Annotated in this window: 640 protein-coding genes, 6 tRNA genes and 1 riboswitch (1 of these 647 only partly in view); of the genes, 312 read left to right on the top strand and 334 right to left on the bottom strand. The window is 42.6% G+C overall.

Going from position 1 to position 740,258, the window contains the following annotated elements; translation table 11 throughout:
- Positions 1–335: 335 nt before the first annotated feature.
- Positions 336–419, bottom strand: a tRNA-Leu gene (locus tag ACA086_RS03505).
- Between the two features lie 144 nt (positions 420–563).
- Between ACA086_RS03505 and ACA086_RS03500 the strand changes: the two genes are divergently transcribed.
- From ACA086_RS03500 to pth, 3 genes are all read left to right on the top strand, one after another.
- A complete protein-coding gene (locus ACA086_RS03500) occupies positions 564–1,505 on the top strand; it encodes a ribose-phosphate pyrophosphokinase (RefSeq protein WP_371001951.1) in 942 nt (313 codons plus the stop codon).
- A gap of 21 nt (positions 1,506–1,526) precedes the next feature.
- Positions 1,527–2,192 carry a 50S ribosomal protein L25/general stress protein Ctc gene (locus ACA086_RS03495; protein ID WP_371001950.1) on the top strand — a complete coding sequence of 222 codons (666 nt, stop codon included), beginning with the start codon at positions 1,527–1,529 and terminating at the stop codon, positions 2,190–2,192.
- Between the two features lie 79 nt (positions 2,193–2,271).
- On the top strand, positions 2,272–2,901 hold the full coding sequence (pth, locus tag ACA086_RS03490) for an aminoacyl-tRNA hydrolase (RefSeq protein ID WP_371001949.1): 630 nt from the start codon (positions 2,272–2,274) through the stop codon (positions 2,899–2,901).
- On the opposite strand, the gene ACA086_RS03485 is transcribed toward pth, so the two are convergent.
- Positions 2,902–3,585 (bottom strand): hypothetical protein, encoded by a 684-nt coding sequence (locus tag ACA086_RS03485; protein WP_371001948.1) that lies wholly within the window; start codon positions 3,583–3,585, stop codon positions 2,902–2,904.
- On the bottom strand, positions 3,582–7,358 hold the full coding sequence (locus ACA086_RS03480) for a reprolysin-like metallopeptidase (RefSeq protein WP_371001947.1): 3,777 nt from the start codon (positions 7,356–7,358) through the stop codon (positions 3,582–3,584). Before ACA086_RS03480 ends, ACA086_RS03485 begins: the two co-directional genes overlap by 4 nt.
- Positions 7,359–7,407: 49 nt before the next feature.
- Between ACA086_RS03480 and ACA086_RS03475 the strand changes: the two genes are divergently transcribed.
- The 18 genes from ACA086_RS03475 to ACA086_RS03390 all read left to right on the top strand — a co-directional run bounded on the left by ACA086_RS03475 (position 7,408) and on the right by ACA086_RS03390 (position 22,237).
- The gene (locus ACA086_RS03475; protein WP_371001946.1) at positions 7,408–8,334 is read left to right on the top strand and encodes a bifunctional riboflavin kinase/FAD synthetase; all 927 of its coding nucleotides are present in this window, start codon (positions 7,408–7,410) and stop codon (positions 8,332–8,334) included.
- Positions 8,335–9,696: an HTTM domain-containing protein gene (locus ACA086_RS03470; RefSeq protein WP_371001945.1), complete on the top strand. Its 1,362-nt coding sequence runs from the start codon at positions 8,335–8,337 to the stop codon at positions 9,694–9,696. It abuts the gene before it with no gap.
- A gap of 29 nt (positions 9,697–9,725) precedes the next feature.
- On the top strand, positions 9,726–10,997 hold the full coding sequence (gene serS, locus ACA086_RS03465; RefSeq protein ID WP_371001944.1) for a serine--tRNA ligase: 1,272 nt from the start codon (positions 9,726–9,728) through the stop codon (positions 10,995–10,997).
- Positions 10,998–11,049: 52 nt separating this feature from the next.
- Positions 11,050–12,837, top strand: a complete 1,788-nt coding sequence (locus tag ACA086_RS03460) for a tetratricopeptide repeat protein (protein WP_371001943.1) — start codon at positions 11,050–11,052, stop codon at positions 12,835–12,837.
- Positions 12,838–12,867: 30 nt separating this feature from the next.
- The gene (locus ACA086_RS03455; RefSeq protein WP_371001942.1) at positions 12,868–13,506 is read left to right on the top strand and encodes a DUF4286 family protein; all 639 of its coding nucleotides are present in this window, start codon (positions 12,868–12,870) and stop codon (positions 13,504–13,506) included.
- 15 nt (positions 13,507–13,521) lie between these two features.
- Complete coding sequence (gene rsmA / locus ACA086_RS03450; protein WP_371001941.1) at positions 13,522–14,391, top strand: 16S rRNA (adenine(1518)-N(6)/adenine(1519)-N(6))-dimethyltransferase RsmA; 870 nt, start codon at positions 13,522–13,524, stop codon at positions 14,389–14,391.
- On the top strand, positions 14,378–15,730 hold the full coding sequence (gene mgtE, locus ACA086_RS03445) for a magnesium transporter (RefSeq protein WP_371001940.1): 1,353 nt from the start codon (positions 14,378–14,380) through the stop codon (positions 15,728–15,730). The genes rsmA and mgtE overlap by 14 nt, the downstream gene beginning before the upstream one ends.
- 64 nt (positions 15,731–15,794) lie before the next feature.
- Complete coding sequence (locus ACA086_RS03440; protein WP_371001939.1) at positions 15,795–16,736, top strand: carbon-nitrogen hydrolase family protein; 942 nt, start codon at positions 15,795–15,797, stop codon at positions 16,734–16,736.
- The gene (locus ACA086_RS03435; protein WP_371001938.1) at positions 16,726–17,694 is read left to right on the top strand and encodes an exo-alpha-sialidase; all 969 of its coding nucleotides are present in this window, start codon (positions 16,726–16,728) and stop codon (positions 17,692–17,694) included. Before ACA086_RS03440 ends, ACA086_RS03435 begins: the two co-directional genes overlap by 11 nt.
- Entirely contained in the window at positions 17,691–18,056 is a 366-nt protein-coding gene (locus ACA086_RS03430; protein ID WP_371001937.1) for a cupin domain-containing protein, read from the top strand. Before ACA086_RS03435 ends, ACA086_RS03430 begins: the two co-directional genes overlap by 4 nt.
- Before the next feature lie 5 nt (positions 18,057–18,061).
- Positions 18,062–19,006, top strand: a complete 945-nt coding sequence (locus ACA086_RS03425; RefSeq protein WP_371001936.1) for a 2-hydroxyacid dehydrogenase — start codon at positions 18,062–18,064, stop codon at positions 19,004–19,006.
- Between the two features lie 47 nt (positions 19,007–19,053).
- Positions 19,054–19,515, top strand: coding sequence for a DUF1801 domain-containing protein (locus tag ACA086_RS03420; protein ID WP_371001935.1), 462 nt, complete (start codon positions 19,054–19,056; stop codon positions 19,513–19,515).
- On the top strand, positions 19,512–19,898 hold the full coding sequence (locus ACA086_RS03415; RefSeq protein ID WP_371001934.1) for a VOC family protein: 387 nt from the start codon (positions 19,512–19,514) through the stop codon (positions 19,896–19,898). The genes ACA086_RS03420 and ACA086_RS03415 overlap by 4 nt, the downstream gene beginning before the upstream one ends.
- Before the next feature lie 53 nt (positions 19,899–19,951).
- Positions 19,952–20,386 carry an NINE protein gene (locus ACA086_RS03410; RefSeq protein ID WP_371001933.1) on the top strand — a complete coding sequence of 145 codons (435 nt, stop codon included), beginning with the start codon at positions 19,952–19,954 and terminating at the stop codon, positions 20,384–20,386.
- Positions 20,387–20,467: 81 nt separating this feature from the next.
- Complete coding sequence (locus tag ACA086_RS03405) at positions 20,468–20,791, top strand: ArsR/SmtB family transcription factor (protein WP_371001932.1); 324 nt, start codon at positions 20,468–20,470, stop codon at positions 20,789–20,791.
- Between the two features lie 11 nt (positions 20,792–20,802).
- Positions 20,803–21,291, top strand: coding sequence for a DUF6428 family protein (locus tag ACA086_RS03400; protein WP_371001931.1), 489 nt, complete (start codon positions 20,803–20,805; stop codon positions 21,289–21,291).
- Positions 21,292–21,301: 10 nt separating this feature from the next.
- Positions 21,302–21,793, top strand: coding sequence for an N-acetyltransferase family protein (locus ACA086_RS03395; protein ID WP_371001930.1), 492 nt, complete (start codon positions 21,302–21,304; stop codon positions 21,791–21,793).
- An 18-nt stretch (positions 21,794–21,811) separates the two neighbouring features.
- On the top strand, positions 21,812–22,237 hold the full coding sequence (locus tag ACA086_RS03390) for an arsenate reductase ArsC (RefSeq protein ID WP_371001929.1): 426 nt from the start codon (positions 21,812–21,814) through the stop codon (positions 22,235–22,237).
- Here ACA086_RS03390 and ACA086_RS03385 read toward each other — a convergent pair.
- From ACA086_RS03385 to ACA086_RS03375, 3 genes are all read right to left on the bottom strand, one after another.
- Complete coding sequence (locus ACA086_RS03385; RefSeq protein WP_371001928.1) at positions 22,234–24,045, bottom strand: GNAT family N-acyltransferase; 1,812 nt, start codon at positions 24,043–24,045, stop codon at positions 22,234–22,236. The two genes, ACA086_RS03390 and ACA086_RS03385, sit on opposite strands and share 4 nt — an antisense overlap.
- Before the next feature lie 86 nt (positions 24,046–24,131).
- Positions 24,132–25,382: an aspartate kinase gene (locus ACA086_RS03380; RefSeq protein WP_371001927.1), complete on the bottom strand. Its 1,251-nt coding sequence runs from the start codon at positions 25,380–25,382 to the stop codon at positions 24,132–24,134.
- Positions 25,379–25,852, bottom strand: a complete 474-nt coding sequence (locus ACA086_RS03375; RefSeq protein ID WP_371001926.1) for an N-acetyltransferase family protein — start codon at positions 25,850–25,852, stop codon at positions 25,379–25,381. Before ACA086_RS03375 ends, ACA086_RS03380 begins: the two co-directional genes overlap by 4 nt.
- Positions 25,853–25,968: 116 nt before the next feature.
- Between ACA086_RS03375 and fbp the strand changes: the two genes are divergently transcribed.
- On the top strand, positions 25,969–26,994 hold the full coding sequence (gene fbp / locus ACA086_RS03370) for a class 1 fructose-bisphosphatase (RefSeq protein ID WP_369746766.1): 1,026 nt from the start codon (positions 25,969–25,971) through the stop codon (positions 26,992–26,994).
- Between the two features lie 5 nt (positions 26,995–26,999).
- On the opposite strand, the gene ACA086_RS03365 is transcribed toward fbp, so the two are convergent.
- A complete protein-coding gene (locus ACA086_RS03365) occupies positions 27,000–27,431 on the bottom strand; it encodes a TerB family tellurite resistance protein (protein WP_369746765.1) in 432 nt (143 codons plus the stop codon).
- Positions 27,432–27,632: 201 nt separating this feature from the next.
- On the opposite strand from ACA086_RS03365, the gene ACA086_RS03360 reads away from it, so the two are divergent.
- Genes ACA086_RS03360 through mfd form a run of 5 tightly spaced genes read left to right on the top strand, consistent with a single transcriptional unit; the run spans position 27,633 to position 36,840 of the window.
- Positions 27,633–28,652 carry a ligase-associated DNA damage response exonuclease gene (locus ACA086_RS03360; RefSeq protein ID WP_371001925.1) on the top strand — a complete coding sequence of 340 codons (1,020 nt, stop codon included), beginning with the start codon at positions 27,633–27,635 and terminating at the stop codon, positions 28,650–28,652.
- A gap of 10 nt (positions 28,653–28,662) precedes the next feature.
- Positions 28,663–30,267: an ATP-dependent DNA ligase gene (locus tag ACA086_RS03355; RefSeq protein ID WP_371001924.1), complete on the top strand. Its 1,605-nt coding sequence runs from the start codon at positions 28,663–28,665 to the stop codon at positions 30,265–30,267.
- Positions 30,268–30,277: 10 nt separating this feature from the next.
- Positions 30,278–32,740, top strand: coding sequence for a ligase-associated DNA damage response DEXH box helicase (locus tag ACA086_RS03350; RefSeq protein WP_371001967.1), 2,463 nt, complete (start codon positions 30,278–30,280; stop codon positions 32,738–32,740).
- Positions 32,741–32,780: 40 nt separating this feature from the next.
- The gene (pdeM, locus tag ACA086_RS03345; protein ID WP_371001923.1) at positions 32,781–33,416 is read left to right on the top strand and encodes a ligase-associated DNA damage response endonuclease PdeM; all 636 of its coding nucleotides are present in this window, start codon (positions 32,781–32,783) and stop codon (positions 33,414–33,416) included.
- 52 nt (positions 33,417–33,468) lie between these two features.
- Entirely contained in the window at positions 33,469–36,840 is a 3,372-nt protein-coding gene (gene mfd / locus ACA086_RS03340; protein WP_371001966.1) for a transcription-repair coupling factor, read from the top strand.
- Positions 36,841–36,856: 16 nt separating this feature from the next.
- Here the strand turns inward: mfd and ACA086_RS03335 are convergent, their stop codons facing one another.
- Positions 36,857–37,516 carry an aspartate kinase gene (locus ACA086_RS03335; protein WP_369746760.1) on the bottom strand — a complete coding sequence of 220 codons (660 nt, stop codon included), beginning with the start codon at positions 37,514–37,516 and terminating at the stop codon, positions 36,857–36,859.
- A gap of 45 nt (positions 37,517–37,561) precedes the next feature.
- Positions 37,562–37,972 carry a YraN family protein gene (locus tag ACA086_RS03330; protein WP_371001922.1) on the bottom strand — a complete coding sequence of 137 codons (411 nt, stop codon included), beginning with the start codon at positions 37,970–37,972 and terminating at the stop codon, positions 37,562–37,564.
- Positions 37,973–38,113: 141 nt separating this feature from the next.
- On the opposite strand from ACA086_RS03330, the gene ACA086_RS03325 reads away from it, so the two are divergent.
- From ACA086_RS03325 to ACA086_RS03300, 6 genes are all read left to right on the top strand, one after another.
- On the top strand, positions 38,114–39,622 hold the full coding sequence (locus tag ACA086_RS03325) for a DUF1800 family protein (RefSeq protein ID WP_371001921.1): 1,509 nt from the start codon (positions 38,114–38,116) through the stop codon (positions 39,620–39,622).
- Positions 39,623–39,632: 10 nt separating this feature from the next.
- A complete protein-coding gene (locus tag ACA086_RS03320) occupies positions 39,633–41,327 on the top strand; it encodes a DUF1501 domain-containing protein (protein WP_371001920.1) in 1,695 nt (564 codons plus the stop codon).
- A 148-nt stretch (positions 41,328–41,475) separates the two neighbouring features.
- A complete protein-coding gene (gene metG, locus ACA086_RS03315) occupies positions 41,476–43,554 on the top strand; it encodes a methionine--tRNA ligase (RefSeq protein WP_371001919.1) in 2,079 nt (692 codons plus the stop codon).
- Positions 43,555–43,655: 101 nt separating this feature from the next.
- Positions 43,656–46,010 (top strand): hypothetical protein, encoded by a 2,355-nt coding sequence (locus ACA086_RS03310; RefSeq protein WP_371001918.1) that lies wholly within the window; start codon positions 43,656–43,658, stop codon positions 46,008–46,010.
- Positions 46,011–46,013: 3 nt separating this feature from the next.
- Positions 46,014–46,916: a histone deacetylase gene (locus ACA086_RS03305; protein WP_371001917.1), complete on the top strand. Its 903-nt coding sequence runs from the start codon at positions 46,014–46,016 to the stop codon at positions 46,914–46,916.
- Between the two features lie 100 nt (positions 46,917–47,016).
- The gene (locus ACA086_RS03300) at positions 47,017–47,535 is read left to right on the top strand and encodes a ferritin (protein ID WP_369746753.1); all 519 of its coding nucleotides are present in this window, start codon (positions 47,017–47,019) and stop codon (positions 47,533–47,535) included.
- Between the two features lie 261 nt (positions 47,536–47,796).
- On the opposite strand, the gene ACA086_RS03295 is transcribed toward ACA086_RS03300, so the two are convergent.
- Both ACA086_RS03295 and ACA086_RS03290 read right to left on the bottom strand, forming a co-directional pair.
- Positions 47,797–48,228, bottom strand: a complete 432-nt coding sequence (locus ACA086_RS03295; RefSeq protein ID WP_371001916.1) for a hypothetical protein — start codon at positions 48,226–48,228, stop codon at positions 47,797–47,799.
- Positions 48,229–48,346: 118 nt separating this feature from the next.
- Complete coding sequence (locus tag ACA086_RS03290) at positions 48,347–48,682, bottom strand: single-stranded DNA-binding protein (RefSeq protein WP_371001915.1); 336 nt, start codon at positions 48,680–48,682, stop codon at positions 48,347–48,349.
- A gap of 240 nt (positions 48,683–48,922) precedes the next feature.
- On the opposite strand from ACA086_RS03290, the gene ACA086_RS03285 reads away from it, so the two are divergent.
- From ACA086_RS03285 to ACA086_RS03275, 3 genes are all read left to right on the top strand, one after another.
- A complete protein-coding gene (locus ACA086_RS03285; RefSeq protein ID WP_371001914.1) occupies positions 48,923–50,470 on the top strand; it encodes a M20/M25/M40 family metallo-hydrolase in 1,548 nt (515 codons plus the stop codon).
- Positions 50,471–50,589: 119 nt separating this feature from the next.
- Positions 50,590–53,739 carry a glycosyl hydrolase gene (locus ACA086_RS03280; protein ID WP_371001913.1) on the top strand — a complete coding sequence of 1,050 codons (3,150 nt, stop codon included), beginning with the start codon at positions 50,590–50,592 and terminating at the stop codon, positions 53,737–53,739.
- Between the two features lie 77 nt (positions 53,740–53,816).
- Entirely contained in the window at positions 53,817–54,167 is a 351-nt protein-coding gene (locus ACA086_RS03275; protein ID WP_371001912.1) for a DUF2116 family Zn-ribbon domain-containing protein, read from the top strand.
- 45 nt (positions 54,168–54,212) lie between these two features.
- Here ACA086_RS03275 and ACA086_RS03270 read toward each other — a convergent pair whose 3' ends face one another.
- The gene (locus tag ACA086_RS03270; RefSeq protein ID WP_369746747.1) at positions 54,213–54,683 is read right to left on the bottom strand and encodes a CBS domain-containing protein; all 471 of its coding nucleotides are present in this window, start codon (positions 54,681–54,683) and stop codon (positions 54,213–54,215) included.
- A 121-nt stretch (positions 54,684–54,804) separates the two neighbouring features.
- On the opposite strand from ACA086_RS03270, the gene ACA086_RS03265 reads away from it, so the two are divergent.
- The 3 genes from ACA086_RS03265 (at position 54,805) to ACA086_RS03255 (ending at position 58,707) form a co-directional block, all read left to right on the top strand.
- A complete protein-coding gene (locus tag ACA086_RS03265; RefSeq protein ID WP_371001911.1) occupies positions 54,805–57,081 on the top strand; it encodes a M28 family peptidase in 2,277 nt (758 codons plus the stop codon).
- Positions 57,078–57,893 (top strand): NAD(P)H-binding protein, encoded by an 816-nt coding sequence (locus ACA086_RS03260; RefSeq protein WP_371001910.1) that lies wholly within the window; start codon positions 57,078–57,080, stop codon positions 57,891–57,893. Before ACA086_RS03265 ends, ACA086_RS03260 begins: the two co-directional genes overlap by 4 nt.
- A 115-nt stretch (positions 57,894–58,008) precedes the next feature.
- Positions 58,009–58,707 (top strand): hypothetical protein, encoded by a 699-nt coding sequence (locus ACA086_RS03255; RefSeq protein WP_371001909.1) that lies wholly within the window; start codon positions 58,009–58,011, stop codon positions 58,705–58,707.
- A 46-nt stretch (positions 58,708–58,753) separates the two neighbouring features.
- Here the strand turns inward: ACA086_RS03255 and ACA086_RS03250 are convergent, their stop codons facing one another.
- The 3 genes from ACA086_RS03250 to ACA086_RS03240 are packed head-to-tail and all read right to left on the bottom strand — an operon-like array spanning position 58,754 to position 61,384.
- Positions 58,754–60,343, bottom strand: a complete 1,590-nt coding sequence (locus ACA086_RS03250) for a trehalase family glycosidase (RefSeq protein ID WP_371001908.1) — start codon at positions 60,341–60,343, stop codon at positions 58,754–58,756.
- Between the two features lie 56 nt (positions 60,344–60,399).
- Positions 60,400–60,897 carry a nuclear transport factor 2 family protein gene (locus ACA086_RS03245; RefSeq protein ID WP_371001907.1) on the bottom strand — a complete coding sequence of 166 codons (498 nt, stop codon included), beginning with the start codon at positions 60,895–60,897 and terminating at the stop codon, positions 60,400–60,402.
- A complete protein-coding gene (locus ACA086_RS03240) occupies positions 60,890–61,384 on the bottom strand; it encodes a hypothetical protein (protein WP_371001906.1) in 495 nt (164 codons plus the stop codon). Before ACA086_RS03240 ends, ACA086_RS03245 begins: the two co-directional genes overlap by 8 nt.
- Before the next feature lie 64 nt (positions 61,385–61,448).
- Between ACA086_RS03240 and ACA086_RS03235 the strand changes: the two genes are divergently transcribed.
- Positions 61,449–62,396: an NAD-dependent epimerase/dehydratase family protein gene (locus tag ACA086_RS03235; protein ID WP_371001905.1), complete on the top strand. Its 948-nt coding sequence runs from the start codon at positions 61,449–61,451 to the stop codon at positions 62,394–62,396.
- On the opposite strand, the gene rimK is transcribed toward ACA086_RS03235, so the two are convergent.
- From rimK to ACA086_RS03205, 6 genes are all read right to left on the bottom strand, one after another.
- The gene (rimK, locus tag ACA086_RS03230; RefSeq protein WP_371001904.1) at positions 62,393–63,757 is read right to left on the bottom strand and encodes a 30S ribosomal protein S6--L-glutamate ligase; all 1,365 of its coding nucleotides are present in this window, start codon (positions 63,755–63,757) and stop codon (positions 62,393–62,395) included. The genes ACA086_RS03235 and rimK overlap by 4 nt on opposite strands.
- 64 nt (positions 63,758–63,821) lie before the next feature.
- Positions 63,822–64,238: a VOC family protein gene (locus tag ACA086_RS03225; RefSeq protein ID WP_371001903.1), complete on the bottom strand. Its 417-nt coding sequence runs from the start codon at positions 64,236–64,238 to the stop codon at positions 63,822–63,824.
- Between the two features lie 27 nt (positions 64,239–64,265).
- Entirely contained in the window at positions 64,266–64,571 is a 306-nt protein-coding gene (locus ACA086_RS03220; protein ID WP_371001902.1) for a hypothetical protein, read from the bottom strand.
- 2 nt (positions 64,572–64,573) lie between these two features.
- On the bottom strand, positions 64,574–65,545 hold the full coding sequence (locus ACA086_RS03215) for a deoxyhypusine synthase family protein (protein ID WP_371001965.1): 972 nt from the start codon (positions 65,543–65,545) through the stop codon (positions 64,574–64,576).
- A complete protein-coding gene (gene speB, locus ACA086_RS03210) occupies positions 65,538–66,482 on the bottom strand; it encodes an agmatinase (RefSeq protein ID WP_369746735.1) in 945 nt (314 codons plus the stop codon). The genes ACA086_RS03215 and speB overlap by 8 nt, the downstream gene beginning before the upstream one ends.
- Entirely contained in the window at positions 66,469–67,869 is a 1,401-nt protein-coding gene (locus ACA086_RS03205) for an arginine decarboxylase (RefSeq protein WP_369746734.1), read from the bottom strand. Before ACA086_RS03205 ends, speB begins: the two co-directional genes overlap by 14 nt.
- Before the next feature lie 253 nt (positions 67,870–68,122).
- Between ACA086_RS03205 and ACA086_RS03200 the strand changes: the two genes are divergently transcribed.
- The gene (locus tag ACA086_RS03200; protein ID WP_371001901.1) at positions 68,123–68,836 is read left to right on the top strand and encodes a hypothetical protein; all 714 of its coding nucleotides are present in this window, start codon (positions 68,123–68,125) and stop codon (positions 68,834–68,836) included.
- Positions 68,837–68,841: 5 nt separating this feature from the next.
- On the opposite strand, the gene moaC is transcribed toward ACA086_RS03200, so the two are convergent.
- The 8 genes from moaC to ACA086_RS03160 form a co-directional block, all read right to left on the bottom strand.
- On the bottom strand, positions 68,842–69,270 hold the full coding sequence (gene moaC / locus ACA086_RS03195) for a cyclic pyranopterin monophosphate synthase MoaC (RefSeq protein WP_371001900.1): 429 nt from the start codon (positions 69,268–69,270) through the stop codon (positions 68,842–68,844).
- Positions 69,271–69,273: 3 nt separating this feature from the next.
- Positions 69,274–69,717, bottom strand: a complete 444-nt coding sequence (locus ACA086_RS03190) for a molybdenum cofactor biosynthesis protein MoaE (protein WP_371001899.1) — start codon at positions 69,715–69,717, stop codon at positions 69,274–69,276.
- 94 nt (positions 69,718–69,811) lie between these two features.
- Positions 69,812–70,711 carry a hypothetical protein gene (locus tag ACA086_RS03185; protein ID WP_371001898.1) on the bottom strand — a complete coding sequence of 300 codons (900 nt, stop codon included), beginning with the start codon at positions 70,709–70,711 and terminating at the stop codon, positions 69,812–69,814.
- Between the two features lie 260 nt (positions 70,712–70,971).
- Positions 70,972–72,012 carry an adenylate/guanylate cyclase domain-containing protein gene (locus ACA086_RS03180; RefSeq protein WP_371001897.1) on the bottom strand — a complete coding sequence of 347 codons (1,041 nt, stop codon included), beginning with the start codon at positions 72,010–72,012 and terminating at the stop codon, positions 70,972–70,974.
- Positions 72,009–72,386, bottom strand: coding sequence for a response regulator (locus ACA086_RS03175; protein ID WP_371001896.1), 378 nt, complete (start codon positions 72,384–72,386; stop codon positions 72,009–72,011). The genes ACA086_RS03180 and ACA086_RS03175 overlap by 4 nt, the downstream gene beginning before the upstream one ends.
- A 34-nt stretch (positions 72,387–72,420) precedes the next feature.
- Positions 72,421–80,472, bottom strand: a complete 8,052-nt coding sequence (locus ACA086_RS03170; protein WP_371001895.1) for an ATP-binding protein — start codon at positions 80,470–80,472, stop codon at positions 72,421–72,423.
- 562 nt (positions 80,473–81,034) lie between these two features.
- Positions 81,035–81,106, bottom strand: a tRNA-Arg gene (locus ACA086_RS03165).
- 175 nt (positions 81,107–81,281) lie between these two features.
- Entirely contained in the window at positions 81,282–81,863 is a 582-nt protein-coding gene (locus ACA086_RS03160) for a DUF3575 domain-containing protein (RefSeq protein ID WP_371001894.1), read from the bottom strand.
- Positions 81,864–82,051: 188 nt separating this feature from the next.
- Here ACA086_RS03160 and ACA086_RS03155 point away from each other — a divergent pair, with 188 nt between their 5' ends.
- Both ACA086_RS03155 and ACA086_RS03150 read left to right on the top strand, forming a co-directional pair.
- Positions 82,052–85,321: a glycosyl hydrolase gene (locus ACA086_RS03155; protein WP_371001893.1), complete on the top strand. Its 3,270-nt coding sequence runs from the start codon at positions 82,052–82,054 to the stop codon at positions 85,319–85,321.
- A gap of 437 nt (positions 85,322–85,758) precedes the next feature.
- Positions 85,759–86,859 (top strand): CNNM domain-containing protein, encoded by a 1,101-nt coding sequence (locus ACA086_RS03150; protein WP_371001892.1) that lies wholly within the window; start codon positions 85,759–85,761, stop codon positions 86,857–86,859.
- 120 nt (positions 86,860–86,979) lie between these two features.
- Here ACA086_RS03150 and ACA086_RS03145 read toward each other — a convergent pair whose 3' ends face one another.
- Positions 86,980–87,324, bottom strand: a complete 345-nt coding sequence (locus ACA086_RS03145) for a hypothetical protein (RefSeq protein ID WP_369749675.1) — start codon at positions 87,322–87,324, stop codon at positions 86,980–86,982.
- Positions 87,325–87,613: 289 nt separating this feature from the next.
- Complete coding sequence (locus tag ACA086_RS03140) at positions 87,614–88,084, bottom strand: cupin domain-containing protein (protein WP_371001891.1); 471 nt, start codon at positions 88,082–88,084, stop codon at positions 87,614–87,616.
- A 600-nt stretch (positions 88,085–88,684) separates the two neighbouring features.
- Here ACA086_RS03140 and ACA086_RS03135 point away from each other — a divergent pair.
- Entirely contained in the window at positions 88,685–90,982 is a 2,298-nt protein-coding gene (locus ACA086_RS03135; protein WP_371001890.1) for a glycoside hydrolase family 3 N-terminal domain-containing protein, read from the top strand.
- A gap of 66 nt (positions 90,983–91,048) precedes the next feature.
- Entirely contained in the window at positions 91,049–91,561 is a 513-nt protein-coding gene (locus ACA086_RS03130; protein ID WP_371001889.1) for a heme-binding domain-containing protein, read from the top strand.
- A gap of 43 nt (positions 91,562–91,604) precedes the next feature.
- On the opposite strand, the gene ACA086_RS03125 is transcribed toward ACA086_RS03130, so the two are convergent.
- The 4 genes from ACA086_RS03125 to ACA086_RS03110 all read right to left on the bottom strand — a co-directional run bounded on the left by ACA086_RS03125 (position 91,605) and on the right by ACA086_RS03110 (position 96,031).
- Positions 91,605–92,117 carry a hypothetical protein gene (locus ACA086_RS03125; protein WP_371001964.1) on the bottom strand — a complete coding sequence of 171 codons (513 nt, stop codon included), beginning with the start codon at positions 92,115–92,117 and terminating at the stop codon, positions 91,605–91,607.
- A gap of 27 nt (positions 92,118–92,144) precedes the next feature.
- The gene (locus ACA086_RS03120) at positions 92,145–92,840 is read right to left on the bottom strand and encodes an intradiol ring-cleavage dioxygenase (RefSeq protein ID WP_371001888.1); all 696 of its coding nucleotides are present in this window, start codon (positions 92,838–92,840) and stop codon (positions 92,145–92,147) included.
- A 173-nt stretch (positions 92,841–93,013) separates the two neighbouring features.
- A complete protein-coding gene (locus ACA086_RS03115) occupies positions 93,014–93,574 on the bottom strand; it encodes a YceI family protein (RefSeq protein WP_371001887.1) in 561 nt (186 codons plus the stop codon).
- Positions 93,575–93,637: 63 nt separating this feature from the next.
- Positions 93,638–96,031, bottom strand: a complete 2,394-nt coding sequence (locus ACA086_RS03110; protein ID WP_371001886.1) for a TonB-dependent receptor domain-containing protein — start codon at positions 96,029–96,031, stop codon at positions 93,638–93,640.
- 188 nt (positions 96,032–96,219) lie between these two features.
- On the opposite strand from ACA086_RS03110, the gene ACA086_RS03105 reads away from it, so the two are divergent.
- Positions 96,220–97,248, top strand: a complete 1,029-nt coding sequence (locus tag ACA086_RS03105) for a sensor histidine kinase (protein ID WP_371001885.1) — start codon at positions 96,220–96,222, stop codon at positions 97,246–97,248.
- Positions 97,245–97,952, top strand: coding sequence for a LytR/AlgR family response regulator transcription factor (locus ACA086_RS03100; RefSeq protein ID WP_371001884.1), 708 nt, complete (start codon positions 97,245–97,247; stop codon positions 97,950–97,952). The genes ACA086_RS03105 and ACA086_RS03100 overlap by 4 nt, the downstream gene beginning before the upstream one ends.
- A gap of 31 nt (positions 97,953–97,983) precedes the next feature.
- Here the strand turns inward: ACA086_RS03100 and ACA086_RS03095 are convergent, their stop codons facing one another.
- The 4 genes from ACA086_RS03095 to rseP form a co-directional block, all read right to left on the bottom strand.
- Positions 97,984–98,202, bottom strand: a complete 219-nt coding sequence (locus tag ACA086_RS03095; protein ID WP_371001883.1) for a hypothetical protein — start codon at positions 98,200–98,202, stop codon at positions 97,984–97,986.
- A 62-nt stretch (positions 98,203–98,264) separates the two neighbouring features.
- A complete protein-coding gene (locus ACA086_RS03090; protein WP_371001963.1) occupies positions 98,265–98,435 on the bottom strand; it encodes a helix-turn-helix domain-containing protein in 171 nt (56 codons plus the stop codon).
- A gap of 688 nt (positions 98,436–99,123) precedes the next feature.
- Positions 99,124–99,197 (bottom strand) — tRNA-Asn (locus tag ACA086_RS03085).
- Between the two features lie 72 nt (positions 99,198–99,269).
- The gene (gene rseP / locus ACA086_RS03080; RefSeq protein ID WP_371001882.1) at positions 99,270–100,622 is read right to left on the bottom strand and encodes an RIP metalloprotease RseP; all 1,353 of its coding nucleotides are present in this window, start codon (positions 100,620–100,622) and stop codon (positions 99,270–99,272) included.
- 158 nt (positions 100,623–100,780) lie between these two features.
- On the opposite strand from rseP, the gene ACA086_RS03075 reads away from it, so the two are divergent.
- From ACA086_RS03075 to ACA086_RS03060, 4 genes are all read left to right on the top strand, one after another.
- Positions 100,781–101,455, top strand: a complete 675-nt coding sequence (locus ACA086_RS03075) for an SCO family protein (RefSeq protein ID WP_371001881.1) — start codon at positions 100,781–100,783, stop codon at positions 101,453–101,455.
- A gap of 80 nt (positions 101,456–101,535) precedes the next feature.
- Positions 101,536–101,772 carry a ferrous iron transport protein A gene (locus tag ACA086_RS03070; RefSeq protein WP_369747706.1) on the top strand — a complete coding sequence of 79 codons (237 nt, stop codon included), beginning with the start codon at positions 101,536–101,538 and terminating at the stop codon, positions 101,770–101,772.
- A gap of 6 nt (positions 101,773–101,778) precedes the next feature.
- Complete coding sequence (feoB, locus tag ACA086_RS03065) at positions 101,779–104,001, top strand: ferrous iron transport protein B (RefSeq protein ID WP_371001880.1); 2,223 nt, start codon at positions 101,779–101,781, stop codon at positions 103,999–104,001.
- A 3-nt stretch (positions 104,002–104,004) separates the two neighbouring features.
- Positions 104,005–104,148, top strand: coding sequence for a hypothetical protein (locus tag ACA086_RS03060; RefSeq protein WP_369747708.1), 144 nt, complete (start codon positions 104,005–104,007; stop codon positions 104,146–104,148).
- Between the two features lie 2 nt (positions 104,149–104,150).
- Here ACA086_RS03060 and ACA086_RS03055 read toward each other — a convergent pair whose 3' ends face one another.
- A complete protein-coding gene (locus ACA086_RS03055) occupies positions 104,151–104,537 on the bottom strand; it encodes a DUF423 domain-containing protein (protein ID WP_371001879.1) in 387 nt (128 codons plus the stop codon).
- Positions 104,538–104,647: 110 nt separating this feature from the next.
- Here ACA086_RS03055 and ACA086_RS03050 point away from each other — a divergent pair, with 110 nt between their 5' ends.
- Together ACA086_RS03050 and ACA086_RS03045 are read left to right on the top strand one after the other, a co-directional pair.
- Positions 104,648–105,046: a TonB-dependent receptor gene (locus ACA086_RS03050; protein ID WP_371001878.1), complete on the top strand. Its 399-nt coding sequence runs from the start codon at positions 104,648–104,650 to the stop codon at positions 105,044–105,046.
- Between the two features lie 119 nt (positions 105,047–105,165).
- Positions 105,166–108,432, top strand: coding sequence for a PDZ domain-containing protein (locus tag ACA086_RS03045; protein ID WP_371001877.1), 3,267 nt, complete (start codon positions 105,166–105,168; stop codon positions 108,430–108,432).
- A 3-nt stretch (positions 108,433–108,435) separates the two neighbouring features.
- On the opposite strand, the gene ACA086_RS03040 is transcribed toward ACA086_RS03045, so the two are convergent.
- The 3 genes from ACA086_RS03040 to ACA086_RS03030 all read right to left on the bottom strand — a co-directional run bounded on the left by ACA086_RS03040 (position 108,436) and on the right by ACA086_RS03030 (position 111,444).
- The gene (locus ACA086_RS03040; RefSeq protein WP_371001876.1) at positions 108,436–108,846 is read right to left on the bottom strand and encodes a DUF2141 domain-containing protein; all 411 of its coding nucleotides are present in this window, start codon (positions 108,844–108,846) and stop codon (positions 108,436–108,438) included.
- A gap of 117 nt (positions 108,847–108,963) precedes the next feature.
- A complete protein-coding gene (locus ACA086_RS03035) occupies positions 108,964–109,398 on the bottom strand; it encodes a hypothetical protein (protein ID WP_371001875.1) in 435 nt (144 codons plus the stop codon).
- On the bottom strand, positions 109,399–111,444 hold the full coding sequence (locus ACA086_RS03030) for a prolyl oligopeptidase family serine peptidase (protein ID WP_371001874.1): 2,046 nt from the start codon (positions 111,442–111,444) through the stop codon (positions 109,399–109,401).
- A gap of 208 nt (positions 111,445–111,652) precedes the next feature.
- Here ACA086_RS03030 and ppk2 (ACA086_RS03025) point away from each other — a divergent pair, with 208 nt between their 5' ends.
- The 5 genes from ppk2 (ACA086_RS03025) (at position 111,653) to ACA086_RS03005 (ending at position 119,367) form a co-directional block, all read left to right on the top strand.
- Positions 111,653–112,498: a polyphosphate kinase 2 gene (ppk2, locus tag ACA086_RS03025; RefSeq protein WP_371001873.1), complete on the top strand. Its 846-nt coding sequence runs from the start codon at positions 111,653–111,655 to the stop codon at positions 112,496–112,498.
- Between the two features lie 3 nt (positions 112,499–112,501).
- Positions 112,502–113,323, top strand: coding sequence for a polyphosphate kinase 2 (gene ppk2 / locus ACA086_RS03020; protein WP_371001872.1), 822 nt, complete (start codon positions 112,502–112,504; stop codon positions 113,321–113,323).
- 47 nt (positions 113,324–113,370) lie between these two features.
- Positions 113,371–113,769 (top strand): hypothetical protein, encoded by a 399-nt coding sequence (locus tag ACA086_RS03015; protein ID WP_371001871.1) that lies wholly within the window; start codon positions 113,371–113,373, stop codon positions 113,767–113,769.
- Between the two features lie 114 nt (positions 113,770–113,883).
- Entirely contained in the window at positions 113,884–118,218 is a 4,335-nt protein-coding gene (locus ACA086_RS03010) for a CusA/CzcA family heavy metal efflux RND transporter (RefSeq protein WP_371001870.1), read from the top strand.
- A gap of 9 nt (positions 118,219–118,227) precedes the next feature.
- Entirely contained in the window at positions 118,228–119,367 is a 1,140-nt protein-coding gene (locus ACA086_RS03005) for an efflux RND transporter periplasmic adaptor subunit (RefSeq protein ID WP_371001869.1), read from the top strand.
- Between the two features lie 7 nt (positions 119,368–119,374).
- Here the strand turns inward: ACA086_RS03005 and ACA086_RS03000 are convergent, their stop codons facing one another.
- A complete protein-coding gene (locus tag ACA086_RS03000; RefSeq protein WP_371001868.1) occupies positions 119,375–120,190 on the bottom strand; it encodes a ZIP family metal transporter in 816 nt (271 codons plus the stop codon).
- 11 nt (positions 120,191–120,201) lie between these two features.
- Entirely contained in the window at positions 120,202–120,849 is a 648-nt protein-coding gene (locus ACA086_RS02995; protein ID WP_371001962.1) for a metal-dependent transcriptional regulator, read from the bottom strand.
- 78 nt (positions 120,850–120,927) lie between these two features.
- Here ACA086_RS02995 and ACA086_RS02990 point away from each other — a divergent pair, with 78 nt between their 5' ends.
- Together ACA086_RS02990 and ACA086_RS02985 are read left to right on the top strand one after the other, a co-directional pair.
- Positions 120,928–123,219 (top strand): TonB-dependent receptor domain-containing protein, encoded by a 2,292-nt coding sequence (locus ACA086_RS02990; protein WP_371001867.1) that lies wholly within the window; start codon positions 120,928–120,930, stop codon positions 123,217–123,219.
- 58 nt (positions 123,220–123,277) lie between these two features.
- A complete protein-coding gene (locus ACA086_RS02985; RefSeq protein WP_371001866.1) occupies positions 123,278–124,453 on the top strand; it encodes a lycopene cyclase family protein in 1,176 nt (391 codons plus the stop codon).
- Between the two features lie 9 nt (positions 124,454–124,462).
- On the opposite strand, the gene ACA086_RS02980 is transcribed toward ACA086_RS02985, so the two are convergent.
- Positions 124,463–125,437 (bottom strand): polyprenyl synthetase family protein, encoded by a 975-nt coding sequence (locus ACA086_RS02980; protein WP_371001865.1) that lies wholly within the window; start codon positions 125,435–125,437, stop codon positions 124,463–124,465.
- Positions 125,438–125,595: 158 nt separating this feature from the next.
- Here ACA086_RS02980 and ACA086_RS02975 point away from each other — a divergent pair, with 158 nt between their 5' ends.
- The 4 genes from ACA086_RS02975 to ACA086_RS02960 are packed head-to-tail and all read left to right on the top strand — an operon-like array spanning position 125,596 to position 132,241.
- Positions 125,596–126,201, top strand: a complete 606-nt coding sequence (locus ACA086_RS02975; protein ID WP_371001864.1) for a TetR/AcrR family transcriptional regulator — start codon at positions 125,596–125,598, stop codon at positions 126,199–126,201.
- Positions 126,202–127,536 carry a TolC family protein gene (locus tag ACA086_RS02970; protein ID WP_371001863.1) on the top strand — a complete coding sequence of 445 codons (1,335 nt, stop codon included), beginning with the start codon at positions 126,202–126,204 and terminating at the stop codon, positions 127,534–127,536.
- 26 nt (positions 127,537–127,562) lie between these two features.
- Positions 127,563–128,732 carry an efflux RND transporter periplasmic adaptor subunit gene (locus ACA086_RS02965; RefSeq protein WP_371001862.1) on the top strand — a complete coding sequence of 390 codons (1,170 nt, stop codon included), beginning with the start codon at positions 127,563–127,565 and terminating at the stop codon, positions 128,730–128,732.
- Positions 128,733–128,740: 8 nt separating this feature from the next.
- Complete coding sequence (locus ACA086_RS02960; protein WP_371001861.1) at positions 128,741–132,241, top strand: efflux RND transporter permease subunit; 3,501 nt, start codon at positions 128,741–128,743, stop codon at positions 132,239–132,241.
- 55 nt (positions 132,242–132,296) lie between these two features.
- On the opposite strand, the gene ACA086_RS02955 is transcribed toward ACA086_RS02960, so the two are convergent.
- Entirely contained in the window at positions 132,297–133,616 is a 1,320-nt protein-coding gene (locus tag ACA086_RS02955; protein WP_371001860.1) for a RagB/SusD family nutrient uptake outer membrane protein, read from the bottom strand.
- Between the two features lie 10 nt (positions 133,617–133,626).
- Positions 133,627–136,548, bottom strand: coding sequence for a SusC/RagA family TonB-linked outer membrane protein (locus ACA086_RS02950; RefSeq protein WP_371001859.1), 2,922 nt, complete (start codon positions 136,546–136,548; stop codon positions 133,627–133,629).
- 180 nt (positions 136,549–136,728) lie between these two features.
- On the opposite strand from ACA086_RS02950, the gene aspS reads away from it, so the two are divergent.
- From aspS to ACA086_RS02930, 4 genes are all read left to right on the top strand, one after another.
- Positions 136,729–138,480: an aspartate--tRNA ligase gene (aspS, locus tag ACA086_RS02945; protein WP_371001858.1), complete on the top strand. Its 1,752-nt coding sequence runs from the start codon at positions 136,729–136,731 to the stop codon at positions 138,478–138,480.
- A gap of 90 nt (positions 138,481–138,570) precedes the next feature.
- Complete coding sequence (locus ACA086_RS02940; protein WP_371001857.1) at positions 138,571–140,355, top strand: chloride channel protein; 1,785 nt, start codon at positions 138,571–138,573, stop codon at positions 140,353–140,355.
- 1 nt (position 140,356) lies between these two features.
- Positions 140,357–140,620: a hypothetical protein gene (locus ACA086_RS02935; RefSeq protein ID WP_371001856.1), complete on the top strand. Its 264-nt coding sequence runs from the start codon at positions 140,357–140,359 to the stop codon at positions 140,618–140,620.
- A gap of 90 nt (positions 140,621–140,710) precedes the next feature.
- Positions 140,711–140,905, top strand: a complete 195-nt coding sequence (locus ACA086_RS02930; RefSeq protein WP_369747735.1) for a cold-shock protein — start codon at positions 140,711–140,713, stop codon at positions 140,903–140,905.
- A 57-nt stretch (positions 140,906–140,962) separates the two neighbouring features.
- Here ACA086_RS02930 and ACA086_RS02925 read toward each other — a convergent pair whose 3' ends face one another.
- Positions 140,963–141,412: a nucleoside deaminase gene (locus tag ACA086_RS02925; RefSeq protein WP_369748467.1), complete on the bottom strand. Its 450-nt coding sequence runs from the start codon at positions 141,410–141,412 to the stop codon at positions 140,963–140,965.
- A 73-nt stretch (positions 141,413–141,485) separates the two neighbouring features.
- Here ACA086_RS02925 and dxs point away from each other — a divergent pair, with 73 nt between their 5' ends.
- Both dxs and ACA086_RS02915 read left to right on the top strand, forming a co-directional pair.
- Positions 141,486–143,261: a 1-deoxy-D-xylulose-5-phosphate synthase gene (dxs, locus tag ACA086_RS02920; protein ID WP_371001855.1), complete on the top strand. Its 1,776-nt coding sequence runs from the start codon at positions 141,486–141,488 to the stop codon at positions 143,259–143,261.
- Positions 143,248–144,351, top strand: coding sequence for a DUF3078 domain-containing protein (locus ACA086_RS02915; RefSeq protein ID WP_371001853.1), 1,104 nt, complete (start codon positions 143,248–143,250; stop codon positions 144,349–144,351). The genes dxs and ACA086_RS02915 overlap by 14 nt, the downstream gene beginning before the upstream one ends.
- Here ACA086_RS02915 and dgt read toward each other — a convergent pair.
- The gene (gene dgt / locus ACA086_RS02910) at positions 144,348–145,685 is read right to left on the bottom strand and encodes a dGTP triphosphohydrolase (protein WP_371001851.1); all 1,338 of its coding nucleotides are present in this window, start codon (positions 145,683–145,685) and stop codon (positions 144,348–144,350) included. The two genes, ACA086_RS02915 and dgt, sit on opposite strands and share 4 nt — an antisense overlap.
- Before the next feature lie 184 nt (positions 145,686–145,869).
- On the opposite strand from dgt, the gene ACA086_RS02905 reads away from it, so the two are divergent.
- The 3 genes from ACA086_RS02905 to ACA086_RS02895 all read left to right on the top strand — a co-directional run bounded on the left by ACA086_RS02905 (position 145,870) and on the right by ACA086_RS02895 (position 150,500).
- Entirely contained in the window at positions 145,870–148,740 is a 2,871-nt protein-coding gene (locus ACA086_RS02905) for a TonB-dependent receptor domain-containing protein (protein ID WP_371001850.1), read from the top strand.
- 21 nt (positions 148,741–148,761) lie between these two features.
- Positions 148,762–149,955, top strand: coding sequence for a multidrug transporter (locus tag ACA086_RS02900; protein ID WP_371001849.1), 1,194 nt, complete (start codon positions 148,762–148,764; stop codon positions 149,953–149,955).
- Positions 149,956–150,098: 143 nt separating this feature from the next.
- Positions 150,099–150,500 (top strand): carboxypeptidase-like regulatory domain-containing protein, encoded by a 402-nt coding sequence (locus ACA086_RS02895; RefSeq protein ID WP_369747741.1) that lies wholly within the window; start codon positions 150,099–150,101, stop codon positions 150,498–150,500.
- Between the two features lie 72 nt (positions 150,501–150,572).
- Here ACA086_RS02895 and ACA086_RS02890 read toward each other — a convergent pair whose 3' ends face one another.
- Positions 150,573–150,932 carry a toxin-antitoxin system YwqK family antitoxin gene (locus ACA086_RS02890; protein WP_371001847.1) on the bottom strand — a complete coding sequence of 120 codons (360 nt, stop codon included), beginning with the start codon at positions 150,930–150,932 and terminating at the stop codon, positions 150,573–150,575.
- A 362-nt stretch (positions 150,933–151,294) separates the two neighbouring features.
- Between ACA086_RS02890 and ACA086_RS02885 the strand changes: the two genes are divergently transcribed.
- Positions 151,295–152,500 carry a porin gene (locus tag ACA086_RS02885; RefSeq protein ID WP_369747743.1) on the top strand — a complete coding sequence of 402 codons (1,206 nt, stop codon included), beginning with the start codon at positions 151,295–151,297 and terminating at the stop codon, positions 152,498–152,500.
- 74 nt (positions 152,501–152,574) lie between these two features.
- Positions 152,575–154,866, top strand: a complete 2,292-nt coding sequence (locus tag ACA086_RS02880) for an inorganic phosphate transporter (protein WP_369747744.1) — start codon at positions 152,575–152,577, stop codon at positions 154,864–154,866.
- 70 nt (positions 154,867–154,936) lie between these two features.
- Here ACA086_RS02880 and ACA086_RS02875 read toward each other — a convergent pair whose 3' ends face one another.
- Positions 154,937–156,709: a Na/Pi cotransporter family protein gene (locus ACA086_RS02875; RefSeq protein WP_371001846.1), complete on the bottom strand. Its 1,773-nt coding sequence runs from the start codon at positions 156,707–156,709 to the stop codon at positions 154,937–154,939.
- Positions 156,710–156,791: 82 nt separating this feature from the next.
- Here ACA086_RS02875 and ACA086_RS02870 point away from each other — a divergent pair, with 82 nt between their 5' ends.
- Together ACA086_RS02870 and ACA086_RS02865 are read left to right on the top strand one after the other, a co-directional pair.
- Complete coding sequence (locus ACA086_RS02870) at positions 156,792–157,535, top strand: DUF6503 family protein (RefSeq protein ID WP_371001844.1); 744 nt, start codon at positions 156,792–156,794, stop codon at positions 157,533–157,535.
- 117 nt (positions 157,536–157,652) lie between these two features.
- Positions 157,653–158,159 (top strand): nicotinate-nucleotide adenylyltransferase, encoded by a 507-nt coding sequence (locus ACA086_RS02865; protein WP_371001843.1) that lies wholly within the window; start codon positions 157,653–157,655, stop codon positions 158,157–158,159.
- A gap of 97 nt (positions 158,160–158,256) precedes the next feature.
- On the opposite strand, the gene nadD is transcribed toward ACA086_RS02865, so the two are convergent.
- The 6 genes from nadD to ACA086_RS02835 form a co-directional block, all read right to left on the bottom strand.
- Complete coding sequence (gene nadD / locus ACA086_RS02860; RefSeq protein ID WP_371001841.1) at positions 158,257–158,841, bottom strand: nicotinate (nicotinamide) nucleotide adenylyltransferase; 585 nt, start codon at positions 158,839–158,841, stop codon at positions 158,257–158,259.
- An 11-nt stretch (positions 158,842–158,852) separates the two neighbouring features.
- On the bottom strand, positions 158,853–159,461 hold the full coding sequence (gene gmk / locus ACA086_RS02855) for a guanylate kinase (RefSeq protein ID WP_371001840.1): 609 nt from the start codon (positions 159,459–159,461) through the stop codon (positions 158,853–158,855).
- Entirely contained in the window at positions 159,458–160,315 is an 858-nt protein-coding gene (locus tag ACA086_RS02850) for a YicC/YloC family endoribonuclease (RefSeq protein ID WP_371001838.1), read from the bottom strand. The genes gmk and ACA086_RS02850 overlap by 4 nt, the downstream gene beginning before the upstream one ends.
- 66 nt (positions 160,316–160,381) lie before the next feature.
- Complete coding sequence (locus tag ACA086_RS02845; RefSeq protein WP_371001836.1) at positions 160,382–161,188, bottom strand: DUF1080 domain-containing protein; 807 nt, start codon at positions 161,186–161,188, stop codon at positions 160,382–160,384.
- A 1-nt stretch (position 161,189) separates the two neighbouring features.
- A complete protein-coding gene (locus ACA086_RS02840) occupies positions 161,190–161,948 on the bottom strand; it encodes a DUF1080 domain-containing protein (RefSeq protein WP_371001834.1) in 759 nt (252 codons plus the stop codon).
- A 10-nt stretch (positions 161,949–161,958) separates the two neighbouring features.
- Entirely contained in the window at positions 161,959–163,011 is a 1,053-nt protein-coding gene (locus tag ACA086_RS02835) for a sugar phosphate isomerase/epimerase family protein (protein WP_371001832.1), read from the bottom strand.
- 134 nt (positions 163,012–163,145) lie between these two features.
- Here ACA086_RS02835 and ACA086_RS02830 point away from each other — a divergent pair, with 134 nt between their 5' ends.
- On the top strand, positions 163,146–164,864 hold the full coding sequence (locus tag ACA086_RS02830; protein ID WP_371001831.1) for a GMC oxidoreductase: 1,719 nt from the start codon (positions 163,146–163,148) through the stop codon (positions 164,862–164,864).
- Between the two features lie 11 nt (positions 164,865–164,875).
- The gene (locus ACA086_RS02825; protein WP_371001829.1) at positions 164,876–165,343 is read left to right on the top strand and encodes an ASCH domain-containing protein; all 468 of its coding nucleotides are present in this window, start codon (positions 164,876–164,878) and stop codon (positions 165,341–165,343) included.
- Between the two features lie 9 nt (positions 165,344–165,352).
- Here ACA086_RS02825 and ACA086_RS02820 read toward each other — a convergent pair whose 3' ends face one another.
- From ACA086_RS02820 to ACA086_RS02805, 4 genes are read right to left on the bottom strand one after another with little or no spacing between them, the layout of a single operon-like run.
- Positions 165,353–166,489 (bottom strand): Gfo/Idh/MocA family protein, encoded by a 1,137-nt coding sequence (locus ACA086_RS02820; protein ID WP_371001827.1) that lies wholly within the window; start codon positions 166,487–166,489, stop codon positions 165,353–165,355.
- An 8-nt stretch (positions 166,490–166,497) separates the two neighbouring features.
- Entirely contained in the window at positions 166,498–167,727 is a 1,230-nt protein-coding gene (locus ACA086_RS02815) for a nucleoside permease (protein WP_369747757.1), read from the bottom strand.
- Between the two features lie 18 nt (positions 167,728–167,745).
- Positions 167,746–168,189 (bottom strand): DinB family protein, encoded by a 444-nt coding sequence (locus ACA086_RS02810; RefSeq protein WP_371001826.1) that lies wholly within the window; start codon positions 168,187–168,189, stop codon positions 167,746–167,748.
- A 15-nt stretch (positions 168,190–168,204) separates the two neighbouring features.
- Complete coding sequence (locus tag ACA086_RS02805) at positions 168,205–169,200, bottom strand: sugar phosphate isomerase/epimerase family protein (protein ID WP_371001825.1); 996 nt, start codon at positions 169,198–169,200, stop codon at positions 168,205–168,207.
- 228 nt (positions 169,201–169,428) lie between these two features.
- Between ACA086_RS02805 and ACA086_RS02800 the strand changes: the two genes are divergently transcribed.
- The 3 genes from ACA086_RS02800 to ACA086_RS02790 are packed head-to-tail and all read left to right on the top strand — an operon-like array spanning position 169,429 to position 172,725.
- Positions 169,429–171,147 carry a GMC oxidoreductase gene (locus ACA086_RS02800; protein WP_371001823.1) on the top strand — a complete coding sequence of 573 codons (1,719 nt, stop codon included), beginning with the start codon at positions 169,429–169,431 and terminating at the stop codon, positions 171,145–171,147.
- Positions 171,147–171,794 (top strand): gluconate 2-dehydrogenase subunit 3 family protein, encoded by a 648-nt coding sequence (locus ACA086_RS02795; RefSeq protein ID WP_371001821.1) that lies wholly within the window; start codon positions 171,147–171,149, stop codon positions 171,792–171,794. Before ACA086_RS02800 ends, ACA086_RS02795 begins: the two co-directional genes overlap by 1 nt.
- A 10-nt stretch (positions 171,795–171,804) precedes the next feature.
- On the top strand, positions 171,805–172,725 hold the full coding sequence (locus ACA086_RS02790; RefSeq protein ID WP_371001820.1) for a hydroxypyruvate isomerase family protein: 921 nt from the start codon (positions 171,805–171,807) through the stop codon (positions 172,723–172,725).
- Positions 172,726–173,070: 345 nt separating this feature from the next.
- Here the strand turns inward: ACA086_RS02790 and ACA086_RS02785 are convergent, their stop codons facing one another.
- The 4 genes from ACA086_RS02785 to ACA086_RS02770 form a co-directional block, all read right to left on the bottom strand.
- On the bottom strand, positions 173,071–175,557 hold the full coding sequence (locus ACA086_RS02785; RefSeq protein WP_371001818.1) for a ribonucleoside-diphosphate reductase subunit alpha: 2,487 nt from the start codon (positions 175,555–175,557) through the stop codon (positions 173,071–173,073).
- Positions 175,558–175,679: 122 nt separating this feature from the next.
- Entirely contained in the window at positions 175,680–176,666 is a 987-nt protein-coding gene (locus ACA086_RS02780; RefSeq protein ID WP_371001816.1) for a ribonucleotide-diphosphate reductase subunit beta, read from the bottom strand.
- Positions 176,667–177,148: 482 nt separating this feature from the next.
- Positions 177,149–177,316, bottom strand: coding sequence for a hypothetical protein (locus ACA086_RS02775; protein WP_371001814.1), 168 nt, complete (start codon positions 177,314–177,316; stop codon positions 177,149–177,151).
- Positions 177,317–177,455: 139 nt separating this feature from the next.
- Positions 177,456–178,037, bottom strand: coding sequence for a DUF3109 family protein (locus ACA086_RS02770; protein ID WP_371001813.1), 582 nt, complete (start codon positions 178,035–178,037; stop codon positions 177,456–177,458).
- Positions 178,038–178,159: 122 nt separating this feature from the next.
- Here ACA086_RS02770 and ACA086_RS02765 point away from each other — a divergent pair, with 122 nt between their 5' ends.
- From ACA086_RS02765 to ACA086_RS02755, 3 genes are read left to right on the top strand one after another with little or no spacing between them, the layout of a single operon-like run.
- Positions 178,160–178,735, top strand: a complete 576-nt coding sequence (locus ACA086_RS02765) for a MarC family protein (protein ID WP_369747767.1) — start codon at positions 178,160–178,162, stop codon at positions 178,733–178,735.
- Positions 178,736–178,771: 36 nt separating this feature from the next.
- Entirely contained in the window at positions 178,772–178,972 is a 201-nt protein-coding gene (locus ACA086_RS02760) for a hypothetical protein (RefSeq protein WP_371001812.1), read from the top strand.
- A gap of 52 nt (positions 178,973–179,024) precedes the next feature.
- Positions 179,025–180,407, top strand: coding sequence for a hypothetical protein (locus ACA086_RS02755; protein ID WP_371001810.1), 1,383 nt, complete (start codon positions 179,025–179,027; stop codon positions 180,405–180,407).
- A gap of 17 nt (positions 180,408–180,424) precedes the next feature.
- Here the strand turns inward: ACA086_RS02755 and ACA086_RS02750 are convergent, their stop codons facing one another.
- From ACA086_RS02750 to ACA086_RS02735, 4 genes are all read right to left on the bottom strand, one after another.
- Entirely contained in the window at positions 180,425–182,038 is a 1,614-nt protein-coding gene (locus ACA086_RS02750; protein ID WP_371001808.1) for a S41 family peptidase, read from the bottom strand.
- 6 nt (positions 182,039–182,044) lie between these two features.
- The gene (locus ACA086_RS02745; RefSeq protein ID WP_371001806.1) at positions 182,045–182,485 is read right to left on the bottom strand and encodes a cytidine/deoxycytidylate deaminase family protein; all 441 of its coding nucleotides are present in this window, start codon (positions 182,483–182,485) and stop codon (positions 182,045–182,047) included.
- A 125-nt stretch (positions 182,486–182,610) separates the two neighbouring features.
- Positions 182,611–183,195, bottom strand: coding sequence for a HupE/UreJ family protein (locus ACA086_RS02740; RefSeq protein WP_371001804.1), 585 nt, complete (start codon positions 183,193–183,195; stop codon positions 182,611–182,613).
- Positions 183,196–183,206: 11 nt separating this feature from the next.
- Entirely contained in the window at positions 183,207–183,938 is a 732-nt protein-coding gene (locus ACA086_RS02735) for a TerB family tellurite resistance protein (protein ID WP_371001803.1), read from the bottom strand.
- 121 nt (positions 183,939–184,059) lie between these two features.
- Here ACA086_RS02735 and ACA086_RS02730 point away from each other — a divergent pair, with 121 nt between their 5' ends.
- The 4 genes from ACA086_RS02730 (at position 184,060) to ACA086_RS02715 (ending at position 187,461) form a co-directional block, all read left to right on the top strand.
- Positions 184,060–184,470 carry a BrxA/BrxB family bacilliredoxin gene (locus ACA086_RS02730; RefSeq protein ID WP_371001802.1) on the top strand — a complete coding sequence of 137 codons (411 nt, stop codon included), beginning with the start codon at positions 184,060–184,062 and terminating at the stop codon, positions 184,468–184,470.
- Between the two features lie 62 nt (positions 184,471–184,532).
- Positions 184,533–185,270: a lysophospholipid acyltransferase family protein gene (locus tag ACA086_RS02725; protein ID WP_371001800.1), complete on the top strand. Its 738-nt coding sequence runs from the start codon at positions 184,533–184,535 to the stop codon at positions 185,268–185,270.
- Complete coding sequence (locus ACA086_RS02720; protein WP_371001799.1) at positions 185,267–185,926, top strand: HD domain-containing protein; 660 nt, start codon at positions 185,267–185,269, stop codon at positions 185,924–185,926. Before ACA086_RS02725 ends, ACA086_RS02720 begins: the two co-directional genes overlap by 4 nt.
- A 110-nt stretch (positions 185,927–186,036) precedes the next feature.
- Entirely contained in the window at positions 186,037–187,461 is a 1,425-nt protein-coding gene (locus tag ACA086_RS02715) for a Gfo/Idh/MocA family protein (RefSeq protein ID WP_371001798.1), read from the top strand.
- Here ACA086_RS02715 and ACA086_RS02710 read toward each other — a convergent pair.
- From ACA086_RS02710 to ACA086_RS02680, 7 genes are all read right to left on the bottom strand, one after another.
- Positions 187,453–188,523 carry a PA0069 family radical SAM protein gene (locus tag ACA086_RS02710; RefSeq protein ID WP_371001797.1) on the bottom strand — a complete coding sequence of 357 codons (1,071 nt, stop codon included), beginning with the start codon at positions 188,521–188,523 and terminating at the stop codon, positions 187,453–187,455. The two genes, ACA086_RS02715 and ACA086_RS02710, sit on opposite strands and share 9 nt — an antisense overlap.
- 54 nt (positions 188,524–188,577) lie before the next feature.
- Positions 188,578–190,128, bottom strand: coding sequence for a hypothetical protein (locus tag ACA086_RS02705; RefSeq protein ID WP_371001796.1), 1,551 nt, complete (start codon positions 190,126–190,128; stop codon positions 188,578–188,580).
- Between the two features lie 24 nt (positions 190,129–190,152).
- The gene (locus tag ACA086_RS02700; RefSeq protein ID WP_371001794.1) at positions 190,153–190,935 is read right to left on the bottom strand and encodes an enoyl-CoA hydratase/isomerase family protein; all 783 of its coding nucleotides are present in this window, start codon (positions 190,933–190,935) and stop codon (positions 190,153–190,155) included.
- Entirely contained in the window at positions 190,932–192,356 is a 1,425-nt protein-coding gene (locus tag ACA086_RS02695) for an ATP-binding protein (protein ID WP_371001792.1), read from the bottom strand. The genes ACA086_RS02700 and ACA086_RS02695 overlap by 4 nt, the downstream gene beginning before the upstream one ends.
- Before the next feature lie 162 nt (positions 192,357–192,518).
- Entirely contained in the window at positions 192,519–193,070 is a 552-nt protein-coding gene (locus tag ACA086_RS02690) for a CopD family protein (protein ID WP_371001961.1), read from the bottom strand.
- 2 nt (positions 193,071–193,072) lie between these two features.
- On the bottom strand, positions 193,073–196,198 hold the full coding sequence (locus ACA086_RS02685; RefSeq protein ID WP_371001790.1) for a glycosyl hydrolase: 3,126 nt from the start codon (positions 196,196–196,198) through the stop codon (positions 193,073–193,075).
- An 89-nt stretch (positions 196,199–196,287) separates the two neighbouring features.
- Positions 196,288–199,386 carry a WD40/YVTN/BNR-like repeat-containing protein gene (locus ACA086_RS02680; RefSeq protein ID WP_371001960.1) on the bottom strand — a complete coding sequence of 1,033 codons (3,099 nt, stop codon included), beginning with the start codon at positions 199,384–199,386 and terminating at the stop codon, positions 196,288–196,290.
- Between the two features lie 221 nt (positions 199,387–199,607).
- Here ACA086_RS02680 and ACA086_RS02675 point away from each other — a divergent pair, with 221 nt between their 5' ends.
- The gene (locus ACA086_RS02675) at positions 199,608–201,821 is read left to right on the top strand and encodes a PQQ-binding-like beta-propeller repeat protein (protein ID WP_371001789.1); all 2,214 of its coding nucleotides are present in this window, start codon (positions 199,608–199,610) and stop codon (positions 201,819–201,821) included.
- Positions 201,822–201,881: 60 nt separating this feature from the next.
- On the opposite strand, the gene ACA086_RS02670 is transcribed toward ACA086_RS02675, so the two are convergent.
- The 4 genes from ACA086_RS02670 to hemH form a co-directional block, all read right to left on the bottom strand.
- Positions 201,882–202,424 carry a porin family protein gene (locus tag ACA086_RS02670; RefSeq protein ID WP_371001788.1) on the bottom strand — a complete coding sequence of 181 codons (543 nt, stop codon included), beginning with the start codon at positions 202,422–202,424 and terminating at the stop codon, positions 201,882–201,884.
- A 411-nt stretch (positions 202,425–202,835) separates the two neighbouring features.
- Positions 202,836–203,546 carry a hypothetical protein gene (locus tag ACA086_RS02665; RefSeq protein WP_371001787.1) on the bottom strand — a complete coding sequence of 237 codons (711 nt, stop codon included), beginning with the start codon at positions 203,544–203,546 and terminating at the stop codon, positions 202,836–202,838.
- A gap of 138 nt (positions 203,547–203,684) precedes the next feature.
- The gene (locus tag ACA086_RS02660; protein WP_371001785.1) at positions 203,685–205,076 is read right to left on the bottom strand and encodes an MATE family efflux transporter; all 1,392 of its coding nucleotides are present in this window, start codon (positions 205,074–205,076) and stop codon (positions 203,685–203,687) included.
- Entirely contained in the window at positions 205,076–206,107 is a 1,032-nt protein-coding gene (gene hemH, locus ACA086_RS02655) for a ferrochelatase (RefSeq protein WP_371001784.1), read from the bottom strand. Before hemH ends, ACA086_RS02660 begins: the two co-directional genes overlap by 1 nt.
- Positions 206,108–206,269: 162 nt before the next feature.
- On the opposite strand from hemH, the gene ACA086_RS02650 reads away from it, so the two are divergent.
- Together ACA086_RS02650 and ACA086_RS02645 are read left to right on the top strand one after the other, a co-directional pair.
- Positions 206,270–207,334, top strand: coding sequence for a mechanosensitive ion channel family protein (locus ACA086_RS02650; RefSeq protein WP_371001783.1), 1,065 nt, complete (start codon positions 206,270–206,272; stop codon positions 207,332–207,334).
- 50 nt (positions 207,335–207,384) lie between these two features.
- Entirely contained in the window at positions 207,385–207,930 is a 546-nt protein-coding gene (locus ACA086_RS02645; protein WP_371001781.1) for a hypothetical protein, read from the top strand.
- On the opposite strand, the gene ACA086_RS02640 is transcribed toward ACA086_RS02645, so the two are convergent.
- Complete coding sequence (locus ACA086_RS02640; protein WP_371001780.1) at positions 207,927–212,075, bottom strand: FG-GAP-like repeat-containing protein; 4,149 nt, start codon at positions 212,073–212,075, stop codon at positions 207,927–207,929. The genes ACA086_RS02645 and ACA086_RS02640 overlap by 4 nt on opposite strands.
- A gap of 245 nt (positions 212,076–212,320) precedes the next feature.
- Between ACA086_RS02640 and ACA086_RS02635 the strand changes: the two genes are divergently transcribed.
- Positions 212,321–212,992, top strand: a complete 672-nt coding sequence (locus ACA086_RS02635; protein WP_371001779.1) for an STING domain-containing protein — start codon at positions 212,321–212,323, stop codon at positions 212,990–212,992.
- Positions 212,993–213,024: 32 nt separating this feature from the next.
- Positions 213,025–213,867: an N-acetylmuramoyl-L-alanine amidase-like domain-containing protein gene (locus ACA086_RS02630; RefSeq protein ID WP_371001777.1), complete on the top strand. Its 843-nt coding sequence runs from the start codon at positions 213,025–213,027 to the stop codon at positions 213,865–213,867.
- 2 nt (positions 213,868–213,869) lie between these two features.
- On the opposite strand, the gene ACA086_RS02625 is transcribed toward ACA086_RS02630, so the two are convergent.
- From ACA086_RS02625 to ACA086_RS02615, 3 genes are all read right to left on the bottom strand, one after another.
- Complete coding sequence (locus tag ACA086_RS02625; protein ID WP_371001776.1) at positions 213,870–214,637, bottom strand: ThuA domain-containing protein; 768 nt, start codon at positions 214,635–214,637, stop codon at positions 213,870–213,872.
- 23 nt (positions 214,638–214,660) lie between these two features.
- A complete protein-coding gene (locus ACA086_RS02620; RefSeq protein ID WP_371001775.1) occupies positions 214,661–215,038 on the bottom strand; it encodes a VOC family protein in 378 nt (125 codons plus the stop codon).
- A 96-nt stretch (positions 215,039–215,134) separates the two neighbouring features.
- Complete coding sequence (locus ACA086_RS02615) at positions 215,135–216,022, bottom strand: helix-turn-helix transcriptional regulator (protein ID WP_371001774.1); 888 nt, start codon at positions 216,020–216,022, stop codon at positions 215,135–215,137.
- 199 nt (positions 216,023–216,221) lie between these two features.
- Here ACA086_RS02615 and hemA point away from each other — a divergent pair, with 199 nt between their 5' ends.
- Genes hemA through ACA086_RS02565 form a run of 10 tightly spaced genes read left to right on the top strand, consistent with a single transcriptional unit; the run spans position 216,222 to position 225,226 of the window.
- On the top strand, positions 216,222–217,478 hold the full coding sequence (gene hemA, locus ACA086_RS02610; protein ID WP_371001959.1) for a glutamyl-tRNA reductase: 1,257 nt from the start codon (positions 216,222–216,224) through the stop codon (positions 217,476–217,478).
- Positions 217,475–218,389 (top strand): hydroxymethylbilane synthase, encoded by a 915-nt coding sequence (gene hemC, locus ACA086_RS02605; RefSeq protein WP_371001772.1) that lies wholly within the window; start codon positions 217,475–217,477, stop codon positions 218,387–218,389. The genes hemA and hemC overlap by 4 nt, the downstream gene beginning before the upstream one ends.
- A 44-nt stretch (positions 218,390–218,433) precedes the next feature.
- Positions 218,434–219,063 (top strand): uroporphyrinogen-III synthase, encoded by a 630-nt coding sequence (locus ACA086_RS02600; protein ID WP_371001770.1) that lies wholly within the window; start codon positions 218,434–218,436, stop codon positions 219,061–219,063.
- A gap of 3 nt (positions 219,064–219,066) precedes the next feature.
- Positions 219,067–220,095, top strand: coding sequence for a uroporphyrinogen decarboxylase (gene hemE / locus ACA086_RS02595; RefSeq protein ID WP_371001769.1), 1,029 nt, complete (start codon positions 219,067–219,069; stop codon positions 220,093–220,095).
- Positions 220,095–220,598: a hypothetical protein gene (locus ACA086_RS02590; protein WP_371001767.1), complete on the top strand. Its 504-nt coding sequence runs from the start codon at positions 220,095–220,097 to the stop codon at positions 220,596–220,598. The genes hemE and ACA086_RS02590 overlap by 1 nt, the downstream gene beginning before the upstream one ends.
- Positions 220,595–221,503 (top strand): oxygen-dependent coproporphyrinogen oxidase, encoded by a 909-nt coding sequence (gene hemF / locus ACA086_RS02585; protein ID WP_371001766.1) that lies wholly within the window; start codon positions 220,595–220,597, stop codon positions 221,501–221,503. The genes ACA086_RS02590 and hemF overlap by 4 nt, the downstream gene beginning before the upstream one ends.
- A 13-nt stretch (positions 221,504–221,516) precedes the next feature.
- Positions 221,517–222,308, top strand: a complete 792-nt coding sequence (locus ACA086_RS02580) for a PhzF family phenazine biosynthesis protein (protein WP_371001764.1) — start codon at positions 221,517–221,519, stop codon at positions 222,306–222,308.
- Positions 222,309–222,353: 45 nt separating this feature from the next.
- Entirely contained in the window at positions 222,354–223,343 is a 990-nt protein-coding gene (gene hemB, locus ACA086_RS02575; protein WP_371001763.1) for a porphobilinogen synthase, read from the top strand.
- A 49-nt stretch (positions 223,344–223,392) separates the two neighbouring features.
- The gene (locus ACA086_RS02570; protein WP_371001761.1) at positions 223,393–224,670 is read left to right on the top strand and encodes a serine hydrolase domain-containing protein; all 1,278 of its coding nucleotides are present in this window, start codon (positions 223,393–223,395) and stop codon (positions 224,668–224,670) included.
- Between the two features lie 55 nt (positions 224,671–224,725).
- The gene (locus ACA086_RS02565; RefSeq protein WP_371001759.1) at positions 224,726–225,226 is read left to right on the top strand and encodes a methylated-DNA--[protein]-cysteine S-methyltransferase; all 501 of its coding nucleotides are present in this window, start codon (positions 224,726–224,728) and stop codon (positions 225,224–225,226) included.
- Positions 225,227–225,357: 131 nt separating this feature from the next.
- Here ACA086_RS02565 and ACA086_RS02560 read toward each other — a convergent pair whose 3' ends face one another.
- The gene (locus tag ACA086_RS02560) at positions 225,358–226,479 is read right to left on the bottom strand and encodes a hypothetical protein (RefSeq protein ID WP_371001758.1); all 1,122 of its coding nucleotides are present in this window, start codon (positions 226,477–226,479) and stop codon (positions 225,358–225,360) included.
- A 163-nt stretch (positions 226,480–226,642) separates the two neighbouring features.
- Here ACA086_RS02560 and ACA086_RS02555 point away from each other — a divergent pair, with 163 nt between their 5' ends.
- Positions 226,643–227,362 carry a 3'-5' exonuclease gene (locus ACA086_RS02555; protein ID WP_371001757.1) on the top strand — a complete coding sequence of 240 codons (720 nt, stop codon included), beginning with the start codon at positions 226,643–226,645 and terminating at the stop codon, positions 227,360–227,362.
- On the opposite strand, the gene ACA086_RS02550 is transcribed toward ACA086_RS02555, so the two are convergent.
- The gene (locus ACA086_RS02550) at positions 227,359–228,357 is read right to left on the bottom strand and encodes an endonuclease (RefSeq protein WP_371001755.1); all 999 of its coding nucleotides are present in this window, start codon (positions 228,355–228,357) and stop codon (positions 227,359–227,361) included. The two genes, ACA086_RS02555 and ACA086_RS02550, sit on opposite strands and share 4 nt — an antisense overlap.
- A 74-nt stretch (positions 228,358–228,431) precedes the next feature.
- On the opposite strand from ACA086_RS02550, the gene hflX reads away from it, so the two are divergent.
- On the top strand, positions 228,432–229,643 hold the full coding sequence (gene hflX, locus ACA086_RS02545) for a GTPase HflX (protein WP_371001754.1): 1,212 nt from the start codon (positions 228,432–228,434) through the stop codon (positions 229,641–229,643).
- A gap of 302 nt (positions 229,644–229,945) precedes the next feature.
- Here the strand turns inward: hflX and ACA086_RS02540 are convergent, their stop codons facing one another.
- From ACA086_RS02540 to ACA086_RS02495, 10 genes are all read right to left on the bottom strand, one after another.
- On the bottom strand, positions 229,946–230,461 hold the full coding sequence (locus tag ACA086_RS02540; protein ID WP_371001752.1) for a DUF2480 family protein: 516 nt from the start codon (positions 230,459–230,461) through the stop codon (positions 229,946–229,948).
- A gap of 22 nt (positions 230,462–230,483) precedes the next feature.
- Positions 230,484–230,810: an iron-sulfur cluster assembly protein gene (locus ACA086_RS02535; protein ID WP_371001751.1), complete on the bottom strand. Its 327-nt coding sequence runs from the start codon at positions 230,808–230,810 to the stop codon at positions 230,484–230,486.
- 7 nt (positions 230,811–230,817) lie between these two features.
- Complete coding sequence (locus tag ACA086_RS02530) at positions 230,818–231,240, bottom strand: SufE family protein (protein ID WP_371001750.1); 423 nt, start codon at positions 231,238–231,240, stop codon at positions 230,818–230,820.
- Positions 231,241–231,363: 123 nt separating this feature from the next.
- Entirely contained in the window at positions 231,364–232,590 is a 1,227-nt protein-coding gene (locus tag ACA086_RS02525; RefSeq protein ID WP_371001748.1) for an aminotransferase class V-fold PLP-dependent enzyme, read from the bottom strand.
- A gap of 23 nt (positions 232,591–232,613) precedes the next feature.
- On the bottom strand, positions 232,614–233,930 hold the full coding sequence (gene sufD, locus ACA086_RS02520) for a Fe-S cluster assembly protein SufD (protein WP_371001747.1): 1,317 nt from the start codon (positions 233,928–233,930) through the stop codon (positions 232,614–232,616).
- Between the two features lie 54 nt (positions 233,931–233,984).
- Positions 233,985–234,737, bottom strand: coding sequence for a Fe-S cluster assembly ATPase SufC (sufC, locus tag ACA086_RS02515; protein ID WP_371001746.1), 753 nt, complete (start codon positions 234,735–234,737; stop codon positions 233,985–233,987).
- A 35-nt stretch (positions 234,738–234,772) separates the two neighbouring features.
- Positions 234,773–236,218: a Fe-S cluster assembly protein SufB gene (gene sufB / locus ACA086_RS02510; RefSeq protein ID WP_371001745.1), complete on the bottom strand. Its 1,446-nt coding sequence runs from the start codon at positions 236,216–236,218 to the stop codon at positions 234,773–234,775.
- Positions 236,219–236,235: 17 nt separating this feature from the next.
- Positions 236,236–236,565 (bottom strand): HesB/IscA family protein, encoded by a 330-nt coding sequence (locus ACA086_RS02505; RefSeq protein WP_369747820.1) that lies wholly within the window; start codon positions 236,563–236,565, stop codon positions 236,236–236,238.
- Between the two features lie 163 nt (positions 236,566–236,728).
- The gene (locus tag ACA086_RS02500) at positions 236,729–238,072 is read right to left on the bottom strand and encodes a hypothetical protein (protein WP_371001743.1); all 1,344 of its coding nucleotides are present in this window, start codon (positions 238,070–238,072) and stop codon (positions 236,729–236,731) included.
- Positions 238,073–238,076: 4 nt separating this feature from the next.
- The gene (locus ACA086_RS02495) at positions 238,077–239,333 is read right to left on the bottom strand and encodes a choice-of-anchor B family protein (RefSeq protein ID WP_371001742.1); all 1,257 of its coding nucleotides are present in this window, start codon (positions 239,331–239,333) and stop codon (positions 238,077–238,079) included.
- A gap of 74 nt (positions 239,334–239,407) precedes the next feature.
- Here ACA086_RS02495 and thiL point away from each other — a divergent pair, with 74 nt between their 5' ends.
- Entirely contained in the window at positions 239,408–240,451 is a 1,044-nt protein-coding gene (gene thiL, locus ACA086_RS02490; RefSeq protein ID WP_371001741.1) for a thiamine-phosphate kinase, read from the top strand.
- A 6-nt stretch (positions 240,452–240,457) separates the two neighbouring features.
- On the opposite strand, the gene ACA086_RS02485 is transcribed toward thiL, so the two are convergent.
- Positions 240,458–240,634 (bottom strand): hypothetical protein, encoded by a 177-nt coding sequence (locus ACA086_RS02485; RefSeq protein WP_371001740.1) that lies wholly within the window; start codon positions 240,632–240,634, stop codon positions 240,458–240,460.
- Between the two features lie 299 nt (positions 240,635–240,933).
- On the opposite strand from ACA086_RS02485, the gene ACA086_RS02480 reads away from it, so the two are divergent.
- Positions 240,934–242,211 (top strand): branched-chain amino acid transport system II carrier protein, encoded by a 1,278-nt coding sequence (locus ACA086_RS02480; RefSeq protein ID WP_371001739.1) that lies wholly within the window; start codon positions 240,934–240,936, stop codon positions 242,209–242,211.
- 23 nt (positions 242,212–242,234) lie between these two features.
- On the opposite strand, the gene ACA086_RS02475 is transcribed toward ACA086_RS02480, so the two are convergent.
- Positions 242,235–243,533, bottom strand: coding sequence for an aminopeptidase P family protein (locus ACA086_RS02475; RefSeq protein ID WP_371001738.1), 1,299 nt, complete (start codon positions 243,531–243,533; stop codon positions 242,235–242,237).
- 109 nt (positions 243,534–243,642) lie between these two features.
- On the opposite strand from ACA086_RS02475, the gene ACA086_RS02470 reads away from it, so the two are divergent.
- From ACA086_RS02470 to ACA086_RS02450, 5 genes are all read left to right on the top strand, one after another.
- Complete coding sequence (locus ACA086_RS02470; RefSeq protein WP_371001737.1) at positions 243,643–246,492, top strand: glycosyl hydrolase; 2,850 nt, start codon at positions 243,643–243,645, stop codon at positions 246,490–246,492.
- A 182-nt stretch (positions 246,493–246,674) separates the two neighbouring features.
- Positions 246,675–247,343: a succinate dehydrogenase cytochrome b subunit gene (locus ACA086_RS02465; RefSeq protein ID WP_371001736.1), complete on the top strand. Its 669-nt coding sequence runs from the start codon at positions 246,675–246,677 to the stop codon at positions 247,341–247,343.
- Positions 247,344–247,346: 3 nt separating this feature from the next.
- Positions 247,347–249,350 (top strand): fumarate reductase/succinate dehydrogenase flavoprotein subunit, encoded by a 2,004-nt coding sequence (locus ACA086_RS02460; protein ID WP_371001735.1) that lies wholly within the window; start codon positions 247,347–247,349, stop codon positions 249,348–249,350.
- A gap of 6 nt (positions 249,351–249,356) precedes the next feature.
- Positions 249,357–250,103, top strand: coding sequence for a succinate dehydrogenase/fumarate reductase iron-sulfur subunit (locus ACA086_RS02455; protein WP_371001734.1), 747 nt, complete (start codon positions 249,357–249,359; stop codon positions 250,101–250,103).
- Positions 250,104–250,204: 101 nt separating this feature from the next.
- The gene (locus ACA086_RS02450) at positions 250,205–251,353 is read left to right on the top strand and encodes a methionine aminotransferase (RefSeq protein WP_371001733.1); all 1,149 of its coding nucleotides are present in this window, start codon (positions 250,205–250,207) and stop codon (positions 251,351–251,353) included.
- Here ACA086_RS02450 and ACA086_RS02445 read toward each other — a convergent pair whose 3' ends face one another.
- From ACA086_RS02445 to ACA086_RS02410, 8 genes are all read right to left on the bottom strand, one after another.
- Positions 251,354–252,505 (bottom strand): serine hydrolase domain-containing protein, encoded by a 1,152-nt coding sequence (locus ACA086_RS02445; protein ID WP_371001732.1) that lies wholly within the window; start codon positions 252,503–252,505, stop codon positions 251,354–251,356.
- A gap of 17 nt (positions 252,506–252,522) precedes the next feature.
- Positions 252,523–253,047, bottom strand: coding sequence for a GNAT family N-acetyltransferase (locus ACA086_RS02440; RefSeq protein ID WP_371001730.1), 525 nt, complete (start codon positions 253,045–253,047; stop codon positions 252,523–252,525).
- Positions 253,048–253,374: 327 nt separating this feature from the next.
- Positions 253,375–254,028 carry a 3-oxoacid CoA-transferase subunit B gene (locus ACA086_RS02435; protein ID WP_371001728.1) on the bottom strand — a complete coding sequence of 218 codons (654 nt, stop codon included), beginning with the start codon at positions 254,026–254,028 and terminating at the stop codon, positions 253,375–253,377.
- The gene (locus tag ACA086_RS02430; RefSeq protein ID WP_371001727.1) at positions 254,028–254,729 is read right to left on the bottom strand and encodes a CoA transferase subunit A; all 702 of its coding nucleotides are present in this window, start codon (positions 254,727–254,729) and stop codon (positions 254,028–254,030) included. Before ACA086_RS02430 ends, ACA086_RS02435 begins: the two co-directional genes overlap by 1 nt.
- A 23-nt stretch (positions 254,730–254,752) precedes the next feature.
- Positions 254,753–257,098 (bottom strand): penicillin-binding protein 1A, encoded by a 2,346-nt coding sequence (locus ACA086_RS02425; RefSeq protein ID WP_371001726.1) that lies wholly within the window; start codon positions 257,096–257,098, stop codon positions 254,753–254,755.
- Between the two features lie 4 nt (positions 257,099–257,102).
- Complete coding sequence (locus ACA086_RS02420) at positions 257,103–257,585, bottom strand: gliding motility lipoprotein GldH (RefSeq protein ID WP_371001724.1); 483 nt, start codon at positions 257,583–257,585, stop codon at positions 257,103–257,105.
- Positions 257,578–258,738 carry a stage 0 sporulation family protein gene (locus ACA086_RS02415; protein ID WP_371001723.1) on the bottom strand — a complete coding sequence of 387 codons (1,161 nt, stop codon included), beginning with the start codon at positions 258,736–258,738 and terminating at the stop codon, positions 257,578–257,580. The genes ACA086_RS02420 and ACA086_RS02415 overlap by 8 nt, the downstream gene beginning before the upstream one ends.
- Positions 258,739–258,826: 88 nt before the next feature.
- Positions 258,827–259,897: a rhodanese-related sulfurtransferase gene (locus ACA086_RS02410; protein WP_371001721.1), complete on the bottom strand. Its 1,071-nt coding sequence runs from the start codon at positions 259,895–259,897 to the stop codon at positions 258,827–258,829.
- 271 nt (positions 259,898–260,168) lie between these two features.
- Between ACA086_RS02410 and recA the strand changes: the two genes are divergently transcribed.
- The 4 genes from recA (at position 260,169) to ACA086_RS02390 (ending at position 263,750) form a co-directional block, all read left to right on the top strand.
- The gene (gene recA, locus ACA086_RS02405; RefSeq protein WP_371001720.1) at positions 260,169–261,176 is read left to right on the top strand and encodes a recombinase RecA; all 1,008 of its coding nucleotides are present in this window, start codon (positions 260,169–260,171) and stop codon (positions 261,174–261,176) included.
- 69 nt (positions 261,177–261,245) lie between these two features.
- Positions 261,246–261,665, top strand: coding sequence for a hypothetical protein (locus tag ACA086_RS02400; protein ID WP_371001719.1), 420 nt, complete (start codon positions 261,246–261,248; stop codon positions 261,663–261,665).
- Between the two features lie 40 nt (positions 261,666–261,705).
- A complete protein-coding gene (locus ACA086_RS02395; RefSeq protein ID WP_371001718.1) occupies positions 261,706–262,236 on the top strand; it encodes an RNA polymerase sigma factor in 531 nt (176 codons plus the stop codon).
- An 11-nt stretch (positions 262,237–262,247) separates the two neighbouring features.
- Positions 262,248–263,750: an outer membrane beta-barrel protein gene (locus tag ACA086_RS02390; RefSeq protein ID WP_371001717.1), complete on the top strand. Its 1,503-nt coding sequence runs from the start codon at positions 262,248–262,250 to the stop codon at positions 263,748–263,750.
- A 90-nt stretch (positions 263,751–263,840) separates the two neighbouring features.
- Here ACA086_RS02390 and ACA086_RS02385 read toward each other — a convergent pair whose 3' ends face one another.
- Positions 263,841–264,584, bottom strand: coding sequence for a lysophospholipid acyltransferase family protein (locus tag ACA086_RS02385; protein ID WP_371001716.1), 744 nt, complete (start codon positions 264,582–264,584; stop codon positions 263,841–263,843).
- Between the two features lie 72 nt (positions 264,585–264,656).
- Between ACA086_RS02385 and trpS the strand changes: the two genes are divergently transcribed.
- Positions 264,657–265,625, top strand: coding sequence for a tryptophan--tRNA ligase (gene trpS / locus ACA086_RS02380; RefSeq protein WP_371001715.1), 969 nt, complete (start codon positions 264,657–264,659; stop codon positions 265,623–265,625).
- A 34-nt stretch (positions 265,626–265,659) separates the two neighbouring features.
- Here the strand turns inward: trpS and dprA are convergent, their stop codons facing one another.
- Positions 265,660–266,763: a DNA-processing protein DprA gene (dprA, locus tag ACA086_RS02375; RefSeq protein ID WP_371001714.1), complete on the bottom strand. Its 1,104-nt coding sequence runs from the start codon at positions 266,761–266,763 to the stop codon at positions 265,660–265,662.
- 104 nt (positions 266,764–266,867) lie between these two features.
- Here dprA and ACA086_RS02370 point away from each other — a divergent pair, with 104 nt between their 5' ends.
- Together ACA086_RS02370 and ACA086_RS02365 are read left to right on the top strand one after the other, a co-directional pair.
- Positions 266,868–267,812, top strand: coding sequence for an SPOR domain-containing protein (locus tag ACA086_RS02370; RefSeq protein WP_371001713.1), 945 nt, complete (start codon positions 266,868–266,870; stop codon positions 267,810–267,812).
- Positions 267,813–267,869: 57 nt separating this feature from the next.
- Positions 267,870–268,382, top strand: coding sequence for an acyl-CoA thioesterase (locus tag ACA086_RS02365; protein ID WP_371001711.1), 513 nt, complete (start codon positions 267,870–267,872; stop codon positions 268,380–268,382).
- Positions 268,383–268,388: 6 nt separating this feature from the next.
- Here ACA086_RS02365 and ACA086_RS02360 read toward each other — a convergent pair whose 3' ends face one another.
- The 19 genes from ACA086_RS02360 to ACA086_RS02270 all read right to left on the bottom strand — a co-directional run bounded on the left by ACA086_RS02360 (position 268,389) and on the right by ACA086_RS02270 (position 285,874).
- Positions 268,389–269,225, bottom strand: coding sequence for an aldo/keto reductase (locus ACA086_RS02360; protein ID WP_371001710.1), 837 nt, complete (start codon positions 269,223–269,225; stop codon positions 268,389–268,391).
- 11 nt (positions 269,226–269,236) lie between these two features.
- A complete protein-coding gene (locus tag ACA086_RS02355) occupies positions 269,237–270,466 on the bottom strand; it encodes a murein hydrolase activator EnvC (RefSeq protein WP_371001709.1) in 1,230 nt (409 codons plus the stop codon).
- A 1-nt stretch (position 270,467) separates the two neighbouring features.
- On the bottom strand, positions 270,468–271,256 hold the full coding sequence (locus ACA086_RS02350; RefSeq protein WP_371001708.1) for a DUF4292 domain-containing protein: 789 nt from the start codon (positions 271,254–271,256) through the stop codon (positions 270,468–270,470).
- 1 nt (position 271,257) lies between these two features.
- Positions 271,258–272,169: a tetratricopeptide repeat protein gene (locus ACA086_RS02345; protein WP_371001707.1), complete on the bottom strand. Its 912-nt coding sequence runs from the start codon at positions 272,167–272,169 to the stop codon at positions 271,258–271,260.
- 30 nt (positions 272,170–272,199) lie between these two features.
- Complete coding sequence (gene dut / locus ACA086_RS02340) at positions 272,200–272,634, bottom strand: dUTP diphosphatase (protein WP_371001706.1); 435 nt, start codon at positions 272,632–272,634, stop codon at positions 272,200–272,202.
- Positions 272,624–274,090 (bottom strand): lipopolysaccharide biosynthesis protein, encoded by a 1,467-nt coding sequence (locus tag ACA086_RS02335; protein WP_371001705.1) that lies wholly within the window; start codon positions 274,088–274,090, stop codon positions 272,624–272,626. The genes dut and ACA086_RS02335 overlap by 11 nt, the downstream gene beginning before the upstream one ends.
- Before the next feature lie 55 nt (positions 274,091–274,145).
- On the bottom strand, positions 274,146–274,664 hold the full coding sequence (locus ACA086_RS02330) for a hypothetical protein (protein ID WP_371001704.1): 519 nt from the start codon (positions 274,662–274,664) through the stop codon (positions 274,146–274,148).
- A 118-nt stretch (positions 274,665–274,782) separates the two neighbouring features.
- Positions 274,783–275,643, bottom strand: a complete 861-nt coding sequence (gene atpG, locus ACA086_RS02325) for an ATP synthase F1 subunit gamma (RefSeq protein ID WP_371001702.1) — start codon at positions 275,641–275,643, stop codon at positions 274,783–274,785.
- Positions 275,644–275,663: 20 nt separating this feature from the next.
- Complete coding sequence (gene atpA, locus ACA086_RS02320) at positions 275,664–277,244, bottom strand: F0F1 ATP synthase subunit alpha (RefSeq protein ID WP_371001701.1); 1,581 nt, start codon at positions 277,242–277,244, stop codon at positions 275,664–275,666.
- Between the two features lie 53 nt (positions 277,245–277,297).
- Positions 277,298–277,837, bottom strand: coding sequence for an ATP synthase F1 subunit delta (gene atpH / locus ACA086_RS02315; protein ID WP_371001700.1), 540 nt, complete (start codon positions 277,835–277,837; stop codon positions 277,298–277,300).
- A gap of 5 nt (positions 277,838–277,842) precedes the next feature.
- A complete protein-coding gene (locus ACA086_RS02310; protein WP_371001699.1) occupies positions 277,843–278,343 on the bottom strand; it encodes a F0F1 ATP synthase subunit B in 501 nt (166 codons plus the stop codon).
- A gap of 83 nt (positions 278,344–278,426) precedes the next feature.
- Positions 278,427–278,618, bottom strand: a complete 192-nt coding sequence (atpE, locus tag ACA086_RS02305) for an ATP synthase F0 subunit C (protein ID WP_129606654.1) — start codon at positions 278,616–278,618, stop codon at positions 278,427–278,429.
- Positions 278,619–278,673: 55 nt separating this feature from the next.
- Positions 278,674–279,804: a F0F1 ATP synthase subunit A gene (atpB, locus tag ACA086_RS02300; protein ID WP_371001698.1), complete on the bottom strand. Its 1,131-nt coding sequence runs from the start codon at positions 279,802–279,804 to the stop codon at positions 278,674–278,676.
- A gap of 119 nt (positions 279,805–279,923) precedes the next feature.
- On the bottom strand, positions 279,924–280,316 hold the full coding sequence (locus ACA086_RS02295) for a DUF6168 family protein (protein ID WP_371001697.1): 393 nt from the start codon (positions 280,314–280,316) through the stop codon (positions 279,924–279,926).
- The gene (locus tag ACA086_RS02290; RefSeq protein ID WP_369747864.1) at positions 280,316–280,546 is read right to left on the bottom strand and encodes an AtpZ/AtpI family protein; all 231 of its coding nucleotides are present in this window, start codon (positions 280,544–280,546) and stop codon (positions 280,316–280,318) included. The genes ACA086_RS02295 and ACA086_RS02290 overlap by 1 nt, the downstream gene beginning before the upstream one ends.
- Positions 280,524–280,997, bottom strand: a complete 474-nt coding sequence (locus ACA086_RS02285) for a polymer-forming cytoskeletal protein (protein WP_371001696.1) — start codon at positions 280,995–280,997, stop codon at positions 280,524–280,526. The genes ACA086_RS02290 and ACA086_RS02285 overlap by 23 nt, the downstream gene beginning before the upstream one ends.
- 4 nt (positions 280,998–281,001) lie before the next feature.
- A complete protein-coding gene (locus ACA086_RS02280; protein WP_371001695.1) occupies positions 281,002–283,554 on the bottom strand; it encodes a tetratricopeptide repeat protein in 2,553 nt (850 codons plus the stop codon).
- Positions 283,555–283,681: 127 nt separating this feature from the next.
- A complete protein-coding gene (locus ACA086_RS02275) occupies positions 283,682–284,377 on the bottom strand; it encodes an ABC transporter ATP-binding protein (protein ID WP_371001694.1) in 696 nt (231 codons plus the stop codon).
- A gap of 15 nt (positions 284,378–284,392) precedes the next feature.
- Positions 284,393–285,874, bottom strand: coding sequence for a DUF5687 family protein (locus ACA086_RS02270; RefSeq protein ID WP_371001693.1), 1,482 nt, complete (start codon positions 285,872–285,874; stop codon positions 284,393–284,395).
- A gap of 129 nt (positions 285,875–286,003) precedes the next feature.
- On the opposite strand from ACA086_RS02270, the gene ACA086_RS02265 reads away from it, so the two are divergent.
- Positions 286,004–287,047, top strand: a complete 1,044-nt coding sequence (locus ACA086_RS02265; RefSeq protein WP_371001691.1) for a 2Fe-2S iron-sulfur cluster-binding protein — start codon at positions 286,004–286,006, stop codon at positions 287,045–287,047.
- Positions 287,048–287,061: 14 nt separating this feature from the next.
- On the opposite strand, the gene ACA086_RS02260 is transcribed toward ACA086_RS02265, so the two are convergent.
- The gene (locus ACA086_RS02260; RefSeq protein ID WP_371001690.1) at positions 287,062–287,847 is read right to left on the bottom strand and encodes a patatin-like phospholipase family protein; all 786 of its coding nucleotides are present in this window, start codon (positions 287,845–287,847) and stop codon (positions 287,062–287,064) included.
- A 447-nt stretch (positions 287,848–288,294) separates the two neighbouring features.
- Between ACA086_RS02260 and ACA086_RS02255 the strand changes: the two genes are divergently transcribed.
- From ACA086_RS02255 to ACA086_RS02245, 3 genes are all read left to right on the top strand, one after another.
- On the top strand, positions 288,295–288,630 hold the full coding sequence (locus tag ACA086_RS02255; RefSeq protein ID WP_371001689.1) for an arsenosugar biosynthesis-associated peroxidase-like protein: 336 nt from the start codon (positions 288,295–288,297) through the stop codon (positions 288,628–288,630).
- Positions 288,631–288,676: 46 nt separating this feature from the next.
- Positions 288,677–289,732, top strand: a complete 1,056-nt coding sequence (gene arsS, locus ACA086_RS02250; protein ID WP_371001688.1) for an arsenosugar biosynthesis radical SAM (seleno)protein ArsS — start codon at positions 288,677–288,679, stop codon at positions 289,730–289,732.
- A 246-nt stretch (positions 289,733–289,978) separates the two neighbouring features.
- Positions 289,979–290,593: a TetR/AcrR family transcriptional regulator gene (locus tag ACA086_RS02245; RefSeq protein WP_371001687.1), complete on the top strand. Its 615-nt coding sequence runs from the start codon at positions 289,979–289,981 to the stop codon at positions 290,591–290,593.
- A gap of 2 nt (positions 290,594–290,595) precedes the next feature.
- Here ACA086_RS02245 and ACA086_RS02240 read toward each other — a convergent pair whose 3' ends face one another.
- The 3 genes from ACA086_RS02240 to ACA086_RS02230 are packed head-to-tail and all read right to left on the bottom strand — an operon-like array spanning position 290,596 to position 293,199.
- A complete protein-coding gene (locus ACA086_RS02240) occupies positions 290,596–291,642 on the bottom strand; it encodes a glycosyltransferase family 9 protein (RefSeq protein ID WP_371001686.1) in 1,047 nt (348 codons plus the stop codon).
- Positions 291,623–292,231: a DUF4254 domain-containing protein gene (locus ACA086_RS02235; RefSeq protein ID WP_371001685.1), complete on the bottom strand. Its 609-nt coding sequence runs from the start codon at positions 292,229–292,231 to the stop codon at positions 291,623–291,625. The genes ACA086_RS02240 and ACA086_RS02235 overlap by 20 nt, the downstream gene beginning before the upstream one ends.
- A gap of 29 nt (positions 292,232–292,260) precedes the next feature.
- Entirely contained in the window at positions 292,261–293,199 is a 939-nt protein-coding gene (locus ACA086_RS02230) for a hypothetical protein (protein WP_371001684.1), read from the bottom strand.
- Positions 293,200–293,239: 40 nt separating this feature from the next.
- Between ACA086_RS02230 and ACA086_RS02225 the strand changes: the two genes are divergently transcribed.
- On the top strand, positions 293,240–293,461 hold the full coding sequence (locus tag ACA086_RS02225) for a uracil phosphoribosyltransferase (RefSeq protein ID WP_369747877.1): 222 nt from the start codon (positions 293,240–293,242) through the stop codon (positions 293,459–293,461).
- Here the strand turns inward: ACA086_RS02225 and purD are convergent.
- The 20 genes from purD to ACA086_RS02125 all read right to left on the bottom strand — a co-directional run bounded on the left by purD (position 293,456) and on the right by ACA086_RS02125 (position 315,962).
- Positions 293,456–294,727, bottom strand: coding sequence for a phosphoribosylamine--glycine ligase (gene purD, locus ACA086_RS02220; RefSeq protein WP_371001683.1), 1,272 nt, complete (start codon positions 294,725–294,727; stop codon positions 293,456–293,458). The genes ACA086_RS02225 and purD overlap by 6 nt on opposite strands.
- A 42-nt stretch (positions 294,728–294,769) precedes the next feature.
- Positions 294,770–295,750: a UDP-glucuronic acid decarboxylase family protein gene (locus ACA086_RS02215; protein WP_371001682.1), complete on the bottom strand. Its 981-nt coding sequence runs from the start codon at positions 295,748–295,750 to the stop codon at positions 294,770–294,772.
- Positions 295,751–295,769: 19 nt separating this feature from the next.
- Positions 295,770–297,071, bottom strand: a complete 1,302-nt coding sequence (locus ACA086_RS02210) for an exopolysaccharide biosynthesis polyprenyl glycosylphosphotransferase (RefSeq protein ID WP_371001958.1) — start codon at positions 297,069–297,071, stop codon at positions 295,770–295,772.
- A 134-nt stretch (positions 297,072–297,205) separates the two neighbouring features.
- Positions 297,206–298,432 carry a WcaI family glycosyltransferase gene (locus ACA086_RS02205; RefSeq protein ID WP_371001680.1) on the bottom strand — a complete coding sequence of 409 codons (1,227 nt, stop codon included), beginning with the start codon at positions 298,430–298,432 and terminating at the stop codon, positions 297,206–297,208.
- An 85-nt stretch (positions 298,433–298,517) separates the two neighbouring features.
- Positions 298,518–299,765, bottom strand: coding sequence for an O-antigen ligase family protein (locus tag ACA086_RS02200; protein WP_371001679.1), 1,248 nt, complete (start codon positions 299,763–299,765; stop codon positions 298,518–298,520).
- A 3-nt stretch (positions 299,766–299,768) separates the two neighbouring features.
- Positions 299,769–301,007, bottom strand: coding sequence for a hypothetical protein (locus ACA086_RS02195; RefSeq protein ID WP_371001678.1), 1,239 nt, complete (start codon positions 301,005–301,007; stop codon positions 299,769–299,771).
- Positions 300,991–301,686 carry a CDP-alcohol phosphatidyltransferase family protein gene (locus tag ACA086_RS02190; RefSeq protein ID WP_369747884.1) on the bottom strand — a complete coding sequence of 232 codons (696 nt, stop codon included), beginning with the start codon at positions 301,684–301,686 and terminating at the stop codon, positions 300,991–300,993. Before ACA086_RS02190 ends, ACA086_RS02195 begins: the two co-directional genes overlap by 17 nt.
- A 10-nt stretch (positions 301,687–301,696) precedes the next feature.
- Positions 301,697–303,085: a polysaccharide biosynthesis C-terminal domain-containing protein gene (locus tag ACA086_RS02185; protein ID WP_371001677.1), complete on the bottom strand. Its 1,389-nt coding sequence runs from the start codon at positions 303,083–303,085 to the stop codon at positions 301,697–301,699.
- A 48-nt stretch (positions 303,086–303,133) separates the two neighbouring features.
- Positions 303,134–303,574, bottom strand: coding sequence for an adenylyltransferase/cytidyltransferase family protein (locus tag ACA086_RS02180; RefSeq protein ID WP_369747886.1), 441 nt, complete (start codon positions 303,572–303,574; stop codon positions 303,134–303,136).
- Positions 303,575–303,589: 15 nt separating this feature from the next.
- Positions 303,590–305,401 (bottom strand): asparagine synthase (glutamine-hydrolyzing), encoded by a 1,812-nt coding sequence (gene asnB / locus ACA086_RS02175; protein ID WP_369747887.1) that lies wholly within the window; start codon positions 305,399–305,401, stop codon positions 303,590–303,592.
- Positions 305,402–305,535: 134 nt separating this feature from the next.
- Positions 305,536–306,486: a GDP-L-fucose synthase family protein gene (locus tag ACA086_RS02170; RefSeq protein WP_371001957.1), complete on the bottom strand. Its 951-nt coding sequence runs from the start codon at positions 306,484–306,486 to the stop codon at positions 305,536–305,538.
- A 4-nt stretch (positions 306,487–306,490) separates the two neighbouring features.
- Positions 306,491–307,603: a GDP-mannose 4,6-dehydratase gene (gmd, locus tag ACA086_RS02165; RefSeq protein WP_369747888.1), complete on the bottom strand. Its 1,113-nt coding sequence runs from the start codon at positions 307,601–307,603 to the stop codon at positions 306,491–306,493.
- Positions 307,604–307,630: 27 nt separating this feature from the next.
- Complete coding sequence (gene rfbD / locus ACA086_RS02160; protein ID WP_371001675.1) at positions 307,631–308,407, bottom strand: dTDP-4-dehydrorhamnose reductase; 777 nt, start codon at positions 308,405–308,407, stop codon at positions 307,631–307,633.
- Positions 308,404–308,949 (bottom strand): dTDP-4-dehydrorhamnose 3,5-epimerase, encoded by a 546-nt coding sequence (gene rfbC / locus ACA086_RS02155; RefSeq protein ID WP_371001674.1) that lies wholly within the window; start codon positions 308,947–308,949, stop codon positions 308,404–308,406. Before rfbC ends, rfbD begins: the two co-directional genes overlap by 4 nt.
- Before the next feature lie 8 nt (positions 308,950–308,957).
- Positions 308,958–309,815, bottom strand: a complete 858-nt coding sequence (gene rfbA / locus ACA086_RS02150) for a glucose-1-phosphate thymidylyltransferase RfbA (RefSeq protein ID WP_371001673.1) — start codon at positions 309,813–309,815, stop codon at positions 308,958–308,960.
- A gap of 1 nt (position 309,816) precedes the next feature.
- Positions 309,817–310,839 carry a dTDP-glucose 4,6-dehydratase gene (gene rfbB / locus ACA086_RS02145; RefSeq protein ID WP_371001671.1) on the bottom strand — a complete coding sequence of 341 codons (1,023 nt, stop codon included), beginning with the start codon at positions 310,837–310,839 and terminating at the stop codon, positions 309,817–309,819.
- Positions 310,836–311,840 (bottom strand): hypothetical protein, encoded by a 1,005-nt coding sequence (locus tag ACA086_RS02140; RefSeq protein ID WP_371001670.1) that lies wholly within the window; start codon positions 311,838–311,840, stop codon positions 310,836–310,838. The genes rfbB and ACA086_RS02140 overlap by 4 nt, the downstream gene beginning before the upstream one ends.
- Before the next feature lie 5 nt (positions 311,841–311,845).
- Entirely contained in the window at positions 311,846–313,528 is a 1,683-nt protein-coding gene (locus ACA086_RS02135) for a hypothetical protein (RefSeq protein ID WP_371001669.1), read from the bottom strand.
- 59 nt (positions 313,529–313,587) lie between these two features.
- On the bottom strand, positions 313,588–315,087 hold the full coding sequence (locus ACA086_RS02130; protein WP_369747895.1) for a GH3 auxin-responsive promoter family protein: 1,500 nt from the start codon (positions 315,085–315,087) through the stop codon (positions 313,588–313,590).
- 5 nt (positions 315,088–315,092) lie between these two features.
- Positions 315,093–315,962, bottom strand: a complete 870-nt coding sequence (locus ACA086_RS02125) for a M23 family metallopeptidase (RefSeq protein WP_369747896.1) — start codon at positions 315,960–315,962, stop codon at positions 315,093–315,095.
- Positions 315,963–316,163: 201 nt separating this feature from the next.
- Between ACA086_RS02125 and tatA the strand changes: the two genes are divergently transcribed.
- The 4 genes from tatA (at position 316,164) to ACA086_RS02105 (ending at position 320,314) form a co-directional block, all read left to right on the top strand.
- Positions 316,164–316,346 carry a twin-arginine translocase TatA/TatE family subunit gene (gene tatA, locus ACA086_RS02120; RefSeq protein WP_369747897.1) on the top strand — a complete coding sequence of 61 codons (183 nt, stop codon included), beginning with the start codon at positions 316,164–316,166 and terminating at the stop codon, positions 316,344–316,346.
- Between the two features lie 309 nt (positions 316,347–316,655).
- Positions 316,656–319,544: an OmpA family protein gene (locus ACA086_RS02115; protein ID WP_371001668.1), complete on the top strand. Its 2,889-nt coding sequence runs from the start codon at positions 316,656–316,658 to the stop codon at positions 319,542–319,544.
- A 222-nt stretch (positions 319,545–319,766) separates the two neighbouring features.
- On the top strand, positions 319,767–319,937 hold the full coding sequence (locus ACA086_RS02110; protein WP_369747899.1) for a DUF6747 family protein: 171 nt from the start codon (positions 319,767–319,769) through the stop codon (positions 319,935–319,937).
- A 206-nt stretch (positions 319,938–320,143) separates the two neighbouring features.
- A complete protein-coding gene (locus tag ACA086_RS02105; protein ID WP_369747900.1) occupies positions 320,144–320,314 on the top strand; it encodes a DUF6747 family protein in 171 nt (56 codons plus the stop codon).
- A gap of 56 nt (positions 320,315–320,370) precedes the next feature.
- On the opposite strand, the gene ACA086_RS02100 is transcribed toward ACA086_RS02105, so the two are convergent.
- From ACA086_RS02100 to pgk, 3 genes are all read right to left on the bottom strand, one after another.
- Complete coding sequence (locus ACA086_RS02100; protein ID WP_371001667.1) at positions 320,371–321,348, bottom strand: DUF4837 family protein; 978 nt, start codon at positions 321,346–321,348, stop codon at positions 320,371–320,373.
- A gap of 40 nt (positions 321,349–321,388) precedes the next feature.
- Positions 321,389–322,972 (bottom strand): LysM peptidoglycan-binding domain-containing protein, encoded by a 1,584-nt coding sequence (locus ACA086_RS02095; protein ID WP_371001666.1) that lies wholly within the window; start codon positions 322,970–322,972, stop codon positions 321,389–321,391.
- A gap of 111 nt (positions 322,973–323,083) precedes the next feature.
- A complete protein-coding gene (pgk, locus tag ACA086_RS02090; RefSeq protein WP_371001665.1) occupies positions 323,084–324,277 on the bottom strand; it encodes a phosphoglycerate kinase in 1,194 nt (397 codons plus the stop codon).
- Between the two features lie 109 nt (positions 324,278–324,386).
- Here pgk and ACA086_RS02085 point away from each other — a divergent pair, with 109 nt between their 5' ends.
- Together ACA086_RS02085 and ACA086_RS02080 are read left to right on the top strand one after the other, a co-directional pair.
- A complete protein-coding gene (locus ACA086_RS02085) occupies positions 324,387–325,538 on the top strand; it encodes an ATP-binding protein (protein ID WP_371001664.1) in 1,152 nt (383 codons plus the stop codon).
- Between the two features lie 31 nt (positions 325,539–325,569).
- Positions 325,570–325,971: a DoxX family protein gene (locus ACA086_RS02080; RefSeq protein WP_369747905.1), complete on the top strand. Its 402-nt coding sequence runs from the start codon at positions 325,570–325,572 to the stop codon at positions 325,969–325,971.
- A gap of 1 nt (position 325,972) precedes the next feature.
- Here ACA086_RS02080 and ACA086_RS02075 read toward each other — a convergent pair whose 3' ends face one another.
- From ACA086_RS02075 to ACA086_RS02055, 5 genes are all read right to left on the bottom strand, one after another.
- Positions 325,973–326,479 (bottom strand): OmpH family outer membrane protein, encoded by a 507-nt coding sequence (locus ACA086_RS02075; protein WP_369747906.1) that lies wholly within the window; start codon positions 326,477–326,479, stop codon positions 325,973–325,975.
- 230 nt (positions 326,480–326,709) lie between these two features.
- The gene (locus tag ACA086_RS02070) at positions 326,710–327,558 is read right to left on the bottom strand and encodes a class I SAM-dependent methyltransferase (RefSeq protein ID WP_371001663.1); all 849 of its coding nucleotides are present in this window, start codon (positions 327,556–327,558) and stop codon (positions 326,710–326,712) included.
- A 74-nt stretch (positions 327,559–327,632) separates the two neighbouring features.
- Positions 327,633–329,501, bottom strand: a complete 1,869-nt coding sequence (mnmG, locus tag ACA086_RS02065) for a tRNA uridine-5-carboxymethylaminomethyl(34) synthesis enzyme MnmG (RefSeq protein ID WP_371001662.1) — start codon at positions 329,499–329,501, stop codon at positions 327,633–327,635.
- 6 nt (positions 329,502–329,507) lie between these two features.
- Positions 329,508–329,927 (bottom strand): rRNA maturation RNase YbeY, encoded by a 420-nt coding sequence (ybeY, locus tag ACA086_RS02060; protein ID WP_371001661.1) that lies wholly within the window; start codon positions 329,925–329,927, stop codon positions 329,508–329,510.
- Positions 329,920–333,285, bottom strand: coding sequence for a hypothetical protein (locus ACA086_RS02055; protein ID WP_371001660.1), 3,366 nt, complete (start codon positions 333,283–333,285; stop codon positions 329,920–329,922). Before ACA086_RS02055 ends, ybeY begins: the two co-directional genes overlap by 8 nt.
- Positions 333,286–333,358: 73 nt before the next feature.
- On the opposite strand from ACA086_RS02055, the gene ACA086_RS02050 reads away from it, so the two are divergent.
- From ACA086_RS02050 to ACA086_RS02040, 3 genes are all read left to right on the top strand, one after another.
- Positions 333,359–334,435: an alkane 1-monooxygenase gene (locus ACA086_RS02050; RefSeq protein WP_371001659.1), complete on the top strand. Its 1,077-nt coding sequence runs from the start codon at positions 333,359–333,361 to the stop codon at positions 334,433–334,435.
- A 68-nt stretch (positions 334,436–334,503) separates the two neighbouring features.
- Entirely contained in the window at positions 334,504–336,015 is a 1,512-nt protein-coding gene (gltX, locus tag ACA086_RS02045) for a glutamate--tRNA ligase (protein WP_371001658.1), read from the top strand.
- 122 nt (positions 336,016–336,137) lie between these two features.
- The gene (locus tag ACA086_RS02040; RefSeq protein WP_369747914.1) at positions 336,138–337,067 is read left to right on the top strand and encodes an SPFH domain-containing protein; all 930 of its coding nucleotides are present in this window, start codon (positions 336,138–336,140) and stop codon (positions 337,065–337,067) included.
- 227 nt (positions 337,068–337,294) lie between these two features.
- Here the strand turns inward: ACA086_RS02040 and ACA086_RS02035 are convergent, their stop codons facing one another.
- Complete coding sequence (locus ACA086_RS02035) at positions 337,295–338,980, bottom strand: glutamine--tRNA ligase/YqeY domain fusion protein (protein WP_371001657.1); 1,686 nt, start codon at positions 338,978–338,980, stop codon at positions 337,295–337,297.
- A 231-nt stretch (positions 338,981–339,211) separates the two neighbouring features.
- On the opposite strand from ACA086_RS02035, the gene ACA086_RS02030 reads away from it, so the two are divergent.
- The 6 genes from ACA086_RS02030 to ACA086_RS02005 all read left to right on the top strand — a co-directional run bounded on the left by ACA086_RS02030 (position 339,212) and on the right by ACA086_RS02005 (position 358,619).
- On the top strand, positions 339,212–341,467 hold the full coding sequence (locus tag ACA086_RS02030; protein ID WP_371001656.1) for a gliding motility-associated C-terminal domain-containing protein: 2,256 nt from the start codon (positions 339,212–339,214) through the stop codon (positions 341,465–341,467).
- An 8-nt stretch (positions 341,468–341,475) separates the two neighbouring features.
- Positions 341,476–343,545: a PorP/SprF family type IX secretion system membrane protein gene (locus ACA086_RS02025; RefSeq protein WP_371001654.1), complete on the top strand. Its 2,070-nt coding sequence runs from the start codon at positions 341,476–341,478 to the stop codon at positions 343,543–343,545.
- A complete protein-coding gene (locus tag ACA086_RS02020) occupies positions 343,546–356,955 on the top strand; it encodes a T9SS type B sorting domain-containing protein (protein WP_371001653.1) in 13,410 nt (4,469 codons plus the stop codon).
- Positions 356,956–356,976: 21 nt separating this feature from the next.
- Positions 356,977–357,921, top strand: coding sequence for a type IX secretion system membrane protein PorP/SprF (locus tag ACA086_RS02015; RefSeq protein WP_371001652.1), 945 nt, complete (start codon positions 356,977–356,979; stop codon positions 357,919–357,921).
- 43 nt (positions 357,922–357,964) lie between these two features.
- Entirely contained in the window at positions 357,965–358,321 is a 357-nt protein-coding gene (folB, locus tag ACA086_RS02010; protein ID WP_371001650.1) for a dihydroneopterin aldolase, read from the top strand.
- Between the two features lie 227 nt (positions 358,322–358,548).
- Positions 358,549–358,619: transfer RNA gene (locus tag ACA086_RS02005), tRNA-Cys, on the top strand.
- A 31-nt stretch (positions 358,620–358,650) separates the two neighbouring features.
- Here ACA086_RS02005 and ACA086_RS02000 read toward each other — a convergent pair.
- Genes ACA086_RS02000 through rnr form a run of 3 tightly spaced genes read right to left on the bottom strand, consistent with a single transcriptional unit; the run spans position 358,651 to position 362,253 of the window.
- On the bottom strand, positions 358,651–359,328 hold the full coding sequence (locus ACA086_RS02000) for a LysE family translocator (protein WP_371001649.1): 678 nt from the start codon (positions 359,326–359,328) through the stop codon (positions 358,651–358,653).
- Between the two features lie 10 nt (positions 359,329–359,338).
- Positions 359,339–360,016 carry a head GIN domain-containing protein gene (locus ACA086_RS01995; RefSeq protein ID WP_371001648.1) on the bottom strand — a complete coding sequence of 226 codons (678 nt, stop codon included), beginning with the start codon at positions 360,014–360,016 and terminating at the stop codon, positions 359,339–359,341.
- Between the two features lie 53 nt (positions 360,017–360,069).
- Positions 360,070–362,253, bottom strand: a complete 2,184-nt coding sequence (rnr, locus tag ACA086_RS01990) for a ribonuclease R (protein WP_371001646.1) — start codon at positions 362,251–362,253, stop codon at positions 360,070–360,072.
- Between the two features lie 605 nt (positions 362,254–362,858).
- Here rnr and rpiB point away from each other — a divergent pair.
- Genes rpiB through ACA086_RS01975 form a run of 3 tightly spaced genes read left to right on the top strand, consistent with a single transcriptional unit; the run spans position 362,859 to position 364,690 of the window.
- Entirely contained in the window at positions 362,859–363,290 is a 432-nt protein-coding gene (gene rpiB, locus ACA086_RS01985) for a ribose 5-phosphate isomerase B (RefSeq protein WP_369747924.1), read from the top strand.
- Between the two features lie 39 nt (positions 363,291–363,329).
- A complete protein-coding gene (locus tag ACA086_RS01980; protein ID WP_371001644.1) occupies positions 363,330–364,241 on the top strand; it encodes a cation diffusion facilitator family transporter in 912 nt (303 codons plus the stop codon).
- 8 nt (positions 364,242–364,249) lie between these two features.
- Positions 364,250–364,690 carry a GNAT family N-acetyltransferase gene (locus ACA086_RS01975; protein ID WP_371001642.1) on the top strand — a complete coding sequence of 147 codons (441 nt, stop codon included), beginning with the start codon at positions 364,250–364,252 and terminating at the stop codon, positions 364,688–364,690.
- A gap of 49 nt (positions 364,691–364,739) precedes the next feature.
- Here the strand turns inward: ACA086_RS01975 and ACA086_RS01970 are convergent, their stop codons facing one another.
- The 7 genes from ACA086_RS01970 to rnpA all read right to left on the bottom strand — a co-directional run bounded on the left by ACA086_RS01970 (position 364,740) and on the right by rnpA (position 372,017).
- Positions 364,740–365,114, bottom strand: coding sequence for a hypothetical protein (locus ACA086_RS01970; RefSeq protein WP_371001641.1), 375 nt, complete (start codon positions 365,112–365,114; stop codon positions 364,740–364,742).
- Positions 365,115–365,220: 106 nt separating this feature from the next.
- On the bottom strand, positions 365,221–366,291 hold the full coding sequence (locus ACA086_RS01965) for a Gfo/Idh/MocA family protein (protein WP_371001640.1): 1,071 nt from the start codon (positions 366,289–366,291) through the stop codon (positions 365,221–365,223).
- Between the two features lie 79 nt (positions 366,292–366,370).
- Positions 366,371–367,231 (bottom strand): fructosamine kinase family protein, encoded by an 861-nt coding sequence (locus ACA086_RS01960; RefSeq protein ID WP_371001639.1) that lies wholly within the window; start codon positions 367,229–367,231, stop codon positions 366,371–366,373.
- A gap of 3 nt (positions 367,232–367,234) precedes the next feature.
- Positions 367,235–368,233, bottom strand: coding sequence for an MBL fold metallo-hydrolase (locus ACA086_RS01955; protein WP_371001638.1), 999 nt, complete (start codon positions 368,231–368,233; stop codon positions 367,235–367,237).
- Positions 368,230–369,873, bottom strand: a complete 1,644-nt coding sequence (glgP, locus tag ACA086_RS01950; protein ID WP_371001637.1) for an alpha-glucan family phosphorylase — start codon at positions 369,871–369,873, stop codon at positions 368,230–368,232. The genes ACA086_RS01955 and glgP overlap by 4 nt, the downstream gene beginning before the upstream one ends.
- A gap of 148 nt (positions 369,874–370,021) precedes the next feature.
- Positions 370,022–371,650: a S41 family peptidase gene (locus ACA086_RS01945; protein ID WP_371001636.1), complete on the bottom strand. Its 1,629-nt coding sequence runs from the start codon at positions 371,648–371,650 to the stop codon at positions 370,022–370,024.
- A complete protein-coding gene (rnpA, locus tag ACA086_RS01940) occupies positions 371,631–372,017 on the bottom strand; it encodes a ribonuclease P protein component (RefSeq protein ID WP_371001635.1) in 387 nt (128 codons plus the stop codon). The genes ACA086_RS01945 and rnpA overlap by 20 nt, the downstream gene beginning before the upstream one ends.
- A 119-nt stretch (positions 372,018–372,136) precedes the next feature.
- On the opposite strand from rnpA, the gene ACA086_RS01935 reads away from it, so the two are divergent.
- Positions 372,137–373,987 carry a CBS domain-containing protein gene (locus tag ACA086_RS01935; RefSeq protein WP_371001634.1) on the top strand — a complete coding sequence of 617 codons (1,851 nt, stop codon included), beginning with the start codon at positions 372,137–372,139 and terminating at the stop codon, positions 373,985–373,987.
- A gap of 3 nt (positions 373,988–373,990) precedes the next feature.
- Positions 373,991–375,184 carry a succinylglutamate desuccinylase/aspartoacylase family protein gene (locus ACA086_RS01930; RefSeq protein ID WP_371001633.1) on the top strand — a complete coding sequence of 398 codons (1,194 nt, stop codon included), beginning with the start codon at positions 373,991–373,993 and terminating at the stop codon, positions 375,182–375,184.
- Between the two features lie 6 nt (positions 375,185–375,190).
- Here the strand turns inward: ACA086_RS01930 and ACA086_RS01925 are convergent, their stop codons facing one another.
- The 6 genes from ACA086_RS01925 to ACA086_RS01900 all read right to left on the bottom strand — a co-directional run bounded on the left by ACA086_RS01925 (position 375,191) and on the right by ACA086_RS01900 (position 383,650).
- Complete coding sequence (locus tag ACA086_RS01925; protein ID WP_371001956.1) at positions 375,191–377,053, bottom strand: M1 family metallopeptidase; 1,863 nt, start codon at positions 377,051–377,053, stop codon at positions 375,191–375,193.
- A 7-nt stretch (positions 377,054–377,060) separates the two neighbouring features.
- A complete protein-coding gene (locus tag ACA086_RS01920; RefSeq protein ID WP_371001955.1) occupies positions 377,061–378,737 on the bottom strand; it encodes a S8 family peptidase in 1,677 nt (558 codons plus the stop codon).
- A 1-nt stretch (position 378,738) separates the two neighbouring features.
- Complete coding sequence (locus tag ACA086_RS01915; protein ID WP_371001632.1) at positions 378,739–379,638, bottom strand: SMP-30/gluconolactonase/LRE family protein; 900 nt, start codon at positions 379,636–379,638, stop codon at positions 378,739–378,741.
- Positions 379,622–380,482 (bottom strand): MBL fold metallo-hydrolase, encoded by an 861-nt coding sequence (locus ACA086_RS01910; protein WP_371001631.1) that lies wholly within the window; start codon positions 380,480–380,482, stop codon positions 379,622–379,624. The genes ACA086_RS01915 and ACA086_RS01910 overlap by 17 nt, the downstream gene beginning before the upstream one ends.
- A 73-nt stretch (positions 380,483–380,555) precedes the next feature.
- Positions 380,556–382,781: a SulP family inorganic anion transporter gene (locus tag ACA086_RS01905; protein WP_371001630.1), complete on the bottom strand. Its 2,226-nt coding sequence runs from the start codon at positions 382,779–382,781 to the stop codon at positions 380,556–380,558.
- A complete protein-coding gene (locus tag ACA086_RS01900; protein WP_371001629.1) occupies positions 382,778–383,650 on the bottom strand; it encodes a universal stress protein in 873 nt (290 codons plus the stop codon). The genes ACA086_RS01905 and ACA086_RS01900 overlap by 4 nt, the downstream gene beginning before the upstream one ends.
- Positions 383,651–383,815: 165 nt before the next feature.
- Between ACA086_RS01900 and ACA086_RS01895 the strand changes: the two genes are divergently transcribed.
- Positions 383,816–385,669: a cation:proton antiporter gene (locus ACA086_RS01895; protein WP_371001628.1), complete on the top strand. Its 1,854-nt coding sequence runs from the start codon at positions 383,816–383,818 to the stop codon at positions 385,667–385,669.
- Positions 385,670–385,673: 4 nt separating this feature from the next.
- Here the strand turns inward: ACA086_RS01895 and lepA are convergent, their stop codons facing one another.
- Together lepA and ACA086_RS01885 are read right to left on the bottom strand one after the other, a co-directional pair.
- Entirely contained in the window at positions 385,674–387,470 is a 1,797-nt protein-coding gene (gene lepA, locus ACA086_RS01890) for a translation elongation factor 4 (protein ID WP_369747941.1), read from the bottom strand.
- A gap of 52 nt (positions 387,471–387,522) precedes the next feature.
- The gene (locus ACA086_RS01885) at positions 387,523–388,629 is read right to left on the bottom strand and encodes a hypothetical protein (protein ID WP_371001626.1); all 1,107 of its coding nucleotides are present in this window, start codon (positions 388,627–388,629) and stop codon (positions 387,523–387,525) included.
- A 38-nt stretch (positions 388,630–388,667) separates the two neighbouring features.
- Between ACA086_RS01885 and ACA086_RS01880 the strand changes: the two genes are divergently transcribed.
- From ACA086_RS01880 to dusB, 3 genes are all read left to right on the top strand, one after another.
- Positions 388,668–389,894, top strand: a complete 1,227-nt coding sequence (locus ACA086_RS01880; protein WP_371001954.1) for a DUF4910 domain-containing protein — start codon at positions 388,668–388,670, stop codon at positions 389,892–389,894.
- 115 nt (positions 389,895–390,009) lie between these two features.
- Complete coding sequence (locus ACA086_RS01875; RefSeq protein ID WP_371001625.1) at positions 390,010–392,421, top strand: outer membrane beta-barrel family protein; 2,412 nt, start codon at positions 390,010–390,012, stop codon at positions 392,419–392,421.
- Between the two features lie 53 nt (positions 392,422–392,474).
- Positions 392,475–393,467: a tRNA dihydrouridine synthase DusB gene (gene dusB / locus ACA086_RS01870; protein ID WP_371001624.1), complete on the top strand. Its 993-nt coding sequence runs from the start codon at positions 392,475–392,477 to the stop codon at positions 393,465–393,467.
- On the opposite strand, the gene ACA086_RS01865 is transcribed toward dusB, so the two are convergent.
- Together ACA086_RS01865 and rbfA are read right to left on the bottom strand one after the other, a co-directional pair.
- Entirely contained in the window at positions 393,464–394,663 is a 1,200-nt protein-coding gene (locus ACA086_RS01865) for an ABC transporter permease (protein WP_371001623.1), read from the bottom strand. The two genes, dusB and ACA086_RS01865, sit on opposite strands and share 4 nt — an antisense overlap.
- Entirely contained in the window at positions 394,664–395,056 is a 393-nt protein-coding gene (gene rbfA, locus ACA086_RS01860) for a 30S ribosome-binding factor RbfA (protein WP_371001622.1), read from the bottom strand.
- Between the two features lie 95 nt (positions 395,057–395,151).
- On the opposite strand from rbfA, the gene mce reads away from it, so the two are divergent.
- Both mce and ACA086_RS01850 read left to right on the top strand, forming a co-directional pair.
- Entirely contained in the window at positions 395,152–395,553 is a 402-nt protein-coding gene (mce, locus tag ACA086_RS01855) for a methylmalonyl-CoA epimerase (protein ID WP_371001620.1), read from the top strand.
- A 152-nt stretch (positions 395,554–395,705) separates the two neighbouring features.
- Positions 395,706–396,575: a DUF808 domain-containing protein gene (locus tag ACA086_RS01850; RefSeq protein ID WP_371001619.1), complete on the top strand. Its 870-nt coding sequence runs from the start codon at positions 395,706–395,708 to the stop codon at positions 396,573–396,575.
- 176 nt (positions 396,576–396,751) lie between these two features.
- Here ACA086_RS01850 and ACA086_RS01845 read toward each other — a convergent pair whose 3' ends face one another.
- The gene (locus ACA086_RS01845; RefSeq protein ID WP_371001617.1) at positions 396,752–400,042 is read right to left on the bottom strand and encodes an amidohydrolase family protein; all 3,291 of its coding nucleotides are present in this window, start codon (positions 400,040–400,042) and stop codon (positions 396,752–396,754) included.
- A gap of 434 nt (positions 400,043–400,476) precedes the next feature.
- Between ACA086_RS01845 and ACA086_RS01840 the strand changes: the two genes are divergently transcribed.
- Positions 400,477–401,121 (top strand): hypothetical protein, encoded by a 645-nt coding sequence (locus ACA086_RS01840; protein ID WP_371001616.1) that lies wholly within the window; start codon positions 400,477–400,479, stop codon positions 401,119–401,121.
- A 280-nt stretch (positions 401,122–401,401) separates the two neighbouring features.
- Here ACA086_RS01840 and ACA086_RS01835 read toward each other — a convergent pair whose 3' ends face one another.
- From ACA086_RS01835 to ACA086_RS01825, 3 genes are all read right to left on the bottom strand, one after another.
- Positions 401,402–404,188 (bottom strand): alpha/beta hydrolase family protein, encoded by a 2,787-nt coding sequence (locus ACA086_RS01835; protein WP_371001615.1) that lies wholly within the window; start codon positions 404,186–404,188, stop codon positions 401,402–401,404.
- A 230-nt stretch (positions 404,189–404,418) separates the two neighbouring features.
- Positions 404,419–404,844 (bottom strand): hypothetical protein, encoded by a 426-nt coding sequence (locus tag ACA086_RS01830; RefSeq protein ID WP_371001614.1) that lies wholly within the window; start codon positions 404,842–404,844, stop codon positions 404,419–404,421.
- Positions 404,845–405,096: 252 nt separating this feature from the next.
- On the bottom strand, positions 405,097–406,017 hold the full coding sequence (locus tag ACA086_RS01825) for a nuclear transport factor 2 family protein (protein ID WP_371001613.1): 921 nt from the start codon (positions 406,015–406,017) through the stop codon (positions 405,097–405,099).
- A 209-nt stretch (positions 406,018–406,226) separates the two neighbouring features.
- Between ACA086_RS01825 and ACA086_RS01820 the strand changes: the two genes are divergently transcribed.
- Positions 406,227–406,418 (top strand): hypothetical protein, encoded by a 192-nt coding sequence (locus ACA086_RS01820; protein ID WP_369747955.1) that lies wholly within the window; start codon positions 406,227–406,229, stop codon positions 406,416–406,418.
- Positions 406,419–406,714: 296 nt separating this feature from the next.
- On the opposite strand, the gene ACA086_RS01815 is transcribed toward ACA086_RS01820, so the two are convergent.
- Together ACA086_RS01815 and hemG are read right to left on the bottom strand one after the other, a co-directional pair.
- The gene (locus tag ACA086_RS01815; RefSeq protein WP_371001611.1) at positions 406,715–407,572 is read right to left on the bottom strand and encodes a family 16 glycosylhydrolase; all 858 of its coding nucleotides are present in this window, start codon (positions 407,570–407,572) and stop codon (positions 406,715–406,717) included.
- A gap of 113 nt (positions 407,573–407,685) precedes the next feature.
- Positions 407,686–408,213, bottom strand: a complete 528-nt coding sequence (gene hemG / locus ACA086_RS01810) for a menaquinone-dependent protoporphyrinogen IX dehydrogenase (protein WP_371001610.1) — start codon at positions 408,211–408,213, stop codon at positions 407,686–407,688.
- Positions 408,214–408,371: 158 nt separating this feature from the next.
- On the opposite strand from hemG, the gene ACA086_RS01805 reads away from it, so the two are divergent.
- The gene (locus ACA086_RS01805; protein ID WP_369747958.1) at positions 408,372–408,557 is read left to right on the top strand and encodes a hypothetical protein; all 186 of its coding nucleotides are present in this window, start codon (positions 408,372–408,374) and stop codon (positions 408,555–408,557) included.
- 186 nt (positions 408,558–408,743) lie between these two features.
- Positions 408,744–408,817, top strand: a tRNA-Ile gene (locus ACA086_RS01800).
- Positions 408,818–409,187: 370 nt separating this feature from the next.
- Here ACA086_RS01800 and ACA086_RS01795 read toward each other — a convergent pair.
- Positions 409,188–409,649 carry a CBS domain-containing protein gene (locus tag ACA086_RS01795; protein WP_371001609.1) on the bottom strand — a complete coding sequence of 154 codons (462 nt, stop codon included), beginning with the start codon at positions 409,647–409,649 and terminating at the stop codon, positions 409,188–409,190.
- Between the two features lie 446 nt (positions 409,650–410,095).
- Here ACA086_RS01795 and ACA086_RS01790 point away from each other — a divergent pair, with 446 nt between their 5' ends.
- Positions 410,096–410,302, top strand: a complete 207-nt coding sequence (locus tag ACA086_RS01790; protein ID WP_371001608.1) for a hypothetical protein — start codon at positions 410,096–410,098, stop codon at positions 410,300–410,302.
- Positions 410,303–410,313: 11 nt separating this feature from the next.
- The gene (locus ACA086_RS01785; protein ID WP_371001607.1) at positions 410,314–411,063 is read left to right on the top strand and encodes a hypothetical protein; all 750 of its coding nucleotides are present in this window, start codon (positions 410,314–410,316) and stop codon (positions 411,061–411,063) included.
- 811 nt (positions 411,064–411,874) lie between these two features.
- Here ACA086_RS01785 and ACA086_RS01780 read toward each other — a convergent pair.
- Positions 411,875–413,695: a hypothetical protein gene (locus ACA086_RS01780; protein ID WP_371001606.1), complete on the bottom strand. Its 1,821-nt coding sequence runs from the start codon at positions 413,693–413,695 to the stop codon at positions 411,875–411,877.
- A 224-nt stretch (positions 413,696–413,919) separates the two neighbouring features.
- Between ACA086_RS01780 and ACA086_RS01775 the strand changes: the two genes are divergently transcribed.
- On the top strand, positions 413,920–414,210 hold the full coding sequence (locus ACA086_RS01775; RefSeq protein WP_371001605.1) for a DUF2188 domain-containing protein: 291 nt from the start codon (positions 413,920–413,922) through the stop codon (positions 414,208–414,210).
- A 97-nt stretch (positions 414,211–414,307) separates the two neighbouring features.
- Positions 414,308–414,442 carry a hypothetical protein gene (locus tag ACA086_RS01770; protein WP_371001604.1) on the top strand — a complete coding sequence of 45 codons (135 nt, stop codon included), beginning with the start codon at positions 414,308–414,310 and terminating at the stop codon, positions 414,440–414,442.
- Between the two features lie 63 nt (positions 414,443–414,505).
- Here ACA086_RS01770 and ACA086_RS01765 read toward each other — a convergent pair whose 3' ends face one another.
- Both ACA086_RS01765 and ACA086_RS01760 read right to left on the bottom strand, forming a co-directional pair.
- Positions 414,506–416,329, bottom strand: coding sequence for a hypothetical protein (locus tag ACA086_RS01765; protein ID WP_371001602.1), 1,824 nt, complete (start codon positions 416,327–416,329; stop codon positions 414,506–414,508).
- 244 nt (positions 416,330–416,573) lie between these two features.
- On the bottom strand, positions 416,574–417,503 hold the full coding sequence (locus tag ACA086_RS01760; protein ID WP_371001600.1) for a hypothetical protein: 930 nt from the start codon (positions 417,501–417,503) through the stop codon (positions 416,574–416,576).
- An 81-nt stretch (positions 417,504–417,584) separates the two neighbouring features.
- Here ACA086_RS01760 and ACA086_RS01755 point away from each other — a divergent pair, with 81 nt between their 5' ends.
- Both ACA086_RS01755 and ACA086_RS01750 read left to right on the top strand, forming a co-directional pair.
- Positions 417,585–418,328, top strand: coding sequence for a DUF6090 family protein (locus tag ACA086_RS01755; RefSeq protein WP_371001599.1), 744 nt, complete (start codon positions 417,585–417,587; stop codon positions 418,326–418,328).
- Positions 418,325–419,101 (top strand): DUF6090 family protein, encoded by a 777-nt coding sequence (locus ACA086_RS01750; RefSeq protein ID WP_371001598.1) that lies wholly within the window; start codon positions 418,325–418,327, stop codon positions 419,099–419,101. Before ACA086_RS01755 ends, ACA086_RS01750 begins: the two co-directional genes overlap by 4 nt.
- Before the next feature lie 25 nt (positions 419,102–419,126).
- Here the strand turns inward: ACA086_RS01750 and ACA086_RS01745 are convergent, their stop codons facing one another.
- The 3 genes from ACA086_RS01745 to ACA086_RS01735 all read right to left on the bottom strand — a co-directional run bounded on the left by ACA086_RS01745 (position 419,127) and on the right by ACA086_RS01735 (position 422,835).
- The gene (locus ACA086_RS01745; RefSeq protein WP_371001597.1) at positions 419,127–419,960 is read right to left on the bottom strand and encodes a peptidylprolyl isomerase; all 834 of its coding nucleotides are present in this window, start codon (positions 419,958–419,960) and stop codon (positions 419,127–419,129) included.
- A gap of 129 nt (positions 419,961–420,089) precedes the next feature.
- Positions 420,090–421,844, bottom strand: coding sequence for an adenylate/guanylate cyclase domain-containing protein (locus tag ACA086_RS01740; RefSeq protein ID WP_371001596.1), 1,755 nt, complete (start codon positions 421,842–421,844; stop codon positions 420,090–420,092).
- A gap of 76 nt (positions 421,845–421,920) precedes the next feature.
- Positions 421,921–422,835 (bottom strand): RICIN domain-containing protein, encoded by a 915-nt coding sequence (locus ACA086_RS01735; RefSeq protein ID WP_371001594.1) that lies wholly within the window; start codon positions 422,833–422,835, stop codon positions 421,921–421,923.
- Between the two features lie 286 nt (positions 422,836–423,121).
- Here ACA086_RS01735 and ACA086_RS01730 point away from each other — a divergent pair, with 286 nt between their 5' ends.
- Both ACA086_RS01730 and ACA086_RS01725 read left to right on the top strand, forming a co-directional pair.
- Positions 423,122–423,535 (top strand): hypothetical protein, encoded by a 414-nt coding sequence (locus tag ACA086_RS01730; RefSeq protein WP_371001593.1) that lies wholly within the window; start codon positions 423,122–423,124, stop codon positions 423,533–423,535.
- A gap of 102 nt (positions 423,536–423,637) precedes the next feature.
- A complete protein-coding gene (locus ACA086_RS01725) occupies positions 423,638–424,138 on the top strand; it encodes an endonuclease domain-containing protein (RefSeq protein WP_371001592.1) in 501 nt (166 codons plus the stop codon).
- Between the two features lie 214 nt (positions 424,139–424,352).
- Here the strand turns inward: ACA086_RS01725 and ACA086_RS01720 are convergent, their stop codons facing one another.
- Complete coding sequence (locus ACA086_RS01720; protein ID WP_371001591.1) at positions 424,353–426,881, bottom strand: DUF2339 domain-containing protein; 2,529 nt, start codon at positions 426,879–426,881, stop codon at positions 424,353–424,355.
- Positions 426,882–427,061: 180 nt separating this feature from the next.
- On the opposite strand from ACA086_RS01720, the gene ACA086_RS01715 reads away from it, so the two are divergent.
- Positions 427,062–427,556, top strand: coding sequence for a heme-binding domain-containing protein (locus ACA086_RS01715; protein ID WP_369747985.1), 495 nt, complete (start codon positions 427,062–427,064; stop codon positions 427,554–427,556).
- 32 nt (positions 427,557–427,588) lie between these two features.
- Here ACA086_RS01715 and ACA086_RS01710 read toward each other — a convergent pair whose 3' ends face one another.
- The 9 genes from ACA086_RS01710 to ACA086_RS01670 all read right to left on the bottom strand — a co-directional run bounded on the left by ACA086_RS01710 (position 427,589) and on the right by ACA086_RS01670 (position 432,772).
- Entirely contained in the window at positions 427,589–428,011 is a 423-nt protein-coding gene (locus ACA086_RS01710) for a DoxX family protein (protein WP_369747986.1), read from the bottom strand.
- Positions 428,012–428,082: 71 nt separating this feature from the next.
- Positions 428,083–428,595, bottom strand: a complete 513-nt coding sequence (locus ACA086_RS01705; RefSeq protein ID WP_371001590.1) for a peptide-methionine (S)-S-oxide reductase — start codon at positions 428,593–428,595, stop codon at positions 428,083–428,085.
- A gap of 123 nt (positions 428,596–428,718) precedes the next feature.
- Positions 428,719–429,120 carry a large conductance mechanosensitive channel protein MscL gene (gene mscL, locus ACA086_RS01700; protein WP_371001589.1) on the bottom strand — a complete coding sequence of 134 codons (402 nt, stop codon included), beginning with the start codon at positions 429,118–429,120 and terminating at the stop codon, positions 428,719–428,721.
- Positions 429,121–429,173: 53 nt separating this feature from the next.
- Entirely contained in the window at positions 429,174–430,100 is a 927-nt protein-coding gene (locus ACA086_RS01695; protein WP_371001588.1) for a DUF3078 domain-containing protein, read from the bottom strand.
- A 34-nt stretch (positions 430,101–430,134) separates the two neighbouring features.
- Positions 430,135–430,464: a YegP family protein gene (locus ACA086_RS01690; RefSeq protein ID WP_369747990.1), complete on the bottom strand. Its 330-nt coding sequence runs from the start codon at positions 430,462–430,464 to the stop codon at positions 430,135–430,137.
- Between the two features lie 96 nt (positions 430,465–430,560).
- Positions 430,561–431,379, bottom strand: coding sequence for a mechanosensitive ion channel domain-containing protein (locus ACA086_RS01685; RefSeq protein ID WP_369747991.1), 819 nt, complete (start codon positions 431,377–431,379; stop codon positions 430,561–430,563).
- A 13-nt stretch (positions 431,380–431,392) separates the two neighbouring features.
- Positions 431,393–431,584, bottom strand: a complete 192-nt coding sequence (locus ACA086_RS01680; protein ID WP_369747992.1) for a hypothetical protein — start codon at positions 431,582–431,584, stop codon at positions 431,393–431,395.
- On the bottom strand, positions 431,584–432,216 hold the full coding sequence (locus tag ACA086_RS01675) for an RNA polymerase sigma factor (protein ID WP_371001587.1): 633 nt from the start codon (positions 432,214–432,216) through the stop codon (positions 431,584–431,586). The genes ACA086_RS01680 and ACA086_RS01675 overlap by 1 nt, the downstream gene beginning before the upstream one ends.
- A gap of 379 nt (positions 432,217–432,595) precedes the next feature.
- Entirely contained in the window at positions 432,596–432,772 is a 177-nt protein-coding gene (locus tag ACA086_RS01670; RefSeq protein ID WP_371001586.1) for a hypothetical protein, read from the bottom strand.
- Between the two features lie 166 nt (positions 432,773–432,938).
- On the opposite strand from ACA086_RS01670, the gene ACA086_RS01665 reads away from it, so the two are divergent.
- Positions 432,939–433,985, top strand: a complete 1,047-nt coding sequence (locus tag ACA086_RS01665) for a hypothetical protein (protein WP_371001584.1) — start codon at positions 432,939–432,941, stop codon at positions 433,983–433,985.
- Here ACA086_RS01665 and ACA086_RS01660 read toward each other — a convergent pair.
- Together ACA086_RS01660 and ACA086_RS01655 are read right to left on the bottom strand one after the other, a co-directional pair.
- Positions 433,971–435,434, bottom strand: a complete 1,464-nt coding sequence (locus ACA086_RS01660) for a transporter substrate-binding domain-containing protein (RefSeq protein WP_369747996.1) — start codon at positions 435,432–435,434, stop codon at positions 433,971–433,973. The two genes, ACA086_RS01665 and ACA086_RS01660, sit on opposite strands and share 15 nt — an antisense overlap.
- 67 nt (positions 435,435–435,501) lie before the next feature.
- Complete coding sequence (locus tag ACA086_RS01655) at positions 435,502–436,239, bottom strand: sulfite exporter TauE/SafE family protein (protein WP_371001583.1); 738 nt, start codon at positions 436,237–436,239, stop codon at positions 435,502–435,504.
- A gap of 86 nt (positions 436,240–436,325) precedes the next feature.
- Here ACA086_RS01655 and ACA086_RS01650 point away from each other — a divergent pair, with 86 nt between their 5' ends.
- Together ACA086_RS01650 and ACA086_RS01645 are read left to right on the top strand one after the other, a co-directional pair.
- A complete protein-coding gene (locus ACA086_RS01650) occupies positions 436,326–438,137 on the top strand; it encodes a sodium:solute symporter family protein (protein WP_371001582.1) in 1,812 nt (603 codons plus the stop codon).
- Between the two features lie 5 nt (positions 438,138–438,142).
- Entirely contained in the window at positions 438,143–439,231 is a 1,089-nt protein-coding gene (locus ACA086_RS01645; protein WP_371001580.1) for an acyltransferase family protein, read from the top strand.
- Positions 439,232–439,243: 12 nt separating this feature from the next.
- On the opposite strand, the gene ACA086_RS01640 is transcribed toward ACA086_RS01645, so the two are convergent.
- On the bottom strand, positions 439,244–440,074 hold the full coding sequence (locus ACA086_RS01640) for an alpha/beta hydrolase (protein WP_371001579.1): 831 nt from the start codon (positions 440,072–440,074) through the stop codon (positions 439,244–439,246).
- Positions 440,075–440,200: 126 nt separating this feature from the next.
- Between ACA086_RS01640 and ACA086_RS01635 the strand changes: the two genes are divergently transcribed.
- The 5 genes from ACA086_RS01635 (at position 440,201) to ACA086_RS01615 (ending at position 445,254) form a co-directional block, all read left to right on the top strand.
- Entirely contained in the window at positions 440,201–440,911 is a 711-nt protein-coding gene (locus tag ACA086_RS01635) for an alpha/beta hydrolase-fold protein (RefSeq protein ID WP_369748001.1), read from the top strand.
- Positions 440,912–440,929: 18 nt separating this feature from the next.
- Positions 440,930–442,042: a RimK family alpha-L-glutamate ligase gene (locus tag ACA086_RS01630; protein WP_371001578.1), complete on the top strand. Its 1,113-nt coding sequence runs from the start codon at positions 440,930–440,932 to the stop codon at positions 442,040–442,042.
- A 21-nt stretch (positions 442,043–442,063) separates the two neighbouring features.
- Positions 442,064–443,161 carry a carboxylate-amine ligase gene (locus ACA086_RS01625; protein WP_371001577.1) on the top strand — a complete coding sequence of 366 codons (1,098 nt, stop codon included), beginning with the start codon at positions 442,064–442,066 and terminating at the stop codon, positions 443,159–443,161.
- A 63-nt stretch (positions 443,162–443,224) separates the two neighbouring features.
- Positions 443,225–444,061 carry a type 1 glutamine amidotransferase gene (locus tag ACA086_RS01620; RefSeq protein ID WP_371001576.1) on the top strand — a complete coding sequence of 279 codons (837 nt, stop codon included), beginning with the start codon at positions 443,225–443,227 and terminating at the stop codon, positions 444,059–444,061.
- A complete protein-coding gene (locus ACA086_RS01615; RefSeq protein WP_371001575.1) occupies positions 444,058–445,254 on the top strand; it encodes a hypothetical protein in 1,197 nt (398 codons plus the stop codon). The genes ACA086_RS01620 and ACA086_RS01615 overlap by 4 nt, the downstream gene beginning before the upstream one ends.
- Positions 445,255–445,271: 17 nt before the next feature.
- Here the strand turns inward: ACA086_RS01615 and ACA086_RS01610 are convergent, their stop codons facing one another.
- Complete coding sequence (locus tag ACA086_RS01610) at positions 445,272–445,859, bottom strand: riboflavin synthase (protein ID WP_371001573.1); 588 nt, start codon at positions 445,857–445,859, stop codon at positions 445,272–445,274.
- A gap of 128 nt (positions 445,860–445,987) precedes the next feature.
- Between ACA086_RS01610 and pdxA the strand changes: the two genes are divergently transcribed.
- The 8 genes from pdxA to ACA086_RS01570 all read left to right on the top strand — a co-directional run bounded on the left by pdxA (position 445,988) and on the right by ACA086_RS01570 (position 453,569).
- Positions 445,988–447,040 (top strand): 4-hydroxythreonine-4-phosphate dehydrogenase PdxA, encoded by a 1,053-nt coding sequence (gene pdxA, locus ACA086_RS01605; RefSeq protein WP_371001571.1) that lies wholly within the window; start codon positions 445,988–445,990, stop codon positions 447,038–447,040.
- A 113-nt stretch (positions 447,041–447,153) separates the two neighbouring features.
- On the top strand, positions 447,154–447,687 hold the full coding sequence (locus ACA086_RS01600; RefSeq protein ID WP_371001569.1) for a DUF177 domain-containing protein: 534 nt from the start codon (positions 447,154–447,156) through the stop codon (positions 447,685–447,687).
- A gap of 8 nt (positions 447,688–447,695) precedes the next feature.
- Positions 447,696–447,890 (top strand): 50S ribosomal protein L32, encoded by a 195-nt coding sequence (gene rpmF / locus ACA086_RS01595; protein ID WP_369748009.1) that lies wholly within the window; start codon positions 447,696–447,698, stop codon positions 447,888–447,890.
- Positions 447,891–448,059: 169 nt separating this feature from the next.
- A complete protein-coding gene (locus ACA086_RS01590) occupies positions 448,060–449,052 on the top strand; it encodes a beta-ketoacyl-ACP synthase III (RefSeq protein ID WP_371001566.1) in 993 nt (330 codons plus the stop codon).
- Between the two features lie 26 nt (positions 449,053–449,078).
- Positions 449,079–449,561, top strand: coding sequence for an acetyl-CoA carboxylase biotin carboxyl carrier protein (accB, locus tag ACA086_RS01585; protein ID WP_371001564.1), 483 nt, complete (start codon positions 449,079–449,081; stop codon positions 449,559–449,561).
- A gap of 78 nt (positions 449,562–449,639) precedes the next feature.
- The gene (gene accC, locus ACA086_RS01580) at positions 449,640–450,995 is read left to right on the top strand and encodes an acetyl-CoA carboxylase biotin carboxylase subunit (protein ID WP_371001561.1); all 1,356 of its coding nucleotides are present in this window, start codon (positions 449,640–449,642) and stop codon (positions 450,993–450,995) included.
- 35 nt (positions 450,996–451,030) lie between these two features.
- Positions 451,031–452,143 (top strand): NAD(P)/FAD-dependent oxidoreductase, encoded by a 1,113-nt coding sequence (locus tag ACA086_RS01575; RefSeq protein ID WP_371001560.1) that lies wholly within the window; start codon positions 451,031–451,033, stop codon positions 452,141–452,143.
- A 91-nt stretch (positions 452,144–452,234) separates the two neighbouring features.
- Positions 452,235–453,569, top strand: coding sequence for a GntP family permease (locus tag ACA086_RS01570; protein WP_371001558.1), 1,335 nt, complete (start codon positions 452,235–452,237; stop codon positions 453,567–453,569).
- Here ACA086_RS01570 and ACA086_RS01565 read toward each other — a convergent pair.
- The 6 genes from ACA086_RS01565 to ACA086_RS01540 all read right to left on the bottom strand — a co-directional run bounded on the left by ACA086_RS01565 (position 453,566) and on the right by ACA086_RS01540 (position 460,387).
- Positions 453,566–454,546 carry a sulfate/molybdate ABC transporter ATP-binding protein gene (locus tag ACA086_RS01565; protein WP_371001556.1) on the bottom strand — a complete coding sequence of 327 codons (981 nt, stop codon included), beginning with the start codon at positions 454,544–454,546 and terminating at the stop codon, positions 453,566–453,568. The two genes, ACA086_RS01570 and ACA086_RS01565, sit on opposite strands and share 4 nt — an antisense overlap.
- A 72-nt stretch (positions 454,547–454,618) precedes the next feature.
- Entirely contained in the window at positions 454,619–456,775 is a 2,157-nt protein-coding gene (locus tag ACA086_RS01560) for a prolyl oligopeptidase family protein (protein WP_371001554.1), read from the bottom strand.
- A gap of 92 nt (positions 456,776–456,867) precedes the next feature.
- Positions 456,868–457,857 carry an aspartate-semialdehyde dehydrogenase gene (locus ACA086_RS01555; protein ID WP_371001552.1) on the bottom strand — a complete coding sequence of 330 codons (990 nt, stop codon included), beginning with the start codon at positions 457,855–457,857 and terminating at the stop codon, positions 456,868–456,870.
- Between the two features lie 197 nt (positions 457,858–458,054).
- Positions 458,055–458,459: a large conductance mechanosensitive channel protein MscL gene (gene mscL, locus ACA086_RS01550; protein WP_371001550.1), complete on the bottom strand. Its 405-nt coding sequence runs from the start codon at positions 458,457–458,459 to the stop codon at positions 458,055–458,057.
- An 86-nt stretch (positions 458,460–458,545) separates the two neighbouring features.
- Positions 458,546–459,655, bottom strand: coding sequence for an alanine racemase (gene alr / locus ACA086_RS01545; protein ID WP_371001548.1), 1,110 nt, complete (start codon positions 459,653–459,655; stop codon positions 458,546–458,548).
- Positions 459,656–459,745: 90 nt separating this feature from the next.
- Positions 459,746–460,387: a thymidine kinase gene (locus ACA086_RS01540; RefSeq protein WP_369748020.1), complete on the bottom strand. Its 642-nt coding sequence runs from the start codon at positions 460,385–460,387 to the stop codon at positions 459,746–459,748.
- Positions 460,388–460,490: 103 nt separating this feature from the next.
- On the opposite strand from ACA086_RS01540, the gene ACA086_RS01535 reads away from it, so the two are divergent.
- From ACA086_RS01535 to ACA086_RS01525, 3 genes are all read left to right on the top strand, one after another.
- Positions 460,491–461,177, top strand: a complete 687-nt coding sequence (locus tag ACA086_RS01535; RefSeq protein ID WP_371001546.1) for a hypothetical protein — start codon at positions 460,491–460,493, stop codon at positions 461,175–461,177.
- Between the two features lie 84 nt (positions 461,178–461,261).
- The gene (rsmI, locus tag ACA086_RS01530) at positions 461,262–461,933 is read left to right on the top strand and encodes a 16S rRNA (cytidine(1402)-2'-O)-methyltransferase (protein WP_371001544.1); all 672 of its coding nucleotides are present in this window, start codon (positions 461,262–461,264) and stop codon (positions 461,931–461,933) included.
- A gap of 38 nt (positions 461,934–461,971) precedes the next feature.
- Entirely contained in the window at positions 461,972–463,099 is a 1,128-nt protein-coding gene (locus ACA086_RS01525) for a DUF819 family protein (protein WP_371001542.1), read from the top strand.
- A 12-nt stretch (positions 463,100–463,111) separates the two neighbouring features.
- Here ACA086_RS01525 and ACA086_RS01520 read toward each other — a convergent pair whose 3' ends face one another.
- Complete coding sequence (locus tag ACA086_RS01520; RefSeq protein WP_371001541.1) at positions 463,112–463,702, bottom strand: carboxymuconolactone decarboxylase family protein; 591 nt, start codon at positions 463,700–463,702, stop codon at positions 463,112–463,114.
- 60 nt (positions 463,703–463,762) lie between these two features.
- Between ACA086_RS01520 and ACA086_RS01515 the strand changes: the two genes are divergently transcribed.
- Together ACA086_RS01515 and recJ are read left to right on the top strand one after the other, a co-directional pair.
- Positions 463,763–464,185: an OsmC family protein gene (locus ACA086_RS01515; protein ID WP_369748025.1), complete on the top strand. Its 423-nt coding sequence runs from the start codon at positions 463,763–463,765 to the stop codon at positions 464,183–464,185.
- 104 nt (positions 464,186–464,289) lie between these two features.
- Entirely contained in the window at positions 464,290–465,984 is a 1,695-nt protein-coding gene (gene recJ / locus ACA086_RS01510) for a single-stranded-DNA-specific exonuclease RecJ (RefSeq protein ID WP_371001539.1), read from the top strand.
- Here the strand turns inward: recJ and ACA086_RS01505 are convergent.
- The 7 genes from ACA086_RS01505 to ACA086_RS01475 all read right to left on the bottom strand — a co-directional run bounded on the left by ACA086_RS01505 (position 465,981) and on the right by ACA086_RS01475 (position 472,094).
- Positions 465,981–466,748, bottom strand: coding sequence for a UDP-2,3-diacylglucosamine diphosphatase (locus tag ACA086_RS01505; protein WP_371001537.1), 768 nt, complete (start codon positions 466,746–466,748; stop codon positions 465,981–465,983). The two genes, recJ and ACA086_RS01505, sit on opposite strands and share 4 nt — an antisense overlap.
- Before the next feature lie 33 nt (positions 466,749–466,781).
- A complete protein-coding gene (locus ACA086_RS01500) occupies positions 466,782–467,234 on the bottom strand; it encodes a 6-pyruvoyl tetrahydropterin synthase family protein (protein WP_371001535.1) in 453 nt (150 codons plus the stop codon).
- 35 nt (positions 467,235–467,269) lie between these two features.
- On the bottom strand, positions 467,270–468,445 hold the full coding sequence (locus ACA086_RS01495; protein ID WP_371001533.1) for an acyltransferase family protein: 1,176 nt from the start codon (positions 468,443–468,445) through the stop codon (positions 467,270–467,272).
- A gap of 97 nt (positions 468,446–468,542) precedes the next feature.
- A complete protein-coding gene (locus ACA086_RS01490) occupies positions 468,543–469,412 on the bottom strand; it encodes a LytTR family transcriptional regulator DNA-binding domain-containing protein (RefSeq protein WP_371001532.1) in 870 nt (289 codons plus the stop codon).
- 35 nt (positions 469,413–469,447) lie between these two features.
- Entirely contained in the window at positions 469,448–470,215 is a 768-nt protein-coding gene (locus ACA086_RS01485) for an enoyl-CoA hydratase/isomerase family protein (protein WP_371001530.1), read from the bottom strand.
- A gap of 21 nt (positions 470,216–470,236) precedes the next feature.
- Positions 470,237–471,571, bottom strand: a complete 1,335-nt coding sequence (locus ACA086_RS01480; protein WP_371001528.1) for an MATE family efflux transporter — start codon at positions 471,569–471,571, stop codon at positions 470,237–470,239.
- 22 nt (positions 471,572–471,593) lie between these two features.
- Entirely contained in the window at positions 471,594–472,094 is a 501-nt protein-coding gene (locus tag ACA086_RS01475) for a GNAT family N-acetyltransferase (protein WP_371001526.1), read from the bottom strand.
- Between the two features lie 50 nt (positions 472,095–472,144).
- On the opposite strand from ACA086_RS01475, the gene ACA086_RS01470 reads away from it, so the two are divergent.
- Positions 472,145–472,942 (top strand): universal stress protein, encoded by a 798-nt coding sequence (locus tag ACA086_RS01470; RefSeq protein ID WP_371001524.1) that lies wholly within the window; start codon positions 472,145–472,147, stop codon positions 472,940–472,942.
- 347 nt (positions 472,943–473,289) lie between these two features.
- Here the strand turns inward: ACA086_RS01470 and ACA086_RS01465 are convergent.
- Positions 473,290–473,363 (bottom strand) — tRNA-Ala (locus ACA086_RS01465).
- 131 nt (positions 473,364–473,494) lie between these two features.
- Between ACA086_RS01465 and ACA086_RS01460 the strand changes: the two genes are divergently transcribed.
- Positions 473,495–474,214, top strand: coding sequence for an SDR family oxidoreductase (locus ACA086_RS01460; RefSeq protein WP_371001522.1), 720 nt, complete (start codon positions 473,495–473,497; stop codon positions 474,212–474,214).
- Here the strand turns inward: ACA086_RS01460 and ACA086_RS01455 are convergent.
- The 4 genes from ACA086_RS01455 to ACA086_RS01440 all read right to left on the bottom strand — a co-directional run bounded on the left by ACA086_RS01455 (position 474,211) and on the right by ACA086_RS01440 (position 482,825).
- Complete coding sequence (locus ACA086_RS01455) at positions 474,211–476,964, bottom strand: PD-(D/E)XK nuclease family protein (RefSeq protein ID WP_371001519.1); 2,754 nt, start codon at positions 476,962–476,964, stop codon at positions 474,211–474,213. The two genes, ACA086_RS01460 and ACA086_RS01455, sit on opposite strands and share 4 nt — an antisense overlap.
- Before the next feature lie 60 nt (positions 476,965–477,024).
- The gene (locus ACA086_RS01450; protein ID WP_371001516.1) at positions 477,025–478,383 is read right to left on the bottom strand and encodes an OmpA family protein; all 1,359 of its coding nucleotides are present in this window, start codon (positions 478,381–478,383) and stop codon (positions 477,025–477,027) included.
- A 111-nt stretch (positions 478,384–478,494) separates the two neighbouring features.
- On the bottom strand, positions 478,495–479,688 hold the full coding sequence (gene kbl, locus ACA086_RS01445; protein ID WP_371001514.1) for a glycine C-acetyltransferase: 1,194 nt from the start codon (positions 479,686–479,688) through the stop codon (positions 478,495–478,497).
- Between the two features lie 2 nt (positions 479,689–479,690).
- The gene (locus ACA086_RS01440) at positions 479,691–482,825 is read right to left on the bottom strand and encodes a UvrD-helicase domain-containing protein (RefSeq protein ID WP_371001512.1); all 3,135 of its coding nucleotides are present in this window, start codon (positions 482,823–482,825) and stop codon (positions 479,691–479,693) included.
- Positions 482,826–482,920: 95 nt separating this feature from the next.
- Here ACA086_RS01440 and ACA086_RS01435 point away from each other — a divergent pair, with 95 nt between their 5' ends.
- Positions 482,921–483,529: a superoxide dismutase gene (locus ACA086_RS01435; protein ID WP_369748039.1), complete on the top strand. Its 609-nt coding sequence runs from the start codon at positions 482,921–482,923 to the stop codon at positions 483,527–483,529.
- Positions 483,530–484,221: 692 nt separating this feature from the next.
- Here the strand turns inward: ACA086_RS01435 and ACA086_RS01430 are convergent.
- The 4 genes from ACA086_RS01430 to ACA086_RS01415 all read right to left on the bottom strand — a co-directional run bounded on the left by ACA086_RS01430 (position 484,222) and on the right by ACA086_RS01415 (position 488,369).
- Positions 484,222–486,120 carry an amidophosphoribosyltransferase gene (locus ACA086_RS01430; protein WP_371001509.1) on the bottom strand — a complete coding sequence of 633 codons (1,899 nt, stop codon included), beginning with the start codon at positions 486,118–486,120 and terminating at the stop codon, positions 484,222–484,224.
- Positions 486,121–486,158: 38 nt separating this feature from the next.
- A complete protein-coding gene (locus ACA086_RS01425) occupies positions 486,159–487,085 on the bottom strand; it encodes a PfkB family carbohydrate kinase (RefSeq protein ID WP_371001508.1) in 927 nt (308 codons plus the stop codon).
- A 79-nt stretch (positions 487,086–487,164) separates the two neighbouring features.
- The gene (locus tag ACA086_RS01420; RefSeq protein ID WP_371001506.1) at positions 487,165–487,800 is read right to left on the bottom strand and encodes a viroplasmin family protein; all 636 of its coding nucleotides are present in this window, start codon (positions 487,798–487,800) and stop codon (positions 487,165–487,167) included.
- Complete coding sequence (locus ACA086_RS01415; RefSeq protein ID WP_371001504.1) at positions 487,800–488,369, bottom strand: phosphoribosylglycinamide formyltransferase; 570 nt, start codon at positions 488,367–488,369, stop codon at positions 487,800–487,802. Before ACA086_RS01415 ends, ACA086_RS01420 begins: the two co-directional genes overlap by 1 nt.
- 240 nt (positions 488,370–488,609) lie before the next feature.
- Here ACA086_RS01415 and ACA086_RS01410 point away from each other — a divergent pair, with 240 nt between their 5' ends.
- From ACA086_RS01410 to pyk, 5 genes are all read left to right on the top strand, one after another.
- Positions 488,610–488,843, top strand: a complete 234-nt coding sequence (locus tag ACA086_RS01410; protein ID WP_009778413.1) for an acyl carrier protein — start codon at positions 488,610–488,612, stop codon at positions 488,841–488,843.
- 111 nt (positions 488,844–488,954) lie between these two features.
- On the top strand, positions 488,955–490,205 hold the full coding sequence (fabF, locus tag ACA086_RS01405; protein ID WP_371001500.1) for a beta-ketoacyl-ACP synthase II: 1,251 nt from the start codon (positions 488,955–488,957) through the stop codon (positions 490,203–490,205).
- A 7-nt stretch (positions 490,206–490,212) separates the two neighbouring features.
- Complete coding sequence (gene rnc / locus ACA086_RS01400; protein WP_371001498.1) at positions 490,213–490,953, top strand: ribonuclease III; 741 nt, start codon at positions 490,213–490,215, stop codon at positions 490,951–490,953.
- Positions 490,954–491,063: 110 nt separating this feature from the next.
- A complete protein-coding gene (locus ACA086_RS01395) occupies positions 491,064–491,510 on the top strand; it encodes an IPExxxVDY family protein (RefSeq protein ID WP_371001496.1) in 447 nt (148 codons plus the stop codon).
- A gap of 4 nt (positions 491,511–491,514) precedes the next feature.
- Positions 491,515–492,957 (top strand): pyruvate kinase, encoded by a 1,443-nt coding sequence (pyk, locus tag ACA086_RS01390; protein ID WP_371001495.1) that lies wholly within the window; start codon positions 491,515–491,517, stop codon positions 492,955–492,957.
- Here pyk and dinB read toward each other — a convergent pair.
- Positions 492,954–494,051 (bottom strand): DNA polymerase IV, encoded by a 1,098-nt coding sequence (gene dinB / locus ACA086_RS01385; protein ID WP_371001492.1) that lies wholly within the window; start codon positions 494,049–494,051, stop codon positions 492,954–492,956. The two genes, pyk and dinB, sit on opposite strands and share 4 nt — an antisense overlap.
- Before the next feature lie 28 nt (positions 494,052–494,079).
- Here dinB and ACA086_RS01380 point away from each other — a divergent pair, with 28 nt between their 5' ends.
- Genes ACA086_RS01380 through ACA086_RS01370 form a run of 3 tightly spaced genes read left to right on the top strand, consistent with a single transcriptional unit; the run spans position 494,080 to position 495,708 of the window.
- The gene (locus ACA086_RS01380; protein WP_371001490.1) at positions 494,080–494,748 is read left to right on the top strand and encodes an NAD-dependent epimerase/dehydratase family protein; all 669 of its coding nucleotides are present in this window, start codon (positions 494,080–494,082) and stop codon (positions 494,746–494,748) included.
- A complete protein-coding gene (locus tag ACA086_RS01375) occupies positions 494,741–495,217 on the top strand; it encodes a CYTH domain-containing protein (RefSeq protein WP_371001488.1) in 477 nt (158 codons plus the stop codon). The genes ACA086_RS01380 and ACA086_RS01375 overlap by 8 nt, the downstream gene beginning before the upstream one ends.
- On the top strand, positions 495,202–495,708 hold the full coding sequence (locus tag ACA086_RS01370) for a YciI family protein (RefSeq protein WP_371001487.1): 507 nt from the start codon (positions 495,202–495,204) through the stop codon (positions 495,706–495,708). The genes ACA086_RS01375 and ACA086_RS01370 overlap by 16 nt, the downstream gene beginning before the upstream one ends.
- A 3-nt stretch (positions 495,709–495,711) precedes the next feature.
- Here the strand turns inward: ACA086_RS01370 and pheS are convergent, their stop codons facing one another.
- From pheS to ACA086_RS01300, 14 genes are all read right to left on the bottom strand, one after another.
- Positions 495,712–496,731 (bottom strand): phenylalanine--tRNA ligase subunit alpha, encoded by a 1,020-nt coding sequence (gene pheS, locus ACA086_RS01365; protein ID WP_371001484.1) that lies wholly within the window; start codon positions 496,729–496,731, stop codon positions 495,712–495,714.
- A gap of 107 nt (positions 496,732–496,838) precedes the next feature.
- Complete coding sequence (locus ACA086_RS01360) at positions 496,839–498,719, bottom strand: SulP family inorganic anion transporter (protein ID WP_371001482.1); 1,881 nt, start codon at positions 498,717–498,719, stop codon at positions 496,839–496,841.
- Between the two features lie 101 nt (positions 498,720–498,820).
- Positions 498,821–499,450: a carbonic anhydrase family protein gene (locus ACA086_RS01355; protein WP_371001480.1), complete on the bottom strand. Its 630-nt coding sequence runs from the start codon at positions 499,448–499,450 to the stop codon at positions 498,821–498,823.
- Positions 499,451–499,483: 33 nt separating this feature from the next.
- On the bottom strand, positions 499,484–500,299 hold the full coding sequence (locus tag ACA086_RS01350; protein ID WP_371001477.1) for a universal stress protein: 816 nt from the start codon (positions 500,297–500,299) through the stop codon (positions 499,484–499,486).
- A 10-nt stretch (positions 500,300–500,309) separates the two neighbouring features.
- Positions 500,310–501,890, bottom strand: coding sequence for a SulP family inorganic anion transporter (locus ACA086_RS01345; RefSeq protein ID WP_371001476.1), 1,581 nt, complete (start codon positions 501,888–501,890; stop codon positions 500,310–500,312).
- A 71-nt stretch (positions 501,891–501,961) separates the two neighbouring features.
- Positions 501,962–502,273, bottom strand: a complete 312-nt coding sequence (locus ACA086_RS01340; protein WP_371001474.1) for a hypothetical protein — start codon at positions 502,271–502,273, stop codon at positions 501,962–501,964.
- A 48-nt stretch (positions 502,274–502,321) separates the two neighbouring features.
- On the bottom strand, positions 502,322–503,080 hold the full coding sequence (locus ACA086_RS01335) for a tetratricopeptide repeat protein (RefSeq protein ID WP_371001473.1): 759 nt from the start codon (positions 503,078–503,080) through the stop codon (positions 502,322–502,324).
- 1 nt (position 503,081) lies between these two features.
- Positions 503,082–504,866, bottom strand: a complete 1,785-nt coding sequence (locus ACA086_RS01330) for a BatD family protein (protein ID WP_371001471.1) — start codon at positions 504,864–504,866, stop codon at positions 503,082–503,084.
- A complete protein-coding gene (locus tag ACA086_RS01325; RefSeq protein WP_371001469.1) occupies positions 504,866–505,687 on the bottom strand; it encodes a tetratricopeptide repeat protein in 822 nt (273 codons plus the stop codon). Before ACA086_RS01325 ends, ACA086_RS01330 begins: the two co-directional genes overlap by 1 nt.
- Positions 505,668–506,714, bottom strand: a complete 1,047-nt coding sequence (locus tag ACA086_RS01320; RefSeq protein WP_371001467.1) for a VWA domain-containing protein — start codon at positions 506,712–506,714, stop codon at positions 505,668–505,670. Before ACA086_RS01320 ends, ACA086_RS01325 begins: the two co-directional genes overlap by 20 nt.
- A 3-nt stretch (positions 506,715–506,717) precedes the next feature.
- On the bottom strand, positions 506,718–507,716 hold the full coding sequence (locus ACA086_RS01315; RefSeq protein WP_369748061.1) for a VWA domain-containing protein: 999 nt from the start codon (positions 507,714–507,716) through the stop codon (positions 506,718–506,720).
- A 3-nt stretch (positions 507,717–507,719) separates the two neighbouring features.
- Positions 507,720–509,375: a hypothetical protein gene (locus ACA086_RS01310; protein WP_371001464.1), complete on the bottom strand. Its 1,656-nt coding sequence runs from the start codon at positions 509,373–509,375 to the stop codon at positions 507,720–507,722.
- Between the two features lie 4 nt (positions 509,376–509,379).
- Positions 509,380–510,246, bottom strand: a complete 867-nt coding sequence (locus tag ACA086_RS01305) for a DUF58 domain-containing protein (RefSeq protein WP_371001463.1) — start codon at positions 510,244–510,246, stop codon at positions 509,380–509,382.
- A 65-nt stretch (positions 510,247–510,311) separates the two neighbouring features.
- Entirely contained in the window at positions 510,312–511,313 is a 1,002-nt protein-coding gene (locus tag ACA086_RS01300; protein ID WP_369748064.1) for an AAA family ATPase, read from the bottom strand.
- Between the two features lie 156 nt (positions 511,314–511,469).
- Here ACA086_RS01300 and ACA086_RS01295 point away from each other — a divergent pair, with 156 nt between their 5' ends.
- Genes ACA086_RS01295 through ACA086_RS01285 form a run of 3 tightly spaced genes read left to right on the top strand, consistent with a single transcriptional unit; the run spans position 511,470 to position 514,255 of the window.
- Entirely contained in the window at positions 511,470–512,345 is an 876-nt protein-coding gene (locus ACA086_RS01295) for an aldo/keto reductase family oxidoreductase (RefSeq protein WP_371001461.1), read from the top strand.
- Between the two features lie 9 nt (positions 512,346–512,354).
- On the top strand, positions 512,355–513,122 hold the full coding sequence (locus tag ACA086_RS01290; protein WP_371001459.1) for an SDR family NAD(P)-dependent oxidoreductase: 768 nt from the start codon (positions 512,355–512,357) through the stop codon (positions 513,120–513,122).
- Complete coding sequence (locus ACA086_RS01285) at positions 513,119–514,255, top strand: ATP-binding protein (RefSeq protein WP_371001457.1); 1,137 nt, start codon at positions 513,119–513,121, stop codon at positions 514,253–514,255. Before ACA086_RS01290 ends, ACA086_RS01285 begins: the two co-directional genes overlap by 4 nt.
- Here ACA086_RS01285 and ACA086_RS01280 read toward each other — a convergent pair.
- Positions 514,252–516,192 (bottom strand): amylosucrase, encoded by a 1,941-nt coding sequence (locus ACA086_RS01280; RefSeq protein ID WP_371001455.1) that lies wholly within the window; start codon positions 516,190–516,192, stop codon positions 514,252–514,254. The two genes, ACA086_RS01285 and ACA086_RS01280, sit on opposite strands and share 4 nt — an antisense overlap.
- Positions 516,189–517,145 (bottom strand): carbohydrate kinase, encoded by a 957-nt coding sequence (locus ACA086_RS01275; protein WP_371001453.1) that lies wholly within the window; start codon positions 517,143–517,145, stop codon positions 516,189–516,191. The genes ACA086_RS01280 and ACA086_RS01275 overlap by 4 nt, the downstream gene beginning before the upstream one ends.
- A gap of 157 nt (positions 517,146–517,302) precedes the next feature.
- Here ACA086_RS01275 and ACA086_RS01270 point away from each other — a divergent pair, with 157 nt between their 5' ends.
- Together ACA086_RS01270 and ACA086_RS01265 are read left to right on the top strand one after the other, a co-directional pair.
- The gene (locus ACA086_RS01270) at positions 517,303–518,028 is read left to right on the top strand and encodes a metallophosphoesterase family protein (protein WP_371001451.1); all 726 of its coding nucleotides are present in this window, start codon (positions 517,303–517,305) and stop codon (positions 518,026–518,028) included.
- A 67-nt stretch (positions 518,029–518,095) separates the two neighbouring features.
- On the top strand, positions 518,096–519,085 hold the full coding sequence (locus ACA086_RS01265) for an acyl-ACP desaturase (protein ID WP_369748071.1): 990 nt from the start codon (positions 518,096–518,098) through the stop codon (positions 519,083–519,085).
- A 28-nt stretch (positions 519,086–519,113) separates the two neighbouring features.
- Here ACA086_RS01265 and ACA086_RS01260 read toward each other — a convergent pair whose 3' ends face one another.
- The 6 genes from ACA086_RS01260 to ACA086_RS01235 form a co-directional block, all read right to left on the bottom strand.
- Positions 519,114–519,638 (bottom strand): hypothetical protein, encoded by a 525-nt coding sequence (locus tag ACA086_RS01260; protein ID WP_371001450.1) that lies wholly within the window; start codon positions 519,636–519,638, stop codon positions 519,114–519,116.
- 301 nt (positions 519,639–519,939) lie between these two features.
- Positions 519,940–521,493, bottom strand: coding sequence for an aldehyde dehydrogenase family protein (locus ACA086_RS01255; RefSeq protein ID WP_369748073.1), 1,554 nt, complete (start codon positions 521,491–521,493; stop codon positions 519,940–519,942).
- 100 nt (positions 521,494–521,593) lie between these two features.
- Positions 521,594–521,956 carry a DUF1304 domain-containing protein gene (locus ACA086_RS01250; protein ID WP_371001448.1) on the bottom strand — a complete coding sequence of 121 codons (363 nt, stop codon included), beginning with the start codon at positions 521,954–521,956 and terminating at the stop codon, positions 521,594–521,596.
- Between the two features lie 8 nt (positions 521,957–521,964).
- Positions 521,965–522,510 carry a 3-hydroxyanthranilate 3,4-dioxygenase gene (locus ACA086_RS01245; protein ID WP_371001447.1) on the bottom strand — a complete coding sequence of 182 codons (546 nt, stop codon included), beginning with the start codon at positions 522,508–522,510 and terminating at the stop codon, positions 521,965–521,967.
- 70 nt (positions 522,511–522,580) lie between these two features.
- Positions 522,581–523,057 carry a CAP domain-containing protein gene (locus ACA086_RS01240; RefSeq protein ID WP_371001445.1) on the bottom strand — a complete coding sequence of 159 codons (477 nt, stop codon included), beginning with the start codon at positions 523,055–523,057 and terminating at the stop codon, positions 522,581–522,583.
- 189 nt (positions 523,058–523,246) lie between these two features.
- Positions 523,247–523,756: a CvpA family protein gene (locus ACA086_RS01235; protein ID WP_371001442.1), complete on the bottom strand. Its 510-nt coding sequence runs from the start codon at positions 523,754–523,756 to the stop codon at positions 523,247–523,249.
- Positions 523,757–523,848: 92 nt separating this feature from the next.
- Here ACA086_RS01235 and ACA086_RS01230 point away from each other — a divergent pair, with 92 nt between their 5' ends.
- From ACA086_RS01230 to ACA086_RS01220, 3 genes are all read left to right on the top strand, one after another.
- The gene (locus tag ACA086_RS01230) at positions 523,849–524,205 is read left to right on the top strand and encodes a hypothetical protein (protein ID WP_369748078.1); all 357 of its coding nucleotides are present in this window, start codon (positions 523,849–523,851) and stop codon (positions 524,203–524,205) included.
- A complete protein-coding gene (locus ACA086_RS01225) occupies positions 524,202–524,516 on the top strand; it encodes an antibiotic biosynthesis monooxygenase (RefSeq protein WP_371001440.1) in 315 nt (104 codons plus the stop codon). Before ACA086_RS01230 ends, ACA086_RS01225 begins: the two co-directional genes overlap by 4 nt.
- 82 nt (positions 524,517–524,598) lie before the next feature.
- The gene (locus tag ACA086_RS01220) at positions 524,599–526,266 is read left to right on the top strand and encodes a glycerol-3-phosphate dehydrogenase/oxidase (protein ID WP_371001437.1); all 1,668 of its coding nucleotides are present in this window, start codon (positions 524,599–524,601) and stop codon (positions 526,264–526,266) included.
- A 9-nt stretch (positions 526,267–526,275) separates the two neighbouring features.
- On the opposite strand, the gene ACA086_RS01215 is transcribed toward ACA086_RS01220, so the two are convergent.
- A complete protein-coding gene (locus tag ACA086_RS01215; protein WP_369748081.1) occupies positions 526,276–527,277 on the bottom strand; it encodes an NAD(P)H-dependent glycerol-3-phosphate dehydrogenase in 1,002 nt (333 codons plus the stop codon).
- 125 nt (positions 527,278–527,402) lie between these two features.
- On the opposite strand from ACA086_RS01215, the gene ACA086_RS01210 reads away from it, so the two are divergent.
- From ACA086_RS01210 to ACA086_RS01200, 3 genes are all read left to right on the top strand, one after another.
- Positions 527,403–528,326, top strand: a complete 924-nt coding sequence (locus tag ACA086_RS01210) for a nicotinic acid mononucleotide adenyltransferase (RefSeq protein WP_371001436.1) — start codon at positions 527,403–527,405, stop codon at positions 528,324–528,326.
- 153 nt (positions 528,327–528,479) lie between these two features.
- Complete coding sequence (locus tag ACA086_RS01205) at positions 528,480–529,451, top strand: phytanoyl-CoA dioxygenase family protein (protein ID WP_371001434.1); 972 nt, start codon at positions 528,480–528,482, stop codon at positions 529,449–529,451.
- Between the two features lie 82 nt (positions 529,452–529,533).
- On the top strand, positions 529,534–531,063 hold the full coding sequence (locus ACA086_RS01200) for a SulP family inorganic anion transporter (RefSeq protein WP_369748084.1): 1,530 nt from the start codon (positions 529,534–529,536) through the stop codon (positions 531,061–531,063).
- A 53-nt stretch (positions 531,064–531,116) separates the two neighbouring features.
- Here ACA086_RS01200 and ACA086_RS01195 read toward each other — a convergent pair whose 3' ends face one another.
- The 5 genes from ACA086_RS01195 to ACA086_RS01175 form a co-directional block, all read right to left on the bottom strand.
- Positions 531,117–532,637: a M20/M25/M40 family metallo-hydrolase gene (locus ACA086_RS01195; protein ID WP_371001431.1), complete on the bottom strand. Its 1,521-nt coding sequence runs from the start codon at positions 532,635–532,637 to the stop codon at positions 531,117–531,119.
- Positions 532,638–532,662: 25 nt separating this feature from the next.
- Entirely contained in the window at positions 532,663–534,345 is a 1,683-nt protein-coding gene (locus tag ACA086_RS01190; RefSeq protein WP_371001430.1) for a hypothetical protein, read from the bottom strand.
- A gap of 48 nt (positions 534,346–534,393) precedes the next feature.
- A complete protein-coding gene (locus tag ACA086_RS01185; RefSeq protein WP_369748087.1) occupies positions 534,394–534,747 on the bottom strand; it encodes a hypothetical protein in 354 nt (117 codons plus the stop codon).
- A 72-nt stretch (positions 534,748–534,819) separates the two neighbouring features.
- Positions 534,820–535,638, bottom strand: coding sequence for a patatin-like phospholipase family protein (locus ACA086_RS01180; protein WP_371001428.1), 819 nt, complete (start codon positions 535,636–535,638; stop codon positions 534,820–534,822).
- Positions 535,639–535,679: 41 nt separating this feature from the next.
- Positions 535,680–536,951 (bottom strand): DEAD/DEAH box helicase, encoded by a 1,272-nt coding sequence (locus ACA086_RS01175; RefSeq protein ID WP_371001427.1) that lies wholly within the window; start codon positions 536,949–536,951, stop codon positions 535,680–535,682.
- A 162-nt stretch (positions 536,952–537,113) separates the two neighbouring features.
- Here ACA086_RS01175 and ACA086_RS01170 point away from each other — a divergent pair, with 162 nt between their 5' ends.
- Positions 537,114–537,281: a lmo0937 family membrane protein gene (locus ACA086_RS01170; protein WP_369748090.1), complete on the top strand. Its 168-nt coding sequence runs from the start codon at positions 537,114–537,116 to the stop codon at positions 537,279–537,281.
- Positions 537,282–537,291: 10 nt separating this feature from the next.
- Positions 537,292–537,510, top strand: a complete 219-nt coding sequence (locus tag ACA086_RS01165; protein ID WP_129606244.1) for a hypothetical protein — start codon at positions 537,292–537,294, stop codon at positions 537,508–537,510.
- A gap of 16 nt (positions 537,511–537,526) precedes the next feature.
- On the opposite strand, the gene ACA086_RS01160 is transcribed toward ACA086_RS01165, so the two are convergent.
- The 6 genes from ACA086_RS01160 to ACA086_RS01135 all read right to left on the bottom strand — a co-directional run bounded on the left by ACA086_RS01160 (position 537,527) and on the right by ACA086_RS01135 (position 541,913).
- Complete coding sequence (locus ACA086_RS01160; protein ID WP_369748091.1) at positions 537,527–537,829, bottom strand: hypothetical protein; 303 nt, start codon at positions 537,827–537,829, stop codon at positions 537,527–537,529.
- Positions 537,830–538,027: 198 nt separating this feature from the next.
- Positions 538,028–538,351, bottom strand: coding sequence for a hypothetical protein (locus ACA086_RS01155; RefSeq protein ID WP_371001425.1), 324 nt, complete (start codon positions 538,349–538,351; stop codon positions 538,028–538,030).
- A gap of 85 nt (positions 538,352–538,436) precedes the next feature.
- Complete coding sequence (locus tag ACA086_RS01150; protein WP_371001423.1) at positions 538,437–538,916, bottom strand: cytochrome c family protein; 480 nt, start codon at positions 538,914–538,916, stop codon at positions 538,437–538,439.
- 45 nt (positions 538,917–538,961) lie between these two features.
- Positions 538,962–539,921 (bottom strand): YheT family hydrolase, encoded by a 960-nt coding sequence (locus tag ACA086_RS01145; protein WP_371001422.1) that lies wholly within the window; start codon positions 539,919–539,921, stop codon positions 538,962–538,964.
- Positions 539,921–540,928, bottom strand: coding sequence for a bestrophin family protein (locus ACA086_RS01140; RefSeq protein WP_371001421.1), 1,008 nt, complete (start codon positions 540,926–540,928; stop codon positions 539,921–539,923). The genes ACA086_RS01145 and ACA086_RS01140 overlap by 1 nt, the downstream gene beginning before the upstream one ends.
- A 7-nt stretch (positions 540,929–540,935) precedes the next feature.
- On the bottom strand, positions 540,936–541,913 hold the full coding sequence (locus tag ACA086_RS01135) for an NAD(P)H-dependent flavin oxidoreductase (RefSeq protein WP_371001419.1): 978 nt from the start codon (positions 541,911–541,913) through the stop codon (positions 540,936–540,938).
- A gap of 97 nt (positions 541,914–542,010) precedes the next feature.
- On the opposite strand from ACA086_RS01135, the gene ACA086_RS01130 reads away from it, so the two are divergent.
- Positions 542,011–542,493, top strand: a complete 483-nt coding sequence (locus tag ACA086_RS01130; protein ID WP_371001418.1) for an acyl-CoA thioesterase — start codon at positions 542,011–542,013, stop codon at positions 542,491–542,493.
- On the opposite strand, the gene ACA086_RS01125 is transcribed toward ACA086_RS01130, so the two are convergent.
- Together ACA086_RS01125 and ACA086_RS01120 are read right to left on the bottom strand one after the other, a co-directional pair.
- Positions 542,465–543,370: a DMT family transporter gene (locus tag ACA086_RS01125; RefSeq protein ID WP_371001417.1), complete on the bottom strand. Its 906-nt coding sequence runs from the start codon at positions 543,368–543,370 to the stop codon at positions 542,465–542,467. The two genes, ACA086_RS01130 and ACA086_RS01125, sit on opposite strands and share 29 nt — an antisense overlap.
- Positions 543,367–543,723, bottom strand: coding sequence for an arsenate reductase family protein (locus ACA086_RS01120; protein WP_371001414.1), 357 nt, complete (start codon positions 543,721–543,723; stop codon positions 543,367–543,369). Before ACA086_RS01120 ends, ACA086_RS01125 begins: the two co-directional genes overlap by 4 nt.
- Before the next feature lie 87 nt (positions 543,724–543,810).
- Here ACA086_RS01120 and ACA086_RS01115 point away from each other — a divergent pair, with 87 nt between their 5' ends.
- Positions 543,811–544,278, top strand: a complete 468-nt coding sequence (locus tag ACA086_RS01115) for a DinB family protein (RefSeq protein WP_371001413.1) — start codon at positions 543,811–543,813, stop codon at positions 544,276–544,278.
- 1 nt (position 544,279) lies between these two features.
- Here ACA086_RS01115 and ACA086_RS01110 read toward each other — a convergent pair whose 3' ends face one another.
- Positions 544,280–545,029, bottom strand: coding sequence for a DUF3298 and DUF4163 domain-containing protein (locus ACA086_RS01110; RefSeq protein WP_371001411.1), 750 nt, complete (start codon positions 545,027–545,029; stop codon positions 544,280–544,282).
- Between the two features lie 137 nt (positions 545,030–545,166).
- On the opposite strand from ACA086_RS01110, the gene ACA086_RS01105 reads away from it, so the two are divergent.
- The 8 genes from ACA086_RS01105 (at position 545,167) to ACA086_RS01070 (ending at position 556,408) form a co-directional block, all read left to right on the top strand.
- On the top strand, positions 545,167–546,321 hold the full coding sequence (locus tag ACA086_RS01105) for a cystathionine gamma-synthase (protein ID WP_371001409.1): 1,155 nt from the start codon (positions 545,167–545,169) through the stop codon (positions 546,319–546,321).
- A 105-nt stretch (positions 546,322–546,426) separates the two neighbouring features.
- Positions 546,427–547,770: an NADP-specific glutamate dehydrogenase gene (gene gdhA / locus ACA086_RS01100; RefSeq protein WP_371001408.1), complete on the top strand. Its 1,344-nt coding sequence runs from the start codon at positions 546,427–546,429 to the stop codon at positions 547,768–547,770.
- An 80-nt stretch (positions 547,771–547,850) separates the two neighbouring features.
- Positions 547,851–548,570 carry a DNA repair protein RecO gene (recO, locus tag ACA086_RS01095; RefSeq protein ID WP_371001405.1) on the top strand — a complete coding sequence of 240 codons (720 nt, stop codon included), beginning with the start codon at positions 547,851–547,853 and terminating at the stop codon, positions 548,568–548,570.
- A 2-nt stretch (positions 548,571–548,572) separates the two neighbouring features.
- Complete coding sequence (locus tag ACA086_RS01090; RefSeq protein ID WP_371001404.1) at positions 548,573–550,984, top strand: TonB-dependent receptor domain-containing protein; 2,412 nt, start codon at positions 548,573–548,575, stop codon at positions 550,982–550,984.
- Positions 550,985–551,228: 244 nt separating this feature from the next.
- The gene (ileS, locus tag ACA086_RS01085) at positions 551,229–554,630 is read left to right on the top strand and encodes an isoleucine--tRNA ligase (protein WP_371001403.1); all 3,402 of its coding nucleotides are present in this window, start codon (positions 551,229–551,231) and stop codon (positions 554,628–554,630) included.
- 6 nt (positions 554,631–554,636) lie between these two features.
- On the top strand, positions 554,637–555,020 hold the full coding sequence (locus ACA086_RS01080; RefSeq protein WP_369748110.1) for a TraR/DksA family transcriptional regulator: 384 nt from the start codon (positions 554,637–554,639) through the stop codon (positions 555,018–555,020).
- 57 nt (positions 555,021–555,077) lie between these two features.
- Positions 555,078–555,683 (top strand): DUF4097 family beta strand repeat-containing protein, encoded by a 606-nt coding sequence (locus ACA086_RS01075; RefSeq protein WP_371001400.1) that lies wholly within the window; start codon positions 555,078–555,080, stop codon positions 555,681–555,683.
- A gap of 77 nt (positions 555,684–555,760) precedes the next feature.
- Positions 555,761–556,408 (top strand): lipoprotein signal peptidase, encoded by a 648-nt coding sequence (locus ACA086_RS01070; RefSeq protein ID WP_371001399.1) that lies wholly within the window; start codon positions 555,761–555,763, stop codon positions 556,406–556,408.
- Here ACA086_RS01070 and ACA086_RS01065 read toward each other — a convergent pair.
- The gene (locus ACA086_RS01065; protein ID WP_371001398.1) at positions 556,396–556,956 is read right to left on the bottom strand and encodes a 5-formyltetrahydrofolate cyclo-ligase; all 561 of its coding nucleotides are present in this window, start codon (positions 556,954–556,956) and stop codon (positions 556,396–556,398) included. The genes ACA086_RS01070 and ACA086_RS01065 overlap by 13 nt on opposite strands.
- Before the next feature lie 526 nt (positions 556,957–557,482).
- Between ACA086_RS01065 and uvrC the strand changes: the two genes are divergently transcribed.
- The 10 genes from uvrC to ACA086_RS01015 all read left to right on the top strand — a co-directional run bounded on the left by uvrC (position 557,483) and on the right by ACA086_RS01015 (position 572,479).
- Positions 557,483–559,270: an excinuclease ABC subunit UvrC gene (uvrC, locus tag ACA086_RS01060; RefSeq protein WP_371001395.1), complete on the top strand. Its 1,788-nt coding sequence runs from the start codon at positions 557,483–557,485 to the stop codon at positions 559,268–559,270.
- Between the two features lie 17 nt (positions 559,271–559,287).
- On the top strand, positions 559,288–561,552 hold the full coding sequence (locus ACA086_RS01055) for a patatin-like phospholipase family protein (protein WP_371001393.1): 2,265 nt from the start codon (positions 559,288–559,290) through the stop codon (positions 561,550–561,552).
- A 206-nt stretch (positions 561,553–561,758) separates the two neighbouring features.
- Positions 561,759–562,901 (top strand): 4-hydroxyphenylpyruvate dioxygenase, encoded by a 1,143-nt coding sequence (hppD, locus tag ACA086_RS01050; RefSeq protein ID WP_371001392.1) that lies wholly within the window; start codon positions 561,759–561,761, stop codon positions 562,899–562,901.
- A gap of 304 nt (positions 562,902–563,205) precedes the next feature.
- Positions 563,206–563,985, top strand: a complete 780-nt coding sequence (locus ACA086_RS01045) for a DUF3108 domain-containing protein (RefSeq protein ID WP_371001391.1) — start codon at positions 563,206–563,208, stop codon at positions 563,983–563,985.
- Between the two features lie 7 nt (positions 563,986–563,992).
- On the top strand, positions 563,993–564,958 hold the full coding sequence (locus tag ACA086_RS01040) for a tryptophan 2,3-dioxygenase family protein (RefSeq protein WP_371001389.1): 966 nt from the start codon (positions 563,993–563,995) through the stop codon (positions 564,956–564,958).
- A gap of 8 nt (positions 564,959–564,966) precedes the next feature.
- Positions 564,967–566,247 (top strand): peptidoglycan DD-metalloendopeptidase family protein, encoded by a 1,281-nt coding sequence (locus ACA086_RS01035; protein WP_371001388.1) that lies wholly within the window; start codon positions 564,967–564,969, stop codon positions 566,245–566,247.
- 1 nt (position 566,248) lies between these two features.
- Complete coding sequence (gene pgi, locus ACA086_RS01030) at positions 566,249–567,886, top strand: glucose-6-phosphate isomerase (protein WP_371001386.1); 1,638 nt, start codon at positions 566,249–566,251, stop codon at positions 567,884–567,886.
- A 171-nt stretch (positions 567,887–568,057) separates the two neighbouring features.
- Positions 568,058–571,324, top strand: coding sequence for a carboxypeptidase regulatory-like domain-containing protein (locus ACA086_RS01025; protein WP_371001384.1), 3,267 nt, complete (start codon positions 568,058–568,060; stop codon positions 571,322–571,324).
- A 92-nt stretch (positions 571,325–571,416) separates the two neighbouring features.
- Positions 571,417–571,875, top strand: a complete 459-nt coding sequence (locus tag ACA086_RS01020) for a hypothetical protein (RefSeq protein WP_371001383.1) — start codon at positions 571,417–571,419, stop codon at positions 571,873–571,875.
- Between the two features lie 10 nt (positions 571,876–571,885).
- A complete protein-coding gene (locus tag ACA086_RS01015) occupies positions 571,886–572,479 on the top strand; it encodes a DUF1080 domain-containing protein (RefSeq protein WP_371001381.1) in 594 nt (197 codons plus the stop codon).
- Here ACA086_RS01015 and ACA086_RS01010 read toward each other — a convergent pair.
- Positions 572,462–573,520, bottom strand: a complete 1,059-nt coding sequence (locus tag ACA086_RS01010; RefSeq protein ID WP_371001379.1) for an endonuclease/exonuclease/phosphatase family protein — start codon at positions 573,518–573,520, stop codon at positions 572,462–572,464. The genes ACA086_RS01015 and ACA086_RS01010 overlap by 18 nt on opposite strands.
- A gap of 214 nt (positions 573,521–573,734) precedes the next feature.
- On the opposite strand from ACA086_RS01010, the gene ACA086_RS01005 reads away from it, so the two are divergent.
- Positions 573,735–576,407 carry a carboxypeptidase-like regulatory domain-containing protein gene (locus tag ACA086_RS01005; RefSeq protein WP_371001378.1) on the top strand — a complete coding sequence of 891 codons (2,673 nt, stop codon included), beginning with the start codon at positions 573,735–573,737 and terminating at the stop codon, positions 576,405–576,407.
- 1 nt (position 576,408) lies between these two features.
- Positions 576,409–577,788: a DUF5689 domain-containing protein gene (locus ACA086_RS01000; RefSeq protein ID WP_371001376.1), complete on the top strand. Its 1,380-nt coding sequence runs from the start codon at positions 576,409–576,411 to the stop codon at positions 577,786–577,788.
- Here ACA086_RS01000 and ACA086_RS00995 read toward each other — a convergent pair.
- From ACA086_RS00995 to ACA086_RS00985, 3 genes are all read right to left on the bottom strand, one after another.
- Positions 577,785–578,186: a two-component system response regulator gene (locus tag ACA086_RS00995; protein ID WP_371001375.1), complete on the bottom strand. Its 402-nt coding sequence runs from the start codon at positions 578,184–578,186 to the stop codon at positions 577,785–577,787. The genes ACA086_RS01000 and ACA086_RS00995 overlap by 4 nt on opposite strands.
- Positions 578,187–578,189: 3 nt before the next feature.
- Positions 578,190–580,382: a PAS domain-containing protein gene (locus tag ACA086_RS00990; protein WP_371001374.1), complete on the bottom strand. Its 2,193-nt coding sequence runs from the start codon at positions 580,380–580,382 to the stop codon at positions 578,190–578,192.
- Between the two features lie 124 nt (positions 580,383–580,506).
- Positions 580,507–580,887, bottom strand: a complete 381-nt coding sequence (locus ACA086_RS00985; RefSeq protein WP_369748130.1) for a DUF2237 family protein — start codon at positions 580,885–580,887, stop codon at positions 580,507–580,509.
- A 141-nt stretch (positions 580,888–581,028) separates the two neighbouring features.
- Between ACA086_RS00985 and ACA086_RS00980 the strand changes: the two genes are divergently transcribed.
- A complete protein-coding gene (locus tag ACA086_RS00980) occupies positions 581,029–581,499 on the top strand; it encodes an ankyrin repeat domain-containing protein (protein ID WP_369748131.1) in 471 nt (156 codons plus the stop codon).
- A gap of 19 nt (positions 581,500–581,518) precedes the next feature.
- A complete protein-coding gene (locus ACA086_RS00975; protein ID WP_371001372.1) occupies positions 581,519–582,292 on the top strand; it encodes an amidohydrolase in 774 nt (257 codons plus the stop codon).
- Here the strand turns inward: ACA086_RS00975 and ACA086_RS00970 are convergent.
- Positions 582,279–583,898, bottom strand: coding sequence for an Ig-like domain-containing protein (locus ACA086_RS00970; protein WP_371001371.1), 1,620 nt, complete (start codon positions 583,896–583,898; stop codon positions 582,279–582,281). The two genes, ACA086_RS00975 and ACA086_RS00970, sit on opposite strands and share 14 nt — an antisense overlap.
- Before the next feature lie 49 nt (positions 583,899–583,947).
- A complete protein-coding gene (locus tag ACA086_RS00965) occupies positions 583,948–584,667 on the bottom strand; it encodes a ComF family protein (RefSeq protein ID WP_371001370.1) in 720 nt (239 codons plus the stop codon).
- Between the two features lie 28 nt (positions 584,668–584,695).
- Between ACA086_RS00965 and ACA086_RS00960 the strand changes: the two genes are divergently transcribed.
- The gene (locus ACA086_RS00960) at positions 584,696–585,595 is read left to right on the top strand and encodes a hypothetical protein (RefSeq protein ID WP_371001368.1); all 900 of its coding nucleotides are present in this window, start codon (positions 584,696–584,698) and stop codon (positions 585,593–585,595) included.
- Positions 585,596–585,632: 37 nt separating this feature from the next.
- A complete protein-coding gene (locus ACA086_RS00955; protein WP_371001367.1) occupies positions 585,633–587,183 on the top strand; it encodes a glycine--tRNA ligase in 1,551 nt (516 codons plus the stop codon).
- Here ACA086_RS00955 and ACA086_RS00950 read toward each other — a convergent pair.
- Positions 587,180–589,273 (bottom strand): TonB-dependent receptor family protein, encoded by a 2,094-nt coding sequence (locus tag ACA086_RS00950; RefSeq protein WP_371001366.1) that lies wholly within the window; start codon positions 589,271–589,273, stop codon positions 587,180–587,182. The two genes, ACA086_RS00955 and ACA086_RS00950, sit on opposite strands and share 4 nt — an antisense overlap.
- A 139-nt stretch (positions 589,274–589,412) precedes the next feature.
- Here ACA086_RS00950 and ACA086_RS00945 point away from each other — a divergent pair, with 139 nt between their 5' ends.
- Both ACA086_RS00945 and ACA086_RS00940 read left to right on the top strand, forming a co-directional pair.
- Positions 589,413–590,180, top strand: a complete 768-nt coding sequence (locus ACA086_RS00945; protein WP_371001364.1) for an exodeoxyribonuclease III — start codon at positions 589,413–589,415, stop codon at positions 590,178–590,180.
- A 56-nt stretch (positions 590,181–590,236) separates the two neighbouring features.
- Positions 590,237–591,277 carry an aldo/keto reductase gene (locus tag ACA086_RS00940; protein ID WP_371001363.1) on the top strand — a complete coding sequence of 347 codons (1,041 nt, stop codon included), beginning with the start codon at positions 590,237–590,239 and terminating at the stop codon, positions 591,275–591,277.
- Here the strand turns inward: ACA086_RS00940 and ACA086_RS00935 are convergent, their stop codons facing one another.
- From ACA086_RS00935 to panC, 6 genes are all read right to left on the bottom strand, one after another.
- Complete coding sequence (locus tag ACA086_RS00935; protein ID WP_371001361.1) at positions 591,278–592,330, bottom strand: proline iminopeptidase-family hydrolase; 1,053 nt, start codon at positions 592,328–592,330, stop codon at positions 591,278–591,280.
- 45 nt (positions 592,331–592,375) lie between these two features.
- Positions 592,376–593,737 (bottom strand): DNA repair protein RadA, encoded by a 1,362-nt coding sequence (gene radA, locus ACA086_RS00930; RefSeq protein ID WP_371001360.1) that lies wholly within the window; start codon positions 593,735–593,737, stop codon positions 592,376–592,378.
- 94 nt (positions 593,738–593,831) lie between these two features.
- Complete coding sequence (locus tag ACA086_RS00925; RefSeq protein WP_371001357.1) at positions 593,832–594,977, bottom strand: alpha/beta hydrolase; 1,146 nt, start codon at positions 594,975–594,977, stop codon at positions 593,832–593,834.
- 27 nt (positions 594,978–595,004) lie between these two features.
- Entirely contained in the window at positions 595,005–595,970 is a 966-nt protein-coding gene (locus ACA086_RS00920) for a lysylphosphatidylglycerol synthase transmembrane domain-containing protein (RefSeq protein ID WP_371001356.1), read from the bottom strand.
- Between the two features lie 3 nt (positions 595,971–595,973).
- Positions 595,974–596,324 (bottom strand): aspartate 1-decarboxylase, encoded by a 351-nt coding sequence (gene panD / locus ACA086_RS00915; protein ID WP_371001354.1) that lies wholly within the window; start codon positions 596,322–596,324, stop codon positions 595,974–595,976.
- 13 nt (positions 596,325–596,337) lie between these two features.
- Positions 596,338–597,186: a pantoate--beta-alanine ligase gene (panC, locus tag ACA086_RS00910; protein ID WP_371001352.1), complete on the bottom strand. Its 849-nt coding sequence runs from the start codon at positions 597,184–597,186 to the stop codon at positions 596,338–596,340.
- Positions 597,187–597,289: 103 nt separating this feature from the next.
- Here panC and ACA086_RS00905 point away from each other — a divergent pair, with 103 nt between their 5' ends.
- The 6 genes from ACA086_RS00905 (at position 597,290) to ACA086_RS00880 (ending at position 606,893) form a co-directional block, all read left to right on the top strand.
- On the top strand, positions 597,290–598,099 hold the full coding sequence (locus ACA086_RS00905) for a glycogen/starch synthase (RefSeq protein ID WP_371001351.1): 810 nt from the start codon (positions 597,290–597,292) through the stop codon (positions 598,097–598,099).
- Positions 598,100–598,104: 5 nt separating this feature from the next.
- Entirely contained in the window at positions 598,105–599,931 is a 1,827-nt protein-coding gene (locus tag ACA086_RS00900; protein WP_371001350.1) for a DUF4270 family protein, read from the top strand.
- 117 nt (positions 599,932–600,048) lie between these two features.
- Positions 600,049–601,896, top strand: coding sequence for a glutamine--fructose-6-phosphate transaminase (isomerizing) (gene glmS / locus ACA086_RS00895; RefSeq protein WP_371001348.1), 1,848 nt, complete (start codon positions 600,049–600,051; stop codon positions 601,894–601,896).
- 227 nt (positions 601,897–602,123) lie between these two features.
- Complete coding sequence (locus ACA086_RS00890; protein WP_371001347.1) at positions 602,124–604,877, top strand: TonB-dependent receptor domain-containing protein; 2,754 nt, start codon at positions 602,124–602,126, stop codon at positions 604,875–604,877.
- A 180-nt stretch (positions 604,878–605,057) separates the two neighbouring features.
- Positions 605,058–606,566 carry a F0F1 ATP synthase subunit beta gene (atpD, locus tag ACA086_RS00885; protein ID WP_371001345.1) on the top strand — a complete coding sequence of 503 codons (1,509 nt, stop codon included), beginning with the start codon at positions 605,058–605,060 and terminating at the stop codon, positions 606,564–606,566.
- 48 nt (positions 606,567–606,614) lie between these two features.
- Positions 606,615–606,893: a F0F1 ATP synthase subunit epsilon gene (locus tag ACA086_RS00880; RefSeq protein WP_371001342.1), complete on the top strand. Its 279-nt coding sequence runs from the start codon at positions 606,615–606,617 to the stop codon at positions 606,891–606,893.
- Positions 606,894–606,902: 9 nt separating this feature from the next.
- On the opposite strand, the gene ACA086_RS00875 is transcribed toward ACA086_RS00880, so the two are convergent.
- Positions 606,903–607,430, bottom strand: coding sequence for an N-acetyltransferase family protein (locus tag ACA086_RS00875; RefSeq protein ID WP_371001341.1), 528 nt, complete (start codon positions 607,428–607,430; stop codon positions 606,903–606,905).
- 73 nt (positions 607,431–607,503) lie between these two features.
- Here ACA086_RS00875 and ACA086_RS00870 point away from each other — a divergent pair, with 73 nt between their 5' ends.
- From ACA086_RS00870 to bioD, 3 genes are read left to right on the top strand one after another with little or no spacing between them, the layout of a single operon-like run.
- A complete protein-coding gene (locus tag ACA086_RS00870; protein WP_371001338.1) occupies positions 607,504–608,679 on the top strand; it encodes an aminotransferase class I/II-fold pyridoxal phosphate-dependent enzyme in 1,176 nt (391 codons plus the stop codon).
- Positions 608,651–609,055 (top strand): DUF2007 domain-containing protein, encoded by a 405-nt coding sequence (locus tag ACA086_RS00865; protein WP_371001337.1) that lies wholly within the window; start codon positions 608,651–608,653, stop codon positions 609,053–609,055. Before ACA086_RS00870 ends, ACA086_RS00865 begins: the two co-directional genes overlap by 29 nt.
- A 3-nt stretch (positions 609,056–609,058) precedes the next feature.
- Entirely contained in the window at positions 609,059–609,676 is a 618-nt protein-coding gene (gene bioD, locus ACA086_RS00860) for a dethiobiotin synthase (RefSeq protein WP_371001336.1), read from the top strand.
- Here the strand turns inward: bioD and ACA086_RS00855 are convergent.
- Positions 609,662–611,152: an ArnT family glycosyltransferase gene (locus tag ACA086_RS00855; protein WP_371001335.1), complete on the bottom strand. Its 1,491-nt coding sequence runs from the start codon at positions 611,150–611,152 to the stop codon at positions 609,662–609,664. The genes bioD and ACA086_RS00855 overlap by 15 nt on opposite strands.
- Before the next feature lie 62 nt (positions 611,153–611,214).
- On the opposite strand from ACA086_RS00855, the gene bioA reads away from it, so the two are divergent.
- The 4 genes from bioA to ACA086_RS00835 all read left to right on the top strand — a co-directional run bounded on the left by bioA (position 611,215) and on the right by ACA086_RS00835 (position 615,863).
- A complete protein-coding gene (gene bioA / locus ACA086_RS00850) occupies positions 611,215–612,486 on the top strand; it encodes an adenosylmethionine--8-amino-7-oxononanoate transaminase (RefSeq protein ID WP_371001334.1) in 1,272 nt (423 codons plus the stop codon).
- Positions 612,487–612,572: 86 nt separating this feature from the next.
- Entirely contained in the window at positions 612,573–613,745 is a 1,173-nt protein-coding gene (locus ACA086_RS00845) for a beta-ketoacyl synthase N-terminal-like domain-containing protein (RefSeq protein WP_371001333.1), read from the top strand.
- Positions 613,746–613,824: 79 nt separating this feature from the next.
- Entirely contained in the window at positions 613,825–614,916 is a 1,092-nt protein-coding gene (gene bioB / locus ACA086_RS00840) for a biotin synthase BioB (protein ID WP_371001331.1), read from the top strand.
- A gap of 92 nt (positions 614,917–615,008) precedes the next feature.
- Positions 615,009–615,863: a cupin-like domain-containing protein gene (locus tag ACA086_RS00835; protein WP_371001328.1), complete on the top strand. Its 855-nt coding sequence runs from the start codon at positions 615,009–615,011 to the stop codon at positions 615,861–615,863.
- A 21-nt stretch (positions 615,864–615,884) separates the two neighbouring features.
- On the opposite strand, the gene ACA086_RS00830 is transcribed toward ACA086_RS00835, so the two are convergent.
- The 3 genes from ACA086_RS00830 to ACA086_RS00820 all read right to left on the bottom strand — a co-directional run bounded on the left by ACA086_RS00830 (position 615,885) and on the right by ACA086_RS00820 (position 618,500).
- On the bottom strand, positions 615,885–616,364 hold the full coding sequence (locus ACA086_RS00830; RefSeq protein ID WP_371001327.1) for a regulatory protein RecX: 480 nt from the start codon (positions 616,362–616,364) through the stop codon (positions 615,885–615,887).
- Positions 616,365–616,413: 49 nt separating this feature from the next.
- Complete coding sequence (locus tag ACA086_RS00825; protein WP_371001324.1) at positions 616,414–617,961, bottom strand: Rne/Rng family ribonuclease; 1,548 nt, start codon at positions 617,959–617,961, stop codon at positions 616,414–616,416.
- 248 nt (positions 617,962–618,209) lie between these two features.
- On the bottom strand, positions 618,210–618,500 hold the full coding sequence (locus tag ACA086_RS00820; RefSeq protein ID WP_129606118.1) for an HU family DNA-binding protein: 291 nt from the start codon (positions 618,498–618,500) through the stop codon (positions 618,210–618,212).
- 120 nt (positions 618,501–618,620) lie between these two features.
- On the opposite strand from ACA086_RS00820, the gene mutY reads away from it, so the two are divergent.
- Genes mutY through ACA086_RS00795 form a run of 5 tightly spaced genes read left to right on the top strand, consistent with a single transcriptional unit; the run spans position 618,621 to position 622,999 of the window.
- Positions 618,621–619,664, top strand: a complete 1,044-nt coding sequence (mutY, locus tag ACA086_RS00815) for an A/G-specific adenine glycosylase (protein ID WP_371001323.1) — start codon at positions 618,621–618,623, stop codon at positions 619,662–619,664.
- Between the two features lie 14 nt (positions 619,665–619,678).
- A complete protein-coding gene (locus ACA086_RS00810; protein ID WP_371001321.1) occupies positions 619,679–620,149 on the top strand; it encodes a single-stranded DNA-binding protein in 471 nt (156 codons plus the stop codon).
- 23 nt (positions 620,150–620,172) lie between these two features.
- Positions 620,173–621,501, top strand: a complete 1,329-nt coding sequence (locus tag ACA086_RS00805) for a gliding motility-associated protein GldE (RefSeq protein ID WP_371001320.1) — start codon at positions 620,173–620,175, stop codon at positions 621,499–621,501.
- A complete protein-coding gene (gene gldD, locus ACA086_RS00800; RefSeq protein ID WP_371001318.1) occupies positions 621,491–622,045 on the top strand; it encodes a gliding motility lipoprotein GldD in 555 nt (184 codons plus the stop codon). Before ACA086_RS00805 ends, gldD begins: the two co-directional genes overlap by 11 nt.
- A gap of 18 nt (positions 622,046–622,063) precedes the next feature.
- Positions 622,064–622,999 (top strand): pyridoxal-phosphate dependent enzyme, encoded by a 936-nt coding sequence (locus tag ACA086_RS00795; RefSeq protein ID WP_371001317.1) that lies wholly within the window; start codon positions 622,064–622,066, stop codon positions 622,997–622,999.
- Here the strand turns inward: ACA086_RS00795 and ACA086_RS00790 are convergent.
- Entirely contained in the window at positions 622,996–623,421 is a 426-nt protein-coding gene (locus tag ACA086_RS00790) for a hypothetical protein (RefSeq protein ID WP_371001316.1), read from the bottom strand. The genes ACA086_RS00795 and ACA086_RS00790 overlap by 4 nt on opposite strands.
- 87 nt (positions 623,422–623,508) lie before the next feature.
- On the opposite strand from ACA086_RS00790, the gene ACA086_RS00785 reads away from it, so the two are divergent.
- Positions 623,509–624,399 carry a DMT family transporter gene (locus ACA086_RS00785; RefSeq protein WP_371001315.1) on the top strand — a complete coding sequence of 297 codons (891 nt, stop codon included), beginning with the start codon at positions 623,509–623,511 and terminating at the stop codon, positions 624,397–624,399.
- A gap of 33 nt (positions 624,400–624,432) precedes the next feature.
- On the opposite strand, the gene ACA086_RS00780 is transcribed toward ACA086_RS00785, so the two are convergent.
- Together ACA086_RS00780 and ACA086_RS00775 are read right to left on the bottom strand one after the other, a co-directional pair.
- Positions 624,433–626,511 (bottom strand): M16 family metallopeptidase, encoded by a 2,079-nt coding sequence (locus ACA086_RS00780; RefSeq protein WP_371001314.1) that lies wholly within the window; start codon positions 626,509–626,511, stop codon positions 624,433–624,435.
- A gap of 4 nt (positions 626,512–626,515) precedes the next feature.
- A complete protein-coding gene (locus ACA086_RS00775; RefSeq protein ID WP_371001313.1) occupies positions 626,516–627,844 on the bottom strand; it encodes a M16 family metallopeptidase in 1,329 nt (442 codons plus the stop codon).
- A gap of 176 nt (positions 627,845–628,020) precedes the next feature.
- Here ACA086_RS00775 and ACA086_RS00770 point away from each other — a divergent pair, with 176 nt between their 5' ends.
- The 3 genes from ACA086_RS00770 (at position 628,021) to rpmA (ending at position 629,490) form a co-directional block, all read left to right on the top strand.
- Entirely contained in the window at positions 628,021–628,461 is a 441-nt protein-coding gene (locus tag ACA086_RS00770) for a DUF4199 domain-containing protein (RefSeq protein ID WP_369748174.1), read from the top strand.
- A 138-nt stretch (positions 628,462–628,599) separates the two neighbouring features.
- Positions 628,600–629,196, top strand: a complete 597-nt coding sequence (gene rplU / locus ACA086_RS00765; RefSeq protein WP_371001312.1) for a 50S ribosomal protein L21 — start codon at positions 628,600–628,602, stop codon at positions 629,194–629,196.
- A 33-nt stretch (positions 629,197–629,229) separates the two neighbouring features.
- The gene (gene rpmA, locus ACA086_RS00760; protein WP_371001311.1) at positions 629,230–629,490 is read left to right on the top strand and encodes a 50S ribosomal protein L27; all 261 of its coding nucleotides are present in this window, start codon (positions 629,230–629,232) and stop codon (positions 629,488–629,490) included.
- 72 nt (positions 629,491–629,562) lie between these two features.
- On the opposite strand, the gene ahcY is transcribed toward rpmA, so the two are convergent.
- On the bottom strand, positions 629,563–630,879 hold the full coding sequence (gene ahcY / locus ACA086_RS00755; RefSeq protein WP_371001309.1) for an adenosylhomocysteinase: 1,317 nt from the start codon (positions 630,877–630,879) through the stop codon (positions 629,563–629,565).
- Between the two features lie 84 nt (positions 630,880–630,963).
- Between ahcY and ACA086_RS00750 the strand changes: the two genes are divergently transcribed.
- The 6 genes from ACA086_RS00750 (at position 630,964) to ACA086_RS00725 (ending at position 637,040) form a co-directional block, all read left to right on the top strand.
- Positions 630,964–631,635 (top strand): 4'-phosphopantetheinyl transferase superfamily protein, encoded by a 672-nt coding sequence (locus tag ACA086_RS00750; RefSeq protein ID WP_371001308.1) that lies wholly within the window; start codon positions 630,964–630,966, stop codon positions 631,633–631,635.
- Positions 631,636–631,644: 9 nt separating this feature from the next.
- A complete protein-coding gene (locus ACA086_RS00745) occupies positions 631,645–631,905 on the top strand; it encodes a thiamine-binding protein (RefSeq protein WP_371001307.1) in 261 nt (86 codons plus the stop codon).
- A complete protein-coding gene (gene pnuC / locus ACA086_RS00740; RefSeq protein WP_371001306.1) occupies positions 631,889–632,521 on the top strand; it encodes a nicotinamide riboside transporter PnuC in 633 nt (210 codons plus the stop codon). Before ACA086_RS00745 ends, pnuC begins: the two co-directional genes overlap by 17 nt.
- The gene (locus ACA086_RS00735; RefSeq protein ID WP_369748182.1) at positions 632,482–633,048 is read left to right on the top strand and encodes an AAA family ATPase; all 567 of its coding nucleotides are present in this window, start codon (positions 632,482–632,484) and stop codon (positions 633,046–633,048) included. Before pnuC ends, ACA086_RS00735 begins: the two co-directional genes overlap by 40 nt.
- Positions 633,041–634,582 (top strand): DUF4301 family protein, encoded by a 1,542-nt coding sequence (locus tag ACA086_RS00730; RefSeq protein WP_371001305.1) that lies wholly within the window; start codon positions 633,041–633,043, stop codon positions 634,580–634,582. The genes ACA086_RS00735 and ACA086_RS00730 overlap by 8 nt, the downstream gene beginning before the upstream one ends.
- A 53-nt stretch (positions 634,583–634,635) precedes the next feature.
- Positions 634,636–634,751, top strand: a riboswitch (TPP riboswitch).
- A 117-nt stretch (positions 634,752–634,868) separates the two neighbouring features.
- Positions 634,869–637,040 (top strand): TonB-dependent receptor, encoded by a 2,172-nt coding sequence (locus ACA086_RS00725; protein ID WP_371001304.1) that lies wholly within the window; start codon positions 634,869–634,871, stop codon positions 637,038–637,040.
- Positions 637,041–637,075: 35 nt separating this feature from the next.
- Here ACA086_RS00725 and ACA086_RS00720 read toward each other — a convergent pair whose 3' ends face one another.
- Positions 637,076–637,510 (bottom strand): hypothetical protein, encoded by a 435-nt coding sequence (locus ACA086_RS00720; protein ID WP_371001303.1) that lies wholly within the window; start codon positions 637,508–637,510, stop codon positions 637,076–637,078.
- Between the two features lie 133 nt (positions 637,511–637,643).
- Here ACA086_RS00720 and greA point away from each other — a divergent pair, with 133 nt between their 5' ends.
- Together greA and ACA086_RS00710 are read left to right on the top strand one after the other, a co-directional pair.
- Positions 637,644–638,120, top strand: a complete 477-nt coding sequence (gene greA, locus ACA086_RS00715; protein ID WP_371001302.1) for a transcription elongation factor GreA — start codon at positions 637,644–637,646, stop codon at positions 638,118–638,120.
- A gap of 70 nt (positions 638,121–638,190) precedes the next feature.
- Complete coding sequence (locus ACA086_RS00710) at positions 638,191–638,580, top strand: HIT family protein (RefSeq protein WP_371001300.1); 390 nt, start codon at positions 638,191–638,193, stop codon at positions 638,578–638,580.
- Here the strand turns inward: ACA086_RS00710 and ACA086_RS00705 are convergent.
- Positions 638,564–638,926, bottom strand: coding sequence for a hypothetical protein (locus tag ACA086_RS00705; RefSeq protein ID WP_371001299.1), 363 nt, complete (start codon positions 638,924–638,926; stop codon positions 638,564–638,566). The two genes, ACA086_RS00710 and ACA086_RS00705, sit on opposite strands and share 17 nt — an antisense overlap.
- A 2-nt stretch (positions 638,927–638,928) precedes the next feature.
- Positions 638,929–640,077 carry a PAS domain-containing sensor histidine kinase gene (locus ACA086_RS00700; protein ID WP_371001298.1) on the bottom strand — a complete coding sequence of 383 codons (1,149 nt, stop codon included), beginning with the start codon at positions 640,075–640,077 and terminating at the stop codon, positions 638,929–638,931.
- A 115-nt stretch (positions 640,078–640,192) separates the two neighbouring features.
- Here ACA086_RS00700 and ACA086_RS00695 point away from each other — a divergent pair, with 115 nt between their 5' ends.
- The 3 genes from ACA086_RS00695 to aat all read left to right on the top strand — a co-directional run bounded on the left by ACA086_RS00695 (position 640,193) and on the right by aat (position 642,169).
- Positions 640,193–641,068, top strand: coding sequence for a flavin reductase family protein (locus ACA086_RS00695; RefSeq protein WP_371001953.1), 876 nt, complete (start codon positions 640,193–640,195; stop codon positions 641,066–641,068).
- Between the two features lie 2 nt (positions 641,069–641,070).
- Positions 641,071–641,448: a DUF3127 domain-containing protein gene (locus ACA086_RS00690; RefSeq protein ID WP_371001296.1), complete on the top strand. Its 378-nt coding sequence runs from the start codon at positions 641,071–641,073 to the stop codon at positions 641,446–641,448.
- A gap of 67 nt (positions 641,449–641,515) precedes the next feature.
- A complete protein-coding gene (aat, locus tag ACA086_RS00685; protein ID WP_371001952.1) occupies positions 641,516–642,169 on the top strand; it encodes a leucyl/phenylalanyl-tRNA--protein transferase in 654 nt (217 codons plus the stop codon).
- On the opposite strand, the gene ACA086_RS00680 is transcribed toward aat, so the two are convergent.
- From ACA086_RS00680 to ACA086_RS00665, 4 genes are all read right to left on the bottom strand, one after another.
- Complete coding sequence (locus ACA086_RS00680; RefSeq protein ID WP_371001295.1) at positions 642,140–642,829, bottom strand: DUF2490 domain-containing protein; 690 nt, start codon at positions 642,827–642,829, stop codon at positions 642,140–642,142. The two genes, aat and ACA086_RS00680, sit on opposite strands and share 30 nt — an antisense overlap.
- Positions 642,810–643,424, bottom strand: a complete 615-nt coding sequence (locus ACA086_RS00675) for a hypothetical protein (protein ID WP_371001294.1) — start codon at positions 643,422–643,424, stop codon at positions 642,810–642,812. The genes ACA086_RS00680 and ACA086_RS00675 overlap by 20 nt, the downstream gene beginning before the upstream one ends.
- Entirely contained in the window at positions 643,384–643,947 is a 564-nt protein-coding gene (locus tag ACA086_RS00670) for a DNA-3-methyladenine glycosylase I (RefSeq protein ID WP_371001292.1), read from the bottom strand. Before ACA086_RS00670 ends, ACA086_RS00675 begins: the two co-directional genes overlap by 41 nt.
- Positions 643,948–644,116: 169 nt before the next feature.
- Positions 644,117–644,476 (bottom strand): hypothetical protein, encoded by a 360-nt coding sequence (locus ACA086_RS00665; RefSeq protein ID WP_371001290.1) that lies wholly within the window; start codon positions 644,474–644,476, stop codon positions 644,117–644,119.
- 136 nt (positions 644,477–644,612) lie between these two features.
- Here ACA086_RS00665 and ACA086_RS00660 point away from each other — a divergent pair, with 136 nt between their 5' ends.
- The 5 genes from ACA086_RS00660 to ACA086_RS00640 all read left to right on the top strand — a co-directional run bounded on the left by ACA086_RS00660 (position 644,613) and on the right by ACA086_RS00640 (position 650,448).
- Positions 644,613–645,287 (top strand): TetR/AcrR family transcriptional regulator, encoded by a 675-nt coding sequence (locus tag ACA086_RS00660; RefSeq protein WP_371001289.1) that lies wholly within the window; start codon positions 644,613–644,615, stop codon positions 645,285–645,287.
- A 3-nt stretch (positions 645,288–645,290) separates the two neighbouring features.
- Positions 645,291–646,958, top strand: a complete 1,668-nt coding sequence (locus tag ACA086_RS00655; protein WP_371001288.1) for a peptidase domain-containing ABC transporter — start codon at positions 645,291–645,293, stop codon at positions 646,956–646,958.
- A 5-nt stretch (positions 646,959–646,963) separates the two neighbouring features.
- Positions 646,964–648,316 (top strand): HlyD family secretion protein, encoded by a 1,353-nt coding sequence (locus tag ACA086_RS00650; protein WP_371001287.1) that lies wholly within the window; start codon positions 646,964–646,966, stop codon positions 648,314–648,316.
- A gap of 2 nt (positions 648,317–648,318) precedes the next feature.
- Positions 648,319–649,722, top strand: coding sequence for a TolC family protein (locus ACA086_RS00645; protein WP_371001285.1), 1,404 nt, complete (start codon positions 648,319–648,321; stop codon positions 649,720–649,722).
- A 99-nt stretch (positions 649,723–649,821) separates the two neighbouring features.
- Entirely contained in the window at positions 649,822–650,448 is a 627-nt protein-coding gene (locus ACA086_RS00640; protein WP_371001284.1) for a thioredoxin family protein, read from the top strand.
- On the opposite strand, the gene ACA086_RS00635 is transcribed toward ACA086_RS00640, so the two are convergent.
- From ACA086_RS00635 to ACA086_RS00610, 6 genes are all read right to left on the bottom strand, one after another.
- Positions 650,431–651,192: an energy transducer TonB gene (locus ACA086_RS00635; protein WP_371001283.1), complete on the bottom strand. Its 762-nt coding sequence runs from the start codon at positions 651,190–651,192 to the stop codon at positions 650,431–650,433. The genes ACA086_RS00640 and ACA086_RS00635 overlap by 18 nt on opposite strands.
- Before the next feature lie 41 nt (positions 651,193–651,233).
- Complete coding sequence (gene truB / locus ACA086_RS00630) at positions 651,234–651,935, bottom strand: tRNA pseudouridine(55) synthase TruB (RefSeq protein ID WP_371001282.1); 702 nt, start codon at positions 651,933–651,935, stop codon at positions 651,234–651,236.
- 21 nt (positions 651,936–651,956) lie between these two features.
- Positions 651,957–652,751, bottom strand: coding sequence for an undecaprenyl-diphosphate phosphatase (locus tag ACA086_RS00625; RefSeq protein WP_371001281.1), 795 nt, complete (start codon positions 652,749–652,751; stop codon positions 651,957–651,959).
- On the bottom strand, positions 652,752–653,015 hold the full coding sequence (locus ACA086_RS00620) for a DUF3098 domain-containing protein (RefSeq protein WP_371001280.1): 264 nt from the start codon (positions 653,013–653,015) through the stop codon (positions 652,752–652,754). It lies immediately after the preceding gene.
- A gap of 10 nt (positions 653,016–653,025) precedes the next feature.
- Positions 653,026–653,904, bottom strand: coding sequence for a cell division protein FtsX (locus ACA086_RS00615; RefSeq protein ID WP_371001279.1), 879 nt, complete (start codon positions 653,902–653,904; stop codon positions 653,026–653,028).
- An 84-nt stretch (positions 653,905–653,988) separates the two neighbouring features.
- Positions 653,989–655,869, bottom strand: a complete 1,881-nt coding sequence (locus ACA086_RS00610; protein WP_371001278.1) for a T9SS type B sorting domain-containing protein — start codon at positions 655,867–655,869, stop codon at positions 653,989–653,991.
- A gap of 148 nt (positions 655,870–656,017) precedes the next feature.
- Between ACA086_RS00610 and leuS the strand changes: the two genes are divergently transcribed.
- The 3 genes from leuS (at position 656,018) to ACA086_RS00595 (ending at position 660,945) form a co-directional block, all read left to right on the top strand.
- A complete protein-coding gene (gene leuS, locus ACA086_RS00605; protein ID WP_371001276.1) occupies positions 656,018–658,852 on the top strand; it encodes a leucine--tRNA ligase in 2,835 nt (944 codons plus the stop codon).
- A 203-nt stretch (positions 658,853–659,055) separates the two neighbouring features.
- Positions 659,056–660,156, top strand: a complete 1,101-nt coding sequence (ald, locus tag ACA086_RS00600; protein ID WP_371001275.1) for an alanine dehydrogenase — start codon at positions 659,056–659,058, stop codon at positions 660,154–660,156.
- 93 nt (positions 660,157–660,249) lie between these two features.
- Positions 660,250–660,945: a zinc metallopeptidase gene (locus ACA086_RS00595; protein WP_371001274.1), complete on the top strand. Its 696-nt coding sequence runs from the start codon at positions 660,250–660,252 to the stop codon at positions 660,943–660,945.
- A gap of 43 nt (positions 660,946–660,988) precedes the next feature.
- Here the strand turns inward: ACA086_RS00595 and ACA086_RS00590 are convergent, their stop codons facing one another.
- Together ACA086_RS00590 and ACA086_RS00585 are read right to left on the bottom strand one after the other, a co-directional pair.
- The gene (locus ACA086_RS00590; protein WP_371001272.1) at positions 660,989–661,459 is read right to left on the bottom strand and encodes an Lrp/AsnC ligand binding domain-containing protein; all 471 of its coding nucleotides are present in this window, start codon (positions 661,457–661,459) and stop codon (positions 660,989–660,991) included.
- A gap of 47 nt (positions 661,460–661,506) precedes the next feature.
- Entirely contained in the window at positions 661,507–662,880 is a 1,374-nt protein-coding gene (locus ACA086_RS00585) for a saccharopine dehydrogenase family protein (protein WP_371001271.1), read from the bottom strand.
- A 79-nt stretch (positions 662,881–662,959) separates the two neighbouring features.
- On the opposite strand from ACA086_RS00585, the gene ACA086_RS00580 reads away from it, so the two are divergent.
- A complete protein-coding gene (locus ACA086_RS00580) occupies positions 662,960–663,346 on the top strand; it encodes a DUF423 domain-containing protein (protein WP_371001269.1) in 387 nt (128 codons plus the stop codon).
- A gap of 66 nt (positions 663,347–663,412) precedes the next feature.
- Positions 663,413–665,029, top strand: a complete 1,617-nt coding sequence (gene pckA, locus ACA086_RS00575) for a phosphoenolpyruvate carboxykinase (ATP) (protein ID WP_371001267.1) — start codon at positions 663,413–663,415, stop codon at positions 665,027–665,029.
- A 14-nt stretch (positions 665,030–665,043) separates the two neighbouring features.
- Here pckA and ACA086_RS00570 read toward each other — a convergent pair whose 3' ends face one another.
- From ACA086_RS00570 to ACA086_RS00560, 3 genes are read right to left on the bottom strand one after another with little or no spacing between them, the layout of a single operon-like run.
- The gene (locus tag ACA086_RS00570) at positions 665,044–665,790 is read right to left on the bottom strand and encodes a uroporphyrinogen-III synthase (RefSeq protein WP_371001266.1); all 747 of its coding nucleotides are present in this window, start codon (positions 665,788–665,790) and stop codon (positions 665,044–665,046) included.
- A 5-nt stretch (positions 665,791–665,795) separates the two neighbouring features.
- Positions 665,796–666,452, bottom strand: a complete 657-nt coding sequence (locus tag ACA086_RS00565) for a DUF4271 domain-containing protein (protein WP_371001265.1) — start codon at positions 666,450–666,452, stop codon at positions 665,796–665,798.
- The gene (locus ACA086_RS00560) at positions 666,452–668,116 is read right to left on the bottom strand and encodes an ArnT family glycosyltransferase (protein WP_371001264.1); all 1,665 of its coding nucleotides are present in this window, start codon (positions 668,114–668,116) and stop codon (positions 666,452–666,454) included. Before ACA086_RS00560 ends, ACA086_RS00565 begins: the two co-directional genes overlap by 1 nt.
- A 131-nt stretch (positions 668,117–668,247) precedes the next feature.
- Between ACA086_RS00560 and ACA086_RS00555 the strand changes: the two genes are divergently transcribed.
- Genes ACA086_RS00555 through ACA086_RS00545 form a run of 3 tightly spaced genes read left to right on the top strand, consistent with a single transcriptional unit; the run spans position 668,248 to position 670,716 of the window.
- Positions 668,248–668,976: a polyprenol monophosphomannose synthase gene (locus ACA086_RS00555; protein ID WP_371001263.1), complete on the top strand. Its 729-nt coding sequence runs from the start codon at positions 668,248–668,250 to the stop codon at positions 668,974–668,976.
- A gap of 1 nt (position 668,977) precedes the next feature.
- Complete coding sequence (locus ACA086_RS00550; protein ID WP_371001262.1) at positions 668,978–670,315, top strand: dihydroorotase; 1,338 nt, start codon at positions 668,978–668,980, stop codon at positions 670,313–670,315.
- Positions 670,312–670,716, top strand: coding sequence for a DUF4296 domain-containing protein (locus tag ACA086_RS00545; RefSeq protein ID WP_371001261.1), 405 nt, complete (start codon positions 670,312–670,314; stop codon positions 670,714–670,716). The genes ACA086_RS00550 and ACA086_RS00545 overlap by 4 nt, the downstream gene beginning before the upstream one ends.
- Position 670,717: 1 nt before the next feature.
- On the opposite strand, the gene ACA086_RS00540 is transcribed toward ACA086_RS00545, so the two are convergent.
- On the bottom strand, positions 670,718–671,737 hold the full coding sequence (locus tag ACA086_RS00540) for an NAD-dependent epimerase/dehydratase family protein (protein ID WP_371001260.1): 1,020 nt from the start codon (positions 671,735–671,737) through the stop codon (positions 670,718–670,720).
- 102 nt (positions 671,738–671,839) lie between these two features.
- Between ACA086_RS00540 and tyrS the strand changes: the two genes are divergently transcribed.
- Positions 671,840–673,141, top strand: a complete 1,302-nt coding sequence (gene tyrS / locus ACA086_RS00535; protein WP_371001258.1) for a tyrosine--tRNA ligase — start codon at positions 671,840–671,842, stop codon at positions 673,139–673,141.
- A gap of 16 nt (positions 673,142–673,157) precedes the next feature.
- Here tyrS and ACA086_RS00530 read toward each other — a convergent pair whose 3' ends face one another.
- From ACA086_RS00530 to ACA086_RS00520, 3 genes are all read right to left on the bottom strand, one after another.
- A complete protein-coding gene (locus ACA086_RS00530) occupies positions 673,158–674,135 on the bottom strand; it encodes an acyl transferase (protein ID WP_371001256.1) in 978 nt (325 codons plus the stop codon).
- Between the two features lie 78 nt (positions 674,136–674,213).
- Positions 674,214–674,537: a T9SS type A sorting domain-containing protein gene (locus ACA086_RS00525; RefSeq protein ID WP_371001255.1), complete on the bottom strand. Its 324-nt coding sequence runs from the start codon at positions 674,535–674,537 to the stop codon at positions 674,214–674,216.
- Positions 674,538–674,727: 190 nt separating this feature from the next.
- The gene (locus ACA086_RS00520) at positions 674,728–675,039 is read right to left on the bottom strand and encodes a T9SS type A sorting domain-containing protein (RefSeq protein WP_371001254.1); all 312 of its coding nucleotides are present in this window, start codon (positions 675,037–675,039) and stop codon (positions 674,728–674,730) included.
- A gap of 298 nt (positions 675,040–675,337) precedes the next feature.
- Between ACA086_RS00520 and ACA086_RS00515 the strand changes: the two genes are divergently transcribed.
- From ACA086_RS00515 to ACA086_RS00475, 9 genes are all read left to right on the top strand, one after another.
- A complete protein-coding gene (locus tag ACA086_RS00515; RefSeq protein ID WP_371001253.1) occupies positions 675,338–676,024 on the top strand; it encodes a response regulator transcription factor in 687 nt (228 codons plus the stop codon).
- The gene (locus ACA086_RS00510) at positions 676,024–677,082 is read left to right on the top strand and encodes a sensor histidine kinase (protein WP_371001252.1); all 1,059 of its coding nucleotides are present in this window, start codon (positions 676,024–676,026) and stop codon (positions 677,080–677,082) included. The genes ACA086_RS00515 and ACA086_RS00510 overlap by 1 nt, the downstream gene beginning before the upstream one ends.
- A 55-nt stretch (positions 677,083–677,137) precedes the next feature.
- Positions 677,138–677,815: a tRNA (guanosine(46)-N7)-methyltransferase TrmB gene (gene trmB / locus ACA086_RS00505; protein ID WP_371001251.1), complete on the top strand. Its 678-nt coding sequence runs from the start codon at positions 677,138–677,140 to the stop codon at positions 677,813–677,815.
- Positions 677,812–678,450: a LysE family transporter gene (locus tag ACA086_RS00500; RefSeq protein WP_369748230.1), complete on the top strand. Its 639-nt coding sequence runs from the start codon at positions 677,812–677,814 to the stop codon at positions 678,448–678,450. Before trmB ends, ACA086_RS00500 begins: the two co-directional genes overlap by 4 nt.
- Positions 678,443–678,787, top strand: a complete 345-nt coding sequence (locus ACA086_RS00495; protein WP_371001250.1) for an MGMT family protein — start codon at positions 678,443–678,445, stop codon at positions 678,785–678,787. The genes ACA086_RS00500 and ACA086_RS00495 overlap by 8 nt, the downstream gene beginning before the upstream one ends.
- A gap of 145 nt (positions 678,788–678,932) precedes the next feature.
- A complete protein-coding gene (locus ACA086_RS00490; protein WP_371001249.1) occupies positions 678,933–680,072 on the top strand; it encodes a P-loop NTPase in 1,140 nt (379 codons plus the stop codon).
- A 2-nt stretch (positions 680,073–680,074) separates the two neighbouring features.
- Positions 680,075–680,317, top strand: coding sequence for a NifU family protein (locus tag ACA086_RS00485; RefSeq protein ID WP_369748233.1), 243 nt, complete (start codon positions 680,075–680,077; stop codon positions 680,315–680,317).
- A 46-nt stretch (positions 680,318–680,363) separates the two neighbouring features.
- Entirely contained in the window at positions 680,364–681,431 is a 1,068-nt protein-coding gene (locus ACA086_RS00480) for an NAD(P)/FAD-dependent oxidoreductase (RefSeq protein ID WP_371001247.1), read from the top strand.
- 2 nt (positions 681,432–681,433) lie between these two features.
- Positions 681,434–681,763, top strand: a complete 330-nt coding sequence (locus ACA086_RS00475; RefSeq protein ID WP_371001244.1) for a 2Fe-2S iron-sulfur cluster-binding protein — start codon at positions 681,434–681,436, stop codon at positions 681,761–681,763.
- Positions 681,764–681,766: 3 nt separating this feature from the next.
- Here the strand turns inward: ACA086_RS00475 and ACA086_RS00470 are convergent, their stop codons facing one another.
- Entirely contained in the window at positions 681,767–683,503 is a 1,737-nt protein-coding gene (locus ACA086_RS00470; RefSeq protein WP_371001243.1) for an ABC transporter ATP-binding protein, read from the bottom strand.
- A gap of 147 nt (positions 683,504–683,650) precedes the next feature.
- On the opposite strand from ACA086_RS00470, the gene ACA086_RS00465 reads away from it, so the two are divergent.
- Positions 683,651–685,834 carry an acylase gene (locus ACA086_RS00465; protein WP_371001242.1) on the top strand — a complete coding sequence of 728 codons (2,184 nt, stop codon included), beginning with the start codon at positions 683,651–683,653 and terminating at the stop codon, positions 685,832–685,834.
- Positions 685,835–685,837: 3 nt separating this feature from the next.
- Here ACA086_RS00465 and ACA086_RS00460 read toward each other — a convergent pair whose 3' ends face one another.
- Complete coding sequence (locus tag ACA086_RS00460) at positions 685,838–686,485, bottom strand: hypothetical protein (RefSeq protein WP_371001241.1); 648 nt, start codon at positions 686,483–686,485, stop codon at positions 685,838–685,840.
- 305 nt (positions 686,486–686,790) lie between these two features.
- Here ACA086_RS00460 and ACA086_RS00455 point away from each other — a divergent pair, with 305 nt between their 5' ends.
- Genes ACA086_RS00455 through rsxA form a run of 7 tightly spaced genes read left to right on the top strand, consistent with a single transcriptional unit; the run spans position 686,791 to position 692,235 of the window.
- Positions 686,791–687,219 (top strand): SoxR reducing system RseC family protein, encoded by a 429-nt coding sequence (locus ACA086_RS00455; RefSeq protein WP_371001240.1) that lies wholly within the window; start codon positions 686,791–686,793, stop codon positions 687,217–687,219.
- Positions 687,220–687,224: 5 nt separating this feature from the next.
- Positions 687,225–688,115, top strand: a complete 891-nt coding sequence (locus ACA086_RS00450; protein ID WP_371001239.1) for a Fe-S cluster domain-containing protein — start codon at positions 687,225–687,227, stop codon at positions 688,113–688,115.
- The gene (gene rsxC, locus ACA086_RS00445; protein ID WP_371001238.1) at positions 688,105–689,433 is read left to right on the top strand and encodes an electron transport complex subunit RsxC; all 1,329 of its coding nucleotides are present in this window, start codon (positions 688,105–688,107) and stop codon (positions 689,431–689,433) included. The genes ACA086_RS00450 and rsxC overlap by 11 nt, the downstream gene beginning before the upstream one ends.
- Positions 689,434–689,438: 5 nt before the next feature.
- The gene (locus ACA086_RS00440) at positions 689,439–690,449 is read left to right on the top strand and encodes an RnfABCDGE type electron transport complex subunit D (protein WP_371001237.1); all 1,011 of its coding nucleotides are present in this window, start codon (positions 689,439–689,441) and stop codon (positions 690,447–690,449) included.
- Between the two features lie 2 nt (positions 690,450–690,451).
- Positions 690,452–691,048, top strand: a complete 597-nt coding sequence (locus tag ACA086_RS00435; protein WP_371001236.1) for an RnfABCDGE type electron transport complex subunit G — start codon at positions 690,452–690,454, stop codon at positions 691,046–691,048.
- Positions 691,049–691,052: 4 nt separating this feature from the next.
- Positions 691,053–691,658 (top strand): RnfABCDGE type electron transport complex subunit E, encoded by a 606-nt coding sequence (locus ACA086_RS00430; RefSeq protein ID WP_371001235.1) that lies wholly within the window; start codon positions 691,053–691,055, stop codon positions 691,656–691,658.
- A gap of 1 nt (position 691,659) precedes the next feature.
- On the top strand, positions 691,660–692,235 hold the full coding sequence (gene rsxA / locus ACA086_RS00425; protein ID WP_371001234.1) for an electron transport complex subunit RsxA: 576 nt from the start codon (positions 691,660–691,662) through the stop codon (positions 692,233–692,235).
- Between the two features lie 34 nt (positions 692,236–692,269).
- On the opposite strand, the gene ACA086_RS00420 is transcribed toward rsxA, so the two are convergent.
- The gene (locus ACA086_RS00420) at positions 692,270–693,280 is read right to left on the bottom strand and encodes a 2-oxoacid:ferredoxin oxidoreductase subunit beta (protein ID WP_371001233.1); all 1,011 of its coding nucleotides are present in this window, start codon (positions 693,278–693,280) and stop codon (positions 692,270–692,272) included.
- 2 nt (positions 693,281–693,282) lie between these two features.
- Positions 693,283–695,139, bottom strand: coding sequence for a 2-oxoacid:acceptor oxidoreductase subunit alpha (locus tag ACA086_RS00415; protein ID WP_371001231.1), 1,857 nt, complete (start codon positions 695,137–695,139; stop codon positions 693,283–693,285).
- A 160-nt stretch (positions 695,140–695,299) separates the two neighbouring features.
- Here ACA086_RS00415 and ACA086_RS00410 point away from each other — a divergent pair, with 160 nt between their 5' ends.
- The 3 genes from ACA086_RS00410 to ACA086_RS00400 all read left to right on the top strand — a co-directional run bounded on the left by ACA086_RS00410 (position 695,300) and on the right by ACA086_RS00400 (position 699,973).
- On the top strand, positions 695,300–695,650 hold the full coding sequence (locus ACA086_RS00410) for a 4Fe-4S dicluster domain-containing protein (RefSeq protein ID WP_371001229.1): 351 nt from the start codon (positions 695,300–695,302) through the stop codon (positions 695,648–695,650).
- 349 nt (positions 695,651–695,999) lie between these two features.
- Positions 696,000–699,533, top strand: coding sequence for a pyruvate:ferredoxin (flavodoxin) oxidoreductase (gene nifJ / locus ACA086_RS00405; protein WP_371001228.1), 3,534 nt, complete (start codon positions 696,000–696,002; stop codon positions 699,531–699,533).
- A 17-nt stretch (positions 699,534–699,550) separates the two neighbouring features.
- Complete coding sequence (locus ACA086_RS00400; RefSeq protein WP_371001226.1) at positions 699,551–699,973, top strand: HEPN domain-containing protein; 423 nt, start codon at positions 699,551–699,553, stop codon at positions 699,971–699,973.
- Between the two features lie 22 nt (positions 699,974–699,995).
- Here the strand turns inward: ACA086_RS00400 and ACA086_RS00395 are convergent, their stop codons facing one another.
- The 4 genes from ACA086_RS00395 to ACA086_RS00380 are packed head-to-tail and all read right to left on the bottom strand — an operon-like array spanning position 699,996 to position 703,994.
- Positions 699,996–701,069, bottom strand: a complete 1,074-nt coding sequence (locus tag ACA086_RS00395) for a dipeptidase (RefSeq protein WP_371001225.1) — start codon at positions 701,067–701,069, stop codon at positions 699,996–699,998.
- Positions 701,070–701,078: 9 nt separating this feature from the next.
- Positions 701,079–702,191, bottom strand: a complete 1,113-nt coding sequence (locus ACA086_RS00390; RefSeq protein WP_371001224.1) for a D-TA family PLP-dependent enzyme — start codon at positions 702,189–702,191, stop codon at positions 701,079–701,081.
- A gap of 11 nt (positions 702,192–702,202) precedes the next feature.
- Positions 702,203–702,667, bottom strand: coding sequence for a RidA family protein (locus ACA086_RS00385; RefSeq protein WP_371001223.1), 465 nt, complete (start codon positions 702,665–702,667; stop codon positions 702,203–702,205).
- A gap of 10 nt (positions 702,668–702,677) precedes the next feature.
- On the bottom strand, positions 702,678–703,994 hold the full coding sequence (locus ACA086_RS00380; RefSeq protein WP_371001222.1) for a gluconate:H+ symporter: 1,317 nt from the start codon (positions 703,992–703,994) through the stop codon (positions 702,678–702,680).
- 101 nt (positions 703,995–704,095) lie between these two features.
- On the opposite strand from ACA086_RS00380, the gene ACA086_RS00375 reads away from it, so the two are divergent.
- From ACA086_RS00375 to ACA086_RS00360, 4 genes are all read left to right on the top strand, one after another.
- Positions 704,096–705,358: an aminotransferase class V-fold PLP-dependent enzyme gene (locus ACA086_RS00375; RefSeq protein WP_371001221.1), complete on the top strand. Its 1,263-nt coding sequence runs from the start codon at positions 704,096–704,098 to the stop codon at positions 705,356–705,358.
- Positions 705,359–705,472: 114 nt separating this feature from the next.
- Complete coding sequence (locus tag ACA086_RS00370; protein ID WP_371001220.1) at positions 705,473–705,967, top strand: DoxX family protein; 495 nt, start codon at positions 705,473–705,475, stop codon at positions 705,965–705,967.
- Positions 705,964–707,547, top strand: a complete 1,584-nt coding sequence (locus tag ACA086_RS00365; RefSeq protein WP_371001219.1) for a Gfo/Idh/MocA family protein — start codon at positions 705,964–705,966, stop codon at positions 707,545–707,547. Before ACA086_RS00370 ends, ACA086_RS00365 begins: the two co-directional genes overlap by 4 nt.
- A gap of 158 nt (positions 707,548–707,705) precedes the next feature.
- Positions 707,706–708,428, top strand: a complete 723-nt coding sequence (locus ACA086_RS00360) for an energy transducer TonB (RefSeq protein WP_371001218.1) — start codon at positions 707,706–707,708, stop codon at positions 708,426–708,428.
- 72 nt (positions 708,429–708,500) lie between these two features.
- On the opposite strand, the gene ACA086_RS00355 is transcribed toward ACA086_RS00360, so the two are convergent.
- Positions 708,501–709,391, bottom strand: coding sequence for a metallophosphoesterase (locus ACA086_RS00355; RefSeq protein ID WP_371001217.1), 891 nt, complete (start codon positions 709,389–709,391; stop codon positions 708,501–708,503).
- A 113-nt stretch (positions 709,392–709,504) separates the two neighbouring features.
- On the opposite strand from ACA086_RS00355, the gene ACA086_RS00350 reads away from it, so the two are divergent.
- Complete coding sequence (locus ACA086_RS00350) at positions 709,505–711,877, top strand: GAF domain-containing protein (protein WP_371001216.1); 2,373 nt, start codon at positions 709,505–709,507, stop codon at positions 711,875–711,877.
- Here ACA086_RS00350 and ACA086_RS00345 read toward each other — a convergent pair.
- Complete coding sequence (locus tag ACA086_RS00345) at positions 711,866–713,089, bottom strand: Pycsar system effector family protein (RefSeq protein ID WP_371001215.1); 1,224 nt, start codon at positions 713,087–713,089, stop codon at positions 711,866–711,868. The two genes, ACA086_RS00350 and ACA086_RS00345, sit on opposite strands and share 12 nt — an antisense overlap.
- 49 nt (positions 713,090–713,138) lie before the next feature.
- Here ACA086_RS00345 and ACA086_RS00340 point away from each other — a divergent pair, with 49 nt between their 5' ends.
- Positions 713,139–716,858 carry a metallophosphoesterase gene (locus ACA086_RS00340; RefSeq protein ID WP_371001214.1) on the top strand — a complete coding sequence of 1,240 codons (3,720 nt, stop codon included), beginning with the start codon at positions 713,139–713,141 and terminating at the stop codon, positions 716,856–716,858.
- Here the strand turns inward: ACA086_RS00340 and ACA086_RS00335 are convergent.
- From ACA086_RS00335 to ACA086_RS00310, 6 genes are read right to left on the bottom strand one after another with little or no spacing between them, the layout of a single operon-like run.
- Positions 716,855–717,736, bottom strand: a complete 882-nt coding sequence (locus tag ACA086_RS00335; RefSeq protein WP_371001213.1) for a hypothetical protein — start codon at positions 717,734–717,736, stop codon at positions 716,855–716,857. The two genes, ACA086_RS00340 and ACA086_RS00335, sit on opposite strands and share 4 nt — an antisense overlap.
- Positions 717,733–718,629, bottom strand: a complete 897-nt coding sequence (locus tag ACA086_RS00330; protein WP_371001212.1) for an AraC family transcriptional regulator — start codon at positions 718,627–718,629, stop codon at positions 717,733–717,735. Before ACA086_RS00330 ends, ACA086_RS00335 begins: the two co-directional genes overlap by 4 nt.
- Before the next feature lie 4 nt (positions 718,630–718,633).
- Positions 718,634–719,977: a vanadium-dependent haloperoxidase gene (locus ACA086_RS00325; RefSeq protein WP_371001211.1), complete on the bottom strand. Its 1,344-nt coding sequence runs from the start codon at positions 719,975–719,977 to the stop codon at positions 718,634–718,636.
- Complete coding sequence (locus tag ACA086_RS00320) at positions 719,974–723,237, bottom strand: VCBS repeat-containing protein (RefSeq protein ID WP_371001210.1); 3,264 nt, start codon at positions 723,235–723,237, stop codon at positions 719,974–719,976. Before ACA086_RS00320 ends, ACA086_RS00325 begins: the two co-directional genes overlap by 4 nt.
- Positions 723,230–726,532 carry a VCBS repeat-containing protein gene (locus ACA086_RS00315; RefSeq protein WP_371001209.1) on the bottom strand — a complete coding sequence of 1,101 codons (3,303 nt, stop codon included), beginning with the start codon at positions 726,530–726,532 and terminating at the stop codon, positions 723,230–723,232. The genes ACA086_RS00320 and ACA086_RS00315 overlap by 8 nt, the downstream gene beginning before the upstream one ends.
- A gap of 59 nt (positions 726,533–726,591) precedes the next feature.
- On the bottom strand, positions 726,592–729,897 hold the full coding sequence (locus ACA086_RS00310) for a VCBS repeat-containing protein (RefSeq protein WP_371001207.1): 3,306 nt from the start codon (positions 729,895–729,897) through the stop codon (positions 726,592–726,594).
- A gap of 183 nt (positions 729,898–730,080) precedes the next feature.
- Here ACA086_RS00310 and ACA086_RS00305 point away from each other — a divergent pair, with 183 nt between their 5' ends.
- Positions 730,081–731,733, top strand: a complete 1,653-nt coding sequence (locus ACA086_RS00305) for a solute:sodium symporter family transporter (RefSeq protein WP_371001206.1) — start codon at positions 730,081–730,083, stop codon at positions 731,731–731,733.
- Between the two features lie 20 nt (positions 731,734–731,753).
- Here ACA086_RS00305 and xylA read toward each other — a convergent pair whose 3' ends face one another.
- The 4 genes from xylA to ACA086_RS00285 all read right to left on the bottom strand — a co-directional run bounded on the left by xylA (position 731,754) and on the right by ACA086_RS00285 (position 739,476).
- Complete coding sequence (xylA, locus tag ACA086_RS00300) at positions 731,754–733,079, bottom strand: xylose isomerase (protein ID WP_371001205.1); 1,326 nt, start codon at positions 733,077–733,079, stop codon at positions 731,754–731,756.
- 4 nt (positions 733,080–733,083) lie between these two features.
- Positions 733,084–734,565, bottom strand: coding sequence for a xylulokinase (locus ACA086_RS00295; RefSeq protein WP_371001204.1), 1,482 nt, complete (start codon positions 734,563–734,565; stop codon positions 733,084–733,086).
- A gap of 140 nt (positions 734,566–734,705) precedes the next feature.
- Positions 734,706–736,331, bottom strand: a complete 1,626-nt coding sequence (locus ACA086_RS00290; protein ID WP_371001203.1) for a RagB/SusD family nutrient uptake outer membrane protein — start codon at positions 736,329–736,331, stop codon at positions 734,706–734,708.
- A gap of 19 nt (positions 736,332–736,350) precedes the next feature.
- Positions 736,351–739,476 (bottom strand): SusC/RagA family TonB-linked outer membrane protein, encoded by a 3,126-nt coding sequence (locus tag ACA086_RS00285; RefSeq protein WP_371001201.1) that lies wholly within the window; start codon positions 739,474–739,476, stop codon positions 736,351–736,353.
- A 348-nt stretch (positions 739,477–739,824) separates the two neighbouring features.
- Here ACA086_RS00285 and ACA086_RS00280 point away from each other — a divergent pair, with 348 nt between their 5' ends.
- On the top strand, positions 739,825–740,258 hold the beginning of the coding sequence (locus tag ACA086_RS00280) for a LacI family DNA-binding transcriptional regulator (protein WP_371001200.1). It continues 601 nt past the right edge of the window; the window shows 434 of its 1,035 coding nt (coding positions 1–434); it begins with the start codon at positions 739,825–739,827; its stop codon lies beyond the right edge, outside the window.

The following is a 740,258-nucleotide window of genomic DNA, read 5'->3' as shown; positions in this document are numbered from 1 at the left end:
TAGCTCGTTTTGAAAACCGCAAAAGGAAACGCTACGGCAAATGAAGGAAGGTCAAGCGCTAAAAGTAAGCATCAAAACTCCCAGGGATTGCTTTCCTTCAGAAAGCTTCCCTTCTAGCTCGTTTTGAAAACCGCAAAAGGAAACGCTACGGCAAATGAAGGAAGGTCACGCGCTAAAAGTAAGCATCAAAACTCTCAGGGATTGCTTTCTTTCAGAAAGCTTCCCTTCTAGCTCGTTTTGAAAACCACAAAAAAACGCTTCCATCACTCCTCAAAATAAAGCGAGCTTCCTTTTGAGAAGCTCGCTCGCATTTCGCTCTTTTTGCGGTTTATCCGTACCTCGGGTGGGAATCGAACCCACACGATATTGCTATCACTGGATTTTGAATCCAGCGCGTCTACCAATTCCGCCACCGAGGCAAATGGGTCTGCAAAGCTAAAAAATAATTTTGTTTGCACCCTTAAAATTCTACCCATTTATCGGCCTTAAGACAAATAAATTTATAAATTTGCACCTCCTTTGGAAAAAGGCGCTGTAAAAAACTAGCGAACAAGCTGTTACCTATGCCGTATCAAGTACCAGAACCGAAAATTTTTGCCTGTAGCCAGAGTATGGAGCTGGGGAAGAAAATTGCCAAGTCGTATGGAACCGACTTAGGGAAGGTATTGTTTTCGCGTTACAGCGACGGGGAATTTCAACCTTCCTTCGAGGAGTCGATTCGCGGGACCCGTATATTTATTATCGGATCAACAAATCCAGGGCCGGAAAACCTTATGGAAATGTTGCTGATGATCGATGCCGCAAAAAGGGCTTCAGCCAGGCATATTACAGCTGTAATGCCCTACTATGGCTGGGCAAGACAAGATCGGAAAGACAAACCAAGAGTACCTATCGCTGCCAAACTAGTGGCAAAAATGCTGGAAACAGCAGGGGCGACGAGGATTATCACCATGGACCTGCACGCAGATCAGATCCAGGGCTTTTTTGAAAAACCAGTAGATCACCTGTTTGCCTCTACCCTGTTCCTGCCCTACCTGGAAAAACTCAAACTAAAAAACCTGACCATCGCTTCCCCGGATATGGGAGGATCAAAAAGAGCTTACGCCTATTCAAAAGCCCTGTCCAGTGACGTGGTCATCTGTTACAAACAAAGGGCTAAGGCCAATAAAATTTCCCATATGGAACTCATTGGGGAGGTAAAAGGAAAAAACGTCGTATTGGTAGATGATATGGTTGATACGGCAGGGACCCTGACCAAAGCAGCCGACCTGATGATGGAAAGAGGCGCCCTGAGTGTAAGAGCAATCACAACCCATGGCCTCTTATCAGGAAATGCATACGAAAGAATTAAAAACTCGAAACTCGAGGAACTGATCATCACCGATTCAATCCCGAGTAGACCAAAAAGCGATAAGATTAAAGTATTGAGCTGTGCAGACCTGTTCGCCGATGTTATGCATCGCGTTCACCACAATACCTCTATCGCTTCAAAATTTATCATGTAAATATCAATTTAAATCTATATAATGAAGTCAATTACAATCAAAGGATCAGAAAGAGAAAGCGTGGGCAAGAAGGCAACGAAGGCCCTACGTAATGCTGGAAAGGTCCCTTGCGTGGTATACGGAGGGGAGAAACCATTGCACTTTGCAGCAGATGAACTAGCATTCAGACACTTAGTGTACACCCCAAACGCCCACACTGTTGTGGTTGAGATGGAAGACGGCAAAAAGGTGAATGCTATTATGCAGGATATTCAGTTTCACCCGGTGACTGATAATATCTTACACATCGATTTTTATCAGCTCTTTGAAGACAAAGAACTTACGATGAATATCCCGGTTCGTCTACACGGAAATTCACCCGGGGTTAGAAATGGAGGTCGACTCCTATTCAGAAAGAGAAAACTAGCCATCAAGGCATTGCCGGCCGACTTGCCGGATTTCTTTGATATTGACATCTCCACCCTGAAGATCGGAGACAATATCACTGTAGAATCTCTTTTGAATGATAAGTTTGCTATCCTTCACCCAGAAACAACGGTGGTAGTACAAGTGAAAACGGCTCGTGCTGCAATTGTTGTTGAAGATGAGGAGGAAGGAGATGAGGAACTTGAAGGTGCAGAAGCTACTGCAGAAGGGGAAGCTGCTCCAGCTGAAGGAGAAGCAACTCCCGCAGAAGGTGCCGAATAACTCTTCACAGAATATTGCAAAGCATCCCTGGAAATTTTCTTGGGATGCTTTTGTATTTTAGCCGGGTGTTAACTTTGCTATGCGTTCCTTATTATCATTCCTATTTAAAAAGCCTTCACCTGTCCTAACTGAAAAAGACGAGATGAAAAAATTCCTGATAGCTGGCCTTGGAAACATAGGCCCTGATTACGACAATACCCGTCATAATATCGGCTTTCAAGTTCTGGATAATCTGGCGCAGAAAAAAGAACTCGATTTTACTCAGAATAAGCTTGGGGCTACTACATCCTTTAAGGTCAAAGGACGTAGTATTCTGCTACTCAAACCCTCTACCTTTATGAACCGTAGTGGCAAAGCAGTACACTACTGGATGGAAAAAGAAAAAATCCCCAAAGAACACCTGCTTATTATCACGGATGACATCAACCTGCCTTTTGGAACACTTCGTTTAAAGACTAAAGGGAGTGATGGTGGGCACAACGGCCTGGCCGATGTCCAGCAGACCTTGCAAACCAGCCAATACAACCGACTCCGGTTTGGCCTGGGATCTGATTTTCCCAAAGGAAGACAGGTTGAGTACGTATTGGGGAATTGGAATGAAGAAGAAGAAAAAGCACTTCCCGAAAGACTTAATCGCTGTGCAGAACTGATAGAATCCTTTGTCCTTCAGGGAGTAAATGTCACAATGAATACCTTTAACAACACCTGATTATCTGATTACTCTAAAGGAATAGGTGCCCGAATCAGAGGTATTTCCTTCCCGGTCAATCGTAACTACCCGCCAATAATAGACCGTGTCTATCGCTACATCAGCCTGTACATCTGTAATAAAAACCGAAGGAGAGGCAACTAAGAGCTGAGGATCCTGAACTGTATCCAAATAAACTTCGAACGATTGAATATCGCTGTCTACATCAGCCCCGAACCAGCTCAGGGTAATCTGATTATTGAGATCCCGGACTACTGAAGTCCCAGATGACGGCTCAAGTATTTCGGCCGGAAAAGGAGCATAGGTCGTCTGTACCCCTGCATTGTAGAAGTACCAGTCCTCACTAACCGCTGATTCCTGGGTCTCGGCATTTCTGGCAGTAACTCGCCACTGATAAGGAACCCCTTTGAGTAATGGAAGCCTCGCAGACAAAGCTGCAGTAGGAGCATTGGTCACCGAAATGCCGGTAAGGATATTCGTTACCCTCAATTCATAAGTGTCGGCATGGTTGGCTTCCAGCCATCGGAATTCTACCTGACTTGTAGTGGTATTAAGGCTTACTCCTGTAGTACATTCCGAATTCTCCAGGGGAAAACTCAGTACGGCTGCCTCCGGTGGCTTGGGGGATTTCTTGCTGCAAGCAATGATCAGTACTCCGATACCTAATATGAATATCCTTTTCATCGCTTAATGACCTTTGTTGTAAAATTAATATCGTCTCCTGTAAGTCGTAAAAGATATACTCCTGATGGTAAAATGTTCAATTCCATCCTGATTAGCTGATCCTCTGCAGTGTATGTTTTTGAGTACACCCGCTGTCCTTGCAGATTATAGACCTGCACCTCTACGGGTGAGGCTGAATAAGGAACATAAGCTTCGAGTTCATTTACAAAAGGATTGGGGTATAAAACGGGTTCCGACCCTATTAAAACTACCTCTTCAAATATACCCTGACAGGGAAGGGCTCCTGTTACTTTGATAGTATTTACACCGGGTTTCAGGCCAAGTGTAAAATCTTTATCAACAGTTTGAGTAAGTATTCCATTTAACTCGATATTGTAAAGCTCAGACCCACTCAGGCTCAAGATAGCCTGTAAGGCATCCTGATCGAGGGCGATCAGTACTTCGAGAGGATCGGGTTCTGAGATCACAAAATCTATACAAAATTCTTCATATGTTACACTACCACCAGTACCTGTGATACAAGCCGAATAAGATCCGGAGGAAAGGTCTCCCAACTGGTAGCTCGTATTAAAATCGGCCGTTTCATTCACCCCATTCCCACTGATCACTATAGAGTAATCCAGAGAAGTATTCGCCGTGATATCAAGCTGACCATCGTTATTAGTGATACAGGACTCGCTCATTAAGGATATATTAAAATTATCCTGTTCAAAGCGATAAACCGGACAGCCATCGGCATTGACCTCAGTATTCGGTGGCGTCCCCAGGCAGAGGTCATCCCCATCGTCAAAAACATTATCTCCATCGGCATCCGGTCTGAAAACACCCTCAACACATAGCTCCAAAGTAAAGTCCTGAATAAGACCTCCGTCGGCAGGCGCCGTATCTCTTACCAGTAAAATCCATTCTCCAAAGGAAGATTCTCCGTTAAATGAAGATAAAGATCCCAAAGGCTTAACAGTTCCATTTATCCCCGGATTGCCATTACAGACAAAAGGACTGGCCGAATCATCAAAAATGGCATTTATATCTTCTAATTGAGAACAGGAATTGGAAACGAGTACAACCTCTGTTCCCGAAGGCGATATCAGACTGATAATAAGATCGGAAAGGAAACTGTGCTCTATATTCACAGAAACGTTGATGTCTGAGACCGGGAGATCGTCAACTACCATTATACTTGCTTGTACCGTAGGTGTTCCCGTTGAAGAGATCGACAAAGGAAGACCCCGTGCACTTTTCATCTTGCAATTAACGGGTACAGTTGTAAAGCTGGAAGCACTACCAAATACTCCTTCGCCACAATTCGTAACGGGCTTGATTCTCCAGTAATAGGTAGTAACTGGCTCCAGGTTTTCGGGGGTATAATTTTTAAAAATGACCGTGGCTGATTCAATGACCGAAGTAAATGCGGCATCAGTGGCTATTTCAATCTGATAGGAATTGTTGATCGCCGGAGTATCCCAGCTCAATATTGGCCTTAAAGGGATGTCTGTGGCTGAATTCGCTGGGGTTACCAAACTAACTTCAGGGAAATCCGTATCCAAGATGGTGAGAACAATAGTAACTTCCCGGGTAAAAGAAGGCGCTGTAGCCAGCACCCGTATTGGATATACTCCTTCAGATACAGCCGTTGTATTGGATATAGTCATATCTACCGGAGTATTGTTATCGGTAGCAGTACCAGGAAGGAATGACACCCCAATACCGGGCGGGACTCCGGTGGCGCTAAAGACTACTTCTTCATTGAACCCCCCGTAGGTTTCGTAAACAAAAGGGATCACTTTATCTACAGGTTGGCAAACATCAAAGTCGAGGTCATCAAAATTCAGTACTATGGGCGACTCTTCAATAGTAAAATTGGCACTGTTTACTGCATAAAACACATTTTGATACCCTTTTACCATAATTCTGGCTGTTGTGGTAGCATTTCCCGGTAGCAGTACATCATGAGAGCCATCATTCGCAGCCCTTTCCTCTAATTGAATTGGGAAGGTGAGTCCGCCATCCAGAGAAAGGAAGATATCCACAAACTGAGCATTTACAGGAGGCGCATCCGTACCTGCTACATCCCAGTTTATCGTCTGTATTGTACCGGCGCTATAAGTTTCTGATGCAGCCTGTGAGTTTACCACAAAAGGACCGGAGATGTTACTAACCCGAACTTTGAGAACATCGGATGAGACCTGTCCCCCCCCAGTTGCATTATCTCTTACAGTAAGCGCAAAATTTAAGTCGCGTTCAATCTCAGATACCGTTTCCCATGCAGAATTAATAGGAGGGCTGGTCTGGGTCAGGTCCCCCTGGATCACTCGGGACAATCTTGGAAAATAGCGGGCTGAATCTATCGTTGGGGGTAAAGACCTGAAATTAGCCCCACTTGCATTCTGTGGACCGAAAGTATCGGTTGTAACCACTCCGTCATCAATCTGTTCCCAGGAGAATGTAAGGACATCACCCGTATCCGGATCCGAAGCCTCTCCAGGCAACACAAATGCCGTTCCTTTAGGAATCGTATAATCATCAAGAGTTGTAATAATGGGTGGTGAATTTGTTATAGCGGTTTCTACTGCGCATGTTGTGGTAAGCACGTATTCTGAAATCTGCTTTATGCTGTAATAATGAAAATAATCATCCCCGTTATTCTGCACGTTGTTTCCCTGTACAATACCTGCATAACCCATTATTGTAGATCCACTTGCGGGCTCAGCCTGCACTCCTGTACCCTCTGAATCGAATGACCAGGTATGATTAGCCCCGAATTGATGTCCTAATTCATGTGCTACGTAGTCAAGGTCAAAAATATCCCCCTGTGGATTGGTCGAGGAGGAATAAGCACTTCCTTTCTGATTGGTCTGGCAAACTGCCCCGATAAAACCTGCATTTCCTCCATTTACATCTTCCTGAAATAAATGCCCTACATCATAGTTCAGATCTCCGATAACATTATTCAGGGTTGTCTGAACTTCAGTATTGAGGTTTGTTTGATAGGGATCTGTATCTGGATCGGTGTAAATCACAAGGTCGTTGTTTGCGACCAATTCCAGCTCAATTCCCAGATCCTTATTAAAGACTTCATTAACCCTGGTGAGGGTGGCATTTATTGCAGCAAGTGCATCAGCCACTGTGCCTCCGTGAAATTGCGTGTATTCTCCGGTAGCTGAGACTGCGATACGATATTTCCTCAGGCGTTGATCGTCGATGAGTTTGGAGGTTCTGCTTTGTGCTCCAGCAATACGCTTGTCTTCGGTTTCACAAAGAAATTTTTCCATCTCCCCTGAATATCCTTTTCTATCATAGAGAATATAGGCATTACTTTGGGGTGAAACTTTTTGCAGAAATCGATTCTGATTTCCATCATGACTCACAAACATGGCTTCAATCCCCTTGGGAGAAACACTAAATCGCACCCTCTTGGTTTTATCATTGATCCCAATACCGCTAAATGAACGTATTTGAGGGTATCGCGCCGTGAGTTCAGGGGAAAACACGGGTGTTTCTTCAACCTGAAAAGCTATTAACTGCCCTTTGTCATCAGGAAAATAGACTAGTGTTTGATCTTTACCGTTAGAAGTTATCTTTTTCAACTCCCTGTCTAAAATTGATTCCTGAAGGGAAAAAAACCGTATTTTTTCTTCTTCTAAACCCTTTAGATCAGAAGACAACAATGCGTTTTGTACCTGGGTAGATTGCCAATATTGTGTTTGTCCGGCTACGTAAAAGCAGGCAAATAGCATGGTTATTGACAAAACAAGACGTAGTTTTGTGGTCATTCGGGGACTTTAAAGCTTTAAAAATAAGTCTTTTTATTCTTTATATTGTGTGGTAACGGTTCAAAGCATTTCTAAATACGATAAAAACCAGGCTTCTGTCATCACCATTGGTACATTTGATGGTGTTCATATTGGACACAAGCTTATTCTGGAACGTCTCATAAATGATGCCAGACTCCATGATAGGGTAGCCGCTGTGCTGACATTTTTTCCTCATCCGAGAATGGTTTTGCAAAAGGATTCAGATCTTAAACTTCTCAATACCATTGAAGAGAAGAAGAAGATCCTGGAAGAGCTGGGGATCGATTATTTAATCATACAGCCCTTCACAAAGACCTTCTCCAGACTCAGTGCCACAGCATTTGTAAGGGATATGCTGGTGAATGCACTGCACGCTAAAAAAATTATTATCGGTTATGATCACCGGTTTGGCAGGAACAGAAATGCCAATATCAATGACCTCATTGCTTTTGGCAACGCCCTTGATTTTGAGGTGGAAGAAATCCCAGCACAGGAGATCGAGGCCGTAGCCGTAAGCTCTACTAAAATCCGGAATGCATTGCTGGAAGGCGATGTGGCTACTGCCAATGCTTACCTGGGCTACAGTTATATGCTTAGCGGTAAAATTATCAAAGGAAAGGGACTGGGAAGGCAACTCGGTTTTCCCACTGCAAATCTCAAGATTAAGGAAACCTACAAACTCATCCCTAAAAATGGTGCCTATGTTATTGAAAGTCATTTAAAGGGGAGGAAAGTTTACGGGATGATGAACATTGGTTATAATCCAACCGTAGATGGGGAAAACCAGAGTATTGAAATCAATTTCCTCGACTTTGAGGAAGATCTTTACAACCAAAATCTACAGGTCAATATCCTGGAGTGGATCAGGGAAGAACAGAAGTTCAATACACTGGATGAACTAAAGGAACAACTTCATAAGGATCAAATTACAACTCGCAGAATAATCTCAGCATAGATGTTACAGCAGTTGCTTTTTAAGCGGATAGACAATAGCTCTCTAATTGTGTTCCGTGTTTTTTTTGGCATCCTGATCAGCCTTGAATGTTTTGGAGCAATCCTTACAGGCTGGGTAAGAAGAACCCTGATCGAGCCTTCATTTACCTTTACTTTTATTGGTTTTGAATGGCTGCAACCCCTCCCGGGAAATGGGATGTACTTCTACTTCATGTTTATGGGTCTCTTGGGGATTTTTATAGCCCTGGGTTATAAATACAGGACGAGCATCATCCTTTTTACCCTTCTGTGGACCGCGGTATACCTCATGCAAAAAACAGCATACAACAATCATTATTACCTGTTGATCCTCATTTCTTTTTTAATGTGTTTCCTCCCGGCTAATCGGTATGCCTCCCTGGATACTAAGCTTGATCCTTCCCTTGTTTCCTTTCACATGCCCGCCTGGGTAAAGTGGACCATCATTTTTCAGCTTTTTATTGTTTATACGTATGCGGCCATTGCAAAGCTATACGGGGACTGGCTCGATCTGTCTATAATTGCCATCCTGATGAAAGGGAAAGCGGCCTATCCCCTGATCGGGGATGCACTGCAGCAACCCTTGGTGCACTCAGCCATTGCAATCATAGGTATTCTTTTCGACCTGCTCATCGTTCCGGCCTTATTGTGGAAACGCACAAGAAAACTGGCGTTTTATTTCTCCCTGTTCTTTCACCTTTTTAATTCCATCGTATTTCAGATCGGTATTTTTCCTTATCTGGCCCTTGCCTTTACCGTCTTTTTCTTTCCTCCCGGGCAGATTCGAAATATTTTCCTCAAAAAGAAAGAATTGTATACCGCCCACGAGGTGCAGCTACCCCGATACAGGAACTTTCTTTTTGCCGGACTCGGGATTTATTTCATTGTACAAATCGCCTTACCTCTTAGACATTATTTTATTCCTGGGGATGTCTTATGGACGGAGGAAGGTCACAGGATGAGCTGGAGAATGATGCTGAGAACCAGAGCAGGAATTATTAAATACTCGGTTGTAAACAAGGACACAGGCGAGGCAACAACTATTACTCCAGGACTTTACCTGAGTCGCAAGCAAATGGAGAAAGTTTCCTGCTATCCCGATTATATCTGGCAGTTTGCTCAATTTTTAAAGCAGGAATACGCTGAACAAGGGCAAAACATATCCGTTTATGCCAGGGCGAGGGTAAGTATTAATGGCCGTCCCCTGCAACCGTTTATCGACTCCACAGTTGATCTTGCTGCTCAAGAGTGGCACCCCTTTAAACATCATCATTGGATCCTTCCATCTGCTTTGGGGAACTCCGTAAAATCATTACCGGGCCCATCCTCAAATTTCGCTAATTAAGCGTAAATTTGTGCCTTAAATAAAGTTCAATGCTAGTATTACAGGCCATAAGGGAAAACAAGGAGCAACTTATTACTGCCCTGAAAAAAAGAAACCTGGACGCAGAACCTTTACTCAACGAGGTATCCGAATTGGACGAAAAAAGAAGGGCTATCCAAACTCAGATGGATAGTACCCTTGCTCAGTTAAATTCTCTTTCCAAAGAAATCGGAAACCTTTTTAAAGCAGGCAAAGCACAGGAAGCCAACGTGCTTAAAGAACAGACCATCCAAATTAAGGAAGATTCAAAAAAATTAAGCGAGGAGCTCAATGAGGTGGTCTCAGCCCTTGACCAGGCCCTTTTTCTTATCCCAAATGTTCCGCACGAGCTGGTTCCTGCTGGAAGTTCTGAGGAAGACAACGAAGAGATAATGCGGGAAGGGGAAATACCTGAATTGTTTGATGGGGCACTTCCTCATTGGGAGCTGGCAAAAAAATACAATATCATTGATTTTGAACTTGGAGTAAAGATCACCGGGGCTGGTTTTCCGGTTTACAAAGGCAAAGGTGCCCGCCTTCAGCGCGCCCTGATTTCCTATTTCCTCGACAAGAATACCGAAGCCGGATATCAGGAAATGCAGGTGCCTCATCTGGTGAATGCCGCTTCTGGATTTGGCACCGGACAGCTTCCAGATAAGGAAGGTCAGATGTATCACGTGACCGCCGATGACCTGTATCTCATCCCGACAGCAGAAGTCCCTGTAACCAATATTCTCCGTGACACCATCCTGAGCCATAATGAACTTCCTGTACGGTATACCGGATACACCCCTTGTTTCAGAAGGGAAGCAGGTAGTTACGGCGCACATGTAAGGGGACTTAACAGATTACACCAATTCGACAAAGTGGAAATAGTACGGGCAGAAGAGCCATCAAATTCCTACAAAGCCCTTGACGATATGGTAAAACACATTCAGGAGATACTTCGAGAACTGGAACTTCCCTACCGAATTCTTCGACTCTGTGGGGGAGATTTGGGCTTTACTTCAGCACTTACTTACGATTTTGAGGTGTTCTCTACTGCTCAGGATAAATGGCTGGAGATAAGCTCCGTGTCTAATTTTGAAAGCTATCAGTCTAATCGTCTAAAACTCAGGTTCAAAGACAAAAACGGAAAGACTCAATTAGCCCATACCCTGAATGGCAGCTCTTTGGCTCTCCCGAGGGTTCTGGCCGGAATACTGGAAAATTGTCAGACTAAAAATGGAATCAAAGTCCCAAAAGTTTTAGTCCCATATACTGGTTTTGAGATTATAGATTAAGATTTCCTTGATAGTTTTTCTTCCGTGATTAGGTTACCTTTGAGAAAGACCCATGATGAAAGCCCTAATTTTCTGGTTGTGCTTTGTCACTTCTCTTCCCCTGTTGAGTCAGGACGATTTTCTGGCTAAACAGTATTTCAATGATGGAGAATATGAAAAAGCCCTTGTATTTTATGAAAGACTCGTAGCTGAGAATCCGAGGAGGATGGACTTTGCAGAAAGCATGGTTCGATGTTACCAGCAACTCGAGGCCTATGACAAGGCAGAATCTTTCCTCCTCAACAGGTTAGATTCTGGTAGTGCTTACCCCACTATTTATATAGAACTGGGGTATAATTACCGTTTGCAGGATAAGATTTCTTTAGCCGGGGAATATTATGACAAGGCCCTCGCCTCAATAGAAAAAAATCCTAATTACGGATATGGAATAGGTGTTGGTTTTCAACGATTTGCTCTATTAGATTATGCCCTTAAAGCCTTTGAAAGGGCCATGGAATTAAACCCACAGCTCGATTATTACTTCCAGATTGCGCTTATCTACGGTGAACAGGGTAAGATAAAACAGATGTTTGAGGCCTATATGGAACTGTTGGGTAATGGGAGATCTACCCTTGGCAACGTCATAGGAAGGATAAGTGATTTTATCACCGAGGATCCCAATAATGAAAATAATCAGTTATTGAGGGAAGTAGCTCTCAAAAAAGCGCAAAAAGAACCATCTGTCTTATGGAACGAATTGCTGAGTTGGTTGTTTGTACAGCAAAAACAATTCAACTACGCTTTTATCCAGGAAAAAGCCATCTATAAACGAACCGGAGAAGTTTCCATGGAAAGACTGGAAGCACTTGGTGCCAGTGCACTGGAAAACCAGGCTCTCCAAATTGCTGTCGATATCTTCCGCTATATCGAAAAGAATAGCACGGATCAGGTTACACGACTCAATGCACAGCTCAATCTTTTGGATATCGAACTGATCACAAGCTCTGAAAAAGATTATCCGGGAATTGATAAGCAATACCAGGAACTGGTTTCCGAATACGGATATCAACCCAATACGCTTCAATTACAAGTTGCTTATGCCAACTTCCTCACCTTTAGAAAAAATGAATCTGGAAAATCCATTCCTATCCTAAAAAAATCACTTGAACTCCCTTTGGCTAAATACGGGGAAGCATATATAAAAATGGCATTGGGAGACATCCTGGTATTCGACCAGAAATTTAATGAGGCCCTTATTTATTTTTCGCAAATACAGAAAAACCTTAAAAACGATGTACTCGGTCAGGAAGCACGCTTTAAAGTTGCCCAGACCAGTTTCTATAAAGGGGATTTTGATTGGGCACTTACTCAATTAAAAGTATTGCGGGGTTCAACATCTCAACTTATTGCTAATGATGCTATGCAATTGAGTTTGTTAATTTCCGATAATTCCTTTGAAGATTCCACACAGACTGCCCTGAAGAAATACGCAAAGGCCGACTTGCTTGCCTATCAAAACAAAAATGAAGAAGCTGTATCCGTCCTTGAGGAAATCCTGCAACAACACAAAGGAGAAAAAATTGAAGATGAAGCCCTGTTAAAACAGGCTGAACTTCTTGTAAAGGCAGGAAACTATGATTCCGCACTTTTTAATTATACTAAGATTGTAGAGTTTTATGCTGATGATATCCTTGCTGATGATGCACATTTTGCCATGGCTGAATTGTTCAGAGAAACATTGAATCAACCTGAAAAAGCAAAATATCATTACGAAAAGATATTATACAATTATCAGGATAGCTATTTCTTCCCGCAAGCACGAAAGAATTTTAGAATGCTCAGAGGTGATATCATAAATTGACGAATCTCCGAATAAAATATCTGGAATTATATGCTAATTTATAATGTCACTATTAATGTTGAGGATTCCGTTCACCTTCAATGGCTAGAATGGATGAAAAGCACACATATCCCGGAAGTTCTGGAAACCGGGAAATTTCTTGAGGCCACCATGACCAGAGTCCTGGTGGATGAAGAAATGGGAGGCATTACTTATTCTGTGCAATACAAGGTGAGCGACAGGAAGACCCTGGATGCTTATTACAGGGAAGATGCTGAGCGCATGAGAAATAAAACAATGCAACGCTTTGGCAATGCCCTTGTCGCCTTCAGGACTGAACTCCAGGTAATCACGATTGAAAAAGCTCCGATCAAAAGTGCAACGACCCATTTATTCGCTTACGGAACCCTACAGGATCCCGAAGTTCAAAAGATGGTTTTCTCAAGGGGGCTTAAGGGCCAAGAAGATTATTTAAAATCGCATAGTATCTCAGCAGGTAAGGTTGGAGGCCTATATCCCACGATTCAAAAGTCGGCAGATCAAAATGACAGGGTGGATGGTGTTGTCTATATTATCAGTCAGGAAGAACTACAGCTCGTAGATGCATACGAAGGGCGGGCTTATCAAAGAAAGGAAGTAATTCTCGCATCTGGTATCAGGGCCTGGGTTTATACGGAAAAAACATATTGAATTCAAGTGACTTTCATGGGTAAACGTAACCGATCTCATTCAAAATCGAGAAAAAAATTCAGGAACGGGGATCGGGAAGATAGTCCGTTTCAGGCAAAAAAACATCTTGGACAGCATTTTCTCAAAGATGAAGAGATCGCCAGGAAGATATCAGAGACACTTTCTCTAAATGGGTATGAACATGTACTTGAAATAGGACCGGGCACAGGAGTTTTGACAAAGTACTTGCTTCAAAAAAACATCAACCTTGTGGCCATGGATCTCGATGCAGATTCTATCATTTATCTCAACCATAGCTTTCCCCTTGAACATCCCGAGCTATTTGTGAGAGAGAAATCATTTAAAGTGATAGAGGCCGATTTTCTCAAGGCCAATATCCGTGATATTTTCGGAGACCGGCCCTTTGCTATCATCGGGAATTTCCCCTACAATATTTCAACACAGATCGTCTTCAGGATGCTAGAATACAAGGATCAAATCCCGGAATTTTCCGGAATGTTTCAGAAGGAAGTCGCCAAGAGGATATGCGAGAAAGAAGGGAGTAAGGCGTATGGTATCCTCTCTGTCCTGGTTCAAGCCTTTTACGACGCAGAATATCTTTTTACAGTACACCCCGAAGTCTTTGACCCACCCCCAAAAGTTCAGTCGGGTGTTCTTCGCTTAACCAGAAAAGAGAAGTGGGACCTCAACTGCGATGAAGCCCTGTTTTTCAGGGTAGTCAAAACCGCTTTTAACCAAAGGCGTAAGACCCTCAGGAATAGTTTAAAAATTTTCAACCTCTCCGATAATCTAAAAGAAGATGCTATCTTTGACCGACGTCCGGAACAACTTGGAGTTACCGAATTTATTTCGTTGACGAAGAAGATAGCAAATGACACCCTTTAAACTCACAGAAGAACTTCTCGACCAAATCGCTGAGTTGATCGATGCGCAAAGCGAGCATGCTTTGATCGATTTGATGAAGGAGGTGCATTTTGCCGATGTGGCAGAAATTGCCAATGAATTAAGTGAAGAGCAGGCAACCTACCTTATAAAACTCCTCGACAGCGACAAAACATCAGATGTCCTTACCGAACTCGACGAAGACGTTAGGGAAGCCATACTTAACAATCTCTCATCCAAAGAAATTGCCGAGGAACTGGAAGAACTGGATACCGATGATGCAGCAGATATTGTCGGAGAACTTCCCAAGGAAATTATCCAGGAAGTAATTTCAGAAATAGAAGACAAGGAGCACGCCAGGAATATCGTTGACCTGTTGCGTTACGATGAAAATTCTGCAGGCGGACTGATGGCGAAGGAATTGGTGAAAGTCAATGAGAACTGGACGGTTCTGCGCTGTGTAAAGGAAATGAGGGCTCAGGCAGAAAACGTTACCCGTGTGCATTCTATATATGTGGTTGACGACGAAGAAAAATTAAAAGGAAGGCTTTCCTTGAAGGATCTGTTGACGACCTCCACGACCAATCCCATTAAAGATGTTTATATCCCCAAAGTAGACTCGGTGAATGTGAACGAGAAGCCTGAGGAAGTGGCCAAAATCATGTCTAAATACGACCTGGAAGCGATTCCTGTAGTGGATGAGATAGGCCGACTTGTAGGTCGGATTACCATCGATGATATTGTGGATGTGATCAGGGAGGAAGCCGAAAAAGACTACCAATTGGCGGCAGGTATCTCGCAGGACGTGGAAGCCGACGATAGCATTTGGATCCTTACTCGTGCCAGATTACCCTGGTTGTTTCTAGGCCTGCTGGGAGGGCTGGGTGCAGCAGCCATCATGGGCGGTTTTGAGGAGATGATCAGCAAACATGCAATACTTTTCTTTTTTACGCCTTTAATTGCGGCCATGGCCGGAAATGTAGGGGTTCAATCCAGTGCCATTATCGTTCAGGGTCTTGCCAACGATGATCTCAAAGGGAGTATAGGGAATAGATTGGTGAAGGAGATGTTGCTCGCCATGCTCAATGGGGTTATCCTGGCCATAGTCCTTCTCTTTTTTACCTGGGTATGGAAAGGAACTTTTATTACTGCACTCGCCATTTCTATCTCACTGATTACTGTCATAGTTGTAGCCGGAATAATAGGTACTTTCACCCCTTTGTTTCTCCATAAACGAGGTATTGATCCGGCAATAGCCACCGGTCCGTTTATCACAACCAGCAATGACATCTTTGGTATCCTTATTTATTTTACCATCGCCAAAGTACTGTTGGGAATCTGAAAAGAGTATAGGTGTTCTTTAAAGAAGTTTAAAGGATTATCGCGGTTGACTTAAAACGAATCTTATGAAAGTAAAAGTTGGCGTCGTTCAGGACTATCCGGTTTTTTTTGACAGGGAAAAAACCCTGGATAAAATGGAATCTATCTTATCAGATAATGCCGGGAATGGATATCAGCTTATGGTCTTTCCTGAGTCATTTATTCCGGGCTACCCGCGTGGTTTTACCTTCGGAGCCAGCGTAGGTAAACGTTCTGAAGCCGGCAAAGATCTTTATGCTGAATACCATGACCAAAGTGTAGACCTTAAGGGAAAAGCCCTTAAAAGGCTTGAAGAACTTTCCAGGGCCTATCAGACATATCTGGTTGTAGGTATCACAGAACGATCGGCGGAGCACGGGAGTTTGTACTGCTCCATGGTGTATATCTCTCCTGCAAGCGGCCTGCTGGGAGTGCATCGTAAAATTAAACCCACAGGTACCGAAAGGGTGATCTGGTCTGAAGCTTCAGGAGAGGACCTGGTCACTTTTGAGACAGAAATAGGAAAATTGGGCGGCCTCATCTGTTGGGAAAATTATATGCCCCTTGCCAGAATGGCGATGTACCAGAAGGGAATTGAGATTTATATTGCGCCTACTGCCGATGCCAGGGAGTCCTGGGTTGCTTCCATGCGCCATATCGCTCTTGAAGGACGATGCTTTGTTCTGGGATGCAATCAGCATATTACCAGGTCTATGATTCCCGAAAAATACCAGAATATGCTCACCGAGGAAGAAGAACAGATGTGTCCGGGAGGGAGTGTAATAGTCTCTCCATCAGGAGAGGTACTGGCTGGCCCCCTCTGGAATTCGCCTGGAATAGTCTCAGCAACTATTGATCTGGACGAAATATCAAGGCAGAAACTGGATTTTGATGTAAACGGACATTATTCACGAAAAGATATCTTTGAATTCCGGGTTAATAAGCAACCCGATATGTACAATGAAAAAAAACCTCTGAATGGATATTAGGAATGTGTTCTGGATGAGCTTTTTGCTGCTTCTGGGTTGTCAGCCAAAACTTATAATCAATCCTGAATTAAATGCAAATCCATCTAATCTGGAAGTTTTTGCAGAAGACCTGGTGTCAACGCCTCTGTATGAACGCGACATGGCCATTGCCCCCAATGGGAAGGAGTTGATCTTTACCCGAGGTACCTACAACCAAAAAATAAGGGCACTTATTTCTTTATCAAAGAAAGGCGCGAGCTGGGACGAAGCAACAATTCTTCCGTTTTCAGGTAAATATCAGGATATCGAACCCTTTTACGCTCCGGATGGGGAAATCTTATATTTTGCATCAAACAGGCCTGTTTATAGTGACACTACGCGTACGGATTATAATATTTGGGCAGTAAAAAAAGTGGAAGGGGGCTGGGGTACTCCGTATCCCCTTGATTCGGTTATTAATTCCAGAAATGATGAATACTATCCCTCAGTAAGTGCAAATGGCAATCTCTACTTTACAGCAACCCGGGAGGATGGGTATGGGAGGGAAGACATTTTCTATTGTACTTACTCATCAGGTCAGTACCAGAGTCCGATAGCCCTTGATTCACTGGTCAATACTAAGGCTTACGAATTTAATGCCTACGTCGATCCAGATGAGACCCTTCTCATTTTTAGTTCCTTTGGCAGGGCGGACGGATATGGGGGAGGAGATCTTTATTTTTCCAAAAAATTGTCTGATGGCAGCTGGTCAGCAGCCCGTAATTTGGGACCTGAACTTAATTCAGAATTCCTGGATTACTGTCCTTTTGTAGATTTGAAAGCGGGGAATTTGTATTTTACAAGTGAACGAACTAATCAATTTCAGGGGGAAGTCAAACAACCCGAAGAAATCTCTGGAGAAGCAAACAAAATACTAAATGGCATGGGTAATATTTACAGAATCAGCCTGCAAAGTACGCCCTTAAAATCTGTACAATGAAATCGATCAACTTAAAGCAAAAATTAAGTGCATTCAAAGACCACTGGCATCCCCATCAGATTGCAGTAGTTGATGACATGCAGATACTCTTGGCCAAAATTAAAGATGAGTTTGTATGGCATCTCCACGAGGGTGAGGACGAGTTGTTCCAGGTATTGAAAGGCACTCTGTACATGCAATTCAGGAACAAAACAGTAGAAGTAAACCCAGGGGAAATCATTGTGGTTCCTAAAGGTATAGAACATTGCCCTGCTACCAGAAACGGAGAAGAAGTCCATCTGATGCTCTTTGAAAAACTAAGCACCAGCCATACAGGAAATGTCAGGGATACCTTGACAAAAACACACTATCCAAAAATCTGATTGAGATGAAAGTGCTGCATCTGGATACGAATCACCCCCTTTTGCTGGAGCAACTGGCCGCCATGGGTTTTGAAAATACAGAAGAATACAAGGCCAGTAAGAAAGAAGTTGAAGAGATTATTCACCTGTTTGACGGGATCATTATTCGAAGTCGGTTTAAAATTGACAAAGAATTCCTGGATAAAGCGACCCGACTTAAATTTATAGGGAGGGTTGGGGCTGGATTAGAAAATATCGATGTCACTTACGCGAATAAAAAAGGGGTCTTCCTTGCTGCTGCTCCCGAAGGCAACAGAAATGCTGTAGGAGAACATGCCCTAGGGATGCTGTTGTCCCTCTTTAACAATCTTAACAAGGCAGACAGAGAAGTGAGGCAGGGGATCTGGGACCGGGAAGGAAATCGGGGTTTGGAGCTTGAAGGCAAAATAGTAGGTATCATCGGGTATGGAAATACAGGCAAAGCATTTGCCAAAAAGCTATCAGGTTTAGATGTGGAGGTTCTTTGCTGTGATATTCTTCCGGATGTAGGGGACGAGTTTGCCCGGCAGGTTCCTATGAAAGAACTTCAGCAAAAAGCCGATGTGCTTAGCCTTCATATACCACAGACTCCACTTACATTGGGGATGGTGAACAAGGAATTTATTACGGCATTTTCCAAGCCTTTCTGGTTGCTCAATACTGCCAGAGGGAAATGTGTGGTTACACTTGATCTGGTTGCTGCACTTAAATCGGGGAAAATAAGTGGTGCAGGACTCGATGTGCTTGAATACGAAAAGATCTCCTTTGAAGATCTTTTTGAAAAAGAAAAAATGCCTGCAGAATTTAAATTTCTCATTAACTCAGAACGAGTTCTTCTCAGTCCACATATTGCTGGCTGGACTAAGGAAAGTAAGGTAAAGCTTGCCCAGATGATAGTAGATAAAATCAAGGGCAAATTTTTAGTATCTTAGGGTGACCATTTAGCATAGTCTATTACATCACCAACCATATACCTGTCATGACTTCAGATGCAAAGTCTCCGGAAGAATACATCGCTTCCCTCCCATCGGATCGAAAAGAAGCTATCATCCAATTGCGCAAAACAATTAATTCAAATTTGCCAAAGGGATTTAAAGAAACGATGAATTATGGAATGATCGGCTATGTAGTGCCTCACAGCCTCTATCCGGATGGCTATCATTGTACTCCCGAACTTCCTCTGCCCTTTATGAGTTTAGCATCCCAAAAAAATTATATTGCCCTTTACCATTCAGGGATTTATGCAGATAAGGATCTGCAGGCCTGGTTTGTAGGAGAGTATCCCAAATACGTAAGCACAAAACTCGATATGGGTAAGAGTTGTGTCCGCTTTAAAAAACCAGAAAGCATTCCATACGAGCTCATAGCCGAGTTATGTACAAAGATGTCTGTGGAGGAATGGATCAACTTGTATGAGAAAAACTTAAAAAAAATGAAATGAAAAACAGAGTAACCGGACTTGGAGGATTTTTCTTCAAAACGAAAGATCCCGACAAGATCAAGGATTGGTACAAGGAGCACCTCGGGTTGAATACAGACCAATACGGCTGCACTTTCTGGTGGAAAGACAAAGAGGGCAATGATTGTTCAACACAATGGAGCCCTTTTAAAGAGGATACGGCTTATTTTCAACCCAGTGAAAAGCAATTTATGATGAACTTCAGGGTGGAAAATCTCCGTGAACTCCTGGCGGCCTTAAAACAGGAAGGGGTTAAAGTAGTTGGAGAAATGGAGGAATACGACTACGGTAAATTTGGTTGGATCCTCGATCCGGAAGGAAATAAGATTGAATTATGGGAACCTGTTGACAAGGCATTTCTTTGAAATCAAAAAATGTCCTACATTTATTCTAAACTCTAACCACAAAAACTAATAACATGTCTGAAGATAAAAAAGATTTAGGCGATAAAGCCAAGGACGCCTTCGACGATGCCAAGGAATCCGCAAAAAAAGCAGCAGACGAAGCCAAAGAGTCTGCAGGTGAGTTCAAGGAAGAAGCCAAGAAGACGGCTGAAGAATTTCGTGAAGGATTAAAAACCGCAGGGGGAGATAATAAAAAGATCCTGGCAGGTATCCTTGGGATCCTTTTCGGTTCACTTGGGATTCACAAGTTTATACTCGGTTATAATAAAGAAGGTGTAATTCTGCTGGCCATTACACTTATAGGATATGCCACAACTTGTATTGTGGTGGGTGCGTTCTTCTTCTGGATTCCCGGACTTATCGGACTAATTGAAGGTATCATCTACCTTACAAAATCTGATGAAGAATTTTACAATACCTACCAGGTGGGTAAAAAACCCTGGTTCTGATCAAACTATAAAGTCGGATTTTATCAGTCCGGCTTTTTTATTTCAATACAATATCGTAATATTGCGATATACAAATATAAAATGGGACTCACAAAAACACAGATTTTCGATACTTCCCAGAACGAACTTGCCACTATTTTCAAAGTATTGGGGCATCCTGGCAGGATCGCAATTCTTCAATACATCAGCACGCAGAGCGCCTGTATTTGCAACGATATCGTTGAGGAAATTGGCCTGGCACAACCTACCATCTCTCAGCACCTGAAGGAGTTAAAACGAATTGGCTTGATTGAAGGCGAAATTGAGGGAAATACTGTCTGTTATTGTATAGCCCTGGATCGTTGGAAAGAAATACAAGCCCTTCTCAATTCTTTTTTTAATGAGGCAAAGATTAATTGCTGCTAAATACTGAAACTATGAAAACAGCTGAATTTTTGAATTTTCTAAATAATCAGACCTCCAGAGAGCTGATTTTTGAATACGAAGCCGGTAAAAAGATCGGGGCTAATTATCACATCACAGAAGTAAAGAATACCCGTATTGAGTCGGTCGACTGTGGCGGCAGGACGGATGCCTGGAATGAAACGGTAATCCAGCTATGGGAAAGTCCGGCCGAAATTGACAAAACAGAATATCTGACAACTGCTAAGGCCAAAAACATCCTTGATCGAGTTCATTCCATGAAACCCTTAGACCTGGAAGCTGAAGTAAAGTTCGAATATGGGAATAAAAGTTTTCACACTGCTCAGCTGTATGTACAGGGAGTTAAGGCTGAAAAGGATACCCTTACGATTGCGCTGGATGTCAACCCCACCTTGTGCAAAGCAGAAGAACTTTGTGGTGTAAATGAAGAAAAAGAAACTGTAGCTGAAGAATGTTGTAATCCGGGAACAGGATGCTGTTAAAATCCTTGATATGAAAATAAGACCCATGTCTCCCACAGACTGGCCGGCAGTTGCACAAATCTACCTCGAAGGTATTGAAACAGGTTTTGCCACCTTCGAAAAACAGGTTCCGGCATTTGAAGATTGGGATAAGGCTCACACCCGTTCGTGCAGGCTGGTTGCCGATGAGAAAAATTCCATAGTGGGGTGGGCGGCTCTTTCCCCTGTATCAGGACGCTGTGTTTATGGCGGAGTTGGGGAGGTAAGTGTCTATGTAAGCAAAGATCATCGGGGTAAGGGAATTGGTAAAAAACTCCTGAACGCCTTAATTGAATCCAGCGAAAAAGAGGGCTTCTGGACCCTTCAATCCGGAATTTTTCCCGAGAATCAAGGAAGTGTCAATGTCCATTTGCAATGCGGATTCAGACAAATAGGGTTCAGGGAACGTATTGGACAGTTAGACGGAGAATGGAAAGACAATCTGATTTTTGAGCGCAGAAGTAAAAAAGTAGGTTCAAATTAATATTACTAACTAAGAAACATGACAAAAAAAAACGTATTGGTGCTCTGTACCGGAAACTCCTGTAGAAGTCAGATGGCACACGGTTACTTAAAAAAATTTCTTGGTGATCGTGCCAAAGTATTCAGTGCAGGAATCGAAACACATGGTTTAAATCCGGGGGCAGTTGCAATCATGAAAGAAGACGAATTGGACATCAGCTCGCATACTTCCAATCACGTAGATGAATACAAGGGCATTGATTGGGATTTTATTATCACGGTTTGCGATCATGCCAATGAAAACTGTCCGTTTATCCCTGCACCAAAGGCAAAGCGATTACACCATAATTTTTTCGATCCTTCTAAAGTTGACGGCAGCGAAAAAGAAATTCATGAGGCCTTCCAAAAGGCCAGGAATGAGATAAGAGATTACTGTTCTGAATTTGCAGCAAGGGAATTTTCCTAAACAATACCATTGTTCTCGGCCAACTTTCTCTCGAGTTCAGCCTGGAATTCTTCCATTACCGGTTTTACGGTACTTTCGGGAAGATCAGCTATTCTTATATACATTAAGCCATCAACGGCATTGTTAAATAATGGGTCGACATTAAAGGCTACCACCTTGGCATTTTGCTTGATGTATTTTTTAATCAATACAGGCAGGCGCAGGCTTCCTGGCTCTACCTCTTCAATAAGTCGGTCAAATTTATTGAGGTCGGCTTCAGTTTCATCGAAAACAAACTCCTTATCAGCGTCCTTTAGTTTCACCTTGAATTCCTTTTTGGGATGAATATACTGGGCTACATAGGGGTCCCAGTAGTTCGACTTCATAAATTCTATCATCAGGGATTTGGAGAAGTTGGAAAACTGGTTGCTGATACTGACACCACCAATGAGGTATTTGTGTTCCGGAAAACGAAGTGTTGTATGTACGATGCCTTTCCACAAAAGAAATAAGGGCATAGGTTTTTGCTGGTATTCCTTTACAATATAGGCCCTGCCCATCTCGATGGATTGTGACATCATGGTGTGGAGTTCGGGTTCAAATCCGAAAAGGTCCTGCAGATAAAAACCATCAATGCCGAGTTCAGGAAAAATATGTGACCCCATTCCCATTCGATATGCTCCAACAATGCATTTGTCTTCGTCATCCCAAAGGAAAAGGTGATGGTAATAATCATCAAAGCGATCGAGGTCAATGGCCTTATTGGTTCCCTCCCCTATGGCTCTGAATGTTACTTCCCTCTGCCTTCCGATTTCATTCAGAATAAAGGGCATATCTTTCTTTTGCGCCAGGAATACTTCGTAATTCTTGCTTTGTAAAAGACGACAATCTTTTTCCCGTAATTTTTCTATCTCACCCTGAATGACTTCAGTACGAACCGCAGTTGCAATCTTACGCGGAGCCTTGGGGATTTTTAAACTTCCGGGAATCTGGTTGATAAGCGACTCCTTTTCATAGGCATTGGCCAAAATGTATGTCTTCCTTCTTAACAGATCGGTGAATTCTTCAAGGCTATTCTGCTCTTTCTGTGAAGCTACTGAGATTGGCTGGCCAATTCTCACTTTTATACTCCTGTTGCGCTGAGATGTTAGCTCGGAAGGGAGTTTTGCTGTTCTGAAAATATCGTTGATCCGGGAAAGGCGATAAAATAGTTTACTATTCCTTGCATGGAAATAAATGGGTACAACAGGAACTTCTGCCTTCCTGATCAATTTGAGTGCAGCTTCTTCCCAGGGCTTATCCACAATCAATTTTCCATCCTTGTAGGTAGACACCTCTCCTGCCGGGAAAATTCCCAGCGGATGTCCTTCCTTAATATGCTGAATGGCACTTTTAAATCCCGCTATGCTGCTTTTCGCATCTTTACGTGTTTCAAAGGGATTAACGGGTAAAATATAAGGAATAAGAGGTTCTACCCTGTGGAGCAGGAAATTAGCAATAATCTTATAGTCCTTTCGGTGTTGAAGTAAAAGTTTGAGAAGCAGAATACCGTCAATTCCTCCAAGCGGGTGATTACTTATGGTAATAAATGCCCCATCCTTAGGCAATCTTTTTATATCCTCTTCAGGAATCTCAAACTTGATCTCGTAATGTTCCAGGATGGCATCGAGGAAGGATTGCGTATCTAAATGCTTATGCTTTACATAAAAAGCATTCATCGAGGACAACTTAGTGATCTTCATCAGCATCCAGCCCATAAAGGTCCCGAAAAAACCATAGCGCTCTAGATTGATAGCTTTTGCTACTTCCTTAGCCGTAACTAAACCCATATTGAAATATGCTGATTAAGGGGTAAAGATAGGAAAATAGGCTTTGCTCTTTTGTAGAAAAAAAGAAGATAAGCTTAGTGAGTATACTATTTTACCACTATTTGAACTGTTTCCTTTCCCCTTTGTTCCAATAAGACTTCTTTTCCATTCTGAAGAGAATCAATTGATTGAGCGTCAAAATGCCTAATGGTGTACAAGGATACTCCTTCGTGATGCACTACCTTAAATTTACCTTTCAGATGATCAAGAAGTTCTTCCAGACGCCCAAACTTATTGTCTACACATACTGAAAAACTGATAGCTGAATTCTGGATCATATCCACTTTCATTTTATAGTCGTGCAGGAGTTTAAACAAGTCACTGATACTATCTTCCACGATAAAGGAAAAGTCGAGGGAAGAAAGCTTCATAAGAACCTGGTTTTTCTTTACGATAAAACAAGGGACTTTGGGGTCGATACTTTCTCCCTTACCAACCGTGGTGCCGGGATCTTTGGGGTTCAAAAACGACTTTACCAACAAAGGAATTTCCTTCCTTTGCAATGGCTGAAGCGTCTTAGGGTGAATCACTGAAGCCCCGTAAAAGGCAAGTTCTATGGCTTCCCTGTAGCTGATCTTATTAAGTAATTGGGATTCCTGAAAATATCTGGGATCTGCGTTTAACACCCCGGGGACATCTTTCCAGATGGTCACAGAATGGGCATTCAGGCAGTACGCCAGGATGGCAGCGGTATAATCAGATCCTTCCCTGCCCAGGGTAGTGGTAAAATTATTTTCATCACTTCCGATAAATCCCTGACTGACATATAATTTACCTTTATCTAGCCCTTTTGAAACCCTTTCCTGGGTCTTTTCCCAATCTATCCCGGCATCCCGATAATTGTTATCGGTTTTAATAAAGTTACGGATATCGAGCCAGTTATTGTTGATGCCCGCTTCATTTAAATAGGCGCTGACAATAGATGTTGAGATCAATTCGCCGTAACAAACGACCTGATCGTAGACAAAACTATATTTGGGCGATTTGTTCCAGGCGAGAAATCCTCTGACCTCTTCAAATAATTCCTTTATGGCACTAAAAACAGCATGCCCAGTAGTAGGAAACAGCCCATTGAGAATTTCCTGATGAAATTCTTCAACTGCCTGTAATGCAACGGATACCACTGTTTTATCCTTAAAATAGGCATTTACTACCTCTTCCATAGCATTCGTAGTTTTGCCCATGGCCGAGATGACTAAAAAAGTATCCTCGTGACCTGTCTCCTGCAATACTTTCACCAGGTTCTTCACTCCATCAGCATCCTTTACAGATGCTCCTCCAAATTTAAATACCCTCATATATTTTCAATAAAATTTTTTATCCCCGATTCATCTAGTTGTACCACATCCCAGTCCCGCATCACTCTGGCTCCTTTCCGTTCATAGAACGAAATAGCCGGTTCATTCCAGTCGAGTACCTCCCAGCTTATCCGCTTTACTCCCAGATCATGCCCGTATTGTACGACGGCTTCCAGTAGTGCTGTTCCCAAGCCGCTACCCCGCATTTTTTTTGTTACGATCAGGTCTTCCAGATGAAGTACCGGACCTTTCCAGGTAGAGTACCTGGGGTATACCAGGGCCATTCCTCCGATATAACCATCTACCTCTCCCACAAAACAATGGAAGAGAGGGGTATCCCCGAAACCATGCTTAACGAGATGTTCAGCGTTAATTTCAACCGCATCAGGTTCCTTCTCAAATTCAGCCAGTTCCCTTATCAGCTCCTGCACCCTCTCCATATCTTCTGGTCTTGCATGTCGGATTACCATATTTATCATTGTTACAAATAAAACACAAAGTTATAATTTTAAATAATGAAAGAGGTTGCAATTCCACTTAGTATCACAAATTATGCGATATTTGTAGGTATATAACACAACCCCAAATGGACAAAAAGAACACCACTCTTGGCGAGTTCATAATAGAAAACCAATCTTCATTCCAGTATTCTTCAGGTGAGCTTTCGAAGTTGATTAACGCGATCAGGTTGGCAGCCAAAGTAGTCAACCACGAGGTTAACAAGGCGGGATTGATAGATATACTCGGCGGGGTAGGTGACACAAATATTCAGGGGGAAGATCAACAAAAGCTCGATGTTCTGGCCAATGAAAAATTTATTCAAACCCTTAAGAACCGTGAGATCGTATGCGGTATTGCCTCGGAAGAAGAAGATGACTTCATCAGTGTAAACAGTAATGATGAAAATAATCAGAACAAATATATCGTCCTGATCGATCCTTTGGACGGGTCTTCCAACATCGATGTCAACGTCTCTGTGGGCACTATCTTTTCCATCTATAGAAGGGTTACTCCTTTGGGGACACCCGTCACTCTTGAAGATTTTTTACAACCCGGTGTTGATCAGGTAGCTGCCGGATATGTCGTTTACGGGACATCAACGATGCTAGTATACACCACAGGAGCAGGGGTTAACGGTTTTACTCTGAATCCGGCTATCGGCACTTTTTACCTTTCACATCCCAACATGGAATTTCCCGAAACAGGCAAGATCTATTCGGTAAATGAAGGGAATTACATCCATTTTCCGCAGGGAGTAAAAAATTATATTAAGTATTGTCAGAAAGAAGAAGGTGACAGGCCCTATACCTCTCGTTATATCGGTTCTCTGGTTTCAGATTTTCACAGGAATATGATCAAGGGAGGAATTTATATATACCCTAAAAGCAGCGTAGCCGCTGAAGGAAAATTAAGACTCCTTTACGAATGTAACCCCATGGCGTTTCTGGCCGAACAAGCCAACGGTAAGGCGAGTGATGGCTTTGGAAGGATACTCGAAATTAAACCTACAGAATTGCACCAGCGTGTTCCATTCTTCTGTGGAAGCAGTAAAATGGTGGAAAAGGCCGAAGAATTTATGGCTGAACAAGCAAGCCAGGAAAATAAAGTATAGTCCTGTTATTTCTTCTTTCGCTTCATCATATACAGGTAGTCCTCAAAATCGAATTTCCCCCTGAATAATATGATGGATCTGCGAATCACTTTTTCGGCTTTAGCTGGAGAATAGCCAAGTGCTAAGGCATACTTCTTAATCAACCTTACTTCGTCCTCGTCAATCCTGTGATCAGCGAATATAATATTGAACAGATCATATAGTCTTTCCAATCTCTCCTCTGAAGAATACGGAGCCTCGACAGGGTATTTGTTCTCCTTCTTCATTACCTCTCTGATTTCCTCTCCGGAAATATCCAGTTTAACGGCAAACTTATCAAGCACTTTTTGTTCGCTTGGGTTGATCTCTCCGTCAACTGCCGCAAGTGAGGCAATGGCTGCAAAATGCGCCAGGTTACTGCGCTTTTCACTGTGGTTATATAAATCTTTAATGGACATAATTTAACGTCTTTATAGTACACAAAGATACTTCATTTGGAAGGGAAAACGTCCATTTTTACTGCAATATTTTTCCCTTATCAGCCTCAGGGAACCAGGTTGTATCAAAAATTTTTGTATCTGATTTTATTCTGAGAATTCTCACAGCCTGAACATTTACTCAAATACAAAAAGCCCGAGATTTTGTACCTTGGCCCTGCTATGGAAAATCCACTATTAGCCTTTACGGAAAAGGGGATTTATTGTGAGAAAGCCAAGGTTTATCTCGATCCCTGGAAACCGGTTGAAAAGGCGATTATCTCACACGGCCATGCCGATCACAGTCGGTGGGGACACAAGCAATACATCACCCATAAACGCAATATCCCTATCATCAAACATCGGTTGGGAGATATCAGTGCTACTGGTGTAGCCTGGAATGAATCCTTCGTGGTCAACGGAGTGAAATTCAGCCTTCATCCTGCAGGGCATATCCCTGGTTCTTCTCAAATCAGGGTAGAACACAAAGGTGAGGTCTGGGTGTTTTCAGGGGATTATAAAGCCGAAGCAGATGGGCTGTCTACACCCTTTGAACCCGTTAGCTGTGACTCCTTTATCACCGAATGCACTTTTGGTTTGCCCGCCTTTAAATGGTCTCCCCAAAAAGAAGTGTTTCGGGATATCAATCAATGGTGGTCTGAAAACCGTGCAGAGGGAAAAACTTCTGTCCTATTCGGCTACAGCCTTGGGAAAGCTCAACGCCTCTTAAAACATCTCGATCCCTCTATCGGGAAGATTTATACCCATGCGGCCATAGAAAATATGAATGAAGTACTTCGCTCATTTCTCACTCTGCAGGAAACCGTTCGAATAACAAAGGAAACCAAAAAGGAAGAGCTCAGAGGCAACCTGGTTCTCGCGCCCCCAAGTGCACACGGAAGTACGTGGCTCAGGAAAATGGTTCCCTATGAAACAGCAACGGCAAGTGGATGGATGGCATTCAGAGGAGCACGCAGAAGAAGAGCTGTTGACAAAGGATTTGTGCTGAGTGACCATTGTGATTGGGCCGGACTGCTGAGTAGTATAGAGGCAACAGGGGCAAGTCGTGTTATCTGTACCCATGGGTATTCCGATATTTTTTCCCGATTTCTCAGGGAGAAAGGATATGATGCACGAACCGAAGAAACGCAATATGAAGGGGAACTGACTGAAATTAATCCAACATCGGGAGCTGAAAATTAGTTACAAGGAGATGAAGGAATTTGCCCAGCTTATAAGAAAATTAGACAGTACCAATAAAACGAAAGTTAAGGTAGAGGCACTGGCCGAATACTTTACAAATGCATACGATACGGATAAAGTATGGACCATCGCCATATTATCCCACAGAAGACCTCCCAGACCGGTAAATACTACCTTACTGAGAGAATGGGCCTCAGAAATAGCTGCGATTCCACTATGGCTTTTTGAAGAAAGCTACCATATCGTAGGGGATTTGGCCGAAACTATAGCCCTGGTGATTCCTGCATCTCAAAGAAAAATGAACATATCTCTTACTGATGTCCTGAAAGACCTGATTTCCCTAAAAAGCAAATCTGAAAAGGAGAAAAAAGCCTACCTCTTTGAGCATTGGCAAAGCTTTTCCTATTACGAACGCTTTGTCTTCACAAAATTTATCACAGGAGGATTCAGGATTGGAATCAGTCAGAAACTCATGACCAGGTCTCTTTCAAATGCCACAGGCATTGATGAAGATATCCTAGCCTACAAGCTAATGGGTAACTGGGATCCAAATACAATTTCATTCCAGGAGCTTGTACTCGAAGAAAAACAATCGGATGCCTTTTCCAAACCCTACCCTTTCTACCTGGCCTATGCTCTTGAGGGAGAACCTGAGAAATTGGGTAGTACTTCTCAGTGGTTTGCCGAACACAAATGGGATGGAATCCGATCACAGATGATCTTCAGAAACGGAGAAATATTTGTCTGGAGCAGAGGTGAGGAACTGGTCACTGATAAGTACCCTGAGTTTGCTGATCTGCTGAATTATATTCCTGACGGCACAGTAATCGACGGGGAAATCCTTCCCTTCCCCAATGAAACAATTGGCACTTTTAATGACCTGCAAAAACGAATCGGACGAAAAACAGTGAGCCGAAAACTATTGAATTCCTATCCAGTGATTGTGAAGGCATACGACCTCTTGGAATGGAATGGAAAAGATATCAGGTCGCGTCCATTTGAACAGAGACGAAAATTATTAGAGGACCTTGTAAAACCGCTAAGCTCTGACCCATCATTACCTATAGATCTGTCAGAGACAATGTCATTTGATAGTTGGTCTGAATTTGTCAGGGAACGCAGCCTGTCCAGGGAGAAAAAAAGTGAAGGCCTGATGTTAAAACGCAGAGACTCCCCTTATCTGGTAGGCCGAAAGAAAGGCGATTGGTGGAAATGGAAGGTAGATCCACTAACCATTGATGCGGTTCTTACTTATGCAATGAGAGGCCATGGCAGGCGCAGCAATTTGTTTACAGACTACACCTTTGGCCTGTGGAGTATCAACCCTGAAGGAGATAAAGAACTGGTGACTTTTGCCAAGGCCTATTCTGGACTTACCGATGAGGAATTTCGTAAGGTTGACGCCTGGATAAAGAAGAATACCCTGGAGCGGTTCGGGCCAGTGAGAAGTGTTACTCCTCAGCTCGTATTTGAAATCGCTTTTGAAGGGATTGCCCTTTCAGGACGGCATAAAAGCGGGGTTGCAACTCGCTTCCCTCGTATACTTCGTTGGAGGACCGACAAGAGTATAGAGCAGGCAAATACCCTGGAAGATCTGAAAAATCTTATTCCCTGAAACTGTAATGATGAAGAATAGTGTAGACGTATCTATTGCAGAAGACTGGTTTCAGGAACAGGGATGGTCTCCCTTCCCCTTTCAACGTAAAACCTGGAACGCTTATTTGGCAGGAAAAAACGGACTGCTCAATGCGCCTACCGGGAGTGGGAAGACATATGCCCTTTGGTTCCCCATAGTTCTGGACTATCTCAGAGAGCAAAAAGAAACAGGGGCTAAACACAAAAAAGGCCTGAAAGCGGTTTGGATCACCCCCTTACGAGCCCTCTCCCAGGAGATAAGGCAATCGGCAGAAAGGATCATTACAGATCTCGATCTTCCCCTGACAGTGGGAATACGAACCGGAGATACCTCGACAAAAGAAAGAAGCAGGCAGCGCAGAACTATGCCCGACCTGCTGATTACTACCCCGGAGAGCCTGCAGTTACTTCTGGCCACAAAAGGCTATGACAAAATGTTCAGGGGTTGCAAAGCCATCGTCGTGGACGAATGGCATGAACTGCTGGGTACTAAAAGAGGCGTACAGATGGAACTGGGTCTCTCAAGGATAAAGAGCCTGGCCCCCGAACTGAGGATTTGGGGAATCTCAGCTACCATTGGGAACCTGGAACAGGCAAGGCAGGTTTTGTTGGGGCCCGAAAGTAAAGCCCTGAGAAATTCTGTGATGATACGGGCAAGTCTTAATAAAAAGATTAATGTAATAAGTATCATCCCGGATGAAATTGAAACCTTTCCCTGGAGAGGTCACCTGGGACTGCGACTGCTGGATAGGGTGATTCCTATTATTAACAACAGCAAAACCACCTTACTTTTTACCAATACCCGGAGTCAATGTGAGATCTGGTATCAGAAAATCCTGGAAAAATATCCCGAGCTCGCGGGAGAAATGGCCATGCATCACGGCAGTATCAATAAAGATACCCGAATATGGGTGGAGGAAGCCATCCGGAAAGAAGAATTAAAGGCGGTGGTATGCACTTCAAGCCTCGATCTCGGGGTAGACTTTGCCCCCGTTGAGACGGTAATACAAATTGGCGGCCCCAAGGGAGTAGCCCGTTTCATGCAAAGAGCAGGCCGAAGTGGCCATCAGCCGGGAAAGGAAAGTGTCATATATTTTCTTCCCACTCATGCCATAGAATTAGTTGAAGCTTCTGCCCTGCAACAGGCTGTAATAAAACAGGCCGTAGAAGATCGTATTCCCTACCTCAACAGCTTTGATGTGCTCGTACAATACTTGATTACTCTGGCAGTGTCTGATGGTTTTTACCCCGCCGAAATCTACCCTGAAATTAAAAGTACTTTTTGCTATCAGGGCATTTCAGAAGATGAGTGGCGCTGGTTGATAAATTTTGTTGTTATGGGGAGTCAGAGCCTGCAGTCCTATGACGAATACAAAAAAGTAGAAGTCTCGGAAGAGGGTAAGCTGCAGGTGAACAACCGGGGGATTGCAATGAGACACAGATTCCAGATTGGGACCATTGTTGGGGATGCACATCTTACAGTTCGTTATCAAAAGGGGGGATATATCGGCTCGATAGAAGAATATTTTATTTCCAAACTCAGTCCGGGAGATGTGTTCACTTTCGCAGGCAGGAATCTTGAATTTATCCGGATAAAAGAAATGCAGGCCCTGGTCCGAAATTCAAAAAAGAAGACCAGCAAGGTACCCAGCTGGATGGGCGGCAGACTCACCCTGTCAGCCCAGATGTCGCAGCTCCTTCGTGAAGAACTATATTCGGCCAATTTACCTGTAGCGAAGCAATCTGAAGCTATACAATGTCTGGCTCCTATCTTTAAAAGACAGGAGGAAGAAAGCATTGTTCCAGGACCCGATGAGTTCCTCATTGAATCATTTAAAACACGCGACGGATACCACCATATTTTTTATCCCTTTGAAGGAAGATTTGTTCATGAAGCTATGGGAAGTTTACTGGGTTATCGGGTAAGTCTGCTCTCCCCTATTACTTTTTCCCTTGCCTTTAACGACTATGGATTTGAATTGCTTTCTGATCAGGAAATAGATATCCGGGCTATTATTGACAATGATCTTTTCAGCCCTTCTTATCTCTTAGACGACCTGCAAAAAAGCCTCAATTCAACAGAGATGGCCAGGCGAAAATTCCGTGATATTGCAGTGATCAGCGGATTGGTTTTTACAGGCTATCCAGACAAAGGAGTAAAAATGAAACACCTGCAAAGCAGTTCTCAACTCCTGTTTGAAGTATTTAAAGACTATGAACCAGACAACCTCCTCTATCTCCAGTCATATAGGGAAACCTTTGAGCATCAGCTGGAAGAGGGACGACTACGTCTCGCCCTTGAGAGAATTGGCAATCAAAACATCGTTTGGAAAAGATGTAAAAGGCCAACCCCTTTCTCCTTTCCCATCATCACCGATCGCTTAAGAGAGAAAATGTCGAGTGAAAAACTTGCCGACCGTATCAGAAAGATGACAAAGATCCTGATGAAGTAATCTAAGACAAGAATTTGCTTTTCTGCTTATCTTTGAATCCATGACCACTCAGCTCCTGAACATTTTACAACAACAACTCGAACTTCATCCTTCCGGAGTAATGTTCTGGCATAATGAGGAAGTACTGCTAATCAGTGATGTACACCTTGGAAAAGTATCTCATTTCAGAAAATACGGGGCGGCGGTTCCTCAACAGGCCATCCATCAAAACTTTGAAATGTTGCAGCAAACCCTGCTTCATTTTCAACCGAAAACCATTTGTTTTCTGGGAGATCTGTTCCATTCAAGTTTGAACAGGGAATGGCTGTTGTTTGAGCAATGGGTTAAAAATGCCGGCGTAAAGATGATCCTCATCGCAGGAAACCACGATATTATTTCTCCTTTAAAATACGAGGCCCTGGGAATCAATCTGAGAAAAGAACTTGTCTGGGGTCCGTTCCTGCTCACCCATTATCCGGAAGAAAGAGAAGGGCTGTTTAATTTATCGGGCCATATCCACCCTGCTGTCAAGCTGAAAGGTCATGGAAGGCAAAGCCTACGTCTGCCGTGCTTTTTCAGAAGTCGGCATCAATTAATCCTGCCCGCTTTCGGAACTTTTACCGGTTCTCATATCCTGACAAAAAACAAGGAAGATGAGGTTTATGCCATAGCTGATGCCGAAGTAATAAAAATTTAGGGCCTCGTTGCAGAAGCAGCCATCCCGCCTTATCTTTGCAAAAACATTACCGCTGACAAAAAGCACCATTCCTTCCTTGTACTCACAGTCTCCTAAACTCAGGAAACTGCAGAATTCTATTGCTCAATCTCAAAATAAGATAAGCCTTAAGGGGCTTGTAGGCTCGGCCAGATCCTTTGTTGTTGCGGAAGCTTTCAGGTCGTCAGATCAACCATTTCTTTGGATTTTACGGGATAAGGAAGAGGCAGCCTATTGCCTTAATGATCTGGAACAATTCTTCGGGGAGGAAATAGTATTTTTTTATCCTGGCAGTTATCGAAGACCCTATCAGATAGAAGAGACAGACAATGCCAATGTGCTTCTTCGGGCTGAGGTACTCAATCGTATCAATTCCAGAAAAAAGCCAGCCATTATAGTTACTTATCCAGATGCTCTTTTTGAAAAAGTAGTCACCCGTAAGGAACTGGAAAGGAACACCCAGAAAATAAAGACAGGCGATACAATTTCCCTTGATTTTCTAAATGAAGTCTTGTTTGAATATAAGTTTAACAGGGTTGACTTTGTGACGGAACCGGGAGAATTTGCCGTCCGGGGAGGTATAGTTGATGTATTCTCATTCTCGCATGACCAGCCTTATCGAATTGAATTTTTTGGGGATGAAATAGACAGTATCAGGACTTTTGATGTGGAAACTCAGCTTTCAACAGAAAAAGTAAAAAAGATCACTATCATCCCAAATGTGGAAAACAAGTTTTCTAAAGAATCTCGTGAGAGTTTCCTCAAATATATCAGTCCGACAACAACCGTATTTGTAAGTGATCTGGATGTTCTACAGGAACGTATTTCCGGATTTTTTGAAAAGGCAAAAGTTGCATTTGCAGAACTCTCTGAGGAGATACAGCATTCGCATCCCGAAAAACTATTTACAAGTCCGGAAAACATCAGGGATGAACTGCAGCAATTTTCCCTGGTCACCTTTGAAAATAATCAGCATTCCACAGCCTCTGATGATTTGGTCTTTCACACCAGACCACAACCTGCATTTAACAAGAAATTCGACCTCCTTCTGGCCAATTTAAATGAAAACGAGGCCGGGGGGTATAACAACTATATCTTCTGTTCCTCAGAACAGCAAGCCCAGAGGTTTCACGACATCTTCGATCAAATTGGGAAGTCTGTTCATTATCAAACTTTGGTTGCGCCAATCCATGAAGGCTTTATTGACGATGATGAAAAATTGGCTTGCTATACTGATCATCAGATCTTTGAACGCTATCACAAGTTCCAGATTAAAAACGGCTACGCCAAAAAACAGGCCATCAGCCTAAAAGAACTCAATAAGCTAACAGTTGGAGATTACGTTACCCATATCGATCACGGAATTGGAAAGTTTGGCGGACTTAAAAAAATAGATGTTGAAGGGAAACAGCAAGAGGCCATCAAACTGATGTATGGGGAACGGGACATCCTCTATGTAAGTATCCACTCCCTGCACAAGATTTCAAAATACAATGGGAAAGACGGTGCGGTCCCTAAAATCTACAAGCTGGGTTCTGCAGCATGGAAGAAGTTAAAGCAGAAAACAAAATCCAGGGTCAAGAAAATTGCCTTTGACCTGATCAGCGTTTACGCTAAACGAAGACTCGACAAAGGTTTTGCCTATGCCCCTGACAGTTATTTGCAACACGAATTGGAGGCCTCATTTATCTATGAAGATACCCCCGATCAGGTTACGGCAACACAGGACATTAAAAAAGATATGGAGCGGGAAAGGCCTATGGACCGACTCATTTGCGGAGATGTTGGATTTGGCAAGACCGAAGTCGCTATCCGGGCCGCTTTTAAGGCCGTAGATAACGGCAAACAGGTTGCCGTTCTGGTTCCTACTACCATTCTTGCGTTTCAGCACTACAGGACGTTTACTGAACGACTGGCAGATATGCCTGTGAAGGTGGATTATCTCAATCGGTTCAGGACCGCAAAAGAAAAGAGAGAAACCCTGGCAGAATTGGCAGAAGGAAAGGTAGAAATAATCATCGGGACACATCAATTGGTTAATAAGAATGTAGTGTTCAAAGATCTCGGACTGCTTATTGTAGACGAAGAGCAAAAATTCGGAGTTGCCGTAAAGGACAAACTCAAGGCCATTAAGGAGAATGTGGATGTACTAACACTTACAGCAACCCCCATTCCAAGAACACTTCAATTTAGCCTGATGGCGGCCAGAGATCTTTCTGTGATCACTACGCCTCCTCCAAACCGTTACCCTATCGAGAGTCACGTTATCAGGCTCGATGAAGCGAGTATCAGGGATGCCATCACCTATGAAATGCAGAGGGGAGGGCAGGTCTTTTTCATCCACAACCGTATACAGAATATCAAAGAAGTGGCCGGCATGTTACAACGCCTGGTTCCAGATGCTAAAATCAGGGTAGGACATGGACAAATGGAAGGGAAAAAACTGGAGACCCTTATGCTGGCATTTATGAATGGGGAATTTGACGTACTGGTCTCTACGACCATTGTGGAGAGTGGCCTTGACGTTACCAATGCCAATACTATCTTTATCAACAATGCCAATAATTTCGGCCTGAGCGACCTCCACCAGATGAGGGGTCGGGTTGGAAGAAGTAATAAAAAGGCCTTTTGTTACTTTATAACTCCCCCCTATCACGTTATGACTACCGAAGCAAGGAAGCGTATTGAAGCCCTTGAACAATTCACAGAATTGGGGAGTGGATTTAATATTGCGATGAAAGATCTTGAAATAAGGGGCGCGGGTGACCTCCTTGGAGGGGAACAAAGTGGATTTATCAATGAAATTGGTTTTGAGACCTATCAGAAGATTCTGGCCGAGGCCATTGAGGAATTAAAAGAAAATGAATTCAAGGATCTTTACGAAGATGAGGGCGAAGAGAAGAACTATGTAAGAGAAACACAAATTGATTCTGATTTTGAACTCCTCTTCCCTGATGAATATGTAAATAATATTACGGAAAGACTGAATTTGTACACCGAACTCAATGCGATCTCTGAAGAGAAAAAACTGCAGGAATACCAGGTTCATCTGCGCGACAGGTTTGGCCCTCTGCCTACATCTGTTGAAGACCTGCTAAATTCGGTGCGAATTAAATGGTTCGCCGGCAAAATCGGACTTGAAAAGGTAGTGATGAAAAAAGGGAAATTTCTGGGGTATTTTGTCGGAGACCAGCAGTCTGCTTTTTACCAGAGCGATACCTTTACCAGGGTATTGCAATATGTACAATCCCACCCCGGGATCTGCAGAATCAAGGAAAAGCAAACCAGGAACGGCCTGAGACTGATGCTGATATTTGAGAATGTACATTCAACTGCCACTGCATTGGAGGTTTTACGTCCAATTGTAGGAGAAACTGTAGAAGAATCCCAGCCTGCTTCCAGATAATAGCAAATAAGTTGACTTAAAGATTTTTCAGGTCTTTGATTGTCTTGAAGGCCATATCTACCTGTTCATCATTCACTATAATTGTGAATTCATTTGTAGTTGAGATGACTTCAAACAAGACAATACCTTCCCATGCCAGGCGCTGAAAAATAAAGTAGTAAATGCCCGGAACAGAGACATTCTCGGCAGGAAGTTTTACGGTAATGGAGGATAGATTGGAAGCTTTCTGGGTGCATTTCTCCTTCTTGAAGAGTGACTCCACAATAGGATCCAGGCTGTTACTCACCACAATATTCAATTCATTCACACCCCGGGAGGAGGTATAAAAAACGTCCTTGTTCTTACTGACTTCCTGCAGTAGCTGTGTCTGATTTTCAAGTATACTATCTGAAACCAGAAAAGTAAAATCGGTAAGGGAAGATCTTACCGTAATTTCTCCAATATTCTTTAAAACTTTGATAATCCTGTGTGTCGCCCTGAACTCAAGATCGTCGGAAAGGCGTTTCAGGGCCATCACAATGGCCCCATTGCGAACCTCTTTTCCGAGTTCCTCTTCAATTTCTGGCTTGATAATACGAGACAGGGAGGTGAGATTAATGATTCCCTGAGACAAAGCACTTTGTAAAAAAGGCTTTTTCCTGATGTATTGTTCTACTACTGAAGAAATCGTCTTCATGTCATTTTTTTCAAAAATAACAAAATGTTACAAATAAAACGTTTGCTAGTAATGTGAAAAGGCGGCTTCGAGATGTTCCAGGCTATGTTTATCCTTAGAATGAAGGATGAGAATGATGTCAAAACGTACCTCAACATTGAGGTTGTTCTTTATTACATAATGATCTGCTGCTTTTATTAATCGACTTCTTTTCTTAAGATTCACGGCATCGGCTAATGATCTAAGGTGTCCTAAGCGCCTCATTTTAACCTCTACTACTGCCAGAATACCATCTTTTTGAGCAAGGATATCGATTTCTGCTTTGCCAAAGCGGTAATTTCTTTCTCTGATGCTGTAGCCCTTCTTAACAAGGCTCTGAACAGCCATATCTTCTCCTTTCCTCCCCAATTCATTCTGCATCCTCATATTCACCTGAAAATTAACAAAATAGCGCATTTCGTCGAAAAGTAGGTTCATTTAACCGGAATTTTGGTCCTGAGATTGTACATTAGATCTCCGGATATCGAAAATACCGGGTTTTCCATACTAAGTAAATGGATTAAGCGTTAAGAATTTGCCCCTACACACATGAACGTTCTTAAAGCCTAAAAAATAACTATGGAATACTTCGTTAATTGTAACACTTCTACATTAGCGCCTTACACAACACCCCTGGACAAAGTCAGGGCAGCGCATTTGTACAGAAGACTAGGGTTTAGTGCCTCAGTACAGACTATAGACCAGGCCGTGGGTCAGAATGCAGGTACACTCGTAGACAACCTGATCAATGAGGCCCTTGCCATGCCACCTCTTGTTGCTCCCCCATGGGCCGATTGGAATAACAGCAACTATCCAGACGACGATGATCTCGCCCGGCAGCTGAGACGAGCTCAGGCTGAAGAGTGGGCTGTTGCCTACACCAATGGAATGCTGAACAACAATCTCCGCGACCGTTTGAGTTTTTTCTGGAGCAACCACTTTGTAACCGAATTGGATGTCTATGATTGTAATAGCTTCTTATACTATTATATTGATTGTCTGCAGCGTAACGCAATCGGGAATTTTAAAACCTTCGTAAGCGAAATAGGCCTTACCAGTGCTATGTTGTATTATCTCGACGGGGCCTACAACAATGGGAACAATCCTAATGAAAATTACGCCCGTGAGCTTTACGAACTATTTACTCTGGGTGAAGGGAACGGCTATACAGAACAGGATATAATCGAAACTGCCAGGGCTTTAACCGGCTATGTGGAAAGAGGCGAAATTGGCTGTAGCCAGGTAACTTTTGATCCAACCCGTTTTGATGCCGGAAGCAAAACTATTTTAGGACAAACCGGGAATTGGAACTACGATGATGTTATTGACATCTTATTCCAGCAGCGTCCCAATGAAATTGCCACTTTTATCTGTCAGAAATTATACGAATATTTCGTTCACCCTGATTCTTCTGACGATGCCGGCAACGCACAGGTCATTATCAACGGTTTAGCGACTACAATGGTCTCAAACAACTTTGAAATTGCCCCGGTTTTATCTCAACTCTTTAAAAGTGAACACTTTTTTGACGATGAAGCCATTGGTGTAATTATCAAGAGTCCGTTCGATATCTATCTGAATCTTATAAAGGAAACCAATTTTGCATATAATGACAATACAGTACTCAATGTTATAGATACAACCAGGATGCTGGGTCAGGAATTATTTGATCCTGTTGATGTTGCGGGATGGCAACGAGACCGAACCTGGATAAACACCAATTTTATTATTGGAAGATGGTTAACCGTAGAGGTTTTCCTGGAAATTTTCTTTCAGTCGAATCAGGAACAATTCAGAACCCTGGCCATGGATGCCGTAGGACCGGCAGACAGCAATACTAGTAACCCGGAAACCGTGGTTCGGGCTATAGTGAACAAGTTCACCCCCCTGGGGTTACTTACGGCCCAGGATTTTGAAAATGCCATGGATGTATTTAAAATTGAAGATGTACCGGAGGAATATTACGGCTCAGATTATGTCCCCGGAGGACTGGGCCTATGGATGTTATCCGTAAGTCCGGAAGTTCCACAACAGGTCTTTTTACTCCTGAAGCATTTATCAAGACAACCTGAGTTTCAACTTAAATAAACCTACTATTATGTGCAATAATCATATCCCAATAAATATTAAGAATAACAACGGGCACGACGAAGAACACAAGTTCTGGAGCAGGCGTTCCTTTCTGCAGGCCATAGGTATTGCCGGATCCGGATCTATGATGCTGGGCAGCAATATGCTTACAGCTTCCGCTCCATCACCCCTAACTGCAGCCATTGCCAATGCCGATTCGGATAATATACTTATCCTGATTCGTCTATCGGGAGGAAACGACGGATTGAGTACTGTGATTCCGATTGAGCAATACGACCTCTATGCAAATGCGAGGCCGAATATTTACATCCCGGAAAGTAAAGTGCTGAAACTTACTGATGATTTTGGAATACCTTCCTATATGAACTCCCTTGAATCCATGTGGGGTGAAGGACAGTTTAAAGCCGTACACGGTGTAGGGTATGAAAACCAGAGTCTTTCCCATTTTACGGGCTCGGATATATATGCCAATACAGATCTGACCACCACAGGATTTTCCGGACTCAACACCGGATGGATGGGACGATACTTTGAAGATATCTATCCCGATTATCTGATTAATCCACCTGCCTCCCCGGCAGCCATACAGATCGGGAATTTTGGGAGCCTTGTATTTCAAGGTGAAGAGACAAATTACGCCTTCGTGACTTCTAATATCGATCAATTGGAAGAAATAGCAGAATCAGGTGTTCAATACAGCCTGGATCCCACACTTTTCAATGATTGTATGTACGGGGATCAATTGAGATTCCTAAGGGGCGTAGCCAATACTACATATGAGTATTCTGGGCTCATCCATGAAGCCTATGAGCGAGGACAAAACCAGGTACAATATCAGGATAATGGCTTTGCACGACAACTGGCACTGTTAGCCCGTCTAATAAAAGGAAATCTGGGAACCAAAGTGTATATGATCTCTATGGGTGGTTTCGATACCCACGGAAATCAACCATTGGCCCATGAACGCCTGATGTCTAACCTCTCTATTGCCATCAACAATTTCTACGAAGACATCGCCTTTACCCAACAGGACGACAAAGTGCTGAGCATGACCTTCTCCGAGTTCGGAAGAAGGATCTTTGAAAACGGATCTAACGGTACCGACCACGGTAAAGCTGCCCCTACCCTTTTCTTCGGATCAGGGCTGAACGGTAGTGCTTTTGTGGGAGATCATCCTTCCCTGGAAAATCCCAACGGAAGAGGAAATCTCGAATATACCATGGACTTCAGGGATCTGTACGCCACTGTTCTCGCCGAATGGATGTGCGTCCCCATACCTTTGGTGGAACAGCATCTGTTAGATCATCCCTATGCCCCGGTGAATCTAGGATTTAATTGTAGTGGAGTACAATTTCCGGACATTGCTTACAGCGATGAACCATTTACCCCACCAACACCAATGGATCCTAATTCGGAAGACCCGAGTGAAGAACTGCTGAATGCCATTGTTCACAAACCTTTTTACCCTACTCAGGAGAGTCCGCATATCTATCTCGAGATGCCATTTAGTGCACATGTGGATATTCAGCTTTACAATATCCTGGGACAGAACGTGGGTACTGTCTACAATGAGGTGATGTTTGAAGGATCTGTAGAGATCAATATCAGGGAGAGAATGCCAAAGCATCTCTCTACCGGGAAGTACATCTACCGTATCCAGGTTCAGGATAAAAAAATGTCTAAATCCGTTATGGTAGCGTAAGCTGCCCCTACGACGCTATAGCAGCCTCCGTATTTCCGGAACAAGAAATTCATCTTGTGTCCCGGACATACGGAGGTTTTCTTTTTTCCTCCCGCCGGAGAGCAGGCATTAAAAAATGGTTATTTTTGTGCCTTAATCCTTGAGCTTAATGGCATCGGAACCTAAGAAATTCTCCAAGCACACTATAACTGCTGCATTACCATATACCAATGGCCCTATTCATATCGGGCATTTAGCAGGGGTGTATGTCCCCGCTGATATTTATGCCCGTTTTTTACGTCTTACCGGCAGAGAAGTTGTTTTTGTTTGCGGCAGCGATGAACACGGCTTTGCCATACCGATGAAGGCAAAAAAAGAGGGAGTGTCACCCAAAGAGCTGGTCGATAAATATCATGGGATCATTAAAAAATCCTTTGAGGATTTCGGAATTACTTTTGACAACTATTCCAGAACCTCTGCAAAGATCCATCATCAGACCGCCAGTAATTTTTTCCTCAAACTTTATGATAAAGGAGATTTCATTGAAGAAACATCAGCACAGCTTTACGATGAACAGGAAGAGCAATTTCTTGCTGATCGGTTTGTGACAGGGACTTGTCCCAAATGCGGACATGAAGAGGCCTATGGGGACCAATGTGAAAACTGTGGCTCTTCCCTGAATGCCACCGACCTCATCAACCCAAAATCGACCCTTTCCGGTGCAATCCCAACCCTGAAGGAAACAAAACACTGGTTTCTGCCTTTGGAACGATACGAAGATTTCCTGAAACAATGGATTCTGGCAGAACATAAAAATGACTGGAAGCCCAATGTTTATGGCCAGTGTAAGTCATGGATTGACGACGGACTTAAACCCAGGGCGGTGACGCGGGACCTCGACTGGGGAATTCCCGTTCCGGTAGAAGGGGGTGAAGGGAAGGTGTTGTATGTATGGTTTGATGCTCCGATTGGATATATTTCTTCTACCAAAGAATGGGCCGAACGTGAAGGAAAAGACTGGAGACCCTATTGGCAGGGGGAAGACACCAAGTTGGTCCACTTTATAGGGAAAGATAATATTGTGTTCCATTGTATCATTTTCCCCAGTATGCTCAAGGCGCATGGCGACTTTATCCTGCCCGAAAATGTGCCTGCCAACGAATTTCTAAACCTCGAAGGACAGAAATTATCAACCTCCAAAAACTGGGCAGTATGGCTGCATGAATATCTGCTCGACTTCCCCAATGCACAGGATGTACTTCGGTATACCCTGACGGCAAACGCACCTGAGACCAAGGATAATGATTTTACCTGGGCCGATTTCCAGGCACGCAACAACAATGAACTTGTGGCCATTTTTGGGAATTTTGTAAACAGGGTGGTTGTCCTTACCCAAAAATATTACCAGGGAGTTGTTCCGGAAGCGGGAGTATTGACTTCAGATGACAAGGAAGCCTTGAGAGCCCTTCGGCAGTTTCCGGAAGACATCGCTGATTCCATTGAGCGATATCGCTTCAGAGAAGCCGGTCAGGAATTGATGAACCTCGCCCGTCTTGGAAACAAATACCTGGCAGATCAGGAACCCTGGAAGGTGATTAAGGAAGATGAAAGCAGAGTAGCGACCATCATGCATACCGCTTTACAGATTGCAGCAGGTCTGGCTGTTCTGAGTGAACCCTTTTTGCCCTTTACTTCAGAAAAACTAAAAGTGATGCTGGGCTTTGGGGAAATGACTGCAGAATTGGGATGGGATAGTATTTCATCAGAAAAAACCCTGATTCCACAAGCACATGTTTTAGGAAAACCCGAGTTGTTGTTTCGGAAAATTGAGGACAGCGAGATTACAGCACAACTCGATAAATTACAGGCTACAAGAAAAGCTAACACCTCACAAAATAAAGATGTAATGCCACAAAAAGAAACCATCACCTACGATGACTTTACCAAAATGGATATGAGAGTAGGGACCATACTCGAAGCAGAAAAAATGCCAAAAACCAAAAAACTCATGGTGCTTAAAGTGGATACGGGGATTGACATAAGAACCATTGTCTCGGGAATTGCAGAGCATTATTCTGCCGAGGAAATTATTGGAAAAAAAGTCACTGTATTGGTGAATCTGGCTCCCAGACCTTTACGAGGCGTTGAAAGTGAAGGGATGATCTTAATGACAGAGAACGAGGAAGGTAGTTTGGTTTTTTTAAGTCCGGATGCCTCAGACGTCAATAACGGAGCGACTATTTCCTAGACTGTATCTTGTATTTCTTTAAAGAAAAAGTACTTCCAATTTCTTTTATTTTTTGTAGGATTCCCCTTTCTTTGAATCTTCAATAACACAAGTACCCTGCTATGAAATATCTGCTTCTCTCATTTTTCTTACTTACTTTTTCTCACACAATGGCCCAGCCACCATCTGCGGTTGATGATGTAGTTCCTGCTTTTGAGGCATATTCAGAACTCCCGAGGGAAGTGGTGTTTGTACATCTCAACAAATCCGTATTTATAAAAGGAGAAGGAGTTGGGTACAAGGCCTATGTACTCGACAAGGATACAAAGAAACGTTCGCTGGAAACGAAAAATCTCTACTGTATCATACAGGACAGTCTCGATCGGGATGTAAAAAAACAACTTATCAGAATAGAAAATGGCGTGGGAAGCGGATTGATCAGGCTCGACAGTACCTTTACAACGGGCAGCTATCGCTTTAAAGCGTATACCAACTGGATGCGTAATTTTTCCGAAGCCAATTATTATGAACAGGAGCTGACCGTTATAGATCCGGAGAAAACTGAGGAGATCGCAACAGAGGAAATTGAATTGCAGGTCGACGCACAATTCCTCCCGGAAAGCGGGCATGCTCTGGTTGGGATCAATTCCATTTACGGGGTCGTCATTAAAGATGAAAAAGGTTTTGGTTTCCCATTTGTGGAAGGAACCGTAGAAGACGAAACAGGGAAGGCAGTGGCGAACTTTAAACTAAACTCCTTCGGAATTGGAAGGTTTGCCCTTATCCCAAAACAGGGAATTAGATACTTTGCCACCTTCAGTATTAATAACAAAGATTTTAAAATCCCTGTGGGGTATATAGAAAGACAAGGGATAAGTTGTACTATTCAGGACCTCAGGGATAAACTCGGACTGATCTTAAATGCCAGATTGGATCAGGCAAATCAGAAGGATCAGAATTTTCTACTCAGCATACACAACGGAGACAGCATAAAAGCTGTTGACATTTCCTTTGCAGATCAGGACCAGGTAATCAAAGTATTTCCGAAACAGGACCTCTATCCCGGAATCAATGTATTTACCCTCTTTGATCAAACCGGAACACCTGTATTTGAGCGACTATATTTTAACCATAAGGGTGTTGTAACCCATAAAATCGAAGCGGCTAAACACTCCTATAATAATGATTCCATTAAAGTTTCGTTTTCTGTAAAGGGAATCGATCCAAAATACTGGAATTCCCTAAGTGTTTCGGTCCTTCCGGAAAATACCGGGGCTTATAAAGGACACCATAACCTGCCATCCTATACCCTCCTTACCCCCTATCTTAAAGGCCCGGTTGAAAACGCCTCTTACTACTTTATCAACCCGACACCGAGAAAAGCCTATGAATTAGACAATCTTCTCCTTACCCAAGGGTGGAGCAGTTACCAATGGAATACGATTATAAACAAGCCCCCCAAATATCTCTTCGATTTTGAAAAAGGGATTACCTATAAAGTGACCTTTAATGAGAAGAAGACAAACGACTATTTTATCTCGCCAACAAAATTCAATGACTCTGAATTCATCACTGTAGCCGAGGAGCAGGAATTTTTTTCGAAGGATAACTTCTTTCCCATCGATGGCGAAAAATTAGAGATAGCGGCGATTGACAAAAATGGCAAGTGGTATCAACCTAAGATTTTTGTGCAGTTTAAACCCTCTTACACGCCTCCACTAGGGTTAAATCAGGTGTCAATACTTGGAAATAAGGAAGGTAGAATTTTAAAAGAAGTTCAGGAAGCTTCAGCATTCGAGGGCTTCTACAAGGTACAGATGCTCGATGAAGTACTGTTGCTTGAAGAAAGTAAGGCACAAAGGATTGAGAAAATTAGAAACAATAGTGTGGGCAGAGTTGATTTCTTTGAGGATGATGACTGGCGACGTAATATGATGTTAAGTACCTATCTTAGTTCAAGGGGGTATGCCATAGATGAAAGCTCCGGGGTATTCACAATCAGGGCAAGAAATCCGAATTCTCTCAACAACGCAACCCCTTTGATTATTCTCGACGGGGTACAGCTCACTAATTTTACACTCCTATATCGATTCGCTATGGATCAGGTCGATTATATCGAAATAAATCCTTCAGGTGTGGGCGCGGGTATCCGAGGCGGGGGCGGTGTGATACGTATCGTCACGGATCCGTCAAGAGCTCGGAGGGCACAATTCGGAAACAGTCTGATCGACTATGACATCCCAATAACATTTACTTCAGACAAACGATTTTACAATCCCATGTACAATAGTTATTCGGGTACTTTTTTTAATAGTTTCGGAGCTATCGACTGGCATCCTATGGTGGTAGTTGATACCCAGGGTATTGGGCAATTCAGCTTTTTGAATTACGGCCTGCCCGCTGTTAAGCTGTATATTGAGGGAATCGTAAATGATAACGAATTTGTATCTGATGTTGTTGAACTGAAGATTCAATAGTCTGTGCTGAAAATCGCATTTCATCCTATTTACAGACATCCTCTTCCCGAAGGTCACCGGTTTCCCATGATCAAATACGATCTCCTCCCTCAGCAATTGATGTATGAAGGGACCTGTTCTGCCGGGAATTTCTTTGAACCTGAAATTCCCAATGACAAGTATATTCTTGCTGTACATGAGGCCGATTACTTTTACGATCTTCTCAATATGAAAATTTCTCCCAGGGAGGCAAGGAAAATTGGATTCCCTTTGAGTGAAGTGCTGGTTGAGAGGGAAAGGATCATTGCTGACGGGACGATAAAAGGCTGTGAATATGCCCTGGAATACGGAATTGCCATGAACATTGCCGGGGGTACTCACCATGCCTATACCGACAGAGGGGAAGCATTTTGCCTGCTAAATGATCAGGCCATCGGGGCACGGTACCTGCAGAAGGAATTGAAAATCGGAAAAATTTTGATTGTAGATCTCGATGTGCATCAGGGCAATGGGACAGCCCAGATTTTTCAACAAGACCCAGGCGTTTTTACCTTTTCCATGCACGGCAGTTCAAACTACCCCTTTAAGAAAGAAACCTCTGACCTTGATATTGCCCTGAAAAAGGGAACCTCAGATGAGGAATATCTCAAAGTCCTCAAAGATGTATTTCCAGAATTACTCCAAGAAGTAAAGCCTGAATTTATTTTTTACCTCTGTGGAGTAGATGTCCTGGCTACGGATAAACTGGGAACACTGGGTCTCAGTCCCACGGGTTGTAAGGAACGGGATGAGTATGTACTGAAAAAATGCAGGGACCTCGGAATTCCTTTGCAATGCAGCATGGGAGGGGGTTATTCCAAAGAAATCAAAGTCATTGTAGAAGCCCATGCTAATACTTTTCGGCTTGCTCAGGAACTTTATTTTTGAGGTATCCTAATTAGAAGATATGGTATTTCGCTGGCACTAATCTGATCAAAGTCATGTTTGGAATTCCGGGGAATGCTTATTTTTATGAAAAATGTAATCTATGTTAACCGACAAAATGGAAAAAGCCCTGAACGGACAGATCCGGGTAGAGGCTGAATCATCACAAGTATACCTTGCAATGGCCTCTTGGGCTGAAGTAAAAGGACTGGAAGGAATATCTTTATTCATGTACCGACATTCCGATGAAGAAAGAATGCATATGCTCAAACTGATCAAATACGTAAATGAACGGGGAGGACATGCGCATATTACCGACTTAAAAGCGCCTAAGAAAAATTTTGGCAGCTTTCAGAAAATGTTTCAGGAGCTCTATGAGCACGAAATTTTTGTTTCTCAGAGTATAAACGAACTGGTTCATGTGGCACTTGAGGAAAAAGATTATGCCACCCATAATTTTCTTCAATGGTATGTAGCTGAACAGATCGAGGAAGAAGCCCTTGCCAGGAATATCTTAGACAAGATTAATTTGATTGGCAATGACAAAGGTGGCCTGTATCTATTTGACAGGGATGTTCAGCAAATCACAGCTGATAGTGCTGCCGGTGACCCCGCCCAGTAATTTTTTTATTTATTTTTATTAATTCTAAATAAAAATAATTATTTTTGAGTTCTACATCTTATCCGCATGGGGAAAAAGAAAAAAGAAGCCAAAAAGAAGAAAAAGCAAATAAAAAAGTCGCGGGAGGCGGCAGTACATGCTTTATCTTGTGGAAATTGCAAATCGAAGTGCTGTAAGAAATACAAGAAGTGTGAATCGAAGCGTTGTAAGCGCTGTCCCTGTTTTGATCTACTTAAAAAAGTTGCTTAGTTCAGCACAAATCTATTTATTCTTTGAGGCAAGTGTGGGTGCTATTTTGGTATGTTTAGCAACATCACCATCCTCCAGGGAAGAACTCAATCCATGGATGTTATAAAATAAGGCTTTTTTGACATATCCCTTCCCGTGGTATTGTGCAATATCACATTCCTTCTGGTGTTCCTGATACGACTTTTTCTTAAAATATATATAGGTCTTATAGGCGCGATAGGAGTCTTTCTTTAAACGCATCTCAAAATTTAACTGGTCCCTCCAATAGTCGGCCTCATCGTCTTCCGTGCTGAATTCAAGTGTTGCCTCGAGCCGAGCATCCCTGTTCGCCATTTGTTTATAAAAATCCGAAAAAGCAAGATCCGTTCCGTCCTCCTGAGAATATCCCAAACAGGTCATCAGGACGAGTACGGCAGTCAGAGTTTTGCGGATGAGTATCATCATTCTGCTTTTTACCTTATTTGATAAAAGGGTTCGATTTTGTGTTTATAAAAGTTAACCAGAAACCTCGAACTGAAAAAGAAAAAGGGGCAAAATGCCCCCTTTATCGACTATGTGCAAATTACTGTCTTCCCAGCATCAGCAGCTCGTTACATTTGACCTCAGAGACATATCGCTTCTCCCCTTCTTTGGTTTCATAGGTCCTGTGAATCAGTTTTCCTTCTACGGCTACTTCACTGCCCTTAGACAGGAATTTCTCCACTACATCAGCTAATTTACCCCAGACAACAATATTGTGCCATTGGGTTTCCGTGATCTTTTCGCCTTGTGAATTTTTGTAGGATTCATTGGTGGCGATAGAAAATTTCGCCAGCTTGCTCCCACTGTCAAGATTTACAACTTCCGGGTCTTGTCCCAGATTCCCAATCAACTGTACTTTGTTTTTAAGTGCATTCATGATTACTAATTTTAAGGTTAAACAGTTAATACTTTCGGTTCTCATTCCGACACTGCAAACCTAGGACCCCTAAAACTCAGGAGTTGGTTGTTACTTATTTATTTTCGTTTGTAATCGTTTGTTGTCGTTTGCTACCATCTAAATAGCTCTTCTCTTCTTTGTCATTCTAATTGAGTTAAAACAGGACAGAGCACAATAATTCTTTTTATATTGGAGATTCAAATTAATCTTCAAATGACAATGAAAAAATATTTCCTTCTTTTCCTCCTATCGGCATTTACATCATCCTTACTGGCTCAAACCCCAAAAGAAATGGCAGCTGCCATCGAAAAGGAAGCCAATGAAAATTCACAACTCCCTCAACTGGCACATGAACTCATGGATGTGATAGGTCCTCGCCTGGTAGGTACACCTCAGATGAAAAGCGCTCATGACTGGGCCGTGAATACATTTTCAAAATGGGGAATTTCCGCAGAGAATGAATCCTGGGGTACATGGAGAGGATGGGAACGTGGAATTACCCATATCGACATGCTGTCACCAAGAGTTGTTTCCCTCAGTGGAAGACAACTAGCCTGGAGCCCGGGTACTTCTGCCAAAGGAATTGAAGCTAACCTTATTACAATACCCACCCTGGCTGATTCCCTGGCCTTTAACAATTGGGTTTCTGCTGTTAAAGGTAAGTTTGTTCTGGTATCCATGCCTCAACCTACCGGCAGGCCTGATTACAACTGGGAGGAATTCGCAACCCCCGAATCCTTCGAAAAGATGAAGTCGGATCGCAATGCACAACAGCAGGCCTGGCGTCAGAAAATCCGCAATACAGGATACACCAGCCGTACAATCAACCGGGCCCTGGAAGAGGCCGGAGCCGCAGGAATTATCCAATCGCGCTGGTCTTCCGGTTTTGGAGCGAACAAAATATTTAGTGCAAATACCAAGAAAATACCCGTTGTGGATCTTTCTCTGGAAGATTACGGCATGCTCTACCGCATGGTTGAAAATGGAGGTAATCCCCTCATCAAAGTAGTGGCCCAATCAAAAGAACTGGGCAGAGTCCCTACTTTTAATACCATCGCAACCATACCGGGCACAGAGTTTCCCGATGAATACATCGTACTTTCTGCTCACTTTGATTCCTGGGACGGAGGTACAGGTGCCACAGACAACGGAACAGGAACCATTACGATGATGGAAACCGCAAGGATCCTCAAAAAATTATATCCCAATCCTAAACGCACCATCATTGTGGGTTTATGGGGAAGTGAAGAACAAGGCCTGAACGGGTCAAGAGCCTTTGTGGAAGACCGTCCTGCGGTTGTAGAAGGGCTGCAGGCCCTTTTTAATCAGGACAATGGAACCGGAAGGGTAGTAAATCTTTCAGGGCAGGGCTTCCTGCATTCCTATGCCTACCTGGGCAAATGGATGGAGGCAGTTCCTGAAAGTATCACCAAACATATTGAAACGAATTTCCCCGGTAATCCCGGAAGAGGAGGATCAGATTACGCCTCCTTCGTGGCCAAAGGTGCACCGGCTTTCTCTTTGAGTTCACTAAGCTGGAGCTACTGGAATTATACCTGGCACACTAACCTCGATACCTATGACAAGATTGTCTTTGACGACGTTCGTAACAATGTGATCCTGACAGCCATCCTGACCTATATGGCCAGTGAAGACCCTGAAAAAACCTCAAGGGAGAAAGCAGTGCTTTCAATCAATCCAAGAACTGGGGAGAAAAGAGAATGGCCCTCCCCAAGATCTCCTAACAGAGAAGGTGGCATTGATTGATTATATATGACAATGACTACATAACCCTGATCATTCAAAAATCTCTTGCCAAATTTTAATCTGGTTCTATAAAAGATCTTGATACGGTCTAACAATAAATAAAACGCTAACCTAAGAATATGAAACTCACGAATATCTTACTCCTTGCTTTGCTGATCCTTCCCTTCTCCCTCGAGGCACAAAGAAGAAAATCGCGCAAATCACCCCCTCCAACCATTGTTCAAGATTCACTTTATCACGGACTTAAATGGCGAAACATAGGTCCTTTCAGGGGAGGTAGAAGTGTTGCGTCTTCCGGAGTTGTAGGTCAGCCCATGACCTATTATATGGGAAGTACCGGTGGAGGGGTATGGAAAACAACAGATGACGGGATTAGCTGGGCAAACATCTCAGATGGCTTCTTTAAAACGGGTACCGTTGGCGCCATCGCCGTATCAGAAAGCAACCCGAATCTCGTAATCGCCGGGATGGGGGAACATGCTGCCAGAGGGGTGATGACTTCGATGGGTGACGGCATTTACATCTCAACTGACGCCGGGAAGACCTGGAAACACAAGGGACTCGACTTTACACGTCATATCTCAGATGTGATCATCCACCCGACCAATCCTGACATTGTATTTGTAGCAGCCCAGGGAGCACAATACGGCCCCTCTGAAGATCGGGGGATATATCGCTCTGCAGACGGGGGAAACAGCTGGGAGAAAGTACTGTATCTCGATGAAACCACAGGGGCCTCATCTCTTTCTATGGATATGACAAATCCTCTTATTCTCTATGCCGCCATGTGGCAGCATCGTCGATATCCCTGGACCATGGAATCAGGCGGGGCTATGTCCGGACTTTTTAAATCCACAGATGGAGGTCTGAATTGGGAAAAGATGAAAACCGGTCTGCCAAAAGAATTCGGTAAGGCAGGTATCTCAGTCTCCAGAGCAAATCCCGACAGGGTCTTTGCGGTTATTGAAGCAGAAGATGATAAAGGCGGGGTCTATCGTTCTGATGATGCCGGAAAAAAATGGGTGCAGATCAATAAAGACAGAGTAAATATTGCAAGGTCCTGGTATTATATGGAAATCCTGGCTGACCCCCAGAATGAAAATATCGTTTATGTATTGAATGCTCCCGTAATGAAATCGATAGACGGAGGTAAAACTTTTTCCAATCTTTCTACCCCACATGGGGATAATCACCATTTGTGGATCCATCCCTATGACAATCAGAAGATGATCAATTCAAATGATGGAGGAGCCAATATTTCCAATAACGGAGGAAAGAGCTGGAGCTCTCAGGCCATACAACCCACAGCACAGTTCTACAGGGTGATCACAGACAATCAGGTCCCTTATCGAGTTTATGGAGGTCAGCAAGACAATTCGGCCATTTCCATCGCCAGCAGGACAGCTGATGGGGGAATCGACTGGAAAGACTGGTATTCCGTAGCAGGATGTGAAAGTGCATTCCTGGCATTTGATCCCGATTATCCTGAGGTTATCTACGGTGGATGCTATCAGGGTATTATTGAAAAATGGGTGAAAGCTTCACGCGAAGGGAAGGCCATCAAAGAATATCCGGAACTTGCCTTGGGCAATGTGCCGGCCGATTTCAAATACCGATATAATTGGAATGCCCCCATCATCAGCTCGCCACATAACAGAAAAACCATCTACCACGCTGGTAACGTAGTTTTTAGATCGACCGACGAAGGACATAGCTGGACAGTGGTAAGTCCGGACCTGACTAAAAACGAAAAGAACAAACAAGGTCCAGGGGGCGGACCCTATACCAATGAAGCAGCAGGAGGGGAAAATTACAACACCCTGATGTCGCTTGTAGAATCGCCCCACGAAGAAGGGGTACTCTGGGCAGGTTCAGACGATGGCCTTATTCACCTTACTCGTGATGGCGGACTAACCTGGCGCAATGCAACCCCCAGGGAAATAGGCGATGGTATTGTAAACAGTATTGAAGTATCTCCTCATGATCCGGCTACAGCCTATGCAGTAGTCATGCGATACAAAACCATGGACCTGAAACCTTATATATTTAAAACGTCAGACTATGGAGAAACATGGACAAAGATTGTTGAAGGTATTTCTGACCCTCATACTTTTGTTCGTGTGGTTCGCGAAGATCCTGTAAGACCCGGCTTGCTCTATGCCGGGACTGAAACCGGATTGTATGTTTCATTTAATGGTGGCCAGTACTGGCAACCCTTTCAGCTCAACCTCCCAGTAGTTCCCATTAATGATATGATCTTCCAGGACAACGACCTGGTCGTAGCCACAGCTGGCCGTTCCTTCTGGATTCTCGATGACCTGGGTGGCATTCAGGCAGGACCCGTACATCCATCGAGCTTAACCATAGTCAAACCAAAGGATGCTTATCTGTTTTTTGGAGGAAGTATAGACCGGCCTGTGCCGGGACTCGGACAGAATCCTAAGCAAGGAGTTACTTTTGACTACTTTCTCGCCGATAAGCCTGACAGTCTCCACCTGAAGCTGGAGGTAGTCAGAAATGGAAATACGATTCGTACCTATAGCAGTGAGAAAATTGAGGGCTTTAAAAGTTGGCCCGGTGGCCCTTCCAAGCCAGAGGTACTTCCCTCTAAAAAAGGCTATAACCGCTTTACCTGGGATTTCAGGAAGGATCCACTTCCGGCAGTGGATAAAGTATTTGTCTATGGAAATTATGCCGGTTCCAGAGTTGGTCCGGGAAATTATCAGCTCAGATTGTCCCATGGTGATGTCACTACAGAAACCACAGTAACGGTTCTTCCCCATCCGCATGTAAAAGCTACTATGGCAGATTACAGGGAACAGCAGCAAATACTTTCAACCATTGAATCTATGATCACAGATATTCACGATGCAGTAAATGAAATGCGATCTGTACGGAAACAGGTTAAAGCCTACAAGGAAACACTTAAGGGATATGAAATTGCTGAAGAATTGCTTACCCAGGGAGATAGCCTCATAAACAGGATAGACCAATGGGAAAAGAACCTTATTCAACCCAGACAGAAAACCTTCCAGGATGTAATTAATTACAACAACCAACTAAATGCCGAGTTAATGAATCTCAAAGATTATGTAGATGCTGCAGAACCAAAAGTGACCGAAGGGGCTAAAGAACGGCTTAGGGACCTGCAAAAACAATGGGCAGGATTTGAAGTGGAATGGGAGACTATTGTTCAGAAGGAAATGGAGTCCTTTAATCGTACTTATAAAGAACTGGATTTACCTGCACTGATCATGGAACGGGAATAATCGGTTTTGATTTCCCTGCTTGTCAACTTCTGTAAAATAAGCGATCTTTAAAGGAAACAAGTTAAGCTTTTGATCCTATGGAAAGGCAGTGTTTGGAATGTGGAGAGCCCATCAGAGGAAGGGTGGATAAGAAGTTTTGTTCGGATTATTGCAGGAATGCCTACAACAATAAACTCAACAAAGACAGTAAGAATCTCGTTCGCAATATTAACAACAGGCTGCGAAAAAATTATCGAATCCTAGATAGCTTTCCCCTAAAGGACGGCAAGACCAGGACGACAAAGACGCGATTGTTAGACAAGGGGTTCGACTTTGAATATATCACCAACCTTTACAACACTAAAAAAGGCACTACTTATTATTTTGTGTATGACTTAGGGTATTTGCCTTTGGATAACGATTACTATATGATCGTAAAACGAGAATAGCCCGTGACCATGGCCACAGGCTATTCTTTAAATTGTACTTTCTTTTTACTTGTAATTGTGACTGGTAAGTTTTAAGGCTGCAATCACAATGTCCTTTCGGCTGATCTGACCCACCAGGAGTCCGTCTTTCATCACCGGCAACCTTCGCCTGTTATTTTTATGAAATTCTCCTGCTGCATCAAAAATGCTCATGTCGTGCGGGATGGTCTGAACCTCTTTTGTCATAAAACGTTCAAGGTTCTTATCGAGGATAGGCTGATTAAAATACCTGCTTTCTGATATTTCCTTCATACAATCTGCCTCCGAAATTATACCTACCAGAAATCCATTATCATCCAGGACCGGACCACCGGAAATGCGGTTTTTGGCAAATGATTCCATGACTTCAAGAATGGACTGGTCCGGACTGAAGGTTATCAGCTTCTTAGTCATGTAGTCTTCAACCAAAATAGGGGCATCATATTCTTTTTTGGACACTTCTTTGGCTCTGCGGCCCATAAAACTTTTAATACCCATACCTGTTAGTTTTAAATTGGTTAGCCTTAAATATAAGAAATTTGGGTATATCTTCTAAAATTAGTCGACAAACAACAGTGACCAGTGATTATTTTTTATTTTTAAAGAAGAATAACAACACATGAAAAAAACCAGGCTCTGGATTACCCTTCCGCTACTCGTTCTTGCCGTGATTTGGAGTTTTAAAGCTCTGATGCCCTCTGATTCCAATACCAGTATAAATGAATTATACGGATTTTCTACAGACCGGGCTCTGAAACACGTGAAGGAAATATCGAGAAAACCACATGCCGTTGGATTTCCGGCGCATAAAGAGGTTAGAGAGTATATTGTTAGCGAATTGGAAGCGATGGGCCTTGAAGTTAGCTTGCAGCAAGGATATACTGCCGGCGATTGGGCCAATTACAGCAAAGCGATCAATATTGTAAGCAAAATTAAAGGTAGCGGAGATGGGAAAGCACTTTTGCTTCTTTCTCATTATGACAGCAACCCCCACTCCTCTCTGGGAGCCAGCGATGCCGGAAGCGGAGTTGCAACAATTCTAGAAGGAATTCGTGCCTTCCTTGAGAAGGAAATAACGCCAAAGAACGATATCATTATCCTGATTACCGATGCTGAAGAATTGGGACTCAATGGGGCCGACTTGTTTTCGAACAGGCATCCCTGGACCTCAGATGTTGGGCTCATCCTCAATTTTGAAGCCAGGGGAAGTGGTGGTCCCAGCTATATGTTTATGGAGACTAACAGGGGCAATGAAAAGTTGTTAAAAGAGTTTGTACAGGCGAATCCGGCTTTTCCCGTGACAAATTCGCTGGCCTACAGTATTTATAAACTGCTTCCCAATGATACTGACCTTACCGTGTTCCGCGAAGACCAGGATATTGAAGGTTTTAATTTTGCTTTTATCGATGACCATTACGATTATCACTCTGTGCGCGATTCTTATGAACGGCTTAATCGGAATTCTCTAACGCACCAGGGTAGTTACCTGATGCCCCTGCTTCTTCATTTTAGTGAAACTGATCTTGGGCAACTGAAAAGCCTGAATGATGAGGTATATTTTAACATTCCTGTATTTGAATTGGTTAATTATCCTTTCGACTGGATTTGGCCTATGTGGTTTCTTGCTGTGGGGGTCTTCCTGGTCTTATTATTCTTCGGTCTTAAGAATAAAACACTTAGTTCAAAGGGGATTCTAAAGGGTTTTATCCCTGTTCTGGCTTCGCTTCTGATCAATGGTTCCATAGGATATTATATCTGGGGCCTGCTTACTGCTGTATATCCAGAATACAAAGACATCTTGCACGGATTTCCCTATAACGGCCACACTTATATCCTGGCATTTGTATTTCTCTCTCTCGCGGTCTGTTTCTGGATGTATCGTCTGGTAAAATCGATTACAGTAGCCGATCTGCTAATAGCTCCTGCACTTATCTGGCTGCTTATTTGCTGGGCAGTAGCGCAGTACCTTCCCGGGGCAAGCTTTTTTGTCATCCCCCTGTACGCCCTTCTGGCATCCCTGTTAGTTACCCTCTACCAAAAGGAACCCGATCCCTTGCTGATGTGGTTTCTGACCCTCCCGGCCGTTTTTATCTACGCACCCTTTATTGCAATGTTCCCTGTAGCTTTAGGCCTTAAAATGCTGGTTACAGCCACTGCATTTACAACGCTTGGATTTTGGCTTTTAGCTCCCTTAACTGCCCGTTATACCGGCAAGAAATTGCTGGGAACACTCAGTTTCCTTGGCGGCCTTATTGCCCTGATTATTGCTCATTTCCAATCGGATTTTACCCCTGAAAAGGCCAAACCCACCAGTCTGGTCTATATTCTTGATACAGACGAAAAAGAAGCCAGATGGGGCACCTATGAACACGAGCTTTCTAAATGGACCTCAGCAACCCTGGGAAAAGAGAAGGTTAGGCCAGATAAAATGAATAATGTTATTTATAGCAAATACGGCTCAAGAATTACCTATTCCTCAAAAGCCCCACTCAAATCAATCCCAGGACCGGTAGTCACCATTGAAAACGACACCACTCTGGATCAGAAACGCATTCTTGAAATAGGCATTTTTCCTCAGCGGACGGTAAACAGACTTGATGTATACACAGATACTACACCGGTAAGCGAAGCCAGTGTGAATGGGATCGAACTCTCCGAGTTCTATTTGAAACAGCGGGGTACACGCTTATTTACGCATTATATCAGCGATAACGATTCTACCATGTTAAAGTTGAGTATCCCTGCAGGTGCTGAATTGAAACTGACTTTATACGAAGCTTCGAATGATCTTTTAGAGCATCCTCTTATGGAAATCCCTCCCAGACCGGAAGACAATATTCCAATGCCTTTTGTTTTGAATGATGCTATAATTACAAAAAAAACAATCCGTCATTGAAACCTAACATCGGCATACTGGGATGTGGCTGGCTGGGTTTCGCCCTGGCCAAAAAAATGATTTCACTCAAGTATACCGTTTCAGGAACTACTACAACTAAAGCGAACCTGGAGATTTTAAAGCAGGAAGGGATTAACCCATTCTACGTTGAATTGTTCAAAGAGGGAGCCAGGGGGCATCTAATCGACTTCCTGAAAGAAGTGGACGTACTGGTAATAAACATCCCTCCAAAAAGAGAGGGAGATTCCACTGACTACCTAGCTAAAATTGAACAGTTATACGAGGCATGCAGGATTATGCATATTGATAAGGTTATTTTTGTGAGTAGTACTTCGGTTTACGGAAAACTGCAGGGAGAAGTTACAGAAAAAACCAAGCCCGCACCTGTTACGGCATCTGCCAAAGCCGTACTCAAAGCCGAGAACCTTTTTGTAAAGGATTCTTCTATGGATTCTACTATAGTGAGATTTGGAGGACTGATCGGGAGTGACCGGCATCCGGTTACCTATTTATCAGGGCAGCAAAATCTAACGAACGGAGATGATTTCATTAACCTGATCCACCTGGATGATTGTCTCGATATTTTAACCAGCATAATTTCCGAAGCCTGGTGGAATACTCTTATCAATGGTGTTTATCCCTTACATCCTACTAAAAGAGAATATTACTGTGAGCAAGCCCGTAAACGAGGTCTGGCGGAACCTACTTATAAAAAGGGATATGCAGGAAAATCGGGGAAGGTAGTCAAAGCCAGAACCCTTGAATCTCTGGGATTCGAATTTAAAAAACCGATAGATACCTCCGGCGTATAAATTCATCAGTTCCATAAATTACATTCAGCTATTCTCCTAATGATATCATTTCCAGTCATTTCATAGGGGAAGCCAAAAATTAATATTAATTTTGCCGCACTAAAATGTGTAGAAAATGAGAATACGTATAGTTATCCTTTTATTGATCTCAGCCTCCTATTCCTTTGGACAGAGTTCAACCGACCTGAAATCGCACTACGAAGCCTTTTATACCCAGATGAAAAAACAGGGGGATGTCAATGGCGTAATTAATGCTTTAACGCATCTCAATGTAATATCTCCCTCTAAGGAAAGAAGAGATACCCTGGGGTATGTTTACGCAAACAACAATCAGCATATACAGGCCCTTAATACTATTGGTATAGAAAAAAACGAAGCTGATTCTGATCTGGCTGTACAGGTAAAAGCCATCAGCCTTAAAGCGATCAATCAGCCTAAAAGGGCGTTGGAGCAATTTGAAATACTGAATCAAAGATCTCCAAATGCCTACCTCGCATATGAAATTGCTGATTTAAAAATCCAGACCGGCGACAATGATGGCGCAATGGCGAATATTGAATATGCTCTGGCGAATGTTCAGGAGGAAATGACCTATGCTTTCTACGAAAGACAGCAACCCTATGAAGTTTCCCTGAAAGCTGCTTTATTGCATTTAAAGGGGCTGGTCCAATACAATACAGATCACGCCAATATTGAAGCCGCTATTAGCACCATAGACGAAGCACTTGCTCTTGAACCTAATTTTAATCTCGCCAGCCTGAGTAAACAAGCGTTGGAATCGAGAAAGGGAAAACCGGAGGAAGAAAAAAACTAAAAAAAAGGAGGCCTGAGGCCTCCTTTTTTATTTATGTCAATAATTTTTATTCTCCCGGATCCATCTCATCCAGTAAAGCTTTGAAACTTAGCGCCACCCCATTGGTCCATCCAAATCCATCCTGGGTTTCATATTCCCCTCCCCCAGACGGCAGGCTGATGTCTTCAACATTGTATTTTTCCATCATCTTCCCGGTGTCTTCATAGACTCGTTCGTTTAAAGCCAGCCAGCGTTGCATTATAGTCTTGGCCTCGTCTACGTAGCCGTAGTTGAGCAGTCCTTCAACAGCTATATATTGCAATGGCGCCCATCCGTTAGGGGCATCCCATTGCTGCCCTGAATTTTCCAAAGTGGTTACAAGTCCTCCATCCTTCAGGAAATCCGACATCAGTTTATCTCTAACTCCTCTGGCCTGTTCCGTTGTTGCCAGTTCAAAAAATAAAGGGAAAGCACCAGCCAGAGTTGCCGTTCTGCCAAAGTCTTTCTGAGTGAAGTTATAATCATAAAAATAACCCTCTTCCTCATTCCAGAACAAATCCTGTATAGCAGCTTTCCGCTCATTGGCCTTCGACAGAAACAAAGCCTCGTTCTCCCCGTCATTATCCAGGGCATATCCTTTAGCAATACTTATCTCCATAAAATACATGAGGCAATTGAGATCTACGGCCAGGAGATCAGCCGTTTTTGTGGTGCCGAATTCTCCCTCTGTCGTATACCATCTGCTGCTGAAGTCCCAGCCAGAAGCAGCTCCGGATCTGAGTTGTGTATAGAGTTTTTCCTTCTCAGATTTAGAAGGAAGATCGCTTGCCAGGTGTGCGTCTTCCTTGTAGGCCTCCGGTCTGGGTGTGATCCCACTGTCCCAATACCTGTTTAAGAACTTCCCTTGTTCTATTTGGACAACATATTTTTCCGCACTAAAAGGTTGCTTGATTTCGTCCAACCCTGCCATCCAGAAGTTATATTCTTTTAAAATAAACGGATAATAGTCGGGAAACAAACCTTTGGTATCACGCGTAACGGCATCTACCATAAGGGCATAAAATGGGGGTTGTGAGCGTGTCAGGTAATAATTACGTGTGCCATTGGGGATAAAACCGAGGGAGTCGATCAGAAAACTAAAATTATCCACCATGCTTTTCGCCAGTGCCTCCTGCTTGTCTACCATAAGCCCTTCAATGGTAAAGTAACTGTCCCAGTAATAAATTTCCCTGAAACGGCCTCCGGGAACTACGTATTGGTGAGGTAGCGCAATCCTGGAAGAAAATTCCATCGGTGTATCCGGACCCCGGGTTAGTTTCCCCCACATACTGCTGATGTGCTCATACATATTCTTGGTTGTATCGGTCACAATATTCTGACCGGAAACAAAAGGGTCACTAAAATGGGCATCTACAAAAGCCTTCAGGTCAAAATCAGGCTTTTCTTTCTCCTCATTATACAACTGAATCAATTCTCCGTGAGAACGGTCTGGCACCATGTCTACAAAGGTTTTAGAATCTTTATAAATGGCCGCAAGCTGCACATCCCTGAATAATTCCGTTTGGTAAAAATCAGCCCCTGTTATCGTTTTAGGCTGTTCCCTGCATCCTGCGAGCAGGAGAAAAGAAATAAATATCAAAGTGATATACCGATTCATGATTTTCAGGATTTAAATTTTATTAATTAGGTCGATACGATTTTCGTCCTTCCATTTTATTGTTTCAAAAGGCTATTGCTGAAGACACTGTCTTTTTCCTTTTTCAGTTCTATGACAGGCTCGATCTCATCGTTAGGAATGGTAAGGGAAAGGACATAATGGGCTATTTTCCACTCTCCATTTTCCTTTTTTAACACTCCCGAACCCCTGCAAAGCTGCATCCAGGTATTGAGTAATTCGTCAAACCAGGCCAGGCTTCCACTAGGGTCTATGTATAAATTTCGGTCAATTGAAGTGAAATTCCAGGCTTTGCCCTGTTCAAAATAAGGCTTGGAAAAGGCCATAAACTCAGGTTTATTCCAAACCTCGGCTGCATCTGTCCCAATAAATACAGCATCCTTTGTCATCAGATTGAAATAGGCATTAAAATCGGCCTCAGCGGCCGCCTTATGCCAGTTATCCAGAGTAGTGTTGATCAGTTCGGTATCCGAAGTCTGAGCCTGTAATTGGCTTAGCATAGAAATGCTTAACAGCAGAAATAAAATTTTATTCATCTATAAGTAATTCAGTGTCAAGGGTATTATTTACAATAACATTGAGCTGGGTTCTAAGAGCATTATAAGCGTCGGTCATCTCAATCGCCGGAGCGGTGGCATCAATACGGTATTCTGCTGCGGCCCTGGTCTTGAAAATAAAGGTTTTCATCACTTTTTGCCTGCTTTTCACTTGTGGAATGTCGAATTCCACCGGATAAGGCCCTTCTTCCAGCCGTTTCTGCTTTTCTACCAGATCTTCGAGGACCAGGATCAGGTCCTCTTCGTTGGCAACCGTCGACAGAGCATTAAATCCGGTTTCCAACTCATTGAATTCTCTCCAGTCCTTCACAATATTTGCTGCCTTTGAGTTTAAGGCAACCCTGCCGGGCATAGAATCAAGCGAAAAGAACTGTACTTCTTCCTTAGTGGATTCTCCTTCTTTTCCAGACTCCTGACAAGCCTGTAGAAGCAGGAATAAAGAAAGGATAGACATTATTTTTTTCATAGAACGAATGTACAAATTTTAATAAAAGCTATCTTTGAAAGGAACTCCGTTAATTATACACTTCTTGCAACAATCCATACTCATTTTAGGGGCCTGTGGCCAAATCGGAACAGAACTTACGCTTGCATTACGCGAGCGATATGGTAATGAAAACGTCATTGCGAGCGATATAAGGGAAGGTTCTGATTCGCTGATGAATTCAGGACCCTTTGAGATACTGGATGCCACGAGTTATGATGCCGTTGAGGAAATTGTCATGCTTTATGAAGTATCTGAGGTTTACCTGATGGCGGCTATGCTGAGCGCTACGGCTGAGAAATTTCCGGAACGGGCCTGGAATCTCAATATGAATTCCCTTTTTAATGTCCTCAACCTCGCCAAAGAAAATAAGATCGAAAAGATCTTCTGGCCTTCCAGTATTGCGGTCTTTGGAAAGAACACACCCAAAGAAAATACACCTCAGCACACCCTGATGGAACCCAGTACGGTATACGGAATCAGCAAACAGACAGGAGAACGCTGGTGTGCCTACTACTACTCAAAATACGGTGTGGATGTGCGCAGCGTGCGCTATCCTGGACTCATCAGCTGGAAAACACAGCCAGGAGGTGGCACTACCGATTATGCCGTGGAGATCTACCTTCAGGCATTGGAGGAAGGCACATACAATTGTTTTTTAAAAGAGGACACTGCCCTGCCGATGATGTTTATGGACGATGCGATCAGGGCTGCCATAGAACTAATGGAGAGTGAAGGGGAAAAATTAAGTATCCGCTCCTCCTACAACCTCGGAGCAATGAGTTTTACCCCCGGGGAAATTGCCTGGAGCATTAAAAACCACCTTCCCGAATTCAGTATTTCCTATGAACCTGATTTCAGACAGGCCATCGCCGATTCCTGGCCCAGCAGTATAGACGATTCACAAGCCAGGCAAGACTGGGGTTGGCAACCTGAATTCGACCTTGAAAAAACTACAGCCGAAATGCTTAAGCAACTAAGGACTCTGAATTAGTGTTGAAACTTTAATTTTTTCTCGATTGCCACTATCATGGAGTTCGCAATGTCCTTTCCGGTTGCATTTTCTATGCCCTCCAGGCCCGGGGAAGAATTCACTTCAAGTAATAGCGGACCTTTGTTAGAACGGATGATGTCTACTCCGGCCACGGAAAGATTCAGGATTTTTGCTGCCTTGATGGCCAGTTTACGCTCTTCAGCAGTGATCTTGATCCTGGAAGCCCTGCCCCCCTGGTGAAGGTTGGCCCTGAATTCACCCTTCTCGGCCTGCCGCTGCATAGAAGCTACCACCTTCCCATTTACGACAAAGCACCTGATATCCTGCCCGTTGGCTTCCTTGATGAATTCCTGTACCAGGATGTTGGTTTGGACACTTTTAAATGCATTAATTACACTTTCCGCAGCCTTGTTGGTTTCGGCCAGCACTACCCCCTTTCCCTGAGTACTCTCAAGAAGTTTAATGATGAGGGGGGCACCGTTTACCATCTTGATCAGGTCTTTTGTATCCATAGGAGATTTTGCAAAACCCGTAATAGGAATATGAAGGTCATTCTTGGCAAATAATTGAGAGGCAAATAACTTATCCCGGGATTGGCTGATGGCTTCTGCCGAGTTCAGGCAGTATACCCCCAGGTAGTCAAATTGTCTGATTAGAGCACAGCCGTAAAAAGTGACTGCAGGTTTAATCCTTGGAATCACAGCATCGAACTCCTTCAAAATATTACCTCCCCGATATCGGATTTCCGGCGAGCGGGCATCCAGTTTCATATAGGCAAGTTCTACATTGAGGAAAACAATTTCATGGCCTCTTGCTTCAGCAGCTTCTACCAGGCGTTTATTACTGTACAAATTCGGATTGCTGGCCAACAAGGCTATTTTTAAGCCGGTCTTTTCTTTTAGATAGGGAGCATATGAAGCTGATATGCTGTCCTCTGTAAAGGTTTGAAGCATATATGATTTGGCGGGGTTTACCATATATCTCCCATTTAGAGCTTCCCTTCCTAACAGCATTCTGAATTCCATGGTATCCCGGTTCGCCAGTGTAAGTTCTATCTCGAATGTGTCTTCCCCCATTGTCATCGGGGTCCTGATCACAAATCGCTCTTCTGAGATACCGCTTGAACTTTTTACAATACGACGATCTACAAGCCTTGCCTCGCAATCTACAGTAATACTCCTGTTATCCTGAATGGGGTTCACCTCAAACTTCACCCAATCCTCTTTCTTTTTTCGGAAAACAGAAATATTGGTAGCCTGTATAGATGAAGTTTTGGCCCCTGAATCCACCCGGGCCTTTATTGCAGGAATTCCGAGTTCTTTAAAAACACACCATTCTTCACTACCTATGATTTTTAACATGGGGATTAGTTTCCTTAAAAATTAATTTGAATTTGTTTCAAATGCTTTAGTGTAACCTGAACCTTCAGGAGGCAAACACTTCTTTAGGTTCCTTAAAACATTTAAATTCCACCACATAACCATTGGGATCTTCAATAAAGAAGGAAGTATGCTCTCCCTTTTTACTCTTAAGAAAAGTGATGGGCTCGGAATCTTTCTCCAGAATTTCTGATATTTTCTGGTGAATTTCATTCCATTTTTTCTCATTGAGGATGACCCCAAAATGGAAAGAAGGAAGAATATTGTCGCCAAATTTATAGGACTTGTAGTTAAATGAAAATTCTCCTGATTTGGTAAAGGTGATCTGATTGCCGTAGAGATTGATGTCTGCCCATTGTGTAGAGTGTCTTCCCAGCTCTGCCCCAAGGATTTCGATATAGAATTTCCTGGTTTTGGTAACGCTGTAACAAGGTAAGGCGAGGTGAAAAGCGCTGTTTGTCATATATCAATCCGTTGTTATAATACGAAATTAGTCTTCAGGATCATCTTCCTCAACCTCCACATCTGGAATTGCTTCCGGATCATCATCATCAAAATCTTCATAGTCGTCTTCATCGTAATTTGCCATAGTCACTTCCAGTTTCGCACTGATCTTTACCAGGTATTTAGTATCGTCAGTGGTTACCTCCACAGCTTCAATCCTTTCTCCACTGGCATTTTTAAAAGTGATAATATGTGCATCATCATAGCCGTCTGGGTATCTTTCAACCAATAGTTTTAGAACCTCGGGAGTAAGCTTTTTAAAATCTACTATGACTCTCTTTAAATTATCCATAATTACATGTCCAAAAGATAAGCAAAAATTAATGGTGCAACAATAGTTGCATCACTCTCAATAATAAATTTAGGGGTTTCTATTCCCAGTTTTCCCCAGGTGATCTTTTCATTTGGAACTGCCCCGGAATAACTACCGTAACTGGTGGTACTGTCACTGATCTGGCAGAAATAGCTCCAGAAAGGAGTATCGGTCCTTTCCATATCCTGGTATAGCATAGGAACCACACATATTGGAAAGTCTCCGGCTATGCCTCCCCCGATCTGGAAAAAGCCGATTCCCTTTTCAGAATTCTCAGTATACCAGTCGGCCAGAAAGGTCATGTATTCAATCCCCGACTTCACCGTAGAAGCTTTTAATTCACTTTTAATTACGTAGGATGCAAATATGTTCCCCATGGTACTGTCTTCCCAGCCGGGACAAACTATAGGAAGGTTTTTTTCTGCCGCCGCATACATCCAGGAGTCTTTCAGGTCTATCTCGTAATATTCTTCCAAAACACCTGAAAGCAGCATCTGGTACATATATTCGTGAGGTAGGTACCGCTTACCTGCCTCTTCAGCCTCTTTCCACAATTTATGGATGTGCTCCTGTAGCCTTCGGAATGCTTCTTCCTCGGGAATACATGTATCGGTTACCCTGTTGAGGCCTTTTTCGAGCAAATCCCATTCTTGCTCCGGGGTTAGATCTCTATAGCTTGGAACCCTTTTATAGTGCGAATGTGCAACAAGATTCATGATGTCTTCTTCCAGGTTGGCCCCGGTACAGGAAATGATATGCACTTTATCCTGACGAATCATCTCGGCAAAGATCTTACCCAATTCTGCGGTACTCATGGCTCCGGCCAGAGAGACAAGCATCTTTGCTCCATTCTGTAACTGCTCTTCATACGCCTTGGCAGCGTCTACAAGGGCTGCTGCGTTAAAGTGCAGATAGTATTTTGAAATAAAATCTGATATGGGTCCTTTACTCATCATCTTCATTAAATTTCGGTAGGGAAGAATTTCCACTGCCTGTTTCCATCTCGTAGGTATTATCGTATTCATCCTCTACAGCTTCATCCTTGAATTTATAACTGAGCATTTTATAGTACAGTTTTGCAGCCAGGAAGTCTGAGGATCTATCGTTACTATTAGGGCATAATTCTACCAAATCAAAGCCGACCACATTTTTTTCTTCAAATACCTGCTTCAGGAATTCAAGGGTTTCATACCATAGAAGACCACCGGGTTCCGGAGTTCCTGTTGACGGCATAATTGACGGGTCTAAGGCGTCCAGATCGAAGGTAATAAACACATTTTCACCCAGTAAGTCAACGACCTTGTCCATCCAGTAGTCATCATCGACCATTTCATGTGCAAAAAATGTCTTTTCAACATCCATGATAGTTGTCTCTATAGCATCCATACTTCTGATACCTACCTGGACCAGATTTGTTTGCTGACTTGCCTCGTAAACTGCACAGGCATGGTTGAAAGGTGTACCATCATAGGATTCTCTTAAATCGGCATGTGCATCTATATGCAGAACGGTGAGATTTTCAAAACATTCATTAAAAGCACGGATAGATCCGATAGAAATAGAATGCTCTCCTCCAACCAGGGTAACGAATTTGTTTCGTTTGATGTACTCCTTTGTAATTTTATGTACACTATTTACCATAGCTTCGGGCTTGGAGAGCTCTGCTATAGGGCTGGTAACATGAACCCCTTGTTTGTAGACCTCCGTATCTGTCTCGATGTCGTAGAGCTCCATATTCTCGGAAGCTTCGAGCAGGGCCTCAGGACCTTTATCCGCTCCCTTCCCCCAGGTACTTGTACCGTCATAAGGTACGGGAATCAATACAACTTTCGATTTTTCAAGTTGTGCAAATTCGTCAGGGATTCCCGCGTAATTTTTAGATGTTCTCATATCCTAAAATTTTAAGCAATTCCGATGCTTTTTGTTGTTCACTAAATACTTGTGTCACCAGCTTCCCGTCTTCGTCACGATCTATGAGTATATGTTTAGGAGTGGGAATAAGGCAATGTTGCAAGCCTCCAAATCCCCCGATGGTTTCCTGATAAGCCCCGGTATTAAAAAACCCGATATAAAGCGGCTTGTCTTTCCTGTATTTGGGAAGGTAAATGGCGTTCATATCCTGAATACTGTTGTAGTAATCATCACTGTCACAGGTGAGTCCGCCCAACAATACTCTTTCATACTGATCGTGCCAGCGATTTACAGGCAACATAATAAAACGTTTGTTGATGGCCCAGGAATCTGGTAATGTGGTAATAAAACTGGAATCGATCATATTCCACTTTTCCCTATCATTCTGTTGTTTCTGATACAGCACCTCGTAGATTGCCCCTCCACTCTCTCCTACTGTAAAGCTTCCAAATTCAGTGAAGATATTGGGTACGGGCACGTCTGCTTCCTTGCAGGCGATATTGATCTGGTTAATGATCTCATCCACCATATACTCATAGTCGTACTCAAAGGCAAGAGAGTTTTTAGTGGGAAATCCTCCTCCGATGTTAAGACTGTCCAGGCTGGGACAAATCTTTTTTAGCCTTACATAAACCTTTAAACACTTGGTTAGTTCATTCCAGTAATAGGCATTGTCACGAATGCCGGTATTGATAAAGAAATGAAGCATCTTGAGTTCCACCTTATCATTGTCCCGGATCTGGTTTTCGTAAAATGGGACGATGTTTCTGTAGCCTATCCCAAGTCTCGAGGTATAGAACTCAAATTTTGGTTCTTCTTCGGAAGCGATCCTGATCCCGATACTAAATGGATCGTTAATTGCATCGCTGAGCAGGTCGATCTCTTCATAATTATCAATGATGGGGATGCAATTCCTGTGCCCCCCGTTAATAAGATCCGCGATGTTCTGTATGTATCTGTCCCTTTTAAAACCATTGCAGAGGACATAGGTATTATCTTTTATCTTGCCCGCCTTCTTAAGCTGTTCTACAATATTTATGTCAAAAGCCGAAGAAGTCTCAATATGGATGTCATTCTTCAGGGCTTCGTCAAGCACGTACTGGAAATGAGAACTTTTTGTACAATAACAGTAGATGTACTTTCCTTTATAATTGTGTCTTTCTATCGCTTTGGCAAACCACTCCTTAGCCCTGTTGATGTTTCTCGAAATCTTGGGCAGGTAGGTGAACTTAAGCGGACTTCCGTATTGTTCCACAAGAGATCTCAGGGGAATACCGTGAAATAGGAGATTATCCTCCTCCAGGGTAAACTCCTCCTGAGGGAAATAATAACTTTGATCGATCAGATCGATGTATTTAATGTTCATTAAATAGGTGAGGGATTAGATTTTTTTTATACGCCTGTACTTCCTTTCGGGTTAATGTCTTTAACTGAGCTGAATCTTCCTGATTTGCGGTGTAAATGAAATCAAAAAAAAGTAAAATTCAAGTTTTTTTTATACAATTTTCTAAATGATAATATAGGTTTAATATGCACATCTAAAAAATACCTTTCTAAATAAAATATCTGAAGGTCTAATTTCCTAACTCTTTGTATCTTAGGGTATAAATCAAGATGTCATGAAATACTCAATAAAAAGATTGGTGATGCCAGTTCTTATTGCATTTTTTTGCTCAGCTATCTGGGCACAACCCGGTCCTGGTGTGTACCTGAGAACGGATTCTGAATCCACGGATCTGATTCACGAAATAAAAATGAACGGTAATTATTTGGTGTATACGGAATACACCACCGCTCCGGATTTCGTCCGTACCCGAGGGGGATTTTATACCGTCGAGGGGGACTCCATAAAAGTACAACTCGAATTTAATTCAGCCTATGAAAATGATGGGGCTAAAGCGATGGCATTTTCTTATTCTATGGACGGAGACAAGCTTGTACTGAATGAAGGAAAACCAATTGGTCTGAAGCAGGTAAAAAGCAAGGATCAGGATCTGGACGGAGCCTGGCTCTTTGCAACACGAGGCCCTGATACCGGACAGGACAGAAGAGGAGAGTCTAATCCCAGAAAGACTTTAAAATTTCTAATGGATGGGCATTTTCAATGGATTGCCTACCATACTGAAACCATGCGGTTTTCGGGAACAGGTGGAGGTTCTTTTACTTCTGAGGATGGAGTCTATACCGAAAATATCGATTACTTCTCCCGGGATAATAGTCGGGTAGGCGCCTCATTGAATTTTAATTACGAACGCAAGGGCGACGACTGGCACCATACGGGAAAGAACAGCAGGGGTGAGCCCATGTACGAGATTTGGGCCATTAGAAAATAACGGAACTACCTCTTGTTGATATCTGATTTTCCTCCTGTCTTTTTTATCAGGCGGATTCTGGCGATTTCAACTCCCTTATCTATGGGTTTAAGCATATCGTAAAGGTTCAGGGCCACAACACTGGCCCCATGCATGGCCTCCACTTCTACCCCCGTTTTATAATGGGTCTTGACGGTGATGGTGATCCTGATCTGAAGTTCTTCTATTTCGTATCGGATATCTGTGTATTCAATCGGTAGCGGATGGCAATCGGGTAAAAGATCGGCAGTTTTTTTCACCCCCAGCAGTCCGGCTGCCTTGCTCATCGCAAAGACATCTCCCTTCGGCACTCTTTTTTCTCTGATGGCCTGTATTGTTTCAGGGGAACTTACTTCTACAATAGCCTCGGCGATAGCAGTTCTAAGTGTATTTTCCTTATGCGTTATATCGACCATCTTTTATGTATTCACTTTCCATTGATAGGATTCATCATCGAAGACTTCCTTGCCAAATACCGGCACCTCAGCTTTAATTTCTTCCACCACATAGTAAAGGGCGTCAAAGACCACTTTGCGATGCGGAGAAGAAACAAAGACAAAGAGGCATATTTCGCCTGTTTCCACCCTCCCAATGCTGTGGTAAATATGCATACAGCTCAGCTCAAATTTTGCAAAGGTGGCTTCCCTGATCTCGTGGAATTTCTGGTTGGCCATGGATTCATAGGCCGAATAATCAATTGCTTTAACCTCTTTTCCATCAATCACATCAGCCCTTACCTGTCCCAGAAAGATATCATGGGCACCAATTCCGGTTTTCGACTGGTGTTTGGCGATAGAATTGGCGATGAATTCGGGAGTTATGGCTCCCTTCACAAAGACATTTTTTACTTTGTTTTTATCCAAAATTTTAAGGCTTTCTTACGAAGGTAATGAGTTTTTCCTAATTGTATTCACCTTATGAATTCTTGTCTTATTCTTAAACGAAGGGGGATATTTATCAAGGTTGCTTCTCGATGTAGTACAGCACAAAATCTTCATTCTCTTTTTTGTGATAATACAGTCCGTTGTCATCTGCAGAAAAGGTAGGCCCTTCCACAAATCCGGTAATCTCGGAGATGAGTTGTGGTTCTGAAAAAGGAAGGTCAGAAGATGTTCGGGTTGCGATATAAATCTTTGCTTCAGAATCAGGTGAAATATCTCCGATAATCCTGGTAAAACAAAGTTCCAGTTCATTTTTTGAAATTGCAGCGGCATATTCCAGATTATCCGTATTGATATTTGCCAGTAAAGTAGCGCTATTGGGATCCCTTTGAAATTCAGTTCCGTTTTTTCGCGCAATTGAAAAATTCGCCTCCCTCGGTCCTCCGTTCTCGTCGTAAAGGCCGTCTACAAAATAAAGCGTTTGTCCGTCGTTGGATACTTCCACATCAAAATTCAGCCAGCCCGGCTGGTTCAGGGACAGATTTTCAACCACAGATATATTGGTGAGTCCACCTGCATCGTAGGTTCCCATATAAATCGATTGAAGCGTTTGAAAATAATCGCCAGTATATACGTAATACAAGTTATTATTCTGATCCATGGTAGGGACGCCCTCAAGACTTTCCGTGGCCACCCCCTGTAACTCCCCCTGGTATTCAAACAGGGTATTGTTGATACGTGTACTCCAGTGGAGATTGGTGTCTACAGAAGGATTGTTCAGGTTGTTGAAGAAAAGGATACTGCCATCCCTGCTTAAAAATGGCTCCATGATCTGGTCGTCATAGCCCTGCACGCTTACCCGTTGGGGGGTTCCGAATTCGATACTAGTTTCTAAAACCTCTCCCTCCTCGTCTGAAGATGAACAGGCGGCCAAAAACAAAATTATAATTAGGACATAAAATGATTGGAATTTCATAAGGTTGATTTTAATTAGGACCCCTTTTTTACAAAAGGGTTTAATGAGCTCTTACTTCATGCCCTTATCTCAACAGAACACGAAATAGCTCTTACTAAAGAACGAATAAGTCGTCTGAATATTACCGTCCTTGTTCCACCAAGTTTTATACAAATTGTAAGGGTTGAGTCACCCTCCTGGGAAGATGTGTAGTACTGTCAGGCAATCCATTTAGAATTCACTTTGTCTTATGGGGTGATAAGACCTTAAAATGCCTTTAGTTAATCCAATACTTCGTAAACCGTGATCTTGTCTTTTTTGTTCTTCAGCTGAATATCACCTACCTTCTTACATTTGAAGGATTCCTTTACGGTCTCATAGCAACTTTCTGTGATCAGGATCTGGTTTTCTTTGGCAGCATCCTGTAGGCGAGCCGCCGTGTTTACGGTGTCTCCTATGACCGTATAATCGAGTCGTTTCAGGCTAGCCGATCCGATATTCCCCGAGATCATTTCCCCCCTTTTAATCCCAACAGAAACCATGGGTTTAAAGTTTGCCGGAAGATCTTTTGGATCAAGGGTATCCATCTGATTTCGAATGGCAAGAGCGGTGTCAATAGCCCTGTCTAAATGGTATTCCCCCCGGAAAACCGCCATGATTGCATCTCCCATGAATTTATCGACAAAACCCTGTTGTGCAATGATCTCCTTCACCATGATGTCGAAGTAAGTGTTGATCATCTGCACCACGGTATCTGCCTTGTTCTTTTCACTGAACTTTGTAAAGCCACAGAGATCGAAGAAGACCACTGTTCCTTCTATGGACTCATTGAGCATCACGCTGGATTCATATTCCTGTGTCCCCATAAAATTCAGCACGTTTTCATCCACGTACATTTTCAGAATATTGTTCTCCTTGATAGCCTGCAGGGTCTTTTTGAGCTGCCTGGCAAATGCGATGGTCTTTTCCATGGTAATAGAAAGGTCCTCAAAATTGATTGGCTTGGTAATAAAATCGAATGCCCCTCGGTTCATGGCCGTACGTATGTTATCCATGTCACCATAAGCTGAGACAATGACCGACTTTATTAGCGGACTCAGTTCATTGATTTTACTGAGTAGCGTAAGCCCGTCCATAATGGGCATATTAATGTCGCTCAATACAATATCCACATCCGGATTCTCCTTCATTTTTTCGAGGGCCATCTGCCCATTCTCGGCAAATAAAAATTCGTATTCCTTCTGCCTGATCTTCTTGCGGAATTTCTGCTTAATCAGGACTTCCAGATCTGTTTCGTCATCGACGACCATTATTTTTGTCATGATGCAATCTCTTTAAGTTTGTTTTTCAATACTCCAAAATCCAGGGGTTTAGTCAGGAAATCATCAGCGCCAAGGCGTCTTGAGCTAGACCGGTTCTCCTCATCCCCATAGGCTGTGATCATCATCACCACAGGCGGGGGTTTTACGTATTCCTTTTTGATAAATTCAAGCAGATCAAGCCCGCTCATCCCTGGCATATTGATGTCTGATAGTATGAGTACAGCCTCGTGCTCCAAATCTTTTAACAGGTCTACCGCCTCCTCCCCTGAAAAGGCAAAGACAAAATGCATGTCCCCACTCCGGATCTCTTTGCGGAAGCGTTGCTGGAAAAGGATCTTTACGTCTTGTTCGTCATCTACTACTAGTATTTTCATGGTAGAGGTATATACTATTGGTTGGTTTATCAATTTAATTTACAGGCAATTCAATTGTAAATTCTGTTCCTTGTCCTTTTTTGGTATCCACTCGTAATTCCCCACCGTGCCATTTGGTCACGATGTCGTAACTCATACTCAGGCCAAGTCCGGTACCCTCTCCTGTGGGCTTGGTAGTAAAAAAAGGTTGGAAGATCTTATCTTTAATACTTTTAGGGATTCCATTCCCATTGTCTTTCACACTAATTTCAACACCATTCTTTGTTTTCTTGGTACTTACCGTTACCGTTGGCTCATATGTTTCATCCTCTGAAGCCTTGGCGAAAGAGGATTTCTCTTTTACTGCATAAAATGCATTAGTGATCAGGTTCAGGATCACCCTTCCCATATCCTGGGCCAATATGTTTACTTTTCCTATAGACTCATCAAAATGGGTTTCCAGGGTAGCGTTAAAGGTCTTATCCTTCGCCCTAAGGCCGTGGTAGGCTAGCCGCAGGTATTCATCTGCCAGCACATTGAGGTCTGTGAGTTCTTTTTCCCCGCTGCTCGTCCTGCTGTGCTGCAGCATCCCTTTAACGATGCCGTCGGCGCGTTTACCGTGGTGGTTGATCTTATCCAGGTTCTGTTTGATATCTTCCATCAGGGCTTTAGCTTCTTCAAGGTCTCCCTTACTCATTTCCTCCAGCATTTCCTCCAGCAATTCCACACTCACTTCCGAGAAATTGTTGACGAAGTTAAGCGGGTTTTGAATCTCGTGCGCAATTCCGGCTGTAAGTTCTCCGAGAGAAGCCATTTTTTCAGATTGGACCAGCTGATTCTGTGTTGCCTTGAGTTCTTCAAGGGTATTTTCTACCTGTTCCTTGGCCCTTTCGAGTTTGACGAAATCTTCATAACGGGCATAGGCAATGGCAAAGGCATCAGCCAGGGTCTGAACCAGTTCGATCTGATTCCCATCCAGAGGTTCGGTATTCCCAACATATAACATGCCCTGGGTAAAAGGCACAAAATGAAGGTGGAGCGATTCCGGAGGTTGTTCGGCTCCCTGGTATTCCTTCTCATTGCTAACTTGTCCAAGATCCTTCATCAGTTGCATAAATTCCAGGAATTGACTTTTATCCCAATGAGTTCTGTATACCTCATTCTTTTTCCAGTGTGCAACGGTTGCCGCAGTAACCTTCTCGGCATCAAAAGGTATTTTCATCGCACCAAGGGAATGCCCGTCAGGAGCAGAAAGGAATGCCTGGACAGTTTTACTGGATTCATCAATAATAAAGACCCCACATCGGATAAATGGAATCTCCAAGGCCTTGAGTTCATTCCATATCAAGGGGGTGATCCGCTCCAGGTCCTCAGTGGATCGCATACTGGCAATTTGCCCACGAACCCTGTCCAGAGTGGCTTGTTTTAGGGCATCACGCGCTTGTATCTCAGCCTTCAACAGATCCAGATATCGTCTATAAGTCTGCCCGAACACTCCGGCAAACCGATCAAGGATTTTTGAGGCTTCCTCGGAAAAAGGGTTTTCTGCAGAAGCAAAAAGGACACCGGCAGAAAAAACGGAAATTCTATGGTATATTCTATCGGGTACACTGTCTAAATTGACATTAAACGAATATTCGGGTTCCTCATTTAATTTGCTGTAATAATTCCTGACATCCTCATTCTTAAGTTCATAGGAATATCCTTTCTTCCCGGTTTTCCAGGCATTTTTAACCCCGACCAGCAAGGGGTGTATACTCATATCCAGCATCCCCAGTTTTAGATCAACCTTGCCTTCGGGCGTAGCGTTGACAGACCAGGTTTCCATTTTTTCATTCCCTTCAAGGATACCGATACCGCATCGTATAGATTCGTCCAGCCCCAGCTTCTGTACCTCATCAAAGAGTGTAACCACGGTAGCCGCAACGTCCTGACTGTTATGCATGGCCATCGTTTTAGAACGTACCCGTTCCAGAGCCGCTTCTATCTGTGCTTCCCTGGCCTGGGTTTCTGCCTTCTTTAGCTCTTCGTAGCGTTTATACGTTAAGTTCAACACCTTAATTAACCTTCTATAAACTTTGAGTTCCTCTTCATCTAATGCCTTGTCAGACCAGGCATAATTGGCGGTGTCCTCTAAAAAGAAAAAGTAGCCATGTTGTACCGTATCCATAGGTGGTATTGGTATGTCAATGGCGTGGCCTAAAATAGCGTAATAGCTTTTCATTTCCTCTCCCTGAAGGGCATAGTACAAATCTTCCTTTGCCAAGTAATGTTCATATATCTCTTCCAGTAACGGATGGCCCTCAAGTTTTAATTGACCTACCACTTTCCCTAAATCCGTAGCCGTATGTAATTCAACTATTTTGGTATCCGAGTTTACTTTTGCATGTCCAAATCTTAAAGCATGCACCTGGAGGGTATCTAGTTCTTTATAAAGTATTTCCACGGTATCGGCAAGGTCATCAGAACTGTGCATGGCCATTGCTTTAGATCGAACCCGCTCCAGGGCTGCTTCTATCTGTGCTTCCCTGGCCTGAGATTCAGCTTTTTGGAGGTCGAGGAAACGTGTATAGCTCTGTTCGAACACCTTTAGGAAACGTTTAATGATCTCATTTTCCTCATCACTGTATAAAATTCCATCATAGCGCATTATTGACAAAGAGGTATATTTTCCAATTGCGTTGGATGTTCCAATACCAGGGCTGGAAAAGATGAGGTCTTTTCTTGCCTGAGGCGCATTTCTAAGTATGGTATTATCAAAAAAGTGATGAAATAAATTATCCTTCTGGCGTTTCGAAAATTTTAGTGTATAAAATGATTCCCCATTGGTTACTGCTTCCCTGAAACGTTTGAAAAATATATTTTTAGTGAATGGTGCATGCACCTGTTCCGGATAAACCACACCATTGGTGACTATCCAACAATGCAGTTCTTTAAAATCATCAATAGATTCTATTATTTGGGCCGAATGCATTTTCAATCCCAGCGAAGCCAATTGATTGTACAACATTACTAAAACATTATGAAGATCTTTACTTTGGTGCATCGCCAGCGAGGCTGACCGAACTTTTTCCAGAGCCGCCTCAATTTGTGCTTCCCTGGCTTGTGCTTCCGCTTTTTGCAGATCGAGAAAGCGGATATAGGCCTGTTCAAAGACCTTGGATAATCGCTTTAGGATTTCATATTCTTCAACACTGAATTCTTCTTCTACTTCTTCTATTAATCGCAAAACGCCTATTCCTGAATACTTTCCCAGCGCAACTATACCTGCCCACGATTTAGCGTCAAGTACATACTTTTTCCTATCCTCAGAAATTTCAATTTTTGAGTTATTTAGAAGATGGCGATAGAGTCTATTTTTTTCTTTTTTACTCGTACCTGACATCGTAAAAAAGATTTTGTTAGTCGTTCGGGCATGATAAATACCATCAAAAAATTGGTGTTTGAAATACGGAAAATAAACTTCATTAGGATAAAGACCACCATCACCTGCGATCCACATATTTATTCCTTTATCCCCCTCCTCAAAGCGGTATATATGAGCAGCACTGATATTTAACCCCAGGTTCCTAATTTCCTGTGAAACGGTCAATACCACTTTATGCAATTCCTGACTTTTGTGCATAGCCATGGTGCGGGAGCGAACTTTCTCCAAGGCGGCTTCAATCTGCGCTTCCCTAATTCTGGCTTCAGCTTTTTGAAGATCGAGAAAACGGGTATACGCCTGTTCAAATACCTTTGCAAATCTTTGAAAGATTAAATTGTCTTCTTCAGCAAAAGGAACAGCTCTGTAATTAACTAGATACAGGTCTATATTCTCTAAGAAAAAACTTGAACGGGCAAAACCCGGTGCGTTCAGAATAAATTTCTTAATAGGTTCCGGGAAATTTTTCAGATCTGAATTCTTAATCAAATGTTTAGTCCACTCCTTGTTTTCCGCAGCAGAAAATACATCTGAAATAAAAGTTTCATTGTTCTTTTTAGCCTCATAAACCCTATTTATTACCGGATTATTTAAATGCGGGATTTCCATAAATATGGGTTTGGGTTGTCCCCTGGAAGTCATCCAAAAATTAAAAGTGCCCTTCTGATCATTTGTGGCAAAACTTACCGTATCAAAATCTAAATTTAAATGTCGCAACTGCCCGGAGACAACCTCTATGACATCCAGCATTTCGCTACTATTATGCATGGCCATACTTCTGCTCCGTACTTTCTCCAATGCCGCCTCTATCTGTGCTTCTTTTGCCTGAGATTCAGCTTTTTGGATGTCGAGGAAACGTGTATAGCTCTGCTCGAACACCTTAGCAAAACGCTTAATGATCTCATTTTCCTCCTCACTGTACAGAATCCCATCATAGCGCATTATTGACAAGGAGGTATATTTCCCCATTGCATTGGATGTTCCAAGACCAGGGCTGGAAAAGATGAGGTCTTTTCTTTCCTGAGGCACATTCTTAAGTGAGGAATTATCAAAAATGTGATGAAAGTGCTTATCTTTTTGTTGTTTTGAAAGTTTTAGGGTATAAAATGATTCCCCATTGGTTACTGCTTCCCTGATACGTTTGAAATATATATTTTTAGAGAATGGTATATGAACCTGTTCCGGATAAACAGCACCATTGGTAACTATCCAGGAATGTATTGCTTTGGGATCTTCAATAGATTCACTTATTTGGGCCGAGTGCATCTTTAATCCCAGGGCATCCAATTGATTGTACAACATTACTAAAACATTATGAAGATCTTTACTTTGGTGCATCGCCAGCGAGGCTGACCGAACTTTTTCCAGAGCCGCTTCTATCTGTGCTTCTTTTGCCTGAGCTTCTGCCTTTTGCAAGTCCATAAAGCGGATATAGGCCTGTTCAAATACTTTGGCAAAGCGTTTCAGGATCTCATTTTCTTCAGCAGTGTACTGGTTGTTTGAATACCTTGCTATTTGTATACTTGAATTCTTCGCAAAGGAAATGGAAGTGGAAAAGGCTGAGGAGGTGACCATTTTCCTTTTCAGGTCCCTGGGGAAATCTCCATGGGTGAGCAGGTGATTTACATATTCCTCTTTAATCTTGCCCGAATAGGTCCTCGCAAACAGATCGGGTCTTTCTTTAATGGCCTTATTATAATCCCGCTGGACTTTGGTGTCTTTGTTATAAGGAATACGCAAGACCTTTCCCATGGGCGCCCCGCCTATCCAAACATCATAATCCTTCTTTTCTTCTATGACCCCGCTCATCCCCACGGCATCCATCACTACTCCCAATTCCTGGAGCTGGTGATACACCGCATTGGCCACCAGTTGCATTTCGCTGGTGGTATGCATGGCTAATGACTGTGAACGTACTTTCTCTAATGCCGCCTCAATTTGTGCTTCTTTTGCCTGGGCTTCTGCTTTTTGCAGGTCGAGAAATCGGGTGTAGGTCTGTTCGAAGACTTTTGCAAAACGTTTAAATATTTCGTGGGATTCCGGAGACGGTTCGTAGGTAATAAATAAGACATAACCATATTTGAAAAAGGCTACATGGTCTATTTGCGAAGTAGGAAACGGAATACCCGCGTCCTTCATTTTGAGCAGCTGCTCACCTACACCGGGCAAGGTGCATAAATAATCGTAATGAGCCGGACATTCGTCTTCCCCAATTTCATTGATTAGAAGGGTTTCTCCTTTCTGACCCGCCTTATAATAACGAAGGAAAATACCTTCCATTGGAGTTCTGTATTCCGGAAATGTACCCTGACCATTACTGCCCCATTCTAACGAGCCTTTAGATTCATCGTCATAAATATTAAAGGCACAAAACCAGGTATCTACTCCCAGGGCCTGAACCTGTTTTACCAACTCAAGGGATAGATCGGCCAGTTCCTCACTTTTGTGCATGGCCATACTCCTTGATCTTACCCGCTCCAAAGCAGTCTCGATTTGAGCTTCTCTGGCCTGGGCTTCTGCTTTTTGAAGATCGAGGAAACGGGTGTAGGTCTGGGCAAATACCTTTCCAAATCGTTTAAAAATATCATGAGCTTCCGGAACAGCCTCATAGGTGATAAAGAGTAAAAAACCTTCGTTAAATCGAACCAAATGATTAAACTGTTGCACTGGTAAGTCTAGTCCGGCTTTCTCAAACTGCTCGAAAGTCGCTTTAAGTTCAGGAAGGGATTTCATATAATCATAATGTGCTACCAAATCTTCCCCATCCTGCCCATAGACAAAATATTCCTCCTTATTGATAATGGCATCATACCAGGGTTTTAAACTTTCATGTTCGGACAGGGGCAGCGTAAATGGTTTTTGAAGTTCACCTTCACTGCTCATGATACATACACTCGATTTTTTATCTTCCGACAAAATGTTGTAACCACAACTCCAGGCAGGTATATCTAAATTTTGGACTTCCAAAAACAACACATTGGCAGCTTCGGGCAATTCATCACTATGCTGCATTGCCATGGTGCGGCTCCGTACTTTTTCCAGGGCCGCCTCGATCTGAGATTCTCGGGCCTGGGCTTCTGCGTTTTTCAGGTCTAAAAAACGGGTGTAGGTCTGCTGAAAAACTTTGGCAAATCGCCTGAGAATTTCATTTTCCTCACCGGAATACGGAGTTCCGGAGAAATTTTCAATATAGAGTCCGATATCCTTTTCTATGGCCGTTGATATGGCCAATCCGGGACAACTGAAATAAAAATCCTTCACCTTTTTAGTTAATCCTTCAACGTGGGGCAGCAGAACTTCATAAAAACTGTTCTTTTCCTCAAAGTCCATTAGCGTTGTAAAGAAATCCTTTCCCTTTTTTTTCGCCTTTGTGAATTGTCGGTCCCAGACCAGATCTAGGTAAGGGACTGTAACCTTTGATGGAATATCCTGTGTTTCGGCAATCCAAAAATGCCAGTCCTTTTTAGGTTCATAATCAACCACAATTCCCGCATGATCCGCATTGATATTTAAGTGGGCCAATTGGTCGAAGATTACCTTTACGACATCTTTAAGCTCTTCACTTTTTTGCATGCCCATACTTCTTGAGCGAACCCGCTCCAATGCAGCTTCGATCATGGCTTCACGGGCCTGGGATTCTGCTTGTTGAATATCCAGAAAACGTGTGTAGGCTTGTTCAAAGACTTTAGCAAACCGGGAAAGTATATCTCCCTGACTATCAGTTAATGCCTTATCACCAACCATTTCCAGCATTCCATACTTCATGTAGGCAGCGGAACTTAACTTTCTCTCCTTAGCCAGAAACTCTTTCCTAATGTCTTCAGGTAGTTCAAAAAAGTCTTTGTTGGAAAAGGTTTGCTTGTCGTAACTCTTTTTGAGATCCCCTTCAAAGGCCAGGACCTTATATTTCTCCCCATTCTTCCAATCATCCAATTGCATTCTGTAATAAGGGTGGTCAAAATATGAAATGTGAAAACTCCTTGGGTGAACATCTTCTCCAAATCCAGACATCCATATATCCATACCTTCCTCCTTATCGTAAAGGTTTAATGTACATCCTTCAGAATCAATACCAAGGGCCTTTAATTGGGCGAAGACCACACTAATTACGTTGGCAAGTTCTTCTCCTTTCTGCATAGCCATGGAGGCTGTCCTTACCTTTTCCAGGGCAGTTTCTATCTCCAGATCACGGGTCCGTTCTTTGATCTTAGCTTCTAACTCTTCGTTTTTCTTGCGGAGGCCTTCCATCGGAAAGGCTTCCTCCTCATCGATATCCTTGTCGGGTGTTGATCCATGAAAATGAGTAATTACCCATTTGTCGGATTCTTTTTCGAGAATTGTGGAAAGTCTGAGTTGAAGAGTGTGATTGTTATCCTGCATATACAGTTCAAAATCTTCCAGGACTAGCAAGGTAGAATCATTGGTGAGAAACTTCTCGATTACAGGTTTGCGGGTCAAGGTAAATTGCGTACCCCTCAATTGTTCGGCTTGCATAACGGCCATGTTCCTAAGTGCCTCCCGGTCTTTAAAAAATTCGTGAGCTGCAGTGCCATAACCCAGAAATTTGGGATGTACAACTTTATCGAGTTCTTCTACGGGCCTGAAATAGAAAAAGATCTCGATAATCTTATCGTATGTAGCACGGGCCTCAGTACTGTTTTTGCCCTGGGAGGATGGTTTCATTGGTGGTGGTTATAAGGCAAGTGCGCCACTTTCTGCATACTAGTAAAAGCAAAAAACAACGAACACAGGAAGGTTGGGTTCGACCTCCATTACTAATATAAGCAAGATTTTGTAATAAATGGAAAGCAGTTGGGTGAAGTTGGGCTGGCCCTATAAATGCCTCATCCTGAAAATACAAAAGCCCAACTGCTGCGCAGTTGTATTTATTTTTGGACCCGCACTTTAAATTCACCAGGATTAGCTCCCCCTGAAGCTTGCTCCGCTATGCTTCAGGAGTCGCTGTTCCTGAAAAAGCCTCATCCTGAAAATACAAAAGCTCAACTGCTGCGCAGTCCATTCTTCTCTTAGGCCAAACCTAATCACCAGGATTAGCTCCCCTGAAGCATAGCAAAGCACACTTCAGGAGTCGCTGTTCCTGAATAAGACTCATTCTGAAAATACAAAAGCCCAACTGCTGCGCAGTTGTATTTATTTTTGGACCCGCACTCAACAAAACAAGTTTCTTTCGGCGGGTCGCAAAAATAAAGCCTTTGCTTTTCGCAAAGGCTTTTGTGCTTATCTGTAGCCTCACCAGGAATCGAACCTGGATCTAAAGTTTAGGAAACTTCTATTCTATCCGTTGAACTATGAGGCCTCTTTCAGGACGGCAAATTTATGAATACTTTTTGAAATGTTTTGCTGTCTATTGAGGAAACTTCCCCCGATAGCTATCGGGGCTATCCGTTGAACCTGCCTGGCGGCAGGCAGGCTATGAGGCCAAATTGGGAGGGCAAATTTAAGAATACTTTTCTAATGATCGGGTATCAATTTTAACGCAGGCTGTACACCAGCATGAGTCCGCCACGATACGGGATCCACTCCCCGCTTTTATTGAAACTTCGGTCCTCATCCAAAGGGATATCGATCCGCATTCTCGTCTCCTGACTATAAGCCCTGTAGGTGGCCTGGGAAGTGCCTCCGCCCAGAAAGAGCTCCAGCGCCCAACGGTCTGATAACCGTTTCTTATACCCTATCGATGCCCCGATATAGTAATTACGTCCACTCTGGTACACATCTTCATCATAACCGTATTTGGTGAGTGTAAACATTCCAAAGCCCACATTTCCCCCAAAAAAGAACCCACTGATGTCAGTTTTTCCATAGTAGCGTACTTCTCCGAAGGCCTGTGTAAACTGCAAGGGCTTGCCGTCAAAGGAATCCCAGAATGATCCCGACAGGTCCATTTGAAAACTAAAACGCTCTGAGATCGGAATTTCTATCCCCACATTGGGGATTAGTAGCAAAGCCGAGGCGGCATTGAATTTTAGTTCGGTCTGACCATAATTTGAATTACTTATGCCTACTAAAAGGAGTAAGAATAATACAGCGGTATAAGCTTTTCCATTTTTCATCTCGATTCCCTTTCCGGAAATTTAAATGTATCGAATTCTATCAAGAACAGCCCACAAAATCGATGTATTGATTCCAATTTAAGTTCCTTTTACTTCATTCTTTATTCTTCCTGTAAATCCTTCAGCAAAATTTCTATAATTGTTGTATTTTGTACATTCTCTTTTTTACTAACTCAAACACTATATCCATGAAAAAAGGACTACTCGTTTCACTTGTATTTCTGCTCATCTCTTCCCTGGCCTTTTCACAAAGGAATCGGGGCGCATCGGCAGATGCAGATTCTAAAGAAGACAAACTTTCCCTGGCCGGACTCAAACTTCGGAATGTTGGGCCGGCATTCCTGTCAGGCCGGATCGCCGACATCGCCCTCCATCCTGATGATCCCAGCATCTGGTACGTAGCTGTAGGCTCAGGTGGGGTATGGAAAACTGTTAATTCTGGTACTACCTGGACACCCATCTTCGATAAGGAAGTATCCTATTCTATAGGTTGCCTAACCATCGACCCTAATAACCCTTCCACCATCTGGGTGGGTACCGGGGAAAATGTTGGAGGTAGGCACGTGGCCTATGGAGACGGAGTCTATAAAAGTGAAGATGGAGGTAGTAGCTGGAAAAATATGGGTCTGAAAGCCTCGGAGCATATTTCTGAAATCATCGTACACCCGGATAATCCGGATGTGATATGGGTCGCTTCCCAGGGACCCCTATGGAGCAAAGGAGGCGACAGAGGCCTCTTTAAATCCACAGACGGAGGTGAATCCTGGAAGAAGGTGTTAGGAGGAAATGAATGGACCGGAGTTACCGATATCATGATGGACCCCCGCAATCCTGACAGGCTTTACGCGGCCACATGGCAAAGACACCGTACCGTGGCTGCCCTGATGGGTGGAGGGCCCGATTCAGGCCTGCACCGCTCTGAAGACGGAGGCGAAACCTGGGAGAAACTGAACTCCGGATTGCCAAAATCAAATCTTGGAAAGATAGGGATCGCCATCTCTCCCCAGCAACCCGATGTACTCTACGCGGCTATCGAATTGGATAGAACTCAGGGGGCAGTTTACCGCTCTGAAGACCGGGGTTCTTCCTGGAAAAAAATGTCGAATACCGTTTCAGGTGGAACAGGACCACATTACTACCAGGAACTATATGCCAGTCCGCATGCCTTTGACCGGCTCTACCTTATGAACGTACGTATCTTAACCTCCGATGACGGCGGAAAGACCTTTGTACAATTGCAGGAAAGCGACAAGCATTCTGACAATCATTCTATCGCCTTTAGGGCCGATGATCCCGATTACCTGCTAGTGGGCACAGATGCAGGGATCTACGAAAGCTTCGACCTGGCTAAGACCTGGCGGTATATCAAAAACCTGCCGCTTACCCAGTTTTATAAAGTGGCCGTGAATAATCAAAAACCGTTCTACCATATTTTTGGTGGAACACAGGACAACGGCTCCGCCGGAGGGCCATCGAGAACCGATGAGCCACAAGGGATTAGAAATGCGCATTGGTATAAGACCCTGGGAGCAGACGGGCACCAGTCGGCTACCGATCCCGAATACAACCATATCATCTACGCAGAAACCCAGCAGGGAGGATTGCATAGGGTAGACCTGATTACCGGCGACAGGGTATTTATCCAACCTCAACCCAGGGCTGGGGAACCACACGAACGCTTCAACTGGGATGCACCAATACTGGTGAGTCCGCATAAACCATCGCGACTCTATTTTGCCTCCTACCGGGTTTGGAAATCGGAAGATAGGGGAAACAGCTGGACACCCATTTCAGGTGACCTTACCCGCAATGAAGAGCGGATTACCTTACCCATCATGGGGAAACAGCAAAGCTGGGACAATGCATGGGATGTTGGGGCTATGTCTAATTACAATACTATTACCTCCCTATCAGAATCTCCTGTTACTGCAGGGGTTATCTATGCGGGAACAGATGACGGATTTATTCAGGTCACAACCGATGGAGGTGGCAATTGGAACGGCATTCCCGTAACCAGACTCGGACTTCCTTCTCGTTCTTTTGTGAATGATATTAAAGCCGACCTGTTTGATGAAAGCACGGTATATGTAGCACTCGACAATCACAAAGAAGGGGATTTCTCTACCTATCTATACAAGAGTACCGATAAGGGTGCAAGCTGGAGATCTATCAAGGGCGACCTTCCTCAGAATACGATTATATGGCGCCTGGTTCAGGATCATGTGAATAAGAACCTGCTGTTTATTGGAACGGAAAACGGGATTTACACCTCAATGAATGGTGGGGTAAACTGGCATAAAGTACCGGGATCCCCTACAATTTCCTTCCGCGATCTGGTGATACAGAAGGAAATGAATGACCTGGTGGGTGCGTCCTTCGGCCGGGGCTTTTTTGTGCTGGACGATTACAGTGCCCTGCGTGAAATAACCGACGCATCCCTGAAAAAGGAAGGGGCACTTTATTCAACAAGGACAGCCCCCTGGTATGTACCTAAAAACGTAGTGGGCAACACCGGAGCAGATTATTACTTTGCTGAGAATCCCGAATTTGGGGCCTGGTTTACCTATTCCCTGGCAGAAGGATTTACTTCAAAATCTAAAGCGCGTAAGGACAAGGAAAAAGATCTGGAAAAAAGAAATGCTTCCATTCCCTTTCCTGGATGGGATGCCTTGGAAGAGGAACGACGGGAGCAGGATCCAAAAATCTGGATCACCATTAAGGATGCCAATAACAACGTGATCCGAAATGTGGAGGGCAGCGATAAAAAAGGCACTAATCGTGTTGCATGGGATTTAAGGCACCCCAGCTCCAGGGCTATCAGGCCAGGACAGTCTTCAGGCGGGGGCAGATCCTGGTGGAACTCAGGTCCGCTGGCCATGCCAGGAACCTATACTGCAACTCTTTCTAAGGAAGTAGATGGAGTCCTCACACAACTGGATGGACCTATCACCTTTCAGGTTGAACCCTTGTTTGAAAGTACTTTAAAAGGCGTTTCTTATGAAGAGTACAATGCATACATCTCTTCATACAATGAAGTTGCCACCCAGGAAAGTAAAATTTCCGATGTTTTAAATAGCAGCATGGACAAAGTGAAGGCCATGAAGCTGGCCTTGAGCAGGGCTCCTGCTGCACCTGGAAATACAGCAACAAGACTGCACGACCTGCAGCAACAACTGTTTGCTTTTGAAGAGAGACTGGAAGGCAATAAGTCCAGGGACGAGATCGGGGAACGCAATCCGCCCAATGCAGGAGATCATTTAAATGTGGCCAGACGTGGTTTATCAACTACATACGGCCCCACTCCTCTACATAAGCAGAATCTCGAGCTGGCCAAGACCATGATGGCCTCTTTGTATACAGAGATCAGAACCATTGCCAATACGACAATTCCACAATTGGAAAAGGATTTGCAGCGGATGGGCGCTCCTTATATTTTAGGGCAGGGGATAGATGATTAATGGTATTGAACCAAAACAAAAAGCGCTGCCCATTGGCAGCGCTTTTTTATTGAGTTAGCTTGATTTTAAAATATGGCCCCAGTATGGTAATGGGTAATCCAGGCAATCCAGGCAATTCCGACACAAATCATAAACCTGGCAATTTCCAAAGCATTTATCTTATTGTTCATTTTCAAAATTTTATTAAGATTTAGATTGCCAATATAAAATGGTAATTCACCTGGTGTAAGCAATTTGGATAAAATCAATGTTTTACAAGTCAAAAGGACCCGACTTTTCCGTTAATAGAGGGAATTGATATTTTATCGAATTACTGATAATCTTATCTACTGGTTGAGTTCACCATTAACTCCGTTGTTTTGAACTTTGTATTTCAGCCTCCTGAATATTGAAGAACTTTTTTAAATTATTGTATCTTCGCCTAAGAACAAAGTTCCATGGGCCTACTGCTCTTATACGCATTCTTAGCCATTTTTTTCTCTTTTCTCTGTTCCATTCTGGAAGCTGTGCTTCTTAGTGTTACACCAACTTTTGTAAACCTGAAAAAAAAGGCAAAGAAAAGCTATGCCCTTACGCTTGAGGAACTTAAAAAAGACATAGACAAACCCCTGATCGCCATACTAACCTTGAATACCGTTGCCCACACAGTGGGGGCGATCCTGGTTGGGGTGCAGGCTAAAGTAGCCTACGTAGACCTTTACGGTCAACAGACGCGTACGGTTTTTGGAATACAATTTACTGAAGATCTTATGGTAGGATTGGTCTCAACCCTGATGACTATCCTCGTTCTGGTTGCCTCGGAAATTATCCCAAAAACCATAGGCGCCAACTACTGGAAAGAACTTGCCAGCATTTCTACCCAAATCCTGCGAGGTATGGTTTGGATCATGCAGGTTACCGGCCTGATGTGGGCTTTACAGCTGTTTACCCGACTCATTGGCAAAGAACATAAAGGCAGTGTTCTGAGCAGGGAGGATTTTACGGTAATGGCTGACCTTGCCGAAGAGGAAGGTGTATTTGAAAAATCGGAATCCAAAGTGATTAAGAACCTGCTTCAATTTGATGAGATCATGGCCAAGGATATCATGACACCCAGGGCAGTGATAAAAATTGCGCCTGAGACGCAGACTATCGAGGAGTTTTTTGAGCAAAATCCACGTCTTCGTTTTTCAAGGATTCCCATTCACGGGGAAACTGTGGATACTATCACCGGATTTGTATTGAAGGATAACGTAATGGAAGAGATTATCAACGATAATGGCAAGCTCACACTAAGTGATATCAGAAGGGACATTCTGATGACCAAAAGAAATACGCCTATCCCACAATTATTTGAGAATTTTATCAGAAAAAGGGAACATATTGCACTGGTAGTAGATGAATACGGTTCAGTAAGTGGTCTGGTAACCATGGAGGACGTCATCGAAACCCTGCTGGGGCTTGAGATTATGGATGAGAGCGACAATGTAGAAGATCTGCAGCTCATGGCCCGAAGAAATTGGGAAGAGCGGGCAAAAAAGACAGGGATCATCGAATAGCTTCCTGAAATAAGCAATCAAACTCGGATTTTGCCAATAAAAAAGAGCTGTATTTCTACAGCTCTTTTATTATTTATATCGTTTTGATATTCTCTATTGGGAAAACTTTTAATCCTCAGATTAAAAATCTGCGTCCATATTTCCTTCCCCGATTGGTTCCTTCCCTGTCCTGACATAGCCAAGTTTCAGTTCAATATTATAGCTGAAGTAAATGGGTTTCTCATTCCTCAACAAATCGATCACATTAGGATACATGGAGATAGGATACCTCATGTACACCAATTTGTTACGCTTGTCGTAATGGTTTTCAGGCACCTTCCCATCAGGATAAAAATTGACCTGAACCACAAAGTCGTCATCGTGATAACACTTGACAAGGGCTCTGGGATATACTTTACTTTTATCACTTCCTCCTGACTGAAAGTGGACCCAATATTGGTTTACTTCGCTAGTGATCGTTTTCATGCTTCTTTGGTTTAAATTATTTAGAAAGATACCAAGTTAAATAATATTTCCCAAGATAGAAATAGAATTGGGAAAAAGCACGGATTATTATCCCTTGGATAAATGAATAAATTAAATATAGATGGCGAACCATGTCCGACAGAATTCTGGTCCGGAATATCCCATTAAAAACCACTTTTATTTTGTGGACGGCTGAAGTTTTTCAAGAAAGAGGGCTTAAGGATTATGACCTTCAGTATATCGTTAGACAATACATTTCCCTCAGCCTCAAAGATATTGCCCCGACATATTATTTTAATCTGTGGGCCACATTATCATAGTATTCCTGACTTAATACTTCAGTCCAAGTTGTTGGCTCTGTACCTCCGTAAATGGCCAAATAAGTGACGTCCTTTTCCTTTGACGATGAATGCCAATGTTCGGTTTCTTTTTCACATCTGATAACATCCCCTTCCTTCATTCTAATTGGGTCCTTTCCTCTTTCCTGATAGTACCCTTCTCCTTCTACAATTATCAAAACCTGTGGAGAGGAGTGTTTATGCCAGTCTAATGTTGAATTAGCTTTAAACATTGCCTTGGTAATGTTATAATTAAATGTTTCATCAGCGCGCAGAAGGCTGTTTAACCATGCTTCGCCAATATAATGTGTATTAGGGGCTTTATTTCCAGCCTCCAGATAAGAAGTTACACTGTATTCCATATGCTGAGAAAAAAGGAAAATGGGAAATATCACCAACAGGACAAAACAAGTATTTTTCATAATGTAAGATTATATACGCAATATAATAAACGCTTGACCTAGCTTGGCGATATCATCTTCTTATTAATGACCAGGCACTTTTATACTTATTAATATAATTCTGTAATCCGTGACTGAAATATTTTTCACCCGAATTTTTCAATACACCCCGGTATCTATATTGTAGAAGTAGCAGGGGATAGATTAGGGTACCCTATTTCTATAAATGTTTTTCGAAGCATTAATTTCAACATCCTTTTTCCCTGAGTGGTCTTAAAGTACTTTTCTCTGCGTTGTGATTTAATAGTTGTTTTTCCAGATTTATAGTAAAACAAGGTTATAGTAGTGGTTTTTTTTAACTGATTTAATACCAACTATTCATGTTCAAATTTTTATCTATCTTTAAATTATACAGGCGAGTTTAAGCCTGAATTTGGATACCCGAAGAAACCGAAAGAATAATTCAATCCCTATTTTTATCCGGTTGAGTTACTTTCAAAAAAGCACTTCGATCGCCACAGGCCAATTAGTAGAAAAATTACCTTGGTCCAAAAGGAACTTACCTATTTGGAATTTTATATGGTAGAGCAGTATTCAAAAAAACTATTTAAAACACAATAGATGGAAACTAAAAAAATAACAACATTATTACTCTGTTGTATCATTTTATTAACCTTAGGTTGTAAAGACGAACTTAAGTTTACCGAAGAGGCCAGAGGAAACTTTACGCTGGTAAGAAATGATGAGGGACCAACCTTAGGGTACAGCCCGAATTCAGGCGTAACGCTTTTAACGGTCGACGGTTTGGCGTTCAAAGATCTGAACAAAAACAATACCCTTGATTCCTATGAAGATTGGCGAAAATCGGCGAATGAACGGGCGAAGGACTTAGCCCATAAAATGAGTTTGGAAGATATCGGAGGGCTCATGCTCTATAGTTCGCACCAATCGCTACCAGGGAGAAGCCGTGGTTTTGGTTCCTCTACCTATAACGGTAAATCATTTCCTGAAAGTGGCGCTAAAGCGAGTGATCTTTCAGATGAACAAAAGAAATTTTTGACCGATGACCACTTACGACATGTATTGATTACGTCCGTGGAGAGTCCAGCCGTAGCGGCGAAGTGGAATAATAACGCCCAGGCTTTTGCCGAAGGGCTATACTTGGGTATTCCGGTTAATACAAGTTCCGATCCGCGCCATGGGAGTGATTCTTATGCAGAATTCAATGCCGGTGCAGGTGGGGATATTTCAATGTGGCCTGGTACCTTGGGTATTGCAGCTACTTTTGACCCTTTCTTAATGAAACAATTTGGGGAAATAGCTTCAATTGAATACAGGGCTTTGGGAATCGCCACCGCCTTATCTCCCCAAATAGATTTGGCAACGGAACCCCGTTGGAGCCGTTTTGATGGAACTATGGGCGAAGACCCGGATTTGGCAACGGATATGGCTAGAGCTTACGTAGATGGATTTCAATCTACCAACGGTGGAGATTGGGGGATGGAGAGCGTTAACGCCATGGTAAAGCATTGGCCAGGTGGTGGACCGGAAGAGGGTGGTCGTGACGGACATTTTGGTTATGGTGCCTATGCGGTGTATCCAGGAAAAAATATTAAAGACCATATGCAGCCCTTTACCGAGGGTGCTTTTAAGCTTGAAGGTCCTACCAAAATGGCTGCTGCGGTAATGCCTTACTATACTATTTCTACAGGCGAAGGTGAAAAAGTCGCCAACGGATACAACAAGTATTTGATTACAGACGTCCTTCGGGGTACCTATGGGTATGACGGGGTCTTATGCACCGACTGGGGCATCACAAGGGATATGACTTCCGTATCAAAATTTGAAGGAAAACCTTTTGGAGTTGAGAATCTTTCCGTAGCGGAACGCCATTATAAGGCCATACAGGCAGGTATGGACCAATTTGGTGGTAACAATGATATGGGGCCTGTTTTGGAAGCTTATAAATTGGGCGTTGCGGAAATGGGCGAAGAGGCAATGCGTGCCCGTTTTGAGGAATCGGCGGTACGTTTATTGACCAATATTTTTCGCACCGGACTTTTTGAAAATCCTTATTTGGATGTTGAAAAAACAACTGAGATCGTGGGGAACAGTGAATTTATGAAAGCTGGCTTCGATGCACAGCTACGATCCATAGTCATGCTTAAGAACAACAATAAAAGTCTTCCAATGGAGACAAAGCAAAAGATTTATGTACCACAACGCTATATTGCACCTACCACCAATTGGTGGGGAGTAACTACAGAGCCTAAAACGATAGACGCCTTTAATATGGAAGTCATTGCCAAATACTTTGATGTTGTAGAGAGCCCAGAAGAGGCGGATTTTGCCCTAGTTGGTATTCAAAGTCCAGATGGTGGCGTTGGATATGATGATGCTGATTTAGAAAAAGGCGGTAACGGCTATGTGCCCATCAATTTGCAATACGGGCCTTATACTGCTATAACCGCCCGCGAGGTAAGTCTGGCAGGGGGAAGCCCTCTTGAAGATTTTACCAATAGAAGCTATAAAGGAAAATCGGTTACAACTGTTAATACAACTGATATGCAATTGGTTAACGATACCAAGGCGAAAATGGGGAACAAACCAGTAATTGTCTCGGTTAAAGTAGCCAAGCCTATGGTATTTTCTGAAATAGAAGAAAGTGCGGCTGCCATTCTGGTGCATATGGGGGTTCAAGATCAGGCCCTAATGGAAATCATCACTGGTGCCGTAGAACCCTCTGGATTATTACCATTTCAAATGCCTGCGGATATGTTGACGGTAGAAGCACAATTTGAAGATGTGCCGCGTGATATGAAACCTTATACCGATGCGGATGATAATGCCTATGATTTTGGCTTTGGGCTGAATTGGAAGGGGGTTATCGATGATGAACGGGTAAATAAGTACAAATAACTACTAAACCATTGACATCCTTTCGAGTCATAAGTAATATGAAGTAAAAACTAACACTAATAAACAATGTTAAAAAAAATCTTGATCGGACTGGGAATTGTACTTATCATTATTCAGTTCATCCGCCCTGAAAAAAACGAATCCAATGATTTGACATATGACATCGCCACAAAGTACGAAGTGCCGAGTGACGTCAACCACCTATTACAAGTTTCGTGCAACGATTGCCATTCGAATAAAACGGAATACCCCTGGTATTCGAATGTGCAGCCTGTGGCCTGGTGGCTTGATCATCATGTGCAGGATGGAAAAAAACATTTGAATTTTTCCGATTTTACAAGCCTGCCCTTGTTTGTTCAAAACCATAAATTCGAGGAGGTCGTCGAAATGGTTGGGGAACATGAGATGCCCTTACCATCCTATACGTATTTCGGACTTCATTCGGAAGCCAAGCTAACTAATAAACAACGTTCAAAGATCACCGATTGGGCAAAGGCGCAGATGAGCTATCTGAAAGAAACCTATCCCGCCGATAGTCTTAAATTTCCAAAAAGGGATAATCGACCTCCTTCCAACTAAGTTTTCGTCAAATTGATTTTATAATTTTATTGATATGAATTTATCAAACAAGTAACAAAATAACCGTAAGCAAAAACCCAGCCCCCGCAAAATAAAGCCCCTTTTTATAAATCGGTGCGCTCGGTCGGAACATAAAAAAGGCCGAAACGGAAAAGAACAACAGCGCGATAGCGTAGAAGATACCCAACCAAAACAATGGGTTACCCGAATGCATTTTATGCAGTTTGTTCATTTTTTCCAAAACTATGGGCAGTTTCTTCTCGGTGTAGGATGCCTCGCCCGTGGCTTTGTTATAGGTGCCTCCGTCAAAATATACTAGATCGCCCTCGGTTTTATCTACTTTAAAACCTCGTCGTTGCATTGCCCTTCCCAAAGCTTCGCCTTCCAAATTGGCTTTCAAGGTGCGATTTACCTGTATTTCACTTTTCATGTAGTCGGTGTTCCTGAACGTAAGTACGATTCCACTTATGGCATAGACCGCCATGATTCCGGCCAAAAAGAAACCAAGATACCGATGGAATTCCCTAAAGGTGTTTTCAGATTTTCTACCCATAATTCTAAATAATTTATTCTTGTACTATGTTTAAGTCGTTACGACAATCGACTTTTCAAGCACATAGCCATCCGAAATATTTCCGGAAACGGCATCGGCCATATTTTGCTTTAGGCTACTGCCAAAGACTCCGTCCCTCGAGTTTGAGACGTAACCGGGTCCTTGATAATTTTGAGCTGCATAAACGGTATCGCAAATATCCTCCGGAAATGCGATCTGTGTGACCAATAATGATTTCTCGCTACCATTTAAAACTTCCAAATGGATGTGCGGTGCTCGCCCCCGATAGTACCCCGGAAAAATACTGATGAACGATACCCTTCCATTGGCATCGGTGATCTGCCTGCCCCTTAGAAAATGTTCTTGGGTCAGGTCGTTGCGCTGCATTCGAGAATTGCCGTATTCGGAATAATTGCCCTGATTATCGCAATGCCAGATATCGACCAAAGCACTCGGCAAAGGTTCACAATTGGAATTCTTGTCCAAAATGGTCAGGGTAACCAACAAGGCAACGCCCTTGCGGTCGCCGATGATATTTTCACGGACATAGTCCGCCGGGGTTTTGTTTGGAAACGGGCCTTTGGTCTCTCGGGGCGAAACTGCACAATCTTCAGAAACGAACTCCTCCGGTATTTCACTTTTTTTGCCCGAATTGGCCAGTGCCGTCAATGCAACAACTCCTCCCAAACCGACCATTCCTTTGGTCAAAAACTCCTTGCGTTTCATTTTAGTGCTGTCTTAAATAAGTTGCCTAGTTAGGATTTGCTCGATGAGGCTATCCTATTTTTATTAAAAAAAGGAGAACGGCCAAATAGACAAGATAAAGAAATAAAATCTTGATATGTTTTCGATACCTTCCCATATTGACCGTTTTCCTCACTAACAAACACCAACCTGTTTTATTGCTGGGCCATTTCTAGATTAATGGTCATTTCTACCTCATCTCCCAATGTGGGCGTATCACTCCCTACCCCGAAGGCCAAGCGGTCCACGGTTCCCGTTAGTTTTAGACCTGCCTTTAATTTTTGACTACGTTGGTCGGTTATGATTCCGTTGAGTTTTCCCTCTAAAGTAACTGGTTTTGTAACTCCATGCATAGTAAGGTCTCCCTTCAATTTAAACGTCTTGTCGCCCGTTTTTTCAAAAGAGGTGGTCTTAAAAGTCAGGGATGGGTGTGCCTCGGCATCAAAAAAGTCGCCGCTACGCAAATGTTCGTCCCTACGGTCGTTATCGGTGTCGATACTAGCCGTTTTGACATCGACGGAAAAATCGGGATTGCTGAATTCCTCATCAGCCGTAGCTTGGATGTCGAATTCCCCAAAATGCCCTTCCACTTCTGAAATCATTAAATGGGTTATGGCAAAACCTACCTTGGAATGGGCATTGTCGGCCTTCCATGTGGACTGTGCCGTAACTGTCGCACAAGCGACGATTGATAACATAAAGATTACTTTTCTCATAGTGTTTGAATTTAATTGTTTAGTATAGGTGTTTGTTATACGAACTAATTTTTGAAGCCTCGTTTAGAACCTTCGCCTTTGCCCTGAATATTGCATGGCCTCTCCCTTACCAAAACCATAGCTGAACCCGAGTGCGATAAAGCGCCCTCGGAAGCGACGATTGTAAACCTCGAAATCGGCTTGGGCGATTTGGTTTTCCTGAATTCTTGAGGCAAATAGATCTCTTACACTCAAGTTGAGTACTGCTTTGCCCTTTAGTATGTTCTTTCGCAGGCCGAGGTCCATAAAAAGTTGGTCGCTTACCTCTCCTTGTACGGTTCGAAACCTAGAACGATAATTTCCGGTCATTTCGAGATCGAAATCTGCGGGGAACTTGATTTTGGTCATCAATTTAGAAGACCATTGGTCCCCACTGAAATCAAAAACCGTTGATTCAAAAATTCCATTACGGTTAAATTGACTGTAATTGAAATCACTGTTCAGCGTGAGCCATTTTGCCGGACTGTACTTTGCGTTGAACTCGATTCCGGTGGTGCCATTGGTTCCAATATTTTCGGGCCTGACCGTATTTACGTTGTTTTCAAAAGTGGAAACTCGTTCAATAACATCGTCGGTATAGCGATAGTAGACTCCAAAATTCAAGGATGCCTTGCCCAAAATATAAATACTTGTAATTTCATATGAGTCCGTGAATTCAGGCATCAATGCGGGGTTGCCCTGACGGATGCTAAAATTGTTGCGGATATTGAAGAAGGGATTTAGGTCCCACATTCTTGGGCGATAGATGCGCTTAGAATAGCCCGCCTGTATCGATACCTTTTCGGTAAACTTGTATGAGGTGTGTAGGCTGGGGAACAGGTTGGTATAGTTTTGGTCGTTGGCCTCGTTCGTTGTTGCCAACAGTGTGCTGAGATCGGTCTGTTCTAGACGAAGGCCACCTTTCACGCCCCATTTTTTCCCCTCGTAAGAGCCAGTACCATATAGACCCAGAACGTTTTGATTGAATTCGAAAACATTGGTCAGTCCCGGATCGTTCACAAACGAACCGTTTAACAGATCATTTACCTCAAAGTCGTTGGCTACATCGTTTAATACATATTGTGCCCCGGTTTCCAAGGTCCATTTATCCGTCAAGGGATTGGTATAATCCAACTTAAAGGTGAAAACGGATTCCTTGAAATCGGTACGAGTTTGTTGCGTGGCGTCATTATTTTCTCCGGAAATGGTCGTATTGTTGAATTCCGAGGATTGATCTTTCCCAAAAAAGTTGCCCAATGCACTGAATAACAAAGTGTGGTCTTCATCGCTTTCAAAATCCTTTTTGTATTGCAATTCATATTGAAATTTTGGGTTTCTGGCTACGGTAACTTCAGTCCTTTGCCATTGCGAGGTTACCACATCGTTGGCATCGAGTGACGCAAAATTGGTGTTCGAAGGTTGGTCTTCAATTTCCATTGAGAAATTTCCTGAAAGTGTCAAGACATTATTATCATTGATATGATAATCGGTTCCCAAAACGAGATTGTAGTAGTTCTCATTACGGAATTCGGTTCCTGTGCTCAGCACCTTGGTATTGTTCGTTAAATCGACATTCCGCGTCTCAATATCATTGGGCAAGTCACGAAGACCGATCCCGAGTTGGGTGAAAAGGTTAAATTTTTCTGTACGTCGGTTCAGGCTCACGCCAACACTGTGCCCCGCAGGAGTACCGGTATTTACAGATATAGAACCATTAAGCCCCTTTCGCTCATCCTTCTTTAAAACAATATTAATGATTCCGGATGTTCCTTCGGCATCGTATTTGGCCGATGGATTGGTAATGACCTCGACCCTTTCAATCATATCGGCAGTGATGGTACCCAAGGCATTTCCTTCTTCACTGGCAATTATAGATGGCTTTCCATTGATGAGCATTTGCACACCCTGGCTTCCCCTTAAACTAACCTGACCTTCGATATTAACATTCACTGAAGGCACGTTGTTAAGAACCTCCAAAGCACTTGCGCCAGTGCTGCTCAAGTCTTTACCTACGTTGAAAACACGCTTATCCAACTTGAACTCCGTGCGTGAAATCTCTCCTTCGACAACTACTTCCTGTAATTGCTCCGCATCTTCCGAAAGGGCAATAATCCCCAAATCTATGGTTTGGGTCGGACTGGGGGGCTGACCATAGGTTTTGGACTGAAAACCTAAAAAGCTTATTTCAATGTAGAAATCGGTCGCATCGGTTTCAAAGGTAAAGGTGCCATCATCCAACGTGGTGGTGCCGTCTATCGGCTCCTTGGTCTCGTTGTTGGCAACCATTACGGTGGCAAAGGCGATAGGAAGTCCGCCCGACTCTTCAACGACGGTCCCCTTAATGGTAACGGTTCCATTTTGTGCGAATGTTTGATTGACACCTAAAGTCAAAAAACATACTGCTAAAAAAGGTCCAAAGTATTTCAATGCTCTTTTCATGTTTTCAGCAACTATTTATTCGTTAGTCAAAAATGAAGATTATAGACCATTGGGAAAGCTAATTTTCCGTGAACGACAGAAACTTTATCACAAACGACAACAGCGTACAAAAATGTCGTTGACCACTTTAAATCTGTCGATAGGGGATTTTCGAAATAACAACTGTGACAAAACCGTATTTTTGAAGGATGGCCAATAAACTCACATGGAATAAAAGCGTTTCGGCGGAAGTATTCTTTCAGGTACTGCTACATGTTGTGCTGTTCCTTTTCTTTTCGTTCGACAAGAACCAGCCCCAGATACAGCCCTTTCAGATTACTTTTTTTATAAATTATGCGGTCGGTGCCTTTATTATAAACTACATTTTATTGCCCCGTTTTTTTTATAGGAAAAAATATATTCTCTTTTTTCTCTTCGTTGCCTTGGTCATTGCCGGAATCATTATCACGGAAGAATTTGTACTGGAACGTATCTTTTTCCTTGATACACGTGGCCAGTATTTTCCTGGAATCATGTTTAGTTTGCTCGACGTGATGCCTATTATTATCATCCTTGCCGGATTCAAATTCGCTTGGGATGCTTCAAAAAAACAGCAAGAAGTAGAGGCACTTAACGCCATGGTCAAGGAAAGCGAACTGCTATATCTGAAATCGCAGATCAATCCGCATTTTCTGTTCAATAACCTGAACAACTTGTATTCCTACGCCATCGATAATTCGCCCAAAACACCTTCCATAATACTGGAACTTTCTTCGGTCTTGCGCTATATGCTGTATGACTGCAAGGAAAATTTTGTGCCCTTGCCAAAGGAAATCGAGCACCTTAAGAACTTTACCCAGTTGAGTGAGTTGCAGATCGAGAATAGGGGTAAAGTCGAGTTTGATGCGGAAAATATCCGATCGGGCTATCAGATTGCCCCGTTAATCCTGAACGTTTTTGTCGAAAACGCCTTTAAGCACAGTACGGCCAGCCAATCGGAAGATATTTCGATAAGGATCCATATCAATGTAACCGAAAATGGAATCTTGGAATTTGAGTGCACAAATTCCTATCGGCCACAAACCAATACCGATGACCTATCCCAAGGTATTGGATTGTATAACGTGAAAAAACGTTTGCAATTGATATATCCCGACGCGCACACTCTTTCGATACAAGAAACCGATTCGCTATATTCGGTTAATCTAAACGTGGAATTAAAAAAGGGAAGTGCATGATAAGGTGCATCATCATCGAGGATCAACCACCCGCACAACGTGTACTGCAAAAGTTTGTCTCCGATATGGAGAACATGAAGCTAAAAGCCACTTTTGCCGATGCGCTCAAGGCGATGGATTTTTTGAAGATCGAGCCAATCGACCTGATTTTTTTGGATATACATCTGCCCAAGATTTCGGGCATTGATTTTCTGAAAGCTTTGCCGAACAAACCCCATGTGATATTGACCACGGCCTTTTCGGAATATGCCTTGGAAAGCTACGAATACCAAGTGGTGGACTATCTCTTAAAACCCTTTTCGTTCGAGCGGTTTGTAAAGGCGGTCTCCAAAGTACCGGCCCCGGGGGTCGAACGGAATACGGAAAAAATCGTGCCTGAAAATAATTCCGCACCGGAAATCCTCTTTATCAAATCCGGTTATGAACATCTCCGGATTTCTATAGATGACATTCTTTTTATACAATCCGAGGCCGACTACACCGAAATCTTTACTTCCGAGAAGAAACACCTCACTTCGCATTCCCTTAAACATTGGTTGCAGACGTTGCCTTCAGTCCAGTTTACACAGGTGCATAAATCTTATATCGTGAATACCAGAAAAATTCTAAAGGTTTCGGGCAATAGTATTTTCTTTGATAAAGAGACCTTTGTGCCAATTGGACGTGCGTTCAAGGAGAGTTTTGTGGAGGGGTATTTGAAGTGATGCGCCGAATATTTAGCTTACCTTTTCGAACTTAAAAAGATAGGCCCTCTCCCTTATTCCTATTTTCGCCTTTTCTCTCTATTTTTGATTTAAGTGTTCTTCTATTGACGGATTTATCAATATTCCTATTTCTTGAAAGTATTACTTCATCTATGTACTGAAGTATACCCGCTTGCATTGGATTAGGTGAGTTTTGTGCAGCATCTTGACCTTTGAACATAGGGTTTTTCAAATTCAATTCCTTTGCCATTTCGTACCCTAAATTAAAGGCTTTTTATAATCCGAATCAATTTTAGTTTCCATACTTATTCGTTAAAAGGTTTCGCGAGCATGATTTTCAAGGTAGACATTTAGAGAATCACGGTCATAAAGAATTATTTTCTTTTGGGGCTGGCTAAATCTGATTTTTCCCTCATCTCGTAATTTCTGCAAAGTCGTTGTAGATTTTATTCTGAGGATATGCATTGCTTCCTCGCAATCGATCCATTTATTTGGCTTATCCTTTCGTTTGGTTTAAACGTGCTCGATTACCTTATCGAACAAGGCATAAAAAGCTTCTTCTTGTAGACAGACGACTTGCATAAAGCTTAGTTTAATTTGTAAATAAGGTTCTGCTTAAATTATCTTTTTCTATTGCGAAGGTTGTTTAAATTCGACCATCCACATATTAATTCGTCGTGAAGTATCCAGTATTATTGGTTTCTTGGCAAATAGAGTAAAAAGCTCAATTGTTTTAACATTGTTTGACCATTGTTTGACCAAAACAAAAAAGCCGACTCCTAAAAGTCGGCTTTCCCTTTGTACAGGCGGAGAGACTCGAACTCTCACACCTTACGGCACTAGATCCTAAGATAAGTCTTATGTTTCAAACAATCTTGATTAACTAGTCTTTTTCTATACAACTTTGCGTAGTTAAACCTACTCAAATTGGAAAGGAATTTATTGGAATGTAAAAAAAGCACGCCAAAAGCACGCCGTTAAACAAAAAAGACAGCCACAAATGAATGCAACTGCCTGATTTTCAAGCTCCCCCTCTTGGGCTTCCTCCTTTAGTTCGCCACAGCGAACTTCGGTGGATAGACTTCTCACCCATGATTTTCCATGAAAAAAGCCACCCACTATGTGGATGGCTTAAGTGTAGCGATGAAGCGAGCTCTGCTCTGCTTCTTAGCTCCCCCTCTTGGACTCGAACCAAGGACCCTCTGATTAACAGTCAGATGCTCTAACCAACTGAGCTAAGGAGGAATAATATCTCTTTTTAGAGGGGCCAAAGATAGCAGTTTCTTTCAAATCCCCCAATAGTAGACCCTAATATTTTTATTTGAATATTGCCTTGTAGATATCATTCCCATTGGCAAACAATAAGAGGGCAATGAGAAGAAAAAATCCGGTCATCTGGGCATACTCCATAAATTTATCACTTGGCTTCCTTCCACTGATCATCTCGTAGAGTAAGAACATAACATGTCCGCCATCCAATGCCGGAATCGGGAGGATATTCATAAACGCAAGAATGATCGAAATCAAAGCCGTTGTGTTCCAGAACGCAGGCCAGTTCCAGGTATCCGGGAACATGCTCCCTATCGCTGCAAAGCCACCCACTCCTTTGTAGGCCCCCGTTTCCGGATTAAAGATCTTTTTAAGCTGTTTTACATAACCCGTCAAGGTAGTAACTCCTTTATCAATGCCCGCCGGAATCGATTCGGCGAAAGAGTATTTCTTTGTTTCCAATCTTAAAAATCCTCGTTTTTCCATTTCATCATAGGTCAGGCTACCCAGATTAACCCCAATGGTGGCAGAATCACTGATAACGACAGGTATTTGTTCCCTGCGCCCATCTCGTTCAACGGTAAGAACTGTTTCCTGCCCTGTGTATTTTTCCAAAACAGCTTTGGCCTCATCAAAATAGGTCATCTGGTCATTCCCTACTGCAACGATTAGGTCATTTATCTTCAGCCCTGAGTTCTTGTTAGCTGAAACTTCAGGAATTGCTCCCACAATAAAGGGGACCCTGGGACTTAAAAAACGTACCTTATCTTCATCTTCGAGCAAGGTGGCAATAAAATCGACTGGGATTTCCATCTCAATGATCTGCCCATCCCTCTCGATGGTTATGGAATTTCCATTGACGATCTCTAAAAAAAGACTGTTGAAATTTTCAACTTTATTTCCATCAACCTCTAAAATTTTATCCCCTGTCTGTATGCCAAGCTTATCCCCTATATTTTCTTCGGTTACCCATACCCCATCCTTTAGGCTTTCCGTGGGAATAAACTGGTCTCCATAGGCATATGCCATTCCAATGTAGATAATAACAGCTAGGATAAAATTCACGGTTACCCCACCCAGCATTATAATGAGTCGCTGCCAGGATGGCTTACTCCTGAATTCCCAGGGTTTGGGAGGCTCCTGCATCTGCTCCTTGTCCATGCTCTCATCGATCATCCCGGCGATTTTTACATATCCGCCCAGCGGTAACCATCCAATCCCGTAAACGGTCTCCCCGATTTTCTTTTTAAACAGAGAATATTTGATATCAAAAAAGAGGTAAAATTTCTCCACCCTGGTCTTAAAGAGCTTCGCGGGAATAAAGTGTCCCAACTCATGCAGAACAATCAGCAGGGAAAGGCTCATAAAGAATTGAATAGTCTGTATAACGATCGGATTCATTGAAGAAATCTTATTTTGGTGGACAAAAGTACGCTTTTAGGGGGTCTAAAAAAAAGAAACTCCAACAGCCCGGAAATTTTTAAGAAAGTTTTAGCAGCGCAGGAGTTCACGATTATTGATTGACAGTTTTCGCTGCAGTACCTTTGTAAAAAACTATAATGCGGCAGTTCTTTAAAAAATTCAGATTTCTGGGCATTGTTTTATTGGGTATTTCTGCGGTTATAGTCTATCTTTTTTACAACGCCCTTAAGCCACAGAAAGCACTGCCGGTGTACCAGCCTGCCGATTTTAATCCCGAACTGGTAGACGACTCGGTTCAATTTGTCAGGAAGTACCATACTATTGCCGACTTTTCTCTGGTTAATCAAAATGGAGACACCATCACTCAGGAAAACTACAGGGACAAAATCTATGTGGCAGATTTCTTTTTCACTACTTGCCCAACCATATGCCCAATTATGACAGAAAATATGGTTACCATCCAAAATGAGATTCTCGAAGATGATGAAGTGCTGCTTTTAAGTCATTCGGTAACACCTGTAATCGATTCCGTACCCCAACTTAAAAAATACGCCCTGGAAAAAGGGGTCATTGACAAAAAATGGAACCTGGTAACGGGAGATAAAAAACAGATCTACAACCTCGCGAGGAAGTCCTATCTGGCTGTAAAGTCTGATGGAGACGGAGGGCCCTATGACATGATACATACAGAAAATTTCATCCTGGTAGACAAGGAAAAAAGAATCCGGGGAACTTATGATGGCACAAACCCTGAGGAAATAGAAAAATTGCTTAACGATCTAAACATCCTGAAAGCATCTTACGCAGAATAAAAAAGTTCCGTTAATTCACCCTCCTTATTCTATTTTTTTCCACTATTTTTGTGCTTACTTAAAATCAATCTAAATAAAAATTGGACCATACCGTTGTAGATTTAAAAAGGGGACAACGTGGAATTATCAAGGAATTTGCCGATGATGTCCTTCCTATAAAACTCCTTGAACTGGGCTGCCTTCCGGGCAATGAAATTGAAATGGTTCAGATAGCCCCTTTTAAAGATCCCATCTATATCAACGTCAATGGTTCACATATTGCCATCAGGAGGTCTACCGCCCGCCTGATATCCCTCGACATCATTGAAGACGCCTAATCCCTCATGAGCAAGAGTATCAACGTTGCACTTATTGGAAATCCAAACACCGGGAAAACCTCTGTGTTTAATCAGCTTACCGGACTGAAACAAAAGGTTGGAAATTACCCGGGGATCACAGTAGAAAAAAAAGAAGGGGTTTGTAAACTACCCAGGGGAGTAAAAGCCCACATATTAGACCTCCCGGGAACCTATAGCCTTAACACGACTTCCCTGGATGAAAGCGTAGTCGTTGAATTACTGCTGAACCGCAATGACAAAGACTTTCCCGATGTCGCTGTAGTGATCAGCGATGTGGAAAACCTCAAACGAAACCTCCTACTCTTTACACAGATCAAGGACCTGAGAATACCTACTATCCTTGTGATCAATATGGCAGACCGAATGTCGAGAAAAGGGATATCCCTCGACGTTTCTTTACTGGAAGAGAAACTGGATACAAAAGTTGCCCTGGTAAGTATGCGAAAAAATACCGGGATTGATAAGATCAAGGAATTGATTGCCGATTATAAAAACTTATCGAGCAAACCTAATGTTGACACCACGGTAATTGCCCCGGATTATTTTGATCGTCTAAAAAAGACCTTCCCCAACGAGGATCTGTATAAACTTTGGCTTGTAATCACCCAGGATGTCAACTTTATGCCGATTGAAAAAAAACGCATTCAGGACCGAAGTAACTTCAGCACAAAATCAAAATCCGAGCTAAAACGACTTCAGCAAAAAGAAACCATCCTAAGGTACCAGTTTATCAATGGGATTTTAAAGGAAGCCTATAAGGTTGACCTGAAGGCGGCCAAGGGATTCAGGGCAACATTAGATAAGATTCTTACACATAAGGTTTACGGCTATCTGATCTTCTTTCTGATCCTTCTTACCATCTTCCAGGCCATTTACGACTGGAGTAGCTATCCTATGGATTTTATTGATGAGCAATTTGCCGCTGGAAGTGAGTGGATTAAAGATACGCTGCCCCCGGGGGTCTTTACCGATTTGCTTGCGGAAGGTATCCTGGCCGGGATTGGGGGTATCGTGATTTTTATCCCTCAAATCGCATTTTTATTCCTGTTTATAGCTCTTCTGGAGGAATCGGGTTATATGAGCAGGGTTGTTTTTCTCATGGACAGGGTAATGCGGCCCTTCGGACTAAGCGGAAAAAGTGTGGTTCCCCTTATTTCAGGAACGGCTTGTGCAATACCGGCTGTTATGGCAACGCGAAATATCGAGAATTGGAAGGAACGCCTGATTACTATACTGGTCACGCCTTTTACTACTTGTTCAGCCCGACTGCCCGTTTACCTTATCATTATCGCCCTGGTGATCCCTGAAGGCAGGTTTATTGGCCTCAGTTATCAGGCCCTCACCCTGATGCTTTTATACGCCCTTGGATTTATGGCAGCCATATTTTCTGCCATGATTCTGCATAAAGTACTGAAGATTAAAAGTCGGACTTTCTTCGTGATAGAAATGCCCAACTATAAATTGCCATTGCTAAAAAATGTGGCGATAACGGTAATTGAGAAGACAAAGAGTTTTGTTTATGGAGCAGGGAAAATTATTCTTGCCATCTCCATAGTACTATGGTTTCTGGGGTCTAATGGTATTTCAGATCGTTTTTCAGAGGCTGATACCCTCGTGCAAAAACGGATCTCTGAAGAGGGCTATACCCCCTATAATAAAGCCGCGATGCAACAGAAGATTGCGGCCTATAAAGCTTCCCTTGATTCCCTGTCCACGATTAGTCCCGCACAAATTCAGGATTCCCTCATAGCCCGGCAAAAAGTATTTGAAGAGAGAGCTGTTAAGCAGGAGATCGCCAGTTTTAAACTCGAGAATTCGTACATCGGTAATATCGGTAAAGCCATTGAACCCATCGTAAGGCCTTTGGGATACGACTGGAAGATCGGCATTGCTGTACTTACTTCTTTTGCGGCAAGAGAAGTGTTTGTGGGGACACTTGCAACCATTTACAGTGTTGGTAATGACGAAGAAGAAACCATCAAGAATAGGATGGCAGCAGAAGTAAATTCTGAGACAGACCAACCTTTATTCAACCTGGCTTCGGGTATTTCACTTCTTCTATTTTACGCCTTTGCCATGCAATGCATGAGCACATTGGCGATTGTACAACGGGAGACCAATAGCTGGAAATGGCCCCTGGCACAGCTCGTTTTTATGAGCGTTTTTGCGTATCTTGTAGCCTTACTGGCTTATCAAATATTGAAGTAAAATATGAGTATTCAATCAGTTCTGGTTTACCTGGTACTTTTTATCGCCCTGGCTTATCTGGTCAACAAATTTCTGTTGCCAAAAAAGCTGTGGTCTGGGAAGAAGTCGTCTTCTCCATGCGGGGAAGATGATTGTGGCTGTCATTGACCCTACACAATGTGCGCGATAAAGGAATAGAAAAGCATTGCCCATCCGGCCAGTAAAAGCAAGCCACCAATAGGGGTGACGGGACCCAAAAATTTCCATTTCCTCCCCTTTGCACCTGATAGACAAAGTCCGTAAATGCTAAAAGAAAAAAGGAGGGTTCCAAAAATAAAACAATAGGCCATATAGGTTTCCAAAGGCGTGGTGAATCCGAGATTAAATCCCAGTACTACCAGTAAAATGGCGTGGTACATCTGGTAATTCACTCCGGTTTCGAAGCTCTTCAATAATTCTTCCGAAAGGGATTTTTTCAGAACATGGGCCCCGAAAGCTCCAAATAAAACGGCCAACAATCCAAGCAAGGCTCCTGTTACCTGTACCAGTAATATCATGTGTGTTATTTTTGCCAAATATAATCATTCGTTTCTGAGGACATTTGATCAAAAAATAGGACAGCTCTAAGGAATACCATATCTTCATGGCTCTGAATTACGCTGATTTTATGAAACAATTTATCTTATTATTCTGTTTAGGCCTGTTTGCCTTCACTGCTTGCGGACCCGCTAAGAAGACCGGGGATTCCGGCGTTTCTCTGGAAAAATCATTAGACGATAAAAACAGGGTTACCATCTCTTTACTAAACCAAATTAGACGTTTACCAGGAGTTGTTGTTAAAGGGGGTATTCCATTCTTTAATAAAGCCAATAATTCTATGCTTTTGGAAGGTTCTCAGGAACCTCTTTATGTCCTTAACGGATATATTGTGGGCACTTCTTTTAAGAGCATTGATCAAATTGTCGACAACGTCAACGTTGCAGAAATAGAAGCCCTTTACGGTGCCGATGCTTCTGAATATGGCGCAAGAGGAGCGAATGGGGTTATCAGGATCACTACGAAATAGATTTTAAAATCATATTATTCTTCTTCACATTTATTGAGCATTATGCAGATCTGATGATGATCAATAGGGATTGATTAGCTCGTCTTTTTTCTCTACTTTCATAGGATAAATCATATCCCATGAAAACACTAAATCTGCTTCTGTTCTTCCTCATTTCTACAACTATTTCAGCTCAGGGAACACAACTCCTGAGGCAACCGACACTATCAGGCTCGGATATTGTTTTTGTGTACGCAAACGATCTGTGGAAAGTATCTGCCAATGGGGGGCATGCCCAACGGCTGACCAGCAATGAGGGATATGAATTCTCACCACATTTTTCCAATGATGGTTCCCGGATCGCTTTTACTGCAGAATACGATGGTAATAGCGATGTCTATATCATACCCGTTTCGGGAGGGGAACCAAAAAGGCTTACCTGGCATCCGGGAGCGGATGTTGTTCAGGGCTGGACCCCGGATGGTGAGATCTTATTCCGATCGGCCAGAGAAGCCAGGCCTACCCAAACCAACAAACTATACAAAGTATCTCCTGATGGCGGATTTCCAACAGCTATAAATATCCCGAGAGCGGCCTACGGGGAGATTTCCCCCGATGGCAAATATGCTGCCTATACACCTATCACTTTCTGGGATCCTGAATGGAGGAATTACCGCGGTGGGCAGGCCATGCCTGTCTGGATAGTTGAACTGGCTACAGGAGAGCTCCAAAGGACACCTCAACCCACAAAGGAACGTCACCTTGATCCTGTTTGGTTTCAAAACAAGGTTTTCTACCTTTCCGAGCGCGATCTGGCCAGCAATATCTGGTCTTATGACCCTGCGTCCGGGGAAGAAAAACAGCATACCTTTCACAAAAAATTTGACGTAAAAAGCCTGGATGCCGGACCAGGCCGAATCGTCTATGACCAGGGTGGATATCTTCATTTGCTGAATCCTTCAGACAATTCCACCCAACAATTGATTATCGAGGTTAAAGGAGATATGAACTTTGCCCGCCCCAGATGGGAGGAAGTCAAAGGGAATGACCTCAGCCATGCAAACCTGTCTCCTACAGGGAAAAGGGCTCTTTTTGAATATCGTGGGGAGATTATCAGTGTCCCAAAGGAGAAGGGCACCTACCGAAATCTCACAAATTCCCCCGGAGTGGCCGACCGTTATCCGGTTTGGTCTCCCAAAGGGGATAAGATCGCCTGGTTCTCAGATGAGAGCGGGGAATATCAATTGGTCGTCTCAGATCAGGAGGGAAGTAATCCAAGGAGCTACCCCCTTCCCAATCCTACTTTCTACTTTGAACCTGATTGGTCACCTGATGGGAATTATATCGCCTATTCTGATACGGATTACAATGTCTGGGTTATATCCCTGAACTCAGGCAATGTCCAGAAAGTAGCTACAGACCGATACGCCCACCCTAACCGAACCATGAATCCCTTATGGTCACCGGATAGTCGCTGGATAGCCTATTCCAAGCAATTGAATAGCCATTTTAAGGCGATTTTTGCCTATGATGTGCAGGAGAAAAAAGAAATCCAGCTCACCGACGGCATGGCAGATGCGATAAGTCCGGTCTGGGATGAAGGAGGGGAATACCTCTATTTTCTGGCAAGTACCAATTACGGTTTGCAATCGGGTTGGTTAGACATGAGTTCATACGATCCACAAGTGACCCGAAGTTTATATGCTTTGGTACTTGCATCAGACGGCAAGGCTCCAAACCTTCCTACTTCTGATGAAGAAGAAGTGAATACTTCCTTACCACCCGCAAAAAAGGACGGCGACAAAAAGAAGGGCAAGGAGGAAGATGTGGAAAAAAAAGTCAATGTCCGGATAGATGCCGAGGGAATCTACTCCCGAATTATCCCGCTCAAATTGGAGGATCGAAACTATGTGTTCATGGAAACAGGGCCTGAACATAAGGTGTTCATAGCCGAAAACGTACCTAATCAACCCAACCTAAAAATCCATACATACGATGTGAAGGAAATGAAGGCGGAGGATTTTGGGACGAATATATCCGACCTCGTCTCGTCCTCAGACAGGAAGAGCGTATTGGTGAAACAAAATGGCTCCTGGTATATTTCGGAAACCAAGGGAGATTTTAAAAACAGCGAGGGCAAGCTCGATACCAACATCAAAGTACAGGTTGATCCCAGGGCAGAATATCATCAGATCTTTAAAGAAGGATGGCGCTTTATGCGCGATTTCCTCTATGTGGACAATGTGCACGGTGCTCCATGGAACCTTATCTACGAATGGTATTCCCCCTGGATAAATCATGTGCGTCACCGTACCGATCTTAACTACGTGGTTGATATCATGAGCGGGGAAGTCGCCATTGGCCACTCTTATGTTTCCGGAGGTGACCTCCCTGATATAGACGATGTACCAGTTGGTTTATTAGGATGCGACCTGGAAATTTCTGGAGGGCACTATCGTATCACTAAGATATATTCCGGAGAATTGTATAATCCCGGACTGAATGCTCCCTTACACTTGCCCGGTATTGATGTAAAAGTTGGGGATTATATTCTGGCCATAAACGGCAAACCCCTCACATCAGATGTAAATCCATATAGTTTATTAGAACAAACGGCAGGAAGGGAAACTCTCCTGAGCGTTGCTTCGGGTACCGAATTGAAAGATGCAAAAGAGATCTTGATTAAACCTGTAAGCAATGAATATATGTTGAGGACTATGGATTGGATCGAAGGAAATCGCAAAAAAGTTGATGCCTTGTCAGAAGGAAAACTGGCTTATGTATATGTTCCAAATACGGGGGGAAGGGGATTTGAATATTTTAACCGCTACTATTTCGCCCAGCAAGACAAGAAAGGCGTAATCATTGACGAACGCAATAACGGGGGAGGCTCTGCAGCCGACTATATGATTGATATTATGGACCGTACCTTAGTGGGTTATTTCAATAGTAAAACCAATGACAACAGACCCTGGACAACCCCCATTGCAGGAATTTGGGGCCCCAAGGTAATGATCATCAATGAAAGGGCTGGTTCAGGAGGAGATCTTTTGCCCTATATGTTTAAAGTAAAGAATTTAGGACCCCTTATAGGTACAAGGACATGGGGAGGCCTGGTAGGCACCTGGGATACCCCGAGATTTATAGATGGTGGCCGTATGGTGGCCCCTCGTGGGGGATTCTATGATGCGAACGGGGAATGGGCCGTTGAAGGTGAAGGAATTGCACCGGATATTGAAGTCATTCAGGATCCAAAAATGGTGTTGGAAGGGCATGATCCACAACTGGAAAAAAGCATTGAAGAAGCAATGAGACTACTCAAAACTCAGGAATTTAAAATGATGCCAGAGCCGGAAGCTCCGGTGAGGTGGATGCGTCCTCCGGGATATGAGAAGAGCAAAAATTAGGAATTATAAACTGATTTTGACCTCCTGATTTGAGGAAAGCCTGAAAGAACATTCTTTAAAGCTCGGAGGACCGAAAGTCTTCATCCGGGAGTTAGAAAAACCTACAGGTTCCTTGGGGATTCCCAACCAGTTCGTATCGAGGATATTATTTCCATTTTCGTCGTGGAAAACGGCCAGCGCATATTCTCCACTCGGCAGATTGTTGATTTTTATCTGAGTGTGACCTGCCGTAGCACGAGTGCTGTCTGAGATGTAAACACCTTCAAATTTGAGAAATCCATCCGCATGATTATACACAGCAACATTTATATTGCCATTGGAAGACTGTACCCCCTGCACATCTATGATAAGTTCATTTTGCGACATGCCCAGAAAGGGAAGCAGGAAAAAACCGAGTCTCAATAATTTTACCATAGATTCTAAATTTCTCTATTCTAAACTGATTATGGTCTGCAAAAGTATTTTAAAACCAGGAAATTTTTTATTTAAAAACAAAAAAGTAATCCCTTATCTATTATGCAGGATCAAATCTCAATTTTCCGCCTCCTTTTTTTTAAGATCTTCTATTAGCTTATCATAAAACAATACCGTTTCAAGAGAGTCTTTAAAATTAAAGTAAATCGGAGGTGATCCTCCCTGTTCTAAGATAATCTTAGGATTTTTTAAGTTATCTACGTACACCCTGATGCCCTCCAGACCTTGTACTGTATCCCTGAAGATTCCTTTTTCTATCGCCCAGGCAGAAAAGCCGCTCTCTCTTTTCATCTCAGGTATCCTGGGGACCATACTGACTTTTTCGATACTGTCATAGCGTATCTCAGAGTAGTAGAATCCGGAAATAAGGGTAAATCCGCCTTCTTCCTGCCTTATCCAATTTTTGGAATGCAAGATAAAGGCAGCCAGACATATCACTATGGTAAGAGCGATAAGCGTGTTCCAGAGCCAGTGTCTTTTCCGAATAGCCATTTATTCTTTCTCAGAGGTTCGGTATTTATTGAGCCAGGCCAGAGTATGTGCAACCTTGGTGATAAGATTGCTGGGTTTGTTTGCGATACCATGACTTGCTCCGGGGATTTCCACCAGTACCGTCTCAATTTTTCTCAATTTCAGGGCGTGGTATAATTGCTTGGCTTCACTTGGAGGGGTCCGCAGGTCATCCATCCCCACCAGTACCATAGTTGGGGTTTCAACCTGACCTACGAGAGAAAGTGGAGAAAACTTCCAATATCCTTCAAAATTTTCCCAGGGCTGCCCGGGATAGCGAGAATTTGCATAGCCAAAATAATTGTCTGCAACAAGGGTCTTACTGATCCAGTTCATAACCGGCTTGGCTACCACGGCTGCTTCAAATCTGTTGTTCTTCCCAATAATCCAAGCGGTCATAATTCCCCCCGCACTTCCTCCGGTAACAAATAACTGATCCTCATGGGCAATTCCTTTGGCAATACAATAATTTACCCCGTCCATAACATCGTCATAATCCTGGCCCGGGTAATTGTTGTAGAGCAGATTCCCAAATTCCTCTCCGTAACTGGTACTCCCCCTGGCATTTGGATAAAAGACTATATATCCGTCAGCAGCGTAAAGTTGAATCTCGGCAGTAAACCTGTCGCCATAATTCGAGATCGGGCCACCGTGATTTTCAACCAGGAAGGGATATTTTTTACCAGGATCATAAGCGGGAGGGTAAACTACCCATCCCTGCAGGTCGCGCTGGTCATAAGATGATTTGTACCAGATTTCCTCCACCTTGCCCAGTTCTCTAAAATCGAATAAGGGTCCATTGAGGTCTGTTATTTTTGTAGTAGTTCCCTTCTTCGGATCATAAACCGCTAATTCTGCCGGGTATTCAGGTCGGGTCTGGGTAAATGCGATGGTCCCGTTCCCGGAAACACTAAAAGAACCACCCCCATAGGGTCTTCCGATAGAGGTTCCACCTACATCTCCCACCAGCTGCTTTAGAGTTCCGTTGGGGGACATATGGCCAATTTTTGTGTTTCCTTTGTCGTCATACATAACGTAAAGTCCATTTCCTTTTGAATCCCATATATAGTCATCAATATCCCTGTCGAGGTTTTGAGAAATACTCCTTTTATTTTCCCCATTGAAGTTCATTAGTTGCAACCGACTTACCTGGTATGCCTGTACCTGGTCTTCATAACCGGAAAAGGCTAGGGTGTTTCCGTCTGGTGATACAGCAGGACCTCGGTCGGGACCCTGCCTTGTTGTAAGTTGTCTGATCTTTCCATTCTGAATATTTACGGAATAGATTTCACTGTTTCTGAAATCATACTCCCAGTTTTCACTCCTGTTTGCAGAGAAAAAGAGTTCTTCTCCTTCGGCAGACCAGGAAAGTGTCCCTCGGTGCTGATAATCTCCTTCCGTCAATTGTCTGGGAGAACCGCCGCTTGCAGGAATTACAAATAAATGATTGAATCCAGGTTCAATGTATCCCCTCCCGTCTGCTTCGTGATAAACCCGGTCTGTGATTCTGGGCGATTCTGCCCATTTGGCCCCTTTGGGCTTCTCCGGCATCTTCGCGAGCACAGGAGGTTTTTTTGGAATGTTCATCGAAAAGGCCAATTGATCCCCCTTTGGCGACCAAGCTAGGGAAGAAGGGCTGGCTGGCAGTTGGGAGATTCGGGCAAATTTACCTGTACTTATCCAGTACATATATATTTCGGATCCCTCATCGGTACTACTTACAAAAGCGATCCGGTCTCCGTTCGGAGACCACCTCGGGCTGGTTTCAGACACTTCTCTGGAGGTGAGTTTCTGGTGCCCGCTACCATCTTTTCTGATCATCCAAAGGTTCCCCTTCGCGCGATCGGTCATAATATCGAACCCCATCCGCCTGTATACAATCCAGTTTCCATCAGGTGAAATCTGAGGATCGGAGACATACTGCAGATCGAAAACATCGAGATAGTCAAATGGTTTTTTCTGGGAATAGCCCGTTGTCACATCCAGGCAAATCAAAAGGAAACAAAAGATAATGGCAGAATTTTTCATAAGGGTAGAATTGACCGTTAAACATAATCAATAGGTACCAGTAAAGCAAGAAGAAGGTTTAGGCTAAGAGGGCTGTTTTGGTGTAATACAAATCAGAGACGCTACCTTTGAAAAAAACTCAAAAACAGTATCTTTAGGGTCGAGAGCAGGTCCAAAATTGAGGTTGAGCCTGAAATAATCCCATTAATTTTAATCTCCTACCCAATTTATGTACACCATAGAAGACCTGACAGAGGCGAAGAAGAGAAAAGACCTTATTGGAATTGCCTTGAAAAAAGAGATGCCCGTCCAGAAAGCGCTTCGAAATCTGAGATATGAAGAAGAGTTGCGATTGTTGCAGATCGAAATGGTAAATTTTCAGCAATGGGTTAAGAAAGAGGGAATCAGAGTAGCCATCATTTTTGAAGGTCGAGACGCAGCCGGGAAGGGCGGAGCAATCAAAAGATTTAAACAACATCTCAATCCCAGATCTACGCGTGTTGTCGCCCTATCAAAACCGACTGATGTTGAGAGAGGACAATGGTATTTTCGAAGATATATCAAGGAACTTCCCAATCCTGGAGAAATAGTACTCTTTGACAGGAGCTGGTATAACAGGGCGGTTGTGGAACCAGTTATGGGATTCTGCAATCAACAGGAATACAATCAATTTATGGTTCAGGTTCCGGGATTTGAGCACATGCTCTATGAGGATGGGGTGAAAATCATTAAATTCTGGTTTTCCATATCCAAAAAAGAACAAAAGAAGAGAATGGAATCACGACTGCTTAATCCCCTGAAAAAATGGAAATTCAGTCCGGTAGATCAAAAAGGACAGGAGCTCTGGGACAAGTATACTTATTACAAAGAGCATATGTTTTCCAAAACACATTCTACCTTCAGTCCCTGGATCATTGTAAAAGCCAATAGTAAGAAAACAGCAAGGCTGGAGAGTATGCGATATGTTTTATCCCAGTTTGATTATTCTTCTGCTCAAAATTCCCAAACCACAATTCTGCCCGATCCCAACGTAGTACAACGTTACTTCAGGCAGATAGAACAAATTGATATTTAAACCATGAGGAAAGGAACTGCCAGGAAGATTGATCTGAGTGAGGAAGATTTGCAATTGCTTAATAGCCCTATGGGGTTGCAATTATTACTTGCAGATAAAAAACCCAATATTGACAAAGCGCTTCGATTGGTTAAAAATGAATTAAAATTCCATGAACTCCAGGCTGAGGTCATCAAATTACAAAATTGGGTAATTGAGAAAAACAAGAAGGTAGTGGTTATCTTTGAAGGCCGTGATGCCGCCGGAAAAGGCGGTGCTATCAGGAGAATCACCGAACATATTAATCCCCGTCATTTCAGGATAGTTGCCCTTCCGAAGCCAACAATCGAGGAACAGGGACAGTGGTATTTTCAACGCTATGTAAATCAACTCCCCAAACCAGGTGAAATGGTCTTTTTTGACAGGAGTTGGTACAACCGCGCCGTTGTTGAACCTGTTAACGGATTTTGTACAAAGTCGCAATACCGCAGCTTTATGGAGCAGGTAAACAGCTTTGAACACATGATCATGGACTCGGGAATCCACCTTATCAAATTTTACTTTTCCATTACCAAAGAAGAACAGGCAAGGCGATTTAAAGAAATTCAGTCTAGTCCGTTAAAACGCTGGAAACTGACTCCCGTTGACCGCAAAGCGCAGGAATTATGGGATACCTATACCGAATTTAAATTAAAGATGTTTGAGCATACCGACCTCAAACAGTCTCCATGGATTGTCATAGAAGCCAACCGGAAAACGGAAGCCAGAATTCAGGCCCTTGAGTATATCATAAACAATATTCCCTACAAAGCACTTCAAGAGGGAAGTGAAGATGATGAAGACTAGCGGGAGATTACTGTAAATTTGGTATCTTTGAGAAGAGTGTGGTAGCCATGAAATTCTTCTCGATTGTATCGGCTTTTTTGATTTTATTCCAGAGCTTTAATATTAGCCTGGGGGAACTGGCACAATTAGACGAATTCCTGGAGCACGCCAGCTTCCATAAAGAACAATACGGCGACTCGCTATTAGTCTTTATCTCAAAACACTACGGAGAACTCAAGGGAGAACACGAAAAGAACCATCAGGAGGAGCAAAAGGAACACGAAAATCTTCCTTTTCAGAATCATTCGTGCACACATCATCTCGTAAATGCCTTTGTCATTGTTACCAACTTTCTTCCCGACGAAAAAATAGAAGTAAGCACTGAAAAAGCAGAGAACTTTTATTATCTGCAAAGTGATTCTTCTGGTTTTGCTTCCGGGATATTTCAGCCACCGAGACACATCTGATCTTTATCTTTTGCCCGACATTTCCTTCAGAGCTATCTAACTTTTATGTCAATTTAAATCAGATCATTAAATGCGTCATAGTATTTAATGCGTTTGTCAATATATCAGCTCATCATGCTATCCTCTATAATTAATTTTAGTATCCGCAACAAGTACCTTATCCTTCTCCTGGTATTGTTAAATATTGGCTACGGTTTATTTTCCCTGACACAGATCCCGATTGGCGCTGTCCCCGACGTGACGAATAATCAGGTACAGGTCATCACAACCTCCACCAGTTTGTCTACACGGGAAATGGAAAAGTTTATCACCTATCCTGTAGAACTTGAGATGGTCAACCTCCCCGGGGTAAAAGAGATCAGGTCTGTATCTAAATTTGGCTTATCTGTGGTGACCATAGTGTTTGAAGATGCAATGGGGACCTACTTACCCAGGCAATTGATCGCAGAAAAGATAAAATCGGCTTCAGAAAAAATTCCCAAAGGGTTTGGAAGCCCCGAAATGGGACCCATTTCTACCGGATTAGGAGAGATTTTTCAATATACCCTTGAGGTTGAGCCCGCTTATAAAGGCCGCTACTCCCCTACCGATTTGCGAACTATTCAGGACTGGATCGTAAAACGAAAACTCTCCGGAATCCCGGGAGTGGTTGAAGTAAATACCTGGGGTGGCAAACTAAAACAATATGAAATCGCGATTAACACCCGGAAGCTGAATGCGATGGATATTTCTGCGGCTGACGTTTTTGAAGCCTTAGAGAAAAACAACAGTGTTACCGGGGGAGGATATATCGAAAGAGAAAACCAGGCCTACTTCATCAGGGGAGAAGGACTGATAGGCTCTCTTGAAGATCTTGAGTCTGTGGTAGTAGATAACAAAGATGGAATCCCGATACTGATCAAAGATATAGCTGAAGTAGGTTTCGGGAATGCCTTGCGTTTTGGGGCTATTACCGGTAATGGAGAAGGAGAAAAAGTTCTCGGGCAGGTAATGATGCTGAAAAACGCCAATTCCAAAAAGGTCATAGAAGCCGTTAAGGCCCGGGTTGCAAGTATTTCCGGCTCTCTCCCTGAAGGAGTTTATATCAATGCTTTTCTTGATCGCAGCGAACTGATTAGCAGAACCACCGCAACGGTTACTGAAAATCTGATCTTCGGATGTCTGATCGTTATTTTTGTCGTCGTCCTGCTCCTGGGAAATTTCCGATCCGGGTTGGTTGTTGCTTCTATTATTCCCCTCAGCCTCTTATTTGCATTATCCATGATGTATCTGTTTGGTGTTGATGCCAACCTGATGAGTCTTGGAGCCATCGATTTTGGAATCATCATCGACGGCGCAGTAATCATCGTTGAATTCATCGCTTTTCAAATCACTAAAAAACATTCGCAATTCCAGAGTTTACCCAGGGAAGGTCAACAGCATTTAAAAGATGACATTGTGAAGGATGGAGCCAGCAGGATGATGAATTCTGCTATTTTCGGTCAATTGATCATTCTGATCGTCTTTATCCCTATCCTTTCTTTAAGCGGAGTGGAAGGTAAGATGTTTAAACCGATGGCACTCACCTTTAGCTTCGCCCTCATTGGAGCCATTATCCTGTGTCTTACTTATGTCCCCGTAGTGTCTTCTTTGTTTCTGAAACCCTCAAAGGCAAGTAAAAAAAATATTTCCACCCGCCTCATGGATAGCTTGCAGTCCTATTATAACCCGGTTCTGCACTGGGCCCTTCAAAAGAAAAAACTTGTCCTGAGTATTGCAGTCGGACTGTTGATATTGACCGTATTTCTTTTTTCCAGGATGGGTGCTGAATTTGTGCCCACTTTAGACGAAGGAGATTTTGTGATTCAGCCTGTTCTTAAAACCGGGACTTCCTTAAGTGAGACTGTGGAAATCACCACCCGCATAGAAAAGATTTTACTCGAACAATTTTCCGAAGTAAAACAAGTAGTAACACGTATTGGAGCCGCAGAGGTGCCCACAGATCCAATGTCAATGGAAGAAAGTGATGTGATCATCGTCCTTCATCCTATCCGTACCTGGAAAGTTGCAAAAACCAAGGATGAACTGGCGGAAAAGTTTAAAGAAGCCTTGTCTATCATCCCTGGGATGCAGATCGAATTTACCCAGCCTATTGAAATGCGTTTTAATGAACTGATCACCGGGGTTAGGGCCGATATTGCCATTAAAATATTTGGTGAAGACCTCAACGTGCTCAGTAAAAAGGGAGAAGAGATCAAATCCCTTATCTCTGACGTTGAAGGCGCGGCCGACATCACTGTGGAAAAGATCGCCGGACTCCCTCAAATGAATGTTGCCTACGACCGTTCGAAAATAGCCCGTTTCGGCCTGAATATTGACGATTTGAATAAAATGATCTCCACGGGTTTCTCAGGCAATATCGTTGGCAGTGTATTTGAAGGGGAAAAGAAATTTGATTTGGTAGTTCGTCTCAGGCAGGAGCAAAGAAGTGGGATTGAAGACCTGCGGAACCTATATGTGGATCTTCCCAATGGAGGGAAAATCCCCCTTTCTCAGCTAGCCGATATTTCTTATCAGAAGGAAGCAGCGAAAATCTCAAGAGACAATAGTCAGCGAAGGATTGTAGTAGGGATCAACGTAAGGAACCGCGACCTGCAATCTGTAGTGGATGATGTTCGGGAATTGATAGAAACAAATATATCTCTACCGGTAGGGTATACCATCAGTTATGGGGGTCAATTTGAGAATTTACAAAGTGCCAAGGCTCGACTATTAGTGGCAGTCCCCATTGCTCTAATGCTGATTTTTATCCTGCTCTACTTTACTTTTCGATCTTTCAAAGAAGCCCTGTTGATCTATTCTGCGATTCCGCTGGCGGCCATAGGGGGCGTCTTTTTGTTATGGCTCAGGGATATGCCTTTCAGTATTTCAGCAGGAATCGGTTTTATTGCCCTCTTCGGTATTGCCGTCCTAAATGGAATAGTCCTGATCGAACATTTTAAAGAATTAAAAAATCAAGATTTCAGGGATATGGAAACACTAATAAAACAAGGAACAAAAGACAGGCTCCGTCCTGTGTTGCTTACTGCTTCTGCCGCTGCTCTTGGATTCTTGCCTATGGCCATCTCTACCAATGCGGGGGCTGAAGTTCAAAGACCTCTGGCTACCGTTGTAATTGGCGGACTTGTTTCTGCTACCCTGCTCACCCTGGTGGTCCTCCCTGTCTTGTATTCAATTTACAGCAGAGTTAAAACAAAGGGGAAGAAAAATGGCAAAGTATCTGCTTCAAAATTCCTGGGGTTAATTTTTGTTTTAATGGCATTCAACGGTCATGGGCAGTCGAGCCCCATGAATTTGGAAAGTTTAATCCCGCTTGCCCTGGAGAACAATGCAGGTCTGCAGGCTTCCTTTCTGCAACTTGAAAAGTCTGAGGCACTAAGAGGCACTGCCTTTAGTTTTGATAAAACCGAGATCTATTATTCTTACGATCAAAATAATATAGCAGAAAATGGTTTCCCTATTGACGTCTTTGGAATTAAACAGGATTTTCAATTTCCCACGGTTTACGGAGCTCAAAGAAATGTCAGAAACAGGGCCTTTAACCTAGAACAGGATTCCTATGAAATTGGGAGGAAAAAGGTCATCCGGGATCTTACCAAGGCCTATTATGATTATCAGATCAAAAGACAAAAGGAAATCATTTACGATCAACTCGATAGCTTGTACAGGGATTTTGGCTATGCGGCTAAACGACGTTTTGAACTAGGAGAAACTAATTACCTTGAAAAGGTGACGGCAACAGCCAAACAACGACAGATCATCATACGGAAGAACAAGGCTGAAGAAGATGTCAGGCAAGCCTATAGAAGGTTGCAACAGACCCTTCAAATACCAGACAGTGTACTTATCCTGGAAGAACCCGAAAAGAAAATGATACTTGCAAATCCAAGCCTGGAAGAACTGCCAGAACTGGCATTCTACCGCGATAAGGCTCAGCTTTTAAAAGCAGAAAATCGATTGGAGCGGCAAAAGCTATTGCCGGATATTGGCCTGACGTATTTTCAGGGTTCAAACGCCACCCTGGATGATAATCTTACCGGGTATCTCATCGGATTGAAAATACCTTTATTATTTGGCGGACAGGCCTCAAAAATAAAAGCTTCAACTCTTGAAAAGGAGGCTTTCGCTGCACAGAGCAGGGAATACGAGCTTCAGTTGAGTACCCGTTTAAAAGTACTGCAGGGAAATTTTAATCAGAACAAAAAAGCTTTATTGTATTACGAAGAGGAGGGTAAGGCCCTTTCAGAAGAAATTCTTAAAACCGCTTCGAAAAGCTACAGAAGCGGGGAGATCGATTTTTTCCAATACATACAAAGTATCGAAAACGCATATGAAATAATGATTAACTATCTCGATAGCCTTAATGAGTATAATCAAACCATCATCGAGATCAATTATTTAACCCTATAATTCAAGACTATGGTACTTAAAGTATATAAAATTACCCCCCTGTTGATCCTTTTATTCCTGTTCGCATGCAGAAATAATACAGAGGAAAAAGAATCGAGTGATACAAAAGAAGATTTGACTATCACAGTCTCAAAAGAACAGTTTCAGGCTTCAGAAATGGCACTTGGCCAAATAGAGATCAAGCCTTTCCCTGCCCTTATACAGGCAACAGGTATGATTGAAGTCCCTCCACAGAACAAAGCTGTAGTCAGTGCTCTTATGGGTGGGTATATCAAAGAGACGCCCTTGCTTATAGGAGATATGGTTAAGAAAGGACAAGTATTGCTTACACTTGAAAATCCTGAGTTTATTACCCTCCAGCAGAATTATCTGGAAGCCAAACAACAACTCGGATTTTTGCAGGCCGAATTTCAACGCCAGAAACAATTAATGGAAGAAAACATCACTTCGCAAAAGAATTTCCTGAAAGCAGAAAGCGATTACAAAGGAAAACTGGCCCTTTACAATGGCCTGAGGCAAAAATTGATCATGCTCAATATTCCTATTTCCCAGGTTGAAGCAGGAAACATAAGGTCGGTTCTAAACATTTATGCTCCTATTTCGGGCAGCGTAACCAAGATGCATGTTTCAAAAGGAATGTATGTCTCTCCGGCAGATGAAATTCTGGAAATCACAGATAATGACCATATCCACCTCGAATTACAGGTTTTTGAAAAAGACATCATGGCCTTAAAAATAGGGCAGAATATAGTATTTACTATCCCTGAGGCATCTAGTGACAACTTTGGAGCTGAAGTATATCTGATCGGCACACATATTGAGGAAAACAGAACAGTACGGGTCCACGCACATTTAAAAGATGAAGAAGACCATCGATTTCTTACCGGGATGTTCGTGGAGGCTAAGATAGAAACCTCTGAGGCACAAAAACCTGCATTACCTACCGAAGCTCTGGCTGAAATTGACAATGTAGTTTATGCATTGAAATTGATTTCGGAGGATCAGGACAAGTATGTATTTGAGCAGCTAAGGGTAGAAAGCGAGTATCGTCACGAAGGTTATTCGGCAGTTGAACTTACCGCAGCAAAAGATAAAGAAGCTACTTTTTTGGTGAAAGGGGCGTTTTCGCTTATCGCTTCCGAATTTTAACTAGGGGTTAGCCGAGGCCAACATCTAAAGCCATCATGATAATAAAACCGCCTATAAACCCCATGGTAGCGATATCGGTGTATTTGTCGAGCTGAGTTTCAGGGATCACTTCCTCAACAACTACAAAGATCATTGCGCCTGCGGCAAAGGAAAGGGCATAAGGTAATATCGGTTGAAATGTTAGTACAGCCCATGCTCCCAGAACAGCAGCTATAGGCTCCACAATGGCGGATGCCTGCCCGTAGGCGAAACTCTTAAACCTGCTCAGGCCCTGTCTTCGAAGGGGCATTGCAACCGCAAAACCTTCAGGGAAATTTTGAAGACCAATCCCCAGAGCAAGAGCTACTGCCCCGCCAATATTGGCACCTTCAAATCCTGCTGCAACTCCTCCGAATAATACCCCAACCGCCAAACCTTCCGGAATATTATGTAAGGTTATTGCCAGGGTGAGCAAGGTCGTCCTGTGCCAGGGAGTTTTAATCCCTTCCGGTTTCTTAAAGTTAATATGAACATGAGGCAATATTTTATCGAGTCCGTATATAAAAGCCGCACCTAACAAAAATCCTACAGCTGCAGGAATGACCTTTTCAAATCCTTCCCCGGGACTCATTTCTATTCCGGGCGCCAGAAGACTCCAGAAACTTGCAGCGACCATCACACCCCCGGTGAATCCCAGCATTCCGTCTAAAAGAGCCCTGTTCATCGATTTAAATAAAAAAACAAGGGAAGCCCCCAGGGCAGTAAGCCCCCAGGTAAACAAAGTGGCATAGAACGCAGCCAAAACGGGATTAATTGATTCGAAATAAGAAATTACCTGTTCCATTATAATTCCAGTTAAGTGACAATTAAATTAGAAGCTATCACATGGGAAAGATGAAGTTTCCGGTTCCCTATTTGTACGTGTACCGAATTGTCAAAATCTTCCTTTTCCAGGATACGTATTTTATCTCCCAGAGCAATCTGGTTCTTATCCAGATATCGCAAGAAGGATGAGGAAGAATCCTTCACGCCTATACAGATACAACTACTGTCGGTGTCCAGATTACTCAGGAGTTTAGACTGGCGTGGTTCCAGTTCTCCATTCTTGTCAGGAATCGGATCTCCATGAGGATCTACTTTGGGAAAAGCGAGAAATCGATCGAGTTCATCGATCAGTTTTTCACTTTGGATATGCTCGAGCTGTTCTGCGATCTCATGTACCTCATCCCAGTTAAAATTCAGTTTTTCCACAAGAAATGTTTCCCACAGCCGGTGCTTTCTAATTACGGAAAGGGCTTTCTGCTTTCCATCTGAGGTAAGCGATACACCCTGGTATCTCTTGTAGTTCAACAGACCCTTATCAGCCAATTTCTTTACCATATCTGTTACTGAAGAAGGCTTGGTCTGCATCTCTTCAGCAATTGCATTGGTAGATATCACCCCGGTTTTGGATTTTCCAAGATGATAAATGGCCTTTAAGTAATTTTCTTCAGATTGGGTCATTTCTTTTGTCCTCGAACAAAAATACATTTTTATTTGTAAAAACATATTTTTAGATTTGTCTAAATTTTAGATACTCCCATGAGGTACCATTGGCCATCAAAGTATTTGTTCCTCTTTTCCTTTCTGCTCTGCATATATTTTCAGGGACATAGTCAGGAATCGAGTATCTACGGTACTATATACGCTGAGAATGAGCCTGTTCCCTTTGTAAATATTCGATTAAAAAATACAAATATCGGGACCTCAGGTACGGCGGATGGCACTTATATACTTGAGAATTTGCAGCCCGGAAAATATCAACTCATGGCCTCAGCAATAGGTTTTGAAGGGTTTAGAACAGAAGTAATCTTATCAGAGAACGAGAATCTCAAGCTCGATATTGAACTCATTCCCTCTGTAGAAAATCTCGATGATATTGTAGTGAGTGGCACTTTAAAACCGGTGCGCCGACTGGCAAGTCCGGTTCCTGTAGAAGTTTATTCCCCCGCTTTTCTCAGTAAAAATCCAACCCCGAATGTCTTTGAAGCCCTGGCCAATGTCAACGGGGTAAGGCCTCAGGTAAATTGCAATGTATGTAATACCGGAGATATACACATCAATGGTTTAGAAGGGCCTTATACCTTAGTCCTTATTGACGGCATGCCCATTATCAGTGGCCTGGGAACCGTTTACGGCTTGTCGGGTATTCCTAACTCCCTGATTTCCCAGGTTGAAGTAGTTAAAGGTCCCGCCTCTTCTCTATATGGAAGTGAGGCGGTAGGCGGACTCATCAATGTAATCACAAAACATCCTCCGGAAGCGCCTGAACTGGAAGCAGATGGATTTATGACCGGCTGGGGAGAATACAACCTGGATGTAGGCTCTAAAATTGCCCTTGGAGATAAGACTACCCTGTTGTTGGGATTAAACTATTTCAATTACAACATCCCTATTGATAACAATAACGACAATTTTACAGACGTCACCCTTCAAAACCGGATTTCCCTATTTCAAAAATGGAATTTCCAGCGTTCTAACCAACGGATGTTTTCCCTTGCGGGAAGGTACCTGTACGAAGATAGATGGGGAGGTGAAATGCAGTGGACCCCTGAGTTCAGAGGAGGAGATCAGATCTATGGGGAAAGTATCTACACCAACAGATGGGAAGTACTGGGAAAATACCAGTTACCGTTTGATGAACCCCTGATGCTCTCCTTCTCCTATACGAATCACAATCAGAATTCGGTATACGGTACTACCACATATCTGGCTGATCAGCGAATCGGATTTGGTCAACTTACCTGGGGACCGACATTCAAATCACACGACTTGCTATTAGGCACCTCCCTTCGTTACAATTATTACGATGACAATACTCCTGCCACGTCAAATGTAAATCAGACTGAGCCTGATAAGGTATGGATTCCCAGCTTGTTTGCACAGGATCAGATAAGCCTTGGAGAAGATCATTCATTGCTATTAGGATCAAGACTTGATTTCGACCAAAGGCATGGCGTTATTTTTACCCCCAGGCTAGCCTACAAATGGAAACTTTCAGATTCTGATATGTTCAGATTAAATGCCGGTACAGGATTCAGGGTAGTTAATTTATTTACCGAAGACCACGCGGCATTAACCGGTGCCAGAGAGGTGGTAATTGCCGAAGCGCTTGATCCTGAACGATCTTACAATGTAAATCTGAATTATTCAAAAAAAATATACAGTTTTAACGGACTGTACCTCAATCTGGATACCTCAGCGTTTTACACTTATTTTACAAACAGGATCATCCCGGATTACGAAACGAATACAGATCAGATCATTTATGACAATCTCGATGGTAATTCTATATCCAGGGGAATAAGTGCGAATATCGACCTGGCACTACCCAACGGACTAAAATTTTTAGTAGGAGGAACACTTATGGATGTGACCAGCACTGAAAACGGGATAAAAACCAGGCAGCTCCTTACCGAACAATTTACAGGTACCTGGAGTGTTTCATACAACATTAGATCCATCGACCTGGCACTGGATTATACCGGCAACCTCTATGGCCCCATGCGTCTCCCCCTTCTGGGAGAGTTGGATCCGCGGAGTGAATATTCCCCTAGCTGGAGTATTCAGAATATCCAATTCACTTACTCGGGACTAAAGGGATTTGAGATATATGGTGGCATTAAAAATATACTCGACTGGACGCCTGCTAAAAGTGCACCGTTTATAATCGCCAGAGCAAATGATCCATTTGATAAAAATGTGACATATGACTCCAATGGAAACGTGGTAGCCACGCCTGATAACCCTTATGCCCTTACCTTCGATCCTACCTATGTCTATGGGCCCAACCAGGGAATCCGTGCCTTTGCCGGATTGCGATACCGCCTGTAATAATCGAGGCCAGATCAATACTTCCAATATTCGTACCTTAGCAATTCTTCAGTAATCTATGACAGAATACGACTTCATCATCATTGGAGCCGGGGCAGCCGGCCTTATGCTGGCAGATGGATTGGGAAAAGACCCCGCCTTTAAAGACAAATCAATTCTCCTATTAGATAAAGACCATAAAACCCGAAACGATCGCACCTGGTGTATTTGGGAAAAAGGAACTGGTCCATTTGATGAATTTATTCATAAGGAATGGAAGAAGATTTACTTTGCAGGAAAAAAACACAAAGAGTCGTACCACATCGCACCATATTCTTACAAGATGATCAAAGGGATAGATTTTTATTCGCATTACTTAGCACGAATAAAGTCATATTCCAACATCACCTTTACACAGGCAAGGGTATTAGATATAGAAGAGAATTCAGATGGAAGGGTTGTGGTTAAAACGGACCAGGAAAATTTCAGTACAGCACAAATATTCAACAGTTGGTTTAGTTATGACAACTTCAGGGAAAATGCAAAATATCCTATCCTACAACAACATTTTATAGGCTGGTTTGTTCAGACGGAGCAAGCCGTATTTAATTCCGACCAGGCTACATTTATGGACTTTTCGGTTGCACAAAAGGGCAATACACGATTTATGTATGTCTTGCCGTTCAGTGAGAAAGAAGCACTTGTTGAATACACCATGTTTTCTTCACATCTTCTGGAGGATAAGGAATATGAAGGGGCTATTAAGGAATATATGGTAAATGAATTTAAATGTTCAGATTTCAGGATCATTGAAAAAGAAAAAGGAAGTATTCCAATGACCTGCTATGATTTTACACAACACAACACCCAAAGGGTTTTCCATATCGGAACGGCAGGTGGATGGAGCAAACCTAGTACGGGATATACCTTTAATAATACTGCCAAAAAAACTGAAGAACTGATTGCATATCTCAAAACCGGGAATTCTCTGGAAAACTTTCAGAAGAAAAATCGCTTTTGGTACTACGACCTGTTTCTGCTCAATATATTGTACAGAAATAATGAATTGGGACATTCTATATTCGAATCCCTTTTTAAAAAACGGAGACCTCAGCTCATCTTTAAATTCCTAGATGAAGAAACTAAGTGGTATGAGGATATCTATATCATGATGGCTCCAAATCCCATTCCATTTGTCAAATCACTGGGAAGGCATATTTTCTGGGCCATTAGTGGAAAAAAGAAATGGTGGTAGTTGTTTTCTCTACACCTTTCTGCCCATCAGATCACGACCAAAACTCAGGAGTATATCTTTTTTTTCCTGACTAATATCCAGCTGATTCAGGAACTCGAACGCCTTGTTTGTGTAATGCGCAATTGCCTGCTTTGTTTCCTCTGACGCTCCGGATTCATCATAGATTTCCATGACCCGCCTGATCTTCTTCTCTGTATTCCTGGGTTGAATTGAAAACAGGTCTTTTAACTCGCGTACCTGATTTGTATCTCCTTTTTCAAGTGCTTTGAGGTAGAGGTAGGTCTTTTTATTTTCAATTATATCCCCTCCTGTTTGCTTTCCAAAGGTCTTAGGATCTCCGAATACATCGAGGTAATCATCCTGTAACTGAAAAGCTATTCCCAGATAAAGACCAAAATTATAGATCTTATCCTGATCAGCTTCTGAAGCCCCTGAGGTAATCGCTCCCATTTTCATGGCCGTTCCTACCAGAACCGCGGTTTTAAACCTGATCATTTTTAAATAATCTGATACACTTACTTCTTCCAGGGTCTCGAAATCAATATCATATTGCTGCCCTTCACAGACCTCCATGGCTGTCTTACTAAAAAGCACCGTCAATTCCTTAAATACTTCAGGGGGATACGTTTCAAGGAAGCGATAAGCCTCAATCAGCATGGCATCTCCGGAAAGGATCCCGGTGTTGATATCCCATTTCTTATGTACCGTAATTTTACCGCGCCTCAGTGGAGCCGCATCCATTATATCGTCGTGAATCAAGGAGAAATTGTGGAAATACTCTACAGCCATGGCAGCTTTAAAAGCATCCTTTGTCTCTCCCCCAAAGAGATCGGCAGAAAGTAAGGTAAGCACTGGTCTCAATCGTTTTCCGCCAAGCTTCAGAATATAAAACATCGGATCGTACAAGGATCTGGGTTCCCGATCCCCAATACTCGAACTGAGGTATTCCTCAAACTGATCCCTGTAGAATGCTACAGATTGCATAGTCAATTTTTTTCAAAAATAGAAGAAATCAGAACATGCCTGCCTCCCTTGTGCTGAAAAACGAAATTAATTTCAAATTGACGGTTTGTGTTAAATTATTGTAAAACTTTGGAAACTTTTATTGTTTTTAAAGTTTCCAAATTTATATTTGCCCCCTCATGAGAGAAAAAATATTAAATAAAGCAACCGACCTGTTCCTGTCCCTGGGGTTTAAAAGCGTCACTATGGACGACCTGGCTCATGAAATGGGCATCTCTAAAAAGACTATTTATTCTCATTTTGACAATAAAACCAAGTTGGTTGAGGCCTGTACACTTGAACTATTCAATACTGTTTCACAAGGGATAGACGGCATCTGCAGCCTGCAGAAGAATCCGATTGAAGAACTCTATGAGATCAAGAAATTTGCAATGAAGCACCTTAAAGATGAAAAGGCCTCTCCCCAATTCCAATTGCAAAAATACTATCCTAAAATTCATAAAACGCTCAGAATGAAGCAATTTGAGCTTATGCAAAACTGTGTCGTGGATAATGTAAAAAGAGGGATAGACATGGGAATTTATCGTTCGTCATTGAATATTAATTTTATTGCGAGAATTTATTTTTCAGGAGTAACCAGTATAAAAGATCACACCCTTTTCCCTGAAGATGAATTCCCTCAATCGCAGCTGATGGACGACTATCTGGAATACCACCTCAGGGGAATCGTTACCCCCCAGGGAAGAAAAATATTAAATGAAATTATTCACTCAAATCAAAAATAAATGAAACTCACTCGTTTATTTATAATGCTGATAGTCTTGTCCTACTCGGGATTCTCCCAGGATGAACCCACTTCCTTTACTCTGAGCGAAGCCATTGCTTTTGCCTTAGAAAACAATTACAGTGCGCTCAATGCCGACAGGGATATTGTAGACGCCCGTAAACAAAAATGGGAAACCATAGCGTCAGGACTACCTCAGATTACAGGAGATGTAAGCTATCAGAATTTTCTAAAACAACCTGTTTCTCTGATCCCCGCCGAGTTTGTCGGGGGTGATCCAGGTGATTTTGTGCCCATTGTATTTGGACAACCCCAACAGGCGACGGCGACTGCCACACTTAGGCAGCAGGTATTTGATGGTTCCTATATTGTAGGAGTTCAGGCTACAAAGGCCTTTTTGAGTTACAGCCAAAACAACAAGGAAAAAACAGCACAGGAAGTGCGCAAGGCCGTGGTTGAAGCCTATGGGAACGTATTACTGGCCAAGGAATCAGTGGGTATCCTTAGAAATAATCTGGATGCACTAAACGACAACTTGTACGAAACACAGAAACTATATGAGAACGGATTGGCAGAGGAAGAAAGTGTAGAACAGCTACAGATCACATTTTCCACGGTTGAGAGTCAGTTGAATAATGCCATGCGCCTGGAAAAAATTACACTTCAGATGCTGAATCTGGTCATGGGTCTTCCCCTGGATGCACCCACACAATTGTCCGAAGATCTCAATGACCTCGCACAGGCCTATGTAGACCCCACCATTTTAGATGCCCCGTTTATCATGGAAAATAATGTAGATTTTAAACTTGTGAATAATCTCAATGAGCAGCGTTATTACGAGTTGAAGCTCGCTAAAAGCAGGGCATTGCCTACTTTAAATGCCTTTTTAAATTACGGTTCCACTGCCTTCAGCGATTCCTTCACTTTTTTTGACAGTGAACAACAATGGTTCGATTCCTCTATTTTAGGATTCGACTTAAGTATCCCGATTTTTAGTTCTCTGAAACGTAGTGCCAGTACACAGCGCGCAAAAATAGCCCTGGAAAAAGCTAAGACCCAACTCAAAGAAACACAGGAACAAATCAGACTACAGCTGGAAAAAGCAAAAAGCGATTATCAGCTGGCTGTTGAACAATACAATACCACTCAGGAAAACCTGAATCTGGCTGAGCGCATTGAAAGAAAAAATCAAATTAAATACAAAGAAGGGATCGCCAGTAGTTTTGAACTCAGGCAAGCCCAGACTCAGCTATACAGTGCGCAACAAGAATATCTGCAATCAATGGTAGATGTAATCAATGCCAAAACCGAATTAGAAGTAATCGCAAACAACTAAGAACAGATCTTTAATCCATAACCAAAATGAAAACTAGTATATCAATCCTGACACTCTTTTTCCTGCTCCTGTCGTGCGGGGAAAGCCAGAATGACTCTCTTGATTCCCTTATCAGCAGTGGAGATCTGGAACAAATACGATCGAGAAAATTGAGCCTTTCAGAAGAAGTGAAGTCGTTGAACGAACAGGTCAGTAAACTCGACTCCGTAATAGCAATTCTGGATGCTGACACCAGGTTTCCCCTGGTAAATACCTATGAGGTTAATCCACAGAATTTTGAACATTATTTAGACTTGCAGGGAAATGTAGCCACCAAGCAAAATGTTTTGATTTATCCAGAGATGGCGGGAAGTCTGGAAAGGGTTTATGTCAAAGAAGGTGACAGAGTTGTAAAAGGACAGTTACTCGGAAAAATAAATGATGGAGGATTGGCCAATCAGCTGGAACAGTTGAGAGCCCAGGCGGCACTTGCAGAGACCACCTACCAACGTCAGAAAAGACTTTGGGAGCAGAATATCGGTTCAGAAATACAATACCTCCAGGCAAAAACCTCCTACGAAGCCATCGCAAATAATGTGCAACAGGTTGAACAACAATTGGGAAAATCATCTATCAGAGCTCCTTTTTCCGGGATTATTGACGATGTGATCAAAGATCAGGGTACCGTGGTTTCGCCAGGACCGGGCTCTGAAATTTTCAGAATTGTGAACCTCAGCAACATGTATATCAACGTAGATGTACCCGAAACCTATGTGGGCAGTGTGGCAGAAGGCACTAAAGCTCAGGTTTACTTCCCCGTCCTGGGAGATTCTGTTCAGACCAGCATCAGGCAGGCTGGTAATTTTATAAATCCAAACAACCGCTCTTTTAGTGTAGAGATCCCGGTTCCAAACACCAAAGGCAGAATAAAACCCAATTTAACGGCAAGGGTAATGATCAACGACTACAGCAATGCGGATGCCCTGCTGGTTCCACAAAGTGTCATCTCCGAAAATGCAGAAGGAGAACAATATGTTTTTATAGTGGATAATCCCGACGAAGAAATGAAGGGTACTGCCAAAAAGAGAGTAGTCACTACCGGGAAAACTCAAGGCAGGTATGTAGAAATCCTGAGTGGACTTCAGCAGGGAAATCTGATTATTCAGGAGGGAGCCAGAAGCGTAAAGGATAACCAAGACGTTCAAATCATTAAGTAGGAATTACAATGAGCAGACAAAAAAAGAACGCCGATAAGGAATTCAGGTTCTCTTCCTGGGCAATTGACAACCCATCTGTGGTCTATGTGATGATTGCAATCTTTCTCTATTTAGGGTATACGTCCTATATGGAGCTTCCCAGGGAAGATTTTCCTGAAGTAGTAGAGACCAAGGTTTATATCAGTACTCCTTATCCAGGGAATACCGCTGAGGATGTAGAAAGATTAATCACCGATCCCCTTGAAGACCGCATTAAAAATGTGAGTAATCTGGTTGAACTCACATCAACATCTCAAGAGGATTACAGTATTATCACTGCTGAATTTGATGAGGATATTTCAGTTGAGGAAGCCAAACAAAAGGTAAAGGATGAAGTAGATGTGGAAAAAGCCAGCGAGGACTGGCCATTGTTTAACGGAGCAAAGGTAGAACCCAATATTTTCGACCTGAATCTCGCTGAACAAATCCCCATAATCAATATCAACTTCACCGGGGATTATCCGGTTGAAAAATTGAAGGAATATGCCGAATATCTGGAAGAGAAAATAGAAGACCTCCCTCAGGTCAAAGAAGTCGATATTCGGGGCGCACAGGAAAAAGAAGTGGAGGTGGCCGTGGATGTCTATAAAATGATGGCTGCCAAAGTGAGTTTCCAGGATGTACTACAGGCTATTTCCAATGGAAATATGACCATGTCTGCCGGCAACCTCAAAACCACTAATCAAAGAAGGACGATCCGAATTCTCGGGGAAATAGAAAATCCATCAGATCTGAACAACTTTGTGGTTAAATCTGAAAATGGTGCCATTTACCTCAAGGACATCGCTAAAGTTTCATTTGATGAAAAGGACAAAACCACCTTTGCAAGGGAATTCGGCGATAATGTGGTAATGTTGGATGTAAAAAAGAGATCCGGGCGGAATACCATTGAAGCGATCAACGATATTAAGCAACTCGTAAGAGAAGCTGAGGATAATTATTATCCAAAAGACCTTACCCTTACCCTGGCTAACGATTCCTCGAGCAGAACGCTGGGACAGGTAGACGACCTTGTAAATAACATCATATTCGGGATTATTCTCGTAGTGACAGTGCTGATGTTCTTCCTGGGATTCAGAAATGCACTATTCGTTGGCTTTGCAATTCCCATGTCCATGTTTATGTCCTTTGTGATCCTGTCATTCCTGGGCTATACCCTCAATACGATGATCCTCTTCGGTCTTATTATGGGACTGGGTATGCTGGTGGATAACGGGGTTGTCGTCGTAGAGAATGTCTACCGCCTTATGGAACAGGAGGGCATGTCGAGAATTGAAGCTGCCAAGAAAGGAATAGGAGAAATCGCCTTCCCCATTATTGTTTCTACCCTTACTACAGTAGCGGCCTTTGTCCCCCTCGGATTATGGCCAGGAATATTCGGGCAGTTTATGATTTACTTCCCGATTACCCTCTCTGTGGTTCTGGGGTCGTCGCTCTTTGTCGCCATATTTATGAATTCCATGCTGGTTTCGCGCTTTATGGAAGTAGGGGAAAAAGAACTTACCCGAAAGCAACTGATCAGGACCAGTTCAATCCTTACGGGAATTGGTGTTTTTATCCTCATCTTCGGAGGTAGTTTGCGAGGCCTTGGCAGTGTTATGATCTTAACGGCCATACTATTCTGGGCGTACAAATACGGCATAAAAAAATGGTCAAAAAAGTTTCAGAGTACGGCCTTGGTTAGGTTTGAAAATTTCTACGAGCGGCAAATTAAGTTTTCGCTAAGGGGGAAAAATGTCTATTGGTTTTCAGTAATAACTGTATTGTTGCTTATCGGCACCATCATGCTCTTCGGACTGTCCCTGGGGAGTGGCCGTACGAAGGTAGAGTTCTTTCCAGACAATACCCCAAACGAGGTTAATGTATACATAGAGTACCCTCAGGGAACGGCGATTGAAAAGACCAATGAACTAACCAAAGCCATTGAGGACCGGGTTTACGCCATTGCCAACAAGCCCAAATACACCGATGGAGATTATAATTTTCTCATATCCTCAGGAGTTTCACAGGTAGGCGAAGGAGCAGGAAATCCATATACAGATGGTGGCTCTTCCGCAGAAATGCCCCACAGGGGTAAAATTACCCTGTCTATGAGGGAATTTAAATATCGGAATGGGATCGATTCCGAAGGACTTAGAAAAGACATCCAGGACAACCTCATTGGGATTTATCCGGGCGTATCTATTTCCGTTGAAAAAGATGCGGTAGGACCCCCATCGGGCTATCCCATCAATATAGAATTGGAAGGAAAAGACTACGATGTGCTCATCAATACTGCTGAAAACATCCGAAATTTTATCAATCGGAAAAATATTGCAGGAATAGAAGAACTAAAGATTGATGTCAATAAGGGTAAGCCCTCTATGAACGTTGAAGTCGACAGGGAAAAAGCCGGGGAGCTCGGCGTCAGTGTTGGTCAGGTAGGACAGCAATTACGAAGATCTCTCTTCGGTGAAAAGGCCGGGGTATATAAACTGAATGGGGAAGATTACGATATCAATGTCCGCTTTAAAGAAGACCTGAGATATGATAAAAGTGCCCTGTTTAATCAGAATATCATCTTCAGGGATCAGGCTACAGGCCAGATCAGGGAGATTCCTGTTTCTGCCGTGGCTAGTCAGAAAAATACTTCCTCCTTTAGTGCTATCAAACACAGGGATAATAAACGGGTGGTAACAGTTTATTCCGGATTAAAACCCGGCTTTTCCGACGCAGGAGCCATAGTAGCGGAAATTCAGAAAGAAATGGAAAATTTTGAAGATCTGCCTGCAGATGTACAACTCGACTTTACCGGTCAGATCGAAGAGCAGAATAAGCAGATGCAATTTCTGGTGGGTGCTTTCTTTTCGGGACTGGGTCTTATCATGCTGATCCTGATTTTCCAGTTTGGAGGAATTTCCAAACCAGCCATCATTATGACGGCTATTTTCCTGAGTTTTATCGGGGTTTTTGGAGGGTTGATGCTCACAGGATGGCCTTTTGTGATTATGATGACCATGATGGGAATTATCGCGCTGGCAGGAATTGTGGTGAATAATGGAGTGGTTCTCTTAGATTATACCCAGATACTTATCGATCGTAAAAAAGTTGCCCTGGGTATAGATGATTACAACCTGCTTCCGCTCGAACATGTAACAGAGGCCATTGTAAAAGGAGGGAAAGCCAGGTTACGACCTGTAATCCTTACGGCAGTTACTACCGTTCTTGGTTTGATACCGCTTGCTGTGGGATTAAATATCGATTTCTTCTCCTTATTTTCCACCGGAGATCCCAGAATATATGTAGGAGGTGATAATGTGATTTTCTGGGGGCCATTGGCCTGGACCGTTATATTCGGTCTGATCATCGCTACCTTCCTTACGTTGATCATTGTCCCGGTATTGTTTAATATCACCTATCGGATTAAATTATTTTTTCAGAAAGACAAGAAGGCCGATCTGAAAAAGATCGATGCTGATATCGCCGCCTGATCAAATAAAAAAGGCCGCCCATCGGGGCGGCCTTTTCATTGATAATCAGATCAGTTTATTCATTTTCCGATAAAGGCACCGGTAAGGTATTAAATACTTGATCTCCTGCTCTGTCGATAGGCAAGGTATTGGAAAGGTTATACCTTCTCAGATCAAACATCCTGTGATTTTCGCACCAGAGAGAATAGCGTCTCTGATTCAACATCTCTGTGGTTAATGCCTCTGCAGTCAATGCCCCGGTATAAACGGGTAAAGAAGCAGAGTTTCTGATGACATTAATCGCATCTTCCGCTTCAAACAGATCGTTGGCCAAAATATTAGCCTCGGCATATACAAGAACCAATTCCTCATTCCGCAACATATCTATAGGAGAAATATTTGATGCGTACAAGGCCGTTTGGTAATCTCCTGAAAGTCCGTCCTGAGTTGTAGGATTAGCTCGAATCAGCGTTTTGCTATCAACTCGGGTATCACCAGCTTCAGCATCGGCAATAAACGAAGGATGTACAATGATCTGGTCTCCGTTATTATCCGGAATCTTAAAGAGCCCATTGGTAAAGTCCCCACTATCCAGACTATAAACATGCTTGGGTCCGATAGTCAGGTCGCCAGCTAGATCAAAATAGGAATTAGAAAGAGCCGTTAAGGCTGCATTTCCGTCCCCGGCATACACAGCGGCAACAGCAGCTACTGCTCTGTTGAATTCTGCGAAGCCACTGGGAGTATCAAACCCTGAGAAGCCTGCAAGGGGAAAAGCGAATTCTGCCCCCGCTCCATTCAGGTCGGTCAATGCTTCATCCAGCAAGGCTCTTACGGCCGTCAGGGCCGCATCAAATTCCAGAATAGGTCCAAGATTGTCCGGATCGGCCACGTCGATACGTGCGCGGTTGTACGACTTTAATACTTCGATAAGCTCAAAGGCTATTATGGTCTTGGCATACCCTCTATATCCCGCTTTCTGAGTGTCGGTTACCTGCTCTGTATTCTCTACAGATTCCAAAAGAATATTTGCATTCTTGATAGAAACGTAACGCCCACCCCAGGGAGCAGTAGAATAAAAGGAGTTATTATCCAGGGAAATCCCATTTGCGCCAAGTAAATCCTGGGTGTTTCTGGGATCTGCATCAAAGAGATACAATTCTCTTGCCATAGTTCCCGAACCCGTTGTCTGGATAGCCAGCGAATTACGCATAGCCGATTCTACCCCTACAACAAGGTTATTGAGCTGGTTTTGAGAAGCATCGGTAAGGACCCCGGCCAGACTGGGTCTGTTGGGATCTACTTGTTCATCAAAAGAACAAGCGGTGATTACAGCACCAAAGAGTATCAAAAGTGCTAAACCTCCTATTGCTTTATATTTATGTATGATTTTCATTGCTATTTTTTTAGAAGTTAACATTTAAATGAAAGTAAAACTGCTTGGTACTTGGGAATGGTGTAACCTCTATCCCTGAAGACAAGCCGGCACCTCCATTGGTGGAAGTTTCCGGGTCGTAGCTGCTGTAATCTGTAATGGTGAATATATTTCTACCCGATACTCCCAGCTTTATTCCTGTAACCGCATCTCCGAAGAAGGCAAGGGCGCTTGAAGGCAATCTGTAATAAACTGCCGCTTCCCTTAGTCTTAAGTATCCTGCCGGTTCTACAAACCTTACCGCAGCAATAGGAGAAGCATTTCGAGCTATACCCTCAGGGGTATCTAGATCCGGAGTAGTGCCCCCAAGGTCTGTAAGTAGTCTGGACAGATTGAGGTTATCTCCACCTTTTTTCCATTGTAAAAGGAAGGATACATCAAACTGCTTGGCGATGGTAAAATTATTGAAAAATCCCATCTGAAAGTCGGGTTCAACATTTCCTATCTGGGTAGGTACTCCATTAACATTACCTGCCAACTGAGTAACCGGCTTTCCTTCTTCAATGTAGAAGGTTCCAAGGCCCAGACCAAATCCTGCTCCTGGTTGAGGAAAGGCAGGTACATCCAACCTTGTCACTTCAGAACGGTTAAACCACCAGTTGATATTTGAACTCCAGAAGAAATTCTCATTCTGAACAGGGTTAACAGTTATACCTACTTCTAACCCTTCGTTCTTTAAGTCGGCTAGATTTGTCGTTTCCGAACCAAAGCCTGTTGAAGTGGGCAGAACCCTACTCAAAAGAAGATCACTTACAACCCTGTTGTAATAAGAAACTTCCAGATTTACCTTATTAAAAAGTCCGGCATCAAAACCTACCTCAAATTCTGAGGAAGTTTCTGGTTCTATATCCGGATCCCCTTTTAATGCAGAGATTGAAGAACCTCCAATTCCACCTACAGAAACCTGATTTAGCCCTGTAAATGCAGAACCAAAAGCTCCTGAAGATCCTGTTTCTCCGTATGCTGCTCTAATTTTTAATCTTTGGAAAACTCCATCCGACCAAAAATCGAAGTTATGTAGGTTCACCGCCAGCGATGCCTTTGGGAAACCGTAAAACTTGTTGGGGTCTCCGTTGAGGGTCGACTTGTCAAACCTGTACCCTACGGTACCGATCAACTGATCCTGATAATTTCCTTCAACCTGAGCAAAATACCCAAATTCCTTAACCGTTGAAGTGGTCTGGGTGATGGCTTGAGCAGAACCCTGACTTAGGTTGGTCTGACCTGGAATTAATTGTGTCGACTGGTTAAAGATCAGATCGGCCTGTTGTTCCAGATAGGAAATACCTGCCTGGGAAGTAAGGGCCAGATCACCTCCCATCGCATTGCGATTCCAGACCGCAATTCCCTGATAGTTGAAATTGGTAAAGTTATTCTTCCCTACTCCGATAAATCCATTTTGATTTCCTCTTTGTGCCTGATGAGTCTCAGGAACGTACACAAAGGTTTCGTTTGCCAGAAAATCAGCCCCTCCATTGAAGATCAGTTTAACAGCGTCATCTCCTGTATTTAAAAGATTGGTGGTTAACTTAATCCCCTGTATAAAACGGTTGTTTTTATCTTCATTCACGGCCTGATCCCTCACGAAAATGGGATTTCCTGAATAGTTAGGGTTATCCGGATAAGCCCCAGTATCATCCGGGAACAAATTGATCCATGGTCTGGTGAATGCCAGGGTATACCCATAACTCAGACCTCCCTCATTCTCATTTCCTGTAAAACTCCTGCTTGAGCTACTCCTCACATAATTGGAAGAAGCCGAAAAGCTAAACGTATTTGAAATTGTATGGTCAACATTAGCTCTTAGAGAAAAACGATTAAAGCCGGTGTTTTTAATAATACCTTCCTCATCCCTGTAAGAAGCGCCCACATAGAACTTGGTTTTTTCATCACCTCCACTTGCGCTAATACGCGTATCGGTAATTAATCCTGTTTCTCCGTAAATGATGTCTTCATAATCAAAAAGTCCGCCACTAGCAATGGCCTGGTTGTACAGGTCAACCTCAGCTGCACCGAATGTATCTTCTACACTTTGGGCAGTCCAGGGCCTTAGTCCCAGTTTATTTATAATAGTATTAAACCCAGTGTCCTGGCTAAACTTAACTTCAGTTTTTCCCTGGCTTCCCCTTTTGGTGGTGATAATCACAACCCCGGCATTCGCCCGAGTTCCGTAGATGGCAGCCGCAGAAGCACCTTTAAGTACTTCTATGTTCTGGATGTCATTAGGATCCAGGTCGGCTATACGGTTGGCTGAGTTTTCTTCATTTCCCCTGTTGGCACCGGAGGCAAAACGCAGTCCGGAAGGAATTTCCGCATTATTCACATACACCCCGTCTACGATATAGAGAGGTTGGTTATTTCCGTTGATGGATGAGATTCCCCTGAGTCTCAAGGCAAATCCCCCACCGGGAGCCCCTGAAGAAGAGGTAATATTCACCCCGGTAAGTTTCCCGTAAAGTGCCCCATCTAAGGTGGTCTGTGCAGTAGTCCCTACAAGTTCTTCATTAGACACAGTAGCCACGGCATTCGCCAGATTACTACGTTTGATGGAAGTTCCCAGACCAGTAACGACCACTTCATCAAGTCCGGTTGCGGATTCTCCGAGCGATACATTTAAAGTAGTAGGTCCTTCTACTGTCACCTCCTTGGTCTCATACCCTAGAGATGAAAAAACCAGGGTAGCAGGAAAATTGGCTACGCTGATTGAGTAGTTCCCGTCGAAGTCGGAAATAGCCCCCTGAGAGGTTCCTTTGACTACGACATTTACCCCCGCCAGAGGGTCTCCGTAATTGGAATCTGTAATATTCCCGCTAACCGTCCCCTGCGAAAACCCTAATATGGGTAAGGCGAGAAACAACCATAGGAATGTCTTTCCAAGTGATTTTTGTTTCATGTTAATTAAGTTTTGAGTTAGATTATTGATATTCCAAGGTAAGGAAGATATTATAATTACAAAATCTTATAATAATTTCTTTTGAATTCAGGGGATAAAATTATCCCTAAAATACAATCATAAATTGGGGGTTCAACGCATTACTTCTTACATTTGCCGCAGCTAAAATTCAGATTTTCAATGTATAGAACTCATACTTGCGGAGAGTTAAGAGGAAAGGATGTTAAGACTGATGTTGTCCTGAGCGGATGGGTACAAAAAGTACGGGATAAAGGATTTGTGGTCTGGGTTGATCTAAGAGACCGATACGGCATTACCCAATTGGTCTTTGATGAAGAAAGGACACCGGCAAAACTACTGGCCGAAGCCAGGAAACTGGGCCGCGAATTTGTCATCCAGGTAAAGGGAGAGGTCATTGAGAGGACCTCTAAAAACCCGCAACTCGGAACAGGCGATATAGAAATCCTAGTTAAGGAATTATCTGTACTTAATCCCGCATTACTCCCTCCTTTTACGATTGAAGATGAAACCGATGGCGGTACAGATCTCAGGATGAAATACAGATATCTCGACATTCGTAGAAATCCTGTAAAAGACAAGCTTATTTTCCGGAGTAAGGTTACCATGGAGGTGAGGAAATACCTTTCTGAACATGGATTTATCGAGGTGGAGACACCTTATCTGATCAAATCAACCCCGGAGGGGGCACGCGATTTTGTAGTCCCCAGCAGAATGAACCAAGGTGAATTCTATGCCTTACCCCAATCCCCTCAAACCTTTAAGCAACTGCTGATGGTTGGAGGGCTCGACAAATATTTCCAGATAGTGAAGTGTTTCCGGGATGAAGATCTGAGAGCCGACAGACAGCCTGAATTTACGCAGATCGATTGCGAAATGGCCTTTGTGGAACAGGAAGATATCCTTAATGCCTTTGAAGGTCTCACTCGCCATTTGCTCAAAGAGATAAGAGGGGTGGAAGTAGATACCTTTCCCCGGATGACCTATGATGAGGCCATGAAAACATATGGTAATGACAAACCGGATATCAGGTTTGATATGCGATTTGCAGAACTGAATACCCTCGCGCAACACAGGGAATTCAACGTATTTAATTCAGCAGAATTAGTCGTTGGAATTGCAGTTCCCGGAGGGGCCTCCTTTACCAGAAAAGAAATTGATGGTATCATCGACTGGCTTAAACGTCCTCAGGTGGGAGCGAAAGGCATGGTTTACGTTAAGTGCAATGAAGATGGAAGCTTTAAGTCGTCAGTAGACAAATTCTACGAACAATCAGATCTTCAAAAATGGGCAGAGGCAACAGGCGCTAAGGCCGGAGACCTTATTTGCGTACTTTCCGGCGACATCGATACTACACGTACCCAGCTCAGTGCCCTGCGAATGGAAATGGCAGAAAGGCTGGGTTTGAGAAATCCATCCGAATTTGCTCCCTTATGGGTTATTGATTTCCCCTTGTTGGAAAAAGATGAGGAAACAGGGGATTATCACGCCATGCACCATCCCTTCACCTCCCCTAAACCAGGACAGCTCGAATTGCTCGATACCGATCCTGATGCGGTAAGGGCCAACGCTTATGACCTGGTCCTTAACGGAAATGAAATTGGCGGTGGGTCTATCAGGATCCACGATAAAAAAGTGCAGAGTATCATGTTCAGGCACCTCGGATTTTCAGAGGAGGAAGCGAAAGCACAGTTTGGATTTTTAATGGAAGCTTTCCAGTACGGTGCGCCTCCCCATGGGGGTATTGCCTTTGGTCTTGACAGGCTGGTGGCTATTCTCGGAGGGCAGGAAACGATCCGGGATTTTATCGCCTTCCCCAAGAACAATAGTGGCAGGGATGTCATGATTGACGCCCCCGCACCTATTGATAATGCACAGCTGATCGAATTGAACCTGCGTCTGAGAGAGGAGTAAAAATTGCTTTTTTAGTTTAAAAAGCTCTAATGGGCAGGGTTGGTGTAACGAGGCTGTGAATTGTCATACATTTGATGTTTAATTTCCATAATGCAAAGACAGATCAAAATTCTGTTCGCCAGGTTTTATCGCTGGAGGTATAAAAATATCTCCAATAAGACCTTTATCCATATCATGAGTGTAGTGGTTGGTCTGTTAGCCGGATTGGCTGCAGTGACCCTTAAAAATACCACCTACTTTATCGAATCACTCGTAGAGGAAGGCATCACCTTTACCAGTACTCAGCTCTATTTTATAAGCCCCATTATTGGCCTTACCCTCGTATATCTCTATGTAAAATATGTGCATAGAGAGAAACTCGAACATGCTATTTCTTCTATCCTTCTGGCAATGTCAAAGAAGAAGGGCATTATCACCATAAAAAAAATCTACACTCCCCTGATAACGGCCCCTCTCACAGTTGGCTTCGGGGGTTCTGTCGGACTTTTAGGTCCTGCCGTGGCATCGGGTTCTGCCCTGAGTTCAAATCTATCCAGATTCCTGCATATCAATGCCAAAACGCGCTCCTTGCTTATAGCCTGCGCTTCAGCCGGAGCCATAGCCTCCATTTTTCAGTCCCCCATTGCGGCAATTATCTTTGCAGTGGAGGTATTTAGCCTCGACCTTACCATGCTCTCTTTGCTGCCTTTGCTCTTTGCTTCCATTTCTGGCGTACTCACCTCTTATTTCTTCCTGGGTGACGAAACCCTTTTCAATTTTAATGTCACCGAAAAATTTGAGATCAGGGATACGCTTTTTTATATTCTACTGGGCGTGGGAACGGCCTTTGCCTCCATTTACTTTACGAGGATGTACTTCGGCATCCTTGAATTCTTTAAACGATTTAAAAGTCCAAAATACAAGTTGTTGGTTGGGGGTATCGCAATTGGGATCATGTTATATTTCATCCCTCCTCTTTACGGGGAAGGATTCGGGTTTATCAACCATTTACTGGATGGTAATTCACTGGAAGCACTTGGTAAAACCCCATTTGATAAATATACTTCCAACATATGGGTTGTCATTGCCCTGCTTTTTGGGATCACCATCTTTAAAGCGGTGGCTATGACCACTACTTTTGCCGCAGGAGGTGCAGGAGGGATATTTATCCCAACTATGGTGATGGGAAGTGCCCTGGGAAATGTAGTCGCAAAAGTGATCAACAATATTGGCATCGGATTTACGGTAAGTGAGAGTAATTTTACGTTGATAGGCATGGCCGGCCTGATCGCAGGGGTATTACACGCACCCCTGACAGCCATTTTTCTTATCGCTGAGATTACAGGTGGATATGAGCTTTTTGTTCCCCTGATGATCACCTCGGCCATCTCATATCTCATAACAAAGAATGCTATGGACCATACCATTTACACCCGTGAACTTGCAAAAGCCGGAGCATTGATCACTCATGATAAAGACCAGACCGTTCTTACCCTGATGCATTTAGACGATGTGATTGAAAAAGGATTTAAAACCGTCAATCAGGATATGACCCTTGGGGAAATGTTGCATCAGTCGGTCGCTAAATCAACACGGAATATTTTCCCCGTAGTCAACAAAGGAGGTATACTGGTAGGGATTGTTTTGCTGGATGATGTTCGTGATTTTATGTTTGATACCAGTCTTTACGACAAACTTTTTGTTGAAACACTAATGCACAAAGCCCCGGAACATATTTTTTATGAAACCGACACTATGCAGGCGGTCATGAAAAAATTTCAGGACAGTAGCGCATGGAATTTACCCGTTATCAAAGATGGAAAATATTACGGTTTTGTCTCAAAATCTAAACTTTTGACGGCATACAGACGCAAACTGATTAATTTTACAAAATAGGATGCTTATAAAGACTAAATATATCATCACAGCCATTGTTCTTCTCTCCCTGGGAGCCATCATCTACGGTTTTATCATCGTGGGAGAACAACCTGCAACAGGCAACAAATATATAGGCTTTGGGACGGTTGGTTTGTTCCTTATCGCCATGCCACTCTTCCTTCTGAAAGAAAGCAAGGGGAAGAATGTAAAGGATTATATGCTGAACGAAGAGAACATCAGAAAAATGCGAGATATTGAAGAAAAAAAGACCAAAAAACGCTAATAATCAGGCAATTTCTCCTCATTCCATTACGGCTTCTGCCCAAAATTCCATATTTTAGTATTACACATATTATTTATTAATCTTAATTGGATGACTGGAACAGTAAAATTTTTCAATGAATCTAAAGGTTATGGATTCATTACGAACGACGAAACCGGAAAGGACATCTTTGTTCACGCTACCGCCCTTAACGGAGTGGAACTGAACGAAGGAGACAAAGTAGAATACGAGGAAGAAGAAGGGAGAAAAGGAATGGTTGCCGCCCAGGTACAGGTGGTCAACTGATATATTTTATTTTGAAAGAAACAGAACACCCGTATAAAACGGGTGTTTTTTTTGTGTCTAATTGAGATTTCGCTTCTGGATAAAAAATCTTTTTAAAAGGGCGTTCGACTCTTTCTCCAGAATACCGCCGGTAAGGATCGTCTTTGGATGCAGTATACCGCCGGAAACGGAAAATCCCCTTTTGGGATCCGGAGCCCCGTATACAATTCTCGGTATCTGACTCCAGTACAAGGCACCTGCACACATCAGGCAGGGTTCCAGAGTGACGTACATGGTACAATCGTATAAATACTTCCCGCCCAGGAAATTCGCGGCTGCTGTTATGGCCAGCATCTCGGCATGGGCAGTTACATCATTGAGTTTTTCTGTCTGATTGTAGGCACGGGCGATGATCCTTCCCTGCACGGCAATAACCGCACCAACAGGGACTTCCCCTTGCTCAAAAGCCACCTCAGCCTCCTGCAGGGCTTTTTTCATAAAATACGTATCGTCGAGAATGAGATCCACAGCGTCAAAAATACAATTTTCATCCAAGCATCATCCCACTTCAAATGCGAATTAATGTACCTTTGTTCCTTCCATGAATCTCTTAGATAACATACAATATCCCATAGACCTGAGGGAGCTCGCTGAGGAACAGTTGCCGCAACTAACCAGGGAACTCAGGGAATTTATCATCGATATTGTTGCTGCTAAAGAAGGTCACCTGGGGGCTAGTCTGGGCGTTGTTGAACTAACCATTGCCCTGCACTATGTCTTTAACACTCCTGAGGATAAGTTGATCTGGGATGTAGGGCATCAGGCCTATGGACACAAGATTTTGACAGGAAGAAGATCACAATTTAATACCAACCGCCAATTGGGGGGGCTGAGTGGCTTTCCTAAAAGAGACGAAAGTGAATTTGACGCTTTTGGCACCGGCCACAGCTCCACTTCCATTTCCGCTATTGTTGGGATGGCCCTGGCAGCCAAACTCAAAGGCGATAAGGAGAGACAACATATCGCCGTAATTGGAGATGCCTCCATCGCAAGCGGAATGGCTTTCGAAGGCCTGAACCATCTGGGAGTTCTCGACGCAAATGTACTCATAGTTCTAAATGACAATGCCATTGGTATCGATCCTAGCGTGGGGGCCTTAAAGAAATACCTTACCAACGTTAAAAAGGGTACGGCCAAAGAAGAGAATATTTTTGAATGCCTCAATTTCACTTATACCGGTCCTGTTGATGGTCATGACCTCAAAGCGGTAATCAATGCACTCCGGGAAATGAGGAAGTTGAAAGGTCCAAGACTCCTGCACCTGATCACAACCAAGGGGAAAGGACTGAAAAAAGCAGAGGAAAACCAGATCGTATACCACGCCCCAGGTAAATTCGACAGGAATACCGGAGAACTGGCAAAGCAAACTGCTTCAGAACAGCCTCCAAAATATCAGGACGTTTTTGGGCATAGTCTGGTGGAACTTGCAAAACAAAATAAAAATATAGTAGGGATCACTCCTGCCATGCCCACAGGCAGTTCCCTGAAATACATGATGGAAGCATTTCCCGACCGGGCCTTCGACGTAGGTATTGCCGAGCAACACGCCGTTACCATGGCTGCTGGGATGGCAGCAGAAGGACTGGTTCCCTTTTGCGCTATTTATTCCACCTTTCTGCAAAGGGCCTATGATCAGGTGATCCATGATGTTGCCATTCAAAGTCTCCCCGTTATCTTCTGTATTGACCGGGCCGGATTGGTAGGTCAGGATGGGGCTACCCACCATGGTGCCTACGATCTGGCTTACTTGCGCTGTATCCCGAATATGACCATTTTTGCCCCCATGAATGAAATGGAGTTGAGGAATATTATGTTTACCGCCCAGTTGGGCATTGACCGGCCCCTCGCCATAAGATACCCCCGAGGAAGAGGTAATACGGAATCCTGGCAATCCTCCTTTGAGAGGATACCAATTGGGTCTTCAAGAGAACTTGCCAAAGGGACGTCCATAGCAGTTTTATCTGTAGGCCACCTGGGAAATAAAGTCACAGAAGTATTAAAAAGACTGGGGCATCCCAAAGAAATTGGTCATTATGATATGCGTTTTGTAAAGCCCTTAGACGAGCAACAACTGCATGGTGTATTTAAAAGGTATAACTCAGTTGTAACCCTGGAAGACGGATGCCTGGCAGGGGGCTTTGGAAGTGCAGTTCTGGAATTTGCAAATGAGCATGGCTATTCCCAAAAGGTGGAACGACTTGGACTACCGGATACCTTTATTGAACAGGGAACAGTAGAAGAGTTGCTCGAGCTGAGCCATATCGATGAGGAAGCTATTACCCGATGCCTAATTAAATTACTGCATGAAGTTCGCTAAGCTGTTTATCTTATCTCTCTTCGTCTTTGGTCTTCAATCCAAAGTAGCTGCCCAGGATACTATTCCGCCTTCTCAGGAGCCCGATACCACGGTGATAGACACCATTGTGATTCGCGCTACGCCAGAAAAAATAAGATATATTCCCAGGGGAGTAAATCTTACCAACCCGGTGATCTCCTTTAAAAGAACAAAACCCCGCACCAGGAAGTTTAACCGTTTTAAAATCCCATCTTTTTGGGAAGTGGAAAACAATCTTGGACTCAATCTTTCCGAAGTTGCCTTCGTCAACTGGAACGCAGGGGGAGACAACGCTTTCTCGGCCCTTGCAAACGCCAAATTTGTACGAAATTACAAGTTCAGATATGTACAATGGAACAACGATTTGGTACTGCGGTACGGGGTGAATGTACAGGAAGGACAAAAATTGCGAAAAACCGAGGATGCGATTCGTTTTTCATCAAGTTTTGGCTATCGAAAAGATACCTTAACCAGCTGGTACTATTCTGCCAAGGTTAAGTTCAATACCCAGTTTTCTAACGGGTATAAATATCCGGACCGCTCTGCCCCCATATCCCGATTTATGTCTCCGGGATATCTTTTTGTAGGGGCGGGTATCTCCTATATCCCTGAGGGAAAGAATTTCAACCTCTACCTTTCTCCCTTAACCCAAAAAGCAACTTTTGTTCTTGATCAGGAGCTGGCCAATGAAGGTGCCTTTGGGGTGCAAAAAGCTGTACGGGATTCTACAGGAAATATCCTGACGGAGGGAGAAAACAAATTTATTGAAGTGGGAATTTCGGTAACCAACGAGTGGAAGACACCCGTATGGGAAAATGTCACCCTGGATCACCGATTGAGCCTTTATACAGACTATTTACGCTCGTTTGGAAATGTGGATATCGATTGGGAACTCAACTTTGAATTTACCGTAAATGAATTTCTCAAAGCGAATTTTGGCACCCAGATCATCTATGACGATGACATCCGTTTTAATGCCAACATTGCAGACGACGGAACGGTCATTGATCCCGGCGTACCCCGAATACAATTCAGGCAGCTACTCGCCATTGGCCTCAGCTACAATTTTTAAAGTTGTTTCCCGGTAATCTTATTGTGGATATGTACTGCGCTACTATCTGACAGGCTGGCTACATAGCAGGAACATTGAAGTAAAAGGGTGTAAAGGGATCCTGAAGTATCCCTGAACCTTTCGGGGAGGGTGGTCAGGATCAGTTTGTCATAGTTAGTGGCTTTCCCTTTTTTAGTCCGCACCAGGGCCCCTGAATACGCCTCAAGGATATCTGAAATAATCCTGTACCCGGCTATTTCTTTTTCGATTACCTCCTGGGAACGGTAAACCCGTTCTGCACTGAGGGAAAGGATGTCTTCAACCTGGGCTTTGTACTTGCTTTTCTCCAATAATACCGTACTGAATGACCCTTTAATAATTTCAGTTTCATGTTCCATAAAGACCCGGGTTGCATCTTGGATAAGCGTACTGATCGCCAGTGCCCTGAGATAACTCAGCCGATCTTCCATATGGGCCAGTCGGTGATACTTCTTGGTGTCTATCCTGTCCTTTACCAGTTTGATAAGGTATTCCAGGGCGTAGTCCTCGGGGATCAGTCCCAGATTAATCCCATCCTCAAAGTCGATAATGGTATAGCAAATATCATCTGCCGCTTCCACCAGGAATGTGAGGGGATGTCTTGAAAAACTACCTGGATGCTCCCTGCTGAGCAGGCCTAGCTCATCTGCGACCTCCCGGAAAAATTCAGTGTTCGCCTGAAAACATGCGTACTTCTTGTCAGCAATATGCGCTGTTGGTTTTTTGGGCAGGGATTCTTTGGGATACTTTAAAAAAGCTCCCAGGGTAGCATAGCTAAGCCTGAGTCCTCCTTCTACCCCTTTCCGGGATTCTGTAAGTATCTTAAACCCATTGGCATTTCCCTCAAAGTCGACCAGGTCCTGGTACTCCTTTTCACTGAGGTCTTTTTTATAGGCCACTCCGGGGCCGGCCTGAAAGAATTCCCCGATAGCCTTTTCACCGCTGTGTCCGAAGGGTGGGTTCCCTATATCGTGGGCCAGTGCTGCGGCCGCTACAATAGCGCCAAAATCATTGAATTGGTATCCGTGAACCTGATTTAAATGAGGATAGCGAGAAATTATTTCTTTCCCGGCACTCCTTCCAAGGCTACGTCCTACCACAGAAACCTCAAGACTATGGGTAAGGCGGGTATGAACAAAGTCTGTTTTTGATAAGGGGATGACCTGGGTTTTATCCTGCAAGCTTCTGAAAGCAGAAGAAAATATTATCCTGTCATAGTCTACTTCGAAGCCGAGACGGGTCTCGTCCTGTTCCTTCCGAAGTCGTTTATGAGTATCGCCAAAGCGGCGTAAAGAGAGGAGATGTTCCCAGTTCATCCTTCAAATTTCCCGCAAGATACTACTTTCATTTATCCCAAAGGGAGGGATTTATCATCAGTCATAACCTTTACTTAATGTGCTAACATTAAAGTAACCTTTAATAAATAAATCTTTAACTCTGGAATAACATGGCCTTTACCCACTCCCCCGTTCTTTGCACCGTGATTTGAAAAAAAGATTAATGAAACAATTATTTATAGCCTTCATTCTTTTATTTACAGCATCGGTATATGCTCAGAGAACAGGAAGCATTGCTGGGAAGCTTGGTGATAAGGAAATGAACAATGAACCCCTGGCTTTTGCTAATGTTTTAGTTAAGGGAACCACCAAGGGAACCACCTCCGATTTTGATGGCCTATACGAAATATCTAATCTGGAACCGGGGATATACACCCTGGTTTTTACATTCCTTGGTTACGAAACGGTAGAAGTGCCAGACGTATTGGTAGAAGCCGGGAAGGTAACTGAGGTTAATACTGAACTTGGTGCAGGCAGCGTTTCACTAAATGAAGTGGTCCTGATCACAACGGCTTCTAAGGATTCTGAGGTTGCTCTGCTATTAGACCAGAAAAAGGCAGTTGAAATAAGGGAAGCAATCGGCGCCGAAGCCCTTACTAAAAAAGGGATCGATGATGCGGCTGCCGCGGTGGCTCAGATTGCCGGGATTTCAAAACAACAGGGATCAAGCGATGTTTATGTAAGGGGGTTGGGGGACCGGTATCAGAATACTACTATGAATGGATTGGCCCTCCCGTCAAACAATGTAAATAAAAAGAATATAGACCTCGACATATTTTCCTCAAGTATTATTGAAAATATTTCTGTAAGTAAGGCATATACTCCTTCCTTCTACGGCGACTTTTCCGCAGGGAATGTAAACATCGATTCCAAAGAATATACCGGTGATGGATACCTGGAAGTCTCCCTGGGTTCGGGAATAAATTCGAATGCCCTGGGAACCGATTTTGTAACCAGTGAAGGAACTAGTTTCTTTGGCTTTTACAATCGGTATGACAACGATCCCTTTGCTGTTGTTCTTTCGCATGGCGTAGATCCAGAATCCGACTATAATCCCATTAATATTTCAGGCGCTGTCGAAGGAGGTTATTCCTTCAACCTCAACGAGGAATCAAGACTTAGCTTTTTTGGGATGGCAAGTTTTGGCAATGGATTTGAATTTCTGGAAGGTCCGGCACTGGATTTTACAAACGATATTAAAGTCCGGTTTCCCTTGGTAAACGAATACACGTATAGTACCACCACAACGGCTATGGGAAATATTACTTACAGAATTGATAATGATCACAAATTAAAATTCAGCTCCCTATTTGTCAACAGTGCAAGAGATGCCGTAGGCTACTATGGAATCGGTGGGAACGGTTTTAACCGAGATGGCTTTAGTAATAATGGGGATGGCGGATACTTTCAGTTAAACGTGCAGTTTAATCAGGACATGATTTTTGTCAATCAATTAAACGGGAACCACACTTTCCAGGACGACTGGGAATTGGACTGGGGAATTGGATTTAATAAAGTCTTTTCAGATGAACCAGACAGGAAACGGATCTCTCTTGAGGATTTCCAGTTTGCCCTGGATGATGATCCTAACACCAACCCAATATTTTATGACAACATCGCCTTTGACAACCAGCGGTTTTTCCAAAGCATTGAAGACGATGAAATGAGTAGTTACATTAACCTATCCAAAAAAGTATCTGAAAAGGTATCCCTGAACTTCGGCTACAATGGGAGACGAAAAGAAAGAAGGTTTAACAACTGGCGCTACGGATATCTCATTGCAGATAAAAATGCCAATCCGGTGACCGACGTGAATAACCTGAATGATTTCTTCGATGTATTAAACATCAACATTCCCCAGGGCAGTGGGTTATGGGATCTCTTTATAGTTAGGAATCCTCAGAATGTGGATATCGGCCGTTTAAACCGGCCACAGATTTATGAGAATACCTACAAAGGAAATTTAGATATTCATGCCGTTTATGCCACGGCCGAATTAAATCTCAGTGACAAATGGTTACTAATCCCCGGCTTCCGCGTGGAATCTTACAAGCAGGGGATCGTGTATGACGTGATTAACCCGGTTCCTACAGATCCCGGAGTCAGGAATGCTTATGAAAACATATATCTCCCGAGTTTAAACCTGCGTTACGCCCTTAATGAAGATACCAATCTGCGCTTCTCCTTTAGCAAGACTGCATCCTTCCCCGAATTTAAGGAAGCTGCCAATTTTGTTTACGAAGGTGTGGTGCAAAGAGTAGGTGGAAACCCCGACCTGCTGGGAAAACCAGATGGAACCGGTCCTATTTTTTCTGAAATCTACAATTATGATCTCAAATACGAATGGTTCCCCAACAGAGGTGAACTTATTTCTGTCGCTGCCTTTGCAAAGACTATCAATGATCCTGTAAACCGGGTAGTTGCAACAGATGCTACGGGTAATCAGCGCTACTTCAGAACAGGAGATCAGGCTAAAGTGTTCGGGCTTGAATTGGAGGTGAGAAAGAACATCATTAACGATTCGAATGAAAATGCCATCTTATCCTTTGGTGCAAATGCTGCATATACCTTCACCGAACAGGATTTAAAAACCGTTTCAACAACAGAGGGATTTACATTTGGCACCTCATTTGCTGACAGAACCAGCGAAGAACTGGAAGGAGCCTCTCCTGTTATTGTGAATGCAGATATTAATTATAGTCCTGTGATTGGCAAGTACAAGCCTTCGGCTTCTCTGGCATTCTCATATTTCGCAGACCGCATTTTTGCCATTGGGAGTGGAAACCTTGGGAATATGGTGGAAAAATCTGTTCCAACACTCAATTTTGTCTGGCAAAATGAGATAGGTGAACATTTTGAGGCAAACATCAGTGCCCTTAATCTACTCAATCCGAATATATCCCTTATAAGGGAAAACACGGGTGTTGAAGATAACAACCCTTTGATTCAGGGCTTTGTGAAAGATGGAAATGTCATTTTACGCGAGTTTAAACGAGGAGTAAATATTGGACTCACCCTTAAATATAAATTCTAATTATTTTTTAAACTATAAACAATGAAAAACAAATTATTATTCTTAGGAATCGTTGCTTCCCTTCTAATTGCATGCGAAAGTGATGATACTGCCGATATTATTATTACAGATAATAGTGTAACTAACAATATCACGAATTCAGGTGGTAATGAACCTGGTTCTACAACGGAAAATCTGAGTGGAGTCTACACCGAAGATCTTACATTGGATGCTGAGGTTGATTACGTAATTACCGGACCTGTATTAATGGCTTCAGGAACTACCTTGACAATTCCTGCAGGAATGACCATTAAAGCACAACCAGTTGGCGTTAATGCGTATATAGCCATACAACAAGGAGCGATGATCAGTGCAGTTGGTTCAGCATCAAGTCCTATTGTTTTGACTTCCAATGCAAGTAGTCCGGCCTCGGGTGACTGGGGAGGATTGGTCATTTGCGGTTCTGCACCAATCAATTCAACTGCGGATGGCTCATCAGACACGTCTACTTCTGAAATAGGCGGACTATCTTACGGAGGTAATATTCCTGCCGATGATTCTGGATCTATTCAATACATGCGTATCGAATATGCAGGTGGAGCCATTGATGGAAATGCGGAGTTGAACGGCCTCTCTTTGTATGCAGTTGGCAACGGAACAACTATAGATTATGTACAAGTCTTTGAAGGATCAGACGATGGTATTGAATTTTTTGGAGGTACCGTAAATGCCAGCCATATAGCAGTTGTCAATGCTGAAGATGACTCAATAGACTGGACAGAGGGTTTTATAGGAACGCTGACAGATGTTTATGTACAGCATGGAGTTTCACATGACAAAGCCTTTGAATGTGATGGATACAATACTGACTTCAGCAACGAAGGTGGTTATTTCTCAGCTCCTAATGTCGCCAATGTGACTATAGTAGGTGCCAATGACGGAAGTGAAGCAATTAGACTGAGAGCAGGAACCCAGGGCCTATTCACTAATTTGGTAATTACCGATTTTGATGAAGCCTTTGACCTCGATGGCGACGCGGGAGATAATCCAACCGGACAGGGGGTTATCGATGGCTTACTCAACGTCTCTGACGTAACTTTTAACAATGTCATCACAAAACTAAAAAACGATACCGGATTTACTTTCACGGAAGGTGATTTTATTAGTGGAGATGGCAATGGCACAGGAACCGACATTGCAAGCTGGGGTACCGGCTGGACGGTAGGCATCAATTAAAAGAGATTAACTATAAAAGTCATTGTATAAAAAAGCCCTTCTTGCGAGGGCTTTTTCCGTTTTTATAATTACCGAATTTTAATCTGAAGGTAACGTTAGTTTTACATTCCCTGCTTTCCTTTGCAACTGTAAAATGATATCTAATGAAAAATGCCTTTTTACTGAGTCTGTTTCTTTTTACCGTAGGCCTTTTTGCCCAAGAACACGGTAGTATTGCAGGCAACATAATAGATAATGAGATTTATAACGAACCTCTTGTGTTCGCAAATATTGAATTGAAAAACACTACATTTCAAACTCAAACCAACTTTAGGGGAAATTTCGAAATAGAAGGAATAACACCAGGTTCGTATACCTTAATAGTGCGCTATCCCGGTTACGAATCCCTTGAATTACCTCTTCTTGTTAGACCAAATCAGATAACCAGAATCCAACGAGAGCTCTCTGCGATGAAGATTAACCTAAGCGACTTAGTCTCGGAAGAGACATCAAAAGAAGAGCCTGGTATAAAGATAACTGCCAACTTAAGACAGGGCAGGGAGTAATTTGAAGTAACAGAAGTAAACAAAACATCCCGCAATTGGCGGGATGTTTTGTTTTAATACAAATTGATATTGTTAGTGATTGTCGGCTAAGCGATTTTTGTTTTTTACTCCATCAATACTGGCAATTGCATTTTTACTATATTCCACTTCCTTTACGGAATCTCCCATCCAAAAATACCATTTACCTGTCCTTTGACCATTTAAATATGAACCTCTGGAAATTTTTTCTCCCTGATCATTGTAACTCACCCATTCCCCATGCAGCTCACCTTCTAAATTAAAAGTACCTTCCTGACTTACCAAGCCATTGTCGTGGTACTCCTTTACTTCTATCAGGTTAGTCTCCTTGTTCAATTTAAGTTCTCTCTCATTTTGACTGTACACAATAGAAGTTATTGTGAATACAACCAGTAGTAGATTTATTTTTCTCATGCTTTTAGATTATAACCGATTTTAAAGATAATTCGAAATTAACTTTAATTCAACTTTTAGCTAACATTTATTTTACATTAAAAACGTTGTGAGCTGAATATTAGTATGTTATAAAGCGTAATAATAAATACTTTTAATGATAATTTAATCTTTGAATTACAATTACATCATACTTAAGTATGTTCTTTGATTCGTAATTAATTACATCCTTAGTTAATTCATATATACGTATAGTTTTTGTCGACTGAGTATTATGAATGCTATGAACTGCCTTTGGCCAAGGCAGTTTTTTTATAAACTTAGATTAACATTCAGTTAACATGTAAGCCGTTTATTTGCCTTCGACAAAAACTATTACGTTCATGAAGGCTAAGCTACTTTTAACAGGCTCTCTCATTTTTTTTATTTTTTCTTTACATGCCCAGGATTCCAACGCCCCGGCCTTTGGTAAGGGTCTTTTTAATTTAGTTGGAAAAGACAGTTCATTTACGATGAAAATCGGTGCTCGAATGCAAATCCTTGCCATTTCACAAGGGCAGGATGGTTCAGATGGCTTCCTTTCAGACAATGAAACCAATTTTTTAGTTCGGCGGGCACGTTTAAAATTTGATGGCTACGCATATTCACCAAAACTTAGATATAAACTGGAGTTAGGACTATCTAACCGTGATATTTCAGGGGTATCAGAATTTACCCGCAACACTCCCCGATATATTCTGGATGCCGTTGTAATGTGGAATTTTTATGAAAATTTTGAACTTTGGTTTGGACAGACGAAATTACCTGGGAATATCGAAAGGGTAATTTCTTCTGGAAATCTGCAGCAGGTTGACAGGTCACTGGTAAACAGCAGGTTTAACATAGATCGGGATATGGGCTTTCAACTAAGGCATCATTTCGACTTAACAGATAGGTTTGTAATCAGGGAAAAAATAGCCTTTTCTCAGGGTGAAGGACGTAATATTACTGACGGTAATCTTGGGGGATACCAATATACAGGACGTTTGGAATTCCTTCCCTTTGGTGAATTCATAAGCAAGGGCGATTACAGCGGGAGTGACCTCAAACGGGAAGCTACACCAAAGCTGATGTTCGCGGTTAATTACGACATCAATCAGAATGCTGTAAAAAACAGGAGTAACCTGGGTTCTTATATGTTAAATGACACAGGTTTGTACGAGACTACCATCAATACTTTTTTCTTTGACGGGATGTTTAAATACAATGGCTTTTCCTTTATGTGGGAATATGCCAACAGAGACGCTGAAGATCCGATTGCCAAGAACTCAGACGGTACAGAAACCGGTGATGTAGTTTGGGTTGGAGACGGTATCAATCTACAGGGAGGATATTTACTTCCGAGTAACTGGGAAGTTTCAGGAAGGTATACTAATATAAAATTAGATGAAGGTATTACTGGTAGAAGTCCTGAATCTCAGTATACTTTGGGATTATCTAAGTATATTGTCGGACACAAACTGAAGGTACAGACAGATTTAAGTTATCTCTCAGTAGATAATGGAACAAATGAATTAATGTTCAGATTACAACTTGATGTTCATTTCTAAATTTAGAAATAACGATTACATAACACAGCTAAGAAGCTTACTTTAGATATTTGCATCCTTATTTTTAAGCCATAATGGAAAATATTTATTTTATAATGATCATCGCTCTGGCCGCTCTGGCTGTAGCAGATCTGGTTGTCGGAGTCAGTAATGATGCCGTGAATTTTCTCAATTCTGCCATTGGTTCTAAAGCTATTTCTTTCAGGACCATAATGATCGTAGCCAGTTTGGGAATTGCTTTTGGTGCCATCTTTTCAAGCGGGATGATGGAGGTTGCCAGGAAGGGAATTTTTAATCCCGGAGAGTTTTACTTCGATGAGATCATGTTCATTTTTATGGCTGTCATGATTACGGATATCCTTCTGCTTGACTTTTTTAACACTCTTGGGATGCCTACCTCAACTACAGTCTCCATCGTATTTGAGTTACTGGGAGCAGCGGTGGCTATGTCCATATTAAAAATTGGAGCTGACGGTGGTAGTTTTAGTGATATTATCACTTATATCAATACTTCAAAAGCACTTCAGATCATCTCCGGAATACTACTTTCCGTTGTAGTTGCGTTTTCAATCGGGGCTATTGTACAATGGATATCTCGTATCCTGCTTTCATATAATTTTGAAAGAAAAGCGAAATGGGTTGGGGCCGTATTTGGGGGAGTTGCCTTGTCTGCCATCACTTATTTTATATTTATGAAAGGGATAAAGGGTACACCTTTTGCCGGTGAAACCTATGAATTGATTGGTGGAATGACCATCAGTAATTTCCTGGAAAGCCAGGTATATGCCATTATAGCCATTAGTTTGGTCCTCTGGTCTTTGTTATCTTATTTCCTTATTATTTTATTTAATACCAATATCTATAAGTTGATCATCGGAGTTGGAACTTTTGCATTGGCTCTGGCATTCGCAGGTAACGATCTGGTTAATTTTATTGGTGTACCCATTGCAGCCTACCAGTCCTATGAAGCATGGAGTGTATCAGGAATTCCGGCAAGTGAATTCAGTATGAATATCCTGGCTACAAAAGTACCAACGCCAACAGTATTGCTGTTTTTATCCGGAATGGTCATGGTTGTTACACTTTGGTTTTCCAAAAAGGCAAGATATGTAGCTGATACCGAAATTAATCTGGCAAGACAAAGTGATACAAAAGAACGTTTTGAACCAAATTATATCTCGAGAATGCTGGTTCGATTCACCATAATGGTAACAGATTATACAGCTACCGTACTCCCGAAATCTTTTCTGGATAAAGTCGATTCCCGATTTAAAAAACCCGCAATTGCACTACCGTCAGGGAAGGTTCATGAACTTCCTGCCTTTGACATGGTAAGGGCTGCCGTCAATTTAATGGTAGCTGGAATCCTTATTTCCATTGCCACTTCTTATAAACTACCCCTTTCCACAACTTATGTTACCTTTATGGTGGCCATGGGAACATCGTTGGCAGACCGTGCCTGGGGAAGTGAGAGTGCTGTATACCGGGTTGCCGGAGTATTAAATGTAATAGGTGGCTGGTTCTTAACGGCTATAATCGCTTTTGTTGCCGCCGGGATTATATTGGCCCTGATTAGCTTTGGAAAAGGAGCGGCAATTGGTATTTTGTTATTTGTTGCCATCCTTTTACTGGCGAGAAACTACATTTCTTATAATAGGAAATCCAAGGAAATTCTTGCTGAAGACAGACTGATAAGAACTGAAAGTAAGTCTATTCAAGGAGTAATCGTGGAGAGTTCAAAGAACATTTCCAATGCGATGAAAAGGAGTAGCAAATTATACCGGATAAGTATTGAAGGACTTGCGAAACAGGACCTGGAAAGACTTAAAAAGAATAAAAGCAATGTTGTTAAACTTTCATCGGAGATTGACGATCTGCGCAACCACCTGTTCTACTTTATCAAGAATTTGGACGATTCAAGTGTTGAGGCCAGTAATTTCTATATCAATATATTGAGCTATTTAACCGATATCTCACAATCTCTTGAATTTATTACCAAGATCAGTCATAAGCATGTGAATAACAATCACAAGAAATTAAAGTTTAACCAGATAAAAGAGTTAACCGAAATTAATAACGAACTCGAAACTTTATTCAGTAGTACCAAGCAAGCCTTTGACAATGAGTCTTATGAAGAAATTGGACAGATACTCCAAAGCAAGCAACGATTGTATGATTTGGTCAAAGAAAAAATCGAAAAACAGATCACAAGAACAAGATCTGAAGAATCGAGTCCTAAGAATACCACTCTTTATTTCTCTTTATTATTAGAAACCAAGGATTTGATAGAGGCTACAATGAAACTATTGGAGCTGTATTATTCCAACTATGACGACTCGGTTGAACCAGCGAAAATAGAGCAATAGAGATCAATTGCTATCCGGACTTTTTCTTCTCGGTATATTTTCTGATGTTTATGCTGATAGATGTAGTCTTCTAGGAGAACTCTTTTAGAGTTTCCTGATGGTCGTCAACTGGCAAAAACAGGCTGTCCCTTCTGCAATACAACAATTCAGCAACGGTGATCAGGTTATTCAGAACATCCCGGACATTGTCATTGTCATTGACCAAAGAAGAAGCCATATCAGTAGTGATCAAGTTCTTGCGTATCAGTTGATCAATTTGAACATTGTGCTCTGAAAGTTTCTCGTTGGTATTTTTTCTGAGGACCATTAGTTTCTTCTGTAGATCCTCTCCATCATCGCCTGGGATATCATAAATCATCCTAAGGATCTGAACTGCCAGTTTTCTATAGAGATTATACTCCTTTTTCATATACTTGTTTTCGGAGACGAAGTAAGTACTCACATTTCTATTCAATTCCTTTACATCCCTTAAAATCTCTACCATCTTCCTGTTGGCTACCTTTATTTCCAGAATCCTGTTGTTTTGAACCTTAGTAAGCTGTAAAGTGCTTTGGGCATTGGTGGCATAACGGATAATTTCTCCATAGATATTCTTAACCTTGCTCAGATATAATGCTCTAACATCTGTCTTAAAATCTTCAATAGATTTTTTAACCACTTTCTTCGCTTTTAAATCCGATTTGACGTCTTCTCTGTGGATGTTTAAAGCGTGGGTCACAATTTGAAATATGGCATTTTGAAACAAGTATTGAGACTCTTTGAGAAGGGAGGCTATGGCCGTTTCAGGGTATTTTAACATCTTCTCATCCAAAAACTTTGGTTCATCTATTTCCCTTTCAGGTTCTGCTTTCTCCGGGACGGACCACATTACAATTTTTGAAATCGGATTGATAAACCAAACCAGGAAAAAGGTGTTTAATACATTAAAAAATGTGTGGAAAAGGGAAATTGCCACAGGAATGGCTGCAGCACTAGCATAGGGTGATTCACTACCTAATCTCTGGGAAACCCAGCTGATAAGGTTTAAAAAAGGATAAAACAGAATCAGCATCCATAAAACACCCAGCAAATTAAAAATCAGGTGGGCCCTGGCCGTCCTTTTCGCATGGAAATTACCAACAATAGCTGCCAGATTTGCGGTAATGGTTGTTCCTATATTTTCTCCTAAAACCATGGCAGCAGCCAAATCAAAAGGGATCCAGCCCTCAGCTGTCATCAATAAGGTCAGCGCCATGGTAGCACTTGAAGACTGAACTACAATAGTTAGTAAGGTGCCTATAAATAAGAACAGGAGCACAGAACCAAATCCCAGTTCTGTATAGTTGTTGAGAAACTCAAGTATCCCCGGATTCTGATTGATGTCGGGCATGTTCTCCTTTAAAAACTGCAGCCCGATAAAAAGAACGGCAAAACCTATGATAAATCCTCCCCAGTTTTTTAGTTTTTCTTTTTTCGAGAACATAAAAAGGAAGCCAAATCCAACAAGAGGCAGGGCTATGGCACTCATACTCACTTTAAAGCCCAGAAGGGTAATAAGCCAGGCTGTGATGGTCGTACCAATATTTGCACCCATGATCACACTTATAGACTCTGTTAGCGTTAAGAGAGAAGCATTGGAGAAGCTCACCACCATCAAAGTGGTTGCAGAGGAAGACTGTATGACGGATGTAATTAAAAACCCTGTGGTGATCCCCAGAAATCGATTAGAGGTCATGGTAGCCAGGATGTTGCGCATCCTATTTCCCGCAAGGAGCAGAAGCGCATCGCTCATCACCTTCATCCCAAAAAGGAAAAGGCCGAGTGAACCTAATAATTGTAATGTCTCAACAAGACCAAATTCCATATATCAATGATGCTTAAACATAAATATCCGTGTTTAATTTAAAATAATTTTAGAACTTAGTGTTTCTTAGAATCCTACTATAATGATACGAATACTTCTGCTCCCTTTATTTTTGATCATCCTTTTTTCATCCCCCGGGCTATCGGCTCAAAATATTACAGGCAAAGAATTGCTGTCAAGAGCTATTGCCTATCACGACCCTGATAATGCCTGGTCGACATTCTCCGGCACTTTGTTCATTACCATGGAAACACCTAATAATAGTGAGCGAAAAAGCGAGGTTACGCTTAATTTTCCTGCTGACTACTTTAAATTGTTGGTGAGAAAAGATGATACTACGACAGAAGAAGTTATTGATAAAGGAGTATGCGGCCTTGTTGTAAATGGAAAAAAAATAAAAAAGCAAGCTGAAGATTCCACCAATAACGGAGGGTCTTGCGGGCAGACAGAGATGATGAGAAATTATTACACCTATCTCTACGGCCTCCCAATGAAATTAAGGGATAAGGGAACCATAATAGACCCTGCTGTTGTTAAAAAAACTTTTAAAGGGAAAGAATATCTCACCCTTAAGGTTAAGTACGAAGAGGAAGTAGGGAAAGATACCTGGTACTTTTATTTTAACCCTGACAATTACGCTTTGGAAGCGTATCAATTCTTCCACGACGAAGCGACCAACGACGGGGAATATATCATGTTAGAAACAGATAATTTTGAAACTATAAACGGGATTAAAATTCCTAAAAAGAGAAGCTGGTACACCAATAAAGAAGACCGACTATTGGGTACAGATATCCTTACCCGGGCTAGTCAAAATTCCGAATAGCATCTCTTTTCCCTGTTGGCAGACTGACATAGATCATTTGATATTCTTTATTCCTCAGCTACCTTTATTTTCCTTGAGTACTAAATAGGGTATTTAAACATCTAAATCATTAATGCCATGAAAAAAATAATCCTTGGTTTACTAGCTCTTGGATTAACCATCCCAGCCTATACCCAGGACGTAAAGGTTGTTGAGCTCTCTGAAGTGGTCGTCAAGCCCATGAACTATAAATACCTGAATGCAGCCGATTCTAAGAGTGCTGCCGTACCAGTAAAAATGCTGGAGCGTGAGGTCGCCCGTTATGATGTAACGGAAGCCGATTTCTATCAGGACGATTTTGATTTTTATACGGTTTCTTTCTTTATCCCTGATGGGAAAATCGTAGCCGTATATGATGATGATGGTACTCTTACCAGAACTATTGAAAAATTTAAAGATATAGCCCTTTCTGACGGAATTAAAACTGCCCTCCTGGAGAGGTTCCCCAACTGGACTGTAACTGACAATGTGTACCGCGTTACTTATAGCGAGAATAAAGGTGCTAAAAAAGTTTATAAGCTTACGCTTAAGAACGGGGACAAAAAAATGAAGGTGAAAATGGACGACAAAGGTACATTCCTTTAGTACATCATAACCATCCTGACTTTATTTAGTAATTATAAAAACGAGGAAAAAGGCCCTGCCATTAAAAGGCAGGGCCTTTTATTTGTGAAGACCAGTATCAACGGTAAAAATTCATTTCATCCAGATACTTCCAGACGGCCTCAGGCAACAGAGGTCTTATATTTTTTCCCGCTTTATGGTTTTTCCTGATAAAGGTTGAGGAGATCTCCATTACTGGAGCGTCAACCTTGTGTATCTTTTTGTGATTCTTAAATTCTGAAGGAGTGACGCCTCCCGAAATTCGCGGGTAAACATATAGATGGTGCCCCTCCAGAATTGCCTCGTAATTCTTCCATTTGTGGAAATTCTTAAGGTTGTCTTCGCCCATCAGCAGGGAAAAGGAGTACTGCTCCCCGAATTTTTCCTGAAGATACACCAGGGTGTCAATGGTGTAATTGGGTTGTGGCAAATCAAATTCAATAGTACTCGCCTTTAATTTCGGATACTCTGCCACCGCTTCCTGCACCATTTGATACCGGTGGTGATCAGCCAGCAGACTCTGCTTTACTTTAAACGGACTTTGAGGCGTGATGACAAACCAGACTTCTTCCAGATCTGAAAACTCCACCATATGATTGGCGATCACCAGGTGACCAATATGGATGGGGTTAAAAGTGCCAAAATATAGTCCGACTTTCTTCATAGGTCCGTCACTTATGATTTCTCCTTTTTCTGTTCAATTGACGGTTCAACGCCCAGGTATTCAGCTACCATTTTATGGGCTTCATCAAGGGCGATATCGAGGTCGTAATTTTTGATGACCCTGTCGAATTGAGGGGCCGTTGCCAATTCTACTGATGCCTTGGCTATCCTCATATTGATCTTTTCATCAGACTCTGTACTGCGTTTTTTCAGCCTTATTTTAAGCTCATCTACACTGGGAGGTTTCACAAAAACCGCCAGGGTTTCCTTTGGATATTTTTTCTTTATACGCAATCCTCCCGCAACATCGATATCAAAAATGACATTTTTACCTTCGGCCCATAATCGTTCCACTTCACTTTTGAGTGTCCCGTAAAAATTATCCCGGTATACTTCTTCCCATTCCAGAAAATCATCGTTCTTAATGTGCTTTTTAAACTCTGAAAGGGTCATAAAATAGTAGTGTTCCCCGTTTTTTTCTTTTCCCCTTCGCGCTCGTGAGGTAGCCGAAACGGAAAATGCCAGGTTGAGTTCAGGCTGGGCCAGTAAGTGCCTGACAATAGTTGTTTTACCGCTCCCCGAAGGCGCAGAAAAAATGATGAGCTTACCCCCGCTACTCATAAGACGTTAAGCATTTGTTCCTTAATTTTTTCCAACTCATCTTTCATCTGTACAACGAGCTGCTGCATGGGAGCATAATTGGCTTTAGAACCAATGGTATTGATCTCCCGCCCAATCTCCTGACTGATAAATCCCAGCTTCTTCCCATTGGAGTCGGCAGACGCCATGGTCTCCTCAAAATAATTAAGGTGGTTTTCCAGCCTTACTTTTTCTTCTGTGATATCCAGTTTTTCAAGGTAGTATATCAGTTCCTGCTCAAACCTGTTGGCATCAACCTCCGCTTTCATATCGGTTACCGCTTTTTCCAACCGGCTGCGAATCGCATTTAGTCGCTCCTCATCAAGGCCATTTACTTCCTTTAACAGCTGGTGCAACTTCTTTAGTCGAGATGCAAAATCACCCTCCAGTATCTTGCCCTCCTCGCTGCGAAACTTTTCAATCTCCTTAAGAGCCATTTTTAAAGACTCCACAATAGCCTGGTACTCCTTAGGGTCTATATCATCCCTCTCTGTTTTAAGGGTGTCAGGTAATCTTAGCGCCATCTCCATCAGCCTTAGGTCATCCCCATCGGCTATCGCCCTTAGCTGTTTTATATATTGCTTTACCACAGCCTCATTGACCTCTGAAGAAGTCTCATCCCCGGTGATTTCCACATAAAGGTTAAAATCTATCTTTCCCCTTCCCAATGCTGAAGCAATCAACTTGCGTAATTCAAGTTCTTTTTCCCTGTAAGCCTGGGGCATTCTCGCATTCAAATCGAGGGATTTGCTATTGAGCGATTTTAGCTCAACGGTAATTTTCTTCGTGGGTAGCTGTAAAACATGCTTCCCGAATCCTGTCATGGATTGGATCATACTTTAAAATATTTCGGCTAAGGTAATTAATTTCCAACGTCCGAATAACAGCCTATTCCCCTATTCCTATAATTCCCGTACCCAGATATTGCGGTAACTCACCCGGCTATTGTCCCCGTGATCCTGCAATTTGATTGGTCCTTTGCCATGAGGTGGATTTTTTGGCCATCCAATATAGGGTGTGGTTCCCTTGATCTCCACATGATCCTGGACCAGTACTCCATTGTGTAATACTGTTATGGTACCCGACTTGATCTTTAATCCCTTTTCGTTGAATTCAGGCGCTCGGTAAATGATATCGTAAGTGTTCCATTCTCCACTTGGTACAGAAGCCATGGCCAAAGGAATATGCTGTTTGTATATGGAAGCTACCTGTCCGTTCACATAGGTGTCATTGTCATTATTATCGAGCACCTGAACTTCGTAAAGACCCTGTAAGAAAACCCCGCTATTTGCCCTATTCTGTCCTTCGCGCTGAACTTCGGCCGGCGAACGCCACTCGAGATGCAATTGGACGTCCCCAAAGTTCTTCCGGGTCATGATATCGCCGGTTTTATCCTTCACGGTCATACTCCCATCTTCGTTGAGGTGCCAAACCACTTCCGAGCTGTCATTGACCATCATCCACTCTTCAAAAGAACTCCCATCGAATAAAACGACCGCATCGCTCGGGACTCCATTTTCTGCAAAAGGAATCACTTTGGGTGGAACCGGCTGATATACCTCTGTTTCTTCAGGTGTTGTGGGTTCTTCTCCCGAATATTCTTCATATTCGATCCCCTCTCCTTCACCTAAGTCCCGGTTAATTGGAGTATTATTTTTACATGAAATTACTACTATCAAAATCAGCACTACCAGGCTATATATCCTCATCTTAAAGCTTTTTTATTTTGATGTTTCTGTAGGCCACTACATCGCCATGATCCTGGAGTCCGATCTTTCCGGTATGGAATTTTCCAAAGCCCGGCCAGCCTGCAAATTTTGATGCTGAAACCATTGCATCCCATTCCTGATTATCCAGCGGAAATGTCACCACATCAACCCCATTTAGTTTTACACTCCCTTTATTCGATTTGTAATTCACTGTGATCACACAGCTATTCCATTCGCCTGCAGGTTTGGTCACATCCTCCGATGGGGCTACCATATCGTACAATGCCCCGGCCTGGTGGGTATCCCCATTTTTAGCATCCGGATGCCTTTGATTGTCCAATACCTGGATCTCGGGCCCTGTTTCATAAGGTTGTCCGTAGGCCGCATCTTCCTTTATACCCCAGAAGATCCCACTGTTGGCTCCTTCATTAACGCGCCATTCAAGGGATAAAACAAAATCGGTATAGTCTTCTTTAGTAACGATATTATAACTTTCCCCATCAGGTCGGTCCGCCGGGGGATAAAACACCATGGCGCCTTCTTCTATTTTCCAGTGCTCGGCCATACCATCTTTCAGGTATGCCTTCCATGCATCAAAGGAGGTCCCATCAAACAATACCTCCCATTCCTCTTCCCCTTTTGTTTCATTCGTGGCCAGTTCCATACTTTCTTCACTGTTTTGCTTATCCGATTTTGCTTTTTCCTTACACTGGACAAGGCTTAGACTGGCGATCGCCAGCAATACGTATTGAATTTTCATTTTTTCGATTTTAAATTCCTAATATTTTCCGGAGCATGGCTTTGTCTGTCTCCCCTCCTGCAAAGTCATCAAAAGTCTTTTGCGTTGCCTCAATTATATGGTCCCGGATAAAAATTGCACCTTCTCTTGCCCCTTGTTCCGGACTTTTGATACAACACTCCCATTCCATTACAGCCCAGACATCGCAGCCGTACTGTGTGAGTTTGGAAAAGATCGTCTTAAAATCAATCTGGCCATCTCCCAGAGAGCGATATCGCCCTGCTCGATCGCCCCAGTCGTTATACCCTCCAAATGCACCTTTCTTTCCCGTGGGGTTGAATTCAGAATCCTTTACGTGAAACGACCTTATAAATTCGTGATAGTGGTCAATATAAGTCAGATAGTCTAGCTGCTGTAGCACAAAATGGCTGGGATCATAAAGGATATTCACCCTTTTGTGATTGCCCGTTGCTTTAAGAAAGCGTTCAAAAGTATCCCCGTCATGGAGGTCCTCGCCTGGATGGATCTCATAGCACACATCAACCCCTTCTTCTTCAAAATGATCAAGGATGGGGAGCCAGCGCTTGGCCAGTTCCTCAAAGCCCAGTTCCACCAATCCCTGGGGACGCTGAGGCCAGGGATGCCAGGTATGCCATAACAAGGCCCCTGAAAATGTTGCGTGGGCCTTGATGCCAAGTCGCCTGCTAGCCGTAGCCGCTTTTTTTACTACATCAACAGCCCATTCTGTTCTGGCTTTCGGGTTATTCTTCACCTCGTCCGGCGCAAAATTATCAAACATGAGGTCATAGGCAGGGTGAACGGCTACCAACTGACCCTGAAGATGGGTTGAAAGCTCTGTAATCTCAAGACCGTATGAATTGATTTTCCCCTTTAGTTCGTCACAATAATCCTGACTTGAGGCTGCCTTGTCGAGATCAATTAAAAAATGTTCCCAGGTTGGAATTTGTATTCCTTTATATCCCAGATCTGCTGCCCATTTGCACATCCCGTCAAGGGTATTAAATGGTGGCTTACTGTCTACAAACTGGGCGAGGAATACTGCCGGTCCTTTTATCGTTTTCATTGTTAGGTTTTTATTTGAATATTGAAAAATCGGGTTTAGTCCCTTTCGGATTTTAGCCCTATATTTATTTGATAAAACTTAGAATAATCTCCTAAGAGCTTTTGTTCTAAATATAGGAAATACCTCAGAATTAAATGGATAATACACCTCAGAATCCACAAAACCAATTTGACGCCATAGTGGTTGGAACCGGGATCACCGGAGGATGGGCTGCTAAAGAACTTTGTGAAGGTGGACTAAAAACCCTGGTGCTGGAAAGGGGCCGGATGGTAGAGCATATCAAGGACTTTCCTACAATGAACATGGATCCCTGGGATCTGCCCAACAACAATGAACTTTCCCGGGAAGACAAAAAAAAATACAACAAGCAAAATCGTGTTGGCTGGGCACCAAAGGAAGACAACAAGCACTTCTTTGTCAATGATCTCGAACACCCCTATCAGGAAACCAAGCGATTCGACTGGATAAGGGGGTACCATGTTGGAGGACGTTCCATTACATGGGGGCGCCAGAGTTATCGATGGAGTAATCTGGATTTTGAAGCCAACCTAAAAGAAGGGATTGCCGTAGACTGGCCGGTGCGTTACGCCGATATCAGTCCATGGTACGACAAGGTAGAATCCTATATAGGAGTCAGCGGAGAAGCCCTGGGACTAAAGCATTTGCCGGATGGCCGGTTTCAACCTCCGATGGACCTCACTTGTCCAGAGGAAGATTTAAAAAAGGCCATGGCAGAAAAGTTTGAAGATGAGAGGGTACTCACCATAGGGCGGGTAGCTCATATCACTGATAAAGATTCGCAAAAGGAAGGCAGGAATCCCTGCCAGTATCGCAACCGATGCTCGAGAGGTTGTCCTTTCGGAGGCTATTTCAGCAGTAATTCCACTACGCTTCCAGCCGCTGAAAAGACCGGGAACATGACGCTAAGACCTAATTCGATCGTCTATGAAATCATCTATGATGACCAAAGTAAAAAGGCGACTGGCGTGCGAATTGTGGATACAGAAACACATGAGAAATTAGAATTTCACGCCAAAGTGGTCTTTTTATGTGCCTCCGCCATGGCTAGTGTGGGCATTCTTCTACAGTCTAAATCTGATAGTTTTCCCAAGGGAATAGGAAATGATTACGACCAGGTAGGACGAAATATCATGGACCATCATTACCAGCTCGGGGCTACCGCATCTGTTGAAGGTTACCTCGATAAATTTTACAAGGGAAGAAGGCCCAATGGCTTTTATATTCCCCGCTTTGTAAATCTGAATAACAAATCGAGAAAAAGAGATTACCTGCGTGGTTTTGGATATCAGGGAGGAGCCAGCAGGACCGACTGGCAGGTTTCGGTTGCTGAGATGCAATACGGAAAAGAACTCAAGGAAAATATCCTTAAACCGGGACCCTGGCAAATTGGCGTTACCGGATTTGGGGAGATGCTGCCCTATCACGATAACCGGGTTACTCTAAGTGCAACGGAAAAAGATCAATGGGGTCTTCCGCAACTCGATTTTGATGTGGAATTCAAGGATAATGAATACAAGATGAGGGAGGATATCATCAGGCAAGTTGTGCTGATGTTTGAGGCAGCCGGATTTAAAAATATAAAATCCTACGAAAATGAAACCGGTCCGGGTCTTGGGATTCATGAAATGGGTGGCGCAAGAATGGGATGGAATCCGCGTACTTCAGTTGTGAACAAGCACAATCAGGTACACGCCGTACCTAATGTCTATATTACCGACGGGGCTTTTATGACCTCCGCAAGCTGTGTAAATCCATCCCTGACCTATATGGCATTCACGGCAAGAGCAGCTAATCATGCCGTTGAGCAATTTAATAAAGGAATGTTCTCCTAACCTACGATAATATGAAGAATGCATCAGCGAGAAACCTTTGGGGCGATTTTTTAGACAAGCATCTGGAATACGCCTTTGCTGAGGACCCTGTAGTCACCCATTTTTGTGATAACGAAAAAGACGCCAATACGTGTTTAAAACTTGTACTGAAGGGTGTAAAACGCGCAACTTCTCACTCCCTTTTAGGCTTGCAATACCGAAAAGAACCCCTGCCAAAAATCGGAGATTTTACCATTATTACTGACTGGGACGGAAATGCCCGCTGTATTGTAAGGACGGTAGCCGTAAAGCTAAAACCCTTTTTCAGTATAAGGGAATCTTACGCCAAACTGGAGGGCGAAGGTGACAAATCCCTGGATTACTGGAAGAAAACCCACTGGGACTACTACACCAGGGAACTGGAGCCCTTTGGTCGAGTTCCCCGTGAGAGTATGATTGTGGTCTGTGAGATCTTTGAAAAAGTCTTCGAACGCAAGTAATTGGAGTAATTAATCCAGCTCTACCCAGACGTTTCCACCTTTGTGAGACTCTACTGTAGCCTCTATAAAATTCAGCCCGCGTACCCCGTCGGTCATCGTAGGGAATTCCCCATCGTTGTATTTCTCTCCTCTGATTGCCCTGGCAACCCCCAGATAAATATTGGCCATGGAATCGAAGATTCCTTCCGGATGCCCGGGAGGTAGTTTGGTGCCATCGAGGGATAATTTGCTATTGTACGCATGGCCGGGTTTATACACCGCTATGGGTTCTGTGTCGCTGATCTTATATAAAAAGTTAGGGTTTTCCTGTTCCCACAGCAGCCCGAACTTATCTCCGTAAATCCGGATAGCCAGACCGTTCTCTTCTCCTGTTGCCACCTGACTCGCCCTTATCACCCCTTTAACATGCTCCCCGATCCGAATCAGGGCCGTGCCGTCGACATCCATTTGGTTGTCGCTGTAGAGATAGTTAAAATCGCATAGCAGCGACTTGATCTTTAGTCCGGTAGTGTATTCAACAAGATTAAAGGCATGTACACCTATATCTCCCATACAGGAGCTGATACCAGCTTTCTTTGGATCGAGTCGCCATACCGTAGTGCGTTTGGCCTTATCATGAATAATGGGATTGATCCACCCCTGGTAATATCGCGCATCAACTTTGTGAATTTTTCCCAATTCCCCGGCTTTGATCATCTCCCTCATTTGCCTTACCATTGGGTAACCGGTATAAGTGTGGGTTACTGCGAACACCGTACCTGCTTTCTTGTGAGCTTCTCTGAGAATCTTGGCTTCCTCGTAAGTGGTCGTCATAGGTTTTTCACAAATGACATGAAATCCGTTGTCGAGCAGTTTTTTAGCCATCGGGAAATGCAAAAAGTTGGGAGTGAGGATGGCGCAGACCTGGATCCGTTCCTCTTGGGGAAGTTTTAACTCTTCTTCCACAAGGGTATCAAAGTCCTTATAGATACGGTTTGTGGGTACATCTATCTCTTTAGCAAAAGCCAGATTCTCTTCAAAATTGGCATTAAATACTGCGCCGGTGATTGCATAGTTATCATTAATAAAGGAAGCAACTCTGTGCAAAACTCCAATCAGGGAATCGCCCCCTCCTCCTAATATTCCTAATCTTATTTTTTTTGGCATTTCAGTTTCTATTTTTTGTATTCGATGATTTCGTTCTTAAAAAATATGGCAAACAGGGCCATAACCACAAAGGCAAAGATCGCGGGGAAAGTCCAGATATTTGTCCAGTCGTGGACATTCTCGGAGACCAGATACATGTCGGAAATCTTACCTGCCACCCAGAATCCAATGAGCATCCCGAAGCCGTATGTTGCCAGGGTAATCAACCCTTGTGCTGCACTTTTAAATTTCTCACCCGCCTTGGAATCCGTATATATCTGACCGGAGACAAAGAAGAAATCATAACATATTCCGTGCAAGGCTATTCCGAGGATAAGCATAAATGCGAGGTCGCCTGCATTGCCGTAGGCAAAGAGAAAATAACGAATGGTCCATGCCAGCATTCCGGCGATAATGGTCATCTTAAATCCGAATCGTTTAAAAAAGAAAGGCAGGAGTAACATAAATAATACCTCCGAAGCCTGCCCCAGAGTCATTTTACCCGTAGGATTTTCCATCCCGATCTCGGCCAGGAATGGATTCGCATTCTGGTAGTAAAAGGCCAGTGGGATACAGATCAATACTGAAGAGATAAAAAAGATCAGGAAATTTCGATCTTTAAGTAATTTAAGGGCATCGAGACCAAGGATGGTAGAAATATTTACATTGCCTTCTTTAATAGAAGTTGGAGGTGTTTTTGGCAGGGTAAAACTAAATAATCCCAAGAGGGCAGAAGCAATGGCAACCATCAGGAAGGTATTTTTCAACATCCCATCGGCTCTTGCCTCGGCAGAATCCCAAAGGAAAACATAGCTTATAATAAGTCCGGCCACGATCCATCCTATAGTTCCAAAAACTCTTACAAAAGCAAACTCTTTGGCCGGATCTTTCATCTGATTAAACGAAATGGAATTCACTAAGGCCAGGGTAGGCATATAGATAATCATATATCCCAGGACATAGGGGTAAAAAACCGCAAAATCCCCGGCGGTGTACATCTGATACATCAACAAAGCCCCCAGGAGGTGTAAGACCCCGAGAATTCGTTCTGCATTGAAATACCGATCGGCGATAAGGCCTATTATAAAGGGTGCAATGATAGCTCCCCAGGATTGCGTAGAGAATGCCATGGCTATCTCTCCCCCACTTGCTTTTAAGTTATCTCCCAGGAATGTACCCAGGGTAACAAACCATCCGCCCCAGATAAAGAATTCCAGGAACATCATAAAAGACAATTGTATTTTGATTTTGGTGTTCATTCGGTTTAGTTTAGATGATTATCGTTTGTAAAATACGTAATCCAGAGAAACCGGTTCAAGGCCATTCGCCCTGAAATCTGCCAGTATCTGAGCACGATGGTGTGTTGAGTGGTTTATTATATGGAAAAGCATATCCTGTATTGTGTTTGTAAACAGACGGCCTTCTATGTTTTGGTAATCAATCCTGGTTTCATAATCATCTGTGTTCGTGATGATTTCAAAAGTATTGCGTTGATTTTCGTAGTGAATTTCCTCCCAAGATTTAAGCGGGTGTTCATCCCAGGCTCCAAATTCAGATTCCAATCCATTAATCCTGGCATTCCAAATTTGATGCGCATTGAGAATATGACTGAATAGCCTCATGCTTTCCTTTGGTACTTCCTTCAGATCACTGCAGGCCTCGATAAGTTGTTTATTACAGAAAAAATTGTAATCAAAAAGCTCATTAAAGAATTCCTCCATAGGTATTTCTCGATATTATGATAATTCGGATGCCGATTTCAGCATCAGAGCTTTGGTAGCCATTATTCCTTCCATTTCGCCCAGTTCGTTCCCTTCGTACTCCACGCCAATATAACCCGTATATCCGGCATCTTTGACAATCTGTAGCATTTTAGTATAATCAATCTCGGTTTCATTCCCCCCCTCGTCAAAATTGTGTGATTTTGCGCTCACGGCTTTGGCGAAAGGCATCAGTTCACTTACTCCCTTGTAGAGGTCGTACATTTCTGCACAGCCACTGCCATAATCTGCCGGATCATTCCTTCGGATACAGAAATTTCCAAAATCGGGAAGGGTACCGCAATTGTCCATATTTACTTTCGTCATAACTTCAGCAAGCATCGCAGCATTGGAAGATAATCCTCCGTGATTTTCCACAAGTATATTTATATTTTTATCCTTGGCATAGCTCGCTAATTGCGATAAGCCGTCAACAGAATTTGCCATCCAGGTTTCAGGTTCGGTGCTGCCTGCCAGATTTACCCGAATAGCATGGCATCCCATGGCATTTGCCGCATCTACCCATTTGTGGTGATTCTCAACGGCCTTTTTTCGTTCGGCTGCATCCGAAGTAGCGAGATCGCCCTGCCCGTCTATCATGATCAGCACATTTTCGAGACCGTGTTTTTCCGCTTCTGAATTAGAACGGTCAACAAAGGCAGCCATTGCTTCGGCACTGTAATTTGCTGCACTGAGTTCCTTATCGTATAATTGACTCACATATTCAAGCCCTGCAAAGCCCCATTCCTTTGCTTTGGCAGCAAAATCATAGGGGTCTAATTTCCCATCCCATATCATTCTGTGAACAGACCATTGGGCCAGGGACAGTTTAAAAAACGGGCCCTCTATTTCTTTGATCTCCTGCATGGCTTCAGAAGCCTCTTTTTTTGCTTCCTTGCAACTATAAACGCCAATAACTGACAAGCCCAGACCTGCAAAGGCTGTTTTCGTTACGAATTTTCTTCTTTTCATGATTGTAGTACTAAAGGGTTAAAAGCAAATTAAGCCGGATAATAATTTCCAACCAATCATTTCGATTCTGCACAGGACGGATAAAACTCCTGTATCGAAATAATTGATAATTCTTATTTATGATAACTAATCCTGTTTTTTAACACGGATTCCTCAATAATAAGGCCGTTTAAATGTAGAAAATTAATTTAATATTTAATACATTTAGCCTTCAAACTATAGAATTAGATGAGTAAATTTTATTACAATGAGGAACAGGATTCCTATGATGCCATAGTAGTTGGAACTGGAATAAGCGGAGGCTGGGCCGCCAAGGAATTATGTGAGAATGGATTAAAGACGCTTGTATTAGAACGCGGGCGCATGGTAAAGCACCGGGAGGATTACCCCACCGCCAACATGGATACCTGGGACTTTCCCAATAATGGTGAGTTACCCCCTGAGGAAGTCGCCAAACAGTTTAAACAGGCACGAACAGGGTATACGGTAAAAGCTCCTCATAATTTTTGGTTTGTAAATGATCTTGAGCACCCTTATAACGAGACAAAGCGATTTGATTGGATGCGAGGTTATCACGTCGGAGGACGGTCGCTACTCTGGGGTCGACACAGCTATCGGTGGAGTGATCTCGACTTTGAGGCCAACAAGAAAGATGGGATTGCCGTTGACTGGCCCGTTCGCTATAAAGACATTGCCCCATGGTACACCAAGGTAGAGACTTATGTGGGAATATCAGGTGAAGCCTTAGGACTTCCCCAGTTACCCGACAGTGTTTTTGAGCCCATGATGGAACTCAACTGTGTGGAACAACACGTTAGAGAAAAAGTAGCAGAGAATTTCGATGGCAGAGTTATCACCGCCGGACGAGTGGCACATATCAACAGCAGTAAGAAATTTGAAGGAGACGGAAGGAGCAAATGTCAATACAGAAATCGCTGTATCAGAGGCTGTCCTTTCGGGGCTTATTTTAGCAGTAATTCATCTACTCTTCCTGCGGCCGAGGCAACCGGAAATATGACTTTAAGACCTGATTCTATTGTTCATGAGGTCATGTATGACCCTGACACTAAAAAAGCAACAGGAGTAAAAGTCATCGATAGAGTAACCAAAGAAACATTTGAATTTAAGGCAAAGGTGATCTTCCTCTGCGCCTCCTCAATTGCTTCTACAGCTATTCTTCTACAATCCAGGTCGGATCGTTTTCCCAATGGAATGGGGAATGACTCCGATCAGCTTGGCAGAAATATCATGGACCACCATCTCGGTGTTGGTGCTGCCGGCAAATATGACGGATTTGAGGACAAATTTTACAAAGGGAGGAAACCCAATGGTATTTACGTTCCCCGATTCCGAAATCTCGGTGGCAGTTCCAACATGAAATCCTTTAAAAGAGGATACGGCTACCAGGGCAGTGGAAGCAGGGGTAACTGGGACGAAGTAGTATCTGAGCTATCACATGGGAAAGACCTGAAAGAGGCCATCCTAAAACCGGGAGGGTGGACATTCGGAATGGGAGGCTTTGGAGAAGTCCTGCCTTATGAAGAGAACCGAATGACCATGGATTACGACAAGTTAGATCAATGGGGACTCCCTACGGTAACTTTTGATGCTGAATTTCAGGAAAATGAATGGAATATGCGTGAGGATATGAAAGAGCAGGCCTATGAAATGCTCACCAAGGCAGGGTTGAGGGATGTTCAGACTTTTGACAGGCCAGGTGCTCTTGGTCTGGGAATCCATGAAATGGGAACTGCAAGAATGGGACGCGATCGCAAAACTTCTGTTCTAAACGGATACAACCAGGTACATGATGTAAAGAATGTTTATGTCACTGATGGGGCCTTTATGACCTCAGCCGCCTGTGTCAACCCTTCATTAACTTATATGGCCTTTACGGCCCGTGCTGCGAATCACGCAGCGGAACAACTTAAAAAAGGACTCTTATAATGGATAGAAGAATTGCATTAAAAAATATGGGGTTGGCATTAGGGTACACCATTGCCACCCCAACATTGTTATCCCTTGTTCAAGGCTGTAACGAAGTTAAAACAGTGGATTGGACACCCGACTTTTTCACAAAGGAAGAAGGAGAGGTTCTGATCAAGCTGGTGGATATAATTTTACCTAAAACCGATACCCCTTCGGCTTCAGAAGTCAATGTACATGTCTTTATTGACAGGTTTACAAATGAGATCATGGAAGAATTGCAGCAAGATATGACGCAGTTATCCCTGAATAAATTTATACAGAAAGCGTTGACGGAAGCAGGGAAGGAAAAAGCAGCAGATTTAACTACTGAAGATCTGGAACCTGTCTTTGCAAAAACACTACAGATTTCAGAAGAAGAGATGATTGAAAACGAGGAACTGATGATCAAGAATACATCTGCCGCTGCAAAAGGCGAAAATGAGGCAGTACCTGATGAGGTAATGAGATATTCCTTTTCTAAGAACCTTAGGGACATGACCATCTGGGGATATAAAACCTCGGAGTATGTAGGTGAAAATGTTCTGGCCTATCTTCCCGTTCCGGGAGAATATATTGGTTGTGGAGACCTTGACGAACTCACAGGAGGGAAGGACTGGTCACTTTAAATAATCCCGTTTGAAAAGAAGGTATTTTATACAAAAAACGGCTTTAGCTACCGGAACCCTGTCCATGACAGGGTTTTCTGTCTTTGGGAATACATCCAGTGAATCCCCTGCACATCATTTTCAGCTGAAATACGCGCCACATATAGGGATGTTCAGAGAGAGTGCAGGTGAAGACCCCATTGCCCAGCTTCATTTTATGGCAGATGAAGGATTTACCGCATTTGAGGATAATGAGATGGCTCAGCGTTCGGTGAGTATGCAAAATGCCATGGCCGCAGTGATGAAAGATAGGGGGCTAAGCATGGGAGTGTTTGTGGCTCACAAAATCTATTGGAATTCGCCCAACCTCGCATCAGGTGATAGAGATAAACGAGAGGAATTTCTAGAGCAGATACGAAATGCCGTTGAAGTTGCAAAACGAGTAGGAGCCAAATGGATGACAGTAGTTCCCGGACACAGGGATCTCAACCTTCAAATGGGGTATCAGACATCTCATGTCATAGCTACCTTAAAACAAGCATGTGATATCCTGGAACCACATGGACTCATCATGGTCTTAGAACCACTGAATTTTCGAGATCATCCGGGATTATTTTTAACAAACAGTCCGCAGGCTTATCAGATCTGTAAGGCCGTAGATTCGCCATCGTGTAAGATACTTTTCGATATCTATCACCAACAAATTCAGGAAGGAAATTTAATCCCAAATATCGAGGCCTGCTGGGATGAGATCGCATATTTCCAATTAGGCGATAATCCGGGGAGAAAAGAACCAACCAGTGGTGAAATCAATTACAAAAATGTTCTGAAATTTATTAACGATAAAGGTTATAAAGGAATACTGGGCATGGAACACGGAAATTCACAGGCGGGAAAGGCCGGCGAGAGGGCCGTAATTGATGCCTATAAAAGGGTAGATCCGGTTTCCTGATCTGAATCGAGTATCCCCTTTAAATATTCTTTATTTTTCACTTAATTCCGTTCAGATATACTATAAACATCTGAAATACAGCATTATCCCGTATATATAAATGAAAGATGATGCGTTATGGAATACTATATTTTACTTCTCTTTATTTATATTGCCCTGCTATTCATTGGCAAAAGCGTTATTCTACCCCGTATAGAACATTAAAAAGTTAACCCAGATCAAATAATATACCCCGGACGCCTTTATGGGGGTAAGGACATCCAGGGTATAATTCAATAAACACTATTCTAATACCTAAGGCAAAAGTGTTATTCGTCCATGGTCTGATTTGAAAAAATTAGGCAATCAGGAACCGCACATCAGGCAATCATCATCTGCTTCACCTGCTCTGGCCTGTGCGATTAATGCTTTCATTTCTTCTGGGGTCATCGGTTCTACATTTGCTTCTGCCCCCTGAACCGGAGAAGTCTTTACCTGAATAGCATCTGCAGCCTTGGGATCGGGAGTTGAGGCTGCCAATACTTCTGCTTCTGCAGCTACACTAACCGGGACTTCTTTCTTTTTCGTATTATCCAGGGTAAACTTAATGGCGTCTACTGCGGCCTTGGTTCTCAGATAATACATTCCTGTTTTCAGTCCACTCTTCCAGGCATAAAAGTGCATGGAGGTCAGTTTTGAATAATTTGCATTTTCCATGAACAGGTTCAGAGACTGACTCTGATCGATGAAATAGCCGCGATGTCTTGACATGTCAATAATGTCCTTCATACTCAATTCCCAAACCGTTTTATACAGCTCTTTTATGTCTTCTGGGATTCCTTTGATGTGCTGAATAGAACCATTGGCCCGCATCAGTTCCTGCTTGAGGTTTTCATTCCATAAGCCCAGTTCAACCAAATCTTCCAAAAGGTGTTTGTTCACTACGATAAATTCCCCCGAGAGAACTCTTCTGGTATAGATATTTGATGTATAAGGCTCAAAACATTCGTTGTTTCCAAGTATCTGAGAGGTAGAGGCTGTGGGCATGGGCGCGACAAGGAGTGAATTACGAACCCCGTGTTTTTTCACACTTTTGCGCAATTTATCCCAATCCCAGCGACCAGATAATTCCTCGTCCTTAATCCCCCAAAGGTTGTGTTGAAATTCTCCTTTGGAAATTGGAGAACCTTTATAGGTAGAATAAGGCCCTTCTTCCTTGGCTGCTTCCATCGATGCTGTAACTGCAGCGAAATAAAGCGTTTCGAAGATTTCCTGATTTAATTTCTTGGCCTCGTCACTGGTAAACGGAAGACGAAGTGTAATAAAGGTATCTGCAAGGCCCTGAACACCCAGACCAATAGGTCTGTGTCTCATATTGGAATTTTCAGCTTCTTTGATCGGATAATAGTTTCTGTCAATAACCCTGTTGAGGTTTTTAGTTACCCGTTTTGTTACCCTGAATAGCTCCTTGTGATCAAAGCTTCCATTCTTGATGAACATTGGCAGGGCTATAGAGGCCAGATTACATACGGCCACCTCATCAGGGGAAGTGTACTCCATAATTTCTGTACACAGATTAGAAGATCTGATGGTCCCCAGATTTTTCTGGTTACTCTTGCGATTAGCTGCATCCTTATAGAGCATATAAGGTGTTCCTGTTTCTATTTGAGATTCGAGTATCTTTTCCCATAATTCTCTCGCGCGAATGGTTTTCCTTCCTTTCCCGTCGTTTTCATATTGGAGATATAATTCTTCAAATTCCTCACTGTGATGAGTGAAAAGGCCTGGACATTCATTAGGGCACATCAGTGTCCAGTTCCCATCGGTTTCCACGCGTTTCATAAATAAATCCGGAATCCACATCGCATAGAACAGATCACGTGCACGCATTTCTTCTTTTCCGTGGTTCTTTTTTAATTCCAGGAACTCGAAGATATCAGCATGCCATGGTTCCACGTAGATTGCGAAGCTGCCTTTTCTTTTACCACCTCCCTGATCTACATATCTCGCCGTATCGTTAAAAACCCTTAGCATCGGGACAATACCGTTTGAAGTTCCATTAGTCCCTGCGATATATGAACCTGTTGCCCTGATGTTGTGAATAGACAATCCTATTCCCCCGGCAGATTGGGATATTTTTGCCGTATTCTTAAGGGTATCATAGATTCCGTCAATACTGTCATCCTTCATGGCCAGCAGAAAGCAGGAAGACATCTGAGGTTTTGGTGTTCCGGAATTAAAGAGCGTAGGCGTTGCATGGGTAAAGAACTTTTTTGACATGAGCTCATAGGTCTCAATTGCCGAATCAAGGTCGTTTAGATGTATCCCCACTGCAACTCTCATCAGCATATGCTGAGGACGTTCAGCTATTTTTCCATTTAGTTTTAAAAGGTATGATCGTTCCAATGTTTTAAAACCGAAATAATCGTAGCCAAAATCACGGTTGTAAATAATGGTAGAGTCTAATTTCTCCGCATTTTCTGTAATCACTTTGAATACCTCCTCTGAGAGCAGGGGTGCTTTCTTTCCTGTTCTGGGATTTACGTATTCAAAGAGATCCTTCATGGTCTCGGAGAATGATTTTTTGGTGTTTTTATGCAGGTTGGATACTGAAATACGCGCAGCGAGTTTTGCATAATCCGGATGAGCCGTTGTAAGTGTTGCGGCTATCTCTGCTGCCAGGTTATCGAGTTCTGAGGTGGTTACCCCGTCATAGAGTCCTTCTATCACTCTCATGGCAACTTTTACTGGATCTACAAGATCGTTGAGGCCATAACACAATTTTCGAACCCTGGCCGTGATCTTGTCGAACATCATTGGTTCTTTTCTACCGTCTCTTTTTACTACATACATTTTGCTACGCTTATTAAATTAAAATATTAAGGTTGGTCTGAGTTATTTATTAAAGATTTAACACTTTAAAAATTGAGCATAAAAAACCCTGTATTATCAGGGTTTTTTAAACCACAATCTATTTAGAAGTCGGCATCAAAGCTGATCTTCTGTGCGTCTGTATCTTTCTCCTTGTTCAGGACTCCGGCTTTCTGATATTCGGATACCCTCTTTTCAAAGAAATTAGTTTTCCCCTGTAGGGAAATCATATCCATAAAATCAAATGGGTTGGTGGAGTTATAGACTTTCTCACATTCCAACTCGACGAGAAGACGATCTGTTACAAACTCGAGGTACTGTGTCATGAGTTTGGCATTCATCCCAATTAGACTAACAGGAAGTGATTCTGTAATAAATTCTCTTTCGATATTAAGTGCGTCTACAATGATCTCTTTAATTCTCTCTTTGGGAACCTTATTGACAAGATGTTTGTTGTGTAAGTGTACAGCATAATCGCAGTGCATTCCTTCGTCCCTGGAGATCAATTCATTAGAAAATGTGAGTCCGGGCATAAGACCTCTCTTCTTTAACCAGAAAATGGAGCAAAACGCACCTGAGAAGAAGATTCCCTCCACGGCTGCAAAAGCGATCAAACGTTCTGCAAAGCTCGGAGAATCGATCCATTTCAGGGCCCAGTCTGCTTTTTTCTTGATTGCCGGAAAATTCTCAAGCGCTTTAAACAGGATGTTTTTTTCCTTCTCATCTTTAACATAGGTGTCGATCAGTAATGAGTAGGTCTCAGAATGGATGTTCTCCATCATGATCTGGAAACCATAGAAGAACTTTGCTTCCGTATACTGTACTTCATTGACAAAATTTTCGGCAAGATTTTCGTTCACTATTCCGTCGGAGGCAGCAAAAAAGGCCAGGATGTGTTTGACGAAGTATTTTTCATCATCGCTGAGTTTATTATTCCAATCAGCCAGGTCCTGGTGAAGGTCAATTTCCTCAGCAGTCCAGAAACACGCCTCACATTTCTTATACCACTCCCATAGATCGTGATGTTTTATTGGGAAGATTACAAATCGATCTTCATTTTCTTCTAAAATGGGCTCTAGGGCTTTTGACATTTTTCCGTTCTTTTAAAATTATTATATGAGTGTAAAAGTGCTTCGTGCTGAGACCAACAAAGATTGGAAAATGTTATTAAATTGTAAAGTCGGTTTGGGGAGAAGGGGGTCAAAGTTTTTAACACAACATGTTGAAATCTAGGTTCGATAGTGGTGTTTACTGCCTTTAACCCAAGAAGAAATTTTGTATAAATATTTTAGCTTTTTGTCTAAATTAAAATAGACCAAAAAGTATTTTATTTTATACTGTTGAGTGTTACGGATTTATAATTAGTGAAGAAATTTCAGCAATGGCAATCAGATCCGGGATTTTTCTGCTTTGTTCACCTTAGTCAGGAATGCTTCTGAATTTCGGAAATTGTATTCATTGGGCATAAAAGAAAGTAAGGCGTCTATCGCCTTAGAAAAAAGTGAAATAAGGAGGTTGTACAGAATATCCTGTAGTAGTACTTTGAAAGTACTAAAGTAATCGGTCTGAGGACTTACTTACGGTCGGAATTAAGGGCCGTAGTATTGTCCAGGGGTGGATCCTGGAGTTGTTCCTCCACAGCTACCTTTTGACTATCAACTTCCCGTTCATTATTTTCGGATAAAGCCGCAAGGAAGAGTACAAACACGAACAAAAGAAACAAGAGAACACACTTTCTCATGGTGGTAATTGGTTGATTTCTATTTCCTCTCAGGTTAATCGTATTATACGGATATCACCTTAGGGACCCGAAAGCTATACAAAGTTGAGTCCCAGGGAAAAAATATTCCTTTAACGGTGCTAAAAAATCTATGAAATACCTACTTGTTTCGTGAAGACTTGTGCTCATTAGCAATTTCCACTAATTCGGCGTACCAGTTTTCGCCAAATTTGCGGACTAGAGCATCCCGTACAAATTTATAAATCGGCACCTGCAAACTTTCTCCCAGGTCACAGGCCGGATCACAGAGTTGCCATTTGTGATAGTTTACTGCAGTAAGATTTGTGTATTCAGTAATCCTAACGGGATAAAGGTGACATGAAACCGGTTTTTTCCAGGAAGTAACTCCCTCATTATACGCTTCTTCCAGGCCACATTTAGCGATACCTTTCTTATCAAAAACCGTATAGGCACATTCCTTTTTCCCGATCAGGGGCGTTTCCCACTCCCCGTCCTCTCCGATTACATAATGGCCTTGCTCCTCTATGGCTTCTATCCCTTCCTGCCGAAGAAATGGCTTTACTTTGTGATAGATGTCCCTGAGGATTTGTGTTTCACTTTCCTCCAGCGGTGCCCCTGCATCCCCATCAACACAACAAGCTCCCTTGCAGGCGGTAAGATTACAGACAAAATCTTTCTCTATGATCTCCTCTGACACCAGTGTTTTCCCTAACTGAAACATATTCATCTAATAAGCCGCAAAGATACCTCAATAAGCCTGAAATTCCTTAAGAATATTCTATATAACCTTCTTATTGTACCTAAAATATATAGTACTTTTGCACCACTTTTAAAGTAAAAATCATGCACTTAAACTTCAGAGAAATAGCAACAGCCAGCATCATACTTTTTGCTGTAATAGACATCGTTGGAAGTATTCCCATTATTATCAACCTGCGGAAAAAAGTAGGACATATCCATTCTGAAAAAGCGTCCATCATTGCAGCATGCATCATGGTTGCTTTCTTATTTGTTGGGGAGGAAATACTCAATCTTATCCGAATAGATGTATACTCCTTTGCTGTAGCGGGAGCTTTTATTATATTCTTCCTCGCAATAGAAATGATCCTAGGGATAACGCTTTACAGAGACGATGAGCCCGAGACAGCATCCGTTGTACCTATAGCATTTCCACTAATAGCAGGAGCGGGAACTATGACCGCTCTTCTTGCATTGAGGGCCGAATTTTACGTAGAAAACATCATAGTGGCGATCATCATCAATATCATCTTTGTCTACCTTGTCTTAAAGTCGTCGTCAAAGATTGAACGCATTCTGGGGAAAGGCGGACTCGGTGTTATTCGAAAGGTCTTTGGGGTGATCCTCCTTGCCATTGCTGTAAAATTGTTTGCCACAAACATTAATCAATTGTTTCAATAGACAAACTAAATTTGAAAACAAAAAGAATCCCGACATATGAATAAAACACTAACTATTGTTCTGATCATACTGGCTCTGGCCCTTATTGTTTACAATGTCACCATTGTAGATTTTAATGACCCCCTTGGAGAACAGAGCATCATAGCGGTAATAGGCATTGTTGCTTCGCTTTGTGCTATTATTCTCCTTCTAATTTTACTGACTTCTAAGAAAATCCAGGAAAAGGTGGAGGATTAATTGGAACTTTTCCTTAACAGAAGTTGTTCTCTGATTTTCTTACTTTACAGGGATGAAACGTATTCTGTTCATTTACATCCTCAGCACCTGCCTTTGGGGCAACGCCCAGCCCCTTCAGGAAGAAACCGGAGTATTGATTGATTCGATTCCGGTAGCAGGAACGGCGGATGAGTTTTTTGCCGTATATCTTCCAACTGGTTATCAAAATAACCAACCCTCTCCAATCGTTTTTATTTTTGATCCCGCCGGCAGGGGAAAAACCGGAATTCAGCCCTTTATTTCAATCGCGGAGAAATACGGATATATCCTTATTTGTTCCAACAATTCCAGAAACGGCCCCTACGCCCCTAATCTGGAAATTGCAGACCGACTCTTTAAAACTGTTTTTGCAAAATATAAAGTAAATAGCGATCGTATATATACCGCCGGATTTTCTGGTGGCTCGCGTCTGGCCGGGACGATTGCCGTATTGAGCGGTGCCATTCAGGGCGTTATCGCATGTGGCGCAGGCTTTGCTCAGTATCCTCTTTATTTCCCGGGCAAAAACAGCCGTTTTTCCTACCTAGGGATCGTTGGAAATAAGGACATGAACTACCGTGAAATGCACAAAACCAAAGAATGGCTAGAATCACTTAAGATCTCTAACGAACTGATTGTATTTGAAGGGGAGCACCGATGGCCCCCGTCTGAGGTAATCTTCCGAGCATTTAATTGGCTCGAAGAAGAAGCTATCCGAAAGGGAATCAAGAAAGAAAATAATCTGCAGAGAAACGAAAATTTTAGCGAGGTTCTTAGCAGGGCGATGGAATTTGAAAAGGAAGATCGACTGGTAGACGCTGCCAGGGAATTAAACCGGTTGATAAAGTATTATCCGGATCTGATCGATACAGACAGTCTTCAAAAGCGATTAAAAAAAATAAATCGCGCTAAGAGTTTTCGAAAGGAAAAAGCACTCCTTAACAAGGTAGCCATGCTGGAAGATACTTTAAACCACAAAATGAAGGAGAAATTTGCTCTTGAATTGTCTCTTGGGCATAGTCCGGATAAGTTTCAATGGTGGAAGAAAACCATACAGGAACTAAATGAAAAATACAGCTCGCATAAAGAAACAGAATACCAACTGATGGCCTTTCGGCTGCAGCGTTCACTCTTCGCCATGGCGGGCGAATCTATGGACTCCTTTTTACGCGAAAATAAAGTGAAGGAGCAGGAGTATACCGAAGATCTGCTTTTGGTAATTGCTCCTGACAGCCCGTATGCACACTACCAATTAGCCCGGAAATACGCAGCATGGAATAAAAATCCTTCCGCCCTGGATCATTTGGAAAGGGTTTTACAACTGGGATGGACCGATAAAGATTTTATTAGAAATACGGCAGAATTCCGGCAAATTAAAAACAATAAGGATTTTCAGGATCTCTTAGACCGTTATTAATACAATCTTAGGTTAATTTACTCCTTTAGAAAACGCTTTTCGGCTTGCCAGGTAGGCGAGTCGAGATCAATCACTTTTTGTAGCATATAATCAATCTCCCCTTTGATCTTAGCGCTGATATTAGGAGAATATAACTGCTCTGCCAAAGCAGCTTTTAAATACAGTTTAATACGCTGATCGTATTGGTAAAAATCCATGCTGATGTTATTAGACAGGGCAAAGTCCACAAACTTTTCAAACAGGATGTCATCCACTCTGAAGTTATTTACGAATTCGAATTCAGTATAGTCGTTATACCGCTGCCTGTCTTCCTCAAGATGTTCGAATATAAATCGGGAAATAAAGCCCAGACTCTCCATGCTCTTGATTGTCTCTTCCTCTATATTGCCAATGGGAACAAACACATCCGGGATGATGCCTCCTCCCCCATAGACTATTTTTCCTTTAGGGGTAGTATATTTTAGTGAATCGGCCACCTTTATGCTGTCTGCTGAAACCAATTCTCCGCTTTCATACCGCTCCTCAAATCGCTCATAATAATCTTCACTTCCGTTTTGATAATCGCGCTGAATCGACCTGCCGGTTGGGGTATAGTAGCGTGAAACCGTTAAGCGAACAGCCGAGCCATCTCCCAGGGCCATTTCCCTTTGCACTAAGCCTTTTCCAAATGACCTGCGACCCACGATTGTACCTACATCATTATCCTGCAACGCCCCGGCAATGATCTCACTGGCAGATGCCGATCGCTCATTGATCAGTACATAAACGGGTTTGTCCTCAAAAGATCCCTTCTCAGTGGCATACATCCTATCAATCTTCCCTTTTTTATTTTTGGTAAAAAGAATAAGCTTCCCGTCTTTCAGGAATTCGTCAGCCAGCTGTTCTGCGATTCCCAGATAGCCCCCGGGATTATCTCTTAGGTCGAGGGTTAATTTCTTGGCACCTTTTTTTTGTAAAGACCTCAAGGCGTTTTTAAATTCTTTGTAAGTGCTTTCCGCAAATCTGTTGATCTTGATGTATCCCATATCGGGTGACAGCATATAGTATGATTCAACACTTTTAATAGGAACCCGGTCTCTCCTTAGGGTAACATCAAAGAATCGATCCTCTTTTTTCCTGTAAACCTTTAAATTTACCGTTGTTCCACTTTCTCCTTTAAGTGTTCCCACTATCTTCCTGCTTGGAAGATTTTTCCCATATAGCGTATCACTATCGGCTACCAAAATACGATCTCCGGCCTCTATTCCCTTTAAAAAACTAGGGCCATTCTCAACTGTCCTTATCACGGTAATAGTATCGCGATACATGTAGAAATTAATCCCAATCCCAACGAAATCTCCTTTCATATTCTCTGATACCTGGGAGAGCTCTTCCCTGGGGATATAGACCGAATGCGGATCTAATTTTTCCAGGATGTTATTCACGGTAACGTCAACTATACTATCGGTATTGATCTCATCGACATACTCATAATCAATGTAGTCTATGAGTCGGTTGAGTTTATCTTTCTTTGAATTTGTAGTAAAGAGTTTTTCAGGGGAATCATTAAAATGGAGCTTACCTCCTATTAAGATACCCAGTGCCAGTGCCAGTGCTATGACTGCAGGCCATATGTATTGATATTTCTTCATCTTCTCCTAAACATTTTCTTCTAGTATATGCGGCAGATGTTCCAGTTCCACTCCGGCCCTCTCCAAAAATTGTAAACCTGAACCATCCTTGTAAGCGATCTGATATACCACACGTTTTATGCCAGACTGATGTATGAGCTTACTGCATTCTCGGCACGGCGACAATGTGATGTATAAAGTGGCTCCTTCACACGATTGGGTAGAGGAGGCTACCTTTGAAATTGCATTGGCCTCGGCATGCAGGACATACCATTTCGTATATCCTTCATCATCTTCGCAGAAATTTTCAAATCCCGTGGGAGTTCCGTTGTATCCATCTGAGATAATCATCCGGTCTTTTACAATAATGGCCCCAACTTGCTTCCTTTCACAATAGGAAAGCTTCCCCCACTCGTGCGCCATTCTCAAATAGGCCTTGTCGTATTTTAGCTGCTTTTTTTTAGTCACGTCTTCACGGGTCTATTTCCAGTGTCTCGGGCTCACAGGCACTAAGATACCGGCTTTAAAAGAGTTCAACAACCAATTATGGTTAATATTTAATTAAAACCGATAAGGTGCGTTTTTACAGATCCTTAGCCCGGCCAGGTATCTAATATCATGGGGATTGTAATTAAAATGACTATTGCAGTCGTACCGATAACAAAATACTTCCTGGGCAACTTCAATCCTATTTCCAATATAGCCGCTACGATCAAAACCATCAATATTACAATCAACTGCGAAATTTCGATTCCTGTAGCAAATCCGAGTAACGGACTTAACTTTTCCTCTTCCCCGGCCATGAGCATATTAAAGTAATTAGAAAATCCAAAGCCGTGGATAAGCCCGAAAAATCCGGTTGCTATTACCTGAAGTTGAAAACTCAGCTTATTGCGTTTCTTCAAACTATCCCTCAGGTTAAATAGTGCAGTAACAACAATAGTTACCGGTATCAGAAATTCGATCCAGGCTGCCTCAACTTCAACTACCTTATAGACCGATAAGGCCAGTGACAAACAATGCGCAAGGGTAAATACGGTTACCAGGGTCAGAATTTGTTTCCACATTCTGAAGGTAAAAGGAATTATCAGGGCCATCAGAAATAAAATATGGTCGTAGGCAGACAAGTCCAGCACATGCCCCAGTCCCAATTTTATATAAAACCAAAAAATATACATGCTTTCAGATGTTACATCCCCCTTTCGGACTGAATTTGCTCATAAGCCTTCTGTACCTCCTTGAACTTTTCCTCAGCACCTTTTTTGATGGCCTCATTTTCTGTATTTACCCTGTCTGGATGGTACTTTTTCGCCATCGTCCTGTAGGCTTTTTTTACCTCATCATCAGAAGCGGTTTTGTCGATCTCCAATATTTTATAGGCGTTGTCTGCCATTTTAACAAACATGGCCTTTATACTTTCGTAGTCTGACTTTCCAATTCTCAGATAGCCTGCAATTTCCCGGATCTTGTCAATCTCAAGTGGCTTGATTGACCCATCAGACCTGGCGATACCAAATAAGAAATGAAGCAGCTGAAGGCGAACTTCATATCGTGTCCTCTGGTTGAGAAATGTACAGATCCTTTGAGCCGAAATCTCGCGCTTTTTGATTACTTCATTAAAAGTTCTGAAAATTGCATTAGCTTTCTCTTTTCCATAAGTGCTGAGAAAATACTGACGTACGTAGTCTAGTTCACGCTGACTAACCTGTCCGTCGGCCTTAATGACAATTGAACACAGAGAGAGGAGGTTAATTTCAAAATCGGCCGGACTAACTTTTTGGCGGGAAAAGTCCTCAAAGATCGACCTCGCCCTGGGACCTGAGCCCAAATTATCCATAAAGCTTCCTACCAGAAATCCAATAATGGCACCCGGAAGGCGAAATAAAAAATAACCTAATATAGCTGCGATCCAACGAATCATGCTAAAAAAAATTTTGGCAAAGATAGGGTTTAACAGCAAATAACTTCGGCAGTCTTAAGAAAGCTTTGGCTTATAATTTCCCCACTTTCCCTATCTTTGTGGCCAATAAAAAATAAAGACTATGTATCCCGCAGAATTAGTAAAACCTATGAGAGAAGACCTGTCATCAGCAGGTTTTGAAGAATTATATACAGCAGAAGCCGTTAAAAAGGCGATTGATAAAGATGGAACTACCCTGGTTGTCGTAAACTCCGTTTGCGGATGTGCAGCGGCCAATGCGAGACCTGCGGCGAAATTAAGCCTTAGGAATGATAAAAAACCCGACCATCTGATCACAGTATTCGCCGGAGTAGACACTGAAGCAGTTGATGCAGCGAGAAACCTGATGGTCCCTTTCCCTCCTTCGTCTCCCAGTATGGCCTTGTTTAAGGATGGTGAACTGGTTCACATGATTGAAAGACATCATATTGAAGGCAGACCTGCAGAAATGATAGCAGAGAATCTTACAGAAGCTTATAATGAATTTTGTTAGATCAATTCAGATTTAATTTTTGAACCGCACTATACCAGGTGCGGTTTTTTTATTTTTGTGCTATGCGAAAACTCTTGGCTTACCCATTAACAACTCTGTACTTCCTTGTTTTTGGAATTAGCCTGCTTGTATTCCATCCCGTCCAGTGGATATGCTTTAACTGGTTTGGCTACCATGCCCATCAAAAAAGTGTGAGCTATCTCAATCTCGTATTGATGTTGTGTACCTACCTGCTTGGAACCCGGTACACCTTTATAAATAATGAGGACATCCCTGATGGCATACCCCTGATCATTGTTTCCAATCACCAGAGTATGAACGATATCCCACCTATAATCTGGTATATGAGAAAGTATCACCCCAAATTTGTCAGTAAAATTGAATTGGGAAAAGGTATTCCTAGTGTTTCATATAACCTCAGGCATGGGGGATCTGCTCTGATTGACCGGAAAGATAGCAAACAGGCATTGATGGCTATTGCAAAACTGGGCAAATACATTGAAAAACATAAGAGAAGCGCCGTGATCTTTCCGGAAGGTACCCGTAGCCGAACAGGACATCCTAAAAAATTTCAACCCACTGGCCTTAAAGTGCTTATGAAACAAGCGCCGTCGGCTCTTATAGTGCCCATCAGTATTAACAACTCATGGAAAATGCTTCGTTACGGGAAGTTCCCCTACGGAATTGGGTCGCATTTGATCTTCAAAGTCCATCCCCCAATACAAAATACCGGAGATCCAGATGTTCTAATAGCCAAAGCCGAAGAAGTAATTACCAGTGATATCAGGATTAGCGAATGACCAATACAGAACTTGTAGAGGCAACTATTGATTTTGTTAAGGAAACACTACTTGATGCAGAGGCCGGTCACGACTGGTTTCATACTCAAAGGGTATTTAAGAATGCCCTTCTGATATCTAAAGATGAAAAAGTTGATGTTCTTGTTGTGAGTTTGGGGGCGCTGCTTCACGATATCGCCGATTCTAAATTCCATAAGGGAGACGAAACTGTAGGACCCCGGTTGGCAAGGGAATTTCTCAGTTCCTTGGAAATCGAAGAGAAAACAATAGAGCAGGTATGCTATATTATTGAACATATCTCTTTTAAAAACAACATTGGGAAGAAAAACAATACCAGGCACCCTCTGGAACTTCAGGTAGTCCAGGATGCAGACCGCCTGGATGCTCTGGGAGCAATAGGGATTGCGAGAGCATTCCACTATGGAGGCTTTAAGAATAGAAAGCTCTATGATCCTGATATTCCCCCGAATCTGAATATGAATAAATCGACTTATAAAAATTCGGAGAGTCCTACCATCAATCATTTCTACGAAAAACTTTTGTTGCTCAAAGACAAAATGAATACTGAAACTGGAAAAAGAATTGCAGCACAACGACACGACTTCCTACTTAATTTTCTGGAGCAGTTCTATGCAGAATGGAATGGAGATAGGTAAAACAGGTCGGATCCTATCCCAATAGTGTTATCCTTCAGAGTAGGCTGTTCAGATTATTTTATTGCCTGCGTTTTTTTGTATCTTCCGATGTATTTTAAAACGAAAAATTCATGCAAAGACGAAAATTTATAAAAAATGTAACGGCATCTTCGGCTGTTTTTTCTATAGTTCCCAGTTATGTACTCGGAAAACAACATGTTCCGCCCAGCGACACCTTGTACGTGGGCGCCTTCGGCGTTGGAGGAAGAGGTTCTGGGGTCATAAGAGGATTACAGGAAACCGGAAAGGTGAAATTTGTATCTTTTTGTGATGTAGATGAGAGGAGAGCAGCTCAAACCTATGAATTCTTTCCGGATGTAAAACGTTACAAAGATTTTCGCAAGGTCTATGATAAGCAGCTCAAGGATATGGATGCAATTATGGTTGCCACACCCGACCATACACATGCTACCATTGCCTTACCATTTATGCGGGCTAAAAAACATGCTTACGTAGAAAAACCACTCACCCATAATATTGCCGAAGCACGAATGATGACACGCGTCGCTCGTGAAAATGGCATTGTTACACAGATGGGAAACCAGGGAGCATCGAGTGATGGCAGCAGACAGGCAAAAGAGTGGATAAATTCGGGAGTTATAGGTACGGTAGAGCGGGTAGATTGTTGGACAAACCGTCCTGTATGGCCTCAAGGCTTACCGCTGCCAAAGGGTAAGGATGAAATTCCCGATGGCCTTGATTGGGACTTGTGGCTGGGGCCAGCTGCAAAAAGAGATTATAACAATGCCTATCTGCCTTTTAAATGGCGTGGCTGGTGGGACTTTGGTACCGGGGCATTGGGTGATATGGGATGCCATATCATGGAAACACCTTTCGGTGTACTCGATCTCGGTTATCCTACAGAGGCCGAAGCGAGTTGTACCACCAATTGGGTTGGAGATTTTGTGGAAGCCGACTATAGTGCTTCCTGTCCTGCTTCCTCTATAGTCCGACTTAAGTTTAATGCCCCTAATCATGGTAAAATAGACCTCAACTGGTACGACGGAGGCATTATGCCGGATCTTCCTGATGAACTAAAAGATGAAGAGTCGATTGGTGATACTGGCGGAGGAACTGTTTTTTACGGAACAAAGGGTATCCTCGTCTGTGATGTTTATTCGCGAAATGCCCGATTGCTACCATCTGAAATGATGGGGCTTTTTTCTCCACCTCCGCCTAGCTTAGCCAGAGTTGAGGGCAGTACAGGAGGGCATCAGCGAAATTGGGTTGAAGGTTGTCTGCTTGGTAGTGAAACATCTTCCAGTTTCGATCGTTCAGGTCCCCTTACTGAAGCCGTACTTATGGGAAATCTGGCGATCAAAGCCTTTCAGTATAAAGAATTAAAAGAGGGTAAACAATTGGGTGACTGGGACCCGTACTCGTATCCGGGCAGGAGAAAGATCATGTGGGACGGTGATGCTATGAAGGTGACGAATTTTGAGAAGGCCAACGAGTGGGTCAGGGGATCTTATCGCAAAGGCTGGGAGTTAAAATAGCTTCAGCTGTCCTTCTTTGTATTGTTCATGCAAGGCTGTATTTAATTCCGGGAAATTCTTTTCCTTAAAATACTTTTGTTTAGCAATTCGGGCCACATTCTTCAGGTTCTTTGCCAGAGGACCTTCACCTCTGTTACGGATACCAAACCTGCTATCGTTTAGGCTACCCCCGTGACAACTTCTGATCTGATTGAGTACTTTTTCGGCCTTATCAGGCATGGTCCTCCTGATCCAATCAGAAAAAAGAATTCCGATGGCCCCGTTTAAACGTACAACCGTATATACAAAAGAACGTGCCCCGCATTCCGAAACGGTTTTAGCCAGAGACATTAATTCATGACTATTTATCCCGGGGATCAGAGGTGCCAGCATTGCATTGACGGGTATCATATTTTCAGACAATACCCGGATGGTTTTAAGACGTCTCGACAATGTCGCCGTCCTGGGTTCTAATAGTCGCCTTGTATCCTCGGAAAGTGAAGTAACCGAAATATGTACCCCGATAAGACCGTATTTGTTCAATTGAATGAGCAAATCGAGATCTCGCAGTAAGAGGGCATTTTTTGTTATAATCCCCACCGGATGCCTGTATTTTAAAAAGACTTCTAAACAAGCTCTGGTAATTCTGTATTTCTTTTCCGCAGGCTGATAGCAATCCGTATTTCCCGAAAGAACAATCGTTTTTGCCTTCCAGGTATTGCTTTTCAGTTTTGATTCAAGCAAGGCAGGAGCATTTTCCTTTATCAGTATTTTTCTTTCGAAATCGAGACCGGCACTGTAGCCCCAATATTCATGTGTATTTCGCGCATAGCAATAAATACAGCCATGTTCACATCCCTGGTAGGGATTCATGGAGTAGGACATTCCGACATCCGGACTTGTGACTTTATTGACTATGGTTTTCGGGAATATAGGGAGGTATGCTGTCTTATTGTTATCTGCCAACTCCCCTTCCTTAAGACAGTATTCTAGGAAATCGTCTCGCCATTCGGAATGCAGTGCTTCAAACTTATTATGGGAATTATGTTGCGCACCCCTGCCTTTAAGATGTTTGGAACTCATTTATATTGGATATTATCCAAATATATGGATTTATTCCAATAATATAAAGATGTTTTAGTCTATGGCAACATTTACCAACTGTTTTTTGGTGCCTCTTTTCGCATAGAAGAGAACCTTGCCTTTCAGATCGTTTTTCAGGGGATTTGAAACCATCAGAGGAAGCCGTGCGTCCTTCGAATCGATGATTTTTTCATAGCTCATCTTCCCTTGTTCATCAAGTTGGATAACGAAAACATTTCGATTCCTGCTCAGACCCTGTTTAAAGATGATCCGTTCATTATTCAATAACTGAGGGTTCTCTGCAGCCGTACTGATGAAGAAATAGGTCCTGCCATTTTTAGTAAGGGAACTATAGGAAGCATAGGATCCGTCACCCTGGGTTACTTCCGACTTGTTGATATTCCTTGCCCAGACCATATTACCCTGGTCATCTATTTTGGCACTTACTATATCGTTGTGGTGAAAGCGTTCTACTCTCAGCCTTCCGCCACTTGAATTTGCCTGGACACTTTGTGTTACAAAATACTCCTCTGCATTAAAAAGAATTGAGTTATCAGGGGTAACTACCACATTTTTAAAGACGAGGTTCTTTATTTCCTTATCGTATTCCTGTCCAAACTTATCAAACATAAATTGTTCTGAGAAAGGATTGTACTTCGAAGATTTTACCTGTAATGAAATGAGGTCGACCTTGAAATAGGAAAGACCGTTATATCGATTGTCCTTACGATTAGCATAGAAGCCTACGCAGATCAGTTCTCCCTTATGGAGGATGGGCGTTAGGGATTCTGAATATTTTCCGGTTGAATCAAAATTCTGAGTGGATATCCCTGATTTGTTAAGCTTAATAAGTTCGTATTGAAATTTACGTTCCAGAGCCGTAAAACGGCGTTTTTTAAAATAGGCCTTCCCAATAATGTAGACCTGATCTAGATCCCTGGAAACCGCAACACGCTCAAAGGCGTAATTTTTCTCTTCAACTTCAGATGAAAAGTCCTGATACAAAGCTTGTTTGAGCCCTGAGGTAAAAAGGTAGATATCGTGACGGTTGTCCTTACCTTTTTTATAATGTGTGCTAATCACAAAAGAACTCTTATCCTCCGGAAACAAAACTGTTGTTGTAAAGCCTGAATTAAATTTTCTGTTGTAATAATTTTTGTCGAGTGGATTCTTTACCGGGGCAGAACGGAATGATAAAAGTTTTTCCTTCGTAAAGGAAAAGGGGTCAACCGGACTCCTATGAACCCAGTATTCGTATTCTTCTTTCTCGTAGTTATAATCCAGAAAAAGCAAATATAATTGTCCGTTTCTGAAATAGCCGTTGACGAATTCGGAACCTTTTAACTTGTAATTGTATTCCGATTTTAACTGTAGATTTTCATCGTAATGCTCGATTATAAAACCTTTCGGTTTGATAATCATCCCTGAATAATAGGCTCTTACCAAAAGTGTCCCGCCCTGCCCATCATCTTCAATGGTCAGGAGGTTAGAATACTTGTACCGATCGTTATATTTTTCTCCAAAGGTATAATCAACGGGGAATTCTTGTGCCCCTACAAGCCATCCCACACAAAGCAGTCCGATAAGCAGGATTCGTTTTTGCATATGGTTTTATTTGAATGAATTCTCTCAGGATCCCGGAAAAGAAGCTTTTCTTTTTTCCAGAAATGCTGAGGTACCTTCCTTAAAATCATCGGTACCAAAACATTGTCCAAAGGCTTCGATTTCCACATCAAAACCGTGAACTTCATTCTTAAAACCCGCATTTATCGCTTTTATTGCCTGCCTGATCGCCATTGGGGAGTTTTTTGCGATCTTTTTAGCAATGTCTTTACAATAGTCAATCAGTTCTTCTAAAGAGGCAATGTGGTTTACAAGCCCAAATTCTATAGCTCGTTCCACATCAATCATCCCTCCGGTCATGATCATTTCCATTGCCCTGCCTTTCCCAATTAGTTGTGGAAGTCGCTGCGTTCCCCCATATCCGGGAATAACGCCCAATGACACTTCAGGCAGTCCCATCCTTGCATTGTGGCTGGCTATTCTGAAATGACATGACATGGCAAGTTCAAGTCCGCCTCCCAGAGCAAAACCGTTAATTGCGGCAATTACCGGCTTCGAAAGATTCTCGATAAAGTCGAATAACAATTCCTGTCCCTGAGCAGCCAGCTGACCTCCCTGTTTGGTATTAAAATGGGAAAATTCCGAAATATCTGCCCCGGCGACAAATGCCTTCTCCCCGGCACCTGTAAGGATAATAACCCTTGCTTTTTTGTCTTTTTCAAGCGCCTTAAATGCAAGGTGGAGTTCTTTGATAGTTGCAGTATTAAGTGCATTTAACTTTTTAGGCCGGTTGATTGTTACAACAGCAGTGTTGTCTTCTATATCAACGAGAATATTATTATAGCTCATATCTCTGTTTTATGAATTGCCTTTGGAAACCTCACTGTAAAAACAGAGCCCTTGCCCGGTTGTGACGTGAGTGAAATGGTTCCCTTATACGTTTCTACAATATTTTTTACCATCCCCAATCCAAGACCCATTCCACTGGATTTGGTTGTAAATTTGGGTTCAAAAACCTTTTCTTTTACTTCATCTGAGATCCCTACACCATTATCAGCCACCGCGATCTTAACATAATCTCCATCCGAAGTAACGGAAACCAGGATTCGGGGCGATTCAACATCCGGCACTGCCTGGATGGCATTCTTCACCAGGTTGGTAACCACCCTTATCAATTGAGTCCGGTCTAATTTCGCAATTATTTTTTCTTCTTCAGAGATAAAATGGATGTAATTCTCATTGAATATATCCAGAGCTAGTTTTACCGTTGACACTACATTCAGGGTCTCATTCTGCTGGGCAGGCATCTCCGCGAAATTGGAAAAAGCAGCTGCTATACTACTCATGGTGTCGATTTGCTGTATAAGGGTCTTGGAAAACTCCTCAATTTTTGTTTTGGCATCCGGTTGAGAGGGATCAAATTTTCGCTGAAAGCTCTGGACGGTTAGGCGCAATGGCGTAAGAGGATTTTTAATCTCATGTGCTACCTGCTTGGCCATTTCCCTCCATGCCTGTTCCCGTTCACTTCGCGCTAATTTGGCCGCACTTTGTTCTAACTGATCAATCATGCTATTGTAGGAATCAATGAGTTTATTGATTTCTTCACTAGGGTTTTTTACATAAATCTTTTCATTGCGTTTTGTAAGGTTGGTCTTGTGCAATTTCTCAGAAACAGTTTCAAGCGAGCGGGTTATGTATTTCGAAATAAAGTAGGCCAGAATAATAGCAATAAAAAACATGACAAGGTATACTCCGCCAAGTCTGAATAGGAACTCACGCAATTCCATGCTATTAAAGGAATTGTCTTCATAATAAGGCAAATTTAAAATACCTATCGGTTTAAATTTTGGGTCTGTAATATAAGTGTACGATGCCTGGTACTTACTCCCGGCAGCTAAATTATCCTCAACCAGGCGCTTATTCGGGCTTGCTTTCAGTGCGTTGAGAACTTCTGCATCCAAACAAAGTGAAATAGAATCGTTATAGAATTTGGGCCTGGAGCTTTTAATCAATTGCCCTTCCAGATCGTAAATATTGAAATTTACATTCTGTACATCAGCAATGCGGTAAATTTCATCTTTGAAAATCAGGCCTAGATTTTCAGTAATAACGGGATAAGTTGTTTCCTGTAAGGTATAAGTAATGCTTTGTTTTACCTGTTCTTCTTTCCGTTCCAGTCTTTCCTGATGGTAATCCCTGGACTGCTCCCTGTATTGATAGATTGTTACTCCGGCGATAAGCACCGAAGCAATCAAGACTAAAAATATCATGGTGACAAAAATCCTGGATCGAAGGGAGAACTTCTTGAACAATGCGTTATAATTTGCTACTAAAGATAGCAATAATCAGTCCAAAAATTGAGCTGCATGAAAGCATACAAAACGTAGCAGGTTGATTCCAAGCTTATTTTACCTCCAGCCCGTGAAAAAAGATCAGGCATTGGGGTTTTTATCACGGATCCTTTTGTAGAGCCTTATCCCCAGCATAAGTAAAATGACCAGAACAAAAATACCAACAACTCCGTAGATCCAGTTAAATGCACTTTTGAGAATTACAAGAAAGGTAACCGCGAAGAGGACCAGGGTTGCTCCTTCATTCCAAATTCTCATAAAATTTGAAGTATACCTTACTTCATCCCTTTGCAACTGCAGAAACATAAGATGCGTTTTAAAGTGATAAGCGAATAGCAAAACAACAAAAAGCAGTTTAACATGCATCCATGCCTGACTTATCCACCCCGGCATCAGGATAAGTAACCAGACGGCAAAAAGGGTACATAATATAGCCGAAGGCCAGGTAATGATATACCATAATCTTTTGGTCATTAGCTTTAATTGCTCAGTTAAGATATGACGATCGGGTTCCGGTTTCTCCTGGGCTTCAATATGGTAGACAAATAGCCTTGGAATATAGAATAAACCTGCAAACCAGGTGACTACAAAAATGAGATGCAGTGCTTTAATATAATTGTAGTATTCCCCCATAATCAATTCAATTGTATCGCCCCAATACCGGCGTCCCATAAAACTTTATTGTACTCGGGAATAGCTTGATTAGAGAGTTGTTGACCTCTTTTTTTGAGTACATTCCATTGTAAATCAAGTTCTTTTTTACGAGCCCTGGAGCCCTGGTTGATCTTTGGAATTACACTATTGCTCTGGTCGATCAGGAAAATATATTCTGCGGTAAATTTATTGGGAAAATTTTCCACATCGTCATACGCCTGTGATTTTCGCTGTACCATGTCCTCATCCCAGGATTTAAGCTCATTAAGCAACTCCTGGCCCGATTTTCTTATCGGCCCCTCCAGAGAGGGTAACAAGTCCCTGAGTTGTTCTTGCACTTTATAAAGCCGGTTCACCATACGATGCATCTCGTTGAGCTTGCCTTCCATTTCTGTCATAAAGGAATCGAATTCTTCATACTGTGCGGGAGTCACATCAAAGCCGGGAGTAGAAAGGATGTTCCCCGAAGTGACAACCGATTCACCCCCCATAGTCAGTTTAATCTCATAATTTCCCGGTGGCGCCTTATGTCCTCTGAAACCCGCTTCCATATAGACCCCTGGTATCCCCTCCAAAATCGGATAGTTCAAATCCCATACAAATCTGTTCAGACCCTGATCATATGACAAAACCGGCTTAGGCGGAGGACCTCCTCCATTGTGTTCCTGGTAAGTAGAGTCTTTTACCGAACTAAACGATCGTATGAGTTTCCCATTGGAATTCCTGATTTCCATTTTTAAAGGAATGTTCTTATCTACAGTAGGTAAATCATAATAGATTACCATTCCGTTGGCAGGATTCACTCCTTCGAAAGGTTGAGATCCTTTGAATGATTTTGTATTGCCGTTCAGAGGACTCCCCCATGAGGCATTTAGTGCATCTTCCGGCTGATAAATTTTTATCAGTGAAGTACTAGATTTGTATTGCGCAAGAAGGGCAAGATCATCCAGGATCCAGAAGGATCGACCAGATGTAGCCACCACCAGATCTCCCTGATGTACCTTCAGGTCTGTTATGGGCGTTTTGGGCAGATTTAGCTGAAACGGTTCCCAGGACGAACCATCGTTCCAGGAGATATACATCCCTTTTTCGGTGCCTGCGTATAAGAGGCCTTTCCTGTCTGCATCTTCTCTTACAACCCTGGTAAAGGAGCCATAAGGAATTCCCGAACTGATGTTGGTCCATGTTTTCCCATAATTCTCTGTTTTATACAAGCCCGGTGTATAGTCGTTGAATTTGTATCGGGTTGTTGCGATATATGCTGTCCCCCGACTATGAGGAGACACCTCAATAGCATTAATGAGACATTCCTTTAATCCCTTCGGAGTAACATTTTGCCAGGTATTTCCCCCATCCCTTGTGATATGAACAAGACCATCGTCACTGCCTGTCCAGTAAACACCTTCTTCATCGGGAGATTCGATCATATAGGAAATGGTGCCGTAATTCTCGGCACCAACGGCTTCAACCGTATAGGGTCCGCCTCCTTTTCCCTGTTTTTCATCCATATTCCTTGTAAGATCAGGCGAGACCTCTTCCCAGCTAAGACCCATATCCCTTGTTCTGAGTACCATTTGGGCACAATGGAAAAAAGTGTTGGGCTCGTGTTGTGAACGAATGATGGGTGCGTTCCAGTTAAAAAGGTACTTCATATCCCTTGCTGCCATTCCGAGATACTGAATAGGAGCCGCCAGCACCTTAGTACGCGATTTGGTCTCCGTATCCAGAAGGTCTATATACCCTAAATAGCTGCCCCCCATAACATATCGTGGATTCTCCGGGTCAAATGCCAAAAATGCACTTTCGCCGCCTGCCGAGCTGGTCCAGTCTTCTTCACTAATACCTCCACTGGAAAGGGAAAGATGTGGAATCCGCACCGAAGAGTTGTCTTGTTGCCCTCCATAAATATTATAAGGAAACAGGCGATCGGTATTGATTCGATAAAACTGGGCAGTTGGCATAATATCCTGGGTAGTCCAGGATTTTCCAGTGTCGAAAGAAATGGCAGCACCACCATCATTGGCTATAACCATATTCTTTGAATCCGCCGGATTAATCCACAAATCGTGATAATCACCATGAGTGCCAGTGATCTCCTCCCAGGTTTTTCCGCCATCGATAGATCGCAACGCCTGAGCACTCATCACGTACACCACGTTTTCATTATTTGGGTCTGGAAATACTTCGATATAATACCAGGCGCGCTGCACCAGTCTGTTATCTCCACTGACCATATTCCAGGATGCACCTGCGTTGGCAGATACGAAAAGTCCACCCAGATCCTTATCCGAATCGCTTTCAATTAAAGCGTAGACTTTATCCGGATTGGCCTGACTAACAGCAATAGCCATCTTACCTTTTTCTTCAGGTAATCCATTATGAATTTTATGCCAGGAGTCACCTCCGTCAGTGGATTTGTAGAGTCCACTCCCTTCCCCTCCACTGATCACAATTTCAGGTTTTCTCTGATGATGCCACATACTGGCATAGAGCACTTCCGGAGTGGATGATACCATTGAAAGTTCGTTGCATCCTGTGAGTTCATTTACGAATAGTATATTCTTCCATGATTTTCCCCCGTCTGTACTCCTGTATATCCCCCTTTCCTTGTTTGGGCCGTATAAAGCTCCCTGGGCAGCCACATAAACGATATCAGGATTGGTAGGGTGAATAACAATACGTGCGATATGCTGCGTTTGTTCCAGACCTGTTTTTGACCATGTTTTTCCTGCATCCGTCGATTTGTAGATCCCATCTCCATATGAGGTCATAACTCCCCTAACGGCGTGTTCTCCCATTCCACAATACAGAATATTGGGGTTTGATGGAGACACAGCCACAGCCCCAACAGAACCCATCTCAAAATAACCATCAGAAATATTATCCCACCTGGCTCCGGCATCAGTCGTTTTCCATAAACCACCTCCCGTTGTTCCCATATAATAAGTTAGCGGGTCACCTATGACCCCCGTTGCAGAAACTGATCGACCTCCCCTGAAAGGTCCAATATTCCGGTACTTCAGAGTCTGGAAATAGGATTCTGCTGTTTGCGCAGTCAGTCCTGCAGTAATCAATACTAAAAAGAAGCAAATGATATGTGATTTCATCTTGTTGTGGGGGTTATAAAACTGTATTCGTACACGATAGAGAAAATTAAAGGCCCATTAGCAGTGCTATGGGCCTTTTAGAAAGAATTCTATTCCTCAATAAATAGGTAGTTTAATTGCATGGTATTAAAGGCTTCGTTAAAGGCCTTGATCTCATCGCTCACCAAAGTATTGAACTGACTCAGTTGTTTTTCAATTTCAGTTGTAAGTTGATTTTTAACAGCTATGTCCTGATCTGTAGGATGGAAATCGTCTATAGAAACCAGGCTGTTTAAGTGAGCCAGTTTGTTGGTGAGTTTAATTGGGAAATTCAAGGGGTCCTGACCGCTTCTGTTCTGAGTCTGATAGAGTGCTTTTTCCACCTCAGCAAAATCGGCCTTCATCTTCGAAGCCTTCTCAACAAGTTCTTTAGTTGCGTCATTCCCTTTGTATTGTGCCATAAATGCATCCAGTTGTTCAGTGATCTTCCTGATTTTTTTAATGGAACCATGGGCTTTGTCTACGGTGCTATTGATGTCCGAAATGAAATCGTACTGTTTCTGCATATCAGCCACTGTAGCTTCAGCTCTGGGATCAGGAAGAATGTTAAACGCCTGTGTCTTAGTGTTGCCGCTGACTGTCAGGTGCACCTGATAAGAACCAGGAACAGCTTTTGGCCCGTTAAGGCTGGCCCACCAAAAGATCATTCCTTTAAAATCCTGTGCTCCTTTTCCTCTGGTATCCCAGACATGTGTGTTGCCTCCGGTTTTAGCTTTGAGTTTTTTATCATTTTCCTTAGCAAAGGAACTAAAACTTGCCAGGGTGTCCCCAGACATAGTGGTGTAGGTTAGTGCTACACTGTCCTTCTCTGACAGATCCTTTATATAAAAATGAGTGATCACCCCATTAGGATGATTTTGACCAGCTGTTTTGGAAGGACTCCTGCTAGTCCCACCTTTGGTCCTGTACGAATCCTTTGGCTTATATAAAATAGTATTATCGGAATTTTTGCCTTCATTCAACTGATGCAGCACAGTGAGGTCATCAATGATCCACAGACTTCTTCCCTGTGTGGCTACTATAAGGTTATTTTCTTTAACAGCGAGATCGGTTATGGGCACGATAGGCAAATTGAGTTGGAAGGGTTTCCAGCTACCTCCGTCGTTAAAAGAAATGTACATCCCCGTTTCAGTACCCGCATATAACAAGCCTTTCCTTTTAGGATCTTCTCTGACAACCCTGGTAAAATGCTCATTATCAATTCCATTGGTGATCTTTTGCCAACTCTTCCCATAGTCAGTGGTTTTGTATAAATAAGGTTGAAAATCGCCAAGTTTATAACGGGTCGCGGCTACATAACAGGTCCCTTCATCAAAAGCCGAGGGTTCTATGCTGTTTACCATAGACCATTCCGGCATATTCGTTGGAGTTACATTCTCCCAGTTTGCTCCGCCGTCTTTTGAAAAGTGGATAAGGCCATCATCACTTCCTACCCATAATAGTCCTTCTTTAAGCGGACTTTCATTGGCCGAAAAAATGGTGCAATAGTATTCTACTCCCGTATTGTCCTGGGTGATAGGTCCTCCGCTGGAAACCAGTTTATCCGGATCATTACGTGTAAGATCTCCGCTGAGGAGTTCCCATGATTGCCCTTCATTGGTGCTTAAATGCACATGATTAGAAAAAGTGTAAAGTTTTTTAGGATCGTGTTTGCTGAAAATGATGGGAAAATTCCATTGAAATCGGTACTTCATGCCTTCTGCCCCATACCCCATTGGATTATCAGGCCAGACATTGATCCCCCTCACTGTGTTGGCATCGTGGTTGACCCTTGTAAGGAATCCTCCGTAACTGCCTCCGTATACGATATCATTATTTGTTGGATCAACCGCAATATGGGCTGATTCTCCGCCTGCCGTTGATTCCCAATCATCTTCACCAATGGTTCTACCTGAACTCCTGTGGTTGATTCGAATCGTGGAATTGTCTTGTTGAGCCGCATAAATCCGATAAGGGAAGGCATTATCCGTGGTAACCCTGTAGAATTGAGCGGTAGGCTGATTGTAGTATGTACTCCATGTAAGTCCGCCATCATAAGATATCTGTGCGCCACCATCATCTCCTATGATCATTCTTTTTGGATTTTCAGGGGCGATCCAGAGATCGTGGTGATCTCCGTGGGGGGCATTAAAGGTATTAAAGCTTTTCCCTCCATCTGTAGATTTGTGATAACGTACATTGAGGACATAGACCATGTCTTCATTCTCGGTATCTGCATACACCCGGGTGTAGTACCAGGCACGCTGACGCAGTTTTCGTTCAGAATTCACCTGGCTCCATTTTTTTCCACCATCTTCAGACCTGTAAAGTCCACCCTTGTCTTTGTTTTCCACAATGGCCCAGACCCTGTCGGGATTTACAGGAGAAACAGCGACCCCGATGATTCCAAGGGTATCTTTAGGAAAACCTTCGTTTTTTGAAATCTCTGTCCAGTTTTCCCCACTGTCTGTACTCTTCCACAAGGCAGAGCCATCACCACCGCTACTCAGGCTATAAGGTGTCCTTTGGGCGCGCCATGTTGACGCATAAATAATTCTTGGGTTCGTGGGATCTAGAATAAGATCAACTGCCCCGGCCTGATCATTGACAAATAGTGTCTTTCTCCAGGTGGCACCCCCATCTTCACTTTTGTAGACTCCTCTATCACGGGAAGGCTTATATATATCTCCCAGTACTGCAGCGTAAAGAATATCCGGATTGTCAGGATGAATACGGATTCTGGGCACGTGCCTGCTATTCTTAAGACCTATCGAATTCCAGGTTTTACCCGCATCAACTGATTTCCAAACTCCATAGCCAGAGGAAACATTCCCTCTCAGGGTCTTTTCTCCTCCCCCAACGTAAATTACATTGGGATCACTTTTAGCAACTTCTACTGCCCCGATACTACCTCCAAAGAAACCATCTGAAATATTCTCCCAGGTTCTTCCTCCATCTGTAGTCTTCCAAACCCCACCTCCGGTAGCTCCAAAATAGAAAAGATTGGGTTGTCCGGGTACGCCGGTCACTGCGGCGGATCTTCCTCCTCTGAATGGCCCTACAAGACGGTATTCCAAACTCGAGTACAGGTCTTCCGGAAAGGGATCAGCAACTGTAGCTTTGGAACGTCTTTGAGCATTTAGGGATACGAAGAATAGAAAAAAGGCCATTGCTAAGGCCTGAGCGAAAATCTTTGGTTTCATTATGATCAGTGTTCTAGTTAGTGGAAGCTAAATGTACCAAAAAAGAAGGAAACTCTGAACCGCAATTTTACAAGGATTCTGATTCGTTATTTGAAAGTTTAAACGCGATACATTCAGAACATTGATTATTTCACAGGCATTTAAATCTTTTGTTATTCTTTGTACCTTTTCCCTTAAAGAACAGCTTAATGATGAAGCTACTAACCTCATTTCCCATTCGGATTCAGTTAATTTTTTTGATTTTCATTTGTTCCCTTTCCTGCAATAGTGATGATATTCAGGTCCTTAGAAATGAAATTGTCCAAACTGATCCGGATTTTAAAAACTGGTCTCATTACCTGGGCGATCCTGCTCGTACCCATTATTCTGTTCTGAATGAAATCGATACTGCCAATGTTCATTTACTAAAACCGGTCTGGCAGTATGAGAGTGGAACAATAGATTCTGAAAGCCGTAGCCAGATTCAAACAAACCCCTTGATTATCAATGATATTCTTTATGGAATTACCCCAAAGAACTCCCTCTTTGCAATTAAAGCAGATACGGGCAAATATCTTTGGCAATTTAATCCGGAACTTGAAGATGAAAGCGGATTAGGATTAAGTCGGGGAGTTTCTGTCTGGATAGATAAAAAAGCACAAAAAGGAAGGCTCTTTTACGCTTCAGGCTACACCCTCTTTGCTATAGATATGGAAAGTGGGAAGTTAATTCCTGAATTTGGCGAACAGGGGCGTATTGATCTTCGCAGAGGTTTAGACCGGGATCCTAATACCATTCCGATGGTCCTTACAACACCGGGAGCTGTTTACAAAGACCTCCTCATTCTGGGCGGACGCACTTCAGAATCCCCAGGTGCAGCACCCGGGCATATCAGGGCATATGATGTGAAGACTGGTAAAATGGAATGGATTTTCCATACTATTCCCTATCCGGGAGAATTTGGCTATGACACCTGGCCATCTGAAGCTTACAAATCATCAGGAGGAGCAAATAGCTGGGCCGGGATGGCGCTCGATAAAAAAAGGGGGATTGTTTATGTGCCTACAGGTTCGGCTGCATTCGACTGGTATGGTGGAGATCGCATAGGAGATAATCTATTTGCGAATTGTCTCATAGCGCTTGATGCGGAAACCGGCGAGCGAATCTGGCATTTTCAAATGGTAAAACACGACCTCTGGGACAGGGATCTGCCTGCCCCACCAAATCTTTTTGAAGTAGAAAGGGGTGGTGAGCTTGTGCCTGCGGTTGCACAGATTACTAAAAGTGGACATGTGTTTGTTTTTAATCGCCTAACAGGAGAACCTCTGTTTCCGCTTGAAGAAAAATCCTATCCCAATACACCCCTGGAGGGGGATATAGCTGCGGCAACTCAGGTACTCCCTTTAAAGCCCATACCTTTTGCCAGGCAAATTTTGAAGGAAGAAGATTTGTACGCCCCGGAACAATTAGCTTATGTTGACGATTTTATAGATAATGCCCAGAACCTTACCCCTCCGACGGTGAGAGAAAAACTTGCCCAGGTTACTTCGGCAGGTCAATTCATTCCTATTGATACCCGGGGAGTCATCCTATATCCCGGCGCAGACGGCGGAGGAGAATGGGGCGGTGCTGCACTCGATCCCACTACAGGTATCATGTACGTCAACAGCAATGAAATGGCATGGATCGTAAGAATGGCAAAATTGGGTGAAAAAGATGGAAAGCCACTTAGTGAAGGTGAAACACTTACCCAGATTCATTGTGTTCGGTGTCATGGGGCCGCCTTACAGGGAATGGGAGAAATCCCAGCGCTTCAAAACATCAAAATGAAGCTGGATACGGCCGCCATCAAAGGGGTGATATCTAAAGGAAAAGGTGCGATGCCTGCTATGCCTAACCTTTCGGAAAGAGAAATATCACAGATTGGTGCTTTCCTCACAGGGATGGAAGAAGAAAAAACAAATGAAGAAGAACATCGTGTAGAAAAACAAATTAAAAGCAGATATGCAATGGTTGGCTTCGGGCGATTTAAAGATAGCAGAGGTTATCCGGTGATGAAACCACCCTGGGGAACTTTGAATGCGATAGACCTCAATTCAGGTGAATACCTCTGGACGATAGCCCTGGGACATGAGGAGAGCCTGAATGACCCCGAATATCCTGTGTCAGGACTGGAAAATTACGGTGGCCCAGTGATCACTGCAGGAGGAATATTATTTATAGCAGCAACGAAGGACGAAAAATTTAGAGCTTTTCATATGCGTTCAGGAAAATTATTATGGGAAACCGATCTGCCTGCAGGGGGCTATGCTACGCCTGCTACTTATGAAGTAAACGGAAAGCAATATGTGGTGATTGCATGTGGCGGTGGAAAAATGGGGACTAAATCAGGAGCCACTTATGTGTCTTTCGCCCTCCCTTAGATTTATTTAAATCAAAAACGGGGGAATAATCCCCCGTTTAAAACATATTAAGCCTTAGCTTTAAAAGCGATATCCTACGCCAAGTTGAAATCCCTTGGTTTTAAGCGAGATGTCTTCAAAACCTGGCTCTTCCTCGGCGATATTCGAAAGTCCAAGATTGTAGCGAGCATCAGCAAAGAAGCCGCCAACAACCTCAAAAGCTGCGCCAAAGTTAAGACCAAAGTTTGTTCCTTTTAATCCATCCGTACCACCTTCAGCATCAACCAATATTCCCACTTGCGGTCCTGCCTGAATGTTAAATCCCTCGACGAGGTAATACTTCAACATCAGCGGGATATTCACGTAACTGACATCAGCGTCTTTCGCACCTTCCATGGAATAAAGCAATTCAGGCTGAAAGTGCATTTTCTCTGAAAGACCTACGTCCATTAGTCCTCCCAGGTAAATGCTCGTCGCCCCGTCTGGTGAAGCACCTTCGGAATCGAAGGAAATTTTAAGATTGGAGAAATTGGCACCAGCCTTAACCCCAAAGGTAATGCCCTGGGCAAAAGCATTCATTCCGAACGCAACCAGGATTAACATAATGATCATGATTTTTTTCATGTAGCACAACTAATTTAGATTGTTTATACAGGAGTAAAATTATACTATTTTTCAATTGAAAATTAAAAATAATACAGGTTCAAAATCGCCTTAATATTACACCTTATCCCTTCTGATTATAAGCTATCTAACATGGTTAAAAATCAAATAAAAAGCCTCAGGAGTTTCCCCCTGAAGCTTTTCTTCTTCAAAATAAGAATTTGGATCAGGGACCTTTTTTAACAGAACTCGATAATTTTATTATTATCAGAGTTAATAAGGCCAGCATTAATACCGCGCTCAGAACAATTTCGTAGGTTTCCATCGAATCCATCCCTTTTTGGGCAAAGTAAATTATCCCCCCGACAAACAAAACAACAAACAAAATGGTCCTGGGTGCAGTTAGCTTGTAATTTTTCATAGTATTCTTTTTTAGTAATATCCCATACAACTTCCAAATTCATAGACTGCTATTGCTGCACCAATCACTCCCAGAGCTCGGGAAGCAATCTTTTTAATTGCTTTTTTGGCGATAGCCTCAGTAACATTCCCCTTCAAAAAGTCAACTACCACATCAATCCCCACGGCAACAATAAGGCAATCTACCCAGTCTTTATTCGCTTCTTCAAGAGTCTGACTTTGATAGGCATATCCTACGGTTCCAAATGCATTTACGAAGTTGCTCGCTACAGCCATATTCTCACTGCTTTCCGCTGCCAGGATCATCAATCCCACTAGTGCGATCCGAGGATCCTCCGAATCTTTAAATTCCTGCCTAAGGAACTCTTCATCTACATTGTAGGACTTTAAAAGTGCCTTAGTCCCATTAACTACGGGTCGTAAAACATTTCGTGCTTCCCTCTTCAGCGCTATTGATCTTTCTTCCATCATCATTCCTTTCTCAGTAAGAGCTTGAGGGTACCTCTGCATCAACACCTTAATTTCTGGTGTTGTCTTGATCACAATGTCTTCGAATTCAGCTATTGCTTCATTTTTTTCGAGTTCCTTGTAATCCCCTTCCTGAGACTGACAGCTTCCTAATAGAATCATCCCCACTACTAAAATGGCTTTCAGGCTTAATACGCTCCTAAGGGAATCAACCCGATTTTTTAATTTTAACTGCAACATTTTTAACTGTGTCATCTTTCATCATATTAATTCAACATTTCATTTACACATACGTTGCGCTTCGTATTTGCTGCAAAGTAAGATTGGAACACGCAATCGCCTTGCAGCAATATCTATTTCCAGAAAAGCTTCTGATAAATCAGATTATGAAGTTTAAATTGTATCCCCTGTTCTAAGTGAAGTTTTCACTTCCTGGCGAAGGAAATAGCCCGTGACTATGGTAGAAAGGGTGTCGGCTATGGGAAATGATAACCAAACGCCCAGTTCCCCCAGATAGTTTGGAAGAATAAGAATAAGTGGAATAAAAAAGAAGCCTTGCCTTGTCAGTGTTAGTAAGAGAGCGGGCACAGCTTTTCCTACCGCCTGAAAATAGGCTGCTCCTATAAGCTGAATTGCAATAATGGGTGTGGCCGCGAATACCCATCGCATGGCTGACGGCGTATTTTCCAGAACAAAAATATTACTTGCCAGTTCATCGGGAGACATGTCTGATCGACTACTAAGGAATAAGCCGGTGATCTCGGCTGGAAACACCATCAGACCTATAAAAACTACAGTGGCAACAATGGCGGCATACATTATTGCCGTATTAATTGATTCCTTTACCCTTTTGAATTTCTGTGCGCCGTAATTATATCCGGCGATGGGCAGGAAGCCCTGGGTAACTCCAAATACCGGGAAGAGCGCAAACATCAGCATTCGCCCAATTATGGCGTAGACAGCTACCATAGATTCCCCTCCGAGATCAAATAAGATATTGTTCATTAGAAGGTAAGTAACACTTGTCACCGCCTGTCTCGACAGGGTTACAAATCCCAGAGATCCTATTTCCTTTAAGATGGGCAGGTCGAGTCCGAAATCAACAGACTTTATTTTAAGTTCTGAATTTCTGGATAGGAAAAAGTAGAAGATATAACCAAAACACAAGAGGTAACCTCCTGTAGTTGCCCAGGCGGCACCTTCCATCCCCCAGTCGAAAATGTAAATAAAGACGTAATCCATCAGAAGATTTCCCACTGATGGGATAATCATGGCGATCATGGCGAATTTGGGCTTCCCCTCTGCCCTGATGACGGTATTTCCCATCATACACAGCGCCAGAAATGGCACTCCGTAGAGCACAATAGTATAGTAGATCTTCGCGGGTTTAAATATGGCACCTTTCCCTCCAAAAGCCGGAATTAGTCCGTCTGCAAAGTACAGGCCAAATCCTACCATGGTGATGGTTACCAGCAGAGTGAGGGTTATCTGATTTCCGAAAGTCTTTAAGGCTTTTGCCTTATTGTCAGCACCCAGGGCCCGGGAGATGATACTGCTTCCCCCTATCCCAATGGCCATCCCAAGGGCTGCGATAAAAAAAGATACCGGCAATACTACATTGATTGCTGCAATCGCAATTGAGCCGATCCAGTTTCCCACAAAAATGGTATCCACCAGGATGTTCAGGGACATCACTAGAATACCTATGGAGGCAGGTACCGCTTGTTTGATCAGGAGTCTCCCGATTGATTCTGTACCCAAATCATCCGAAGAGACCCTTGCCATCAGATGGGAAGCAGATGTTTTGTTTGCCAGTCGCTGATCCAGCTCGCCATCAGTGCAACCCAGTCGTCTCGTTCATTAAGACAGGGAATATGTTTGTAATGTTCTCCCCCGGCTTCTTCGAACTGTTCTTTGCCTTCCATAGCAATCTCCTCAAGGGTTTCCAGACAATCACTGACAAAGGCTGGTGTGATAACAGCCAGCTTCTTTTTCCCTTCTTTAGCCAATCGTTCGAATTCGAAATCAGTATAGGGTTTTAACCATGGGTCTCCTGCAAGGCGTGACTGGAAAGATGAGCTTACCTTTTCTTTCTCTAACCCAAGTGCCTCTATTACCAGATCTGTGGTTTTATAACACTGGTGTCGGTAACACGTATGGTGCGCCACTGAATTTATCTTACAGCAACTTCCGTCTATCTTACAATGAAATCGTGTGGGATCCGACTTCCGGATGTGGCGTTCAGGGATTCCGTGATAGGAAAAAAGCACATGGTCGTATTCAAAATCCTTCAAGCCTTCGGCGATACTCACAGAAAGCACTTTTATATACTCGGGGTTGTGATAAAATGCCGGAAGCGTTGTGACCTTCATGGAGGGGAAATATTTTTGCTGATCTTCCAGAGTCTTCACCACCACTGTTTCGTAGGAAGACATGGCGTAATGTGGATATAAAGGCACAAGTAAAACCTCATCCACACCTTGCTCGTCGAGTTCCTTCAGGGCGTTTTTTATACTCATCGATCCATATCGCATTCCAAGCGCTATGGGGAGGTCTGTATTTTTGCGCACTTTTTCTGTAAACCGTTCTGAAATCACAATAAGTGGTGAACCTTCCTCCCACCATATTTTCTTATAGGCTTCGGCCGACTTCCGGGGACGGGTTTGTAAAATAATCCCCCTTACCAGCAGATTCCGCAAAAGTAGCGGCACGTCTATAACCCGCTCATCCATCAGGAATTCGTCCAGATAGGGTTTAACATCCTTTGCCGTCGGACTGTCGGGTGATCCTAAATTTACTAATAGTACTCCTTTCAAAACACAATTTTTTTATCCCCCAAAAATAGCACATGTACCTCAACTGACCAGCGCTCGGAACAATACTTTGCCTATGTTGAAATAGAGATTGCTAATTTCGTATGGTATTACCCCGAATGTTCCTTATTTTACTCCTGTCACATAAAATCCATTCAAAATCTGATGCAAGAAGAATTTCTAAAAATCCCTTCCAACGAATCCCTGCTATACGTTTTTGGGGGCCTGCTATTGATGGTCCTCATCTACTTATTCACAATCATGGTACTAAGGAAGATTGGCAAAGACCCCAATTACCTGCTACCACCGGAAACGGTTAAAAAAATATCCCTGCCTCTGTTCTTAATCCTTCTGTCCTTTCTGATTCGAATGGGTTCATTGAGGGAATTATTGGGCCTGGAGGATTTTGGCGCCTGGTTTCGAAAGGTCAGCACCCTCCTCTTTATTGTTTCTTTTACCTGGCTCCTGATAAGGATTATCAAATTGATCAAGCAATTGGTGATCAGGAATTACGATGTGCATTCTCCCAATAACCTCAAGGCGAGAAAAGTATATACACAGTTCACCATTCTGGAACGCATATTAATTTTCCTAATCATCATTATGGCCACAGGAGTCGCTCTGATGAGTTTTGAAGAAATTCGGGAGATCGGGATCAGTATTTTTGCTTCCGCAGGTGTTGCCGGTATCATCATTGGATTTTCAGCTCAAAAAATGATTGGGGCAATCCTCGCCGGAATTCAGATCGCTATCGCCCAGCCTATCAAGATCGATGACGTTGTAGTTGTAGAAGGTGAGTGGGGGCGGATTGAACAGATTACCCTTACCTATGTTGTTGTGGCAATCTGGGATAAAAGGCGACTGGTGCTTCCGACCACCTATTTTATTGAAAAACCGTTTCAAAACTGGACAAAAACAACGGCCGATATTCTGGGAACGGTTTTCCTTTACACAGATTACAAAGTTCCCTTCGAAAAATTACGGGAAGAACTTAAGCGTATCTTGGAAAGTACAGATCTTTGGGACGGTAAAGTTCAGAATATTCAAGTGACTAATGCCACTGGCTCCCATGTGGAGGTGCGTGCTCTGATGAGCGCCAAAGATTCGCCTACCGCGTGGGACCTCAGGGTACTTGTAAGAGAAAAACTCATCACTTTTTTACAGGAAAATTATCCGGAAAGTCTCCCACACTCACGCGTATTTATAAAAGATGAAAGAAAAAAGAATTAGCCAGGACTTGATTATCTTCTATTCTGAAAATTACTAAACCATTTTCGACGATGTTTGCCGAGACACTTTTAGAACAAAAGTTACTTCATTCACATAAAAAAGAGATGATTGTCTTTTTGAAAAAGCATCCCGAATATTTTGATGAGGCTGTAGAACTGGCTATTCAGAATAAGCAACCCTATTCATGGAGGGCAGCCTGGGTACTTTGGAGTTATATCTCGAAAAATGATATCAGGATAAAGAAACACATTCCTAAACTAATCAAAGCTATTAGAAATAAAGAAGACGGACACCAGAGAGAATTGCTGAAGATCCTCCTTGAAATGAATTTAAATGAAGAAGAGGAAGGCTATTTATTTGATCTCTGTGTTACATTATGGGAGGATGTTGAAAAAAAACCTTCGATCAGGTATACCGCTTTTAAGTTTATCATTAAAATGGCAAAACAACATCCTGAGCTTAGCAATGAAATTCTATTATTAGCACAGGATAAATATTTGATCTCTTTGTCTCCGGGGGTACACAGGTCTATTAAAAAAATGATAACAAATACACGTGCTTTAAACGTCAACAAAAGACAACAGCCTCACACTTAGTCTAACACTATTACTTTTACAGAACTTCTGCTCTTTTCATTTTTTACGACCACCAGATAAATGCCTTTACTTAACGAAGCTAGCGATATCTTTTCTTTACCCGCAAAAGCTCGAACCAGCTGCCCGGATTGCGAATAAACTTTAATAATACTTTTATCAGTACGTGAAGGAATGTTCAGAGTGCTCGAAGTTGGATTCGGATAAGCCAGTATTTCATCATTGAAATTAATGCGTTGGTTGTATTCCCCTTCACAAGGCAGAGCTGAAGTCACCTTGAGTAAATCGCCGTTTTCAACTGTTGTTATGATCACATTACTTTCATAGGTCCCTTTTACCTCATCATTAATTTTCAAAACATAAGGCGGAGTTCCTTTGCCTACTTCTATGGTTGCTTTATAGGTAAGTCCCACATTTTCTATTTTGGAAGAAGCATTCATTTGAGAGACCTCCTGAATGTTGATGTCATAGCATTGCTCGAAATCTGAATAATCTTTTACCCTAAGGCAGAGCGAATAGCTTCCAGGTTGCAGATCATTTACGACTATTTCGCGGGTAAAATCATATAGCTGTCCATTGATTTCAAGGATATAGTCGTAATAATCCTGGGCATTGACAGTGACGCTTCCATCGTTCTGATCGAAACAGCTTTCCCCATTGGTTTTAACCAGAAAGTTATTGGGGGCAATGGAAACCCTTCCATTGAAATAGTCATCGGCCAGTGTAAAAGCATCATTGCCAATCTTATCTCCCAGCACCCTACCCGGGATATCATCAATTGGCGGGTGAATCCCTCCCCATATTCTCGAGAGACTGGTTTGGTCTGATGCATCGCGGTAGGTGGCCCATTGCAAACTGAAGTTTTCACTAGGGCCTTGTTCGAAAACCAGAAAATCATTTTGTTCTATATCAAAAACCCCTATCCCACCGGGAAAAAACGGATCTCCTGTTAGTCTTGTTAATACTTCTGCCGCTGCTCTTGAAAATGTAGAATGTCCGGAGACATAGCCTGCAAAAGGAGGTGTCACAAAGGTTGGACGCTGGTAAGGCCACCAGTGGGTTCCGAGAATCCAATCGACCCCTGCAATATCCGCAGTAGGGTCAGTGATAAAGTCGGGTCCCTTCCATGCATAAATTTTGATCTTGCCAACATTTTCCCCTCCGGGACCTGCCAGTGGATCTCCGGTTTCTATCAATTCTATCCTTCCGGGGATAAGAGGTAATCCATGAGGATCGAAGCTGGGTAAAGAACTGTCCGTACTCTGGCCTTTGGAAGCCATGTAACGAATGGCCGAAATAGGTCGGATATAGTCGTAATACCCTTTGATCCCCCAGGTATTCACGGCAGCATCGTGCATAGCACCTCCCAGGGCCATATAAGATTTTACATCCCACTCCAGGTCGTCTACCACCTCGCCCCTGCCGGAAATTTGTTTACTTGTCTCGGGATGGTCATTTACATAGTTCAAAATAGTGAACCAATGGCCTGGCGGCGTCTCCGACTCAGGGCCATCTGCCCAGAACTCTGCAAGGACTCTGGCGTAATCAGCCCGTTTCACCAATTGTTGCTCATAGGGCTGACCTGTAACCGGATTCACAGCGTGTCCGGCACCCATATCGCCTCCTTCCATAAAATCATAAAAAGTCTGGTATTCCTCAAAGTTCGAAGGGAATAAAGAAAGGTCAACATTGCCTGTATTTCCGGGTGAAATATCAATCAAGGTGGGGTCTGACGGATCTAAATGCGATGACCAGGAAGCGACAAGGGCAAAATGCCATTTGTATGGGTCCTGAATCCCATCCTGAGCTGAATTTTGAATACTTACAGGCGGACCCGGATCATTATATATATAACTGTCAAAGCCATTATTCAGAATTTGCAGTTCGGATGAATTCAGTGCAAAGGGTTTCACCTGTCCCCATTCGGGGCCGAGGAATTCAGGTACGCTCCCCGGAATCGGATTCCCACTTTGATCAACAAAACTTTCGAATGCCAGGGGTTGCCAGCGATTGGGATCTGCAAGATTATACGTTTCCTCATACCGGTCTAAAGCCAGAGGTTCATTTACAGGTTGATAATATTCATTTTCGTAATCATCTTTTTCGTTGGAACCATCTTCGTAACCAAATTCGATCAGCTTGGCCGCGAGATAATTCCCCAAAGCAGCATAATATCCTGAACTGTAATCCGTACTGGTAAAGGAGCTATCATACCCAAGATGAGAAAAGAGTTCGTCAAAGCGTTGAAGCGCAAAAGTAGCTCCGGGTGAATTGGCGAATCTGTAAACAAGCAACCGGTATAGCGCAAAACTCATCATAACCTCCCTTGCCATTTCTACATCCTCAGGTGCTTCAATTCCATCAAAACTGCAGGAATATCCATTTTGTGTTTTCCCCAGAAAAATGGTTTCGGCGGTGTTGTCAAACAAGGCCCAGGAATCGTACATAGCCAGGGAGCTGTGATATAAATTTCTCGCGTGTACCGGTGGTCTGGCAAAATCGTTGCGTATGGCGTCGAGCAGGGCTTCATTCCATTGCCTGGCCACGGAAAGATGTGCAAATTCATCTGCCCTGCTTCCCCCAATACCGTTCTGGTCATTATTCTCAACCGGATTGGTATTCTCAACCAGAGTAATCATCTGATTGGGAGATATATTTTCAAAGCGGTCCTTAATTCTACTTGGCCAGACCACTTCAATATAATCGATAACTTCAGACTCCCCCACACCGACAAACTCATATAGGCTATTCTGGCTGATAAAACCTTCTCCACAAAGGGTGTATCTGTATTGTACTTCTTCGGCAATGCCAATCTTAATATAGGCGCCAATCCCCATGCGATTACTTTCTGTCCCCTCCAGTTTAATTTTAATCCAATTATTTGCAGTTGTGGATTGATTTTCCCAGATATTAATCGCCTGATCCTCTACATTTACGACCACAATATCAGCTAATCCATCATTTTGAATATCTCCAATAGCATTGCCATAGCTGGCTGCTGTATCATCGCCAAAACCAGCAGACGAACTATCCAGAAAATTCTCGCTTCCTTCGTTTTCAAAATAGGCTGATGAGGCCCTGCCGTCAGAACCGTCTAGGTCACTTACCACATGAAGATCCAGATCCTGATCATTCTCTCCATCTAAAAATACAGCTCCCCATGCGAAGCTATTAAAACGGGTGCCGTTCGTTGAGGCAATATTTGTAAATGTACCATCTCCGTTATTTCTCAGAAATGCATTACCAGATACACTGGTTGCAAAGTTTCTCGGGTATTTATTGGTAACATATATATCTAACCATCCATCATTATTAACATCTCCCACCGTGGCAGACATCCCGTCCATATCCAGATCCATTCCCGAGGCGATGCTTACGTCCGTGAATGTTCCGTCCCCATTGTTTCTGTATAAAACATTTGGTATTTCCTCTTTATCATTTGCCAGAAAAATATCCTGAAATCCGTCACGATCATAGTCGATAAATACGGCACTTTGGGTTAAGAGAGGATCCATGGTTAATCCAGCAGCCATGGTAATATCTGTAAATGATCCATCTCCTTCATTTCGATAAAGAAGATTATGCTCCGCGAAGTCATTGTCGCGGACAATCAGTAAAAGATCTAAATCTCCATCATTATCAATATCACCCCAAAGGTTACCCCAAAAAGGGAGAGGGAGGGGAGCAATCCCAGAAGAACTTGTAATGTCTGTAAATGTATTGTTTCCTTCGTTTTGATAAAGCCAACAAGGGCCCTGGTCACTGTTGGCAAAAAAATCGAGATCGCCATCATTATCAAAATCTACCCAGGTAACCTGTCTGGCATCAATTCCACCGCTATTTATCGGCAGGTTCTGGATTTCAAACTGGCCTCCGGTATTTCTAAGAAATTGGAAATCCCGTGTAGTAGAAGACGGAATGGAAATATCATCCCATCCATCGTTGTCATAATCAGCAAAAGAGACCCCCGGGCCAAAAAAAGTAGATACATCGCCGTAAATCACTTCCTGATCTAGCAGTTGTGATTGGACATCCTGAAAGTAGGCCTGTCCCTGCGCATAATAACACCAGCAAGCCAGAATAAACGAAATTCCAATATTCCTCATCAAACTATTACCATTCCATCTCCAAGGTGCAATATTAGGCATTACTCGGGATTCATACAATTAACAACTCATTCCCTGCATTCCACAAATATTTTCGATAAAGAATAAGGGAGTACCGATTGAATTTACACCTCCGGAAATAACCATTGACGATGGTAAATGACCCTTTCCTTCGCTGGCACTTTAATTTATTGGCAGTAGTGAAAAGAATAGTTATCTCTCTACGAATTAAGAAATAACATTTATTAACTTTAAGCCTTGGCTTAAAAGAACCAAATACATTAGAGATGAAGCTAAGTCTTAAATTCTTACCCATTAAGGACATGTTTTACTCCGTAATTCCCACGGTTGGCACCTATGAAGGATATCTACAAGGAATTGCACCAAAATTATTTCCGAATCAATGGATAGCTTTAGGGATCGGAATTGTTCTATCAATTATTCTGGCCTTTGTCTTTTACTTTGAAAATGTGAAAGCCTATAAAAAATCCTTAGCAGAAATACTGGCTACAGGTTATTTTATGAATTTCACAGGCCGACTGGGGAAACTTCTTAAAACAAAAACACCCATCCATTTTTCCTTTCCGGATGGCAGTATAAAGACTTTTACTTCCAATCTTATCTCCGTTGAGATCGGCATGCCGGTAAGCCTTTCAACACTGGTGAAGTATAGTGAGAAAGTAGAGATGAATTCTGACATTGTCTATGTGAGGGAAGAAACTTATAGCGAACCATTCTGGGTCCGAGCCGATATACTGGACACAAAATTGATCATTTATGAATTTCCAAGGACATTGTTTTCCATTTCCCGATATCTGAGAAAGGATTTTATAAACACTGCCAAGGCCGAAAAGAATTCCAAAAAAATCTATTCTTATTTTTCTGATAAAATAGATGAATTACGAATTGAATATTCTAATGAAATTTCCAACGAGAGGTTACACTTTATCTCTGTTTAAGGTGCGATGTAACCTCATCCAAAACATTTCAAGTGAGAATTAAACTATTCTGTTTTCTAAGTATCCTCCCTATCATAAGCCTGAGGGCCCAGACAATCACTTGCTCTCCTGAAAACAGGAACGCTGTTGATGCCAAAATCGAGGAAATAAAGGGTATTCATCATGACGAAACAGGGGATCTGCTAGTGGCCATCGGAAGGACCTTTATCGGAACCCCTTATGTGGCTCAAACCCTGGAAACAGGATCTGACGAATCACTGGTTATCGACCTGGAAGGTCTGGATTGTACCACCTTTGTTGAGAATGTCCTGGCTTTAGGAATAATTGGAAAAAATCCAAATCCCAACTTTGATGAGTTTGTAAAAAAACTTGAGAAAATCAGATACAGAGATGGAAAACTCAAAGGTTATGCATCACGTCTTCATTATTTTACCGAATGGGTTAGGGATAATGAAAAAAAGGGATTGGTAAAAGACATCACTGCAGAATTGGGAGGGACGGAAATCTCAAAAGAACTCAACTTTATGACTGATCATCGTTCCCTCTATCCGGCCCTGAAGGAAGAAAATATGTATCAGGAAATGATCGCCGTAGAAGAATCTGTAAAGAACCAATCCTTATGTGTGCTCTCGGTTGAAATGTTAAAAGAAAATGAGGCCATGATTGTATCCGGGGATATCATTGCCCTGGCAACTTCCATCGAAGGGCTAGACGTAACCCATACCGGCTTCGCCATCAGAATGCCTGATAACCGTATCCATCTGCTTCACGCCTCCTCAAAAGGTGCGGTGGAGATTTCAGAGTTACCACTGGTCGACTACCTGAAAAAGATCAAAAAAAATACGGGTGTGATCATGGCAAGACCGGTATTTTAAAATCATTTATCCCGGCCGAGGCAGTAAAAAATACCCCCTAACAAATGCTTTTGAAAATCAGGGTCATCATAGGCTTCTTCCGTATGGCCAAGGCCTGTATAAAATGAGCGTCCTCCCTCGTATTCATGATACCATGCAATGGGATGGAAATCTCCGTTCTCACCACCGGAATACGAGCTTTCATCGAGTTGCATCAGCACTTTTACGTCTGGGTTTAACTCCTTAAAATTATACCATTCATCAAAATGAATCCAGGTCTCGCCTAAATGTGAAGTGGAGGCATGTCCCCTATCGACTACATTTATCGTTGCTTCTTGTTGTTCAGGGTGACTCATAAAATAAGCTCCTGCCAATTTTCCATACCAGGGCCAGTCGTACTCAGTGTCTGTTGCTGCGTGGACTCCCATATAATTTCCGCCCTGATTGATGTACTGGGTAAATGCCTGTTGTTGTACCTCATTGAGAACATCTAAAGTTGTGCTTAGAAAAATCACCAATGAATACTGCCGCAAATTATCTTTATTAAAGTCATTTGAATTTTCAGTCTGGGTGACTGAAAATGAGTGTGCCTTAGACAGCTCCTGAAGGGTGCGCACCCCTTTTTCTATGGCTTTGTGGCGATACCCGGCTGTTTTTGTAAATACCAGAATCTCTGGTGTTATTTCGATTACTTCTGCCTGGCTCGCACTATCCCCGGCATTTTTGGATCCCTGTTGGCATCCGGAAAGTAATAATAAAAACGTAAGACATGAAAACAATAAGTATCGCATATTTATTCATCTAAAATTTAGGATTAAACGATTCTCCAGGGAGGGTTTTTTCTATTTTTCCCCGCGTAATAAAGTACCAACTGATTCTGGTCGGGGTCCTTTAAACGGGCCTCCCTCCAGATCCAACGTTTGTCATTAGGGAGTTCCTCAAATGAAATTCCTTTTTTCAATAATTCACCTACATATTTATCGAGATCCTGGCATTCAAAATACACCATAATGCCCTTCCCCTCCGGTATATTTTCTACCTGGTGCACTGAGAAGGTTGCGTCTCCTTCCGGACATTCAAACCTGGCGTAATTGGGCAAGGCCTTGATAATCAGCTTTAATCCGAGTTTTTCGTAAAAGGCAATGGACTTCCCCAAGTCCACAGACGGTACAGTTACTTGATTGAGGTTCATCCTGATTTGCTTATTAAAGGTGGTACTTTAAATATCAGGAATTTACTTCAATATAAAAAATTGAAGTTCATAGGAAAAGATGGCAGTTTTCATCTTCTATTGGCCCTGTGCCATCAGATATTTCTTGGGCGTAGTGCCGTACTTCTTCTTAAATGCAGCAATAAAGTGACTTGAGGTACTATATCCTACTTTTAATCCGACTTCATTGACGTTGTACTGATTGGTTTCGAGCATTTTTCTGGCCATCTCCATTTTATGATCGAATAGAAAACTGTAAACCGTATCCCCGTAAATCTGTTTGAAACCCTGCTTGAGTTTCTTCAGGCTAAGGCCGATCTCATCAGAAAGGGCCTGGAGGGTTGGCGGCTCGGCCATCCGCTCAAGGATAATTTCCTTTGCCCGCCGTATCTTCTTTACATTTTCCTCGTCTACTAAAAATGGGCATTGTTCTGCTGCAGTAGTATCTACCCGATTAAAATACAGGGCAATGAGTTCATATACCTTGCCCCTAAGGTATAAGTCGGTAATATTTGGATGAAGATTGTAATTCATAAGCTGACTCAGAACTACAGCTATTGGTGGGGTGATCAATTCCTGAGTGTAGTATTTTTTATCCTTGAATTCTTCACTGAGGAAAGGAATATATTCGGCCTGAAGGGAAAACAAAGAATGGAATTTCTGAATGCTCATTACCAGGGACAACATCCAGGAATTTGCCTGCAATTCACAATTTAACGGCAAGTCTATCTGGGTATTATATAATAACAAAGATTGTTCTGCAGGTAAATCAAGGGCATAATTTCCCTGATTGAAAATAAATTTTGCCCCTCCCTTGATACAAAAATGAAATTGCAGAAAAGAACGATCTATTTTCTTACTAAACCTCTGTATTTCAGAAGATTCATTCTGTACTTTTAATATTGAAAATCCGTGTTCAACAAAGATTTCCTTAAATGAACCTTCAGCGATATTTTTTTGTTCCATACTGTATTAAAATATAGTTTATTTATTTAGAATAAATCTAAATTAAATAATCTTCACCTTCCTTCAACAGGGCAAAACTACAGGTATTCTGTTATTTTACCTAGATCAGTACACAAAAATACTTAAAACGATACTTTAAGTCCCTACAGCGTTATTTTTCTAAATATGAAGAGTATAAATTTGCAGCGATGTTGCTATGATGAAGAACTACCATCTTTCAAAACACAATTCCTTTTACACAGTGGGAATGAGCTATCTTAAGGCCGATGCGGTTTTAAGAGGGAAGTTCAGCCTGACTGAAACAGCAGAGGAAGCCATTTTAAAAAAGGCAAAGGAACTGGGCATAGACGGACTGCTGATCACTGCTACCTGTAACAGAACTGAACTTCACGGATTTGCTCAACATCCCTTCCAGTTGATCAAACTCTTATGCGACCATTCGGATGGAAGTGTAGAGGAATTCCAGGAAGTGGGGTACGTGTATAAAAATTACGAAGCCATCTCTCACCTTTTCAGGGTAGGCACAGGACTCGACAGTCAGATCCTGGGTGACTTTGAGATTATCAGCCAGATTAAAAAAGGGTTTACCCGTTCCAAGAAAAACGGACTTGGAAATCCCTTTATGGAGCGACTGACGAATTCCATACTCCAGGCGAGTAAAAGAATCAAGAACGAAACTGAAATTTCAAGTGGTGCCACCTCAGTAGCTTTCGCATCCGTCCAGTATATCCTTGAGACGATTCCCGATATTTCAGAAAAAAACATCCTGCTTTTCGGTACAGGCAAAATTGGCAGAAATACTTGTGAAAACCTGCTCAAACACACCGAAAATAAACATATTACTCTGATCAACCGAACCCGGAACAGAGCGGAAAAAATTGCCGGAAAGTTTAATCTGGTTGTGAAGGACTACGGCGAGTTACAGGAGGAGATCAGACAAGCCGATATCCTTGTGGTTGCGACTGGTGCGCAATCTCCTACCATATCAAAATCCCTGATCCATTTAAATAAGCCCCTCCTGATTCTGGATCTGTCTATCCCGAAGAATGTGGCTGAAGATGTCAGTGAGGTGCCCGAAGTTACACTGGTACATTTGGATCACCTTTCTCAGCGTACCGACAAGACCCTAGAAAGACGCAAAGAACATATTCCCAAAGCCGAACAAATTATCGATGAAGTAAAGACCGAGTTTATCAAATGGCTCGAAACCCGAAAATTTGCCCCGGTCATTAAGGCTCTGAAACAAAAACTGAAAACCATGAAGGAGCAGGAGCTCGATTTTCAGTCGAAGAAGTTACCCGACTTTAATTCGGAACAGGCCGATATTATTTCCGAAAGAATTATCCAGAAAATCACCAAACAGTTTGCCAATCATTTAAAAGATACCGAAGTGGACGCCGAAAACAGTCTGGAATTAATCCAGCGTGTTTTCCAACTTGAAGTTGAAAAATTATGAGGAAGGTGATCCGGATCGGTACCCGGGATAGTGAACTGGCACTCTGGCAGGCTAACACTGTAAAAAGCAACCTTGAGGAATTAGGTTACAGGTGTGAACTCATTTCTGTAAAAGCAACGGGCGACTTACTACTAGACCAGCCTCTTTACGAATTAGGCATCATAGGAATCTTTACTAAAACCCTGGATGTTGCACTTCTCAAAGGAGAGATAGATATTGCAGTCCACTCCATGAAGGATGTTCCTACGAGTCTTCCTAAAGGTATAATTCAGGCGGCAGTACTAAAGCGAGGTAACCCACATGATATTCTGGTACACAAGGGTCTTGATTTTCTAAATGCCGAAGGTATTGTTGCCACAGGAAGCCTGAGGCGTAAAGCCCAGTGGCTTCATCGTTACCCCCTGCATGAGATCACAGACCTGAGGGGAAATGTAAATACGCGTCTCGAAAAATTCAGAACGCATTCCTGGGACGCTGCGATTTTTGCAGCGGCCGGACTTGAAAGAATTTCACTTCTGCCTGAACAATACAGCACCCTGGAATGGATGATTCCTGCTCCTGCACAAGGCGCAATGATGGTAGTTACTACAGAAGATAATGACTACTGCAAAGAAGCACTTGCTCCTCTTAACGATAGGGAAACTGAAATCTGTACCACTGTGGAACGGGAATTTCTGAAGACACTGGAAGGCGGATGTACGGCTCCAATCGGTGCGCTGGCTGTGATAGAGGCAGAAAACCTCTATTTTAAAGGAATATTGCTTTCCCTGGATGGCGAGCAAAAATATGAAGTGAAGAAAGAAGCAGACCTCCGGAATACAAAAAATACAGGCAAATATTTTGCAGAGGAAATTCAGAAGATGGGTGGAATACAATTGATGTCTGAGATTAAAGCTCAACTTGGAAAATGATCTCTGTCCTTTCAACTAGAAGTCTAGATAAAAAGCAAATGTCGATGCTGAAAGATGCCGGTATTGGCATTGAGACTTATGACGCCATTTCAATTGAGCATCTCAATCCAGAAATTCCTGCAGCTTTTTCTCATTATATTTTTACTTCTAAAAACGGGGTTCGGGCTTATCTAAAAAACAGAAAGGAATATCATCCCCTCCCGGATGAACTCCTCTGTTATTGTGTTGGGGAAAAAACGAAGGCCCTTTTAGTAGAAAAAGGGCTGAAAGTGGTAAAAATGGCCAATAATGCATCAGAATTAGCCAATTTTATAATAAATAAGTCGGAAAAAGGACCTTTTCTAGTTTTTACAGGAAATAGGAACCGACCCGAACTCGGCAATATATTGAGGCAGAATGGTATTTCTTTCAGGGAAATAAAAGGGTATGAAACACATCTTAATCCGCATGCTTTTAAGCGTGAATTTTCCTGTATCCTTTTTTACAGTCCCAGTGGAATCAAAAGCTTTTTAACCGCAAATAAGCCTGGTAATTCTATAGCTGTCTGTATTGGGGAAACAACCGCGAAGGAAGCGAGAAAACATTTTAAAAAGGTTTGGATTGCAGATAAGGCAACTACAGATGCTGTACTTGACAAATTAATTGAAATCTATCCTACATTAGCAATAACATAATCTATGGCACTAAAGAATGACCTTTTTTTAAAAGCCCTTCGTGGCGAATCGGTAAACCGGCCCCCAGTATGGATGATGAGGCAGGCCGGGAGGTATCTCCCTGAATTTATGGAGATCAAGAAAAAGTATGATTTTTTTACTCGTTGCCAGACTCCTGAACTGGCATCAGAAATTACTGTACAGCCCATCAAAAGATATGGGATGGATGCTGCCATCCTGTTCAGTGATATACTGGTTATCCCTCAGGCAATGGAGATTGAAGTGCAGATGAAACCGAATTTCGGACCCTATTTACCCAACCCGATTCGTTCACAAAAAGCACTGGACCAAGTGATTGTTCCAGATGTGGAAGAGAGTCTCGGCTATGTTTTGGATGCTATTAAAATGACCAAGGAAAAACTGCAGGATGAAGTGCCCCTTATAGGATTTGCAGGCTCTCCCTGGACGATCTTATGTTACTGTGTTCAGGGACAAGGCAGCAAGACTTTTGACAAAGCCAAGGAGTTTTGTTTTACCCAACCTATGGTTGCACATTCCCTTTTGCAGAAAATTACAGATACAACTATTGCATATTTAAAAGCCAAAGTAAAGGCAGGGGTAGATGCCGTTCAGGTTTTTGATTCATGGGGTGGTATGTTGTCGCCTGAGGATTACAATGAGTTTTCCTGGCCTTATATTCAGCAGATTATCGACGCCCTCAAAGGAGATATTCCTGTAATTGTATTCGGAAAAGGATGCTGGTTTGCCCTTAAAACCATGTCTCAATCAGGAGCAGCGGCTCTTGGAGTCGACTGGACCTGCTCCGCACAAAATGCGCGTTACCTCAGTGGAGGAAACATCACCCTACAGGGGAATTTTGATCCTTCGCGCTTATTCTCACCCCCATCTGAAATTAAAAAAATGGTGACTCAGATGATCCGGGAGTTTGGTAAAGACAAATATATTGTCAACCTGGGTCATGGTATTTTGCCTACGGTACCTGTAGAAAATGCAGGGGCATTTATTGAAGCTGTAAAATCTTATTCTGAGTAGTGAAAGAATTATGGGGTGTAATAAAACGGGCAAAACCAGGACAATTAGCCGAGTTGATCGTCTTATGCCTGAAGAACATCCGATTTGTATTCCCTACCTACAAGGCCACTAAAAGGACAATCACTTTTGCTAATGCTCATTTTGGTTTGTCGCACCGCAGGAATACCCCTGCCAATGCATTCAGGCATGCCCTGTGGAACTGGCTCATTGCAAAAGCCTGCTACGGGATTACCAGAGACCAAGAAAAAGTGCTCTTGTGGACAAAAAAGATCACCGATATGCATGAGAAGATCCTTCCGGGTAATGCAGTGTCTAACGCCATGGACCTTCATAACAATGCCGTTGGCAGGCACTACTTTAAAACTGAAACTGTCTCAGATATCAATTCAGGCGCCACATTTTTTCTGGCCCTTACCAAGCGCTCTGAAAAAGTAAATACCCCGGAGGAGATTATGCAGATACCTTTATCACAGCTCGTACATCTAATAGACCCTAAATCATGAAAGAAAAATTTTACGCCTATATTCAAGCGCTTCAGAATACCATATGCGACAAGCTGGAAGCAATAGATGGTTCTGCCACTTTTCAGGAAGATCTCTGGGAGCGACCCGAAGGGGGTGGAGGAAGAACCCGGGTTATTCAGAATGGCAATGTCTTTGAAAAAGGAGGCGTGAATATATCAGCTGTACACGGGGAACTCCCAGATAGTATGAAAGCTTATTTTAAAGTTGAACAAGCCGATTTTTTTGCATGCGGCCTCAGCTTGGTGCTTCATCCGGAAAATCCCATGATCCCAACAGTTCATGCTAATTGGCGTTATTTTGAACTTTATGACCAGAACGGGAAGGTGGTTGATCAATGGTTTGGCGGAGGACAGGATCTAACCCCATATTATCTCTTTGAAGAAGATGCCCGGCATTTTCACACGGTTTGCAAAGAGGCCTGTGATCAACATCATCCCGAATTCTATACTAAGTATAAAGAAAAATGTGATTCCTATTTTTGGAACGCCCATCGCAATGAAGCCAGGGGTGTGGGCGGACTCTTCTTTGATTACTGTAAGCCTACGGAGGAATTCTCCCTTGAACAATGGTTTAATTTTGTCGCCGAAGTAGGGGATTCATTTCTACATTCCTATGTCCCCATTGTGGAACGAAGAAAAAGATTACCTTATTCCAAGACACAACGCGACTGGCAGGAAATCAGACGGGGACGATATGTGGAATTTAATCTGGTACACGATAAAGGCACCTTGTTTGGTTTAAAGACCAACGGCCGCATTGAAAGTATTTTAATGAGCCTCCCTCCTAAAGTACAGTGGAGGTATGACCATAACCCAGAGCAGGGAAGTGAGGAATCAAAGTTGTTAGACGTCTTAATGTCGCCCCGGAACTGGATAGAAAACTAATTTAAACACCGATATGAAAAAGCTGAAAGTATATCAGATTGATGCCTTTGCAGAGAAATTATTCACCGGCAATCCTGCAGCCGTATGTATTCTGGATACCTGGCTTGAAGAGGAACTTATGCAGAATATAGCCATGGAAAATAATCTGGCAGAAACCGCATTTGTTGTAAAGGAGGAGAACTATTATCAAATTCGCTGGTTCACCCCCGAACTGGAAGTGGATTTATGTGGTCACGCCACCCTGGCTTCGGCTTTTGTGCTATTTCACTATTACAATCACACTACTGACCTTATTAAATTCCATTCTGAACGAAGCGGTCCCCTATCTGTTTCAAAAGAAGCTTCGGGAGAACTTACTCTCGATTTTCCGGCAGATGTATTGGAAGAAGTCTCCATTAGAAAGGGAATTACCGATGCTTTGGGAATGACCCCGCAGACCATGTACAAGGGAAAAACCGATTATGTCTTAATCTATAAAAACGAACAGGAAATCAGGTCCATCCATCCTAATTTTTTCCTGCTTGACAAAGTGGATGCGAGAGGTATAATTGTCACTGCCCCGGGCATGGAAGTTGATTTCGTATCAAGGTTCTTCGCGCCGAGTTGCGGAATTCCTGAAGATCCGGTTACAGGATCAGCCCACACCAGCCTTACCCCTTATTGGGCTGAGCAGTTGGGAAAACAGGATATGATTGCCAGACAGCTATCACAAAGAGGTGGCACCCTCAGTTGTTCGCTCCGTGGGGATCGGGTGCTGATTAAAGGGAAAGCTGTACCCTATCTCACAGGAGAAATTTTGCTTTAGATTACATTCAATTCCATTACCTTTAAATAGAAATTCCCTTTTAATATGTACCCACTCCGAAGAAACAGAATTTTACGAAGCAACCCATCCATCAGGAAGATGGTAAGGGAAACGTCCCTGCACACAGAAGATTTTTTAGTACCCCTTTTTGTGGTTGAAGGTAATGGAGTAAAAGAGGAGATTCCTTCTATGCCTTCGTATTTCAGACTAAGCCTCGACAATCTAGAAAAGGAAGTAAAGGAATTATGGAAAATGGGACTTTGTTCTGTGTTGCTTTTCGTAAAAATCCCTGAAAATCTCAAAGATAATACGGGAGCAGAAGCCCTAAACACCCATGGTCTTATGCAGCGTGCCATCAAAACTGTAAAAAATGCCTGTCCTGATATGCTGGTAATGACCGATGTTGCTCTCGATCCTTATTCATCCTTTGGCCATGATGGCATTGTTGCCAATGGACAGATCCTCAATGACGCTACCAACGAAGTATTAGCTGAAATGAGCATCTCTCACGCCCAGGCAGGTGCCGATTTTGTAGCGCCGAGCGATATGATGGATGGCAGGATCAGGATCATCAGGGAGGCATTAGAGGATGAGGAACTCACCAATACAGGGATTATGAGCTATGCCGCGAAATACGCCAGTGGATTTTATGGTCCCTTTCGAGATGCCCTGGAGTCGGCTCCTGTTGCCACTCAAGACGCTCCCCCGGATAAACAAACTTATCAGATGGATCCGGGAAACCGCCTGGAGGCCATTAAAGAGGCTGAAATGGATATTGATGAGGGTGCCGATATCATTATGGTAAAACCCGGGCTTTGTTATCTTGATATTGTTCGCGATCTGCGAGAGGCCGTTGAAGTACCTCTGGCAGTATATCAGGTTTCCGGAGAATATGCAATGCTGAAGGCGGCAGCTGAGAAAGGCTGGTTAGACCACGATTCGGTAATGCTTGAACAACTTATCTCAATTAAAAGAGCCGGAGCCAATATTATTGCTACTTATTTTGCCAAGGAGGCGGCGTTACTTCTTGACTAAGGATTCCGACTAGTTAAACCTGAAGCAATAGCCCACAAGATTAAAGGATATGGTTCCCAGATACACTGTCTATATATTTATTATACTATTTAGTATATTATTTGCTGGATGGGCTCAGATCTCTGAAAATGTTCTTCTTAAGGTTAAAACAGACAAGGCAGACTCTATTATAACAAACGGTATTAAAAATAAAGCCTTTCCTGGAGCTCAAATACTGGTGGCGGTAAAAGGCAATGTCGTCTTTCATAAAACCTATGGCTTTCACACCTATGACAGTCTGCTTCCAGTACAAAAAACAGACTTTTATGACCTTGCCTCGCTCACGAAAATTCTCGGGCCATTACCTCTTTTGATGAAACTCGTGGAAGAAGAACGCCTCGATCTGGACGCTCCTTTTTCAAAATACTGGCCATCCTGGCGGAATCAAAAAGACAAAAAAGGGATAACACTCAGAGAGATCCTTAGTCATCAGGCAGGACTTACCCCCTATATTGTCTTTTTAAATGAAGTATTGGACAAAGAAGGGTTAAAACACAGGTTTATTAGGGAAAAGCCTGATCGGCGCTTTCAAAGTCAGGCCTATGAGGATATTTGGGTCAGAAATACTTTTGAAAACAGGATCTTCAGAAGAATAAAACACTCCAAGGTGAGCGAGAAGAAGGAATATGTATATTCCGGACTAGCTTTCCTCCTCTTTCCTAAACTTATTGAGGATCTAACCGGAAATTCTTATTCCTATATGTTAAAAAAGGAATTCCTGTTTCCCCTCAATATCCCGTCTCTGGGTTACTTGCCTGAAAAGAAGGGCTTTCCCAACCCGATCATACCTACAGAATTTGATACCCTTTACCGTAAAACACTCGTTCAGGGCTGGGTGCATGATGAAAATGCATCTTTGTTCGGAGGAATATCGGGAAATGCAGGTCTGTTTGGAACCGCCAGAGACCTATATCGTTTTATGCAGATGTATCAGAACTATGGTGAGCTCGATGGCCAACGGTATCTTAGCGAAGAGACCGTAAAAGAATTTACGCGGGTTCAGTATCCGGAGAACAATAACCGAAGAGGGCTTGGTTTTGATAAACCGCTGTTAGATAATGCACAAAAAGCAATTGCAGAGGCTTATCCTGCGCCTTCCGCAAGTGCTGAAAGCTTCGGGCATAGTGGATTTACAGGCACTTTTGTATGGGCAGATCCTAAATACCAATTGGTATTTATATTTTTATCAAACCGGGTCTATCCCAGTCGGAACCACAGACAATTGTACGAATTGAATATCCGCACCTCCCTTCACCAATTGTTTTACGAATACCTGGAGCAGCAATAACCCTTCTTTTTTGTACCTTGACAGTAATCTGTAAAACATCCAACTCCACACAAAAATGGCCACTGCATATTTAAAGACCCCCCTTGGAGTAGCTCAGATAGAAGGTGATCAACACGGTATATCTTCAGTGAGCGTAAAAGATCATATGCAAATCCCGAATAAAGATATTCCCGAAGAACTGGAGGATGCCATTTATCAATTGGAGGCATATTTTAGCGGCAGCAGAAAACAGTTTGATCTTCCACTTAATCCCAAGGGAACCGACTTCCAGAAAAAGGTATGGGAAGAACTTTCTCAAATCCCTTATGGGAAATCAATTTCTTACCTGGATCTGTCTAAAAAATTAGGTGATCCCAAAGCTATTCGAGCGGTAGCAGCAGCCAATGGGAAGAACCCACTCTGGATCATTGTCCCATGCCACAGAGTGATAGGCAGTAATGGAGATCTCGTAGGTTATGCAGGTGGATTAGAACGGAAAAAATGGCTTTTAAACCACGAAAGTGCTTCAAAGCAACAATCCCTCTTCCCTATGGAACAGACTAATTGGTTTCTATGATAACCTCGATTCTCTGAAAATTTCAATTTTGTGACTTTTAATCGATGATTTTAATCCTTTGCTTCTGAAGTAGCGAATACTACTCCTCTCATAAAGAAATATAAACCGACCACCCGGTCGGAAACGGGAATTTACGGCTTTATGAAGTAAGTTGGGACAAAAGGCAGCTCTATCCGACTCAATAATTGTCCTGATTTTGATATTATAAGCACCCCACCCCTGAGCTCGATTTGTGAACTTGCATCGGCATATCCCATCAGGAAAACCTCAGCTTCATTATAGTAGCGCAAAGCGGTAAGGGCTACGGAAAATTGGGTTTCTAATTCTACCTGCTGCGCGATCCCCAGAATATCCACAACGAAATTCTCATTGGTCACAAAGTCGAAATAAGCCGGGCCAAATGGTATTTCAGAAGGCTGAGCCAGGAAATTCGTGTAATACAAAGTCGTTTCAAAAATGTCTCCCTGTAATGGTCCCGGGGGAATAAATGAATTTAAGTTAAAGGTAAACTCGTTTACTTCATTCAAAGTTTCTATATCCAGAACATAATACACAAAGTTAGAATCGCCCAGCCCTACAAGAATACCAAGGTTCCCCAATTCATCTATTAATAAGTTGGGAATACCCGGGCCATAGTCGAGCGTAAGCATAACATTCCTTGTTTCAGTATTGTATACAACGATCTTATAATTCCCGGCTTCATCCTTATAAGTAATAAAAAGTCGTTGCCGGAAGTACAAAGGATCATAGGCCTGCTGAATATTAAAGTCGAGCGAAAGATCCGTAAAACTCCCATTCGTAGGGTCTAGAGTCCGCAATCCAAAATTTCGGCTTCCTTTTGGACTGTAATACCCCAGGAATAAAAGGTCCTCTGAATTCGTCCCCCATGTAATGGAGCGTTCATCTGACACGGTATAAAAATTGGGATAGGAAGTTGACTGCCCGGTTAGGGTATTATGTTGTATGAGAGAAAAGTTATTTGCAGAGAAACTGTAAAAGGAAACCACCTCAGCTACCTGCCTCAGTGTCAGATAAAAGGGATCTACACCCAGCGTCTGGGTAAGGTTGATCTCCGTCCCGCTTTCAGAATTGGAATTGTAGGTATATTGGTAGATGTTAGCCTCATCTTCGCCAATCAAACGGAAATTTGGTAGTATCACTTGCTCCTCCTCAGTTCCTGGAGAACTGTCCCTGGAACAGGAAATAGCCAGGAAAACAAGCAGGCAAAAGCCTATACTATGGAAATATTTCATGCGATTTTTTCTTAAAAATACGCATTCTGAAGTAAGGGTATGGAAAATGAAGGTTCGTTTCGGGGAAATACATTCTCTTTGTAAGAAATATATATGCCACTATGCTTTAATTATTGGAATCTTGAGTGGAAGGAGATATCTTTCTGATTATTCAATATGCTTTATGAAAACACTGCAAAAGATTGATCTCGAGAACATCTTGTTTCTGGATATAGAAACGGTTCCTGAGGTTTCCGAATTTGAGCAGCTCGACGAGAGCAAGCAAGAGCTTTGGGACCATAAATCGCAATATAAAAGGGCAGATGGAGTTTCTGCTGAAAAATTCTACGAAAATGCAGGAATATGGGCTGAATTTGGAAAGATCATCTGTATTTCTGTAGGGTATTTCCATTTGAAAGGCGACTTGAGGAAATTTCGTGTTACTACTTATCACGGGGAAGAAGAAAAGTTGCTGAAAGAATTTCGGGCCTTGTTGGAAGGCCACTTCAAACCAACAAAATACCTGCTTTGTGCGCATAATGGGAAGGAATTCGACTTTCCCTATATCGCGCGTCGGATGATCATCCACGGTATCTCCCTGCCCGAAAAGCTCAATCATTTTGGGAAAAAGCCCTGGGAAGTACCCCATCTCGATACTATGGAGTTGTGGAAATTTGGCGATTTTAAACACTATACCTCACTGAAATTAATGGCAAATGTATTGGGGATTCCTTCTCCCAAAGAAGACATTGACGGCAGTATGGTACGGGAAGTGTATTATAAGGATAAAGACCTGGATCGAATCATTTTATATTGCGAAAGGGACGTGATTACGGTTGCACAGGTTTTCCTCCGGCTGCGAAATGAATCTTTGTTGGCAGAGGAAGACGTCCTCCGGGTCTAGTGGCCGGTTTCTTGTTCTTTGGGTTTGCGAAATCTCAGTTGTATATAGACTGGGAAATGATCGCTGTGGCCCCCCAGGTATTTCTTACCTACATAGGTTCTGAAAGGATTGCCCTTGTACCGCCCGTGCCACTCCTTCAATAAATGATCATCAAATATATTGGCGTGTGCAAAACTATGGTGCAGGGAGCCCTTATTGAAAAAGGTATTTGACAAGATGATCTGATCAAAAAGGGACCACCGCTGTTTGTAGTTTGCACTTCCTCTGTCCCTTCCGATCAACTTTTCCATAGGGTTAAATAGCTCAGTATTACTCAGCAAGGTTCTGATACTTTCATCAAAAGGCCCATCGTTAAAATCCCCCATTATAAAGTAATTAGGATCCCTGTCCCCCTCCTCTATCATTTCCATTTTTTTATGGATGGTCTTTGCGGCCTTGATACGTTTATATGCGGTTTCGGTTGTCCCATCCCGTCTTGAAGGCCAATGGTTGACAAATATATGCTGCGGCTCTCCATGGAGCTTTCCATAGACGTATAGAATATCCCTTGTGGCATCAGGCCGTCCATCCGGATTATTTACGTCCAGGTGAATATTCTCAGAGGATATGACTTCAAAATGCCCCGGATGGTATAGTAGTCCGGTATCTATACCCCGTTCATCAGGGGAATCGTAGTGTACGTATTTATACCCCATTTCCCTGAGTGCTTTTGTACTGAGTAGTTCCTTGATTACCAGTTTATTCTCCAATTCTGCAAGACCTACAAGAACCGGTGGGTGTTTACTGGTTCTCTTTCCCAGTCGAGCAATTGTTTTGGACAATTTCTTGATTTTCCGCCGATATCGTTTTGGTGTCCATTTTTTAAATCCTTTTGGGGTAAAATCATCATCCAGCTTATGGGGGTCATTTCGCGTATCAAACAGATTTTCCAGATTGTAGAACGCTATTGTATAAATATCCTGCTTCTTCTTACCTCGAAATAAGGAATATGCCATAACTCTGTTATATGATCCCGAAAATACAAAATAGCTTCGCAGCGATTGTGTAGCTTTGCACTATATTAAAGAGTATGCTAGAAAAGAAATCCATAGAATATGAAAAAGCTGTTCTTATCGGAGTAATCAACCGGGAACAGAATGAAGAAAAGGTAACAGAGTATCTGGATGAACTCGAATTCCTGACCTATACAGCCGGGGGACAGGTAGAAAAACGTTTTGTTCAGCGCGTAGACACGCCTAATCCCAAAACCTATATTGGGAGTGGGAAAATGCAGGAAGTAGAAGCCTATGTAAAGGAGAACGAGATTGGTTCTGTTATTTTTGATGATGAGCTATCCCCTGTTCAGCAACGAAATATTGAAAAACAATTACGTTGTAAGATCCTGGACAGAACAGGCCTGATCCTCGACATATTTGCCCAGAGGGCAAAAACGAGTTATGCCAGAACTCAGGTTGAACTCGCACAATACGAATACCTCCTCCCAAGGCTTACGGGATTATGGACACACCTCGAACGCCAGCGTGGGGGTATCGGGATGCGTGGTCCCGGGGAGACAGAGATCGAGACTGACCGGCGTATTGTACGAGACAGGATCGCCTTGCTGAAGAAAAAACTTACCAAGATAGACCGGCAAATGGAAACCCAGCGTGGCAACCGAGGGTCCCTGGTACGAGTAGCCCTTGTAGGATATACCAATGTAGGTAAATCTACCCTGATGAATGTGATCAGTAAAAGCAATGTCTTCGCCGAAAACAAGCTTTTTGCCACCCTGGATACCACTGTCAGGAAGGTTGTTATAGGAAACTTGCCCTTTTTATTGAGCGATACCGTAGGATTCATAAGAAAGCTTCCCACACAGCTGGTGGAGAGTTTTAAAGGTACTCTAGATGAAGTCAGGGAGGCCGACCTGCTCCTACACGTAGTGGATATATCCCATCCTAATTTTGAAGAACACATCGACTCGGTAAATCAGGTGTTGAGTGAAATTGGTTCGTCAGATAAGGAGACCATCATGGTCTTTAATAAAATTGACCTGTACCAACCAGAGGTAATCGCCGAAGATGATCTGACTACTGAAAAAACATCCAGGCATATGAGCCTTGATGAATGGGAGAAAACCTGGATGAAGCGAATGGGAGGCAATGCTTTGTTTATTTCTGCACTGAATAAAGAAAATCTCGATGAATTCAAAAAAAGAGTATACCGGGCGGTGAGGGATATTCATGTCACCAGATTTCCGTATAACAACTTTTTATATCCCGAAAATCTGGATGCGTATTAGAAAATGAGTGCATTTCACCGAGGATTTTTACCCTTGGTATTTTTCACAACAAATACGCCTAGGTTGACAACACCAATTTGGTCTTCTGAGGTACCCTCAATACATTTACAATGTAGTTAAGTGTAAGTGTTTATCCCCAAATCCTACCTTGAACTATCTACTTTAGTGTTCATTTCCCCAAATCAACACCAAGTATTATGTTTTGAACATTTAATACACAGTATTGAATGTAGAATCAGTAAAAATCCCGGCTTTAGGCCGGGATTTTTTTATATAGTTGTTAAAAGTCGGCAGCCCTGCCTTTACCTATTACTTTTCTTTTTATAAAGGGGTACTGAAGAACATGCCTCTCCGTACATAATACTTTTGGCCACCTGTTGAAGTTTATTAGCTGCCCAGATATAGGCGTTTGCGGGCACAGGCTTGTTAGAACATCCTTTTATAATTACAGGTTTATCGGTGAAGTCGGTAACATCAAGATCATCGATTGCAGTTTTGTAAAGAATCGTTTCAAGCAGCTGAAGGTCACCCTGAACTATTTGAGCGGCAAAAGGTTGGAGTTTGGTGGTCACCAGCATAAATGCCCATCCGGGTACTATAGCGTCTGAAGAACAATACAAAGCCACATGGGCATCTTTGTATTTCTCCCAGGGATGTTCAGCTACAAAAGCCCTGAATTCCTTCTCCCTGAGTATGATTCCCTCAAAGAGCCACGGACTGATATCAAGTGTCATCCGCTTTCCATCCGGATAGTACTTTTCCAGATCAAAAGTGACCAAGGGGCTCGAACTAACTCTGTTTACAATTTCTTCGGACATCGGGATAAAATATCAGAAAGATCTAAAGGAGACCCAATTCCAATTTCGCTTCTTCGCTCATTAAATCCTGATTCCAGGGGGGGTCAAACGTAATTTCAACCTCGGCATCTTTTACGACATCGAGCGATTTTACCTTTTCTTCAACTTCAACGGGAAGTGTCTCCGCCACCGGACAATTGGGGGAAGTAAGGGTCATGAGGATTTTTACCTCCTTGTCTTCATTGACAAAGACGTCGTAGATCAGACCAAGTTCATAAATGTCCACCGGAATTTCCGGGTCGTATATGGTTTTCAGAACCCTGACAATTTTTTCTCCTAATTCCTGGGTATCTATGACTGTTTCACTCATTTTGCTTTTAATTTAATTGTGTTTGATAAGCCACGGCATAAAGTTTCAATTGCTTGATCATACTCACCAGGCCGTTGGCCCTGGTTGGTGATAAATGTTCTTTCAAACCTATCTCGTCTATGAACTCAGTATCTGCATCGATTATATCCTGGGGTTTCTGGTGGTTGAAGGCCCTTATCAGAATTGCAATAATTCCTTTTGTGATAATGGCATCGCTGTCAGCCGTAAAAACCAACTTATCATTTTCCAGTTCTGCATGTACCCATACCTTGCTCTGACATCCTTTTATGATATGGTCTTCCGTTTTGTATTCTTCCTTGATAAGGGGGAGGGATTTTCCCAATTCGATCATGTATTCATAACGCTGCATCCAATCGTCGAACATCGAAAATTCATCCACAATCTCATTTTGTATTTCCTTTATGTTCATACTCTTTCTTTTGTCACAAAAATACGATAAGTATTACTGTCATTCAATGTGTTCCCCTTCTTTGTAGCCGCAGTTCGGGAAAAGGTATGGCCACCAGGTTTGTCCTGAGGTAGATTATAAAGTTTACTGCAACATCCCTTTTGCCTTCAAAAGGCATTGAACAAACTGATCTATTTCTTCCTTTGTGTTGTAGAAACTAAAGCTGGCTCTGATCGTCCCGGGAATCTGGAAGTAGTCCATTACAGGTTGTGCACAATGGTGGCCCGTACGCACGGCGACTCCCATCTTATCGAGCAAAGTGCCGATATCGTAAGGGTGTATCCCTTTAATATTAAAGGAAATTACTGCAGTTTTAGCAGTGGCGGTTCCGTAGATCTCCAAACCCTCGATTTTTAAAAGACTCTCGGTGGCATAAACAAGCAGTTCGTGCTCGTATTGCTCAATGACCTCCAATCCGATCCCGGTGAGGTAATCAAGCGCAGTTCCAAAGGCAATTCCTCCGCAAATATTCGGAGTGCCGGCCTCAAACTTATAGGGCAGATCAGCATAGGTAGTCTTTTCGAAAGTCACTTCCGCTATCATTTCTCCACCACCCTGATATGGTGGTAGTTTGGAAAGCCATTCTTCTTTACCATAAAGCATCCCAATCCCTGTGGGACCACATAATTTATGGGCCGATGCCGTATAAAAATCAACATCCAGTTTCTGTACATCTACCTTTATATGAGGAGAAGATTGTGCCCCGTCTACAAGTACCGCTGCACCCACGGCATGAGTCATTACTATAATTTCTTCAATTGGATTAATCGTTCCCAGGGCATTAGAAACATGGTTACATACTACCAGTCTGGTCTTGTTTGAGAGTAAATCCTGAAATTTGTCCATCAGGAGCTCTCCTTCTTCATTCATAGGAATCACCTTTAGCTTTGCTCCCGTTCGTTGGCAAAGCATCTGCCAGGGTACAATATTGGAATGGTGTTCCATGGCCGAAACCAGCACTTCATCACCCTCGTTTATAAATTGGGTAAAGCCGTTGGCCACCAGATTTATTCCATGTGTAGTGCCCGAAGTAAATATGATTTCCCTACTCTCAGCCGCATTGAAGAATTGCTGTACCTTCTTCCTTGCTCCTTCATAGGCCTCGGTTGCTTCCTGGGCTAGTGCATGAACTCCCCTGTGGATATTCGCATTGTAGTTGCTGTAATAATCTACAATCGCATCCATGACCACTTTAGGGGTTTGAGAAGTTGCCGCATTATCAAAATAGATCAATGGATTTCCATTTACTTTCCTTTTGAGAATAGGGAAATCCTTTCTTATTTGGGCTATATCCAACTTCGTTTCTGTCATGAATAAATAAAGTCTGAGATTTTCTACAGATCAAACCCCAGTCGCACCCCAAGTTTGGTAGCGATGAGTTTGTTGATCCGTTTTTTTAATTCGGGTAAACGAACACTTTCCAGTACATTATTCGCAAAGGCGTACATCAGGAGTCCGGTTGCCTCTTTCCTTGGAATACCTCTTGACTGCAGGTAAAATAGGGCATCCTCATCCAATTGTCCTATTGTACAGCCGTGTGAACACTTCACATCATCTGCAAAGATCTCCAGCTGGGGCTTGGTATTGATCGTTGCCTTATCGCTAATCAGTACGTTGTTATTTTGCTGAAAGGCATTTGTCTTCTGGGCGATCTTGTCAACGATAATTTTTCCGTTGAATACACCGGTGGATTTCTCCCCGTAAATTCCTTTGTAATCCTGATGGCTTTCGCAATTAGGCTGTTGGTGATGGACCAGGGTATGATGATCAACGTGCTGTTTTTCACCAAGGATGGTTACGCCTTTGAGCGTAGAATCGATATGTTCCCCATTCTGATAGAAATTAAGGTTATTTCTGGTAAGCTTACCGCCGAATGAGAAGGTGTGAACTTTAACTACACTTTTGTCCTTCTGAGCGATATAGGTATTATCTATAAGGGAGGCATCCTTACTGTCGTTCTGGACCTTGTAATAATCTACGATGGCATTCTCAGCCGCGAAGATCTCGGTAACACAATTGGTAAGAACCGCATTGCTAGTCAGGCTCTGATGTCTTTCAATTACTTGTAATTCTGCATTTTCCTCTGCAATGATAAGGTTTCTGGGTTGCAGCATTAGGGAAGCTTCATTTCCGGTTGCAAAATGCAGGATTTCAACTGGTTTTTTCGGCGCCTTGTTTTTTGGAATATAAATGTAGGCTCCTTCCCGGCTAAATGCTGTGTTCAAAGAGGTGAGGCTCTCGTCTTTTGAAGCTACTTTGTTGAAATACACATCTATCACAGGCTTGTACATGGGCTTAGTCAGTGCAGAGCTCATCAAGCAAATATCCACCCCGTCGTGCGTCGTTTCAGAAAGATAGGAACTGTAAATTCCGTCGATAAAAACGATCTTGTATGTGTCTATTTCATGAAGGAAGTACTTTTTAACCTGATTGTATTCCAAAGCGTTCTCCTCCTTGGGAAAGATGCTGAAATCTACCTTCTGCAAATTGTTTAGAGAGGTGTACTTCCATGCTTCCTCCTTTTTGGATGGGAAGCCTTTTTCTTCAAAATTCTTGATGGCCTCGGTTCTGATATCGTGAATGGGGTGATCCACATCCACATTGTTTTCGAATGCCATGAAGGACGATACTAATTTCTCTTTTAGATCCATTTTGAATTTCAATCATTTACGATACCCCTCACGGGATACCAATCCTAATTATTTTTACGCTACCGGTTCTTGTTTCAGCCAGTCATATCCCTTCTCTTCGAGTTCCAGAGCCAGTTCTTTGCTACCTGATTTTACGATCTTTCCGTCGTGTATGACGTGCACCTTATCAGGGATAATATATTCCAGCAGGCGCTGATAATGCGTAATTACGATCACTGCATTGTCCTTGCTCTTCAATTTATTGACCCCATTGGCTACGATGCGCAAAGCATCAATATCCAAACCGGAATCGGTCTCATCGAGAATCGCCAGTTTTGGTTCTAGCATCGCCATCTGAAAGATCTCATTTCTTTTCTTCTCTCCACCTGAGAATCCCTCGTTGATAGATCTGGAAAGAAACTTCCTGTCTATATCCAGTAATTCAGATTTTTCCCTGATAAGCTTCAGCATCTGATTGGCGGGCATATCTTCCATGCCGCGAGCCTTTCGCGATTCGTTGATAGCCGTCTTCATAAAATTGGTGACAGAGACCCCCGGAATCTCAACTGGGTATTGAAAAGAGAGAAAGATGCCCTTATGTGCTCTTTCCTCAGGAGAATCGTCTTCGAGATCCTCTCCTTCAAAAACGACAGATCCCTTGGTGATCTCAAAATCTTCATTCCCTGCAATAACAGAAGCCAAAGTACTCTTCCCGGAACCATTTGGCCCCATAATGGCGTGTATTTCCCCTGGATTAACCTCCAGGTTGACTCCCTTCAGAATTTTCTTGCCATCTACTGTGGCATGCAGATCCTTAATTTTCAACATAACGTATTCGTTTTACTTCTTAACTGAATTACTTTTTACCCAACAGAACCTTCAAGACTTATTTCCAGCAGTTTCTGTGCTTCCACAGCAAATTCCATTGGCAATTTGTTCAACACTTCCTTACTAAAGCCATTTACAATTAATGCGATTGCCTTTTCGGTATCAATTCCTCTCTGGTTACAGTAGAAGATCTGGTCTTCTCCAATTTTACTGGTGGTTGCCTCGTGTTCTATCTGGGCAGTTTTATTTTTCACTTCTATGTACGGAAAAGTATGTGCCCCGCATTCATTCCCCATCAGCAGTGAATCGCATTGAGAAAAATTCCTGGCATTTTCAGCCCGGCTGTTTACCTGAACAAGCCCCCGGTAACTGTTTTGTGATTTTCCGGCCGAGATCCCTTTAGAAATGATCGTACTCTTCGTATTCTTTCCCAGGTGTATCATTTTCGTTCCTGTATCGGCTTGCTGATAGTTATTGGTAACGGCAATAGAATAAAACTCTCCTATTGAATTATCCCCCTTTAAAACACATGAAGGATATTTCCAGGTGATGGCCGATCCTGTTTCTACCTGCGTCCAGGAAATTTTGGCATTACGCTCACAGATTCCCCTTTTAGTTACAAAATTGTACACTCCGCCTTTCCCCTCCTTGTCTCCTGGAAACCAGTTTTGAACGGTAGAATATTTGATCTCTGCATCGTCTAAGGCGATGAGTTCTACTACCGCTGCGTGAAGCTGGTTCTCATCTCTTGATGGAGCAGTACAGCCTTCAAGGTAACTCACATAACTACCTTCATCTGCCACTACAAGTGTTCTTTCAAATTGTCCAGTTCCGGCCTGGTTAATCCTGAAATAGGTAGACAGTTCCATAGGACAACGCACACCTTTTGGAATGTAGCAGAAGGATCCGTCGGAGAATACTGCCGAATTAAGGGCTGCATAAAAATTATCCTTTTGCGGGACAACGCTGCCAATATACTTTTTAACCAGTTCGGGATGTTCTTTAATCGCTTCTGATATGGAACAGAAAATGATGCCTTTTTCGGCCAGGGTCTTTTTAAAAGTTGTTGCTACGGAAACCGAATCCATAACAATATCCACGGCGACTCCTGCCAGTTTCTTCTGTTCATCGAGGGAGATACCCAGTCTTTTAAATGTATCGAGTAGCTCAGGATCAACCTCATCGAGGCTGTTGTATTTGGGCTTTTTGTTGGGAGCTGAATAATAACTGATATCCTGGAAATCGGGTTTTTTATACCTGATGTTCGCCCATTCGGGCTCTGTCATTTCCTTCCAACCTCTAAAGGCTTCCAGACGCCATTGGGTCATCCAATCTGGCTCTTCTTTCTTTTTGGAAAGGGCAATCACCACCTCTTCACTCAGCCCTTTGGGAAAGGTGTCTGATTCGATATCGGTATAGAAACCGTATTCGTATTCCTTGGTTTCCAGCTCTTTCTTTAATTCTTCTTCTGTATATGCCATTTTGCGTATTGTAAAATCTATAAAGAAAAACTTTCCCCGCAGCCACATGTACGCTGGGCGTTGGGATTATTAAAAACAAATCCCTTACCATTGAGGCCCCCGGAATATTCCAAAACTGTTCCTACCAGGTAGAGAAAGCTCTTTTTATCAACTAGAATTCGAACGTCGTTATCTTCAAAAATCTTATCTGATTCACTGATCTCGGAATCAAATTTCAATTCGTATGACAGCCCACTACATCCGCCGCTCTTTACGCCCACACGGACATAGTCTTTTGAAAGGTCATAACCTTCTTCAGACATAAGGACTGATACTTTCTTTTTAGCCGTTTCTGATACTTTGATCATCTTAATTGGACTTATTCTAAATAGTTTACAAATATACACTAAAACTGGGGTATTCAAACAGATCCTAACATTATAATAACATATATGAGGATCAGATTTTTCTATGTCCCAGATCAGGATTAAGGGTAAGAAAATAAGGAATTCTAAAAGAGGGGGCTGAGGATCATTCTATTTTGATCACAATGAGGTCTGTACCTCCTTTATTCCCGAGCGGGAATAAATCTGTACTATTACTTTCTCCAACCACGAGAATACTACCATCCCCGGTTTCAATAGCATCGAATCCAAATTCCAGTTCAGTACCCCCGTACGCCTGCTCCCATTCCAGGCGGCCTTGTGTATCAATTTTCAACACCCACAGATCGTTCTGCCCTGCATTGGTTTTTACATCCTGATCGGTACTTTTTGCATTCCCTATGACCACAAATCCCCCGTCAGCTGTAGGGCGTATACTTTCGGCCGCTTCAAAATCGGATCCTCCAAAAGTGCGTTCCCACAATAAATTTCCCTGAGCATCAATCTTAATGACCCATACTTCAGAACCTCCGTGAGTTGCTGCCACGTCTCCATCCATACTAATGGTACTACCCGTGATGATATAGCCCCCGTCTTCGGTCTTTGTAATGTCCTGTGCTATATCAATTCCTGAACCTCCGTAAGACCGTTCCCAGACGAACTCACCTTCTGAATCAATTTTTACTACCCAGAAGTCGTATGATCCCCTGGGATCTGAGATGTCAAAATCATCGCTTTCTGAAAATCCGGCCATAACATAGCCCCCGTCATGAGCACTCACAACTGCATGGGCCCGGTCATTGTTGGTCCCTCCGAAATACTTACGCCATTGAAGCTCCCCATTACTATCGAGTTTCGTTCCCCAGAATTCACCTACTCCATGCCTTGTAAGGGTATAGGACTTATCAGTGTATCCATCGGCTCTGGCGGAAGTGATGTCGAGAAAACCGGTGAAAAAGAATCCTCCATCCTGGGTTTCCACGAGGTCATAAGAATGATCATGACCCGAAAAACCAAAACTTTGTTCCCATTCTACATTCCCCTGTGGATCTAATTTTAATATCCAGTTATCGTGAAAACCTTCGTTGTTACTCGCATCCCCATCGTCGCTCATCGCATATCCGGTAATGGCGAAACCGCCATCTGAGGTTTCCACAACAGCCTGTCCCTGGTCATCCTTAGTTCCGCCATAAGTTCGTGACCAGAGAAGGGTGCCAGCAGCGTCTGTTTTAAGCAGCCAATAATCATTTACAGCTGTTGTTTTTCCTGTGAGATCACCATCGGTACTATTGGAAAAACCGAAAATGGCATAGCCTCCATCCGATGTGCTGATTACGGAACGTGGAGTATCATCCCCAGAACCCCCAAACGAAGTGATCCAGGCTACTTCCCCTTTAAATTCAGACAAAGTCTCAGGTATGCTCTCTGCTTTATCATAAGAACAACTCAGCAGAACCAGGGAAACAAGGAAAACGATATTCTGTTTAAACATGTTTTTAGTTTGATGCCTCTATAACGAAGAATCCGGAATTAATGTCGTTGAGAATGATTTTACCACTTTCAAAATACGGATAGACGCTCCATACCCCGTTAAAGGAAGCGCTGTTGCTTGAAGGATAACTGTCAAAATACCCAACTTCGGTAATTGTACCGCTTTCTATCCCAGAAATATCGAGTACCCGCATACCGGCCGTATAATTGGAAAGGTAGTAGGTATCGCCTTTTACATACCCATTGTGATCTATAGCAGCGGTACTGCCCAGATAGGTAGTTAACAAAACAGGCGCATCCAGGTCGAGCAGATCAAAAACGAGCGTCCTGGAATTAAAACCAAAATTGATTTCATCCAATTCATCCCCCAGGATAAAGTAACGTTGGTCTTCTGTAAACCAGCCCTGATGGGTATACCCAATATTCGAATATTGGATCGTTGATACTTGTGCGGGATTCTGCTTATCCGTTACATCAACGATAACCATTGAATTTTCATTGGCCCCTATAAAAATCTCACTCCCTGCATAGTCGGTATCTGGGCCGTTGTAGAGCACCACCTGGGCATCATGTGTATAACCATTGTCCCCGTAACCCCCAGCTGCTGAAGGATTAAGTGGGTCCTGAATGTCGACAAAATGAGCGCCGCCATTGTAGGCATCACCCCTGTCTGTTCCTACGGCATATGCAAATCCTGTGGCCTCATTGATTACGATATTATGCGAATTCCCAAAGCCGGTATAGCGCGTATCTGCGGAAAAAGTCACCGGTGGATTACTAACAGAAAGTAATTTTTTAAGATCAAAAATCTGCATACCATGCCCTCCGGCTTCTGCACCTATAAAAGCATAATCGCTGTACACTTTAATATCACGCCAGCTACTTGAAGTGGTAGCAGTGGGCAGTTTTCCCAGATAAACAAGGTTTTCCGCATCTGTTATTTCTACGAATGCTGTACCATTGTTAAGTCCAATCAGAGCAAATTCCCTTGAAGTAGAAATGTCTGTCCATCCCCAAATATCATTCCCTGAAGAGGCGTTGAGGGCATTCAGGCTAAGTCGACCTAATAGGTCATATCCACTACAGGGGTAAGCACCTGCCAGGCCGTTCTCACAGGGAGCAAAACTGCTCAGGGTATTATCCGTTTCCTCATCTGGTGGATTGTTGGGAACTATTATATCAATATCGGGGTTTCCATCGTCATTATTGGTACAACCACAGACCAGGATCATAAGAGTGAAAAATAAGAGGGACTTTTTCATAGCGGGGTTTAAGGGATAGGTAGATTTTTAAGGTAAAGATACAATTTCTGGGAGATCATCCTTAATTTTGCAGGATGTTAGAAGCAAAAGACTCGGAAAAAACACCCCTTGAAAAACTGGGAGAATTTGGCCTGATTGATCACCTGACTCAGGTTTTTACCCTGAAACAACCTTCAACTGAATTTGGGATTGGAGATGACGCAGCCGTACTAAAATTTAAAGATAAAAATGTCCTGGTTAGCACCGATCAGCTTCTAGAAGGAATCCATTTCGACCTCAGCTATATGCCTCTTAAACATCTGGGATACAAAGCCGTTGTAGTCAACCTCAGTGATATTTATGCCATGAATGGAATCCCCACCCAGGTCACGGTATCCATGGCTGTTTCCAACAGGTTTCCACTTGAAGCTTTGGAGGAACTCTATTCGGGAATTCAGTTGGCCTGTGAAATGTATCAGGTTGACCTTGTAGGTGGGGATACCACATCTTCTGATAGGGGGCTGTACCTATCAGTAACTGCCATAGGCCAGGTAGAAGAAAATGAATCTGTATACAGAAATGGCGCCCAACCAAATGACTTACTGGTGGTTACAGGAGACTTGGGCGGTGCGTATATGGGTCTGCAGGTCCTCCAGCGCGAAAAGGAGGTTTTTAAGGTGAATCCTAACAATCAACCCGACCTTGAGCCTTATAGCTACATCGTAGAAAGACAACTAAAACCCGAAGCCAGAAAAGACATTGTTTCTCTTTTAAAAGAACTGGATGTGACACCCACTGCCATGATCGATATCAGCGATGGGTTGTCTTCAGAAATTCTGCATTTGTGCTCAAAAAGCAAAGTGGGATGTATGTTGTACGAAGATAAAATTCCGCTTGACCCTACGGTAATATCAGCCTGTGAAGAATTTAAATTGGATAGCACTATGGTGGCCCTGAGCGGGGGCGAAGATTATGAATTGCTCTTTACAATAAAACAGGAAGATTTTCCTAAAATAAAGGGCAACCCCAATCTTACTGTCGTGGGGCATATGACAGAAGCAGATCGGGGCGCACACTTAATTACCAGGAATGAACAAAGCATCCCTTTAAAAGCCCAGGGTTGGAATTCCTTTGGCTAGGGTTGCTCAGGCTACTTGCTGTTCGCCTGCATGTCTTTTTTGATATATGATCTCCAGCGTATGGTTTATATCCTGTAACTCGGGAGTAAGAGCTGAAAGGTTTCCACTTACATCAGTGGTTACTTCTTTCCCGCAGTGTACGCATTTGTATTCCTTGATGTGCTGGGTGACTTTTTTCGACACAGAGTAGTGGTGTCCAAAAATTTGGCAGAATATTTTTTTCATGAAGTAGGTTATTAGGGCGCATGGTCAGGTTGGGGGAACCCGGGCAATGCAAAAATTAATTATATGGGTTGAGCATTCATCAAAATGTTATTACTAACACTTTTAAAGAGGAACGCTCACTTCCGAGTATTTATTGAGTGTAAGGCGATATTTTTCTTATTTTTTCGATGAACGTCTTCTTTTCCTTATGAACTATACGTTTTTTTCAATTTGCCTCCCACTCATTTTCTCCTATCTTTCCAACTTAAAATTTTTCAATGCGCCATTACAGAGTGCTTTTGGTTACGGCTTTTGCCCTCTTCTCATTATTTTTTGGGGCTGGAAATCTGATCTTACCTCCACAACTTGGATTTAAAGCAGGAGGTGATTGGTGGATTGTAGCCCTGGGATTTGCGATTTCTGCGGTATTTATTCCCATCCTCGGTATTCGCGCTCATGCCAGGTTACAGGGGACCATGTTCGATTTTGCTACAAAAGTATCCCCCGGTTTCAGTCTTGTCTACTGCTTTGTCGTATACGCCATTTCCATCAGCCTTCCATCTCCGAGAACAGCTTCTGTAACACATGAAATGGCCATCGCCCCCCTGTTCGATATCAGTCCGCTCTCAACCAGTTTTATCTATTTTTTTCTTGTACTGATCTTTGCCCTTAATAGGAATAAAATACTGGATGTCATTGGGAAATTGATGACCCCGGCAATCCTCATCATACTCCTGGTTATCATCGGGATAGTCACTTTTACCGAACCTTTCGATTTCGGCACGTCCACAATTCAAAGTCCGCTGAGTTATGCCATCCTTGAAGGCTATCAGACATTTGATGCGATCGGGGCCGTTGTGGTTGGTGGGGTGATCATAGTCTCCATTAATCTGAAGACCCAGCAAAGCTACGAGCAGAAAAAAAGACTTATTGCGAATGCTGGCTGGCTGGCTGGAATTACATTGTTTCTGGTCTACACCGGATTGATGCTATCTGCCGGTTTACTGCATTCTTCCTTTCCTTCTGACATTAGCAGAACCGACCTGCTACAGCAAATAAGTCTTTTTGCATTGGGAAATACAGGGAAGGGTATTTTTGCCGTATTGGTAGGGCTGGCCTGCTTCACTACTGCGGTAGGAATTGTCACCGGCACAGCCGATTTTGTAAAGTCGAGATTCGCCGATTCCCGGAAAGCCTATGTGATTACAGTAATCATTGGTTCCCTACTGGGAGTTCTTATGGGTCGGCTTGAAGTAGGCTATATTATCGATGTGGCCCTTCCTGCCCTGATGTTCATATACCCTATCACCATAGTCCTGATCGTCCTTAATGTCCTGCCTGAAAAATGGACATCCGAACTCGTTTTTAAAAGTGTTGTAGGGATTACCATGCTGTTCAGTATTCCTGATTTTTTACAAAGTCTCAACCTCGGATACGATCTAAGTGCTGTTAACAATTTAATTCTTTTTAGTTCCGCTCAATTAGGCTGGTTAGTACCAGCTTTTATTGCTTTCCTTGTAACTAATTTGTGGAAAGTCTACCAAGCCAAACAATAGTAAGTTGTTGACTAAAATCTGGATTATGAGTTCGCCTGCATCAGTTCTTCGATCTCTTCCGCTTCAATAGGGATATTCTTCATTAAATTGAGTGGCTCTCCTTTTTCCTGTATGACCACATCATCCTCGAGCCGAATCCCAAAGCCTTCATCAGGAATGTAGATCCCCGGTTCTACGGTAAAGACATTATTGGCCTTCATAGGTGATTTCAGTGGTCCGTAATCGTGGGTGTCCAGTCCGATGTGATGGCTGGTTCCATGCATAAAATATTTCTTGTAGGCCGGCCAGTCTTTGTCTTCGTTCTTTACATCTGCCTTATCCAAGAGAGCCAGCCCGAGAAGTTCCGAGGTCATTATCTTGCCTACTTCTTTGTGATATTCCTCCCACATGGTACCCGGAACCAGCATTTTTGTTGCCTCATTTTTTACCCGAAGCACCGCATCGTATACTTCCCTTTGTCTTTTACTGAATTTTCCGCTTACAGGAATGGTGCGCGTCATGTCGCTGGAGTAATTAGCGTATTCAGCACCAACATCGAGCAAGATCAGATCCCCGGCCTTACATTGCTGGTTATTTACCACATAGTGAAGTACATTGGCGTTGTTCCCGGACGCGATAATTGGTGTATAGGCAAATCCCTTAGAGCGGTTTCTGATGAATTCGTGCAGGAATTCCGCTTCCATTTCATACTCCCAAACTCCGGGGCGGGTAAATCGTAAAATTCTCCTGAACCCTTTTTCGGTAATATCACACGCCTTTTGCATCAGGGCTACTTCCTGGGGCTCTTTTACTGCTCTGATTTCCTGTAAAATAGGATTGCTTTTGGCCACCGTATGGGCCGGGAACTTTTCCTTACAGCTGATAATAAATCGATCTTCACGTGTCTGGGTCTCAACGGCCTGCCTGTAGTGTTCATTGGTATTGAAATAGATGGTTTCAGCTTCTGTCATCAATTCAAAAAACAGTTTGTCAAAAGCACTTAGCCACTGCACATTCTTTATTCCTGACACCTTAGTGCCCTGCTCCTTGGTAAGTTTCTCTCCCTCCCAAACTGCAATGTGATCATTGGTTTCCCTTACGAATATAATTTCCCTGTTTTCCTTCTTTATTGCATCCGGGAAAAGCAGGAGAATAGACTCTTCCTGATCTACCCCACTGAGGTAAAAAATATCACGGTGCTGCTCAAAAGGCATGGTGCTATCTGCACTAATAGGGTAAATATCATTGGAATTGAAAACCGCAATGCTTTTGGGTTTCATCCTCGACATAAATTTCTTTCGATTTTCGACAAAAAGGGATGCGTCTATTGGGTCGTATTTCATGTGTAGAAGGTATTTTTCCAAAAGTAACTATTTAACCGCATATCTTTCAGAAGCTGCTTGTCATAACTCATTCAAATTCTTACCTTCCAAAAAAATACACCTCTATAATATGAAAGTAACAAGTTCACTGATTCTGGGATTGATTTGTCTTTCCCTGTCAGCACAAACTGATGCTACCATAGCATCCAAAGTAATGAAAGGCCTGGCAGAAAAAGAGCAAATGGCCGCTTCCTCCCTGGTAAAGAATATCACATTTAAAAATATTGGCCCGACAGTGATGAGTGGCCGTGTGGTAGACCTTGATGTAAATCCCAATGATCCTACCGAATTCTATGTGGCCTATGCCTCGGGTGGACTATGGCATACTTCCAATAACGGTACCTCTTTTAGCCCGATAATGGATCAGAGTGCAACCCAGAATATTGGAGATATTGCCGTGGACTGGAGAAGTGGCGTGATCTGGGTGGGAACAGGAGAAAATAATAGTTCCCGGTCATCCTATGCAGGAATAGGCTTGCTAAAATCCACCGATAAAGGAGCTACTTGGGAGCAAATGGGATTGGCAGATTCACACCATATCGGGCGGATACATATTAATCCTTCCAACCCTGATGAAGTTGTTGTAGGTGTCACAGGACATCTGTATTCTCCGAATGAGGAGCGAGGGGTTTATAAAACTAAGGATGGAGGTAAGAGCTGGGAAAAAACCCTTTATGTTAACTCTGAAACAGGGATTATTGACCTGGCTGTTTCTCCAAACGACTTTAATGTCCAATTTGCAGCAGCCTGGGACAAAGACCGGAAGGCCTGGAATTTTACGGGTAATGGTCCTGGTTCGGGAATTTACAAAAGCACAGATGCCGGGGAAAGCTGGACATTGATCTCCACTTCCAACAGTGGTTTTCCCACAGGGGACGGAGTGGGGCGTATCGGTCTGGCTGTATTCGATAATAACATCGTTTATGCCGTACACGATAATCAATACAGACGTCCGAAGTCTGACAAGGATGAAACATCCGATGAGGGTTTAACAAAAGATGATTTTAAAACGATGTCTGTTGAGGCCTTTCTCAAACTGAAAAATACCCGTCTTGATGATTTTTTAAAGGATAATAACTTCCATGAAAAATACAAGGCTGAGAACGTCAAAGCCATGGTTGAAGACGGTGCAGTGCAACCAAAAGATCTTGCAACCTATCTCGAAGATGCAAATTCACTTCTTTTTGACACCCCGGTGATAGGTGCAGAAGTTTACCGCAGTGATGACGGTGGTAAAACCTGGAAGAAACAAAACCAAGATTTTATAGACGATCTATTCTACAGTTACGGGTATTATTTTGCCCAGATCAGGGTTGATCGGAACAATCCGGATAAGATTTATCTGGCTGGCGTACCGCTTATTGCTTCTTCAGACGCCGGAAAAACGTATAAGGCCATCGATGGGGATAATGTCCATGCCGACCATCACGCCCTCTGGATCAATCCGGTGAGGCCGGGCCATCTGATCAACGGGAATGACGGAGGGGTTAACATTTCTTATGATGACGGGGCTCATTGGATTAAAAACAACAGTCCGGAAGTGGGTCAGTTTTACGCTATCAACATCGATCATGAAAAGCCCTACAATGTCTATGGCGGACTTCAGGATAACGGTGTTTGGAAAGGCCCTCACAATGCTTCAGAAAGTAGCCGATGGCATCAGAGCGGGCATTATCCCTGGACGTCCATTATGGGGGGCGACGGAATGCAGATACAGATAGACAATAGAAATTCCAATATTGTTTACACAGGATTTCAGTTTGGAAACTACTACCGCCTCGATCTCGACAGCGGAAAAAGGAATAAAGTTCAGCCTAAACATGAACTAGATGAAAAACCCTATCGATTTAACTGGCAAACTCCTATCCTCTTATCTCCACACAATCAGGATATCCTATATCTGGGGGGGAATAAACTTCACCGCTCTTTAAATCAGGGTGACGACTGGGAGGCGATTTCTGGGGATTTAACGCAAGGTGGGAAGAAAGGGAATGTGGCCTACGGAACCCTGACAACGATTTCCGAATCCCCCTTTAAATTTGGTTTGTTGTACACAGGAAGTGATGATGGTTTGATCTATATGAGCGATAATGCCGGCGGCAGCTGGAATCTGATTTCGAACACCCTTCCGAAAGATCTCTGGGTAAGCAGAGTAGCTGCATCCAAACACAAAAAAGAAAGAGTTTACGCAAGCTTGAACGGTTACCGTTGGGATAATTTTGAACCCTTTATTTACAAAAGCGAAGACTATGGGAAGACATGGAAAAGTATCGCTTCCAATCTGCCGGCTTCCCCGGTAAATGTAATCCTGGAAGACCCTGCAAATGATCAATTGTTATATGTGGGCACAGATAACGGTCTTTATGTGTCCCTGGATCAGGGGGAAAATTGGGAAGTATTCCAAAATGGGATCCCTAACGTTGCCGTACACGATCTGGTTATCCAGCCTGAGGCTAAACACCTCATTATTGGAACTCACGGGAGAAGTATTTATAAAGCTGATATAGCTGTCCTACAGGAGATGAGTCCGGATAAAATGTCTGAAGACCTAGTAGTTTTTGATGTTCCCGAGATAAAACATTCTACCCGATGGGGAAATAGCTGGAGTTCCTGGTCTGAACCAAATACACCGGGTATTGATATCGCTTTTTACACCAGAAAAAAAGGACCTTTTTCAGCTAAGGTCATGACACAAGACGGAATTGAGGTGAGTGCTTTTACCCTGGAAGCGGACAAGGGCTTTAATATCCTCTCCTATGATGTCGCATTTTCGAAACAAGGGAAGTCTGAATATCTGAAGAAATACAAGGTAGAATTAAAGACAGCAGATGATGGCAAAACATATTTACCTAAAGGAACCTATGATTTGCTCATAGAGGGCAATGGTAAAGAAGAAAAAAGATCCATTGTTCTGGAGTGATTCTGAATAAATATTCAGGATTTTGTTGAATGAAAAAGGCTGAATATCTCTTCTTTTGACTTTCATCCTTCAACAACTTCTTTTATTGGGAAAAAATCGTTGACAGGATCGGAAGTATTGTCTGTGAAGTTTGCTATTCAGGGGCTCCTGCCGTAAATTTGTGAATCAAAATCACTAACATAATGAGTAAACTCATCAAGTCTTCCATAGCCAGAAAAGTTGTTATGGCTCTTTCTGGTATTTTTTTGGTTTTATTCCTTGCCTTGCATTTTACGATCAATTTTACATCCGTGATTTCTCCGGAGACCTTTAATGAGTTTTCTCATTTTATGGGATATAATCCTGTAGTACAATTTCTGATGCAGCCCATTTTGATTGCGGGAGTGGTAATACACTTTGTGATGGGCTTTGTATTGGAGATTCAGAATAACCGAGCACGGGGAGTTAAATACGTTCAATACAAGGGCAGTGCCAACGCGCCCTGGGTATCGAGAAATATGATTATCTCCGGAGCTGTTGTTCTCGCATTCCTGGGATTGCACTTTTACGATTTCTGGATTCACGAAATGGCATACAAATACGTTGAGGTCAATCCTGAAGATCCTACAAGGTATTATGCAGAGACTGTAGAAAAGTTTGCTCCTTTCTGGAGAACAGCGCTATATGTGCTTTCCTTCGCCCTTCTCTCCCTTCACTTATGGCATGGTTTTGCTTCTTCATTCCAGACTATGGGAGTCAACAATAAATACACCCCATCGATCACAGCCTTTACCAAAGTTTATGCAATAGCTATTCCTCTGGGATTTGCTTTTATTGCATTGTACCATCATTTAAACCCAATAACGCATTAAAATATGGGCATATTAGATTCTAAAGTTCCAAAGGGGCCACTGGCCGAAAAATGGACTAATCATAAAAATACGATTGATCTTGTCAACCCTGCCAACAAACGAAACATCGATGTTATCGTTGTAGGAACAGGTCTTGCGGGGGGGTCAGCAGCAGCAACCCTGGCCGAACTTGGGTACAACGTAAAAACATTCTGTTATCAGGATTCACCCCGGCGGGCTCATTCAATTGCAGCCCAGGGAGGTATAAATGCCTCTAAAAATTACCAGGGTGACGGTGATAGTGATTATCGTCTTTTCTACGATACTATAAAAGGAGGAGACTACAGGTCAAGGGAGGCAAATGTATACCGCCTCGCTGAAGTTTCGAGCAATATCATAGACCAGTGTGTAGCCCAGGGAGTCCCTTTCGCCCGTGAATACGGTGGTTTACTAGACAACCGCTCATTTGGGGGGGTGCTGGTTTCCAGGACTTTTTACGCCAAGGGTCAGACCGGACAGCAATTGTTATTAGGGGCTTATGCCGCTATGAACAGACAAATACAGCGTGGCAAGATCCGTTCGTTTACACGACATGAAATGCTCGATCTGGTACTTATTGATGGAAAGGCAAGGGGTATTATTGCAAGGAACCTCGTCACAGGCGAAATAGAAAGACACTCTGCGCATGCAGTAGTAATCGCCTCAGGAGGATATGGAAATCTATTCTTTCTCTCCACTTATTGTATGGGCGCCAACGTTATGGCCGCATGGAGAACACATCGTCGCGGGGCATTTTTTGCCAATCCCTGTTTTACTCAGATCCATCCTACGTGTATCCCGGTTTCGGGAGATCACCAGTCTAAACTCACCCTGATGTCAGAATCATTAAGAAATGACGGTCGAATCTGGGTGCCAAAGAAAATAGAAGACGCTAAAGCCATAAGGGAAGGGAAATTAAAGCCCACCGAATTAAAAGAAGAAGACAGAGATTATTATCTGGAACGAAGATACCCTGCCTTTGGTAACCTCGTCCCCAGGGATGTAGCCTCCAGAGCTGCAAAAGAACGCTGCGATGCAGGTTTTGGAGTTAACAAGACGGGGGAAGCTGTGTATCTCGACTTTTCGGCGGCCATTACGAGGTACGGTACCGAAAAAGCCTATACATCAGGGATCAAAGATCCGGATGCAGATACTGTCCGCCGTTTGGGAGAAGAAGTAATCGAATCTAAATACGGGAACTTATTCCAGATGTACGAAAAGATCGTAGATCAAAACCCATACAAAACTCCCATGATGATCTACCCTGCAGTGCACTACACTATGGGCGGACTTTGGGTAGATTACAACCTTCAGACCACCATCCCGGGATGTTATTCAATCGGGGAAAGTAATTTTAGTGACCACGGTGCCAACAGGCTGGGAGCATCAGCATTAATGCAAGGTCTGGCTGATGGATACTTTGTCCTTCCTTATACTATAGGAGACTATTTATCACAGGATATCAGAACAGGCAAAATATCCACTGACCTGCCTGAATTTGATGAAGTAGAAAAAGCAGTAAAAGACAGACTTGAAAAACTGATGTCCGGAAAAGGGCTTCATACGGTAGATTATTACCACAAGAAGCTCGGGAAGATCATGTGGGATAAATGTGGCATGAGCAGGAATGCGAAAGACCTGAAAGATGCCATCAAGGAGATTGCCGCTTTGCGAAAAGATTTTTGGGAAAATGTCAAAATTACCGGCGATGTGAATTCCAAAAACCAGGAATTGGAGAAAGCCGGACGTGTAGCAGATTTCCTTGAGATAGGAGAGTTATTTGCCAAAGATGCCCTGGAACGCAATGAATCATGCGGTGGACACTTCAGGGAAGAATATCAGACTCCGGAAGGCGAAGCTCTGCGTGATGATGAAAATTACAAATACGTCGCTGCATGGGAATACAAAGGCGAGCCAAAAGATGCCAAGCTTCATAAAGAGGAGCTGGTGTATGAAAATATTGAATTAAAGACACGTTCTTACAAATAAAAAGCTATGAAAATATATTTGAAGATATGGCGTCAGAAAGACGCTTCCTCCAAGGGCCAAATGGTCAACTATACTATGGACGGCATAGAGGGCGATATGTCCTTTTTAGAAATGCTCGATATTCTCAATGAAGATTTAATCACCAAAGGAGAAGAACCTGTAGAGTTTGATCACGATTGCCGCGAAGGAATATGCGGAACTTGTTCACTGCAGATCAACGGACGTCCTCATGGGCCGGATACCCTTATTACGGTTTGTCAACTGCACATGAGAAGTTTTAAGGATAGAGATACTATAACGATCGAACCTTTCCGGGCAAAGGCATTTCCGGTAATAAAGGACCTTATTGTAGACCGGACGGCCTTCGACCGTATTCAACAAGCCGGAGGATATATTTCCGTTAACACTTCAGGAAATACCGTAGATGCAAATGCCATTCCTATAGAAAAAGAAAATGCGGATGATTCGTTTTACGCCGCCACCTGTATCGGATGCGGTGCATGTGTTGCTGCATGTAAAAACGCCAGCGCTATGTTGTTTACCTCAGCCAAAGTTTCTCAGTTTGCCCTACTCCCGCAGGGAAGGGTTGAAGCCGCAGACAGGGTGATGAATATGGTTAAACAGATGGACCTCGAAGGATTTGGGAATTGCACTAATACAGGTGCTTGTGAGGTGGAATGTCCTAAAGGAATCTCCCTGGAAAATATCGCAAGGATGAATCGTGAATACCTCAGTGCCTCCGTTAAAGGCTAGAGGAGAAGCATAAAAATAGAACCCCGACCTTATTAGTCGGGGTTTTTTTATTTAATACCCCTCACATTTACTACATTTAGTAGACCATTAATCCCTCAGCATTGGCAAAATCTATTCGCTCCAAATTACCCCAGGCTACTTCATCAATCTTTACCGTTATCGGCAAATTGGCACGTGAGCACAAAGCCCTTAACCTATCGCAGGGCTTTCCGAATTTTCCTGTTGATCCGAAACTAATCGATCTGGTGGAAGTGGCCATGAGGCAGGGCTATAACCAATACGCGCCAATGGAAGGGATCTATTCCCTCAGGCAAGTGATAAATGAAAAAATTTCCCGGCTTTATGGAAAGCATTATCACCCTGACAAGGAACTTACCATGGTTGCAGGCGCAACACAAGGAATTTTTACGGCTATCACTGCGGTGGTTCACAAAGGAGACGAAGTAATTGTCTTTAAGCCTGCATACGATTGCTATGAACCTGCAATAGCCATAAATGGAGGCGTACCGGTATTTGTTCAGATGAAAGGCAAGGAATTTAAAATCGACTGGGATGAGTTCAGGGCTTGTATAACTTCAAAAACCCGACTTGTAATTATCAATACCCCTCATAATCCGACGGGTTCTATTCTCTCAGCCAGCGATATGAAGGAACTCGAGGTCAGTCTTAAAGATACCGACATCCTGGTGCTTAGTGATGAGGTTTACGAACATATGGTTTTTGATGAGGAACAACACCAAAGCGCATCAAAATATCCCAATCTGTCGGAAAGAACCTTTGTCATGGCTTCTTTTGGAAAAACCTTTCATGTAACTGGTTGGAAAATGGGATATTGCGCAGCTCCTGAGCCCTTGATGAAGGAATTTCGTAAGGTCCATGAATACAATGTCTACGCAATTAATCATCCGATTCAAAAAGCTCTGGCAACCTATCTTGCCGATGCTTCAAATTATCTACATCTCGCTTCGTTTCTTCAGCAAAAAAGGGATCTTTTTATCAAAGCGATAGCCCCCTCCAGATTTTCTTTCTCCCCCGCCAAGGGAACCTACTTCCAATTGGTTGATTACTCCGCAATTTCTGATGAAAAAGATGTGGAATTTGCCAGCCGATTGATCAGTGAAAAAGGTATTGCCAGTATTCCGATCTCCGTATTTAACGTAGATCAACTTGATCAGAAACAATTGCGATTCTGTTTCGCTAAGACGGATGATACACTTATGAAGGCAGCAGAGATCATAAACAAGATCTGATTAAAGCGCCTTTTTCAGTAAAGACATAAACTCTCCAATTTTTCCTGGTTCAAGCCATCTGGTGACCACTATCAGGTCGTGTTCCTGGTCTATAACGATAAAATTTCCTCCAAACCCGGCAGCGTAGTACAAATTTTCAGACCAACCTTCCCATTGTCGATCCCCAGCAGTATTTAACCACCAGAGAAATCCGTAACTTGGGTTGGGTATAGAAGGGGATGTGGCTTTTCCTATCCAGGATTCACTGATGAGTCTTTCTTCTTTCCATTGGCCCTTATTGAGAAATAACAGCCCAAACCGAGCCATATCTTCCGTATTGATAAAGATTCCTCCCCCGGAATGACCACCTCCGGTAACTGATTTTACCTGTACTCCATCGACCTCAGTCCAGGCGTTTTCATATCCAAACCACCTCCAGGTGGTACTGGCTCCTATCTTGTCCATTATGTTCTCTTTAAGCACAGCAGGCAGCGATCTACGCCAAACATGAGTAAGGCTGTATGCCAAAAGGTTTACGCGAACATCATTGTATTCCATGACCGTTCCCGGTTCGTTCAGTTTTCTGAATTTCCAATCGTCTAATCCCCCTTCTCTCGGAGGACGGTCTGCCCAATCCTTTCCACCCCATAAGCTTCCTGTCCAGTCTGAATTTTGTTGCAGCAAATGCTCCCAGGTAATTTTAGAATTGTGGTCTCCATCAAAAGACCCGTCCCAGATATATTTGGAAACCTGGTCTGAGACATCTCTGATAAGACCGTGATCTTCGGCTATTCCAGCTACGGTTGACAAGAAACTTTTGGTCACACTAAAGGTCATATCCACTCTTTTTACATCCCCCCAGGATGCAATTAAATAACCGTTTTTAAGGATGATTCCTGCAGGTCCACCACGTTTTTTTGTCGGGCCCATAATTTGGTGAAATGGTTCCCTTTCGAACCCTTTAAGAATCGCGATTCGAAGATCTCTTGATCCAGAATACTCATTGTCTTTTGCGAACTGTACGGCCCGACTAAGAGAAGATTCATCGATCTTGAAATCTTTAGCGGGTCTCGATTCCCATGTTGTATTCCTCTCGGGAAAATACATGGTTTGCTGGGCAGATAAGGAGGTGATAAAACTGAGAACTAAGCAGGTGTAGAAAAAGTTTTTCATAAGAGTATCGGTCTTATTTACAAGGTAGCTAATTCTAACTTCATGAGCCAATCCATCTGTTTGTCTTTTCCAATGTAATAGGGATGCCTTCCAAATTTCACAAACCCAATGCTTTCATAGAATTTAATGGCCCTAGTGTTCTCTTCCCAAACCCCCAGCCATAGATATTCTTTTCCTGCATCCCGGACTATTTTTACTACTTCTTCGATAATCATTTTTCCTATTCCCATGTTTTGGAATTGGGCCAACACATAGATACGCTCCAGTTCAATGGCCCTGGCATCGAACAAATCCGTTTGTGCTTTTTCTTTATTGAGCTTAAAATAGCCCGCCAGGGAATTCTCTACAAAAACAAAATTAAAGTTACAATGGGGGTCGGCTAATTCGCTGGTTAACTGCTCTCTCGAAAATGCAGTTGAGATATAATGTTCAAAATCCTCAGGATTGTTTTGAGCTTCAAAGGCCGTTTTAAAAGTTTGTCTCGAGATCCAAAACAGTCTGTCCAAATCTGTATCAGAACAAGGCTTTATGAGAATATCCATATCCGATAGTAAAGAGGAGAAAGCTAATAAAAAAAGGAGTAAAATCGTTGATTTTACTCCTTTCTTATTCTACGATAGAAGGTATTATAACATAAATAGCTTTTTGGCTAACTGTAAAATACCATGGTAGAAATCATTTCTGTAGACTTGATTCCTCTCTTCGGAGGGAGCCTGATTTGTCTGAGTGTCCATAGATTTTAGGTTTACGATTAGGTTTGGGGGCTTTCATTTTCAAAAGGCTTCTAAAATAATAATAGAACGAACAAAACCGGCAATAATTGTTGTTAAACTTCGTATAAAAGTTGTGAAAACCTAAAAACAAGAAAGCTACACATCCATTTCGGGTATATCTCCCTTAACAAGAAGATTACCTTCAGTGGCATTTTTGATATCCTCAACCGACACCCCGGGTGCCCTTTCTATCAATTTAAAACCATCGGAAACTACTTCCAGGACAGCAAGATTGGTCACTATCTTTTTAACGCAGCCTACCCCGGTAAGAGGGAGTGTACATCGTTTAAGCAATTTCGATTCTCCGGCCTTGTTTGTATGCATCATGGCCACGATAATATTTTCAGCGGAAGCCACGAGATCCATCGCACCTCCCATTCCCTTCACCATTTTACCGGGTATCTTCCAGTTAGCGATGTCTCCGTTTTCGGCGACTTCCATGGCGCCCAGGATTGTAAGGTCAACATGTCTGCCTCTGATCATACCAAAACTTAGTGCTGAATCAAAAAATGACGCACCAGGAAGGGTGGTAATGGTTTGTTTCCCCGCATTGATGATATCTGCATCTTCCTCTCCCTCAAAGGGGAAAGGACCCATTCCTAATACTCCATTTTCGCTCTGGAATTCTACATTGATGTCGCTTCTCACAAAATTTGCCACCAGGGTAGGGATTCCTATCCCGAGATTAACATAGTAACCATCCTTTACCTCTCTGGCGATTCTTTTGGCTATTCCATTCTTGTCGAGCATCAGCTTCTTGGTCTAACAGTTCTTTGTTCTATTCGCTTCTCGTATTTTTCTCCCTGGAAAATCCTTTGCACAAAAATACCAGGGATATGAATCTCATTCGGATTTAGTGCTCCTGCCGGAAGCAATTCTTCCACCTCCGCTACGGTGATTTTTGCGGCACCACACATATTGGGATTAAAATTTCTGGCGGTACCTTTAAAAATCAGGTTCCCTGCTTCATCACCCTTCCATGCTTTTACAAAAGCAAAATCGGCCTGATAAGCGTATTCCAGGACATACATTTTTCCATTGAACTCCCTTGTTTCCTTTCCTTCTGCCACTTCAGTTCCATAGCCTGCTGGAGTGTAGATCGCAGGAAATCCTGCCTGTGCTGCCCTGCATTTTTCTGCCAATGTACCCTGTGGGGTTAACTCAACCTCGAGTTCCCCGCTAAGCATTTGCCTTTCAAATTCATCGTTTTCCCCAACGTAGGAGGAGATCATTTTTTTTATCTGGTGTTTTTGAAGTAATAACCCCAGCCCGAAATCATCAACTCCCGCATTATTACTGATACACGTCAGATCCTTTACCCCTATACGTACCAACTCAGCGATTGCGTTTTCGGGTATGCCGCACAGGCCAAATCCACCTAGCATTAAAGTCATCCCGTCCTTCACCCCTTCGAGGGCTTCTTCCGGACTCTTAACTATTTTCGGAATCATATAATATACTTTACGATAGTAGCTTAAAAATCGAGATCCCCCAGATCATCTTCCAGGTCATCTGTTTCCTGTTCAGTTTCAACAGTCTTGGTACAATCCAGATTGATTGACATGTTTTCAGGGGCTGTGAACTCTTCCTTAGACACCCCTAAATCGGGATTTGCGTAGTTCTTTTTCATATACAATCCCCATATCGGGAGGGCCATGGAAGCTCCTTGTCCGTAGTAGATGGTTTTAAAATGGGTAGCACGTTCTTCACCTCCGACCCAAACACCGGTAACAAGGTTGGGTACCATCCCCATAAACCAGCCATCACTATGATTCTGAGTAGTACCTGTTTTCCCGGCAATGGGATTTGTAAACTCATATGGGTAGCCCGTAATGATCTCCTTGTAGACGTCCTGGTCCTTGGCAAAACTATGTCTTAATCGTGTTCCCGAACCACCTTCAGTGACCCCTTCAAGAAGGTTGATCATGGCATAGGAAACTTCCTTGCTCAATACATCCTTGGTTTCAGGGACGTATTCATAAAGTACTGTTCCATTTTTATCCTCTATTCGTGTAACCATTACCGGCTTTACATAAACTCCCTGATTGGCAAAAGTTCCATAAGCTCCTACCATTTCATACACATTAAAATCAGGAGTACCCAGTGCAATTGAGGGAACTTCCGGAATCTCGCGGGTAAGTCCAAGATTGCGTACAATAGAGACTACCGGTTTTGGACCTACCTGATCAATTAATTGTGCAGTAACTGAATTTACAGAATTCGCGAGGGAGTGCTTTAGGGTAAACATGTCTCCGGAGTATCTCCCGTCAGAATTATTCGGGCACCAGGGTTCCGGGTTGCCGTGTTTTCCCGCTTCGATGCAGTACTGACTATCAGGTAATTCGTCACAGGGTGACATTCGCAGTTGGTCAATGGCAGCTGCATATACAAAAGGCTTGAAAGTTGAACCTGCCTGCCTTGCTCCCTGTATTACGTTATCGTACTGGAAGTGCTTGTAATTGATTCCTCCTACCCACGCCTTTACGTGTCCCGTTTGTGGCTCCATAGACATCATGGCAGTTCTTAAGATGGTCTTGTAGTACCGGATGGAATCCAAAGGGGTCAATACCGTATCCTTTTCCTGAGTCTCACTATTCCAGTCGAAAACAGTCATTTCCGTTTTCTCATTAAAGGATTGCCTTATCTCTTCCTCAGTCTTTCCTGCAGCCTTCATTTTTTTCCATCGGTCAGAATTCTTCATTGCCCGCTCCATTATACGATTGATCTCCTGCCTCTCTAAATCGAGAAATGGCGTTGTGGGGTTACGTTTCGGAGTGTTCTGGTTAAAAAACTCTGCCTGAAGGTTTTTCATGTGCTCAGAAACGGCCTCTTCGGCATTCTTTTGCATCCTGGAATCTATTGTAGTGTAGACCTTTAATCCATCGAGGTAAATATTCCAGGTATCCCGCTCGCCTTCCTGAGTAACAGGTTTTGGGTTTTTCTTGATCCAGCCGTTAAGATATCCCTGCAGATACATTCTGAAGTATGTAGCCAGACCTTCGCGGTGTGACTCCGGACTGAAATTGATGTCCATTTTTAATTGCTGTAAAGAATCCTTCTCATCTTCGGTGATATAACCGTATTTCTCCATTTGGGAAAGTACCGTATTTCTGCGGCCCAGAACTAGTTCTTCCCTTCTGATGGGGTTGTAAAGCGAAGAATTTTTCAACATCCCGACAAGCACAGCAGATTCTTCCGTTTTTAAATCCCCGGGTTCCTTTCCGAAATATATGCGGGATGCAGAGCGAATTCCGTCTGCATTGTAACCAAAATCATAGATGTTCATATACATCGCTATGATCTCCTGCTTGGTATAGTTCCGCTCCAGTCGGGTTGCGATAACCCATTCCTTAATCTTTTGCGTCACCGCCTGAAACAGGTTTTTTGACCGAACTCCTACAAAAAGTTGTCGCGCCAATTGCTGGGAAATAGTACTAGCCCCTCCACGCTGTCCAAGAAAGGCGACCGCTCTCAGGAATCCAATCCCATCAATTCCTGAATGTTCATAATATCTTGCATCCTCAGTCGCTACCAGCGCATTGACCAGGTTCCGCGGCAAGTCTTCATAAGCCACCGGGGTCCTGTTGTCATCGAGGTAAAATTTTCCCAGAGTTGCCCCATCGGATGAAATGATTTCTGTGGCCAGATTGGTTTGGGGATTTTCGAGTCTTTCAAATGTTGGCATTTCACCAAAAGCACCCCATGCAGCGAGAAGGAAAACAAGAAATATAGCCAGGACACCGCTGAAAAACAGAATCCAGAACCATTTTATAAAAGGAACAAATGAGGTTTTATCAGATTTTTTTCGGGTCTTTGCCATCAGATTAATTACTTTCTATTTCCAGGCCTACATCTGTAATTCCCATCAGTTCACCAATTCCTTCCACACTACCATTTTTTCTCATTGCCTGTTCGATTCGTATAGTATATACGCCTGTAACGGGAAAATTGATGTTTTCCTTATACCAAAGTTTGTTTTCTTTGATACTGCCATACCCTTTTCCCAACCAGGTGCCGTCGGCCTCTGCCATGGTGTACTCTAAAGTATCAATATAAGTTTCCCCTCCGGGATATTCGAGTTGAGTAATAAGATACAGATTACTGTAAGGATAGGTATTGTCATTTCTGATATTAATATACATCTGGTATATCTTATCGGATTGCAACTCAGGAGTTTCAAACTCTATGATACTGTCCTTGTTCCACACTCCGTTTTCGAGCGACTGAAAATCTGAATATAGCGGGCCATTCCCACAGCCAGATAGCAGGAATCCAGTCAGCAAAAGAATCCAGTATGATCTACCCATTTTTTTGTGAAGATTTTGCCGGTTTTCTCCTCTTTTTGTTCTTCTTTCTCCTATTCTTATTCCTGGGGCGGTCAAAACGGGTAAGGCTATCCTGACCTACGGTATTTTCAAAAAGTGGTGTTTCCTTTTCCAGATTATCTGAAGCGTACAACTCAAGGCTGGCTACTTTTTCTTTCTTCTTATTCTTCTCAATGATCTCCTGTACCTGTTCTTTTGTAAGTGTATGCCAATGGGAAGGGTCGTCCTTATACGAGAACCACAGCAGTCCTTTAAAGATATCCGTTTTCTGGCAAAACGCTAGCCCTTTTTCAGTGTGTAGCTTGCTGTCCTGTGATGGAAAATCCTTCAAAGCCTCCAGATACATATCCAGTTCGTAATTCAGACAACATTTTAATTTACCACACTGGCCGGCAAGTTTCTGAGGATTCAGAGAGAGTTGCTGATAACGCGCTGAAGAAGTGCTTACCGATCTGAAATCCGTCAACCAGGTGGAGCAACACAATTCTCTGCCGCAGGATCCTATGCCTCCAAGACGCTGGGCCTCTTGCCTGTATCCAATCTGTTTCATTTCAATTCTGATCCCGAACGCTTTCGCCATATCCTTGATCAATTGTCTGAAATCCACGCGCTCATCTGCGGTATAATAGAAAGTAGCCTTAGACCCATCTCCCTGAAATTCCACATCTGAAATCTTCATTTGTAGTCGGAGTAAAATAGCCATCTCACGAGATCTCTTTTTGATCTCATCTTCTTTATCCCGGCATTTCTGCCATTTGTCTATATCTTTCTGGGTGGCTTTTCGGTAGACTTTTGGAAGTTGATCGTCATTCGCTACCTTTTTCTTTTTCATTTGTACCCGAACCAGTTCCCCGGCCAGGGTTACCATCCCGACGTCATGTCCGGATTTCGCCTGTGTTGCGATTATATCTCCTATAGAAAGTGATATATCTTCAGGCACTCTGTAGAATTCCTTTCTGCTATTTTTAAACCTGACTTCAACACAATCAAAAGGCCTCTCACCATTGGGAAGTGACATGTTTGAAAGCCAGTCAAAAACCGTTAATTTATTACAACCATCTGTACCGCAAGTACCATTGTTCTTGCATCCCCTAGGTTGTCCATCCTTTCCGGTTGAACAACTGCTACAACCCATAATTTTTTATCTTGATTTGGAGAAAAGCCGTAAAGCTCAGTCCAAAAAGCGTTCGTAATTAATTCTTACAGGTAAAGATACTACTTTTTTAACGTGAAGTAAAAATGGGTTTAACGGTTGCTTCAGGGCTCTTTTTATATAGTAAGGCCTCCGATCGTCCCTTTTTAAAAATCTTATTGCTAACAGTCATTCCTTTCCTGAGTTTTTTCTGTTCTTCCTCTGGTAAGGCATAAATTTCTTTGCATTCTGAAGAACAACACTGATCCATTTTCTCAGCACAAGAATCACATTGTATAAACAATAAGTGGCAGGCTTCATTGGCGCAATTAACATGGGTGTCACAAGGTTTACCACATTGATGACATTGGGCAATAACATCCTCTGTAATTCGCTCACCCCTTCGATGGTCAAATACAAAGTTCTTTCCTAAAAACTTGTTCTCCAGACCTTTTGCTTCTACCTGTCGGGCATAATCAATTATTCCGCCCTCCAGTTGATAGACATTCTTAAATCCCTTGTGTTTGTAATATGCACTGGCCTTCTCACAACGTATCCCGCCGGTACAATACATCACCAGTTTTTTCTCTTCTTTAAACTCGGATAACTCCTGCTCGATGATATCGAGGGAGTCCCTGAAAGTGTCTACATCCGGAGTGATGGCATTCTTAAAATGACCGATCTCACTCTCGTAATGATTTCTCATATCCACCAATAGAGTATCCGGATCTTCAATGAGTTCATTAAAAAGTTCAGCGCCAACGTGTATGCCTTTGTCAGTTACATCAAAAGTGGCGTCATTGAGTCCGTCTGCAACAATCTTTTTTCGCACCTTCACTTTCAACTTAAGGAAGGATTTATTGTCCTGCTCAATGGCGATATTTATTCGGACGTTTTGCAGAAAACTTATACTGTCTAAATGAGCTTTAAAAGCTTGAAAATTTTCTGCCGGAACGGAGAGTTGGGCATTGATCCCCTCATGGGCAACATAAATCCGGCCCAGCACTTCAAGTGCATCCCAGGCGAGGAACATATGGTTTCTGAAAATGTGGGGATTCCCTATGTGTGCGTATCGGTAAAAGGAGATGGTAAGCCGCTCTTTCCCGGCCTGTTCAATGAGTACTTCCCTTTCTTTCGCACTTAATGTATTGTACAGTTGCATGCTATACCGCGATTAAGTTGAATGAAAATTAAAAAGCAAAAATACAATTTTTCACCGCCCATCAAACAAAAAGGGCCCTGAAAATCAAGGCCCTTAGGGATCACTTTAAGGAAATTTTCTTTTCCATAGAGGATAATACCAGTAAAGTGAACAACAAATAGAAATGTTTTTAGACAAGATGACGAAATAATAAAAAGGTTGCTTTTGTGATTGTGATATGCAAAAAGAAGTGGTATTTTAGTCTTCCTTAAAATATAAAGAAAGAGAAGACATGAGTAGTGAGAAAGAAGCGAAGTTGAAAGCCCTGAAATTAACCCTGGATAAGTTAGATAAAACCTATGGAAAAGGGGCGGTAATGAAGATGGGAGATACTGTGGTTGCCGATGTTGAAGTTATACCTTCGGGTTCTCTCGGTCTCGACATTGCCCTAGGGGTGGGAGGATATCCCCGGGGAAGAGTAATAGAAATCTATGGTCCTGAATCTTCTGGAAAAACTACCCTTACCCTTCACGCCATTGCTGAAGCCCAGAAAAACGGAGGTATCGCTGCCTTTATTGATGCAGAACATGCGTTTGACAGGTTTTACGCTCAGAAGTTAGGAGTTGATATTGATAATCTGATTATTTCACAACCAGATCACGGAGAGCAAGCCCTTGAAATAGCCGATAATCTTATCCGTTCTGGGGCTATTGATATAGTGATTATTGATTCTGTCGCTGCCCTGACACCAAAAAGTGAAATTGAAGGGGAAATGGGCGACTCAAAAATGGGATTACATGCCCGACTGATGTCGCAGGCACTGAGGAAGCTTACGGCCTCCATCAGTAAAACCCATTGTACCGTGGTATTTATCAACCAGTTGCGCGAAAAAATAGGCGTAATGTTCGGAAACCCGGAAACGACCACCGGAGGTAATGCCCTCAAATTTTATGCTTCTGTGCGTCTCGATATCAGGAGATCCACTCAGATAAAAGACACTGATGGCAACGTACAGGGAAATAAAACAAGAGTAAAAGTGGTAAAAAATAAAGTAGCTCCACCTTTTAAAACTGCCGAATTCGATATTATGTACGGGGAAGGGATTTCAAAAGTGGGAGAAATCCTCGATCTGGGAGTTGAATTTGAAATCATAAAGAAAAGTGGTTCCTGGTTCAGTTATGGTGATACAAAGCTCGGACAGGGTAGAGATGCAGTTAAGACTCTTCTACTAGACAATCCTGAATTGCTGGAGGAGCTAGAAGTTAAGATCAAAGATGCGATAACCGCAATTAAGGTATAAACACCTTCATTAGCTGCATAAAGCAACCCTTCTTACTTATTTTCATCTTAAAGAAAAACTTGTGTTGAGATGAGCTATAAGAAATTCACATTTCTGATTCTTTTTTTCCTTGCCTTAGTCTTCCAGTCCTGTAAACTTGAAGATGACAGCGTCAATTTTAATTTTATCCCTCTCCAAATAGTAAGTGCTGATCTTCCTCAATCTTTTGAACTGAATGAAACTTACGAGATCAGGGTAAGGTATCTGCGGCCAAGTGGATGTGTTTTTTTTGAAGGATTTGACATCACAAAAGAAGCGACCACCACCCGTAATGTAGTAGCCATTGGTACGGAATTCTATGAGGATCCCTGTACTCAGGCAATTGAAGAGCTTGAAGCTACTTTCAATTTTATTTGTCTTTACGATGATACCTATTTATTCAGGTTCTGGAGTGGAGAGAATGAGAATGGCGAACAACAGTACCTTGAGATAGAAGTGCCCGTGAATTAATGGTTTTCTGGGAATTGAAGATCTAAATCTAACCAGCATTTTGAGTTTAAAGAAGCTCATAAATCAATGTAAAAAAGGAGACAGGAAGGCACAAGAACAGCTTTACCGGAAGTATTCCAGTGTCTTATACGGACTATGTTTGAAGTATTCAAGGAATAAAACTGAAGCAGAAGACAACCTTCATGATAGTTTTCTGACGATCTACGATAAAATAGACCAATTTAAGTTTAAGGGATCTTTTGAAGGTTGGTTAAAGAGGATTACCGTGAATACGGTACTCCAGAAATATCGCAAGGCTCAGTATATGAACGTGGTCTCAGACAATCTGAGCGAAGAAGAGGATCTCGATTATGACTATCCGGATGTTCAACTCTCAACCCTCCTCCAATACGTGCAGGAATTGCCCAACAAATACAGGCTAACATTCAACCTCTACGTTTTAGATGGATATACGCACAAAGAGATCAGTGAACTTTTAGGGACTTCTACAGGCACTTCCAAATCAAATTTATCAAGGGCTAAAATGATCCTGAAAGAGAAATTAAAGAAAGAAAATATCAATATTGCTTAATACCCGGGCACATGAAAAAGAAAAATATAGAAAAGGTATTCAGGGAAAAACTTCAGGACTACAGTCAGATTCCTGAAGAAGTGGTATGGGAAAATATTTCCGCTTCCCTGGATAGTAAACAAAAGAAACGAAGGATTCTTCCTATCTGGTGGCAATTAGGAGGCGCCGCGGCATTATTGATCGTTGCCTTGTTTGTGTTCCTGCCGGGTACTGATTCAGAGCCAGATGCCGAAGAGGTGATTACCAATACTGAATCGAATATCAGGGCACAGGAAGCAGAGCCCGAATCAAATAGTTCATCTGACACTGAATTAACAGGATCGGACAACTTTGATAATCCTGATAAAGCCATCGTTGTATCATCTGATAAAAGTACTGGTGAAACTACTAAACAGCAAGCTGATTCTCAAGGCAAAGGCGTAATGCAAGGTATTGACATCAATAATAGTTCCAGGGCAAATGAAAAGCGCGAATTATCTGCTATTAGAAAGAACAATTCTACGCTTATTGCAAAAACACAAAAGGAAAAAGAGTTAATGGGGTCTGAAAGTGTAGTGGTTTCCGATGATCCTGACACTTATCAATCCAACGAAGATCAGGCTACGGAGATCTCAGGTGTTAAAAAAGGGGAGTTGCAAGGTCAGGAAAAAGATTCATTTGTCAGCAATACTGGGGGCGAGAAGGAAAAAGATGAAGTAAAGGCAGAAGAGTTAAATGAGGACAAAAAACAATCTATTTTAGAGGCCATTGCGCAGCAAGAGGAAGAGATTACAGAGGACATATCGGAAAACAGATGGGAATTCGGCCCCAGAATTGCCCCTGTTTTCTTTAGTTCATTGGCCCAGGGATCCCCCATTCATTCCAGTTTTAGGGATAATGCGAAATCGGGTAATGTAAATATGAGTTATGGCCTGAATGTTTCTTATGAATTGGGAAAGAAGATCAAAATAAGATCGGGCATACACAAAGTCGATTTTGGTTATGACACCAAGGATGTAACGTTTTCATCCTCCCTCAATGCGAATACCAACGGAATAATTAACAATATAGATTATTCCCTGAGTAGTAGAAATCTGGTTGTTCGAAGCAATACCAGAAGTGGTAAACTTCCGACTGAAAATGCAGAGGATGTCGCTGGCCCTGATCCAGCCCTGAACGGAAAAATGGTTCAGGAATTTGGTTATTTAGAAGTGCCACTCGAGTTGTCATATGAAATTCTCGATAACAAATTCGGACTCAATCTCATTGGCGGCCTAAGTTCTCTTTTTCTGGTCAATAACAGCGTTACACTGGAGGCTGATGGTATCTTAACCGAAATGGGGGAGGCAAATAACCTCAACGATCTTAATCTCAGTACGAATTTTGGCGTTGGTGTATCTTATCGCTTTAATGATAAATTACAATTAAACCTCGAACCCATGTTTAAATATCAGCTCAATACATTTTCCGAAACATCAGGAAATTTTCAGCCATTTAGTATGGGGGTTTATTCAGGCCTGAATTTCAGGTTTTAAGAAGTTGGTTAGGTTGGTTACTGTATCCGCAGTGGCCGCTTCAGCACCCTGCACAAAACAGGATGTTTTTTTTATACTATTTGGTATTTTTTATTCAGCTGCCGCCATGAGTTGGTCTAACATAAGTTTTCTTACGTTATCTCTTAGCTCTCCTTTTTGCTTTTCAACCATCGCATCAGTTTTAATAAAAGGAAATACTTTTACTCTAAGCCATCCTGGACCCCCCCTGTAAATAGTGAAAGGAAAACGCCTTTTTGCATCAAAAAATATGATTGGAACGATCGGTATATTGTGAGCAATTCCCATTTTAAAGGCCCCGTCCTTAAATTCATCCAAAACGATCTCTTCAGGCGGTACGCCTCCTTCCGGGAAAATACAGATACTCAGGCCCTGATTGAGTCTGCGTTGTGCCCTGCGATATACCCCCATTCTACTCTTGCTATCCTCACGATCGACCATGATACAGACACGTTTGTAAAAAAACCCGAAAATCGGAATCTTTACCAGTTCCTTCTTTCCCACAAAGACAAAAGGATTCCTGCTCACCCTAAGCATTAACATAATATCGAGCATACTGGTGTGGTTGGCCACCAACATATAACTCTTCCCTTTTACAAGCTTTTCCTCATATTTAATTTTGGGGATGCACCCCATGCCGTACAATATTATTGTTGCCCAGATATTTCGGGCTAACCAGAAAAACTGGGGATAGGTCTTTTCAGAGATGGACAATAAAATCAGGAGGGGGGAGAATACAATGATTGGGATGGCCACCAAAATGTAAAACCAAATGCGATACAAAAGCTGGCCTGCTTTTTTTAAAAGCCTCAACATAAAATCAAAAATAACAATTTTAGCAGGGTTTTAGTATTTCTTTTACTTTTGTCATTCTTTAAAGTTCAGCGGATGGCAAGAATCTTGACAGGTATACAAAGTACAGGTACTCCGCATCTCGGGAATATCCTTGGGGCGATCATTCCTGCCATAAATATGGCAGAAAATCCGAAGAATGAATCCTTTCTCTTCATTGCTGACATGCATTCGCTGACCCAGATCAAAAATGGAGAAGAGCTCAGGAATAATACCTATGCGACTGCTGCTGCCTGGCTTGCCTTCGGCCTGGATGTCAATAAAACTGTTTTTTATCGTCAGAGTGATGTGCCCCAAGTCACAGAATTGGCCTGGTATCTCAGTTGTTTCTTTCCATATCAGCGGCTAACGCTGGCCCATTCTTTTAAAGATAAGGCTGACAGACTGGAAGATGTGAATGCGGGACTGTTTACTTACCCCATGCTTATGGCTGCAGATATTCTGCTATATGATGCCCATATAGTTCCTGTGGGAAAAGATCAGCTGCAGCATCTGGAAATGACCCGTGATGTTGCTTCGCGGTTTCACGCTCAACTAGGGGATACTTTTGTACTTCCCGAAGCTCAGGTGCAGGAAGAAACCATGTATATCCCGGGGACAGATGGAGAAAAAATGAGTAAAAGTAAAGGAAACCTCATCAACATTTTCCTGCCAGACAAACAGCTTCGAAAGCAGATCATGGGGATAAAGACAGATAGTACTCCTCTGGAAGATCCTAAGGATCCCGAAAGTGATAATGTTTTTGCTCTCTATGCTCTTCTGGCCCCAAAAGCCGATGTCACAAGAATGCGGGAAAATTATACGAAAGGGAATTATGGTTATGGTCATGCAAAACAGGAGCTATATGAATGTATAGTCTCCAGATTTGAAGAGCCCAGGAAAAAATTCAATTATTACATGGAAAACCAATCGGAAATTGACCAGTTGTTGAGTTTGGGAGCAAAAAAAGCGGGGCATGTTGCTGAAGAAGTCTTAAGCCGCGTCCGTAATAAACTTGGATATTGATTAAATGACTTTCCGGCTCATGAGTCGGTGACTTTTAAATAGCTTCAAAACAATTTCCCGGAAGCGGACGTACAACTCCTTTTAGTTCCATTGCCAATAAAGCTGAGGCAGTATTATAAACAGGTATTTTACTTTTCATGGCAATATCATCCAACAATTGCCTACCCCCCAATTGTAATTGATTGTAAATAGACTGTTCCACGGGGTTTAAATCGACAAAAAGTTTTGTTTGAATAGCCGAATTATCTCTCTCCTCTATGTCCCAATTGAGGTGGTAGACCAAATCAGCTGCCGACGTAAGCAGATGAGCATTTTGTCTTTTAATCAGATTATTTGTGCCTTCACTGTAAATATCTCCAGGTCTCCCCGGAACGGCAAATACATCGCGGTTATAACTATTCGCTATATCAGCCGTTACCAGGCTGCCTCCTTTATGTGCTGATTCTATAACGATGGTTGCCTGACTAATCCCCGCAATAATTCGATTTCTCTTTAGAAAATTAACTCTTTCCGGTTTGCTGGTACTCCAGAACTCGGTAAAAAAGCCGCCATTTTTTTCTACTTCAGCGCAATACCTTTTATGTGCCCTGGGGTACATCTGATTAAGTCCATGCGCTAGGCACCCTATGGTCTGCAATCCGAATTCTACGGCAGCATTTTGAATGCAGATATCTACCCCATAAGCAAAGCCACTTACAATTACTGGATTAAATGGCCTTAGTTCTTCCATAAAATGTTCGCAGAATGTCCTACCGGCCGTGGTCATATTACGAGTGCCGACTATACTAATAATCTTCTGATTTTCTAAATGAATTGACCCTCTTGAAAAAAGTAGAAGAGGAGCATCCGGGCAGTGCCTGAGATATTTAGGGAAGGTGGTTTCTTTGAAGTAATGGGTTTGTATATTTTGGTCCTCTATAAAGCGATATTCCCTCTCTGCCGCTAAAAGGTATTTATGATCGAATAACTCATGGGTGACTTTGGTGCCAATACCATCAATATGGTGTAAAAGACTTTTCTTTTCCCTGAAAACCTCTTCGGCGCTACCGCAATGACTAATGAGTTTCCTGGCGGAAATTTCCCCTATGTTGGGAATAGATTGCAGTCTTAGAACAGAAATTATATCCTCCTTCATCATCTTACGGCACAAATATCTTCATGTACAAAATAGTGAAAAAGTAATGTTAATAAAAAGTTATCCGCCATTTTGTAGCCGCCCTATTTTTTTTCATCTTTGTGTTGATGAGTACAACAGCTTACATAGAAGAGCTTCTTTACCGTTATAATTGCGTGGTAGTACCAGAATTTGGTGCCTTTTTAACCCATGTTAAATCGGCCTTTATTGACAAGTCGGTCCACACATTTTACCCTCCTTCCAAGGTGCTGTCTTTTAACCGTCAGCTCCAATCCAATGATGGCCTGCTCATCTCCTATATGGCAGAAGCTGAAAAGTTATCCTTTGAAGAAGTCCAACAGAAATTAGCCAAGAATGTTGAACAGTGGAAAGAGCAATTGGAAAATGGTGAATCACTCGTTTTTGACAATATAGGCACCTTTAAGCCCACCAGGGAAGGTAAATTGATTTTCCAACCCACAAAACAAACCAATTTTCTTACATCATCCTTTGGCTTGAGCTCTTTTGTGTCTAAACCTGTTCTCAGAGAGCAATTAAAAGAAGAGATAGAAGAAATTGAGGAGAAAGTCCCTTTTATCATCACGCCTGAAACAAGAGAAAAAAGTAATTTCAGGCCACTACTAAAATATGCGGCCATCGTTCTTTTGGCTATTTCTGCCGGATTTACGGGGTACAGAACGTACAACCAGGCCCTTTCCAATGAACTCGTTTCCCAGCAGAAAGCGCAGGAAATTATTGCCAATAGTATTCAGGAAGCGACTTTCTTTGATACCAAACCACTGGAATTACCTGTTTTTAAGATTGAGGTAAAAAAGAATACCAGAAAAAGCCACCACATAATCGCAGGCGCCTTCAGAGAAAGAAGCAACGCCAATAAAAAGATAAAGCAACTCCAAAACAAAGGGTATAATTCTTTTTATGTGGGACAGAATAAATTTGGTTTGTATCAGGTTGCATTTGCGAGTTATGCCGATCCTAAAGAAGCCCTGGAGGCTTTAAAACAGATTAGACTAACAGAATCCAAGGATGCCTGGCTTCTATCTGTTAAATAATCAGCTTTCCTATTTTCAAGCCCTTCAATAGCTTGTATCTTTGCCAAAATTTGATGTATGAAGCCTAAAACTCCCAGTGATTCAAGAACTGTAATGACCGATCTGGTTCTTCCCAGTGAAACAAATCCACTTAACAATCTATTTGGTGGCGAGTTATTGGCCAGAATGGATCGTGCTGCAAGTATTTCTGCAAGGCGCCATAGCAGGAGAATAACGGTAACAGCTTCTGTGAATCACGTAGCCTTTAACCGATCTGTACCCCTGGGCAGTGTTGTTACTCTTGAAGCTGCCATTTCAAGGACATTCCGCACATCCATGGAAGTGTATATTGATGTTTGGATTGAAGATCGTTTTAGCGGGGAACGAACAAAGGCCAATGAGGCCATTTATACTTTTGTGGCTGTGGATGAAACCGGAAAGCCAACGGCTATCCCACCTATTGAGCCCGAAACGGAGCTGGAGAAAATCAGATTTGAAGGTGCCCTCAGAAGGAAGCAACTCAGTCTGGTCCTGGCTGGCAAAATGAAACCACACGATGCTACAGAACTCAAAGCCCTCTTTACTGAATAAATTGCATTAAAAATCAAAAGTGTCAGGATCAGGTCCAAAACGCTTTCCTTTTTCTAATTCATCGATTTTAATCATATCTTCTTCAGAAATTGAGAAATCAAAAATGTCAGCATTATCCAAAATTCGTTCCTTTTTGGACGACTTGGGGATCGTAATGACACCTTTCTGAAGATCCCATCTTAAGACAATCTGAGCAATGGTCTTTTTGTATTTTCTTGCAAGGCTTTTAAATACTTCCAACTCAAAAATATTACCCTGCATAAGGGGGGACCAGGCCTCGTATTGGATTCCTTTTTCTATACAATAATCGAGCAGTTCTTGTTGTACCAGATAAGGGTGAAATTCCATTTGGTTTACCATTGGTATGATGGAAGCATCTTCCAATAAATCTTCCAGATGATGCCTGAGAAAATTACTTACTCCTATGGCCCGTACCCGCTTCTCTTTGTAAAGTGTCTCTAAAGCTTTCCAGGTTTCTTTATATTTCCCTCTTACTGGCCAGTGAACCAAATAGAGGTCTAAATAATCGGTATTTAATCTCTTTAAACTGTTTTCAAAAGCCTTTAGTGTTGCCTCATATCCTTGCTCTGTATTCCATACCTTACTTACCAGAAATATATCCTCTCTGGGAATCCCGCTTTCCCTTATTCCGATCCCTACTCCTTCTTCATTTTGATAGATAGCTGCGGTATCTATATGCCTGTACCCTGCATTTAAAGCCCATTTAACAGCATTAATTACTTCTTCTCCATCTTTTGCTTGCCATACCCCCAGCCCAAAATATGGCATTTTTACGCCGTTATGGAGAGTGAACCCTCCCTTGAGATCTGTTATTTTATCCATGCTATAGTTGTTTAAAGTTGGTAGATCCATTCTTCCGGATTTAACCGGGTGGCGTCTCTGTAGAGATAAAATTTTAACTGGGTGAGACCATTTAATCTATTGGTATATATCTCCCCTAATTCTTCCTTGGCATTTACCCGATCTCCTTTTTTAACATAGAGATTGGCCAGATTGTAATAGGTACTGATATAATTTCCATGTTTAACCTGCACTCCTTTTCCTCCTCCTGGGACAGCCATAATGGCTATAACCTCTCCCTCAAATACAGCCCTTGCCTTAGCTCCTTTGTCAGTAGCGATGATTACCCCATTATTCTGATGTTTAATTCCAGGATAGACAGCATCGCTGTAAATACCAAAGCCCTGCCTTTTAATTCCTTTCTCTACAGGCCAAATGAGTCGGCCTTTGTTCGCTGAAAAATTATTTGCAATAATGGTCGCTTCAGGTGTTAAAACAAACCGGCTACTCGAAGCTGAATTCCCTGCTTTTTTATTTGAAGCTGCAATTGCACTGCGAATAAGTCGTTCAATCTGTTCATCTATTTTCCTGGCCTCAGCTTTTTTCTTATTGATGGCAACAGCGTAATTGCTTTCATTTTGCCTGATGGTTTTAAGCAGGCCTTTTTGTTCATTGATCTCTTCAAAAAGTTCCTTGCGTGCCGCTTTGTTTTCTGCAATAAGGGATTCCTTCTGCCTTCGCTGTCTCGTTAGATCATTATTAAGGGTGATAAGATCATCTGTTTTTTCCGCAATCTGTACTCCCTGTTCTTTCCTATATCGGGTGTATTGTTTCAGATACTGAAGGCGTTTAAATGCCTGATAGAAGTTTGAAGAAGAAAGCAGGAACATTAATCGACTTTGCTGGGATCGATTTCGATAAGATTTTCTGATCATATTGGCATACTCCTCTTTCAGAATATCGAGATCTTCCCTCAGTTTTGCAATATTCCTGATATTGGCATTTACCTGCCTGCTCAGCAGGTTCGATTGCTGATTGGTTACCCTGATAAGTTGTTGCCTCACATTGATTTTTTGATCGAGAAGTTCTAATTGATCAAGTACCGTTCCCCTTTGCTTTCGCTCAGCAAAGAGTAAACGATTCATTTCGGTGATTTCTTTCTGAAGTTGCTCCCGTTTTGCCTCAAGAGCCTTTTGCTCATTAGTCTGAGCTATTCCCGGCACCCCTGATAGAAACCATATTGCAAGAAGTAGTATTAGCCTTTGTCCAAAGAATGTGTTCATATCAATTCAAAACAATCTTTTCATAGCCATTGGGAATCTTGTAGGGAAAACTGACTTTCGTGTTGAACTCAATATTCCGGTATTCGATATCAATAACATTGCGCTGGTTGTTATCAATTGCCAGAATCCCCACTGAATTTGGGACTATTTTGTTGTTTTTTTGCTGATAATCCTTATACCTGATCTCGAGCAGCCTTTTTTGCAGCGGTTGTGAAATTTGTTGTGAGGCAAGTTTGTAATTCCCCGGATAAATCATAAAAAGAGTTTTAAACAGGTCTATTGACTTTACAGGTTTTAATTCATAAGAGCTTGTGTTTAAGCTAACCTCATAGCGATCATCCCTTAGATCGAACAGGGCTTCCCCCAGCAATAGATTTTGCACTTTCTTATAGTCGAGTTCCGTTCCCAGTAATCGACTCAGGTATTCAAAACTACCATCAAAGTAACTGTTTTCCAATTTATTATAGAAGGTAACCCTGTCTGGAGTGATCATCGCCTTTACCACTCCCAGCGGTGCACTTAACCAAATTGCCTTGTCTTTCTCCATTCTGAGACTAACCCCAAGGCTCTGACTGGATGATCCATCCGAAAAATCAATCTTAAGTCGACCTGTAAGCGTTTTAAAATCGACTGTATTTTTATAGTGGTTTCTAATGATGGTTCTAGCCGGTAATTTAGCATCAAGAGTCTGATCTGATAGTATTTTTGCTGATTTACACGAAGAGACTATTGCAAATAGTATAATCCCGTAACCAAGCTTAAGTCCCGCACATTTCATTTTCTTCATCATCTTACGACCCATTTTTTATTTTACTAAGATACATATTTGCCATAGTTGCATCACCCAAACCCTTGTATGCTGTAGCTAACTCTCTATAAAACATAAACGTAAGATTCTCATCTTCGTATATAAAGTCGAGCCCCATTGTTAAATAATCTGACGCTTGCCTGAAATCTGAAGTTCTGTTCAGGGCCATTCCTTTGGCGTAATAAAAATAGGGCTGCAACGGATATTCCTCCAGTGCACTCGTGGCAAGCGTATTTAATTTTTCGTATTCTTCCTTTTCCATATGGGCTTTCAGAGTCTCCATCAGGGCATTTAAAGGGTTGTCAATTTCCTCCTGTCCATTGGCCTCCGTTGCTTCAGGAATCTCCTCATGAGCTGATGAATAGTTTATTCGAGCGGTCATGTTTTCGGTAAACGGACTTTCCTTCAGTTCTTTCAACACTTTTTTAGCCAGCTTGTAGTTTTTCTTATCCACCAATATCTCTGTGAGATTCTCTTTGAGCTTACTATTATCGAATGGAATCTGATCTATAACGGAATTAAAGTTTGAGTCGCCCAAATCCACAATTGCGATATACGTGTTGAGATACCATAAATTTTCTGCCTGGTTCTTAAGTGCCGAGAGTGCGTATTCCTGGGCTATTGCGAGCTGATTATTGAGTTGGTAAGTCTTGGCGAGTTCATGATCAATCACAGAACTATCGGGATGAATTTCCTTGCACTTTAAAAGTGCATTGATTGCCTTGTCGTAATTTTCAATTCCTTTCTGCTTTAAGGCTTCAAAAAATAGTTCCTGAAACGTATCAGTATTAGAGTCCAATGATATCTCTGCACTCTCTTCCTCCTGGGCAATACTACTGAAAGGCACCATTAAGGCCATCAGAAAAACCATTTTCAATAGATATACCCATTTCATTGTGATCGAGATTACGTCTTTTAATAAAGACTAGCGAGTTCCTGTACTTCCAAATCCTCCCTGGCCCCTGCTGGTTTCGGTTAATTCCTGAACTTCATCCCATGTGGCTCTTTCGTGCCTTGCGATAACCATTTGAGCAATTCGCTCACCGTCTTCAATTACAAAAGCTTCATTGGAAAGATTAACAAGAATCACGCCAATCTCACCCCTATAATCTGCATCTATAGTTCCCGGAGTATTGAGAACCGTAATCCCCTTTTTTACAGCCAGGCCACTTCTTGGTCTGATCTGAGCTTCAAATCCCACTGGTATTTCGAGGAACAAACCAGTTTTAATTATTTTCCTCTCCAAAGGTTCTAGCCGGACGGGCTCCGTCAGGTTGGCACGAAGGTCCATTCCTGCTGATGAAGCTGTTTCATATTCGGGAAGTGGATGATGTGATTTATTTATGATCTTAACTTTCATTTCGTATAAATATTCGTTTGAGCAGGTCGTACTCCATCTTGTAAACCAAGAGTAAAAATACTAAAAGCAGCAGTGATCCAATGAGGATGTTTCCATTAAATACATAGAAAGAAAGGGCTGAAAATAAAATTGAAATTCCCATATAAAAACAGATCTTCCTGAAATTATACGGAATAGGGTAGTATTTACGCCCGAAATAATATGAAATAAGCATCATACTTGCATAAGCGGCTAAGGTGGCATAGGCTGAAGCGTAATAGCCTATTGAAGGGATAAACAGATAATTGATCGTGATAGTGATTATAGCGCCAGCAATTGATATATACGCCCCAAATCTGGTGCGGTCTGTTACTTTGTACCAAACCGATAAATTGTGATAAATCCCCAGACAAAAACTTGCCAGGACGATAATCGGGACCACAGGCATGGCTTCCCAATAATCGGAATTTCTGACTATTAAAACCTTCAGCAGATCAGAATAAACCACAACAGCCAACAAGATTACACTCCCCAGAACCACGAAGTAATTTGTGATCTGGGCATAGGCCCGTTGTGGGTTCTCGGAACGGGAATGACTAAAAAAAAAGGGCTCTATTCCCAGACGGAAAGCCGTGGCAAACAAAGTCATGAACAGGGCTATCTTATAACAAGCCGAATATTTTCCAATCTCGCTCTTGGCTATGGCTGAAGGAAGAAGTTCGGAGAGCATGATTCTGTCAAATACCTCATTAATCGTAAATGCAATACCTGCAATCATAACCGGCAAACCGTAGCTGACCATTTTAGACCATAATACCTTGTCAAACTTAAAGGAAGGTAATTTGTACGATGGTGAGATCAATAAGAGCGTGAAACCACTTGCAATGAGGTTGGAAATAAATATATAAGAGATTTCAAAATCGGGTATATAAAGCATTCCTGTCAGGCCCTCTGTACCTCCCTTTGCAAGGCCTGGAAGGATGAGGAGAAAAAAGACATTAAGGCTGAGGTTTATAGCTACATTCAGGATTTTTATGACTGCGTATCGCTGTGGATTCTGTTTTGCACGTAATAAAGCAAATGGAATAATGGCAAGGGCATCAAGGGCGAGAATAAAAATAACATACTTGATAAACTGCCCGTCAATATTGAGAAGTAAGGCTAAACGATCCTGAAAGATGAGGGCGAACACGGTAAACAAAGCTGTAGTCCCCATGAGGGATACCAGGGAGGTGGAAATTACTCCTGTCCTGTTCTTCTCACTGTTGTAAAAACGGAAAAAAGCCGTTTCCATTCCGTAGGCAAGGACGACATTAAATATGGCGAACCAGGCAAAGATTAATGTTACCTCACCATAGGATCCCGTAGGCATTACCTGAGTATAAAGGGGAACCAGTATAAATGACAACATCCTGGGTAAGACAGTTGCCAATCCATAAATAAACGTTTGCTTAAATAACTTCTGAAACAGACTCAAGCGCGGCTGTGTTAGGTATGGCTTAAAATTAGGTATTTAAAGCCTGCCAGCAAAGTTAGTTTTTAGGCCGCGATGGATATTGAACAGGCATTTTCTCCTTCACCCCTGAAAGCTTGAAGTAGTTCACCTTTTTTTTGCCTGTTAATGAATACTGTATAACTGCCTCGCCTGCATTTAAATTAAACGGGAAGTCTTCCTGATCACCCTTTAACATGGCAGGAGGCCGATTCCCTATTTCTTCCCTGGGGTCTGCGTGCATCACGATGCCTTTTCCCTCATCGTCTTTCTTTTTTTCGTAACGACATACCAGGACCGTTTCACCTTCCTGGGTTTTTAATTCAGGATTTAATATATGCCCTCTGAAATAAACTTTTTGAAAATCAATTGAACTTACTTCTCCTTCAAAAGGAAATTCAAGGGTAAACCCTGTGCCTCCTTCTTCCCTGCCAGAAGCAAAATCCTGACAGCTTGCGCCTGTTATGGTAAATGGGGCATCAGAACTCAATTTTTTCTGAGATGAGCATCCAAACAAACCAAATAAAACAATAAACGTATAGAAGGGAATTTTTTTCATGATTTAGCCTTTTGCCTAATAATATTCAATAGTGATGCCAAAAGTACTTATTCTGATGTATTGTAAAAAACAAACCCCAACTTTCGTCGGGGTTTAGTCTTGGAATAATTGAATTATTTTAATTGTTCAGTGCTTCTGCACCTCCAACAATTTCAAGGATCTCATTGGTAATAGCTGCTTGTCTTGCTTTGTTGTAGGTTAGCTTTAATTGGTCCCTTAGCTCTGAGGCATTATCTGTTGCCTTGTGCATTGCTGTCATTCGGGCACCGTGCTCACTTGCAAAGGAATCACGTACAGCTTTATATAACTGTGTTTTTAGAGATTTTGGAATGAGTTCCATTACAATTTTCTCTTTCTCAGGTTCAAAAATGTAGTCAACTGCATTTCCGGAATCAGATTTTTCCGCCACAATAGGAAGAAATTGCTCTGTCATTAGTATCTGAGTTGCTGCATTCTTAAACTTATTGTAGACCAGAACAATCTTGTCGTAAGATCCATCTACATAGAGGGACATTAACTCCTCCGCGATCTGTGCGATATTGTCAAATGTGAGATCATCATAGACCTTGCTGTGATCAGCAACTACCTTATTTTTCTTCTTTAGAATATCGGCTCCCTTTTTCCCAATGGTCATAAAATGGACCTCCTGAGCATTGAAAGAATTCGCTTTAAGGGAAATACATTCCTTTATTATATTAGAATTAAAGGCGCCACATAAGCCTCGATTGGAAGTTATAGAAACAATCAGCACTTTATTTACCGGGCGTTCTTCCGCATAAGAACTACCGGAATCCGCATCCAGGCTCCCACTTAAATTCTGCAAGAGCTCAGTTAATTTATTGGCATACGGGCGCATGGCAGTAATCGCATCCTGTGCTTTCTTTAACTTGGCAGCCGAAACCATTTTCATGGCACTCGTAATCTGCATAGTTGAAGAAACCGACGCTATTCTATTCCGTATTTCCTTTAGGTTTGCCATTTTTTATCTTCTGCTGAGTTTTAACTCTTATATTTCTTCACGAGGTCTTTGCAAACTGCAGTTAAAGTTTCAGTAACTTCATCCGTTAACTTACCAGCTTTTAAAGTATCGAGGGTATCCCTGTGTTTCGCATTCAGGAATTCCAGAAAGTCCTGCTCAAAATCTTTTACCTTTTCAACAGGCACGTCTCTTAGCAGGTTCTTTGATCCCGCAAAGATGATTGCTACCTGATCTTCTACCGTGAAGGGGTCATTTTGTGCCTGTTTCAGGATCTCAACGTTCCTTCGCCCTTTCTCAATTACATTTAGAGTTGCCGCATCAAGATCGGAACCGAACTTGGCAAAAGCTTCCAATTCACGGAATTGAGCCTGGTCTAGTTTTAGTGTTCCTGCTACCTTTTTCATAGACTTTATCTGGGCCGATCCACCAACCCTTGATACGGATATCCCCACGTTAATCGCCGGTCTTACCCCCTGGTTAAATAAATCCTGCTCGAGGAATATCTGACCATCGGTAATGGAGATCACGTTTGTAGGAATATAAGCAGATACGTCACCTGCCTGTGTTTCAATCACCGGTAGTGCTGTAAGCGATCCGCCTCCTTTGACCATAGGCCTGATTGGTTCCGGCAAATCATTCATGTTTTGTGCAATGGCATCATCATCAATAACCTTTGCTGCCCTTTCAAGCAATCTTGAATGGAGATAGAAAACGTCTCCGGGATATGCTTCCCTTCCCGGTGGACGTCGAAGTAACAAAGAAACTTCCCGGTAAGCCACCGCCTGTTTTGACAAATCGTCATATATAATCAAAGCCGGACGGCCACTATCCCTGAAATATTCTCCGATAGCTGCACCTGCAAATGGGGCATATACCTGCATGGGAGCAGGATCAGAGGCGTTGGCGGCTACAATAGTTGTGTAGGCCAGAGCTCCTTTATCTTCAAGTGTCTTTGCAATATTGGCAACGGTTGAAGCTTTCTGTCCGATAGCAACATAGATACAATATACAGGGTTACCTGCATCATAAAATTCCTTCTGATTGATAATAGTATCAATACATACGGTCGTTTTACCAGTTTGACGGTCTCCAATAACTAATTCACGCTGTCCCCGGCCGATCGGAATCATAGCATCAATTGCCTTGATACCTGTCTGAAGCGGCTCATTTACCGGCTGACGGAAAATAACTCCGGGAGCTTTCCTTTCAAGGGGCATCTCATAGGTTTTCCCTGCAATGGGCCCTTTACCATCGATTGGAATTCCAAGGGTATCCACTACCCTGCCAACGATACCTTCTCCTACATTTATAGAGGCAATTCTCTGAGTTCTCTTAACTGTAGTCCCTTCTTTAATCTCTTTTGAAGGTCCCAGTAATACAACCCCAACGTTATCTTCTTCCAGGTTTAGAACAATTCCTTCCAATCCGCCGTCAAACTCGACCAATTCACCGTATTGTGCATTGGAGAGGCCGTAAACACGTGCAATACCGTCTCCTACCTGAAGGACAGTTCCTATTTCATCCAATGATGCTTTGGCCTCAAAGCCAGATAATTGTTTCTTTAAGATTGCCGATACTTCCGCGGCTTTAACTCCTGCCATATGATTTAAAATATAAAACGAAGCAGGGCTTAACCTGTCTCCGCAATTAAAATTTATATGCTTTTAGTAAATTCTCTTTTTATGGTATTCAATTTGTTTGAGATACTCGCATCGTACTGAAGATCCCCCACTCTGAGGATGAATCCGCCAACAATACTTTTATCTACTTTGTTTTTTACCACAATTTTATTTCCGGTAAGTTTAGATACTTCTTTCAAAACTTTCTTCTCTAACTCTCCGGATAAAGGCACCGCTGTTGTGACAAAAGCCACACCTTCCCCTTTAAGGTCCTCATTGAGGATGATATATTTTAGAGCCACCTCGTTCAGAAGGTTGATCCTTTTGTTTTGAAGCAGCAAATCGAACAGCCCTTCTGTAATAGCATCTGAACCTTTAAAAACAGACAGGAGGGCTTTTTTCTTCATCTCTCCTTTCAGCACCGGACTGGCGAGCATTTCCTTTAACTCCCTGCTTCCCCCTATAGTCTCAACAATAGATCTCATATCCTTTTCCAGGATATCGGTCTTTTTCTTCTCTACCGCAAAGTCCAGAATTGCCTTGGCGTATCGTGCCGCCGCTCTTGCTTCGTTCATGAGGGTTAATTAAGTTTAATGTCGCCTAACATATTATCAACCAATTTAAGCTGCTTGTCTTTATTGGTCAATTCTTCTTTAAGAACCTTCTCGGCGATTTGAACTGAAAGATCAGCTACCTGATTCTTTATTTCAGCAACCGCTGCCTTTTTTTCACTGTCAATGGTAGCCTTGGCCTGTGCAATCATCTTGTCTCCTTCCACTTTCGCCTGCTCTTTAGCATCAGAAACCATTTTTTCCTTGATCTCCCTGGCCTCCTTCAACATTGCCTCACGTTCGCCACGAGCTTCCTGTAATAACTTTTCGCTATCTGCTGTGACATTCTGCATTTCTTTTTTAGCATCCTCAGCGGCAGCAAGGGCGTTCTTAATCCCATCTTCTCTGTCATTAATTGCATTCAGAATTGGCTTCCATGCAAATCTATACATAAGCCAAAGCAGCAATACGAAAAGCAACGTTTGCCATACAAACAAGCCGAACGAAAAGTCATTTAACAATTTTTCCATACTAAAATCTACTTTATACCTAAAATTTTAAACTAAGGAGGGCCATGACCAACCGTCATGGCCTTCTCCCTTAGTACTTCTGTTTATACGGCAAAAAGGGCCGCAAAACCAATACCTTCAATAAGCGCCGCTACGATAAGCATCGCTGTTTGAATCTTTCCGTAGGCCTCTGGCTGACGGGCAATGGCTTCCATAGCAGAACCACCGATTCTACCAATACCAATACCAACACCAATTACTACCAAACCTGCACCTACCATTACTGGAATTTCCATACTCTATCTAGTTTAAAATTAAAATTCAATTTTTTATACCTCCTTAGAAGGTCTTTTATAAATGTGCCAGTTCTGCTTCTTCCTCATGGTGATCGTGCTCCTCTGAAGCAAAACCAAAATAAAGAGATGATAACATCGTAAAAATATACGCCTGCAGCAGAGCCACCAGCACTTCAATCAGGGTAATCGCAAATGCCAGGAAAAATGACAACGAACTACCAATCCAACTTTTAAAAATAAACATCAACCCGATAAGACTCATTAGTACAATGTGTCCGGCTTGCATATTTGCATACAATCGGATAAGGAGTGCAAAGGGTTTGATGATAAGGCCCAGCAATTCGATGGGCACTAATATGATATAAATTGGGATTTTCCCATACCAGGGCATCGCATCACCTAAGGGATCTACGAGGTGTTTCCAATAATCCTTGGTTCCGGTGAAATTCGTAATCAGGAATGTCAGCAAAGCAAGGCCAAAAGTAATGGCGATATTCCCCGTAACGTTTATTCCCAATGGCGTAAGCCCGAACATGTTAAGAAACCAGATAAAAAAGAATATAGTCAACAGGAAAGGCATATACTTTTTATACCTTTTTTCTCCAATAGTAGGTCTGGCAATATCATCTCTGATGTATATCACTATCGGCTCAAAAAACCTGCCAGCGCCGGTAGGCACTCCATTGTTTTTGGCGTAGGATCGCGCCAGACTGGAAAACAACCAAAGCATCAATACGCCCGTTATAACCATCATTACCACGTTCTTGGTAATAGAAAAATCGATGGGTTTCGAATTTGTTATATGACCTTCCTCGTCATGGGAAAGATTCCCTTCCGCATCTGTTTTGTATATTTTTCCGTGCTCTAGGGCGTAATATTCTCCCCCGGCCTCGGCAATAGTCTCCCCGTGATGAAATTTAGAGGATGAAAAAACCTTTATTCCATCATCCCAGATTATGACGGGTAATGGGATCCCTACGTAAACATGTTCCCCATTGTCTTTGGTATAAGAAAAAATGGAAAAATCGTGTGAATCTTTAAGGTGGTGATCAATATATTCCTTGATCTCTGTTTTAATGTCCTTTTTTGATCCGTCTGATGCATCTTCCTTAGCGGAAGCGATTAGACTATGACCGAGGAAAAAGGCACTAAACAATAAAATTTTTACAGTAAGAAGTCTTCTCATATCGCCTTAAAATGCGGGTCGCTAAAAATCGGTGCAAATGTAAGCTATTCTCCCAAAAAGAAAAAAGCATTTGGGCGTTTATTTTACAGCCTATTGATAAGGGCTAAGGAAGCTTTCCTTTATGTTTCTTTGAGAAGGATTTTGGCCGTGAAAACGGTTTCAAGTATCAGACACAATAAGTAGGGAACAAAGAAGGCGGCAAATTCAGATTTTGTCACCAGCCCGTCAGCATGATAGGCAGGATAAAAGAAGATAAAAAAGATCAGGAACTTCAAAAGGCTACCACCCATATACAAGAATCCGATCTGATTTTTAAATTTTTTCCTTAAACTATAGAGGATCAGAAAGATAGCTGCTGCCAGAATAAAATTCAAGGCATAGGACATCAGCAACATATCGGACCATTTCTCAATCGATAAGTATTGCTGGACCTGTAGGTGCAGCCAAAGAGAAATCAGAAGTGATGAAAGCAAAAGAATAAAAAAAGTAAACAATAATCGGGTGGCTTTCATCAATACTTAATTCTTTTTAACTGAAGAAGGACAACATAAATGGCAATAGCCACTCCAATAATGGTGGCCACTGCTGTAAATACTCTTTTTTCGGTCTGATAATGCTCATCAAGCCATATTCCACCCTGAGCTGCCAAATAGATAATTACCCCCATTTCAATCCCTATTCCGGATAAAATGGCAATGTTCTTAAGCGGACTTTTTCCTTTAGGAGGCTTTTGCTGGTTCATTTTTACTTTGTGCCGCTGACGATTTGTAGGCGGAAGAAGTAGAAGAAGTAGCGCCGGCAGGCTGACTTGGAGTAGTCGTATTCGATGCGCCTTTGCCCTTCATATTACAGGAGGCGTTGAAAGTTGCTCCTGGTTCTACCGCAAGTTTTGCCACTGCCACTGTGCCTTCAATAAAAGCAGAAGATTTTAAAGTGAGGAGTTCTGAGACCAGTAATTCGCCATTGAAATTACCTTCTATATCGGCATTGAGACATTCCACTTTACCATGGATATATCCGTCTTTCCCAATAACGACTTTTCCGGAAGTCTTTAGATTTCCGTTTAACTTACCGTCAATTCTGAAATCGGCTTCTGAAACAATATCGCCTTTAATTTTAGTGTGCTTTTCAATTCTGTTGGGTTGTCCTCCTAATTCAGTCATAGCTTTGGGTTTTTTGTTATCTGAAAACATGGATCTAGGGTTTTGGGGTTAATTTGAGTCTCTTGTAATCTTTTAAATTTTTATGAATCTGTATTGTTTTATAGTTGTCAGATAAAATTACAAAATTCTCATTACGGATTCGGTAATCTTTGTTGTTTTTTAGCAGTTCGGTAAAACCCAAAGCAAAATCTCGTGATTTGAATCCATGTACCACAACGAATTCATCTTCAAGATTATAGATGTCTTTAGAAACGATATTAGAGTACCTGAGATCCTCTATGGTTTGCCTGAGGCGCTTCAGGAGCCGCAAGGCCTCTTCATCATTGCTTCTCTTAAATGGGAAGACCACTTTCCAATTTCCCTGAGGCTCAAAACTTTCTGAGGAGAATCCATTCGGTTCAAGCTTGGGCAATTGTTCGGCCACTATCTGCTGTGCTTTCTTTCCCTCAGCTTGATTGGGATAATTCAGGGCTACGTAGTTCAGGGCCTCCTTAAACTCCTTGAATCCCTGTAATCGGCCAATGGCAGTTGCCTTCAGCATTTCCAGTTTCGGGACAATGGGGTCGCCGGTAAAGCGGTTAATGGTTTCTTCGGCCCCGGTTATTACACGGAGGAACTCCTGTTTTTCAAAAAGCTTATAGAGCCTGGCGTATTGTGCTTCAGGACCATCTTCGGAAGCTTCCAGCACTGCTCTGGGATTTAGCAGAATCTCAGCATATCGCGAACTAGGATGGTTGTTAATAATGTTCTCTTTCATAGTTGAAGCAAGTGGACTGCCAACTTCTTCGTAGATCTTATACAAATTGTATTTAGAAGGCAGTATCAGTCGCTCCTCAGGTTGTGATTTCAGGACTTCTTCCAGTTTCCCCGCTGCCAGAAGATTTTCTTTAAATTTTTCCTTATAAATAAGCCCCAATTGATAATTTGCAAAATTGCGTTCTCTCGATAGGCTATCAATTACCTCCTTGCTTGTAGGAACTTTAGCGAGGTAGTATTCCAGGGAATACTTTTGCTCTTCTGTTAGTATCTCTGGTCCGTCCTCTGCAGCTAATGCATCAATGTTATCGGTGTCCAGGGTCTGTGCACTTGCCTTATTGCTCCAGCGCCAATTGTCTTCCAACGCCCTGTTGCCCCATCTTCGTTTAAATTCGGTTTTCCCGTATCCAAGACTGGTAATATTGTAGAAGTAAAATTTTCCCTTATTTTCCTTTCCTCCCTTCGATGTTTCAAAAGCCGCAAATCCCGCACTGAGTTTTTCTTCCTCCCTTGCGATTTCTTCTTCAGCCTTTGCTTTGAGCTCATCGATATAGGCCTGAAAAAATGCCTCTCTTTCAATTTGTGGCATTCGGTATAAGGAGATCACACTATCGGTATACTGAACCGTATTCTCGTAGGTGATGACGTCCTCCAGATTATCGAGCTTTTTACGTATCGCCCTGTATTTCTTGGTATTTTCAGGCAAATTTGGCAAGACACTGTCAAAGTAAGCGCCTGCTACCTTGTAATTGTTCTCATCGAAATGATATTCGGCCAGATCTTCGTAATTAAGGGCCAGAATTTGGGGCGAATTATCTGTAGCGGCAAGGGATTTGTTATAATAAGCCAGGGAAAGACTATCCTTCCCGAGGGTATTGTTATATACAGCTATTTCTCTGAAGATTTTGTCAAGGAAAGGGCGGTTTTCCCTATTTAGTTCCAGCCAAGTGAGGTATTCGGATAGTTCTTCTTTGTTTTCTTCTGTCACCTCGGTATTCCTGATTTTATGCAAATGGGCATTTACCCAGTACACCCTTGGTGTACTTCGTCCCAGATCGATAATTTCATTAAAGGCTAAATTAGCACTATCCCTGAATCCTAATTCATTATACAATTGTCCTATTATAAAGAAATACCGGCCTTTTTCCGAGTTTTTTCTGGTGTAAGCCGAGGCGATTTTTAATTGCTGAATGGCGGTATCGGGTGCGTTCAGGTTGATATAGGCCTGAGCCAACATCGCTCTGGCATCAGCGTATTCCTGATCCTTCAGTTTTTCATATTTCAATAACCTCTTAAGATTCTTGATGGCCAGCTCATCATTTTCGAGGCGAATATTTGTCTTTTCGCGCCATATGGTGGCTTCGTTTAGCTTATCACTCTCAGCATATTTTTGCAGTACGTAATTAAAAGCTTCGATGGCCGGAACATAACGCTGATCAAAATAACGGGCCTTCCCCAGTAGCAGAAATGCCTCATCGGTTTGAGGATTGCGTTCCTGATTCCCGATTTCCATACTGTGTTTCTGGATCGCCTTGGTGGCTTTGTCTTCTGCCCGTTCAAAATTGGGATTGTTATCTTCGGAATCGAGTTTTATCTCATCTTTCACTTCAAGTCGCTCTACCGGCAACACTTCCCAGTAATTATCCCGATAAGATTCATTTAATTGATCCCTTCCTTCTTCAAAGGCGAGGTTTCCGTTGTAGAGTACATTGTACTTGGTATTCAACGCGTGCCAATTGCGGTTGACAAAGGCGTCCTTTTTAGTTGAGCAGGAACTCAACAAAAGGATTCCGGAAAGCCAGAGGATGTGAATTGTATTTCGAAGCTTCAAAATTCGCGATGTTCGTACCCTATGTAAACTGTAAAAGCACCCGTTTATTATACAGCTACTCGATAAAATGCATAGAATTCCCCTAATGACAGTTCAGGGGATACTTTAATAGGAAATTTCCTGAAAATTACCCTGCAAAAAAGGTCTCTAACTCCTTCAACGTCTGAGGTGATGTTTGAATATCTCTAACGATATCACCTTTGTTCAGAACTACGATCCGTTCACATACCTCTGTGACATGTATCAGATCGTGGCTGGAAACGAGAACAGTAACATCCTTGTTGTTTGCAAGATCTTTGATAATCTGTTTTAACCGTATCTGGGTTGTGGGGTCAAGATTTGCGAAGGGTTCATCGAGGATGACAACTTCGGGATCCCCGATAAATGAGGCGACAATACCTACTTTTTTCTGGTTTCCTTTAGAAAGGTCTCTGAGGTATTTCTTCTGTCCGAGGATTTCCCCGTGGAAAAAATTTTCAAAATTACTAACCAGGGCATCTACATCAGCTTTGTTACGGCCCCTTAATTCCCCGATAAAATAAAAATATTCTTCAGGCGTGAGGTATCCGATCAGAAAAGTCTCATCAATAAAGGCGGATGTAAAGGGCTTCCATCCCTCGCTTATATCAACCTGCACCTCATTGCTGATAATCTTACCGGTGGTTGGCTGAATCAGATCGAGAAGTAAGCTGAAAAAGGTGGTCTTACCCGCCCCGTTATTCCCGACAAGTCCGAAACTTTGCCCTTTTGGTATCTCCAGTGAAGGTATGTTCAGAACAGTCTGAGTGCCATATGTTTTTGTGAGATCGTGAACTGTAATCATATTGTTGTGATGTATTTAATCTGTTTGTTTATACGCCAGCAGCGTCTTGTACTTCTCTTTTTTGTAAATTTTTTCAATCATCCTGAACACCTGGTCTTTAAAAACAAAACCAAGCACTCCGGACAGGGCTACAGCTACATAGCCTGCTACCGGATTAATCAGATAATACCCCCCTGCGAACACTACCAATGGCAACAGCAATTTTGGGATGGTTAACAGCATTGTTTTAACATTAAAAGCCTGCTTATCTCCAAATGCCTTCTTATTGGATGTTAAATCGATAGGAGTTTTGATATAAGCACCGCCCCATAAAACTAAATAAGAATTCACCCCAATATTATATATGGCACCCACGATGATGGCCAGATAAAATTCCCATCCAAAGTACAGATAAAAGGAAGATAATAAAGTGCTGATCACCGTCGCAATAACTATCAAATACCATTTTGAGTCGAGGTACTCACGATATTGTATATTCTGACTCATCATCAACGGGTAGTAGGAGCTGTCCCAACTCGGCACAAACTGACCAAAACTGAATAAAAACCCCCCTGAGACAAAAATACCGGCAAATATTGACCAAACCGGTCCTTCATAAACTTCAATCATTCCCGAACCAAATAGCAAGCCATAAAAAATGAATAAAACACTCAGTATTACGGTGGTCTTGGACCTTTTGTTTCTTCTTATGAGTTTGATATCGTTCTTTAAAAAGGTGCCCAGGTTCCCAAAGCGGTTAAGCCATGTATAATCCTCAGATTTAGCCTCGGTATGCTTAGTGGCCAGGACTCCATCGAGGTACATATGCTTTCTGAAATAACTGTATGATGCGATCACCAGACCGAGAAGTAGCAAACAAGGGATCAGGGAGTACACGGGGCCGTAAGGCGGGTCAAAAAAGGAATTGAAGATGGGTGCTGTAAAAACGGTAATGTCAAACCAACCGTTGTACTGACAAATTCCAAGGACTGCTAATACACCTACCATAGGATAGAATATCGCATCCTTGTTATTCATCATGATATTCAGAAAATTGTTGCAAAAGAAAAGCGCCATAAGGCCTATATGCCAGCTTATGACTGCTAAGGGATCATAGTCCTGGGTAATCAAAACAATAGAAAAAGGAATAAAGAAAAAGGCGTGCATCCAGTTAAAAAAAGAGAAAACTGTCTTCCCGAGGGAATATTTTACCACCTGACTCTTTTTAAAAGGCATGTAAAGGAGTGGTTTTATATTCAGGATGGGCATTTTCTGGAACATATACCGTATGTATAAATCCCCCATCAGATAATAAATCATAAATTGATTCACCACACGTAAAGGGTCGCCCAGGCCTTGTTTCTTAATAATGAAATAGGATCCAAAGCCCATTGCGAGAAAAACAAGGATAAAATAAATAGCTCCAAAAATCATAAAAATCTTGAAGGCAAGATTCGTTTTAAAGGAGGCAGCTCGGAAAAATGACTTCCACTGGAGGGTAAAAAAATGCTTTAACATAGAAGGTTAGTCAATTCAATTTTCAGGATTAGTACGCCAAATATAGTATTTGTTACAAAAGTGAGATATTTATTGAATTATATATGAATTACTTTCCCATTCCTTAGTTTTGCAAAAAAATTTTGCAGAATGAGTACATTTTATAAGCTGAAAGTTTCCGGAGTAAGGTCTTTAACGCCCAGTTCGGTTGCTATTTCACTAAGCGTTCCTGGTGAACTCAAGGAAAAGTTTCAATTTGATGCCGGGCAACATCTCACATTAAAACAAGAAATTGACGGAAAGGAAGTCAGACGAGCTTATTCCATATCCAGTGCCCCTTCTGAGCCAGAATTAACGGTGGGTATAAAAAGAGTGGAAGGCGGAACTTTCTCAACCTGGGCCAGTGATCATTTGAAAGAGAATGATTCTATTGAGGTAATGCCTCCAAAAGGTCATTTTTTGTTTACTCCTTCAAATAAAGCTCAGCACATTTGTGCTTTTGCTGCGGGAAGCGGAATCACCCCGATAATGAGCATTATTGAGAGTGTCCTCAACAGTCATCCCGAAAACACTGTTGTTCTGGTTTATGGGAATCAATCCCCGGAGGAGACCATGTATCACACAGAAATTAAGGCTTTTGCCAAAAAACATACCGATAGGTTTTTTGTTCAGTTTATTTATAGCAGATCCAGGGAAGAAGGTGCACTGCAAGGGCGTATTGACAGTTCTACTGTTAACCTGATCGTTAAAAATAAGTTTAAGGATCGCAATTTTGACCACTTTTATATCTGTGGGCCAGAGGAAATGATCAACAATGTAAAGGAAACTCTGGGGAAAAATGAAATTCCAGAGGACCAGGTTCATTATGAGCTTTTTACCACTTCACATGAAGAAGATGTATCTGACCTAAAAGGGGAGACTCAGGTGGAAGTCACTTTAGATGATGAGGTATTTTCTTTTGTCATGGACAAAAAGAAACTGGTCTTAGATGCCGTTTTAAATGAAAATATCGATGCACCTTACTCATGCCAGGGTGGAGTTTGTAGTACCTGTATTGCCAGGGTAACCGAGGGAAAAGCCGAAATGGTAAAAAATCAGATCTTAACAGATAGTGAAATAGAGGAAGGTTTTATCCTAACCTGCCAGGCCCACCCGCTGACCCCAGCTCTGAAAATAGATTATGACGATGTATAGGACTTAGCCCGGAATCAGGAAGTTGCAAATAGCTTCTCCAGTACACGGGAAGCATTGTCGTAGCCTGCATTGTATGCTTTTTCTATACCTTTCTTATCCAATGCCCCAATATCCTCTAAATCGCGGGGTTCAAAAATAAGATCACAACTCTTTATCTTTTCTCTGTTGACCGCATAGACCATCAGGCTCGTTGTGCGGGAAGCAAGTTGATAAGACGACTTGATCTCATTCTTTTTTATTTCCCTGATCATTGTGACGTTACTCCCAATAATGAAATCGACCTTCCCCTTTATTGGTTCTGTGGGAAAGTTGTTCATTATCCCCCCATCGGCGTATAAGGTGTTATTCATTTCAACCGGACTAAAAACCGGTGGAAGTGCTGCGGAAGCAAGTAAGGGCATTATCAGTTCCCCCTCGGAAAAGACCTCTTCCACGCCTTTTTGAAGATTGGTTGCCACAACAAATAATTTCTTGCTTAAGGCTTCAAATTTCTCAAACGGCATGTATTGCCTGAAAATATCATAATAGCGCTCGGTATCTACAAGACCAGGTTTGTTAATCGTAAGAAAACTGTACTTAAACAAGGGGGTCTCCTTAAAAAATGCCAGCATATCCTCCATAGTTCGGCCACTGGCATATAGGGCACCTACCAATGCTCCGGCGCTACTCCCTGAAACAACTGAAGGTTCAATACCGTGTTCTTTCAATGCTTTTAGCATACCAATATGACCCATTCCTCTGACTCCCCCTCCGGAGAGAACCAGTCCAATTGTCTTCTTTTGTAACTTTGTAGCGTCCATCTCAAAAAAGCTAACCAAAACTAAAGATAAAGCATCGATTCAAATCGAATTTAAATCCAAATTTACCAACTAATCGGTCTGTAATTGCTTCTCAGATCAAAACCAGCTATCCAAATCTTTACGTTTACCCTTATTCCTGTACTGATAATCCATAATTCGGAATGACAAAGGTGATTAAACAACTGAGAGCAGAAACTATGTGGTCGGTTTTGGACACTTTGACAAATGAAATGTCCGAATTCTGTTTTTAGTCCGAATTTGGACCAATATTGATGCAAATCTCCATGGTTTTCCTTGTAAGTTTGGCAAATTATGGCGACCAAGGGAAGGCGGAAATATTTTGCAGCGATAAAGCAAAAGTCATTTTGAATTAATTTTGAGCAGGACTCACTGAATATATTCCCCTCTATTATTAATACTTTTGAAGTCAATCTAAACGATTATACCATGGCAAATTCATATTACGACCCGGCGGATTTAAGAAAATTTGGAAATATCACCGAGTGGAGCGAGGAGTTGGGAACTAAATTTTTTGATTATTACAATAAGGTTTTTGAGGAAGGTGCCCTATCGGCCAGAGAAAAATCCCTGATCGCACTTGCCGTCGCCCATATCGTTAAATGCCCTTATTGTATAGATGCCTATACCAAGGACGGACTGCAAAGAGGCATTACTAAAGAAGAAATGATGGAAGCAGTTCATGCAGGTGCTGCCATCGAAAGTGGGGCTACTCTTGTACATGGAGTTCAAATGATGAATAAATACAATAAATTAAGCATGTAGGATGTGATTCGCGGAATCCTTCTTATACAATTTCGAAATAACAAGAATGGCTACAAAATCTCTAAAAGCAAGGCATTTAGAATTAGCGGATAATCACAGGCAACTTGAAATTCTCAATGGAGGTCTGTTTAAAGAAGGGGAACTACCCTACTTTAAAGATAAGATAGCCGAAATTGGTGAGTTCCCTTTAAAACCCAGAAGTTTAGAGGTCCTTCAGATCAATGTGGGATATATGTGTAATCAGGTTTGCGAACATTGCCATGTAGATGCAGGCCCAGACAGGAAAGAGATTATGACCAGGGAAACCATGGAGTTGTGCCTTGAAGTCATAAGAAATACCGGAGCGCACACCCTCGACCTTACGGGTGGTGCTCCTGAAATGAATCCTAACTTCCGCTGGTTTGTGGAAGAGGCATCAAAAGCAGGTATTCAGGATTTTATAGTGCGGTCTAACCTGACGATCATTCGGGCAAATAAAAAATATCACGATCTCCCTCAGTTTTTTAAAGATTACAATATTCATGTAGTCTCATCTATGCCTCATTATACAAAGGGTAAAACAGACAAGCAACGGGGTGACGGCGTTTTTGAAAAGTCGATTAAGGCCCTGCAGGAACTAAATGCCGTGGGATATGGAATTCCCGATAGTTCTCTCAGGCTCGATCTGGTATACAATCCCTCCGGAGCATATCTCCCCGCAGACCAGTCGGCATTAGAACGCGATTTTAAGAAAGCCCTGAAGGAAGACTTCAACATTGACTTTCACAATCTGTTTGCAATCACAAATTTACCGATATCCCGATTTCTGGATTATTTAATTGCTTCTGAAAATTATGAAGATTATATGTACTCCCTTGTTGATGCCTATAACCCTTCTGCGGTGCAGAACGTTATGTGCACTAATACGATATCGGTGAGTTGGGATGGATGGTTATACGATTGTGATTTTAACCAGATGCTCGATTTAAAAGTAGCCAGTAAAGTTCAGCATATTAGAGAATACAATGAGGATATTCTTCAGAATCGCAACATTATCATTTCACAACACTGTTATGGGTGTACTGCCGGGGCAGGCAGCAGTTGCCAGGGAGTCGTAACCTGATAATTCATTATTTACTGCCCTCTTTATCCTCAATTCAACTACTGATTCATCCTTATTTTACCTTTTGTCGGGGAAAAAAACCGACCAAGTGGTCGGTTGACTACGGCCAATAGTGGGTATTTCATCCGAATTTTAACTTCTCATCGATTTTTTAGGAGTCTTCACCCTGTAGTCTTTAGTAAAATTACGGTTCGAGGGTTCTTTGTTATAGACCACATGGTCTTATTACCCCAAAACCCAAATCTTATGGATAAGAACTTAAAACGCATGGCAACCATGCATAGGATGCAGACCAAAGGCCTCGAATTATTTTATAAAAAAGGCTATTATAATACAAGTATTGATGATATCCTGAAGGAACTCGACCTGTCAAAAGGAGCTTTCTACTATCATTTTCAATCCAAGGAGGATTTCTTTATCAGCATTGTTCAGAATATGGTCGTCAGAAAAGTATATGTCCTGATGATAGAGCCCATAGAGGGGAAGGCTGATCCTTTTACAGCCATAGAACGTTGTTTTGAAAACGCCCTGGCTACGGCTCAGCACAATGAGCTCGATTACGGCTTTGTTCTTGGGAATTTTATTACTGAATTTAATGGACGAAACGAGGAAATCTCAAAATATCTGAAGGATATTTACAAAGTTTGGGAGGTGAATCTTGTAACCACCCTGCAAAAAGGTAAAACGGACGGATTTATCGCAAGACATGTTGACAGTGAAGGAGTAGCCTCTTTCCTTATTGCTTCCTATATAGGAATTAGAGTACTTATGGTTGAAGGTAACAGTAGGATGCTGGGATACAATTATATGCAGCAGATCAAACAGTACCTTAAGTCGATTGCCGAGACACAGCTGGTGTAGACTTATTCCTTTAAAAAGGACTCTATCTTACGAAAGACTGTTTGCGGATCTATGGATTCTATAGCTTTTTCATAACCCTTAGGGAACTTATTCCCGTAAACGGAGGTGGGGATCATTGGAAACTTTTCCCTGTCTGATAATATACTGTTCTCAACAGCTTGCCCATAGGGCGCAAACCCAACGCAGGGATGTGTTATTCCCCATAAAGTTAGGGTTGGGATACCGAACATGGCCGCTAGGTGCCCATTCCCACTATCCATCGAAACCATAAGATCGAGCTGTGATATAAGGCAGAGTTCATCTGCAAAGGAAAGTCGACCTACCTCACAAAAACAATTGGTATATTTATTGGCAAGGGCCTTCATAGCCTTTTTTTCTTCATCTCCCCCACCAAATAAAAATATTTTATACTTATTGGTATTATTTAATCGCTCAAGTACCTGCTGCATTAGTGGCAGGGGGTACATTTTTCCTGAAAATGCCGCAAAAGGTGCAACCCCGATGAGTTTTTTATCTTCCTGAGCATTAAACGCCTGTACTTCTTCCGAAGGGATACATGGTTTCAGCACGTCTTTAGAATCAAGTTTTACTGAATATCCCAAGTTTCTGAATACCTCCACATATCTCTCATGGGTGGTCTTCAGATATTTTATTTCCTTGTTGCGCCATGCTGTGATAGCTCGTTTTTCCTTCCTCCCCTTGTCTATTTGTTTAAAAGGAATCTGCTTATCCAGGAAGAACAATTTTAAGAGATTGGTACGTAAAACGTTGTGCAGGTCGGCAATACCACTTAGCCGATGTTTCTTTAATTCCTTCGCAAGACGATATATTCCGGATACTCCTTTGTGTTTATTCCTCAGATCGACAGGGAATACTAAAGTATTTGGAATATTCTTGAATACTGGAGCAAAAAATGGTCTTGTAAGGACTAGTAGTTTTAATTCGGGGTTTGCCCTGGTTAGGGCAAGGAGCACGGGGACGGTCATAGCCACATCCCCCATGGCGGAGAGTCGGATCACCAGAAGATAATCATCCCTGCTTTTGTCCACGTAAAACCGGATTTAACTCATCATCATTGTACATCTTCATTTGTTTGTACACCTTCATATACTTTCTGCCAGCTTCAATATCAGCCAGTAATTGATCTATCGCCGTCGAAAGGTCTTTTTTCTGTTCCAGGAGTACCGCCAACTTACTTTTACAGGCTTTTATATGTTCTGCTGAGGCATCGGCCCTTTTAGTTTCTTCTTTCATATGATAAATCTTCAGCGCAAGAATAGAGAGGCGGTCAATTGCCCAGGCTGGGGATTCAGTATTAATTGTGGCATTTTCCAGAATCTCTACGTCGGCGTATTTCTGTAGAAAATAACTGTCAATATATTCTACGAGATCAGTCCTTTCCTGATTACTGGCGTCGATCTTACGTTTAAGTTCTAAAGCCGCGACCGGCTCAATATCCGGATCGCGAATTATGTCTTCGTAATGCCATTGAACAGTATCAATCCAGTTTTTTCTATAAAGAAGGTGTTCAATTTTACCTTGGGCGTAAGGATTTACGAATTTTTGATCTACGCTGTCGAGAACGTGATATTGTACAATGCTTTGTTCAAAAATCTTAAAGGCTTCCTGGCTGAACATACGGGATAAAGTTTATGCAAAGGTATCTTTTATTTGATAAGTATGCCCAGCACAAAAATCAAAACTGAAAGCAGAATCACTCCGGCTAAGCTGAGATCCCTTATATTTTGTCGTTTAATCATTTCTGTGTATTTCCCAAGAAACACCGCAGCGGGAAAAAAAGTGATCAGTATTGGAAAATCTCCACGGGTCAGGCATAAGATGACAACCACAAAACTGAGGGCGAGATAGAGAGAGATCACCCTGAGATTTATAATTCTCCCAAGCCCCAATTTACCGGATTTAAGAAATACCGCCAGTGTAGTGACTGTGATAAGAAAAATAAAAATACCAAGCTTAGAACTCTGAGTCCAGTCATATACAAACTCTTTCCAATCACCGATCTGCATATTGTAGTGTTCCACAAAAAAACCCTCCTTATTTGCCAGGATTAAAACGGCATTCCAGATCAACAAAAATGTTATGATCCCCACCAAAGGTACCAGCCAGTTCTTTAAATTTTTAGGCTCATAAATATAGATGGCAATAAAAACCAGGAACAGGAAAAGAATAGACCAATTGTAGAATATACTGGCCGCCATCACCCAAAGGGTAGCATCAAGGATCTTTAATTTCATATATTTTAAACTGCGTAGGCTAATGAGTCGTCTCGAAGCCAGGATGAGAAAAAAGTTACATCCAACCGCATCAGCATCCACAACGGAAGAAGGAAATACCAATGTCAGTAATACAAAATAGAGGACCGTATACGCGTTTGTGTTGGTAATTTGATTCCTGTTTACAACGAAATCAAGGGCCAGTACAGAAAATAAAAGGATTATTAAAACGAAAGATGGAGAGATGATATCTGATGGTTCAGTCAGCGTATCCGTGTAATAAAATATCGCAAACCAATAAACCAGGAAGAGTAATCCAAGGAGTAAAACGTAATTTATTGGTTTTGTTTTGCCAAAAATGCCTGAAATCATCCCCGGATTTTATATTTTTGTCCTCGTAAATATAACCAAGATGAGCTCATTTTTTTACGGCATAGAAGATTTATTCGTCAACTATTTGTTTTGGCCCTATGATGTTTTCCGCTTTATGGAAAACTGGTGGACGTCTAATACCATCAACTGGCTGTTTATGATCATAGGTACAATAGCTATGGTTTACTGGCTGATGCAGTTAAAGAAATTCAATGATAATCAGGAGGAGGATAAAACTATCACCTCACATTCTTACCTATAGATCAAATCCCAGATCTTTGCGGTAATACATCCCTTCAAAATCTATTTTTTGTACGTTTTGGTACGACTTATCAAGGGCTTTTCTGAAGTCATCTCCGAAGGAAGTCAGTGCTAACACACGCCCTCCGTTTGTTACGGTCTTGCCGTTGGATATGGTAGAGCCCGCATGAAATACAAGGGAGTCCTCAATTTTCTCCAGGCCACTGATTTCTTTTCCTTTGGTATAAGCTCCCGGATAACCGCCGGAAACGGTCATTACAGTAACGGCACTACGCCTATCGACTTCCAGGTCAATCTTGTTTAATTCCCCATGAGTAACAGCATCGAATACTTCAACCAGGTCATTTTTAATCCTTGGAAGGATTACTTCCGTTTCGGGATCGCCCAGACGTACGTTGTATTCTATCACATAAGGATCTTCCCCTACTTTGATAAGTCCGATAAAAATAAATCCCTTATAGGGGATCTTGTCTTTTTGCAGTCCTTTTATAGTTGGTAAAATTATCCGCTCCTTTACTTTTTCCATAAAGTCGCCTTCTGCAAAGGGCACCGGTGATATGGCTCCCATGCCCCCGGTGTTGAGACCGGTATCTCCTTCTCCAATTCTTTTGTAGTCCTTGGCGGTGGGCAGGATTTTGAAATTAACGCCATCAGTAAGGACAAAACAACTCAGTTCAATACCCGAAAGAAATTCTTCGATCACTACCGTTGTGCTTGCTTCACCAAATTTTGAATCAAGCAGCATACGGGAAAGTTCTGCTCTTGCTTCATCCAGATCATCGAGGATCACAACACCCTTCCCCCCAGCAAGGCCGTCAGCTTTAAGGACATACGGAGGTTTTAGGGTGCCCAGAAAATTAAATCCTTCCTGCAGCATTTCTGCTGTAAAACTCTGATACGAGGCTGTTGGGATTTTGTGTCGCATCATAAACTGCTTGGCAAATTCCTTACTGCCTTCAAGGGTAGCTGCTTTTTTTTCAGGTCCGATAACCGGTATATTCTTCAAGTCGTTATCCGACAGGAAAAAATCGTGAATGCCTTTCACCAGGGGATCTTCGGGTCCTACTACAATCATATTAATATTGTGGGATATTACAACATCCTTTACCGCCTGAAAATCGTTGATATTTAAAGGTAGGTTAGTGGCAATTTTCGCCGTACCCGCGTTACCCGGGGCTACAAAAAGCCGAGATAGTTTTGGACTTTGATTTAGTTTCCAGGCCAGTGTGTGTTCACGGCCTCCGGATCCCAAAAGCAGAATATTCATGGTTTTGAATTTTGACAAAAATAGGATTTGAAAAGAACCTGTCTATGAATTAGCTGAGAAATTGCGATGTTCCTTTCTTTTGAGTTCCTCCGGAGAGAGGGAGTTAAAGTATTCATAGACCTTTTTCAGCCCTTCTGCCCGTTCTACTTTGGGCTCCCAGCCCAGGATCTCTTTTGCCCTGCTAATGTCTGGTTGCCGCTGTAAAGGATCATCCTGGGGCAGGGGCTTATGGATGATCTTCAGGTCTTTTCCTGTGAGCTTCAGTATTTCCTGGGCGAACTCATTGATTGTTGTTTCATGGGGATTTCCGATGTTGATCGGATCACTATAATCACTCATTAAAAGTCGATAAATCCCTTCCACCTGATCATCGATATAACAGAAGGAACGGGTTTGGTTTCCGTCACCAAAAACCGTTAGGTCATCTCCTCTGAGCGCCTGCCCCATAAAGGCAGGTACTACCCGTCCATCATTGAGGCGCATCCGGGAACCATATGTATTAAAGATCCGCACAATCCGGGTATTTACTCCGTGAAAACGATGGTATGCCATGGTAATGGATTCCATAAATCGCTTGGCTTCATCGTATACCCCGCGAGGGCCCACCGGACTCACGTTTCCAAAGTAATCCTCATTTTGGGGATGAACCAGGGGGTCTCCGTACACTTCTGAGGTGGAGGCAACAAGGATGGTAGCATTTTTTTCCTTAGCCAGGCCAAGGCAGTTTAATGTCCCCAGAGAGCCCACTTTTAGTGTTTCGATAGGGATTTTAAGATAATCGATAGGGCTCGCGGGCGAAGCAAAATGAAGTATGTAATCTAATTTCCCGGGGATATGAACAAACGTAGTCACATCGTGGTGATAGAATTCGAATTGCTCCAGGGGAAACAGGTGTTCGATGTTTTTAAGGTCTCCTGTGATGAGATTATCCATCGCAATAACATGGTAGCCCTCTTTTATAAAACGATCGCATAAATGTGATCCTAGGAATCCTGCTGCGCCTGTTATGAGTATTTTTTTCAATCTGTTGAGTTTAATATTGCTAATAGGCCTTTTCATCCCCTTGAAATACCGTAAGAACTGTTTGCACGATAATTTTCATATCTAATAAAAATGACCAGTTTTCTATATAAAAGATATCGAATTTAATACGGTTCTGAATATCACTGTCTTTCTCTATTTCTCCTCTGTAACCTCTTACCTGGGCAAGGCCAGTAATGCCCGGTTTTACGAAATGCCTCACCATATATTTATCCACCTTGCTGGCATACTCATCTGTATGCTTTAACATATGAGGTCTGGGGCCTACTACCGACATATTTCCGAAAAGTACATTGTAAAACTGCGGCAATTCATCAATACTTGTCTTTCTAAGGAATTTTCCGATACTGGTCACCCGCATGTCGTTCTTTCCTGCCTGCATTTTATCGGCATTGGGGTTCATTGCCATAGACCTGAATTTAAAACACTGGAACTCTCTGTTGTCTAAACCAGATCTCTTTTGTACAAAGAAAATCGGACCACGAGACTCCAGAGATATGAGAATTGCCAGGATAGGTCCGAGCCAAATAAGGATTCCAAAAATGATAAAGATTGAAAACAATACATCAAAAGACCTTTTTATAAATGCATTTATGGGGTTGTGGAGGGGAATATCCCTTAATGAGAGAATAGGTAAATAATCGTAATACTCGAACTTAAGTTTCTTGGCGAAGATGTTTTTATTATCGGGTAAGAACTTAAGGGTTTTGAGGTTGTTGTCTGCGAAATTGATGAATTGGGATATCTCATTGTTATTTAATTCAGAGACCGAACAGTATACCTCATCAATATTCCGTTGGACAATGTATGAAAAGCAGTCTCGTATATCGAAATTCTTTTCTTTTGGACAGAATTGTTTAACAAAGTGATACCCGAATTCAGATCGCGCATTAAATACATTTATGAGTTGTTGTGTCTTTTTGTTTTTCCCGATAACCACTACATTTCGAATATTGCCCTTTACTCGCTCCCGATATTTCATCAGTAGGTAGTAACTCAAGAATTTCAAAGTAGAAATTGCAATAAAAATATAGATAACATATTGTGCTAACGCCAGCCTACTCATATTAGGTTGCTTAAAGAACCCAATAAAAGCATACACAACAAGAAAGTAGAAGAAAAACTGCCTGAATAGTAGTTTAAGTATGTGGGTGACTTTTGTATATCTATAAATCACGTAGAATTTTGTCGCAATCGCAATACTTATCCACGCTAGGGAGATATATCCATGGAATAGTAGGACTTCAAGTAGATTTATTGGCAGAAGATAAGCACAGATGTTTATGATCAACAAGTCGACCATATACGATAAGGGAGAAATTAAACCGGAATATCGATGTGAATGACTTATTAACATACAGTCCTAGGAGTGAAATCCTAAACCAAATTGGTTTATCGATCAAATTTACTTAAAGTATTTGTGAAATCCTTGTTCACTTAATCTAGTACTTTAAAGATTTGCTCTTCAAGATTTGCCAGAATCTGATCCTTACCAAATATTTTTTCAACATAAATTCTTGCCTCAGATCCCATTAATTTAGCTTTTTCCTGGTTTTCCATCAAATTAGTCAAGGCCTCTATCAACTCATCGAGATTATTTGTATCAAGGTAAATACCCCCTTTACTCTTGTTAAGGACCTGTTTTACTTCTGAAGCCGGATTGCCGGTAACAATTGAAGGTTTTCCACTGGCCATCATGCCCAATAACTTCGATGGCATAACAGTATCTACAACATCTGTCTTTTGAAACAGAATATGCAAATCTGTACTGCATAACAAGTCAGAAAGTTCTTCATATGGCACGGGCTTATGAAAGGATACTATCTGATTACTTCCTATGGTTTCAGTTAGCCATTGAAATTTTGCGCCATCACCCACAACAACGAATTCAATGTCATTGCAAGATTCCAATTTATTCACAAGATTAACGAACAATTCCCAGTCCTGTTTGTCTCCAACATTTCCGGAGTAAAGAACCTTAAACTTTGAAGAGCCTAGAAAAGGATGCTCTTTTGCCTTATTCGGATTAATTTTATCGGCATCAATCCAATTTGGAAAGTAAACTATTGGCAAATTGGATTTGTCCTGAAATTTATTCACCATAGTGAAACTAATAGTACTCCCAATATCAGCTGAATTCAGCAGCATTTTTTCAATCCAAAATAATAACTTAAAAATCAAATTTTTGATTCTATTTTTATTTCTTGAGACGCCCGCTTGAACCGCCGCATCAAACTCAAAGTCCTGGATATGTATCCATAATTTGGCTTTTGTTTTCCTTTTAAGCCACCAGCCCAATAAAATTGAGCTAGTAAAAGGTACTACACAAATAACAAGGTCCGCATTTGAGATCTTCCGTAGATTGAAGAAAGAACCTATTGTGAAATCGAGAAGATGAATTATCCTTTTGAAGAATGTAGGGTTTTGAGGAACGTACTGTTTATATCTAAGTACACGGATCTGGTCTAGGCTTTCTTCAAAAAATTTGGATTTACTTTTATAATCTTTGTGTATCTCCCATTGAGGATAATAAGGAAAGCCGGTAATAATATTTAGTTGATGACCTCTGGATTCCAAGTATTGGGCCATTTGAGTGGAGTACAGACCAATGGCCGTATCTTCCGGTAAAAAATTGACCCCAATTAAGGTGATGTTTAATTTCATAATTAGATTCAATGACTCTGAGAATCGAGAAACAAAAATCGAATCAAACCAATTCAGTTTAAGAACTTATAACTACTAAAGTTGATCAGTGCTTTAGGTGATAGTTGTGATTACTTTTTTGTTCCGTGGAATAATAAAAGAAAGCGAATATGAAAATGAAAAGAATCAATCCAGATTGTCTTACCAATATATTCTCCGTTGCCAAAATTATCGTATAAAAAAAGATTAAAGAAAACATTATTAGATCATTCCTAATAAAGGCTGATCTTAAAAAATAGAAAATAAAAAATACAAGAGTAAATAATGCTGGTAAACCCCCATCCAGTAAATATCCTAAGTACTGGTTATGGGCATTTGGTTCTCTTGTGAAAAGTTCCTCAGATTTGCTTTTATAACACTCTTTAAGGGCTTTGTTTCCTTCACCCCACCCATAGCCTAAAATAGGATTTTCCATTGCCATTTGTATTCCGCATTTATAGACTGCCAATCGGATACTTGACGAGTTTTGGAGTCGGAGTTCCGTATATGTAGTTTTTCTGCCAATTTCTCTAAATCTCCTTTCGAGATTTGGAAATAGATACAGGGCGGTTAAAAAGAGTATTACTATAACCGCCGTTAGGGAAAGTCGTAGCGATCTTTTTTCAATGGCCTTAAATATATAAAAGATAGTAGTGATTAATACCGCTAGTACAATTCCTTTGCTGGAAAGTAGTAACAAATGAAAAACGATCAGCGTGCTGCTCATGCCTAAAAATAGTTTTCCGGTATTATTGAAATGCTTGAAAAATTCGATTCCAAGCAAAAAGGCTATTCCCAGGTAAATGCTGATATATATTGGATGATCTCCAATTAAAGGTAATTCTGTTATGGCTTGTCTAAAAGAATTGACTTTAAGTTCGGAGTCGGAAAACAGTCCCTGTTTTAGATAATAAAAAATACTAATCAGTGATAATATGAAGGTGCTTGCAATAAATGTAACGCAAAAGGTTCTCCGTTCAAATTTTGCCAGCTTATCAATCCTCTTTATCAACAAGAAGGCAAGGGGTATAAGATAAAGGGATATTGAGGTTTCAATTTTTCCCCAGGGTATGTTGAAGCTTCCGGTATACACTATACTTAATAAGCTTATGGTAAAAAGCGAAATAAGCACATAGAACCCGCTGTCTATCTTGTGTTTTCCTGAACCTTTAATTAAAGCATAGACTCCAACAAATAGTATAAAAGCAACCGGCAGCCCTTTAATTTGGTATGGTAACAAGGGAAAAATACCAAATGTTGCAAGAGCAACATTTAAAATCTTCCTATTTGTTATTTCTAAGCTTAAAAAATTCAAGTTCTACATCTGGCTTTTAAAAGAAAATGATTGTATTGATTTTTTATATAGTATTTTCTCCTTCTTTAAAACAACGAAAGCTAGGAGCCAAAAAAGAAAATTAGACATCATATGGGGAAAAGAAATCAAGGAGTCAAATAGAAGAATTAAAACATACAGGGCGCTTAATGCCAGTGCCTTACTATTGGTTCTATTTAGGACTCGAAAACATGCACGGGCCATTCTAAAAATGAAGAATATATAAATACCAACACCTACAATACCGTATCTATAAAGTACAGCAAAAATACCTATGTGAATATGCCTAACTTCTGCAATGTTTTCATTGGCTTTGGCAATGGTGGCGTCAGGTGTTTCAGAAAGATCAATGGTTGCACCAAAACCATGTCCAAATAGCCGTTTCCAAAAATCCGCATCACCGTATTCCTCCAATACCCTTTGTGCTTCAAACAAACGGTGTCCTGTAGATTGGTCCTTAAAACTTAAGGAGCTAAAGTCTGTGTTACTTAAAAAGTATACAAAGTTTCTATAAGAACCTGTGGTCTGTATTTGTTCCCAAAAGATAATTAGCAGTAAGAAGAAAGCTAAACTAGGGATTAATAAAAGATATACTTTTTTTTGAAAGCTCACCAAATTTCTATCTAAAATGAAAAAATAGGCAACGAGGAAAAAGAGCATTATTAGAGCGCTCTTACCTATAAGTGATTCTACCAATATTAGTGGTAAGGCCAGCAATAAAAGAATTTCTATCTTATTCCAGCGCAGGAGAAATATTAAATAGACAACACTTATTAGGCTGAAATAAGAAAACTGAAGTTTCACACCCATTATTACCAAAATTGCGGCGGCAATTAGTAAGTAGTTAAAGCCTTCGAGAAAACCATCAATTTTGAAGCCGGTTTTATTAACGCACAAATAGAATACTATTGGAAGTGTCGCAATAAATGCATCCGTTCCTATTAAGGAGGTGCGATTTCCTAAAAATAATGAGTGAATAAGAATGACAGAATAGACAAAAATATAGAATAAGATTTTTCTATTTATTCTCAGGTTCCCATTTCTGAGAACAACAAAGACTATCAATGCGAAGAAAGGCAGCCCAAAAAGGGACATAATTCTTTTTGCATAAAAGTCTTTTATAAAAACATTTTCACCTCCCAAACCCAAGATGTAAGGTAAAGCCATTGATATTAAACAAATGACTATAAAGGAAAGTGCTATCTTATCAATTCTTAGTAACATGGAACCAAAAAAGCTGCTGTTTTAATATCCTCGCCAACAGGAATAAAATAACAATTATAAATGTGACTTTTTCTATGCCAAATTGGGGAGCTACAATTAATAAGAACAAAAACAGTTCGGGAAGGGAGATTGGTTCTTTTTCCACGCCTTTTTGCATACACCATTTGTCGTAGGAAGACGGCTGAACTTGTTTCTTTTCCTGGTAATTTATTTTTCTTTTGTAGACATCAATTTGATGCCTGCTTTCTGAGCCAATAAAAGTAAGTGCCAAAAAAATAAGATTAAGAACCAAAATCGAAACATCCTCCTTTGTGGTATAATGTGTCCAGGAAATCGCTAGCGAAATCAATGTCAGGTTCACTCGATCGATAGCAATATCAAACCAAGCTCCATATGGGGTTCCCGTTTTGGTTATCCTCGCCACCTTGCCATCTATTGCATCAAATACATAGGAAACAAAATACAGTACTCCCGCCATTAAAGGCATTCCTGCAAAGTAACAATACGCCGATGCGAGCCCTAATATTAGAGAGATAATACTAATAATATTAGGTGTAATACGGGTATAGTTTGTTATTACATAGGTCAGGGGTACAGTAAAATATTTAAAGAAAAACACATTTATCCAAGCCTCTCGCGCATGAAAGCTATTCTTTATTTCTGAATAGGGGTATTTCATATCTTCAGTATCACAACAAAATTTTAAATTTTGACTTTTGGTTCAAAAAAAAGAATCCAATAAGCAAGGTATTCATAAATATTGTGGCAATTAAATAAACTAGGCTATCCTTGAAAAAAAAGATTTGAGCCAGAAAGCATATAGTGGAAGCTCCAATAATTAATTTATAGGAGAATTTCGAATAGAATGAGACTGTTCGCGAACTAAATACCAGGTAAAGAAGATTTAGTATAATATGAGCAAATAAGCTAGCTGTAAATGCTCCTATTATCCCGTAGCGAGGGATGAGAATCAGATTGAGAATTATACTCACAAGGATAGAAGCCACTACTGCTATTGCTCTTATTCTTTGTTGCCCAAACGAAGTTAAAATGATTCCGGGGACGATACCAAAATAGCGCAATGCGATGATCGCCAAAATGATAAAAATCGAATTCTCTAAAACAAGGTATTCTTCAGAAAACAATAAAGTTATTAGTGTTGTCTTGTAGAAATATAAGGTTATAACGGTCAGCAGAGCGAATAAAGAGATAAAATTAAAGAGTTTAATGAGCCTTTTATGGGCTTCGCCTTTTTGATTGATTAGCTTGGAAATCTCAGGAATAAAGGCGTCGCTTATTATTACTGCAATGAGCATCGATGCCATTACAATTCTCATCCCTGCTTGATAAATGCCTACTTGTTCGAGGTCGGAAAGCACTGAGAGAATAAAGGTGTCGATGTGAATTATCAAAGCGCTTAAAATCATATGGACGGCGAACGAAGTAGCAGTTCTTACGGAGCTTATAGATCGATTGAAATTCCATCCTATGGCCCTTGGAAACATTTTGGTAAAAACTCCAATGCCGTACAAAAAATAACAAACTCTTGCAATCAGTAGTCCTATTGCATAGTGGAAAACAGTTGTTTCCATTGAATATTCAAATGCAATAAGCACAATAATAAGAGTGAAAAACTGAATAGCATACCCCCTTGCTTCCAAGGCATAATTATTGTTGATCTTAAAAGCATTTAAGAAATAATTCCCAAATGAATTCGGTATTGCGGAAATGACCAGGACATAAATAAGCTCATCCGTTAAGGCATCATACGGACTAATAAAATAGAATAACATACCCATTGGAAGTAGAAGCAGGACCAGGAGGACTTTAGAATAAAGCATGCTCCAAAGTTCCGCAGCTATATTTCCTTCTTTGGAACCAGATAAAATCAGACTCCTAAGATTGAATCCGTAGTCTAAAAACAATATAGTAATAGCGGAAAAAATAAAGGCGATGGTAAAGCTGCCAAATTCACTGACACTAACTTTCTTGGCGATATAAAAAACAATAAAGATGTTTAGAAATACCTTGAAAATCAGGGAGCTTGTAAGATTTAGATATTTCTTTTCTATTTTCACCGATGTATTTAGCAGCTAATTGAATTTCCGATAGTATTGTACTAAATTTCAGGGATGCCTCAGTTTTTTTAGAGTCTCATTGATTAGAGTTGAGGAAGTTCCTTTGGTGTAAGGAAAATAGACGATTTTCACGCCAACCTCTTTGAATTTCTGGTCTAATTCTTCCCATTTATCGGTTTTAAACCAATCGTCTCCTACAAACATTATATCGAACTTTAGTCTTTCCCACATGGTAAATTTATCCATGTCATTTTGTGGAACTACCGCATCTACGTATTTGATATTTCTAACAATCTCCATGCGCTCAAGATGGGGTATTACTGCCTTTTTCTTTTTGTAAGAGACCAGTTCATCACTAGTTACTCCCACGATTAATTTGTCGCATAAACCCTTGGCATTTTTCAATAAATTTAAGTGACCTATATGGAATAAGTCATAAACGCCTGAGGTATATCCTATCATTATTTTTTCATCGCCTCTCTTATACATACACTACAATTAAAATTACCATCTCCAGTTCTTAGTAAAATACTTCTCCCTGAAAATTTCTATGTTAATAAACATCCAAAGAATCTGACCGGCTCTGCTTTCTGTTTTACTCTGGTCAATAAGATCATCAATAACTCCGGGTTTCAACCAGGAGGAGTCTTTAAGCTTTTCTCTTGCTATCTCCTCGAGGTTTTCAAACCAATGGGTTAAAGGTACAGGAAAGCCCACTTTTTTTCTTTCAATAACTTCTTTAGGTAAATACTTATATGAAAGCTTCCTAAGTAAATATTTCGGGATATCTAGCACTTCACTATACTGATTTGCTTTTTGATTTATAGCCAATTGTCTCGCGCTATCATTTTTCCATCTCAATTTTAAATCATAAGGAACATGTTTATAGGAGAATTCGATCAAGTTATGATCCAAAAATGGCACCCTTCCTTCCACAGCAGTTTGCATAGTTGTCATATCAACCCTTCGAAGAAGTCCTTTTACGTGATAATTGTGAAAAAACCTAAATACATTTTCTTCATTGGATCTGCCTTGAAACTGATCTTGCAGCAGACGATCAAACTCCGTTCTATAGTCTGTTGGAGTGTTGATTAAGTCGTCTCTCATTTTTCTAGGCACGTATTCGTAGTAGGAAATGAATCGTTCATAAAACGATTTTGAATCAATATCTCCGCAATCAAAAGGCAGCCTGAAGATCCTGCCGTATCCCCCAAGTAGCTCATCTGCACCTTCCCCTGATAGCACTACCGTAATCTTTTCCTTCAATTTTGAGGACATTATAGCCAATGGTATTTCATTGGGTACTCCTAATGGTGAATCCTTAAATGAAATTAAACGGTCCCATTGCTTCATATAATCTTCCTTCTCCATCAGTATTTCATGGTGGCATGTCTTATACTGATCAGCAATCATTCGGGCATACTCAAACTCGTTGAGCTCTTTAAATCCAATGGTGTAAGTGTTTACAGTCTCTTTTTTATTAAGGGCAGTAATTGCTGTAATCAAACTAGAATCGACCCCTCCGCTTAGATATGTACCCAAAGGAACATCGGCAATTAATCGATATTTAATTGCTTTGATCAATTCCTCTTCAAACCTGTTTGCAATCTCTTCTTCATTATATTCAGAAGCTACATTAAATTCCTCCGGCAATTCCCAGAAGCAAATTGATTCTGGTCGTAAATTGGGCTTAATTACGACGTAAGAGCCAGGTTTAACCTGAAAAATATCTTTAAAAAAAGTATATGGATGCCTTACATAACGATTAGCAAGGTATTCGTCAACTGCAGCTTCATTAAAGCTGGCATCAACCAAACCACTGGATAATATCGCTTTTATCTCTGATGCAAATACAATTTTATCTTTACTACTATAATAATACAGTGGTTTAATACCCATACGGTCCCTCACTAGGTATAGATTGCCAGTGGCTTTATTATACAAAGCAATTGAGAACATTCCATTAGCCCGATTTAAGAACCAGTCGATCCCTTTCTCGCTAACCGCAGCTAATATTACCTCAGTATCTGAGGTTGTCTTAAAAGAGTATGATAGGTCTTTTTGGATCTCTTGAAAATTGTATATCTCTCCGTTAAAAATCAAAACCCACTCTTCATTTGCTGAAGTCATTGGTTGATTCGCAATATCCCTGGTGTCAATAATACTCAAACGACGATGACCTAAGGCGATTTTTCCATCCACGTATATACCGTCAGCATCTGGACCTCTATGCTCTATCGAGTCCGTCATCTTCTGGATACGATTCGATATCAATGGATCATTGTTTTTTAAATAAATCCCTGTAATTCCACACATATAATAATACGTTGGTAATGCTTTATACTAGATTTTGTTTCAAATAATAAAGATATTTATCACCCGTTTTCCATCCCTACCTTTAACTCCTGTAAAGCTGTGGTGAAACAAGAGCTGTTTTTCTTTTCGAAGAGTCAAATTTTAACGCTTTTGTAGGATTTTTGATTTTTCAAAAACCATTCATAAGTTGATTCTATTCCCTTCTCAAGAGTAATACTTGCACTCCATCCTTCTTCCTTCATTTTGCTTACATCCATCAATTTGCGAGGCGTTCCATCGGGTTTTTCAGAATCCCACTCTATAGTGCCTTGATGACCTGTAATTTTTTGTATCAATTCTGCCAAATCGCGAATAGCCAAATCCGTTCCGGTTCCTACATTATATAGCGTTTCGGATAATTCATTCTCGACAGAGAAAACGACTGCACGAGCCAAGTCATCAACATGCAAGAATTCTCTCAAAGGTTTGCCGGAGCCCCATAATTTCACCGGAGTGTTTCCATTTAGCTTTGCTTCGTGAAACTTGCGCAACATGGCGGGTAATACATGGGATGTTTTTAAATCAAAATTGTCATATGGCCCATACAAATTTGTAGGCATCAGGCTAACAAAGCCCTTTTTGTGCTGCTTTCTTATAGCTTCACATGCTTTGACTCCTGTAATTTTAGCAATGGCATACCATTGGTTAGTCGGTTCAAGAGATCCTGTTAATAGATACTCTTCTTTTAATGGTTGTTCCGCTAACCTGGGGTAAATGCAAGAGCTGCCCAGAAAAACAAATTTTTCAACTTCCTCCTGGAGGGAGGTGTCAATCAAATTATTCTGGATTTGAAGATTCTCCATCAGAAATGGGTAAGGATATTGATCATTTGCAAGAATCCCCCCAACTCTGGCGGCCGCATCTATTACCACAGCGGGTTTTTCCGACTTGAAAAAATCCTGAACATCCTGTTGATTCCTTAAATCCAGCTCTTTGCTCGATCTTCCTATCAGGTTTGTATATCCATTGCCTTCAAGTGCTCTCCAAACGGCCGATCCAACCATGCCATTATGGCCTGCCACATAGATTTTTGATTTTTTGTTCACGTATTTATTCAAAATAGTTCATGATTTTGTATCCTCCTTCTTTCAGAAATTGTTCCTTTTTCATCAACTTCAGATCATTTATAATCATATCTGAGACCAGATCCTGCAAATCATATTTAGGAACCCATCCCAACTTGTTATTAGCCTTGGAAGCATCTCCAATAAGCAAGTCAACCTCTGTGGGCCTAAAATATTTTGGATCTACATTGAGAATTTCTTTGCCGATAGGAAGTTTATATTGGGGATTATTAGAGGCTTTTACAAATCCCTTTTCATTGACCCCCTCACCTTTAAATTCCAATTCAATTCCCACTTCTGAAAAACTCATTTTTACGAAATCACGAACGGTGGTGGTCTTACCTGTTGCGATGACCCAGTCTTCTGGCTCTTCTGCCTGAAGAATCATCCACATCATACGCACATAATCTTTAGCATGTCCCCAGTCCCTTTGTGCATTAAGATTCCCCAAATAAAACTTGTCTTGAAGCCCCAAGGCTATCCTTGCAGTTGCTCTAGTAATCTTTCTCGTTACAAACGTTTCTCCCCTAATAGGAGATTCATGATTAAAAAGAATTCCATTGCAAGCAAACATATTGTATGCTTCTCTGTAATTTACTGTTATCCAATAAGCATACATTTTGGCAACTGCATAGGGGCTTCTGGGATAAAAGGGAGTAGTTTCCGTTTGAGGTACTTCCTGTACTTTACCATATAATTCGGAGGTTGAGGCCTGATATATCCTTGTTTTCTTTTCCAAACCAAGTAAACGCACGGCATCTAATATTCTGAGTGTTCCTAAACCATCTGCATTTCCAGTGTACTCTGGCACTTCAAATGATACAGCCACATGACTCATAGCTGCCAAATTATATATTTCATCTGGCTGAATTTCTTGAACCAATCGAATTAAATTAGTACTATCTGTCATATCTCCATAATGAAGGAAATAATTACGATTTTGCACGTGAGGATCTTGATATAAATGATCAATCCTATCAGTATTAAATAGGGAAGCCCTCCTTTTAAGTCCGTGGACCTGATAACCTTTTTTAAGGAGAAATTCACTTAGATAGGCGCCATCCTGCCCTGTAACACCTGTTATGAATGCAGTTTTCATACTATGATACTAAAATTGAGTAGTTAATCAAGATATTAAGATACTATACTTTGGTCTACGCGCAAAAGTACTATAATTCTTATCTCTGACAACCTTTACTTTCGAATCCAGTTCATTCTCTTTTAAAATCATTTTGGCAAATTCATGCCAGGTCATCGCTTTTTTGTCTGTAAAGTGAATAACTCCATACCTGATTTCCGAGCTGTTAATTAAATCCAAGATGAAGACTGCAAGATTGTTGGCATTGGTTGGGCAACCTATTTGTGCATCTGTGACCCTGAGGTCATGCCCTTGCCTGGCTTTCTCCAAAATAGTCTTGTAAAAATTAGTGCCATATTCAGAATATAACCATGAAGTCCGGATAATCAGATAATCCTTTAAGATCTCCTGAATATACTGTTCGCCTTTTAATTTTGATCTTCCATATTCATTGATTGGATTAGGTGTATCGGAAGGCAAATAACCTTCTTTTTTCTTGCCATCGAAGACGTAATCTGTTGAAATATGAATAAGGATAACCCCCTTTAATTTACATGCCTGAGCCAGGTTTTTTACCCCTTCGGCGTTTATAGAAAAAGCTTTCTCCGGATCCTTTTCTGCATCATCAACTCTGGTGTAAGCTGCGCAGTTGATGCAGTAATCAAAAGAATGTCTTGAGAAATAGGTTGACAAAGACTCAGCATTTGAAATATCCAGTTCTGTCCTGTTTGTGTAATACATTTTCACGTCTGGGTAAGCAGATGCCTGATGTTGAATGCATGTTCCCAATTGCCCGTCCGCTCCGGTAACTAAAACCCGAATCATAGTTTTACGTCCTTTAGTCGGGCTAGTTTTCTGTCTTTCTCTGATAAAACAATCTTATCTGAAGGAAATCCCCAATTTATATTAAGATCTGGGTCATTGAAGATGATGCCGGATTCTGACTGATTATCATAGTATTCATCGCATTTATACACGAAAACAGTGTCGTCTTCTAACGACAGAAACCCATGAGCCATGCCCTTCGGAATGAACAACATCTGCTTATTTTTTTCGGATAGAATGGTTTTAAAAACATTTTTGTAAGAAGGACTTTCTTTACGGAGGTCTACGACCACATCGAGTACCTCGCCTTTAAGAACGCGGACTAATTTAGCCTGTGCTCTATGCCCTGTCTGAAAATGCAATCCACGAAGTACTCCTTTCTTGGAGACAGAGTGATTATCCTGGACAAAAGAAAGAGGCTGCCCAAGAGCTTTCTCCAGGTCTCTTTTATTAAATGACTCAAAAAATTCGCCCCTATTATCCTTGAATATAATGGGTTCAATTATAAAGCAATCTTCAAGTGTGGTAGATATCAGTTTCAAGGAGTGTGTTAATTTAATTGCATCAAGTATTCCCCATAACCACTTTTTAATAAGGGTTTGGCTAATTTTCTCAGTTGCCCTTTAGTAATGTATCCCATTTTGTATGCAATCTCCTCGATTGAACCAATTTTTAACCCTTGTCGCTCCTCTATCACCTCAACAAACTGAGCGGCCTGCATAAGAGAGCTAAAAGTACCCGTATCAAGCCAGGCTGTTCCCCTGTCTAGTATACTGACCTTTAGTTTTCCCTTCCGAAGATATGTTTTGTTAATATCCGTTATTTCAAGTTCTCCCCTCCCGCTTGGTTTTATGGCCTTTACAATATTAATAACCTCATTATCATAAAAATAGATCCCGGGAATTGCATAATTCGATTTGGGTTGTTTTGGTTTTTCCTCTATTGAAATGGCATTCCCGTTCTCGTTAAACTCTACTACACCATACCGCTGAGGATCCTGAACATGATATCCGAAGATTATTCCTCCCTGGGGATCGTTGTTTTGCTGAAGCAAGGCAGCCAATCCAGCTCCGTAAAATATATTGTCTCCGAGAATCAATGCTACCTTGTCTGATCCTATAAAATCGGCCCCGATAATAAATGCCTCTGCGATCCCCCTGGGTTCATTCTGTACTGCATAGGAAAAATTACATCCTAGCTGTGTTCCATCTCCCAGTAGCCTTTTAAACAGATGGGCATCTTCCGGACCGGTAATGATCAGTATTTCCTTAATGCCGGCTTCCATCAAGGTAGCCAGAGGATAGTAAATCATGGGTTTGTCATAAACCGGCATAAGCTGTTTACTCGTAACCAAGGTAATTGGATATAAGCGCGTTCCCGATCCTCCTGCTAAAATTATTCCTTTCATTTTATGCCTTTCGGTATTTGAACAAATACCATTTTACGGTTGCGGCAAGTCCGCTTTTAAAATTTTCTTCCGGTTTCCAACCGAGTGAATTTTTGATTTTAGAACTATCTAATGCATACCTGAAGTCGTGGCCCGGACGATCCTTTACGAAAGAAATCTGATCCAAATAACTTCCCTTTTCTTTAGGATTGAGTTCATCTAAAAGCTCACAAACTGTGTTAGCAAGATACAAATTCGTACACTCATTGTCTCCGCCTATTACGTATGTTTCCCCGGATTTCCCTTTGTGAAATGCCAAATCCAAAGCTTTACAATGATCGAGGACATAAATCCAGTCACGAATATTGCTCCCGTCCCCATAAATGGGAATGGGTTCATTTGATATGGCCTTTCTGATAATTGTTGGGATGAGTTTTTCATCGTGTTGTTTTGGACCGTAATTATTAGAGCAATTTGTAATTATGGTATCCATCCCATAGGTTTCATGGTAGCTCCTGACTAAAAGATCTGATGCAGCTTTTGAGGCGCTGTACGGACTGTTGGGGGCATAGGGACTTCTTTCAGAGAAGTATCCTTCTTCACCTAAGCTGCCGTATACCTCATCTGTAGAAATATGGTGAAATCTATTGATCTGATTCGAACTTCCGGAATTAGTCCAGTAATTTCTGGCAGCTTCCAGCAGTACAAAAGTGCCTTCTATATTAGTCTTTATAAAATTATTGGGGGATTCTATGGAATTGTCTACGTGCGACTCTGCAGCGAAATGAATTACGGAAGATACGTTGTGGTTTTTAAAGATTTCCTCAACCAGTTGTTCGTCACATATATCGCCCTGTACAAATTCATATTGCTCGTGATCCCGAATCTCCTTTAAGTTAGAAGGATCGCCTGCATAGGTGAGCTTGTCAAGGTTGATAATTGTGCAATAAGGATTTTTATTTAAAAAGTAATGAATAAAGTTGCTGCCGATAAACCCCGCTCCTCCTGTTACTAAAACCGTCCTATGGAGATGCTCATCCATCATCCAATTTGCATTTCATTCGCTTTTCGATTCAAATACCTTAAAAAAGAAAATAGAAAGAATACTCCTATCAAAACTAGTGGGATCAAGGTGATATTTTTTTGAAAAAAAGGTTTCTGAACCTTATGAGGTTTTCCAAAATTAACCACCGTAATTGCATCCTGTCGTTGTTCCAATTCCAATCTTTTAGATTCTATATCCTGAATCAGGTTGTTTTTGAGGGAGAAAAGAGAAGGGATATTAAGTGGCTCCTGGTTTTCCAGGACAAATCTACCCTCTGTGGTAGCCTGCTCCTTGAGCATTTTATTTGTATAATTATTGATCAGCACATCCACCTGCCTGATCAACGAATCATTTAAGCCGATCCTGTTTTGTGCATTTTCGTTATACACCTTTAGAAGTTCATTGTAATAAGGATTGGAATTGATATAATCTATAATCTTCCTGGCGTATTCTTCTCCTATTTCATCCTCTTTAAAAAAGAAAGTAATGCGCTCATCCCTTGTAGTTTTGTCTTGTAGTTCTGCTCTTAGAATGCCTGTTATTGCACCTGTGTTTTCAAAATCCTTAAGAAGTTCCAGAAATTGCATTTCTTCTTCATTAGAAGAAGTCTTTTTGTTTTTTAAAGGACTAATTTCAATTTCAAAGTCCTTCATTTTTTCAATGTCCATCCCAAGGGAATTGAAAAAGGCCGTGTCCTTTGCTTTGACATCTGCCTGCAATTCCTCTATAACGTTATAGAGGTAATTCTTGGTGTCGAGGTTAGGTGTTACGATAACATCGAGTTTTTTTTCTTCCCCTACGATCATTCTCAAACCAAGCCCCAGAAGCAGACCAACTATGGCCAAAACGATGAGTATTACCAGGTTTTTCTTAAAATACAGGAATACACTCAGTAAGCCCCTGAAAATTCGGTTAAAACCCTTGCCGATTAAGGCAAAGAGCTGACCCAAATCAATTTCGTCATTGGATTGATTATTTTTTGGAATTATTTCTTTGGCCATAGTTGTTATTTAAAAATTTGTTGCAATATCTTATCTGTAATCAAATACGTAGGCTTAACCCCGGTCGTTCCCAGGCCCCCTGAAGCCAGGGTACTACCTGTTTCAAGTGGATTATCTGAGGCATAGTAGGCATACCTCACCTTTACATCATCCCGTATGCTTTTCCTGATCTTGGAAGCCGACTGAATTGCTTTCTGGTAGTGTACCCCTTCCATTTCCAGACCGATAACCCCCCAGGTTGACTCATGAAAGAACTTCAATATGTCTTTGTTCTGAAGCGAAGTTCCCAAAACCGTCACCATGGTGCCTTCCATAACTTTTAGTCCGTTCCCCTGAAAATCAGAAGCTTTGAATTCATTGTTAAAGGGATAATTGTCTGCCGTTCCTTCAAATATATGCGCTTTGGGGATCATTAAATCTCCTTTTCCCCCTTCAAGAATACCTGCTTTTCCCATGATTGAAATTGAAGCCACGTCTAAAAATGCCGGCTTTTGCTTTTTTCGTTTGTAGGGTTTAAGTAATTCATCAATCGTCTCATAGGCCTGTTCCCCGAAGGCATAGTCCATTACGAAGATAACAGGTTTTTCTGCTTCCGGAATATTTTCATCCAATTCATAACAACAGGCATCTTTTCCAAGACGAGCCATATCAAAGATCTGTACATCAATATTGGTCCCCGATTTGTCTTTGATCTCAATCATTCCATTTTTACGGGCAGCAGTAAGGACTTTCTCCCTCAAGGCGGTATTTTTATCCAGGCTGAGCTGTTGAAACATCTCTAGTTTGCCTTCCCCCGGAAATTCTTTCCGCAAAGCTTTTTTGGCATACAAAGAGTTCGCAACGGAGTGCATATTGGCACTTATAATGTGAACAGGCCTCTGGAGCAATCCGTGTTTATGCAAGGTATCCTTGATTTGATTGGCCCATTGCTCTCCATGGATATGGTGCCCTAACCGCTCCCTCAATAAAGTACTAAAGGTGATGATCCTTTTCTCACCGCCGGTCTCCTCGTCAATGGCGAGCTTGCCCAGCCAGTATATGATTTTTAAAAATCGCTCTGGGTCTTTTTTTGTCGCCAGCTTCTGGTACACTTCCATGGTCTCAACAAATGACCTCCCCAGAATGTTAGCCGTATGAATGAGGGCTACTTCCCTGTCGGCCTGACTTAATTTTGACTTATTAACTGCTTCGGAGAGTTTTTGCCAGTCGCGTATCGTTTTATGGGTCTCTTCAATCAGGACCTTATTGCAAATCTTGCCCGATTCTATAAAAAGAAAGGTGAGGTGGGTAAGGATATCGTAAATGTCAGAGCGGCCGCGGGTAATCTCAATGTTCATTTGCTCCTCGTCAATCCTGTAGCAGTTCCGTCTCCTTTTTGGAGGAATTATAGCATTAAAATGAGATTTTGAATAGCCTTCATCCGAAGTAAGATTGATAAATCGACATTGTTCAATTCCTTCCGGTAATCGCTCTAATACATAAATAAGTCCGCTGAGTTCAGTTTTTTCCTCTGCAACAGTACCATATATTTCAGGTCTTAGCAGAAGCAATGCATTGCGAAGGGTTTCTCCTGAAATGCCCATGGGTTTATAAAATCCACGGTTAAAAAGGTGCCGCATGGTGATATACAATCGCTCTATGGCATTTGTAGATTCCTGGGCGCGTGTAGTGTCTTTAATCTTATTCATTCTGAGGCAAAAATACATTTTATATTGATGATTTAAGCCTATTTTTAGGGTAGGAGGTTCTAGTTTTCCTTTTGTTTCTCCAATCCCTCTGCTACTTTCCTGTCGTTGGATAGCCGTTGAACTTTATTCTGACCTCCCAGTTTGCCTACAGATTTCATATACGCCTTAAATCCTTCCTTTCTTACGGACGTTATTTTTAATGGCTGAAGAATTTTACCCTGTATAAGATCCAGGTAATAACTGTTTTGCTCCTGAAGGGAACGGTCGAGGCAGATTGCAAACTTTTTCATGTCTGATGGCTTTTTTACAAACTCAATAAACCATTCATGATACGGCAGTTCATTTCCTTCAGGGATTATTTGCGGGGCAACAGAAAATTCTTGTACCTGGGCATCTGTTTCTTTAATGGCCTCTTCCATGGCGTATTCTACTTCCTTGGCTATTACGTGTTCTCCAAAAGCCGAGATAAAGTGTTTAATCCTTCCCGATACAATGATTCTGTAAGGCTTTAGCGAAATAAACTGAACGGTATCTCCAAGGTCATAGGCCCACAGACCGGCGTTTGTGGAGATAACCATGGCGTAGTTCACGCCCAGTTGTACATCTTCTATTGTAATTCTTTTGGGATTGGCCTCAAAAAATTCATCAGTCTTTACAAACTCGTAAAATATCCCGGAATTCAGGAGTAGAAGCATCCCTTTTTCATTCTGCCTGTCCTGGTAGGCAAAAAAGCCTTCGCTTGCAGGAAATAACTCAATGCTTGCTACCTTCCTGCCGATAAGTTCTTCAAAGGCAGCCCGGTAGGGTTCATAGTTAACCCCTCCGTAGATAAATAGTTCGAACTTCTCAAAGAGATCCCCAACCTTCTTTCCTGATACTGCTTTTAACCTTTCAAAATACATTTGTACCCAGGAAGGAATCCCGGCAATCACCCTCATATCTTCCTCCATGGTCTCCTCCACAATTTTATCCACCTTGGTTTCCCAATCTTCTATGCAGTTGGTCTCCCAGCTTGGAAGTCGGTTTTTCTGGAGATAAGCAGGCACATAATGGGCAGAGATCCCTGATAAACGTCCGAATTTAATGCCGTTCTTTTCAGACAGTTCCGGACTTCCCTGCAGAAAGATCATTTTGCCGTCTACTATAGATGTGCGACCTGTTTCGTGAATATAATTCAGAATGGCATTTCTGGAGGCTTCCACCTGGTGCTCAATGGAGGCTTTGGTGATAGGAATAAATTTGGCACCAGAGGTAGTTCCGCTTGTTTTGGCAAAGTAGGCTGGTTTTCCGGGCCATAGAATATCTTTTTCCCCGTCCACAACTTGTTGTACATATCCTTTCAGCGCTTCATAATCCCTGATTGGGACTTTCTGTACAAAGTCGGAATGATTTCGGATTGTTTTAAATTCGTGATCTAATCCGAACTTCGTATTCTTTGCTTCTTTTAGAAGGTCATTAAATACCTTTTTCTGGGTCTCTATCGGGTTTTCAACCCATTTTTGGGTTCTTTTAAAAATAATTCCGGCGAAAATCCTGGCGGCAACTGATTTTAAAGACATGCTCCTTAATTGAAATCTATGTAATCTGAAGGATTTACGGGATTGCCATTATTCCAAAGCTCGAAATGCAAATGGGGTCCGGTTGTCAATTCCCCCGTATTTCCTACGGAGGCAATCACCTCTCCTGCCCGGACAATTTCACCCTGCTCCTTGCTTAGAGATCCATTATGTTTATAAACTGAAAGTAACCCTTCTTCATGCTCCATAATAATTACATATCCGGTCCCGATCGTCCATTCTGAAAATATAACTGTGCCATTAGCAACAGCCTTGACCGGGGCGTCCTTCTCTGCTACTATATCCACTGCAAAGTGTTTCTTTTCGGCATTGTAGCCCTCAGAAACAACACCGGAAACAGGTGAGAACAGGACGAGGTTTCCGCTGCTGATATTTCTTTGAAACAAATTGTATTTATCTTCGAGAGCCACTTGCGCCCTTAGGATAGAATCTTCCTTTATGGGAGAAAGATCAATCGTTGAAGGATCAATTTTAAACTGTTCAAACAAAGAATCCCTGTTCATTTCATTGTTTTCAACATCCCCTCTTAACACCATTCTGATATTTTCCAAATACCGATTAGTATAATTAAGGACATTGACCAGGGAATCCGTTTTATAGGTAAGCTCAGTCGCTTGTTTTTTTAGTCGGGTTGAAGAATAGCCCGGAATATATTCCCGAAGTGGAGTAAAGGCAATGAGAAGTGTTGTAAGGCCGATAAGGACAATGATAAATAAGGTACCCGTAATAAAAACGTTAAGCCGACTCAGTTTGAAGGATATTTTTTCTTCAAATGTGCTTTCATTAAGGATTACGAGGCGGTACTTATGAAGTAACTTCCGCTTTATTTCTTTGCGTTTTTTACCTTTTTTCTCCATTGCACACAAAGATACATTTCGAATTGAATATCAGCACAGAAGAATCATAAATTTGCCTTAAGGTGAAATCGTTTATATAATTTACATACCAAATTCGTTCCGACAGCTAAGGCTAAGCAATTAAACCAAAATCTTAACGTTTGATATCCAATAAGTCTATTAAGATTTTTACTACCTTTGTTTACCTTATAAAATAATGCAATGATCTTATCAATACCTTTTCTGGCCATTGGCCCCTGGCAAATAGCCGTTATTGTAGTCCTGGTACTATTATTATTCGGCGGAAAAAAGATTCCTGAATTAATGCGGGGATTGGGAAGCGGAATTAAAGAATTCAAAGACGCCTCTAAAGAAGATGACAAATTAGAGGAGAAAAAAGACTAGTTTTAAAATACAAACAATAGAAGAAGCATCCTTACAGATGCTTTTTTTATTTAATACTCCATATTCCAGAAGTAATTCCTTTAAAATCAACCAATTTCATTATTTTAATTATATACTGTAAGGTATATTTTTAATTTTCTTCCAGCCTCATTTACGTTTTGCCTTTCTATTCTTTTTTATTGTCTGATCCCTCCAAAATTATCGGATCTACTTCTCTTAAAGCCACATATAATGGAGATACACGACAAAAAACATCTGTTTCACAACAAAAAGTAATCCTCTAGCATTAGAACCCATAAATTCGGCGTTATGAAATGGGGTATTACCAAATCCCGTAAAGAATTTCACAAAAACCAGAATAAATTGTCTTTGAATAAGGCATGTAAAGGGGATAATACACAAATGCAATTCAAATATTTTTGCTTATTAATCATCTTGCTTTTAGCTGGCATAGGCAGTTCCCATGGACTAACTCCTAATCCGGAGATAAATTCAGACCGGGTTTCTGCCTTTGAAGCATTCGCCGATAAAGCAAAGTACCATAAAATCGCCACGAAATCCATTCCTGCCAACTCGGTCATAGCTTCAGGGTATTACATGGTTGCAGGAGTCTTTGGGGTTTCCAGCAACGCTCAATCTTTTGCGAACTCGCTCAGAAAAACAAATTTCGCCGCCGAGGTATACAAAGATTCTCAAAGTGGGATGCATTATGTGTATCTCAACCGCTTTAATTCGGGAGAGCAGGCCATCGAATTCTACCTGGATAAAACCTACGAAAAAAAGATGTGGATCCTGCACGTGGAGGGAAATAACAATACTCCACCCGCTTTAAAAAATGAATTCCCGTCAACACACAAGGTTGCCGAAATAAATACACACAACCTATTTCTCAAGGCAGCTAAAAAATCTTCAATCGCTTCCAGAACCATTAAAGAATTAAATACTCTTCAGGGAGGCTACTATGCAATTGCCGGAGTATTTGGGGATCAAAACAACGTATCGAAATTCGTTGGCACATTGCGGGCAAAGGGAATTAATGCCCAGACAGTACTTCATCCGGAAACAAAGTTATCCTACGTTTATTTGGCCAGTAATGCTGATTGGAAACCTGTATTAAACGCCGCCCAGAACCGGCTTGATGGGAAATACAAGGGCAAGATGTGGATAATGCATATTCCGGCGCCAATTTCCTCCAACATGGAAGTAACTATGCAGCGGGTTATCAACAACAATGGTCCGGAAAAGACGGTCAGTAAGAATTTAAAATCAAAGAAACAATTCGTTTCCAAGGACCCACCTGCAAAATTGTTGCAAAAAGCAGATTCTTATTTTGATAAGATGTGGTATGCTGAAGCCGCTGAACTCTACGAACAGTACCTTTCCAACAACGAAGAAAATTATACCTATGAAATCATCCAGAAAGCGGGTGATTCCCATTATTTCAACACCAATATGGAAAGGGCTTATTATTGGTATGATATACTGTACACTAAATATCAGAATGAGATAAGCAATGAAAATATCTTTAAATACGCCCACAGCCTTAAGGGTACTGGAAAATATTCCAGGGCAAAACGCCTGATGCGTATATATGACCGCCGGGTGAAGAAGGAAGGGATGCGATATACAGTAGATGATCCACGAACCACCCCTAAGGAAAAAGTGCTGGATAATATCTTAGATACGGAACAGGAATATACACTACGCAATGTGGCGACCAATTCTGAATATTCCGATTTTTCCCCTATGTTTTACAATGAGGACCAGCTTGTTTTTGCTTCGGCAATGGACTCATCATTTTTTAGTACCAGACGGTATAAATGGAATGATCAGCCTTATCTCGATCTTTATGTGGCCAAAGTAAATAAGGAATCACAGGAAGTGAAAGACGCTATAAAGTTCTCTAAAAAAATCAACACCAAATACCATGAGGCATCTGTTGCCTTTTCCCCCGATAATGCCACCATGTACTTTACCCGAAATAATTACGGTAAGAAATTAAAAAGAGATAAAAACGGGGTAAACAATCTAAAAATTTACAGATCAAGGAAGGTAGATGGCAACTGGACAGAGGCCACCGAACTTCCCTTTAACAGTGACGAATTTTCAACGGGCCATCCGGCCCTGAGCCCGGATGGGAAAAAACTGTACTTTGTTTCTGATCGTCCCGGCAGTCTTGGTGAAACAGATCTTTTTGTAGTAGATGTGTATGAGGACGGAAACTTTTCAGAACCCCGTAATCTGGGGCCGGAGATCAACACAGAGCGCAAGGAAATGTTCCCTTTTATTACCGATAGGAAATTGTACTTTTCTTCTAACGGACACATAGGACTGGGCGGATTAGACGTCTACGAAGTGGCTTTTTCAGAAGAGGAAGGGTTTGAACAAGTAAAGAATATGGGCAAGCCCATCAATGGAAAGAAAGACGACTTTTCATATATCGTGGATGAGGCTACCCAGAGAGGTTTCTTTGCTTCCAACAGGCGGGGAGGAAAAGGAGATGATGATATTTACTCTTTTTCGAAGCTTATGCCGGAGGAACTCAACCTCAACGCTATAGAGGGGGTGATTACTGACCTGGTTACAGGAGAAGTTATGCCAGAAGCCCTTGTGACACTGTTGGATGAGAATAATATTAAACTGAAAGAAGTCGTGTCAGATAAGGATGGTAGTTTCGTTTTTGAAGATCTTGACAGCCATACGAAATATACAGTTAAAACCAATAAAGAAGGCTATTCCGAAGTGGTTATGAATGTCCCTACAAAAGAGAACGAGGTCATCAATGTTGAAGTTACCCTCGATAGACTTGAGGAGCTTGTCGTGATGGAAGAAGGGATCAAAAAGATCAAATTGGATATGATCTATTTCGATTTTGACAAATACAATATAAGAAAAGATGCAGGCGAGGAATTAGACAGATTAGTAACCGTAATGAAGGAAAACCCAACGATGGTGATCAAAATCGAGTCTCATACAGATAGCAGGGGTAAAGCCGCCTACAACAAATACCTCTCAGACAGGAGGGCTAAATCAACCAGAGATTATATCATTTCCCAGGGAATTGATCCAAAACGAATTGAAAGTGCTATTGGGTATGGGGAAGAACGACTCCTTAATGGGTGTGATGGCAGTATTCGATGTACTAGTGCCCAACACCAGCTCAACAGACGATCTGAATTTATTATAGTAAATATGTAATTAATACCTGTAGAACTAACCTACCAACTAGCCACTTGCAGTAATGCAGGTGGTTTTTTTATAATCTAACCTGATTTTAATAAAATTTTTATAAGCTCTCCCCATTCCATTTGTTAGTTCTCAACATCTTTTGACGGGTATACAACAAATTAGATCTGCCTGAATACGTTCTTTTAGTATTCACAGTTATTACCATAAAATAGTTCACCTAAACCTCACCATATGAAACACCTTTTACTCATTAAGGAAATTTACCTGGAAGCCTTTAAAAATCTGGGGTCATTTTTTATAAGAAACCTCTTTAAGATTTTTACCTGGTTTTGCCTTGCCTGTTTAGTGATTGTCCTTTATGCTTTCATTTTCAGAGTAGCTACAGGTTTCGCCTTCGATTAACCAACCCAATTCTTTTGTAAAAACACGGTCTATGGATCGTGTTTTTTTATTTTATTACCATATAACGGACAAAGCATACTGTTAAAAGAGCCCGGGCTGTGGGATTTTTTAAGTAATCCGATTTATGTGTCCTTAGTCTATTTATTACAATAGAATCCGTTCATAACTTGATCTTTGCCTTAGGATAAACACTAAATGGCAGGGATATGCAGAAAATTTTACTCGTAAAAGAAATTTATATTGACGCATTCAGGAATTGGAGAAATATGTTCCTTAAGAAGTATTTTAAGGCTTTTTCCTGGTTCTGTTTTGCACTATGGCTTATAACCATGTATGCCTTTATTTTCAGGCTGTCAACCGGTTTTGCCTTCGATTAAAGGAAATAAAAAAAGCGCTTTCAAAATTGAAAGCGCTTTTTTTTGTCTTCCAGGTACTATTTGAACTTGATAGTCCTCAGGATCGCCTCCAGTTCAAACATATAGTCTCTTTTGTTGGTGGCCGGGGCAAACGTAAAGCCCTCCACAACAAGTTTCCTGTTGTTTTGTTCATCATCGATGACAAAGGTTAAAAACGGCCCTGCCATGGGATAGTTCTCAATATCCCAGATACTTCTGGCTTCCAGCGTTTTATGTCCGTCAATTTCTGTTTCAAAAAAATGTGGGGCAAAGGCATCTTCCGTGGTCATGTAGGTTTTCTTATTCCTCACGTCAGGCCCGGGGATGTATTTCTCCCCTATTGAATCCCGCATCCGAATAAAGTCGGTTACCAAAGTTGAATCATTATTCAGTCTGTTCCAGGGGATTTCATACGCGATGATATTCATACTTCCTTTTTGAATTTCTCTGTCAATCCAAACAAAATTATCCTCCTGTTTTCCCATTTTATATATGGATGGGAGTCGGAGTGTCACTCCAAACTTTTCCTCTAAGATCTTATCTTTATTCAACGAGCGTAGGAAACGTTTCTGGGTTTCTTCCAGCTCCATACCTTTTATAGCTGCAATAATCTCATCTGCATGAGACTCTATATTGTTGATGAGTTCCTCCTGTGTCCTGCCTTTTATGACCCCAATTTCCTGTGGCGCAGCGTAGAGATCCGTTTTAATATGTGCAACGTTTACCGTGTCCAGATCAACAAACAATACGGCTCTTCGGTACCTGGTTGTACCCGTAAAAACCTTTTGTGGCATTTGTTCCAGGCTAAATAAAGGCTCTTCCCAGGTAAGACCTACAACAGGGGCTGCGAAGTGCTCTCTTAGTTTGTCCCCTACAGCGCCTTCCCACAATTCGTTACTGATCACGACACCCAGGCTATTGATTGCCCCGATTGATCCTGGTTTGTACTTCTTTTTGGGCCCGTCATTACAAGAAATCAGTAAAAGGGTCAGCAATAGCAGAGATAAGTGTTTCATTGAATTTTGACTCTAGATTTAATTCGATTTAAAAAAATGCCTAGGATGAGCACGCACATAATTTAAGTTTAGTGCCCGGCAACAACTTATTACCACTAATACCATTCCATTCTCGTAAATTTTCTATGGAAATTCCCGGATACTTTTGTGAAATGGTCCATAATGAATCGCCTTCCCTAACTGTGTGGAACTTTAATTCGCTGTTATTCAGTGATTTATTGGAATTACTAGACGAAGTAGATGCTATATATGGCTTTCTTGGATAAATAGTAAGGCGTTGGCCAATCCTTAGCGTATTGCTTCGCAATCCGTTCCAATTCTTGATTTGGCTAACACCGACTCCATATCGCTCTGCGATTTTACCCAGGTAATCTCCACTTTTTACTCTGTATCTGATGCGTGAATCAGCTTTAACGAACTGTGGAAGGACCGATTCTTTAGATTTTAGTTCCTGCTCCACAAAGGCATAGATAGAATCTTCATTGGTGACAAATTTCCCTATCTCCTTTTTTGGCAATCGAAGCGTATATTCTTTTTTAGCGATATATGGGATAATATTTAGTTTGTAGGAAGGATTGAGGACCGTAAGTTCTTCTTTACTCACGTCAACCATCCTTGAAATCTGGTCGAAAGTAATCAGTCTCTTTACATGGACTGTATCCGTTTCAAAATACGGACGAGCTGCTTCAACAGGTTTTAATCCATGCTCCTCAGCATACTCAAACAAGTACATGGTTGCCAGGAAAGCGGGGAGATAACCGGCAGTTTCCCGGGGCAGATTATTTCTGATATTCCAGTAATTGGTATAGCCCCCTGATCTTCTTATTGCCTTGTTAACATTTCCGGGGCCAGAATTATATGCGGCCAATGCAAGGTCCCAGTCGCCAAAAATATCGTACAGCTTGGAAAGATATTGGCAGGCGGCCCTGGTGGACTTAATTGGATCACTTCGTTCGTCTACGTAGCTACTTACTTCAAGGTCATACATTTTTCCTGTACTGTACATAAATTGCCATAGGCCTGTTGCCCCAACTCTCGACTTTGCTCTGGGGTTAAGGGCAGATTCGACAATCGCCAGGTATTTTATTTCCAGTGGGATATTATGATTATCCAATTCCTGTTCAAAGAGGGGAAAGTAAAACTGACTCGCTGTAAGCATTCTCTCCATCAGATCTTTTTTGCGGATCAGGAAAGATTTGATTACCGATTCCAGAGATGGGTTATAAGCGATATTAAAAGGCGTTTTCTCATCTAAAGCTTTTAGTCTTTCTTTAAGCAATTCGGTGCTGAGCTCAGGTAACTCCTGCTCCAGGGTATCTGATAAAAGTTCGCCCATGCTTCCCACGACTTCATACATTTGTCCTGAAAGTTGGGCGGTATTATACAATTCCCTCATCCATAAGCTATCGTATCTGGAGGCTTCCAAATGGTCTTTAAGGCTGATGGTTTTGTCGGGATTTACGGAAAAAGTAACGGCTGATTCCGGTGGAGGAATTATAGTGTCAATTACGGTAGACTTAATTATCGCTTCCTTTAATTTCAGAGAATCTGAATCCTGAGCGTTTACCAATATAGTTATCCCAATTAGGACAAAGGAAAACAACCATTTTCTAATCACACACATAGTTCTGCTTTTGGTTGTGGGGATCAACTAAATTGCAATTTTTTTCTGAAAGAATAAAATAATATTTTCTTCCTATTCAATTGCCAATTGAGGTATACTAAATTAACGTGTTTAGCCCTCTGATATTGCAGCTATTCCGGGCAATACCTTGCCTTCAAGGCTTTCGAGCATGGCACCTCCTCCCGTGGAGACATAGCTCACTTTATCTTCAAAGCCGAATTGTTTAACGGCGGCTACCGAATCACCTCCCCCAACCAGGGAAAATGCTCCGTTTTTAGTTGCTTCTTCAATAAAATTCCCCACGGCAATAGTGCCTTTAGCAAAATTTTCCATCTCAAAAACACCGACCGGACCGTTCCATAGTATCGTTTTGGAGGCCGATATTACTTTTTCGAAATTTTTCAAAGTTTCAGGCCCGGCATCCAGGCCTTGCCAATTATCGGGAATACTGTTCACGGAAACAATCTGAGTCTTTGCGTCATTGCTAAAGCTATCAGCTGCCAGCACATCAACAGGAAGGTGCACTTGCACGCCCATTTTCCCGGCTTTCTCTAAAATCTCCAGAGCCAGCTGCATTTTATCATCCTCGCAAATAGAAGCTCCAACTTCTCCCCCCTTTGCTTTCACGAAGGTGTAGGTCATTCCACCTCCAATGATAAGGTGATCTACCTTACTTAAAATATTTTCAATGATGGTGATCTTAGAAGAAACCTTTGCCCCACCCAGGATCGCCGTAATTGGCTTCTCCCCTGTACGCATCACTTTTTCTATGGCCTCAATTTCTTTGGCCAGCAGGTAACCAAAGCACTTATTTTCCGGAAAAAATTTGGCAACAATTGTGGTTGACGCATGCGCTCTATGGGCGGTTCCGAAGGCATCGTTGACATAAATATCTCCCAACCCGGACAGGGCTTTGGCAAAATTTTCGTCCCCTTGTTCTTCTTCGGCGTGAAAACGAAGATTTTCAAGTAAGAGAACTTCCCCGTTCTCAAGTTGTTTTACAGCTTCTTCCGCTTTTTGCCCAACACAATCTTCAACAAATTTGACCTCTACACCAATGATCTCACTAACTGCTTCACAGATATGTTTTAAGGACATATCCTCATTGACCTTCCCTTTGGGTCTACCCAAATGGCTCATTAATATGGCACTACCCCCGTCCTCCAGGACCTTCAGGATTGTAGGCTTGGCAGCTTCAATCCTATTGGTGTCTGTTACCTCGAATTCACTGTTCAGTGGCACATTGAAATCGACGCGTATAAGGGCTTTTTTATTTGAAAAATTGAGATCATCAATTGTTTTCATCCTGTCTTGGTTTTAAAGAAGCACAAATGTAAAGAATAAAAGAACTCAGGAAAAGCTGATAGAATGATAATGCCCTTATAACAGTGTATTAATCTGTATCTTTGATATTATGTTGTTTACTGAAATTTTAGGGCTTCCTCATATCAAAAAACACCTGACCCACAGTGCGGATTCGGGGCGCATTGCACATGCCCAACTCTTTGTAGGACCGGAAGGGTCTGGAACCTTGCCTGTGGCCCTTGCCTATGCCCAGTATATTTTATGTGGTAATTCCTCGGGAGAAAACATCAACGGGGATGAAGCCTGTAATTTAAAATGCAAATCATTTACTCATCCCGACCTTCATTTTGCTTTTCCGGTCTCCAATACCGAAAATATTAAAAGTCGTGCCGTAAGCGATAATTTCCTGAAGGAATGGAGGTCTTTTTTAAAGGAGGATCCCTATGGGAGTTTGTTTGATTGGTACCGCTATATTGGAATAGAAAAAAAACAAGGACAGATAGGTGTTGACGAGGCGATGGATATTGTAAAAAAGCTCTCCCTGAAATCATACGAAGGGGGATACAAAGTGATGATCATCTGGATGGCCGAACGGATGAATTCCTCCGCTGCCAACAAACTGCTTAAATTGTTGGAAGAGCCGCCCCATAAAACGATTTTTTTACTGGTTGCGGAAGATGAAGAAAATATTCTTCAGACCATACGTTCCCGCTGCCAGTTACTGCACTTCCCTCCTTTGCCTGAAGAGGCTATTGCCCAGGCATTGGTAGAAAATGGCGTGCCACGGCAGGAGGCAGTCCATTTAGCGCATGAATCGAACGGAAACTACAACAAAGCCCTGGAGCTGATGAATAAGGATTCTGAGGAACTGATCTTTGAGAAGTGGTTCGTACAATGGGTTCGGAGTGCTTTTCAGGCCAAGGGTAAAAAGGGTGCAATCCACGAGCTGATCCTTTGGAGCGAAGAAGTTGCGAAAACGGGACGTGAGACTCAGAAAAACTTTCTGAAGTATTGTATGTCTGTTTTCAGGCAGGCGATGTTGGTTAATTATCAGGCCGACTCACTCGCTTATATGAAAATACATGTAGACGGATTTCAGTTTGATAAATTTGCCCGTTTTGTTCATGAAAACAATGTGTTGAAAATTATGGAGGAGTTGGAGGAGGCGATTTACCACGTGGAACGAAATGGCAACTCAAAAATTATTCTGACTGATCTTTCAATAAAACTTACAAGGTTATTACACAAATCAGCTGCCTGACGGGTAACTGAGTTATTTAAATTATCTGATTATGGAAATTGTATTACAGAATCTAGCTGTACTGTTACTTTTGCTTTTTATTATAATTACTTTTCTTCAGAGCGGGATGGATAAGGTGGTTGATTGGAAAGGGAATCTTAGCTGGTTAAAAGGTCATTTTTCAAAGTCTCCCTTTCGGAATGTTGTTCCCTTGCTTCTCCTTATAATCACTTGCATGGAACTAATCGCAGGAGTTTTGTGTCTGATAGGATTTATCCAGATTATATCTTCTGAAGACTTTTTCCTGGCTCAAATCGGGGCGATTATTGCCGGCTTGTCATTGCTGATGCTCCTTCTGGGGCAGCGCATAGCCAAAGACTACGAAGGTGCTAAAACGATCGTTATCTATTTTATCCCGGTGATAATCCTCCTTGTGTTACTACAGATGAATTGACTTACTCCTCCTCTTCCTTATTCAGGACTTTTAGGATCTCATCGGTAAGGTCCTTAGATTCGGCGCCGTAAAGAACGCTACCTCCTTCGCCTCCGCCCAGAATATAGGTGTATCCGTTTGCCTTTCCAAAGGCAGTAATTTCACGCTTCACTTTTTCTACAACACTATCCATATCAGCCTGACCCATAAGTTGCATTTGCTGCTCCTGTTGTTGTAGCTGCTGACCAATCTGTTGTCCTTTTTGTTGAAGTGCCGCATAGGTTTCCTGCGCTTTATTCTGACTCATAGACTGAATCTGAGCTTCCACGGCCTGAGCTTCCATTTGAAAAACTCTGGAGATACTATCCCTTTTCTGATCAAATGCTTTTTTCTTTTCTGCAAACCGTGCCTCCACGGCAACTTTTTCCTTGTAGCCATCCATAAGTCGGACATTGTTTACATATCCTATCTTATCCTGCTGACAGGACCAGCTTAAAATAATAACCAGTCCAAGAAGTAATTTTTTCATGATTCTAATTTTAGTTCGACAAAAATAGGAAAGCAGTTAGTACCCTGATCGATTAATTTAATTTTTATCATCTTTCACTCTCTATCCTATTTAAAATATATATAGATATTATTTATTTAATTATTTAATGTTATTGTATTTAACTATAGTATGATGCGACTTAACATGCGTTTTCTGCGTTTATTTTCTTTTGTTTGGCTCAATAGTGCATCAAGGGTCTGATGAGCTCGCTAAACGCCTTTAAAAGGCTCTGAATCCTTTTTAAGGATATAAACAAGGGATGAGTATTCTCCTGTTTTCCAGCCATAGAGATTTGATCGCATGCCCTGCCAGAATGCGGCCAGCCAATTATCTTTTTTATTCTTGTACCGTTCAGACAAGAGGGAGATATAAAACGAGTCGAATAACATAGGTCTGGTATCCAAAACACTAAAGCCCTTCTTTGCAAATATCTTATGTATTGATTCTTTAGAAAAGTGCCAGAGATGTCTGGGGACATCATAAGCCGCCCAGTAATCTGCATAGTGTTTTGCATCATAAGAACGGAAGTTAGGAACAGCGATAAACAGATAACCTCCTATCTTGATTCGTGAAGTTATTTGATCTATGCTTTCATCCAGATCGTTAAAATGTTCCAGGACATGCCATAGGGTTATAGCATCATAACTTCCCACTCCCAGATCACTTATGTCCTCCTTTAGATCAATACCCTTCGCCTTCGCGACCTTCCTGGCAATTGAGCTTGGTTCAACGCCATCGATGATAAATCCCTTTTTCTTTAGATAGGCAACAAAAGATCCGGTTCCGGCCCCAACATCTAAAATCCTGGCTTTCGGCAGCAGGTATTTTTTAAGCCATCGTCTTTTGTTATTTAAACCAATTGTTTTAACCAAATGGTATATTTTTTCAAGGAAAGAATTGTTCTTGTCGGTATGAGAAATATATGCTTCATCCTGGTAATAAGTCGCTATATTTTCAGGTTGTGGTTCGGTACGTAATAATTGCAACTGTTCATCATACAGCAGAACAAACTCCTCATGAGTAACCATAAAATCCCTGGTCCTTAAATATTCCATCATAGGGTGGCTGACTTGAAAATATATGCGGTTTGAAGTGTCATTCTCATAGAATGTTCCACGTGGAACAAATTGAATCAGCGTCCAAGAAAAACCAGCAATACACTAATATCGCTAGGTGAAACCCCACTAATTCTTGATGCTTGAGAGATGGTGACTGGTCGTATCTCCTGGAGTTTTTCTCTGGCTTCCCAGGAAAGAGACTTTAATCTGGTATAATCAAAACTATCCGGTATTTTTATATTTTCCAGGCGCTGCAATTTATCCGCATTATTCTTTTCTTTTTCTATATATCCCGAATATTTTACCTGTATTTCGGCCTGTTCCATTACTTCTCTGTTAAGCTCATTGTCTTTTACATAATTGGCCACTTCTTTTAGCTGAAGCATATGATCCATGCGTACTCTGGGCCTGGAAAATACCTTGTACATTTTGTCTGCTTGTTTTACCGGAGAAGAATCAACCTCTTGAAGAATTGAATTCATATCATCCGGGTTAAAGCTTGTCGACCTGAAAAAATCTATAAACTCATTTGATTTGCGCTCCTTCTCCTCCATTTTTCTCAGTCTTTCTTCTGACGCCAGGCCGAGTGCATAGCCTTTTGGAGTCAATCTCAAATCAGCATTATCCTGCCTTAGCAGGGTACGATATTCAGCTCTTGAAGTAAACATCCTGTAGGGCTCTTCCGTTCCTTTTGTGATCAGATCATCAATAAGCACTCCTATATAGGCTTCGTCCCTCTTCAAAGTAAAAGGTGGAAGATCATTGATCTTCAGATGGGCGTTTATTCCTGCCATCAAGCCTTGGGATGCAGCCTCTTCATACCCTGTGGTTCCATTAATTTGCCCCGCGAAATACAAATTCTCTATGATTTTTGTTTCCAGGGAATGCTTTAATTGCGTTGGTGGAAAGTAATCGTACTCTATTGCATATCCCGGACGAAAAAACTTTACTTTTTCAAAACCTTTTACTGATTTCAATGCCTTGTATTGAATATCTTCTGGCAGAGATGTTGAAAAGCCATTTACATACACTTCCACTGTATCCCAGCCCTCTGGTTCTACAAATATCTGATGGCTCTCCTTGTCTGCAAAACGATGAATTTTATCCTCTATTGATGGGCAATATCTCGGACCGATACTTTTTATTCTGCCATTAAACATTGGGGACCTGTCAAACCCCTCCTTGAGCAATTCATGTACTTCTTTTGAAGTATGCGTCATATGACAGTCGCGCTGAGTTTTTAATACGGCCGTATTTAAATAGGAAAATTTTTCGGGGAATTCATCTCCCGGCTGAGGAATCATTTTAGAATAATCTAAAGACCTGCCATCCACTCTTGGGGGAGTTCCGGTCTTCATCCTACCAGAATCAAATCCTATTTCTGTCAATTGCTCGGTTATTCCTGTAGCAGAACGCTCGCCTGCCCTTCCACCTCCAAATTGTTTATCCCCAATATGAATTAAACCATTTAAAAATGTACCATTTGTTAGTACTACAGATTTCCCCTTTATATCTAATCCTAGGGAAGTTCGTACTCCAACAACGCGCTGGCCTTTCATCAATAAACCGTTAACCATTTCCTGGTAGAAATCGACATTAGGCGTTCTTTCCAATATAAGTCGCCATTCTTCTGCAAACCTCATTCTGTCATTTTGGGTACGAGGACTCCACATCGCAGGGCCCTTACTCTTATTGAGCATCTTAAATTGAATAGCAGATTTATCAGAGACTATACCACTATAACCCCCCAGGGCATCAATTTCCCTAACAATCTGTCCCTTGGCAATTCCGCCCATAGCAGGATTGCATGACATCTGTCCTATAGTCTGCAAACTCATAGTAACCAATAAGGTTTTAGACCCCATATTAGCTGCAGCAGCTGCCGCTTCTGCGCCCGCATGGCCCCCACCTACCACGATTACATCATATTCCTTCTCAAACATAGTCGTCTATTGTTCCACGTGGAACATTTTCATTTTTTGATTTTCTAATTCCCGCATCTTCTCCCGATCCTTGTCAGTCTTATCATCATAACCAAGAAGATGTAATATCCCGTGCACCATCACTCTTCTTAATTCCTCCTCAAATGTTACGCTATAATTCTCAGCATTCTCTTTTATCTGGTCGAGCGAGATAAATATATCTCCTGAAACTTCATCATCCTTATTGTATTCAAAAGTGATTATGTCCGTGAAGTAATCATGCCCCAGATAATCCTGGTTTACCTTTAAAATCTCACTATCATCTGTCAGTATATAGACTAAGTCACCTGCATATTTCGATTCAGAAGCAATAACTTTTTTAAACCATTCGGTATATTTATTTTCATCTGAAATTGAATACTTAGTTTTATATACATATTCAATCATCCTTCTTAAAATACGTTTTAGCTCTTTCCTTATAAAATTCCTGCAAAGGTAATACTTGTCGCCTTAATATCTCATCAACGCCCTCCTCCTGGATAAAATCTGATCGTTTCTTTATTAAGGGCTTATCATATTCCCTTTTTCCTTCTTCACTTTCTCTTTCTTCCTTTTCGCCCTGTTCCAATGCCGCATTTTCAAGTTTCAACAACTGTTGCTGAATACGGTTGGCCTTATCTATGGTTCTCTGTGTAATACCATTCTCGATAAGGTCTCTTTCAAAGTCTTCCATTTGTTTCGCCAATCTTCTGGCCAATTCCTTATCCTCTTCTAATATTAAGGTCTCCAATTGCTGCTCTAACTTCCCTCTGATGAGTTGTTGTTGTTTATATATCTCGTACAATTCTCCCAAATCCTGATCTCCAGATCCTTCTTCCCCAGTTTCGCCCTGTTCTCCTCCTTCACTTCCTTTACCTTCCTTGCCTTCTGCACCATCCTCTCCTTTCTCACCCTTTTCCCCTTCTTCACCTTCTTCACCCTCTTTCTTTGAATTCATACTGTCCTGAATCCCTTGCTGTCCTTTAATGATATCCGGCAACTGAAATCCGTCTTGTTGTTGTCCGCTACCCTGACCCTGACTTAGAGATTGTTGCATATTACTTAAAACATTCGCAAGGAAATCGGCGAGATTATTAGCGGCTGTAAGTACATACTGTTGATAAGAGGCTCCCTGGTACGACTGTCCCTCCGCCAAACTCTCCAATGATTGATCAATATTATAGTATACCTCAGTAATCTGCTCATTTACAAATTCTGCTATCTCTGCCTGTCGCAGGGACAAGGCAAATAGGCTATCGTCTACATGTTCAAACAACTTTTTTAACTGTTGCTCCTCCTTTACAACGTTGGAAAAATAAGCTCTTCTTTGATCTGACCCCTGTAACCGATCTAACAAGGCCTCCTGTTTAAATGAAAAAATGACGAGATTGTCAAGAATCTGCCTTAACATCTCGGCATCCTCAGCCATGGAAGACCCGCCTCCACTGACTGCAGATTGCTGCAATTCCTGACTCAACTGTTTCATTTTAGCTGCAGCCTGGCGTTGTTTCGACTTTGCATTTTCTTTATTCTGATCAGAATTCTTTTCTTCCTTATCTGCAATTTCCTTTTCCTGACCCTGGCCTATTTCTTCCAATGCCTCTTTGAGATCCTTCCTGATGCCGGCTTCCATATTTTTCCTATCCTCAATGGGCAACGGTTTTGTTAATTCCTCATTTGCCTTCCTTAATTCCTTTAAATCCTCTGATATTTCTTCAAAATTGTCATTAATCTTCTTCTGCTCCCTTAAATTAAATTCCCTTTCCTGATTTAATTTACTTAAGGTTTCTTCCTTTTCTGACAGCTCCATTAACCGCTTTGCCAATTCATTTGCCTTTTCAGTTACGTAGTACTTCTTAGTTAGTTCGAGTAACTGACTTAGGTTTCTCTTACTGTTTTTCTGGCGTTTGCCGAGTTCCTCCAGTTTTTTTGCAAGTTCTTCCTTGTCTATCTTTTCTGCCAATTCCCTTAGTTGTTCTAATAAACGCTCATTCTTCCTGGCTTCTATTTCCTGTCTTTCTAATCGTTCTTTTAGGAGTTGATCTATTTCATTTTTCTCCTGCTCATCCCCCATGGTTTCCTGAAGTTGCTTACTGAACTTCTCCATAAGTGCTTCCTGTTGTTGTTGCGCCTTTAGAAAATCCTTTATTGCCTTTTTGTCATTGTAGTTGAGGGTATTCTTTTCCCTTTGATTCTGCTCTATAGCCCTGAGCATCTCCTCCTGTTTATCCATCTCCTCAATACCCTTGTCTAAATTGTCTATTACCTCCTTTTGTTCGTTTAACTGCCTTCTATTCTCCTGTGCCTCATTGAGGATGTTTGTGCTAAATACCCTGCTTTGGGCGGTCTTCCCCGCGTGTATAGCATCATTGTCCCTTACCCTAAAATAATAGCTATATGTAATTCCACGTTCCAGAGTGAGGCCAGTGGGGAAGTCGTAATAGAACTCGTAATCCCTTATTTCCGGTCGATCGAGCTCTAACAAATTAGGTTCTTCTCCCTCTCCTTCCTTATAATAAACTAATTCAAGTCGGGTTAGGCGATAATCATCATTAGCTATTCCCTGGTAACTCACCGTATTATTAATGGTGTCCCTGATTTCCACAACATTTATCGTTGGGTTCCCATCTTTTACGACCCGAATTGAGTAGGTGAGATTCTCGTAGTCTTTCAATCTCGAATTAGAGGTACTCACCTTATAATTGAGGTCGTTATTCAAACTCCTGTTAAATTCAAAGTTGTCCTGGTTTCTTGTGAACTTATAGGAGCTATCAGCAGTAATGAATCTGACGTCGGTTGTGTTACGGCCTTTTATTCGCCATAGTATTTTTGTGCCTTCAGGTACTATTGCATTTCCTGTGCCCAAGAGCGTATCCTTTCTTTTACTTATATAATCCGGGTAGTCAAGGATGCTGATAAACTCGAGGATAGACGGGGCAGCCAAAGTTTCAAGCGTATACGCTCTTGATCGCACTTCATTTGCGGAAAAATAGAATTCTTTGGATTCTTCAGGGGCTTTAAAAGTATATGTGTATTGCCCCTCAGTTTCCTGCATAAGGCGTTCCTTCCCATCTACATTGATATATGCCAGTTCGGGCTTTACCTCTCCCTCAGTCATCACATGAAGGGTAATATCCTGCTTTTCTATTGTTTGCAGCTGATTGTTGAGTATTATAAATTGAAATGGAGCAGGCCTTTCATAGGCCAGATCATAATGTACCACCCGGTCAAAAGAACCTAAGAAATCTTCCATTTTACCGGACGCCCACACCAAAACCAGCAATAGCAAAGGAAAGGATAGATATTTGGCGTATTTAAACGCTTTTTTGAAATCAATTGCCTGTTGAAAAGGGATTGGAGATAATTCATTTGATCGTTGTTCTATACTTGCCAGTAATAGCTCTGTCTTCTCTTCATCTTCCGCTAAATCCAATAAGTTTAGGAGCCTGTCGCCTACCTTGGGAAAGTGATTGCCGATTATTCCTGCTGCGCTTTTCAGATCGAGGCCTTTCTGCAGTCTGAAAAGAGACATTAAAGGCATCCCTATATATCTAACAAAGAGAATGGCCGTTCCTATTAATACAGATATTAGAAGTATAGCTCTTAAATCACTGCCCAACCACAGAAAGTATTCCAGGGCCAATGAAGCCATCCAGAACAACAATGCCATGGCCATAAATAAAAAGCCTCCCTTTAGTATCTGCGTTTTATAATACTTGGAAATAAAGCCCGAGAGTTTATTCAGGATGTTATCGTAACTCTTCAAATTCTGTTATATTTAATACCAAGATACCCGATATGCCGGTATAGAGGCGTAAAAAATTGTTAAAAAGCTAAAGGTGAAGGATTTAAAGTATTTAGCAGCTCTTACTATTCCACTTTCCGCTATAGTAGGAATTACCTTTGGTGGGTCCTGGAGTTATTTTACACCATTTTACGCTTTTGTCCTCATTCCTGTTTTGGAAATTCTACTGCCACAGGATCCTGAAAATTACAATAAAGAAACGCAGGAAAAAAGATCACTAAATGTATTATTTGATTGGTTGTTATACATTAATGTTCCTATAGTTTTTGGCTTGCTTTTCTATTTCCTTCAGGCATTGTCGAACCAGCAGTATGCAACATTTGAGGTAATCGGCCTTATGTTCTCCATCGGTATTGTGCTGGGAACAAACGGCATAAATGTAGGCCACGAGCTGGGCCACAGACAGGGATCATATGAGCGTTATCTCGGTAAACTCTTGTTACTTCCTTCGCTTTACATGCACTTTTATATCGAACATAATTTCGGGCATCACGTTCATGCTGCTACCAGGGAGGATCCCGCTACGGCCAGGTATAATCAGACGGTATACTCCTTCTGGATTAGCTCTGTTTACAGGCAATATGTAAAAGCCTGGAAAATTCAGCAAAGGTTGCTTCGCTCCCAGAGCCTTAGCTTCTTTTCTTTTAAAAATGATATGCTCTGGTATCTGATCTTTCAGCTAGTTTATCTTTCTGTTGTTTATTTTTTCTTTGGGCATGCCGTGCTTTGGTTTGCCCTGGGGGCAGCTATTGTCGGATTCTTGCTTTTAGAAACGGTCAACTATATTGAACATTATGGTCTACTTCGAAAAAAATTGCCGTCGGGAAGATATGAGCGCGTGAGGGAGGTCCATTCCTGGAACAGCAATCACGTTATGGGAAGAATAATATTATATGAACTTACCAGGCATAGCGACCATCACTATATTTCATCAAAAAAATATCAGCTGCTCGACTGCCATGAAGATTCCCCACAAATGCCATTTGGTTATCCCACTTCAATGGTGCTTGCCCTGATTCCGCCACTCTGGTTTTCGATTATGAACCCGAGGATTCCCGAACCCATGAAAACCGATATTCCATCCGGTAAAGAGCTCCGGTCAATTGCCTGAGCGAGGCCATTACTTATTTTTGGCATTCGGCCGCTACCTCCTATCTTTGCCAACTGAAATCAGCTCCCATGAACGATAAAATTCGCGTACGCTTTGCTCCAAGTCCAACCGGTCCATTACATATCGGAGGGGTTCGTACGGCATTATTCAATTATCTTTTTGCAAAAAAGCAAGGGGGCAAATTTGTCCTCAGAATAGAGGATACAGATCAGAACCGGTATGTGGAAGGGGCGGAGGAGTACATCATAGAAGCACTTAACTGGTGTGGAATCCCTTTTGATGAAGGGCCGGGGAAAGAGGGCCAATATGGTCCTTATCGCCAGAGTGAGCGAAAGGACATCTACAAAAAATATGCTGAACAACTCGTTGAAAAGGGGAAAGCGTATTATGCCTTTGATACTGCAGAGACACTCGACTTCCACAGAAAGGATCACGAGGAAAAAGGGAAAACATTTATATACAACTGGCACAATCGCAAAAAACTTTCGAACTCATTAGCCCTAAGCCCTGAAGAAACCAAGGCTAAAATAGAGGCAGGGGAGGAGTATGTAATTCGTTTTAAGACTCCGCATGAAGAAACTATGCATTTAAAGGATCAGATACGTGGTAATATTGAGATTGATGCTTCTTTATTAGATGATAAAGTATTGTTTAAAAGTGATGGAATGCCTACATATCATCTGGCCAATGTGGTTGATGACCATCTTATGGAGATCACACATGTTATCAGGGGAGAAGAATGGCTGCCGTCTCTGGCCCTGCATTGCCAGCTATACGACGCCTTTGAATGGACACCGCCTGTATTTGCACACCTTCCTCTAATTATGAAGCCTACGGGCAAAGGGAAATTGAGCAAAAGGGATGGAGATAAAATGGGATTTCCTGTATTTCCCCTTTCCTGGGAATCTTCAATAGGTTACAGGGAGGCGGGATATTTTCCTGAAGCCGTTGTGAATTTTCTTGCCATGCTTGGATGGAATCCTGGAGATGATCGGGAAATGTTCTCTTTAACAGAATTAATTGAGGCCTTTAGCCTGGAGCGTGTCCACAATTCGGGTGCCCGCTTCGATCCTGAAAAAACCAGATGGTACAATCATCAGTATCTTCAACAAAAACCCGATGATGTGCTCGCCGCTTTATTTATGCCTCTGCTGCAAGAACAAATGGGGTCCCTGCCTGAGCATTTCGACCATCAATACGTTACTTCTGTAGTCTCACTTGTAAAGGAAAGAGCTGATTTTGTCAATGACTTTTGGGAACTGAGTTCCTATTTCTTTACCCGACCAGAAGGCTATGAGGAAAAAGCTGTGAAAAAGCAATGGAAAGAACATACGCCCGGAATTCTCAAAGAAGTGTCAGGCATTTTGAAAAATATTGAAAATTACGATTCTGCTTCTATTGAGGAAGAGGTAAAGCAATGGATAGCAGATTCGGGGAAGAGTTTTGGTATGGTGATGGCCCCGTTGCGATTGGTTATTGTGGGCGGACTAAAAGGTCCACATCTATTCGATATTCTTGCCCTGATTGGCCGTGAGGAAAGCGTAGAAAGAATTCAATATGCCATAGAGCAATTGCCTTAAAAACAATACTATCAACTCCTTTTTATTTCCTTTGAATAAGGTGTATATTGTAACAATTATGTTCAATTAGCGACATATTAGTTACACTATTTTCAATTCACTTTCTAAATCAATATTATTTTATGGGCAATTTTATTCTTATTCCGATTCTGTTTATCGGATTCGTTATTCTTCTCTTGTCGTTTTTTGTCGTAAAACAACAAACGGCTTTAATTGTGGAACGTTTTGGAAGGTTTCACAGTGTTAGAAATTCAGGTCTGCAAATGAAGATTCCTTTGGTAGACCGAATTGCAGGTCGGGTTAGTTTGAAAATCACTCAGCTCGACGTCATCGTTGAAACCAAAACCCTGGATGATGTATTTGTTAAACTAAAGATCTCCGTACAATACGTTGTTATAAAGAGCAAGGTATACGAAGCCTTTTATAAATTGGAATATCCCCACGAACAAATTACGTCTTATGTATTTGATGTAGTACGTGCCGAAGTACCCAAAATGAAACTCGATGATGTCTTTGTGAAAAAAGACGATATCGCCATCGCTGTAAAGGCGGAGCTGCAGGATGCTATGCTGGATTATGGGTATGATATTATCAAAACCCTGGTGACCGATATAGATCCGGATTCTCAGGTAAAAGCAGCTATGAACCGAATTAACGCATCTGAAAGAGAAAAAATCGCGGCTCAATTTGAAGGAGATGCCGCACGTATTCTTATCGTTGAGAAAGCTAAGGCCGAAGCGGAAAGTAAAAGATTGCAGGGACAGGGTATTGCCGACCAGAGGAGAGAAATTGCCCGTGGTCTTGAGGAATCTGTTGAGGTCCTCAATAAGGTAGGGATCAATTCGCAGGAAGCTTCTGCTCTTATCGTGGTTACACAACACTACGATACCTTACAGGCCATTGGAGAGGAAACTAATACTAATCTTATCCTTCTTCCCAATTCACCACAGGCCGGAAGTGATATGCTGAACAACATGGTTGCCTCATTTACAGCGAGTAATATGATAGGGGAGGCAATGAAAAAAGATTCTCCAAAAAAAAATAAGGAATAGCCTCTTAATTTCTTAAATAAAAAAACCTGAAACTAGTTGGCTTCAGGTTTTTTTATTTCTAGTCCTTAGAAGCAGCATTCTGCGTTTAAGGGCTTTCTACGCACTTTCAGTAGTGATACCACATTCTCCTCCAGCTAACTTCTAAAATCCTGCTATATAGGTTCCTGTGGAGGCGATTATAATATTATATACCTATTGTTTTATTTTTTAAAATAGTATTTATCTATTTATTGTTTTTGGGCGATTTTAGCCCAGCTATCCCTGAGAGGAACCGTTCTGTTAAAAACTAAGTTTCCCGGTTTCGAATCCGGATCAACATTAAAGTAACCTATTCTCTGGAACTGAAAGTGATCCTCTGTTTTTGCAGAAGAAAGGCTTGGTTCAACATAGGCTGAAATGACCTTCAGAGAATCGGGATTAATAAAATCCATAAATTCCTTATCCTTATGAGTGTCGGGTGATTCATCGGTAAAAAGCCTATCGTACAGGCGTACTTCTGCCTCTATTGCATGAGGAACAGATACCCAGTGCAAAGTTCCCTTTACTTTTCGAAGGCTTTCTTCGGTACCGCTTCCGCTTTTGCTTTTTGGATCATAAGTGCATTGGATCTCCACAATATTTCCATCTGCGTCTTTACTACAACTTTCGGCTTTGATGATATAGCCACTCTTTAACCGTACTTCCCCTCCTAATTTCAGGCGGAAGAACTTTCTGTTGGCCTCTTCCTTGAAATCGCCTTTTTCAATGTAAAGTTCCCGGCTAAAAGGAATTTCTCTGTGTCCGGCCGACTCATCCTCAGGGTTATTTTCTGTTTGCAACCATTCGGTATTTTCCTTTGGATAGTTGGTAATCACCACCTTTACAGGATCCAATACAGCCATTACCCTAGGTGCTTTTTTATTGAGATCTTCCCGCACATGAAATTCAAGTAAAGAAACATCTACAAGATTTTCTCTTTTGGCAATCCCGATCGTATCCGCAAAATTGCGTATCGCCTCCGAGGTATATCCCCTTCGTCTAAGGCCTGATATGGTAGGCATCCTTGGGTCATCCCATCCCTTGACTATTTTTTGGTCAACCAGTTGAAGTAGTTTTCTTTTACTGACAACGGTATGACTTAAATTCCTCCGGGCAAACTCCCTCTGTTTTGGCCTGATCTTCTTTTTATCTGCTACCTGGTCAAGAAACCAATCGTATAATTCCCTGTGCGGAGCAAATTCCAGGGTGCACAAAGAATGTGAAACCTGCTCAATATAATCGCTCTCCCCATGCGTCCAATCGTACATCGGATAAATACACCAATCGGTATTTGTGCGATGATGTGCCTTGTGCAGGATGCGATACATAATGGGATCACGCATGAGCATATTTGATGCGGACATGTCGATCTTAGCCCTTAGTACGTGACTTCCCTCTGGGTATTTACCGTCTTTCATCCCGGCGAATAACTCAAGGTTTTCTTCAGTACTTCGATCCCGGTATGGGCTGTTAGTTCCGGGCTCTGTAGGAGTCCCTTTTTGAAAGGCCATATCTTCAGACGACTGGCTGTCTACATAGGCTTTTCCTTCTTTGATGAGCTGAACTGCCCAGTCGTAAAGTTGCTGAAAGTAGTCGGATGCATAACACTCCTGGTCCCAATTAAAGCCCAGCCAGCTGACATCCTTTTTGATAGCGTCTACAAATTCTTTTTCTTCCTTTACCGGGTTGGTATCGTCAAACCTAAGGTTTACCGGGGCTGAATAACGCAACCCCAGCCCAAAATTCAGGCAAATAGAACTTGCATGTCCTATGTGGAGATAGCCGTTAGGTTCGGGGGGAAACCGAAAACGCAATTGGCTTTTCGGAAATCCGGCTGCCAGGTCTTCCTCCACGATGTGTTCAATAAAATTCAGCGCTTTATTTTCTTCGCTCATTCCCTGTGTTTAGAAGCCGCAAAGTTAAGAAAAATGGGGGTATCAGGCCTATAAAAAAGCCTATCCATACAAATAGAGCCATTTCACAACATATTTAATCAGGCCCACAACATTAAATTCTCCCCCCAGTATTTATATGACATATTTGTTAATGAATACTATGGGATTTAGAAAAACTGGTGGAAATGAAGAGAAGTTAGCCAGAGTAGTCCCCCAAAACTACGCCCACTTATGAAAACAAAATTATTCTACAACATTCGGGTTTTGCTGTTGCCGGTCTTCCTACTGGTCCTGAGCAATATGCATTCCCAGGTACTCAACGCCCCGGTTGCTGCGCCAAACCAGACCCCGCCGCCAGGATCTACACCCTGGAACAAGGCATGTGCTTCCTCATCTTTTAACGATTACTGGGTAAGATTTACCTGGAACCCACCTATGGTTAACACGGATAATGAATTTATTCTAGAACTCTCAGACCCTGATGGGGACTTCAGTAGTCCGGTTGAACTGGCGAGGGATGGAAGTAAAAATCTTGTTTTTGATTTCTATATGCAATTCGCCATCCCAACAGATACCCGTGGTGAAAATTACCGGCTTAGAGTACGAAGTACGAGTCCGGCCGTTACAGGTCCGGCTTCAGATCCTTATCCTATGTACTACATCAGCGTTAATACAGGGTTGACCATTAGACCGCAAGGTCAGGCCGACTTTGGCGACGGGACAGCAGAAGTATGTGATGGTAACTCAATTACCCTTGAGGTTTATGGTCTGCCAAATGCCGATACATACTCTTACAACTGGTATCGTTCGGGAACTTTGCTTTCTGAAAAATCGGAATCGATCACCGTTACTTCATCAGGCATGTATAACGTAGAAATTGATTACGGAGCTTGTTCGGGCTCAGGTAATACCCTATCCAATATAATAGATGTAACCACAGGCACAAGCCTGGGTATTGCAATAAATCCTCCGGCTAAAACCGATCTGTGTTCTGGGGAAACCCAGCCCCTGGAGGCCAATATCAACAATTCCAGTCTTACATACACCTGGTATAAAGATGGGGCAGTGATTCCATCTTCAGACAATTATATATATATAGTAGATGCATCTACCCCCGGTTTTGAGGGAGATTATCAGGTAGAAATCTTCGGGCCCGGAGCGTGTATTGAGCGCTCTGCAGTAGTTACCATTACCAATGCAGGTAATTTTACTGTCACAAGAAATAATCCAGCCAATGTAGTATTGCTGCCTGGACAAAACACGACATTAAGTGTCACCACTGATGCTTCCTCCCCAACTTACCAATGGTATAGGAATGGAAGTCCGGTTGCGGGAGCTACATCATCGAGCCTCCTCGTCAACGATACGGAAACGGGAAGCTATTTTGCCAGGGTTACCCTGAGCGGTGGTGCCTGTACCTCAACTTCGGTTGATTCAGAAGTTACTGAAGTAGTTACCCCGGCATCATTTGAAATAGTTGTTGACTATGCTACCTCTTATGTGGCTTGTGAAAATACAAGTATTGTCCTTGAGGTTACTACAATAAATGCCATTGATTCAGGAGGCAACAGCACTGATGTTACCAGCTCTGTGATCAATGATTTTACCTATCAATGGAAAAGGGACGGAATTGATGTGGCCGGAGAAACAGCTAGCTCTATCAGTCTGACCAACCCTGCCGAAAACGGTGCTTATGCACTGGATGGAGATATTGGTACTTATTCGAGTACTTCTAATTCATTAAGTGTTCAATTATTAGTCAATGAAACCCTTACAATAACCAGTACAGGAACGGTAAACTGCGGACCAGCAGAGCCAATTACAATAAGCACTACTACTGACCTGAATGGTGAAACTTTTACCTGGAATCAAAACGGAGTTGACATGGGCGTTGCCACGCCTGAACTTTCAGTTACCGAAGTAGGAACATACCAATTGGTATTGATGAGAAACGGCTGTCCTCTGCCGTCTAATGAAATCGTTATTACTCCTTTTGATGAGGATCTTATTGTCCTCGATCCCGGGGCTGACATCGTCTTTCCAGAAGGAGGTTCCAGAACCGTAACCGCTAGCGGGGGGACAAGCTATCGCTGGTTAGACAGCAACAATGTAGAAATGAGCAACAGCGACTCCATGACCTTTTCCGAAGAAGGAGATTATACGCTGGTTGCCTCTGTAGGCAATTGCCAGGTAATAAGAGATGTAAGTGTGACCTATCTGGACACTTTCAGGGTGCCCAATGTGATTACCGTAAATGGTGATGGGGTCAATGATCAGTGGATCATTCCAAACTCTTATTCCTACCAATCAGATGTGAATGTTATCATATATAATGAAAAGGGCGTTGAAGTCCTGAATGAATTTAACTATCAAAATAACTGGCCTTCCTCTTCGGTCACCTTCGCGAAGCAGAACATGGTGTTCTTCTACAAAATAAGGAACGGAGGCGAAGTCCTTAAACAAGGAACTATTACTGTTATACGTTAACCCAACCAATGAAACCAAAAATTTCCCTCTTACTGCTATTATGCGTAATGTCCTTTCTGGGTGTAAATGCCCAGGATGAAAATCCGTTTATTACGTATGATGTGCCATCTCAGAACCTGCTGAAGTTCAACAGGTTTCTGATCAATCCAACCTTTTCCACGGTAAGGGAAAACAAGTCGTACATCAACCTCTTACACAGAAATCAGTCGGTCACCTTCGACGATAACAACCAGACCTATTTTCTGAGTTATAGTGGGCGGATGAACGACCGTACCGGATTAGGTCTGAGTTTGTATACTCAAAGGGAGGGTATAGTAAGCAACTATGGAATACTCGCCAATTATGCCTATGGCGTAAAACTCAGTGATAAAAGTAATTTTACTTTTGGTGCCAATGTCTCCTATTATAACAGTGGATTTGATGAGAACCGGGCCAACCCCGTGGAAAACGATCCTCTGTTAAATGGTTTCCAGGACGTATCCCTTCTTTCTTTTCAACCCGGATTCAACCTTTCCTACGGCAAATTCGACATTGGAATGTTTGCTGAAAACCTTTTTGATTACAACCTGAAATCACAAGAGTCTGTATCCGACTTTAAAGACAAGACTTTTTCGGGCCATTTACAATATACCCATCAGTTTGAAAATGCTTCAGGTATCCTTGAAAATGCCCGACTCATGCCGCTGGCCAGAGCCAGGAAAGTAGGGCAGGACGACTTTGTCCTTGGGGGAAATCTTATCCTTGACCTCCCTAAACTAGGATGGGTACAAGGGGGTTATGATAGTTTTTACGGAGCTTCTGCCGGAGTTGGATTTAATCTGAACAAAAGACTATCTATTGGTTATACAATGGAAAAAGGCCTATCCAACAACTTTGACAATTTTGGGGTAACACACGAACTCTCCTTTGCTTATTCTATTACACCTAACCTTACCGAGGACCGGGTAATGCTAGAAGATTCAGAAGAGGCTCTCGCTCAGAATGAGGAAGACCCGAATAATCTACTTGATGAGAATCTGACCGATAAAGACGAAGAAATAGAAGAGTTGAAACGACGTCTGGCAGAAAATGATGCTATCCTCGCAGAATTGATGTACAGACAGGATTCTATCGAAAGCAATCGACAGAAAGATCTGGAAGATCGCTTTGAAAGAGTTATGCGTATGGTGCGAAGAGAGACTGCCGGTGACAGGCCTGATCTGGAAAAACGTGCTGAGGAAATGTACTTTATTAACAATGACAAGTCTGCCCTGGCTCAGGAAACAACGGATCCTAAAGAGTTTAAAACCGATCTGTATAAACAAAAAGAACCCGCTGCTGTTATTGAAAAACAACAGACGCAGGATGTGGTGGCACAGGTGAAGAAGTCGCGTGAAACACCCAAAAGAACTCAAACTACATCAGGGGTTAAGAGCAGAAAGTTCCATGATCTCAAAGGAGTTCAGGACGGATATTATGTTGTTGCCAATGTTTACAAAGACGAGCATTACCTCAACAAATTTGTTGACGCTATGACCGAGGAAGGCTTTCCGGCCAACTATATCAAAAATCCTGACAATGGGCTAAAATATGTTTACCTGCAACGATTTGAAAGCTGGAAAGAAGCTGAAGAAGCCTACCATACAAAGCTCGGAGGCAACTATGCCGGGGATCTTTGGGTGATGAATGTGCAAAACCGATATAGAAACGATACCTATCTGGCCAATGCTAACAAGATCAAAGAACGCTCTTCTGAATTCGGTACAGATGTACTGCAAAAGAACGTTGTTGTTCAGGACAAAGTAGCGGCAAATATCCCGGATGAACAAGATCCCGGACTGTACGGCGGCAATACAGATTACTATATAATTGCCAATGTCTTTGCCAATCCGAACAATGCAAAAAGATTTGTACGATTACTTAATTCCAGGGGCTTAAGTGCCAGTTACTTTGTGAATCCTAAGAATAAATACCGATATGTATATTTAAAGAAACACAACTCCTGGAATAACGCCTTAATAACCTACTACTCAAAACTCAATGACGCTTATAATGACAAGATGTGGATTATGCGCGTCACCCCAAATCTAATAGCTTAAATGAGACCGAACTTTACCCGAAAAATACTGCTTGTTTGTTTAGTCCTTTTTTCATTTTTGGGCTATGCTCAGGAATTTACCCCTTTTACTATTCGATACCAGAATAATATTAAGGGTGACCTGACATTTATTGCAAACAACATTGTAAACCGTGACGGAGGAACTGGAAGTACAGAACCCGAAGATCCGTATAACGCAACTGGCAACTCTTCTACCTACAATGACTGGTTAAATCAACAGTATATTGATGTAGACAGCGATCCCACTACTTTTAGCTCGAGTTCTGCCACTTTCGCTTTCCCCAATCCAAATTGTAACCTGATCAGGTACGCAGGACTATACTGGTCCGCAACCTATCCCAGTGAGCAGGCCGGGCAGGCCCTGGGAACCAATCGTCAGAATGATTTTAATCAGGTAAAACTCATGGTGCCTGGTGGCGCCTATGTGGATATTACCGCCGATCAGGTATTATATGATGGTTTCACCAGTGGAGACCCTTCTGTAACCCAGAATAGTCCTTATGCCTGTTATGCAGACGTAACTGGGCTAATAACTACACTTGCAGATCCTTCAGGAGACTATACGGTGGCCAATGTGCGTTCTGTTGTGGGCTCACTTTCTCCGGGAGGTGGTGCCGCTGCCGGATGGACCTTAGTTATTGTTTACGAAAACCCTACTCTTACAGGAAAATTAATTACCACTTTCGACGGTTTTGCCCGCGTACGTAGTGCAAATCCTACCGTGGACATTAATTACACCGGTTTTAATACGATTCCTGCGGGTCCTGTAAATGCCCATATAGGTGCAGCAGCTTTAGAGGGAGACAACCGAATTACCGGTGATCAAATGAGAATAAGGGCTGCGAGCAATCCACTTTTTACAAATATTAGCGACCCTGTTAATCCGTCTAATAATTTCTTTAATAGTAACATTACGCTAAACGGGGCAATAACCAACAACCGTACTCCAAATAGCGTGAACACGCTCGGATATGATACGGATATGTTCTCTCTGAACAACCCGCTTAATTCAGTAATACCCAATGCTGAAACCGCAGCAACCCTTCGGTTCACTTCTAATGGAGATCAGTATTATCCTTTCTTCAACTCCTTCAATATTGAAATTATTGAGCCTAATATCGTTGTTGAAAAAACGGTAGAGGATATTGCCGGTAATGATATAACCGGTCAAGGTGTAAATTTAGGTCAACTTTTGGATTATGTGCTGGCCTTTCAGAATACAGGGAATGACGATGCTACAAATTATGTGCTCAGAGATGTATTGCCGGTTAATGTAACCATCGATGAGTCTAACCTGGTTCTACCTCCCGGGGTTACCTATGTTTACGACCCTGTTGCTCACGAGATTTCCTTTAACATTCCGGATAATATCATTGAAGAAGGAGATCCTGTAAGGGAGATCAGGATGCGGGTACAGGTAGCTGAAAATTGCTTCGATTTTGTCGATGCTTGTACTGATCAGATCCCAAACCAGGCTTATTCAACCTACCAGGGGGTAATCAACAATAACGTGATTACCGATGATCCCTCTGTATCTGATTTTGACAGCTGCGGATTTGTTACCCCCGGGGCAACCAACTTCCTTCTCGATGACCTAGAAAACTGTGATTACAGCAGAACTGTTCAGCTCTGTGGGGATAATGTACTGCTTGATGCAGGAGACAATTTTGACAGCTATGTCTGGTACATTGATGAAAATATGGACGGGTTGATCGATGCGGGTGATACCATTATTGACGATGGGGACCCGGATAATGATCCAAGTACACAATTAGTTACTGAAATTGGGATGTACATCGTTGACAAGATCGTCGCCGATCCCTGTAAAGGATTTCAGGAAATTATAACTGTAGAAAATTTTGGGGCTACCCAGACCAATCCTATAATAGATCTTATAAATGACACTTCCAATACTGTTGAGGGAGAGGTAGTCACTTGTCCTAATGACGGAGAACTTTTGCCTAAAGTCTTCTTGTGCGGACTTAATGATACCGAATTAATCCAGATAAATATCCCTGATGCCGATAGCATTGAATGGGAACAATTAGATACAGCCAGTTGTTCTTCAGCAGGAGCTGATTGCGCTAATAAAAATTCGGGCTGTACCTGGAATAATGTGGGGAATGGTAATAACTTCCTCGCCTCTGATGCGGGAGAATATCGTTTGATTATCAACTATCAGAACGGCTGTTTTACCCGGTTCTACTTTAATATTTTTAAGAATCCTCTTAATCCCCAGGCCAATGTTACGGACCTTATCTGTACCTCTCCTGGTAACATCACCGTTACCAATATGCCTGTCGATTACGAATATCAATTACTAGACGCTACCAATGGAAATATCCTGGTACCGTACAGCTCAAATAACGGCCCCAGCTTTACAATCAACAGCAATGGAGCCTACACCGTAGAAATGCGTCAGCAGGGAGTTACGGGCGGATGTATTTTCAGATTGGAGAACATCGGGGTATTAACTCGTGATTTCCAGGTAGATATCACTACCAGGGATACCGACTGTTCCGGGCTTGGTGAAATTTCTATTTCCGTCCTGGATGTAGAGCCTCAATATTACTACGAAATATCCCAGGGAGGAACCACCGTCGATACATTTGGACCAAGTGCAGATAACAATTACACCTTTGCCAACCTAAATGATGGGGTATACGATGTATTGGTAACAACAGATGATGGATGTAATTATACAGAACAGGTTACTATAAATGATCTTACAGATCTTGATCTTACAGCGACCATATCACAACACATAAGCTGTCGGGAAGGAAATATTCAGATGAATTCTACCGGGGGGCAAACACCTCATACCTATGCCATTTGGACTTATGTTGATGAACTGGGAAATACGGTTACTTCTTACGCAAACCCCAGTGATATACCGCCCTCAGAGTTTCAAACAAGTGTGATTTTCGATATTTTAGATCCGGGGGATTACACTTTTGTTGTTGTTGACAGAAACAATTGTTTTGCTTTTTCTAATACGGTCACCATAGTTTTGGTGCCTTCTATTGAATACGATCCTACTACAGTTATTGACGAAACTTGTTTTGGCGCCGCGGATGGATCCATTAGTTGGAATCTAACCAACACAAATGGATATCAGCTAACTTTCTACCTTCTCGATGAGAATGGTGTTGAAATCGCCAATAATTCTTCAGGAATATTTACAGGCCTGGCACAGGGTGATTACACAGTTCGCCTCAACCAGAGAAAGGGAGGTTCCTCCTGTGATTTCTTCGAAGACTATACCATTTCAGGGCCCACTAATGGTGTAACTTCAACGGCTGTTTTGATTCAGGATTATAGCTGTACTCAGTTCGGTATCATTGAAGCCCAGGGTACTACTGGAGGAACAGCCCCTTATGAATTCAGTATAGATGGGGTAAATTTCTTCTCAGGTGCCGGTGCGGAAACATTCTCCGGCCTAACAGATGGCACATATACAATAACTGTCAGAGACGCCAATGGATGTCTTTTAGTTACGAATCCGGTAGTGGTAAATCCACTGGATGTTCCTACTGATATCAGCTTTTCGGCGACAACTCCAAACTGTCCTGCCTTAACGTCTGATGTTACCCTCTCCGTAACCGGCGGGATAGGGGCAATTACCTATGACATGATCGCACCTGTGGTTGTAAATAATGGGAATAACAATGTGTTTACAGGGCTGAGCCCGGATACCTATACTTTTAGGGTTACAGATGCCAATGGTTGTTTTTATGAAGAAAATTACACCATTGCGCCTGTTGTGCCTATTCAGGTTAACGGAACCTTAGTAAGCAATGTTACTTGTTTTGGGGGGTCTGATGGAGAAGTCGAATATAATGTCAGTGGTTTTGGCGGTACCTATGCTTATACAATTAACGGAGGTGCAGCAGTAACCGGTCAATCGGCTAATACTGTTAGCCTTAGCGGACTTGCCGCTGGGGATTATACTATCATTGTTACTGATGAAACAACAAACTGTACAGATACAGACACTATTACAGTAAGTGAACCTGCAACAGCACTGTCGTTTACCTTTACAACAACGCCTCTTACCTGTTCTTCGGATGCTTCTGCAACTATCACCGCAAGCGGCGGATGGGGCGGATATTCTTATGAGTTAGAACAACCCGACAATTCAGTAGTGGGCCCACAAGGTAGTAATGTCTTCTCAGGCTTAAGTCAGACCGGCACCTATACAATTACACTAACCGATTCTGAAGGTTGCGTCGTTACTGATACGTTTGTAATTACTGCTCCGGGTATTCCAACCCTTACCCTGGATCCGGATACAGATCTGTGTTATGATCCTTCAACGGGGGTAACCCTTAATGCGAATGTAAGTGGGGGAATTGCGCCGTATTCTTACAGTCTAAACGGAGGAGCAAACCAGAGCTCAAATGTTTTTGCCAACTTAACTCCCGGTGCTTATACCGTGGTGGTAACCGACTCCTTTGGGTGTACTGCTACTTCAAATACGGTAACTATTGAGCCTCAGCTAACAGTTAGCGGTATACTAACAAAAGAACTGGATTGTACCGTATCTCCGGATGCCGTAATTGATATAACCATCAATGGGGGATATGCTCCTTTTTCATACCAGGTGAATGGTGGGGCCAGTAACGCAGTTGTGGGCAATACTTTTACCTATTCAACAGCAACAGATGGTTCTTTTACCTTCCTGATTACCGACGACGAAGGTTGTACGGCCCAAACCACTATTGTGGTAGACCCAATCACCAATCCGGTGGCTATGCATACTTTTACAGATCCAAGCTGTGACAGCAATGCCGATGGTACGGTTAATATAATTATTGACACTAACTTCGGAACTGCTCCTTACCAGATAGATTTTGACGGGGCCGGATTTTCAAATCAGACCACCTACAGCAATCTGGCCGCGGGGACCTATTCCTATACCGTTCGCGACAGCAAATCCTGTACCTATACAGGAAGTGTTACCCTTACGGCTCCGAATCCTATTTCGGCAGATGCAATAGTTATCCAAACCTATACTTGTCTCCAAACTGCAAGTATTCAGGCACAAAATATTACAGGAGGAACTCCCGGTTATACATACAGCATCAATGGAGTAACATTCCAGGCTTCTGATACCTTTACCGGACTCACAGACGGATCGTATACTATTACCGTAATGGACAGTAACGGCTGTACTTTTGTCACCGCCAGTGCAGTGGTGCCACCTTTAGATCCACCTACCGATATTTCCTTTGCGGCAACCCCTCCCAACTGTCCGGCAGAAACTTCAGATGTAACCTTAACTGTAACGGGAGGAATAGGGGCTATTACATATGAAATTATCGCGCCAGCCCCAGTAAACAATGGAAATATTAATGTGTTTACCAATCTTGCCCCTGACACCTATACTTTCCGTGTAACAGATAGTTACGGGTGTACTTACGACGAGAATTATACCATCAACCCTGTACCAAAAGTTCAGGTAGCTGGCGTATTGGTAAGCAATGTGTCTTGTGTTGGAGCTTCAGATGGAGCTGTAGATTTTGCAGTAAGCGACTTTGCCGCTACTTATTCCTATACAGTTAATGGTGGGGCTGCGGTAACCGGGCAGTCGGCCGCAACCATCAACCTTACGGGACTTGCCGCAGGAAACTATACAATCATAGTCACTGACGAAACCACCAACTGTACCGATACAGACACTATTACTGTAAACGAACCGGCCCTGCCTTTGGCTTTTACTTTTGTTGTTACTCCTCTTACCTGTACAACAGATGCCAACGTTACTATAACCGCAACCGATGGATGGGGTGGATACACTTATGAACTCGAACAACCCGATACAACAGTACTCGGGCCACAGGCCGGAAATTCTTTCTTCGGACTTAACCAATTGGGAACATATACCATTAGCGTCACGGATGCCGGTGGATGTACGGTTACAGACACTTTTGATATCGTTACGCCTGCAAATCCTGTCGCAAGCATTGATCCTGCTTCAGATCTGTGTTATTCCTCTACCAGCCTTGCAACAGTAGTAGTTGGGGCTGCCGGAGGCCTTGCTCCTTATTATTACAGAATCAACGGTGGACCTACACAAACATCAAATACATTTGCTGATCTGATCCCGGGGAACTATACGTTCACTGTTCTGGATTCCAATGGGTGTACTGATGATGTTCTACTCACAATTGAGCCCGAGCTTACTGCAAACGCCACGCTGACAAAAGATCTCGATTGCTCGGTTTCACCAGATGCAGTAATTGATGTAACTACCTCTGGTGGCTACAGCCCGTATTCTTACGAAATTGACATCAACGGAGCTGGTTATGTAGCTTATGGTGGTGGCTTTCCTTACACAACTTCTGTTGCGGGAACGTATCAATTCAGGGTGACAGATAATGAAGGGTGCGTTGGAGAATCGAATGTGATTACTGTAACACCTGCAGTAAATCCGGTTGCGACAGCAACGGCTACAGATCCCACCTGTAATGGAGATACAAATGGAATTGCAGAGATCAATGTAGATCCAAACTTTGGAATAGCCCCATATGTCATCAGTTTTGATGGATCAGCATTTACAGCTCAGACCGTTTATACAGGTCTGGCAGCAGGAACTTACAATTATACGGTCAGGGATGACAAAGGGTGTACTTATACCGATAGCGTAACCCTTAACGATCCTGTCCTTTTCGACGCCAACGTCGTGCCTACAGATGTTTCCTGTGGTCCCGGAGGTGATATTCCAGGAAGGATTGACATCAATATTACCAGTGGAGGAGTGGCTAATTTTACTTATACGCTCTATGATAATTCAAACAATATTGTTGTCACAACAGGGCCCAATCCTATTGTCAACACTCCATCTACAACAGCCACTTTTGACGGTCTTTTATTCGGTGATTATTACGTCCGGATTATAGATGCCAATGGATGTGAGTATTACGAGAACCCTGTAAGGATCAGGGCAAACCCATTCCTTACCTTGAATGCAGGTACAGTCATTGTGGATTGTCCTACAGGAGGAACGGTTGAGTTGTCTGCTGATGGAGGATCGGGGGATTATACCTTTACAATCTATGGAACGGCTACAGGCCCAACTACAGAGGTGCCGGGTGGTCCACTTGAAGAGATCGCAACCTTTACCGGATTAAACGCCGGCCAAACATATATCTTCCAGGCGATAGATAATGTTAGTGGATGTTCGAGCTACGTGGAAGAAACTATTCCGACGCTTTCCACTATTGATGTGGTAGCGACGCCCACGGTTACCGATGTACTGTGTTTTGGCGATACCAATGGAAGCATCACTTTCCAGATCGAAGGATTTGATCCCACTGTAACCGATATTAATTACAGTGTTTTGGAGACGTTGACCAATAATCCCGCCTCAGGTCCCGGAGTATATACCGGTACTGCTACAGGTCCGGCTGGTGGCCCCACAGGGTCAGTAACTATTAACGACATTGTCCCTGGAGATTATATCCTGTATTTTGAAGAGGTTGGCGGAACTCAGTGTTCTAACACTTATCCTTTCAGAATTCTGGAGCCAACCCCTATTTCGTTAAACCTTGTTGATAACAACAATGCTAATTGTAACGAGGATGCGCAGGTAACTGTATTGGCAAGTGGTGGAACGGGAGCATTTACCTATGCCTTTGTGGAAGATGGCGTAGCACCTCTCCCTGGTGATTTTACTGCCAGCAACTATGCAGAATTAGATCCGGCTGTAAATACAGACTGGGATGTTTACGCCCAGGATGCAAGTGGATGTATTTCCCCTGTACTGGATGTAGTTATAGCCTCTGATCCGGAACCTGTTATTTCAGCTTCGGTGCTCAATCAATGTGCTGCCGACGAGGGTAACTTTATAGTACGTGTAACTCTGGACGTTGCAGGAGTAGGACCTTATAACATTAGCGTCAATGGCGGTGCTTACCAGTCGACTACCCTGACCAATGCAGGCGACTTTGTTGACTTTACCGGACTTACCTCAGGGAACTACACTTTTGAAGTAAGGGACTCTAATAGCTGTGGTAATTCAGATAATGTGGTGATCTATGCCCCTTCTGCGCTAACAGCAGAAGCCCTGGTACAACCTACATGTGCCACCAATGACGGACAGATTTTACTGACACCTTACGGTGGGTCAGGCGTGTATACGTATGAACTTTTCCTCGGCGCGGTTAGCCAGGGAGGACCTCAGGCATTGCCGTTATTTACTGGATTGGCTCCGGGTGTTTATACGGCGTTTGTTTACGATAGCCTCGTTGCGGGTTGTGGTTCATCGGTAAGTATTGAGCTTACTGTCCCTACTGCTATTTCGTTTACGATTACCCAGACAAATATCAGTTGTACTGGGGCAAGTGATGGTACCGTCACTGCCGTACTCGATCCGGGAATGGATAATCCTCCATACGAATATGAATTATACGATGGTACAGGTCTTATCCTGTTGAACGGACCTCAGCCATCTCCAACATTTACAGGGCTTGATGCAGGAAATTATCAGATTTTAGCCAGGTCTTCCAGATTGTGTGACGATCGTGTTTCCTTTACGATTACAGAACCTAATCCGGTTGATGTAACAGCGACTGCAACAGATTTTGCCTGTGATGCGAGTAATTCTGTAACCCAGGCAGTCATAACTGCCGTTGGTACAGATGGAACCGCTCCATATACCTACAGTATTGATGGGGTAAATTTCTTTAGCAGCAATACATTTAACGTAAACGATACGGGAGTAGTCCAAAATATTACCGTTACTATCCGTGATAATAATGGTTGTACAGATACAGATCTGGTCACTATCAACCCAATGCCAACAATTACCGATGTATCTGTTTCTCAGATCACGGCAATTACATGTTCAAATGACGAAACAGCACGGGTTACTGTTACCGGTGGATCAGGAGATTTTGATTTTGATCTGCTTCCTCTTGGGACTGTTCTAACGCAATCCCCGGGTGCCGGAATTTATACCTCTGATTTCACCCTAACTGCTCCCGGAGACTATGTTTTCAGAGTAACAGACAATGTAACAGGATGCTACTATACGTCCGCTCCTTATACCATTGCCCCATACGATCTTATAGAAGCCGTAGCTACGGCGGTTACTCCGGTAACTTGTTTCGGGGATACCGATGGAGAACTGTCTATACAGGTAAATAATTACCTTGGTAATTATACCTACCAAATCTTTGATGACACGGCTACGCCAATCACGGGAGTGATAGCAACGGATACTTCTGTAAACCCCAGAACCATTTCAGGACTGCCTGCGGGTAACCTCTACGTTGAGGTGATTGCAACAGATACTCCTTTCTGTGATGATATTTCTAATACGGTAACCATCGGTTCACCAAGTACTCCGGTTGCTGTTTCCGTGGTTTCTAACATCAATGCTAATTGTAATATAGGTGCTCAGCTAACCGTTCAGGGAGCCGGGGGAACTCCTGGATATACCTATGCGTTTATGCCTACAGGAAACATTCCTGTCCCGGCAGACTATGCGGTCAGCGCCAGCGCTGTACTTACTCCTGCTGTGTATCCGGCAGATTATGACGTCTATGTTCAGGATGCTAACGGATGTAGCACTTTTATTACGGTAACCGTTAATGAAGATCCGCTACCAACAGTCACTGCCCCGGCTTATGCCACAGACCAGTGTACCTCAACAGGAAATTCATATACTTTTACCGTTGTTGGTACTGGCGTGGCTCCACTTGAATATAGTGTTGGCGCCGGATTCCAGTCGAGTACAACCATTACGGTTTCTGCTCCTGGTACGTATACCGTGACCGTTAGAGATGCAAATGGGTGTACAGATACAGATACGATTACTATTTTACCTCCATTAAGCCTTACTCCGGATGTAGTTGTACAGCCTTCCTGTGCTCTTAACGATGGGGAAATCCTTATCACAGCAGGTGGTGGATCCGGTAGTTACGAATATGACCTTCTTGACGGAGGTGGAGTGAGCGTCATCGGAGGTGTGCCACAGGCGTCGAATACCTTTACCGGACTTGCCCCTGATACCTATACAGCAATCGTTTATGATATTTCAGGATCGGGATGTGATGCCCAGGCTACTATAACCCTGGAATCTCCTACGCCTGTAACATTTACCTACAGCAAGGAAGATGTTTCCTGTAACGGAGGCAGCGATGGATCAATCACCGTAAGTCTTGACCCGTCAAATGACAATCCACCTTACACCTATACTCTTGATGATGGAACAAATCCTCCTGTAGTACAATCGAGCCCTATATTCAGTGGTCTTGTTGCCGGGTCTTATGACATCACGGTTACCTCAGACAGGAATTGTACCCATACCGAAACTGTAGTCATTGACGAGCCTCTGCCTTTGGCGGTAACTGCTACTGCTACCAGCTTTGCCTGTAATCCGGACAATTCCGTTGCCCGGGCAGTGATCACTGCAGTGGCAACAGATGGTACGGCTCCGTATTCATACAGTATAGACGGTGTTAATTTCTTTGGCAGTAACACCTTCAACATCAACGATACCGGTGTTGTTCAGAACATCACTGTAACTGTGAGAGACGACAACGGTTGTATGGCCACGGATATGGTTACCATCGATCCGCTGAATGTATTTACGGCTACTGTAAGTCAGGTTACGGCCATTTCATGTGCTAATCCTGAACAAGTGCTCATTACAATCAGTGATGACAGTAATCCTGCTAATACATATACCATTGTTGCTCTTCCCGTAGGGAATCCGGATGCAGTCCAGACTGCTACTCCAACAAATGTAACAGCCGAGTATGACCTTACTGCTGTCGGCACGTATGTTTTCCGTATCACGGATGATGCCACTGGTTGTTATTTTGATACTGCCCCTTACGAAGTGTTGCCTTATGACCTGATCGATGTGACGGCTACTGCCACAACACCAGTAGTATGCTACGGTGACTCAAATGGAGCACTCGAGATCAATATTTCCGGATATGCCGGCACATATAATTATGAAATATTCACCAGCGCCGGTGTTTCTACCGGAATTAGTGGTGCCGGAGATACGGCTACCAACCCGGCAACTATCAATGGCTTACCTGCTGGAAATTACTTTGTCAGGATCACGGAAACTGCTCTGCCGCTTTGTACAGAGGATTCGAATATTATCACCATTGTTTCGCCGAGCTCAGCGCTTACTGCGGCCATTAGCGAAGTGGCTAACGTAACCTGTACAAATGATCAGGGTGAGATACTTGTTGATCCATCGGGAGGATATCCTCCTTATGACATCGTAATGACAAATACGACTACTGCTCAGGTATATACTGTAAATGGAGTGAACAGTCATTCATTTGCCGGACTTTCAGCAGGAAACTTTACAGTTGATATTACGGATGCCGGAGGTTGTGTACTCAGTGATACTATAACCCTTACTCAGCCTGCTCCAATTACATCTGATATTACTGCTACTCCAACCACTCTTGTGTGTTATGGAGACACTAATGCTACCGTAACAGCTATCAACGTTGTTGGTGGCCAGGGCGTATATCAATATCAATTGAACTATTACGATCCTACCGGAACGGTAATTGATTTCACCAGCGGGGGACAGACCAGTCCTGTGTTCGACAACCTGGGTGCCGGGATATACAGCATAACCGTATCAGACGGGTGGAATTGCGATGTGGAAACCGTCCAGGTAACCATTAGCGAACCTTCTGATGTGGAAAGCAGTCTTATTGAGGCTTCTATGTTGACTTGTACCAACAATGCTCAGATCACCCTTTCTGCTACCGGAGGAACAGGACCTTATCAATACAGTACTGACAATGTTGTCTTCTCGCCTATGTCTGGCGGAAATACACATACCTTCTCCGTTGGAGCTGGTGTATATCAGTACTATGTAAGGGATTCTTTCGGTTGTGAGGCGAATATCAGTAACCAGGTTAGCATTGATGCTGTGCCGCCGCTTATGATCAACCTCGACCTCAGCGCGGCTATGATTAACTGTACCGGGGAAGCTACTGCAACTATTATCGCAGATGCTACGGGCGGACTTGGAAACTACCAGTATGAATTGTATTCGGATGCAGCCTTGTCGGTATTACTCGCAGGGCCTCAGGCCAGCGATACCTTTAGTGGTCTCAATGCCGGCAGTTATTACATCAGAGTAACCAGTGGAGATTGTGTAGAGGTAACTAATGAAATTCTTATTACCGATCCTCTTCCATTACAGATAGATCGCCAGGAATTTACAAACGTCACCTGTGCAGGTGAGGCCGATGGAACGATCACTGTTGAGGTTTCGGGTGGTACCGGGAATATCCTGTATGCCATTTCTCCTAACCTGAACCAGTTTGATACGGTCAATTATTTTGATCGACTTGCTCCTGGTGTTTACGACGTAATCGCACAGGATGTGAATGGATGTTTTATCCCATTCCAGTTTACGATCACGGAGCCTGCGCCGGTTGCTGCAACAGCTACCGCTCAGCCTGAGATCTGTGCCGGAAGTGAGGATGGTACTATAACCGTTAATGTGTCGGGAGGTACCGCGCCTTACCGCACTGCATTGAATACCACCGTGGATTCGGCCTTTGTACAAGACCAGTTCTTTTACTCAGACCTGGCGGCCGGTACGTATGTTGTATTCATCAGAGATGCTCAGGATTGTGAAACCAACGTAATTGTCGAAATAGAGCCGGGAGTAAACCTGAATGGTACGGTTGAACCAGTATACGAGTGTACGGGAAATATTCCGGACAACTATATCAATATTACCATGGATGATCCATCTGTGCTAGGTTCCATCATGTATGCCCTTGATTCTACCGATCCTTCGGATATGCAGTTGAATCCCGACTTTACAAATATTCCTCCTGGATCGCATTATATTGCGATTTCACACGCCAATGGTTGTGTTCTGACGCTTGATTTTGAGATCGATAGCTTCGAGCCTCTGACCCTGGTGCTGGAGCAGAACAATATCAATGAGATCACTGCCATTGCAGCTGGCGGATCGCCACCGTATACCTTCTATTTTAACGATGAGGATAACGGTGAGGACAATACTTACTACATCACTGAAACTGCAACGCATACCGTGCGGGTAGTTGACAGTCTGGGATGTGAGATGGAGGCCCAGATTTTTATGGAATTTATTGACATTGAGATCCCCAACTTCTTTACCCCGGACGGGGACGGAATGAACGATCTGTGGTTGCCCCGAAATATGGAAGGCTTCCCAGAGATACTAATCAAAATATTTGACCGTTATGGTAGGGAGATCACTGTCATGGCGATAGACCATACCGGATGGGATGGAATGTACAAAGGATCAGAACTGCCTACTGGAGATTACTGGTACGTTGTAAAACTCAACGGTGAAAGAGATGACAGAGAATTTGTGGGACATTTTACGCTCTACAGATAGGAGAATTTAACCGAAGCAAATATGCGTAAGTCGATCGTTTTAGGAATAATAATGTTGAGCGTAATGTTCGCAAGGGGACAGGAGCTTACCCTGCCACAGCTGTCTCAGTATCTGGCAGATAACCCTTTTGTGATGTCTCCCACATACGCAGGAATCGGGGATCACATCAAGATTCGAATCAATGGACTTACTCAATGGGTGGGGATCGAAGACGCTCCTGATACCCAATCCCTGGCAGCCGACGCAAGAATCGGGAACAAGTCGGGTCTCGGTATGCTGCTATACAACGATAGTAACGGAGAGACCAAACAACGGGGGGCCAGATTGTCTTTTGCCCACCATTTGACCCTCGACCGTTATGATGATGAGTTTGTATCTTTCGGGATTTCCTATAACTTCAATCAATTCAGGATTGACATAGAAAATTTTGATAGTCCCGACCCTAGTGTTACTGACGACAGGGCAACTACCAATCACAATTTTGATGTTGGGGTGCTGTACAGGAAAGACAAGTTCTATTTTAGTCTTAACGCCTCGAATCTATTAGATAAAGATCTTTCGAACTTTAATCCTGTTTTTGAACCCAACCGCCTTCGTAACTACTACATATACAGCGGATATCGGTATACAAAAAACAAAAACAGCAGATTGGAAATAGAGCCCTCTGTCTTTTTTCAATGGTTTGAAAGTGATGGGCGTTCTGTAACCGACCTGAATGTGAAGTTTCGCTGGTATGATTTTGAAGATTACTACTACGCCGGTGTTACCTACAGGTTCTTAAATGATCAGATCGGTAATCCACTCTACATCGCTCCGATTATGGGCCTAAAAAAGAGTAATTTCTACTTTGGATATTCCTACCAGATTATTCTGAATGAAATCCTGGGATTCAGTACAGGAACCCATGTGGTTACTTTGGGGGTAGACCTGTTCCAGGGGCTTAGTAATTGTCGCTGTACCTACTAGAATAAAGTGTTTTTGGGTTACCTTTGCCCGAGAATCAGATGCTTTGGATACAGTTAGCCTAAACAACATCAGACTATACGCCTATCACGGATGTTTGCCCGAAGAAACCCGCATTGGATCTGATTACAGGGTCGACATCAAGGTAAAGGCCTCTCTGGAGAAAGCCGCAAAATCTGACACCTTGGTTGACACTGCCGACTACGTAACTATTCATCATATCGCAAAAGAGGAAATGAAAATTCCTTCTAAACTCCTCGAACATGTGGCTAAGCGAATAGCGGATAGAATCCTGAAGGAAATCCCCGTTGTTGAGAGTGGAAAGGTGAAGGTGGCTAAGATCAATCCGCCCATAGGAGGTGATGTGGCTTCTGTCTCGATAAGCTATCCATTTTCTCGATAAGCTGAAGGTGAATTTAATGTTATCCGGGTCTTAATCCTTATCGATGCAGGTAGACAATGGTATTGTGGTCGAATTGGATAGGCGGAACTGCGCATCAGCTTTTATGGTGGTTCGAGTCCACCCGATGCCTCTTCATTTTACGCATTATTTAAGGAGCGCACTAAATTAAGGCAGTGCAATATGCGTGATGTTTCCATCTAATTTTTGTAAATTTGCTGCTTTGCAAAGGCATCGTGGCCGAGTGGCTAGGCACAGCTCTGCAAAAGCTTGTACAGCGGTTCGAATCCGCTCGATGCCTCAAAAAACCCCGTTCAACAGAGCGGGGTTTTTTATTGGCCTTCCGCCTCTTTTATCAATTCTATGCCTTTTTCTATATTGAACTTGTCTTTGGGAAGGAATCCCTTTATGATTAGCACAACTCCACAGATAGCTAAAATAACACCGAGGCCTTTTTTTACAAGGCGTATTCTCTTTGGTGTCAATTTGCGTTTTAGTTGTTTCGCTAGGAGGATCTTAAAGATGTCGGTAATAAGATAGGCGATGAGCATAGTGGAAAAAAACACCATTATCCTATTCGGGTCATTGTCAAGGCTGGGACCTACTATAATGATCACCCCAAGCCAGAATACAAGTACCCCTATATTAATAAAATTGAGTAAAAAGCCTTTTATAAATAGCCCCAGGTAACCCGTTTTGCTTGTGTGTACATCGGTTTTGTCCTGTGCAGGAGCCTTGTTAAAGAGAATGGTAATAGCGTAGATCAGAAGGATTACTCCCCCAAAAACATACAATCCGGGTTGGTTGCTTAAATTTTCCAGGAGTTGAAAGCTGCTGAAGTAGGCGATTATCAGGAAGAGGATGTCGGCTATTATGACTCCGGAATCAAAGACCAGACCGGCCCTGAAGCCCTTGGTGGCACTGGTTTCCAGAAGAACAAAGAACACCGGCCCGATCATAAAACTCAGGAAAAATCCGAGTGGTATCGCTGCCTGAATGTCTTCGACCATTGCTACAGAATTACATTCGTTCTATTTTGCCTCCAAAAACTGTCTTTTCCTCCATCTTATCAGGATCTCCATAAACATAGACGGTTCCGCCTGCCTTCACACTTACTTTTACATAAGACGTGGCGTGTATTTCAGCTGATGAACCTGCATTTACATTAACTGTGGTAAACTTAGTTTTAAAGTCTTTGCCTTTATAAACGCCCCCTGTATTGATTTGAACATCCTGGTTGTCTGAATTCCCAACCGTATTGATCACTCCTCCGGTTACCGCTTTTATAAGCAATTGTTCAACCTCGGCCTGAGCGTTGATCTCTCCGCCTTCCTGAGCTTTGAGTTCCAGTACATTCTGGGTGATGGTTTCCTTTGTTGTAATTCTTGCATCTTCATTTACATCTATAACCATCAGATCATCAGTATAATAGAGGTCAATGAATGTCCTATAACCACTGAAGAGCTTAACGATCTCCATTCGAACCTTCAGCACTCCTCCTGAATTTACGAAAGCCACTTTGGAAGTATTTGCCCCCGTGATCACAGCCAGGTTTTTATCAGAGCGGATTAAATTTACAGAAAGACCATCGTAGACCTTTACTTCTGAAAATGCATCCAGATTCTGTGTCACCTTCCCTTCCTGCGCCTGCAGGTGGTAAACCTGGCATATAAAAAGTAGTAAAATCAACTTTTTCATCTGCTATTCTCTTAGGATGTCCTATAAAGAACGGATAAATATTTGAAAACTTGCTAAGCTTTTCCGAGAAGAGTAAAATCGAGGTGTCTTTTTACAAGATCTGTATCCTTGACCATAACGCGGACTTCATCGCCTAACTGATAAACCTTTTTTCTTCGTTCTCCTACTAAGGCGTATTGCTTTTCATCAAAGGTATAATAATCGTCTTTTATATCCCGGATCCTGACCATGCCTTCACATTTATTCTCGATAATCTCGACGTAAATTCCCCATTCAGTAACCCCGGAGATAACACCTACAAACTCCTGGTCTTTATGGTCCTGCATAAATTTGATCTGCATGTACTTAATAGAATCCCTCTCGGCACTGGATGCCAGATATTCCATGTCTGAAGAGTGTTTACACTTCTCCTCAACAGATTCTGCATTTACCGACTTTCCCCCCTCAAGATAGTGTTGCAATAGTCGATGTACCATTACATCGGGATATCGACGGATTGGAGAGGTAAAATGACTGTAGTAATCAAAGGCAAGGCCGTAATGACCAATATTGTCCGTAGTGTATATCGCTTTGCTCATACTTCTAATAGCCAGGGTGTCGACAAGGTTCTGTTCCTTCTGTCCTTTTACATCCTCAAGAAGCTTATTTAAAGAAGCACTGACGCTCTTTTTGTTGTTGAAGTTAAGCTTGTGTCCAAATTTAGAAATGATGCCATTTAAAGCCATTAATTTGTCTTCGTTGGGCTCATCATGTACCCGGTAGACAAAAGTTTTCTTAGGCTTTTGCTTTCCGATAAACGCCGCTACTTTTCTATTAGCCAGCAGCATAAATTCCTCAATGAGTTTATTAGCCGCTTTTGCCTCTTTAAAATAAACACTTAGAGGTTCATTTTCTTCATTGAGGTTAAACTTAACTTCCAGTTTATCAAATGAAATAGCCCCAGCATTCATTCGTCTTTCACGCATGATTTCGGCCAACGAATTCAATGTTAATACCGCCTCTTTGATCTCCTCCGATACTGAATAAGCCTTTCCTCTTATGGAAATTTCTTCACTGATATCCCGACTTTTGTTTTCAATTATATACTGTGCCTCTTCATAGGCAAAGCGTTCATCGGAATGAATTGCAGTTCTCCCAAACCATTCACTTTTTACCTGGGCCTGGTTATCAATCTCAAAAATTGCCGAAAAAGTATATTTATCTTCCTTAGGCCGCAATGAACAGGCGTTGTTAGACAGGATTTCAGGTAACATTGGGACCACCCTATCTACCAGATATACCGAAGTTGCCCTTTCGTAAGCTTCTTCATCCAATATACTATCAGGAGTGACATAATAAGAAACATCCGCAATATGAATGCCTACTTCATAGTTTCCGTTGGGAAGTTTCTGGAAAGACAAGGCATCATCAAAATCCTTTGCATCCCTGGGATCGATCGTAAAGGTGAGAACATCCCTCATATCCCTTCTTTTAGAAACCTCTTCTTCTTTAATTGCTGTATCCAGCTTGTTGGCGTAGTGATCTACCTCCTTTGGAAAATGATAAGGAAGGCCGTATTCGGCAAGGATGGCATGTATCTCTGTATTGTGTAGTCCGGGAAGACCTAAAACTTCAACTACTTTCCCTGTTGGTGACTCTGCATCTTCTTCCCATGAAAGAACCTCTACAATCACCTTTTCTCCATCCTTCGCCTTCCCCACTTGGTTGATCGGAACAAAAATGTCTGTGTACATCTTATGATCCGTAGGACGGACAAATGCAAATGATTTATGTAAATCGAATATTCCTACGAAATTGTTCTTTTTCCTTTTCAGGATATTAACAACTTCCCCTTCCAGTTTATTGGATTTTCGTTTTGGCTTTACCAGCACTTCTACAATGTCCCCATCAAATGCCCGGTTAATTTTATTGTAGGAGATAAATATATCATCATCCAGGCCATCCACTATCACATAGGCATTCCCTCTTGCTGTTACTTCAATCTTACCTTCGTGAAGTACTTTATTTTCCAGGGATTTGTACTTACCTTTTTCAAATTCCCTGATTCTCTCTTTTGCTTTAAGCTGACCTAACCTCTTAATCAGTATATTTCTTCCTTCAGTATCGTTTATTTCTAATTTTGATGCAATCTGCTTGTAATTAAAACTTTTGTTAGGCTCTTTTTCCAGGACTTCAAATATCCCTCTTGTTATCTCGTTCTTTCTATGTTGATTAGCCCTTTTTTTCTTCTTCGTCATTCAATAATAATTTGGGCGCAAAATTACGAATTATAATCCACTGACTGCTTATTCAGATCGATTGATCCCAACTCTTTACCTATTTGTTAACATATATAGATACATATTTACTTTTTTGATTTAAATAATTTAAAAAAATGGGTATGATGATAGGCTGTTAACTCTGGGGATAAAAAAGTGTTCTATTATTTGTAATGAACAACTTCTTTACTTTACAACTAAGTTTTCAAGTGTTGATTACACTATAAATAAGTTGATTAGGACACTTATGAAAAGATGTTGATAAACTGAATCAACAATAATAAGTTTATAAGTTTATCTCCTTCTGAGTGTTAACTTCACCTTCTTTTAAGTGTATAAGACCCTATTAACTTTTAAGGATATTATTTTGGAAATTTGAGAATATGTCTAACTGCAAAATTTGTATTAAATACCAGGAAGAAAAAACAAAATCTTATTGTTGAGCTATCAACATTATTAAGAAACAAAAAAAGGTTGTAAATCAAAGGATTAAACAAAACATTAATTTAACATTGTTAACAAGTTTAATCAGATGTTTTAAGTAGCAGGATTTGTACCTTAGTATAGAATTTATCTCTAAACACATGAAAATAGCCATTGGAAATGACCACGCCGGAACTGAATATAAACTAGCGGTAGTCGGCTTGCTTAAATCCCTTAATATTGAAGTTATAAACCACGGTACTGATAGTTCGGATAGTGTGGATTATCCCGACTTTGTACATCCGGTCGCAAAGGACGTAGAAGAAGGAAATGCTGAAATTGGAATAATCATTTGCGGAAGTGGAAACGGCGCATCTATGACAGCCAATAAACATCAAAAAATCAGAGCTGCCCTTTGCTGGAATAAAGAGATCACTGAACTGGCCAGAGCCCATAACGATGCAAATATCCTGAGTTTACCAGCCAGGTTTATTTCCCTTCACCAGGCCCTTGAGATGGTACAGATCTTTTTAAACACGCCTTTTGACGGAGGACGACACGAAAGAAGAATTGAGAAAATGGCCTGTTCCTAACAGGAACTATCAGTAAGCAGCCACATTTTAATATTTTGAATGGCGCACTCACATCACCATCACCATCACCACCAAAAGCTGAGCGGTAAGAAACTACTGATCTCCATTCTCCTGAATATTGTTATTACCCTGGCACAAGTTATAGGAGGGATTATTTCAGGTAGTTTAGCACTTCTCTCGGATGCCCTTCATAACTTCAGCGACGTACTTTCACTTATCATCAGTTATTTAGCCAATCGATTTACCAGCAAACAAGCTTCTACCACAAAGACTTTCGGCTATAAAAGGGCTGAGATTATGGCCGCTTTCGTAAATTCTGCAACCCTCATCGTTATTGCTGTCGTCCTAATCAAAGAAGCCGTTGAGCGGTTTCTGCAACCCGAGCCTATTGCCCCGGCCCTGGTTATATGGCTTTCCGCCCTGGGGATTCTTGTAAATGGATTCAGCGTACTACTTCTTAAAAAAGATGCAGGCCAGAACATGAATATGAAATCTGCATATCTGCACCTGCTTACAGACATGATGGCTTCCGTAGCCGTCCTAATTGGTGGTCTGCTGATGTACTTCTATCAACTGTACTGGGTTGATCCTTTACTGACTATCCTCATTGGTCTCTATTTGATCTATATGGGATACGACCTGCTGAAGTCTTCTTCGAAAGTACTCATGCTTTTTACCCCAGACCAGATTAAAGTGGATGAGATCGTCAAAATCGTTGGGGATCACCCTGCGATTAAAAATGTACATCATGTGCACATCTGGCAATTAAACGAAAGGGAAATTCACCTTGAGGCACATATAGATTTTTACGAAAATATTAACTTGAATGCCTTCGATGATATTTTGAAAGGGATAGAAGAGAAAGTCTATCACGACTTTGGTATTACCCATCTTAGTATTCAGCCCGAATTTGGAAAATGTCATTCAAATGAGGTCATAGTACAGGATTAAAACAACCTATGGAAATTAAAATCAAGTCCTACAAAGATCTGAGTAAAGCGGAATTGTATCGCATTTTGCAACTGAGAAACGAAGTCTTTATAGTAGAACAAAATTGTCCTTACCTGGATATTGACAACCTGGATGAAAAGGCATATCATGTACTGGGGTTTAACAAGGCAGGTATATGCGCTTATACCCGGGTATTTGAGGCGGGAGATTATTTTAAAGACCCCAGCATAGGTCGGGTGGCTGTATCTAAAGCATCAAGAAGTTTGGGCTATGGAAAAAAAATAATGCAAGCGTCTGTTGAATTCATTGAGACCAAGTGGCCTAAACAGCCCATAGTGCTTTCAGCCCAGCTTTACCTGAAAAATTTTTACAAAGAACTAGGATTTAAAACCAAAGGGGAGGAGTATCTCGAAGACGACATTCCACACATAAAAATGATCAGGCCATAGATTTCTCCATAGCCTTGATTCCAAATAAATTCAAATTAATTAATTACCCCTAGATTTTGATCGGAGTCTTGTTGGTCAGGTTGATATCCTCCAACAGGTTGTCTGTGAATTTATAATGCCCTTTTGTAGTAATGATCCTGAAGGCATCAGACTTCATCCGGCTGAGCGCATCGAGGAAGACCCATTTTGTTTTTAACAACTGAGGCTCATCTGTTTTTAAGCTGATCTCAAAAAAATATCTTTTTCCGTCTTTGTTGGCCACAATATCCGGAGTAACAGTCGTTCCGTTCTTTTTTCTCAAAAAGGATTTGGGTTTGTCGTACCCGTCGAGATCAACCCTGATCTTGTCAAAACCCCGGGCCTCAAGGTGATGAACGGATTTCTCAATAAACTCTGTGTGCTCTTTTTTGTCTGCTTTTACCATAGGGTTCAAGATACAAAAAAATGATGAGACCCCCAATTTCAGAAAGCTGATTAACAGTGTGTTAAGATACTCAACAAAGCAATTTATACGATACTCCCTTGCTGTTTCATAAAGAAATTGTCTTTCCCGTCTTCACGGATTCATCCGCAGCCAGGACTACTTTCAGGCTAAATACTACGTCTTTAAGATGAGATGAGAGGTCAGTATTTTGACGAATGGCATTTAAAAATAATTTTTGTTCCAAAAGACACAATTGGTCGTGATCAGGTTCATCCTTCGTGGAAATATACTTGTCTTTCTTAAGAAAACCCCCCTGAGCATCCAGTTCACTGGAATGGATTTTCAGGGCTCCGGTTCGGGTGTGCCCCTCCACGTCATCAGAAGAATCCAGTTGTGCATCTGTGATAGAAACACACCCTTGAGGACCTATTACATCTTTGACAAAAAAGGCCGTCTCACTCATCATAGGCCCCCACCCCGCTTCGTACCATCCCACCGAGCCATCTTTAAAACGCACCTGTAATTGTCCGTAATTGTACATCCGGGAATCAATCTCATCAGACAGCCGCGCTCCGATCGCAGAAACACTTACCGGTTCTGATCCGGTCATCAGACACATCACATCAATATAATGCACACCGCAGTCTACAATAGGCGACATCGATTTCATCAGTTGCTTATGGGTGTACCACTGGGGACCCGAGCTCTGCTGATTGAGGTTCATCCGCATAACCAATGGTTTTCCCAAGGTTTTGGCAATTTCGATAAATTGCTTCCAGGCAGGATGCACCCTAAGAATATACCCAACCACCAGCTTTCTGTCTAATCGGGAGGCGAGAGCTATAAGTTCCTCAGCCTTTTCAACTGTCTCTGCCAGGGGTTTTTCTACAAAGACATGCGCCCCCGCTTCCAGTGCCATTTTCACATACTCAAAATGCGTATCCGGATAGGTATTTACAGAAATGGCGTCCGGACTAGTGGTCTTAAGAGCCGAGCCATAATCAGAATATGTGGGCAGCCCCCCAAGAGACTTAGATAGCTCTTCCCTGCTTTGTGGAGACCGACTAACCAGTCCAACTATCTCGAATTCATCAAGATGATGATACGCTCTGGCATGACTGGCGCCCATATGGCCACAGCCCACCACCAGGACCCTGATTTTGTCTGTTTTATTCATAAGGATTAAAGAAATTATAAAAGACTGCCACCTAAAGATATGGAAAAAGAGGTTCTTTTTTTACAGCGCAGGCAGGGTCTTAAAAATATCGCTTTACAATATCACGTACAGAAGAAGCGTAAGAAGAACCAAAAATATTGAGGTGCACCAGCAGGTAATACAATTGATAGAGTTCAATTTCTGCCTGGCTGGGCAAGGGACGATCAGAAGCCTCTTCATATGCATGGTAAAATGAGGAAGAGAAACCTCCGAAGAGTCGAGACATGGCAATATCCATCCCCGGATGGGAATAACTTACGCCGGGATCAATGAGGTAAGGTGACCCATTTTTTGCAATAAGAAAGTTTCCACCCCAAAGATCCCCGTGTATGAGTGAAGGTTCACAGGGGCTACAGATATCGTGTAGCCGCATTTCTATTTTATCAGCTGGAGGAACGTCTCTTTTGCTCAAAAGATCCTTGTCATGTGCCATTTTCAATTGTGGGAGTAGTCGGCTTGAAGTATAGAATCCGGCCCAGTTATCGGCGCGGGTATTGTACTGGGAGAGGGAACCGATATAATTATCTGTATCCCATCCAAAGCTTGCTGCTTTTGCCGTATGAAGCCCGGCCAGCTGCCGCCCAAGTTGGACCATGTCTTTTTCACCCGCACCTTTAGATTCTATATATTCCAGTAGCAAACACCCCCCCGATTCCATTTTCGAAAGGTGTATAGCCCGGGGTGTTTTTATAAACCCGGTTGCGGCAATGGCCTCAAGACCGTCGTTTTCGGCTTTTAGCATGGAATATCCCATATCTCCGGCCTGGTACTTGCAGAAGAATTGATCAGTCCCCGCAGTAATTTTAAGCGCCGTAGAGATATCGCCACCTGAAACCGGCACAAGAGATGTAATTTTAAGGCCGAGAGAGGATTCAATATGCTTTTTCAGCTCATTTTCCATGGCCTATAACTCAAATTCCTCTCCAAACTCTGCAACGCGAAATCCATTTGAGATCACTTTTTTGTACTCTTTGCTTTCAGGGGACAGCAGGGGATTGGTATGATTGAAATGGATAAAATATATTTTTTGCTTTTGAACCGGAGGAAGGGAGTTAAACAAAGTCATACTTTCAACAACAAAAGGATGCGGGATCTGGGAAAGGTCGCGGGTATTGAGCTCCTCTCCATTGAAAAAGGTCGCATCTAAAAACGCGTAATCCACTTCTGCAATCAGGGTAGTTATGTCTCGTTCCCACTTGCTCCATTTATCAATATCCGGGATAAAAAGTGCTTCTTTCGCTGGCCCTTTTATTTTATAACCCACGGTTTCTGAATATTCGTCCCTGTGGGGCACGCTGACAGGTATAACGGAAAGAGTGGGCGTAAGGCGTATAATGGAGTCTTCAGAAATACCTTTTAAAACAATGTTTTTCTGCTTTACCAATTGATTCCAGGGGCCGTTGTTTTGCAGAAAATCTATCATCCTGGGCATCGCATAAACCGGCACTTCGGATGCATTCACCGCTTCCCTCCCAAGATACATGAGTCCGGTATAATGACCAATGTGTGCATGCGTAAGAAAAACACCGTCGGGCATTTGGTCTACTGAGGTGTTTGCAATCCTGTTTAAGTTGTGGATTTGAAAGGTGATATCAGGAGTTGCTTCAAGGAGAAATCGCTTCTGGGCTTCTTTATCGACCAGGCCAAGAGATACGACTTTCCGGGCCGGATCCGGCTTATTATAGAGATCGGCACAACAACTCTTTTTACATCCCAGTTGAGGAGATCCGGCATCCTGTACCGTTCCCAGGATAACCAGCTTTACTCCCTTATCAGCTTCTGTAGTTCGTGATTTATTGAGATTGCCCCGCTCCTCCGTTTTATTTTCTTTGCAGGACCAGGCCAGTATTAATACTATTGCAGCCCCGTATCGGAACAACCGTATTATGGGCCATGTTTTCATTGATACAACTCTTTGTAGTATTGGATTGCCATCCGATTGCTTGAAAATGCGGGCACGACATCGTCCATTCCCTTAAAGACGACTTCAGACCATTTATCAGGAGCATTGTAATACATTGGCAGAACTTTTTCCTCCAGGCACCGGTATAGATTGGCACTATCAAAATCGTCCTGTTCGTGAACCGGACTCTTATAGTCAGCTTCAGGCAGAATAAAGCTGTTCTTTTCATTTTTCGCGAACTCGGGAATCCATCCATCATTGACAGAGAGGTTCACACTGCCGTTCATTGCTGCAGACATTCCGCTTGTTCCCGAAGCTTCTCTGGTTATCCGAGGTGTATTTAACCACACATCAGACCCCAGTTTTAATTTTTTGGAGAGCGCCATTTCGTAACCCACCAGTACCGCGGTATTGGTACGGTATTTTGTAAATTGAACCAACCGGTCAAAGACTCCAATGGCCCCTGTATCTTTAGGATAAGGCTTTCCTGCCCAGATAATTTGGACCGGATGCTCTGTGCTGCTCAATATCCTTTCAAATCGCTCCATATCGCGCAGTAGCAGGTCGGCTCTTTTATATTCAGCAAAGCGACGGGCCCAGACAATGGTGAGTACTTTGGGATCGAAAAGTTTTCCAGTTTGATCGAGTACCACATCAAAAAGCTCTTTTTTTAATACGGCTTTTCTTTTATGAAAGGCGGATACATTTTTGTTTTTTCTGGCTTTCTGAAGTGAAATATCCTGCCAGAATTTTTGATTTTGTGCATTGGTAATGGGAAAGATTCCACCACTGCCCGTATTTCCATTCCACATTGCACGGGATACCTTTGCGTGCAATTTGGAGACCGCATTGGTCCTTTTTGCCATGCGCAAAGCAGCCACCGTATAGCTCAATCGATCAGAACCTCCTGTTTCCTTCATCAGCTCATCATGAGACAACTTTTTCCCAAAAAACCCACTGTCGTTTAGCACATGAGCATCCCTTTCCACATTTCCTGCCATTTCGGGGGTATGCGTTGTAAAAACCATTTGTTCTTTGCCTACTCCCTGGTTTCGCAGATAGTAAAAGGCCGGTAACGCATGACCCTCATTGAGATGGTAAATATCTGCCCCACCAAGCGCCTCTACCAGTTTTGCGCCGCCAATTCCCAGTACTATACTCTGGCAAATGCGGGTAAGTTCGTTACTGTCATATAAATTATTCATGATAGACCTGGAAAGGTCATCATTGCCCTCGACATCTGTTGTTAATAAATAAATGGGCACAGAGCCAAAAACAGAGGGCTTTAAGACCATCGCCCTGACTTTAACTGCATTATTCCCGAATATATTGACCTCCACTTCGTGTCCGGAATCTTCTAGAAAACTGTAATGTTTTTCAACAAAATGAGGGTGTAGCGTCTGGTCTTTATTTCTCCCCTGGTCGTAGTAACCATACTTCCACAGCATCCCGATCCCGACAAGGTTCTGCTTCAGCTCAAATGCCGAAAGCATATGTGATCCCGCAAGAAATCCGAGACCTCCTGAATATATTTTCAGGGCCTGGTGAACTGCAAATTCCATACTAAAGTAGGCCGCCTTTTTCTGGAAAGCTTTATCTGGCCTGTAGGGATGATACCACTGATGATATTTACTGCTCATAGATGCGTTTCTTTAAGATGGCAGTAAAAATATGCAAATCCGGACATTTAGACGGAAAATGACAATAATCATTTATAACCAAACAGGCCTCAACAGGAGAAGGTTATGTGTACCATATAGCGAATTCTAAAAATAGTCCGAAAGTGGGTTATCTAAGAACTGCCTGGTATTTAGAAGTGTCCTTGAGAAGCTCACTGCTGGTTAAGATGGCCTCATCGTTTTGGAGGTAATAGTCATAGAGTCCTTCACGGTAGAAATATCTTTTGATGATTTCGTCAGTGAGTTGTTTCCCGATCTCTTTCTCATAAGTATCGAGGGCTTCATATTTACTTTTCTCAATGGAACTCAGCAGGGCCTTTGCATCTGCCATTACTGTAGAATTGAACACCTCCTTATTCTGACCAGAGAGGGTTTCTTTTAGCACTTTTTCAGCTTTGGTCTCAAATTCGAAAGAACTTTTTGCAACATGTTGTTTAAAGCCGTCATAATCTGAACGGGTAAAATTAAATGACGTCATTTCGGAAAGCGGATGGCCGTAATAATAATCCGTGGCATAATTAAAGATGACGCCATTATTCTCCAGGGCAGTTAAGAGATCGTTGCTTTTTAGGGAAGCGATCTGAATGTCGGGCATCACGCCGCCGCCATCCTGAACCTTTCTGCCATTCCTGGTTTGGAAATCCTTAAACTCAGTATTCCTGATGGCATTGCCATCATCGTCCCGGTTCCAGTAGTCGAGCGACTGAATACACCTGCCCGAAGGGGTATAGTAGCGGGAAATTGTCACTTTTAACTGAGTTCCATAGGTAAGTTTCAATGGTCTTTGCACCAGCCCTTTTCCAAAACTTCTCGCTCCGACAATCACCGCGCGGTCCAGGTCCTGCAAGCTCCCGGATACAATCTCACTGGCTGAGGCACTTCGGCCATCAATCAGCACCACCAGAGGAATCTCTTCATCCAATGGCTTATTCCTTGTCTCATAGGTCTGGTTGAATTTCTTAACCTTTGATTTTGTCGTCACCACAAGCGTCCCTTTTGGAACAAAAAGATTGGTTACATTTATCGCTTCGGATAACAAGCCCCCTGGATTTCCCCTCAGATCAAGAATCAACTTTTTCGCCCCTTCGGCCTTTAGAGAGAGTATAGCCTCCTTGGTTTGAGAAGAGGCCTTTTTGTTAAATCGCGAAAGCACTATATAGCCGGTTTCGGCATCAACCATTTTAGAAAAGGGTACGGCATCAACTTCGATAGCCTGCCTTTCAATGGTGGCGTTATAAGTTTTTCCCTGTCGGGTATACCTAACATCAACGGAAGTTTTATTTGCTCCTTTCAGCAACTCACTGGCATCGTCCTGAAAATCGGCAATTTCAATTCCTGAAATGGAAATAAGTTCATCCCCGGCCTTTAGTCCGGCTTTGTCTGCGGGATACCCCTTGTAAGGCTCTATGATGACCAATCTGTCATTGTATGATCGCACCAGAGCTCCGATCCCGGAGTATTCCCCTGTGTTGTTGATACGATATGATTCCACATCCTGCTCATTGAGGAATTTGGTGTATGGATCAAGGTCGTCCAGCATATTTTTAATGGCTGTATCCATTAATTCTGCGGGATTGGTTTCATCCACATAATTCATATTCAATTCCTTGAAAAGCGTGGTGAATATTTCTATCTGTTTTGCAATTTCAAAAAAATCGGATTTGAAACTACTGGCTGCTAAAAAAACGAAGGCTGCCAGCACAGGAATGAGCACTCTTTTATGAATCATCTTTTTCATTTGCTTCACGAGTTAAAAATTTGTCGAAAATGCCCTGCATCTTCTTTTCTATAACGTTAAAAGATGGCATTTCCTTACCAAGGTATAAAAACATTAAGGCATAGTTTCCTTCTGTTTTGTTAAAAAAAATGTGCTTATTGAGACGATAGCCCTCCCTGAGTAGCCGTTTTACCCTGTTTCTTGAGACGGCACTTTTAAAGTTTCTTTTAGGCACAGAAAACCCCACCTTTATTCCGAAGACTTTATTTTCGGTTTTCAGATAAATTAATTTTAACGGAAAGACCGTGATAGAAGATCCTTTGGTAAAGACTTCCTGAATTTGTTTTTCGTGTTTTAATTTTTCTTCTTTGGGTAATGTAAACTTCATCAGAAGGCAAAAATAGCAAGAATAAACTTGCGCGGCAGGGATGATAATTGTCATATTTTCACCACAACTAAGGCGGTATCTTGTGGTCCTGCATGAAGTTCACGAACAATTGAGTAGTTATGGGAGAAAAAATAGTCAGGAAGATTAATAACCACGAAGATAAAAAGGAGTATATCGACCATCTCCTGAAAGACATCGAGACCCTTGAATTGATGTTAAACAAGGGCCTTTTTTCAGCAAAGCCCATTCATATTGGAGCGGAACAGGAGTTCTGTCTGGTGGATGAATCCTGGGATCCTTCCAGCCTTGGGACTGAAATACTTGAAGATATTGCTGACGAACACTTTACCTCTGAACTCAATAAATACAATCTGGAACTCAACCTGGACCCCCTTAAATTAGAAGGAAGCTGCTTTTCAGATCTTCACAAACAGCTCAACACTCTGATGACAGTGGCCAAGGACGCCGCAGCCAAACACAAGGCAAAAGTGATCCTGACAGGAATATTGCCAACCATCTCATACAAGTACCTCCAGTATGATTATATGACGCCTGTTGATCGTTACAAGATCCTCAACGAGGCTATACAGGCAATTCGCAAAGACGATATCGAATTACACATTAAAGGGGTTGATGAGGTCAATCTCCACCATGATACTATACTGTACGAAGGTTGTAATACCAGTTTTCAGGCCCATTTGCAAATCGATCCGGAGCATTTTGCAGAGTCTTACAACTGGGCACAGGCCATAGCCGGCCCTGTCTTATCTATTTGTGCCAATTCTCCAATGCTGCTTGGGAAAGAACTATGGGAAGAAACCAGGATCGCCCTCTTTACCCAAAGTGTTGACACCCGCAGAAGTACTTTTATTCTCAATGAGAAAGAATCTCGTGTGAATTTTGGACAGGACTGGGTAACCGGAACCATAGCCGATTTTTATAAAAACGCTGTGGTTAATTTCAGGAGCCTGGTAACCACGACATTTAACAGCGACAGCTTAACTCAGTTTCATCAGGGTGAAATACCAAAACTTAAGGCTTTATCCCTGCACAATGGCACTACGTACCGCTGGAACCGACTCTGTTACGGCATAACCGATGGGAAACCTCATGTTAGAATTGAGAACAGATACATGCCTTCCGGCCCTACAACCGATGATGAAATTGCCAACATGATGTTCTGGGTAGGACTTATGCATGGCAGACCAAAGTCGCTGGATAACATCCATACAAAAATGGATTTTAAAGATGTAAAGAGTAATTTTTTCAGTGCTGCCAGATACGGGATGAGCGCCCAATTCTACTGGGAAGGGAAGCTTATCAGCAGCAAGGATCTGCTTCTCGACCATTTACTTCCAATGGCCTTCAGAGGGTTGTATAGTATGAATATTGAACCCAGGGATGCCGAGCATTACCTTTCCATCATAGAAAGGCGAATCAAATCTCAAACCGGATCCCGATGGATGATCAATGCTTACCGCAAACTTCTGAAAGAAAACAAGACTTCAGAAGCTCTTAAGATTCTGGTTGCCACCATGTATGAAAGGCAGCAGAAAAGATATGCGGTAGACGCCTGGCAATTACCCAGGGGAGACGAATACAAGATCCCCGATACTGAAATTCGGGTAGGCGACCGTATGAATACCAGGACGATAACCGCTCAGGATATAGACAGTCCGGAACTGGTCTTAAAAATGATGTTGTGGAAAAATATTCACCATGCGCCTATACTTGATAACGACCTCAATCTTGCAGGCTTACTGAGTTGGGTGGACGTGAAGCACTTTCAGAACCATCCGGAGGAGCGCCCCGATAGTCTGAGAGATATTATGAAAACCGATCTGATCACAGTGACCGAAGACGTATCTTTAAGCAAGGCTAAGCAAATGATGGACGAAAATAATATTCACTGTCTGCCAGTGGTTAAAGAAAAGAAACTGGTAGGAATTATTACCAGCAACGATCTCTAATTGATGACAGAAATTATTACCCCTCACGATACACGAATGAAAAGGATCCTCGGCCATATCAAAGGCAAGGAATCCGGCCCAGTCCTTGTCTTTTTTGGAGGAGTACACGGAAATGAACCTTCCGGAATACAGGCTCTTGAGCATGTCTTTGACGAACTCAACACAAGAGCATATCCCATTAAGGGAAACATTTATGGTATAGCCGGTAACATTCCCGCTTTACTGGCGAAAAAGCGATTTCTGGAGAGAGACCTCAACCGCATTTGGTTCAAGGATGAAATCCAGGAAATGGAAGAAGGAACCCAGAAAAAGGTCACTTCAGAAGACAGGGAACGCCTGGAAATTCTTCAGGTAATCAGAGATCTGCTCACGGCCCATCAGGAACCTATTTATTTTATCGACTTTCATACTACATCAAGTAAAACACTTCCGTTTATCACTATTAATGACGCGATGATTAACCGGAAGTTTGCCCGCCAGTTTCCCGTACCCATTATCCTGGGGATAGAAGAATACCTGGAAGGTCCTGTATTGAATTATATCAATGAATACGGCTATGTGTCTATCGGGTTCGAATCGGGGCAGCACGCCACCGAAGAAGCAAAAATCAACAGTATTGCATTTTTCTGGCTGTGCCTGGCGTATTCAGGTGCCTTAACTGCAGATGCCATTCCAAATTTCAACGACTATGTACAAGAGTTGAGGCAATCAGCTGCCCATAACCGGAATTTCTATGAGATCACAGAGCGCTACGCTATTGAGCCCGGGGAGAGCTTCACAATGGAACCTGGTTTTGAAAGCTTTGAGTCGGTTAAAAAGGGAACTTTCCTGGCGAAGCACAATGGTAAATCTGTGGTCGCTTCCAATAAAGGCATTCTTTTTATGCCCCTCTATCAGAAGCAGGGTGCAGAAGGGTTTTTTATGATCAGGCGTATTCCAAAATGGGTACTCAGCCTTTCCGGCGTTCTGAGGAAAGTAAAGGCAGATCATTTACTTGTACGTCTTCCCGGAGTATCCTGGAAAGACAAAAACAAATCTCAATTGATCGTAGATCTCAGGGTAGCCCGTTATTACAGCAAGGCCTTCTTTCACCTGCTCGGGTACCGCAACAGAACAATAGACAGCGAACACATCCTGATTAAGAACAGGGAGAAAGCAGCCCGAAACGACCTTTACAAAGACAGTCCCTGGTTCTGATCTGTTCTACTGCTGTTCGGCAAGCCAGAGATTGTTGTTGACTCCAATATCCGCCATCAGCTGTGAAGGGTCAATGACTACTGCTTTTATACTGGAAACAGGTTTGCTGAGCTCGAAACGGTAATCGGGATAGGCCCAGGGCCAATCTTCCAAAACAGTTCTTTTTACCTGCCCGTAAGGATTCTCTTTTTCCCCGCGCATCATTCGCAAAGGAATGTAAAAGGTTTCCTGAGTTCCGTCATTGTATACCACAAGAATATCCAGAGGCATGGGCATAAGGCCTATGCGCTCGAGGATCACCTCTGTGCCGGTTCCGGCTTCATTTACAGCTTTGATCCCGTAATCAATCGTATTAGTGGTTTGAGTCCAGTCTGTTAAATACCAGTCGAGCTCCATTCCGGATATTTTCTCTGCAGTCCGCTTAATGTCGTTTGGGGTAGGGTGTTTAAATTTAAAATCGGCATAGTATTTTTTCAAAGTAGCCATCAATTTATCCTGCCCTATGATATATCCAAGCTGAGCCAGGAACACGGCCCCCTTGCTATAGGCAGAACGCCCATAAGCTACATTGAATTCAAAACGGTCTGCATGGGTGCTTTGAGGTTGTTCTTTTCCCGATTGCACCAGGCTGTAATAGCCATCGTAAGATCCCTGAAACGGGTTAGGATTTTGTCGATTCATTACGGTATTCATACAGAGACTGGAAATAAAAGAGGTAAAGCCCTCATCCATCCATTCGTGCTTTGCTTCATTGGTAGCTAATATGTGCTGAAACCATGAATGCGCCAATTCGTGTACCATGACCCCCACAAGGCTCTCAAATTTTCGCTCTCCTGTTATCAGAGTGCTCATAGCGTATTCCATTCCGCCATCCCCGCCTTGTACCACTGAATATTGTTCGTATGGGTAAGGGCCGATATTTTCATTAAAGAACTTCATGGCCTGTGCTGTTTTGGGCTGAAGGTTTTTCCAGTTCTCCAGGATTTCAGCTTTGTCTTTATAAAAAAAGTGCAATACAGGTCCGTTTTCCATCCGATAGGTATCGTGAATATAATCGGGATCGGCCGCCCACATAAAATCATGAACTTTTGGTGCCTTAAAGTGCCAGGTAAGGTTTTTTCCTTTCACCTTTTTCACTTTGGTTTCGGGCGATTGGTAACCATGACCTATTTCATCCGGGTTTTGTAAGTATCCAGTACCCCCGATGGTATAATCTTTATCAAGGGTGATCTTCACATCAAAATCTCCCCAAATCCCATGAAACTCTCTGGCGATATAAGGATCGGCGTGCCAGCCTTCAAAATCGTATTCTGCCAGTTTTGGATACCACTGACTCATGGATAAGGCAACACCCTCCTTATTATTCCTGCCAGACCTCCTTATCTGCAACGGAACCTGCCCTTCAAAATCCATCTCAAAGGTGCTGGATGTATTGGGCAGTATAGGATGGTCGAGGTCTACGACAAGAACAGTGCCTTCTAGTTGATAGGAAACCGGCTTTCCATCCTGTGCCAGAGAAGAAGCCCTAAGGTATCCTATCTCATCGGGCGATAGAGATGCAATCCTACTTTTATCATCCTCCGTCATACGTTTGTCCGGATCGGCGATAGTCTGCAACCTGATATCCATCTCACTTCCCGGCTGGAAAGCATTAAAATACATATGGTAGAATACCCTGTTGAGGGTGTCGGGAGAATTGTTGGTGTACACCAGGCTTTGTGTTCCGGTATATCTGTACGTTTCCACATCCATATTCACCTCCATTGTGTAATCAACCGCCTGTTGCCAGTACGAATGATTGCCTTGTGCATAACTGACTCCGGCCAGGAAAACCAGAACTATAGTGGCTGTAATAAACTTAATTTGCATTCTCATATTACGGTAATTTTACTTTAGAATCCGACACTCTTTGTGCCATGATAAGGGCGTTGTAGGCATTGACAATTTTTCCTGATCGGGAAAGCTGGTCAAAAGATCTGGACTTCGCAGGATCTCCTGCCACTACAACTGAAAGTTGAGTGCTCAGGCCTGAATCCATCAGTATCTTTTTAACCTCTGCAGCAGAGAGTTTTGGGAAGTAAGACCTGATCAATGCGGCAACTCCGCTAACCGCCGGGGCGGCCATGGAAGTTCCACCCTGGAATTTATACTCACTCCCGGGCATGGAAGAATACACCGAACCGCCTGGTGCAAACACATCCACATTTCGCGACCCGAAATTAGAGAAGGAAGCCACCATTTCAGAACCATAAGTATCATTTATGGCGCCTACAGTGATTAGATTTTCAGCAAATTCCCGTTCCCCGTTTTTGTGGTCATTTGGGTAATTTACATTTTCGGGACTATCGAGGTCATTCCCATCGTTACCAGCAGCGTGCACAATTAGAACATCATTCTCTGCCGCGTATTTAATGGCATCATACACCCATTCTGCTTTCGGACTAAACGATTTACCAAAACTACCGTTGATGATTTTGGCTCCGTTGTCTACGGCATATCTGATGGCCAGGGCCACATCTTTGTCGTATTCGTCCCCGTTTGGCACGGTCCTGACACTCATAATTTCCACATTGTTGGCCACTCCGTTTACTCCAAGGCCGTTATTCCGCTCCGCGGCAATGATCCCGGCCACATGTGTACCATGGCTTTCATCGGCTACGCGATTTGAAGGGTTGCCGTTGCCGTAGTCTGTGTCTGAGAAATCATAAGGGTTATCACCAACAACTTCTCTGCCATTGAAATCTACATTGAGATGGTAGTCGAGCTTTTCATTGTAAACAGCAAGACCTTCATCAGCTCTTTCAATGTCACCTTCAATAAGTTCAATTACCTCAGGAAGGCTGTCTCCGTAATTGAACATTTGTTGCACCACACTAATGTTGCGCTGAAAATTTGAGTCGGTTGTGCTGATAGCGTCAACCTCCTCTTTAGAATAATCTTCCTTTCCCAGATTTTTTGCCACTGCCTCATGAGATTGTTTTACAATCCCGAGGATTTGTTCGGTTTGTTGTTTGGTACTCAGGATCATCTGCCTGGTTTCCCTGGCTTCTTTTAGTTCTTCATCAAGCTTTTTCCTCGCTTTTGCCCTCAAGGCTTCATCGCCTAAATTCAACCTCAGAATACGGGCATGTTCAAGTTGTTCATTATAGGCTTCTCCCAGGAAATTATAGCCGTGTACATCATCGATATAACCATTTCCGTCGTCGTCAATGCCATTTCCTGCCTTCTCGTCCCTGTTTGTCCAGATAACTTCATCCAGGTCTTCGTGATCGAGATCTATGCCGGAATCGAGGACGGCCACGATAACCGTATTTCCTTTTTTGTTTCCAATAATCTCTTCATACGCACGATCTACACTCATTCCCGGGATAGTGTCTGTAAGCAGATCAGCATGTCCCCAGGACTGTCTTTCTTCCTCTGTCAGAGCCATAACCTTCAGGGGCACTGCGTCTATATTTTCAATTGGGGTTGATACAATATTTATACTGCCGCATCCAACCGTCAACAAACCAATACCCCAAAGGGCAGCCTGTATTTTCATCTTCTTTATCATCTCAATCATCTTTATGTATTTTACTGTAATAATTTCCTTTATAAGGCAACCGGATAACCTCAACACATCCGCGGTCGGCCATGGTAACATAGACGGTTTTTCCGTCCTTTCCTCCAAATGCCAGGTTTGAAGGGTTTTTGCCCTTCAGTTTTATCTCTTTGAGCAATTTTCCTTCCCGGGAAACCATCACTACGGTTCCTTTTCCGTATCGCGTGATAAGTAAATTCCCTTTTTCATCGCATCTCATCCCATCGAGACCAAAATCTTCAAATTGAATCAAAAGTCTTTTATCAGAAACGGTTCCATCGGGCAGAATGTTGTATTTCCAAACCTTCCTCTGAACCGATTCATTTACGTAGAGGAATTTGCCTTCCGGACTCACCTCTATCCCATTGGTCGTTCCCATTCCGGTCTCTAGTAAAACCAGCTTTCCGGCAGCAGGAACCATCCAGAGATTTCCACTATTTTTCTCCCAATTGGGATCGCTGAGGTATATAATACCTGCATCCGATATTGCCAGGTCATTGGGCTGGTTCATCTCAGGCCCATCAACCCATACCTCCGGAGTCCTCGAACCACTCTTTACCCTGTATACCTTATGTCCGGCATAATCAGCTATGTACATATGCTGTTCTTTATCAAAGCGTATGCCATTTCCAATGCTGCCTTCCGGGAGGTGGAAGTATACTTCTGCCTCTCCTTTCTCATTTACCCTTCCTATGGTTCCCTGCTCCTTAAAATTTACCGCAAACAGCATCCCTGAACGATCTACAGCCGGACCTTCAATTCCTTCAGTAAAACTAAATTCCGGGGTAAGGTCTGTGCTTTGAAAGGCGCAGGAAGTGCCGCACAAGCCCATCAGGAATAATCCTAGTAGGAAGTAATTAAGAGAATATTTCATCAAAAGAATAGGTGTTTTTCAGGCGCACCCCTTTATCGGTGTGCTGAAGTGTACAGATCTCGTTGTGAGCGTCGTGTTCCAGAAATAAATAGAAATTCTCATCTGCTGCCTTGTTGAGGAATACCTCTTTTTCAGGTAGCGTAAGAAGAGGGCGTGTATCATAGCCCATCACATAAGGCAGTGGGATATGGCCCACAGTAGGCAGAAGGTCGGCCATAAAAACAAGCGTTTTCCCTTTGTACTGCAGATGAGGGATCATTTGCTTGTCTGTATGCCCGTTAACATATAATATATCGAAATTCAATTCCGGGGATGATCCAAATGCGGATTCGGGCATTTCCACAAAAGACAGTTGTCCACTTTCCTCCATGGGAAGCAGGTTTTCTTTGAGAAAAGATGCCTTTTCCCTGGCATTGGGTTCTGTGGCCCATTTCCAGTGAGGATCATTGGTCCAGAAAACAGCATTTTTAAATGCGGTTTCGTATCCCGTTCTGTCGGCATTCCACTGAACACCGCCCCCACAGTGGTCAAAATGCAGATGGGTCATAAAGACATCTGTAATATCGTCGCGATGAAATCCGGCTTTTTTCAGGGAGGCGTCGAGCGAATGATCACCCCAGCGGTAGTAGTAGCTGTAGAATTTATCTGATTGCTTGTTCCCCATTCCGGTATCAATCAGGATAAGCCTGTCTCCTTCTTCAATAAGGAGGCATCTTGCCGCGATATCGATCATATTATTGCTATCCGAGGGATTTGTTTTGGTCCATAGAGATTTCGGTACTACACCGAACATAGCCCCACCGTCTAATTTAAAATTTCCCGCTTCTATAGGATACAACTTCATGAAATCAATAAAACAGGGCGCAAATTAAGAAAAGAGTGACCGATTACATCGATTGAGCAGATATTTTAACAATTCATTGAGCATACTCACTCTGCAGAAGGATCTTTTTCAACTGTTGCCCGAAGTAGATCATGCGTTTAATCTCTTTAACGCTAAGGAGGCGTTCCTTTTTAAGAATTAGCAATGCCTTTCCATTCGATTCCACATGATAATAAGGATGGCTCTCCAAAAAGAGGACCAGTTCATTGGAAAAGACTTCAGAAATTCCCTCAGGATCTTCTCCGCTCAGGCGAAATCTCTTGCTGAAATCGGGATGGTTAGGTACTTCCACCTCTTCAAAACCACTGAGGTTGTAGAGCAGGGCCAACAGGCCTTCCTTGTCAAGGGTAAAAACCGGGATGGACGAAGGGAGAGGCAGGTACATTACCGTTGATTTGATGACTTCTTTTGCGATAAACTCTCCTTCTGTAAATTCCACATCAAAGACAGAAACCTTATTCTTTACGTCTTCGAGTTGATTATAGCAATAGGAGATTTCTTTGGAGCTGAAAAAGACAAACTCCCTGAGAAAGGCAGTCTGGGATTGTTTTTTCGGAATGTATTTCCAGCCAAAATCTGCGGCTGTAGCCTTGAGGTCTTCCTGGCGCTTGGTAAAATACCACTCTATAGGCTTTAGGGCCCTGAACGGAATTATTTTACGTATTGCAAAGGGATGCACCGAATCAGTCTCGTGTTTATCAAGGCCAATTAGTTCCATATGCCCTCCTTTATGATCAAAGATCTGCCGGTAATTTTCGAGCCCTTCCAAGACGGTATGATCCACAAAACTGCACATAGAGAAATCAAGCACCACCTCTTCCGTTTCCCGGATTGCATCGAGCTTATTCTTTAATTTGTAGAAATTCAGGAAGCTACAGAAATGCTTTACGCTGATAAAATAGTTTCCCCCATCGGCCTCCCTGAACATCAGAATATTAGGCTTAAAGAGATGAGTGATAAACAGCAAAACGCTCTTGTTAACCAGAACATGTATTATAAAAGTAACGAGAATTCCAACAGCTATTCCCGTGATTAGATTAGTGAGCAAGGTAGCGAGGACAGTGGAAAAGAAAATAAGGATCTGCTCTTTCCCCACTCCGGCAATTCTCTTCACCAGGGCAGGTGTGGCTAGTTTATAACCGGTATAGACCAGGATAGCCGCCAGGGCAGAAAGGGGAATTTTCCTGAGTTGTTCCTGGAAGAGCAAGACAAAGGCCAGTAAAAATAGAGCGTGAAAAAAGTTGGCAGAACGATTTGTGGCCCCGGTATTTACATTCACAGAACTTCGGGCGATCACAGTAACCACATTGAGTCCACCCAGGAAACCACTGATTACCGTGGCCAGGCCAAGGGCTTTTAAATCCTTGTTTACATTTGAATGACGGTTCGCAGGGTCTAGCCTGTCCACAGCTTTTATACTGAGCAAGGATTCAATCCCCGCAATGAGGGTAATGGCAAAAACTGCAAAGATAAATTTCTGACTCAAGGCCATTCCAAAATCCGGATAGGCCAGGGAGGCCAAAACATTATCAGGTATTGGAATCAGCAATTCCTTATTTATGGGATAAGGGATGGCCAGGAATGAACATAAGTAATGGAAGCCTATTGAAAGCAAAAGGATCCACATAGGAGCAGGGATCAGGTGCACCCATTTGCTCCTTATCTTCCCGTAGAAAGCCATGATCATTAAACTTATAACACCTACAATGGCTGCAGCTACCACACTACCGCCATCGCTCTCCCAAAGAGAATACAATCCGGAGGGTATATGTAGGATCAGCGTCATAATATTCCCAGCCTCATTGTTATGGCCAATCATAATATGAAATTGTTTGGCCAGGATCCCAATCCCGATTGCGGCCAGCATCCCCTGAATGGTTGAGGCCGGAAAAAAGTCGGCCAGCCTACCCATTTTTAAAAACCCAAGCAACATCAGCAAAACTCCTGAACAGATTACGGCAGCAAGGGTAAAGAGGTAACCCTGGTAGAGATCTCCCCCGCCGAGGGTAGTGATCGCACCAAGGAGGACGATTACCAGTCCGTTCCCGGGCCCTGTAATGGTGACATGCGATCCCCCTAGTACCGCCACCAGAATCCCTCCGACAACAGCAGGGATTATCCCTGCAATAGGAGGGGCCTCACTGGCCAGTGCCAGGCCCAGCCCCAATGGAAGGGCGATGAGGGAAACCACAAATCCTGAAAATATATTTTTGGGCAGGCCTTTAACAAAACCGCCGATTTGATCTTTATTTACTGTCATTTCTGATCGCGTACTATTAGGACGTCTGTTGGGAGGTCAGATAAAATATATTCTATATCGTGAGGAAAAATTCGGTCGAGCAGCCCCGACTTTTTAGGAGCGTTTATTACCAGCAGATCGGCCCTGACTACCTCTGCATAATGCCCGATTGAATAGCCGCGTTGCCCAAAAATACTTTGAATCTTTACAGCTACCGACGCCTTAAGGTTAGCGGGAATGTCTTCTATTATACTCTTTACCCTGGCTTCCTCTTTTTCTTTTAGTTGTTCCTTACGCAGGGAAGCCTTTTCAAGGGATTCATCATCTTCAACTGTAATATGCAATTCTTTCTGTGTGATTTCTTCCACGATGGTAATTTGCTGTACGCCCAATACCTTAGAAGCTTCAAAGGCTTTGAGCAGGGCAAAGGGAGTGCTGGGGTCGTCAAATCCATTCACCACAATGTGTTGGGAAACTACCCTAACAGCAGAAGGCTTGATCATCAACAAGACAGAACAGCTTACCTTGCGAGTGAGGTTCCTGGCGATGGTTCCCACATAGAACTGATACATATTTTCATGCTGAAGCGCCCCGAGCACAAGCAGATCTACTTTAAAGGCAGAACAGGCATTTACAATGGTATCCACAGGCTTTCCCTTCATCCAATGCACTTCCGGATGGTTTTCGGGATACTCAACAGACCGTAGTAAGCCGTCTATTTTAGCTTGTTTTTCGGCGGTTTTCTCCCCTACATGCAAGAGTATCAATCGGGCATTAAAGTAATAGGCAATACGCGTGACCTCCATAAGATTTACTTCCAGGGAGGGGGAGAAGGCAAAGCCGAAAAGGAGGGTCCTAAAAGGTTGTAGATTTGATTTGGGTTCCGGCATGGGGCGTAATATAACACAATTAACCAAAGTACACTCGTATGCTTTCTCACTTTAGAGCAGGAAATTTGGATGAGCTGGGTTGAGGTTTGTAGAATATTGTTTTTATTTGTTAAAACTAGAAAAGGGAAGAGTTAGATTTTCCTCTCATAAAAGAATAGAAGAGATATGCTGGAACTGGCAGGGATTATTATTCTGGGAATTATCGCACAATGGGTAGCCTGGCGCCTTAAACTTCCCGCCATCCTCCCCCTAATTCTTATCGGCTTGCTGGTAGGGCCAATCGCGACTCTTTACACCGAAGACGGGCAAAAGCTTATTGAGCCGATCTGGAATGGAGAAAAGGGATTATTCCCGGGAGAAGGACTTTATTATTTTGTCTCTCTGGCCATAAGTATTATCCTTTTTGAAGGCGGACTTACCTTAAAAAGATCTGAGATATCCAATGTGGGTCCTGTGATAACGAAACTGATCACGGTAGGGACGATGGTCACATTTTTTGGAGCGGGGATGGCCGCCCACTTTATATTCGACCTGAGCTGGCAGATCTCCTTTTTATTTGCGGCTCTCGTCATTGTTACGGGCCCAACGGTAATTACACCTATCCTCAGGAACATCCCGTTAAAAAAAGATGTTTCTGCCGTTCTAAAATGGGAGGGGATCCTGATCGACCCTATAGGTGCATTGGTTGCCGTACTGGTCTTTGAATTTATCAGTGTTGGGGAGGGGCAGGCCTATACCAAAACTGCGCTGATTGAATTCGGGAAGATACTCCTCTTTGGTACCACCTTCGGTTTTACTTTTGCGCATGCTCTTGCTTTTGCTATAAAAAGAAACTTTATTCCGCACTACCTGCTCAATGTAGTGTCCCTTTCCGTTGTACTCCTTGTTTATGTAGAATCTGATGTTTTTGCGCACGAATCGGGCTTACTGGCTGTTGTAGTCATGGGGATGGTAATGGGAAATATGAATCTCCCTAACTTGAAGGAATTGCTGTACTTTAAAGAATCGCTCAGCGTTTTGCTGATCTCCATCCTTTTTATTCTGCTTGCGGCAAATATCAATATCACCGATATGGAGCTGATCTATAACTGGAATACCGCCATACTTTTCCTTGTCATTGTATTTCTGATAAGGCCCTTAGGCGTCTTTTTAAGCACCAGGGGATCGGGTTTAAAACTCAATGAAAAACTCTTTATTGGATGGGTGGGCCCCAGGGGGATAGTAGCCGCTGGTATCGCCTCCCTCTTCGGGTCTAAACTAATGGCCAAAGGGGAGCCAGGAGCAGAATACATTACCCCATTGGTGTTTATGATTGTACTGGGTACGGTCTTGCTGAATGCTACCACTGCAAGGCTGTTTGCCAAATGGGTGGGTGTTTTCCTCAAGCAATCAGAAGGTATTCTGGTTATCGGAGCCAGCAGGGTCTCTCGCCTTATCGCCACCTATCTCAAAAACAACAACCGCCATGTGGTGGTGATTGACAATAACGAGACCAATATTGACAAATGTAAAAAGATGGGGCTTGAGGGAATTGTGGCCAATATCTATTCCGATGCCTTAACAGACAATATTGAGCTCAATGATGTGGGCTATCTGATGGCCCTGACCGGGAATTCGGAGATCAACAAATACGCCATCAACAAATTCCAGAAGCAATTTGGGGAGAACGGGTCATTCCGACTTGTAGACTCCGACGAGATGAACGATCCGGAAAACAATCCTAAAGAAGGCTTGTTTTCACACACGGATGATTTTATAAAACTAACAGAAGCTGTAAGGAAATTTCCCGCTATACACGAAGTAGACCTGAACGACCAGGAACATTACGAGGGACTGATTGAAATTACCAAGGCTGACGATTATATTATCCCAATTTTCCTGAAGGCCCCTGATGGTAAATTACAGATCATCACATCCTACAGTAAGGAATTTACTGATATAGGAGAGGGCTACAAATTGGTTTACCTGGGGAAACGCTTTGAGTCGGCCGAGGCTCCTAAAGCTTTAGAAGAGGGGTAGATTTCTAATCGTTGAGTTTTAAAACGGCCATAAAGGCTTGCTGTGGAATTTCCACATTCCCTACCTGCCGCATTCTCTTCTTTCCTTTTTTCTGTTTTTCGAGAAGTTTTCGTTTTCTGGAAATATCTCCCCCATAACATTTGGCAGTCACGTCTTTCCTCAGGGCCTTGATGGTTTCCCTCGAGATGATCTTGGCGCCGATGGCAGCCTGGATAGGAATGTCAAACTGCTGTCTCGGGATGAGTTCTTTTAATTTTTCGCACATTTTCTTCCCGATGTTCGCCGCATTATCAGCATGGATCAGGGCAGAAAGCGCATCCACGGGCTGAGCATTTAGCAGGATATCAACCCTTACCAGTTTGGAAACCCGCATCCCGATTGGGGCATAGTCAAAAGAGGCATATCCCCTGGAGACCGTCTTGAGCCTGTCGTAAAAGTCGAATACGATCTCTGCCAAAGGCATGTCAAAATTTAATTCCACCCGTTCTGTAGTCAGGTATGTCTGATTGGTGATCTGACCGCGTTTTTCGATACAAAGCGACATTACATTTCCTACAAAATCCGACTTGGTAATGATGGTAGCTTTGATATAAGGCTCTTCCACTCGATCCAGGGTAGATGGATCGGGCAGGTCAGAAGGGTTGTTTACAATTATGGGTGCATCCGGATCTTTCCTTGTAAAAGCCTGATAGCTTACGTTGGGCACCGTGGTGATAACGGTCATGTCGAATTCGCGTTCCAGACGCTCCTGTATGATCTCCATATGGAGCATCCCCAGGAAACCACAACGGAATCCGAAGCCCAAAGCCGCACTGCTCTCCGGAGTAAATACCAGAGAGGCATCATTGAGCTGTAATTTTTCCATGGAAGACCGCAATTCCTCAAAATCCTCGGTGTCTACCGGATAGATTCCTGCAAAAACCATGGGTTTTACATCCTCAAAACCAGCAATGGCATTTTTAGTGGGATTGTCCGAGTCGGTAATGGTATCTCCTACCTTTACTTCCCTGGCATCTTTGATTCCGGTAATAAGATATCCAACATCCCCCGCTTTTATACTTGGACGGGGATGCTGGGTAAGTTTTAAGGTCCCCACTTCATCGGCGTAATAACTCTTGCCGGTGGCGACAAATTTGATTTTTTGTCCTTTTCTGATCTCTCCGTTGATGACCCTGAAATAGGTTTCCACACCACGAAAAGGATTATAAACCGAGTCGAACACAAGAGCCTGTAATGGCTCATCCACGGTTCCACTGGGCGAAGGAATTCGTTCAATGATGGCCTTGAGGATTTCCTCTATCCCAATCCCTGTTTTAGCGCTGGCAGGAATTACCTCTTCGGCATCGCAACCCAACAGGTCTACGATATCGTCTGTCACTTCTTCCGGATTGGCGCTGGGCAGGTCTACCTTGTTTAAAACAGGAATAATCTCCAGATCGTTCTCAAGCGCCAGGTAAAGGTTTGAGATGGTCTGTGCCTGGATGTTCTGGGCAGCATCAACCACCAGCAGAGCCCCTTCACATGCCGCGATGGACCTCGATACTTCATATGAAAAATCCACATGGCCGGGAGTATCGATTAGGTTAAGGATGTACTTTTCCCCTTCATAGGTGTACTCCATCTGTATGGCGTGACTCTTAATCGTGATGCCTCGCTCCCGCTCCAGGTCCATACTGTCTAAAAGTTGCTCTTTCTTTTCACGTTCGGTTACCGAACCCGTAAAATCGAGCAGCCTGTCGGCCAGGGTACTTTTCCCGTGGTCGATATGGGCAATGATACAGAAGTTCCTGATGTGTTTCATTTTCTTTTTCTTGCGCAATCTTAAAGAGCCGCAAAGATACTGCGAAAATTACTTATTCCTGCCACTCGGCTATAAACAAGTTGGTATCTCTGGTCCCCCCGTTATTGCGATTGCTGGAAAAGGCCAGGTATTTTCCATCGTTCGAAAATACCGGGAAGGCGTCAAAGGTCTCCCCATGGGTTACGCGCTCCAGATTTTTCCCATCGATATCGATAAAATATAAGTTAAAAGGAAAGCCTTCTTCAGCTTCAAAATTGCTGGAGAATAAGATTTTTTCCCCGGAAGGGTGAAAGAAAGGACTCCAGTTGGCATTCCCGAGAAAGGTGAGTTGTTTCAGGTTGCTACCGTCGGCGTCGCAGATAAATAACTCCATTTCAGTGGGCTGTACCAGGCCCTGTGCCAGTAACTCCTTGTATTCTGTAATCTCTTCCTCCGTTTCGGGCCTGCTGGCTCTAAAAATGATCTTGGTCCCGTCAGGGGAGAAGAATGCACCCCCGTCATAACCCAGTTCATCCGTGATCTGCCTCACATCACTACCGTCGAGGTTCATCGTGTAAAGCTCCAGGTCTCCACTTCGCATTGAAGTAAAGACGATCTTATCCCCTTTGGGAGAGACCGTGGCCTCTGCGTCATAACCAGGCTCATCTGTTAGCTGATCTACAATGTTGCCTTCCAGATCGGCTACAAAAATGTCAAAGGAGTCGTATACCGGCCAGACGTATTTCCCGTTGGAACGCAGGGGAACTTCAGGGCAGGCCTCGTCCGCTAAATGGGTTGAGCCATAAACAAAGTGTTTGTTATCCGGAAGAAAATAGGAGCAAGTGGTACGCCCCATTCCGGTGCTGATCATAGGGGGGATGCTATCTTGAAAAGTGTCCGTGGCATTCATCAGGAAGATCTGGTCGCATTCCATACCCCATTCTTTATTGTTCGATTGGAAGATGAGCATACTGTCGTCAAAACTCCAGTAGGCCTCGGCATTGTCCCCGCCAAAGGTGACCTGGCGGATCGACTTAAAGTATTTTTCCTCTGGATAGATCAGGGTGTCTGATCCCGCCATCAGGGAAGTTTCTGTTTCTGTTGTCTTCTCTGTTTTCTTTGGCTCGGATTTACAGCTAAAGACTGCAGTTATCACCAATAAAAGAAGTATTTTTCTCATCTGTTGCTTAATTTTGTTCAAAAATACCCTCAAAAATGATGAAAAAAAGTATTTGGCTCGTTTTTCTTGTCGTATTTCTCTCCTGTAGGCAGGAGCCTGTTAAAACCTATACCCTCCGGGACGATGTAAGTTTCCTCGCAAGTGACTCCCTGAAAGGTAGGGAGACAGGAACGGCCAATGAACTGATGGCGGCGGGATATCTGGCAGAAAGGATGGAAAATCTCGGCCTGAGTCCGGCCGGAAAAGCTGGCACCTACTTCCAGACCTTCACTTTTAAACCCAAGAAAGACCCCCATCAGGAGATACAATACGTGGAGGCTTCAGACAGCACCATAACCGGCACAAATGTCATCGGCTTTATCGACAATAAAGCTGAGAAAACAGTAATCCTCGGAGCCCATTATGACCATCTTGGTATGGGAGGCCAGGGTTCACTCCACCGTGGAGAGGCAGCTATCCACAATGGCGCCGATGACAATGCCAGCGGGGTAGCCGTTTTACTGCAACTCGCACAACAATTAAAAACAAGTGAGCTCAAGGGGAACAACTACCTCATCATGGCTTTTTCAGGAGAGGAGATCGGCCTGTTGGGATCGAATTACTTTGCGAAAAACCCGACAGTAGACCTGGAAGATGTGAATTATATGATCAATATGGATATGGTGGGTCGCCTACGAGACAGCAAGGTGCTTTCGGTAAGCGGGACAGGCACGGCCCCTATCTGGCCACAAGTCCTCAATTCTACTAACCAGGACTTTGAACTGGTGCTCAAAGAATCGGGCGTAGGCCCTTCAGACCACACCTCCTTCTACCTGCAGGATATCCCTGTACTCCACTTTTTTACCGGACAGCACGAGGACTACCACAAGCCCACTGATGATGCCGATAAGCTGAACTACGAAGGCATGGAAAAGATCACTTCCTACATTATGGAGGTCATTACCGAACTCAATAACGACGACAAGCTGGCCTTTAAGAAGACTAAAAACGAAAGCGAGGAAGTACCCCGCTTTAAGGTAGCTATGGGCGTGATCCCTGATTACCTCTACGACGGGGAAGGCATGCGGATTGATGGGGTAAGTGAAGAAAAACCGGCACAAAAGGCCGGATTGCAGAAAGGAGATGTGGTGGTTCAGATGGGCGACAGTACGGTGACGGATATGATGAGCTATATGCGGGCTCTTTCGGCTTTTGAGGAAGGCGATAGTACTTCGGTTGTCATAGACAGGAATGGGGAAAAGATCACAGTAAAAATCACGTTTTAAGGGCATTTAGTACCCTTTAAGAAACAGTAGAAACCAATACCCTGAACGAAGAGTTACCTTTTCTTACTGAGGCATAGGAAATTATTTCATAGATTTACAGACAACCTACAACACTGTGAGATACCCCATCTTTATCTTTTTGGGCCTGCTTCCCTTGCTTTGTCTCGGGCAGAGTTTAAAGGTATCCGGCTCCGTAAAGGATGCAGAGGGAAAGCCATTACCCTATGCCAATGTCATCCTCCTACAGGTATCAGACAGTACTCAGATAAAAGGGATTTCGGCCGACGACAACGGTCGTTTTACCCTTGACAACATCGACCCAAACATCTACTACCTTCAGGCCGCGTATTTCGGCTACAAGTCGGTTTTAGTAGGCCTTGACATCAGGAAAAACATCGAGATTGGGGCTATTGTACTCGAACCCGACAGCAATTGGCTTGAAGCAGTGGAGGTAACAGGAAAGCAGCCCCAGATAGAGCGTAAGCCAGACCGCATCATCTTTACCGTAGAAAACACTGTGGTGAGTGAAGGCAATGCCTTTGACATCCTCAAGAGATCCCCCGGGGTCATCGTTTCACAGGAGAATATGGAGATACGCGGACAGCAGGCTACGGTCTACCTCAACAACAGGAAGGTACAGTTGTCTTCGGATGAAATCAAGGATTTCTTAAGGGGCCTTTCGGGAAATATGATCTCAGCTATAGAGGTGATCCCCAATCCACCTGCAAGCTATCAGGCTGAAGACGGCCCCATCCTCAACATACAGACCACTTCCAACGTAGCTCCGGGCTATAAGGGGAATATCAGGGCTCAGGCAGAGCAATCGGTCTTTCCGAAATACAGCCTGGGTACCGGGCACTATTTTAAAAGTGATAAATTCAGCTTTTTCGCTAATTATACGGTGAGCCCCAGGAAGGAATTTATTGATTCTGAAATAGGGATTCGTTTTATTGATCCGTCTAACACGGTTTTTGCCGACTGGAATACGGATAACGAAATCACCACCCGTTCCTGGGCGCAGCAGGGCACCGTGATCCTGGATTTCAATCCTTCGGAACGCGACCTGCTTAACCTCACTTCCAACTTGAGCGTTTCCCCCAATAAGGAGATCAGGAATCAGGTATTTACGACAATGCGAAATGGGATGGGGCAGATCGACTCTACCCTGCAAAACGAAAGTAGCCTGGATGACGACCTTTTTAATATTTCTACTGACCTCAGCTATGAGCGAAAGCTTAAAAAAGAGGGTTCTTTTATCAAGCTTAATGCCCATTATACGTACTATGACTTTTCGCGCCAGCAAATCGGAGCCAGCGATTATTTCGATTCGGCCGGACAGTTTATCCGCACCTTTGGCTTTTCCACAGATGCACGCCAGGATATTGGAATATTAACAGGGCAATTCGATTTTTATACCCCTACCAAATCGGGAAATTTTGAGACCGGGATTCGGGGGTCATCTATCAGATCAAACAGCACCATAGATTACTTTGACGTTAACAATACCCAACCCCCGTTCAACATTGCTCTTTCCGACGTATTTGAGTATGACGAAGAGGTGGGAGCTATTTATGCAAGCTTTTACCAGGACTGGGGAAAATGGTCCCTAAAGGCGGGACTGAGGGGAGAACAGACCCATGTAGAGGCCAGGTCTATCGCCCTTGACCAGATCAACACCCAGGATTATTTTGAACTCTTTCCGTCATTTTTTCTCAGTCGGAAACTGGGCGAAGAAAACAGTTTTACGTTTGATTACAGCCGGAGTTTAACCCGCCCTAAATATTCAGACCTGAACCCCTTTCGCTACTTTCTCAATGAGAACGATTTTGACGAAGGAAATCCTAATTTAGTACCCAATTTTAGTCATAATTTTAACCTTAATTTCAATATTAAGGATACTTATTTTATTGATTTCTATTACCGCGATAACGGCGCCTATATCAGTCAGCTTACCTTCCAGGACAACCAGAATCAGACCCTGAGGGAGATCAAGCAAAACGTATTGGAGAGCACATCCTATGGAATCGACCTCACCCTGGCCACCTCCATCACCCCCAAATGGTATCTGTATTTCTACAATTCGATCTTTTATGAGGACGAGACCTTCCTGGCGGTGGAAAGTTTAATCGACAGTTATAAAAACAAGGTATCTGGATACTACGGCAGTTTGAGTAACAGTTTTACCCTTTCAAAAGACGGTAGCTGGAAAGCGGACACATCTTTTACCTACCTGAGTGGTTTCCTTTACGGGTCCTTTCAGGTTTCAGACAATGCCATCCTTAATGCCGGGATTCGGAAATCACTCTGGAACAACAGGGCTGTACTTTCCCTTACCGCTGAGGACTTGCTCCGCAAGGCCAATCCCACCTTTGTTTCCCGCTATGCAAATCAGGACAACACCTTCTTCGGGAGACGAGAAACGCAGTTTGTAAGGCTGAGCTTTACCTACAATTTTGGAAACTTCAGGCTCAACAATAATGATGGGGAAATCCGAAAAAGTGAACTTCAACGGCTTGATAACGAGTAAATTCCTGTTAATTCGTGCTTTATTTTTAATTTTGCCGTCCTGAAGCAATAGAAATGCCAAAAATAGGAGACATACAATTACCCGATTTTCCGCTCTTACTCGCTCCCATGGAGGATGTGAGTGACCCACCCTTTCGCGCCCTCTGCAAGGAGCAGGGAGCTGATGTGGTCTATACGGAATTCATCTCCTCTGAAGGTCTGATCCGCGATGCTGCCAAAAGCGTCATGAAGCTCGACATATACGAAAAAGAACGGCCGGTTGGGATTCAAATCTTTGGCGCCAACCTCGATTCCATGCTGCAGTCGGTGGAGATCGTGGAAAAATCAGGTCCCGACATTATTGATATCAACTTTGGCTGCCCGGTAAAGAAAGTGGTGAGCAAAGGTGCGGGGGCAGGAATACTAAAAGACATCGACCTTATGGTCTCCCTTACCGAGGCCATGGTAAAGCACACTAAATTGCCTGTTACGGTAAAAACCAGATTGGGATGGGACCATGATTCCATTCGTATTGTAGAGGTGGCAGAAAAGCTGCAGGATGTGGGCTGCCAGGCCATCGCCATTCACGGCAGGACCAGGGCACAGATGTACAAAGGAGAGGCCGACTGGCAACCTATTGCGGAGGTAAAGAATAATCCTCGAATGCATATCCCTGTCTTCGGAAACGGGGACGTAGATAGTCCGGAAGCGGCTATGCGAATGCGGGACGAATTTGGTTTAGACGGGGCCATGATTGGAAGGGCAAGCATTGGTTACCCCTGGTTTTTTAAGGAGGTAAAACACTATTTTAAAACCGGCGCCCATATGGCACCGCCCACCATGGAAGAACGGGTGGATGCCGCCAGAAGACACCTGCAGATGGCGATCGACTGGAAAGGGGAAAAGCTGGGGGTTTTTGAAACACGCAGGCACTATACCAACTACTTTAAGGGAATCCCGAATTTCAAAGAATTGCGGATGAAGATGGTGACCAGTGATGAGGCTGCTGATGTGTTTGCCGCCTTTGATGAAGCCCTGGAAACTTTTGGGAACTACCAGTTTGCCTAGGCTGCCAGAAGTTTTTTATTGACCCTGCTACTTGCGATCTTAGAGGCGATTACTCCCAGTACTACAATAGTTCCCAATACAATTAGCACATCAAAGACCCTGTATTCTACCGGATAAGCCAGGGAAGGCGTAATTTTCAGCCATCCAAAAAGGAGTTGTGACCAGATAAGCAGGGAGGCGAGGAAAATACCAAGCAGGCCTCCTAGCCCAGTGACGAGCACGCCCTGTAAAAAATAGATACGGCGAATTTCTTTCACTGTTGTCCCCAGGCTGTAGAGGGTTCGGGAATTCTGTTGCTTGTCGAGGATCATCATGATGATGGCCCCAACAACGTTAAATAATGCAATGATAAGCACCAGGGTAAAGATTAGATAAGTGGCCAGGTTTTCGGTATTTAGCATTCGATAAAGGGTGCTGTTTTGTTCTTCCCGGTTTTTAAGGACAACCCCTGTCCCTAGAATTTGCTCAATTTCTGTGCGGGCATCCTCAGGGTTAACATCGGCAGCCAGCTCAAAATTTATTCCTGAGATCTCATTTGGAGTACGCTCTAAAAGGGCCTGTACCAGAGGCAGGTCGGTAAAGACATATTTCCTGTCCAGGTTTTCTTCCACCGCATAGACTCCGGCAGGCACCAGGGCAAGCTGGTTATAAGGTTTGGCCTGAAGGGAGGGACTGCCTTTCCCTGGTTTTGGCGCCAGGACGATGAGGGGATTTCGGTAATCATTGATCACCAGTCCCAGCATATTGGCAATTCCCAGACCGATGACACCTTGTTGATTATCGATGGCCCAGTTTCCCCAATAAAGGGCAGAATCGATACGGGTGGCGCGGGCATAGGAGGAATCAACTCCTTTTATCCAGGCAACATGACTCTTTTGTTTGTGGGTGAGGTAGACGCGTTCTTCCAGTTCGGCAGAGAAGGTAGTGACGCCCTCAATCTGCCGTAGCCGGCTCTTTTGTTCCTCCGTAAGGGTAAAGTATTTCCCTGTGAGGGGTTCGGCTTTGAGGGAGGGATCAAAGGTCTCGCTAAAGGAGAGGCTGAAGGTCTTTAGTCCGGCAAAGCCGGAGAGTACGATAAACAAAGCTGCTGACCCAATGACAATAACCAGGAAGGTGATAAAATTGATGACATTAACCGCGTTCTGGCTGCTTTTGGCGCGCACATAGCGCTTGGCGATGTACCAGGGGAAGTTCATTCAGGATTTCTTTCTCTTGGGGAGGAGGTCCGGGTTTTCTATGGGGTTTTCCCCTTTTTTCAGGGAGCGTTCAATCCCGTCTATGTATTCCAGGGAATCGTCGAGGTAAAAGTGCAATTCGGGCATTCGCCTCAATTGGTTCTTAGTTCGCTGTGCAAGGGTGTGTTTGATCATGGGTTGCTGGGCCTTCATCCCTTCAAGCAATTCCTTGCCCTTGGCATTGGGGAAGACGCTCACGTAAACCCTTGCGATGGAGAGGTCTGTGGTAACGCTCACCTTGGTAACTGAGATGATGGTCCCCTGCATGCCTCCATCTGTAGCGGCACGCTGCAAGATGTCTGCCAGATCCTTCTGGATTACTCCGGCTATTTTTTTCTGTCGCTGCGTTTCCATGGGGCAAAAGTACGGAGAATAATGTGTAATTTCGAAGGTGGAAGTACGAAGTTGGAGGTACGAGGTTGGAAGTTAGAAATGCGAAATACGAATTGATGAAAAAAATAGAACACCTGGGCATAGCGGTAAAAGACCTGGAAAAGAGCAATGCCCTCTTTGCCCAATTATTTGGCACTGCCCACTACAAAATGGAAGAAGTAGCTTCTGAAGGCGTAAAGACTTCCTTCTTTAAAACCGGACCTAACAAGATCGAACTGCTGGAAGCGACTAATGCAGACAGTCCCATCGCGAAGTTTATTGAAAAGAAAGGAGAAGGCATTCACCATATCGCCTTTGAGGTAGACGATATCAGGGCCGAGATTGCCAGGTTGAAGGGCGAAGGCTTTACCGTTCTCAACGAGGAACCAAAAATGGGCGCGGATAATAAATGGGTGGCCTTTCTTCACCCGAAGACTACAAATGGAGTGTTGATTGAGCTTTGTCAGGAACGGGAATAAATTCCAAATAACAAATAACAAATAACAAATTCCAAAACAAGGAATTGGAATTTGGTGCTTGGTGCTTGGAATTTGCCCTTACAGTTTTAAAAGCAAAGTCGGTACCTCATTATTAAATCGCATAATATATATTTGAGCCCTAATTATAACTTATGGCTTCCGGATTTTTCGCCATTTTAGACGATGTGGCAACCCTGCTTGACGATGTTGCTTCCATGAGCAAAATAGCCACTGAAAAGACGGCTGGTATCCTGGGCGATGATCTGGCTGTTAATGCGGAAAAGGCTTCCGGATTTGTCTCCAAAAGGGAACTCCCGGTGCTTTGGGCCATTACCAAAGGTTCCCTCCTCAACAAGATCATTATCCTGCCCATTGCCTTTTTACTCAGCGCTTTTATTCCCTGGATGGTGGTCCTTATTCTGGTGTTGGGCGGACTATACCTTGCCTTTGAAGGGGCCGAAAAAATATACGAGTACTTTGTGCCCCACGAGCACACCCATATCCCGGCGGATCTGAAAGTTGAAAGTAAAAGCGAAATCCTCGCCATGGAAAAAAAGAAGATCAAGTCGGCTATTGTCACCGATTTTATCCTCTCTATAGAAATTGTGATCATTGCCCTGGGTACAGTGTTAGACAAGCCACTAACGGTTCAGATCCTGGTGGTATCATTTATTGCCCTGCTGGCTACGGTGGGGGTATACGGCATTGTAGCGCTGATAGTACGGATGGATGAGTTTGGCACCCGATTGATCAACTTAAACGGGGAAGACAACAGTATTTCAGATAAGATAGGTCGGTTTTTTGTCAATGCCCTCCCGGTGGTGATCAAATCGCTATCCGTTATCGGTACCCTGGCCTTACTCCTGGTCTCCGGGGGCATCTTTGCCCATAATCTGGATTTTCTTCACAATCCGTTTTCTGCTATTCCAAACCTTCTTTATGAATTTATTCTGGGATTGCTAATTGGCTTTTTAGTGTTATTGCTTTATACCGGAGTAAGGAAAGCGTTTAAAAAATCCTGAAGACAATCTGGAAAGTGTATAGATATAATTATTTCTGAAAACCTTCGGAAACTCCAATTTAACTTTATTCCTCGCCCCTCTAACTTCGTACTTCTAACCTTGCCTATCGTTCTTCTAAGTTTTCTTCAGCCCCTGTTATTTCTAAAATTCTCAGTTTAGAGAGCCTTGCAATAATTTTATTGATGTCCCACATGACACCCACAGCCCGGACGAGTAAAACTCTGGGCCGCATCGTGCCAGGGGAAGGCCTCATTATATTTGTTGTTTTCCCACCAAAATTGGGTTCTCGACTTTTCCGTATTGCCAATTTCATTCATAGTGGTAGTGTCGTATAAGCGTCCATTGACCATCGTATGGCTCACCGAATTCGTATTTCGGATATCATCCAGTGGGTTCTTTTCCAAAACAATAAGATCAGCCATTTTCCCGACTTTTAAAGAGCCTATATCCGCTCCGGCGCCAATGTACGTAGCACCATTGATGGTGGCCGCTTCCAGAGCCTCCATATTGGTCATTCCGCCCTGCTGTAGCATCCAAAGTTCCCAATGTGCCCCCAGACCCTGCAATTGGCCATGAGCTCCTAAATTTACTTTTACGCCGACATCGGTTAGTGCTTTTGCGGTTTCGGAAACCAAAATATGTCCGTTCTTGTATTCCTCGTCAGGGATCATCATTCTATACCGTGACCTGGCATCTATCAGCGCCCTTGGTGTATATTTCAGTAATTTTTCATTTTCCCAGACCTTGTCCTTTTCATAAAAATAAAACTCTCCGTTAATGCCGCCATAATTAACGATGAGCGTTGGGGTATAGCCCGTATTACTCGTCTTCCAAAGCTCTAAAACGTCCTTGTACACCGGGGCCACAGGAATATTATGCTCCACCCCGGTATGCCCGTCCATGATCATGGTCATATTGGTATAAAAAGTAGAACCCCCTTCAGGTACTACATTGATCCCCATTTCTCGAGCCGCCTGCATTACCTGCTGCCGCTGTTCCCGGCGGGGTTGGTTATAACTTTTAACCGATTGGGCACCAAAAGCCTTTGTCCTCCTGATGGCAGAGCGGGCATCTTCCAGGCTGTTTATCGTTGCTTTAAAATCCCCATCTGCCCCGTATAAGATGATACCCGTAGAATATAAGCGGGGGCCGGTCATTTCTCCACTTTTAATCATTTCAGACATGGCAAAAATGGTCTCTGTATTTGCGGAGGGGTCGTGCGCCGTAGTAACCCCATAGGCTAAATTGGCATATAACTGCCAGTGTTTTTGAGTGGATAAGCCATAGCGAAAGCCGCCAATATGGGCATGTGCATCAACGATACCCGGCATAATGGTCTTTCCGGCCATATCGTATACCTTAGTATTTCCAGGGATGGCTATTTCCGCCGAATTGCCAATACTTTCAATGCGGTTGCCGTTTACTAGGATGGTCCCTTCCTCAATCACCTCACCATCTTCCATTGTGATGATCCTGGCATTGGTAAAGGCAATTCTCCCTTTTGGTTGATCCACTTCTGCTATCACCCCTACTTTTATCCCTACAGAATCCATTTTTCCCACTTTTTCCGGGGAGCCCGGTAAGAAGGTAAACCTGTCTTTAATGTCATTGGAAAAATAGTTGTCGCCCAGGGTCCAGTGAATGGTTTTACTGTCTGAGGACCAATGAAGGTTGATCCCGGCATCTTTTGCAATCTGAGAGACTGGCACCAGGGTAGCCTTGTTGTCCAGATCAATTTCCTTTCCGGGGAGCAATAAGGGTGCTATATAGGCCTTGTGTAAGGTGGTAAATGCAATCCATTTGTTATCCGGACTCGGCACGAGTCGATTGGCGTATTTAGATTTTATATGTGTTCTTTCGTCTTTCCCGTTGAGGTTGACAGACATCATAGTCTTGGTAAGATTTCCAAAATAGGCGCCCCCTTTCTGGTATAAGATGCGTTTTCCATCTGCAGAAAATTGAGGATATTCTCCTTCGGAGATAAGCCTTTTTATGTTGTTTCCGTCAGCATTCATGGTATAGATCCCCGGTTTTTTGTCATAGGTAAAACCCTGATCTATATTCCCCGATTCCTTTCTAAAAGTGATCTGTTGCCCGGAAGGGCTAAAGGCAGGCGTTCTGTATCTTCCTTTTTCTGCGGTGAGCTTTACTGATGTGCCTCCGTTTACGGAAATCTTGTGTATGGCACCTAAATTTTCGTCATTCCAGCTTACGTACACCAGCTCTTTTCCATCCGGGGAAAAGGAAGGTTCAAATTCAAAGTCGGTAGCCTTGGTCAGTCGTTTTTGGGTACCGTTTGGTAATTTTTTGGTCCATAGATGGCCCAGTGCATTAAAAGCCAAGAGCTTGCCGTCTGGCGAGGTCACTGCCTGCCTGATAACCAGGGCAGTAAACTCATCCTCCGGGATTGGATTATTAAAATGCACAGTTTCCGCTATGGGAATGCTGGCATCTATAGAAAATGGAATGTTGGTTACCTCCAATGTGTTGATGTCAATTTTATGGAGCTTGCCTTTATTCCAGAATACAATGGCCGAGTCATCGGGCATCCAGCTAAAGTTGGGATATGTGCCAAAAATAGCCCAGGCCTCTTGCTGATCCTTGTTCAGGCTGTCTATAAGCGGCCATTCTTCCCCGGTTTCAAGATCGTGGAGGTAGAGCACCGTTTTGGTACGCACACGTTTTACAAAGGCTAATTTTGTTCCATCTCTGGAGACCTGTGGTCTGGCGGCTCCACCTGGGCCACCGGTAATGGTGGTTGTTTCTCCTGTTTCAAAATTATAGCGTTTAATGACATAAATCTGACTATTGGGATCCTTGTTGTATTGAAAATTTCCTCCCGGATACACGTCCTCACTGTAGTATAAATACTTCCCATCCGGAGATATACAAGGTTCATTTACATCTTGCTGATCGTTTTTTCGTTTGGTCAATTGCAGCCCGGAACCCCCGGTCTGGTGATATTGCCAGATCTCGCCGGCACCCAAAGAGCGCTGTGATGTAAAGTGTTTTCTGGCTACAATGTAGTTCCCGTCGGGGGTCCAGTAGGGATTGTTCAGTAAACGGAATTTTTCTTTGGTAATCGCTTTGGCTTCTGATCCATCTGCATTCATCATCCAAATATTATCGCCCCCTCCCGCATCACTGGTAAAAGCTATTTTCTTGCCATCAGGACTAAAACGCGGCTGGATCTCAAACGGGATTCCGCTGCGCAATACTGTTGCTTTGCCACCGGTGATGGGCATGGAATAAATATCCCCCATCATATCAAAAACCAGGGTTTTCCCGTCCGGACTTACGTCCAGGTTTATCCAGCTACCCTCGTTGGTAGTGAATTCATGATTCTTATAATTAAAGGAAGCACCGGGATCAGCCACGTCCCAGGCGGTGGAATCTTTTTTTTGCTCTTGAGCAAGGAGGGTAAAGGCCGAAAGGAGTAGCACGGGAAATAATAGCTTTTGAGACATGAGTCGGAGAGTTTAATTGGTTGCCTAAATATAGCGAAATGAGATTAGAAGATGGGGGTTTTTGTTAGTCGGACAGAACTATGAATGCTTCGTATTCGGAGTGTTGAGAAGCGAGAACTTTGGACACGAGTTACAAACTCGCGCCAACGCGAGGCTTCTGGTCCTTTTGCTTTATCAAGGAGGGAAGAAGCTTTTTAAGTCAATAAAATAACCTTCTCATATCGCATGCTGAACTCTCATTTTTAACACTTATTCATGCCCTTGGGTAAGTAAATCCTCACTTTCGGACAGTAAAAGAGGATATCCATCCGCATAAAGGGTTTACCCTATTATTTTGGTGTAGTTTATACTACTTCACCGGCACCCTTCTGATACGGCCTGAGAAGCACATACAGCTGTTTTATAAGCTTTTACTAACCTTTAATACCAACGAAATGAAAACACCATTCTTTACAAAGTTGAGGTCTGTCATTACCTGGACCTCTTTATTTGCCTTTGTTTTTGTCCTTTCCTGTACTCAGGAAGCGGACTTAGACCCGGCCGACAATCTGACAACGGTAAATGCAAAATCTTCTAAGGCCAAGCCAGCTACCCGAGCCTGGAAAGGCAATTTTACGAATGTAGGTGACTTTTCAATACCCCTTGTTGATTGCAACCCGGTGGAGGCAGGAGTTAGCTTACCAACAAATTTTATTTCAGGGAATATGACTCATTTGGGAAAGATACAAATGGGTAGTTATGGAAGACCTCAGCCGGGAACCTGTAACCTTACCGGTCCTAATACCGCAGATGTAATTTTCCATGTAAACTATATAGGGGCTCATGGTGATATGATCACAACTGTAGAATACGTTACGCTGACGATCGATTTTGATGCCGACCCTAATGGTCTAACTGGTTCTTTTGACAACACCTTAGATGAAAATGGGAACAGAATACCTATTACGATCTTATCTGGCACAGGCAGGTTTGAAGGAGCGACGGGAGAACTTTACTTTAAAGACGCCATTTTTCTTCCCGATCCCAACGGTCCTGGTACGATAAGTTCCTGGAGACTCGAAGGTGAGATCACGTATTAGAAACTATTCAAGTAATAAGAAAAAACCCGGTCAATTCCATTTGGCTGGGTTTTTACTTGTTTATTTATTTTCCTATCAAGAGCCTTCCTGCCTCGGATACCCTGCGTGTCATATCTCGACTCCGCTCGATATGACAATTATAAGGTATTCCGCTTCGTCGCTGAAGCTGTGAAGCGTAAGCGACCCTCCTGGGAGGGGATTTAGGGGTGGGTAAACCTACCTTCAGGGACTCGGTATTAAACCAATTCCTCCTTCCTCTAACTTCGTACTTCTAAGCTCCCTATTCTTCCATCAACTCCAATCCCTGATTCACCCCTTTTTCCATGGCCGGAACGCCCCTGTCCATCCAAACGGGTTTGGGTGCACCCTTGAGGTAATGATCAAAGAACTGCGCCATACGGATGTTGAAATCTTTGCGGTTTTGAAGTTTGAGGGGCCAGTGGGGTTCGCCATTGTAGTTTAAAAACCAGGAAGGTTTGCCGAGACGCCTCAGGCTTACAAAGAGCTCTATTCCCTGATACCATGGGACATGCCCATCGGCATCATTATGCATGATGAGCAGGGGCGTATTGATCTTGTCGAGATTAAAGATGGGGGAGTTTTCCAGGTATCTAGTGGGATATTCCCAGGGAGTGCCCCCTATCCTGCTTTGAGTGTGTTCGTACTGGAATTGCCTACTCAGCCCGGTCCACCATCGGATGCCTCCGTAGGCACTGATCATATTGGGTACCGGAGCCCCGGCTTCGGCCGCCTTAAAAATATCGGTTTTTGTCACCAGGTAAGCGATCTGGTAACCACCCCAGCTATGTCCCTGCACCCCGATGTTATCCTTGTCTACAAATCCTTTTTCAATGAGGGATGTGACTCCCGGGATCACACAGTTATACGCGCTTTCTCCCGGATAGCCGATACGGTATTTTACATCCGGGTTAAAGATGAGGTAGCCCCTGCTGGCATAAAAAGCGTAATTGATAGTAGAGCGGCCCGCCGTAGGTGCCCGGTGGCGGTGCAGTCCGTTTGAACTGCGCTCGTAGAAATTCACCAGCATAGGGTATTTCTTGTTTGGATCAAAATTCTCGGGCTTTATGAGCATACCTGTGAGCTTTTCCCCATCCAGGGAGGTCCAGTTTACCAACTCAACAGTACCCCAGTTGTATTCTTGCTGTTGGGGGTTGGCATTAGAGATCTGAGTGATTTTACTAAAATCCTGGTTGGCCACCCTCAGGTCTGGAAATTCGGTAAACGATTCCCGGGTAAAGAGCAGGGTTTGTGCCCGTTTGGCTTTGGCCGGATAGCCATAGTCATAAGGTCCGTTTAAAAGGGGAGTGAGTCTACCCGATTTAAAATCGTAATGGGCGTAACCCGAAGACTTATCCGTCTCGTTAAAAGTGGTAAGCAGTGCTTTTTTAGAAGTTTCGATATGGTCCTGATCCGGATCGAGGATGACATAGCGGTAAACCGTCTTAGTCTCGCGGCCTTTTGTTAGTCGGGTAGAGGCTCCGGTCTCAGGGTTAAAACTCCAGATGTCATAGCGGTCATAGAGGAGCAGGGCCTTGTCATCTTCGGTAAAGCCAGCCGTGCCGTAGGACGAGGGATGGCTTGGGCTGTCGTGCAACTCGTTGTAGAAGACCTTTCCCGGGGTAAGGGCTAGGTATTTTCGTTTGGTAATGCTGTAGGCAAACCAGAGACTGTCTGCATTGTGGTAGCCAAAGACGTACTTGCCTTGCGGACTCAGTTCAACCCGACCCGGTACTTTGGTAAGGGCTTTAACTGCCGTGCCACTGCTGAGGTTCACTACAGCATAGTCCCGGGCACGTTGTCCCGTCCATTGCGATTCCAGGGCATAAGGTTCCGGGTTACGTACCAGGGCGTAGGGGGCATTTCCGTATCGGGTGAGATCGGCCTCGGGGTATGTGGCATTGGCCAGTTGGGTAAGCTTGTTGTTCTGGTTGAGGTGGATGACAGAGAGGTAGGTACGGGTGGTGTCGTTTTTCATCTGCAACTCCTGTACGGTATAGAGGCGGGGCTCGTCATAGGTCCAGACCTCCACGTTCACGATCTCCTCCTCGAGGAGGGAGGTGTCTTTGATGATGGGGGGCACGGCCAGGCCAAAATAGAGTTTTGATTCGTCTTTGGAGAAACGAAGTTTTTCATAGGCTGAAGGGCGGAGGTCGTTGCCGGAAGTATTGGCGTCCACGAGTTTTTCAGCAGAGTTCATCCCCACTTCCCAGTGGTAGAGTTCTCGGGGGCGGAGTTGCACTTTGGTGGTATCAGTGTCTGCGATAAAGCCCAGATGTTTCCCTGTTTCGCTGAAGCTGAGCTGGGCGTAATCGGCTTTTTTTGCCTCGTGAAGGAGGGTCCGACTTTGATTTGCCAGGTCCAGCACATAGACGGCATAATTGGAACTGTCTGTCTCGCCTGTAGTGGTCCAGGCCAGGAATTTTCCTTTTTTGGCGAAGGTGTATTCCGTGACGAATTTAAGGGTGTCTTCCTCTTTGGTTTCCAGGGATCTGAGGACAAGGTGGTAGCCATTCTTTTTGCTTACTTTCTTGGCCTTGCTTTTCTTTTTCTTGCTTTCAGTGCTGTCTTTGAGGGTATCTTTGGGCACTTCAATTTCCTCCAGTTGGTAAGCGATGAAGCCGCTCCAGTCTTCGGGGATTTGATAGGATTTTACGTTTCCAATTTTTTCGAAGGTCTTGTTAGTGAGGTTGTAGATTCCAAGGCTGTCTTTTGGGAGGTCTTTCTTTTTCACTTTTCGTCTTTTCATGGCCATAACGCTGTCTTTCCAGGCGGTGATGGAAAAGACCAGGGTTTTGGAATCGTCTGTGAACTGGGGTCTGGAGGCCCGATCATAGGAAAAGACGGATTGCCCGGAGGCAGTTTTAAGGTGGAGGAAGTGGTCTTTTTCCCCTTTTTCGAGGCTGTAGGCCACGTATGCTCCGTTAGGTGAAAGGCGTTCGCCTTCAATGGAGTTCCACAGTTCAATATCGGTGTGGTCCAGAACTTTTTTCTGAGCGGTTAGGGAAAGGGAAAGAAGTAAAAGTAAGAGGGTAATAAAAGGCTTCATAGGAAAGGTTTTAATGAAAGCCTTAAATATAGTATTTCTCTATGTCATATTGAGCGTAGTCGAGATATGACAATAACAAAGTGCTCCGCTTCGTCGCTGAAGTTGTGAAGCGTAAGCGACCCTCCTGGGGAGAGGAACCTACCCCTAAATCCCCTCCCAGGAGGGGACAAAGGGGTGGGTAAATCTCAAGGGAGTTTATAAGGAATGCTTATCGGAGACTTCTGTATTATCTAATCGGAATAAAACGAGGGGGGAGGAAGTGCGGAGTAGCTTTTCCCTTCGGAACCTTCTATATACGACCATAAGCCGGTATCATCGGGTAATTCTGTACCGGGGGCAACAGAGGCAGAGTGGAGCCATTTAGTTTTTTCAACGATTAGTACCCCATCTATTTTTAAAGTGATACTTTCCAGCCCATCATTTTCGAGGGTAGAATCATTGAGCCTGACGAATAGACCTAAATTGTCTATTTCTTCGGTCTTATAACTGGAGGACCAGGGTAAAGTAACCTGATATTCATTGCCGTACCCCCCGCCTTGTATTCTATTGGATATTCCCTGTCCGTTTACCTCCCATGTAATATCGAATTTCTCCACAGCATCATCTTTGCCACAGCCCAGGATTAAAAGAAATAGCAGCCAAGTAATTTTTTTCATAAATGTTCTATTTAGAAAAGAATATATAGGTAAAACGAAAATCCTTTTAAAATATGACACTGGGGAAGTTCATTTCATCGAATAACCAGTGAATACATTTCTAAATAGAATGTAAATAATTGAAAAACAGATAATTAAATAAAAATGAATGCGACTCATTTGAATCAATTCAAACACCGGAACGTATTAAAATGTAAAAACCCGGTCCCTTATCGGAACCGGATCTTTTATTTTATATAGTATAGTCAGGGTCTAATCAAGCCATTTACTGCTAAAATAAGCCATAGAGTTGGTGATCTTTCCCTCGTCATTAAAGTCGTGCACATACATGATGGGCATAACAATCTTTTTGTCATCCGATTTTCGGGTAAGGCGGATGTCCCACCAGCTTTGCACCGTCTTGCCATCTCGCAGGTCGTACTCCAGATAGTCGGGGTAACCTCTCACGTCTATGGAACTGACCGTGAATCTGGACATCATCCCCTCCAGATAAGTCTTAAATTCCTCCTTGTTCATAAACTTGCCCTGCTCCATTTCCAGATTTCGAATGCGGGCCTTGTCGTCATAAAAGCTTAAAGCGGTTTCCATATCCCCGTGTTCAATGGCATGGATCAGCCTGCGCACTCTGTTGATATTGTCGTGGTGGTTGTAGATTACCCCGTTTTTTCGGTCTTCAAAACTCTCACCAATCTCCCGATATACAGCCTGGTTGTGGTAGCTGATAGCGAGATCAATAAGGCCGTCCTTAAAGCGATACATACGGTGTACAGGGACGTCAATTTTTACACCTGTTTCGTTGTGTACCCCTTTCATTCGGTCCCAGACCTGTACCCACATCTCTCCGTCCTTGTATTCCAAGGCATCGGGGTAGGCACCCGGCGAAGGGGTAAGGCTGAGGTAGGCCACATTTTCATGCCACCATTTTGCCCCGCCTGCATAGTTGGCTTTTGTGCCTCCTTTTGCATCCTTATTGGTTCCTGTACCGTTAAAGGCCTTAAAATCCTCGTGTAGGTAGGAAGCCACTTTAGCGCTGTCCCCGGCTACCCATGCGGCCTGCATGGCATTCACCTTGGCGATGGCTTCGTGTTCTTTGTAAATGGTTCCGTTTTTCTCTTTTTGGCCGTAGGCCGTCATCAAGCCCAAAGCAAGGGCTAAAAGCATTACTTTTTTCATTGTGGTTGGTTTTAGGTTGGTAACAATTAATTGATTTAAGGTACGGATTATTATTTAATAAATTGAATTGGAGAAAGTTATCCTATAAACGAGTTTATTTCTGAAAATCTTGGGGATGCTCTGAAAAGACATCCTAACAGAAGTTTAACACCTCATATTTGTATATGGCCCAGGATTTTTTAGGTTTTAAGCTTCTAAAAGCGACACTTATGAAATTGATACAGATCAAAAGGAGAACAAAAACTGAAAAACGTTATACCCAGAAGATGGGGAAACTCATTACAAAGGTGACCTATATAAAAAAGTACGTGGCTGGCTTGCCCGTAAAAACCCTGCACAAGTACAGGGAAACTTACTACGGGGAGGTAAAGAGCTGTGAAGATTGTAATCTTTTTGTTTAAAACTGTTTCTTCAAACTTTCGGGATGCTGAATTTTAGGAGTTGGAGACATTCAATCAAATAAAAAAGGAACTATGTCATATCGAGCGGAGTCGAGATATGACACTTGCTATTAATATCGGTCTCGACTCCGCTCGACCTGACAAACGACTCCGCTCGATATGACATTAACGAGGTGTTCCCCTCCTAGGAGGGGACAAAGGGGTGGGTAAAAAGATAGACCAATAGTAATCCACTATCTACGCCCATATTTCTGAAAATCTGCGGAATCAGTATTTGGAATCTGCCGGTGGCAGGTTTATTTTCTCGACTCGTGCTTTACCCAGTCGACTTCCATGATCCATTCGCCTGTCATGGGGTTATCTGTGATCTTGGCAAAGTTCAGGATGGCAAACATGGGTTCGGGGTAGTTGTCTCCCTCGCCCTCATTGCGGTATACTTCTTCCCCGTCTAATCGGTATACCAGGTCGCTTCCTTCCCATTCTACAGAGTATTCGTGGTAGTCGTCCAGAGTGGCCGGAAAGTCCTTTCTATAACTCCACCAGTCGCCCTTATCACATTCGCCTTCGCTTTTAATCGCCCCGGTAGTAAAGTGGTCTTTTTTCACATCTCCGTGGTGCTCAAAGATGTCGATCTCCCCCGAGCCGGTAAGGGGCCAGCAGACGGTTTCATCGGGCTCTTGTACTGGGGATTCGTTGTTACGGGCACCCAGGAGCCACCAGGCCGGGAACATGCTGGGCTGTCCATTACCGTGCAGGCGCAGCCGGGCCGTCCATTTCCCTTTGACAAATTCTTTTCTGTTTTTGGAGCAGATCCTCCCGGCCATATAGGGAGTATCCGGGTGTTGTTCCCCGTGCTTATCGAGGTTGTCACAAGGACGGGCTTCGCCAACGTTTACGACCTTGAGCTTTAAGGTACCGTTACTCACTTCCCGGGTCCCGTATTGCCCATCGGGAACGTAACATTGTTTTTCGTTATTAACCCATATCCGCTGGTCTTGCCAGTTTTCAGGATTAAAGGTTTCAAAATCGTCTTGGAAGTCGGTTTCCCAGATCTCAACGGCGGCTACTTCTGTGTTTTCTTCTTTTTTCTCGCCCGACTTGCAGCTTAAGGCCAGGACCAGCACAAAGGCGAGTAAAATTCGGTTTGATCTCATTTTATAAAGGGTATTGAATATGGCTTCCTAAGGTAGTGATATTTTTAAAAAAAGAGCATCGACTAAAGCCCCGGAAGCAGCCATAATCAGGCTGTAAATTTGTATAGATAGCATTACAGATTTACCAATTTTTCACCAAAGGCTTCCACCTTTTTCCAATCGGTGTATTCCTTAACCGTACGGGGGTTTGTAGGGCCTTTGGTCATCCACATAATGAGTCGGATCATGGTACGGTCAAAGAAGGAATATCGGGGATAGTCGAGCATACCTGCAAAGGTTGCCGCCATATCAGGGCGCCATGATATTTTCTTAAAGAATTTAACCACGTATGGATTTGTTTCCGGGCTGCTTTTCTCAGTTTTTCGGGCGACGAGGTTTACGGAGAAGAAGGCAGTTTTCTTTGTTTCCAGTTCCTGGATGCGGGAATTGATCAGCTCGATGATCTTTTTATCATGTACCCCGTAGCGGATGCTGGCTCCCAGGATAACCCTTCCAAAACGGCTTAGGTCCCTGTTAAAATCCTCAATATTGATGATCTCCACAGGCTGATCATGCTCTAAAAACACCTGCTTTAATTTTTCACAGATCTTGAGGGTATGGCCGTCAACAGAGGCATAGATCAAGACGGTTTTTTCTGGCATTGCTGTAGGGTCTTGGATGCTAAAAGGAATTCCTGTTTAGTTTAAAGAGGATTAAACTACTATTTTTTACAGAAACGGAAAGAGAATCAGACTTTTAAAATCTCCGAATTAATTCTAAATTGAGGATGTATAAACACTAACCAAAATTTATATTTCAAATGGATTACAAGAAATCGTTATTAAAATTAGCCATCAGTCTTTTGTTATCACCCCTGGTGGTGTATCTCGTTTTGTTAGCTGCCAAGGCAGCCGGATCAACCTATGAAATGACACATGGGGAAACGTTTATCATCTGGTTGTTAATGGCCATTGTGATCAATCTTTCCATAACAAAGAAGAGTTAGGTAGGAGGGCAACTTTTTTAAAAGGCTCGTAAAGGAGGCTTATTTTGTGCTATTCATTATGTCCTGGTATTGCAGTATCCTGAAATATGTAGTAATATTGCACCCTCCAAATCCTATTTGTACCTTGTGTATTGGAATTTGGAATTTGGAATTTGGAATTTGTCTTTTGTTCGCTTCGGCGAACAGGGTCCTATAGCTCAGCTGGTTAGAGCACCTGACTCATAATCAGGGGGTCCCTGGTTCGAGCCCAGGTGGGACCACATCAAGCAGCAAACCCCGCACAGAAGTGCGGGGTTATTTTTTTGGAGCAGCCATCAAAAACTTGTTTTTGTAAGGCTGTGACGAAAAAAGAACCGCAGCCTGCAAGGCTGCAAGGGTTGATATTTGCAGAAGCGGGCCTTCTCTGGTCCGTGCGCAAGGCGCACGAACCCAGGCAACAATCTACTCGTAGGTTTATTCCAAAAAGCAACAAAGCGTTTTACTATCCCGCCTGCCTGTCCTCCGTACGAGACTTCGGAAGGCGACCGGCCGGTAGGTTTGCAGAAGTGGGCCTTCTCTGGTCCATTTCCGCAGGAAATGAACCCAGGCAAGAATCTACTCGTAGGTTTATTCCAAACAGCAACAAAGCACTTACCTCCAATTCTGCGACTTAAGCTTAATGGTTGCTTTTAGTATGTCTTTCTGGGAGATCTGCCCTACCAAACGGCCATCTTCGATTATAGGGAAACGTCTTCTGCGGGCAGTGAGGAATTTGTTGGCCGCATCGAAGATATTCATATTCCCATCGATGGTATCTACATCGCGGATCATCCGGCTGGAGACGGTGCTCTCTTCCATGGGCATGTTAAAATAGCGGCTTTCGCTAACGTGCTTGATGCAGTCGCCCTCAGAGATAACGCCCACCATCTTTCCATCCTCATCTACCACCGGCCCGCCTGAAATGCGGTGTTTGATAAGCAGATCGATCACTTCTTCCACGGACTGGTCCGGCCTAAAAGTGATCAACTCCCGGGTCATATAATCCCTTACGCTCAGGGGTGTTTGCTCCGGCTCTTGTTTCTTTCTCGGTCCTGAAAAATTCTTGATTCCCATAATATGTCATCTTTAAATAGCTTCTATAAAAGATAAGGAATTTTTGTTTACGTGAGGACTTTGCAGTCTGGAAGGTTTGAGGGTAGGCCCCAGGGGGGAGCTACTCCCAGTTGAGGGCCGCCTCTGGTCCATTCCACTTGTGGAGGGATGAACCCAGTTGGAATTTTGCAAAATAACAGATAAAAATTAGTCAACAGGAATATCGCTACTTGTCAAAGTCTAAGGGCTATTTAATTTCTTATAAATAATTTCTTGGAGAAATCTCCGATCCCGGATAGACATTTTGACTGAACACTTAGTGCTATTTTTAATAATTACCCATCAAAACAAACCTGAGAATGTTATTCAGTACGGTATTAAAGCCAAAACAAATCTTTTCTATTTTTATGTGACTTCCGTCTAAATCCTGTGTCTAAACGTATATAAAGACAAACCACACATATATTATGAAATTTAAAACCACACTTTTAGCAATTATGTTCTGCGGGGTGCTCACTTTTTCGTGTAGGGATACGCAAAAAGAACAGAAGGAATTAGACCGTCAAATTGAAGAGATAGAATCTGTAGTACAGGTGATCGATTCCACGGCTGAAGAAATTCACAAAAAAGCCGAAGAAGTAGATGAATTAATTAAACAATTAGATAGCATTTAAATACTGATCTTATGAAAAAAATATTTTTAGCAACAATTTTATCATTCGCTTTTGTAGCTGTTGGCCAGGCACAGAGTAAAGGAAAAGGCAAGGAAAAGGCCAAGGAAATGCGTGAAAAAGCAAATGAACGTGCTGAAGAGGAGCGTGAAAATGCCGAGGAAACAGCAGAGTACGAACAAGAGAAAGCCAAGAAAAAAGTAAAAGAGAAAGAACAGGAGGCACGGGAAAAAGGCAAGGATAAAGCGAAAGAAGCCCGTGAAAAAGGCAAAGATAAAGCTGAAGACGAACGCGAAAGAATGGAGGACAAAGTCGAAGATGCCCGTGATCGTGCCGAAGACGCGAGGGAACGTGAGAATGAGGCTATGGAAGATGCCCGTGAACGAAATGAGAAAGCCGACAAAGGCATTAAGGGCAAAGGAAATGCCTATGGTCGGGATAAGGGCGATATGAGCGGCCGTGAATTTGGACAGTACCGCGCTTCTCAGGCCCTTGAAAAACTGGCCGAAACCGAAGCAGCTCTTGAAGAGGACGAACGTACCCTGCGACGCGGCAGAACTGCCCTTGATGAGGCCCGTGAACGTCTGAATAAGGCAAAAGAAACAGGAGAAGATGAAGCTGTAATTTCCAAAAAAGAAGAAAAGCTGACCGAAGTGGAAACTAAACTGAAGGAGCTTGAAGAAAGTATTCAAAAAGGCAAGGACAAACTTCGGGAGAAGAAAGAGCAGTTGAAAAAGATTGAAGAGACCGAGAAGCAGAAATAACCCCTTTTTTCCTCAAATCTTTAAGACCGCATTTGGGAAAACCCGAATGCGGTTTTTTATGTGTCAATTTAAATCACAAAGAGTAACCGTCTACAATTTTGGGTAGTTTGTAGTGGCGGTTCTTCTCTGGGCCATTCCTTAGAGGGATGAACCCAGGCATTAATAAATCGAACCAATATCTACCCGCCACCGATTACTCAGTTGCTAATGTTGATAAGCAAAAGTGCCCTTGCCGGTAGGGTAGTAGATTTTTACGGGTATCGTATTCCCAAAATGAACGCTTTACTTTTCTAGCGACTTCTTTGGTCCACCAGGAACATGCACAACTTAAATTATTACACCACTTTCTGCCATTCGTACCAGAGGCCAATAGGGAGGTAAATAATTGTTCTCTATCTGAAAAGATATAGATTTTGCTTCTGTTAATGATCTGCATTTCTGAAATCTTGCCACAAAATCAATGTTTTTCATCGCGATCACTGCCCCATTCTCTCCGGGATAATTCCTTCTTTTCCTATGATATTTAGAAAATAGAACATCCCTTAACGATCCTGGCCATAGTAGGCATTCCTGCAGGGGCCATACTGGGAATAATCATGGGTGGCATACTGATAAAAGCGACAAAACCCGACAAAAAAAGATAGTAAAATTTCAGCCTAAGCAAGTCCTAAATAGTTGCAAAAGTAAAGTCATCACAGGGTTCCGAAAAGGATCTCTATCTGTTTTAATATAAAACAGTTAAAAATCCTGATTTATTCCTCTCGGGAGTTTTTATTATTTAAAATTAAGCTTTTGTTAAAAAGTACTTTTACTATTCAAAATACCCAATCCGCTCTCTTATTCGGAGAAATCGGGGCAGGTCTTTAAATTTATGAAAAACAGGTTCGGTGTTCAGCTGGAAGGAGAGCCCAATTGGGGCTTCGTTCAAATGTCGTTCCAGGTAATTTAGGGTCTCCTCTTCCTCCCCTCGGGCAGCGGCAATGACAGCCAGGTCTATCAGCACATTGGTCTCCCCTGTTAATAGTAGGGAGTCGAGCCGGGACTTGTAACGATCACTATCTACCTGCTCTCCCAGAGAATAGTGGGCATTGGAAAGGTAAGCTACTGCTGCAGGAACCATGGTTCTCGGATCCGGATAGGCAGAGTGCAGCATTTCAATTGCTTCCCTGTAGCGCCCTTCGTTTAAATAGGCCCAGCCTGTCTGGAATCTGAAAACCGGGACATCCATCAGTTGCAGGGCCTGCTCCATTTTTTTTGTGGCCTCCTCAAAATTTCCCTCTACCAGATCTATGAAGAAAGCGTCGTTAAGAATCATAATGCTTCCAGGTTCAATTTGCCTGGCCAAAAATTCGATTTCCTTGGCCCGCTGCAGGTTGCCAAGTACGATATTCATGGTAACCGCAGTACAAACGCAATGGGTGGTGGGCAGTTCCGGCCAGGAATTGATTTTTAGGGCTTTATCCACATAACCGAGAGCTACCTGTAAATCATCGAGATAAGTCATGGTGTAATTGGCCTTTACCAAATAAATATCAGAGCTGTTCGGGTTTTGGGCAAGAGCCGTTTCAAGGTGGTGGTCTATTCTTATCTTATTGCGGATAAGGGAAGCCTCATTGGTTTTGAAGGCAGGCCATGAATAAGTATTCAGGATCCAGGCCAGTAATGTACGTGCCTCGGTGTATTCAGGATCGAGTTGGATGGCCTCTTCCAGAAGCCTTATGGCACTGGCCATGGCATCACTGTAAAAGGCGTTGTACTCCTGTCGTGCTTCCAGGAATTTCAGGTAGGCTTGTCCGTTACGGGTTTTGTCTCCCGCCAAGGAAGCAGTTTCAGCAGGAGTCAACTGAACGTTCAGATTGGTAGCCACTTTTTTGGCAATTGCCGCCTGCAGGGCAGGCGCCTGCCCCATCAATTCCTTATAAGATTCACCCCAGAGCCTCCTTCCGGTTAGTGGGTCTATCAACTCTACATCTATTTTAATACTATCACCTCCTTCATAGGCCCTGGCACTGCCGCGCATCAGGTAATCCACACCAAAGGACTCCGCGATCATCTCTGGCGATCTCCCCTGTCCCTCAAAATCGTATACTGTGGTAAAAGCGGTAACAGCAAAGGAACGTACCTTTGCCAATTCGTTTATGATGTCATTGGTAAGCTGACTAGAAAAATATGATAGTTGCTTGTCTTCGCTCAGGTTTATTAGGGGAAGCATGGCAATAGGGATGGAGTTGGGTGCGTGAAAAGCTGGCAAGTCCGGTGTGGGCTTAGTCTCCCAAAAATTACTTTTATAGAAGAGCAGGAAGACTATAGTAGCCACTAACAGACCAATGATCCCCAGATAGATGAGAGGTCGCCTTTGGGATGGGGTATCGGGGTTTCCCGACGCCACTTCAGTATCTGTCCGCACCACCCCCTGAGGGGATAACTCATAGGCCCAGGCAAGTATGAGGGCAATTGGAAAACCAATAAACAACAAGATCAGGGCCATCTGCATCACCCAGGAAGGGGCTTCAAAAGTGTCTAAGGCGAGGTCGAGAACTTGAGCAACCAGCCAGACGGTAATGGCATAGGTGACGGCCACGTGGTATACCTTACGCCGTTTAAGCTCCTTGAATATCTTTTTGAAATCCATAGATTTCCCGCTTCTTATATACATCCAAGTTACAAAAATCAACCTTTATATTATGTATGAGCTTTCCTTCCAGGATAGTCATATTAACCCATTCCAAGAATATGATGGAAGATCCTAAATATTGGGGGAGGGGATACATTCTAAACCATTTCCGCAGGGAATAAATCCAGGCCTCAATTCTTTCGTAAAAATACTATCTTCGATTCTGTAATAGTAAAGGCAAAATGCCCAAAAGCAACAACTCCAGATCCTGGATAGATATTTTGACGGAGCTTGTAGAGCTCTTTTTTAAAAGCTCCCGCCAGAGCAAACGGGGAAGGTCATGGCACCAGCATGTAGTTCCTTATAAGGATGGCTGGGCTGTAAGGCGGGAGGGGAATAAACGCATCACCTCCAAACACCGGAGGCAGGATACTGCCATCAGAAAGGCAAAACGCCTGGCCAGAAAACGCAAGGCTGATGTCATCATCCACAGAGCGGATGGGAGCATACGCGACCGAATTAACTACGATTAATAGCGGATTGAAATGCGGTAAAATGAACCTGATAAATATCATATCATTTACCTATCAGACCCGCTACATTTACTCCCTATAATCAAAAACAGTTATTATGAATACGGCAATAACTCTTCCCCTTGTTGCCTGGGAGAACGGCATAATGATCATTGGTGTTTTTGCGTTGGTGGTTATCCTTATTATCGTAGTGGTCATGAATATGATGAGCAAGGGAAAGAAAGAGGAATAGAAAAACCCGGCCTTCTGGACCGGGTTTCTCATAGAAATTAAATAGCTATATTTTAGAAGATATTTATGGCACTTTATTAGCCTTGACCTTATAAATGACTTTTGCTCCCCCTCCTGTAATATAGATGTCTCCCGAAGGACCAACAGCTACCCCATCAAAGAACCAGTATGGAGGGAACTCGGGTAAGCCGCCCTTAAATAAATCCAGGCCTTCTACAATGGTTATTACTTCTCCTGATGACAGGTCGTCGATTCGAGATAATCGGGAAGCACCTTCTTCCACAACCAGAAGATTACCATCCAGATCCAGGGCCAGGCCTTCGGGCCCCTCTAATTCAAAATCAAAGACCGTGATATCTGGTACTCCTCCATCAAAATTAATTTGTACGATATCGCCATTAAAATAGTCTGCTACCCAAAGGGTTTCCCCATCCGAGGCCACACCGCTGTACAAACCTGGTAAGATCAATTCATTGTCACTCAAACGAATAATGCCGCCCAGTCCCAGGTCATTCACATATATTTCTCCCTGTACCCTTGCCGCATCGATTGGGGCGGCAACCTGAGGCGCAGGATAGTTTTCTACGACCCCTTCCTGCGGATTCCAGACCTGTACTCCCGGGCTAAAGAAAGAACAAATAATGAGATTGTCCCCGTCGACTGTTACGTTCATCGGCAGGATTAAAGAAGCCAGTCCTACATCCGGAACAACAGGAATCAAGTACCCCTTATATGCATTTACCTGCTTTCCGCTGGTACCGTTAAATTGCCTGAGTTGAAAAAGATCAGCCTCATAGAGCATGTCTTGATTATTGGGTCCGGCCATAACGGCGAGGCCCTGTGGAACTATAATCCCTCCCGGGCTCAGTATCCTTGCCTGACCACTTTTCAGAATCTCGGCTACCCATCCCTCGTCATTGTTGGTCATATACAGGCTGCCGTCCTCATCAAAGGTCATATTGTCAAGCCCTGGTTGAAGAGTGGTGAACAGAGTTTTGTCATCGCTGCCATCGGGGTTTACCTTCCAGAGATTTCCGCCTTGATCCAGGACGTACAATACGCCATCCGGTCCAAACTTGGCTGCTGCCGGATTAAAGAGGTCTGAATCCCCAAGGGTGCCTGCAACAATCCTAACATATGGCCCGAACAAACCGCTAAGATCAGCGGGGAACTCCGTATTGTCGGGAATGGCATCCACATCAATCGCTATAACCAGGTTAAGTGCAAACAGGGGACCATAGAGCATGAGTTTACCGTTTTCCATCCGGGTATCAAAGGAGTTGAAGAAGCCCAAACAAAATCCCCCGGGACATGATATAATGTGGCGTGGTGGTTCGATGAGGTCCGGATCCAATTCAAACAGGCCATCCCCCAGGAAATCCAGGGCGGTAAAAAGGCGGCTGCCATCCTCAGTAAAACGGATTGGATTTACCCCCGGGGCCACGAACTGTTTCCTCACCTCCATGGTTTCCATATCCATTCGGCCGATCTCACCCGTGAGGATATCGGTCCAGTACAGTGCAGATCCATCCGGGGAAAATACAACATCATCCGGGCTGTCAACACCATCTGTGATTCTTTTAACGATCTTTCCGTTATTCTTATTGATCACCGCGATCTCCTGTCCGTTTACACTGCCAACATAGAGATGTCCGTCTGGCCCAATATCGAGGCCGTTAGCTGCGTTTAGGTGAGCTCCACTGACCAGGGTTTTTAAAACGGCATTTCCGGATTTCTTTTTGTTTTTCGATTTAGAACGGGCGTTTGCTGATTCTAAGTTTTCGGGACTCAGTACCGGATCAGGACTACAGGAAAAAACGGCCAGAAGTAGCGCCAGGAAACCTAGCCTCATCATGGATTTCACATTGGGTTCTCGGGGTGTTTTCATTTGGTTGGTTTTAGGGTTAATAATACAGCTCCAAAAAACAGAAATACTCTTACGATAAAGGTATTGAGAGATTATTGCTGGAAGAATTAAGATAGGGAATACAAAAGGCAGAAGCAGCTGTAAAAGGACTAATATGGCTATTTATTGTCCCAAGATGTTGATTTAGCTATCCGAATACATACTATTCTGATATTCAGACTTCTGCAAACAGGGATTTCCGAAATGCCTCGTTTAAAAATTGCCTTTATTTTGGGACTCCCTCCCAGGGTTGTACAAACTCCCTTCCCGGGCAGTAACTGATACCGTAAAGCTTCCCGTCTAGCAGATATCCCGAATGATAGTATTCATAGGTATTATCCCGTGTAGTAAAGGCAAAATAAAGCACCTCCCAGTTGCGGTTGAGTTTGGCATCCTCCAGCGGACTTCCGTAAAAGTACCCCTGAAAAGTGTTGCCTGATACGGCCGTGACCTCAAAAGGCTGCAGATAGGGATCGGCATCAGCAGAAGGCCTGAGGTCGATCTGCCAGTTTCCTTTGATAGTTTGAATTTCCTCAGTTGCCAAAGCATAATTAAGGCATTGGTCCAGATAGAAATCATAGACCTCTTCTACCTCCCTTAATTCCTTGTATTCCAAAGCTGCTATCAGGGCGCGGCAGTCTCCGAAATATTCTTTTAGTCGTTCCCTTTTCAGGCCAAACATCCCCTGGGTAACCCGCACCATTTCCCTTTCGCCCTCCAGGTGAAACAGGGGGAAATTGTCTACAAAGTTATTGTCGTCATCAATAAATTCCAGTAGGTAATAGGCTAAAGGTCCATCCCTGCTTATAAGTCGGAGAAACACATTTTCTGCATTCGGATCTAAATAATACCGGAACTTAAAAAATGCTGACTCTTCCCTTAGGGGCAGGGATTCGTACACCCTTCCACCGGCGCGGTAACCCAGGATTTCTCCAGGGCGATATTTTTGTCTGGAAGACCGGCCCTCAGGGATAAAGCGGATACGGGGATACATTTCCACAAAGGGCTCTGAAGATCGGTCCTTTACCTGCCCCCGCAGTGTGTCACCTTCCAGGGTAATGATATAGCCGGGTTCATAGCCTTTTTTCTGTGCATGGAGAGTGCCAAGAGAGGAGATAATCAGAAGTGGTAAAACGAAACGAAGCTGTAAAGTCATATCGGTGGTTTTGCTCTTTAGCATCAAAGATATTGCCAAATATTTAAGTACATTAGGTGGTGTTATAACCAGCCACCAATTATGATCAAGTTTTTTAGGCGTATAAGACAAAAACTCCTTTCCGAAAACAAGGTTTCCAAATACCTGCTCTACGCTATCGGGGAGATCTTTCTGGTGGTTATCGGGATTCTGATTGCCCTATCCATCAATAATTGGAATGAAAAACGGATCACCAATGAGAAAGAACAGCACGCCTTGTTAGAAATTAAGTCGGACCTGAAGCACAATATCAACAGGTTGAACTATATCATCTCCGATCCGGAAGAAGGGATAGAAAGTATCATGGAAACCATCGATATTGTTGTATATAATCTGGAAGAATCCAGAGTCTATAACGATTCCCTGGCACAACATTTTGTAAGGCTTTTCAACTATCCTGATATCGCTTTAAAGTCGAGCGGATACGAGTCCCTCACTTCAATGGGTATGGATCTTATATCTGATCATCATCTCCGATCGGAAATAGGCATTTTATACACGTATCAGATCCCTATAGTGAAGCTCGCTTTCAGGGAAGTTCGAGATGATTTTTATCACTATATGCTCGATTATCTGAATGGATATTTTGTGAGTCGTTTGGATGAAAATGGCAGGGACATACGCTTACCCGTAAATTATGATGAACTTATTAATAACCGGGAATTCATAGAATCTCTTAAGAATTATAAGTATGTATATGACTATTTTATCAGGGAATCCAAGATCACATTAAATGAGTGTAAAGCACTGCTACAGGAAATTGAAAAGGAAATTAAAGTACAATGATCAAGTTTTTCAGGCGAATCCGCCAACAATTGCTCACGGATAATAAATTCAGTAAATACCTGCTCTACGCTATTGGGGAAATCCTATTGGTAGTCATCGGAATCCTGATCGCCCTGCAGATCAACAATAACAATGAGGCACGAAAACAACGGGCCCAGGAATTACACTATCTGAAAAACCTAAGAACCGACCTGATCCTGAATATTTCAGAACTAGACAGGTACATTTCAACTAGGAATTCAAGGATAGAATCTGCCAATTACGTGCTGGAGCATTTTGAAGGGAAACCCCTGACCGACCTGAATGCCTTTGCGTTTCATACCACCAATATCTATATCTGGCAAAAATTTACCCAGCAGGATAACACCTTCCAGGAATTAGTCAATTCGGGGAACCTGGCCCTGATTTCCAATGACAGTATTAAAAACGGCTTACTCAACCTGCAGGCCCTCTATAAAAAACTAAAGAACGAAGAGGAACACTTCCGTTACGATGCCGAGATCTTGCTTTACGAGCCCTCCTATGCCGTTCTCGACCTGAATCCCATCGTTAAAAATTTTACCTATCAGGTCACCGAAGGGAAGGCGGGGGAGAATGTTGAACTTTCCAGGGAGAATTACGAGGCCATGCTAAAAGACCTGAAACAAAAAAACGGCTTTGTGATGGCGGTCTATGAATTCTCCGTTATGAATGGGCAGTTTAATGAAATGAAGGCCATGTGTGAGAACATAATCTCCCTGATCGACATGGAAATAGAGAATGAAGATGAGTAGCAAAGAAACAGGCTCCTTCTGAAGCTTATTCCACCACCTTTATTTTTAGGATCCTGACATCCTCAAGAGGTCTGTTCATATCACCGGTATTCACCTTGGCGATGGAGTCAATAACGTTGAGGCCCTCTACCACTTCCCCATATACAGTATAGTTCTGATCGAGGAAGGCGGTTCCTCCTTCGGATTTATAAACTTCTCTCTGAGTGGGAGGGATGGTATACTTCTCGAAATTGGTATAGGCCGTGGCCATATTTCTCACACTGTCCTGAAGGGTTCGGAATTGCCTCCAATCCTGGGCAGAATCGGCTTTTTTCAATCCTTCATACAGTGCCTTGTACTGGGGATCATGTATCAGGTAATGTTCAGCTAGCCATTCATTGATTGTGTTTTCGGCCAGGGTGAGCAAGCTATCTGTCATAACCTGTCCCTGGACCAGGTAAAACTGCATTGAGCTTGAAGCCCGTTCGGGATTGCCGGTCCGGGCCGCAGCAAGGGCCCCTTTTTTGTGAAACAAGTCGGGGTGAAATTCCGCGAGCACGGTATAATCAAGGTCGCCGTTCCCAAGCGTATCTCCGGCACTGGCAATTTTGCTATCCGGATCCCCTCCCTGCACCATAAAGTTTTCGATCACTCTGTGAAAAAGAAGGCTGTCATAGGCCCCTTCCCGGGCAAGTTTTAAGAAATTGTCCCGGTGTTGAGGTGTCTCATTGTAAAGGGCGATACGCATGGTTCCCTTATCGGTCACCATCTCTACCATTTCTCTCTTCTCTTCGGGCTCTTTCTCTTTTTTGGTTTCGCAGCCTGCTATACTTAGGAGCAGTAAAAAGGAAATTACTAGGGAAATTTTGGCGTACTTCATAAAATGGACATGAGTTAAGATGGTTTTTCTAATAGAAATCTAGACATATATGCTTTAAAGATAGGATTATGTTGGTGCCCCCCGGAGAAAATTTAATTTCATTTTTTAATGGCAGTGAGTTCGGCGAACTTATGCCGCTTCCTTCAGACTCACAAAATACATTTCCATAGCCCCTTTGCCTTTTACTTTTACCTCCCCTCTTTTCTCAAATTGCAGATCGGGATCACCCTGCAATAATTCATAGGTATTACGGGAGATATTTACCATCCCCACTTTGCTGTTACTCTCCATCCGGGAAGCTGTATTTACGGTATCTCCCCATAGGTCGTACTGGAACTTTTTTACTCCGACAATACCGGCGACAACCGGACCTGTATGGATTCCGAGGCGCATTTCAAAAGCCGGTTTACCATCGGAATCTAATTGATTTTTGCGCTCCGTGATAAAGCGTTGCATTTCGAGTCCGGCCAGAACAATGTTTTTTACTGCTACATCGGAGGGTACGGGAAGACCCCCGGCCGCCATAAAGGCATCGCCGATAGTTTTAATTTTTTCGAGCTCATACTTTTCACAAATATGATCGAAGGCTTTAAAACATACATTGATCTCACTAACCAGTTCCTTGGCGGATAACTTTTCGGCCGTCTGGGTAAATTCTTTAAAATCTGAAAACAGGATGGAAACCTGGTCGAACTCCCTTGCTTCTGCACTCCCATTGGCCTTGAGTTCTTCGGCGATCTCTTCGGGCAGGATATTGAGCAAAAGGGCTTCAGACCTGTCTTTTTCCTTTTCGATGATCTGTTTGGTCTTCTGTATGAATTTATTACGGCGGTACAAGCCTATGGCAAAGAGGCCCACCAGGAGCATGGCAGCCCCGGTGCTGTAGGCGATGATCTTCTGGGTCTTTTTTTGTTCGTTCAGCAGGTCAACTTCCACCTGTTTTTGGGATACCTGATAGCTGGTTTCCAGGTCGGCCATTTGCTGGATGGACTCCATATTTCGCACGCTGTCGCGATACGCGATATGGTCTTTGTAATATTTATAGGAAGTATCAGTATTTCCCATTTGCTCGTGAAGCGTAGCCAGTTTCAGGTTGGTCTCGCTCATTTGGTCTTTCAGGCCATAGGTAGAAGCCAGTTTAAGGCTGCGTTCGGCATAATCGAGGGCCAAACTAAGATCGCCTTTATTAATGTAAACATCAGACATATAGGTGAGGTAAGCGGCAATCCCATAATAGTCTTGTTGCTCCTCCAGAAGGGTAATAGCCTCATCAATGTTGGCCAGGGCCAGGGCTTCATTACCCTGCATGGCATAAACTAAGCCCATATTCCCCAGGTTGTAGGCCACGCCAATGGGATAGCCAAGGAGATCGAATAGCTCTGCAGATTCATTGAAATGGAGAACTGCCGTGGCAAGACTGTCCTGATTGAGGTATTCATCGCCGGCATTGAATAGGGCAGTGGCAAGTTTAACAGAATCCTTTATTTCCCTGAAAATAGGGATGGATAGGGAATAATAATCGGTAGAGTTCTTATGGGCACCAGAGACCGAATAGACATCTCCAAGGGCTATATAGGCGTTGCCTTCTCTTTTTTTATCCCCCAATTGTCGGGCAAACTCCAGACTTTTAAAATATGCTTCTAGAGCTCCGTCCAGGTCGCCCAGCAAACGTAAGGCTGATCCTTCGTTATAATACGCTCGCAATAACCAATACGATTCATCGGACAATGAAATTAATTGTCGGGAATAGAATAATAAACTATCCGGATTGTTATGATTAAACGATATCTCTGCCAACCAATGAAGCCTTAGCGAATCATTACTGCTCTCCAACTGGTTTAATTTTTTAATAAGGCTATCCGCCACTCTTTGATTTTGAGCCATACCATGCTCGATTCCCCATAATAGAGAAACAAAAGTTAGTATGACCCAAATTCGTTGCCTCAATTAGTATTTGTCTTTAATTATTAGGGTTTACTCTAATTTTCGGATCAAAATAATAGGTTTTGGTCACTCCCCCGTTGGTGAGTGTAAAGGTGATAGTATAGGCCTCATTGTCTTTTCCATCCGGGGGAATGGCCGTCCAGACTACCTGTGACTGTACTTTTCCGCTGTTGCCTATCGGAGTAACGGGACCAAGAACATTTTCACCAGACCCCTGTTCATAGGTAATATTAGTAATCGCATCCGAATAGCCGGCTTTGTTACTATTGCTACCTGCTACCGCCTGCCAAGTTACCTCACTTCCGGGATTTAATATGGTTTCGAAGGAGCTTTGATTGCCATTCTCTTTTCCTCCCCTGTTATCATCTCCCATGGATAGGTAGGCATTCGCCTGGGCATCTGTAAGCCTGGTTTGATCAGGGAGCGCAAAGATGGAGGGATAGTCGAGGATAGTCATAGTAACGGTTACATTTTTAGGGGTCTTGGCCTCACTCTGCATCCACAGGAAATTGGTTGTTGTTGGGATGTTACCCTGGCAAGCCCTTCTTCCGTTTTCATTGCCGCCATTAAATATGTTTAAAAATTGCATGCTGCTTTTTACCTGGATCTTAGACCAGCCTGGATTGGACGGATCTGGCGCTATCTGCCATAAAAAATTTTCGGGTGCCGCACTGGGATTTGGCAGGGGATTCTGGCCCGCTGTAGCACCGTTATCATTTCCCCCGTTGAGAACGTTCAGGTACTGACCACTGCTTTTTACCTTGATAAGCGACCATCCTGGCACAGAAGAAGGAATTACTTCCCACTCGAAATTATCGGTTGTAGGGGTTGCGCCCTGACAGGCTTCCGTACCAGCGGCATTACCGCCCCATGCGATGTTAAGCCATTGTCCTGAACTTTTTACTTGAAATTTTACATAGTTGTTTGGCATGTTGATTGGTTTTTAATATTAATTCCGTTAAGAAAGATAGTCTATTTATACGAATGCTATCAGCTGACTAAATTTTGAAAGTTCAAAGATGTAGGGCGAGGTGGAAACCTTCAGAATTACAGGGATGAATTCGACTAAATAATGTCCCAAATACCTGTAGAATTTACCGAACGATTTTTCTGACAAGACGAGGGAAAGTTGTAATGACAGGTTTTATTGAGATTCAATTGAGCGTTCTTCAAAGCAACCCCCTGCTGTTTTTTCTATCTTAGAAGAAAATTCTACCATGTCCCGATTACTTGTTTTGATTTTCCTGATATCGATTTCCTGTAGCTCTTCCAACGATCCGTTGGAGTCAGATCGATGGGTTTTAGACAGTACCTATTCCTACATGACACAGACGGAACAACAGGCCTCTGAGATGGACTATACGGAGAAGTTGGAGTTTGTATCCAACGGCCTATTTCTGAAATCCCTGACCCGGGATGGGGATACTACCGTCGTGGAAGGCCGATGGGTGATAAGCGAAGAGGGGGGCAGATCGGGGTACCTGGTCACTTATTCTGAAGATCATGATTTTGTTCGAAATTGCTTTGCTGAACCTCAGGAATTTTTCTTTGAGGCTGATGGCATGCTTATTCAAAGCGATTTTACCCCCTGTGACGGACCTGAGTTTCGCTATGTTCGCTCATCCGACTAATCTGCTTTAAAGCTTCAGCGGTAGATCTCACCTTTGTATGACCTCCAATCCCAATAATAAAGAGCTCCCCTCCCGGGAGGGGATTAAGGGGTGGGTCAACCTATGAGAAAAATAATACCCTATCATCCATATCTCGTTATCCTAGCCAAAAAACTCCGTAATAATATGACCTACGCCGAGATTGCCCTATGGCGAGAGATCAAAAACAAGAAGTTAGGAGTGAGATTTAGCAGACAAATCCCAATTGACAGGTATATAGTAGATTTTTACTGTAAGGATCTAAGATTAGCTGTGGAGGTTGATGGTTCCGTTCACTTTGAGGAAGGGAATCACGAAAATGATCTAAAAAGACAAACCCGACTGGAGTCGTTGGGAGTGCGTTTGATCAGATTTAGTAACCCTGACGTTAAAAATAATCTGAGCTGGGTTTTGGATGAGATAAGGAAGGAAATTGAGGGGTGGGTCAATCATAAAAAAAGCCCCTGCTTCTGCAAAGGCTTTTTCCATTTGATGAAAAAACAAGCACTAACTCAAAATTCCGTACAACCCAATTATAAAACCAAGGGCGATCAGCACCAGGATTACCTCCAGACTGATATTTAAGGCCATTAAAATCTTGTTTAAAATGGGGTGTTTTTCTGTATTTGTTTCCATAGCGACGAGGGATTTATACGTTCATTTTCTCTATATAAGATACCTCATTTTGTGGTGAAGCGGCCTATAATTGTTGTGAAACCCCAAAATCCTGTGGTGAAGCTCCGGACAGGAGGTCATACGTCGATTAAATCGGATTAACGGTACAGTAGTACAATCTCCCTTATTCTCCCCAAATCCGACTTCTGAATTTGTTGTACAGAAAGGAAATGATAAGCAATAAGACACCCAGGACCACAAAAAGGCCCGTTTTTGCCAGGGTATTCAGGTTGGCCAGGTCATAAAATACCAATTTGATGAGCGTAATGCTGAATAACACCAAAGCGGTGATACGAAGGTGTTTCCTGCCCTTCCAGATACCTATGCTGATCAGAGCAAGTGCATACATACCCCAAAAGATGGTTATCCATAGTTTGTAAAGCCGATCCGCCCCGCCAAGGTCGAGCCAATGGATCAATTCGCTACTCAGGACCCATAACAGGGATACGGCCAGGATGAGATCCCAGGCCGGGGTAAATGCCGCCTTTTGAAAGCTGCTCTTTAAATAGCGATAGGACACGAAAAAAACGAGGCCCATAAAAAGAATGGCAATGTACCGGATCAGGAGGTGGAATATCCCTGCATCAAAGCCTTCATTAAAACTTTCGCCCAGGTAGCTCTCCCTCAGTTCACTCAGATCATAGAGGCCTACCGTTAGAAAGAATACGAGCCCAAGGCCTGCCAGACAAAGCCCCAGCACACCAAGCATCCTGCTTTTGATCCATTGGGAATTTACAAATAACAGGGTAGCAGTATATCCCAAGAAATATATCATTCCCCAGAGGGTTTGAAAAGCCCTCAGATCATAGTTATAACTCCTGCCATAAGAAACTTCGGTCTCAGAGGCCAGGAACCGGCCTTCCCAATAGTAACTTATCTCCAGGGCAACTGAAGCGTAAATACCCAGTAGAAGTAAGCTGCCTAAACCTATGGAGATAAGTCGCCATATCCCTGTATTCTCCTCATAGGCTCCCTGGTACTTCTGATTGTGGTACAGATAATTAAAGTAAGCCAAAGCTGCACAAAAGAGGGCAGAGGTAAGAAAAGTAGGATTCAGGAATGCTGTAAAAGCTTCTTCAGCATCTTCGTAGGCCCAAACCCAGTCTTGCACAAGGCTTATTGCAGTCAATAGCAGAAGTGGGTAGGCGAGTTTTTCATAGATAGGCGCCTTTTTGGTTTTACCGATATAGAAGAGGACAAGGGCTTCTCCTAACCATAAGAGAGTTACCCAGCTCCCATCAAGTTCAACCGGAATACTGAGCGTAAGGAAGACCAGTACCAATCCGGAAATAAGGTAAAAGATATTCCTGTCGATCCCTTTTCGGTAGTACACGAGAATTCCAATCCCAAGATGCAGGATGGCATTGCCCAGCGTAAATAGCCCGAGGTAATTTTCTCCATCGGCCTGCCCGGAAAGTAAGCCATAGCCAAGCCCGTAGAAAATAAAGGAATTGGCCATAACCAGAACGATATCCAGGGATGAGTAAACCTCTTTCTTCAGGATTTTATAGGCCAGGAAGGTAGCGTAGAAAAGCAAAAAGAACAGCGCACTGAAGGCCATAGCAAGGATAAAATGGACTTCGGCATCATAGGCCGCAGCCACCCAACTCACAACAATAAGCCAGCTTAGCCCGAATGCTGCCAGGTATAAGGGTTTCCAGTATTTTTTAAAGGCAACCACAAGGATTCCACTGTTAATAATGGTCATATAACTAAACAACACCAGGGCATTTCCTTCCCCGGTACTGAGTAAAAAAGGAACGGCATAAGCACCAACCAGGCCGATATGTGCAATAAACTGTTTGTTAAGCTGAAGGGAAGCTGCAACCGTAGCTACCGTAAACAATACCATCATCAGAAAGGCTGCATAAGACGGGAATAAGCCGTAAAAATCATATGCCGCATAGGTAATAAAATAAAAGATAGTCATGGCACCACTGAACAGTACTGCACTAAAATTGTCGTACTTCTTTTGCAGGCGGAAACTAAGTCCCAAAAGTGCCGCCCCTACCAGATACCCCAGCAGGATGCGAACCAGCGGACTGATAAGATCATTCTCAATGGAGTATTTAGCTCCTATCCCTACCCCGATAATCAGCACGGCAATACCGATCTTGCTAATGATATTCTCTCCGATATACTTTTCGAGATCTGAAGTTTTCTCATTGGTAGAAACTTCAGGAGTGGCCTTCCCATCTCCTAAATCCTGAAATGGTGTTGCAGGGGTAGAAGCAGACAAACTTTCCTTTTCCGGGAGGCTAACCCACAGGATCATATAGACAACTACTCCTATGCAAAACAGCAGGGCAAAGACCACCCACAAAAAGCGCATTAACGCCAGGTTCATCCCTGTGCTATCAGCCATCCCGGAGCAAACTCCCCCCAGAATTTTATTGCTGTTAAGTCGGTAGTAGTTCCTTCCAGCCACCTCCCTTTCTTCCCTCTGGGCTAATACCTCTGGTATTGCAGCCTCCGCAGCGGGGGCTTTTTTCTCCGGTACTTCCTCAGGTGCGGGGGCTGTTACAGCTTCATTTTTCAGCTGATCGATCTCGACTCTAAGGGCTTTAATTTCTTCTGAAAAATGGGAGTGTACCTGACTTAGTAATTCCAGTTTTTCGGTTAGGCGGTTGATCTGATCCTGACGATTCTCCATAATTCCCGGGAATATTTGGAAGGGGATGTTTGCAATAGTTGCAACGGACTAAAGATAGGATTAAATCTCTATCCTTAAAGCTTCCTTAAAAGGGTGTTAATTTTTGGAAATGGCATGTGGACTCTTGATTATTTTCAGAGAAAAAGTATAGTTTTGGAATGTTAACCTAATCCAACTATCATGTTAAAGAAAATCGGAATCGTCTTGATCCTTGCCTTTGTGGTGATCCAGTTCTTCAGACCAGAGAAAAACAACAGTAACGATCTCACTTATGATATCAGCACAAAATATGAGGTCCCTGAAGAGGTAGATAAAATACTGAGGGTTTCCTGTAATGATTGCCATTCAAATAATACGGTATATCCCTGGTATGCTGAGGTTCAACCTGTGGGATGGTGGCTGAATGACCATATTGAACACGGGAAAGGCCATCTGAATTTTTCTGAATTCACCAAAAGACCTATCGCTATTCAGAATCATAAGCTAGAGGAAACCATTGAAATGGTGGAAGAGAAGGAGATGCCTTTGAAGGACTATACCTATTTCGGTTTACACCCGGAGGCCAATCTAACGGATGAGCAGCGGCAGTTGATCATCAAATGGGCTAAAGATCAGATGACCTATCTGGCGAAGACCTACCCGGCAGACAGTCTGGTGATGCCCAGCAGGAGGTAAGCTTTAATTAAAATAGATCAAAACCTAACCGACTATTTCTGCATCTTCAGATAATAGTCGAGCGAGTGTTTCCCCGATCCATAGAAAATAAAGAAAGCACAAATCAGAAATACAACAACAGCCTGGATGAGGTTGCTCATGACCATTACGCCCAGGAAATTGGTAAGGATGGCCCCTATCAGAATGGGCATCTGCAATGCAACACTCCAGCGGGTCAACAGGCCAATGATGATAAAAAATCCTCCGACGAAATGAGCGGCTGCCACGTAGTGGATGATCATCATACTGCCCGGAAGTTCGCGGAAGGGATCCATAACCAGAGCCATAGCTCCCGCATCAGACATAAAGTCTACTCCTTTTAAGATCAGAAAGAACCCGAGAGCTGCACGTATGATGTCGAGCCCGTAATACGTATGGGCATTGGCCCATTTATTCCATGCCTTTATTGTTCCCATAACGCTGAAATTTTAATGATTACCCTGTATAAGGTACTCATTATTAGGCAGATCACAAAACGTCGGTTGCGCTATTCTCCTGCTTCAGAAAGGGAAATTTTATCCGGATCTAGTTGCTTTCTGTACTTTTTCCGGAGCTTATTAAGTTTAGGATTGATCACGTTTCTGCAAAATGGTTTTTCAGGATCCCTGCGATAATAGTTGAGGTACTCTTCACTGTTTTTCCTGAAATCATTAAATGGGAGTACCTGGATAATTAGCTTTTCTGAATATTCAGTTTGTAATGCTTCCAGTGTATTTTCCACTTCAGCCTTTTGGGTTTTTGAGAAAACGTAAATCGCTGATCGGTATTTCTTACGCATCTGGTGAGCTGAGGTGGCACTATGGGTATCGAGGTGGATGTGTAAGAGATCCCAAAGTGTTATTTCTGCAGGATTAAAAGACAACAGTATCGCCTCGGAAAAAGACATGGCTTCAGTGGAAGAAACCCATCCCTGCTGTACATCCGAAACCCCTTTCAGGCTTTGAAAGATCGCTTCGGTACACCAGTGGCAGCCTCCGCCAAGACCTAATTTCTGAATCATGTTAGTAGATCTGTTTCTTTTGCAATGTATAAAACAGATACTGAAATACGGCAGCACTTTAAATTGAAAAACCCCCTGACAATGATCACACAGGGGGCCTTTCGTTGATTTGGGGTAATATGCTTACTTCTTCAGCAAGTCGCGTATCTCTGCCAGTAATTCTTCCTGACTAGGTCCTTTAGGAGCAGCAGGTGCAGGCGGTTTTTTAGTTTTGTTATACGCCTTAACGATCATAAATAGCACGAATCCTACGATAATCAGGTTGACGATAGTGTTGATCCACGCCCCGTAACGGATGGCGTTTTCAGCAATGGCACCGGCCTCTCCGGCAACTCCTGAAGCTTCAGTAAGTACGTACTTGAGGTTTGCAAAGTCGACTCCCCCGGTGAATTCACCAACTACGGGCATTACGATGTCGTTTACAAATCCGTTTACTACCAGGCCAACGGCTCCGGCCAGGATAACGGCTACGGCAAATTCAATGACATTGCCGGTCATAATAAAATTCTTGAATTCTTTTAGCATTGTTTTAAAGTTTAAATGATTAATAATTGTGTTTAGTATTCTTGTTACTCTTATCAGAATGCATAGCTAAGACCAATGGTCCAGTATGTCTGCAAGTCGTTATCTACAGTGTCGAAAGTCTCAGTTGTATTGCCCAGGGTATTAATAGAATAGTTCAGGGCTTCCTGCTTGTTGTTTCTCAGGCCAAAGTCGAAACCAACCCCAATCATTTTCCACAGCGTATAGGAAAAGGAGTTAATCCATGTCCAGTTGCTGAGATCTCCGCTTTCATAACTCTGGAATAAAGAGAGGTTACTCTTAAAGTTTATAGCTCCCACCTGACGGGTATAATCGGCAACGATTTTTGCTCCAAGGGAGGAGTTAAAGATGGTGTCCTCACTGCTGAAGACAAAGTTGTAGTTTAACGGATGGATGACCACTACCAGATTGTCAGTGGGCGTCCAAGTTCCCCCAACCCCAATATCGAGGTATCCCGGATCGTTGAAATTATTGAGGATGGTTGTACGGTATTCCCCAAGGGTAGATATCGCAAATTTTTCACTCAGTTTTCGTCCGTAAAGGGAAGTGATATTAAACACATCTGTGGCTTCCCGGAAGCTGTCAGAATCAGTTGCATCGTCCTTATCATCGAGCTTTACCCACTGGAGATTCACATTTGCCGAATTTCTCCAGAAGAATTTTTCTTCCTTGAGATTTGCAAAGGCGTTGACAGTAAACCCGATATTTCCTGCCGAGTTGTTAGGGAACCCCTGGGAATACCAATTGTTAAAGCTAGACAGGTTGACCCCAATGGTGCCGAATGCCCCGGTCTTCCAACCTGGCAAGGCATCAATTTGTGATTGAAGGGCGTTTACCCTGCCCTGGATGGCCGCGATAGAATCCTTCTTTACGGCCTTTTCTGCTTTGAGTTCTGCTTCGGTTTGCGAATAGGCAAGCATTCCTGCCAACAGGAATAAAGCAAGTAATCCTCTTTTCTTCATCGTTCTTGTATTTGTAGTTATCAATTAATTTTATTTAAGACTGGTCATCGATGGAAGCATCTACCGCATTTTTCTTTACCGATGCGATCCCATTTTCCATCCCGCTGGCATTGGAATACATCTCACTTGTACCGATAATTTGTCCGTTTCTCGCTTTCATATTAAAATACGGACTGCCGTTTTTAGCTGTTTTCCTGTCGAAACGTTTGTCTTCTGAGGCGTTGTTCATTACCGAATGAATCCCTTTCTTGCAGCTCGCTTTACTCTTGTAGGTTTCGCTACTCAGGATGACCTGTCCGTTAGACGCTTTCAGATCGAATTTGTACTGACCTGATTTTGTTTTTCTGATTTCAAATTTTCCCATTGTTTTAATTTTACTATTTAATTACTCTATTTATTGATTTATATTTCTATTGTACTGGTTTCTGTATGGTGACGGGATTCTTCTCCCTGTTATTCCTTATTTCAGTTCTACCTTGTTTTGTACCAGATCCTCTATAGGAATCACAATTTTCCCTTCTTTGGTCTTGATAGTTACAAGGATTCCCTCTATGGCCTCAATCGTACCTTCAATTTTTTTGGTTTTGATGGCGTCCCCAACAGCATACGTCTTTCTGGCATAGAAGGTGTTCAACAACTTCCCCACTACCTCTCTCGATCCCAGGCCGAGGCCAATGGCAAAAGCCAGGAGGAAGGCCCCAATAATCATGGTGATATTACTGGTGATGATCGCCGTATCGATTCCAGCCTGGTTAAGGGCTGTGACAAGCACGAAGATGATGATCATATAGTAAACGATGCCACTTATGATCTTTGAACCCCCCACTCCCATAGAATCAAAAATGCTTATCAGGGCCTTTTTAATAAGTCTGGCAGCATACATCCCGATCATAAAAATAACCACCGCACTTAGCAGTACAGGAAGGTATCGCAGAAGGTTTGATATTTCGGTTGAGATGATAGTGAGACCCATGACCTCTGCAGCTACAATGATAAAGGTGATCCATAGGACACCTTTGATAAAGCCCAGGAGGATTTTTATGACATCTACTTTAATTTTGCTCTCCTCCCCAAATAAATGGGCGTCGTTTATTTTATCAGACAGGGAATCGACCCGTGCCAGTCTGAGAATTTTTTTCAGTACAAACCCAATGATCTTGATAATCAGCCATCCGATAATCAGGACGATGATTGCGCCAAGGATACCGGGCAATGCCGAGACAATATCCGAGACTATGGACTTTAGTGAGTCTGTTGCTAAGCTTCCTAGTGTTTCCATAATAGTGAAGTATTTATTGGTCTTTTTTTCTTGTTTTAAACAAACTTGCGATTAACTCCTTCGTATTAAGCGTATATAGGGAGGCGAGGTCCATAAATAGTTTGGCAGCAGCCACGTCCTGCATCACCTTCTTTTTCAGGTTTGGCGGAGCCTCCATGATTCGTTTGCCGAGATCTTTAAAAGGATTTTGTACGTTTTCTGCCATCAGGGGATTGCGTTATAGGTTGCTAATGTTTTTGCCTTGGCTCTTTTCAGTCGCATTTTTACTGCACTTTCGCCAAGGTCTAATAAGGCGCATAATTCTTTTACCGAAATATCGTCCTGGTATTTTAGCAACAGCAGGGTCTTGTCTTCCGGAGGGATTTGTTCCAGTACAGATTTTAATTTATCAGAACGCATGTGGAAGAAACTCCTATCTTCTACCTCACCAACCAGTTGATGTTCTGTTGCATCGAACTTTTCAGATTGTTCACTGATCTTTCGCCCTTTATTCCTGGTAACATAATTGACGCAAAAGTTATAGGTGATGGAATAGACCCAACTCGAGAATTTGGAGATACCCCTAAAGCCGCCCAGCTTGATATAAATGGTAAGGAAAACATCCTGGGTGAGGTCTTCTGCCTCGTCTTCAGATTGGGCAAACCCGGAACACTTGGTATACACCCTGTCTGCGTACCGGTCATAAATTATTCCGAATAATAGAGTGTTGTTTGTCGCCACGATCTTCTCTACCAATTCCTCATCAGAGAGTTCTCGGTATGGATGATCCTTGTCGAGGGCCGATTTATTCCGATCCCCGATGACTACCAGAAATAATTTTCTAAGTATTGTTACCATGAGTTACGGTTGGTTGCCATTCTGAGCAATGATAACGGCCACCAAGATAGTGAAACATTAAAGCATAGCGACAAAAGCGTTCATGGGCGGCCCATTGAACAGCTTGCATTATACTTTTCGATTTCATTTCAGTTGATTTAGTTATTCATCGGGATGTGTTCCCATACTTAAGACCCCTTTTTTTGACGGAGGTCACTTTTTCCCGAAATTTTTTAAATAAAATATTGAAATGGCAAGCAAAAATCACCGTACTATGGGTGCCGGAAGACCTTTGAATTAAAAAATCCGGCAGTAGAACTACCGGATTGTCATGGTCCAATTGATGTAATTTTTCAGATATTAAAAGCCCGGGTAGCAGCATAACCGTAAGGGCGACTCTTTATTTGACCGCCAGAGTGGTGTCAAATTGATTTAAGGAGGAAGCGACATAGAATTCGGCTTCCCTGGCTAATTCAGCAGAATACTCCTGGTAGGTTAAAATAACGAGGGTTACTATAGTAATTAACAGCAGTCCCGTACATATCCTGGCTCCAAATAATCGTGTTGATTCATCCATTAGATCACATTACTGGTATAATTCACAAGTTAAAGAAAAGTTAATACATTAACAATACCTTAACAGTCCTTTCTTACAACAGAGTTTTCAAGTGGTCACTTATTCATCAGCTTGTGCAATTATATGTATCTTACAGGGACAGATCAGCCAGATAAAAACCAAGAGTATGAAAGCCATCATTTTCAGCTTTCTCTTCACCTTATGCTTTCCCGGATATGGGCAGGACATCGCAGTAGTTAATTCAGAAAAAGCCTGGTCACCACTTTTCAGTGAGGAGGCACCACTCTCCATCAAACTTAAGTATTCTAACAAGCAGGTAAAGAAGGAAACCAATGACAGTACTTACCTCGCTTCTATGATCTGGTATAAGGCGGGAAATAACTGGGATTCCCTCTCGGTTAAACTAAGGGCAAGAGGAAATTTCAGACGAAAAACCTGTTATTTCGCTCCCCTAAAATTAAAATTCTCTAACTCCAGGATTGAAGGAACGCCCTTTGAAGGCAATAGGAAACTCAAATTAGTTCTTCCTTGTCTGCTAGACAGAAATACCAGTGATTATGTACTAAGGGAATACCTTGCTTATAAACTATACGAAATTCTGGCCCCCTATCATTTTAAAACCCGCCTTACCGAAATATCCCTTGTTGAGGCGAAAGGCAGGCGGGAGGTCACGCATGGCGTAATCGGATTTCTTATTGAAGATATGGACTATTTAACGCTGCGATATAAAGGGCAGGAGATAAAACGACTTATCCATCCACTGCAACACGATCCTATCTCCTCCATCCAGAACTCTTTTTTTCAGTTTATGATTGCAAACACCGACTATTCCACCAAGCAACAACACAATCAGAAACTTCTCTTTACGAACAATAAAATTATTCCTGTCCCATACGATTTTGATATGTCCGGGCTGGTCAATGCTCCTTATGCCGCCGTAACCAACATACAGAATTTATCCGGCTCCATTTCGATGGTTACAGACAGAATTTATAAAGGATATGAGCGCGAGGAGTCATATCTGGAAGAGGTGAGGCAGGCCTGCCTGGCTAAAAAACCGTTTATGCTCAATGAAATTGTCAAAATAAAAGATCGGTTTCAGGACCCGGGTCAGTATAAAGAAGCTGCCGATTTTATCACCTCCTTTTTTGATATACTTGAAGAAGATAAAAAATTTACAAAACAGATTTTGGGTAGGCTAAGAACCCGCTAGACTTCTGTTTGCCGGCTCCTCCCTGTCGATAAATTTCTGGTAATGGTCGTATCGTTGAAAGATCTGTTCAACATATTGAAAAGGTTCCAAACCTCTTACATAACCGAACTTAACTACCTCATGATTGTAATTTTTAGGAAAACTCAGGGCCAGGATCATCTTTTCCACATGATCGTCCCAGATACTGTCTTTCAGCCCCTTTTCACGTGCCAGGTTCTGTGCATCCAGAACATGACTATACCCACAGTTATATGCTGCCATTGTAAATTTAATACGCTGAACCGTGTCTTTCACTTGTGCAAAATTCCGGTATAGCTGCCTGAGGTATTTAGAGCCAGCGCGGATCACCTCTCCGGCATCGGCAGTTTCGGTTACTCCTAAATCCTGTGCAGTTCCCGGCATAAGCTGCATGAGTCCCTTTGCACCGGTCCAGGATTCTGCATTCGGATCGAAACGGGATTCCTGATAAATGAGGGAGGCCAGTAATCGCCAGTCCCACCCCAATAACTTCGAGTTCTCCTTGATAATAGGATCGTACCGACTGATCTGTTTTTGGTTAAGGCTGTAAAATGGGCTATTGACCCTTCGTCTGAAACTCCTTTTATTTTTAAAATACTTGTTGTAGATAACGTAATAGTCGGTTTCCTTTTTCTCTTTTTTTATCCACTCATTGGTCGCCTTTAGCAATTGCTTTGCTTCGGGCCTTAAAGCCCAAGCAATACGCTGGGAGAAACTCAAAGGAACCGACACATCCAAATTAGGGTAGTAGGATGCATTGATGGATGCCAGGTTTTTATCCGCCAGGGTATATTTGATCTCCCCTTCTGCTACCATTTTAATTATTTCATCGGTAGCGTAATTCCCTGTTAAAGTATCAATGATGATTTCTCCCCCGATTTCACGGGAAAGATTTTTTATCCTTTTAAAATAGGAGGAGTTTTTTCGAACAGAAACGGTATCCCCGATAAGTTCTATGGGATCACTCACCATCCTCTCCCGGATGTTGTCTAGGGTCATTTTACGCCAGCTATCAGGCTTGCGCTGCACCAATACCTGTTCTGTGATATAAAGGTATTCGGCAAAAGAGACTTCCCGTTTACGCTCAGCAGTAATTGCCAGACCGTGGGCCACAATGTCTACTTCGCCTTTTTGAAGTTCGTCCAGCATTTCGTCCAGGTCACGGGAAACGTGAAGCACCAGTTCTACCCCAAGGTCGTCGGCAAGTCGTTTGAGCAATTCGTATTCATACCCCATGGGTTGGCCCCGATAGAGAAAATAACTCGTAGCACTATAGGCAATAAGTGCATGTAATTTTCCATCGGCTTGTATCTCTGCCAGGTCTCTTTTTGCCTGCTTTACTGGTTGAGTACTATTTTTCCCCACTTTGTACTCTTTACAGGAGAACAACAGCAGGCAACACAGCAATAAAGATCTCTTGAAATAGTTCATGATACAGGGAAGCTGAAACCTAAAGTCCAGCAAATCAATGGGTAAAATACTAAAATTTACGGAATGACTATCTAAACAATAGAATTAAAGCACCCAGGGCGGTAAGGAGAAGTATCATTTTTCGGTAGTGAGCTTCCCGGATGATCCTTACAAGTCGCACCCCAAAAAAGAGCCCCAGCACCACCCCCGGAAGGAGTTTGGCATTGATAAGCAGGGTGTCGAAGGTGATAGTTTTCCATATCAGGATATGAAAAGGTAGTTTAAAGAGGTTGATAATTAGGAAAAGCCAGGCCGCGGTTCCAATAAATTCATTTTTTGGAATCCTCATTGCAAGAAAAAAGATGTTTGAAAAAGCCCCGGCCAGGTTCCCGATCATGGTCGTAATTCCGGCCATGATTCCCATTATTCCAGCAAAACCCCAATGTGTGGGAACTACTTTAGACTTGCGCATATCCCACCAGGTCATCATTACCACACTGCCCAATATTACGATTACCATAGCCACTTTAAAAGTGTCTTCAGGAAGATCGTTTCCCAGTATCACCCCGAGGACTACTCCACTCATCATCCAGGGGAGGAAACGCCTGATATATTTCCATTGGGCGTGCTTGTTGTAATAGGCCACCGCAAATATATCGCCCATAACAAATAATGGCACCAGCAGACCAGTTGAGGCGCGTGCCCCAAAAGCCAGGGCCATGAGGGTAATAATGATAACTGCAATGCCTTTTACACCTGCCTTGGAGATACCCAGTACAAAAGAGGCTAAAAAGGCAAGAATCCAGGAGGTAAAGGTAATTTCCACAGTTGATTGGTCAGTTAGCCCTAAAAGGAAAGGGTAAAGGTATTCCAAAAAATAATATCTTTAACCGCCAACCATCGCACTCCCATATGGAACTCAGCACTCTGGATTATAGTTTTATCATTGTTTTCTTCTCCACTGTCCTTGCTATAGGGATCATAGTTTCTAAAAAATCAGGTAAAAATACTTCTGAGTTTTTTCTCAGTGGCAGAACCATGCCATGGTGGTTGCTGGGACTCTCTATGGTGGCAACTACTTTTTCCACAGATACTCCAAATCTGGTTACAGACATTGTCAGGACAAATGGAGTTTCAGGGAACTGGGTATGGTGGGCATTCCTTATTACGGGTCTGCTTACCGTTTTTGTATACGCCAAACTCTGGAGGAAGTCGAATGTAAATACCGACCTTGAATTCTACGAATTGAGATACGGTGGAGCGGCAGCCAGCTTTCTCAGAAAATTCAGGGCCATCTATCTGGGGGTGATTTTTAATGTAATTACAATGTCTGCCGTAACTCTGGCAGCAATTAAAATAGGAGGAATTATGCTGGGCCTGGAGCCATGGCAGACTGTGGTAAGTGCCGGACTCATCACGGTTATCTTCAGTGCTCTCGGTGGCTTTAAAGGGGTGGTTTATACCGATTTCCTCTTGTTTTTTGTCGCCATGTCTGGAGCCATAGGGGCGGCCTATTACTTGGTGAATATGCCCGAAGTAGGGGGAATAGCTGCTTTAATGGCCAATGAAAATGTCACCGACAAACTCTCCATCCTCCCTGATTTTAGTAATACCCAGGCGCTTATTACACTTTTTATTATTCCTTTGGCGGTACAGTGGTGGAGTTCCTGGTATCCCGGTGCCGAACCCGGAGGGGGAGGTTATATTGCCCAGCGGATGTTGGCGGCAAAAAATGAAAATCACGCCATTGGTGCCACCTTCTTTTTTAATATCATGCACTATGCCTTACGACCATGGCCGTGGATACTGGTAGCCCTGGCTTCCCTGGTGGTCTATCCGGACATAGCCAGTATTCAGGAAGCATTCCCCACCATTGCCGACGATAAATTGGGGCACGATCTGGCTTATTCCGCCATGCTGACAAAACTCCCGAGCGGATTGCTGGGACTGGTACTCGCCTCCCTTATTGCCGCCTACATGTCGACGATCTCTACTCAGCTCAACTGGGGATCATCCTATATCGTATATGATTTTTACAAACAACAGATAAATCCCGATGCATCGGAAAAGCGACTTGTAGCCGTGGGCCGGATCTCCACAGTAGTACTAATGATTTTTAGCGCGGCACTTGCCCTGCTGTTGCAGAATGCGCTACAATTGTTTGAGGTATTGCTGGTATTTGGGGCCGGTACCGGACTTATCTTTATCCTCCGATGGTTTTGGTGGCGGATCAATGCCTGGAGTGAAATCACGGCAATGTTTGCTTCCGGGATCATCTCCCTCGTTTTAAAACTTACTCCCTTCGGCGCCTTTTTATTCGCCCCGGAGTCAGGCGTTTTCCCCGACTGGTCTGAATACATCTTTGTGGTGGTAGTAACAACAGCAATTTGGATGGCGGCTACGTTTTTAACTCAACCAGAATCGAAGGAAGTACTCCGTTCCTTCTACATGAAAATACAACCCGGAGGCCCGGGCTGGGCAAAAGTGGTACGTGAGGCAGAGAATGATAAACAGCGAATTATCACTACCGATGAGAAATGGAGCGTCCCCGCGGGTATTACTGCTATGTTGTTGGGCTGTGTGCTGATTTATACCATTATGTTTGCTACCGGATACTGGATTTACGGAAAGGTTGTCCCTGCAGGGATACTAACAGTAACTGCGATTGTCGCCGGATTCCTGCTGACGAAGGTTTGGAATAAAATGAAAGGAACTATTTTATAATATTTATGAAAGATAGAATCATATCGGTAGATATTTTCAGGGGGCTGACCATCGCTCTGATGATATTGGTAAACACGCCCGGAACCTGGGAGTACGTATTTCCCCCTTTGCGCCATGCAGAATGGCATGGGTATACACCAACAGACCTGGTCTTTCCCTTTTTTCTTTTTATCGTTGGGACATCCATAGTTTTTGCATATCGCAATAAAGAACCAAATTCTGCCACTTACAGGAAGATTTCAGTGCGTACGCTGAAACTGCTGGGGCTGGGATTATTTCTGGGGGCATTTACAATCTCTTTTCCCTTTATCAAGGACTTTGCAGAAATCAGATTCCCGGGTGTGCTGCAGCGGATAGGCGTAGTGTTCTTTTTTGCCGCTGTACTCTTTCTCAATTTTAACTGGAAAGTAATTCTGGGAATTACCATCGCCATTCTTGTGGGTTACTGGGTATGGCTGGGATATATCCCTCTAAATGGGGAGACCCCAACCTTTGAACGGGCACCAAATAACTGGGCAAATTTTGTAGACCTTCAGGTTTTTGGTACGCATATGTACAAGGAGGATTACGATCCTGAAGGCCTGCTAAGCACTTTTCCTTCAATAGCTTCATCTCTGCTGGGTATTTTTACAGGCCTCATCCTAATCTCACAACGAGCAAAAAAAGAACTTCTTCTGCTTCTCCTGGGGATTTTGATGCTGCTTCTCGGTTATATATGGGACCTTGCATTTCCCATCAACAAGGCATTATGGTCTAGTAGCTTTGTCCTGGTTACAGCTGGCTGGGCCAATATTTTCCTGGCTCTGATCTATTATCTCACCGACGTGAAAGGAATACAGTTTGGGAGTATTTTCAAGTACACCGGCGCTAATGCCATCACCGTATATTTCCTTTCGAGCTTTGTCACCAAGCTTTTCTATTCCATTCAGGTAGAGGAGGGCCTTTCACTTCACGGCTGGATTTATAAAAATATTTATGTCCACTCCTTCCTCTCAGGAGAGCTTTCATCCTTGTTGTACGGACTTTCGGTAATGGGATTTTATTTACTTCTGGCCCTATTTATGTACCGAAGGAAGATTTTTATAAAGGTTTAAAGAACAGAACTTCTACTCAGCACCTGGATTGTTATTCTTCTTAAAAGCCCAGGAAAGAAAATCGGGAAAAACATTGGCCCAGGTGGGCAGGTCGTGTTTCCCGCCGGGAATTTCCACATAAGTGATCTTTCCTGGAAATGAATAGCCTTTTAACTGAAGTTCTTTGATGAGGTCGAGGGTATCGTCTATAGAATCGATGACACCATTGTTATTTCGGTCTGCTTTCTCATCCTGAGTTCCACACTGGAACCAAAAGGAGAGATGTGGGGAATATTTCCCTTCTTTTACCAGATCGAGGACAATGCGACTTCGGTCTTCAGGGTCCTTTCGGGTATAGGGTTTTTTACGCCACCAGAATGAGCCGCTGAACACCCCCACTTTCCCAAATTTGCCTGGGTGTTGGTACGCGATGTCGAAAGCTGATAACCCGCCCAGGGACATACCGCAAAACACCCAGTCTTCTGCCCAGGAGCTGGCCCTGAATTCTTTCTTTAAAAAAGGAATAAACTCTTCGGTGACGAAACGGGAATACAAACCGGCTTTTGCACCCCGCCCTTTATAATCTGCTACCCCGGCGGTACCGTATTCCTGCATTCTGTTCTCGTCGGTTTCCATGCCCACATATAGAAAAGGCAGAAGTTTCTTGTTTTGGTACGCTTCTGTGATGATTCGCTCCAGACCCAGAGTGGTATAGTCCTGACCATCGTTCATAAGAAGTACAGGGAAATGGATATCTGAGTTTCGGAAAGAAGGTGGGGCCACTAATCTGAACCGCACTTTTCTTTTTAAAAAACGGGAAGTAAAGGATCCTTTTAAACTGATGTGTTCAACATTAAAAATCATTCTGTCATTTTAAAGGGAGCAAGTATAAGGAATCCTCTGAATTTAAGCAGAGTATATCCAAAAATAAAATACCTTTGCGCACCAAAAATTTATTGGTATACTAAGAAATTTAGGTTACATTATCTCATGGCATCCATTCAATATATTCAGTATTACTCAAATACTCTGGAACGGAATATAAATCTGGAAATTACCGGGCATTGGGGATATCCTATTCTTATGTTTCCCTCTTCCTACGGGAGTTTTACACAAAACAACGATTTTGGCCTTAATGGATCAGTGATGAATTTTGTTGAAGAAGGCAGGATCAAACTGTACAATGTGGAAACTATTGACGGGATGAGTTTCTATGCTGAAAACATGTCTTCTGAAACCAAGATTCACAATTATGAATTGTATATGCAATTCCTTAAGAACGAGCTAATCCCTTATATACAAAAGGAGTGCAATACACATCGCATCGGAGTTGCCGGGGTGAGTTTCGGGGGATACCACGCAGGAAATACTGCTTTTAGATTCCCCGATTTGGTTTCACACATGTTCACCATGTCAGGGGTATTTAACATCCGCAATTTTGTACCCTTATCCGACGATATAAGGATTTATTACAATTGCCCTGATGAATTTATGCAGAACGAAGAAAGCTGGAAATTTCAGCATATGAATCTGGTCCTCAGTACTTCAGATTGGGATAGTTGCAAGCCAAAAAACGTTCATATGGCTGGAATACTCGAGTCAAAAGGCATACCTTACTGGTATGATGAGAAAAAATGGATAGACCACGACTGGCCATTGTGGAAAATGGCATTTCCGGAATACATTGGCCGATATTTTTAATTTTAAACATTTAGAATCATGATAAAAAGAGTAGGAATTTTATTTGGAATGGAAGACACCTTTCCCTGGGCCTTTATTGACAAGGTAAATGAACTGGGAGATGGGCAGGTTGTTGCTGAGCCGGTTTTGATCGACAAGGTCCAACAGGGGATTGATTACGGCTATCATGTCATCATCGATCGTATTTCACAGGAGGTGCCCTTTTACAGGGCATATCTGAAAAATGCTTCTCTTATGGGAACCGCAGTGATCAACAATCCGTTTTGGTGGAGTGCAGATGAGAAATTCTTTAACAATTGTCTGGCCATGCAAATCGGGGTTCCTGTTCCCAAAACAATCCTGCTCCCATCCAAATCGCGCCCCGATGATACTACTGAAAAGTCGTTTCGCAACCTCAAAGCTCCTTTAGATTGGGAATATATATTTAATTATATAGGATTTCCGGCTTATATGAAACCTCACTCAGGGGGTGGATGGAAAAGTGTTTACAAGGTGAATGATCCGGATGATCTTTTTGCCAAGCATTCCGAGACAGACCAACTTGTGATGATGCTGCAGGAAGAAATTGTTTTTGATGATTACTATCGAGTGTATTGCCTTGGCCAAAAATATGTCCATATCATGCCTTATGAACCCAGAAATGAGTTTCATTTAAGGTATGTTACCGAGCCTAAAACAACAGGGGCAGAACATCAGAAACTGATGAAGACCATACACGATTATACCATTAAACTCAATCAGGCACTGGGGTATGATTTTAATACGGTGGAATTTGCCGTGAGGAATGGAATTCCCTACGCCATTGATTTTTGTAACCCGGCCCCGGATGCAGATATTAACTCTGTTGGGGAAGGGAATTTTAAATGGATCGTGGAACACTCAGCCAAACTTGCTATTGAGAAGGCCCTTGCACACAAGGAAAATTCGAACAATAGTTCCTGGGGAACCTATGTGCAGCAATGTATTGCTCCTACAGTGCAAAAAGTACCCAAGCCACCCTTAAAATCGGCAGCACAGGTAAAAAGATCGGTTGTAAAGAAAACACCCATCACAAAAAGTAAGGCTAAAGGTTCAACTTCTAAGACTACATCAAAAAATCCAGGGAAGAAGACTCCGCCCAAGAAAAAGTAAGTTCACCTTTAATCCGCCATCATGAAAAAATTCACTTTAGGCATCGAAGAAGAATTCCAGATTTTAGATAGCGAAACTTACACGCTGAGGTCGCATATGTCTAAGATCCTTGAGGGGGGCAAAGTATTCCTTAAGGAACGCATAAAAGAGGAGATGCACCAATCGGTGATTGAAATGGGGACCAATGTCTGTGAAAATATTACACAGGCAAGGGAGGAGGTTTCATACCTCCGGCAGCAGGTAATTGAACTTGCCGACAAGGAGGGTTTAAAAGTGGCGGCAGCAGGAACCCACCCTTTTTCGATGTGGAGTGAACAACCAATCACACCCAACCCCCGATATGATGAATTGATCGCAGAAATGAAAGACGTGGCCCGCTCCAACCTTATTTTTGGCCTGCATGTTCATGTGGGTATTCCAAGCAGGGAAGAAGGCCTGCAGATCATGAATGTGGCGCGATATTTCTTGCCCCACCTGTACGCACTTTCAACCAATTCTCCTTTCTGGGAAGGCAGGGATACCGGTTTTAAATCGTTTCGCTCCAAGATTTTCGACAAATTCCCGAGAACAGGTATTCCGCCCTATTTTTCAAGTGTGGCTGAATACGACAAGTTTGTCGACGTGCTGGTAAAGACCAATTGTATAGACAACGGAAAAAAGATCTGGTGGGATATCAGGCTACACCCCTTTTTCCCTACAGTAGAGTTCAGGGTTTGCGATATGGTTATGACTGTGGATGAAGTAACCTGTATAGCTGCATTGATGCAATGTATTATTGCCAAATTGCATAAACTGCACCAAAAGAACCAGAGCTTCAGATCATACAGGCGCGTATTGATCAATGAAAATAAATGGCGTGCGGCCCGGTGGGGTATGGAGGCCAAGCTTATCGATTTTGGAAAAGAAGAAGAAGTTTCTTTTAAGATTTTGATTACCGAGCTGCTCGATTTTGTAGAGGATGTTGTAGATGAACTGGGGTGCAGGAATGAAGTAAACTATGTCTATCAGATGCTGGAACAAGGATCAGGGGCAGACCGGCAACTGAAAGTATTTAACGAAACCAACGACCTGAAAGAAGTAGTAAAATACATTGTGGGAGAAACGGCAAAAGGCCTATAATTCAAGAAGATTACCAAATCACTTATCGTTATTTATCCGATAAGGAAAGAAAATCAGAAATTCATGCATTCAACATATAAGATAGCCATCCTCGATATGAATGCGGGGCAGCCCAACGAAGGGATGCGTTGTATAAAAATGCTGGTGGAACAGTTTTTAGATCGGGAGGATATTCACGGGGATTACCAGATCTTTGATGTTCGCGTACACCATGAACTACCCGAAATTGAAGAATTTGACATCTTTATCGCCTCCGGAGGACCAGATTCTCCCAAGCCAAGAGGAGAGAAATGGGAAAAGAAATTCTACCGGTTTCTCGATGCTATCTATGATCACAACCTGCTTGAAGAACGCAAGAAATATTTATTCCTGATCTGTCACTCTTTTCAGGTGGCAATTGGGCATTGGAAATTGGCAAAAGTGACCAAAAGAAAATCCACGGCATTTGGCATTATGCCCGTTCATAAAACAAAGAAAGGGAAGCAGGAGTATTTACTCGATGGTCTGCAAAATCCATTCTATGCCGTAGATTCGAGAGATTACCAGGTTGTTAAACCTAAAAAGAAACGACTTAAAAGTCTGGGGTGCACAGTGCTGTGCAAGGAAAAGAAAAGACCTCATGTTCCTTTGGAACGGGCTATTATGGCTATACGTTTTTCAAAAGAGATCGTTGGGGTTCAATTCCATCCCGAGGCAGATTCGGAAGGAATGATGCGCTATTTTAAAAGGGCCGATAAGCGCGCACATATAATCAAACACCACGGGAAAAAGAAATATCTGGATATGATGACCCACCTCGATGACGATGATAAAATCCTGAGGACAAACAGGACTATCATTCCTAAATTTCTTCAGCAGGCAGCAGATGCCATTGACCATCAAACTCCTGTGTCTGTATGATACCTAAAATTAGAGAAGCTTTTAACGCCGGGTTTAATGAGGCCCATTACGAAAGGCTTCAAAAGGAGGTTTTAGAGACTTTTGGGGAGCCATGTCCTTTCCGTATTTCAGAAACTCCGGTCTTTATAGACAGGGAAATGAGAGAAAAAGTGCAGGCCGCCTGCAATGCCATCCTGGAACAATTGGATGGCCTGGAATTCGAAGCTGTCAGACAACGCTTTATGCCTAAACATTTGCATTCTCCTACCCCGGTGGGCAATCCGCATTTCCTTGGGATTGATTTTGGAATTTGCGAAGATGAACATGGAAATCTTAGTCCACAACTCATAGAATTACAGGCATTCCCTTCCTTGTTTTGTTATCAGCCTTTTTTGGCTAAGGCGTATCTAAAGTGCTATCCTAGCCTTCCTGAGAATGGCTTTCATTACTTTTTGGGAGGTCATACAGAAGAGACGTATTTCAATACCCTCAGAGAAGTGATTCTGGGAGAGGAGAATCCGGAAAATGTGATTTTGATGGAGATATATCCCGAAAAACAGAAAACCCGGATCGATTTCTCTGCAACCCAACAGGCTCTGGGAATTGAAGTTGTATGCATGACCAGGGTGATCAAAGAAGGAAATAAGCTGTATTACGAAAAGGAGGGTCGTAAAATCAGGATACACCGCATATACAATCGTGTGATATTTGATGATCTGTATCAGTTTAAAGACCTGAAGACCAACTTCAACATGTTTGACGATCTCGATGTAACCTGGATTACTAACCCCGACTGGTTTTTTATGATCTCAAAATGTATTATGCCTATGCTATCCCACGAAAGCGTTCCTGATTCATATTACCTCGATGAGATTCCGAAGGACATTGACCTGGCGCAATTTGTTCTCAAACCCCTTTTCTCTTTTGCGGGAAAAGGTGTGAACCTCGAGCCAACATGGGAGTTACTCAATTCTATTGAAGACAGGAAAAACTATATGCTACAGAAAAAGGTTACCTATGCTCCGCTGATTAAAACAAAAACCGATAAAAGTGCAAAGGTAGAATTGCGCATCCTCTATATCTGGAATGAGGCGGAGGGAAAATTAAAGCCGGTCATCAATCTCACAAGAATGGGGAAAGGTCCTATGATCAATGTTTCACATCTTACTAATGACACCTGGATAGGTTCTTCCATTAGTTTTTTTGAAAATTAAACAGCGTCTGATTTAACTTATTGATTTTTCAGGAGTCGGGCAACGTATTTCCCGATGACATCAAATTCCAGATTCACCCTGCTGCCGGTTTTGTATTCTTTAAAACGGGTATTTTCATAGGTATAAGGAATAATGGCTACGCTAAAGCTGTTTTTTTCCGAATCAACCACGGTAAGACTAACTCCGTCTACAGTGATAGAACCCTTTTCGATGGTAACTTGATCCGCCTTGGCCGGGTAGCTGAATGTAAAGTACCAACTCCCATCTTTTTGTTCAATGTTCGTACATGTCCCGGTAGTATCTACATGGCCCTGTACGATGTGGCCATCGAGTCGGGTGCCCAGAATCATTGCGCGTTCAAGGTTGACAAGGTCGCCGGTTTTGAGATCAGCCAGATTTGATTTTAGCAGTGTTTCCTCGATCGCTGTCACCTGATATTCATCTTCTTCAATTCCTACTACGGTAAGGCAAACACCATTATGAGATACGCTCTGATCAATCTTGAGTTCCGATGCAAGTTGGGAGGAGATTGTAATGTGCAGATTACTTCCTTCCTGTTTTAGCTGTGTGACCTTACCAAGGGTTTCTATTATTCCTGTAAACATTTCAGGGGATTTAAAAAAGAGGTTTTTTCGCTACCGGGAAGGTCTTTATACCTTATTTTTGAACTAAATAAAACGAAATGCCGGCAGCGGTAATTTCAAGAGTCAAAGGTAAGGCAAAGACCAGATATATGAAGAAGGAAAGTGTAAATATTACGGTTGGAATCTCAGTGGGAGACCTCAATGGCATTGGCTGTGAAGTGATTCTGAAGACATTTGAGGACAGCAGAATGCTGGAGTTGTGCACTCCGGTTATTTTTGCTTCCAATAAAACAATTAGTCAGCAGAAAAACGATCTGGGAATAAATATAACTTTTCATGGTGTGGAGCGGGCGTCTCAGGCTATCGCAGGGAAGATCAATGTTGTAAATGTCTGGAAGGAAACCCCTTCCATTGAATACGGAAAGGCCACAGAAGAGGCAGGAAAATATGCGATCCGCTCCTTAAAAGCTGCTGTAAAAGCACTTCAGAATAATGAAATTGACATTTTGGTAACGGCTCCGATAAACAAAAAAAATATTCAGGCCGAGGATTTCAACTTCCCCGGTCATACCGACTATCTGGCCGGTGAACTCGGAGGGGAAAGTTTGATGTTCATGGTTACAGAGTCCCTGAAAGTAGGTCTTCTGACTGACCATGTAGCGGTAAAGGATGTGGCGCAGAATATTACTTCCAAGCTGATCAGAAATAAGATCGATATCATAGAGAAAAGCCTGAAAATGGATTTTTCGATAAGGAAACCTAAGATTGCCATGCTGGGAATCAATCCACACAGCGGAGACGATGGAGTAATTGGGAAAGAAGATGATGAGGTATTAAGACCCGTCATCAGAGAGATGGTCGATAACGGAAAATTGATTTTCGGTCCTTATGCTGCCGATAGTTTTTTTGGTTCTGATGTTTATAAGCAATTTGATGCCATCCTGGCGGCCTACCACGACCAGGGACTAATTCCATTTAAGACCCTGTCCTTTGGTCGGGGGGTGAACTTTACTGCTGGATTGAACCGGGTAAGGACTTCCCCGGATCACGGTACTGCCTATGAAATTGCAGGCAAGGGCCAGGCAGATGCAGGTTCCTTCAAGGAAGCGGTATTCATGGGGATAAAGATTTTCAGGAACCGAAGAGACTACGAGGAGGTTTCAAAAAATCCATTAAAGAAGCAAAAAGCAAGAGCTTCTTAGAGATTGCCTGGTATTTCGCATCTTCTTCACGGAAAGAGGCCTAAATAATTGATAAATTGATTTGCAATTGGCAAAAAAAATTTATCTTTGCACGCCTTAAACGATTGTAGACAATGACGACGCATAAGGAATTTACAATTCCTTTTTCAGGATTAAAAGTAGGGGCACACTCGTTTGAGTATCAAATAAATAATTCGTTCTTTGAATCTTTTGAGTACAATGAGTTTAATGAAGCCGATATTTCGATAAAGGTTCATTTTAACAAAACGAGTACCGTAATGGAACTGGAGATGGAAGCTCAAGGCACGGTCAATGTTGCCTGCGACCTAACCAATGAACCCTTTGATCTGGAAGTTTCGGGATCTTTACCGCTTGTTGTAAAGTTCGGAGAAGATTACAATGATGAGGATGATGAGATCCTGGTGATCCCTCATGGGGAACATCAGTTTAACATTGCGCAGTATATTTACGAGATGCTTGTACTTGCTGTTCCACAAAAACGAATTCACCCGGGGGTGGAAGACGGAACGCTTAAGTCGGAAGCTTTAAAGAAGCTCGAAGAATTGCAGCCAAAAGAATCAAATAACAACGACAACAATACAGATCCCCGATGGGATGCTTTAAAAAATTTACTAACGGATAAATAAAAGTCACGATGGCACATCCTAAAAGGAAGATTTCCAGAACCAGAAGAGACAAAAGAAGAACACATTATAAGGCTGTAGCGCCAACGCTTGCAAAAGATCCAACAACCGGCGAAGTACATTTGTACCACAGGGCTCACTGGCACGAGGGTAAATTATACTATCGTGGACAGGTGCTAATTGACAAAGCGGAAGAATCGGCCTAAGATTTTATATGATATCTAAGACTCCCATTAGCCACAATGGGAGTTTTTTTATGGACTTTTTCCATAGGCTGAAAAAGTAGCACTTTGGTCTTAAAGTCATAAAAAATCACTATTTTTCAACACTTTTGGAGCATTTTTGAAGGTTTCCGTATAAAAAACTCTTGTTCGCATGACCAAAATTACAGCAGCGATTACAGCTGTGGGGGCCTTTGTGCCAGACTACAGGTTAACCAATAAGATCCTGGAAACCATGGTGGAAACCACTGATGAATGGATTACCACCCGTACAGGAATAAAAGAACGCAGGATACTTAAGGATAAGGACAAAGGGACTTCTTATTTGGCTATAAAAGCCGCGGAGGACCTGATAGAGAAATCCAATATCGATCCGGCTGAGATCGACCTTGTTCTGTTAGGGACAGCCACTCCCGATCTTCCTGTTGCATCCACAGCAGTATTTGTGGCCACTAAAATAGGGGCAGTAAATGCCTTTGCATACGATATACAGGCAGCCTGTTCTAATTTCCTTTTTGGAATGTCTACGGCAGCTCGCTATATAGAATCAGGGAAGTACAAAAAAGTACTTTTAATAGGAGCAGACAAAATGTCTTCTATCCTTGATTATACCGATAGAACTACCTGTATTATCTTTGGTGATGGGGCGGGTGCTGTTTTATTTGAACCCAATACCGAAGGCCTGGGATTACAGGATGAGTACCTCAGATCGGATGGCAGTGGGAGAGAATTTCTTAAAATTGAGGCGGGAGGATCCCTGTTACCAGCCTCTGAAGAAACGGTAAAGAACAAGCAACATTACGTTTTCCAGGATGGGAAATCGGTATTTAAATTTGCTGTTTCCAATATGGCTGAAGTAGCTGCCCTTATTATGGACAGGAATGGGCTTTCGCACGATGATGTGCAATGGCTTGTTCCTCATCAGGCGAATAAGCGAATTATAGATGCTACATCAAATCGGATGGGCCTTGATCCTGAAAAGGTGATGATGAACATTCAGCGATATGGCAATACTACATCTGCTACCTTACCGCTCTTATTGAGCGATTATGAAAAGCAGTTGAAAAAAGGAGATAACCTGGTGTTTGCTGCTTTTGGTGGTGGATTTACCTGGGGCTCCATTTATTTAAATTGGGCGTATAACTAAGCAAGAACTAATCAAATAAGAATTCCATGGATATTAAAGAGATTCAAAGCTTAATTAAGTTTGTGGCTAAGTCTGGTGCCAGTGAAGTAAAACTGGAAACAGATGAGATCAAGATCACCATAAGAACAGGGAGTGCAGATCCCGGTGGGGAAACCACCTATATTCAACAACTTCCACCGGCAATGGCACAGGCGCCAGCTCCTCCAGCACCCGCCGCACCAGCCCCGGCAGCCGAGACACCGGCGGCAAAAAATGAGGAAGACTCGAAATACGTAACTATTAAATCTCCGATCATCGGGACTTTCTACAGGAAGCCTTCCCCGGATAAACCTTCTTTTGTGGAAGTTGGAGATTCTATTGCAGTAGGCGACGTACTGTGTGTTATTGAGGCAATGAAATTGTTCAATGACATTGAATCTGAAGTATCAGGAAAAATTGTAAAAGTTCTTGTGGATGATTCCTCACCTGTGGAGTTTGATCAGCCACTTTTCCTGGTAGACCCATCCTAGTACATAATAACAGATCCGGGGCCCTATCATGCCTGAAGGAAAGATAAGACTGTCCTGGTCATTCAAAACGAGGTAATTATGTTTAAGAAAATACTTATTGCGAACAGAGGTGAAATTGCCCTTAGAATTATTCGTACCTGTAAGGAAATGGGAATCAAAACCGTAGCTGTTTATTCTAAGGCCGACGAAGAAAGTCTTCATGTTCGCTTCGCCGACGAGGCGGTCTGTATTGGGCCCGCACCCAGTAGTGAATCTTACCTGAAGATTCCAAACATTATAGCCGCGGCTGAAATCACTAATGCAGATGGAATTCATCCGGGATATGGCTTTTTGTCAGAAAATTCTAAGTTCTCAAGAATCTGTGCTGAACACGACATTAAATTTATAGGAGCTACAGGCGAACAGATCGATAGAATGGGAGACAAGGCCACGGCCAAGGAAACCATGAAAAAAGCTGGAGTACCTTGTGTGCCGGGGTCAGAAGGAATATTAAAAGATGTTGCAGATGCAATAAAGACAGCTAAAAAAGTAGGTTACCCGGTAATGATAAAAGCCACTGCCGGTGGTGGGGGAAAAGGAATGCGCGCTGTTTGGAAGGAAGAAGAAATGGAGGCTGCTTTTAATAGTGCTGTAAAAGAAGCAACCGCAGCATTTGGAAATGGTGGAATGTACATGGAAAAACTTATCGAGGAACCCCGCCATATTGAGATACAGGTTGTGGGAGATCAGTTTGGTAAGGCCTGCCACCTCTCGGAAAGAGATTGTTCAATTCAGCGACGCCATCAGAAACTAACAGAAGAAACCCCATCTCCCTTTATGACCGATAAGCTCAGGGAAGACATGGGGAAAGCTGCTATCAAGGCTGCAGAGTATATTAAATACGAAGGGGCAGGAACCATAGAATTTTTGGTAGACAAACACCGTAAATTCTATTTTATGGAAATGAATACCCGAATTCAGGTAGAACACCCTATTACGGAACAGGTGGTAGATTACGACCTGATCAGGGAACAGATTCTCGTTGCCGGTGGTGTACCGATTTCAGGGAAGAATTATTATCCGAAATTACACGCAATTGAATGCAGGATCAATGCAGAAGATCCCTATAATGCATTCAGACCTTCACCTGGAAAAATTACAACTTTACACACTCCGGGTGGACATGGAATACGCCTCGACACACATGTTTACAGTGGCTATACTATTCCGCCCAATTATGATTCAATGATTGCCAAGCTAATCACCACTGCACAGACAAGGGAAGAGGCGATTAATAAAATGAAAAGGGCCCTGGATGAATTTGTGATAGAAGGAATTAAAACCACGATCCCATTCCACAGACAATTGATGGATCATCCTGATTATCTGGCGGGTAATTATACCACCAAATTCATGGAAGATTTTAAAATGAAACCAGAAGCAGAAAACAACTAAATCATACTCCGGCTATTGCCGGAGTTTTTGTTACTATGAACCTTAGCCATTGGGAATACAATACCTGGTTTAAAGATATCGATTATACCGTTGTCGGAAGTGGTATTGTTGGCCTGTCCTGTGCTCTGGAATTGCGCGATAAGTATCCTTCAGCAAACATTATTATTTTGGAAAGAGGAGTCCTGCCTCAGGGGGCTAGCACCAAAAATGCAGGATTTGCATGTTTTGGGAGTATTTCGGAGATACTGGACGACCTCAACCATCACAGTCCCGAAGAAGTTCTCGCTCTGGTTCAAAAGCGCTACGAAGGAATAGAATTGTTGCGATCTACCCTCGGGGATAAAGTCCTCAAATATCAACAACTTGGCGGGCATGAACTTTTTTTGGACAAGGATGACGAACTTTTTGAACAATGCCGTGAAGAACTCGATAGGGTAAACAAACTCCTGTTCCCCGTTTTTAATAAGCAAGCTTTTGAATTATACCCAAATACTTTTGGTTTTCAGAAAGTGAAATCAAATTTTATCAGCAACCCTTTAGAAGGACAGATCGATACAGGAAGTATGATGGCCGCCTTGCTGGCGAAAGTACAAGCCTCAGGGATTAAAATTTTTAATGCCATGGAGGTATTAAGTTATGAAGAAGACGATAATGGGATCAGTTTATTCACAAAAAACCTTGAGTTCAGAACAGAGAAATTATTGATTGCAACCAACGGATTTGCTGGAAATTGGGTAGATGTTGACCTGGCTCCTGCCAGGGCGCAGGTCCTGATTACTAAACCCATACCCGGGCTTCAAATACGGGGGACTTTTCATCTCGATAAAGGGTTTTATTATTTCAGGAACGTAGAAGACAGACTCCTTTTCGGCGGTGGGCGTAATCTTAATTTTAAAGGGGAAGAAACACAGGAATTAGGGATAACAGAACAGATACAGACGGAACTTGAACACCTTTTGCACGAAGTGATCCTCCCCGGCACTTCCTTCGAAATCGAACGGCGATGGAGCGGAATCATGGGGGTTGGTTTGCGGAAAAGGCCCATTTTAAAAAGATTATCGGAACGCATAGCTTGTGGGGTCCGGCTCGGGGGGATGGGAATCGCTATCGGGAATAGTGTAGGGCGGGATCTGGCCAGACTTGCATAGCCATCTTAGTTCTGCCGGGGTTTCTTCAGATTAGTATCTGAGGAAATGTGTATTTTAGTTTAACCGGCTCTTTCAAAATCCGGAGGTGAGAATGGAAATACTATATCTGATCGTAGCGGTACTTTTTATTGTTCTTTTAACTACCCGACTCAAAGTACACCCCTTTCTCGCGCTTCTGATCATTTCTATTGCTTATGGACTTTTCGCCGGGATGCCTTTATTGGAGATCACACTTGCCATTAATGAAGGTTTCGGAGGTACCCTGGGAAAAATCGGATTGATCATTGTTTTAGGAGTTATCATTGGAGCCTTTCTTGAAAATACCGGGGGAGCCCAGACGATTGCCATGAAGGTTCTTTCACTGATTGGCAAAAAGCGGATCCCCTTAGCCATGGGTGCAATAGGATATATTGTTTCTATTCCTGTTTTTGCAGATAGTGGTTTTATGCTTTTGCATCCTCTTAACAAGGGTCTAAGTAAAAAGGCGGGAATATCCCTGGCAGGGGCCGCGATCGCTCTTGGGCTCGGCCTGATGGCATCACATACCATGGTTCCTCCCACCCCGGGACCTATAGCCGCAGCTGGGATATTAGAGGCTAATCTGGGACTGGTCATTGCCTTTGGTATTCCTGTTAGCCTCATAGCCCTGGCAGCAGGTATTTTATTTGCCTCAAAATACGCCTCTCGTACATATATAGACCCTGAGAAGGGTGATACTCCAGCAACTGAGATGAAAGCTGATAATACAGAAGCACCGGGGATCATGAGATCTTCCCTCCCTATCCTGATCCCAATTTTTCTCATAGTTCTTAAGTCGGTTTTGGGAGTACAGTCCAAAGGTGAATTGTCTCGTATTTCTGAGATAATCAATTTTGTAGGGGAGCCGGTTATCGCCTTGTTGATAGGTGTGTTTTTATGTCTTCTGTTGCCTAAGAGACTTAATAAGGATATGCTCTCCTCTGCTGGCTGGGTGGGAAAGGCGATCAAAGATGCAGCATCAATCCTCCTGATCACAGGTGCCGGCGGGATATTTGGCACAGTCTTGCAGATGTCGGGCATAGCCGATCTCCTTGGAAATGCACTACAGGATCTTAATATCGGGATATTCCTTCCCTTTATTCTCGCCGCGGCGCTGAAAACTGCACAGGGATCATCTACCGTAGCCCTGGTTACTACAGCTTCAATTATCGCCCCCATGATGCCCTCCTTGGGATACGATTCAGAAATTCAAAAAGCCCTGGTGGTTGTAGCCATTGGTTCGGGATCCGCCATGGTTTCACATGCAAATGACAGTTTTTTCTGGGTGGTCACGCAGATGAGTGGCATGAATGTAAAAACGGGATACCGATTATTCGGACTAGGGACTTCAGTACTTGGAATTACGGGGGCAATCGCGGTTTTTATTATCTCTCTCCTCTTTACTTAATTTATTTCCCGTAGTCGTTTATTGATTGTTTCAATAGATACATTGAGAAAGACCTTAGTACCTATCTTCAGTATTTTTTCGGAGTGAAAAAACACTTTTCCATCTTCCGATTCTCCTTCTACTAAATAATACCCTCTCATGGGGTAAATCTTTTTAACCCGGGTTGCGAGGCCGGACGACTTTGCAACTTTAAATTCGTGGGCATAGACTATAATATTTCTCTTGGTGTCGGCGTAAGATTTCAACACAGTGATGGGTAAAACGTTGGCTTCGCCGAAAAGGCTGGCCACATAGAAATTCCTGGGAGATTCATATACCATGGTCGTCTTTCCGTCTACCACTAATTCCTTATCCTTTAGTACCAAAGTACGATCTGCAAAAGGTAATACATCGAGATGGTCATGAGTTGCGGTAAGGCAGCTGATGTTTTCTTCTTTGAGATACTGGAAGAGATTGCGTCTAAGACTACTTTTCCTGAAATTATCTATATGGCTGAACGGCTCATCGAGCAATAGAAGATCGGGCTTTTGAGCCAGAACCCTTGCCAAAGCAACTCTTTGCTGTTGTCCGCCACTGAGATTTTTTACCTTTACCTTGGCTTCGGATGTCATTTCTATCATCTCAAGAAGTTCTTCCGTTCTTTGCTTTAATTGTTCCGGGTAAAATACAGAGAGAAATTGACTGATATTTTCTGCCACGGAGGTAAATGGCATCAGATCGAACTCCTGAGAGAGGTATTTCATATAAGACTCCCCTGGAACCAACTTGTACAAGGGCCCTTTCACCTGCTCATCCCTCCATAGAATTTCTCCTTGACCCGGAGTAAGCAAGCCGTAGATTAATTTTAATAGGGTGCTTTTTCCACAACCGCTTTCTCCCATGACCGCCACGTGTTCCCCTTGCGCTATATCAAAGGAAAGGCCTTCGAGCACATTGGTTTTGTTATAGGCGAATGAGAGATTTTTTACTTGCAGCATAAGTGTGAATTCCGGAACCCAATTAAAAAATCCGCCTCCAAAGAAACGGATTTAAGCGGACCCACGGGAAGATTAGTCCTTAAATTCTTTCAGCACCTTTTGGTTGGGCAAGGTATCAAAGCCCATATTATAAAATGTAAAGGCAAAGATATCTGCATATTGTTCGATCGTCTTGCTGATAGGGGTCCCTGCCCCATGGCCGGCATTGGTCTCAATACGAATGAGGGTGGGATTGTTCCCCGTCTGATTTTCCTGCAATGTGGCAGCAAATTTAAAACTATGTGCAGGAACAACCCTGTCATCATGGTCGCCCGTCGTGACAAGCGTTGCCGGATATTCAACTCCTTCTTTTACATTGTGAAGGGGGGAATACCCTTTGAGATATTCAAACATTTCAGGATTATCTTCTGAAGTTCCATAATCATAGGCCCATCCGGCTCCTGCCGTAAAGGTATGGTAGCGCAACATATCGAGAACACCGACTGCGGGGAGCGCAACCTGCATCAGATCCGGGCGCTGAGTCATAGTAGCACCCACAAGCAAACCGCCATTAGAACCACCTCGTATTGCCAGATATTCTTTGGAGGTGTATTTGTTGTCGATCAGAAATTCTGCAGCAGCGATAAAGTCATCAAAAACATTTTGTTTTTGCAGTTTCGTTCCTGCATTGTGCCATTTCTTCCCATACTCTCCACCACCTCTTAAATTAGGTACAGCATAAACCCCGCCCTGTTCCATCCAGATGGCATTCAATACACTGAAAGATGGGGTAAGACTAACATTAAACCCTCCATAACCATATAGGATAGTCGGGTTCTTTCCATTTAATTCCGTGCCTTTTTTATAAGTAATGATTATAGGGACCTTAGTCCCGTCTTTGGAGGTATAGAAATCCTGTTTCGATTCGTAGTCTGCCGGATTGAAGTCGATTTCAGGCTTCCAGTAAGTGGTGTATTCACCTGTATCAGGATCAAATTTATAAATAGAACGCGGAGTGTTGTAATTGGTAAAAGAAAAATAGAGCGTTTCCTCCTCTTTTTTTCCGCCGAATCCTCCGGCACTTCCTATTCCGGGTAAATTCACCTCCCTGATCAATTCGCCCTGGTAGTTGTATTGTAGGATTCTGGAAATGGCATCTACCATATATTCAGCGAAAATATATCCACTCCCTGTATTCGCACCGAGCACATTTTCAGTTTCAGGAATAAGGTCTTCCCAATTTTCAGGCGCGGGGTTTGAGGCATCTACCTTCACTACCTTGAGATTGGGAGCATCCCTGTTTGTCTGGATGAAAAGAGTTGTTCCCTCATTGCCTATAATGTAACTATCCGAATCGGTATCGTCTAAAACAGTTGTAAAGAGGGAGTTGGGATCTGTAAGATCTCTGATAAGTAACTTATTCCCAGAGGTGGTTGTCCTTGGATACACAATGAGATAGCGTTCATCTTCCGTTGTTGTTGCCGATACATATCTGTGTTTTTCAGGAAGTATTCCACCGTAGATCAATTTGTCCTTGGCCTGTTCAGTACCAAGAGTATGATAGTAAAGCTTGTGCTGATCAGTCTTGGCAGACAATTCGCTCCCTTCAGGTTTGTCATAGCTTGAATAGTAGAATCCTTCATTACCCTTCCAGGCAAGACCACTGAATTTGATATCAGTAAGTGTATCCTCGATAATTTTCATTGACTCTGCTTCCATCACAATTGCTTTCCTCCAATCGCTTCCGCCTTCGGATATCAGATAGGCTGCCAGTGATCCATCCTTGCTGAAACTTAGTCCGGCCAGTGAGGTTGTGCCATCTTCGGAGAAGGTGTTAGGATCGAGGAAGACTTCTTCTTTCCCATCTTCTTTCTTACGATAAACAACACTTTGATTCTGAAGGCCATCATTTTTATAGTAATAAGTATAATTGCCTTCCTTAAATGGAGCACTCAACTTCTCGTAATTCCACAGTTTTTCCATCCTGTTTTTCAGGTCTTCTCTGAAAGGGATGCTTTCCAGGTAATTGAAGGTAACCTCATTTTGAGATTTCACCCATGCCTCGGTTTCCGCACTTCGGTCATCTTCAAGCCAGCGATATGGATCTGGGACTTCAGTATCGAAATAAGTATCTACTGTGTCCACTTTTTGGGTAATCGGGTACTTCACAAGTATACGTTCTGAGGTTGATTCGTTTTTACAGGCCACAAAGGTAGTAAGAGCGACCAGGACTAAGGCAAATTTCTTCATAAGACTCATTGATTTATAAGCCTTAAAAATACCTTAATTTCTCCTGTTAGAGTAGTCGGAGTAGCCTTTTTAACAGAATTTAAACACCCTGATCACAGGAGTTTGTTCCCCACCAGGTATTCGGCTATCTGAACAGCATTGGTAGCCGCCCCCTTCCTTAAATTATCTGCAACGATCCACATATTGAGCGAATTAGGCTGGGATTCATCCCTTCTGATCCGCCCGACGAAAACATCGTCTTTGTCATGGGCGTAGATGGGCATGGGATACGTATTGGTGTCCGGATTGTCCTGCAGAACTACCCCGGGAGTTTCACTTAGCAATCGCCTTAATTCCTGCAGGTCAAAATCCTGCTCAAAAGTTACGTTTACCGACTCGGAGTGGCCTCCTGAAGTAGGGATTCTCACAGCAGTGGCCGTGATGGCAAAACTGTCATCTCCAAGTATTTTTCTCGGTTCCCGGGCAAGTTTCATTTCCTCCTTGGTGTATCCGTTTTCCAGGAAAACATCACAGTGAGGCAGGGCATTTCTATGGATAGGATAGGGATAGGCCATTTCAGCCTTAATTCCTGCTACCTCATTCTCCATCTGTTGCACCGCCTTTACACCGGTTCCACTAACCGACTGGTAGGTCGATACAACTACTCGTTTCATAGTATATGCCTTGTGTAGCGGTGCCAGAACCAGGACCAGCTGAATAGTGGAACAGTTAGGGTTGGCAATGATCTTATCCTTTTTTGTAAGGATATTGGCATTGATCTCAGGGACCACCAGCTTAATATTGGGATCCATACGCCAGGCAGAGGAATTGTCTACAACTGTGGTGCCAACGGCCGCAAATTTAGGGGCCCAAATTAAAGAGGTCTCACCACCTGCGGAAAATATAGCGAGATCCGGTTTTTCAGCAAGGGCCTCTTCAAGTGTAATAACAGTATAAGGCTGACCTTTAAAGGTAAGAGTTTTACCCTTAGACCTTTCGGATGCAACAAGCAGTAACTTTGAGATCGGGAAGTTTCTTTCGGCTAATACTTTTAGCATTACCTCTCCTACCATGCCTGTGGCTCCAACTATTGCTACTTTCATATGACCATTTTTAGTGGGCCAAAGGTACTGGAAAGCGACCTACAGCACAAGGCAGCTTTTTTAGATTTATAAAAATATCACAATTTGTTATATAAGCAACAAAAAAACCCTATGTCTGGATAGCGATTTCAGACATAGGGATTAAAATTGTGCTAGTAGTATAGCGGTTTTGCTGTAAAAATTACAGCTTTGAATTCTTATTGCTTTTTCAGAAGATCTCTGATTTCCGCCAATAAATCTTCCTGGCTAGGTCCTTTTGGAGCTGCAGGTGCAGGTGGTTTTTTAGTTTTATTATAAGCCTTTATGATCATAAACAGCACAAAGCCTACAATAATCAGATTGACAATGGTATTGATCCAGGCTCCGTAGCGAATGGCATTTTCTGCAATAGCTCCCGGCTCACCAGCAATTCCAGATGCTTCGGTTAGGACGTACTTCAGATTAGCGAAGTCGACCCCCCCTGTAAATTCACCTACAACGGGCATAATGATGTCTTTTACAAAACCGTTGACTACCTGACTAACTGCCCCGGCGAGGATAACAGCTACGGCAAACTCAATGACATTGCCTGTCATAATAAAATTCTTGAATTCTTTAAGCATGGTTTGTGTTTTAATTAGTTAATATAACTTGAGTAACGCTGACTTTCTTTAATTATTATATTCTTTGTACTAATTTATCAACAAAATTAGTATTCAGTATACAAACGCGGTATTCTTGAGGCTAGTCCGGTAAGAAGTTCATAGGAAATGGTTCCGGCGAAAGAGGCAAACTGTTCAGCACTCTGACCTTCCCCAAAAATGATCACTTCATCCCCCTCGGCACAATCGATACCGGTTACATCTATCATCAACATATCCATACACACGTTTCCAATGATAGGAGCTCGTTTTCCTTTGACTAGAACGGAAGCTTTTTCATTCCCGTACTGTCTTCCTATACCATCTGCATGACCTAAGGGGAGCGTGGCCGTTATTCTGTACCCATCTGCTTTAAATGCCCTGTTATACCCCACTGTTTCACCGGGCTCAATTCGATGTAACTGTGAAATAATAGTTTTTAATGAGGCTACAGGGCGGAGTGAGCTTTCGTATTTAGTATCGTTTCCATAGCCATAGATACCAATTCCACTGCGTACCATGTTCCATTGAGCCTTCGGGTAATTGAGGATCCCGGAGGTATTGAGTAAATGTTTTATCGGAATGGGCCCCAGGGCACGCTCTGCCTCTACTACTATGGCTTCAAATGTTTTGATCTGAGAAAGTGTAAATTCTTTTTCAGACAAGTCTTCAGAGGCACCTAAGTGTGAAAATATGCCTTTGATTTTCAAAAAATCCGAATCTTCTATTTCTTTCTTAATATGGGATATATCATTTTCCCAGAATCCGAGTCGGTTAAGACCGGTATTGAATTTAAGATGAACAGGATACTTTTCCTGAAATGCTTCTCTGGCTATCTTGTGAAACGATTTCAGGATTTTATAACTGTACAGACTTGGTTCAAGGCAATAGCTAATAAGCTCTTTAAAATTAATTTCCTGCGGGTGAAGGACTAAAATTGGACATTCGATTCCTCCCTTTCTAAGATGCACCCCTTCAGAGGTATAAGCTACAGCCAGAGCATCCACTTCCAGAGCTACCAGTTTCCTTGCAATTACAAGCGGATCACTACCATAGCCGGATGCCTTTACAACCCCCATAAATTTTGTAGATGGATCAATTTTAGATCGGAGAAAACGATAATTGTGTTCCAGTGCTCCTAAATTGATTTCAAGAACCGTTTGATGGGTATCAGGCATAAGGTGGTTGGTGTAAATATCTCATGAAGATTATTGATTTCCTGTTGCCAAAAACCCTCAGGAGGGTTGCGATCTGCCAGGAATATGATTTTATGGTTTGTTTTTTTTAGTAAGTATCACTTCTTCTGCCTTTACTTCCATCAAATTAATCTTTTCCTTCAACATAGCTTTAAAAAAAGCAGCCCTGCTCAGGGGTTCGTATTCTTCAATTTCTCCCAATAATACCAGACTTTCATTATCCGATTTACGAAAGCTGTAATTAGCCAGATTTCCGGTTCTGGTGCAGACCGCATGAACCTTTGTTACATATTCTGCAGTGGCCATGAGGGCTGGCATGGGCCCAAATGGATTGCCTTTAAAATCCATATCGAGACCAGCCACCACTACTCTGATCCCTTTATTTGCCAGGTCATTGCAAACAGTGACAATCTCATCATCAAAAAACTGTGCCTCGTCAATTCCAACTACGTCACAGTCCTCTGCCAGGGGTCTTATATGTGAAGCTGAAGGTACTGGGGTAGACCTTATCTCATTCTCATCATGAGAAACTACGCGTTCATCACTGTATCGAGTATCGATGATGGGTTTAAATATCTCTACCTTTTGTTTGGCAAATTTGGCGCGTTTCAGCCTTCGGATAAGTTCTTCTGTTTTTCCCGAAAACATTGACCCGCTGATCACTTCTATCCACCCAAATTGTTCTTTATGATTAACAGTATTTTCGAGAAACATTTTGTAATTTTAGACGAAATAAGGTATTTCCTCCGTTAGAATTAAATAAGTATAAAAGTATTAAAAAAGACAGACCTTTACAGGGAAGAAAATCAAAAAAGAAATGAAGCGTAAACTGAAAGAGGAATTAGTAAAACTCTCAACAGAGATTATTACTTCTCAGGATAAGGATGATATTCCCGGGCTATATGAAGCAGCCAGAAATCTTTATGAGAAACTGGCAGTTCTGAAATTCATTGAAGAAAAATTGAGTGATATAGAAATAGATGTATCTAAGAACGTAATTGCTGCTAAATTCGAGAAAATGGCCACTGCCGTTATGGAAGGCAATAAGACAGTTCCCGAAAATAACCCCCATGAAGAGGATATTATGACACCCGGAATAGATACTATAAAACACATGGTATCTGAAATGCCCAAAGACCTCAATATAGAGCAGTTGTTTGCCGAATTTGTAGCGAAGACAGAAGTCCTCAAAAATGATGCAAAAGATGTTACCCCGAACCAGGAAACTCTAGACAAATCAGAGAAAGTCAAGTCTCTCAACGACAAACTCACTAATAAGGAAATTGTAATTGGCCTCAATGACAGACTGGCCTTTGTAAAACACCTGTTCAATGATAGTACTGAAGAATTTAACCGGGTTCTTTCCCAGTTAAATACCATTGAAACTGCCGATCGCTCCATGGCTTTTATTGACAATATGGTTAAACCGGAATACAATAACTGGAAGGGGAAGGAAGAATACGCAATCAGGTTTATCGCCCACATTGAACGTCGATTTTCTTAAGACATTGATTTTTTATACATACAAATTGGCCGAAAGTTGAATTCATTACTTTCGGCTTCTTATTTTTAACAAACAGCCATGTCCATGGGAACACTTTACCTCGTACCTACACCTATTGGGAATCTGGAAGACATTACCTTCAGGGCTATCCGAATTCTTAAGGAAGTAGATCTGATCCTTGCAGAGGATACCCGTAACAGCGGAAAACTTCTTCAGCATTATGAGATCAATCAACCTATGCATGCCTATCACATGCATAATGAACACAAGGTCGTAGATAAATTTGTACAAAGGTTAAAAAACGGAGAGTCCATGGCCCTGATCTCCGATGCGGGTACGCCCGGGATCTCCGATCCGGGATTTCTGCTTACCCGGGCCTGCCTCGAATCCGGTATCCGGGTAGAGTGTCTTCCAGGAGCAACCGCGATGATCCCAGCATTGGTGAATAGCGGACTGCCATCAGAGCGATTTGTTTTCGAGGGTTTCCTGCCGGTAAAAAAAGGAAGGCAAACCAGGTTGCTGGCCCTCAAGGAAGAAAGCAGAACCATGATTTTCTATGAATCGCCCCATAAACTGTTAAGGACTTTGGAGGACCTTATCACCTCTCTGGGGAATGACAGGCCTGCTTCTGTTTCCAGGGAACTCACCAAGATTTACGAAGAAACCGTGCGTGGGTCACTTTCTGAGATTCTAGAATACTATAAGGAAAATCCAGTGAAAGGAGAATTTGTTATCATAGTTGGAGGGAAGAAATAGTAGCTTCTGCTGAAATTATTTGTCGTATTTTTTCCGGCATGTTAGCACCCTGGCTCATCACCTTATTCACCGTCCTTGCGGTATTCTTTTTAGATCGATGGGAAAACAGACATATCAAGTCCCTCTTCGATTGGGTACCGGCCATTCTACTGGCTTATATTATTCCTGCCATCATTTCATATCTCACCGGAGTAGACTATTCCCAGGATGAGATTCATTCCTTTAGCCGGGATTATTTTATTCCCCTTGCGATCATTGCAGTTATGAGTAGTTTATCCCTTGGACAGCTCAGGGCTATTGGCTGGAAACCCATATTTCTATTTGCCGGAGGATCGGTTTTTATTGCCCTTTTTCCGGTCTTATTAGCGTTCGCTTTCCTCGATACCAATTTTGTCACCAACACCCTTGTTAATGAGGAATACTGGAAAGGGATTCCGCCAATTGTGGGCAGCTGGATAGGGGGTAGTACCAGTCAGCTTGTCCTGAAGGAAATTGTAGCCTGTCCTGAGGATATTTTTCTCTCTGTCCTTGTGATGGATAATATCCTGGTAAATATCTGGACCATCCTGATGTTCCAGTTTATCAAAGGCAGTAATCTGATCAATCGAAAATTGAAAATCACAGATTTGGGTATTCCGGAGAACCTCCGCTCCGATCAGGTAAGATCAATACCCTCCTGGTGGGTTATTGTTATTCTCCTTGGAATCGTGATTCTGACAAATCTCTGGGTAGAGAGCTTTATAGCCAAAGTAATATTGCTCTCCCTTATCGGACTTGCGATCAGTAATATATGGCCACGTTGGAATTTTAAATTTGCTTTAAGAGCCGGGGCAATTCTGATCCTTATTGTGATGGCCGTACTTGGATTAAAACTGCAGTTTGCCACTTTGGGATTTAATCCTGTATTCCTCGTTTTTCTGATCGTCTGGTTGATAGGGCATTTTGTCTTTATGATGATCATCGCCAAAATGCTGAATCTCAACATGGCCTGGGTGCCTATCGCCAGTATGGCCAATGTAGGGGGTATCGCCACGGCTCCGGCAGTAACGGCTGCTTATGAGAAAAAATGGATGCCCCATGCCGTTGTACTTGCCATTTTAAGCATGGCTACCGGCACTTTTTGGGGGGTTCTTACAATATTTCTACTGGAGAATATTTTGGTCTGAAAATAAAAGAGATCAACTATGTTTTCCCTTTTCCCAGCCGTGTTTACCGAGGTATTGTTCCGCACTTTCTACAGCACCTCCTTCTATGGAAGTTCCCATGGAATCATTCCAGCGGTTGAGATAACCAAATAATGAGATTACCCCAAGCATTTCCACGATTTCCCCTTCATTCCAATGGGCGTAAAGAGCATCCTTTATTTGTTGATCAACTGCATTTGGGACCTGGGAAGCTGCCAGGGAAAAGTCGAGAGCCACCCTTTCGGCCTCAGAAAAGGCAGGATGTGTTCTGTATTCCCATATATTGTCTAATTGCTCCTGTTCGGCACCATATCGTTCAGCTGCCCTAATGGCGTGGGCCTGGCAATATCTGCATCCTGTGGCATTACTGCTTACCCAGGCAATCATCCGTTTAAGCGCTGAGGTTACCCGCCCTTGGTTTTCCATCACGGCCTTGTTTAACCCAATAAAAGCCTTTGAAATGGAAGGGCGATGCTGCATGGTTAAGATAGAATTGGGGCAAAACCCCAACGTCTCATTAAAAAAGTCGGCGAGTTCTTTTGTTTCAGCATCGTGTTCAGGAGGAAGTGGGTTGACCAGCGGCATAAATTGAATTAAGGGTTATTGTTGTAATTTTGAAATTACAAGAAACAAAAAAAACAGAGCATGACAAATCATATCAGTACCAAATGGATCGGGAATATGGCCTTTGAGAGCAATAATCCTTCCGGACTTGATTTAAAAATTGATGCGGGACCAGAAGATGGGGGCGAAGGAAACGGATACAGGCCTAAAGCTCTAATGCTTACTTCCCTGGCTGGGTGCTCTGGCTTGGACGTAGTCTCCCTATTCGATAAAATGAAATTGAAGGTAGATAAATTCCATATTGAAATTTACGCGGAACTTACCGATGAGCATCCAAAGTACTACCATAAAGTACATCTGGAATATCATTTTTACGGTAAGGAATTGGATGAGAAAAAACTACAGCGGGCCGTAGACCTTTCCGTTGATAAATACTGTGGCGTAATGGAAATGTTTCGCAGGTTTGCTACTGTTTCTACCGAAAATATTTATCACCTGAATTGAATTTATCACCTGAAAGCTGATTATAATACCGATAAATAAACTCTTTTCTGCATAGGACATACACCCGCTGATTCTACTTTATGAGCCCTGATGAAATTTGTGAAATGCGATGGACCTTAAAAGCCAAACCCGAAGAGGAAGTTGTGAAGCATCTCAGCGAGGCCATTAAAGTGTCTCCTTTGGTCGCGACCTTGTTAATACAACGGGGGATAAAGAACTACGAAGAGGCACTTAATTTTTTCAGACCACAGCTGGAGCATTTGCACGATCCATTTCTGATGAAGGATATGGACCTGGCCGTAAAGAGGATAACTGACGCCATCAAATCAGAGCAGAATATTCTCATCTATGGGGACTACGACGTGGATGGAACTACCGCAGTGGCACTCGTTTCATCCTATCTATTATCACAATACCCCAATGTAGCCACTTATATTCCCGACCGTTATGCAGAGGGTTATGGGGTGTCATATATGGGAATTGATTTTGCTGCTGACAACGACATTAGCCTTATCATTGCCCTCGATTGCGGGATTAAAGCCCTTGATAAGGTAGCCTACGCAAAAGAAAAAGGAATCGACTTTATCATATGTGATCACCATCGTCCGGGAAGTGAACTTCCGGATGCAGTTGCGGTTTTAGATCCTAAAAGACCCGATTGTAACTATCCCTATGACGAATTATGCGGATGTGGTATTGGCTTTAAGCTGATACAGGCCCTGGAACAACAAAACGGACTTACTGTTGAAGGAATTATACCCTATCTCGATCTGGTGGCTACTGCTATCGCAGCAGACATCGTTCCGATGACCGGGGAGAACAGAGTGTTGGCGTATTACGGTCTGCAGATAATCAACCAACAGTCGCGCCCGGGCTTTAGAGCCATACTGAAGGCAGTAAACAAATCCAATCTGACAGTAACGGATGTTGTTTTTATTATTGCACCCAGGATAAATGCGGCCGGAAGAATGGAGCACGGGCGTTATGCCGTTTCCCTGCTTACAGAGACCGATGAGGAGAAAGCCGGGAAGATGGCCGCAGAAATTGAAAAGTTTAACACCGATCGCAGGGGTCTTGATCAGGAGATTACAGAGGAAGCCCTGTTACAGATCAGTGAAAACAAAGAAGAAGAGGGATACACTTCCGTGGTCTACAAGGAGAGCTGGCATAAGGGAGTTATCGGGATAGTGGCATCAAGGCTTATTGAAACCTATTACAGACCTACGCTTGTATTTACAAAAAGCGGGGACAAACTGGCTGCTTCTGCCAGGTCTGTTAGAGGGTTCGATTTGTACAACGCACTGGAGGCATGTAAAGGATCGCTGGAACAATTTGGAGGGCATAAATATGCAGCCGGACTAACCCTTAAAGAATCGCAGTACGAAGAATTCAAGGCCCGATTTGAGGAGGTCGTATCAAATACCATATCCCAGGAATTACTCAGTCCGGAAATTCGTATTGATGCAGAAATAACCCTTGCTGATATAACTCCAAAATTGATGAGGATTCTCAAGCAATTTGAACCCTTTGGCCCTGGAAATATGAAACCGGTATTCCTCACACACCAGCTGCGTGATTCAGGATATGCCAAAGGAGTTGGAGAGGGAGAAAAGCACCTCAAACTGGCTGTAAAACAGGGAAATTCCAATCCAATCCAGGGCATAGGTTTTAACCTGGGGGATAAACTGCCTTTAGTACGGGATAGCAAGATGTTTAGTCTGGTGTATTCCCTTGATGAGAATCACTGGAACGGGAGTATAAGTCTTCAGTTAAAGATAAAGGATATCAGGCAAGCCTAGATCTCGAACTTTTTGAGTTCAAAGGTGCTTCCATCGAGAACACCATAGGTAAAATGACCTATCCAATCTCCCAGGTTAAAGTAGGTCGATTTATCATTGAGTTTAATTTCCAGAGGCAGGTGCCTGTGTCCGAAGACAAAATAGTCGTAGTGGTCCTGAGAGAGCTTTCTTTTGGCGTATTGTACCAGCCACTCGTTCTCTTCTCCCAGAAATTCCTGGTCTTCTTCTCCTGAGATAAGTTTGTTCTTTACGGAGAAATATTGAGCTAATCTTACTCCCCAATCGGGGTGTAACCATCGGAAGAACCACCTGGCAACGGGATTGGTAAATACCTTTTTCATCCTTTTATACCCCTTGTCGTGTGGGCCAAGGCCATCACCATGTCCGATAAAGAATCGTTTCGAGTTAATTTCAAATTGCTGGGGTTTATGGAAAACCGGAATTCCAAGTTCTTCTTCAAAATAACCGTTCATCCACAGATCGTGGTTTCCTGCAAAAAAATAGACTGGAATACCACTGTCGGTTATTTGTGCGAGGGCGCCAAGGGTACGGACAAAGCCTTTGGGAACAACTGTTTTGTACTCAAACCAAAAATCGAAAAGATCTCCAAGCAGAAAAATAGCCGCGGCATCTTTTTTTACCTCCTCCAACCAGGAAACAAAGTGTCGTTCTCTGACAGAACTTTTAGCCCTGTCTGGCGCACCCAGATGATTATCGCTGGCAAAATAGACTTTCTTTCCTGTCGGTACCTTTAAATGTTTCATCGGGTAGTAAAGATAGAAAAATCGGTGAGGGGATCAGGGATTGTCATCCATATGCCATTCGGCATAAGCCGTTTCTGTTTCCCTGAGCTTTAAAGAATGCAATTGAATATGATTCGGAAGTCTTTTTTTTATCCTCGTTGCAATGTCGATGACCATATTTTCACTGGTTGGCTGATAATCGGCCAGGATCACCTTATGACCTCGTGTTTCCAATTCTCTTGCAAGTTCGAGATGAGGGGTGTTTTTATTAAATATCGTAGCATGATCAAACGGATCAACCACCTCTTCCCGTACAATCTTCTTGAGATCTCCAAAATCGATCACCATACCTAATTTAACAGCACCTTCTTCTGAAATAGGCGTTCCGATCACGGTAACGGCCAACTTATAGCTATGCCCGTGGACATTCTTGCATTTTCCGTCGTAGCCGTACAAAGCGTGCCCTGTTTCAAAACTGAATTCCTTGGTTACCCTTATCCTGCTCATCTCATATAATCTTAAAGGGCAAAGGTAGGAATTCTTTAAAAGGAAGGATCAACTTTGGTCGCAGAACCGTCTGTTTGTTTTGAAGGAGGAAAAATTGCCTTTTTTAATTTGAGTCCAAAAAGAGGGCGAATCCATTTCCACCTTCTGATGAAGAATTCATATATGATAAAGGATCCTCCAAAGGTTGCAATACTAAGGATAAGAAACTTTGGCAGGAGACCCCATGACAGATTCATTATAAAATAACCTGCCACAATAGTGATGGTTTGATGTAAGATATAGAAGGGGTAGACAGCTTCATTAGAATAGGCCAATGTAGCACTCTGTTTATTCAAATAGTGTGCTGCGTATCCAAATAAAGCAAGTATCCAGGACCATAAATTAAAGACTTTCAGGGAAGCTTCCGTAAAATGTACCCAAATAGAGTCTTCAAATATCAGGATTAAGCTAAGGAAAGAAGTAAATCCTATTAATCCGCAACGGAGATAAAACCTGCGATGCCGGGTAACCGTTTGCCAGAATTGTTCTTTTACAGAAATCAACAGGAAGCCATATAAAAACAAGGTAGCGTAATTCGCAATCGCAAACCAGTCGCCTATTAAAGCATGTGTGACATTAAAAAAAGGTTCCAACAGGGATTCGTACAGATACAAAGGGATTAAAAACCAAAAAAGGCCGAATCTGTTTGAAACTATTTTCTTTAGCCTGGAAATGAATCTGTTTCCCGGATGTTTTCTGAGGTAGAGGAATACCGGGAGCAGAGCTAGAGAAAAAAGCAAGAGATAAGGTAAAAACCAGAGGTGGTGCCAACTTAAATTCCCTTCGGGATATACACCGATAAAGGCTTTTGAAGGCCAGAAGTCAAAATAAGAACCAATGAATTGATCGTAGGCAATTCTTTCGATGTAGACCTGCGGAGGGACTATCACGAGCATTCCTACTACCAGAGGTAGAAATAGTCTTTTTATTCGTTCCAAACCAAATTGCAGCCCTGTTCTTTTGTTTAAGGCGTAATACGTACCCATACCTGAGATGACAAACAAAATGGGAAGGCGCCATTGATTGAGAAACAACATAGGAAATTTCAGCCATTCATATTCCACATTGTTTTTAATGTGATATCCCCATGGGACGAAAAACATCCCAACATGATAGAAGATGAGTAAGCCAAAAACAAAAACCCTTAACCAATCCAGATCGTAACGCCTCATGACAAATACTTTTTGCTAAAGATATTTTTAATCTGATTGCGTTCGATTTCTTTGTTTTGAATGACAAGGTTTTGGGACCAGTGACAAGGAAATAAACCTAGTTTTTTAAACTCGCTTCAAAAGCAGAGATCATATTCCGGGAAACGGGGATCACCGCATCGCATTCCTTTAAGCTTAGTTGGTATCCCTGTGCATTGCCTTTCACATGGCTGAGGTAGGAGAGATTTACAACAAATGAACGGTGGGTTCTGATGATTTCCTTAACAGATCGAAGCTGTTTTTCAAAATCTCTTATTGATATCCTTTTTAAAACCTTAATTATTGCATTGTCCTGGACTAAATGCAATACCAGGTAATTCCCATCGGCTTTGGCATATAGAAATCGTTCCACTTCCAGATTGAATCTGTCCATTTTTACCTGGGTCTCGATGGGGATTACTAAATTTTCCTTTTTGATACTTTTGGCCATTCTCTTATGTTCAAGGATTTGAGCCTCTTTGATATATCTCGCATTAAGAAGATTAAAATTGACAGAAATAATAATTCCTACAAGGAGGATTCCAACCAGGAAGGTATTGCTGATTTCTTCGCGGAAGTAGCCCCATGACCAGTTGTTGGGATTGTCGTAAATAAGGTCGCGAATCAGGAATTGTACAATTCCGATCAGGAGGAGGAATATGGAGAGAAAAAGGATGTCTTTTCCAATTGTCCACCTTTCCTCCAGGGAAGGTGAAAAATATATGAAAGGATACATCAGGATAAGAATCAGGACCGGAGTGGCAGAATGGATTACACTAATCCAGAAATAATCCATGCGGTGTTCTGCAGGATTGACATCAAAGGGAGCAAAAAAATAATTGAACAGAAAAGCAAGAAGAAAAATAATCAGGGCAAACTGCCATAGCGACTTACCGCGAAAATAAAATGGGTAGGGCGTGTTTAATATTTTTCTTAAAGAAAAGTTCATGGATATTCCTTGAATTCCAGGGGTTAAAATAGTCGCTATTTTTTAAAAGCAGCCATCGCTTTCTTTGTATGGTCAGACAATGCCAGGGCACCCGTTTGGGCAGCTCTGTTGGTGAGTAGAGTCCCCCAATCTTCTGTCCCTTCCCACAAGGCCTGTTTTAAAGCGGCAAGGGCCATGGGATTGTATTTTGCCAATTGGGAAGTAAAAAATTCGAGTTCCTTATCCATTTCTTTGACATTGCCATACACTTTGGAAAAAAGCCCTTTCTCTTTTGCCCAATAGGCATTCTTCCATTCGGTAGGAGACAGGGAAAGTTCTGCCAAACCGTGTGCTCCAACCTTTCTTTTTACTGCGGGGGCTATAACTAAAGGAGCAATCCCTATGCTTAGTTCAGAGAGTTTCACGGAAGCATCCTCTGTTGCGAAAACATAATCGCAGGCAGAGATGAGTCCAACCCCACCACCTACTGCTTTCCCCTGAACCCTGCCTATAATGGGCTGGGAACAGTTTCTCATGGCATTGATGACATGGGCAAAACCGCTGAAAAACTCAGTTCCTTCCTTTTGGTTGGAAACCGCCATTAGTTCGTGAAAGGAAGCCCCGGCACAAAAAGCTCCGTCCCCTTCAGATTTTAGAACAATAAGCGATACGCTGTTATCAGAAGAGAGCTCTTGCAGTTGCTTTGTAAGGCGCTGCAGTAATTCAGAAACAAAAGAATTCCCTGCCGGATGGCCAAATTCTATGGTGGCGACACCTTGGTTGACGGAGGTATATAAACTGCCATTAGCTCTGTTAGTTCCCATATAAGGTAGATTTACTCAAAATTACGTCTTTTGCAAAAGGGGGCGAAATTTTCTCCTGAACTTCCACACCAGGGCCCCACCTCTGATAGTCATCCAGACCGTGATCGCAATCCAGATCCCGTAAAGCCCCAGATTCATGTATTTTCCGAGGAAAAGAGATGGAATAAAGCCGATAAAGGTAGCGATCAGCAGGACATTTCTGAGGTATCGCATTTCCCCCAATCCCTTAAATAAGCCGTCGAAGACGAATGCTACCGTATTCAGTGGGAGAGCGAGGATTACAATAAAGAAAATAGAATAAAAGGTTTTTAATACCCCTGTGTCATTAGAAAATAACTCACCCAGCGGGCGATAAAGAACAAATCCGATAATCATCAACACCCCGCTTACCAGTATTCCATAGAGCATTATTTTCTTGGAAAGTTTCCAGAGATTCGTAAAATCCCTTGCCCCCAATAACCTGCCACCCATTATATTTCCTGCCGCCCCATAGCCATCGATAAAGAAAGCGGCGAAGAGCCAAAGGTTAATGGCAATTGTATGGGCTCCGATAAATCGGTCTCCCAGAGCCGTTGCTTCTCTTACGGCTAATATCAAAGTGATGTTCAGGGCCACTGCCCTTACAAACAAATTCAGGCTCATCCCTATTAACCTCCTCAACTCGGGATGAATCGGGAGTTTTGGCCTGAGAGAGATATTGGTTTTGGTGATTAAAAGAATAAGAGACATAGCTGCCATCACCCCTTGTGAAATTAAACTGGCCCATGCGGCACCTTCCAGATACATTGGAGTGATAAAACCTTCTATGCCGTAAACCAGGATAAAATCAAGGCCGATGTTCAGTACCGCACCTACTATGGCTATCATCATGGGCCAATACGTATTTTGCAAGCCTCTGAATATTCCCATTACGGCAAAAGCAAAAAGCGTTAGTGGAAAACCCCAGACCCGGATAGAATAATATGAAATACAAAACTCAAGGATTTTGCCTTTTGCATTCAGAAGGAGGAAAATTTCTTCAACAACAAATACAGTTCCCAAAAGGATCACAATACTCAAAAGGACGTTCAGTGTTATGGCCTGTGCAGGAAGGGTGGAGACCTGATCGAGTTTACCGGCCCCGAGATATTGGGATATAATTGCAGAAATAGCACTCCTGGTTTGTCCTAAGATCCAGATAAGCATGGATAAAAAAGCACCCACGATACCCACAGCAGCCAGGGATTCCAATCCATTTTCGGGAATGTTCCCCACTATTGCCGTATCGGTGATAGATAGAATGGGTTCGGCTATACCTGCTATGGTTGCCGGAATGGCCAGTTTATTTATGGTTTTAAAGCTTACACGAGTAGTCAAATCGGGTTGTCAGATGAAGGAATTATAAAATAAGTTCGTAACAATAAAATGGATAGGGACTTTGTTTCGGAAAATAGATCGGTTCCAGTTTTTTGTACCCTCTTGCTTCATAAAATCGTTGGTTTCTCTCATTTTTACTGAAGGTATCCAATCTAACCGAGGTATAATTTTCCTCCCTCGCCATTTTTTCGGCTTTGTCCATAAGTTGCCGCGCATATCCTTTTCCCTGAAAATCGGGGTGAATTGCAAGTCGGTGTACATAAATGTTAATTTCATTGGGAGTAAGCCATTTTACGGGTAGATATTCCTCATCCATCACTGTAGTTATGCAAATGTAACCCACAATCTGCCCATCAATTTCCTTGACAAACAACTCTCCTCTTTCGATATCATTATTAAATATTTCTTGGGATGGGTAATGATCGTTCCATTGCTCTATTCCCTGTGCCAGCATATGATGTGCACAGGCCTTTGTAACACACATGATCTGGTGAATTTCGCCTATCTTTGCGGGTCGGATCATTTTTTAAAGCCAATTATTGCGTAAATTTAGAGTATAAATCCCTAACCACTATGAAGAACATATTAGTACCAATCGGAACCTCACCCAATGCTCATGAAACACTTCAATTTGCGGTGGATTTTGCTGCTCAGTTCTCATCCACGGTATATGTTATGGAAGTTTTTAATGTAACCAGCGGTGCGGGGAAATTAACCAATATTTCTGCCAAAGTAGAAAAGAGCGGGAAAGAAAGACTGAAAGAAATTATAGGTAAGGTAAATGCGAGGGATGTCGATATAAAAATTGCCACCTATAACGGAGATCTTATTGACGGGTTAAAAGAAATTGATGAAGAGATAGGGATTGATCTTTTGGTAATCGCTCCAAGGAGCAATGATATAAAGGAAGAACTTTATTTAGGGCATACTTCGGGGCGAATGATTAAGAGAACTGATATCCCTACACTAATCGTACCGAAAGGGACAAATTTCAGCCCTTTTAAAGTTGTACTTACCGGGTTTAAGTCGGGAGTATTAAAAAGGAATAGAATCCTTGATCCCCTTATCCAGATTAAAAATAAGTTTGAGTCTGATATCCATTTACTTCTTGTAAAAACTCCCGGATATACTGATAAAGACCTGCAGGTGAATACAGCCTTGATGGATATAAGTTCTCAACTGACACTAGCTGAGCACGCGACTACTTATCTCGGGATTTTAGAGCACATTCAACTTCATCAACCGGACCTTCTCTGCGTGTTCAGGAGGAAGAGAGGGGTTTTTACCAACTTGTGGGAGAAGAATACTATCCATAAAGCTGAGTTCTCAGCCAAGATTCCTGTTTTGGTTCTTAGTGTAAAGAAGGATTAAATATATCATTACAGAAAGCAAAGGTTGAATCGACGGGATTATCGGAGTAGCTGTCGTTGCTCCAGATGAACTCCCGTCCTGCAAATGCAATTTTCATTACTTATGCAATACCTGCGGTATTGACGCTTCAGAAAACAAAAAACTGCTCGAGTAAACTCGGCAGTTTTTCTATAATAGGGTAACCGGAGTAACTTCGTTGCTCCAGATGAACTCCCGTCCTGCAAATGCAATTTTCATTACTTATGCAATACCTGCGGTATTGAAGCTTCAGAAAACAAAAAACTGCTCGAGTAAACTCGGCAGTTTTTCTTATTTCCGAATCGCGTAATGAAAATTGCGATTGATCGTGGAGAATACCGGAGTCGAACCGGTGACCTCTTGCCTGCCAGGCAAGCGCTCTAGCCAGCTGAGCTAATCCCCCATTAGGCAAGGGCAAAGGAACTAATTTTTAAGTAAGTTTCAAAATGCAGCCTTCTTTTATTTTAAGAAAACAATAACGCCTGATGTTTTAGATCTTCTTGTCTTCACCCTATTTTAGAAAAAAAGTAAAAAATGGTAAATTTAGAAGGGAAAGTGGCCTATATCACAGGAGGAACAAAAGGGATAGGTTATGGAATTGCGGAAACCCTCCTCAATGCAGGGATGAAAGTTGCCATTAGTGGCAGGGATACTCAGAATGCAAAAGAAGTGGCTAAGCAATTGGGAACCGAAGAGAGAGTTCTTGGTCTGGGGTCTGATGTCACAGAGCCTGAGGATGAAGAAAAAGCTGTTAACGCAGTACTTAAAAAATGGGGGCAGCTCGATGTGGTAATTGCCAATGCCGGAGTGGGCATCTTTAAGCCTGTAGGCGAGCTCAGTACAGCGGAATGGCGTAAGATGATAGACACCAATCTCAACGGCCCGTTTTTCACACTTAAGGCTTCTCTGGATGCCTTGAGAAGGTCTCAAGGGTACTATATTACAATTGCCAGCCTGGCGGGAACTAATTTTTTCGCTTCAGGAACAGGGTATAATGCTTCTAAATTTGGATTGGTAGGATTTACACAGGCAGCTATGCTCGATCTTAGGTCGTCTGACATTAAGGTTTCTACCATCATGCCGGGTTCTGTTGCTACTCATTTTAATAATAATATCCCTGATGATAAGGATTCCTGGAAAATTCAGCCGGAAGACATCGGCCTGCTGGTGGAGGACCTGTTGCGAATGAATCCGCGTACATTACCCAGCAAGATCGAAGTGAGGCCCACCAGGCCCGATAAGAAGAATACCTAGTTTTGTGGTGCCTCAAAAGCAACCTCCTGATCGAATATTTTTCGTATTAGAAGCTCAAACTGTTCACGAAATTCCAAAAGTGTAGCAGAGGTAATAATATAGTCTTTTTTAGAATACCGTCCCCCTGAAGCTTCTTTTGTGCAAAACCTCATAAAACCATTCTCGAGACTGCGAAATGGAATTATGGCGGCTTCAAAGTTTTCCGTACCGTATTTTTCATTGTACATCAGGGAGTAGGCCATCATTTGAAATGCCTTGCCTTTATCTGGCTCTGTAGTAATAGCATCCCATCCGGTGATTTCAACCTCAGAATTCTTTGTGTTCCCCGTTTTATAATCCAGAATTCGAAGAACGCCGTCTTTTTTGTCAATCCGGTCTATAGTCCCCTTTAAACATATGGGAAATTCCAGGCCCTGAACAGTTATAGTAGTGCTTAATTCTTCCTCTACGGCAATCAATTCGATTTTGTGATTCCTGCTACTTTCTATTTCCATTTCCAGAAATTTATGCAGATATCGCTGTATTACATGATAGGCAATAAGATTTTTTCCTTCCGTTAGCGAGACATTAGGATAGTAATCCGCAAAGGCATTCCTGACAACTTCAGGAATCAAAGAAATACGTTCCCTGATGGCTTCAGGACGGAGTACAGATCCCACAAACGGTTGATATAAAATCTCAATACTGGCGTGTATAATGGTCCCGAAAGTATTGGCAGCAATATTTTCTTCAACCTCTTCAGATTCTCTCATCCCCAACACGTATTTTTTATAAAAATCGATAGGGTCTTTGATATAGCTGGAGAGAGATGAAGGAGAAAATCCCTTTCTGGCGCGTTCCCGGAGGAGAGATAATACGGAAACATCCTTGGCGATGGATTTTCTTATGGGGGCCGTTAAACTCATAGAAGGGCTGGCTATAATTTGACGAATACTACCCTCTACCCGATTTTCTGAAAGTAGCTGGGAAATAAACCTGCTTTTTTCTCCCCCTTCAAGGACATCAGGTTCTGTGTTATATAGTAAATAAATATTCTTTGCTCGTTGAAGCAGACGGTAGAAATGGTAGGTGTACACGGCATCCTTTTCCTTATAGGTGGGCATTCTAAACTCTTGCTTAAGATCGAACGGAATAAAGGACCCACTTGTTTTTCCTGAAGGTAAAATACCTTCATTAAGGGATGTAATAATGACGGTTTCAAAATCTAGATTCCTGCTTTCAAGCATTCCCATCAGTTGTATGCCTTCCAATGGCTTTCCGTAGAAATCCAGGGTTTCTTTATTTGTCAACTCTCTGTACAGACTCTGCAACGATTTTATATCATAAATAAAATCGTATTTATTAAGGTAAATTTTGATTTCATTAATCACCACTAATGTTTTCGCCAGGTATTCCAAGGCAATAGAATCACCAAACGACTCAAAACGCTCTTTCAGCTCATGAGCTATTTCTATGGAGGCATCCAGAAGTTTTCCGGGAGAAGTATATTTTCTGGAAAATAACAACTGAAGGATACTGCGATCCTCCTTACTCAGATTGTGGAGTTGTTCGGGTTGGATATACACCCAATTTTTCTCCCGGATCTCTTTATAAAGCTGAGTAAGAGTTTCTTCAGGTTTTTTAAAAAGTCTTTTAATATAGGGGTGTGAAACCAGGGAGATTATATCATTGTAGTACCAGCCTTTGGAATTCCAATTCAGATAAAGAGCTATAAATTCGCTGTAAAGACTGGCAGCGGGAGTTTGTGATAAGGGTAGCCCCATCGTAATATTGATACTGGAAACAACATCCGGGATGGAATTGAGTAATGGATTCAGGAGGTTTTCGTCACCCAGAATCACTGCAGTGCTTTGCGGAGAATGTTTGCTATCCGCAGTGAACTGTTTTAAAAGAGAACCAACATACTTTGCCTGAGAGACATTTCTGGGTACCCCTATAATATTGATATTCTTTTCCTGGAGATAATTCGGTGCAGGGCCTTTTAAAGTATTTTTTTCAAAATGAGACCAATTTTTTAAATAGGATCGAACAAAATAACCGGCATCATGGACAGGATCTTCAATAAAAACGGGGTCAATGTCCCAATAGATTTCTGCTTTCTTTTGATCCAAAAGACATTGAATGATGGTGGATTCTGAAGTATTCAGCGCATTAAAACCAATAAAATAGTGCGATCCTTCATTCACTTCGGCTGCGTATTCTTCAATATTTTGGCTCGCTTTGCGATATACCAGTCCCTGGTATCCGATATTCTGATCGATTAAATGTTTGGAAAACTTATGATATATGGTTTCAAGGGAATTCCAGAACTCAATATACGCCTCTATCATCGGAGTTTTATCGGCCTTTACATACCAGTGATTTGTTTCCTGAATGGCACTGAGGTATGCAAATAACTGCTTTTGAGGAATGAGGTAGCGATCGATTTCATTAAAGTCCTGTAAAAGGGTGTTACCCCAATTGGAAAAATCATGAAAATTATCAGCCTTATCCCCGTGAATAGATTTGTAAACCTGATACAATTCGAAGATCAGTTGGGTATTAGAGGCATAGGTCAGGCCGGAAATAAGACCTATAAACTCTTCAATAGTATAGATAGTAGGGGCAAAACCTGCTTTACTTGTAGCTTGAGCAAATTTCTGGAGAAGAAAGAGACTAGCTCTTTTACTTGGAACAACCAGGACAAGGTCGTCATCGACTACTTTTTCCGAAATAATATCGGAGACCACTTCTTCAAGAAATGTATTCATAGCCAAAAATAAAAAAAGCTCCGCATTTGCGGAGCTTTTATATAAAGTTATAAACGTTGCTTATTTAACCAAGTTGATCTCAACTCTTCTGTTCTGAGCTCTTCCGGCTCTTGTGTTGTTAGAAGCGATAGGCTTAGCTTCACCGTATCCGATGGCTGTTAACCTGTCTGCTCCAATTCCTTCTTGGATAAGGAAATCACGAACTGAGTTAGCTCTTTTTTCAGAAAGAGACTGGTTTAGTTTATCGCTACCTACACTATCAGTATGTCCTTCAACAGTAAACTTAGCATTTGGATATTCGTTGAGGATCTTGATAATATCTACGAATACAGAAACAGATTCTGTTTTCAGAGAAGCCCTACCAGTATCGAACAAGATAGTTCTTGCGTAGTCGTTCAATTGCTTCTGAACTTCTTCAGTAACTTCAGGACAACCCTGGTTAGCTACAGTTCCCGCAACTTCTGGACACTGATCGTCTTTGTCAAGAACACCGTCACCATCAGTATCAGGCCATGGGCATCCTTTGTTTTCAGCAGGACCAGCTTCGCTAGGACATGCATCATCTTTATCAGCTACTCCGTCTCCGTCAGCATCTGGGCAACCAGCAAGGGCAGCGATACCAGCTTCGTTCGGACATGCGTCATCTTTATCAGCGATACCATCACCGTCAGCATCAGGACATCCGTTTAATTCTTTAGAACCAGCTTCATTAGGACAGCTGTCTTTTCCATCTTCGATGCCGTCTCCGTCAGAGTCAGGACATCCGTTGAAAGCTGCTAAACCAGCAACTTCAGGACATGCATCGTCTTTGTCGTAGATTCCGTCACCATCGGTATCAGTTCCACCGAATTTAATGGAAATACCAGCAGTGTGCTGGAAATGCTTTACACCGTAATCTTCAAAAGCATGCTTGTAGCCTGTCTGAAGAGTAAAGCCGATGTTGTCGTTAAACCAGTAACTAGCACCAAGACCAGCGTTGGCTGTTCCGAATCCGATTTCATCAACCCAGGTATAACCACCACCTATTTCAACAAAAGGGATGATTTTCTTGTCTTTAAGGATATTATATTTAATGGTACCATCCACAGCGTAATGAGAAAGGTCGTCAGCTGAAGCGTCACCCAATTTAGAGATACGGTTCAAACTACCCCTGGCTCCTACAGAGAAACCGTCTCCTACATACTTGGATACAGATACATAAGAAATAGAAGGCAAAATGTTCCAGTGATCGTTAACATTAAAGTACTCACTGAATAAAGTACCTGTTGGGTAAGCGGCGTCTTGGTCATTAGTAGGATAAACATCTATCGCGTTTACACCAAAGCTAACTTGCCACGGATTATTCTCATCCTGCGCTTGAACGTTGTTAAACCCTATTAAAAGTAGGCCAACAACCAATAATCTGCTAAGCTGTTTCATGTTCAAATTTTTAAGTTTAAGTGTTTATTAGCTGCAAATGTAAGTTGTTAAGAATTATTAACAAAATCAATTTCTTTTTTTTTTACTGTATTCCCCTGAAAACAGTACGGTTTAGAGTATTTTCAGCTCCTTTGCCACCTTGATAAAGGCCTCAATCGCTGTGTCTAAATGGGCTCTGGTATGCGCCGCGGACAGCTGAACTCTGATCCGGGCTTTACCTTTGGGAACTACTGGATAGAAGAAGCCAATTACATAAATACCCTCTTCCAATAACATATCGGCCATTTGTTGAGACAACTTGGCATCATAAAGCATCACAGGAACAATAGCGGAATCTCCGTCAATGATGTCGAATCCAGCATCTTTCATCCCTTTTTTAAAATATCTGGTGTTGCTTTCCAGTTTATCCCTTAAATCTGTATTCTTTTCCAGGATATCAAATACCTTAATACTGGCTCCTACAATTGACGGAGCAAGGGAATTGCTAAAGAGGTAAGGCCTGGACCGCTGTCTGAGCATATCGATAATTTCTTTCTTTCCGGTGGTATAACCGCCCATTGCGCCGCCCAGGGCTTTTCCAAGCGTACCGGTGATAATATCAATACGATCCAAAACTCCCTTTTCCTCCAGGGTGCCCTTTCCGGTTTTACCAATAAAGCCGGTTGCATGGCATTCGTCAATCATAACCATAGCATCATAGGTTTCTGCCAGATCACATATCTTATCAAGTGGGGCCAGTAAACCATCCATTGAAAAAACTCCGTCTGTAACAATTAATTTGAAACGCGCATTATCTGCATTGGCCTGTTTTAACTGTGTTTCCAGATCTGCCATGTCGCTATTCGCATAGCGATAGCGTTTCGCTTTACACAAACGCACGCCATCTATAATGGAAGCGTGATTCAGTGAATCTGAGATAATAGCATCTTCTGCAGATAGCAATGGCTCAAAAATCCCTCCGTTGGCATCAAAGCACGCGGCATAGAGAATAGTATCTTCAGTGTCGTAGAACTTAGCGATCCTTGCTTCCAGTTCTTTGTGGATATCCTGGGTGCCACAAATAAATCGTACTGAGGACATTCCAAATCCATGAGAATCCAGCGTGTCTTTTGCTGCCTGTATCACTTCGGGATGGGAAGAAAGCCCCAGGTAATTATTTGAACAAAAATTGATCACCTCCTGCCCGGTTGAGATTTTTATAACTGCACCCTGGGGTGAAGTAATAATGCGTTCTTTTTTGTAGAGGCCTGCCTCTTCGATGGCTTCCAGTTCTTCTTTAAGATATTTCTGTATGCTGCTATACATATTTATATGAATATAGGTTTAATTTCATCTTGTACGTAAATCAGGACTTTGTGCTCAACTGTATACCCCATTGCAACCAGTACTTCACCGTAAGAATTAAGTTGGGTGAGATCAGAAGATTTCTGATGTCCGGTCTTGTAATCCAGAATGGAGACTTTCTTCTCCTCAAAGACCAACCTGTCTGGCCGCAAAATTACCCCATTTTGTGAGATTATGGTTTTTTCATTTTTAATTTTACTTCCCGGCCTGAAAAAACGGCTAAGAAGTGGATGATGTACAATGCTATCGAAGAGTTCTTTGTAAGTGCTGCCTTCATTTTCCTGGATAACCCCACTGCGTACTAAATCGGCAACTGCAGACTCAATATCATCAGCCGTGTCTACAATACTCATTCCGTAATGCAAGACATTGCCTTGTGAGAGGGCCAGCTCTCTGGACGATCCCCATAATTCTCCGGCACGGGTACTTATTTCCAGTTGTCCTCCGAATTTTGTGGTAGCCGTATATGGAACAGATTCCTGTTCAAATTCAAGGGCAGCCTCCATCTTACTATATTGTAAATCCCCGAAAGTGTACTGATACTTGTCTTGTTCCCAAATTCCAAGTTGCTTCAGGTAATTGATAAACAAGCCTGAATAATAGGTAGGCTTACTTTCTCCTTTGGCGGTAAGGTCCATTTCCGTAATGATAAATACCCCCTGAATACCCCTCGTTAAAGCCACATATAATAAATTAAAGGAGTCGAGTTCCATTTTGTGCTGCTCTTCTTCATATAGTTCTTCTGATTCCTCATTGTAAAGGGCCATATCTTTCTTTTTACTGACTAGGATATGGCTAAACCCTTCAAGGGCCTCATCATGAGCAGGAACCCAGAGTTTTGTTCCCCTGTCATCATAGATACCCGAGTTGGCAAATGGAAAGATCACAAATGGGAATTCCAACCCCTTGGCCTTGTGGATGGTCATCAGCTGTACGGCATCCATATTTTCGGGCGCAGGGATACTCCACTTACTTTTATTCTTCTCCCAGATATTGATAAAGGAATTAAATCCCGAATCGTGTTTTAATTCAACATCAAGGACTTCGTCGAGTAAGTTGCTGATATACGCCTGAGACTCCCCAAGGAGATCAAACCGCTCAATGGCGTATTCCAAAGCATCGAACACAGACCTTTGGTTGAATGCGGCCAGGTCAAACTGGTACTCGGCTTTTAAAAATGGTGTAAGCTTTCCAAGATGCTCGGAAATAAACTGGTGTCTGCCCTTTTCCGGACTCAGGTAAATAAGGATGTCGAACTGGATATTGAGATCAGAAGACTGAATGGAATACTTCAGTAGATTGATCAGAAATCGCACCACGGGATCACTCTCGAGGAGCAAGGCATCTGAGGAAATGATTGGTATCTGGTTATTTATAAGGTATTCGGCCAGGGTAATACCTTGTTTATTGGATCTGAACAGCACAGAAACGGCTCCGAAAGGAATTCCTTTTGAGCGCAAATGAATTATGTGCTTAAGTACCTCTTCACAATAGGCTTGTTCCTTGTCGTCTTCAATGTTCTGTAGAAAGTTTATACTTACTACCCCTCCTTTTTTAAAGGTGTGTTGTTGTTTGTTGCCTTTCAGAAATAAATCCTGGTAGAGTTTATTGTTTAAATAAGGAACCGCTGAGGAAAAGAAACCGTTGTTGAAAGTAACAATCTCCTGAAAACTTCTGAAATTAGTTTCAAGAGACTCTGTCCTAGGTGAGAGACCAAAAAGGGTATTGTTGTTGTTGATGAGATTGAGGAATAATTCTGACCTTCCACCCCTCCAGCGGTAAATCGCTTGTTTGGCATCTCCAACCAGGAAGAGGCTGCCCCTGTTTCCCTGCAGGTCTTCACTCTGTAATGCATGAGATATAAGGGGAACCAGATTATACCATTGATTCAGAGAAGTGTCCTGGAATTCATCTATAAAATAGTGGCGATATTTCTCCCCCAGACGTTCATATATAAATGGTGTAGGCTGATCTCTTATCTGTTCCGAAATAAGGGTATTAAATGCCGAGATAGGTAGTTGTTCCCGTTCTTCAAGTAATTGATCAATCTCCTTTTGCAAGGCATTGAGCAATGTCAGAGGGACTAAATTCTGATAGACGTTTTTTAAAAAACTCAATCGGCCGTAACCTTCTTTGATCTCCAACCACAATCTGATAAATTCTGGCATTAACCCGTCTATAGCCTGTTTCTTATGCTCAGCGGTTTTTTTTGGATACAAGGGTGTGCTGCCAAAATCTTTTTTCCAGCCCGTTGAGAAATCAAGAGTAGAGGGATCTTCTTGTATTTTTTTGAGAAATTTTGGGAAATAACCTGAATAGAAATCGGCTTGCTCTAAATCGGCTTCATCCATCAGGGAGAGCACACTGTCCGCTATTGCTTTTAATTTTTCGGTGTGTGTTTTTAAAAGACGTCGCAATTCCTTTTGAAGATTCAGAAAAGAAGTGAGGTCCTTGCTTTTGAGTTCCTCCAGATAAACAAGGTGATTTTCATCAAAAAGCATTTTCCCTACCTGACTGAGGTCATAACTGAGATCCCAACTTTTATTGTCTTCAATTTTTTGCAGTGCAAAAGCGATAAACAGGTCTGTAAGTTGATCATCAGCCCCGGCATTGCCCAGCATTCTGTCTATCCCTTCTGCAAGCAAAAGGTCTGTATCAAGAACAACTTCAAAATTCTGTGGAATCTTCAGATCTCTTGCAAAGGTTTTTAGCAGACGGTGGTTGAATTTATCTATGGTTGATATATCGAAGAAGGCATAATTATGCAGTATTTCTCTGAGGACCTTTTTAGCCCTTATCCTTAGCGTATCAGCATCGATTTGGAGTTCTTCCACCAGCTTCTGAAACAGATCATTTTCGTCGTTGTCGGCATCCGAAGAAAAAAGAAACAGGCTGCTAAGGATACGCTGTTTCATTTCATTCACAGCCTTATTTGTAAAGGTAATGGCAAGGATCTTTCTAAAATTCTGAGATCCCTCATGGATGAGGATTAATTTCAGGTATTCCTTGACCAGGGTAAAGGTTTTACCCGATCCGGCTGAAGCGTCGTAAATCTGATAAGCGTACAGTTGTTTAGATTTTCCTTGCAAATTAAGCAAACCCCGAGAGTTCTTAACATATAATTAGGGGAATATAATTGTTAAAATCCCTACTTTTGAGAATCACTGAATATTAACTTTTAACTTTAATAAAAATGGCATTTGAACTACCAAAACTACCCTATGCATATGACGCTCTCGAGCCATATATCGATGCAAGGACAATGGAAATACATCACACAAAACACCATAACGGCTACACTACGAAACTCAATGCGGCCATAGAAGGAACCCCCCTTGAAGGAAAAGGGATAAAGGAGATTCTTTCGGGACTCGATATGAACAATAAAGCCGTAAGAAACAATGGAGGAGGGTTTTTTAATCACACGCTCTTCTGGGAAATTATGGGGCCGGACGCCGGTGGAAATCCTTCCGGGGATTTAGCCGATGCGATTAATTCAGCATTCGGGTCATTTGATGGTTTTAAAGATAAATTCAGTTCCGCAGCCGGGAGCCAATTTGGTTCAGGCTGGGCATGGCTTTGCGTACATCCAGGTGGAAAAGTAGAGATTTGTGCTACCCCCAACCAGGATAATCCCCTGATGCCCAACACCGGTTGTGGCGGGAATCCTATCTTGGGATTAGATGTATGGGAACATGCCTACTATCTGCATTATCAGAACCGACGACCAGATTACATCAATGCATTTTTTAATGTGATCAATTGGGATAAGGTCGCTGAGAATTACAAGGCACATAAATAGAAACTAATAAATACATTTTGGGAAACCGCAGCTTCTGAAGTTGCGGTTTTTTTTATGATCGAAGAGCAAAAAAAGAACATAGAAAAGGGCGGAGAAGCCTCCACCCTTTTCGTCCCAAATCTTACCATAAACTTAACCTACTTATGCTATGGCACCACTAAATTACTGGTATTGTGAGAAATAACAAAGAAAATCGAAGAAATTTTGGACAAGATCATTAGGTAAAATGTGTGGCTGGAAAGCCCAAAAAGGAATAAAAGAAGCTAAGACTTTGATTATCAGAAATAAAAAAGGCAGGAATGAACCTGCCTTTTTTCCCCAAATCTTACCATGAACTTAACCTACTTATGCTATGGTTCTCCAAATGTAAATGAAGAGGTCGCTGAAGAAAAAGGTTTTGGACGAACGTCTCTTTAATTGGTTGAAATACCGTTAATGGATAAAAGGAAGGAATGTATTAAGGAAAGGGACTACAAATTCTAACCTGGTTGACTTAACTGCGGAATTGTGTAAAATAAAAAAGGTGGAGAAGTCTCCACCTTTTTTGCCCCAAATCTTACCATGAACTTAACCTACTTATGCTATGGCAAGTCTAATGTAACTTCGTTTGATGCTGAATGACGATAAAGGCGATTAAATGCATATATTATCGATGAAATGCACTAAGTGGTGTATTTCGTCTGTTTTATTGGCTAATAAGCCCTCTCATTTTTGCCTTCATAAAAATTGATAAAGGCCTTATTGACTACTTTATTTCCACCTGCAGTAGGGTAGTCACCAGTAAAATACCAGTCACCTAAATTGTCAGGACAGGCCATATGAAGATTGCCAATAGTCTGATAGATAATCTTAACCTCAGCCTTTATGCCTTCCGGGGACAAGAGCTCTCCGATCTTGTCTGATATCTGATCGGCACTGAATGGCGCATAAAACTCCTTGACATAGTTGATGATCTCTTTGTCCTTTTTGTGAAATTGCTCCTTACATTTTTTATAGATATCATCTACAAGTGATAGAGAATTGTGTTCTTTATGAAGGGCCAGGGCTGCCTTAAAGGCAATAAAATCTTCTAATTTAGCCATATCTATCCCGTAACAATCAGGATAGCGGATTTGGGGAGCCGAAGAAACCACAATGATTTTTTTAGGTCCCAATCTGTCGAGAATACCAAGGATACTATTTTTTAAGGTAGTACCTCTTACGATACTGTCGTCAATAATGACAAGGTTGTCATTTTCATTGACCGACCCATACGTAATATCATAGACGTGGGCTACAAGGTCATCTCTGCTACTATCCTGAGTGATAAAGGTCCTTAGCTTCGCATCCTTGATAGCAACTTTTTCAATTCGGGGTCTGATCTCCAGGATCTGATGCAATTCTTCGCTTGTAATTCCTGAGCCTATTTCGAGGATTTGTTCTTCCTTTTTCTTGTTTAGATAATTCTGGGCTTCTTTAACCATACCCAGAAATGAGGTTTCGGCCGTATTGGGAATATAAGAGAAAACGGTGTTCCTGATATCGTTATCGATAGCAGAAAGAATTTTTGGGAAGATGAGTTTTCCGAGTTCCTTCCGCTCCTGATAGATCTCTTTGTCACTGCCCCTGGAAAAATAAATCCGTTCAAAGGAGCATGCCTTTCTCTCAAGCGGCTCCATGATCTTTTTAATATTAACCGTCCCTTTCTTTTTAATGATGATGGCATGGGCAGGTTTCAATTCCTGAACCGCCTCATATTTTACATTAAAAACCGTTTGAATAGCTGCGCGTTCTGAGGCCACCACTACTACCTCTTCATCCTTGTAGAAATAAGTTGGTCGTATTCCCGATGGATCTCTGAGGACAAAGGCATCTCCATGACCCAATAGTCCGGCCATCGCATATCCCCCATCCCAGTTCTTAGCGGCCTTTTTTAGAATTTTCGCCAGATTGAGTCGTTCTGCAATCAGGGGTGAAGCCTCCATTTTGTTGTAGCCTTCTTTCTTGATCTCTTTGTATAGCTTGGCTACGGCATCATCTAAGAAATGCCCGATCTTTTCCATAACGGTTACCGTATCAGCCATCTCTTTGGGATGCTGACCCAGTTGTACCAGGTTGTCGAACAACTCGGTCACATTAGTCATATTGAAATTCCCGGCAACAATCAGGTTACGATGCATCCAATTATTCTGACGGAGAAAGGGGTGTACATTTTCTATACTATTCTTTCCGAAGGTACCGTAACGAACATGTCCCAATAGTACTTCTCCAATGTATGGGATGTAATTCTTCTGTGCCTCAGCGTCATTTATTAACTCCGGATTTTCCTCAAAGGCCCTATTGATACGATCGGTGATCTGGGCAAAAATATCCTGAATGGGTTGTGACTGAACCGACCTTACCCGACTCATATATCGCTGGCCGGGTTGAACATCGAGCTTAATACTGGCAAAGCCCGCACCGTCTTGTCCTCGGTTGTGCTGCTTTTCCATCATGAGGTACATTTTATTGACCCCGTAGACGGCAGACCCGTACTTTTTCTTGTAATAATCGAGGGGCTTTAAAAGTCTGATCAGGGAAATACCACACTCGTGTTTAATGGCGTCACTCATAGCTCATTGCATAAAAAAAGCCCCGGAAAGGCAGGGCATTATTTTAACTCAATATCAAATTGTGTTAACTGTTTAAATTGATTTAACCTGCGGTCTACTTCATCTTTGGATAGGTTTTGCATCCTTTCCGTACCAAACTTCTCCACACAAAACGAAGCCAGATTGGCCCCGTGTATTACTGCATTCCTAAGATTGTTAAAAGAAACGTTCTCAGACTCGGTAAGATAACCCACAAATCCTCCGGCAAAGGTATCTCCCGCACCCGTAGGATCAAACACCTCTTCGAGGGGTAATGCCGGGGCAAAAAACACCTCCCCATTGTGGAAAAGCAATGCGCCGTTTTCCCCTTTTTTAATCACCACGTATTTCGGGCCCATTTCATGAATTTTCTGTGCTGCCTTTACCAGGGAATATTCATTGGCCAATTGCCTTGCTTCCTCGTCATTGATTGTGATAACATCTGTTTTTTTGATAACTTCTATCAATTCAGGTAGTGTATTATTCATCCAGAAATTCATCGTATCTAATACAATCAATTTTGGCTCAGCCTGCATCTGTTCTATGGCACTCAGCTGTACTGAAGGATGGAGGTTTCCCAGCATAAGGACGTCCGCATCCCTGAAATGAGCAGGGATAACCGGTTTAAAATCTGCTAAGACATTAAGTTCGGTTACCAGGGTATCCCGGCTGTTAAGGTCATTATCATATTTCCCGCTCCAGAAGAAAGTCTTGCCGTTCTCAACCACTTCAATGCCTGATATATCGACTCCCCTTTTTTCGAGTAATTCCAGATATGTCTGGGGAAAGTCGTCACCCACAATTGAAACAATTGCAGATTCAACTTTAAACTGAGAAGCCGCTAGGCCAATAAAGGTAGCTGCACCACCCAGTATTTTATCGGTTTTACCAAAAGGCGTTTCGATTGCATCAAAGGCCACGGTTCCCAATATTAAAAGCTTGCCCATATAAAAGGTTCAAATTCGTTGCAAATATACGCTTTTGTTATTCCTGTGGAACCTGAGGTAAATGGAAATTCAGGAAGGGTTATTTTCGACCGAAATCAGCAGGTATTTCACCCCAGGCTGCGGTTTCCCATTTAACCACGGGAGTTTTGTACGAATTTTTATTAAGCCAGATTTCAGCTCTTTCAACCAGCTCGAATAATTCCTTATTCCTGGTATTTGGCTGCAACTTCGTATTGCATTTCTTTTTCCTCACCCAACTCATGGCGGTGCGTGAATCTGTATAAAGAACACGATCTGATTTTCTTTCCTTAAGAAAGGCCAGGCCATGCACAATGGCCAGGAATTCTCCTATGTTATTGGTACCCTGGGCGAATGGCCCCTGTCTGAACAACTGTTTTTTCGTCCTGGTGTCTACACCTCGGTATTCCATTTTGCCTGGATTTCCACTCGACGCAGCATCAACCGCAATAGAGTGCATATTGGGTTCTCCTATCTTTAATAATTCAGTTGCTGATAATCCCGGCTCCTTCTTTTTGCTGCCTTTGTAGACAGCGTAAGAACTATTATAAGCCTTTTCGGCCTGCTCACGGGTAGAAAAAGACATATACTGGGCCCCTTTCATCCCCGATATCTGTTTTTTACAAGCATCCCAGCTATCATATATACCGGGGACTTTTCCCTTCCAGACTACGTATAATTTGTTTTTTTTGGCCATTAATTTTCTGATAAAACGGCTTCTATTATCTGTGGAAAATGAAGATGTTCAAGTTGCTGAACCTTTCTGCCAATGTCATCTGCTGAATCAGAGGATGATATTCCAACTCGGATTTGCTTAATGATGGCACCTTCATCATATCGGTCATTGACGAAGTGTACGGTAATTCCTGATTCGGATTCCTTATCGGCCTTTACGGCTTTATGGACATGTTTTCCATACATGCCTTTACCTCCGTACTTTGGGAGTAATGCAGGATGGATATTTATAATTTTATCAGGGAAGGTGGCTACCATTTCCGCGGGGATTTTCCGCAGGAACCCGGCCAATACTATCAGATCAGGTTGAAGGCAGCTGAGGAATTGTAGTAATACGGACTTATCTTTAAAAGCATGGCTATTAAAGAAGAAAGCCGGAATACCTAGCGCATTACAACGATCGAGAACATAAGCATCTCTTTTATTAGTAAAAACACAGGAAACGCAAATTGTTTGATGGCCCTCAAAATACCTGACAATGTTTTCTACATTGGTGCCGGAGCCGGAAGCAAATAAGACGATATGTTTCATTTTATAATCCGCGATGGAACGAGTGCGCTTTCCCTGCCAAAGTTTATTAAAATGATAAAAGGATTGGCATTTCTTTCATTCATATGTGGAGGGATAATAATGGCCCCCAATTTTCTGACGCTAAAGTAATATACTTGCCATTAATTTTCTTAAATTACCCGACAAATTGGCGAGGTATGGTGTATTTCTACCAAAGTTTTTTATTTTTGCCAACAATTAAAAATTAAAACCAAAAAAATTATGTCAGACATTGCATCAAGAGTTAAGGCAATTATCGTTGATAAGTTAGGCGTTGATGAAAACGAAGTAGTGGCAGAAGCTAGCTTCACTAACGATCTGGGGGCAGATTCATTGGACACCGTTGAGTTGATAATGGAATTTGAGAAAGAATTTGATATCCAGATTCCGGATGATCAGGCAGAAAATATTGCAACCGTCGGCCAGGCTATTAGCTATATTGAAGAGGCCAAATAAGTAATGATATCAGGAACATGATGTAAATTATCCATGTGGTCACCACGCTGCATGGATATTTTTTTTTAATTTTCACACGGTATAGGTACATCTGAAACAAAAAATGATTCCATGGAGTTAAAAAGAGTAGTTGTTACCGGACTAGGGGCATTGACACCCATTGGCAATACCCTGGATCAATATTGGGAAGGACTTAAATCAGGAAAAAGTGGTTCAGCCCCAATTACGTATTACGATACCGAGAAATTTAAGACCAAGTTCGCTTGTGAAATCAAGAATTTCGACCCTCAGAATTACTTCGATCGGAAAGAAGCAAGAAAATTAGACCGTTTTGCTCAATATGCACTTGTCTCTTCAGATGAGGCTATTATAGATTCCGGTTTGGATTTGAATTCTATTGATAAATTCAGGGTAGGTGTTATCTGGGGAGCAGGAATCGGCGGTCTGGAAACCTTTCAAAATGAAGTGATGGACTTTGCCAAGGGAGATGGAACCCCAAGGTTTAATCCTTTCTTTATCCCAAAAATGATTGCAGACATAGCCCCTGGGAATATTTCTATAAAACACGGATTTATGGGGCCGAACTATACTACAGTTTCGGCATGTGCCTCCTCTGCCAACGCAATGATTGATGCCTTAAATTATATCAGGCTCGGATATTGTGATGTGGTGGTCACAGGAGGAAGTGAAGCGGCAGTTACTATGGCAGGAATGGGTGGATTTAACGCCATGCATGCGCTTTCTACCAGAAATGAAAGTCCGGAAACTGCCTCAAGGCCATTTGATGCTACCAGAGATGGCTTTGTCCTTGGAGAAGGAGCCGGCGCCCTGATTCTTGAAGAATACGAACACGCCAAAGCAAGAGGAGCAAAAATTTATGCCGAAGTTGCCGGAGGTGGAATGTCTAGTGATGCTTATCACATGACTGCCCCGCATCCGGATGGGATAGGGGTTGTAAAAGTGATGGAGAATTGCTTACGAGATGCCGGAATGAAACCGGAAGACGTGGATGCGATCAATACACATGGAACTTCAACACCACTGGGCGATGTAGCTGAATTAAAAGCAATTTCTCAGGTATTTGGAGAACATGCACCTAAGATCAATATCAACTCTACAAAGTCGATGACAGGCCATTTATTGGGTGCCGCCGGGGCTATTGAGGCCATTGCCTCCATCCTGGCAATGAAGCACAACCTGGTTCCTCCAACTATTAATCATTCAACGGTTGACGAGAATATTGATCCTAAATTAAATCTGACCCTGAACAAGGCCCAGCCCAGAGATGTATCTGTGGCCATGAGCAACACCTTTGGATTTGGCGGTCATAATGCCTGTGTAATCTTTAAAAAAATAAGCTAAAGACCGGATGAATTTTCCTTCAAATATTTTCAATTCCCATTCCAACAAGGATGGGGATTTTTTTTTAGGAATATCAAATATTCTGGGATTTAAACCTAAAGACGTTAGTATCTATAAGAAGGCTTTTTTACACCGTTCGGCGAATCAAAGAGACAATAAAGGGAACCCGATGAATTACGAACGTCTCGAATTTCTCGGAGATGCCATGCTGGGAACGATTATCTCAAAACATTTGTATAACGAGGTGCCAGGAGGAGATGAAGGATACCTAACCAAAATGAGATCGAAAATTGTCAGCAGAAAGCATCTCAATGAATTGGGGAAAGATCTGAACCTTATTTTTTATGTGGAAAGCAAAATTCCCAAATCACACTTTGGCGATAATATTCATGGAAACGTTTTCGAAGCCCTTATAGGGGCTATTTACCTGGATAGAGGATATAACTACTGCGAAAAATTTATACAGGAACGGGTCATTGAACCCTATGTGGACATTGAACAGCTCGAAGGAAAGGTGATCAGTTATAAAAGTTTGCTCATCGAATGGTGTCAAAAACAAAAAAAAGAATTCAAATACAACGTATACGAAGACGATGGCAATGATCCCCTCAAGCATTTTGCCGTAAAATTCAGTATTAATGGGAAACTGGTAGCCAAAGCCAGGGCAACTTCTAAAAAAAAGGCGGAGGAAAAAGCCTCTAAAAGAGCTTTTTTTGCCCTGCAACATAAAATTGAGAACTCTCAATAGTAGTACGCAAAGGTTTGCGTTGACATTTCTTCCCGAATGAAGGCCACTAACTAGGCAAGTAACGTTATAAATTATATATTTACAACTTAGGCTTTTTAATATGGGCAGGCATGCGGATATTGGAAGAATCTTATGAGGTTGAGTTTGCACTGGTCGGAATTTATACTAATCTGGAAGATTACGCCCTGGCTTATGCATTGAACGAGACTCTGAAATTGCATTTGAAAAGGGCAGATACCGACTTATTATTTTCATCTGATATTATTTATCCTTATTTTGAGTGGAAGGATAAAATGTACGACCGCGAATGGTCTTTACTGACTAATTCCTGTATCACATCCCATCAAAGCACTTCTAGTGATCTGTTTCCGGAGGAACCTAGTTTTTCAAACCATCATCTGGTACCTGAACACAAAGAAGTAAATTTCCTGCTAAAAGTGGAACAAGAGGCAATGGATTCCGACCTGCTTCTGAAGATAAAAGGCATCCCGAATGTGATTGCCGCTTATGAAATCGAGACCACGAATTTAAAATCAAAGCACAATTTAATATATTAATTGAATGCTGAGTAAGAAGAAGACAAAGATAGTAGCTACCCTTGGCCCTGCGAGCAGTGACAAGGAAACGCTTAAAAGCATGATTATTGCCGGGGTGGATGTATTCCGCATCAATTTCTCACATGCCGATTATGAGGATGTGAAAAAGCGAATTAAAACAATTCGCCAGCTGAATGAGGAATTGGGAATTTACACCGCTATACTGGCCGACCTGCAGGGACCAAAACTCAGGGTAGGAGTGATGGCCGGAGAAGTAGTTGTTGCTCCGGGAGACGAAATCACTTTTGTGACTGGGAAGGCCTTTGAGGGCAATGCCGAGAAAGTCTATATGAATTATGCAGAGTTCCCCAGAGATGTAAATCCGGGAGAAAGAATTCTACTCGATGATGGAAAACTGATGTTCGAAGTACTGTCTACGAACAAAAAGGATGAGGTAAAAGCCAAAGTAATTCAGGGAGGCCCACTTAAATCGAAAAAAGGTGTCAATCTTCCAAATACCAATATATCCCTTCCTGCCTTAACGAAAAAGGATGTTAAGGACGCCATATTTGCGATTTCTCAGGATGTAGACTGGATAGCGTTGAGCTTTGTTCGATATAGCCAGGATCTGATCGATTTACAAAATATAATTGAAGAACATTCAGAACATAAAATCCCGATCATTGCAAAAATTGAAAAACCGGAAGCGGTAGAAAACATAGATAAAATCGTATCCTATTGCGATGGTTTAATGGTGGCGAGGGGTGATCTGGGAGTTGAAGTACCGGCTCAGGAAGTACCTCTGATTCAAAAAACCCTCGTGCTGCGTGCAAAAAGAGCCAGGATCCCTGTGATTATTGCTACCCAGATGATGGAAACCATGATTACAAGTCTTACGCCTACCCGTGCCGAGGTGAACGATGTAGCAAACTCTGTGATGGATGGGGCAGATGCAGTAATGTTATCAGGGGAGACCTCTGTTGGGAATTACCCCGTTCAGGTAATAGAAAAAATGTCGAGTATTCTACAAAGTGTTGAGAGCTCTGAACTGATCAAAGTACCACAGGAACCACCGCACATAAGAACGAAACGATATATCACCAAAGCCGTATGTTTTCACGCTGCCACTATGGCAAACGAAATTAAGGCAAAAGCGATTTCAACCCTTACCAATAGTGGGTACACGGCCTTCCAGATATCTGCCTGGAGACCCAGTGCTCATATTCTGGTGTTTACATCTAACAAACGAATCCTGACACAGCTCAACCTGCTTTGGGGGGTAAAGGCTTTTTATTATGACAAATTTGTTTCAACTGACGAGACTATTGAAGATGTGAATAAGATTGCTTGTCAGAAAGGATTCCTGGAGGAAGGAGATATGTTAATCAGCCTGGCAGCTATGCCCATAAAAGCCAAGGGAATGGTTAATACCCTTCGAGTTACCGAAATCGATACCTGTAATTTTTAAAGCTCAAATTTGAGCTGAACAGATACGGAATGATCTTGTTTTTGACTTGTTTCTGCACCTTTTAAATTAGAAAGGGATATTCCAAGAAGGCGAACCGAATTATCAAGTGGTTGCTGATATAACAGTTCCATAGAGGTATCTAAAATAAGTTCCCGGTCTGAGACATAATAAGGAAGGGTTTTACTCCTTGTTTGCATGGTAAAATCACTGTACTTGATTTTTAAGGTGATCGTTTTGCCAGCTGTATCGGATTTGTCAATCCTCTTTGAAAGCTCAGCAGCAATGTGGGTAAGCCGTTCTTTCATAAATACCTCACTACTTAGATTTTCACTGAAAGTACGTTCAGCCCCTAAGGATTTCGGGATGCGGTGCGACTTTACTTCACTCTGGTGTATCCCACGAACAACCTGATAGTAAAACATCCCGCTCTTTCCGAAATGTTCTTCCAGAAATTCAAGACTTTTTCCTTTGAGATCAAGTCCGGTAAAAATTCCAAACTGATACATTTTCTCTGCCGTAACCTTCCCGACACCATAAAACTTGCGAATATCGAGCTTTTCTAGAAAGGGCACCACTTCCTCGGGGTTTACGGTTTTTTGCCCATCTGGCTTGTTGATATCACTGGCAACCTTCGCAATAAATTTATTGATGGATATTCCTGCAGAGGCTTTTAAACCGAGTTCGGTGTAGATACGATCTCGGATCTCTTTTGCAATCAATGTGGCTGAGGGATTCCCAACCTTGTTCCGGGTTACATCGAGATAGGCTTCATCCAGAGATAAAGGTTCAACCAGCTCCGTATACTCAAAAAAAATAGAACGTATTTTCAGGGAGAGTTCTTTGTATCGCTCAAAGCGCGGTTTTACAAATATTAATTCAGGGCACATTTTTTTTGCAAGTGCGCCGCTCATTGCACTGCGGACACCAAATTTTCTCGCCTCATAACTGGCCGCAGCAACTACTCCTCTTTTTGATCCGCCACCAACTGCCAAAGGCTTCCCCCGAAGCTCAGGATGATCCAGTTGTTCCACGGATGCGTAAAAGGCATCCATATCGATATGGATTATCTTGCGGATGGGAAAATCGTAGGGCATAAACAAATTTAAGTCATATCTTAGATTTATGGATAAACCTGCTAAAACGGCTATTATTCTGGGTGTGACAGGCCTCACAGGAGGTTTGCTTCTCAATAAATTACTGGATGACGAGAGATATTCCGGGATAAAGGCTTTTTCCCGTTCTTCTACGGGAATAACACATCCTAAATACGAGGAATATCTTGGAAACCTCTTAGACCTTAAACAGTTCTCTTCAAAATTTACAGCTGATGAAGTTTACTGTTGCATCGGAACCACAAAATCCAAAACCCCAGACAAGGAAAAATACAGAAAGATAGATCACGGGATCCCTGTAGAGGCAGCCCGACTATGCGTTAAGTACAATATCGACACTTTTGTGGTAATGTCTTCCCTGGGGGCTAATCCCAACAGTTCTGTTTCTTATAGCAAGATCAAAGGTGAAATGGAAGAGGCTGTTTTGGAGCTGGGAATCCCTCAAACATATATCCTTCAGCCTTCTCTGATCTCGGGAAAAAGAGGAGAAAAGAGGAGGGGGGAAAAGATTGCCAAAATTGTATTCGCAGTCTTGAATGTGTTTTTGATTGGTCCTTTGAGAAAATACCGGTCTATTTCGGCAGAAGATATTGCAAAGGCCATGGTATGGTTGGCCAATAATGAATTCAGGGAGAATAGGATCACTTCAGACAAAATAAGTCAACTCGCCAATGCTTGAGATCGAACGGAAATTTTTGGTAAATTCTGATGCCTATCGGGCCGAGGCATATGATGAGATTGAAATAATCCAGGGGTTTCTTAACACAGACCCCGACAGAACCGTAAGGGTTCGTCTTACCGGTTCTAAGGGATTTATTACCGTAAAAGGTAGAACGGATGCCGATGGAACAACGCGCTTCGAATGGGAGCGTGAAATTACACCGGAAGAGGCAAGAAATCTTCTGAGTATATGCGAAAAGGGCGTTATAAGGAAAATCCGCTATCTTGTAAGAAGTGGAAATCACCTTGTTGAGGTAGACGAATTTTACGATGAAAATCAAGGATTGGTGATTGCCGAAATAGAGCTGCAAAAAGTAGATGAGCACTATGATAAACCTGAATGGTTGGGAATTGAGGTTACAGGCGACCCAAAATACTATAATTCACAACTCAGTAAATACCCATATGTAACATGGAAAAAGCAATAAATTCCTTCCTTATTTTCTCGGTACTCGCCCTTTTTTTGGGGTGTGAGCAGGCAGGGAAAAAGGATCAGTCGCTTATGGACGGAAAGAACATAAAGCCAGAACTTTCCGTAGCCGAGATAAAAGCAGATCTGCTCGAAAAAGGATATGAAATCTTTGATTATGTTGATCCGCAGACGGCAGACACAGTCATAATGCAGCAGTACTTTATTGCCTTTTTAAAAAAAGGACCGAACAGATCACAAAATAAAAAGCAAGCCGATAGTCTGCAAACCTTACATCTGGAGCATCTTGGGAGGATGTACGAACTGGGATTTGCTGATATTTCAGGCCCTTTCGGAGACGATGGGGATATAAGGGGGATTACTATTTACAATACCCCGACATTAGAAATAGCCGATAGTCTGGCCAATCTGGATCCCATGGTAAAATCAGGTCGACTCGTCATTGAGATGCATCCCTGGTGGGCGGCAAAAGGTTTTCCGCTTAGATGAATGCTAAAAGGCGCTTTTAAATTGCTCAAGGAAACGCAGGTCATTCTCACTCAGAAGGCGAATATCTGATATCTGGTGCAGTAATAGTGCAATTCTGTCGATACCCATTCCAAATGCAAAGCCCGAATATTCCTTAGAATCAATTCCACAATTTTCAAGAACATTTGGGTCAACCATTCCGCAACCCATGATCTCGAGCCAGCCTGTTCCTTTGGTCATACGGTAATCAGTTTCTGTTTCCAGGCCCCAGTAAACATCAACCTCTGCGCTTGGTTCGGTAAATGGGAAATAGGAAGGCCTGAGTCGGATTTTCGACTTGCCAAAAAGCTCAGTGGTGAAGAACTGAAGTGTTTGCTTTAAATCTGCAAAGGAAACGTCTTTGTCTATATACAAGCCTTCAACCTGATGGAAAAAACAATGGGAACGAGCCGAAATGGCCTCATTCCTATAGACTCTGCCAGGAGAAATGGTCCTTATGGGTGGCTTGTGGGTTTCCATGTAACGAACCTGTACCGAAGAGGTGTGTGTACGCAGCAGCATATCCGGATTGGTCTGAATAAAAAAGGTGTCCTGCATATCTCTGGCCGGATGGTGTTCCGGCAGATTGAGCGCAGTAAAATTATGCCAGTCGTCTTCTATTTCAGGACCTTCAGATACATTGAATCCTATCCTGCTAAAAATATCAACGATCTGATTCTTTACAATGGATATGGGATGTCTGGAGCCTAATTCAAGGGGTTCGCCCGGACGAGTAAGATCTCCGTAGATTGATTTTTCAGTAACTTTCTCTTCTAAGGATTCCTTAAGTAAGGTAACTTTTTCAGAAGCCAGTACTTTGAGTTCATTGATTGTCTTCCCGAATTCTTTCTTCTGTTCGTTGGGAACCTGTTTGAATTCACTGAAAAACTTATTCAGCAGGCCTTTTTTACCGAGGTACCTGATCCTGAATTCTTCTACAGCCTCCGGGCTTTCAGCGGTAAATTCCTTTACCTCTTTGATATGTTCTTTAAGTTGATCGATCATTTGAAATACACTAATCCTACCAGCGGTCAAAAATACTGGTTTTTTAGATTTTAACCGCTTCTGGCCATGGATTTGTTAAGGGGTTGCTGTATTCAAAGAATTTCCCTTTAAGAATTTAAATGGGGTTCCAGTTCTTCAGGATGTTTCAATACAAATTTTACGCATTCATCAAAGCTTTTGAAAATATGTTCCGGGGGAACCAGATCAGGGATAATATCAATTCGCTCCATCATATATCTGGGCTGGTCTAAGACCCTGACAAAAAAGACATTGATCTTTTTTCTGCTCAGGTCCTGCAAAACATCTTCCATTGCATACAGTCCGGATTGATCCATGTACTGCATCCTGCCTAATCTGATAATAACGGCTGTAGCAGTAATGGGGATCTGATCAGCCAACAGCTGGAATTCGCTTGTGGTACCAAAAAATAAAGGACCTTTTATGTGCTTAATGAATACTTTTTCTCGCAGAGATTCAGGAAATCCTTTTTCATCAGCCCATGATTTTTCTCTGCCGGCAGCCCTTACTTCAGATCGTTTGGCGGTAAGGTCACCTATTTTTTTCATAAACATAAGGGAGGCAATGACCAGTCCGATCCCAACGGCATAAACGAGGTTCCAAAAAGTAGACAACAATAATACTACCAGCATCACCATCACTTCGGAGCTTAATTTTAAAGGTCCGATTTTCAAGTCTTTGGGCAGACTTGGAATTGCTCTCAAACCTTTGTAATCCATTACATTAACCCCAACGGTTATCAGGATTCCCGCCAGTACCGCTGCGGGTATTTGCGAAGCTATAGGCCCGAGAGCTAGCAGGATAACTAGAAGGAGTAAACCGGCGATCATACCTGAGAGTCGGGTTTTACCCCCTGAATTAATATTAACCACCGTTCTTATGGTAGCACCGGCTCCTGGGATTCCCCCAAAAAGTGCAGCAATACTATTTCCAATTCCCTGACCGAGCAACTCCTTATTGGGGTTGTGCTTGGTTTTAGTCATATTATCTGCAACTACGGAAGTCAGGAGGGAATCGATGGATCCCAGAAGGGCGAGGGTTAAAGCCGTGAATACATATGGGGTTATGGCACTCAATCGGAATTCGGTAATAATTTCGAAATTAGGTAGGGGGAAACCTTCCGGAATGGTCTCTATGGGCCTGTAATCAAGGCCGAATCCGTAGGCCACTCCGGATACCAGAATGAGGGCAACCAGGGTACTTGGGACCTTAGTTGTGATCCTCTTAAAACCGTAAATAATTACTATGGTAATGAGGGAAAGGATGAGTTCCAGTATGTTGATGTTTTTCAACGCCCTTGGCAAGACTGTTAATGCCCCCAGAACTCCGGAAGCTTCTTTAGCAGCCAGGACCTGTGCTTCTTTCTGGATTACGTCTTCGGTGATCTCGCCAGCCCTGTGTATAGTTTCCTGAAAATCTTCCAGAACAAGAATACCTTCTCCGGCTTCTTCTCTTAAAATATTTTCCAGGATTAATTCTTCTGCCTGGGGTTTGAAAGGTTGAACCCAACCACTATCTTCTTTGGGATAATACCCAAGTGCTGGAAGTATTTGTGTAATGATGATAATCAAGCCAATTGCAGTCATAAATCCCGATACCACAGGATAGGGGATATACCTGATATAACTTCCTATACCCATTAGCCCAAGCCCGATTTGCATCAAACCTCCGAGAAGAAATACAGTCAGTATTGCCGGCAGGGCCTTTTCAACATCTCCATCGAACACCGCAATGATTCCTGCTATAACGATCATGCTCACTGCCGTCATGGGTGCTGTAGGACCGGAGATTTGTGTTGGGGTCCCGCCAAACATTGCAGCAAAAAAACTAATGAAAATAGCACCGTATAATCCGGCGCTTGGCCCCAGACCAGAACTGACACCGAAGGCAAGGGCCAAAGGGAGGGCTACAATTCCTGCGGTGATTCCTCCAAGCATATCACCCCGGAAATGTTTAAATAATGATTTCATTAATTTAATTTAGGTTGTTTCTCCTAAGATACTTTAATTCTGCAAATAAAAAAGCCAGTAAAACTTACTGGCTTTCAGAATATTATATAAAAACGTTGCTTTTAATCCATAAAAGTAACCTTTCCATTTTTGATGTCGTACATTGCTCCTATAATCTTGATAGCTTCATTATCTTCCATTTCTTTAAGAACCGGACTAAGACTACGAATATTCTCAATAGTTAGTTCCACGTTTTTGCGGGCAACAGCATTAACAAAATCGATATTCTTTGAGTTTCTCAAACTGCTATCGGAAGGTTCGGAAACTGCTGCTACCGCAGGTTTTATTTTATGAAGCAAGGTGGTTAAGTTCCCTAATTTAGCGTCGTCACATGCACCTTTGACTGCACCACAGGCAGTATGGCCAAGTATTACGAGAATTTTAGTTCCGGCTATTTTACAGGCAAATTCAAGGCTCCCTAACAAATCTTCATTTACAATATTTCCGGCTACTCTTGCGCTGAAAATATCTCCGACTCCCTGATCAAAGACCAGCTCGGCAGAAACTCTAGAATCTATGCAACTCAATATTGTGGCAAATGGATATTGCCCAGATGCGGTATATCTCACCTGCTCCAATAGGTCACGTTCTGCCTTTTTACTTTCCACAAATCTGGTATTACCTTCCTTTAATAACGTTATGGCAAAATCTGGTGTTATTTCTGCCTGTGAATCTTTTGTGTGAACTTTCATAATTAATTGTTTTAATTGTGGTTATCGAATTTTTTATTTACCTGAGATCAAAAGGGGAATATTGAGTTTGCTAATGACATTATTGATATCCACCGGCATTAATTTTTTGGCGTTATCTGAATCTTTCTGTCCCCTATCGATTGATAACAGACTTATGTTATTTTTTAATAGGTAGTTAGACAGGTTCTTGATTGTGCCGTCATTCTGTTCAAATACATATTCTAATGTTTCATCATCTATAGCTTTTGACACTTCTTTTATTGAGGTAGAATTTTTGATGATCTTAAACGATCTAACGGGTTTTTGGATATGCTTATTCAAATTTTCGGCAAAAGCAAAATTTAAAAAGGGTTTCGAATTATTAAGCATGCCAAGAGAAATTTGTTCGTTTGGAAGTAGCACATCATTATCTGTAGTTATTAGAACTACACCGTCATGGACATCTAAGACAAACTCAGTAATACTATCCCCGATCAAATTAAAAGGTTTGGATTTTCGTTTCCCCAAAACTATAATATCGGGTTGTCGTTTTTTGATATATGAACTAATTTCATTTTTTACATTACCGAAGGCAAACGAATAAGGAATTTTCATACCTGATTCCTTTTCTATAGGGGTAATCAAATTTTGAATTTTCTTATCAATTGTTTTATGCTTTGAATTAATTGTACGCATGGCGGATAATTGATTATCACTGGTTACAATATCTGAGGGTTTTTTAACATGGAATACTTCTATCTCGCCATTGATCATTTTAGCCATGCCCACAGTGACTTTCAACATTTTACTTAAAGATTTATGCAAATCCGTTAGCACTAGCAATCTGTATGTCTTCTTATCAGGATTCATATTTTTCTAATTAGGCAGTTTTAGGTCTTAATTTAAAAAAATCGACAAAACTCGTCGGATTTTCAACAGTACCCAGCTCTGAAATTAACTTAATATCTATATTTCTTTCTTTGGCCTTGTAAGCAAAATCGTCGAGAATTTCTATGATATCATTGTCTAGATACCTTGTTTTTCTGACATCTAATTCCAAAAACGTATCTATAGGCAAACTGTCTAACTCCTTTAAAATGGCACCTTTGTTAAAGAATGTTACTTCTTCGGCAAGTGTCATTTTAATTCTATGTTTGCCATTACTCTTATCCTCTATATGCAGGAAATGAGAGTTCTGGTAGCTCTTTATCAAAATCACAACAATACCGACACCCAATCCCATACCAATTCCAACGAGCAGGTCTGTGAAAATAATCCCAAGTACTGTCACCGTAAAAGGAATAAATTGCTTCCATCCCAGTTGATACATTTCTTTAAAAAGAGCCGGTTTTGCTAGCTTGTACCCTACTATAAATAGTATAGCCGCCAGTACAGACAAGGGAATCATGTTGAGTAATCTCGGGATAAGAATAACCGAGATCAATAAGAAAAAGCCGTGAATAATTGCAGAAAGTTTAGTTTTTGCACCCGACTGAATATTGGCCGAACTACGGACAATTACCTGGGTTATGGGCAGCCCGCCGATTAAACCGGAAATCATATTCCCGGTTCCCTGTGCAAGTAATTCCCTGTTTGTAGGGGTAACGTGTTTTTCTGGATCAAGTTTATCCGTTGCTTCAACACATAATAAGGTCTCCAGACTGGCTACCAGGGCTATGGTAAAGGCAGTTACCCAGATTTCTGGCCTTGTGATGACAGCAAAATTTGGAAAACTAAACTGTGCAAGAAAGGATGAGGCGTCTTCTGGAATTGGCACTTTTACCAATTGTTCGGTAGAAATAGCCCATATGTCATTGCCTTTGGTAATTACAAAAAAGAGGATTCCCACAATCACAGCAACAAGTGGCCCCTGTATGAGTTGAAATATTCTAGCTTTTTTGGTGAGTACCTTATCCCAGAGAATTAAGATCAACAATCCTAAAATTGCGACGGTTGTTGCTCCCGGACTAATAAAATTAACGGAGTTGATGATTTCTGAAAAAGTATTTTCTCCGTCGACCTGAATAAAGGCAAAATCGCCTTCAGGATCTGAATCATAACCAAAGAAGTGCGGGATTTGTTTCAGGATAATAATTATCCCGATTCCTGTCAGCATCCCCTTAATCACGGATGAAGGAAAGTAATACCCGATTATTCCTGCCTTCAGTACGCCAAAAAGGAGTTGAATGGCTCCCCCCAGGACAACGGCAACTAAAAAGTTCTCGTATCCACCCAGGGCGCCAATAGCGGTTAATACTATGGCCGCCAGTCCAGCTGCTGGACCACTAACACCAATTTGCGAGCCACTTAAGGAGCCTACAACTATTCCTCCTACAATACCGGCAATCAGGCCGGAAAACAAAGGAGCACCACTAGCGAGTGCAATCCCCAGACAGAGGGGAAGGGCTACAAAGAAAACAACGATACTCGCTGGTAAATCATTCTTGATGTGTTTAAACATAATTATAAAGTAGTTTTAACCCGAATTGATAGGATCGGGCAGGTTAATTAATTAAAGGATATGAAATAAGCTTATAAAAGCTCTTCGGGTGGGGGCAATTGTATTTCCCCGTAATAAGAATTGGAAAATGAACTGGCAGAATCGCCAGCTGAATCTGAATAGCTGAAAAGTAAGAAGTCGTTTACACTCATTGGATTCCCGAGGATGAATTCTTCTCCTATGTCTTTCTTTCCCTGTTCCTGAGGTTCTTCCTCATTCATATTTAAGGAAATGAGCACTGCGTTGTCATCTATCAATTGCAATACAGGCGGGGCTATAATCCCGGTTATCCAAATGGTACTGAGAAAGACAACGACAAATGATTTAAAGAAAGTTCGGCTCATAAAGTCCAAAAATAATAGGATTACTATTATCTAAATGTTAAGAATGCGCTAAAAGTCCTTTATTTCCCGTAGGTCTGAAGCTGGTATCCATCCGTTTTTCCCGTCGGCAAGCTTTACCTTATGCCATTCCTGAAGCGTTTCCAGAACATACACCTTACTCCCCTCATGTAAATTGAACAGGGTTATGCTGCGGTTGTTGGGTTCCTCTTTTACGGAAGTTTCGGATGCAAAGATGATTGCCGGATCGGTCTTATTGTATTCCTGATACTGCAGTACGGCCATTACTACACTTAAAGCTGCAAAAAATAAACAGATCATACTTCCTATAAAGGCAAGTCGCTTTTTATCGGCGTATCGATAAAAATAAAATGCCAGATAAAGGGAAACAAACAAGAACATAAAACCTATGGATGTATAGGCCCACTGATCAAAGGTCAGAATATTCATCACACGAGACACCATCCTTGAGATAGCTGTTTGAGGCAGGGGCTCTATATCATCAATTGTCATTTGCTGTGCATAGGCGAGATTATTCCTGATCTCATTATCATTGGGATCTAATAAAAGGGCCTTTTCGTAATAATAAATACTGGGGCCTATTTCATTGAGTTTGTAATAGGCATTTCCGAGATTAAAGTATATACTGGCAGAATGAACCCCGCTTTCCAGAACATGCTTGTAATTATCAATGGCCAGCTCGTAATCCCCTTCATTGTAAGCTTTTGCTGCTTCATCAAACAGGACATCATTTTGCGCCTGGCAAAAAGGGGATAGAAAAATAATTATTATAAATATCCAGCTCTTCATCTTATAGTTGTTTATCCAATGCTGAAATAACTTCAATGGCCTTGTCGTAATCTGCTTGCATCTGAACCTGGGAAAAAGGACTGTATCTGGCCATTTCACAGTTTTTCAGCAAGCCTATAAATCCGTCGTTGGTTTCGGAGTCAACCTCTTTTTTAAGTAGGAGGGTTGCTATTTTTTCCTTACTGAATTCTGTGGTTTCAATTTTAAGCTTCGCTTTCAGGTAGTTGTGGAGAGCTTTTTCCAGGGCAATGTAGAATTCGTCTTTCTCTCCCATGGCCTTTCTGGCTTTAAAAAGGAATTTCCTTGCCAGCTTGTTCGCTCTTTTAATTTTATTCCCGGCCACATCACTGGCAATCGCTTCTCTCCTTTTACCAAATATTATTGCAAGGGGGATGAGTAATAGCGGACTTAAAAAGAAAAGATAGAATTGCAATGAGCCAAAGAAAGGGGTCTCCTGTATAGGTCTGAGGTTCGGTGTTAGCTTGATAAAGTGGAACTGACTGCCAGTTGCCTGAATAGGACGTTTATTACTGGAGGTAATAGAAACATTTCCCCCTGAGGATTCAAGAGGTCCGCTGGTTACATCGATATTGATTTCATCAGAAGTCAGTGTTTTATAGGTGCCATCCTGAGGATCAAAATAGCTGAAATTTATGGAGGGGATGGGATATTTCCCTTTAAAGGAAGGTACTACCGTATAGTTATTACTCACTTTCCCCTGCATCCCCGAGAGGGTAGTCCTCACACTTTCGTTATACTCGGGTTCATAAACTTCCAGAGATCCGGGCATTTCCAAGGCAGGTAATTGGAAGAGTTTAAGATTTCCCTTGCCCTCAACTTCAACAACGGCCTGAAGGGATTCAGTGGCCTTAAGGGTTTTTTTACTGGTAGAGACATTAAACCTGAAGCTGCCTACAGCCCCACTAAAATCGCTGGGTTGTCCCTGAGTAGGTAGCGGCTTTACCTGGATAGTCCTTTTCCCCGCAGATACTGTTTTATGGGTTTGTGTATAGATTGGCTGTCCGAAGAAATCTCTCCTGTTGGTTGGCACTTCCAGGGTGACGTCAAGGGAAAGGGGCTCAATTTCCAGTGCCCCGCTTTTTTGCGGATACAGCACCACACGCTTGAGAATAACGTATCGGTATGATTTACCTTGATAGGTTCCATTCTTCACATTATAAGAGGTAACAGGGATATCCTGGCTCCAGAAATTGTTATAGGTAGGATTATCAAGAGGACGGAAATTGGAAACATTGATGGACGGACTCACATAAAGCTTGTAGACCACACTCATTCCCTCATTTAAATAGGGTTGTGTCTTTGATACCTCAGCTACAAGATGCAGATTTTCATCCGCGATATCCTCGGCTGTCATCTGATCACTGGGCTTGTCAACCGCAGCTGTTACTTCTACTTTTGCAGGGGTAGTTTTGTAGGTCTTTCCATCAATGACAATCGTAGCCTGTTTTATGGTAAAGGTACCCCGTTCAGTTGGCGCCAGGGTATATGAATATGTCTTGGAATAACTTCTCACCCCATTGATCCAGGACGAACTGATGGATTGTGACGGGCCCATAAGTACGCGAAACCCTTCAAAATCAGGAGGGGTAAAGTTATCGCCGTCTTTATTCATTGTGAATTCTACCCTGAGTCTTTCATTAATCCCGAGCTTGTTCTTGCTGAGATTTGTTTTAAACTCAATGGTTTCCTCTTCCTGAGCGAATCCGAAAGAGGATCCAATCAGGAAGAAAAGAAGAAGAACACTATGGATTGTATTTTTAATCATCACCAATCTTTGGCATTTTTACTCTTAGGTCCTTTGACCTTCTTTTCGTTCATCTTTTCCTGCACTTTATTTTCTTCATTCTGCATGGCTTCCAACAGATTTTTTATTTGTTGAGGAGAAAGTTGACTACTGCGTGGCTGTTTTTGCTCGTCGGGTTTTTCGCCCTCCTTAGGCTGGTCCTTTTTCTCATTTCCATCCCCGTCCTTGTTTTCATCTTCTTCCTGTTCCCCTCCGTCTTTTTCCTTATTGTCTTGTTGCTGGTCTTCCTGTTCTTTTTTGCCTTTATTTTCAGAATCTTCATCTTCCTTTGATTCTTCGTCCTTGTCCCCGTCTTTGTCCTGGTTTTTCTGCTGCTCTGCCAGGGCTTTGGCCAGTGCCAGATTATATCGGGTTTCCTCGTCTTCGGGATTATTCCTCAATGCTTCTTTGTAAGCCTCAACAGCCTTGGCGTATTCCTCATTTTTCATGAATACATTGCCCATATTGTGAAAGGCCTTGTGTTTTTCAGGTTTAGCCTCGGCCAGTTCCCCTGCCTGCTTAAACCTGCCAAATGCTTCTTCCAGGCTTTCTTTTTTGTAATAGGCCGTTCCGAGGTTATAAGGCGCAATAACATTTTCACCGCTTTTGGAGATCGCCCTTCGGTAATCTGCTTCAGCCTTGACGAATTCGTTTTCAGACAATTCCTGATTCGCCTCCCAGGTTAGGTCGAGGGAAGACTTCAGATCCTTTTCAGTGTTTTTCTTTTTGTCATCTTGCGCTATGCCTACGGCAAAGAAACACAGGAAAAAAAACAAGCATATCTTATTCATGGTCTTCTTCATTAAATAGATTTAACTTTTGTAGCCATTTTGTTTTTCTGTCGAGTAAAAAGATATCTAAAAATAGGAAGAATAAGGCTGCACCCAAAAACCATTGAAATTGGTCCTTATAATCCGCAAACTGCTTGGCTTCAAATTCGGTTTTATCAATTTGATTTAAAGCCTCCTTGATTTTTTCAACAGCTTCTTCCGTATTTGAGCCATCTATATATTCTCCATTTCCTTTTTCGGCAATTTCTTCCAATATTTCTGCATTCAGCCGGGTAATAATTACCTCGCCTTCTCCATCTTTTTTCAATTCCTGTGTAATTCCGTTCCTTTTTATCGGAATTGGGGCTCCTTTTTCTTTTCCGACTCCAATGGTGAACACTCTTATTCCTTCTTCTACCGCAAGATCTACGGCATCTATAGCCCGTCCGTCTGTGTGGTCTTCTCCATCTGAAACAATGAACAGAACCCTGTTCGTCTGATCCTGATCGTCATAGAAGGTTGTTGCCAGTTTAATGGCCTCATCAATCGCCGTACCCAGGGATGACAAAAGGTCGGTGTTTAGATACTGTAAGAACATTTTTGCCACTCCGTAGTCGGTGGTGATAGGCAATTGAGGAGCAGCCTGCCCGGCATAGGCAATAATTCCGATTCTGTCACTTGCCAGTTGATTGATGATCTCGGAAACCAGTCGTTTCGACTTCTCCAGCCTGTTGGGTGCGATGTCTTCGGCCAACATACTTTTTGATACGTCAATTGCAAACACAATATCAACCCCCTCTCGCTTTACGGTTTCCAGTTTGGTTCCAATTTTTGGATTGGCCAGCCCGAGGATAAGTCCTGTAAGGCCTAAGAGAAGGAGAATTAACTTTAACCCACTCTTAAAGTTGGAACGGGTGGGAACCAATCTTCTGAGCAAATCGGGATCGGCAAATTTCCTTTGAGTTCTTTTTTTCCAGAACACCAAACCGAGATACAGCAGCACTATGCCCGGGAAGAGCAGGAAGAAATAGAAATATGTCGCTTCGTCTATCTGTATCATGGCCTAAACAAAACTTTTAAATAAGATTGTCCTCAATATCCATTCGGAAATCAGAAGGATTCCGGCAAGAAGGGCCCAGGGCCTGAATTTCTCTTCGTTGTTATAATATTTAAATTCTTCTACTTCTGTTTTTTCCAGTTTGTTGATCTCTTCATAGATTGCTTCCAGTTTCTGGTTGTTGGTCGCCCTGAAATATTGCCCTCCTGTTAGTTCAGCAATCTGCTTTAAGAGATCCTCGTCGATTTCAACCTGTCGCATTCCATATCGGAATGATCCATCAGCATTGTACGCAATTGGCGAAAGTGCATTGCCGTTGGTTCCTAGTCCGATAGTATACGTTTTTATACCAAATTCAACAGCCAGGTTGGCGGCCGTTTCAGGTTCGATAAATCCTGAATTGTTAACACCGTCGGTAAGGAGAATGATCACTTTGCTTATGGCCTTACTGTCTTTTAAGCGATTAACGGAAGTAGCCAGGCCCATACCAATAGCTGTGCCATCTGCCAATTGGCCATAGGTTATTTCTTTAAGCGCGTTTAGTACGATCCCCTTGTCGCTGGTAATAGGGGTTTTAGTATAACTTTCCCCCGCGTAGGCGACAAGCCCAATACGGTCATTGGGGCGTTGTTGTATAAAATTAGAAGCCACCTCCTTGAGAGCTGCAAGTCGGTTCGGACGAAGGTCCCTGGCCAGCATACTGGAAGAAACATCTATAGCCATCACTATATCAATCCCCTTTGTTGTTTTTGTACGGGTTGAGACCTCTCTGATCTGTGGCCTGGCCATTGCCGTGATAATGCATGCCAGGGCAAGAAGCCTGAAGGCAAACAATACAGGACGCAGTTTAGAAAGGATGTCATTTTTTGGAAATCCCTTTATGCTTGGGATTTTTAGTGTAGCTGTCTGATCTTTTCGTTTGAAGAAATACCACAGGATGGCCAGAGGTAACCCCAGGAGCAACCAAAAGAATTGTGGATTCGCAAACTGAATATTTTCAAACATTTCTTAAACCTGTGTTTTAACGTCTATAGAATTAATTATTCTCTCAATGATCTGTTCGGCATAAGGGTCCCCCTCTTCCCATGAGAGAATCACCTGTTGTTGGAATCCTTTTCCACCAAAAAGGATGATCGCATATTTGCTTTTAATTCTCTCATTCTCACTATCACCCGGGAAGGTAGCACTGCCATAGACTTTTACCCCGGGGACTCCGGAAACAGAGCTGAATTCTTCTTGTTTGGTGATAATGTTTCGGGCACCTTTATCTGCGAATTCCTTAAGGGCTTTATCGATGCTCTTTTGATAATCGGGTTCGGTAGGTTCTGCCAGTATTACGGAAGATGTTCCTACGCCAAAGAGATTTTCTGGATTGTAAAAGGAAAATACTTGTTTGTTTCGTACTACATTCATTTCTTCAGCTGAAAGTTCCACCTCTTGTCTTAGCAAAACGTCCGGAGCTGATATGTCTATGGGGGGATAGCCATAGGAGCTGGATACCCATTCTCCCTCGAGTAGTTTTTTAGAAGGCTGGTAGATTAACGAATTCCTGACATTGTCAATCCCGTAATAGAATACAGTGGCAACCAGACTAAGCAGCACTATTGCTGCGGTGGCCACTCCTGCCTGTACCCATCTTTTTTTAAGGGCTTTTTTACGCAGGACTTCCTTGTATGCAGCCTGCTCCATCAATTCCTCCTCAGTGGGCTCAGGTATGGCCTCCTTGGTCTTTATAACTATATGCTCTATAGACTTCCTGTCTTCTTCTGCCTTCGACATTTCTGGTTTTGAGCGCGCAAATTTCACCAGGTCTGCAGTGTAAAGGATTTGTTTGAACTGCTGTATGGTTTCGTCTTCAATTTTTAATTCCCCTGCATCTTTCATCAGCTCCAGCTTGGTGATAAGCTGATCTGTGGTACTTTCAAGAGCAGATATATGGACATCCTCTTCCAGATATGACCTAACAATATCAGTTAGTTCAGAATAGTATTTTTTATATTCCTCCTGTATGAGATATTTGGAGTTTTCGAGCTTTTTTAATTCCTGTAGTGCCCGGTCATAGGGGGGGAGCATAGCTTGCTGTTCCTCTTCGCTCAATGGTTTACGCCTGAAGAAGTACCAGAGAACAATTCCGATCATAAGAAGGCTTCCCAATATGACCCAGACGTAGAATGGGATATTTGCCATATTTTTCTCGACAGGAATCAGAGGCTTTATATCATAGATTTCCTTAGTTACAGTATCTACTTCAACGGTCGCTACCTCTACCCTGAGGGAGTCTGTAAAATATCCCTTCCCATCAATCTCTATCCTTTGAACAGGAAGGATATAGGAACCCGAATCGAATTGGGTTAAGGCGTAGATTTTTTGAAGGATCATCCGATCTGCCTTTCGGGTCGTATCCGTTTTGAAGGCTTCAACTGTTTCCAGGGGGGAGAAGGTCTGACCCTCAGGAAAAATTACCTGAGCAGTAGTATCTGTTTCCACCGATACTTTAAACTTTATCTGCTCTCCTATTTTTATTGAGGTGGTGTCTACGGAAGTATTTACTACAGGAGCTTGCTGAGCCGCGCCTAATACAGCATAGAAGAGAAAGGGCAATATTGCCCATGCCCAATTTTTAGGTACAGCGTACGGCGTGTATGTGTAATTTCTCTTCAGCATCAATCTAGGCTCTTTGCTTAAAATACCCCAATAATTTTTTTACATAACTTTCATCCACCCGGCACTGTAATATTCCTGCACCCGACTTTGTAAAGGCATTTTTAAAATACGCTACTTTTTCCCTGTAAAACTGCTGGTAGGCTTTCCTCACTTTTTTTGAAGAGGTATTTACAAAATGTACTTCTCCCGTTTCGGCATCCTCCATTTGTACTAATCCAAGGTTCATAATTTCCTCCTCCCTGGGGTCATACACCCTGATTCCGGTAACATCGTGTTTATTCCCCACAATTTTCAGAGTGTTTTCATACTCATCCATCATAAAATCAGAGAGTACAAAGATGATCGTCCTTTTTTTCATGACATTGGAGAGGTACTTAAGCGCCTCTACCAGATCGGTTTTCTTGCTTTTTGGCTTGAATTCCAGTAATTCCCTGATGATTCTCAAAATATGACTCTTCCCTTTTTTCGGGGGGATAAAGAGTTCAACTTCATCTGAGAACATGATCATCCCTACCTTATCGTTGTTTTGCAGGGCAGAAAATGCCAGGGTAGCCGATATTTCTGTAATAACATCCTTTTTAAACTGGTTTACCGTGCCAAAATGCTCAGAACCACTAATATCAACCAGGAGCATCAGGGTAAGTTCGCGCTCCTCTTCGAACACTTTTACATAAGGCTCGTTGTATCGGGCGGTAACATTCCAGTCGATAGAGCGTACATCGTCCCCAAACTGATATTGCCGAACTTCACTGAAGGTCATTCCCCGTCCTTTAAAGGTGGAGTGATACTCCCCACCAAAAATATGGTCGGACAACCGACGGGTCTTGATTTCAATCTTGCGAACCTTTTTAAGTAATTCTTTTGTATCCATGGGTTCAGGATTAGGCAACTGGGTTCAAAAAGGAAGATTTGAACAGGATTAATTCCTTGAACTTTCTAGGGTACTTCAATCTCGTTTACGATGCGATTGATAATTTCTTCAGAAGTAATGCTTTCAGCTTCAGCTTCGTAAGTGATTCCGACCCTGTGTCTTAGAACGTCGTGAATTACTGCCCGTACATCTTCTGGAACTACATAACCTCTTCGCTTGATAAAAGCGTAACATTTGGCAGCAATGGCCATGTTGATACTTCCTCTTGGTGAGGCCCCAAAACTGATCAGAGGTTTGAGACTTTCCAGGTTGTATTTTTCAGGATATCTGGTAGCAAAGACAAGATCAAGAATATATTTTTCAATCTTTTCATCCATGTAGACCTCTCTGACTGCCTTTTGAGCGCTAAGGATTTGTTTTAGGCTCACTACTGGTTTGACAGCCTCGAATGCTCCGTTCAGATTCTGTCTGATAATCAGCTGTTCTTCGGTCATTTTCGGGTAATCGATTATGGTTTTAAGCATAAATCGGTCTACCTGAGCCTCGGGAAGAGGATATGTTCCTTCCTGTTCTATAGGGTTCTGAGTGGCCATAACCAGGAATGGAGCATCGAGAGGGAAAGTTTCATCCCCTATGGTCACCTGTCGCTCCTGCATGGCTTCAAGCAAGGCAGATTGTACTTTCGCAGGTGCCCGGTTGATCTCATCTGCCAAAACAAAATTGGCGAAAATGGGCCCTTTTTTTATGGAAAAATCGCTTTCCTTCATATTGTAAATAAGGGTTCCTACCACATCGGCAGGAAGCAGGTCGGGGGTAAACTGTATCCTACTAAAACTCCCCTTGACCGCCTTTGCCAGGGTGTTTATCGCCAGGGTCTTTGCCAGGCCCGGCACCCCTTCCAGCAATATATGGCCTTGTCCCAAAAGACCGATCAATAGGCGTTCCGTCATATGCTTTTGCCCGACGATAACCTTGTTCATCTCCATCATTAACAGGTCAATAAACGCGCTTTCCTGAGCAATTTTCTCATTTACCGCACTTATATCTACCGTGCTTTTATCATCCATAAAATATCTTTTAGTAGTTGTCTATCAATCTCTTAGTTTAAAGGATATGCAAATTGAAAATTTATTCATTCACTGCCTGTTAACGATTGGTTAAAAATTCCCGGGAACCCTAAGTTTTATGATGTATTTAAGGGATTTTTAGTAATTTCATCACTTATGAAATCACCGAAAAAATTCTCCCGAATCATCGCCGGAACCATGACATGGGGATCATGGGGTAAGCAACTTTCAAAAAGTGAGATGGTCTCTCTGATGAATCACTGCCTGGAAGCAGGGATTACGACCTTTGACCACGCTGATATTTACGGCGGGTATGGCAATGAAGAGGAATTTGGAAATGCCTTTGCCGAAAGTGGAATTGCCCGTAAGGACATCCAGCTCATTAGTAAATGCGGAATTCAATATATGTGCGATGCCAGGGATAATAAGGTAAAGCACTATAATTACTCTACAGATTATATCATATGGTCTGCCGAACGCTCCCTTGAAAAACTGACGACTGATTACCTCGACCTATTCCTTTTACACCGCCCAAGTCCTCTACTGGATCCCGAGCCAGTAGCTAAAGCTATTGAACAACTGCTCAGCAGTGGGAAGATCAAGGCTTTTGGGGTGTCTAATTTTACACCCTCCCAGATAGCCATGCTCGAAACGGCAATACCGGTGCAGGCCAACCAGGTAGAATGTTCACTCACGGCTGATGGAGTCATGTATGACGGAACCCTTGATGATTGTATTGGCAGGAAAAGAATGGCCATGGCATGGTCTCCCCTAGGTTCATATTTTCGGGAAGACAATGAGAAAACAAAGAGGATAAGGGAGGTATTATTACCAATGAAAAAGAAATACAGCGCCAGTGAAGATCAGCTTATCCTGGCATGGCTGATGAAGCATCCTGCTCACATTCATCCGGTTGTTGGAACTTCCAATGCCAACCGATTGGAAGATTCTATGCAGGCAGCTAAATTAAATATGGATTTGGAAGATTGGTTTCTACTGCTTGAGGCGTCACAAGGCCATAAGGTACCCTGAAAAAATAGTATGATGCAAGAACAAAAAAAAATAGCCTTTATCACGGGAGCAACCAGTGGTATTGGGAAGGCCACGGCTGAACTTTTCGCAAAACACAACATCAAATTGGTCCTTTGCGGAAGGAGGCAGGAAAAACTCGATGCCCTGAAAAAATCGCTGCAATCTGGAACCAGGGTGCATACCCTCAACTTTGATGTTCGTGATAAGGAAGCTGTTGGGGCTGCTATACAATCCCTTCCCGAGGAGTTTGCTTCAATTGATATCCTGGTCAATAACGCAGGCAATGCTCATGGCTTAGACCCCATTCAAAGCGGAGCTTTGGAAGATTGGGATGCGATGATCGACATTAACGTAAAGGGATTGCTATACGTTTCCAGGGCCATTCTTCCAGGGATGATCCGGAGGAAGAACGGGCATATTATCAACATAGGTTCCACTGCCGGGAAGGAAGTATACCCCAGGGGGAATGTGTATTGTGCCAGCAAACATGCTGTTGATGCCATCAACCAGGGAATGAGGATAGACCTTAACGAACACGGAATACGTGTGGGAGCGGTAAATCCCGGACTTGTAGAAACAGAATTCAGTGAAGTGCGGTTTAAAGGCGATGAAGATAGGGCAAAGAAGGTATACCAGGGTTATCAGCCACTGAAACCCGAAGATATTGCAGACATCATATATTTTGTGACCACCAGGCCATACCATGTAAATATTGCCGACCTGGTGGTGATGCCTACTGCCCAGGCAAGTAGTACCATAGTGAAGAAAAAAGAATGATTAACAAACGCCTTCTGGTCAAAAATCTCCTGGCCCATAATGACGAAAACAGTTTTTATGATAAAAAGCGTTTTATAGATATCGGTCAGAAGGAAGGAAAGGCTAAATTCCTGAAACACGTTTGTGCTCTGGCCAACAGTAATCCAAAAAACAATTCATTTATCGTCATTGGGGTTGAGGATGAAGACAATAAGATTGTAGGAGTCGATTTCTTTGATGACAGTAAGATTCAGAATCTGGTTAATGCTTACCTGGACAACCCCCCGCTGATTTCATATGAAAATATTCCCTTTCCCCACTTACCTGAAGGAAAGGTCGTGGGCCTTGTGACCATCAAATCGAATGGCCGGATCTGTGCACTTCGCAAAAATATCTGGAAATATTACGGAGGGGCCGTGTTTTTCAGAGAAGGTAGCATCAGTATGCCAAAGGCGTTTGATATTGAACTTAAAGACCTCAATTCGGAAATGGTCGCTACCATTGAACAACACGCCAGAAATAATATCGAACTCACACTTGACGGTGTAATCGACTTTATCAATCACAGACATAAAGACCTTAGCAGCAATTATAAGGTTTTTAAGGAACAATTTGTCATTTGCTGGGCAGGGAATAGAAAAACGGTAAAACAGAATACCTACTACTCACGTGTAGATATCGAACTGATTAACGAACAAGTAAAGCTCTTCTACTCTGCTTTGGATGAGATATCCATAGATATCACTGAAGATACTTTTGCTATTACAGAATATGTGCAATTAGGTCTTGGAAGGGAACAGCGATATTATCCCCTGGAGGAGGTAGGTATCACTTTTAATGACAACGGTACTTATCAGATCGTCAGTGAGCTGATCTTTCAACCCCCCCAATACGACCGGAAAACACTTTTCCATATCTACAATACCAACAATGCCCTGCTGCAAAAAATCCAGAAAAACCGAAAGCTCACAAAGGCAGAACGTGCAGATCTCAAATTGGCTCCGGCCACCTATTTGCTTTGTTATCTGAATGGATTTGAAGAAGCAAAGGATCAAATGGAAACATTAAAAAACACCACTAAGTCTGTAGATGAAAAAGTGTATAACAACCTGAAGGAGTCTTTGAGAATTCTCAGAAAAGTGCGCTACAGCTAGTCCTTTACCAGCCATAAAATCTGAAAGGGATCAATCTGTACCAGACTACTCGTCAGTTTCCATTTACTGTTTGAAAGTAAATCACGCAAAGAGCCGTCATTAACATAGCCCAGATTGGAAAGTATCCCCGCATCAAGAATTTGTGGCGACTCGTCAAAATTAGCCACTACCAGTACTCCCTCCAGATTGGCTGCTGTCCTTTCGTAAAGGAATAAATGTGAGTTACGAGGGTCATGGACCACGAGATTATTGCGATCTGTAAAAACCCCTGTCTTTTTTCGCAGGGAAATCATATGCCGGATTCCGATGAAAATTTGAGAAGACGGTTTATCAGGTTCACTGAGTTGTGCGACAGCTTCCCAGTTTTGGCTTGGTCTGTTTACCCACCTGCTGTCCTGCTTTTTATGTGGATCATCAAGGTAAGAGTAATCATTTAGGGTGCCAACCTCGTCTCCTGCATAGATCATCGGAATTCCTCCAAAGGAAAGAATAATTCCGTGCAGCATCAGAATCTTCTTTACTGAAATCATCACCATTTCGGCATCCAGAGTACGCATAGCTTTTTCCAGACCCAGTAAAGAGGCACAACTTCCGGTAATTCGGCTGTCTCCTGTGGCCGGGTTCTCCATAAATTTATATCCTACGGCCGGACTCCAGTCCAGGCCCTGGCAATAGTAATCAATCAAAAACTTCCGATGCAGCCAGGGGTCCCAACCTAACTGTGCGATATAACCATCGTCCAGTCCCAGTCCGATATCATCATGGCAACGGAGGTAATTTATCCAGGTAGAAGATGGTGGTTTTTGGGGTACATTATGCAAGGACTTCTGCAACAGCAGCGTTTTTTTGGTAGCTATAGAATTCCATAAAAGCGACATTAGTGAGGCATTGTAGGCTACGTCGCACTCGTTGCCTTCCCGTCTCCCTTCCCCGAAATACTTAACAATATCGTGGGGGGAAACGATGGCTTCTGCCAGAAAAATAACTCCCGGAGCAACCACCTGCAGACACATTCTGAAGAGGGAAATAAGTTGATGCGCCTCTGGCAGATTCTGTGAGATCGTTCCAATTTTTTTCCAGAGAAAGGCCAGCGCATCAAAACGCACAACATCAACCCCACTATTGGTCATTTCGACCAGATTCCTGAGCATTTCCAGAAAGACATCAGGGTTTGTATAATTCAGATCCCACTGATAGGAATTGAAGACGGTCATTACCCACTGAGAAATCTCAGGTCTATAGGTGAAATTGCCTGGTGAAGTTGAGGGAAAGACCTCAGGCAAATTAGCTTCATAAGCATCTGGGATAGTCCTGTCTGGGTACATGTAATAGTATTGCTGATAGGTTTTGTCACCTTCGAGCGCCTTTTTGGCCCAGGGGTATTCATCTGAAGTGTGGTTTACTACAAAGTCGAGCATAAGGTAAATCCCATTCTCGCGAAGCTTTGAGGTAAGCTCGAGCAGCGATTTCCTGCTACCGTATTTTCTGTCAACTTCGGTATAACTGTTAACTGCATACCCGCCATCATTCTCACCAGCCGGCCTGGTAGTAATGGGCATAAGATGCAGGAAGTTAACCCCCAGTTCTTTAAAAAAAGGGATCTTCTCCTCAATTCCCTTCAGATTTTTGTTGAACAGATCAACATACAACTGCATGCCTGTGATTTTATTCGACTGGTACCAATTGCCCTGTTTTAATAAGCGGAGATCCTGATATTTTAGTTCCTCAGATCTTTTTTTAAATAGTTCCGGGAGTAACTTTTTAAGCTTTTTAAAGTAGGTCCTGTGTTCAGGACTGGTATAGAGAGAAAAAAATAAATCCTCTATCAAAGGCAGATTAGTTTCGAGGCGTTGTTCGAAAAGATTTTCGGGTTTGGCAGACTGAAGATCCTGTAAATCTTTCATGGCCAGCTTCCTGTGGAGTGCCAATTGATTCATTCGGAACTGTTCAATTGATTTATATCAGGCAGTGAGTCGATCGCCCCGTAACCGGTGGTGGTTATTGCGCCTGCTCTATTGGCAACCTCTACCATATCCATCAAAGTAGACTCGCTTTCTGATAGCATCTCATGTGATGGTAACTGACTGATTTGTTGTAGTAGGCAACCAATAAAAGCATCTCCTGCTCCGGTAGTATCCACCGGGGTGACGGCAATACTTGGAATGGTCTGACGGGAGTTTTTTGTACTCACCCAGGTGCCCTCAGAACCCAGGGTAATGGTAATAATTTCTGCCCCAATCTGGTGTAAAGCTTCACTTGCTTCCGGGAGGGAGTTCTTCTTTGATAACATCTGGGCTTCTTCCAGACTGAATTTACACAAATGGGATTTTTCGATATAAGGCATACACTTTTTGACAAAGGTTTTCTCGTTTCCTTTCCACAGGTCTGCTCTGTAATTGGGATCAAAACTGATAAAGGCATTTTCTGTAATGGCATCAAAAAGATAATGGCTGTAAGCTTTCTCCAGGGGCCCTCCCAGCAGAGCTGTAGCCGCCCCCAGATGGACCATCTGATCACGAAAGGAACTTTTTATAGAGGAATCGTATTGAAGTTCCCTATCTGCCCCTCTGGAAAACACAAAATCCCTCTCCCCGTTTTCCGCCAGGGAAACAAAAGCAAGCGTTGTAAAGGTAGATGACCGCTGCACAAGTGAAAGGTCTACATCAAAGGCATCTATTCTGTTCATTAAAAAGGAGCCGAAAGGATCTTCTCCCACGCATCCGATAAACGCGCTGTTACCTCCCAATTTTGAAATTGCACAGGCTACATTTGCAGGAGCTCCTCCAGCCTTTTTGGTAAAAACAGTGGCCTTTGCAAGATCAGCCCCCTGATTTTCTGCAACAAAATCGATCAGCAACTCACCGATACAGAATATTTTTTTAGACAACATTACACAGCCTTAAGGCGGGTTAGAGAGTTCAAGTATAGGAAAATATCTGCGTAAATTAAACCTGGCGTGGGATTATTCATATGGGGATGAATTTCAAGGAGCAAAATTTTTACTATTGCCGTAAGGTGTTCCATAGAGAATTTACGATTTTTGCGCTATGAGAACATTGGTCATTGGTGATATACATGCCGGGGCACAAGCCCTGCCCCAGGTTTTGGAAAGAGCAGGCGTTAAGAAGGACGACCTGCTTATTTTTTTAGGCGACTATGTCGATGGATGGAGCGAGGCTGTAGAGACTGTTGAATACCTCTTGAAATTACAGGATATCTATCGGTGTATATTTTTACGTGGGAATCACGATGATCTATGTTACCACTGGCTTGAAACAGGAGAACACAATCCACTTTGGTTGATGAATGGAGGAGAGGCTACCATTGAGTCGTATGAAAAAGCAGACGAGGAAGTAAAAAAGAGACATATTTCCTTTTATAGATCATTGCGCAATTATTACCTGGATAATAAGAAACGACTATTTCTTCATGCCGGATTTACCAATTTAAAAGGAGTAGATTTTGAATACTTCTCAAAGACTTTTTATTGGGATCGAACACTCTGGGAACTGGCTTTAGCCTTGGATCCGGGAATTGCCAAAGACAGTATATATTACCCTAAACGATTACTGCATTACTCGGAGATCTATATAGGCCACACCCCCCTGAGTAAGATTGGTAAGTCTGTCCCTCACAGGGCGGCCAATGTTTGGAATATAGATACCGCAGCGGCTTACAAAGGGCCCTTGACCATTATCGATACAGACACCAAGGAATTTTGGCAAAGCGATGCGGTATATTCTTTTTACCCCGGGGAAAACGGCCGAAACTAATTTTTTGGTAATCCTTTAATAGAGTTTCCATATTTATTTGTCGTACTTTGTTTAAAAGACGCAAAAAATGAAGAATATTCGGTTAGAAGTGATGGATGCGATCGAGCCACAAGTATCAGGCTTTATGGATTCTTTTCTCATACCTCCGGATGAAATTTGGCAGCCTTCAGACTTCCTGCCGGATTCCCAGTCGGATGGGTTCTTCGATGCTGTAGAACAAATCCGTGAAGAAGCAAAAGAACTCGGATATGATTTCTGGGTAACTCTGGTAGCAGATACAATTACGGAAGAGGCTCTGCCCACTTATGAATCCTGGCTGATGGATGTGGAAGGCATTAATCAACATGCTAAAGAAAACAACGGCTGGTCGAGATGGGTCAGGGCATGGACTGCAGAGGAAAACAGGCACGGAGATGTACTGAATAAGTACTTATACCTTTCAGGAAGGGTAAACATGCGGCAGGTTGAAATCTCTACCCAATATCTGATCACGGATGGATTCGACATAGGTACAGACCGGGATCCTTACAAGAATTTTATTTATACTACTTTTCAGGAATTAGCAACCAATATTTCTCATAAGCGAGTAGGTCAGATGGCCAAGAAAAAGGGAAATTTACTGTTGGGTAAAATGTGTTCTATTATAGCAGGGGATGAAATGAGACATCACCTTGCATATCGCGAGTTTGTAAAGACCATTCTGGGACATGATCCCAACGGCATGATCCTCGCTTTTGCAGATATGATGAAGCACAAGATCGTAATGCCTGCCCATTTTCTGCGGGAATCCGGGGGTGCGATAGGCGCCGCCTTCGAAAATTTTTCAAATTGTGCACAAAGACTGGGGGTTTATACGGCACAGGATTATATTGAGATCCTGAAAAAGTTAAATACTTACTGGGAATTGGGAACCCTGAGAGGCCTGAATGAGGAGGCTGAAAAAGCAAGGGATTATTTAATGAAACTCCCTGATCGCCTGCATCGAATTTCCGAACGAATGAAGTTTCCTGAAGACCAGTATCGATTTAGTTGGGTTCAGGCCAATGGCGTTATCTGAAAATGGGCGAGGGGTAATTTTAATTCACTTATAACTTTCCGTGTTTGTGTTCCTCCTGCCATCTTGCAAGTTCTTTCCATTTTCCTTCTGAAGCCATTTTTGCCTGCATAGGCCAGGAGGCAGGATCGTGAACTTTGTAGCGATCTCCTCCCGAATCGAGTACTTCCTGGCACTTAGCAACTGAAGTTTCAGCCAGGGCCTTCCAGGTTTTAATATCATAATTGTGAAACAGGCTTCGGATCTTAGGCCCGATCCCTTCTACTAGTGTAAGATCATCAAGTTTAACTGATTTTCCAATATATTTTTTTGCTTCAGCAGAGTCAAATACGGTGTAATCCCCATTATTTAAGGAGGACCCCGCAGCTAGTTTCTGCTCACATTTGGCGAGATCGTTCTTAGCTTTTTCATTTTCCTGACTCAACTCTTTTATCTGAGACTCATAATCAACCTTTGGGTTTGATCCCCGACCGATCAGATAGCCAAAAAAACCGCAGATAAGCCCCACACTAAGGGGAATAAGCCAGCACCAGATATCCATATATTCTAACTCCATAGTGAAAGATTTAGTTTGCTTTTAGATCATTTTGATTTAACGCTCCCAGAACAAAGAGTCCAAGTTGTGTTCTTGTCCTGTGCTGATTCACTATCAGGAACACTGACTACAATACATCACAAAGAAATAGATACCGGCCAATAGGGTGATGATAAACCCTATAATATTCGTGGTTTTTTTAGACATGAATGTAATGGTTAGGTAAATCTCTTTACAAGATATTAAAAAAACGCTAATCCCGGGGCTCTCTGATCAATCCTGTAAGGAGGCCCTATTTCAATACAAGAAATGTGTAATCTGTTTACAGATCGAATTTAATTCCCTGTGCCAGGGGAAGCTCTTTTGTATAGTTGATGGTATTTGTCTGCCTTCTCATATAGATCTTCCACGCATCAGAGCCTGATTCTCGTCCTCCACCGGTTTCCTTCTCCCCGCCAAACGCACCTCCAATTTCAGCTCCTGAAGTACCGATATTGACATTGGCAATCCCGCAATCACTACCCGAAGCTGACAGAAATTTTTCAGCCTCCCTGAGATCACTGGTCATAATGGCTGAAGACAGCCCCTGTACCACTCCGTTTTGCAGGGCGATAGCATTTTCTGCTTCTCCGGAATACGGGATGAGGTAGAGAATGGGAGCAAAGGTCTCGTGCTGGACAATATCAAAGGAGTTTTTTGCTTCAGCAATGGCAGGTTTAACATAACAGCCGCTCTCATATCCTTCTCCCTGTAACACACCACCTTCTACCAGTAATTTTCCTCCCTGCGCCACGACCTGCTCCAGGGCATGCTGATAATTTTTTACCGCATCTGTGTCGATTAACGGGCCTACGTGATTAGATTCGTCTAAAGGATTCCCGATCCGCAACTGGCTGTATGCGGCCGTAAGGGCATCTTTTACCTTGTCGTAAACCGATTCGTGAACGATAAGTCGTCTGGTAGAAGTGCACCGCTGACCGGCAGTCCCAACCGCACCGAAGACAGCACCTATAACCGTCATTTTAATGTCTGCATTGGGCGTTACAATTATGGCGTTGTTCCCTCCAAGTTCCAAAAGGGATTTTCCGAGTCTGGCAGCAACAGCCTGGGCTACTATTTTTCCCATTCGGATAGATCCCGTTGCAGAAATCAGGGGAATACGCTTATCCTGTGTCATGTATTCGCCTACCCTGTAATCTCCGTTTATCAGGCAGGAGATTCCTTCAGGCAGGTTATTTTCTTTTAATACTTCAGCAATAATATTCTGGCAGGCGATACCACATAATGGCGTTTTTTCTGAAGGTTTCCACACGCATACATCACCACATACCCATGCCAGGGCAGTATTCCAGGCCCATACAGCTACTGGAAAATTAAAAGCAGAGATAATCCCCACTACCCCCATTGGGTGGTACTGTTCGTACATACGATGTCCGGGTCTTTCCGAGTGCATGGTTAGTCCGTGCAACTGTCTTGAAAGGCCCACTGCAAAATCGCAGATATCGATCATTTCCTGGACCTCACCCAGGCCTTCCTGGTAAGACTTGCCCATTTCATAGGATACAAGTTTTCCCAGTGGTTCTTTCAGTTCACGAAGCCGCTGTCCGAACTGACGAACAATCTCGCCTCGTTGCGGAGCCGGTTTTAGTCGCCAGTCTAAAAAAGCACTCCCTGCCTTACTCATAACCTCTTCATAATCTTCTTTTGTGGTTGTGCGGACCCTGGCGATAAGGGATCCGTCTACGGGCGAATATGATTCGATAATTTCACCTGAGGAAAAGAATTTCGAACCGGTTGAAGTACCGTCGTTAAGCTCTTTTATTTTTAATGCTTTTAAGGAGTCCTGTATGCCGGAGTCAACTAATGCCGTTGCCATAATATTCTGTTTAGTTTTGTGAAGTTCGTTTGGCTGCAAAGCTACAAATAATTAAGGTCTTGCAGTGCTACCCGGGATACACTTGGCAGTAAATAAAGGATTACTTCAGATGGACGAGTACCAGGGCGATTAAAGCCGGGAGGGCCTGAACGAAAAAGATTTTTTTTGACACCGTCATCGCCCCGAAAATACCGGCAATCAGTACACAACTTAGGAAAAAAATGGAGATGTATAGCTTCCATGGATATTCCCCGATAAAAAAGGTCCATATCAGTCCGGCTGCAAGAAAACCGTTGTACAACCCCTGGTTAGCTGCCATGGTCTTCGTCGGCTCGAACAGCTCTTTTGGAAAACCTTTAAATACCCTGGGAGCCCTGCTTGTCCAGGCAAACATCTCGAGCCATAGAAAATACAAGTGGAGTAGCGCAATAAAACCAATAAGCAGATCGACAGCCAGATTCATATTATTTTTTAATCCTGATTATTAGCGATAAATCTTGGGTCAACATCCATAACTGTACCACAATTGGAACAGCTGCGAAGTGTTTCTGAACCGTAAAAATGTTCAAAGTGTTTTAAGAAGTCCTTTTCAATATCCTCGAGTGTAAAATAGACATCGTATAATTTGTTGTTGCAGTTGTCACAATACCAGAGTAAGCCATCCTTAGCGCCGAGATCTGCTCGTTTTCTTTCAATAACAAGCCCTATAGAACCTGAATGTCTTTCAGGAGAGTGCGGAACTTTTGCAGGGTGGAGATACATGTCTCCGGGGCCCAGTTTCATCGTCTTTTTCACTCCATCTTCCTGAATGTGAACTTCAATATTCCCTTCTAACTGATAAAAGAGTTCTTCTGTTTCGTTATAGTGATAATCCTTTCGGGCATTTGGCCCAGCTACGATCATAACGATATAATCATCAGCATCCTTATACAGATTTTTGTTCCCCACAGGAGGTTTTAGAGAATCACGATTTTCTTCTATCCATTGATGTAGGTTGAAAGGAGGTAATATGGCCATATTAAATACTAAGGTGTGAACAAAGGACTTATGTCTTCATTCAAAAATACGAAAAGTAAGGGACTGAATTTTACTTAAAGAAGATCTGTGTATAAAAGAGGGTTCCGTCAGCACTTCTTTTAACACTGATGGCTGTATTTGTATAATCGGCTTCCATGGTGCCTTTGTGGTTCGGACTTTCTAACCAACCCTGAAAGGCTTCGGTTGCATCCGGATAATCCATCGCTACATTCTCCGCGATTTCCTTCGCATCGGTTTCCGCTGCAATTTTCGAAGCTCTGGAACTGAAGTTATCATGACTGATGGTTCCTTTGGCAATCATATAGTCGTTATGGAGATTGGCATAATCATATGCCAGGGCATTGAATTGGAGAGGTTCTGAGCCAAGAGATATCCTGTGTTCATTGACTATCTGGAGGAGTTCCTGTTCTACTTCCACTGCATTTAGCGCAACGGGAATCACCAATTCATCTGTAGCCTCCTTGGTACAGGAAACAGTAACAAACAGGCAAATAGCCCAAAGGATGGCATGCAGACTTCTTCTCATTATAGTGTTCCTCGCAGGCAGGTAGGGAAGAAGTGGGGAGTTCTCGTATTAAAAATTGAGGTTGGTAATGATAGTAAAAAGGATTGAAAAACAGCTTTAAATGTTGAAAATATTCGATGAAATGCACGTTTTGTACCCTCTGATCAATTTTACATCCCGGGAATTAAGGAGCTTAATGACATAGCCTATCTACTCTGCGTTTTCAACATCAGCACTATCGTTTTTAATAACCGCACTGAATACAAGTTCGCCTAAGTTCCTGATAGGTTCGTAGAGTACGGATTCTGCCTTAGTATCTTCGTTGACAAGCTTAAGATTTTTGTTTACACTTTCCAGAAAGATTAACAAAGCCCCCAGGATTATGGCTACTTTAAGTGTACCAAATAGTCCTCCTGCAATTTTATTCAACAAGCCCAGCATTGCGAACTCAGCTATTTTAGTAAGCAGTTTGGCAGCAGTAATTACCGCTATCACTATAATAAAAAAGGTGATAATAAATGAGGCCAGGCTCATCGTTCGTTCGTTCCAATCCCAATGAGAAGCGAGATAATTCCCTACGATATATGAAAAGTGTATGGCTCCGTATAAGCCTGCGACTAAGGCCAGGATGGAGGCTATTTCTATCACCAGACCATTTTTTACGCCTTTAAACAACCCGTAAAGAAGTAAAAGTCCCAGTACTATGTCGATAAAACTCACGGACAACCGATTTGTACAAATATAGAACTTTGATTTGTACCTTTGGTTTTTTAGAAAGAAGGGGGATTTAATCTTTATAAATTTGCAAAAAGATGGCAAGAGATCAGGTATTAAAAGAACAATGGGATCTGTTAGTGGCAAAGCTCTCTTCTCAGTTTTCAGATAACGACCCTCTAGAACTCGATGCAATTATCTATCTGGTGGGAGTGCAGGAATTAGGGCAATACCACCGGTCGTTTAAAAAAGACGAAAAGGTTAACCTGATGCATATCGCTATTTGCAGATTGCTTGAGCCCTATGGATATTACGAATTTGAATATTTCGACGAAGAAGGATGGCCGCATTATAAGGTGAAGGAAGAATTGCCTCCACTGAAGGCCGGAGAGCAGGCCATTTTAATGAAAGAAGCCATTGTCGGATACTTTCTTGAGAAAGAATACATGCCATGAACAATTTTCGTCCGTATTATGCCGTCATCTTTACTACCCAACGAACTGAAGGTGACCATGGGTATAAAGAAATGGCAAGTAGGATGGAAACCCTGGCTGCATCTCAACCGGGATTTCTGGGTTTTGAAACCGCGAGGAGCGATATAGGTATTAGTGTGAGTTACTGGGAAAGTTTGGAAGCGATAACCCAATGGAAAAATAATGCCGACCATCTGGAGGCACAAAGACTCGGCCGTGAAAAATGGTATCAATGGTACCACCTTCGCATATGCAGAATAGAACGAGAATACAACTTTCAACGTCCTGATTGAGGGATAGCATAAGTATTATCAGAGTTATTTTACACTATCGGGGCAAAATAATATATCAGACAAACCATCAAAACGATTTTTTATGAAAGAACCAATTTCTTTCTCCAACCTTAAAAGACAGTCGGTCACCCGGGAAATAGTCGAAACTAATTTTGATCTGGTCGTAATTGGAGGGGGAATTACAGGGGGTGGAATAGCATTAGATGCAGCCTCCAGAGGCCTAAAGGTGCTCCTTCTGGAAAAAGGCGATTTTGCATCAGGCACGAGTAGTAAATCGACAAAACTAATTCACGGCGGACTTCGATATCTGAAACAATTTGATTTCTGGTTGGTGAAGGAAGTGGGTTCAGAACGAGCTATAGTCCATAAACTTGCGCCCCACCTGGTCTTGCCCGAAAAGATGTTGTTACCCCTTATAGAAGGTGGTTCCTATGGGAAATGGCTTACTTCTGTAGGCTTGAAGGTATATGATATCCTGGCACAGGTAAGTGGGGATGACAAAAGAAAGATGTTGGAGAAAAAAGAAGCGATGGCCCTTGAACCCCTCCTGCCTAAGAAAATAGTAAAAGGTGCGGGATACTATGCAGAATACAGGACTGATGATGCCCGACTCACCCTGGAAAATATTAAAACCAGCCTGCAATACGGTGCCAAAGCACTTAACTATGCTGAGGTTACCGACTTCATTTACAAGGATGAAAAGGTGCAGGGAGTTAAATTTAAAGACCTTCTGAGTGGGGATACTCATGATATAAAAGCGGATCACATCATCAATGCTGCCGGTCCCTGGGTGGATGAGCTGAGGAGTATTAACCACTCAAAAAAAGGGAAACGACTACATCTTACCAAAGGGGTTCATCTGGTGTTTCCGCATGAAAAGCTCCCCGTGAAGCAGTCGGTTTATTTTGACGTTCCCGATGGGCGAATGATCTTTGCCATCCCCAGGGGGAAAGTGACCTATGTGGGAACCACAGATACCAATTACAATTCGGATAAGGACAAAGTGGAGACTGATTTGGCTGATGCCATCTACCTGATCGCTGCCGTGAATAATATGTTTCCGGATATCGAATTGGGAATGGAGGATATTGAATCTTCCTGGGCAGGTTTACGCCCCCTGATCCACGAAGAAGGGAAATCGGCATCGGAGCTTTCCCGAAAGGATGAAATATTTACTTCAGATACCGGACTCATTAGTATCGCCGGAGGGAAACTTACGGGATATCGGAAAATGGCTGAACGTGTTGTAAATCGAATTGTTAAAAGAATAGAGGAAAATAACGGGACAAAATTAAAGGAGTGTACTACGGATTCCATTGCCTTGTGCGGGAGTGACTTTAAAAAGTTCAAACACGTAAAAAAATATATTGAGGAAGTTTATTCAAGGTTAAAACCTGATGGTTTTAGCAAGTACGATGCCTGGTATCTTGTAACCAACTACGGCGTTCAAACTGAGATGATCCTGGATTTCTACAAAAAGCGAAAAGAGGAGGAGAATACCGAGCGTCTCATTCTTTCTGAGCTTCAGTTTGGGGTGAAGTATGAAATGGTACAATCGCCACTCGATTTTTTTATCAGGAGAACAGGGAGGCTGTATTTTGACATTCACAGTGTAAGGAAGTACATGGAAGCAGTGTCGGGGGAATTACAAATACTTCTCAAAGCAGATGAGAAAACAGTAGTTGAATGGAGGGATTCACTCAATAATGAATTGAAAAAACATAGTGATTTCTCCCTGGACAGGGACTAAGAAAGAGAGTTAGTCTAAGCGATCTGCCAGTTTTTTAAAACTATTTCTTGCATTTTCCTTCAAGTAAAGGATGCCGTAAACCGTATCGATTATTGGAGTACGCACTTTGCGTTTGAAGGAATTTTTTTGCTCATAGGCACTTTTGGCGGCATAGTATCCCTCGGCCACCATATTCATCTCCATCATAGCACTTTTTACCGTATACCCTTTTCCGATCATATTGCCAAACATACGGTTTCGGCTGAAAGTGGAATACCCTGTTACCAGCAGATCACCCAAATAGGCAGAATTGTTGATATTCCGCTTCATTTTGTGAACCCGCTTGATATAGCGTTTCATCTCACGGATGGCATTACTCATCAGTACACTCTGGAAATTATCGCCATAACCCAGTCCATGGGCAATTCCAGCGGCAAGGGCATAGATATTTTTTAACATCGCAGCGTACTCTGTTCCTATGATATCATCAGATATTTTAGTTTTTATATGCTCGCTGCTGAGCTGTTTTGCTATGAGTTCAGCCTTGTCCTTATCAGCGCTGGCTATAGTGAGGTAGGACAGTCTTTCCAGCGCTACTTCTTCAGCATGACAGGGGCCGGTGATGACCCCTATGTTTTCGAATGGAATATCGTAGTTATCATGGAAATGTTCTCCGACTATTTTACCGCTCTCGGGCACAATCCCTTTGATAGCGCTAAAGATGATCTTGTTCGTCAGGGGCACACTCAATTTTTGCAACTCCGATTCCAAAAAGGCTGATGGAATAGCAAAAACGAGAATATCTGCCTGGGTAACAGCCTGGTCTATACTGTCTGTAAGAGTTAACTGCGAAAGGTTAAACTCTACAGAGGTGAGATAGTTGGGATTGTGTTTTTCCTTTTTAATAAAGGCAATTGCTTCGGAATTCCTCATATACCATATTACATTGGGAAGATTTTTAGTAAACATTTTTACAATGGCTGTGGCCCAGCTTCCTCCACCTAATACCGCAATTTTCACTTCTTTATTCATCTAATCTCTTTAATAGAGCAAATGTAAATAAAAACCATCAGCTTATAAGTAATTGAAAATCAATATAATACAACAAATGGCACGATGCTTGTTTTACAAGAAGTAGAATATTAAAACTGTACGCCATGAAAAAATTTACCTTCCTTAGCTCCGTGATATTGATGATGCTATTTCTGAGCAGTTGTTATACTGAGGTGATCCTCGAAGACGTATTTATTGAGGATACTCCTTTGCAAACACGACAGGTATTAGAGACGTATGACCTTTGGTATGTCGATATCCATTCGACTCAGGGAAACGGGGAAGTTCCTTTTCTCCAAAGGGCGTTTACACTTTCTTTTGTCAATGGTTTGTTCTATGCTAATAATAATATATCAGGAATTGGAAAGACGGGGAATGGTCTTGGAATCAGAGTAGGATATTACGATGCTGTAGCGGGAGTCCTGGAAATCGACCACGATGTGGATGGGATATGGACCCTCGAAGTGATTGGAGTAAACAACAGGACTATCGAGCTGTATGACAGGCGTTCAAATACGTCTTACTATCTGGATGGTTATCAAAGATCCAATTTCGATTACAACAGATTGTTTTACGAGAACATAGAGCTTTTGTTACAGGAGTACGATGTATGGGAAAAGACCTATGTTAGTGATACCGGTTTTGCCAATGAATTTGACGAGGAGAACTTTCTGCAGTTTTTTGAAGGGAATTCAGGAACCCGATTCAGGTCTTCTGTAGACGCAATAGGGACTCCTTTGTCGAATATCGTATGGGATTACGAAGGTTTTTATGAGATATACAATGTAGAAAACGATGAAACGCTTAAAACTTTAACGTTAGATTACGCCTTTATGGGCAATGATTATTTCGAACTGTACGTTATTGATGACAGAACGATTGAACTATATCATCCCGACAGCCAGACGGTATATGAATTCCAGGGCAAGGGATATATCCAGTATCTGAAATCGGATAGTACAACAAAAAGCAGAAAACGCGTTAAGAGCAATCATCCGACAATGAAGGTAAAAAGGCAACGTAAATAGGAGAACGCTCCTGACATTTAAAATTTAGATAATAATTTTTTTGGTTGGTTATTTGGTTAAAAGCCGTCCTGTACATCTAAGACAGGGCGGTTTTTTGTTGGGATTCCTGCATTTTGCGTATCTTAATAGGGTTAATCTCTCAACGAAATTAAGATGGACTCCAGGTACAAAGTTGAATTGGGGAATGCCGGACATAAGGAGATTCCGGGTAACCCTTCCACGGCAACCAGTAGCACAAAAAAGTTAAATGACAGGTCGAATGGCAAACCTCTGAAGGTTCTCAGTGAGGAAGACTGGGAATTCTGGATTCACAATGGGTATATAGTTATTAAGAATGCTATTTCCAGATCCCAGGCTGAAGAAACGGCTAGTTTCTTATGGGAATTTGATGAAAAAGATCCTAATGACCCCAAAACTTGGTATGCTCCACCCAGGGCTGAAATGCAGATGAAAGAACTCACCGGGACCGGGATGGTGGAAGTATACAACCATCAGCAGTTGTGGAACAACAGGCAGGAACAACGGGTTTATGATGCGTTTACGGATATCTGGGGGACCGATAAACTATGGGTGACCATAGACCGGGCAAATCTTAATTTTCCGCAACGCCCCGGACACGAACAAAAAGGGTTTATCCATTGGGACTACGATCCTGAAACCAAACCTCAAAACGTGCAGGGCGTACTGGCCCTGGCAGATCAGACCGACGAGAATATGGGTGGCTTTCAATGTATTCCGTGGTTGTACAGAAATTATGATACCTGGAAGAAGGATCAACCTTCAGACCGTGATCGATTTCAACCTGATATAAGCGGATTGGAAGATAAGATCGTAAAGGTAAAATTGGAAGCTGGTGACCTCCTGATCTTTAATAGTACCCAACCTCACGGGATAAGGCCAAATCGCTCCGGAAACAAGGTGCGTATTGCTCAATATATTTCAATGATGCCGGCAGAGCCTGAGAATGAAACGCTGCTGAACTGGAGGATACATTCCTGGAAAAACAGAGTAGCTCCCGAAGGTTACGCCTTTCCTGGTGACCCGCGAAAATGGGAACAGCAAAAGTATGAAACCGCAAAATTATCCCCCCTGGGAGAACGATTGCTGGGAATTACCCCCTGGTAATTGTCATATCCCTAATTCTCACTCGTCAAAGAGGTTACCTTCTAAATTAATGCTATTTTTGCGCCCTTAAAGACAACAGGGTTTGAAGAAGTACCTCAATCTATTCGATTTTTCACAGGAAGTTAATTACCGTACTGAGATCCTTTCCGGACTCACCGTAGCTCTGGCTTTGGTACCCGAAGCGATTGCATTTGCACTGATTGCCGGCTTATCTCCTTTAACTGGATTATACGCAGCATTCGTCATGGGCCTGGTGACATCCATTCTTGGGGGTAGACCCGGGATGATCTCGGGGGCAACAGGAGCTGTGGCCGTTGTAATTGTTAGTCTTGCCCAACAACATGGGGTTGAATATGTTTTCGCTGCTGTTGTTTTGGCCGGACTGCTGCAGGTGTTGGCCGGAGTGTTGAGACTTGGGAAACTTATGCGCCTGGTACCACATCCCGTGATCTTTGGTTTTGTCAACGGACTGGCGATTATCATATTTATGTCGCAGCTCGATCAGTTTAAAAATGCTGACGGCAGCTGGTTAAACGGCAATACTTTGTGGCTTTTCTCAGGCCTCGTATTACTTACAATGCTGGTGATATGGGGATTGCCTAAGATCAGTAAAGCAGTACCCGCATCCCTTGTGGCCATCCTTCTGGTATTTGGTTTGGTACTTGTATTTGGGATTGATACGCGGACTATTGGAGATATCGCCTCAATAAAAGGCGGCTTTCCTCCTTTTCACCTTCCGGATGTACCGGTAAATATGGAGACTCTTCAGATCATTTTCCCATATGCGGCTATTGTAGCAGGAGTTGGACTGATAGAAAGCTTACTTACCCTGAATATTGTGGATGAGATCACCGAAACCCGTGGCCGCGGCAACAAGGAAGCTGTTGCCCAGGGAACCGCAAATATCTTGTCCGGAGTTTTCTCTGGTATGGGTGGCTGCGCGATGATCGGTCAAAGTCTTATTAACACCTCCAACGGGGCAAGGGCAAGGCTATCGGGAATCGTAGCTGCCTTGATGTTACTCGCATTTATCATGTTTGGTGCCGATCTGATTGAAAAAGTACCGATGGCGGCTTTAACCGGCCTGATGATCATGGTGGCCTTGGGAACTTTTGAATGGGCAAGTCTGCGAACCTTTAGGCGGATGCCAAAAAGTGATGTGCTGGTGATGGTACTGGTAACGCTGGTAACGGTATTCCTCCACAACCTCGCTCTTGCCGTACTAGTAGGGGTGATTATTGCTGCCCTGGTCTTTGCCTGGGACAATGCCAAAAGAATTCGTGCCCGAAAACACGTCGATGAAGACGGAGTGAAGCACTATGAGATCTATGGCCCCCTCTTTTTCGGATCCGTAACTTTATTTAATGAAAAGTTTGATGTTCTGAATGACCCAGATGAAGTTATAATCGACTTCAGGGAAAGCAGGGTGGTAGACATGTCGGCCATTGAAGCCCTTAACAAGATTACCGAACGTTATCTCAAGGTAGGGAAAAAGGTTCACCTGAAACACCTGAGCGGTGACTGTAAACGTCTGCTGAAGAATGCAGACGATATCATTGAAGTGAATGTCCTGGAAGATCCTACCTACAAGGTTGTGGTAGATAAGATCTGATCAGATCTGAAGAAATCTATAGACCAAATTTTGTTTAATTTGATTTGTATAATCTAGTTTAATTCCTCCCCTAATATTGCTAACATAGTCTTTATCCCTTCTCGATAATTCCCCAGCCGGAGGTTTTCATTGGGACTATGTTGATTGTTATCCCTGTTTACTGTTGGGACTGTGACCGCCGGAATGTCTAAAGTGGTTACAAAAGGAGAAATGGGAATAGAACCACCGCTCATACGGATCATTATGGGGGATTCACCAAAGGCCTTGGTAAGAGCACTGCGGAGCCAGATTCCTACCGGGGAATCAAAAGACGTCCTGAAAGACTGATAGGAGATCTCATGGGTGAAGGTGGCGATCTTGTCATGAGCAAGTCGTTCTTCTTTGGTGGGCTCCCTATCCAATACCAAATACCCTTCTGAGGCCACATGCTCCTTAACAAGATTTATGAGTCGGTTTGGATCGGTTTCCAATACCAGTCTTACATCCAGCTCAGCCCTGGCCCATCCTGGAATGATAGTCCGTACTTTTTCATCGATCCATCCTGATTGCATCCCGCGGATGTTCAGGGAGGGATATTGAATGGCTTCCTGATAGTAACGTCCAACTGAATCAGCCGTTTTGATCTGCAAGCGATCTTTTATCTGCGCTTCATCATCCGGGACTGCTTTCAGAATAGATGCTGTAGCAGGATCGATCGAAACCCCATCATAAAACCCAGGGATGATGACACGGCCCACATCATCCTTCATAGATGCCAGTAATTTGGAAAGGCGCAGTGCCGGGTTAGGAGCATAATTTCCAAAATGTCCACTGTGCTGAGGTACCACAGGACCATATGTGGTGAGGGTAATTGTGGAAATGCCTCTGGCTCCAAAGGTAAGGGTGGGCTTGTTGGTAATATGCCGGGGTCCGTCAAAAATAATGAGCATATCGGCTTTTAAGAGATCAGAATGCTCTTTTACAGCTCTAGGCAATTGGGGCGATCCCAATTCCTCTTCAAAGTCCATGATCACTTTCAGGTTGTAGTTTGGGACAATATCTGAATTGGCAGCGGCATCCAAAGCGGTCAGGAACATTGCAATAGGCCCCTTTGCATCGCTTGCAGAACGGGCAAATACCCGCCAGTTGTCTTCATAATTTGCGATATCGTCCCAGGGTAGAGCTTCCCAACTCCCGTCAGGTAGTGGTTTCTTAAGCACAGGGATATAGGGGCTTTCCTGAAACCAGCGGGTACTGTCTACCGGTTGCCCGTCTACTTGCAGATAGACAAGCACCGTTTGTTGTGCACCCGGGTGTTTTCTTTCGGCCAGCAGTAAAGGAGCCGTACTTGTTGAAATCCTGGTGTTGCTAAACCCTCTTTTTTGAAAGGCCTTTTCACACCATTGTACATTATCTTCAATGGCCGTGGGATAAAAGGCATCGTTGGGGATGTTAAGCAATTCCCGTAACATGGGAAAGGAAGTTTTGGCATAGGCCGAGGATAGTTCATCCAGAGATTCTCGAGTCTGACCGTGACCCATTAAATGACCCAAAAGAAGGAAAATACCTGTGCATTTAATGATGTAATTTTTCATGGCTTTTTACCAATTTACAAAGAGATTATTTCAAAATATTTTGTAATTGTTCAGCCTGCCCGGTCATTTCCCAATGGCCAAGAGAGATAGGAATGTTTCCAATGCTGTTCAGCCTGTCCATAAACTCCCTGATCTGAAAAGGTTTTCCTTCATCTTCCTTCATTTTGGCATAGTCGGCAAGGGCACTTTCCAGCAGGTATTTCCCGGTTATATAACTGGTTCCATATCCGGGTTGCCTCATATAGAGGTGCTGTTCAAAGAGCAATAGTTCTTTTTCTGTTTTCATCCAGCCCCGGGGTGTATATTCAGAATGGATACCCCCTGCTTCTTCCATACTCATCTCATTGGCGTGGGCGTAGAGTGAACCTAATCCCCTGGCTGCCCTTTGGGCGATCATGATGTATACGATTTCCTTGCTTCTGGGAGAATCGTCATACAGCCCGGCTTGCAGGAAGAGTTCTTCCACAGCGGTTGCTATTCCCTCATTGCGGGAGTCAAAAATATTGTAGAGTAAGGGACCACGTCTGATCGGGCTGGCATGGGGTTCCAGGTCCATTCGGGCCAGTTCAAACCAGTGGTAAAAATGAGAGTAAAGAGGCCTGGGGTCATAGTGCTCCCCGATCAGGAAAAAATTCCGTTTGGCTTCCGGAACAAAACTCCCGAGATGTTCCCTTAAGGCAGGTTCAAAATAATCTTTAACGGTTACGATCTCCTGCTCTTCCAAAAATCTAAGCAGGCTCTTTGCTGCTTTGTCGGCCATCAGATTATAGGCTTCAGGACTATCGGCTGCTACCAGGGGCGGGAGGTTTCTGTTCCTGTGTTCTTCGAGTTTCAGGGATGCCCAGGCCCTGGCCAGTTCCCTTTTCAGCAGCATTACCTCATCTTCCCAGTTCAAGGGCACAAGATGTACGTTCTGAAGATACCAGCTATAGTTTTCTTTTCCGATTCCGGAAGGTCCGGTTTTCGAAGGTGCTTGCTGCACCAGCCAGGCGGTAAAGGAATCGGTTGATCTGATTGCCTCTTCTACAGCTCTCCTGATCTCTGCATCAACGGAGATACCTTGCTTGTTTAGGATTTTATTGAGAGATTTTGACTGGTTGGCAATGACCCTAATCCCGGCCTGCCATAGTTCTTTGGCGTTCCCGATCAGGTTTTGCTGTGCCTGCTCGTTAAGGGGAGGGATCACACGAAGATCTGTTAAGAGCCTTGCACGCTCTTCCTTATCCAGAGGAAAGGAATAGGTCCATAATTCTAAAGTTTTATGGTGGGTGGGGCCTTCATGAGCCGGAACATCCGAGCGGTATTCCCAAACCGATTTGTAATAAGCGGGGTCCCGCTCCCATGGTTTCAGGATACGATGGTTAAAATCGTACCCATTCATCTCAGCCCAGACAAGCATCCAATCAACTCTTTGAGGAATTGTCCAGTTCGCTGTATCAATTTCGATTAATTTACGTCTCAGGTCTTTAAATAGAGGCCATCGCTTTGTAAAAGTGTCTTTCGTATAGTCAGGAGCACCGTTCTTTAAAGGCGGACTTTCAAATGAACGCCATACATTGAACAGGGTAATCAGATCTTCATATGAAGATTTTTTACTTACTGTGTTCTCCATCAATGTTTCGCTTTGAGCTGTGGCGCTCATATTGGCCTGACCAACTAAGGAAATTGCAAAGAGGAGGGAGATATTCAGCAGAAGGGTCTGTTTCATGATATAGAGGTTGAAGGCAGGTAATAATGATAATGGGATGCAGAAAATTTAATCAGTATCGGAGAGGGATAAAATAATTTTCTGCGTTTTGGAGATTATGGATTCCACTTCCTCGGTTTTGCCCTTAATGGTAAACTCAAAGGAATCCATGGTATATGTTTCTCTTTTGACTTGTCTTTTTAGCAAAAAGCCTAACTCAATGGGTTCTTCCGGGGTATTATCTCTAAATAAGTCCCTTATCTCCACCCAGTCGATTTCCTGTAATTCTTCAACGGAGTCCACTGAAAAATGAAGGGCGTTTACCGAAATATCAGTCTGTCCGGAAAATGGCATATCCCGCTGAGCACTGACTTGAGAAATAATTAAGAAAAGGAGAAAAAGGAGGAGGAGTTTGATTTTCATTTGGAATAGAGTTTCCCTAAAAATAGACATTTCTGGTAAACCTGAGTATTTTATAAATTGCCAAATAAGACCTTAGGGATTCTTATTAAAAAATTCGAGTAATTTATTCCAATTCTCTTCAAACCAGCTTGTGCTAAGTTTCAGTTCATTTTTGGACAAGCAGTCTCTGGTGTCTTCATAGCCTTTCTGAATAAGGCCTTCAATCTGACTGGTGTCTGCTCTTCCAAATGCAGATAGATTCGGTTTGATAAGGAGATCGGCATGTTCGGTTTGTAACGCAGCCGCCTGCTGCATAATAAAATGAAAGCTGTTTAAGAGTACATCGAGGATATTTGCTGGATCCTCGTAGGCATGCTTGGCATTGAGGTCTACTCCAATCACATAATCGGCCCCGATATTACGAAGCGTTTTAATAGGTACGTTTTCTACGATCCCGCCATCGAGAAGCATCCGGCCATCGAGTTTAACAGGCTTGAACAGCCCGGGAATACAAGTACTTGCCATCACGGCCTCAGCAACAGAGCCTTTTCTCAGAACCACCTTTTCTCCACTTCCCGCATCGGTAGTTATTATAGCCAGGGGAATCTGTGCATCCTCTATATTCTTGTTCCCTATATTTTCGGTAATCAGAGCTCCAAACTTATCATTAGATAGCAGACTGTACCTCGATAAAGAGATGCTGCTTATGTCCATCCATTTCAATTCTGAAGCAATATCCCTGATTTCATCCCAGGATTTTCCAAAAGCGTACAGGGCAGCCACAAAGGCCCCAATACTAGTTCCGGTTACAAAGCTAATTTCAAGGTTATTTTCCTTGAGCGCCTTCAAAACCCCAATATGCGCCGCACCTAGTACTGCACCTCCTCCGAGTGCCAGGCCTATTTTCTTCATTTTTCCGGGAGTTTTATATATTTCATTAGCAAGATAGAAATTTACCTTTTCTTTTTTCGAAATCCTTGCTGATGTCCCCCGCCTCTTTTCTTATTACGGTTGGCAAAGAACTCCTGTTTCCTTCGCTGTTTTTCTTTTTCCGCTTCTTTTTTTTCGGCGGCATTCATGGGGCGATCTGTCTGAGGGAAGGGATGATCCGAGACTAATTCGATCTTTTGCCTGGTGAGTTTTTCAATATCGGAGATATAGGCATTCTCTTCCGGTTCGCATATGGAAATGGAAATTCCTTCTTCCCCTGCCCGACCACATCGTCCTATACGGTGAACATAGGTCTCGGGTTCATTGGGAATATCATAATTGATTACATGACGGAGTTTGTCGATGTCGATTCCCCTTGCAGCTATATCTGTGGCAACCAACACTCTTTTCCTTCCTTCCTTAAATTCCTTTAATGCTTTTTGGCGTTGATTTTGCGACTTGTTCCCGTGGATAGCCGTAGCCTCAATCCGATTTTTGTGAAGGTTTCGTACGATCTTATCCGCCCCGTGTTTGGTGCGTGAAAATAAGAGCACTTGTTCCAGTTCCGGATCTTTGAGAATGTGGAACAAAAGATCTTTTTTATCTGCCTTGTTGGTAGTGTATAAATATTGCTGGATGGTCTCTGCCGTTGAAGAAACCGGACTTACAGCTACTTTCTTTGGGTTTCTTAGGATTTCGTGTGACAGTTTAACAATGCTCTTAGGCATGGTAGCCGAAAAGAAGAGTGACTGCCTTTCCCTTGGGAGTTTGGCTATAATTTTTTTAATGTCATGGATAAAGCCCATATCGAGCATTCGGTCTGCCTCATCGAGAACAAAGTATTTAATATGGTCCAGGGTGATAAAACCCTGATTCATCAGGTCTAATAAACGACCCGGAGTGGCTACCAAAATATCGATGCCGTTGCGCAATGCGTTGGTTTGAGACCCTTGGGAGACCCCTCCAAATATGACTGTATTTCTCAAAGGAGTATACTTTCCGTATTCGGTAAAGCTTTCTGCAATCTGAATGGCGAGTTCACGTGTAGGGGTCACAACCAGGGCCTGCACTTTTCTTTTTCCTTTGCGGTTTTGAGGTTGGTTGGCTAAATGCTGGAGGATAGGTATAGCAAATGCAGCGGTTTTCCCGGTCCCGGTCTGCGCACTTCCGATAACATCTTCCTTGTTCAGAACAAGGGGTATGGCTTTGGCCTGTATATCTGTGGGCACAATGTAATCAATATCCCTGAGGGCTTTTTTGATAGGGGGGATAAGTTTGAGGTCTTCGAAGGTCATATATTTTATTTCAGGCCGCAAAAGTACCACTAATTGGGCCGGCAGCGAAGGGAAAGCCAGAAGAACTATGTCTGCTTAGATCAAAAAGCAGCACTGAAGAATATGATTCTGCAAGATTAGTCTCATTATTTTATTCTTATATTGAAGCAAAATAATATCCATATGAGAAATCTTCTTTGGCTTGTTGCCGTGATTTGTATAGTCGTTTGGTTGCTGGGATTGTTGGGCATCGTGGAGGGTCTTGCTACCGGGAACCTAATCCATATATTATTGGTAATTGCGATCATTACCATTTTATACAACCTAATTTCAGGGCGTAAGCCGATGTAAAATAGATCCTATGAAAAGAATTATTGGCATCCTTCTTTTACTCCTGGCAGTATATCTGGGGTATACGGGTATTACTTCCTTCTCCGAAAGCACCTCTTCTGTTGATGTACTGGGAGTGGAATTAAAGGCTGAAGACAAGCAACAAAAGAACACATCTTATCTTTATCTCGGCTTTGCCGTTATAGCTGCAATAGGAGGCATTGTACTTGCCAAGTCGGACAGCAAATAGGAAATAAGCAGTTTTCTCAGAGCAGGATAATAAGCAAGAGAATAATGATCAGGGCTCCGGCAGAAATATAAATTCCATTGCCGGTAGTGCGCAACTGTGTTTTGATTGCTCTAACTTCTTTGCGCAATGCCTTTTTCTCAGCCCGTTTTAAATCTGATTTATCCATTGCCTTAATTTCTTCAAGTCGGTCAAGCATTACTCTAACTTCGGCAGGAATTTCGGTAGGTTCCGGAGCTGGTTCTTTTTTGGCCGCCAATACCGGGGTACTTACACTAAGGGACAAAAACAAGAGCAGAGTAATAAAAATGGCTTTCTTCATGATTTAAACTTTATGGGTTATACGTTTAATATACTTAATCTATCTAAGGAAATTTAATAATAGCTATTTTTTATTAAATACAAGGGAGTATCAAAATAACATCTTCTAATTTTCCTTTATTCCTTCAAACGTATTCCCGTCATTGTTGATCCAGAGCATTTTATATTGAATTTCATAAGGGAAGATTTTGCTTGACGACTATTTTGGGTCGAGGCTCATAACATAGTCATAGCTTTCATTCAGAAGCTCAACAACATGGTCAGGATCTTTCAGCATTTCTGCGGTAATCAGGATGTAGCCGTGCATTATAGAATTATAGGATTTATACAGGGTGGTGTTGTACTTTTCCATGTATTCTTTCTGTACCTCTTTGGAGAACCGTATTCCGATCTCCCCGGCCTTGTTAAATAGAGAGAACATATGACCATTGGCAGAGGTATAGGGCATGGTCTTTCCCTTGCGTTGAAAACGAGGACACCTGCTTACCAGATCGTCATAGACTTTTAATTGTTCTTCCCACATCCCTGAAAATTTGTATTAAAATACAAAAAAGTGCCCTTATCTTCTGGGATAGAAGCATAAGGGCACAACTAAATTTTATGTAGGACTAAAGCGTACGCAGGTATTCAGCAAGATCCCTCGCCTCTTCCTGGGTAAGGTTTTGATTTAGCATGATAGCATTATTGTACTCTTTCAGAAGGGCCATGGCAATAGGGTCCTCACGCAGCATCCCATCAGGGTTTAACATCATATTCATCACCCATTCCGGGCTGCGCCTTTCGTAAACTCCCGCCAGAGCGGGTCCTATCATTCGCTGTTCGGCCATATGGCAGGCCGTACAGATGGCATTGTATTTTGCTTCACCCCGTGCGGCCATCTCCTGATCGATCTCGTCCGGGAATGTCAGGTCGGTTATGGGACCAATCCCTTTATTATCCATATCCACCGGGACACCTTCAGACTTGGTTTCCACGCTGGTGGTCGACTTTGTCCTATTCATTTCAAAGCCTTCTTTTTTTTCTTCTTTTTTTTCGCCGCAACTCAGGGCAAAAAAGCCCATTGCAGTTGCCAGTAATATTTTTTTCATCGGTTTTATTTTTTTACTTCACTAAGATAATAAATTAGGCTCTACTTAAATTTGCTCGAAGAACTTTAACGCCCTTTTTTCTGTATAGGCTATGTTCTGTGCATCGTAAAATCCAACATGACCACCGTATTCTGGCACCTCCAGAAAAACATATTCATTGGCTTCAGCCTCTTTATAGGGATAGCATTCCGGCCCGAGAAATGAATCATTCCGGGCGTTGATTATTAGCGTCCTTATTTTGATATTATGCAGGAATTGTAAAGAACTGCAGCGGGCATAATAATCCAGAGCATCTGTAAAACCGTGGGCCCTGCTTGTATAGATATCATCAAAGTCTTTAAGGGTCTTTATCTTTTGGATTTCGTGGTCTGGCAAGAGCTCAGGGAACTGAGGTTGCTTCGCTTTGAGTTTTGCCACCAGGTGTTTCCTGAATCTCCGGGCATAGGGAATGTTCTTCCATCCCATCAACGCCTTAAGAGAACTGTAGAGATCAACGGGCGCTGATACCGCCATGATAGCTTTCAGGGAGGGAGGAAGCTCTCTGCCTTCCCCTGCGTATTTCAATACCATATTCCCGCCCAAACTAATGCCTTTGATGTAAAGTTCTGAATACGCTTTGCTTCCCAAAATATGTTTAACAACCGCATCAAGATCTTCTGTCGCCCCTGAATGGTATGAACGATAAAGTCGATTTGGCTCCCCACTACAGCCACGAAAATTTACGGCACAACAGTCGTACCCGGCCTGATTAAAGTGTTTAGCACTACCTGTAATATAGGGTCTCTGACCATGACCTTCCAAACCGTGAAGCAGGATCACTACTTTCCCGGAATTCTTATCAGCGTAGCTCCAGTCGAGATCCATAAAATCCCTATCTGCAAGTTCCAGGCGTTCTCGTTGCTGTTGGAAGTTGTCAATTTTTCGAAAAAGGCCATAATATACTGTTGAAACATGGCCGTTCCTGAAGAGCAGGGGAGGGGAATAGTCTGAGGGAATAACTGCCATTAATATAAAATATGATCCTTTGGAAGAATTGGGTCTGGCAAGTCTTTTTCATCCAACATATCCCGCAAATCAATTTCAATTGTCCGGCAGAGTGCCGTCATTGGGACATCATTGATACGGCCATCAAAAGGATCTTCACTATTATCCCCAATACTTTCCATACTAACAAATATCCATGATATTAGAACGGAGAAAGGAATCATCAGAAATTGATACCATTCTCTGGAGCCGGCCATGCTATCATCACCAAAAATATTTAGCAGACCGAAGAGTAGAAGAAGTACAAAAATCCAGGTAAATATTTTTGAAAAATATCCGTACTGTCTGGGAAAAGGCGTGTTCTTAATCCTTTCACATTTACCTTGCAGATTATAAAATTCTTCAAGCACCGATTGTAGCTGGTCTTCCTGAAATCCGTCAATTACCCCCTTTTTTTTGAGTTGAATTAATTGTTTCGCCTGGTTTTTTACCAGATGAGTCGTAGGATTCACTCTGTTGCCTAGATCTTCAAACTCGTTTTTGCTTACATAACTGCTGGCTTCGTTGCAGGAGGGATTTCGTTCTCCATGTTTGTCATGTAATCTTTCTACAGAGGAATTTGCCTTTATCGACCATGCTTTGGGTTGTCTTAGTTGAACCCTCAATGCGTTAATCCAGGCAATATGCCTGTATATCATTTCACGCTGTATTTTTTGGTTGTATTGTAAATCTTCAGACTGAATAAAACTAATTACCTGTAGTGCCCATGTTCTGCTGTAGTTAACAATACCTCCCCATATCTTTCGACCCTCCCAGAAACGATCATAACTCTGGCTGTTTTTGAATCCAATATAAAAAGCCACTGCTATACCGATGACTGACAAAGGCTGGAAAGGAATATCAATAAAATCGAACCAAAGAAAATGATAGGCATAAAAAATGACTGCAGCGTAGAGGGTAAAAAAGATGAGGTTTTTCCACGCAAAACGAAGAATTAATCCCCATCCTATGTTTCTTTTTACGTACATCTATAATTTACGCTTTAGGGTAAGTATTTAAAAGTTCAGCCTGATCTTGAACAGCGTCTTTAAATTCCTTTTTGAGATGATCTACCAATTCAGCAACAGGCAGAACATCTTCAACTGTAGTTACTCCCTGCCCTGCAGACCAGATCGTCTTCCATGCTTTGGCTTCTGTGTCGAGTTCTTTCCCAAAATCGATCTTTCGGTCTTTTTTGAGGTCCTCCTCTGAAATCCCTGCAGCTTTAAGGCTTGCCCCCAGGAAATTGGCATGCACTCCCGAGATGGCTGCCGTATAAACCACATCGCTGGCCCCAGCCTCAATGATCATTTTCCGGTATTCCTCCGGAGCCTTACTCTCAGTAGTATTGATAAAACGGGTACCCATATAGGCAAGGTCTGCCCCCATCTGCATAGCCGACGCGATGTCGCGACCTGTAGAAATGCATCCTGAAAGGATGATGGTTTTGTCGAAGAATTTTTTAATCTCGGCAACCAGCGACATCGGATTGATGGTACCTGCGTGTCCGCCTGCTCCGGCAGCTACAAGAATCAGTCCGTCTACCCCGGCTTCAGCCGCCTTTTCGGCATGACGTTTTTTAATGATATCGTGGAAAACGAGTCCGCCGTAACTGTGTACTGCATTTACGACTTGTGATACAGCTCCAAGGGAGGTAATGATGATAGGCACTTTGTGCTTGATACAGAGTTTTAAGTCGGCCTCCAGTCTTGGATTTGTAGGATGGACGATGAGGTTTACCCCAAATGGAGCCGCTTTTTTGCCACTCTGCTTTTCATACTCGGCCAAAGCCCCTTTAATTTCTATGAGCCATTCTTCAAAGCCTTCACTGCTCCTTTGATTAAGGGCAGGAAAAGTGCCTATGATCCCATTTTTACAACATTCTATGACGAGATTAGGCCCTGAAATCAGGAACATGGGAGCGGCAATGGCAGGGAGGGATAGTGATTTTATAAAATCGGGTTTTGAGCTCATTTTTTAAGTTTAAGGGCTAAAAATAGGGATTAATTTTTTTGTATAGCATCCTGTAGAAAGAGAAAACAATGGTATTTTTGGCGCTTTAATAAATAGAATGATGACCTATTTTAAGGAATTTGAAGTGCGATGGAGCGATCTCGATGCCAATCGCCATATGGCCAATAGTGCGTATACCAATTTTATGAGTCATGCCCGGATGGCGTTCCTTATGGAGATGGGATTTGATCATAAAACCCTGATCGAGCATCAGATAGGCCCGGTTGTGTTTTACGAGCATATGTATTACTTCAGGGAGGTTTTTCCCGGTAAACCGATAAAAGTATCCCTTGAGGTTGCCGGGATGAGCAAAGACGGAATGTTCTTTGAATTCCATCATAATTTCTACACAGCAGATGGAAAGAACGTGGCTCACTGTGAAATGATGGGGGCCTGGATAAGTTTAGAAACCAGAAAACTAATTCCTCTCAAAGGGGAGCTTCTTGAGAGATTTCTGGGATTTGATCGGGCCGATAATTTCAGGATTCTCACCAAGGAAGACACCCGAAAATTTAAGAAGATACCGAAGGATCTGGTTTAGGGTTTTTACTTACCAGATAAACGCCAAGGCATACCAGGAGCGCAGCAATGATCTTTATAGGGCTCAGTTCATCTTTACCACTAAAAACGGCAAAAACAATTCCAACCAGGGGTTGAACATATATAAAGGCGCTCACGGTTGAGGCTTTGAGTTGGGTTAGAGCATAGGCGTTAAAGAGATAGGTGCAAAAGGTAGTACCTAATACCACAAAAGCGATTTTCCAAAGTGCCTCGCCCGGAAGTGTACTCCATGAAATTTCGAGGAATTCAGGCAGCGCTATGGGGAGGTTAAGGAAGATACCAATCAGAAAGAGCCATTTCATCAGCGTAAACGGATGGTATTTTGTGATAAGTTTCTTAGCCAGGATCAGGTAAAGGGCAAAAAAGAGCGCATTGACTAAAAACAAACTGTTTCCAAGGGGAATATTGGGAGCGTCCTGTCTAACTTCCTGTCCGTAGATGATGAGTCCTATAGCCCCTACCAGGCCAATTATGATGCCTATTCCCTTGAGTAACCTGATACGTTCCTGAATCAGAAAGGCAGACAGTACAACAACAATTATTGGAGTGGTTGTTACCAGGACTGAACTGTTGATTGGAGTAGACAGATCAAGGCCCTTAAAAAATGCCAGCATATTGATGGCCATACCAAACATAGCGCACAGTATGAGTCGGCCCCAATCTCTTTTCTCAATCCTTTCCTTAGGACCTAAAAAAGAAATAGCCCAAAAGAGGGCTGTCGCACCCAGAACCCGTATCATGATAAACCCAAAGGGCTTTACATAGTCGGGCATGACTCCTTTGGCGATGGTATGGTTCAGGCCGTAAATTGTAGTTGCACCCAGTGCTGCCAGTATGGCCAGGGTTCTTTTGGTCAAGGGTGGAGGGTTTCTCTGGCCGCAGCCACGGTTTTTTTTGCATTACCGATAAAGATCTTCTCTCCGACAAGCAAAACGGGTCGCTTCAGGAACGTATAATGTTCTAATAGAAGATCCCGATACTCTTTTTCGGACAGATTTCTGTTATTAAGACCTCTTTCCTTGTACATTCTTGCGCGCTTGCTAAAGAGGGCTTCGTAACTGCCGGCAAGGGTCTTTAGTTCTTTAAGTTGGCTCTCACTAATTGGATTTGACTTGATATCCTGCAGGGTAATTTCCTGAGGTAACTCGAGTTCCCTGATGATTCTTTTGCAGGTGTCACAGTTGCTGAGGTAATATAGAACTCCTTTCATCTTCAATATCTTTTAGTGCTTGGAGAATATCCTGCTGCAAAGAAACCTATTTATGGTCAAAATCTATACTTTTATCAAAACGAAGTCATGGAAAAACTATTCGATATAACAGAAAAACTTCATGAGATATATCACAAGGTGCTTTCGAATACTCCGGAAGATCAACTTTTTGCGATTCCTTCATCACATAATAATAACCTATTCTGGAATATCGCTCACGTATTGGTAACCGAGCAGTTACTCATTTATAAGTTGAGTGGATTGACACCCAGATTGGACGGGGATTTGATAAAAAAATATAGCAAGGGTACCTTCCCTGAAAAAAGCGTGACAAAAGGAGAAATAGAAAAGGTTGCAGACGGTTTATTGAATGCCCCGGGGTGGATCAGGGACGACTATAGAAAAGGAATCTTTAAAGAGTTTAATCCCTATACAACAAGTGCGCAGGTCACTCTCAATAAGGTGGAGGACGCCATTAGCTTTAACCTGGTACATTTGGGTATCCATTACGGTACTATCCGAAGTATCCAGAAACTAACATCTCTTCCTGCTTAACTTACAGTTTCATTGCCGGAGTCACAAATTTCTTCGCCTCTTTAAATGGGATAAGCAATTGTATTTGTCCATCGGCATAGGAAGCCACTTCGTATTGGTTGTACAATAGTAAAATACCTTTTGGGGTCAGGCCGATATTTTCTGGAAGGTAGAAAGTATCAAGTTCGAACATAAATCCGGTGCTGTTGATCGGGGCTTCTGTGGGAATTTTTTCCTGTTCCCGAAATTTATCTTCCGCATAAACGCGAAAGGCAAGAAGGTCGCTGAAAAGTTCTCTGGTATTAATTTTCTCTCCTTTTTCAATATCGAAATTCAGAAAGTTGGTAGCGGAGTATCCATGGGCACCTCCTGTAAAAAGATAGGAATCCATGCGTATAGAGAGTACACGCCTGTTCTCAAAAGAGACTTCTGCATTTATCCTTGCTTCCCAGGGTACTGTTTCATCGGGATACACTTCTTTCAGCTCCGAATACCCAAGATTAAATGAATTTACAGCCTCATTCAGGTTAGTCACTTCAAGGCTATCTGCGAAAGTGAGTAGTTCGATGATCTCTTCCTGTATCCCTGTGTTTACAGTTCTGCCCAGCTTCGTATCCTCCAGAATACGAGGGTACTGTATTGTAATCTCCGGACAATTGTCACAGGGGGCATTGGTGTAAACCACCGGTTCCATTACCAGGGTTGATTCTTCCTCACATGAAATTAAAATAGGAAGCAGGAATAAGATAAAGAGGGCTTTAAAAAACTTCATTAGGTTATGTTCTTTAGGTGTTACAAATCTACATTTTAATCCATACAGTGCCATTTATTCAAAGCGGGTATTTCAACGAAAAAAGGATTCGTTAAATACAAGGCAGAACAATACCTTTGTAGCTTCATTCCATTATTATGAGCAAGAAAACCTTGAAATTCAATAGTAAGACAATACACGGAGGTCAGCAACCCGATGAGGCATATGGTGCGGTTATGCCCCCTATTTATCAGACTTCAACCTACGCACAGACCACTCCGGGAGGGCACAGGGGATACGAATATTCACGAAGCGCAAACCCTACAAGAACAGCTCTGGAACAATCCCTGGCCAGCATTGAGAATGGCAGCTACGGTCTGGCTTTTGCGAGCGGTCTGTCGGCCATAGATGCAGTAATCAAATTACTTTCCCCTGGAGATGAAGTGATATCTACCAACGATCTCTACGGAGGAAGCTACCGTTTGTTTAAACAGGTCTTCGAGAAATATGGGATCACTTTTCATTTTGTTGGCATGACCGATCTAGGCAAGGTGGCCGAAAAGATCAACTCCAACACAAAATTGCTATGGGTAGAAACTCCAACCAACCCCATGATGAATATCATCGATATTAAAGGCGCCGTAGAGTTGGCCAATGCCCACAATCTTTTACTTGCAGTAGACAATACATTTGCCACGCCTTACCTGCAAAGACCCCTGGAACTTGGTGCAGACATCGTAATGCATTCTGCTACTAAATACCTGGGTGGCCATAGTGATGTGGTTGTAGGAGCATTGGTTGTCAGGGATAAAGAGTTGGCTGATAAGCTCTATTTTATACAGAATGCCAGCGGTGCTGTATGTGGGCCTATGGATAGTTTTTTAGTCTTAAGAGGGATTAAGACTCTTCATGTTAGAATGCAAAGGCACTGTGAAAACGGAAAAGCAATCGCTCACTATCTCAGCAAGAATCCGAAAATTGAGAAGGTATACTGGCCGGGGTTTAAAGAGCATCCCAACCACAATATCGCCAGAGAGCAAATGCACGATTACGGGGGGATGATCTCCTTTATTCCCAAAGGCAGTTCCTTTAAAGATGCAGTTCAGATTGTAGAAAAACTTCAGGTATTTACCCTGGCAGAATCCCTCGGAGGAGTAGAGAGTCTTGCAGGACATCCGGCCAGTATGACGCATGCAAGTATCCCCAAGCAGGAAAGAGAAAAAAGTGGCGTAGTTGATGCCCTTATCCGATTGAGCGTGGGAATAGAGGATGCCGATGACCTTATCGCAGATCTTGAACAGGCAATTGGCTAATGTACTTATCAAATAGTTAAAAAAAAGACCTTTTAATTATTTAAATAATATAATTTTGCCGTTATATTGTCAATCTATTAATCGCCAATAAATAGCAAAGAACCTATGGATGCAAAAATCAAAGCCTTTATGGATGAGGTTAAAGGGAGAAATGGTCATGAACCCGAATTTATCCAGGCAGTACAGGAAGTAGCAGAAACAGTAATCCCATACATAGCCGAACACGAAATTTACAGTGGAAAGAATATTCTTTTGCGCATGGTTGAACCAGAGCGTTTACTTTCTTTCCGTGTTGCATGGGTTGATGACGATGGAGAAATACACGTAAACCGCGGATACCGGATTCAGATGAATTCTGCCATCGGGCCTTATAAAGGCGGGTTGCGTTTTCACCCTACAGTAAATGCCAGCATCCTGAAGTTCCTTGCATTTGAACAGGTTTTTAAAAACAGTTTAACTACCCTGCCTATGGGAGGTGGTAAAGGGGGGTCCGACTTTGACCCTAAAGGAAAATCGGATGACGAAGTGATGCGGTTCTGCCACTCCTTTATGACCGAGCTATGCCGGCATATAGGACCCAATACCGATGTTCCTGCCGGAGATATAGGGGTAGGTGCAAGGGAGATCGGATTCCTGTTTGGGATGTACAAAAAAATTAAGAACGAATTTACCGGAGTGCTTACAGGAAAAGGACTTTCCTGGGGAGGCTCAAAGATCAGGCCTGAAGCCACCGGATATGGAACGGTTTACTTTGCCCAAAGTATGTTAAAGACCAGAGGTGAAGGGATTGAAGGAAAGAATGTGGTTATCTCCGGATCGGGTAATGTTGCTCAGTTCGCAGCAGAAAAAGTATTGCAATTAGGGGGTAAAGTTATTACCCTTTCCGATTCAGGTGGCTATATTCATGACAAGGATGGTATTACGGAAGAAAAGCTAGAATGGGTAATGGACCTGAAAAATAACAAAAGAGGCCGTATCTCAGAATATGTCGATAAATACAAATCGGCTACCTATCACAAGGGAGAAACCCCATGGGGAGTGCCCTGTGATATTGCCCTGCCTTGTGCCACCCAGAATGAACTGGATGGAGAAGGTGCCGAAACACTAATAAAGAATGGATGTATTTGTGTAGCCGAAGGAGCCAATATGCCATCCATGCCCGATGCTATTCATGCCTTCCATGAAAATAAGATCCTTTTCGCACCCGGAAAGGCCTCAAATGCAGGAGGTGTGGCTACATCCGGCCTCGAAATGTCGCAGAATTCCCTGAGAATAAGTTGGACAAGGGAAGAAGTAGATGAGCGGCTAAAAGGGATCATGGAGGACATTCACGACTCCTGTATTGAATACGGGAAAGAAGAAGACGGATACTGCAACTATGTTAAAGGTGCTAACATCGCTGGCTTTGTTAAAGTGGCAGATGCCATGCTGGCCCAAGGCGTGATTTGATACTCCCATAACAAAATGAAACGGCCCCCCGGGATTCTCTCAGGGGGCTTTTTTGTACTTTTAGACGCAACCTTTTTTCCATGCGAGTGACAACCAGGGCCATCGTGCTCTCATCCATAAAATACGGTGATTCCAGCCTGATCGTAAAGATGTTTACAGAATCGGACGGATTAAAGACGTATCTGCTAAAAGGGGTATTGGGGTCGAAAAAGGGAAAATTGAAATCAGCCTATTTCCTGCCTCTTACTCAATTGGAAATTGTAGCTGTTCACAGGAACAAGGGGAGCATGGAACGGCTACAGGAAGTCAAAATTATCTACCCCTACCAGTCATTACACTCTGATGTTGTTAAAAATGCCCTTGCCTTTTTCCTGGCAGAAATGATGGGGAACAGTATTTATGAGGAAGAAAAGAATGAGGGCCTATTTCAGTTTCTTGAAGCCGCCTTCCAATGGGCAGACCACCATGAGCAGATCGGCAATTTTCACCTGTACTTCCTTTTGGAGGTAAGTAAGTACCTGGGTTTCTATCCTGATATTTCAGATCCGGGATCAGACTATTTCGACCTGCAGGACGGCCGGTTCGTTTTACAGCCCTCCCTGAACCCTCTTCTTACAGGGCGCGAATTATCTCTCTTCCAGGCCTTCTTAGGCACAAATTTTGATGCTATCCATACGATCAGGATCAAGAAGGAAGAGAGGCAGGCTCTATTGCAAAAAATAGTCCTCTATTTTGAATTACATTTGCACGGTTTTAGAAAACCCAAATCACTAGAGGTTTTAAACGAAGTTTTTAAGTAAGCATGCGCCTAATACTAAGTATTGGTTTTTTCTTTATGGTACTCTGCGCACAGGCGCAGAAGATAACTGTGGTAGACGGGGAGACGAAAAATCCACTGGTAAATGCCCTTTTATACAACGCCGATAAGAGTAAAACATTGATAACCGATATTGACGGAATCTGTGATCTTTCTGCCTTTAAGGGATCTGAGCGATTTACCATAAGTCATATCGGCTATGAAATCAGGACGGCAACAAAAAATCAGATTCTTCGAAGGGGGAATGAGATAGCGTTGATACCCAGGACAGAACAGTTAGACGCTGTGGTTATGTCGATTTCCAAATGGGAGCAACAGAAGAAGGATATCCCCCAAAAAATCGCATCCATCAGCGCCAGAGATATCGCATTTTCCAATCCGCAAACCTCGGCAGATCTATTACAAAACAGTGGGCAGGTATTTGTGCAGAAGAGTCAGCTTGGCGGAGGGAGCCCAATGATCAGGGGATTTGCTACCAACCGCCTTGTCCTGTCTGTTGATGGTGTTCGGATGAACAATGCTATCTTCAGGGGAGGAAATATTCAGAATGTTATATCGATAGACCCCTTTACCATTAAAAACACTGAAGTCGTTTTTGGTCCGGGATCCGTAATCTACGGAAGTGATGCCATCGGAGGCGTGATGAACTTTTACACCCTGCAACCTCATTTGCCCCGGCTCGATACTCTTGTGGTTACTGGAAACGTCGATCTGCGATACGCAACTGCCAACAATGAGAATACGCTGCATGGAGACCTAAATGTCGCTTCAAAAAAGTGGGCTTCCCTCAGCAGTATAACTTATAACCGTTTTGATGATCTTAGGATGGGATCTCATGGTCCTGAAAGATACCTGAGAGATCGTTATGTACAGCGTCAAAATGGAACAGATGTTCTGGTAGATAACACTAAACCGAAGAAACAAATTTCAACAGGCTATGATCAAATAAACTTGCTGCAAAAAATTGCCTTCAGGCCGGATTCGGACTGGCAGTACGATCTGGGGTTGTACTATTCAGAGACATCAGATTATTCGCGTTATGACCGCCTTATCAGGCCCGATACGGAGGGTTCCGGACTTCGTTCTGCAGAGTGGTATTACGGGCCTCAAAAGTGGTTTATGGGGAATTTGCAGCTGTACAAAAAAGGGAACAGTAAGTTTTATGACGGACTTAAGTTAACTACGGCCTATCAGTTCTTTGAGGAGAGTCGGAATGATCGTGATTTTCAGGATCCCATTTTAAACCGAACCATGGAAAAGGTAGATGCCATTTCTGTCAACCTCGATTTTGAGAACAAGCGGATAGGAGATCTGAGGTTGTATTACGGGGGTGAATACATATACAACAGGGTAGGTTCCAGTGGAAGCCAGTTGAATATTGAAACACAGCAGGAGGAGGAAGTGCCTTCCCGATATCCCGACGGATCGAGCTGGCAAACCCTGGCAGGATATGTCAATGCAGAATATAAGGCCCAGCCCAATCTCACACTATTATCCGGACTGAGATACAGCCATGTCTGGATCAATGCTGAATTTGATACGACATTTTACCCTTTTCCTTTTACAACTGCTAAGCTCGACAATGGTGCACTAACGGGAAGTCTTGGATTGAGCTGGTTTCCAAATCAGTCGCTCCAAATTACCCTTAACGGCTCTACCGGCTTCAGGGCCCCAAACATTGATGATATCGGGAAAGTCTTTGATTCAGAGCCGGGCTCGGTGGTTGTTCCCAATCCAGAACTGGAACCCGAATACGCCTACAATGTAGATTTTGGTATCAAAAAGAACTTTAAAAACAAAGCGGTCTTGAGAGCTGCTACTTTTTATACATATCTGGTCGATGCTCTGGTACGCCGCGATTATACCTTTAATGGGCAACGCGAAATACTTTACAACGGGGAATTAAGTAATGTACAGGCTATACAGAATGCAGCAAAAGCATACGTCTATGGTTTTGAATTCGGAGGTGAAATCTACCTGAATAATGAAATGCAGCTGACCTCTAACCTTACCATTACCAAGGGTACAGAAGAGGATGATAGTGGAGAGGACTCGGCAGCCAGGCATGCAGCTCCCACTTTCGGGGACTTCCATTTTATCTGGACAAAAACAAGACTCAAGACCGATCTCTTCCTCAACTTTAATGGGGAAATACGCTATGAGGATTTGGCGCTGACTGAGCGCAGTAAAGACTACATTTACGATCTTGATGAAAGAGGAAATCCGTATTCTCCTTCATGGTATACCCTCAACTTAAGGTCGCAGTATCAGATCAGCGATGCTTTAAAGGCCTCCTTGTCCCTGGAAAATATAACCGATCAGAGATACAGAACCTATTCTTCGGGGATATCGGCCCCGGGGATAAATCTGATCCTGGCATTAGGGTATACCTTTTAAAATCACTACAGTTATAAATTTAAATCTGAATTCTCCTGTTGGAATGCATTTCAGTTCCTTTTACTTCTGCAGATAGCTAACAAAATATTGATCATACGCTATAAGTAAACTGACGCTCTAAAAGATGTAGTTCAAAAACCGAATCAAGGCCATTAACGGGGCCTTTTTTTGTTTCCGATTCATCAGAAATATGGACAAAATTCACTAATTTTGCCACCTTTAATTAGGTGAAAGAACAGCAGTTATGAAATTTCAGGAATACAAAGGTTTGGATTTATCCAGGATAGGCGAAGAGGTACTTCAGCGCTGGAAAAACGATCGTATTTTTGAAAAAAGTATTTCTACCAGAGAAGGGAAGCCCAGATATGTGTTTTATGAAGGTCCGCCTTCTGCAAATGGCTTGCCGGGAATCCACCATGTTATTTCACGTACCATCAAGGACATCTTTCCCAGGTATAAAACAATGAAGGGCTATCAGGTAAAACGTAAAGCCGGATGGGATACCCACGGACTGCCCATTGAACTGGGGGTAGAGAAAGAACTGGGAATTACCAAAGAAGATATTGGGGTAAAGATCAGTATAGAGGAATATAACGCCGCCTGTAAAAAGGCCGTGATGCGGTATACAGATGTGTGGAATAACATGACGGAGAAGATAGGATATTGGGTGGATATGCAGGACCCTTATATCACTTACAAGCCAAAGTACATGGAATCGGTATGGTGGCTGCTGAAAGAGATCTATGACAAAGGCCTCTTATACAAGGGATACACCATCCAGCCTTACTCGCCAAAGGCAGGGACCGGACTCAGTTCTCACGAGCTGAACCAGCCTGGGACATATCAGGATATTACGGATACTACCGTAACGGCTCAGTTTAAGGCTAAGGAAGAAAGTTTACCTTCCTTCCTGCAAGAGGTGAAAGGAGATATCTATTTCCTGGCCTGGACTACCACCCCCTGGACATTACCATCAAATACGGCCCTCACAGTGGGTAAGAAGATTGAATATGTGTTGGTCAAGACCTTTAACCAATACACTTTTGAGCCCATCAATGTTATCTTGGCTAAGGCCCTGATAGGCGAGCAATTTAAAGGCAAATTCACAGAAGTATCATCGGATGAAGAACTCAGTTCTTACAAAGCCGGGGACAAGAAAATTCCTTTTAAGGTAGCATTGAGTTGCCAGGGGAAGGATCTTTTGGGAATCAAATATGAACAGTTATTACCCTACGCCCTGCCCTATCAGAATTCGGAAAATGCCTTCAGGGTTATTTCTGGGGATTTCGTGACCACTGAGGATGGTACAGGGATTGTTCACACGGCACCAACCTTTGGAGCAGATGATGCCCTGGTGGCCAAACAGGCTTCTCCTGAAGTTCCGCCCTTGCTTGTCCTGGATGAAAACGAAAATCCCGTACCTCTTGTAGATCTTCAGGGAAAGTTTCGTCCGGAGATGAAAGAACTTGGAGGGAAGTATGTAAAGAACGAGTACTACGAAGAAGGAAAGGCACCTGAAAGGTCGGTCGATGTTGAACTGGCCATAAAACTAAAGGAAGAAAACAGGGCTTTTAAAGTGGAGAAATACCTCCACAGCTATCCTAATTGCTGGCGAACAGACAAGCCCATCTTATACTATCCGCTCGATTCATGGTTTATCAAAGTGACTGATATCAAAGACAGGATGTTCGAGCTCAATCAGACGATTAACTGGAAACCAAAAGCCACAGGAGACGGCCGGTTTGGAAACTGGCTGGCCAATGCCAATGACTGGAATCTTTCGCGCTCCCGTTTCTGGGGTATACCACTGCCTATTTGGAGAACAGAAGACGGAACAGAAGAAATTATTATAGGTTCAGTGGCACAATTGAAGGAGGAAATTTCCAAGGCGCTCAAAGCAGGTGTTTTACAAGAAGATGTTTTTGCATCCTTTGAGCCCGGAAATATGGATGAGGCGAATTATGATAAAATAGATCTGCACAAGAATGTAGTTGATGCTATAATCCTGGTTTCTCCGTCCGGCAAGCCGATGAAAAGGGAAACAGACCTGATCGATGTATGGTTCGATAGTGGTTCCATGCCTTATGCACAATGGCATTATCCTTTTGAGAACAAAAATCTGATTGATGAAGGGAAGACCTTTCCTGCCGATTTTATCGCCGAAGGAGTAGATCAGACCAGGGGATGGTTTTATACCCTTCACGCAATAGCCACTATGGTCTTTGATTCGGTGGCATATAAAAACGTTGTCTCTAATGGCCTTGTTTTAGACAAGGAGGGAAAGAAAATGTCAAAAAGGCTCGGAAACGGGGTCGACCCTTTTGAGACACTTGACGAATTTGGCCCGGATGCCACGAGGTGGTATCTCATTGCCAATGCTAATCCATGGGATAACCTGAAATTCGACTCAGAGGGTATCCAGGAGGTCAAGCGGAAATTTTTCGGTACCCTTTACAATACCTATTCCTTTTTTGCCCTCTATGCTAATATCGATGAGTTCAGTTATAGCGAAAAGGATATACCCTTGAATGAAAGGCCCGAAATTGATCAATGGATCTTATCTGAATTGCACTCTCTTATAAAAACCGTAGATGAGGCCTACGCAGACTATGAACCCACTAAAGCGGCCAGGGCTATTTCGGATTACGTCCAGGAGAACCTAAGCAACTGGTATGTACGCCTTTGCAGAAGGCGGTTCTGGAAAGGGGATTATCAAAGGGATAAGATTTCAGCATACCAAACCCTTTTTACCTGCCTTCGTACGGTTGCCCAACTCTCAGCCCCGATTGCCCCATTTTTTACGGAGCAATTATATTCAGACCTGTCTAAAGGAATAGGGGATACTTCTTTAGAAAGCGTACATCTATCAGACTTTCCGGTCTTTGATGAGACCATGGTAAATCCAACGCTGGAAAGTAAAATGGAAAAAGCACAGACTATTTCGTCTCTGGTGCTATCGATCAGGCAAAAGGAGAAGATCAAAGTAAGGCAGCCCTTGCAAAAAGTAATGATTCCGATATTGGATGATATTCAGCGCAAAGAGATTGAAGCGGTTGCAGACCTGATAAAATCGGAGGTCAATGTAAAAGAAATTGAAATACTAGACGATGCCTCCGGTATTCTGGTTAAAAAGATCAAGCCAAACTTTAAGGTTTTAGGCCCCAGATTTGGCAAAGACATGAAAAAAATCGCCCAGAAAGTAGGTAAATTCTCACAGGAAGATATCCAGAAAATTGAACGGGAAGGCGAAATTCCTCTTGAGATAGAAAATAAAAGTATTATCTTACAGTTAGAGGAAGTAGAAATAAGTTCCGAGGACATAGAAGGCTGGCTGGTTGCCAGTTCAGGAGGACTCACCGTAGCGCTCGATGTGACTATTGATGATGATCTCAGGAAAGAAGGTATAGCCAGGGAGCTTGTTAACAGAATACAGAATCTCAGAAAAGAGTCCGGATTTGAGGTTACTGATAAAATAGATATTAAAGTATTAAAGGACGGTTTTGTAGAAAAGGCGATTGAAAGCAACATGCAATACATCAAAACTGAAACTCTTACGGCTGATCTGGCCCTGGAGGAGCAACTTGATGCAGGTACTGAGATCGTGTTTGACGAAGTAAATACAAAATTGTTGATTCAAAAACATTAAGAAATTATGGGACAAGATTTAAAAGTTAGGTACTCAGATAAAGAACTGGAAGAATTCCGGGTTTTGATAGAGGAAAAAATTGAAAAAGCAAAAAGTCATCTCGATTTGTTGCGCAGTTCATATATGAATGATGGGAATAATGGTACGGATGACACCTCCCCAACCTTCAAAGCTTTCGAAGAAGGTTCTGAGACCATGAGTAAAGAAGCGAATACCCAGTTGGCTATCAGGCAGGAAAAATTTATTCGAGACCTGAAGAATGCGCTTTTGCGTATTGAAAATAAAACTTACGGGATCTGCAGAGTGACAGGGAAGCTTATCAACAAAGAGCGATTGAAACTCGTGCCACATGCTACCCTAAGCATTGAGGCAAAGAATATGCAAAAATAAATGACACGCCCCGGAAAGGGGCGTTTTCATATCAGCTTAGTGAAGAACTATTTTTTCTTGTTAATTCTATTCCTAGGAATAATATCAGCCTCAGGCCAGAAAGTAGTACGAAAAGTCCTGATTCTTCCTCATATTACCCATATTCAGATCGATGCCAGTTACCTGGCCCTGGTGGAGCTGATAACGACCCCCGGGGCAGATCTAAATCTCCAGGCCGTCATAGAAGGAGAATACCGGAAGGATCTGGCCATAGAATTGCAAGAAGAAGGGAATACATTGAGGGTCACCGCCGCTCTACAGCCTTTTTTTAAGATTCCAAATGACAAACTGAGTGCGCATAAGGTAATCGCCATTTCGCTTTATATTGAGGTGCCGGAAGATAAATTTGTCAGCCTTTATGGAACCAATACACAGGTAAGGGCGCGGGGAATATATAAAGAATTGGAAGTGGTATTAAGTGATGGGCAATGTACCTTAAAGGATCCTAAGGATAATGTACGTGTTACCACTCAAAGTGGCAATATTGACCTGGAGACGGCCAGTGGAACGATTAATCTTAACTCAAAATACGGCACTGTTATACAGGACAACATCCCGGAAGGGCGCAGCAATTATCACCTTCAGTCGAACAGCGGAAACATCACGATTAAAGCGGTGGAGTGATAATATAATTTGTATCAGAATTACAGCAACTACAATGTATTAATAATCCCTATTTTTGCCCCTGCAGAAGAAACCCTATGAATCTCAAGAAGTCCCTCATCCTCATATTCATCATTTTATTGGTAGACCAGATCAGTAAAATTTATATTAAAACCCATTTTATTTTAGGGGAATCCATTGATGTATTAAGTTGGTTCAAGATCCTTTTTATAGAAAATGAAGGGGCTGCCTGGGGAACCAAACTAAGCGATATTCTGCCTATTTCAGATAGCAGTGGAAAACTCGTCCTTACCATCTTCAGGCTATTTGCCATCTCAGGAATAGGCTACTGGCTTTGGGATAGTATCAAGAAAGAGGCGTCCAAAACCCTGGTTATTGCAGTTTCATTAATTTTTGCCGGTGCCGTGGGGAATATCATTGATTCCCTTTTCTATGGGATGATTTTCGATGACAGTTACAATACTGTCGCAACTTTATTTTCCGATGAACCTTACGGAAGGCTTTTCTATGGGAAGGTAGTTGATATGCTCTATTTTCCTATGATCGATACCATATGGCCAGATTGGGTTCCATTGGTAGGGGGGAATGATTTCCGCTTTTTTGAACCGGTCTTTAATATTGCAGATACCGCGATCAGCACAGGAGTTGGTATTCTGATTGTCTTCAATAAAAAGGCCTTTGGTAAAAAGGAAGATTCTACAGTTGAAACTGATCAGAACGAGTAGACTTTTTCGGGAGTAACGCAGTAATCCAATCTGATATCGTGTGCGTTCGTATCAGTGATCTTTTCAACGGCATCAAATAAGCTCAGTCCAATTTTGCAGGTATTTTCTCCGCATTCTGCCAGAAACTTGTCGTAATACCCGCCGCCGTAGCCTACTCTGTTCCCAGTCTGATCAAATGCCAGTAAAGGGACAAAAACTACCTCTATTTTTGAAGGGTTTACCTGAATGCCATTTTGAGGCTCTGGAATACCCCAGCTATTGGATTTTAAGGAAGTGTTGTCTGTTAACAGAAAGTGTTCCAGCTTATTTTTGGAGGCAATTTTAGGAACTACGAGCTCTTTGTCTCTTCCCTGGAGAAGGGTAATAACAGGGCGGGTATCTATCTCTTTTTTAAGAGTACTGTGTAAGAAAATATGATAATAAGTATAGTCCCAGACAGCCAGGGCCAGAATGTTGTTGGCCACTTTCAGGCTGGCTTCATCGATGAAAGCATCGGATGTGTTCTTTCTCAATTCAAGAAAATGCGTCCGGAGATCTTTTTTAAGCATAAGGCCGAACAGTTCTTAGAAGTGGGGCTATGAAATGAACTTAATCCTTAGCGGAAACAGTAAAATAAATCTTGAAAAAGAGCATCAAGATCAGGTACATTCCCAGGGTGATTAGGTAATCGTCCATTAAGTTATTGTTACGTTTGCGCTAAAAATAAGTAAAATATTTTCACTTTGTCCACAAGTGGTACGATTTACTCGATGAAATGCACGTTTTTAGTAAAGATTTAACAGGATGAACAAAACGAATAGACTAAAAATATTCTAACACATTACTAAACAACAGCTTGAGAAGAAGATAAATTTATCCCTGAATATAGATTTTTGTAATTTTTAAAAGTTCACTGTTTTATCTGGAAATAAGTGGCGCTGAAGGTTGGGAATTATGTGTTTATTTTTAAATCCCCCTTCCCAAACGGCACAGCAGCATGAAGAAAAACCCCAATCAAATTATAAAATTTAGGAATTGAGGGTTTAATAGAATTTGCTAAATTATCTTTGTTTATCGCGCCTCCAAATATTCCATATGCCTGAATTATCGGTAGAACTTCAGCTGAATACACTCCCACAGTCGCCCGGGGTCTACCAGTTCTATGACAAGGACGGGAAAATTCTTTATGTAGGTAAGGCTAAAAACCTGAAAAAGAGGGTGACTTCATACTTTACCAAGACCCACGACAATGGCAAGACACGGGTTATGGTAAAAAAAGTCAGTAGCCTGAAACATATCGTAGTCCCTACCGAATCGGATGCCTTGCTGCTCGAGAACAACCTTATAAAAAAATATCAGCCGCGCTATAATGTGTTGCTGAAAGACGATAAGTCTTATCCCTGGATTTGTATAAAGAATGAACGCTTTCCCAGAATATTTCCCACCCGAAAATTGATTAAAGATGGTTCGGAATACTACGGACCCTATACCAGCATGAAGACCGTAAAAACACTTCTTGATCTGATCAAAAGTGTTTATCCGCTACGCACCTGCAATTACGATCTCTCCGAGGAAAAAATTGCAGCCGGAAAGTACAAGGTATGCCTTGAATACCACCTGGGGAATTGCAAGGGTCCCTGTGAAGGATTACAAAAGGAGCAGGAATACTATCAGCAGATCAGTGATATCAGAGACATTATAAAAGGAAACTTTAAATCATCTCTGCACTATTTTAAAAAAGAAATGAAATCCCTTGCGGCAGAAATGCAGTTTGAGAAGGCGCAGCAGATAAAAAATAAGATAGAGGTGCTGGAAAACTACCAGGCAAAATCTACCATCGTAAATCCTAAAATCAATAATGTGGATGTTTTTTCCATTATTTCCGATGAAGCTTATGCCTATATTAATTTTTTACAGCTCTCACACGGTTCCATAATCAGATCTCATACCATGGAGATAAGGAAAAAATTAGAAGAATCTGATAAGGATCTCCTGCAACTGGCAATTGTTGAAATCCGGCAGCGTTTTCAATCCCAATCCCGGGAACTTTACCTGCCTTTTGCCGTGAGCCTGCCCGAAGAGCTAAAAATTACATTGCCCAAACTGGGAGACAAAAAAAAGATCCTGGATCTCTCCAAAAGAAATGCTATGTTCTTCAGACAGGAACGATTTAAACAAGTTAAAATCACGGATCCAGACCGGCATGTAAACCGGATTATGGCCCAGATGAAAACAGACCTTCGACTTTCCGAAGAACCAAGGCACATTGAGTGTTTTGACAACTCGAACATACAGGGAAGCAACCCGGTTGCAGCCTGCGTAGTATTTAGAAATGGGAGGCCGGCCAAAAAGGAATACCGTCATTACAATATTAAAACCGTTGATGGACCAGACGATTTTGCTTCTATGGAAGAGGTGGTCTATCGCCGATACAAACGCCTGCTTGAAGAAGATGCCTCCTTGCCCCAACTGATTGTAATTGATGGGGGAAAAGGACAACTTTCATCGGCCCTGAAAAGTCTCGATATTTTAGGCCTGAGAGGAAAAATAGCAATCATCGGCATCGCTAAAAGACTGGAGGAGATCTATTTCCCCGGAGATTCTATTCCGCTCTATCTCGACAAGAAATCTGAATCCTTAAAAGTGATACAGCAATTGAGAAATGAAGCGCACCGTTTTGGCATCACCTTTCACAGAAACAAACGCAGTAAAGAAGCAATCAATTCTGTCCTGGAAGAAATTTCAGGAATAGGCGAGAAAACCGTAGAACAGTTGTTGAAAAAATTTAAATCGGTCAAACGGATCAAAGAAGCCTCACTGGAAGACCTCAGCGAAGAGGTTGGCTGGGCAAAGGCAAAGAAAATATATGAAAACTTTCATTAAACTCCTATCTTCACTTTATGCGGAATAGCTATTTTTTCCTCTTGATGTCAATGGTGATCTGCCAGGTTAACGCGCAGCAAATACCTATGGAGGACGCACCCAAAGTAGGCCTGGTGCTCAGCGGAGGGGGGGCAAAAGGAATGGCACATATCGGCGCTCTTAAAGTCATCGAGGAGTCGGGGGTACATATCGATTACATCGGAGGGACAAGTATGGGGGCTATCATCGGGGCTTTGTATGCTTCCGGCTATTCGGCCGATCAGCTCGATCTTCTCTTTCGAAGTTCAGATCTCGCCAATCTGATCCAGGACAACCTGCCCAGAAATGCCAAAACTTTTTATGAAAAGGAAAACTCTGAACGTTACGCACTTACCTTACCTTTTAACGATTTTAAATTATCATTTCCGCAAGGCCTATCCAGTGGACAGAATATCTACAGTACACTGGTAAGAATGCTTTACCATGTTAAGGATATTCGCGATTTTAATGAGCTTCAAATTCCGTTTTTCTGTATAGCTACCAACGTAGAAACCGGGAAAGAAGTTTTGCTTAACAGCGGATTTCTGCCAGAAGCCATACTGGCAAGCGGGACATTTCCATCCTTGTTCCAACCGGCGGAGGTAGATGGGCAAATCCTTATCGACGGGGGTGTACTCAACAACTATCCGGTTGATGAATTACGGGCCATGGGTGCCGATATTGTCATCGGTGTAGATGTGCAGCACGGCCTTAGAGATCGCTCATCTCTTTCATCCGCCACTGATATCTTACTCCAGATCAATAATTTCAGGACTATCAAGGATATGCAACGAAAATCGGAGCTAACCGACATCTACATCAAACCCGATATGAATAATTTTTCCGTGATCGATTTTGAGCTTAAAGATACTATTATAAACACCGGGGAGCAGGTTGCATTAAGGCACAAGGAAGCACTTGAAGCCCTTGCTGCAAAACAAAACCGTGCTCCTGTAGCAAGGCCTGAGATTCCGATTCAGGATTCTCTGATGGTAAATCGATTGGTCCTTGAAGGAAATGACAATTTTTCCAGAGGGTATATCAAGGGAAAATTACGTATTGACCTGAACGAAAAAATAAGTTTTGCAAAGCTGCAGCAGGGGATTAATAATTTAGTGGCAACCGGAAATTTTAAAACCATCAGATACGAACTTACATCCAACGGACTGGGTCAGGACCTGATAATGCACCTTACAGAAAGCACCGATAAGACCTTTCTGCGGATCGCGGCACATTACGACAATCTGTATAAAAGTGCGGCGCTCATCAATCTCACACGAAAAAATTTGTTGATGCAGGACGATGTGGCATCCATTGATCTTATTCTTGGAGACAATGTGAGATATAATTTCCAGTACTATTTGGATAAGGGCTCCTACTGGAGTTTCGGAATCAATTCGAGGTTCTATGAATTCGAAAAAGAGATCGATTACCGGGTAATTGAATCTAACTATGATGTACCTATAAATTTTAATGTCAACAACATTAACCTGAAGGTTACAGACCTGACCAATCAAATCTATCTTCAAACGGCCCTGAATGAAGAGTTTGCCTTTAAGATTGGAGGCGAACACAAGTTATTGACCTATAGCACTACCACCCTTGGGGAACAACAAAGTGATAGTCTGCCACCTCCGCCTTCAGGTTCAGAGAATACCACTTTTTTTGAGAAGAGTAATTATGTCTCTGCCTTCGGGCGTTTGACGCTCGACACCTACGACGACAAGTATTTTCCCTCAAGAGGGCTTTATTTTGACGGGGATTTTCACCTCTATCTCTGGTCATCTGATTATAACGATAATTTCAAGGAATTTTCTATTGCAAAGGCAACTATGGGGGCCGCATTCCCCCTTTTTGAAAATATGAGCCTTAACCTGGAAACAGAAGGGGGATTTAAACTGGGAACATCACGCGTTACTTCCTTCGATTTTGTACTCGGGGGATTTGGTTATTACCCCCTCAATAACTTTCAATCCTTTTTAGGATATGATTTTTTGAGCCTGCCAGGGAATAGCTATGTAAAAGCGTATGCTCGCTTTGATTATGAATTCAGTCCGAAAAATCACCTTCTTTTTGCCGCCAATATGGCAAATGTTGAAGATGATATTTTCCGGACAGGAGAGTGGTTTACAGCACCGGATTATACAGGTTTTGGTGTGGGGTATGGCTGGGAATCCTTCTTTGGGCCGGTACAACTTATTTACTCCTGGACCCCGGAAACGGAAGAAGGGAATTTTTTCTTCAGCCTTGGATATTGGTTCTAGTTAAATTGTGTTGCAGAAATTCTCAGGCATGGACATAGCCATACCTCATTTTCGCTCATTTTTTACGATCTTTGCAGGGATAATACAAACAAATGCTGACAAGGAGAATAGATATTACAGCCCATCTCCGGGCCATGTGGTAGCAACCCAATACTTTTAGGGGAATAACTCCACATAATTTTGTAAATCAATTCAAATAAAATATCATGGCTACTTTAGATAACACATCATTACACTTGCCTAAGGAAAATCCTGAGGCAGAAGATTTCCTGCCCCTTTTAGGGACAGATCACGTAGAGCTCTACGTTGGGAATGCAAAACAGGCAGCGTATTATTATATGGCGGCATGGGGATTTCAACCTCTTGCATATGCTGGTCTGGAAACCGGATTAAAAGACAGGGTTTCTTATGTGTTGCAACAGGATAAGATTAGATTAGTTCTTACTTCTCCCCTGAAATCGGGAGGAGATATAAATCGGCACATAGATCTGCATGGAGATGGTGTAAAGGCTATTGCCCTATGGGTAGATGACGCCACTAAGAGTTATAAGGAAACTGTAAAGCGCGGAGCGGAATCATATTTCGAACCAAAAACCATAAAGGACGATCAGGGAGAGGTGGTTCTCTCCGGAATCCACACCTACGGTGAAACTGTACACGTATTTGTGGAAAGAAGTAATTACAAAGGCGTATTTATGCCAGGGTATAAAGCGTGGAACCCCCATTACCAACCCTCAGACGTGGGATTAAAATACATTGATCATATGGTTGGGAACGTAGGGTGGAACGAAATGAATAAATGGTGCCAGTTTTATGCCCATGTTATGGGATTTGCACAATTGGTTTCTTTTGATGACAAGGATATCTCAACAGAATACACCGCCCTGATGAGTAAGGTGATGAGCAATGGGAACGGACGAATTAAATTTCCGATTAACGAACCTGCCGAAGGACGTAAGAAGTCACAAATAGAAGAGTACATAGAATTCTACAATGGTGCTGGAGTACAACACATGGCTCTGGCAACAGATAACATTATTGAAACAGTGAGTTCTTTAAGGGACCGGGGGGTAGAGTTTCTCACAGTTCCGGTAACCTACTATGAGGATGTACTCGATCGGGTTGGGGAAATTGATGAGGACCTGGCTCCCCTCAGAGAGTTGGGGATTCTGATCGATCGGGATGATGAAGGGTATTTGTTGCAAATCTTTACCAAACCTATTCTGGACAGGCCTACCATGTTCATTGAGATCATTCAGCGCAAAGGTGCCAAATCTTTCGGGAAAGGAAATTTTAAAGCGCTTTTTGAAGCAATTGAAAGAGAGCAGGAATCCAGGGGAACCCTTTGATTATGACCACCTTTTGTCTGTTTTAAATTGTGATTTAATAAACTATTGTTAACGTTCTCGTTAAATTACGTTAAAACGAAATGCAGTTTCAGAAAGTTGTATTAAATTTGTTGTCATAAGGGGTGGTTCCCTTATAACTTTAAGTATTGGTTTTTCATAATTTAAAGTTTGGTTGGTTATTTAGGAAAAGCTCCGACTCTCGTCGGGGCTTTTTTTTGTATACCAGTTTGGAATAAATATTGTTTAAATAACGTTAATGAGATGGCTGTGATGCCCGATTTAGTAATTTTGAACAAAATATAATATGAAAAAGAAGGTATTACTTGTGTTTCTTTTTCTTCAGGGAATGATGTATGCTCAAAACATACATGAAGCCTTTAAGCCCGGGGAATGGCTAAAATTCAGAATTCATTACGGTTTTCTGAACGCGAGCTATGCCACTCTGCACGTCAAAACTGACAGTGTGGGGCAGACACCCGTTTACCATGTAGTAGGGAGGGGAAAGACCACAGGGTTTGCCAGTATTTTTTTTAAGGTCGATGACACCTATGAAAGTTATTTTGATATGAATAATGGGAAACCATATCGATTTATCAGAAAGGTTGACGAAGGAGGATATACCAAAGATATAGAAATCAACTTTGATTACGACCGGAAAGAAGCCCTGCTGGACGATAAGAAAAATGATAAAAAGTTTAATTTTGACCTGGGTGGGAATATCCAGGATCTGGTATCAGGCTTTTATTACCTGAGGAACAATTACGAAATAGGGGATCTGGAAATTGGGAAGTCGATTCAATTAAATATGCTCTATGATGACGATGGGGTATTTAAGTTTAAACTGAAATATCTGGGGAAAGATATCCTAAGGACAAAATTCGGTAAAGTTGAATGTCTTAAATTCAGACCTTACGTACAGGCAGGCAGGGTATTTAAAGAACAGGAAAGTCTTACCTTATGGGTGTCAAATGATCTGAATAAGATTCCTATTCGCATTAAAGCTGATCTGGCCGTAGGATCTCTAAAGGCCGACCTTGACGGCTATAATGGATTAAAACACCAGTTTAAGATCATAATGGACTAACAAAAGCATGGAAAAAAAGGAGCAGATCGCATCCCAGATCGAAAAGCTGGCTGAGAAATACAAGGATTCAGGACAGGACCTCAGTTCTTACCTGGACGGACTTCTTTACCAGCGATATCTTACCTATTGGGACTATATCCATCTCGATACCCTTTTAAGTCTTCAGGTACCCAGGACCTACTTTCCGGATGAGGAGATATTTATCATGTATCACCAGATCACCGAATTGTATTTTAAGCTTATCATACACGAAGAAAAACAGATAGTGGATGACAGGTCGCAGGAAGTAGACCAATTCATTGAAAAACTAAATCGCATAAACAATTATTACAAAGCACTGATATCTTCCTTCAGTATTATGATCACCGGGATGGAAAGAGAGCAATTTCTCCGCTACAGAATGGCCCTTTTGCCTTCAAGCGGATTCCAATCGGCTCAATATCGTATGATAGAAATTTATGCTACGCCCCTGGAAAACCTATTGCATCATTCAGACAGGTCGAATCTTTCAAAAGAAGACAGTATTGAAGACCTTTACGAGCATATATATTGGAAAAAAGGGGCGACCGATGTTAACACAGGCGAAAAAACATTAACACTAAAGCAATTTGAATACCGCTACACGCCCAGATTTATCAGGATCGCAAAAGAAGTAAAAGAGAATACAATCTATCACAAATACCTGCATTTACCAGAAAAAAGCCGGAATAATAAAGCGCTCAAAGAAGCGTTAAGAAGGATGGATCTGAATGCGAACGTAAACTGGCCACTGATGCACATGGGGTCGGCCTACCGTTATCTCAGCAAAGGCGATAAGGCAATAGAAGCAACAGGTGGGACCAATTGGAAGGAATATTTACCGCCAAGCTTTCAAAAGGTGGTGTTTTTTCCGAAATTGCACACCGAAAAGGAATTAGAAAATTGGGGAAAACAATGGGTAGACCACTTATTTAATCCCGAAAAAATAACTTAACAAATACAATGCGAAAATACTGGGGCCTCTTTTTAGCATGTATCCTCCTGTCCTCATGTGGAGACGATAAATCAACATCTTCTGTGGCTGCCGAAGATGCAACTGCACAGCCAATCATCCTCGAAAGAAATATTGAGAAATACGGCTTTAACCTCTCAGACTATATAGTTGTTGAAGATACTATTAAAAGAGGTGATATTTTTGGGGACCTGATGACGAGGAACAAAGTAGACTACCCTAAGATCTACGAGCTTACCCAAAGGTTTAAGGATACTTTCGACGTTAGGCGTATTCGGGTTGGAAATCCATACACCATACTTAAATCTAAGGACACCTCGCAGGTAGCCAAAATATTCGTCTATGAGAATGACCCCATTAATTATACGGTGGTCGACTTCAGGGATACGGTACTTGCCTATAAAGGAAGAAAGGAAGTTAAAATTGTACAACGCGAGGCATCAGGGGTTATTCCACAGGGTGGCTCCCTATCCGATGTTATTGTAAAACAGAATATTGATTACCTCATGGTCAATGAATTATCGGGAATATATGCCTGGACGATCGACTTCTTTAAGCTCGATGCCGGAGATAAATTTAGGATTATCTATGAGGAAAAATATATCAATGACAGCATTTATGCCGGGGCAGGTTCAATAAAAGCAGCTTATTTTGAGCACAGAGGGGAACCTTTCTACGCCTTCGCCTACCATAATGATTCGCTCGACATAAAAGAATATTACGATCAGGAGGCCAATAACCTGCGACGTACATTTCTAAGAGCCCCCCTAAAATTTGGCCGACTCTCATCTCGCTACAACCTCAAACGAAAGATTCGCTATTACGGATACAAGGTAAGGCCTCATAAGGGCACCGATTACGCAGCACCGATTGGTACACCCATCCTGGCCACGGCAGATGGAATAGTAACAGAATCTACCCGCAGAGGAGGAAATGGGAAATACGTCAAGATAAGACACAATGGTACATATAGTACCCAGTACCTGCATATGAAAGCACAAAATGTTCGCAGGGGAGAGTACGTAAAACAGGGTGAAGTCATCGGCTGGATAGGGATGACAGGGAATACCGGTGGACCTCATGTCTGCTACCGCTTCTGGAAGAACGGCCGACAGGTAGATCCGCTCCGCGAAAAACTCCCGGCTGCAGAACCACTGGCTGAAATTCTTAGACCGGCCTATTTTGAGTTTATGGATCCTGTAAAAACCCAACTCGACTGTATTGAATTTCCGGAGGAGCAGGCAGAAGAACTCTTAACCCTCAATCCGTAAAATGCCATTAGCCAACATCAATCCTACCACTACCGACGCCTGGAAAAAGCTCGAGATACACTTCAGGGAAACAAAAGGACAACACCTCAGGGAATTATTTGAAAGCGACCCGGGTAGGGCTGAGCGATTTTCAAGAGAATGGCAGGATTTTTTTGTTGATTTTTCAAAGAACAGAATTACAGATACTACCCTGGAATACCTACTCCAATTAGCAGAAGAAGTAAAACTTAAAGAAGCGATTGGAAAATATTTTGAGGGGGATATAATCAACGAAACCGAAGGGCGTGCCGTTCTCCACACCGCCCTGAGAGCAGGAAAAGCAGAAAAGGTCCTGGTAGACGGGGAAAATGTAATTCCGGAAGTATACCAGGTAAGAGATCATATCAGGAAGTTTTCAGAGGCGGTCATTTCAGGTAAGAAAAAAGGCTATACAGGCAAATCTTTTACCGATGTGGTCAATATAGGAATCGGGGGATCTGATTTGGGCCCGGTGATGGTCACAGAGGCTCTTAAATACTATAAAAACCACCTTAAGACACACTTTGTCAGCAATATTGACGGGGATCATGTACAGGAGATCCTTAGAGAAATCAATCCGGAGACTACCTTGTTTGTGATCGTCTCCAAAACCTTTACTACCCAGGAAACACTCACCAATGCCTTAACCATCAAAGATTGGTTCCTGAAAAGCGCATCCCCCAAAGATATAGCCCTGCATTTTGCAGCCGTATCTACCAATACCGATAAAATAAACGAATTTGGAATCGCACAGGAAAACGTATTTCCGATGTGGGACTGGGTTGGAGGCCGATTTTCCCTTTGGAGCGCCGTAGGACTTTCTATCGCCCTGGCCCTGGGGCCAAACCATTTTGAAGAATTGCTTGAAGGTGCCAGAGAAATGGATGAGCATTTCCGAACAACCGATTTTAACCAAAATATCCCCGTATTGCTCGGCCTTCTGAGTATCTGGTATAACAATTTTTACGAGGCAGAGACCGAGGCTATTATTCCCTACACTCAGTATTTGAGTAGATTCTCAGCCTATTTTCAGCAAGGCATCATGGAAAGCAACGGGAAAAGTACCGCGAGGGATGGATCAGCAGTTTCATACCAAACAGGGACCATCATCTGGGGAGAACCGGGAACCAATGCGCAACACGCGTTCTTTCAGTTGATTCACCAGGGGACAAAACTGATTCCGGCCGACTTCATTGGTTACAAAAACTCCCTTTACGGCAATACCGATCACCACCAGAAACTTATGGCAAACTTTTTTGCCCAGACTGAAGCCCTGATGAATGGGAAAAAAGCCAGTGAAGTAAAGGAGGAACTGGTAAACAAAGGGTTGAATGAAAAGGAGATTGAAAAACTCCTGCCCTTTAAATTATTTGAAGGAAATAAGCCCACCAATACCCTGTTGATAGACAACTTAACTCCAAAGAGCCTTGGGTCCCTGATAGCCCTATACGAACATAAGATCTTTGTGCAGGGAGTGGTCTGGAATATATTCAGCTATGACCAGTGGGGGGTAGAATTAGGAAAGCAACTGGCCAATACAACCCTAAGGGATATCACATCTTCCGAAATTTCTAATCACGACACTTCTACCTTGCAATTATTGCAAAAATTTAAGACCTAGAATCTCAATTTCATATATTCCAACTTCCCCAAAATATCCCTATCAATTATGGGATGATTTTAGATAATTTTATGTTAAATTTGTTCTCCTTAATTTAACACTGTCTTAATGTATTTGTCTCTGAAATAGGGCATTTTTGCGGACGGTTTATAACTAAATAACACGAGAACTATGAAGAAAATTTACTTTGCCCTTGCTGCATTTTTAATGACAGCAATGGCTTTTTCACAAGGGGTTACTACTTCTGCAATCAGTGGTAAAGTAACCGATGACGCTGGTGAACCACTTGGTGGTGCCAGTATCGTAGCAGTACACCTTCCAACAGGAAGTACTTATGGGGCTGCTGCCGATTTCGATGGCTTTTATCGAATTTCCAACATGCGATCTGGAGGCCCTTACCAGATTACCTTTTCCTATATCGGGTTTACAGATAATGTGAAAAATGAAATATATCTAACGCTGGGTAGGGCTTCTCAGTATAATGTTCAATTGTCAGAATCGGCTACGGCACTTGAGGAAGTCGTGATTTCTGCATCAGCTTCAGGTGTTTTCGGAGCTAACAAAACAGGGACAGAGACCACAGTTTCCAGAAGAGATGTTGCTACTTTACCTGCTGCTTCCAGATCTATTGCTGATTTTGTTCGGATTACTCCACAGGCACAGATTACTGAAGGTAATGATGGATTCTCCGTTTCACTTGCAGGACAAAACAATCGCTACAATGCCATATATATTGATGGAGCAGTAAATAATGATGTTTTTGGTTTGGCAGGCTCAGGTACCAATGGAGGACAGACGGGAGTTAATCCTTTCTCTGTTGATGCGATCGAAACTTTCCAGATTAACATCGCTCCTTTCGATGTACGGCAATCAGGTTTCTCAGGAGGATCAATCAACGCCATTACGCGTTCGGGATCGAACACCTGGGAAGGATCGGCTTACGCCTTTGTTCGAAATGAAAGCCTGGCCGGTAAAACACCAACCTCACTAACTAATGACGGAGACACCCGTGAGAAATTAGCTGATTTCAGTGCGCTTACATACGGTGTTCGAGTAGGAGGTCCTATAGTAAAAGACAAAGTGTTTTTCTTTTTAAACTACGAAAGACAGGACGACGAAACTCCACAGCCTTTTAATATCAGCAACTATACAGGGCGCTCATCTGCAGCCGACCTGAATAACCTCAGCAGCTTTTTGGTAAGCAACTACGGCTATGATCCGGGAATATTTGACAACAATACCCGTACTTTGGCTGGGGATAAGCTCACCGCGAAAATCGACTGGAACATTAATCAGGATAACAAGCTTTCCTTCCGTTACGGATATGTGGGAGCTGATAACCTGGAAGCTCGTAATTCCGGAAACTTTGGAATAGGATTTATCAACGGTTCTGAGTCGTTCGAAACTCAGACACATTCTATTGCTTTAGAACTAAGCTCGCGTTTTGGCAATAAGTTTTCAAACAACTTCATTCTTGGGTATACTCAGGTAAGGGACGACAGGGATCCACTAGGAGATCCATTCCCAACCGTTGATATCCAGGACGGTTCAGGAACAATTTCCTTCGGAGCAGAGCCTTTTTCAACAGCTAACCTGCTCGACCAGGATGTATTGACCCTTACTAACAATTTCGAAATTTACTCAGGAGCACATACCGTGACCTTGGGAACTAACCTGGAATTTGCAAAGGTTAAAAACCTCTTTTTTGCCTTCAATTACGGGGATTATACCTTTGAAGATCAATTTGATGGATCTGGAACTTTAATCTCTTCAGGTCTCAACCAATTCCTTACAGGGCAGGATGCAGATGTGTATCAGCACGGCTACTCTCTTGTAGGAACAGGAGTTGTTGGCGATGAGTCTGCAGGGGCATCAGAATTTGATACCTTCCAGGCCGGATTCTATATCCAGGATGACTGGCAGATGACCGATGACTTCAAATTGTCTTTCGGAGCTAGAATAGACATCCCCTACTGGAGTGATGGTGTCGTTAATGACGATTTTAATGACAGAACAATCCCATTGCTGGAAGCTGCTGGTAAAGATTTACAAGGCGCCAGAGTAGGGCAGGGAATCGATCCGACCCCTATGTTTGCTCCCCGTCTCGGTTTTAACTGGGATCTCAATGGCAAAGGAACCACTCAGATACGTGGAGGTGTTGGAGTTTTTACGTCCCGACTTCCATTGGTATGGCCAGGTGGAACATATAATAATAACGGTATCACCGGAGGATTTATGTTCGAATTTGGACAGCCTTTTGAACCCAATGTAAACAACCAGTTTGAAGATCCGGCTCCGGGATCCGGAGGATCAGGAGGTAATGTAGACTTAATTGCCAAGGACTTTAAATTACCACAGGTAGCCAAGTTTAACATTGCGGTAGATCAGAAATTGCCGATTTGGAATCTAATCTTAAGTGGTGACTTCCTTTACACCAATGTGATTACAGATGTATACTACCAGAACCTTAATCTTAAACCGGCCATAGGTACGTATGCCGGCGCAGATAACAGGCCATTCTACGACAGGAGAGACGAGATTGATCCTACCTACCAGGGAGTTTACTTGGCATCTAATACAGGTGGTGGTTACGCTCATAATACAACTTTCTCCCTGCGTAAGCCATTTGAAAATGGATTTTCAGGACAGGTTTCCTATACTTTCGGAGATTCATTTAAAATCTTTGACGGGACCTCTTCACAAAACAGTTCACAGTGGAGAAATATCCAGACTGTGAACGGTAAGAATTCAAACCTTCCCGTAACCCGATCAGATTTTGCCCTCGGTAACAGAATCACAGCTAATGCTTCTTATGAGATAAATTGGAGTGATAATGTAAAAACAACCTTCGGTGTTTTCTACGAAGGATACCAGAGTCAGCCTTACAGCTTTATCTACAGAGAAGGACGCGATTTACTTAACGATGATTCCAGGGATAATGCCCTGATTTACATCCCTGCTTCTCAGGACGAAATTGTTCTGGCAGATATCACTGATAGTAGTGGTAATGTTGAAGTCTCAGCTGCTGAGCAGTGGAATGACCTTGATACCTTTATCAATAGCGTTGAATATCTTAGTGAGAACCGAGGAAAATACGCAGAGAGAAATGCTTCAAGAGGAATCTGGAATCATATCATCGATTTAAAAATCCTTCAAGATTTTAGCCTTGAATTTAGTGGGAAGACACATACTTTCCAGATCTCGGCAGACATCTTCAACTTTACTAATCTTATCAACAAGGATTGGGGACAAAGAAGGTTTATCAGTTCTGAAGTGAGTCCGTTGACAACAGTTTCAACAGGAGCAACTCCGGAATTCCAGGTGAATTACGGAACTGTCAACGATGATGGTACGCCTAATATCACTCAGATTGATGATTTTGGATTAGCATCGTCAAGATGGCAAGCTCAATTAGGGATCAGATATATCTTTAATTAAAAGATATCCTCAACTAAATAATAAGAACCCCGCTTAATGCGGGGTTTTTTAATACCTAAAAATTAGTACTTTTAAGACTTAAACTAAACATAATGCAAGAAAGCAGTCTTCTTCTAGAATGGATACAGGTATTACATTCTTATCTGGCCTATATAGTCCTGGTTCTCTTATTTCTGGCCGTAGCTAACGCGATTACCGGCCTTGTAAGCAACAGGATGTTTACTATGGGAAAAGATCTTCGTCTCAGCCTTTTTACGCTAATCCTCAGCCATATCCAACTTGTGGTCGGGCTTATCCTCTGGTTTATTTCTGCCAGTGGTTTTTCGGCCATTAAAACCCTTGGGATGGGCGGGATGAACTCTGCCGCCAGATTACTGGCCGTGGAACACCCCTTTGTCAATATCCTGGCTCTGGCACTGATTACTATCGGCTGGTCCCGCCACAAACGATTTATGGAAGGGAAGAAGAAGTTTAAAAGTATTGCCCTCTTCTACGGGCTTGGCCTTGTGCTGATTCTCAGTAGAATTCCATGGGCACAATGGTTCAATTAAATACCTTACTATGAAAACGATACAATTTTTATTCGCCCTGCTTATGGTAACAGGGCTCTCCGCCCAGGGAAAGGAACTTTTTAACGGGAAAGACCTAAATGGCTGGACTGTCTATGGCACTGAGAAGTGGTATGTGGAAGACGGCCTGCTTGTCTCTGAAAGTGGCCCCGATGCTCAATACGGTTACCTGGCAACGGATGAGTACTACAAGGATTTTGAACTTACCCTGGAGTTCCTCCAGGAAGCCGATGGCAACAGCGGGGTTTTTGTCCGTTCTACGATTGACGGCACAAAAGTAAGCGGCTGGCAGGTAGAGGTGGCACCTAAAGGGAAACATACTGGAGGTGTTTATGAATCCTATGGCCGAGGCTGGCTGGTAAAGCCGGAAGTAGAAAAAGAACTCGTCCTGAGAGAGGGGCAATGGAACACCCTGAAGATTCGCCTGATGGGAGACCAGCTTACTTCATGGCTTAACGGGGTACAGATGGTGAGTATCAGTGATGAAGCCATAGGTGCCGGCGAGGGCGCCATTGCCCTGCAAATCCATGACGGGGGCGGCATCAAAGTAAAGTGGCGGAATATCAAATTAGTCGTTCCGGAGTAACGGTTCGAACTTCTTTATCAGATATCCATATACCGGTAAATGATCACTATAACCGGCCGTATATCTCCCGGCAGTTATTGTGCGTAATGGATAACCTTTATAACTTCCCTGCGTTTGTTTTAAATAGGGAGGGTCAAAAATATTTACCTTCCATAGTTGTAATGAGCGTTTACCATTGACCAAATTTCCACTTGTATAAATTTGATCAAATAGACTCCATGAATCTCTGTATGCCAGACTCCCCTTCCCTTTTCTGAATAATCCGACCATTGGGTTGAATAATTCTGAAGACTGTATGCTCCTAGTTTCTTTTTTTATTGAGAGGACCTTTTGCATAGAGTAATCAACAGGGTTATCGTTAAAGTCTCCCATGGAAATAATTAAAGGATCAGGAGAAATTCTCCTTATAGAATCGATGATTTTTAAATTTAATTCAGCAGCCGCTATTCTGTACGGCCTGCTCCTTAGTTCTCCTCCCCGGCGGGATGGCCAGTGATTTACAATAAAGTATAAAGGTATACCATTCATAAAGCCGTGAACAACCAGTTGATCCCTGGTAGGTTCTCTGAATCGCTCTTGGTTTAGTATTACTAATCGATGTGTTTGAAAACTAACAGGAACAAAGGAAGCTTTCCGGAAGATTAACGCCACATCAATTCCTCGCGCATCAGGGCCATCCTTATGAATAATGCCATAGTCAAATCGCGCAAGTTTAGGATAAGCAATCAGGTCGGATAAGGTCTGAAAGTTTTCCACCTCACATATTCCCAGAATATCTGGTGGACTTTTTCGTAAGGAAGATCCAATCTCCGAAATAACCCCAGCCAAATTTTCTATTTTCTCCTTGTATCGTTTTGTAGTCCACTTATTCTTTCCTGTGGGAGTATAATCTTCATCAAAAGTGCGCGGGTCATCGATGGTGTCGAACAGATTTTCCAGATTGTAAAAAGCTACGGTTCTGATTTGATATACGGAAGATTGTCCATTGAGATAAGCACACAGCAAAAAAACCCAAATCATCCTGAAGTAATGTATTCTCATTTTATGAGGGAATTTCAGCCACAATATAGCCGCTAAAGTTGCAAGGGGATTGCAGCAACACAGCTTACTTTGGCCACATTAAAGGATGAATCAGGCTAAAATCTGAATAATGACGGGGACAGTTATTACAAATTATAAATTACGAAGAATCCTTCTGAATTTACTAGTGATGTTATTTTTTATACATATACAAAAGGCTGTAGCCCAGAAAATTATGATAACAGGACAGGTGATAGAATTTCAGGAGAGAAAGGGAATAAAAGGCGTCAGAGTATGGATTGATGGGGAGTCAGAAACAATCTTAACCAATGTAGCAGGAGAGTTTCGTCTGTATACTTCTAAAAAAGGGAATTTACAACTGAATATCTCGGCTTTAAATTATGTAACAATGACTTATCCCCTCTTTGTTGATTCTGAAAACATCAATTTAGGAGCGGTTTATCTGAAACGCGATCTCGACATCGAAAAGAGGGATCAATTATTAACACTTTCTGAGACTGATTTAAAGGATGAGTCGAATCTGGACAGTAATTCTGGCTTGCTTCAGGCTACGAGAGATGTTTTCCTAAAGCGGGCAGCTTTTGATTTTGGCCAGGCATTTTTTCGGGTAAGAGGATATGATTCAAAAGAAGGAATGGTGCTGATCAATGGCATTCCGATGAATCGAAATTGGGATGGGAGGCCACAGTGGAATAATTGGGGCGGACTCAACGATATTACAAGGAATCAGGACTTTACTTTTGGACTCGATGCTTCAGATCATAGCTTCGGGGGCGTCCTTGGAGTTTCAGCTATTGATCTTTCACCGCACAAATTCAGACCAGGCCTGCGGTTATCTACTGCGGTGTCTAACAGAACCTATAGGAACCGACTAATGACTACCTATCATTCAGGAAAAGGAGAAAAGGGTTTTGCCTACTCCTTGTCCTTCTCAAGGCGATGGGCTGAAGAAGGAATTGTAGCCGGAACCCCATATGATGCGTATTCTATGTTCTTGTCAGCCAGTCTTTCTTTGTCGCCCCATCAGACACTGGAGGCTACACTTATTAACGCATATAATAGCAGGGGGAGGTCTGCAGCGCTGACTGACGAAGTTGCTGACCTAGCAGGAACAAACTATAACCCCTATTGGGGTAATCAAGGGGGAACGCTCAGAACCTCAAGGATCAGAGTGATTCATGAGCCGCTAGTTCTTTTATCACATAAGCTTTCAAAAAATAATCTGCGCTTCATGACTTCCTTTGCTTATCAATGGGGGGACAGGAGTTTTACTCGGGTAGGATATTTCAACGCCCCGAATCCGGATCCGACATATTATCGTTATTTACCCAGTTACTATGTCAATAGTCCGATCGGAGCAAATTTCATTAGTGCAAACGAAGCAAGAATGGGATTTATTGAAAATCCACAATGGTCCTGGACAGATTTATTTGAAGCCAATTCAGTACAGGCCAGAAGAAATGACGCTGCCTATATCTATCAGGAGGATGTAAGCGATGAGAAAACGTTATCGGGGAGTACCATCCTGAATTTACCGGTAGGTAATAGACTAAAAATCGATGCCGGATTTCTGATGCAACACTCCCGTGCAGAAAATTTTGCCAGGGTCATCGATCTTTTAGGAGCAGAACAATTTCAAGACGTAGATCCATTCAGCAATACCCGAAATAACCTGAACGAAGCAACCGAAAAGGCGGCAGGCGACCTTTTTGGTTATCACTACAGGATTAACACAAAATATTGGAATAGTTTTTTACAAGCCCGTTTCGATTGGAAACAATGTGATTTTTATGTCGCTGGAGAATATGCTGAAAAGAGTTTTCAGCGAGACGGGCTTTTTTTAAATGAACGATTTATTGATAATTCATTTGGAAAAGGGGAAAAGATACAATTTCAAAGCTGGGGGATCAAAGGTGGGTTCTCCTACGGACTTACCTCAAGACATTGGATAAAAGCCTTTGCCTACGCGGGCAATGAACCCCCGCCACTTAAGTATGCTTATGTCAATCCCAGAGAGAATCATTTAGTTGTCCCGGATATTTCGGAGGAAAGGATTTACAGTGTGGATTTGACATATCTGGCACGACTACCGAAGTTAAAAGGCCGCATGTCTGCATATTATACACGTTTTATGGAAGGAACTGAAATTAACTTTTTTTATGTGGATTCAGGTATCGGATCAGAATTCGTTCAGGAAGTAGCTACTGGCGTTGATAGACTGCACAAAGGTCTGGAAATAGGCCTGGAAGTTGACGTTTCACCAACCACGAAGCTCTCACTGGTTAGTTCAATAGGAAGATATGAATATGCCAGTGACCCTGCTGTATCCATAAATTTTGATACTAGTGGCGATGATGAAACATTGAATGGAACCGGCGGGAATATCGATCTGGGTTTTTCTTCTGTAAAGGGATATCAAATAAGTCAGGGACCACAGACAGCAATTTCATTTGGATTAGAGTACAGGGATCCTAAGTATTGGTGGATAGGCTGCACGGCCAATTACCTGGCAAATAGTGTTGTCGATATAGCCTATATCAAACGAACTCAGAGCTTTAGAATTGATCCTGAAAATGGAAAACCATTTCCGGATATTTCAGAAGACAAACTCGGACATTTACTAGCCCAGGAGACACTCCCCCCAATCTACCTGCTCAACCTTATCGGAGGTAAATCCTGGCTTTATAAAGGGAAGTACATCAGTACGTTTCTCAGCGTAAACAACATATTCAATGTAACCTACAAATCCGGAGGTTTTGAACAAAGCCGGAATGGGAACTATAAGCAAATGCTAAGGGACAATATGAGTGGCACTCCTTCTTTCGGATCAAAATACTGGTATGGTTTTGGCCGGACTTTCTTTTTAAACCTTGCTATAAGCTTCTGAAATGAATGAGATCGTTATTCGGTGGAAGAAACTTCCAGTATTGGTTTTAATACTAATTGTTTGCTGCTCAGCATGTCTTAAAAAGGAAGATTGGGCTGTTCCGGTAGAAAAGTGCAGCAATGATATTCTACCCAATATTTCTTTAGGGGAAGTCCTCGATCAATATTCTGATACAACTATGGAAATTGTTGAAAGCTGGGTTATTGAAGCCTATGTCATCTCTTCTGATCAAGCAGGTAATATTTTTAATACCCTCCATCTGCAGGATAAACCAGTAAATCCTACCGCAGGGCTTCAACTCGAATTGGAATTACGGGATTCTTATTTGTTCTTTCAGCCGGGAGATAGGGTGATTCTTTCATTGAAAGGCCTCTATCTGGGCAAATCAAGGGGCTTATTTAAACTCGGTAGTGCGTTTTCCACATTTGGAACACTTCAGCCTGGCCGACTTCCCAAGCACCGTATTTTTACTCATATAGCCAAAAGTTGTGATCAACCCTCTTCATTGCAACCACAGATTATATCAATAGATGAAGTTCCTTTTCAGCCATTGAATACACTTGTACGTATTGAAGAAATGGAGTTCGCAGAAGAAGAGCTTGATTCCAGCTACGCTCAAGAAAATGAACAAACTCTGCGAAAACTTATAGATTGTCAGGACAATGAAATTAGACTGCTAAATAGTGGATATTCCGATTTTTATGCAGAAACGCTGCCAGCTGGGATGGGGAGTATTACAGCCATTAATTATACTGAAAATGGGGAACCGACTTTAATCATTCGATCTGTTGATGATATCCATTTTACTCAGGATCGATGTGAAGAGTGGATTACAGAATTCACTTCTAATCATCTCTTTATCTCAGAATTGGCAGATCCCGATAACAATAGTTCAGCAAGATTTGTGGAACTCTATTATTCAGGTGATGAGCCCCTCCCACTTAAAGGATGGCATCTGGATCGATACACCAATGACAATGCTGATAAAAGTTCCTCTGTAGATCTTTCTGATTTTGTTGTGGATCCAGGTCAATTTTTAGTCATTGCTTCCAATGCAGAGGTATTTGAACAAACCTATGGTTTCGCCCCAGATATAGAGGGGGGATCTAATAGTCCGGCCGATTCCAATGGAGACGATAATCTTACCCTGGTTGATCCCTTCGGAAAGCTAGTCGATATATTTGGGGTCATAGGAGAGGATGGGTCCGGCACCAGCCACGAATTTGAAGACGGAAGGGCATATAGGAAAACAGGAGTAAGCCTGGCAAATCCGGTATTCACCTCGCAGGAGTGGGTAGTTTACAATGATACCGGAGCTTCGGGAACTATAAATCAACCCCAGAATGCTCCAGGAGACTTTAGTCCGGGATTGCCCAATTAATTATAGAGGATGTCATGTAAAGTATCGGGGGAAATAGGCTTGGAAATAAAATCTTTGACCATCTTGTATGAATTCGCCCTTTCGGTATCTTTCGGATCAATCGAAGAACTAAGGATGAATATTTGAAAATTGAGGGAATTGAATTCAGCTTGTTGATGGATGGCCTCCAAAAATTCCCACCCATTCATAACTGGCATATTGAGGTCTAAAAAAATGATGGGCGGCATGGGCTTTCCCTCCCTGTGTATTTGTAAAAGGCCGGATAATCCTTCTTCTCCATTTTGAAAAACGGTAATGTCGCCTTTAAAATTGGCATCCATTATAAGGCGCTTGGTCCCGTAAATAAAGATAGGATCATCATCAATGATGCATATGTTCTTAACTTTCCCCACTACCATTTTTTAAACTGTTTTTAATAGAAGCGAGAAAGTAGTGCCCTTATCTACTTTACTCGAAACACTTATTTTACCATCCATGGCCTCGATCTGGTTCTTGGTAATAAAAAGCCCGATCCCTTTCGCATCCTTGTGATGGTGGAAAGTTTTGTACATCCCGAATATCTTGTCCTTGTGTCGTTCAAGATCAATTCCCAGGCCATTATCTGCAAATTCGATGGTACAAGAACCACTTTCATTTTGCTTTACCTTTATTTTAATGATGGGATGACGTTCAGGGGATTCGTATTTTAAAGAGTTGGTAAAAAGATTTAAAAAGATACTTTCTAAATAAGCGGGAATAGCCTTCACCCTGAGATCTTCCGGAATATCGATTTGGCATTCTGCATTCTTTTCAAGGAGCAGGGCATTGATGTTCTTTTTTACTCTGTTGATCTTTTTAAGTAGATTAACAGATCTTACTTTTTGTACTCCTCCCACCTTTACCTGTACTACCTCGTTTAGATGAGCCACCGTTTCATTAAGACTCTCTGAGGCGTCTTTCAGCATCTTGCCAATGTTCTGTAACTCTGAAGGATCGTTTTCCTTAAGAAGAAAATCGGTAAGCATGGTCATATTGCTGGCATGCGACCTCAGGTTATGGGAAACGATATGGGCAAAATTTAAAAGACTGGCATTTTGGTCCTGAGTAATCTCCACCAGAGATTTCAGATGCTCTTCTGCCTTTACTAATTTGGAGATGTCCATAATTTGAGAAATGACATGTGAGAGCTCCCCATCAATATTCTTGACCCCCGTAATGGACACTATGAGGTGCACTATGTGTCCTCTTTTATGATAATATCGCTTTTTAGTTTGATATGAATTCCTTTTACCCTCCAGAAGTTCCGACCTTAATAGTAAATCCCTGGATCGATCTTCGGGATGTGTGAGGTCTAAGTAGTTCATCTTCATCAACTCCTCTTCCGAATAGCCGCTTATTTCACACAGGTTTTGGTTGAATTTTATCCAATTTCCTTCGAGAGAAACCAGAGCCATTCCGGTAGCGGCATGTTCAAATGCACGTTCAAAAGACTCTTTACTGTAATCCAGCTTCAGCTGTGTTTTTTTTAATTCTGTAATGTCCCAGTTCGTTCCAATGACATTGAATGCATTTCCTTCAGAATCTCTTCTGATAACGCCAAAGGCGCGAATATATCGAACCTCTCCAGAGGGGTACACAATCCTGAATTCGGTATTGAAATCTTTATGCCCTTTAATAGCTTCCTGCAATTCGTATTGTGCTTTTTCTCTATCATCTGGATGTACCGCCGATTCCCAGGCGTCATAAACACCTGAAAAATCCTTTTCTCTGATTCCGTAAAGTCGGTACATATTTTGATCCCATTCCAGGGAATTATCCCTGAGATTTAAATCCCATATACCAATTTGTGAAGCTTCTGTAGCGATTGAGAGTCGCTCACTAACTTTCTTATATTCCAGATCGGCTTTCTTTTTCTGATCGATGTCCCGAAAAGTACCTGTAATTCTAACAGGCTTGTCGTTTAACAACTCTACCTCACCTTTGGCATGAACCCAGCGCTCATTTCCCTTGGCCGTAATTATCCTCAATTCAGTATCCCAGGGGGTCCCATCACTAATGGCTCTACTTACCAGTTCTGTGATCCTCTCCCGATCTTCCCCTTCCTTATAGAAATTAATTCCTTCCTCTAAGGTAGGAACATAGTCTTTTGAAACCTCATGGATTTCTTTGGTTGTTTGGGTCCAGTATATTGTGTTATGTATAAGATCGACCTCCCATCCGCCAACTCTCGACACTTTCTGAGCCTTTGAGAGTAATTGTTCCTTTTTGATACGCTCTGTAACCTCTTCCCTTAGAATGTATGACCCCTCAGCATCGCCATCCTCATCATAATAAGGCATGATTTGCCATCGATACCACAGGAAGTTTCCCTTTTCACAGACCACGGGAATAACCTTTTCACCATTCTGTTTTTTTTCCAGACAATCTTTGTTCAGTTCCTTCAGGGAATTAATCGGAAAAGCGAATTCCTGCTCTGTTTCTGAGGTATTTTTTTCCTGATTGATAAAGATCATGTCCCAAACCCCTGAGGTTTCGATCATGTTGAATTTACGATCGACTTTGGCTATGGGAAAGGGAAGGTTTTTAATGGTGTCAGTAGAAGAGACGGTCTTCATAAACTAATACTTAAGTATGGTTCATGAAGGATAACGTTCACAACGGGGAATAATTTTGTATATGTAGGAGAATTCGTCAATAAAAATGTGAAATAACCTTATAAGCCTTAAATATGCCAGGAGATTAATTATCGGAAGGCATGTAAGCATATTTTACAAGGGTATCCAGTTCGGTATATTCCAGTGCTACTTCATGGGTTGCTTCCAGTACCACCTGAGGTGCTACTCCTGCCTTTTCTGCTTCTAACCAGCGGGAAATACATAAACACCAACGATCGCCGGGCTTGAGTCCGGGAAATTGCCATTGAGGAACGGGGGTAATCAGATCATTCCCGCGTTTTTTTGAAAACTGTAAGAATTCTTCGGTAACCATAGCACAAACTACATGGGTTCCTCTGTCCTCGGCCATAGTTTTACAGTACCCATCCCTGAAGTATCCGGTTACGGGATCATAACAACATGCCTGTAGGGGCAGGCCAAATACATTAAGTGGATTTTTCTCCATACAGCAAGATAGTACACATTATCCAAAAACACTTCAGGAATCAAATTTCTATTTTGCATGGATTAATAAAGGATTTCTATAATTTTTATCTCCTTTTTGGCAGCATGTTGTACCTTTAAACGGGTATTATATTTGCTACTCATGGAACAGGAATCGTTTTTCGAGGCTATCAGACAAGGGGATTTAAATACCGTTAAAACACTTGGCAACAAACATCCCGGATTGCTAAAAGGGAAAGACCAGAGGGGTTCCACACCTCTCATTCTGGCAGCCTATTACAATCGAGGAGACATCGTTGAATTCCTCTTGGAAAAAGGAAGCGATGTCAATGAAAAAGATGGCACAGGAAATACAGCCTTGATGGGAGTTTGTTTTAAAGGGTATACCGACATTGCAGAGCAATTGATGAATGCCGGAGCAGATGTAAATATTACCAATGTGATGGGGTCGAGTTGCCTGATTTATGCAGTAACTTTCAATCAATTGGAAATTGCCCAACTCCTGATCAAGCATGGTGCTGATATCCATATCAGGGATGCACGTGGACACAGTGCGCTTGACCATGCAAAAATGCAGGGATTTGATCGTTTTCTATCCCTGTTAGCTCAATAATCATTTTCGAACTTCAATTTTGGACACACAATTAAATATTGCCCTCGTACAAACCTCATTATTCTGGCAGCAACCTGAAAAAAACAGAACGCATTTTGCCCGACAAATAAGAGACTTAAAACAGAAGGTAGATCTCATTGTTCTTCCTGAAATGTTCACAACAGGATTCACTATGACCCCTTCTGAGATTGGTAAGGAAGAAGGACCCGCTACCTTAGAGTGGATGAAAGAACTTGCAGAAGAAACAGGCTCTGCATTGACAGGAAGTATTGTATTTTACGAAAACGGGAAGTATACCAACCGACTGTTTTTTGTTAAACCGGACGGGAATTTTGAGCAATATGATAAGCGCCACACCTTTACCCTGGCTGGGGAACACCTGACATATGCATCCGGGAAAGAAAGGATTACAATCGATTACAAAGGATTCAGGATATGTCCCATGATTTGCTATGACCTTCGTTTTCCGGTATGGGTGAGAAATACGGAAGGCTATGACCTGCTGCTTTTTGTGGCTAACTGGCCTAAAACACGAATCGCAGCATGGGACACCTTGCTTAAAGCAAGGGCAATTGAAAACATGGCGTATTGCCTTGGGGTCAATAGAATTGGGGAGGACCAGAATGGCTATGGGTATAATGGGCATTCAGCATGCTATGATCCTCTGGGAGAAAAACTGGCATTTTCATCCGGGGAAGAAGTACTGTTCGTGACAATAAATAAAGTACATCTCCGAGAAGTAAGGGATAAACTGAGATTTCTCGATGACCGGGATTCGTTTACTCTTCAATAACAAAGAGTTGTTCAAGTTCCCAATTGGCCCTGACTTCAATTTCCTGGGGGAAGTAAACTACTTTTTCGGGCTGAATCTTTTCCTTAAAGTTTCCGGTGTCCCATCGTTGATTTCTATTTGTATCGAAGATTGCACGTAACAAATATTTAGCCGGATTCAGGAGGTTGAATTCAAAAAGCTGATCTTCTTCTGCTGCGATTGATCGAACTATTTCTCCCTGTGGAGTGGTCAATTCAACAAGTACCGGATAGTTTACATCCCCGCTCAACCGAATCCTTAGATTTCCATAATCTGCATAACTACCCGTGGTCAGCCTGTAATTCAGGGTATCATTAGTTGTTCCGAAGATATCAGTAAGCGCCCCCGGTAAAATGTTGAGTAAATACGTTTCGTTAGGTTCCTTTTCAAAATCAATAACAAGGCGATTTCCTATGGTATCAAGCGAAATTTGTAAAGGTTGAGGAAGAGAATCCTTGTTGATCATGGAAACCCTTGCAGTATCGCTCGCTTGAACGGGGATATTGGCAGAGAGGGATAGGGTGTCTAAAAAATTTATTGAGCTGCGTTGACTTGCTGAGACTAAAAGGGTATCCAATGGGAGCTCCCTTGTTTTAATCGTAAATGTATCCCTCTGTTCCAAACGGGAATTGAAAATTTCGAAGATCAGGGAATCGGCTACAAATGGTGTGAACCAGTAATTGAGGGTATCCTTCCCCGGCTCTTTGGCCAGGTAAGTGAAAACCGTATCAGGGATTTTGGTGATTGGTTGAATTTCAAGCTTTTCTTCAGGTCCATTATAGCCGAATACAATTTTGTTCCTTGCAGCCAACTTAGGCACTACCGGGCTATAGTCGGCGACTTCCCTAAAAAGATCTAACACATATATGGAATCTGTAGGTAATGTAATTGTGTCCTCCACGAAACCTATTTTGTCTACAACCGGGTCGTAAAGGTTATTTTTTGCCTCATCTTTTATGGCAATCAAACGATAATCTCCCGCTTTTAAATACTGTAATCTAAAAATAGTGGTACTATCCAGTGTATTGGTAAGATAGTTAGGGGGGTTTTTGCGGATGACAGAATCTGTGTAGTTCGAGTCGATTTCATAAAGCATTACACTTATAAATTCGTCTGTTTCTTTATTAAAAGCATCCCGCACTACCCCTAGGAGCGAGAGCGAATCGAGATAATCTCCTGTGGAGAAAACATAAGTAAGGTAGGGGTAGGCGTTTCCCTCATTATTATCTACAATACTTTCCCCAAAATTCATGGTGTAGGTAGTGTTCTCCTGCAGCGTATCATTAATTTCGATTTCGATGTATTTGCTGGCACCTCCCTGCGGACTTATGTCAAGGGGATTCTTAAAAGGCGGAGAAACGATCAGCTGGTTCTGTACATCCTGGAGCTTGATGTATTCATCGAAATACAACCTGATTTTTTTAGCCGAAAAATTGGTACTCAGATTTTCAGGTTCAGCTTTAATCAGAACCGGAGGTTCGGTGTCTCTGGGTCCCCCGGTAGGACTACCGCGTCTGGCGCATTGTAACAAGGCAATGACAATAAACAGAACGAATACTCCAGAAAGAAATCGCTTTACCTTAGCCATTGATCCCGATGTTTGGGCAAAGAAACAACTAATTTGCAGAATTCTAAAATCAGGGTACCATAGCCATTGTCGCAATATAAACTTCAACTTCGCCGACCTCAAGAAGGACCTTTGAGCAGGCTTCCAGTGTAGCCCCCGTGGTCACTACGTCATCTACAAGCAGAATCCTGCATCTATGCAGAATGGAAGGGTATAATAGTTTAAAAACAGGTTTTTCATGTTGCCATCGGAATATCCTTGATTTTTGAGTTTGAGTGCGGGTATGGGATGTTTTGGAAAGTATGTCTTCTCTGTAGTCGGCCTTGAGTTGAATGGCAATTTCCTGGCCAAATCCGGCTACCTGGTTGTAGCCTCTTTTTTTTAATTTTTTGGGATGAAGGGGAACAGGGATGACCATGTCAATTTTCGGAAGTGCATCGTCCTGCTTTAAAATTTCCCCATACCATTTTCCGAGGAGGTGACTTATACGGGGCTGATTGCGATATTTGAGGTAATGAAGGAGGTTTTGAACCAATCCGTTTTCATAGAAATACAGATAGCTTGCCGCTTTTTGAATGGGTATTCGTCCATAAAAAACCCGATCTAAACTGTTTTCTGTCGAAAAATTGAACTCGGTAAGTGGTAATTGGGCTCGACAAGAGACACACAAAATCTGCTCTCCCCGATATAATCGTGCATTACATCCAAAACACACAGGGGGTACCAGAATGGTGTTGAGATCATTTATTATATTTGGTAGCTTACTGAAATTCAAATCTGAACGTATCAAAACCTACTTGTAACGTACCCCCTAGCGAATGGACTTTCAAGAAACTAAATTCAATTACAAAATCATTCTGGCGGCTTTGGTGGCGGTAATTATAGGAATACTAATTGCCTTTTATTACAGCTATGCACAATCTCAGAACCAGATTTCGTACCTGGAAGACGAAAAAACACTTCTGGTTAGGGATCTCACCCTAATGAAAACAGAGGTAGATCGTCTGTCGGCACTCAACGAAGTCAATGAAATTGAATTACAGGACTCCAGGGACCGAGTTCAGCAATTGCTGGATTCCGTTGGGCGTCTCAATTTTACTATAGGGAAACTCAGCGAATTTAAAAATGAACTCCGCAAATTGGAAGCACAATACGACAGTATTAAATTAAAGAACAATCTTTTACGCTATAACAACAGATTACTGGCTGATAAGTTCAACGAATCACAGGAAGTGCTTGAAGAACTGAGAGGAAGAAGCAGTTCTCTTGCTCAGGCCGAAGCGCTTCTGAGGAGAAAGAACCAGGAACTGAGCAGGGAACTTAAGATGAAAAGTTACCTCAACCTCAGCAATGCCGAAGGCAGTGGCTTTAGAATGCGGAGTGGGAGACCTATCAAAACAAATAAGGCTTCAACCATTGAAAAACTCAGGGGTTGTATAACCGTACAAGCAGATCCCAACACGCTGGCACCTAAGGAGAAAGTACTGTATTTTCAGTTTCTCGGTCCGAATATGGGAATCATCGAAGACAATGCCAACATCATTTCAGTAAATGGCAATATATACAGTAAGCGGGTAACCCTGATCTTCAGAGGTGAAGAAATGAGTGTATGCGACTTTATAACTGTGCCCGAAGGGTCACTTCTCGATGGGACCTATACCCTTAATGTATTTGAAGACGAAAAATTACTGGCTACTACAGAATTTCAGTTAAAATAATCCATCCTTTCTTTTACTAAAGTTCTATTTTTGCCCCATGGCAAATCAAGAAGATATATTTAAAAAGGTCATTTCACACGCCAAGGAGTACGGCTATGTAGTGCAGTCGAGTGAAATTTATGATGGTCTGAGCGCAGTATATGATTATCTCCAGAATGGGGCTGAGTTAAAAAAGAATATCAGGGAATACTGGTGGCAGGCCATGGTGCAGCTCAACGAGAATATTGTTGGAATCGATTCAGCCATCTTTATGCATCCCACTATATGGAAGGCCTCAGGACACGTCGATGCCTTTAATGACCCTCTTATCGATAATAAAGACTCGAAAAAAAGATATCGGGCAGATGTGTTAATCGAGGATTATGTAGCTAAAATTGAAGCTAAAATTGACAAAGAAATAAAAAAAGCAGCTAAGCGCTTTGGAGATTCCTTTGACGAGGCCCAGTACAGAACAACCAACCCCAGGGTATTAGACTACCAGAAGCGATCTGAGACTATTATTCAAAGAATGGCCAGATCCCTGGAGAAGGAAGACCTGGCCGATGTTAAAGACCTTATCGATGAACTTGAGATTGCCTGCCCTCTTTCCGGTTCAAGAAACTGGACAGATGTAAAACAATTTAACCTGATGTTCGGTACAAAACTCGGAGCATCAGCCGATTCTGCAATGGACCTGTATCTGCGTCCGGAGACAGCTCAGGGGATTTTTGTAAATTTTCTCAATGTTCAAAAATCGGGACGTCTGAAGATTCCATTTGGGATCGCACAAATAGGAAAAGCCTTTAGAAATGAGATTGTCGCCCGCCAATTTATTTTCAGAATGCGGGAATTTGAACAGATGGAAATGCAATTTTTTATCAGGCCAGGCTCACAGAAAGAATGGTACGATACCTGGAAAGAAACCAGAATGAAATGGCACCTTTCATTGGGGATGGGAGAAGATAATTACCGTTTCCACGACCATGAGAAACTGGCTCATTATGCCGATGCGGCTGCCGATATTGAATTTAAATTCCCATTTGGCTTTAAGGAACTGGAGGGAATACATTCCAGAACCGATTTTGATCTGAGCAGCCATGAGGAATATTCAGGTAAGAAGCTGCAGTATTTCGATCCTGAATTGGAAGAAAGCTATGTCCCTTATGTCATTGAAACTTCAATTGGGCTCGACAGGATGTTCCTTGCAGTGCTCTCCAATTCCCTCGTTGAGGAAGAACTGGAGAATGGATCTACTCGTACCGTACTAAAAATACCGGCAGTCCTTGCACCAACTAAAGCGGCTGTTCTGCCCCTGGTAAAAAAAGACGGATTACCCGAGATTGCCCATAAGATCATTGAGGAACTTCGTCTCGATTTTAATGTTATATATGACGATAAGGATGCGGTAGGTCGCCGCTACCGAAGACAGGATGCCGCCGGGACACCCTTCTGTATCACCGTGGATCATCAAACCCTGGAAGACAATAAGGTAACCCTGCGCCATCGGGATACTATGGAACAACGACGTCTTCCAATTGAGGAATTATATCCGGCCATAGAAAAGGAAGTGGCCATGAAGTACTGGCTGAAAAAAGTGATCGGGGGTTAAAGACGGTATTCAAGGCGAAAGCCTGCATAAAAATTCCGGTCATTTCCTGGGTAATAGTATCTGGGTTCAGCTCCCCCAAAAGCCTGCGTATTAATTAAAACAGACTGGGCATATCGCACATTAAAAAGGTTATTAATCCCTAAGCTCACGCCTAAAGTCAAAGCGCTGGTCAGACTTGTTTCATAACGCCATTTGGTGCCAAATACATGGAAGGGTTCACTAGACAAAGTATTGGCATCCGTAAGGGGGATATCGCTCACATACTGATGGGTTGTGTTCCAAAAAAAGCGGTTGCTGTACTGCAATTGTATGCCATTATTTAGCCGATGCCCGGGTACACCTGTTAAAGGATTTCCAGAGAAGTCCTGGTCCTCATCCAAAAATTCAACAAATTGATGATCGTTATACGTATAATTTATAAACGGAGTTAACGTCCAGTCACTACTTATATCCCATCGATAATTTAAAGCCACTTCTAATCCCTTGTGCCTCGTTTGCCCTGCATTTCTTCCCACAAACTGATCATCTCCGATACGTTCTGCCACAAGTAGATCTTCAATGTTCATCTGGTAGACCGTCAGGAGGAGATGTAATTTGTCCTTTAAGAGGAATAAACGGGAACCAAGCTCGAAATTTATCCCTTTTTCCTGGGCGATGTCCGGATTGATCAGTCCGTCGGGGGTAAGGGTTTCTTCCAAAGTAGGATTTGAAAATCCTCTGCTGATATTGGCGTATACCGATTGGTAATCGTCAATTTGGTAATTGAGATTGATACTGGGGAGGGCGATGACCTTAAACTTGCGTTCTGCACTGCGATTGGCATCTCCCGAATTAAACATATCCCTGTAATCGTAATGGGTCTGGTTTACATTGAGGCCAAGTTGCATATTGAACCCGGGAAAGAGGTCGGCACTTAGCGTTCCAAAGGCGTTAAATTGTGTGCGGTATTCCTTGTTGTCAGCAAATTTGTCCCCCTGTAAGCTGCCTTCCCCCTCGTTTTCGGCATACAGGTTTTCGAACTCACTCCAGGTATATTCATCTTTGTAGACTTCGGTACCGAAACTATAAATAGAACTTAAGCCTATCAGTTTTGTACTTCCTCTGAACCGGGTTCTGAAACCAAAGCCGTTGGTATATTCGTCAAGGATCCCAAAAGGCCGGGCCTCATAATGGTCGAGATAGGAATAAAATAAACTGGTAGAATTCTGGAATTTGGGAGAAAACCTATGCTTGTAATTCACACCTACGAGAGAATACTTGTTTGCTTCAAAGCCCTTTGAAGCCGCCCAGGTAAATGCGGCCTGAGTAGGATCATCGCGGAAAGCTGTGATTCCGAGCGAACTTGGGATTTGAGCCGTATAATCAATATAATTGATCAGAAGTCCGATCTGATTTTTATCGTCGATGGCATAAGAGCCATGTAACAAAACGCCATCCCTGTTAAACTGACTGTTGTCTCGGTAACCCTCGCTCTCGAGATGGCCGTAATTCATGTTTAGCGAGAGAGAATCGTCGGTATGCCTGAAGGACAGATTGTTTTTAAACAAGCCATAGGAGCCAAAGGTTGTATTATTAAAAAGAGTGCTGCCCTGCCCCAGACTCTCTTTGGGCGTAAGTATGATTGCACCACCAAGATTGGTTCCGAAAGTAGTAGCCTTGGGTCCTTTTACCACTTCTATCTGACTCAGGTTTTCAAGGTCAAATGCTTCTATACTCGAAAAACCACTTCCATCAGTCACGGGAATATCATCGTAATACAAGCGTAGTTTATCGGTCCCAAAAAGGGTTCTCGCTCCAATTCCCCGGATAGTAATTCGGTTCGTATTTAATGCCCCGGATAAGATATAAACTCCGGGGATCTGATTGATAGCCGATACTGCATCTACCGGGCTGAAATTGTCAAAGATCTTCTCCCCGATAACCTGGGAGGGAATGATCCCTTCGGTGTGCTTTACTTTTTTTTCCTCAAGTAAGAGAACTTCGGGTAATACGGTAACACTGTCTATACCTGACACTACTTGCCCATAGAAAGAAAAGCTCCCGAACAGGAGCAAACCAAATGTCAGTATTTGTCTAATTTTATACTTCAAGAAGGCAAAAATAAGTATTAATAAAGACTGGGGAAAAAGCGAAATTTCCATTTACGAGTCATAAGTTGCAAAGTAAGGCACATAGCTTTCAGTTTTCACAAATAACATAGTTTATTTAATTTCGGCGAAAATCAGATTGATGAAGATTGTATCCTATAATGTAAATGGTATAAGAGCGGCACTTAATAAAGGGTTTTTAGATTGGTTGCGAACGGTAGATCCGGATGTGGTCTGCCTTCAGGAGATCAAAGCCATGGAAGAACAACTCGATGTAAGTCTTTTCGAAAAAGCAGGATACCCCTTTCACTACTGGTATAGCGCCGAGAAAAAAGGATATAGTGGCGTGGCTATCCTTTCCAAACAAAAACCTGAACATGTAGAATTTGGAACAGGAATAGACTATATGGATAAGGAGGGAAGAAACCTAAGAGCAGACATTAACGGGGTTTCTGTAATGAGCCTCTATCTACCCTCCGGGACAAACATTAAACGTCTCGACCACAAATTGCAATATATGGCCGACTTTCAGGACTACGTTAATAGGCTTAAAAAGACAAACCCCAACTTGATTATCCTGGGGGATTACAATATATGTCACCAGGCTATCGATATCCATGATCCTGTGAGGAATAAAAATGTATCCGGCTTTCTGCCAGTGGAGCGGGAATGGATTGGGAATTTTATCGACAGTGGGTTTATTGACAGTTTCCGTTATTTCAATAAAGAACCTCATCAGTATACCTGGTGGACCTATAGGGCAAATGCCCGTAATAACAACAAAGGTTGGCGATTAGATTACGGAATGGTAAGCGAGACCCTGGAAAACAGGCTGACAAGATCAGTAATATTGTCAAAGGCGAAACATAGTGACCATTGTCCTATAATGGTAGAATTGACCACAGCTTAATTTTGACTTAACAAAGGGATGCCTACCTTTGCTGCCGAATTATAATTCAAGGATTCATGATTTATACTACGCTGCCTCATACTTCCCTTGAAGTGAGCAAGATCTGCTTAGGCACCATGACATGGGGAAAGCAAAATACCGAAGCTGAAGGTCATTCGCAAATGGATTATGCGGTAGATCAGGGGGTCAATTTCTTTGATACAGCCGAACTTTATCCCATACCTGCTCACCCCGATCGGTATGCCCTCACGGAGAAGATCATAGGAAACTGGTTTCATAAAACCGGGAAGAGAGATAAGATTGTCCTGGCGTCCAAGATCGCAGGGAAAGCATCTTTCACGAAATTCATAAGGACAACAGGGTTTAAAAAAGATGCCCTGGTGGAAGCAGTGAACGGCAGTCTTAAACGCCTGCAAACGGAGCATATCGACTTGTATCAATTGCACTGGCCTGAGCGGTCGACCAACTACTTCGGGCAGAGGGGATACAAACACGACATTTCGGATTTCTGGCAGGATAACATTCATCAGGTTCTGGAAACCCTGAGGGATTTAATTAAGGAAGGAAAAATAGGTCATGTGGGCTTATCTAATGAAACCCCCTGGGGAACTATGCGGTTTCTTGAGGAAAGCAAGGTTCATAAAAGTCTCCCGCGTATGGTTAGCATACAAAATCCCTACAGTCTTCTGAACCGAACTTTTGAAGTTGGACTTTCTGAAATTGCCATAAGGGAAAAAATAGGGTTGCTTGCTTATTCTCCCCTTGGTTTCGGAGTGCTTAGTGGAAAATACCTGGGGGGAAAGAAGCCGGAGAATGCCCGGATCACATTATTTCCGGCCTATGCTAGATACAGTAATGAGATTGCTCTGGAGGCAACGCAGAAATATCAGGATCTGGCCACGGAAAATGACATGTCGCTTACGCAAATGGCACTTGCTTTTGTCAATTCAAGACCATTTCTAACAAGTACAATCATAGGAGCTACCTCCATGGAGCAACTTAAAGAAAATATCGGAAGTATTGACCTTGTCCTCAGCGAAGAAATACTTCAGAGTATAGAAGCCATACACGAGCAACATCCGGATCCCGCTCCCTGATCAGAAAGTCTTTTGATCCACATCGTGAATAAACCTGATCACGCCTTCAAAGTAGTTTTTCTGATCGTCGTACTGAGATAGGTGACTGCCATTTGGGCAATATAAGTATCTGCCGTTTTTGACTTCTTCAGACATCCATTCCATATGGGAGGGATCCATCGTATCATACTGAGCACCGATGACCAGGGTTGCAACTTCAATTTCTTTCAGTCGATCCTTCACATCCCAATCCTTTAAGGTAGCATCCCCTGTAATGCCAAATTCACTATAGCCCTGCATATGTACATAGACCTGGTTATTAGCGTGTTTAAGGCTTCTCATGACGGCTTCGGGCCATTCCTCCGGAGGCATTCTCAGTACATGTTCGGTGTAGTAATGTTCAAACAGCAATTCCCCGTATTTAGGGTTAGCGAAGTCCTCAGCATCTTCCATTGCTTTTATTTCCTGATAGATTTCAGGATTCATTTGTGGCCCAAGGACATTCTGGGCATAGGCGTTGTACTCGGGAACACTACTCATCATATTTGATATAATCAATCCCTTGAGGTTATCCTGGTATTTAAAGGCGTATTCCATTGCCAATATTCCACCCCAGGATTGACCCAGCAGGTAGAAGTTTGAGGCATCTAATCCCAGGGCTTTCCGTACCTGCTCCACTTCTTCTACAAATCGCTCCTTTGTCCAAAGGCTTAGGTCATCAGGCTGGTCGCTGTAATAAGAACCCAACTGGTCGTAATAGATATATTCAATATTCTCCTGTGGAAAGTATCCGTCAAAGCATTCATATAATTCGTGTGTCATTCCTGGTCCCCCATGGAGAAGTAATACCTTTTTGGTAGGATTGTTACCTATGCGTTTGGTCCAGACATTAAAGGTGCCTTTTTCAGTAGTGATCGGGATCATTTTAATTCCTCCGGTGAACTGATCGTCCCTGTTTTCAAAACTCAGATACTCTTCAGCACTGCTGCTCTCAGCCTGTTCTGTTTTTTCTGTATTCGATTTGCAAGATAAGAGAGTAAGGGCAGCTAAAAAAAGGATAGAATACGCTTTCATAGTCTTATGTTTGGTGAGAAATAAAGTTAGTAATTATTCGATACCTCAGCTGAACAATTCCCTGATTACATCTTCAATCTTCCCTACTTTACTGATCAGGATACTGTGATTTTTCAGTGTAATTTTATTGTTTTTAGAGACAAAAATCCGGGTGAACCCGAGTTTTTCTGCTTCGAGGATACGTTGGTCTACCCTACGAACAGGTCTCACTTCCCCTGCAAGACCAATTTCTGCAGCAAAGCAAACACCTTTTTCCAGGGGGATATCGGCATTACTGGAAAGAACAGCCGCAACAACACCCAGATCAATGGCAGGATCATCAACAGTTATGCCTCCGGTGATATTAAGAAAGACGTCTTTGGCGCCCAGTTTAAATCCGGCTCTTTTTTCGAGTACAGCCAGAAGCATATTTAGTCTTTTTGCGTTGAATCCGGTAGCAGTGCGCTGTGGGGTTCCATACACGGCGGAGCTTACAAGTGCCTGAATTTCAATTAGCAGTGGACGCATCCCCTCCAGTGTTGCAACTATGGCCGTGCCGCTTAAGGCTTCATCGTACTTGGAGATCAGAATTTCAGACGGATTACTTACTTCCCTCAGTCCGCTTCCCTGCATTTCATAGATACCCAGTTCGGCCGTTGAACCGAAGCGGTTTTTCAGGGCCCTGAGAATCCGATACATGTAGTTCCGATCTCCTTCAAATTGAAGGACTGTATCTACCATATGTTCAAGAATCTTAGGTCCGGCGATGGTCCCATCCTTGGTAATATGGCCAACTAAGATCACGGGCGTATTTGTTTCCTTGGCAAATTTGATAAGCTCTGCTGTACATTCCCGTATCTGGGAGATACTTCCTGCCGAGGATTCTATATAATCCGAATGCAGGGTTTGGATAGAATCAATTACTACAATGTCAGGATTTACCTCAGCAATTTGCCTGAAGATCTGTTGTGTTTTAGTTTCAGTCAGGATAAAACAATTGGAACTATCTGGTTGGATTCTCTCTGCCCTCATTTTAATTTGCTTCATGCTTTCCTCCCCGGAAACATAAAGCGTTTTATAAGGCAGTCGCAAGGCGATCTGAAGGAGTAAGGTACTTTTGCCTATCCCCGGCTCTCCCCCCAGGAGTACTAAAGAGCCTGGAACGAGTCCGCCTCCAAGAACCCGGTTGAATTCATGATCAAGGACATCAAACCTGATTTCCTTATCCGTATCAATATCTGAGATATTTACCGGGGCAGCACTTTTTGGAGCACCATTCATTTCGACTTTCCAGCTTTTTTTCTCTTCTTTTTGCACTACTTCTTCCACAATGGTATTCCATTCCTTACAGGCGGAGCATTGTCCGACCCATTTGGCGTACTGAGTGCCACAATTCTGACAGAAAAAAGCAGTTTTTGTCTTTGCCATGATACGGCTAAAGATATAGTGGTATTTGTAAATAACAAAAGAAACACCCCGCTAAAAAGCAGGGTGAAAATGTTGTGGTACGATGTGTGTATTTCTAATATCCGAAGTCGGCCTTTATCGCATCGATTTTTTCCAGGGCGAGTTCCTTGGTAAGGAAATCGATTTCCTGCATACCGAAGGCTTTTTCAAAGGTCCGCAGGGCTTTTTTAGCCTCTCCCATCTGTTCGTAATATTCCCCCTCAAAAAAGAATCCGAGCATAGTCTCCGGGTATTCTTTTTTGCACAAATCTGAAAGGGGTTTTAAAGATTCAAAATCATCTTTTTTTCTGGTGGCGGCATAAACGGCCATAATGTCGTTTAGACTTACGCTTTTACGAAAACCAAACAGTTCTTCAATAGTGTTGTATTTATCCTCAAGGTATTTAAAAGCGGGTTCATCTGAGGTCAGGATCTCTTCTCTGTACTGCTTTGGGGAAATAGGTTTAAAAACTTCAAACATTTTTTCCCATGCTTTTCCAAGACCATAAGTGACAACAGAAACTTCATTAGATTCCGGGTAGGCGTCAAAAGAGTAGTGAATGGTAGGCTTATCGACTTTTCTGAGGTTTTGGTCCAGTAATTTGATTTCATTTCCTGTGGCGGGTTTTCCTCCCCCTGCGATGAGGTGATAAAATATTTGCTGTTCCATCGCCATCAGTCGTTCAGGCACTCTGATTTCCATTTCCGGTGCCAGATGGGGGGCAATGCTGATAAAAGCATTAAAAAAAGATCGATCTTTAAAAAGGTAGTAATTCCCGAAATTGGCGGTAATATCGTACCCAATAAACATCCTGAAAGGTGCAGTGCTGTATGTAAGATCGAGATATGGGACTATCTCCATGCCAATAAACTCATAGAAACTTTTTCCTTTGTCTGCCGGAAGCCCTGAAGCCTCTTCAAAAGCACAGTCATCCCAGCGCAGATCATTTTTACTCTGATCAATTCCTACAATAATAACCTGGGGCATTCCTTCAAATCTGCTGTAAAATTTGGCGTTAGCAACTACCTGGTCAAAGAGGTATTCCGCATCGAGTACAACTACCAGAGGATATTTTTTTTCAGGAGTATAATCCTCGGGAAAATAATAAGAGACGTTACGTCTTTCCTGTAATTTAAAGGACTCGAAAATTTCGTGAGTTACCTGAGTAAAAGTGCTCTGGGTAATAAATAAGACAAGGGTCATTAATATGACTTTCCTCATTGGGTTGGTTTTTGGGTTATTGAAAACCTATCGGTTTCTGTTCAATAACGGTAAGAGTAGAAAAGATATTGCACCGAATACAACAACCATGAGGGTTTGGGCGATCCACATAATCCAGCCGAAAGCATCTCCTGAAACTGCACTAACTCCATAAATAGACAAGGCTTTGCTCACTGCAATAGGATAGAGTCCGATTCCACCATTTGTGGTAGACATGGCAAAGGCACCGGCAATAAATGCAACGAGAAATTCAGACAGGTTCAGGGGTATAGTTTCAATAACCGTAAATTTGATAACCCAGAACATGGCAACATAGGCACCCCAAATAAAAAGGGTATGGAAGATAAAGAGCCATTTATTCTTCATTTTAAAGATACTCAATACTCCGTCGAGCAGACCTCTTACCAGGTCTTTCAATTTAATCGCCAGTGGGGAACTGGACCTTCTGAGAAAGGCGAGAAAGACAAACAAGAATAGCACACCGGCTGCAACCAGGATCAGGGTTGCGGTAAGGCCAATCCCATTGGCTTTAAGGTAGGTAAGAATAATATTGGTTTGAGAAAGGAGGGCTATAAATATAATCAGCAGTAGCATCAACAGGTCGATTACTCGTTCTGTGACGATGGTTCCGAAGCCCTTTTGGAAAGGTACTTTTTCATAAGTTGCCAGTGCAGTTGCCCGCAACACTTCACCAGATCTGGGGATTCCCAGGTTGGCAAAATAGGCGATAAGAATAAAAAAGATATTATTCCAGATTTTGGCCCTGTAACCAAGGGGTTCCAGTAAATAATTCCATCTGATAGCCCTTGAGATATGACTCAATATCCCGATCGCTACGGAAATCGCCACCCAGAACAGATCGGCTTCCCTGATGTATCTGAAGATCTCCTTCCTGTCTTCAGGAGATGTATTGTAATAAGAATACCAAACCAAAAAAACTCCCAGGAGGACAGGGACGATAATTTTCAGAAGTCTTTTTAAGCGGGAGCTCAAAGTTTAGGTTAAAAGATTGTTTTCTTCGTTGGGAAAGATCATGGCAGGTTCAAAGGTTTTAGCCTCTTCGATTTCCATCCAGGCGTAGGTGATCAGTATCAGGATATCGCCTACGGCTACTTTTCTCGCTGCAGCACCATTTAAGGTTAATTCCCCAGAGTTTCTGGGTCCGGGGATGGCATAAGTCTCCAGGCGTTCACCGTTGTTATTGTTGACGATCTGAACTTTTTCCCCTTTAATAATATTGGCAGCATCCATCAGGTCCTCATCAATGGTAATACTACCGATATAATTCAGGTCTGCCCCGGTAACTTTTACCCGGTGTATTTTTGATTTTACTACTTCAATTTTCATGGCGCAAAAGTAATCAATTCACAGCTATATTGTCAATGAGGCGAACCCCCTCGGCATAAACGGCAATAAAGCCTCTGTATTTTCTGTTTTTTTGTTTTCTAATCATCGGTGTCAGGGTTTGAACGTCGGCGATTTGAAAATATTCTAATTTCATATCCTGTTCCGAAGCGAAAACTCTAGACACATACTCACTTATTGTAGTCGCATTTTCCGTGCCAAACATACGTTTGACCTCTTTCAGGGTTCTGTAAATTAAACCCGCCTTCATCCTCATCTGCTCCGAGAGCAAACTATTACGTGAACTCATCGCCAGGCCATTGGTTTCACGAACGATAGGACAGCCTATTACCTCCACCTTAAATGGCAGACTTTCTGACAGTCGGGTTACCACCTGGAGCTGTTGAAAGTCTTTCTCTCCAAAATAGGCTTTGTCTGGTCTGATCAAATCAAATAACATTTCTACAATAGTGGCAACCCCATTAAAATGTCCACCACGGAATTCCCCTTCCATAACCTTATCGAGACCGTCAAAGGAGTACTGTTTTGAGACAATGTCTTCATTGTACAGCTCTTCTACTGCCGGGGCGAATACAGTGATGTTTTCACTTAAACCTTCTAATAAGGCCAGATCAGCTTTCAGAGTTTTAGGATACTTTTTAAGGTCCTCTGTATTATTAAATTGGGTAGGATTTACAAATATTGTTACTACTATTCTCTCATTTTCGGCCAAAGCTTTCTGCACAAGACTTAGATGTCCTTCATGCAAAGCGCCCATAGTTGGAACTAAACCGAGAGTTCCAGACTCAACTTTTTTAGAATTTAAATGGGAAAGGAGCTCTTTTTTATCCGAAATCAACTTCATACCAAAATTTAAAAAGCGAGCAAACTTACTATAATTACGGCTAATCTGCATAATTTTTGTAATTTTGCAGCTACGTTTCTGCGATAAATAAAATACGACCTGTATGAATGGTAAAAAGATATTGTTTGTATCTTCAGAATTAGTGCCCTACTTACCAGAGAATGAAGTTTCCTTAATGTCTTACGAAACACCGAGAATGGTGAACAGCAAAGGCGGTCAGATCCGGATCTTTATGCCGCGATATGGCAATATCAATGAACGGAGGCATCAGCTGCACGAGGTGATCAGGCTGTCAGGAATGAATCTGGTTATAAATGACATGGATATGCCTTTGATCATTAAGGTGGCATCTATCCCCAAAGAAAGGATTCAGGTTTATTTTATTGATAACGAGGAGTATTTTAAACGCAAAGCAACTTTTACCGATGAGAATGGTGATATGTTTGCCGATAACGATGAACGCGCCATCTTTTTTGCCAAAGGAGTAGTAGAAACAGTTAAAAAACTCAATTGGAACCCTGACATCATCCATGTTCACGGTTGGATGTCTTCTCTGCTTCCGTTATACCTAAGAAAATATTACGCCGACGAACCCCTTTTTGCAGACAGCAAAATTGTACTCTCCGTTTACGGGAAGAGTTTTGAGGGGACACTCGATAAAGACCTTATAAAAAAAGTAACCTTCGACGGTATTCCTGAAGACGCTGTTACCCTCCTTAAAGAGCCTACATATAATAATTTGTTAAAAATAGGGGTCAATAATTCTGATGCTGTAATTTTAGCAGCTGAAGGGATTCCGGAAGATCTGCTTTCGCACATCAACAACCTTCAAAAGCCCGTGTTACCATATGTTCCGCTTCAGGAATTTGAAGAGGCCTATGCAAATTTTTATGACACCGAAGTTTTAAAATAAGCCCCATGCGATTCTTTTTACGAGGTACAGTTCCTGCCCTTATAGGAACACTTCTGCTAATTGCGGTTTCTTCATGTGAAGAAGACGTCACAACCATCGGGAGAGGGGTCATCGACCAAAATCCCTTTACCTCAGACGTAGCTGTTTACGATGTTTTTGCCTATAATAGGAATGTGATGGCTGTTCAGACGAATCAGTTGCCTATATATCAAATAGGGGTGTTTAATGATCCTGTTTTTGGAAGGACCACCGCAAGCATTACCACCCAGGTATCCCTGCAGGGGGGAATTGGAAATCCAATTTTTGGCAATTATGCACAGAGTACAGAAGATATTTCTGATACTGACGATGTGGATGCGACTATTGAGGAGAACGAAAGAATCTTAGATGTTGTTTTGTATATCCCGTACTTGAGAAACGACAACGCAGATACTGATCTAGACGGAGTGATAGACGAGTTGGATGCAGATCCTGAAGACCCCGATAGTGATAGTGACGGGGACGGACTAACAGATAACGAAGAGCGCCTTTTAGGCACAGATCCATTGAATCCCGATACTGACGGGGATGGAATTGCCGATGATGAAGATACGAGTACCCTTGCCAACAGGTTCCCGGTTAAAAGAGATCTTGATAGTATTTACGGTAACAGTGATGTGCCATTTAATTTAAAAGTTGAAAGGTCTACCTACTTTTTACGTGACCTGGATCCTAACACTAATTTTCTGGAATCCCAGGAGTATTATTCGAGTCAGGAGTTCGCACCTTCATTTGTCTCCGATGTTCTTTTCGATGGGGAGGTATTGATAGATGATGAACAAACTCTGGTATTTGCAGAAGATGACCCGGATACTGAAGATGATGAATCCCTGGAAGCCCCTCAGGTAATAGAGCCCGGAATAAGGGTGTCTTTAGATTCCGATTTCTTTCAGGCAAATATTCTTGATAAGGAAGGAAAGCCAGAACTTATCAGCAATTCTAACTTCAAAGATTTTTTCAGAGGCCTTCATTTATCCGTTACACCCATAACGGATGATATTATGCTTCTGCTCGATCTGAGGAGTGCCAGTATTACTATCACCTATGAGTATGATCGGATAGTAGACGAGGAACTGGAGACTGCAGAAAGGGAATACACCATCAGCCTCATTACTGGTCAGGCCAATGCTCCCATTTCAGGAAATGCGGTTAATACAATAATTTCAGAACCATATCCTGCTGAAATTTCGGATAATCTTGATACAGGAAATAATGCGTCCCGGATATATCTGAAAGGGGGCCCGGGCACATACGCTGAAATAGCTCTTTTTGAAGAAAACAATGGGGAGGCCATAGTCAATGATATCAAATCGAGAAACTGGATAATAAACGAGGCCAATCTTGTTTTTTATGTAGACAGGGAAACACTTGACGCTGTTGGAGGAATCACAGAACCCTTAAGGTTGTATATGTACAATGCCGAGACCAATAATCCGGTTTACGATGTTACAAGTGAATTTTCTGTTGAAGACTCCCGATTTGGTATTTACCTCGATTACGATGCTTTTTTACAGGAAGAAAATGATCAGGGAATTAAATATAAAATCAGAATTACCGATCATGTCAACAATCTGATTCTCCGCGATTCGGTCAATGCAACACTCGGACTTGCCATATCACCGGATATACGTATTTCCGGGGCTAACAGTGCTGTGGTTGTTGGGGACTCAGATAAAGATCTCCCCGTTGCTCCAACCCTGAGTCCTTTGGGAACAATATTGTATGGAAGCGAAGCCAATGTTCCGGAAGACAAGAAGCTTAAGCTCGAAATATTCTATACAGAAATTAATTAAATACTCTTCTTAGTTTACCACTGGCGGATAAATCTCGTTATACAACCTAAAAACGAGCTTTATTTCATTACTTCTCGTAAATTTATATTCCATAATAATGCTTAATCTCTAATTACTATGTGTGGAATAGTTGGTTATATAGGTCACCGGGAGGCATATCCCATCATTATGAAAGGACTTCAAAGACTGGAGTACCGCGGCTATGACAGTGCCGGAATCGCCCTGTTCGACGGAAATCAGATCAATATGTCCAAGACTAAGGGCAAGGTGGCCGACCTGAAAAACAAATCAGAAAAAAACATATCCATCAACGGTTCTCTCGGAATGGGCCATACCCGTTGGGCCACTCATGGGATACCAAACGATGTGAATTCCCATCCACATTACTCTAATTCAGGCGACCTGGTGATCATCCACAACGGGATCATCGAAAATTATGAGGCCGTAAAAACGGAGCTCTCCAAAAGGGGGTACGTTTTTGAATCTGATACAGATACAGAAGTTCTTGTGAACCTTATAGAAGAGGTAAAAAAGAAAGAAAAGGTAAAGCTTGGAAAGGCTGTACAAATAGCTTTGAACCAAGTTGTTGGAGCCTATGCCATAGCAGTTTTTGACAAGGCAAAGCCCGATGAAATTGTTGTTGCAAAATTAGGTAGTCCGCTTGCAATAGGAATTGGTGAAAACGAATTCTTTATCGCTTCAGATGCATCACCATTTATTGAGTATACCAATAATGCAGTATACCTTGAAGATGAGGAGATGGCTATTGTTCGCCCCGGGAAGGAAATAAAATTGCGAAAGATTAAGAATGACGCGGTGGCCTACCCCATGATCCAGGAATTACAACTCAATCTGGAGGAAATTGAGAAAGGTGGCTACGACCATTTTATGCTGAAGGAGATCTACGAACAACCCAGGGCGATTAAGGACACCTACAGGGGTAGATTGCTTGTAGATCAGGGATTGATAAAAATGTCTGGGATAGATGATAACCTGGAGCGGTTTATGAATGCAAACCGCATCATTATTGTAGCCTGTGGAACCTCATGGCATGCCGGCCTTGTAGCTGAATATATCTTTGAGGATCTTGCCCGGATACCTGTGGAAGTGGAATACGCTTCCGAATTCAGATACCGGAATCCGGTCATCACCAATAAAGATGTTGTTATTGCTATCTCTCAATCAGGAGAAACCGCAGATACACTGGCTGCTATTAAGCTAGCCAAAGAAAATGGCGCTTTTGTGTTTGGAGTCTGTAATGTGGTAGGTTCATCTATTGCAAGGGAGACCCATGCCGGAGCTTATACGCATGCCGGACCTGAAATTGGTGTGGCGTCTACAAAGGCTTTCACCACTCAGATCACTATCCTGACCTTACTGGCCCTAAAACTTGCCAAGGAAAAGGGCGCGATCAATGAAACCAAGTATCACGAAATACTTGTTGAATTGGAAAATATACCGGATAAGGTACAAAAAGCCCTTGAAGCCAATCCACTGGTGGAGATTATCGCAGACGTCTATAAAGACTCAGAAAACTGCCTTTACCTGGGAAGGGGATACAATTTCCCTGTAGCCCTGGAAGGAGCTTTAAAACTTAAAGAAATCAGTTATATCCATGCGGAAGGTTATCCTGCCGCCGAGATGAAACATGGCCCCATCGCACTGATCGATGAGCATATGCCCGTTATTGTCATTGCCACAAAGAAGGGGCACTATGAGAAAGTGGTGAGTAATATCCAGGAGATAAAGACACGTAAAGGGAAGATTATCGCCATCGTCACTGAAGGAGATACCCAGGTAAGAGAACTGGCAGATCACGTTATTGAAGTACCTGAAGTTTTGGAAGGACTAAGTCCGCTCGTAACAACCATTCCTTTACAACTGCTTTCTTATCATATCGCAGTTATGAGAGGTTGTAATGTGGATCAACCCCGTAACCTGGCTAAATCGGTTACCGTAGAATAAATTCAATTAAAAATATTATAACGGCAGTTCCTGAAATTCGGGAGCTGCTTTTTTTTTGATTTCTGCTTTATTTGATTCTTTTTCAGGAGGATAAATCTTAACAATTTGACAATAATCTATCCCCTGCAATTATAAATTAACAATTCTTCCCATAGCTTTTTTTGATATTAGTATTCTACGACGTAAAAAAATTGTTAAATTGCCCGCTATAACAAAGACCCAGACGAATGAGAACAGCACTATTATTATTCTTCCTGCTTATAGGGTATGGAATTAATGCACAAACCACAATTCAGGGAACCGTAAAAGACGATGGCGGAGAACCTATACCAGGAGCAAATATCGTCATCATCGGCACCACTACAGGAGCAGTGGCAGATTTCGACGGAAATTTCACCCTGTCCACAACCCAGGCAACTCCTTTTGTTGTTAGAGTTACAAGTATTGGTTATACTGAAGTTACCATTCAGGTTACCACAAACAACCAGACCCTGGACATTATCCTCCAGGAGTCATCAACACTGCTGGATGAGATCGTCGTTTCTGCCTCGAGGACACCGGAACGACTTTTTGAATCTCCGGTTTCTGTAGAAAGGTTTGGGTTGAAAGAAATCAAGAATACCGCTGCTGAATCCTTCTATGGGGGATTACAGAATTTAAAAGGGGTAGACATCAATACCAACAGTTTAACCTTCCAGTCAATCAATACAAGAGGGTTTGCCACTTTTGCCAATACCCGCTTTCTTCAATTGGTAGACGGAATGGACAACTCCGCCCCCGGACTCAACTTTGTTCTGGGGAACCTGGTGGGGATGTCCGAACTGGAAGTACAGTCGGTTGAGATCCTTCCCGGTGCATCTTCAGCACTCTACGGTGCAGGTGCCTTTAACGGGATACTGTTTATGAGGAGTAAGAATCCCTTTGATTTCCAGGGAATCAGCGCTTATTTTAAAACAGGAATCACCTCTCAGGAAGCCGCAGGAGATAATAGTTATTACGATTTTGGAATCAGGGCATCACATGCCTTTAGCGATAAACTTGCTGTAAAAGCCAACTTTTCCTTTTTAAAAGGAGAGGACTGGCACGCTAACCGGACAGATGATCTGAATAATCCCGGAGCTGACAGATCGGATCCTGCTTATAATGGTCTCAATGTATACGGAGATGATTTTACCATCCCTCTTAATTTTGATGTTTTAGCAGGATTACCTTCCGGCACACTGGGCTCTGCAAATGTATCCCGGACCGGTTATGATGAAATCGATCTCGTAGATAATTATGGCGCGGAAAGCGTAAAAACAGATTTCTCAGTGCATTACCGACCTTTTGCAGATGATTTTGAGATCATCTATAATGGAAGAATTGGAAGGGGAAATACGATTTATCAGGGAGCCAGCAGGTATGCTATCCGAGACTTTATTCTTCAACAACACAAACTGGAATTCAGGAACGACAACTTTTTCCTGAGAGGTTATATCACATCAGAAAATTCAGGAAACTCCTATGATACGCGCTTTACTGCTCTTAACATTAACCGTAGATGGAAAGGAGATCAGCAATGGTTTGAGGAATATGCTACCACCTATATCGGAGCTAGGTTAGGAGTTGGTACCGGGGTTCTATTAGATGATGCCACAGCCCATGCTGCAGCCAGGCAGGCGGCCGACACAGGTAGATTTATACCAGGAACGCCTGAATATCAAAATGCATTCAACCAGGTAACTGCAGACGGTGACCTTCTTACCGGATCAAAATTTATCGATAATACCAAATTGCGCCATATCGATGCTAATTATAATTTTAGCTATCTGACAGGCGATTTTGCTGATGTACAGATCGGCGGGTCTTTCCGTGAATACGTCTTGAATTCCAATGGTACCATCTTTACCGATATTGACGGGCCCATTGCATATAATGAATACGGGGCCTATATGCAGATTCAGAAAAAGATGTTAGAAGAACGATTGAAATTCACAGGTTCTATTCGCTATGATAAGAATCAGTTCTTCGATGGGTTTTTCTCCCCAAGAATTTCTTTTGCATATACTGCCGGAGAGAACAGGAATCAGAATTTCCGGATCTCGGCCCAACAGGGATTCAGAAATCCTACGACTCAGGATCTGTTTATTGGCCTGGATGCCGGGTTAGCCGTATTAGTAGGCTCAGCACCTGACAACCTGGACAGGGATGTAAGAAACTTTCCTCTCAGTGCGGCAGGGGAGACCATAACAGGTTCTAGCACTTCTACGGTCGTAGGAAGAGCAGCCTACGAAAATGCGTTCTCGGCAGCTTCTGTGGGTGCAGGTGCTCCAACAGCTGTAAATACCCCCGTGGTAAAACCGGAAGAGATTACAGCCTTTGAAGCTGGCTACAGGGCTCAATTTGGAAAAGTTACGATTGATCTGAGCGGGTACTACAACCAGTATAAAAACTTTATTTCGAATACTACAGTATTAGTCCCCTTGTATGGAACAGCCGGGGATAATGCATTGTCACTTCTTGCATTACAGAATGGGGATTTTGCACCTTATCAAACGTACACGAATTCATTAGCCGACATAAATTCATACGGAGCTACAATTGGTCTGGATTTCAAAGTGCTGGGTGACTTTGATCTTGGAGTGAATTATACCTATGCAGAAATTGATTTCGATCAGGCAGCCTTCCCTGATTTCCGAACGAACTTCAACACCCCGAATCACAAGGTAAAGGCTTCCTTCGGAAATACTGAACTATTTGAAAATTTTGGGTTTAACGTGAACTACCGCTGGAGTGACACTTACTTCTGGCAGGCAACATTTGCTGATGGACAACTACCTTCATTCACAGTTCTGGATGCACAAATTAACTACGCTGTGCCAAATATCAAGTCGGTATTTAAGGTTGGAGGATCTAACATCCTTGGGCAGGAATATTTCTCCGCCGTAGGAACAGGGGCGGTAGGATCCATATTCTATGTATCCTGGACGATTAACCCTTAAAAGGCAGAATAAACTAAGTATAAAAGCACCGCTAATCCGGTGCTTTTTTTATGTAAAAAAGTGAAGGAAAGCATTCTTATTTACAATGTTATGACATATCTTTGCAGCCGGAAAAAAGAAGCCATTACTCCTTTTAGATGGCCTTTAAATTTTCCTTTAATTGAATCAAAAAATTGAATAATGGCTAAAGTAACTGGCAAAGTTTCTCAGATCATCGGCCCGGTGATCGACGTAGAGTTCGCATCCGGATCGGATCTTCCAAGAATCTATGATTCCCTTGAAATCACAAAAAGCGATGGTACACTTCTTGTCCTGGAAGTTCAATCTCATATAGGCGAGAACAGTGTACGTTCCATATCTATGGATTCTACTGATGGTTTGAGTAGGGGAGTTGACGTTGTCTCTACCGGGAAAGCTATTCAAATGCCCGTAGGGGAAGATATCTATGGCCGACTCTTCAATGTGATTGGGGATGCTATTGACGGCCTGGGAGACCTTCCTAAGGAAGGGAAAAACGGACTGCCCATCCATAGGGAAGCACCTAAGTTTGAAGATTTGTCGACTTCCACAGAAGTTCTCTTCACCGGGATCAAGGTCATCGACCTTATTGAGCCGTATGCAAAAGGAGGAAAGATCGGTTTGTTCGGTGGTGCAGGAGTTGGAAAGACCGTACTTATCCAGGAATTGATTAACAACATCGCAAAAGGGCACGGAGGTCTATCCGTATTTGCCGGTGTTGGTGAGCGTACCAGGGAAGGGAACGACCTGCTCAGGGAGATGCTCGAATCAGGAATTATAAAATACGGAGACGATTTCCTTCACTCCATGGAAGAAGGAGGCTGGGACTTGTCTAAAGTTGATAAAAAAGCCATGAAAGAATCGAAGGCAACCTTCGTTTTCGGACAGATGAACGAACCCCCGGGAGCACGTGCTCGTGTAGCCCTTTCCGGACTTACCATAGCAGAATATTTCCGCGACGGTGCCGGTGATGGCCAGGGGAAAGACGTTCTCTTTTTCGTGGACAACATTTTCCGATTTACACAGGCAGGATCAGAGGTATCAGCCCTTTTGGGACGTATGCCTTCAGCGGTAGGTTACCAGCCCACCCTGGCAACAGAAATGGGTGCCATGCAGGAACGGATTACCTCTACCAAAAGAGGTTCCATTACCTCAGTACAGGCGGTCTACGTACCTGCGGATGACTTAACAGATCCCGCGCCTGCTACAACATTTGCCCACCTGGATGCAACAACAGTACTTTCTCGTAAGATTGCGGAGTTAGGGATTTATCCTGCGGTGGATCCACTGGATTCTACATCGCGTATCCTTACCGCTGATATACTCGGGAAAGAGCACTATGCCTGCGCCCAGCGTGTAAAAGAGCTATTACAGAGATATAAGGAGCTTCAGGATATCATCGCCATCCTCGGAATGGAAGAATTGTCTGAAGAAGACAAACTGGCTGTAGGTAGAGCAAGACGTGTACAGCGTTTCCTTTCTCAACCTTTCCATGTTGCAGAACAGTTTACAGGTATCCCGGGTGTCCTTGTTGATATCAAGGAGACAATTAAAGGATTTAATATGATCATGGACGGAGAACTCGACCACCTTCCAGAATCAGCCTTTAACTTAAAGGGAACCATTGAAGAAGCTATCGAAGCCGGTGAGAAAATGCTGGCTGAGGCATAATTGAACAAATTGGTTCTTTAGATAACAGAACATTATTAAAGTCAAAAGATGCATTTAGAAATCTTATCTCCGGAAGCTACTCTCTTTGAAGGAAAGGTAAACTCAGTTACCGTACCCGGCCTTACCGGAGAATTCCAGGTGCTAGACAATCACGCCCCTATCGTATCCCTTCTCCAGAAAGGACAGGTTAAAATTGGCGGGGAGATCAGTATCCCGGAGGAACACGAAGCTAAATTTTCCAAAAACAAAGAAGGGAAAATGACCCTGGCAATCAGTAGCGGAACCATGGAGATGAATGACAATAAGGTGATTGTTCTGGTAGACTAGAAAACAAGACTACAACACAATAAGATACCAATCCTTCCCATCGGATTGGTATTTTTTTATGACCTTAAATCCAATGGCAAGGTGAGCATCAAGGGAGCGGCTATTACGCCCGTCAACCTCAGTGACAATCAGATTATAATCAGTTCCAACTGCTTCCTTCATTGAGCTGTATAATCCCCTGAAAACCCCTTTTCCACGATAGTCCTTATCGATGCATATTTGCCCCATAACAAGAAAGGGTTCGTTTCCATATTGAGCTTCAATTTCCTTAAACATGGAAAAGAGTATTGGAATCTCATTCTTAAAATCAGGATGCATACAAAGGGCATAACCAATGACACGGTCTCCATCCTTTGCGACAATATGCGGACACACATTGTTCATTTTTTTTAGCAGCTCAAAACTGTGCTTTACCGTTAAAAAACCTTCTCGCTGCTTTAATTCCTCCGACAGTTGTTCAGGAAGATTCTGCTGCTGTAACTCCAGAATATCCCTAAGCTCTTTTTCAGTGGAGGCCCGACTGTATTCTACTGGCATTGTTTTAAGAATTTGAGTTTAGTGAGATACATTTTCAGGATTCTTTTAATCATCTAAATGCTACCTTTGTCTTATGGCTGATTTTCCGAATAAATTACGGCAAAAATTAGAGCAAAGAAAGAAGGAAGACACTTTTCGCGAGCTTTTACCGGGGAGTAATTTAGTGGATTTTGTATCTAACGACTATCTGGGCCTGGCAAGGGACAAGTCGATTTTTAAGGCCGCCACCGATCTTCTCGAATCCCGTGAGTTTATCCGGAATGGTTCAACCGGCTCGAGACTTTTATCTGGCAATAATCAGCTTTTTGAAGAAACCGAAAATTTACTTGCCGCCTACTACGGGGAGGAAGCTGCCCTTATTTTTAATTCGGGATACGATGCAAATCTGGGTTTATTTTCATCCGTACCCCAACGTGGAGATCTTATTTTATACGATGAATATATCCACGCCAGTATGCGTGATGGAATTCGAATGGGTCTGGCCAGGAGTGTTAAATTTAAACACAATGATCTCAAACACCTTAGGGCTCAGCTTGGGAACCTTAGAAAGAATATTTCGCAGCATGCTCAATGTTACTTAGTGACCGAAGCTGTTTTTTCAATGGATGGAGATCATCCCGATCTAGAAGCCCTTTTAACGCTCTGTCGTGAATTCCATTGCCAACTTATTTTGGATGAAGCTCATGCCATTAGGGGAATAGACAAAACACCAACAGACTTAGAAAACATAGAACATGCTACTCAGGGTATTTTTGCACGCCTAGTCACTTTTGGTAAGGCGGCAGGTGTTCAGGGATCTGCCATCCTGGGCAGCAGAGAGTTAAAGACCTATCTGCTCAATTTTGCCAGAAGTTTTATCTATACTACGGCCTTACCTCCTTTGACCATTGCCTCAATTCTACATACCTACCAGTATTTCGAATCGAAAGAGTTTATGGAGCGAAAATCAAAACTCCAATCTAACATCGAACTTTTCCACAGGGAAATTGAAAAACTGAGATTAAAGGAACTTTTTATTCCAAGTAGTTCTGCCATCCATTCCTGTATAATTCCGGGCAATAAACGCGTTAAGAGAGTTGCACAGACCCTCGGCAAAAAGGGGTATGATGTCCGACCTATTTTGGCCCCTACCGTACCCGAAGGAAAGGAAAGGATCAGAATTTGCCTGCATAGTTTTAACACAGAAGAAGAAATCAAAGAAGTATTAAGTATATTGGCTTATGCAATCGACGAAAAAATCCACACCTGAAAAGTTTTATACCCTGGGGGCATTTGAATTTCCAGCAGACGCACAGGTCATTAAAGGTCGTTTGGAATCCGAAGGGATTTATGTTTATCTAAAGGACGAAAACTTCCTCAACACCGATCCCCTGGTTAGTCAGGCCATCGGAGGTGTAAAACTTCAGGTGTATACCAAAGATAAGGATAGGGCTGTAAAGATATATGACGAATACAGAAGATATGCGCAGGACGATAATGGCGATCCCATCGTTTGTCCCAATTGCAAAGCGAGCCGATCTGAGGTCTACTATACCAGAAAAGGATATTTAAATAAGCTCTTTCCATTCTTTGAAAAGAAGAAATACAAGTGCCTTGCCTGCGGAATGATCACTCAACCCCAGTAATTCGTGAAAAGAATCTTTGTAACCGGAATTTCCACTGAGGTGGGAAAGACCATTGCTTCCGCTATCATTGTGGAAGCCCTGGAAGCCGACTACTGGAAACCTATACAGGCCGGTGATCTGCAGTACTCTGATAGTGACAAAATAAGAGAGCTGATCAGCAATACAAAAACCGTAATACACAAAAACAGTTATGCCCTCACATCTCCTATGAGTCCGCATGCCGCTGCTGATATTGATGGAATTCTCCTTACAAAGGACAGCATAGTAGAGCCTGAGACTCATAATCATCTGGTCATAGAAGGAGCAGGAGGGATTCTGGTGCCAATAAATGATAACGAAACCATCCTGGACCTGATTAAACCGGGGTACAAGGTCATTGTCGTTTCAAGGCATTACTTAGGAAGCATCAACCATTCCCTTCTGACGATTGAAACCCTTAAAGCCAGAGGACTCGAAGTATTCGTTGTTTTTAGTGGAGAGGAACACCCCACTACAGAAAATATTATTCTTTCCAAAACGGGAGTATCATTTATTGGACGAATTTCAGAGGAAGAATCCTTTAACAAAAAGGTTGTACAAAAATACGCCGACGAATTCAGGAGCCAGCTAACGGCTATTTAAACGGGTAAAAATCTCAGCCCGGCCTGAAGTTCCCACCAGTTGATAATGCTCCGAAAGGTAGGACCTAACATAGTGATCTTCAGCGATGTATTCCTTGTCGAAAACCGATTTGTCTTTTCTGGTTATCACCGTTTCGGGCTGCAGAGAATCTAACAGGTATTCAAGTTCTGCAAGTGCATTTTTCCTGGGATTTTTGTAATAAGGATAAAGGGCAGGCCTGCAAATATTACTGGGATGTGTGGCCGCCTTAGTCGGAGGGGTGGCATCGAGTAGCCAATACCCGATATGGTATTCAAAAAACAGCACCTCCTTTTCATTTAGGTTGTTCTTTTTAATAAAATCCGACACCGTAAATCCTTCCCCATTATAAAAAGTACCGTGGCTCACTTTATTTTTAATGACATTTACATATTCCAAATAGCTTTCTACAGGTAATAAAAGAAGAAGTCCAAGGACTAGCGGGTAAAATTTTGGCCGACATTTAAAGGTTTTATGTAAGGCAATTCCAAGCAGGATTAGCAACATGGGATACAACTGCATGAGGTAGTGCCCGTTTACCCTTCCAATTTTTAAAAAGGAAACGACCACACCGGCGATCACAACAACAAGCATCTGGATATTGGGATCATTGAAATCTATCCATCTTCTTTTCCAGCTGAAAAACCCAAATAACAGCAGGATGATACACAGCGGCAGGACATTGAAAACAGAGCTCTGCTGATCGCTGGAATAGGCCAGAGGAGCAAGGATTACGGAATTAAACCAAACTTCAGGAATATCTGAAACTAAGTATGGGATAAAGGTACTTGCGATTACTAAAAGAACGCCCCCCCCAATCAAACTCACCTTGTAAATCCCTGAGGGAATTTGTTTTTCAAGGACCGATTTTAATAAGAGCAAAAGCAAGATTCCCAGAACACTGTAAGCAAGATTGAGTTTCATCATCAGAGAAATACCTATCAGAATCCCAGCGGTAAAATACCATTTGTAATCCCTGTATTTAATCAGGAGATACAGTGCCGGAATAAAAAACAGCATACTCAGATGCTCAGACATCACTCCCTGAACGCTCCCGAAAAGGCTAAGCAGGTAAACACATCCAATGGCAGACCAGAATCCTGTTTTTGTGGTATGTACTTCTCTCCCGATTTTAAAAGTATACCACGCAATTCCGGCCACAGCAAGTGCACCGATCAATCGGATTGCAATAAAACTTTTACCAAAGAGGTATATGATCGCAGCGAAAAAAAGGAATACCATAGGGGGTTTAAGGTCCCATAAATGGGTATAAGGCAGCTGTCCGTCAACCCAGGATTGGGCCATGAGAATAAAAGTACTTTCATCGCGGTCGATATAATCCCGGAAAAAAAAGGGGAGCCTGAGAAGGACAGAGAGAAAAGCTAAGCCCAGAAATACCTTCCCATTTTTTAATTTATCGTACTTAGGTATAAGAGATGTTATAACTTTGTGCGGCATAACTTTCGGGATCTTCCCCCAATGCAAGATAGATAATTAGATGTTGCCCAAAAATTTTAACCTTGGAGAAACTTACAGATCGAGATAAAAGATACCTCTGGCATCCCTTAACTCAACACAAAACCCAAAGGGAAATGCTCGGGATCAAAAAGGCAAACGGGGCTATCCTCATCGATGAAGAAGGGAATGAATACATCGATGCGATTTCCTCCTGGTATACGGCTATGTATGGCCATTGTAACCCTGCCATCACCGAAGCTGTAGCGATGCAGATGCAGCAGCTCGATCAGGTGATTTTCAGTGGTCTGACGCACGAACCGGCAATTGCCCTTTCTGAAGCCCTGATGGAGGTACTCCCTGCAAACCAGGATAAACTCTTCTTTTCTGACAATGGCTCAACGGCAGTTGAGATAGGAATTAAAATGGCCCTGCAATACTTTTATAATAAAGGGCAGAAGCGTTTTATTATGCTGGCTTTTGAGGAAGGGTTTCACGGAGATACTTTTGGGGCGATGTCCGTATCGGGACTTTCATCTTATAATGGGCCTTTTGAGGAACATTTTATACAGGTAGAGCGAATTCCGGTCCCTACTGAAGATACTATAGATAATATATTGTCCGGGCTTGAAAGTCGGCTCCAACAGGAGGATATTGCCGGCTTTGTTTATGAACCCCTGGTACAGGGTGCTGCGGCCATGAAGATGCACAGTCCCGAACAACTTAATCGGATCCTGAGCTTATTGAAATCGAAGGGAGTACTTACCATTGCAGATGAAGTAATGACGGGCTTTGGAAAAACAGGGACTTTTTTTGCATCGGATCAGGTAAGTATCAAACCTGATATAATTTGTCTCTCCAAGGCGCTAACGGCTGGTTTGCTCCCTATGGCCATAACTAGTTGTACAAAAGAAATTTACAATGCCTTTTATGACGATGAGATTAGGAAGGGGTTCTTCCACGGCCATACTTATACGGCGAATCCGCTGGCCTGTACAGCGGCCTTATCGGCTCTCAAATTATTACAATCGGAGGAGATACAGGAGAATATCAGAAGGATCACAGACCGGCATCAGCAATTTGATAAAGAGATAAAAAACCATCCCGGAATATCGGCGACAAGGCAGAAAGGGGTTATTTATGCCCTGGATCTCAATATTGAAACGCCGAGATACGGAAGTCTGCGCGATCGATTGTACGAATACTTTATGGATAAAGGGGTTTATTTAAGGCCCTTAGGAAAGACGATTTACCTTCTGCCTCCATACATTATCAGTGACGTCCAACTCGACAAGGTGTACAATGCTGTTAGGGGAGCACTTGAACTCGACTTATAAATCGATTAGATGATAAAATTCCGGTAGGGAAAATTACAGGATTCATTAAGTCAGAAATAGTAAGAACCCTTATTTTAGCCCCTCGTATGCAGTCACTAAGTACCCCGATATCTCTTGTTGCTATAGAATCCCTTTCTGCACTTGGAAGTGGGGAAGAACAAGTATGGTCATCTTATCTTTCCGGAAAGCACGCCCTGGAAAAACGAAATTATAATGGAGTTGGCGCCACGGTGGCACCTTTATCTGAAGGAATTAGAAAAAAACTGGGGGAATTAAGGGAATTAGAGTCCCGGTACAGGCAATTAGACGACACTGTTCTCTTCGCCATGTATGTTGCAAGACTGGCGATTAAGTCGGCTTCATGGACAGGAGAAAAGGCCATAGGAATCAATATAGGATCCTCCAGGGGTGCTACAGGCCTGTTTGAATCCAGACATAAAGAGTTTATCTCAACGGGCAGGACAACCCCTGCTACTTCCCCAACAACAACCCTGGGAAATATTTCTTCATGGATAGCACATGATCTTAAGACCACAGGCCCTGAGATATCCCATTCAATAACCTGTTCAACAGCTTTACATGCTGTTTTAAATGGAATTGCATGGCTGCAAAGTGGTATGACTGATCGATTTCTGGTCGGGGGAAGTGAAGCTCCTCTCACCCCTTTTACCCTCGCACAAATGAAGGCCCTTAAGATCTATTCTGAGGGTAAAGATAAATATCCTTGCAGGGCGCTGGATCTGGATAAAAATGCGAACAGCATGGTCCTGGGTGAAGGAGCTGCCGTGGCTTGTCTGCAGAAAGGGGTTACACCTCTAAGTCTGGCCATTATCGAAGGTGTTGGATATGCCACTGAAATCCTGGAGCATCCGGTATCAATTTCAACAGAAGCCGATTGTTTTCAGAAATCCATGGCGATGGCTCTTGGTGATTTAGCTGTTTCAGAAGTCGACGCTATCGTCATGCACGCGCCAGGAACAATTCAGGGGGATTTGTCAGAATGCAGGGCTGTAAAAAAGGTGTTTGGGAATTCCTTGCCGTTGCTTACCTCTAATAAATGGCAAACAGGGCACACTTTTGGGGCATCGGGGATGCTGAGTCTGGAATTGGCTGTACTCATGTTACGGCATCAGGTTTTTATTCCTGTTCCGTATTCCGGAGAAATACCCACGGCAAAAAAGCTACAAAGGATTCTTGTCAACTCAGTAGGCTTTGGAGGAAATGCGGTAAGCGTGCTCCTAAGGCACCCTCAGCTATGAGCAGATGATATAATAATTGGGGAATAGCATCCCTATTTCACAAGATTCTCTATTTTTGAGAACGACATAAAATGATATAATGAAAGAGTTAAAACATAATTGGACAAGGGAAGAGGTTCTCAAAATATACGAACTACCCATGATGGAATTACTTTACAGGGCGGCAAGTGTTCATCGGGAATTTCACGATCCCAACAAAGTTCAGGTCTCAACATTATTATCCATTAAGACCGGAGGCTGTCCTGAAGATTGCGGCTATTGTCCGCAGGCAGCGCGATATCACACAGATATTGAAGGCAATGATCTTATGAGTGTTTCTCAGGTAAAAGCCCAGGCTCTGAGAGCCAAAGCTTCAGGGAGTTCAAGAGTTTGTATGGGGGCAGCCTGGAGAAATGTAAAGGACGGGCCGGAGTTTGAACAGGTTTTGGAAATGGTGCGTACTATAAACAAACTCGATATGGAAGTTTGCTGTACCCTGGGAATGCTTACTGAAAATCAGGCTAAACGATTAGCCGAGGCCGGTTTGTATGCATATAACCACAATCTCGATACTTCAGAAGACTACTACAAAGATGTTATTTCTACAAGGGCTTTTGAAGACAGGCTACAGACCATAGAAAATGTCAGGAAAAGTAATGTAACGGTTTGTAGTGGGGGTATTATTGGAATGGGGGAAAAACTCGAGGACCGGGCAGGAATGCTGGTCGCTCTTGCCACCCTTGATCCCCAGCCTGAATCGGTTCCTATTAATGCTTTAGTAGCTGTGGAAGGTACACCTATGGAGGAGATGGAACCTGTCTCAATCTGGGATATGATAAGAATGGTTGCAACAACCCGAATCGTGATGCCAAAAACCCAGGTACGACTATCAGCGGGAAGAACGGGAATGAGTAAAGAAGGCCAGGCGATGTGTTTCTTTGCAGGGGCGAATTCTATTTTTGCCGGAGACAAATTATTAACCACTCCCAATCCGGACGTGAATGAGGACATGGAAATGTTTCAACTATTGGGGTTGGAACCCCAGCATGCCTTTGAAAAAATGCCACAACCCAAAACGGTAGAACAGATCGAATCTCAGTTTGAGGCGAAAGGTGAAAAACCTAAGTGGACCAGGCCGGGTCATCAGATTGAACGAAATGAGATGGCTAAACAAAAAGCAAAATCTCGTTAATAGTAGGTTTTACAGACTTGTAACTTACACCTTCTAAATGGACTAATAAATCCGGTTTCTTACCTTTACTTTATCGAATAATCAGGCTTGTATTGAAATTAACAGAGATACCCAGGGTTAGAACATTGACCAAGGAACAGTTCCTGAAGGACTATTTGCGGCCTCAAAAACCTGTAGTCATTGAGAATTACATCCATGACTGGCCGGCGTATTCCAAATGGAATTTTGATTATATCCGTGAAGTGGCGGGAAATAAAACGGTTCCTCTTTACGACAACAGACCCGTTGACCACAAGGAGGGATTTAACCAGCCCCACGCGACCATGAAGATGAAGGACTACATCGACCTTCTTCTTAAGGAGCCAACAAAATACAGGATCTTCCTTTGGAATGTCATCAAGGAAGTGCCCGAGCTGCAGAAAGATTTTATATATCCTGATTTTGGCATTCCGGTAATGAAAGGGCTGCCGATGTTGTTTTTTGGCGGGAGGGATTCTTATACTTTTATGCATTACGACATCGACCTGGCCAATATCTTTCATTTCCACTTTGCGGGGGAAAAAGAATGTATTCTCTTTCCTCAAAGTGAGAGTAAGTTTTTGTATAAAGTGCCACATTCTCTGATTACTCATGAGTCGATCGATTTTTCAAATCCTGATTTTGACAAATGGCCAGCGCTTAAACACGCTTCCGGATTTAGGACTAATCTGAGTCATGGCGAAGTCCTGTATATGCCTGAAGGGTACTGGCATTATATGAAGTATAATACCCCGGGATTTTCAATGAGTTTAAGGTCGGTCGCCAGGAATCCACTGCACCTCAGTAAAGCTTTTTACAATGTACTTTTTATGAGATATTTTGATAATGGGATGCGTAAATGGAGAGGAAAGAAATGGATAGACTGGAAGAATAAAAAGGCAATAGAACGCACTGAAAAATACCTTTAGTAAATAAGATTATTGTATTGATTATTTACTGTCGATAAGTCGATCGAGCTGCTCATACACCAGATGACTTTCCCAACCCCTGTAAAATAAGTAGTCTGAGAGTTTCCTTTTTTGTTGCCAGTGATCCAGGCCTTTTAGCTGATCCAGTCTCTTTCTGGCCAACATTTCCAATGCTCTGGAATACTGGGGTCCTTCCAGTTCCTTCAGGGCAATTTTGATAATTGTGGGTGAGATATTTCTTTTTTTTAGTTCCTGGTTGATCCGGATCCGACCCCAATTTTTTATTTTGAACTTTCCTCTTGCAAAGGCTGTGGCAAAACGCTCTTCGTTAAGGTAATTTTCTGAAATAAGGTGTCCCATGATCTGGTCAATGGCTTGAGGTATCATGCGCATTTCCCTGAGTTTTTGTAATACTTCCTGATGGCACCTGTCCTGATAGGCACAATAGTGTTCCATTTTTCGAGTGGCTTCGGGAAGAGTGTAGGCCTTTCTTTTCAGCATGTATCAAAGGTACTAAAACAAAAAAAGCGGCTTCTGCTGAAGCCGCTTTTTAGATAATGTCTTTCCCATCTTTATCTTTAAAATGGTACTCGAGGTAGGTGTATGCATCCCTTGGCTGGATTTTGATCCACTTTCTGTGTTCCAAAAACCACTTTGACCTTATCGAGGGAAAACCTTTTGTTAAATACGCCGCGATAAAGGGATGTGTATTAAGCACGATTCCCTTGTCTTTTTGGGTATTCTTTAAAAGATGTTCCAGGTCTGAATTGATTTTTTCTATCAATACAATGGGAGCTTCTACCTCCTGACTACTACCACTGGGATTTATCTCAGTGGTCTTGATATTTACTTCCGGCCTTACCCTTTGTCTGGTTATCTGAACCAGGCCAAACTTACTGGGGGGCAGGATTTTATGCTTAGCGCGGTCGTCTTTCATTTCATTTCTGAGATGATCGAACAGTTTTTTTCTATGATCGGATTTTACCATATCGATAAAATCGACAACGATAATTCCTCCCATATCCCGCAGGCGCAATTGCCGGGCTATTTCAGTAGCCGCCAGCATATTAACCTCCAGCGCGGTATCTTCCTGATTATTGGCTTTATTAGACCGGTTACCGCTATTGACATCAATAACGTGTAAGGCCTCAGTATGTTCAATTACCAGATAAGCACCTTTGCTCATAGACGCCGTGCGTCCGAAAGAGGTTTTAATTTGTCTTTCAATCCCGAATTTTTCGAAAATGGGGACTGATGAACTGTACAACTTAACAATGGATTCTTTATCAGGTGCAATCTCATGCACATAATCCTTCAGTTGGGTATAAAGCGTTTCATCATCTACATGGATACCTGTGAAGGTATCGTTAAAAACGTCCCTTAAAATGGAAGAGGCTCTGTTCACCTCTACAAGGACTTTAGATGGGGTGCGCGCTTTATACAATTTCTTACACATTGCTGTCCATTTGTCCAGCAAGTTTTGAAGATCCTTGTCTAGTTCCGCGACTTTTTTGCCTTCTGCAACGGTTCTGATTATAACTCCAAATCCTTTGGGCTTAATACTTTTCACTAGTCTTTTCAGCCTGTCTTTTTCCTCATTACTCTCTATTTTTTGAGAAACCGATACTCGGTCGGAAAAGGGGACCATAACCAAATAGCGTCCGGCTATTGATAGCTCGGAACTAATTCGTGGTCCTTTTGTGGATATGGGTTCTTTTACGATCTGAACCAAAAGAGATTGATTAGCTTTTACCACATGATTTATGGTTCCGTGCTTATCAATATCTTTTTCAAATGGAAAATTTTTAAGGGAATAATCTCTGAGTTTCCCGGTACTCACTTTTTTTACAAACTTCAACATCGATGCCAGCTGAGGTCCCAGGTCATGGTAATGCAAAAAAGCATCCTTTTCATAACCCACGTTTACAAAAGCGGCATTCAGACCCGTTACCGGTTTTCTGATCTTAGCGAGGAGAATATCTCCTACATTAAAATTATGATCGTTTTCGTCTTTGTGAAGTTCAATGAGTTTTCCATCTTTTAGTAAGGCAAAATCGACGGCAACAGAATTTGATCTTACGATTAATTCTCTATTCACCTGAATCAATTTTTATCCCGCATCCTGCGGGATGGATTAAACATTAGTTGTTACAGGTTGTGTTAACCCGTCGAAATCCTTTTGAGAATTTCTATGTCAATGAACGTATTAAAACGAAAAAGTAGTTATTGCAACTACTTCTTCTTGTGGCGGTTGGCTCTTCTGCGTTTTTTTCGCTTGTGTGTAGCCACCTTGTGTCTTTTTCTTTTCTTACCACTCGGCATAAAACTCTGCTTTAATTTCGGTTATTATTTTACTTCAACGTTACTCTTTACACCTTCAACAAAAACCTTTGCGGGTTTAAATGCCGGAATGTTGTGAGCAGGTATTTTGATCGTTGTGTTTTTAGAAATATTTCTACCTGTTTTTTCTGCGCGTGTTTTGATAATAAAACTACCAAATCCTCTCAGGTACACATTATCTCCATTTTCGAGCGATGATTTAACTTCCTCCATAAATGTTTCCACAGTGGCTTGAACATCACCTTTTTCAATTCCCAGTTTCTCTGAGATCTTAGATACGATATCTGCTTTCGTCATGTTTATGTTTACTTAATCTGTTATTTTTCAGGCTTGCAAATATATAAATATTATTCATTCTTTTCTCCTAATGAACTAATTTTAAGTCTTTAAAAGCTTACTTTTACTCACTTCTTCGGTATGACCATTTTTTCCAAAACTATTCTAAACTGGTATTCAAAAAATAAAAGGGAACTTCCCTGGAGGCAAACCAGGGACCCATACAGGATATGGCTATCGGAGGTGATTCTCCAGCAAACACGTGTAGCACAGGGATTGCCCTATTACGAAAAATTCATAGCTCATTATCCCAATATTTTTGAACTGGCAAAAGCCGATGAGCAGGAAGTTCTCCGCTTATGGCAGGGATTGGGATACTATTCGAGAGCCCGCAATATGCATGTTACCGCCAAAACGGTGGTTGACAAATTCCAGGGTGAATTCCCCTCTTCCTATGACCAGATTATAAAACTCAAAGGAGTCGGGGATTATACTGCCAGTGCCATCGCCTCCATATGTTTCGGAGCCCCCACTCCGGTAGTGGATGGGAATGTATACAGGGTTTTAGCACGTTATTTTGGAATAGATCTTCCCATAAACGGGTCGGAAGGGATACGATATTTTAAAAACCTGGCCCTGGAAGTCATGGATATAGATGAGATCGCCAATTACAACCAGGCTATTATGGAGTTCGGGGCTATTCAATGCAAACCTCAGAGTCCTGATTGTCCCGGCTGTCCATTAAATAAAAAATGTATTGCCTTGCAACAAAACAGAATTTCTGAGCTTCCGGTAAAACTTAAAAAGGGGAAAGTGCGAATTCGGCATTTTAATTATCTCGTATACCTGGATAACCGGGGAAATACACTCCTAAATAAACGCCTGGGGAAGGGGATATGGCAGCACTTATATGAATTTCCACTAATTGAATCAGATCGATTACTCGAACCTGAGGAAGTATACAAATCCCTGACACAGGAGGATAAGAACCCCACTGAGATTGTACTATGGCGAAAAGACCCGGTTATACATAAATTATCTCATCAGCATTTGATTACCAGATTTTTAATTGTGGAGATGGAAGAGGAATTGACCAATGGAATACCTCTTGAAAATACGGAGGATTATCCTACTCCTGTCCTGGTCTCTGAATTCCTCGATACATTTAAAAATTCGTACTTTTGAACTAAATTAGAGACATGAGCGGAACATTGAATAAAGTAATGCTGATAGGGCATTTGGGAGATGAGGTAAAACTTCATTATTTTGAAGGAGGTAATTGTATCGGGAGGTTTCCTATAGCCACCAATGAATCCTATACAAATAAACAAACAGGAGAGAAGGTGACCACCACAGAGTGGCATAATATTGTGGTGCGCAACAAGGCTGCAGAAATATGCGAAAAGTACCTCAGTAAAGGTGATAAAATCTATGTGGAAGGAAGGTTGAAAACCAGGCAGTGGCAGGGGGAAGATGGGGTAACTAAATATACAACCGAAATTCATGTTCAGGATTTTACTTTTCTTACCAGCAAACAAGAAAGTATGTCCGGGGAGCAGCAAACAGCATCTAAAAAAACCGCTGATACCGCTAGGGCTCCTCAGGCACAGAAGCCAGAACCCACCGGGTCCATGGCATCTTCCGAATCGGACGATGACCTGCCTTTTTGATCTTATAATTAACTGAAATACGCGTGGATCCTGAGCCCTTTGAAGTACTTTTTGGTGTTACAGCTTACGACAATCTCATTGTATTTAAGATCATTTTTCTATTTATTTTACTCGGCTGCTCTGCACTGATATCCGGAGCAGAGGTCGCTTTTTTTAGTCTTTCAATTACTGAGTTGAAGGATATTCAGGAAAAAAATACGACCCCTGGAAACATAGTGGTAAAACTACTCGAAAGACCCAAGAAGTTATTAGCTACCATCCTGATTGCCAACAATGCCATCAATATTGGTATCGTCTTGTTGTTCAGTGATATAGGGGATACACTTTTTTCCTCTATCACCTATCAACTAATGGGGGTGATTTCGATCCGATTTTTACTCGAAGTTGTAGTCGCTACATTCCTTATTCTGATGTTCGGTGAAATCCTGCCAAAAATCTATGCCAATCGCAACAGGCAACAGTTTTCTCACCTTATGGCCTATCCCCTCAGGGCGCTCGATTTCCTCCTAACGCCATTGAGCAGCCCTATGAGATCAGCTACGATATATCTCTACAACAAATTCGGGAAACAAAAATCGAGTCTGAGCGTAGACCATTTATCACAGGCACTCGAATTAACTTCAGAAGGCGACACTACCAAGGAAGAGCAGAAGATTCTGGAAGGGATCGTATCCTTCGGGAATACCGATACAAAACAGGTTATGAGACCCAGAATCGACATTTTTGCCCTTAGGGAAGATATGAAGTTTACCGAGGTACTCGAAGAGATTAAAAAACATGGATACTCAAGGATTCCCGTCTTTTCAGATCATATTGATAAGGTAATCGGAGTACTTTATGTTAAAGACCTTTTGCCGTATATCGAACGCAAACAGTTTGCCTGGATATCCCTGATCAGAGAGCCCTATTTTGTTCCTGAAAATAAAAAGCTTGACGATTTACTGCTCGAATTTCAGGAGAAAAAGATACATCTGGCTGTAGTGGTAGACGAATATGGGGGTACCTCTGGAATTGTTACCCTGGAAGATATCATTGAAGAAATAGTTGGTGACATCAGTGATGAATTTGACGACGAAGACCTAATATTTTCCAAACTAGACGAATTTAACTATGTTTTTGACGGGAAAACCACCCTGAAAGATTTTTATCGCGTAGCGAAAATTGTAGATGAATCCGAATTTGAAGAGCAAAAAGGTGAGTCTGAGACCATAGCAGGCTTTGTGCTGGAGATAGCGGGCAGCTTTCCAAAGAGAGGCGAATTGATTGAATTCAATAACTATCAGTTTGTCGTGGAAAGCCTCGACAGGAAAAGACTTATACAGATCAAAATAACCCTGCCCAATGAATTATAGATTTATAGGACTACTATTGTGTTGTGTATTTATCCTGAATTCCTGCCAGGATGAGGTACTCCCCAAACCCAAGGCTCAACTTCGTCTTGAATATCCTGCCCGCGAATCGAAGATGGTACAAACTTCGGCTTATAGCTTTCAATACAATAGCCACGCCCGTATAAAAGACCTGAAATCTGCTTCCTTTACCCTTGATTACCCCTCCCTGAAAGGAGCAATTTACCTCACCTATCGACCAGTTGAGAATAATCTGGTGGAATTGATAACCGATGCTCAAAAACTATCTTATGAGCACGTTGTGAAAGCAGATAATATCCTGGAGCAACAATACATAGATGAAAATAATAGCGTGTATGGGATGTTTTATGAGGTAAAAGGAAATGCTGCTTCACAGGCGCAATTCTATGCAACAGACAGTACCCGGCACTTTCTCACGGGCTCACTGTATTTTTATGCCAAACCCAATTACGATTCTATCTATCCGGCCGCAGTCTACCTACAAAAGGATGTACGCCAGATCCTGGAAACCCTTAAATGGAAGTAACTGTATAATTCTTTTGTAATGAATGGAGATCTGCTTCCTGCCTGTCATGAGATAATCAAGCCCTTTATCCACAGGACCCCTGTACTTACTTCCGGGTTAATTAATGATATTATTGGAGCGGAGGTGTTCTTCAAATGTGAAAATTTTCAGCGGATGGGGGCGTATAAGATGAGGGGGGCTACTCATGCTTTGCTTAAGCTCTCTGATGCAGAAAGGAGCAAAGGGGTAGTAACCCATTCTTCAGGGAACTTTGCGCAGGCATTGGCCCTTGCGGCCCAAAGTATTGGAGTGAAGGCACATATCGTTATGCCAACTTCGGCACCGGAAGTTAAAAAAAAGGGAGTACTGGAGTACGGTGGAATCATTTATGAATGCGAACCCACGCTCGAAGCCAGAAATACAGCAGCTCAGGAAATTCAGCGAAAGACAGGGGCGACATTTATACACCCATCAAATGATCCTGAAGTTATATTAGGCCAGGGGACAGCCGCATATGAACTTCTTCAGGATTATCCCAATCTCGACTATATCTTCGTTCCTGTTGGAGGGGGCGGACTCATTGCCGGTTCTGCCCTGGCGGCCTCATATCTTGGGAATACATCTAAGGTAATTGGGACGGAACCTTTTGAAGTTGATGATGCCTATCGATCATTGAAGAGTCGAAAGATCGAGAATAATAAAACCACAAATACAATTGCAGACGGATTAAAAACCCAATTGGGAAGCAATACATTTCCCGTTATTCTTGAACATGTGGAAAGAATCATCAGGGTAGAGGAGCAGGAGATCATAGATGCAATGCGCCTTATTTGGGAGCGGATGAAGATTGTGGTTGAAGCCTCAAGTGCGGTAGCCCTCGCCGGACTTTACAGGGAACGATCGGCCTTTAAAGGCAAGCAGCTTGGGGTGATTATTTCAGGAGGGAATGTAGATCTGTCGAACCTGCCTTTCTAGTCTTCAGACAGCAGATCTTGGGCCCGGGCAATACTGCCATTAATATCTTCCCGAAGCTGATATACCTTTTTCTCTTCTTCCAAAAGCCACTTCTTTTTTTCTGCAGTGAGCTCTTTCCCGTTGAGGATCTCATCCGAATCAAACCGTGCGCCAAAACCCTGCATCCAATCCATCATAGATTTATGAGCCGCCTGAAGATCTTTCATTGCCGACATATATTCTTTCCCGGTCTCGGTGGAATCTGCCATGGGCTTTAATTGGGCAACAAGTTTACTTATTGTACTCATTTTGGGCATTACTTCATCATGTACTGCCATTACTTCTTCCATTTTAGATGTAGTCTCTGCTTTTTTAGGCTCTGTTTTGCATGAGACTACAATAAATAGGAGTGCTAAAAATGTAAGTGTAGATTTTATTGTCATTATGCATTCTTTTATTAGCATAAAATTACGAAAGAGTATCCTGACTAATCCAGGAAAATATTTCATTTTTGCGCAAATCCTGAAAAGTTGAGTGATGTAAATCGTAAATGGGTCTATCTGATTGTTCTTTCCATAATATGGGGAACGTCGTATATCCTTATAAAGAAGGGACTGGAAGGATTTACGCCAATACAACTAGGTTCGGTTCGTATTGTGATTACTTCTGTAGTTCTTCTGACTGTTGGATATAAATCCCTGAGGAATATCTCAGGGAAAGAATGGTTTTGGGTAGCCCTCTCGGGGCTCTTTGGAAGCTTTATACCTGTTTTTCTTTTTTCCTATGCTGAAACTGAGATTGATAGTAGTATTGCATCCATCCTGAATTCCCTGGTGCCTCTTTTTACTATTCTTATTGGCTTCTTTGCCTTTCGAATTTCATTTACCAGAAATCAGCTGGCAGGTGTCCTAGTGGGGTTAATTGGGGCCATCCTACTCATTTATATGGGGTCTAATATAAATCCGGGTAAAAATTACTGGTATGCCGGACTTGTAGTACTTGCCACTATACTATATGCCTGCAATGCCAATATTATCAAAAGTAAGTTACAGGAAGTTTCTGCCATGGGTATTGCAGTAGGCAATTTTGCCTTTATGGTCATTCCTGCGATTGTCCTTATGATACTGTCAGGGGCACTAAGCAGTTCTGTAAGGGAAGGAGATTATTTTATTAGTTCCCTTGGGTATGTTATTGTGCTGAGTATTTTGGGAACCTGTGTTGCCAAAGTGATGTTTAACAGATTGATCCAGATTTCCTCTCCCGTTTTTTCTGTCTCCGTCACTTATTTGATCCCTGTTGTGGGGATTTTCTGGGGTTTACTAGACGGTGAGCGTTTTAGTATTTGGCAGGTAGTGGCATCGGGAATTATTCTGCTGGGCGTCTATTTAGTTAATAAAAAAAGAAACGCATCCCGTTCCTGAGATGCGTTTCACTGTTTAGATTGTCAATAATATTTATTCGAAATCTGCCTCTGTGACTGAAAAGTTGATAACGGCTTCAAGAAGCTTGGCTTCAATGGTCTGAGGTCCGAGATTACTGGTCCTCATTACCGGAAACTTTATCCCATCAAACTCCTGATAATCCGCTAATATACTTTCCTGATTCTGGGTTTGTCCATTCATGGAAGTTACGGAAGCTTCTTTCACCTTTAGTCCGGTTTCCATATCGTAAAAGTATGTAGATTGAACTACCTTGCCGGGAACTTCTATTTTGATTACTTCTTTCCCGTCCATCATTTCCGTTCCTCCTATTTTGGCATCGGGGTTGGCCGCAATCTTTTGTTCAGGGAAGATACCCATGGAATTCTTCATATCCTGCTGAAGATCCGGAGGGAGCGGCATTTTGTTGGCCCCCTGCTTCATATACAACTCATCCCCTTTGGCAATAACGCCCATCATTGGCGAATTGTTCATATAGGTGGTCTGAGAGTATTTATCTGCAGTTCTTTTCTCTTCGATCTTAATGGTAGCACCCATCGCACTCCCTTCGTAGACCAGCTTCAGCGATTCTATTGCGGCTATATTTTCCTTTCCGCCGATGGCTTCAAAATACTTATCGATAACCGATTGTACTGTAACGCCTTCAGGCACACTGGCTTCATAATTCGGTTTTTCGGCCTCATTGGCGTACTTATCGAAATATTTAATAGGTACTGATTTTCCATTGAAAGTGACCTTTTCCAGGTTTTCCAGTACTTCACTTCCTTTTCCTGCTACAACAACCCTTGCATTGTTAGCAGAGAAGTATTTTCTTGCTGCCGCCTGAACATCCTCTATTGTGATAGCATTGATCCTTTCCAGATACGTCTTGTAAAAGTCTTTAGGCAGATCTTCAGTTTCAATATTAAGGGCATATCTGGCAATAGTGGAAGGTCTTTCCAGTGCCATCACAAAGTTCCCTACATATTTTGCCTTGATGTTTTCTAATTCCTTGGCAGATACGGGCTCTTTGGCAATCTTGTCAATCTCTTTCAGTAATTCAACCACCGAACTGTCAGTCACCATATTTCTAACACTGGCTGAGGCACTGAACCTGGAAGGAACGTATTTATTATCACCTATACGTGAATATGAACCGTAGGTATACCCTTTGTCCTCTCTTAAATTGAGAAACAACCTGGCTTCGCCACCTCCTCCGAGGATCTGGTTGGCTACAATGGCAGGCAGATAATCAGCATCCTTCATCTTCAGGTCTACAAGATTCTGAACAGCGATTTCGGATTGTACGGCATTAGGGACATCCACAAAGTTGATCTGTGTATACTGCGCATCCATTGGCTTAGAAAAGGATAATGAAGGGGGTGAAGCCTTTGTCCAGGGCGTAAAAGCCTCGGTGACAAGTTCCTTTACTTCCTCGAAGTTCACATCCCCGATAACTACTAAATACGCATTGGCAGGTACAAAGTAATTCTCATAAAATCGATTGACATCTAACAGACTTACATTGTTAACCGTTTCCTCTGTAGTGAATTCCCCGTAAGGATGAGCTGTACCATAAGCCAGTGCCCTTTGCACTCTTCCTGCGATAGCAGAGACATCTTTTTCCTCGGTTTTAAGTCCGGTAATGAGCTTATCCTTTTCTTTATCAAATTCCTCCTGAGTAAAATTAGGATTAATAGCGGCATCTGCCATCAACTCAAGTATCCTTGGAAAATACTTGGAGAGGGAGCTGGCAGAGGCACTTTGTGAACCAAAACTTATTCGCGCCCCAAGAAAATCGACTTCCTCGTTAAATTCGTCCTTTGGGATGGAAGTAGATCCGTTCCCAAGGAGAGCTCCAGTTAAACTGGAGACCCCGGCTTTGTCGCCTTCCAGGATAGGGGGGTTGTCCAGGGTGAGCTGTATGGAGACCCTTGGTAATTTATGATTTTCCACTACCAGGACTTTCAATCCATTGGCGAGTTCAAATCTCTGTGGGTCGTCCAGGTTGATCTCCGGAGCAGGTCCGGGTTCCGGCATCTTGGAACGGTCTATCTGCGCCTGTACTGATACCGTTATAAATGCAAATATCAGAGTATAAAATAATTTTTTCATCTTTCTAGTTGTCTGTTTTGTCTTTGGGTAAATAATCGATCACTACACGTTGATTGGGTTGGAGATACTTTTCTGCAACTTCCCTGATTTCCTCACGGGTGATTGATCTGAAGATTTCAATCTCTTTGTTGATCAGGTTGGTGTCACCGTATAACATGTATGAAGTTGCCAGTGTACCGGCAATTCCTTCAACGCTTGAATTGGAATTGACAAACCTGTTCTCAAATTTATTCTGAAGTTTTTGGTAATCCTTCTCAGAGATCAGTTCTGTCCTCACCTTTGCCACTTCTTCTTCCATTTCTGCGGCCAGAATTTCCAGAGGGGTCTCACCTACCGGAAGAGCAAAAACAAGGTACATCCCGTAATCTTCCTGCCCAATGTTAAATGCTCCTACCTGCAAAGCCTGTTTCTGATCGTCGACGATCTTTTTATACAGCTTGGAACTTTTTCCGTCACTCAGGTATGTAGAGATCATATCCAGTACATAGGCATCCCTTTCTGCAAATCCGGGGGTGCGATAAGCGACCATTACGGCAGGGATCTGGATATTCGCATCGTAAGCAGTTGCTTTAACTTCTTCGGTGATAGGTTCCTCCTTGGGATAGCTTCTTTCAATATCTTCTCCTCTGGGGATAGGCCCGAAGTAATCGGATATCATTTTCTTGGTTGCAGGAACGTCAATGTCCCCGGCTACCACAAGTACTGCATTGTTAGGAACATAATACTTCTTGTTATAAGCGATAACATCTTCAAGAGTGGCTGCATCCAGATCTTCCATATAGCCTATATTCGGATCCTTGTAGGGGTGTACTTTAAACAGGTTTTCGCCTAGTACAGGCAAGAGTTGTCCGTAAGGGGAGTTGTCATATCGAAGTCTTTTTTCTTCCTTAACCACTTCTTGCTGGGTGTCGATCCCTTCCTGGTTGATGATAGGATGAAGCATTCTTTCAGATTCCATCCACAAACCTAGTTTCAGGTTGTTACTTGGGAAAACCTCGTAATAATAAGTCCGGTCCTGAGAGGTATTGGCGTTGTTCCTGCCTCCGTTCGAAGAAACGATCTCAAACCATTTCCCTCTCTCGATATTTTTAGTTCCTTCAAAAAGAAGGTGTTCAAATAAATGGGCAAAACCGGTCCGCCCTTCTGTTCTGTCTTTCCCGCCAACGTGGTACATTACCGATGTGGTAACAACAGGGGCAGTATTGTCCTGATGAAGGATAACGTGCAAGCCATTATCCAGGTCGTACTCCTCAAAAACCACTTCCTGGGCTCCGGCTGTCAGAACCATAAAAAGCAGGGCCACGAAGGGTACTGAAAATTTTCTTTTTCTCATGTGTTTTGTAATTAAATTAAATGAAGTAAGTCTATTGATGAAATTTTAGATGAGAGTAATAAGAACCTCAACTTTTACTTTCGTAAATATAAAAATTCCCATAGCTTTAACAAGAATTAACAGCGATATTAACGATAATTTCATACTTTGAGAGCATCACATTAACCAAAAAACCTATGATGAAAATTGCACTTCCTATTCGCTTCGGAATAGCCGCCAGCGGAAGCCTTATTGCATATTTCCTGATACTGTCGCTTGTAGATCTGCATACAAATGTATTCTACAGTTTATTCAATGGAGTAATAACCGGTTTCGCTATCTATGAAGCGATCAAATATTTCAGGATTCAGGAAAAGGAAAAATTCACCTATGGAACAGGTTTTAAAGCTGGACTCATAACCGGCTTTGTAGCTACCCTGATCTTTACTGTATTTTTTGCAATTTACTCTACGGAAATAGATCCCGAATTTCTTGAACATTTGTCATCACAATGGTTTAGCAGGTTTGAAAGTTTTGAGGCAATAGTTTTCTTTACTGTGGCCATCATGGGATTTGCTACCACTATTGTCCTTACCCTGTCATTTATGCAATTGTTTAAGTCTTCAAGAAACACCTAGGAAGGATAACCCTTTTTTTGTGTTCAAAACCCTTGTGATTTATCAATTTAGCAGTATATTTGCACCCTCCTAAAAAGATTCCATGGGGTGGTATTCTGTCTGATGGATCAAATTAGGTTAATCATTTAATTAAACGCTATGTATGCAATTGTAGAAATAGCAGGGCAGCAATTTAAGGTTGCGAAAGACCAGAAGGTTTACGTTCACCGTTTAAAAGAAGAAGAAGGAAAGAAGGTTTCTTTCCACAATGTTCTTCTCCTTGAAGATGGTAAAAACGTAACTGTTGGCGCCCCGGCTATAGACGGCGCTGCTGTAGAGGCAAAAGTCGTGAAGCACCTTAAGGGTGACAAAGTTATCGTCTTTAAGAAGAAAAGGCGAAAAGGGTATCAGAAGAAAAACGGACATCGTCAGTTTCTCACTGAAATCCAAATTGAAGGTATTATTGCCAAGGGTGCTAAAAAGGTAGAGGCCAAGAAAGAGGCTGCTCCCAAAAAAGAAACTCCGAAGGCTAAAAAGGAAACTGCTCCGAAAGCTGCAGCTCCTAAGGCTAAAAAGGAGGCGCCGAAGGCTAAAGAAACTAAAAAGGAAGCTCCAGCCAAGAAAGCTGCTCCAAAAGCAAGTGCTGATCTGAGCAAGAACACGGTTGCAGAGCTAAAAGCAATGGCAAAAGCAAAAGGCCTTGAGGGATATTCTTCCATGAAGAAGGCAGAACTCATAGCTGCATTAAGTAAATAATAAAGGAGATCACTCCGCTAAACTTATAGAATTATGGCACATAAAAAAGGTGTAGGTAGTTCCAAAAACGGAAGAGAATCAGAGTCGAAACGACTCGGAGTTAAGATCTTTGGTGGCCAGGCTGCTACTGCCGGAAATATTATTGTAAGACAAAGAGGAACCAAGCATAATCCCGGTGAGAATGTTTACGCAGGGAAAGATCATACCCTGCATGCCAGGGTGGATGGCCTGGTAAAATTTGAGAAAAAGGCCGGAGGCAAATCTTATGTTTCCATCGAGCCTTTTGAAGCTTAGATGATTTAAACAGAATAAAAAAAAGCTCTTGATTTCTCAAGAGCTTTTTTTATGCTGAAAACTACCAGCCGATTAATATCTGTAATAGTCCGGCTTGTAGGGTCCGTTCTGAGGCACTCCTATATAATCTGCCTGTTCCTTGTCTAGTTCCGTAAGCTCAGCCCCTAGTCGGGCTAAGTGTAATTTGGCTACCTTCTCATCCAGATGTTTCGGAAGCATATAGACTTTGTTTTCGTACTTAGCACTGTATTTCCATAGCTCTATTTGTGCCAGTGTCTGATTGGTAAAGGAATTGCTCATCACAAAACTCGGATGCCCGGTAGCACAACCCAGATTGACCAATCGGCCTTCCGCTAGTACAATGATGTCTTTCCCGTCTATTGTATACTTATCTACCTGTGGTTTAATCTCGTCCTTTGTGTTTCCGTATTGAGAATTCAACCAGGCCATATCGATTTCATTGTCGAAATGACCAATATTGCAGAGAATAGCCTTGTCCCTCATGGCCCTGAAATGCTCCTCCCTGATAATATCTTTATTTCCGGTAGCCGTTACTATGATATCCGCCGTTTTTATCACCGACTCTAACTTTTTAACTTCATACCCATCCATACATGCCTGCAGGGCACAAATAGGATCGATTTCCGTAACAGTAACAATAGAGCCTGCCCCTCTGAACGAGGCTGCGGTTCCTTTCCCAACATCCCCATAGCCTGCTACCACTACTTTTTTCCCGGCTAACATGGTATCCGTTGCTCTTCTAACTGCATCTACAGCACTTTCTTTGCATCCGTATTTATTGTCGAATTTCGATTTGGTAACGGAGTCGTTTACATTAATGGCTGGCATAGGAAGTGTTCCATTTTTCATCCGTTCGTATAAACGATGTACCCCTGTGGTGGTTTCTTCAGACAGGCCTTTGATTCCTGGAGCTAATTCGGGATACGTATCCAGTACCATATTTGTCAGATCTCCTCCGTCATCCAGAATCATGTTCAGCGGTTTCCGGTCCTCCCCAAAGAAAAGAGTCTGTTCTATACACCAGTCGAATTCTTCCTCATTCATCCCTTTCCAGGCGTAGACAGGAATACCGGTTGCGGCTATAGCTGCTGCTGCCTGATCCTGAGTGGAGAAGATATTACAGGAGCTCCAGGTAACTTCTGCTCCAAGAGCAACAAGTGTTTCGATCAAAACGGCGGTCTGAATCGTCATATGAAGACATCCGGCTATCCTTGCCCCTTTCAGAGGTTGCTCTTTTTTGTATTCTTCCCTAAGCGACATAAGTCCGGGCATTTCTGCCTCCGCCAGTTCTATTTCCTTTCGCCCCCATTCAGCCAGGGAAAGGTCTTTAACTTTGTATGGCACATACGGCACAGTTTTAATGCTCATCTCTTTTTTTATTTTTACTTTCGTTAGCACGCGGTTTCCCGCTTTTTTTTGGACCTCAAAGATAGTGATAACTTAAAAACTCCCATGCCCCTTTACAAAACAATAACAATAAATCCCGGGATTCGAATACATATCTGGAAGATATCAGAAAAGGAAGATGCACTGGCTGAGGGGATCACTTTAACGCCTCATTGTAATGAACGATACCGGGGAATGAAGTCGGAACTTCATCGCAGGGGTTTTCTGAGCATCAGGCATCTGATGGCTGAAGAAGGGTATACCGATCAGGATTTGTACTACGACGATCTCGGAAAACCACATTTAAAGGATGGATCATTTATTTCCATAACCCATTCCTATCAATTCACTGGAATAATCATCAGTAATGACATACCTGTAGGTATTGATATCGAGAAACAAAGGGAAAAGATCCTGAAAATTGCCCATAAGTTTACCCCTATTGAAGAATACGGTTCCTTTTCGGACCCTCACGGCCTGATGAGAAAACTAACGGTGGTCTGGGGGGCTAAGGAATCCCTCTACAAAATCAATTCAACTATCGGACTCAGTTTCCTTAAAAACATAGATATCGAAGATTTTGAAATGGATAGTGGGATGACCACCGGATTGATACGCCTCAATGGTACCTCTTTCTTTTTTAAGGTCCGTTTTCTTGAATTTGAAGGATTTACGTGTGCCTATGCCATGCAGATAAAGTCTGAGGGATCAGAAGAATATTTAATCCAAAAACAATAAAGAAAGTCGATGAATATTTCAGTTGAACTTACCCTTAGTCCGCTACAGGATCAGTTTGAAGAGCCTGTTATAGCTTTTATAAAATCGCTCAGGGCGTCAGACTTGCGGGTAATTGAAAATCCACTGAGCACACAAGTATACGGACCCTATGATCAGGTGATGAATCTAATCCAAACCCATTTAAAAGAAGTCTTTGAGACGCTCGACAATGGTTTACTGTTTATGAAAATTGTAAAAACAGATCGCAGCGAGTATGAACCACATTTCTGATTTTTTCCTCGATCCGTACATGGGTAGGGAACCTTACCTGATTGTACTTGAAGCGATTGCTTTTTTTTTCGGGATTGCCAGTGTTGTCTATGCTAAAAAAGAGAATATCCTGGTATATCCAACCGGTCTGGTGGCTACCGTAATTACCGTCTATCTTTTTTATGTCGATGCGCTTTTCGGGGACATGATGATGAATTTTTACTATTCTGTTATGAGCATATACGGCTGGTGGAATTGGGCCAGGGTGAAAGGTAATGAAAGAGTAGTCCACATTACCAGGACCAATACCAGGGAAAAATTAATAGGTTTCGGGCTATTTCTGATGACCATGGGTGTTACATATGGGGTCTACAGGGGATTCGGCACCCTGCTTGAAGGCGCTAATTACATCGATATCTTTACTTCGGGCGTATTCTTTACCGCCATGTGGTACATGGCGAATAAAAAACTGGAGAACTGGACCCTCTGGATTTTCGCAGATATTATTACCGTTCCCTTATATGCTTATAGAGGATGGGGTATGCTTTCTCTTCAATATCTTATCTTTACCATCCTGGCCGTTCAAGGTTATTTAGCATGGAAGAAAGACTTAAACAAATCCCTTCAGACGTTGTAAAAATCGTATTGTTTGGCCCCGAATCCACTGGTAAGACTACCCTTTCACAGCAATTAGCCTCCTATTACAATACGCTCTGGGTTCCGGAATATGCCAGGGAATACCTGCAGAATAAATGGGACAGGGAACATAAAACATGTGAACCACATGACCTTCTTCCTATTGCTGAGGGACAAATACGATTGGAAAATGAGTATACTAAAAAAGTAAAGGATCTGTTGATTTGCGATACCGATCTGCTTGAAACAAAAGTTTACTCAGAGGCGTATTACCTGGGCTATACAGATCCAATTCTCGAAAAATATGCCCTTGAAAATCAATATGATTTGTATCTTCTAACCTACATTGATACTCCCTGGGTTAAAGATGATCTCAGAGACAAACCGGATGAAAGAGAGAAGATGTATTTATACTTTAAGGATACCCTTGAGAAGTACAACAGAAATTTTGTTATTTTAAAAGGGGAACCAGAGAAGAGACTTAAGATAGCCATAGAGCACATAGACCAAATATTAGCGAATGATTGAATTTACTCAAAGGGATATAAGGCAGTTAGAGGAAAAAGGAATCAGCAGGAAAACGGTAGAAGCCCAGATACGGACCTTTGTGGAAGGCATCCCTTTTATCAACCTCCATGGTCCTGCTGTTGTAGGGGATGGCATATTAAAAACCGATGCGAAACAGGATAAAAGATTGGTGGAGAAATTCGAAAGTTCACAGTCCAAGCTCTCCCTGCTGAAGTTTGTTCCTGCCTCCGGGGCAGCATCCAGGATGTTTAAGTCGCTTTTCAACTTTCTCGACACTTACAAACCTGATAAAGAGCGTTTCTCTTCATATGTGGACCGAAAAGAACAAAAGGAAATAGGGGAGTTTTTTGAGCGAGCCACTGAACTTCCATTTTATGAAATGGTTTTAAAGCGCATTGGGCAAAAGAATCTATCTGAGGATAGCTCGAAATACGCCTTCGTAAAAGAATTGTTGAGTGAGGAAGGATTAAATTATGGATTTTACCCCAAGGGCTTACTGCCTTTTCACAAATACAAAGACCATCTGGTGACTCCTTTTGAAGAGCATCTTTTAGAAGCTGCCTACTATGCCAGGTCTAAGGACAAAGCCTTTCTCCATTTTACTATTTCAGAACAACACCAGACTCTTTTTAACACTGAACTAAAGAAGGTGGGAAAACGGGCGTCTGAACGGACAGACACCAATTTTATAGTAGACTACTCTTATCAGAGTCAGGCTACAGATACCATTGCCGTCACCCCCGATAATCAGCCTTTCAGGAATGAGGATAATTCTGTGCTGTTCAGACCGGGGGGGCACGGAGCATTAATCCAAAACCTCGATCAGCAGGATGCGGATATTATCTTTATTAAAAATATCGACAATGTAGTTACGCGCGACAAATGCGATGAGATAGCAAGATCGAAAAAAGTACTGGCCGGCGTACTTCTTGAACTGCAGGAGCAGATTTTTAATTTTTCAAACATCCTTGAGGAGCAGACCATGGACGGGAATACACTGGATGAAGTAAAATCATTTCTTGAAAACGATCTCAATGTGCGCTTTTCTGAAAATTTCTCGGGATTTACCCTGGGTCAGCAGATAGAGATCCTGAAGGATAAGCTCAACAGACCTATACGCGTTTGTGGGATGGTAAAGAATGAGGGTGAACCCGGAGGTGGTCCGTACTGGGTTAAGGACAGAAATGGAAATATAAGTTTGCAAATCGTTGAATCTGCCCAGGTCGATCTCAGCCATGAACAGCAGACGGCTATCTTTAAAAAAGCAACACATTTTAATCCTGTTGATCTTGTTTGCGGAGTAAAGGATTTTAAAGGGAATAAGTTTAACCTCATGAATTACGTGGATGAGAAGCAGGGGTTTATCACCCGGAAAACAAAAGAGGGAAAAGAACTCAAGGCACTTGAACTTCCAGGACTATGGAATGGCGCTATGGCTTACTGGAATACTATTTTTGTAGAAGTACCATCCTCTACCTTTAATCCGGTGAAAACCGTGAACGACCTACTAAAACCTGCGCATCAGGTAAATTAAGAAAGGATCCCCTTTTATTTTAGTATTATTCCGAATCGAGTACTTATCTTTGTCTTATCTCAAAGGGGTGCCTGTGGAGTTTTTCTTCCCTGAGGAACAAAACAGGCTGAGAGTATACCCAATGAACCTGGGCGGGTAATGCCGCCAAGGGATCCGGATTTTTATAAAAAAAGTTCCGGACTTGAGAAAGAATCAGACCCATGTTCGACTCTTTCCAAATGGGTATCAAATAGTTTCAGAAATTATTAATTGAATAATTACCCCTTTTATTCATAAAGCAAAATGAATGAAAAGAGGAATTATTTTTTCAGTAATCATCGGAACTCTGGGAATGGCCTTTGGTCAGGAGCAGGCGAAAGACACCACCCTGGCCAAAGAAATTATCCTGGATGAGGTATTGGTTTCATCCGTAAGGGTAACCAAAGAATCACCCGTAACCTTCTCTAATATTACCAAGGCAGAATTAGCACCCAGGAACCTGGGTCAGGACATTCCTATTCTTTTGAATTTTCTTCCTTCTGTTGTAACTACTTCCGATGCGGGAGCAGGAGTGGGATATACCGGTATAAGGGTAAGGGGGAGCGATGCCACACGGGTGAATGTTACTATTAATGGTATTCCGTATAACGATTCAGAGTCTCACGGTACTTTCTGGGTGAATTTGCCCGATTTTGCCTCATCTACCGAAGACCTGCAGTTACAACGAGGTGTTGGAACTTCTACTAACGGCGCCGGCGCCTTTGGAGCTAGCCTCAACCTGCTTACAGATGCCGTATCTGAAGAAGGATACGCACAACTGGCTACCTCCTATGGGAGTTTTAATACCATGAGGAATAATGTAAAGTTTTCCACAGGCTTGCTCAATGAGGCCTTTGAATTTTCAGGCCGACTCTCGAGGATCATTTCTGATGGGTACATAGACAGAGCTTCTTCTGCCCTTGATTCCTATTTTCTGCAAGGTGCCTTCAGGGACGGGAATACACTTGTAAAGGCCTTACTTTTCGGCGGGCATGAAATTACCTATCAGGCTTATTTTGGTATAGATGCCCAAACCCTGGCCACGGATCGTAGATTTAATCCAGCAGGACAATATACTGATGAGAATGGAGAGACCAGGTTTTATGAAAACGAAGTAGACAATTATAAACAAGACCATGCTCAACTCCACTGGAATCAGAATCTGGGGCAGGGCTGGAATTCAAGTTTAGCCTTTCATTATACCAGAGGGAGAGGATATTTTGAGCAGTACAGGGAAGATGATGATTTTGACACCTATGGCTACGATGCCATTACTGTTAATGGAGAAACTATAACTGAAACCGACTTGGTGAGGAGGAGGTGGCTCGACAATGATTTCTATGGCACGGGGTTTTCGCTGAATAAGGATTTTGAAAAAACAAAGTTTATCCTTGGAGGAGGATATAACCTGTATGAAGGAGACCATTTTGGGGAGGTAATTTGGGCCCGTTTTGCACCAGAAGCCGATATCAGGGATCGGTATTATGACGATAATTCAAGAAAAACTGATTTTAATGTGTTTGCAAAGGTGAATCATAAATGGAATGACAGATGGAGCTTTTACGGGGATCTGCAGTTGCGCTCCGTTGCGTATCAAGCCAATGGGAATGAAACCGGACTTGTAGACGACACTTTTAATTTCTTCAATCCGAAAGCCGGACTGACTTACGATCTGGATACGAATAACAATTTTTACTTTTCCTGGGCTGTGGCTAACCGCGAACCAAACCGAAATGACTATGAAAATGGCAACCCAAAACCGGAACGCCTCAATGATCTGGAGCTTGGCTGGAGGTTGGTCACTCCTGATATTCAGATCAATACAAATCTCTTTTATATGAGATATAAAGATCAGTTAGTTCTAACAGGGGAATTAAATGATGTAGGGGCACCGCTAAGGGCAAATATTGGTGATAGTTACCGCCTCGGTTTGGAGATTGATGCGGCACTGAAGCTCGGAAAATCCTTTTTATGGCAACCCAACCTGGCCTTGAGCACAAATAAAAATATAGACTATGTCTTTCAAAGAGATGGAATTTTGGAGGAATTGGGAAATACAAATATCTCCTATTCCCCGGGGTTGGTCATTGGAAACCGGATTGCTTATCAGCCAAGTTCAGAATTTACACTTGCCTTGCTAACCAAATATGTTGGGAAGCAGTACATGGGAAATATTGATGCCGATTCATCGGTGCTGGAAGCGTATTCCCAAACCGACTTTAATGTGTCGTATGAGATCAAACCACGGGCTTTGCTGAAAAGGATAGTCTTGTCGGCCCTGGTAAATAATATCTTTGATGCCAAGTACGTGTCTAACGGTTATTTTTTCACATTTGATGACGATTTTAGCAATCCCGGAACCACTACAACAATAGAAGGTGCAGGGTTTTATCCCCAGGCCGGGATCAATGCACTTATAGGGATACAAATGGAGTTTTAAGGGTTCGTTAAACGGGTTGTTGGATACAGCGGAGGTCAGTTGCTGATCACTATAATATTTCCACTTTGGGATGCCTGGTATTCCAGCATATTGTAATATCTCTTCCCGTCATCAGGTATGGAGAATTGTTGCCCGGTAAAAAGACTGTATTCAAATCCCTCACAGCTGCATATCGCTGTCTGTCCGTTTAGTTCTGTGGTAGAGCAGGGACTTGGGGAATGATTGGGGCAGCTGGCTTCAAAGACCCTGTAGGTGAATCCGGTATTCATCACAAAAACTCCCCGGATTCCAACTCCCTGTGCTCCAATATAAACGGCATTACCGGCGTTGGTAAGCGGACTGTAAAGCGGGAGATTGAGGTTGATCTCAAACCGGAATCCTATTTCCTGTAAATAAGGATTTCTTTGTCCCTGGTCATTATTACAAGCGAGCAGGAAAATGAACAAAAAGAGGAATCGAACAGATCTCATAGGTCTTCCGTGAATTGGATGATACTGCAAAATTCATCAAAAAATCTGTATCTTTGGCCATAATCCTCTCTAAAATACACCCACAACCGGGTGGAAGATGCAGGGGATTTTCTATTTATAAAATGAAGACGATATGAGTAATGTGTCTTATTACACCGCGGAAGGACTAAAGAAATTGAAGGAAGAACTCAATCATTTAAGGGATATAGAACGCCCTAAAGCCTCGCAGGCGATAGCAGATGCAAGGGATAAAGGGGATTTATCTGAAAATGCTGAATACGACGCTGCCAAGGAAGCGCAGGGTCACCTCGAATTGAAAATAGCTAAACTGGAAGAAACATTGGCCAATGCCCGCCTCATTGATGAATCCCAATTGGATACTTCCAAAGTATTGGTATTATCTACAGTTAAACTCCGCAATAAGCAAAATAGGATGGAGATGAAATATACCCTTGTGGCCGAAAGCGAAGCAGACCTAAAGTCGGGAAAGATATCTGTGACTTCACCTATCGGGAAGGGGCTACTGGGGAAACAAGTAGGAGATACAGCTGAGATCAGCGTCCCTAATGGGACATTGAAATTTGAAATATTGGAGATCACCAGGAACTGAGGAAGAAAAATATTTATCTTTACTCCTGTCATTTCTATGGCAGGATTTTTTTTTCATTAATACTCTAACTATGCCAAGCATTTTCACCAAAATCATCTCAGGCGAAATTCCCAGTTACAAAATTGCCGAAGACGAGAATTATTTTGCTTTTCTTGACATCAATCCCAACGCAGTGGGGCACACCCTTTGTGTTCCTAAGAAAGAGGTTGATAGATTATTCGATCTGGATGAAGAGACCTATGCAGGCCTGATGAAATTCGCAAGGAAAATAGGTATCGCCCTGGAAGCAGCTATTCCCTGTAAGCGTGTAGGTATGACGGTAATTGGCCTTGAGGTCCCTCATGTTCATGTACACCTCATCCCCCTGCAGAAGATGGCTAATGCCACTTTTCAGGAAAAAGTTAGCCTGACAAAGGATGAATTTGAAGAAGTAGCTAAAAAAATCAGAGCACATCTTTAAACATTCCGGTGGAGTACATATACACCAGAGCAACCGATACTGCGAATAGGAGAAAAATTAGCCAAAGGCTTAGTTTGGTGAGTCGTGTCCTCCTCGGTTCAGGGACAACCATTTTTTGAAAATACTCAAAACTTCGCTCAATATCCTGCGTCCACGATACGGGGTAAATGACAGAGCCGCAGGTGAGACAGCGTATTTCCTGACTTACTTCAGCGGTGGTTCTGTTATAAAACCGACTTATAATATGCTTTTGAAAAAAGGTTAGTTTCAGCTCCTGGTTAAAGCATTCAGGGCAATTGTTGGTCAGATCTGCTTCTTTGATGATATCCAGTTGTTCTTTAGCCATAACTATGAATTTATCAGTAAAGATATTTGCATAACAGTTCCCTGCTTGCTTGAGGTAAGTACCTTTATTTTTCCTTTGTGGTATTCTTCAACAATACGTTTTACCAGAGAGAGTCCGAGGCCCCATCCCCTTTTTTTGGAAGTTACACCAGGCTCAAAAATGGTCTGAAAACTACTTTTTGGGATTCCCTGTCCAGTATCTGAGATCAGAATATTTACGTATTTGCCATCCGGGATGATTTCAAGTGAAATGGAACCCTTGCCCTTCATGGCGTCAATACCATTTTTTACCAGATTTTCTATAGTCCAGTTATATAGGGCACTGTTAAGCATAATAGGCAGGGATTCAACCCTTGAGTTAAATGAATACCGAATGAGGCGCGAACTTCTCATTTGCAGATATTCAAAAGCCTTTTTTGTTTCCTCCACAATATCGAGAAGTTCTAACTTGGGGAGTGATCCAATATTGGAAAACCTTTCCGTTATGGTTTGTAGACGATCAATATCTTTCTCAATTTCTTCGGTTATTGCATTATTAAGGTCCTCGTTCTTAAGGAGCTCGTTCCAGCCCAGGAGGGAAGTCAGGGGGGTACTGATCTGGTGTGCCGTTTCTTTGGCCATCCCGGCCCATAATTTATTCTGTTCTGAGGCTTTGTTGGTTTTAAAGAAAAAGAAGATTACCGCTCCAAAAAGCAGGATAATCAAAAGGAGCGCAATAGGATAGTACTTTAATTTGTTGAGCACTTCCGAATTGCCGTAATACAAGGTAGCCAGGGTCTCTCCGTCGTATGTAATGGCAATAGGGTTATTTTCGCTTTTAAACTTTGCGATTTTCTGCTGAAGTTCCAAAGAATCAGACTCCATTTCCACGGGCATATTATTGGTTTTAACAGAGCCATCCCTGTTGACAAGGATCATTGGAGTTGACGTATTATTCTGAAATATTTTAACGTGCAGATTACCCAGATCACGATCCTCCGAAGATTGAAGTAATTCTGATTGTGCGGTGGCCCAGATCTCCATTTTATAACGTTCTTCCTCCTTGAATTTCTTAAAAAAACTATTGGTATTCCACAGAATAAGGCTTACGATAACAAATGATGCTATCAGCAGAAAGAAATTGGAGAATTTGTTTTTTGGATTAAATGCCATCCTTTAGAAACGTGCATTAAAGATAACTTAATTTGATGTCAAATGTTGTATCAGAGAAGCCTGTCTCGCATAAAAATTGCCTACAATTTATGTACCTTTGCCATCTATGTCGGAAATGGTAAGCCTGAGCCCTTCAAAACTTCCTGTGCCTGAACTACACAGCTATTTATTAGGTGCTGTAGGGCCCAGACCTATTGCGTTTGCCAGTACCGTAGACGAGGAAGGGAGGCCAAATTTATCGCCCTTTAGTTTTTTTAATGTCTTTAGTGCTAATCCGCCCGTACTCATATTTTCCCCGGCCAGAAGGGTACGTGACAATACCACTAAACACACGCTGGAAAATGTGTTGAAAACAAAGGAGGTTGTTATTAATGTAGTGGATTTCAACATGGTACAGCAAATGTCCCTGGCCAGTACTGAATACGAAGAAGGGGAGAATGAGTTTGTCAAAGCCGGACTAACCATGGTATCCTCTGAGGAAGTGAAACCTTTCAGGGTTGGGGAATCTCCTGTGCAGTTTGAATGTCGGGTGATAAAAGTTGAACCTCTTGGAGAGGGAGGTGGTGCAGGCAACCTCATTTTTGCCGAGGTTGTAAGATTCCATATTAAAAAAAATATCCTCGATACAGATGGGGGAATCGACCAGCATAAGATCGATCAGGTTGCCCGAATGGGGGGGAACTGGTATACCCGCGCAAATATGGGTATGTTTGAAGTCCCAAAACCCATTCGCTCCAAGGGAATGGGGATTGACAAACTCCCCGATCACATCAGGAATAGTAATGTTCTAAGTGGGAATGACCTTGGTATGCTGGGAAATGTGGAAGCGATGCCTTCAGAACAGGAGATAGAAGAATTTATAGAGGAGAATCCTCAGATCAGGGATTTAATAAAACAAAATAAGGGTGAACTCATCCACAAAAAAGCAAAGGAATTTTTAATGAAGAATGAAGTGTCTTCCGCCTGGAAGGTACTCATGTTAACACAATAGTTATGGAAATACAAGGAAAGGTAAAAATGATTGATGAAACCAAAACCTACGGGTCTAATGGTTTCAGGAAAAGGGAATTGGTAGTAACAACTGAAGAGCAATATCCACAACACCTTATGATAGAGTTTGTACAGGATAAAACCGATTTATTAAACGCTTTTAAAGAAGGAGACCTGGTAAAGGTGAGCATTAACCTGAGGGGAAGAGAATGGGTAAATCCACAAGGGGAAACCAAATATTTTAACTCCATCCAGGGATGGCGAATTGAAAAAGTAAGTGCTGAATCCGATTCACAGGAAATTCCTCCTGTTCCACCAATGGATGCCTTTGAGCCTGCAAATGAGCTTAATGAAGAAGACCACGACGATCTGCCCTTTTAAATAAGAGTGCAATTCTACCCGGTAATTTTTTATACCCTGAGTATCGTTGAAGAATAAGAACAGGCCGATTACATTTCTTGACGACAGGCTGATCTTTCCTCCTGTTGAGATGGCTAACCCGGAAGGATTGTTGGCCGTTGGCGGGGATCTTATGCCTGAACGGCTTATCCTGGCATACAGAAACGGGATTTTTCCCTGGTTCAATGAGGATTCCCTTATCCTTTGGTGGTGCCCCGATCCGAGGATGGTCTTATTCCCTTCAAAGGTCAGGATCTCCAAAAGCATGCGAAATACTTTAAACAGGGGCCATTTCAAAATTACAAAAGACAAGGCGTTTGAAAAGGTAATACAAGAGTGTTCCAATGCTCCGAGACCAGGGCAGCAGGGAACGTGGATAACACAAAAAATGATCGATGCCTATGTTCAATTGTTTAAACAAGGCATTGCCCATTCCTATGAAGTCTGGCAGGGAGAAAAACTTGTAGGGGGTTTGTACGGATTAGACCTTGGTCATGTCTTTTGTGGTGAAAGCATGTTCAGTAAAGAAAATAATGCCTCAAAAGTTGCCCTTATCCATATGTGCAGGGAGATGGAAAAAGAAAACTACTCTTTGATAGATTGCCAGTTGCACACCCCTCATCTTGAAAGCCTGGGGGCAGAATTGATGCCCAGAGCGGATTACCTCTCCATTTTAAAGAGAGAAAATAAGGGAAGAATTTAAAAACAATACCGGTTGGGTATTTCTTGTGTAGTTCTCAAGCCTGTATTCAAGTCCGGCCTGAAGCTGCACTGTGTCTTCCAGTAACCAGCCCAAAGCAGCTGTAAAACGCTGGTCGTATTGTGCGCCCCTACCACTTGCTACACTGAGGAGGGCTTCGGTATTCAGAATGAGGTAGGCTTCATTAATATCCACTTTTTCACCTTCCAGAGGAAAATCAAGAGTAAACCTATACCTGAAACGATGTACTGTGACATCCGGAAAAAAACGTTGCTCTGTACGCCAGCGGTGTCCGTATCTCACTACCATAGGACGCGTAGTTGTATTTAGTTGCTGGGTTAGTCTTAATTCATTGGTCCGGGTATTATCAAAAAGTTTGCGAAACCGGTACATGAGCCCAGCTCCAAAACTTGTATTCACCCCCGTCTTAAAATTGGAGAAATGTGAAATATCAAAGTTTCTTCCCTCCAGCCTAAATTTATCCTCCCGATAGATGAAATTCCTGCTACTTAAGGTGAAATTCTGAGAATAGGAGGTGGTGACATTATAATTGAGCGCAAGCTGTGGCTGAAGATAGGAAAGAAAGGATTCCTGAGACGAAACCGACTCAGCACTCAGTATAAAAACAAGAATAAAAAGAATTCTAATACAGGATGTGGTCATAATTTGGAGGTAGCGACTTTCGTCGGGAGATAAAGGCGCCGTCAGAATTAAAGAGGTATTCGTATTCTTCACGACCCGCATCAGTCTTACAGAAAACAACCATTTCATAGTTGATATAGGGGAGGATAAGATTCTGGAAGGCATCCTTGATCACTTTTTCCATTTTTTGCTTTTCTGTTACTGGGTATTGTTGTTGCAGTCTCCGGATTTTAAAATTTATACAGTTCCCCTTGAGATAATCTGAAACTGATGAGAATACGTCTGTCGGGATATCTACTTCTTTAATCAGTACTTCAATGTCTTCCAACTCGCCTTCCGAATTAAATTCAATACTGTAATGCAGTCGGTCTTTTTTAAATTTAGCTTCAAAGCTTATGGTTGCGCTATCTATCTCCTTGTAGAATCGGAGTCGGCGGGAATCTTTAATCTGATCCTCTATTTGTTCCAGGGCATTTTGCGGAAATTGGGATTTCCTGATCCTGAATTCCCTTTCGTACTTTGCCTGGGCAAAAGCTGGGGAAAAACATAGAAAAGATAGGGCCAGTAATAGAATACTATATTTCATCATATCGGAAACAACTGCTAATGTGATCATTAACCATGCCTGTAGCCTGCATATGGGCGTATATCACGGTACTCCCAACAAATTTATATCCTCTGGCCTTCATATCTGCACTAATGGTATCTGAGAGGGAGGTCTTTGCCGGAATTTGTGATTGATCATCATAGCTATTTTTTAAAGGGGAATGATTGACAAATCCCCAGATATATTTGCTGAACGAACCAAACTCCTTTTGCGTATTGAGAAAGGCTCTGGCATTGCTAACGGTGGCGTGGATTTTTAGTTTATTACGGATGATACCCGCATCCTGGAGTAGGGAGTCTATTTTTTGCTGATTGTAATTCGCAATTTTATGGTAGTCAAAATCATCGAAGGCCTTTCGGAAGTTCTCTCTTTTATTCAGTACTGTGATCCAGCTGAGTCCCGCCTGAAAAGTCTCCAAAATCAGGAACTCGAATAATTTGGCATCATCTTTTACAGGCACACCCCATTCCTCATCATGGTATTTGATGTAGCGTTCGCTACCCAGGCACCATCCACATCGTACTTTGGTCATAGTGAAATACTTTATTCTTAAAGATAAAGGGAAAATTTAAAAGTATTACACGAAGATCATTGATATAGTGCATTCTTATAGTTACCTGAATTATGAAGTATATAAAGAACCGGCCTGCCATTCCCTCTATAGTAAAAGGATGGCAGAACCGGTATCAGAGAACAAACACTTATTTTGTTAACTCCCCAGCCGTTAGAGCATCTTCTAAATACGCATCGACGGTTTTGAAATTTCTGAAGAATTTTCTCCCATCCGTCCTTTTAAGGGTCACCCTGGTATCTCCTTCATCTGTATAGGCGTAATCTACCACTTCAACTTCTTTTCCGTAAACGGATTTAAGGTTGGCAATTCCTCCCCTTTTAATGATAAAGTTTTTTCTGGGAAAAAGCACGTATCGATATTGATCTGCGACGGGCTCATTGATAGTAAATACAGTTCCTTTTTCAATAGAAGTTTGTTGTGTTTGCTGTGCTTGTAGCGCTAGACCTCCCCCTAGGAAGCATAACACTATAAATAATAGTCGTCTCATGGTTATTAGTTTTGTTGTTCCCTCAAAAATAAAGAAGATTAGCTTATTTGTCAAGTAATACTATTGTTAAAAAACAGTTAAACTATTAGTATATGATAGTATTACTATTAAATTTGCTCTCGTTAAATGAAGTTTTATGAAACGTTTGTTGCAGACCATCAAGATAGAAGTGAACCGCAAAACATACGTTAAAGACCCCGAATCGTCTGATTTGGGCAAGCGTATTGTGGAGCACAGTATTCTTATGATCCATGAAATAGGTTTCGATTCTTTTACCTTCAAAAAACTGGGATCCAGCATCGGTTCTAATGAGAGTTCCATCTATAGATACTTTGAAAACAAGCACAAATTGTTGCTTTACCTAACTTCCTGGTATTGGGGCTGGCAGGAGTACCAGTTTGTTTTTGCAACCAATAGTATCGCCGATCCTTCAGAAAAATTACGCAAGGCAATTGAAGTTATAAGTAAACCCGTAGTGCTCGATGATTCCTTTACCCATATCAATGAAGTGCTTCTTAATGATATTATTATAAACGAATATTCCAAATCGTACTTAACTAAGGAAGTTGATACAGAGAACAAGGAAGGTTATTTTGAGATTTATAAAAGAATGGTTCTTAGGATCAGTGAGATGATCCAGGGGGTGGATCCCAACTATCCATATCCCTCAAGCCTTGCCAGCACGGTTTTGGAAGGATCGCTCCACCAGTATTTTCTAACACAACATTTTCCATCCCTGACCAATTGCAATAAAAAGGTAACACCAACACACTATTTTACACATTTGGTTTTTAATTCTCTTAACAAGTAATATATGGCAAAGACCGTTCTCACGGCCTGGCAGCGATTGCTGGGACTTTTGAAGTTGGATAAAAGGGACATTTTTCAGATTTTTTATTACGCTATTTTTGCAGGGCTGGTGAACTTATCGCTTCCCCTGGGGATACAGGCTATTATCAACCTGATACAAGGTGCCCAAATCAGCACTTCCTGGATCGTACTCGTCATTTTAGTGACCCTGGGGGTTGCTTTTGGTGGGATTTTACAGCTGATGCAGATCAGGATCATTGAAAACGTACAGCAAAAGATTTTTACAAGGTCTTCTTTTGAATTCGCCTACCGATTCCCCAAGATAAAACTGAGTGAACTCAGGAACCTCTATCCGCCGGAATTAGCCAATCGATTCTTTGATACACTTACCGTACAGAAAGGCCTTGCAAAAATACTGGTCGATTTTCCGGCAGCCTTACTTCAGATCATTTTTGGATTGATGCTGCTCTCTTTCTATCATCCTTTCTTTATTATCTATGGTTTTTTACTCCTCCTCCTGATCTACTTTGTATTTAAGTTCACAGCTCAGAAAGGACTAGAAACGAGTCTGGAAGAGTCTGAAAACAAATACAAAGTGGCCCATTGGTTACAGGAAGTTGCAAGATCTATCATCAGTTTTAAACTCTCTGGCAAAACCAGCCTCGCCATGGAAAAGAACGATGCGCTGGTGGAGAAATACCTGGAAGCACGCGAGGGTCATTTCCGTATCCTGGTGATCCAGTTTATCCAGATGATCGGATTTAAGGTGCTGGTCACGGTCGGACTTCTACTGATAGGTGGGATTCTTGTTCTCAACCAGGAAATGAATATCGGGCAATTTGTAGCCGCAGAAATCATCATCCTGTTGGTAATCAACAGTGTTGAAAAACTAATCCTTGGTCTGGAAACTTTTTATGACCTGCTCACCTCCCTTGAAAAATTAGGTCAGGTTGTGGATAAGGAGCTTGAACCTGTAAACGGAGAGCGCCCGTTTGGGGAAAAGGATTCCTTCGATGTGGAATTAAAGGAACTTCGGTATAATGTTCCTGGCACAAATAAGCCCATTATCGATGATTTATCCCTGATGATCACACCGGGATGTACGATCCTGATCAAAGGCCACAGTAGTTCGGGGAAATCTACCTTGCTAAGACTCATCGCAGGCATAGTAGAGCCCGATCAGGGAGCAATATATGTCAACAATGTTTCCTTGAAATCGATCTCCCTGAATTATTACAGATCCCATATAGGTCAGTCCCTTACAGAGGAAAGTCCGTTCGAAGGCAGCATCCTGGAAAATATCACCTTCGGAGACTTGTCAGTAACCGAAGAAGAAGTTTACTGGGCGCTCGAAAAGGCGGGTCTCACCGAATTTGTAAAAGAACAACCTATGGGGATCAGGACTATGCTCTATCCTGAGGGGCAGCAGATTCCCTATGTAATATCGAAAAAAATTGTGCTTGCCCGGAGTATTGTGCGTAAGCCAAGATTACTTATTCTAAAAGATCCTCTGGATCATTTTAACCCGGACGAGGCAGATCGGATTATCGATTTCTTAACCGACAGGTCTAATCCCTGGGCCCTTGTCGTGGTTAGTCAGAATGCCCGTTGGATGAAAAAATGTACGCGGATCATCACTATGAAGAATGGTAAAATAATTAATGAAAGCTAAAGGCTATGTTGAATATATCTCCAAACAGACTTAACAGGAAAGTCGATCTGATGAACTACAGATCGTCTCAGAAGGTATTTCATTCAAAGCATTACAAACATTTTAATCGTTTTTTGCTTGCCTTTACTATAATAGGATTTATTGTCCTTTTTCTCCCATGGACACAGACCATTTCGGGCAAAGGATACCTCACTACCCTCAATCCTGAACACAGACCTCAGACGATACAATCCCCTATTCCGGGCCGGATTGAAAAATGGTATGTTCAGGAAGGAGATTTTGTAAAAAAGGGTGATACCATCCTTTTTATCTCTGAGGTAAAAAGTGAGTATTTCGACCCAAATCTGATTTCCAGAACAGGGGATCAGATCAGGGCAAAATCCATGTCGGTTAGTTCATATCAGGAGAAGGTAAAGGCTCTGAATGCACAGATAGGCGCTCTGAAGAGAGAACGGCAGCTCAAGCTCGAGCAAGCCAGGAATAAGTTGTTACAGGCTAATTTAAAAGTGCAGAGTGACAGTATTGATCTGGAAGCAGCCAAAACCAATATTACCATCGCGCAAAGACAGTACGACCGGGTGGTGCAACTTCAGGATGAAGGGCTGAAAGCCATTACGGATGTAGAGGAGAAACGTCTCAAACTACAGGAGACGCAGGCGAAACTTATTTCACAGGAAAACACCTTGCTGGCTTCTAAGAATGAGATCATAAACGCCACCGTAGAGATCAACAGGATTGAAGCCGAATATACGGACAAGATTTCCAAGGCTCAGAGTGACATGTTTACCGCTCAGTCTAACCAGTTTGATTCCGAAGCCCAGGTGACTAAACTCGAAAATGAATTCACGAATTATGAGGTTCGAAGTCAGATGCAATACATCAGGGCGCCCCAAAGTGGATTTATCACTAAAGCAATCCAGGCCGGTATAGGGGAAACTTTTAAGGAAGGAGATAAACTGGTGGGAATTATGCCTTCAGAATACGCAATGGCTGTGGAAACATACGTAGAACCCCTAGACCTTCCCCTGATTCATATAGGGGAAAAGGTGAGAATTCAGTTCGATGGATGGCCTGCGATTATTTTTAGTGGTTGGCCTAATGTTTCTTACGGCACCTATGGAGGTAAAGTAGTGGCGATAGAAACCTTTATCAGCAGTAATGGTAAATATAGAGTCTTACTGGCTGCGGATCCTGAGGATCAGCCCTGGCCTAAGGATATCCGGGTAGGATCGGGTGCAAATACGTTGGCCCTGTTAGAAGATGTGCCTATCTGGTATGAACTCTGGAGACAACTCAATGGATTCCCTCCCAACTATTATCAGCCTGAAGAAGGAATGGCTCAAAATAATAAAAAGTAAGGATGAGGAGATATCTAACGATATTAGGATTGTTTCTTTCTTTTAGTCTCCTTGGACAGGAGGCAGATTCCCTTACACTTAATTTCAGGGAATACCTGGGTTATGTAAAAAAGTATCACCCCATTGCCAAACAGGCCGAATTGGTCATTGCCATTGGTGAAGCCAATCTGATGAAGGCCCGGGGAGGCTTTGATCCAAAGGTTGAAGTAGATTACGACCGCAAGAAATTTAAGGGTACTGAATACTATGACCGACTTAATGCCACCTTTAAGATACCAACCTGGTATGGGATTGAACTCAAAGGAAATTTTGAACAGACCGATGGTGAATTTTTAAATCCAGACGAAACTTTACCGGATGATGGTTTATACAGTGCAGGTGTATCATTTTCGCTTGGGAAGGGATTTCTTGCAAATGACCGAATGGCCACAGTGCGAAAAGCTAAATTTTTCCGGGAACAGACCCTGGCAGACAGGGACCTGCTTATAAATACCATACTTTTTGATGCATGTGTTGCTTATTTTGATTGGTTACAGGCATATAACGACCGGGAAATTTATCGCCGGTTTCTGGACAACGCTCAGATACGATTCGAAGGAATCAGGAAGAGGGCCAGGGCAGGAGATTTAGCCGCAATCGATACCGTTGAAGCAAAAATTGCCTACCAGAACAGAGCTCTTGGCCTAACCCAGGCCGAGGTGACCCTTAGGAACAAAACCCTGGCATTATCTAATTTTCTCTGGATGCCGAATAATATACCCGTGGAACTCAGGGAAGAAGTTATTCCAGATACAACACTTGAAGGTGAAATAGATCTTGCCCTTGAAATTATGGGCCTGCCTTTGGATAGTTTTACGATCGAAAACCATCCTAAAATTATATCCCTCGGACGCAAAATAGACCAGTTGACAATAGACAAACGATTAAAGACAAATAACCTTTTACCTCAAATTGACCTCGAATACAATTTTCTGACGGAGACTCCGGAATTGATCAATTCCCTACAGCAAGAAAATTACAAAGGTGGGGTGAATATCAGTTTGCCACTTTTCCTGCGAAAAGAAAGGGGAGAGCTGAAACTGGCGAAATTTAAATTGAGGGATGCCGAATTTGAGTATGCCAATGCCTCCATATCTATTGCGAACAAAGTGCTTGCGATCTATAATGAACTGGAATCTTTCGAGGAGCAAAATCAATTGGTTTACGATATAGTTACAAATTACAGAACCCTACTCCGGGGGGAAGAACGCAAATTTAATTTTGGTGAAAGTTCACTTTTTCTGATTAATAGCCGGGAGAGTAAACTGATCGACGCAAGGCTCAAACAAAATGAATTGCAAAACAAATTCTTCAAGGCAAAAGCAAAGTTGTTCCAGAGCCTGGCTATCAATCCTGAAAGTCTTTGATGGAATTTATCTCTGAAAAGGACATGTAAGGAAAGAGATTAAAATTCTACAAAGGACCTGAACATCTACACCTTCACTAGTCATAAGTATAAAACAAAAATGGAAAAACAAACATCATTTACATCTTCACAAGACTTATTGCAGGAGGTAATCCGGAAGGGCATGACATATCTTGAGTTTCGCGAGTTGGTGGCTGATCTGGCCAGGAAAAATGGTACAACCGGACCTGAACAGACCGATGCCTATAAACATTATACGGAACTCAATGACAGACGGATGAGACGCTGGGACAAGACCTTTAAGATTTCCGACGAAATCAATTCGAAGATTGCCAATTACTCCAGAAAGGTTACCTGGCTTGTGATTACCGAGAGTTGGTGTGGGGATGCTGCCCCCAGTCTGCCTGTTATGAACAGGATGGCTGAAATAAATGACGAAATTGACTTAAGGATTATATTGAGAAGTGAATATCCCAGGATCATGGATATGTTCTTGACTGATGGTAAAAGATCGATCCCAAAATTAATCGTGATCGATACAGAAGATATGGAGGTAATAAATACCTGGGGACCATTGCCTTCAAAAGCTACCCTTTTGGCCATGGAGTACAAGAAGGAACACGGATCTCTTTCTGCCGCTTTTAAGGAGGACTTACAGCAATGGTTTAATGCGGATAAGGGGAAGAATACACTAGAAGACCTGCTACAACTATTTACTTTGAAATAGATAAGTAATGGTACCCAGTTGCGACGCCTTGTCTCCGGGATTAAATCTGGCTTTCAGGGCGTACTGTATCGCATTTTCAACCAGGCAACCATTGGAAGTGTTCGAACTAGTTGCGTTAAAGTTGGCATCCGTAACATACCCCAATCGATCTACCGTAATGTTTATAACCACTTTTCCTCCTTCGAGGCAAGTATATATTGGAGGTGGAAGCTCATAACTGTTCCGATCTACCAGGGAATAGGAAATACGGGTAGTCCTGTTCTTCATGTAGTCTGTATACTCCTTTTTTTCAGCATCTTTTTCCCCCAGTTGTTGCTTACGCTCTTCCCTTTTATTGGCCATTTCCTTTAGAGAATTCGCGAAAGCCTCATTTTCATTCAACATTTCTTCAAGTGATTTCTCATCCGAGTTCAGTTGATGCTCTTCCATGAGTTCCTCAAGTGTTTTCAAAGGTTCAGGGTTGCCAAAACTCGGTTTTGCTGTCTCGTTTACAGCCCGGTTGCTTTTTAATATATTGGTATTGGCCAGTTCCTCTGCCCTTTTTTCTTCCTGCTCGAGAATCTCCTGAAGATCTTCATCAGCCAAACTCATTTCGATGACGTATTCGTCCTGTTCTTCAGCATCGAGATGCAGATTAAAGAGCAGGAGTACCATAATAGAGAGCGAAAAGAACGTAATGATCAACGAGAGTTGATTTCTGTTCAAATTCGATATCCATTGGAAATATGTCGCGATTTTGTTCATTAATCTCAGCTACTCCTCCCTAAAATTACAAAACGAACGACTTATTCCGCTAAGTACTTTGCCCTGAATTCGGGGGGTGTTATAGCATTATTTACGTTGTACAGGCCTATTTTGGTTCTTCTCAGGGCAGAAAGGTGTCCTCCTGACGCTAGTGCTCGGCCAAAATCATGCGCAAGTGACCTGATGTATGTCCCTTTGCTACAGACCACTCTGAAATGAACCCTGGGCATCTCAACAGCAGTAATTTCGAACTCAAATATTTCTATTTCCCGTGTATTAATAACTACCTCTTCGCCTTCCCGGGCATATTGATAAAGTCGTTTCCCATCCTTTTTCAAAGCTGAAAAAACAGGGGGTTTTTGTTGGATCTTTCCAGTAAATTGAGAGGTAGCTTCCTTTATTTTTTGTTCTGTGAGATGATTGGTTTTGTATTCCTTATCTATTTCGGTTTCCAGATCAAAGGAGGGGGTAGTGGCCCCAAGAGTTATGGTGCCTGTATATTCTTTTCTCTGCCCCTGAATTTCGGAAATCCTCTTGGTAAACTTACCAGTACAGATCACTAAAAGGCCGGTTGCGAGAGGATCGAGAGTGCCGGCATGCCCAACTTTAATTTTTTTAAGATTAAATTTTTTTCGAATGGTCCATTTAATGAAATTAACTGCCTGGAATGAGGTCCATTCAAGGGGTTTATCAATTAGCAATACCTGCCCTTCCTGAAACTCTTCTTTGGAAATCAAGTCCATTTTACGGTTTGTTTTGGAAATCTAGCTCCATAGGCCCAGGGCGATTGCTGTAAGTCCTACCAGGAAACAGTAGATAGCAAAGTACTGTAATTTGCTCTGCCTTACTAATTTGATCATCCAGATACATGCAACCAGACCAGAAAGAAAGGCAGCGAGGAAGCCCGCACCCAGGGAAACCATTTGTGCACTTTGAAAATCGATCTCACCACTTAATAAGTCCTTCGCCATTTTTCCGAGAATAAGCGGGACTACCATTAAAAATGAAAATCGTGTAGCCTTATTTTTGTCAATTCCCAGAAGCACAGAAGTTGAAATTGTAGCACCACTTCTCGAAATTCCCGGAAGAATAGCAATAGCCTGGGATACGCCGATAACAAAAGCATTGAGAAAGGTAACCTGTTTCTGGGTCTCTTTGGCCCTGTCTGCCATATAGAGTAGCAGTGCAGTTACAATAAGCATAAACCCGACTAATACAACATTCTCACCGAAGAGGCTTTCCAATTCTTTTTCAAAGAAATAACCAATAAAGGCTGCGGGTAGCATGGACAGAATAATTTTTAGCGAAAATTCAGTTTCCTCATTCCACTTGAATTGAAATAAGCCTTTAAGGATGCTCCACACATCAGCTCTGAAAACCACAAGGGTACTCAGGGCAGTAGCAAAGTGGAGTACAACAGTAAATAGTAAACTGTCCTGGGGAATAGACTCGTCTCCCAGAATTGCCTTTCCAAGCTCTAAATGCCCACTGGAAGAAACCGGAAGAAATTCAGTCAAACCTTGTACGATGCCAAGGATGATGGCGTCTATTATATCCAATTATTTGTTTTTATGGGGATTTAAAAGGATTGCATATACCTCCAACCCAAGGCCAATCAATACCAGGGTGGGAGCGAGTTTTATCCGTCTAAAACTGTAGATGTCCGGGTTAAATACCGTCGGATCATCACTTCCCCCTCCGCTCATCAGAATAAAGCCCAAGGCTATAAATGCTATTCCGAGGAACATAAAAAGGTAGTTTTTCCTTTGAAAGATAAATTCCTGTCGCGGAGTGTCCTTTGTATTCTTCTGCTTTTTACCCATATCCGCAAAGTTAATAATATAAATCGTCTGTTCTCAGATTCAAAAAACGTTGTGTTGCGAAAAATGTACTTAGTAATGAGATCATCAAGCCAAGTACAAATACGCCGAGGAAAAGCCCTCCCAGGAACCAGATATCTGAAAGCAGTTCCAGTTCTGGAAAATTCAGGTTCATGTAATAGAGGAGGCCACCGAGAAAGAGTAAAGCCAGCAGTGATCCCAGCATCCCCAATTTGACATTTGTCCAAATAAAAGGCCTTCTGATAAATGTCTTGGTTGCCCCCACCATTTGCATGGTTTTGATGATAAATCGTTTTGAATAGATCGAAAGCCGGATAGAACTATTGATGAGTAGCACGGCAATAAAGGTAAATACGCCACTTACGATAAGTATCCAGAAGGAGATCTTTTTTACGTTATCGGTGAGTAAGGCAATAAGGGGTTTGTCATAGTTGACTTCTTCCACATACCCTTTCCCGGAAATTTCTTCGGCAATCTGAGCGATTTGTTCCGTAGTTACGAATTCTGCATTAAGCTGAACGTCTATTGAGTTTTTTAAAGGATTGTACCCTAGAAAATCGATAAAATTCTCACCTATTTCCTCACTGTGTTGTTCGGCGGCCTCTTCTTTAGAGACATAGGTTGCTTTTTTCGTATAAGGAGCGAGCGCAAGGCTTTTCTGCAGCTGGTCAATTTCAACCTGCTTGGCATTGTCCTTTAAAAATACCGATAAAGTAATCTGTTCTTTAAAGTGATCTGCCAGTTTTTTGGTATTGAGAACAAGAAGGCCCAGAACGCCAAGAAGAAACAAGACCAGACTTATACTCAGAACTACCGAGAAGTAAGAGGAAATTAATTTTCTCTTTTGATAACGTTCAAACGATTTACTCATAAATCACATTAATGCCGTAAAAATACTAAAGTATAAAGAACCTGTAACCGACCTTGGCAGAATATTATGGTCTTGTTCTGCCTATCACCTGACCAGGGCGACATGACCTTGGTAAATATTGTTCTCAATACGTACTGTAAACCAATAATCTCCTGAGGGGAGTAATCGGGAGTTAAAACTTCCATCCCATCTCAACGGCTCACCTAAGGCATTTTTAATCAACTTACCATAACGATCATAAAGGTTGATCTCGTAATCAGAGAGGGATCCTATCCCTTCCACTTCAAAAAAGTCGTTTATCCCGTCCCCGTTGGGGGTAAAAAATTTGGGTACAACCAAATGAAAAAATTCCCGTGTGACATTACTGCAACTCGAATCCCCCCTTACCGATATTGTGTATAATCCCCCCGGAATTTTCTGAAAGACAGACTCGTTCTGAAAATTTAATCCATCCAAGGAATATTCAGCCTCACCTACGTTGGAGGTATTCACAACAATATTGTTGTCTACTGTCCTTATTTCTTCAATAACAGGTAGATTTATTTGAAGGACTTCAATTGTTTTTATGTTGGAACACCCATTCGAATCTGTGACTTCCACAGTATAAATCCCGGGTTGTGAAACCGTTATTTCCGAGGTAGTTTCCCCGGTACTCCATTCATAGCGGGAAGCTGACACCCCTGCTTGCAGCAGTACATCTTCATTCTCACAAAAGGAAATAACCTCATCATTCACTTCAGGGAGCGGATAAAATTCTAAAGTAACCGCCGTCCTGTTTGATGAGGGACAATAGGCTAAGGTGGAAACAGCCTCTGCATAATAAGTTCCTGCAATATCGGTGCTGTATGTAATTGTATCTGTATCGAGTAAAGTCCCTCCGGTTGGGGCATCATACCAGTCTACCTGTACTCCGGGTGGAACCCTTACGGTAAGGAGTCCGTTTTCAATATTTTCACATATCCGGATATCCCCGATACTGGAAGGAGGATTAGGGGTAGGGACAAATACAATTTCGAACACCTGTGAAATAACATTGCACAGATTGTTGTTGATATTGATGAGGTCTTCTGATACAACTACCCTGTAATATCGACTGTCTGTCAATATAGGTGTGGAATAGGTATCAGTAGTTTCGCCCGGGATATTTACCCAGCTCGAATTATCCGTACTTTCCTGCCATTGGTAAAAATGATTGTTGAAAATACTGAAGTCGGGTGTGGCGCTGAGGGTGAGACTTCCCACCGGGCTGTCTACTTCACATTGAAAGATAGAGTTTCTATTCTGAGTATCGCTGAGTGTAACCAGATCACCACACGACCTGAAGGCGATATCGTCTATGGCAAGATCATTTCCGCATCCTCCACTTCCATTATTGATCATCTTCAGAATTACGGAAGACTGTCCCGGAAGGGTGGTGAACAACAAGGCGTATTGTTCCCACTCTGGAGTTGTTTTGTCTTCAATATCCCCTGTATCGCCGGAGGCCAGTAAATTGGTATCGGTACTGTCCCAGATCTGAAATTGGACATTGACTGGAATACCGTTGTTGGGGCAACCAACACCCATTCTCGGATGTAAATTCAGAAGCCAGGAGGAGAATTCATAGGATGTGTTCTCACAAAGACCATCAATAGACCTTCGATAGAATTCGCCTGCGGTAAAACTTGCATTAACGATAAATGCTTTACCACTCACGTCATCGGGTGTATGATCCTGGATATTAAACCAATCGAAATATCCAGCAGTATTGCTTGTAATGGTATAGCTACCGTCATCAGGGGGGCCATTGACATAGGTATAGGTGGTAGTGCCTGGAGGCAATGCAGGTCCGTTTGTAATGCCGGTCCCAAAATCTTCTGTAAATATAGGGCTTCCGGAACTTCCCTGGCAAAATCCAAGTTGAGCGGTTCCTTTTAAGGAGACACTGCACAAGGCAAGAAAAATGACTACTGTGATTCTTTTCATTTACCGTCCTAAAAATATGCTTTTCAACTTCATTATAGCTACAAAACATCGAACGTCTTTGTTAATCACATTATTGTTGTGGGGAATAGCTTTTCACTTTCAGCTAATACTCCTATTTTTGCCGCATTACAATGAGAAAGATCAAAGGATGAGCTACGATTTCAGAAGGATTGAAGACAAGTGGCAGGAATACTGGGCCAAGAATCAGACATTCAGGGCGGAAAATGAATCGGACAAGAAGAAATTCTATGTCCTGGATATGTTTCCCTATCCTTCGGGGGCAGGACTGCACGTAGGACACCCACTGGGGTATATCGCCAACGATATCTACGCCCGCTATAAAAGACATCAGGGATATAATGTACTACATCCTATGGGGTATGATTCTTTCGGTTTGCCTGCAGAGCAATATGCCATTCAAACAGGACAACATCCGGCTATCACTACCGAGACCAATATTAAAAGATATAGAGAACAGTTAGACAAACTTGGCTTTTCTTTTGACTGGAGCAGGGAGGTACGCACTTCGGACCCCTCTTATTACAAATGGACACAGTGGGTATTTATTCAATTGTTTAATTCCTGGTACGACAAGGATTCAGATAAAGCCCAAAGCATTAGTCGGCTCGAAGAGCGATTAGGGAAAGAAGGCAATAAAAAGATCAATGCTGTTTGTGATGACGACACTCCAGTGATCGATGCCGCTCGATGGAAAGGGATGGACAGGGATGAACAACAAAAATTCCTTTTAAAATACCGTCTTACATATCTTGCTGATACAGAAGTGAACTGGTGCCCGGCTTTGGGTACCGTACTTGCCAATGACGAGATTATCAACGGCGTTTCAGAACGCGGTGGGCATCCCGTGGTGCGAAAGAAAATGACACAGTGGAGTATGAGAATTACGGCCTATGCCCAGAGGCTCCTCGACGGACTTGAAACGATCGACTGGCCTCAGCCACTGAAAGATGCACAAACCAATTGGATAGGACGATCCGTGGGAGCCTCCCTCACTTTTTTTACTGCAAAAAGTGATGAGATAACCTCCTCATATCCAATAGAAGTATTCACCACAAGGCCTGATACCTTGTTTGGAGTAAGCTTTATGACCCTGGCACCGGAGCACGAACTGGTGGAAAAAATAACCACTCAGAACCAGAAAGAAGAAGTAGAACGTTATGTGGAAAAATCTGCCAAACGATCCGAAAGGGATAGGATGGCAGACGTAAAGACCATAAGCGGGGCTTTTACAGGTTCCTATGTTCTTCATCCGTTTACGGGCGAATCCATTCCCATCTGGATTGGCGACTATGTACTGGCAGGTTACGGAACCGGTGCTGTAATGTCAGTACCCTGCGGCGACCAGCGGGATTACGATTTTGCAAAACATTTCAATATCCCCATCCCTAATATCTTCAAAGGTGTTGATATTTCTGAGGAAGCCTTCGCAGACAAAGAGAATACCATCATTGCTAATTCGGACTTTCTCAATGGCTTAACATACAAAGAAGCCTCGGCGAAAATTATCAAGGCTTTGGAGGAGAAGGAAATTGGCAAAGGAAAAATAAACTATCGCTTGCGGGATGCGGTGTTCAGCAGACAGCGATACTGGGGCGAACCTTTTCCTGTATACTACATCAACGGGATTCCTCATATGATCCCTGAGAGCCGGCTTCCACTAAACTTACCCGAAGTGGAAAAATACCTGCCTACAGAAACAGGAGAACCGCCTTTAGGCAATGCAACTAACTGGGCCTGGTGTACCAAAACAGAACAAGTAGTTGCTAACGATCTTATAGACCACAAGCAAGTCTTTCCACTGGAACTCAACACAATGCCCGGATGGGCAGGTAGTTCCCAGTATTTTAATCGATATATGGATCCGGAGAATGACGAGGAGATTTTTTCTAAAGAAGCGATTTCCTACTGGGAGGATGTAGACCTGTATATTGGAGGAATTGAGCATGCCACGGGGCATTTGCTGTATTCCCGTTTCTGGCAGAAATTTATGTTCGACAAGGGCTGGGTAGGTAAAGAAGAATATGCCCGTAAGCTCATTAATCAAGGAATGATCCTTGGGACAAGTGCCTTTGTTTACAGGGAAAAGGGTACCCAGCGCTTTTTGTCCAGAGATTTGATTGAAGGGAAAGAAGTCGACCCAATTCACGCCGACGTATCTCTGGTAAATGCTTCCGATGAATTGGATATAGAGGGTTTTAAAAAATGGCGACCTGAATTTAAAAATGCCGAATTTGTTTTAGATGGAGAAGTTTTTCAGGTCGGTAGGGAAGTAGAGAAAATGTCCAAATCCAAATACAACGTTGTAAATCCGGATGCCATCTGTCAGGAATACGGGGCCGATGCTTTGCGTCTCTACGAAATGTTTCTTGGGCCTCTGGAGCAATCGAAACCCTGGAATACGGCCGGGATAACCGGAGTGTACTCTTTCCTGAAGAAACTCTGGCGTTTATTCCATTCCCATGAAAAAGGAGATTTTTATTTATCTGAGACTGTTCCAAATCCTGAATCTCTTAAGACCTTACACAAGACAATCAAAAAGGTAACAGAAGATATCGAGGCATTTAGTTTTAATACCTCAGTATCTACTTTTATGATCTGTGTTAATGAACTTTCTGCACAGAAATGTAATTCTAGACAAGTACTTGAAGCCCTTATCGTCCTCATTGCCCCTTATGCGCCTCACCTGGCTGAAGAGTTATGGGCTAAAGCGGGACATAACACCTCCGTTAGTGTGGCAAGTTTTCCAATATTTGAAGAGAAATATTTGGTCGAAGATCAAAAGGAATACCCTATTTCATTTAACGGGAAAATGCGGTTTACCCTTAGCTTACCCCTTAGTCTTACTAAAGAAGAAGTAGAGGTCAAAGTGCTCGGTCATGAAAAAACACAGGCACAACTTGCAGGGAAGGAACCCAAAAAGGTAATCGTAGTCCCGGGTAAAATCGTCAATATAGTTGTTTAAGAATAATTTGTTACCCCCCCCCTGTATTTTAAGTTTATTAAGATAAAAAGTTAGATTATTTAACTATACCCCTCTTAAAAAGGGGGTATTTGTTTTATAATTAATGATATTTAAACATTTACCCCTGCATTTCATCGATTATTTTTCTCTGGGCAGATTTATAGTTTCAATTTTGAGGAAACGAACAAACAAAACAAAAAGGCATGATTATCGGGGTACCAAAAGAAATTAAAAATAATGAAAGTCGGGTGGGGATGACCCCGGCCGGTGTTTACGAACTGGTTAAGAACCACCACAAGGTTTTTGTACAATCCACTGCCGGCGAAGGAAGTGGATTTTTTGATAAGGACTATCAGACTGCAGGGGCTACTATTCTTGATAGTATTGAGGAGGTATATGCTTCGAGTGATATGATTGTCAAGGTAAAGGAGCCTATAGAGCCGGAGTATAGTCTGATAAGGCAGGGACAGGTCATCTTCACTTATTTCCACTTTGCTTCCAGCGAAACATTAACAAAGGCAATGCTCGCCAGTGGAGCAATATGTATAGCGTATGAAACTGTTGAAGACTCGGATGGGACACTACCCTTGTTGACCCCTATGTCGGAAGTTGCAGGCAGAATGGCCATTCAACAGGGAGCAAAATACCTGGAGAAACCTAAAAAAGGCAGGGGTGTCTTATTGGGAGGTGTTCCCGGAGTCGCTCCAGGCAAGGTTCTTGTTCTCGGCGCCGGAGTAGTAGGAGCCCAGGCTGCTAAAATGGCAGCCGGATTAGGAGCCCATGTAACTATTCTGGACGTTAACATGAAACGCCTTCGTTACATCAACGACGTCATGCCCAGTCATGTCGTCACAGAATACTCAAATGAATTCAATATCCGGAAGCATATAAAAACCCACGATCTTATAATCGGAGGCGTATTGCTGAAAGGAGCGAAAGCACCTAATCTGATCAGCAGGGATATGCTCAAGATGATGAGGCCGGGAACCGTCATTGTGGATGTGGCAGTTGACCAGGGAGGATGTGTTGAAACCACTAAGCCGACAACACATGAAGATCCTATCTATATCATTGACGATGTCGTCCATTATTCTGTAGCCAATATGCCCGGGGCAGTACCTTACACTTCAACGATGGCCCTTACCAACGTAACCTTACCTTTTGTTCTTGCCCTGGCAAATAAAGGTTGGTATAAGGCATGTGAGGAAGATGAAGCCCTGCATAAGGGGTTGAATATTATCGAAGGGGAAATTGCATACAGGGAAATTGTAGAGACCTTCGGATGGGAAGAAGCTCTAGCATAATCAGGTACATTTTGTCAGTTTTAATTACCCCGCCTCAATTGGCGGGGTTTTTGTTATGTTATTTGTAATTTTAATATCTAAAATGCGAATACTATGATGACCTATTATATTTTGTTGGGAGCCATTGCCCTTGTGAGCTGGTTGGTGAGCAGCAAGTTAAAAAGTAAGTTTAAACACTATTCCAGGGTTCATCTTCGAAACGGGATGAGCGGGGCCGAAATTGCCGAAAAAATGCTGGCCGACCACGGAATAAAAGATGTTAAGGTAGTTTCCACTTCAGGAATGCTGACTGATCATTACAATCCGGTAAATAAAACCGTAAACCTGAGTGAAAGTGTGTACAGCCAAAGAAATGCAGCATCTGCGGCTGTAGCTGCTCATGAATGCGGACATGCGGTTCAACATGCTCAGGCCTATGAATGGCTTACCATGCGCTCTAAACTGGTGCCTGTGGTGAGCGTAACATCCGGGATGTCTACCTGGATTGTGTTTGGCGGAATCATGCTTGGTGCCGCTGCTGGAGTCGGTTTTGGTTGGTATGTTGCTATTGCCGGTTTGATTATGATGGGCTTGGCAACGCTTTTTAGCTTTATTACCCTACCTGTTGAATACGACGCAAGTAATCGTGCTCTGGCGTGGTTGAAACAAAGGAACATGGTCACGCCCGAAGAATACAAGGGTTCAGAAGATGCTTTAAAATGGGCAGCAAGGACCTATCTTGTTGCGGCTATAGGCTCTCTCGCCACTTTGGTATACTGGGGCCTTCAAGTGTTAGGCGGAAGGGATTAATCCGAAGATTTTAGAATAAACCCGGGCTAGTTCCCGGGTTTTTTTATATCATTATTTGCCTGTCTATCTGTTGATCAAGGGAAATAAAAGTCTCGGTTCTGGAAACCCCTTCTATCTGCTGAATATTCTTATTGAGAACGTACATAAGATGTTCATTGTCTTTACAGAGAACCTTGATCAGAATAGACCAATTGCCCGTGGTGTAATGACATTCTAAAACTTCGGGAATCTTTTCAAGTGACTTAACAGCTCTGGGATTGCTCATAGCCTTATCGAGAAATATTCCAATATAAGCCATGGTTGTATACCCCAGGATTTTTGGATTGATCACGAATTTTGAACCGGCAATAAGGCCTGATTTTTCAAGCTTCCGCAGACGTTGATGTATGGCAGCCCCCGAAATACCAATATTCCTGGCAATTTCGAGAATAGGTTTTCTCGCATCGGCCATTAAAAATTTTAATATCTTTTTGTCTATTCCGTCTATTTTTACTTTATCGATGGCGGATGGCATATTTTAATTTTAATTATAAACAAATATAATATTTCTCCTTACACTCTTTAACCTGCCACCGAATCGGGATTATAGCCAAGATAGGGAACCTCGTATTCCTTAAAGATCACCCCATAAGATTCTAATTCGCTGAGGATAGGTTCATACACTTCTTTGCGCAAGGGAATTTGCACCCCCGGAGTCTTTATCTTGTCATTCAGGATTAACAAGGTGGCCATGGCAACCGGCAATCCCACAGTTTTAGCCATGGCAGTATGTGTTCTGTTCTGCCCTATAACAACCATATTGGAGTCTATCTGATATTTTTTCCCATTGAGTTCATAACCAAACTTGTGATACATAACAATCATATCCTTGTCCTCTTCTTGCAATGTCCATTGATCTTCAAGAATTTTCTGAAGCATCTGTGCAGGGGTGGCATTTTTAAGGTCGATCGTTTTATCGGGATTAAATATGTCGAGTTCAACCAGCTTTTTCCACATAATATCGTCCTGATCGATCTTCAGATAATGACGGAGCTTTAGCTCTACCGAATCAGTAGGCGAATAGGGAAGAAAGAGATTTGTAAAATCCCTGTATGACATGTCCTCTGAACCTTCAACTTCATAACTATCATCTGTCATACCAAGCTGTACAAACATATTCCAGGCTTTGGAGAATCCAACCCGTCTCATGGTGCCGCGATAAAGAGTAAGGGCGTGATGAAGGCCATAGGCCTCCCTGTAATTGAGCGAATCACGGTTGGCATAGGCTTCAAAAGTTCCGTATCCGGGGATTTCCATAAATTCTGTACGCCTGAATAATTTGTGATAAGGGATATATTTATATGTGCCTTCCTGTATAAACTTTGCAGCCCCACCTTGCCCGGCCAGCACTACATTTCTTGGATTCCAGGTAAATTTGTAGTTCCAGGTGTTATTGTCACTTTCGGGGGCAACCAGCCCGCCTGTAAACGATTCGAAAAGAAGCATTCTCCCTCCTTTTGCCCTGATCTTATCAATGATCTGCATAGCACTCATATGATCAATACCCGGATCGAGACCTATTTCATTAATAAAAATCAGTCCGGCCTTTTTTACCTTCTCTTTCATAGCGTCCATTTCCTTGCTGACATAGGAGGCGGTTACTAAATTTTTACGGTGAACCAGGCAATCTGATGCCACGGACTGATGCAGCCGAGCCGGCAGCATAGAGATAACGATATCTGCTTTTTCAATCGCCTTTGATCTGGCCTTGGCATCGCCGATATCCAGTTTTAGGGGAGTACAGCAGGGATGTTCTCTAAGTGTCTCGGGTATCCTGTCTATATGGAGATCAGCAATAGTGAGATGCAGAGATTCACTCTCAGATTTTTCTTTAAAATAGTCGAGGAGGTAGGAAGTAGACTTTCCCGCTCCAAATATCAAAATGTTACGCTTCATTCTTATTTTTTACCTTTGAATTCAGAAAATACTAAGGTATCAAATTGTTACATTTATAAGAATTTACCGACTTTAAGTTATGAACAGAACAATTTTACTTTTTGGAGTTTTCTTCGGGGTTACCGCCGTTCTTTTGGGGGCATTCGGGGCACACGGATTAAAGGAACTCATCAGTGAGTCGTCTCTTGACAGCTATAAGACAGCTGTAACCTATCAAATGTATCACGCTTTGTTGCTTTTGTGGCTAGGATCAACCTCAAAGATTGCTGAACCAGGTAAAAAGTTGATCTTTTGGTGCTTGCTACTGGGAATCATTTTGTTCTCTTTCTCAATCTATTTATTGGCTACAAGCAGTCTCCATTCGATCAATCTGGAAGGTATTGCTTTTATAACTCCTCTTGGGGGTGCGATTCTGATCACAGCATGGATTCTATTGGGATATCGCATTTTTAAGTACTTTAAATAAAGATGCTATATTTTCTGTGGCGGCCTCCAATAATTTTCTAGTTTTGTGGTATAAAATAAGTCATTTATGACCTCATCTGATTCATCTACGAAAACGATTTCGTTAAATCCCTATGGGATCAACAGCAAAAATGTTCACTATCAATTAGATCCTGAAGAACTTCACAAGATCACTGTTGATAATGGAATGGGAAAGGAAGCTTCTTCGGGTGCTCTTGCTGTAAATACAGGCGAATTTACCGGGAGATCTCCCCAGGACCGATTTATTGTCAAAGACGCGATTACCGAGGATAAGGTTTGGTGGGGCCCCATCAATAAACCCTTTGAGCCGGGAAAATTTGATGAACTATACGATCAGGTAGTAACATATTTATCCGAGAAAGAAGTTTTTGTGCGAGATTGTTTTGCCTGTGCAGATAAGGATTATCGGCTGGGAATCAGGGTGATCAATGAATATCCCTGGTCTAACCTGTTTGCCTATAATATGTTTATAAGGCCCTCAGAGACAGAATTGGAGTCTTTTGATGCAGACTGGATCGTGGTCAATGCTCCGGGCTTTATGGCGAATGCTGAAAAGACAGGTACAAGACAACACAATTTTGCCATCCTCAACTTTACACGAAAAATTGCCCTGATCGGAGGGACGGGATACACAGGTGAGATTAAGAAGGGTATATTTTCTGCCCTTAATTTCTTGCTTCCCGTATATCAAAACACCCTCCCTATGCATTGTTCCGCCAATGTTGGTGAAGAAGGAGATACTGCTATTTTCTTTGGTTTGTCTGGTACTGGAAAGACCACCCTATCAACGGATCCAGACAGGAGACTTATCGGGGATGATGAGCATGGATGGACGGCAGAAAACACCATCTTTAATTTTGAAGGGGGATGCTATGCAAAAGTGATCAACTTATCTAAGGAAAATGAACCCGGGATTTTCAAGGCGATAAAGAAAGGAGCCATCCTTGAAAATGTAATTATGGACGAACAGGGAAATGTCGATTTTGGGGATACGTCTATAACCCAGAATACAAGGGTAAGTTATCCAATATATCATATCGATAACATCCAGGAGCCTTCCATAGGGAAGAATCCCAAAAACATATTTTTTCTCACAGCAGACGCCTTTGGGGTCTTACCTCCCATCAGCAAACTTACACCCAGTCAGGCAGCCTATCATTTCATTTCAGGTTATACGGCTAAAGTTGCAGGTACTGAGGCGGGCGTTGTGGAACCTATCCCTTCTTTCTCTGCCTGTTTCGGCGCACCATTTATGCCCTTGCATCCTACTAAATATGCTGAAATGCTCAGCAGAAAGATGAAGGAATCAGGAGTAAATGTTTGGCTTGTGAACACGGGTTGGACAGGCGGACCCTATGGAGTTGGAACGAGAATGAAATTAAAATATACCAGGGCCATGATTCACGCTGCCCTGAGCGGGGCACTGGGACTTTATTCCTATGACACCTACCATATTCATTCTGTATTTGGTGTAGCCCAGCCCAGATCATGTCCGGGAGTACCAATAAGTGTCCTTAGTCCACGTTCAACCTGGAATAACGACGAGGCTTATTACAAGACTGCGTTTAAATTATCTAACGCTTTCCGCGAGAATTTTGTGAAATTTGAGGCTTATGCCAATGAAGAGATTCGGCGAGGCGGGCCTCAGCGATACGGATTCTGATACTAAAACTGAAATTACTTTTTATTGACGCTGGTGATATACTTCTGCAAAGCCATTGTCATTGAGGGAGTTTCAGGAGTCGGGGCCTTAATATCTATGCGTAATCCAGCCTCTGTAGCGGCCTGAATTGTAGAATTTCCGAAAACTGCTATCCTCGTATTGTTTTGCTCGAAGTCGGGAAAATTCTTTAAGAGGGATTCTATTCCTGACGGACTGAAGAAAACCAGAACATCGTAATATACATTCCTAAGATCGGAAAGATCACTAATCACGGTTTTATAAAAAATACCCCGCTTCCAATTTAGTTTCATTTCATCCAAAGTATCCGGAACAATCGATTTTAATACATCCGAAGAGGGAAGTAGAAATTTTTCATCCTTGTATTTTTTAAACAAGGGTTGCAGATCGATGAAATTGCGTTTCCCTACGTAGATTTTACGCTTTCTGTAAACCACGTATTTCTGAAGGTAAAAGGCCACTGCTTCTGACTGGCAAAAATACTTCATGGAATCGGGTACTTTGAACCTCATCTCCTCGGCAATTCTGAAAAAATGATCCACAGAGTTTCTGCTCGTCAAAATTATGGCGGTAAATTCTTTGAGATCTATCTTTTGCTGCCTAACGGCTTTGGCATCAACTCCTTCGACATGAATAAATGGCCGGAAGTCGACCCTAACATGTTCTTTCTCAATAAGACGGAGGTAGGGAGAGTTTTCCATCTTAGGTTCCGGCTGAGATACCAAAATCGTTTTGATTTTCATAGACATCAAACTTTTAGAGCATTCACAATAATGATCAAAGGGGCAATTTCGAGTGCGCAAAGGTACAAAATAAAATAGAAAAAGTAGGAAGTAAGGAACTTAAGATGCGTTTTAATTATAGTTACCCATCCTATGATTAAAATCAATAAAATTAAAACAACCCCAATAAAATAAACCGTTTTAGAGCCTGTAAAAACATAGCAGAGTAAAAGGTTTACAAGGAACAACACCATGCCACTGTAATTTAGGTAGGATATTTTTTTAAAAATAATATCGGAAATAATCGGTTGTGAATTAAAGATGGCACTGCTGCCAAGCTGAGTGATGATTTTTGCAAAGAGAAATAAAAACAGGAGTCCGGCGATCAGAGCAAATAGCATAGGGGAGGAAATTACTTCCTCCGGACGGTAAAGATTGATGCCGATATATAAAAAGAGAGATAAATTCAGCAAAAGAAAAACTGTAAAAAAAATGTGGAACCAATTCATCAGCTTATCCTTTTTGTTGTAAAGAAAAACGTACTTATTGTTAAATGGCAGAATTATAAAATTCAGGAATCGGCTGTAGAACAAACTTTTCGCAAGTACAAGAAAAAGTCCGCTCGAAAAAATAATAATTGTAACCCAATCTGAACTGGTTATTTCCCTGAGAATTGGTTCCATTAATCGATTGCAGTTTTAGTTCCATTTAGCCCCCACCTCAATTCATTCTCAGAGATGACCACTTTTACATAGGCTACCTTTTCAAGTGGGACTTCAGGAAATTCGGATTGAAATCTCAAGCGAGCCCCAGCCGCTATATGTTCGTTTTCTTCCTCTCTTTGCCGAGCCTCCAATGGGATAATATCAATAAGTTGTTTGTACGAATCCAGCAAAGCCAATCCAAACTCGAGTTCACCGAGTGGAATTTCAAAAGCATAGGGATTATACAGTTCAAAGACAAACCGACTTTCCATCTCTGTACCCGACAAATCAATTATTTCAGTTCTCAGTTTTCTATAAGACAGGAAGGGGTTCTTATACACTCCATAAAACAAGGTGTTATCTGGCATGGTAAAAGAAATATCTCCATCTGTCAAATACTTTGAAACATAAAGTACTTTCTTCCCACGAACGGATTCTTCGGTTGTATCAATAGAATATTGATTCTCCCGATACCAGGCATTATTGAGTGAATAGGAGGGATTTCCCGAATAGAAAGAAAACATGGGAGCCATTCTGTACGAGTTTTCAAAAACCACGGGTATATCACCTATTTGCCAAGTGATTTTCTTTACCCAAGTTTTATTTCCGTGTGTTTCATAAACCACGGGGAAAAGAGGTTCGAACACCAGCCCTATCCTCAGGAAAAGCAAAATTAAAATATTGACCAGACCCATTCTGAAAATCCATTTTCGGGTCAGTTTATCTGTCAGCATATAGTTGTAAACCAAAATAGCTGCCGGGATACATATTACGATGATCCATTGTGTCTGGACCCGCCGTTGCAGACTGGAAAGAAGAAAAAACAGCAATACTCCGAAAGTGACAAATCTCAAGGCACGAAGAAAGAGTCCTTTCTCTTTGTATTTAAAGAGAGCCTGGTAGATCCAGTAGAATGTAAGGCCGAAAATGGCAATCAAATTTACAATAAAGCCCAGGGTAAAATCGAAAAACTCATACGGCCTGTTTGGCCTTTCAAAAAGGTGATATTTGACGGAAACAAAATCGTGTTCATACAGCCACAAAAAATGGGGTGAATAACTGAGCAGTGATACAACAACGGCAAGCCAGGCATATGGATTTTGCAGTAAACGTAAATTTGAGAGCAGGACAAAAAATATGACCAGGAAGGCATGATACTTGCTATACATCAGTGCCGCCATGACCAGGCCAAGAAAGAGGGCAGCCAGGAATCCTGGCTTCTTTAGGAAATACCTGTAGGCCAGAAAGAACAGAGCCGTAAAAAAGAGAAGGGGCGTATCCGGCAGCATTAAAAAGCCATACGCATGAACCAAAGTCATGGAAAGTACCAGAACAAAAAAGTGGGGGATAAAATCCCTTTTTTTGGGATGATCCACTAAAAGCCAGAGAATGCCTATTGTTCCTGTACCCAGGAAACAACTCAGCAGGCGTATACCCAGTTCATTTTCAAATAACACACTTCCAAGAGCAATTAGAAAGGCCACCATAGGCGGATGATCAAAATATCCCCAATCGAGATCCTTGGCGTAATACCAGTAGTAAGCTTCGTCGAAAAGTAATTGCGTGAAATTAGCCTGAAGGAGGTTCAGGATGAATACGGAGAGGAGAATATACAGAAAGAGTACAGGAAACTTTTGTTTCATTCTAAGTCAGCTACAGTTCAAAATTACAAATAATCGCATCTATCTCTTGGCTAAACCGGATAAGAAAAATTAAACCCGATTCTTATACAGTCATTTGAAAGCCTTATTTTTGCCCTAATCTCCCTTATTTGATGACAGATAGTTTAGTAATAATTCCTTCCTATAATGAGATCGAGAATATAGAGGCCATAATTGAGGCCGTATTCGAACTTCAGAAGGATTTCCATGTTTTGGTGGTAGACGATAACTCTCCCGATGGTACGGGTAATGCGGTAAGGGTATTGCAAAAAAAATACGAAGGGAAGCTGTTTCTGGAAGAACGTATTGAGAAATCTGGCCTTGGGACTGCTTATATTCATGGATTTAAATGGGCCCTGGAAAGAGATTACCTTTTTATTTTTGAGATGGATGCCGACTTCTCCCACAGACCCACAGACCTTCCGAGATTGTACAGGGCATGTGTGAACGGGGCAGATGTTGTCGTAGGATCGCGGTATAAAAAGGGAGTAAATGTTGTAAACTGGCCTCTTTTCAGAATACTACTCTCATATGGAGCTTCGTTTTATGTAAAGTTCATTACAGGGATGCGTGTTCATGATCCAACAGCTGGTTTTGTATGTTATAGACGTACAGTACTGGAAGCCCTGGACCTGGATTCAGTTAAATTTATTGGTTATGCTTTCCAAATTGAGATGAAATACAGAGCATATCTGAAAAAATTCAAAATTGAAGAGGTCTCCATTATCTTTACTGACAGGGAAAAAGGGAAATCAAAAATGAGCTCCTCTATTATCTGGGAAGCAGTTTTTGGGGTCATTAGTATGAGGTTGCGCAGCCTTTTTAATAGAAATGGTTTTTAAAATGGGAAAGACATTAATCAAAAACGCTTTGTTAGTCAATGAGGGGATTACACATGAAGCAGATTTGCTGATTGATGGTGAAAGAATAGCCAAGATAGCCCCATCTATAACATCTGAGTCCGCAATCACAATCGATGCAGAAGGCAGCTATCTATTCCCTGGTATCATTGACGACCAGGTACATTTCAGAGAACCTGGCCTAACACACAAAGGCTCTATTTCCACTGAAAGTCGGGCTGCAATTGCCGGTGGAATTACCACTTTTATGGAACAGCCTAATACCAACCCTCAAACGACAACACTTGAGAAACTGGAAGAAAAGTTTCAGATGGGAGCACAATCTTCCTATGCAAACTATTCTTTTCTCTTTGGAGGGACGAATGACAATCTCGAGGAATTAAAGCGCCTGGATAAGAATGCTTGTTCGGGAGTTAAGCTTTTTTTGGGTTCCTCCACAGGGAATATGCTGGTAGATGATGAACTTGTTTTAGAGCAGATATTCAGAAACACAGAAATGGTCATTTCAGCTCATTGTGAAGATGAAACAACGATAAGGCAGAATCTGGCCAAGTATCAAAATGAATTTGGTGATGATATTCCTGTGAAGTATCATCCGAAGATCAGAAGTGAAGATGCCTGCTATCTCTCCTCCTCCAAAGCTGTTGCACTTGCAAAACGGACGGGTGCCCGCCTTCATGTATTCCACTTGTCTACGGCTAAAGAATTAGAGTTGTTTTCAAATGATATACCGTTAAGTGAGAAGAGGATTACAGCAGAAGTATGTTTGCATCACCTTTGGTTTTCAGATGAAGATTACGAAAAATATGGCACCCATATTAAATGGAATCCTGCAATAAAGAAATCGAGCGACAGAGAAGGATTGTGGAAAGCTTTGCTTGATAACAGGATTGATGTGGTGGCCACAGATCATGCGCCTCACACCCTTGACGAGAAAGATCAGGCTTATATGAAAGCCCCTTCAGGTGGACCACTGGTACAGCACGCTTTACCTGCAATGATGGAGAAAATGCTGCAAGGTAAAATTAGTAGGGAAACCATGGTTGCCAAAATGTGTCATAATCCGGCGATCCTGTTCGATATCAAAGATAGGGGCTACTTGCGCGAAGGGTACTTTGCAGATTTGGTAATGGTGAATCCCAATGATCCTTGGCAGGTAAATAGGGAGAATCTTTATTACAAATGTGGATGGTCACCGTTTGAAGGTACATCCTTTAAATCAAAGATTACACATACCTTTGTCAACGGACACCTGGCATATGAACATGGTGCTTTTTCAAAAGAAAGACGGGCAAAACGATTAACTTTTAACCGATCATGAAAATCAGGATTCTCACTTTTATGTCATTGATCATTCTCTGTTCCTGTGCAGAGGAGGTTGTTGAAAAACCGGATAATCTGATCCCTAAGGAAAAAATGACCAGATTGTTATACGACCTTGCCATCCTCAATTCGGCAAAAGGTACCAATCAGGCTATTCTTGAAACACATTTTGATAATCCAACTACCTTTCTGTTTGATCAATATGGTGTAGATAGTCTGCAATTTGTAAAAAGCGATATCTACTACGCTTCCAAGCCCTTGGTTTATGAGTCCATTTACAAAGAAGTTGCCGCCCGGTTGGAGGACGAAAAGGAGCAAATTGAAGAAAACAGGAAGAAGCGGAATGACAGTCTGGTAAAAAGGAGCAGGCAGATAAAGGACTCCGTTTTAAGGGAATAGATTACTCAAAGGCTTCAGGGTATCTCCCGCGTAGATATTCACAGGTTGTTTTGATGCTCTTATGTAGACCTGAGAATTCAAAATCAATGATCTTTTTAATTTTTTCTGAAGAATAATGCTGCTGTTTTTTGAGGGAATTCACGGTATCCCGCGTAAGTCTTCTCTTTGTATTGAGAAAGTAATGGCTAAACCAGTCGAGCCTCCAGCCTGCCTCCATCATCCAAAAGGGTATTTGTTTTGCCGGGGGTACCACTCCAAATGAATTGCTAATCTCAGTTAGCAGTTCTCTAAAACTCATATTGCCGGCTACTAAAATAAACCGCTCGTTGTAAACTTCCGACTCCATAAGTTTAAACATGGCCGACGCCACATCGATTACAGCGACAAATCCGGTTCCACCCGGGAAATATCTCCGCATGCCATTCGCTGCTTTATTAAAGAATTTCAAACTGCTTTGATTCCAGTTACCCGGACCCAGAACAACACCCGGATTCACTATTACTACGCGAAGGCCTTCCTGAGATCCCCTCCAAACTTCCATTTCAGCAAGATGTTTTGACAAGGCGTAAACACTGGTTTCAGATTCTACCCAGTCATTTTCTTCTGTCACTATCCCTTTCTCTTCTCCCTTTCCTATCGCTGCAATTGAACTCACATAGCACAATTTTTTAACCTGATGTGCCAAACATAGGTTAACCACATTGGCCGTACCCTCAACATTTGTTTTTTTTAGGGATTCCCAGGCAGCCGGGTTGAAAGAGATCATGGCCGCAGCATGATAGACTTGTGTTACCCCTTTAAAAGCACTTTCCAGGGAAGGCACATCGGTTATGTCACCCCTGACCCAGATTATTTTTTTAAACAAAGAGCTGGCCTCTTTGGTATAATGCTCAAAGATTGAAACAACCTCTTGAAGAGATTCTTCAGTCCGGTAAATAGCTTTTACCTCCTTGTTATTACTAAGTAGTTTATACAGTAAATGTGCACCTACTAAACCAGTTCCTCCGGTCACTAAGATCATGGGTCTAAAATACTTAAAACTCACGGATATATTTACAATTATGGAGGTTTGGCTCCATAGTATTTCTTTTATCTTTGCATCATTCTTAGAAAAGGTAACCTGATGGATTCAAATTTTGTAGAGGAATTGAAATGGCGGGGCATGCTCCACGATGTGATGCCCGGAACAGAAGAGCACCTGATGTCGGGAATGCAATCGGCTTACGTGGGGATTGATCCTACCGCAGATTCACTTCATATTGGTCATTTGGTAGGGGTGATGATGCTGAGGCATTTTCAGCTTGCCGGGCATAAGCCCTATGCCCTTATCGGAGGTGCGACCGGAATGATAGGGGATCCTTCGGGTAAATCCAGTGAACGTAATTTGCTGGATGAAACAACGCTGAGACTAAATCAGGAAGCAATAAGGGAGCAACTATCCCGCTTTCTCGATTTTGATACAGATGTTGAAAACGGTGCAGTCCTTGTCAATAATTACGACTGGATGAAGGATTTCAGTTTTCTCGACTTCATAAGGGATGTGGGAAAGCACATTACCGTGAATTATATGATGGCGAAGGACTCTGTTAGAAAAAGACTGGATGCAGAGGCTAAAGAGGGTATGTCATTTACGGAGTTCACCTATCAGTTAGTACAGGGATACGATTTTCTGTATTTGTATCAGAATTACAACTGTACCCTCCAGATGGGAGGAAGTGATCAGTGGGGGAATATTACCACGGGAACTGAATTGATCAGGCGTATAGGAGGTGGGAAAGGATATGCATTAACCTGCCCCCTTATCACAAAAGCAGATGGAACTAAATTTGGTAAATCAGAAGATGGAAATGTCTGGCTTGACGCCCATAGGACCTCTCCTTATAAATTTTATCAATATTGGATCAATACCTCGGATGAAGATGCCGAAAAGTACATCAAGATATTTACCTTCCTGTCGCGGGCAGAAATTGAAAGCCTGGTTAATGAGCACCAGCAGGCACCGCATTTGAGAACACTACAAAAAAAATTGGCGGAAGAGGTGACCACCATGGTTCATTCCAAAAGCGATCTTGAGAATGCGATCAGGGCCAGTACTATCCTCTTTGGTAAATCTACTTCCTCTGATCTCAAATCACTTGATGCATACACCTTCCTGGAGGTCTTTGAAGGAGTTCCTCAGGCAGAGGTATCCAGGGGGGATATCACCAACGGACTCGACATAATAGCTGCCCTGGCTGCAAATACAGGATTTCTAAATTCCAATGGAGAAGCGAGAAGGGAACTGAAGCAAAATTCCATTTCTGTGAATAAGGAGAAGGTTACCGAGGGGTATGTGATCAAAGAATCAGACCTTATCAATGATAAGTATGTTCTCTTACAGCGCGGTAAGAAAAGCTATTTTATTTTAGCCGTTTCAGATAGCTAAAATTCAGAAATTGAGCTTACAAGACCATCAGGTTGCATCCCCGGATGTCGGCGTTATCAAATCGACCAAGAATTTCAAAACCTCCCCCGGGACATAGTCGTCCCAGATCCTGGGTAGCGATAAAAGAACATGAATACAGATTGGCAAGATCAATTATATTGACTCCACCGGTTCTCCCTGCTTCCATAAGACTTAACGGATCTTCGGTGTCACGGATAAAAACTTCCATCCAGGGAGGGGAATAAAACACCCCTTCGCCTTTTGAATACGCCTGGGAAAGAAGCTCTGTCATCCCGTATTCGGAATGAACTGACTTTAGCCCGAACGCCTGCCTGATATGTCTGTGAAGATCTTCCCGAATCAGTTCTTTCCGCTGCCCTTTCATTCCTCCGGTTTCCATAATTATGGTATTCTTCAGTTCCATTGGATGTTGTTCGGCCAGATCCAAAAGTGCAAATGACACTCCTATTAAGAGGGTTTTAGTGCTTTCATCGTCCAGTTTTCTGAGATGGTTTGCCAGAGTGGGCAGATTTTTAAGGTAGAATCCACTTTGGGGATGGCTACCTAGCTTGATCAGATCCTGCACCATATAAACAAGGGAAGAGCCAGATCGTTCCAGATAGGAAGGGAGTAAGGCCAGAATACAATAATCTTTCGGATCTCCGTAAAAAAGTTCAAATCCTTTGCGAAAACTCTGTTTGTAAAGGTTCAGATCGGTGATTAGATGTGTGCTGGGGAGTGAAGATGTAGTACCACTACTGGTAAAAACTATCTCAGGCCTGGCAAAAGAACAACTTAGCTGCTTTTTTCTGAAGAATTCTATGGGTAAAAATGGTATGTCTGAGGGGGTATTAATCACACCCGGATCTTTGCCAACATGCCGGCAAAACTCTCTGTAGACGGGATTATTCAGGTATTGATATTGGAAAACTGAAATGGCTGTCGCATCGAATTCCTGCTTGTTCTTAATAGTGAAAATCCTGTTGGGGTCCATGGCGTGCTATGCTTCGCCAAAAGTAGTAAATAATAAGCCTGTGAGCGACGAGTATAAAATGAGACTGGAGTATGATTGCTACTTAACCACCAGCTTCCTTGTCATGGATTTATGCCTCTCCTTTACTTGTAAAACGTAAACCCCGGGAACCAAGCGGGAAATATTCAGGGAATTGGTGGAGATACGATCCCTGAGTACAACTTCTCCAAGCACGTCGTAAACGGTTATGATCTTGGTGTCATTGTAATCGGATGAAATATACACCACATCACTGTAGGCAGGATTCGGATATAATTTGAAATTGGGGATTTCCTGGGACGGACCAGTTTCAGCCTTAGGTTTTTCCTGGCCATAACTCCATAGGGAAACCAAAAGGAAAGCGGTTAAGTAGAGTATTTTCATCAATATTGATTTGGGATCAATACCTAAAGATACCTAAAGACCCCCACTGACCCTACAAATTGTTGTGAATCAGAGGAAATTGTAGGTGAAAAATTATCGCGAAGCATTTCGTCGATAAAAAAGATCATTTTATCGACCTGGCAATTAAATTCTGGATCGTCTTAAGTTGATTAAAATCAGGGGGATATTGCTATTTGATGATCAATTTTCGGGTAGCGGTCTTATTCTTTTCCTGTACCCGGAGAACATACACACCTGAGTCGAGGTCTGACAAATTCAATTCTTTCCCTAAAATAGTCGTTTCGATTACCCGAGTACCCAATACATCAAAGATGAGTATTTTTTTAGGTGCATTAGCTTTGGTTTCAATATAAATCTTGCCATTAGTGACAGGATTGGGATAGAGATTGAATCCCGCAATTTCACCCGGATTTGAAGGCTTGTCCTGAGCAAGCCCGGCAGAAAAAACCAATAAAAAAGCTAGTAGGTAAAAGTGCTTCATACTGAGGGGGTTACATAGGTACAGAACAAATATACTTATTTTGAGATTCCATTATTGTCACAAGGCTTATTCTAACTAAGAAATTCGATGAAATGCACCTTTATTCCCTTGTATATCATTAATCATACCAATATGAAGTCAATTTTGACATAATTTCTGTTCAATACCTCCTCCGGGCCTTTGCAGTTCTACACCTATTCTATGTTATAAAATTGTTATGATCAACATTTCGAACAGATGAATCTTTAGGGTGTGTTTTTTATTTATATTTTTGATTGGATCCATAAACTTGGAATTAATGAAGAAGCAAGATATTCGCATCCTTCTGGTTGATGATGAGCCAGATATCCTGGAGATACTAAAATACAATTTGTCATCTGAAGGCTATCAGGTATCAACAGCTAAAAATGGGGTTGAAGGGGTAGAAAAGGCGAAGAAAAAGAAGCCTCACCTCATTATCCTGGATGTGATGATGCCCGAAATGGACGGGATTGAGGCATGCGAAAAAATACGCAATACGGATGGACTTCAGGATACCATTATAACTTTTCTTACCGCGAGGGGAGAAGATTATTCGCAAGTTGCAGGTTTTGACGCTGGGGCCGACGATTATATCACAAAACCTATTAAACCAAAGGTGCTCGTCAGCAAAGTAAAATCGTTATTGAGAAGATTAAAGGAAAAAGATGATCCACAGCCTGAGATTAAAAAGGTTGGAAAAATCGTTATAAACAGGGAAGAGTATAAGGTGGTGAATGATGGGAAAGAAATTATATTACCCCGTAAAGAATTCGAATTACTATCCCTGCTTACTTCCAAACCTGATAAGGTTTTTAAGAGAGAAGTTATTTTAGACAAAGTTTGGGGGCAGGAAGTGGTGGTTGGCGGCCGCACTATAGACGTACATATTCGAAAATTAAGAGAAAAAATCGGAGACCATCACTTTAAAACGGTCAAAGGAGTAGGCTATAAGTTTGTATTATAATGGCCATAAAACTGAGGAAATCCTATAAGTTTGCCCTGAGGTCTTCATTTTACATTTCCATTTTTCTCCTGCTTCTAGCTCTTACACTATTTTACTTTTTTTCTCTCTGGAAGTACTGGCCAGTTCTGGTCATTGCGATCTTCCTGATCTTTGGAGTTTCTTTTCTTGTCATTCAATTTAGGGTTGAGAAATTTATCTATCGAAGGATAAAAAAGATATATGATGATGTTTCATTGCTCGAATCCTCATCATTAGCCATGGGTCCTATCACTACTGATATGGCAACTCTTACTGAGGAAATTGAAAAATTTGCCAAGGATAAGAGAATTGAAATAGATACGCTGAAAATCAGGGAAGCCTACAGAAAGGATTTTCTGGGGAATGTTTCGCATGAGCTGAAGACGCCACTGTTCACAGTACAGGGATACATTCTTACCCTGCTTGAAGGGGCAATGGAAGACAAAAAAATTCGCAAAAAATACCTTCTAAGAGCCAGTAAAGGAGTAGAAAGGCTTATTTATATTGTAAAAGACCTCGATCTTATCACAAAATTAGAAGCCGGAGAGCTCAGTCTGGATATAGACACCTTTGATATTATTGAATTAATCAACAATGTCTTTGAACTACTCGAAATGAAGGCGGCAAAAAAAAATATCAGCTTAACCTTCGATATGGATTACAAGCAACCGATTTTTGTGCGGGGTGACAGGGAAAAGCTTCAGCAGGTGATAACAAATCTCATCGTCAATTCTATTAAATACGGACACTCCGATGGGACTACGGAGGTGAGTGTGGAAGACCTCATTAAAAACAAAGTGATTGTAAGAGTTACGGATAATGGCGAAGGTATTCCGGAAAGCCACTTGCCCCGCATTTTTGAGCGATTTTACCGGATCGACAAAAGTGGAAGCCGGAAAGAAGGAGGTTCCGGGCTGGGTCTGGCCATCGTAAAGCATATTATTGAGGCACATGGGGAAAAAATCTATGTGGAAAGTGCCGTCGATGTAGGGTCTGAATTTTCATTCACTCTTGAAAAAACAAAGAAATCCCGTGAATAGTTCAAGCAGCCTTTTTCGAAATACGTAGTTTTGTAAAAATCAATACAGGTATTTTGTGGGGAGCAAGAATAAACTCAAAAGATTTAAAGAAAACGAATCCTTTCCCAATGTGTTTCAGCCCTTGCGGGATGAAGTCCTTAAGGGCGTGTTTCCCCATAAAGGAAACTGGGCTGAGGTTTTCGGTAACCATAACCCTCTGGTGGTGGAACTCGGCTGCGGGAAGGGGGAATATACAATAGGCCTCGCAAGGATGCATCCCGAAATTAATTATATCGGGATCGACATAAAAGGCGCCCGCCTATGGAGGGGGGCTAAAACGGCATTGGAGGAATCTCTTACAAACGTCATTTTTATCAGATCGCAGATCAGTTTAATCGATGACTTATTCGCCCGGGGAGAAGTATCTGAGATATGGATCACATTTCCCGATCCGCAGATTAAGTTTAAAAGAACAAAACACAGGCTGACAAATCTCGAATTCTTAAAAAAGTATTCCCTGGTCTTACAGGAGAACGGGCTGGTACATCTGAAGACCGACAGTGAATTCATGCATGGTTATACCCTGGGGATACTCCAGGCCATGAATATGGAAATTATGTATTCCAATCACGATGTATACAAAAACGAGGGGAGTCCGAAGGAAGTTCTGGAAATTCAAACCTTTTACGAAAATCAGTATCTTGAGCTGGGGAAACCCATCACCTATTTAAAATTCAGGATGCCTGCTTTATGACCCATCTCCTAATATTATTCTTTGTCACTTTTTCTGCAGCTTTTATGGCGACAGTCCCACCGGGCCTGCTTAACATGAATGCAGCTAAAACGAGTGTGGAAAAGGGGAAGAATAACGGGATCATTTTTAGCCTCGGGGTATCAACGATGATCATGATGCAGGCCTATATCGCTGTGCTGATCTCCAAGTTCCTTTACAATAACCCGGAAATCATCGATCTGTTGATGAAGATAGCTGTTGGGATCTTTGCTTTTTTTGCTATTTACTTCTTCATTATGGCCAAACGGTTTAAGCCCAAGAAGATCCGTATAGAAAAAATAAGCAAAAAGAACAGCTTTTTTAAAGGGATGCTTTTGGCTGCTTTGAATTTACTGACGATACCTTATTACAGCGGACTCAATGTGATGTGGAATGCCTCTGGATGGATTAAATTTGAGGTTTGGGATATTGCCACCTTTGTACTTTCTGCCGGAATGGGAACCTTCACTGTACTCTATCTTTACACCTTTTATTTTAATAAACTGGAATTGAAGAATAAGACCTTTTCCAGAAATTCAAACTATATCCTGAGTGGCCTGATGGTGATTTTACTTTTAATTACCCTAATCAGGTTATACAACAGTGATCATGGATAAAAAAGCTACCGACTTCTTTAGCCGCGTATACGAACTGGTAAGGCAGGTACCCTATGGAAAGGTGACATCTTATGGTGCCATTGCCAGGTATCTGGGAGCTGCCCGAAGTGCGAGAATGGTGGGTTGGGCTATGAACAATGTGGTAGACAGGGAAGATATACCGGCACATCGCGTGGTGAATAGAGTAGGACTCCTCACCGGGAAACATCATTTCGGCGGTACCAACCTCATGCAGCAATTGCTGGAGAATGAAGGTCTCGTCGTTGTAGATGATCAGATTCAGGATTTTGACAAACATTTCTGGGATCCTATGAAGGAACTCGGAGAACCCCAATAGACAGGATCGAAACCGGTTTAAAAATCATTATAAAAAAGCGGTATTTCGCTATAAGTCATTTCCATTCAGTTCTTTCCAAATCTCAGTACTAAGCCCTATCTTTGTTGTTTAGAATGATTATACATTGAAGAGGGGTTTTAAAAGGATGAAACTAGATAAAAAAGACATTTTAAAAGCACTGCAGACTATTTCAGTACCAGGAGAAGGACAGAATATGGTCGAAAGCGGGGCGGTAAAGAATATTCAGACTTTTGGAGATGAGGTTGTGGTGGATATCATTATTAAAAATCCCAGTCTTCAGGCCAAAAAGAAAACGGAGGTTTCAATCTTGCAGGCAATTCACAGGGAGGTTTACGAAAAGGCGAAGATCACTGTTAACCTTAAAGTGGATGCCCCGGCCACACCCAAGGCCAATGAAATTAAAGGGAAGCCCATTCCCGGTATAAATAATATCATAGCAGTTGCCTCCGGTAAAGGAGGTGTTGGAAAATCTACTGTCACAGCCAATCTCGCCGCCACACTGGCTAAAATGGGATTCAATGTAGGGATACTGGATGCTGATATTTATGGTCCCTCTATCCCCATCATGTTTGATGTGGCCTCACAAAAACCACTGGCCGTTGAGGTGGAAGGGAAGTCGAAAATGGCACCTATTGAGAATTACGGGGTAAAGATTTTGTCCATCGGATTTTTTACCCAGCCCAATCAGGCTGTTATCTGGAGAGGCCCCATGGCTGCCAAAGCGCTCAATCAGATGATCTTTGATGCACATTGGGGCGAATTGGATTTCCTTCTTATTGATCTGCCTCCGGGGACCGGGGATATTCATCTTAGTATAATGCAGGCTTTGCCCGTAACAGGAGCAATAGTGGTGAGTACTCCACAAGAGATCGCCCTTGCCGATGCCAGGAAAGGGGTAGCCATGTTCCAGCAGGAAGCAATCAACGTACCTGTACTGGGGATCGTTGAGAATATGGCGTATTTCACGCCTGCAGAACTTCCCGAAAACAAGTATTATATCTTTGGAAAGGACGGGGCAAAAAATCTGGCGGAAGATATGGAGGTGCCGTTTTTAGGGGCCCTGCCTCTGGTACAGAGTATTCGTGAAGCAGGAGATGTTGGAAGGCCAGCAGCCCTGCAAACCTCTACACCAATGGAATCTTCTTTTGAAGAAATCACCAGAAACTCAGTGCAGGAACTTGTGAGGAGAAATAAAAGCATGCCTCCTACGGAAGCTATTAAAATAACTACAATGGCAGGTTGTTCTGCCGTTAAAAAGAAATAATAATGACGGCTGATGAACTTAAGATCAAAGTAGAAAAAGCCCTTGATGAGATAAGGCCTTTTTTACAAAGCGATGGAGGTGATATTTCCCTTGTATCCATCGAGAACGGCAATCTGGTCAAGGTACGTCTCGAAGGGAATTGTGTGGGCTGTAGTGTAAATCAGATGACGCTGAAAAGCGGAGTAGAGATGACGATTAAAAAGCACGCCCCACAAATCGAGCAGGTAGTTAATCTCTTAAACTGAATGTCAGTCGAAATCACTTTCCTTTCCTTGAACTAAGAAAAAAAGTATGATTAAAACAGATATCCTGATAATCGGAGCAGGGCCTACAGGCTTGTTTGCCGTTTTTGAAGCTGGTTTACTTCAACTAAAATGCCATATTATAGACGCCCTGCCACAGCCTGGCGGGCAATGTGCCGAAATCTATCCCAAGAAACCCATATACGATATTCCTGGATTTCCTGAAATTCTTGCAGGAGAGCTCATCGATAATCTTATGGAGCAAATTAAGCCATTTCAACCCGGTTTCACACTTGGAGAACAGGCTACAACTATCGACCATCAGGAAGACGGCACCTTTATTGTTACCACTAATAAGGGAACCCAACACCACGCACCCATTATTGCAATCGCAGGGGGTTTGGGTAGTTTTGAACCCCGGAAGCCACTTTTGGATAAGCTTGAGGATTACGAAGAAAAGGGTGTGGAATATATGATCAAAGACCCCGAGAGATACAGAGACAAAAAGGTTTTAATTGCAGGAGGGGGTGATTCTGCACTGGATTGGACCATCTTCCTTTCTGATGTGGCTAAAGAAGTAACTCTGGTCCATCGAAGAAATGAATTCAGAGGGGCACTCGATTCAGTAGAAAAACTACAGGTTTTGAAGAACCAGGGCAAAGTAACTTTAATTACCCCTGCAGAAATCGTTGCGCTTGGTGGAAGTCAAAAGCTTGAATGGGCTACTGTGAGACAAGAAGAAAGCAAAGGGGTTACTCGTGACTACAATATCGAGACAGATCATTTTATTCCCCTGTTCGGTCTCTCTCCCAAGCTCGGGCCGATTGCTGATTGGGGCCTGGAGATTGAGCGGAATGCTATAAAAGTGAATAATTCACTCGACTATCAGACGAACATTCCCGGCATTTATGCTATTGGAGATGTTAATACCTATCCGGGTAAACTTAAGCTCATCCTCTGTGGATTCCACGAGGCCACCCTGATGTGTCAAAGCGCGTATCAGAAAATCAATCCGAATAAAAGATATGTCTTAAAATACACCACCGTAGGGGGTGTTCAGGGATTTGATGGTTCTAAAAAAGAAGCGCCTAAAGCTGTGGTAAAAGCTATTGTTTAAACATGAGCGATATTCAGATTACAATCAGGGATAGAGAAGGAGCCACACACAGGATTCAGGCGCCTACCGATATGAACATGAACCTGATGGAACTGGTTAGATCATGGGAATTGGCTCCTGAAGGAACCATTGGTGTCTGTGGAGGCATGGTGATGTGCGCCTCCTGCCAGGTTTATATTGATTCTACACATCCTCTTCCAAAAAAAACCGATGAGGAAGAAGCGATGCTGTCTGAGGCATTTTACGTAAAAGAAAATAGTCGGTTAGGTTGTCAGATTCCACTGGAAAATACCTTGGATGAACTGGAGGTAACTATAGCTCCTGAAAGTTGAGATTTAGATTCTTGCCTGGTAGGTAAACAGATTATAATAGCGCCCTTCCTTTGCAATAAGTTCATCATGTGTTCCCGTTTCTGTGATGCGTCCGTTTTCAATAACTAATATCTGATCAGCTTTCCGGATAGTACTCAGCCTGTGTGCAATAACAAAGGTGGTCCTTCCTTTTGTCAATGCCGCCAGACTCTGTTGTATTAGCCCTTCACTTTCGGTATCGAGATTGGACGTGGCCTCGTCCAGGATCAATATCCTGGGATTTGCCAGGACTGCCCGGGCAATTGCAATCCTCTGACGTTGTCCTCCTGAGAGTTTTATTCCGCGTTCGCCTATAAGCGTATCAAGACCATCCTCAAAGCGGTCTGTAAATTCATCGACATAAGCTGCTTTTACGGCATTCAGCAACTCATCCTCTGAGGCATCTGGCCGTGGAAAAAGAATATTCTCCCTGATGGTACCCTCAAAGAGGAAATCATCCTGCAGAACAACACCGAGGTATTGTCTGAAGTTTTTTAAAACGATCCTCGATAGATCGTGTCCGTCAACCGTAATCTTACCTGAATTGGGGTTCAGGAAGCTGGCTGCGAGGCCTGCAATTGTACTTTTACCTGAACCTGAACTTCCAACTAAGGCTACTGTAGTACCTGCAGGGACTTCAAAGCTAATATTGTGAAGCACCTCTTTTTCCTCTTCATAGGCAAAGGAAACATCGTCGAAAATAAAATGACCTCTGATATTTTCGGGAGTGAGAGTTCTAAATTCTGGATTTTCTTCCTCCGGCATATTCATCAATTCTTCTGTACGATCGAGTCCTGCAAGGGCCTCACTTAATTGACTCCCGATATTGCTCATTTGTACTATGGGCGCCACCATGAGTCCGAGCAGAAAAGTAAATTCCAGGAATTCACCCAGGGTAAGGGCATCTGTCATGATTTTATAACCCCCAATACCCATAATCCCTGTAGTAGCTACGCCCAGTAAGAAGGTAGAAGAACTGGTCATGACGGCCGTGGCGGTCAGACTCTTTTTTACATATTGAAAAAGTTTGTGTACCCCTTCCTGGAAAATGGAATGTTCCTGCTGCTCAGCATTAAATCCTTTGATTACCCGAATACCGCCCAGGGTCTCGGTTAATCTACCTGTTACCTCGGCATTGATCTTCCCCCTGTTCCTGAAAACGGGTCTTATGATCTTAAAGGCTTTTAAGGCAACTACTGCAAAGATAGCAAGTGGCACCAGGGCAAACAGCGTCATGGACACACTGATGTTCAGCAACAGGATCAAAGCAACTACAGCCGTTATGGTACCTCCAACCAGTTGGACAAGTCCGGTACCGATTAGGTTGCGAACACCTTCAACGTCTGTCATGATGCGGGATACTAGTTCGCCCGACTTTGTATTGTCAAAAAATCGGATGGGGAGGGCCAGAATCTTATGCTGTACCTGTGCTCTTAGTTCTGAGATCATATACTGGGCCTGAACACTTAAGATTTTGGTAAGCAGGAAGGAAGTAACGGCCTGAACCAGGATGGCGGCAATAACAATTCCTATAAGGATTTTTAAAAGAGGGACGTCCTTATTGGGAATGATATCGTCCATCAGGTATTTCAATGACATGGGGGCCACAAAGCTTGCGGCCTTGCTTATCACTATAAGGATAAGACCGATGAAAACTAAATTCCGCCTGGGCCATATAATGGTTTTAAAGGCATTTAAAATACTTACTTTTTTATCAGCCATATGTGAATAAAATTAGGAAAAGGGGACGCAAGATACATATAAAAAGGCATTGGGCAGGGCTGTCAGATACAATCAGAAAAAGATAATTAGTTTTTCCGGTGTAAGTCGATTAAATTCACAATTGTTCAATTTATACCTATGAAAAGAATGAGATTAGTATCCGTACTACTGATTTTGATATTGATAGCGAATTCCTGTAAATCAAATGGTCAGTTAAGTGAACTGGAACGGTGGGAATCACATGCTGAAAACACGACGATCATCCGCGACAGTTTTGGTGTTCCTCATGTCTACGGTAAAACAGATGCCGATGCCGTTTTCGGGCTACTTTACGCCCAATGTGAAGACGATTTTAACAGAGTTGAACAGAACTATATCTGGGCAATAGGGAGGCTGGCCGAAGTAGAAGGAGAAGAAGCCATTTATAGTGATTTAAGGGCGCGATTATTTATGAGTGAGGAGGAAGCCATAGCACAGTATGAAAACAGCCCTCAGTGGTTAAAGGAATTGTGCGATGCCTTTGCCGATGGCATCAATTATTACCTGTATACCCATCCGGAAGTAAAACCCAGATTACTTACAAGGTTTGAACCCTGGATGCCGATGTACTTTAGTGAAGGTTCAATAGGGGGCGATATAGAACGTATCAGTACCCGGAAATTGCAGGCGATGTACGAGAGAGGGATTTCCTTTCCCGAATCCGTCGACTTAGAGATTGAGAAAAAAGAAGCCGAACTCGAACCACAGGGATCGAATGGTATAGCTATTTCGGGAGATCTCACTCAATCCGGAAACGCCATGCTCCTTATCAACCCTCATACCTCATTCTATTTCAGGGGAGAAGTCCATATGAACAGTGAAGAGGGTTTAAATGCCTATGGTGCGGTTACCTGGGGGCAATTTTTTATCTATCAGGGATTCAACGAAAAAACAGGCTGGATGCATACATCTACATATACAGATGTAATGGATGAATTCGTGGAAACCATTGTGGAAATGGAAGGAGAACCCTTTTATCAGTACGGGGAAGAATTAAGGCCGGTGGAGGTATCTGAGATTACACTCAAATACAAAGAAGGCGAGCAGCTGAAAGAAAAGACCTTTCCTGCTTACCGTACCCACCACGGCCCGATTACCCATATGGCCGGGGATAGGGTAGTGGCTTCTGCTATGATGTGGGAACCTGTTAAAGCACTGGAACAGTCTTATATCAGGACAAAACAAGACGGCTATGAGGGTTTTAGAAAAATGATGGACATAAGGACCAACTCATCAAACAACACAGTATATGCAGATTCTGAGGGGAATATCGCCTATTTCCATGGGAATTTTATCCCGGTAAGGGACACGGTTTACGACTATTCAAATCCGGTGGAAGGCAGGGATCCCAAAACAGACTGGCAGGGCCTGCATACGGTAGATGAAAACATCCTTTTGCTGAACCCGCCTAACGGCTGGATTCAAAATTGCAATTCCACCCCCTTTACTGCGGCGATGGAATATAGTCCGAAAAGAGAAGATTATCCGAAGTACATGTCTATAGACCGTGAGAATTTTCGGGGAATCCACGCCATCGAATTGTTAAAGGATATAAAAGGATACACACTTGACAGCCTTATAACACTGGCCCACGACCCCTATTTGCCGGCGTTTGAAGCCTTAATTCCTGGTTTGGTTGAGGCCTTTGATCTGTCGCGAAATAAGAATGCCGACTTAGGACAAGCCATTGATGTTCTTCGTGAATGGGATTTCAAAACAAACAAGGAATCGGTAGCCATGACGTTAGCCCACTTTTATGGTACGCAATTCGGCAGAAATGGGTCTCGTCCATATAAAATGAGTGATATGGAAGCAATGAGGTATTTTGGAACTAAATCCCCAATGGAGGAAAGACTGAAGATATTTAATGATGTAATTATGGAATTGGAAAAGGATTTTGGCACCTGGAAAATGCCCTGGGGGGAAGTCAACCGCTATCAGCGTTTAAACGGGGACATTAGACAGCCTTTTGACGATGCTAAACCCAGCATTCCTATTGGATATGCTTCAGGTCGGTGGGGCGCCCTTGCGGCCTATGGAGCTCGCTATGACAACAATACCAAAAAGATCTATGGAACCCGTGGCAACAGCTTTGTTGCTGTTGTAGAATTCGGGGATAAAGTAAAAGCCAAGAGTATTTTGACCGGAGGCCAGAGCGGTGACCCTTCCTCCCCTCATTTTGACGATCAGGCACAGATGTATGCTGATACTGAGTTCAAGGACGTACTATTTTACAAAGAGGAGGTATTAGAGAAAGCCGAGGAGACCTATAATCCGGGAAAACGAAAGTGAAAATTAATCCTGGACAATGATAAGGGATGCTTTAGAGCCGGTAGACAACAACCATTTATTGGAATATATCAGTTTTCCTGCCTCGTCATAAACATCAACCTGGGCAGTATTTGGCCCGGAAGTACCCTGATTCAGGGCTTCAAAGTCGAGGCGGTTAAACCCTTTGTCCAGTGTAAGATTGACACCCTTAAAACTCCCAGTTAAAAGGATATTGGGATCTATGACTTCTCCATTCGCGTAAATCTTCACCCTGTCCCCGTCTACGTATTCGTGATCACGGCATACGATACCCACAAATTTTGAAGAAGTTTTTACGTCTCCCAAATACATATCTCCGTAATGCTCTTTACCCTTGCCCTTTTCACGTTCCCCTACTTTGGGATCGATATCCATGTCGAATCCTGCCTGTCTTAACTCCCTGTCGGGTAACATCTGGACATTATTTGACATAAGCGAATCGCGAAGGTTCGGAGTTTTACCCATATCAATTATAGAGGGCATCCTGAGGGAATTATTCTGGGTAGGTTTTGCCTTTATTTCAAGATTCGGCTTTGGTCCGATTTTCAATGGCTGGGTTTTGGGCACATCGGTTTGCGATATACCGACCCCGGCAATCCCCAGTATCATCAAGAGTGAAAAAACGGCTCTCATAGCTTTCTTATGAGCTATAAAGGTAACAATTACCCTGCCAGAAGGGTATAAATCCCTGTTAAAATCGATCAAAGTAGTTAGCTAAATAAAGGAAGAACAGAAAATTAATGTAGAGTAGAAACAGCCTGACACACAGCATATCATACCTTAAAACACTTGCATAATATATCTCATATCAAACTTTGAAACGCCCGCAAAAGAATTTCCGAACGCTGACATATATCATATTATGGATTATACATAAGTGTTAGTTTTAATCGATCAATTATCCGGATTGATATTAATGTGGGGTTAAGAATAGTGTCATGGATTTACAGGAACAGGAACCCAAGGTCTTCGTACACTCTGGAAAAGTCTCTAAAATTCTCGGGAAATCCATCCTGATTTCCCTGGATAAGAACATTCAGTGTGAATCCTGCAGTGTTAAAGGGGCATGCGGGGTAAGCAATTCAAAGACCAAAGAAATAGAAATCCCTAATACAGACGGATCTTTCAAAATTAACGAACCTGTTAAAGTCACTCTAAAAAAGAGTTTGGGACAAACGGCAGTATTTTGGGCATATATTTTTCCTTTTCTCCTAATGCTGCTGACCTTGATTATCGCTTCTGCGATTTTCACCGAATGGATTGCGGGCTTGTTATCACTCCTTGTCCTTGTACCTTATTACGCAAGCGTTTACGCCTTTAGGAATTACTTCCGGAAAACCTTCAGAATTTCCGTTCTGAGAATTTGAAGACTATGACCGAATCTATTTTAAATAGTGCCATTTTGCTAACCCTTCTGGGGATTGTTTCTGCACTGATTCTGTACGTTGTATCAAAGAAGTTTTATGTTTATGAAAACCCATTAATCTCAGAAGTCGAAGACCTTTTGCCCGCGGCTAATTGTGCGGGTTGTGGTTTTCCCGGATGCAGGTCTTTTGCCGAAAAACTGGTGAATACCGATGATATTTCTGATCTGTTCTGCCCTGTTGGCGGAAATGAGGTGATGAAGTTGGTCTCAGATGCCCTCGGGAAAGAGGTGGCAGAGAAGGACCCAACTGTAGCTGTAGTGCGCTGTCAGGGAAGTTGTGATGTGAGGCCAAAGACCACAGAGTATCAGGGACCAAGGTCTTGTGCTATTTCGGCTTTGATCTACAGTGGCGAAACCGATTGTCAGTACGGGTGCCTTGGAGACGGAGATTGTGTTGATGCCTGCAAGTTTGATGCGATGTACATGGATGAAACCACCGGGCTACCTGTGGTAATTACGGACAAATGTACCTCTTGCGGAATGTGCGTAGATGCCTGCCCTAGGGATATCATCGAGATGAGGCCAAAACATAAAAGGGATTTAAAAATATTTGTCGGTTGCCTCAATGAGGAGAAAGGCGGTATTGCCAAAAGAGCCTGTTCTGTGGCATGTATAGGCTGTTCAAAATGTCTGGATGTATGTCCTAAAGAAGCCATTGTTATAGAGAATAACCTGGCATATATAGATCCGGCTTACTGTACTTTATGTAGGAAATGTGTCCCTGTATGCCCAACCCATTCCATTATTGAAACTAATTTTCCGCCGAGGAAAGAGAAAAAAGCAGAGGCAAAAGTAACAGCAAAGGTTGAATCCATAAAGCCACAAAATGATGCTTAAGACTTTTCCGAAAGGTGGGATTCATCCCTCAGAGAACAAGATAACATCTGCTAAACCTATTAAAAGACTCCCTCTGCCCAAAGTGGTCTACGTTCCGATATCGCAACACATAGGGATACCCGCGGAAATTGTGGTAGATCGAAAAGACAAGGTTGAAATCGGGCAGGTAATTGCCAGGTCAGGTGGATATGTATCCTCTAATATTCATTCCCCTGTGGCTGGAACCGTAACAAAATTGGACAAGATCGTTGATACACGAGGGTATAAGAAACAGTGTATTGTTATCAGATCTGATGTAAAAAATGAATCTAATTTTCAGGAAAATGAATATCCCCTCAAAGAAGAGATTAGTCTGCAACCAGAGGAAATCCTTAAGCGTATTTCGGATTATGGAATTGTTGGCCTGGGAGGTGCCACTTTTCCATCGCATGTAAAATTGCAGGTAAAAAAAGACAAAATACTCGACTGCCTCATTGTAAACGGTGTTGAGTGCGAACCATTTCTAACGGCAGACCATCGCCTTATGCTGGAAAAGGGCAGAGAGATTCTGGTGGGTATCCGGATTCTGATGTATGCGCTGCAAATAGACAGGGCAATTATCGGGATAGAAAACAATAAGAAAGACGCAATCGACCTTTTCAGAAATTTAACCTCCGGAGCGTCTGGTATCCAGATTGCCGCTTTGCAGGTTAAATATCCCCAGGGTGGCGAAAAGCAACTGATCAGGGCGCTGTTAAAAAGGGAAGTTCCTAAAAATGGGTTACCCATGGATGTGGGGGTTGTGGTCCATAATGTAGGTACCGTATTTGCCATATATCAGGCAATACAACACAACAGACCGTTGATGGAAAGAGTGGTTACCGTAACGGGAAAAAAACTAAATGACCCATCGAACTTCTGGGTGAAAATAGGAACTCCTGTTAAAGACTTGCTCGATGCTGTTGGGGGTGTGCCCGAGGATACCCGAAAAATCGTAAGCGGCGGCCCTATGATGGGTAAGGCCCTTAAAAATACAGATGTTCCGGTTACTAAGGGGACATCCGGGATTCTCGTCATATCAGAGGACGAGGCCAGCCGGGGAGAACCTAAAAATTGCATCCGCTGTGGGGAATGCGTGGATGTTTGTCCCATGGGTCTGGAACCTCACCTACTGATGAACCTTTCCGAAAAGGGAATGTATGAGAAAGCTCTGGAAGAAGATATTCTAACCTGTATCGAATGTGGTTCTTGTAGTTATGTATGCCCCTCTCATCGCCCGCTTCTGGATTATATACGCTTTGGCAAATCAATAGGAAAGCAACTCGAATCGAATAAATAAAAGGTATGAGTGACCAGACTATAATAGTTTCCTCCTCCCCCCACGTTCATTCGGAAAGAACTTCCGAAAAATTAATGTACGATGTGGTTCTTGCTTTGCTTCCAGTCTTTCTTGTCTCGCTTTATGTTTTTGGTATCAATGCCCTGATAGCTACGATTACGGCCATCATTTCCTGCCTCCTTTTCGAGTATCTCATTCAGAAATTCATATTGAAAACCAAGACCACTATCACAGATGGCTCCGCATTAATTACCGGAATCCTCCTCGCTTTTAATCTGCCGGCAGGAATTCCGGTATGGATGATTGTGGTGGGCAGTCTGGTAGCTATCGGAGTAGGTAAACTATCATTCGGGGGCCTTGGATTTAATATTTTCAACCCCGCTCTTGTGGGCAGGGTATTTTTACTGGTTTCATTTCCCGTACAAATGACCTTATGGCCCGTTCCAATTGAAAATAATACTACGCTTGTGGATGCCGTTACAGGGGCAACAACACTCGGACTTATCAAGGAGGGAGTACAGTTTGGACAGTCGATGAGCGAGATCAGTACCCAGATTCCTTCAACAGTGGATATGTTTATTGGATTAACCTCGGGATCTATTGGCGAAATGTCAGCCCTGGCACTACTCATAGGAGGTATTTTTTTAATAGCGAGAAAAGTAATTTCCTGGCATATTCCGGTTACCGTTTTGGCTACTATTGCTGTAATGACAGGTGTATTCTGGATAGCAGACCCTGGGTATTATGCCAATCCGCTTATTCATGTGCTTTCGGGTGGTGCAATTCTGGGGGCATTTTTTATGGCAACCGACCTGGTAACCAGTCCGGTAACAAAAAAGGGGATGGTCATTTTCGCCATCGGAATAGGTATTATTACCGTAGTGATCAGATTGTTCGGGTCTTATCCTGAAGGCATCTCTTTTGCTATCCTGATCATGAACGCATTTGTACCTCTCATCAATCGCTATTTCAAACCCAGAAGGTTTGGCTCAAGAATCAAAGCTAAAATTATGTGACTGTGAAAAAGAAAGAATCGACATTATTCAATATGGTGGTTGTTCTTCTAATCATCACCCTGGTAGCGGGTCTTTCCCTTGGCTATGTAAATGATCTTACCCTGGAACCCAAAGCCAGGGCCCGCCTTGCGAGGGTAGAGAAGGCGCTTAGCGCAGTACTTCCTCAGCTTAACAATGAGCCTGTGGCAGAGGTGATTCGCTTGAAGCAGAAAGAACTAAGAGACAGTACCTCCATCTACCCTGCCTATATGGACAGCACATTTTTGGGAGCAGCCGTTACCGGCTATTCCGAGAAAGGGTATAGTGGAATTGTAAAGTTGATGGTAGGCTTTAATCCGGACGGGCATATAAGAGACATTATAGTTTTAGAACAGAAAGAGACACCCGGTCTTGGAACAAAAATGAAAGGAGAGAAATTCCTGCGGCAATTCCGGAATAAAAACCCGGAGACCTTTGATCTGAAAGTGAAAAAGGATGGGGGAGAGGTGGATGCCCTGGCCGGAGCAACAATTAGTTCCCGGGCTTTTTCCGAAGCAACGCAACAGGCATTTGACACCTTTTTAACCAATAAAAATTCAATTTCTAACTCTAAGCGGTAGATGGATGAGTAAACCAATAGACCAGAAGCAAAATTTTTTAAAAGGCCTTATAAAGGAGAATCCGGTTTTTGTGATGCTACTTGGGATGTGTCCTACTCTTGGTGTAACGTCATCAGCTTTTAATGGTCTGGGTATGGGCGTGGCTACCCTTTTTGTTTTACTGATGTCAAATATTGTAGTATCGCTTATCAAATCCCATATCCCAAATAAGGTCAGGATACCTGCCTTTATTGTTATAATAGCTTCTTTTGTTACCGTGGTGGAAATGGTTCTGGAAGCCTATATCCCTTTTTTATACGAGCAATTAGGGATTTTTATACCCCTAATTGTGGTCAACTGTCTGATCCTTGGCAGGGCGGAGGCTTTCGCCTCGAAAAACGACCTTGCCTCGTCTGTAGTGGATGCGGTAGGAATGGGACTGGGTTTTGTCATTGCCCTTACGGTTTTAGGGGCAACCCGGGAAATCCTTGGAAATGGAAGCCTGTTTGAATTCAGATTTGTCTCTGAGGAAGCCAACACATTGATTCTTTTTATACTTCCTCCGGGAGCATTTATAGCCCTGGCCTATCTCGCCATTCTGTTTAACAGACTAACCCAAAAAGTCGCATAAAATGGAATATTTTGTTATCCTTATTGGTGCTGTTTTTGTAAACAATATCGTCTTGTCCCAATTTCTTGGGATTTGCCCTTTTCTGGGTGTTTCCAACAAAATATCCACCTCTGTGGGTATGTCAGGGGCGGTCATGTTTGTGATGACCATAGCAACAACAGTTACCTATCTCTTACATCAATATGTCCTTGTACCTTTTGAACTGGATTATCTGAGGACTATAACTTTTATCCTGGTAATTGCGGCCCTTGTACAGATGGTAGAGATCATTTTAAAAAAAGTAAGTCCACCCTTATATCAGGCCTTAGGAGTATTTCTACCTTTGATCACCACCAATTGCGCCGTTCTGGGAGTTGCTATCCTGGCTCTGGGAATGGAGGATAGCACTTTGTTAAAAGCGGTATTTTTTTCTTTTTCAAGTGCGATAGGATTTGGACTGGCCCTGATTGTTTTTGCCAGTATACGGGAGTTTTTAGAGTTGGCCGATATCCCTGAAGGGATGAAGGGCGTACCCATCAATCTCTTGGTAGCCGGATTACTGTCTCTGGCGTTTCTGGGTTTTGCCGGACTGGTTTAAAATAATCGCTGTCTCCCGGATCAATTTAGCGTGATCACTCTACCTCATAGGTCTCCCCTGAAAAGAAGAGGTCATCGGTCTTTGTAAATTTAGAATCGGTTCTCACTTTTCTGGTCAGGTCATCAACCCTTTCTTCAAAAGTCACATCCGGAAACCTTCTGATTATTCCAGTGACCAGGGGATATTCCATTCTGATCAGCATTTGATGCAGGGTGGGATCCTCCAGTTCTGCATTGTGTACCAGAAGATCAGCCTCTTGAATTCCTTCTTCCCCAAGGGTCACAACTTCTAATTTAAGTCCGTTTAACACCAAGCCTTTGTTTCTTTCCTTTCCAAAAATCATAGGTTTGCCGTGTTCTACGAATAATTGTTTGTCTGCCCTTACTTTCTTGTCTGTGTATTTAGCAAATGCTCCGTCATTAAATATGACGCAATTCTGAAGAACTTCAATAAGGGAAGTACCTTTAAATTTTGCAGCTTCAATAAATACCTGTGTCATTTCTTTCGGGGTGTTGCCACCTACCCTGGCGTAAAATCGGGCCTGTGCTCCAATCGCCAGTTCCCCCGGAAGAAAAGGGGGTTGAGTATTCCCGTAGGGCGAGGATTTGGTCCGCTGCCCAACAAGGGATGTAGGTGAGAATTGCCCCTTGGTAAGGCCATAAATCTCATTGTTAAAAAGAACAATGTTCATGTCGAGGTTGCGCCTGAGGACGTGAATAAAGTGGTTGCCTCCGATGGCCATTGCATCTCCATCCCCGGTGATAACCCATACGCTAAGCTCAGGATTTGCCAATTTAACCCCCGAAGCAATTGCCGGGGCCCTTCCATGGATACCGTGCATGCCATAGGTGTCCATATAGTAGGGAAAGCGCGATGAGCATCCTATTCCCGAGATAAATACTACATTTTCCTTTTTTATCCCCACTTGTGGCAGCGCATTCTGCATGGCTCTCAGGATGACATAATCATCACATCCCGGACACCATCTTACCTCCTGATCGCTCGCAAAATCCTTATAGGTGTATTTATTTTCAAGTGTTTCCATGATTATCCTAAGAGTTCTTTAAACTTTTCTGTTAATTCCACATTTCCAAATGGAAGGCCCTGAACCTTATTGAATTGGAGGAAGGGGATATTCTCAAAATTCATTCGCAGAAGAGAGGCAAACTGACCTGAATTCAGTTCACATACAACAATCTTTTTAAAATTTCGAAGTACTTCTGCTGTGTTCTTTGGAAGGGGATTGATATAATTAAAATGCGCAAGGCCAATACCCTCAACTCCCTGTTGTTTCATTTCTTTAACTGCAGCATACAGGGTGCCGAAAGTACCTCCCCAACCAACTACCAGGAGATCACCTTTTTGTGCGAACTTCGGCTGAAGTTCAGGAATCTCGTTTTGTACCCGTTTTATTTTTTCTGCCCTGATATCTGTCATATATTGATGGTTTTCAGGATCATAGGAAACCTCTCCGGTTGTCTGGTCTTTTTCCAGACCACCAATACGATGTTCCAGGCCTTTAGTTCCCGGAATTGCCCAGTCGCGGGCAAGAGTATCTTTATCCCGTTTATAAGAACGCCATTGGCTATCAGCCCCATAAATGATCCTTGGAGTAATATCAGGCATTTCAGATACGGGCTGGATTTTCCAGGGAGCCGAACCATTGGCGATATAACCATCAGTCAACAGGATGACGGGGGTCATATGTTCAAGCGCGAGTTTGGAAGCTGCATAGGCAAAATCATAGCAATTTGCAGGTGTACTGGCCGCAATTACGATAACCGGACTTTCCCCGTTTCGGCCGAACATGGCCTGGAGCAGGTCAGATTGTTCGGTTTTTGTGGGTAGGCCGGTAGAAGGCCCTCCTCGTTGCACATCAACAACCACCAAGGGTAACTCGAGCATAACGGCCAGTCCCAGTGCTTCTCCTTTTAATGCCAGGCCCGGCCCCGAAGTAGTTGTGATTGCAAGATCTCCTGCAAAAGCGGCACCAATGGCCGAACTAATGCCGGCGATCTCATCTTCTGCCTGTAAGGCCTTCACTCCAAAATGTTTATGTTTTACCAGTTCATGAAGGATTTCTGATGCGGGGGTAATGGGATAAGACCCTAAGAATAGCTCTAATCCCGATTTTTCCGCTGCGGCCAAAAATCCCCAGGCCGTAGCAGTGTTCCCCATAATAATCCTGTAGGTGCCGGACGGCATTTTAGCAGGAGCTACAGTATAGGCATTCGGAATCAACTCCAGAGTTTCCGAATAGTAATAACCGGCATTCAACACTTTGGTATTGGCCTCTATAAGTTCAGGCCGGGATTTGAATTTGGTTCTAAAAAAATCGATGGTGTGCTGTCTTGAACGATGATACATCCAGTATACCATTCCGAGCGCAAACATATTTTTTGTTCTTGTGATGGTTTTATTATCAAGGCCAGCCACATCCTTCAGAGCTTCTTTGGTAAGGGAGGTCATACTCACCTCAATTACCTGATACTCGTCTAAACTTCCATCTTCCAGCGGATTCGATTCATAATGTGCCTTTTCCAGATTTTTTTTAGTAAATGAATCGGTGTCCACGATGATCCCGTACCCGGGTTTAACGGCGTGAAGATTGGTTTTTAAACCTGCGGGATTCATCGCTACTAAAAGGTCAACATTATCACCCGGAGTACTGATCTCCACACTCCCGATATGGACCTGAAATCCTGAAACCCCGTATAGACTCCCTTGAGGGGCACGTATTTCAGAAGGATAATTTGGAAAAGTAGCTACATCATTCCCAAACATGGCAGAGGTATCTGAGAATTGGGACCCTGTTAACTGCATTCCATCTCCCGAATCTCCTGCAAAGCGCACAACCACAGCCTCCAGAGCTTTTTCTGATTTTTCAATTTTCGCAATACTCATCACATTCTGATTATAATTTTGGTAGTACAGATTACCTTTTCTATTCCTTTTCTAGATTTATTAAATATATCCTTTGAATCGCTAATGAAATATGACATTTATCATTATTAAAGCAGCTTGTGTAGTTTAATTTAGCGAGCGTATCCCTAAAATATAAGTTATGGCAATAATCATCACCGACGAGTGCATTAACTGCGATGCCTGTATAGCAGAATGTCCTAACAATGCTATATATGAACCCGACCAGGAATGGTCTTATGCTGATGAGACGGCCTTATCCGGGATGATAAATACCCCAGGTGGCCAGGAAGTTGATGCTGACGCAGAAAACGAACCAATATCAGACGAATTCTACTACATAGTCCCTGATAAATGTACGGAATGCAAGGGCTTTCATGATGAGCCTCAATGTGCTTCTGTTTGTCCGGTCGATTGTTGTGTCCCTGATGAGGAACACGTTGAATCTGATGAGCAGCTATTGGAAAAGAAGGCCTGGCTCCATGGAGAATAATGTTATTCGCAATAAGCCCGGCTATAAAAATCCAATGTTTTAGAGGGCATTGATTTTCTTTTTAGCAAAGTATCACCCTTTATTGTTATGAAATAAAGGGTGATTTTTTTGGTACATAATTTCCTTCAATCGCTCGGAATAAAGGTCTAACCTACCAGAAAATCAACCGACGATATTGATATTTTTCACCTGATAAATGTCATAGTTTACCCCTAATCAGAATCTTACTTTTAACAAGATCAGGAGACTGCAAAATATGCTTACCAATATTTTTTATATGTCACTCACCACAGCATGTGGATGCTGCTTTATATATCCTTTTATAGGCAAATAATGAAAATAGACTATCATGAAAAATGAATTTCCAAAATTAATATGTGATGCCAATGAGGCTGTTGCCAGAATAGCTCATAAAACGAACGAAGTATGTGCCATATATCCCATTACCCCTGCTTCACCAATGGGAGAACATGTAGATGTGTTTAGTTCCGAAGGACAGAAAAATATTTGGGGTAATGTTCCAAGAATTGTGGAAATGCAAAGCGAAGGAGGTGCCGCAGGTGCCGTTCATGGCTCTTTACAGGCCGGGGCGCTCACCACAACCTTTACGGCTTCTCAGGGTTTGTTATTGATGATCCCGAATATGTACAAGATTGCAGGGGAATTGTTACCAGCAGTCATCCATGTGGCAGCAAGGACAGTGGCTACTCATGCCTTGTCTATTTTTGGTGACCATTCTGACGTTATGGCTACAAGACAAACGGGATTCTCAATGCTTTTTGGAGGTTCTGTTCAGGAGGCTATGGATTTTGCCCTGATCTCACAGGTTGTAACTTTGAAAACGCGGGTACCATTTCTAAATATTTTTGATGGATTCCGAACCTCACATGAAATCTCAAAGATTGATTCTATTTCCGATGAGGTGATCAAAGCTATGATTCCTGATGACAAAATTGAAGAACACAAGATGAGGTCCTTAGATCCGGATCACCCTGTAGTAAGGGGGACATCTCAGAACCCCGATGTTTTCTTCCAGGCCAGGGAAGCTGCCAATCCCCATTACGACAAAGTACCTGAAGTAGTTATGGAGGTCATGGATGAATTTTATTCCCATACAGGCCGAAGATATCATCTGTTCGATTATGTGGGCCATCCGGAAGCGGAAAGGGTTATCGTCATTATGGGCTCGGGTGAAGGTGCAGTGAGGGAAACCGTGGATACTCTGTTGGAACAGGATGAGCGCGTTGGTGCTGTATTTGTTCGACTATATCGACCATTTTCTGTGGAATATCTGCTAAATAAGTTACCCGAAACGGTTAAGAAAATTGCAGTCCTTGACAGGACGAAGGAACCCGGTAGTATTGGAGAACCGCTCTATCTGGATGTCGTCACCGCCTTTGTTGAAAGCGACAGGGAAATGCCTGAAATAATAGGGGGAAGATATGGACTCTCGTCCAAGGAATTCAATCCGGCGATGGTAAAAGGTATCTATGATGAATTGCTTAAAGCTAAACCAAAAAACCATTTCACTATTGGAATCAATGACGATCTGGGCCACACAAGCCTGGATTACAACCCTGTATTCAATACCAAGAAAACGACATTTAACTGTATGTTTTATGGGTTAGGGTCTGATGGTACTGTTGGGGCAAATAAAAATTCGATAAAAATTATAGGGGAAACTACTGATAACTATGTGCAGGGATATTTTGTGTACGACTCCAAGAAAGCCGGGGCTCAGACCATTTCACATCTGAGATTCGGACCTGATCCTGTGCACTCTTCGTACCTGATCAATACAGCTGATTTTATAGCGTGCCACCAGTTTAATTTTATAGAGAAATACGATATTTTAAACCATATCAAAAAAGGAGGGACTTTCCTTTTAAATTCTCCTTTCTCCAGGGATGAAATCTGGGATCAATTACCCAAGGTGATGCAGCAGGAGATCATAGAAAATCAATTGAATTTCTATGTTATTGATGCCACTAAGGTCGCTCAGGCCGCCAAACTTGGGAAACGAACCAACACGGTACTGCAAACTTGCTTCTTTGCCATTTCAGGGATACTACCTAAAGAAGAGGCCATCGAAAAGATAAAAAACGCCATTGTAAAATCTTATTCCCACAAAGGGGATAAAGTGGTAAAAATGAATTTCAATGCAGTTGATACTGCTCTTCAGCATTTGGAAAAAGTGGAGTATCCCACTAAGGTTACGGCTACACGTGGACTAAGATCAATTATGTCCGGGGAACCTGATCCCTTTGTAAAAGAAGTACTCGGAAAGATCCTTGCCGGGCGGGGAGATGAACTTCCGGTGAGTTATTTTCCTGTAGATGGTACCTTCCCAACAGGAACCACCCAATATGAAAAGAGAGGGATTGCTGATTTTATTCCTGTATGGGATGGTGAAGACCTCTGTACCCAATGTAATAAGTGCGTCGCTATTTGTCCGCATGCGGCCATCCGGGCTAAAGTGGTTTCCAATGATGAGCTTGAATCTGCTCCGGATACCTTGAAAAGAACGCCCGCAAAAGGCAGGCCATTCCAAAAAGAAACCGAGTCCTATATTCTTCAGGTATCACCCGAAGACTGCACGGGATGTGATCTTTGCGTTGCAGTGTGCCCGGCGGAAAGCAAGGAGATTCCTGATTTTAAGGCAATCAATATGCACAAAAAACTGGAAGTGGATAAAGTTGAAAATGAGCATTGGGATTATTTTGTGCAACTACCCGATTACGACAGAACGGCACTTCAGATTACCAATGTTAAAGGATCTCAATTTCTAGAACCGCTATTCGAATTCTCTGGTGCTTGTTCCGGCTGTGGAGAAACACCGTATATTAAAATGCTTACCCAGTTATACGGGGACAGTATTCTGATTGCGAATGCTACGGGTTGTTCTTCCATCTACGGAGGTAATTTACCCACTACACCTTACAAAACCAACGAAGCAGGCAGAGGCCCAGCCTGGGCAAATTCGCTCTTTGAAGATAATGCCGAGTTTGGTTTTGGAATGAAACTGGCCCTGTCTAAAAAACAGGAAATTGCCGTCGGACTATTGAAATCCCTGGAAGAGACTGTAGGCAGCGAATTAGTGGAATCCATTTTAAACAACCCTGAAGAAAATGAAGCACAAAAGAAGGAGAAGTTTCAACATCTCGATCAGTTGAATGAGATTTTATCACAGCACAAAGACCTCCCCGAAGCCAATAAATTATTAAACCTCACTGAATATCTGCGGAAGAAAGCAGTGTGGATTCTAGGGGGTGATGGCTGGGCTTACGATATCGGATATGGAGGCGTAGACCATGTGCTTGCTTCCGGAGAAGATATTAATATCATGGTTCTGGATACAGAGGTATACTCTAATACAGGGGGTCAGACCTCAAAAGCAACCCCTCTGGGGGCAAGTGCCAAGTTTTCCGTATCGGGAAAAAGAACAGGTAAAAAAAGCCTGGCTTTACAAGCGATTTCTTACGGAAATGTATATGTGGCCCAGGTTGCACTTGGAGCCAAGGACATGCAAACCCTAAGGGCAATTGAAGAAGCGGCAGCTTATCCCGGACCTTCCCTTATAGTTGCTTACTCTCATTGCGGAGAACACGGATACGACTTAAAAGAAGGCGCATTGCATCAGGAAAGAGCTGTGGAGACCGGTTACTGGCCGCTCTTTAGATTCGACCCTTCCAAACCTAAAGGTAAAAAGTTCAAATTGGATTCGAAGGAACCCAGCAAACCCCTTGAAGATTTTATGTACAGGGAAACTCGTTTTACAAGGGTAGTAAAAGATGATCCTGAACTGGGAGCAAGTCTTCTAAAACAGGCTCAGGAGGAAGTTGATACCAAATGGGAAAGACTCGAATTATTCAGAAATATGTAAGCACTGAATAAGCAAACATGGGAACATGTAAAAGGAATAAGAATAATTTTAAAACAGATGCGATGGAAGACTTAGCGAACCCCTATTTTAAGATAGCCGTCCAGAAAATGAAGGAGGCCAACCAGGAATTATACCGGCCCGAGGAAGATGTTGTTTCTTTTTTGGTATGTAAAAATGCACAAATTGCCGTCCAAAATTTTCTAAGAGGTTACTTATTGCGCAGTGGGATTGAAACCAAGAAGGAGGATACTCTCGATTCCTTGTTTACACAATGTAAGGAATTGAATAAAAAGTTTGAAAATGTAAGTCTGAGTGGTCTCAACTGCCAGTATGAAAATAAGGACTCCAGGTATTGTGATGGAGTAGAAAAGGTAAGTCGTTGTTTCGACATTGCCGATAGACTGGATACATTTCTAAGGGAAGAGAAAATTATCGCCTAGGAGTTCAGGCACAGCTGAATTTTCAGGAATCTTTCCATGTTTCCTGAAGGAAACCTATGAAGTTTTTATTCATGATGTTCTCAATATCCTCCTGTGAGTATCCCCTGTTAGCCAGCAATTGAGGTATATTCTGAAGATCGGCAATGGTGTCAACATCCCCCGGGCATTGTTCTTTGCCAAATCCCCCGTCGAGATCAGTACCAATCCCCACATGTAGTGAATTTCCTGAAAGTTGACAAATATGGTCAATATGGTCGATTATCGTATGTAGTGTCACACCCATTGATTCAGGAGATGATTGCCCTCTCTCCCAGTTAGGGACCATCATCCAGGCATCGAGAGCCACTCCAATAACGGCTTTTCGCGAAATCAATTCCTTGATTTGTTCATCAGAGAATTGCCTGTTGTGGTTGACAAGGGCTCTGCAATTGTTGTGGCTAGCCCAGACCGGCCCATTATACACCTTCATGGTTTCCCAAAAACTTTGATCGCACAAATGGGTTACATCCAGGATGATATTTAAGCGGGCCATTTCCAGTAGCAGTTCCCGGCCTCTTTCCCCAATACTTCCTGTGGAATTCGTCCCAAAAGCATAGGTCCCCGGACCGTAATGTGCAGGACCCACAGCCCTTAATCCCTGCTCATAGGCCATTTCTAGATGACCAAGAGTAAACAAAGAATCTGCACCCTCCAAACTGAGGATAAATCCGATAGGCTTTTTTGGATCCGAATTTGAATCCCATAATTCGAGGTGATGGTTTAATTCTGTAAGGTTTGAAATCTGTGTCATTTCACCTAGCTGCTCCATGGCTCTGTACCAGGCCAGTTGCCCCTGGGTTTGTGCCCAGGCCTGCTGAGGTGAATTCCAGCCCGGAAGCGGATTTGTGTTTTTAACATAACGGGCAATTTGAGTAGCAACGCAAATTCCGATATTTCCTTTACGCATAGCATCCAGGGAAACGGTATTCTTACCGCGGTCGGGTTTGTCATTCATGCCCACTTCTGTATTTCGAATGTCATCAACCGGCAATACGAGGTTCCTGTTCCATTCCAGGGCATTCATGGCAAGGTCGAGATGTGCGTCAAAAATTAACATAGGGGGTCTCTAAATAATCAATCGATGATCTCTTGCTGCCACTTTCCATTTGCCTGTCAACTTTCCGTCTTCAATAGTCAATACCTCCGGATATTTCGCAACAGTCGGACAAATATGCATGGGAATAGCATAAAATACCTGCCCTATTTTTACAGGGGACTTTGATGTATTTCTCAGTACGAGGTGTTCTTCACTCTGACCGATCTGTTCGCAATCTTCCAGCCCAAAAATGTGCACCCTGGGGAAGTCCATCTCGGGAGCTATGGCCTTATGGCCAAGGTCTAGACAAAAAATATCAGTAGCTGGCTTACTGATCACCCTTGTAATCAATACGGCAGCCGGGAGAAAGTCCATGTCTTTAAATGAAGAACCGTATCTGGCATCCCATAAGAGAGTGGTACCCGGACTGTTATCTACTTCTTTTCGCCTGGCATGAACAGGAAATGATGGAGATCCTCCTGCCACAATAGTCGGCACAGCATATCCTTCCGCTTCCAGCTGGTGTTTTAATTCCACTACACCCTTAAATGCCGCATCGCATTCTCTTTCCCTGTCTTCAATAGCCGGATTTCTGATATGCCCGTCGTAGACATGTAATCCGGATGCTTCAAGATATTTACTATCCGCTATCTTTTTGTACAGCTCAGCGGCCTCTTCACTAGGTTGAATTCCGGTACGATCCATTCCCACGTTTAAATCCAGAAAAAGACCAACACTTTTGCCCTTCGTTTTCGCCATCTTTTCAATGTCACTCAGACTGTCCTTATTGTCTATGATCGTGGAAAATTGGGTGTGAGGGTACTTTGATAAAAGCTTAAAAAACCTCCCGACGTTGGGTCCTACAGGCTGCATGGCAAGGAGTACATCCGATGCTTTTTGCTGCCCCAGTAGTTCGGCTTCGGCAATAGTGGCACACTTGAATTTATCAATGCCGTATTTTAACTGCAGGTCGATTACTTCGGCCATTTTATGGGTCTTTATGTGCGGCCTGAGTTTTTTTACATCACTTACCATGCTGATCATGGTTTGAATGTTGCGCTCAATTCTCAAGGGATGCACCAAAAGACAAGGAGAGGAAATCTCTTCTTCATTTTCAATCTTGTACCAAGGTCTTTTTTCCATATCCAGGCCTGTCAGTGAAGTTCAAACATAGCTTCTATTTCCACTGCTACCTGGCCCGGGAGAATCATACCTACTGCACTTCTCACTCCCACGCCGTTTTCAGTTCCGAAAATATCCGCCATCAGCTCGCTGAAGCCGTTGATAACCAGTGGATGCTGGTCAAATTCAGGTGTCGAATTAACCATTCCCAGTGTCTTTACCAGGCGTTGGATTCTATCAATATCTCCAAAATGTGTAATGATGGTTGAAAGCATGGTAAGACCTACCTGTTCGGCTGCTAGTTTTGCTTCTCCCAGGGTTAATGTTTCCCCAACTTTTCCGGTTATATAGGTTCCATCGCTTTTCATGGGTCCCTGCCCTGAAATGTACAAAAAGCCATCAACCACCATTACAGGTTTATAGAGTCCTGCAGGAGGTGGGGCCGGTGGCAGTACCAATCCCAGGTCTTTTATTCTTTGTGAAGGAGAATTACTCATACTTATAGATTTAAATAAATTGGTTCAGGATAAGAACCCCAATAAGACCAACTACTCCAACGGTGGTTTCCATCAGGGTCCAGCTTTTTAATGTGTCTTTTACCGACAGATTAAAATATTCTTTAAAGAGCCAGAATCCGCTATCGTTTACATGTGAAAGCATCAGGCTGCCCGAGCCAATGGCAAGGACCATTAATTCAGGACTCACCCCGGTACTTGCAATCATGGGCATTACGATCCCTGCTGCGGTTAAGCCGGCAACGGTTGCCGAACCTACAGAAACTCTGATTACAGTGGCGATTAACCATGCCAGGAATAAAGGAGAAAGGGATGATCCTTTTAGCAAATCGGCGATATACTGACTAACCCCGCTATCTATTAGAACCTGTTTCAGGGCTCCTGCCCCGGCAATGATCAATAAGACCATGGTTATGCCGGAAATGGAACTCCCTACTGAATCCATTACTTCCTTCATTTTTTTGCCCCTTGCCAGCCCAAGGGTATATATAGCTACCAGCACAGATATCAGCATCGCAATTACTGGATTCCCCAGAAAAGCAATAATATTTTTCAGGGGAAAATCCTGAGGAATCAATAAATCGGCTATAGTGGCCAGACCAATCAGGATGATCGGTAAGAGGGCTGTAACAATACTTACCCGCATTCCGGGCATTTCATCATCCTTCAGGATTTTGGGATTTACAAATTCCTTCAGAGGAGTTGCGTGTATATTTTTTAAGGTCCTAGAAAAAAACGGACCTGCAATGACAATTGCAGGGATAGCAACTATAATGCCGTAGATCAGGGTTTTTCCCATATCGGCATCGAACATCACAGTAATAGCCGTCGGCGCAGGATGCGGCGGAAGATACCCGTGGGTAACGGAAAGGGAAGCCAGCATTGGCAGGCCAACGTAGAGTAATGGCAGACCGGTACGGGCAGCTACGGTAAAAACCAGGGGGACCAGAATCACAAAGCCTACCGAATAAAAAAGAGGGATTCCTACAATAAATCCGGTAAGGACCAGTGCCCACTGGATATTCTTTTTTCCGAATTGATCGATCAATTTAGAAGTAATGCGTTGTGCGGCTCCGCTATCGGCTACCAATTTACCCAGCATGGCTCCCAATCCCAGGATCATAACCAGGAACCCTAGTGTATTGCCTATCCCATTTTCTATAGAGCTGACCACAGTCTCTAAATCCATGCCTTCGGCAATTCCCACAAAAAGGGAAACCAAAATAAAAGTGATAAAAGGATTCAGTTTCCATTTCGCAATCAGCAGAAAAAGGATAAGAATACCTATGATGACGATAACTAGTGGCATAGTTGGCGTTGGGTCCGGGAATAAGTCTAAGTGTTAAATATACCATTTTGAATAGAACTTAAAGCGATCTATTTTTTATCTTGTAGAATAATCTGAACGAAATGGACAAAAGATCATTTTTACAGAAAATGGGGCAGGCTGCCCTGATCACTCCTTTTCTTCCCCTGTCTCTTAATGCCTCTTCCCCGGTAGAGCGCGGATCATACGAGCTTAATGATGAAGATGATTTTTGGCAACGAATCAGAATCGACTATGCCTTAAAACCAGACTATATTAACCTGGAGAACGGGTATTACAATATTGCACCTATCCCCACCATTGAAAAGTTTCACAAGCATATAGAACAGGTGAATTACGAAGGATCGCATTATATGCGGACCGTGCAATGGGATAACAAAAAAAGGATTGCCAGCCGTCTGGCTCAGCTGGTTGGCTGCGATTCAGACGAATTGATTATCACCAGAAATACTACGGAGTCTCTTGATATGATCATTGGCGGGTATCCCTGGGAAAAAGGTGATGAGGCTGTTTTTGCAGTGCAGGATTACGGGGCAATGAGAGAGCATTTTAAACTCACTGCCAAAAAGTACGGACTGGTACTTAAAACTATTTCCCTGCCCAATCACCCGGATTCGGATGAAGAAATTGTGTCATTGTACGAATCTCAGATCGGGCCGAAAACCAAATTAATGATGATCTGCCACATGGTGAATATTACCGGACAGATTCTCCCGGTGAGAAAAATTTGTGACATGGCCCACAGCCATGGAGTGGAGGTCATGGTTGACGGGGCTCATTGTGTGGGACATATCGAGGTCGATATAAAAGAACTCAACTGTGACTACTACGGTTCAAGCCTGCATAAATGGCTGAGCACCCCTCTGGGGGCAGGAATCCTCTTTGTCGCCAAAAAGAATATTTCCAAGATATGGCCTCTACTTGCCGAGCACCACAGAGAGGCGGATGATATTGGTCGTCTGAACCATATAGGAACCCACCCTGTTCATACCGACCTAACGATAAACGATGCCCTGGATTACCTGGAACTCATCGGGATGGAGCGAAAGGAAAAGCGGTTGAGGTACCTTCAGCGCTATTGGTCGGATCAGCTCAGAGATACCGAAAATATTATTATTAATACGCCTGTGGAACCACACAGGAGCTGTGGAATAGCCAACGTTGGGATTCGGCATATGAAGCCCTCCGAACTGGCCAGAACACTAATGGAAGAATTCAGGATATTTACCGTGGACATTGACCATCACAATGTTCAGGGCTGTAGGATAACACCCAATGTTTACACTACTATAGCAGAACTGGATGATTTTGTAAAAGCCATGAAAATTCTGGCACGACAAACCTGATATAAATCATAGTTAGTAGTTTGCTTTGTAGCTAGTTTTGAAGGTTTTATACAGGCAAATCAACGGTTTTTCAAATGCCTGAGAAAGTAATTTTTACATTCAAATTTTATATATATGACTGATATTATTAAAAAAGAATCACTCCTGAAAAGTGTGGTTTTTTTACGTATCCTGATTGGATGGCACTTTCTTTATGAAGGGGTAATAAAGCTATTCAATCCAGACTGGACCGCCTTTGGTTATCTGGCTACCGCACAGGGGCCGTTTAAATCTTTATTCATTGCACTTACGAATGAAGCGACCATGGGGTGGGTAGATACCCTTAACACCCTGGTTCTCATTTTTGTTGGTGTCACACTCATTCTCGGGATTTTTGAAAAATGGGGAGCCATTGCCGGAATTGGGTTATTGGCCTTATATTATTTTGCACATCCTCCTTTCCCCTGGCTTGAACAGCAAAATGTGGAGGGGAGCTACTGGTTTGTCAACAAGAATCTGATTGAGATAGCAGCCCTGTGGATCCTGGTTCAGTTGCCAACAGGTCACTACTTTGGCTTGCAATATCTCTTTAAAAAAGAACCAAAAACTATTAAATCTCCTCAATCATGAAATGGACACGACGTGATATATTAAAAGGTCTGGGAGGACTACCTATACTAGGAACCGTATGGTGGGCAGGAACTGCTAATGCCTTGATAAAGAGCAAAGACCGTTCTGAAATTCTAGAGCAGTTAAAAATTGAACCATCCTTACCTACGGCTTTACCCGAAATAGGTGGGGAACCAATACGAATTGGAATAATCGGCTTTGGTATAAGAGGAGAACAGCTCTGCAGGGCCCTGGGCTTTGCTACCAAGGAGTGGATTGAACAGATGAAGGAGGAAGAAAGACTCAGTGGCAATACACAACTACAGGAATTCCTCGATCAGGAAAAATTAAACCTTAAAATCACGGGGGTCTGTGACATCTTTGATATACGAGCAGAAAATGTTATTGCTTCATTTTCCACCCCTGATAATAAGGTAAAAAGATATGGTACGCATCAGGAAATGATCAGGAGTGGAGAAGTAGATGCGGTTATCATTGCCACCCCGGATCACTGGCATGCCCCTATGACCATAGACGCCCTTGAAAACGGGATCCACGTTTATGTTGAAAAGCCCATGACCCATACCATTGAGGAAACGTACAGGCTTAGGGAGGCGGCAAGGAATTCGAATGCACATCTGATGGTAGGTCATCAGCACAGACAGACCTTAAGTTTTAAAACTGCCAGTGATATTATCGATAAAAAAGTTCTGGGGCATGTTTCTGTGGTACAAACTTTTACCAATAGAAATGATGACAACGGAGCGTGGAATTACGACATCCATGAAAAGGCCAGTGAACAAACCATAGATTGGGATCTGTTCCTGGGCAGCGCCCCAAAAATACCCTTTAATAAAAACCATTTTTTCCGCTGGCGTAAATGGTGGGCCTATGGTTCTGGTTTATCCGGTGATTTGCTTACTCATGACTATGACCGCCTCAATTGTGTCCTGAATATGGGGATACCCAAATACATTACTGCTTCTGGGGGCATTTATACTCACAACGATGGGAGGAATGTGCCCGATGTACTCCAGGTGAATATGGATTTCCCTGATTTCAGCACAGGTAGCAGTCAGGTAAAAGGAAAGGAAAAAGGAATGACCTTTACTTATAATGCAACGCTCGGGAACGGCTACAATCGACCTACCATACTAATGGGGCACGACGCATCGATGGAGCTCGGTAATAATCTCACTATCTGGCCGGATGGAGGATCAACCAAATATGCCGAAATGCTCGAAGAGGGCAAAATGAAACCCAATGTTCCTATTTACCACTACAATCCGGGAGCTAATGTACCGGATGCCGTCTCATCGGCTACATCCCAGTATTTTGCAGATAAAGGCCTCATGTGGACCTATATAGACGGAGTACGTGTAAATTCAACCTATTTACATTTGAGGGAATGGCTTAGTGCAATTAAAAATGGTGGAACGTTGAGTTGTGGAATAAAAGAAGGTTTTGATGAGGCTATAACTGCCCATATGACCGGGCTGGCCTATAAATTGGGAAGAAGAATAGAATGGGATCATCAGGAAGAAAAAATAATTCCGATTGAAGGAGTTGATTTTGATGAGATACTTCTGGCAAGTACTTAAGAAGCATAATGCAAAATTGAATTTGAGTAAAAAGCCTGCCGAAAAGCAGGCTTTTTTATTGAAAATACTGATTTTCAGTTGGGTAAGATGTAAAACTGATAAATGTCATAGTAAAAGTTTTGTATTGCCATTAATTTAATAGTATTAAAATCAGTGTCATGCAAGTCAAAAAAAACCCAAAAGCCGATTTAAATAGAAATAGTAGCCTTTATTTTGTTATTGGCTTAACTATCGTTTTGTTCCTAACATGGAGAGCTCTGGAGTACAAGACTTACCCAAAGGATGAAGTAGTTCTTGATCTGGTCCAGGCCGTCGATGATCTAAAAGAGGATGTACCCGTTACGGAAATGATTAAAACACCTCCACCTCCTCCGCCTCCGGCTGCGCCCGAAGTAATTGAAGTAGTTGAGGATACTGAGGAAGTTGAAGAAACCATCATTGAAAGTACAGAAACAAGTCAGGATGCGGTGGTGGACGAAGTCATTGAAGTTGATGATGTGGAAGTAGGAGAAGAAGAGGAAGAGATCACAGTGCCATTCGCTATCATTGAGAATGTTCCCATTTTCCCGGGATGTGAATCTGCCAAGAACAATGAAGAGCGAAAATTATGCTTCCAGGAAAAGGTGCAGCAACATATAATCAAAGAATTCACTTATCCTCCTGCAGCACTGGAACTTGGGATTCAAGGTCGGGTATTCGTACAATTTGTAATTGATTCTAAGGGTAAAATTGGGAGTATCAGAATGAGAGGCCCTGATAAAAACCTGGAAAAAGAAGCACATCGCATCGTGGCATCATTACCACGAATGACGCCAGGAAACCAAAGAGGTAAAGCGGTTTCTGTGCCTTACAGCATCCCCATTAATTTCACTATCCAATAAGATTCAACAACAAAAAGGATTCGTCTCTGTAATATAGGTTTAGGTGGGGCTAGATCTGGAGATGGATCTTTTTTAATGGTAATCCTTTAATTTTTTAGGCCCTTCCAGGACAACTCTTACGATTTGAAGTGTGCCATCTTCCTTGGTTGCTATATGCCATTTGATCAGGACGATTTCTCCTCCTGTTATTTCAATTCCGGTGATGCTCCTGGGGTGAACGCAACTACCATCGTTAAAAAAAGGAATATCTCCCGGCCTTGCAAAGCGGGGTCTGTGTGTATGGCCAACAATAGTAAGCAGGGAGTTGTTCTGAAGGATCCACTTTTTAATGCGGCGTTCTACTTTGATAAGTTCTTTGTAGTTCTTTGCCGGACTAGTAGGATCAGCGATTCCCCATACTTGCAGAGGCTTCCACAGTACGCGAACCAGAAAGCGGCCCCAGCGCCAAAAAGTGTAGTTCCACCAATCAGCCTGATGCCCGTGCGTCAGAAAGATCTCCTGTCCGCTCTTCCGGTGTTTAAGAATTAATGCTTCATGGAAGGTCAGATCAGGAAAAAGGGGTTTATCGATCTCATCAACGGGATCAAAATACGTGCTTAGCTGCTTTTTTACGTATTTCTCATCCTTGTAGACCATATCGTGATTACCCCATATCATATGAAGGCGGTTTCCCATATAAAATTTTCGCAATAGCAGATAGACATTTTTATGTGCATCGAACAGGTCTTCAAAATCCACATTTTCCCATAATTCATCCCCGTCACCCAGTTCCAAGTATTGGAAACCATCCTGATAGTACTGACTCAACGCGTGGAAATAGATATTTCTATTGTTGGCAAAATCATCGGCAAAGCTGTTGTCTCCGCGGTGACAATCACTGAAGAAAATAAACTTTGATGAATCATCAAACAGCACGGTATGTGCATTTTTGTAGGCTCGACTAAGTCTTTTAGAAGATGACATAGGTATAATTTCTATAAATATCCTAAAAAGTGCTGAACAACGTATAAATTTTAAATCCCCCAGCGAATCGATTAGTTTTGTAATTTTATAAGATAACAGGAGACTAAGCCGCTATGACTTCTAACATTACAACCGAATGGCCATTACAGCATTTTATCAGTTTTGATAAATTGCTGAAGCGTTATGAAAAAATGGCGGAAGGGGAAGATGCTTTTCTGGCAGAAAAAGCCAGGAGAATTCTGAAGGCACAGGCTCCTTACCCGATACTCAGAGAAGGTTTTACTGATGTCACACTTTTGGAAGAGCACGAGGTAGTGATCTCTATCATCCTTGAAGATGCGTTTTCGGAAGTTTTAAGTGAAAATGAGATCAAAGTGGCTTCCCTGCCATACCGAGATGTTATATTCAACGCTTCCACCAGATTTAAAAAGATATTAAAAGACGCAGGAGATAATTTCATTCCCGCTTTGACAAAGGAGGATGCGAGTATGGATTACATCATGAATTGTGTTGTAATCTTAAAATTTCATTACGGGTATAAACTGGATTTTCACAGGCCATACTTCTATAAAATACCCAATGCCGAAGGCGTAATGCATTATTACAGGGTACTTTACAATGCTGATTTTATTGATCTCTATCCAACAGAACTTGCCAAGGACCTCAAACAGGAGGATTTAGATGAACTACTGGAACATCCAAATGATCTGAAATTGTGGAAGGAAAAGATTCCGCCCAATAGTTTTATTTCCAAAGGTTTCGTTATTGCGAATATGTTCGACGCAACTGCTGAACAGGCAATATCTGAGATAAAATCAGAATTGATTTCTGCAAATAAAAGGGGAAGTGATAATTTTATGTCTGACCTCCAGGAAACCTTTAAATCCTTTTTCAAATTGAAGGATTTGAAAGTAGGATTCTCGTCCTACAATCGTGAAGACGATCAGTTTGAAAGAGTATTCGGGAAAGACATGCATAGTTACCTTCTTAATGAAAGTGATTTTGAGATATGTAATGAAGCGCTTTGCAAACATTCATATGAAAAATTATTAAATCAAAATACATATTTTATTGTCTCTGACGTACAGAAGTATTTTGATAGATCAAAAGGGATGCAACCCTATAAGAATTTACAGCAACAGGGGATCAAAAGTGTCATATTTGCACCTATCGCCAGGAACCAAGAACTATTAGGGGTACTCGAGATTGTCTCTGAGGTGAAAAATCAGTTTAATGGGGTAAATGCACGCAAGCTGGATGACGTAATGCCCTATATCGTTTCGGCTGTCGTCAGATCTAAAAACGAACAGGAGAACCTGATCGATGCGGTCATTCAGAAAGAGTGTACTACCATTCATTCTGCCGTTTACTGGAAGTTCAGGAAAGAAGCGAAACGCTTTATCAATGAAGAGTTAAAAGGTAACGATCCGACATTTAAAGAAATCGTGTTCAAAGATGTATATCCCCTTTATGGACAAACCGATATTTCAGCATCTTCTAATGCACGTAATACCAGTATACAGCGCGATTTGATGATCCAGTTGTCTGAAATAAGTAATATCCTTGAGACGGCATTCAAGGAAAGTGGCCTTCCCATATATGAAGAACTTATTTTCAGAGTAAACAGGCATATGGAAGAAGTAAAGGAGGTGCTTCAAACCAACACCGAACAGTCTATCTATAATTTTGTAAAGACTGAAATTGATCCTGTACTAAAGTACCTCAAGGAAAATCAAAAGGATCTCAGAGAAATTATAACCTCCTATGAATCCGGGATAGACGAATCCACAGATACTTATTACGATCACAGAAAAAATTATGACACTACCATTATGGAGACTAACAGACAGTTAGTGGCCATTCTTGATGAGGCTCAAAAAAGTGCTCAGGAAATGTTTCCTCATTATTTTGAACGATACAAAACCGATGGAGTAGAGCATAATTTGTACATAGGAAATGAAATTGCCGAAGATAGAAAATTTGATTTCCTTTATCTCAACAATCTGCGCTTGTGGCAGTTGCAGGTGATGTGTGAAATGGAGAATACCTATTACAACCTTAAGCCTCATCTGCCTGTTCAACTCGATGTTACCTCGCTAATCCTTGTCTACCACACTTCCCTCTCTATCCGTTTTAGAATGGATGAAAAGCATTTTGACGTGGACGGAACCTACAATGCCAGGTATGAGGTCATCAAAAAGCGAATTGACAAATCCTATATTAAAGGCACCGACCAGCGCCTTACCGAAAAGGGGAAGCTCGTCATTGTCTACTCTCAGAAGTCGGATGAACTCGAATACCTCAGGTATATATCGTTTTTAAAATCGAAAGGGTACTTCACCAATAATATTGAAATAGTAGAACTGGAAGGCCTTCAGGGGGTAACCGGACTAAAAGCTATCAGAGCGGAGATCCTTTATAATAAACAGGAAGAAGCACAGAAAACCTATACTTATCAGGACCTGATGGAAGCTTTAAAAGAATAAAGCAGAGGTCGCTTCCGGGAGCTTCAATACCCTTTCTGGCCCATAAAATTTCAGGGCGACAAAAAACGCGATTACAGACAGTATCATTCCAATCATAAAGATGGTATATGTCCATCTTAAGAGACTGTATTTTCGATCCAAAACCACGCCTAAATAGTACAAATCCTTTGTAAGGGATGTATAAACGTATTTCTTATCCTTGATGAGCTCCTGAATCGCCCATTCGTAATCAGGAAGTTTCATCTTATGGAAATTGCCGAAAAACAGAAGATTTACATCCTTGTTCTCCACATCTTCTTTGGTAAATTCTCCCCTTGTGACGTTTGGTCTGGTCGCCAATATGGACAAGACCATAGAAGCAATAGCAAATATGAGGAATATACCCGTGGGATAGATCAGGTAATCATTCGAGGGATTGTCTAGTTTGGGAATCAGATTTGAAAGCACCAGAGATATGATAATAGCATTTACCGACAATAATATATTAGCCTTAGTATCAGCAATATCACTAAGCTTGAGGTGATTTCTCATGGTCACCCTAAACATGGTCTGAATCCCTCTTTCCGGACTTTCATTTTTAAACTGAGCCTTTAATTTTTCTTTTTTAGCCAGTTTTTTACGTGCTTTTTTCTCCTTTACCAGTCGCTTTATGTTCTTGTCTTTGCCAGCCTGCCAGTTTTCTTTGGCATAAGTAGTATAAAAGCGATGATTGGTTCTGAACATTTTGATATTCTCCTGTCTCCATTCCTCCGTGGAATACTCTGCTATTCCTAATAAACGCAGCTCTTCCCTTAACAATTCGGAAGTTGCCAAATAACTTTTCTGCCTGAAATGCGAAGTATCAGCATCTCTAATGATTTCTTCAGGGAGTGAGGCAGGTTCGTGCCCTTGTTTGGTAGCCATGATATACTGACATACACTTTCTATTGATGAATTATTGTATTCCAGTTTTTCTAAAAACACTTCTGCAATTTTACAGCTGTTTTCCTCATGATCATCAGTGCCTTTTGTATAACCGGTATCGTGAAACCAGGCAGCCAGTATAATGTGCTCTTTCTCTTCCTTTTTTAAGTCCGTTGCTTCGAGTAGTTCCATCACCGCCTCCACAACACGCTGAGTATGCCTCAGGTTGTGATACAAATATTTAGAATCTAAGTTATTGGTCAAGAGGTCTGTAACATAAACCTCGCTTTTTTCTACAATCTCAGACATATGTTTTATATTAACGTATCCAAAGTACAAAATTTTAACCTCTAATCTTATGCGTATTTGTAACCAATTGGTATTGTGTTTTCTCCTGTTGTTTATTTCCAGTTGCGCGACGTATCGAACCAAGTATGATGCTCCTCCGGATCTGACTGATAGCACAAGTACCAAGGAAATTTCTCATACGTTTTATCTCATCGGGGATGCCGGTCTTTCTCCTATGGGCGATCTCAACCCTGTTTTAAAAAAATTCAGGGATCGATTGAGTAGAGCACCTAAAAAGAGTACGGCCATTTTTCTGGGAGATAATATTTATCCGGCAGGATTGCCCGATAAAAAAGATTCTACAGAAGCCTATTTAGTAGCAAAGAATCATTTGGATGCACAATTGGCCACCCTGAAAGAGTACAAAGGACAACCCATTTTTATCCCAGGGAATCACGACTGGTACAACGAAGGGTTAATCGGGCTGAAAAGACAGGAGAATTACATCGAAAAGAAAATCGATAAGAAAGACGTTTTTCTACCAGAAGGAGGCTGTCCAATAGACGAAGAGGAAATTTCAGATGACCTATTGTTGGTTACTATCGATACTGAATGGTACCTGGCCAATTGGGACCGGCATCCGACCATTAATGACGGATGTGATATAAAAAGCAGGGAAGCTTTCTTTGAGGAACTCGAGAGTATCATTAAGAAAAACCGCACCCGAACAACCCTGATCGCAACCCATCATCCCATGTTCACCTACGGTTCTCACAATGGCCTGTATGCATTTAAGAAACATATTTTTCCTATTAACGAGTCATTGCCATTACCGGGCATTGGAACAATCATCAATCTTTTAAGGCGAACTACCGGAGCCTCAATTGAAGATTTGCAAAACAGCAGGTATACAGAGCTCAGGAAACGACTTGTCACCATGGCACAGTTTTCAGACCGGGTAATTCTCACTTCAGGACACGAACACACTTTGCAGTATATACTGGAAGATAATACACCACAGATTGTGAGCGGATCGGGAGCCAAAAAGGGCTATACCAGGCTGCAAAACGGGAGTAAGTTTTCTACCGGGCACCGGGGTTATGCCATTCTGGATATATATAAAGATGGATCTTCCAATGTTCGGTTTTATGGGGTAGATGATGATACGCAAGAAAGCTTGCTTTATGTTACAGATGTATTACCTCCTTTCAGGAATATAAATGAAGAGAAATATCCGGAATCATTTCCCAATACTATCAAAGCTTCCGTATACACTCAGGAAGAGGTTAAAAAGAGCGGATTCTATAAAGCGGTTTGGGGAGATCGATACCGCAGATATTACGGGACCAAAGTGGAAGTCCCGACAGTAAATCTGGACACCCTATTTGGCGGGCTTAAACCAGTTAGAAAAGGAGGGGGTCATCAGTCGAAATCACTGAGATTGCGCCATAAAAGCGGAAAGGAATACGTGATGCGTGCCCTCCGCAAAAGTGCAGAATTGTACCTGCAATCAATGGCCTTTAAGGAGGAGTATATTGTAGGTGAATTCGAAGACACATATATAGAATCTATCCTAAGTGATTTTTATACCGGAGCACACCCCTACGCTCCCTTTACAATTGGGAAACTCTCCGATGCTCTCGGCTTGTTACATACGAATCCGGTATTGTATTACGTACCCAGGCAACCTGCTCTGGAAGAGTTCAATATATCCTTTGGGGATGAGCTTTATATGATAGAGGAGCACGCAGGGGACGGCCATGGAAATCTGGAGAGTTTTGGATTTGCCAATGAGCTGAAGAGTACGGATAGTATGATGGAGGATCTCAGGGAAGATGAAAAATACTCTGTAGATACTGATCTGTATGTCAGGGCGCGACTTTTTGATATGGTACTGGGCGACTGGGACAGGCATACAGACCAATGGCGTTGGGCTGAATTTAAAGACAAAGAAAGCGACAAAATAGTTTATAAGCCTTTTCCCAGAGATCGGGATCAGGCCTTTTCAGATATGGGTGACGGGGCATTGATGAGTGTCGCAACAAGAATTATTCCCGGCATACGGATTATGGAAGGATTCCATGAGGAAATACGAAGTGTGGAGGGTTTTAATTCCTCACCCAGAACTTTTATTCTGGATCTTGCTTTATTATCTGAGACAACTGAAGAAGAATGGCTTGAACAAGCCGAGTTTATCAAACGTAATCTTACCTCATCGGTTATAGACGAAGCATTCATGTCATTTCCTGAGGAAGTGAGAGATGAAACTGTAGAAGAGATTAAAAGAATACTGTTATCAAGAGCTTCGCATATCGCGGAAACGGCCAAAAAATACTACGCCATCGTTAACAAATACACGGTTATTACCGGAACTGACAAGGATGATTGGTTCGTCATTAACTATCCCGCCCCTGGGGAACTAGAGGTAAAAGGCTACAGAATTATTGATGGGGAGAAAGAGAAAATGTTTTTTGACAAAACATTTTATGACCAAAGCACCCGCGAAGTATGGATCTATGGCCTGGATGACGATGACAGATTTGACGTTCGGGGTGGGCCTAAAAGTAAGATTAGATTAAGGTTGATTGGCGGCCAGAACAATGATATCTATGATGTCAGACAAGGCCATAATGTTTTTATTTACGATTACAGAACCAAAAAGAACACCTATAACAGCACGGAGGGAGCAAAGGTTCGAAAGACCGATGATTATAATGTAAACACCTACCTTCCTCTTAGAATTAAAGGGAATGCCAATCAACTCCTTCCTACCCTGGGATATAATCCCGACGATGGGTTTAAAATTGGATTTAGCGACCTCTATGTTTTTAATGGTTTCAGGCAGAATCCTTTTACACAGCAACACAGAGTGAATGCTTCTTTTTATTTTGCCACAAGTGGATTTGATTTAGGTTATACGGGAGAATTTGCGAATATCACTGACAAATGGAACTTTCAGATACAGGGCAGATTTACTTCTCCTAATTACAGTATAAACTTTTTTGGTTTTGGAAACGAGAGCTTAAATCCTGATGACGACCTTGGGTTGGATTATAACAGAGTGCGATTACGCAGCCTGATCCTCACTCCCTCCCTCGTTTGGAGGGGACATTTAGGGGCAAAGTTCAGAACGGGAGTTTCCTACGAGGCAATCTCGGTAGAAGAGACTGAAGACAGGTTTATCAACACTTTTTATCAGCTCAATGGGGAAGAAACTTCCAACAGGTTTTTGGGCGTTATGGCCGAGTATGCGTATAAAAACGTTGATAATTCGGCTTTCCCAACTTTAGGCATGTCCTTTCACCTGGAGATGGGATTTAAAAGAAGTGTAGTGAATTCGGATCAGCGATTTGGTTATTTTGTCCCTGAATTTTCCATAGACCACAAACTGGTTCCCAGTGGATGGCTTGTTCTGGCTTCTAAGTGGAAGGCACATTTCAATATGGGAGATGGTTATGAATTTTATCAGGGCGCCTCTATAGGAGGCATCGATGGTTTAAGGGGATTCAGAAATCAAAGATTTACCGGGAAAACAGCCTATTACCAGAATACCGATCTTCGGATAAGACTCACTAATCTTAAGACCGGAATACTGCCCAGTACTTTTGGCTTCTACGGCGGATTTGATTACGGAAGAATCTGGTTGCCGGGCGATCAGTCTGATCAATGGCATACCTCATATGGGGGAGGTGTATTCCTCAATGCCTCCAATTTTATAACCGCCAGAACTGCACTCTTCCAAAGTTCAGACGGGCCAAGGCTTACCTTTGGCCTGGGATTTGGCTTTTAATACCCCTTACTTTCTACTCTTTGAAGATGGGGTAGGGTGAAGGAATAAAGGTTTCTCCCTGTGACGTGGTTTTCTTCATCCGAAAGATATACAGTGTTATTATCCTTAAAACAAATTGCTTCCAATTGTGTCCGTACTCCAAGATCGATAAATTCAACCTTTCCTTTGGAGAAATCGGGCAAGTCAAAATTGCGTATTATCCAGAGTGAACCGTAGCCTAATAGCACAATTGTTTTACCATCTGGAGAAATAGCGGCAGATGTTATCTGACAAATAGTATAATCCTTGCAGGTTGAAAACGAGCCCACGAGTCTTGCCGAATAATCTCCTTTAATTGCAGGTACCGTATAAATAAGTGCTTCCCCTGAAAATGGATTACTTCTGTCCTTGGTAATGATGTACAAAAGGCTGTCCAGATAGAAAAATGCTTCTGTATCGTATTTTCTCTCAGCAGGTTTTGGGGGAAATTTCTTTTGTTCCGGATAAGCAAAGCGTATTTCTTCTGCTTCTATCTTATCCCCTTTTTCTACCAGGGGACTGGGAATCTTATAGATCACAAAATCCTTTCTTTCGTTCTCATTGTTGCCAAAATCACCGATATATAAATTCCCTGCCTTGTCTTTTGTGAGGTCTTCCCAATCCTCATTTTTTGCATTCTTAACCTCAAATTCCCGAAGTTGGTCTCCTGCAGTATTTACTTCATAAATATGGTCTTTATTCCCATTGTCTTCTATCACCCAAACCTTCCCTGGTTCAAGGCTTGTAATTCCTGAATTTTCCTCCAGTTCACTGGGGAGAGAACAGAGGTACGTCAATTGCCCGTGTTGTGCACAACCAGTGCCGATGACGCAAAGAAAAAGAATTGTTACAACCCTCATGATTCCTCTTTTATGGGCAGGAATACTTCGGCTTTCCAGTTAATCTCGTCAACTCCGATATTAGGATTGTTGTAGAAAACTTCAATAGGTAAGCCACCGACTTCAATATTATTTTTTTCAGCGTAATCCAGTAATTCGTACCAGGCCCTGTCTGAAGTTATATAGTTGCCATTGTAAATTGCTTTCAGTGCTTTCACAGGTTTTCGAAAACCGTATTTCAGATCGGGGTGTTGAGGCAAGCTGTCATTCATTATTATCGGATAACAGAAGTTAAATTCTAAACTGTCCTTCTCCATGTCCCAGGCCAGGACCTCTATAAAAGGCTTGCCATTTAATTCAACCCCATTATTGACAAGAAATGGATCCAGTAAAGGGAAGTCGCGCATCATCCCACCTGCCTTGCCAAATTGAGAGGTCTTGTTGTTGACATAAGCGTAATGTGTAGAATCGAGCTGTGCTTCACCAACTACTCTCACTTTGATATTCTTAAGGTGATTGGCGAGCAGATCGGCAAAACTTTTAAGATTGTTCCTTGTGCGCTTTTCAAATTCGGTATCCGTAAAGGGAACTTTTAACTTGTTGTTAAAACTAAAGGCACTGTCTTTGGCAAATACCTTGATTTTTGAAACAGAATCATTAACAGAACTAATTTCCCATGCGTATATATGGGTAGAGTCCTTATATCTAAGTGTCTGGGTGAGATTTTCAAGTTCTTTGCCTGCTTCAATTTCGGAATTGTCCAGGCTGGTGTCCCATAATTTTATAATCTGATTTATGGTCCCTTTATTTGCTTTGGCCTCAAGGGTCACGAGATAATCATACGGATAAACAAAAAGATACCATACTACTCCTCCCAGGATCAGGAAAGAGAATATTAATAGAATTTTCTTCATGTGATTATTGAGTTTGTGCCAAACGGGATTCGTTTTCCATATTCAGTTTCTTGACAATGAAAGACCCCAGATCCCTTCCTTGCTTTACACCAACTTCAACAGCTGCCCTGTAATGTATTCCTCCGTACATCCGACTTATGGCAGCTTCATCAGCGGCTTCCCTGAAGGAAGAGAACGACCTAACCGGAAGTCCATAGGCCAGTTCAGTATCGTCATCAAAGGCAAAGTCCTCGCCAAAAATATCGGTTAACACTACAGAAGCTGCTCCCGACACCACACTATGTCCACTGGTATATTCTGGAAATGGTGGGGTCTGCAAAACTGGTTTCCAGCTATCGTCTATATGCTCATTAATAAGTGTTTCGGGCCGGATAAGATTACTCCTGTATTTTTCGTCCCAACAGCTGATAAACGCATCTGCTATTGCCATGGAAGTCTTGGTATAAGCGTGGACGGTTTGGTTAAAGTCCGATTGCGCCTTTCTACTGGCAATTTTCGTGATTCCTATCCAGTGTGCCCCTGGCGTAATCTTTTTAGTTGCAAACATGAGGTGCCCCCTGGTTACAGATACATACGGATTACAATCCCAGAATTTGGCGATTTGCACTCCCTCTGACTCATCTCCTTCCTCTTCCATTTTCTTGCTGATGTCATAGACCTCCTTTACTTCCTTGTAAAAATCTGATCCTTCTTCCATTGTAAAAGGAGGCGGAGGTAGAGGTTTAAACTGATCGGCCGATTCAATGACAAAGGGTCTTATTTTGCTCCAGTGAGGTTCTATGCCTGCCATATATGCCGGTGGGGTTGGCTGCCAACGGGAAGGTTCATCCGTATTGACCGTGAATTTAGGCATTGTCCTGGTCTGTTTGTAATTGTCTTTGTCCATCCAGGTGGCAATATGTTCAGCGACCTGAAGGCCGTATTCCCTGGAAGCTTCAAATTCTCTCTCATTATTAGAAGACCAAAGAGTATAAAGACTATCTCTGAAGACTTCCATTTTGTCTTCGCTAAAGATCAGTCTCCGGCTAAGATCCATATGGGCTATCATTGCAGCTAGTGCCTTATTGATGGGCTTGTTTGTGTCGGCCTTGGGAATAGGATTGAATTCATGAACCTGTCCCTCCAGGGATAGAAAACGCTCATCATCCTGAGCAATAATCTCATATGCTGCAATATTGGGATATGCAAATATTCTGCTCGCTACCGGAGGGGAAAAAATATCGTGGATCATAATTTCTATGACCTTATCCACTGAACTATGCATCAATTCAGGAGACACCTCAATAGGCGTATCCTCCTTTTGACAGCCAAGGCTCAGCAAAACCAGTAGAAGGATTAGTTTCTTCATGGTGTTTCTTTTTTATTTATTAATTGGTACAGTTGAACGGCATCGTCGTTGAATGTTGCCAGTAAATAAGGTTGGTTACCTACGGTCAGAATATTGAGATGTCTGATGGATCTGTTCATGAAATCCAGTCCCAAAACATCCCCCAAAATTACATTATTTTTCCCTTTTATCATAGCCCCAGAAAAGGTGCCCAGTCTTCCATGATAGGGTTTTACCCCGAAGTAATTACCTGCAGCCAGCACCTCGTCTACCCCGTCATTGTCGAAATCATAAGTAAGAAAAACCATAATAGGGGCAAGTTGTAATTCCTGTGGGAACGGGACAAAAGAAAAGCGTCCTTCATTATTTTCAAGGTAACCTGATCTCAATTCGTTTACCTCAAAAACCTTAGCTTTTTTAAGCTGATCCCCATCCAGGATCTCTTCTATAGGTTTACCCGCAAAGTCTCTATAAGCTGTAAATTTTTTCCTAAGACTTACCAATTGATCGGCAAGGCCTTTTAAGCCTTCTATAGGATAATATTCTCCATCATTTTGGAGTGTGACGATAGTCTCCGTACTACCATTCTTATCAAAATCTGAATAGTACATTTTCATGGGGTCTTTTTCCGTCGCCCTGAACTTCGTGTTTAAACCCCAATTTCCCAGTAGGTAATCTGTATCTCCATCCTGGTCAATGTCAAAGGCTGTGATACTTTCCCAAAGTCCGGAAGGATTTTCTTCCAAAACATCATCCTTTTCTAATATTCCCTCTATATTCCTGAAGAACGCAGGGGTTATCCATTCTCCAACCACAATAAGGTCTGTGTATCCATCTTGGTTGTAGTCCTCCCAGATCGCATCTGTGACCATGCCAATGGAGGCCAGATCCATATTCTCTACTTTTTCAAAAATCCCATTTCTGTTTTCTAGCAAATAAGATTCCGGGATCTTTCCAAAATCGTTAGTGATCATTTGATTTCCAACAAAAAGGTCCAGGTCCCCATCTTGGTCAAAGTCGTATGGAGCTAATACGGATGTGTTATCAAATGACCCGGGAATGCCCTGTTTTATGAAAGTTGAATCCCTTTGAAGATAATACCTGTCTAAAAGAGGCGCCATTTCATTGTAGAAATCGGCACCGCCTGTTCCAATAAACAGATCATTCTGTCCATCCCCGTTGAAATCTTCTAGGACTGCAGCCACATCCTCTGTAATGGAATCCTGTCTTAACTCTGGAATTTCTTTCTCTTTAAATCCATCTTCAGTTTGCAGATATACCGAAGAGGGGTAAAATTTAGATCCCCCGAAGAAAACATCATCAGTACCGTCTCCGTTGATATCACCAACAGCAAGGGAAGGTCCTCGGTCTGAGAATTTATAGGGGATCAGTTTTTGACGGTTAAAGTCGATATAGGGATCTTCCCTGTGGATAAAAGTGAGTCCCATGCTACCATCCACTTTCTTAAAGAGCGGTTTTTCTTCTGCTTTTAACCACGGATTTTTAAAAGGAACATTAGCATCCGGACTTACGGTCAAGGTTTGATTAACCGGAATATCTTTTAGTAGTTGAGTGGTATGATCCGGCCAGAGAATACGCAGAGAATCCACCCGGGTTTCATTTCCATATCCGAAATGCAGTATGGGTTCTGAGGAAGCCTGAAATCCTCTTACCGTATACATTTCCCTGTATTGGAGTACACCCTTGTGGTAGGAAAGCACTTTGGCGCCGATTCCAAAGCTGTTCTTATCTGTGAAATTCAATCTTAACTTAAGATAGTTGGCATCCGAATCGGTTTTGTTGATATAGAGGGTAGCCGGACTATTAATATTACTGGTTACCAGGTCGAGATCCCCATCATTGTCAAGGTCGCCCATTGCCGTTGCCCCTGAAAAAAGGGTGTCTCTGGCTATCCATTCTTCAGATCGGTCTATAAATCGTAAGTTGTCCGTTCCCTGGAATATATAGTTGTGTACTGCACCGGAAGGCATTAATTCCAGGGCTTCCTGATCCATCAGCTTAGTATTGTTGATCTTTTTTTTGATCTGCTCGCTGGACACAAAGTTGATGAAATCGAGATCATTGGGGCGTTTAGGAATGCCATTGGCGATAAAAATATCCTGCTCAGAGTCAGCATTGAAATCAGCGAAAAGAGCACTCCAACTCCAGTCTGTTGCCGCAATACCACTCAGGAGAGCTGTTTCCTGAAAGCCATGTCCGGGCCGGTTAACATGCAGCATATTTCTTGTAAACTGATAGTGATAACCGTATTGCCTGACCCTCATATTCTGGATCTGTATATCGTCATCACCTTCAGAGGACTTAAGAACAGTTTCGTCTTCAGGAAGCATATCCAGGGAGAGGATATCGGGCCATCCATCGTGATTGATATCAGCTACGTCATTCCCCATTGAAAATCTCGTGGTATGCCCGAAGTACTTCTTGAGGTTTTCGGTAAAAGTCCCATCCCCATTGTTGAGGTAATAGTAATCATCTTCATGAAAATCGTTTCCCACATAGATGTCGGGATAACCATCCTGATTGAAATCACTGATTGTGACTCCAAGCCCATAGCCATTGATACCCCCAAATATTCCAGCTTCCTCGCTGACTTCAACAAAAGTATTTCCGTCATTCCGCAGTAATTTATCTCCGGTTTGAAAATCCCTTTTATACCTCAGATCGGCTTTGCCGAAGGATTCCTGGGTGTGTACTGCATGGTTCAGCAGATAAATATCCAGATCCCCGTCCAGGTCGTAATCCAGAAATGCCGCATTAGAACTGAAGGTGTCAAAATCGAGACCGTACTCTGCTGCACTTTCAGTGAAAGTAAGGTCGCCATTATTGATATAAAGTTCATTATAACCGTTAAAACCATTTATACCCACAACAGCGCAGACGTAGATATCCAGTAAGCCGTCCCCGTTTACATCCCCCATAACAGCCCCTGTATTCCAGCTGCTGTTTCCGCCTATCCCGGCATTGTCTGAAATATCCTCAAAAGTAAGATTACCCTTGTTGAGGTATAATTTGTTCTTTACCTGATTGCCGGAAAAAAAGATGTCAGGCAGGTCATCTCCATTAACGTCCCCGATAGCAACACCACCCCCATTATAGAAATACAGATAGTCAAGAATATTTAAGTCGTCTGTCTCAGTGAGGCTATTGTTAAAAGAAATACCTGTTTCTCCTTCCTGAGGATTTTTAAAAAGATCACCCCCGTTTCGGTTACACCCGAAAATGATTACTACCAGACTGTAAAGAACTGCTTTTTTAGTCATTGAGGCTGTAAATCTTGGGTTTAGTGTCATTCAACGCCGCAATTACAAAGGCACGGCCATTGCGATCTTTAAATTGTTTGATATGTTTGATTTCATCCCTGATAAAGAATCCACTTTTGTTGTATTCTTCCCACTTGAAATCCAGCTCCTTGTTCCCCAGGAGAACGTTGCCGTAATTAGCATCGAGACGAGAAAACTGTGGTTTAAATTCAAAATTATTCCCTCCCATGATAAGGTCGAGGTAACCGTCATTATTTACATCTGCACATGAGATGCCACAAACGCATGACAACTGTACCCTGGAGGGTAAGGTTTTAATTCTGAACTTGCCATTTCCTTCGTTGATGGCAATTACAGATTCTGAGGTACCGGATTTTTTCATAATCGAATTCTCAAAAACAGATTTTGGCCATAATTCACCTATAGTTTTACGGGCGTATTCTGATGCCTTAAGGTTCTGTTTTTTAAGAGATACGATCTGGTTGGTAAGCTCTTTTTTCTGATGTAGTGGATAGTCCTTCCCATTTTCGCTTAAGGTGACGATCTGTTCTATGGTACCATTCCCGTCAAAATCATTGATCCACATCTTCATCGGGCTTTCCGGTGTAGGTTTATAATGCAGATTGGCCCCCTGATTTCCAAGGACAAGATCCTGATCCCCATCATTATCCAGATCAGCGGCTTCCACCACATTCCAAAGACCGTCGAGACTATCGAGGGAAGAGGACATTTTGGCCAGTCGCCTCCCTGAATTCCGGAAAATTCTCGGCGTGCCCCATTCTGAAACGGTTACGAGATCTTTACGGGAATCGCCATCCATATCAGCCCATATCGCATTAGTGACCATACCCGCATCTTTGAGGTCATAGGCCAGACGTTCTGTGGCATCTTTGAACTCTGCATTACCCTGATTTTCAAGAAATAGATGATCAGGGTCAACTCCATAGGTACCTACTACACTTCGTGAGCCGATAAAAACATCCATATCTCCATCATCGTCGAAATCAAAAGGAGCAATAGTGGAGATGTTTTTAAAGGTGGAAGGTAATTGTTGTTCCGACTTACTGAATTTTCCTTTCCCGTCGTTCAGGTACAATCTTGCCCGATATGTCCGTTCATTTCCAACCTGATTTCCTCCGGCACCTACCATAAGATCCATATCCCCGTCTCCGTCTGCATCGAAAATAGCCGCAGCTGTATCCTCATAAGTACGGTCTTCGATAAAAACGCTTTGCCGCATGGGTCGGATATCTCCATTACCCAAATGCTCATAAAGTACCCCTTCCTGTCCGGCCGCTCCTCCGAGAAAGACATCTTCATTGCCATCGCCATTTATATCTCCAATGGCCAGGGCTGGTCCTTCCTGAGAAAGCAGTTTGTAAATCAGACCCTCATAGTCAAAATCATTGTAGTTATTTTCTTCGTGAGCCAGCAAGTTTGAATTTTCCACCTCTTTTAGCAGGGGTTTGATGGCGTCCGGCTTGGCGGGTGAATATACTTCCCGAGCCTCGGAATAACTGAGATTTACAGTCTGGTCTGCCTTGAGGTTTTCCATTTTCTGGGTTTTGTCATCGGGCCAAATCACTCTAAGCGAGTCAACCGAGGTGGACTTCCCAAGACCAATAGTCATTTCGTAGTCCATTGAGGATTGAAACCCTCTAGAAGGGATCAGTTCCTGGTATACAACATTGTTTTCATAGTAGAGATTTACGGCCGTACCGACAGCAAATTTATTTTTCTCAGGACCTTCAAACCTGAGTTTTAGATAGTGATTCTCTGTTAAGCTGTCCGTTTGGTTTTCGTAAATAAAGGAAACCATATTAACATTGTTAATAACCAGATCGAGGTCACCATCGTTGTCGAGGTCTCCGTAAGCAGCTCCATTAGACATAGTTGGTAATTCGAAGCCCCATTCCTTATTGGCATTGGCAAAAGTGAGATCTCTATTGTTCCTGTATGCGTAATTGGGCTGTGGCCTGATGGGCATCTTATTGATGATAGAATCGATAGACTCTTTTTTACCAGTCAGAGCCATTTTCTGAATGATCTCATTGGCAAAGAAATCGACAAAATCGAGATCCGTAAGGTCGTGGTTGATACCATTTGTGATAAAGATATCCCTGAAGCCATCGTTATCCATGTCGAATATGAGTCCGGCCCAACTCCAGTCCGTGGCGTCTACCCCGCTGAAATAGGCAATCTCGGAAAAAGAACCATTGCCATTATTGAGTTGCAGTGTGTTCTGAATGTATTGCTGGTAAAAGTCTTTGTCCTGTTTGAGCCTGAAGACGTCATAGCCGTCAAATTCCATTACTGATTTAACCCGCTCATCTGCTTCAGGAAGCATATCGGTAATAAAGATTTCGGCATGGCCGTCATTGTTGATATCGGCCATATCAATTCCCATTGCTGAGAGGGACAGATGGGAGGTCCAGTCTTTGATCTCCTCGGAAAATGTTCCGTCCTGATTATTAATATAGAGATAATCCCGTTCATAAAAATCGTTTGAGACATAGATATCGGGATAGAGGTCCTTGTTGATATCTGTGATCATCACCCCGAGTCCAAAACCAATCAGACTACCATAAATACCGGCAGATTCACTCACATCCACAAACTTCCCATTGTCGTTGCGGAGGAGCATATCACCAACTCCTTTAAATATATCGGGAACACCTTCCCAGTCCTGAGCCCTCACTTCCCGTTGTCCGGCGTATCCAAGGCTGCTTACAGGGATATTACTGTTATTGAGGATATAAGCATCCAGATCCCCGTCCTTATCGTAATCAAAAAAGGAGGCGTGGGTTGAGAATCCTGTTTTTGCCAGATTGTATTCGGCTGCCTTTTCCGTAAAGGTGAGATCTCCGTTGTTGATATAGAGGTCATTATCGTGATTATTGCCCTCCATATTTCCGGCATTACTGACATAAATGTCGAGCAATCCATCCTGATTGATATCCACCATAACCACTCCGGTAGACCAGGGTTTACTACCCTGTACGCCTGCTTTAAGTGTGATATCTTCAAATTTCAGGTCACCTTTGTTGAGATATAGCTTGTTCTCCACCATATTTCCGGTTAGGTAAATATCCGGAAGGCCATCGTTATTGACATCTCCAATTGCTACCCCTCCTCCGTTGTAGAAATTACGGTATTTGAAGATGTTGAAATTCTTTTGATTTTCTACTTTGTTTACAAAATCAACGCCGCTTTCTTCAGGAGAAAGTAAGTTGAAAAGTGTTGGCTTAGTTTCGGTTTCAGCCGTTTGATCTTTTTTTTCGGAGGTACAACTCATCAATAGAATTGTACAGCAAAGAAAAAATGGCAGAATTGATCTTAGTGCTCTCATTGGATTTATTCCTTGTATTTAATCATAAGCGGGGGGCCATCATTGATCCCGATTATTAAAAAGTCTTGTTCCTTAATTCTGATTCGCTCGATTGCTCTCGCAGGGCCTGATATGTTGATCCCGGGGGTTTGGATCCAATTGAAATTCCCCTTTTTATCGTTTAGCAAAATTATGCCATGTGATGCATCCAACCTACCCAATTGAGTACTTATTTCATAGGTATTCCCCACGAGTAACAAATCATGAAAATTATCTCCGTCAAAGTCGTCAACAAAAATGTCGTGTGTAATGGTGGCTTGTGCTATACGAGGAATTTCTCTAGAGGTAAAGTTCCCTTTGCCATCATTCACAAGGTAGATGCTCTTAAGTTCATATAGTTGCTTTTTATCGGCTTTTTCCAGGGAGGATTTTGAAAACAAATCCTCCAGATTTGCTCTGGCAAAGCTTTTATATGACAGAAATTCTTTATTCAGAAAAGGCATCTGCTTTACCAGCTCATCTTTTGAGGCAAAAGGAGTTTCTTTTCCTCCCTCAAAGTAGGTTACAAGGGGATCAATGGTGCCGTTCTCGTCAAAATCGGCTCTGTAAAGGGTGATGGGGAACTCCCTGCTTGCTTTTAATCTGCTGTTTAAACCCCAGTTTCCGGCAATAAGATCGAGGTCTCCATCCTTGTCAAAATCTGCTGCATCAAGAGTATTCCACCAACCGTTGGTTTGATCCAGACCATTGTTTTCCATCAGCCTGAGTTTTCCATCGACACTTTTCAGGACTTTTATGGGCTCCCAGTATCCCGATACGATCAGATCTTCTTCACCGTCTTTATCTATATCTGCCCATAAAAAGTCCTTTACACTTGGCAATTGAATAAATTCCCTGTAGGCATCAGAAGTGTCTGCTTTAAAATTTCCCTTCCCGTCATTTAAATAGACATATTGCCTGCTGGAAGAGCCAAATTCTAACGGTAGCTGATCAGAAGCAATGAGCAGGTCTAAATCCCCATCGTTCTGAAGATCATATGCTTTAACCTTCGAAGCATTTATCTCCAGGTCGGAAAACTGAAGTGAATCTTTTACAAACCGGCTTTTCTGATTGATATATAGCCTGGGTTGAAGTCTTTTACCTTCCCTGAACTCATTTCCACCGCTCACAACCAGGAGATCGGGCCATGAATCCCCATTAGCATCGAACACAACATGTGAAACGTCCTCGTTCATCTCATCAATTTCAAAAAGATCTTGCTGTGAGGAAATCATACTACCGTCTTCCTGTTGAATGAATAGTCCGGAGGCCTGCGCCTTAGCCCCACTTATAAACAGATCCTCCCGTCCATCATTGTTGAGATCAGCCACAGATATATCCGGCCCCTCATTGGAATTGGCAAAGGGGACCATGGGATCCCGGTCAAATTCGAGAGTGGCAGGTTCTTTGTGCCTGAAGGGTATTACAGTTTGGGTAGAAGTTAAACGTACCTCCCGGGTGTCTTTTCTAAAGAGAACTCTTGCGGAATCCTTTGCTTCGGCTTCACTTAGGAAAATTCTTTTGTTTATGTCAGGGGAGGGGAGAACCTCACTCATACCATTGGGCCAAATAACCTTCACGGAATCAATTTTATCGGCATCTCCTAAACCGAAATGAAGTTCGGGTGGAACAGCTGATAAAAATCCCCTGGAGACAAACTGTTCCTGCAATTGTTCCGAGCCACCGGCATAAACCATCACCCTTGCACCAACACCAAAGGTGTTTTTCGGGCCCCCCTGAAGTGATATTTTAAGGAAGTTGGTGTTCAGATTCCCTGAACTCAAATTATTCAGTATCAGGGCTTCTTCGTCTACGTTATTGACGACAACATCGAGATCTCCATCATTGTCCAGATCGGCATAAACTGCTCCATTCGAAAAAGTAGGCGTTTTCTCATACCAGGAAGTAGTAACATCTTCAAAGGAAAGAAGTCCTGTATTTTTCAAAAAATAATTAGAAGTTTTTTTCTGGGGGATTTCTTCGATAAAAGCCATGTCCTCAAGAGACATGCCTGTAGCTAATCGCTTTTGTATGGCATCATTAGAAATGAAATTGATAAAGTCCATGTCATTTGTGGCCCTTTTGATGCCATTGGAGATAAAGGCATCCTTATGGCCGTCATTGTCATAGTCGGCCAGCAAAACACTCCAGGACCATTCCGTTGCCGAAATTCCGGCAAGTTGTCCTATTTCGCTAAACGACTCATTTCCAAGATTGAGATGTAGTGTATTTTGCATGTACTGAGGCGCATATCCATTTTTTAAATAGTACTGGTAGGACGGAAACGGATATTCAAGTCCGGATGTCTTATAGGTTTCCAGATCTTCGGGCAGCATATCGAGAGATATGATATCTGTTAAACCGTCATTATTTATATCGGCGAGATCATTGCCCATTGAAAAGTGAGTGGTATGTCCTATGGCCCTAACATCCTCGGAAATGATTTCTTTAAAAGTTCCATCTTTTTGATTGATATAGAGATAGTCATTCTCAAAGAAATCGTTGCCGATATAGATATCGGGATATCCATCTTCATTCAGGTCACTAATGCCTATTCCTAATCCATAACCTATTCTTCCCTGGTAAATCCCGGCTTCTTCTGAGATATCGCGAAAATGGCCATTGTCATTTCTGAATAGTCGGTCACCGGAAGCTGGATCGGATTGTATTCGTTGAGAACCCTTTCCATAGGTCATATTGGGGTGGACGGAATGATTGAGTAGGAACATATCAAGATCACCGTCAAGGTCATAGTCGAGAAAGGCGGCCTGAGTAGAAAACCCACTAAAGTCGAGGCCATATGACGCGGCATCTTCCTTAAATGTAGGAATTCCGTCTTCGTTGCTTCCCTGGTTGACAAACAGTAAGTTCTTTCCCCGGATATTTCTGAAATTCCCCACTTTACAGACATAGATATCCAGCAAACCATCATTGTTGATATCGGTGTGAGTTACTCCCGTTGTCCAGTTCCCTGAATTGTCAATTCCAGCAGCTTCAGTAATGTCAAGGAAGTTAAAATCACCCTGATTTAGATAAAGTCGATCTGCCTCCTGGTTGGAGGTAAAATAGAGATCCACAAGCCTGTCGTTATTGAAATCAGCAGCGGCTACTCCGGCCCCGTTAAAGAAATACAGATAGTTGAGGATATTGAGTTCAGGAGTTTCCGTAAGGGTATTGTTAAATTGAATACCGGTCCGGGATGCACTCAGTTTTTCGAAACGTTTATTATGGGATTTCTGGCATCCGGAGAAAACAATCGAAAGCAATACAGTATACCTTAAAATCCGTTTCATTATGCTTTAGAAAGAGGGATGCAAGATACTCAATCCGTTACGAAGTTGGAAATAAGCTGGGTCCTACTTTGGCCTTAAGACGTCAAATGAATTCCCCTTGATCTGAATATTGAGCTATTCAGGGAGTCGTTTGCAAATAAACTAATATATTTAGACGAACAAACTAACTAACTTCCCGTAACCATGATTGGTATCATCTCTTTTATAGGCTTCACTTCTCTGGTGGCCATAATCTCATATTTTGCAACCCGAACCACCGATGAAACATCTTCCGACGGCTATTTCCTGGGGGGACGTAGTTTAACGGCCGGGGTCATTGCAGGTTCACTTCTCCTGACCAATTTATCAACTGAACAAATTGTCGGCCTAAATGGCAGTGCATATAAGGATGGTTTGTCGGTTATGGCCTGGGAAACACTTGCTGCCATAGCCATCGTTGTAACAGCTGTTTTCCTTCTTCCAAGATATCTGAAGGGTGGATTAACCACCGTGCCACAGTTCCTTGCAAAGCGGTTTGACGTGACTACCAAGACCATCACCTCAGGTCTCTTTCTTACGGGCTATGTCGTTGTATTACTCCCTGTAATCCTGTACTCGGGATCTGTTGCAATTAGTGGTATGTTCAATGTGCCGGAACTCTTAAATGTATCGGATAAAACAGCCCTTGTAGTCTGTATCTGGGGAATAGGTATTATTGGGTCGATCTATGCCGTATTCGGGGGTTTAAAAGCCGTTGCTGTTTCGGATAGTATCAATGCAATTGGATTGATTGTAGGAGGTATTCTGATTCCGATTTTCGGACTGATGGCTATAGGGGATGGAAGTGTATTTAACGGCCTGGAAGCCCTTATGGCGACCAATCCTGAACGCTTCGATTCAACAGGAGAACCCGGGCAGGAAGTTCCGTTCTCTACCATATTTACCGGGATGATGCTGGTACAGCTCTTTTACTGGGGCACAAATCAGCAGATCATACAGAGGGCACTGGCAGCCAAGAACCTGGCTGAAGGACAGAAAGGCTTGTTGCTGGCTTCTTTTTTAAAGATACTGGGACCACTGATTTTAGTATTGCCGGGAATGATCGCTTATCATTATTTTGAGGGCGGACTTGCATCGAGCGACCTGGCATATCCAGAACTGGTTCGGGCCGTTTTACCAAAACCCCTGATCGGATTTTTTGCTGCTGTACTTTTTGGAGCTATTTTAAGTTCCTTCAATAGTGTACTCAACAGTTCAGTCACCTTATTTGGGATTGATATTTACAAACAACACATCAATAAAGAAGCCCCCGAAAAAACGGTGGTTAAGTATGGGAAGATATTCGGGGTGTGTCTTGCACTGGCGGCAATGTTTATTGCGCCTATGATTGCCAATGCAGGGAGTTTATTCAATTACCTGCAGGAAATCAATGGGATTTACAGCATTCCTATTCTGACGATCATCGTTATTGGTTACCTCACCAAGAGGGTTCCGGCCATAGCCGCCAAAATTGGAATTATTTCAGGATCGGTACTTTACATTATTTCCCAATTCTGGTTGCAACCGAAATTTGTAGCGTCTGCGTTGGAAACTGCAAAGGCTAATGGTGTGACGGATCCGTCGGAATTAGCCCTTGTTGAGGCAGATGCCTACCCTCATTATTTACATGTGATGGCCATATTGTTTGTCGCCAACATTGCGATTATGCTGCTGATCGGTAAATTCAAACCCCGTGCCACGCCTTATGTGCAGGAGTATACTGAACAGGTGGAGATCACTCCATTCAAATACGTCAGGCAAATGGGTCTTATTATCGTGGCAATAGTGATTGGAATTTATATTTATTTCGCAAAATAGGCCTCCATCAGGACGAATGTTTAAAGGTACTGATTAAGGATATTTTCGAGCATCTCCTGTTTGCCACTGCGAAGCGGAGGTTCCCCTGATTGATTAGCGATCCGATATAGATCTTCCAGGGTCAACTTTCCAGATTCGAAAGCTTTTCCATCTCCTGAATCAAAAGAACTGTATCGCTCTCCCAGAAAGGATTTATAGGGAGAGTTTGTCAAGACGCGATCTGCAGCTATCAGGGCTTTAGCAAAAGTGTCGACACCTCCGATATGTGCATGGAAAATATCATCCATATCCGTGGAATTCCTTCTGATCTTAGCATCAAAATTGATACCCCCACCTTGTAAGCCACTTTCCATCAGGAATATGAGCATGGCTTCGGTAATTTCATAGAGGTTGTTAGGGAATTGATCTGTATCCCAGCCATTCTGGTAGTCCCCTCGGTTAGCGTCCAGGCTTCCCAGCATGTTGTGTGATGCAGCAACGGCCATTTCGTGTTGCATCGTATGGTTAGCCAGGGTAGCGTGGTTAAATTCTAAGTTGAGTTTAAAATCATTTTGCAGATCAAAGTGATTTAAAAACCCAATCACTGTAGCGGCATCAAAATCGTACTGATGTTTCATAGGCTCCATGGGTTTTGGTTCCACAAAGAAATTCCCTTTAAATCCATGCTTCCGGGCATAGTCGCGTGCCATTCCCAGGAATCGTCCCATATGGTCTTGTTCGCGTTTCAGATCGGTGTTTAAAAGTGACATATAGCCTTCCCGTCCGCCCCAAAAGACATAGTTCTCCCCTCCGAGTTCCAGCGTTATATCCAGTGCCAGTTTAATTTGTGCCCCGGCTCGGGCCACGACCTCGAAATCAGGATTTGTAGCAGCCCCATTCATATACCTGGGATGTGAGAAACAATTAGCCGTTCCCCAGAGTACCTTAACACCAGATTCTTTTTGTTTCGCCTTTAAGTAGGGTACAATTTTCCCCAGTCTTTTTTCTGATTCTGCAAGGCTATCTCCTTCCTGAATAAGGTCATAATCGTGGAAACAATAATAGTCGAACCCCAATTTGGTAATAAATTCAATAGCGGCATCTGCTTTGGCCTTTGCCGCTTCAACAGGGTCCCGGGGTAAGTCCCATGGAAAGGATTGAGTTCCGGCTCCAAAGGGATCGGCCCCCTGGCCACAAAAGGAATGCCAGTAGGCTACAGCAAATTTAAAATGATCTTTCATTAGCTTTCCGGCAACCACTTGTTCCGGGTTGTAGTACTTGTATGAGAGGGGGTTATCTGATTCGGGCCCCTCATACTGAATTGGCTGAATTCCTTTAAAAAATTCCTGATCTCCGAGTAATGCCATAATGCTATTGATTTATTTGTGAGTCCAGTTTCTCTTTCCACAGCTGATAGGCCTGAGAAATTGGTTTATTTTCTTTTTCTGGTGTACAAGTATGAACGAGGTCATTACTCATCACGATCTTGCTAAAAGCCTTAAATCCGTATTGGTGAATCATACAGGCCCTGGCTGCCCCTACTGCCCCTGTGGTGTTGTATATTTCTATTGGATGACCTATCAGGTTACACATGGTTTGGGCAAAGACAACCGATTTGAAAAGGTTGTCATTTCCGGCCCTGATTACTTTGGGTTTCAGGCCTTCCGAAATCAGGATATCGATGCCATACATGAGTGAAAAGGCAATCCCTTCCAAAGTTGCCCGGCAAAGGTGGGCAGTAGAATGCCGATTTAAGTCGAGATGCAAGATTGAAGCCCCGGGGTTTTTATTGAAAAGGATTCGTTCGGCCCCATTGCCAAAAGGATAAATCAATAAACCATCAGATCCTGGGTTAATTTCATTGGCCAGGTCATTCATTTCATCATAGGAATCGACTTTCAGGTGCTCTTTTAACCACCTGTATTGAATTCCTGCACCATTTATACACAACAGCTTTCCAAGGGAAGGTCTGTCAGGTGAATAATTTACATGGGCAAAAGTATTGATCCTGTGTATCTCCTTTGTTCTGAGTTGATCACTAATAGTGTACGCTACTGCAGAGGTGCCCCCTGTCATCGCAATTTCGCCCGGAGAAAACACATTCAGGGAAAGGGCATTGTTGGGTTGATCCCCTGCACGATACAGCAGGGGAATTCCTTCTGTTAAACCTGTTTCCCGGGCCGCCTGAGCTGAAACAGTACCCTGCATGCCAAAGGTAGGAACGATAGGAGGGAATATTTCTTTTTGAATTCCATAATAGTGGAGAAGATGAGCTGATAGTTTTTCTTCCTTGAAATCCCAGAAGATCCCTTCTGTCAGGCCGGATATTGTTGTGGAAGTGACATTAGTGAATTTACCTGCAATATAGTCGCCGGGTAGCATAAAGTAGTTGATTTGGCTATAAATATCAGGTTCATTCTCTTTCACCCATTTTAGTTTTGAAGCCGTAAAATTTCCCGGGGTATTCAGTAGGTGAGAAGTGCAGAATTCTCCTTCCAGATCTGCTGCTGCCTGCTCCCCGATATCTACGGCGCGACTATCACACCAGATAATGGCATTTCGCAAAGGATTTCCTTCCTTGTCGGTTAACACAAGGCCGTGCATCTGATACGCTATGCCTATGCCTGTGATTTCTTTTTTATCAACAGCGCATTTTTTAAGGAGTTTTTGAGTGCCGATACAAACGTAGTTCCACCAGAGATCCGGATCCTGTTCTGCCCATCCTTTCCGGGGTGATTCTATGGGCATTTCCATGGCAGGTTCCTTATGGATGTCAATGGTCTTGCCGCTTTCTGCTTCAATCAAAGCCACTTTTATAGAAGAACTGCCAATGTCGTATCCCAGGTAGTACATATTAAATCAGGAAGAGGAAAAAGAAAGGTAGGAGATTCTGTTGTAAAGGGCAAGGAAGAATTCAGGGATTATGATACTCTATGGCCGAAAATAAAAAACCCCGGCCGAAGCCAGGGTTTTTATTAGTATAATTTCAGGAATTAGTATCCCGGGTTTTGTACTAAGTTAGGGTTCGCCAACAATTGAGTTGGAGGAATTGGGAACAAGTGACGACTAGTGTTTCCAATTTCTGAAGATTCTTTAAATAACCAATCTCTGGTGAATTCACCAAAACGGATAAGGTCATTCCTTCTCCATACTTCCTGATACAGTTCACGACCTCTTTCGTCGATCAATTCCTGCTCGCCTACAGATCCAAGAGGAGTCGCCCCCCTAAGAACACGTAGTTCGTTAACCATAGCTGTGGCATCACCACCGCTACGCAACATAGCTTCAGCTTTCATCAGGTGGGCATCAGCATATCTGAATATTACTTCATGACCTGCAAATCCACCCCCATATCTAGGGTTGTATTTCATAACTCGGATACCTGTAGTCTCGTCATTATTGATAAAACTAGAAGCTCCTGTTCCGTCTACGAAATCTCTTTTAAAGGTCAAAGGAGCACCGGCTCTGTCAGTCAGGGCTGTACCGTCAAGGGCATATTGCTGACCAACAAGATATCCGAATCCTACATTGGATCCATCTTCCAGTCCACCGTTATCTGTAGTTCCAGGTTCTCCTGTAAAGGGCTTACCTGCTGGAGGTACACCACCTCTACGTTCTTCCTGTCCATCTAAAGGAGCTCCGGTAAGATCTACGCGGTTTGAGTTTGCATCACCTTCATACAGATCATAGTATTCTGCAAGTGTGCTGAACCCGTTCCAACCTCCACCGCCAATGGCAGTTGAGTTGTAATGAAGACCATTGAAGATTCTGTTTCCGGTTGCCAAAGCTGACAATGACCAGATAGTTTCAGTATTTCCACCGGTATCAGCAGGATCTCTAAAAAGATCAAAGAAACCACCTTGTAAGGCGAAGCCATCGGCTGCAATTTGGTCTACGAGCGAAATCACTTCATTCATGTCGCCTGAATCAGGACTTCCACCAAGGTAGATATGCTTGTTGAGAAGTACTTTGGCTTTTAAATGACGTGCAGCAGCTTTGCTGGCGCGATTTAAAGTAGCACCACTTCCGGCAGAAACTGTCGGTAAGTTAGCAATTGCCTGATCGAGATCTGCAAGGATAAAGTCGACAGCAGCCTGTCCTGTAAGTACTTCAGGTAAAGCTGAAGAAGGAAGCTGTGTGTCTCTGAATGGCACCTGTCCGTAATTATCTAAAATCACCCACATACTGAAGGCTCTTAAGAAACTTGCATCTCCGATATTCTGTGCAGATGGGTTACTCCTTGAGTCCAAAATTTGTGAAGCCTGCAGCTGGTTAGCATTGAACTGATTCCAAACAGTACCAATAAAGGCGTGTTCTGAATTCCATGCATGGTTATGCAATACTCTCCATAAACCATTATCTCCCCAGTCGGTTCCTCTTGTTGGAACTAAAGCTGCGTCTGTAGTAACTTCCTGTAGGGCAAAGAAATTTGCCTGATCGCCATACTGGCCACCAACGCTACTGTAAAGTCCGTCAATTGCGGAGGAAGGATCAGCAAGGCCCTGGAATCCTTCACTGATAATCGAATCAGTTTCTTCGATCTCCAGATTGGTACAGGCTGTAAGTCCTACCACAGAAGCGAGTGTGAGTAAATAAATTTTGATTTGAATTCTTTTCATGATTTTCAACTTTTTTTAATTAAAATGATGCATTAAGACCAAAAGTTATTGTCCTTGGATTTGGGAACGCAGCCCAGTCGATTCCTCTTGTAGGAACTCCGGAACCAAGGTCACCAGTAGGAACAGTAACTTCAGGATCCAGACCAGAGTAATCGGTAATAAGGAATAAGTTCTGACCTGTTAATGACAATCTTAAGGTTTTGAAGAGTCCGTCACCTGATAGAGGCACATTGTAGCCAAGGGTTGCGTTCTGAAGACGTACAAAATCACCTTTTTCAAGGAATCTTGTAGAAACATCTGCAGAGGCACCACCGTTCTCTCCGGATGCAACAACATCCTGAGTTACGTTACGTGCGTTATTGATCGCACCCCCGGTGAAGAAACCATTACGAGTGTTATTGTATACAGAGAACCCAAACTGCCCTGAGAAATAAGCCGAAGCATCCCAATTACCAGTACTGAAGTTCAATGATAAACCAGAAGTAATATCTGGTAGGGCATCTTCTCCTACGAATGTCTGATCAGCGATAGGATCTCCAACTCCGTTTCCGTCTACATCCTGGTAAACTGGGAATCCGTTGCTGTCGAAGCCTTCGAAAATAGCCATGTAATAAGAGAACAATGATCTTCCGGCTTCAAATCGCTGAGCGAAGGCACCAGAAAGACCCTGTCCGTTGATTTCCCCTGTGTTAATGGCACTGGCAAAATCCTGAACCTCATTCTCGTTATAAGCAATATTGAATGCGGCTGAGAATGTAGTATTCTCAGACTGTATAAAATCATACGCCAATGCAAATTCAATACCCTGGTTAAGGATAGTGGCATCCACATTACCAAACTGGAACGGATCCACAGCAGGAGCTGCAGGAGGAGTTCTCAGTAATAAATCATTTGTTTCATTGCGATAGACATCGATACTACCTGATAAACGGTCATTGGAGAATCCAAAGTCGAAACCAACGTTGAGGTTTAATGTCTCTTCCCATTTAAGATCAGGGACATCTGTTGCAACGATAGCTAAACCACTGGGGTTTACAGTAAGGTTTGTCTGAGTTCCAATTCCACCAAATCTCTGTCTTGCGACGAAGTTTCCATATCCTAAACCTTCCTGGTTACCTACAAGTCCACCACTTAAACGAAGTTTTAAAGTAGATACATTTTCACCTACAAAATCTTCTTCATTAATTTTCCAGGCAAAGGCTCCGGAAGGGAAGTAACCGTATTGGTTTTCAGGACCGAATCGTGAAGAACCATCAGCTCTCACTGTTGCGGTGAATAAATACTTATTAGACAGCGAATAGTTCACACGGGCAAAGAACGACTGTAATTCATCCGTATTATTAAAAGTGTCTGCGGTCATAGCTCTAACCAACTTGTTAAAACCAAAGCCTACATCTTCACCGGCAACTACGATAGGCTGTAGTCGGTTAACAATAAGTCCGGATGTATTTTCACCGTAATAATATTGTTGGTATGAACCATCTATAGTTCTTCCGGCACCATTAACTGTCTCTCTAAGATCTGATCCCATTTGGCTGAGTTCACTAGTTCCAAACCCACGACCTTGAGAATTTCTTCCACTTACATTAAAATCCTGGAAGGAATAACCTACAAGAGCATCAATATTGGAGTTGCCAAAATCTTTCTTGAAATTCAAGGTGGCTTCTAACAGGTGGTTTTCCCTAAACAGCGTATTGTAGAAACCTAAACCAAGACCTGAAATACCGTCAAAGTTTAACAAGTTTCCTGATAATACTGAGGTGTTTTCTCCTTCAGATTTGTCATAACCTACGTTAATCTTACCTGTAAGTTCGGGTGTGAACTTATAATCGATAGAACCGTTGATAAGAATCCTGTCTGTATTGGTTTCATTTTGTGTATTAGCTAAATAATTAGCCGGTTTGATCTGAGTTCCTCCATCGGAAAAAGTCGAAAATGAACCCCAGGTTGGATTTGCTGAGTAACTAGCTCCAAGGATATCTCCCCGGAAACCGGCTCCACCACTTAAAGGGGCGGTCTCATCATTAACTCGGGATAGAGTGGTTTGTAAACCTAAGGTAAGTTTATCATCGAGGAAACGATGTGTCAGGTTCAGTCTTCCTGTTATTCTCTCCAAACTGGTTTTCTCTATTACACCAAATTGCTTCTGATATCCGAAAGTAGCACGGATATTACCTTTTCCATAGTTGTTGGAATAAGAAACGTTCTGGTTTTGAGAAGCTACCGTTCTGGTAATGAAATCCTGCCAGTTTGTATTGTTGCCAAAATCTACCGCAGATGCATTTCCTCCATACTGTGTTACAGCATCAAGAAATTCATTTCTATTAAGAAGATCATAGCTATTAGCAGGAGTTGCAATACTCAGGGAAGAAGCAAATTCAACTTTTCCGCCTGAGCTTCCTTTTCCACTTTTAGTAGTAATAATAACAACCCCGTTGGCACCTCGTGAACCGTAAATTGCAGTTGCGGATGCATCTTTCAGGATACTGATACTTTCAATATCAGATGGGTTTAAGAAGTTTAATGGGTTTCTTACAGCACTTCCACCGCTTCCGGTATCACCTCCCGGTGATGTATTTCCAGCCGCTAACGGAACACCATCTACAACAAAGAGCGGATTGTTATCACCTCGTACAGAATTTGAACCTCGAATGTTTACTGAGATTCCTGCACCTGGTTCCCCACTGGATTGCTGAATGTTAACCCCGGCTGTTTTACCCTGGATCAATTGTTCGGGAGATGAAATCACCCCGCCGTTAAAATCCTCAGAGGTAACAGCAGTAACTGCACCCGTTGCATCCTTGACAGTGGTGGTACCATATCCGATGATTACCACTTCGTCTAATGCCTGAGCATCTTCTTCCAGTACAACATTAATGGTAGAGCGTCCGTTGACAGCAACTTCCTGCGTTTTGTAGCCGATGTAGCTTATAACAAGAACTGCATTACTGTCTACATTACTCAAACTGTAATTACCATCAAAGTCTGTCTGTGTACCATTCGTAGTACCCTGTACTACAACACTAGCCCCGGGAAGAGGGCCACTAGCATCAGAAACAGTACCTGATACATCTTGCGCCTTAACTAATCCGAAGCTTAAGATCGCTCCAACCAGCATAAGACTTTTTAGTAGTGTAATCTTCATAAAAAGTTAATTTTAAGTTTAGTTAATTTAATTCAAGCGTTAAACATATATAAAATAATTGTTAATTTCCTAAAACAGGCACAATGGCTGTTTACGAAAACGGTTTCGTGTTAATAACTTTTAAAACATGGGGATTTAATAATTTATGTATCCATGTTTCAGCTTATCATTAAATATGGGATGTGTTTATTGTCGAATTCGAAACAAATATAGCAATTTTTCCTTGCCGTACCTTATTTTATATAACTTTCGAAGTTAAGTTGCCAAAATTAGAATGTTAATAAAAAGGATTTTTTAACATCACTTTATGTACCTTTAAAGATCAGGGAAGAAGTAAAGTAGCTCTTTTTGAAACGGAAAATCACTCTTAAACACATTGCCAGGGAATTGGATGTATCCATTTCTACGGTATCAAAGGCTCTGAAAAATAGCGAAGAGATAGGGCAGGATACCAAGGACAAAATACAGGCCTTTGCCAAACTCTACAACTACAGACCCAATAATATTGCGATCAGCCTCAAGAATAAGAGGACCAAGAATATCGGAGTTGTTATCCCCGATATTGTCCACCATTTTTTTACTACGGTATTCCGGGGTATTGAACATTACGCTAACAAGAGGGGGTATAATGTTATCGTTTGTGTTTCTGATGAATCCTTTGACAAAGAAGTGATCAATATGGAAATGCTTGCTAACGGTAGTATAGATGGTTTTATCATGGCACTTTCCGGGGAGACCCAACTGAAGAATGATTACAATCATCTCAAAGAAGTGACAGAGCA

Source organism: Muriicola sp. E247 (assembly GCF_041358175.1).
Lineage (GTDB): Bacteria > Bacteroidota > Bacteroidia > Flavobacteriales > Flavobacteriaceae > Muriicola.
Note: the sequence above shows the minus strand (reverse complement) of the source record. Positions and strands in the feature narration are given on the sequence as shown.

Excerpts from the sequence above, each read along its gene's own strand:
- ACA086_RS03500 (WP_371001951.1), top strand. The coding sequence starts at position 564 with ATGCCGTATCAAGTACCAGAACCGAAAATTTTTGCCTGTAGCCAGAGT.
- ACA086_RS03495 (WP_371001950.1), top strand. The coding sequence starts at position 1,527 with ATGAAGTCAATTACAATCAAAGGATCAGAAAGAGAAAGCGTGGGCAAG.
- pth (WP_371001949.1), top strand. The coding sequence starts at position 2,272 with ATGCGTTCCTTATTATCATTCCTATTTAAAAAGCCTTCACCTGTCCTA.
- ACA086_RS03485 (WP_371001948.1), bottom strand. The coding sequence starts at position 3,585 with ATGAAAAGGATATTCATATTAGGTATCGGAGTACTGATCATTGCTTGC.
- ACA086_RS03480 (WP_371001947.1), bottom strand. The coding sequence starts at position 7,358 with ATGACCACAAAACTACGTCTTGTTTTGTCAATAACCATGCTATTTGCC.
- ACA086_RS03470 (WP_371001945.1), top strand. The coding sequence starts at position 8,335 with ATGTTACAGCAGTTGCTTTTTAAGCGGATAGACAATAGCTCTCTAATT.
- serS (WP_371001944.1), top strand. The coding sequence starts at position 9,726 with ATGCTAGTATTACAGGCCATAAGGGAAAACAAGGAGCAACTTATTACT.
- ACA086_RS03460 (WP_371001943.1), top strand. The coding sequence starts at position 11,050 with ATGATGAAAGCCCTAATTTTCTGGTTGTGCTTTGTCACTTCTCTTCCC.
- ACA086_RS03455 (WP_371001942.1), top strand. The coding sequence starts at position 12,868 with ATGCTAATTTATAATGTCACTATTAATGTTGAGGATTCCGTTCACCTT.
- rsmA (WP_371001941.1), top strand. The coding sequence starts at position 13,522 with ATGGGTAAACGTAACCGATCTCATTCAAAATCGAGAAAAAAATTCAGG.
- mgtE (WP_371001940.1), top strand. The coding sequence starts at position 14,378 with ATGACACCCTTTAAACTCACAGAAGAACTTCTCGACCAAATCGCTGAG.
- ACA086_RS03440 (WP_371001939.1), top strand. The coding sequence starts at position 15,795 with ATGAAAGTAAAAGTTGGCGTCGTTCAGGACTATCCGGTTTTTTTTGAC.
- ACA086_RS03435 (WP_371001938.1), top strand. The coding sequence starts at position 16,726 with ATGGATATTAGGAATGTGTTCTGGATGAGCTTTTTGCTGCTTCTGGGT.
- ACA086_RS03430 (WP_371001937.1), top strand. The coding sequence starts at position 17,691 with ATGAAATCGATCAACTTAAAGCAAAAATTAAGTGCATTCAAAGACCAC.
- ACA086_RS03425 (WP_371001936.1), top strand. The coding sequence starts at position 18,062 with ATGAAAGTGCTGCATCTGGATACGAATCACCCCCTTTTGCTGGAGCAA.
- ACA086_RS03420 (WP_371001935.1), top strand. The coding sequence starts at position 19,054 with ATGACTTCAGATGCAAAGTCTCCGGAAGAATACATCGCTTCCCTCCCA.
- ACA086_RS03415 (WP_371001934.1), top strand. The coding sequence starts at position 19,512 with ATGAAAAACAGAGTAACCGGACTTGGAGGATTTTTCTTCAAAACGAAA.
- ACA086_RS03410 (WP_371001933.1), top strand. The coding sequence starts at position 19,952 with ATGTCTGAAGATAAAAAAGATTTAGGCGATAAAGCCAAGGACGCCTTC.
- ACA086_RS03405 (WP_371001932.1), top strand. The coding sequence starts at position 20,468 with ATGGGACTCACAAAAACACAGATTTTCGATACTTCCCAGAACGAACTT.
- ACA086_RS03400 (WP_371001931.1), top strand. The coding sequence starts at position 20,803 with ATGAAAACAGCTGAATTTTTGAATTTTCTAAATAATCAGACCTCCAGA.
- ACA086_RS03395 (WP_371001930.1), top strand. The coding sequence starts at position 21,302 with ATGAAAATAAGACCCATGTCTCCCACAGACTGGCCGGCAGTTGCACAA.
- ACA086_RS03390 (WP_371001929.1), top strand. The coding sequence starts at position 21,812 with ATGACAAAAAAAAACGTATTGGTGCTCTGTACCGGAAACTCCTGTAGA.
- ACA086_RS03385 (WP_371001928.1), bottom strand. The coding sequence starts at position 24,045 with ATGGGTTTAGTTACGGCTAAGGAAGTAGCAAAAGCTATCAATCTAGAG.
- ACA086_RS03380 (WP_371001927.1), bottom strand. The coding sequence starts at position 25,382 with ATGAGGGTATTTAAATTTGGAGGAGCATCTGTAAAGGATGCTGATGGA.
- ACA086_RS03375 (WP_371001926.1), bottom strand. The coding sequence starts at position 25,852 with ATGGTAATCCGACATGCAAGACCAGAAGATATGGAGAGGGTGCAGGAG.
- fbp (WP_369746766.1), top strand. The coding sequence starts at position 25,969 with ATGGACAAAAAGAACACCACTCTTGGCGAGTTCATAATAGAAAACCAA.
- ACA086_RS03365 (WP_369746765.1), bottom strand. The coding sequence starts at position 27,431 with ATGTCCATTAAAGATTTATATAACCACAGTGAAAAGCGCAGTAACCTG.
- ACA086_RS03360 (WP_371001925.1), top strand. The coding sequence starts at position 27,633 with ATGGAAAATCCACTATTAGCCTTTACGGAAAAGGGGATTTATTGTGAG.
- ACA086_RS03355 (WP_371001924.1), top strand. The coding sequence starts at position 28,663 with ATGAAGGAATTTGCCCAGCTTATAAGAAAATTAGACAGTACCAATAAA.
- ACA086_RS03350 (WP_371001967.1), top strand. The coding sequence starts at position 30,278 with ATGAAGAATAGTGTAGACGTATCTATTGCAGAAGACTGGTTTCAGGAA.
- pdeM (WP_371001923.1), top strand. The coding sequence starts at position 32,781 with ATGACCACTCAGCTCCTGAACATTTTACAACAACAACTCGAACTTCAT.
- ACA086_RS03335 (WP_369746760.1), bottom strand. The coding sequence starts at position 37,516 with ATGAAGACGATTTCTTCAGTAGTAGAACAATACATCAGGAAAAAGCCT.
- ACA086_RS03330 (WP_371001922.1), bottom strand. The coding sequence starts at position 37,972 with ATGAACCTACTTTTCGACGAAATGCGCTATTTTGTTAATTTTCAGGTG.
- ACA086_RS03325 (WP_371001921.1), top strand. The coding sequence starts at position 38,114 with ATGGAATACTTCGTTAATTGTAACACTTCTACATTAGCGCCTTACACA.
- ACA086_RS03320 (WP_371001920.1), top strand. The coding sequence starts at position 39,633 with ATGTGCAATAATCATATCCCAATAAATATTAAGAATAACAACGGGCAC.
- metG (WP_371001919.1), top strand. The coding sequence starts at position 41,476 with ATGGCATCGGAACCTAAGAAATTCTCCAAGCACACTATAACTGCTGCA.
- ACA086_RS03310 (WP_371001918.1), top strand. The coding sequence starts at position 43,656 with ATGAAATATCTGCTTCTCTCATTTTTCTTACTTACTTTTTCTCACACA.
- ACA086_RS03300 (WP_369746753.1), top strand. The coding sequence starts at position 47,017 with ATGTTAACCGACAAAATGGAAAAAGCCCTGAACGGACAGATCCGGGTA.
- ACA086_RS03295 (WP_371001916.1), bottom strand. The coding sequence starts at position 48,228 with ATGATGATACTCATCCGCAAAACTCTGACTGCCGTACTCGTCCTGATG.
- ACA086_RS03290 (WP_371001915.1), bottom strand. The coding sequence starts at position 48,682 with ATGAATGCACTTAAAAACAAAGTACAGTTGATTGGGAATCTGGGACAA.
- ACA086_RS03285 (WP_371001914.1), top strand. The coding sequence starts at position 48,923 with ATGAAAAAATATTTCCTTCTTTTCCTCCTATCGGCATTTACATCATCC.
- ACA086_RS03280 (WP_371001913.1), top strand. The coding sequence starts at position 50,590 with ATGAAACTCACGAATATCTTACTCCTTGCTTTGCTGATCCTTCCCTTC.
- ACA086_RS03275 (WP_371001912.1), top strand. The coding sequence starts at position 53,817 with ATGGAAAGGCAGTGTTTGGAATGTGGAGAGCCCATCAGAGGAAGGGTG.
- ACA086_RS03270 (WP_369746747.1), bottom strand. The coding sequence starts at position 54,683 with ATGGGTATTAAAAGTTTTATGGGCCGCAGAGCCAAAGAAGTGTCCAAA.
- ACA086_RS03265 (WP_371001911.1), top strand. The coding sequence starts at position 54,805 with ATGAAAAAAACCAGGCTCTGGATTACCCTTCCGCTACTCGTTCTTGCC.
- ACA086_RS03255 (WP_371001909.1), top strand. The coding sequence starts at position 58,009 with ATGAGAATACGTATAGTTATCCTTTTATTGATCTCAGCCTCCTATTCC.
- ACA086_RS03250 (WP_371001908.1), bottom strand. The coding sequence starts at position 60,343 with ATGAATCGGTATATCACTTTGATATTTATTTCTTTTCTCCTGCTCGCA.
- ACA086_RS03245 (WP_371001907.1), bottom strand. The coding sequence starts at position 60,897 with ATGAATAAAATTTTATTTCTGCTGTTAAGCATTTCTATGCTAAGCCAA.
- ACA086_RS03240 (WP_371001906.1), bottom strand. The coding sequence starts at position 61,384 with ATGAAAAAAATAATGTCTATCCTTTCTTTATTCCTGCTTCTACAGGCT.
- rimK (WP_371001904.1), bottom strand. The coding sequence starts at position 63,757 with ATGTTAAAAATCATAGGTAGTGAAGAATGGTGTGTTTTTAAAGAACTC.
- ACA086_RS03225 (WP_371001903.1), bottom strand. The coding sequence starts at position 64,238 with ATGACAAACAGCGCTTTTCACCTCGCCTTACCTTGTTACAGCGTTACC.
- ACA086_RS03220 (WP_371001902.1), bottom strand. The coding sequence starts at position 64,571 with ATGGATAATTTAAAGAGAGTCATAGTAGATTTTAAAAAGCTTACTCCC.
- ACA086_RS03215 (WP_371001965.1), bottom strand. The coding sequence starts at position 65,545 with ATGAGTAAAGGACCCATATCAGATTTTATTTCAAAATACTATCTGCAC.
- speB (WP_369746735.1), bottom strand. The coding sequence starts at position 66,482 with ATGAGAACATCTAAAAATTACGCGGGAATCCCTGACGAATTTGCACAA.
- ACA086_RS03205 (WP_369746734.1), bottom strand. The coding sequence starts at position 67,869 with ATGAACATTAAATACATCGATCTGATCGATCAAAGTTATTATTTCCCT.
- ACA086_RS03200 (WP_371001901.1), top strand. The coding sequence starts at position 68,123 with ATGAAATACTCAATAAAAAGATTGGTGATGCCAGTTCTTATTGCATTT.
- moaC (WP_371001900.1), bottom strand. The coding sequence starts at position 69,270 with ATGGTCGATATAACGCATAAGGAAAATACACTTAGAACTGCTATCGCC.
- ACA086_RS03185 (WP_371001898.1), bottom strand. The coding sequence starts at position 70,711 with ATGAAATTCCAATCATTTTATGTCCTAATTATAATTTTGTTTTTGGCC.
- ACA086_RS03180 (WP_371001897.1), bottom strand. The coding sequence starts at position 72,012 with ATGACAAAAATAATGGTCGTCGATGACGAAACAGATCTGGAAGTCCTG.
- ACA086_RS03175 (WP_371001896.1), bottom strand. The coding sequence starts at position 72,386 with ATGAAAATACTAGTAGTAGATGACGAACAAGACGTAAAGATCCTTTTC.
- ACA086_RS03170 (WP_371001895.1), bottom strand. The coding sequence starts at position 80,472 with ATGAAACCATCCTCCCAGGGCAAAAACAGTACTGAGGCCCGTGCTACA.
- ACA086_RS03160 (WP_371001894.1), bottom strand. The coding sequence starts at position 81,863 with ATGAAAAATGGAAAAGCTTATACCGCTGTATTATTCTTACTCCTTTTA.
- ACA086_RS03155 (WP_371001893.1), top strand. The coding sequence starts at position 82,052 with ATGAAAAAAGGACTACTCGTTTCACTTGTATTTCTGCTCATCTCTTCC.
- ACA086_RS03150 (WP_371001892.1), top strand. The coding sequence starts at position 85,759 with ATGGGCCTACTGCTCTTATACGCATTCTTAGCCATTTTTTTCTCTTTT.
- ACA086_RS03145 (WP_369749675.1), bottom strand. The coding sequence starts at position 87,324 with ATGAAAACGATCACTAGCGAAGTAAACCAATATTGGGTCCACTTTCAG.
- ACA086_RS03140 (WP_371001891.1), bottom strand. The coding sequence starts at position 88,084 with ATGAAAAATACTTGTTTTGTCCTGTTGGTGATATTTCCCATTTTCCTT.
- ACA086_RS03135 (WP_371001890.1), top strand. The coding sequence starts at position 88,685 with ATGGAAACTAAAAAAATAACAACATTATTACTCTGTTGTATCATTTTA.
- ACA086_RS03130 (WP_371001889.1), top strand. The coding sequence starts at position 91,049 with ATGTTAAAAAAAATCTTGATCGGACTGGGAATTGTACTTATCATTATT.
- ACA086_RS03120 (WP_371001888.1), bottom strand. The coding sequence starts at position 92,840 with ATGAAACGCAAGGAGTTTTTGACCAAAGGAATGGTCGGTTTGGGAGGA.
- ACA086_RS03115 (WP_371001887.1), bottom strand. The coding sequence starts at position 93,574 with ATGAGAAAAGTAATCTTTATGTTATCAATCGTCGCTTGTGCGACAGTT.
- ACA086_RS03110 (WP_371001886.1), bottom strand. The coding sequence starts at position 96,031 with ATGAAAAGAGCATTGAAATACTTTGGACCTTTTTTAGCAGTATGTTTT.
- ACA086_RS03105 (WP_371001885.1), top strand. The coding sequence starts at position 96,220 with ATGGCCAATAAACTCACATGGAATAAAAGCGTTTCGGCGGAAGTATTC.
- ACA086_RS03100 (WP_371001884.1), top strand. The coding sequence starts at position 97,245 with ATGATAAGGTGCATCATCATCGAGGATCAACCACCCGCACAACGTGTA.
- ACA086_RS03095 (WP_371001883.1), bottom strand. The coding sequence starts at position 98,202 with ATGGCAAAGGAATTGAATTTGAAAAACCCTATGTTCAAAGGTCAAGAT.
- rseP (WP_371001882.1), bottom strand. The coding sequence starts at position 100,622 with ATGAATCCGATCGTTATACAGACTATTCAATTCTTTATGAGCCTTTCC.
- ACA086_RS03075 (WP_371001881.1), top strand. The coding sequence starts at position 100,781 with ATGCGGCAGTTCTTTAAAAAATTCAGATTTCTGGGCATTGTTTTATTG.
- feoB (WP_371001880.1), top strand. The coding sequence starts at position 101,779 with ATGAGCAAGAGTATCAACGTTGCACTTATTGGAAATCCAAACACCGGG.
- ACA086_RS03060 (WP_369747708.1), top strand. The coding sequence starts at position 104,005 with ATGAGTATTCAATCAGTTCTGGTTTACCTGGTACTTTTTATCGCCCTG.
- ACA086_RS03055 (WP_371001879.1), bottom strand. The coding sequence starts at position 104,537 with ATGATATTACTGGTACAGGTAACAGGAGCCTTGCTTGGATTGTTGGCC.
- ACA086_RS03050 (WP_371001878.1), top strand. The coding sequence starts at position 104,648 with ATGAAACAATTTATCTTATTATTCTGTTTAGGCCTGTTTGCCTTCACT.
- ACA086_RS03045 (WP_371001877.1), top strand. The coding sequence starts at position 105,166 with ATGAAAACACTAAATCTGCTTCTGTTCTTCCTCATTTCTACAACTATT.
- ACA086_RS03040 (WP_371001876.1), bottom strand. The coding sequence starts at position 108,846 with ATGGTAAAATTATTGAGACTCGGTTTTTTCCTGCTTCCCTTTCTGGGC.
- ACA086_RS03035 (WP_371001875.1), bottom strand. The coding sequence starts at position 109,398 with ATGGCTATTCGGAAAAGACACTGGCTCTGGAACACGCTTATCGCTCTT.
- ACA086_RS03030 (WP_371001874.1), bottom strand. The coding sequence starts at position 111,444 with ATGAAAAATTCTGCCATTATCTTTTGTTTCCTTTTGATTTGCCTGGAT.
- ppk2 (WP_371001873.1), top strand. The coding sequence starts at position 111,653 with ATGTACACCATAGAAGACCTGACAGAGGCGAAGAAGAGAAAAGACCTT.
- ppk2 (WP_371001872.1), top strand. The coding sequence starts at position 112,502 with ATGAGGAAAGGAACTGCCAGGAAGATTGATCTGAGTGAGGAAGATTTG.
- ACA086_RS03015 (WP_371001871.1), top strand. The coding sequence starts at position 113,371 with ATGAAATTCTTCTCGATTGTATCGGCTTTTTTGATTTTATTCCAGAGC.
- ACA086_RS03010 (WP_371001870.1), top strand. The coding sequence starts at position 113,884 with ATGCTATCCTCTATAATTAATTTTAGTATCCGCAACAAGTACCTTATC.
- ACA086_RS03005 (WP_371001869.1), top strand. The coding sequence starts at position 118,228 with ATGGTACTTAAAGTATATAAAATTACCCCCCTGTTGATCCTTTTATTC.
- ACA086_RS03000 (WP_371001868.1), bottom strand. The coding sequence starts at position 120,190 with ATGGAACAGGTAATTTCTTATTTCGAATCAATTAATCCCGTTTTGGCT.
- ACA086_RS02995 (WP_371001962.1), bottom strand. The coding sequence starts at position 120,849 with ATGACCCAATCTGAAGAAAATTACTTAAAGGCCATTTATCATCTTGGA.
- ACA086_RS02990 (WP_371001867.1), top strand. The coding sequence starts at position 120,928 with ATGAGGTACCATTGGCCATCAAAGTATTTGTTCCTCTTTTCCTTTCTG.
- ACA086_RS02985 (WP_371001866.1), top strand. The coding sequence starts at position 123,278 with ATGACAGAATACGACTTCATCATCATTGGAGCCGGGGCAGCCGGCCTT.
- ACA086_RS02980 (WP_371001865.1), bottom strand. The coding sequence starts at position 125,437 with ATGCAATCTGTAGCATTCTACAGGGATCAGTTTGAGGAATACCTCAGT.
- ACA086_RS02975 (WP_371001864.1), top strand. The coding sequence starts at position 125,596 with ATGAGAGAAAAAATATTAAATAAAGCAACCGACCTGTTCCTGTCCCTG.
- ACA086_RS02970 (WP_371001863.1), top strand. The coding sequence starts at position 126,202 with ATGAAACTCACTCGTTTATTTATAATGCTGATAGTCTTGTCCTACTCG.
- ACA086_RS02965 (WP_371001862.1), top strand. The coding sequence starts at position 127,563 with ATGAAAACTAGTATATCAATCCTGACACTCTTTTTCCTGCTCCTGTCG.
- ACA086_RS02960 (WP_371001861.1), top strand. The coding sequence starts at position 128,741 with ATGAGCAGACAAAAAAAGAACGCCGATAAGGAATTCAGGTTCTCTTCC.
- ACA086_RS02955 (WP_371001860.1), bottom strand. The coding sequence starts at position 133,616 with ATGAAAATCATACATAAATATAAAGCAATAGGAGGTTTAGCACTTTTG.
- ACA086_RS02950 (WP_371001859.1), bottom strand. The coding sequence starts at position 136,548 with ATGAAACAAAAATCACTTGGAAAGACATTCCTATGGTTGTTTCTCGCC.
- aspS (WP_371001858.1), top strand. The coding sequence starts at position 136,729 with ATGTATAGAACTCATACTTGCGGAGAGTTAAGAGGAAAGGATGTTAAG.
- ACA086_RS02940 (WP_371001857.1), top strand. The coding sequence starts at position 138,571 with ATGCAAAGACAGATCAAAATTCTGTTCGCCAGGTTTTATCGCTGGAGG.
- ACA086_RS02935 (WP_371001856.1), top strand. The coding sequence starts at position 140,357 with ATGCTTATAAAGACTAAATATATCATCACAGCCATTGTTCTTCTCTCC.
- ACA086_RS02930 (WP_369747735.1), top strand. The coding sequence starts at position 140,711 with ATGACTGGAACAGTAAAATTTTTCAATGAATCTAAAGGTTATGGATTC.
- dxs (WP_371001855.1), top strand. The coding sequence starts at position 141,486 with ATGAATCTCTTAGATAACATACAATATCCCATAGACCTGAGGGAGCTC.
- ACA086_RS02915 (WP_371001853.1), top strand. The coding sequence starts at position 143,248 with ATGAAGTTCGCTAAGCTGTTTATCTTATCTCTCTTCGTCTTTGGTCTT.
- dgt (WP_371001851.1), bottom strand. The coding sequence starts at position 145,685 with ATGAACTGGGAACATCTCCTCTCTTTACGCCGCTTTGGCGATACTCAT.
- ACA086_RS02905 (WP_371001850.1), top strand. The coding sequence starts at position 145,870 with ATGAAACAATTATTTATAGCCTTCATTCTTTTATTTACAGCATCGGTA.
- ACA086_RS02900 (WP_371001849.1), top strand. The coding sequence starts at position 148,762 with ATGAAAAACAAATTATTATTCTTAGGAATCGTTGCTTCCCTTCTAATT.
- ACA086_RS02895 (WP_369747741.1), top strand. The coding sequence starts at position 150,099 with ATGAAAAATGCCTTTTTACTGAGTCTGTTTCTTTTTACCGTAGGCCTT.
- ACA086_RS02890 (WP_371001847.1), bottom strand. The coding sequence starts at position 150,932 with ATGAGAAAAATAAATCTACTACTGGTTGTATTCACAATAACTTCTATT.
- ACA086_RS02885 (WP_369747743.1), top strand. The coding sequence starts at position 151,295 with ATGAAGGCTAAGCTACTTTTAACAGGCTCTCTCATTTTTTTTATTTTT.
- ACA086_RS02880 (WP_369747744.1), top strand. The coding sequence starts at position 152,575 with ATGGAAAATATTTATTTTATAATGATCATCGCTCTGGCCGCTCTGGCT.
- ACA086_RS02875 (WP_371001846.1), bottom strand. The coding sequence starts at position 156,709 with ATGGAATTTGGTCTTGTTGAGACATTACAATTATTAGGTTCACTCGGC.
- ACA086_RS02870 (WP_371001844.1), top strand. The coding sequence starts at position 156,792 with ATGATACGAATACTTCTGCTCCCTTTATTTTTGATCATCCTTTTTTCA.
- ACA086_RS02865 (WP_371001843.1), top strand. The coding sequence starts at position 157,653 with ATGAAAAAAATAATCCTTGGTTTACTAGCTCTTGGATTAACCATCCCA.
- nadD (WP_371001841.1), bottom strand. The coding sequence starts at position 158,841 with ATGAAGAAAGTCGGACTATATTTTGGCACTTTTAACCCCATCCATATT.
- gmk (WP_371001840.1), bottom strand. The coding sequence starts at position 159,461 with ATGAGTAGCGGGGGTAAGCTCATCATTTTTTCTGCGCCTTCGGGGAGC.
- ACA086_RS02850 (WP_371001838.1), bottom strand. The coding sequence starts at position 160,315 with ATGATCCAATCCATGACAGGATTCGGGAAGCATGTTTTACAGCTACCC.
- ACA086_RS02845 (WP_371001836.1), bottom strand. The coding sequence starts at position 161,188 with ATGAGGATATATAGCCTGGTAGTGCTGATTTTGATAGTAGTAATTTCA.
- ACA086_RS02840 (WP_371001834.1), bottom strand. The coding sequence starts at position 161,948 with ATGAAAATTCAATACGTATTGCTGGCGATCGCCAGTCTAAGCCTTGTC.
- ACA086_RS02835 (WP_371001832.1), bottom strand. The coding sequence starts at position 163,011 with ATGAAAACGATAAAAGGACCGGCAGTATTCCTCGCCCAGTTTGTAGAC.
- ACA086_RS02830 (WP_371001831.1), top strand. The coding sequence starts at position 163,146 with ATGGATAATACACCTCAGAATCCACAAAACCAATTTGACGCCATAGTG.
- ACA086_RS02825 (WP_371001829.1), top strand. The coding sequence starts at position 164,876 with ATGAAGAATGCATCAGCGAGAAACCTTTGGGGCGATTTTTTAGACAAG.
- ACA086_RS02820 (WP_371001827.1), bottom strand. The coding sequence starts at position 166,489 with ATGCCAAAAAAAATAAGATTAGGAATATTAGGAGGAGGGGGCGATTCC.
- ACA086_RS02815 (WP_369747757.1), bottom strand. The coding sequence starts at position 167,727 with ATGAACACCAAAATCAAAATACAATTGTCTTTTATGATGTTCCTGGAA.
- ACA086_RS02810 (WP_371001826.1), bottom strand. The coding sequence starts at position 168,189 with ATGGAGGAATTCTTTAATGAGCTTTTTGATTACAATTTTTTCTGTAAT.
- ACA086_RS02805 (WP_371001825.1), bottom strand. The coding sequence starts at position 169,200 with ATGAAAAGAAGAAAATTCGTAACGAAAACAGCCTTTGCAGGTCTGGGC.
- ACA086_RS02800 (WP_371001823.1), top strand. The coding sequence starts at position 169,429 with ATGAGTAAATTTTATTACAATGAGGAACAGGATTCCTATGATGCCATA.
- ACA086_RS02795 (WP_371001821.1), top strand. The coding sequence starts at position 171,147 with ATGGATAGAAGAATTGCATTAAAAAATATGGGGTTGGCATTAGGGTAC.
- ACA086_RS02785 (WP_371001818.1), bottom strand. The coding sequence starts at position 175,557 with ATGTATGTAGTAAAAAGAGACGGTAGAAAAGAACCAATGATGTTCGAC.
- ACA086_RS02780 (WP_371001816.1), bottom strand. The coding sequence starts at position 176,666 with ATGTCAAAAGCCCTAGAGCCCATTTTAGAAGAAAATGAAGATCGATTT.
- ACA086_RS02775 (WP_371001814.1), bottom strand. The coding sequence starts at position 177,316 with ATGAGAAAGTGTGTTCTCTTGTTTCTTTTGTTCGTGTTTGTACTCTTC.
- ACA086_RS02770 (WP_371001813.1), bottom strand. The coding sequence starts at position 178,037 with ATGTTTCAGTTAGGGAAAACACTGGTGTCAGAGGAGATCATAGAGAAA.
- ACA086_RS02765 (WP_369747767.1), top strand. The coding sequence starts at position 178,160 with ATGCACTTAAACTTCAGAGAAATAGCAACAGCCAGCATCATACTTTTT.
- ACA086_RS02760 (WP_371001812.1), top strand. The coding sequence starts at position 178,772 with ATGAATAAAACACTAACTATTGTTCTGATCATACTGGCTCTGGCCCTT.
- ACA086_RS02755 (WP_371001810.1), top strand. The coding sequence starts at position 179,025 with ATGAAACGTATTCTGTTCATTTACATCCTCAGCACCTGCCTTTGGGGC.
- ACA086_RS02750 (WP_371001808.1), bottom strand. The coding sequence starts at position 182,038 with ATGAAGAAATATCAATACATATGGCCTGCAGTCATAGCACTGGCACTG.
- ACA086_RS02740 (WP_371001804.1), bottom strand. The coding sequence starts at position 183,195 with ATGTATATTTTTTGGTTTTATATAAAATTGGGACTGGGGCATGTGCTG.
- ACA086_RS02735 (WP_371001803.1), bottom strand. The coding sequence starts at position 183,938 with ATGATTCGTTGGATCGCAGCTATATTAGGTTATTTTTTATTTCGCCTT.
- ACA086_RS02730 (WP_371001802.1), top strand. The coding sequence starts at position 184,060 with ATGTATCCCGCAGAATTAGTAAAACCTATGAGAGAAGACCTGTCATCA.
- ACA086_RS02725 (WP_371001800.1), top strand. The coding sequence starts at position 184,533 with ATGCGAAAACTCTTGGCTTACCCATTAACAACTCTGTACTTCCTTGTT.
- ACA086_RS02720 (WP_371001799.1), top strand. The coding sequence starts at position 185,267 with ATGACCAATACAGAACTTGTAGAGGCAACTATTGATTTTGTTAAGGAA.
- ACA086_RS02715 (WP_371001798.1), top strand. The coding sequence starts at position 186,037 with ATGCAAAGACGAAAATTTATAAAAAATGTAACGGCATCTTCGGCTGTT.
- ACA086_RS02710 (WP_371001797.1), bottom strand. The coding sequence starts at position 188,523 with ATGAGTTCCAAACATCTTAAAGGCAGGGGTGCGCAACATAATTCCCAT.
- ACA086_RS02705 (WP_371001796.1), bottom strand. The coding sequence starts at position 190,128 with ATGCAAAAACGAATCCTGCTTATCGGACTGCTTTGTGTGGGATGGCTT.
- ACA086_RS02700 (WP_371001794.1), bottom strand. The coding sequence starts at position 190,935 with ATGAGCTATAATAATATTCTCGTTGATATAGAAGACAACACTGCTGTT.
- ACA086_RS02695 (WP_371001792.1), bottom strand. The coding sequence starts at position 192,356 with ATGATATTTTTAGTCTTGATTGCTTCGGTGCTTATCGCCGGAGTAACA.
- ACA086_RS02690 (WP_371001961.1), bottom strand. The coding sequence starts at position 193,070 with ATGGGGGAATACTACAATTATATTAAAGCACTGCATCTCATTTTTGTA.
- ACA086_RS02685 (WP_371001790.1), bottom strand. The coding sequence starts at position 196,198 with ATGAAATCACATATCATTTGCTTCTTTTTAGTATTGATTACTGCAGGA.
- ACA086_RS02680 (WP_371001960.1), bottom strand. The coding sequence starts at position 199,386 with ATGGCCTTTTTTCTATTCTTCGTATCCCTAAATGCTCAAAGACGTTCC.
- ACA086_RS02675 (WP_371001789.1), top strand. The coding sequence starts at position 199,608 with ATGATGAAGCTACTAACCTCATTTCCCATTCGGATTCAGTTAATTTTT.
- ACA086_RS02670 (WP_371001788.1), bottom strand. The coding sequence starts at position 202,424 with ATGAAAAAAATCATGATCATTATGTTAATCCTGGTTGCGTTCGGAATG.
- ACA086_RS02665 (WP_371001787.1), bottom strand. The coding sequence starts at position 203,546 with ATGACACAGTTAAAAATGTTGCAGTTAAAATTAAAAAATCGGGTTGAT.
- ACA086_RS02660 (WP_371001785.1), bottom strand. The coding sequence starts at position 205,076 with ATGGCAAGGGTCTCTTCGGATGATTTGGGTACAGAATCAATCGGGAGA.
- ACA086_RS02650 (WP_371001783.1), top strand. The coding sequence starts at position 206,270 with ATGCAAGAAGAATTTCTAAAAATCCCTTCCAACGAATCCCTGCTATAC.
- ACA086_RS02645 (WP_371001781.1), top strand. The coding sequence starts at position 207,385 with ATGTTTGCCGAGACACTTTTAGAACAAAAGTTACTTCATTCACATAAA.
- ACA086_RS02640 (WP_371001780.1), bottom strand. The coding sequence starts at position 212,075 with ATGCCTAATATTGCACCTTGGAGATGGAATGGTAATAGTTTGATGAGG.
- ACA086_RS02635 (WP_371001779.1), top strand. The coding sequence starts at position 212,321 with ATGAAGCTAAGTCTTAAATTCTTACCCATTAAGGACATGTTTTACTCC.
- ACA086_RS02625 (WP_371001776.1), bottom strand. The coding sequence starts at position 214,637 with ATGCGATACTTATTGTTTTCATGTCTTACGTTTTTATTATTACTTTCC.
- ACA086_RS02620 (WP_371001775.1), bottom strand. The coding sequence starts at position 215,038 with ATGAACCTCAATCAAGTAACTGTACCGTCTGTGGACTTGGGGAAGTCC.
- ACA086_RS02615 (WP_371001774.1), bottom strand. The coding sequence starts at position 216,022 with ATGGAACAAAAAAATATCGCTGAAGGTTCATTTAAGGAAATCTTTGTT.
- hemA (WP_371001959.1), top strand. The coding sequence starts at position 216,222 with ATGAAGAACTACCATCTTTCAAAACACAATTCCTTTTACACAGTGGGA.
- hemC (WP_371001772.1), top strand. The coding sequence starts at position 217,475 with ATGAGGAAGGTGATCCGGATCGGTACCCGGGATAGTGAACTGGCACTC.
- ACA086_RS02600 (WP_371001770.1), top strand. The coding sequence starts at position 218,434 with ATGCTGAAAGATGCCGGTATTGGCATTGAGACTTATGACGCCATTTCA.
- hemE (WP_371001769.1), top strand. The coding sequence starts at position 219,067 with ATGGCACTAAAGAATGACCTTTTTTTAAAAGCCCTTCGTGGCGAATCG.
- hemF (WP_371001766.1), top strand. The coding sequence starts at position 220,595 with ATGAAAGAAAAATTTTACGCCTATATTCAAGCGCTTCAGAATACCATA.
- ACA086_RS02580 (WP_371001764.1), top strand. The coding sequence starts at position 221,517 with ATGAAAAAGCTGAAAGTATATCAGATTGATGCCTTTGCAGAGAAATTA.
- hemB (WP_371001763.1), top strand. The coding sequence starts at position 222,354 with ATGTACCCACTCCGAAGAAACAGAATTTTACGAAGCAACCCATCCATC.
- ACA086_RS02570 (WP_371001761.1), top strand. The coding sequence starts at position 223,393 with ATGGTTCCCAGATACACTGTCTATATATTTATTATACTATTTAGTATA.
- ACA086_RS02565 (WP_371001759.1), top strand. The coding sequence starts at position 224,726 with ATGGCCACTGCATATTTAAAGACCCCCCTTGGAGTAGCTCAGATAGAA.
- ACA086_RS02560 (WP_371001758.1), bottom strand. The coding sequence starts at position 226,479 with ATGAAATATTTCCATAGTATAGGCTTTTGCCTGCTTGTTTTCCTGGCT.
- ACA086_RS02555 (WP_371001757.1), top strand. The coding sequence starts at position 226,643 with ATGAAAACACTGCAAAAGATTGATCTCGAGAACATCTTGTTTCTGGAT.
- ACA086_RS02550 (WP_371001755.1), bottom strand. The coding sequence starts at position 228,357 with ATGGCATATTCCTTATTTCGAGGTAAGAAGAAGCAGGATATTTATACA.
- hflX (WP_371001754.1), top strand. The coding sequence starts at position 228,432 with ATGCTAGAAAAGAAATCCATAGAATATGAAAAAGCTGTTCTTATCGGA.
- ACA086_RS02540 (WP_371001752.1), bottom strand. The coding sequence starts at position 230,461 with ATGTCCGAAGAAATTGTAAACAGAGTTAGTTCGAGCCCCTTGGTCACT.
- ACA086_RS02535 (WP_371001751.1), bottom strand. The coding sequence starts at position 230,810 with ATGAGTGAAACAGTCATAGATACCCAGGAATTAGGAGAAAAAATTGTC.
- ACA086_RS02530 (WP_371001750.1), bottom strand. The coding sequence starts at position 231,240 with ATGAACATAAAGGAAATACAAAATGAGATTGTGGATGAATTTTCGATG.
- ACA086_RS02525 (WP_371001748.1), bottom strand. The coding sequence starts at position 232,590 with ATGACAGAAACGAAGTTGGATATAGCCCAAATAAGAAAGGATTTCCCT.
- sufD (WP_371001747.1), bottom strand. The coding sequence starts at position 233,930 with ATGGATCTAAAAGAGAAATTAGTATCGTCCTTCATGGCATTCGAAAAC.
- sufC (WP_371001746.1), bottom strand. The coding sequence starts at position 234,737 with ATGTTGAAAATTAAGGATCTGCATGCCACAGTAGATGGCAAGAAAATT.
- sufB (WP_371001745.1), bottom strand. The coding sequence starts at position 236,218 with ATGGCATATACAGAAGAAGAATTAAAGAAAGAGCTGGAAACCAAGGAA.
- ACA086_RS02505 (WP_369747820.1), bottom strand. The coding sequence starts at position 236,565 with ATGATCAAAGTATCAGAAACGGCTAAAAAGAAAGTATCAGTCCTTATG.
- ACA086_RS02500 (WP_371001743.1), bottom strand. The coding sequence starts at position 238,072 with ATGTTTAAACAGAATATCGTTTTCCTTGTTTCCCTGGTTCTGCTGAGT.
- ACA086_RS02495 (WP_371001742.1), bottom strand. The coding sequence starts at position 239,333 with ATGAAAAAGTCCCTCTTATTTTTCACTCTTATGATCCTGGTCTGTGGT.
- thiL (WP_371001741.1), top strand. The coding sequence starts at position 239,408 with ATGTTAGAAGCAAAAGACTCGGAAAAAACACCCCTTGAAAAACTGGGA.
- ACA086_RS02480 (WP_371001739.1), top strand. The coding sequence starts at position 240,934 with ATGCGCCATTACAGAGTGCTTTTGGTTACGGCTTTTGCCCTCTTCTCA.
- ACA086_RS02475 (WP_371001738.1), bottom strand. The coding sequence starts at position 243,533 with ATGAAATACGACCCAATAGACGCATCCCTTTTTGTCGAAAATCGAAAG.
- ACA086_RS02470 (WP_371001737.1), top strand. The coding sequence starts at position 243,643 with ATGAAAGTAACAAGTTCACTGATTCTGGGATTGATTTGTCTTTCCCTG.
- ACA086_RS02465 (WP_371001736.1), top strand. The coding sequence starts at position 246,675 with ATGAGTAAACTCATCAAGTCTTCCATAGCCAGAAAAGTTGTTATGGCT.
- ACA086_RS02460 (WP_371001735.1), top strand. The coding sequence starts at position 247,347 with ATGGGCATATTAGATTCTAAAGTTCCAAAGGGGCCACTGGCCGAAAAA.
- ACA086_RS02455 (WP_371001734.1), top strand. The coding sequence starts at position 249,357 with ATGAAAATATATTTGAAGATATGGCGTCAGAAAGACGCTTCCTCCAAG.
- ACA086_RS02445 (WP_371001732.1), bottom strand. The coding sequence starts at position 252,505 with ATGAAAAACTTTTTCTACACCTGCTTAGTTCTCAGTTTTATCACCTCC.
- ACA086_RS02440 (WP_371001730.1), bottom strand. The coding sequence starts at position 253,047 with ATGGATATTCTCATAAAGCCTTGTTCTGATACAGATTTGGACAGACTG.
- ACA086_RS02435 (WP_371001728.1), bottom strand. The coding sequence starts at position 254,028 with ATGCTCGACAAGAATGGAATAGCCAAAAGAATCGCCAGAGAGGTAAAG.
- ACA086_RS02430 (WP_371001727.1), bottom strand. The coding sequence starts at position 254,729 with ATGATTCCGAAAATAGTTAAGAGTCCGGAAGAAGCCCTCGAAGGGGTG.
- ACA086_RS02425 (WP_371001726.1), bottom strand. The coding sequence starts at position 257,098 with ATGGCAAAGACCCGAAAAAAATCTGATAAAACCTCATTTGTTCCTTTT.
- ACA086_RS02420 (WP_371001724.1), bottom strand. The coding sequence starts at position 257,585 with ATGGGTAGATCATACTGGATTCTTTTGCTGACTGGATTCCTGCTATCT.
- ACA086_RS02415 (WP_371001723.1), bottom strand. The coding sequence starts at position 258,738 with ATGGGTTGTAGCAGTTGTTCAACCGGAAAGGATGGACAACCTAGGGGA.
- ACA086_RS02410 (WP_371001721.1), bottom strand. The coding sequence starts at position 259,897 with ATGCAACTGTACAATACATTAAGTGCGAAAGAAAGGGAAGTACTCATT.
- recA (WP_371001720.1), top strand. The coding sequence starts at position 260,169 with ATGAGTAGTGAGAAAGAAGCGAAGTTGAAAGCCCTGAAATTAACCCTG.
- ACA086_RS02400 (WP_371001719.1), top strand. The coding sequence starts at position 261,246 with ATGAGCTATAAGAAATTCACATTTCTGATTCTTTTTTTCCTTGCCTTA.
- ACA086_RS02390 (WP_371001717.1), top strand. The coding sequence starts at position 262,248 with ATGAAAAAGAAAAATATAGAAAAGGTATTCAGGGAAAAACTTCAGGAC.
- ACA086_RS02385 (WP_371001716.1), bottom strand. The coding sequence starts at position 264,584 with ATGTTGAGGCTTTTAAAAAAAGCAGGCCAGCTTTTGTATCGCATTTGG.
- trpS (WP_371001715.1), top strand. The coding sequence starts at position 264,657 with ATGGCAAGAATCTTGACAGGTATACAAAGTACAGGTACTCCGCATCTC.
- dprA (WP_371001714.1), bottom strand. The coding sequence starts at position 266,763 with ATGATGAAGGAGGATATAATTTCTGTTCTAAGACTGCAATCTATTCCC.
- ACA086_RS02370 (WP_371001713.1), top strand. The coding sequence starts at position 266,868 with ATGAGTACAACAGCTTACATAGAAGAGCTTCTTTACCGTTATAATTGC.
- ACA086_RS02365 (WP_371001711.1), top strand. The coding sequence starts at position 267,870 with ATGAAGCCTAAAACTCCCAGTGATTCAAGAACTGTAATGACCGATCTG.
- ACA086_RS02360 (WP_371001710.1), bottom strand. The coding sequence starts at position 269,225 with ATGGATAAAATAACAGATCTCAAGGGAGGGTTCACTCTCCATAACGGC.
- ACA086_RS02355 (WP_371001709.1), bottom strand. The coding sequence starts at position 270,466 with ATGAACACATTCTTTGGACAAAGGCTAATACTACTTCTTGCAATATGG.
- ACA086_RS02350 (WP_371001708.1), bottom strand. The coding sequence starts at position 271,256 with ATGATGAAGAAAATGAAATGTGCGGGACTTAAGCTTGGTTACGGGATT.
- ACA086_RS02345 (WP_371001707.1), bottom strand. The coding sequence starts at position 272,169 with ATGAAATGGGTATATCTATTGAAAATGGTTTTTCTGATGGCCTTAATG.
- dut (WP_371001706.1), bottom strand. The coding sequence starts at position 272,634 with ATGAAAGTTAAGATCATAAATAAATCACATCATCCACTTCCCGAATAT.
- ACA086_RS02330 (WP_371001704.1), bottom strand. The coding sequence starts at position 274,664 with ATGAAAAAAATTCCCTTCTATACGTTTATTGTTTTATTTGGTTTGTTT.
- atpG (WP_371001702.1), bottom strand. The coding sequence starts at position 275,643 with ATGGCAAACCTAAAGGAAATACGGAATAGAATAGCGTCGGTTTCTTCA.
- atpA (WP_371001701.1), bottom strand. The coding sequence starts at position 277,244 with ATGGCAGGAGTTAAAGCCGCGGAAGTATCGGCAATCTTAAAGAAACAA.
- atpH (WP_371001700.1), bottom strand. The coding sequence starts at position 277,837 with ATGAACGAAGCAAGAGCGGCGGCACGATACGCCAAGGCAATTCTGGAC.
- ACA086_RS02310 (WP_371001699.1), bottom strand. The coding sequence starts at position 278,343 with ATGGAAAAATTGTTAAATGACTTTTCGTTCGGCTTGTTTGTATGGCAA.
- atpE (WP_129606654.1), bottom strand. The coding sequence starts at position 278,618 with ATGGAAATTCCAGTAATGGTAGGTGCAGGTTTGGTAGTAATTGGTGTT.
- atpB (WP_371001698.1), bottom strand. The coding sequence starts at position 279,804 with ATGAGAAGACTTCTTACTGTAAAAATTTTATTGTTTAGTGCCTTTTTC.
- ACA086_RS02295 (WP_371001697.1), bottom strand. The coding sequence starts at position 280,316 with ATGAAAGCCACCCGATTATTGTTTACTTTTTTTATTCTTTTGCTTTCA.
- ACA086_RS02290 (WP_369747864.1), bottom strand. The coding sequence starts at position 280,546 with ATGAACCAGCAAAAGCCTCCTAAAGGAAAAAGTCCGCTTAAGAACATT.
- ACA086_RS02285 (WP_371001696.1), bottom strand. The coding sequence starts at position 280,997 with ATGTTTTCAGATAACAAAAAACCCAAAGCTATGACTGAATTAGGAGGA.
- ACA086_RS02275 (WP_371001694.1), bottom strand. The coding sequence starts at position 284,377 with ATGATTACAGTTCACGATCTCACAAAAACATATGGCACTCAGACTGTT.
- ACA086_RS02270 (WP_371001693.1), bottom strand. The coding sequence starts at position 285,874 with ATGTTAAAGCATTTTTTTACCCTCCAGTGGAAGTCATTTTTCCGAGCT.
- ACA086_RS02265 (WP_371001691.1), top strand. The coding sequence starts at position 286,004 with ATGAGTACATTTTATAAGCTGAAAGTTTCCGGAGTAAGGTCTTTAACG.
- ACA086_RS02260 (WP_371001690.1), bottom strand. The coding sequence starts at position 287,847 with ATGGACGCTACAAAGTTACAAAAGAAGACAATTGGACTGGTTCTCTCC.
- ACA086_RS02255 (WP_371001689.1), top strand. The coding sequence starts at position 288,295 with ATGGCAAATTCATATTACGACCCGGCGGATTTAAGAAAATTTGGAAAT.
- arsS (WP_371001688.1), top strand. The coding sequence starts at position 288,677 with ATGGCTACAAAATCTCTAAAAGCAAGGCATTTAGAATTAGCGGATAAT.
- ACA086_RS02245 (WP_371001687.1), top strand. The coding sequence starts at position 289,979 with ATGGATAAGAACTTAAAACGCATGGCAACCATGCATAGGATGCAGACC.
- ACA086_RS02235 (WP_371001685.1), bottom strand. The coding sequence starts at position 292,231 with ATGTTCAGCCAGGAAGCCTTTAAGATTTTTGAACAAAGCATTGTACAA.
- ACA086_RS02230 (WP_371001684.1), bottom strand. The coding sequence starts at position 293,199 with ATGATTTCAGGCATTTTTGGCAAAACAAAACCAATAAATTACGTTTTA.
- ACA086_RS02225 (WP_369747877.1), top strand. The coding sequence starts at position 293,240 with ATGAGCTCATTTTTTTACGGCATAGAAGATTTATTCGTCAACTATTTG.
- purD (WP_371001683.1), bottom strand. The coding sequence starts at position 294,727 with ATGAATATTCTGCTTTTGGGATCCGGAGGCCGTGAACACACACTGGCC.
- ACA086_RS02210 (WP_371001958.1), bottom strand. The coding sequence starts at position 297,071 with ATGGTCGACTTGTTGATCATAAACATCTGTGCTTATCTTCTGCCAATA.
- ACA086_RS02205 (WP_371001680.1), bottom strand. The coding sequence starts at position 298,432 with ATGAAATTAAACATCACCTTAATTGGGGTCAATTTTTTACCGGAAGAT.
- ACA086_RS02195 (WP_371001678.1), bottom strand. The coding sequence starts at position 301,007 with ATGTTACTAAGAATTGATAAGATAGCACTTTCCTTTATAGTCATTTGT.
- ACA086_RS02190 (WP_369747884.1), bottom strand. The coding sequence starts at position 301,686 with ATGAAATACCCCTATTCAGAAATAAAGAATAGCTTTCATGCGCGAGAG.
- ACA086_RS02180 (WP_369747886.1), bottom strand. The coding sequence starts at position 303,574 with ATGTATAAGAGAGGCGATGAAAAAATAATGATAGGATATACCTCAGGC.
- asnB (WP_369747887.1), bottom strand. The coding sequence starts at position 305,401 with ATGTGTGGAATTACAGGGATTTATTTAAAAAACAATGATCCATTGATA.
- gmd (WP_369747888.1), bottom strand. The coding sequence starts at position 307,603 with ATGAAAACTGCATTCATAACAGGTGTTACAGGGCAGGATGGCGCCTAT.
- rfbD (WP_371001675.1), bottom strand. The coding sequence starts at position 308,407 with ATGATTCGGGTTTTAGTTACCGGAGCGGACGGGCAATTGGGAACATGC.
- rfbA (WP_371001673.1), bottom strand. The coding sequence starts at position 309,815 with ATGAAAGGAATAATTTTAGCAGGAGGATCGGGAACGCGCTTATATCCA.
- rfbB (WP_371001671.1), bottom strand. The coding sequence starts at position 310,839 with ATGATGGATGAGCATCTCCATAGGACGGTTTTAGTAACAGGAGGAGCG.
- ACA086_RS02140 (WP_371001670.1), bottom strand. The coding sequence starts at position 311,840 with ATGGCCAAAGAAATAATTCCAAAAAATAATCAATCCAATGACGAAATT.
- ACA086_RS02135 (WP_371001669.1), bottom strand. The coding sequence starts at position 313,528 with ATGAATAAGATTAAAGACACTACACGCGCCCAGGAATCTACAAATGCC.
- ACA086_RS02130 (WP_369747895.1), bottom strand. The coding sequence starts at position 315,087 with ATGTCTTTAAAATCAGTTGCCGCCAGGATTTTCGCCGGAATTATTTTT.
- ACA086_RS02125 (WP_369747896.1), bottom strand. The coding sequence starts at position 315,962 with ATGGAGAAAAAAGGTAAAAAACGCAAAGAAATAAAGCGGAAGTTACTT.
- tatA (WP_369747897.1), top strand. The coding sequence starts at position 316,164 with ATGATCTTATCAATACCTTTTCTGGCCATTGGCCCCTGGCAAATAGCC.
- ACA086_RS02115 (WP_371001668.1), top strand. The coding sequence starts at position 316,656 with ATGAAATGGGGTATTACCAAATCCCGTAAAGAATTTCACAAAAACCAG.
- ACA086_RS02110 (WP_369747899.1), top strand. The coding sequence starts at position 319,767 with ATGAAACACCTTTTACTCATTAAGGAAATTTACCTGGAAGCCTTTAAA.
- ACA086_RS02105 (WP_369747900.1), top strand. The coding sequence starts at position 320,144 with ATGCAGAAAATTTTACTCGTAAAAGAAATTTATATTGACGCATTCAGG.
- ACA086_RS02100 (WP_371001667.1), bottom strand. The coding sequence starts at position 321,348 with ATGAAACACTTATCTCTGCTATTGCTGACCCTTTTACTGATTTCTTGT.
- ACA086_RS02095 (WP_371001666.1), bottom strand. The coding sequence starts at position 322,972 with ATGTGTGTGATTAGAAAATGGTTGTTTTCCTTTGTCCTAATTGGGATA.
- pgk (WP_371001665.1), bottom strand. The coding sequence starts at position 324,277 with ATGAAAACAATTGATGATCTCAATTTTTCAAATAAAAAAGCCCTTATA.
- ACA086_RS02085 (WP_371001664.1), top strand. The coding sequence starts at position 324,387 with ATGTTGTTTACTGAAATTTTAGGGCTTCCTCATATCAAAAAACACCTG.
- ACA086_RS02080 (WP_369747905.1), top strand. The coding sequence starts at position 325,570 with ATGGAAATTGTATTACAGAATCTAGCTGTACTGTTACTTTTGCTTTTT.
- ACA086_RS02075 (WP_369747906.1), bottom strand. The coding sequence starts at position 326,479 with ATGAAAAAATTACTTCTTGGACTGGTTATTATTTTAAGCTGGTCCTGT.
- ACA086_RS02070 (WP_371001663.1), bottom strand. The coding sequence starts at position 327,558 with ATGATGGAATATTTAAGGACCAGGGATTTTATGGTTACTCATGAGGAG.
- mnmG (WP_371001662.1), bottom strand. The coding sequence starts at position 329,501 with ATGTTTGAGAAGGAATATGATGTAATCGTGGTAGGTGGGGGCCATGCG.
- ybeY (WP_371001661.1), bottom strand. The coding sequence starts at position 329,927 with ATGATTGAATATGTATATAAAACTAAGTATTCAATTTCAGATGAAAAT.
- gltX (WP_371001658.1), top strand. The coding sequence starts at position 334,504 with ATGAACGATAAAATTCGCGTACGCTTTGCTCCAAGTCCAACCGGTCCA.
- ACA086_RS02040 (WP_369747914.1), top strand. The coding sequence starts at position 336,138 with ATGGGCAATTTTATTCTTATTCCGATTCTGTTTATCGGATTCGTTATT.
- ACA086_RS02035 (WP_371001657.1), bottom strand. The coding sequence starts at position 338,980 with ATGAGCGAAGAAAATAAAGCGCTGAATTTTATTGAACACATCGTGGAG.
- ACA086_RS02030 (WP_371001656.1), top strand. The coding sequence starts at position 339,212 with ATGAAAACAAAATTATTCTACAACATTCGGGTTTTGCTGTTGCCGGTC.
- ACA086_RS02025 (WP_371001654.1), top strand. The coding sequence starts at position 341,476 with ATGAAACCAAAAATTTCCCTCTTACTGCTATTATGCGTAATGTCCTTT.
- ACA086_RS02020 (WP_371001653.1), top strand. The coding sequence starts at position 343,546 with ATGAGACCGAACTTTACCCGAAAAATACTGCTTGTTTGTTTAGTCCTT.
- ACA086_RS02015 (WP_371001652.1), top strand. The coding sequence starts at position 356,977 with ATGCGTAAGTCGATCGTTTTAGGAATAATAATGTTGAGCGTAATGTTC.
- ACA086_RS02000 (WP_371001649.1), bottom strand. The coding sequence starts at position 359,328 with ATGGTCGAAGACATTCAGGCAGCGATACCACTCGGATTTTTCCTGAGT.
- ACA086_RS01995 (WP_371001648.1), bottom strand. The coding sequence starts at position 360,016 with ATGAAAAAGTTGATTTTACTACTTTTTATATGCCAGGTTTACCACCTG.
- rnr (WP_371001646.1), bottom strand. The coding sequence starts at position 362,253 with ATGACGAAGAAGAAAAAAAGGGCTAATCAACATAGAAAGAACGAGATA.
- rpiB (WP_369747924.1), top strand. The coding sequence starts at position 362,859 with ATGAAAATAGCCATTGGAAATGACCACGCCGGAACTGAATATAAACTA.
- ACA086_RS01980 (WP_371001644.1), top strand. The coding sequence starts at position 363,330 with ATGGCGCACTCACATCACCATCACCATCACCACCAAAAGCTGAGCGGT.
- ACA086_RS01975 (WP_371001642.1), top strand. The coding sequence starts at position 364,250 with ATGGAAATTAAAATCAAGTCCTACAAAGATCTGAGTAAAGCGGAATTG.
- ACA086_RS01970 (WP_371001641.1), bottom strand. The coding sequence starts at position 365,114 with ATGGTAAAAGCAGACAAAAAAGAGCACACAGAGTTTATTGAGAAATCC.
- ACA086_RS01965 (WP_371001640.1), bottom strand. The coding sequence starts at position 366,291 with ATGAATAAAACAGACAAAATCAGGGTCCTGGTGGTGGGCTGTGGCCAT.
- ACA086_RS01960 (WP_371001639.1), bottom strand. The coding sequence starts at position 367,231 with ATGGAAAATGAGCTGAAAAAGCATATTGAATCCTCTCTCGGCCTTAAA.
- ACA086_RS01955 (WP_371001638.1), bottom strand. The coding sequence starts at position 368,233 with ATGAAAACATGGCCCATAATACGGTTGTTCCGATACGGGGCTGCAATA.
- glgP (WP_371001637.1), bottom strand. The coding sequence starts at position 369,873 with ATGAGCAGTAAATATCATCAGTGGTATCATCCCTACAGGCCAGATAAA.
- ACA086_RS01945 (WP_371001636.1), bottom strand. The coding sequence starts at position 371,650 with ATGAAAAAGATGATTCATAAAAGAGTGCTCATTCCTGTGCTGGCAGCC.
- rnpA (WP_371001635.1), bottom strand. The coding sequence starts at position 372,017 with ATGAAGTTTACATTACCCAAAGAAGAAAAATTAAAACACGAAAAACAA.
- ACA086_RS01935 (WP_371001634.1), top strand. The coding sequence starts at position 372,137 with ATGGGAGAAAAAATAGTCAGGAAGATTAATAACCACGAAGATAAAAAG.
- ACA086_RS01930 (WP_371001633.1), top strand. The coding sequence starts at position 373,991 with ATGACAGAAATTATTACCCCTCACGATACACGAATGAAAAGGATCCTC.
- ACA086_RS01925 (WP_371001956.1), bottom strand. The coding sequence starts at position 377,053 with ATGCAAATTAAGTTTATTACAGCCACTATAGTTCTGGTTTTCCTGGCC.
- ACA086_RS01920 (WP_371001955.1), bottom strand. The coding sequence starts at position 378,737 with ATGATAAAGAAGATGAAAATACAGGCTGCCCTTTGGGGTATTGGTTTG.
- ACA086_RS01915 (WP_371001632.1), bottom strand. The coding sequence starts at position 379,638 with ATGAAATATTCTCTTAATTACTTCCTACTAGGATTATTCCTGATGGGC.
- ACA086_RS01910 (WP_371001631.1), bottom strand. The coding sequence starts at position 380,482 with ATGAAGTTGTATCCTATAGAAGCGGGAAATTTTAAATTAGACGGTGGG.
- ACA086_RS01905 (WP_371001630.1), bottom strand. The coding sequence starts at position 382,781 with ATGACAGTAAATAAAGATCAAATCGGCGGTTTTGTTAAAGGCCTGCCC.
- ACA086_RS01900 (WP_371001629.1), bottom strand. The coding sequence starts at position 383,650 with ATGCCGGAACCCAAATCAAATCTACAACCTTTTAGGACCCTCCTTTTC.
- ACA086_RS01895 (WP_371001628.1), top strand. The coding sequence starts at position 383,816 with ATGCTGGAACTGGCAGGGATTATTATTCTGGGAATTATCGCACAATGG.
- lepA (WP_369747941.1), bottom strand. The coding sequence starts at position 387,470 with ATGAAACACATCAGGAACTTCTGTATCATTGCCCATATCGACCACGGG.
- ACA086_RS01885 (WP_371001626.1), bottom strand. The coding sequence starts at position 388,629 with ATGAGAAAAATACTTCTTTTATTGGTGATAACTGCAGTCTTTAGCTGT.
- ACA086_RS01880 (WP_371001954.1), top strand. The coding sequence starts at position 388,668 with ATGAAAAAAAGTATTTGGCTCGTTTTTCTTGTCGTATTTCTCTCCTGT.
- dusB (WP_371001624.1), top strand. The coding sequence starts at position 392,475 with ATGCCAAAAATAGGAGACATACAATTACCCGATTTTCCGCTCTTACTC.
- ACA086_RS01865 (WP_371001623.1), bottom strand. The coding sequence starts at position 394,663 with ATGAACTTCCCCTGGTACATCGCCAAGCGCTATGTGCGCGCCAAAAGC.
- rbfA (WP_371001622.1), bottom strand. The coding sequence starts at position 395,056 with ATGGAAACGCAGCGACAGAAAAAAATAGCCGGAGTAATCCAGAAGGAT.
- mce (WP_371001620.1), top strand. The coding sequence starts at position 395,152 with ATGAAAAAAATAGAACACCTGGGCATAGCGGTAAAAGACCTGGAAAAG.
- ACA086_RS01850 (WP_371001619.1), top strand. The coding sequence starts at position 395,706 with ATGGCTTCCGGATTTTTCGCCATTTTAGACGATGTGGCAACCCTGCTT.
- ACA086_RS01845 (WP_371001617.1), bottom strand. The coding sequence starts at position 400,042 with ATGTCTCAAAAGCTATTATTTCCCGTGCTACTCCTTTCGGCCTTTACC.
- ACA086_RS01840 (WP_371001616.1), top strand. The coding sequence starts at position 400,477 with ATGAAAACACCATTCTTTACAAAGTTGAGGTCTGTCATTACCTGGACC.
- ACA086_RS01835 (WP_371001615.1), bottom strand. The coding sequence starts at position 404,188 with ATGAAGCCTTTTATTACCCTCTTACTTTTACTTCTTTCCCTTTCCCTA.
- ACA086_RS01830 (WP_371001614.1), bottom strand. The coding sequence starts at position 404,844 with ATGAAAAAAATTACTTGGCTGCTATTTCTTTTAATCCTGGGCTGTGGC.
- ACA086_RS01825 (WP_371001613.1), bottom strand. The coding sequence starts at position 406,017 with ATGAAAAAAGTAATGCTTTTAGCCCTTGCTTTGGGCTTGATGACGGCC.
- ACA086_RS01820 (WP_369747955.1), top strand. The coding sequence starts at position 406,227 with ATGAAATTGATACAGATCAAAAGGAGAACAAAAACTGAAAAACGTTAT.
- ACA086_RS01815 (WP_371001611.1), bottom strand. The coding sequence starts at position 407,572 with ATGAGATCAAACCGAATTTTACTCGCCTTTGTGCTGGTCCTGGCCTTA.
- hemG (WP_371001610.1), bottom strand. The coding sequence starts at position 408,213 with ATGCCAGAAAAAACCGTCTTGATCTATGCCTCTGTTGACGGCCATACC.
- ACA086_RS01805 (WP_369747958.1), top strand. The coding sequence starts at position 408,372 with ATGGATTACAAGAAATCGTTATTAAAATTAGCCATCAGTCTTTTGTTA.
- ACA086_RS01795 (WP_371001609.1), bottom strand. The coding sequence starts at position 409,649 with ATGGGAATCAAGAATTTTTCAGGACCGAGAAAGAAACAAGAGCCGGAG.
- ACA086_RS01790 (WP_371001608.1), top strand. The coding sequence starts at position 410,096 with ATGAAATTTAAAACCACACTTTTAGCAATTATGTTCTGCGGGGTGCTC.
- ACA086_RS01785 (WP_371001607.1), top strand. The coding sequence starts at position 410,314 with ATGAAAAAAATATTTTTAGCAACAATTTTATCATTCGCTTTTGTAGCT.
- ACA086_RS01780 (WP_371001606.1), bottom strand. The coding sequence starts at position 413,695 with ATGGATTTCAAAAAGATATTCAAGGAGCTTAAACGGCGTAAGGTATAC.
- ACA086_RS01775 (WP_371001605.1), top strand. The coding sequence starts at position 413,920 with ATGCCCAAAAGCAACAACTCCAGATCCTGGATAGATATTTTGACGGAG.
- ACA086_RS01770 (WP_371001604.1), top strand. The coding sequence starts at position 414,308 with ATGAATACGGCAATAACTCTTCCCCTTGTTGCCTGGGAGAACGGCATA.
- ACA086_RS01765 (WP_371001602.1), bottom strand. The coding sequence starts at position 416,329 with ATGAAAACACCCCGAGAACCCAATGTGAAATCCATGATGAGGCTAGGT.
- ACA086_RS01760 (WP_371001600.1), bottom strand. The coding sequence starts at position 417,503 with ATGACTTTACAGCTTCGTTTCGTTTTACCACTTCTGATTATCTCCTCT.
- ACA086_RS01755 (WP_371001599.1), top strand. The coding sequence starts at position 417,585 with ATGATCAAGTTTTTTAGGCGTATAAGACAAAAACTCCTTTCCGAAAAC.
- ACA086_RS01750 (WP_371001598.1), top strand. The coding sequence starts at position 418,325 with ATGATCAAGTTTTTCAGGCGAATCCGCCAACAATTGCTCACGGATAAT.
- ACA086_RS01745 (WP_371001597.1), bottom strand. The coding sequence starts at position 419,960 with ATGAAGTACGCCAAAATTTCCCTAGTAATTTCCTTTTTACTGCTCCTA.
- ACA086_RS01740 (WP_371001596.1), bottom strand. The coding sequence starts at position 421,844 with ATGGCTCAAAATCAAAGAGTGGCGGATAGCCTTATTAAAAAATTAAAC.
- ACA086_RS01735 (WP_371001594.1), bottom strand. The coding sequence starts at position 422,835 with ATGCCAAACAACTATGTAAAATTTCAAGTAAAAAGTTCAGGACAATGG.
- ACA086_RS01730 (WP_371001593.1), top strand. The coding sequence starts at position 423,122 with ATGTCCCGATTACTTGTTTTGATTTTCCTGATATCGATTTCCTGTAGC.
- ACA086_RS01725 (WP_371001592.1), top strand. The coding sequence starts at position 423,638 with ATGAGAAAAATAATACCCTATCATCCATATCTCGTTATCCTAGCCAAA.
- ACA086_RS01720 (WP_371001591.1), bottom strand. The coding sequence starts at position 426,881 with ATGGAGAATCGTCAGGATCAGATCAACCGCCTAACCGAAAAACTGGAA.
- ACA086_RS01715 (WP_369747985.1), top strand. The coding sequence starts at position 427,062 with ATGTTAAAGAAAATCGGAATCGTCTTGATCCTTGCCTTTGTGGTGATC.
- ACA086_RS01710 (WP_369747986.1), bottom strand. The coding sequence starts at position 428,011 with ATGGGAACAATAAAGGCATGGAATAAATGGGCCAATGCCCATACGTAT.
- ACA086_RS01705 (WP_371001590.1), bottom strand. The coding sequence starts at position 428,595 with ATGATTCAGAAATTAGGTCTTGGCGGAGGCTGCCACTGGTGTACCGAA.
- mscL (WP_371001589.1), bottom strand. The coding sequence starts at position 429,120 with ATGCTAAAAGAATTCAAGAATTTTATTATGACCGGCAATGTCATTGAA.
- ACA086_RS01695 (WP_371001588.1), bottom strand. The coding sequence starts at position 430,100 with ATGAAGAAAAGAGGATTACTTGCTTTATTCCTGTTGGCAGGAATGCTT.
- ACA086_RS01690 (WP_369747990.1), bottom strand. The coding sequence starts at position 430,464 with ATGGGAAAATTTGAAATCAGAAAAACAAAATCAGGTCAGTACAAATTC.
- ACA086_RS01685 (WP_369747991.1), bottom strand. The coding sequence starts at position 431,379 with ATGGAAACACTAGGAAGCTTAGCAACAGACTCACTAAAGTCCATAGTC.
- ACA086_RS01680 (WP_369747992.1), bottom strand. The coding sequence starts at position 431,584 with ATGGCAGAAAACGTACAAAATCCTTTTAAAGATCTCGGCAAACGAATC.
- ACA086_RS01675 (WP_371001587.1), bottom strand. The coding sequence starts at position 432,216 with ATGGTAACAATACTTAGAAAATTATTTCTGGTAGTCATCGGGGATCGG.
- ACA086_RS01670 (WP_371001586.1), bottom strand. The coding sequence starts at position 432,772 with ATGGATGAATCAACACGATTATTTGGAGCCAGGATATGTACGGGACTG.
- ACA086_RS01665 (WP_371001584.1), top strand. The coding sequence starts at position 432,939 with ATGAAAGCCATCATTTTCAGCTTTCTCTTCACCTTATGCTTTCCCGGA.
- ACA086_RS01660 (WP_369747996.1), bottom strand. The coding sequence starts at position 435,434 with ATGAACTATTTCAAGAGATCTTTATTGCTGTGTTGCCTGCTGTTGTTC.
- ACA086_RS01650 (WP_371001582.1), top strand. The coding sequence starts at position 436,326 with ATGGAACTCAGCACTCTGGATTATAGTTTTATCATTGTTTTCTTCTCC.
- ACA086_RS01645 (WP_371001580.1), top strand. The coding sequence starts at position 438,143 with ATGAAAGATAGAATCATATCGGTAGATATTTTCAGGGGGCTGACCATC.
- ACA086_RS01640 (WP_371001579.1), bottom strand. The coding sequence starts at position 440,074 with ATGATTTTTAATGTTGAACACATCAGTTTAAAAGGATCCTTTACTTCC.
- ACA086_RS01635 (WP_369748001.1), top strand. The coding sequence starts at position 440,201 with ATGGCATCCATTCAATATATTCAGTATTACTCAAATACTCTGGAACGG.
- ACA086_RS01630 (WP_371001578.1), top strand. The coding sequence starts at position 440,930 with ATGATAAAAAGAGTAGGAATTTTATTTGGAATGGAAGACACCTTTCCC.
- ACA086_RS01625 (WP_371001577.1), top strand. The coding sequence starts at position 442,064 with ATGAAAAAATTCACTTTAGGCATCGAAGAAGAATTCCAGATTTTAGAT.
- ACA086_RS01620 (WP_371001576.1), top strand. The coding sequence starts at position 443,225 with ATGCATTCAACATATAAGATAGCCATCCTCGATATGAATGCGGGGCAG.
- ACA086_RS01615 (WP_371001575.1), top strand. The coding sequence starts at position 444,058 with ATGATACCTAAAATTAGAGAAGCTTTTAACGCCGGGTTTAATGAGGCC.
- ACA086_RS01610 (WP_371001573.1), bottom strand. The coding sequence starts at position 445,859 with ATGTTTACAGGAATAATAGAAACCCTTGGTAAGGTCACACAGCTAAAA.
- pdxA (WP_371001571.1), top strand. The coding sequence starts at position 445,988 with ATGAAGAAGGAAAGTGTAAATATTACGGTTGGAATCTCAGTGGGAGAC.
- ACA086_RS01600 (WP_371001569.1), top strand. The coding sequence starts at position 447,154 with ATGACGACGCATAAGGAATTTACAATTCCTTTTTCAGGATTAAAAGTA.
- rpmF (WP_369748009.1), top strand. The coding sequence starts at position 447,696 with ATGGCACATCCTAAAAGGAAGATTTCCAGAACCAGAAGAGACAAAAGA.
- ACA086_RS01590 (WP_371001566.1), top strand. The coding sequence starts at position 448,060 with ATGACCAAAATTACAGCAGCGATTACAGCTGTGGGGGCCTTTGTGCCA.
- accB (WP_371001564.1), top strand. The coding sequence starts at position 449,079 with ATGGATATTAAAGAGATTCAAAGCTTAATTAAGTTTGTGGCTAAGTCT.
- accC (WP_371001561.1), top strand. The coding sequence starts at position 449,640 with ATGTTTAAGAAAATACTTATTGCGAACAGAGGTGAAATTGCCCTTAGA.
- ACA086_RS01575 (WP_371001560.1), top strand. The coding sequence starts at position 451,031 with ATGAACCTTAGCCATTGGGAATACAATACCTGGTTTAAAGATATCGAT.
- ACA086_RS01570 (WP_371001558.1), top strand. The coding sequence starts at position 452,235 with ATGGAAATACTATATCTGATCGTAGCGGTACTTTTTATTGTTCTTTTA.
- ACA086_RS01565 (WP_371001556.1), bottom strand. The coding sequence starts at position 454,546 with ATGCTGCAAGTAAAAAATCTCTCATTCGCCTATAACAAAACCAATGTG.
- ACA086_RS01560 (WP_371001554.1), bottom strand. The coding sequence starts at position 456,775 with ATGAAGAAATTTGCCTTAGTCCTGGTCGCTCTTACTACCTTTGTGGCC.
- ACA086_RS01555 (WP_371001552.1), bottom strand. The coding sequence starts at position 457,857 with ATGAAAGTAGCAATAGTTGGAGCCACAGGCATGGTAGGAGAGGTAATG.
- mscL (WP_371001550.1), bottom strand. The coding sequence starts at position 458,459 with ATGCTTAAAGAATTCAAGAATTTTATTATGACAGGCAATGTCATTGAG.
- alr (WP_371001548.1), bottom strand. The coding sequence starts at position 459,655 with ATGCCTGATACCCATCAAACGGTTCTTGAAATCAATTTAGGAGCACTG.
- ACA086_RS01540 (WP_369748020.1), bottom strand. The coding sequence starts at position 460,387 with ATGTTTCTCGAAAATACTGTTAATCATAAAGAACAATTTGGGTGGATA.
- ACA086_RS01535 (WP_371001546.1), top strand. The coding sequence starts at position 460,491 with ATGAAGCGTAAACTGAAAGAGGAATTAGTAAAACTCTCAACAGAGATT.
- rsmI (WP_371001544.1), top strand. The coding sequence starts at position 461,262 with ATGGGAACACTTTACCTCGTACCTACACCTATTGGGAATCTGGAAGAC.
- ACA086_RS01525 (WP_371001542.1), top strand. The coding sequence starts at position 461,972 with ATGTTAGCACCCTGGCTCATCACCTTATTCACCGTCCTTGCGGTATTC.
- ACA086_RS01520 (WP_371001541.1), bottom strand. The coding sequence starts at position 463,702 with ATGCCGCTGGTCAACCCACTTCCTCCTGAACACGATGCTGAAACAAAA.
- ACA086_RS01515 (WP_369748025.1), top strand. The coding sequence starts at position 463,763 with ATGACAAATCATATCAGTACCAAATGGATCGGGAATATGGCCTTTGAG.
- recJ (WP_371001539.1), top strand. The coding sequence starts at position 464,290 with ATGCGATGGACCTTAAAAGCCAAACCCGAAGAGGAAGTTGTGAAGCAT.
- ACA086_RS01505 (WP_371001537.1), bottom strand. The coding sequence starts at position 466,748 with ATGAAACATTTAAAGGTACCGACAGGAAAGAAAGTCTATTTTGCCAGC.
- ACA086_RS01500 (WP_371001535.1), bottom strand. The coding sequence starts at position 467,234 with ATGAGCAGGATAAGGGTAACCAAGGAATTCAGTTTTGAAACAGGGCAC.
- ACA086_RS01495 (WP_371001533.1), bottom strand. The coding sequence starts at position 468,445 with ATGAGGCGTTACGATCTGGATTGGTTAAGGGTTTTTGTTTTTGGCTTA.
- ACA086_RS01490 (WP_371001532.1), bottom strand. The coding sequence starts at position 469,412 with ATGAACTTTTCTTTAAGAAAAATATTAAACACGCCCTACCCATTTTAT.
- ACA086_RS01485 (WP_371001530.1), bottom strand. The coding sequence starts at position 470,215 with ATGGGAACTAACAGAGCTAATGGCAGTTTATATACCTCCGTCAACCAA.
- ACA086_RS01475 (WP_371001526.1), bottom strand. The coding sequence starts at position 472,094 with ATGATCCGACCCGCAAAGATAGGCGAAATTCACCAGATCATGTGTGTT.
- ACA086_RS01470 (WP_371001524.1), top strand. The coding sequence starts at position 472,145 with ATGAAGAACATATTAGTACCAATCGGAACCTCACCCAATGCTCATGAA.
- ACA086_RS01460 (WP_371001522.1), top strand. The coding sequence starts at position 473,495 with ATGGTAAATTTAGAAGGGAAAGTGGCCTATATCACAGGAGGAACAAAA.
- ACA086_RS01455 (WP_371001519.1), bottom strand. The coding sequence starts at position 476,964 with ATGAATACATTTCTTGAAGAAGTGGTCTCCGATATTATTTCGGAAAAA.
- ACA086_RS01450 (WP_371001516.1), bottom strand. The coding sequence starts at position 478,383 with ATGAAACAGCTTAGCAGATTATTGGTTGTTGGCCTACTTTTAATAGGG.
- kbl (WP_371001514.1), bottom strand. The coding sequence starts at position 479,688 with ATGTATAGCAGCATACAGAAATATCTTAAAGAAGAACTGGAAGCCATC.
- ACA086_RS01435 (WP_369748039.1), top strand. The coding sequence starts at position 482,921 with ATGGCATTTGAACTACCAAAACTACCCTATGCATATGACGCTCTCGAG.
- ACA086_RS01430 (WP_371001509.1), bottom strand. The coding sequence starts at position 486,120 with ATGAGTGACGCCATTAAACACGAGTGTGGTATTTCCCTGATCAGACTT.
- ACA086_RS01425 (WP_371001508.1), bottom strand. The coding sequence starts at position 487,085 with ATGGGCAAGCTTTTAATATTGGGAACCGTGGCCTTTGATGCAATCGAA.
- ACA086_RS01420 (WP_371001506.1), bottom strand. The coding sequence starts at position 487,800 with ATGGCCAAAAAAAACAAATTATACGTAGTCTGGAAGGGAAAAGTCCCC.
- ACA086_RS01415 (WP_371001504.1), bottom strand. The coding sequence starts at position 488,369 with ATGAAACATATCGTCTTATTTGCTTCCGGCTCCGGCACCAATGTAGAA.
- ACA086_RS01410 (WP_009778413.1), top strand. The coding sequence starts at position 488,610 with ATGTCAGACATTGCATCAAGAGTTAAGGCAATTATCGTTGATAAGTTA.
- fabF (WP_371001500.1), top strand. The coding sequence starts at position 488,955 with ATGGAGTTAAAAAGAGTAGTTGTTACCGGACTAGGGGCATTGACACCC.
- rnc (WP_371001498.1), top strand. The coding sequence starts at position 490,213 with ATGAATTTTCCTTCAAATATTTTCAATTCCCATTCCAACAAGGATGGG.
- ACA086_RS01395 (WP_371001496.1), top strand. The coding sequence starts at position 491,064 with ATGCGGATATTGGAAGAATCTTATGAGGTTGAGTTTGCACTGGTCGGA.
- pyk (WP_371001495.1), top strand. The coding sequence starts at position 491,515 with ATGCTGAGTAAGAAGAAGACAAAGATAGTAGCTACCCTTGGCCCTGCG.
- dinB (WP_371001492.1), bottom strand. The coding sequence starts at position 494,051 with ATGCCCTACGATTTTCCCATCCGCAAGATAATCCATATCGATATGGAT.
- ACA086_RS01380 (WP_371001490.1), top strand. The coding sequence starts at position 494,080 with ATGGATAAACCTGCTAAAACGGCTATTATTCTGGGTGTGACAGGCCTC.
- ACA086_RS01375 (WP_371001488.1), top strand. The coding sequence starts at position 494,741 with ATGCTTGAGATCGAACGGAAATTTTTGGTAAATTCTGATGCCTATCGG.
- ACA086_RS01370 (WP_371001487.1), top strand. The coding sequence starts at position 495,202 with ATGGAAAAAGCAATAAATTCCTTCCTTATTTTCTCGGTACTCGCCCTT.
- pheS (WP_371001484.1), bottom strand. The coding sequence starts at position 496,731 with ATGATCGATCAACTTAAAGAACATATCAAAGAGGTAAAGGAATTTACC.
- ACA086_RS01360 (WP_371001482.1), bottom strand. The coding sequence starts at position 498,719 with ATGAAATCATTATTTAAACATTTCCGGGGTGATATGCTTGGAGGAATC.
- ACA086_RS01355 (WP_371001480.1), bottom strand. The coding sequence starts at position 499,450 with ATGAAAGTTCACACAAAAGATTCACAGGCAGAAATAACACCAGATTTT.
- ACA086_RS01350 (WP_371001477.1), bottom strand. The coding sequence starts at position 500,299 with ATGAATCCTGATAAGAAGACATACAGATTGCTAGTGCTAACGGATTTG.
- ACA086_RS01345 (WP_371001476.1), bottom strand. The coding sequence starts at position 501,890 with ATGTTTAAACACATCAAGAATGATTTACCAGCGAGTATCGTTGTTTTC.
- ACA086_RS01340 (WP_371001474.1), bottom strand. The coding sequence starts at position 502,273 with ATGAGCCGAACTTTCTTTAAATCATTTGTCGTTGTCTTTCTCAGTACC.
- ACA086_RS01335 (WP_371001473.1), bottom strand. The coding sequence starts at position 503,080 with ATGAAGAGCTGGATATTTATAATAATTATTTTTCTATCCCCTTTTTGC.
- ACA086_RS01330 (WP_371001471.1), bottom strand. The coding sequence starts at position 504,866 with ATGATTAAAAATACAATCCATAGTGTTCTTCTTCTTTTCTTCCTGATT.
- ACA086_RS01325 (WP_371001469.1), bottom strand. The coding sequence starts at position 505,687 with ATGAAGAAGACCATGAATAAGATATGCTTGTTTTTTTTCCTGTGTTTC.
- ACA086_RS01320 (WP_371001467.1), bottom strand. The coding sequence starts at position 506,714 with ATGATACAGATAGACGAAGCGACATATTTCTATTTCTTCCTGCTCTTC.
- ACA086_RS01315 (WP_369748061.1), bottom strand. The coding sequence starts at position 507,716 with ATGTTTGAAAATATTCAGTTTGCGAATCCACAATTCTTTTGGTTGCTC.
- ACA086_RS01310 (WP_371001464.1), bottom strand. The coding sequence starts at position 509,375 with ATGCTGAAGAGAAATTACACATACACGCCGTACGCTGTACCTAAAAAT.
- ACA086_RS01305 (WP_371001463.1), bottom strand. The coding sequence starts at position 510,246 with ATGGATACAAAAGAATTACTTAAAAAGGTTCGCAAGATTGAAATCAAG.
- ACA086_RS01300 (WP_369748064.1), bottom strand. The coding sequence starts at position 511,313 with ATGGATGATAAAAGCACGGTAGATATAAGTGCGGTAAATGAGAAAATT.
- ACA086_RS01295 (WP_371001461.1), top strand. The coding sequence starts at position 511,470 with ATGAAATCACCGAAAAAATTCTCCCGAATCATCGCCGGAACCATGACA.
- ACA086_RS01290 (WP_371001459.1), top strand. The coding sequence starts at position 512,355 with ATGATGCAAGAACAAAAAAAAATAGCCTTTATCACGGGAGCAACCAGT.
- ACA086_RS01285 (WP_371001457.1), top strand. The coding sequence starts at position 513,119 with ATGATTAACAAACGCCTTCTGGTCAAAAATCTCCTGGCCCATAATGAC.
- ACA086_RS01280 (WP_371001455.1), bottom strand. The coding sequence starts at position 516,192 with ATGAATCAATTGGCACTCCACAGGAAGCTGGCCATGAAAGATTTACAG.
- ACA086_RS01275 (WP_371001453.1), bottom strand. The coding sequence starts at position 517,145 with ATGTTGTCTAAAAAAATATTCTGTATCGGTGAGTTGCTGATCGATTTT.
- ACA086_RS01270 (WP_371001451.1), top strand. The coding sequence starts at position 517,303 with ATGAGAACATTGGTCATTGGTGATATACATGCCGGGGCACAAGCCCTG.
- ACA086_RS01265 (WP_369748071.1), top strand. The coding sequence starts at position 518,096 with ATGAAGAATATTCGGTTAGAAGTGATGGATGCGATCGAGCCACAAGTA.
- ACA086_RS01260 (WP_371001450.1), bottom strand. The coding sequence starts at position 519,638 with ATGGAGTTAGAATATATGGATATCTGGTGCTGGCTTATTCCCCTTAGT.
- ACA086_RS01255 (WP_369748073.1), bottom strand. The coding sequence starts at position 521,493 with ATGGCAACGGCATTAGTTGACTCCGGCATACAGGACTCCTTAAAAGCA.
- ACA086_RS01250 (WP_371001448.1), bottom strand. The coding sequence starts at position 521,956 with ATGAATCTGGCTGTCGATCTGCTTATTGGTTTTATTGCGCTACTCCAC.
- ACA086_RS01245 (WP_371001447.1), bottom strand. The coding sequence starts at position 522,510 with ATGGCCATATTACCTCCTTTCAACCTACATCAATGGATAGAAGAAAAT.
- ACA086_RS01240 (WP_371001445.1), bottom strand. The coding sequence starts at position 523,057 with ATGAGAAGAAGTCTGCATGCCATCCTTTGGGCTATTTGCCTGTTTGTT.
- ACA086_RS01230 (WP_369748078.1), top strand. The coding sequence starts at position 523,849 with ATGGCAAGAGATCAGGTATTAAAAGAACAATGGGATCTGTTAGTGGCA.
- ACA086_RS01225 (WP_371001440.1), top strand. The coding sequence starts at position 524,202 with ATGAACAATTTTCGTCCGTATTATGCCGTCATCTTTACTACCCAACGA.
- ACA086_RS01220 (WP_371001437.1), top strand. The coding sequence starts at position 524,599 with ATGAAAGAACCAATTTCTTTCTCCAACCTTAAAAGACAGTCGGTCACC.
- ACA086_RS01215 (WP_369748081.1), bottom strand. The coding sequence starts at position 527,277 with ATGAATAAAGAAGTGAAAATTGCGGTATTAGGTGGAGGAAGCTGGGCC.
- ACA086_RS01210 (WP_371001436.1), top strand. The coding sequence starts at position 527,403 with ATGAAAAAATTTACCTTCCTTAGCTCCGTGATATTGATGATGCTATTT.
- ACA086_RS01205 (WP_371001434.1), top strand. The coding sequence starts at position 528,480 with ATGGACTCCAGGTACAAAGTTGAATTGGGGAATGCCGGACATAAGGAG.
- ACA086_RS01195 (WP_371001431.1), bottom strand. The coding sequence starts at position 532,637 with ATGAAAAATTACATCATTAAATGCACAGGTATTTTCCTTCTTTTGGGT.
- ACA086_RS01190 (WP_371001430.1), bottom strand. The coding sequence starts at position 534,345 with ATGAAACAGACCCTTCTGCTGAATATCTCCCTCCTCTTTGCAATTTCC.
- ACA086_RS01185 (WP_369748087.1), bottom strand. The coding sequence starts at position 534,747 with ATGAAAATCAAACTCCTCCTCCTTTTTCTCCTTTTCTTAATTATTTCT.
- ACA086_RS01180 (WP_371001428.1), bottom strand. The coding sequence starts at position 535,638 with ATGAAGAAAATAGGCCTGGCACTCGGAGGAGGTGCAGTACTAGGTGCG.
- ACA086_RS01175 (WP_371001427.1), bottom strand. The coding sequence starts at position 536,951 with ATGACCTTCGAAGACCTCAAACTTATCCCCCCTATCAAAAAAGCCCTC.
- ACA086_RS01170 (WP_369748090.1), top strand. The coding sequence starts at position 537,114 with ATGAGAAATCTTCTTTGGCTTGTTGCCGTGATTTGTATAGTCGTTTGG.
- ACA086_RS01165 (WP_129606244.1), top strand. The coding sequence starts at position 537,292 with ATGAAAAGAATTATTGGCATCCTTCTTTTACTCCTGGCAGTATATCTG.
- ACA086_RS01160 (WP_369748091.1), bottom strand. The coding sequence starts at position 537,829 with ATGAAGAAAGCCATTTTTATTACTCTGCTCTTGTTTTTGTCCCTTAGT.
- ACA086_RS01155 (WP_371001425.1), bottom strand. The coding sequence starts at position 538,351 with ATGTGGGAAGAACAATTAAAAGTCTATGACGATCTGGTAAGCAGGTGT.
- ACA086_RS01150 (WP_371001423.1), bottom strand. The coding sequence starts at position 538,916 with ATGAAAAAAATATTACTGGCAACTGCAATGGGCTTTTTTGCCCTGAGT.
- ACA086_RS01145 (WP_371001422.1), bottom strand. The coding sequence starts at position 539,921 with ATGGCAGTTATTCCCTCAGACTATTCCCCTCCCCTGCTCTTCAGGAAC.
- ACA086_RS01140 (WP_371001421.1), bottom strand. The coding sequence starts at position 540,928 with ATGTACGTAAAAAGAAACATAGGATGGGGATTAATTCTTCGTTTTGCG.
- ACA086_RS01135 (WP_371001419.1), bottom strand. The coding sequence starts at position 541,913 with ATGAGCTCAAAACCCGATTTTATAAAATCACTATCCCTCCCTGCCATT.
- ACA086_RS01130 (WP_371001418.1), top strand. The coding sequence starts at position 542,011 with ATGATGACCTATTTTAAGGAATTTGAAGTGCGATGGAGCGATCTCGAT.
- ACA086_RS01120 (WP_371001414.1), bottom strand. The coding sequence starts at position 543,723 with ATGAAAGGAGTTCTATATTACCTCAGCAACTGTGACACCTGCAAAAGA.
- ACA086_RS01115 (WP_371001413.1), top strand. The coding sequence starts at position 543,811 with ATGGAAAAACTATTCGATATAACAGAAAAACTTCATGAGATATATCAC.
- ACA086_RS01110 (WP_371001411.1), bottom strand. The coding sequence starts at position 545,029 with ATGAAGTTTTTTAAAGCCCTCTTTATCTTATTCCTGCTTCCTATTTTA.
- ACA086_RS01105 (WP_371001409.1), top strand. The coding sequence starts at position 545,167 with ATGAGCAAGAAAACCTTGAAATTCAATAGTAAGACAATACACGGAGGT.
- gdhA (WP_371001408.1), top strand. The coding sequence starts at position 546,427 with ATGGATGCAAAAATCAAAGCCTTTATGGATGAGGTTAAAGGGAGAAAT.
- recO (WP_371001405.1), top strand. The coding sequence starts at position 547,851 with ATGCGAGTGACAACCAGGGCCATCGTGCTCTCATCCATAAAATACGGT.
- ACA086_RS01090 (WP_371001404.1), top strand. The coding sequence starts at position 548,573 with ATGCGCCTAATACTAAGTATTGGTTTTTTCTTTATGGTACTCTGCGCA.
- ileS (WP_371001403.1), top strand. The coding sequence starts at position 551,229 with ATGAAATTTCAGGAATACAAAGGTTTGGATTTATCCAGGATAGGCGAA.
- ACA086_RS01080 (WP_369748110.1), top strand. The coding sequence starts at position 554,637 with ATGGGACAAGATTTAAAAGTTAGGTACTCAGATAAAGAACTGGAAGAA.
- ACA086_RS01070 (WP_371001399.1), top strand. The coding sequence starts at position 555,761 with ATGAATCTCAAGAAGTCCCTCATCCTCATATTCATCATTTTATTGGTA.
- ACA086_RS01065 (WP_371001398.1), bottom strand. The coding sequence starts at position 556,956 with ATGCTTAAAAAAGATCTCCGGACGCATTTTCTTGAATTGAGAAAGAAC.
- uvrC (WP_371001395.1), top strand. The coding sequence starts at position 557,483 with ATGCCTGAATTATCGGTAGAACTTCAGCTGAATACACTCCCACAGTCG.
- ACA086_RS01055 (WP_371001393.1), top strand. The coding sequence starts at position 559,288 with ATGCGGAATAGCTATTTTTTCCTCTTGATGTCAATGGTGATCTGCCAG.
- hppD (WP_371001392.1), top strand. The coding sequence starts at position 561,759 with ATGGCTACTTTAGATAACACATCATTACACTTGCCTAAGGAAAATCCT.
- ACA086_RS01045 (WP_371001391.1), top strand. The coding sequence starts at position 563,206 with ATGAAAAAGAAGGTATTACTTGTGTTTCTTTTTCTTCAGGGAATGATG.
- ACA086_RS01040 (WP_371001389.1), top strand. The coding sequence starts at position 563,993 with ATGGAAAAAAAGGAGCAGATCGCATCCCAGATCGAAAAGCTGGCTGAG.
- ACA086_RS01035 (WP_371001388.1), top strand. The coding sequence starts at position 564,967 with ATGCGAAAATACTGGGGCCTCTTTTTAGCATGTATCCTCCTGTCCTCA.
- pgi (WP_371001386.1), top strand. The coding sequence starts at position 566,249 with ATGCCATTAGCCAACATCAATCCTACCACTACCGACGCCTGGAAAAAG.
- ACA086_RS01025 (WP_371001384.1), top strand. The coding sequence starts at position 568,058 with ATGAAGAAAATTTACTTTGCCCTTGCTGCATTTTTAATGACAGCAATG.
- ACA086_RS01020 (WP_371001383.1), top strand. The coding sequence starts at position 571,417 with ATGCAAGAAAGCAGTCTTCTTCTAGAATGGATACAGGTATTACATTCT.
- ACA086_RS01015 (WP_371001381.1), top strand. The coding sequence starts at position 571,886 with ATGAAAACGATACAATTTTTATTCGCCCTGCTTATGGTAACAGGGCTC.
- ACA086_RS01010 (WP_371001379.1), bottom strand. The coding sequence starts at position 573,520 with ATGAGAATACATTACTTCAGGATGATTTGGGTTTTTTTGCTGTGTGCT.
- ACA086_RS01005 (WP_371001378.1), top strand. The coding sequence starts at position 573,735 with ATGATAACAGGACAGGTGATAGAATTTCAGGAGAGAAAGGGAATAAAA.
- ACA086_RS01000 (WP_371001376.1), top strand. The coding sequence starts at position 576,409 with ATGAATGAGATCGTTATTCGGTGGAAGAAACTTCCAGTATTGGTTTTA.
- ACA086_RS00995 (WP_371001375.1), bottom strand. The coding sequence starts at position 578,186 with ATGGTAGTGGGGAAAGTTAAGAACATATGCATCATTGATGATGATCCT.
- ACA086_RS00990 (WP_371001374.1), bottom strand. The coding sequence starts at position 580,382 with ATGAAGACCGTCTCTTCTACTGACACCATTAAAAACCTTCCCTTTCCC.
- ACA086_RS00985 (WP_369748130.1), bottom strand. The coding sequence starts at position 580,887 with ATGGAGAAAAATCCACTTAATGTATTTGGCCTGCCCCTACAGGCATGT.
- ACA086_RS00980 (WP_369748131.1), top strand. The coding sequence starts at position 581,029 with ATGGAACAGGAATCGTTTTTCGAGGCTATCAGACAAGGGGATTTAAAT.
- ACA086_RS00970 (WP_371001371.1), bottom strand. The coding sequence starts at position 583,898 with ATGGCTAAGGTAAAGCGATTTCTTTCTGGAGTATTCGTTCTGTTTATT.
- ACA086_RS00960 (WP_371001368.1), top strand. The coding sequence starts at position 584,696 with ATGGACTTTCAAGAAACTAAATTCAATTACAAAATCATTCTGGCGGCT.
- ACA086_RS00955 (WP_371001367.1), top strand. The coding sequence starts at position 585,633 with ATGGCAAATCAAGAAGATATATTTAAAAAGGTCATTTCACACGCCAAG.
- ACA086_RS00945 (WP_371001364.1), top strand. The coding sequence starts at position 589,413 with ATGAAGATTGTATCCTATAATGTAAATGGTATAAGAGCGGCACTTAAT.
- ACA086_RS00940 (WP_371001363.1), top strand. The coding sequence starts at position 590,237 with ATGATTTATACTACGCTGCCTCATACTTCCCTTGAAGTGAGCAAGATC.
- ACA086_RS00935 (WP_371001361.1), bottom strand. The coding sequence starts at position 592,330 with ATGAAAGCGTATTCTATCCTTTTTTTAGCTGCCCTTACTCTCTTATCT.
- radA (WP_371001360.1), bottom strand. The coding sequence starts at position 593,737 with ATGGCAAAGACAAAAACTGCTTTTTTCTGTCAGAATTGTGGCACTCAG.
- ACA086_RS00925 (WP_371001357.1), bottom strand. The coding sequence starts at position 594,977 with ATGAGGAAAGTCATATTAATGACCCTTGTCTTATTTATTACCCAGAGC.
- panD (WP_371001354.1), bottom strand. The coding sequence starts at position 596,324 with ATGAAAATTGAAGTAGTAAAATCAAAAATACACCGGGTAAAAGTTACC.
- panC (WP_371001352.1), bottom strand. The coding sequence starts at position 597,186 with ATGAAGTTGATTTCGGATAAAAAAGAGCTCCTTTCCCATTTAAATTCT.
- ACA086_RS00905 (WP_371001351.1), top strand. The coding sequence starts at position 597,290 with ATGAATGGTAAAAAGATATTGTTTGTATCTTCAGAATTAGTGCCCTAC.
- ACA086_RS00900 (WP_371001350.1), top strand. The coding sequence starts at position 598,105 with ATGCGATTCTTTTTACGAGGTACAGTTCCTGCCCTTATAGGAACACTT.
- glmS (WP_371001348.1), top strand. The coding sequence starts at position 600,049 with ATGTGTGGAATAGTTGGTTATATAGGTCACCGGGAGGCATATCCCATC.
- ACA086_RS00890 (WP_371001347.1), top strand. The coding sequence starts at position 602,124 with ATGAGAACAGCACTATTATTATTCTTCCTGCTTATAGGGTATGGAATT.
- atpD (WP_371001345.1), top strand. The coding sequence starts at position 605,058 with ATGGCTAAAGTAACTGGCAAAGTTTCTCAGATCATCGGCCCGGTGATC.
- ACA086_RS00880 (WP_371001342.1), top strand. The coding sequence starts at position 606,615 with ATGCATTTAGAAATCTTATCTCCGGAAGCTACTCTCTTTGAAGGAAAG.
- ACA086_RS00875 (WP_371001341.1), bottom strand. The coding sequence starts at position 607,430 with ATGCCAGTAGAATACAGTCGGGCCTCCACTGAAAAAGAGCTTAGGGAT.
- ACA086_RS00870 (WP_371001338.1), top strand. The coding sequence starts at position 607,504 with ATGGCTGATTTTCCGAATAAATTACGGCAAAAATTAGAGCAAAGAAAG.
- ACA086_RS00865 (WP_371001337.1), top strand. The coding sequence starts at position 608,651 with ATGCAATCGACGAAAAAATCCACACCTGAAAAGTTTTATACCCTGGGG.
- ACA086_RS00855 (WP_371001335.1), bottom strand. The coding sequence starts at position 611,152 with ATGCCGCACAAAGTTATAACATCTCTTATACCTAAGTACGATAAATTA.
- ACA086_RS00845 (WP_371001333.1), top strand. The coding sequence starts at position 612,573 with ATGCAGTCACTAAGTACCCCGATATCTCTTGTTGCTATAGAATCCCTT.
- bioB (WP_371001331.1), top strand. The coding sequence starts at position 613,825 with ATGAAAGAGTTAAAACATAATTGGACAAGGGAAGAGGTTCTCAAAATA.
- ACA086_RS00830 (WP_371001327.1), bottom strand. The coding sequence starts at position 616,364 with ATGCTGAAAAGAAAGGCCTACACTCTTCCCGAAGCCACTCGAAAAATG.
- ACA086_RS00820 (WP_129606118.1), bottom strand. The coding sequence starts at position 618,500 with ATGACGAAAGCAGATATCGTATCTAAGATCTCAGAGAAACTGGGAATT.
- mutY (WP_371001323.1), top strand. The coding sequence starts at position 618,621 with ATGACCATTTTTTCCAAAACTATTCTAAACTGGTATTCAAAAAATAAA.
- ACA086_RS00810 (WP_371001321.1), top strand. The coding sequence starts at position 619,679 with ATGAGCGGAACATTGAATAAAGTAATGCTGATAGGGCATTTGGGAGAT.
- gldD (WP_371001318.1), top strand. The coding sequence starts at position 621,491 with ATGAATTATAGATTTATAGGACTACTATTGTGTTGTGTATTTATCCTG.
- ACA086_RS00795 (WP_371001317.1), top strand. The coding sequence starts at position 622,064 with ATGAATGGAGATCTGCTTCCTGCCTGTCATGAGATAATCAAGCCCTTT.
- ACA086_RS00790 (WP_371001316.1), bottom strand. The coding sequence starts at position 623,421 with ATGACAATAAAATCTACACTTACATTTTTAGCACTCCTATTTATTGTA.
- ACA086_RS00780 (WP_371001314.1), bottom strand. The coding sequence starts at position 626,511 with ATGAAAAAATTATTTTATACTCTGATATTTGCATTTATAACGGTATCA.
- ACA086_RS00775 (WP_371001313.1), bottom strand. The coding sequence starts at position 627,844 with ATGAGAAAAAGAAAATTTTCAGTACCCTTCGTGGCCCTGCTTTTTATG.
- ACA086_RS00770 (WP_369748174.1), top strand. The coding sequence starts at position 628,021 with ATGATGAAAATTGCACTTCCTATTCGCTTCGGAATAGCCGCCAGCGGA.
- rplU (WP_371001312.1), top strand. The coding sequence starts at position 628,600 with ATGTATGCAATTGTAGAAATAGCAGGGCAGCAATTTAAGGTTGCGAAA.
- rpmA (WP_371001311.1), top strand. The coding sequence starts at position 629,230 with ATGGCACATAAAAAAGGTGTAGGTAGTTCCAAAAACGGAAGAGAATCA.
- ahcY (WP_371001309.1), bottom strand. The coding sequence starts at position 630,879 with ATGAGCATTAAAACTGTGCCGTATGTGCCATACAAAGTTAAAGACCTT.
- ACA086_RS00750 (WP_371001308.1), top strand. The coding sequence starts at position 630,964 with ATGCCCCTTTACAAAACAATAACAATAAATCCCGGGATTCGAATACAT.
- ACA086_RS00745 (WP_371001307.1), top strand. The coding sequence starts at position 631,645 with ATGAATATTTCAGTTGAACTTACCCTTAGTCCGCTACAGGATCAGTTT.
- pnuC (WP_371001306.1), top strand. The coding sequence starts at position 631,889 with ATGAACCACATTTCTGATTTTTTCCTCGATCCGTACATGGGTAGGGAA.
- ACA086_RS00735 (WP_369748182.1), top strand. The coding sequence starts at position 632,482 with ATGGAAGAAAGACTTAAACAAATCCCTTCAGACGTTGTAAAAATCGTA.
- ACA086_RS00730 (WP_371001305.1), top strand. The coding sequence starts at position 633,041 with ATGATTGAATTTACTCAAAGGGATATAAGGCAGTTAGAGGAAAAAGGA.
- ACA086_RS00725 (WP_371001304.1), top strand. The coding sequence starts at position 634,869 with ATGAAAAGAGGAATTATTTTTTCAGTAATCATCGGAACTCTGGGAATG.
- ACA086_RS00720 (WP_371001303.1), bottom strand. The coding sequence starts at position 637,510 with ATGAGATCTGTTCGATTCCTCTTTTTGTTCATTTTCCTGCTCGCTTGT.
- greA (WP_371001302.1), top strand. The coding sequence starts at position 637,644 with ATGAGTAATGTGTCTTATTACACCGCGGAAGGACTAAAGAAATTGAAG.
- ACA086_RS00710 (WP_371001300.1), top strand. The coding sequence starts at position 638,191 with ATGCCAAGCATTTTCACCAAAATCATCTCAGGCGAAATTCCCAGTTAC.
- ACA086_RS00705 (WP_371001299.1), bottom strand. The coding sequence starts at position 638,926 with ATGGCTAAAGAACAACTGGATATCATCAAAGAAGCAGATCTGACCAAC.
- ACA086_RS00700 (WP_371001298.1), bottom strand. The coding sequence starts at position 640,077 with ATGGCATTTAATCCAAAAAACAAATTCTCCAATTTCTTTCTGCTGATA.
- ACA086_RS00695 (WP_371001953.1), top strand. The coding sequence starts at position 640,193 with ATGGTAAGCCTGAGCCCTTCAAAACTTCCTGTGCCTGAACTACACAGC.
- ACA086_RS00690 (WP_371001296.1), top strand. The coding sequence starts at position 641,071 with ATGGAAATACAAGGAAAGGTAAAAATGATTGATGAAACCAAAACCTAC.
- ACA086_RS00680 (WP_371001295.1), bottom strand. The coding sequence starts at position 642,829 with ATGACCACATCCTGTATTAGAATTCTTTTTATTCTTGTTTTTATACTG.
- ACA086_RS00675 (WP_371001294.1), bottom strand. The coding sequence starts at position 643,424 with ATGATCACATTAGCAGTTGTTTCCGATATGATGAAATATAGTATTCTA.
- ACA086_RS00670 (WP_371001292.1), bottom strand. The coding sequence starts at position 643,947 with ATGACCAAAGTACGATGTGGATGGTGCCTGGGTAGCGAACGCTACATC.
- ACA086_RS00665 (WP_371001290.1), bottom strand. The coding sequence starts at position 644,476 with ATGAGACGACTATTATTTATAGTGTTATGCTTCCTAGGGGGAGGTCTA.
- ACA086_RS00660 (WP_371001289.1), top strand. The coding sequence starts at position 644,613 with ATGAAACGTTTGTTGCAGACCATCAAGATAGAAGTGAACCGCAAAACA.
- ACA086_RS00655 (WP_371001288.1), top strand. The coding sequence starts at position 645,291 with ATGGCAAAGACCGTTCTCACGGCCTGGCAGCGATTGCTGGGACTTTTG.
- ACA086_RS00650 (WP_371001287.1), top strand. The coding sequence starts at position 646,964 with ATGTTGAATATATCTCCAAACAGACTTAACAGGAAAGTCGATCTGATG.
- ACA086_RS00645 (WP_371001285.1), top strand. The coding sequence starts at position 648,319 with ATGAGGAGATATCTAACGATATTAGGATTGTTTCTTTCTTTTAGTCTC.
- ACA086_RS00640 (WP_371001284.1), top strand. The coding sequence starts at position 649,822 with ATGGAAAAACAAACATCATTTACATCTTCACAAGACTTATTGCAGGAG.
- ACA086_RS00635 (WP_371001283.1), bottom strand. The coding sequence starts at position 651,192 with ATGAACAAAATCGCGACATATTTCCAATGGATATCGAATTTGAACAGA.
- truB (WP_371001282.1), bottom strand. The coding sequence starts at position 651,935 with ATGGACTTGATTTCCAAAGAAGAGTTTCAGGAAGGGCAGGTATTGCTA.
- ACA086_RS00620 (WP_371001280.1), bottom strand. The coding sequence starts at position 653,015 with ATGGGTAAAAAGCAGAAGAATACAAAGGACACTCCGCGACAGGAATTT.
- ACA086_RS00615 (WP_371001279.1), bottom strand. The coding sequence starts at position 653,904 with ATGAGTAAATCGTTTGAACGTTATCAAAAGAGAAAATTAATTTCCTCT.
- ACA086_RS00610 (WP_371001278.1), bottom strand. The coding sequence starts at position 655,869 with ATGAAAAGAATCACAGTAGTCATTTTTCTTGCCTTGTGCAGTGTCTCC.
- leuS (WP_371001276.1), top strand. The coding sequence starts at position 656,018 with ATGAGCTACGATTTCAGAAGGATTGAAGACAAGTGGCAGGAATACTGG.
- ald (WP_371001275.1), top strand. The coding sequence starts at position 659,056 with ATGATTATCGGGGTACCAAAAGAAATTAAAAATAATGAAAGTCGGGTG.
- ACA086_RS00595 (WP_371001274.1), top strand. The coding sequence starts at position 660,250 with ATGATGACCTATTATATTTTGTTGGGAGCCATTGCCCTTGTGAGCTGG.
- ACA086_RS00590 (WP_371001272.1), bottom strand. The coding sequence starts at position 661,459 with ATGCCATCCGCCATCGATAAAGTAAAAATAGACGGAATAGACAAAAAG.
- ACA086_RS00585 (WP_371001271.1), bottom strand. The coding sequence starts at position 662,880 with ATGAAGCGTAACATTTTGATATTTGGAGCGGGAAAGTCTACTTCCTAC.
- ACA086_RS00580 (WP_371001269.1), top strand. The coding sequence starts at position 662,960 with ATGAACAGAACAATTTTACTTTTTGGAGTTTTCTTCGGGGTTACCGCC.
- pckA (WP_371001267.1), top strand. The coding sequence starts at position 663,413 with ATGACCTCATCTGATTCATCTACGAAAACGATTTCGTTAAATCCCTAT.
- ACA086_RS00570 (WP_371001266.1), bottom strand. The coding sequence starts at position 665,790 with ATGAAAATCAAAACGATTTTGGTATCTCAGCCGGAACCTAAGATGGAA.
- ACA086_RS00565 (WP_371001265.1), bottom strand. The coding sequence starts at position 666,452 with ATGGAACCAATTCTCAGGGAAATAACCAGTTCAGATTGGGTTACAATT.
- ACA086_RS00560 (WP_371001264.1), bottom strand. The coding sequence starts at position 668,116 with ATGAAACAAAAGTTTCCTGTACTCTTTCTGTATATTCTCCTCTCCGTA.
- ACA086_RS00555 (WP_371001263.1), top strand. The coding sequence starts at position 668,248 with ATGACAGATAGTTTAGTAATAATTCCTTCCTATAATGAGATCGAGAAT.
- ACA086_RS00550 (WP_371001262.1), top strand. The coding sequence starts at position 668,978 with ATGGGAAAGACATTAATCAAAAACGCTTTGTTAGTCAATGAGGGGATT.
- ACA086_RS00545 (WP_371001261.1), top strand. The coding sequence starts at position 670,312 with ATGAAAATCAGGATTCTCACTTTTATGTCATTGATCATTCTCTGTTCC.
- ACA086_RS00540 (WP_371001260.1), bottom strand. The coding sequence starts at position 671,737 with ATGATCTTAGTGACCGGAGGAACTGGTTTAGTAGGTGCACATTTACTG.
- tyrS (WP_371001258.1), top strand. The coding sequence starts at position 671,840 with ATGGATTCAAATTTTGTAGAGGAATTGAAATGGCGGGGCATGCTCCAC.
- ACA086_RS00530 (WP_371001256.1), bottom strand. The coding sequence starts at position 674,135 with ATGGACCCCAACAGGATTTTCACTATTAAGAACAAGCAGGAATTCGAT.
- ACA086_RS00525 (WP_371001255.1), bottom strand. The coding sequence starts at position 674,537 with ATGAAAATACTCTACTTAACCGCTTTCCTTTTGGTTTCCCTATGGAGT.
- ACA086_RS00520 (WP_371001254.1), bottom strand. The coding sequence starts at position 675,039 with ATGAAGCACTTTTACCTACTAGCTTTTTTATTGGTTTTTTCTGCCGGG.
- ACA086_RS00515 (WP_371001253.1), top strand. The coding sequence starts at position 675,338 with ATGAAGAAGCAAGATATTCGCATCCTTCTGGTTGATGATGAGCCAGAT.
- ACA086_RS00510 (WP_371001252.1), top strand. The coding sequence starts at position 676,024 with ATGGCCATAAAACTGAGGAAATCCTATAAGTTTGCCCTGAGGTCTTCA.
- ACA086_RS00500 (WP_369748230.1), top strand. The coding sequence starts at position 677,812 with ATGACCCATCTCCTAATATTATTCTTTGTCACTTTTTCTGCAGCTTTT.
- ACA086_RS00495 (WP_371001250.1), top strand. The coding sequence starts at position 678,443 with ATGGATAAAAAAGCTACCGACTTCTTTAGCCGCGTATACGAACTGGTA.
- ACA086_RS00490 (WP_371001249.1), top strand. The coding sequence starts at position 678,933 with ATGAAACTAGATAAAAAAGACATTTTAAAAGCACTGCAGACTATTTCA.
- ACA086_RS00485 (WP_369748233.1), top strand. The coding sequence starts at position 680,075 with ATGACGGCTGATGAACTTAAGATCAAAGTAGAAAAAGCCCTTGATGAG.
- ACA086_RS00480 (WP_371001247.1), top strand. The coding sequence starts at position 680,364 with ATGATTAAAACAGATATCCTGATAATCGGAGCAGGGCCTACAGGCTTG.
- ACA086_RS00475 (WP_371001244.1), top strand. The coding sequence starts at position 681,434 with ATGAGCGATATTCAGATTACAATCAGGGATAGAGAAGGAGCCACACAC.
- ACA086_RS00470 (WP_371001243.1), bottom strand. The coding sequence starts at position 683,503 with ATGGCTGATAAAAAAGTAAGTATTTTAAATGCCTTTAAAACCATTATA.
- ACA086_RS00465 (WP_371001242.1), top strand. The coding sequence starts at position 683,651 with ATGAGATTAGTATCCGTACTACTGATTTTGATATTGATAGCGAATTCC.
- ACA086_RS00460 (WP_371001241.1), bottom strand. The coding sequence starts at position 686,485 with ATGAGAGCCGTTTTTTCACTCTTGATGATACTGGGGATTGCCGGGGTC.
- ACA086_RS00455 (WP_371001240.1), top strand. The coding sequence starts at position 686,791 with ATGGATTTACAGGAACAGGAACCCAAGGTCTTCGTACACTCTGGAAAA.
- ACA086_RS00450 (WP_371001239.1), top strand. The coding sequence starts at position 687,225 with ATGACCGAATCTATTTTAAATAGTGCCATTTTGCTAACCCTTCTGGGG.
- rsxC (WP_371001238.1), top strand. The coding sequence starts at position 688,105 with ATGATGCTTAAGACTTTTCCGAAAGGTGGGATTCATCCCTCAGAGAAC.
- ACA086_RS00440 (WP_371001237.1), top strand. The coding sequence starts at position 689,439 with ATGAGTGACCAGACTATAATAGTTTCCTCCTCCCCCCACGTTCATTCG.
- ACA086_RS00430 (WP_371001235.1), top strand. The coding sequence starts at position 691,053 with ATGAGTAAACCAATAGACCAGAAGCAAAATTTTTTAAAAGGCCTTATA.
- rsxA (WP_371001234.1), top strand. The coding sequence starts at position 691,660 with ATGGAATATTTTGTTATCCTTATTGGTGCTGTTTTTGTAAACAATATC.
- ACA086_RS00420 (WP_371001233.1), bottom strand. The coding sequence starts at position 693,280 with ATGGAAACACTTGAAAATAAATACACCTATAAGGATTTTGCGAGCGAT.
- ACA086_RS00415 (WP_371001231.1), bottom strand. The coding sequence starts at position 695,139 with ATGAGTATTGCGAAAATTGAAAAATCAGAAAAAGCTCTGGAGGCTGTG.
- ACA086_RS00410 (WP_371001229.1), top strand. The coding sequence starts at position 695,300 with ATGGCAATAATCATCACCGACGAGTGCATTAACTGCGATGCCTGTATA.
- nifJ (WP_371001228.1), top strand. The coding sequence starts at position 696,000 with ATGAAAAATGAATTTCCAAAATTAATATGTGATGCCAATGAGGCTGTT.
- ACA086_RS00400 (WP_371001226.1), top strand. The coding sequence starts at position 699,551 with ATGGGAACATGTAAAAGGAATAAGAATAATTTTAAAACAGATGCGATG.
- ACA086_RS00395 (WP_371001225.1), bottom strand. The coding sequence starts at position 701,069 with ATGTTAATTTTTGACGCACATCTCGACCTTGCCATGAATGCCCTGGAA.
- ACA086_RS00390 (WP_371001224.1), bottom strand. The coding sequence starts at position 702,191 with ATGGAAAAAAGACCTTGGTACAAGATTGAAAATGAAGAAGAGATTTCC.
- ACA086_RS00385 (WP_371001223.1), bottom strand. The coding sequence starts at position 702,667 with ATGAGTAATTCTCCTTCACAAAGAATAAAAGACCTGGGATTGGTACTG.
- ACA086_RS00380 (WP_371001222.1), bottom strand. The coding sequence starts at position 703,994 with ATGCCACTAGTTATCGTCATCATAGGTATTCTTATCCTTTTTCTGCTG.
- ACA086_RS00375 (WP_371001221.1), top strand. The coding sequence starts at position 704,096 with ATGGACAAAAGATCATTTTTACAGAAAATGGGGCAGGCTGCCCTGATC.
- ACA086_RS00370 (WP_371001220.1), top strand. The coding sequence starts at position 705,473 with ATGACTGATATTATTAAAAAAGAATCACTCCTGAAAAGTGTGGTTTTT.
- ACA086_RS00365 (WP_371001219.1), top strand. The coding sequence starts at position 705,964 with ATGAAATGGACACGACGTGATATATTAAAAGGTCTGGGAGGACTACCT.
- ACA086_RS00360 (WP_371001218.1), top strand. The coding sequence starts at position 707,706 with ATGCAAGTCAAAAAAAACCCAAAAGCCGATTTAAATAGAAATAGTAGC.
- ACA086_RS00355 (WP_371001217.1), bottom strand. The coding sequence starts at position 709,391 with ATGTCATCTTCTAAAAGACTTAGTCGAGCCTACAAAAATGCACATACC.
- ACA086_RS00350 (WP_371001216.1), top strand. The coding sequence starts at position 709,505 with ATGACTTCTAACATTACAACCGAATGGCCATTACAGCATTTTATCAGT.
- ACA086_RS00345 (WP_371001215.1), bottom strand. The coding sequence starts at position 713,089 with ATGTCTGAGATTGTAGAAAAAAGCGAGGTTTATGTTACAGACCTCTTG.
- ACA086_RS00340 (WP_371001214.1), top strand. The coding sequence starts at position 713,139 with ATGCGTATTTGTAACCAATTGGTATTGTGTTTTCTCCTGTTGTTTATT.
- ACA086_RS00335 (WP_371001213.1), bottom strand. The coding sequence starts at position 717,736 with ATGAGGGTTGTAACAATTCTTTTTCTTTGCGTCATCGGCACTGGTTGT.
- ACA086_RS00330 (WP_371001212.1), bottom strand. The coding sequence starts at position 718,629 with ATGAAGAAAATTCTATTAATATTCTCTTTCCTGATCCTGGGAGGAGTA.
- ACA086_RS00325 (WP_371001211.1), bottom strand. The coding sequence starts at position 719,977 with ATGAAGAAACTAATCCTTCTACTGGTTTTGCTGAGCCTTGGCTGTCAA.
- ACA086_RS00320 (WP_371001210.1), bottom strand. The coding sequence starts at position 723,237 with ATGACTAAAAAAGCAGTTCTTTACAGTCTGGTAGTAATCATTTTCGGG.
- ACA086_RS00315 (WP_371001209.1), bottom strand. The coding sequence starts at position 726,532 with ATGAGTTGTACCTCCGAAAAAAAAGATCAAACGGCTGAAACCGAAACT.
- ACA086_RS00310 (WP_371001207.1), bottom strand. The coding sequence starts at position 729,897 with ATGAAACGGATTTTAAGGTATACTGTATTGCTTTCGATTGTTTTCTCC.
- ACA086_RS00305 (WP_371001206.1), top strand. The coding sequence starts at position 730,081 with ATGATTGGTATCATCTCTTTTATAGGCTTCACTTCTCTGGTGGCCATA.
- xylA (WP_371001205.1), bottom strand. The coding sequence starts at position 733,079 with ATGGCATTACTCGGAGATCAGGAATTTTTTAAAGGAATTCAGCCAATT.
- ACA086_RS00295 (WP_371001204.1), bottom strand. The coding sequence starts at position 734,565 with ATGTACTACCTGGGATACGACATTGGCAGTTCTTCTATAAAAGTGGCT.
- ACA086_RS00290 (WP_371001203.1), bottom strand. The coding sequence starts at position 736,331 with ATGAAAAGAATTCAAATCAAAATTTATTTACTCACACTCGCTTCTGTG.
- ACA086_RS00285 (WP_371001201.1), bottom strand. The coding sequence starts at position 739,476 with ATGAAGATTACACTACTAAAAAGTCTTATGCTGGTTGGAGCGATCTTA.